Annotated in this window: 850 protein-coding genes, 8 tRNA genes, 2 other RNA genes, 10 pseudogenes, 3 riboswitches and 1 other annotated feature (2 of these 874 cut by a window edge); of the genes and pseudogenes, 428 read left to right on the forward strand and 442 right to left on the reverse strand. The window is 59.3% G+C overall.

What is annotated here, in order from left to right; all coding sequences use genetic code 11:
- From xdhB to dcp, 3 genes are all read left to right on the forward strand, one after another.
- On the forward strand, window positions 1–84 hold the final stretch of the coding sequence (xdhB, locus tag KHA73_RS11675; RefSeq protein WP_234591023.1) for a xanthine dehydrogenase molybdopterin binding subunit. 2292 nt of this gene lie to the left of the window's left edge; the window shows 84 of its 2376 coding nt (coding positions 2293–2376); its start codon lies off the left edge, out of view; its stop codon occupies window positions 82–84.
- The gene (xdhC, locus tag KHA73_RS11680) at window positions 77–865 is read left to right on the forward strand and encodes a xanthine dehydrogenase accessory protein XdhC (RefSeq protein WP_234591024.1); all 789 of its coding nucleotides are present in this window, start codon (window positions 77–79) and stop codon (window positions 863–865) included. The genes xdhB and xdhC overlap by 8 nt, the downstream gene beginning before the upstream one ends.
- A gap of 117 nt (window positions 866–982) precedes the next feature.
- Window positions 983–3184 (forward strand): peptidyl-dipeptidase Dcp, encoded by a 2202-nt coding sequence (gene dcp, locus KHA73_RS11685; RefSeq protein WP_234591025.1) that lies wholly within the window; start codon window positions 983–985, stop codon window positions 3182–3184.
- Between the two features lie 46 nt (window positions 3185–3230).
- On the opposite strand, the gene KHA73_RS11690 is transcribed toward dcp, so the two are convergent.
- Window positions 3231–3557, reverse strand: a complete 327-nt coding sequence (locus KHA73_RS11690) for a cupin domain-containing protein (RefSeq protein WP_234591026.1) — start codon at window positions 3555–3557, stop codon at window positions 3231–3233.
- Between the two features lie 970 nt (window positions 3558–4527).
- Here KHA73_RS11690 and KHA73_RS11695 point away from each other — a divergent pair.
- The 4 genes from KHA73_RS11695 (at window position 4528) to KHA73_RS11710 (ending at window position 9610) form a co-directional block, all read left to right on the forward strand.
- Complete coding sequence (locus KHA73_RS11695) at window positions 4528–4794, forward strand: hypothetical protein (RefSeq protein ID WP_234591027.1); 267 nt, start codon at window positions 4528–4530, stop codon at window positions 4792–4794.
- A 58-nt stretch (window positions 4795–4852) separates the two neighbouring features.
- The gene (locus tag KHA73_RS11700) at window positions 4853–6139 is read left to right on the forward strand and encodes a TcdA/TcdB catalytic glycosyltransferase domain-containing protein (protein WP_234591029.1); all 1287 of its coding nucleotides are present in this window, start codon (window positions 4853–4855) and stop codon (window positions 6137–6139) included.
- 104 nt (window positions 6140–6243) lie between these two features.
- Complete coding sequence (locus KHA73_RS11705) at window positions 6244–7518, forward strand: HlyD family secretion protein (protein WP_234591031.1); 1275 nt, start codon at window positions 6244–6246, stop codon at window positions 7516–7518.
- Window positions 7511–9610, forward strand: coding sequence for a peptidase domain-containing ABC transporter (locus tag KHA73_RS11710; RefSeq protein ID WP_234591033.1), 2100 nt, complete (start codon window positions 7511–7513; stop codon window positions 9608–9610). Before KHA73_RS11705 ends, KHA73_RS11710 begins: the two co-directional genes overlap by 8 nt.
- A 63-nt stretch (window positions 9611–9673) precedes the next feature.
- Here KHA73_RS11710 and hpxO read toward each other — a convergent pair whose 3' ends face one another.
- The gene (gene hpxO, locus KHA73_RS11715) at window positions 9674–10831 is read right to left on the reverse strand and encodes an FAD-dependent urate hydroxylase HpxO (protein WP_234591034.1); all 1158 of its coding nucleotides are present in this window, start codon (window positions 10829–10831) and stop codon (window positions 9674–9676) included.
- On the opposite strand from hpxO, the gene KHA73_RS11720 reads away from it, so the two are divergent.
- Window positions 10815–11033 carry a hypothetical protein gene (locus KHA73_RS11720; protein WP_234591036.1) on the forward strand — a complete coding sequence of 73 codons (219 nt, stop codon included), beginning with the start codon at window positions 10815–10817 and terminating at the stop codon, window positions 11031–11033. The two genes, hpxO and KHA73_RS11720, sit on opposite strands and share 17 nt — an antisense overlap.
- A gap of 24 nt (window positions 11034–11057) precedes the next feature.
- Complete coding sequence (locus KHA73_RS11725) at window positions 11058–12122, forward strand: P1 family peptidase (protein WP_234591038.1); 1065 nt, start codon at window positions 11058–11060, stop codon at window positions 12120–12122.
- Between the two features lie 43 nt (window positions 12123–12165).
- Here the strand turns inward: KHA73_RS11725 and KHA73_RS11730 are convergent.
- Window positions 12166–12393 (reverse strand): annotated as a pseudogene (locus KHA73_RS11730) (DUF1003 domain-containing protein); the annotation flags it as partial.
- Window positions 12394–12637: 244 nt separating this feature from the next.
- Here KHA73_RS11730 and KHA73_RS11735 point away from each other — a divergent pair.
- Genes KHA73_RS11735 through KHA73_RS11745 form a run of 3 tightly spaced genes read left to right on the forward strand, consistent with a single transcriptional unit; the run spans window position 12638 to window position 16635 of the window.
- Window positions 12638–14845 carry a xanthine dehydrogenase family protein molybdopterin-binding subunit gene (locus KHA73_RS11735; RefSeq protein ID WP_234591039.1) on the forward strand — a complete coding sequence of 736 codons (2208 nt, stop codon included), beginning with the start codon at window positions 12638–12640 and terminating at the stop codon, window positions 14843–14845.
- 15 nt (window positions 14846–14860) lie between these two features.
- Entirely contained in the window at window positions 14861–15319 is a 459-nt protein-coding gene (locus KHA73_RS11740) for a (2Fe-2S)-binding protein (RefSeq protein WP_234591040.1), read from the forward strand.
- Window positions 15320–15330: 11 nt separating this feature from the next.
- Window positions 15331–16635, forward strand: coding sequence for a c-type cytochrome (locus KHA73_RS11745; RefSeq protein WP_234591041.1), 1305 nt, complete (start codon window positions 15331–15333; stop codon window positions 16633–16635).
- A 45-nt stretch (window positions 16636–16680) separates the two neighbouring features.
- Here the strand turns inward: KHA73_RS11745 and KHA73_RS11750 are convergent, their stop codons facing one another.
- On the reverse strand, window positions 16681–17850 hold the full coding sequence (locus KHA73_RS11750) for a cupin domain-containing protein (RefSeq protein WP_234591042.1): 1170 nt from the start codon (window positions 17848–17850) through the stop codon (window positions 16681–16683).
- Between the two features lie 256 nt (window positions 17851–18106).
- Window positions 18107–19042 carry a LysR family transcriptional regulator gene (locus KHA73_RS11755; protein WP_234591043.1) on the reverse strand — a complete coding sequence of 312 codons (936 nt, stop codon included), beginning with the start codon at window positions 19040–19042 and terminating at the stop codon, window positions 18107–18109.
- A gap of 98 nt (window positions 19043–19140) precedes the next feature.
- Between KHA73_RS11755 and KHA73_RS11760 the strand changes: the two genes are divergently transcribed.
- A complete protein-coding gene (locus KHA73_RS11760) occupies window positions 19141–19707 on the forward strand; it encodes a chromate transporter (protein WP_234591044.1) in 567 nt (188 codons plus the stop codon).
- Complete coding sequence (locus KHA73_RS11765; protein WP_234591045.1) at window positions 19704–20225, forward strand: chromate transporter; 522 nt, start codon at window positions 19704–19706, stop codon at window positions 20223–20225. Before KHA73_RS11760 ends, KHA73_RS11765 begins: the two co-directional genes overlap by 4 nt.
- Before the next feature lie 6 nt (window positions 20226–20231).
- Here the strand turns inward: KHA73_RS11765 and KHA73_RS11770 are convergent, their stop codons facing one another.
- The 5 genes from KHA73_RS11770 to KHA73_RS11790 form a co-directional block, all read right to left on the reverse strand.
- Window positions 20232–20585, reverse strand: coding sequence for an AprI/Inh family metalloprotease inhibitor (locus tag KHA73_RS11770; RefSeq protein ID WP_234591046.1), 354 nt, complete (start codon window positions 20583–20585; stop codon window positions 20232–20234).
- A gap of 151 nt (window positions 20586–20736) precedes the next feature.
- A complete protein-coding gene (locus KHA73_RS11775) occupies window positions 20737–21384 on the reverse strand; it encodes a dihydrofolate reductase family protein (protein WP_234591047.1) in 648 nt (215 codons plus the stop codon).
- A 69-nt stretch (window positions 21385–21453) separates the two neighbouring features.
- Window positions 21454–22461 carry an alpha/beta fold hydrolase gene (locus KHA73_RS11780; RefSeq protein ID WP_234591048.1) on the reverse strand — a complete coding sequence of 336 codons (1008 nt, stop codon included), beginning with the start codon at window positions 22459–22461 and terminating at the stop codon, window positions 21454–21456.
- 82 nt (window positions 22462–22543) lie between these two features.
- On the reverse strand, window positions 22544–23701 hold the full coding sequence (locus KHA73_RS11785; RefSeq protein WP_234591049.1) for a phytanoyl-CoA dioxygenase family protein: 1158 nt from the start codon (window positions 23699–23701) through the stop codon (window positions 22544–22546).
- 12 nt (window positions 23702–23713) lie between these two features.
- Window positions 23714–24544: an SDR family oxidoreductase gene (locus tag KHA73_RS11790; RefSeq protein ID WP_234591050.1), complete on the reverse strand. Its 831-nt coding sequence runs from the start codon at window positions 24542–24544 to the stop codon at window positions 23714–23716.
- Between the two features lie 140 nt (window positions 24545–24684).
- On the opposite strand from KHA73_RS11790, the gene KHA73_RS11795 reads away from it, so the two are divergent.
- The 15 genes and pseudogenes from KHA73_RS11795 to KHA73_RS11870 all read left to right on the forward strand — a co-directional run.
- On the forward strand, window positions 24685–25704 hold the full coding sequence (locus tag KHA73_RS11795) for a LacI family DNA-binding transcriptional regulator (protein ID WP_234591051.1): 1020 nt from the start codon (window positions 24685–24687) through the stop codon (window positions 25702–25704).
- Between the two features lie 63 nt (window positions 25705–25767).
- A complete protein-coding gene (locus tag KHA73_RS11800) occupies window positions 25768–26199 on the forward strand; it encodes a DcrB-related protein (protein ID WP_234591052.1) in 432 nt (143 codons plus the stop codon).
- Between the two features lie 32 nt (window positions 26200–26231).
- Window positions 26232–30500, forward strand: coding sequence for an RHS repeat-associated core domain-containing protein (locus KHA73_RS11805; RefSeq protein ID WP_234591053.1), 4269 nt, complete (start codon window positions 26232–26234; stop codon window positions 30498–30500).
- Window positions 30497–30973, forward strand: coding sequence for a hypothetical protein (locus KHA73_RS11810; protein ID WP_234591054.1), 477 nt, complete (start codon window positions 30497–30499; stop codon window positions 30971–30973). The genes KHA73_RS11805 and KHA73_RS11810 overlap by 4 nt, the downstream gene beginning before the upstream one ends.
- A gap of 157 nt (window positions 30974–31130) precedes the next feature.
- A pseudogene (locus KHA73_RS11815) lies at window positions 31131–31985 on the forward strand (RHS repeat domain-containing protein); the annotation flags it as partial.
- 350 nt (window positions 31986–32335) lie between these two features.
- Window positions 32336–32839, forward strand: coding sequence for a CPCC family cysteine-rich protein (locus KHA73_RS11820; protein ID WP_234591055.1), 504 nt, complete (start codon window positions 32336–32338; stop codon window positions 32837–32839).
- Window positions 32840–32894: 55 nt separating this feature from the next.
- Complete coding sequence (locus tag KHA73_RS11825) at window positions 32895–33185, forward strand: ribonuclease domain-containing protein (protein WP_234591056.1); 291 nt, start codon at window positions 32895–32897, stop codon at window positions 33183–33185.
- Complete coding sequence (locus KHA73_RS11830; RefSeq protein ID WP_234591057.1) at window positions 33185–33514, forward strand: barstar family protein; 330 nt, start codon at window positions 33185–33187, stop codon at window positions 33512–33514. Before KHA73_RS11825 ends, KHA73_RS11830 begins: the two co-directional genes overlap by 1 nt.
- 303 nt (window positions 33515–33817) lie before the next feature.
- Window positions 33818–34675: pseudogene (locus KHA73_RS24550) on the forward strand (RHS repeat-associated core domain-containing protein); the annotation flags it as partial.
- 16 nt (window positions 34676–34691) lie between these two features.
- Window positions 34692–35222 carry an imm11 family protein gene (locus tag KHA73_RS11845; protein ID WP_234591058.1) on the forward strand — a complete coding sequence of 177 codons (531 nt, stop codon included), beginning with the start codon at window positions 34692–34694 and terminating at the stop codon, window positions 35220–35222.
- Between the two features lie 140 nt (window positions 35223–35362).
- Window positions 35363–36532: pseudogene (locus KHA73_RS24610) on the forward strand (RHS repeat domain-containing protein); the annotation flags it as partial.
- 3 nt (window positions 36533–36535) lie between these two features.
- Window positions 36536–36889 carry a hypothetical protein gene (locus KHA73_RS11855; RefSeq protein WP_234591059.1) on the forward strand — a complete coding sequence of 118 codons (354 nt, stop codon included), beginning with the start codon at window positions 36536–36538 and terminating at the stop codon, window positions 36887–36889.
- 152 nt (window positions 36890–37041) lie between these two features.
- Window positions 37042–38325, forward strand: a pseudogene (locus KHA73_RS11860) (RHS repeat domain-containing protein); the annotation flags it as partial.
- A gap of 8 nt (window positions 38326–38333) precedes the next feature.
- Complete coding sequence (locus tag KHA73_RS11865) at window positions 38334–38777, forward strand: DUF6386 family protein (protein WP_234591060.1); 444 nt, start codon at window positions 38334–38336, stop codon at window positions 38775–38777.
- A 67-nt stretch (window positions 38778–38844) separates the two neighbouring features.
- Window positions 38845–39472, forward strand: a pseudogene (locus KHA73_RS11870) (RHS domain-containing protein); the annotation flags it as partial.
- 59 nt (window positions 39473–39531) lie between these two features.
- On the opposite strand, the gene KHA73_RS11875 reads toward KHA73_RS11870, so the two are convergent.
- Entirely contained in the window at window positions 39532–40428 is an 897-nt protein-coding gene (locus KHA73_RS11875; protein ID WP_234591062.1) for a DMT family transporter, read from the reverse strand.
- 177 nt (window positions 40429–40605) lie between these two features.
- Here KHA73_RS11875 and KHA73_RS11880 point away from each other — a divergent pair, with 177 nt between their 5' ends.
- The 4 genes from KHA73_RS11880 (at window position 40606) to KHA73_RS11895 (ending at window position 43180) form a co-directional block, all read left to right on the forward strand.
- On the forward strand, window positions 40606–41481 hold the full coding sequence (locus tag KHA73_RS11880; RefSeq protein WP_234591064.1) for a helix-turn-helix domain-containing protein: 876 nt from the start codon (window positions 40606–40608) through the stop codon (window positions 41479–41481).
- A 9-nt stretch (window positions 41482–41490) separates the two neighbouring features.
- Window positions 41491–41928, forward strand: coding sequence for a VOC family protein (locus tag KHA73_RS11885; RefSeq protein WP_234591065.1), 438 nt, complete (start codon window positions 41491–41493; stop codon window positions 41926–41928).
- Between the two features lie 301 nt (window positions 41929–42229).
- Complete coding sequence (locus KHA73_RS11890; protein ID WP_234591067.1) at window positions 42230–42682, forward strand: MoaF-related domain-containing protein; 453 nt, start codon at window positions 42230–42232, stop codon at window positions 42680–42682.
- Between the two features lie 9 nt (window positions 42683–42691).
- Entirely contained in the window at window positions 42692–43180 is a 489-nt protein-coding gene (locus KHA73_RS11895; protein WP_234591068.1) for a nuclear transport factor 2 family protein, read from the forward strand.
- A 157-nt stretch (window positions 43181–43337) separates the two neighbouring features.
- Here KHA73_RS11895 and KHA73_RS11900 read toward each other — a convergent pair whose 3' ends face one another.
- The 4 genes from KHA73_RS11900 to KHA73_RS11915 form a co-directional block, all read right to left on the reverse strand.
- Window positions 43338–44528: a multidrug efflux MFS transporter gene (locus KHA73_RS11900; protein WP_234591069.1), complete on the reverse strand. Its 1191-nt coding sequence runs from the start codon at window positions 44526–44528 to the stop codon at window positions 43338–43340.
- 119 nt (window positions 44529–44647) lie between these two features.
- Window positions 44648–45280, reverse strand: a complete 633-nt coding sequence (gene leuD, locus KHA73_RS11905; RefSeq protein ID WP_234591070.1) for a 3-isopropylmalate dehydratase small subunit — start codon at window positions 45278–45280, stop codon at window positions 44648–44650.
- Between the two features lie 24 nt (window positions 45281–45304).
- Window positions 45305–46708: a 3-isopropylmalate dehydratase large subunit gene (locus tag KHA73_RS11910; protein WP_234591071.1), complete on the reverse strand. Its 1404-nt coding sequence runs from the start codon at window positions 46706–46708 to the stop codon at window positions 45305–45307.
- Window positions 46705–47574: an isocitrate lyase/PEP mutase family protein gene (locus tag KHA73_RS11915; protein ID WP_234591072.1), complete on the reverse strand. Its 870-nt coding sequence runs from the start codon at window positions 47572–47574 to the stop codon at window positions 46705–46707. Before KHA73_RS11915 ends, KHA73_RS11910 begins: the two co-directional genes overlap by 4 nt.
- A 181-nt stretch (window positions 47575–47755) precedes the next feature.
- Between KHA73_RS11915 and KHA73_RS11920 the strand changes: the two genes are divergently transcribed.
- From KHA73_RS11920 to KHA73_RS11965, 10 genes are all read left to right on the forward strand, one after another.
- Window positions 47756–48328: an isochorismatase family cysteine hydrolase gene (locus tag KHA73_RS11920; RefSeq protein WP_234591073.1), complete on the forward strand. Its 573-nt coding sequence runs from the start codon at window positions 47756–47758 to the stop codon at window positions 48326–48328.
- Window positions 48328–49341: an FUSC family protein gene (locus KHA73_RS11925; RefSeq protein WP_234591074.1), complete on the forward strand. Its 1014-nt coding sequence runs from the start codon at window positions 48328–48330 to the stop codon at window positions 49339–49341. Before KHA73_RS11920 ends, KHA73_RS11925 begins: the two co-directional genes overlap by 1 nt.
- A gap of 91 nt (window positions 49342–49432) precedes the next feature.
- On the forward strand, window positions 49433–49876 hold the full coding sequence (locus KHA73_RS11930; RefSeq protein WP_234591075.1) for a MarR family winged helix-turn-helix transcriptional regulator: 444 nt from the start codon (window positions 49433–49435) through the stop codon (window positions 49874–49876).
- A 314-nt stretch (window positions 49877–50190) separates the two neighbouring features.
- Complete coding sequence (locus KHA73_RS11935) at window positions 50191–51063, forward strand: MurR/RpiR family transcriptional regulator (RefSeq protein WP_234591076.1); 873 nt, start codon at window positions 50191–50193, stop codon at window positions 51061–51063.
- Window positions 51064–51081: 18 nt separating this feature from the next.
- Entirely contained in the window at window positions 51082–51645 is a 564-nt protein-coding gene (gene ddpX, locus KHA73_RS11940; protein ID WP_234591077.1) for a D-alanyl-D-alanine dipeptidase, read from the forward strand.
- Between the two features lie 34 nt (window positions 51646–51679).
- Complete coding sequence (locus KHA73_RS11945; protein ID WP_234591078.1) at window positions 51680–53230, forward strand: ABC transporter substrate-binding protein; 1551 nt, start codon at window positions 51680–51682, stop codon at window positions 53228–53230.
- Between the two features lie 49 nt (window positions 53231–53279).
- Window positions 53280–54296, forward strand: coding sequence for an ABC transporter permease (locus KHA73_RS11950; protein ID WP_234591079.1), 1017 nt, complete (start codon window positions 53280–53282; stop codon window positions 54294–54296).
- A gap of 5 nt (window positions 54297–54301) precedes the next feature.
- A complete protein-coding gene (gene ddpC, locus KHA73_RS11955; protein WP_380738969.1) occupies window positions 54302–55189 on the forward strand; it encodes a D,D-dipeptide ABC transporter permease in 888 nt (295 codons plus the stop codon).
- A complete protein-coding gene (locus tag KHA73_RS11960) occupies window positions 55189–56193 on the forward strand; it encodes an ABC transporter ATP-binding protein (RefSeq protein ID WP_234591083.1) in 1005 nt (334 codons plus the stop codon). Before ddpC ends, KHA73_RS11960 begins: the two co-directional genes overlap by 1 nt.
- A complete protein-coding gene (locus KHA73_RS11965) occupies window positions 56183–57115 on the forward strand; it encodes an oligopeptide/dipeptide ABC transporter ATP-binding protein (RefSeq protein WP_234591085.1) in 933 nt (310 codons plus the stop codon). The genes KHA73_RS11960 and KHA73_RS11965 overlap by 11 nt, the downstream gene beginning before the upstream one ends.
- Before the next feature lie 69 nt (window positions 57116–57184).
- Here KHA73_RS11965 and KHA73_RS11970 read toward each other — a convergent pair whose 3' ends face one another.
- Window positions 57185–57466, reverse strand: coding sequence for a YjcB family protein (locus KHA73_RS11970; RefSeq protein WP_234591086.1), 282 nt, complete (start codon window positions 57464–57466; stop codon window positions 57185–57187).
- 296 nt (window positions 57467–57762) lie between these two features.
- Between KHA73_RS11970 and mrdA the strand changes: the two genes are divergently transcribed.
- Window positions 57763–59688: a penicillin-binding protein 2 gene (gene mrdA, locus KHA73_RS11975; protein ID WP_234591088.1), complete on the forward strand. Its 1926-nt coding sequence runs from the start codon at window positions 57763–57765 to the stop codon at window positions 59686–59688.
- A gap of 107 nt (window positions 59689–59795) precedes the next feature.
- Complete coding sequence (locus KHA73_RS11980; RefSeq protein WP_234591090.1) at window positions 59796–61514, forward strand: penicillin-binding transpeptidase domain-containing protein; 1719 nt, start codon at window positions 59796–59798, stop codon at window positions 61512–61514.
- A 246-nt stretch (window positions 61515–61760) separates the two neighbouring features.
- On the opposite strand, the gene osmB (KHA73_RS11985) is transcribed toward KHA73_RS11980, so the two are convergent.
- Window positions 61761–61973, reverse strand: coding sequence for an osmotically-inducible lipoprotein OsmB (osmB, locus tag KHA73_RS11985; RefSeq protein ID WP_234591091.1), 213 nt, complete (start codon window positions 61971–61973; stop codon window positions 61761–61763).
- Window positions 61974–62309: 336 nt separating this feature from the next.
- Here osmB (KHA73_RS11985) and KHA73_RS11990 point away from each other — a divergent pair, with 336 nt between their 5' ends.
- The 3 genes from KHA73_RS11990 (at window position 62310) to KHA73_RS12000 (ending at window position 63616) form a co-directional block, all read left to right on the forward strand.
- Window positions 62310–62705, forward strand: a complete 396-nt coding sequence (locus tag KHA73_RS11990; protein ID WP_234591093.1) for a DUF427 domain-containing protein — start codon at window positions 62310–62312, stop codon at window positions 62703–62705.
- A 117-nt stretch (window positions 62706–62822) separates the two neighbouring features.
- A complete protein-coding gene (locus KHA73_RS11995; protein WP_234591095.1) occupies window positions 62823–63293 on the forward strand; it encodes an Rrf2 family transcriptional regulator in 471 nt (156 codons plus the stop codon).
- Between the two features lie 185 nt (window positions 63294–63478).
- Window positions 63479–63616, forward strand: coding sequence for an AcrZ family multidrug efflux pump-associated protein (locus KHA73_RS12000; RefSeq protein WP_234591097.1), 138 nt, complete (start codon window positions 63479–63481; stop codon window positions 63614–63616).
- Between the two features lie 39 nt (window positions 63617–63655).
- Here KHA73_RS12000 and KHA73_RS12005 read toward each other — a convergent pair whose 3' ends face one another.
- The 6 genes from KHA73_RS12005 to KHA73_RS12030 form a co-directional block, all read right to left on the reverse strand.
- The gene (locus KHA73_RS12005; RefSeq protein WP_234591099.1) at window positions 63656–64417 is read right to left on the reverse strand and encodes an amino acid ABC transporter ATP-binding protein; all 762 of its coding nucleotides are present in this window, start codon (window positions 64415–64417) and stop codon (window positions 63656–63658) included.
- Window positions 64414–65319, reverse strand: a complete 906-nt coding sequence (locus KHA73_RS12010) for an amino acid ABC transporter permease (protein WP_234591100.1) — start codon at window positions 65317–65319, stop codon at window positions 64414–64416. Before KHA73_RS12010 ends, KHA73_RS12005 begins: the two co-directional genes overlap by 4 nt.
- The gene (locus tag KHA73_RS12015; RefSeq protein ID WP_234591256.1) at window positions 65316–66230 is read right to left on the reverse strand and encodes an ABC transporter substrate-binding protein; all 915 of its coding nucleotides are present in this window, start codon (window positions 66228–66230) and stop codon (window positions 65316–65318) included. The genes KHA73_RS12010 and KHA73_RS12015 overlap by 4 nt, the downstream gene beginning before the upstream one ends.
- An 18-nt stretch (window positions 66231–66248) precedes the next feature.
- A complete protein-coding gene (locus KHA73_RS12020; RefSeq protein ID WP_234591102.1) occupies window positions 66249–67586 on the reverse strand; it encodes an LLM class flavin-dependent oxidoreductase in 1338 nt (445 codons plus the stop codon).
- Window positions 67587–67605: 19 nt separating this feature from the next.
- Window positions 67606–68910 (reverse strand): MmgE/PrpD family protein, encoded by a 1305-nt coding sequence (locus tag KHA73_RS12025; protein WP_234591104.1) that lies wholly within the window; start codon window positions 68908–68910, stop codon window positions 67606–67608.
- 232 nt (window positions 68911–69142) lie between these two features.
- A complete protein-coding gene (locus tag KHA73_RS12030; protein WP_234591105.1) occupies window positions 69143–70018 on the reverse strand; it encodes an alpha/beta hydrolase in 876 nt (291 codons plus the stop codon).
- Window positions 70019–70161: 143 nt separating this feature from the next.
- On the opposite strand from KHA73_RS12030, the gene KHA73_RS12035 reads away from it, so the two are divergent.
- The 3 genes from KHA73_RS12035 (at window position 70162) to KHA73_RS12045 (ending at window position 73531) form a co-directional block, all read left to right on the forward strand.
- Entirely contained in the window at window positions 70162–70911 is a 750-nt protein-coding gene (locus KHA73_RS12035; RefSeq protein WP_234591106.1) for a DeoR/GlpR family DNA-binding transcription regulator, read from the forward strand.
- Window positions 70912–70923: 12 nt separating this feature from the next.
- Entirely contained in the window at window positions 70924–71997 is a 1074-nt protein-coding gene (locus KHA73_RS12040) for an oxidoreductase (protein ID WP_234591107.1), read from the forward strand.
- A 118-nt stretch (window positions 71998–72115) separates the two neighbouring features.
- Window positions 72116–73531, forward strand: coding sequence for an MFS transporter (locus KHA73_RS12045; protein WP_234591108.1), 1416 nt, complete (start codon window positions 72116–72118; stop codon window positions 73529–73531).
- Here the strand turns inward: KHA73_RS12045 and KHA73_RS12050 are convergent.
- Together KHA73_RS12050 and KHA73_RS12055 are read right to left on the reverse strand one after the other, a co-directional pair.
- A complete protein-coding gene (locus KHA73_RS12050) occupies window positions 73504–73911 on the reverse strand; it encodes a VOC family protein (RefSeq protein WP_234591109.1) in 408 nt (135 codons plus the stop codon). The genes KHA73_RS12045 and KHA73_RS12050 overlap by 28 nt on opposite strands.
- 66 nt (window positions 73912–73977) lie before the next feature.
- Window positions 73978–74595 carry a TetR/AcrR family transcriptional regulator gene (locus tag KHA73_RS12055; RefSeq protein WP_234591110.1) on the reverse strand — a complete coding sequence of 206 codons (618 nt, stop codon included), beginning with the start codon at window positions 74593–74595 and terminating at the stop codon, window positions 73978–73980.
- Between the two features lie 277 nt (window positions 74596–74872).
- On the opposite strand from KHA73_RS12055, the gene KHA73_RS12060 reads away from it, so the two are divergent.
- Complete coding sequence (locus tag KHA73_RS12060) at window positions 74873–76003, forward strand: MFS transporter (RefSeq protein WP_234591257.1); 1131 nt, start codon at window positions 74873–74875, stop codon at window positions 76001–76003.
- Between the two features lie 4 nt (window positions 76004–76007).
- On the opposite strand, the gene KHA73_RS12065 is transcribed toward KHA73_RS12060, so the two are convergent.
- From KHA73_RS12065 to KHA73_RS12080, 4 genes are all read right to left on the reverse strand, one after another.
- Window positions 76008–76202 (reverse strand): ribbon-helix-helix protein, CopG family, encoded by a 195-nt coding sequence (locus KHA73_RS12065; protein WP_234591111.1) that lies wholly within the window; start codon window positions 76200–76202, stop codon window positions 76008–76010.
- Between the two features lie 77 nt (window positions 76203–76279).
- Window positions 76280–77068, reverse strand: a complete 789-nt coding sequence (locus tag KHA73_RS12070; protein ID WP_234591112.1) for a spermidine synthase — start codon at window positions 77066–77068, stop codon at window positions 76280–76282.
- Between the two features lie 32 nt (window positions 77069–77100).
- Complete coding sequence (gene fabZ / locus KHA73_RS12075; protein WP_234591113.1) at window positions 77101–77547, reverse strand: 3-hydroxyacyl-ACP dehydratase FabZ; 447 nt, start codon at window positions 77545–77547, stop codon at window positions 77101–77103.
- Window positions 77548–77734: 187 nt separating this feature from the next.
- A complete protein-coding gene (locus KHA73_RS12080; protein ID WP_234591114.1) occupies window positions 77735–78229 on the reverse strand; it encodes a TIGR00645 family protein in 495 nt (164 codons plus the stop codon).
- A gap of 475 nt (window positions 78230–78704) precedes the next feature.
- Between KHA73_RS12080 and oxlT the strand changes: the two genes are divergently transcribed.
- Window positions 78705–79967, forward strand: a complete 1263-nt coding sequence (gene oxlT / locus KHA73_RS12085; RefSeq protein WP_234591115.1) for an oxalate/formate MFS antiporter — start codon at window positions 78705–78707, stop codon at window positions 79965–79967.
- Window positions 79968–79999: 32 nt separating this feature from the next.
- Here the strand turns inward: oxlT and KHA73_RS12090 are convergent, their stop codons facing one another.
- Window positions 80000–81202 carry an MFS transporter gene (locus KHA73_RS12090; RefSeq protein WP_234591117.1) on the reverse strand — a complete coding sequence of 401 codons (1203 nt, stop codon included), beginning with the start codon at window positions 81200–81202 and terminating at the stop codon, window positions 80000–80002.
- A gap of 98 nt (window positions 81203–81300) precedes the next feature.
- On the opposite strand from KHA73_RS12090, the gene KHA73_RS12095 reads away from it, so the two are divergent.
- Entirely contained in the window at window positions 81301–82242 is a 942-nt protein-coding gene (locus KHA73_RS12095) for a LysR family transcriptional regulator (RefSeq protein ID WP_234591118.1), read from the forward strand.
- Window positions 82243–82248: 6 nt separating this feature from the next.
- Here the strand turns inward: KHA73_RS12095 and KHA73_RS12100 are convergent, their stop codons facing one another.
- The gene (locus KHA73_RS12100) at window positions 82249–82542 is read right to left on the reverse strand and encodes a SelT/SelW/SelH family protein (RefSeq protein WP_234591120.1); all 294 of its coding nucleotides are present in this window, start codon (window positions 82540–82542) and stop codon (window positions 82249–82251) included.
- Window positions 82543–82768: 226 nt separating this feature from the next.
- Here KHA73_RS12100 and adhP point away from each other — a divergent pair, with 226 nt between their 5' ends.
- On the forward strand, window positions 82769–83779 hold the full coding sequence (adhP, locus tag KHA73_RS12105) for an alcohol dehydrogenase AdhP (RefSeq protein WP_234591122.1): 1011 nt from the start codon (window positions 82769–82771) through the stop codon (window positions 83777–83779).
- Window positions 83780–83829: 50 nt separating this feature from the next.
- Here adhP and exaC read toward each other — a convergent pair whose 3' ends face one another.
- Complete coding sequence (gene exaC / locus KHA73_RS12110) at window positions 83830–85350, reverse strand: acetaldehyde dehydrogenase ExaC (RefSeq protein WP_234591123.1); 1521 nt, start codon at window positions 85348–85350, stop codon at window positions 83830–83832.
- 285 nt (window positions 85351–85635) lie between these two features.
- Between exaC and KHA73_RS12115 the strand changes: the two genes are divergently transcribed.
- A complete protein-coding gene (locus tag KHA73_RS12115; RefSeq protein WP_234591124.1) occupies window positions 85636–87432 on the forward strand; it encodes a sigma-54-dependent Fis family transcriptional regulator in 1797 nt (598 codons plus the stop codon).
- Between the two features lie 103 nt (window positions 87433–87535).
- Here KHA73_RS12115 and KHA73_RS12120 read toward each other — a convergent pair whose 3' ends face one another.
- Complete coding sequence (locus KHA73_RS12120; RefSeq protein ID WP_234591125.1) at window positions 87536–88459, reverse strand: ABC transporter substrate-binding protein; 924 nt, start codon at window positions 88457–88459, stop codon at window positions 87536–87538.
- Window positions 88460–88603: 144 nt separating this feature from the next.
- Between KHA73_RS12120 and KHA73_RS12125 the strand changes: the two genes are divergently transcribed.
- Entirely contained in the window at window positions 88604–89839 is a 1236-nt protein-coding gene (locus KHA73_RS12125) for a styrene monooxygenase/indole monooxygenase family protein (protein WP_234591126.1), read from the forward strand.
- 17 nt (window positions 89840–89856) lie between these two features.
- Here KHA73_RS12125 and KHA73_RS12130 read toward each other — a convergent pair whose 3' ends face one another.
- On the reverse strand, window positions 89857–91956 hold the full coding sequence (locus KHA73_RS12130; RefSeq protein WP_234591127.1) for a putative bifunctional diguanylate cyclase/phosphodiesterase: 2100 nt from the start codon (window positions 91954–91956) through the stop codon (window positions 89857–89859).
- 1098 nt (window positions 91957–93054) lie between these two features.
- Here KHA73_RS12130 and KHA73_RS12135 point away from each other — a divergent pair.
- A complete protein-coding gene (locus KHA73_RS12135; RefSeq protein WP_234591128.1) occupies window positions 93055–96189 on the forward strand; it encodes an autotransporter outer membrane beta-barrel domain-containing protein in 3135 nt (1044 codons plus the stop codon).
- 82 nt (window positions 96190–96271) lie between these two features.
- Here KHA73_RS12135 and KHA73_RS12140 read toward each other — a convergent pair whose 3' ends face one another.
- The 8 genes from KHA73_RS12140 to KHA73_RS12175 all read right to left on the reverse strand — a co-directional run bounded on the left by KHA73_RS12140 (window position 96272) and on the right by KHA73_RS12175 (window position 105584).
- Window positions 96272–98707, reverse strand: coding sequence for a glucose/quinate/shikimate family membrane-bound PQQ-dependent dehydrogenase (locus KHA73_RS12140; protein WP_234591129.1), 2436 nt, complete (start codon window positions 98705–98707; stop codon window positions 96272–96274).
- A 174-nt stretch (window positions 98708–98881) separates the two neighbouring features.
- Window positions 98882–101194 carry a pyrroloquinoline quinone biosynthesis protein PqqF gene (gene pqqF, locus KHA73_RS12145; protein WP_234591130.1) on the reverse strand — a complete coding sequence of 771 codons (2313 nt, stop codon included), beginning with the start codon at window positions 101192–101194 and terminating at the stop codon, window positions 98882–98884.
- Window positions 101195–101197: 3 nt separating this feature from the next.
- Window positions 101198–102337, reverse strand: coding sequence for a pyrroloquinoline quinone biosynthesis protein PqqE (gene pqqE, locus KHA73_RS12150; protein ID WP_234591131.1), 1140 nt, complete (start codon window positions 102335–102337; stop codon window positions 101198–101200).
- On the reverse strand, window positions 102330–102608 hold the full coding sequence (pqqD, locus tag KHA73_RS12155; RefSeq protein ID WP_234591132.1) for a pyrroloquinoline quinone biosynthesis peptide chaperone PqqD: 279 nt from the start codon (window positions 102606–102608) through the stop codon (window positions 102330–102332). The genes pqqE and pqqD overlap by 8 nt, the downstream gene beginning before the upstream one ends.
- The gene (gene pqqC, locus KHA73_RS12160; RefSeq protein WP_234591133.1) at window positions 102608–103360 is read right to left on the reverse strand and encodes a pyrroloquinoline-quinone synthase PqqC; all 753 of its coding nucleotides are present in this window, start codon (window positions 103358–103360) and stop codon (window positions 102608–102610) included. The genes pqqD and pqqC overlap by 1 nt, the downstream gene beginning before the upstream one ends.
- A 9-nt stretch (window positions 103361–103369) precedes the next feature.
- Window positions 103370–104281, reverse strand: a complete 912-nt coding sequence (gene pqqB / locus KHA73_RS12165; RefSeq protein WP_234591134.1) for a pyrroloquinoline quinone biosynthesis protein PqqB — start codon at window positions 104279–104281, stop codon at window positions 103370–103372.
- Between the two features lie 57 nt (window positions 104282–104338).
- The gene (pqqA, locus tag KHA73_RS12170; protein WP_234591259.1) at window positions 104339–104416 is read right to left on the reverse strand and encodes a pyrroloquinoline quinone precursor peptide PqqA; all 78 of its coding nucleotides are present in this window, start codon (window positions 104414–104416) and stop codon (window positions 104339–104341) included.
- A 118-nt stretch (window positions 104417–104534) separates the two neighbouring features.
- Window positions 104535–105584 carry a dipeptidase gene (locus KHA73_RS12175; RefSeq protein WP_234591136.1) on the reverse strand — a complete coding sequence of 350 codons (1050 nt, stop codon included), beginning with the start codon at window positions 105582–105584 and terminating at the stop codon, window positions 104535–104537.
- A 194-nt stretch (window positions 105585–105778) separates the two neighbouring features.
- Here KHA73_RS12175 and KHA73_RS12180 point away from each other — a divergent pair, with 194 nt between their 5' ends.
- On the forward strand, window positions 105779–106687 hold the full coding sequence (locus KHA73_RS12180; RefSeq protein WP_234591261.1) for a LysR family transcriptional regulator: 909 nt from the start codon (window positions 105779–105781) through the stop codon (window positions 106685–106687).
- A gap of 84 nt (window positions 106688–106771) precedes the next feature.
- Here the strand turns inward: KHA73_RS12180 and KHA73_RS12185 are convergent, their stop codons facing one another.
- The 5 genes from KHA73_RS12185 to KHA73_RS12205 form a co-directional block, all read right to left on the reverse strand.
- Window positions 106772–108244, reverse strand: a complete 1473-nt coding sequence (locus KHA73_RS12185; RefSeq protein WP_234591138.1) for a pyridoxal phosphate-dependent decarboxylase family protein — start codon at window positions 108242–108244, stop codon at window positions 106772–106774.
- Window positions 108245–108255: 11 nt separating this feature from the next.
- Entirely contained in the window at window positions 108256–109638 is a 1383-nt protein-coding gene (locus KHA73_RS12190) for a diaminobutyrate--2-oxoglutarate transaminase (RefSeq protein ID WP_234591139.1), read from the reverse strand.
- Between the two features lie 231 nt (window positions 109639–109869).
- Complete coding sequence (locus KHA73_RS12195; RefSeq protein ID WP_234591141.1) at window positions 109870–110103, reverse strand: hypothetical protein; 234 nt, start codon at window positions 110101–110103, stop codon at window positions 109870–109872.
- Between the two features lie 51 nt (window positions 110104–110154).
- Window positions 110155–111204 (reverse strand): NAD(P)/FAD-dependent oxidoreductase, encoded by a 1050-nt coding sequence (locus KHA73_RS12200; RefSeq protein ID WP_234591143.1) that lies wholly within the window; start codon window positions 111202–111204, stop codon window positions 110155–110157.
- 616 nt (window positions 111205–111820) lie between these two features.
- The gene (locus KHA73_RS12205; protein WP_234591144.1) at window positions 111821–114775 is read right to left on the reverse strand and encodes a beta strand repeat-containing protein; all 2955 of its coding nucleotides are present in this window, start codon (window positions 114773–114775) and stop codon (window positions 111821–111823) included.
- Between the two features lie 930 nt (window positions 114776–115705).
- On the opposite strand from KHA73_RS12205, the gene KHA73_RS12210 reads away from it, so the two are divergent.
- Together KHA73_RS12210 and KHA73_RS12215 are read left to right on the forward strand one after the other, a co-directional pair.
- Window positions 115706–116023 carry a cupin domain-containing protein gene (locus tag KHA73_RS12210; protein WP_234591145.1) on the forward strand — a complete coding sequence of 106 codons (318 nt, stop codon included), beginning with the start codon at window positions 115706–115708 and terminating at the stop codon, window positions 116021–116023.
- A gap of 294 nt (window positions 116024–116317) precedes the next feature.
- Entirely contained in the window at window positions 116318–116707 is a 390-nt protein-coding gene (locus KHA73_RS12215; protein ID WP_234591147.1) for a nuclear transport factor 2 family protein, read from the forward strand.
- A gap of 7 nt (window positions 116708–116714) precedes the next feature.
- Here KHA73_RS12215 and KHA73_RS12220 read toward each other — a convergent pair whose 3' ends face one another.
- Entirely contained in the window at window positions 116715–116870 is a 156-nt protein-coding gene (locus tag KHA73_RS12220) for a hypothetical protein (protein ID WP_234591148.1), read from the reverse strand.
- An 881-nt stretch (window positions 116871–117751) separates the two neighbouring features.
- Here KHA73_RS12220 and KHA73_RS12225 point away from each other — a divergent pair.
- The 5 genes from KHA73_RS12225 to KHA73_RS12245 all read left to right on the forward strand — a co-directional run bounded on the left by KHA73_RS12225 (window position 117752) and on the right by KHA73_RS12245 (window position 122833).
- Window positions 117752–118177: a DUF2231 domain-containing protein gene (locus KHA73_RS12225; protein WP_234591150.1), complete on the forward strand. Its 426-nt coding sequence runs from the start codon at window positions 117752–117754 to the stop codon at window positions 118175–118177.
- Window positions 118178–118188: 11 nt separating this feature from the next.
- Window positions 118189–119490 carry a PQQ-dependent sugar dehydrogenase gene (locus tag KHA73_RS12230; RefSeq protein WP_234591151.1) on the forward strand — a complete coding sequence of 434 codons (1302 nt, stop codon included), beginning with the start codon at window positions 118189–118191 and terminating at the stop codon, window positions 119488–119490.
- A gap of 421 nt (window positions 119491–119911) precedes the next feature.
- Entirely contained in the window at window positions 119912–120286 is a 375-nt protein-coding gene (locus KHA73_RS12235; RefSeq protein WP_234591153.1) for a DUF2946 domain-containing protein, read from the forward strand.
- Window positions 120287–120487: 201 nt separating this feature from the next.
- Entirely contained in the window at window positions 120488–122533 is a 2046-nt protein-coding gene (locus KHA73_RS12240; protein WP_234591155.1) for a TonB-dependent copper receptor, read from the forward strand.
- A gap of 138 nt (window positions 122534–122671) precedes the next feature.
- A complete protein-coding gene (locus KHA73_RS12245; RefSeq protein ID WP_234584575.1) occupies window positions 122672–122833 on the forward strand; it encodes a hypothetical protein in 162 nt (53 codons plus the stop codon).
- A gap of 68 nt (window positions 122834–122901) precedes the next feature.
- Here KHA73_RS12245 and KHA73_RS12250 read toward each other — a convergent pair whose 3' ends face one another.
- On the reverse strand, window positions 122902–123804 hold the full coding sequence (locus tag KHA73_RS12250) for a LysR family transcriptional regulator (RefSeq protein ID WP_234584576.1): 903 nt from the start codon (window positions 123802–123804) through the stop codon (window positions 122902–122904).
- 84 nt (window positions 123805–123888) lie between these two features.
- Between KHA73_RS12250 and KHA73_RS12255 the strand changes: the two genes are divergently transcribed.
- Entirely contained in the window at window positions 123889–124665 is a 777-nt protein-coding gene (locus KHA73_RS12255; protein ID WP_234584577.1) for an NAD(P)H-dependent oxidoreductase, read from the forward strand.
- Between the two features lie 26 nt (window positions 124666–124691).
- Here KHA73_RS12255 and KHA73_RS12260 read toward each other — a convergent pair whose 3' ends face one another.
- Window positions 124692–125246, reverse strand: a complete 555-nt coding sequence (locus KHA73_RS12260; RefSeq protein ID WP_234584578.1) for an NAD(P)H-dependent oxidoreductase — start codon at window positions 125244–125246, stop codon at window positions 124692–124694.
- A gap of 105 nt (window positions 125247–125351) precedes the next feature.
- Here KHA73_RS12260 and KHA73_RS12265 point away from each other — a divergent pair, with 105 nt between their 5' ends.
- Complete coding sequence (locus KHA73_RS12265) at window positions 125352–125717, forward strand: winged helix-turn-helix transcriptional regulator (protein ID WP_234584579.1); 366 nt, start codon at window positions 125352–125354, stop codon at window positions 125715–125717.
- Here the strand turns inward: KHA73_RS12265 and KHA73_RS12270 are convergent.
- From KHA73_RS12270 to KHA73_RS12280, 3 genes are all read right to left on the reverse strand, one after another.
- A complete protein-coding gene (locus tag KHA73_RS12270) occupies window positions 125701–126663 on the reverse strand; it encodes a bifunctional helix-turn-helix transcriptional regulator/GNAT family N-acetyltransferase (RefSeq protein ID WP_234584580.1) in 963 nt (320 codons plus the stop codon). The two genes, KHA73_RS12265 and KHA73_RS12270, sit on opposite strands and share 17 nt — an antisense overlap.
- A gap of 95 nt (window positions 126664–126758) precedes the next feature.
- Window positions 126759–127379 carry a helix-turn-helix transcriptional regulator gene (locus KHA73_RS12275; RefSeq protein ID WP_234584581.1) on the reverse strand — a complete coding sequence of 207 codons (621 nt, stop codon included), beginning with the start codon at window positions 127377–127379 and terminating at the stop codon, window positions 126759–126761.
- Between the two features lie 99 nt (window positions 127380–127478).
- Window positions 127479–128927 carry an amino acid permease gene (locus tag KHA73_RS12280; RefSeq protein ID WP_234584582.1) on the reverse strand — a complete coding sequence of 483 codons (1449 nt, stop codon included), beginning with the start codon at window positions 128925–128927 and terminating at the stop codon, window positions 127479–127481.
- 636 nt (window positions 128928–129563) lie between these two features.
- Between KHA73_RS12280 and KHA73_RS12285 the strand changes: the two genes are divergently transcribed.
- Window positions 129564–130838 carry a Glu/Leu/Phe/Val family dehydrogenase gene (locus tag KHA73_RS12285; RefSeq protein WP_234584583.1) on the forward strand — a complete coding sequence of 425 codons (1275 nt, stop codon included), beginning with the start codon at window positions 129564–129566 and terminating at the stop codon, window positions 130836–130838.
- Window positions 130839–130890: 52 nt separating this feature from the next.
- Here the strand turns inward: KHA73_RS12285 and KHA73_RS12290 are convergent, their stop codons facing one another.
- Complete coding sequence (locus tag KHA73_RS12290; RefSeq protein ID WP_234584584.1) at window positions 130891–132432, reverse strand: long-chain-fatty-acid--CoA ligase; 1542 nt, start codon at window positions 132430–132432, stop codon at window positions 130891–130893.
- Between the two features lie 261 nt (window positions 132433–132693).
- On the opposite strand from KHA73_RS12290, the gene KHA73_RS12295 reads away from it, so the two are divergent.
- A complete protein-coding gene (locus KHA73_RS12295; RefSeq protein WP_234584585.1) occupies window positions 132694–133263 on the forward strand; it encodes a DJ-1/PfpI family protein in 570 nt (189 codons plus the stop codon).
- 9 nt (window positions 133264–133272) lie between these two features.
- Here the strand turns inward: KHA73_RS12295 and KHA73_RS12300 are convergent, their stop codons facing one another.
- Window positions 133273–133623 (reverse strand): DUF1493 family protein, encoded by a 351-nt coding sequence (locus KHA73_RS12300; RefSeq protein ID WP_234584586.1) that lies wholly within the window; start codon window positions 133621–133623, stop codon window positions 133273–133275.
- A 332-nt stretch (window positions 133624–133955) separates the two neighbouring features.
- On the opposite strand from KHA73_RS12300, the pseudogene KHA73_RS12305 reads away from it, so the two are divergent.
- Window positions 133956–135230: pseudogene (locus KHA73_RS12305) on the forward strand (HlyD family secretion protein).
- Window positions 135223–137322 carry a peptidase domain-containing ABC transporter gene (locus tag KHA73_RS12310; protein ID WP_234584587.1) on the forward strand — a complete coding sequence of 700 codons (2100 nt, stop codon included), beginning with the start codon at window positions 135223–135225 and terminating at the stop codon, window positions 137320–137322. Before KHA73_RS12305 ends, KHA73_RS12310 begins: the two are co-directional and overlap by 8 nt.
- 320 nt (window positions 137323–137642) lie before the next feature.
- Here KHA73_RS12310 and KHA73_RS12315 read toward each other — a convergent pair whose 3' ends face one another.
- The 5 genes from KHA73_RS12315 to KHA73_RS12335 all read right to left on the reverse strand — a co-directional run bounded on the left by KHA73_RS12315 (window position 137643) and on the right by KHA73_RS12335 (window position 145796).
- Window positions 137643–138005 (reverse strand): hypothetical protein, encoded by a 363-nt coding sequence (locus KHA73_RS12315; RefSeq protein WP_234584588.1) that lies wholly within the window; start codon window positions 138003–138005, stop codon window positions 137643–137645.
- Window positions 138006–138401: 396 nt separating this feature from the next.
- The gene (locus KHA73_RS12320; protein ID WP_234584589.1) at window positions 138402–139856 is read right to left on the reverse strand and encodes an efflux transporter outer membrane subunit; all 1455 of its coding nucleotides are present in this window, start codon (window positions 139854–139856) and stop codon (window positions 138402–138404) included.
- A 1-nt stretch (window position 139857) separates the two neighbouring features.
- Window positions 139858–142989: an efflux RND transporter permease subunit gene (locus KHA73_RS12325; protein ID WP_234584590.1), complete on the reverse strand. Its 3132-nt coding sequence runs from the start codon at window positions 142987–142989 to the stop codon at window positions 139858–139860.
- Between the two features lies 1 nt (window position 142990).
- Window positions 142991–144133, reverse strand: a complete 1143-nt coding sequence (locus KHA73_RS12330; protein ID WP_234584592.1) for an efflux RND transporter periplasmic adaptor subunit — start codon at window positions 144131–144133, stop codon at window positions 142991–142993.
- A gap of 148 nt (window positions 144134–144281) precedes the next feature.
- A complete protein-coding gene (locus KHA73_RS12335; RefSeq protein WP_234584593.1) occupies window positions 144282–145796 on the reverse strand; it encodes an MDR family MFS transporter in 1515 nt (504 codons plus the stop codon).
- Window positions 145797–145878: 82 nt separating this feature from the next.
- Between KHA73_RS12335 and KHA73_RS12340 the strand changes: the two genes are divergently transcribed.
- The 5 genes from KHA73_RS12340 to ggt all read left to right on the forward strand — a co-directional run bounded on the left by KHA73_RS12340 (window position 145879) and on the right by ggt (window position 151773).
- Entirely contained in the window at window positions 145879–146547 is a 669-nt protein-coding gene (locus KHA73_RS12340; RefSeq protein ID WP_234584595.1) for a TetR/AcrR family transcriptional regulator, read from the forward strand.
- 355 nt (window positions 146548–146902) lie between these two features.
- A complete protein-coding gene (locus KHA73_RS12345) occupies window positions 146903–147685 on the forward strand; it encodes an SDR family NAD(P)-dependent oxidoreductase (RefSeq protein WP_234584597.1) in 783 nt (260 codons plus the stop codon).
- Between the two features lie 169 nt (window positions 147686–147854).
- Window positions 147855–148874: an NADP-dependent oxidoreductase gene (locus KHA73_RS12350; protein ID WP_234584598.1), complete on the forward strand. Its 1020-nt coding sequence runs from the start codon at window positions 147855–147857 to the stop codon at window positions 148872–148874.
- A gap of 212 nt (window positions 148875–149086) precedes the next feature.
- Window positions 149087–149950 (forward strand): LysR substrate-binding domain-containing protein, encoded by an 864-nt coding sequence (locus KHA73_RS12355; protein ID WP_234584600.1) that lies wholly within the window; start codon window positions 149087–149089, stop codon window positions 149948–149950.
- 149 nt (window positions 149951–150099) lie between these two features.
- Window positions 150100–151773 (forward strand): gamma-glutamyltransferase, encoded by a 1674-nt coding sequence (ggt, locus tag KHA73_RS12360; protein WP_234584601.1) that lies wholly within the window; start codon window positions 150100–150102, stop codon window positions 151771–151773.
- Window positions 151774–151851: 78 nt separating this feature from the next.
- On the opposite strand, the gene KHA73_RS12365 is transcribed toward ggt, so the two are convergent.
- The gene (locus KHA73_RS12365) at window positions 151852–152628 is read right to left on the reverse strand and encodes an SDR family oxidoreductase (RefSeq protein ID WP_234584603.1); all 777 of its coding nucleotides are present in this window, start codon (window positions 152626–152628) and stop codon (window positions 151852–151854) included.
- A gap of 205 nt (window positions 152629–152833) precedes the next feature.
- Window positions 152834–153232 (reverse strand): GlcG/HbpS family heme-binding protein, encoded by a 399-nt coding sequence (locus KHA73_RS12370; RefSeq protein WP_234584605.1) that lies wholly within the window; start codon window positions 153230–153232, stop codon window positions 152834–152836.
- Window positions 153233–153330: 98 nt separating this feature from the next.
- Between KHA73_RS12370 and KHA73_RS12375 the strand changes: the two genes are divergently transcribed.
- Window positions 153331–154245: a LysR family transcriptional regulator gene (locus KHA73_RS12375; protein WP_234584606.1), complete on the forward strand. Its 915-nt coding sequence runs from the start codon at window positions 153331–153333 to the stop codon at window positions 154243–154245.
- A gap of 31 nt (window positions 154246–154276) precedes the next feature.
- On the opposite strand, the gene KHA73_RS12380 is transcribed toward KHA73_RS12375, so the two are convergent.
- Together KHA73_RS12380 and KHA73_RS12385 are read right to left on the reverse strand one after the other, a co-directional pair.
- Window positions 154277–156223 carry a DUF3857 domain-containing protein gene (locus tag KHA73_RS12380; RefSeq protein ID WP_234584608.1) on the reverse strand — a complete coding sequence of 649 codons (1947 nt, stop codon included), beginning with the start codon at window positions 156221–156223 and terminating at the stop codon, window positions 154277–154279.
- 140 nt (window positions 156224–156363) lie between these two features.
- A complete protein-coding gene (locus KHA73_RS12385; RefSeq protein WP_234584609.1) occupies window positions 156364–156933 on the reverse strand; it encodes a helix-turn-helix domain-containing protein in 570 nt (189 codons plus the stop codon).
- A gap of 120 nt (window positions 156934–157053) precedes the next feature.
- Between KHA73_RS12385 and KHA73_RS12390 the strand changes: the two genes are divergently transcribed.
- Window positions 157054–157947, forward strand: coding sequence for a DMT family transporter (locus KHA73_RS12390; protein WP_234584610.1), 894 nt, complete (start codon window positions 157054–157056; stop codon window positions 157945–157947).
- A 215-nt stretch (window positions 157948–158162) separates the two neighbouring features.
- Here KHA73_RS12390 and KHA73_RS12395 read toward each other — a convergent pair whose 3' ends face one another.
- Genes KHA73_RS12395 through KHA73_RS12405 form a run of 3 tightly spaced genes read right to left on the reverse strand, consistent with a single transcriptional unit; the run spans window position 158163 to window position 162198 of the window.
- Window positions 158163–159461, reverse strand: coding sequence for a c-type cytochrome (locus tag KHA73_RS12395; RefSeq protein ID WP_234584612.1), 1299 nt, complete (start codon window positions 159459–159461; stop codon window positions 158163–158165).
- Window positions 159458–161728, reverse strand: coding sequence for a xanthine dehydrogenase family protein molybdopterin-binding subunit (locus tag KHA73_RS12400; RefSeq protein ID WP_234584614.1), 2271 nt, complete (start codon window positions 161726–161728; stop codon window positions 159458–159460). The genes KHA73_RS12395 and KHA73_RS12400 overlap by 4 nt, the downstream gene beginning before the upstream one ends.
- Complete coding sequence (locus tag KHA73_RS12405) at window positions 161725–162198, reverse strand: (2Fe-2S)-binding protein (protein WP_234584615.1); 474 nt, start codon at window positions 162196–162198, stop codon at window positions 161725–161727. Before KHA73_RS12405 ends, KHA73_RS12400 begins: the two co-directional genes overlap by 4 nt.
- 562 nt (window positions 162199–162760) lie before the next feature.
- Here KHA73_RS12405 and KHA73_RS12410 point away from each other — a divergent pair.
- The 11 genes from KHA73_RS12410 (at window position 162761) to KHA73_RS12460 (ending at window position 175153) form a co-directional block, all read left to right on the forward strand.
- Window positions 162761–163990: an SfnB family sulfur acquisition oxidoreductase gene (locus KHA73_RS12410; protein WP_234584616.1), complete on the forward strand. Its 1230-nt coding sequence runs from the start codon at window positions 162761–162763 to the stop codon at window positions 163988–163990.
- Window positions 163944–165062, forward strand: coding sequence for an SfnB family sulfur acquisition oxidoreductase (locus KHA73_RS12415; RefSeq protein WP_380739165.1), 1119 nt, complete (start codon window positions 163944–163946; stop codon window positions 165060–165062). The genes KHA73_RS12410 and KHA73_RS12415 overlap by 47 nt, the downstream gene beginning before the upstream one ends.
- A complete protein-coding gene (locus KHA73_RS12420; RefSeq protein WP_234584618.1) occupies window positions 165062–166432 on the forward strand; it encodes an LLM class flavin-dependent oxidoreductase in 1371 nt (456 codons plus the stop codon). The genes KHA73_RS12415 and KHA73_RS12420 overlap by 1 nt, the downstream gene beginning before the upstream one ends.
- Before the next feature lie 32 nt (window positions 166433–166464).
- Window positions 166465–167277 (forward strand): MetQ/NlpA family ABC transporter substrate-binding protein, encoded by an 813-nt coding sequence (locus tag KHA73_RS12425; protein WP_234584619.1) that lies wholly within the window; start codon window positions 166465–166467, stop codon window positions 167275–167277.
- 3 nt (window positions 167278–167280) lie between these two features.
- Window positions 167281–168372, forward strand: a complete 1092-nt coding sequence (locus KHA73_RS12430; RefSeq protein ID WP_234584620.1) for a methionine ABC transporter ATP-binding protein — start codon at window positions 167281–167283, stop codon at window positions 168370–168372.
- Window positions 168356–169009, forward strand: a complete 654-nt coding sequence (locus tag KHA73_RS12435) for a methionine ABC transporter permease (RefSeq protein ID WP_234584621.1) — start codon at window positions 168356–168358, stop codon at window positions 169007–169009. Before KHA73_RS12430 ends, KHA73_RS12435 begins: the two co-directional genes overlap by 17 nt.
- An 11-nt stretch (window positions 169010–169020) precedes the next feature.
- A complete protein-coding gene (locus tag KHA73_RS12440) occupies window positions 169021–169965 on the forward strand; it encodes a sulfonate ABC transporter substrate-binding protein (RefSeq protein ID WP_234584622.1) in 945 nt (314 codons plus the stop codon).
- 445 nt (window positions 169966–170410) lie between these two features.
- Window positions 170411–171361, forward strand: coding sequence for a 2-hydroxyacid dehydrogenase (locus KHA73_RS12445; protein ID WP_234584623.1), 951 nt, complete (start codon window positions 170411–170413; stop codon window positions 171359–171361).
- Between the two features lie 85 nt (window positions 171362–171446).
- Window positions 171447–172754: an MFS transporter gene (locus KHA73_RS12450; RefSeq protein WP_234584624.1), complete on the forward strand. Its 1308-nt coding sequence runs from the start codon at window positions 171447–171449 to the stop codon at window positions 172752–172754.
- A gap of 90 nt (window positions 172755–172844) precedes the next feature.
- Window positions 172845–173579 carry a MurR/RpiR family transcriptional regulator gene (locus KHA73_RS12455; protein ID WP_234584625.1) on the forward strand — a complete coding sequence of 245 codons (735 nt, stop codon included), beginning with the start codon at window positions 172845–172847 and terminating at the stop codon, window positions 173577–173579.
- Window positions 173580–173716: 137 nt separating this feature from the next.
- The gene (locus tag KHA73_RS12460) at window positions 173717–175153 is read left to right on the forward strand and encodes a 6-phospho-beta-glucosidase (protein ID WP_234584627.1); all 1437 of its coding nucleotides are present in this window, start codon (window positions 173717–173719) and stop codon (window positions 175151–175153) included.
- Between the two features lie 81 nt (window positions 175154–175234).
- Here KHA73_RS12460 and KHA73_RS12465 read toward each other — a convergent pair whose 3' ends face one another.
- From KHA73_RS12465 to KHA73_RS12485, 5 genes are all read right to left on the reverse strand, one after another.
- Window positions 175235–176596 carry an MFS transporter gene (locus KHA73_RS12465; protein WP_234584628.1) on the reverse strand — a complete coding sequence of 454 codons (1362 nt, stop codon included), beginning with the start codon at window positions 176594–176596 and terminating at the stop codon, window positions 175235–175237.
- A 267-nt stretch (window positions 176597–176863) separates the two neighbouring features.
- Window positions 176864–178201 (reverse strand): D-serine ammonia-lyase, encoded by a 1338-nt coding sequence (locus KHA73_RS12470; RefSeq protein WP_234584629.1) that lies wholly within the window; start codon window positions 178199–178201, stop codon window positions 176864–176866.
- A 146-nt stretch (window positions 178202–178347) separates the two neighbouring features.
- Window positions 178348–178821, reverse strand: coding sequence for a VOC family protein (locus KHA73_RS12475; protein ID WP_234584630.1), 474 nt, complete (start codon window positions 178819–178821; stop codon window positions 178348–178350).
- A gap of 12 nt (window positions 178822–178833) precedes the next feature.
- Window positions 178834–179187, reverse strand: a complete 354-nt coding sequence (locus tag KHA73_RS12480; RefSeq protein ID WP_234584631.1) for a DUF1428 domain-containing protein — start codon at window positions 179185–179187, stop codon at window positions 178834–178836.
- A gap of 115 nt (window positions 179188–179302) precedes the next feature.
- Window positions 179303–180733 (reverse strand): sensor domain-containing diguanylate cyclase, encoded by a 1431-nt coding sequence (locus KHA73_RS12485; protein ID WP_234584632.1) that lies wholly within the window; start codon window positions 180731–180733, stop codon window positions 179303–179305.
- Between the two features lie 414 nt (window positions 180734–181147).
- On the opposite strand from KHA73_RS12485, the gene KHA73_RS12490 reads away from it, so the two are divergent.
- Both KHA73_RS12490 and KHA73_RS12495 read left to right on the forward strand, forming a co-directional pair.
- Window positions 181148–182251, forward strand: a complete 1104-nt coding sequence (locus KHA73_RS12490; RefSeq protein ID WP_234584633.1) for an ABC transporter substrate-binding protein — start codon at window positions 181148–181150, stop codon at window positions 182249–182251.
- 80 nt (window positions 182252–182331) lie between these two features.
- The gene (locus KHA73_RS12495; RefSeq protein ID WP_234584634.1) at window positions 182332–182508 is read left to right on the forward strand and encodes a YdgH/BhsA/McbA family protein; all 177 of its coding nucleotides are present in this window, start codon (window positions 182332–182334) and stop codon (window positions 182506–182508) included.
- 40 nt (window positions 182509–182548) lie between these two features.
- Here KHA73_RS12495 and KHA73_RS12500 read toward each other — a convergent pair whose 3' ends face one another.
- A complete protein-coding gene (locus KHA73_RS12500; protein WP_234584635.1) occupies window positions 182549–184972 on the reverse strand; it encodes a DUF3772 domain-containing protein in 2424 nt (807 codons plus the stop codon).
- A 447-nt stretch (window positions 184973–185419) separates the two neighbouring features.
- Between KHA73_RS12500 and KHA73_RS12505 the strand changes: the two genes are divergently transcribed.
- Entirely contained in the window at window positions 185420–187147 is a 1728-nt protein-coding gene (locus KHA73_RS12505; protein WP_234584636.1) for an ABC-F family ATP-binding cassette domain-containing protein, read from the forward strand.
- 65 nt (window positions 187148–187212) lie between these two features.
- Here KHA73_RS12505 and KHA73_RS12510 read toward each other — a convergent pair whose 3' ends face one another.
- From KHA73_RS12510 to KHA73_RS12535, 6 genes are all read right to left on the reverse strand, one after another.
- A complete protein-coding gene (locus KHA73_RS12510; protein WP_234591263.1) occupies window positions 187213–188589 on the reverse strand; it encodes a cation diffusion facilitator family transporter in 1377 nt (458 codons plus the stop codon).
- 25 nt (window positions 188590–188614) lie between these two features.
- The gene (locus KHA73_RS12515) at window positions 188615–188794 is read right to left on the reverse strand and encodes a hypothetical protein (RefSeq protein ID WP_234584637.1); all 180 of its coding nucleotides are present in this window, start codon (window positions 188792–188794) and stop codon (window positions 188615–188617) included.
- Between the two features lie 111 nt (window positions 188795–188905).
- A complete protein-coding gene (gene mgtS, locus KHA73_RS12520) occupies window positions 188906–188998 on the reverse strand; it encodes a protein MgtS (RefSeq protein ID WP_272496155.1) in 93 nt (30 codons plus the stop codon).
- A gap of 131 nt (window positions 188999–189129) precedes the next feature.
- A complete protein-coding gene (gene mgtE, locus KHA73_RS12525; RefSeq protein WP_234584638.1) occupies window positions 189130–190152 on the reverse strand; it encodes a magnesium transporter in 1023 nt (340 codons plus the stop codon).
- Window positions 190153–190224: 72 nt separating this feature from the next.
- Window positions 190225–190398, reverse strand: a riboswitch (M-box (ykoK) riboswitch).
- A gap of 145 nt (window positions 190399–190543) precedes the next feature.
- Window positions 190544–192166, reverse strand: coding sequence for an ABC transporter substrate-binding protein (locus tag KHA73_RS12530; protein WP_380739049.1), 1623 nt, complete (start codon window positions 192164–192166; stop codon window positions 190544–190546).
- Between the two features lie 150 nt (window positions 192167–192316).
- Window positions 192317–193093 carry a COG4705 family protein gene (locus KHA73_RS12535; protein ID WP_234584641.1) on the reverse strand — a complete coding sequence of 259 codons (777 nt, stop codon included), beginning with the start codon at window positions 193091–193093 and terminating at the stop codon, window positions 192317–192319.
- 311 nt (window positions 193094–193404) lie between these two features.
- Between KHA73_RS12535 and KHA73_RS12540 the strand changes: the two genes are divergently transcribed.
- Genes KHA73_RS12540 through KHA73_RS12550 form a run of 3 tightly spaced genes read left to right on the forward strand, consistent with a single transcriptional unit; the run spans window position 193405 to window position 197075 of the window.
- Entirely contained in the window at window positions 193405–194421 is a 1017-nt protein-coding gene (locus KHA73_RS12540) for an iron ABC transporter substrate-binding protein (RefSeq protein ID WP_234584642.1), read from the forward strand.
- Between the two features lie 36 nt (window positions 194422–194457).
- Complete coding sequence (locus KHA73_RS12545) at window positions 194458–196041, forward strand: ABC transporter permease (protein ID WP_234584643.1); 1584 nt, start codon at window positions 194458–194460, stop codon at window positions 196039–196041.
- A complete protein-coding gene (locus KHA73_RS12550) occupies window positions 196038–197075 on the forward strand; it encodes an ABC transporter ATP-binding protein (RefSeq protein WP_234584644.1) in 1038 nt (345 codons plus the stop codon). The genes KHA73_RS12545 and KHA73_RS12550 overlap by 4 nt, the downstream gene beginning before the upstream one ends.
- Window positions 197076–197092: 17 nt before the next feature.
- Here the strand turns inward: KHA73_RS12550 and KHA73_RS12555 are convergent, their stop codons facing one another.
- The gene (locus tag KHA73_RS12555; protein WP_234584645.1) at window positions 197093–198589 is read right to left on the reverse strand and encodes an alpha/beta hydrolase; all 1497 of its coding nucleotides are present in this window, start codon (window positions 198587–198589) and stop codon (window positions 197093–197095) included.
- Window positions 198590–198810: 221 nt separating this feature from the next.
- Between KHA73_RS12555 and KHA73_RS12560 the strand changes: the two genes are divergently transcribed.
- Both KHA73_RS12560 and fusA read left to right on the forward strand, forming a co-directional pair.
- Window positions 198811–199059 carry a CsbD family protein gene (locus tag KHA73_RS12560; protein WP_234584646.1) on the forward strand — a complete coding sequence of 83 codons (249 nt, stop codon included), beginning with the start codon at window positions 198811–198813 and terminating at the stop codon, window positions 199057–199059.
- A gap of 213 nt (window positions 199060–199272) precedes the next feature.
- Complete coding sequence (gene fusA / locus KHA73_RS12565) at window positions 199273–201378, forward strand: elongation factor G (protein ID WP_234584647.1); 2106 nt, start codon at window positions 199273–199275, stop codon at window positions 201376–201378.
- Between the two features lie 30 nt (window positions 201379–201408).
- Here fusA and KHA73_RS12570 read toward each other — a convergent pair whose 3' ends face one another.
- Entirely contained in the window at window positions 201409–202362 is a 954-nt protein-coding gene (locus KHA73_RS12570) for a DMT family transporter (RefSeq protein WP_234584648.1), read from the reverse strand.
- Window positions 202363–202456: 94 nt separating this feature from the next.
- Window positions 202457–203284: an AraC family transcriptional regulator gene (locus KHA73_RS12575; protein WP_234584649.1), complete on the reverse strand. Its 828-nt coding sequence runs from the start codon at window positions 203282–203284 to the stop codon at window positions 202457–202459.
- Between the two features lie 204 nt (window positions 203285–203488).
- Here KHA73_RS12575 and KHA73_RS12580 point away from each other — a divergent pair, with 204 nt between their 5' ends.
- The gene (locus tag KHA73_RS12580; RefSeq protein ID WP_234584650.1) at window positions 203489–204922 is read left to right on the forward strand and encodes an NAD-dependent succinate-semialdehyde dehydrogenase; all 1434 of its coding nucleotides are present in this window, start codon (window positions 203489–203491) and stop codon (window positions 204920–204922) included.
- 48 nt (window positions 204923–204970) lie between these two features.
- Here KHA73_RS12580 and KHA73_RS12585 read toward each other — a convergent pair whose 3' ends face one another.
- From KHA73_RS12585 to KHA73_RS12595, 3 genes are read right to left on the reverse strand one after another with little or no spacing between them, the layout of a single operon-like run.
- Window positions 204971–205867, reverse strand: coding sequence for an alpha/beta hydrolase (locus KHA73_RS12585; protein WP_234584651.1), 897 nt, complete (start codon window positions 205865–205867; stop codon window positions 204971–204973).
- Window positions 205857–206750 carry an alpha/beta fold hydrolase gene (locus KHA73_RS12590; RefSeq protein ID WP_234584652.1) on the reverse strand — a complete coding sequence of 298 codons (894 nt, stop codon included), beginning with the start codon at window positions 206748–206750 and terminating at the stop codon, window positions 205857–205859. Before KHA73_RS12590 ends, KHA73_RS12585 begins: the two co-directional genes overlap by 11 nt.
- A 26-nt stretch (window positions 206751–206776) precedes the next feature.
- Entirely contained in the window at window positions 206777–207832 is a 1056-nt protein-coding gene (locus tag KHA73_RS12595; RefSeq protein WP_234584653.1) for a sugar phosphate isomerase/epimerase family protein, read from the reverse strand.
- Window positions 207833–207961: 129 nt separating this feature from the next.
- Here KHA73_RS12595 and KHA73_RS12600 point away from each other — a divergent pair, with 129 nt between their 5' ends.
- Window positions 207962–208546: a TetR/AcrR family transcriptional regulator gene (locus tag KHA73_RS12600; RefSeq protein ID WP_234584655.1), complete on the forward strand. Its 585-nt coding sequence runs from the start codon at window positions 207962–207964 to the stop codon at window positions 208544–208546.
- On the opposite strand, the gene KHA73_RS12605 is transcribed toward KHA73_RS12600, so the two are convergent.
- A complete protein-coding gene (locus KHA73_RS12605; RefSeq protein WP_234584656.1) occupies window positions 208543–208845 on the reverse strand; it encodes a cupin domain-containing protein in 303 nt (100 codons plus the stop codon). The two genes, KHA73_RS12600 and KHA73_RS12605, sit on opposite strands and share 4 nt — an antisense overlap.
- Before the next feature lie 79 nt (window positions 208846–208924).
- On the reverse strand, window positions 208925–209857 hold the full coding sequence (locus KHA73_RS12610) for a LysR substrate-binding domain-containing protein (RefSeq protein WP_234584657.1): 933 nt from the start codon (window positions 209855–209857) through the stop codon (window positions 208925–208927).
- 170 nt (window positions 209858–210027) lie between these two features.
- Between KHA73_RS12610 and KHA73_RS12615 the strand changes: the two genes are divergently transcribed.
- From KHA73_RS12615 to KHA73_RS12655, 9 genes are all read left to right on the forward strand, one after another.
- Window positions 210028–210978: a branched-chain amino acid ABC transporter permease gene (locus tag KHA73_RS12615; RefSeq protein WP_234584658.1), complete on the forward strand. Its 951-nt coding sequence runs from the start codon at window positions 210028–210030 to the stop codon at window positions 210976–210978.
- 9 nt (window positions 210979–210987) lie between these two features.
- Window positions 210988–212100, forward strand: coding sequence for a branched-chain amino acid ABC transporter permease (locus KHA73_RS12620; protein WP_234584659.1), 1113 nt, complete (start codon window positions 210988–210990; stop codon window positions 212098–212100).
- Window positions 212097–212867 carry an ABC transporter ATP-binding protein gene (locus KHA73_RS12625; protein ID WP_234584660.1) on the forward strand — a complete coding sequence of 257 codons (771 nt, stop codon included), beginning with the start codon at window positions 212097–212099 and terminating at the stop codon, window positions 212865–212867. The genes KHA73_RS12620 and KHA73_RS12625 overlap by 4 nt, the downstream gene beginning before the upstream one ends.
- A complete protein-coding gene (locus KHA73_RS12630) occupies window positions 212860–213573 on the forward strand; it encodes an ABC transporter ATP-binding protein (RefSeq protein WP_234584661.1) in 714 nt (237 codons plus the stop codon). The genes KHA73_RS12625 and KHA73_RS12630 overlap by 8 nt, the downstream gene beginning before the upstream one ends.
- A 32-nt stretch (window positions 213574–213605) precedes the next feature.
- On the forward strand, window positions 213606–214760 hold the full coding sequence (locus tag KHA73_RS12635) for a branched-chain amino acid ABC transporter substrate-binding protein (protein WP_234584662.1): 1155 nt from the start codon (window positions 213606–213608) through the stop codon (window positions 214758–214760).
- A 22-nt stretch (window positions 214761–214782) separates the two neighbouring features.
- Window positions 214783–215274 carry an L-2-amino-thiazoline-4-carboxylic acid hydrolase gene (locus KHA73_RS12640; protein WP_234584663.1) on the forward strand — a complete coding sequence of 164 codons (492 nt, stop codon included), beginning with the start codon at window positions 214783–214785 and terminating at the stop codon, window positions 215272–215274.
- On the forward strand, window positions 215271–216497 hold the full coding sequence (locus KHA73_RS12645; protein WP_234584664.1) for a Zn-dependent hydrolase: 1227 nt from the start codon (window positions 215271–215273) through the stop codon (window positions 216495–216497). Before KHA73_RS12640 ends, KHA73_RS12645 begins: the two co-directional genes overlap by 4 nt.
- A 91-nt stretch (window positions 216498–216588) precedes the next feature.
- The gene (locus tag KHA73_RS12650) at window positions 216589–216936 is read left to right on the forward strand and encodes an ArsR/SmtB family transcription factor (protein ID WP_234584665.1); all 348 of its coding nucleotides are present in this window, start codon (window positions 216589–216591) and stop codon (window positions 216934–216936) included.
- A 3-nt stretch (window positions 216937–216939) separates the two neighbouring features.
- On the forward strand, window positions 216940–217473 hold the full coding sequence (locus KHA73_RS12655) for an SRPBCC family protein (protein ID WP_234584666.1): 534 nt from the start codon (window positions 216940–216942) through the stop codon (window positions 217471–217473).
- Here KHA73_RS12655 and KHA73_RS12660 read toward each other — a convergent pair whose 3' ends face one another.
- Window positions 217474–218502, reverse strand: coding sequence for a transporter (locus KHA73_RS12660; protein ID WP_234584668.1), 1029 nt, complete (start codon window positions 218500–218502; stop codon window positions 217474–217476).
- Between the two features lie 318 nt (window positions 218503–218820).
- Here KHA73_RS12660 and KHA73_RS12665 point away from each other — a divergent pair, with 318 nt between their 5' ends.
- The 3 genes from KHA73_RS12665 to pbpG all read left to right on the forward strand — a co-directional run bounded on the left by KHA73_RS12665 (window position 218821) and on the right by pbpG (window position 220657).
- A complete protein-coding gene (locus tag KHA73_RS12665) occupies window positions 218821–219285 on the forward strand; it encodes an STM2901 family protein (RefSeq protein ID WP_234584669.1) in 465 nt (154 codons plus the stop codon).
- Entirely contained in the window at window positions 219282–219593 is a 312-nt protein-coding gene (locus KHA73_RS12670) for a DUF1493 family protein (protein ID WP_234584670.1), read from the forward strand. The genes KHA73_RS12665 and KHA73_RS12670 overlap by 4 nt, the downstream gene beginning before the upstream one ends.
- Window positions 219594–219841: 248 nt before the next feature.
- Window positions 219842–220657, forward strand: a complete 816-nt coding sequence (pbpG, locus tag KHA73_RS12675; RefSeq protein ID WP_234584671.1) for a D-alanyl-D-alanine endopeptidase — start codon at window positions 219842–219844, stop codon at window positions 220655–220657.
- Between the two features lie 39 nt (window positions 220658–220696).
- On the opposite strand, the gene KHA73_RS12680 is transcribed toward pbpG, so the two are convergent.
- Entirely contained in the window at window positions 220697–221788 is a 1092-nt protein-coding gene (locus KHA73_RS12680; RefSeq protein ID WP_234584672.1) for a Zn-dependent alcohol dehydrogenase, read from the reverse strand.
- Window positions 221789–222187: 399 nt separating this feature from the next.
- Between KHA73_RS12680 and KHA73_RS12685 the strand changes: the two genes are divergently transcribed.
- Window positions 222188–223174, forward strand: a complete 987-nt coding sequence (locus KHA73_RS12685) for an LLM class flavin-dependent oxidoreductase (protein WP_234584673.1) — start codon at window positions 222188–222190, stop codon at window positions 223172–223174.
- 169 nt (window positions 223175–223343) lie between these two features.
- Entirely contained in the window at window positions 223344–224183 is an 840-nt protein-coding gene (locus tag KHA73_RS12690; RefSeq protein ID WP_234584674.1) for a PfkB family carbohydrate kinase, read from the forward strand.
- A gap of 39 nt (window positions 224184–224222) precedes the next feature.
- Here the strand turns inward: KHA73_RS12690 and KHA73_RS12695 are convergent, their stop codons facing one another.
- From KHA73_RS12695 to KHA73_RS12705, 3 genes are all read right to left on the reverse strand, one after another.
- Entirely contained in the window at window positions 224223–224936 is a 714-nt protein-coding gene (locus KHA73_RS12695) for a flagellar brake protein (RefSeq protein ID WP_234584675.1), read from the reverse strand.
- A 72-nt stretch (window positions 224937–225008) separates the two neighbouring features.
- Window positions 225009–225791, reverse strand: a complete 783-nt coding sequence (locus KHA73_RS12700; RefSeq protein WP_234584676.1) for an N-formylglutamate amidohydrolase — start codon at window positions 225789–225791, stop codon at window positions 225009–225011.
- 80 nt (window positions 225792–225871) lie between these two features.
- Window positions 225872–227596 (reverse strand): lysophospholipid acyltransferase family protein, encoded by a 1725-nt coding sequence (locus tag KHA73_RS12705; protein ID WP_234584677.1) that lies wholly within the window; start codon window positions 227594–227596, stop codon window positions 225872–225874.
- A gap of 545 nt (window positions 227597–228141) precedes the next feature.
- Between KHA73_RS12705 and KHA73_RS12710 the strand changes: the two genes are divergently transcribed.
- Window positions 228142–228453 carry a hypothetical protein gene (locus tag KHA73_RS12710; protein WP_234584678.1) on the forward strand — a complete coding sequence of 104 codons (312 nt, stop codon included), beginning with the start codon at window positions 228142–228144 and terminating at the stop codon, window positions 228451–228453.
- Between the two features lie 198 nt (window positions 228454–228651).
- Window positions 228652–229176: a methylated-DNA--[protein]-cysteine S-methyltransferase gene (ogt, locus tag KHA73_RS12715; RefSeq protein WP_234584679.1), complete on the forward strand. Its 525-nt coding sequence runs from the start codon at window positions 228652–228654 to the stop codon at window positions 229174–229176.
- On the opposite strand, the gene KHA73_RS12720 is transcribed toward ogt, so the two are convergent.
- Window positions 229173–230120, reverse strand: coding sequence for a sugar-binding transcriptional regulator (locus KHA73_RS12720; RefSeq protein WP_234584680.1), 948 nt, complete (start codon window positions 230118–230120; stop codon window positions 229173–229175). The genes ogt and KHA73_RS12720 overlap by 4 nt on opposite strands.
- Before the next feature lie 186 nt (window positions 230121–230306).
- On the opposite strand from KHA73_RS12720, the gene dalD reads away from it, so the two are divergent.
- From dalD to KHA73_RS12735, 3 genes are read left to right on the forward strand one after another with little or no spacing between them, the layout of a single operon-like run.
- A complete protein-coding gene (gene dalD / locus KHA73_RS12725; protein ID WP_234584681.1) occupies window positions 230307–231695 on the forward strand; it encodes a D-arabinitol 4-dehydrogenase in 1389 nt (462 codons plus the stop codon).
- A gap of 14 nt (window positions 231696–231709) precedes the next feature.
- Window positions 231710–233182, forward strand: a complete 1473-nt coding sequence (gene xylB / locus KHA73_RS12730; RefSeq protein WP_234584682.1) for a xylulokinase — start codon at window positions 231710–231712, stop codon at window positions 233180–233182.
- Window positions 233183–233224: 42 nt separating this feature from the next.
- Window positions 233225–234517, forward strand: a complete 1293-nt coding sequence (locus KHA73_RS12735) for an MFS transporter (RefSeq protein ID WP_234584683.1) — start codon at window positions 233225–233227, stop codon at window positions 234515–234517.
- Here KHA73_RS12735 and KHA73_RS12740 read toward each other — a convergent pair.
- Complete coding sequence (locus KHA73_RS12740; RefSeq protein WP_234584684.1) at window positions 234511–235041, reverse strand: glycine zipper family protein; 531 nt, start codon at window positions 235039–235041, stop codon at window positions 234511–234513. The two genes, KHA73_RS12735 and KHA73_RS12740, sit on opposite strands and share 7 nt — an antisense overlap.
- Window positions 235042–235058: 17 nt before the next feature.
- Window positions 235059–235403: a hypothetical protein gene (locus KHA73_RS12745; protein ID WP_234584686.1), complete on the reverse strand. Its 345-nt coding sequence runs from the start codon at window positions 235401–235403 to the stop codon at window positions 235059–235061.
- Between the two features lie 381 nt (window positions 235404–235784).
- On the opposite strand from KHA73_RS12745, the gene KHA73_RS12750 reads away from it, so the two are divergent.
- Together KHA73_RS12750 and uspE are read left to right on the forward strand one after the other, a co-directional pair.
- Window positions 235785–236549 (forward strand): FNR family transcription factor, encoded by a 765-nt coding sequence (locus KHA73_RS12750; RefSeq protein WP_234584688.1) that lies wholly within the window; start codon window positions 235785–235787, stop codon window positions 236547–236549.
- Window positions 236550–236674: 125 nt separating this feature from the next.
- Window positions 236675–237637, forward strand: coding sequence for a universal stress protein UspE (gene uspE, locus KHA73_RS12755; RefSeq protein ID WP_234584689.1), 963 nt, complete (start codon window positions 236675–236677; stop codon window positions 237635–237637).
- Between the two features lie 57 nt (window positions 237638–237694).
- Here uspE and pntB read toward each other — a convergent pair whose 3' ends face one another.
- Together pntB and pntA are read right to left on the reverse strand one after the other, a co-directional pair.
- Window positions 237695–239089 (reverse strand): Re/Si-specific NAD(P)(+) transhydrogenase subunit beta, encoded by a 1395-nt coding sequence (pntB, locus tag KHA73_RS12760; protein ID WP_234584690.1) that lies wholly within the window; start codon window positions 239087–239089, stop codon window positions 237695–237697.
- Window positions 239090–239099: 10 nt separating this feature from the next.
- Window positions 239100–240629, reverse strand: coding sequence for a Re/Si-specific NAD(P)(+) transhydrogenase subunit alpha (gene pntA, locus KHA73_RS12765; protein ID WP_234584691.1), 1530 nt, complete (start codon window positions 240627–240629; stop codon window positions 239100–239102).
- Between the two features lie 540 nt (window positions 240630–241169).
- Between pntA and ydgH the strand changes: the two genes are divergently transcribed.
- Window positions 241170–242120 (forward strand): DUF1471 family protein YdgH, encoded by a 951-nt coding sequence (ydgH, locus tag KHA73_RS12770; protein WP_234584692.1) that lies wholly within the window; start codon window positions 241170–241172, stop codon window positions 242118–242120.
- Between the two features lie 254 nt (window positions 242121–242374).
- Window positions 242375–243766 (forward strand): amino acid permease, encoded by a 1392-nt coding sequence (locus KHA73_RS12775; protein WP_234584693.1) that lies wholly within the window; start codon window positions 242375–242377, stop codon window positions 243764–243766.
- 29 nt (window positions 243767–243795) lie between these two features.
- Here KHA73_RS12775 and KHA73_RS12780 read toward each other — a convergent pair whose 3' ends face one another.
- A complete protein-coding gene (locus tag KHA73_RS12780) occupies window positions 243796–244206 on the reverse strand; it encodes a hypothetical protein (protein ID WP_234584694.1) in 411 nt (136 codons plus the stop codon).
- Between the two features lie 183 nt (window positions 244207–244389).
- Between KHA73_RS12780 and folM the strand changes: the two genes are divergently transcribed.
- The 4 genes from folM to KHA73_RS12800 all read left to right on the forward strand — a co-directional run bounded on the left by folM (window position 244390) and on the right by KHA73_RS12800 (window position 248748).
- A complete protein-coding gene (folM, locus tag KHA73_RS12785; RefSeq protein ID WP_234584695.1) occupies window positions 244390–245112 on the forward strand; it encodes a dihydromonapterin reductase in 723 nt (240 codons plus the stop codon).
- Window positions 245113–245187: 75 nt separating this feature from the next.
- Window positions 245188–245913 (forward strand): two-component system response regulator RstA, encoded by a 726-nt coding sequence (gene rstA, locus KHA73_RS12790; protein WP_234584696.1) that lies wholly within the window; start codon window positions 245188–245190, stop codon window positions 245911–245913.
- Window positions 245910–247214 carry a two-component system sensor histidine kinase RstB gene (rstB, locus tag KHA73_RS12795; RefSeq protein ID WP_234584697.1) on the forward strand — a complete coding sequence of 435 codons (1305 nt, stop codon included), beginning with the start codon at window positions 245910–245912 and terminating at the stop codon, window positions 247212–247214. The genes rstA and rstB overlap by 4 nt, the downstream gene beginning before the upstream one ends.
- A 34-nt stretch (window positions 247215–247248) precedes the next feature.
- A complete protein-coding gene (locus tag KHA73_RS12800) occupies window positions 247249–248748 on the forward strand; it encodes a carboxypeptidase M32 (RefSeq protein ID WP_234584698.1) in 1500 nt (499 codons plus the stop codon).
- Window positions 248749–248928: 180 nt separating this feature from the next.
- Here the strand turns inward: KHA73_RS12800 and KHA73_RS12805 are convergent, their stop codons facing one another.
- Entirely contained in the window at window positions 248929–249852 is a 924-nt protein-coding gene (locus KHA73_RS12805; protein WP_234584699.1) for an alpha/beta fold hydrolase, read from the reverse strand.
- A 187-nt stretch (window positions 249853–250039) separates the two neighbouring features.
- Between KHA73_RS12805 and asr the strand changes: the two genes are divergently transcribed.
- A complete protein-coding gene (gene asr / locus KHA73_RS12810; RefSeq protein ID WP_234584700.1) occupies window positions 250040–250333 on the forward strand; it encodes an acid resistance repetitive basic protein Asr in 294 nt (97 codons plus the stop codon).
- Window positions 250334–250637: 304 nt separating this feature from the next.
- On the forward strand, window positions 250638–251459 hold the full coding sequence (locus KHA73_RS12815) for a trypsin-like serine peptidase (protein ID WP_234584701.1): 822 nt from the start codon (window positions 250638–250640) through the stop codon (window positions 251457–251459).
- Between the two features lie 50 nt (window positions 251460–251509).
- Here the strand turns inward: KHA73_RS12815 and hrpA are convergent, their stop codons facing one another.
- Window positions 251510–255397 carry an ATP-dependent RNA helicase HrpA gene (hrpA, locus tag KHA73_RS12820; RefSeq protein WP_234584702.1) on the reverse strand — a complete coding sequence of 1296 codons (3888 nt, stop codon included), beginning with the start codon at window positions 255395–255397 and terminating at the stop codon, window positions 251510–251512.
- A gap of 269 nt (window positions 255398–255666) precedes the next feature.
- On the opposite strand from hrpA, the gene KHA73_RS12825 reads away from it, so the two are divergent.
- Window positions 255667–256272, forward strand: coding sequence for an FMN-dependent NADH-azoreductase (locus KHA73_RS12825; protein WP_234584703.1), 606 nt, complete (start codon window positions 255667–255669; stop codon window positions 256270–256272).
- A gap of 116 nt (window positions 256273–256388) precedes the next feature.
- Here the strand turns inward: KHA73_RS12825 and KHA73_RS12830 are convergent, their stop codons facing one another.
- The 3 genes from KHA73_RS12830 to KHA73_RS12840 are packed head-to-tail and all read right to left on the reverse strand — an operon-like array spanning window position 256389 to window position 259527.
- On the reverse strand, window positions 256389–256712 hold the full coding sequence (locus KHA73_RS12830; RefSeq protein ID WP_234584704.1) for a YdbL family protein: 324 nt from the start codon (window positions 256710–256712) through the stop codon (window positions 256389–256391).
- A gap of 8 nt (window positions 256713–256720) precedes the next feature.
- A complete protein-coding gene (locus KHA73_RS12835) occupies window positions 256721–256918 on the reverse strand; it encodes a YnbE family lipoprotein (protein ID WP_234584705.1) in 198 nt (65 codons plus the stop codon).
- A complete protein-coding gene (locus tag KHA73_RS12840) occupies window positions 256915–259527 on the reverse strand; it encodes a YdbH family protein (RefSeq protein WP_234584706.1) in 2613 nt (870 codons plus the stop codon). The genes KHA73_RS12835 and KHA73_RS12840 overlap by 4 nt, the downstream gene beginning before the upstream one ends.
- Window positions 259528–259984: 457 nt before the next feature.
- Between KHA73_RS12840 and KHA73_RS12845 the strand changes: the two genes are divergently transcribed.
- Window positions 259985–260977 carry a 2-hydroxyacid dehydrogenase gene (locus KHA73_RS12845; protein WP_234584707.1) on the forward strand — a complete coding sequence of 331 codons (993 nt, stop codon included), beginning with the start codon at window positions 259985–259987 and terminating at the stop codon, window positions 260975–260977.
- A gap of 48 nt (window positions 260978–261025) precedes the next feature.
- The gene (gene hslJ / locus KHA73_RS12850) at window positions 261026–261454 is read left to right on the forward strand and encodes a heat shock protein HslJ (RefSeq protein WP_234584708.1); all 429 of its coding nucleotides are present in this window, start codon (window positions 261026–261028) and stop codon (window positions 261452–261454) included.
- A gap of 38 nt (window positions 261455–261492) precedes the next feature.
- Here the strand turns inward: hslJ and KHA73_RS12855 are convergent, their stop codons facing one another.
- Together KHA73_RS12855 and ssmE are read right to left on the reverse strand one after the other, a co-directional pair.
- The gene (locus KHA73_RS12855) at window positions 261493–261753 is read right to left on the reverse strand and encodes a DUF333 domain-containing protein (protein WP_234584709.1); all 261 of its coding nucleotides are present in this window, start codon (window positions 261751–261753) and stop codon (window positions 261493–261495) included.
- A gap of 517 nt (window positions 261754–262270) precedes the next feature.
- Window positions 262271–262603, reverse strand: a complete 333-nt coding sequence (ssmE, locus tag KHA73_RS12860; RefSeq protein ID WP_234584710.1) for a multidrug efflux SMR transporter SsmE — start codon at window positions 262601–262603, stop codon at window positions 262271–262273.
- Window positions 262604–262852: 249 nt separating this feature from the next.
- Here ssmE and nifJ point away from each other — a divergent pair, with 249 nt between their 5' ends.
- The 3 genes from nifJ (at window position 262853) to KHA73_RS12875 (ending at window position 268133) form a co-directional block, all read left to right on the forward strand.
- Entirely contained in the window at window positions 262853–266386 is a 3534-nt protein-coding gene (gene nifJ, locus KHA73_RS12865) for a pyruvate:ferredoxin (flavodoxin) oxidoreductase (protein ID WP_234584711.1), read from the forward strand.
- A gap of 265 nt (window positions 266387–266651) precedes the next feature.
- Window positions 266652–267590, forward strand: a complete 939-nt coding sequence (gene ttcA, locus KHA73_RS12870) for a tRNA 2-thiocytidine(32) synthetase TtcA (protein WP_234584713.1) — start codon at window positions 266652–266654, stop codon at window positions 267588–267590.
- A gap of 144 nt (window positions 267591–267734) precedes the next feature.
- Window positions 267735–268133: a VOC family protein gene (locus tag KHA73_RS12875; protein ID WP_234584714.1), complete on the forward strand. Its 399-nt coding sequence runs from the start codon at window positions 267735–267737 to the stop codon at window positions 268131–268133.
- A 211-nt stretch (window positions 268134–268344) separates the two neighbouring features.
- Here the strand turns inward: KHA73_RS12875 and zntB are convergent, their stop codons facing one another.
- Window positions 268345–269328, reverse strand: a complete 984-nt coding sequence (gene zntB / locus KHA73_RS12880; RefSeq protein ID WP_234584715.1) for a zinc transporter ZntB — start codon at window positions 269326–269328, stop codon at window positions 268345–268347.
- Window positions 269329–269463: 135 nt separating this feature from the next.
- Between zntB and KHA73_RS12885 the strand changes: the two genes are divergently transcribed.
- Window positions 269464–270537 carry a hypothetical protein gene (locus KHA73_RS12885; RefSeq protein WP_234584716.1) on the forward strand — a complete coding sequence of 358 codons (1074 nt, stop codon included), beginning with the start codon at window positions 269464–269466 and terminating at the stop codon, window positions 270535–270537.
- Between the two features lie 193 nt (window positions 270538–270730).
- A complete protein-coding gene (locus KHA73_RS12890) occupies window positions 270731–270979 on the forward strand; it encodes a hypothetical protein (RefSeq protein WP_234584717.1) in 249 nt (82 codons plus the stop codon).
- A 108-nt stretch (window positions 270980–271087) separates the two neighbouring features.
- On the opposite strand, the gene KHA73_RS12895 is transcribed toward KHA73_RS12890, so the two are convergent.
- Together KHA73_RS12895 and KHA73_RS12900 are read right to left on the reverse strand one after the other, a co-directional pair.
- Window positions 271088–272722 (reverse strand): peptide ABC transporter substrate-binding protein, encoded by a 1635-nt coding sequence (locus tag KHA73_RS12895; protein ID WP_234584718.1) that lies wholly within the window; start codon window positions 272720–272722, stop codon window positions 271088–271090.
- Between the two features lie 158 nt (window positions 272723–272880).
- Window positions 272881–273231, reverse strand: coding sequence for a hypothetical protein (locus KHA73_RS12900; protein ID WP_234584719.1), 351 nt, complete (start codon window positions 273229–273231; stop codon window positions 272881–272883).
- Window positions 273232–273437: 206 nt separating this feature from the next.
- Between KHA73_RS12900 and mpaA the strand changes: the two genes are divergently transcribed.
- Window positions 273438–274145 (forward strand): murein tripeptide amidase MpaA, encoded by a 708-nt coding sequence (gene mpaA, locus KHA73_RS12905; RefSeq protein WP_234584720.1) that lies wholly within the window; start codon window positions 273438–273440, stop codon window positions 274143–274145.
- A 2-nt stretch (window positions 274146–274147) separates the two neighbouring features.
- On the opposite strand, the gene ycjG is transcribed toward mpaA, so the two are convergent.
- Entirely contained in the window at window positions 274148–275122 is a 975-nt protein-coding gene (gene ycjG / locus KHA73_RS12910) for an L-Ala-D/L-Glu epimerase (protein ID WP_234584721.1), read from the reverse strand.
- A gap of 234 nt (window positions 275123–275356) precedes the next feature.
- Here ycjG and tpx point away from each other — a divergent pair, with 234 nt between their 5' ends.
- Entirely contained in the window at window positions 275357–275860 is a 504-nt protein-coding gene (tpx, locus tag KHA73_RS12915; protein ID WP_019452663.1) for a thiol peroxidase, read from the forward strand.
- A gap of 58 nt (window positions 275861–275918) precedes the next feature.
- On the opposite strand, the gene tyrR is transcribed toward tpx, so the two are convergent.
- The 7 genes from tyrR to pspA all read right to left on the reverse strand — a co-directional run bounded on the left by tyrR (window position 275919) and on the right by pspA (window position 281911).
- Window positions 275919–277490 (reverse strand): transcriptional regulator TyrR, encoded by a 1572-nt coding sequence (gene tyrR / locus KHA73_RS12920; RefSeq protein WP_234584722.1) that lies wholly within the window; start codon window positions 277488–277490, stop codon window positions 275919–275921.
- A 303-nt stretch (window positions 277491–277793) separates the two neighbouring features.
- The gene (locus KHA73_RS12925) at window positions 277794–278855 is read right to left on the reverse strand and encodes a YcjF family protein (RefSeq protein WP_234584723.1); all 1062 of its coding nucleotides are present in this window, start codon (window positions 278853–278855) and stop codon (window positions 277794–277796) included.
- Entirely contained in the window at window positions 278852–280249 is a 1398-nt protein-coding gene (locus KHA73_RS12930) for a YcjX family GTP-binding protein (RefSeq protein ID WP_234584725.1), read from the reverse strand. Before KHA73_RS12930 ends, KHA73_RS12925 begins: the two co-directional genes overlap by 4 nt.
- Window positions 280230–280496: a phage shock protein PspD gene (gene pspD / locus KHA73_RS12935; protein ID WP_234584726.1), complete on the reverse strand. Its 267-nt coding sequence runs from the start codon at window positions 280494–280496 to the stop codon at window positions 280230–280232. Before pspD ends, KHA73_RS12930 begins: the two co-directional genes overlap by 20 nt.
- A gap of 102 nt (window positions 280497–280598) precedes the next feature.
- On the reverse strand, window positions 280599–280958 hold the full coding sequence (pspC, locus tag KHA73_RS12940; protein ID WP_234584727.1) for an envelope stress response membrane protein PspC: 360 nt from the start codon (window positions 280956–280958) through the stop codon (window positions 280599–280601).
- The gene (pspB, locus tag KHA73_RS12945) at window positions 280958–281185 is read right to left on the reverse strand and encodes an envelope stress response membrane protein PspB (RefSeq protein ID WP_234584728.1); all 228 of its coding nucleotides are present in this window, start codon (window positions 281183–281185) and stop codon (window positions 280958–280960) included. The genes pspC and pspB overlap by 1 nt, the downstream gene beginning before the upstream one ends.
- A gap of 60 nt (window positions 281186–281245) precedes the next feature.
- Window positions 281246–281911 carry a phage shock protein PspA gene (gene pspA / locus KHA73_RS12950; RefSeq protein WP_234584729.1) on the reverse strand — a complete coding sequence of 222 codons (666 nt, stop codon included), beginning with the start codon at window positions 281909–281911 and terminating at the stop codon, window positions 281246–281248.
- A 184-nt stretch (window positions 281912–282095) separates the two neighbouring features.
- On the opposite strand from pspA, the gene pspF reads away from it, so the two are divergent.
- Window positions 282096–283103 (forward strand): phage shock protein operon transcriptional activator, encoded by a 1008-nt coding sequence (pspF, locus tag KHA73_RS12955; RefSeq protein ID WP_234584730.1) that lies wholly within the window; start codon window positions 282096–282098, stop codon window positions 283101–283103.
- Window positions 283104–283295: 192 nt separating this feature from the next.
- Here pspF and zigA read toward each other — a convergent pair whose 3' ends face one another.
- The 3 genes from zigA to folE2 are packed head-to-tail and all read right to left on the reverse strand — an operon-like array spanning window position 283296 to window position 285975.
- Window positions 283296–284483: a zinc metallochaperone GTPase ZigA gene (zigA, locus tag KHA73_RS12960; RefSeq protein ID WP_234584731.1), complete on the reverse strand. Its 1188-nt coding sequence runs from the start codon at window positions 284481–284483 to the stop codon at window positions 283296–283298.
- Between the two features lie 12 nt (window positions 284484–284495).
- A complete protein-coding gene (locus KHA73_RS12965) occupies window positions 284496–285056 on the reverse strand; it encodes an LbetaH domain-containing protein (RefSeq protein ID WP_234584732.1) in 561 nt (186 codons plus the stop codon).
- Complete coding sequence (gene folE2 / locus KHA73_RS12970) at window positions 285046–285975, reverse strand: GTP cyclohydrolase FolE2 (protein WP_234584733.1); 930 nt, start codon at window positions 285973–285975, stop codon at window positions 285046–285048. The genes KHA73_RS12965 and folE2 overlap by 11 nt, the downstream gene beginning before the upstream one ends.
- 207 nt (window positions 285976–286182) lie before the next feature.
- Between folE2 and sapA the strand changes: the two genes are divergently transcribed.
- The 7 genes from sapA (at window position 286183) to KHA73_RS13005 (ending at window position 294100) form a co-directional block, all read left to right on the forward strand.
- Window positions 286183–287832 carry an ABC transporter substrate-binding protein SapA gene (gene sapA / locus KHA73_RS12975; protein WP_234584734.1) on the forward strand — a complete coding sequence of 550 codons (1650 nt, stop codon included), beginning with the start codon at window positions 286183–286185 and terminating at the stop codon, window positions 287830–287832.
- Entirely contained in the window at window positions 287829–288794 is a 966-nt protein-coding gene (gene sapB / locus KHA73_RS12980; protein WP_234584735.1) for a putrescine export ABC transporter permease SapB, read from the forward strand. The genes sapA and sapB overlap by 4 nt, the downstream gene beginning before the upstream one ends.
- Window positions 288781–289671 (forward strand): putrescine export ABC transporter permease SapC, encoded by an 891-nt coding sequence (gene sapC / locus KHA73_RS12985; protein ID WP_234584737.1) that lies wholly within the window; start codon window positions 288781–288783, stop codon window positions 289669–289671. The genes sapB and sapC overlap by 14 nt, the downstream gene beginning before the upstream one ends.
- Window positions 289671–290663, forward strand: coding sequence for a putrescine export ABC transporter ATP-binding protein SapD (gene sapD, locus KHA73_RS12990; RefSeq protein WP_234584738.1), 993 nt, complete (start codon window positions 289671–289673; stop codon window positions 290661–290663). The genes sapC and sapD overlap by 1 nt, the downstream gene beginning before the upstream one ends.
- A gap of 1 nt (window position 290664) precedes the next feature.
- Complete coding sequence (gene sapF / locus KHA73_RS12995; protein ID WP_234584739.1) at window positions 290665–291477, forward strand: putrescine export ABC transporter ATP-binding protein SapF; 813 nt, start codon at window positions 290665–290667, stop codon at window positions 291475–291477.
- Window positions 291478–291891: 414 nt separating this feature from the next.
- Window positions 291892–293076 (forward strand): CMD domain-containing protein, encoded by a 1185-nt coding sequence (locus KHA73_RS13000; RefSeq protein WP_234584740.1) that lies wholly within the window; start codon window positions 291892–291894, stop codon window positions 293074–293076.
- Window positions 293077–293551: 475 nt separating this feature from the next.
- On the forward strand, window positions 293552–294100 hold the full coding sequence (locus tag KHA73_RS13005; RefSeq protein WP_234584741.1) for an inclusion body family protein: 549 nt from the start codon (window positions 293552–293554) through the stop codon (window positions 294098–294100).
- Window positions 294101–294175: 75 nt separating this feature from the next.
- Here KHA73_RS13005 and KHA73_RS13010 read toward each other — a convergent pair whose 3' ends face one another.
- Complete coding sequence (locus tag KHA73_RS13010) at window positions 294176–295090, reverse strand: LysR family transcriptional regulator (protein WP_234584742.1); 915 nt, start codon at window positions 295088–295090, stop codon at window positions 294176–294178.
- Between the two features lie 66 nt (window positions 295091–295156).
- Window positions 295157–296326 carry a serine-type D-Ala-D-Ala carboxypeptidase DacD gene (gene dacD / locus KHA73_RS13015; protein ID WP_234584743.1) on the reverse strand — a complete coding sequence of 390 codons (1170 nt, stop codon included), beginning with the start codon at window positions 296324–296326 and terminating at the stop codon, window positions 295157–295159.
- A 286-nt stretch (window positions 296327–296612) separates the two neighbouring features.
- Between dacD and KHA73_RS13020 the strand changes: the two genes are divergently transcribed.
- A complete protein-coding gene (locus KHA73_RS13020; protein ID WP_234584744.1) occupies window positions 296613–298919 on the forward strand; it encodes an FdhF/YdeP family oxidoreductase in 2307 nt (768 codons plus the stop codon).
- A 15-nt stretch (window positions 298920–298934) separates the two neighbouring features.
- Here the strand turns inward: KHA73_RS13020 and KHA73_RS13025 are convergent, their stop codons facing one another.
- A complete protein-coding gene (locus KHA73_RS13025) occupies window positions 298935–299789 on the reverse strand; it encodes a LysR family transcriptional regulator (protein WP_234584745.1) in 855 nt (284 codons plus the stop codon).
- Window positions 299790–299889: 100 nt separating this feature from the next.
- Between KHA73_RS13025 and gloA the strand changes: the two genes are divergently transcribed.
- Window positions 299890–300417, forward strand: a complete 528-nt coding sequence (gloA, locus tag KHA73_RS13030; RefSeq protein ID WP_234584746.1) for a lactoylglutathione lyase — start codon at window positions 299890–299892, stop codon at window positions 300415–300417.
- A gap of 185 nt (window positions 300418–300602) precedes the next feature.
- Complete coding sequence (locus KHA73_RS13035; RefSeq protein WP_234584747.1) at window positions 300603–302537, forward strand: exoribonuclease II; 1935 nt, start codon at window positions 300603–300605, stop codon at window positions 302535–302537.
- 73 nt (window positions 302538–302610) lie between these two features.
- On the opposite strand, the gene KHA73_RS13040 is transcribed toward KHA73_RS13035, so the two are convergent.
- Together KHA73_RS13040 and KHA73_RS13045 are read right to left on the reverse strand one after the other, a co-directional pair.
- The gene (locus tag KHA73_RS13040; RefSeq protein ID WP_234584748.1) at window positions 302611–303924 is read right to left on the reverse strand and encodes an MFS transporter; all 1314 of its coding nucleotides are present in this window, start codon (window positions 303922–303924) and stop codon (window positions 302611–302613) included.
- Window positions 303925–303952: 28 nt separating this feature from the next.
- Window positions 303953–305116, reverse strand: a complete 1164-nt coding sequence (locus KHA73_RS13045) for a M20 aminoacylase family protein (protein WP_234584749.1) — start codon at window positions 305114–305116, stop codon at window positions 303953–303955.
- A gap of 393 nt (window positions 305117–305509) precedes the next feature.
- On the opposite strand from KHA73_RS13045, the gene KHA73_RS13050 reads away from it, so the two are divergent.
- Window positions 305510–307576: a carbon starvation CstA family protein gene (locus KHA73_RS13050; RefSeq protein WP_234584750.1), complete on the forward strand. Its 2067-nt coding sequence runs from the start codon at window positions 305510–305512 to the stop codon at window positions 307574–307576.
- Window positions 307577–307625: 49 nt separating this feature from the next.
- Here the strand turns inward: KHA73_RS13050 and kdgT are convergent, their stop codons facing one another.
- Together kdgT and fsa are read right to left on the reverse strand one after the other, a co-directional pair.
- Window positions 307626–308609, reverse strand: a complete 984-nt coding sequence (gene kdgT, locus KHA73_RS13055; RefSeq protein ID WP_234584751.1) for a 2-keto-3-deoxygluconate transporter — start codon at window positions 308607–308609, stop codon at window positions 307626–307628.
- A 236-nt stretch (window positions 308610–308845) separates the two neighbouring features.
- Window positions 308846–309511: a fructose-6-phosphate aldolase gene (fsa, locus tag KHA73_RS13060; RefSeq protein WP_234584752.1), complete on the reverse strand. Its 666-nt coding sequence runs from the start codon at window positions 309509–309511 to the stop codon at window positions 308846–308848.
- Between the two features lie 139 nt (window positions 309512–309650).
- Here fsa and KHA73_RS24555 point away from each other — a divergent pair.
- The 3 genes and pseudogenes from KHA73_RS24555 to osmB (KHA73_RS13075) all read left to right on the forward strand — a co-directional run.
- A pseudogene (locus tag KHA73_RS24555) lies at window positions 309651–309863 on the forward strand (glycine radical domain-containing protein); the annotation flags it as partial.
- Between the two features lie 48 nt (window positions 309864–309911).
- Window positions 309912–310658 carry a DeoR/GlpR family DNA-binding transcription regulator gene (locus KHA73_RS13070; RefSeq protein WP_234584753.1) on the forward strand — a complete coding sequence of 249 codons (747 nt, stop codon included), beginning with the start codon at window positions 309912–309914 and terminating at the stop codon, window positions 310656–310658.
- A 240-nt stretch (window positions 310659–310898) separates the two neighbouring features.
- Window positions 310899–311117, forward strand: a complete 219-nt coding sequence (gene osmB, locus KHA73_RS13075; protein WP_004945176.1) for an osmotically-inducible lipoprotein OsmB — start codon at window positions 310899–310901, stop codon at window positions 311115–311117.
- 197 nt (window positions 311118–311314) lie between these two features.
- Here osmB (KHA73_RS13075) and yciH read toward each other — a convergent pair whose 3' ends face one another.
- Window positions 311315–311641 (reverse strand): stress response translation initiation inhibitor YciH, encoded by a 327-nt coding sequence (gene yciH / locus KHA73_RS13080; protein ID WP_234584754.1) that lies wholly within the window; start codon window positions 311639–311641, stop codon window positions 311315–311317.
- Between the two features lie 10 nt (window positions 311642–311651).
- Window positions 311652–312380, reverse strand: coding sequence for an orotidine-5'-phosphate decarboxylase (pyrF, locus tag KHA73_RS13085; RefSeq protein ID WP_234584755.1), 729 nt, complete (start codon window positions 312378–312380; stop codon window positions 311652–311654).
- Window positions 312381–312709: 329 nt separating this feature from the next.
- Between pyrF and bhsA the strand changes: the two genes are divergently transcribed.
- On the forward strand, window positions 312710–312970 hold the full coding sequence (bhsA, locus tag KHA73_RS13090; protein ID WP_234584756.1) for a multiple stress resistance protein BhsA: 261 nt from the start codon (window positions 312710–312712) through the stop codon (window positions 312968–312970).
- A 172-nt stretch (window positions 312971–313142) separates the two neighbouring features.
- Window positions 313143–313439, forward strand: a complete 297-nt coding sequence (locus KHA73_RS13095) for an Arc family DNA-binding protein (protein WP_234584757.1) — start codon at window positions 313143–313145, stop codon at window positions 313437–313439.
- Between the two features lie 49 nt (window positions 313440–313488).
- On the opposite strand, the gene lapB is transcribed toward KHA73_RS13095, so the two are convergent.
- The 3 genes from lapB to pgpB form a co-directional block, all read right to left on the reverse strand.
- The gene (gene lapB / locus KHA73_RS13100) at window positions 313489–314661 is read right to left on the reverse strand and encodes a lipopolysaccharide assembly protein LapB (RefSeq protein WP_234584759.1); all 1173 of its coding nucleotides are present in this window, start codon (window positions 314659–314661) and stop codon (window positions 313489–313491) included.
- Window positions 314662–314667: 6 nt separating this feature from the next.
- Complete coding sequence (locus KHA73_RS13105; protein ID WP_234584760.1) at window positions 314668–314970, reverse strand: LapA family protein; 303 nt, start codon at window positions 314968–314970, stop codon at window positions 314668–314670.
- A gap of 304 nt (window positions 314971–315274) precedes the next feature.
- The gene (pgpB, locus tag KHA73_RS13110; RefSeq protein WP_234584761.1) at window positions 315275–316033 is read right to left on the reverse strand and encodes a phosphatidylglycerophosphatase B; all 759 of its coding nucleotides are present in this window, start codon (window positions 316031–316033) and stop codon (window positions 315275–315277) included.
- A gap of 279 nt (window positions 316034–316312) precedes the next feature.
- Here pgpB and ribA point away from each other — a divergent pair, with 279 nt between their 5' ends.
- Window positions 316313–316906 carry a GTP cyclohydrolase II gene (gene ribA, locus KHA73_RS13115; RefSeq protein WP_234591266.1) on the forward strand — a complete coding sequence of 198 codons (594 nt, stop codon included), beginning with the start codon at window positions 316313–316315 and terminating at the stop codon, window positions 316904–316906.
- Between the two features lie 51 nt (window positions 316907–316957).
- Here the strand turns inward: ribA and acnA are convergent, their stop codons facing one another.
- The 5 genes from acnA to topA all read right to left on the reverse strand — a co-directional run bounded on the left by acnA (window position 316958) and on the right by topA (window position 324460).
- Window positions 316958–319630: an aconitate hydratase AcnA gene (gene acnA, locus KHA73_RS13120; RefSeq protein ID WP_234584762.1), complete on the reverse strand. Its 2673-nt coding sequence runs from the start codon at window positions 319628–319630 to the stop codon at window positions 316958–316960.
- A gap of 230 nt (window positions 319631–319860) precedes the next feature.
- Window positions 319861–320103, reverse strand: a complete 243-nt coding sequence (locus tag KHA73_RS13125; protein WP_234584763.1) for a hypothetical protein — start codon at window positions 320101–320103, stop codon at window positions 319861–319863.
- Window positions 320100–320348, reverse strand: coding sequence for a tlde1 domain-containing protein (locus KHA73_RS13130; protein WP_234584764.1), 249 nt, complete (start codon window positions 320346–320348; stop codon window positions 320100–320102). The genes KHA73_RS13125 and KHA73_RS13130 overlap by 4 nt, the downstream gene beginning before the upstream one ends.
- A 181-nt stretch (window positions 320349–320529) precedes the next feature.
- Window positions 320530–321504 (reverse strand): HTH-type transcriptional regulator CysB, encoded by a 975-nt coding sequence (gene cysB / locus KHA73_RS13135; RefSeq protein ID WP_197822414.1) that lies wholly within the window; start codon window positions 321502–321504, stop codon window positions 320530–320532.
- A 358-nt stretch (window positions 321505–321862) separates the two neighbouring features.
- Window positions 321863–324460 carry a type I DNA topoisomerase gene (gene topA / locus KHA73_RS13140; protein ID WP_234584765.1) on the reverse strand — a complete coding sequence of 866 codons (2598 nt, stop codon included), beginning with the start codon at window positions 324458–324460 and terminating at the stop codon, window positions 321863–321865.
- Between the two features lie 424 nt (window positions 324461–324884).
- Here topA and KHA73_RS13145 point away from each other — a divergent pair, with 424 nt between their 5' ends.
- Window positions 324885–325136, forward strand: coding sequence for a YciN family protein (locus KHA73_RS13145; RefSeq protein WP_234584766.1), 252 nt, complete (start codon window positions 324885–324887; stop codon window positions 325134–325136).
- A gap of 51 nt (window positions 325137–325187) precedes the next feature.
- Here the strand turns inward: KHA73_RS13145 and sohB are convergent, their stop codons facing one another.
- Window positions 325188–326234 carry a protease SohB gene (sohB, locus tag KHA73_RS13150; RefSeq protein WP_234584767.1) on the reverse strand — a complete coding sequence of 349 codons (1047 nt, stop codon included), beginning with the start codon at window positions 326232–326234 and terminating at the stop codon, window positions 325188–325190.
- 364 nt (window positions 326235–326598) lie between these two features.
- On the opposite strand from sohB, the gene KHA73_RS13155 reads away from it, so the two are divergent.
- Both KHA73_RS13155 and cobO read left to right on the forward strand, forming a co-directional pair.
- The gene (locus tag KHA73_RS13155) at window positions 326599–327360 is read left to right on the forward strand and encodes a YciK family oxidoreductase (RefSeq protein ID WP_234584768.1); all 762 of its coding nucleotides are present in this window, start codon (window positions 326599–326601) and stop codon (window positions 327358–327360) included.
- Window positions 327361–327371: 11 nt separating this feature from the next.
- A complete protein-coding gene (gene cobO / locus KHA73_RS13160) occupies window positions 327372–327962 on the forward strand; it encodes a cob(I)yrinic acid a,c-diamide adenosyltransferase (RefSeq protein ID WP_234584769.1) in 591 nt (196 codons plus the stop codon).
- A gap of 42 nt (window positions 327963–328004) precedes the next feature.
- Here the strand turns inward: cobO and rluB are convergent, their stop codons facing one another.
- The 5 genes from rluB to rnm form a co-directional block, all read right to left on the reverse strand.
- A complete protein-coding gene (gene rluB / locus KHA73_RS13165) occupies window positions 328005–328901 on the reverse strand; it encodes a 23S rRNA pseudouridine(2605) synthase RluB (protein ID WP_234584770.1) in 897 nt (298 codons plus the stop codon).
- 141 nt (window positions 328902–329042) lie between these two features.
- The gene (locus tag KHA73_RS13170; RefSeq protein ID WP_234584772.1) at window positions 329043–329840 is read right to left on the reverse strand and encodes an alpha/beta fold hydrolase; all 798 of its coding nucleotides are present in this window, start codon (window positions 329838–329840) and stop codon (window positions 329043–329045) included.
- A 149-nt stretch (window positions 329841–329989) separates the two neighbouring features.
- A complete protein-coding gene (locus KHA73_RS13175) occupies window positions 329990–330349 on the reverse strand; it encodes a Rap1a/Tai family immunity protein (RefSeq protein ID WP_234584774.1) in 360 nt (119 codons plus the stop codon).
- Between the two features lie 114 nt (window positions 330350–330463).
- A complete protein-coding gene (locus KHA73_RS13180) occupies window positions 330464–331084 on the reverse strand; it encodes an L-threonylcarbamoyladenylate synthase (protein ID WP_234584775.1) in 621 nt (206 codons plus the stop codon).
- A 47-nt stretch (window positions 331085–331131) separates the two neighbouring features.
- Window positions 331132–332010 (reverse strand): RNase RNM, encoded by an 879-nt coding sequence (gene rnm, locus KHA73_RS13185; protein ID WP_234584777.1) that lies wholly within the window; start codon window positions 332008–332010, stop codon window positions 331132–331134.
- A gap of 245 nt (window positions 332011–332255) precedes the next feature.
- Window positions 332256–332358 (forward strand) — a sequence feature (Trp leader region).
- 25 nt (window positions 332359–332383) lie between these two features.
- On the opposite strand from rnm, the gene KHA73_RS13190 reads away from it, so the two are divergent.
- The 7 genes from KHA73_RS13190 (at window position 332384) to KHA73_RS13220 (ending at window position 339490) form a co-directional block, all read left to right on the forward strand.
- Window positions 332384–333946, forward strand: coding sequence for an anthranilate synthase component 1 (locus KHA73_RS13190; protein WP_234584779.1), 1563 nt, complete (start codon window positions 332384–332386; stop codon window positions 333944–333946).
- Window positions 333946–334527: a glutamine amidotransferase-related protein gene (locus KHA73_RS13195; protein WP_234584781.1), complete on the forward strand. Its 582-nt coding sequence runs from the start codon at window positions 333946–333948 to the stop codon at window positions 334525–334527. Before KHA73_RS13190 ends, KHA73_RS13195 begins: the two co-directional genes overlap by 1 nt.
- Before the next feature lie 14 nt (window positions 334528–334541).
- Window positions 334542–335540 (forward strand): anthranilate phosphoribosyltransferase, encoded by a 999-nt coding sequence (gene trpD / locus KHA73_RS13200; protein WP_234584782.1) that lies wholly within the window; start codon window positions 334542–334544, stop codon window positions 335538–335540.
- A gap of 3 nt (window positions 335541–335543) precedes the next feature.
- Entirely contained in the window at window positions 335544–336905 is a 1362-nt protein-coding gene (trpCF, locus tag KHA73_RS13205; RefSeq protein WP_234591268.1) for a bifunctional indole-3-glycerol-phosphate synthase TrpC/phosphoribosylanthranilate isomerase TrpF, read from the forward strand.
- Between the two features lie 55 nt (window positions 336906–336960).
- On the forward strand, window positions 336961–338154 hold the full coding sequence (trpB, locus tag KHA73_RS13210; protein ID WP_234591269.1) for a tryptophan synthase subunit beta: 1194 nt from the start codon (window positions 336961–336963) through the stop codon (window positions 338152–338154).
- The gene (trpA, locus tag KHA73_RS13215; protein ID WP_234584784.1) at window positions 338154–338960 is read left to right on the forward strand and encodes a tryptophan synthase subunit alpha; all 807 of its coding nucleotides are present in this window, start codon (window positions 338154–338156) and stop codon (window positions 338958–338960) included. The genes trpB and trpA overlap by 1 nt, the downstream gene beginning before the upstream one ends.
- A gap of 215 nt (window positions 338961–339175) precedes the next feature.
- Window positions 339176–339490 (forward strand): BON domain-containing protein, encoded by a 315-nt coding sequence (locus KHA73_RS13220; RefSeq protein WP_004945257.1) that lies wholly within the window; start codon window positions 339176–339178, stop codon window positions 339488–339490.
- 41 nt (window positions 339491–339531) lie between these two features.
- Here KHA73_RS13220 and ompW read toward each other — a convergent pair whose 3' ends face one another.
- Window positions 339532–340164: an outer membrane protein OmpW gene (gene ompW, locus KHA73_RS13225; protein WP_234584786.1), complete on the reverse strand. Its 633-nt coding sequence runs from the start codon at window positions 340162–340164 to the stop codon at window positions 339532–339534.
- Window positions 340165–340447: 283 nt separating this feature from the next.
- On the opposite strand from ompW, the gene KHA73_RS13230 reads away from it, so the two are divergent.
- Together KHA73_RS13230 and KHA73_RS13235 are read left to right on the forward strand one after the other, a co-directional pair.
- The gene (locus KHA73_RS13230; protein WP_234584787.1) at window positions 340448–340891 is read left to right on the forward strand and encodes a YkgJ family cysteine cluster protein; all 444 of its coding nucleotides are present in this window, start codon (window positions 340448–340450) and stop codon (window positions 340889–340891) included.
- A 34-nt stretch (window positions 340892–340925) separates the two neighbouring features.
- Window positions 340926–341678 (forward strand): YciC family protein, encoded by a 753-nt coding sequence (locus tag KHA73_RS13235; RefSeq protein ID WP_234584788.1) that lies wholly within the window; start codon window positions 340926–340928, stop codon window positions 341676–341678.
- 47 nt (window positions 341679–341725) lie between these two features.
- On the opposite strand, the gene KHA73_RS13240 is transcribed toward KHA73_RS13235, so the two are convergent.
- On the reverse strand, window positions 341726–343429 hold the full coding sequence (locus KHA73_RS13240; RefSeq protein ID WP_234584789.1) for a SulP family inorganic anion transporter: 1704 nt from the start codon (window positions 343427–343429) through the stop codon (window positions 341726–341728).
- 232 nt (window positions 343430–343661) lie between these two features.
- Here KHA73_RS13240 and KHA73_RS13245 point away from each other — a divergent pair, with 232 nt between their 5' ends.
- Complete coding sequence (locus KHA73_RS13245; protein WP_234584790.1) at window positions 343662–344201, forward strand: septation protein A; 540 nt, start codon at window positions 343662–343664, stop codon at window positions 344199–344201.
- Window positions 344202–344275: 74 nt separating this feature from the next.
- Window positions 344276–344704, forward strand: coding sequence for an acyl-CoA thioester hydrolase YciA (gene yciA / locus KHA73_RS13250; protein WP_061795080.1), 429 nt, complete (start codon window positions 344276–344278; stop codon window positions 344702–344704).
- 63 nt (window positions 344705–344767) lie between these two features.
- Here yciA and tonB read toward each other — a convergent pair whose 3' ends face one another.
- Window positions 344768–345511, reverse strand: a complete 744-nt coding sequence (gene tonB, locus KHA73_RS13255; RefSeq protein ID WP_234584791.1) for a TonB system transport protein TonB — start codon at window positions 345509–345511, stop codon at window positions 344768–344770.
- Between the two features lie 236 nt (window positions 345512–345747).
- The gene (locus KHA73_RS13260) at window positions 345748–346401 is read right to left on the reverse strand and encodes an epoxyqueuosine reductase QueH (RefSeq protein ID WP_234584792.1); all 654 of its coding nucleotides are present in this window, start codon (window positions 346399–346401) and stop codon (window positions 345748–345750) included.
- A gap of 178 nt (window positions 346402–346579) precedes the next feature.
- Between KHA73_RS13260 and KHA73_RS13265 the strand changes: the two genes are divergently transcribed.
- Both KHA73_RS13265 and KHA73_RS13270 read left to right on the forward strand, forming a co-directional pair.
- Window positions 346580–346876 (forward strand): YciI family protein, encoded by a 297-nt coding sequence (locus KHA73_RS13265; RefSeq protein WP_234584793.1) that lies wholly within the window; start codon window positions 346580–346582, stop codon window positions 346874–346876.
- A gap of 158 nt (window positions 346877–347034) precedes the next feature.
- Entirely contained in the window at window positions 347035–347985 is a 951-nt protein-coding gene (locus KHA73_RS13270) for an amidohydrolase family protein (RefSeq protein ID WP_234584794.1), read from the forward strand.
- Between the two features lie 129 nt (window positions 347986–348114).
- Here the strand turns inward: KHA73_RS13270 and KHA73_RS13275 are convergent, their stop codons facing one another.
- Window positions 348115–348672, reverse strand: coding sequence for a TetR/AcrR family transcriptional regulator (locus KHA73_RS13275; protein ID WP_234584795.1), 558 nt, complete (start codon window positions 348670–348672; stop codon window positions 348115–348117).
- A gap of 123 nt (window positions 348673–348795) precedes the next feature.
- Between KHA73_RS13275 and KHA73_RS13280 the strand changes: the two genes are divergently transcribed.
- Window positions 348796–350268 (forward strand): MFS transporter, encoded by a 1473-nt coding sequence (locus tag KHA73_RS13280; protein WP_234584796.1) that lies wholly within the window; start codon window positions 348796–348798, stop codon window positions 350266–350268.
- Between the two features lie 198 nt (window positions 350269–350466).
- Window positions 350467–350958: a Dps family protein gene (locus KHA73_RS13285; protein WP_234584798.1), complete on the forward strand. Its 492-nt coding sequence runs from the start codon at window positions 350467–350469 to the stop codon at window positions 350956–350958.
- A 46-nt stretch (window positions 350959–351004) separates the two neighbouring features.
- On the opposite strand, the gene KHA73_RS13290 is transcribed toward KHA73_RS13285, so the two are convergent.
- Complete coding sequence (locus KHA73_RS13290; protein ID WP_073970208.1) at window positions 351005–351181, reverse strand: YciY family protein; 177 nt, start codon at window positions 351179–351181, stop codon at window positions 351005–351007.
- A gap of 242 nt (window positions 351182–351423) precedes the next feature.
- Between KHA73_RS13290 and cls the strand changes: the two genes are divergently transcribed.
- Both cls and KHA73_RS13300 read left to right on the forward strand, forming a co-directional pair.
- Entirely contained in the window at window positions 351424–352884 is a 1461-nt protein-coding gene (gene cls, locus KHA73_RS13295; RefSeq protein ID WP_234584800.1) for a cardiolipin synthase, read from the forward strand.
- Window positions 352885–352940: 56 nt separating this feature from the next.
- Complete coding sequence (locus KHA73_RS13300) at window positions 352941–353264, forward strand: HI1450 family dsDNA-mimic protein (protein WP_061794481.1); 324 nt, start codon at window positions 352941–352943, stop codon at window positions 353262–353264.
- Window positions 353265–353333: 69 nt separating this feature from the next.
- On the opposite strand, the gene oppF is transcribed toward KHA73_RS13300, so the two are convergent.
- The 7 genes from oppF to KHA73_RS13335 all read right to left on the reverse strand — a co-directional run bounded on the left by oppF (window position 353334) and on the right by KHA73_RS13335 (window position 362047).
- Window positions 353334–354335 carry a murein tripeptide/oligopeptide ABC transporter ATP binding protein OppF gene (gene oppF, locus KHA73_RS13305; RefSeq protein WP_234584802.1) on the reverse strand — a complete coding sequence of 334 codons (1002 nt, stop codon included), beginning with the start codon at window positions 354333–354335 and terminating at the stop codon, window positions 353334–353336.
- Window positions 354332–355348: an ABC transporter ATP-binding protein gene (oppD, locus tag KHA73_RS13310; protein WP_234584803.1), complete on the reverse strand. Its 1017-nt coding sequence runs from the start codon at window positions 355346–355348 to the stop codon at window positions 354332–354334. The genes oppF and oppD overlap by 4 nt, the downstream gene beginning before the upstream one ends.
- Window positions 355349–355359: 11 nt before the next feature.
- Entirely contained in the window at window positions 355360–356268 is a 909-nt protein-coding gene (oppC, locus tag KHA73_RS13315; protein ID WP_234584804.1) for an oligopeptide ABC transporter permease OppC, read from the reverse strand.
- A 14-nt stretch (window positions 356269–356282) separates the two neighbouring features.
- Window positions 356283–357203 (reverse strand): oligopeptide ABC transporter permease OppB, encoded by a 921-nt coding sequence (gene oppB / locus KHA73_RS13320; RefSeq protein ID WP_234584805.1) that lies wholly within the window; start codon window positions 357201–357203, stop codon window positions 356283–356285.
- Window positions 357204–357286: 83 nt separating this feature from the next.
- Window positions 357287–358924 (reverse strand): oligopeptide ABC transporter substrate-binding protein OppA, encoded by a 1638-nt coding sequence (gene oppA / locus KHA73_RS13325; RefSeq protein ID WP_234584806.1) that lies wholly within the window; start codon window positions 358922–358924, stop codon window positions 357287–357289.
- Window positions 358925–359072: 148 nt separating this feature from the next.
- Window positions 359073–360710, reverse strand: coding sequence for an ABC transporter substrate-binding protein (locus tag KHA73_RS13330; RefSeq protein ID WP_234584807.1), 1638 nt, complete (start codon window positions 360708–360710; stop codon window positions 359073–359075).
- Between the two features lie 692 nt (window positions 360711–361402).
- Window positions 361403–362047 carry a YchE family NAAT transporter gene (locus tag KHA73_RS13335; RefSeq protein ID WP_234584808.1) on the reverse strand — a complete coding sequence of 215 codons (645 nt, stop codon included), beginning with the start codon at window positions 362045–362047 and terminating at the stop codon, window positions 361403–361405.
- Between the two features lie 529 nt (window positions 362048–362576).
- Between KHA73_RS13335 and adhE the strand changes: the two genes are divergently transcribed.
- Window positions 362577–365249 (forward strand): bifunctional acetaldehyde-CoA/alcohol dehydrogenase, encoded by a 2673-nt coding sequence (gene adhE / locus KHA73_RS13340; RefSeq protein ID WP_234584809.1) that lies wholly within the window; start codon window positions 362577–362579, stop codon window positions 365247–365249.
- Between the two features lie 126 nt (window positions 365250–365375).
- The gene (locus KHA73_RS13345) at window positions 365376–366692 is read left to right on the forward strand and encodes an IS4 family transposase (protein WP_234584810.1); all 1317 of its coding nucleotides are present in this window, start codon (window positions 365376–365378) and stop codon (window positions 366690–366692) included.
- A gap of 99 nt (window positions 366693–366791) precedes the next feature.
- Here KHA73_RS13345 and KHA73_RS13350 read toward each other — a convergent pair whose 3' ends face one another.
- The gene (locus KHA73_RS13350) at window positions 366792–367376 is read right to left on the reverse strand and encodes a thymidine kinase (protein ID WP_234584811.1); all 585 of its coding nucleotides are present in this window, start codon (window positions 367374–367376) and stop codon (window positions 366792–366794) included.
- Between the two features lie 699 nt (window positions 367377–368075).
- Here KHA73_RS13350 and hns point away from each other — a divergent pair.
- Window positions 368076–368483 (forward strand): histone-like nucleoid-structuring protein H-NS, encoded by a 408-nt coding sequence (gene hns / locus KHA73_RS13355; protein WP_234584812.1) that lies wholly within the window; start codon window positions 368076–368078, stop codon window positions 368481–368483.
- A gap of 187 nt (window positions 368484–368670) precedes the next feature.
- On the opposite strand, the gene KHA73_RS13360 is transcribed toward hns, so the two are convergent.
- From KHA73_RS13360 to rssA, 5 genes are all read right to left on the reverse strand, one after another.
- Window positions 368671–369681: an NAD-dependent epimerase gene (locus KHA73_RS13360; protein WP_234584814.1), complete on the reverse strand. Its 1011-nt coding sequence runs from the start codon at window positions 369679–369681 to the stop codon at window positions 368671–368673.
- 9 nt (window positions 369682–369690) lie between these two features.
- Window positions 369691–371034, reverse strand: coding sequence for a UDP-glucose dehydrogenase family protein (locus tag KHA73_RS13365; protein ID WP_234584815.1), 1344 nt, complete (start codon window positions 371032–371034; stop codon window positions 369691–369693).
- A gap of 42 nt (window positions 371035–371076) precedes the next feature.
- A complete protein-coding gene (galU, locus tag KHA73_RS13370) occupies window positions 371077–371994 on the reverse strand; it encodes a UTP--glucose-1-phosphate uridylyltransferase GalU (RefSeq protein WP_234584817.1) in 918 nt (305 codons plus the stop codon).
- A 201-nt stretch (window positions 371995–372195) separates the two neighbouring features.
- Window positions 372196–373209 (reverse strand): two-component system response regulator RssB, encoded by a 1014-nt coding sequence (gene rssB / locus KHA73_RS13375; protein ID WP_234584818.1) that lies wholly within the window; start codon window positions 373207–373209, stop codon window positions 372196–372198.
- A gap of 104 nt (window positions 373210–373313) precedes the next feature.
- Window positions 373314–374216, reverse strand: a complete 903-nt coding sequence (gene rssA / locus KHA73_RS13380) for a patatin-like phospholipase RssA (protein WP_234584819.1) — start codon at window positions 374214–374216, stop codon at window positions 373314–373316.
- A gap of 123 nt (window positions 374217–374339) precedes the next feature.
- Here rssA and KHA73_RS13385 point away from each other — a divergent pair, with 123 nt between their 5' ends.
- The 9 genes from KHA73_RS13385 (at window position 374340) to KHA73_RS13425 (ending at window position 378502) form a co-directional block, all read left to right on the forward strand.
- Window positions 374340–374801, forward strand: a complete 462-nt coding sequence (locus KHA73_RS13385; RefSeq protein WP_234584821.1) for a YchJ family protein — start codon at window positions 374340–374342, stop codon at window positions 374799–374801.
- 68 nt (window positions 374802–374869) lie between these two features.
- Complete coding sequence (gene purU / locus KHA73_RS13390; RefSeq protein WP_234584822.1) at window positions 374870–375718, forward strand: formyltetrahydrofolate deformylase; 849 nt, start codon at window positions 374870–374872, stop codon at window positions 375716–375718.
- A 158-nt stretch (window positions 375719–375876) separates the two neighbouring features.
- A tRNA-Tyr gene (locus tag KHA73_RS13395) sits at window positions 375877–375961 on the forward strand.
- A gap of 28 nt (window positions 375962–375989) precedes the next feature.
- Window positions 375990–376077, forward strand: a non-coding RNA gene (locus KHA73_RS13400) — RtT sRNA.
- A gap of 95 nt (window positions 376078–376172) precedes the next feature.
- A tRNA-Tyr gene (locus tag KHA73_RS13405) sits at window positions 376173–376257 on the forward strand.
- Between the two features lie 46 nt (window positions 376258–376303).
- Window positions 376304–376430, forward strand: a non-coding RNA gene (locus tag KHA73_RS13410) — RtT sRNA.
- Window positions 376431–376574: 144 nt separating this feature from the next.
- A complete protein-coding gene (locus KHA73_RS13415; protein ID WP_234584823.1) occupies window positions 376575–377147 on the forward strand; it encodes an LOG family protein in 573 nt (190 codons plus the stop codon).
- A gap of 100 nt (window positions 377148–377247) precedes the next feature.
- A complete protein-coding gene (xthA, locus tag KHA73_RS13420; protein WP_234584825.1) occupies window positions 377248–378054 on the forward strand; it encodes an exodeoxyribonuclease III in 807 nt (268 codons plus the stop codon).
- 46 nt (window positions 378055–378100) lie between these two features.
- A complete protein-coding gene (locus tag KHA73_RS13425; RefSeq protein WP_234584826.1) occupies window positions 378101–378502 on the forward strand; it encodes a pyrimidine (deoxy)nucleoside triphosphate diphosphatase in 402 nt (133 codons plus the stop codon).
- A gap of 21 nt (window positions 378503–378523) precedes the next feature.
- Here KHA73_RS13425 and KHA73_RS13430 read toward each other — a convergent pair whose 3' ends face one another.
- The 5 genes from KHA73_RS13430 to KHA73_RS13450 form a co-directional block, all read right to left on the reverse strand.
- Window positions 378524–378814 (reverse strand): DUF1496 domain-containing protein, encoded by a 291-nt coding sequence (locus KHA73_RS13430; protein ID WP_234584827.1) that lies wholly within the window; start codon window positions 378812–378814, stop codon window positions 378524–378526.
- Complete coding sequence (locus KHA73_RS13435; protein ID WP_234584829.1) at window positions 378811–380736, reverse strand: DNA topoisomerase III; 1926 nt, start codon at window positions 380734–380736, stop codon at window positions 378811–378813. The genes KHA73_RS13430 and KHA73_RS13435 overlap by 4 nt, the downstream gene beginning before the upstream one ends.
- Window positions 380736–381854 (reverse strand): tRNA 2-selenouridine(34) synthase MnmH, encoded by a 1119-nt coding sequence (gene mnmH / locus KHA73_RS13440; protein WP_234584830.1) that lies wholly within the window; start codon window positions 381852–381854, stop codon window positions 380736–380738. The genes KHA73_RS13435 and mnmH overlap by 1 nt, the downstream gene beginning before the upstream one ends.
- Window positions 381854–382897, reverse strand: a complete 1044-nt coding sequence (gene selD / locus KHA73_RS13445; protein WP_234584832.1) for a selenide, water dikinase SelD — start codon at window positions 382895–382897, stop codon at window positions 381854–381856. Before selD ends, mnmH begins: the two co-directional genes overlap by 1 nt.
- 157 nt (window positions 382898–383054) lie before the next feature.
- Window positions 383055–383606 (reverse strand): NAD(P)H nitroreductase, encoded by a 552-nt coding sequence (locus KHA73_RS13450; RefSeq protein ID WP_234584833.1) that lies wholly within the window; start codon window positions 383604–383606, stop codon window positions 383055–383057.
- 160 nt (window positions 383607–383766) lie between these two features.
- On the opposite strand from KHA73_RS13450, the gene sppA reads away from it, so the two are divergent.
- The 4 genes from sppA (at window position 383767) to KHA73_RS13470 (ending at window position 388895) form a co-directional block, all read left to right on the forward strand.
- Entirely contained in the window at window positions 383767–385623 is a 1857-nt protein-coding gene (gene sppA, locus KHA73_RS13455; RefSeq protein ID WP_234584834.1) for a signal peptide peptidase SppA, read from the forward strand.
- A gap of 93 nt (window positions 385624–385716) precedes the next feature.
- On the forward strand, window positions 385717–386733 hold the full coding sequence (gene ansA, locus KHA73_RS13460) for an asparaginase (RefSeq protein WP_234584835.1): 1017 nt from the start codon (window positions 385717–385719) through the stop codon (window positions 386731–386733).
- A gap of 18 nt (window positions 386734–386751) precedes the next feature.
- Window positions 386752–387384, forward strand: coding sequence for a bifunctional nicotinamidase/pyrazinamidase (pncA, locus tag KHA73_RS13465; RefSeq protein ID WP_234584836.1), 633 nt, complete (start codon window positions 386752–386754; stop codon window positions 387382–387384).
- A 230-nt stretch (window positions 387385–387614) separates the two neighbouring features.
- Complete coding sequence (locus tag KHA73_RS13470) at window positions 387615–388895, forward strand: glycoside hydrolase family 18 protein (RefSeq protein ID WP_234584837.1); 1281 nt, start codon at window positions 387615–387617, stop codon at window positions 388893–388895.
- A gap of 37 nt (window positions 388896–388932) precedes the next feature.
- Here KHA73_RS13470 and KHA73_RS13475 read toward each other — a convergent pair whose 3' ends face one another.
- Window positions 388933–389205 (reverse strand): YeaC family protein, encoded by a 273-nt coding sequence (locus KHA73_RS13475; protein ID WP_234584838.1) that lies wholly within the window; start codon window positions 389203–389205, stop codon window positions 388933–388935.
- A 63-nt stretch (window positions 389206–389268) separates the two neighbouring features.
- Complete coding sequence (gene msrB / locus KHA73_RS13480; protein WP_234584839.1) at window positions 389269–389682, reverse strand: peptide-methionine (R)-S-oxide reductase MsrB; 414 nt, start codon at window positions 389680–389682, stop codon at window positions 389269–389271.
- Between the two features lie 348 nt (window positions 389683–390030).
- On the opposite strand from msrB, the gene gapA reads away from it, so the two are divergent.
- Window positions 390031–391026: a glyceraldehyde-3-phosphate dehydrogenase gene (gapA, locus tag KHA73_RS13485; RefSeq protein WP_061794510.1), complete on the forward strand. Its 996-nt coding sequence runs from the start codon at window positions 390031–390033 to the stop codon at window positions 391024–391026.
- An 81-nt stretch (window positions 391027–391107) separates the two neighbouring features.
- A complete protein-coding gene (locus KHA73_RS13490; protein WP_234584840.1) occupies window positions 391108–391983 on the forward strand; it encodes a D-hexose-6-phosphate mutarotase in 876 nt (291 codons plus the stop codon).
- Window positions 391984–392091: 108 nt separating this feature from the next.
- On the opposite strand, the gene KHA73_RS13495 is transcribed toward KHA73_RS13490, so the two are convergent.
- A complete protein-coding gene (locus KHA73_RS13495) occupies window positions 392092–392796 on the reverse strand; it encodes a MipA/OmpV family protein (protein ID WP_272496180.1) in 705 nt (234 codons plus the stop codon).
- Window positions 392797–393282: 486 nt separating this feature from the next.
- Between KHA73_RS13495 and yeaG the strand changes: the two genes are divergently transcribed.
- From yeaG to KHA73_RS13510, 3 genes are all read left to right on the forward strand, one after another.
- The gene (yeaG, locus tag KHA73_RS13500) at window positions 393283–395217 is read left to right on the forward strand and encodes a protein kinase YeaG (protein WP_234584841.1); all 1935 of its coding nucleotides are present in this window, start codon (window positions 393283–393285) and stop codon (window positions 395215–395217) included.
- Between the two features lie 131 nt (window positions 395218–395348).
- Window positions 395349–396617, forward strand: coding sequence for a YeaH/YhbH family protein (locus KHA73_RS13505; RefSeq protein ID WP_234584842.1), 1269 nt, complete (start codon window positions 395349–395351; stop codon window positions 396615–396617).
- Window positions 396618–396957: 340 nt separating this feature from the next.
- Window positions 396958–397188 (forward strand): hypothetical protein, encoded by a 231-nt coding sequence (locus KHA73_RS13510; RefSeq protein ID WP_234584844.1) that lies wholly within the window; start codon window positions 396958–396960, stop codon window positions 397186–397188.
- 337 nt (window positions 397189–397525) lie between these two features.
- Here the strand turns inward: KHA73_RS13510 and KHA73_RS13515 are convergent, their stop codons facing one another.
- Complete coding sequence (locus KHA73_RS13515; RefSeq protein WP_234584846.1) at window positions 397526–398221, reverse strand: alpha/beta hydrolase; 696 nt, start codon at window positions 398219–398221, stop codon at window positions 397526–397528.
- 683 nt (window positions 398222–398904) lie between these two features.
- Between KHA73_RS13515 and KHA73_RS13520 the strand changes: the two genes are divergently transcribed.
- A complete protein-coding gene (locus tag KHA73_RS13520) occupies window positions 398905–399081 on the forward strand; it encodes a GhoT/OrtT family toxin (RefSeq protein ID WP_234584847.1) in 177 nt (58 codons plus the stop codon).
- Window positions 399082–399359: 278 nt separating this feature from the next.
- Here the strand turns inward: KHA73_RS13520 and KHA73_RS13525 are convergent, their stop codons facing one another.
- Entirely contained in the window at window positions 399360–399653 is a 294-nt protein-coding gene (locus KHA73_RS13525; RefSeq protein ID WP_234584849.1) for a hypothetical protein, read from the reverse strand.
- 225 nt (window positions 399654–399878) lie between these two features.
- Here KHA73_RS13525 and KHA73_RS13530 point away from each other — a divergent pair, with 225 nt between their 5' ends.
- From KHA73_RS13530 to KHA73_RS13540, 3 genes are all read left to right on the forward strand, one after another.
- Window positions 399879–400361, forward strand: coding sequence for a hypothetical protein (locus KHA73_RS13530; protein ID WP_234584851.1), 483 nt, complete (start codon window positions 399879–399881; stop codon window positions 400359–400361).
- Window positions 400362–400677: 316 nt separating this feature from the next.
- The gene (locus tag KHA73_RS13535) at window positions 400678–401238 is read left to right on the forward strand and encodes a 3'-5' exonuclease (protein ID WP_234584852.1); all 561 of its coding nucleotides are present in this window, start codon (window positions 400678–400680) and stop codon (window positions 401236–401238) included.
- 76 nt (window positions 401239–401314) lie between these two features.
- Window positions 401315–402508, forward strand: coding sequence for a multidrug effflux MFS transporter (locus KHA73_RS13540; RefSeq protein WP_234584854.1), 1194 nt, complete (start codon window positions 401315–401317; stop codon window positions 402506–402508).
- Window positions 402509–402512: 4 nt separating this feature from the next.
- Here KHA73_RS13540 and dadX read toward each other — a convergent pair whose 3' ends face one another.
- On the reverse strand, window positions 402513–403586 hold the full coding sequence (dadX, locus tag KHA73_RS13545) for a catabolic alanine racemase DadX (RefSeq protein WP_234584856.1): 1074 nt from the start codon (window positions 403584–403586) through the stop codon (window positions 402513–402515).
- A 78-nt stretch (window positions 403587–403664) separates the two neighbouring features.
- A complete protein-coding gene (locus KHA73_RS13550; protein WP_234584857.1) occupies window positions 403665–404969 on the reverse strand; it encodes a D-amino acid dehydrogenase in 1305 nt (434 codons plus the stop codon).
- A 492-nt stretch (window positions 404970–405461) separates the two neighbouring features.
- On the opposite strand from KHA73_RS13550, the gene KHA73_RS13555 reads away from it, so the two are divergent.
- Together KHA73_RS13555 and KHA73_RS13560 are read left to right on the forward strand one after the other, a co-directional pair.
- Complete coding sequence (locus KHA73_RS13555; protein ID WP_234584858.1) at window positions 405462–405779, forward strand: antibiotic biosynthesis monooxygenase family protein; 318 nt, start codon at window positions 405462–405464, stop codon at window positions 405777–405779.
- Between the two features lie 254 nt (window positions 405780–406033).
- Window positions 406034–407569 carry a SpoVR family protein gene (locus KHA73_RS13560; RefSeq protein ID WP_234584859.1) on the forward strand — a complete coding sequence of 512 codons (1536 nt, stop codon included), beginning with the start codon at window positions 406034–406036 and terminating at the stop codon, window positions 407567–407569.
- 57 nt (window positions 407570–407626) lie between these two features.
- On the opposite strand, the gene fadR is transcribed toward KHA73_RS13560, so the two are convergent.
- Window positions 407627–408346: a fatty acid metabolism transcriptional regulator FadR gene (fadR, locus tag KHA73_RS13565; protein WP_234584860.1), complete on the reverse strand. Its 720-nt coding sequence runs from the start codon at window positions 408344–408346 to the stop codon at window positions 407627–407629.
- A 245-nt stretch (window positions 408347–408591) separates the two neighbouring features.
- On the opposite strand from fadR, the gene nhaB reads away from it, so the two are divergent.
- The 3 genes from nhaB to KHA73_RS13580 all read left to right on the forward strand — a co-directional run bounded on the left by nhaB (window position 408592) and on the right by KHA73_RS13580 (window position 411950).
- Window positions 408592–410157, forward strand: coding sequence for a sodium/proton antiporter NhaB (gene nhaB / locus KHA73_RS13570; RefSeq protein WP_234584861.1), 1566 nt, complete (start codon window positions 408592–408594; stop codon window positions 410155–410157).
- A gap of 122 nt (window positions 410158–410279) precedes the next feature.
- On the forward strand, window positions 410280–410810 hold the full coding sequence (gene dsbB / locus KHA73_RS13575; RefSeq protein ID WP_234584862.1) for a disulfide bond formation protein DsbB: 531 nt from the start codon (window positions 410280–410282) through the stop codon (window positions 410808–410810).
- Between the two features lie 840 nt (window positions 410811–411650).
- Window positions 411651–411950, forward strand: a complete 300-nt coding sequence (locus KHA73_RS13580) for a hypothetical protein (protein ID WP_234584863.1) — start codon at window positions 411651–411653, stop codon at window positions 411948–411950.
- Window positions 411951–412024: 74 nt separating this feature from the next.
- On the opposite strand, the gene KHA73_RS13585 is transcribed toward KHA73_RS13580, so the two are convergent.
- Entirely contained in the window at window positions 412025–413662 is a 1638-nt protein-coding gene (locus KHA73_RS13585) for a cholesterol oxidase substrate-binding domain-containing protein (protein ID WP_252960550.1), read from the reverse strand.
- A gap of 149 nt (window positions 413663–413811) precedes the next feature.
- Window positions 413812–413888, reverse strand: a tRNA-OTHER gene (locus tag KHA73_RS13590).
- 259 nt (window positions 413889–414147) lie between these two features.
- On the opposite strand from KHA73_RS13590, the gene KHA73_RS13595 reads away from it, so the two are divergent.
- Window positions 414148–414309, forward strand: coding sequence for a hypothetical protein (locus KHA73_RS13595; protein ID WP_234584864.1), 162 nt, complete (start codon window positions 414148–414150; stop codon window positions 414307–414309).
- Between the two features lie 14 nt (window positions 414310–414323).
- Here the strand turns inward: KHA73_RS13595 and KHA73_RS13600 are convergent, their stop codons facing one another.
- The 4 genes from KHA73_RS13600 to KHA73_RS13615 all read right to left on the reverse strand — a co-directional run bounded on the left by KHA73_RS13600 (window position 414324) and on the right by KHA73_RS13615 (window position 416982).
- Window positions 414324–414770, reverse strand: coding sequence for a YcgN family cysteine cluster protein (locus KHA73_RS13600; protein WP_234584865.1), 447 nt, complete (start codon window positions 414768–414770; stop codon window positions 414324–414326).
- A 124-nt stretch (window positions 414771–414894) separates the two neighbouring features.
- Complete coding sequence (locus KHA73_RS13605) at window positions 414895–415551, reverse strand: fumarylacetoacetate hydrolase family protein (protein WP_234584866.1); 657 nt, start codon at window positions 415549–415551, stop codon at window positions 414895–414897.
- Window positions 415552–415653: 102 nt separating this feature from the next.
- Window positions 415654–416631: a lytic murein transglycosylase gene (locus KHA73_RS13610; protein ID WP_234591272.1), complete on the reverse strand. Its 978-nt coding sequence runs from the start codon at window positions 416629–416631 to the stop codon at window positions 415654–415656.
- Between the two features lie 78 nt (window positions 416632–416709).
- A complete protein-coding gene (locus tag KHA73_RS13615) occupies window positions 416710–416982 on the reverse strand; it encodes a YcgL domain-containing protein (RefSeq protein WP_234584868.1) in 273 nt (90 codons plus the stop codon).
- Window positions 416983–417117: 135 nt separating this feature from the next.
- Here KHA73_RS13615 and minC point away from each other — a divergent pair, with 135 nt between their 5' ends.
- The 3 genes from minC to minE are packed head-to-tail and all read left to right on the forward strand — an operon-like array spanning window position 417118 to window position 418927.
- Entirely contained in the window at window positions 417118–417816 is a 699-nt protein-coding gene (gene minC / locus KHA73_RS13620; RefSeq protein ID WP_234584869.1) for a septum site-determining protein MinC, read from the forward strand.
- 25 nt (window positions 417817–417841) lie between these two features.
- The gene (gene minD, locus KHA73_RS13625) at window positions 417842–418654 is read left to right on the forward strand and encodes a septum site-determining protein MinD (RefSeq protein ID WP_234584870.1); all 813 of its coding nucleotides are present in this window, start codon (window positions 417842–417844) and stop codon (window positions 418652–418654) included.
- A gap of 3 nt (window positions 418655–418657) precedes the next feature.
- A complete protein-coding gene (gene minE, locus KHA73_RS13630; protein ID WP_004932303.1) occupies window positions 418658–418927 on the forward strand; it encodes a cell division topological specificity factor MinE in 270 nt (89 codons plus the stop codon).
- 234 nt (window positions 418928–419161) lie between these two features.
- On the opposite strand, the gene rnd is transcribed toward minE, so the two are convergent.
- From rnd to KHA73_RS13655, 5 genes are all read right to left on the reverse strand, one after another.
- A complete protein-coding gene (gene rnd, locus KHA73_RS13635) occupies window positions 419162–420283 on the reverse strand; it encodes a ribonuclease D (RefSeq protein WP_234584871.1) in 1122 nt (373 codons plus the stop codon).
- 82 nt (window positions 420284–420365) lie between these two features.
- On the reverse strand, window positions 420366–422057 hold the full coding sequence (gene fadD, locus KHA73_RS13640; RefSeq protein ID WP_234584872.1) for a long-chain-fatty-acid--CoA ligase FadD: 1692 nt from the start codon (window positions 422055–422057) through the stop codon (window positions 420366–420368).
- 208 nt (window positions 422058–422265) lie between these two features.
- Complete coding sequence (locus KHA73_RS13645) at window positions 422266–422856, reverse strand: Slp family lipoprotein (protein ID WP_234584873.1); 591 nt, start codon at window positions 422854–422856, stop codon at window positions 422266–422268.
- Between the two features lie 102 nt (window positions 422857–422958).
- Window positions 422959–423660, reverse strand: a complete 702-nt coding sequence (tsaB, locus tag KHA73_RS13650) for a tRNA (adenosine(37)-N6)-threonylcarbamoyltransferase complex dimerization subunit type 1 TsaB (RefSeq protein ID WP_234584874.1) — start codon at window positions 423658–423660, stop codon at window positions 422959–422961.
- A gap of 78 nt (window positions 423661–423738) precedes the next feature.
- A complete protein-coding gene (locus tag KHA73_RS13655) occupies window positions 423739–425655 on the reverse strand; it encodes an ATP-dependent DNA helicase (RefSeq protein WP_234584875.1) in 1917 nt (638 codons plus the stop codon).
- A 133-nt stretch (window positions 425656–425788) separates the two neighbouring features.
- On the opposite strand from KHA73_RS13655, the gene KHA73_RS13660 reads away from it, so the two are divergent.
- Window positions 425789–426133 carry a RidA family protein gene (locus KHA73_RS13660; protein ID WP_234584876.1) on the forward strand — a complete coding sequence of 115 codons (345 nt, stop codon included), beginning with the start codon at window positions 425789–425791 and terminating at the stop codon, window positions 426131–426133.
- Window positions 426134–426190: 57 nt separating this feature from the next.
- Here the strand turns inward: KHA73_RS13660 and mdtI are convergent, their stop codons facing one another.
- The 4 genes from mdtI to zwf form a co-directional block, all read right to left on the reverse strand.
- Entirely contained in the window at window positions 426191–426520 is a 330-nt protein-coding gene (gene mdtI / locus KHA73_RS13665; RefSeq protein WP_234584877.1) for a multidrug/spermidine efflux SMR transporter subunit MdtI, read from the reverse strand.
- On the reverse strand, window positions 426507–426875 hold the full coding sequence (mdtJ, locus tag KHA73_RS13670; RefSeq protein ID WP_234584878.1) for a multidrug/spermidine efflux SMR transporter subunit MdtJ: 369 nt from the start codon (window positions 426873–426875) through the stop codon (window positions 426507–426509). Before mdtJ ends, mdtI begins: the two co-directional genes overlap by 14 nt.
- Before the next feature lie 551 nt (window positions 426876–427426).
- Window positions 427427–428068 (reverse strand): bifunctional 4-hydroxy-2-oxoglutarate aldolase/2-dehydro-3-deoxy-phosphogluconate aldolase, encoded by a 642-nt coding sequence (locus tag KHA73_RS13675; protein ID WP_234584879.1) that lies wholly within the window; start codon window positions 428066–428068, stop codon window positions 427427–427429.
- A gap of 155 nt (window positions 428069–428223) precedes the next feature.
- The gene (gene zwf, locus KHA73_RS13680) at window positions 428224–429699 is read right to left on the reverse strand and encodes a glucose-6-phosphate dehydrogenase (protein ID WP_234584881.1); all 1476 of its coding nucleotides are present in this window, start codon (window positions 429697–429699) and stop codon (window positions 428224–428226) included.
- A 341-nt stretch (window positions 429700–430040) separates the two neighbouring features.
- Between zwf and KHA73_RS13685 the strand changes: the two genes are divergently transcribed.
- Window positions 430041–430913, forward strand: a complete 873-nt coding sequence (locus tag KHA73_RS13685; RefSeq protein WP_234584882.1) for a MurR/RpiR family transcriptional regulator — start codon at window positions 430041–430043, stop codon at window positions 430911–430913.
- 185 nt (window positions 430914–431098) lie between these two features.
- Window positions 431099–432541 carry a pyruvate kinase gene (gene pyk, locus KHA73_RS13690; protein WP_234584883.1) on the forward strand — a complete coding sequence of 481 codons (1443 nt, stop codon included), beginning with the start codon at window positions 431099–431101 and terminating at the stop codon, window positions 432539–432541.
- A 90-nt stretch (window positions 432542–432631) separates the two neighbouring features.
- Here the strand turns inward: pyk and lpxM are convergent, their stop codons facing one another.
- The 3 genes from lpxM to znuA form a co-directional block, all read right to left on the reverse strand.
- On the reverse strand, window positions 432632–433600 hold the full coding sequence (gene lpxM / locus KHA73_RS13695) for a lauroyl-Kdo(2)-lipid IV(A) myristoyltransferase (protein WP_234584884.1): 969 nt from the start codon (window positions 433598–433600) through the stop codon (window positions 432632–432634).
- Between the two features lie 146 nt (window positions 433601–433746).
- Complete coding sequence (gene mepM, locus KHA73_RS13700) at window positions 433747–435069, reverse strand: murein DD-endopeptidase MepM (protein WP_234584885.1); 1323 nt, start codon at window positions 435067–435069, stop codon at window positions 433747–433749.
- Window positions 435070–435090: 21 nt separating this feature from the next.
- Window positions 435091–436035 (reverse strand): zinc ABC transporter substrate-binding protein ZnuA, encoded by a 945-nt coding sequence (znuA, locus tag KHA73_RS13705; protein WP_234591273.1) that lies wholly within the window; start codon window positions 436033–436035, stop codon window positions 435091–435093.
- 78 nt (window positions 436036–436113) lie between these two features.
- Here znuA and znuC point away from each other — a divergent pair, with 78 nt between their 5' ends.
- Together znuC and znuB are read left to right on the forward strand one after the other, a co-directional pair.
- Window positions 436114–436872: a zinc ABC transporter ATP-binding protein ZnuC gene (gene znuC / locus KHA73_RS13710; RefSeq protein WP_234584886.1), complete on the forward strand. Its 759-nt coding sequence runs from the start codon at window positions 436114–436116 to the stop codon at window positions 436870–436872.
- Window positions 436869–437654, forward strand: a complete 786-nt coding sequence (gene znuB / locus KHA73_RS13715) for a zinc ABC transporter permease subunit ZnuB (protein ID WP_234584887.1) — start codon at window positions 436869–436871, stop codon at window positions 437652–437654. Before znuC ends, znuB begins: the two co-directional genes overlap by 4 nt.
- Window positions 437655–437704: 50 nt before the next feature.
- Here the strand turns inward: znuB and ruvB are convergent, their stop codons facing one another.
- From ruvB to KHA73_RS13750, 7 genes are all read right to left on the reverse strand, one after another.
- Entirely contained in the window at window positions 437705–438709 is a 1005-nt protein-coding gene (gene ruvB / locus KHA73_RS13720) for a Holliday junction branch migration DNA helicase RuvB (protein ID WP_234584888.1), read from the reverse strand.
- Window positions 438710–438728: 19 nt separating this feature from the next.
- The gene (ruvA, locus tag KHA73_RS13725; RefSeq protein ID WP_234584889.1) at window positions 438729–439343 is read right to left on the reverse strand and encodes a Holliday junction branch migration protein RuvA; all 615 of its coding nucleotides are present in this window, start codon (window positions 439341–439343) and stop codon (window positions 438729–438731) included.
- A gap of 113 nt (window positions 439344–439456) precedes the next feature.
- Window positions 439457–439978 carry a crossover junction endodeoxyribonuclease RuvC gene (ruvC, locus tag KHA73_RS13730; protein ID WP_061794551.1) on the reverse strand — a complete coding sequence of 174 codons (522 nt, stop codon included), beginning with the start codon at window positions 439976–439978 and terminating at the stop codon, window positions 439457–439459.
- 73 nt (window positions 439979–440051) lie between these two features.
- Window positions 440052–440795, reverse strand: coding sequence for a YebC/PmpR family DNA-binding transcriptional regulator (locus tag KHA73_RS13735; RefSeq protein ID WP_234584890.1), 744 nt, complete (start codon window positions 440793–440795; stop codon window positions 440052–440054).
- 17 nt (window positions 440796–440812) lie between these two features.
- Window positions 440813–441259: a dihydroneopterin triphosphate diphosphatase gene (nudB, locus tag KHA73_RS13740; RefSeq protein ID WP_234584891.1), complete on the reverse strand. Its 447-nt coding sequence runs from the start codon at window positions 441257–441259 to the stop codon at window positions 440813–440815.
- Window positions 441259–443043 (reverse strand): aspartate--tRNA ligase, encoded by a 1785-nt coding sequence (gene aspS, locus KHA73_RS13745; RefSeq protein ID WP_234584893.1) that lies wholly within the window; start codon window positions 443041–443043, stop codon window positions 441259–441261. Before aspS ends, nudB begins: the two co-directional genes overlap by 1 nt.
- A gap of 74 nt (window positions 443044–443117) precedes the next feature.
- Window positions 443118–443348 (reverse strand): FmdB family zinc ribbon protein, encoded by a 231-nt coding sequence (locus KHA73_RS13750; protein WP_338092706.1) that lies wholly within the window; start codon window positions 443346–443348, stop codon window positions 443118–443120.
- 214 nt (window positions 443349–443562) lie between these two features.
- On the opposite strand from KHA73_RS13750, the gene KHA73_RS13755 reads away from it, so the two are divergent.
- From KHA73_RS13755 to KHA73_RS13790, 8 genes are all read left to right on the forward strand, one after another.
- Window positions 443563–444141 (forward strand): hydrolase, encoded by a 579-nt coding sequence (locus KHA73_RS13755; RefSeq protein ID WP_234584895.1) that lies wholly within the window; start codon window positions 443563–443565, stop codon window positions 444139–444141.
- 47 nt (window positions 444142–444188) lie between these two features.
- Window positions 444189–445004 carry a DUF72 domain-containing protein gene (locus tag KHA73_RS13760; protein WP_234591274.1) on the forward strand — a complete coding sequence of 272 codons (816 nt, stop codon included), beginning with the start codon at window positions 444189–444191 and terminating at the stop codon, window positions 445002–445004.
- Between the two features lie 102 nt (window positions 445005–445106).
- On the forward strand, window positions 445107–445502 hold the full coding sequence (locus tag KHA73_RS13765) for an MAPEG family protein (protein ID WP_004932387.1): 396 nt from the start codon (window positions 445107–445109) through the stop codon (window positions 445500–445502).
- 103 nt (window positions 445503–445605) lie between these two features.
- Window positions 445606–446349 carry a carboxy-S-adenosyl-L-methionine synthase CmoA gene (cmoA, locus tag KHA73_RS13770; RefSeq protein WP_234584897.1) on the forward strand — a complete coding sequence of 248 codons (744 nt, stop codon included), beginning with the start codon at window positions 445606–445608 and terminating at the stop codon, window positions 446347–446349.
- Window positions 446346–447317, forward strand: a complete 972-nt coding sequence (gene cmoB / locus KHA73_RS13775) for a tRNA 5-methoxyuridine(34)/uridine 5-oxyacetic acid(34) synthase CmoB (RefSeq protein ID WP_234584898.1) — start codon at window positions 446346–446348, stop codon at window positions 447315–447317. The genes cmoA and cmoB overlap by 4 nt, the downstream gene beginning before the upstream one ends.
- Before the next feature lie 199 nt (window positions 447318–447516).
- Window positions 447517–447879 carry a GtrA family protein gene (locus tag KHA73_RS13780; protein ID WP_234584899.1) on the forward strand — a complete coding sequence of 121 codons (363 nt, stop codon included), beginning with the start codon at window positions 447517–447519 and terminating at the stop codon, window positions 447877–447879.
- Window positions 447879–448814, forward strand: a complete 936-nt coding sequence (locus tag KHA73_RS13785; protein ID WP_234591275.1) for a glycosyltransferase family 2 protein — start codon at window positions 447879–447881, stop codon at window positions 448812–448814. The genes KHA73_RS13780 and KHA73_RS13785 overlap by 1 nt, the downstream gene beginning before the upstream one ends.
- A 211-nt stretch (window positions 448815–449025) precedes the next feature.
- Complete coding sequence (locus KHA73_RS13790) at window positions 449026–450510, forward strand: glucosyltransferase domain-containing protein (RefSeq protein WP_234584900.1); 1485 nt, start codon at window positions 449026–449028, stop codon at window positions 450508–450510.
- 33 nt (window positions 450511–450543) lie between these two features.
- Here the strand turns inward: KHA73_RS13790 and KHA73_RS13795 are convergent, their stop codons facing one another.
- The 3 genes from KHA73_RS13795 to cutC all read right to left on the reverse strand — a co-directional run bounded on the left by KHA73_RS13795 (window position 450544) and on the right by cutC (window position 453820).
- A complete protein-coding gene (locus KHA73_RS13795) occupies window positions 450544–452130 on the reverse strand; it encodes an FKBP-type peptidyl-prolyl cis-trans isomerase N-terminal domain-containing protein (RefSeq protein ID WP_234584901.1) in 1587 nt (528 codons plus the stop codon).
- A complete protein-coding gene (locus KHA73_RS13800; RefSeq protein ID WP_234584902.1) occupies window positions 452127–452528 on the reverse strand; it encodes a hypothetical protein in 402 nt (133 codons plus the stop codon). Before KHA73_RS13800 ends, KHA73_RS13795 begins: the two co-directional genes overlap by 4 nt.
- A gap of 533 nt (window positions 452529–453061) precedes the next feature.
- On the reverse strand, window positions 453062–453820 hold the full coding sequence (gene cutC, locus KHA73_RS13805; protein WP_234584903.1) for a copper homeostasis protein CutC: 759 nt from the start codon (window positions 453818–453820) through the stop codon (window positions 453062–453064).
- Between the two features lie 100 nt (window positions 453821–453920).
- Here cutC and KHA73_RS13810 point away from each other — a divergent pair, with 100 nt between their 5' ends.
- Entirely contained in the window at window positions 453921–455072 is a 1152-nt protein-coding gene (locus tag KHA73_RS13810; protein ID WP_234584904.1) for a MalY/PatB family protein, read from the forward strand.
- Here KHA73_RS13810 and KHA73_RS13815 read toward each other — a convergent pair.
- A complete protein-coding gene (locus tag KHA73_RS13815; RefSeq protein WP_234584905.1) occupies window positions 455069–455632 on the reverse strand; it encodes a VOC family protein in 564 nt (187 codons plus the stop codon). The two genes, KHA73_RS13810 and KHA73_RS13815, sit on opposite strands and share 4 nt — an antisense overlap.
- Before the next feature lie 869 nt (window positions 455633–456501).
- On the opposite strand from KHA73_RS13815, the gene argS reads away from it, so the two are divergent.
- Window positions 456502–458232, forward strand: coding sequence for an arginine--tRNA ligase (gene argS / locus KHA73_RS13820; RefSeq protein WP_234584906.1), 1731 nt, complete (start codon window positions 456502–456504; stop codon window positions 458230–458232).
- 64 nt (window positions 458233–458296) lie between these two features.
- On the opposite strand, the gene murJ is transcribed toward argS, so the two are convergent.
- The 4 genes from murJ to rimJ all read right to left on the reverse strand — a co-directional run bounded on the left by murJ (window position 458297) and on the right by rimJ (window position 462089).
- Window positions 458297–459832 carry a murein biosynthesis integral membrane protein MurJ gene (gene murJ, locus KHA73_RS13825; RefSeq protein WP_234584907.1) on the reverse strand — a complete coding sequence of 512 codons (1536 nt, stop codon included), beginning with the start codon at window positions 459830–459832 and terminating at the stop codon, window positions 458297–458299.
- 107 nt (window positions 459833–459939) lie between these two features.
- Window positions 459940–460860, reverse strand: coding sequence for a Gfo/Idh/MocA family protein (locus KHA73_RS13830; RefSeq protein WP_234584908.1), 921 nt, complete (start codon window positions 460858–460860; stop codon window positions 459940–459942).
- Complete coding sequence (locus tag KHA73_RS13835) at window positions 460853–461497, reverse strand: DUF480 domain-containing protein (protein WP_234584909.1); 645 nt, start codon at window positions 461495–461497, stop codon at window positions 460853–460855. The genes KHA73_RS13830 and KHA73_RS13835 overlap by 8 nt, the downstream gene beginning before the upstream one ends.
- Window positions 461498–461504: 7 nt before the next feature.
- Window positions 461505–462089, reverse strand: coding sequence for a ribosomal protein S5-alanine N-acetyltransferase (gene rimJ / locus KHA73_RS13840; RefSeq protein WP_234584911.1), 585 nt, complete (start codon window positions 462087–462089; stop codon window positions 461505–461507).
- A gap of 345 nt (window positions 462090–462434) precedes the next feature.
- Here rimJ and mdtH point away from each other — a divergent pair, with 345 nt between their 5' ends.
- The 5 genes from mdtH to KHA73_RS13865 all read left to right on the forward strand — a co-directional run bounded on the left by mdtH (window position 462435) and on the right by KHA73_RS13865 (window position 467144).
- Window positions 462435–463640: a multidrug efflux MFS transporter MdtH gene (gene mdtH / locus KHA73_RS13845; protein WP_234584912.1), complete on the forward strand. Its 1206-nt coding sequence runs from the start codon at window positions 462435–462437 to the stop codon at window positions 463638–463640.
- An 86-nt stretch (window positions 463641–463726) separates the two neighbouring features.
- Window positions 463727–463975, forward strand: a complete 249-nt coding sequence (locus KHA73_RS13850; RefSeq protein WP_234584913.1) for a hypothetical protein — start codon at window positions 463727–463729, stop codon at window positions 463973–463975.
- Window positions 463976–464094: 119 nt separating this feature from the next.
- Window positions 464095–464742 (forward strand): glutaredoxin 2, encoded by a 648-nt coding sequence (gene grxB / locus KHA73_RS13855; protein WP_234584914.1) that lies wholly within the window; start codon window positions 464095–464097, stop codon window positions 464740–464742.
- Window positions 464743–464778: 36 nt separating this feature from the next.
- The gene (locus KHA73_RS13860; RefSeq protein WP_234584915.1) at window positions 464779–466419 is read left to right on the forward strand and encodes an ABC1 kinase family protein; all 1641 of its coding nucleotides are present in this window, start codon (window positions 464779–464781) and stop codon (window positions 466417–466419) included.
- Window positions 466420–466580: 161 nt separating this feature from the next.
- Complete coding sequence (locus tag KHA73_RS13865; RefSeq protein WP_234584916.1) at window positions 466581–467144, forward strand: lipoprotein; 564 nt, start codon at window positions 466581–466583, stop codon at window positions 467142–467144.
- An 84-nt stretch (window positions 467145–467228) separates the two neighbouring features.
- Here the strand turns inward: KHA73_RS13865 and yebF are convergent, their stop codons facing one another.
- The 5 genes from yebF to cspE (KHA73_RS13890) all read right to left on the reverse strand — a co-directional run bounded on the left by yebF (window position 467229) and on the right by cspE (KHA73_RS13890) (window position 470154).
- Entirely contained in the window at window positions 467229–467588 is a 360-nt protein-coding gene (gene yebF / locus KHA73_RS13870; protein WP_234584917.1) for a protein YebF, read from the reverse strand.
- Window positions 467589–467656: 68 nt separating this feature from the next.
- Complete coding sequence (yqfB, locus tag KHA73_RS13875) at window positions 467657–467965, reverse strand: N(4)-acetylcytidine aminohydrolase (RefSeq protein WP_234584918.1); 309 nt, start codon at window positions 467963–467965, stop codon at window positions 467657–467659.
- A 39-nt stretch (window positions 467966–468004) separates the two neighbouring features.
- A complete protein-coding gene (locus tag KHA73_RS13880) occupies window positions 468005–468328 on the reverse strand; it encodes a YebG family protein (protein ID WP_234584919.1) in 324 nt (107 codons plus the stop codon).
- Between the two features lie 86 nt (window positions 468329–468414).
- Window positions 468415–469797 carry an ATP-dependent RNA helicase DbpA gene (gene dbpA, locus KHA73_RS13885; RefSeq protein WP_234584920.1) on the reverse strand — a complete coding sequence of 461 codons (1383 nt, stop codon included), beginning with the start codon at window positions 469795–469797 and terminating at the stop codon, window positions 468415–468417.
- Window positions 469798–469944: 147 nt separating this feature from the next.
- On the reverse strand, window positions 469945–470154 hold the full coding sequence (cspE, locus tag KHA73_RS13890) for a transcription antiterminator/RNA stability regulator CspE (protein ID WP_004927572.1): 210 nt from the start codon (window positions 470152–470154) through the stop codon (window positions 469945–469947).
- Window positions 470155–470426: 272 nt separating this feature from the next.
- Here cspE (KHA73_RS13890) and purT point away from each other — a divergent pair, with 272 nt between their 5' ends.
- Window positions 470427–471605 carry a formate-dependent phosphoribosylglycinamide formyltransferase gene (purT, locus tag KHA73_RS13895; protein WP_234584921.1) on the forward strand — a complete coding sequence of 393 codons (1179 nt, stop codon included), beginning with the start codon at window positions 470427–470429 and terminating at the stop codon, window positions 471603–471605.
- A gap of 35 nt (window positions 471606–471640) precedes the next feature.
- Here the strand turns inward: purT and KHA73_RS13900 are convergent, their stop codons facing one another.
- Together KHA73_RS13900 and KHA73_RS13905 are read right to left on the reverse strand one after the other, a co-directional pair.
- Window positions 471641–471886, reverse strand: a complete 246-nt coding sequence (locus tag KHA73_RS13900; RefSeq protein WP_234584923.1) for a YoaH family protein — start codon at window positions 471884–471886, stop codon at window positions 471641–471643.
- A gap of 66 nt (window positions 471887–471952) precedes the next feature.
- A complete protein-coding gene (locus tag KHA73_RS13905) occupies window positions 471953–472954 on the reverse strand; it encodes a glycosyltransferase (RefSeq protein ID WP_234584924.1) in 1002 nt (333 codons plus the stop codon).
- A 535-nt stretch (window positions 472955–473489) separates the two neighbouring features.
- On the opposite strand from KHA73_RS13905, the gene pabB reads away from it, so the two are divergent.
- The 3 genes from pabB to sdaA all read left to right on the forward strand — a co-directional run bounded on the left by pabB (window position 473490) and on the right by sdaA (window position 477249).
- Window positions 473490–474863, forward strand: a complete 1374-nt coding sequence (gene pabB, locus KHA73_RS13910) for an aminodeoxychorismate synthase component 1 (protein WP_234584925.1) — start codon at window positions 473490–473492, stop codon at window positions 474861–474863.
- Window positions 474860–475438 (forward strand): CoA pyrophosphatase, encoded by a 579-nt coding sequence (locus tag KHA73_RS13915; protein WP_234584926.1) that lies wholly within the window; start codon window positions 474860–474862, stop codon window positions 475436–475438. The genes pabB and KHA73_RS13915 overlap by 4 nt, the downstream gene beginning before the upstream one ends.
- Window positions 475439–475884: 446 nt before the next feature.
- Complete coding sequence (gene sdaA / locus KHA73_RS13920) at window positions 475885–477249, forward strand: L-serine ammonia-lyase (protein WP_234584927.1); 1365 nt, start codon at window positions 475885–475887, stop codon at window positions 477247–477249.
- Window positions 477250–477278: 29 nt separating this feature from the next.
- Here sdaA and KHA73_RS13925 read toward each other — a convergent pair whose 3' ends face one another.
- Entirely contained in the window at window positions 477279–478595 is a 1317-nt protein-coding gene (locus tag KHA73_RS13925) for an IS4 family transposase (RefSeq protein ID WP_234584928.1), read from the reverse strand.
- Window positions 478596–478942: 347 nt separating this feature from the next.
- On the opposite strand from KHA73_RS13925, the gene KHA73_RS13930 reads away from it, so the two are divergent.
- Window positions 478943–480544, forward strand: a complete 1602-nt coding sequence (locus KHA73_RS13930; protein ID WP_234584929.1) for an EAL domain-containing protein — start codon at window positions 478943–478945, stop codon at window positions 480542–480544.
- A 17-nt stretch (window positions 480545–480561) separates the two neighbouring features.
- Here KHA73_RS13930 and KHA73_RS13935 read toward each other — a convergent pair whose 3' ends face one another.
- Complete coding sequence (locus KHA73_RS13935) at window positions 480562–482106, reverse strand: TerC family protein (RefSeq protein WP_234584930.1); 1545 nt, start codon at window positions 482104–482106, stop codon at window positions 480562–480564.
- A 647-nt stretch (window positions 482107–482753) separates the two neighbouring features.
- Here KHA73_RS13935 and manX point away from each other — a divergent pair.
- From manX to mntP, 5 genes are all read left to right on the forward strand, one after another.
- On the forward strand, window positions 482754–483716 hold the full coding sequence (gene manX, locus KHA73_RS13940) for a PTS mannose transporter subunit IIAB (protein ID WP_234584931.1): 963 nt from the start codon (window positions 482754–482756) through the stop codon (window positions 483714–483716).
- Between the two features lie 55 nt (window positions 483717–483771).
- Entirely contained in the window at window positions 483772–484572 is an 801-nt protein-coding gene (locus KHA73_RS13945; RefSeq protein WP_234584932.1) for a PTS mannose/fructose/sorbose transporter subunit IIC, read from the forward strand.
- A 15-nt stretch (window positions 484573–484587) separates the two neighbouring features.
- Window positions 484588–485430: a PTS mannose transporter subunit IID gene (locus KHA73_RS13950; protein ID WP_234584933.1), complete on the forward strand. Its 843-nt coding sequence runs from the start codon at window positions 484588–484590 to the stop codon at window positions 485428–485430.
- Between the two features lie 56 nt (window positions 485431–485486).
- The gene (locus tag KHA73_RS13955; RefSeq protein ID WP_234584934.1) at window positions 485487–485945 is read left to right on the forward strand and encodes a DUF986 family protein; all 459 of its coding nucleotides are present in this window, start codon (window positions 485487–485489) and stop codon (window positions 485943–485945) included.
- Window positions 485946–486165: 220 nt separating this feature from the next.
- A riboswitch (yybP-ykoY riboswitch) is annotated at window positions 486166–486349 on the forward strand.
- 11 nt (window positions 486350–486360) lie between these two features.
- Entirely contained in the window at window positions 486361–486930 is a 570-nt protein-coding gene (gene mntP, locus KHA73_RS13960; RefSeq protein WP_234584935.1) for a manganese efflux pump MntP, read from the forward strand.
- 54 nt (window positions 486931–486984) lie between these two features.
- Here the strand turns inward: mntP and rlmA are convergent, their stop codons facing one another.
- Window positions 486985–487803, reverse strand: a complete 819-nt coding sequence (rlmA, locus tag KHA73_RS13965) for a 23S rRNA (guanine(745)-N(1))-methyltransferase (protein ID WP_234584937.1) — start codon at window positions 487801–487803, stop codon at window positions 486985–486987.
- Window positions 487804–487947: 144 nt separating this feature from the next.
- Here rlmA and pgeF point away from each other — a divergent pair, with 144 nt between their 5' ends.
- Complete coding sequence (pgeF, locus tag KHA73_RS13970; RefSeq protein WP_234584939.1) at window positions 487948–488664, forward strand: peptidoglycan editing factor PgeF; 717 nt, start codon at window positions 487948–487950, stop codon at window positions 488662–488664.
- A 52-nt stretch (window positions 488665–488716) separates the two neighbouring features.
- Here the strand turns inward: pgeF and cspE (KHA73_RS13975) are convergent, their stop codons facing one another.
- The 3 genes from cspE (KHA73_RS13975) to KHA73_RS13985 form a co-directional block, all read right to left on the reverse strand.
- On the reverse strand, window positions 488717–488926 hold the full coding sequence (cspE, locus tag KHA73_RS13975; protein WP_002221949.1) for a transcription antiterminator/RNA stability regulator CspE: 210 nt from the start codon (window positions 488924–488926) through the stop codon (window positions 488717–488719).
- A gap of 41 nt (window positions 488927–488967) precedes the next feature.
- Window positions 488968–489084, reverse strand: a complete 117-nt coding sequence (locus KHA73_RS13980) for a DUF2627 domain-containing protein (RefSeq protein ID WP_002211058.1) — start codon at window positions 489082–489084, stop codon at window positions 488968–488970.
- Window positions 489085–489910: 826 nt separating this feature from the next.
- The gene (locus KHA73_RS13985; RefSeq protein ID WP_234584941.1) at window positions 489911–490909 is read right to left on the reverse strand and encodes an MBL fold metallo-hydrolase; all 999 of its coding nucleotides are present in this window, start codon (window positions 490907–490909) and stop codon (window positions 489911–489913) included.
- Window positions 490910–491133: 224 nt separating this feature from the next.
- Between KHA73_RS13985 and KHA73_RS13990 the strand changes: the two genes are divergently transcribed.
- A complete protein-coding gene (locus KHA73_RS13990) occupies window positions 491134–491424 on the forward strand; it encodes a hypothetical protein (protein WP_234584942.1) in 291 nt (96 codons plus the stop codon).
- 43 nt (window positions 491425–491467) lie between these two features.
- Here KHA73_RS13990 and KHA73_RS13995 read toward each other — a convergent pair whose 3' ends face one another.
- The 3 genes from KHA73_RS13995 to KHA73_RS14005 form a co-directional block, all read right to left on the reverse strand.
- Entirely contained in the window at window positions 491468–492829 is a 1362-nt protein-coding gene (locus KHA73_RS13995) for an amino acid permease (protein ID WP_234584944.1), read from the reverse strand.
- 175 nt (window positions 492830–493004) lie between these two features.
- A complete protein-coding gene (locus KHA73_RS14000) occupies window positions 493005–493241 on the reverse strand; it encodes a DUF4060 family protein (RefSeq protein ID WP_234584946.1) in 237 nt (78 codons plus the stop codon).
- Window positions 493242–493323: 82 nt separating this feature from the next.
- Window positions 493324–493638 (reverse strand): phage protein NinX family protein, encoded by a 315-nt coding sequence (locus tag KHA73_RS14005; protein ID WP_234584947.1) that lies wholly within the window; start codon window positions 493636–493638, stop codon window positions 493324–493326.
- 176 nt (window positions 493639–493814) lie between these two features.
- Here KHA73_RS14005 and fos point away from each other — a divergent pair, with 176 nt between their 5' ends.
- Window positions 493815–494222: a fosfomycin resistance glutathione transferase gene (gene fos / locus KHA73_RS14010; protein WP_234584948.1), complete on the forward strand. Its 408-nt coding sequence runs from the start codon at window positions 493815–493817 to the stop codon at window positions 494220–494222.
- A gap of 36 nt (window positions 494223–494258) precedes the next feature.
- Here the strand turns inward: fos and KHA73_RS14015 are convergent, their stop codons facing one another.
- Entirely contained in the window at window positions 494259–494531 is a 273-nt protein-coding gene (locus KHA73_RS14015) for a YebO family protein (RefSeq protein WP_234584949.1), read from the reverse strand.
- Window positions 494532–494624: 93 nt separating this feature from the next.
- Complete coding sequence (locus KHA73_RS24560; RefSeq protein ID WP_261080925.1) at window positions 494625–494783, reverse strand: PhoP/PhoQ regulator MgrB; 159 nt, start codon at window positions 494781–494783, stop codon at window positions 494625–494627.
- Between the two features lie 162 nt (window positions 494784–494945).
- Between KHA73_RS24560 and KHA73_RS14020 the strand changes: the two genes are divergently transcribed.
- Complete coding sequence (locus tag KHA73_RS14020) at window positions 494946–495179, forward strand: YobH family protein (RefSeq protein ID WP_234584950.1); 234 nt, start codon at window positions 494946–494948, stop codon at window positions 495177–495179.
- Between the two features lie 45 nt (window positions 495180–495224).
- Here KHA73_RS14020 and KHA73_RS14025 read toward each other — a convergent pair whose 3' ends face one another.
- A complete protein-coding gene (locus KHA73_RS14025; RefSeq protein ID WP_061794601.1) occupies window positions 495225–495464 on the reverse strand; it encodes a DUF2766 family protein in 240 nt (79 codons plus the stop codon).
- Window positions 495465–495662: 198 nt separating this feature from the next.
- Here KHA73_RS14025 and KHA73_RS14030 point away from each other — a divergent pair, with 198 nt between their 5' ends.
- A complete protein-coding gene (locus KHA73_RS14030) occupies window positions 495663–495875 on the forward strand; it encodes a YccJ family protein (RefSeq protein ID WP_234584951.1) in 213 nt (70 codons plus the stop codon).
- Between the two features lie 451 nt (window positions 495876–496326).
- Entirely contained in the window at window positions 496327–496713 is a 387-nt protein-coding gene (locus tag KHA73_RS14035) for a helix-turn-helix domain-containing protein (RefSeq protein ID WP_234584952.1), read from the forward strand.
- 15 nt (window positions 496714–496728) lie between these two features.
- Here the strand turns inward: KHA73_RS14035 and KHA73_RS14040 are convergent, their stop codons facing one another.
- The 5 genes from KHA73_RS14040 to lysM form a co-directional block, all read right to left on the reverse strand.
- Entirely contained in the window at window positions 496729–497076 is a 348-nt protein-coding gene (locus KHA73_RS14040; protein WP_234591276.1) for a DUF1304 domain-containing protein, read from the reverse strand.
- A gap of 433 nt (window positions 497077–497509) precedes the next feature.
- Window positions 497510–498451, reverse strand: a complete 942-nt coding sequence (locus tag KHA73_RS14045) for a pirin family protein (protein WP_234584953.1) — start codon at window positions 498449–498451, stop codon at window positions 497510–497512.
- Window positions 498452–498533: 82 nt separating this feature from the next.
- The gene (locus KHA73_RS14050; RefSeq protein WP_234591385.1) at window positions 498534–498734 is read right to left on the reverse strand and encodes a hypothetical protein; all 201 of its coding nucleotides are present in this window, start codon (window positions 498732–498734) and stop codon (window positions 498534–498536) included.
- Window positions 498722–498862, reverse strand: a complete 141-nt coding sequence (locus KHA73_RS14055) for a hypothetical protein (protein ID WP_234584954.1) — start codon at window positions 498860–498862, stop codon at window positions 498722–498724. Before KHA73_RS14055 ends, KHA73_RS14050 begins: the two co-directional genes overlap by 13 nt.
- 287 nt (window positions 498863–499149) lie before the next feature.
- On the reverse strand, window positions 499150–499596 hold the full coding sequence (gene lysM, locus KHA73_RS14060) for a peptidoglycan-binding protein LysM (protein WP_234584955.1): 447 nt from the start codon (window positions 499594–499596) through the stop codon (window positions 499150–499152).
- A 228-nt stretch (window positions 499597–499824) separates the two neighbouring features.
- Between lysM and KHA73_RS14065 the strand changes: the two genes are divergently transcribed.
- Complete coding sequence (locus KHA73_RS14065; protein WP_234584956.1) at window positions 499825–500016, forward strand: YdfD/YebW family protein; 192 nt, start codon at window positions 499825–499827, stop codon at window positions 500014–500016.
- Between the two features lie 92 nt (window positions 500017–500108).
- Here KHA73_RS14065 and KHA73_RS14070 read toward each other — a convergent pair whose 3' ends face one another.
- The 7 genes from KHA73_RS14070 to KHA73_RS14100 form a co-directional block, all read right to left on the reverse strand.
- On the reverse strand, window positions 500109–501302 hold the full coding sequence (locus KHA73_RS14070) for an acyltransferase family protein (protein ID WP_234584958.1): 1194 nt from the start codon (window positions 501300–501302) through the stop codon (window positions 500109–500111).
- A gap of 358 nt (window positions 501303–501660) precedes the next feature.
- Complete coding sequence (locus tag KHA73_RS14075; protein ID WP_272496156.1) at window positions 501661–502743, reverse strand: porin; 1083 nt, start codon at window positions 502741–502743, stop codon at window positions 501661–501663.
- Window positions 502744–503327: 584 nt separating this feature from the next.
- Window positions 503328–504311 carry a succinylglutamate desuccinylase gene (gene astE, locus KHA73_RS14080; RefSeq protein ID WP_234584959.1) on the reverse strand — a complete coding sequence of 328 codons (984 nt, stop codon included), beginning with the start codon at window positions 504309–504311 and terminating at the stop codon, window positions 503328–503330.
- 11 nt (window positions 504312–504322) lie between these two features.
- Entirely contained in the window at window positions 504323–505663 is a 1341-nt protein-coding gene (gene astB, locus KHA73_RS14085; RefSeq protein ID WP_234584960.1) for an N-succinylarginine dihydrolase, read from the reverse strand.
- 52 nt (window positions 505664–505715) lie between these two features.
- Complete coding sequence (gene astD / locus KHA73_RS14090; RefSeq protein ID WP_234584961.1) at window positions 505716–507188, reverse strand: succinylglutamate-semialdehyde dehydrogenase; 1473 nt, start codon at window positions 507186–507188, stop codon at window positions 505716–505718.
- Window positions 507188–508222, reverse strand: coding sequence for an arginine N-succinyltransferase (astA, locus tag KHA73_RS14095; protein ID WP_234584962.1), 1035 nt, complete (start codon window positions 508220–508222; stop codon window positions 507188–507190). The genes astD and astA overlap by 1 nt, the downstream gene beginning before the upstream one ends.
- A gap of 52 nt (window positions 508223–508274) precedes the next feature.
- Window positions 508275–509489 carry an aspartate aminotransferase family protein gene (locus KHA73_RS14100; RefSeq protein ID WP_234584963.1) on the reverse strand — a complete coding sequence of 405 codons (1215 nt, stop codon included), beginning with the start codon at window positions 509487–509489 and terminating at the stop codon, window positions 508275–508277.
- A 684-nt stretch (window positions 509490–510173) separates the two neighbouring features.
- Between KHA73_RS14100 and KHA73_RS14105 the strand changes: the two genes are divergently transcribed.
- Entirely contained in the window at window positions 510174–511148 is a 975-nt protein-coding gene (locus KHA73_RS14105) for an alpha/beta hydrolase (RefSeq protein ID WP_234584964.1), read from the forward strand.
- Here the strand turns inward: KHA73_RS14105 and KHA73_RS14110 are convergent.
- The 7 genes from KHA73_RS14110 to KHA73_RS14140 form a co-directional block, all read right to left on the reverse strand.
- A complete protein-coding gene (locus KHA73_RS14110; protein ID WP_234584965.1) occupies window positions 511145–512116 on the reverse strand; it encodes an ABC transporter ATP-binding protein in 972 nt (323 codons plus the stop codon). The genes KHA73_RS14105 and KHA73_RS14110 overlap by 4 nt on opposite strands.
- Window positions 512106–513092: an ABC transporter ATP-binding protein gene (locus KHA73_RS14115; protein WP_234584966.1), complete on the reverse strand. Its 987-nt coding sequence runs from the start codon at window positions 513090–513092 to the stop codon at window positions 512106–512108. Before KHA73_RS14115 ends, KHA73_RS14110 begins: the two co-directional genes overlap by 11 nt.
- Window positions 513089–514036 carry an oligopeptide ABC transporter permease gene (gene opp4C, locus KHA73_RS14120; protein ID WP_234584967.1) on the reverse strand — a complete coding sequence of 316 codons (948 nt, stop codon included), beginning with the start codon at window positions 514034–514036 and terminating at the stop codon, window positions 513089–513091. Before opp4C ends, KHA73_RS14115 begins: the two co-directional genes overlap by 4 nt.
- 3 nt (window positions 514037–514039) lie before the next feature.
- A complete protein-coding gene (locus KHA73_RS14125; protein ID WP_234584968.1) occupies window positions 514040–514996 on the reverse strand; it encodes an ABC transporter permease in 957 nt (318 codons plus the stop codon).
- Between the two features lie 48 nt (window positions 514997–515044).
- On the reverse strand, window positions 515045–516655 hold the full coding sequence (locus KHA73_RS14130; protein WP_380737880.1) for an ABC transporter substrate-binding protein: 1611 nt from the start codon (window positions 516653–516655) through the stop codon (window positions 515045–515047).
- 357 nt (window positions 516656–517012) lie between these two features.
- Window positions 517013–518935 carry an esterase EstP gene (gene estP, locus KHA73_RS14135; protein ID WP_314725795.1) on the reverse strand — a complete coding sequence of 641 codons (1923 nt, stop codon included), beginning with the start codon at window positions 518933–518935 and terminating at the stop codon, window positions 517013–517015.
- Window positions 518936–519122: 187 nt separating this feature from the next.
- Entirely contained in the window at window positions 519123–520541 is a 1419-nt protein-coding gene (locus KHA73_RS14140; protein ID WP_234584971.1) for an aminotransferase-like domain-containing protein, read from the reverse strand.
- A gap of 144 nt (window positions 520542–520685) precedes the next feature.
- On the opposite strand from KHA73_RS14140, the gene KHA73_RS14145 reads away from it, so the two are divergent.
- The 3 genes from KHA73_RS14145 to KHA73_RS14155 are packed head-to-tail and all read left to right on the forward strand — an operon-like array spanning window position 520686 to window position 523260.
- Entirely contained in the window at window positions 520686–522086 is a 1401-nt protein-coding gene (locus KHA73_RS14145; protein WP_234584972.1) for a cytochrome ubiquinol oxidase subunit I, read from the forward strand.
- A gap of 2 nt (window positions 522087–522088) precedes the next feature.
- Window positions 522089–523096, forward strand: coding sequence for a cytochrome d ubiquinol oxidase subunit II (cydB, locus tag KHA73_RS14150; protein WP_234584974.1), 1008 nt, complete (start codon window positions 522089–522091; stop codon window positions 523094–523096).
- Between the two features lie 14 nt (window positions 523097–523110).
- Window positions 523111–523260 carry a DUF2474 domain-containing protein gene (locus KHA73_RS14155; protein WP_234584975.1) on the forward strand — a complete coding sequence of 50 codons (150 nt, stop codon included), beginning with the start codon at window positions 523111–523113 and terminating at the stop codon, window positions 523258–523260.
- A gap of 80 nt (window positions 523261–523340) precedes the next feature.
- Here the strand turns inward: KHA73_RS14155 and KHA73_RS14160 are convergent, their stop codons facing one another.
- The 18 genes from KHA73_RS14160 to KHA73_RS14245 form a co-directional block, all read right to left on the reverse strand.
- Entirely contained in the window at window positions 523341–524426 is a 1086-nt protein-coding gene (locus KHA73_RS14160) for a fatty acid desaturase family protein (RefSeq protein ID WP_234584977.1), read from the reverse strand.
- Window positions 524423–525505 (reverse strand): fatty acid desaturase family protein, encoded by a 1083-nt coding sequence (locus KHA73_RS14165; protein WP_234584979.1) that lies wholly within the window; start codon window positions 525503–525505, stop codon window positions 524423–524425. Before KHA73_RS14165 ends, KHA73_RS14160 begins: the two co-directional genes overlap by 4 nt.
- Window positions 525498–526631, reverse strand: coding sequence for a sterol desaturase family protein (locus KHA73_RS14170; protein WP_234584980.1), 1134 nt, complete (start codon window positions 526629–526631; stop codon window positions 525498–525500). Before KHA73_RS14170 ends, KHA73_RS14165 begins: the two co-directional genes overlap by 8 nt.
- The gene (locus KHA73_RS14175) at window positions 526628–527245 is read right to left on the reverse strand and encodes a phosphatase PAP2 family protein (RefSeq protein WP_234591278.1); all 618 of its coding nucleotides are present in this window, start codon (window positions 527243–527245) and stop codon (window positions 526628–526630) included. The genes KHA73_RS14170 and KHA73_RS14175 overlap by 4 nt, the downstream gene beginning before the upstream one ends.
- The gene (locus KHA73_RS14180) at window positions 527245–528528 is read right to left on the reverse strand and encodes a F390 synthetase-related protein (RefSeq protein ID WP_234584981.1); all 1284 of its coding nucleotides are present in this window, start codon (window positions 528526–528528) and stop codon (window positions 527245–527247) included. The genes KHA73_RS14175 and KHA73_RS14180 overlap by 1 nt, the downstream gene beginning before the upstream one ends.
- Window positions 528525–529331 (reverse strand): MBL fold metallo-hydrolase, encoded by an 807-nt coding sequence (locus KHA73_RS14185; protein ID WP_234584982.1) that lies wholly within the window; start codon window positions 529329–529331, stop codon window positions 528525–528527. Before KHA73_RS14185 ends, KHA73_RS14180 begins: the two co-directional genes overlap by 4 nt.
- Window positions 529324–530340 carry an NAD-dependent epimerase/dehydratase family protein gene (locus tag KHA73_RS14190; RefSeq protein WP_234584983.1) on the reverse strand — a complete coding sequence of 339 codons (1017 nt, stop codon included), beginning with the start codon at window positions 530338–530340 and terminating at the stop codon, window positions 529324–529326. The genes KHA73_RS14185 and KHA73_RS14190 overlap by 8 nt, the downstream gene beginning before the upstream one ends.
- The gene (locus KHA73_RS14195; RefSeq protein ID WP_234584984.1) at window positions 530337–531341 is read right to left on the reverse strand and encodes a 3-oxoacyl-[acyl-carrier-protein] synthase III C-terminal domain-containing protein; all 1005 of its coding nucleotides are present in this window, start codon (window positions 531339–531341) and stop codon (window positions 530337–530339) included. Before KHA73_RS14195 ends, KHA73_RS14190 begins: the two co-directional genes overlap by 4 nt.
- 273 nt (window positions 531342–531614) lie before the next feature.
- On the reverse strand, window positions 531615–532292 hold the full coding sequence (narI, locus tag KHA73_RS14200; protein WP_234584985.1) for a respiratory nitrate reductase subunit gamma: 678 nt from the start codon (window positions 532290–532292) through the stop codon (window positions 531615–531617).
- 2 nt (window positions 532293–532294) lie between these two features.
- Window positions 532295–533014 (reverse strand): nitrate reductase molybdenum cofactor assembly chaperone, encoded by a 720-nt coding sequence (gene narJ, locus KHA73_RS14205; protein WP_234584986.1) that lies wholly within the window; start codon window positions 533012–533014, stop codon window positions 532295–532297.
- The gene (gene narH / locus KHA73_RS14210; protein ID WP_234584987.1) at window positions 533014–534555 is read right to left on the reverse strand and encodes a nitrate reductase subunit beta; all 1542 of its coding nucleotides are present in this window, start codon (window positions 534553–534555) and stop codon (window positions 533014–533016) included. The genes narJ and narH overlap by 1 nt, the downstream gene beginning before the upstream one ends.
- Window positions 534552–538328: a nitrate reductase subunit alpha gene (locus tag KHA73_RS14215; RefSeq protein ID WP_234584988.1), complete on the reverse strand. Its 3777-nt coding sequence runs from the start codon at window positions 538326–538328 to the stop codon at window positions 534552–534554. The genes narH and KHA73_RS14215 overlap by 4 nt, the downstream gene beginning before the upstream one ends.
- Window positions 538329–538708: 380 nt before the next feature.
- Complete coding sequence (locus tag KHA73_RS14220; RefSeq protein WP_234584989.1) at window positions 538709–540427, reverse strand: hypothetical protein; 1719 nt, start codon at window positions 540425–540427, stop codon at window positions 538709–538711.
- Window positions 540428–540493: 66 nt separating this feature from the next.
- Entirely contained in the window at window positions 540494–541345 is an 852-nt protein-coding gene (locus KHA73_RS14225; RefSeq protein WP_234584990.1) for an ATP-grasp fold amidoligase family protein, read from the reverse strand.
- Between the two features lie 209 nt (window positions 541346–541554).
- The gene (locus KHA73_RS14230) at window positions 541555–542835 is read right to left on the reverse strand and encodes a flippase (protein WP_234584991.1); all 1281 of its coding nucleotides are present in this window, start codon (window positions 542833–542835) and stop codon (window positions 541555–541557) included.
- Window positions 542836–543351: 516 nt separating this feature from the next.
- Window positions 543352–544311: an NAD-dependent epimerase/dehydratase family protein gene (locus tag KHA73_RS14235; protein WP_234584992.1), complete on the reverse strand. Its 960-nt coding sequence runs from the start codon at window positions 544309–544311 to the stop codon at window positions 543352–543354.
- A gap of 179 nt (window positions 544312–544490) precedes the next feature.
- Window positions 544491–545390, reverse strand: coding sequence for a transcriptional regulator (locus KHA73_RS14240; RefSeq protein ID WP_234584994.1), 900 nt, complete (start codon window positions 545388–545390; stop codon window positions 544491–544493).
- Window positions 545391–546168: 778 nt separating this feature from the next.
- Window positions 546169–547563: a NarK family nitrate/nitrite MFS transporter gene (locus KHA73_RS14245; protein WP_234584996.1), complete on the reverse strand. Its 1395-nt coding sequence runs from the start codon at window positions 547561–547563 to the stop codon at window positions 546169–546171.
- Between the two features lie 340 nt (window positions 547564–547903).
- Between KHA73_RS14245 and narX the strand changes: the two genes are divergently transcribed.
- Window positions 547904–549688, forward strand: a complete 1785-nt coding sequence (gene narX, locus KHA73_RS14250; protein WP_234584998.1) for a nitrate/nitrite two-component system sensor histidine kinase NarX — start codon at window positions 547904–547906, stop codon at window positions 549686–549688.
- 10 nt (window positions 549689–549698) lie between these two features.
- Window positions 549699–550349, forward strand: coding sequence for a two-component system response regulator NarL (gene narL, locus KHA73_RS14255; RefSeq protein WP_234584999.1), 651 nt, complete (start codon window positions 549699–549701; stop codon window positions 550347–550349).
- On the opposite strand, the gene KHA73_RS14260 is transcribed toward narL, so the two are convergent.
- On the reverse strand, window positions 550346–551845 hold the full coding sequence (locus tag KHA73_RS14260) for a YchO/YchP family invasin (RefSeq protein WP_234585001.1): 1500 nt from the start codon (window positions 551843–551845) through the stop codon (window positions 550346–550348). The two genes, narL and KHA73_RS14260, sit on opposite strands and share 4 nt — an antisense overlap.
- A gap of 394 nt (window positions 551846–552239) precedes the next feature.
- On the opposite strand from KHA73_RS14260, the gene KHA73_RS14265 reads away from it, so the two are divergent.
- A complete protein-coding gene (locus KHA73_RS14265; RefSeq protein WP_234585003.1) occupies window positions 552240–552902 on the forward strand; it encodes a prepilin peptidase in 663 nt (220 codons plus the stop codon).
- Here KHA73_RS14265 and KHA73_RS14270 read toward each other — a convergent pair.
- Window positions 552883–554493: a hypothetical protein gene (locus tag KHA73_RS14270; RefSeq protein ID WP_234585005.1), complete on the reverse strand. Its 1611-nt coding sequence runs from the start codon at window positions 554491–554493 to the stop codon at window positions 552883–552885. The genes KHA73_RS14265 and KHA73_RS14270 overlap by 20 nt on opposite strands.
- 209 nt (window positions 554494–554702) lie before the next feature.
- Here KHA73_RS14270 and KHA73_RS14275 point away from each other — a divergent pair, with 209 nt between their 5' ends.
- Window positions 554703–555263, forward strand: coding sequence for a YbhB/YbcL family Raf kinase inhibitor-like protein (locus tag KHA73_RS14275; protein ID WP_234585007.1), 561 nt, complete (start codon window positions 554703–554705; stop codon window positions 555261–555263).
- A 180-nt stretch (window positions 555264–555443) separates the two neighbouring features.
- Here KHA73_RS14275 and KHA73_RS14280 read toward each other — a convergent pair whose 3' ends face one another.
- The 9 genes from KHA73_RS14280 to chaB all read right to left on the reverse strand — a co-directional run bounded on the left by KHA73_RS14280 (window position 555444) and on the right by chaB (window position 564742).
- A complete protein-coding gene (locus KHA73_RS14280) occupies window positions 555444–557018 on the reverse strand; it encodes an ABC transporter substrate-binding protein (protein WP_234585008.1) in 1575 nt (524 codons plus the stop codon).
- Window positions 557019–557157: 139 nt separating this feature from the next.
- Window positions 557158–557829, reverse strand: coding sequence for an ABC transporter ATP-binding protein (locus KHA73_RS14285; protein ID WP_234585009.1), 672 nt, complete (start codon window positions 557827–557829; stop codon window positions 557158–557160).
- Window positions 557826–558668 carry an ABC transporter ATP-binding protein gene (locus tag KHA73_RS14290; RefSeq protein ID WP_234585010.1) on the reverse strand — a complete coding sequence of 281 codons (843 nt, stop codon included), beginning with the start codon at window positions 558666–558668 and terminating at the stop codon, window positions 557826–557828. The genes KHA73_RS14285 and KHA73_RS14290 overlap by 4 nt, the downstream gene beginning before the upstream one ends.
- The gene (locus tag KHA73_RS14295) at window positions 558658–559515 is read right to left on the reverse strand and encodes an ABC transporter permease (RefSeq protein ID WP_234585011.1); all 858 of its coding nucleotides are present in this window, start codon (window positions 559513–559515) and stop codon (window positions 558658–558660) included. The genes KHA73_RS14290 and KHA73_RS14295 overlap by 11 nt, the downstream gene beginning before the upstream one ends.
- Window positions 559512–560558, reverse strand: a complete 1047-nt coding sequence (locus tag KHA73_RS14300) for an ABC transporter permease (protein ID WP_234585012.1) — start codon at window positions 560556–560558, stop codon at window positions 559512–559514. The genes KHA73_RS14295 and KHA73_RS14300 overlap by 4 nt, the downstream gene beginning before the upstream one ends.
- Window positions 560558–562126: an ABC transporter substrate-binding protein gene (locus KHA73_RS14305; protein ID WP_234585013.1), complete on the reverse strand. Its 1569-nt coding sequence runs from the start codon at window positions 562124–562126 to the stop codon at window positions 560558–560560. Before KHA73_RS14305 ends, KHA73_RS14300 begins: the two co-directional genes overlap by 1 nt.
- A 177-nt stretch (window positions 562127–562303) precedes the next feature.
- Entirely contained in the window at window positions 562304–563257 is a 954-nt protein-coding gene (gene cbl, locus KHA73_RS14310; protein ID WP_234585014.1) for an HTH-type transcriptional regulator Cbl, read from the reverse strand.
- A gap of 303 nt (window positions 563258–563560) precedes the next feature.
- Complete coding sequence (locus KHA73_RS14315) at window positions 563561–564256, reverse strand: gamma-glutamylcyclotransferase (protein WP_234585015.1); 696 nt, start codon at window positions 564254–564256, stop codon at window positions 563561–563563.
- 258 nt (window positions 564257–564514) lie between these two features.
- A complete protein-coding gene (chaB, locus tag KHA73_RS14320; protein WP_234585016.1) occupies window positions 564515–564742 on the reverse strand; it encodes a putative cation transport regulator ChaB in 228 nt (75 codons plus the stop codon).
- A 129-nt stretch (window positions 564743–564871) separates the two neighbouring features.
- On the opposite strand from chaB, the gene KHA73_RS14325 reads away from it, so the two are divergent.
- Together KHA73_RS14325 and chaA are read left to right on the forward strand one after the other, a co-directional pair.
- Window positions 564872–565690, forward strand: coding sequence for a siderophore-interacting protein (locus tag KHA73_RS14325; protein ID WP_234585017.1), 819 nt, complete (start codon window positions 564872–564874; stop codon window positions 565688–565690).
- A 294-nt stretch (window positions 565691–565984) separates the two neighbouring features.
- The gene (chaA, locus tag KHA73_RS14330; RefSeq protein WP_234585018.1) at window positions 565985–567085 is read left to right on the forward strand and encodes a sodium-potassium/proton antiporter ChaA; all 1101 of its coding nucleotides are present in this window, start codon (window positions 565985–565987) and stop codon (window positions 567083–567085) included.
- A gap of 37 nt (window positions 567086–567122) precedes the next feature.
- Here the strand turns inward: chaA and lpxO are convergent, their stop codons facing one another.
- From lpxO to putP, 7 genes are all read right to left on the reverse strand, one after another.
- Window positions 567123–568025: a lipid A hydroxylase LpxO gene (gene lpxO, locus KHA73_RS14335; protein WP_234585020.1), complete on the reverse strand. Its 903-nt coding sequence runs from the start codon at window positions 568023–568025 to the stop codon at window positions 567123–567125.
- 235 nt (window positions 568026–568260) lie between these two features.
- On the reverse strand, window positions 568261–569049 hold the full coding sequence (gene phoH / locus KHA73_RS14340) for a phosphate starvation-inducible protein PhoH (protein WP_061794660.1): 789 nt from the start codon (window positions 569047–569049) through the stop codon (window positions 568261–568263).
- Window positions 569050–569718: 669 nt separating this feature from the next.
- Window positions 569719–571866 (reverse strand): TonB-dependent receptor PqqU, encoded by a 2148-nt coding sequence (gene pqqU, locus KHA73_RS14345; protein WP_234585022.1) that lies wholly within the window; start codon window positions 571864–571866, stop codon window positions 569719–569721.
- A 172-nt stretch (window positions 571867–572038) separates the two neighbouring features.
- Window positions 572039–573337, reverse strand: coding sequence for an iron uptake transporter deferrochelatase/peroxidase subunit (gene efeB, locus KHA73_RS14350; protein ID WP_234585023.1), 1299 nt, complete (start codon window positions 573335–573337; stop codon window positions 572039–572041).
- A gap of 11 nt (window positions 573338–573348) precedes the next feature.
- Window positions 573349–574482: an iron uptake system protein EfeO gene (gene efeO / locus KHA73_RS14355; protein ID WP_234585024.1), complete on the reverse strand. Its 1134-nt coding sequence runs from the start codon at window positions 574480–574482 to the stop codon at window positions 573349–573351.
- A gap of 19 nt (window positions 574483–574501) precedes the next feature.
- Complete coding sequence (efeU, locus tag KHA73_RS14360) at window positions 574502–575347, reverse strand: iron uptake transporter permease EfeU (RefSeq protein WP_234585025.1); 846 nt, start codon at window positions 575345–575347, stop codon at window positions 574502–574504.
- 249 nt (window positions 575348–575596) lie between these two features.
- Entirely contained in the window at window positions 575597–577081 is a 1485-nt protein-coding gene (gene putP / locus KHA73_RS14365) for a sodium/proline symporter PutP (protein WP_234585026.1), read from the reverse strand.
- Between the two features lie 587 nt (window positions 577082–577668).
- On the opposite strand from putP, the gene putA reads away from it, so the two are divergent.
- Window positions 577669–581640 (forward strand): trifunctional transcriptional regulator/proline dehydrogenase/L-glutamate gamma-semialdehyde dehydrogenase, encoded by a 3972-nt coding sequence (putA, locus tag KHA73_RS14370; protein WP_234585027.1) that lies wholly within the window; start codon window positions 577669–577671, stop codon window positions 581638–581640.
- 147 nt (window positions 581641–581787) lie between these two features.
- Here the strand turns inward: putA and tcyN are convergent, their stop codons facing one another.
- The 7 genes from tcyN to KHA73_RS14405 all read right to left on the reverse strand — a co-directional run bounded on the left by tcyN (window position 581788) and on the right by KHA73_RS14405 (window position 587765).
- Window positions 581788–582540, reverse strand: a complete 753-nt coding sequence (gene tcyN, locus KHA73_RS14375; RefSeq protein ID WP_234585028.1) for an L-cystine ABC transporter ATP-binding protein TcyN — start codon at window positions 582538–582540, stop codon at window positions 581788–581790.
- Between the two features lie 3 nt (window positions 582541–582543).
- On the reverse strand, window positions 582544–583206 hold the full coding sequence (gene tcyL / locus KHA73_RS14380; protein ID WP_234585029.1) for a cystine ABC transporter permease: 663 nt from the start codon (window positions 583204–583206) through the stop codon (window positions 582544–582546).
- A complete protein-coding gene (gene tcyJ / locus KHA73_RS14385) occupies window positions 583206–584006 on the reverse strand; it encodes a cystine ABC transporter substrate-binding protein (RefSeq protein ID WP_234585030.1) in 801 nt (266 codons plus the stop codon). Before tcyJ ends, tcyL begins: the two co-directional genes overlap by 1 nt.
- A gap of 111 nt (window positions 584007–584117) precedes the next feature.
- A complete protein-coding gene (locus KHA73_RS14390; protein WP_234585031.1) occupies window positions 584118–585110 on the reverse strand; it encodes a D-cysteine desulfhydrase in 993 nt (330 codons plus the stop codon).
- Between the two features lie 126 nt (window positions 585111–585236).
- A complete protein-coding gene (gene fliZ / locus KHA73_RS14395; protein WP_234585032.1) occupies window positions 585237–585746 on the reverse strand; it encodes a flagella biosynthesis regulatory protein FliZ in 510 nt (169 codons plus the stop codon).
- A gap of 58 nt (window positions 585747–585804) precedes the next feature.
- Window positions 585805–586527, reverse strand: coding sequence for an RNA polymerase sigma factor FliA (locus KHA73_RS14400; RefSeq protein WP_234585033.1), 723 nt, complete (start codon window positions 586525–586527; stop codon window positions 585805–585807).
- 182 nt (window positions 586528–586709) lie between these two features.
- Window positions 586710–587765, reverse strand: coding sequence for a FliC/FljB family flagellin (locus KHA73_RS14405; RefSeq protein WP_234585035.1), 1056 nt, complete (start codon window positions 587763–587765; stop codon window positions 586710–586712).
- Between the two features lie 279 nt (window positions 587766–588044).
- Here KHA73_RS14405 and fliD point away from each other — a divergent pair, with 279 nt between their 5' ends.
- The 4 genes from fliD (at window position 588045) to KHA73_RS14425 (ending at window position 591428) form a co-directional block, all read left to right on the forward strand.
- A complete protein-coding gene (gene fliD / locus KHA73_RS14410; RefSeq protein ID WP_234585036.1) occupies window positions 588045–589442 on the forward strand; it encodes a flagellar filament capping protein FliD in 1398 nt (465 codons plus the stop codon).
- Between the two features lie 27 nt (window positions 589443–589469).
- Window positions 589470–589880: a flagellar export chaperone FliS gene (fliS, locus tag KHA73_RS14415; protein WP_234585037.1), complete on the forward strand. Its 411-nt coding sequence runs from the start codon at window positions 589470–589472 to the stop codon at window positions 589878–589880.
- A complete protein-coding gene (gene fliT, locus KHA73_RS14420; protein WP_234585038.1) occupies window positions 589880–590248 on the forward strand; it encodes a flagella biosynthesis regulatory protein FliT in 369 nt (122 codons plus the stop codon). Before fliS ends, fliT begins: the two co-directional genes overlap by 1 nt.
- A gap of 310 nt (window positions 590249–590558) precedes the next feature.
- Window positions 590559–591428 (forward strand): helix-turn-helix transcriptional regulator, encoded by an 870-nt coding sequence (locus KHA73_RS14425; RefSeq protein WP_234585039.1) that lies wholly within the window; start codon window positions 590559–590561, stop codon window positions 591426–591428.
- Between the two features lie 662 nt (window positions 591429–592090).
- Here KHA73_RS14425 and fliE read toward each other — a convergent pair.
- Window positions 592091–592405 carry a flagellar hook-basal body complex protein FliE gene (fliE, locus tag KHA73_RS14430; protein WP_234585040.1) on the reverse strand — a complete coding sequence of 105 codons (315 nt, stop codon included), beginning with the start codon at window positions 592403–592405 and terminating at the stop codon, window positions 592091–592093.
- A gap of 313 nt (window positions 592406–592718) precedes the next feature.
- On the opposite strand from fliE, the gene fliF reads away from it, so the two are divergent.
- The 14 genes from fliF to sra all read left to right on the forward strand — a co-directional run bounded on the left by fliF (window position 592719) and on the right by sra (window position 604007).
- Window positions 592719–594410: a flagellar basal-body MS-ring/collar protein FliF gene (gene fliF / locus KHA73_RS14435; protein WP_234585041.1), complete on the forward strand. Its 1692-nt coding sequence runs from the start codon at window positions 592719–592721 to the stop codon at window positions 594408–594410.
- Window positions 594407–595399 (forward strand): flagellar motor switch protein FliG, encoded by a 993-nt coding sequence (gene fliG, locus KHA73_RS14440; protein WP_061794680.1) that lies wholly within the window; start codon window positions 594407–594409, stop codon window positions 595397–595399. The genes fliF and fliG overlap by 4 nt, the downstream gene beginning before the upstream one ends.
- Window positions 595392–596108 (forward strand): flagellar assembly protein FliH, encoded by a 717-nt coding sequence (fliH, locus tag KHA73_RS14445; RefSeq protein ID WP_234585042.1) that lies wholly within the window; start codon window positions 595392–595394, stop codon window positions 596106–596108. Before fliG ends, fliH begins: the two co-directional genes overlap by 8 nt.
- On the forward strand, window positions 596108–597469 hold the full coding sequence (gene fliI / locus KHA73_RS14450; RefSeq protein ID WP_234585043.1) for a flagellar protein export ATPase FliI: 1362 nt from the start codon (window positions 596108–596110) through the stop codon (window positions 597467–597469). Before fliH ends, fliI begins: the two co-directional genes overlap by 1 nt.
- A gap of 21 nt (window positions 597470–597490) precedes the next feature.
- A complete protein-coding gene (gene fliJ, locus KHA73_RS14455) occupies window positions 597491–597937 on the forward strand; it encodes a flagellar export protein FliJ (protein WP_234585044.1) in 447 nt (148 codons plus the stop codon).
- Entirely contained in the window at window positions 597934–599148 is a 1215-nt protein-coding gene (locus KHA73_RS14460; protein ID WP_234585045.1) for a flagellar hook-length control protein FliK, read from the forward strand. The genes fliJ and KHA73_RS14460 overlap by 4 nt, the downstream gene beginning before the upstream one ends.
- Before the next feature lie 205 nt (window positions 599149–599353).
- Window positions 599354–599839, forward strand: coding sequence for a flagellar basal body-associated protein FliL (gene fliL / locus KHA73_RS14465; RefSeq protein ID WP_234585047.1), 486 nt, complete (start codon window positions 599354–599356; stop codon window positions 599837–599839).
- A 5-nt stretch (window positions 599840–599844) separates the two neighbouring features.
- A complete protein-coding gene (fliM, locus tag KHA73_RS14470) occupies window positions 599845–600849 on the forward strand; it encodes a flagellar motor switch protein FliM (RefSeq protein WP_234585049.1) in 1005 nt (334 codons plus the stop codon).
- Complete coding sequence (fliN, locus tag KHA73_RS14475; protein ID WP_234585051.1) at window positions 600842–601258, forward strand: flagellar motor switch protein FliN; 417 nt, start codon at window positions 600842–600844, stop codon at window positions 601256–601258. Before fliM ends, fliN begins: the two co-directional genes overlap by 8 nt.
- Window positions 601258–601662, forward strand: coding sequence for a flagellar biosynthetic protein FliO (gene fliO / locus KHA73_RS14480; protein ID WP_234585052.1), 405 nt, complete (start codon window positions 601258–601260; stop codon window positions 601660–601662). The genes fliN and fliO overlap by 1 nt, the downstream gene beginning before the upstream one ends.
- Window positions 601659–602420 (forward strand): flagellar type III secretion system pore protein FliP, encoded by a 762-nt coding sequence (gene fliP / locus KHA73_RS14485; RefSeq protein WP_234585055.1) that lies wholly within the window; start codon window positions 601659–601661, stop codon window positions 602418–602420. The genes fliO and fliP overlap by 4 nt, the downstream gene beginning before the upstream one ends.
- A 33-nt stretch (window positions 602421–602453) precedes the next feature.
- Window positions 602454–602723, forward strand: a complete 270-nt coding sequence (gene fliQ / locus KHA73_RS14490) for a flagellar biosynthesis protein FliQ (protein WP_061794690.1) — start codon at window positions 602454–602456, stop codon at window positions 602721–602723.
- Window positions 602724–602725: 2 nt separating this feature from the next.
- Window positions 602726–603508 carry a flagellar biosynthetic protein FliR gene (gene fliR, locus KHA73_RS14495; RefSeq protein ID WP_234585057.1) on the forward strand — a complete coding sequence of 261 codons (783 nt, stop codon included), beginning with the start codon at window positions 602726–602728 and terminating at the stop codon, window positions 603506–603508.
- 364 nt (window positions 603509–603872) lie between these two features.
- Complete coding sequence (sra, locus tag KHA73_RS14500; protein ID WP_234585058.1) at window positions 603873–604007, forward strand: stationary-phase-induced ribosome-associated protein; 135 nt, start codon at window positions 603873–603875, stop codon at window positions 604005–604007.
- A gap of 269 nt (window positions 604008–604276) precedes the next feature.
- Here sra and flgL read toward each other — a convergent pair whose 3' ends face one another.
- The 11 genes from flgL to flgB all read right to left on the reverse strand — a co-directional run bounded on the left by flgL (window position 604277) and on the right by flgB (window position 614370).
- A complete protein-coding gene (gene flgL / locus KHA73_RS14505) occupies window positions 604277–605236 on the reverse strand; it encodes a flagellar hook-associated protein FlgL (protein WP_234585060.1) in 960 nt (319 codons plus the stop codon).
- A 60-nt stretch (window positions 605237–605296) separates the two neighbouring features.
- Window positions 605297–606943, reverse strand: coding sequence for a flagellar hook-associated protein FlgK (flgK, locus tag KHA73_RS14510; protein ID WP_234585061.1), 1647 nt, complete (start codon window positions 606941–606943; stop codon window positions 605297–605299).
- A gap of 206 nt (window positions 606944–607149) precedes the next feature.
- Window positions 607150–608091: a flagellar assembly peptidoglycan hydrolase FlgJ gene (gene flgJ, locus KHA73_RS14515; protein ID WP_234585062.1), complete on the reverse strand. Its 942-nt coding sequence runs from the start codon at window positions 608089–608091 to the stop codon at window positions 607150–607152.
- Window positions 608091–609191, reverse strand: coding sequence for a flagellar basal body P-ring protein FlgI (locus KHA73_RS14520; protein ID WP_234585063.1), 1101 nt, complete (start codon window positions 609189–609191; stop codon window positions 608091–608093). Before KHA73_RS14520 ends, flgJ begins: the two co-directional genes overlap by 1 nt.
- Before the next feature lie 43 nt (window positions 609192–609234).
- A complete protein-coding gene (gene flgH, locus KHA73_RS14525) occupies window positions 609235–609936 on the reverse strand; it encodes a flagellar basal body L-ring protein FlgH (protein WP_234591280.1) in 702 nt (233 codons plus the stop codon).
- Between the two features lie 78 nt (window positions 609937–610014).
- A complete protein-coding gene (flgG, locus tag KHA73_RS14530) occupies window positions 610015–610797 on the reverse strand; it encodes a flagellar basal-body rod protein FlgG (protein WP_234585064.1) in 783 nt (260 codons plus the stop codon).
- Window positions 610798–610815: 18 nt separating this feature from the next.
- Window positions 610816–611571, reverse strand: a complete 756-nt coding sequence (locus KHA73_RS14535) for a flagellar basal body rod protein FlgF (RefSeq protein ID WP_234585065.1) — start codon at window positions 611569–611571, stop codon at window positions 610816–610818.
- 12 nt (window positions 611572–611583) lie between these two features.
- Complete coding sequence (flgE, locus tag KHA73_RS14540) at window positions 611584–612807, reverse strand: flagellar hook protein FlgE (RefSeq protein WP_234585066.1); 1224 nt, start codon at window positions 612805–612807, stop codon at window positions 611584–611586.
- Between the two features lie 49 nt (window positions 612808–612856).
- Window positions 612857–613534 (reverse strand): flagellar hook assembly protein FlgD, encoded by a 678-nt coding sequence (flgD, locus tag KHA73_RS14545; RefSeq protein ID WP_234585067.1) that lies wholly within the window; start codon window positions 613532–613534, stop codon window positions 612857–612859.
- Window positions 613535–613546: 12 nt separating this feature from the next.
- Window positions 613547–613951, reverse strand: coding sequence for a flagellar basal body rod protein FlgC (gene flgC, locus KHA73_RS14550; protein ID WP_234585068.1), 405 nt, complete (start codon window positions 613949–613951; stop codon window positions 613547–613549).
- A 5-nt stretch (window positions 613952–613956) separates the two neighbouring features.
- Entirely contained in the window at window positions 613957–614370 is a 414-nt protein-coding gene (flgB, locus tag KHA73_RS14555; RefSeq protein ID WP_234585069.1) for a flagellar basal body rod protein FlgB, read from the reverse strand.
- A gap of 160 nt (window positions 614371–614530) precedes the next feature.
- On the opposite strand from flgB, the gene flgA reads away from it, so the two are divergent.
- The 5 genes from flgA to KHA73_RS14580 all read left to right on the forward strand — a co-directional run bounded on the left by flgA (window position 614531) and on the right by KHA73_RS14580 (window position 616976).
- The gene (gene flgA, locus KHA73_RS14560) at window positions 614531–615184 is read left to right on the forward strand and encodes a flagellar basal body P-ring formation chaperone FlgA (RefSeq protein ID WP_234585070.1); all 654 of its coding nucleotides are present in this window, start codon (window positions 614531–614533) and stop codon (window positions 615182–615184) included.
- A gap of 127 nt (window positions 615185–615311) precedes the next feature.
- A complete protein-coding gene (gene flgM, locus KHA73_RS14565) occupies window positions 615312–615605 on the forward strand; it encodes a flagellar biosynthesis anti-sigma factor FlgM (protein WP_234585072.1) in 294 nt (97 codons plus the stop codon).
- 59 nt (window positions 615606–615664) lie between these two features.
- A complete protein-coding gene (locus tag KHA73_RS14570) occupies window positions 615665–616099 on the forward strand; it encodes a flagella synthesis protein FlgN (RefSeq protein ID WP_234585073.1) in 435 nt (144 codons plus the stop codon).
- A gap of 207 nt (window positions 616100–616306) precedes the next feature.
- Entirely contained in the window at window positions 616307–616741 is a 435-nt protein-coding gene (locus KHA73_RS14575) for a type II toxin-antitoxin system RelE/ParE family toxin (RefSeq protein ID WP_234585074.1), read from the forward strand.
- Window positions 616674–616976: a helix-turn-helix domain-containing protein gene (locus KHA73_RS14580; protein WP_234585075.1), complete on the forward strand. Its 303-nt coding sequence runs from the start codon at window positions 616674–616676 to the stop codon at window positions 616974–616976. Before KHA73_RS14575 ends, KHA73_RS14580 begins: the two co-directional genes overlap by 68 nt.
- A 9-nt stretch (window positions 616977–616985) precedes the next feature.
- On the opposite strand, the gene KHA73_RS14585 is transcribed toward KHA73_RS14580, so the two are convergent.
- The 16 genes from KHA73_RS14585 to KHA73_RS14660 form a co-directional block, all read right to left on the reverse strand.
- Window positions 616986–617390: a flagellar protein FlhE gene (locus KHA73_RS14585; protein WP_234591282.1), complete on the reverse strand. Its 405-nt coding sequence runs from the start codon at window positions 617388–617390 to the stop codon at window positions 616986–616988.
- Window positions 617390–619468, reverse strand: coding sequence for a flagellar biosynthesis protein FlhA (gene flhA, locus KHA73_RS14590; protein ID WP_234585076.1), 2079 nt, complete (start codon window positions 619466–619468; stop codon window positions 617390–617392). The genes KHA73_RS14585 and flhA overlap by 1 nt, the downstream gene beginning before the upstream one ends.
- On the reverse strand, window positions 619461–620612 hold the full coding sequence (flhB, locus tag KHA73_RS14595; RefSeq protein WP_234585077.1) for a flagellar biosynthesis protein FlhB: 1152 nt from the start codon (window positions 620610–620612) through the stop codon (window positions 619461–619463). Before flhB ends, flhA begins: the two co-directional genes overlap by 8 nt.
- 174 nt (window positions 620613–620786) lie before the next feature.
- Window positions 620787–621431: a protein phosphatase CheZ gene (cheZ, locus tag KHA73_RS14600; RefSeq protein WP_234585078.1), complete on the reverse strand. Its 645-nt coding sequence runs from the start codon at window positions 621429–621431 to the stop codon at window positions 620787–620789.
- A gap of 10 nt (window positions 621432–621441) precedes the next feature.
- Window positions 621442–621831 (reverse strand): chemotaxis response regulator CheY, encoded by a 390-nt coding sequence (gene cheY, locus KHA73_RS14605; RefSeq protein ID WP_006326141.1) that lies wholly within the window; start codon window positions 621829–621831, stop codon window positions 621442–621444.
- Window positions 621832–621933: 102 nt separating this feature from the next.
- Complete coding sequence (locus tag KHA73_RS14610) at window positions 621934–622983, reverse strand: protein-glutamate methylesterase/protein-glutamine glutaminase (protein ID WP_234585079.1); 1050 nt, start codon at window positions 622981–622983, stop codon at window positions 621934–621936.
- On the reverse strand, window positions 622983–623855 hold the full coding sequence (gene cheR, locus KHA73_RS14615; protein ID WP_234585080.1) for a protein-glutamate O-methyltransferase CheR: 873 nt from the start codon (window positions 623853–623855) through the stop codon (window positions 622983–622985). Before cheR ends, KHA73_RS14610 begins: the two co-directional genes overlap by 1 nt.
- 28 nt (window positions 623856–623883) lie before the next feature.
- Window positions 623884–625509, reverse strand: coding sequence for a methyl-accepting chemotaxis protein (locus tag KHA73_RS14620; RefSeq protein ID WP_234585081.1), 1626 nt, complete (start codon window positions 625507–625509; stop codon window positions 623884–623886).
- A gap of 78 nt (window positions 625510–625587) precedes the next feature.
- The gene (locus KHA73_RS14625; RefSeq protein ID WP_234585082.1) at window positions 625588–627258 is read right to left on the reverse strand and encodes a methyl-accepting chemotaxis protein; all 1671 of its coding nucleotides are present in this window, start codon (window positions 627256–627258) and stop codon (window positions 625588–625590) included.
- 156 nt (window positions 627259–627414) lie between these two features.
- Entirely contained in the window at window positions 627415–627915 is a 501-nt protein-coding gene (cheW, locus tag KHA73_RS14630; RefSeq protein WP_061794773.1) for a chemotaxis protein CheW, read from the reverse strand.
- Window positions 627916–627947: 32 nt separating this feature from the next.
- Window positions 627948–629921 (reverse strand): chemotaxis protein CheA, encoded by a 1974-nt coding sequence (cheA, locus tag KHA73_RS14635; protein ID WP_234585083.1) that lies wholly within the window; start codon window positions 629919–629921, stop codon window positions 627948–627950.
- Window positions 629918–630889, reverse strand: coding sequence for a flagellar motor protein MotB (motB, locus tag KHA73_RS14640; RefSeq protein ID WP_234585084.1), 972 nt, complete (start codon window positions 630887–630889; stop codon window positions 629918–629920). The genes cheA and motB overlap by 4 nt, the downstream gene beginning before the upstream one ends.
- Window positions 630886–631776, reverse strand: a complete 891-nt coding sequence (motA, locus tag KHA73_RS14645; protein WP_234585085.1) for a flagellar motor stator protein MotA — start codon at window positions 631774–631776, stop codon at window positions 630886–630888. Before motA ends, motB begins: the two co-directional genes overlap by 4 nt.
- A gap of 157 nt (window positions 631777–631933) precedes the next feature.
- Window positions 631934–632518 carry a flagellar transcriptional regulator FlhC gene (gene flhC, locus KHA73_RS14650; protein WP_170310329.1) on the reverse strand — a complete coding sequence of 195 codons (585 nt, stop codon included), beginning with the start codon at window positions 632516–632518 and terminating at the stop codon, window positions 631934–631936.
- Window positions 632518–632868: a flagellar transcriptional regulator FlhD gene (flhD, locus tag KHA73_RS14655; RefSeq protein WP_234585087.1), complete on the reverse strand. Its 351-nt coding sequence runs from the start codon at window positions 632866–632868 to the stop codon at window positions 632518–632520. Before flhD ends, flhC begins: the two co-directional genes overlap by 1 nt.
- A 930-nt stretch (window positions 632869–633798) precedes the next feature.
- A complete protein-coding gene (locus KHA73_RS14660) occupies window positions 633799–634068 on the reverse strand; it encodes a hypothetical protein (protein WP_234585088.1) in 270 nt (89 codons plus the stop codon).
- 197 nt (window positions 634069–634265) lie between these two features.
- Here KHA73_RS14660 and ydgT point away from each other — a divergent pair, with 197 nt between their 5' ends.
- From ydgT to KHA73_RS14675, 3 genes are all read left to right on the forward strand, one after another.
- On the forward strand, window positions 634266–634481 hold the full coding sequence (ydgT, locus tag KHA73_RS14665; RefSeq protein WP_073531714.1) for a transcription modulator YdgT: 216 nt from the start codon (window positions 634266–634268) through the stop codon (window positions 634479–634481).
- 151 nt (window positions 634482–634632) lie between these two features.
- Window positions 634633–635052 (forward strand): universal stress protein UspC, encoded by a 420-nt coding sequence (gene uspC / locus KHA73_RS14670; protein WP_234585089.1) that lies wholly within the window; start codon window positions 634633–634635, stop codon window positions 635050–635052.
- Window positions 635053–635133: 81 nt separating this feature from the next.
- Window positions 635134–636165: an NADP-dependent oxidoreductase gene (locus KHA73_RS14675; RefSeq protein ID WP_234585090.1), complete on the forward strand. Its 1032-nt coding sequence runs from the start codon at window positions 635134–635136 to the stop codon at window positions 636163–636165.
- A 39-nt stretch (window positions 636166–636204) separates the two neighbouring features.
- On the opposite strand, the gene pcp is transcribed toward KHA73_RS14675, so the two are convergent.
- Window positions 636205–636852, reverse strand: coding sequence for a pyroglutamyl-peptidase I (gene pcp / locus KHA73_RS14680; protein WP_234585091.1), 648 nt, complete (start codon window positions 636850–636852; stop codon window positions 636205–636207).
- Window positions 636853–636949: 97 nt separating this feature from the next.
- Between pcp and KHA73_RS14685 the strand changes: the two genes are divergently transcribed.
- From KHA73_RS14685 to KHA73_RS14860, 36 genes are all read left to right on the forward strand, one after another.
- Window positions 636950–637882 carry a LysR family transcriptional regulator gene (locus tag KHA73_RS14685; protein WP_234585092.1) on the forward strand — a complete coding sequence of 311 codons (933 nt, stop codon included), beginning with the start codon at window positions 636950–636952 and terminating at the stop codon, window positions 637880–637882.
- A 513-nt stretch (window positions 637883–638395) separates the two neighbouring features.
- The gene (locus tag KHA73_RS14690) at window positions 638396–640735 is read left to right on the forward strand and encodes a type VI secretion system Vgr family protein (RefSeq protein ID WP_234585093.1); all 2340 of its coding nucleotides are present in this window, start codon (window positions 638396–638398) and stop codon (window positions 640733–640735) included.
- A gap of 12 nt (window positions 640736–640747) precedes the next feature.
- A complete protein-coding gene (locus KHA73_RS14695; RefSeq protein WP_234585094.1) occupies window positions 640748–641128 on the forward strand; it encodes a hypothetical protein in 381 nt (126 codons plus the stop codon).
- A gap of 175 nt (window positions 641129–641303) precedes the next feature.
- A complete protein-coding gene (locus tag KHA73_RS14700; protein ID WP_234585095.1) occupies window positions 641304–643844 on the forward strand; it encodes a DUF2169 family type VI secretion system accessory protein in 2541 nt (846 codons plus the stop codon).
- Window positions 643841–644908 carry a pentapeptide repeat-containing protein gene (locus KHA73_RS14705; protein WP_234585096.1) on the forward strand — a complete coding sequence of 356 codons (1068 nt, stop codon included), beginning with the start codon at window positions 643841–643843 and terminating at the stop codon, window positions 644906–644908. The genes KHA73_RS14700 and KHA73_RS14705 overlap by 4 nt, the downstream gene beginning before the upstream one ends.
- 27 nt (window positions 644909–644935) lie before the next feature.
- A complete protein-coding gene (locus tag KHA73_RS14710; RefSeq protein ID WP_234585097.1) occupies window positions 644936–645571 on the forward strand; it encodes a DUF3540 domain-containing protein in 636 nt (211 codons plus the stop codon).
- A 16-nt stretch (window positions 645572–645587) separates the two neighbouring features.
- Window positions 645588–645980 (forward strand): DUF4150 domain-containing protein, encoded by a 393-nt coding sequence (locus KHA73_RS14715; protein WP_234585098.1) that lies wholly within the window; start codon window positions 645588–645590, stop codon window positions 645978–645980.
- 64 nt (window positions 645981–646044) lie between these two features.
- Window positions 646045–646545 carry a type VI secretion system accessory protein TagV gene (tagV, locus tag KHA73_RS14720; RefSeq protein ID WP_234585099.1) on the forward strand — a complete coding sequence of 167 codons (501 nt, stop codon included), beginning with the start codon at window positions 646045–646047 and terminating at the stop codon, window positions 646543–646545.
- A gap of 29 nt (window positions 646546–646574) precedes the next feature.
- Window positions 646575–647102: a type VI secretion system lipoprotein TssJ gene (gene tssJ, locus KHA73_RS14725; RefSeq protein WP_234585100.1), complete on the forward strand. Its 528-nt coding sequence runs from the start codon at window positions 646575–646577 to the stop codon at window positions 647100–647102.
- Between the two features lie 40 nt (window positions 647103–647142).
- Window positions 647143–648489 carry a type VI secretion system baseplate subunit TssK gene (tssK, locus tag KHA73_RS14730; protein WP_234585101.1) on the forward strand — a complete coding sequence of 449 codons (1347 nt, stop codon included), beginning with the start codon at window positions 647143–647145 and terminating at the stop codon, window positions 648487–648489.
- 3 nt (window positions 648490–648492) lie between these two features.
- Window positions 648493–649701, forward strand: a complete 1209-nt coding sequence (locus KHA73_RS14735) for a DotU family type VI secretion system protein (RefSeq protein WP_234585103.1) — start codon at window positions 648493–648495, stop codon at window positions 649699–649701.
- Window positions 649701–653339, forward strand: coding sequence for a type VI secretion system membrane subunit TssM (gene tssM / locus KHA73_RS14740; protein ID WP_234585104.1), 3639 nt, complete (start codon window positions 649701–649703; stop codon window positions 653337–653339). The genes KHA73_RS14735 and tssM overlap by 1 nt, the downstream gene beginning before the upstream one ends.
- A gap of 18 nt (window positions 653340–653357) precedes the next feature.
- Entirely contained in the window at window positions 653358–654077 is a 720-nt protein-coding gene (gene tagF, locus KHA73_RS14745) for a type VI secretion system-associated protein TagF (protein ID WP_234585105.1), read from the forward strand.
- Between the two features lie 23 nt (window positions 654078–654100).
- A complete protein-coding gene (gene tssA / locus KHA73_RS14750; RefSeq protein ID WP_234585106.1) occupies window positions 654101–655126 on the forward strand; it encodes a type VI secretion system protein TssA in 1026 nt (341 codons plus the stop codon).
- Between the two features lie 124 nt (window positions 655127–655250).
- Window positions 655251–655787 (forward strand): type VI secretion system contractile sheath small subunit, encoded by a 537-nt coding sequence (tssB, locus tag KHA73_RS14755; RefSeq protein ID WP_234585107.1) that lies wholly within the window; start codon window positions 655251–655253, stop codon window positions 655785–655787.
- Between the two features lie 3 nt (window positions 655788–655790).
- Window positions 655791–657296: a type VI secretion system contractile sheath large subunit gene (gene tssC / locus KHA73_RS14760; RefSeq protein WP_234585108.1), complete on the forward strand. Its 1506-nt coding sequence runs from the start codon at window positions 655791–655793 to the stop codon at window positions 657294–657296.
- 67 nt (window positions 657297–657363) lie between these two features.
- The gene (locus tag KHA73_RS14765) at window positions 657364–657750 is read left to right on the forward strand and encodes a Rap1a/Tai family immunity protein (RefSeq protein ID WP_234585109.1); all 387 of its coding nucleotides are present in this window, start codon (window positions 657364–657366) and stop codon (window positions 657748–657750) included.
- Between the two features lie 377 nt (window positions 657751–658127).
- Entirely contained in the window at window positions 658128–658610 is a 483-nt protein-coding gene (locus tag KHA73_RS14770) for an Hcp family type VI secretion system effector (RefSeq protein ID WP_004961372.1), read from the forward strand.
- 50 nt (window positions 658611–658660) lie between these two features.
- The gene (locus KHA73_RS14775; RefSeq protein WP_071525932.1) at window positions 658661–659164 is read left to right on the forward strand and encodes a type VI secretion system amidase effector protein Tae4; all 504 of its coding nucleotides are present in this window, start codon (window positions 658661–658663) and stop codon (window positions 659162–659164) included.
- Entirely contained in the window at window positions 659161–659619 is a 459-nt protein-coding gene (locus KHA73_RS14780) for a T6SS amidase immunity protein Tai4 family protein (protein WP_234585110.1), read from the forward strand. The genes KHA73_RS14775 and KHA73_RS14780 overlap by 4 nt, the downstream gene beginning before the upstream one ends.
- Window positions 659620–659631: 12 nt before the next feature.
- Window positions 659632–659985 (forward strand): T6SS amidase immunity protein Tai4 family protein, encoded by a 354-nt coding sequence (locus KHA73_RS14785; RefSeq protein WP_234591284.1) that lies wholly within the window; start codon window positions 659632–659634, stop codon window positions 659983–659985.
- 44 nt (window positions 659986–660029) lie between these two features.
- Window positions 660030–660413: a T6SS amidase immunity protein Tai4 family protein gene (locus KHA73_RS14790; protein ID WP_234585111.1), complete on the forward strand. Its 384-nt coding sequence runs from the start codon at window positions 660030–660032 to the stop codon at window positions 660411–660413.
- 111 nt (window positions 660414–660524) lie between these two features.
- Entirely contained in the window at window positions 660525–662264 is a 1740-nt protein-coding gene (gene tagH / locus KHA73_RS14795; RefSeq protein WP_234585112.1) for a type VI secretion system-associated FHA domain protein TagH, read from the forward strand.
- On the forward strand, window positions 662264–663037 hold the full coding sequence (locus KHA73_RS14800) for a PP2C family protein-serine/threonine phosphatase (protein ID WP_234585113.1): 774 nt from the start codon (window positions 662264–662266) through the stop codon (window positions 663035–663037). The genes tagH and KHA73_RS14800 overlap by 1 nt, the downstream gene beginning before the upstream one ends.
- Before the next feature lie 30 nt (window positions 663038–663067).
- Window positions 663068–664051, forward strand: a complete 984-nt coding sequence (locus KHA73_RS14805) for a type VI secretion system-associated protein (RefSeq protein WP_234585114.1) — start codon at window positions 663068–663070, stop codon at window positions 664049–664051.
- 16 nt (window positions 664052–664067) lie between these two features.
- Window positions 664068–664889, forward strand: coding sequence for a type VI secretion system accessory protein TagJ (locus KHA73_RS14810; RefSeq protein WP_314725571.1), 822 nt, complete (start codon window positions 664068–664070; stop codon window positions 664887–664889).
- A 2-nt stretch (window positions 664890–664891) separates the two neighbouring features.
- On the forward strand, window positions 664892–665467 hold the full coding sequence (locus tag KHA73_RS14815) for a type VI secretion system baseplate subunit TssE (RefSeq protein ID WP_234585115.1): 576 nt from the start codon (window positions 664892–664894) through the stop codon (window positions 665465–665467).
- Window positions 665468–665471: 4 nt separating this feature from the next.
- The gene (gene tssF, locus KHA73_RS14820) at window positions 665472–667358 is read left to right on the forward strand and encodes a type VI secretion system baseplate subunit TssF (RefSeq protein WP_234585117.1); all 1887 of its coding nucleotides are present in this window, start codon (window positions 665472–665474) and stop codon (window positions 667356–667358) included.
- Window positions 667355–668425, forward strand: coding sequence for a type VI secretion system baseplate subunit TssG (gene tssG / locus KHA73_RS14825; RefSeq protein WP_234585118.1), 1071 nt, complete (start codon window positions 667355–667357; stop codon window positions 668423–668425). Before tssF ends, tssG begins: the two co-directional genes overlap by 4 nt.
- 56 nt (window positions 668426–668481) lie before the next feature.
- Window positions 668482–671142 carry a type VI secretion system ATPase TssH gene (tssH, locus tag KHA73_RS14830; protein ID WP_234585119.1) on the forward strand — a complete coding sequence of 887 codons (2661 nt, stop codon included), beginning with the start codon at window positions 668482–668484 and terminating at the stop codon, window positions 671140–671142.
- Window positions 671143–671191: 49 nt separating this feature from the next.
- Window positions 671192–672619 carry a serine/threonine protein kinase gene (locus tag KHA73_RS14835; RefSeq protein ID WP_234585120.1) on the forward strand — a complete coding sequence of 476 codons (1428 nt, stop codon included), beginning with the start codon at window positions 671192–671194 and terminating at the stop codon, window positions 672617–672619.
- Between the two features lie 107 nt (window positions 672620–672726).
- Complete coding sequence (locus KHA73_RS14840) at window positions 672727–674655, forward strand: type VI secretion system Vgr family protein (RefSeq protein ID WP_234585121.1); 1929 nt, start codon at window positions 672727–672729, stop codon at window positions 674653–674655.
- A 123-nt stretch (window positions 674656–674778) separates the two neighbouring features.
- On the forward strand, window positions 674779–675303 hold the full coding sequence (locus KHA73_RS14845) for a hypothetical protein (protein WP_234585122.1): 525 nt from the start codon (window positions 674779–674781) through the stop codon (window positions 675301–675303).
- 3 nt (window positions 675304–675306) lie between these two features.
- Window positions 675307–676059 carry a hypothetical protein gene (locus tag KHA73_RS14850; RefSeq protein ID WP_234585123.1) on the forward strand — a complete coding sequence of 251 codons (753 nt, stop codon included), beginning with the start codon at window positions 675307–675309 and terminating at the stop codon, window positions 676057–676059.
- Between the two features lie 433 nt (window positions 676060–676492).
- Entirely contained in the window at window positions 676493–676933 is a 441-nt protein-coding gene (locus KHA73_RS14855; protein ID WP_234585124.1) for a hypothetical protein, read from the forward strand.
- Complete coding sequence (locus KHA73_RS14860) at window positions 676923–677612, forward strand: hypothetical protein (protein ID WP_234585125.1); 690 nt, start codon at window positions 676923–676925, stop codon at window positions 677610–677612. Before KHA73_RS14855 ends, KHA73_RS14860 begins: the two co-directional genes overlap by 11 nt.
- On the opposite strand, the gene sbmC is transcribed toward KHA73_RS14860, so the two are convergent.
- Both sbmC and kynA read right to left on the reverse strand, forming a co-directional pair.
- Window positions 677548–678015 (reverse strand): DNA gyrase inhibitor SbmC, encoded by a 468-nt coding sequence (sbmC, locus tag KHA73_RS14865; protein WP_234585126.1) that lies wholly within the window; start codon window positions 678013–678015, stop codon window positions 677548–677550. The genes KHA73_RS14860 and sbmC overlap by 65 nt on opposite strands.
- A gap of 43 nt (window positions 678016–678058) precedes the next feature.
- The gene (kynA, locus tag KHA73_RS14870) at window positions 678059–678901 is read right to left on the reverse strand and encodes a tryptophan 2,3-dioxygenase (RefSeq protein ID WP_234585127.1); all 843 of its coding nucleotides are present in this window, start codon (window positions 678899–678901) and stop codon (window positions 678059–678061) included.
- Between the two features lie 292 nt (window positions 678902–679193).
- Here kynA and KHA73_RS14875 point away from each other — a divergent pair, with 292 nt between their 5' ends.
- From KHA73_RS14875 to KHA73_RS14890, 4 genes are all read left to right on the forward strand, one after another.
- The gene (locus KHA73_RS14875; RefSeq protein ID WP_234585128.1) at window positions 679194–680240 is read left to right on the forward strand and encodes a LacI family DNA-binding transcriptional regulator; all 1047 of its coding nucleotides are present in this window, start codon (window positions 679194–679196) and stop codon (window positions 680238–680240) included.
- Window positions 680241–680474: 234 nt separating this feature from the next.
- Complete coding sequence (locus tag KHA73_RS14880; protein ID WP_234585129.1) at window positions 680475–681782, forward strand: MFS transporter; 1308 nt, start codon at window positions 680475–680477, stop codon at window positions 681780–681782.
- A 38-nt stretch (window positions 681783–681820) separates the two neighbouring features.
- Window positions 681821–682585, forward strand: coding sequence for an SDR family NAD(P)-dependent oxidoreductase (locus KHA73_RS14885; protein ID WP_234585130.1), 765 nt, complete (start codon window positions 681821–681823; stop codon window positions 682583–682585).
- Between the two features lie 45 nt (window positions 682586–682630).
- Window positions 682631–683047, forward strand: coding sequence for an RbsD/FucU family protein (locus KHA73_RS14890; protein WP_234585131.1), 417 nt, complete (start codon window positions 682631–682633; stop codon window positions 683045–683047).
- Here KHA73_RS14890 and umuC read toward each other — a convergent pair.
- The 4 genes from umuC to KHA73_RS14905 all read right to left on the reverse strand — a co-directional run bounded on the left by umuC (window position 682976) and on the right by KHA73_RS14905 (window position 686729).
- Window positions 682976–684322: a translesion error-prone DNA polymerase V subunit UmuC gene (gene umuC, locus KHA73_RS14895; RefSeq protein WP_234585132.1), complete on the reverse strand. Its 1347-nt coding sequence runs from the start codon at window positions 684320–684322 to the stop codon at window positions 682976–682978. The two genes, KHA73_RS14890 and umuC, sit on opposite strands and share 72 nt — an antisense overlap.
- Before the next feature lie 2 nt (window positions 684323–684324).
- Window positions 684325–684750, reverse strand: a complete 426-nt coding sequence (gene umuD / locus KHA73_RS14900) for a translesion error-prone DNA polymerase V autoproteolytic subunit (RefSeq protein WP_261112038.1) — start codon at window positions 684748–684750, stop codon at window positions 684325–684327.
- A gap of 154 nt (window positions 684751–684904) precedes the next feature.
- Window positions 684905–685039: a hypothetical protein gene (locus tag KHA73_RS24565; protein ID WP_261081020.1), complete on the reverse strand. Its 135-nt coding sequence runs from the start codon at window positions 685037–685039 to the stop codon at window positions 684905–684907.
- Between the two features lie 193 nt (window positions 685040–685232).
- Window positions 685233–686729, reverse strand: a complete 1497-nt coding sequence (locus KHA73_RS14905; RefSeq protein ID WP_234585134.1) for a CoA transferase — start codon at window positions 686727–686729, stop codon at window positions 685233–685235.
- 122 nt (window positions 686730–686851) lie between these two features.
- Between KHA73_RS14905 and KHA73_RS14910 the strand changes: the two genes are divergently transcribed.
- From KHA73_RS14910 to KHA73_RS14920, 3 genes are all read left to right on the forward strand, one after another.
- Window positions 686852–687877, forward strand: coding sequence for a LysR family transcriptional regulator (locus tag KHA73_RS14910; RefSeq protein ID WP_234585135.1), 1026 nt, complete (start codon window positions 686852–686854; stop codon window positions 687875–687877).
- Between the two features lie 365 nt (window positions 687878–688242).
- The gene (gene fdhD / locus KHA73_RS14915) at window positions 688243–689073 is read left to right on the forward strand and encodes a formate dehydrogenase accessory sulfurtransferase FdhD (RefSeq protein ID WP_234585136.1); all 831 of its coding nucleotides are present in this window, start codon (window positions 688243–688245) and stop codon (window positions 689071–689073) included.
- Window positions 689074–689142: 69 nt separating this feature from the next.
- Window positions 689143–690060 (forward strand): bestrophin family protein, encoded by a 918-nt coding sequence (locus KHA73_RS14920; RefSeq protein WP_234585137.1) that lies wholly within the window; start codon window positions 689143–689145, stop codon window positions 690058–690060.
- 73 nt (window positions 690061–690133) lie between these two features.
- Here the strand turns inward: KHA73_RS14920 and moaD are convergent, their stop codons facing one another.
- From moaD to KHA73_RS14950, 6 genes are all read right to left on the reverse strand, one after another.
- Window positions 690134–690379, reverse strand: coding sequence for a molybdopterin synthase sulfur carrier subunit (moaD, locus tag KHA73_RS14925; RefSeq protein ID WP_234585138.1), 246 nt, complete (start codon window positions 690377–690379; stop codon window positions 690134–690136).
- 60 nt (window positions 690380–690439) lie between these two features.
- On the reverse strand, window positions 690440–691426 hold the full coding sequence (gene moaA / locus KHA73_RS14930; RefSeq protein ID WP_234585139.1) for a GTP 3',8-cyclase MoaA: 987 nt from the start codon (window positions 691424–691426) through the stop codon (window positions 690440–690442).
- A 64-nt stretch (window positions 691427–691490) separates the two neighbouring features.
- On the reverse strand, window positions 691491–691637 hold the full coding sequence (locus KHA73_RS14935; protein WP_234585140.1) for a DUF2474 domain-containing protein: 147 nt from the start codon (window positions 691635–691637) through the stop codon (window positions 691491–691493).
- 15 nt (window positions 691638–691652) lie between these two features.
- Complete coding sequence (gene cydB / locus KHA73_RS14940) at window positions 691653–692660, reverse strand: cytochrome d ubiquinol oxidase subunit II (RefSeq protein ID WP_234585142.1); 1008 nt, start codon at window positions 692658–692660, stop codon at window positions 691653–691655.
- A gap of 1 nt (window position 692661) precedes the next feature.
- Entirely contained in the window at window positions 692662–694071 is a 1410-nt protein-coding gene (locus tag KHA73_RS14945; RefSeq protein WP_234585143.1) for a cytochrome ubiquinol oxidase subunit I, read from the reverse strand.
- A 135-nt stretch (window positions 694072–694206) separates the two neighbouring features.
- Window positions 694207–696519, reverse strand: a complete 2313-nt coding sequence (locus KHA73_RS14950; RefSeq protein WP_234585144.1) for an FdhF/YdeP family oxidoreductase — start codon at window positions 696517–696519, stop codon at window positions 694207–694209.
- Window positions 696520–696857: 338 nt separating this feature from the next.
- Here KHA73_RS14950 and KHA73_RS14955 point away from each other — a divergent pair, with 338 nt between their 5' ends.
- Window positions 696858–697802, forward strand: coding sequence for a Dyp-type peroxidase (locus KHA73_RS14955; RefSeq protein ID WP_234585145.1), 945 nt, complete (start codon window positions 696858–696860; stop codon window positions 697800–697802).
- Window positions 697803–698145: 343 nt separating this feature from the next.
- Window positions 698146–700425: an FdhF/YdeP family oxidoreductase gene (locus tag KHA73_RS14960; protein ID WP_234585146.1), complete on the forward strand. Its 2280-nt coding sequence runs from the start codon at window positions 698146–698148 to the stop codon at window positions 700423–700425.
- A 99-nt stretch (window positions 700426–700524) separates the two neighbouring features.
- Here the strand turns inward: KHA73_RS14960 and KHA73_RS14965 are convergent, their stop codons facing one another.
- Window positions 700525–701358 carry an IclR family transcriptional regulator domain-containing protein gene (locus tag KHA73_RS14965; protein WP_234585147.1) on the reverse strand — a complete coding sequence of 278 codons (834 nt, stop codon included), beginning with the start codon at window positions 701356–701358 and terminating at the stop codon, window positions 700525–700527.
- Window positions 701359–701598: 240 nt separating this feature from the next.
- Between KHA73_RS14965 and KHA73_RS14970 the strand changes: the two genes are divergently transcribed.
- The 14 genes from KHA73_RS14970 (at window position 701599) to KHA73_RS15035 (ending at window position 713179) form a co-directional block, all read left to right on the forward strand.
- Window positions 701599–702300, forward strand: a complete 702-nt coding sequence (locus KHA73_RS14970; RefSeq protein ID WP_234585148.1) for a 3-oxoacid CoA-transferase subunit A — start codon at window positions 701599–701601, stop codon at window positions 702298–702300.
- Window positions 702297–702977: a 3-oxoacid CoA-transferase subunit B gene (locus KHA73_RS14975; protein ID WP_234585149.1), complete on the forward strand. Its 681-nt coding sequence runs from the start codon at window positions 702297–702299 to the stop codon at window positions 702975–702977. Before KHA73_RS14970 ends, KHA73_RS14975 begins: the two co-directional genes overlap by 4 nt.
- Entirely contained in the window at window positions 702955–704157 is a 1203-nt protein-coding gene (pcaF, locus tag KHA73_RS14980) for a 3-oxoadipyl-CoA thiolase (RefSeq protein WP_234585150.1), read from the forward strand. The genes KHA73_RS14975 and pcaF (KHA73_RS14980) overlap by 23 nt, the downstream gene beginning before the upstream one ends.
- An 8-nt stretch (window positions 704158–704165) precedes the next feature.
- Entirely contained in the window at window positions 704166–704927 is a 762-nt protein-coding gene (pcaD, locus tag KHA73_RS14985; protein WP_234585151.1) for a 3-oxoadipate enol-lactonase, read from the forward strand.
- 3 nt (window positions 704928–704930) lie between these two features.
- A complete protein-coding gene (locus tag KHA73_RS14990; RefSeq protein WP_234585152.1) occupies window positions 704931–706046 on the forward strand; it encodes a muconate cycloisomerase family protein in 1116 nt (371 codons plus the stop codon).
- 16 nt (window positions 706047–706062) lie between these two features.
- Window positions 706063–706353, forward strand: coding sequence for a muconolactone Delta-isomerase (gene catC, locus KHA73_RS14995; RefSeq protein WP_234585153.1), 291 nt, complete (start codon window positions 706063–706065; stop codon window positions 706351–706353).
- Between the two features lie 53 nt (window positions 706354–706406).
- Window positions 706407–707336: a catechol 1,2-dioxygenase gene (gene catA, locus KHA73_RS15000; protein WP_234585155.1), complete on the forward strand. Its 930-nt coding sequence runs from the start codon at window positions 706407–706409 to the stop codon at window positions 707334–707336.
- Between the two features lie 110 nt (window positions 707337–707446).
- Window positions 707447–708811 (forward strand): Rieske 2Fe-2S domain-containing protein, encoded by a 1365-nt coding sequence (locus KHA73_RS15005; protein ID WP_380737893.1) that lies wholly within the window; start codon window positions 707447–707449, stop codon window positions 708809–708811.
- Window positions 708808–709305, forward strand: coding sequence for a benzoate 1,2-dioxygenase small subunit (benB, locus tag KHA73_RS15010; protein ID WP_234585158.1), 498 nt, complete (start codon window positions 708808–708810; stop codon window positions 709303–709305). The genes KHA73_RS15005 and benB overlap by 4 nt, the downstream gene beginning before the upstream one ends.
- A gap of 14 nt (window positions 709306–709319) precedes the next feature.
- Complete coding sequence (gene benC, locus KHA73_RS15015; RefSeq protein ID WP_234585160.1) at window positions 709320–710336, forward strand: benzoate 1,2-dioxygenase electron transfer component BenC; 1017 nt, start codon at window positions 709320–709322, stop codon at window positions 710334–710336.
- 11 nt (window positions 710337–710347) lie between these two features.
- Window positions 710348–711130 (forward strand): benzoate diol dehydrogenase BenD, encoded by a 783-nt coding sequence (gene benD, locus KHA73_RS15020; protein WP_234585161.1) that lies wholly within the window; start codon window positions 710348–710350, stop codon window positions 711128–711130.
- Window positions 711131–711294: 164 nt separating this feature from the next.
- Complete coding sequence (locus KHA73_RS15025) at window positions 711295–711474, forward strand: hypothetical protein (RefSeq protein WP_234585163.1); 180 nt, start codon at window positions 711295–711297, stop codon at window positions 711472–711474.
- A gap of 332 nt (window positions 711475–711806) precedes the next feature.
- Entirely contained in the window at window positions 711807–712403 is a 597-nt protein-coding gene (locus tag KHA73_RS15030) for a hypothetical protein (RefSeq protein WP_234585164.1), read from the forward strand.
- Between the two features lie 2 nt (window positions 712404–712405).
- The gene (locus KHA73_RS15035; protein WP_234585165.1) at window positions 712406–713179 is read left to right on the forward strand and encodes a DUF3307 domain-containing protein; all 774 of its coding nucleotides are present in this window, start codon (window positions 712406–712408) and stop codon (window positions 713177–713179) included.
- Window positions 713180–713208: 29 nt separating this feature from the next.
- On the opposite strand, the gene mgtA is transcribed toward KHA73_RS15035, so the two are convergent.
- Together mgtA and KHA73_RS15045 are read right to left on the reverse strand one after the other, a co-directional pair.
- The gene (gene mgtA, locus KHA73_RS15040) at window positions 713209–715908 is read right to left on the reverse strand and encodes a magnesium-translocating P-type ATPase (RefSeq protein ID WP_234585166.1); all 2700 of its coding nucleotides are present in this window, start codon (window positions 715906–715908) and stop codon (window positions 713209–713211) included.
- Window positions 715909–716117: 209 nt separating this feature from the next.
- Window positions 716118–716816 carry an MgtC family protein gene (locus tag KHA73_RS15045; RefSeq protein ID WP_234585167.1) on the reverse strand — a complete coding sequence of 233 codons (699 nt, stop codon included), beginning with the start codon at window positions 716814–716816 and terminating at the stop codon, window positions 716118–716120.
- Between the two features lie 515 nt (window positions 716817–717331).
- On the opposite strand from KHA73_RS15045, the gene KHA73_RS15050 reads away from it, so the two are divergent.
- Entirely contained in the window at window positions 717332–718717 is a 1386-nt protein-coding gene (locus KHA73_RS15050; protein WP_234585168.1) for a CoA transferase, read from the forward strand.
- Here the strand turns inward: KHA73_RS15050 and KHA73_RS15055 are convergent.
- Window positions 718714–719592 (reverse strand): LysR substrate-binding domain-containing protein, encoded by an 879-nt coding sequence (locus KHA73_RS15055; protein WP_234585169.1) that lies wholly within the window; start codon window positions 719590–719592, stop codon window positions 718714–718716. The genes KHA73_RS15050 and KHA73_RS15055 overlap by 4 nt on opposite strands.
- A 98-nt stretch (window positions 719593–719690) precedes the next feature.
- On the opposite strand from KHA73_RS15055, the gene KHA73_RS15060 reads away from it, so the two are divergent.
- Window positions 719691–721106: a pyridoxal phosphate-dependent decarboxylase family protein gene (locus KHA73_RS15060; RefSeq protein ID WP_234585170.1), complete on the forward strand. Its 1416-nt coding sequence runs from the start codon at window positions 719691–719693 to the stop codon at window positions 721104–721106.
- 11 nt (window positions 721107–721117) lie between these two features.
- Here KHA73_RS15060 and KHA73_RS15065 read toward each other — a convergent pair whose 3' ends face one another.
- A complete protein-coding gene (locus KHA73_RS15065) occupies window positions 721118–721822 on the reverse strand; it encodes a GNAT family N-acetyltransferase (protein ID WP_234585171.1) in 705 nt (234 codons plus the stop codon).
- Between the two features lie 735 nt (window positions 721823–722557).
- Between KHA73_RS15065 and rcsA the strand changes: the two genes are divergently transcribed.
- Complete coding sequence (rcsA, locus tag KHA73_RS15070) at window positions 722558–723187, forward strand: transcriptional regulator RcsA (RefSeq protein WP_234585172.1); 630 nt, start codon at window positions 722558–722560, stop codon at window positions 723185–723187.
- Between the two features lie 223 nt (window positions 723188–723410).
- On the opposite strand, the gene dsrB is transcribed toward rcsA, so the two are convergent.
- Entirely contained in the window at window positions 723411–723611 is a 201-nt protein-coding gene (dsrB, locus tag KHA73_RS15075; RefSeq protein WP_234585173.1) for a protein DsrB, read from the reverse strand.
- Between the two features lie 330 nt (window positions 723612–723941).
- Window positions 723942–724154, reverse strand: coding sequence for a transcription antiterminator/RNA stability regulator CspE (gene cspE, locus KHA73_RS15080; RefSeq protein WP_004946278.1), 213 nt, complete (start codon window positions 724152–724154; stop codon window positions 723942–723944).
- 837 nt (window positions 724155–724991) lie between these two features.
- On the opposite strand from cspE (KHA73_RS15080), the gene KHA73_RS15085 reads away from it, so the two are divergent.
- Both KHA73_RS15085 and KHA73_RS15090 read left to right on the forward strand, forming a co-directional pair.
- The gene (locus KHA73_RS15085; protein ID WP_234585174.1) at window positions 724992–725201 is read left to right on the forward strand and encodes a hypothetical protein; all 210 of its coding nucleotides are present in this window, start codon (window positions 724992–724994) and stop codon (window positions 725199–725201) included.
- Window positions 725202–725365: 164 nt separating this feature from the next.
- Window positions 725366–726373 carry an NAD(P)H-quinone oxidoreductase gene (locus KHA73_RS15090; RefSeq protein WP_234585175.1) on the forward strand — a complete coding sequence of 336 codons (1008 nt, stop codon included), beginning with the start codon at window positions 725366–725368 and terminating at the stop codon, window positions 726371–726373.
- A gap of 14 nt (window positions 726374–726387) precedes the next feature.
- Here the strand turns inward: KHA73_RS15090 and KHA73_RS15095 are convergent, their stop codons facing one another.
- Window positions 726388–727440 (reverse strand): SDR family oxidoreductase, encoded by a 1053-nt coding sequence (locus tag KHA73_RS15095; protein WP_234585176.1) that lies wholly within the window; start codon window positions 727438–727440, stop codon window positions 726388–726390.
- Window positions 727441–727553: 113 nt separating this feature from the next.
- Here KHA73_RS15095 and KHA73_RS15100 point away from each other — a divergent pair, with 113 nt between their 5' ends.
- Complete coding sequence (locus tag KHA73_RS15100; protein ID WP_234585177.1) at window positions 727554–728501, forward strand: LysR family transcriptional regulator; 948 nt, start codon at window positions 727554–727556, stop codon at window positions 728499–728501.
- On the opposite strand, the gene KHA73_RS15105 is transcribed toward KHA73_RS15100, so the two are convergent.
- The 3 genes from KHA73_RS15105 to KHA73_RS15115 all read right to left on the reverse strand — a co-directional run bounded on the left by KHA73_RS15105 (window position 728490) and on the right by KHA73_RS15115 (window position 729435).
- Complete coding sequence (locus KHA73_RS15105) at window positions 728490–728879, reverse strand: YidB family protein (protein WP_234585178.1); 390 nt, start codon at window positions 728877–728879, stop codon at window positions 728490–728492. The genes KHA73_RS15100 and KHA73_RS15105 overlap by 12 nt on opposite strands.
- Window positions 728880–728974: 95 nt before the next feature.
- Window positions 728975–729223, reverse strand: a complete 249-nt coding sequence (locus KHA73_RS15110; protein ID WP_234585179.1) for a GlsB/YeaQ/YmgE family stress response membrane protein — start codon at window positions 729221–729223, stop codon at window positions 728975–728977.
- 11 nt (window positions 729224–729234) lie between these two features.
- On the reverse strand, window positions 729235–729435 hold the full coding sequence (locus tag KHA73_RS15115; protein WP_234585180.1) for a glycine zipper domain-containing protein: 201 nt from the start codon (window positions 729433–729435) through the stop codon (window positions 729235–729237).
- 581 nt (window positions 729436–730016) lie between these two features.
- Between KHA73_RS15115 and KHA73_RS15120 the strand changes: the two genes are divergently transcribed.
- Window positions 730017–730436 (forward strand): VOC family protein, encoded by a 420-nt coding sequence (locus KHA73_RS15120; RefSeq protein ID WP_234585181.1) that lies wholly within the window; start codon window positions 730017–730019, stop codon window positions 730434–730436.
- A gap of 46 nt (window positions 730437–730482) precedes the next feature.
- Here the strand turns inward: KHA73_RS15120 and KHA73_RS15125 are convergent, their stop codons facing one another.
- Entirely contained in the window at window positions 730483–730677 is a 195-nt protein-coding gene (locus KHA73_RS15125; RefSeq protein WP_234585182.1) for a hypothetical protein, read from the reverse strand.
- A 157-nt stretch (window positions 730678–730834) separates the two neighbouring features.
- Between KHA73_RS15125 and KHA73_RS15130 the strand changes: the two genes are divergently transcribed.
- Window positions 730835–732388: a sensor domain-containing diguanylate cyclase gene (locus KHA73_RS15130; protein ID WP_234585183.1), complete on the forward strand. Its 1554-nt coding sequence runs from the start codon at window positions 730835–730837 to the stop codon at window positions 732386–732388.
- A gap of 375 nt (window positions 732389–732763) precedes the next feature.
- Window positions 732764–733660, forward strand: coding sequence for a Kdo hydroxylase family protein (locus tag KHA73_RS15135; protein ID WP_234585184.1), 897 nt, complete (start codon window positions 732764–732766; stop codon window positions 733658–733660).
- A 43-nt stretch (window positions 733661–733703) separates the two neighbouring features.
- Here the strand turns inward: KHA73_RS15135 and paaZ are convergent, their stop codons facing one another.
- On the reverse strand, window positions 733704–735764 hold the full coding sequence (paaZ, locus tag KHA73_RS15140) for a phenylacetic acid degradation bifunctional protein PaaZ (RefSeq protein ID WP_234585185.1): 2061 nt from the start codon (window positions 735762–735764) through the stop codon (window positions 733704–733706).
- Between the two features lie 317 nt (window positions 735765–736081).
- Here paaZ and paaA point away from each other — a divergent pair, with 317 nt between their 5' ends.
- The 13 genes from paaA to paaY all read left to right on the forward strand — a co-directional run bounded on the left by paaA (window position 736082) and on the right by paaY (window position 747359).
- Window positions 736082–737020, forward strand: a complete 939-nt coding sequence (gene paaA, locus KHA73_RS15145) for a 1,2-phenylacetyl-CoA epoxidase subunit PaaA (protein WP_234585186.1) — start codon at window positions 736082–736084, stop codon at window positions 737018–737020.
- A 14-nt stretch (window positions 737021–737034) separates the two neighbouring features.
- A complete protein-coding gene (paaB, locus tag KHA73_RS15150; protein ID WP_234585187.1) occupies window positions 737035–737322 on the forward strand; it encodes a 1,2-phenylacetyl-CoA epoxidase subunit PaaB in 288 nt (95 codons plus the stop codon).
- Window positions 737323–737330: 8 nt separating this feature from the next.
- Window positions 737331–738089 (forward strand): 1,2-phenylacetyl-CoA epoxidase subunit PaaC, encoded by a 759-nt coding sequence (gene paaC / locus KHA73_RS15155; protein WP_234585188.1) that lies wholly within the window; start codon window positions 737331–737333, stop codon window positions 738087–738089.
- A 10-nt stretch (window positions 738090–738099) separates the two neighbouring features.
- The gene (paaD, locus tag KHA73_RS15160; RefSeq protein WP_234585189.1) at window positions 738100–738597 is read left to right on the forward strand and encodes a 1,2-phenylacetyl-CoA epoxidase subunit PaaD; all 498 of its coding nucleotides are present in this window, start codon (window positions 738100–738102) and stop codon (window positions 738595–738597) included.
- Between the two features lie 13 nt (window positions 738598–738610).
- Window positions 738611–739669, forward strand: a complete 1059-nt coding sequence (paaE, locus tag KHA73_RS15165) for a 1,2-phenylacetyl-CoA epoxidase subunit PaaE (protein ID WP_234585190.1) — start codon at window positions 738611–738613, stop codon at window positions 739667–739669.
- Window positions 739670–739679: 10 nt separating this feature from the next.
- The gene (paaF, locus tag KHA73_RS15170) at window positions 739680–740453 is read left to right on the forward strand and encodes a 2,3-dehydroadipyl-CoA hydratase PaaF (RefSeq protein WP_234585191.1); all 774 of its coding nucleotides are present in this window, start codon (window positions 739680–739682) and stop codon (window positions 740451–740453) included.
- Window positions 740454–740456: 3 nt separating this feature from the next.
- Complete coding sequence (gene paaG / locus KHA73_RS15175; RefSeq protein ID WP_234585192.1) at window positions 740457–741248, forward strand: 2-(1,2-epoxy-1,2-dihydrophenyl)acetyl-CoA isomerase PaaG; 792 nt, start codon at window positions 740457–740459, stop codon at window positions 741246–741248.
- A gap of 2 nt (window positions 741249–741250) precedes the next feature.
- Window positions 741251–742774, forward strand: coding sequence for a 3-hydroxyacyl-CoA dehydrogenase (locus tag KHA73_RS15180; RefSeq protein WP_234585193.1), 1524 nt, complete (start codon window positions 741251–741253; stop codon window positions 742772–742774).
- A complete protein-coding gene (gene paaI / locus KHA73_RS15185; RefSeq protein WP_234585194.1) occupies window positions 742771–743211 on the forward strand; it encodes a hydroxyphenylacetyl-CoA thioesterase PaaI in 441 nt (146 codons plus the stop codon). Before KHA73_RS15180 ends, paaI begins: the two co-directional genes overlap by 4 nt.
- A complete protein-coding gene (gene pcaF / locus KHA73_RS15190) occupies window positions 743208–744413 on the forward strand; it encodes a 3-oxoadipyl-CoA thiolase (protein WP_234585195.1) in 1206 nt (401 codons plus the stop codon). Before paaI ends, pcaF (KHA73_RS15190) begins: the two co-directional genes overlap by 4 nt.
- A 15-nt stretch (window positions 744414–744428) precedes the next feature.
- Complete coding sequence (gene paaK / locus KHA73_RS15195; RefSeq protein WP_234585197.1) at window positions 744429–745736, forward strand: phenylacetate--CoA ligase PaaK; 1308 nt, start codon at window positions 744429–744431, stop codon at window positions 745734–745736.
- 78 nt (window positions 745737–745814) lie between these two features.
- Window positions 745815–746750 (forward strand): phenylacetic acid degradation operon negative regulatory protein PaaX, encoded by a 936-nt coding sequence (gene paaX, locus KHA73_RS15200; RefSeq protein ID WP_234585199.1) that lies wholly within the window; start codon window positions 745815–745817, stop codon window positions 746748–746750.
- A 12-nt stretch (window positions 746751–746762) separates the two neighbouring features.
- Window positions 746763–747359: a phenylacetic acid degradation protein PaaY gene (gene paaY / locus KHA73_RS15205; RefSeq protein WP_234585201.1), complete on the forward strand. Its 597-nt coding sequence runs from the start codon at window positions 746763–746765 to the stop codon at window positions 747357–747359.
- A gap of 59 nt (window positions 747360–747418) precedes the next feature.
- On the opposite strand, the gene KHA73_RS15210 is transcribed toward paaY, so the two are convergent.
- The 6 genes from KHA73_RS15210 to KHA73_RS15235 form a co-directional block, all read right to left on the reverse strand.
- The gene (locus KHA73_RS15210) at window positions 747419–747829 is read right to left on the reverse strand and encodes a putative T6SS immunity periplasmic lipoprotein (protein ID WP_234585202.1); all 411 of its coding nucleotides are present in this window, start codon (window positions 747827–747829) and stop codon (window positions 747419–747421) included.
- A 2-nt stretch (window positions 747830–747831) separates the two neighbouring features.
- Window positions 747832–748377 (reverse strand): type IV secretion protein Rhs, encoded by a 546-nt coding sequence (locus KHA73_RS15215; protein WP_234585204.1) that lies wholly within the window; start codon window positions 748375–748377, stop codon window positions 747832–747834.
- Between the two features lie 121 nt (window positions 748378–748498).
- The gene (locus tag KHA73_RS15220) at window positions 748499–749896 is read right to left on the reverse strand and encodes an amino acid permease (protein ID WP_234585206.1); all 1398 of its coding nucleotides are present in this window, start codon (window positions 749894–749896) and stop codon (window positions 748499–748501) included.
- Between the two features lie 131 nt (window positions 749897–750027).
- On the reverse strand, window positions 750028–750399 hold the full coding sequence (locus KHA73_RS15225; protein ID WP_234585208.1) for a RidA family protein: 372 nt from the start codon (window positions 750397–750399) through the stop codon (window positions 750028–750030).
- The gene (locus KHA73_RS15230; RefSeq protein ID WP_314725570.1) at window positions 750383–751198 is read right to left on the reverse strand and encodes an alpha/beta hydrolase; all 816 of its coding nucleotides are present in this window, start codon (window positions 751196–751198) and stop codon (window positions 750383–750385) included. The genes KHA73_RS15225 and KHA73_RS15230 overlap by 17 nt, the downstream gene beginning before the upstream one ends.
- 152 nt (window positions 751199–751350) lie before the next feature.
- Window positions 751351–752259, reverse strand: a complete 909-nt coding sequence (locus tag KHA73_RS15235) for a LysR family transcriptional regulator (RefSeq protein WP_234585211.1) — start codon at window positions 752257–752259, stop codon at window positions 751351–751353.
- A 99-nt stretch (window positions 752260–752358) separates the two neighbouring features.
- Here KHA73_RS15235 and KHA73_RS15240 point away from each other — a divergent pair, with 99 nt between their 5' ends.
- Complete coding sequence (locus tag KHA73_RS15240; RefSeq protein WP_234585212.1) at window positions 752359–752976, forward strand: glutathione S-transferase; 618 nt, start codon at window positions 752359–752361, stop codon at window positions 752974–752976.
- A gap of 5 nt (window positions 752977–752981) precedes the next feature.
- The gene (locus tag KHA73_RS15245) at window positions 752982–753896 is read left to right on the forward strand and encodes a pyridoxamine 5'-phosphate oxidase family protein (RefSeq protein ID WP_234585213.1); all 915 of its coding nucleotides are present in this window, start codon (window positions 752982–752984) and stop codon (window positions 753894–753896) included.
- 37 nt (window positions 753897–753933) lie between these two features.
- Here the strand turns inward: KHA73_RS15245 and KHA73_RS15250 are convergent, their stop codons facing one another.
- Entirely contained in the window at window positions 753934–754152 is a 219-nt protein-coding gene (locus tag KHA73_RS15250) for a glycogen synthesis protein (RefSeq protein WP_234585214.1), read from the reverse strand.
- A 211-nt stretch (window positions 754153–754363) separates the two neighbouring features.
- Here KHA73_RS15250 and gabD point away from each other — a divergent pair, with 211 nt between their 5' ends.
- Entirely contained in the window at window positions 754364–755839 is a 1476-nt protein-coding gene (gabD, locus tag KHA73_RS15255; protein WP_234585215.1) for an NADP-dependent succinate-semialdehyde dehydrogenase, read from the forward strand.
- A gap of 68 nt (window positions 755840–755907) precedes the next feature.
- Here the strand turns inward: gabD and KHA73_RS15260 are convergent, their stop codons facing one another.
- Window positions 755908–756303: a (R)-mandelonitrile lyase gene (locus tag KHA73_RS15260; RefSeq protein WP_234585216.1), complete on the reverse strand. Its 396-nt coding sequence runs from the start codon at window positions 756301–756303 to the stop codon at window positions 755908–755910.
- Between the two features lie 209 nt (window positions 756304–756512).
- Here KHA73_RS15260 and KHA73_RS15265 point away from each other — a divergent pair, with 209 nt between their 5' ends.
- Entirely contained in the window at window positions 756513–757406 is an 894-nt protein-coding gene (locus KHA73_RS15265; RefSeq protein ID WP_234585217.1) for a LysR family transcriptional regulator, read from the forward strand.
- On the opposite strand, the gene KHA73_RS15270 is transcribed toward KHA73_RS15265, so the two are convergent.
- Both KHA73_RS15270 and KHA73_RS15275 read right to left on the reverse strand, forming a co-directional pair.
- The gene (locus KHA73_RS15270) at window positions 757403–758392 is read right to left on the reverse strand and encodes an aldo/keto reductase (RefSeq protein ID WP_234585218.1); all 990 of its coding nucleotides are present in this window, start codon (window positions 758390–758392) and stop codon (window positions 757403–757405) included. The two genes, KHA73_RS15265 and KHA73_RS15270, sit on opposite strands and share 4 nt — an antisense overlap.
- 168 nt (window positions 758393–758560) lie before the next feature.
- A complete protein-coding gene (locus KHA73_RS15275; protein ID WP_234585219.1) occupies window positions 758561–768580 on the reverse strand; it encodes a non-ribosomal peptide synthetase in 10020 nt (3339 codons plus the stop codon).
- Between the two features lie 918 nt (window positions 768581–769498).
- On the opposite strand from KHA73_RS15275, the gene KHA73_RS15280 reads away from it, so the two are divergent.
- Window positions 769499–771871 carry a glucose/quinate/shikimate family membrane-bound PQQ-dependent dehydrogenase gene (locus tag KHA73_RS15280; protein WP_234585220.1) on the forward strand — a complete coding sequence of 791 codons (2373 nt, stop codon included), beginning with the start codon at window positions 769499–769501 and terminating at the stop codon, window positions 771869–771871.
- Window positions 771872–771957: 86 nt separating this feature from the next.
- Here the strand turns inward: KHA73_RS15280 and KHA73_RS15285 are convergent, their stop codons facing one another.
- Window positions 771958–772098: a hypothetical protein gene (locus tag KHA73_RS15285; RefSeq protein ID WP_234585221.1), complete on the reverse strand. Its 141-nt coding sequence runs from the start codon at window positions 772096–772098 to the stop codon at window positions 771958–771960.
- Window positions 772099–772397: 299 nt separating this feature from the next.
- On the opposite strand from KHA73_RS15285, the gene KHA73_RS15290 reads away from it, so the two are divergent.
- Window positions 772398–772580, forward strand: coding sequence for a hypothetical protein (locus KHA73_RS15290; protein WP_234585222.1), 183 nt, complete (start codon window positions 772398–772400; stop codon window positions 772578–772580).
- Window positions 772581–772676: 96 nt separating this feature from the next.
- Here the strand turns inward: KHA73_RS15290 and KHA73_RS15295 are convergent, their stop codons facing one another.
- From KHA73_RS15295 to KHA73_RS15310, 4 genes are all read right to left on the reverse strand, one after another.
- Window positions 772677–774515, reverse strand: a complete 1839-nt coding sequence (locus KHA73_RS15295) for a hypothetical protein (protein ID WP_234585223.1) — start codon at window positions 774513–774515, stop codon at window positions 772677–772679.
- 23 nt (window positions 774516–774538) lie between these two features.
- Window positions 774539–775645 carry a hypothetical protein gene (locus KHA73_RS15300; RefSeq protein WP_234585224.1) on the reverse strand — a complete coding sequence of 369 codons (1107 nt, stop codon included), beginning with the start codon at window positions 775643–775645 and terminating at the stop codon, window positions 774539–774541.
- Between the two features lie 125 nt (window positions 775646–775770).
- Window positions 775771–776160: a M15 family metallopeptidase gene (locus tag KHA73_RS15305; RefSeq protein WP_234585225.1), complete on the reverse strand. Its 390-nt coding sequence runs from the start codon at window positions 776158–776160 to the stop codon at window positions 775771–775773.
- Window positions 776160–776426 (reverse strand): phage holin family protein, encoded by a 267-nt coding sequence (locus KHA73_RS15310; RefSeq protein ID WP_234591288.1) that lies wholly within the window; start codon window positions 776424–776426, stop codon window positions 776160–776162. The genes KHA73_RS15305 and KHA73_RS15310 overlap by 1 nt, the downstream gene beginning before the upstream one ends.
- 260 nt (window positions 776427–776686) lie before the next feature.
- On the opposite strand from KHA73_RS15310, the gene KHA73_RS15315 reads away from it, so the two are divergent.
- Entirely contained in the window at window positions 776687–777499 is an 813-nt protein-coding gene (locus tag KHA73_RS15315; RefSeq protein WP_234585226.1) for a LysR family transcriptional regulator, read from the forward strand.
- 48 nt (window positions 777500–777547) lie between these two features.
- On the opposite strand, the gene KHA73_RS15320 is transcribed toward KHA73_RS15315, so the two are convergent.
- From KHA73_RS15320 to KHA73_RS15370, 11 genes are all read right to left on the reverse strand, one after another.
- Window positions 777548–778015, reverse strand: a complete 468-nt coding sequence (locus KHA73_RS15320) for a lysozyme (RefSeq protein WP_234585227.1) — start codon at window positions 778013–778015, stop codon at window positions 777548–777550.
- 116 nt (window positions 778016–778131) lie between these two features.
- Window positions 778132–778728: a helix-turn-helix transcriptional regulator gene (locus tag KHA73_RS15325; RefSeq protein WP_234585228.1), complete on the reverse strand. Its 597-nt coding sequence runs from the start codon at window positions 778726–778728 to the stop codon at window positions 778132–778134.
- A gap of 167 nt (window positions 778729–778895) precedes the next feature.
- Window positions 778896–779741, reverse strand: a complete 846-nt coding sequence (locus KHA73_RS15330; RefSeq protein WP_234585229.1) for an MrpH family fimbial adhesin — start codon at window positions 779739–779741, stop codon at window positions 778896–778898.
- Between the two features lie 46 nt (window positions 779742–779787).
- The gene (locus KHA73_RS15335) at window positions 779788–780336 is read right to left on the reverse strand and encodes a fimbrial protein (protein WP_234585230.1); all 549 of its coding nucleotides are present in this window, start codon (window positions 780334–780336) and stop codon (window positions 779788–779790) included.
- Window positions 780337–780345: 9 nt separating this feature from the next.
- Entirely contained in the window at window positions 780346–780798 is a 453-nt protein-coding gene (locus KHA73_RS15340) for a fimbrial protein (RefSeq protein ID WP_234585231.1), read from the reverse strand.
- Window positions 780799–780836: 38 nt separating this feature from the next.
- A complete protein-coding gene (locus KHA73_RS15345; protein ID WP_234585232.1) occupies window positions 780837–781322 on the reverse strand; it encodes a fimbrial protein in 486 nt (161 codons plus the stop codon).
- A 21-nt stretch (window positions 781323–781343) separates the two neighbouring features.
- Window positions 781344–781994, reverse strand: a complete 651-nt coding sequence (locus KHA73_RS15350; protein ID WP_234585234.1) for a fimbrial protein — start codon at window positions 781992–781994, stop codon at window positions 781344–781346.
- Between the two features lie 47 nt (window positions 781995–782041).
- A complete protein-coding gene (locus tag KHA73_RS15355) occupies window positions 782042–782803 on the reverse strand; it encodes a fimbria/pilus periplasmic chaperone (protein ID WP_234585235.1) in 762 nt (253 codons plus the stop codon).
- A 34-nt stretch (window positions 782804–782837) separates the two neighbouring features.
- Window positions 782838–785375: an outer membrane usher protein gene (locus KHA73_RS15360; protein WP_234585236.1), complete on the reverse strand. Its 2538-nt coding sequence runs from the start codon at window positions 785373–785375 to the stop codon at window positions 782838–782840.
- A gap of 57 nt (window positions 785376–785432) precedes the next feature.
- Complete coding sequence (locus tag KHA73_RS15365; RefSeq protein WP_234591289.1) at window positions 785433–785975, reverse strand: fimbrial protein; 543 nt, start codon at window positions 785973–785975, stop codon at window positions 785433–785435.
- A gap of 87 nt (window positions 785976–786062) precedes the next feature.
- Complete coding sequence (locus KHA73_RS15370; protein WP_234585237.1) at window positions 786063–786587, reverse strand: fimbrial protein; 525 nt, start codon at window positions 786585–786587, stop codon at window positions 786063–786065.
- A 728-nt stretch (window positions 786588–787315) separates the two neighbouring features.
- On the opposite strand from KHA73_RS15370, the gene KHA73_RS15375 reads away from it, so the two are divergent.
- Window positions 787316–787588, forward strand: a complete 273-nt coding sequence (locus tag KHA73_RS15375) for a FaeA/PapI family transcriptional regulator (RefSeq protein ID WP_234585238.1) — start codon at window positions 787316–787318, stop codon at window positions 787586–787588.
- 61 nt (window positions 787589–787649) lie between these two features.
- Here KHA73_RS15375 and KHA73_RS15380 read toward each other — a convergent pair whose 3' ends face one another.
- The 3 genes from KHA73_RS15380 to KHA73_RS15390 all read right to left on the reverse strand — a co-directional run bounded on the left by KHA73_RS15380 (window position 787650) and on the right by KHA73_RS15390 (window position 790297).
- On the reverse strand, window positions 787650–789083 hold the full coding sequence (locus KHA73_RS15380) for an EmmdR/YeeO family multidrug/toxin efflux MATE transporter (protein WP_234585239.1): 1434 nt from the start codon (window positions 789081–789083) through the stop codon (window positions 787650–787652).
- A gap of 209 nt (window positions 789084–789292) precedes the next feature.
- Complete coding sequence (locus tag KHA73_RS15385; protein ID WP_234585240.1) at window positions 789293–789493, reverse strand: hypothetical protein; 201 nt, start codon at window positions 789491–789493, stop codon at window positions 789293–789295.
- Window positions 789494–789613: 120 nt separating this feature from the next.
- A complete protein-coding gene (locus tag KHA73_RS15390) occupies window positions 789614–790297 on the reverse strand; it encodes a cysteine hydrolase family protein (protein WP_234585241.1) in 684 nt (227 codons plus the stop codon).
- A 163-nt stretch (window positions 790298–790460) separates the two neighbouring features.
- On the opposite strand from KHA73_RS15390, the gene KHA73_RS15395 reads away from it, so the two are divergent.
- Window positions 790461–791423, forward strand: coding sequence for a GlxA family transcriptional regulator (locus KHA73_RS15395; protein ID WP_234585242.1), 963 nt, complete (start codon window positions 790461–790463; stop codon window positions 791421–791423).
- A 46-nt stretch (window positions 791424–791469) separates the two neighbouring features.
- Window positions 791470–791628, forward strand: a complete 159-nt coding sequence (locus tag KHA73_RS15400; protein WP_234585243.1) for a hypothetical protein — start codon at window positions 791470–791472, stop codon at window positions 791626–791628.
- A 9-nt stretch (window positions 791629–791637) separates the two neighbouring features.
- Here the strand turns inward: KHA73_RS15400 and KHA73_RS15405 are convergent, their stop codons facing one another.
- From KHA73_RS15405 to KHA73_RS15425, 5 genes are all read right to left on the reverse strand, one after another.
- Window positions 791638–792510, reverse strand: a complete 873-nt coding sequence (locus tag KHA73_RS15405) for a MipA/OmpV family protein (protein WP_234585244.1) — start codon at window positions 792508–792510, stop codon at window positions 791638–791640.
- Window positions 792511–792795: 285 nt separating this feature from the next.
- Window positions 792796–793566: a hypothetical protein gene (locus KHA73_RS15410; protein WP_234585245.1), complete on the reverse strand. Its 771-nt coding sequence runs from the start codon at window positions 793564–793566 to the stop codon at window positions 792796–792798.
- Between the two features lie 13 nt (window positions 793567–793579).
- Window positions 793580–794395 (reverse strand): acid phosphatase, encoded by an 816-nt coding sequence (locus KHA73_RS15415; protein ID WP_234585246.1) that lies wholly within the window; start codon window positions 794393–794395, stop codon window positions 793580–793582.
- Between the two features lie 187 nt (window positions 794396–794582).
- Window positions 794583–795617 (reverse strand): DUF1254 domain-containing protein, encoded by a 1035-nt coding sequence (locus KHA73_RS15420; protein ID WP_234585247.1) that lies wholly within the window; start codon window positions 795615–795617, stop codon window positions 794583–794585.
- Between the two features lie 289 nt (window positions 795618–795906).
- Window positions 795907–796842, reverse strand: a complete 936-nt coding sequence (locus tag KHA73_RS15425) for an AraC family transcriptional regulator (protein WP_234585248.1) — start codon at window positions 796840–796842, stop codon at window positions 795907–795909.
- Window positions 796843–797019: 177 nt separating this feature from the next.
- Between KHA73_RS15425 and KHA73_RS15430 the strand changes: the two genes are divergently transcribed.
- Entirely contained in the window at window positions 797020–797268 is a 249-nt protein-coding gene (locus KHA73_RS15430; protein ID WP_234585249.1) for a hypothetical protein, read from the forward strand.
- A 15-nt stretch (window positions 797269–797283) separates the two neighbouring features.
- On the opposite strand, the gene KHA73_RS15435 is transcribed toward KHA73_RS15430, so the two are convergent.
- Window positions 797284–797373, reverse strand: a tRNA-Ser gene (locus tag KHA73_RS15435).
- A gap of 92 nt (window positions 797374–797465) precedes the next feature.
- On the opposite strand from KHA73_RS15435, the gene mtfA reads away from it, so the two are divergent.
- The gene (gene mtfA, locus KHA73_RS15440) at window positions 797466–798254 is read left to right on the forward strand and encodes a DgsA anti-repressor MtfA (RefSeq protein WP_234585250.1); all 789 of its coding nucleotides are present in this window, start codon (window positions 797466–797468) and stop codon (window positions 798252–798254) included.
- A 102-nt stretch (window positions 798255–798356) separates the two neighbouring features.
- Window positions 798357–798432 (forward strand) — tRNA-Asn (locus KHA73_RS15445).
- Between the two features lie 53 nt (window positions 798433–798485).
- Here KHA73_RS15445 and gap read toward each other — a convergent pair.
- From gap to KHA73_RS15465, 4 genes are all read right to left on the reverse strand, one after another.
- Window positions 798486–799496 (reverse strand): type I glyceraldehyde-3-phosphate dehydrogenase, encoded by a 1011-nt coding sequence (gap, locus tag KHA73_RS15450; RefSeq protein ID WP_234585251.1) that lies wholly within the window; start codon window positions 799494–799496, stop codon window positions 798486–798488.
- Between the two features lie 78 nt (window positions 799497–799574).
- The gene (locus KHA73_RS15455) at window positions 799575–800549 is read right to left on the reverse strand and encodes a GlxA family transcriptional regulator (RefSeq protein ID WP_234585252.1); all 975 of its coding nucleotides are present in this window, start codon (window positions 800547–800549) and stop codon (window positions 799575–799577) included.
- Window positions 800550–800627: 78 nt separating this feature from the next.
- Window positions 800628–801353: an SDR family NAD(P)-dependent oxidoreductase gene (locus KHA73_RS15460; RefSeq protein WP_234585253.1), complete on the reverse strand. Its 726-nt coding sequence runs from the start codon at window positions 801351–801353 to the stop codon at window positions 800628–800630.
- Window positions 801354–801380: 27 nt separating this feature from the next.
- Window positions 801381–802403 carry an LLM class flavin-dependent oxidoreductase gene (locus tag KHA73_RS15465; RefSeq protein ID WP_234585254.1) on the reverse strand — a complete coding sequence of 341 codons (1023 nt, stop codon included), beginning with the start codon at window positions 802401–802403 and terminating at the stop codon, window positions 801381–801383.
- A gap of 160 nt (window positions 802404–802563) precedes the next feature.
- A riboswitch (TPP riboswitch) is annotated at window positions 802564–802666 on the forward strand.
- Between the two features lie 62 nt (window positions 802667–802728).
- On the opposite strand from KHA73_RS15465, the gene tenA reads away from it, so the two are divergent.
- The 7 genes from tenA to KHA73_RS15500 all read left to right on the forward strand — a co-directional run bounded on the left by tenA (window position 802729) and on the right by KHA73_RS15500 (window position 808334).
- On the forward strand, window positions 802729–803409 hold the full coding sequence (gene tenA / locus KHA73_RS15470) for a thiaminase II (protein WP_234585256.1): 681 nt from the start codon (window positions 802729–802731) through the stop codon (window positions 803407–803409).
- A complete protein-coding gene (locus KHA73_RS15475) occupies window positions 803406–804146 on the forward strand; it encodes an ABC transporter ATP-binding protein (protein ID WP_234585257.1) in 741 nt (246 codons plus the stop codon). Before tenA ends, KHA73_RS15475 begins: the two co-directional genes overlap by 4 nt.
- Window positions 804143–804910 carry an ABC transporter permease gene (locus KHA73_RS15480; protein WP_234585258.1) on the forward strand — a complete coding sequence of 256 codons (768 nt, stop codon included), beginning with the start codon at window positions 804143–804145 and terminating at the stop codon, window positions 804908–804910. The genes KHA73_RS15475 and KHA73_RS15480 overlap by 4 nt, the downstream gene beginning before the upstream one ends.
- Before the next feature lie 26 nt (window positions 804911–804936).
- Complete coding sequence (locus KHA73_RS15485; protein ID WP_234585259.1) at window positions 804937–805872, forward strand: ABC transporter substrate-binding protein; 936 nt, start codon at window positions 804937–804939, stop codon at window positions 805870–805872.
- A gap of 108 nt (window positions 805873–805980) precedes the next feature.
- A complete protein-coding gene (locus tag KHA73_RS15490) occupies window positions 805981–806889 on the forward strand; it encodes a LysR family transcriptional regulator (RefSeq protein WP_234585260.1) in 909 nt (302 codons plus the stop codon).
- Between the two features lie 215 nt (window positions 806890–807104).
- The gene (locus tag KHA73_RS15495) at window positions 807105–807500 is read left to right on the forward strand and encodes a cupin domain-containing protein (protein WP_234585261.1); all 396 of its coding nucleotides are present in this window, start codon (window positions 807105–807107) and stop codon (window positions 807498–807500) included.
- 9 nt (window positions 807501–807509) lie between these two features.
- Window positions 807510–808334 carry an aldo/keto reductase gene (locus tag KHA73_RS15500; RefSeq protein ID WP_234585262.1) on the forward strand — a complete coding sequence of 275 codons (825 nt, stop codon included), beginning with the start codon at window positions 807510–807512 and terminating at the stop codon, window positions 808332–808334.
- On the opposite strand, the gene KHA73_RS15505 is transcribed toward KHA73_RS15500, so the two are convergent.
- Window positions 808327–809067, reverse strand: a complete 741-nt coding sequence (locus KHA73_RS15505; RefSeq protein ID WP_234585263.1) for a transporter substrate-binding domain-containing protein — start codon at window positions 809065–809067, stop codon at window positions 808327–808329. The two genes, KHA73_RS15500 and KHA73_RS15505, sit on opposite strands and share 8 nt — an antisense overlap.
- A gap of 280 nt (window positions 809068–809347) precedes the next feature.
- Between KHA73_RS15505 and opgB the strand changes: the two genes are divergently transcribed.
- Entirely contained in the window at window positions 809348–811651 is a 2304-nt protein-coding gene (gene opgB / locus KHA73_RS15510; protein ID WP_234585264.1) for a phosphatidylglycerol--membrane-oligosaccharide glycerophosphotransferase, read from the forward strand.
- A gap of 159 nt (window positions 811652–811810) precedes the next feature.
- The gene (locus KHA73_RS15515) at window positions 811811–813274 is read left to right on the forward strand and encodes an AMP nucleosidase (RefSeq protein ID WP_234585265.1); all 1464 of its coding nucleotides are present in this window, start codon (window positions 811811–811813) and stop codon (window positions 813272–813274) included.
- A 44-nt stretch (window positions 813275–813318) separates the two neighbouring features.
- On the opposite strand, the gene nac is transcribed toward KHA73_RS15515, so the two are convergent.
- Window positions 813319–814242, reverse strand: coding sequence for a nitrogen assimilation transcriptional regulator NAC (nac, locus tag KHA73_RS15520; RefSeq protein WP_234585266.1), 924 nt, complete (start codon window positions 814240–814242; stop codon window positions 813319–813321).
- A gap of 487 nt (window positions 814243–814729) precedes the next feature.
- Here nac and KHA73_RS15525 point away from each other — a divergent pair, with 487 nt between their 5' ends.
- Entirely contained in the window at window positions 814730–815212 is a 483-nt protein-coding gene (locus tag KHA73_RS15525; protein ID WP_234585267.1) for an Hcp family type VI secretion system effector, read from the forward strand.
- On the opposite strand, the gene KHA73_RS15530 is transcribed toward KHA73_RS15525, so the two are convergent.
- A complete protein-coding gene (locus KHA73_RS15530) occupies window positions 815207–815500 on the reverse strand; it encodes a hypothetical protein (protein WP_234585269.1) in 294 nt (97 codons plus the stop codon). The two genes, KHA73_RS15525 and KHA73_RS15530, sit on opposite strands and share 6 nt — an antisense overlap.
- Window positions 815501–815533: 33 nt before the next feature.
- Between KHA73_RS15530 and KHA73_RS15535 the strand changes: the two genes are divergently transcribed.
- Together KHA73_RS15535 and KHA73_RS15540 are read left to right on the forward strand one after the other, a co-directional pair.
- Window positions 815534–816097, forward strand: coding sequence for a hypothetical protein (locus tag KHA73_RS15535; RefSeq protein WP_234585270.1), 564 nt, complete (start codon window positions 815534–815536; stop codon window positions 816095–816097).
- Window positions 816098–816248: 151 nt separating this feature from the next.
- Window positions 816249–816324 (forward strand) — tRNA-Asn (locus KHA73_RS15540).
- A gap of 110 nt (window positions 816325–816434) precedes the next feature.
- Here the strand turns inward: KHA73_RS15540 and KHA73_RS15545 are convergent.
- The 4 genes and pseudogenes from KHA73_RS15545 to KHA73_RS15560 form a co-directional block, all read right to left on the reverse strand.
- Window positions 816435–817325, reverse strand: coding sequence for an oxidoreductase (locus KHA73_RS15545; RefSeq protein WP_234585272.1), 891 nt, complete (start codon window positions 817323–817325; stop codon window positions 816435–816437).
- Window positions 817326–817353: 28 nt separating this feature from the next.
- Window positions 817354–817550 (reverse strand): annotated as a pseudogene (locus tag KHA73_RS15550) (LysR family transcriptional regulator); the annotation flags it as partial.
- 191 nt (window positions 817551–817741) lie between these two features.
- Window positions 817742–820828 (reverse strand): efflux RND transporter permease subunit, encoded by a 3087-nt coding sequence (locus KHA73_RS15555; RefSeq protein WP_234585274.1) that lies wholly within the window; start codon window positions 820826–820828, stop codon window positions 817742–817744.
- Complete coding sequence (locus KHA73_RS15560; protein ID WP_234591291.1) at window positions 820825–821880, reverse strand: efflux RND transporter periplasmic adaptor subunit; 1056 nt, start codon at window positions 821878–821880, stop codon at window positions 820825–820827. Before KHA73_RS15560 ends, KHA73_RS15555 begins: the two co-directional genes overlap by 4 nt.
- Between KHA73_RS15560 and KHA73_RS15565 the strand changes: the two genes are divergently transcribed.
- On the forward strand, window positions 821844–822014 hold the full coding sequence (locus KHA73_RS15565; RefSeq protein WP_234591386.1) for a hypothetical protein: 171 nt from the start codon (window positions 821844–821846) through the stop codon (window positions 822012–822014). The two genes, KHA73_RS15560 and KHA73_RS15565, sit on opposite strands and share 37 nt — an antisense overlap.
- Here KHA73_RS15565 and KHA73_RS15570 read toward each other — a convergent pair.
- The 4 genes from KHA73_RS15570 to KHA73_RS15585 form a co-directional block, all read right to left on the reverse strand.
- Window positions 822011–822625 (reverse strand): TetR/AcrR family transcriptional regulator, encoded by a 615-nt coding sequence (locus KHA73_RS15570; protein WP_234585276.1) that lies wholly within the window; start codon window positions 822623–822625, stop codon window positions 822011–822013. The genes KHA73_RS15565 and KHA73_RS15570 overlap by 4 nt on opposite strands.
- Before the next feature lie 406 nt (window positions 822626–823031).
- Window positions 823032–823319, reverse strand: a complete 288-nt coding sequence (locus tag KHA73_RS15575) for a DUF2623 family protein (protein WP_234585277.1) — start codon at window positions 823317–823319, stop codon at window positions 823032–823034.
- Between the two features lie 139 nt (window positions 823320–823458).
- Window positions 823459–824046, reverse strand: coding sequence for a nitroreductase family protein (locus KHA73_RS15580; protein ID WP_234585279.1), 588 nt, complete (start codon window positions 824044–824046; stop codon window positions 823459–823461).
- 87 nt (window positions 824047–824133) lie between these two features.
- The gene (locus KHA73_RS15585) at window positions 824134–825015 is read right to left on the reverse strand and encodes a LysR substrate-binding domain-containing protein (RefSeq protein WP_234585281.1); all 882 of its coding nucleotides are present in this window, start codon (window positions 825013–825015) and stop codon (window positions 824134–824136) included.
- Between the two features lie 117 nt (window positions 825016–825132).
- On the opposite strand from KHA73_RS15585, the gene KHA73_RS15590 reads away from it, so the two are divergent.
- The gene (locus KHA73_RS15590) at window positions 825133–825768 is read left to right on the forward strand and encodes a flavodoxin family protein (protein ID WP_234585282.1); all 636 of its coding nucleotides are present in this window, start codon (window positions 825133–825135) and stop codon (window positions 825766–825768) included.
- A gap of 19 nt (window positions 825769–825787) precedes the next feature.
- On the opposite strand, the gene KHA73_RS15595 is transcribed toward KHA73_RS15590, so the two are convergent.
- From KHA73_RS15595 to ssuD, 8 genes are all read right to left on the reverse strand, one after another.
- Window positions 825788–827005 (reverse strand): acyl-CoA dehydrogenase family protein, encoded by a 1218-nt coding sequence (locus KHA73_RS15595; protein WP_234585283.1) that lies wholly within the window; start codon window positions 827003–827005, stop codon window positions 825788–825790.
- Between the two features lie 17 nt (window positions 827006–827022).
- Window positions 827023–828456 carry an MFS transporter gene (locus tag KHA73_RS15600; RefSeq protein ID WP_234585284.1) on the reverse strand — a complete coding sequence of 478 codons (1434 nt, stop codon included), beginning with the start codon at window positions 828454–828456 and terminating at the stop codon, window positions 827023–827025.
- Between the two features lie 183 nt (window positions 828457–828639).
- Entirely contained in the window at window positions 828640–829515 is an 876-nt protein-coding gene (locus tag KHA73_RS15605) for a MetQ/NlpA family ABC transporter substrate-binding protein (protein ID WP_234585285.1), read from the reverse strand.
- A 2-nt stretch (window positions 829516–829517) separates the two neighbouring features.
- A complete protein-coding gene (locus KHA73_RS15610; protein ID WP_380737602.1) occupies window positions 829518–830222 on the reverse strand; it encodes a methionine ABC transporter permease in 705 nt (234 codons plus the stop codon).
- Window positions 830219–831238 carry a methionine ABC transporter ATP-binding protein gene (locus KHA73_RS15615; RefSeq protein WP_234585286.1) on the reverse strand — a complete coding sequence of 340 codons (1020 nt, stop codon included), beginning with the start codon at window positions 831236–831238 and terminating at the stop codon, window positions 830219–830221. The genes KHA73_RS15610 and KHA73_RS15615 overlap by 4 nt, the downstream gene beginning before the upstream one ends.
- A 7-nt stretch (window positions 831239–831245) precedes the next feature.
- Window positions 831246–832652: an LLM class flavin-dependent oxidoreductase gene (locus KHA73_RS15620; RefSeq protein ID WP_234585287.1), complete on the reverse strand. Its 1407-nt coding sequence runs from the start codon at window positions 832650–832652 to the stop codon at window positions 831246–831248.
- Window positions 832653–832736: 84 nt separating this feature from the next.
- Window positions 832737–834119, reverse strand: coding sequence for an FAD/NAD(P)-binding protein (locus KHA73_RS15625; protein WP_234585288.1), 1383 nt, complete (start codon window positions 834117–834119; stop codon window positions 832737–832739).
- On the reverse strand, window positions 834119–835291 hold the full coding sequence (ssuD, locus tag KHA73_RS15630) for an FMNH2-dependent alkanesulfonate monooxygenase (protein WP_234585289.1): 1173 nt from the start codon (window positions 835289–835291) through the stop codon (window positions 834119–834121). Before ssuD ends, KHA73_RS15625 begins: the two co-directional genes overlap by 1 nt.
- A gap of 126 nt (window positions 835292–835417) precedes the next feature.
- On the opposite strand from ssuD, the gene KHA73_RS15635 reads away from it, so the two are divergent.
- A complete protein-coding gene (locus KHA73_RS15635; protein WP_234585290.1) occupies window positions 835418–835573 on the forward strand; it encodes a hypothetical protein in 156 nt (51 codons plus the stop codon).
- Entirely contained in the window at window positions 835566–837473 is a 1908-nt protein-coding gene (locus KHA73_RS15640) for a sigma-54-dependent Fis family transcriptional regulator (protein ID WP_234585292.1), read from the forward strand. The genes KHA73_RS15635 and KHA73_RS15640 overlap by 8 nt, the downstream gene beginning before the upstream one ends.
- An 80-nt stretch (window positions 837474–837553) precedes the next feature.
- Here the strand turns inward: KHA73_RS15640 and KHA73_RS15645 are convergent, their stop codons facing one another.
- Genes KHA73_RS15645 through KHA73_RS15670 form a run of 6 tightly spaced genes read right to left on the reverse strand, consistent with a single transcriptional unit; the run spans window position 837554 to window position 844746 of the window.
- Window positions 837554–838666, reverse strand: a complete 1113-nt coding sequence (locus KHA73_RS15645) for an alkylhydroperoxidase domain protein (protein WP_234585293.1) — start codon at window positions 838664–838666, stop codon at window positions 837554–837556.
- The gene (locus KHA73_RS15650; RefSeq protein WP_234585294.1) at window positions 838663–839706 is read right to left on the reverse strand and encodes a putative FMN-dependent luciferase-like monooxygenase; all 1044 of its coding nucleotides are present in this window, start codon (window positions 839704–839706) and stop codon (window positions 838663–838665) included. The genes KHA73_RS15645 and KHA73_RS15650 overlap by 4 nt, the downstream gene beginning before the upstream one ends.
- Window positions 839703–841346, reverse strand: a complete 1644-nt coding sequence (locus tag KHA73_RS15655; protein WP_234585295.1) for a dipeptide ABC transporter ATP-binding protein — start codon at window positions 841344–841346, stop codon at window positions 839703–839705. The genes KHA73_RS15650 and KHA73_RS15655 overlap by 4 nt, the downstream gene beginning before the upstream one ends.
- Window positions 841343–842236 carry an ABC transporter permease gene (locus KHA73_RS15660; RefSeq protein ID WP_234585296.1) on the reverse strand — a complete coding sequence of 298 codons (894 nt, stop codon included), beginning with the start codon at window positions 842234–842236 and terminating at the stop codon, window positions 841343–841345. Before KHA73_RS15660 ends, KHA73_RS15655 begins: the two co-directional genes overlap by 4 nt.
- Window positions 842233–843177, reverse strand: a complete 945-nt coding sequence (locus tag KHA73_RS15665; protein ID WP_234585297.1) for an ABC transporter permease — start codon at window positions 843175–843177, stop codon at window positions 842233–842235. Before KHA73_RS15665 ends, KHA73_RS15660 begins: the two co-directional genes overlap by 4 nt.
- A 9-nt stretch (window positions 843178–843186) precedes the next feature.
- Window positions 843187–844746, reverse strand: a complete 1560-nt coding sequence (locus KHA73_RS15670; RefSeq protein WP_380737898.1) for a TIGR04028 family ABC transporter substrate-binding protein — start codon at window positions 844744–844746, stop codon at window positions 843187–843189.
- 240 nt (window positions 844747–844986) lie between these two features.
- Here KHA73_RS15670 and KHA73_RS15675 point away from each other — a divergent pair, with 240 nt between their 5' ends.
- On the forward strand, window positions 844987–845235 hold the full coding sequence (locus KHA73_RS15675; RefSeq protein ID WP_234585299.1) for a hypothetical protein: 249 nt from the start codon (window positions 844987–844989) through the stop codon (window positions 845233–845235).
- 12 nt (window positions 845236–845247) lie between these two features.
- Here KHA73_RS15675 and KHA73_RS15680 read toward each other — a convergent pair whose 3' ends face one another.
- Window positions 845248–845877: an alanyl-tRNA editing protein gene (locus KHA73_RS15680; protein ID WP_234585300.1), complete on the reverse strand. Its 630-nt coding sequence runs from the start codon at window positions 845875–845877 to the stop codon at window positions 845248–845250.
- An 83-nt stretch (window positions 845878–845960) separates the two neighbouring features.
- Here KHA73_RS15680 and KHA73_RS15685 point away from each other — a divergent pair, with 83 nt between their 5' ends.
- On the forward strand, window positions 845961–846896 hold the full coding sequence (locus tag KHA73_RS15685) for a LysR family transcriptional regulator (RefSeq protein WP_234585301.1): 936 nt from the start codon (window positions 845961–845963) through the stop codon (window positions 846894–846896).
- On the opposite strand, the gene alkB is transcribed toward KHA73_RS15685, so the two are convergent.
- Complete coding sequence (gene alkB / locus KHA73_RS15690) at window positions 846879–847526, reverse strand: DNA oxidative demethylase AlkB (protein WP_234585302.1); 648 nt, start codon at window positions 847524–847526, stop codon at window positions 846879–846881. The two genes, KHA73_RS15685 and alkB, sit on opposite strands and share 18 nt — an antisense overlap.
- 139 nt (window positions 847527–847665) lie before the next feature.
- Here alkB and rarD point away from each other — a divergent pair, with 139 nt between their 5' ends.
- Complete coding sequence (gene rarD, locus KHA73_RS15695) at window positions 847666–848547, forward strand: EamA family transporter RarD (protein WP_314725569.1); 882 nt, start codon at window positions 847666–847668, stop codon at window positions 848545–848547.
- A 1-nt stretch (window position 848548) separates the two neighbouring features.
- Here rarD and dhbA read toward each other — a convergent pair whose 3' ends face one another.
- From dhbA to citC, 11 genes are all read right to left on the reverse strand, one after another.
- Window positions 848549–849307, reverse strand: coding sequence for a 2,3-dihydro-2,3-dihydroxybenzoate dehydrogenase (gene dhbA, locus KHA73_RS15700; protein ID WP_234585305.1), 759 nt, complete (start codon window positions 849305–849307; stop codon window positions 848549–848551).
- Window positions 849308–849391: 84 nt separating this feature from the next.
- Window positions 849392–850582, reverse strand: a complete 1191-nt coding sequence (locus KHA73_RS15705) for an isochorismate synthase (protein ID WP_314725568.1) — start codon at window positions 850580–850582, stop codon at window positions 849392–849394.
- Window positions 850583–850770: 188 nt separating this feature from the next.
- Window positions 850771–851463, reverse strand: coding sequence for a 4'-phosphopantetheinyl transferase family protein (locus KHA73_RS15710; protein ID WP_234585306.1), 693 nt, complete (start codon window positions 851461–851463; stop codon window positions 850771–850773).
- Between the two features lie 104 nt (window positions 851464–851567).
- On the reverse strand, window positions 851568–852797 hold the full coding sequence (gene agp, locus KHA73_RS15715; RefSeq protein ID WP_234585307.1) for a bifunctional glucose-1-phosphatase/inositol phosphatase: 1230 nt from the start codon (window positions 852795–852797) through the stop codon (window positions 851568–851570).
- Between the two features lie 146 nt (window positions 852798–852943).
- Window positions 852944–854407, reverse strand: a complete 1464-nt coding sequence (locus KHA73_RS15720) for an anion permease (RefSeq protein ID WP_234585308.1) — start codon at window positions 854405–854407, stop codon at window positions 852944–852946.
- Window positions 854408–854425: 18 nt separating this feature from the next.
- Window positions 854426–855304: a triphosphoribosyl-dephospho-CoA synthase CitG gene (gene citG / locus KHA73_RS15725; RefSeq protein WP_234591296.1), complete on the reverse strand. Its 879-nt coding sequence runs from the start codon at window positions 855302–855304 to the stop codon at window positions 854426–854428.
- Window positions 855285–855833, reverse strand: coding sequence for a citrate lyase holo-[acyl-carrier protein] synthase (citX, locus tag KHA73_RS15730; RefSeq protein WP_234585309.1), 549 nt, complete (start codon window positions 855831–855833; stop codon window positions 855285–855287). Before citX ends, citG begins: the two co-directional genes overlap by 20 nt.
- A 3-nt stretch (window positions 855834–855836) precedes the next feature.
- Window positions 855837–857342, reverse strand: a complete 1506-nt coding sequence (gene citF / locus KHA73_RS15735) for a citrate lyase subunit alpha (RefSeq protein ID WP_234591298.1) — start codon at window positions 857340–857342, stop codon at window positions 855837–855839.
- Window positions 857342–858262 carry a citrate (pro-3S)-lyase subunit beta gene (gene citE / locus KHA73_RS15740; protein ID WP_234585310.1) on the reverse strand — a complete coding sequence of 307 codons (921 nt, stop codon included), beginning with the start codon at window positions 858260–858262 and terminating at the stop codon, window positions 857342–857344. Before citE ends, citF begins: the two co-directional genes overlap by 1 nt.
- Window positions 858246–858554 (reverse strand): citrate lyase acyl carrier protein, encoded by a 309-nt coding sequence (gene citD, locus KHA73_RS15745; RefSeq protein WP_234585311.1) that lies wholly within the window; start codon window positions 858552–858554, stop codon window positions 858246–858248. Before citD ends, citE begins: the two co-directional genes overlap by 17 nt.
- Complete coding sequence (citC, locus tag KHA73_RS15750) at window positions 858554–859624, reverse strand: [citrate (pro-3S)-lyase] ligase (protein ID WP_234585312.1); 1071 nt, start codon at window positions 859622–859624, stop codon at window positions 858554–858556. Before citC ends, citD begins: the two co-directional genes overlap by 1 nt.
- A 313-nt stretch (window positions 859625–859937) precedes the next feature.
- Between citC and dpiA the strand changes: the two genes are divergently transcribed.
- The 3 genes from dpiA to KHA73_RS15765 all read left to right on the forward strand — a co-directional run bounded on the left by dpiA (window position 859938) and on the right by KHA73_RS15765 (window position 864007).
- Complete coding sequence (gene dpiA, locus KHA73_RS15755) at window positions 859938–860615, forward strand: two-component response regulator DpiA (RefSeq protein WP_234585313.1); 678 nt, start codon at window positions 859938–859940, stop codon at window positions 860613–860615.
- 122 nt (window positions 860616–860737) lie between these two features.
- A complete protein-coding gene (locus tag KHA73_RS15760) occupies window positions 860738–863818 on the forward strand; it encodes a beta-galactosidase (protein ID WP_234585314.1) in 3081 nt (1026 codons plus the stop codon).
- 113 nt (window positions 863819–863931) lie between these two features.
- Window positions 863932–864007 (forward strand) — tRNA-Asn (locus tag KHA73_RS15765).
- 147 nt (window positions 864008–864154) lie between these two features.
- Here KHA73_RS15765 and KHA73_RS15770 read toward each other — a convergent pair.
- Both KHA73_RS15770 and KHA73_RS15775 read right to left on the reverse strand, forming a co-directional pair.
- Window positions 864155–865348, reverse strand: a complete 1194-nt coding sequence (locus KHA73_RS15770; RefSeq protein WP_234585315.1) for an MFS transporter — start codon at window positions 865346–865348, stop codon at window positions 864155–864157.
- A gap of 195 nt (window positions 865349–865543) precedes the next feature.
- A complete protein-coding gene (locus KHA73_RS15775) occupies window positions 865544–866680 on the reverse strand; it encodes an alpha/beta hydrolase (protein WP_234585316.1) in 1137 nt (378 codons plus the stop codon).
- Window positions 866681–866865: 185 nt separating this feature from the next.
- Here KHA73_RS15775 and KHA73_RS15780 point away from each other — a divergent pair, with 185 nt between their 5' ends.
- Entirely contained in the window at window positions 866866–867750 is an 885-nt protein-coding gene (locus tag KHA73_RS15780; RefSeq protein WP_234585317.1) for a LysR family transcriptional regulator, read from the forward strand.
- A gap of 148 nt (window positions 867751–867898) precedes the next feature.
- Here the strand turns inward: KHA73_RS15780 and KHA73_RS15785 are convergent, their stop codons facing one another.
- A complete protein-coding gene (locus KHA73_RS15785) occupies window positions 867899–868471 on the reverse strand; it encodes a hypothetical protein (RefSeq protein ID WP_234585319.1) in 573 nt (190 codons plus the stop codon).
- A 128-nt stretch (window positions 868472–868599) separates the two neighbouring features.
- Here KHA73_RS15785 and KHA73_RS15790 point away from each other — a divergent pair, with 128 nt between their 5' ends.
- Window positions 868600–869490 carry a LysR substrate-binding domain-containing protein gene (locus KHA73_RS15790; protein WP_234585320.1) on the forward strand — a complete coding sequence of 297 codons (891 nt, stop codon included), beginning with the start codon at window positions 868600–868602 and terminating at the stop codon, window positions 869488–869490.
- A gap of 37 nt (window positions 869491–869527) precedes the next feature.
- Here the strand turns inward: KHA73_RS15790 and hchA are convergent, their stop codons facing one another.
- Complete coding sequence (hchA, locus tag KHA73_RS15795; protein WP_234585321.1) at window positions 869528–870406, reverse strand: glyoxalase III HchA; 879 nt, start codon at window positions 870404–870406, stop codon at window positions 869528–869530.
- A 345-nt stretch (window positions 870407–870751) separates the two neighbouring features.
- Between hchA and katG the strand changes: the two genes are divergently transcribed.
- Window positions 870752–872950, forward strand: a complete 2199-nt coding sequence (gene katG / locus KHA73_RS15800; RefSeq protein ID WP_234585322.1) for a catalase/peroxidase HPI — start codon at window positions 870752–870754, stop codon at window positions 872948–872950.
- A gap of 49 nt (window positions 872951–872999) precedes the next feature.
- Here the strand turns inward: katG and KHA73_RS15805 are convergent, their stop codons facing one another.
- Window positions 873000–873896 carry a LysR family transcriptional regulator gene (locus KHA73_RS15805; RefSeq protein WP_234585323.1) on the reverse strand — a complete coding sequence of 299 codons (897 nt, stop codon included), beginning with the start codon at window positions 873894–873896 and terminating at the stop codon, window positions 873000–873002.
- Between the two features lie 134 nt (window positions 873897–874030).
- Here KHA73_RS15805 and KHA73_RS15810 point away from each other — a divergent pair, with 134 nt between their 5' ends.
- On the forward strand, window positions 874031–875539 hold the full coding sequence (locus KHA73_RS15810) for an MFS transporter (RefSeq protein WP_234591300.1): 1509 nt from the start codon (window positions 874031–874033) through the stop codon (window positions 875537–875539).
- A gap of 32 nt (window positions 875540–875571) precedes the next feature.
- Here KHA73_RS15810 and KHA73_RS15815 read toward each other — a convergent pair whose 3' ends face one another.
- From KHA73_RS15815 to KHA73_RS15840, 6 genes are all read right to left on the reverse strand, one after another.
- Entirely contained in the window at window positions 875572–876630 is a 1059-nt protein-coding gene (locus KHA73_RS15815) for an NAD(P)H-dependent flavin oxidoreductase (protein ID WP_234585324.1), read from the reverse strand.
- A 97-nt stretch (window positions 876631–876727) separates the two neighbouring features.
- Window positions 876728–878332 (reverse strand): MFS transporter, encoded by a 1605-nt coding sequence (locus KHA73_RS15820; protein ID WP_234585325.1) that lies wholly within the window; start codon window positions 878330–878332, stop codon window positions 876728–876730.
- Window positions 878316–878735, reverse strand: a complete 420-nt coding sequence (locus KHA73_RS15825; RefSeq protein WP_234585326.1) for a DoxX family protein — start codon at window positions 878733–878735, stop codon at window positions 878316–878318. The genes KHA73_RS15820 and KHA73_RS15825 overlap by 17 nt, the downstream gene beginning before the upstream one ends.
- A gap of 10 nt (window positions 878736–878745) precedes the next feature.
- A complete protein-coding gene (locus KHA73_RS15830) occupies window positions 878746–879576 on the reverse strand; it encodes an alpha/beta fold hydrolase (protein ID WP_234585327.1) in 831 nt (276 codons plus the stop codon).
- A 140-nt stretch (window positions 879577–879716) separates the two neighbouring features.
- The gene (locus tag KHA73_RS15835; protein WP_234585328.1) at window positions 879717–881114 is read right to left on the reverse strand and encodes an MFS transporter; all 1398 of its coding nucleotides are present in this window, start codon (window positions 881112–881114) and stop codon (window positions 879717–879719) included.
- A 135-nt stretch (window positions 881115–881249) separates the two neighbouring features.
- Window positions 881250–882440 carry a sugar transporter gene (locus KHA73_RS15840; protein WP_234585329.1) on the reverse strand — a complete coding sequence of 397 codons (1191 nt, stop codon included), beginning with the start codon at window positions 882438–882440 and terminating at the stop codon, window positions 881250–881252.
- A gap of 275 nt (window positions 882441–882715) precedes the next feature.
- On the opposite strand from KHA73_RS15840, the gene KHA73_RS15845 reads away from it, so the two are divergent.
- Entirely contained in the window at window positions 882716–883402 is a 687-nt protein-coding gene (locus tag KHA73_RS15845) for an aspartyl/asparaginyl beta-hydroxylase domain-containing protein (RefSeq protein ID WP_234585330.1), read from the forward strand.
- A 4-nt stretch (window positions 883403–883406) separates the two neighbouring features.
- On the opposite strand, the gene KHA73_RS15850 is transcribed toward KHA73_RS15845, so the two are convergent.
- From KHA73_RS15850 to KHA73_RS15870, 5 genes are all read right to left on the reverse strand, one after another.
- Window positions 883407–884123 carry an ABC transporter ATP-binding protein gene (locus KHA73_RS15850; RefSeq protein ID WP_234585331.1) on the reverse strand — a complete coding sequence of 239 codons (717 nt, stop codon included), beginning with the start codon at window positions 884121–884123 and terminating at the stop codon, window positions 883407–883409.
- Window positions 884120–884995, reverse strand: a complete 876-nt coding sequence (locus KHA73_RS15855; protein WP_234585332.1) for an ABC transporter ATP-binding protein — start codon at window positions 884993–884995, stop codon at window positions 884120–884122. The genes KHA73_RS15850 and KHA73_RS15855 overlap by 4 nt, the downstream gene beginning before the upstream one ends.
- Window positions 884992–886278, reverse strand: coding sequence for a high-affinity branched-chain amino acid ABC transporter permease LivM (livM, locus tag KHA73_RS15860; RefSeq protein ID WP_234585333.1), 1287 nt, complete (start codon window positions 886276–886278; stop codon window positions 884992–884994). Before livM ends, KHA73_RS15855 begins: the two co-directional genes overlap by 4 nt.
- 11 nt (window positions 886279–886289) lie before the next feature.
- Window positions 886290–887204: an ABC transporter permease subunit gene (locus tag KHA73_RS15865; RefSeq protein WP_234585334.1), complete on the reverse strand. Its 915-nt coding sequence runs from the start codon at window positions 887202–887204 to the stop codon at window positions 886290–886292.
- Between the two features lie 147 nt (window positions 887205–887351).
- Window positions 887352–888470 carry a branched-chain amino acid ABC transporter substrate-binding protein gene (locus tag KHA73_RS15870; RefSeq protein WP_234585335.1) on the reverse strand — a complete coding sequence of 373 codons (1119 nt, stop codon included), beginning with the start codon at window positions 888468–888470 and terminating at the stop codon, window positions 887352–887354.
- Window positions 888471–888966: 496 nt separating this feature from the next.
- Between KHA73_RS15870 and KHA73_RS15875 the strand changes: the two genes are divergently transcribed.
- From KHA73_RS15875 to KHA73_RS15885, 3 genes are all read left to right on the forward strand, one after another.
- Window positions 888967–889042, forward strand: a tRNA-Asn gene (locus KHA73_RS15875).
- A 340-nt stretch (window positions 889043–889382) separates the two neighbouring features.
- Window positions 889383–890366, forward strand: a complete 984-nt coding sequence (locus KHA73_RS15880) for a DUF1852 domain-containing protein (protein WP_234585336.1) — start codon at window positions 889383–889385, stop codon at window positions 890364–890366.
- 25 nt (window positions 890367–890391) lie between these two features.
- Window positions 890392–891423, forward strand: a complete 1032-nt coding sequence (locus KHA73_RS15885) for a methionine synthase (RefSeq protein ID WP_234585337.1) — start codon at window positions 890392–890394, stop codon at window positions 891421–891423.
- 279 nt (window positions 891424–891702) lie between these two features.
- Here the strand turns inward: KHA73_RS15885 and KHA73_RS15890 are convergent, their stop codons facing one another.
- On the reverse strand, window positions 891703–892065 hold the full coding sequence (locus KHA73_RS15890) for a winged helix-turn-helix transcriptional regulator (protein ID WP_234585338.1): 363 nt from the start codon (window positions 892063–892065) through the stop codon (window positions 891703–891705).
- Window positions 892066–892165: 100 nt separating this feature from the next.
- On the opposite strand from KHA73_RS15890, the gene KHA73_RS15895 reads away from it, so the two are divergent.
- The 3 genes from KHA73_RS15895 to KHA73_RS15905 all read left to right on the forward strand — a co-directional run bounded on the left by KHA73_RS15895 (window position 892166) and on the right by KHA73_RS15905 (window position 895739).
- Window positions 892166–892912 (forward strand): NADPH-dependent F420 reductase, encoded by a 747-nt coding sequence (locus KHA73_RS15895; protein WP_234585339.1) that lies wholly within the window; start codon window positions 892166–892168, stop codon window positions 892910–892912.
- A 709-nt stretch (window positions 892913–893621) separates the two neighbouring features.
- Window positions 893622–894917, forward strand: coding sequence for an MFS transporter (tcuC, locus tag KHA73_RS15900; RefSeq protein ID WP_234585340.1), 1296 nt, complete (start codon window positions 893622–893624; stop codon window positions 894915–894917).
- Between the two features lie 15 nt (window positions 894918–894932).
- Complete coding sequence (locus KHA73_RS15905) at window positions 894933–895739, forward strand: substrate-binding domain-containing protein (protein WP_234585342.1); 807 nt, start codon at window positions 894933–894935, stop codon at window positions 895737–895739.
- Here the strand turns inward: KHA73_RS15905 and KHA73_RS15910 are convergent.
- The 3 genes from KHA73_RS15910 to KHA73_RS15920 form a co-directional block, all read right to left on the reverse strand.
- Window positions 895714–896613: a LysR family transcriptional regulator gene (locus tag KHA73_RS15910; protein WP_234585343.1), complete on the reverse strand. Its 900-nt coding sequence runs from the start codon at window positions 896611–896613 to the stop codon at window positions 895714–895716. The two genes, KHA73_RS15905 and KHA73_RS15910, sit on opposite strands and share 26 nt — an antisense overlap.
- 105 nt (window positions 896614–896718) lie before the next feature.
- Window positions 896719–897081 carry a diacylglycerol kinase gene (locus KHA73_RS15915; RefSeq protein ID WP_234585344.1) on the reverse strand — a complete coding sequence of 121 codons (363 nt, stop codon included), beginning with the start codon at window positions 897079–897081 and terminating at the stop codon, window positions 896719–896721.
- Window positions 897082–897286: 205 nt separating this feature from the next.
- Window positions 897287–898411 (reverse strand): N-acetyltransferase, encoded by a 1125-nt coding sequence (locus KHA73_RS15920; RefSeq protein ID WP_234585345.1) that lies wholly within the window; start codon window positions 898409–898411, stop codon window positions 897287–897289.
- A 727-nt stretch (window positions 898412–899138) separates the two neighbouring features.
- On the opposite strand from KHA73_RS15920, the gene KHA73_RS15925 reads away from it, so the two are divergent.
- Genes KHA73_RS15925 through spt form a run of 4 tightly spaced genes read left to right on the forward strand, consistent with a single transcriptional unit; the run spans window position 899139 to window position 903240 of the window.
- Complete coding sequence (locus tag KHA73_RS15925) at window positions 899139–900878, forward strand: fatty acyl-AMP ligase (RefSeq protein ID WP_234585346.1); 1740 nt, start codon at window positions 899139–899141, stop codon at window positions 900876–900878.
- The gene (locus tag KHA73_RS15930) at window positions 900875–901789 is read left to right on the forward strand and encodes an NAD-dependent epimerase/dehydratase family protein (RefSeq protein WP_234585347.1); all 915 of its coding nucleotides are present in this window, start codon (window positions 900875–900877) and stop codon (window positions 901787–901789) included. The genes KHA73_RS15925 and KHA73_RS15930 overlap by 4 nt, the downstream gene beginning before the upstream one ends.
- 31 nt (window positions 901790–901820) lie before the next feature.
- Window positions 901821–902081: an acyl carrier protein gene (locus KHA73_RS15935; protein ID WP_234585348.1), complete on the forward strand. Its 261-nt coding sequence runs from the start codon at window positions 901821–901823 to the stop codon at window positions 902079–902081.
- A complete protein-coding gene (gene spt / locus KHA73_RS15940) occupies window positions 902068–903240 on the forward strand; it encodes a serine palmitoyltransferase (RefSeq protein WP_234585349.1) in 1173 nt (390 codons plus the stop codon). Before KHA73_RS15935 ends, spt begins: the two co-directional genes overlap by 14 nt.
- Window positions 903241–903298: 58 nt before the next feature.
- Here spt and KHA73_RS15945 read toward each other — a convergent pair whose 3' ends face one another.
- A complete protein-coding gene (locus tag KHA73_RS15945; RefSeq protein WP_234585350.1) occupies window positions 903299–904030 on the reverse strand; it encodes a nucleoside/nucleotide kinase family protein in 732 nt (243 codons plus the stop codon).
- Between the two features lie 305 nt (window positions 904031–904335).
- Between KHA73_RS15945 and KHA73_RS15950 the strand changes: the two genes are divergently transcribed.
- From KHA73_RS15950 to KHA73_RS15995, 10 genes and pseudogenes are all read left to right on the forward strand, one after another.
- Window positions 904336–905061 (forward strand): nucleoside/nucleotide kinase family protein, encoded by a 726-nt coding sequence (locus tag KHA73_RS15950; protein ID WP_234585351.1) that lies wholly within the window; start codon window positions 904336–904338, stop codon window positions 905059–905061.
- Between the two features lie 30 nt (window positions 905062–905091).
- Window positions 905092–905868 carry a nucleoside/nucleotide kinase family protein gene (locus KHA73_RS15955; RefSeq protein WP_234585352.1) on the forward strand — a complete coding sequence of 259 codons (777 nt, stop codon included), beginning with the start codon at window positions 905092–905094 and terminating at the stop codon, window positions 905866–905868.
- Between the two features lie 81 nt (window positions 905869–905949).
- Window positions 905950–907287: a lipopolysaccharide biosynthesis protein gene (locus tag KHA73_RS15960; RefSeq protein ID WP_234585353.1), complete on the forward strand. Its 1338-nt coding sequence runs from the start codon at window positions 905950–905952 to the stop codon at window positions 907285–907287.
- Window positions 907284–908120, forward strand: coding sequence for a hypothetical protein (locus tag KHA73_RS15965; protein WP_234585354.1), 837 nt, complete (start codon window positions 907284–907286; stop codon window positions 908118–908120). Before KHA73_RS15960 ends, KHA73_RS15965 begins: the two co-directional genes overlap by 4 nt.
- A gap of 13 nt (window positions 908121–908133) precedes the next feature.
- On the forward strand, window positions 908134–908730 hold the full coding sequence (locus KHA73_RS15970) for a YtfJ family protein (protein ID WP_234585355.1): 597 nt from the start codon (window positions 908134–908136) through the stop codon (window positions 908728–908730).
- A gap of 3 nt (window positions 908731–908733) precedes the next feature.
- Window positions 908734–909804, forward strand: a complete 1071-nt coding sequence (gene lptF / locus KHA73_RS15975; protein ID WP_234585356.1) for an LPS export ABC transporter permease LptF — start codon at window positions 908734–908736, stop codon at window positions 909802–909804.
- A complete protein-coding gene (gene lptG / locus KHA73_RS15980; RefSeq protein ID WP_234585357.1) occupies window positions 909801–910880 on the forward strand; it encodes an LPS export ABC transporter permease LptG in 1080 nt (359 codons plus the stop codon). The genes lptF and lptG overlap by 4 nt, the downstream gene beginning before the upstream one ends.
- Before the next feature lie 220 nt (window positions 910881–911100).
- Complete coding sequence (locus tag KHA73_RS15985; RefSeq protein WP_234585358.1) at window positions 911101–912603, forward strand: phospholipase; 1503 nt, start codon at window positions 911101–911103, stop codon at window positions 912601–912603.
- Window positions 912600–913373, forward strand: coding sequence for an ankyrin repeat domain-containing protein (locus KHA73_RS15990; protein ID WP_234585359.1), 774 nt, complete (start codon window positions 912600–912602; stop codon window positions 913371–913373). The genes KHA73_RS15985 and KHA73_RS15990 overlap by 4 nt, the downstream gene beginning before the upstream one ends.
- Window positions 913374–913404: 31 nt before the next feature.
- Window positions 913405–914163, forward strand: a pseudogene (locus tag KHA73_RS15995) (ankyrin repeat domain-containing protein).
- 346 nt (window positions 914164–914509) lie between these two features.
- Here the strand turns inward: KHA73_RS15995 and KHA73_RS16000 are convergent.
- Entirely contained in the window at window positions 914510–914800 is a 291-nt protein-coding gene (locus tag KHA73_RS16000) for a DUF1330 domain-containing protein (protein WP_234585360.1), read from the reverse strand.
- Window positions 914797–914931, reverse strand: a complete 135-nt coding sequence (locus KHA73_RS24570; protein WP_261081122.1) for a hypothetical protein — start codon at window positions 914929–914931, stop codon at window positions 914797–914799. Before KHA73_RS24570 ends, KHA73_RS16000 begins: the two co-directional genes overlap by 4 nt.
- A gap of 118 nt (window positions 914932–915049) precedes the next feature.
- Between KHA73_RS24570 and KHA73_RS16005 the strand changes: the two genes are divergently transcribed.
- Window positions 915050–915955: a LysR family transcriptional regulator gene (locus tag KHA73_RS16005; protein WP_234585361.1), complete on the forward strand. Its 906-nt coding sequence runs from the start codon at window positions 915050–915052 to the stop codon at window positions 915953–915955.
- A 90-nt stretch (window positions 915956–916045) separates the two neighbouring features.
- Window positions 916046–917020, forward strand: the 5' portion of a protein-coding gene (locus KHA73_RS16010) for a LacI family DNA-binding transcriptional regulator (protein ID WP_234585362.1). 30 nt of this gene lie beyond the right edge of the window; 975 of the gene's 1005 nt are visible here — the first part of the coding sequence; the start codon lies at window positions 916046–916048; its stop codon lies beyond the right edge, outside the window.

The following is a 917020-nucleotide window of genomic DNA, read 5'->3' on the forward strand; positions in this document are numbered from 1 at the left end:
ATCGACGCGCCGGCCACGCCGGAGCGGGTGCTGTGGGGCGTGCAGCAGATGCTGACCTCGGTGCGGGAGAACGGCGATGGATGAGTGGATTGAGGCATTGGCCGCGCTGCGGCGGCGCGGCGAACCCTGCGTGCTGGTCACGCTGGTGGATGAGCTGGGCTCTACGCCGCGCAACCGGGGCAGCAAAATGCTGGTGACCGCTGAACAGGCGTTCGACACCATCGGCGGCGGCCAGCTGGAGTTTCAGGCGCTGGCGATCGCGCGTGAGATGCTGCAGCAGGGCGCCAGCGGCCTGCGGCTGGAGCGCTTTCCGCTGGCGGCGCGGCTCGGCCAGTGCTGCGGCGGCGCCACCAGCGTGCTGTTCGAACCGCTGATCGCGCCGCGCCCGCAGATTGCGCTGTTCGGCGCCGGGCACGTCGGGCGCGCGCTGGTGAACATTCTCGCCACGTTGCCGTGCCGGGTGCGCTGGATAGACGGCCGGGCGGAGCAATTCCCTGCGCAAATCCCGGCAGGGGTGAGCCGTATCCTCAGCGAAGATCCGCTGGACGAGGTCGACGCCATGCCGGCGGGCGGTTACTTCATCGTGATGACCCACGATCACGCGCTGGATCTGGCGCTGGCCGAACGCATCCTGCGGCGCGGCGACGCCGGTTATTTCGGCCTGATCGGCTCGTTGGCCAAGCGTAAACGCTTCGAATATAAGCTTGGCCAGCGGGGCCTGGGCGAAGCGGCTATCGCCGCCATGCGCTGCCCGCTGGGGTTGGCGGACGTCAAAGGCAAGCTGCCGGCGGAAATCGCGGTGGCGGTGGCCGGAGAGATTGTGGCCTGCTATGGGCATAAATCGAGGCCTGGCTCGGATGTTTAACTTCTAATCACTTGTTTTTGCTCAAACTGATAACTGCGCCTAAGCTAGGATGTGACTCAAAGGGCGCCATGGCTCCCGTGAGACCTTATTCTGTGAACATGGAGGAGTTTCGATTTGATGCGTTTATCCACATTGATGCTGGCGATCGGCATGGCGCTGGGCGCGCAGGCCCAGGCGGCGGAAAGCCACCCGCATGCCGACCACAGCGCTCTGCCCAGCGGCCAGGCGAAGGAGGCAACCGTGACCGGTGAAGCCAATCAGCATGAGAATAAAAAGAACGCCAATCCGTTCTTCTATCAAAGCCGTCTGCCGTTCCAGGCGCCGCCGTTCAACCTGATCAAAGAAAGCGACTATGCGCCGGCCATCGAGGCGGGCATCAGGCAGAAGCGGGAAGAAGTAGAGAAAATCGCCAATAACCCGGCCAAGCCCAACTTCAAGAATACCTTCGTGGCGCTGGAGCAGGCCGGTTCGCTGCTGACGCGGGTGATGAACGTGTTTGGTGCCATGACCTCGGCCAACACCAGCGACGCGCTGCAAAAGCTGGATGAAGAAACCTCGCCGAAGCTGGCGGCGCTGAACGACGATATCATGCTGAACGGCAAGCTGTTCGCGCGCATCAAGGCCATCTATCAGGATCGCGATGCGCTGAAGCTGGATGCGGAATCGCGCCGGCTGGTGGAAGTGACCTACAAGAACTTCGAACTGGCCGGCGCCAACCTGTCGGACGCCGACAAGGCCAAGCTGAAGGCGCTGAACCAGGAAGCGGCGACGCTGAGCACCCAGTTCACCAACAAACTGCTGGCGGCGAGCAAGAACGGCGCGCTGGCGGTCACCGACAAAGCGAAGCTCGACGGGCTGTCCGAGGGCGAACTGGCCGCGGCGGCGCAGGCCGCCGGCGAACGCAAGCTGGACAAGCAGTGGCTGCTGGTATTGCAGAACACCACCCAGCAGCCGAACCTGCAGAGCCTGAAAGATCGCGATACCCGCAAGGCGCTGTTTGACGCTTCCTGGTCGCGGGCGGAAAAGGGCGACGGCAACGACACCCGCCAGACTATCTCTCGCCTGGCCAAGGTACGCGCCGAGCAGGCCAGGCTGCTGGGCTTCCCGAACTACGCGGCCTGGAAGCTGCAAAACCAAATGGCCAAAACCCCGGATGCGGCGCTGAGCTTTATGCGCAACATCGTGCCGGCGGCCACCGCGCGCGCCGGGCGTGAAGCCAAAGACATTCAGGCGGTGATCGACCAGCAAAAAGGCGGCTTCAAGGTAGAGGCCTGGGACTGGCAGTTCTACGCCGAGCAGGTGCGCAAGGCCAAGTACGATCTGGATGAGTCGCAGATCAAGCCTTATTTCGAGCTGGATAACGTGCTGAACAACGGCGTGTTCTACGCCGCCAACCTGCTGTACGGCGTCAGCTTCAAGGAGCGCAAGGACATTCCGGTCTATCAGCCGGACGTCAAGGTGTATGAAGTGTTCGATAAAGACGGCAAATCGTTGGCGCTGTTCTATACCGACTACTTTAAGCGCGACAACAAGGGCGGCGGCGCCTGGATGAGCAACTTCGTCGATCAGTCGAAGCTCAACGGCACCAAACCGGTGATTTACAACGTCGCCAACTTCACCAAGCCGGCGCCGGGCCAGCCGGCGTTGCTGTCTTATGATGACGTGATCACCATGTTCCACGAGTTCGGCCATGCGCTGCACGGCATGTTCGCCGCTCAGGAATATCCGAGCCTGTCCGGCACCAACACCGCGCGCGACTTCGTCGAGTTCCCGTCGCAGTTCAACGAGCACTGGGCCAGCGATCCGAAAGTGTTCGCGCACTTTGCCAGGCATTACAAAACCGGCGAAGCGATGCCGCAGGAACTGGTCGACAAAATCAAGAAGGCCGACAAGTTCAACAAGGGCTATGACATGACCGAACTGCTGTCCGCCGCGTTGCTGGACATGCACTGGCACATGCTGACCGCCGACCAGCCGCAGCAGGACGTCGACAAGTTCGAAACCGAATCGCTGCAGAAAGACCAGGTCGACCTCAGCTATGTACCGCCGCGTTACCGTTCCAGCTACTTCCAGCACATTTGGGGCAACGGCTACGCCGCCGGTTACTACGCCTACCTGTGGACCGAAATGCTGGCGGATGACGCCTTCCAGTGGTTCAGCGAGCACGGCGGCCTGACGGCGGAAAACGGCCAGCGCTTCCGCGACATGGTGCTGTCGCGCGGCAACAGTCAGGATCTGGAGAAGCTGTACGTCGACTGGCGCGGCAAAGAGCCGAGCATCGAACCCATGCTGATCAACCGCGGGTTGAAGGACCAATAATCGCCTGCAATAGCCCAAACCGGAGCCGCTGCCGCTCCGGTTTTTTTTATGCCTCGCAGATAATGCTGAGCGGGATGCCGACGCCGCCGGCGTAAAACACCAGTAACTCCACCGGCTCTGCGCCGGCAATGCCGCGATGCACGCTATTCACCACTTCCGCGATCGCTTCGCCGCGGACGAACGTTTTTTGCTGGTTGCCGTCTTTTTTTTCGATGGTCAGCTCGCCGCTGAGCAGATAACCGACCGCAGGTACCGGGTGGTGATGCCAGGCCAGTACGGTGTGCGGCGGCACGCTGATGCGCAAGACGCCGATCATCGGCGCACAGGCCGGGTATTGCGGGTAGGCGGCGCCATCCCAGCTGGCGCAGGCCATCAATAGGGTTTCGGATATTACTTCAACGGATCTTGAGCTTTCTGCCTGGGAAAGCGGAAGGGCGGCAGAGCGGTTAGCACGTGATTTGAATGGCATATTCCCACCATGATAATAATTTTAAATAAAATTAAATCGAGGGGCTGCTTCGCGAGACGTCCTGTACCTGGGCTTAAACCGATCCTGTTGGCGGAGTGGCTTTATCGAATAAGCAGCGGTGCTTATTGATTCTAGTTGGCGGCAGGTTTTTAACCAGCAAATCTGACGGGTGGCGGCTCCGCCCGTCAACGTCCAGGGCTGGCGTTGGCCGGCATGTGGCTGGGGAGCATCGCACGTCGACATTGTCGCCCGCAGCTGTTTCGCCGCCTTTTCTTTATTGGGTTATTAATCTTGGGCGTTGAGATTATTTGGCGTTCAATTAATTGAATCGATAGCATCTACGTGTAATTAGGTTCGGTATATTATTCTGGATTTTATTACCATATGATGGGTTGCCATATTGAAATACACTTTGCTTATTGGTTTGTTTATGAAATACAGAGTGGTTATGGATTGTTATTAGTGTATTTTACTTTTTCAACCACATCCCTTTTTAAAGGGGGTAAACCCAGTAAATCCATAGGAGAACATTGATGAAGGAAATTCTAAGTAGCCAATTCGATGCGGTGTCGGGCGGATGGCAGGATCGAGATGGGAGTGGCAAAAGGTCGTCTGATAACGGAGGCTCTGGCTCTTCAGGTCGCGGCGGAAATAACGGCGGTGACCGCGGGCCTCAGTCATTCCTGTCAAAAAATAGCCCTTATGGCAGTGGTTCCGGTGCCAGTGGTTTCTGGGGGAATGGCGGTTCTACAGGAAATGGTTATGGCGGAAATGGCACAGGGCCGAGAGAAGCCAGAGAGTTCGGAAGCAAACGCTAATTAACAGATGCAATCCCAGCACAGAAGTAAAATTCTGTGCTTTTATGGGGTATATGATGAATAGATATGTTGTTTTTATAAAGAGTGATGAATCAAAAGTGCTGAGAAAGGACGTGGTTACACGAGAAATTATTAAGGATATGAAGCAGAAGGGATTCAGAAAGCATCATGTCGAAGTAGAGGCTGATAACGAAAGCGATGCCATTAAAAAATTAAATAAAAACAGCAATGACTATTTGGATTCATTGAAAAATTTTTCCGGTGATTTATTGTTCTGTTCTATTTGTGTTATTGTTATGGCGATAGTCTATTTTTTTAGCTAAGCCATAATCCAGCACTGAATCATTCAAGTTTTCCATACTATATTTTGTGGTGATTTAAATGAGCCATCAGGCATTGGGTGTCGATTTATCAAAGATGGAAAAATCATCAGTTCCAAATATCCTGCATTTTATATGGATTGGTGACCTAAATGAAGTGAATACTCATTATATCGACATATGGAAAAAAACAAATAAAGATAAGCAGATATTCTTTTGGTATGACAAAGACTCTTCACTGTGTCATTTGCTAAACAATGCCATACGCGATTTCGTCAACGCCAAAAAAATCAAAAATAAACTTAAGGCTGAATTAAAAATAAAAAATCACGCATTTAAGTATATATACCCAAAAGTAAAGACAGGTTTTTCTTTTGATGAGCTGGTTATTGAATTCTTAATCAAGAACGAGATCCCTTATCAGAGACCACCAAAAGCGATTGAAGACTCATGGTTTGATAGCAGAGGTTTTATAAAAAAGCGTATAACGGAACTTTTTTGCAATGATTTCGATGATTTCGATGATTTCATGAAGTATTATTATTATGAGATTATACTAAGGCATAACATTGCCAGTGCAAGTGATATTATCAGACTTTTAATTATCTATCAGTATGGCGGCACCTATATAGATGTTGATACACTCCCATACATTGATAATATATATCATAAATTAAATAAATATATAGAGAAAGAAGGCATTGTCGAGAGCGACTCGTTTCTATTATTTAAAACCATATGTCTTTTAAAAAAGATAAATTCAGAAGGGGTAAGGTCTGAAGCCGTGATTAGCTGCGACGAAAATGAGTTAGGGTTAGATGCTGTTGGATTTGAAGAAATAAAAAGGCTTATCGAACTGGATCTCGCTGATTTTTCTCTGGATATGATATTGCCATTGGGTGAAACATACGTTCATAGAAATTTATTGGCGCTCGGATCGCTCAGAAGATTTAAAGGTGTTTATTTTAATAATTTCATATCCTCTCACCAAAAATCAAAGGCGGTAAGGATCATCCTTAGAACCATGAAAAAGAGATACCGCTTTTTAGAAAGAAATAATTGCATATTTGACTGTTATATTGATGATAAATCAAGGTGTTATCTGACCAGGATCTTACCGTGGAGAACCGAGTTAATAACAAGGGACTATTGTGTCACCTCGGTCTTAACCGGGCCGGGTTTAATTGTTGAGGTTTTATTGGGGTTGGCTTATGAGGTGTTTGATATCGGATGTCTGGTTGAGCCATCCAGCATGGCGGAATATATGCAAAATCCTGATTTTGGGATTGCATTGTTTCAACACAACATAGATACACCCGATGGCGCCTGTTCCACGTGGCGCAAATAAAAAAGAGTGGCTTGAAATGCAGATTAACTGACGTTCTGCTTGTTTTATTATCAATACAATAGCCTGTGAATTTGAATATTAGCTTTCAATAAGGGACGCTGATCATGTTTCGCCAGGAAGCGATCGATAATCAGAAAATGAAATGGCGTGGTCGGGCCATTCTGCTACCCGGTATTCCCGTTTGGGGCACGACAGGGCTCTGCCTGTTTTTCTTCATTGCCTTTCTCACCTTCGCGATCGCCGGTACCTATACCCGGCGGGTCAACGTGACCGGCGAGATCAGCACCTATCCGCGCGCCGCCAACGTCTATTCCGCCGTCCAGGGGGTGGTGGTCAAACAATTCGTCACCGAAGGGCAGGCGATCGCCGCCGGAGCGCCCATTTACCAGATCGACGTCAGCAAGAGTACCCGTAGCGGTGTGGTCAGCGACAACCAGCGCCGTGATATCAATGGCCAGCTGGCACGCATTGCGCAAATCATCAGCCGACTGGAAAGCAGCAAGCAGGCCACGCTTATCATGCTGGAAAAACAGAAGGCGCAATATACCGCCGCGTTCTCGCGCTCAACCGACATCCTTCGGCGTGCTCAGGAAGGGGTGCGTATCATAAAGGAGAACATGGAGAACTACCGCCACTATCAAACCAAGGGATTGATCAATAAGGATCAGCTCACCAACCAGGTGGCGCTGTATTACCAGCAGCAGAACAACCTGCTGGGCCTGTCCGGCCAGAACGAACAGAATGCACTGCAGATCACCGCGCTGGAAAGCCAGATCCATATCCAGAGCGCCGAATTCGACAACCAGATTTACCAGATGGAACTGCAGCGCTACGAGCTGCAAAAGGAATTGCTGAGCATCGATGCCGGCGGGGCGATCGTCGTGCGCGCGCTGGCCGGCGGCCGCATCGATTCGCTGAGCGTCACGGTCGGCCAGATGGTCAACGTTGGCGACAGTCTGCTGCAGATTATCCCGCACAACATCGATCGCTATGCCCTGGTGCTTTGGGTACCCAACGACGCCATCCCCTACATTGCCGCCGAAGATAAGGTCAATGTGCGCTATGACGCCTTCCCGGCGGAGAAATTTGGCCAGTTCGCCGGCACAGTGTCCGTCATCTCCAAAGTCCCGGCCTCGCCGCAGGAAATGCTGACCTACCGGGGGGCGCCCAAAGCGGCGCTGACCGCCGCCGTGCCGTACTACAAGGTGATCGTCATGCCGGAGAAACAGGCCATTGCCTACGAGGGCAAACGTCTGAGCCTGGAAAACGGCATGAAAGCGCAAAGCACGCTGTTTCTCGAAAAAAGAAAGATTTATCAATGGATGCTGTCACCGTTCTACGACATGAAGCACAGCGCAGCGGGGCCGGTCAATGAATAAGCGCACGTTCAAACAGCTGCTCAGCCAGCTGGATCTGCGGCTGCGTCAGCGGGTTCCGATGGCGCATCAGACCGAATCGTCGGAATGCGGGCTGGCCTGTCTGGCGATGATCTGCGGTTACTACGGCAAAAACATCGACCTGATCGCGCTGCGCCGGCAGTTCAGCCTGTCGACCCGCGGCGCCACGCTGACCGGGTTAACCGGTATAGCCGAACAGCTGGGGCTGGCCACTCGCCCTATATCACTTGATATTGACGAGCTCAGCGCGCTGAAACTCCCCTGCATTTTGCACTGGGAGTTCAACCATTTCGTGGTGCTGGTCAGCGTCAAGGCTAACCGCGCGGTGCTGCACGATCCGGCGCGCGGGCGCCGGAACGTCAGCCTGACGGAGCTGTCGCACAGTTTTACCGGCGTGGCGCTTGAGGCCTGGCCCGGCAGCGCCTTCACCGCCGACGGCGTCCGCCATCGCATTCACCTGCGCACGCTGATCGGCAGCGTGCACGGCCTCAAGGGGGCGCTCGGCAAAATCTTTTGCCTGTCTCTGGTGTTCGAAACCATCAACCTGGTGATGCCCATCGGCACGCAGCTGGTGATGGACCACGCCATTCCCGCCGGGGATCGCGGATTACTGACGCTCATCTGCGCCGGGCTGATGATGTTCATCCTGTTGCGGGCCGCCATCGGCATGGTGCGGGCCTGGTCCGGGTTGGTCATGGCGACGCTCATCAACGTGCAGTGGCAATCCGGGCTGTTTACCCACCTGTTGCACCTGCCGCTGGGCTACTTTGAACGGCGCAAGCTGGGTGACATTCAGTCGCGTTTCGGCTCCCTGGATACGCTGCGCAGCACCTTCACCACCAGTATCGTCGGCGCCATCATGGACGGCATCATGGTGATTGGCGTACTGGTGATGATGGTGCTGTATGGTGGCTGGCTGACCTGGGTAGTGATTGCCTTCACCGCGCTCTACGTGCTGATGCGGCTGCTGACCTACGGGTATTATCGCCAACTGTCCGAAGAAGCGCTGGTCAGGGAGGCCCGTGCCGGCTCGTATTTTATGGAGACGCTGTACGGTATCGCCACCGTCAAGATGCAGGGCATGGCGGAACGTCGCATTGCCCATTGGCTTAACCTTGAAATCGACACCATCAATACCGGTATCCGGGTCACCCGCATGGACATGCTGTTTGGCGGGATCAACACCTTCATTGCCGCCTGCGATCAGGTCGTTATTCTGTGGCTGGGAGCCAGCCTGGTGATCGATAACCAGATGACCCTCGGCATGTTCGTGGCGTTCGGCGCCTTTCGGGGGCAGTTCTCCGACCGCATCGGGTCGCTGACAGAATTTCTGCTGCAGCTGCGCATGATGAGCCTGCATAACGAGCGCATTGCCGATATCGCCCTGCATCCGCGGGAGGAGCGTAAACCCGATCACCCTTACACGGCGGGCCTGCACCCTTTGGGATTGACGACCCATGCCCTGAGCTATCGTTACGACAGCCAGTCACCGGCCATCTTTGATGGCCTGGACATCAGCGTTGCGCCGGGCGAGAGCGTGGCCATCGTAGGCCCGTCCGGCGCCGGCAAGACCACGTTGATGAAGGTGCTGTGCGGGTTGTTTCCCCCCGATGCGGGGCGGGTTGAGGTGAACGGTGTCGATATCAGGCAGCTTGGTATCAACAACTACCACAAGATGATCGCCTGCGTGATGCAGGACGACAAACTGTTCTCCGGCTCGATCCGGGAAAATATCTGCGGGTTCGCGGACGAGGTGGACGACGCCTGGATGGAAACCTGTGCCCGAGCCAGCTATCTGCACGACGTGCTCATACGTATGCCGATGGGGTATGAAACCCCGATCGGCGAGTTGGGGGAAGGACTGTCCGGCGGGCAAAAACAACGGCTATTCATAGCCCGGGCAATCTACAAAAAGCCGGCTATTTTGTTCCTGGACGAGGCCACCAGCGCGCTGGATAAGGAGAGCGAAGCTGTGGTGAATCAGGCAATCAAGAGACTCAATATCACGAAGGTGATCATTGCCCACCGCGAAACGACCATTGCGTCGGCAGATCGGGTAATACATTTTGGATAAGGGGGATATCACCAGCGGCACCGGCCGTTTACACTGTTTTGCCCCCTAAAAACCCAATAAGGCTCAGGCCAGCGGGCCGCCCAAAATGGTCTCCCGCATGCCGGCGAGAATGCGTTCGCCGGTTTCGCTCTTCAGTTCTTCATACCAGTCTTGGGTGATGGCCATGTCTTTGCCGTGCGTCACGTCGCAGCGTTTGCGCGCCTTCAGCACCAGATCCTTCACCCGCAGGCCGCGTTTTTCCTGATAACGCAGCAGGGCGTCTTCGATACCCAGCGAGTTGGTCTGCAGCGCCAGCGCCAGCACCACCGCGTCTTCCATCGCCGCGCAGCCGCCCTGGCCGATATCCGGGGTGGTGCTGTGGCCGGCGTCGCCCAGCAGCGCCACGCGGCCGCGCACCAGCCGCTCGAACGGCTCGATGTCATGGATCTCGATGCGGTTGGTGGCGGCGGGGTCGATGGCGGCAATCAGCTTTTGCACCGGTTCGGCCCAGCCGGCAAAGTAACGCTGCAGATCGGCGCGTGCGCTGCTGCGGTCTTCCGCCAGCCCGGTCGGCAGCGGCACGTCGAAGAAAAAATAAAAGCGGCCGCCGGCGACCGGCATCAGCGACACCCGTTTGCCTTCGCCGACGAAGGTGGTCCACTGGTCCGCCGGCGCTATCGATTCATCAAGGGTCACCAGCCCGTTCCAGTTGACGTAACCGGCGTAGCGGCGTTCCACCGCGTGGCCGAGCACGTAGGGGCGGATTGCCGAATGGGCGCCGTCGGCGGCGATCAGCATATCCCCGCTGGCCTGGCTGCCGTCTTCAAACCAGGCCATCACGCCGTCTGCGGTTTCCTCCATGCCGCACACGCGTTTGCCAAAGCGCACCCGATCGCGGCCATAGGTTTCCAGCAGCATCGCCTGCAGCTCGGCGCGGGCCACCGGGTAGGGGCGCTCGCCGACGCTGGCGATCAACGGATCCAGACTGAATCGCGTCAGGGTACGGCCGTGTAAATACTCCCGATAGGCCATGTAATGCAGCGGGCCGCCAAGCCGGCGCAACGGCTCTTTCATGCCGAGATAATTCAGGCACTTCACGCCGTTCGGCCAAATGGAGATCGCCGCGCCCGCCGGGCGGATCTCCGTTACCGCTTCATAGACTTCGCTGTCGATGCCGATGCGCTTCAGGGCGATGGCGGCGCACAGGCCGCCGATGCCGCCGCCAATGACGATTGCTTTCATCTGGTTGTTCTCCTTTAATGGCCATAACCGGAAGCTGCAATTTTCGTACCAGCTCGCCGGGGCGGTGGCGCGCGGGCTGGCGCAGAGGGGCGGCCGCAAAGTGGTGCAGGCAATGAACGGCGATGGGGCAAGGTTATTTTTGCTGCCCGCTTCGGCTTTCAATTTACGGGGCGATGCCTGGCGCGATATGCTGGTTTTCTAACGGACTGCGCCAGACGAGGTCACCATGACAGACAACCAAGCCTTTGAACGCCAGAGCCTGGAGAATCTGCTGAGCTATTGGCGGCGCCACCGTCGCCTGCCGGGGGCGCGTTATTTGCCCGGGCCGACGGACAGCCTGTGCGACGTGAGCGGCGTCAGCGTGGGGCATCACACGCTGGACAGCGGCGAATGCCAGACCGGCGTGACCGCCATTATGCCGCCGGGCGATCTGTTCAATCAGCCATTGCCCTGCGGCAGCGCGGTGCTGAACGGCTTCGCCAAACCGCTCGGCCTGGTGCAGCTCAACGAACTGGGCGTGCTGCAAACGCCGATCCTGCTGAGCAACACTTTTGCGGTCGGCACCCTGTTTAACGCCATGGTGCGGCGCAGCTGCCGGCGCTACCCGCAGATCGGCCGCGGCAGCGCCACCATCAACCCGGTGGTGCTGGAATGCAACGACGGCTATCTCAACGATATTCAGGCCATGACGGTGCGTGAGGAGCACGTGTTCAGCGCGCTGGATAATCACTCGGTCGGCTTCGCTCGCGGCAGCGTCGGCGCCGGGCGCGGTATGAGCAGCTTCGGCCTGAAAGGGGGCATCGGCACCGCTTCGCGCTATTGCCCGGGCCTGGGGGCTACCCTGGGGGTGTTGGTGCTGGCCAACTTCGGCACGCTGGAATCGCTCACCCTGAGCGGCGTGCGCGTCGGGCCGGCATTGGCTGCGCAATTGGCGGATCCGCCGCCGCAGGTGGACGCCGGTTCGGTCATTATCATCATCGCCTGCGATCGGGTGCTGGACAGCCGGCAACTTAGCCGCATCGCCAAACGCGCCGGGGCCGGGCTGGGCCGCGTGGGCAGCCACTGGGGGCACGGCTCCGGCGATATCGCGCTGGCGTTTTCCACCCGCCTGCAGGGAGCGGCGCTGCCGGATGAACGGCTGGAACCGCTGTTCGCCGCCGCGGCGGACGCCACTGAATACGCGGTGCTGGACGCCTTGCTGAGCGCCGAGGGCGTCAACGGCTTCCAGCAGCATTCGCGCGTTGCGCTGGGGCCGCTGCTCGATCGCCTGGCCGGCGACTATCTGCATTGACCGATAGCCGGCGTTCAGGCAATCACAGGCGTTCGCGCCGGGTTAGCTGGATGAAAGGGTAAGGGTCAAATTTGGCGAAGCCCGCCAGGTTGAGGTAGATCCAGACGCCAACTACCAGCGTTTGCCCCAGCAAAAAGGTCGGGGTACCGAAGAAACGGGCGAAAGCCTCGGCCTTCAAAGCAAGCCACCGATCGCCAAAAGTATGGTTTAACTGTTTTAATGGACGATATAAACGAAATCTCTTATTTTGCGACACCGCCTTAATGCCTATAACGTTGCCGGTAAGACCTTTCTTATAACACAGGCAAGCCTGCGTGCATTGGCGGGGGTTGCAGCGCACAGCGCACGATTCTCCAACGAAAAAAACCTGTCCAACATTAAGCTGCCTGAATAATAGGCTACGCTAACTATTAATCTGTTGCTCCATCTACCCTGGGCGCAGCCGACAATATTCCATAAGAAAATGATTCTGGCCGAACGCATTGACGCGGTTCGGCATTTTGGAGCTATGAGCAATGACCATATCGCAAGTCCCGCTTTCGCGGCGGCGGTTTATCGTCGGCGCCGGGGCGTTGGTGATCGGCGCGTATCTGCCGTCCACCGGCGCGCTGGCCCGGACGAACGCCGCAGCTGCGCCCGGCGCCGCGGCGTTTGATGCCAATGCCTTCGTGCAGATTGGCGCCGACGGCATCGTTACCGTTATCAGCAAACACACCGAAGTAGGCCAGGGCGTCTACACCGGAATGGCGACGCTGGTCGCCGAAGAGCTCGACGCCGATTGGGCCCAGGTGCGAGTGGTGGCCGCGCCGGTGGACACCAGCGTCTATAAAAATCTGGCGTTCGGATTCCAGGGCACCGGCGGTTCCAGTTCGGTGGCCAACGCCTACGAGCAGATGCGCCGTATGGGCGCAATGGCGCGCGCCATGCTGGTGCAGGCCGCGGCCCAGCAGTGGAAAACATCACCGCAGGAAATCAGCGTGCAGGCGGGCAAAATTAGCCATGCCGCCAGCGGGCGCGAAGCGGGCTTTGGCGAGTTCGCCGCGCTGGCCGCCACGCTGCCGCCGCCGGACCCGGCCAGCCTGCCGCTGAAGGATCCGGCCAACTTTACCCTGATAGGCAAGGCCAGCGGCCTGCATCGCGTCGACTCGTTGGCGAAAACCAACGGCAGCGCGCAGTTCTCGCAGGACATCCACGAACCGGACATGCTGACCGTCACCATCAAAAAGCCGCCGCGCTTTGGCGGCAAGGTGGCCTCTTTTGACGCCGGCCGGGCGCTGGCGGTGCCGGGCGTAGTGGCGGTAAAACAGATCGACACCGGCGTGGCGGTCTACGCCAAAAACACCTGGGCGGCGATCCAGGGCCGCGACCGGCTGCGGGTGGAGTGGGACGACGCTCAGGCCGAGCGGCGCAACACGGCGGAAATTTTCGCCGAGTTCCGCCAGGTGGCGCAAAAAACCGGCGTGGTGGCGAAGAGCAAGGGTAAGCCGGACGAGATCTTCGATAAGGCCGACAAGGTTATCGAAGCCGAATACACCTTCCCCTATGTCGCCCATGCGCCGATGGAGCCGCTGGATGGCTACCTGTTCTGGGACGGCGAAAGCGTCAAGGCGCGCTATGGCTGCCAGATCCAAACCCTCGATCATAAGCAGCTGTGCGATCTGTTCCAGCTGCCGCCGGAAAAGGTGCAAATCGAAACCATTTTGGCCGGCGGCAGCTTCGGCCGCCGCATCGATCTGGGCAACCCGAAACTGGGGCCGGATCTGGCGGCGGACATGGCGGCGGCGGCCAAGGGCATTGGGCCGGGGCACGGCGTGAAGGTGGTGTGGACGCGTGAGGACGACATCCGCAACGGCTGGTATCGCCCGATGATCCTGCACCGCCTGCGCGGCGCCATTCGCGGCGGCAAGGTGGTGGGCTGGACCGACACCGTGGTTGGCCACTCCTGGACGCGCAACAGCGCGATGGACGGGCTGGTGGTCAACGGCCTCGATCAGATGATGGTCGAAGGCGCCAGCGAGGTGCCGTATACCTTCGAAGCCTTCCGCTGCGACGCGCATATCGTGCCGGGCAAGGTGCCGACGACCTCGTTGCGTTCCGTCGCCAGCACCCATACCGGCCATGCGGTGGAGAGTTTCATCGATCAGCTGCTGCAGGAAACCGGGCAGGATCCGGTTGAGGGGCGTTTGGCGCTGATGGGCGACGCGCCGCGCGAGGCCGGCGTGCTGCGAGCGGTGGCCAAGGCCGCCAACTGGCAGGGCGCTGCGGTGGTGGATGGCCGCGCACGCGGCGTGGGCGTCGCCAAGGCGTTCGACACCCGGGTGGCGCAGATCGCCGAAGTGTCGATCGGAGAAGGCGGCATTCCGCGAGTGCACAAGGTATGGTGCGCGGTGGACTGCGGCGTGGCGGTCAATCCGGACGTGATCCGCGCGCAGATTGAGGGCGGCATCGGCTACGGCCTGAGCATGGCGCTGTACGGCAACATCACGCTGAAAGACGGGGTGGTTGAGCAGTCCAACTTCAACAACTTCCGCCCGCTGCGCATTGATGAAATGCCGGAAATCGAGGTGATTATCGTGCCTTCGACCGAGAAGCCGACCGGCGTCGGCGAACTGGGCGTGCCGACCATCGCTCCGGCGGTGGGCAATGCGCTGGCGCTGCTTGGGCGGCCGCGCACCTCGCTCAGCCTGCCGTTACACCAACCCAACCGCGACGCCAGCGTCTGACAAGGAGAGAACAGCATGATTAGCTTAACCGTAAATGACCAGCCGCTGACGTTCGAGGGCGATCCCCATATGCCGCTGCTGTGGTTCTTGCGCGACGAAGCCGGGCTGACCGGCACCAAATTCGGCTGCGGCGTCGCCATGTGCGGCGCCTGTACCGTGCATCTGGACGGGGTGCCGGTGCGCTCCTGCATGACGCCGGTTTCCGCCGCGGTCGGCAAGAAAATCACCACCATCGAAGCCATTGGCGCCACGCCGGCGGGCAAGGCGGTGCAGGAGGCCTGGGTCAATCTGGACGTGGTGCAGTGCGGCTACTGCCAGTCTGGCCAGATCATGAGCGCCAGCGCGCTGCTGGCCCAGAGCAAAAACCCGAGCGATGCGGACATCGACGCGGCGATGAGCGGCAACGTCTGCCGCTGCGCTACCTATGTGCGCATTCGCGCCGCCATCCACCAGGCCGCCAAGGCGCTGGATTAGGGAGAGATGCGATGAGCAACGCCTTGAAAGGGCTGTTATGGCTGATTGTCGCCGTGGTGGTGGTGGCGGGCGGTTACGCGCTTTACACCCTGCTGCGGCCGACCGGCGCGGAACCTGCGGCGCCGATCGCCGGCGCGCCGGCCGGCATTACCGACAAACTGGCGCGCGGCGAATACCTGGCGCGCGCCGCCGACTGCGTGGCCTGCCACACCGCACCCGGCGGCACGCCGTTTGCCGGCGGCTTCGCCTTCAAGCTGCCGTTTGGCACCATTTACGGCACCAACATCACCGCCGATAAGGAGACCGGCATCGGCAACTGGAGCGACGAGCAGTTCGTGCGCGCGGTGCGCGAAGGCGTCGGCCCGCAGGGCAACCTGTACCCGGCGATGCCTTATACCTCGTACACCGGGCTGAGCCGCGACGACGTGCTGGCAATCAAAGCCTATCTGTTCAGCCTGCCGCCGGTGAAACAGGCCAACCTGCAAAATGACCTGTCGTTCCCGTTCAACCAGCGTTGGGGCATGAAGTTCTGGAATCTGGCGTTTTTCAACGAACAGCGTTTCGAACCCAACCTCAATAAGGACGAACAGTGGAACCGCGGCGCCTATCTGGCGACGGCGCTGGGCCACTGCAGCGAGTGCCACACGCCGCGCAATCTGGGGTTTGGCATCAATCAGAGCAAAAACCTCAGCGGTGAGGTGGTCCAGGGCTGGTTTGCCGCCAACATCACGCCGGACAAGCAAACCGGCATCGGCAGTTGGAGCGAACAACAGCTGTCGCAATATCTGGCGACCGGTCATGCGGAAGGCCGCAGCAGCGCCGCCGGGCCAATGGCGGAAGCGGTGGAAAACAGCCTGCAGTTCCTGACGCCGGAAGATAACCTGGCGCTGGTGAAATACCTGCGGGATATCGAACCTATCGCCGGCGACAGCGCCGCCGCGGTGAACCTGCAGCCGAAGGGCGCCGTGTCTTCCAGCCCGGTGTTGCCGGGCGGGCAGGATCAGTCACTCGGCCGCCGGCTGTTCGCCGGTGACTGCAGCGGTTGCCACCAGTGGAACGGCCCGGGGCGGCAGAGCAAATACGCTTCGCTGGTCGGCAGCACGGCGGTGAACGATCCGCAGGGCCGCAGCGTGGTGCAGGCCATTCTCAAGGGCACGCGCATCAGCATTGGCGAACAGCATGAAGTGATGCCGGACTTCGGCAGCGCCTATTCCGATGAGGAAGTGGCAGCGGTCGCCAACTTTGTGGTCGGCCATTTTGGCGACAAACAGGGGACGGTCACGGCGAAGCAGGTGGCTGAACAGCGCAAACAGTAGTAAAGAACCGGCGGCGAGGGGGCTGAATGCGCCCTCGCCGCTGCATCAGCTTCTGCGGCGCGACATCACCAGCTTGTCTTTTGGCCGCTCCCGCCAGTCGTCAGGTTGATTGTTGAAGTTATCCGCCAGCAGATAGGCCGGCGTTTTGGCCAGCCAGTCGGACAATGAGATATCCTGATACACGCCGTTGTCCAGCACGATCAGCACTTTCAGATCCTCCTCGCCGATATTCTCGATGTAATGGCCGAAGCCCTGCGGCACGTAGCCGACGTCGGTAGGGGCATATTCCTCGGTCTGCGCGTGGCCGTGCGAGCTGAATACCGTCATCCTGCCCTTGCCGGAAATATAGTATTGCCATTCGTTGGCGTTTGGGTGCCAGTGTAATTCACGCACCGCGCCGGGCTTGACGATTTCGATAATGCCGGTGATGGTGGTGGAAATAGGAAACTCTTTTGAAGAAACCAGATGCACGCTGCCGGCGTCATTTTCAAAAAAAGGTTTTTTCTTCATTAATTCATAACGGTGAGCCAACGGGGAGTTATTCAGGCCGCCGTCGTTGACGGGCAGCGGCAATGCAGGCGGAACCGCGCCGCCGACAATATAGGCTTCACCCTTTTTGGCTTTGGAAAATACCGATGCCGGCATATTCACGCTTTTTTCCAATACTTCTTTCGGCATATGCGCCACCCAGTCGGTAATGCTGAAGGTGCCGAATTCAGAGAAGTGCCCGTTGTCGAAGGTCAAGACAAAATGCGCGCCATCCGCCAACGCCTGAATGGAGTGCCCGTAGCCCTTGGGGAAGTACCAAACGTCGCCGGGACCGAAGTCCGCCACCTCGCATTTGCCCTCGGGATCGATGATGGTGATGCGCGCGTGCCCCTCCAGCATAAATGCCCATTCGGCGGCTATCGCATGCCAGTGCAGTTCGCGCACGCCGCCCGGCTCCAGTGTCATGTCCACGCCGGCCACGCCTTCGGAGATCGGGAACTGCTCGACGGTGGCCTCGCGCGCCCAACCGCTGGGCAGGCTGCGTTTTTTGCTGTCGGTAAACTTGTACTTGTAGACGCCTTGCGCACCGGCGGGCGGCTGATAGCTGCTGGGGGGAACGATATTGCGGTGGTCGTCGGCGGCGGCGGATTTCATCATGCCGCCCATAACGCCGGCGGCGGCTGCGCTGACGGCAGAAACTTTCAATATGTCACGACGCGATAGCATAGGTTTTTCTCCATATAAATGGCGGGAGGTTTTTGCAGGTTTAAATAGGCTGCCGCCGATGGGTAATACGGCGGCAATTAAAGCGTAGCGGCTTGTTTTTATTATTTCCGTTTATTGTTGCAAGGTTTGTGTTACCAAATACGTTTTCGCTTTATTATTTATTCCGATCTTGATTAATCAATCGGGTAAATTAATTTTAATCTCCAGTTAAACTCAATAAATCTTAAACGGAATGCTTTTTTACCCGCCGTAATGGTTATTTTTGTTGCGAGAGTTGTCCGCTCTCGGGATATACCGCCTCGGCCACCAGTTGGCGAAAACGCTCGACTATCGGCGAGCTTTGGCTGCGGCGCAGCGCCAGATACAGCGGAGCGCTGAGCAGCGCGTCTTCGGCGATGGCGCGGTAAACGATGCCATCTCCGCCCAGCCGCCGCATGGAGGCCGGCACGATCGACAGCCCCAACCCGGCGCCGACCAGGCTGAGGGTGGCCGGCAGGCGCGGCGCTTCCTGCACGATGCGCGGGCTGAAATCTGCGCGGTGGCAGGCGGCCAGGATGGCGTCGTACAATCCCTGGCCCGCCGGGCGGCGGTAGAGAATAAACGCCTCGTGCGCCAGCGCGGTCAGCGGTAGCGGCTCCTGCGTGTCTGTCGCCAGCCGGTGGCCGAGCGGCAGGGCGGCGATCATCGGTTCGCTGAGCACCGGCTCGATGGTTAAGCCGGGGATGCCGCTGGCCGGCGAGCGCACGAAAGCGACGTCGAGCCGGTCGTCCATCAGGGCGTCCATCAGTTCACTGCTGCCGGCTTCCTCCAGCTGGGTGGTGATGCCCGGCAGAATGTCGCGATAGCGGCGCAGCAGGTTAGGCACGAAAGGATGCAGCGCGGCGGAGCTGGTAAAACCGATGGCGATATGCCCCTGTTCACCGCGCGCAGCACGGCGCACCGCCTCGGTCAGATGTTCGGCACGGGCCAGCAGGGCGCGCGCCTCATCGAACAGCACGCCGCCCGCTTCGGTGGCGCGCACGCCGCGCGGCAGGCGTTGCAGCAGCTTCACGCCCAGTTCGTCTTCCAGCCCCTGCAGCAGGCGCGTTAACGGCGGCTGCTGAATAAACAGCCGTTCGGCGGCGCGGGTGATATTGCCTTCTTCCACCACGGTGACAAACGCCCGCAGGCGGCGCAGTTCGATCATAGCCATACCTCAAAGGTATCTTTGGTTGCTCTGGAATGCATTAGACATCATGGCACGAGCGCACGCATGATACCAGCCATCAAAATAAGCGATGTGGAACGGCAATGTCTGAGTTTAATGCGGTAAAAACCCGGCCGGTGAGCGCACCGGGCAACGGCGAACTGTTTCTGGGCTTTCTGTGGCTGGGGCTGATTGGTTTCGGCGGCGTGTTGCCGCTGGCGCGCAGCATGCTGGTGGAACAGCGGCGTTGGCTGAGCGGGGAACAGTTCACCGAGCTGTTGGGGCTGTGTCAGTTTTTGCCCGGCGGCAACGTGATTAACCTGTCGGTGGCGGTGGGCATGGAGTTTCGCGGGCTGCGCGGCGCGCTGTGCGCACTGCTCGGGCTGATCAGCGCGCCGACGGCGATCGTGGTGGGGCTGGGCATGGTTTACGCCCGCTTTCAGAACGACCCGCACGTTCAGCATCTGTTCGCCGGGCTGGCGGCCGCGGCGGCCGGGCTGTTGCTGTCTACCGGCTTGAAAATGCTGCGGCCGCTGTGGGGGAAATGGCTGGCGTTGGCGATAGTCGCGCTGGCCCTGGTCGCCATCGCCTGGCTGCGCCTGCCGCTGCTGCCGACCATGCTGGTGCTGGCGCCGCTGAGCATTCTGCTGACGTGGAGGATGCCGTCATGACCGGCGTGCTGATCGCGCTGGCGATGATCTTTACCGAGCTTTCCCTGCTGGCGTTCGGCGGCGGCATGACCATACTGCCGGAGATGCAGCGCCAGGTGGTGGAGGTGCATCAGTGGATGAGCGCGCAGGAGTTCAGCGCGCTGTTCGCCATGGCGCAGGCCGCGCCGGGGCCGAATATGATGATCGTGCCGCTGATTGGCTGGCACGTCGCTGGCTGGGCCGGGCTGCTGGTGTCTTCCGTCGCCAAGTTTGGCCCGTCGTCGATCGTTACCCTGTTGGTGATGGGCGCCTGGCGGCGCTTTAAAGACCGCCCGTGGCGGCGCATCGTGCAGGCCGGGCTGGTGCCGGTGACGGTTGGCCTGGTGGCCGCCAGCGGGGTGTTGATCGCCGAAGCCTCGGCGCCAAGCTGGCCGCTGGCGGCGATCGTGGCGCTGGCTACTGCGCTCAGCATGAGCAAACGCATCCACCCGCTGTGGGTGCTGGCAGGCGGCGCCTTGCTTGGGTTGCTGATGGCCTGAGCGCCGTCAGCGCGGGGTCAGCACAAAGCGGGAAGGGCCGTTGCGGTCGATCAGTTCGTATCGTTTTGGCGCGGTCAACGCCAGGAAGGCCACCATGCCGCCTTCGGCGTTGGTCAGCGTCATGCCGTCCGGCGTCGGTCGCCAGGCGACGGGCGTCTCTTTCAGCGCCAGCGGCTGCAGGCACTCGGCGGAGGCGCTGAAGCGGAAGGCGTTGGTGTTGGCTACCGCTTCGTCGCTCAGTTGCACGTCGCAGACGGCTTTACCGTCGCCGATGGCGGCGAGCTGCCAGTCGCCCTTTAGCGCGGCGGGTTCCAACAACGGCAGCGAACTGCCCAAAGCACTGCTGCACAATAAGCTCATAACGACTCCTGTCAGGGCGGCGCGGCGCAAGGCGCGCGTTGGGGAAAAGATCGGCATCGGTCACTCCTTTCGGCTGTCCGTTCACACCTTAGCACGTGCCCGGCGGGATGATGAGAGAAGGAAAAGAGAAAAGGGCCGAACGGCCCTTTTATCACTGAGCTGCCGCCGCGCTTTCCGCCACGAAGGAGCCGGTCGTCACCGCGCCGGCGCGGCGGTAGTGGGCCACGATCACGCCGCCGGGCGAGACCACCGACTGGGCCAGCGTGAAGGCCGCCGGCGCCGCGTTGTCATCGAACAGCCGCTTGCCGCCGCCGAGCAGCACCGGGTAGGTGAGCAAACGCAGTTCGTCCACCAGATCGTTGGCCAGCAGCTGTTGCATCAGCGTGCTGCTGCCCTGCACCAGCAGCACCGGCCCCTGGGTGCGTTTCAATTCGCGCAGCCGGGCGATGATGTCTAGCCCCAGCCACTGGCTGTTTTCCCACGCCAGCGTCTCGCGGTGGTGGGTGGCGACGTACTTGGTGGCTTGATTGAACGTGCGGGCGATGTCGGCGGAAACCGGGTCGGCCTCGCCGGTGATCTGCGGCCAGTAGCCGGCGAAGATATCGTAGGTGCGCCGCCCGAGCAGCAGATCGAAAGGCGCAGAGAAAAGATCGCCCATCGTTGCCGCGACGGAGTCATCCCAGTAGGGGGCAGTCCAGCCGCCGAATCGAAAGCCGCCGCTGCGGTCTTCGTCCTGCCCGCCGGGCGCCTGCATCACGCCGTCGAGGCTGACGAACGCGCTGGCAATAATCTGTCGCATGGCTGTCTCCTGCAGTTGAGTGTCAGCTGAAAGTTTAGCCGCCGCGCGGCGGCGGCGCCAACCGGCCGCTTAAGGCTGCAGCGCTTTGATCAGCGCCTGGTTAAAGCGATCGGGCTGTTCCATTTGCGGCGCATGGCCCAGCCCCGGGAACTCGATCAGCGTGGCGTGCGGGATCAGCTTCGCCGCCTGTTTGCCCAGTACCTCGTAGTGGCCAAGCGTCTCCTTGACCGCCGGCGCGGCGATGTCGCTGCCGATGGCGGTGGTGTCGGCGGTGCCGATCATCAGGGTGGTCGGAGTTTGCAGGTTTTTGAATTCGTAGTACACCGGCTGGGTGAAGATCATGTCGTAGATCAGCGCCGAGTTCCAGGCTACCAGCCGGTGCCCCGGCCCGTTGTTTAACCCGGCCAGCATATCCACCCAGCGATCGTACTCCGGTTTCCAGCGGCCGACGTAGTAGGTCTTCAGCTCATAGTTGCGAATGCCTTCGGCGGAGGTTTTCAGCTCACGCTCGAACCACCGATCGACGCTGCGCCACGGCACCCCTTTGGCCTTCCAGTCTTCCAGCCCAATCGGGTTGACCAGCACCAGCCGCTCCGTCGCCTGCGGATACATCAGGGCGTAGCGCGTCGCCAGCATGCCGCCGGTAGAATGGCCGATGATTACCGCCCGGCCGATTTTCAGGTTCTGCAACAGCGCCTGGGTGTTTTGCGCCAGCTGCTGGAAGCTGTACTGATAGTGCTGTGGCTTGGTGGAAGAGCAAAAGCCGATCTGATCCGGCGCTATTACCCGGTAACCGGCTTTGCTCAGCGCTTTGATGCTGTCCTGCCAGGTGGCGGAGCAGAAGTTTTTACCGTGCATCAGCACCGCGGTGCGGCCGTTGGCTTCAGCCTCCGGCGGCACGTCCATGTAACCCATCTTCAACTGCTGCCCCTGTGAGGTGAAGCTGAATTGCTGCAGCGGGTAAGGGTAGTGGAAGCCCTGCAGCTCGGGGCCGTACTTCGGCGTTTGGTCGGCGGCCGCGGCGGTGAAGGCGGCCAGCGCGCCGAACAGCAGCGCGCAGCGGGTCAATCTCAGCATCCTGAACTCCTTGATGAAAACGGACAATAGCCGAGTATAGCCGCAATAGTTCCGCCGCCGGCAAAAAGCGGCGGAGCCGGTTTCAGGCGCTGCGCAACTGCTGCTGCCGCGCAAGCCGCTGAGTGAACTGCGGCGCGTCCCAGTCTTCCTGCAGCGCCTGCCGCAACAGCTGTTGTTGAGTCTGTGGCGCCAGCCCGCCGATCGGCGGATCGCTGTCGAGGTTGGTGGGGAAGGCGTAACCGTCGGCGGCGGCGGCCACCAGCGCCGCCAGACCGGGTTCGTCCAGGGTTCCCTGCTGATGGCGCCGCCGCAGCGCCGGGTAGATGGCCTGCAACAGGCGCAGCCGGTTAACGGTCTCCATCGGTTTGCCGAATGCCGACGAAATCTGCAGCAGGTTGGCGATGCGCACATGATTGGCGGTGAGGTTGTTGCCGGCGGCATGGAACAGCGCCGGGTTGAAAAACAGTGCGTCGCCTTGTTCCAGCGGCAGCTGGATCGCATGCCGCTGGAAGTAGTCGATAAACGCCGGCTGTCGCCAGGCCAGGTAACCGCCCGCATAGCGCTGCGAGAACGGCAGCAGCTGAGTTGGGCCGGACTCCAGCGGCATCGGCGAATGCGCCACCGCGCCCTGCAGCGTCAGATACTGCGACAGCTGCTGCAGCGGCAGCGGGAAGCGCTGCACGTCGCGGTTTTCCTGAAAGCCCAGGTGATAATCGCGGTGCGGCTGCTGCGCTTTGCCGCCGGGGCGCACCACGTTGACCTGCGCCGTCATCTGGTACCAGGGGCCAAGCCAGGCCTCGCTCACCAGCGCCAGCGTCGGGTTGGCGTAATAGTCGATGAAGGCGTCCGCATCCTGTTCCGCCGCTTTCTGCAGCGAGTTCCAGATGCGGCCGTTGCTGCCGGCGGCGGCAAAGTGATCGCCACCGCCGCCGTTGGCGGCTTCCGCCTGAAAAATCGCCTCGAACACCCGGTTATGGCGCACGATCACTGCCGGGTCCGGGTAAGCGTTTTTAATCACCAACACGCCGGGGCCGCTGGATAACGCGCGGTGCAGCTCGCCGAATACCGCGGCTTTATCGGTCTGGGCGCCGTCGAGCAGCGTCTGGCCGCGATAAATCAGCACTTTTTTTTGCGCCTCGGCGGCCAGCGGATAGTCGCTTAATGTTAGCGGTTGCTCACATTGCGCGGCAAACTCACTGATCGACAGGCGATCCGGGTGTAAAAACAAATTATCCTGCATGATGTTCTCCCATTACAAGCTCAGCGGCCGTTGTGGTTTCGGTGAGCCGCCGTCGCCGCAGCCGATCACCCCCTGGTCAAAGTCGACGATGGCGCCGGTCATCATGCCGGACTCTTCAGACAGCATAAAAGCCACCGCCCGCGCCACTTCCCGCGGCTTCAGCAACCGGCCGAACGGCTGTTCCCGCTCGGCCTGCGCCAGCCAGCCGTCGCTGGCGTCATGGTATTGACGCTGGATTTCATTTTCGTGTGGCGTATCCATCCAGCCGATATTGAGGCCGTTAACCCGGATGCGATTGCGCATCGCGCTGAAGGCGACGTTTTTGGTCAGGGTGATCAACGCCCCCTTCGATGCGGCGTACGGCGCAAGGAACGACTGGCCGCCGTGCGCGGTAATGGTGATGATGTTCACGATCGCGCCGGCTACCCGGTGTTTGATCATCACTTTGATCGCTTCCTGCATCAGGAAGAAGGGCGCACGGATATTCACGGCGAAGATGGCGTCGAACAGCTCGGGAGTGGTGTCGAGGATGGTGCCGCGGTCGGACATCCCGGCGCAGTTCACCAGGCCGTGCAGGGTACCGAAGCAGCGTTCCGCCTCGGCGATCACGCTGCGGCAGGCCGCCGGATCGGCGATGTCCGCCGCAATAAAGCGGGCGTTGCAGCCGAGTGCGCGCAGCTTGTCCACCTGAGCCGCGCCGGCCTGTTGGTTGCGCCCGCACAGCATCAGCCCGGCGGCGCCGCGTTCCGCCAGCAGCTGCGCCACCGCCGCGCCCAATCCCTGCGTGCCGCCGGTCACCACGTAACAGCCGCCGGAAAACATTTTATTTACATCATCACTCATCGCAATAGCCTCCTGTGATTTTTAATTTTAAAAATCAATTGGTTGTTTTGGTGTGCAGTCTTGCTATCGATAACCCTAGCATCTACATTTGGTTAACAAAACCTCACTAAAACCTCAAAAAGACCTCATTCGGGGGCGCAATGAAATTCTCGATCAAACAGATCGCCGCGCAGGCCGGCGTCAGCAAGGCGACGGTGGATCGCGCGCTGCACCAGCGCGGCAAGGTGCATCCGCAAACGTTACGGCGCATCGAGCAGGCGCTGCAGGATCTGGAAAGCCAGCAGCGCAGCCTGTTGGCCAGCGGGCGCACCTTGACGATCGACGTGGTGCTGCATACGCCGCAGCGCTTCAGCCAGTTGGTGAGCGACGCGCTCTGCAGCCAGCTCGGCGGCTTTGCGCCGTTTCGCATCACGCTGCGTTTCCATATATTCGAGCAGGCAAACACCGAGGAGTTGGTGGATACGCTGGAGCGTTGCCGCACGCTGGGATCTTATGGGGTGATCCTTAAGGTGAGCGACGAACAGCGGCTGAACGACGCCGTCGACCGGCTATGGCAGCAGGGTATTCCGGTGGTGACGCTGGTGACCGACCTGCCGCAAAGCCGGCGCATCAGCTACATTGGCATGGACAACCGCGCCGCCGGGCGCACCGCGGCCTATCTGCTGGCGCGCTGGCTGCCGCCGCAGCCGCAGCGGGTGGCGGTGGTGCTCAGCAGCCAGGGCTTTCGCGGCGAAGAGGAGCGCGAGAGCGGCTTTCGGCAATGGCTGCGCGAACGCGCGCCGCAGCTGCAGGTGCTGGAGATCAGCGGCGGGCTGGGGGTGCACGGGCCGACGCTGGAACGGGTGGCGGATACCCTGCGGCGTTATCCGGATATTCACGCCGTCTACAGCGTCGGCGGCGGCAATTCCGCCATCGTAACGGCGTTTGAACGGCTGCAGCGGCCGTTGAAGGTGTTTATCGGCCACGATCTGGATCGCGAGAACCGCCAACTGCTGGCGCAGGAGAAAATCGACGCGGTGATCGACCATGATTTACAAAGAGATGCGCGCGCGGCATTTCAGATAATTCTGCAATACCACGGGTTTATTTCGGGAGAATTCGCCGGTGCGGCATTCTCAAGGGTGAACGTGGTCACGCCGTTCAATATTGGCATGCCATGACGGTTTTATTTCAGGGCTAAGTTATGCGATGCTTAAGCATTGTTTATGCAAAAGGATCCCCGCATGTCCGATCTTTCCCGTTGCGCCTTCAGCGAAGGCAGCGTTGCCTTGCCGGAAGGCTATGCCGACCGCACCGTCAACGTGCTGTTGGCCGGCGATGAGGTTTCCCCTTCGATCAATATTTCCCGCGATGCGCTGCAACCGGCGGAAGCCCTCGACGGCTACGTCAGCCGCCAACTGGAGGCGTTGGGCCAGGGCCTGAAGGGCTGGGCGTTCAAAAGCCGCGAACCGGCGGCCTTGGGCGGCGGCCTGCTGGCCGGCGAATGGGTGCGCGCCAGCTACCTGCGCGACGGCAAACGCATCTGGCAGAACCAGGCGGTGTTTGCGCTGGCGGATGGCCGGGTGCTGGTGTTTACCCTGGCGATGGCGCGCAAGCTGACGCCGCATGACGACGCGCTGCTGCAGCAGGTGCTGAACAGCTACCGGATGGCTTAAGCGATGGCACTAATACGTAAAAGGAACTTACGATGACCGAAGCGGCGCGCGTCGGCGATACCATTGGGCATTCCCACGCCCTGGCGGGGATGATCGCCGGGACCCTCGTCGGCGGCCTGATCGCCGCCGCCGGTGCGGTGGCAGCGGGCGCGCTGTTTGTCGCCGGCCTGGCGGCTTCTTGCGTGGGTGTGGGGGTGTTGTTGATCGGCGCCAGCCTGGCGGTGGGGTATCTCACCGGGGAGGCGGCCACGGCGGCGCGTGACGGCATTGCCGGCGCCGGGGCGGGCAGCCTGACGCCGAAGGGCAAGATTGCCACCGGCTCGCACAACGTATTTATCAACGGCAAACCGGCGGCCATCGCCACCCTCAGCCAGGTGGCGTGCAGCGACGACGGCCCGAGCATGCAGATGGCGCAGGGGTCCGACAACGTCAGCATCAACGGCCAGCCCGCCTCGCGCGTGGGGGATAAAACCAACTGCGACGCGCAGGTGATGGAGGGTTCGCCCAACGTATCGATCGGCGGCGGCACTACCACCACCTTGCCGATTAAACCCGAAGTGCCGGAGTGGCTGTACAAGGTTTCCGATTTAACGCTGCTGTTCGCCGGGCTGGTCGGCGGCGTGGGCGGCGCGGTAGGCAAGTTGGGCGCGCTGGGTAAAATGCTCAGCAAGCTGCCTGGCATCAATAAGCTGGGGCGCATCGCCTGCCGGGCGGGCGCGCTGATGACCGCCACCGCCGCGGTCGGCATTATCGCCCGGCCGGTGGATATCGTCAGCGGCCAGAAGTTTCTCGACGGCGACGACGAACTCGATTTTGTGCTGCCCTCCCGTCTGCCGGTGGCCTGGCAGCGCTACTGGCGCAGCGGCAACCCCGGCGACAGCGTGCTGGGCCGCGGCTGGAGCCTGTTCTGGGAGAGCAGCCTGCAAACCTATCAGGAAGGCCTGGTGTGGCGCGCGCCTTCAGGCGATTACGTTTCCTTCCCGCTGGTGCCGCGCGGGCACAAAACCTACTGCGAAGCCGAAAAGTGTTGGCTGATGCACAACGACGACGGCAGCTGGCAGCTGTTTGACGTCGGCGAACAGATTTACCACTACCCGCCGCTGGCGGGCGACCAGCCCAGCCGCCTCAGCATGATTACCGACGCCATCGGCAATGCCAGCTCATTGTTTTACCACGAAGACGGCCGGCTGCTCGAACTGGTGGACAGCGCCGGGCAACGCCTGGCGTGCCGCTACCTGAACGGCCGCCTGAGCGAGGTGGTGCTGCAAACCGCCGAAGGCGAACTGCCGCTGGCGCATTACGGCTACGATGAACAAGGCCAACTGGTGACGGTGAGCAACCGCGCCGGCGAGGTGACGCGGCGTTTCAGCTGGCGCGACGGGCTGATGGCCAGCCACCAGGACGCCGCCGGCCTGCTGAACGAATACCTGTGGCAGGAGATCGCGGGTTTGCCGCGGGTGGTGGCGTATCGCAACAGCGCCGGCGAGCGGCTGGACTTCGGCTATGATTTCGCCGGCGGCCGCCGCAGCGCTACCCGCGAAGACGGCAAGCGGGCGGACTGGCAGCTGGATGACGACGACAACGTGGCGCAGTTCATCGACTTCGATCGGCGCCGCTACGGTTTTATCTACCAAAGCGGCGAACTGTGCAGCGTGCTGCTGCCCGGCGGCGCCCAGCGCCAGAGCACATGGGACGCCTACGGCCGCATGTTGTCGGAAACCGATCCGCTCGGCCGCACCACGCAGTATCAATACTCGCGCAACAGTGGGCGGTTGTTCTCCGTCACCTATCCCGACGGCAGCCGCGAATGCCAGCACTGGGATGCGCTGGGCCGGCCGACCCGCTATGTGGACGCGCTGGACAACGCCACGCACTATCACTACCCGGATGACGAAGAGAGCCTGCCGAGCCGCGTGATCGACGCGCTGGGCGGCGAGGTGAAGCTGGAATGGAACGGGCGCGGGCTGCTGACGCGCTATACCGACTGTTCCGGCAGCGTGACCGGCTACGCCTACGACTCTCGGGGCCAGCTGACCGCACAGACCGATGCCGAAGGCCATGTGACCCGCTACCGGTGGGATGACGGCGGGCGGCTGCATACCCTGATCCAGCCGGACGGCAGCGAAGAGCGCTTCAACTGGAATGAGCGCGGCCAGCTGGCCGAGCATCAGGATGCGCTGGGCAGCCTGACCCGCTGGCAGTACAACGCGCTGGGCCTGCCGAGCAGCGTGACCGACCGCATCAACCGCACCCGCCGTTACCACTACAGCCCGCAAGGCTGGCTGACGCGGCTGGAAAACGGCAACGGCGGCGAATATCAATTCAGCTACGACGCCGTGGGGCGCGTGCTGGCCGAGCAGCGGCCGGACCAGGTCAGCAATTATTACCGCTACGGCGCGGCGGGGTTGCTGGAGGAGCATCGCGAAGTTGGCCTGCCAGGCGGCGCCGGCGAGCTGGCGCAGCGCGTGCAGCGCTTCCGCTTCGACGAAGCCGGGCAGCTGGCGTGGCGCGGCAACGCCAGCGCGGAATGGCATTATCGCTTTGACGCCATGGGGCGGCTGAGCCGGTTGACCCGCACCCCGACGGCGCTTGGGGTGACGCAGGGCATCGAGGAAGACAGCGTCAGCATGCGCTACGACGCGGCCGGGCGGCTGCTCAGCGAACAGGGCGTAAACGGCGAGCTGCAGTACCAGTGGGATGCGCTGGCCAACCTGCAGGCGCTGACCCTGCCGCAGGGGGACCGCCTGCAGTGGCTGTATTACGGTTCCGGCCATGCCAGCGCCATCAAATTCAACCAGCAGGTGGTGAGCGAGTTCACCCGCGATCGCCTGCACCGGGAAACCGGCCGCAGCCAGGGCGCGCTGCAGCAACAGCGGCGCTATGACCAGATGGGGCGCCGCAGCTGGCAAAGCAGCGCCTTCGGCCACGACAAGCTGACCCGGCCGGAAGACGGCGCGCTGTGGCGGGCATTCCGCTATACCGGGCGCGGCGAGCTGGCCGGCGTTAGCGATGCGCTGCGCGGCGAGGTGCACTACGGCTACGACGCCGAAGGCCGCCTGCTGCAGCATCGCGAGCCCGCGCAGGGCAAGCCGGGCAGCCGGCTGGTGTACGACATGGCGGATAACCTGCTGGGGGAAAAAGGCCCCAACAGCGACGTGGAAACGCACCTGCCGCTGGCGCCTGTCGCCGACAACCGCCTGACGCATTGGCAGAAGTTGTTCTACCGTTACGACGCCTGGGGCAACCTGATCAGCCGGCGCAACGGCATTTATGAGCAGCACTATCGCTACGACGCCGATAACCGGCTGATACAGGCGCGCGGCCGCGGGCCGCAGGGCGAGTTCGACGCGCAGTATCACTACGACGCGCTGGGCCGCCGCAGCCGCAAAGTGGTGCAGCATAAAGGCAAAGCGGCGCAGACTACGCGCTTTGTGTGGCAGGGTTACCGGCTGCTGCAGGAGCAGCGGGCAGACGGCAGCCGCCGCAGCTGGAGCTACGATCCGGCCAGCCCGTGGAGCCCGTTGGCGGCGCTGGAGCAGGCGGGCGACAGCCGTTCGGCGGAGATATATTGGTACCACACGGATCTGAACAGCGCGCCGCTGGAGGTGACCGACGCGGCGGGCAATCTGTGCTGGTCCGGGCAATACGACACCTTCGGCAAGCTGCAGGGGCAAACGGTAGCGGGCGCGGCCAGGCGCAATGGCGCGCAGTACGATCAGCCGCTGCGCTACGCCGGGCAGTACCAGGACGACGAAAGCGGCCTGCACTATAATTTATTCCGCTACTACGAACCGGAGGTGGGGCGCTTTACCACGCAGGATCCGATAGGGCTGCGCGGCGGGCTAAATCTTTATCAGTATGCGCCGAACCCGCTGATGTGGGTGGATCCGTATGGGTTGAATATTGAGTGGGTTAATCCTTCGTCATTGAATTATTCGCAAGCATATATATCTGACAACGTAACTGGATATATACATGATATGTCAAACAATAATTGGGATTGGAATCGAAGCGGACCATTAAATGTTGCTGAGGTGAATGGGCAATTAGTATCTCTAGATAATCGCAGATTATATGCAGCGCAGATGGCTAATGTAGAATCCGTGCCAATTAAGAGGGTTAATTTGTCTGATTCGTTACCACCGCCAGCCACTGGGGGGACTTATGGGAGCAACCTTAATAAAAAATTAAACTCTAAACCTAAGAATTCTGATGTTCCTAGAATCCAGTTACCAGCAACTGGAACACCTAATAAGCCAACAATTGTTAGCAAGAACAAAAAATCGGGAAGTTGCAAATGAGAGCTAAAGAAATACAGGGTAAGTGGGAAGACAATCAACTGATAGGATTAGATGTAATTGTTAATGAAATGGGTGCTGTAAGAGAGATTGATATTGAATTTGATGTGAATTATAATTTCAAAAACACTTTTAATAAAGAGTATAGTATTTCATTCGGTAATGAGACAACCTTAAGTGAATTGATTGAGCAATATGACGAAGTATGGTCAGAGATTCAAGTAAATAACAAGGTTCAGCTTCCTAGTGGTGACTTTTTACTATGTGGTGAGGGCGAAATGGGCAATGAAGGGTTTATTGCACGTACAGATGGGATCAACAACTTAAAATGGTTCATGTATTCAACAACCTCTAATCCTTTTGTCGATATTATAGAGGCTGATGAAATTTTCTATATTCAATCCACACTGGGTTTCTATCTTTGCCTTGACATTATCAATAATAACATATCCATAACTAATGAAAAGAATTGGTGAGGGTTTTAAATTGATTGGCGTATTTCTGAAAGGATCGTTTTTTTGTTTTTTTTGGCTAAATATTAGATGGAATATTAAAGCTTGAAAATTAAATATCCGGCTCTTTAAAAATAAAATATAGCAAGAGTAAACGCAATAAATAGATGTTAGTTGCATCAAAGGCCGCCTGCTGCAGCATCGCGAGCCCGCGCAGGGCAAGCCGGGCAGCCGGCTGGTGTACGACATGGCGGATAACCTGCTGGGGGAAAAAGGCCCCAACAGCGACGTGGAAACGCACCTGCCGCTGGCGCCTGTCGCCGACAACCGCCTGACGCATTGGCAGAGGTTGTTCTACCGTTACGACGCCTGGGGCAACCTGATCAGCCGGCGCAACGGCATTTATGAGCAGCACTATCGCTACGACGCCGATAATCGGCTGATACAGGCGCGCGGCCGTGGGCCGCAGGGCGAGTTCGACGCGCAGTATCACTACGACGCGCTGGGCCGCCGCAGCCGCAAAGTGGTGCAGCATAAAGGCAAAGCGGCGCAGACTACGCGCTTTCTGTGGCAGGGATACCGGCTGCTGCAGGAACAGCGGGCAGACGGCAGCCGCCGCAGCTGGAGCTACGATCCGGCCAGCCCGTGGAGCCCATTGGCGGCGCTGGAGCAGGCGGGCGACAGCCGTTCGGCGGAGATTTACTGGTACCACACCGATCTGAACAGCGCGCCGCTGGAGGTAACCGACGCGGCGGGTAACCTGTGCTGGTCCGGGCAATACGACACCTTCGGCAAGCTGCAGGGGCAAACGGTAGCGGGCGCGGCCAGGCGCAATGGCGCGCAGTACGATCAGCCGCTGCGCTACGCCGGGCAGTACCAGGACGACGAAAGCGGCCTGCACTATAATTTATTCCGCTACTACGAACCGGAGGTGGGGCGCTTTACCACGCAGGATCCGATAGGGTTGCGCGGCGGGCTGAACCTTTATCAGTATGCGCCGAACCCGCTGATGTGGGTGGATCCGCTGGGGTTGAGTTGTGGCATTGCTGGTTCAGTAAAATGGAAAGGATTTAATCCTAAAATTAATCCCAAAACTAAATTGTCTGGGTTACAAGGTCATTATCAGAAACATGGGCATGAGTTTGGGGATATTACACAAAACCAATATCTATCAAAGGCGAAAGATTTTGCCACAAAAGAATTAACTCCATCAATGCAAGAGGCTAAAGTAGGGAGCTTTGTAGTAAGGCATGATAAGAGTACTGGAGAAATATTTGTTGGTCATATGGGGAAACGAGAAATGAGAACATACTATAAAGATGATGGGCGTTCTCCAGATGCATTTAAAGATGCTGTCGATTTAGCTGGATTAACAGGAGGGTGACAATGAAAATAGAATTTACTTATAGTGAAGTCGTGGATTTTTTATCTTCTTATAACATGTTTTCTTTAAAACCGAATGAACGCACAAGAGTATTATTTGAAAATGGTGTTATAGATAGTGACGATGTGGCACTGGCCAAAAAACAAGAATTTAATCTGGAGATAAAAGATGCTTATATAATATCACCTTTAATTATAAATAAGTACTTGGAGCACGAGGTTGAAGTTATTACTGGAAACTCCATAGAGATAATCGATCACAAAGATGAAGATATTCATGGATTGGCATGTAACGCATGCAATTATGTTGTTTTTGAAAGTAAAGAAGACGCTTTTTTTGAAGTTTGCCCTGTTTGTGGATGGCAAAACGATGGCTCAGACCCAAATGATCACAGTAGTGCAAATAAGACTATTATGCATGAATATATAAAATCCATGGAATTTAAAAAATTAATTTCTGAAGGAGAGGGTATGTATAAGAGAGTAAATGTTCCACTTATTCCCTAGCTTAACGATGAAATTTCATCTAATCAATTTGTCTAAAGATAAATGGGGGCACGATATGGCCCCTAAAGAAATGAAGGAGTTACATAAAACAGTAGACAATATCAAGTTGCACAGGCCGGCTTATGCAAGAGATGGCATTGAATTTGAAAATAATTATCGTATATCACCGAATAGTCAGCGACTAGATACAGGTAGTGGGCCATATAGAGAATGGACGGTTAAGACCCCAGGTGTTGGTAATCGAGGTGCAAGACGTATTGTTGTTGATAAAGCGACCAGGAAAGCTTACTACAGTCATGACCATTACGATTCCTTTATAGAAATAGATCTTGCAGGGTGGAAATGATGAAATTTAAACAGATAGTTACTGATTTTTCAGAAATAAATATAGATAATGATTTTCATGATGAAATGAATAGGGTTTTTGGTTTTCCTGATTTTTATGGGAATAACTTCAATGCTTTTGTTGACTGTTTAAATAGCCTTAGATTTCCTGATGATGGGATGACCAGTCTGCACTTAGATAAGGATGAGTATTTATTGATAAAAATCAATAGAATACACTCGCTACCTGATGGTATCAGATATAACTTTTTATTGGCGATAGAGGCTGTCAATAAGGGAGCTGTCTCGTTTGGTGATGGAGCATTGATTCTATTGCTTTTGGTTAATTAGGCGTATTTTTAGCGATTGATATTGATATTGATATTGATGTGAGGGAAATCTCTTAATAGATTTTTCATGTGTAATCTAATTTGTCGGTAATTATTACTTTCATTGAAAGAATGCTGTTTTTTGTGGAAGTGTTTTTTCAAATATAACTTTTGGAAACACATTTAGTAATTGTCTTTTTTTCCTTAAATACTACCTTTGCTCTGAACATATTAGATAGGGTATACGTTCTTTAAAAATAAGAAAGAGTTAAACGGTATAGGTTTATAGAACGAAATTGAATTGCACCTACCGTTGGTATTGTCCGCCAATAACCGGCTGATACAGGCGCGCGGCCGTGGACCGCAGGGCGAGTTCGACGCGCAGTATCACTACGACGCGCTGGGCCGCCGCAGCTGGTGCTACGATCCGGCCAGCCCGTGGAGCCCATTGGCGGCACTGGAGCAGGCGGGCGACAGTCGTTCGGCGGAGATTTACTGGTACCACACCGATCTGAACAGCGCGCCGCTGGAGGTAACCGACGCGGCGGGTAACCTGTGCTGGTCCGGGCAATACGACACCTTCGGCAAGCTGCAGGGGCAAACGGTAGCGGGCGCGGCCAGGCGCAATGGCGCGCAGTACGATCAGCCGCTGCGCTACGCCGGGCAGTACCAGGACGACGAGAGCGGCCTGCACTATAATCTGTTCCGTTACTACGAGCCGGAGGTGGGGCGCTTCACCACCCAGGATCCGATTGGGCTGCGCGGCGGGTTGAACCTGTATCAGTATGCGCCGAACCCGCTGATGTGGGTGGATCCGCTGGGTTTAGATCGCTTCCCTTCGTGGATGGATACAACTCAAGGCTACCAACGTCAACATTTGATTCCTTACTCACTTAGGAATCATCCTGTTTTTGTGCAATCAGGGATGAGTATTAATGGTGCATCAAACATGATGCGACTTCCTGTTGCAAAAGGAATAGATCCTAATCCGGACTTGGGACTTCATCGTGGCTGGACAAAAGAGCATGCAATATATAATGAAATGATGAAGTCAAAACTAGATGCTTTGGAGAGAGTTGCAAATAAAGAAAAATGGGATTATCGCCGAATACAAAATGAAGTATTGAACTTACAGCATGAGGCTCGTAAAGGATTCAAAACAGGAAAGCTTACATGTGCTTGATTACGAGGATAAGGGCATGAACATCTATACTATTAGTAGTTTCTCATTGGGCAATGGTGTTATTGACTTCTCAGACCCAAAGTCAAGATTATCAAGTTTTTTTATTTGGAATGAAGGGGATGGTAAGTTTCTATCATATTCATTACCAAAAGGTAAAATACAAAGTACTATGCGGAGTGATAAACTGATAGTTTCAGATTATTTCCCTGCCAATATCGGAGTTCCTGTTTTTTCGCAGAAAGCGAAATCTATATTTGAACATAGAATTGCATCTGAATCATCCTTCTATAAGTGTACTGTGGAAAATACTGGTGAAACGATGTTCTTATGTAAGGTGAATAATTATATTCCAATTATTGACGAGGAAAAAACAACGTTCAGAGAACTTGTTGATGGCACTAAATTGATCGACATTCCCGCCTATAAATGTGATAAAGATTTCTTTATAGCGAGAGATAGTGTCTTTTGTGAGCGAATGATTGTCTCTCAACTATTTGTCGATTTATGCAATGAAGAGGGATTGAATATTGAGTTTTTACAATGCTAATGAAGTATCTGTTTTCTAATGAAAATAGTTTTTAAAATTGAGAGAAATAAGGGAGGGGTAAAGAAAAAATTAGGTTACGCGATGCGTTCTTTAAAAATAAGAATGAACTGGCCTATATAAACCCGTAGAACGACATCGACGCGCACCTGCCGCTGGCGCCTGTCGCCGACAACCGCCTGACGCACTGGCAGAAATTGTTCTACCGTTACGACGTCTGGGGCAACCTGGTCAGCCGGCGCAACGGCATTTATGAGCAGCACTATCGCTACGACGCCGATAACCGGCTGATACAGGCGCGCGGCCGTGGGCCGCAGGGCGAGTTCGACGCGCAGTATCACTACGACGCGCTGGGCCGCCGCAGCCGCAAAGTGGTGCAGTACAAAGGCAAAGCGGCGCAGACTACGCGCTTTCTGTGGCAGGGATACCGGCTGCTGCAGGAACAGCGGGCAGACGGCAGCCGCAGCTGCTGGAGCTACGATCCGGCCAGCCCGTGGAGCCCATTGGCGGCGCTGGAGCAGGCGGGCGACAGCCGTTCGGCGGAGATTTACTGGTACCACACCGATCTGAACAGTGCGCCGCTGGAGGTGACCGACGCGGCGGGCAATCTGTGCTGGTCCGGGCAATATGACACCTTCGGCAAGCTGCAGGGGCAAACGGTAGCGGGCGCGGCGAGGCGCAATGGCGCGCAGTACGATCAGCCGCTGCGCTACGCCGGGCAGTACCAGGACGACGAAAGCGGCCTGCACTATAATTTATTCCGCTACTACGAACCGGAGGTGGGGCGCTTTACCACGCAGGATCCGATAGGGTTGCGCGGCGGGCTGAACCTTTATCAGTATGCGCCGAACCCATATGGATGGATTGACCCGTTTGGGTTATCTGGAGAAGGAGTTCCGCATGGCTTTAATAGTTTCGGTCAATTTAAACAATTCGGTGAAGCATTACAGGCAGGAATGAGTAAATTAGGATATCCCGGCACAGTTTCATATATGCAAGGAAGCTCCGTATCGGGGGTAAGTTTCTCTACAGGCCAACCATTTGATGTTGGCCGCGTTAGTGATTTTGACGTTGCTATTTCACATCCTGAGTTATATCAGAAAGCAGAACAGCTGGGAATAGGAAAAGGAGGACGCACTGGGCCAATTGATATGGGAAGTGAAATAGCGAAGAAATTAGGCATTGATGATACATTGCAAAAATTATCCAAAATGTCAGGAGGTAGACCTGTGAACGCAATGGTCTTTGAATCTGCTGCTGAAGTTAAGGCTAAAGGGAAGGGAACTAGAATACCAGGTAAATGTGGAGGATAAGTTATGAAAAAATTATATTTCTTAAAATATGGCAGTACTATATCAAAAAAAGAAGCAAGTAAATTACTGGACGATAAATGGGATATAACTTGCTCTGAGCATGATAGCTCCTATTTTGGTGTTTACTTTTCATATACTGGTCTTTATGCGGACAAGTTAACCATTACTGATAATTATATTTCTCACTCGAATGAGTGGTTAGAAGAAGATAACAAGGAGTTTAGTGCGATAATTAAAGTATCTTTCACTAATGGGAAGAATCCAGAAAAACTAAGTAGGTACAAGTTCTTGAAAAATGCGTTTAATAAGCTTGATGGAATATTTATCATATGCGATGAATGCATTGAAGAAGAGTAATCTATAATCTGTCGCAAGGATCCTTTTTTTTGGATCTTTTTAGTGAGAAGCATTAAATATGAGATGTAAGATAAAAGCTTGAAAAGGAGATGTTCGGTTCTTTAAAAAGAAAAACATAGGAAGAGTAAAAGCATTAGATTTTTAGTTGCACCAAAGGCCGCCTGCTGCAGCATCGCGAACCCGCGCAGGGCAAGCCGGGCAGCCGGCTGGTGTACGACATGGCGGATAACCTGCTGGGTGAAAAAGGCCCCAACAGCGACGTGGAAACGCACCTGCCGCTGGCGCCGATCGCCGACAACCGCCTGACGCACTGGCAGAAATTGTTCTACCGTTACGACGCCTGGGGCAACCTGGTCAGCCGGCGCAACGGCATTTATGAGCAGCACTATCGCTACGACGCCGATAACCGGCTGATACAGGCGCGCGGCCGTGGGCCGCAGGGCGAGTTCGACGCGCAGTATCACTACGACGCGCTGGGCCGCCGCAGCCGCAAAGTGGTGCAGCATAAAGGCAAAGCGGCGCAGACTACGCGCTTTCTGTGGCAGGGATACCGGCTGCTGCAGGAACAGCGGGCAGACGGCAGCCGCCGCAGCTGGAGCTACGATCCGGCCAGCCCGTGGAGCCCATTGGCGGCGCTGGAGCAGGCGGGCGACAGCCGTTCGGCGGAGATTTACTGGTACCACACCGATCTGAACAGCGCGCCGCTGGAGGTAACCGACGCGGCGGGTAACCTGTGCTGGTCCGGGCAATACGACACCTTCGGCAAGCTGCAGGGGCAAACGGTAGCGGGCGCGGCCAGGCGCAATGGCGCGCAGTACGATCAGCCGCTGCGCTACGCCGGGCAGTACCAGGACGACGAAAGCGGCCTGCACTATAATTTATTCCGCTACTACGAACCGGAGGTGGGGCGCTTTACCACTCAGGATCCGATAGGGTTGCGCGGCGGGCTAAATCTTTATCAGTATGCGCCGAACCCGCTGATGTGGGTGGATCCGTATGGGTTGAGTGCGTGTTCATCAGGTACTTCTTTAACCGTAAATAAACCGAAAATCCTGAGCAATTCTAATTTAACTAATGCGGAAAGAAGCTATCTTGAAAGACAGTTTACGAAAAAGCAAAATGCACTCAATAGAGCGGCACAGCGTGGTGAGTTGGTTTGGTCTCCTGGGACTCATGATGTTAGAATTTCTTCGGTGCAAAGCTCATATCGACAGGCAGTTGCGGCTCGTTATGAACGAATGTTTGGTCAAGCGCCAGACTTGACAAAACTGAATGCAGATCATCCAGTTGATTTGATTGTTGGTGGTTCACCAACACAAAGATTACAAATGCTCAACGAATCAATAAATAAAAGTGTTGGTAGTTCTTTAAAAAATGCGGGTAGAAAAGCAGGTCTCCAACCGGGCGACCGAATTAGTGAAATAATATTTCAATAGGGGGGTGTATGAATAAGACTTTCTCTTTCACAACAGATACTGCGACCTTGTCAATTTTTGATTTGGTGTCTTTAAAACATAGAGTTAGCGACGATGCCGATTGGTGGAGCATTCCAGAGGATGAACTGGAAGAAGTAAATAAAGGTAACGTGTTGTTTTTGAATCTTGGTGAGGATGGTCAGTATACGGTTCGAGTTGTTGATGACATAAGTGAGAACTACAAATCGTTATTTTTGAATGTGCCTTCAGGAAAGGTTTTTGTTGGGGCAGGGGAAGATACTAGCGGTGGTGACCTTGAACCTGACGGTTCTGACTATATGTCAGGTGTATTTTTGATTTTGGATATAGGTAATTACGAAGTAAGATTTAGAAGAGACTCTCTCGATATAGTCATTTCATTTATTAAAAGTAGTGAAAATAAAAATGAAGAGAGTGCATTAATTAGGATCTGATTTGTATTTTTTTACAATATGTCAACAATGACCCTCTTTATTTTAGGGGGTTGTTGAAAGGAACACCGAACCCGCGCAGGGCAAGCCGGGCAGCCGGCTGGTGTATGACATGGCGGATAACCTGCTGGGTGAAAAAGGCCCCAACAGCGACGTGGAAACGCACCTGCCGCTGGCGCCGATCGCCGACAACCGGCTGACGCACTGGCAGAAATTGTTCTACCGTTACGACGCCTGGGGCAACCTGGTCAGCCGGCGCAACGGCATTTATGAGCAGCACTATCGCTACGACGCCGATAACCGGCTGATACAGGCGCGCGGCCGTGGGCCGCAGGGCGAGTTAGCCGCGCAGTATCACTACGACGCGCTGGGCCGCCGCAGCCGCAAAGCGGCGCAGACTACGCGCTTTCTGTGGCAGGGATCTGCAGGAACAGCGGGCAGACGGCAGCCGCCGCAGCTGGAGCTACGATCCGGCCAGCCCGTGGAGCCCATTGGCGGCGCTGGAGCAGGCGGGCGACAGCCGTTCGGCGGAGATTTACTGGTACCACACCGATCTGAACAGCGCGCCGCTGGAGGTGACCGACGCGGCGGGCAATCTGTGCTGGTCCGGGCAATACGACACCTTCGGCAAGCTGCAGGGGCAAACGGTAGCGGGCGCGGCCAGGCGCAATGGCGCGCAGTACGATCAGCCGCCCCGGTTACGCCAAAAAATATCGGGTAACTTTGTTGGCACCGACACTTGCCCGGCATGCGCTATTTACACCGCCCGCCGTCGCCACAGCATGCCCGGTTTGGCGAACATCACCAGGTTGCCCAGCAGGATCAGGCACAGGCCAATCACCGCATTGAGGTGCCACTGGTAACCTTCGTAAATCGTCGAAATGGTCAGCGCTACCAGCGGGAACAGCAGGGTGCTGTAGGCCGCCGCGCCGGCGCCGATGCGCCCCAGCAGGCTGAAATAGGCGGCGAAGGCGATCACCGAACCGAAAATCGCCAAATACAGCAGCGAACCGATATAGCGGCTGTTGTATTCAATCTGGAACGAGGCGCCCTGCGCCAGCGCAATCAGCGCCATCAGGATCGCGCCGTAGCTCATGGCGTAGGTATTGGTGGAGAGAATATCCAGCCCGCGCCGCTGATGGCGCGCGCTGATCATGTTGCCCAGTGAAAAACCGTAGGTGCCGAGCGCGCTCAGGCCGATGCCTTTCAATAGCTCCGGCGCCATTCGGCTAGCGGCCAGATCCTGCCAGAACAGCGCGACGATGCCCGTCAAGCCCAAGACTGCCGCCGGCAGCAGGTTGGCGCTGGGGCGCTGGCGGAAGAACAGCATGCCGTTAACGGCGTTGAACAGCACCGCCATCGAGAAAATAACCGATTCCAGCCCGCTGCTGATATAGGCCGCTGCGTGGTAGAAACAGTAGAAGTTGAAGCCGAATACGCAACAGCCCTGCAGCATGCAGAACAGGTGGTCGCGCGCGGCGATGCGCCGCAGGCGGCGCGCCAGCAGCAGCACGGCGAACATGACCGCGGCGGAGACCACAAAGCGGTAACCGATCGAGACAGGAATGGCCACCGGGCCTTCCTGTTGCAGGGTAATCGCAATCCAGGTGGTGCCCCAAATCAACACTACGGCAAGGTACAACAGCGCGTTCATAATCAACTCCGTTAAAACAGATGAACGCAGTATCCGCCGTTGCCTGCGCCGCCGCTTTCAGCACTTTGCGCACAATTGCATATTCTTGCGCTTTTTTTGGCAAAAGCGTGGGGTGGCGACTGGTGCGCGGCGGCGCCACTCTTTACACTGCAGAGATTGAGATGAACGGGGCCGGCTATGTCCAGATATCAGGCGTTTGAAACGCTGAGCAAGCACAAGGCGCAGCTGCACGACAGCATCCAGCTGGGCTCCGGCGTGGAGCTGGCCGCCTGGTCCAACTGCAACGACCGCATCACGCAGGAAAGCGCCGATCACCACACCCTGAGCCTGTACGTCGCCGACGGCTACGAATGTTATCAAAAGGTGCCGGGTGGCTGGAAAAACGGCGGCGGGCCGGATCGCTTCTGCATCATGCCACGGCAGTATGAATCCACCTGGGACGTGCGCAGCGATCTGTCGTTCGTGCATCTCTATTGCACCGACGCCCACCTGCGCCAACTGGCGGAGCAGACCTGGGATCGCAGCCCGGCGTCAATCAACGTCGAACAGCGCGCGTTTGCCGAAGATCCCCAGATTACGCTGCTGTACCGCCAATTTTTGCTCAACCGCGACTGGCGGGATCGCGCCAATCAGCTGGCGCTGAGCAGCGCCTCAACCCTATTGATGTCGCATATGATCCAGCGCTATACCCAGCTGCAGTGGGCCTTGCCAAAGGTGCGCGGCGGCCTGGCGCCGGCGGTGGCGAAAAGGGTGAAGGAGTATATCGACGGCCATCTGGGCCAGCCGTTGCTGCTGGCGGATCTGGCGGCGCAGGCCGGCTTGAGCGAGTTCCACTTTGCGCGGATGTTTAAGCACGATACCGGCCTGGCGCCACATCAGTTTGTGATGCGCGCCCGGCTGCGGCAGGCGGAAAAACTGCTGCGCCACAGCCAACTGCCGCTGACGCAGATTGCGCTGGACTGCGGCTTCAGCTCCGCCAGCCACTTCAGCAACCGCTTCAGAGCGGCCTACGGATTTGCTCCGCTGCGCATGCGGCAGGGGCGCGGAGAATAAGGAAAGCCAATGGAACAGCAGTTTGCAGGGTTAGGCGTGTTGTTTATCGCCGGGTTTGGGCCGGTGACCCAGAATACCGAGCACAGCAAGGCCTTTTATCTCGATACGCTGGGGTTGCCGCTGAAACCGATGCCGGGCAACCGGGACTATCTGCTGGCCGAGCCGGGCGAGTTGGATGGCGTGAAGCACTTCGCGCTGTGGCCGCTGGCGCAGGCGGCGCAATCTTGTTTCGGCAACGAGCAATGGCCGCAAACGCTGCCGGTGCCGCAGGCCTGGATCGAGTTCGACGTCGCCGATATGGCGCTGGCGGCTCAGGGGTTAATCGATCGCGGTTATCGCCTGCTGGTCGCCAACCGCGAAGAACCCTGGGGGCAGAGCGTAACGCGTTTAATGAGCCCGGAGGGATTGTTGGTCGGCGTTACCCATACCCCCTGGTTGCGTGCGTAAATACCCCGCAGGCCGTTTTTGCCTACGAAACGGCCTAATAATAAATGTTCATTAGCTTAAAACCCTGGGTAATATAACCTGTTAATCTTTCCGAGCTATTCTCCTCTTTAACTGAGTAATTCCTGTCATTACGTCAAAATCAACGTGGTTGCTCTATTATTTCCTGTCTATTTAGTGCTGTTTTTAAGAGGTTAATTCCCGCTATCAAGCAGCGGCAATAAATAGAGATTATTCTTATATTTGCATCAGGCATTGAAAACAACAATGACTCTCGTTTTCAACCATGAAAAGGAAAGCAACCATGAGAAAACTCAGGCGAGCGGGAATAGCGCTGGCGATATCCCTGGCATCTATCCTGATATTTCCTGCCGCAATGGCGGCGGAAAATAACCAGGCAACCAATAAGGCGGCGACCATGAAGGAAAATAGCGCGCAGTTTATTGCGGTAGGTAAAATCGTGCAGGTCACTTTTGGCGGTTTTGCATTCAAACTCGACTTTACCGACGACAAAACCATGACCTTTACCGGCATTGGCGAGGCCTCGCAGGGCGTGACGGACACCGTGCAGTATACCGCGGTAGAAATACGTCCTCAGCTGTACATGGTGTACTGGCATGAGCCTAAGTCGGGCGATAACGTCACCCACGTCGAGGATTACCAGCGCGGTGAGGTGTACACCAATATCGCCGGCAAGGACGGCAGCTTTACCCATCTGAAAGGGCAGTTGAAGATCGTTGGGCATTCAGGAAAATAAGGAGCAGTTATGAAAAAGGCATTTATCCCGTTACTTATCGCCGGCGGCCTGTTGGCCAGCTATCCCGCACTGGCGGTGGAAGGCGGCGCCGCGCAGAAACACGCGGTTAAAGGCTATCACCACGGCCAGCAGAAATTAAAAGTGGTGGAAGATTTGTACGCCGGTTTTTTTAATCGCCATGATATCGGCGTGGCGAAAAAGTTGATTGTGGAGAATTATAAACAACACAATCCTTTTGTTGGCGATGGCATCAAGCCCTTCCTCGATTTTTTCAGCCAAAATTTTAAAGATAACCCGCAGTACAGCGCCAAAATATACCGCAGTGCGGTGAGCGGCGATTTGGTCTACGTTCACGTGCTGTACAAAAATAACCCGCAGGATCGCGGCACCGCCAGCGTAGATATCTACCGGGTGAACGATCGGGGCCAAATTACCGAGCACTGGGACGTGAATCAGGAAGTGCCGGAAAAATCGGCGAATGACAATACCATGTTCTGATAATTGGCCGCTTTGGCGGCCTAATTATAAATAATTCGCTTTATTTAATTACTAAAATACACAAAGGGGCCGCCGTCGAGTAGGCTACGGCCCGCCTTAGGCAGTACTGGTACGGTTGATGGGCGTCATTGTCCCAGTACTGTCTATGGTAACCCCATTATTTCCTCTCCACCGCCGCCATTTGCCGCCGCAGCTGCAGGCAGTTAATCAGCACCAGCAGAGCCGTTACCGCGAATACCCAACGGAACCCCAGCAGAGCCGACACCCCGGAACCGATCAATGGGCCGACTACGTTGCCCAGGTACATAAACGACTGGTTATAACCGAAAATGCGACCGGTGACCTGATCGGAAGAGTACCTCAGCAGCAGCGCTTGCACCGCCGGCATCAGCGCGCCGTCGGCAAAGCCCAGCAGAAAACGCAGAATGCCCAACTGCAGCGGGGTCTCCACCCAGGCCATGATGGCGAACAGCAGGGTAGTCAGCATCAGCGCCGCAATCAGAATGCGCGCGGTGCCGATGCGATCGCCGAGCCGTCCGAGGCGCGGGGCGGAAATCAACGCCGCAACGCCGGGAACGGCGGCGATCATCCCGCTGATAAAGGCAATATTGCTGACATTGCCCGACAACTCTCGAATAAACAGCGTCAGGATCGGGCTGATGGAGGAGTTGGCCAGTTGGATCATCAGGGTGCAGAAGAACAGGGTAACGATTAGCGCCGGGTAAGGCAGCGATCGGAATACCGCTTTGCCGCTCAGCTGGTCGGCCTTTTTCACCTCGACGCGCCGCTCTTTAATCAGGAACAGCGTCACCAGGAAGCTGACGAACATCAACCCGGCGGTGACGAAAAACACCACCCGCAGGCCAAGGTGGTCGGCCATTAAGCCGCCCAGCAGCGGCCCGGCGATCACCCCGGTGATCTGGCCGGTGGACAGCATGCCCAACGCCCAGCCGCTCTTGTCGCGCGGCGCCTGGGTGGCGACCAGCGCCATGGCGTTGGGAATGTAGCCGGAGGTTAACCCCATCAGCGCCCGCAGCGCAAACAGCTGCCAGACGCTGGTCGCCAGGCCCTGCAGCGCGATCACCACCGCCATGCCCAGCGAAGCGCGCAGCAGCATCAGCTTGCGCCCCTTGCGGTCGGCCAGGCTGCCCCACAGCGGCGAAACCACCGCCGAAACCAAAAAGGTGCCGCTGAACACCAGCCCGGACCACAGGCTGAGCGACTGATGGCCGGTGACGCCAAGCTGCTCGACATACAGCGGCAGAAAAGGGAGGATTTGGCTCATCGCCAGCCCGGTGAAGAAACAACCGAGCCAGACCGAGATCAGATTGACTTTCCACGCTTCCATCAACTTGTCGTACCACTTTGAATTTTGGAGGGATTTATTGAGCAAAATAATAATAACACCGCTAATCAAGTGGTGCCGGGGAAATGCGTGAGTAAACGTATCGTACGGCGCCACAAAAATCAGCGCTCGCGCGCCGTATTAGGGAAAGTCAGGGTCAGGAATCCGCGTAGGGCGTTGATGTCATTGGTATACAGTGCCAGCGTTTCTTCTTCCGTTCGTCCCTGTATCAGCAGATCGCAATAGTAGGGATCAAGGCAGAAATCGAAACGCCACTCGGGTGCTGCGAGCACGTTCGCCTTGCCCGTTTCCAGCTCAACCGCCAGGCGGGTGCCAGGGTGAGCCGTGAGCGTTTCAGCCGCACGTTGTAGTACATCACCGTCGGCCAGGAGGGGGGCTATGCCATTGGCGATGCAGTTGCGAAGAAATGTCTCATTGAAGCTTTTTGCGATGATAACGCGAAAGCCATAGTCCCTCAGCGCCCAGACGGCGCTTTCGCGCGAGCTGCCGCAGCCGAAATTGGCGCCGGATAGCAGGATTTGCGCGCTCTGGTAGGCGGGATTGTTCAACACGAATGTCGGGTCGGGCGTGCGGGACGTCAAATTCCGGTATCGCCAAAAGGCGAATAACGATTCGCCGTAGCCCGCAACGGCGACGCGCGTGTTCTCGGAGGTTGGGATCAGCGCATCGGTGTCTATGTTGTCTCGCATCACCGCGCAGGCGATGGCCTGAAATCTATTCAATGCCTGTGGCATAAGCCGTTCCTTGTGGGTGGTGTCTCAGAGTTCACGAGGGTCCGTCAGGTAGCCGGTCACGGCGGAAGCTGCCACTGTGGCCGGGCTGGCGAGGTGAGTGCGGGTGCCAGACCCCTGGCGGTTCTCGAAGTTGCGGTTAGTGGAACTGATCACGCGTTTGCCTTGCCAGATTGGGCCTTCGCGCCCCGCGCAGTTTGAGCAACCCGATTTACGCCAGCTGAAACCTGCATCTTCAAATATCAAGTGTAAACCCTCAGCTTCTGCGGCGGCTCTGACGGCCATCGAGCCCGGCGTACACATCGCCTGAACGCCGGGGGCGATTTTTCTGCCTCGCAGTATCTCGGCTGCCGCGCGCAGGTCGCTTAAACGGGCGTTGGTACAGGAGCCGATGAATGCCGCATCGATGGGGATGGACTGCATCGCCGTACCGGGCTTCAGCGCCATGTATTCCAGTGCCCGTCTGGCCATCTGCGCCGCCACAGGATCGTCGCCGACGTCCGGCTCCGGCACCTTATCACACAGGCTAACCGCATGCATGGGGCTGGTTCCCCAGGTCACCTGGGGCGTTAGTGTATCGGCGTGAAATGTGATTTCCTTGTCGAAGCGCGCATCATCGTCGCTGTGCAGCCGGGGCCAATGCACGGCCGATGCTCGCAGCGCGTCGTCGTCGAGCCGGCTATGGGCCGCCAGGTAGTCATAGGTAGTGTTGTCAGGCGCGATGAGCGCATAGCGGGTGCCCATTTCGGCCGCCATGTTGCAGAGCGTCATTCGTCCCTCGATAGACAGCGCGTCAACGGCTTCGCCGAAGAACTCAATGGCATATCCGAGAGCCAGCCTGACGCCATATTTGGCCAACAGCCCCAGTGCAATATCTTTGCTGTAAACCCGTTCACCCAGCCTGCCATTGAGCGTGACGCGCAACGTTTTGGCTTTTTGCACGATCAGTGCGCCATAACGCAGCACGCTGGCGATTTCCCCCGAGCCGGCGGCAAACGCCAGAGCACCGAATGCGCCATTCGTGCAGGTGTGGCTATCGCCGCAAACCAGCGTCATGCCCGGCATGACAAACCCCTGTTCCGGCGCCGCAACGTGGACGATCCCATGGGCTAGACTGTTCGGGCTCGCGTAATCGAAACCGAAGGTTTGTGCGCCTGCCGCCAGAGATGCGATCATTTCGCTGCCGCCCTTTGAGGGCGAGTCGAACGGTCCGCGATCGGGAGCGGTGCTGATGGCATGATCCGCCACGGCGAAGACCTGAGACGGATGCAGAAGGGGGCGTTCGCCGCGTCGCATCATTTCTCGCAGTGCGTAGCCGCCGGTAATCTCGTGAAGCATCAGGCGATCGATAACCATTACGGCCCGATCTCCCGCCACGGAGGCAACCTGGTGGTCTTCCCAAAGCTTGGCGAAAAGCGTTTGGCCGCTCATAGTGCGAAGGCCTGTTCGCGAGCCCGTTCTGCGGGCAAGCCCACAGCAGAAGTCACCTCATCGAATGAAAGCAATTGCTGCTCCAACCCATCCAGTCGCCCGGACTCAGCCAGCGTCGTCAGCGCCTGCTGCATTGCACTGCCGGCAGCGCAGAGTGTCAGAATCGGGTAAGAAACGCGCGCCACCCCTAAACGTTCAAGTTCCTGCAGGCTGAGCAGCGGGCTTTTCCCACCGCGAGTCCCAACCATATTGATGCTGATAGGGGCCTGGACCTGCGCAACGGCGGCCGCAATCTCTTCCTGTGAGCGAATGGCTTCAATGAAAATGACAGTGGCGCCAGCCGCGGCATAGGCATTAGCGCGTGCAATGGTGGCAGACAAGCCTTCGGTTGCTATCGCATCGGTGCGCGCATTGATAACAAAGTCGGGATCGACGCGCGCTGCGGCGGCTGCGCGAATTTTCTGCACCATTTCCTCGACGGGGATCACCGACTTGCCGTCCATGTGCCCGCAACGCTTTGGAAACGATTGATCTTCAAGGTTAACGCCGGCCGCGCCGGCAAGCTCTAGCAAACGCACCGTATGGTAAGCGTTCAGGGCGTTGCCGAAACCGGTATCGCCGTCGGCCATCACCGGTATATCAACCGCCTGCGCTATTACCTGAACTGCATTGATCTGATCCCTCAGGGACAGAATGCCTATATCGGGTAACCCCAGGGTCGCCGCTGCGACGGCAAAGCCGCTGACTTGTAAAGCTTTGAATCCCGCACGCTCGGCCAGGCGGGCGCTGAACGCGTCGTATACGCCAGGCATAGGGAGGGCGCGACGCGCTTCAATAAGGGTTCTCAATTGCTGGGCTTTCGACATCTTAAAGACTCCTTTCATACGGAGATTTCTTAGGGCCGGGGTTGAAGGGAACAACGCGCCGGCACGTCGTTTGTTTTTGTTCAGCCATGTCTGATCATTTAACTATATTTACATAGCTATTTAAATATAGTTAAATGGGTAAAAAAAAGCCACCCACTTCATCAAAGAAAGAGGAAACACCGTGAATACTGCCCTGATCGCTCTCGACTACATTTTTGATATCGCACATCCCGACGGAAAAATTGCGCGCCCGGCGCAGCAGGTGGTGGAACGCAGCGTCATCGCGCAGGCCAATCGTGTATTGGCTCTGGCGCAGCGGAAAAACTGGTTGCGCATTTTGGTCAAGGTGGGTTTCGCCGCTGGCTATGTCGACCAGCCCAAACATTCGCGCATGTTTGGTCAGGCGCATAAATTCGGTGCCATTGCGTTGGGCCAGCCTGGCACGGCGTTTCATCCCGAGCTGGAGGTCGAATTGGGGGAGCTGGTGATCGTTAAGCCGCGCGTCAGCGCCTTTTACGGCACCAATCTGGACGCGGCACTGCGCGCCCGGCGCATCGAGCGGCTGATTATCTGCGGCGTCAGCACCACCTGGGCAGTGCAAAGTACGGCGCGCGACGCGCACGACCGCGATTACCAGGTGCTGTTGCTGGAAGAAGCCTGTGCCGCCGCTACGCCGGAAGAGCATCGGACATCAATCGAAACGCTCGCCCATATCACCGAGATTGTCACGCTGGAAGATCTGAGGGATCTTTGATGCCGCATCTGCCGCCAGAGTTAACATCGGAAATTAACCTGCGGTCGCTAAAGCGCGCGGCATGGACGCTGGCGCCTTTGCTGGCGTTGACATTGCTGACGGGGGACATCAACTGGCTGAAGGCTTCGGTTGTCACTATTTCGCTGTTTATCGTCTATGAAAGAGTGGGGCTGGCGCCGCTCGGCGTGGCATGTCATGCCCTGGTCTTGTTGCTGGCTTTTCTCGCGCTGCTGCTCGCCATGCGCCAGCCGGCCATTTTCGTGCTGGTCTGCACGCTGGCGGCGGCTGCGGCTGTGGGGGTATCGGCTTATGGCGGCAAGCTGAGATCGTTAGGCAACTTTACCTTCATTCCCGCGCTCTATCTGGCGTGTGAAACGGCGGAGGGCGTCGCCCCGGCACAGGTTGCCCAGCGCGTCTTGCCGCTGTTGCCCTATCTGGCGGCCGCTGTACTGCCGGTGTTGACTATCTCACTGGTGGAACATGTGCTGGCCGGCCGCCGTTGGCACCACGTGTTTAAGCTGCACCGCAACGGCGATCTCGGCGCGCGGGTGGCCTGCGGCGAAGCCCTGTTCGCCGTGGGCCTGGCCGTCGCGCTGGCGGCGGCGATCGTCGAATGGGGCCAGCTGGGCTATGGGCAATGGGTGATCTGGTCGGCCGTCAGCGTAGTGACCGGCGACACGACGACGGCGCGCAAAAAGCTGTATCAGCGCGGGGCGGGCGCCATGGTTGGCGTGCCTGTCGGCGTGTCTCTGGGCTATATCATGCCGCACAGCGTGCTGATGTATGAATTTTTAACCGTAGCCGCCATGCTCACGCTGGTGTCTTTTTCACATTATGCGTTGGGTTTTGGCGCCCGCTGCGCCTGTATCGCCAGTGCGTTGATGGTTATTGGCCAGACGCCGGAGATAGCTGCGGAACGGGCGCTCAATGTGTTGCTGGGCGGCGGTATCGGCCTGCTGTTCGTTTTTCTGCTGCATTTTGCCGTTGCCGCCAAGGGCGGAGTGCCCAAATAGCGAAGGGGACTTCCGTTGGCGTAATTTAGGTTGACCGCGCTTTCCCGTGATGTGAAAGTGCTGATAAATATATAGCTATTTATTGATACCTATGAAAAAAGATCCTGCTGAAGAAATAACGCTGCTGCGCACGCAGTTGATGTCTCTGGTGCGCCGTATGCGCCGTGAATCGCGCAGCGACGAAAAATCCTGGGCGCAACTGCTGCTGCTCGGCGCCATCGATCGCCACGGCGGCGAGGCGACGCCTTCGCTGCTGGCGGAATCAGAACGTATGCGTTCCTCCAATCTGGCCGCTGCACTGCGCGATCTGGAAGCCGATGGCCTGCTGATGCGCACGCCGGACGCCGAAGACCGGCGCAGGGTGCGGGTCAAATTGACGCCCGCCGGGCTGGGTCTGCTGCATGAAAGCCGCGCCCGGCGTGAAGCCTGGCTCTGCGATGCCATGGCGTCTTGCCTCAGCGGCGAAGAGCAGGCGCTTTTGATTGCGGCGGGCCATTTGATGGCGCGCATCGCCAATGCGCCGCCGCAGGATTAAGGTAACGCCATAGACCGGATCTCGCTGGCGTGCAGACTTTTGCATCGCTTCGCTAGCGCCGTCATAAAATTGAAAATCTGTGGTTTATCGCGGTGCATCTCAGGATGCGCCGCACAAATGTTGTGCAATAGTTATCAACTGATGACTATGCTGTAACCGCAGGTTCTGCCGTACCTGCGCCGCCGTACGCCGCCGCGCGTGAATTATCTCTCCAAAGTCCGCAATTGGCACAGGCCATGCATTGTCATCATCCGTTCCTGTTACCTGAGTAACAGAGGGCGCTTTGGTGACAACTCAACAACAGCGGGCGAACCATGGCAGACCATCCTGATGTGATAGCACAGATAGAAGCGTCATTCGCGGTACAGACCCCGACCGGCAAACGCATTGCCGGTTACCTGCTGGCCAACCTGGCGCAGGTGCCGTTTGAAACCGCCGACAGCATCGCGCGCAGCGCCGCCACCAGCGGCATTTCTGTCGGCCGCTATCTGCGCAGCCTGGGCTATCAAAACCTCGAGCATCTGAAGCGCACGCTGCGTGAACAGGGCGCGGCGCTGTACCAACCCTGGGGCGTGACCGACCGGCTGGGCGCCTATCGCCGGCGGCGCGAACAGCCGCAGCCGCAGAAGCTGCGCCAGGCGTTGACGCTGGAGCTGGAGGCTATCGAGCACGTCTATCAGCTGGCCGGCGGCGAGGCCTTCGCACAGGTCAGCCGCCAGCTGGCGCAGGCGGAGGCGGTGTTTGTGGTCGGCATTCAGTCGACGCGCGGCATCGCCAACGCGTTCTACAGCCACCTGGAATACCTGCGCCCGCGGGTGTACTACGCCGACGGCCAGTCCGGCACCTACGTGGAGTCGCTCAACTCCGAATTTAGCGCCCCCTATGTGGTGCTGACCGACACCCGCGCCTATTCGACCATCGCCCAAAAATATTGCCAGGCGGCCTGCGCGCGCGGGCTGCGGCTGGCGCTGATCACCGATATTTACTGCCCCTGGGCGCGGGATTATCCGCTGGATCTGCTGCAGGTGAAAACCGACACCGGCCAGTTTTGGGATTCGCTGGCGCCGCTCAGCTGCCTGTTCAACCTGTTGCTGTCTTCGGTGCTGGAACAGGGCGGCGCGGCGGTGGAGCAGCGGCTGGCCAACAACCGCATCTTGCAGAAAGAGCTGGGGCAATTTGAATCTTAACCGCCATGGGATAACGCAATGAGTGACAACATTACGCTGACGGATCTGGCCGAACGGTTTCCCGGCCTGAGCATCGATTTGAAGTACGCCACCGCCGATAACCTGACCGGCCGGCCTATCTACCGCGAGAGCCGCTGTCTGCTGCATCCCGATGCGGCGCAGGGGCTGGCCCGCTGCCTGCGGGCGGCGCAGCTGGCCGGCCTGGCGTTGAAGGTGTTCGACGCTTACCGGCCGCAGCAGGCGCAGGCGCTGCTGTGGCTGGCCTGCCCGGATCCGCAGTACGTCACCAGCACCCAAACCGGCTCGCACCATAGCCGTGGGGTCGCGATCGACGTCACCCTGCTGGATGCCGCAGGCGCGGCGCTGGATATGGGCACCGGCTTTGACGAGATGAGCGAGGGCTCTCACCCGTTTTACCCCGATTTCCCTCCGGAGGTGCAGCGCAATCGGCTTTTGCTGAATGCGGTGATGGCCGCCGGTGGATTCCGCGGCATCGCCAGCGAATGGTGGCACTTCGAGCTGCCCAACGCCGGTGATTACCCGCTGCTGGCCGATCGTTTCGGCTGTTTTCCCCACGACTAAAACAACAGGCATTTCACACATCAGGAGCTTGGTTATGAATCAGATCAAATATGCCGCCCTGGCGGCGGCCGTGACGTTGGGCATGGCGGCGATGGGCCCGGCGCAGGCGGCGGTGCCGAAAGACATGCTGGTGATCGGCAAGGCGGCCGATCCGCAGACGCTGGATCCGGCGGTCACCATCGACAACAACGACTGGACGGTGACCTATCCGGCCTATCAGCGGTTGGTGCAGTACAAAACCGAGGGCGGCAAAGGGTCCACTCAGGTGGAAGGGCAACTGGCGGAGAGCTGGAGCGCCTCGGAAGACCAGCGGGTATGGACCTTCAAGCTCAAACCGGGCAACAGGTTCGACGACGGCGGTGAGGTCAACGCCGCTGCGGTGAAATGGTCTTTTGAACGGCTGATGAAGATCGGCCAGGGGCCGTCCGAGGCGTTCCCTAAAGACCTGCAGATTGAGGCGGTGGATCCGCTGACGGTGAAGTTCACGCTGAAAACGCCGTTCGCGCCGTTCCTTTACACCCTGGCCAACGACGGCGCCGGCATCGTCAACCCGGCGATCGCCAAAGCCAATCCGGCCGATGAGGGCAAAGCCTGGCTGGCTAACCATACCGCCGGCTCCGGCCCTTACAAGCTGGACCGCTGGCAGAAGGGGCAGCAGCTGGTGCTGGTGCCGAATCCGCACTACGGCGGCGACAAACCGGCGTTCAAACGGGTCACGGTAAAAATCATCGGCGAAAGCGCCACCCGCCGCCTGCAGTTGACGCGCGGCGATCTGGACATTGCCGAATCGCTGCCCATCGACCAGCTAACGGCGCTCAAGAGCGAAAACAAGGTGGCGGTCAACGAGTTTCCTTCGCTGCGCGTGACCTACCTGTATCTCAACAACGGCAAGGCGCCGCTGAATCAGGCCGATCTGCGCCGCGCCATTTCCTACGGGGTGGATTACCAGGGCATGGTGAAGGGCATTCTCGGCGGCAACGGCAAGCAGATGCGCGGCCCGATCCCGGAAGGCCTGTGGGGCTTCGATCCCAACGCCAAACAATACGCGCTGGATCTGGACAAAGCCAAGGCCGAGCTGGCGCAGGTTAAAGACAAACCGGCGTCGCTGAGCTTCCTGTATTCGGTCAACGATCCCAACTGGGAAGCGATAGCCCTCTCGGTGCAAGCCAGCCTGGCGACGGTGGGCATTAACGTCAAGCTGGAGAAGCTGGCCAACGCCACCATGCGCGATCGCATCGGCCAGGGCAATTACGACATCGCCATCGGCAACTGGAGCCCGGACTTCGCCGACCCCTATATGTTCATGAACTATTGGTTCGAGTCCGACAAGCAAGGGCTGCCGGGCAACCGCGCTTTCTACAGCGATCCGCAGGTGGACGCGTTGCTGAAAAAGGCGGTGTCGGTTGCCGATCAGCAGGCGCGCACCGCCGATTACCAGGCGGCGCAGAAAATCGTTATCGATCAGGCGGCCTACGTCTATCTGTTCCAAAAAAACTATCAGGTGGCGATGAACAAGGACGTGAAGGGCTTTGTATATAACCCGATGCTGGAACAGGTGTTCAACGTTGGGCAGATGAGCAAGTAGCTTGCTTTCGGGCGGCCGATTGGCCGCCCATGCGCCAGGGGAGTCAGTTATGAATGTTTGGAGCCTTATCCGCCAGCGCTGCTGGGGATTGGTGCTGGTGATGTTCGGGGTCTGCGTGATTACCTTCATCATCTCGCACCTGATCCCCGGCGATCCGGCGCGGCTGCTGGCGGGCGACCGCGCCAGCGAAGAGATAGTCCAGCATATCCGTCAACAGTTGGGGCTGGACCAACCGCTGTACGTGCAGTTCGGCCGTTATTTGCTGGATATGCTGCATGGCGATCTGGGCACGTCAATCCGCACCGGCCGGCCCGTGTTGGACGATCTGCGGGCGTTTTTTCCGGCGACGCTGGAACTGGCGTTCTGCGCCTTGCTGCTGGCGATCGTCTTGGGCGTGCCGCTGGGGGTGCTGTCGGCGGTATACCGCAATAAATGGCCCGATCATCTGGTGCGTTTGATGTCGGTCACCGGCATCTCCACCCCGGCTTTCTGGCTGGGGCTCGGGGTGATCATCCTGTTCTACGGCAGGCTCGATCTGCTGCCCGGCGGCGGCCGGCTGGACGACTGGCTCGATCCGCCCGCCCATATCACCGGATTTTACCTGCTGGATTCGCTGCTGACCGGCAACGCCGACGCGTTTTGGAACAGCCTGCGGCATGTGATCCTGCCGGCGTTCACGTTGGCCTTCGTGCATCTGGGCGTAGTGGCGCGGCAGATTCGCTCGGCGATGCTGGAACAGCTCGGGGAAGACTATATCCGCACCGCACGAGCCAACGGCCTGTCTTGCTGGCGGGTGATCCTCGGCCATGCGCTGCCGAATGCGCTGATCCCGTCGGTGACGGTGCTGGGGCTGGCGTTGGGCGATCTGCTGTACGGCGCGGTGCTGACCGAAACGGTATTCGCCTGGCCGGGCATGGGGGCATACGTGGTGGATTCGATCCAGGCGCTGGATTTCCCTGCGGTGATGGGCTTCGCGGTAGTGGTGTCTTTCGCCTACGTGGCGGTGAATTTGATTGTCGATCTGCTCTATCTGTGGATTGACCCAAGAATGGGGCGCGAGAGGTAATGGCCATGTCTCAAATCGAAAGGCCGCTGGCGGCGGCCGAAGCGCCGCGCTTTGTCGGGCTGCGGCGCGGCTGGTACCGGGTAAGCCGCAGCCCGCTGACGCTGTTGGGCGCGGCGATCATGATAGCGGTGCTGTTCCTGATGCTGTTTTCTCCGTGGCTGGCGCCGCATAACCCGGACGCCATCGATCTGACCGCGCGGTTGCTGCCGCCTTCCGCCGAACACTGGTTCGGCACCGACGAAGTGGGGCGCGATCTGTTTAGCCGGGTGCTGGTCGGCAGCCGCCAATCGGTGGCCGCCGGGCTGGCGGTGGTGGTGCTGGCGGGCGGCATAGGTTCGCTGCTCGGCTGTTTTTCCGGGGTGATGGGCGGCGCGGCGGATGCGTTTATCATGCGCTGCATGGACGTCATGCTGTCGGTGCCGTCGCTGGTGCTGACCATGGCGCTGGCGGCGGCGCTCGGGCCCAACCTGTTCAACGCCATGCTGGCAATCGCGGTGGTGCGCATTCCGTTTTACGTGCGCCTGGCGCGCGGGCAAACGCTGACGCTGCGCCATCAGGCCTATATGCAGGCGGCGCGCACCTTCGGCGCTTCGCGCTGGCATCTGATCGCCTGGCACGTGCTGCGCAACGTCATGCCGCCGCTGGTGGTGCAGGCCTCGTTGGATATCGGCACCGCGATCCTGATGGCGGCCACGCTGGGCTTTATCGGCCTGGGCGCCCAACAGCCGACCGCCGAATGGGGCGCCATGGTGGCCAACGGCCGCAATTACGTGCTGGATCAGTGGTGGTATTCGGCCTTTCCCGGTACGGCGATCCTGATCACCGCCACCGGTTTTAACCTGTTCGGCGACGGTCTGCGCGACCTGCTGGATCCTAAAACCCGGGGGCGTTGATGAGCGAAGCAAGGGTACTGTCGATTAACGAGCTGCAGCTGGAGTTTCCGGTCTACGGCGGCAGCGTCAGGGCGCTCAATCGCGTTTCGCTGCAGGTTAACGCCGGGGAGATCGTCGGCGTCGTGGGTGAATCCGGCTCCGGCAAATCGGTGACGGCGATGATGGCCATGCGCCTGCTGGCGGAGGACGGTTACCGGGTGACCGGCGGCGAGCTGGAAATGCTGGGCATCGACGTGCTCGCCGCCAGCGAACGCCAGATGCGCCAACTGCGCGGCGCACGCGTCTCGATGATTTTTCAGGAGCCGATGAGCGCGCTGAATCCGACGCGCAAAATCGGCCGCCAAATGTGCGAAGTGATCCGCCTGCATCAGCGGCTGTCGGCGCAGGCGGCGCGGGGCAAGGCGGTGCGGTTGCTGCAGGAGATGCAGATCGCCGACGCCGATCGGGTGATGGAACGCTACCCGTTCGAGCTTTCCGGCGGCATGCGCCAACGGGTGCTGATTGCCATGGCGTTTTCCTGCGAGCCGGAGCTGATCATCGCCGACGAACCGACCACCGCGCTGGACGTCACGGTACAGCGCCAGGTGCTGCGGCTGTTGCAGCAAAAGGCGCGCGCCAGCGGCACGGCGGTGCTGTTCATTACCCACGATATGGCGGTGGTGTCGCAATTGTGCGACCGGGTGTATGTGATGTACGCCGGGCACGTGATCGAGAGCGGCGCCACCGCGGCGGTGATCAACCGGCCGGCGCATCCTTATTCCATCGGTTTGCTGCAGGCGGCGGCGGAACGCGCCGCGCCGCGCGAGCCGTTGCAGGCCATTCCCGGCACGGTGCCCAACCTGAGCGCGCTGCCGCCGGGCTGCGCCTTCAGCAATCGCTGCCGCCACGCGGACGGCCAATGCCGGCAAACCCCGGCGCTGACGCCGCTGGCGGAGGACGCGCAGCGGCGGGCAGCCTGCTGGCACCCGCAACAGGTCAATCTGGAGGTGTGTGATGAACACTGAACCGCTGCTGGCGCTGCGCGACGTACGGCTGCGCTTTCCCGCCGGTTATAACTGGCGCGGCAAGCCGACCGAATACGTCCATGCGCTCAACGGGCTGGATCTGAACATCATGCGCGGCGAAACGCTGGGCATCGTCGGCGAATCCGGCTGCGGCAAGAGCACGCTGGCGCAGCTGTTGATGGGGTTGCTGAAGCCGAGCAGCGGCGAGCTGCTGCCCGCCGGCGCCTTTGGCAGAGGCATGCAGATGGTGTTCCAGGATCCGCAGTCCTCGCTCGATCCGCGCCTGCCGGTGTGGCGCATCATTACCGAGCCCGTCTACGTGCAGCAGCGCAGCGGCGTGGCGCAGCGCAAGGCGCTGGCGGCGGAGTTGGCGCTGCAGGTGGGCCTGCGGCCGGAAACGCTCGATCGGCTGCCGCACGAGTTTTCCGGCGGGCAACGGCAGCGCATCTCCATCGCCCGCACGCTGTCTTCGGCGCCGGACATTATTGTATTGGATGAGCCGACCTCGGCGCTGGATATCTCGGTGCAGGCGCAGATCCTCAACCTGCTGGTCGAATTGCAGCGGCGGCGCAACCTGACCTACGTTTTGATTTCCCACAACGTGGCGGTGGTGCAACACATGAGCGATCGGGTGGCGGTGATGTACCTGGGGCAGATTGTTGAGCTGGGGCCGAGCGAGCGGGTGCTGCGCCAACCGCAACATCCCTATACCCGCCTGCTGCTGGACTCGGTGCCGCGCGCCGGGCGGGCGTTGAGCGACAGCGCCATCGAAGATCGCAAGGGGGAATTGCCGGGCAATCGTCAACTGCCGACCGGCTGCTATTTCCGCGAACGCTGCCCCTATGCCGGTGAAGGGTGCGATCGGCCGCAGGCGCTGCGCGGCAATCCGGCGGGTGCGGCGGTGCGCTGCCATAAGGCGTGATGCGCCGTTTTCAGCGGATCACGCCGCGAGTCGATTGGGGAAAAAAGACGCCGGCCGCCGGTCTGGCTGTCACGGCATCGGCCAGTCGGTCGGGGTGTTGCTGACCACTTCTACGTACATGTCCCAGGCGTTGGACCAGAACTGGGTAAAGGCTTCCATGCTGAAGCTGATGCCCATCAACCCCATCACGAACCAGAAGGTAGTGAACAGCCCGAGGCTGCTGAACATAAACGCCATGCCGTTGCGGCTGGTTTTGCGGCAAACGACGTTTAACTGGCTGGCAATGAACATCATCAAGGCGCTCAGCAACTCCCAGCGCATCATGATAAAACCGGTGGCAATGGTACTCATCGAACTCGATCCTTTGTAACAAAAGCCGCATCCGGCAGGGCGCCGGCAGGTGAATGCGGAGCAATAAGTGGGTTTAGTGTGATCTGCGTCACATTGTAGCATCGGAATAAAGACCCGCTCAATGCCTGCGCAGGTTAAAAAGCGGCCGTTGGTAACATTCCAATATGCTGAAACATATATGCCATTTCATTAGCAACCTTTTAATGGGGAGGGCAAAACAATAACGCTATGCTTGCCGGCTTTTCACTTCCCTGATTTAGCAGGGAAAATGTGACGCAGAAGGTAATCGGCACCGCATGGCTCTGTTAAAAGAAAAAATTCGCGACCATTCCGCAGAGGAAATGCTATTTATTCGCCGGGCCGGCGTTGCGCTGGCGTTGGTTATTGTGTGTTTTGGCGTGCTGATCTTTAACCTGTACCGGGTGCAGATCGAACAGCACGGCTTTTACCAAACGCGCTCCAACCAGAACGACATCAAAATGTTGCCGATCGCCCCCAGCCGCGGGCTGATTTTCGATCGCAACGGCATCCCGCTGGTGCGCAACATCACCCTGTACCAAATAGAAGTCACCCCCAGCAAAATCGATAACATGGCGGCGTTATTACAGACGTTGACGCCGATTGTCGATCTGACGCCCGATGACATCAGCGCCTTCCGCGACGAGATGCACCGCAATAGCCGCTACAAGCCGGTGACGCTGAAAACCGGGCTGAGCGACACCGAAGTGGCGCGTTTCGCCGTCAATCAGTACCGGTTTGCCGGGGTGACCATCGACACTTACCAACAGCGCGAATACCCCTACGGCGCGCAGCTGGCGCACGTGGTGGGCTATGTCTCCAAAATCAACGACGGCGACCTGAAGCGGCTGGACAAGGCCGGGTTGAGTGAAAACTACGCGGCGGATCGCAATATCGGCAAGCAGGGTATTGAAGGCTACTATGAGTCTGAGCTGCACGGCACCACCGGCTATCAGGAGGTGGAGGTGGATAACCACGGCCGGGTGATCCGCCTGTTGAAAGAGCAGCCGCCGCAGGCCGGCAAAAACATCTATCTGACGCTGGATTTGCGGCTGCAGCAGTACATTGAATCGGTGCTGAAGGGCCAGCGCGCCGCGGTGGTGGTGGAAGATCCGCGCGACGGCGGCATTCTGGCGATGGTTTCCAGCCCCAGCTACGATCCCAACCCGTTCGTCAAGGGCATCAGCTACCAGGCCTACAAGTCGCTGCTGGGCAACCCGGACCTGCCGCTGATCAACCGCGTCACCCAGGGGTTGTATCCGCCGGCCTCGACGGTGAAACCCTATATGGCCACCTCGGCGCTGTTCGCCGGGGTGATCACGCCCAACACGACCTTCTTCGGCGCGCCGACCTGGACGTTGCCCGGCACCCAGCGCCGCTACCGCGATTGGCTGAAGACCGGCCACGGCATGCTCAACGTCACCAAGGCTATCGAAGAGTCTGCCGATACTTTCTTCTATCAGGTGGCGTTCGAAATGGGCATCGACCGCATTCACAGCTGGCTGAGCCGGTTCGGTTATGGCCAACTGACCGGCATCGATCTGAATGAAGAGTACCGGGGGGTATTGCCCAGCCGCGCATGGAAGCAAAAGGTGCATAAAAAACCCTGGTATCAAGGGGATACCGTCTCGGTGGGTATCGGCCAGGGCTATTGGGTAGCCACGCCGATCCAGATGGTCAAAGCGCTGACTACCCTGATCAACAACGGCCAGGTCAAAACGCCGCACCTGCTGTATTCGATGAAACGGGGCAACGTCGTCAGCCGCTACCGGCCGCCGGCGCAGGCCGCGCAGGTCGGCGACGCCAAATCGCCTTACTGGGGCATCGTACGCAATGGCATGTACGGCATGGCCAACCTGCCGAACGGCACAGGTTACAAATTGTTCCATACCGCGCCGTATCAAATCGCCGCCAAGTCCGGCACCTCGCAGGTGTTCAGCCTGAAAGAGAACCAGACCTATAACGCCAAAATGATCCCGGTGCGCTTGCGCGACCATATCTTCTATACGCTGTTCGCACCCTATAAAAACCCGCGGGTGGCGATGGCGCTGATCCTGGAAAACGGCGGCGGCGACGGCGTGGTGGCGGGGCCGACCGCCCGGGCGATCCTCGACCATATTTTCGACCCGGCGCATGCGCCGCAGCCCGGCGATCATCCGGAAGTTAAACCGCAGTTAAACGACAGTGCGGATGTACAACAGTAAGCAGATTTGTTTTTACTTTCTTACAAACTGCAATCTTCTGACTATTTCCGTCAGGGTAGACTGAAACACCAACATAAACCGAATAAAAACGCAGGGTTAACACAACAGTGGCGCCATCGACAAAGAAAAGCGGTAAAAACTATTCTCTCTTACGTTTCGGCTGGATCTGCGCCGGTATGCTGGTGTGCTTTTTTCTGCTGGCGTTCAGGGTGGGCTATCTGCAGTTGATGGAGCATCAGCAGTTGGCGAACCAGGCGGACCAGCGGTCGATCCGCACCCAGGTGGTGCCGACCAACCGCGGCATGATCACCGATCGCAACGACGAAGCGCTGGCGGTTAGCGTCTCGTCGCGGGATATCGTGCTGGATCCGAAACATATTATCGACACCAACACCGATACCGGCAACGAACGCTGGCAAAGCATGGCTAACGTGCTGAAGATGCCGCTGGCGGAGGTGCAGAAGGTTATTCAGAGCAATGCCCACAAGCGCTTTGTCTATCTGGCGCGCAAGGTGGAGGATGACAACGCTGCTTACATCAGCAAGCTGCATTTGACCGGCGTCAGCAGCGAGCAGGATTTCAGCCGTTTTTACCCGATGGGCCAGGACGCCGCCGGGCTGATTGGCATCGTCGGGCAGGATAACCAGGGGCTGGAAGGCATCGAGCTGGGCTTCAACCATTTGCTGCAGGGGAAAAACGGCCTGAGGGTCTACCAGAAAGACGGCAGTGGTGCGGTGATCGGGGTGCTGAAAACCGTGGATCCGGTGCCGCCGCCAAACGTGACGTTGAGCATCGACAAGTTTATTCAGTACGTGTTGTTTGCCCAGATCCGCGATGGCGTTATCGCCAACCAGGCGGACTCCGGCTGCGCGGTGCTGGTGAAGGTCAACACCGGCGAAATTCTTGGCATGGCCAGCTACCCCACGTTCAACCCGAACAATTATGCCGGCACGCCGGCGAAGGACATCCGCAACGTGTGCAGCAGCGACAGCTTCGAACCGGGTTCGACGGTGAAGCCGGTGGTGGTGATGGTGGGGCTGGAACACAAACTGATCAAACCGGATACCGTGCTGGACACCACGCCTTACCGAGTGAACGGCCACCTCATCAAGGACGTTGGCCACTGGTCCAAGCTGACCATTACCGGCGTGCTGCAAAAATCCAGCGACATTGCGGTATCGCATATCGCGCTGGCGCTGCCGGCGACGGTGCTGCCGACGGTGTATAAAAGCTTTGGGCTGGGGCGGCCGACCGATCTGGGGATCGGCAACGAGAGCAGCGGCTATTTGCCGCAGCACCGTGAACGCTGGGCCGACATCGAGCGGGCCACTTTCTCCTTCGGCTACGGGCTGCGCGTGACGCCGCTGCAGATGGCGCGTGAATACGCCGCTATCGGTTCGTACGGCGTTTATCGCCCGCTGTCGATCACCAAAGTGACGCCGCCGGTGATGGGGCAACGGATCCTGCCGGAAGACACGGTGAAAACCGTGGTGCACATGATGGAAAGCGACGCCTTGCCGGGCGGCAGTGGGGTGAGCGCTGCGGTGCCGGGTTACCGCCTGGCGATTAAAACCGGCACCGCTGAAAAAATGGGCGCCAACGGCAAATATGACGGCGGTTACATCAACTACACCGCCGGCGTGGCGCCGGCCAGCGATCCGCAGGTGGCGCTGGTGGTGATGGTCAACAACCCGAAAGCGGGCAAGCACTTCGGTGGTTCGGTAGCCGGTCCGGTGTTCGGCAAGATCATGGCGCAGGTGTTGGAGCACATGAACATCCTGCCGGATGCCCAACCGTTGAACGTGGTGTCGCAGGTCAAAGGGTAAGATGTTGTTCTGGTTATTTATTGAAAAACGGATGCAAAAACCTGCCGACGGCGCTCCGGTTGGTTGGCTGTGGGCTGACCAAAGGGGAAAAGCGTCGTTTTTAAAGCGCGATTAAACAGAGTGAAAAATAAGCGTCAAGGAATGTTAAACCGGTAAAATAAATAAATGATGGCGGGGCGTATTCAACTGACAGGCGGGTTTTCTTTATAGGAAAACCCGCCTGAGATTTTTATTAAGCTTAAATTATCAGCGGCCGGTTTGATGGCCGATAATGCCGCCCAAGGCTGCGCCGCCCAGGGTACCCAGAGTGCTGCCGTCGGTCAGCACGGCGCCGCCCAGTGCGCCTACGCCGGCGCCGATAGCGGTATTGCGATCGCGGTGAGACATGTTTCCGCATGCGGTTACAGACAGCGTCGCCATTACGACAACCAACACGCCAGCGGCACGTTTAAGGTTCATAGTGTTTCCCTGATAAATTGACCGGTTAATTGTTTAAAAGTTGGCCCAATTAATAGGTCGGTAGAAGTTGCGATGAATGTATTCCTCCGGCAGGCGGTAAAACAGGTAAAAATTCTTAATTTTCTTCAGTAAAATTCTTATTGTTTTCCGGCGGTGGGCAAAGAGAGGTCCGTGACGCCGCCGCTATTGCCGTAGCGGTAAATTCATAAGGCTAGTTGATAGATTGTTGGCAGTGATTTTGATGGTTAATCTCTCGCCATTCCCGTTATCGTTCGGCCCTCTGGCTATACTGATGAGATGCCCCGCAAGCGCGGGGCGCCATTTATGGAGGCGACGATGTCAGAACTCATTTCGGCGTCCGGCAAACCGGTGAAAATCCCCGGCCCGGATCATCCCATTACTATTGCCCCTCATGCCGCACGCGTCGTCGTTCGCGTGGCCGGACAGACTATTGCCGATAGCCGCAATGCGCTGGCGCTGCAAGAGGCCAGCTACCCGGCGGTACTGTATATTCCGCGCAGCGACGTGAACATGGCGTTGTTACAGAAAACCGATTACGCCACCTATTGTCCTTACAAGGGCGAATGCTGCTACTTTTCCATCCCGCTGGGCGGGCAGCGCGCGGTGAATGCCGTCTGGAGCTATGAAATACCTTATAACGCGGTGGTGGCAATCAAAGACCATCTGGCGTTTTACCCGGATCGGGTGGACGAGATCCGCAGTGAAACTTAGCCCCAGGCAGGCGCCAGGTTGACAATTTCGTTATCCCTACTCATTATGGGTATTATTCGTCATTGATGTGTTTTGCTTATGTTTCCCACATAAGCCGGACTCTGAGCAGGTGCCAAAGTGTCTTCTTCTACCCGGTTTGCCGTTGCCATTCATATTCTGACCAATATCACGCTGTTCCGTGGCCAGACGGTGCGTTCTGAAGATATCGCGCGCAGCGTGAATACCAACCCGACGGTGGTGCGGCGGATCCTCGGGGTGCTGGCCGATGCGGGGTTGACCTATTCACAGATGGGGCAAGGGGGCGGGGCGCTGTTGGCCAGGCCGGCCAGCGATATCACGCTGCTGGATGTGTACCATGCGGTAGAGGAACAGCCTTACTTTATGCTGCATCGCGCCAGGCCCAACGACGCCTGCTACATCGGCCACGCCATCACCCCGGTGCTGGAAGAGGAGTTTGCCCGGGTTGGCCGGGCGCTGGAAAATAGCCTGGCGCTGACCAGCATCGCCGATATGGCGGCCAGGGTCGAGCTGTGCGCCGGCTATCCTTTCACCCCCTGTACGCCGGAATATCAACCGGATACGCACTGAATTCACGCTCAAATCATCCCGTTGACCAGAGCATTTTTTGCATTGCTTTAATGTAATTGTGTAAGTTACATTAGCCCATCAAGTGTGATGTAGCTCACGTTTCGCAGTGATCCCCCACAACCATTGATGTGTTTGCCGGCGCTTTTTCGGCAACGGATTACTGTGCCTAAAAACCAGGAGACAAGATGTTAGAGATGATTGAGAGTTTGGCGACCGTGGTGATCCTGGTGCCGGTGATGGTGGCCGTTTTGCTCGGCACCATTTACGGTCTGGGTGAAGTGTTTAACCTGTTTTCCGCCATCGGCAGAAAAAATAACGGCTGAATTTGAACGCCAGGGGGCGCAATGCCCCCTGACGCCTGTTTACAATACCGTCGCCAAGAAGTTGCGCGTCCTCTCATGCCCCGGCGCATCCAGCACCTGCTGTACGCTTCCCATTTCAACCACCTTTCCCTGATCCATAAAGATAATCTGGTCGGCCACTTCACGGGCGAAGCCGATTTCGTGCGTGACCACCACCATGGTAATGCCCGAATGCGCCAGGTCTTTCATCACCTGCAGCACTTCGCCAACCAGTTCAGGATCCAGGGCGGAGGTCGGCTCATCAAACAGCAACACCTGCGGATTCATCGCCAGCGCGCGGGCGATGGCGACGCGTTGCTGCTGGCCGCCGGACAGTTCACGCGGCCAGGCGTTGATGCGATGCTCCAACCCGACGCGGGCCAGCAGCTGCTTCGCCCGTTCCTGCACCTCGGCTTTTTTTTCCTTTTTCACTCGCTGTGGCGCATCGCTGACGTTTTGCAGCACGGTGCGGTGCGGAAACAGGTTGAACTGCTGAAACACCATGCCGATGCTTTTACGCTGCTCGGCCACCTCGGCTTCTTTCAGCTCGTACAAATGCCGGCCTTTTTGGCGATAGCCGATCAGCTGCTCGCCAACGCGGATGGTGCCGCCGTCCAGCTTTTCCAGGTGGTTGATGCAGCGCAGCAGGGTGGATTTGCCGGAGCCGGAAGGGCCGAGGATCACCGTCACCGATCCGGCCGGAATGGTCAGGCTGATGTTTTTCAACACTTCGGTGCCGGAAAAGGATTTCCGCACCCGATGGATGTGGATCGATGCGCTCATTGTTCACCTCCCTGGGGCGCTTTGCGGCTGCGGAAGAACCCGCTGCTGCGCGTTGCCTGCGTGCCGCGGCCAAAATAGCGCTCCACGTAGTATTGGCCAATCGACAGAATCGAGGTCATGGCCAGATACCACAGGGTGGCGACCAGCAGCAGCGGGATGACCTCGTAGGTGCGTTGGTAAATGATCTGCGCCGAATACAGCACGTCCTGCAGGGCGATCACCGACACCACCGCGGTGGTTTTCAGCTGCCCGATCACCTCATTGCCCGCCGGCGGCAGAATGGTGCGCATCGCCTGCGGCAATACCACGCGCCACAGAATTTGCCCGCGGCGATAGCCCAGCGCTTTGGCGGCCTCCAGCTGGCCGCTGCCGACGCTTTGGATGCCGGCGCGCACGATCTCCGCCGCATAGGCCGACTGATGCATCACCAGGGCGATCACCGCCGCGCTGAAGGTGCTGATAATGGTATTGGTCGGCGCGCTGGCGACCTCGCCCAGAAACGGGAGCCACAGGCTGATGCGCGGATAAAGCGCGGCGATGTTGTACCACAGGAACAGCTGCACCAGCATCGGCACCGCGCGGAAGAACCAGGTGTAGAACCAGCTTACCGCCACCAATACCGGATTGGCCGACAGGCGCATCAGCGCCAGCAGCACGCCGCCGGCGAAGCCGAACACCACCGAGATCGCCGTCAGCTTCAGCGTCATGAGCACGCCGCTGAGGATGGAGGCCTCGGTGAGGTTTTCCGCCACTACCGACCATTCAAAGCGCGGGTTGTGCAGCATGGAATTGACGATAACGCCGACGATCAGCAGCACAACCAGGGCGCTGAACCAGCGCCCGTAGTGCCGGTGGCCGACGATGCTCAGGTCCGCGTCGTCGACGGGGTGTTGCCCACTCATTTTGCGATCTCTTCATTGACGCCGGCGGTTTTCACCGCACCAAAACCGATATCCCAGCCGTCGAGGATTTTCTGGTAGCTGCCGTCGGCGATCAGCGAGTTCAGCGCCGCCTGCACCGGTTTCACCAGTTCGGAGCCTTTCGGCAGGGCGATGGCCACCGTGGTGCCGTCGATGTTGATATCACCGGCCAGCGCCAGCGGCTTGACGTGGGTGGCCTGATAACGCAGCCCTTCATAGGGGCCGAAGAACATCGGCACGCGGCCGCTGATCACCGCCTGCACCCCGGCCGGGCGATCCGGGAAGATCGGTATGGTGATGGCCGGCTTGCCGGCGGCGACGCATTGATCGCTGGCCTGCTGCAGACGGGTGATCTGCGAGGTGCCTGCGCCGGCGCCGACGGTCTGGCCGCACAGCTGGGCCAGTTCGGTGTAAGGGCCCAGCGCCGCGTCTTTGCGGGCGATCAGCGCCAGCTTGGAGGCGTTGTAATAGCCGACGAAGTCCACCTGCTGGAAGCGTTTTTTGTTGGCGTCAATGTTGGCCAACGCGACGTCGTAACGGCCGGACTTCAGGCCGGGGATGATGTTGTCGAAACCGCCGGTGTCCTTCCAGTGGATAGCCACGCCCAGGCGATCGGCGATCGCGCTCATCACGTCGATTTCACGCCCGGCGAGCGTTTTGTTGTCCGCCTGGTAAAAGGTGGTCGGCGGGGTGTTCGGGTTGGTGCCGGCGACGATGTAGCCGGCCTTTTTGATCGCTTCAGGCAGGCTGTCGTGCAACGCCGGATCGGCGCTGGCTTTCACCGCCGCCTTGAAGGGGACATCGCCTTCAGCGGCATGGCCGGCGGCCAACGGCGCCAGAGTGGACGAAGCCAACAGCAGGGACAATACGGTGCGTTTGAATGTGCTTTTCATCATGATCTCCCCTGCGGATTAAGCCGATTGTACGTTAGCGAAGTTGATTGCCGGTTCCGGCAGGCCCAGGTTTTCACGCAGGGTTGAATGCTGATACTCCTCACGGAACAGGCCACGGCGGCGCAGCTCCGGGATCACCAGCTCGACGAACAGCGCCAGCTGGTTAGGCAACACCGCCGGCATGATGTTGAAGCCGTCTGCGCCTCGCTGTTCCAGCCACAGCTGGAAGTCGTCGGCGATCTCTTCGGCGGTGCCCACCACCACGCGGTGGCCGCGCGAACCCGCCGCGACGGCCGCCAGTTCGCGCAGCGTCAGGTTTTCCCGCGCCGCCAGATCGGTCAGCAGCTTCACGCGGCTTTGGCCGCCTTCAGTGGCGCCCACGTCCGGTACCGGGCCGTCCAGCGGGTAATCGCTCAAATCGAAGCCAAAGCGCGCCGACAGCTGCTCGATGCCGTTATCGATATCCACCAGCTGATTCAGCTGATACCAGGTTTCCTGCGCTTCTTCTTTGGTACGGCCGACAATCGGCATCACGCCCGGCAGGATCAGCAGGTGGTCCGGGTTGCGGCCGGCGTCGGCCACGTATTTTTTCTGGCTGCGGTAGAAGGCCTGGCCTTCTTCCAGGCTGGCGGCGGCGGTGAACACCACTTCGGCGGTTTCCGCCGCCAGCTGTTGGCCGGCAGGGGAAGAGCCGGCCTCAATGATCACCGGCCGCCCCTGCGGCGAGCGGGAAATGTTCAGCGGGCCCTGCACCGAGAAATGCTTGCCCTTATGGTTGGCGGCGTGGATTTTCTCGTCGATGGCGTATACGCCGTTTTGCTTGTCGCGCACGATGGCGTCTTTTTCCCAGCCGTCCCACAGTTTGTAGCTGGCCTCGAGGAATTCCCGCGCCACTTCATAGCGTTCGGCGTGCGAAGGCAGATCGTCACGGCTGAAGTTGCGCGCCGCATCGCTGGAGAAAGAGGTCACCACGTTCCAGGCGGCACGGCCGTGGCTGATATGGTCGATGGAGGCCATGGCGCGCGCCAGGTGGAAGGGTTGATCGAAAGTGGTGGAGGCGGTCGCCGCCAGCCCGATATGGCGGGTGTTGACCGCCAGCGCTGCCAGCAGCGTCAGCGGCTCCAGGCGTGACATCGTCGAGGGCAGGCGGTGCACGCTGGTCGCCAGCGCGTCGCCGACGAAGAACATATCGAAGGTGCCTTCTTCGGCTTTTTTTGCTATCCAGGTGAACCAGTCGATATCGGTCGGTGAACCGCTGGCGCCCTCTGCGCGCCACCCCCCGACGTGGTGCCCCAGCGCCTGAACGAACAGGCCGAGACGAAGTTGGCGCGATGGTGTTGAAGGTGAAGTACTCATAATTATTCCTATTTTATTATTAATTTAACAATGCAATCAGTCGCGGCAGCGCGCCAGGGGACCTCAGGGCGCAGTCGCGGATAACGCTTTCGCCGTCGAGGCCCGGCAGCAGCTGCAGAATGGCGCGCAGCTTGGCGTCGAGGTCGGTCGGCCGGGCGGCGGTTTGCTTTCTTGTGACCATGTCACTTAGTTGCCGCCCATCCTGCAGCGTCAGGGTCAGGCGGTGAAAGCGCAACTCCGGATCGAGCGCGTCCGGCGGAGCGGTGGGATCGGCATGGCGCTCAACTTTCGCCGCCAGGGCGGCGATAGCCGCATCAACCGGCTGTTCGCCGTAGTGCGTCAGAGGGACCTCACCGTTGTACAGCGCGTCGGCGATGACGTATTCGAGGCTAAAGCGCGCTTCCACGCCGGTGGTCGGCCGGCGAATGTAGGGTGCGGTATCGGCGCCGGGCGGGAAACCGACCTCAACCCGTGCGATCTCCTCCAGGGCGTCTCCTTGCTCCAGCAGCCGCGCGCGCAGGGCGAACGCCGCCTCGGCCGCGCTGTGGGTGCCGCCGCAGGTCGGGTAGCGCTTGAACTCCAGCCCCGGCTGCAGGATGCGCCAGGGCGCGCCCCAGCCGGCGGTCAGGCGTTGCGGTTGTTGCAGGCCGTCGCCGTGGGAACTCAGCAGGTTGTCCAGCACGCCCTCCGGCTGGCCGATGAAACCGGCCTGAGCCAGCAGGGCGGCGTTGACCGCGCTGCGTGCCGCCAGCCCGGCGTGCAGCGGTTTGGCCGCCGAACCGAACTGGCTGCGCAGGCCCGCCGCCTGGGTGGCGGCCAGGCCCAACGCAATCTGCGTTTGCCGCTGGCCAAGCTGCAGATAACGCGCCACGGCGGCGCAGGCGGCGACCGCGCCCAGGGTGGCGGTGCTGTGAAAACCCAGCGCGTAATGCTGCGTGCCGGCGGCTAATCCCAGACGGCCCACGGCCTCTACGCCGATGACATAGGCGGCCAACAGCTCAGTGACATTGTCACCATCACCGTACAGCGCCAACAGCGCGGAGAGCACCACGGTGCTCGGATGGCCGCGCAGCGCGGGATGATAATCATCGAAGTCCAACGAGTGGCTGACATAGCCATAGCGCAGTGCGCGGTTCTCGCTGCCGTTTGGCGGAAACACCTTGCCGATCGCCGCCAGGCCGGCATCGCTCAATGCCCCGCGGGCAATCGGCAGTGCGCAGGCGAAGTAGTCTTTCACGCCGCGCCGGGCGGCTGACAGGGCGGTTTCATCCGGCCGGCTGTTCAATATCTGATGAGCGAATTGGGCGGTTATCGACAATGACAAGGGGTTAAAACCTGAATTTATATGAGGTTATGCACGGGGTGCGGGTAGAAAGGCATTGTGTGGCGATTTTCTTTGCCCCGAAAGAACGAACGGGACTTTGATATTACTTAATGGAATATAGGGGCATGAACCCCTGGATGAATGTGAAGCGCAGGCGCTGCGGCCTGCGCTTTAGCTGATTTTGCGCAAAGCAAAGCTGAAATTGCTCTATGGCAAGGTTATCGCTTCGCTGTTATTTCCTGGTTGAATCGATCATCGCCATAACCTGTTTGAACATCGCGCTGTCGGGATTGGCCAGCTCATTCACCAGGGTGAAATGGTTGCTGTGGCTGTCGTTCAACAGCTGCACGTTCAAGCCCCGTTCGACGCAGGCGGCGTAATAGGCCTGGGTTTGATTTTTGAAGCCCTGGGTCTCTTTCGCGCCGACGTCGAGCAGGATCTGCGGCGCATGTCGCTTTTGCGGCAGCATAAACAGCGGGCTGAGGCTCTGCGCCTGTTCGGGCGTCAGGTGCAGCCAGCCGTTGATATAGGTATCGCACAGCGGGCGCAGGTCATACAGGCCGCTGAGCGCCAGCGCGCCTTTAATCACGTTGGCCGGCAGCTGGTAACGCTGCTGCCAGTCGTCGGCGATCAGCATGCCGCTCAGGTGGCCGCCGGCCGAACTGCCGCTGACGTAAATGCGTTCAGGGTCGATGCCATACTGAGCGCCGTGGTGATACAGCCAGGCGATGGCGCTGCGCACCTCTCGCACGATCTCTGCCAGCGTGGCCTCTGGCGCCAGGGTGTATTCCAGGGTGGCGACCGCGACGCCGCGGCGGGCGAAGGCGGCGGCCATCGAGCAGGCTTCCTCCTTGCGCTGTGAGTGCCAGTATCCGCCGTGGATAAACACCAGCAGCGGCGCCGGTTGGCCGATGGCCGGGAACAGATCGAGGCGCTCGGCGGCCCCCATGCCGTAATGCAGATCGTAAATCCCCGGCGTTTGCTCCTTGGCCTGTTGTGCCAGCGTTGCGTATTCCGTCATGCAGGCGTCAAAGTCTTCCACCGAGGCGCGGGCGTTGTACTGCACAGCTCTGGTGGCTGCGTTATCGAACATCAGATCGATTTTCATAACATCTCCTTGTTGGTGTCGAAGGCATTATCTTCCCGGGGTGAATTCTCTACTTGATGTTAAATGCGATGCGTCGGTGCGTTCTTTTTTGCTGTTTTTTGCTGTATATTGCATTTTTTAGCGTCTTACTGCGGATTGAAAGCATGCACAAAGCGGCTCGACAGCGTTATTTATTGGATCTGCTCAGTGAACGCGGGCAGGCGGCGGTGGCCGATCTGGCCAGCACGATTGGGGTTTCCGTCGATACCGTGCGCCGCGATCTGGCTGATTTGCAGCGCCAGGGGCTGGCGCAAAAGAATCACGGCGGGGCGATAGCGCTGGATCCGCCGGAGATGAATCGCCAGGCGCGCGGCGCGCTGCTGCCGCACACCAAGCAGCGCCTTGGCCGCGCGGTAGCGGCGCAGATCCCGCCCGGCAGCACGCTGATGCTGGACGCCGGCAGCACGTTGCTGGCGGTGGCTCGTGAGCTGCGCGGCCCGGCGACGGTGATCACCGCCTCGCTGGATATCGCCCAATGCCTGAGCGACAGGCCGGATATTCAGCTGATCCTGCTCGGCGGGCAGTGGGATGCACGGCAGCGGCTGTTTGCCGGCAGCGCTACGCTGGCGCTGCTGGAACGCTACCGTGCGGATATTGCCTTGCTGGGGGTCTGTGCGGTGCATGCGCAGCTGGGGCTTAGCGCCAGCGAAGAGGCCGACGCGGCGGTTAAGCGCGCCATGCTGGCCGCCAGCGGCGAGCACTGGCTGGTGACCGACCATATGAAACTGGATCGCTGCGAACCGCACCGGGTGGCGGAGTTGGCGCAGATCCAGCGCATCTTTACCGATCGTCCCTGGGATAGCCTGGATGACGCATCCACCATTGAACTTTGTGTCGTCGCCGACGACCGCTGAAGGAGAAAGATGATGAGTGATAACGCTACGCCGCTGAAGGTGGCGCTGATTGGCTACGGTTTTGTCGGCAAGGCTTTCCATGCGCCGCTGATCAACTCGGTGCCGGGGCTGGAGCTGAGCCTGGTGTCGTCACGCGACGCCGGCAAGGTGCACGCCGACCTGCCGCAGGTGCAGGTGCAGGTGGTCGCCGATCCGTTGGAGGCGATCCGCCATCCGCAGGTGGATCTGGTGGTTATCGCTTCGCCGAACGCCACCCACGCGCCGCTGGCCAGGGCGGCGCTGGAAGCCGGCAAGCACGTGGTGGTGGATAAGCCGTTTACCCTGGATCTGGCCGAGGCGCGCGAGCTTATCCTGCTGGCGGAAAAACACGGCCGGCTGCTGTCGGTGTTCCAGAACCGCCGCTGGGACAGCGACTATCTCGGCGTTAAGCAGGTCATCGATCGGGGGTTGATTGGCAAGGTGTCGCACTTTGAATCCCATATCGACCGCTACCGCCCGGAAGTGCGGGTGCGCTGGCGCGAGCAGAATCTGCCGGGCAGCGGGCTGTGGTTCGATCTGGGGCCGCACATGGTCGACCAGGCGCTGCAGCTGTTTGGGCTGCCGCTCAGCGTTCAGGCCAATATCGCGACGCTGCGCGCCAACGCCGAAGTCAACGACTGGGCGCACGTGATCCTGAACTACCCGTCGCATAAGGTGATCCTGCACGGCAGCATGCTGGTCGCCGGCGGCGTGTCGCGCTTTACGGTGCATGGCGATAAGGGCAGCGTGGTCAAAGCGAAGGCCGACGGCCAGGAAAGCCAGCTGTTGGCCGGCGTGATCCCGGGTTCGGCCACCTGGGGCAAAGACGATGACGCGCTGAGCCTGTTTGTCGGCACCGAACCGGTGCGCGCGCTGCCGACGCCGAACGGCGATCAACGCCAGTATTATATTCAGGTGCGCGACGCGCTGCGTGGCGATGGGGCGAACCCGGTCACCGCTTTGCAGGCGCTGGCGGTCATGGCGGTGTTGGAAGCGGCCGAGACGGCGGCGAAAACCGGCGCGACTCAGCCGCTGCCGCTGACCGCAGAGGAAATCGCCGCCTGGTAAGTTCGCTGCTTCGGTTCTGACAAGGCGTTGGATGCATTGATTAACTGCATCCCGTGCGTCTTCCGCCATACCTCCTCCTGACATAGGCTGCAGACAGCGTATTTCAGGAGGCATCATCATGTCGTTAAATTCTTCTCCGCGGGCGATCCGCGGCATTCTGGCCAGCCTTTCCCTGAGCATGCTGCTGTCATCGCTCGGCATCAGCATCGCCAACGTCGGGTTACCCGCGCTGGCGCAGGCGTTCAACGCCTCCTTTCAGGCGGTGCAGTGGGTGATCCTCAGCTACCTGTTGGCCGTCACTACCGCGGTGATCGGCGCCGGCTACCTGGGTGACAGGATAAACCGTCGGCGGCTGTTGCTGGGCGGCATCGCTTTATTCACCTTCGCCTCGCTGCTGTGCGCCGTGGCGCCGGCGCTTTGGCTGCTGCTGGCGGCGCGGGTGATGCAGGGGATGGGCGCGGCGGTGATGATGTCCATCACCATGGCGTTGGCGGGCGAAACGCTGGGCGCCGGAAAAATCGGCCGGGCGATGGGGCTGCTCGGCACCATGTCGGCGGTGGGCACCGCGCTGGGGCCGTCCCTCGGCGGGGCGCTGATATTCGCCGCCGGGTGGCGGGCGATGTTCCTGATCAACCTGCCGTTGGGGGTGACGGCATTGCTGCTGGCCTGGCGCTTTTTGCCGGATCAACGGCGGGAGGCCGTGGCGGGCAGCTTCGATCGCGCAGGCACCTTGCTGCTGGGCTTCTGCTTGCTGTGCTATGCACTGGCGATGACGCTGGGGCGCGGCCATTTCAGCGCGCTGAATCTGGCGCTGCTGTTGGCCGCCGCTCTGGCGGGCGCGCTGTTCTTCGGCGTGGAGCGGCGTGCGCCTTATCCGCTGATCCGCCCGGCGATGTTACGCCACCCGGCGCTGGCGGCCGGGCTGGCGTCCAGCGCCCTGGTGATGACGGTGATGACCACCACGCTGGTTGTCGGTCCTTTTTACCTGTCACGCGGCCTGGGGTTGAGCGCGGTGCAGGTTGGGCTGGTGATGGCGTCTGGCCCGGCGGTGGCTATCCTGACCGGCGTGCCCGCCGGCTATCTGGTGGATCGCTGGGGGGCGCCGCGCATCACGGCTCTCGGTCTGACGGCGCTCACCTGCGGTATCGGCATGCTGTCGATGACCCTGGCCAGGCAGGGGATGTGGGGCTACATCGCGCCGCTGTGTCTGCTCACCACCGGCTACGCGCTGTTTCAGGTGGCCAACAATACCGCGCTGATGAAAGATCTGTTTCCGCAGCAGCGCGGGGCGATCGCCGGCATGCTCAACCTGGCGCGCAATCTGGGCGGCATTACCGGCGCTTCGGCGATGGGCGCGCTGTTTGCGCTGGCGTGCGGGAACGGCGATCTCGCCGCCGCCGATACCGCCGCTGTGTCCGCCGGCATGCGCGTCACCTACGCAACTGCGGCGCTGCTGGCGCTGGCCGCGCTGGGCATCGCGCTCGGCGGCCGGGCGCTGATGGCGCGTTATTCGGCGGCTAAGTCACCGCGATAAACCAGGTGAACCTTATTGCCGTCGGGATCGCGCAGATAGGCGCCAAAATAGCCTTTGCCGTAGTGCGCGCGTTCACCGGGCTCGCCTTCGCTGCGGCCGCCCGCCTGCATGCCGGCGGCATAGGCTTGCCGCACCTGCTGCTCGTCGGCCGCGAGAAAAGCCACCATGCTGCCGTTGCCCGCGCTGGCCGGCCGGCGGTCAAACGGCTGATAGGCATAGAAGCGGGGCAAGTTCTGGCCGGGAATAATCCAGCAGCGGGCGGCGGGGCCGTTATCCGGCGTCACTTCGCGCTGCCGTAGCCCCAGCGGCAGCAAGATGGCGTCGTAGAATGCGGCTGCGGCGTCCAAATCGCTGACGCCGACGGTAATGTGACTGAACATAGCGATCCCTCTTTCAATCGTGGAGTGGTGACGACATTAGCAGCATTCCTGATGTGCCGCCACCGGCTAGCCGTTCGGGCGATGGGTATCCCATATCGACAGCAGGCGGGTTACCGCATCGTCCAACACCTGGTGGCTGACGCCGTCGCGGGCCAGGGTGGAAACGCCGAGCAGGAAACTGTCGAAAACGGTCGCCAGCGCGGCGGGCTGAACGCTAGCCGCCAGTTCGCCGGTGGCAATGCCGCGCTCAACGCAAAATATAAATCCATTCAGCGTGCGCTGGCGCGAGTCCGCCAGCGGTTGCAGCACCGCGGCATCGTGCTCTGCGCCGCCGGTCATCACGCCCAGCGCCACCATGCAGCCCTTCGGATGATCCGCTTCGCACTGCATTTTGACCGAGCGCCGCAGCGAGATTTCAATCGCCTGGCGCGGCGGCAGCGATTCATCCCACAGCGCGTCGTTTACCCGGCCGTGGCTGTTGAGATAACAGGCCACCGCCTCGCGGAACAGCGCTTCTTTGGAGCCAAAGGCCGCGTAGAAACTGGGCGCGGTGATGCCGCCGCCGATATGCGCTTTAAGCTGAGCCAGCGAGGTGGACTCGTAGCCATGCTGCCAGAACAGATGCAGCGCCTGTTGTACCGCTTCGTCACGGTCAAAACGACGCGGGCGTCCCATTTGTGCCATATAGCGGCCTCCTGATATTTATACCGATCGCTATAAATGTGATTGACAGCTTGATGCCAGCTGCTTAGCATTATTATACCAATCGATATATAAATCAATTGGCCCGTAAAGGCCGCGTCAGGGTGAAGGGTTTATCCGACGCGGCTTAAATTTACCCATATTTATACCGATTGGTATATAAAGAGGCACCGTGAGTCAATCTCCCCCTTGTCGCAGCGAGTTATCGCCGCCGCGCGAAGGCGCGCATTTCCCGCTGGCGGCGCTGTTGGCGTTGGCCATGACGGGTTTCATCTGCATCGCTACCGAGACACTGCCCGCCGGCCTGCTGCCGCAAATCGCACCGGGTCTGCAGGTATCGCCGTCGCTGGCCGGCCAGATGGTGACGGCCTATGCGCTGGGCTCCTTGCTGGCGGCGATCCCGCTGACGCTCGCCACGCAAGGCTGGCGGCGACGCAACGTGCTGCTGCTGACCATCGCCGGATTTCTGGTTTTCAACTCTATTACCGCCTGGTCTTCCAGCTTTACCCTGACGTTGCTGGCGCGTTTTCTGGCCGGCGCATCGGCGGGGCTGGCCTGGAGCCTGTTGGCCGGTTACGCACGCCGCATGGTCACGCCGCAGCAACAGGGCAAAGCGATGGCGGTGGCGATGGTGGGCGCGCCGATCGCACTTTCTCTGGGCGTACCGCTCGGTACCTGGTTGGGGGCGGCCATTGGCTGGCGCGCGGCGTTTGGCGCCATGTCGCTGATGTCGGTGATATTGATGGCGTGGGTGGTGCTCAAGGTGCCGGACTATCCGGGGCAATCCGGCGCCAAACGTCTGCCGCTGCGCCGCGTGTGGCTCACACCCGGCGTTCGGCCGGTGCTGGCGGTGGTGATGTGCTGGATGCTGGCGCATAACCTGCTGTATACCTATGTCGCGCCCCTGGTGGCGCCGGCCGGGCTGAGCGCCCACGTTGACGCGGTGCTGCTGGTGTTTGGCCTGGCGGCGCTGGGCGGCATCTGGCTGACCGGGCGCACCGTCGATCGCCATCTGCGCAGATCGGTGTTGCTGAGCCTCGTCGTTTTCGCCGCCGCCACGCTGCTGCTGGGATTATCCATGCGCTCGCCGCAGCTGGTATGGGGAGCGGTGGCCGTTTGGGGGCTGAGCTTTGGCGGCGCGGCCACGCTGTTGCAGACCGCGCTGGCGGACAGCGCCGGCGAAGGGGCTGACGCGGCGTTGTCGATGAACGTGGTTATCTGGAACGGTGCGATAGCCGTGGGCGGTATGCTGGGCGGCCTGTTGCTGGGCCATTTCGGCGTGTTTTCCTTCCCTTGGGTGGCGCTGGCGATGGCGCTGATTGGGTTGGGGATCGCTTATTCGGCCAGCAGGCACGGTTTCCCGCAGGGGGAGCGCACGCTGGCCGGGTAAGCCGTCAGGCGTTGTCGACGCGTGGATTGGCGTGCGTCGGCTGGCTGGGGTAATCCACCTGATGTTTTTGCAGATAATCGCGGATCAGCTGGCGGACCACCTGCGAGGGGGTGACATCCTGCTGCAGGCACAGTTCTTCCAGGGCTTTTTTCTTGTCCGGGTCGATCAGTACGGTCAGCCGCGCCGTTTTCTTTTCCATCAGGATCCTCCAGAGAATGATAATTAAATGATAATACCACGTGGCCGAATCGGCCAACCACGCCGCATGGCCCGCGCTCAGTTGAAATGCAGGCGTTCTATTTTGCGCGACAGGTAGCCGAGATCGCAGCCGAAGATTTCGCCGCTGGTATGCGCCAGTTCGCGCAGCCGGCTCAACGGCAAGGTGACGCGCGCCGACGACGCGTAAATGATGACGTTGCCGCTCGGTGCGACGCAGAACAAGACGCTGTTAAATACCCGGTGCAAGCTGTGATACAGCAGGGTATCGGCGTTGGGTACTTCGTGATAGTTCAGCACCAGCCAGCCGCCTTCGGTCAGGTGGGCGGCGCAGTTTTCCAGGAAGCTTTGGCTACCCTGCTGCGGATCCATGGCGAAGGCCGAGTAGAGATCGGAAAAAATCAGATCGTAACGGCGGTTGCCGGCGTTGCGCACGAAATCCGCCGCGTCGGCAGTGTGCAATGTGACGGTGTCGGCGGGCGGCAGGGTGAAATAGCGCTGGGCCACCGCAATCACGGCGGCGCGCAGCTCGACCACCTCCAGCAAGACTCGCGGATCGCAGGCGTGCAGCGCGCGCACCAGGCTGCCGCCGCCCAGGCCGAGGATCAGCGCCGCCTGCGGCGGCTGCCACGCCACCGCCATCAACATGGCCTTGATATAGTTATGGATCGGCAACGCCGGGTTGCTGATGCTCATTTTGCTTTGTTCGCAAATGCCGTCAAAACGCAGCGTGCGGTAGTTTTTGTGATCGGAGACGATGATCTCGCCGCAATGGTCTTCCACCCGCGCAATCACCTGGCCGCGGGGAGAGAAATCAAGGGTGCTGAGTAAGCTGTCAACCAGAGACATAGTTTTGCCGTGGCTCCTTCAGAAAACGGTCTTTACTTGCGTGCGCACATAAAGTCGGCGGTGCAAATGCGCCGGCCATCGACGGTGGCAGTCCCGGTGAAGCGGGCGATGGCACCGCGCTTGCGCACAAAGTTCACCGTCATATGTACCCGATCGCCCGGGAGGGCGGCCTGATAGAAACGCGCTCGGTGAATGGCGGCGAAGTAATAATGCTCGCCCTCCTGCAAAGCCCCGAGGAAGTAATGCGCCAGCAACCCGGTGCTTTGCGCCAGGGCCTCGACCATCAGCACGCCCGGAAAAGCGGCGCCGGCGCTCCAAAATGCCATCTCGTTGGCGGTCACGTTCTTGATGGCGCTCAGCCGCCCTTCGGCGACGCAGGTTCCCTCGGGCAGTACGCGATCGATCAACAGGCAGGGATACCGGTGAGGCAGAATAGATTGGATATCCTGGAATTGCAGTGGTTTACCATTCAACGGCATGAGTGATTCTGATCCTGTCAGCGGGGCGAAACTGGCCTGGCGTGCGGCATTCCGTCCATGGTGAGTGTCATAGCATTATAATAAAATTATCATTGAATGTGCCAGGTGAAAAAACGCGCGTCGCCGGCATAGCCGTAGTCATGGGGGAGAGCGCCCGGCCGGCCGGCGGCCGGGCTAGCGGGCGGTCTTACTGCTTGTAACGAGTGACTTTGTCGAGATAACCCATCACGAACGCGGAAAGCACAAAGGTGAGATGAATGATCACATACCACATCAGCTTGTTGTCCGGCACGTTTTTGGCGTCCATAAACACCCGCAGCAGGTGAATGGAAGAGATGGCGACGATAGACGCGGCAACCTTATTTTTCAGCGAGGTGGCGTCCATTTTCCCCAGCCAGCTCAGCTTCTCTTTGTGTTCAGCGATATCCAACTGGGAAACGAAGTTCTCATAGCCGGAGAACATCACCATCACCAGCAGCCCGCCAACCAGCGCCATATCGACCAGCGAAAGCAGGGTCAGGATCATATCCGCTTCGGCGACGGAGAAAATGTTGGGCAGGACGTGGAGAATTTCCTGAAAGAATTTGATCGACAGGGCGATCAACGCCAGCGACAGGCCAAAATAGACCGGTGCGAGCAGCCAGCGTGAGGCGTACATCGCGTTTTCTAGCAAACGTTCCATCATAGTTATCTGAGTTTGTTACAAAAAGGGCCGACAGTATAGCTCAGGAGGGCCGGGAGAAATCAACCGGGATCAGGGGAAAAGGGCCGCCGGGGGAGCGGCGCTCCGCGAAGGGATGCGGCAATGAAGGCTTAATAAAGCGAGCGGAATAATAAAGCTATTTATTTAATTCATTAATAGTCCGACTTAACGAATATACTGGTGCGTTAATGAGGTATTTCGGCACTATGAAGGTGCATTATGGCCGGGGATATTTAACGGATTTATTAACGGTCATTTTCTTATAATTCGGTTTTAATTTAATTTATTGATATTTATCTTGTTTATTCATCCCGTTGCCGGGGTGGCATGATTGCTGCTTCCTGAGATTCCGCGGCTACCGCCGCACGACGTCAAAATTACGATAAAACGTAAATCGCATCGGTTCCGCCGCTGCGGCGCGGTAATGACATTCGCACTCGGGGAGAAATAAATAATGACGGTACTGACCGAATCGCTGCAGGCGAGCAAATACGGTAAATGGACCCAGCTGTTGCTCGGGTTGATTTGCATGGCCTCCATATCGAGCCCGCAATATGTCTGGACGCTGCTGACCGGGCCGCTGACGGCGAAACTGGGCGTGGGGTTGCCTGAACTGCAGGTGACGTTCTCGCTGCTGATTATTCTGCAAACCTTCTTTTCGCCGTTCCAGGGCAAACTGATCGACCGCTTCGGCCCGCGCCGGCTGATCTCGCTCGGCACGCTGCTGGCCGGGCTCAGTTGGGTGCTGTCGTCGCAGGTCAACGGCTTACTGGCGCTGTATGTGGTCTACGGCTGTTTGGGCGGCCTGGGCACCGGCATCGTGTACGTCGGCATCGTCGGGCTGATGGTGAAATGGTTCCCCGACAATCGCGGTTTCGCCGCCGGGGCGGTCGCGGCGGGTTACGGCATGGGGGCGATCCTGACCACATTCCCCATTTCCCTCTCATTGGGCAGCTACGGCGTGGAACAGACGATGATGGTCTTCGGCGGCGCGTTTGCGCTGGTGGGGTTGCTGGCGAGCCAGGGGCTGAGGGTGCCGGCCAATGCCGCCTCGTTGCCCGGCAGCGCCAGGCTCGAGCAGGGCAAACGTCAGTTCGCCCCGCGGGAAATGCTGCGGCAGCCGCTGTTCTGGCTGATGTTCCTGATGATGGCGATGATGTCCACGTCCGGGCTGATGGTGACCTCGCAAATGGCGGTTTTCGCCCATGACTTCGGCATCAGCGGCGCGGTGGTGTTCGGTATGGCGGCGCTGCCGCTGGCGCTGACCATCGACAGATTTACCAACGGGCTGACGCGGCCGCTGTTTGGCTTTATCTCCGACCGCTACGGACGGGAAAAGACCATGTTTATCGCCTTCGCGCTGGAAGGCTGCGCGATGACGCTGTGGCTGATGTGCCGTGAGGATCCGCTGCTGTTTGTGCTGCTGTCCGGTGTGGTGTTCTTCGGTTGGGGAGAAATCTTCTCGTTGTTCCCCTCTACGCTGACCGACACCTTCGGCAGCCAAAATGCGACCGCCAACTACGGCTGGCTGTATATGTCGCAGGGTATAGGTTCCATTTTCGGCGGCCCTCTGGCGGCGCTGTTGTATCAGCACACCCAGGGTTGGCACGTGGTTTTCGGCTGCGCGATTGCGCTGGACTTTATTACCGCCGGATTGGCGCTGTGGGTGCTGAAGCCCTGGCGTTCCCGCTTCATGCGCGCACAGCAACCCAACTGAAAAGTCTCCCCGGCGCCGCGCCGGGGAGGCGGTCAGGCCGTAATGCGTGTGGGTTTACGCGCGGTGCGAATCAGCAGCGCCACCGCCGCAGCCAGGGTGGCTAACGCCACCACGCCCGGCCAGCCGGCGCTTTCCAGCATCCAACTGCCCAGCGCCGCGCCGGTCGCCATGCCGATAAACACCAGGGTAAACAGGATGGCGTTCAAGCGGCTGCGGGCGGCCGGATCTATGCCGTAGATAATGGTCTGATGGGCCACCAGCGTTGCCTGAATACCCAGGTCGAAGCCGACGGCGCTCAGGGCGATCAGGGCCAGCTGCGCCGGCAGCGGCAGCCACGGCAGCAAAAACATCAGCGCAAAGGAAGCCAGCACCAGCGCCGCGCCAATTTTGGTGACGTAGTCAGGCCCGTGGCGGTCGGCCAACATGCCCGCCAACGGCGCCGCCAATGCGCCAGCGGCGCCTGCCAGGCCAAAGGAACCGGCCACCGCGCTGCTCAACTGATAACGCGTCGCCAGCATCACCGCCAACGTCGACCAAAAGGCGCTGAAGGCGATCGACAGGAACCCTTGCGCCAGCGCCGCCCGCCGCAGTTCGGGATAGGCCGCCCACAGGTGACCCAATGAACGCAGCAGCGCCGGGTAGCTCAGGGAGGTATTGGGTTTTAAGCGCGGCAATGCCCGCCAGATAGCCAGCGTGATCGGCAACACGCCCAACGCCGCCAGCGCATAAACGCTGCGCCAGCCGAAATACTCCGCAACCACGCCGCTGAACACCCGCGAAAGCAGAATGCCGGCCAACAGCCCGGTCATCACGGTGCCGACCGTTTTGCCGCGGCTGGCCTCCGGGGCCAGCGTGGCGGCGGCGGGAATGATGTCCTGCGCCACCGTGGCGGCCAGGCCGATCGCCAGGCTGCTGAGCAACAGCAGGGGGAAGGTGGAGGCCAGGGCGCACAGCAGCAGGGTCAGCGCCAACAGCAGGCCTTTAATCAGAATGATCTGCCGGCGATCGTGACGATCGCCCAGCGGCGCCAACAGCAGAATGCCCAGCGCATAGCCCATTTGGGTCAGCGTCGGCACCAGGCCGGTGTCGCTGACGCTGGAATGGAAAGCGCCGCCCATCATGCTCAGCATCGGTTGGCTGTAGTAGATAGAGGCGACGCTGAGGCCGGCGCCGGCGGCCAACAGAAACACGATCCCGGCGGAAAGGCCGCCGTGGGTGGAGGGGTGCAGACTCATGACTGTAATTCCTGACAAGGTTAACGTGCGGCTATTCTTGCCGCAGGCCCCGATAAACTGTAGCCCCGGTACAGGTAAAACTGTTATACCTATTACGTATGAATAAAATTAAATTACCCAATGGCGATCGTATAACCCTGCTGCAAACCCTGGTGCGCATCGTCGACAGCGGCAGCCTCTCGGCGGCGGCGTTGCAGCTGAACACCACGCAGCCTACCGTTAGCCGGCGTTTGCAGACGCTGGAACAGCTGCTGGGCGTTAAGCTGATCCAGCGTACCACCCACGCCATTAAGCTGACCGACGACGGCGAGCGTTGCCATCAGCATGCGCGTCGGCTGCTTGAGCACTGGCAAATCATGGAAGATGAAGTGCGCGGGGCGCGCGATGAACCGGTTGGCGTGCTGCGGGTGCGGGCGCCGCACGCCTTCGGCCAGGACCAGCTGATCGGGCCGCTGGGGGAATATCTGCAGCGCTATCGGCAAACCAGCGTGGAGTGGACGCTCAACGATCATTCACCGGATTTTATTCCCGAGGGCATCGACTGCGCGATCCACGTCGGTTCCGTCACCGACCCTTCGGTGGTGGCGGTGTTGCTGGCGGAGGTGCCGCGCAGCCTGGTGGCGTCGCCTGCGCTGTTGGCGCAGCGGCCGACGATCGCGACCCTCGGCGATTTGGCGCAGCTGCCGTGGCTGGCGTTGAACAGTTTCTATCGCAACGAAGTTACGCTGACGCACCGCGAGAGCGGCGAAGTACAGCGCATCGACATCGCGCCCAGGCTGAGCACCGACAGCCTGTATGCGGTGCGTAAGGCTGCGCTGGACGGCCTGGGCGTGGCGATAGTGTCATCCTGGGTGGTGAGAGAGGAACTGGCGCAGGGCAGGCTGCATACCCTGTTGCCGCAGTGGCAGGCTGCACCGCTGCCGATTTATCTGCTGTATCCCTACGCCAGCTATTATCCTGCGCGATTGCGCAAATTCATGGAACTGATGAAAGAAGTGATGCCGCGCATTCTCGGCACCCGGGCGCCCGCAGGCCGCTAAACGGGATCAGTGTTTGGCGGTTTTGCCGTCGTTATGGCCGAGAGCGCGGTCGGGGAAGCTGTGATCGCGCAGGCGCTGTTTCAGCTGCGCCGCATCGGGAAAGCCGCCGTCAATTTTGCGATCCCAAATCATCACGCCGTTAACGCTGATTTGATACACCCCGCCGGTGCCGGGCACCAGGGTCACGGAGGCGAGATCGTCGCCGAAGGTGCTGAGCAGCTCTTGCGCCATCCAGCCGGCGCGCAACAGCCAGTTGCATTGAGAACAGTAGAGAATGGTAACGGCAGGAGCAGTTTTCATCGTTGGGCAACCGGAAAATTAACGTTGCGCCTATCATCGGCTGCCGCTGCGGCCTTTGTCAATCCAGCCGACGATGGAGGGATATTGTTAATTATTTTTAATGTAATCATTCGAAGTGTTACTATTTAATTATTTGTTTTTACATAAGTATTGTTCGGCTTGCCCTCTGGCGCCCCAGTCACTACATTAACAATTGTACTTTTCAATTCAGCCAGAGGTAAACGCAATGAAAGCTGCCGTAGTGACGAAAAACCATACCATCGATATCCAGGACAAACAGCTTCGCCCGCTCAAGCACGGCGAAGCGGCGCTTAAAATGGAGTGTTGCGGGGTGTGTCATACCGATCTTCATGTGAAAAATGGCGATTTTGGCGAAGTGCCCGGCATTACCCTCGGCCACGAGGGGATTGGGGTGGTGACCGCTGTCGGTGACGGCGTCACCTCATTGAAACTGGGTGATCGTGCCAGCGTCGCCTGGTTCTATCAGGGCTGCGGCCACTGCGAATACTGCGTTAGCGGTAACGAAACGCTGTGCCGTTCGGTTAAAAACGCCGGCTACAGCGTGGACGGCGGCATGGCGGAAGAATGCATTGTGGTGGCGGACTACGCGGTGAAAGTGCCGGATGGGCTGGATCCGTTCGCCGCCAGCAGCATCACCTGCGCCGGGGTGACCACCTACAAGGCGGTGAAGATTTCCGGCATTCAGCCGGGCCAGTGGGTAGCCATCTATGGCCTGGGCGGGCTGGGCAATCTGGCGCTGCAGTACGCCAAGAACGTGTTCAACGCCAAGGTGATCGCCATCGACGTGAACGACGGCCAGCTGGATTTCGCCAAAGAGATTGGTGCGGATCTGACCATCAATCCGAAGAACGAAAACGCCGAAGAAATCATCCAGAAGCAGGTGGGCGGCGCGCATGCCGCGGTGGTGACCGCAGTGGCGAAATCGGCCTTTAACTCGGCGGTGAATGCGGTGCGCGCCGGTGGCAAAGTGGTGGCCGTTGGGCTGCCGCCGGAGAGTATGGATCTGAGCATCCCGCGCCTGGTGCTGGACGGCATTCAGGTGGTGGGCTCTTTAGTCGGCACCCGCGAAGATCTGAAGGAGGCGTTCCAGTTCGCCGCCGAAGGCAAGGTGACGCCGAAAGTGACTAAACGTCCGTTGGGCGACATCAATGACATCTTCGAAGAAATGAAATCGGGCAAAATCCGCGGCCGCATGGTGATCGATCTCACTGCGTAAAAAACAGGCCGCAAATGAGAAGGCCACCGCCAGCGGTGGCCTTTTGTTTATCAGAACAGCCCCAGCGGTTTGGCGTCGTAACTCACCAGCAGGTTTTTCACCTGTTGGTAGTGCGACAGCGCCACCTTGTGGGTTTCACGCCCGACGCCGGAATTCTTGTAACCGCCGAACGCGGCGTGAGCCGGATACAGGTGGTAGCAGTTGGTCCAGACGCGGCCTGCCTTGATGGCGCGGCCCATGCGGTAAGCCCGGTTGATGTCGCGGGTCCACAGCCCTGCGCCCAGGCCGAACTCGGTGTCGTTGGCCAGCGCCAGTGCTTCGGCCTCGTCCTTGAAGGTGGTGACGCCGATCACCGGCCCGAAAATCTCTTCGCGGAAGAAGCGCATGCTGTTGTTGCCGGTAATCAACGTTGGCTGCAGATAGAAACCGTTTTGCACTTCGTCGCCCCGGCTGGCGCGCTCGCCGCCCACAATAATCTTGCCGCCCTCGTTTTTGGCGATCTCGATATAAGACAGGATCTTGTCGTACTGCTGTTTTGACGCCTGGGCGCCAATCATGGTCTCGGTGTCAAAGGGGTCGCCCTGGCGAATGGCGGCGATGCGCGCCAGCACCTTCTCCATAAACTGCGGGTAGATGGACTCCTGGATCAGCGCGCGTGAAGGGCAAGTGCAGACCTCGCCCTGGTTGAAGAAGCCCAGCACCAGCCCCTCGACCGCCTTATCGATAAAGTCCGGTTCGGCCTGCATGATGTCTTCGAAATAGATGTTCGGCGATTTGCCGCCCAGTTCCACAGTGCTGGGGATGATGTTCTCCGCCGCGCAGGCGAGGATATGGCGGCCAACCGGCGTAGAGCCGGTAAAGGCGATTTTTTCGATGCGTTTGCTGCGCGCCAGCGCTTCGCCGGCCTCTGCGCCGAACCCTTGCACCACGTTGAGTACGCCCGGGGGCAGCAGATCGCCGATTTCTTCCATCAGTACGCTAATGCCGAGCGGGGTTTGTTCCGCCGGTTTCAGCACCACGCAGTTGCCGCCCGCCAGCGCCGGCGCCAGCTTCCAGGCAGCCATCAGCAGCGGGAAGTTCCACGGAATGATCTGGCCAACCACGCCAAGCGGTTCATAAATATGGTAAGCCACGGTGTTCTGGTCAATTTCCGCCGCGGTGCCTTCCTGCGCACGCAGGCAGCCGGCGAAGTAACGGAAGTGATCGACCGCCAGCGGCAGATCGGCGTTCAACGTTTCGCGGATCGGTTTACCGTTGTCCCAGGTTTCCGTCAGGGCCAGCATTTCCAAACGCGATTCGATGCGATCGGCGATCGCCAGCAGCAGGTTGGAGCGCTCCTGCACGCTGGTTTTGCCCCAGGCGTCGGCGGCGGCGTGCGCGGCATCCAGCGCCAGTTCGATATCCTTGGCATCCGAACGCGGGAACTCGGCGATCGGTTGGCCGGTCACCGGGGAGGTGTTGGTGAAGTAGTTGCCTGAAACCGGTTCGACAAATTTGCCGCCAATGTAATTGCCATAGCGCTTTTTGAATGAAACCAGCGAGCCAGGTAAACCGGGATGGACATATTTCATGTTGAGCACCTCTCTGCAGAAGAAAACTGGCGCTGTTGCATCGCGCCTGTGCATACGGCATTCCGCCGCAGGGAAACCAAGCATTGCCTGTGCCAAATTGCCCATCCGTTGAAAAAATAAAATTAATTCATTATTAATCAATTGATTAAATAAAACTCCACGAGCGGCACCGTGCTGAGAAAGCGCTTGGGGTATCCCCCGTGACCCTATTTTGTGTCCTGTGTCGCAACACCTAATACACAGGTGTGATACATATTTGCAACACTTTCCGTGGTGGAGAAGCGCATGCTGCATAAGAATCCGGCGGCCCATTCGGGACCCGCCACAGACGGCGACAACCGCTTGCTTCCCGGCCCATTGAACGAATCCTGGCAACGTAGCCGCCATTTTGGTTTGGCGCGCGGCGATAACCGCATTCCTTTGATCACACCGACGTTGCTCAACGAATCCCGCGGACAAAACGGCTGGGTGCCGCAACTGGCAAAGCCGCTTCTTGACCAGCTGGGGGCGCAGATTAACCGCCAGCCATCGATCCTGGTGATCTCGGACGCCGCCGGCCTGGTGTTGGAAACCTGCGGCAACGCCGACTTCCTGCACAAGGCGTCGCGCTTTGCCCTGGCGCCGGGCAACCAGTGGGGCGAACAGGCAAGGGGCACCAACGCTATCGGTACCGCGCTGGCGCTGGGCGCTTTCTGCGAAGTGAACGGTGATCAGCACTTTCTTAATCAAAACGCCGGGCTTTACTGCACCGCCGCGCCGATTTACCGCCCGGACGGGCAGATCGCCGGGGTGCTGGATATTTCCGCCCCGGCGCAACGGCCATACCGCGACGCGCAGCCGCTGATTTTGCAGGCCGTCAGGCATATCGAACACCGCTGGGTGAAAAACCGGGTAACCGCGCGCGACTGGGCGCTTAGCCTGCACGCCGACGCGCGGGTGCTCGGCAGCGCGCATGAGCTGCTGCTGGTGTTCCGCGATGAGCTGTTGATTGCCGCCAATCGCCTCGCCATGCAGGAGTTCAACCTTTCACCGGCGTCGTTCGGCGCCGTCGAATTTGCCAGCCTGTTCCCGGCAATGCCTCAGCAACCGTTCGGCGATCCGCGCCAGACGCAGGCGTTCAACCAGCGCCACTATTATTCGCTGCTGGAAGCGCCGCAGCGGCTTTCGGTCGCCGTCAGCGCCCGGGCGCCGCTGGCCGAACGGGACGACGCGGAGCACCACAAAGCCTTGCGCATCCTCAATGCCGGGCTGGCGCTGTGCATTACCGGAGAAACCGGCTGCGGCAAAGAGCACTTTAGCCGCCGGCTGTTCGAGCAAAGCCGCCGGCGCCGCGGCAACTTTGTGGCGATCAACTGCGCGGCGTTGCCGGAACAGCTGATTGAGTCCGAACTGTTCGGCTACGCGCCCGGCGCCTTCACCGGCGCCAACCCCAAAGGTTATATCGGCAAAATCAGGGAGGCCGACGGCGGCGTCCTGTTCCTCGACGAGATCGGCGACATGCCGCTGAGTTTGCAAACCCGGCTGTTGCGGGTGCTGCAGGAAAAAACGGTGACGCCTTTGGGTAGCCGCGTCGCTTATGCCGTCGATTTCTCGCTGATCTGCGCCACTCACCACGATCTGGCCCAGCGGGTGCAGGCGGGGGAGTTTCGTGAAGACCTGCTGTACCGCATTCAGGAATATAACCTGCACATCGCGCCGCTCAGGGAGCGGAGAAAGCCGCAGGACTTTATTGTGCTGCTGTGGCGCGAGCTGGGCGGCGAGAAACGCGGCATACGGCTGGCGCCGGAGGCGCTGACGATACTGGCGAGTTACCCTTGGCCGGGAAACGTACGCCAATTGCTGAGCACCCTCAAGGTGCTGCTGGCGCTGGCGGACGATCATGCGGTGATCCTGCCCGATGATTTGCCGCCGCAGATTGTTGCGTTGCCGAAAACGGCGCAGGCCAGCGGCGAGCAGGACGTGCTTGAGGCGATCAAACAGGCTAACGGCAACGTCAGTCTGGCGGCCAGGGCGTTGGGGGTCTCCCGCAGCACGCTGTACCGCAAGCTGGAGAAACGACGCCCGGCGGCAGTGCATCGTTAAAGCTTTAATGCGTTGATTTCGTCATCGCCAGGTTCAGCGGGCGGGTGAAAAAAGAAAAGGTTGAGCCTTAAGTAGCCCCGCAGCGCGGGGCTTTTTTGTTGAGTCAGTCCCCCAGGCCCGGCGGGTTGATTTCCGAGCGGTCAATCTTCTCGTCGCTTTCCGCCCAACGATCCAGCACTTTCAGGTAGCTGCCGTTGGCGATGGCGCTGTTGAGCGAGGCCTGCACCGCGTCTACCAGGCCGTTGCCTTTTTTCAGCGTGACGGCGATATTGGCGGTTTTCGGCCAACCGCCCGGCACGATGCCCACCAACCGGGTTTTGCCGGTCAATTTGGCCTGGTAAGCACCGGAAACGTTCGGCCCGAAGGTGGCGTCGGCGCGGCCGGACTGAATGGCCAGCGTGGAGGCCGCCTTATCGGTGACGTACACCGGCTGCAGCGCCGGCAACCCCTTGGCCTGGTTCTCCTTGTCCCACGCCAGCAGCACCGCTTCCTGATTGGTGCCGGAGTCTACGATGATCTTTTTGCCGGCGATGTCGGGCGCGGATTTTATCTCAGTGATTTTGCTGGTGGTTTTCACGTAGAAGCCCAGCGTATCCTGGCGATAGGTGGCGAAATCAAATTTGGTTTTACGTTCGTTGGTGACGGTGATGTTGTAGATGGCCGCGTCGTATTTCCCAGAGGTGACGCCCAGCGGCCAGTCTTCCCATGAGGTGGCCACCAGCTTGAGCTTCAGCCCCAGGCCGTCGGCCACCAGCCGCGCAATGTCCGACTCGCTGCCGATCACCGTTTTGTTGTCGCGGGCGTAAAGGCCGAAGGGCGGGCCGCTGCCCAACAAGGAAACCGCCACCGTTAAGGTGCCCGGTTCGACGAACTTGAACCCTGCGGGGATTTTGGCGATGGCCTGTGGGTTTGGCACGGTATGCACCGGCGTTTCATTTGCCACGATATCGACGCCCGGCGCGGCCTGAACGGCGGCGGAAAGGCTCAACAGCGCCGCAACAGCGGTTATTTTTCTGCTATATATCATTATGTTTTTTACCTTCATTATTATGCTGTGAGGCGGTTTGGGCACTATCTCCGATGGCCCTAAGTCTGTGAACTAACAAAATTAAATAACTAATCTTGGAAAAATCATGATGCGCGGTTTCCCGCTTTCAACGAGAGAATCTTCATGAGAAATATCGCCATTGTCGGCGCAGGGCAGTCGGGGTTGCAGCTGGCGTTGGGCCTGTTGGCCGCCGGCTATCGGGTTACGCTGATGACCAACCGCGACGCGGAAAGCCTGCGCCGCGGCCGCGTCATGTCCAGCCAGTGCATGTTCCATAGCGCGCTGGAAAGCGAACGCTGCAGCCAGCTCAACTTTTGGGAGGAGCAGGCGCCGCCGATTGAGGGCATCGGCCTGAGCATCGCCGATCCGCAAGGCGCCGGCGCGGCGGCCCTGAGCTGGCGCGCCGGGCTGGATAGCTACGCGCAATCCGTCGACCAGCGGTTGAAAATGCCGGGATGGATGGCGGCGTTCGAAGACGGCGGCGGGCGATTGGTGATTGCCGACGCCGGCGTTGCCGAATTGGAGCGCCTGAGCGCGGAACATGACCTGGTGCTGCTCGCCGCCGGCAAGGGGGAGGTGGTTAAGCGCTTTGCCGTCGATCGCGCGCGCAGCCGGTTCGATCGTCCGCAGCGCGCCCTGGCGTTGACCTACGTACATGGCATGCGGCCGATGGACGCCGGCGGGCAGATCAATTTCAACCTGATCCCCGGGGTGGGTGAATACTTCACTTTTCCGGCCCTGACGCTCAGCGGGCCCTGCGATATTATGGTATTCGAAGGGCTACCCGGCGGTGAAATGGATTGCTGGCAGGGCCTCGACACCCCTGAGCGGCATCTGCGGCAAAGCCTGGCCATTCTCAGGCGCTGGCTGCCCTGGGAAGCGGAGCGCTGCGGCGAGGTGGAACTGACCGACGCCATGGGAACGCTGGCCGGGGGCTTTACCCCCTGCGTGCGTCAACCGGTACTGACGCTGCCTTCCGGCCACCGGGTGCTGGGGATGGCGGATGCGCTGGTGCTAAACGATCCTATTACCGGCCAGGGGAGCAACAGCGCCGCCAAATGCGCCGCAATCTATCTGCAGCGGATCCTGGCGCACCGCGATGCCGCCTTTGACAGCCGCTGGATGGAAGAGACTTTTGACGATTATTGGCATTACGCGCGCCACGTGGTGAGCTGGACCAACAGCTTGCTGCAGCCGCCGCAGCCGCACGTGATGGCGCTGCTGGGGAGTGCCGCGCAGGCCGAGCCGCTGGCCGGGAAGATCGTTAACGGGTTTGACGATCCGGGCAGATTTGCGCCCTGGTGGTATCAACCAGAAGCGGCGCATCGCCTGATACGGGAGCATGACCCTGCGGGATAAAACCGGGGCAGGCGGCGTCAGCCGCCGATTTTTTCGCTGAAATAGGCCGTTTGCCGCAGCAGCGCCGGCACCTGATGCGCCTCGACCGCCTTGCTGAACAAATATCCCTGGCCAATGCGGTAGCCGGCCTCGTACAGCGTTTGGCGCTGCCGTTCGGTTTCTATGCCTTCGGCGATAAGGTCGATCGACAGTTTCTGCCCCAGAATGCCGATGCTCTCTACGATCGCCAATATCGACGGTTCGTCGTGCATGCGGTGAACAAAGCCACAGTCCAGCTTCAGGCAGTCCATGGGGTAGTCCATGATATGGCTGAAGGATGAATGGCCGGTGCCAAAATCATCCAGCGCGATCCGAATCCCCATTTCCTTCAGCATCCGCAAGGCGCGCAGAACATATTTGGACCCCTGCTTGTGAAATACGTGCTCGGTGACTTCCAGCTCAATCAGGTGGTGCGGAATGCGGAACATCAACAGCCGGCGCAAAAAAGCCTCGGCGTAGTTGTCGCGCAGGAACTCGATGGGCGAAACGTTAAGCGAAACGGGCACCACTTGCTCTCCGGACTCGATCCAGCGCGCCATGTCGGCAAAGACTTTCATCTGCATAGCGGCGCTGATCTTGGTCGCCAGTTCGTAGTCGTTGAAGGCTTCGAAAACCGTATTCGGCGTTTGAATGCCTCTCAGCGGGCAGTGCCAGCGCAGCAGGGCTTCAAAACCGATAATGCTGCCGTCGCACAGGCTAACCTTAGGTTGATAACTAGGCTGAATACGATTGTCACGTACTATTTGGCGCGCATAGTTAAGCTGCAAGGCGCGCTCTTTGGCTTTGTCCATCATCTTTTGGTCGAACAGGTAAACTCCGCCGCGGCCGCCATCTTTCAGCTCGTACAGTGCGGTGTCCGCGCATTTCATCAGTTCCGACGCGTCGCGGGCGTCTTTGGGGTAAATGGCGCAGCCAATGCTCATGCCGCACTGCAGCGCCTTGCCGCCCTGGGTAATGGGGGACTCAAGCTGCAGCAACACCTTGTTGGCGATCCGCACAATCTCTTGTTCGTCTTCCACGTCACTGATAACCACCGCGAACTCATCGCCGCCCAGGCGCGCGACAAAAGAGCTTTCATTCAGGCAGCCGCCGAGCCTTTTGGCCAGCACGCGCAGCAGATGATCGCCGGCGGCATGGCCAAGGGTATCGTTGACCAGTTTGAAATGATCGAGATCCAGCAGCACCAGGCCGAGGGACTTATTGGCGTGCAGGGCGCGTTTCATCTCCTGCTTTAGCTTCTTTTTGAATAACCGCCGGTTGGGCAAACCGGTCAGATCGTCATATTCACTGGCGATCAGCAACCGCTGCTCCACCACACGCTGCGAGGTCACATCGCGTGAGACGCACAAAATGTTGGTTATCGCGCCATGTTCATCGGTTACCGGGGTGAGAATATTGTCCCAATGCTGAGCTTTGCCGTGCGGGGTAATGCTCAAACCGGCAAAGCGGGCGTTTTTGCCGTTCAGCACGTTGCGCACCGCTTTTCGGCCGCGGCGGCGAACTTCTGGCGGCAGCAGCTCCAGCCAGGGCATGCCGAAGGTCTTTTGGTTTTCGTCGATGCCCAGCGCCAGGCTGCCGGAGCGATTCATGTGCAGCAGGGTGCCGTCATTGTTGATGACCTTGATGCAGTCGACGCTGGCATCCAGCATATTTTTCTGCGCGGTGAGTTCCAGCGCGTTCTGTTGGCGCTGCAGCGCCTGCTGATGAATATCTGTGGCGCTCAGATGCCAGCGCAAGGCGGAGAAGCCCCCATCCTCTCGGACATTAAAAGACAGCATGAACCAGCGATAGTCACCGCTGCGTTCGCGCAGGCGGGCTTCGGCGACGAAGGGAGAAAGGGCGCTTATCGCCTGCAGCCACTGCGCCTGCAACCGGGGATAGTCTTCAGGATGCAGGGCGTTCAGCCAGGCATCGGGGGCGCGAGCGCCGGCCGCCGCGCCGGTATAGTCGCGCCATAACGTATTGAAATGCCCGCTCTGATGATTACCGAAGCAAATGAGGCCAGGCAGATCATCAAAAATTTCATTATACATATCAATTGGATAGTTTTTTATGATTTGCTCAGATACCAGCGTCATGTGACATTCCTTCCGAAAATCGCATCGATTTTCACCCTAAAATAGCGCTCATCAATAGAGTTTTGCCAATGAGAACCAGAATTGCCAGCTGCACTGATAAAAATTAGCCAGAGAGAATGGAATATAATACGCAGCAAAACATTAGGATTATTCTTGTAATCTCAACGAAAGAGTCAGGATAAGCGGTGATTTTGTCGCACATTGCCCGGGCGAAGGCGGGGGATGCCTTGCCTGGCATTCTCCAGATCGGCGGGTTCAGCTTAGCGTTCCGCTATCGATAATGCGGAAACAATTAAATCGGGATCATTCTAATTTTTTAATACGCTGATTCAGGTGATAATAAGCGGCATCAACCTAAAAGGATGCAGGTGAACCCATGATTTTAACTCTAATCCCGCTAACTATTTTATTTTATATATCTGTGGCTTATGAATTTCACAGACTCAAGGCGCGGCGCATATATTCTTTCTATTTTAAGAAGAAAAAGAATAAAGAGCTGTTGAGAAACTTTTTAAAAATCATGCTATTCAGAGGATGAGGGCTTTCCGTCAAGGCGCCGCCCACGCAGCGTTTCAGCACCCGCTAATAATAATCCTACGCTCGTGAAATACACTGAGAACGCCAGCCGTACCCCCCCTTAATACATTATCATTGCTCTTGATTCTTTCCCTGTGGTTTGAAGGAGGCCGGCTGCAATCAGGCAGGTTCGGCGCAATGTTTCCATCCTAAAAAACCATGCAGCCATCCGGCTTACGGCAGGTTAAGCGCGGCGTCGCCAGAGCCGAAAAACGGGTAAGGAAAATCTTATTTGCAGGTTGACACATAAGCATTTCTTAAGATAACCTTGAAAATGAGAATCATTAACGACACTGAATGTTGGCGATATGAAATCAACACCTTACCCCTGCGTATTGACCCCATGGGCACGTAACCGCAGCTTGACCCTCCTGGGATCTCCCTGAGCCAATAGGGCGACAGCCTGTCGCTCCCCGGCATTAAATCGGCGTATAACGCCCCCCCATTACTTCGTATTAACGCGAAGGGTCTTTTTATTCTCAAAAATCAATTATCTTCTGGGCATATAACATGGAGTGTAAAATGTTAGTTAAAAAAAGACTGAGATTAGCGCATTACGTTTTCCTTGGATGTTACGGGCTTTCCGCCGGTAACAGCGTTGCCGCTTATCATGAGCAGGGGCTTATCGGTTCGCCACAGAGTTGGCGCTCCCCCGAGTTCAATCGGCAATGGGGGCTGAGCGCCATTTCGGCCGAATATGCTTACGCCAGAGGCTATACGGGAAAAGGCATTGCCATCGGCGTAATCGATAATGCCATTCTCGGCCACCCCGAGTTCAATGGAAAACTCACCAGGTTGGATAACGGGGAGTACCATTTTTCATACGACAAGAAGAGTGGGCGCATGTCGTTCGGCGATCATGGCACGCATGTGGCGGGGATTGCCGCGGCGGGCAGGGACGGCGCGGGCATGCACGGCGTCGCCTTCGATGCGACGCTGATAAATGCCAAGCTGAATGAGTACGGCAATCGCAACGGCAGAGAGGAGCTTATTCAAACTAACGCCAGGGTGATAAATAACAGCTGGGGTATTCCGCCCGCCATCAACAAGGACGCCAAGGGCAATATTATTTGGTTGTCTAATGGTTCTCCCGATTATGTGGCCTATAAAGAAGCCGATGTTCTCAATGAGGTGCTGAGAAATAAAAACGATGTCAGAAGACAAAGTGAAAGGCCGGTGCCGGAGGGCGGGCAAAACGCGATGGCGACCCTGCTCAGAGCGGCAAAGCAGGGCAAGCTTATTGTGTTTTCCGCCGGAAATTACAACAATTACAACATCCCGGAAGCCCAAAAATCCATTCCCTACGCCTTCCCTGAATTTTTGAATCACTATCTGATCGTCGCCAACCTCAGCAATAACGACATGCTGCACCAGTCCTCGACCCGCTGCGCACATGCGGCCAGCTATTGCGTTTCCGCGCCAGGCGCCGATATCTACAGCACCACCGGCAAGCTGGTATCCAACACCGGGGGCAAGGTCACCAGAGCTGCCTACGATAATGGCGAGCTGTCGCTGAATGCCGGCTATGGAAATAAAACCGGCACCTCGATGGCGGCGCCTCACGTCTCCGGCGCCGCTGCGGTATTGATGCAGCGCTTTCCCTATATGAGCGCCGATCAAATAGCCAACGTGATAAAAACCACCGCCACCGATCTGGGCACTCCCGGCATAGATAAAACCTTCGGCTGGGGAAAACTGAACCTGAGGGACGCCATCAACGGGCCAAAAATGTTTATTACTCAGGATGATATCCCACAGGCGTTGTACGTTCCCGGCTCCTACGCTGAAACGCAGTTTGTGGCGAATATTCCCGGCATCGGCAGCATGGTGGAAGCCGGCACCAGGGCAGCGCGGCTGTGCGACCAGCGCGAATGCGGGTTCGATGTATGGAGCAATGATATCGGCGGCCACGGCGGGCTGACCAAAATAGGGGACGGCACGCTGGCGCTGTCGGGCAACAATAGCTACCGGGGCGATACGCGGATCGCACAGGGGACGCTGGCGATTAACGGCTCGGTGGTTTCAAACGTCTACGTCGAGAACGGCGGCACCTTGCAGGGCGGCGGCACGGTAAACAGCTTCAGGGCGCAACCGGGCGGCAGCGTGGCGCCGGGCAATGGCATCGGTACCCTGCGCGTGTTAAACGACGCCATCTTCGATAAAGGCTCGCAGTATCAGGTCGAGGTGGGGCAAAGCGGCCATAGCGACAAAATAGAGGTGGATGGGCGCGCCATCATCAATGGCGGCAAGGTTAACGTCCGCCTGGAAAACAGCCCAAACCTGCTGTCCCAAAATGAAGCGCAAAGTCTGCTCGGCAATAAATATACCCTGTTGACGGCCGCTGCCGGCGTGGTCGGTCGTTTCGACCATGCTTATCCCGACTATAAATTTATTGATATCGCTCTTAGCTATCAGGGGAATGACCTTGGGTTGGGGATATATCGCTCGGCGGAGAAATTTGAAAGCCTGGCGGAGACCGATAATGAAAAAGCGGTAGCCCGTGCGGTAGAAGAGCTGCGTGCCCCTGCGCCGGTGGCGCAAGCTGTCGATATTTCGGCGGTGGAGCCGGCGGCCACGGAAAGCGAGGATGAAAGCGGCTATGCGGCGATATCTACGGAGGAAAAGCTAAGTACCGTCAATAATTCGGTGTATGAAAGCTTCCTGGGCTTTACCTCGGCCAGCGAGCTGCAACAGGCGGCGCGGCAGCTGTCCGGCCAGATCCACGCGGACATGGCGGCGGCGCAGCTTAACGAAAGCCGCTATGTGCGTGATACGGTCAACGAACGTCTGCGTCAGGCGGAAGGGTTGTACACCTCTTCGGAGATCAAATCCGATGACAACGGCGGCGCCTGGGCGAAGCTGCTGGGCAGTTGGGGGCATGCCTCAGGCAATGACAACGCCATCGGCTACCAGACCTCCACCTATGGCGTGCTGCTGGGCGCCGATACGGATCTGAATAACGACGTCAGGCTCGGGGTGATGACGGGCTATTCACGCATCTCTCTGGACGGTGGCTATCAATCGAACGCCCACAGCGATAACTATCATCTGGGGCTGTACGGCAGCAAAGCGTTCGGCGCGCTGGCCGTAAGGGCCGGTGGGGCCTATACCTGGCACCGCATCGATACCTCACGTTCGGTGAATTACAATCTGCAGTCGGATACGCAGCGGGCCAGGTATCATGCGCGCACCGAACAGCTGTTCGTTGAAGGGGGCTACGGCGTCTCCGGCGAGGGGGTGAATCTCGAACCTTTCGCCAACTTGGCCTATGCCAATTACCGCAACGGCGGCATGTCAGAACAGGGCGGCGCAGCGGCGCTGCGCGGCAACAGGCAAAGCCTGTCCGCCACTACCTCGACGCTGGGGCTGCGCGCCGATAAACAATGGGGCGATGAAAGCCTGGCGGTTGCCCTGCGGGGCGAGTTGGGCTGGCAGCATCAATATGGCAAGCTGGAGCGCAACGCTCAGCTGATGTTCAAAAGCGCCGATGCCGCTTTTAACGTCAACAGCGTGCCGGTTTCTCGCGATGGCGCGGCGCTGAAGGCGGGAGTTGACGTTAGGGTCAACAACGCGGTGCTGACCCTGGGCTATGGCGGGCAATTGTCCAAAAATCATCAGGACAACGGCGTCAACGCAGGCTTGACCTGGCATTTCTAAAGGCGGCCGCCGACGTAGTCACGCATAAAAAAAGCCCCCGTCACGATGACGGGGGCTTGTCGTTTATGCATTTCGCCCGGGCTTATTTATCCAGCGCATAGGCGATGACGTAGTCACCGCGGTCCGGCGACTGGCGTGCGCCGCCGGCGGAGATAACCACATACTGTTTGCCGGTGGTCGGCGAGACGTAGCTCATCGGCGTGCCGCCGCTGCCGACCGGCAGACGCGCTTTCCACACTTCCTTGCCGGTAGAAGAGTCGAACGCACGCAGGTAGTAATCCTGGGTGCCGGCGATAAACACCAGGCCGCCCTGGGTCGCCAGCGTGCCGCCCAGCGTCGGCATGCCGACCGGCATCGGCGCGCGCATTTTGATGCCGAACGGCCCGGTGTCTTGCACCGTGCCGGCCGGAACCTGCCACACGACCTTCTGGGTTTTCATGTCGATAGCCGAAAGCGTGCCGAACGGCGGCTTCTGGCAGGGAATGCCCAGCGGCGACATAAAGCGGTTCTTATTGACCGCATACGGCGTGCCTTTCAACGGCACCGCGCCCATGCCGGTATTCACCGACTCGCCGCCGTTGCTGGCCGGCGCGTTGGCGTCGGTTTTCTGCGGGATCATCTGCACCCACAGGCCGAGGCGCATATCGTTGGCGAAGATGTAATGGTTATTCGGATCGGTCGACAGGCCACCCCAGTTCATGCCGCCCAGCGAGCCGGGGAAGCTGAGAGAGACGTCGGTGTCCGGTGCGGTGAACAGGCCGTCATAGCGCATCGATTTGAAGCTGATGCGGCACATCAGCTGATCGAACGGCGTGGCGCCCCACATATCGGACTCGGTGAGCTTATCGGCGCCAATCGACGGCATGCCCACGGAGAACGGCTGGGTCGCAGAGTACTGCTCGTTGGGGATGTTGCGGGTTTTCACCGGCAACTCTTTCACTTCGGTCAGCGGCTTGCCGGTGTGGCGATCCAGCACAAAGAGCTGCCCGGTCTTGGCGCCGATCACCAGCGCCGGCCTGGTGGTGCCGTCCTTCATCGGGAAGTCGATCAGGCTTGGCTGCATCGGCAGGTCGAAGTCCCACAGATCGTTATGCACGGTCTGATAAACCCACTTCTCTTTACCGGTGGTCGCGTCAAGCGCCAGGATGGAGGCGCCGTATTTGTGGTCCAGCGCGTTGCGGTTAGCGCCCCACAGGTCGACCGACGAACTGCCCATCGGCAGGAACACGGTGTTCATCGCCGGATCGTAGGACATCGGCGCCCAGGAGTTCGGGGTGCTGCGCACAAAGGTCTGGCCCGGTTGCAACGCCGCATTCGGCTCCGGGTTGCCCGGATCGAACGCCCAGCGCATTTCACCGGTAATGACGTTGAAACCGCGCAGTACGCCGCCCGGCATGTCGGTCTGCACGTTATCGGCCACGCGGCCGCCGACCACCACGGTGGTGCCGGCCAGGGTCGGTGCAGAGGTCAGCTGGTATTTCGGATCCGCCGCGTCGCCCAGACCGGCTTTTAAATCAACCACGCCGTTATGGCCGAAGTTCTGGCAAAACTCGCCGTTATCGGCGTTGATCGCCACCAGACGCGCGTCGATGGTGTTCATCAGAATGCGGCGCTGGCAGCTGTCGCCGGCGGCCAGGGCGACCGGCGCGGCAGGGGTGGATCCCGGCACGGTCGGCTGCGGCAGCGGCTTGTTCACGTCAAAATAGGCCAGGCCGCGGCAGCGGTTCCATACCTGGGATTTGGCGTTGATTTCGCGCTTCCAAATTTCTTTGCCGCTGTCGGCGTCGACGGCGATTACGTTGTTGTGTGGGGTGCACAGGAAGATGCGGTTGCCTATCTGCAGCGGCGTTTGCTGGTCTTCCGCGCCGTTGCCGTCCGGGCTGAGCGGGGTATCGCCGGTGTGGAAGGTCCAGGCGACCTTCAGATCCCTGACGTTATCGCGGGTGATCTGGTCCAGCGCCACGAAACGGCTGCCGCCCGGCGTATTGCCGTAGTTGTCCCAGTCTTTTTGCTGTTTGGCTTTCTCTACCGGGATCAGCGGCAGCTGAGTGCCGCTGAAGGCGACGGTCGGGTGCGGCTGGAACGTCTGAACCAAGGCGCCGACCATGCCGACGGCCAGCAGCGCCGAGAACAGGTAAGACGGCTTGGCCAGCGGCGCTTTGCCTTCGCGCTTGCGCAGGGCGGGCCAGGTGAGGAATGCCAGCAGCATCAGGCCGGTTGGCACCATCAGGCGGGAAATCAACGGCCAGAAATCAAAGCCGGCGTCGAATACCGACCAAATCAGCGTGCCGATAAACACCAGCAGGAACAGCGATACCGCCGAGGATTTGCCGCGGAAGAATTGAATGGCGGACAGCAGGGTGACGATGCCGGCAATCAGGAAGTAGCTGCTGCCGCCGAGCGAAACCAACTTGCCGCCGGCGATGGCGAAGAACAGGCCGGTCGCCGCCAGGATGATCCCTAACAGGCAACACCATAGCTTAAGTTTTATACCCGGTCGGGTAATTGAATCAGACATATTCTGGCATTCTCCGAAAATAATGTTTCTGGCTTTTGCTTTCAAAGCGTCATCGCCGCCCGGCTTATCGCTAAGCCAGGCAGGCAACACAACCCTGAATAACGAGGATTGTACCATTTGATTCATTGAGTGGTTAAGGATATGTTGCTGCCGAAAATGTTTGTTGCGATTATTTTAGATGAAAGTAAAAATTCGGCGCTGCCAGCGCTGCAATTCTTGCTGCGACAGCTGAGGCAAATGCTCCGCCAGAAGACTGTTTTCACAGCTGTTTTCCCGCGCCAGCCGCAAGGCGTCGCCATTGCGCTGCCGCAGGCTTTGCGCCAACGTGGCTTTCGCCCGTTCCCACTCTGCTGCGCCTAATTGGGCGAGCACAGACTGCTGCTGACGTAAAAACTCGGCGGTAAATTGATTCAGTTGTTCAATGGTGAACCTGGGTGACTGTAACGCAAAGAAAACGCCCTCGACGTCCGCACAGCGGTGATAAGCGCATTGCACCACGTAACCGATGTTCTTTTCGACGCGCAGCTGCTGGAAATACTGCGGGGCATAAAGCTGCGCCAATAGCCGTAATGCCACCCGCCCCGCGGCGGTTATTTCCGGCAGCGGGAAGAATAGCAGCAGCGCGTTTTCCGCACCGCGTTCCGCCAGGCTGACCGGCGCGCCGGCCAGGCTCTGCGCCAATGGCGCAGCGGCAATCAGCGGGTAGGGGAAATCACTCAGCGAATGGGCCAGTTGCTGCCGCAAAGCCTCACCGCCGCCGAACAGGCTGGCCTGCCAGCGCACCTCGTCTGCGGGCTTGCCGCTCAGCGCCGCCGGCAGTTGGCCCAGCAGACGGCGAATGGCGATGTCGTTTTGTTCCCGCTGCCGGGCGCGCTGTTCCATCCGTTCCGCTGCGCGCATTACGGCGGGGGAAAATGCCGACAGCGCCTGATTGATGGCGTTAATACCGTAATGCATCAGGGCGTCGTCCCCGGAAAGCTGCAGCAGCCAGACGCCCTGAAAACGTTCAAAGCTCAAATGACCGTCGTGATGCGCCAGCGCCGCCGCCGTTATACGCAGCGCCGTCTGCAGGCGATAACCCTGCGCCTCGCTGAGCGGCGTTGAAGGCGAAGGGCGCAGCTGCAGCACCGGCTGCGGCTGGCCTGGCGCCAGATGCTGCAGAGGCGCGCGGCTGGCGGGCAGCGGTGCGGGCTGCGGCAACGCCATCGGACGGAAGAAATGAAAATGCGCGGCGCGCGGTTTTTGGCCGATCGGAACGAACGGCACAAGCGTTAACGGCAATCCCTGAACTTCTGCGCTTTCGCCGCCGACCTCTTGGCGGGTGAGCAAACGGCTCAGCGGCGCTTGTTGCAATGCGGCAAGCTGCTGCGGCCATTCCCCGGCCTCCTGTACCGGCGGCAGGCCAAACGCCCGTTCCCGCAGCTGTTCGAGCGGCGCCAGGCGCGCAAAGGCCAGATTCGCCAGCCGCCGATAATGCGCCAATTGCGCTTGTGTCAGGGTGCTCAACTGCCGCAGCCAGCTAAACAATGCCGCCTCTACGGCCGCCGCTTCCTCCGCCGTGCCCTGATTGAGGCTAAACGCAAAGGTCAGCAGTGCGCATTGTTCGCCATAGCGGGCATGAATCAATCTCACCTCATCGCCATATTCCTGCGCCCGCAGCCAGGCCAGCAGGCTGCCGGGCGCCTCGTCCTGCAGCAGGCACTGCAATAAGCGCAGCCAACTGCGTCGGGCGGCCGGAGCCTGATTTAACGCCAGCGTCAGGCGCAGCTGCGGCGCTCCGGGCAGGGCCAGGGCATAATCTCCCCGAGCGGCGAGCGCGACGGCCGCGCCCGGAGGGCCAGCCGGTTCAGCGGGGAGGCGTGAGGCCAGTTGCCGCGCCAGACGGCGCAGCTGCGCCAGCGGCTGTGGCCCCTGCAGCCACAGCGTCATGTTGGCCGCGCCGTAATGTTGCCGATGATATTGCCGCAGGGCGTGCTGCAGCGCGGCGGCATCTTCGCCAAAGGCGGCGCGGTTGCCGATATGAAAACGATGCAAGCCGAACGCCTGGCGCTGCGCCGCTTCGCACAGGGTCTCGGCGTCCGTGCGCAGCAGGCGGTACTCGGCATCGATGATCCCGGCTTCCTGCATTGCCGCCTCCGGCGCCAGCAGCGGGGCGCTCAGCATATCGATTAGCCGGTCCGTGCCCGCCCCGAGCTGCGCTGCGTCCACTTCAAAAAAGAAAGCGGTCTGCATCGCCCGGGTAGTCGCGTTCAACCGGCCGCCGTGGGCAGGTACCCAGCGCATCAGGCCGTCTTCGGCGGCAAACGCCTCGCCGCCGCGAAACAGCATATGCTCCAGCAGGTGCGCCAGACCGGGCCAGGCCTGCGGTTCTTGCAGGCTGCCCGCCTCGATGCGCATCAAGGCGGCGGCGCGCCCGGCGGCGGGATCGCTGATCAACCTGACGCGCAGCCCGTTATCGAGACGCAGCGAGGCGGTGCTTTGCTGCATGGCTTATCCCTTGAAGATCAGCTGCGAGTTGGCGCGGTTGCGAAAGCGCAGCTGATCGATGCCGATCTGCGTGCGGTTGGCCGCTTCGCGCGCCGCCAATATGGTGCCGTGGTGCGATGATTTGGAGCACACGGGATCGGCGTTGTCGGCGTCGCCGGTCAGCATAAAGGCCTGGCAGCGGCAGCCGCCGTAATCCTTTTCTTTCTCCGGGCAGGAGCGGCAGGGCTCCGGCATCCACTCGTAACCCCGATAGCGGTTAAAGCCGAACGAGTGGTACCAAATATGCTGCAGATCCTGCTCCAGCACCGACGGAAACTTCACCGGCAGCTGGCGGGCGCTGTGACAAGGTAACGCCATGCCTTCCGGCGTCACGCTCAGGAATATCGCGCCCCAGCCGCCCATGCAGCCTTTCGGGCGTTCTTCATAGTAGTCCGGGGTAACGAACAGCAGGTTGGCCAGGTTGCCGCCCGCGGCCATTTTTTCACGGTAGTGTTTCACCACCTGTTCCGCGCGGGCTATCTGCTCGCGGGTCGGCAGCAGGCCTTCACGGTTCAGATGCGCCCAGCCGTAGAACTGGCAGGTCGCCAGTTCTACGTCGTCGGCGTCCAGCTGGATCGCCAGCTCAATGATGCGGTCGATCTGATCGATGTTGTGCCGGTGCAACACAAAGTTGAGCACCATCGGATAACCGAGCGCCTTCACCGCTTTGGCCATCGCCAGCTTTTGCTGGAACGCCTTGGCGGAACCCGCCAGGGCGGCGTTCAGCGTTTCGTCGCTGGCCTGGAAGCTGATCTGGATATGGTCCAGCCCGGCGTCGGCGAAGGTTTGCAGCTTTTTCTCGGTCAGCCCGATGCCGGAGGTGATCAGGTTGGTATAAAAACCCAGATCGCGCGCGGCGGCGATCAGCTCAGGCAGGTCTTTACGCACCAGCGGCTCACCGCCGGAGAACCCCAGCTGGACGCTGCCCATCGCCCGCGCCTGGCGGAACACCTCGATCCACTGCTCGGTGGTCAGCTCTTTTTCCTGCGCGGCGAAGTCGAGCGGGTTGGAGCAGTAAGGGCACTGCAGCGGGCAGCGATAGGTCAGCTCCGCCAGCAGCCACAGCGGCGGGTTAACCGCAGGCGCGGCGCTTGGCTCAGTCACGGAAAATCACCCATTTTTGTTCATAGGCGCGCTGGAAGAACTCCAGCACGTCTTCCGCTAACCCGTCGGCGCCGGGAAAGCGCGCGTTCAACTGCGCGATAATGCCGTTCAGGGTCGCTTTGCCGTCGACCAACTGCAGGATGGCGGCGGCGCTGTCATTCAGCTTGGCCATGCCTTCCGGGTAGAGGATCACATGGCTGTTTTGCACCTCTTCCCACTGCAGGCGGTAGCCGCGGCGGAATAGCGGGGTTTGTTCAGGGTTCAGCGTCATTACACCAGCCTCTGGTTATGCCATACCCGCGCATCGGTCACGCTGTGGTAAGGCGGGCGATTTAGGGTATAGGCCATGCTCATGGCGTCCAGCATGCTCCAGAGAATATCCAGTTTGAATTGCAGGATCTCCAGCATGCGCTGCTGTTTCTCTGCGCTGTCGCAGTACTCCAGCGCCAGCGCCAGCCCGTGCTCCACGTCGCGGTTAGCCTGGCCCAGGCGGCTGCGGAAATAGTCGTAGCCCGCCGCATCTATCCACGGGTAATGCTGCGGCCAGCTGTCGAGACGCGACTGGTGGATCTGCGGGGCGAACAGCTCGGTCAGCGAACTGCAGGCCGCTTCCTGCCAGCAGGCGCGGCGGGCAAAGTTAACGTAGGCGTCCACCGCAAAGCGCACGCCCGGCAGCACCAGCTCCTCAGAGAGCAAGGTTTCGCGTTTCAGGCCCACCGCCTCACCGAGGCGCAGCCAGGCTTCGATGCCGCCTTCGCTGCCGCCGTAGCCGTCGTGATCCAAAATGCGTTGCACCCATTTGCGCCGGGTTTCCGGCTGCGGGCAGTTGGCCATGATCGCCGCGTCTTTGATCGGGATGCTGGTCTGATAATAAAAACGGTTCGCCACCCAGCCCTGGATCTGCTCAGGGGTAGACTCGCCGTTGTGCATGGCGATGTGATACGGGTGATGAATATGATAATAGGCGCCCTTGGCGCGCAGCGCAGCTTCGAACGCCTGCGGTGAGAGTGGCTGTGGTGTCATGCTGGTTACCTAGAGTTCGATGTTCATCCCGTCCCAGCTTACTTCGATGCCGGCGTCGGCCAGGCTTTGGCGCTCGGCGGAGTCTTCATCGAGGATCGGGTTGGTGTTGTTAATGTGGATCAGAATTTTTCGTTTGGCCGGCAGGCCGGCGAGCAGCGCCGCCAGGCCATGTTCTTCCGCCAGCGCCAGGTGGCCCATGTCTTTACCGGTATTGCGGCCAACGCCGGTATCCGCCAGCTCGTTGTCGCGCCACAGGGTGCCGTCGATCAGCAGGCAGTCGGCGCGCTGCAGCCAGGGGAGCAGGGTCTCATCCGGTTCACCCAGCCCCGGGGCATACAGCAGGCCAATGCCGCGCGTCGCGTCTTCGATAAACAGCGCTACGTTGTGGCCCGGCAGCGGACGATGGCGGTATTGGGAATAGGGCGGCGCATTGCTCAGCAGCGGAATGGCGGTAAAACGGATGCTCGGGCAAACCGCCACCTGGAACGGCTCCAGCGGCGTGACCGGGTGATGAACCAGGCCGCCATTCCAGTGCGAAAGCATGGTAAACAGCGGGAAGCCGGTACTCAGATCTTCATGCACCTCATGAGTGCACCACACCTGGTGCGGGCAGCCCTCACGCAAATTGAGTAAGCCCGCGCTGTGGTCGATCTGGCTGTCGGTCAGAATGATCGACCCTATGCCGGTTCCGCGCAGCACCTCGGGGTTATTCAATTCAGGCGAAGCGAGCAGCTGGTGGCAAATGTCCGGGGACACGTTGCACAGCACCCAGTTTTTACCGTCGTCGCTGACGGCGATGGAGGATTGGGTACGACGCGAGGCTTTTATGCTGTTGTTGCGCACCCCCTGACAATTTTTGCAGTTGCAATTCCATTGAGGAAAACCACCGCCTGCAGCGGAGCCGAGAACTTTTATCTGCATGTGTAGACCAGAAAAGAGGGAAAGAAATGCCCGCGCGAGAGGCGGGCAGACAGGCGATTAACGGTTGGAAATGTACAGCGTAACTTCCAGCCCCAGACGCAGGTCAACAAACTCTGGTTTAGTCCAAGCAGTCATAGCGGTGCTCCTGTTGTGTGAATCAAGGTGTGTCCAGCCAAATGAGACCTAATCGCATTCAGCCGTGATGATGTTGGCGAAATGTGACGGAGTTCGCAACCTTTAAAGGGTAAAAGTTTTATTCACCCCAGCTTGCCGCCAGCGTTCTGCGCCAGTTGCGCCAGGCCAGCTTCTCCAGCAACGGCTCCTCGAACCCCGCCTGCGACAGCGCCTGCATCAGCAGCGGCAGGCCGCCGACGTCGCCCAATGGCGCCGGAACGTTCACCCCGTCGAAGTCGGAACCGAAACCAACGCGATCTTCACCAAGTCTAGCGATCAAATACTCGATGTGTTTAACAATTTCTGTTAAAGGCGTCGTGGCGCTGTCGCGTTTACCGTCGGCGCGCAAAAAGGCGGTGCCGAAGTTAACGCCGACAAACCCATCGCTTTGCGCGATGGCGGCCAACTGCGCGTCGGTCAAATTGCGCGGCTGTGGGCATAGCGCGTGCGCGTTGGAGTGGGTGGCGACCAGCGGCGCGCGGCTGAGTTCGGCGGTCTGCCAGAAGGCTTTTTCGTTCATGTGCGAGACGTCGATCATGATGCGCCGGCGGTTGCAGGCGGCAATCAGCGCCAGGCCGGCCGGCGTCATGCCCGCGCCGGTATCCGGCGTGCCGGGGAATGGCCCGTTGACCCCTTCGCCAAAGGCGTTTGGCAGGTTCCAGAACGGCCCGATGCTGCGCACGCCCAGCGCATAAAAATGATCCAGACGCGCCAGCCCGGCGTCCAGCGCGCCGGCGCCCTCGATGTGCAGCACCGCGGCAATCTGCCGGTTGCGCCGGCACTGTTCAATCTCGTTTACCGTGCGGCAAATTCGCAGCTGCCCCTGAGAGGCCTGTTCCAGCCTGTATAGGATGGCGATCTGCGCTTCGGTGATGGCCACAGGATCGAACGCCGCCTGTGCTTGCGCTTCGCTCTGGTTTCTGACCTGGGCGATATAGCTCACCGGCGGTATAAAAACCGCAAACAGGCCGCCGCAGAAGCCGCCGCGCCGCATGCGCGGGAAATCCAGGTGGCCGTTCTCTACCCGGGTGTAAAATGCGCTGACCGGCTCGTCGGCGTGCTCCAGCCACAGCTTGAGCAACAGATCGTTATGCCCGTCGAATACGGGCGCTGGGGAAGATGGCGTCATAGGCATGCACGCAGAGTCAGGTTGAATGCCATTATGTTCGCCGATTGAATGGCGGCGGGCAAGCCTTTGGGGCCATGCCTGCCCTGAAAACTTCTGGCTGGCGTTCACCAGAAGAGGCGGAAGGCGCAGCATTTGCGCTTATAACCTGCACCGGACGCCTTTCCTCGTTTAAGTGGACAGGCTAGTATGTGAACATGACTGAACCCGATCTCAACTTACTCATCGCACTCGATGCGCTCCTGGCTGAAGGGAGCGTGGTCGGCGCGGCGCGCCGTCTGGGGTTAAGCGCCTCGGCCATGAGCCGCACCCTGGGCCGGCTGCGAGCGGCAACCGGCGATCCGCTGCTGGTGCGGGCAGGGCGCAATATGGTGTTGACGCCTCATGCCGAACAGATACGCGAGCGCACCCGCCATGCGCTCTTTGAAGCCTGCGCCGTGCTTCGCCCCTCGGCATCTGAGCTGGATCTCGCCACGCTGGAACGCACTTTTACGATCCGCGCCAACGAAGGCTTTGTCGAGACGTTCGGCGCTGCGCTGATCGCCGCAGTCGCCGGGGTTGCGCCTTCGGTGCGTCTGCGCTTTGCCCCCAAGCCGGAGAAAACGCCGATACCGCTGCGTGAGGGGCTGATCGATCTCGAAATCGGCGTTCTGGGGGAGATGGGGCCGGAAATTCGTTTGCAGGCGCTATTCCGCGATCGCTTCGTCGGCGTGGTGCGCAGGGGGCATCCGCTCGACGGCGAGGCTCCGGTATCGGTTGAGCAGTATGTGTCTTTCGGGCACGTCGTCGCTTCGCGCCGGGGGAGGACCACCGGCCCGGTTGACGAAGCGCTGGCCGAGCTTGGGCTGCAGCGCAAGGTGGCCGCCGTGGTGCCAAGCTTCCCGGCGGCGTTGGCGGTTGCCGAGGCATCGGAGCTGGTGGCGCTGGTGCCGGCCTCATTCCTGGCGGGGCAGCCTGCCGCCGCGCTCTGCAGTTTCGAGCTGCCGGTGAAGGTCAGGGGAATTACCGTATCGCAAATGTGGCACCCGCGTTTGGAGGCCGATTCGGCGCACCGCTGGCTGCGGCAGCTGATGCTGAGCGTCTGCCGCCAACGGGGGCTGGATTAAGAGCGGCGAGTCACGAGAGAAATAAAAAAAGCCGATAACCATAGCAAAGTTATCGGCTTTTTTGTGCGGAACGTTACCGGCAGATTACGCCGCCGGCAGCTCCACTGCGGTGCGTTCGACCAGCGCCAGCAGCACTTTGATGTCTTCCAGCGTTACCGTCGGGTTCAGCAACGTCATCTTCAGGCAGGTGACGCCGTTAGACTCGGTTACGCCGACGTTGGCGCGGCCAGAGGCCAGCAACGCATCGCCGATGCGCTGGTTGACAAAGGCCACCGCCGAATTGCCGCATTCCGCCAGGCGTGGCGGGTTAAAGCGGAACAGCACGCTGGCCAGCTGCGGCTCCATCACCAGCTCCAGCGAGGGCCGATCGGCGATGTAACGCGCGACCTGCTGCGCCAGGGTTACGCCGTGATCGATGATCTCGGCATACTGTTTTTGCCCCAGCGCTTCCAGGCCCATCCACAGCTTCAGCGCGTCGAAACGGCGGGTGGTCTGCAGCGATTTGGACACCAGGTTAGGCACGCCCTGAGCTTCGTCGAACTCGGAGTTCAGGTAAGCCGCCTGATAGCGCATCAGTTCGTAGTGGCGAGCTTCTTTCAGCAAGAAGGCGCCGCAGCTGATGGTCTGGAAGAACTGTTTGTGGAAGTCCAGGGTAATGGAATCCACCAGTTCGAGACCGTCCAGGTAGTCGCGGTATTGCTCGGACAGCAACAGCGCGCCGCCCCAGGCCGCATCCACATGCACCCAGATCTGATGTTTCGCCGCCAGGGTGGCGATGGCGCGCAGCGGATCGATGGCGCCGGCGTCGGTGGTGCCCGCCGTCGCGACAATCGCCAGGATCTGTTCGCCATTGGCCTCGGCCTGCGCTACTTTTTCGGCCAGATCGTCGAGATCCATCCGCGCGCACTGATCGGTTTTCACCAGGGTGACGGATTGATAACCCAGCCCCATCAACGCCATGTTCTTCTGCACCGAGAAATGGGCATTTTCGGAACACAGTACCTTGATTTTTCGCAGGTTTCCGGTCAGCCCGTCCTGCTGGACGGAGTGGCCCCGGCGGGCGAAGAAGGCGTCGCGCGCCAGCATCAGGCCCATCAGGTTGCTTTGGGTGCCGCCGCTGGTGAACACCCCGGCGTCGCCGGGCTGATAACCGACCTGGGCGCGCAGCCATTCGATCAGCTTCATCTCGATGATGGTGGCCGACGGGCTCTGATCCCAGGAATCCATGCTCTGGTTGGTGGCGTTAATCAGCACTTCGGCGGCCTGGCTGATCACCAGGCTCGGGCAATGCAAATGCGCGACGCACTGCGGATGGTGCACCGACAGGCTGTCTTTTAAAAAGTACTCGATGGCGCGTTCAATAGCGGCCTGGTTGCCCAGGCCCTGCGGGTTGAAGTCCAGCGTAATGCGCTCACGCAGTTCAGCAACGGTTTTGCCCTGATACATCTCGGGCTGTTGCAGCCACTGCACCACTGCCGCACTGCTTTGCGCGATCGCCTGGCGGTATGCCTCGGTGCTTTGCGCCGAGGCCGCCAGAATAGGGTTTAACTTGGTCATTACGACTCCATTCAGACCGGCTTGACGCCAGCGGCCAACAGGGCGTGTTCAAATTTATCCAGGAAAATGCCCAGTTCGTCATTGGTGATCAGCAGGGAAGGCAGCAGGCGCAGCACGCAGCCGTTACGGCCGCCTCGCTCCAGAATCAGCCCGGCTTCGAAGCATTTTTTCTGCAGCAGCGCGGACAGCTGGCCATCGGCTGGGTGGCAGCCCATGTGATCCTGCGCTTCGTCCGGCTTCACGATCTCGATGCCGATCATCAGGCCCAGACCGCGCACGTTGCCAATCACCGGATAGCGTTTTTGCAGCTCCGCCAGGCGGGCCTTCAGCCATTCGCCCTGAGCGGCCACTTTCTCGGCGACCTGATGTTCTTTGAGGTGCTTCAGGGTGGTCAGGCCGGTGGCCATCGCCAGCTGGTTGCCGCGGAAGGTGCCGGTGTGGTGGCCAGGCTCCCAGGCGTCGAACTGTTTCTTGATGCCCAAGACCGCCAGCGGCAGGCCGCCGCCGACCGCTTTGGACATCACGATGATGTCCGGCTCGATGCCGGCGTGTTCGAAGGCGAACAGTTTGCCGGTGCGGCAGAAACCAGCCTGAACTTCATCGACGATCAGCAAAATGCCGTGTTCCTGGGTCACTTTGCGAATGCGCTGCAGCCACTCGGCCGGCGCCGGGTTCACGCCGCCTTCGCCCTGGACCGCTTCCAGAATGACCGCTGCAGGTTTGCGCACGCCGCTTTCGACGTCGTTGATCAGGTTTTCAAAATAGTAGGTCAGGGCCTTGACGCCGGCCTCGCCGCCGATGCCCAGCGGGCAACGATACAGGTGCGGGTAAGGCATGAACTGCACCTCCGGCATCATGCCGTTGACCGCTTCTTTCGGCGACAGGTTGCCGGTCACCGCCAGGGCGCCGTGGGTCATGCCGTGATAGCCGCCGGAGAAGCTGATCACGCCGGTGCGGCCGGTGTGTTTTTTCGCCAGCTTCAGCGCGGCCTCAACCGCGTCCGCGCCGGAAGGGCCGCAGAACTGCAGGCAGTACTCTTTGCCCTGGCCAGGCAGCAGGGAAAGCAGGTAAGCGGAGAACTGATCTTTTAACGGGGTGGTAAGATCCAGAGTATGTAACGGCAAGCCGCTGGTAATGACATTTTGGATGCTTTGCAGTACGTCAGGGTGGTTATGTCCAAGAGCCAGCGTTCCTGCGCCGGCAAGGCAATCAAGATATTGATTATTCTCAACATCCGTGATCCAAACGCCCTGGGCTTTCGCAATCGCCAACGGCAATTTGCGTGGATAACTCCTAACATTCGACTCAAATTCGGCCTGTCTTGCCAAATAGGTTTCATTGTTTCCATTTAATGAATTCGCAACTAAAGTATCAATACGGACTTTATCCGTCATCATATCTCTCCTACAACCGGGGGTTATCAGAACGCCCTGGTTGAATTAATTGAATTAAAAAGTAACTGGCCTGTGAAAAACGCGTCCAATATATGGCTTTTTGAGGGGGTACTCAATAGCTTATTTTGTTTATATTTGTTTGATTTTTTTCTATGCCAATCAATATGTTGTTGATTTGTTAACCGTTAGGCCCATCGGCGCTGAGTAACAGGGCGTTAACAAGGCACAAAATCACCCTGGGCCGCCAGGCTGGCGGTGGCTTAATCCATTTATTATTAAGATGAATTTTCTATTAATAGCGGTAATAGAAAATAAAGATTCATTCTTGCTCATCTGCCAGCTAAAGCCATAATGGCGATATACACAATATTTGTGCTGGATAAGAGCGCGGCCATCGTTTGGTTTTTCCTTTCCACCGGGCTGGGAGACGGATTTGCGGGCGATGCCGCCGATGCCTATAGCCATGATTTATTCTCGGGTATTCAGCATAATCGCGGGGGGATCCCGCGACACATGTTAACGACGTAGCGGGTTAAAACGGGCCGGCCGGTAGCTTTCTGGGATATCCGGGTTGTTGCCGGCGGCCAGTTCTTCGCTAGCCATCCTGCCGATGGTGGCCGCGCAGGTGACGCCGGGATGCATGGCCGCCACGTAAATGCCAGGCATATCATCAATAAACCCCATGACGGGGCGCCCGTCCTGCGGCACCGGCCGCTGCGCTACCGACTGGCTGAGCAGAGAGGCCGACGCCGTTCCGCGCAGCCGGCTTTTTATCGCCGCAAGGGTTTCAGACGCCAGCGCGCCGATATCGCCGCTTACCGGGTAATCCTCCGCCGCCAAAAGGTTCCCACAGCGATCGTGGCGAACCTCCAGATCATCGCCCGAAATAAGGGTGTTCACGACGGGGGCCGCAACGCGGTACCGCAGCAAGATAGCCGGTGAGGCCTCGATCGGCAGTGAAACGCCGAGGGTGCTCAGCAGCGGGGGGATACCCGTTCCGCAGGCAAGAACGATGCAATCTGCGCCCAATGCGCCTTGCGGCGTAGTGATGCCAACAATCCTGGCGCCTTCTTTGATGAACCCGGTGACAGGCGTCTGCGTTTTCAACAGGGCGCCGAGGCTGCAGGCCTTGTCCAGCAACGCTCGGGTAGCGTCCGCCGGCTCAACGGCGCCATCCCGATTGGCATAGTGCGCGCGGGGCGGCGGGGCGTTCATCGCCGGTTCAAGCTGCGATATCTCCGACCGCGCCAGCATCTGCCCTCCCTGCTGAATCTCCGGCGCATTGGCGCCATAACTCAGGGCGCCTGTCCAACGCACCTTGAGCTCAGGGATTTCTTTTTCCAGCCGATGCCAGTCGTCTACTGACGCGTGGCGGAGCAGCGCATCCGGCGCATCGTCACACACCGTGGTGTGGAGCCAGCCAAAAGCGCTGCCGGTGGCGCCAGAAGCCGGGTGATCTTGTTCGATAACGGTCACTTTTATGCCATGGCGGGCCAAGTGATAAGCAATTGATGCGCCGATAACGCCCGCGCCCACAACAATCATATGTTTTACTGTGGCAGACATACCAACTCCTGCGTAAATGAGTGGCCTGACTATCCCACAAAAAGCGAATTAATGCAGGTGGCTGCGCCATTTTGCCGGTTGACCGACGGAAAACTTAGGGGAAGGGGAAGGAGACGCCGCTTACAGGTTCAGCCGGTGCGGTAATATGAAACAATATGTATTCTCACTCGCAGAGGCTGGCAAAAATACAGATGCACATACCCGCGATGAAAGCCTTCATTTTTCAATCAGGCAAAAAAAACCCCGGGTCAACGGGGTAAATGGCTTCTCATATTGCTTTTTTATTGTTCGTTGATGTTATATTGGCACGCATTGGTTGTAAATTTTACGAATCCTAATTTATAGAACAAAACCTCGATGGTTACTTTTGATAAATCATTTATTTTAATGATAAATAACGATTTTTTCTTTTTTCATTTTTTGTGTGAATATTTAAATTCGCGGCACAATACTCTCGTTGCGCATTAAATAACCATAAATGGTGAGCAATTTAATGTAAGCAATTCTCCATAAAGAGACTTGAAAATATATTTCCGATGCGGGTTAATGTTTTTTATTCAGGAAAGCAATCAGAAAAAAAAGGGGGGATATCTCCCCCCTGGTAAGCAGATTGTTATTACGCGTAGTGCAGGTTATTCACCAGCTCGGTATGAGTGCCCCCAACCAACATCACTACGGTGTCATTGTTGTCCAACTGGTGGTCGTTGTTTTCATCCACAATCAGGAAGTGGTTGTTATCAACGCTCGAGACCCCAACTTTGGCGCTCAATGCATTGTTGTTCAAGCCCAGTATCGCTCCAACGAAGCCGCTGAACAGGGTGCCGGTGAACAAACCAATGGCGTCAACCAAAGCCTGGCCGGTTTTGCTGCCGTAATCCGCCACCTGGGTGCCGCTGGTGGTGTTGGAAATCAGCAGGTTGGATTTTACATCCAGAACGCTGTCATTCAGATAGTTGAAGTCTTTGATGGTCACCGCCGATTGCGAACTGCTGGAGACGATCTTATACAGATCGTTGCCGCCGTTGCCGGTAATGGAGGTGTTGTCGCGAACGCTGAAGGTATCATTGGCCGCGGTGCCGGTGATGTTGATGTTGTCCCCGGTTAAGCCGAACAGGGAAGTGAAAATCGGGCCGAACGGGAACAGATCGATAAACTGCGCGATGGCGCCTTCACCGGTGCCGCTGATGTTGGCCGTGATATCCACCCCGCCGGTATTGCCGCTGGCGTCGATGGTGCGCACGTTGCTGTAGCCGCTGCCAACGGTCAGATCCAGCAGGTGATCGCCGGTGACGTTAACGGCGGTGACCTGCGTGTTGGTGCCGGTGAGCGCCAGGTGATTCTCAAAATTGCCGGAACCGCCCGACGCGATGTTCACCGTGCTCAGCGCCGTGCCGAACAACGCGCTGCTGCTGCTGTTCAGGCTGACGGAGCCGGCGTTGACGTCGCTGCTGCTGGTCGCGGTGAAGGCGATATCGAACTTGTTAGTGGCGTTCTGCACGAAAGTGAAGTCAAGGCTGCTGGCTGCGGTGGCGTTGCCGGTCACTTCCAGCTGCGCCACGGTGCCGCCGGCAACGTTGATCACTTTTACCGCATCCGCCAGGCCGGACAACACGAAGCCCTGAGTGCCAACCACCGAAGGCGTTGCCGCCTGGGTGATGGAGCCGCCGTTGGTGCCTTCAACCGTTGCCGTGCCGTTAAGCACGCCGAAGTCGAAGGTATGGTTGGCGGTAGTCACTGCAGCGGTTGTTGGGTTGCCGAACAGCGGGGTGGTGACCAGGGTGCCCACCGACTTGCCGATATACCCAGCCAAATCGACTTTTTCAAAGCTGGTGAACTGGCTGGCGTCGCTGGTGATGGTGCTGCTGCGTACGCCCAACGCATTTTGGTTGGTGACCACGGATTTGGTGATGAAGTTGGCGGAGAGCACATCGGTGCCCGCACCGCCGTTGCCGCTGATGCCTGCGCCGACGGTGTTGGCGCCGTTAGCGGCCGCGTTGCCGGCCCACTTCAACGTATCGTTGCCCGCGCCGAGGTTGAAGTCGCCGGTGCCGGTATTGACGGCGGCGGCGGTCGTCACGATGACGTCATCCGAACCCGAGCTGGCGTTGAGGATCACGTTGGCGTTGTTTACGCTGATGTCCACGCCTGGGTTTACGCCGTTATCGGATAAGTTGACCGTCGACGCGCTGCTGCCGTTGATGGTCAGATTGGCCAGATGATCGGCGAACTTCAGATTCACCGTGGTGGCGGCGTTCGCATTCAGAACCGCATTGACCAGCACGGCGGTTTCCGCATTGCTCAGCACGTGGCTGGCGCCGGTATTGACGGCGCCGGTGGCGTTGCCGTTCGCCGCGGAAGCGGACAGGGTAGCCGCCGTTTTGTAGGTCAGGCTGGTACCGATGTCATACTCAAAAGCGTGCTGTTGCGTTACGGTGACCGCGTCCGTTGCGGTGGAAGTGCGCAGATCGTTGATGATGGCGGTAGCGATCAGCGCCTTGTCCGAGCCCAGAGCGGCATATTTCGCCAGCTGCGTGCTGTTGGCCGCCACGCCGTGCACATCGGTGTAAACGTGCTGGATATAGTCATTACCGGTCAACTGCGCGCCTTTTTTCTGGAACTCGGCGGAGGTGATCAGCTTGGCCGTCAGCGAGTTCAGCGTATGGCCGTCTTTGGTCAGATAGCTGCTCCAGTCATCCAATCCCTGGGCATCGACATTGCGATCGGGGATCGCCAGGAATACCGAAGCGACCTGTTCCTGTGCCGCCAGACCGGCAATCACACCTACCGCATGCGGCGTGGTGTCATGCAGGAACTGTTGCTGCGCCGCTGTATCGCCTGCGGCCACGGTACCGCGCAACGCGGTGATAATATTGACCAGCAGCTGACCTTTATCCCCACCGCCTGCCAGGAAGCTGGTGTAGGTGCTGAGTTCCGCGCTGGTCGGTGCGCGGCCATAGCCCTCGTTGAACACCAGGTTAACCAGGGCGTCGTTGCTCAAGGCTTTCAGGGCAGGGCGATCGCTGATGAATTTGCTCGCGACCTGCGCAAAGGTCTGCGAGCCGGCATTGATTTGGCTGCCGAGGGTGTTAACGGTGCTGGTGACAGGATCGATGCCCACCAGATAGTAGAGCGCCGTTGCGTCGGCAACCCCGGCGGCACCGCCAGCGACGGAATATGAAGGGTAAAGAATGGCGTTAATCTGCTGGTCGTAATGGCTCTGCGAGCTCAATGTGCCGGCGTCAAAGCCGCTGTAGGTCAGCAGATTGTTGACGATGGTGGTGATGGAGGTTTCCAGGCTGTTGCTTGCCAGCAGGCCGGCAAGATAGCCGGCGGGCGCCGAGGAGCCGTAAGTGGCGGTATAAATGCTGCTCAGCACGTCTAAATCGCTTTTGCCGCCATACAGGCTGACGCCTGCGGCTGAACTCAGCAGTGAGTCCACATAGCTTTCTGCCGAAAGCGTGCCTTTTTCAATGCTGTTGCCGATGCTGTCATAGGTTGTTGCAGACGCGCTCTGACCGAGAACAGACAGCAGTAAGGCCGCAGCCTCTTTTTGGTAATTAAGAGATGCCATAAGTAAGATGTCCCATACAGGTTATGAGTATGTCATTCGCCGTCATGCAAGACGGCAATTAATTTTTAATAAATTAAACAAGACTGTAGTTTATGACGTGAATATCTACCCCCTCAGCAAGCGGCCCAAAAAGAAGCTGTAGTGACACAAATAAGGCTATAAAAAGGTATGTTAAACTCTTATCCTTTTTGCACTTGGGAAAGTGACCTGTAATTAAAATCTACTCCAAAGTAAAAAAACCGCAAGACGGGGCTTTATATCAAAGCATGTATATTAATGCTTCATGGAATCTAAGGTTTTTTATTGTCTTAATCTCATTTTTCTTTTGATTATTCAATAATAAAATCGTTTAATATCATAATATTAATGGTTGTTAAATATAAAATTGAATTATTCCTAACCAACCTTTTTGGCTGGGAAAACCAAATGATTAGATTTGTTGAAAAATAGGAATCATGCAAGCTTAACCGCGATTTTCTTTTTTTGCGTTGTTTTTGTCATAAAAGTGTCATTAAAATGAAATTGGTCCTTGCTTATATAAGCAATGCGAATTTTTCATGGCGAAATTAACATATAGTAAAGCTTAACATTGATAGGCTGCTTTGGCCGCTGCGGAGTTAATAAACACCGTTAAGACGATTTTTATTCCATATATTTACCGGGGATGCGAGCTATCCCGGCAGAGGTGGCGTGGAGTGGGAGCGTAAGATTTAGTTATGATTAACCAAGCATGTTTTTTGCGTATGGAGCATACAGCCTATATATTTACTAACAGGCTCTGAGGTCAGCGCTGACATGATGGGCATGTGTTTGTCACTTCATGTACGTCAGAGGCCGGTATGATCAGATTGTTTTCGATGGCTGCAAGCGTACTGGCCCTTGTTCCTGCAGCCGAAAGAACAACCACGCACGGATTACGAGGAGAGTATCATGCATAAAAGAACGCTGGCGTCGCTCCACTACGAGAACATGCCTTACGATGGGGTTCATTACCATATCCTGAAACGCGAGGCGCAAGGACACACCGCGCTATTGAAGCTTGATGCCGGTAGCCGACAATCAGCCCGTTTGCATCCAGGCTGGGTCAAGCTGATTGTGTTTTCCGGTGAGTTGGTGGTTGGCGAACAGACGCTGCAGGCGAATGAAATGCTGATTATCCCAGCGAAGACCGCCTATACCGTCCAGGCGATTACGGAGGTTATCTGCCTGGCCATTTCTGAACTGGATGGCGTAGAACTGGCCCGCTGAGGCTGAACCTGAAACGTCGCGTCGAGGTCATCTCCGGCGCGGCGCGGATTATCTGATGATTATTGGCTGGGCAAGAATGGAGGACGTTCTCCAGCATTAAGATCCCGGCCACCGCCGACGGCCACATAGTTCCAACATCTTTGTCTTCAGCAGCCCGTTCACACCAACCAAGCCAGGTTCACATATCTGTTGATTTCTGGCCGGCATAACGGTGATTTTTGGTGAAATCTGCAGTATCAATTGCCGCCAATTTATCTCAGATTTCACGTAGCGCGATCAAAAAAGGAGGGCGTTTTGACCGATTCCACACGGCTTTTATCGGAGATCCAATCACTGGAGGTTCAGCTGCATCAGCCGGCAACGCGCAACGATGTGAATATTGTCGCTGCACTGTTGCATGAGGATTTTGAAGAAATCGGTCGCTCGGGGCAGCGTTACGATAAGCAGCAAACCGTTGCAGCGCTTGAAATGGAAAATGGCCATCGGCAGATTTTCGCCGAAGAGTTCAAACTGGCGAACGTTGCCGAAGGCGTGGTGTTACTGACGTATAAAAGTTTTCAACGGGACGCTAACGGTAAAATTGTACGCCGCACAGAGCGGTCATCGATCTGGCTGCTGTCATCGTCAAAAACTGGTGGTCGTTGGCAGCTGCGTTTTCATCAGGGCACGGCGAACGGTGATTGAAACCGCATTATTTGTTCTTCCACCAATCCCACTCGGCGTGCAGCCAAACGGCCAGCATCACGACACTGCCTATGAACCAATCGTCAGGCCATTTTGTCGCGCCGATAAAAATTGAAATGGCAGATGACAGAGCCGCAAAGCGCACCAGCGTTCTTATGAACATTATTATATTCCCGAAAAATAGGTATGCATATGGTGGGTGTGCAAAGGCGCAGGTTCAAATTGGTTTGATAGATCAATGATTGCTTATTGATCGTTGAAATCGATCATAACCGGGAGTTTTCTTAACCGGTGATAGATGGTGAAAACGGAAAAAGAGAAGGGTATTGATGATTGATTGGCAATGATAATAAAGATGATGAGCAAATGAAGGTATGCAAAGATGTAATTTAACATAATATACATTATGCGCACCTAGATTGAGTTAGGCCATTTCTGGTATTGTGGCTTTACATCGCATCGAGGTTCATTAAGATAACCCCGGCTTCGGGACTTTTACCTGGCGACTTCGCATGCTCTAGCTCTGGCGCTTGCCCCATTTTCATTCCATGCCTGGCGCTCAGCGAACCACCGTACTTTTTAGCCTGATGCTGATAACCGCTTCACCACCTGCGGCTGCATCCCTTTACACGGCGCTGTGCTTTCGATGTGACTGAACAGATAGATTACGATGGTCGGACATACATTCCATCTGACCTGAACCGAACGCAAATCTCCACCGCTATGATCGCGCTACGTGAATTCTGGAAAAACTTGGCAGGAAAACCCCTGCAAATTTTGTCAAAACACACCGCTTTCAACCGGCTGAAGTACGGCACATTATCGTTGCGAGTGCCGTCGTTGTGGTTTCCAGTGACATTGTCACTCGCACTTCATTCCCTGACCTGTTCGGATAATCTCTTCACCTGCTGATAATGGCGCTAGAATGGCAAAAAATTAACATCCGATGCTAAAAAACCGCCGTAAATTGTTCAAATGCCTAAAACTGAACGATGCTTTAAGAGCACCTAACTCTTTAAAAATCATTTTCATGGAGATATCTGAATGACGACGCAAGCAACAGCACGGCACTCAGCCTTCGCGGTGGCGGTTTACGAATGGTTGAATCCGCTACCTTATGGATTTTTTACCGCGGCACTGATTTTCGACATCATCTATGCCTGTAACGCAGAGATCCTCTGGGTGCAAGGCGCCAGCTGGCTGATCGCTATTGGCCTGATCCTCGCCATTATTCCCCGCCTGATAAATCTGGTTCAGGTATGGATTGGCGTCTCCTGGCCGCAAACATCGGCGGTAAAGCTGCATTTCTGGCTGAATCTGTTCGCCATCGTCTTAGCCATTGTCAATGCTTTCGTGCATAGCCGGGATGCCTACGCCGTAGTGCCACAAGGCGTTGTTCTTTCAGCCATTGTTGTTATATTGCTGAGCATCGCCAATATTCTGCTGGCCGTCGGCACGCGCGCAAAATAAGGAGATTCCACATGAAAACATCCCCTATGGCGATCGCCATTGCTGTCACCTTAATGTTGGCCGGCTGCGACAATAAAGCCGCCATCGATCCTGAACGGCAGATAGGGCCAGATCCCGAACTGCCGGCCGCGCAGAATTTCCTGATGCCGCCGATGCAAGTGCCGAAAGGCGTGGGCTGGCAGGCGGATCGGATGCCAAAAGTCGCCGCAGATCTGAAAATAGAGAAAGTGGCGGACGGTTTCCTGCACCCACGCCAGCTGCTTACCCTGCCCAACGGCGATGTTCTGGTGGTCGAAGCCAATGGCCCCGGTACCGAGGCCGTCACCACGCCCAAACAGCTGGTCGGTGGGCTGGTCAAAGGCCAATCCGGCAAGGGCGGCAAAGGCGGCAACCGCATCACCCTGCTGCGCCCAACCGCAGACGGTAAATGGGAGAAGCATGTTTTCCTGCAGCACCTCAATTCGCCATTCGGCGTGCAGCTGATTGGCAATACGCTGTACGTCGCCAACACCGGCAACATCATGCAATACCCCTATCAGCCAGGCGAAACGCAGATTACCGATGCGGGTAAAGAGCTGGCCGATCTGCCCGATACCATTAACCACCACTGGACCAAGGCGTTGCTCGCCAGCCCCGATGGCAAGAAGCTGTATGCCGGCATCGGCTCCAACAGCAACATTACCGAGAACGGTTTGGCTGTTGAGTATCGCCGCGCCGCCGTGCTGGAAGTAGACGTCGCCTCGGGCGCCAGCCGCATCTTCGCCGCCGGCTTGCGTAACCCGACCGGCCTGCAGTGGGAACCGCAGACCGGCAAGCTTTGGGCCATCGTTAACGAGCGCGACGAGATTGGCGCCGATCTGGTGCCGGATTATCTGACCTCGGTGCAGGATGGCGGTTTCTATGGCTGGCCTTACAGCTATTTCGGCCAGCATGTCGATCATCGGGTTCAACCACCGCGCCCGGATCTGGTGGCCAAAGCCATCAAGCCGGACTACGCCATCAGTTCGCACGTGGCGCCGCTTGGCCTCCTGTTCTATACCGGCGACAACCTGCCGGTCGGTTATCATGGCGGTGCATTTATCAGCGAGCATGGCAGTTGGGATCGCTCGCCGCTGAGCGGCTATCGGGTAAGCTACGTCGCCTTTGAGCAAGGCAAACCGGTCGGCAAACCCAAACCGGTGGTGACGGGCTTTGTCTCTGACGACGAAAAAGAGCTGTATGGCGCCCCCGTTGGGCTGGCGATCGACAAGTCAGGGGCGCTATTGGTGGCGGACGACGTCGGCAATACCGTCTGGCGCATCAGCGCCAAATAGTCCCTCATAGGCGTGGCCATGTTGGCCGCGCCTATGCCTTTTGGTGACATTGTCACTCACCCTGCTACCAGGGCCGTTCATACAGGCTGGTTGATCTCAATTGTGCCCAGGCGCCTGCATGTTTTTCATAGAGCGCGATGATATTCTCGGCCAAAGGGTCCGGCATTATTTTCTCCCGTTTATTTAGATAGGTGAATTATATATGGCAGAAACCGCCTCTGGCGCAGAAATTAAACGCCATATCGCAATAGAATCGCCAACAGGCCGTTGACCCGGCATAAAATGTTTTAACATTTGCAGCATAAACCAGTACAATTCCCTACCCTATGTTAACCCTGTATTTAGGTTAAATGTGTCGTTAATTCAGGCCCATGTATCACGAAGCCGGGCGCCCGCCTGGTTAGGGATATTTGCCATTCTGATGCTGTTTATCGCTCCGGTGATCTCGCGATCCCTGGAGCATGCGCGCGTCGGCAATGCTGAAACGACAACCATGGCGGATTGCGGCATGGAGATGCCGATGCATCACCAGCCGGCACCGGAGCCGAACGCCCATGCGGCGATGACGCACACCGGCAGCCATAACATGGCGATGATGATGGACGACAGCGCCTGCGGTTACTGCGTACTGTTGATCCACGCCCCGCTGCTGGATTTAACCCGGGCGCCGCTGTTCTGGTCTGCCTCAATCAGTTCCCGCGCGCCGCCGCTACGCTATATTCCCCCGCTGTTTGCTCACGTCATTGAGACCGAATTACAGCCTCGCGCCCCGCCCGCTTCTTTCCCGTTGCTTTAAAAATAGTCGTACTGTCGCCGTATTATTCCCGTTGAGGGTTATTCAACCGGGTGGCTTTATTTCGCCCGTAGGAAATAGCGCCGTACGCAATATTATTTTGGATTGATTCCGTTTTTATCGTGGTGTGATATCGCCAGGCCGCCCCGCGCCTGAATAATAATCCACCGCGACGGAAACTATTTTTTGCATTAAGGAAAGATAATGTTCGCAGCAGCTACAAATTATAAAAAGAACGCCGTAAGCCGTTCCATCACCGCCGCCATGCCGCTTTTTCTGTTGGCGACCTTCCACGCCCAGGCGGCGCAGCAGCAACATGGCGCCGCCGACGGTGAGGTGATCACCGTCACCGCACCGCTCTACTCGCCATTGACCATAGTGACGTCGCCGAAAACGCCAAGGCAGCCGGTGCCCGCCAGCGACGGTTCCGACTACCTGAAAACCATCCCCGGCTTCGCGCAAATCCGCAACGGCGGCACCAATGGCGATCCGGTGTTCCGCGGCATGTTCGGCTCACGGCTGAAAATCCTCACCGACGGCTCGGAGATGCTGGGCGCCTGTCCCGCGCGCATGGATGCGCCCACGTCGTATATCTCACCGGAAAGCTACGATTTGCTGACCATCACCAAAGGGCCGCAAACGGTGCTGTGGGGGCCGGGAGCATCGGCCGGCACGGTGCGCTTCGAGCGCGAGCGGCCGCGCTTCGATAAACCGGGCGTCAAAGGCAACGCCAGCGTGCTGACCGGCTCCAACGGCCGGTGGGACGAAAACATCGACGCCAGCCTGGGCGCTGAACAAGGCTATCTGCGCGTGATGGGCAATAAATCCCGCTCAAACGACTACCAGGATGGCGCCAATAACCGGGTGCCGTCACGCTGGGATAAATGGAACGGCGACCTGGCTCTGGGCTGGACGCCGGACAACGACACCCTGCTGGAAGTGACCATGGGCAGAGGCAACGGCGAAGCGCGCTACGCCGGGCGCAGCATGGACGGTTCGCAGTTCAAGCGCGAAAGCCTGGGCATGCGTGTCGAAAAATCGAATATCGGCGAGGTGCTGGATAAGCTGGAGGCGCAGGTCTATTACCACTACGCCAACCACATCATGGATAACACGACCTTGCGCTCCCCCGGCCAGGGCGGCATGTCGATGGGCGGCATGAGCGGGCATCACGGCATGAATATGGCTTCCGGCATGACCATGCAGCTGGATCGCCGCACCCTCGGCGGGCGGGTGATGGCAACCTGGCAGTGGCAGGACGTCAAGTTGGAAAGCGGCGTCGACACCCAGACCAATACCCACCGCAATATGAGCCACGGCGCCTGGCAAAAAGACGCGCAGTTCAATAACTACGGCGCTTTCGGCGAATTGACCTGGGCCGTCAATGAGCAAAACAAAGCGATCGGCGGCGCACGCCTCGATCGCAGCCTGGTGGAAAACTTCTCCAACGGTCAGGACGTGGAGCGCTCAGATACCCTGCCCGCCGGCTTTATGCGCCTTGAGCATACGCTGGCGGAAATGCCGCTGATGCTGTACGCCGGCATCGGCTATACCGAACGCTTCCCCGACTACTGGGAGCTGTTCTCGCCAACCTTCGGGCCAGGCGGCAAACAGGCGTTCTCCAGCGTCAAAAGCGAGAAGACTGCCCAGCTCGATATCGGCGCCCAATACAGCGGCAAGCGCCTCAGCAGCTGGGTCTCGGCCTATGTCGGCCGGGTCGATGACTTTATCCTGTTTAAATACGATCCTCACCACCCGCGCATCAGCCAGGCGGACAACGTTAACGCCAACATCATGGGCGCAGAAATGGGCTTTGGCTACCAGCTGGCGGAACACTGGAAAACCGACGCCAGTCTGGCCTACGCCTGGGGCAAAAACACCAGCGATGGCCGGCCGTTGCCGCAGATCCCCCCGCTGGAGGCGCGCCTCGGGCTGACGTATGAACGCGGCGACTGGAGCAGCACCGGCCTGTGGCGGTTGGTCAGCAGCCAGCACCGAGTGGCTATCAACGAAGGTAACGTGGTGGGCAAGGATTTTGCCGAGAGCCCAGGGTTCGGCGTGCTGTCCGCCAACGTGGCGTATAAGGTGAACAAGAGCGTCAAGCTGAGCACCGGCCTGGACAACATCCTGAACAAAACCTACAGCGAGCACCTGAATCTGGCGGGCAACAGCACCTTTGGCTATTCGGCCAATACCTCGGTTAACGAGCCTGGCCGCACCCTGTGGGCCAAAATCAACGTCAGCTTCTGAGTAAAACCGGGCGAGGGTTCGCCCTTGCCCGGTCAGCGATATGCGATTAGGATCTTAAGATATGTTTTTTAAGTTTTTCCCATCGTTATCCATGGGGATTACTATGCCAGTCAGGGTAAATCAATGGCTGGAGGAAACATGAAAACCATCAATCGCTTTTGGGCTTTGCTCAGCGAGCTGCTGATTGAAAAAGCCGAGGATGCTGTACCAGAGTCCAGCGCACAGGCTGAATCTCATGGCGCCCTGCCGCCGCGCATCGAGCGCTCCGTTCCGCTGGCCGACCGCTTCCTGTTTATGTAATCTCCGGCTGAGTGCGCCTCAGCCAAGCTCCCCCCGCTTAAACCGGCATAGTCATTTCTATTCCACCGTCAGAAGCCTTGCACCGCCTGCATAATATGTTCGCGCAGCCACTGATGAGCCGGATCCCGGTGAGACCGCTCAGGCCATAACATGGTCATTTCAAATCCCGGCACCGCAACCGGCGGTTCAACCACCTGCAGCGCGCTCTGATTACGCAGCAACCGTTCCGGCAGCATGGCCACCAGATCGGAGCTGGCCAGCACCGACAGCACGAACAGAAAATGCGGCACGGAAAGCACCACTCGCCGGGTTAACCCGATTTCCGCCAGTGCCTGGTCGGTAATGCCGAAAAATCCGCCGCCATCCGGTGAAACGATCACCTGTTCGAGCTCGCAGAATTGCCCCAGCGTCAGCTTTTTTTGCAGTTTGGGGTGGCCCATCCGGCCTGCCAATACGTAGCGTTCGTTGAACAAGATACGCTGACGCAGATTCGGCGGCGCGCCTTCCCGGGTATGAAAGGCCAGGTCGATCTCGCCCTGTTCCGCCTGCCGGGCGATGCGCGCCGGCGCGGTTTCCACCACCGCTAACCGGGTATTCGGCGCCGCCGTTCTCAGGCCCGCCAGCGCCGGCAACACGATGGTTGACTCACCGTAATCGAAGGCAGCCACGCGCCAGGTGTTGGCAGCCACGGCGGGATCGAACGCCGCGCTCGGTGCTACCGCCAATTCCAGCGCCGCCAAAGCCTGGCGCAAAGGTTCGCGCAGCTGCTCTGCACGCGCAGTCGGCCGCATGCCGCGCGGGCCAGGCAGCAGTAAGGGGTCGCCAAAAATATCCCGCAGTTTGGCCAGGTGCACGCTGACCGACGGCTGCGAAAAATTAAGCCGCTGCGCCGCCCGGGTGACGTTATGTTCCGCCAGCAGCGCATCCAGCGTTACCAGCAAATTGAGATCCAACTGCCTTAAATTAGTCATGGTAATACCTGGAATATCAGAAATTCATTTCTAATATACCTGACGGATGCCTACCCTGCAGTTATCTTGCAACGGAGGTTTACCATGAATATTTTGATCGTTTACGCCCACCCCGAACCGCAGTCGCTGAACGGCTCGCTGAAGAATTTCGCGGTTAAGCGCCTGCATGATGCGGGCCACCAGGTGCAGGTCTCCGATCTGTACGCCATGAGCTGGAAAGCGGTGCTGGACGCCGATGACAGCCAGGAAGAACAACAGGCGGCGCGTTTTGATCCCTCAGAGGCGTCGCAGCGCGCGTTCGCCGCGGGGCTGCAAAGCGAAGACATCGCACGCGAACAGCAAAAGCTGCTGTGGGCCGACGCCGTGATCCTGCAATTTCCGCTGTGGTGGTTCTCGATGCCGGCGATCCTCAAGGGCTGGGTCGAACGCGTCTATGCCTATGGGTTCGCCTATGGCGTGGGGGAGCATTCCGACGCCCGCTGGGGCGATCGCTATGGCGAAGGCACTCTGGCGGGCAAGCGGGCGATGCTGATCGTCAGCACCGGCGGGTGGCAGTCGCACTATGCGGCGCGCGGTATCAATGGCCCGATCGATGACATCTTGTTCCCGATCCAGCACGGCATTCTGCACTACCCCGGTTTCGAGGTGCTGCCGCCTTTTGTCACCTACCGCACCGGCCGGGTCGACGAGGCGCGCTTCACCACCCTGTGCGACGCCCTGGGGCAGCGGCTTGATGCCCTGTGGCAGACTGCGCCGATCCCTTTCCGGCGGCAAAACGCGGGCGACTATCTGATCCCCCAGCTGACGTTGAAGGATGAGATTGCGCCGCAACGCAGCGGTTTCGGCGCACATCTCCGCTAAGGTCATGCGCCCCGGCCGGGGCGCGGTTAATTCAACGCGGCGATAAAGGCCCGGTAATCTGCGGCGCTGCGTTCGATGTCCTGTCCGCTCAGTTGCGCAGCGGCGCTGTCCGAAGCCGACTCCGCGCCGTAAAACGCAAAAAACGGCGCGTAGTCGGCGCGAACGTAGTTAGCGGTGACCTCAAATGGCCGGAATATCTCTTCCAACGGGTATTTGTAGCGGCCGTCCTGCGCATAATCTTCCGCCCTGATGCCCGCCGTCACCGCCAGCGCCACTTTGCGCCCCTGCATTCTGTACCCGCTGCCTGAACCGTAAGCCCAGCCATAGGTGAGCACGTCATCCAGCCACTTCTTCAACAACGGCGGGCTGCTGAACCAAAAGATCGGGAACTGCAGCACAATGTTGTCGTGCGCCTCCAGCAGCTGCTGCTCTTTGGCCACGTCAATCCGCCAGTCAGGGTAAGCGCGATACAACTCGTGCACGGTATAAAGCTCGGGGTATTTCCGCAGCTCGGTCAGCCATTTCCGGTTAATCACCGAGTTCTCGATATCCGGGTGAGCAACAACCACCAGCGTTTTCATGCGGGCATCTCCTTTTAATGGGTTCACCGACGCATCATAGGGTATGCTTTAAAGATGTAAAATACGCACACTGACTACACATACTTACCTTGAGGAAAGCGTAAAATGAACGCTGAAGACATTTGCAGCCCGACGGGCATCAGGCTGGAAGAGACTGGCTACGGCTATACGCTGGCGGTGATCAGCGGGAAGTACAAGATGATCATTCTGTATTGGTTGGCGCAATATAAGCCGGTGCTGCGCTTTAATGAGCTGCAACGCCGCATCGGCACCATATCTTACAAGACGTTGAGCTCAACCCTGAAAGAGCTGGAAAGAGACGGTCTGGTGATCCGAAAGGAATACCCGCAGATCCCGCCCAAGGTGGAATACAGCTTGTCCGAACGAGGACGCTCGCTGATCCCGGTTATCGACATGATGTGCGACTGGGGCGAGCGGCATCGCGATGGCGGCGCTACGCCGCAGGGCTAACGCCGCGGCGCACGAACAGCTGTTCCGTCATCGGCTTGCCCCACTGCGTGCCGGGTTGTTCCTGGTTAAGCACAAAGCCGGCGCTTTCATAAAGATGCCTGGCTGAATCCAGCCCTTTGAAGGTCCAAAGATGGGTTTCGCGGAAGGGTTTTTCATCACAAAAATTCACCGCCTTAGCCAGCAATTGGCGGCCAATGCCGCTGCCGCGCAGCACATCGTCGACGATAAAGGCGCGCAGATGAGCGCGATTATCGCCTAACCCTTCACCGTCGATGGAAATTGAACCGAGTATGCGGCCGCCGCCCAGCGCCAGCCAGGTTTCATTTTGCGGATGCGACAGCCGCGCGGCCAAATCGGCCAGCATCGCCCCCACCTTGGCCTCGAAGAAGGCGCCGAACCCCACCGTACGGGCATAGTATTGCATATGCATTTCAAGCGTCCTGGCGACAAAGCCGGGCCGATAGCCGCTGACAATCTCAATGGTTGCCTTAGCGGGCGCATCTGTCGCCCGCGCTGAGCGCAGCGCGGCGGCATAGGTCTGTAAACCGGTGGCGATAGCGGCGTCGGCGCCTGGGGGCAGCCCCGTCAATGCGGCCATAACCTGCCGCTCCGCAAAGCGGTTAATGCTTGCCAGCGTTTCTCGGCCCCGATCCGTCAACATCAGGAGCTTCTCACGCGCATCGGTATCGCTGGGGGTATTCGCCAATTGTCCCGCTTTGATCAGTTTGCTCAACATGCGGCTGACGCTGGATTTTTCCAGGTTCAGGATCCCGCATAGCGCTGCGGCGGTATTGGCGCGCTGTTCGCCTATCTCTATCAGTGCGTGGACCGCCGAGGGCGGCATATCGGTGCCGGCAAGCGTGCTGCCCATAAAGCCGAGTTCTCGCACTAATTGGCGGCTGGCGTCGCGAATGGGCTGCAGATAGGTATGGCAAGCGGTTGACATGATGGCCCCTGTCGATATGGTTGTATATTACAACTATATCGCCGCCGGACGGAAAATCAACATTTCCTTGCATGCATCATCGGGCGCAACCGAAATTAATCTTGCTTCAGCTCGCGCAGATACTTGTAAACCGTGGCGCGCCCCATCGACAGCACGTTGGCGATATAGTCCGCGGCGCTTTTGGCCTTGAACGCCCCTTCATGATACAGGTCGTTGACCAGCGATCTCTTTTGCTCGCGAGTCAGCGAACCCAGGGCCGCATTCTCGCGGCGCAGCCACTCATGCAGGAAGGTATTGATCTTCTCCTGCCAGTCGTCCTTGAACAGCTGTTGAGGCTGCGGCTGCAGGCGCGTTACCGACAGGAACATGTCCAGCGCGTTTCTGGCGTCTTCAAAAGTGCCGGTGCTCAGGTTAATGCACAGCAAATAGCTGGGCTTGCCCTGCTCATCGCGCGCGGCGATGCTCACCGAGCGCATTTTCTTGCCGTCCCAGTTGAGTTTCTCATAGGGGCCGGTCACTTTCGCTTCGGCGCTCAGTTCGAAATCCTCCAGCCCGGCGTCATCGCCCGGCTTGCGCTTCGACAGATTGTTGGCCAAATAGGCGACCTTGTTGGTGGCCAGATCGTGTATCACCACCTCGACGTTAGGGAAAAACAGGGCTGCGATACCGTCGGCGACCGACCGCAAGAGTTCGAGTTGGGAGGGGGTGTTAGGCACGCTGCTGTGTCTCCGTGTGGTGCTGTTTCAAGCGCTTAGCATACCTCAGTTGCGTGCGCTTGCCGAGCGGAGCGCGACCTGAGCCGCGCTCGCGGAAGCTTATTCCGCCCCGGCGCTGAACACGTAGCCTTCACGCGCCAGGCTGTCGCGCACCCGGAAGCGCCAGATCAGCCCCAGGGCGATAAACCACAGCGGCATGCTGCACAGGGCAATCAGCGTATCGCGGTCAAACACCATCAGCACCAGCGTAAAGGCGAAGAACGCCAGCGTCAGCCAGGCCATCGCCACCCCGCCCGGCATCTTGAAATTAGAGCCTGCATGCAGATCCGGCCGCTTGTTGCGGTAAACCAGATAGGCCGCCAGAATAGTGCCCCAGCTGTATACCACCAGGATCGCCGCCACCGTCGAGACGATGGTAAACAGCGTCATCACGTTCGGCACCAGGATCAACAACAGGGTGCCGACGACCATACAGAAGCACGAGAACAGCAGGCTACGGATAGGAATGGCGGTATTGCGCGACAAAATGCGGAACTGCACGTGAGCGTGCTTTTCCATCGACAGGCTGTACAACATGCGGGTGCTGGAGTAGACGCCGCTGTTGGCCGAAGACATCGCTGAGGTCAGCACCACAAAGTTGATCACTGCCGCCGCCGCCGGTAGCCCCGCCTGGTCGAACAGCATTACGAACGGGCTGCTGTCGGGGGAAATATGGCTCCACGAACTGACGGCGATGATGGTCAACATCGAGAACACGTAGAAGATGATGATCCGCGCCGGGATCACGTTGATCGCCTTCGGCAGCACCTTTTCCGGATTTTTGGTTTCCGCCGACAGCGTGCCGAGCAGCTCGATACCCGTGCAGGAGAAGATGGCTATCTGGAAGCCGGCGAAGAAGCCGAAGATGCCGTGCGGCATAAAGATGGCGGGATCGGTAACGTTGCGTACCGAGGCGGTAACGCCGTCCGGCGAGGTCCAGCCGTGGAACACCATCCAGGCGCCGGTGACGATCAGCGCGACAATCGCCACCACCTTGATCATTGCAAACCAGAACTCCGCCTCGCCAAACATTTTCACCGACAGCATATTGAACAGGCACAGCAGCCCGAGCGTCAGCAGCGCGGGGAGCCAGGGCGATACCTCTGGCAGCCAGTACTGTACATAGCCGCCGCACACCACCACGTCGGCGATACAGGTCACTACCCAGCTCAACCAGTAGGACCAGCCAAGAAAGAAGCTGGCCTTCGGCCCCAGATATTCGGAAACGAAATCGGCGAACGAGCGATAGTCGAGCCGGGTCAGCAGCAGCTCCCCCATCGCCCGCATCACCATAAACATGAAGAAGCCGACGATCAGGTAGGTGATCACAATCGAGGTGCCGGACAGCGCGATAGTTTTGCCGGAGCCCATAAACAGCCCGGTGCCGATGGCGCCGCCGATCGAAATCAGCTGAATATGCCGCGAACTCAGGCCGCGTTGCAATGTTTGGGCGCAGTCTGGCCCCTCGGCTGAACCTGGGTTCAACCGATCGTGGTGGTTTTTTGTCATGGTGTTACCTGTCCGTCGTTAAGGCGATTAAGCAACCGCGATCGCTTCCGCGCAGCGCGAGTTGCAGCAGGAGTGAAACGCGCCAGGGCGTTCTACCGGCAAACAAGAAATTCAGACCAAACGATGCCCGCCCTGTTGTTACAGAGAGGTGATAATTTTTGTTGTTCATAAAACGGTGGTGCAAACTGCGATATCGCCCACGTTTGGCATGCGAAGCCTGGGCGTGGTAGGTAACCTACTGAATAGCAATAAATTAAAATTTACCTTGTGCAACAAAAAAACGACGCCGGTGCCGTTTTAACATGAATTTAACTCTGGCGGCGGGAAACGGCATTGTCAACATGGCACTTAAATAAAATGAAACTTTTTGATCACATTCAAGCTTCTGAAAAATAGGTTAAAACGGGTTTTATGCGTTTTTTATGCATAAAATATGCATGCTGTCGAGAGCTGCCGGCGAAAAGTAATTAACTATTCACTTTTCACCCCGCAGCCCGTCCCCGGCCGCCCTCTGGCCCGATGAGATGGGGGCTAACAAGCGGCATAATTAGTGGTAAATTGAGCGTCGCAAAGTGTTATGCACTCGGTAATCCACGGTTAAACAAAATAAATACCTCTATATAAAAAAGGTTGGTTATGGAAAAGCTATCCTACGCTTCAGAAAGCAGCACCACGGCTTGGGCCACATATCTGCAACAAATCGACCGCGTCGCCCCGTACCTCGGCGACCTGTCGCGCTGGATCGATACGTTGCGTCATCCTAAGCGCGCTTTGATTGTTGATATCCCGCTGCAGATGGATGACGGCACCATCCGCCATTTTGAAGGCTTCCGCGTTCAGCACAACCTGTCCCGCGGCCCGGGTAAAGGCGGCATCCGCTTCCACCCGGACGTCGATCTGGATGAAGTCATGGCGCTGTCCGCCTGGATGACCATCAAGTGTGCGGCGGTCAACCTGCCGTACGGCGGCGCCAAAGGCGGCATCCGCGTCGATCCTTTCAAACTGTCTGAAGGCGAACTGGAGCGACTGACCCGCCGCTACACCAGCGAAATCGGTTTCATCATCGGGCCACAGAAAGACATCCCGGCACCGGACGTCGGCACCAACGCCAAAGTGATGGCATGGATGATGGACACCTACTCCATGAACCACGGCACCACCATCACCGGCGTCGTTACCGGCAAGCCTATCCACCTGGGCGGTTCTCTCGGCCGTGAAAAAGCTACCGGCCGCGGCGTATTCGTCACCGGCAGCGAAGTGGCCAAGCGTTTGGGCGTGCAGATCGAAGGCGCCAAGGTTGCGGTTCAGGGCTTTGGTAACGTGGGCAGCGAAGCGGCTCGCCTGTTCGTTGGCGTCGGCGCGCGCGTAGTGGTGATTCAGGACCACTCCGCCACCCTGTTCAACGCCGACGGCATCGACCTCAACGCGCTGACCGAATGGCAGACCAAGAACAAGCAAATCGCCGGTTTCCCTGGCGCCAGCGAGATCGAAAGCGAAGCCTTCTGGTCCGTTGACATGGATATCCTGATCCCAGCGGCGCTGGAAGGCCAGATTACCCGTCAGCGCGCCGAAATCCTCAGCGCCAAGCTGGTGCTGGAAGGCGCTAACGGCCCAACCTACCCGGATGCGGATGACGTGCTGCGCTCACGCAACATTACCGTAGTGCCAGACGTTATCTGCAACGCCGGCGGCGTAACCGTGAGTTACTTCGAGTGGGTGCAGGATATGGCCAGCTACTTCTGGAGCGAGTCCGAGATCAACGAGCGTATGGACAAGATCATGACCGACGCTATGGTCCACGTCTGGAACAAGGCCAAAGAGAAAGAGTGCAGCCTGCGCACCGCCGCTTATATCGTGGCCTGTGAGCGCATCCTGACCGCACGTAAAGAACGCGGTATCTACCCGGGCTGATGCCTGGTTTCCCGGCCTGCCCCTGCAGGCCGGGATTTCTTCGCCCTTTCCCCTAACGCAGACAGCGTTTCAACACCTTCCCGGTGCTGGTCATCGGCAAACGTTCGACAAACTCCAGAATGCGCGGGTATTTGTAGGCCGCCAGCCGCTCCTTGCTCCAGGCGATCAGTTCATCTTCGGCAATGCCGTCGTCCGCCTCCTTCAGCACCACCACCGCCTTGATTTCCTCGCCCAGCGCCGGGTGTTCGACGCCGATTACCGCCACCAGCGACACCGCCGGATGCCGCATCAGCACCTCTTCAATCTCACGCGGGTAGACGTTAAAACCGCCGCGGATGATCATGTCCTTGGCGCGGTCGACGATAAAATAGAAACCGTCGGCATCGCGGCGGCCCAGATCGCCGGTTCTGAACCACCCCTCGTTATCCAGCGCTTCGGCCGTCGCCTCCGGCCGGTTCAGGTAGCCCTTCATGATGTTGTAACCGCGCACCGCCAACTCGCCAACCTGATCGACGCCGTCAATCGGCTGGCCGGTCACGTCCAGCAGCCGCACTTCCACGCCCCAAATCGGCTGGCCGATCGAGCCGGCTTTGTTCTGCCTGCGCGGATGATTAAAGGTGGCGACCGGGCTGGTTTCCGACAGCCCGTAGCCTTCGAGAATATTGATGCCGAAGCGGCGGGAGAAATCCTCCAGGATCTTCACCGGCAGGCTGGCGCCGCCGGATACCGCCATGCGCAGCGTGCTGCGCAAGCGCGCCAGGTCCACCCTATCGTCCAGCGCGTTCAACAGTGCCCAGTACATGGTCGGCACGCCGGCGAAGAAGGTAATGCCATGTTTTTGCATCAGCGCGATGGCCTGGGCGGCGTCAAAGCGCTCCATCAACACCAGCGTGGCGGCGCTGGCGAAACCGGCGTTCATTTGCACGGTGGAGCCGAAAGTATGGAACAACGGCAGCGTCACCAGATGGCGATCGGGATCCGTTTCCGATCCCTCGAACAGCCGTACCGACCCCAACGCATTGAGCGTCAGATTGGCATGGCTCAGCTCCGCCCCCTTGGCGCGCCCGGTGGTGCCGCTGGTGTAGAGCACCACCGCGGTGTCGGTCTCCGCCGTGGCCGCCGAACAAAACGCGGCGGGCTGCTCGGCGATCGCCTGATTGAAACGCTCCCCGCTCAGCGGCAACCGGTCGCCGATAATCAGAAAGTCGCGGCAATGCTCGGCGTTGTCAAAAGCGCGCCGCGCTTCGGCCGCCAGCGGCAACCCCTCGCTGCCCTCATGGCAGAAGAAGGCCACCGCCGCCGAATCCGCCAGGTAATATTCAAATTCGGCGCTTTTCAACAGGGTATTCAGCGGCACAACGGTGGCGCCGATTTTGAGGATGCCATAGTAGATGGCCGGAAACTCCGGCCGATTAGGGCAAGCCAGCGCCACCCTTTCGCCGGCCCTTACCCCGCGTGCGATCAACAGATTTGCCACCCGGTTGGCCATCTCATTCAGCGCGCGGTAGCTGAGCGGAGTATCGTCCTGTACCACCGCCGGGCGGTCTGGCCAGGAACGCGCGCTCTCTTCAAGCAAGGTAGCCAAATTAAGCATCGAGGATTCTCCGTGAAAATTGAGCGGCCGGCGAAGCGCCGCAGTATCACGAGTATAGAATCAGGTAATAGAAACAATGCCTTAACCATCACAATTTGGTTAGATAAATAGAGGCAAAAGGAGATTATATTCAAACAGATTTCATTGGGTTATCTGTCCCTGCTTAATTTACCCCCCAGGAGACGCAATTGATCCTCCAGGAGATTGGTGATTTTTTCGGCCATACTTAGGCTTTATCCCTATTCCCGGAGCACAGCCATCATGAGCAAGAAGAAGATTTTGATGTTGGTCGGCGATTACGCCGAAGATTACGAAACCATGGTGCCGTTTCAGGCGTTGCAGATGATTGGCCACCAGGTGGACGCGGTGTGCCCCGACAAGTCCAAGGGTGACTACATCATGACGGCGATCCATGACTTTGACGGCGCCCAAACCTACAGCGAAAAGCCCGGCCACCGTTTCACCCTCAACGCCGATTTTTCTGCGGCGAAAGAAGAAGACTATGACGCGCTGCTGATCCCCGGCGGCCGGGCGCCCGAATATCTGCGGCTCAATCCGCAGGTGATCAAGCTGGTGCAGGCGTTCGACGCCGCGCGCAAACCCATTGCCGCCGTTTGCCACGGCCCGCAGCTGCTGGCCGCCGCCGGAGTGCTGAAAGGCCGCACCTGCAGCGCCTACCCGGCCTGCGCGCCGGAAGTGCGGCTCAGCGGTGGACATTATGCCGACATCGGCATCGATCAGGCGCACGTCGACGGCAACCTGGTCACCGCCCCGGCCTGGCCCGCGCATCCCCAATGGCTGGCGAAGTTCGCCGAGGTGCTGCAGCAATAAGCGGCGGTTTTATCTGAGCTGTTCGATCAGGAAATGAATGTCGTACAGCCAGCGTTTGGCGCGCGCCGATCGCACCAGCATGGAAACGCACAGCGCGCGGATATGTTCATGGCTGGCGCCGGACGAGAACCAGCGCCCGCTGTGGGCGGAGGGGAAATACAGCTCGTGGTTGTAGTTGCTGCTGTCGATGCCGAATTGATCGAAATAACGCCGCATCAGCGCATTGGAATCGCTGAACGACAGGCTGAGCGCCCTGTTGATCTCGGTTTCTGCGGTAATTACGAGGTCTTTTTTGAGAAAACCGCGAGCGCTAAAGCCGGCGATAAGCGAAATAACCTGCTGCTGGATGTCTGCTGCCATAGCGGTAACCCTGAATCGGAATGGTGAGTTATCCATCAGACTCTTCCCTCCGGCGCGAGTTCTTGCCGTCAGGCGGGTTTTCCCTTTCTTTACGTTTTCATTACCCCTTCTGCCGCTTGTGGCCCCAGCGGCGCCTTTCTCAAACGGATAGGGAGCTATTCCTTGCCCAATATATTGTTCTCATTGAAAACCCTTGCTGCGTTGGTTATGTTGTAACCACCTCATATAAATTTGAAACAGCCCCGCTTGCCACACGGCGAGTGCGTAGCGAATTTTTTTCGGCATGATGGGTCGTGATTAACTACATCCCCTCCTCTTAAGGAAGAAAAAAGGTGTTTCGCCAGGAAGCGATCGATAACCAGAAATTGAAGTGGCGTGGCCGGGCATTGTTGTTGCCTGGCATTCCTGTTTGGCTCACAGCAGGATTGTGCCTGTTTTTTTTCATTGCGTTTCTCACCTTCGTTATTGCCGGCACCTATACCCGAAGGGTCAACGTGACAGGCGAGATCAGCACCTATCCGCGCGCCGCCAACGTCTATTCCGCCGTTCAGGGGGTGGTGGTTAAACAATTTGTCACCGAAGGACAAGTAGTCGCCGCCGGTACTCCCATTTACCAGATCGACGTCAGCAAGAGTACCCGCAGCGGAGTGCTTAGCGATAATCAGCGCCGGGATATCAACGCTCAGTTGGCGCGTATTGCGCACATCATCAGCCGACTGGAAAGCAGCAAGCAGGCCACGCTCGCGATGCTGGAAAAATAGAAAGCACGGTATACCGCCGCGTTTGCGCACTCCACCGATATTCTCCGACGAGCCCAGGAAGGGATACGCATTATGAAGGAGAATATGGAGAATTACCGGCACTATCAGGCCAAAGGGCTGATCAACAAGGACCAGCTTACCAACCAAGTGGCGCTGTATTATCAGCAACAGAACAACCTGCTCGGCCTGTCCGGTCAAAACGAGCAAAACGCCCTGCAGATCACCGTGCTGGAAAGTCAGCTCCACACCCAGGCCGCCGAATTCGATAACCAGATTTACCAAATGGAGCTGCAGCGCTATGAGCTGCAAAAGGAGTTGTTGAACATAGATGCTGGCGGGATGATCGTCGTGCGCGCGCTGGCCGACGGGCGCATCGACTCTCTGAGCGTCACTGTCGGACAAATGGTTAACCTCGGCGACAGTCTGCTGCAGGTGATCCCGCACGAAATAGATCACTATGCGCTGGTGCTCTGGGTACCCAACGACGCCATCCCTTATATTACCGTCGGTGATAAGGTCAATGTGCGCTATGACGCCTTTCCGGCGGAGAAATTCGGTCAGTTCGCCGGCATCGTCTCCGTCATATCCAAATCCCCCGCCTCACCGCAGGAAATGCTGACCTACCAGGGGGCTCCAAAAGTCGCTTTGACCGCTGCCGTACCGTACTACAAGGTGATTGTCAGACCGAAAAAACAGGACATTGGCTACAATGGCAAACGGCTGAGCCTGGAAAACGGTATGAAAGCGCAAAGTACTCTGTTTCTCGAAGAAAGGAAGATTTATCAATGGATGCTATCACCGTTCTACGACATGAAACACAGTTCTGCGGGGCCAGTCGATGAGTAAGCTTACCTTCAAACAGCTGATCAGCCAGTTGGACATGCGCCTGCGTCATAGAGTCCCGATGGTTCACCAAACCGAATCTTCGGAGTGCGGTCTTGCCTGCCTGGCGATGATATGTGGCTACTACGGCAAAAATATCGATCTGATAGCATTACGCCGGCAATTCAACCTGTCTAACCGCGGCGCCACTCTGACCGGGTTGACCGGTATAGCTGAACAGCTGGGACTGGTCACCCGCCCACTGTCGTTGGATATGAACGAACTCGGTGCGCTGAAAACACCCTGCATTTTGCATTGGGAATTCAACCACTTCGTGGTGCTGGTCAGCGTGAAACATAATCGTGTGGTGTTGCATGACCCAGTGCGTGGCCACCGGACCGTAAGCCTGACGGAGCTGTCACACAGTTTTACCGGAGTAGCGCTCGAGGCCTGGCCCGGCAGTGAATTTACCGCCGACAGCGTCCTCCACAAAATTCGCCTTCGCACGCTGATCGGCAGCGTGCACGGTTTGAAAGGGGCGCTCGGCAAAATATTTTGTCTGTCTCTGGTATTTGAAACCATCAACCTGGTGATGCCGATTGGCACGCAGCTGGTGATGGATCACGCTATACCCGCCGGGGATCGCGGGTTGCTGACGCTCATCTGCGCCGGACTGATGATGTTCATTCTATTGCGGGCGGCCATCGGTATGGTGCGAGCCTGGTCCGGACTGGTCATGGCGACGCTCATCAATGTACAGTGGCAGTCCGGTCTGTTTACCCATTTGCTGCGCCTGCCACTGGGCTACTTTGAACGACGAAAACTGGGTGACATTCAGTCGCGTTTCGGCTCATTGGACACGCTGCGCAGCACCTTCACCACGAGTATCGTCGGCGCCATCATGGACGGTATCATGGTCATTGGTGTGTTGGTGATGATGGTGCTGTATGGCGGCTGGCTGACCTGGGTGGTAATCGCGTTCACCGCACTATACGTTTTGCTTCGCCTCCTGACCTACGGCTATTACCGAAAACTGTCCGAGGAGGCCCTGGTCAGAGAGGCGCGGGCCGGTTCGTATTTTATGGAAACGCTGTACGGCATCGCTACCGTCAAAATGCAGGGCATGGCGGAACGCCGCATTGCTCACTGGCTCAACCTAGAAATAGACACCATCAATACCGGTATTCGGATCACCAAAATGGACATGTTGTTTGGCGGCATCAGTACGCTGTTCGCCGCCTGTGATCAGGTCGCAATTCTGTGGCTGGGAACCAGCCTGGTGATCGATAATCAAATGACCATCGGGATGTTTGTCGCGTTCGGCGCCTTCCGGGGGCAATTCTCTGAGCGCATCGGATCGCTGACGGAATTTTTACTGCAGCTACGCATGATGAGTCTGCATAACGAGCGTATTGCCGATATCGCTTTGCACCCGCGGGAGAATCGTAAGCCTGATCTTCATTGCGATACGAATCTGAAGCCGGTGGGATTGACGACCCATGGGTTGAGCTATCGCTATGACAGCCAGTCGCCAGCCATCTTTAAGGCTCTGGAACTCACGGTTAAGGCGGGAGAAAGCGTGGCTATCGTTGGTCCATCCGGCGCCGGCAAAACCACGTTGATGAAAGTACTATGTGGGCTATTTCCCCCAGATTCAGGCCGAGTTGAGGTGAATGGCATTGATATCCAGCAGCTCGGTATCAATAACTACCACAAGATGGTCGCCTGTGTAATGCAGGACGACAAACTGTTCTCCGGTTCTATCCGAGAGAATATCTGTGGGTTTGCGGACAAGGTAGATGACTCGTGGATGCAGGAATGTGCTCGCGCCAGCTTTCTACACGAAGTGATCATACGAATGCCGATGGGGTATGAAACGCTGATCGGGGAACTGGGTGAAGGATTATCCGGAGGGCAAAAGCAGCGGCTATTCATTGCACGGGCAATCTACAAGAAACCGGCAATTTTGTTCTTGGATGAGGCTACCAGTGCGTTGGATAAAGAGAGTGAAGCTGTGGTTAATCAAGCGATCAAGGGACTTCGTATTACTAGGGTTATCATTGCACACAGAGAAAGTACTATTGAGTCAGCTGATAGAGTAATATCTTTAACATGACATACACCATAGGTATTTTATACTTATGGTGTATACACGAATTTTATAGTTTAACTCTGAGGCTTGAATAAGTAACAAATTAACTTGTAAATTGCCAGAATAATAGAAATAGAAAACCAAATTGACACAACAATTTTTGACAGATTTTCTGGAGCTGAATACAAATAGTCTTTACTCACCCCTGCACCAGACAAGAAAAATGATGACAAGAACAACCCTATAATAATCGCACCGATTTTTTGCATTTTTTTCATTACCCTAACCACCCGTTTTCAAAAGGATGGAACACCGTTCCATCCTATATAAATCATGGAGGAGTCTTACCAACTGCAACCGCCAGATCCATTTTTACCACTGCAACTACCACCACTTTTGTTCCCGCCAGGTCCTGTTCCGACATTGCCACCACCATGGGCGGAGTCTTTAAAACATCCGCCTGTAATAGCCCCTTTAGCCAACCCAGCAGCCATACCCGCAGGACCTCCAACTGCACCTTCTGCCATACCTGCTAGCATGCCGTTGACACAATCTGGTGAGGTATGTTTACCATAAAAACCGCCAGATTTATTTCCATCTTTTTTGGAGCTACCTTTCGTTTTCCCACCATTATCAACACGATCGCCGCCATTATTCCCTCGGCCACCAGAGACAAAATCAAGCATTGAAGGATCAAGAACTTTCATAAACAACTCCTTTTGATGAGGATACTGAACCATGTAAAAGTATGTAAGGCAATTTATTAATAATTTATCGGCGGTATTTTTTCAATGCTTTTTCCATAAACCACCACCTGATTTAATCAGTGTTTATCCTTTTTATTGCGTAGAGGCTCGACTGACTGCACCTAAAAATCAAGCCATTGGGCCTTCCTTTAAAATAAACCGGTTACATGCAATGTGTTTTTTTATTCACGTGAAGAATAATTAATTTGCAAGCTTTAAATATATTTATGGAATGTAACCTCCAGCACCGATTTGCTATTAATCACCGAGGCCTTGAACTTGGGTTGTGGCCCTGCTCAGGGTCACTCATCATCGGTATTAACACGCGGGCCAATTCATCGGCCCGCGTGTTTTCGGTCAACGGCTAAGGGTAGCCTGAGTGGCCGCCACGCCATCGCCCTGCCGTTCGGCGGCAATGCCGCCCCCCAGCACCTTGTACAGGGTGATCTGGTTGTCATAAGCGGTTTGCTGCGCGGCGACCAGCGACTGTTGCGCGCTATACAGCGTGCGCTGGGCGTCCAGCATGGTCAGGTAGCTGTCCACCCCGTGCCGATAACGCAGATCGGCCAGCCGATAATACTCCCGCGATGCCGCGACATAGCCGCTTTGCGCCGCCAGCTGTTCCTGAATGGTGCCCTGGCGCGCCAGCGCATCGGCGGTTTCCTGAAACGCCGTCTGCACCGCCTTTTCATAGCCAGCGAGGTACAGATCCTTCTGCGCTTTGGTGTAATTCAGCTGTGAGGTGTTGTACCCGCCGCTGAAGATTGGCAGGCTGATGCTCGGCGCAAACGACCAGACGCCGGCGCCGTGGCTGAACAATGAAGACAGCTCGCTGCTGCCCACGCCGCCGTTGGCGGTCAGGCTGATGGTCGGGAAAAAGGCCGCGCGGGCCGAGCCGATATTGGCGTTGGCCGATTTCAGATTATGTTCGGCCTCCAGCACGTCTGGCCGGTTCAGCAGCACGGCGGACGACAGGTGCGTCGGCAGCTCCTTCATCATGCCCGACAGCGCTTCGATCCCCGCGGGCAGCAACTTCTCCGGCACGCTTTGCCCCACCACCAGATCCAGCGCGTTTTTCGCCTGCGCGGCGCTGGTGGTGTAGCTGGCGACGTCCGAACGCGCCTGCTGGTATAGGGTATCCGCAGAGGCCACGTCGACCATGGATGAAATGCCGTTTTGCTGATTCTTGCGCGTTACCTCCAACGACCGTTTGGCGCTGTCCAGCGTCTGTTGAGCGGCCGCCAGATTGCTGCGTTCCGCCGCCACCGCCACCCAATCGGTGACGATATCGGCGATCAGCGTCAGGCGGGTGCTTTTCGCCGCCTCGGAATTCGCCAAATAGGTTTCAAACGCCGCCCGCGACAGGCTGCCGTTCTTGCCGAACAGATCCAGCTCGAAGGCGCTGGTACCGGCCGTGGCCTCGTAGCTTTGGCTGATGGCGGTGGCGTTGCCGCTGCCGGTCAGCGCCCGCCCGCGGCTGCCGTCTGCGCCGGCGTTAATGCTGGGGAACAACGCCGCGCGCTGCTCGCCGTACAGCGCCCGCGCCGACGCGATGTTGGCGATAGCTTCCCGCAGGTCGCGGCTGCTGTTCAGCCCCATCGTCACCACCTGCCGCAGCTGCGGGTGCTGGACGTAATCGCGCCAGGCGACGTCCGGGTAGCTTAGCGCCAGCTTGCCGCTCGACGCGGCGTAGGCGGCGCCCTGCGGCAGATTGGCCGGCACCGGCGCCGCCGGGCGCTGGTAATCGGGATCCAGTGAAATGCAGCCCGCCAACAGCAGCGGAAGCACCAGGGTAATTAAACGTTGCGGCACATTACTCTCCTGCCTGTTTGGCGGCTGGCCTGCGGGTAAACAGGCGGCGCACCAGCACATAAAACAAAGGAACGAAGAAGATCGCCAGCGCGGTGGCGGTCAGGGTGCCGCCGATGATGCCGGTGCCGATGGCGATGCGGCTGTTGGCGCCGGCGCCGCTGGATACCGCCAGCGGCAGCACCCCGGCGGTAAACGCCAGCGAGGTCATCAGGATCGGCCGCAGACGCATGCGCGAGGCGTGGATCGCCGCCTGGATCAGCGTTTCGCCGCGCTGGTGCATTTCTTCGGCAAATTCGACGATCAGAATGGCGTTCTTCGCCGACAGACCGATAATGGTCAACAGCGCCACCTGGAAGTAAATGTCGTTTTCCAGCCCACGCAGGGTGATCGCCAACAGCGAACCCACCACGCCCATCGGCACCACCAGCATTACCGCGAACGGGATCGACCAGCTTTCATACAGCGCCGCCAGGCACAGGAACACCACGACCAGTGAGATGGCGTACAAGGAAGATGCCTGCCCGCTAGTCAAGCGTTCCTGATAGGAAAGCCCGCTCCAGGCATAGCTGCTGTTCGCCGAATATTTCGCCGCCAGCTTCTCCATTTCCTGCATGGCGGTGCCGGAGCTGGCGCCCGCCGCGCCTTGGCCGGTTATCTCGAAGGACGACAGCCCGTTGTAGCGCGACAGGTTCTCCGGCCCGTAGATCCAATGGGAGGAGGCAAAGGCCGGGAACGGCGTCATGCTGCTGGCGCCGGACGCGTTGGTGCCGCGCACGAACCATTTATCGAGATCTTCCGGTTTGGAGCGAAACGCCACATCGCCCTGCATATAAACTTTCTTCACCCGGTTGCGGTCGATAAAGTCATTGACGTAGGTGCTGCCGAAGGCGCTGCTGAGGGTGCTGCTGACGTCACCGGCGCTCAGGCCCAGCGCCTGCAGCTTGCCGTTGTCTATCTCCACCTGCAGCTGCGGCGTGTCCGGCAACGTGTTGGCGCGCACCGCGGCCAGCGATGGATTTTTGCCGGCGGCGGCGACTATCTGGTCACGTATCGCCTGCAGTTCCGCCCGGGTGGTGGCCCCTTTGGCCTGCAGTTCGAAGGTAAATCCGTCGGATTGGCCGAAGCCGTCGATCGCCGGCGGGCTCATAGAGAACACCTGCGCGTCGCGGATGCCGGCGAAATGCGCCATGGCGCGCCTGGCGATGGCGTCCGCGGTGTTTTCGCTGCCGCTGCGCCGGCTCCAGTCCTTGAGGCTGACGAAGGCCATGCCGGCGTTTTGCCCGCTGCCGCTGAAGCCAAAGCCGTTAATGGTGAAAATGGTGCTGACGTTGGCCTTTTCGTCGTTGAGGAAATAATCCTTCACCGCGTCGCTCACCGCCGCAGTGCGCGCGTTGGTCGCCCCGGCCGGCAGAGTATATTGCACCATCACCACGCCCTGATCCTCGTTGGGCAAAAAGCCGGTCGGCAGGCGCAAGTACATCACGGCGGCGGCGATCAGCAACAGCCCGTACATCAGCAGGTAGCGGGTCGGCCGATGGATCACGTTGCCGACCTTATCGGCGTATTTTTCCTGCAGGCGGTTATAGCCGCGGTTGAATTTGCCGAGCAGCCCTTTATCGGTCAGCTCATCGTGGGCGGGTTTGAGCAAGGTGGCGCAGAGCGCCGGCGCCAGCGTCAACGCCAGGATCACCGACAACACCATGGAAGAAACGATGGTGACGGAAAACTGGCGGTAGATAACCCCGGTTGAGCCGCCGAAGAACGCCATCGGCAGAAATACCGCCGACAGCACCAGCGCAATGCCGACCAGCGCGCCGGTGATTTCCTTCATCGACTTTTCCGTCGCCTCGCGCGGCGGCAGGCGATCTTCGCGCATTACGCGTTCGACGTTTTCCACCACCACGATGGCGTCATCCACCAACAGGCCGATCGCCAGCACCATGCCGAACAGCGTCAGGGTGTTGATCGAATAGCCGAAGGCCGCCAGCACGCCAAAGGTGCCGAGCAGCACCACCGGCACGGTGATGGTCGGGATCAGCGTGGTACGCAGGTTCTGCAGGAACAGGAACATCACCAAAACCACCAACACCACCGCTTCGAACAGGGTTTTCACCACCTCTTCAATCGAGATATTGATAAAGTCGGTGCTGTCTTTCGGGTATGCCACCTTATAGCCGTTCGGCATCGACGACTGATATTCCGCCACCTTGGCCTTCACCAGCCTGGCGGTATTGAGCGCATTGGCCCCGGCCGCCAGCTTGACGGCGATACCCGCCGCCGGGTGGCCGTTCAGGCGGGCGCTGGCGGAATAATCCTCGCTGCCCAACTCGACCCGCGCCACGTCCTCCAGGCGCACCAGCGCCCCGCTGCTGTCGCTTTTCAGCACGATGTTGCGGAACTGCTCCGGGGTCTGCAGGCGCGACTGCGCTTTCACCGTGGCGGTCAGCTGCTGATTGGCGCCGGCCGGCAAATCGCCGATCTTGCCGGCGGAAACCTGGGTGTTTTGCGCTTCGATCGCCGTCGCCACATCGGACGGCATCAGTGAGAAGGACGCCAGCTTGGTCGGATTCAGCCAGATGCGCATGGCGTATTCCGAGCCGAATACCTGCACGTCGCCGACGCCGTCGATGCGCGACAGCGGATCCTGCAGGTTGCTCACCAGATAGTCCGAGATGTCCGACATCGTCGCCTGGTCGGTTTCGTCGTACATGCCGACGATCAACAGGAAGCTGCTCTGGGATTTCTTGACCGTCACCCCTTGCGCGGTCACTTCGCTCGGCAGGCGGCTTTCGGCCTGTTGCACCTTGTTTTGCACCTGCACCTGAGCGATGTCCGGATCGGTGCCCTGCGCGAAGGTGACGTTGATGCTCACCGAACCGTCGGAGCTGCTGGTCGAGGAGAAATACAGCAGGCCGTCCAGGCCGGTCAACTGCTGTTCAATCACCTGAGTGACGCTGTTCTCCAGCGTTTGCGCATCCGCGCCCGGATAAGTGGCGGCGATCGAGATCTGCGGCGGCGAAACGTCCGGGTATTGCGATATCGGCAGGGAGTTGATCGACATCAGGCCGCACAGCATGACGATGATGGCGATAACCCAGGCGAACACCGGCCGCCGGATAAAGAACTGCGCCATATTACTGCCCCCCGCTCTGGGCTTTTTCGGCCGCCACGTCCACCGGTTTGACGGCGACGCCGGCGGCCACCTTGCTGGTGCCCTCCACGATCAACCGATCGCCGTCGTTAAGGCCTTTGTCTATCAGCCAGTTGCTGCCAATGACCCGTTCTGCGGTGACGTCGCGCAGTTCCACCCTGTTTTGCGCATCGACCACCAGGGCGGTAGCTTCGCCCTTGGCGTTGCGCGTAATGCCCTGTTGCGGCGCCAGAATGGCCTTGGGATCCACGCCGTTGTCGACCTTGGCATGCACATACATGCCCGGCAGCAGCTGGTGTTCCGGGTTGGGGAACAGGGCGCGCAGCGTGACCGAGCCGGTGGACTCATCCACCGCCACCTCGGTCAGCTCCAGTTTGCCGCTATGGCCGTAAGGGGTACCGTCCTCCAGCGAGATGGCGACCGGCGTGACATCTCCGCGCTGCAACGAGGCCTGCTGGCGGCGCAGTTTGAGCAACTGGGTGCTGGACTGGGTCAGATCGACGTAGACCGGATCCAGCGCGCGGATGGTGGCCAGCGCATCGGTCTGCCCGGCGGTCACCAGCGCCCCCGGCGTGACCGAAGAGATGCCGATGCGCCCGGCGATCGGCGCGCGCACCTTGGTGTATTCGAGATTGATGCGCGCCGACGCCAGCGCAGCCTGGTACTGCGCCACCGAAGCCACCGCCGCCAGGTAACTGGCCTGGGCATCGTCGGCGTCCTGTTTGGAGACGCCATTTTCTTTCACCAGCACCGCATAGCGCTGGGCCTTCAGCCGGGCGGACTGCACCGTTGCCTGGGCGTTCTTCAGCTGGGCGGCAGCCTGGTCATAGCTGGCCTGATAGGTCGCGGGATCGATCTGATACAGCACCTGCCCGGCTTTCACCTCATCGCCTTCGACAAACAGCCGCTGCTTGATAATGCCGTCAACCTGCGGCCGCACGTCGGAGGTCATGGTGGCGTTAACCCGGCCGGTCAGTTCGCTGCTCAGGGTGACCGGCCGGCCGCGCAACGTAACCACGCCAACCTCCTGCGCGGCCCCCGCTCCCGCCGGCGCGGCGCCGCTCTGGCCGTCACAGGCGCTCAGCAGCAGCGACAGGCTGACAAGAAAAATCGTTTTCCTCTGCATTGACTAACTATCCTATTGAGAATGACTATTCTCAATATATCGAATGCGGTGTTTTTCGTCTGACAGGGTTGCGTAAGGATTGCGTAAAAATCCATCGCAGGGCATGAGGAACGCCGGCGCGGAGTATGGATTGCGCCGGCGTTAGCGGTTATTTGTGCCGCAGCGGCACGTCTTTCAGCAGCCAGGTCAACGCGAAAGCCAGCGCCATCACCCCGGCGGCGATTTGATACACCGAGTGGATCGCCCCACCAAACGCCTGCAGGTAGTCCTGCTGCAACGCCGCCGGCAAGTGATGCACCGCCTCCGCGCCGAGGGAACGCGGCAGCGGCGCGCCATCCGGCAACAGCGCGGCCAGCCGGGTATGCAGCGCATGGGTGAAAATCGCGCCGAACACCGCTACGCCGATCGAACCGCCAATCGAGCGGAACAGCGTGGCGCTGGAGGTGGCGACCCCCATATGCTGCGGCTCAACGCTGTTTTGCGCCGCCAGGATCATCACCTGCATCACCATGCCCAGGCCCAAGCCCAGCAGGCAAATGTAGAGATACAGCAGCTGCACCGGAGTGTCGTTGGTCAGGGTGCCCAGCAGCGTCATCGCCCCCAGCGCGCACAGGGTGCCGAGGATCGGGAACAGCCGGTATTTGCCGCGCTTGCTGATGATCCGGCCGCTGATTATCGAACTGACCATAATGCCGCCCATCAGCGGCAGCAGTTGCATCCCGGCCTGCGACGGCGTCGAGTCTTTCACCACCTGCAGATACAGCGGCAGAAAGGTGACTGAACCGAACAGCGACATGCCGACGATAAAGCCAATCAGGCCGCACAGCACGAAGGTGCGGTTGCGGAACAGGCCAAGCGGAATGATCGGTTCGCTGGCCAGCCTCTCCTCATAGATAAACCCGCCCAGCGACACCAGGCCGAAGGCCAGAATGCACCACAGCTGGCCGTCCGACCATGCCATCACCGTGCCGCCCTGGCTGGTGAACAGGATGATGCAGGTCAGCGCCGCCGCCAGATAGCCGGCGCCGAGAAAATCGATTTCATGCCGCACCCGACTGACCCGCGACTGGAATACCGCGCCGATCACCAACAGGGCGAAAATCCCCAGCGGCAGATTGATATAGAAAATCCAACGCCAGGAGAAATGCTGCACCAGCAGGCCGCCGATCAACGGCCCCACCACCGTGGCCAGGCCGAATACCCCACCGAACAGGCCCTGATAGCGGCCGCGTTCCGCCGGGGGGATCACGTCGCCGACCACCGCCATGGTGACCACCAACAATCCGCCGCCGCCCAACCCTTGCAGCGCGCGCATCATGATCAGTTGCGTCATGTTTTGCGCCAGCCCGCACAGCACCGACCCCAGCAGAAATACCAGGATGGCAATCTGCAGCACGATCTTGCGGCCAAACAGATCGCCGAATTTGCCGTACAGCGGCACCACAATGGTGGAGGCCAGCAGGTAGGCGGTCACCACCCACGACAGTTTCTCCAGCCCGCCGAATTCACCGACGATGGTCGGCAGCGCGGTGGAGACAATGGTTTGATCAAGTGCCGCCAGCAGCATCACCAGCAGCAGCGCGGAGAACAGCAAACGGATCGAGGGCGCTTTTTCAGCCGCCCCGCCGTTATCCTGGCGATTTGCCGCGTTTTCAATACTCATCTGGGTCGACTCACTTGTAATTAATTAATTGCATAATTAATATATGGGCTGTTCTTTTCCTCGGTCAATGGATCCCACCGCGATGACAGCACGAAACGTTCAAAACCCCGCCAAGCCCCGCCGCCCCGGCCGGCCGAGCGGCGGCGCCAAAGGGACGGATAAGCGCGAGCATCTGCTTGATACCGCGCTAAACCTGTTTGCCCGCCAGGGCATAGTAGACACTTCGCTGAACGCCATCGCCCGCGCCGCCGGCGTGACCCCGGCGATGCTGCACTACTACTTCCACAACCGGGAACAGCTGCTGGACGTGTTGATCGAAGAGCGTTTTCTGCCGGTGCGCAAGATTGCCGGCGAGGTGTTCGACGCCAACGCGGACGATCCGGTCGCCGCCTTCACCCAACTGGCGCAGCGTTTTATCGACATCGCGTTGGAGCACCCGTGGTTTGCCCCGCTGTGGCTGCGGGAGGTAATGAGTGAAAGCGGCGTGCTGAAACAGCGGATGGATGAACGTTTCGGCGATGAGCGCCGCAAGATCGCGCTGCAATCCATCGCCCGCTGGCAGGCGCAGGGCAAGCTCAATCCCGATCTCGAGCCCTCCCTGCTGTTCTTCACGCTATTCGGTATCACGCTGCTGCCGCTGGCCACCGCGCCCAAATGGCGCCAAGATAAGGATAAAAACCAGCTGAACGCCGAAGACATCGCCCGCCATGCCATCGCCCTGTTGCGCTACGGCGTGGGCCCGGCGCGTTGATCGCACCGCGATGTCAGCGGCCGCCTATGCGTTCCATTTTCATTTCCTAAAACTGCCAACTGACGTTCCAGCCCCACCTTGATTGGGGCTGCATCGGTGCCCAGTGCCGACATCACGCCCCCCTTCCCCATAACGCATTCGGTTTTCCCGAACCTGCTCTTTTGACACTTTCATGCTTTACTGCCCCCTCAAAATATAGGGCCATCATACATTGATGATAACCATAATCTAATCAATTGACTTTTTAGATTATGACCATCATCATTACCGCCTGCCGAGACCAGCAAGTAAAGCAGCAGGCGTCCCCGGTTGCACATTGCGAATCTGTTTACCCATTAATAAAGAAGATCAATTTATGACTAAAGCTTCAGCTCTCATTACAGGCGCATCCACGGGTATTGGTGCCGTTTATGCTGAACGGTTCGCTCGCCGGAGCCATAACCTTGTTCTGGTTGCGCGCGACAAAGCAAGGTTAGAGATACTTGCCGATCGTCTGCGGCAAGAAAATGGTATCTCTGTCGATGTTCTGCCTGCCGACCTCACGCAACCGATTGATTTAGCAGCTGTCGAAGCTCGCCTGCGTGAAGACGCGCGGATTGGCATTCTTATCAACAACGCGGGCATCGCGCAGTCCGGCAGTTTTACAGAGCAGACGCCTGATTCGATAGAAAGCCTTATCGCGCTCAACGTCACCGCCCTGACGAGGCTTGCCAGTGCGGTGACGCCACGGTTTGTGCAAGCGGGTGAAGGATCGATCGTCAACATCAGTTCCATCGTAGGCCTGGCTCCTGAATTTTCCATGTCGGTTTACGGCGCAACCAAAGCCTTTGTTCTTTTCTTGTCTCAGGGCATGAATGTAGAGCTGTCATCTAAGGGCATTTATATCCAGGCAGTGCTCCCTGCCGGCACTTACACTGAAATTTGGGAACGTGCGGGTATCGACATCAGTAATTCGTCAAAATTTATGGAAGTGGGCGAGTTAGTGGATGCCGCTCTGGCGGGTTTTGATCGCCGTGAACTCGTCACCATCCCACCTTTACACAATGCTGCGCGCTGGGACACCCTCGATGCTTCGCGTCAGGCTTTGCTTTCAGACATCAAACAGGATGAAGCCGCCGAGCGATATAAAGCGCTCTAGCTAATGAGGTGCACTCTGCAGAACGGTCTTTTGCACGTTCTGCAGAGAGGTAAAACGGGCAGATCCTTTTTGCAGTATTTATCGAGCTATCCCTGGGGATTGCCTTTTTACTCAGCAACAGATCCGCTAAGAAAAATGCCACTGACAAACGCGACAGGGTAAACGACAAATGAATGCCAAGACGATGAAAGCCTTTACGTTTAAACGCTACGGTAAATCCCCTGAATCAGGATTCGATAACGTCGGTTATCCTGTAATCAATGCGGATGAAATCCTGGTTAAAGTGCATGCGGCTGGTCTGAATCCGATTGATAACATTATCCCAACCGGAATATTTAAGCCGGTTTTGCATTTTAAGCTCCCCGCTACATTGGGCAGTGACTTGTCCGGAGTTGTCATCTCCGTGGGGAGCCGCGTGACGCGTTTCACGCCAGGTGACGAAATCTTTGCCAGCATTTTCGACAGAGGAACGGGATCTCTTGCCGAATTTGCAGCAGTGCCTGAAAGCGCCGCAGCAATGAAGCCCGCAAACCTGGATTTTGTGCAGGCAGCTTCGCTCCCGATGGTGAGCCTCACGTCCTGGCAAGCGCTGACAGAGCGAGCCAGGCTGCAGGCTGGTCAGAAGGTTTTCATCCCGGCAGGTTCCGGGGGAATTGGCAGTTTTGCGATCCAATTGGCGAAGCACCTTGGCGCAAAGGTGGGAACGACAACAAGTTCAGGCAACGTCGAGTGGGTAAGTCGTCTTGGCGCAGACGAAGTGGTTGATTATAAAAAGCAACAATTCGAAAAGGTGATGAGCGGCTACGATATCGTTCTCGGTACTGTCAGAGGCGATTCAATTGAAAAATCTACCCAGATCCTAAATTTTGGTGGAAAGATTGTTTCCCTCACCGGGCCCTTAGATACCGCGTTCGCACGGGCTCGGGGACTAAACGCCTTACTGCGTTTTGTGTTCGGGCTGATGAGCCGCAAGATCATACGTCTTACGAAAAAACGGGGTCTGACCTATTCATTTCTCTTTGTCCGTCCTGATGGCAATCAACTTAACCAAATCGGCAAGCTCATAGAAGCCGAACAAATCAAGCCCGTGATCGACAAGGTGTTCCCCTTTGCAGAGGCCAGGGAGGCTCTTGCCTACCTTGCCCAGGGGCATGCGAAAGGAAAAGTGGTCGTCAAGATTCAGGACTGATAACAACGGAAGTTTAAATCTGTGAAATAGAGTCATCACCGAGAGCAATCTCCGCAAGTTTGACGACATCTACTCCTGCATGGCGGTTGCTTTGTTAAGACATTCTTTTCAGGGGGGCCGGCCTGTTTTCAATAATCTTAATGCCAGGCTTCACATCGTCCCGCAACAAACGATATATTTAGCGTACATCTGATTAGAAAGGCTTATCAGCAATGCTAAAACATTGGCCACCGCTCAACGCCATGCGCGGGTTTGAAGCCGCCGCCCGGCTGGGCAGCTTTCACCAGGCAGCCGACGAGCTGCACCTCACGCAGTCGGCGATCAGCCAACAGATCCGCAGCCTGGAATCCTATCTGGAGCAACCGCTGTTTTTCCGCACCGGACGCAGCGTCAACCTTACCGACGCAGGGCGCGATCTCTACAGCACCGCGCAGGTGATGCTGCAGCAATTGGCCGTCGGCATTCGCCGGCTGGATCAGTACCGCAAGCCCAACCAGCTGATCGTCAACACCACCCCGGCCTTTGCCAGACACTGGCTGCTGCCGCGGCTGGCTGATTTTCATCGCCGCCATCCGCAGCTCGACCTGTGGCTGTTCACCAGCTTCGAGCCGCCGGAGATGGCAACGGAAACCGTCGACATCGCCATTCGCGACGACCTCAGCGCGCAGGCCGGCTGCGCGTTCAACATCCTGCATGCCGACCGGCTGTATCCCGCCTGCCACCCCAGCCTGCTGGCGACCCCGCCGGAACAGCGGCTGACGCTGCACGGCGAACGCGAAATGGACTGGAGCCACTGGACGGTGGCGGGCGGGCATGACGTTGGACAACAGAGCCACGGGCTTAACTTTTCCGATCCCGGCCTGCTGATGGATGCCGCCTGCAGCGGCCTCGGCATCGCGCTGGTCAGCCAGCTGTTGTCACAACGGGCCTGCGCCGCGGGCCAGCTGCAGCCGATGGCCGAGAAAAGCGTGCGCGGCGCCAGCTGGGCGTGGCTTATCCACCGCGACAGCGAAAACAACCCGCTTACCCGCCAGTTTTGCCAGTGGCTGACCGAAGCGCTGCCAGGCGCGGTTTAACGTTTTACGTCACGATTCTTCACGCCGGTCAGGCAGCCCCGCCTGACCGCTGCTACCTTCAATATGGCGCCCAAAAATGCGCTAAGCCCCTGTTTAAAAATAATTAGTTTAATTCACCTGATAATTGCACAACGCTAAAAGGATCTGCTATGTCTGCCGGTTTATTGAAAAAGATAACGCTGAGCGTGGCGCTGGTCTGCGCCGTCCCGGCGGTTTTTGCCGCCGATCTGACCGCCGGGGCGGTGGCTGCCCCCGATCAATATGGCGCAAAAGTTGCCGCACAAATTCTGCAGGCCGGCGGCAACGCCGTTGATGCGGCGGTCGCCACCGCTTTTACCCTTGCGGTTACCTACCCTGAAGCCGGCAATATCGGCGGCGGCGGTTTTATGACGCTGTACGTCGACGGCAAGCCCTATTTTCTCGACTACCGCGAAGTCGCCCCCAAGGCTGCCAGCAAGAGCATGTATCTGAATGAAAAAGGCGAAGTGATTGAAAATCTCAGCCTGGTCGGCAGCCGCGCCGCCGGGGTACCCGGCACCGTGCTGGGGCTGTGGGAAGCGCACAAACGCTTCGGCAAACTCCCCTGGGCCGAACTGCTGACGCCGGCCATCGGCTACGCGCGGCAAGGTTTTAAGGTGGCCGGTCAGCAATATCAATACCGCGAAGACGCCAACAAACTTTTCGCCGGCAAAACCAATTTTGGCGATTACTTTGGCGGCATGAAGCCCGGCTCGGTGTTTAAACAGCCGGAACTGGCGAAAACGCTGGAACGCATCGCCGACAAGGGAGCCGAAGATTTCTATCAGGGGGAAACCGCCCGCCTGCTGATCGCCCAGATGCAACGCGACGGCGGCCTGATCGCCCAGGCGGATCTGACCGACTACCGGGTGAAATGGCGTGAACCCATGCGCATCAGCTGGCGCGGCAACACCATTTATACCGCGCCGCTGCCCAGCTCCGGCGGCATTGCGCTGGCCCAGCTGCTGGGCATCAAGGAAGATCGCGCCGCCGATTTCAACGGCGTGACGCTGAATTCGGCACGCTATATTCACCTGCTGGCGGAAATTGAAAAGCGGGTGTTCGCCGACCGCGCCGACTACCTGGGGGATCCGGACTTCACCAAGGTGCCGGAGGCGCAGCTGATCGCCCCCGACTATCTGCAAAAACGCGCCGACGAGATCAACCCAACGGCAATTTCCCCAACCGAGAAAGTACGCCCAGGCCTGGAAACCCATCAGACCACCCACTTCTCGATCGTGGACGCCGCCGGCAACGCGGTCAGCAATACCTACACGCTCAATTGGGACTTCGGCAGCGGCGTGGTGGTCAAAGGCGCCGGCTTCCTGCTGAATGACGAAATGGACGACTTCAGCGCCAAACCGGGCGTGGCCAACGCCTTTGGCGTGGTCGGCAGCGACGCCAACGCCATCGAACCGGGCAAACGCATGCTCTCTTCGATGAGCCCGACCATAGTGACCCGCGACGGCCAGGTTAGCCTGGTGATCGGCACGCCCGGCGGCTCGCGTATTTTCACCTCGATTTTCCAGGTGATGAATAGTATCTACGATTATCACCTGCCGCTGAGCCAGGCGGTGGCCGCGCAGCGCGTGCATCACCAGCTGTTGCCGAAGGATACCCTTTATTATGACGGCTTCGCCCCGCTGACCGGCAAGGTGGCCGACGAGCTGAAGGCCATGGGCTATGTGCTGGAGGATCAAGGCTGGAATATGGGGGATATTCAGGTGATTCGCATCGATGGCCGCACGCCGGAAACCGCCTCGGATCCACGCGGCCGCGGCGTGGGGCTGGTGGTGCCGCAGTAACGCTCTGGCGGCACGCCGAGGTCGGTGCGTGCCGCTATCACCGACACTTACCCGACTTTTACCGGGAAAGTGATGTGTTTATTGCTTACGCGTCCAGCCGTTGCTCTGGTCATTCTTGACCACGTCAACAAAGGAAGCAGGCAGCAGGTTGCGGAACAATCCGTCATCCTCTTCGATAACGCTGACCATTTTGTCCACCATTTCCTGCGGATCGAACTGATCGAACGGAAACTTGAGATTGCTGTGGTCGATAAAATTCACCTTGGGGTCATACCACTTCCTGTAGCTTTCCATCATGCGATCGTTAAAGCCGGTCAGATAGGGGCCGGGGTTGATCGTGGCCACTTTTACGCCAAAATCGGCCAGCTCCATGTGCAGGGCTTCGGCAATGGCTTCCAGCGCGTGCTTGGAGGCACAGTATGCGCCGGTAAAGGCGCCGGTCAGCAGCCCCGCCACCGAAGAGACAAACACTATCTTGCCGCTTTTGCGGCCGACCATTTGCTTAATGAATCCCTGGGTCAGCGCCATACTGGAAAACACGTTGGTCTCAAACTGGGAGCGCAACACGTCGATGGGAATTTCGGCTATTGCCCCGGCTTCGGCAATGCCTGCGTTGTTGAACAGTACGTCGATATTCCATTTCCAGGCGTATTCGCGATCGCGTTGATCCAAAATATCCAACTTTTCCACCTGCAGAGTGACGCCGCGCTGTTTGGCGGCCTCCAGCAGCTGAGTGACCTGCGGCGTGAGCTGCACCCCGGCGATCACCTGATGTCCGCGGGCCGCCAGCGCCAGTGAGACGTCACGACCGAAACCGGAGCCTGCGCCCGTCACCAATACCGTTTTTTTAGCCATGTCGTTATTTCCTCTGTTTACATTGAGATGAGATGCTGTCGCGGCGATTGCAGGCAATGCCGACGATGCCGCCAGAACGCCGCTGCCGATAATAAATTTCCTGCGGGTTATTTCATGCATACGCCCTCCTTCTGCCTGTGCAGAATGCATTATTTTCAAACGAGTGGTTTATTTCGCTCACGCCGCGTAATACGCGGTGTGATATTTATTTCAGGCAGGCATCTGCTATATCGGCATCCTCATGGGATTTAGCGCCTGAGATACCAATTGCGCCAATAAAATCACCGTCGGGTAAATATACCGGTAACCCGCCGGCGAAAGAGGCCAACCCATTGTTGCTGTGTTCGATCGACCACAACTCTTGCCCCGTTCCGGAGAGCCGTCCTAAATCCCCGCTGGGGATACGAAAGAGCGCCGAGGTTTTGGCTTTCCTTTGGGCTAAATCAATCGCCCCCAGCGGCGTATTATTCATGCGTGCAAAGGCGATCATATTGGCGCCGTCATCAAACACGGAAATACAAACGCATACCTTCAACCGCTGCGCTGCGGCGATACCTTTAGCGATAATCTGCTGGGCGTACTCCAGTGAGAAGGATCCTGACATGACGCTAACCCTATTAATGCGAAACTTGGGAAAACTATAAGGTTGCGCTAGGATGTGAACAATACCCACTATCCTGACAACAGTTGTTAGTTTACCTAATGAATAGACAAGATCCGCTTAACGGCATCCACCTGTTCCTGACGGTGGTTGAGGCCGGCAATTTTTCCAAAGCCGCAGCGATGCTCAGCGTCACGCCCGCCGCGGTTAGCCTGAGGATCGGCCAGTTGGAAACCGAACTGACGGTGAAGCTGTTCCATCGCTCGACACGCAGCGTCAGCCTCACCGAAGCCGGCGAGTGGTTCTACCACAGCGTGGCGCCTTTTTATCAACATATACTTAATGCTCGCGAGGGCCTTCATCAAAGCCAGAACCTGCCTTCCGGGCACCTGCGCATCACCGCGGTGCAAATGGCCAAGGAGCTGCTCAAAGCACCATTTTGGGCTGAGTTCAATCGCCTTTACCCGCAGATTACGCTGGAAATAAATTACGAAGATCACCTGATAGATATTATTCAGGAGAGAATTGATGTGGGGATACGGCTGGCGGATAAATTGCAACCCGGTATGGTAGGCGTACAGATTACGCCAGAACTGCCCTGCGCTCTTATCGCTACACAGGAGTATATTGAACAATACGGCGCACCGAATAATGTTGACGAATTACAGCATCACCGCTGCATTCGCTTTCGTTTTCCCGATCGAGGAATACTGCATAAATGGTCGCTAACCGATGGCGAAAAAGAATATGACATCGACATTCCCGGCATATTTATTACCGATAACACCGAAGCCATTATTGAAGCCGCCCGGGCAGGCATTGGCATTGCGCACGTATTTTTGCGTCATCGGATAAAACGGGAACTGGAGACAGGTACGCTGGTTGAGGTGATGCCGGGATATTGTCGATCGCTGCCGCCGATGTGGGTTTATTACGCCAATCGAAAATATGTTCCCAAGAAAGTCAGGGTGTTTATTGACGCGCTAAAGCACCACAGCAAGACGCTAGCCTGGTAAACAGGCCCCGGAAGCCGGGGCCTGAGCGCCATCAACCGCCGGCCTGGCTCACCGCGCCGTTAGCCAACTCACCGTACACCACCTGCCCGCGGAAACCGCGCCGCACCTGCTGGAACAGCTCGCGGAACGCCGGGTAATCCTGCGCCTGGCAAAGCGCCTCTTTACCGCGAATGGCGTTCATCTGCAGGCGATGGTTCACTGTCACCTGTTGGCCGTCGCGCCGCCATTCAACCCGATAATCCCCCGCCGCATTGCGGAACTGCAGATCCTTGGGAATGGCGATAATCGGCACGTTGGCCGGCAGTTGCAGACGATAGGTTTCCTCATAGCGCTGCGCGTTGCAATAGAACGGGGTTTCGTTGTTCGGCGCTGCGGTCGAGGTATACAGCGAGCGGAATGACTTGCCGCCCGGCGGGCTAGGCACCCGCATGCCGCCCACTACGCCAAAATCAACATAGTCGTCCGCCTTGAAGCGGAAGCTGAAACCAAACTGCTTTTTAAGATCGAGCGGATCGCCATGCATCACCACCTGGCCACGGCCGTCGATGCCGGAGGAGGTCATGATGGACTCCTCGGCCCGCGCCCGATTTTGCCGGTTGATTTGCGAGAAATAGCCGCGCAGGTCGATCTCTTCCACTTCGCTCAGCGGCCGCTCGGTTTGCCCGCGCATATTGCCTGCTTTATCGAACTGGAAATCAACGCTGAGGGCATGTTGATTGCGCTGCTCATCGTTACTCGGGGTGCGCGCCAGCCGGGCTTCGCGCGTCAGCAGCACCGGCGCGCTCAAATCGCCCTCCGGCAGTTGCCCAAAGCGCGCCCAAGGGTTGGTGGAGTCCAGATACAAATTAAACTCCGGCACGTAGGTGATGGCATGGTTAAAGCGCCCCAATAGCGGCACCTTCGGCAAGATTGGCCCTTCGTCCATGCCGATCAGCACCGGCGAACTCTCAATGCCTTTGGCGGCCAGCAGCGCTTCCAACAGCACCACGTGGTCTTTGCAGTCGCCGTAATGGTTGTCGAGAATGCTTTGCGCCGAGTTCGGCTCCAGCCCGCCGTTACCCAGATACACCGCCACATAGCGGATATTCTGCGCCACCCAGCGATAAATCGCCGCCGCCTGTTCGCGGCGATCGGTAACGCCGGCGGTGATCTGGTCCGCCAGCGCCTGCACGCCCGGCGTCACCTTCGCCGCCTGGCTGGCCTTCAGCTGATAAGCCTTGGCCAACTGCGGCCATTCGCGGTAGGTGCTGGCCATGATGGTTGGGCTGAAGGTCCAACTGCTCGCCGCCCAGTTTTGCGCTTTCAGCGGCGTGCTGCGCTGATAATGCCAGCGCCAGTGCGCCTGCCCGTCGCGGATCTGCGGTTGGTCGCCGCCCTCCACGCCGCGGGTGAAAATATTCATCGGCAGCCTGGCCGGCGCCTGCAGATTGATCTCGGCGTCGTCGAACTGATCGAAGACGCTGAAGGTTTCCCACAGGCCGAAGTAGCCCGGGAAATACGGCACGTTTTGCGTTTGGCGCAGCTGATAGACGATGCGCGAGCCCGGCGCCAGGTTGGAGAATACGATGACCCGCACCTTGCGATCGGCATACAGCGGCGCCGAGGCGCTGGAATAGCTTTCCTGGGTATAGATGCGATCCGGCGCCACGTCGTGGCGCTGGCCGTCGGCGGTGAGCGTATAGGCCGAGACCACCTCCAACGTTTCCATTTTTTCGCTGTAGCCCAGGCGGATTTGGCTGAATTTCTCCACCGCCGCTTTGGTTTTCAGCAGGATCTCGTAGCTTTCGGTCTTGACGCTGTGCGCATTGGCCAACACCTGATAATCCGCGCGGTAGCGCACGTAGCTGAAGTCGTTGCTGGCCGCGTCTTCCTGCGCGGCGGTTTCAGCCGGGGCCGCGGCTTCGGCGGCCAGCAGCGTTGCAGGGTGCGCCGCCGTCAAACCGGCGAGCAACAGAATAGAAGGAATGGCTGTTTTCATCTTCAATCCTTGAAGGACATTGAGAAAGCGCGGGTCAGGCGGCCACCGCCGCCCCGCCGCAAAAATGAGGTTGCACACTAGTACAAGTGAGAACCATTTTCAATAAACCCAGCTTCAACGCCGTGATTTTCCACCAAAAACTAATTCTGTTCGATCAGCATCACCGCCGTGGTGCCCGGCTCCAGCGCCTCGAAAATGTGTTCGCGATCGGCGGAATAGCTGATGTAGTCCCCCGCGCCGAGTTCTTCCGGCCGATCGGCCGGCCCCAGCCGCGCTCTGCCGCTGCTGATGATCACATGTTCTACCGTGCCGGGCATATGCGGCCGTGAAATGCGCGGCTCGCCCGGCTGCACCCGCAGCCGATAAATGTCGCGCTGGGCGCCCGGCGGGCAGGTGGCCAGCAAGGTGGCGGCGTAATTGGCCTGCTCGGACAGCGTGGTGACGCCCTCGTCGGCGCGGATCACCTGCACATGCCGGCGCGGCTGTGAAATCAGTCGGCTCACCGGCACGTCCAGCGCCATGGCCAGCGCCCACAGCGTTTCCAGGCTGGGGTTGCCGCTGCCGGTCTCCAGCTGCGACAGCGTCGACTTGGCGATGCCGGCGCGTTTGGCCAGCTCGGTCACCGACAAATTTAATCGCTCCCGCTCGCGGCGGATCGCCGTCGACAACAGGCCAATGGGCGTCATATCGTGCAAAATATCGCTGTTCATTGTTCACCATATCGTCCGATTGTTCGATTTGACAAACATATCGGACTCTGTTCATCATAATGCTCAGTTGTTCATTTTAATGAATGCGCAGGATTGCACAAGCGCGAAAGAGGATGAAAGATGCAGGCAAAAACAGGCGGTGCGATGCAAATGACGCTCGCAATGGTGATATCCGGCACCGTCGGCTGGCCGGTGGTGGCGCTGGGGTTGCCGGCGGTAACGGTGGTGTTTTGGCGTTGTGCTTTTGGGGCGCTGGCGATGCTGCTGGTCTGCGCCCTGCTTGGCCAGCTGAAACGCGGCGCGCTGAGCCGGCGGCAATGGGGCATCGCCGCGCTGGGCGGCGCGGCGCTGGTGCTGAACTGGATGCTGTTGTTCGCCGCCTATTCCCAGGCGTCCATCGCCGTTGCGACGGTGACCTATCACGTTCAGCCCTTTATGTTGGTGGGCCTGGGCGCGCTGTTTTTTGGCGAGCGCCTGACGGCGAACCGGCTTGGCTGGCTGCTGTTGGCCTTCGGCGGCGTGATCCTGATAGTCACCGGTCATTCCGGCGGAGATCCCGGCGCCAATTACCTGCTCGGCGTGCTGATGGCGCTGGGCGCCGCCCTGATGTATGCCATCGCCGCCGCAATCGTCAAACAGCTGAAAACGTTGCCGCCGCAGCTGCTGGTGCTGATTCAACTCAGCGTGGGCGCGGTGCTGCTGGCCCCGTTCGCCGGTTTTCACACCCCCGCCGCTCCCCGTGACTGGCTCTTGCTGGCGACCCTGGGCCTGGTGCATACCGGCCTGATGTCCACCCTGCTGTACAGCGCTATCCAGAAAATCCCCACCAGCCTGGTGGGCGCTCTGTCTTTCATCTACCCGGCGGTGGCGATCGTCGTCGACTGGGCGGCGTTTGGGCATCGCCTCAGCCTGCTGCAGATGCTGGGAACGGCGGCGGTGCTGTGCGCGGCGGCAGGCATGAATTTCGGCTGGCGCCTCTGGCGCACGGCGCCGCAGGCCGATAATCTCGGCTAATCCCGCGCTGCGGGCAAGCAATGCAAAATAAGGTATTCGCCCTCGCGCCTGAGCGGTGCTATTTATTTACCCGAGGCTTAGGAGGAGATTATGTGGAATGATCGCCTGAAGCGGCGGATACGTTTCAGTTACTGGAACGAACTGTGCGTCACTAATACCGCGGGGGATGGCGATTCACCATCCCCCGCCGCATTAACCGGAACAAATACCCTTTTCTACTTTTCCGCCGTTGCGGCGCGCAACTGGCCGATCCGCTGCTGCAAGTCAGGCCAGGGCGCCTGGCCGGCGTAGTTCTGCCGCAGATAGTCAAGCAGCGCGGCGATCTGTTCATCACTCAGGTTGTGGCGAAACGCCGGCATATAACCCAGTTCGGCCTTCGCCGGATGCTGAATGCCGTCCAATATCACGCGAATGGCGTTATCCGGCGTAGCGCTATACAGGTTGGTGTTCAGCGCCAGCGCAGGCCGCACGCCGGCCATCTGCGCCCCCTTTTCCTGAGCGTGGCAGGCCATGCAGGCGCCGGAGAACAGCCGTGCGCCTTGCGACGCCAGCGGCTCCAACTGGCGTTCCGCCTGCGCATTCAGCCGTTGCGCCTCCCCGGGCTTGTGCGGCGCCGAATGGTAAGATCGCAGGTAAGTGGCGATAGCCTGCAAATCTGGCTCCGGCAGCCGTGAAAGCCCCTCCTCAACCACCGGCGCCATTGGCCCGGCGGCCACGCCGTGGTTAGCCGAGTAGCCGGTGCGCATAAAGCTGACCAGATCCTGTTGCGTCCAGCCCAGCGGTGCGGCTGAGCTGCCGGTCAACGACGGCGCGGTCCATTCTTCCGCCACCCCTCCGGCCAGATGGTCGGCGCCGGTTTTTTCACCGAACAGCAGATTGCGCGGCGAGTGGCACGCGCTGCAGTGGCCCAGGCCTTCAGCCAAATAAGCGCCGCGGTTCCACTCGGCGCTTTGGCCGGCATCGTTCTGCATGGCGCCCGGGGTCAAATATAACCAGTTCCAGGCGACGATGCCCTGGCGAATGTTGAACGGGAAGCTCAATGCCGTGGCCGGCGGCTGATATTTCACCGCCGGTTGGGACATCAGATAGGCGTACAGCGCCTGCAGATCTTCATCGCGGGTGCGGGTAAACGCGGTGTAAGGGAACGCCGGGTACAGGTAGTTTCCTTCGCGATCGACGCCGTGGCGCATCGCCCGCTCAAAGGCGGCATAGCTCCATTTGCCGATGCCGGTTTCCATATCGGGGGTAATATTGGTGGTGTAGATAGTCCCGAACGGGATCTCCATCGCCAGGCCGCCGGTATTGCGTTCACCGCCAGGCCGGGTATGGCACACCGAGCAGTCGCCGAGATCGGCCAGCATTTTACCGCGCTCAATTTGTTGCTGGCTGAAAACCTGATGCTCGCCGACATCGCGCGGCGCGATTTCCGGCCGCCAGCTGGCGATGCCGCCGGCCACCGCCGCGGCGATCGCCGTTAGCGCCGCCCAGCCGGCAATTTTTTTTATTTTGCTCATCGCTTCTTCTCTTGCTCGCTACGGGCGGCTAATGCATTAAGCACGCGCTCCGGGGTGAAGGGAACTTCCCGCAGCCGCACGCCCAACGCATCAAACAACGCGTTGGCGATAGCCGCCGCGCTGGGCACCGAGGCGGACTCCCCCGCGCCCATTGGCGCCTCATCCGGATAGTCCAGCAGTTGAATATCCACCTGCGGCAGCTCGTCGAAGCGCAGGATCGGGTAGCCGCCCCAGTCCAGCGACGTGACCGCCGTCTTGTCGAAAGTCACGAATTCTTTCAACACCCGGCTGGCGGACTGGATAACGTTGCCATGCACCTGGTGGCGCACCCCGGCCGGATTGATCATGCGCCCGCAGTCGTGAGCGACGAAAATTTTATCGAGTTTGATCTGCCCGCTGCGGCGATTCACGCTGAGATCGCACACCCAGGCGGCCCAGGCGGCGCCAAAACCGGGGAACTTGCTGTGGAAATAGCGCGCATAGGCGAAGCCGCGCCCGCTGACCACCTCCTCGCCGGAACGGGGTTGGCGGTGCGCCGGCCCATCCTGCCAGTCGGCCTGCCGTTTCAGCGCGTCAATCAACGCCAGCGCACGCGGATCTTTCAAATACCGCAGGCGGAACGCGATCGGATCCTGCCCGGCGCGCCACGCCAGCTCGTCAATCCAGGACTCATGGGCAAACACGTTAGGCAGCGCCGACACGCCGCGCATCCACGAGGCGCGCACGATCGGCGCGGCATCCTGACAGACCACCCGCATGTTGGGGTATTCATACTGCGGGATAGCGGTGCGGTCCCCCATCTGCTGCACATCGGCCCGGTTGGCAACTTTGCCCGCCAGCACCAGCGGCAATGTCACCGCGTTGTTGGAGGGGTAGCTGGTCTTTAGCTCGTAGGCCGCCACCTGCCCCTGCGCATCCAATCCGCCGCGCACCCGGATCAGTTGCCCGGTGCCTTTAGGCTCCCAGCCGGATTCCTGCTCGCGCATCAGCTGCACGCGCACCGGCCGGCCGATAGCCTGCGACAGCAGCGCCGCATCCGCCGAGACGTCATCGGCGCAGTTGCGGCCATAGCAGCCGGATGCCTCCATGCGGTTGATATCAACCTGCGCCGGCGGCAAACCTAACAGCCTGGCGATATCTTTGCGCAGGTCGTGCGGGTTTTGCGTGCCGGACCAGACTTCGGCGCGGCCCGGTTTCACGTCCGCCACGGCGCAGGAAGGCCCGATGGAAGCGTGCTGATGATAGGGCCAAACGTAATCGGCGTTCACGGTGGTCTGCAATGCCGCCAGCGCCGCGTCCACCCCCGGATCGTCGCGCAGTACGCGGTCGGTTTTCGGGTTGGCGTCCAGGGCGGCATGCAGCCCGTCCAGCGACAGATCCGGCAAACCGGCCCAGGGTTTCCACTCGGTTTTCAACTGCCGCATGGCGGCTATCGCCTGCTCTTCACGCTCCGCCACGATGCCGATGAAATCGTTGATCACTACCAGTTTCACGATGCCCGGCAGATGGGCGATAGACCCTTTGTCCACCGACAACAGCCCGTTGCCCAGCGGCGCGCTGCTGTCGGCGCCGATATAAGGCGGCCGCACCACCCGGCCATGCAGCATGCCCGGCAGACGCAGATCGTGAACGTAGGTCAGTTCACCGCGCACCTTGGCCGGAATATCCACCCGCGCGATGGCCTTGCCGACATAGCGGCTCTCCGCCACGCTTTTCAGCCGGACCTTTTTGTCCAGCGCGACGTGCAGATCTTGCCCGTGCGCCAGTTCGGCGTAGCTCAACGCGATGGACGGGTTCGCCGCCGCGTATACCCGGGCGTTTTCCGCCCGCAGCCGTTCCACAGGCAGTTTGAACGCCCCGGATGCCAGCTGCAGCAACAGCTGACGCAGCTGGGCCGCCGCCTGGCGTAAAGGCACCGAGGTCACCTGAAGGGTCGCGCTGGCGATGGTCGGCCCCTGATCCGGGGTGCGGCGCGTATCGCCAAGGATCATCGTCACCCGATCGAAAGGCACGCCGATTTCGTCGGCAACGATCTGCGCCAGCGCGGTGCGAATACCGGTACCCAAATCGACGTGGCCGTTAAAGGCGGTCACCCGGCCGTCCGCGGTCAGGCTGATGAAGCTGTCCAGGCGATCCAGCGGCAAATCGGCGGCTTTCGCCGCAGGCTCCGCGGCGAAAACGCTCAAAGAAGTGGGCAGCAGGCTGCTGACCATCACCAGGCCACCGGCCTGCAAGAGCTGACGGCGGGTGACGTCGAGACGGCTCATGCGCCCCTCCGTTCTGCCAGCAATCTGCGGGCCTGGGCCGCCGCGCGCAATATTTCGATATGGGTGCCGCAGCGGCACAGGTTATAGGCCAATTCGTTCTTGATGGTCAGATCGTCCGCATGCGGGTCGCGTTCAAACAGCGCCACCAGAGTCATGATCATGCCGTTGGCGCAGTAACCGCATTGCGCTGCCTGCTCATCGATAAAGCCCTGCTGCACCGGGTGCAATTCGCCCTGTTCACTCAGCCCTTCCAGGGTGGTGATGGATTTGCCGCGCGCGCCAGAAAGCGGCACGGAACAGGAACGGGCGGCGACGCCGTCGATCAACAGGGTGCAAGCGCCGCATTCCCCCAGGCCGCAGCCATATTTGGGGCCATTCAGCTGGAGGTCGTTGCGCAGCACGTACAAAAGCGGGGTGTCGGGTGGCAGATGGCCGAGTGCAACCACCCGGCCATTAACGTTAATTTCCATGGTGAAGATATCCCTTAAACCAAAGAATCAGATACGTTGCATCACTGCGGTGAATAATTCCGCAGCATGCTAATTATAATCATCGGAAGACTTAGTTATGTTAAGGGATTGTGGCGTTGATGGCTTTACCGAAAAGTGGGTATTTCCTATATATTTCTTATAGATAAAGTAAATTTCATTGTTACCTTTCGGTATCATTTCGCCCACCGGCCTGATAAGCGCCGGCGACCTGGCTATATGTTCTGGCGCCGCCGTTATTATTCCCCGCGCGCAACCTTATTTCGCCAGCAGCCCGGTTAATTGATCCAGCGGTTATTTCCCACTGGGCCATGTAGCTAAACTCCCGCGCCTTATGCAGCAATGTCATTGTAATTCTTAAGCTAATTAATCGCTAAGCAAGGCACTATTTATAATAAGCCGCCGCTTTACACCCCGGCGCGCAACTTATTATTATCGATGCGTACCCCACCGCAGAAACGATTTAAATTTCAGTTATTTTTCATAGCGCTACGCTCAATGCGGCGCGCTCTTTATTGCTGTCTGTCATATTGAGGAAATCGTTATGGCTATATCCGTTGCGCCCGAGCCTATCGCTGCGCCCACCGACGAATTGGCCGGCTCGATCGCCGATGCCCAACAGGCGTTGGAAGCGGCGCGTCAGGTGGCTATCGCCGCCGCGCCCAACGCCGCGCTGCGCGACAGGCAACGGCAATATCCGTTGCAGGAGCTGGCGCTGTTCAGCCGGCTGGGCCTGGGAGGCATTTCCATTCCACGCGAGTATGGCGGCCCCGGGCTGTCTTTCGTTACGTTGGCCGAAGTGTTCCGGCTGATTTCCGCCGTGGACCCGGCGCTGGGGCAGATCCCGCAAAATCATTTCGGCCTGATCCAACTGATCCGCGACGCCGGCAGTGAAGAACAGAAGCGGCGCATTTTTGCCGCGGTGCTGGCCGGCCAGCGCATCGGCAACGGCGGCCCGGAAAAAAACAGCAAGCATACGCTGGACATGCACAGCCGCCTGCGCCAGACCGACGACGGCCTGCGCTTTACCGGCGACAAGTTTTACTCCACCGGCGCGCTGTTTGCCCATATCGTCGCCGCAAAAGCGCTGGACGACCAGCAACGGCCGGTGTTGGCGTTGATCCCCCGCCCGGCGGCGGGCCTGGAAATTGTCGATGACTGGTCGGGCATCGGGCAGCGCACCACCGCCAGCGGTACGGTGCGCCTGCGCGAAGTCAGGGTTGATCCCGCCAACGTCATTCCGCTGCAGCCATTGAGCGACAAACCGACCATTCAGGGCGCAGTCTCGCAGCTGATTCAGGCCGCCATCGACGCCGGCATCGCCCAGGGCGCGCTGGATGAAGCCGCGCAGTTTATCCGCGAACGTTCACGACCCTGGGTAGACGCCGGGGTCGAGCGCAACGCCGAAGATCCCTACATCCTGGCCGACGTCGGCCGCTTGAGCATCGAGCTGAGCGCGGCCAACGCGCTGCTGCGGCGGGCGGCCCGGGTGTTGGACGAAACCGACCGGCGGCCGATCGGCGCCGAAGACGCGGCGGCGGCGTCGATCGCGGTGGCGGAAGCCAAAGTGCTGACCACCGAGGTGGCGCTGCAGGCCAGCGAAAAGCTGTTCGAATGGTCCGGCAGCCGCGCCACCCTGGCGGAGCACGGCCTCGACCGTCACTGGCGCAACGCCCGCACTCACACCCTGCACGATCCGGTGCGCTGGAAATACCACGCCATTGGCGATTACTACCTCAACGGGCGCTTTCCCGCGCGCCACTCGTGGATTTAAAGGAGCCGAGCTGGCCACGCTGTTCGCCTCCGGCCTCGGCGCCATCACCGTACCGCGTGAATTTGGCGGCCCGGCGCTGTCGAACCGGGTGCTGGCGCAGGCGATCGTTATTCTCAGCCAGGCCGACGCCTCGATCGGCCAGGTGCCGCAAAACCACTATTACGCACTGGAAGTGTTGCGGGTGAACGGTTCGCCGTCACAGCAGCGGCGTCTATACCGGGAAGCGCTGGCGGGCGTGCACTTCGGCAATGCGCTGGCGGAGTTCACCAGCAAAGCCGCCCACCACCGCAGCACCGCGCTGTATCGCCAGAACGGGCAATGGCGGCTGAGCGGCCAGAAGTTTTACGCCACCGGTGCGCTGTACGCCGGCCGCATTCCCACCGCCGCCGTCGGCGAAGACGGTAAGGAACAGCTGGTATTTCTGCCGCGCGCCACCCCCGGCCTGAGCCTCACCGACGACTGGTCGGGCTTTGGCCAACGCACTACCGGCAGCGGCAGCGTAACGCTCGACGATTGCCCGGTGGACGAACAGGATATCGTCCCTTTCCAGAGCGCCTTTGAACGCCCGACTCCGGTCGGCCCGCTGGCGCAGTTGTTGCACGCCGCCATCGACCAGGGCATCGCCAAAGCCGCATGGCACGACATGCTGGATTTTGTGCGCACCCGCTCGCGGCCCTGGATCGACTCCAGCGTCGAATTCGCCGGCCAGGACCCGCTGACGCTGGACCGCATCGGTAAACTTTCCGCCCGCCTCCAGGCCGGCGACGCGCTGCTGGAGGCCGCCGGCGAGGCGGTCGACGCCGCACAGCGCCACAGCGACGAGCAGAGCGTCGCGCAGGCGTCGATTGAGGTGGCCAAGGTCCGCGCCTGGACCACTGAAATCTCGCTGGCCGCCGGCAACCTGCTGTTTGAACTGGCCGGCAGCCGCGCCACGCTGCAGGAGCACAACCTTGACCGCCACTGGCGCAACGCCCGCACCCACACGCTGCACGACCCGGTACGTTGGAAATACCCGGCGATCGGCAACTATCTGCTGAACGGCGTGCTGCCGCCGCGCCGGGGGACCCTGTAATGAGCCGCGCCGCGAAAGAAATCCTGCTGAACGCCTTCAATATGAACTGCGTCGGCCATATCCATCACGGCATGTGGACGCATCCGCAGGACCGCTCCACCGAGTTCAACCAGCTCAGCTATTGGACCGAACTGGCGCAGTTGCTGGAGCGCGGGCTGTTCGACGGGCTGTTTATCGCCGACATTCTCGGCGTTTACGACGTCTACCAACAGAACATCGCCCTGACCGCCAGCGAGTCTATCCAGCTGCCGGTCAACGATCCGCTGATGCTGGTGTCGGCGATGGCCGCCGTCACTCGTCATCTCGGCTTCGGCGTCACCGCCAACCTCAGCTACGAAGCGCCTTATCCGTTCGCCCGCCGCCTGTCGACGCTGGATCACCTCACCCAGGGCCGCATCGGCTGGAATATCGTTACCGGCTATCTGGACAGCGCCGCCCGCGCCATGGGGCTGACCCAGCAGGTCAGTCACGACCGGCGTTACGACCAGGCCGACGAGTTTCTCGACGTGGCCTATCAGCTGTGGGAAGGCAGCTGGCAAGATGATGCGGTGCTGGCGGACCGGCAACGGCGCGTCTACGCCGACGCGCAAAAGATCCACCAGGTGAAGCACCAGGGCGAATTTTATCAGGTCGAAGGCTATCATCTGTCGTCACCTTCGCCGCAGCGCACCCCGCTGCTGTTCCAGGCCGGCAGTTCGGCGCGCGGCATTCAGTTCGCCGCCCGCCACGCGGAGTGCACCTTCGTCAATGGCGCCACCCCGGCGGCCATGAAGGCGCAGGTGGATAAGCTGCGCGCCGCCGCGCAGGCCGCCGGCCGCCGGCGCCAGGATCTGAAGGTGTTTATGGGGCTTGGGGTGATTGTGGCGCCCACCGCCGCCGAAGCCCAGGACAAATACCGCGAGTACCTGCGCTACGCCAGCCCGGAAGCCGGCATCGCCCACTTCTCCAGCTCTACCGGCATCGATCTGTCGCGTTTCGGGCTGGACGATCCTATCCAGGCCGGGCCGACGCAGGCCATCGAATCGGTCACCAAAACCTACAGCGGCTGGACCCGCCGCCAGCTGCTGGAGCAGCACGCCATGGGCGGCCGCTACCCGTTGGTGGTCGGCGATCCTTCGCAGGTGGCCGACGCGCTGCTGCAGTGGATAGACCAGGCCGATATCGACGGCTTCAACCTGACGCGCATCCTTAACCCGGGCAGCTACCGCGACTTCATCGAGTTGGTGGTGCCGGAGCTGCAATCGCGCGGCCGTTATAAAACCGCCTACCGCAGCGGCACCTTGCGGCAAAAACTGTTTCAGCAGCACGACCGGCTGCCCGCCAGCCACCCGGCGGCGAGCTGGCGCCCGCATTCTCCCTTGTCCGCCTGAGCGGCTTATTTTCTTTTTTAAGGAACAACAGCATGACAATACCGAACCTGGCGCGAAACCTGATGTTCTCGGCCCTGCTGGCATTTTCCGCCGGCGCCGCCGCAGCCGACGACTACAGCGGTGCGCTGAAGTTGGGCACCACCGCCGCCTTTGCTCCGCCGCTGGAGGTGGCGGCGGAAGAAGCGCGCAAGCAAGGGCTGAAGGTCGAAATCATCGAATTCAGCGACTGGACAGCGCCGAACGTCAGCCTGGAAAACGGCGATATCGACGTCAACCTGTTCCAGCACCTGCCGTTCCTCAACAACGCCAACAAAGAAGGCAATTTCCATTTGGTGGCCTACGCCCCGGCGATCATCAACAACGTCGGGCTGTACTCCAAAAAGCATAACAGCCTCGCAGAATTGCCGGACGGCGCCCGGGTGGCGATCGCCAATGACGTCATCAACGGCGGCCGCGGCCTGCTGCTGCTGCAAAAGGCCGGGCTTATCAAGCTGAAGCCCGGCGTCGGCATTCAGGCGACCCAGGCGGATATCGTCAGCAATCCCAAACACCTCAAAATCACCGAGGTGGAAGCGGTACAGCTGGCGCGCACCCTGGACGAAGTGGATCTGGCGCAGGGCTATCCGCACTATCTGAAGCTGTCCGGCACCGTCGATCCGGCCAGCGCCCTGCTGTTCGACGGGCTGGAAAACCCGGAGTACGTGATCCAGTTCGTGATCCGCGACGGCCATCAGGGCGATCCGCGCCTGCGCAAGTTTGTCGACGTCTATCAGCACTCGCCGGTGGTGCGCGCAAAACTGGACAGCTTCTACGGCAAGCTGTATCAGCCCGGCTGGAGCCAGTAGCCTATGTCCAGCCTGACATTATCTGACCCGGGGGCCATTGCGGCGGATGACGTCGTCCGCTACCGGGATAAGGTGCACCTGCGCTTCAGCGGCCTCAGCAAACGCTATGCCGGCCAGCAAACCGAGGCGCTGAGGGATATCAACCTGAGCATTTTACGGGGTGAAATCTTCGGCATTATCGGCCGCAGCGGCGCAGGCAAGTCTTCGCTGATCCGCACCATCAATCGATTGGAACGCCCCAGCGACGGCAGCGTACGGGTCGACGGCGTGGATATCGGCCAATTGAACGAAGACCAGCTGGTGAGCTACCGGCGGCGCACCGGCATGATTTTCCAGCACTTCAACCTGCTGTCGGCCAAAACGGTACGGCAGAATATCGAGCTGCCGCTGCGGGTGGCCGGCGTGCCCGCCGCCGAGCGGCGGCAACGGGTGGATGCGCTGCTGGCGCTGGTTGGGCTGGAGGCGTACCCGGACGCCTACCCGGCGCAGCTGTCCGGCGGGCAGAAACAGCGGGTCGGCATCGCCCGGGCGCTGGTGCATAACCCGGAACTGCTGCTGTGCGATGAGGCCACCTCGGCGCTGGATCCGGAAACCACCCGCGCTATTCTGGCGCTGCTGCAGCGCATCAACCGCGAATTCAATATCACCATTGTGCTGATCACCCATGAGATGGAGGTGATCCACGATATCTGCCACCGGGTGGCAGTGCTGGAGCGCGGCGAGATTATCGAATACGGCCCGGTGTGGCAGGTGTACGGCAATCCGCAGCAGGAAACCACGCGCATTCTGCTGACCCCGGCGCACGATCGCCTGCCGGAGCCGCTGGCCGGCCGCATCAGCGCCACCCCGCCAACGCCGGAGGCGCCGCAGCTGATCCGTTTGCGTTATCGCGGCCAGGGCGCGTCGCTGGAGCTGAATCAGGTGCTGGCGGCGTTCAGCGGCCGCGTCACCCTGGTGGAAAGCGCCATCGAACACATTCAGGGCCACGCCATCGGTTATCTGTTGATTACCGTGACGCCGTCACCTTCCGTTCAGGCAATTTCACCGGCGCTGGCCGACGATGTGGAGGTATTGGGTTATGTCGCTGCTGCTTGACCGGCTGTGGGTCGGTTTTCTCGATACGCTGCTGATGGTGGGCGTGTCTTCCCTGCTGGCGTTGGCGCTCGGCCTGCCGCTGGCGATCCTGCTGGTGGTCAGCGAACGCGGCGGGCTGTACCAACGGCCCGGCCTCCAGCGGGTGCTGGGCTGGCTGGTGAACCTGTTCCGCTCGATCCCCTTCCTGATCCTGATGGTGGCGCTGATCCCGTTCACCCGCCTGATCGTCGGCACCTCCTACGGCGTTTGGGCCGCCGTGGTGCCGCTGACCCTCGCCGCCACGCCGTTCTTTGCGCGCATCGCCGAGGTCAGCCTGCGCGAGGTCGACAGCGGGCTGGTTGAGGCCGCGCAGGCGATGGGCTGCCGCCGTGGGCATATCATCCGCCACGTGCTGCTGCCCGAGGCGCTGCCCGGCATCGTCAGCGGCTTCACCATCACCCTGGTCACCATGATCAACGCCTCCGCCATGGCCGGCGCCATCGGGGCCGGCGGGCTGGGCGATCTGGCCTACCGCTACGGCTATCAGCGTTTCGACACCCAGGTGATGCTGACGGTGATCGTGGTGCTGGTAGCGCTGGTCACCCTGCTGCAATTTTTTGGCGATCGGCTCTCGCGCCGATTGAACCACCGTAAATAAGGAGCGTCACCATGAAAATGTTCAAAGCCCGGCTGCTCGCCGCCCTGCTGTTGGGCGCGTTCAGCCTGTCGGCAGCGGCGCAGGAAACGCCGCAGCAAATCACCATCGGCTACCAGAAGGCCAACATCTTCGCGCTGCTGAAGTATCGCGGCACGCTGGAGAAAACCCTCGGACCGCAGGGCATCAAGGTGCGCTGGATTGAGTTCCCCGCCGGCCCGCAGATGTTGGAAGGCCTGAACGTCGGCAGCATCGATCTGGCCGCCACCGGCGACGCACCGCCGGCCTTTGCTCAGGCGGCCAAGGCCGATTTGATCTACCTGGCGCATTCGCCGGCCAGCCCGAAAACCGAGGCTATCCTGGTGCCGGCAGACTCGCCGATCAAAACCGTCGCCGATCTGAAAGGCAAGCGCGTGGCGCTCAACAAGGGTTCTGACGTCAACTATCTGTTGGTCAGCGCGCTGGAGCAGGCCGGGCTGAGCTATAAGGACGTAACGCCGGTATACCTGCCGCCGAGCGACGCCCGCGCCGCCTTCCAGCGCGGCAGCGTCGACGCCTGGGTGATTTGGGACCCCTACTACGCCGAAGTGGAAACCCACGCCAACGCCAGGCTGCTGAAAGACGCCGAAGGGCTGGTGCCGCACTACACCTTCTTCCTCGCCAGCCGCCATTTCGCCGAGACCTACCCGGACAGCGCCAAGCAGGTGATCCGGCAGCTCAGCGAACTGAGCGACTGGGCCAACGCGCACCAGGATCAGGCGGCGAAGATCCTGGCCGAAAGCACCGGGCTGGATCAGGCTATTTGGGCCAAAGCCCTGGCGCGCATGCCGTTCGGCAGCCAACGGATGACGCCGGAAGTGTTCAACCAGCAGCAACGCCTGGCCGATAAGTTCACCGCCATCGGGCTGCTGCCGGTGAAGGTGGATATCAACGCTGCACGCTGGTCCGAGGATAAGTAACACTATGAATAGTTTTGCATTAATTTAACTATAGAAAGCAGAATCCGGCATTTTGCCGCCACCGCGGTTTTGCTTATCATGGCGTCGTGGAATGCGTTTTTTATGACAGGTCTACCGGAGTTTTGTCCTTGTTTCGTTCGTCGTGAACCCTTTGCCGCGTGGCTCCGCCCACGCGGTTTTTCTTTTTTAGCCCCCCAAGTGTTACGTCCCGCTGTTACCCGCCGGCAACCTCGCCTTTTCCGGGGCGGTTAACGCCCAATAATGCCTCGCACCGCGGTTTTTCACCGCATTTGCCCTGCAATAGCCGCTTTTTTGCCTCCGGCGATCACATTACCGGTAACACCCTTTTTTAACATCCTTCAGCGTGATATCCGTCGCAAAAATGCCCGGTGAAAACCGCTTTGATAACAATAACGAAACATTCACCTTGGCTGAACAGGTAAAAATGATGACCGATACCCCAAATGAAGTGCTGTTGATTGCCCCGTTGATGGCTAACCTGATGGAACGCCTTGAGGCCAACTTCAGGGTGCATCGCCTCTATGAGCAGGCGGACCCGGCCGCTTTCCTGGCCGCGCACGGCAATGCCGTCACCGCGCTGGTAACCCGCGGCGACGTCGGCGTCACCACGCCGGTGCTGGAGCAGCTGCCGCAGCTGGGGCTGATTGCCGTATTCGGCGTCGGCACCGACGGCATCGACCTGGGCTACACCCGCCGCCGCGGTATCGCGGTAACCATCACCTCCGGCGCTCTGACCGAGGATGTGGCCGATATGGCGCTGGGGCTGTTATTGGCCACCGCGCGCCAGCTGTGCCATTACGACCGCTTTGTGCGCGCCGGCCGCTGGCTGCAGGAAGCGCCGGGGCTGACCACCCGGGTGAGCGGCAAACGCCTCGGCATTTTCGGCATGGGCAATATTGGCCGCGCCATCGCCCAGCGCGCCGCCGGTTTCGATATGCGCATTCAATACGCCAGCCGCCGCCAAGACAGCAGCCTGCCCTACGCCTACTTCCCCGATCTGGCGTCGCTGGCGCGTGAGAGCGACTTTTTGATACTCGCCGTCGCCGGCGGCAAGGAGACTGCCGGCCTGGTGGATAAGGTGGTATTCGACGCGCTGCCCAACCATGCGCTGGTGATCAACATCGCCCGCGGCAGCGTGGTCAATCAGCCGGATCTGATCGCGGCGTTGCAAAGCGGCGCCATCGCCGGCGCCGGGCTGGACGTCTACGCCGACGAGCCGCAGGTGCCCGCCGAACTGCTCGCCATGGAACAGGTGGTGCTGCAGCCGCACGTCGGCAGCGGCACGCACGAAACCCGGCAGAAAATGAGCGATATCGTATTCGCCAACGTCGACGCCTTCTTCCACCGCGAGCCGTTGCCGCACGCCATCGAGTGACGCCTGTTTAAATTCGCGCCGATTAACAGCACCGCGTTACCCCCGGATAACGCGCTCTTCCCCGTGCCAGCAAAGAGAGAAAACCATGGATAATAAAATCCCCCATACCCGCTGGCTGCGGGTTGTCGCCCCGATCCTGATCGCCTGCATCATTTCGTTTATGGACCGCGTCAACATCAGCTTCGCGCTGCCCGGCGGCATGGAAAGCGATCTGGGCATCACCAGCCAGATGGCCGGGCTGGCCAGCGGCATTTTCTTTATCGGTTATCTGTTTTTGCAGGTGCCCGGCGGCCGCATTGCGGTCAACGGCAGCGGCAAACGCTTTATCGCCTGGTCGCTGTGCGCCTGGGCGGTGGTGTCGGTGGCCACCGGCTTCGTCACCAACCATTATCAACTGCTGCTGTTACGCTTCGTGTTAGGGATCTCCGAGGGCGGCATGCTGCCGGTAGTGCTGACCATGATCAGCAACTGGTTCCCGGAGCGGGAAATCGGCCGCGCCAACGCCTTCGTAATGATGTTTGCTCCGCTGGGCGGCATGCTGACCGCGCCGATTTCCGGCGCCATCATCAACCAGCTCGACTGGCGCTGGCTGTTCATCCTTGAAGGGGTATTGTCACTGGTGGTGCTGGCCGTCTGGTGGCTGCTGATCGGCGACCGCCCGCAGGAAGCGCGCTGGCTGCCGGCCCGCGAGCGAGATTACCTGATCGCCGAACTGACCCGCGAGCGGCAGGAACGCAGCAAGAATCAGCCGGTCAGCAATGCGCCGCTCAAAGACGTGTTCCGCAACCGCGGGCTGATGAAGCTGGTGCTGCTGAACTTCTTCTATCAAACCGGCGATTACGGCTACACCCTGTGGCTGCCGACCATTCTGAAAAACCTCACCGGCGGCAGCATGGCCTCGGTCGGTTTCCTGGTGATCCTGCCCTTCGTCGCCACGTTGCTGGGGATCTACCTGATTTCGGTGCTCACCGACAAAACCGGCAAGCGCCGGCTGTGGGTGATGGTGTCGCTGTTCTGCTTCGCCGGCGCCCTGCTGGCCTCGGTGATGCTGCGCCACAACCTGGTCGCCGCCTATATCGCGTTGGTGGTATGCGGGTTCTTCCTGAAGGCCGCCACCAGCCCGTTCTGGTCGATGCCGGGGCGCATCGCCTCGGCGGAAGTGGCCGGCGGCGCGCGCGGCGTGATCAACGGCCTGGGCAATCTGGGCGGCTTCTGCGGGCCTTATCTGGTCGGCGTGATGATCTACCTGTATGGCCAGAATGTGGCGGTGTGTGCGCTGGCGGCCTCGCTGATTATCGCCGGCCTGATCGCCTGGCGGCTGCCGAAAGCCTGCGACCTGACCGGCCACGAAGCGGCCGAGGACGCGCTGCTGCACCGCGCCAAACGCGCCTGAGCCGACAGCGGAAAGCACGAGCGGGCGGCGGCAAAATTTGCTATGTTAGCCCGCTGATTAGCTTCACGTTGTTAGCCGCCGGACAGGTCTATGTTTACCCATAAAGCAATTGCCGAACTCAACGCCCTCGAGCTGATGGTGTATAACTACGCCAGCAAAAACAAGAATCAGGTGATGTACATGACCATCCGCGAGCTGGCCGAGGCCGCCGGGGTGTCCACCACCACCGTGCTGCGGTTTTGCAAGAAGATGGGCTGCGACGGCTATTCCGAATTCCGCATTCGCTTCAAGCTGTACCTCGAACAAAGCGAAGTGCTGCCGACCGATTCCGGCGCCGGTGAGATCATCAGTTTTTTTAAAAGCGTCAACAACGACGAATTCAATCAGCTTATCGATCAGGCGGTGCGGCATATCTCCGCCGCCGAGCGCATTATTTTTGTCGGCATCAGCACCTCGGGTGCGCTGGGGAAATATGGCGCGCGTTTCTTTTCCAACGTGGGAAAATTCAGCACCCACATCGACGACCCTTATTACCCGGTAAACAGCGACATGTATAAAAACGCCGTGGCGATCGTGCTGTCGGTGTCTGGCGAAACCGAAGAGATCCTGCGGCTGGCCAGCCAGTTCAGCCTGCACCACTGCAAAATCATCAGCATCACCAATAACGAAACCTCTTCACTGGCGCGGCTGGCGGACTTCAACCTCTCCTATCACGTGCCCCAGTACCTGATCGGCGGCCAGCACAATATCACCACCCAAATACCCGTTATTTACATTATTGAAACCATCGGAAAACGCCTGGGATCAATTAACTCGGCAAAATAAAACAGCCTGTTTTTTTAATGTGACAAATTACCCGGCGCGCTGATTTGTTATATCGTGACAATCTTTTCGGTGTTGTTAGTATATTATCCGTCGCTAGCAAACTAGCCCTTCATTAATAAACTAATGAGAACCAGACGATGAAACAGCAACGGTTGCCGAAAGATTTTCTGTGGGGGGGCGCGGTGGCCGCGCACCAGGTTGAAGGGGGTTGGGATCAGGGCGGCAAAGGCCCAAGCATCGCCGACGTGCTGTCCGGCGGCGCGCACGGCGTAGACCGCGTGATGACCGACGGCGTGCTCGACGGCTACCGTTACCCCAACCACCAGGCGGTGGATTTCTACGGCCGCTATAAGCAGGATATCGCGCTGTTCGCCGAAATGGGCTTCAAATGCTTCCGCACCTCGATCGCCTGGACGCGCATATTCCCGTTGGGCGACGAACCGGAGCCGAATGAAGCCGGCCTGCAGTTTTACGACGATCTGTTCGACGAACTGCTGAAGCACGGCATCCAGCCGGTGATCACCCTGTCCCACTTCGAAATGCCTTACCATCTGGTGAAAGCCTATGGCGGCTGGAAGAACCGCCAGGTGGTGGAGTTCTTTGTGCGCTTCAGCGAGGTGGTGATGCGCCGCTATCGGCACAAAGTGAAATACTGGATGACCTTCAACGAGATCAACAACCAGAGCAACTACCAGTATCCGCTGTTCGGCTACTGCTGCTCCGGCGTGGATTACACCAGGGAAGAGAATCCGGAGCAGGCGCTGTACCAGGTCTTGCACCACCAGTTCGTCGCCAGCGCGCAGGTGGTCAAGCTCGGCCATCAGATCAACCCTGAGTTCAAAATCGGCTGCATGTTGGCCTGCGTGCCCTTCTACCCATACTCCTGCAAACCGGACGACGTGATGTACGCCGTCGAGGCGATGCATCAGCGCTACCTGTATACCGACGTGCAGGTGCGCGGCTACTATCCGTCCTACCTGCTGCGCGACTGGGAGCGCAAAGGGCTGCAGATTGAGATGCAGCCGCAGGATGCGCAAATTCTGCGCGAAGGCTGCACCGACTACATCGGCTTCAGCTATTACATGAGCAACGCGCTGCAGGCCGACGCGGCCAGCAACAGCGACGGCATGTTCGGCTTCCCCGGCAACGTGGCCAACCCGCACGTCAAGGCTTCCGACTGGGGCTGGCAAATTGACCCGGTCGGGCTGCGCTACTCGCTGAATGTGCTGTATGAGCGCTATCAGAAGCCGCTGTTTATCGTCGAAAACGGCTTCGGCGCGTTCGACAAGGTGGAGGCCGACGGCCAGATCAACGACGACTATCGCATCGACTACCTGCGCGCCCATATCGAAGAGATGAAGAAGGCGGTGATCGAAGACGGCGTGGATCTGATCGGCTACACCCCCTGGGGCTGCATCGACTGCGTGTCTTTCACCACCGGCGAATACGGCAAGCGCTATGGGTTTATCTACGTCGATAAACACGACGACGGCACCGGCTCCCTCGCGCGTTCGCGCAAGAAGAGCTTTGACTGGTACCGCAGCGTGATCGCCAGCAACGGCGAGCAGCTGTAAGCGCAGATCCCTGCCTGGGGGCGAAGTTCGCCCCCTTTTCCTTTTTCACGCCCCATTCCCCCTCGGAAAACACCTGCGGAGTCAGACGCTTTTCACCGCATCAATGCTTGCCGGCGCTGCCTGGCGGTTGTAGCCTCTGGCGCCCTTGGCAAAGATAGCGCAGGCGGTGATGACTGCGGGAATGGCGAGGATGGCGAAGATCTGATCGAACCCCCAGCCCAGCGCCAGCATCTCCGCCCCGGCAAAGGCGCTGAGAATGGCGCCGATGCGCCCTACGCCGTGCATCCAGCTGGAACCGGTGGCGCGCGCTTCAGTGGGGTAATAACGCGCCGACAACGCATTCATGCCGGTATTGGCGCCGTTGAGGCAGAAGCCGCAGGCCAGCGCCACGCCCCCCAGCAAGAGGCCGTTGTGGGCAGACAGGCCAATCGTCAGCGTCAGGCCGGCGCCCAGCAAATAGATGGCGCCCAATGCCCGGTGCGGGTTGATGCGATCCATCAGCCAGCCGGCAAACAGCGAGCCCAAAGTGCCGCCAGCCTGGTACAAGGCGGTGATCACCGCCGCCTGCGCCACGCTCAGGCCAATCCCCTTCACCAGCGTCGGCAGCCAGCTGCCCAGCAGGTAAACCAGAAACAGCGCCATAAAGTAGCTCAGCCACAGCATCAGGCTGCCGAACAGATACTGCCGCGACAGGACGATTTGCACCGCGCCTTTGCCGGGCGTCGTCAACGGCGGCAGCGTATAACGCGTCCCGGCGTGGGTGCTGCCCGGCGCCAACTTTTCAACGATCTTGCCGATGCGCGCCGCGCTGGCGCGCCTGGCGACCAAAAAACGCACCGACTCGGGCAACTTGGCCAACAGCAGCGGCACGCAGAGCAGCGGCAGCACCCCGCCGAGTAGCAATAATGCATGCCATCCCCAACGCGGAATGAGCCAGGAGGCGGCAAAGCCGCCCAGCGCCGCGCCGAAGGTGAAGCCGCAGAACACTACGGTGATAATAAACGAGCGTTTCTTTTCCGGCGCGTACTCCGAGATCAGCGTGCCGACGTTCGGCATCGCCGCGCCCAGCCCCAGGCCGGTCATAAAGCGGAAGAAAACCATCTGTTCGATATTTTGCGAAAGCGCGGTGGCCAGCGTCCACAGCCCGAAGAAAAATACGCTGTTGATGATGATCGCCCGGCGCCCCAGCCAGTCCGCCAATGGGCCGGACAGCAAGGCGCCGAGGGTCAGGCCTATCAAGGCGGCGCTGATCGCCAGACCCAGCTGTGAATTGCCCACGCCCCATTCGTTTTTCAACTCCGGCGCGATAAAGCCCATCAGCGTGATGTCGAAACCATCCAGCGCGATAACGATAAACCCCAGCAGCACGATCAGCTTTTGATAACCGCCCAGCGGGCGATCGTTGATCAACGCTCGAACATCAATTTCTTCATTGGCAGCCACAATATGCGTTCTCCTCCGTGGATTTGTGGGCGACGCCTGGCCTGGCGGGCCGGCAGCGGAGGACTACTATAATCCAGATGGCTATCGAACCTGAGGGTACGTTTCATTTAATATGAAAATAGTAAATAGGCGAAATTGGGTGACACAAACAGCTGCCGCGGCGGCAAATCTAGCGATATAGCGCAGGAGTCGCGGCATGAATATGGCGATAAATAGCGCGTTAGGGCTGCGTCATTAGCCGGATGTCGCCGAATTTTCATTGCCGATTCACCGAGCGGCCTGCGCCGCGGCCAGATATTTCGCCATCTCCACCGCAGGCACCATACCGCCGCCGGTAGCCCACACCAGGTGGGTGGCGCGCGCCATGTCCCCGGCGTTCAGCCCCCGCTCGCTTAGCCAGGCCGGGTGGCCCGCCACCCGCCACGGGCCCGCCATACCGGCCAGCGCGGAAGGCTCCAGCTGAATATGCTCCTGCTCATCCAGTATCCCCAGCAGTGCGAACATCTCATCGTCGTCAAGGGTGTAGAACCCACTCAGCAAACGCTCCATCGCCCGGCCGACAAAGCCGGAGGCGCGGCCCACCGCCAGCCCGTCGGCCGCGGTGTGGTTGTCGATGCCGAGATCCTGCACCGCAATGCCGTCGTGCAGCCCGCTGTATACCCCAAGCAGCATGCAGGGGGAATGGGTCGGTTCGGCGAAAATACAGTGAACGTGATCGCCAAACGCCAGCTTCAGCCCAAAGGCCACCCCGCCCGGACCACCGCCGACGCCGCACGGCAGGTAAACAAACAGCGGGTGTTGTGCGTCCACCTGAATCCCCTGCTGCTCGAACTGGCGCTTCAAACGGCCGCCGGCCACCGCATAGCCGAGAAACAGGGTTTTCGAGTTTTCATCGTCGATAAAGAAACAGTTCGGATCGCCCGCCGCCTGCCGCCGCCCTTGTTCGACGGCGACGCCGTAGTCTTCGGCGTACTCCACCACGGTTACGCCGTTGTCGCGCAGCGTCTGTTTTTTCCATTCGCGCGCGTCGGCCGACATGTGCACGCTGACGTTAAAGCCCAACCGGGCGCTGATGATACCGATCGACATCCCCAGATTGCCGGTCGAGCCGACGGCGATGCGATACTGGCCGAAAAATTCAGGAAACGGCGCCGAAAACAGCCTGGCGTAATCGTCGGTCACCTGCAGCAATCCGGCCGCCAGCGCCAGCTTCTCGGCGTGCGCCAGCACCTCGTAAATACCGCCGCGCGCCTTGATGGATCCGGAAATCGGCAAATGGCTGTCTTTTTTCAGCAGCAAACGCCCCGGCAGCGGCAGGCCGTAACGCGCGTTCAGCGCCTGCTGCATGGCGGGAATGGCGACCAGCTCAGACTCAATCACCCCATGGGCGGCCCGCGTTTCGGGAAAGGCGGCGCTCAGATAAGGGGCAAAGCGCGCCAGGCGCCGCTCCGCGTCGGCCACATCCTCCGCGCTCAACCCAACGTGGGGCAAGCCGGCCTGGAGCGTGGTCGCACGCGGGTTAAACCAGGTCAGGGGTTGCAATGCCGCCATCTGTTGCAGCAGCGGATGTTGCGCCACCCATTGTCGAATCTGTGTTTTTTGCATGAGTTATCTCTGTTATTCATCGCGTTACCATCATCGCTCAAGATGCCGTGAACGCCATTGGCTGACAAATGATAATAACTCACCTTAGCATGCAGCAGATTAATGCAAGGACGGGAACCCCGCCGATCGCCGGCGGGGGCATTTTGTTATTCGCGCGCCGCCGCTTCCAGCCCGGCGATATCAATTTTGACCATCTGCAGCATCGCTTCGGTCACGCGCCTGGCGCTGGCGCTGTCGCGCGTGTCCATCAGCTCGAACAGGCGTCGGGGCACAATTTGCCAGTACAGCCCCCAGCGATCGCGCAGCCAACCGCACTGCTCAATCTTGCCGCCCTCGCCCAGGCCATCCCACAGGCGATCCACCTCAGCCTGGTTCGCGCATTCGATCATCACCGAAAAACTGTGATTGAAAGGCTCCATCTGGCGCGCTTCGAACGCCGAATAGCGCTGATCGCCGAGGGTGAATGTGGCCATTTTGACGCTGCCGGCCGGGCCGCTCGGCGTGTCTGCCTGCAGCGCAGAACGCCAGGTCACCGATGAGCCGGGGATCAGGGAGACATAGCGGGCCAATGCCCCCTCCATGTCTTTCTCAAACCACAGATGCTGGATAATTTTAGCCATCCCGCCTCCCCATCACGCATCGAGCAGCGGCGCAAAGCCGCCGAAGATCATGCGCTTTCCGTCGAAGGGCATCCGATCGCCCAAGGCCTTCATGCGCGGATCCTGCATCATCTTTTGGTTGGCGGCGTCGCGCACCGCCTTCGAGGGGTACTCTATCCAACTGAATACCACCACTTCCCCTTCCTCCGCTTTTACCGCGCCGCGAAAATCCGTGAGCTTGCCGTCGGGCACGTCGTCGCCCCAACACTCCACCACTCGCGTGGCGCCGAACTCTTTGAACAACGGCGCAGCCGACGCGGCCAGCTCGCGATACGCCTCCTTATTGGCGGCCGGCACCGCCACCACAAAGCCATCTACGTATTTCATCTTCAGGTTCCTCTTGTGCGTTAAACACAGTCGGTCTGGCGCCGGCACAATGCCGACGCCATTTACCATTTTAGACGCCAGGGTGAGCGGCAACCATGCGCCGCATGCAAGGAGGTTAGATGTCGCTGTAAATCAGGGGAAAAATTTCCGGGGTGGCGACCTGGTTACGGCCGGCGTTTTTCGCCTGATACACCGCTATATCCGCCATTTTCAGCAGTTCATCCAGGCTCTCCCCAGAGCCGCCAAAGCAGGTGACCATGCCGATGCTGACGGTGATCTGCAGCTGATTGCCGCCCGGCAGTACGATCGACTCCCGCTCTATTTGCTGGCGCAAACGCTCCGCCAGGGCCATCGCCTGCCGCTGCTGGCCCAGCGTCGCGACGATGGCGAACTCCTCGCCGCCCATGCGGCCAAACAGATCTTTCTCGCGCAGGTTAGCGGCGATGGCGCGGGTAAACGCCAGCAGCGCAGCATCGCCGCCGGCATGGCCGAAGCGATCGTTGATCGATTTGAAGTAATCGATATCCAGCATCATCACGCAAAGCACTTCGCCCTTGTGGGCGATCAGCCGCTCCCCGCGCTGCATGAAGGCGCTGCGCGTCAGTACCTGGGTCAGCGCGTCATGGTTCGCCACGTACTCCAGCGTGCTCAGCAGCGTATTGCGCGCGAAGTTCATGCTGGCGACGGCGATCGGCCCCAGCGCCAGCAGCGCTACGCCCAGGCGCATCGACACCGTATTCTGCGGCATGCGCATATCCAGATTGGTGACGATAAGCCCCATATCGATCGCCAGATGGCACCACAACACGTAACCCAGCACCGCAATCATGGTGCTAAACAGCGAGAACGACATCGCCAGCCACAGCAGTACCGGCATAGGGAAAATCACCGAACCCGGGCCGCCGATCAGCACGCTGCAGACGCAGGCCAACAGCAGCAGCGCCAATACGGCGCTCTTTCTGCCGACGTCCGGCCACTGGCTCCAGCGCGGCAGCTGGCGTAACCGAACCTGCCAGTCGGCGGGAAAAGCCAGGATAAACGGCATCAGCGTGATGTAATTGGTGAATTCCGATGAAAACCACAGCGACAGCGCGGTGAAATACGGCCGGCCAAACAGCAGGTTTGAGACGCCGGCGCCCACCAGGCCGGTGCCCGCCGCGCTGGCCAGGCAGATGCCGAACAAATACATGCTCGAAGAGCCGCGTTGCAGCATGCGGGTTTGCGGTTGCAGCCGCATAAACAGCAGATAACCCAGCCCGACGCCGACGATATTGGCGCTATTGAGCAACAGCGCCTTGTTGAACGGGCTGCCGGTCAGCAAATCCGCCAAAAGGTAGCCGACAGCCGCCATGCTCCAGCCATAACGCGTGGCTAGTTCCGGATTGCGCACCAGCACCGCCAGCAGCACCGCGTTGGCCGGCCAGAACGCCGCCAGAAAACCGCTGGGCCGGCTCAAAATACCCAACAGGCAAACGGCGAACACCAGCAGGAAGACGGTGAGCGCATGCCAAAATTTTGCATTATCGGGCAACGGAGTGGTTTGCATCTTGGATCCAGAAACATTCGTTAAGGTGACGTCACGCCTACGCCATGTCGGCACACCGTCGCGCCATGGCTGCCGGTTTTTATCTCATCGCGGCACGGCTATTATTGCCAGTTTTACTGGTCTGATCATCTGTTTATTGAACATGAGGAAACATATTTGTGTATCAATATGCTGAACTTGCCGGGCTCCCGACAAAATGAGGCACGCGGGTTAAGATTATTATGGTCAATCGGCGCGCCTCTCGCCGGTAAAATAACGCTTTCCCCCGTTTGGAATAAGCGGCCGTGCCAAAAGTGAATGATTTTTCTATTAATAATTAATTACATATCGCCGAACAACGTAACCCTCTTTCCTTCGCGCCGGCCGACAAAAAACAGATAATGATTATCACTTCTCCTATTGACGAGACAAGCCATGAAATCCCCTGTTAGCCGCCTGCTGTGCGCATTGGCGCTGGCGCTGCCGTTGAGCGGCTTCGCCACCCCCTATCCTCTGACCCTGACCGATATGGATGGCCGGAAAGTCACCCTTACCCACGAACCCGAGCACGTGATCCTGCAGGACGGCCGCGATATTCTGACGCTGGCGTTGCTGGACCGTGAAGATCCATTCCGCCGGGTGGTCGCCTGGAACAACATGCCGAAAAAGCAGGATACCGCTACCTGGACCCTGCTGAAAAACACCTGGCCGCAGGCGACAAAAATTCTGGATATGGGATTTAACGATCAGGGCCAGGTTGACCTTGAGAGCGTGATCGCCAGAAAGCCGGACCTGATGATCGCCCAGCTGCGCGCCAAGCCGGCGCTGGAGCAGTCCGGCGTTTTGACTGCGTTGAAAGGGTTGAACGTTCCGGTGGTGTTTGTCGATTACGAGCTGGATCCGGCCAAAAATACCGCCGCCAGCGTCGCCTTGCTGGGCCGCGTATTGAACCAGGAGGCCCGGGCCAAAGAATATACCGACTTCTACCGGCAGAAATATCAGGCCATTCAGCAACGGGTGGCGAGCATCAAGATTAAACCGACGGTATTTATCGAACCTATCGCCGGCAACAGCGACAACTGCTGTTTCACCCATTCGCACAACGGCTGGGGCGGGCTGGTTGAAGCGGTGGGCGCCACCAATATCGGCTCCAGCCTGCTGCCGGGCGGTGCGGGATTCGTTGCGCTGGAGAAAATCATCGCCATGAAGCCGGACGTCTACCTGATGACCGGTTCGGTGCGCCCGAACGCCAACGTGATCCCGTTCGGTTATAACGTCTCTGAGCAGGCGGTTGCCGGCGCCTTCGACAAACTGACCCAGCGCACCGGCGTCGCCAACCTGGCGCCGGTGGAAAATCATCGGGCGTATGGCGTCTACCACCACTTCTATAACCACCCCTACAACATCATCGGCATGGAGATTTTGGCCAAGGACATTTACCCGCAGCAGTTCAGCCGGCTAGACCCCATCGCCGATTACCATCAGTTGATCAAAACCTTTACCCGCATTCCGGATCAGCCGGTGATTCTGTCTCATTGACAGCCAGCGCATCATTGAGCGGTGGTAACGCCTTGCAGTGTTTATACTTAAGGAGATGGTGACCAACGGAGGGAAGTGAAATGAAAGCGATGATCCCGGTGCTGTTGATGTTGATGCTTTCCGGCTGTATCGGCGGTAAAGGCGGCCCACAGGACGTGCCGCCACCGCCGGCGCAAAACGATCCTCACACCTGCAATAACAGCGACGCCAGCGCCAACAGCGACTGCTCTCAGTCGGTGGTGCCGCCCATGCACTGACCTGCCGCCGCCGGGTTACGGCCCGGCGGCGGGTTCAGCTTTACGACGATTGCTCTTCCTCGTTGGCCAGGTTCTTCGCCTGCTGTTTCATAAACACCACTTCCTGCGGGCTGGACATATTGACGCGCTGCGCGCGCAGCAGTTTGAGGATGTTGAACAGCAGTTCGCTTTTGGTTGCGCCTACCATGCGCGGGCTGGGCACGTAGCCGGTGACGCTGAGGATAATGCCGTCCGGCCCCAGTTGGCTGAAACGAACGTAAGGCGCCGGCGTCTCCAAAATATTCTCGTAGTCGTTGTAGGCGCTCAGCAGGATATTGCGCACCAGCTCGGGATCGATATCCGTCGGGAAGGTCAGCGCGATGGTGACCACCCCTTGCGCGTTGCCCATGGTGGCGTTGCGCACGTTCTGCGAGATCAGCTGCGAGTTCGGCACGATCATGGTTGAACGGTCGCTGAGCTGGATCTCGGTGGCGCGCACGTTGATGCGGCGCACGTCGCCTTCCACCCCGCCGATGCCGATCATGTCCCCCACCTTCACCGGCCGCTCGGTCAGCAGGATCAGGCCGGAAATAAAGTTCTTCACGATCTCCTGCAGGCCAAAACCGATGCCGACCGACAGCGCACTGACGATCCACGCGAGGTTACTCCACTGGATGCCCAGCGCCGCCAGCGTGATCAGGATCAGCAATACATAGCCGACGTTGCTGAACAGCGTAACCAGCGAGGCGCGAATGCCGACGTCTGAAATGGTTTTCGGCAGCAGCTCGTTGCTCAGCCAACGCTGGGTTACCCGCAGGATATAGATGCCGACCGCCAGGCAAATCACCGCGTTGATCAGATTGCCGGGAACGATGTTGAAACGCTGCAGGCCTTCGCCGGTCAGGATCGAGGCGATTTTTTCCAGCAACGAGTTAGGCGTGGTGGTGCCGAACGAGCCGTTGAACAGCGAGAGGATCATCAACAGCAGCAGTGAACATTTCGCCACTGCGGTAGTGATAATCGCCATCTGTTCCAGGTGGCGGTCCTTGACGTTGAGCGTTTTCTTCAGCGTTTTGCCGCTGGTGGTTTGCGACGAGAAGATAGCGGCGCACAGGTCGGTAGCAAACAGCACGGTAAAATAGAAGGTCATCAGCACCAGCACGATCCAGATCACCTGATAGGTCAGGAACCGGGCGAAGGCGATGTAACCGATCAGCAGCGAAAACAGAATGATCACCGAACACACCAGCGTGACCAGATGCACCAGGCCACCGACGGTTGAACGTTTTTCGATGTGCACGCCCTGCTGTTCCAGCCGGCGGCGAATGCGCTGGGAGCGTAGCGGTATCGCCAGCAACACCATGCCGATCAGCCCGGCGACCAGGCCGTTGCCGAAAATGGTGGCGCTCAGGCTGGCGCTCACCACGTTATTGATAAGCTCCACCGTGCCAAAGGCCAACGCCAGCGCGGCCAGCAGCGGCGAGAAGTAGCGCAGCCCGGTGGCGACCGCGTCGTCCAGCGACGCCAGGCGCCATGATGGCCGATTCAGCGACAGCGCCGCGCGGCCCAGCCCGGCGATCAACGCGCAGAAAATCGCCAGCTTGCTGAAGCCTTCCGAAAAATCCTGCAGCAGCACCGGCAGCGCCTGCACCCGGGTAAAGGTCTGATTCAGCAGGTTCAGCGCGATGCCGGTGGTGATTACGGTGACGGCGACGGTCGCGATGGCCATAAAGCTGCGGCGCAGCCGCCCGTCCGGCAAGAAGCGAATGCTGACCCAGGCCAGGAAGCGCTCGGAATAATAGCGGCCCCAGGACCAGATAATGACCGCCAACGCCAGCAAAGCAAGGGTGCCGTAGCGCCATTCCTCTTGCCAACTGGCGTCCCAGGCTTCTTTCATCGCGGCATTGAACTGATCCAACCGCTGCGCATCCTCATCGGACGGTTGCACAATCGGCGCCCAAAATTTGGCGCCCACTATGCTGCCGGTGTTCAGCGCCAGCTGGGTTTTAAACGCCACCCGGCGCAGATCGCCAATTTGCTGCCCCAGATCGATCGCGCCGGCTCTGATGGCCTGCGCGCGTTTTGCCGCGTCGTCCAGCTGCTTCTTGCTGTTGTTGAGCGCGTTGCGCTGCTGCACCACCGCCGGGGTTTCGGCCAGGGAGCCGGCGGCCGGCTGCGGCCCCAGCACGTCGAGCTGCGCCTGCAGCTTTTCCTGTGCCGGCTGCAGGTCTGCCGCCAGCTTCTCCATCCCGGCGGCCAGATCGTCGGTGGACTGCCGCAGTTTGACGAGCTGATTGTCGGTGCTGGCCTTGGAGACCTGCTGTTTCATGTCGTCCAACTGCTTTTGGGCCTTTTTTAGCGCCGTGGCGGGATCCGGCGCGCTTTCGGCAACGGGGTCATCCTGCGCGGCAACGCTGGCCAGCGGCGCCAACTGCAACCCAAACAGCAGGAACAGAAAAAAGAAGATCTGACGGGGTCTTAACATAAATTCAGTGCTCAGCTCAGCATGATAGACAGGTGTGCGGCAGACAGGGAAATCCACCGCTTAATCATAAACGCCGATTATAATAGCTGCTTAATCTGAGCCGAAATACCTGAATTATTCCCATTCATTCGTCACTGCGGGGATGCTGCGTTTAGCCTGCTGATATCTTGAACATTTTACGGTGGCGCGATGCCAAAAGACGCCCTATAATTCGCTCACCTATTAACCTAATTTATAAAAGGAGGATTACTATGCCGATGTGTGAATTGTTTGTTTACTCACACTTCTATAGTAATTGCCGCCGCTCAAGCATTACCGGTATCGTGCTGCGATAACCCAGCTTGAGCGAAGCTTACTAAAATCTGAGCCCTTCCCTCCGGCTTACCGGGTTGTCGTCAGCGATGTTTGACGATTGGCATCCTTATGCCTGTAAATCTTGAGTAAGCAATGAGCACATTACTATCTGCACAATCTGTCGGTTACGACAACGCGTTCGGCACCCTGCTGAGCGAGGTTTCCTTCAGCCTGAAAAAAGGCGATCGCATCGGTCTAATCGGCCATAACGGCTGCGGCAAAAGCACCCTGCTGAAAATCCTCAGCGGCGACCTGCCCGCCGGCGCCGGCAACGTAACGATGTCGCACCAGTGCCTGATGGCGCGGGTGGAACAACACCTGCCGGAAGCGCTGCACGCCTGCACCCTGTTGGATGCGGTGCTGGCGCGATTGCCGCCAAACCAACATCTGAGCGAACGCTGGCGCTGCGAGGCGTTGCTGGCCAGCCTGGGGTTCACCGCCGAAACCTGGACGCTGACCGCCGGCACCCTCAGCGGCGGCCAACATACGCGCCTGTTGCTGGCGCGCGCGTTGATCCGCCAACCGGACCTGCTGCTGCTGGACGAACCCAGCAACCACCTGGACCTGCCCACCTTGCTGTGGCTGGAAGGGTTCCTGCAAAACTGGTGCGGCAGCTTTGTGCTGGTGTCCCACGATCGCTATTTGCTGGATCAGGTGACCAACTGCACCTGGATTTTGCGCGACCAGACGCTGCAATTCTTCCGCTTGCCCTGCTCCGCAGCCCGCCTGGCGCTTGAGGAGCAGGATGCCGCGGACGCGCACCGCCGCCAGGCCGAGCAAAAAGAGATCGATCGGGTGGAGAAGAGCGCCCACCGTCTGGCGGTTTGGGGCCGGGTGTACGACAACGAAGATCTGGCGCGCAAGGCCAAGCAAATGGAAAAACGCGTCGACCGCCTCAGGGAAGAACAAACTACGCTGACCGCCGGCAGCCAGTGGCGGTTGCGGCTGCAGGGGGAAGCGCTCGACGCCGATCGCCTGCTGGCGCTGCCGCAGCTGGACGTGCGGCCGGCGGCGGATGCGCCGGTACTGTTCAGCCTCGAGCAACTGCGGGTTAAAAGCGGCGATCGCATCGCCATCGTCGGGCGTAACGGCTGCGGCAAGTCCTCGTTGCTGCAGCAGCTGTGGCGTGAGTATCGCCAGCCAGACGATCGGCAGGCGGTATTCCATCCGCGGGTGCGGATAGGCTATTACGATCAAAGCCTGCAGCAGCTGCGCGATGAGGACAGGCTGAACGAAGCCCTGACGCATTTCGCACCGCTGACCGAAGAACAGCGGAAAATGGCGCTGATTGGCGCCGGCTTCCCCTACCTGCGCCATCAGCAGCAGGTCCGCTCGCTGAGCGGCGGCGAGCGCTCGCGCTTGCTGTTTGTCGGCCTGACGCTGGCCAACCATGGTCTGCTGTTGCTGGATGAGCCCACCAACCATCTGGATATGGCGGGTAAAGAAGAGCTGGCGGAAACGCTGCGGCAGTTTTCCGGCGCGGTAATGCTGGTGACCCACGATCGGATGCTGATCGAACAAAGCTGTAACCGCTTTTGGCTGATTGACCAACGGCAGTTGACCGAGTGGCACGATCTGGCGCCGGTCTACCAGCGGTTGGCCGGGGAGCATGCCGGGGAAGCCTCGTTGCCACCTCGGCAGGCCGTGGCCGCCGACAGCGCGTCGCCGGATGACGAGGACGCGTTTCTGAACGCCCTGCTGCTGCTGGAAAGCAAACTGCAGGAAGATCTGGCGCGTAAACCTAAGCACCAAAAACCGGAACTGCAGGCGCGTTGGCGCCGGGAGATAGCAGAAATAACCGCCCGTCTGAACCTGGGCTAAGCCTCACAGGCCGCCTTTATGGCGGCCTTTTTTATCACATCTGTCGATGAATGGCCTTTTCGGATTCACGTCGTCGGTTTGATCGGCTCTACGTGCCCTATGGCGCGTGAAATGGCCGGGTAATCCGCCCGCAACCGGCGTTCTATTCGGTCGACCGCGTCATGCGCCGCGACAATGCTTGCCGCCGGCGAAACCCGGCAGTGGAAATTGACGATAATGCCGGCGCGGGTCTTGCGGGCGCGGATGTTATGCACGTCCTGCACCCTTTCCCCCTGTTCCACCGCCGCTTTCAGGAGCAGGCTGATATCGGCCAGCTCGCCCGGCGTCACGTCTTCGCTGGCCAGCCAGTGCGGCGTTTGCGGCTCCAGGTGCGTTTCAATCTCGGTGTCTTCGCCGATGGCCTGGCGCAACAGAGTTTCTATTTCGCTGGCGATATCATGCGCCTGCGCCACGCTGGCGCTGGCCGGCACTGCCAGATCCATGCTGATCGACATGCGCGAAGGCAGCTGCTGCAGCGCCAGGTTCTGCACCTGGGCGCCGTGGTTGGCGGCAATCGCCCGGATGCGCGTCGCCATATCCTCGTCGCTGCGGGTTTGCGGGATGGCGATCGTCGTCACCTGGGCATTGGGATATTGCTCTCGCAGCCGCGCGGCGATGTCCAGCTTCAGGGCATCGATGCGTTCGAGCGGCAACGTGCGGCACACCGCCACCGTCACCTCGACAAACAGCGCCGCCCCGGCGTTGCGAATACGGATACTCTCACAGGATAAAATGGCCGGGAATGGCGCAAGCGCGGCGGAAATCGCCTCTTTTGCGCCGGCCGGCGCCGCGTCCATCAAGGAATCGAACGAGCGCTTTCCCAGCTTGAGAGCCGCCGCAAAGATAAAGCAGGCGACGATCAGCGCCGCAATGGCGTCGGCGCGGCCAAACCCCAGCAGCACGAAGAAAATCCCCAACAGCACCACGCCGGATGACAGCATGTCGGAGAAGAAATGCAGCGCATCGGCCTCCAGCGCTGCGCTGTCGGTGGCTTTCGCCACGCGGTTCAGCGCCCGCACGCGGAAAAAGTCGACGGCAATCGAAATCAACAACACCGCAATCACCAGCGGCGCCGCGACAATCTCATGCGGCTGGCCCAGCAGGCTGCTGCCGGCTTCATAGACAATCCAGCCCGCGGCGGCCAGCAACAGCAACACTTCAAACAGCGCCGCCAGGTTCTCCACTTTGCCGTGGCCGAAGTGGTGATCGTCATCGGCGGGCTTATCGCTGATGCGCACCGCCAGCCAGGTAATGCTGGTGGCGATAAAATCGGTAAAAGAGTGGATCCCTTCGGATATCAGGCCAATACTGCCGGTAAAGATACCGGCGACAAACTTCCCTACAGCCAACAACCCGCTGGCGATCATCGAGTTTCTGGCCACGATCAGTTTTTCATTTTGCATCATGCGGCTCACATTCGGTGGTGATTTATTTTTTTACTTTAGCGGATAATTGCCAGACAAAGGCGACCAGCAGCATGCTGCCTGAGAAGGTTAACATCAAACTGGTAAGAAATTCCGATTTTCCCGTGGTGGTGTAATAGATTTCATTTACGCCAACGGAAATCATTAAAATTGCGTAGAGTAATCCAAGGATAAGCATCATCATGATCGTTACACTCCATTCTTCGGCAACGCTTTCAGCGTTCCATTAAATCCTCCCCATAAAAAAATAAAACCGTTACGGGGAGGATGCCTCTAGGCGGATCTTTAGCGTTCATTAATCATCCCATTTGGTGCTCATATAGGCGGCCAGCAGGCCCAGTGAGCTGATCATTCCCAGGAATCCTATAAAAATCGTCATGTTTCCCATTATTTTGTCCTCGGTTAACTGTTATCGATAAAAACCTCTTTAATTAAAAAGCGGATTCGGTCTTTGCCCATTGCGTTTAACGCCCTCCTCATCATTTGATAACATCCCCGCCCGATTAAGGCGGGGTTCGGTTAAATGCCCAATACGTACTGGGCGATTTTGAAGTAAATAATCAGGCCGGTGCCGTCGATAAAGGTGGCGATAAAGGGCGCCGACACCACCGCCGGATCGATACCCAGCCGTTTGAGCAGCATCGGGATGATAGACGATACTATGGCGCTCCACAGGGTGATCGCCACCAGCGACAGGCTGACCACCAGCGTGACGTCGACGCCCACCCCCATGATCCAGGCGCGCACCCAGGCCGCGATGCCGATGGTCACGGCAATCAGCAGCGAGGTAGAGACCTCCTTGCGGATCACCGCCCCCAGATTGCGCAGGCTCACCTCGCCCAGCGCCATGGCGCGCACCAGCGTCGAGGTGATCTGAGTGCCGCTGTTGCCGCCGGTGCCGATCAGCAACGGGATGAAAAACGCCAGCGCAATCGCCGCTTCCAACTGATCTTCAAATGCCTTCAGCACGTTGCCGGTATAGGCTTCGGCAACGAACAGCATCAGCAGCCACACCGATCTTTTACGCCACAGCGCCCAGGGGCTGGTCTCCAGATAGGGTTTGTCCAACGGCAGGCTGGCGCCCTGGCGCTGCGCGTCTTCGGTATTTTCGTCTTCGAGCAGACGGGCGATTTCCCGCTCGCCGAGCACGCCGACCAGCGTGTTGTTGGCCACCACCGGCACCACGTCCAGCCCGCCCTTGCCCAGCAAATGCGCGACGTCGTTGCGGTCGTCTTCGGGCGAAACATGGAAGTAGCTGTGATTCATCATCACGCCAACGGCTTTATCGTCATCTTCGCACTGCAGCAGCTTTTTTACCGACAGCGTGCCGCGCAAATGATAATCGTCCGCGGTGATAAACAGCTGGGTGGGAATTTCATCCGTTTTTAACTGTGAAAGAAAATACGCCCTGGCTTTATTAACCGTCATATTGCCGGGAACGGTAATAAAATCGGCGGTCATATAGCCGGCGACAGAAGACTCATCGAGAGCGTCGCCGTCGGCCAGCGCCGGGGAAAGGTATTGTTGATGTGACTTGTTCATTGTTAGTCCCTATTTCTGTTTAAACTTCAACAGCGAATCGCATAGGGGCGCAACCAAAGAGGGAGTGCAGACAGCCTATCTCCGCGTCCAGGTTTTAGCACTATACAACGTATCCGATCGATAAATCAGAAGTTACCTTGGGCTGAACCTTAATCCGATAAAGCCTGTCTTAACCTTGGGCATCTCTCGATGTCGTCAGATCAGTAACCTGTGTTTGTATAGGAGCCTCGCCAAACGAGATACTGCATATAAACTACCGGCGCAGTATAGGCGGTGTTTCTCTCACCGGGAAGGAAATGTTCTCTGCCGTTTATGGAGTATTTAGGAAACTGTTATTTAGAATGAAATCCATAAAAAAGGCCGATGTTAATCGGCCGGTTTTATTTATTATTCAGTGCGCAACAATATAGGCGTTCTTATCATACAATGCTCCCTGCCGCGTAAAGTCGATGCCCTTCACATAGGGTTTGACCAACGTGGCGTTCGCTTCATAATAGACCGGCGCCACCGGCGTATCCGCCGCCAGCAAGTCTTCCGCCTGCTGGAAATAGTGCTGCACCTGCTGCGGCGTTTGCGCCGCGGTGGCCTGATGCAGAATGCGGTCATAGTTCCCGTTGCGGTACTTGGGGCTGTTTTCACTGCTGGCGGAACGGAAAACGTTCAGGAAGGTGGAAGGATCGTTGTAGTCCGCCAGCCAGCGGGTAAAGGCCACGCTGTACTGCCCGCGGTTAATGCTGTCCAGGGTGACCTTGCGCTCCTGGCTTTGCAACCTGGCCTCGACGCCAAGGTTCTTTTTCCACATCGCGCTGCTGGCGATGACGATTTTCTTGATGGTAGCGTCGTTGCTGTACAACAGGGTAAAGCGCAGCGGATTAGCGGCGTTAAAGCCGGCCTCCGCCAGCAGCTTTTGCGCCTGCGCGAGGCGCTGTTCACGCGTCCAACCCGCCGCTTCGCCCGCTTTCAGGCTATAGCCGCCCGCCCCGGTGGGGGTGAAGGTCCAGGCCGGCTGTTGGCCGTAGCCCAGCACCTTGCCGGCGATAATGTCCTTGTCCAGCGCCAGATTAAGCGCCTGCCGCACGCGCACGTCATTAAACGGCGCCTGCTGGTTGTTAAACGCAAAGTAGCTGGTGGACAACAGCGGATAGGTCACCAACTGCTCATCTCCCAGGGTTTTCTTCAGCCGTTGATACAGCTCCGGCGGCGTGGTGTAACCCAGTTCGATTTCACCGGCGCGGAAACGTGCGACTTCGGGGAACCCTTGCAGCGGCAGGAAAGTAACCTTGTTCAGCCGGGTATTGGCGTTGTCCCAGTATTGTGGATTGCGCTCCACCACCAGCTTCTCATTCACCACCCACTGGCTGAGGCGAAACGCGCCGTTGCCGACAAAATGCGCCGGCTGGGTCCAGTCTTTGCCGTACTTTTCCACCACCTTTTGATTCACCGGCAGTACCGGGAAATGCACCAACTGCTTCAGCAAATAAGAATTGGGTTCGGCAAGCGTCACCTGCAGCGTATGCGCATCCAGCGCCCTCACCCCCAGCTCGCTCGGCGGCTTGCTGCCGGCGTTGATCTCCGCCGCGTTGAGCACATAGGCCGAGGCCAGATAGCTGCCGTACGGCGAAGCGGTTTTCGGGTCGGTCAGGCGCCGCCAGCTGTAGACGAAATCGCCGGCGGTAACGGGATCGCCGTTGGACCACTTGGCCTGCGGCCGCAGATGGAAGGTCCAGACGTTGCCCTGTTGCTCCCATTTCTCTGCCAGCGCCGGGATCACCTCGCCTTTTTTGCCCACCCGCAACAGCCCTTCGAACAGATCGTTGAAGATGTAAAACTCCACGTTGCTTTCGGCCAGGTTAGGGTCCAGCGTCGCCGGCTCATAGCCGTTGGCGCGCACCAGCTCCTGGGTTTCCGCCAGCTTGACGCCGGCCGGCACCTCTGCGGCGCTAACGCCGGCCACCGGCGACAAAGAGCAGACGATTAAACCAGCCAGAATCTTGGTATTGAATGAATGTTTCACGACGATATCCCTGATAAGTATTTTGTCGTCGCTAATATTCACTGAAGCAGTGAAATAAATTAAATCATTAATCGCTATGACTCATAACCAAAAGCCGTGATGAATTTCTTTCATTATCAAGGTAATACCGGCGCAGTCTTTGAAGCAACCTTAACTGAAGCCCCGCCGGCGCCTTTGCATCAACGTCAAATAAGTGACCAGGCTGATAATCACCACCAAAAACAGGCCGCTGGTGCTGGCTGCGCCCAACCCAAGGCCGCCATTATCGACCGGCTGCGAGAGCAGATCGCCGCAGGAGGCGCCAAAGGGCCGCGTCAGCACATAGGCTATCCAGAAACAGAGTATGCTGTTGGCCTTGAACAGATAATGCGCGGCGGCGGTAACGGCAATCAGCGCGCCGAACAACCAGGCCGAATTGACGTAGCCCAGCCGCCATCCTTCCGCCACCCAGTCACCGGCGGCGGTGCCGAGCGCGAAGGTGAACAAGATAGCCAACCAATAAAACAACTCCCGTTTGGGTGTATCGATGGCGTGAATGGAAAGCGTGCGTTCGCTCCGATGCCAAATGACGAAGGTTGCGGCCAGCAACAGGCTGAACAGGCCGGTGGAAAATGCCAGCGAGACGCCAAAATGGTCAGTCAGATTATCAGTGATTAACGTGCCGAAGACGCTGATCAGCACCACGGCGATCCAGTACAGCGGGGGAAGATAACGTCGAGCGCGAATTTGGAAAAACAGCGCCGCCAGCAACAAGCCGCCGGTAATCAACGAAGTCTTGGTCAAGCCGAAATTAAGATCCATATTGAGATAATCGGCGGCCGTTTCCCCCACCGTGGTGGACATCATTTTGATCAGCCAGAAAAATAAGGTGACTTCCGGCACTTTATTCAACCGGTGAAGCGCATTCTTTGCCTTAGGTGACAGCATAACCCACTCCGTAAATGGAAAAACACCCAGCCAGTATCACCTCCGATACTTAGCTTTCCCTTAAGAAGCGATATCTGATTAGGTTGTCTTTACCCCCTCGCGAACCCGGGTGACATTCGGCAATCAGCACAGAGTATTGCGGTTGAAACTTAATTTTTCCTTAGGAGGGGTCGATTAGTGAGCGAACTCAAAAAATAAATTAATACGAATCATTTTCACTATCATTATTAATATTCCTGATTAAAATCGGGCTGATTGCGCTTGCCAGGCGATATCGCCTTTCTTCTCCCGTCGTTAAAAAGGATAACCATATGAAGCTGCGTATTTCCTCTCTCGGCCCCCTTGCCCTGCTGGTTTCGTCGATGCTGCCGGCCTTCACCGCCCAGGCGGAGTCTGCCGATAAAGGCATCGTTATTTACAACGCTCAACACGAAAATCTGGTGAAGTCCTGGGTAGAGGGTTTCACCAAGGATACCGGCATCAAGGTCACGCTGCGCAACGGCGGTGACAGCGAGCTGGGCAACCAGCTGGTGCAGGAAGGCAGCGCCTCGCCCGCCGACGTCTTCCTCACGGAAAACTCCCCGGCGATGGTGCTGGTAGACCGCGCCAGGCTGTTCGCACCGCTGGAGGCCGCGACGCTGAATCAGGTGGAACCGCAGTACCGCCCGGACCACGGCCGCTGGATCGGCATCGCCGCGCGCTCTACCGTCTTCGTCTACAACCCGGCAAAACTGAGCGAGGCGCAGCTGCCCAAGTCGCTGTTGGATCTGGCCAGGCCTGAATGGAAAGGCCGCTGGGCCGCATCGCCTTCCGGCGCCGATTTCCAGGCAATCGTCAGCGCGCTGCTGGAGCTGAAAGGCGAAAAAGCGACGCTGGAATGGTTGAAAGCGATGAAAACCAACTTCACCGCCTATAAGGGCAACAGCACGGTAATGAAAGCGGTTAACGCCGGCCAAATCGACAGCGGCGTAATTTACCACTACTACCCGTTTGTAGACGGCGCGAAAACCGGTGAAAACAGCAAAAACATCAAGTTGTATTACTTCAAACATCAGGATCCGGGCGCATTCGTCAGCCTCTCCGGCGGCGGCGTACTGGCCTCCAGCAAGCATCAGCAACAGGCGCAGGCCTTTATCAAATGGATCACCGGTAAAAACGGCCAGGATATTCTGCGCACCAATAATGCCTTCGAATACGCCGTTGGCGTCGGCGCCGCTTCCAACCCTAAACTGGTGCCGCTAAAAGATCTGGATGCGCCGAAGGTTAACGCCGCACAGTTGAACGGTAAAAAAGTCGTTGAGCTGATGACCGAGGCCGGCCTGCTGTAAGGCGGCTTTCAAGCGTACCGAGAGTTTTTGAACCTTATGGCTAACCTGAGCATCAACGCCGCAGAGCTAAAGCGGCGTTATTCTGTTTTGCAGCGTCACCAGCGGCCCGGGCCATTCGTGGTGATCTCCGCGCTGCTGCTGTCCCTGCTGGCGCTGCTGCCGCTGGGATTTGTCATCGGCGTGGCGTTTGAAACCGGCTGGCAAACGGTTAAAACGCTGGTGTTCCGCCCCCGGGTGGCCGAACTGCTGCTGAACACCCTTCTGTTGGTGGTGTGCACGCTGCCGGTGTGCGCCATTCTCGGGGTGGCGCTGGCCTGGCTGACCGAGCGCACCACCTTGCCGGGCCGCCGGCTTTGGTCGGTGCTGGCCACCGCGCCGCTGGCGGTGCCGGCCTTTGTGCAAAGCTATGCCTGGATCAGCCTGGTTCCCTCGCTGCACGGCCTGAGCGCCGGGGTATTTATCTCGGTGCTCGCCTATTTCCCCTTTATTTATCTGCCGGCCGCCGCCGTGCTGCGGCGGCTGGATCCCGGCATCGAAGACGTCGCCACCTCGCTGGGCGCCAGGCCGCTGGCGGTATTCTGCCGCGTAGTGCTGCCGCAGCTCAAGCTGGCGGTTTGGGGCGGCTCGTTGCTGATCGCCCTGCACCTGCTGGCGGAATACGGCCTGTATGCGATGATTCGTTTCGACACCTTCACCACCGCGATCTTCGATCAGTTCCAGTCGACCTTTAACGGCCCGGCGGCCAATATGCTGGCCGGGGTGCTGGTATTGTGTTGCCTGGGGTTATTGTTGCTGGAAGCCTCCAGCCGCGGCCGTGCGCGCTATGCGCGCGTCGGATCCGGCAGCGCACGCAGCCAGGCGCCTCGGCGCCTTTCCGCCCCGCTGGCCGCCGGTTGCCTGCTGTTGCCCATCGGGCTGAGCGCGCTGACGCTGGGCGTGCCCTTTATCACCCTGGCGCGCTGGCTGACCTTAGGCGGCATCGACGCCTGGCGCAACGCCGAACTTTGGCCTGCGCTGCTGCAGACGCTGTCGCTGTCCGCCGGCGGTGCCCTGCTGATCACGCTGTGCGCCATTCCGATGGCCTGGTTGTCGGTGCGATACCCGGCGCGGCTGTACCGGCTGCTGGAAGGCTGCAACTATGTCACCAGCTCGCTGCCCGGCATCGTGGTGGCGCTGGCGCTGGTCACCATCAGCATCCACAGCTTCCGGCCTATCTACCAGACCGAAATTACCCTGCTGCTGGCCTACCTGCTGATGTTTATGCCGCGGGCGCTGATCAACCTGCGGGCCGGTATCGCTCAGGCGCCGGTCGAGCTGGAGAACGTCGCCCGCAGCCTCGGCCGTTCGCCGGCGCAGGCGTTGTGGAGCACCACCCTGCGCCTGGCGGCGCCTGGTGCGGCGGCCGGCGCGGCGCTGGTATTTTTGGCGATATCCAACGAGCTGACGGCTACGCTGCTGCTGGCGCCCAACGGCACCCGCACGCTGGCTAGCGGTTTTTGGGCGCTGACCAGCGAGATCGATTACGTGGCCGCCGCCCCTTACGCGCTGATGATGGTGGCGCTGTCCTTGCCACTCACCTGGCTTCTTTATTCTCAATCTAAACGCACGGCGGGATTATGAGCACGCTTGAACTGCATGGCATAGGTAAGTCGTACAACTCCGTCAGGGTGCTTGAGCACGTTGATCTGCGGGTTTCACCGGGCAGCCGCACGGCGATAGTCGGCCCTTCCGGATCGGGGAAAACCACCCTGCTGCGCATTATCGCCGGCTTTGAAATACCGGACGGCGGCCAGGTGTTGCTGCAGGGCCAGCCGATGGGCAACGGCGGCGCCTGGGTGCCGGCGCATCTGCGCGGCATTGGTTTTGTGCCGCAGGACGGCGCGCTTTTCCCGCATTTTACCGTCGCAGGCAATATCGGCTTTGGCCTGAAGGGCAGCAAACGCGATAAACAGCAGCGTATCGACGCGCTGATGGAGATGGTGGCGCTCGACCGGCGTTTGGGCGCCCTGTGGCCGCACGAGCTTTCCGGCGGCCAACAGCAACGCGTGGCGCTGGCCCGCGCGCTGTCGCAGCGGCCGCGGCTGATGCTGCTGGACGAGCCGTTCTCGGCGCTGGATACCGGCCTGCGGGCGGCGACCCGCAAGGCGGTGGCCGAGCTGCTGGCGGAAGCCGGGGTGGCCTCGATCCTGGTCACTCACGACCAAAGCGAAGCCTTGTCGTTTGCCGATCAGGTGGCGGTAATGCGCAGCGGCCGGTTGGCGCAGGTGGGCGCGCCGCAGGATCTTTATCTGCGGCCGGTAGATGAACCCACCGCCGCTTTCCTGGGCGAAACGCTGGTGCTTTCCGCCGAACTGGCGCACGGCTGGGCCGATTGCGTGCTGGGCCGCATCGCCGTGGACGACCACCGCCGCAGCGGGCCGGCGCGCATCATGCTGCGCCCGGAACAGATTCAAATCGGGCTGTCAGACCCGTCGCAGCCCGATCAGGCGGTGGTCTCCAGCGTCGACTTCGCCGGTTTTGTTTCCACCCTCAACCTGCGTATGCCAGGCAGCGACGACGACATCGAAATTAAAACCGTCAGCCGCGAAGGGATCCGCGCCGGCTCTCGCGTCAGCCTGAACATACTGGGGCGGGCACATATTTTTGCCGGGTAACCTCATGGTCTGCCGCCTTAGCGGCAAACCTTATCTCGCCGCGGTTTTTTCGGCGCCAGCAGGTAATCCACCACGCTTTCATCCACGCAGCGATCGATACCGTTCAGCACCAGCGTATGCCCGTCCCGTTCGCGGGTGATCAACGGGCTTTTGAACCTGCTGGCCATCACCTGCGCATTGCGGTACGGCGTGGCCGGATCGTAACGCTGAGCGACGAACAACAGCGGCGGCAGCGCCGGCGAAACCACCGGCGCATGCGGCCTGTCCTTGCCGCGGTACGGCCACAGATCGCACATTTCCAGCGGATATTCATGCAGCGGCAGGTAGTGAGCGAACATCGCGGCGGTGTTGATTTCCTGGCGCTGGCGGCGCAGCCGCTGCGGATCGGCGCCCGGGTCGGCGACGTCGGCGCAGGTGATAACGTTCAGCGCATCATCGGCATCCGGTGAATAGCTCTCGTCAATCAGATCGGAAACCTGTTGGCCGGCGATGCCGGCGTCGAGCTGATGCAGCAAGGTGGCCAGCTCATGCCAACGCTCCGGCCACGGCAACAGCGAACGGGTGACCGTGAGCACGTCGTCGGCGGAGATCTCGTAACCGGCCTGGGTGACAAAAGGATGATCGTGCAGTTTGCGCAGCATCTCATGGTACACCTGCATCGCCCGATTGGCGTCGGCAGGCAGCGGGCAACTGTCGGTTTTGTCGCAATAGGCGGCAAAACGCAGGAAGCTTTGCTGGTAGCCCCGCTCCTGATTCATCCGTTGGGTAAAGTCGTCTTCGGCAAGGTCCACCACGCCGTCCAGCACCAGCGCGCGGGTTTTCTTCGGATAGCGCTCGGCATACAGCGCCGCCACTTTGGTGCCGTAAGAGTAGGCCACGGCGGTCAACGCCGGTTCGCCAAGCGCGTGGCGGATCGCGTCCAGATCGTCGACCGCTTCGTCGGTGCCGATATGCTGCAACACGTCGGCGCCGGTGCGCTTAATGCAGGCGTCGATGATGTTGCGCACCTGCTGCTCCGCGCCGGCTATGTCGTTGTCGTTCGGCGACGGCGTTTCGTCGTTTTCCGCCAGTTGGCAAGAGATCTTCGGCGTAGACTGCCCCACGCCGCGCGGATCGTAGCCGATGATGTCGTAAGATTTTCTCAACCGGGCCACCCGTGCGTCGTCGGCCAACTGCGGATTGATGCCCGGCAACCCCGGGCCGCCGCCGATCACCACCAGGCTGCCTTTCTTCGGCCCGGTCGCCGGTAACAGGGTCAACGCCAGCCGCACGCTTTCATTGCCGTTGCCCGGCGGCGCATGCCCGGCATGCGTCTGGTAAACCAGCGGCGCCTCGACGTAGCCGCAGCGCAGCCCTGGGGGCGGTGCATCGTCAAACCAGCGCTGAAAGCCGCTGTTCAGGCAGGATTGCCAGCGGATGCCGCTTTCCGGCGCGGCGACGTGAAGCAAGGGTTTGGCTAAGGCGGGCAGATTGGCGGCGGCGGCAAGCAACACCAGAATACGCAGTACTGACATGAAGAGTCCTTCCAACTCGGCGAATCTGTTCAGGGTAAATAGCCCCGGTTAAACAGCTAACCAATAGACCATAAAAAACCTGCCGGGTGAAGCCGAACGCCGTCTTCCGCCGTGGATTTTTCGCGTTCGGATTGCTCCCATAAACCGCGATTTCCCGCAGGTTGCCCATTCCTCTGCTAGGCTTAAGGTTCGTTTATGCAACAAGGAACAGGAGAGTCACCATGTTTGGAAAAGCTGAAGACAAAGCCAATGAAGCGGCCGGTGCAGTAGAAGAAGCGTTCGGTAAAGCCACTGACTCGCCGGAGCATCAGGTTCGCGGCGCTGCGCGCAAATATGCCTCGCAGGCCAGCTATGCCGCCCGTGATGCGGCCGACAGCGTAAGAACCCAGGTGGAATCAAATCCGCTGGCCGGCGTGGCCATTGCCGCGGCGGTGGGCATCGTGTTCGGCTTCCTGCTGGGCCGTAAATAAGCCGTTTACGCCAGCCGTCAAGGGGCCCTTCACGGGCCCTTTTTATTTCCCGCCTATCGCAGCCATCGGTTAATAAAACCCGCGCCATCAACTACGATTACTTTGTGACCGCCGCCGAAGCGGCGCGTTCCGGCAGATAACCCATTGAGGATTATCATCATTACTCATGCTGTTTAAGCCGCTCTGCCTGCTCGCGGCTAAGAAAGGTTGATTATGGCACGCACTACCCCTATTGAACGCTACCGCAATATCGGCATCTCCGCGCATATCGATGCCGGCAAGACCACCACCACCGAGCGGATTCTGTTTTACACCGGGGTCAGTCACAAGCTGGGCGAAGTTCACGACGGCGCGGCGACCATGGACTGGATGGCGCAGGAACAGGAGCGCGGCATCACCATTACTTCGGCGGCCACCACCTGCTTCTGGAGCGGCATGCAGCATAATTATCCGCAGCATCGCATCAACATCATCGACACCCCCGGGCACGTCGACTTCACCATTGAGGTGGAGCGTTCAATGCGCGTGCTGGACGGCGCGGTGATGGTGTATGACTCGGTCGGCGGCGTGCAGCCGCAGTCAGAAACCGTGTGGCGCCAGGCCAACAAATACAAAGTGCCCCGCCTGGCGTTCGTCAACAAGATGGACCGCGTCGGCGCCGATTTCTTTCGCGTGCGTAAAATGATGATCGAGCGGCTGAAAGCCAACCCGGTGCCGATCGTCATCCCGATTGGCGCCGAAGACCGCTTCACCGGCGTGGTGGACCTGGTGCGCATGAAGGCCATCCTGTGGGACGAAGCCTCGCAGGGCATGAGCTTCAGCTTTGAAGAAATCCCGGCCGAGCTGCGCGCCTCGGCGCAGGAGTGGCGCGAGAACATGATCGAGGCCGCCGCCGAAGCCTCTGAAGAGCTGATGGAAAAATACCTCAACCAGGTGCCGCTGAGCGATGAAGAGATCGTCCACGGCCTGCGGGTGCGCACCGTGGCCGGCGAAATTCAGCCGATGCTGTGCGGCTCGGCGTTCCGCAACAAGGGCGTGCAGCGCATGCTCGATGCGGTGATCGAGCTGATGCCCTCGCCGCTCGACGTGCCGCCGATGGAAGGCCACGGCGAACATGATGAGATTGTCACCCGCAGAGCCGACGACGATGAAAAATTCTCGGCGCTGGCGTTCAAACTGATGACCGACCCCTTCGTCGGCCAGTTGACCTTCGTGCGCGTTTACTCCGGGGTGCTGGCCAAGGGCAGCAGCGTCTATAACCCGGTCAAAGGCAAAAAAGAGCGCATCGGGCGCATCGTGCAGATGCACGCCAACGACCGCAAGGACGTCGAAGAGCTACACGCCGGCGATATCGCCGCCTGCGTCGGGCTGAAGGACGTTACCACCGGCGACACGCTCTGCGATCCCAACGCCATCATCACCCTGGAACGCATGGTGTTTCCGGAGCCGGTGATCGCCCAGGCGATCGAGCCGAAAACCAAGGCCGATCAGGAGAAAATGGGCATTGCGCTGCAGCGTCTCTCTTCGGAGGATCCGTCGTTCCGGGTGCGCACCGACGAAGAATCCGGCCAGACCATCATTTACGGTATGGGTGAGCTGCACCTGGAAATTATCGTCGACCGCATGCGCCGCGAATTTGGCGTGGAAACCACCACCGGCAAACCGCAGGTCTCCTACCGGGAAACCATCCGCAAGCGGGTGGCCGACGTGGAGGGCAAATTTGTGCGTCAGTCCGGCGGCAAAGGCCAGTACGGCCACGTGGTGCTCAGCGTCGAACCGAACGAGCCGGGTAAAGGCTTTGAGTTTTTCGATGAGATCAAGGGCGGCGTGATCCCGGGCGAGTTTATTCCGGCGGTGAAAAAAGGCGTGCTGGAAGCGCTGAACAACGGCGTGCTGGCCGGTTATCAGGTGGTGGACGTGAAGGTGCATCTGACCTTCGGTTCCTACCACGACGTCGACTCCTCAGAGCAGGCATTCCGCATGGCGGCGATCTTCGGCTTCAAAGAGGCTTGCCGGCTGGCGGATCCGGTGATCCTCGAGCCGATAATGTCGGTGGAGGTCGAAACGCCGGAAGACTACGCCGGCAACGTGATGGGCGATTTGTCCTCGCGCCGCGGGCTGGTGCAAGGAATGGAAGACATCCCGGGCGGCGGCGGTAAGGAAATCCACGCCAAGGTGCCGCTGTCCGAGATGTTCGGTTACTCGACCACCCTGCGCTCGATGTCGCAGGGCCGCGCCACCTACACCATGGAATTCAGCCACTATGCCGAAGCGCCGCGCAACGTGGCCGAAGAGATCATTCACCACAGCAAGCGTTAATCCCATCGCCCGCCGCCATGGCGGCGGGCGTTATTCGCCTTCCGCCGCCGGCTGCGGCTTAATGCGCATGGCGTAAACCACCCCGACAATCAAACAGGCGATGCCGCACAGCGTCAACAACGGCGGCCAAGCCTGGCGCAATATGAAGGTATAGGCCAACCCCGCCAGAATTTCGAACACGATCAGCGGCCCTACCAGCACCGTCGGCAAACGCTGGCTGGCCTCGTTCCAGCACAGCGCGCCCAGCCAGGAGCAGAACACGCCAATGATCAGCATCAGCGAGATAAACACCGCCGGCCGCGGCCCGAACGGCAATGTGAACGCAGGCTGGGTGATGGCCAGTTGGCCGCATACCAGCAGATAGCCTAGCAGCGCCAGCGGCAGGGTCACTACCCCCTGCGCCGTGGCCCAGGTGGCGGGCCGCTGCGTCGGGTTTTCACGCAGCCAGCGGGAGTTGCGCAGCGGGAACCAGGTCCAGCAGGCCACCGCCAGCAGCGCCAGCCCCAGGCCGCTGAGATAGCGCCAGCCGTCGAGGGGCGCCTCGTTGCCCCGCAGCTCGGCGACGTTAACGCACGCCAGGCCGCAGCCGATCAGTACCAGCGCCGGCGCCAGCTTGCGCCACGCCAGGCGCCCGTCGTGCCGGCCATAAAACAGATTGGCGGTAATGGAAATCACCACCGGCAAGGTGCCGATGATCATGGTTGATACCGGCGCGCCGGTGCGTTGAATGGCGCTGGCCAGGCACAGGTAGTACAGCAGGTTGCCGATGGCGGTCAGCTTGAGCGCCTCCAGCCAGTCTTTGCGCAGCAGTCGCCGCAAACGGCGGCGATCAAACCAGGCCAACGGCAAGGCAATCAGCCCAAAGGCCAGATAACGCCCGGTGGACTGCAACGCGGCGGGATAATCCGGCACCAACAGCGGGCCGACGAAGATCAGCCCCCACATCAGCCCGGCCGCCAGGGCAAACAACACGCCAATAAACATAACCACTCCCACTCTACGCCGGGCATCCCCGGGCAATCGACATGGGAGCAGCCTAAAGGAACCCCGGGGCGGATTATTGTAGCAGGTTGCTGTTTTAGCCCAATTTAACCTGCTTTTGAAAGCGGACCGGCGTGACGCCGTAACGGTTGGCGAAGGCGCGCGTCAGGTGCGCCTGGTCGGTCAACCCCGCCGCCGCCGCCACCTGCGCCGCAGGCAGACCGCGCTCCAGCATGCGTTTGGCCTGCGACAGGCGCACGGCCATCAACATCTGATGCGGCGATACGTGGTATTCGGCTTTGAACTTGCGCAGAAAATGATAGGGGCTGAGCGACACCAGCGCAGCCAGCTGATTGAGCGTGATGGCTTCGGAGAAGTTATCGTGCAGATACTGTTTAACCCTCTCAAAGCGGTGCGCCGCCTCAGCCTTCTCCGCGTGCGCCACGCGGATATGCGGGCGCAACAGCCCGACCGCCTCCAGCAACAGGCCGTCGATGGCCAGCGGATCGTTTTCCCGCCACAGCCCGGCGAGAATGGCGGACAAGCGCTGCGCCGCCAGAGGATCCTCGCGCACCGCGTCGGTGAACCACTGCCCCCGCTCGCCGGAAAGCTGTTCCAGCGCCTCGGGCGCCAGATACAGCATGCGATAGCGCCAGCCGCCGGGGGTCTCCGCCTCGCCGGTGTGCAGCTCGTCGGGGTTCATCAATACCAAAGACCCCGGCGCCGCCAGGTGTTGCGCGCCGCGATAACGAAAACGCTCCGCCCCGCTGTTCACGGTGCCGATGGCGAAGGCGTCATGGGTGTGCGGCTCAAAGGCATAGCGTTCGATATGCGCCTGGTAAAGTTCTACCCCCGGCAAGTGGGGCAAATGCCGAAACTGCGCGCAGTCCTTTTCAAACGGAAACTGTTCTGGAACTCCCTTCACCGCGCCACCTTCGTTCGCTGATTCAATCTGCCATCAGCATAGCCAAAGCCGGCGCTTTTGAGTAGCCGCAAACCGCGCTTTCGTGCGGCGCTTTCTGGACGATCGGCCTCATTGCGCGTAGGGTATTCTTTCCCTGTCCGGTTCAGGCGGGCCGCATCGCGTACGACAACCGCCCCCCTGATCCCCCGAAAGCAAGAGGCAATAATGTACCCGGATACTCAACTGTATATCGATGGACAATGGCGCAACGCGCTGGCCGGCAAAACCATCCCGGTCACCAACCCCGCTACCGATGAAGTGATTGGCCAGGTGGCCCACGCCGCCCACGCCGATCTCGATCTGGCGCTGGCCGCCACCGAGCGCGGTTTCCACCTCTGGCGCGACACTTCCGCCTATCAGCGCGCCATCCTGATGCGCAAAGCCGCCGCGCTGTTGCGCGAGCGCGCCGGATCCATCGCGGCGATCATGTCGCAGGAACAGGGCAAACCTGTGGCGCAGGCCAAGGTCGAAATTCTCAACTCCGCCGACGTGATCGACTGGTTCGCCGGCGAAGCCAGCCGCACCTACGGCCAGATAATCCCCTCCCGCGCCCGCGACGTGCAGCAGCAAACCCTGAAGCTGCCGGTAGGCCCGGTAGCCGCGTTCACGCCGTGGAATTTCCCGATCAACCAGATCGTGCGCAAGCTGTCCGCCGCGCTGGCAGCCGGCTGCTCCATCATCGTCAAAGGCCCGGAAGAGACGCCCGCTTCCCCGGCGGAGCTGATCCGCGCCTTCGCCGACGCAGGCGTTCCGGCCGGCGTGATTGCGCTGGTGTACGGCACTCCGGCGGAAATTTCAGAATATTTGATCCCGCATCCGACCATCCGCAAGATCTCCTTCACCGGCTCCACCCGGGTGGGCAAGCACTTGGCGGCGCTGGCCGGCCAGCATATGAAAAAGGCCACCATGGAGCTGGGCGGGCACGCGCCGGTGTTAATTTTTGACGACGCCGATCTGGACGCCGCCGCCAAAGAACTGGCGCAGGCCAAGTTCCGCAACGCCGGCCAGGTGTGCATCGCTCCGACCCGCTTTCTGATCCAGCAAGGCGTCTATGAAGCCTTTGTGGAGAAGTTCACCGCGGCGGTGCGCGAAATCAAGCTCGGTAACGGGCAGGAAGAAGGCGTCACCATGGGCCCTATGGTATTGGGCCGCAGCGTTGACGCCATCGAAGGCTTCGTGAAGGACGCGATTGCCCAAGGGGCGAAAGCCTGCACCGGCGGCAAACGCGTGGCCGGTAAAGGCAACTTCTTTGAACCGACGGTGCTGCGCGACGTCCCGCTGAGCGCGCGCGCCATGTCGGAAGAGCCCTTTGGCCCGGTCGCTCTGCTGCGGCCTTTCGCCGGCTATGAGGAGGCCATCGCCGAAGCCAACCGTCTGCCGTACGGCCTGGCGGCCTATGCCTACAGCCGCAGCGTCGCTACCGTCAACGCCCTGGGCCGCGACGTGGAAAGCGGTATGCTGAGCATCAACCATATCGGTTTCGGCCTGCCGGAAACGCCGTTTGGCGGGGTGAAAGACTCCGGCCACGGCACCGAAGGCGGCAGCGAAGCGATCGAGTCCTATCTGGAAACCCGCTTTGTGACCGTCGCCGGCCGCTAATGCCCCCCGATGAAACTGCAAAGCCCCGCACTGCGGGGCTTTTGTCTTTTAATCAGCCAGCGCGAACAACTGCCGCGCCGCCGGGGTCACCCCCAGCATGTGCATGCAGGCGTGCACCATCCCCGCCAACCGTTCGCAACGTACCGCCACCCCCGCCTCACGCAGCCGTTGCGCATAGCGTTCGGCCTCGTCGCGCAGCGGATCGTATTCGCAGCTGGCAATAATGGCCGGCGGCAGCCCGGCCAAACAGGCGGCGTGCAGAGGCTCGGCCAGCGGATCGCGCCGCGCGCCAAGGTAGTTTTGCCAGCAAAAAACCATCGCCTCGCGCGTCAAAAAGTAGCCTTCGGCGAATTCCCGATAGCTGGCCGTCGCCATCTCACGGCTGAGCGCCGGGTACAGCAGCAGCTGATGTTCAATGCGCGGGCCGCCGCGATCCCTGGCCAGCAGCGCTGCCGCCGCGGCCAGATTACCGCCTGCGCTGTCGCCGCCGATCGCCAGACGCGCGGCGTCTATCCCCAACGACGCCGCCTGTTCGGCTACCCAGCACAGGGCCTGATACACGTCCTCCAGCGGCCGCGGAAACGGATGCTCCGGCGCCAACCGGTAGTCCACCGACAACACCACCCGCCCGGCGGCGTTGGCCAGCGCCTGGCAAGGCTGGTCGTATAGCGCCAACGATCCCAAACACCAGCCGCCGCCGTGAGCGAACAGCATGGCGGGCTGCGCCCCGCCCGCAGCGCCGACAGGCGAATAGGCGCGAATGCGGATGCGATAACCGTCGTCGGCGATGGCCGCCCAGTCCCGCACGCCGCCGCTGGCCGGCATTTCGCCCTGCAAGGCGCGCAGGCCAATGTCGGTATTGGCGCGCAACGCCGCCAGCGACGCCGGGGCGGCGGCCCCCGCCGTTTGCGCCAGCAGGCGGGCTATCTGTGCATCAAGCGGCATCGCGTTCTCCCGACAGAAACGGCAGAAGCAGCGCGATAAACGCCTCATGACACTCTTCGGTAATAAAATGGCCGCAGCCGGCAATCGTCTCGCCACGCAGGTTGTGCGCATTGTCCCGCAGCGTGACGAAAGGCGCGTCGCCGGTGGCGTGCTCCGCGCCGATGGTCATCACCGGCATAGCGAGGCGAGCCGCGGCGCGAAGCTGATTTTGCCGGATGGTTTCCGGAATGGCGCGATAGTAGTCGAACCCTGCGCGCAGGCTGCCGGGCGCCGAATAGGCGGCGATGTAGGTCTCCGCCGCCACGCGATCGCGCCGATGCGACCAACGGTTGAAGATATAGCTGAGGTACTGGCGTTCCCGTCCGAGGGTCAGGGCTTCCGGCAAATCCGCCAGCTGGTTGAACATGAAGTGCCACAGGAAGATGTTTTCCTCCGGCGCGACGAAGATCGGCGGCGCCGGCGCCAACCCGGGGATCACCGCTTCGGTCAGCACCAGCCGCTCAACCGCCGCCGGGAAGTCGCTCGCCATGGCGTAGCCGATCCACATGCCGATATCGTGCCCTACCAGTTGGTAACCTGAGTGCCCCAGCTGCGCCATCGCCGCGTGCAGGGTCGCCGCCACGCTGCCGGTGTCATAACCGCCCAGCGGCTTGTCCGAGTCACCGATGCCCGGCGGATCGACCGCTATCGCCTGAAACCCGGCCGAGGCCAGCGCGCGCATGACATGGCGCCAGGTGTACCAGGTCTGCGGCCAACCGGGGATCAGCAGCACCGGCGCGCCTTCGCCGAGGATCGCGCAGTGTATGCGCTGGCCATTAACTTTCACATAGGCGTGTTCCGGCTCAGGTCCATACGGCATGGACCCGTTTTCGTGCTGTTTCATGGATATTCTCCGTGTTGAGGGGCGGCTTAGCGGATGCCAAGCAGCGCGTTGATTTGCTGTTGGTTAACCGGCGCGCCGGCGAAGTCGTCGAATACTTTGTCGGTGACGTTGATGATGCGCTCGCGGATAAAGGCCGCGCCTTCGCGTGCGCCATCCTGCGGGTTCTTCAGGCAGCATTCCCACTCCAGCGTCGCCCAGCCTTCATAGCCGTACTGCGTCAACCTGGAGAAGATCCCCCTGAAATCCACCTGGCCGTCGCCTAGCGAACGGAAACGGCCAGCGCGATCGGCCCATGACTGATAACCGCCATAGATGCCCTGGCGGCCGGTCGGATTGAATTCGGCATCCTTGACGTGGAACATGCGGATGAAATCCCGATAGATATCGATAAAATCCAGGTAGTTAAGCTGCTGCAGCACAAAGTGGCTCGGGTCGAACAGCATTTGGCAGCGCGGATGCGCGCCCACCCGCTGGTGGAACATCTCAAAGGTCACGCCGTCGTGCAGATCTTCGCTGGGGTGGATTTCATAGCACAGGTTCACCCCCTGCTCCTCGCAGGCGTCGAGCACCGGCAGCCAGCGTTTGGCCAGTTCATCGAACGCGGTGTCGATCAGCCCCGCAGGGCGTTGCGGGAACGGGAACAAATACGGCCAGGCCAGCGAACCGGAGAAGGTGCCCATTTCGCTCAAACCGAGCCGGGCTGAAGCCCGCGCCGCCAGCAGCAGCTGTTCGCGCGCCCATTCGCCGCGCGCCTGCGGGTTGCTATGCAGCTGCGCCGGCGCGAAGTTGTCGCACAGTGCGTCATAGGCCGGGTGCACCGCCATCAGCTGGCCGAAAATATGCGTGGTCAACTCGCTGACCTCCAGCCCCTGTTCCGCCAGCATGCCGGTAACATCGTCGCAGTAGGTTTGGCTTTCCGCCGCGGTGGCCAGGTCAAACAGCCGCCGATCCCAGGCCGGGATTTGCAGGGCTTTAAAACCGGTGGCGGCGGCCCATTGGGCAATGGCCGGCAGGCTGTTGAACGGCGCGGCGTCATCGCTAAATTGAGCAAGATGCAGGCTCGGGCCTTTTATGGTTTTCATCCTAAACTCCTATTGGTTGTCGATTGACAAACAATAGGGGCAAATCCGCGCGGCAGCAAGCGGAATTTACAAACTGATTGGTTTAGGCAATGCTATGCCGCTGAATGAAAGGCAAACTGGAGCAGGCGGATGGCAGGCAGACCACGCGAGTTCGATCGCGAACAGGCGTTAGTGAAAGCGCGGGATTTATTCTGGCGCCAGGGCTATGAAGGCACTTCGATGTCGGATCTGGTGGCCGAACTGGGCATCGCTTCCGCCCGCATCTACAAGGCATTCGGTTCCAAGGAGCAGCTGTTCCGCGAGGCCGTCGCCCGCTACGAAAGCCACGAAGGCGGCTTCGCCGATCGGGCGTTCAGCGAAGAAACCGGCGTGCGGGCGGCGTTCGAACGCATGCTGAATGACGCCGTGCAGCTGTACAGCCGCCAGGATATGCCGCAGGGGTGCATGGTAGTGTCTTCCGCCGCCAGCGTCAGCGCGGAAAACGACGGGATCAAGACCTGGCTGGCGGCGCATCGTTTGCAACGCACCCAGGACATTATCGGGCGGCTGCAGCGAGCGGTGCAAAACGGCGAGCTGCCGGCCGATACCGATGCCGAGGGCCTGGGGGACTACTTCGCCGCGTTCCTGCACGGTCTGTCGACACAAGCGCGTGACGGCGTCACAAAAGAACGCCTGACGGCGGCGGTGCAGATCGCGCTGAAGGCGCTGGGTTAACCCTCCGGCAGGTCAACGATCACCAGCGTGCCCTCGCTGCCCGCCAGCACGCGGTGCGGCACGCCGGCGGCGGCCTGGTACAGCTGCCCCGCCCGCACGTCAATCACTTCGCCCGCCACCTCCAGCCGCAGCAGGCCGCTGATCACCAGCAGGCCTTCGCTGTAGTCATGCGTTTCTTCTTCGACGCTGCGCGGATCCATGCGCAGCACTTTGATATTGGCCACGCCTACGCGGCCAAGCACTCTGGAGCGCCAGGCCTCGGGCAGTTCGGCGCCCAGCGCGTTTAAATCAAACAGCATCGTCATACCCTATTTTCATCCCATGGGCCTGCACTCTATCCTGAGCGCGCGCCGGGCTGAAATATCCCTTGGTTGTAGGTTATGACTCGGCGTTCTGAGCCGCCGCTTCACGCCGCAGCCACTGCTGCAGATCCCGCCCTTCCTGCGACAGCTCGCTGTCCTGGCGCTCGCACAGGTAATAGTCGCGGCCATCGTCGACGGCCAGGTCGAACAGTTTGATCAGTTCACCGCTATTGAGATAAGGCTCGATCAGCGGTTCACGCATCAGCGCACAGCCCAACCCCGCCTGCACCGCCGCCAGCGTCAGCAAACCGTCTTCAAACATCGGGCCGGTGCTGCGCAGCGGCCGCTTCACGCCGGCCTGCTGAAACCACTGCATCCAGGTATTGCGCTCTTCGTCGTGCAGCAGCGGCAGCGTCGCCAGCTGATCCGGGGTATCCAGCAGGCCGTGCAGTTTGCTGAAGGCATGGCTGCACACCGGCACCATTTTGCCGGACATCAGCTTTTCGCTGCGGTAGCCGGTCCACTGCCCGACGCCAAAACGGATCGACAGATCCGCGGCGTCGCTGAGGTAATTGCGGTGGTTGGCGTAGGTCACATTGATATCAATCTGTGGGTTTTCACGCAGAAAACCGCGCAAACGCGGGATAAACCAGCCCATACCGAACAGCGGTATCAGGCTGATGGTGACCTGCCGCGAAGCGGACTGTTCACGCACGTGTTCGGTGGCCTGGCGCAGCACGCTAAACGCCGAGCGGATCGAGCGGTAATACTCCCGCCCTTCGTTGCGCAGGATCAGGTTGCGCCCCTGCCGCTCGGTCAGCGGCATCTGCAGAAACGCCTCCAGCGTTTTCAGCTGATGGCTGACCGCCGAGGGCGAAATATTCAGCTCTACGGCGGCGGCGTTGATGCTGCCCAGCCGGGCGATGGCCTCGAACGCCCGCACGGCGCGCAGCGGCGGATCGTTGGGCTGCAGGGGCAACGGCGCGTCGTATCGTTCTGTTTTTTTCATATATTGACAATTTTATGGAAAATCAGCTGCGAGGGTGAAATTAATATACAAATAAATCAATAAATTAAAAACACTCATTTTTTGTATAAGAAATGATGTTTCCGTATTTTACAAATTATTTTAATTCTCTAGTGTGACCTGCCTGAATCAATTTTTCGGGACTTCCCTCTATGGATACGCTGGTACAGCAGACCGTCAACGGACTGATGCTCGGCAGTATTTATGCGCTGATCGCCCTGGGCTACACCATGGTTTACGGCATCTTGCGCATTATCAACTTTGCCCACGGCGACGTGTTGATGGTCGGCGCGCTGAGCGCCCTGTCCGCCATCGGCGTGTTGCAACACCACTTCCCGAGCCTGCCCGCCCATGCGGTGCTGCTGCTGGCCGCGCTGTGCGCCATGGCTATCTGCGCGCTGACCTCAATCGCGATCGAACGCCTGGCCTACCGCCGTCTGCGCCACGCGCCGCGCCTGGCGCCGCTGATCAGCGGCATTGGCGTCTCGCTGCTGTTGCAGACGCTGGCGATGCTTATCTGGTCGCGCAACCCGCTGATGTTCCCGCAGCTGTTGCCGATGGAACCGATAGCGCTTACGCGCGGCAGCGCGGAGCATGCGCCGGCGGTGATCACCGGCACGGCGATCGCCACCCTGGCCGTCGCCGTGCTGGTGATGGCCGGTTTGCTGCTGCTGGTGGAGCACAGCCGCTTTGGCCGCGCCATGCGCGCCACGGCGGAGAACCCGCAGGTCGCCAGCCTGATGGGCATCAACCCCAACCGCATCATCGTGCTGACCTTCGCGCTCGGCGGCGCGCTGGCGGCGGTGGCCGGCATCATGATGGCCAGCAATTACGGCAACGCCGGTTTTTCGATGGGCTTTCTGCCGGGCATCAAGGCCTTTACCGCCGCGGTGCTGGGCGGCATCGGCAACCTGCGCGGCGCCATGCTCGGCGGCCTGCTGCTGGGGCTGTTTGAATCGCTGGGCACCGGCTATCTCGGCGAACTGACCGGCGGCACCTTCGGCAGCAACTACCAGGACGTGTTCGCCTTCCTGGTGCTGATCGCGGTGCTGGTGTTCCGCCCATCCGGCCTGCTGGGCGAACGCGTCGCCACCCGCGCCTGAGGAGTAACGATGACTATCCTGACTTCCACACTACAGACCACCGCTCCCCGCCGCCTTCGGCTGGGCGTGGCGCTGTTCATGCTGGGCCTGCTGCTGGCCCCCTGGCTGGCGGGCGCCGCCGGCGGCAACTATTGGGTGCGAGTGATCGACTTCGCCCTGCTGTACCTGATGCTGGCGCTGGGGCTGAATATCGTGGTCGGCTTCACCGGCCTGCTGGATATGGGCTTTATCGCGTTTTATGCGGTGGGCGCCTACCTGACGGCGCTGCTGTCTTCCCCGCACCTGACGCAACAGTTTCCGCTGCTGTTGCAGTGGTTCCCGAACGGGCTGCACCTGTCGATTTTGCTGCTGATCCCGCTGTCTGCGGTGCTGGCGGCGCTATGCGGCATTCTGCTCGGCGCGCCGACGCTGCGGCTGCGCGGCGACTATCTGGCGATCGTCACGCTCGGCTTCGGCGAGATCGTACGCATCCTGATGCGTAACCTCGATCGGCCGGTCAATATCACCAACGGCCCGAAAGGCATTTCCGGCATCGATCCGGTCAACCTGTTCGGCCTGCGGTTTTCCGGCATGTATGAGTGGTTCGGCGTGCGCTTTTCGTCGCTGTACCTCTATTACTATCTGTTCGCCGCGCTGTTGCTGGCGATCCTGTTTATCTGCCTGCGGCTGCAGCATTCGCGCGTTGGCCGCGCCTGGGCGGCGATCCGCGAAGACGAAGACGCTGCGCGGGCGATGGGCATCAATACCCGCAACTTCAAGCTGCTGGCCTTTGCCATGGGCGCCACCTTCGGCGGCGTCGCCGGTGCTTTGTTCGCCGCCTTCCAGGGGTTCGTCTCGCCCGAGTCTTTCACCCTGCAGGAGTCGATTGCGGTGCTGGCGATGGTGGTGCTGGGCGGCATGGGGCACATACCGGGGGTGATCCTCGGCGCGTTGCTGCTGGCCGCCCTGCCGGAGCTGCTGCGCAGCAGCATGGGGCCGTTGCAGCAGGCGCTGTTCGGCCAGGTATGGGTTGATCCGGAGATCGTCCGCCAGCTGTTCTACGGCCTGGCGCTGATCCTGGTGATGCTGTATCGCCCGGCCGGTTTATGGCCGGCCCGCCACTCGCGGGGGGCCGCTTCATGACGCCGCTGCTTGCTTTGAACCACGTCAGCAAACGCTTCGGCGGGCTGACGGCGGTGGATGACGTCAGCATGCGCATCCATCGGGGGGAAATTTACGGCCTGATCGGGCCCAACGGCGCCGGCAAGACCACCTGCTTCAACCTGATCACCGGCCTGTACCGCGCCGACAGCGGCGAGTTCAGCCTGCAGGGCCGCCGCTACCGGCCGCAGGCGATCGACAAGGTGGCGCAGGCCGGCATCGCCCGCACCTTCCAGAACCTGAGGTTGTTCAATGACATGAGCGTACTGGAAAACGTGATGGTCGGCTGCCACGTGCGCACCCGCAACGGCCTGTGGGCGGCGATCTCTCGCCATCGCCGCGCCCGCGAGGAGGAACGGGCGGTGCGCGAAAAATCCCACGCTCTGCTGGACTACGTCGGCATCGGCCAGTTCGCCCACTATCGCGCCGGCGATCTTTCCTATGGCCACCAACGGCGGCTGGAAATCGCCCGTGCGCTGGCCACCGAACCGCAGCTGCTGGCGCTGGATGAACCGGCGGCCGGCATGAACGCCGGGGAAAAGGTGGCGCTGCGCGAACTGTTGCTGCGCATCCGCGACGGCGGCACCAGCCTGCTGCTGATCGAGCACGACGTCAAGCTGGTGATGGGGCTATGCGACCGGCTGACGGTGCTGGATTACGGCAAAGCGATCGCCGAAGGCAAACCGGCGGAAGTGCGGCGTGAACCGGCGGTGATACAGGCTTATTTGGGAGGCGCGGCGCATGTCTGAACCCTTGCTGAGCGTAAAACAGCTAAAAGTGTCCTATGGCGGCATTCATGCGGTTAAAGGCATCGATTTCACGGTAAGCAGCGGTGAACAGGTGACGTTAATCGGCGCCAACGGCGCCGGCAAAACCTCCAGCCTGCGCGCATTGACCGGCCTGCTGCCGTTCGACGGCGAGATCCTGTTCGCTGGCCGTTCGATTCGCGGGGTGCCGCCGCACCGCCTGCTGCAGCAAGGGCTGGTGATGGTGCCCGAGGGGCGCGGTATTTTCGCCCGCATGACGGTGCGAGAGAACCTGCAGCTCGGCGCCTATGCCCGGCGCGATCGCGCCGCGGTGCGGCAGGATCTGGAGCAGATCTACGCCACCTTCCCACGCCTGCGCGAGCGGCTTAACCAGCAGGCCGGGCTGCTTTCCGGCGGCGAGCAGCAGATGGTGGCGATGGGCCGCGCCCTGCTGAGCCGCCCGCGCCTGCTGGTGTTGGATGAACCCTCTATGGGGCTGGCGCCGATCGTGGTGGAAGCGATCTTTGAGGTGATCAAACAACTGGCCAGTGACGGCGTCACGCTGTTGTTGGTGGAACAAAATGCCCGGCTGGCGCTGGAGTCTACCGACCGCGCCTATGTGCTGGACAGCGGCAGCCTGAGCCACAGCGGCCCGTCTGCCGACATGCTGGACGATGAAAAAATCAAACAGGCCTATTTAGGCGAATAACCCTTTTACCTTTACCGCACCGGGAGCTTTGCATGAACCAGATAACTCGCTTTACCCCCTTGGCGTTGGCCGCCGCCGTGATGATCGGCCTGAGCGCCCCCGCGCAGGCCGACGACACCGTGCTGATCGGCCTGGCCGGCCCGCTGACCGGGCCTTCCGCGCGCATCGGCAAGGATTTGGAAAACGGCGCGCAGCTGGCTATCGCCGACGCCAACGCCCAGAAGCCGACGCTGAACGGCAAGCCGGTCACCTTCAAATTGCTGTCTGAAGACGATCAGTCCGATCCGCGCACCGCGGTGGCGGTAGCCCAGCGCCTGGTGGACGAAGGCGTAGCCGGCGTGGTCGGCCACTGGAACACCGGCACCAGCATTCCGGCCGCGCGCATCTACCACGACGCCGGCATAGCTCAGGTGGCGCCGGTGGCAACCGGCCACGGCTATACTCAACAAGGATTCGACACCAGCTTCCGCGTGATGGGCCATGACGACGACGGCGGCAACTATGCCGGGCAGTACGCGGTGAAAGAGCTGAAAGCCAAGCGCATCGCGGTCATCGACGATCGCACCGCCTTTGGCCAGGGGCTGGCGGATGAGTTCATCAAGTCGCTGCAGGCCCAGGGCGTGCAGCCGGTCAGCCGTGAATACGTCGACGACAAAACCGTCGACTTCAGCGCGGTGCTGACCACCATACGCAGTAAAAACGCCGACCTGATTTTCTTTGGCGGCGTGGATTCGCAGGCGGCGCCGCTGGCCCGCCGCCTGAAACAGCTGGGCATGAACGCTCAATTAATGGGCGCCGGCGGCTTTGTCAGCCAAACTTTCCTGACGCTGGCGCAAAAAGAAGGCGACGGCGTGGTGGCGCTGGAGCCTGGCCTGCCGCTGGAGCAAATGCCGGGCGGCAAGGCCTTTGAACAGGCTTACCGCGACCGGTACAAAACCCATATCGAGCTGCATGCGCCCTTCGCCTATGACGCCACCCGGGTGTTGATCGCCGCTATCGAACAGGCCGGTTCGGCCGATCCGGCCGACTACCTGCCTAAGCTGCGCGCCATCCGCTATCAGGGCGTGACCGGCACCATCGCCTTTGACGCCCAGGGCAACCTGCAGCAGCCAAGCTTCACCCTGTACCAGGTAGTCGGCGGCAAATGGCAGCCGCAGACCGTGCTGGGCGGCGCCAAACCACAATAAGAGAGCAATGAGGAGCAAGCCGATGAGCTGTGCAAAAAACGAATTGGGCATTCTGGCCCGCCGCCGTATTGAGGCGGAGATCATCAAGCCAATCTATCACATCCTGGTGCGCGAGATAGGCAAGGCGCGGGCGCAGGCGGTGATCGGCGAAGCCATCGAAAACGCCGCCATCGACGCCGGCAAGCGGTTTGCCGCCCAGGAGCCGGCAGGCGCGGATTTGCAAAGCTTCGCCGCCCTGCAATACCTGTGGGAAAAAGACGACGCGCTGCGGGTCGAGGTGATCAATCAGGACGAGCGGCATTTTGATTATAACGTCACCCGCTGCCGCTACGCCGAGATGTACCACGAAATGGGGCTGGGCGAGATTGGCCACCTGCTGTCGTGCGCCCGCGACAGCCAGTTTATCGTCGGCTATGCGCCGGACGTCGAACTGCAGCGCAGCCAGACCATCATGTCCGGCGCGCCCTGCTGCGACTTCCGCTACACCGCTAAAACCCAGGAAGAAAAAAAATGACTCTGCAGATCGACGGCGACCGCCTGTGGCGCAGCCTGCATGAGATGGCGCAGTTCGGCGCCATCGCCAACAACGGCGTCACCCGGCTGGCGCTGAGCGAAGAAGACCGGCTGGCGCGCAACCAACTGCGCGACTGGGCGCTGCAGGCCGGCTGCAGCGTACGGGTCGATCGCATGGGCAATATGTTCCTGCGCCGCGAAGGCGCGCGCCCCGAACTGGCGCCGGTGGTGACCGGCTCGCACGGCGATTCGCAGCCCAACGGCGGCCGTTTCGACGGCATTTACGGCGTGCTGGCCGGGCTGGAGGTGATCCGTACCCTCAACGATCGCCAGATCCTGACCGAACGGGCGATTGAGGTGATCAACTGGACCAACGAAGAAGGCGCGCGCTTTGCGCCGGCGATGATTTCCTCCGGCGTCTTTTCCGGCGTGTTCAGCCTGGAATACGGCCTGTCGCGCCGCGACGCGCAGGGGGTCAGCATCGGCGAAGCGCTGCGGGAAATCGGCTACGACGGCGAACAGCCGGTGGGCGGCGCGCCGATCCACGCCGCCTTCGAACTGCATATCGAGCAAGGGCCGATCCTCGAAGCGGAAAACATCGCGATCGGCGTGGTGACCGCTGCGCAAGGGCAGCGCTGGTATGAACTGGAGGTCACGGGTTTCAGCGCCCATGCCGGCACCACGCCGATGGATCGCCGCCGCGACGCCCTGCTCGGCTTCGCCGACCTGGTGACGGCGGTCAACCGCATTGGCCTGAACTTTATGCCGGACGCGCGCGCCACCGTCGGCATGGCGCAAATCACGCCCAACTCACGCAACGTGGTGCCGGGCAAGGTGTTCTTCAGCGTCGAGTTCCGCCACCCACAGGACGCGGTGCTCGAACAGATGGAACAGCGCCTGCTGGCGGCGGTGGCCGAGGTGAATAGCGGCGCCTTGAACGCCCGCGCCGAACGCATTTTTCAGTATCAGCCGATCCGTTTCGACGCCGGCTGCGTCACCAGCGTGCGCCAGGCGGCGCAGGCGCTGGGCTACAGCCACCACGACATGGTCTCCGGCGCCGGCCACGACGCCTGCTACCTGAGCAACGTCGCCCCGACCGCGATGATTTTCATCCCCTGCGTGGACGGCATCAGCCACAACGAACAGGAGGATATCTCCCCGGCCTGGGCCACCGCCGGCGCCAACGTGCTGCTGCATGCGCTGCTGGCGCATACTCACGCCTGATCCCTTTCCGCCCGCGGTTGCCGATCGGGGGCGCGAAAATATATTCAACGAAACGGTTGAATATTAGCCTGCCTGTTCTATATTCAACCATATGGTTAAATTATCTTCCTCTCAGCTGGACGCCATTTTTCACGCGTTGTCCGATCCGACCCGGCGCTCCATGCTGCACGCGCTGGCCGACGGCGAACGCAGCATCGGCGAACTGGCCGCGCCGTTGCAGATGTCGTTCGCCGGCGCCTCCAAGCACGTTAAAGCACTGGAACATGCGGGCCTGGTGCAGCGAACCGTGCAGGGAAGAAACCATATTTGCCGGCTCGAAGCCGAGCCGATGGCGCAGGCCATGCAATGGCTGCAAACCTATGAACATTTCTGGACTGAACGGCTGGACGCGCTGGAACTGGCGCTGCGGCAGGCCGAACGGCATCCTCCCAAGGAGTGAACCATGAATGATTACGGCATGATTATCGAACCCGGCACGCTGCGCATCCAGCGGCTGCTGCCCGGCCCGATCGAACGGGTCTGGGCTTACCTGACCGAATCCGACAAACGCGCTACCTGGCTGGCGGCCGGTGAGATGACGCTGGAGAGCGGCGCGCCGCTGGAGCTGAGTTTCCACAATTCCGAGCTGGCGGGCGAACACGAACAGCCGCCGGCCAAATACAAACAGCACGGCGGCTGCGTCAGCAACCGCGGCCACATTACCTGCCTTTTCCCGCCGCGCGTGCTGAGCTTTACCTGGGCGGAACAGGATCAGGGCCGCCCTTCCGAAGTCACTTTCGAACTGACCGAGCAAGGCTCGGCGGTGCTGCTGACGGTGACCCACCGCCGGTTGGCCAACCGCGACGAAATGCTCAGCGTGGCCGGCGGCTGGCACACGCATCTGGATATTCTGGTGGACCGGCTGCATGACCGCCAGCCACGGCCGTTCTGGAACACCCTCACCAGGCTGGAAGAGGAGTATCGCGTCAGGCTGTGATCAGCCTTCGTCCCTGCGCCTGAATGCCAGATAACCGGCGATCAGCGTAAAACTGCCGACCAGCAACACCAGCAGAATAAAGCCGTGGTGATTGCTGGCCAGCGGGATCCCCCCGACGTTCATACCAAAAAAACCGGCGACGATGTTGATCGGCAGCGCCAGCACGGTGATCACCGTCAGGGTGTACAGCGTGCGGTTGTTCTGCTCCATCTGCTTGGCGCCGATTTCCTCCTGCAGCAGCCGGATGCGTTCGGTCAGGCTGGCGAGATCGTTCAACACGACGGTGAACTCCTCGGTGAACTGGCGCAGATCCTGCACCACCTCGCGGCTCAGCCAGTTCGGCGGGCGGTTCAACAAGCGGAACAGCGCCGCCGGCTCCGGCGCCAACAGCCGTTGGAAACGCAGCAGCATGCGGCGCATGCGCCCCAGTTCGGTGCGATTGCGCTTGACGTGGTTGCTCAACAGGCGATCTTCAATGGTATCGACATAGTGGTTGGCCTGGCGCACCACCTGCTCCAGCACCTCCTCCTGTTCCTCCAGCAAATGCGCCAGCAGTTCGGTCGAGGACGCCAGCTGCAGCGGCCCCAGCCGGCCGAGCAGCCGTTCGATCAGGCGCAGCGGCTTATGCCGCACCGTCACCACCAGCCCGCTGCAGCAGTACAGCCACAGCGTTGCGGTTTCGGGGTTGTTCTCTTTGGGATGGAAAATCACGTCGTTGAGCACCGCGAACAGATCGTCACCCTGCCGCTCAATGCGCGTGGTGTGCGAACCGTGACGAATTTCGTCAAAGAAGAAATCGGAAATGGCGAAATGGTTTCTCAGCCACTTTTCCGCCGCGGCGTGGTTGAGATTGAGGTGCAGCCAGATAAATCCCTCGCCGGGCGGCAGCGTCTGATAGGCCTGGCAGGCCTGCTGCGACGTCAGCCGCTGCGGCGGCTCGCCCTGGCGGAAGACATGGCCGTAGATCAGGCCGGTCACTTCGTCGTCGAAATCAAGCTTGTGCATTTTTTCCGCAAGCGTCTGCGCCATAAATATTACTACCCTGAGAAACCGGACCTCGCCTTTATAGCAATCTTTATCCGCCAACGTTAATTATTTTCACCGTTCCCGATGATTAATATTAGCGTCATAAAAAAGTCACATTAATTCAGAATACTTTGCAGGCAATAGCCAGCACACGTTCAATAATCAGGTCGATTACCGCTGCACCAACTTGAGCATTCCTCATCGATTTCCATATCCAGAACACCAAAGTGTGATTTTTGTTCAGACTACCACAGGGGTCGAGCATTGAAACATTCCCTGACGTCCGTTATGTTAGAACGCTGCCAATTGACAAGGAAAGTTATGGATACGGTTGAAGAGTTAGGCGGAACGTATTTCTACAAAGGTTACAGTAACTTAAATCCCCAGCAGCTATTCTGGCTTGTCTGGGTTGATGCATTCAGCCAGCATGCAGGTTTAGAAATTTCCGCATCAGCTATGATTTTGGCGGGCTACCCATTCTTGGGAACAAGAGGAAAGCCATCCCCCGCGACCAAAGGGACGTCTATAGCCTCCGTTGTATCAAGAAGGTTAATCCCTGATATACACTTACCGCCCGGCGTTGTTATACCTACGCTTGTCGGACGCTCCTTAAAAGACTTGCACGTTAGCTATACAAACAAGGTAAGAACAGCTATCGGGAGAAACATTCCGTGGATTGGTTATGCAATGGCGGCATACACAGTTCATGCCATAAGCCGCGATGTTAAAGAAACATATAACCGCGTCGCAAGATCTGAACATCGAATCGCGTGGACACACTTTTGAATACCGAACATGAAATTTTGGCGTACATCCAAAGAAAATACAGCCACAAAAAATTTCTTTTTTTTGGCCCCTTGTTACCAGTTACCTTAGAAACGGATCTCCGCCGTGACCTTAAAATAATTTATGAGGATGCTGAGGAACTTTTTACTTATTATTTCGATACGTGGAAAATTGCCCCTGAGCAGTTCAGTATTGACCGATATTTCAACCCGGAGTACCTAGGGTCACCTAAGCCTGACAAACCTTTAGAATCAATTACAGTCCGTATGCTTATCGAATCCGCCAAGGTTGGCCGCTGGCTGTATTAGGCCGGCAGTTGCCGACCATCCCGCCGCGCAAGCGCAGCCCCGAATACAGCCGCAGCCCGGTGCCGGAAGTCTATTGAGTGCCGCACGGGGGCGGGCAACCGCCCCCTCGCTCAGCCGAACCCTGCGGCAACAGGGTTGCTGTAACGCCTGTTAACAGATTGCAGGATCATCCCCCTATTTTCTCCACATTTGCTGCTCAGACTCTTGTTTATATTTATTAATCACTTAGAGTCATTATTGCGGTCGCCATGTTTTTATCTAAACCTTTCTCTCGTGTTCTCGTGCTGTTCCTCGGCCTGTTGGCCGCCCTGTCTCAGGCCCACGCCGCCGCGCCGCTGGTGCTGAATTCCAAGGCCGCGCTGGTGGTCAATCAGCGCACCGGCAAAATCCTGTATCAGAAACAAGCCAACCGCGCGCTGCCCATCGCTTCGCTGACCAAGCTGATGACCGCGATGGTCGCTCTCGACGCCAAACGCCCGTTGGGCGGCAAGCTGAGGGTAACCCCCGCCGACCGCGACCTGCTGAAGAAAACCCATTCGCGCCTGACCATAGGTTCCACGCTGAGCCGCCGCGATATGCTGCACATCGCGCTGATGTCCTCGGAAAACCGCGCCGCTTCGGCGCTAAGCCGCAACTATCCCGGCGGCCGCAAAGCCTTTGTGGCGAAGATGAACCAGAAGGCGCGCGCCATCGGCATGAAACGCACGCGTTTCTACGATCCGACCGGGCTGACGCCGCGCAACGTCGCCAGCGCCCGAGATCTGCTGCAGATGGTGAACCATGCCTACCGCTATCAGACTATTCGCCGCTTCAGCATCGACAAACAGCAGATTGTCCGCCCCGGCCGCGGCCAACTGGTGTATCGCAGCTCTAACGGGTTGATCAATAACCCTGCCTGGAAAATTCAGCTGCAGAAAACCGGCTTTACCGACGAAGCCGGCCATTGCCTGGCGGTGCGCACGCTGATTAAAGGCCAGCCGGTGGTGATCGTCCTGCTCGGCGCGCAGCAGCGCTACGGTCACTACAGCGACGCCATTCGCCTGAAGGCCTGGCTGGAGTCTTGAATACGACATGTCGGAGACGGGCGCGCCGTCTCCGGTCGGTCAGAACGAAGTGATGATGCTGCGGGCTATCTTACCGGTCTTCAGCTCCTCATAGGCCTCGTTGATCTGGGCAATGTTGATCTCTTTGGAGATCAAATCGTCAAGATTAAAGCGCCCCTGCAGGTATAAATCGGCGTACATGGGAATATCGTGCTTGATGTTGGTCGATCCCATATAAACCCCTTTAACGGTCACCTGATTGAGCAGTAAATCGCCCAGCACGTCCACGCTGATGCTCGAACCCGGCTTGTGGACCCCAATCAAAAATGCCCCACCGCCCTTGCGGGCCATTTTTATCGCCTGTTCCGAGGTGGCCTTGAGGCCAATCACTTCAAAGGCGTGATCGACGCCGCCCTCCGTCAACTGTTGCACCCGTTCCACCGCGTTCCCCGCGCCGGCATCGATAAAGTCGGTGGCGCCGAATTTGCGCGCCAGGGCCTCTTTGGCAGGCTGCATATCAATGGCGATAATGCGGCTGGCGCCGGCCAGACGCGCACCGGAGATAACATTCAGCCCCACGCCGCCGACGCCGATAACCGCAACCGTATCGCCGGGCTTGACGTTGGCGGTATTGATCGCCGCTCCTGCGCCGGTAACGCAGCCGCAACCCAGAATCGCCGCCTGCGGGAAGGGCAAGGCATCGGGCACTTTGACCAGCTGGTTTTCGTGCACCAGCGAATATTCGGCAAAAGCCGAGGTGCCGAATACCGGCGTCACCGCCTGCCCGTCCCGGCTCAGCCGCTGCCCCTGCGCCGCATCGCGCAGCGTTTCTTCAGGGTGTTCGCACTGGTAGGTGCGCCCGGAGATGCAGGCCTCGCAGTGGCCGCAATATTGGATCAACGAACCGACCACATGGTCGCCAATGTTAAACTCACGCACGTCGGGCCCGATGCCTTTGACCACGCCGGCCAGCTCATGGCCGAACACCGCCGGCAGCGGCACGCCAAAATCGCTTTCGGCCATGTGCAGATCCGAATGGCACAGGCCGGAGGCTTTGACCTCCACCAAGACTTCACGCCCTTTGGGTTGATCTATTTGGATATCTTCAACGTCAAATATTCCGTTACTCGCATTCAGTACGGCAGCTTTCATTGCGTAACTCCTTAAGCCATGATTTGCCACCCAACGCACGATCGCGGGTTGGGTACAGTCTGGAGAAGACCAGCCACCTCACTGGCAAGAACGACAATATCCATGCTGATACTCAAGCCAAGGTGAAGGCCTTCCGCACCAGTAAAACGATTAAATTTAACAAATTGGCAACAAAAAATGCTTATATTGCTATTCATTTGATAGTTATCATTTTATTTTGTAGGGTTTTACTTCACGCATGACCCCGCCGCCTCGCTCCCATCCTGTGCGGCCTTAACCGCCGTGTGCATATCTAAATCCGTTTTTTATCAATGGAATATCCTATCGCCAATCAATATTAAACCGGCGAGGCCACGCATGGTATTTGTCATGGATAACTGATGATAAAGGAGCAGGAAAATGGCGTATGCGCTGAGCGTGTTGGAAAAGAGCCCTATTGCCGAAGGAGAAAGCGCCGCTCAGGCGCTGGCGCGCACGCTGCGGCTGGCGCAGCAGGCAGAGAGCTGGGGCTATCGGCGTTTTTGGCTGGCGGAGCATCACAATACCCCCCAGCTCGCCTGCCCGTCGCCGGAGATACTGATAGCCTACCTGCTGGGGCAGACTTCGCGCATCCGCATCGGCTCCGGCGGCGTGATGCTGCAGCACTATAGCGCCTATAAGGTGGCGGAGAACTTCAACCTGCTGGCGGCGCTGGCGCCTGGACGCGTCGATCTTGGCGTGGGCAAAGCGCCGGGCGGCCTGCCGCTGTCTACCCAGGCGCTGCAGGCCGCCCACGATCGGCAGCGCAAACCGGACTTTGCCCAACAGTTGGCACAGCTCACCGCGCATCTGCATGACGATGCGCAGCCGGGCCTGAGCGCTACGCCGCTGCCGCCGCAGCCTGCCCAGCGTTTCTTGCTGGGCGCCAGCCAGGAAAGCGCCCAGTTGGCCGCAGAACACGGCTGGGCCTTTGTGTTCGCCGCGCATCTCAACGGCAACCCGCAGGATATTCAACGCGCGCTGACGCATTATTCGGCGCAAAGCGGCGGCCGCAAGGCGCTGCTGGCGGTGGCGGTGATTGTTGCCGACAGCGCGGAACAGGCCAACGCGCTGGCGGCGGGGATCCGCCAATACCGGGTGCACGTCGCCGGTGGACAAAGCGTCACCGTCGGCAGCCTGGAACAGGCGGAAAGCTATGTTCAACAGGCCGGCGCCGGCGACTACCGCATCGAACCACGTGAAAGCCATATTCTGCTGGGCACTGCGCCGCAGGTGCGTCAGCAGTTGGAACAGCTGCAACGGCGATACGGCGTGGAAGAGTTCGTCATCGACACCCCGGTGAGCGAACCGGTCGCCCGCCAGGCCTCTCTGCAACTGCTGGCGCAGGAAAGCCTGGCTCCGGCCTGATTCACCGCTGCGCCGGCGCTGAGAGCGTCGGCCAGTCGCTGCACAACCCGCCTCCCTGCTCGCTCCACCGCGCAAATCAGCCATCAGCTGACGCCTTGCCCCAAAGCCAAAGAGAGGCAACAATGGGGGATGTTCTCTGGCTGGATAAAACGAGCAAAGGATGTAACCCATGCAACAGGCTTCTCAGCGGCGTCCGCCGCCATTCGACGTCATCAGCATTCAATCTCAGGTGGTGTACGGCAGCGTCGGCAACGGCATCGCTTACCGCACCCTGCTGAAAAAGGGGATGGAAGCGCTGCAGGTGCCCAGCGTGCTGTTCGGTTGCCCGCCCTATTACGGCCCGCCGCACGGCGGGGCGATTAGCGGCGAATGGTTTGGCGGCTTTCTGGACGACCTGATCGCCCGCGGAGTGATGAACCACACCCGGGCGGTGATCGTCGGCTATCTGGGCGGTGTGGTGCAGTGCCATATTCTGGCCGATTGGCTGCAGCGCGTTCGCGCTCTCAATCCGCAGATAAAGATCTATATCGATCCGGTGATGGGCGATTACGGCGAAGGGATTTATGTCGATAAGCGCATCGTCGACTGCTATCGCTCCCCCTTCCTGCAGTTGGCTAACGGCCTGACGCCAAACGGCTTCGAACTGGAGCAGCTGTGTGGGCGCAGCCTGACCACCCAGGAGCACGCCGAGCAGGCCGCGCGGGCACTATTGAACGACACCACCGAATGGGTGCTGGTCACCAGCGCGCCGGGGGTGGCGGAAAACGACGATGAGGTGGGATTGCTGCTGGTGAGCCGCGGCAGGGTGCAAAGCTATCGCCATCCGAAAATCGCCTCTGCGGTCAAAGGCACCGGCGACATGTTCACCGCACTGTTGGTCAGCCATCTGCTGCTGGGCGAAAGCCTGAATGACGCCATAGTTACCGCAAGCGAAGAGGTGTGCGGGGTGTTGGCTGAGGCGGCGCATTTTGGCTGGGAAGAGATTGGCAGCCTGCGCGCGTTGAAATGAGAGGGTAAATCCTGGGGCAGTAAGCTGCCCCAGGGGCATTCAGCGCTTTTTCTTCTTGTTGAAATCCAGTTCGAAGGCGAACACCGCGCTCTGGATTTTTCTTTCCATCGCCAACCCAAGATTGAGGAAACGGCACGACAGGCGCGAAAAATGCACCACCTGCTCGTTATCGTCCACTTCCTGATCGTCGTTAACCACCACCAGTTCCATGTTGACCTTGAAACTGCCGTAGCTGCCGAGATCCAGCTGCGCCTTTTTCAGCAACAGACCGGGTTGGAAAAATTCCGGCACCGGGCCGTCGATGCGCAAGCCGACGCCGCCGGCGGAGAGATCGTGGATCCTCAGCTCGTAGGGCGTCCCATCCGGGTATTCGCCGGTGCACAAAAACTGGCGCCAGTGCGGCGTCGTAATGCGGAACTGGCGGCGACGTTGGATGTAAATCAACTCCAGCGGCAGCCGGGTTGAATAAGTCACTACGCCCTGCTCATCGCCCTGCTGCGGCTGCCAGACCGAAAACTCAATCTTGGCGTCATGGCTCTCAATGATAATGGTCAATTCACCGTCGAGCGGCGCTTCGCTTTCTTCACCGCTAAAAACTATAGTGTCCGGCCCGACGCTCAATAACAGACTCTGAAACCGTTGCTGCTGGCTTTCTACCCGCAGCGGCGTGCGCTGTTTGCACACCTCGCGTAAAATCGCCAGAACTTCAAAACGTTCACGTTTAATAAACAGCCCGTTATCGCTGTGCTCCACACGTCTCTCCTGACTATTCCAATGAGGGCCCAAAAAATCCTAGGGTTATCATCTCTGGGAATATTCCTAAAGTCAAATTTGCCAGCGCCGCCAGGCCTGCGGAAGCAGGCGCGCCAGGCGTTTCGCCCATGCCTGCTGGCCCTGCTCGTCGGCGATCAGATCCTGGCGGATCTCGATGCCGACATAAGGCAATTCGCGGCGCTCGGCATGCACCGGCAAAGTGTAATCGGTCGCGTCGGTCATGGCATAGGGCTGGTTGATGCCGACCTGCAGATCCCCTTCTTCCTGCAGCAGTTCGGCCAGCAGATGGGCGAACGCCGGATGGCGGTTGAACAGCAACCCCACCGGCCAGGGCCGCGCATCGCCTTTGAATACCGGCGTGAAGCTGTGCATGGCAACGATCGCCGTCGGCCGCGCGCGCATTTGGCGCTCGCCAAGGTGAGAGTCGATGGCGCGATGGTACGGCAGAAAAATTTCGCGCTCGCGGGCCAACGCCTGTTCAGCCTCAATGTCGATATTGCCGGGGATCGACGTCAGTTCGGAAAGACGGGGAATCGAACTGGCGATGCCCGGCGTGCGGTTGCAGTCGATTACCAGGCGCGAGTAGCGCTGATGTATCAGAGTAGCGTCCAAATGGCGGCTCAGAAGACGAGAAACGCTCAACGCGCCGATGTCCCAGCCGATGTGACGGTCTATTTCACCTGAAGGCAGGCCCAGATCGCCCAAGCGCCGCGGTATCGCCTGGCCGGCATGATCGCACAACAGCACGAAAGGCGCGGCACCCTGCGGGGTTTCAATCACTGCCGCAGGCGGCTCATCGGCGAATAACAACGGCGGGATAAATGACTGAGGCATGAAAAGCTCCGGCGGCTGAATGACAAAGCGCTTATCGTAACGCTATCTCACCGCCGGGCCCAAGATCAAAAAGTTTTAAATTACGCTATGTCCGCTTCCTGTTGCCGTTGGTGCACCGCAATATATCGTTGATAGCGCGCCGGTTTGAGGCGTGTGGTATCCACCAGCACCAGACCGTCAATACAGTTGTTGAACGCCGGATCGGTGCCGAAATCGATAAACTGCACGCCGCCCGGCTCGCACAGCTCGGTGTACTGCTTGTACAGCGTCGGGATCGAACAGCCGATGTTGCTCAGCAGGCTTTTCAGCCGCACCAGATCCTCTTGGTAGTTGTCTCCGGCAAACTGCGCCAGCACCTGCGGCAACGACGCCGGATACGGCTGGCGCGACTGCGCAAACGCCTGGTCCGGCGAGAAATAGAGCCGGTAAAAGGCGATCAGCAGGTCGCGCGCCGCCAGCGGCATACCGCCGGAAATCGACACCGGCCCGAACAGATAGCGATACTGCGGGTATTTCGCCAGATAGGCGCCAATGCCCAGCCACAGGTAGTCCAGACCGCGTTTACCCCAGTAGGCTGGCTGGATAAAGCTGCGCCCCAGCTCGATGCCCTGCGCCAGAATCGGCTCCATGTCGCGGTCATAGTGGAACAGGCTGTTGCTGTAAATGCTTTCCAGCCCCTTGCGCTCAAGCTGCTCTGCGGTGGGAATAAAGCGGTAAGCGCCGACGATTTCCAGCTCTTCTTCATCCCACAGCACCAGGTGATAATAATCGTCGTCATAACTGTCCAGATCGCGGCGGCGGCCGGAGCCTTCCCCCACCGCCCGGAAGGCTATCTCACGCAAGCGGCCCAGTTCGCGCAGGATAGGCGTGCGCGCCTCGTCTTGCCGACGATAGAGGAAAATGGTTTTGCCGTCCGGCGTCATCCCCAGCCGTTCGCAGTTCCCCAGCGCCTTCTTCAGCTCCAGGCGATCTTCCGGCAGCGCAATTGGCGATTCACTGGCGAACAACCCTGCCTTGCCCTGGCCAAGACGATAGACGTGGCGGCGAAAACGCTCGGCCAGATCCTTGGCACTGGTGTGGCCGTCGTGCCAGTTGGCAAACGGAACACGGCCGCCGATGCGGATCTTGATATGGCCGCCCTGCTGCTGAAACATTTCACGCACCAACAGCAGCGTCGACAACGGCCGGTAAACCAGCGAGGTGAAATAGAACAGGTTACTGTTACGCGCGCTGATGTGGATTGGCACGATAGGCGCACGCGCCTTGGCCGCCAGGCGCAGGAAACCGGTATGCCAGTGGCCGTCGCGGATGCCTTTCGGGCTCATGCGCGATACTTCACCGGCCGGGAACAGGATCAACGCCCCCTGGTTATCCAGCTGGCGCTGCATGCCTTCAATCTGCTTGCGGCTGGTTTTGTTCGCCATATTGTCCACCGGCACAAACAGGCTGCGCAGCGGTTCGATATAGCTCAGCAGTTGGCTGGCAACCACTTTGACATCCGGCCGCACCGCGGCGACGGCGCGCAGCAGCACCAGCCCGTCCAGCGAGCCGATCGGGTGGTTGGCCACCAGCACCACCGGCCCCTGGCTGGGAATGTTTTCCAGGTCACCGTCCACCAGCTCGCAGCTGAGGTTGAAATGCTCCACCACCTGTTCGATCAGGTCCAGCCCTTTCAAATGGGGATAATCGGCGGCGAACTGTTTGAATTCTTTTTCGAAGAGAATGCTTCTTAGCAGGCTACGCTGCCAGGCAGGGGTATTGCGGTGTGGAAATGCATCTTGCAACAGAGAATCCAGGCTGAACATCGCGTTATCTCCTGACGTAGTCGCTGCAAACTTAAGCCAGAGCCATGACTCTAACATGTCATTTACATGACAAAAAAATGAAATCCATCGACTATCAGGTATAGCAAATTTATCGAGAATGGGGGCGTCGCTCACAACAGCGGAGAATAAAAACAGTGAAACGCCTGCGCCGTGATAGGTGCGTCCGCCGCTTTCGACCCGCCGAAGAAAAATGAATTTTCACAACACCCCGAGGCCAAGGAGCCACGCCAATATATTGTTCCCGGCAAATTGGCGATGAAAGAAGTCGTGGCGGAAAAATCCGCCCCTGTGACAGAGATCACACCGCACCGCCCTCGCCGCCAAAACACCCATTAACCGGACTTCACTATGATCTAGGTCATAGTATTGGCCTCAGGCCGTCCCTACTATCAAATTCACAGGCAAATTTCAGTAAGAACATTGCTCAATTTTTTCATCATGGATCGCGGAACATTATATTTTTGCCGGTTTATTTTTTATTTTTTTGTTACTTGGCTGCACGTTTATTTTAAGAGGAACCGCGCATGAAATTTTACCTCATAGCGTTAGGCATATTGGCATCCACTTCTTTCACCTTGCAGGCGGCGAAAACCACCGGCAGCCCCTTAGCCTCAGGCACTCTTCACTTTACCGGGAGCATTACCGCCCCGGCCTGCGCCATCAGCCGCCAGGCCGATCGGTTGCTCTCCAATTGCTTCGACAAGCTCACGGATAATAACAGCGGCTACGTCTCCAGACCATTAGAGGCGATGCCCTTTGAATTGGTTTCCAGCGTAACCAGTGAAGAGGTTAATAATAACCCAAACATGAAGCGCGTCATTATCAGCTATAAATAACCAGAAAGAGTTAATTTACGGCGTAATAATAGGCAAGGGTAAATGCCTCGGGTTATGCATAAGTTTAACTGATGATTTTGCCGCATCAGGGTTTAGGGTCGGGCAACCCCAGGTTGCCCATCTGCATGTCCGAAATCCGCCATCCCTGCAGCGAATTTCATGCAATAATCGCCCTATCAAACCCGAGGAGTGATCCAGATGCAGACCTTTTTACTTGATCGTATGGCTACGCCGGTGGGCGAACTGGTGCTGATTGCCGATGAGCAGGATCGCCTGCGCGCTATCGACTGGACCGATCACCAAGCGCGGCTGATGAAGCTACTGAATAGCCATTACCGAGCGAACCATTTTCAACTGCGCGAACAGCGTAACCCCGGCGGCCTGACCGAAGCCATGCAGCGCTATTTTTCCGGTGAACTGGCGGTGATTGACACCCTGCCGGTGATGACCGCCGGCACCGAATTTCAACGCATCGTGTGGCAACAGCTGCGCCAAATTCCCTGCGGCGAAATCCTGACCTACGGCGAACTGGCCAAACGCATTGGCCGCCCGACCGCCTCACGCGCGGTCGGCATGGCCAACGGTTCGAACCCCATCAGCATCGTGGTCCCCTGCCACCGGGTGATCGGCTCGCAGGGCGCGCTGACCGGCTACGCCGGGGGCGTGCAGCGCAAGCAGTGGTTGCTGCAGCATGAAGGCTATCTGCAGAAAGACCTGCTTTAATCCGCCAGCAGCGCCAGCGCGCTGCCTTCGTCGGTCACCAGCCCGTTGATCCAACGGCCGGCGAGCGCGGCGCGAATGGCGCGATGTTTCTCCGGCCCGCCGGCCAGCGCAATCACCGGCTTCTCCGGCTGCTGCCGCAGCTCGACGCTGGTCAGGCGGCGGTCCAGATCGTTGATGACTCGCCGCCCTTCGCCGTCGATAAAGTGCCCCAGCATTTCCGCCACGGCGTTGGCAGCCGTGAGCCGCGCCACGTCCGCCAACGAAATGAAACCGTCCTGATGCAGTGGGCACTGTTCACCAATGGTACCGACGCCGATAAAAGTCACGTCCGCCTGGCTGGCTTTTTCGCTCACCGTGCGGTAAATGCGGTGATTGCACCACAGGGCGCGATCCTGTTCGCTGTCGGCGAACAGCGGCGCCGGCAAAATGAAATAGCGGCCCTGGGTTTTTTCCGCCATCCACAACGGCACATCGTAGCGGGTACAGGAGCCGTCCGCGGCGATAGCGCCAATCAATGACACGCAGCTGTGCTGCGGCCGCTGGATTTCCGCCAGCTCATCAATCGCCGCCTTCAGGCTGCGCCCTGAACCTACGCCAACGATCAACGGTTCTTCGCTGCGAATAAACTGCGCCATGACTTCGGCGCCGGCCACCGCCACCGCACGGTTGATGCCCTGGGTGTCCATACCCTGGCTGGGCACTACCTGGCACAGTTCCAGCCCATAACGCGCACTGAGCTGGGCGGCAAGTTCCATGCAACGCCCCACCGGATGCGCGATGCTGACGCTAATCAGCCCATTGTCGATGGCGCAGGCCACCAGCCGCTGCGCCACCTGCCGCGAAACGCCGAGCGCCTCGGCAATCTGGTGCTGGGTTTGCCCTGCCACGTAATACATCCAGGCAGCGCGCGCCGCCTGATCCAATTTCTTGTCGTGTTTGCTCATCGGTTTTCCGCCCGCCATGACTCTATATGGCGTCATTTTACCGCTCGCCGCCCACTGCAGGGGCGGCAATTTATGCTTTTGTGAGCTAAAGCCCATTTAATGGGCAAAAGTTTGTTTAGGCTGTCCGCATCAAAAGGGCATTTACCCACTTAATGGGCTTTTGCTCAAAACACGGAGAGCCTTTCTATGCCACATGCCACACCCTCTATCGCCCCGTCCGTTTGGCTGCACATCGGCGCGGGTTCATTCCACCGGGCGCACCAGGCCTGGTACCTGCACCGCCTGATGGCTAGCGGCGATCGTCGTTGGTCTATCGCCCTGGCCAATATTCGCGATGACGCCACCCCGCTGTTGGACGCTCTGGCGGCGCAACGCGGTGAATATGTGCTGGAAACGGTGACGCCGCAGGGGGAGCGGCGGTATGAAACCATTACCTCCATTCAGAAAATCATCCCCTGGGATGCGGAGCTGGCGGCGTTAACCGCCGAAGGCGCGCGGCCGGAAACCCGGGTGATCTCCTTCACCGTCACCGAGGCCGGATATTATCTGGATAATCAGTTCAATCTTGATCGGCAGAATGCCGATATCCAGGCCGACCTGCGCGGCGGTTGCCGCACTATTTATGGCGCAGTGGCGCAGATACTGCAGCGCAGAATGCAGCTTAATGGTGACCCTGTCACTCTACTGAACTGCGATAACCTGCGGCACAATGGCGATCGTTTTCGCCATGGGCTGATGCAATTTCTTCAACTGCGCCATGAGGATGCGCTGATTGACTGGCTCGAACGCCGTACCCGCTGCCCCAACACCATGGTGGATCGCATCACGCCGCGTCCTTCTCCAGAGGTGGCGATACGCGTCGCCGAGGCCACCGGCATTGAGGATCGGGCGCCGGTGATGGCCGAGTCCTTCATTCAATGGGTGATCGAGGATGATTTCGCCGCCGGTCGTCCGGCGCTGGAACAGGTTGGCGTCGAACTGGTTGCATCGGTGTTGCCCTATGAAGAAGCGAAAATTCGCATCCTCAACGCCAGCCACAGCTGCATCGCCTGGGCCGGCACGCTGATCGGCCAACGCTTCATTCATGAAAGCACCCTTACCGACGCCATTCGCCAAATGGCCTACGACTACGTCACCCAGGACGTTATCCCCTGTTTGACGCCCAGCCCGATCGATCTGGCCGATTACCGCGATCGCGTATTGGAACGCTTTGGCAACCCCGATATCCGCGACACCAACCAGCGCGTGGCCGCCGACGGTTTCTCTAAAATCCCCGGGTTTATCGTTCCTACGCTGCTCGAATGCGCCCAGCGCGGCGAAAGGCCACGGGCCACCCTTATGCTGCCGGCGCTGTTCTTTGTGTTCCTGCTGCGCTGGCACCAGGGCCGCCTGCCTTATGACTATCAGGACGGCATGCTGGATGCGCCGGCGGCGCACCGGCTGTTCGCAACGGACGATCCGCTCGCCGCCTATGCCGCCGATGCCACGCTGTTCGGCGCGCTGGGGCACGACGCCGAGTTTGCCCAACTGCTGCGACAGGCCGTCACGCAGGTCAACCGCTGGCTGGGCGAATAACGGAGAGCGCGCATATGTATCTGGGAATAGATCTGGGCACGTCGGAAATCAAGGCGCTGGTGATGGACGAACGGGGAACGCCGCTGGCCAGCGCCGGTGAAGCATTGGCCGTGCAGCGCCCGCATCCCCACTGGGCGGAACAGGAGCCCGCCGACTGGTGGCGGGCCACGCAGAGCGCGATCGCTCAGCTGCGCGCCAAAATCCCGCACTATTGGCCGCAGATCCGCGCCATCGGGCTGTCCGGCCAGATGCACGGCGCGGTGCTGCTGGGCGGCGATAACCGGGTGCTGCGCCCGGCGATCTTGTGGAACGACGGCCGCAGCGCGGAGCAGTGCCTGCAGCTGACACGCAGCGCCCCCAGCCTGCACGCCGTCGCCGGCAACCTGGCGATGCCCGGTTTTACCGCCCCCAAACTGCTGTGGGTGGCGCGCCATGAGCCGGAGATTTTCGCTCAAACCGCCTGCGTGCTGCTGCCGAAGGATTACCTGCGCTGGATGATGAGCGGCGAGAAAATTTCCGATATGTCCGACGCCGCCGGCACCCTGTGGCTGGACGTGGCGCAGCGCGACTGGTCTGACGGCCTGCTGGCCGCCTGCGGCCTGACGCGCGATCAGATGCCGCGGCTGGAAGAAGGCAGCCGGGTGGCCGGACTATTAAAAGGCGACATCGCCCGCGCCTGGGGGCTGAGCCGCAACGTGATCATCGCCGCCGGCGGCGGCGACAACGCCGCCAGCGCGGTCGGCATCGGCGCGGTCAATCCCGGCGACGCCTTTATCTCGCTCGGTACCTCGGGCGTGCTGTTCGCCGTCAACGATCGCTTCCGGCCCAACCCGCATTCGGCGCTGCATGCGTTCTGCCATACGCTGCCCAACCGTTGGCACCAAATGAGCGTGATGCTGACCGCCGCCAGCGCGCTGCGTTGGTTCTGCCAACTGGCCGGCTGCAGCGAGATCCAACTGTTGGCGGAGATCGCCCAGCTGAATCAGGCCGAACAACGCCAGGCGCCGCTGTTTCTGCCCTACCTTTCCGGCGAACGCACGCCGCACAACGATCCGCAGGCCAGCGGCGCGTTTCACTGTCTGAATCACGCCCACGGCCGGGCGGCGCTCGGTTATGCCGTGCTGGAGGGCGTGGCGTTCGGCATGGCGGATGGGCTGGCGGTCATGCAACAGGCAGGCACCCGGCTGGATCAATGTTCGCTGATTGGCGGCGGCGCCCGCAGCGAACGTTGGGCGCAGCTGATGGCGGACGCGCTCAATGTGCCGATCGTGACTCACCCGGGCGGCGAAGCCGGCGGCGCCCTGGGCGCGGCGCGGCTGGGCCAGCTGGCGGACGGCGGCGCCGAGGCCGAGGTGTGCCGTCGGCCGCCGGTTGAACGGCGTTACCTGCCGGACGGCGCCGTGCAGCCGATGCTCAATCAACGGTTGGACACCTATCGGCGGCTCTATCAACAGCAGCTCGCGCTGCGCCAGGCGCTGCATCAATAAACACCCTACACCCGCCGGCCGAGGCCGGCCCAGGAGCTCGCTATGCAACAAACGCACAAGCACTGGTTCGGACTGCCGATGAACCTGCTGTGGGGTTATATCGCCATCGCCGTATTTATGAGCGGCGACGGCTTTGAAATGGCCTTTTTGTCCAAGCACATCACCGATATGGGCTTCTCGCCCACGCAGTCGGCGCTGGTGTTTACCCTTTACGGGCTGGCCGCCGCGCTCGCCGCCTGGAGTTCCGGCGTGGTGGCAGAGATCATTACGCCGCAGAAAGCGATGCGTATCGGCTTTATTTTGTGGGTGGTGATGCATGCGCTGTTTATGCTGTTCGGGCTCGGCATGAAAAACTATCCGTTGATGCTGCTGTTCTACGGCGTGCGCGGCCTGGCCTACCCGCTCTTTATCTACTCCTTCGTGATGCTGGTGGTGCAGAACGTGCCGAAACATCAGCTTTCTTCGGCAATGGGCTGGTTCTGGGCGATGTACTCGATCGGCATCGGCTGCGTCGGCAGCTATCTGCCAAGCTTCACCATTCCGCTGATTGGCGAAACCGGCACGCTGTGGTTCGCCATCGTCTGGGTGCTGACCGGCGGCCTGATGGCGCTGGCGCTGCTGCGCAACGTCGGCGTCGCCGGCGGCAAAGCCGATCTGACGACCAAAGAGAAGCTGAAGGAGCTGTCGCGCGCGGTCACCATTCTGTTCACCAATCGCAATATTTTCCTGTCTTGCCTGATCCGTATCATCAACACGCTGTCGCTGTTCGGATTCGCCGTGATCATGCCGATGCTGTTCGTCGGCCGCCTCGGGTTCAGCATGTCGGAGTGGCTGCAAATCTGGGCGGTATTTTTCTTCGTCACCATTTTCACCAACGTAATGTGGGGCATTTTGGGCGAAAAGATAGGCTGGATGCGGCAGGTCCGCTGGTTTGGCTGCATCGGCTGTGCGCTGTCCAGCCTGGCGTTTTACTATCTGCCGCTCTACTTCGGCCATAACTTCTGGGCGGCATTGATTCCTGCGGTGATGTTGGGCATCACGGTGGCGGCCTTCGTGCCGATGACGGCGGTATTCCCGGTATTGGAGCCCAATCACAAGGGCGCGGCGGTCTCTATCTATAACCTGTCCGCCGGGTTGAGCAACTTCGTCGCCCCGGCGATCGCTTCGCTGGTGCTGCCATTTTTCGACATCGTCGGCGTGGTGTGGGTATATACCGCGCTCTATCTGGTGGCGGCGGTGCTGACGCTGCTGGTCAAGGTGGAACAACCGGGGCACGGCCGATTATCTCAGCCGGGCCCGGCGGCAAACGCGCTGCTCAGGGATGCCGGTCACTGACCGGGGTAATAATCGGGCGGCACGCCGCTGCCTGCCGCCTGCGGGTAATAATCCGGCGGCACCGGGGAGCCCTGCGGCGCGTCATCGCCGTAGGCCACCGGCACCTTGTTGCCTTTGGCGTACATGCACTGGGTGTAAACCCTGTCGTAGCTGTCCTGCAGGTCCTCACTGCTGCGCGACGAGGAATTATTGGCCAGCGCGCTGCCCACCAGCAGGCCGCCGCCCGCCCCGACCAGCGCACCCGGCCCGGCATGGCCGGATGCGGCCCCCATTAACGCCCCGGCGGCCGCGCCCACCAGGGTGCCTGCCGCCGCCGTGCCCGCCGCATTATTGGCGGCGGTTTGGGCGCCGCCGCCGATGCTGCCTTGCGCATAGCTGCGGCACTGCGCCTCGTCGCGGTTAAATTGTTCGTAACTCTTGCCGGTGCCGGGCAAGGCGGTCACGTCCGGCCCGGAAGGCGGGGAGACGCAGCCGGACAACAGCGCTGCCAGCGCCAACGGCGGAAAAGCCAAAAAGGGTTTCATCGCACGCCACCTTGCCATTACCGGGAAACCGGGCTGTCTGGAACAACTTTCATCCACCCGTCGGGGCAGCGCGCCACCTGCGGGTAATAACCCGCCGGGCGGCGACAGTAATAGGCGTAATTCGGCGCCTTCTCTATATAGGTTTGCGGAGGTGGCGGCGTGACATAAACCACCGGCGGCGGCGCGTAATAAACCGGCGGCGGCCCCCACGGAATGCCAATCACCACCCGAGGGCCGTAGTAACCATGCCCATAATAGCCGTGGCCATAATAGCCGTGGCCGTAGTAACCGTGGGCAAAAGACGCCGCGCTGGCCGACATCAGCACCCCTGCCGCCGCCATCAACAGTATGAGCTTTTTCATCATCTGCTCCTGAATATGATCCTCTTTGTCATGCAGCATAGCGCCGGCCCCGGGCGACTTTACGGCGGCGATTGGGATGAATGCGACAAGCTTTCGCCAACAAATGTGTCAAATCTTGATTGATTCATGCGGCTTAAAAATCTCGGGCCGCCATAAGCGCGTACAGGCCGCCGATAATGCGCGTCAGCCACTTTCGGCGCATTTTAGCGGCCAGCGTAAGTGGCAAATAAATTTAATGACTTCAGTCCCATACAGAACAACACCCGGCTTGTGTGCGCAAAATTCGCACAGAATATCCCTGATCTTGTTAATGCTACCCTTATCACCTGCGGCAAAAGATGTTAAAATTGACACATATCAATTATTGAATGAGCGTAATCTATGATCCCGGAAAAACGCGTGATTCGTCGTATTCAGTCTGGTGGTTGTGCGATCCATTGTCAGGACTGCAGCATCAGCCAACTGTGCATTCCTTTTACCCTTAATGCCCACGAGCTGGACCAGCTCGACAACATTATCGAAAGGAAAAAGCCGATTCAGAAAGGCCAGACCCTGTTCAAGGCCGGCGACGAACTGAAGTCGCTGTACGCAATCCGCTCCGGGACCATCAAGAGCTATACCATCACCGAACAAGGCGATGAGCAGATCACCGGCTTCCATCTGGCGGGCGACCTGGTGGGCTTCGACGCCATCGGCGGCCTGAAGCACCCCAGCTTTGCACAGGCGCTGGAGACCGCGATGGTGTGCGAGATCCCGTTCGAAACCCTGGACGATCTGTCGGGAAAAATGCCTAACCTGCGCCAACAAATCATGCGCCTGATGAGCGGCGAGATTAAGGGCGATCAGGACATGATCTTGCTGCTGTCGAAGAAAAATGCCGAAGAACGTCTGGCGGCCTTCGTATACAACCTGTCGCGCCGCTTCGCGGAACGCGGATTCTCACCGCGCGAGTTCCGCCTGACCATGACTCGCGGCGATATCGGCAACTACCTCGGCCTGACGGTAGAAACCATCAGCCGCCTGCTGGGCCGCTTCCAGAAAAGCGAGATCCTCAGCGTAAAAGGCAAATACATCACCATCGAAAACGCCGACGCGCTGTCGGTGCTGGCCGGCACGCCGCGCATCAACGTGACGGTTAACGCCTGATCCCCCATCGGATCAGCAATTCGCCGAAATTGTTGATCCGACACGCTTCTGTTGCTGTTCTGTTTTTCAATGTTGGGTTACTCTGTAAATTGACAGACTGTTGATTTCAGCTGTAAGGAGGCCCTATGGCGAAGTATCAGAATCTTCTGGTGGCTATTGACCCCAATCAGGACGATCAGCCGGCGCTGCGCCGGGCGGTGTACCTGGTAAAGCGGAACGGCGGGCGCATCAAGGCCTTCCTTCCTATCTATGACTTCTCTTACGAGATGACGACCCTGCTCTCACCGGACGAACGTACGGCGATGCGGCAAGGCGTGATCAGCCAACGCGCCGCATGGATCAACGAGCAATGTCGTTTTTATCTCGACGAAGGCGTACCTATTGAAATCAAAGTGGTCTGGCATAACCGCCCCTTCGAGGCCATTATTCAAGAAGTGCTGAGCAGCCAACACGATCTGCTACTGAAAATGGCGCACCAGCACGACCGGCTGGAATCCGTCATTTTCACCCCCACCGACTGGCATCTGCTGCGCAAGTGCCCTTGCCCGGTGTGGATGGTCAAGGATCAACCCTGGCCGGAAGGCGGCAAAGCGCTGGTGGCGGTCAACCTGGCCAGCGAAGAGCCTTATCACGACCCGCTCAATATCAAACTGGTGCAGGAAACCGTCGAACTGGCGGAAAACGTCAACCAAACCGAAGTGCACCTGGTGGGCGCCTATCCCGTTACCCCAATCAATATCGCCATCGAACTGCCCGACTTTGACCCCAGCGTTTATAACGACGCCATTCGCGGCCAGCATCTGATCGCCATGAAGGCGCTCAGGCAAAAATTCTGCATCAAAGAAGAGTTTACCCACGTCGAAAAAGGCCTGCCCGAAGAGGTGATCCCGGACCTGGCCGAACACCTGCAGGCGGGCGTGGTGGTGTTGGGAACGCTCGGCCGCACCGGCATCTCCGCCGCCTTTATCGGCAACACCGCGGAACATGTGATCGACCATCTGAAATGCGACCTGCTGGTGATTAAACCGGAGAACTTCAACTGCCCGATCGAGGCGGATGAAGACGACGAACACGACGACGAAGATTAAGCTGCGCGCATAAAAAAACACGGGCCAAACGGCCCGTGTTTTCATTTTGCTGCCGCGTTACTGTTGCAGCGCGCGCAGGATCGCTTCCACACTCTCTTTGGCATCGCCAAACAGCATCTGGGTGTTCTCTTTAAAGAACAGCGGGTTCTGCACCCCGGCATAGCCGGTATTCATTGAACGCTTGAAAGCGATCACGTTCTGCGCTTTCCACACTTCCAGCACCGGCATGCCGGCGATCGGGCTGCGCGGATCTTCCAGCGCAGCCGGGTTCACCGTGTCGTTGGCGCCAATCACCAGCACGGTGTCGGTATCCGCGAAGTCATCGTTGATTTCGTCCATCTCCAGCACCACGTCATACGGCACTTTGGCCTCCGCCAGCAGCACGTTCATATGGCCCGGCAACCGCCCGGCGACCGGGTGAATGCCGAAACGCACCTTGATGCCGCGCGCGCGCAGTTTCTCGGTGATCTCCGCCACCGGGTACTGCGCCTGCGCCACCGCCATGCCGTAACCTGGGGTGATGATCACCGAAGTGGAGTTCTTCAACTGCTCAGCCACCTCTTCTGCGGTGGTTTCACGGTATTCGCCCATCTCTTCGGCGTTACCGGTGGAAGAACCGTCGGTGCCGAAGCCGCCCGCAATCACGCTGATAAACGAACGGTTCATCGCCTTGCACATGATATAGGACAGAATCGCGCCCGAAGAGCCGACCAGCGCACCGGTGACAATCAGCAGATCGTTGCTCAGCATAAAGCCCGCCGCCGCCGCCGCCCAACCCGAGTAGGAGTTGAGCATCGACACCACTACCGGCATATCGGCGCCGCCGATCGACGCCACCAGGTGCCAGCCGAACGCCAGCGCAATCGCCGTCATCAGCAGCAGCGCCACCACCTGCCAACCTAGGCTGTCGGCGCGTACGAACGCCACCAACAGCAGGAAGGACACCACCAGCGCCGCCAGATTCAGCTTGTGGCGGTTCGGCAGCGTCAGCGGTTTGGACGAAATAATGCCGCGCAGCTTGCCGAAGGCGACGATCGATCCGGTGAAGGTCACCGCACCGATAAAGATGCCGAGGAATACTTCGGTCAGATGGATATTTTCCATCACCGGCTCCATCGGCGCGCCGTGGTCCAGGTAACTGTTGAACCCCACCAGCACCGCAGCCAGGCCCACAAAGCTGTGCAGCACCGCCACCAGCTCCGGCATCTCGGTCATTTCGACCTTTTTGGCCAGATAAACGCCGATCGAACCGCCGATGATCATGGCGATAATGATCCAGCCGACGTTGCCGGAATCCGGCCCCAGGATGGTGGCGATCAGCGCGATCGCCATGCCGGCGACGCCGAACAGGTTGCCCTGCTTTGAGGTCTCGTGGCGCGACAGACCCGCCAGGCTGAAAATAAACAGAATAGCGGCAACAATGTATGCAGCTGTAACTAATCCTCCAGACATTTGCTACCCCTTAGTTCTTGCGGAACATCTTCAGCATGCGCTGAGTGACGGTGAACCCACCAAAAATGTTGATGCTGGCGATCAGTACGGCGATAAAGGAGAGGAAACTCACCCAACCGCCGTGGCCAATCTGCAGTAAGGCACCGACCACGATAATTCCTGAGATCGCATTGGTCACCGACATCAACGGGGTATGCAATGCATGGCTGACGTTCCACACCACGTAGTAACCCACCACGCAGGCCAACGCGAACACGGTAAAGTGAGACAGGAACTCTTTCGGCGCCGCATCCGCCAGCCAGCCGAACAGGATAATCGCCAACGCGATCGGCCCGTATTTCAACCACGGGGATACCGGTTTGGCCGCAGGTTTGGCGACCGGCGCGGCGGCTGCCGCCTGCTTCGGCTGCGCAGAGACCTGGATCGGCGGCGCCGGCCAGGTGACTTCGCCGCTGCGCACCACGGTCACGCCGCGGATCACCGTGTCGTCGAAGTCGATATCGATGTCGCCATTCTTCTCTTTCGACAGCAGCTTCAGCAGGTTGACCAGGTTGGTGCCGTAAAGCTGGGAAGACTGGGTCGGCAGGCGGCTTGGCAGATCGGTATAACCGATGATCTTCACGCCGTTGTCGGTAACGGTGACGCGATCGGCCACGGTCAGTTCACAGTTGCCGCCGGTTTGCGCCGCCAGATCGACGATCACGCTGCCCGGCTTCATCGCCGCCACCATCTCTTTGGTGATCAACTTCGGCGCCGGTTTGCCCGGTATCAGCGCGGTAGTGACAATAATGTCCACCTCGGCCGCCTGGGCGGCAAACAGCGCCATTTCCGCCTTGATAAAGGCTTCGGACATCACTTTGGCGTAGCCGTCGCCGCTGCCCGCCTCTTCCTCGAAGTCCAGCTCAAGGAACTCGGCGCCCATGCTTTGCACCTGTTCTTTCACTTCCGGACGCGTGTCGAAGGCGCGCACGATGGCGCCCAGGCTGCCGGCGGCGCCGATTGCCGCCAGGCCGGCCACGCCGGCGCCAATGATCATCACTTTGGCGGGCGGCACCTTGCCGGCGGCGGTGATCTGGCCGGTAAAGAAGCGGCCGAATTCATGCGCGGCCTCAACGATTGCCCGGTAACCGGCGATGTTGGCCATCGAACTCAGCGCGTCCATCGACTGGGCGCGGGAGATGCGCGGCACCGAGTCCATCGCCAGTGCGGTGACGTTGCGCGCCGCCAGCTTTTGCATCAGCTCGGGGTTTTGCGCCGGCCAAATAAAGCTGACCAGCGTGCTGCCCTCGCGCATTAACCCGATCTCGTCGTCCTGCGGCGCGTTGACTTTTAAAATCAGATCCGACTGCCAGACCTCGGCGGCGTCGGCGATCGTTGCCCCAGCGGCTTCATAAGCGGCATCGTCAAAACTAGCCAGTTTACCCGCCCCGCTTTCAATCGCGACGGTAAAGCCCAGTTTGAGCAGCTGCTCCACCGTTTTCGGCGTTGCTGCAACCCGGGCTTCATTGGCCAACCGTTCTCTTGGTACACCAATACGCATAATGTTCCCTTCTCACCTGTCATGGATGATGTTTATTATCTTCCTGCCCATAGCACCAGCGCCGGCGGACAAGGTTTTTCTTATGCCTGTCCGCCCTAATTCCAGGCGCCATCTATAACCTACTGAAAATATAACCGATGATCCATAATTGCTTACGCATTCAACCCTGTTTTTACATAAAAACTCAGGCGGCGATATGACAAAACGCAATTTTCAGTGAAAAAATCCATATGTAACATCAATTTCGCCGCCGCATTGTCTTGCCAGGCACTTTGTCGCTTTCCGGCCTGGTGCGGCCGATGAGCATAAAAGTTAGAAAATTGTGAATAATTAACACTAATGACATCAAAGCCTTTATTATTGAAACTTATGCTGGTTACGCCGTCGCTGCGTTGAGCATTTCTTCAGGCGATTTGTCGTGGGGGATAACATAAAATGCTGAGACAGTTTCTGGGATTACATGTAATAATCGGCGGCTGAATTACACTTAAACAGTTCAGCACGTTATAAACGTTAATGCGCTAGGCGAAAGGATTTTTTATGAAGCTGAAGACCACGATCATCGCATCAGCCTTGTTATCACTCACCGCGCTGTCTGCTCATGCGGCGACTGAGTTAACTCCTGAAAAAGCAGCGGCGCTGAAGCCGTTTGATCGCATCACGATTACCGGCCGCTTTAATGCCATCAATGAAGCCGCCGACGCCATCTCCCGCCGTGCAGACAAACTGGGTGCAGATTCCTTCTACATTCAGGACAGCAATAGCAGCAACAACGGCGGCAACTGGCGCGTTACCGCAGACCTTTACCACAAAGATGCGCCGGAAGTGAGCAAAGATCCAAAATACCGCGTATTTAACGGCGTGAACGAACTGCCGAAAGAACAGGCCTATCAGCTGGAGCCGTACGATACCGTTAGCGTCAGCGGCTTCTACCGCAGCCAGCCTGACATCAACGACGCCATCTCCAAAGAAGCGAAGAAAAAAGGCGCTGCCTCGTTCTTTATCGTGCGCCAGGTTGATGCCAACTCAGGCGGCAACCAGTTCGTCACCGCGTACATCTATAAAGCCGATGCGCCAAAACGCCGCGTACAAAGCCCGGATGCGATCCCTGCCGACTCTGATGCCGGCCGCGCAGCCCTGGCCGCCGGCGGCGCCGCGGCAGCGAACGTGGAAATTCCCGGCGTAGCCTCTTCCGGTTCGCCAAGCCGTGAGGTGGGTCGCTTCTTCGAAACCCAGTCCTCTACCGGCCAGCGCTATACCGTTACGCTGCCGAACGGCACCAAGATCCAGGAAGTGAACAACGTGACCGCCGCCCAGATGGTGCCGTTTGACTCGGTGACCTTCACCGGCCACTTCAACAGCATGACCGACATTTCCACCGAAGTGGCGAAGCGTGCGGCCGAGAAAGGCGCCAAGTACTATCACGTGACCCGCCAGTGGCAGAACAAGAGCGGCGGCAACCTGACCGTCAGCGCCGATCTGTTCAAATAATCGTCTTTACCCCCTAAGCAATGGGTTTACCATCGGGCAGCGTTTGAGCTGCCCGTTTTTATTTGCCCCACCTCAACGCCGGCTGAATAGTTTTTTGTAAATTCCGCATATTCAATCATTGCATCTGCAATCATCCCTCCGTAGAATTTGCGCCAATTTTTAGGGCTATTGTCTAGCGGCGCGCTGATTGTCCCCGCGTTGTTACTGCCAAGTAGTTCCCTTCCAGTTGTTTATTCTGTGTTCAGGACCCGTCATTGGAAAAAAAACTAGGTCTTACCGCGTTAACCGCATTGGTGCTTAGCTCGATGCTGGGCGCCGGGGTTTTCAGCCTGCCGCAAAACATGGCGCAGGTAGCCAGCCCCGCCGCATTGCTGCTGGGCTGGGCGATCACCGGCGTCGGCATCCTGTTCCTGGCCTTCGCCATGCTGCTGCTTACCCGCCTGCGCCCCGATCTGGACGGTGGTATCTTTACCTATGCCAAGGAAGGCTTCGGCGAGCTGGTGGGCTTTTGCTCCGCCTGGGGGTATTGGCTGTGCGCGGTGATTGCCAACGTGTCTTATCTGGTGATCGTCTTCGCCGCCCTGAGCATTTTTACCGATCGCGGCGGCCAGGTGATTTTAGGCGATGGCAATACCTGGCAGGCGCTGATCGCCGAGTCGCTGTTGCTGTGGGTGGTACACGCGCTGGTGCTGCGCGGGGTGCAAACCGCCGCCAGCATCAATCTGGCGGCCACCCTGGCCAAGCTGCTGCCGCTCGGGCTGTTTGCCGTGCTGGCGGCCATCGCCTTCAAAATGGACGTTTTCACCCTTGATTTCCACGGCATTGCGCTCGGCAAGCCGGTGTGGGAACAGGTGAAAGACACCATGCTGATCACCCTGTGGGTGTTTATCGGCGTAGAAGGCGCCGTGGTGGTCTCCGCCCGCGCGCGCAACAAGAAAGACGTGGGCCGCGCCACCATGCTGGCGGTGCTGTCGGCGCTGGCGGTGTATTTGCTGGTGACCCTGCTGTCGCTGGGCGTGGTGCCGCGCACCGAGCTGGCCGAGATGCGCAATCCTTCGATGGCGGTGCTGATGGTGGACCTGATTGGCCCCTGGGGCGACGTGATTATCGCCGCCGGTCTGATTATTTCGGTCTGCGGCGCCTACCTGAGCTGGACCATTATGGCCGCCGAAGTGCCGCTGCTGGCCGCTCAGCATGGCGCTTTCCCGCGGATATTCCGTAAACAGAATCGCCATCACGCCCCTTCGGCCTCGCTGTGGTTGACCAATATCGCGGTGCAGCTGGCGCTGGTGCTGATCTGGCTCACCGGCAGCAACTACAATTCGCTGCTGACCATCGCCTCGGAAATGATCCTGGTGCCTTACTTCCTGGTCGGCGCTTTCCTGTTCAAGGTCGCCTGCCGTCGTCGGGACAAACGCTTGATCTTTGCCGCCACCGGCGCCTGCCTGTATGGGATTTGGCTGCTGTATGCGTCAGGGCTGATGCATTTGCTGATGTCGGTGCTGCTGTATGCGCCGGGGCTGTTGGTATTTATCTATGCCCGCCGCGGGCACCATGATATCAAACTGCTGAACCGGTTGGAAAAAAGCAGCATTTTCCTGCTGCTGGCGGCAACGGTGCCGGCCGGCTGGTTTATGCTGCAGTAACGGAATCAGGGCCGGGTGGCGACACCCGGTTAGCTTTCGCGGGGGATGCTGATGGTCATGCGTTCACCCACCAGGGCAATCGACACGCCTTCTTCACACTCTTTTTGGATTGCCGCCAGCTGCTCCGCGTCCAGCGCATAAGGCAGCTGGATATCGAATACCGCCAACCCTTGCTGCGCCGCCAGATCGATCAGGCGCACAATATTGGTTTCGTCGCTGACCTGGGTGGACACCACCTGCAGCGCCAATTCCTTCAACTGCTCTTTACGTGTTTGTGACGTGGTCACACGTGATTTCAACACCATGCCGAAGATCGGCATCACACCATAAATAGCATCAACAAAGCGCCAGTGCTTCTTGCACGATGCGGACAGAAAATCCATGTAGTCGAAACAGATTTTCTCACTGCGCGCGATGGATGCAAGGTGATTGCTGTTCATCCCCTCATTCCTCTCCTGGCCAGTGTTAACCCGTGGTATTTCAAGCTGCCGACGCCGGCAACTGAAATTCATTGGGGATCTTACATCCAGAAATGGATAATCGATGCGAAGCCTTAACGACTTTCCGCCGTATAATGGCATAATTCCCCTATTGTTTGCCAGTCTGTCCAGGAGCTTTAATCAATGGAACATCACAACCCGGCCCCGGTGCTGATCACCGGCGGCGCACGGCGGATTGGGCTGGCGCTGGCCAGGTCCTTTTTGCAGCGCGGCGTGCCGGTCATCATCGCCTATCGCAGCGACTACCCGGCGCTGGCCGAGCTGAAGAGGCTGGGGGCCTGTTGCATCCAGGGCGACTTTTCCACCCATGAGGGCATCTACCACTTTGCCGAGCAGGTGCGCCAGGCGGCGCCCAAGCTGCGCGCGGTGATCCACAACGCCAGCGCCTGGCAGGCCGAGTCGCCGGAAGTGCCGCCGGAACAGGTGATGGCGGCGATGCTGCAAATCCACGTCTATACCCCGTACCTGTTGAATCAGCTGCTCGAGCCCTGCCTGACGGGCCAGGGCCAGGCCGGCGCCGATATAATCCACCTGACCGATTACGTGGTGGAGAAAGGCAGCGACAAGCATATCGCCTACGCCGCCAGCAAGGCGGCGCTGGACAACATGACCCGTTCCTTTGCGCGCAAGCTGGCGCCGGAGGTCAAAGTGAACGCCATCGCCCCGGCGCTGATCATCTTCAATCCGGGCGACGACGAAGCCTATCGCCGGCAGGCGCTGGCGAAATCGCTGATGAAAGTGGCGCCTGGCGAAAGCGAGGTGGTTAATTTGGTGGACTACCTGCTGGAAAGCCGCTACGTCACCGGCCGCACCCATGGCGTAGACGGCGGGCGGCCGTTGCGTTAACTGACAGATGTGCGTGGCGCATCGTTGAACGCCGCGCTATGCTGAACTTCGCTTTTCCAATAAGACCGCTGGCATATGCATAAAATTGTTTTTGTTGAAGACGATCCTGAGGTCGGCAAGCTGATTGCCGCCTATCTTGGCAAGCACGACATTGACGTGCTGATCGAACCGCGCGGCGACAGCGCGCAAGCGCGTATCGAGCAGGAACAACCCGACCTGGTGCTGCTGGACATCATGCTGCCCGGCAAGGACGGCATGACGCTGTGCCGCGACCTGCGGCCGACCTTCCCCGGCCCGATCGTGCTGCTCACCTCGCTGGACAGCGACATGAACCATATTCTCTCGCTGGAAATGGGCGCCAACGATTACATCCTGAAAACCACGCCGCCGGCGGTGCTGCTGGCGCGGCTGCGGCTGCACCTGCGCCAGCACAGCCAGCAGCCGAAGGAAGAGTCTGCTCAACCGCTCACCCAACACAACGCGCTGCATTTCGGCCTGCTGTGCATTGACCCGGTCAACCGCCAGGTGACGCTGGGAGATGAAACCATCACGCTGTCCACCTCAGATTTCGATTTACTGTGGGAACTGGCCACCCACGCCGGGCAGATCATGGACCGCGAAGCCCTGCTGCAGAACCTGCGCGGCGTGAGCTACGACGGGTTGGATCGCAGCATCGACGTGGCCATTTCCCGCCTGCGCCGCAAGCTGTACGACAACGCGCTGGAGCCGTTCCGCATCAAGACCGTGCGCAATAAAGGCTACCTGTTCGCCCCGAACGCCTGGGCATCGGTGCAACAATGAGAAAGCTTTTCGTGCAGTTTTTTTTGCTGCTGTTCGTTTGCTTCCTGGTGATGGCGATGCTGGTCGGGCTGGTGTACAAAGTTACCGCCGAACGCGCCGGCCGCCAGTCGATGGACGACCTGATGAAAAGCTCGCTGTACCTGATGCGCAGCGAACTGCGCGAAATACCGCTGAAAGACTGGAACAAAACCATAGCTACGCTGGATTTGAACCTGTCGTTCAAGCTGCACATCGAGCCGCTCGGCAAACAGGATCTGAGCGAAGACCTCAAGCGCCGGCTGCGGCTGGGCGAAATCATCGCGCTCGACGATCAATACACCTTTATGCAGCGCATTCCGCGCAGCCACTATGTGTTGGTGGTCGGCCCCATCCCTTACCTGTTTTATCTCCACCAGATGCGCCTGCTGGATCTGGCGCTGCTGGTGTTTATCGGCATGTCGCTGGCGCTGCCGGTGTTTCTGTGGATGCGCCCGCACTGGCAAGACCTGCTCAAGCTGGAGAACGCCGCCCAGCGCTTGGGGGCCGGGCATTTGGATGAGCGAACCCATTTCGATCCTACCTCCAGCCTCAGCCGGCTCGGGGTGGCGTTCAACCAGATGGCCGACAACGTCAACACGCTGATCGCCAGCAAAAAGCAGCTGATCGACGGCATCGCCCACGAGCTGCGCACCCCGCTGGTGCGCCTGCGCTACCGGCTGGCAATGAGCGATAACCTGTCTGACAGCGAGCAGCAGGCGCTGAATCGCGATATCGGCCAACTGGAGTCATTGATCGACGAGCTGTTGACCTATGCGCGGCTGGATCGCCCCCAGGTGGCGCTGAACATCGAACCGCTCGACCTGCCCAAATGGCTGGAGGATAAGGTCGAGGATATGCGCCTGATCCACCCGGAGCGTGAAATTCAGCTCGATATCCCGCACGTCGGCGACTTTGGCGGCGTCGATCTGCGCCTGATGGAGCGGGTGCTGGACAACCTGGTCAACAACGCCCTGCGCTATTCCGTACAGCGGCTGCGCGTTGGCCTGTGGTTCGACGGCGATCTGGCCTGCCTGCAGGTAGAAGATGACGGCCCGGGCATTCCGCCGGAAGAGCGCGAGCGGGTGTTCGAACCCTTTGTGCGCCTTGATCCCAGCCGCGACCGCGCCACCGGCGGCTGTGGGCTGGGGCTGGCTATCGTACATTCCATCGCCGTGGCCTATCAGGGCCAGGTGTTTGTCGAGGGCAGCGCCCTCGGCGGCGCCAGCTTCCGCTTCTGCTGGCCGCTGAAACCGACTTTCAATTTAAAAGCAGAACCGGCGTAACTGAGACCGGATCACTATCCTATGGAGCCGAACAATGACATCTGCACATTCCCCATCCTCCGCTTATAGCGAACTGCGCGCTTTGTTTACCCGACTGTCGCGTTTCGGCCACCTCTCCGCCATTGCCGGCTGGGACATGCAAACCATGATGCCGCCGGGCGGCAGCAAAGCGCGTTCGGAAGCGCTGGCCGAGCTCAGCGTGCTGCAGCACCAGATCCTGACGGCGGAAAAAACCGGTGCGTTGCTTGACCGCGCCCAGCAGGAAGCGCTGGACGACATCGACCAGGCCAACCTGCTGGAAATGCGCCGCCAATATGACAACGCAGTGCTGGTGCCTGAATCGCTGGTCGAGGCCAAATCGCTGGCCGGCGCGCGCTGCGAGCATGCCTGGCGGGCGCAACGCCCGGCCAACGACTGGGAAGGATTTTCCGAGAACCTGCGTGAAGTGGTTAAACTCAGCCGGCAGGAAGCGCAGATCCGCGCCCAGGCCGCCGGCACCAGCCGCTATGACGCCCTGCTTAACTTGTACGAACCGGGCATGCGCAGCAGCGATCTCGATCGCATCTTCGGTGACCTGAAAACCTGGTTGCCGGACCTGCTGCAACGGGTGGTGGCCAAACAGGCCAACGAACCCTGCCTGACGCCGCAGGGCCCGTTCAACCTGGAAACCCAGCGCCAGCTGAGCCTGAGCGTGATGAAGCTGCTGGGCTTCAACTTTGACGGCGGCCGGGTTGACGTCAGCGCGCATCCGTTCTGCGGCGGTGTGCCGGAAGACGTGCGCATCACCACGCGCTACAACGACAAAGAGTTCCTGACCGCGCTGCTTGGCATCGTGCACGAAACCGGCCACGCGCGTTACGAGCAGAATCTGCCGCGCGATCTGCTAGGCCAGCCGGTTGCGCTGGCGCGTTCGACCGCCATTCACGAATCGCAAAGCCTGCTGTTCGAAATGCAGCTGGCGCGCGGCAGCGACTTCCTGAAAATTCTGCGCCCATTGGTGACGGCCCAGTTCGGCGAGCAGCCGGCGCTGGAAGAAAGCAACTTTATCCGCCTCAACCAGCGCGTTAAACCGGGATTGATCCGCGTCGATGCCGATGAAGTGAGCTACCCTGCTCACGTCATTCTGCGCTATGAAATTGAAAAGGCGCTGGTTGAAGGAGATATCGAAGTCGAGGATATCCCGGCGCTGTGGAACGAGAAGATGCGCGGTTATCTGGGCCTGGACACCATCGGCGACTATCGCAACGGCTGCATGCAGGACATCCACTGGACCGACGGCGCTTTCGGCTACTTCCCAACCTATACTCTGGGCGCCATGTACGCCGCGCAGCTGTTCCACAGCGTGCGCCAGGCGCTGCCTTCGCTGAGCGAAGATATCGCCGCCGGCAACCTGCAGCCGCTGTTCCACTGGCTGCGCCACAATATCTGGCGCCACGGCAGCCGTTTCCCTACCGATACGCTGATCGCCAACGCCACCGGCGAAGCGCTTAACCCGCGCTATTTCCGTCAGCATCTGGAAAGCCGTTACCTGTAAAGCCCCCCAAGGCGCGGCATACCGCTGCGCCTTTTCCCCTGCCTGACGCCGAGGCGTTTCATAGCGCACAGTCCCTGCCGCTTACACCTGAGCTGCAGAGTGGCGGTCTGTCGCTCTCAGTAAGTATGTTGTAACTAAAACAGGATCGCAGTTTCGCTAATCTTGCTTGCCGGCAGGCGTTTAGCCGCTCTCGCCAGGCGTTTGCGCCGCGTGCCCGGCGATCAATTCAACCAGCCGCGGCCGCAGCTGTGGCGGCAGGTCATGCCCCATGCCAGGGATAGTCTGCAGCCGGGCATTAGCCACCGCTTTGGCGACGGCGACGCCGCCGGCCTTGCGCACCAGACGATCCGCCTCCCCGTGGATAACCAACGTCGGCGCCGCGATCTTGCGGGTATAGCGCCGCAGATCGCCGCTGCCCAGCAGCGCAGACAGCTGCCGCTGCATACCCTCGGGATCGGCCCCCCGCTTCAGCAAGCGCCTCACCAGTTGATCGACCTCTGCGTCATTCGCCGGGTAATCTTCGGTACCCAGCGCACGCAGAAAATCTTTCATCGCCTGGTGCCGTTGCTGGGGCGTAGCCTGGGCCGCCGGGCGGCGCAGCAGCTGCAGCAGCAATGAAGGCGCCGGCGGCGGCAACAGCGGCTGGTTGGTGCTGGAGAACAGGATGGTCAACGATTTCACCCGCTGCGGATATTCGCCGGCCAACACCTGGGCGATCATGCCACCCATCGACGCCCCTACGACGTGGGCCTGGGGGATCTGCAGGTGGTCCAACAGGTGCACCGCGTCAGCCGCCATATCCGCCAAGGTGTAGGGCACCGGGGTTTGCCATCCCATCTGGGCGCGTAACATCAGCAGCCACAGCGGCAGGCGCCGCCTTGCCTGCGTTTTGCCCGATAAACCGACGTCGCGATTGTCGAAACGGATCACCCGAAACCCCTTGGCCGCCAGTGCCTGGCAAAAATCATCCGGCCACAGCAGCATTTGGGCGCCAATCCCCATGATCAACAGCAACGGCGGATGCGAGATATCGCCCCAGTCTTCATAGGCAATCGGCACCACTCCTTGTTCGGTCACCCCATGACGAATCGCTATATCATTCATTTAAAATCCTTTTTAACCTGTCGTAGCGGCCATTATAACAGCTATACCGCCCGGCGCAGCCCGGCTGTACATTAGGTTACATGCCGAAACCAATCACTCACGGAAAGCCCGCCGCCGTTTGCCTAGTATCTTACTCAACGGCCCCGCAGTGGGGTTGATACCCGAAAAGTAATCTGAGGAATCGACAATGAAAAAAGTATTAGCTCTGGTTGTTGCCGCTGCAATGGGTCTGTCTTCTGTTGCTTTCGCTGCTGATGCCGCCACCACCACTTCCGCGCCGGCCGCGACTGCAACCACCGCTACCGCTGCTCCGGCTAAAACCGCTCACGTGAAAAAACATCACGCGAAGAAAGCGCCAGTGCAAAAAGCGCAGGCCGCTAAAAAACACCACAAAAAAGCCCCGGTTCAAAAAGCCCAGGCAGCTAAAAAGCACCACAAAAAAGCCAGCCACAAGAAAGCGACCAGCACTCCGGCTGCATAATAGCAACCTGATGTGAGGCTCCCCTCACCAGTCCAGGCAAAGATTTGTCCAACACCCGGTTCGCCGGGTGTTTTTTCATCGGGAGTTCTCATCTATGCTGCGTCGCTACCTGTTTGAAATCATTCTGGCCGCCCTGATCCTCTGTGGACTGATCGCCGCCTTCTTTTATCTGTAGCCCGCCGCCGTTTTCCGGTGGGAAATTATTGAAAAATCAGCCGATGCCCATCCACAGGATGACTAATTCAGTCTATAGTTAGCATTCAGTGTGTTTATGGATGATCCGTATTTGCCAGGCAAGAGATCTATGCGCATATCCGTTTTACTGTTGCTGTGCACTTTCCCACTCGCGCTTTCCCTTTCGGCCCGCGCCGACAGCCCATCCGACGCTGCGGCGGCCGAGCAAACTCGCCTGTTCTTCGGCAAGGATGAACGAGCCAAGGTCGCAGAAACCGCCGCCTGGCCGTGGCAGGCGATCGGCCAGGTGGAGACCGCCAGCGGCAACCTGTGCACCGCCACGCTTATCTCACCGCACCTGGCGTTAACCGCCGGCCACTGCGTGCTGGCGCCGCCGGGCCAGCTGGACAAGGCCATTGCGCTGCGCTTTGTCGCCGGCAATAAGAGCTGGAAATACCAAACCGACAATATCGAAACGCTGGTCGACAGCAAGCTGGGCAAAAAACTGAAGCCGGACGGCGACGGCTGGATTGTCCCCCCCGCCGCAGCGGCCTATGACTTTGCGCTGATCCGCCTGAAGGAGAGAACTCCGCTGCCGATCAAACCGCTACCGCTGTGGCAAGGCGACAGCAAAGCGCTGACCCAAACGCTGAAACAGGCGAAAAGACTGATTACCCAGGCGGGCTACCCGGAAGACCATCTGGATGATCTCTACAGCCATCAGAACTGCAAGATCACCGGCTGGGCGCAACAGGGCGTTCTCTCGCACCAGTGCGATACCCTACCCGGCGACAGCGGTTCACCCCTGCTGTTGAAAACCGCCGACGGCTGGCAGCTGATCGCCATCCAAAGCTCGGCGCCGGCGGCGAAAGACCGTTACCGCGCCGACAACCGCGCGCTGGCGGTGCCCGGCATCCGCGACGCGCTGGATGCGCTGGCTGCGGGCAAGTAATTCGTCTGCGGCGCGCTATGCGCCGCATTGCTCCACCGCGATCCCGCCTATTAGGCCGAAAGTTGTTCGATAGTCTGCAGGATGCGCTTATCCGAAATCGGATACGGCGTGCCCAGCTGCTGGGCGAACAGGCTGACGCGCAGCTCTTCGATCATCCAGCGCACCTCTTGCACCTCTTCGTCCCGTTGGCGCTTCGGCGGCAGCTTGTTCAGCCACTGCTGCCAGGCCTGCTGCACCTGATCCACCCGCAGCATCTGCGCGCGGTCGCGGTGCGGATCGATAGCCAGCTTCTCCAACCGGCGTTCGATCGCCTGCAGATAGCGCAGCGTGTCCGGCAGGCGCTTCCAGCCGTTGTTGGTGACGAACCCACGGTAGACCAGCCCACCGAGCTGGGTTTTGATGTCCGACAGCGCCAGCGCCAGCGACATGTCCACCCGGCCTTTCAGCCGTTTGTTGATGTTGAACACCGCCGTCAGGATTTGCTCAACCTGCTTGGCGACCTCCACCACGGTGTCGTTCAGCTCGCCGCGGATCCGTTCCTGCAGCCGGGCAAACCGTTCTTCCTGCCATACCGGCCCACCGTGCTCGGCGATCAGCTTGTCGATACCGCAAGAGATGCAGTCGTCGATCAGATCCAATACCTTGCCGTAAGGGTTGAAATACAGCCCCAGCTTGGCCTTGTTCGGCAATTTTTCGTGCAGATACTTGATCGGCGAGGGGATGTTCAACAGCAGCAGCCGGCGGGTGCCTTGCCACATCGCCTGCTGCTGCTCCTGCTCGCTGTCGAACAGGCGGATCGCCACGCTGTCTTTTTCGTCCACCAGCGCCGGATAGGCCTTCATCGAGTAGCCGCCGCGCTTCTGCTCATAAAAGGCGGGCAGTTGGCCGAAGCTCCAGATATGCAGGTTGCTTTGCTCCAGCCCGTCGTCCGCCACCGCCGACAGCGTTTCCTGCACCTTGTCCTTCAGCTGCAGGCGCAGCGCCGCCAGATCTTTGCCTTCACGCAGCGTCTGGTGCTTTTCCCCCACCACCCGGAAGGTCATCTTCAGATGATCGGGCACCTGATCCCACTGCCAGTCATCACGTGACACGGTCACACCCGTCATGCGGCGCAGCTCGCGCTCCAGCGCGTCCAGCAGCGGCAGCTCCAGTGCGGTCACCCGGCCAAGAAACGCTTCGGCGTAGTTCGGCGCCGGCACAAAGTTGCGGCGCACCGGTTTCGGCAACGATTTGATCAGCGCTATCACCAGCTCGCGGCGAATCCCGGGGATCTGCCACTCGAAGCCCTGCTCCTCCACCTGATTAAGGATCGGCAGCGGGATATGCACCGTGACGCCGTCGGCGTCGGCGCCCGGCTCAAACTGGTAGCTCAGGCGCAGCTTGAGGTTGCCCTGATGCCAGAAGTTCGGGTAATCCAGTGCGCTGACCTTGTTGGCGCCGTCCTTGATCAGCATCTCTTTTTCAAAGTTGAGCAGATCCGGCTGCCGCTTGCCGGCGGTTTTCCACCAGTTGTCGAAATGCCGGCCGGAGACGACGTCATTCGGGATACGCTGGTCGTAGAAGCTGAACAGCTGGTCGTCATCCACCAGAATGTCGCGGCGGCGCGATTTGTGTTCCAGTTCTTCCACTTCGGTGCGCAGCTTGAGGTTTTCACGGAAGAACGCATGGCGCGTCTGCCAGTCGCCCTCCACCAGCGCATGGCGGATAAACAGTTCACGGCACAGCAGCGGATCGATGCTGCCATAGTTGACCTGGCGGGCGGCGACGATCGGCAGACCGAACAGCGTGACTTTCTCGCTGGCCATCACCGCGCCCTGCGATTTCGACCAGTGCGGCTCGCTGTAGCTGTGCTTAACCAGGTGCTGGGCCAAGGGTTCGATCCATTCGGGTTCGATGCGCGCGGCGATGCGCCCCCACAACCGGCTGGTTTCCACCAGTTCGGCCACCATGGTCCACTTCGGCGGCTTCTTGAACAGCCCGGAGCCGGGGAAGATCGAGAAACGGGCATTGCGCGCGCCGGTAAACTCCTGCTTGTCGGCGTCTTTCTGGCCGATGTGCGACAGCAGGCCGGTCAGCAGCGCGGTGTGCACACTTCGGTAGTCGGAAGGCACGCTGTTGACCGGCAGCCCAAGCTCCTTCACTACCTGGCGCAGCTGGGTATAAATGTCCTGCCACTCGCGTACCCGCAGATAGTTAAGAAAATCGTTGCGGCACAGCCGGCGGAACTGGCTGGAAGAGTGCTCTTTTTGCTGTTCCTTCAGGTAGTCCCACAGGTTGACGAAGGCCAGGAAATCCGAATCCTTGTCGGCGAAGCGGCGGTGTTTTTCGTCCGACGCCTGCTGTTTGTCCATCGGCCGTTCGCGCGGATCCTGGATCGACAGCGCGGCGGTGATGATCATCACTTCACGCACGCTGCCGCTCTTTTGCGCCTCCAGCACCATGCGCGCCAGACGCGGGTCGATCGGCAACTGCGCCAGTTGGCGGCCCTGCGGCGTCAGCTGATAGTGGCCGTTGTCGGCGGTTTTGATGGCGCCCAGCTCTTCCAGCAGCCGCACGCCGTCCTGAATGTTGCGCTTGTCCGGAGCCTCCACAAACGGGAAGGCGGCGATATCGCCCAGCCCAAGCGAGGTCATCTGCAAGATAACCGAAGCGAGGTTGGTGCGCAGGATCTCCGGATCGGTAAATTCAGGCCGCGACAGGAAATCCTGCTCCGAATACAGGCGGATGCACACCCCTTCAGATACGCGGCCACAGCGGCCCTTACGCTGGTTGGCCGAGGCCTGAGACACCGGCTCGATCGGCAGGCGCTGCACCTTGGTGCGGAAACTGTAACGGCTGATGCGCGCGGTGCCTGGGTCTATCACGTATTTGATGCCCGGCACCGTCAGCGAGGTTTCCGCCACGTTGGTCGCCAGCACGATGCGGCGGCCGTGGTGCGACTGGAACACCCGGTTTTGTTCGCTGTTCGACAAGCGTGCGTACAGCGGCAGCACCTCGGTGTGCGGCAGGTTTAAGCGGTTCAGCGCGTCGGCGGTATCGCGAATTTCGCGCTCGCCGCTCATAAAGATCAGGATATCGCCCGGCCCTTCGCGCCCCAGCTCGTCCACCGCGTCGAAAATCGCCTGCAGCTGATCGCGTTCGGTATCGTCCGCGTCGTCGACCACCGGCCGATAACGCACGTCTACCGGGTAGGTGCGGCCGGACACTTCGATGATCGGCGCATTATTGAAGTGGCGCGAGAACCGCTGCGGGTCAATGGTCGCCGAGGTGATGATCACCTTGAGATCCGGGCGTTTCGGCAGCAGCTCGCGCAGATAGCCGAGGATAAAGTCGATGTTCAGACTGCGCTCGTGCGCTTCATCGATAATCAGCGTGTCGTACTGCATCAGCAGGCGGTCCTGCTGGATTTCCGCCAGCAGGATGCCGTCGGTCATCAACTTGACCAGGGTATTTTCGCTGACCTGGTCGTTGAACCGCACCTTGTAGCCAACGCTGCCGCCGAGCGGGGTTTCCAGTTCGTCGGCGATGCGGTTGGCGACGGTGCGCGCCGCCAGCCGCCGCGGCTGGGTATGGCCAATCAGCCCTTTGACTCCGCGCCCCAGCTCCAGACAAATCTTCGGCAGCTGGGTGGTTTTCCCCGAGCCGGTCTCGCCGGCGACGATCACCACCTGGTGATCGCGGATGGCATTGAGAATGTCCTGCTTTTTCTGGCTGACCGGCAGGTTTTCCGGGTAGGTGATTTTCGGGCAGGCGGCGGCGCGCGCCTGCGCTTTCTGCCGCGCCGCCGCGATGTCCGTTTCCAACTCTGCGGCTACCGCCGCCTGAGCATCGGGATTTTTGATTTTTCGTGCGCCCTGCAGGCGACGCTGCAGACGTTGCTGATCGCGGAGCATCAGCTCGCCCAGTTGGGCCGGCAATGCCTCGAGCGGAGATTTCACGTTCGGTGTTCCTTGTTTCATCGCTGCTACAGCAAGGGATAGCAACGGTTTAATGATGTTTTAGCGATTTTTCAGCTTTAGCCGCACAGCCTATCACACGCGGCTTTTTCTCCATAATCCATCGAGTTAAGACGCGTCATGTTATTCAATAAAATCGAACGAAGATCTCGAAATATTGCGCTATCACTGGTGGATGAATGTGAATAGCATGTATCCCATGCAAAGGACGCTTTGTCCTGATGTCACTGTCATAACGTAAGGAATTACCGATGAGCAAAGTATTGGTTCTTAAATCCAGCATTCTGGCGACCTACTCTCAGTCTAACCAACTGGCTGATTTCTTCGTTGAGCAATGGGGCAACACCCACGGCGACGATACCATTACCGTGCGCGATTTGGCCGCACAGCCCATTCCGGTGCTGGACGGTGAGCTGGTTGGCGCGCTGCGCCCTTCCGATGCGCCGCTGACGCCGCGCCAGAAAGAAGCGCTGGCGCTGTCCGACGAGCTGATCGCCGAACTGCAGGCCAATGACATCATCGTTATGGCGGCGCCGATGTACAACTTCAACATCCCGACCCAGCTGAAAAACTATTTCGACCTGATCGCCCGCGCCGGCGTGACCTTCCGCTATACCGAAAATGGCCCGGAAGGCCTGGTGAAAGGCAAACGCGCCATCATCCTGACCAGCCGCGGCGGCATCCATAAAGGCACCGCAACCGACCTGGTTGAACCTTACCTGCGTCTGTTCCTGGGCTTTATCGGCATCACCGACGTGGAGTTCGTGTTTGCTGAAGGTATCGCCTACGGCCCGGACGTGGCGACCAAAGCGCAGGAAGACGCCAAAGCGTTGCTGGCCCAGGTCGTTACCGCCTGATGCCGTGCAGGGGCGCGCAGCCCCTGCCACAGCATGGCCCCAGTCCTGTTAAACCTGTACTACCCTCATAATAATCCAATGTCTGTATATGCTTGCGCGCCTTATGGCGCGCTTTTTTATTTCTTCAGCCACTGGCCGTTGATGCCGCGCACGTACTCGCCGCTTGGCGCCCGCGTCACCAGCTTTTGCCCCGCCATGCGCGCCACTTCGTCGATGGCGATGTGGTTGCCGTCGGCCACTTCCTGATATTTCTCTGCGCGGCCGGCATTGATGCGTTTCACCAGCGCCAGCGTTTCCGCATCCTGCTTCACCGGTACGATATAGCCGCTCAGGGTTTCCCCTACCCGCCCTTGCTGCTTGGCTTCGTCCAGCGTCAGCGCCATCGCCAGGCCGCTGAAAAACCAGCTGGCGCCTATCAGCCACAAATAACGTTTTTTCATGTTGGCTCCTAGAACAGACCGCTTTGATTTTTCAGCAGATTTTCCACGTCCTTATCTACCTTGATATGGATTTCATGCTCGATTTTGACGTTCATATTGATGGTGATCGGATCTTTGGGCGTCGCCACCTCGATGCGCGGCACGCAGCCGCTCAGCAAAGAGGCGCTCAGCACTGCCGCCAGCACCGGCACGCTCAGGATTTTCATGGTTGTTCCCCAGGTTGTGAGAGGGCCTGCTCCAGCCACTCCTGTAAATTGTCGCCGAAGCGCAGACTGCGCCACAGCTGAAACACGTTTTCCTGATGGCTGTAGTTCAGGATCACTTCACGTTTGGCGTTTTTCTGCGGGTTGACCCCATCGATGCGCGCCCGCAGCGTCAGCTCGCCCAGGTTGTCGAGATCGACCCTGGCCTGCGAACGCTTGATTTCCATGTAGCGCAACCAATCGATCGCCGCGCCGGTTGCCAGGTTATTGCTGCCGATGGCGTCGGCCATGTCTTTGTCCAACCGCAGCGTCAGGGTGCCGGCGTTGGCTATCCAGCCATTGCGCACCAGCCATTGCGGGTGGTTCAGGTACAGCGGCAATTCGCCGTTTACCCGCCCCGACATGGCGAACTGCTTGGGCTTGAGCGCGGTAAACAGCGCGCTGAGATCCACCCTGTCCAGCTTGAGCACCGCGGCGTCGTGCTGCGGCAGCCGCAGCGCCGACAGGCTGATGTGGCCGTTCAGAGCGTCTACGCCAACGTTGCTCAGCGTCAGGGGTTGTCGCTCGCTGTAAGGATAGGTGCCCTGCAGATCGGCGGTGATATTCTGCATTTCAAACAGGTTGCTGAAGGATTTGATGCGCAGCGTCGTCGGGCGCTTGGCGCCCAGTTGCCACAGATGATCCTTCAGCCGATAGGGCAGAACGAAATCCAGGCCGCTCATTTCGCCGTCTTGCAGCCACATGCCGCCGTTCTTTACCACCCAGTGCCCGCCGGCCTCAAACCCCTGCGTGCGTGCGGCGGAAAACGCCGACTGCGCATAGAACTCGCCATCGCGCAGCGTGATCTTCAGATCCGGCGAGATCAGCGGTTGGAAAACCTTCAGCGACTGCTTCGGCCACCAGGCCTCACCGCGCAGGCGATCGCCGTCCCAACGGCCGCGCAAGGCGATAGGCCCAATCTGTTCGGCCTGCAGTTTGCCCTGCAGTTGGACGCTGTCCGGCGCGCTGCCCTTGAGCTGCAGCGCCAATACCGGGGCAGGCAAATGCCCGCCGCCGCTGAAGCTGACCTTGCCCGAGGCCAGCTGCAGTTCGCCGTTGAACGCCGGGTTTTGCGCATCGCGCTGCCAGCGCAGCGGCTGGCTGAGGCTGAGACGCGGCGCATCGACGGTCACCATGCCGTACTTCAATTTATCGAAACCGGTGGAAAGCCTGTCGAGCACCAGCGTGCTGTCCTGCCAGCGGCCGCTGCCGGCGACGTCCCAAACGGCTTGCAGCGGCGGCAGCCGGCCATTGCCCCAGTAGCGCCACTGCCAGTCGCCGTGATCCGGCCAAAAATCCTGCGCTTTGCCGTCCAGATGCAGCCTGAAGCGGCCCCAGTAGCTGTCGCTGGCGTTGACGATCGCCTGCAAACGGCCGGTGATGCCGTTGGCGGTCACCTTGACCCCGGCCAGCGGCAGGCGCGCCTCCTCCAGTTTTATTTCAGGCGCCGGGCTGCCCCACAGGCGCAGCAGCGATCCCGGCTGCAGCACCAACGTCGGGTTCAGCACGCTGCCGCCAAGGATACCGGGGATAGAAGCGGTCAGGGAGAAATCGGCCAGGTTGGCCTGCCCGGTCAGTTGAAAACGCAGATCGCTGTCGGTCAAGCCAATCTTGCCCGGCCCCAACGTGAGCACGGCGTTGCCTTTACCGTTGTGGCCGGCGGTAATTACGTTGAGGCGAGCGCTGACCTGCGTTTCATCAAACCCTTTGCTCCAGTCGTGCAACGCGATGCTCAGGCCGCCGGCCAGCGGCTGTTGGCTATAAGGCCAGCGCCACTCGCCCTGATTGATGCTGAGCTGCTGCGCGGTGGCAGCCCAGGGCAAGGTGGCCAGCGGTTTGTCGTCGCCCTTCTCGGTTAACGTCAGCACGCCCTGCCGCTGCTGCCAGCGCATATCCAACAGCAACGGTTTCTCCAGATAGCCGGTCTGCATTTCGCCCTGCAGCGCGCCCTGCGTCGGCACGCTGTCCATATCCAGCGGGATGGCGATTTTACCGGCCAGATGCAGGGGTTGCGCGCTGTTCGGCGGAATGATGGTCAGACGGGTTAACGTCAGCTGCTGCCGGGGATCCAACTGCGCCTCGGCGCTGAGATTTGGCCCCTGGTAATGCAGATGCTGCCCCTCTGCGCGGGAGGTCAGCTGCAATTTGCCGGCATAGCGCTGCCAGGGGATCAGGGTGAGATCGTTGACGGTCAGATCCAGCTGCGGCAGCTGCTTTTGCAGTTGATCGAGCGCCAGCGGGGGGCTGCCGGCATCGCCGGGCGGCAATTTGGCCAAGCAGGCGGTATCGATGCCGATTTTGTCGCTGACCGCCTGCCACCGCCCCTGTCGATAAGACAGACGCGTCGGCCCCAGGCTGGCCAGCAGGCAATCTTGCGCCTTGAAGCGGGCGCCGTCCAATCGTAATGCGCCCTCGCGCCAATAGGGCCTGCCCTGCAATTCCAGCCGGCTGCCCTGCGGCAGCCAGTGCGACAACACATGCGGCAGCCAGCGCGGCAAGGTTTGCCACAGCGCCGCCAGCAAGATTACGCCACCCGCCACTATCCCTATGGATACGCCCAATCGCTTAGTCATTAAATGATTGCTTATTCCTGAGTTAGGCAACAAGGTAAGTCTATGCCTGAATGGCTAAATGATGGCATGAATTTAACATAGGGTGAAGCCGGACAAAGCCAGGAAGCACGGGTTGTAGAGTTTAGTTACATATTCAACACACAAATAAGACATATTTAGGACTTTTGTTATTGTTGTTGCATTTGATGATTAATAGTCTGGCAACCATTCTTATAAAAGTCAGCTGCTAGCTAACTATGTACTAGAGAAGCCATTCCCCACACCCCCGTGGGGATTTTTTTGGTTCACAGGCTCAGCCCCATCGCCCCCTCCCTGACAGGCTTCCTGTTCCCCCTGCTTGTCGATCAAATACGCCGCCCAGGATCCGCGGCCGGCGCACCGTGGAACCGTGCTAACCAATTGTAGAATTTACCAAAATCTGTTAAATTGATCGCAAAATCACGGTGGAGAAACCACGATGAAATTGGCGATATACAGTACCAAACAGTATGACCGTAAATATCTCGAGCTGGTGAATCAGCAGTTTGGTTATGAGCTGGAGTTTTTCGATTTCATGCTCAGCAAAAAGACCGCCAAAACTGCGGCCGGCTGCAAGGCGGTATGCATTTTCGTCAATGACGACGGTAGCCGTGAAGTGCTTGAAGAGCTGGCGGCAGTGGGCGTGGAGATCCTGGCCCTGCGCTGCGCCGGCTTCAACAATGTGGATCTCGATGCCGCCAAGCGGCTGGGCATCAAGGTGGTGCGCGTGCCGGCCTATTCTCCGGAAGCCGTCGCCGAACATGCGGTGGGCATGATGATGTGCCTGAACCGCCGCATCCACCGTGCCTACCAGCGCACCCGCGACGCCAACTTCTCGCTGGAAGGGCTGATCGGTTTCAATATGCACAACCGCACCGCCGGGGTGATCGGCACCGGTAAAATCGGCGTGGCGACCCTGCGTATCCTGAAAGGCTTCGGCATGAAGCTGCTGGCCTACGATCCCTACCCAAGCGACCAGGCTTTGGCGCTGGGCGCCGAATATGTCGATCTTAAAACGCTGTATGCGCAGTCTGACGTGATTACCCTGCACTGCCCGCTGACGCCGGAGAATCACCACCTGCTGAATGCCGACGCCTTTGCGATGATGAAAGACGGCGTGATGGTGATCAACACCAGCCGCGGCGCGCTGATCGACTCCACCGCCGCCATCGACGCGCTGAAGCAGCAGAAAATCGGTTCGCTGGGCATGGACGTGTATGAAAATGAACGCGATCTGTTCTTCGAGGACAAATCCAACGACGTGATCCAGGATGACGTGTTCCGCCGGCTGTCGGCCTGCCACAACGTGCTGTTTACCGGCCACCAGGCCTTCCTGACCGAGGAAGCCTTGACCAGCATTTCACAGACCACGCTGCACAATATCAATCAACTGGACCGCGGCGAGCACTGCCCTAACCAGCTGGACGCCTGATAGCCTGGGGGCAGTTCAAGCCTGCGCCCTTTTCACGGAGAGATACAGATGAAGAACTATGCGCCGCTGGCGTTGGCGGCAATGTTATTGGCGGGGTGCGGCATGAATCAGCCAGACAATGCGGTGAGTGAAAGCGATCTGTTGCATCATAATTATGTGCTGCACAGCGTGGACGGCGTTCCGATCGCGCCTGGGCCGGGCAACGCGCCCAATCTGGAGTTCGGCGAGAAAATGCACGTCTCGGGCGCCATGTGCAACCGCTTCTTCGGCCAGGGCCAGCTGACGAACGGGGTATTGAGGGTACAAAACCTGGCCTCTACCCGCATGCTGTGCGCCGATGCGCAGCGCAACCATTGGGATCAGGTCATTGGCCAGGTCTTGGAAAACGGCGCAAAGCTCAGCCTCAGCGCACAGCGGTTAACGCTGAGCGGCGGCGACCATACTCTGGTATATACTTTGCGCGACTGGGTGCAGTGATCCCGATTCACCGGGCCGGACAAGCGCCTGCCGGCGCCTTATCCGGCGTTGGCGCAGGCCCCCTGGCCTAACGTCCGCTCTTCGCACTGCTTGCCGTTCGACATCTGGCACATTCTGATCGCCTCGCCGTTCAGATTATGCGTAATGGTCGTGACGCCGCCAACGCCGGCGCAGCTGGCGCTGGTCTGCAACGTATTGATTCTGGCGCTGTTGCCCTGCTGGACCGGTTCGTCGTTTTTGCTGCTGCAGGCGGCCAAAAGCAACACGGCGCCGGCCAGCCACCATTTTGATGTTGTCATTACTCCACTCCTGAACCTACGCTGTGTAAAATCGCCATTGCCGATAACGCGCGTCACTCAGATGGACACGTTCAGTTATCCTTGATGTAAACCTGTTTAATCTAGCTTGATATATAAATAATGAAAATATACTCCAACAAATATTTGTCGTTTTTTTGCGCGCAACGAACATTTATTTTTGTTAGCGGATATTTGCCGCGAACGTTGCCCCGCTGGCGGAAGGCAACGGGCGTTGAAGATTGGCGGCGGAGCGGGGTTGAGGATTCGGTTGCGCGCAGAGGTGACGTGGTCACCTAAATGCCGATATTTGTGGCAACAGAGGCCGCACCGGGCGCTAATTCACCCAATGTGCGCTAAGCCCGCCCGGCGCATTTTTTGCTACCGGAAGCGCTTATATTAACGGCTATGCTGTAACCGCTAAGTAATTAGCATTCCACTATTTTCAGTGAATGATGGCTGAATTCTTCAACCGGCGCGGCATAATGTCGCGCCGGTATTTTTCACATTAAAATAACAATCAGTGCACCGACGCTTTCGACAGTAAATTAATCACCAGCACCCCGGCGATAATTAATCCCATACCGACGACCGCCGGCCAGTCCAGTTTTTGTTGATAGACAAATACCGCGGCGATCGACACCAAAACAATGCCCATACCGGACCAGATAGCATAAACAATGCCCAGCGGCAGGGTTTTGACCACCATCGACAGGCCCCAGAAAGCCACGCCGTAACCGGCGACCACCAGCAACGACGGCCACAGGCGGGTAAAGCCTTCGGAGGCTTTCAACATGGTGGTGGCGATCACTTCCGCCACTATCGCCATCGTCAAATACATAAATGCGCTCATGGTTTTTCTTCTCCAGGTTCAGCTGCCGGCATTATGCCGCGCAAGAAATAAATTGTCGTTAAACAACGATGACAATGCGCCGTTTTCTTTGCGCAAATAATAACGGGGAATATCACACGCCGTCATTTTGTCGATTTATCAGCCGCCACACAAACGCGATAAAGAGCCGATATGGCCCTCTGCTAGACTTTTGTTAATTACTGCGAAAGGTAACTTTCGCAGATTTTTGAGCAATGAAAGGTACAGTCGATGATTACTACAGATGGTAATAACGCAGTCGCTTCCGTGGCCTACCGCACCAGCGAAGTGATTGCCATCTACCCTATAACGCCCAGTTCCACCATGGCGGAACAGGCGGACGCCTGGTCTGGCGACGGCAGCAAAAATATTTGGGGCGACGTGCCGCGGGTGGTGGAAATGCAGTCGGAAGGCGGCGCCATCGCCACCGTGCACGGCGCGTTGCAGACCGGCGCGCTGTCCACCTCGTTTACCTCATCGCAGGGCCTGCTGCTGATGATCCCGACGCTGTATAAACTGGCCGGGGAACTGACGCCGTTTGTATTGCACGTGGCCGCCCGCACCCTGGCCACCCACGCGCTGTCGATCTTCGGCGACCATTCGGACGTGATGGCGGTGCGCCAGACCGGCTGCGCCATGCTGTGCGCCAGCAACGTGCAGGAAGCGCAGGATTTTGCGCTGATCGCCCACACCGCCAGCCTCAACAGCCGCCTGCCGTTTATCCACTTCTTCGACGGCTTCCGCACCTCGCATGAAATCAATAAGATAGAGCCGTTAAGCGACGACGCGTTGCGCCAGATGCTGCCGCAATCGGCGATCGACGCGCACCGCAGCCGCGCGCTGTCGCCGGACCACCCGGTGGTGCGCGGCACCTCCGCCAACCCGGACACTTATTTCCAGTCGCGCGAGGCCACGAATCCCTGGTACGACGACGGCAGCCGGCACGTCATCGAGGCGATGGACAAGTTCGCCGAGATCGCCGGGCGCGCTTATCAACCCTTTGAATATTACGGCCACCCGCAGGCCGAACGCGTGGTGATCCTGATGGGGTCCGCCATCGGCACCTGCGAAGAAGTGATAGATACCCTGCTGACGCGCGGCGAGCAAGTCGGCGTGCTGAAGGTGCGGCTGTTTCGGCCGTTCTCCGCGCGCCACTTGCTTAGCGTACTGCCGGAAAGCGTGCGCAACGTCGCGGTGCTGGACCGCACCAAAGAGCCGGGCGCGCTGGCCGAACCGCTGTACCTGGACGTGATGACCGCGCTGGCGGAAGCCTACAGCCGCGGCGAACGCGCCACGCTGCCGAGAGTGATCGGCGGCCGCTACGGGCTGTCGTCGAAAGAGTTCGGCCCGGACTGCGCCCTGGCGGTCTTCCGCGAGCTGGCGCAGCCGCAGCCGCGCCCGCGTTTCACCGTCGGCATTTTTGACGATGTCACCGGCCTTTCGCTGCCGCTGAGCGAGGAAACCCTGCCGTCGCGCGCCTCGCTGGAGGCGCTGTTTTACGGTCTGGGCAGCGACGGTTCGGTCTCCGCCACCAAGAACAACATCAAGATTATCGGCAACAGCACCCCGCTGTATGCCCAGGGTTACTTCGTCTACGACTCGAAAAAGGCCGGCGGCCTGACGGTGTCGCATCTGCGCGTTAGCGAGCAGCCGATCAATTCAGCCTATCTGGTCAGCCACGCCGACTTCGTGGGCTGTCACCAGCTGCAATTTATCGATAAATACCAAATGGCAGAACGCCTGAAACCCGGCGGCATTTTCCTGCTCAACACCCCATACGGCGCCGAAGAAGCGTGGTCACGGCTGCCGCAGGAAGTGCAGGCGACGCTGCGCCAGCGCCAGGCGCGTTTCTATATTATCAACGCCGCCAAGCTGGCGCGCGAATGCCAGCTCGGCGCGCGCATCAACACCGTTATGCAGATGGCGTTTTTCCACCTGACGCAGATCCTGCCGGGCGATGTGGCGCTGCAGCAGTTGCGCGACGCCATCTCCCGCAGCTACAGCAGCAAAGGCCCGGAGATCGTCGAGCGCAATTGGCGGGCACTGGCCGCCACCTGCGATGCGCTGATCGCTATCCCGCTGCAGCCGGTTGACGCCGCCAGCCCAATGCGCCCGCCGGTGGTTGCCGACGCCGCGCCGGACTTCGTGAAAACAGTCACCGCCGCGATGCTGGCCGGGTTGGGCGACGCTCTGCCGGTTTCCGCTTTCCCGCCGGACGGCACCTGGCCGGTGGGCACTACCCAATGGGAAAAACGCAATATCGCCGAACAAATCCCGATCTGGCAGCCCGACCTGTGCACCCAATGCAACCACTGCGTCGCCGCCTGCCCGCACTCCGCCATTCGCGCCAAAGTGGTGCAGCCCGAGGCGATGGAGCATGCCCCGGCCTCGCTGCAGTCGCTGGAGGTGAAGGCGCGCGACATGCGCGGCCAAAAATACGTGCTGCAGGTGGCGCCGGAAGACTGCACCGGCTGCAACCTGTGCGTGGAAGTTTGCCCGGCCAAAGACCGCCAAAACCCGGAAATCAAGGCAATCAACATGGCGTCGCGCCTCGATAACCTGGAGGCGGAAAAAGCGCATTACGACTTCTTCCTGCAGCTGCCGGAGATCGATCCGGCGCAGATGGAACGCATCGATATCCGTACCTCACAGCTGATCACCCCGCTGTTCGAATATTCCGGCGCCTGCTCCGGCTGCGGGGAAACGCCGTACATCAAGCTGCTGACCCAGCTGTACGGCGACCGCTTGCTGATCGCCAACGCCACCGGCTGTTCGTCGATTTACGGCGGCAACCTGCCGACCACGCCTTACACCACCAATGCCGAAGGGCGCGGGCCGGCCTGGGCCAACTCGCTGTTCGAGGATAACGCCGAGTTCGGTTTGGGCTTCCGCCTGACGGTCGATCAGCACCGCGCCCGCGTGCTGCGTCTGCTGAACGCCCTGGCGCCGCAGCTACCGGAACAGCTGGTCACTGCGCTGCAGATGAGCGATATCGCGCCGGAGCCGCGCCGCAAACAGATTGCCGAACTGCGCGCCCTGCTGGCGCAGATAGAGGGCGACGACGCGCGCCAGCTGGCAACCGACGCCGATTACCTGGTGGATAAATCCATTTGGCTGATCGGCGGCGACGGCTGGGCCTATGACATTGGCTTTGGCGGGTTGGACCACGTGCTCAGCCTGACGGAAAACGTCAATGTGCTGGTGCTCGACACCCAGTGTTACTCCAACACCGGCGGCCAGCAGTCGAAGGCCACCCCGCTCGGCGCGGTCACCAAGTTCGGCGAGCACGGCAAGCGCAAGGCGCGCAAGGATTTGGGCGTCAGCATGATGATGTACGGCCACGTCTACGTCGCGCAGATCTCGCTGGGCGCGCAGCTCAACCAAACGGTGAAAGCGATTCAAGAGGCCGAAGCCTATCCGGGGCCGTCGCTGATTATCGCCTATAGCCCTTGTGAGGAACACGGCTACGATCTGGCGCTCAGCCACGACCAAATGAAACAGTTGACCGCCACCGGCTTCTGGCCGCTTTACCGCTTCGATCCGCGCCGCACCGCCGAGGGCAAGATTGCGCTGGCGCTGGATTCACGGCCGCCAAATAGCAGTCTGACCGAGACGCTGCTGAAAGAGCAGCGCTTCCGCCGGCTGAATTCACAGCAGCCGGAGGTGGCCGGCGAGTTGTATAAAGCCGCCGAACGGGAGCTGAAGGAGAAGTACGATTTCCTCAGCCTGCTGGCAGGCAAGGCGGAGAAGTCTTCCGCCGAGTAACCCCTCGGGGCGCGAGAAATTCGCGCCCCGCTTTTATATTTGCCGACGCAACCTTCGGCTATTGATCTTTTCAACCGCAGATGTCGGCGATACAGCGATAAAACGACTGGCATTCGGCCGCACAATCCGTACCATACAGGCCTCGCTTATGGTGCGTGGAGGCATGATGATGAATAATGATCAAATCAGCCTGTTGAATGTTAAACTTGCTATCTAAAACGCCATGCCCCCATAGTGCCCCCAATTGAGAATGAGCACGATTTAAATGTCAGAAAAGCAAACCGTTAGCCAAAAAGAGCAGTACAACCTGAATAAATTGCAAAAGCGCCTGCGCCGCAACGTGGGCGAGGCAATCGCCGATTTCAATATGATTGAAGAAGGCGACCGCATCATGGTTTGCCTGTCCGGCGGCAAAGACAGCTACACCATGCTGGAGATCCTGCGCAACCTGCAGCAGAGCGCGCCGGTGAACTTCTCGCTGGTGGCGGTGAACCTCGATCAGAAACAGCCGGGCTTCCCGGAGCATATCCTGCCCGCCTATCTGGAAAACCTGGGGGTGGAATACAAGATCGTCGAGGAAAACACCTACAGCATCGTCAAGGACAAAATCCCGGAAGGCAAAACCACCTGCTCCCTGTGTTCGCGCCTGCGCCGCGGCATTCTCTACCGCACCGCCACCGAACTGGGCGCCACCAAGATAGCCCTCGGCCACCACCGCGACGATATCCTGCAGACGCTGTTCCTGAACATGTTCTACGGCGGCAAACTGAAGGGCATGCCGCCAAAGCTGATGAGCGACGACGGCAAACACGTGGTGATCCGCCCGCTGGCCTACTGCCGCGAGAAAGACATCGAGCGTTTCTCGACGGCCAAAGCCTTCCCGATCATTCCATGCAACCTGTGCGGTTCGCAGCCTAACCTGCAGCGCCAGGTGATTGGCGACATGCTGCGCGACTGGGACAAACGCTATCCGGGGCGGCTGGAGACCATGTTCAGCGCGATGCAAAACGTGGTGCCTTCACACCTTAGCGACATCAACCTGTTCGATTTCAAAGGCATTCACCACGGCAGCGAAGTGGTGGACGGCGGCGATTTGGCGTTCGACCGCGAAGATATCCCAATGCAGCCGGTCGGCTGGCGGCCGGAAGATGCGGACGACGCCACGCCGGCGCCGGTGCGTTTGAACGTGCTCGAAATCAAGTAATTCCCCCCCACCGCCCGCAGCCCCGCGGGCGGTTCGCTTTCTCGCCCGCCAATATCGATCCTGCTCACAATTTGCGCATAATGTCCTGGGCGTTGCCGCTTCTGCGATATACTGTTTATTTGTACAGTTACGCGGAGATGACCTATGAACATTACCCCCTGCCTGTCGCACGTTTCGTTGGGAACCAACCATTTTGACGCCGCCGCTGCGTTTTACGATCGCACCCTGGCCGCTTTAGGCTGCCGCCGGGTGCTCGAACATCCCGGCGCCATCGGCTATGGCCGCGATTACCCGGAGTTTTGGCTGCAGCGGCCGATTGACGGCCAACCCGCATCGGTCGGCAACGGCGTGCACGTCGGTTTTTTCGCCACCAGCAAGCGGCAGGTCGATGAATTCCACCGCCAGGCGTTGCTGGCCGGCGCAACCGACGAAGGCGCGCCCGGCTCACGGCCGCACTATGGCGAAGCCTACTACGGCTGCTTTGTGCGTGATATAGACGGGCATAAGATTGAAGCCAGCTTCTGGGATGAAAGCGCGGCATGAGGAACGGCGGGCAAAAAAATGCCGGTGATTAAACCGGCATTGTACGAATCAAATGTGCTATGCAGTAATTCAAAAATAAGAAAGTAAGACAATTATGGAGCGCAACGCCCATCGCTTGACGTTGCATTCACCTGCGAGAGAGATCATGCCCCAATTCACCCGGCTAAATGTTGATATCGCTCAATGTTAACCGGGTTTTCCTTTTTTTTGGCTACAACCAGCGGCTGCGCCTCAGCCACCAGGCCACGCCGAGCACCAGCCCGGTCAGCATCAGGCAAAATGCGGCGAAGCCAAAGGGGTTGCCGCCGCCGGGGATGCCGCCGAGGTTGACCCCAAACAGCCCGGTCAAAAAGGTGGTGGGCAGGAACACCATCGCCAGCAGCGACATAGTATAGGTGCGGCGGTTCATGGCGTCGGCCATCACCGTGGTGATTTCGTCAGACAGAATGGCGGTGCGCGCGATGCTGCCGTCCAAATCGTCCAGGCCGCGGCCTAACCGATCGGCGATATCCTGCATGCGTCGGCGGTCGTCATCGTTCATCCACGGCAGGCGATCGCTGGCCAGGCGGGAGAACACGTCGCGCTGGGGCGCCATGTAGCGGCGCAGCACGATCAGCTGCTTGCGGATCAGCGCAAGCTGGCCGCGCTCGGGAATTTGCTGTTCCAGCAACGCGTCTTCCAGATCGATAATCTTGTCGTGCAGATCCTCGATAAATTCGCTGGTGTGATCGGTCAGCGCATCAGAGATCTCCACCAGCCAATTGCCGCTGTTGGTCGGGCCGCTGCCGTTTTGCAAATCGTTCACCACCTGATCGATGGAGTACACCTTGCGGTGGCGAGTAGAGACGATCAGTTTGTCGGTCATATAGACGCGGATCGTCACCAGCTGGTCCGGCCGGGAGTCAGCGTTGAAGTTGATGCTGCGCAAGGTGATCATGGTGCCGTCGCCCAGACGGCTGACGCGCGGACGCGAACTCTCGCCAGACAGCGCCTCGCGTACCGCATCCGGCAGCAGCGGCGTGCTGTTCAGCCAGGCGGCGCTGGCCGGGTGCGCATAATCCAGATGCAGCCAACAGGGTTCGTCGCAGGTAACCTTATCATCGTAATCAATGGGGGTTACGCCGCCCTTGCCGTCCAACTGATAAGCATATACCGCGTCGGGCACCTGTAACTCGTGCCCCTCTATGACTTCCATTCGCCATCCTCTTTATGTTTCTATCCCCTGAGTCTAGCGTTAATGCTTTGCGAATCAAAGATGACAGCTGTTTCAACATTCAAGCGCCGGTTATGCGCTAAGATGGAAGCATCTTCCTTTCGCTGGCCGTTCACGATGAGATTTCTGCCGTTTTGTTGCGCGCTGGCGCTTTGCCTGTTGCCGCCGCGCGCTGCGCAGGCCGCCGATAGCGCCCTGGCCGCTATCGCCGACGCTCACCAGGTTGCGCTGGGCCACGCGGCGGGAAACTTGTCTTATTTCGTTGCAAAATCCCCACCGCCACAGCCCGTTACGGCGCTGATTGTGCTGCACGGCCACCCCAGAGACGCCGGTAAAACGCTGGCCGCCGCCATTCAGGCGGCTCGGTTAGCGGGCGATGCCCCGAACACGCTGCTGGTCGCCCCGCTGTTTCAGGTGCCCGAAGCGCAATCCGCCCATTGCCGGTCGGCCGGCGTTCCCCCGCCGCAAAGCGGCGATGCGCTGTGGAGCTGCAGTTCCTGGATAGGCGGCGGCCTGGATAATCAAGGAAAAATCAGCGCCTTCGCCGCGCTGGATAGGCTGCTGGTTGCGCTTAAAAGACAGTGGCCGACACTGCAGACGGTAACCGTTGCCGGTTTCTCCGCCGGTGCGCAGTTCGTTCAGCACTATGTTGGCTTTGCTGCCCCGCCTGTCGGCTTGCGAGTGCGTTATCTGGTGGCCGATCCCGGCAGCTGGCTGTACTTCGATCGCCTGCGGCCCCAGCCGTTGCAACAAGGACGCCCCGCGAGCTGGCGCGCCTGCAACCGCGAAAGTGACTGCAGCTTCGCTTGGCAGGCGGCCGACACCGGCCAATGCCCGCAGGCCAACCGCTGGAAATACGGTCTGGACGCTATTCCCGCGTGGCTGAGGCGCAGCGGCGAACAGGCCCGCGCACGCTACGCCGCCGCCGATATCACCTATGCCGCAGGCGAGCGGGATACCGGCGAAGCGAGCGGCAGCTTCTACCCCATTCTCGACAAATCCTGCGCGGCGCAGCTGCAAGGCCCTTACCGGCTGCAACGTGCTCTGGCCTTCGTCGCTTACGACAGGCGTTTCGTTGCGCCACAGAAAAAACGCGCGGTGTTATTGGCGCCCGGTTGCGCGCACGACGTGTCCTGCGTTTTTCCGTCAGCCGGCGTGCGGCGCGCGCTATTTGCTATTGATGCAGACTAATAATAACGGCGATGAAATAAACGCCTGCCGGTAAATCAAACAATCTGCGAAATAAAGCGCTGGTAAATAATTTGTTATTATGCATTAACATAATCACGTGTTTTTAATTCAAAATTATAATAATAAATTAACCTAAAGCTGTTTCAGCGCAAATTTCAGGGGCATATACTTTCCTCACTACGAGGAGGTAGTTATGTTACGCGACCATTTAAAATTAAACGACAGCGATACGCTGGAGAAAATCCGCAGTATTCATTTGCAAAACCAGGGGCAGGAAGAAATCAGCGAGTTCGTGGTGAAAGACGCCGCCGGCAACCCGGTGGGCACAGTGTCGGTGCACGATCGTCTCAGCACCCGTCGCTCCTACCCAACCAGCTACCGCATCACCCAGACCGATATGACCGGCCGCGTGGTGGTAGACGCCATGCGAGATTGCCTATAACGCTAATTAAATAATAAATAATATAGCGGCCCTGGTTTTATTTGGCGGGGTTTATTGCGCAGTGAAAAATATAAGCCCCATTTCAACGGGGCTTATATGCATGCTGGATTAATGTTTGATGATATACATCGTCTGGCTGTAGGCCACGTCTTCCGGATTGGTGATCGGGTAGCCTTTGACCCACGGCTTAATCAGGCGGCCGTTGGTATACTGATAGATCGGCGCGATCGGCGCCTGCTCCGCAATAATCTGTTCCATTTTATTGTAATCGGCGGTCAGCGCCGCCGGGCTGGTTTCATGACCCGCCTGCTCCAGCAGCTTGTCATAACCCGCATCTTTGAACTTGGCGATGTTGCCGCTGTGGCTGGAGGTCAGCAGCGACAGGAAGGTTGAGGCTTCGTTATAGTCGCCAACCCAAGAGGCGCGCACCACGTCGAAATTGCCGGTGTTGCGGCTGTCGATGTAGGTTTTCCATTCCTGGTTCTGCAGCTTGACGTCAATCCCCAGTTTTTTCTTCCACATCGAAGCCACGGCGATGGCAATCTTCTGGTGACTTTCCGAGGTATTGTACAGCAGCGTCAGCTTCAGCGGGTTGTTCGGGCCATAGCCGGCCGCCTGCAGCAGCGCTTTGGCCTGCGCGTCCAGCTCTGCCTGCGACTGTTGCTGCAGCAAGCTTTGCTCCGGTTTAAAACCGGCTGTCACGTCCGGCGTGAAGTGGTACGCCGGTTTTTCGCCGGTGCCCAGCACTTTTTCAGCGATGATTTTGCGATCGATGGCGTAAGACAGCGCCTGGCGCACACGCACGTCATTGGTCGGCGCGCGCTGGGTGTTGAAGGCGTAGTAGTAGGTGCCGAGCTGATCCGGGGTATAAACCTGCCCTGGGATGTCCTTCAGCAGTTTTTGGTACATGTTTTTCGGGAACGACTCGGTGATATCGATATCCCCCGCCAGATAACGTTTGGTGGCGTTGGACTCTTGGTTGATCGGCACGAAAGTGACTTTGGTCAGCAAGGTATGGGCATGATCCCAATAGTGTTCGTTGGGCGTCAGCACCAGCTTTTCATTCACCACCCGATCCTGCAGCTTGAACGCGCCGTTACCCACGATATTGCCGACCTTGGTCCAGTCGTTGCCGAATTTCTCCACCACCGCTTTATTCACCGGGAACAGGCTGAAGTTAGCGGTCAGGCTGACGAAATAAGGTACCGGCTTATCCAATTGCACCTTCAGCGTATAATCATCCGGCGCCGACACGCCCAGTTTGTCGGCGGGCAGCTTGCCGCCGATGATCTGCTCGGCATTCTGAATGCCTGCCAGCTGCGCGAACCAGGCGAAAGGTGACAGATTTTTCGGCTCGACCAGCCGCTGCCAGCTGTAGACGAAGTCTTTTGCCGTCACCGGATCGCCATTCGACCAGCGCGCGTCTTTGCGCAGGTGGAAAATATAGGTTTGATTATCGGTGGTCTGCCATCGCGTGGCGACGCCGGGGATCGCTTTGCCGTTGGCGTCCTGGTTGACCAGCCCTTCGAACAGATCGCGCGCCAGCTGCGCTTCCGGCAGGCCGACCGCTTTGATCGGATCCAGCGACGCCGGTTCATCTTTAATATGTCGCACGATTTCCTGCTGCTCCGCCAGCGCGGTGCCCGGGGGAACCTGCGCCGCCATCGCGCTGCTTAAACACGCGCCAATCGCCGCCGCGCACAGAGCCAAACGAAAACCCCGTTTAATTTTTATTCCTGTCATCTTGCGTTATCCCCCGTTAACCATCTGAATTTTTTATCATATAGCACAAGATCTCTCTCACCTATAGCCGCTGGCCGACAAGATGCAAAAACTGAGGGCCAGGCGATAAAAAACCCGTGCGGGCGAGCCGGCACGGGTTTAATCGGCTTCAACGGCGATCAGTCGTACAGGTGAATGCTGTTGATGCGGTAGCTGAATTCTTCGCCTTCTTCCTCGTCGAAGATAGTGAAGAAGCCTTTTTCTTCCAGCGGTTTGGCATGGATGTCGGTCTTCTGCACCTGGCGCGAATCGGCGTCGTCATAACCGTAATCGAGGTAAAAGGCGCTTTTCTGATAATCGATGTGCAGGCTGAACGGATAGTTGGACTCATCGCCACGCCCGTCGTCATTTTTCACCACGCCGAACCATTCGCCCTGACGGATCTGGTTTTCGGCGTCTACGCCGCACAGCAGCGTGATGGTGTCTTTCTCATTTTCGCTATAGCTGGCAACTATTCTGGCTACTGGCATGTTAAATCCCCTTGCTGGTTATTGGGTTAGCTTCTGCCGATAGTATAACAACAGCGGCCCGCCCCGGGGGTTTTATTAGCCTGCTCGCGGCGAACGCTGCAGGTATCGCTCAAAGAGCGATCGATTGCGGTGGGAAAGATCGGGCAAAGCGTAATACACTGAATAAAATAACAATGACTCTCGACTTTTGAACCAGGGACAACAGCATGACTCTACATCGACAGCGCAGTGAACGCGGCCAATTGGCAGTTGCAGGAGAGAATTACGGCAGTTCGCTGCTGGGAGCGCCGCTGCTGTACTTCCCGGCGGCGGTCAGCGGGCCGGACGCCGGGCTGATCATCGCCGGCACCCATGGCGACGAAGGCGCCGCCATCGTCACCCTGTCGTGCGCGCTGCGCAGCATTGCGCCAAACCAGTTGCGCCACCACGTGGTGCTGGCGGTCAACCCCGACGGCTGCCAACTGGGGCTGCGCGCCAATGCCAACGGCGTCGATCTGAACCGCAATTTCCCGGCCGCCAACTGGCGCTCCGGCGATACGGTGTACCGCTGGAACAGCGCCGCGCCGGTGCGCGACGTGAAGCTGTCGACCGGCGGCCGCCCCGGCTCCGAGCCGGAAACCCAGGCGCTGTGCCATCTGATCCATCGGTTGAAACCGCGCTGGGTGGTGTCGTTTCACGAACCGCTGGCCTGTATCGAAGATCCCGCCAGTTCCCAACTTGGCGTCTGGTTGTCGCATAAATTCGCCCTGCCGCTGGTGACCAGCGTAGGCTATGAAACCCCCGGCTCCTTCGGCAGTTGGTGCGCCGATATTTCATTGCCGTGCATCACCGCCGAATTCCCGCCGATTTCCGCCGACGCCGCCAGCGAAAGCTACCTCGACGCCATGGTGGAACTGCTGACCTACCCGCAGTGATGCTAAGGGGCGAGATTGACTATCGCCCCACACTCAAACTCCAGCCCCGGTTCGACGTCGTTCGCCAGCCAGGTAGGCCCGTCCAGATCGACAAAACGTGCGCCCGGGGCCAGCGGCAGCGCCGCGGCGATCGCCCTTGACGTGCACAGCATGCAGCCCAGCATGATGGCGAACCCCTGCTCGCGCGCCAGCGCAGCCAGCGCCAGCCCTTCGGTCAGGCCGCCGGTTTTGTCCAGCTTGATATTGACCATCTGATAACGCCCGGCCAAGCGCGGCAGATCCGCACGGGTATGGCAGCTTTCATCGGCGCAGATCGGCAACGGATGAATGAAGTTCTCCAGCGCGGCGTCTTCACCGGCCGGCAGCGGCTGTTCCAGCATCGCCACCCCCAGATCCGCCAGCAGTTGGCAGCGCGAGGCCAACCCTTCCACCTGCCAGGACTCGTTGGCGTCGACGATTAACGTCGCCTGCGGCACCGCCGCGCGGATCGCCACCAGCCGCTCGCTAATCAGATGATCGTCGAGTTTGATCTTCAGCAGCGTCGCCCCCTGCCGTTCCAGCTCGCGCGCGGCGAAGGCCATCGCCTCCGGCGCGCCGATGCTGAGAGTTTGCGCCATGCGGATCTGCGGCGGCGCTGCCACCCCGCTGCGCTGCCACAGGCTTTGGCCGTTCAGGCGGCATTCCAGATCCCACAGCGCGGAGTCCAGCGCGTTGCGCGCCGCGCCGGCCGGCATCAGGCCCAGCAGCTGTTCGCGGCCGGCGCCCCGTTCGATGGCCGGCGCCGCTTCCGCCAGCTGCGCCATCACCGAAGCCTCGCTCTCACCGTAGCGCGGGTACGGCGTGCATTCCCCAACGCCGCGCACGCCCTGTTGCTCGATTTCGACCACCACGACCCGGGCTTCGGTACGGCTGCCGCGGGAAATGACGAAAGCGGTGTGCAGCGGCCAGGCTTCCGGGTAAAAACGCATGCTTCTCATAACGGCTCCTGAGGGTAAATGGCGCATAAAGTCAGGCTGATGCGCGGGCGAGTTTTTGGACAGTCTCCAATATATACAACTATTTAGCAAAGTTTGTATATCCAACCCGCAATTGTTGACATAAACTGGCGAAGATTTTGGCCTAGGGTGCGAACCTAATGCCAAACGCGGCCGAAGCGGCCGTTTTATTAGGCTCATATCCTTTGTATAAACACCTGTAAAAGGAATCTAGCAATGACTCAGACCGTACATTTTCAAGGCAACCCGGTCGGCGTAGCCGGCAAACTGCCACAGCAGGGCGAGCAAGCCAAAGCCTTCTCTCTGGTTGCCAAAGACCTGTCAGACGTAGCGCTGAGCAGCTTCGCGGGTAAACGCAAAGTCCTGAACATTTTCCCAAGCATCGATACCGGCGTTTGCGCGACGTCGGTGCGCAAATTCAACCAGTTGGCCAGCGGCCTGGATAACACCGTGGTGCTGTGCATCTCCGCCGACCTGCCGTTCGCCCAGTCCCGCTTCTGCGGCGCGGAAGGCCTGAGCAACGTGGTTACCCTGTCCACCCTGCGTGGCGCAGAGTTCAAACAGGCCTACGGCGTTGAAATCGCCGAAGGCCCGCTGGCGGGTCTGACCGCGCGCGCCGTCGTGGTGCTGGATGGCCAGGACAACGTGCTGTACAGCGAGCTGGTGAATGAGATCACCACCGAGCCGGACTACGATGCGGCGCTGGCGGCGTTGAAATAAAAAAGGCCCGGCGCAAGCCAGGCCCCTGTGAGTCAAGAGGCGCCGCAAGGCGCCTTTTTTATTCCTCGCCTTCGCCGGTAGCCTTGCGGCTGCTGAGCCCATACTCACGCAGCTTGTTGGCGATGGCGGTGTGCGACACGCCCAGCCGCTTCGCCAGTTTGCGCGTGCTTGGATAGGTGCGGTACAAGCGGGTGAGCACCGAGCGTTCGAAACGCTTGCTGATGTCGTCCAGAGAGCCGTCCAGCACTTCGTCGCCCATCGCCATTTCCACTTCGAACTCCGGCAGCACGATGTCCTGCGGGCGCAGCTCGTAACCTTCGGTTTGGGTCAGCGCGCGGTAGATAGCGTTCTTCAGCTGGCGCACGTTGCCCGGCCAGCCGTATTTGCTGAGGAAGCCGCCCAGATCGTTCGACAGCTTGGGCCGCGCCACGCCCTGCTCGTCGGCGAAGCGCGCCACGAACAGTTCGGTCAGCGGCATGATGTCCTGCGGACGATCGCGCAGCGGCGGAATGCTGATGGTCAACACATTGAGGCGGTAGTAAAGATCCTCACGGAACTCGCCGCGCTGCACCAGCTCGGTCAGATTTTTCTGCGTGGCGCAGATCACCCGCACATCGACGTGCACCTCATGCTCCTCACCCACGCGGCGGAATGTGCCATCGTTGAGGAAACGCAGCAGTTTGGTCTGCATGCGCGGCGACATTTCGCCGATTTCATCCAGCAGCACCGAGCCGCCGTTGGCCTGCTCGAAGAAGCCCTTTTTGCCTTCGAGCGCGTTGGGGTAAGCCCCCGGCGCATGGCCGAACAGCTCGCTTTCTACCACGTCATCCGGCAGCGCGGCGCAGTTCAGCGCCAAAAACGGCTGTTTGCCGCGCGGGCTGCGCAGGTGGCAGGCGCGCGCCAGAATATCCTTGCCGGTGCCGGTGTCGCCCACGATCAGCAGCGGCGCGTCGAGCATCGCCAGCTTGCGCGCCTGTTCCAGTACGTGGCGCATCTTGGCGCTGGCGGCGACGATATGATCGAATTCGGTGTCATCGTTAACCGACAGATTCTGCAGCTGGCGGCCCATGCGCGCGGTCGATTTCAGCATTACCACCGCACCTACCGCGGCGTTTTGCTGATTCTCGTTCTCCAGATAAATCGGCGTGATGTCCATCAGGAAATCCTGGCTGCGGATCACCACCCGTTCGGAATGCGGTGCGGTGTGTTCGCTCTCCAGCCAGCGGCTGAAGTTGTAGCCGCCGATCAGCGCGCCGGCGGTCTGGTTGCGGATCTTGTCCTCGCTCAGGCTGAACAGCGCCTGGGCCGCCGGGTTAGCCAGTTCCACCTTGCCTTTCATGTCGATCGAAAATACCGGTTCCGGCATCGACTCCAGCAGTGCGCGCAGCGCGCGATGTTCGCGTTCGGAGGGCATGAAGTTGACGGTGCGCACGTCGGTCACCCCGGCGATGCGGCGGATTTCCGCCATCAGCGCGCGGAAGGTGTCGAAATCGAGCTGGGAGAAATTGAGGTAAATGCGACCGATGGGATCGATTTCGATGCCACGTAAATCAATGCTGCGCGATACCAAAAGATCGAGTAATTCTCGAGTGAGACCGAGCCGGTCTTCGCAAAATACTTCCAAACGCATCAGTATTGGCCTTATCTCTGCAGGTGCGGGGATGACTGGCGATGATGATACTCCCTCCCTTCCACGGGTAGAAGCAATCTGTCAGCAAAAGTTGACAGAACTCTGATTTATTGGCGTTGTTGTCGATTTTAAACGCAAGTGAATAACACCATCGGCGTCATTTTAGGTTATTCACAGAGAGTTATCATAACCAGAATTAATTTTGCAGATAATTATAATGCTTTTACAGGAAGATCGACTGTCGTCAAGCAGCGGTTACGAATGCGGTTGATTGGCGGCGCCCGGCCAGGCGCCGCCTGCGGATTACCTGGCCTTGTCGTCGCTCTTTTTCAGCGTCTCTTTCAGTTGGCCAACCAGTTGGCTGCGGAAATCGCCGAGCTTCGGCTTTTCCCCCTCCAGCCACGGCAGCGGGCGGCACAGCTCCATCGCCTTGATGCCCAGCCGGGCGGTCAGCAAGCCGGCGCCGATGCCCTGCGCCGCGCGCGCAGAGAGCCGCGCCGCCAGATCCTGCGACATCCAGTCCATACCCACCTCGCGCACCAGTTCTGAGGCGCCGGCGAAGGCGATGTTCAGCAGCACCAGCCGGAACAGCCGAATACGGCTGAAGTAACCCAGCTCAATGCCGTACAGCGCCGCAATGCGGTTGATCAGCCGAATGTTGCGCCAGGCGATAAACGCCATGTCCACCAGCGCCAGCGGGCTGACGGCGATCATTAGCGTCGACTCGGCGGCGGAACGGCTGATTTCGCGGCGCGCCTGATTGTCCAGCACCGGTTGCACCAGCTTGGCGTACAGCTCCACCACCTCACGATCGTTCTGGGTTTCATGCAGCGAAGCCTGCCAGCGCTGCAGCGCCGGGTGCCCCTGATCCAAACCGGCCTGGCGCGCCAGCTTCTCGCAAAACTCACGCCCCTTGCCCAAACCGTGGCTGTGCAGCAGTTCGCGCGCCACGTCACGCTCCTCGGCCCGTTGCCGCAGGCGGTACAAGCGGCGCCATTCGGCCACCACCGATCCGACGCCGGCGAACACAATCAGCCCGCCGGCCACGCCGCCGCCCATGGCGATCCAGTCCTGCTGCACCCAGGCGCCATGCACCCACTGAACGCCCTGCGCCACCACGCTGACGCCGAACAGCGCCAGCCCGGCGGTGACCATCTTGCGCCACAGGCTGCGCTTGGGCTTCAGCGCCGCGTTGATGATGCCCTCTGCGCGGCCCTCTTCTTCTTCCTGCTGCAGCTCAGGCGCCGCCGGGTAAAAGCTCTCGGCCTGTTGCGGATCAAAGGCCACCCCGGCGCGCAGCACCGGCTCTTGCGGCGGCTGCAGCGGCTCTTCAAAATCGATACGCGGTTTTATCGGCTCGCTCATCGCAACTTGTCTCCCAGTAAAAACTCCATCACCGCGTCCAGACGGATATGCGGCAACGGGCTGTCCACGCTCATGGCGCGCGGACGAAATTCGTCAAAATGGAACCCCTGATTTTGCCAGAACGCCGGCCCAGGCAAACGCGCCGGCACTTCACCGGGGAACACCGTCAGCGGCGCGCCGTCACTCAGCCGGTTGCCCTTCAGCGCCGGCATGCGCTGGCCCTGGTGATCGACAATGCCGCTTTCGGTGGCCTGCACCGAAGCCAACCCGACGCAGTCCATGCTGATGCCTTCAAACGCCGCGTTCTGCCAGGCCTCCTGCACCAGCTGCTGCAACAGCGACACCAGATTGGCGTGCTGATCGGCGGTAATGTGGTCGGCCTTGGTGGCGGCGAACATCAGCTTATCTATGGTGGGTGAAAATAGCCGGCGGAACAGCGTGCGCTTGCCGTAATGGAAGCTCTGCATCAGTTGGGTGAGCGCCAGGCGCATGTCGTTGAACGCCTGCGGCCCGCTGTTGAGCGGCTGCAGGCAATCGACCAGCACGATCTGCCGGTCGAAGCGAACGAAGTGTTCTTTATAAAAGTTTTTAACGATCGACTGGCAATAATAGTTAAAACGCGCGCGCAGCATGCCGATGTTGCTGTGCTTATCGGCCTGCGCCAGCTTAGATTCACCCTGGGCGTCGACGTTCGGCCACGGGAAGAACTGCAGCGCCGGCGCGCCGGCCAGATCGCCCGGCAGCACGAAGCGGCCAGGCTGAATGAAATGCAGCCCTTCGCTTTTACAGCGCAGCAGGTAATCGGTGTAGGCCTGGGCTATCGCCGCCAGCTTATTCTCGTCGGCCGGGGCCAGCGGATCGCAGCTTTTACACAGTTCCAGCCAGGGTTTGGCCCACTCGGCGCGGTCGCCCTGCAGCAGGCCGGCCATCTGGCGCGACCAGGCCAGGTAATCCTGCTCGAGCATCGGCAGATCCAACAGCCATTCGCCTGGGTAATCGACTATTTCGAGATACAGCGTGGATGTGTCTTTGAAATGCCGCAGCAAGGAGTCGTTGGAGCGATAGCGCAACGCCAGGCGGATCTCGCTGACGCCGCGCGTCGGGGTCGGCCAGCTCGGCGGGATGCCGTACAGCTGCGCCAACCCTTCATCGTAGGTGAAACGCTGAATGCCGAGGTCACGCTGCGGAATGCGTTTGACGCCCAGCAGGCGGTCTTCGCGCACCGGGGAAAACAGCGGCATGCGCGCCCCGCTGTGCACGTGCAGCAGTTGATTGACGAAGGCGGTGATAAAGGCGGTTTTGCCGCTGCGGCTCAGGCCGGTCACCGCCAGGCGCAGGTGGCGGTCCATTCCGCGGTTGACCAGCGAGGTTAACTCATTTTGCAGTCGTTTCATTATTCTCCTTGGCATAACGCCCAAATACCTTGTTCAGGCCTTTGCGGAACAGCGGTTCCAGCACCAGCGCCAGCACAAAGCGAATCGGTTTGCGGCCGACGGCCTTCAGCAACCAGCCGGCGGCACCCGCCGGGCCGTAATTCAGTAACGCTATGATGATGACTTTAGACAATGTCTTCAACATTGCACCCGCTCCTTGTTTAAATCCACCCGATTTGGCGGCGTTCACGGCATGAGTTTTGTTCATTAGCGATGCCCTCCGGCACAATAAGGTTTAATTCGACAGGATGATATAGCGAGCGCAATGCCCGGCCTGCGCCTGGCGCAGGCCATTGCATCGCAAGAAAGGTTACAGCTTGCGGAAACGGCTCTGCACGCCGAAGGTGTCGGAGGTCACATAGCGTTCGACCTGTCGCAGCTGCTGCTCGCCGCTGCCCAGTTCATACTCCAGCTGATCGAGCAGCTGGCGCGGCGTCTTTTGGTGTTCGCCGTCAAAACGGCTGGCCGGCGCTTCGTCCAGCACGAACACCAATGCGATATAGGCCACCAGCGTGAAGAAAAACAGGCCGAAGAACAGCGACAGCACCGCAATCACGCGGATCAACCGCACCGGCACGTCGAAATAATGGGCCAGGCCGGCGCAAACGCCTTTCACCATGCCTTCTTCAGGCACGCGATACAGCTTTTTACTGCCCAGAGTATTGCTCATCAAGACTGTCTCCAGTTCGGGTGTTCTGCGTCGAGGATCTCTTCCAGCGCCTGAATGCGTTCACGCATGCGGCGGGCATCTTCCGCCAGCTGGGCCAAACGCTGCATCTCCTGCTGGCTCAGCTGGATGCCGCTTTGTTGCCGATTGCTGTAATGCAGCCAAAGCCAAATCGGTGCGACAAACAACACAAAGATTGTCAACGGAATGGCAAGTAATAAAGCACTCATTTCTGTTCCTTCTTAGCGGGTCTTTGGTTGGCGGCCACCTTGGCCGTGGCCGCCGTCAGCTTACTCGGAGCGGTTCATTTTAGCCTTCAGCGCCGCCAGCTGCTCGCTGATGGCGTCGTCGGCTTTCAGCTCGGCAAACTCTTGATCCAGAGACTTCTTTTTACCGATGCTGATGCTTTCCGCCTCGGCTTCCATATGGTCAATCCGGCGTTCGAACTGCTCGAAACGCGCCATGGCTTCATCCAGCTTGCCGCTGTCGAGCTGGCGGCGCACCTCGCGGGAAGAAGAAGCCGCCTGATGACGCAGCGTCAACGCCTGCTGGCGCGCGCGGGTTTCGGTCAGCTTGTTTTCCAGCTCGCCGATTTCGCTTTTCATGCGGGCCAGCGTTTCTTCTACCGTAGACACTTCCTGCGTTAAGGTAGCGATCAGATCGGCCACCTTTTGCTTTTCGATCAGCGCCGCACGGGCCAGGTCTTCTTTATCCTTGCGCAACGCCAGCTCGGCTTTGTCCTGCCAGTCGTTCAGCTGGTTTTCACCCTGCTCGATGCGACGCAGCAGCTGTTTTTTCTCAGCCAGCGCGCGCGCCGAGGTGGAGCGCACTTCAACCAGCGTGTCTTCCATTTCCTGAATCATCAAGCGCACCAGCTTCTGCGGATCTTCTGCCTTATCCAGCAGGGTGTTGATGTTGGCGTTCACGATGTCGGCAAAACGAGAAAAAATACCCATAATTCACTTCCTCTTGGTTCTGATGGCGTCTGAAGCGCCGCGTTAAGGTGTACAGCTTGCCCAAAGATATAATCAAAACCCGTGCCAACTTTTATGTTGTTGAATATTAATGATTATTTATTTTTGACTCTATGTGAGCATGCTGTAGAGTGATTATTTTCACCAAACATTGGCGAATTTCATCATGACCGAACAGTTAGAAAACCTGCTGGGCGAAGCAAATGCCTTCGTTGAAGTATTGGAGCAAGTCTCGCAGTTGGCCAAGCTCAACAAGCCGGTGTTGGTGATCGGCGAGCGCGGTACCGGCAAAGAGCTGATCGCCCACCGCCTGCACTATCTCTCCAACCGCTGGCAGGGGCCGTTTATCTCGCTCAACTGTGCGGCGCTGAACGAGAACCTGCTGGATTCCGAGCTGTTCGGCCATGAAGCCGGCGCCTTTACCGGCGCGCAGAAACGCCATTTGGGGCGCTTTGAGCGCGCCGACGGCGGCACGCTGTTTCTCGACGAACTGGCCACCGCGCCGATGCTGGTGCAGGAGAAGCTGCTGCGGGTGATTGAATACGGCCATCTGGAACGCGTCGGCGGCAGCCAGCCGCTGCAGGTGGACGTGCGGCTGGTGTGCGCCACCAACGACGATTTGCCGGCGCTGGCCGCGGCGGGCAAATTTCGCGCCGATCTGCTGGACCGGCTGGCGTTTGACGTGGTGCAGCTGCCGCCGCTGCGCCAGCGCCAACAAGACATCATGCTGCTGGCCGAACACTTCGCCATTCAGATGTGCCGCGAGCTGTCGCTGCCGCTGTTCCCCGGTTTTACCGAGCGCGCCAGGGATGCCCTGCTCGGCTATCGCTGGCCGGGCAACGTGCGAGAATTGAAAAACGTGGTGGAGCGTTCGGTTTATCGCCACGGCACCAGCGGCCGGCCGCTGGATGAGATCGTCATCAATCCGTTCGCCCCGCGCGAAAGCCGCCCGGAACCGTCCGTGAACGAAGCGCGCGACGGCCTGCCGGCCCTGCCGCTGGATTTGAAAACCTGGCAACAGGAGCAGGAGAAATCGATGATCGAGGCGGCGTTGCAGCAGGGAAGATTTAACCAGCGTAAAGCGGCGGAGCTGCTGGGGCTGACTTACCATCAGCTGCGCGGCATGTTGAAAAAGCATGCGCTGTTGCAAAACGGTGAGACGGGCGAGGAATAAGGGCAAAAAAAAAGCCAGCACCCGAGCTGGCTTAAAAAACACTGGAAGCAATGTGAGCAATGTCGTGCCTTCCACATCAGAGCCGCAAACCCTGGCCTTCCGTGAACTGCCAGATGATGATAATAGTTATCAGTATCACCTGTAAAGCACTTTGTTGAGAATTTTTCTCATTACCACGCGAAGGTTGTGTGATTACCACTCGGGAAACGGATCCGCCATCTCCAGCCAATAGTCTACGCCGGCGGCCATTTCGTCGTCGTCGAGCAGACAGGCGTCCAGCATCCGGGTGATCTCCGCCTGCCGCAGATGCTGGCCGATAAACACCAGTTCCTGGCGCATATCGCCGAACGGCTCTACCCACTTCTCCTGAATATGCGCGCGGGTCTCTTCATCCTGCGGCCAGCTGTCCTGCGGGATAGCGCGCCAGAAGGTTCCCGCCAACCCGTAGTGAGCGATGCCGCCGGCCTGGCTCCACTGTCCGGCCTGCCGCGGCCGCGTCGCCAGCCAGAAGAACCCCTTCGAGCGCAGCAGTTTGCCGCAGCCCCAATCGCCGTTGATCGCCCGGTAGAACTTGTCCGGCGCAAACGGCCGCCGCGCCTGATAGACAAAACTGCTGATGCCGTAGTTTTCCGTCTCCGGCACATGTTCGCCGCGCAGCTCTTTCAGCCAGCCGGGCGCCTGCTGCGCCTTTTCAAAGCTGAAACTGCCGGTATTCAGCACCGCCTCCAGCGGCAGCTTGCCGGGTGAGATCGGCAAAATGCGGGCGTCCGGGTTCAGGCTGGAGAGCAGCGCCATCACTTCACCCTGCTGGCGCGCGCTCAAGAGATCGGTTTTGCTGACCAGTATCACGTCGCAAAACTCAATCTGCTCGATCAGCAGATCCGCTACGCTGCGCAGATCGTCCTCCCCCAGGCTTTGCCCGGCTTCCTGCAACGTCTGCGCCTGCTGGTACTGCTGTACAAAGTTCACCCCGTCGACCACCGTGACCAGGGTGTCCAGCCGGGCGAACTGCGACAGGCTTTCGCCACCTTCATCTTCAAAGGTAAAGGTTTCCGCCACCGGCAGCGGCTCGGAGATGCCGCTGGATTCGATCAGCAGATAGTCAAAGCGCCCGGCCTGCGCCAGTTCGCGCACCGACACCAGCAGATCTTCACGCAGCGTGCAGCAGATGCAGCCGTTGCTCATCTCCACCAGTTTTTCTTCCTGACGATCGAGCCGCACTTCGTTCTCCACCAGTGCGGCGTCGATGTTCACTTCGCTCATGTCATTCACAATCACCGCCACGCGCATGCCCTGGCGATTATTGAGGATATGGTTAAGCACCGTGGTTTTGCCGGCGCCAAGAAAACCGGAAAGCACGGTTACGGGTAATGGACTCATCGGGTTCTCCAGTTAAAATTCATTGCGTAATGCCTGGTAACCGCGCACCAGTTCGACGTTGGTGGCGGCCACCTCTTCGGAGAATTGCAGCGCGCCGCGGTCTACCTGCGCATAGCGCGACAGATCGCTGTCGGCGCCCACGCGTTCGGTCGAGGGGATATATCGATTTTCCGGCAGCGTCACGCCGTCCACCACCGCGTTGTAGCGCACCACGCAGCCGGACTTGATATGGCAGTTGAACAACACGCTGTTGAAACCGATAAATACCCGATCGTCGATGCGGCACGGGCCGTGCACGATGGCGCGGTGGGCTATCGAACTGAAGCAGCCGATGGTGACCGCCGCCCCGCTCTTGGAATGGATCACCACCCCGTCCTGAATATTGGAGTGCGAGCCGATAACGATCGGTTCCATATCGCCGACAGCGTTCAGCTCGTCGGCGCGGATCACCGCATAAGGCCCGACGTAAACAAAGTCTTCGACGATCACCCGGCCGCAGATAATGGCGGTGGGGTCGATATAGGCCAACGGCGAAACCTGCGGCAGATGGCCGCTGGGGTTTTTACGCAGCATCACCGCCCTCCCGCCAGCTCAGTTTCGCCACCGCATCGTGGGCATGCAGGCTTTCCTGGTGCTCGACGCGCAAGGAGAAGGCGCGGTATCCGCACTGGCTGCGCAACATGCGGTAAAGGCGGCGCGCGGCGTCTTCACAAAACATCAGGTTCTGGCCGTTGGCCAGCGCGAAAGCCTGTTCATCACGCCGCTTCACCAGCGTTTGCAGCGGCGTACCCAGCGCATGTTCGATACGGTTGATCAGGCCGACGACGTCGAACTGCGGCTCACCATCGCCCAGCGTCAGCGTCACCCAGGCCCAGCTCCGTTGGCTGTGGGGCGTCGCCGGCATGCCCCGTTCCCCCAGCCAGTCGATCACCGCCTGCTGGCTGATGCTCGCCGGCGCCTGTTCGAAGTCGAACTGAAACTGCTGCTGCGCCAGCTGGCGGCTAAGCGCCGCCGAACTTGGGCAGGTGGAGGAATAGGGTACGCCGACCTGTAACGACAGCGTCAGTTCATCGGCCAGCGCGGCCTCAATACGCAGCGGATACGCTTTCCAGCCGCGCTGCGGCGACAGCATCGCCGGGCGCGACAGCGGCAGTTCGCCGCTCAGGCTCAGGCTGGCGCGATCGCTGCTTTCCGGCTGCGAGGCCAGGAAGGCGCGCAGCGTGCGTTCAATGCGCAGCGGCGTCAATTCGCCCTGCGTCAGTTCATCCAGCGCCAGATACAGGCGCGACATATGAATGCCGCGCTCGCCTTCTGCACTGGGGCGCAAATTGATGCCGGCGTCCACTTTGGCCAGCAGCGGTTTGCCGGCCAATTCCAGCGGCAACGCTATCCCTTGCATCCCGACCCAGTCGAGCCCGACATCACTCATCTCGCCCCGCCATGCCTGAGCATCCGGCAACGGCTGGCGCGGTGGAAGTGCAACTTCGTTCATACATCCCCTTGCGTTTACTGTGACCTTGCGACGGGAACGGTAACATGATTTGGTTATGTTATAACATATCAATTTGTGTTTTTTTGCTTCCACGTTGACGCCCGCTCAATCAAGTAGCAGAAAAATCAGCCATTTTGCTCAATGGATTGGGCAGACCGTCAGAGTGCGATACACTACCGCTATTGCTTATTAACCCATGAAGCCTCTATGCGTGGTTTACCCCTTTGGATATTGTCGCTGTGCCTTACGGGCTCTGCCCTGGCCTCGACACCGCCCGCGCCCGCCGCGGCGCCGCCCTTACCGGACATTCGCCAGAGCGGCTTTGTCTATTGCGTCAGCGGCATACTGAACACCTTTAACCCGCAGATGGCCAGCAGCGGCCTGACGGTCGATACCCTGGCGGCGCAGCTGTATGATCGCCTGCTGGATGTCGACCCCTATACCTATCGGCTGATCCCCGAGCTGGCGCAAAGCTGGGAAGTGCTGGACAACGGCGCGACCTACCGCTTCCACCTGCGCAAGGACGTGGCTTTCCAGACCACCGCCTGGTTCACCCCAAGCCGCAAGATGAACGCCGACGACGTGGTGTTCAGCTTTGCCCGGGTGTTCGATCAGAAGCATCCGTATCACGACGTCAACGGCGGCGAATACCCGTACTTCGACAGCCTGCAGTTCGGCGATTCGGTGCAGAGCGTGAGAAAGCTGGATGCCGACACCGTCGAAATTCGCCTGCAGGCGCCGGACGCCTCTTTCCTGTGGCATCTGGCGACCCACTATGCGCCGGTGCTCTCGGCGGAGTATGCCGATCGGTTGACGCGTGAAGGCCATCAGGAACTCATCGACCGCGAGCCGGTCGGCAGCGGGCCTTTCCTGCTTAACGAATACCGTTCCGGGCAATATATTCGCCTGGCGCGCAACGACGCCTATTGGAAAGGCCGCCCGCGCATGCCGCAGGTGGTGATCGATATGGGCGCCGGCGGCACCGGCCGCTTATCCAAGCTGCTGACCGGCGAATGCGACGTGCTGGCCTACCCGGCCGCCAGCCAGCTTTCCATCCTGCGTGACGACCCGCGCCTGCGCCTGACGCTGCGCCCGGGGATGAACATCGCCTATCTGGCGTTCAATACCCGCAAACCGCCGCTCAACGATCTGAAAGTACGCCAGGCGATTTCGCTGGCGATCAACAACCAGCGCCTGATGCAGTCGATTTACTACGGCACGGCGGAGACCGCCGCCTCTATCCTGCCGCGTGCCTCCTGGGCCTACGATAACGAAGCGCACGTCACCGAGTACGATCCGGCCAAGGCGCGCGAAATGCTGAAACAGGCCGGCGTCGGCCAGTTGAACCTGAGGCTGTGGGTGCCCACCGCCTCGCAGTCGTACAACCCCAGCCCGCTGAAAACCGCCGAGCTGATCCAGGCCGATCTGGGCCAGGTGGGGGTCAACGTCACCATAGTGCCGGTGGAAGGCCGTTTCCAGGAGGCGCGGTTGATGGAAATGAACCACGACCTGACGCTCACCGGCTGGGCCACCGACAGCAACGATCCGGACAGTTTCTTCCGGCCGCTGCTGAGCTGCGCGGCAATTCGTTCGCAAACCAACTATGCTCACTGGTGCGATCCGAACTTTGACGAAGTGCTGCAGGATGCCCTGCTGTCGCAGCAGCTTTCGCAACGCATCGACCACTACCGCAAGGCGCAAAAAATTCTGGCGCAACAGCTGCCGGTATTGCCGCTGGCGTCTTCCTTACGCCTGCAGGCTTATCGCTATGATATCAAAGGGCTGGTGCTGAGCCCGTTCGGCAATGCGTCATTCGCCGGGGTGTACCGTGAATCCGCGGAGGGAGAGAAAAAGTGATTATCTTCACCTTGCGGCGCATGTTGCTGCTGTTGATCACGCTGTTTTTCCTGACGCTGGTCAGCTTCAGCCTCAGCTATTTCACCCCGCGAGCGCCGCTGAACGGCGCCGCGCTGCTGGACGCCTACCAATTTTACTTCGTCAGCCTGCTGCACTGGGACTTCGGCGTTTCCAGCATCAACGGCCAGGCGATCAGCGAGCAGCTGCGCGAAGTGTTCCCCGCCACCATGGAGCTGTGCCTGCTGGCCTTCACCCTGGCGCTGTTTATCGGCATTCCGTTGGGCATCATCGCCGGCGTAATGCGCGGCAAATGGCAGGACACCGCCATCAGCACTTTCGCGCTGCTGGGCTTTTCGATGCCGGTGTTCTGGCTGGCGCTGCTGCTGATGCTGTTCTTCTCGCTGCACCTCGGCTGGCTGCCGGTGTCCGGCCGCTTCGACTTGCTGTACCAAGTGAAACCTATTACCGGCTTCGCCCTGATCGACGCCTGGCTGTCAGACTCGCCGTACCGCGGCGAGATGATAGGCAGCGCGCTGCGCCACATGATACTGCCCATCGCCGCGCTGGCGGTTGCCCCCACCACTGAGGTGGTGCGGCTGATGCGCATCAGCACCGACGACGTGCTGAACCAGAACTACATCAAGGCCGCCGCCACCCGTGGGCTGTCGCGCTTTACCATTATCCGCCGCCACGTGCTGCACAATGCGCTGCCGCCGATCGTGCCCAAGCTGGGGCTGCAGTTTTCCACCATGCTGACGCTGGCGATGATCACCGAAATGGTATTCAGCTGGCCGGGCCTTGGCCGTTGGCTGATCAACGCCATTCGCCAGCAGGACTACGCGGCGATCTCCGCCGGCGTGATGGTGATCGGCACGCTGGTGATCACCATCAACGTGCTGGCCGATATTCTGGGCGCTGCCACCACCCCGCTGAAACATAAGGAATGGTATGCCCTTAGATAACGTATACCGCGAAAAGAAAATGCCGAGCCCGCTGCGCTATACCTGGCGGATTTTTTACGGCGACGCGCTGGCGATGATCGGTTTTTACGGCGTGATAGCCCTGCTGCTGCTGTCGCTGTTCGGCAGCCTGCTGGCGCCTTATGCGCTCGATCAGCAGTTCCTCGGCTATCAGCTGCTGCCGCCGTCCTGGTCACGCTACGGTAACGTCTCTTTCTTTCTGGGCACCGATGACCTCGGCCGCGATATTCTCAGCCGCCTGCTGACCGGCACCGCCGCCACCTTCGGCTCAGCGCTGCTGGTCACGCTGGCCGCCGCCTTCTTCGGGGTGATCCTCGGCGTGTTCGCCGGCGTCACCCACGGGCTGCGCTCGGCGGTGCTCAACCATATTCTCGATACCCTGCTGTCGATCCCGTCGCTGCTGCTGGCGATCATCGTGGTGGCGTTTATCGGCCCGAAGCTGGAACACGCGATGCTGGCGGTGTGGCTGGCGCTGTTGCCGCGCATGGTGCGCACCATCTACAGCGCCGTGCACGACGAACTGGAGAAAGAGTATGTGGTCGCGGTGCGGCTGGACGGCGCCTCTACGCGGCAGATCTTGTGGTATGCGGTGATGCCGAACATCGCCGCGGTGCTGGTGACGGAATTTACCCGCGCGCTGTCGATGGCGATCCTGGACATCGCCGCGCTCGGCTTCCTCGATCTCGGCGCGCAGCTGCCCTCACCGGAGTGGGGTGCGATGCTCGGCGACTCGCTGGAACTGGTGTACGTCGCCCCCTGGACGGTGATGCTGCCCGGCGCGGCGATCCTTGTCAGCGTGCTGCTGGTTAACCTGTTGGGCGACGGTATGCGCCGCGCAATCAATGCCGGGGTGGAATAATGCCGTTACTTGATATCCGTAATCTGACGATTGAATTTATGACCGCCGATGGGCCGGTCAAGGCGGTCGATCGCGTCAGCATGACGCTGAGCGAAGGCGAAGTGCGCGGCCTGGTGGGCGAATCCGGCTCCGGCAAAAGCCTGATCGCCAAGGCCATCTGCGGCGTAACCAAAGACAACTGGCGCGTTACCGCCGACCGTTTCCGCTTCGACGACATCGATCTGCTGCAGCTGACGCCGCGCGAACGGCGCAAGCTGGTCGGCCACAACGTGTCGATGATTTTCCAGGAGCCGCAGTCGTGCCTCGATCCTTCCGAAAGCATTGGCCGCCAGCTGGCGCAGGCGATCCCGGGCTGGACCTATAAAGGCCGCTGGTGGCAGCGTTTCAACTGGCGCAAGCGCCGCGCCATCGAGCTGCTGCACCGCGTCGGCATCAAGGATCACGACGACATCATGGGCAGCTTCCCCTACGAGCTGACCGAGGGGGAATGCCAGAAGGTGATGATCGCCATCGCGCTGGCCAATCAGCCGCGCCTGCTGATCGCCGACGAACCGACCAACGCCATGGAACCCACCACGCAAGCGCAGATTTTCCGCCTGCTGGCGCGGCTCAACCAGAACAACAGCACCACCATTTTGCTGATCAGCCACGATTTGCAAATGATGAGCAAATGGGCCGACCGGGTGAACGTGCTGTACTGCGGCCAGACGGTGGAAAGCGCCCAGTGCGAAGATCTGCTGGCGGCGCCGCACCACCCTTATACTCAGGCGCTGATCCGCGCCATGCCGGATTTTGGCCGCTCCCTGCCGCACAAAAGCCGGCTGAATACCCTGCCGGGCGCCATCCCTTCGCTGGAGCACCTGCCGATCGGCTGCCGCCTGGGGCCGCGCTGCCCTTATGCGCAGAAGAAATGCATCGAAACGCCGCGCCTGCGTCCGGTGAAAAACCATTTCTTCGCCTGCCACTTCCCGCTGAACATGGAGGAGCAATAACATGGAAACGCTGTTGGAAGTGCGCAACCTGAGCAAAACCTACCGTTACCGCACCGGGCTGTTCCGCCGCCAGCACGTCGAGGCGGTGAAGTCGGTCAGCTTTACCCTGCGCGAAGGGCAGACGCTGGCGATTATCGGTGAAAACGGCTCCGGCAAATCCACGCTGGCCAAGATGCTGTCCGGCATGGTTGAACCTTCGGCCGGCGAACTGCTCATCGACGACCATCCGTTGGAGTACGGCGATTATCGCTACCGCAGCCAGCGCATTCGGATGATTTTCCAGGATCCGAGCACCTCGCTCAATCCGCGGCAGCGCATCGGCCAACTGCTGGACGCCCCGCTGCGCCTGAATACCGATCTGGAGCCGGCGGAGCGCGAGCAGCGCATTAACCAAACGCTGCGCCAGGTCGGCATGCTGCCGGACCACGCCAATTATTACCCGCATATGCTGGCCTCCGGCCAGAAACAGCGCGTGGCGCTGGCGCGGGCGTTGATCCTGCAACCCAAGGTGATTGTCGCCGACGAAGCGCTGGCCTCGCTGGACATGTCGATGCGCTCGCAGATCATCAACCTGATGTTGGAACTGCAGGAAAAACATGGAATTGCCTATATCTACGTCACTCAGCACCTCGGCATGATGAAGCATATCAGCGATCAGGTGATGGTGATGCACGAAGGGGAAATCGTTGAACGCGGCAGCACGGCGGAGGTGCTGTCGGCGCCGCTGCATGAGCTGACCAAGCGACTGATCGCCAGCCACTTTGGCGAAGCGTTGACCGCCGACGCCTGGCGACGCGACGGCGGAAGGTTCTGAGTTCCGCGCTTCCTCGCTCTACGCATGAAACCCGCCACGGCGGGTTTTTTATCGCGGCGCGTTAGCTAAAAAACGCAGATACAAATTACATTTTTGCTATATATCATTATATTTTATTCCTTTTGGTTATTGATTAGCACGTAACATTATTTTATCTCGCCAATACGATCGGTGAGGATATCCACTACGTTGAGCTTGTTAAACGACAGGATATCGCACTGATGAACAGCCCCCGCAATCGCCAATTCGCGCAATTTTTGCTCGCCTTAGCCGCCGGTTTCTCTGTTTATGGCCATGCCCTGTGCTGCGATACGCACCCTTGACCCTGTCATCTTGCCGGCCCGTCCGCGCCTTTCTTCCGGTCGCCGCTGCTACTGCCGCGGCGGCTGTTGCCCATGATTAAGGATTGACCCTATGGAACTACTTCGTCGACAACATAACGCCCAGTGGTATCACGAAACGCAAAGCAGCGTGCGCGGCGACGCGCCGCTGGAGCCACAGGCGGCCACCATCCGCGACCGTTTTCTGTTGGGGCTGGGCGCCTTTGCCGACGAAGCGCTGAACACTGCGCTGACCGCCCGCGCCGGGGTTTTCAGCGCCTCGCTCGCCGGTTATCACGCGCTGTTCCCGGATCAGGTCGCTTTGTCGCGGTTCGTTACGCTGTCACCTTATGATCGCCTCAGCACCGCACTGACCGTCGCGCAGGTGACCGGCGTGCAGTCTCTTTGTAGCCACTATGCCGCCCGCCTCGCCCCGCTGCATAGCCCTGACGCCTCCAGAGAAAGCAATATCCGCCTCGCCCAAATCACCCAATACGCTCGCCAGCTTGCCAGCCAGCCCACGCTGATCTGCACGCGGGCGCTGCAACAGCTCAGCGACGTCGGCCTGAGCCCGGCGGACATCGTCACCTTCTCGCAGATTATCGGTTTTGTCAGCTATCAGGCGCGGGTGGTGGCCGGCGTAGCCGCTCTGGCTGGGCGGCCGACCGGCGTCGTGCCCGGCTTCCCGAATATCGAAGACGCTGAAGGCGTCGCTTTTACCGATCAAGAGCTGGCGTGGCTGTCACGGCTGCCGGAGATTAACCAGGATGACGCCAGCGCCGAACAGCTTGACGTGCTGGATCAGAGCCACCCGCAGGCCCGGGTGGAACCCTACTACCTGCTGCTGGCGCATGATGCGGCTGCGCTGCGCGAGCGCAATGGCGTATTCAACAGCATTAACGCCGACGGCTATGGGCTTTCCGCCCGGTTGAAAGCGCTGGCGACGCTGGCGGTTTCACGCATCAACGGCAGCCGTTACTGCGCCGCCACGGTAGCGCAGGACATTCAGAATGCGGGGTTGACGAACGCGCTGTTCACCAGCGTTGCGCAAGGGGTGGAAAAAGCGGATAACCCGGTCAGCCAGGCGGTGATCCGCGTGGCCGCCGACCTGACGCGCGCACCGGAGAAATTCACCCCGCAGAGCGTGCGGCCGCTGTTTAACAGCGGGCTGAATCAGGCGCAGGCGCTGGATGTGATCTTGACCGGCGCGCTTTATGCCTGGGAAAACCGGCTGCGGCAAACGCTGGGCGACGCCCCTTTGGCGGCCGAAGCCGGCTGAGCGTCATTCAAATCTGTCAATGAGTTAGCTTTCTGCCCGGCGGCTAACTCATTGCCCGCGCCGGCGATGGAATTACTCGCTACAAAGACGACTATCGCCAGTGGAAAGATTCTTTTTATCGGTAGTGGGCAGCGTTAACTTTCATTTTGACGCCCTTTCCTACCACTCCCCGGCAAAAAAAATTGTGCTCAACAAACAAGGCAATAGGTGCGGGGCCTTGCCGCGCATTTCTGTAACCGCTCTCATCGCACAAGCGCTAAAACAACGTTTTAACCAGGCTAATTAATCGCAGCATTCATTAGCGCGGCTTAATTTCCCCCTATTGGCTGTCAGACCTTTTAGTTCCTATGATTAAGCCGATGGGGATACTGCCAATTGATTATTCCAACCATCACAGTCGGCAATAATTTATCCCCACCACCTTGGTTACTCGGTTTTAATTTTAATCACAGCAAAATATATGTGAGGTAGACTTATGTCCGAACAAGAACTCAGGTCCAGCAACAGTATTGTTAACGTGATCGTGGTTATCGATACCGATGCTCTGGTGGAGGCCTATAACGGCAAAAACCCCAGTCAGGATCCCAATAGCCCTACCGGCATCAATCACAGTTACGCCTATATGGTGGTAACCTCGCAGCAGGTCATCGGCGGCTCCGGCACCGCCGATCTGAACTTTAAGGCCAACGTCGGCGACGTTATCCGCTGGACCGGTACCTCCGAATCCAACAACTTCGACGCCAGCGTATTGATTTACGGCCTGCCCCAGTTCGGCGGCGGCACCCAGGTATTTTCCAATCCGACGTTCAAGATGTATACGCGCAGCTCAATGTTGCCGGCGCAAAATACCATTTTCCCGGTAACCTACAGCAACCAGACCTATTGGTTTATTCAGGCCGACATCTCCAACACCGGCACGGAGAATTATTGCATTCAGTTTGGCCTTTATTATCGGCCGACCGGAGGCGATCAACAGCTGCTGGGTTATTTTTATTGGGACCCGGCCATTACTATCAGCAATTGATTATTATTCCCGGCAGGGATTACACGACAGCAATAATGCCAATGGCCCCTCAGGGGGCCATTTTCAATAAACGCCTTAATCATTAGCGTTATTTTGCTGGCGCAGCCATTCGCTGGCGGCGTCAAAAAACTTTTGCGCCAGGGGCGTGGCGCGTTCCGGCACGTCGACCACCACCGCCGCGTGACGCGACATGGCGGCGATAGCGATGGGCCGACGCTGCAGCGCCGGCGTCATTTCCGGCAACAGGTTGCCGCGCGGGAACAACCCGCAGCCGAGGCCGACGAAAATCCCCTCAAGCAGTTGGAAAATCGAGGTGGTCTCCAGCCGCGGGTGCAGCGTCAGCCCGGCTTCGCGGAAGTATTGATCGAGGTAGCGGCGGAAATAACGCGTAGGCTCCGCCAGGCATAGCGGCAGCGCGGCGACCGCCTCCAGCGGCAGCGGCGCGTCGCCGACCAGCTTGGGGAAGTGCTGCGGGTGGAACACCAGCTCCACGCCGGTTTCCGTCAGCGGTTGCGACTGGAAATGCAGCTCTTTCAGCGTTGTCAGCTCGAAGAAACCGATGCCGATATCCACGGTGTGCGCCGTCAGCGCTTCCAGCAGCTGATCGGCGCTCAGCACCGCCACCCGATAGTCCAGATGCGGATAACGCTCGCTGACCGCCTTGAGCATTTCCGCCAGCGAAATACTGCACTGCGGCACCACGCCGAGGCGCAGCGTGCCGTTAAGACCGTGCTTCAGCGACTCCACTTCCAGTTTCAGCCCCTGATAGACCGACACGATTTCGCGCGCCCAGGCCAGCACCCGTTCGCCCTCGGCGGTAAAACCGCCGAAATTGTTGCCGCGGTTAATCAGCGACACGCCCAATTCTTTCTCGAGGTTTTTCAATCGCATCGATAACGTCGGCTGGCTGACGAAGCTGGCCTCGGCCGCGCGGCCAAAATGGCGTTCACGCTCAAGATTACACAGGTAGATCAGTTGTTTAATATCCATAACGCGGCTCATCAATGGGCATACGCGCTAATTATACCACCGCGTAACGGCCTGTGCCCGGCCCCCTCAGACTTTCAGCTTCAGGTAGTCCAGCAGGCGCGAAAACATGCCGCCCTGATCCACCGGCTGCAGCACCACCAGCGGTAAAGTCTTCAGCAGCTGCCCGTTGTCGCTGACGCGGATCTCGCCCACCGTCTGGCCCTGCTTCAGCGGCGCTTCCAGCCGTTCGACGTTCAGCAGGTACTGCGCCTTCAGCTTGCCCGCCTCGGTTTTCGGCAGGCTCAGGAACTGATCCTGCGCGCTGCCCACCTGCACCTGATGACGTTCGCCATACCACACCGGCTCTTGTCCCAGGCTCTGCCCGGCGTTAAACAGGTGCACGGTGGCGAAATCGCGCAGCCCCCAGCTCAGCAGCTTGCGCGCCTGTTCCTCGCGGCCTTTGGGGCTTTTTCCGCCCATCACCACCGCAATCAGGCGCCGCTCGCCCTCGGTGGCGGAGGCGATGATGTTAAACCCGGCCGAAGCGGTGTGCCCGGTCTTCAGGCCGTCGACGTGCAGGGTTTTATCCCACAGCAGGCCGTTGCGGTTCTGTTGGGTGATGCCGTTCCAGGTCAGCGATTTTTCGCTGTACATATGGTATTCCGCCGGCTCGCTCATGATGATGGCGCGGGATATCAGCGCCAGATCGCCGGCGGTGGTGAACTGCCCCGGCGCATCAAGGCCGTGTACGGTTTCAAAATGGGTATTTTTCAGGCCCAGCTGCGCGCTTTTTTCATTCATCAGTTTGACGAAGTTAGCCTGATTGCCCGCCACGTAATCCGCCATCGCCACGCAGGCGTCGTTGCCGGAGTCGATGATGATGCCGCGGCTGAGGTCGCGTACCGTGACCCTGTCACCAGGTTTCAGGAACATCAACGAAGACCCCTTGAACACCGGATTGCCCTGCGCCCAGGCGTCGTTCCCTACCGTCACTACGTCGTCCAGGCCAATTTTATGTTGATCGAGCGCATGGTCGATCACCAACCCGGTCATCAGCTTGGTCAGGCTGGCGGGGTTGCGCCTCTCATCCGGGTTGCCGGCGGCCAGCAGCTGCCCGGTGGCGTAATCCATCAATACATAGGAGGCGGCGTCTATCGCCGGGGGCGTACTCGAGGGAAAGTTGAACGGCGCATCCGCCGCCTGCGCCGCCAGCGGCAGCAACGCTGCGCCGATCGCGGCCAATACCGAACGTTTCAAAGGGGTGTTCCTCAGGCCCTGCGGGCGAAATAAAATGCCAATATAATCCGTGGCATAGCCTGCATGAATTCGGCAGTCAGCGGAATCATTACTCTTTTGCAGCGGATGTCATTATGCAACCATTTGTTTGCGGAACCCCGCCGCGCGATAGATACGCTCTATCCCGCCATAATCCCATTCTATTAGACGCCGCCCCCCGCAGGCTCCTAGACTTGCGACATAAACACCCATAACGCTTAAAAAATCGTTTACTTTTTAGCTACAACCACCGGCAACCAAAATCAACATGAAATTCAAACCCGCAATCAAGCCTTATACCGGCCCGGCGGGCGGCTGGGGCTCCCTCGAAGCTACCACCCGCTTTGTGCTCGACAGCAGGCAAACGCTGAAAAACCTGCGCAATTTGATGCGCGTCAACAAGGCGCGAGGCTTCGACTGCCCAGGGTGCGCCTGGGGTGACGATAACCACAGCACTTTCAGCTTCTGTGAAAACGGCGCCAAAGCGGTCAGCTGGGAGGCCACGCGCAATGCGGTCGAACCCGAATTCTTCGCCGCACACAGCGTCAGCACCCTGCAGCAGCAGAGCGATTATTTCCTGGAATATCAGGGCCGCCTCACTCATCCCATGCGTTACAATGCCGAAACCGACCATTACGAGCCGATCAACTGGCCGGACGCGCTGGCGCTGATCGCCAAACATATCAAGGCGATGGATACCCCGAACCAGATTGAGCTGTACACCTCCGGCCGCGCCAGCAACGAAGCTTCCTATCTTTATCAGCTGTTCGGCCGCATGCTCGGCACCAGCAACTTCCCCGACTGTTCCAATATGTGCCACGAGGCCAGCGGCGTCGGGCTGAAGCAAAGCATCGGCGTCGGCAAAGGCACCATTCGTATGGATGACTTCGAGAAAGCTGACGCCATCTTCGTCTTCGGCCAAAACCCCGGCACCAACCACCCGCGGATGCTGCACAGCCTGAAAAACGCCGCCAAGCGCGGTGCGCGCATCGTCAGCTTCAACACCCTGCGCGAACGCGGGCTGGAACGCTTCGCCGATCCGCAGGATCCGCTGCAGATGCTGACGCCGAAATCCTCACCGATCAGCTCGTCGTACTTCCAGCCAAATCTCGGCGGCGATATGGCGGCGGTGCGCGGCATCGTTAAGGCGCTGCAGGAAACCCACCGCCAGCGCCTGGCGGCCGGTGAAGCGGGCCTGTTTGACCTGGCGTTTATCGAGCAACACAGCGTCGGGGTGGATGCCTATCTGGCGCGCGTCGACGCCACTTCGTGGGCGCAGATCGCCGAACAGTCGGGCTTAACCGAGGAGCAGCTGCGACAGGCGGCGGCCATTTACCAGGGGGCGGAACGCGTGATCTGCACCTGGGCGATGGGCGTAACCCAGCATAAGCACTCGGTGGCGACGGTGCGTGAAATCACCAACCTGCAGCTGTTGTTCGGCCAATTGGGCAAACCGGGCGCCGGTCTGTGCCCGGTGCGCGGCCATAGCAACGTACAGGGCAACCGCACCATGGGCATCGACGAGAAATCCCCCGGGGCGCTGCTCGACAGCCTGGAGCGCCATTTTGGCTTCACCGCCAACCGTGCACACGGGCATAACACGGTGGAAGCGCTGGAGGCGATGCTGCGCGGCGAGGTCAGGGTGCTGATCGCGCTGGGCGGCAATTTAGCCGCCGCCGCGCCGGATACCGAACGCACCGCCCGCGCCCTGCGCTGCTGCGAGCTGACGGTGCACATCAGCACCAAGCTCAACCGCAGCCATCTGGTGACCGGCAAGGACGCGCTGATCCTGCCGACGCTGGGGCGCACCGAACAGGATCTGCAGGCCAGCGGCCCGCAGTACATCACGGTGGAAGATTCTTTCAGCATGGTGCACGCCTCGGAGGGCGTCGGCAAACCCTTGGCCGACACTCAGCGCTCTGAAACGGCGATCGTCTGCGGCATCGCCGATGCGGTGCTGGGCAATCAACCGCTCGACTGGCTGGCGCTGGCGGATGACTATTCGCTGATCCGCGACCATATCGCCGCCACCGTCGCCGGCTTTGCCGACTTTAACCGCCGCTGTGACCAGCCGGGCGGGTTCTACCTGGGCAACGCCGCCGCCGAACTGCGTTTCGCCACCCCAAGCGGCAAGGCGGAATTCAGCGCGGCGGAACTGCCGGCCACCCTGTTCCCGCAGTTGAACGGCCAAAAGGCGCCCTTCACGCTGCAAACCCTGCGCTCGCACGATCAGTACAACACCACCATTTACGGACTGGACGACCGCTATCGCGGCGTATACGGCCAACGCGAGGTGCTGTTCATTCACCCGGAAGATCTGGCGGCATTGGGCATGCAGGACGGGGAACGGGTGGAAATTGAAACCCTGTGGAATGACGGCGTGGTGCGCAAGGTGAGCGGCTTTAAGCTGGTGAGCTACGATATCCCGCGCGGCAATCTGGCGGCCTACTATCCGGAAACCAATCCGCTGGTGCCGCTGGCCAGCTTTGGCGACGGCACCGGTACCCCGACCTCCAAATCGATCCCGGTGGTGGTTCGCCGCTGTGCGGAGCGCCCTTCGCTGCGCATCGCCTGACGGGGTGCGCCCGGTTCAGGCCGGGCGCGCCAATATTTCCAGCGCGGTTTGCAATTCGGCCGACAGCTGATGGCGCCGCCAGACGAAATACAAATCGCTTACCCCTTCCTCCCCCATTTCCACCACCTTGAGCGCAGGCGCCGGCAGGATCAGCGGCAGCAGCGAGCCGGGAATGCAGGCCACCCCGCAACCGGCCTGCACGCAGGCCGCCATCGCTGCATAAGACTCCATTTCGAGCGTCATGCGTGGCTTCAGGCGGCGCGCAGCCAGCCAGTGGTCAATCTTCAAGCGGAACGAGCATTCGCGGCTGAAGGTATAAAATTCCAGCCCTGCCAGCGCGGCGGCATCGAGCTGCGCGATATGCGCCGGCAGCAGCAACACCAGCCGTTCATCAAACGCCTTGCTGCTGGCCAGCAGCGGGTGTTCGATCGGCCCATCGCTGATCGCCAAATCCAGTTCGCTGTCGATCAGCATGCGTTCCAGCACCAGCGAGTCGCGGCTCAGCACGTTGATTTGCAACTGCGGCTGCAGACGGCGCAGCTGAGCGATGCGCGCCGGCAGGTGGCTGACCAGCGAAAAATCGAGCGCGCCCAGATTGAGCAGCCCCTGGTGTTGCTCGCCGGCGAACAGCTGGCGGCTGCGATCGGCCTGCTCGACGATGTCGCGCGCCTGCTGATAGAACAGCCGCCCTTTGGGGTTTACGTACAATCGGTTTTTGTCGCGGAAAAACAGCTCGCCGCCCAGCGACGCCTCAAGCTCGCGAATGCGCAAAGTAACATTGGAAGGCACGCAGTGCAGCTCCCGCGCGGCGGCGGCAATGGTCTTATACTCGACTAAAGCGCAAAAAAACCTAAGCTGGCTTAGCTTCATTAAATATTCACTTTTTGTTAGCGTTTTACTTAAAAACAATCACTTTAGATTAGCATTAATTTGGCCTACAGTCTTACCGGCAACCTGAGGAGGAACCCCGATGCCATTGAATGACCTATTGACGCTGCCGGGCGTCACCGCCCAACCGGAGGCGGTAACCGACGGCTACGTATTCAACCACACCATGATCCGTGTGAAAGATCTGAGCAAAGCGCTGGATTTCTATACCCGCGTGCTGGGCTTCACCCCGGTCTACCTGGAAGAGTTCAAAGAAGCCGCCTTCACCATCTGCTACCTGACCCGCAGCCCGCGCGAGCAAATCCCGCAGGATGACGATGAGCGCAAACGCTGGGCGTTGAGCCAGCCAGGCATTCTGGAATTGACCTATAACCACGGCACCGAGCAACAGGCCGATTTCAGCTATCACAACGGCAACGGCGAGCCGCGCGGGTTCGGCCACCTGTGTGTAACGGTACCGGACGTGCGCGCCGCCTGCGAGCGCTTTGAACGTCTTGGCGTGAGCTTCCAAAAACACCTGCATGAAGGCCGCATGAACTACGTGGCGTTTATCCGCGACCCGGACGATTACTGGATTGAGATCCTACAGCCGACCCCGCTGCAGGACTGATTTACCCGCCTCTCACCCCGGTCATCCGCACCGGGGTTTTATTTATCGTCTTTCGATTGGCCAAACATGCGCAAAATCGCGCGCCAGCGCAGGAAAACCGTGACGTTAGGCTTGCCCGCAGCGGGTGATTCGCGTAAAACTGTCTGCCGCAAATCTTGCCACTCACAACCCATTCACTGGACGATATGTTTCAAGATAACCCGCTGCTGGCGCAGCTTAAACAGCAACTTCACTCTCAGACCCCTCGCGTTGAAGGCGTAGTAAAAGGGACTGAGAAAGGCTTTGGCTTTCTTGAGGTCGACGGTCAAAAGAGTTATTTCATCCCACCGCCGTACATGAAAAAAGTCATGCACGGGGACCGCGTGGTCGCCACTCTGCATACCGAGAAAGAACGCGAAATCGCCGAACCGGAAACCCTGGTCGAGCCATTCCTGTCGCGCTTTGTCGGCCGCGTGCAAAAGCGTGATGACCGCCTGTCCATCGTGCCCGATCATCCGTTGCTGAAAGATGCGATTCAGTGCCGCCCGGTGCGTGAGCTGACCCACAACTTCCAGGCCGGCGACTGGGCAGTGGCCGAAATGCGCCGCCACCCGCTGAAAGGCGATCGCGGTTTCAATGCCGATCTGACCCACTTCATCACCGACGCCGAAGACAACTTCGCGCCATGGTGGGTGACGCTGGCCCGCCATAATCTGGAAAAAGAAGCGCCAGAGATGGCCGCCCTGAGCGAAAACGAAGCTACGCTGGCGCGTGAAGACCTGACCGCGCTGGACTTTGTCACCATCGACAGCGCCAGCACCGAAGACATGGACGATGCGCTGTTCGTGGTGGACAACGGCGACGGCTCCCTGCAGTTGACCATCGCCATCGCCGATCCGACCGCCTACGTCGAGCAAGGCGGCCAACTGGACGACATCGCCCGCGTGCGCGCCTTCACCAACTATTTGCCGGGCTTCAACATCCCGATGCTGCCGCGCGATCTGTCCGACAACCTGTGCTCGCTGCGCCCGAATGAGCGCCGCCAGGTGCTGGCCTGCCGCGTAACCATCGGCGCCGACGGCGCGCTGGGCGACGACATTCAGTTCTTCGCCGCCGAGATCGAATCAAAAGCCAAGCTGGTTTATGACGAAGTCTCCAACTGGCTGGAAGGCATCACCGGCTGGCAGCCGCCGAGCGAATCGATCGCTCGGCAGATTACCCTGCTGAAGCGCGTATGCGATGCGCGCAACGCCTGGCGTCATCAGCATGCGCTGGTGTTCAAGGATCGCCCTGACTACCGCTTCGTGTTGGGTGAAAAAGGCGACGTGCTGGACATCATTACCGAGCAGCGCCGCAGCGCCAACCGCATCGTTGAAGAGTGCATGATCGCCGCCAACGTCTGCGCCGCCATCGTGCTGCGCGATCGTCTGGGCTTCGGCGTGTACAACGTGCACACCGGTTTCGATCCGGCGCTGGTCGAGCAGGCGGTCACCGTGCTGCAGGCCAACGGCGTGGAAGCCGATGCCGAGAAGCTGTTGACCCTCGACGGCTTCTGCGAGCTGCGCCGCCATCTGGATTCGCAGCCGACCCAGTTCCTCGACAGCCGCATCCGCCGCTTCCAGACCTTTGCGGAAATCAGCACCACGCCGGGGCCGCATTTCGGTCTGGGCCTGGAGGCGTACGCCACCTGGACTTCGCCGATCCGCAAATACGGCGATATGGTCAACCACCGCCTGTTGAAGGCCATCATCGGCCAACAGCCGGCAGAAAAACCACAGGACGAAGTTACGGTGCAGCTGGCGGAACGCCGCCGCCTGAACCGCATGGCGGAACGCGACGTCGGCGATTGGCTGTATGCCCGTTATCTGCAGGACAAAGCCGGCACCGACCAGCGCTTTAACGCGGAAATCATCGACGTGACCCGCGGCGGCCTGCGCGTGCGCCTGCTGGACAACGGCGCCGTCGCCTTTATCCCGGCGCCGTTCATCCACGCGGTGCGCGACGAAATGCAGTGCAGCCAGGAAACCGGCACGGTAATGATCAAAGGTGAAGTGGCCTATCGTCAAAGCGATTCTCTGCAGGTCACCATCGCCGAAGTGCGCATGGAAACCCGCAGCGTGATTGCCCGCCCGGCGGTCTGACGCCAGCGAGCTTCCCCGCAGTCACCTCCAACACCGGCGATGAAAATCGCCGGTGTTTTTTTGCTCCCTCCCGTTAGCGCAGCTTACCGCCGCCGGTTTCCCGCAGCAGCGGCAACGCCAGCAATGAGACAACCGTAGCCAGCATCAAATAACCGGCGGGCGCCAGCAGCGAGCCGCTCAGCGCGATCGACTGCGAGGCGATGTACTGGGCGAACCCGCCGAAGATCGCCACGCCCAGGCTATACACCAGCGCAAATCCCAACGCGCGGATGCGCTGAGGGAACAGCTCGGAAATCATCAGCAGGGTCGGTACCGAACCCAGCGTGGTCAGGCCGACCATCAGCACGACCGCGCTCAGCAACACCGCCGGGTGCGGCACGGTGCTCAACAGCCAGAAAACCGGCAGCGCCAGCAGCAGAATGGCGATGCGTGCCCATAAGATCAGCGGCAACCGGCCGTAGCGATCGCACCAGTGGCCCACCAGCAGACTGCCGCCAAAGGTGACCACGCCCGCCAGCAGCATCGCGGCATAGCCGTACGACTGCGCCATGCCGAGATATTTCACCGCATAGGTACCGAGATAATACATCGAGATGTAGGTTGCGACGGTGGCGCCTATGGTCAACATCACGCCGAGCACGATGGCCCGTGCATGCCGGCGCAAATGCGGCGCTGGCTCTGGCCGTTGGTTCACCGCCGGCGGCCGATCGTTCTCCAGGCTGAGGCGCAGCCAGCAGCCTATCGGCGCCAGGGCCACGCCGATAAAGAACGGAATGCGCCAGCCCCAGTCGGCCATGGCTTCGGGATCGCCCGAGATGACGGGCAGCGCGGCGCTCAGCCCCAGCGCCGTCAGGCCGCCCACCACGCTGGCAATGCCCTGCGTCGCCAACGTCCAGCTGGAATAAAATCCGCGCCGGTTTGGCGGGGCCGACTCTACCAGCAATGACATCGAGGCGCCCACTTCACCGCCCGCCGCCACGCCCTGAATCAGCCGCGCAGCGACCAGCGTTATCGTCCCCCAATAGCCGGCGCTGGCGTAGGTCGGCGCGAAACCGATCATCGCCGTGCCCAGACTCATTAGCGAAATGGTCAGCACCATCGCCGATTTTCGCCCGCAGCGATCGGCATAGGCGCCGATCAGGATGCCGCCCAGCGGCCGCATAATAAAACTGACGCCAAAGGTGGCGAACGCCAGCAGCAGCGCCAGGTTCGGATCGCTAGAAGGCGGGAAAAACAGCACGCTGATATAAATAACGAAGAAGTTGTAAATGCCGAAATCAAAAAACTCCAGCGCATTGCCGAAGGACGCGGCGAAAATAACTCGCTTACCGCTAACCTTCCGCCCATTTATTATTTCCCGCTCGTTGGAAAGCGTAGTTTCGCTCATTATGTTTCCCTGAAATGATAATCTGGAGTTATTTTAAATAGGCTTCAGCTAAGGCTCCCCAATAATGACTGCCGGCCGCCAGGCACTGGTCGTTAAAATCGTACCCTGGGTTATGCACCATGCAGCTGCCCTCACCGTCTCCGTTGCCGATCAGCAGATAGCAGCCCTGTGGGTTCTCCTCGAGCATAAAGGTGAAATCTTCGCTGCCCATCAGCGGCTTGGCGCCGTAGTGCGCGCGGGCGGCGCCAAACTGCTGTTCCGCCACCCGATGAGCGAAGCGCGTCATCGCTTCATCGTTTATCAGCGCCGGCGCGCCGTTAACGTGCTCCACCCGGGCGCTGGCGCCAAAGCTTGCCGCCAGCGTCTCGATCAGCGCCGGAATGCGCGCCAGCAGCGCGGTGCGCCCCTCAGGCTCCAGCGAACGCACGCTGAGCTTCATTTCCGCGCTGTCCGGTATCACATTGGCCGCTTCGCCGGCCTTGATGCTGCCGACGGTGATCACCGCGGCCGCCAGCGGATCCGTATTGCGCGACACGATGCTCTGCAACGCCACGGTAATGTGCGAGGCCACCAGCACCGGATCGACCGCCAGGTGCGGCATGGCGCCGTGGCCGCCGCGCCCCTGCACGGTGACGACGAGTTGATCCGACGACGCCATGAAGGGGCCGTGCTGGAAGAAGAATTCGCCGGCCGGCAGCCCCGGCATGTTGTGCATGGCGAAGATGGCGTCACAGGGGAAATGCTCGAACAGCCCTTCCTGCACCATGCGCGCCCCGCCTTCCAGCGTCTCTTCCGCCGGTTGGAAAATCAGGTGCAACGTGCCGTTGAAATTACGCGTTTGCGCCAGGTAACGCGCGGCGCCGAGCAGCATGGTGGTATGGCCGTCATGGCCGCAGCCGTGCATGCGGTTAGCCACGCAGCTGCTCCAGGGTTTGCCGTTGTTCTCCGCCATGGGCAGTGCGTCCATGTCGGCGCGCAGACCAAGGCGCTTCGCGCCGTCGCCCACCCGCAGCGTGCCGACCACGCCGGTGCCCGCCAAACCGCGGTGCACCTCATAACCCCAAGAGTTCAAATAATCCGCCACCAGATCGCTGGTGCGAAACTCTTCAAAGCCCAGCTCCGGGTGTTGATGAATATCGTGGCGGATCGCCGTCAGCTGCGATAAATATCCATCGATCACTTTATCTATCATAATTAAATCCCTTTCATGGCGTTATTATTTATTTAATGAATGAATCGTTGAGTTCAAACATTAAAATAGAGATATAGCACGCCAGACGCCGTTTTTTTCATGGCCGCCGGCCGGATGAGTTAATAATCCTCTGGCCGCAGCATCGAACGAAAAAACGAATATTATTCGCTGCGTATAAATTAAAATGGCAGGACGAAAATCTGCCTACGCCAACCACCGCGGCATCCTGCTCCGCCTTGGGTTCATCACATTGTTTTTACAATAAAACCCCACCGGCTTCACATTTCTCATCCGACCTGCTTCTGTTCAGCCGCAAAACTCCTATTTTTAAGACGTTGTCCTTTTTATAAGAACGTCGATTTTTTACTTCTGCACACCTAGGAGTTGTTGATTATGAAAAACGTCAGGTCCGGAATTATCTGGCTGGTGGTGGCGTTAGTCGGCGCATTCGCTTTCGCGATGCTGGCGCTCAGCCGCGGGGAACACGTCAACGCGGTTTGGCTGGTGGTGGCCGCCGTCGCCTGCTACAGCATTGCCTACCGTTTCTACAGCCTGTTTATCGCCAAGAAAGTGTTTGAGCTGGACGACCGTCGCCTGACGCCGGCCGAACGCCATAATGACGGGCTGGACTACGTGCCCACCAACAAATGGGTGCTGTTTGGCCACCACTTCGCCGCCATCGCCGGCGCCGGGCCGCTGGTCGGGCCGATCCTGGCCGCGCAGATGGGCTTTCTGCCCGGCACCATCTGGATCCTGGTCGGCGTCATGTTGGCCGGCGCGGTGCAAGATTTCCTGATCCTGTTCATTTCCACCCGCCGCGACGGCCGTTCGCTGGGCGAAATGGCCAAGCAAGAGCTGGGCGCCTTTGCCGGGGTCATCACCATGCTCGGCGCGCTGGGCGTGATGATCATCATCCTGTCGGCTCTGGCGCTGGTGGTGGTGAAAGCGCTGGCCGACAGCCCCTGGGGCCTGTTCACCATTGCCGCCACCATCCCCATCGCGCTGTTTATGGGCGTGTATATGCGCTTTATTCGGCCGGGCAAGATCGCCGAGATTTCGATCATCGGCTTCGTGCTGATGCTGCTGGCGATCGTTTATGGCGGCAACGTGGCGCAGGACCCGTACTGGGGGCCAATCTTTACGCTGCACGGCACTACCCTGACCTGGGTGCTGGTGATCTATGGCTTCGTGGCTTCGGTGCTGCCGGTGTGGTTGCTGCTGGCGCCGCGTGACTACCTGTCCACCTTTATGAAAATCGGCGTTATCATCGGGCTGGCGATAGGTATCGTCTTCGCCATGCCGGAGATGAAAATGCCGGCGGTGTCGCGGTTTATCGACGGCAGCGGCCCGGTCTTCGCCGGTGCGCTGTTCCCGTTCCTGTTCATCACCATCGCCTGCGGCTCCATCTCGGGCTTCCACGCGCTGGTCTCCAGCGGCACCACGCCAAAGCTGGTGGAACGTGAAAGCCACATCCGTTTTATCGGCTATGGCGCCATGCTGATGGAGTCGTTCGTCGCCATCATGGCGTTGATCTGCGCCTCGGTGCTGGATCCAGGCGTTTACTTCGCCATGAACTCGCCGGCGGCGCTGATCGGCACCACGGTGGAAAACGCTTCGCAGGTGATTAACAGCTGGGGCTTTATCGTCACGCCGGAAACGCTGGCGCTGATCGCCAAAGAGGTGGGAGAGAACTCGATTCTGTCTCGCGCCGGCGGCGCGCCGACCTTCGCCGTCGGTATGGCGCATATCATCAGCGAGGTGTTCAACAGCCGGGCGATGATGGCGTTCTGGTACCACTTCGCCATTCTGTTCGAAGCGCTGTTCATCCTGACCGCGGTCGACGCAGGCACCCGCGCCTGCCGCTTTATGGTGCAGGATCTGGTTGGCGTGGCGGTACCGCGGCTGGCCAACAACCGTTCCTGGTTCGGTAACCTGGCGGGCACCACGGTAGCGGTGGCCGGCTGGGGCTTCTTCGTCTATCAGGGGGTAGTCGATCCTTTGGGCGGTATCAACACCCTGTGGCCGCTGTTCGGCATCGGCAACCAGATGCTGGCTTCGATGGCGCTGATCCTCGGCACCGTGGTGCTGTTCAAGATGAAAAAGCAGCGCTACGCCTGGGTAACGATAGTGCCGACCGTTTGGCTGTTCATCACCTCGATGACCGCTGGCTGGCAAAAAATCTTCCATGAAAAACCGAGTATCGGCTTCCTGGCGCAGGCGAAGAAATTCTCCGCCGGCATTGAGCAAGGCACGCTGATCGCCCCGGCCAAAACGCTGAAAGATATGGAAACCATCGTGTTCAGCAATCAGATCAACGCCGCGCTTTGCGGGTTCTTTATGCTGGTGGCGGTCACTATGTTGATTTCCGCCTTCTTCGTCATACGCCGTGCGCTGAATTCGAACCAGCCGACGGCGCATGAAACGGCTATCGTGCTGCGAGAGGAAGCGAGCCGCGGCTGAGGAGAAAGCCAGAAACATCAAGGGCGCCGCGGCGCCCTTTTTATTGGCCCTATTTCACCACCGCCATCTGCTCACGCAGCGCCGCCTTGGCCTTGGCCCGTTTCGACCACATTGCGGTGACGATCGGCACCAGAATCGAGGTGACGATCACCGAGGTGGCCACCAGCGCCGTCGCAGCCGGCGCCACCGGTTTGAACTGCGGCACCATCTCGGCGATCAAGACTGGGGTAGCGACCGCGGCGCCGGCGGAACTGGAGGCCGCTACTCCGGCCGTGCCATCCCCGCCGCCGAGCAGTTTATCGGCGATAATCAGCGGAATGCCGGTGATGACGATCACCGCCACGCCTAGCAGAACGCCCAGCAGCCCGGTCTGCGCGATCACCGTCAGATCGATGGTATTGCCCAGCGCAAAGGCGAAAAACGGGATCAGCGTCTGCACCGCTTTGCCGAAGAACTCCCGCAGTTCAGGATCGAGGTTGCCCAGCGCGAACCCCACCAGGAACGGCAGCACCGCGCCAACGAATACGTGCGGTTCGAATGAGGCGATGCCGGCGGTGCCAAGAATGACCATGGTCATCAGCGGGCCGGACTCCAGCGACATCAGCACGAAAGCGCCCGCCTCCTCCTTGCTGCCGTATTGCTGCATGATTGAGGCATACAACCCGCCGTTGGTCATATCCATCGCCGCCACCAGCGCCAGCGTCGACAGCCCGGCAAAGAAGCCGAACTCCACGCCGTTCTCCGGCATCAGGCGCGACGCCACCGCGGCCACCAGCCAGGCGACGGCGATTTTGGTCACCACCAGCGTACCGGATTTGCGCAGCACCGTGCCAGTAGCGCTAAGCTTGATAGACGCCCCCATGCAGAAAAACCACACAGCCAAGATCGGCACCGTGCCGCCAATCAAGCCGTTGGTAAAGGAGCCGAAATATTTTCCCGCCCCCGGCGCAAAGGTATGGCATACCGCGCCGATGAACAGCGGCACCAACATCATACCCCCCGGGATCTTGTCTATCGCACGTTTAATCTGCATCACGCATTCCACCCTGACCATGATTGAGTTAAGCAACGCATCGCCGACAGCCGCCATCCCGGGCGGGCGCGCATCGTGAAGATTTGGTCACTTAAACTAACTGTTCACCATGTGAATAAAAGTGATCGAACACGTAAAATTAAAACAATGTTTCATTTTTAAAGATCCATTGTTTCTTAACTGAATTTGGCGCGCAAAAAAAGGCGGCACAAGGCCACCCGATGACCACCAGGAGATCAGCTCAGCACGTTGGTGCCAAAGGCGCTCTGCCAGTCCTGTTCAAATTTTTCCACCGCGGCCTGTACCGCCGGCGCCGCCAGGAACTGTTCCGCCACGTCCACCGGCAGCGTGATGGCCTGGCAGCCCGCCAGCAGGCATTCCAGCGCCTGGCGCGGCGTTTTGAAACTGGCGGCCAACACCCGGGCATTGGGCGCATGCAGGTTCAGCAGCCGCTGCAGTTCGCGCACCATTTCGATGCCATCGCCCCCCTGCGCGTCCAAACGATTGACGTAGGGCGCAACATACTCCGCCCCGGCCAACGCCGCCAACAGCCCCTGGCCGGCGCCGTATACCGCGGTGCCCAACGTGGGGATCGACATCGTCTTGAGTTTCTTGATCGCCGCCAGCCCTTCGGCGGTCGCCGGGATCTTGACCACCAGCCCGGGCACTCGCTGGCTGAGCAGCGCAGCCTCCGCTACCATGCGTTCAGCATCGTTGGCCATCACCTGAGCAAACAGCTTGCCGGTGCCGCCCAACGCGTCACGCAGCGCGGGCAATACTTCCCAGATCGGCTTGCCTTCTTTCGCAACGATGCTCGGATTGGTGGTAACGCCGTGCAGCGGCAGAATGCGCGCCAGGCGTTTTACCGCCGTCACATCAGCGGTATCGAGATAAAGTTCCATCACGGGCTCCTGTGTCTTGTTCTGTGGGCGAATACAAACTCTGAATATCATAAGGCAAAAAACCGCCAGAATTTTGACCACAATCAGTTCAACCTTCGCCCGAAACATCTTTAATAGCCAAAAGACCCGGCGATCCCGGGGTTGGGAATTTCAGTCTGCAACGCGAGCACGCCAGACATTATCATGGCTGGAGTGCTGCGAGATAAATCTTTCTGCCTGCGCAACGGCCAGGCAACATCCTGACCTGTATCGTGATTTAGTGGTTCGGGTCGCTGGATATTCCGCGTTCTTTACCGCATTATCCCCTGACGCACAGGATGATATTATTGCGCGGACAGAACATACTCTTTAAACCATCACTTTTAGCAGCTGCCCCTTGGCGGCCGCACATCAGGCCGATATGAATTCAAGACAACAGACCATTTTGCAGTTGGTTAACGATCGCCGGCGGATCAGCGTCAACGAATTGGCGCGCGCGTCCGGCGTGTCAGAGGTGACCATTCGCCAGGATCTCAATCTGCTCGAAAAACGCAGCTATTTGAAACGGGTGCACGGCTCCGCCGTCGCACTGGAAAGCGACGACGTCGACGCGCGCATGATGTCCAACTTCACCCTCAAACAGCATCTGGCGCAATACGCCGCCGCGCAGGTCAACGACGGCGAAACCATTTTCATTGAAAGCGGCAGCGCCAACGCCCTGCTTGCGCGCTATATCGCCGAGCGCAAGCGCATTACGCTGATCACCGTCAGCCATTACATCGCCAACCTGCTGAAAGAAACCGACTGTGAGGTGATAGTGCTGGGCGGCATGTACCAGAAAAAAAGCGAGACCGTGGTCGGGCCGCTGACGCGCTTGTGCATCCAGCAGGTGCACTTCAACAAGGCGTTTATCGGCATCGACGGGTTTCACGCCGAGACCGGCTTCACCGGCCGCGACATGATGCGCGCCGACGTGGTCAGCGCAGTGTTGGCGAAAGGCGTGGAGAATATCGTGCTGACCGATTCCAGCAAGTTTGGCCAGATCCAGCCCAACCCGCTGGCGCAGCCGGGGCAGATCAGCCGGGTGATCACCGACTCGCGCCTGGCGCTGGAATATCAGCACCAGCTCAAACGCCAGGGCGTTCAGTTGGATATGGTCAGCGAATAGCGTTCAGCGCGGCAACCGGGAGCGCCGGGTTTTTAGGACTATTTACCTGTTTATCCTTACAGAGCGACTTATACTGAATTTCGACCGATTTCGCGGTCGTAGCTTTTGATTATTTGGCCTTTAACAAAAAATGCCATTTTTTATATCGGCACTGTATGGGAACCAACAGCAGGTCTTTTTATGGTTAACGCCTATACTTATAGGGCACTTCCATATAGCCAATGCTAAGGAGAAGTCATCATGATGATTATCAATAAACGTTTCGCCACCGCCGCTCTGGCCCTGACTCTGGCGTTTTCACTCAGCGCATGTTCCAACATGTCCAAACGCGACCGCAACACCGCCATCGGCGCCGGTGCGGGGGCTGTGGGCGGGGCTGTGCTGACTGATGGCAGCGCTCTGGGTACGCTGGGCGGCGCCGCCGTCGGGGGCATCATTGGTCATCAGGTAGGTAAATAACCTAGCCGACTAATTGTCAGATACCTCTGCCGGCAGGCTAGCAAAAGCGCTCGCGCTTTGACGCATTAAGCAAAATAAAGATTATTTCAGGTCTGTTTTTTTATTGAGTCTAATGGCTTTCGCCATTACGGGTTTCAGCCCGGCAGCACTTCCCTTAAGCCATGCCGTTGCATTGCGCCGCGGCATGGCGATCCGCCTTAACCGCCCGCCAGTTTGACCTTCATGCCCTTGGCTTCCAGCAGCTGCTTGAGCAGGTCGCGCTTGTCGCCCTGGATCTCAATCACGCCATCCTTGACCGAACCGCCGCAACCGCATTTCTTTTTCAGCTCGGCGGCCAGTTTGTCGAGCCCCGCATCGTCCAACTCAACGCCGGCGATCAGGCAAACCCCCTTCCCCTTGCGCCCGCTGGTCTGGCGCTGGATACGCACAATGCCGTCGCCCTTGGGGCGCTGCGGTTTAGCCTCTTCCTGTTTGATACGCCCGCTGTCGGTGGAATACACCAGGCGGCTGTTGTCATCGTTCATCAACTTGTCCTCAGGCCAGAGACGCGCGGATAGCGCGCAGGGCCGCGGCCGGATCGGCGGATTGGGTGATCGGACGCCCAATCACCATATAGTCTACGCCGGCGGACTGCGCCTGCACCGGCGTCATGATACGGCGCTGATCGCCGGCGGCGCTGCCTTCCGGACGGATGCCCGGCGTGACCAGCTGGAAAGCCTGGCCGCAGGCCGCCTTCAGCCTCTGCGCCTCATGCGCGGAACACACCACGCCGTCTAGCCCGCAGCCGTGCGCCAGCCGCGCCAGGCGCTCGGCATGCTCCGCCGGGCTGACGTCGATGCCGATACCGCGCAGGTCTTCCGCTTCCATGCTGGTGAGCACGGTGACGGCGATCAGCAACGGTGCATCGGCGCCATAGGGTAACAGCGCTTCTTTGGCGGCGGTCATCATGCGCGCGCCGCCGCTGGCGTGCACGTTGACCATCCATACGCCAAGCTCGGCGGCCGCCGCTACCGCATGCGCGGTGGTATTGGGAATATCGTGGAATTTCAGATCGAGGAATACGTCAAAACCGCGCGAGTGCAGATCGCGCACCAGCTGCGGCCCAAACAGGGTGAACATTTCTTTGCCCACTTTTAACCGGCAGTCCTGCGGATCAATACGGTCGGCGAACGCCAGCGCGGCGTCCCGATCGGCGTAATCCAGCGCAACGACGATTGGAGATGATCTTAAGTCATTGTTATTAGCGTTATTTTCAGACTTCATTTCTTCTACCTTCTGTAAAATGGACATAATCAGGAATTAACCCGCCAAACTGACCGCCGCATTCTACATGCCGGCCGGCAGAAATCCCAGCCGCAGCGCGCCCTGCGGTTAAGTAATGTTATGCCCGCCGTTCGTCATCGAACGTCAGGAAAGGCGCCATCGTAATAACCCAGCCAGCGTAAAGCACCGTAAAGAAGCGTAAATAGTCAATCAGATATTTTGAATGATATTATCAGCATTATCAGATTTTAAAGCCTCACAGATGGTTTATTATTCATCACATCGGAAGCGAACGGCTTCCTTCCTAAATAAACTGACTGGAGTCACCCATGAAAAGCATCAAATATTTTGCAGCAGCTGCCGCTATCACCCTGACGTCTTTCGCGACCTTTGCCGCTGAGCCTGTCAGCCCACAACAAGCCGGCGGCCTGACCGAGATCGGCGTCGTTTCTGCCGGCCACGCCACCACGCTGAGCGGCCTGGAAGCCAAGCTGGCCGCGAAGGCCGACGCTCAAGGCGCCAGCGGTTACCGCATTATTTCCGCCGGCGGCAAAAACCTGCTGAGCGGCAACGCGGTTATCTACAAATAACCCCCCGGTATATAGGGCTCGGCAAGCCGGGCCCTACCGCAATTCCCGCCTCGCATCGCTCAATTTTTCGCTCACTTTATTGTTACAAAAATATTAAATTTTTATTACACCCTAGACACCTTAACGCCGGTGGCTTAGCTTGAAGGCATCTTCCCGCAGAAAGGCTTTCAAAATGAGCGAGATATCTACACTAACTATCAAAATCCCTCTGGAACTCAAAGAAAAAATCCGTGCCGTTGCCGCCGATAACCAACTCTCTCTGAGTGCGGAAGTTTGCCAACGTCTGGAAGAGAGCTTTGCAGCGCCGGCCAAGGCAGAGAAAGCCGCTAAAAAACCGGCAGAACTGCACCACGAAGAGATCGATAATCAGGGTATCGAAGAAGAGATTGAGCAGCCGCTGAGCCAGAAAGAACTGAAGAAGCTGCGCCAGCTGCTGAAAACCGGCGCCAAAACCGGCAAGAAAAAGTAATAGGGAAACATAAAAAAACGGGGCGAAATCGCCCCGTTTTTATTGACGGCTATTGCCCGTCCAGACCCCGTATCGGTTTAACCGACGCCCAGGCCCGGCACGACGGGCAGTGCCAATACAACGAGTGGGCGGTAAAACCGCACTTGTGGCAGCGATAACGCGGCTTGGTGCGGATTTGCTCGCCCACCATGTCGCGCAATAGCAGCAAACTCTCCTTAGCCCGCCCGTCTTCGGCGTCCGCCAGGTGATAGTCCATCAACCGGTAAAATACGCGCATGGTCGGATGGCGCTGCAGCTGGCGATTGATATATACCTGCACCACATCGCGCCCTTCATGCTGCTCGATAATCTCCGCCAGCATCAGCTCGGCGGTCGCACCGGTATTTTCTTCCACGCAGCGCTTGAGGAAGTCGGCCCAATCCTGTTGCTGATCCGGTAAATGCTGGTAGCACTCGTGCAGCATCGGCAAGGTCTCGCTGACCAGTTCCTTGTCCTGGTTCAGCACCCGCTGCAGCGATTCAATCGCTTTGGCGTAGTCGCCCTGCGCCATATGTATGCGGCCAAACATGATGGAAACGCGGGCGCACTGCTTATCCGCGGAGGCGGCGCGCTTCAGCAGGCCCATCGCCTTGTCGAGATCGTCGCTGCCCATCGCCTGCAGCGCCAGCTCGCAGTAAAAGTGGGCAATTTCGATGCGCTGTTTGTCTTTGCCCAGCTTGACCAGTTTTTCCGCCACGTCGATGGCTTGCAGCCAATCGCTGGTGGCCTGGTGAATAACCAACAGTTGCTGCAAGGCCGAGATGCGGAAATCTTCTTCGTCGACCAACTGGCTGAACATATCCTCCGCGCGATCGTACATACCGGCGGCCATATAGTCGCGCCCCAGCTGTTGCACCGCCAGCAGGCGTTGTTCGAAGGTAAGAGAGGAGCTTTCCATCAGCGCCTGATGGATGCGAATGGCGCGGTCGACTTCGCCGCGCGAACGGAACAGGTTACCCAACGTCAGGTGAGCCTCGACGGTATTGCTGTCCTCTTTCAACATGTCGAGGAACAGATCGACCGCTTTGTCCTGTTGGTTGGAAAGCAGGAAGTTCACCCCGGCCACGTACTCGCGCGACAGACGGTTGGCTTCCTGCTGTTTATCCTGCTGAGCACTTCTGCGCCCCATGTACCAACCGTACGCGGCAGCCACGGGCAGCAACAGAAACAGCAGTTCTAACATAGAGGATTATTCCTTGCTGACAACGGGCTGAGCCGCCGGCTCAGCAGGCTGTTCAAGCTGCAGCTCCAGCCTTTTGATCTTGCGCTCGGCGCGCCCCAGCGCAATGCGGGTACGCAGGTAAAACAGCCCGCAAATGACCCAGCCCAGCACAAAACCGACGCCAAACAGCGCGGCCAGCAGGGTCGAAACGCGATAGTCGCCCTGCGCAAGTAAGTAGTTAAAACTCACTACCTGATCGTTATGGGCGCCTAACGTGACAGAAATCACGAAGATCACCAGAACCAACAAAAAAATCAGCAAATATTTCACATTCTTTCCCGCGATGCCGAGTTAATCGGATGAATTATGCCCATGCGTGGCGTCCCTAACCATTAAGTTAGCATTTCCCATTGCGGCAGGGAAACCCTGCCGCACGATAAAACCACATATCTGCTGGCATATTCGGCAGTAAACGGCGCTGCCGGGCAAATTAATGAGAAAGCTTCTCAAAATAACGGATTTATAAAGATATGGGGGCGACGGCGGGAATTGCAATGCGGCTAAATGTAAGCGTTTAATGCGGCCCGTAGCCGGGCCGACGCATTAAGTGACACAGTCACTAAGTAACGGTTTTTTACGGTTTGCGCTGCGCAATTTCCTGCTGTTCCTGCGGCGGTGGCGTCAGCGGCCCGAACCAACGCTGGGCCAGCCAGCAGGCCAGCGTCACCAGCAGCCAGCTGATAAGCGTTGCCATCACCAAATCGCGCGGCCAATGCATGCCCAGCGCCAGACGGCTGCCCATCACGCCGGTTGCCCACAGCATCAGCACAGCCACGGTTTTGTAATGGCGGCGCGGCCACAACAGCCCCACGCCAAGCAGTGCCCAGGTGGCGGCAAACAGGGTATGCCCCGACGGGAAAGCGAAGCCGGTTTCAAATTGCCAATGCTGGCGCAGCCAGCCCGGCACCAGGCTTTGCCCCTGCAGCTGCTCGCCCACCAGGGCGCTGCGCGCTTTGCGCGGCAGCGAGTAGAAGTACTTTTCTTCAACGCCATGATTCTGCTCGAGCCAGACCACAAATGGCCGCGGCTCCTGCACCCGATCTTTGATCAAGGATTTGACGCCCTGGCCAATCAATACCGCGGCGGCCAGCAAAATCGCCAGGCCAATGGCCGCTTTGAGACGAAAGCGCAGGCACCACAGAAACCAGGCGCAAAGGATGACGCTGGTGAGAAGCCCCCACGGCGAGGTGACGGTTTCGGTGATCCAAAACAGGCCCTTCAGCAACGCTTCATCGCCGCCCGGCTGCCATTGCCAGCCGCAGATCCAAATCGCCAACGGCATCAACAGCAGCAACAGCGCGCCGCCCGCCGTGCGTTTTGCTATTTCGTACATTCCCTACTCCTTCTGAACGATCCAACGGGCAGTGTAACAATGTTGCAATATCGATAACACGCCAAAAATTAAACAGATAAGCAACCTATCGCAATAATAGGCGGCGTTGAAACGCCATCTGCTGATTTGCTGAGCACCGCCAGGCAAGAAGTTGTGGCAAAATAGCCGATAATTAACGAAATAGAGATCGGCGTAGCACGTTTTAGTACTGGTCAGTTGGTTGAACCGGACGTAGGATGCGCAACAATGATTGAATCGGATGTGTTTGTGGAGAGTGACATGCAGCTTAAACGGGTGGCAGAAGCCAAACTGCCGACACCATGGGGCGACTTCCTGATGGTGGGATTCGAAGAACTGGCAACCGGGCATGATCACCTGGCGCTGGTTTTTGGTGATATTTCTGGCGAAACGCCGGTGCTCTCGCGCGTGCACTCTGAGTGTCTGACCGGCGATGCGTTATTCAGCCTGCGCTGCGACTGCGGTTTCCAGCTGGAAGCCGCGCTGGAGCACATTGCCGAAGAAGGCCGCGGCATCCTGCTTTATCATCGTCAGGAAGGCCGCAACATCGGCCTGTTGAACAAGATCCGCGCCTATGCCCTGCAGGACAAAGGCGCCGATACCGTGGAAGCCAACCACCAGCTCGGCTTCGCCGCCGACGAACGCGACTTCACCCTGTGCGCCGACATGTTCAAACTGCTGGGGGTGGATGCGGTGCGCTTGCTGACCAACAACCCGAAAAAGGTTGAGATCCTGACCGAGGCCGGTATCAACATCACCGAGCGCGTGCCGTTGATTGTGGGGCGCAACCCGAAGAACGAACGCTATCTGGCCACCAAGGCCGCCAAGATGGGCCACCTGCTGGACCAGAAATAACGCCGCAGCGGCGGAAACAATCAGGGCGCCTTACGGCGCCCTTTTTATTGGTTACAGCATTTTCCTGATCACATAGTGCAGGATGCCGTCGTTCTCGTAGTAGGTCAACTCATTGCCGGTATCGATGCGGCAACGGGTGTTGACCACTTCCTGGCGGCCGTCGGCGTAGCTGATGTGCACCGGCACCGTTTGCCCAGGCCGCAGGCTTTGCAGCCCGCTGACGCTGATCTGCTCGTCGCCGGTCAGCCCCAGGGTTTTGCGCGTGACGCCCTGCGGGAACTCCAGCGGCAAGATGCCCATGCCGATCAGGTTGGAACGGTGGATGCGCTCGAAGGATTCGGCGATCACCACCCGCACGCCCAGCAGGCGCGGCCCTTTCGCCGCCCAGTCGCGGCTGGAGCCTGAACCGTACTCTTTGCCGGCGATCACCGCCAGCGGCACTTTCTCTTGCTGATACTGCATGGCGGCGTCGTAAATCGACAGCTGAGTTTGCGACGGGATATGGCGGGTATAACCGCCCTCTACCCCCGGCACCATTTCGTTGCGGATGCGGATGTTGGCAAAGGTGCCGCGCATCATCACCTCATGGTTGCCGCGGCGCGAACCGTAGGAGTTGAAGTCCTGCGGCGCCACGCCATGCTCGCCAAGGTAACGGCCCGCCGGGCTGTCGCGCTTGATGTTCCCCGCCGGCGAGATGTGGTCGGTGGTCACAGAATCCGCCAGAATGGCCAGGATGCGCGCGTTTTTGATGTCCTGCACCGGATCAGGTTGCGCCTTCATGGTGCTGAAGAACGGCGGATGGCGGATATAGGTGGAATCCTCCTGCCAGTGATAAGTTGCCGAGCCGGTCACCTGAATAGACTGCCAGTTGGCGTCGCCGTCGAACACCTCGCCATATTCCTTATGGAACATCTCGGTGCGCACCTCTTCCACCGCCAACGCAATGTCCTTGCTGCTCGGCCAGATATCTTTCAGGTACACCGGCTGGCCGTCGTTGCCCTCGCCCAGCGGCTCTTTGGTCAGATCGATCTTCATGCTGCCCGCCAGCGCGTAGGCCACCACCAGCGGCGGTGAGGCCAGCCAGTTGGTTTTCACCAGCGGGTGAATACGCCCTTCGAAGTTGCGGTTGCCGGACAACACCGCCCCCACGGTCAGATCGCCCTCTTTAATCGCCTGTTCAATCGGATCCGGCAACGGCCCGGAGTTACCGATACAGGTGGTGCAGCCGTAGCCGACCAGGTTAAAACCGAGCTCTTCCAGGTACGCCGTCAGTTTGGCGCTGTCAAAATAATCGGTCACTACCTTGGAGCCAGGCGCCAGAGAGGTTTTCACCCAAGGCTTGCTGCGCAGGCCTTTTTTGACGGCGTTTTTCGCCAGCAGGCCGGCCGCCATCATCACGCTCGGGTTGGAGGTGTTAGTGCAAGAGGTGATCGCGGCGATCACTACCGCGCCATTGTGCAGCTCATGCCGTTGGCCATCCAACGTAAAGGGTTTGCTTTCCGCCCTGGCCTGCGGCCCGCCGACGTCCAGCTCGGTGGCCGCGTTGAACGCCTGCGGCACGTTTGGCAGCGCTACGCGGTCCTGCGGGCGTTTCGGGCCGGCCAGGCTGGCTTCTACCCTGGACATATCCAGTGCCAGCGAGCTGGTGAACACCGGCTCATCCCCTGGATTGCGCCACATGCCCTGCGCTTTGGCGTAGGCTTCCACCAGCGCAATTTGCTCGGCGCTGCGGCCGCTGAGTTTCATGTAGCCCAGCGTAATTTCATCCACCGGGAAGAAGCCGCAGGTGGCGCCAAATTCCGGCGACATGTTGGCGATGGTGGCGCGGTCCGCCAGTGGCAGATCGGCCAGGCCGTCGCCGTAAAACTCGACAAACTTGCCGACCACGCCGTGTTTACGCAGCATCTGGGTCACGGTCAACACCAGATCGGTGGCGGTAATGCCTTCGCCGAGCTTGCCGGTGAGCTTAAAGCCGACCACGTCGGGGATTAGCATCGACACCGGCTGGCCGAGCATCGCCGCTTCCGCTTCGATGCCGCCCACGCCCCAGCCGAGAATGCCCAGACCGTTGATCATGGTGGTATGGGAGTCGGTGCCCACCAGGGTGTCCGGATAGGCGATGCGCCGGCCGCTTTCATCGCTGTGCCAGACGGTCTGGCCGAGGTATTCCAGGTTAACCTGATGGCAGATGCCGGTACCAGGCGGCACTACGCGGAAGCGGTTGAAGGCTTTTTGCCCCCAACGCAGGAAGGTGTAACGTTCGTGGTTGCGTTGCATTTCGATGCGCACGTTTTCTTCGAAGGCATCGTCGTCGCCAAACTCATCGACGGTGACCGAGTGGTCGATCACCAGGTCCACCGGCGACAGCGGGTTCACCTGATCGACGTTGCCGCCGAGACGCTGTACCGCTTCGCGCATCGCCGCCAGATCCACCACCGCCGGCACGCCGGTGAAGTCCTGCATCAGCACCCGCGCCGGGCGATAGGCAATCTCGCGGTCGGCGTGGCCGGTTTGCAGCCAGCCAACGATGGCCTTCAGATCGTCAACCTGCACGGTGTCGCCATCCACATGGCGCAGCAGGTTTTCCAACAGCACTTTCATTGACTTGGGCAGCCGGTCAATATCCCCCAACTGCTTCGCCGCCAGCGGCAGGCTGTAATAGTGATACTCTCTATTCAGCGCAACCAGCTTATCCATACTTTTTTCACTAAGATCGGACGACATAGCTCCTCCATTTCTTATTATGACTAAAACAGGGTAATCACTGAGGTCTTGTTTAAAGATACCACAAAGAGACATTAACGTTTTGATAACAACACGTTTTGATCAGAACGATAGGTGGAAACAATCAGGGACGGGAAGTTGCTGTCTGGCCAAGGGGTTAGGTTCAATGCGGGCCAGGCACAAAAAAAGCGGAAAGGATTGCCCCGTCCGCCGTTATCAAGCCGCTCGCTTTAGCTGCGCACCAGAGAACGCAGTATCCGCCTGATTAGGATCGTCAAAATAATGGCGATAGCTGCAGACACTCCCAGTTTAATGAGGATGACGGCGGTATCGTAGCTGTTCATTGCCATTTCACCGTCGCCGCTGATTTCTATGTTATTGGTTACGAAACTGTTGAAAACGCCATCAGGGAGGAAAAACAACAGGATAAGAGTTAACAATAAAAACAAGACAATCCAGAGGCTCTTTTTCATCGTGGTACCACACATTTACTATAGTCAGGCACACCTCGAACATCGATACGCCCATACGCCATAAGGCCACGCCCGCCAGGCACTCGCACTTTTTTGCGGTTTAGCAGAGAACGGCGGATGATTTGGAAGTCAGATGCTTTGTAAAGCGTGATGCAGCCCCAGGATACGCCGGAACCATCTGTATTGAGCGGATGAAGGCGAAAACTTCCGCGGTAAGCGGTATTAACGAACAGATGATCGCTCATGGTTTTATTGCTAAATAGATCACCAGAACAGCAGTATGCCCAAACATAAAGGGGTTGAAAACGCAACAGCCACTTTTCAGGATGATCCTGAGTAACGTCAGAATTAAGCGCTTTGGGAGCAAAACGAAAAAAGGAGAGGTTTATCCTCTCCTGTTTCGCTCACGGATAACGATTTTTCGGCTTACTTAATCGGCAGCTTGATGTCCTTGAACATCGCTTCGATCTCTTCGTTGGAGCGCAACGCCACGGCGTTGTCGACCACGTCGCGCGTCAGGTGCGGCGCAAAACGCTGGATAAAGTCGTACATGTAGCTGCGCAGGAAGGTGCTGCGGCGGAAACCGATTTTAGTGGTGCTGTAGGTAAAGATATCACGCGCGTCCACCGTCACCAGATCGGGATCCTGCACCGGATCCACCGCCATGCTGGCGATCACGCCCACCCCCAATCCCAGACGCACGTAGGTTTTAATCACGTCGGCGTCGGTGGCGGTAAAGACGATGCGCGGCGTCAGGCCGGCGCGGTTGAACGCGGTGTCCAGCTCCGAGCGTCCGGTAAAGCCGAAGGTGTAGGTGACGATCGGGTAAGCCGCCAGCTCTTCAATGCTGATGCTGCTCTTGCCGGCCAACGGATGATCGGGCTTCACCACCACCGCGCGGTTCCAGTGGTAGCACGGCAGCATGATGAGATCGTCGTACAGGTGCAACGCTTCGGTGGCGATAGCGAAATCGGCGGTGCCCTTGGAAACCGCTTCGGCTATCTGCGTCGGCGAGCCCTGATGCATGTGCAGCGACACGCGCGGGTAGCGTTCGATAAAACCTTTGATTACGTTGGGCAAGGCGTAACGCGCCTGAGTATGCGTGGTGGCGACGTACAGCGAGCCTTTATCCGGGTAAGTGTGCTCGCCGGCGACGGCTTTGATCGCATCCACTTTGGACAACACTTCGCGCGCGATACGGATAATTTCCTGGCCAGCCGGGGTGACCTGAGTCAGGTGCTTGCCGCTACGGGCGAAAATCTGGATGCCCAGCTCATCTTCCAGCATGCGAACCTGCTTGCTGATGCCGGGTTGCGAGGTGTAAAGCCCTTCTGCCGTCGAGGAGACATTCAGGTTGTGGTTAACCACTTCCACGATGTAACGAAGCTGCTGCAATTTCATATCTTATACCATCCTAGGTTAAACACTGCGGCTTGCCCGCAGCCAGGTATATCGGTGTCGCCCCGGTATGCTGAAAGTCATAAGCCTTAAACACAGTGTTCGCCCAGATGCTGAAGAAAACGCCGTCGTTAATAAGCTTTAATCATAAAAAAACTTTTTATATAACCACTATATCACGCCGCAGCTTCAAGTATAGATCCGCGTCACACTATGATAACGATTATTTTGCATTGCTATCAATGTGAAACCCGGGCCCGGATGGAGAAAAGCAGCAAAGGATAGATCCATTTCCCGGATAGCAGCAACAAAAAACCAGCCGCATGGGCTGGTTTTTAATTGTTGCATTCAGGCTGCAAATTTACTTTTTGCCTTCGACCCACTTGCCGTCCACGTAGAAAGCGGACCAGCCGGTAGCCTTGCCGTCCTTCTCCGAAGAGACATATTGCTGCTTGGTCTTGCGGCTAAAGCGCACCAGCGTTTTATTGCCTTCGGCATCCGCCACCGGCGCATCCGCCAGATAACGCAGCTTCTCCGGCAAGCGATCCTTGAAGCGAGCCAGCTCTTCCACCAACGGCGCGCGGGTTTCGCGTGATTTAGGGAAGGTATTGGCCGCCAGGAATACCCCGGCCGCGCCGTCACGCAGCACGAAGTAAGCGTCGGACTTCTCGCACGGCAGCTCAGGCAACGGCACCGGATCTTCCTTCGGCGGTGCAACGTCACCGTTACGCAGGATCTTGCGGGTATTTTTACAACTTTCGTTGGTGCAGCCCATGTACTTGCCGAAACGCCCCATCTTCAGGTGCATTTCAGAACCGCACTTGTCGCACTCCACCACCGGGCCGTCATAACCCTTCAGGCGGAATTCACCCTCTTCGATCTCATAACCGTCACACGCCGGGTTGTTACCGCAGACGTGCAGCTTGCGCTGATTGTCGATCAGATAGCTGTCCATCGCCGTGCCGCATTTCTGGCAACGGCGGCGGGCGCGCAGCGCATTGGTTTCCGCATCATCCCCTTCGAGGATGTTCAGCACTTCCGCCTCCGGCACCAGGTTAATGGTGGTTTTGCAGCGTTCCTTCGGCGGCAGCGCATAGCCCGAGCAACCGAGGAATACGCCGGTGCTGGCGGTGCGGATGCCCATCTTGCGGCCGCAGGTCGGGCAATCGATGCTGGTCATCACCATTTGGTTCGGGCGCATGCCGCCCTCTTCCGGATCTTTCTCGGCGGTTCCCAGCTGCTCGCTGAAATCGACGAAGAATTCGTCCAGCACCGCTTTCCACTCAGCATGGTTATTGGCGACCTGATCCAGGCCGTCTTCCATGCGTGCGGTAAAGTCGTAGTTCATCAGCTCGCGGAAGTTCTCTTCCAGACGATCCGTGACGATCTCACCCATTTTCTCGGCATAGAAACGGCGGCTTTCCACCCGCACATAACCACGGTCCTGAATGGTTGAGATGATTGACGCATAGGTGGACGGGCGGCCGATGCCGCGTTTTTCCAGCTCTTTAACCAGCGAGGCTTCGCTGTAACGCGCCGGCGGCTTGGTGAAGTGCTGGCTTGGGATCAGCTTTTGCAGATCCAGCTCGCTGCCCACTTCCACAAACGGCAGCGTGCGGTCTTCGTCGCCCTTGCGCAGCGCTGGCATCACCTTGGTCCAGCCGTCGAAACGCAGCGTGCGGCCTTTGGCTCGCAGCTGATAGTCGCCGGCCTTCACCGACAGCGTGGTGGAGTCATACTGCGCCGGCGTCATCTGGCAGGCAACAAACTGGCGCCAGATCAGCTGATACAGCCTCTGCGCGTCCGCTTCCATGTCTTTCAGCTGCTCGGCGAGCACGTTCACGTCCGAAGGACGGATGGCTTCGTGCGCTTCCTGCGAGTTTTCTTTGCTGCTGTACTGGTTCGGCGCTTTCGGCAGATATTTCTCGCCAAAGTTGTCGCCGATATAGCCACGCACCATGTTGAGCGCGTCCTGGCTCAGGTTGGTGGAGTCGGTACGCATGTAGGTAATGTGGCCGGCTTCATAGAGCCGCTGGGCCATCATCATGGTTTTCTTCACGCCGAAGCTCAGGCGGGTGCTCGCGGCCTGTTGCAGCGTGGAGGTAATGAACGGCGCGCCCGGCTTGCTGCTGGTCGGTTTGTCTTCGCGATCCAGTACGGTATAACGCGCCTTCTCCAGCAGCTTGACGGCGGCGTGGGTCTGCTCGCGGTTAACCGGCTTGAAGGGTTTGTCGTGGGCGTGGGTCACTTCCATCTGCAGCGCGGTGTCGCCCTTCGCCAGCAGATCGGCGTGCAGCTCCCAGTATTCTTCCGGCACGAACGCCTTGATGTCGCGCTCGCGCTCCACCACCAAGCGCACCGCTACCGACTGCACGCGCCCGGCGGACAGGCCGCGGGCGATTTTCTTCCACAGCAGCGGGGAAACCATGTAGCCCACCACGCGGTCCATAAAGCGGCGCGCCTGCTGTGCGTTGACGCGGTCGATGTTCAGCTCGCCCGGCGTTTTGAAGGCCTGTTGAATAGCGTTTTTGGTGATTTCGTTAAACACCACGCGGCTAAAGCGTTTGTCGTCACCGCCGATCACTTCCCGCAGGTGCCAGGCAATGGCTTCCCCTTCGCGGTCAAGGTCCGTTGCGAGATAAATATGGTCGGCGTTTTCCGCTAACGATTTTAACTCGGCGACAACTTTTTCTTTACCTGGCAGGATTTCGTAATGCGCTTTCCAGCCGTGGTAAGGATCGACGCCCATACGATTAACCAGCGCCGCCTTCTCGTCTTTCTTAACTTTCTTCTTGGCTTTGTCTTCGGTTGAGTCAGCGCTCTTTTTGCTGGCTGAGCCACTGGTCGGCAAATCACGGATATGACCGACGCTGGACTTCACCACGTAGTCATTACCCAAGTATTTATTAATAGTTTTGGCTTTTGCCGGGGACTCAACTATTACGAGAGCTTTACCCATATTTACCTTTACCTAATTTATTTCTTCTAAAAAGAAGTCTTTTATCTCGCCGTGCCGCGGCAATTCGTGTCTCTTTTTTATATTGCGGCAGTCTGGCAAGAGATCAACAGATTTTTTTCTTTTGGCCGCCCAACTGCTCAAGCTAAGCGCAACATGTTGATCCTGCTTGCTATTCACCCATGCCCAGAAGTATGCCTGCGTGAAAATCATTCATGGCGTAAACAAAACCTTCCACCCGACGCCGCAAAATCCCACACTGTACCTGATAAAAAGCGTCACGCAACCTAATTAGCACGGAAAGACAGATTTCGCCAATCGGCCGTTCCCGCTGGCCATCCAGACGGCAAATAAACCTTAGTCGGTTTGCGGATAAATGCGAACCGGCGTTAGAATATGCACAGAATTTATGTTTGGAGTGTAATAAATGCGCACTAATACCTTACCTATCGCCCGTGAAGCTTTACTCGCTGAAGCAAATAACATCATTCGCCAGCATGAAGATTATCTGCACGGCATGGTCGCCACCGACGTTGAACAAAAAGGCAGCGTTTTAGTTTTTCGCGGTGAATTCTTTTTAGATCCTGATGGATTGCCGACCACAAAAACAACCGCCGTATTTAATATGTTTAAGCATTTGGCCCATGTGCTTTCGGAAAAATATCACCTGGCCGATTAGAAAATAAAAAACGGGGGCGCCAGGCCCCCGTTGTCGCTTTACGCGCCGCGCTTAAAGCAGCGGTTTTTCCCCACGCTGCCACCAGCGCAGCAGCAGACGATCCACGCTCTCCGCCGCGCTGCCGGTGAAGCGATCCATCAGGCGTTTGCGGCGCGTATAGCGCACCGCGATCACTTCGTGGTTGTCGATCTCGGCGATCAGCAGATCGTCGCTGGTGCCAATCGCATCGATCAGTCCCTTGTCTTTCGCCTGGGTGCCGAACCAATGCTCGCCGGTGGCGACGCTGTCGATATCCAGCGACGGCCGCTGCTGATGCACGAACTGCTTGAACAGCTCATGCGTTTCGTTCAAATCTTCGCGGAATTTCTCGCGGCCCTGCTCGGTATTCTCACCAAACAGCGTCAGCGTGCGCTTAAATTGCCCGGCGGTATGCAATTCAACGTCGATATCGTTCTTTTTCAACAGGCGGTGGAAATTCGGGATCTGCGCCACCACCCCGATCGAGCCGATGATGGCGAACGGCGCCGCCACGATGCGATCGGCCACGCAGGCCATCATGTAGCCGCCGCTGGCCGCGACTTTGTCGACCGCAACCGTCAGGCGGATGCCGCCCTTGCGCAAACGCTCCAGCTGCGAAGCCGCCAGACCGTAACCATGCACCACGCCGCCCGGGCTTTCCAGCCGCAGCAGCACCTCATCCTGCGCGCTGGCCACCGCCAGCACCGCCGAGATCTCCTCACGCAGCGAAGTTACCTCGTGGGCGTCCATGCTGCCTTTAAAATCCAGCACATACAGGCACGGCTTGGTCACCTCGACCGCACCGGATTTGGCGCGCTGTTTTTTCAGCTTGTCATCGGCTTTGGTCTGCTTCTTGAACTGCTTGCTCCAAATCTTTTGCTCCGCCTCGCCCATGCGCGCCAGGCGCATATCACGCTGCATGTCGCGGTATTGCTCCCCCAGGTCGGTCAGCTGCAGCTCCCCCTTCTGGCGGTTCTTGCGCTGCCCCAAACTGACTGCCAGCACCGCCAGCGCGGCGATGGCGATCGCCACAGTGGCGACCTTGGCCAGAAACAGGCCGTAAACAGATATAAACTCCACAGATTCCGCCTTTATTTACAGGTTGTTAGTATCATCGCATTCATTTTAGCCAAGCTCAGCGGCTGCTGTCGCGGCTAAATAAAAATTCCCTCTGCCTCAGAATGCACTATGGGGGTAATTTGGGGCTTAACCAAGCCGCCGGCGTTCCGCTTTTGTTACAAAAGAATGCCGATTCCGCCGGCTAATCATTGAAAATACGATCCATTTAAGGCATATAACACGCATTATTCATCAACATGATGAGACAGATTCGCTGCGGGGCCCAGCGATGCGGTCGAGCCTTGGCTCCCGTCATGGCCGCGCAATTCACCCTTTCTCCCCGATGCAAGCGGGAGAAAAGCCACCCAGGCGCGAGGAATTTACTGTGCACTACCAACCCAAACAAGACCTGCTCGAACAACGCATTATTCTGGTGACCGGCGCCGGCGACGGCATCGGCCGTGAAGCGGCGCTGACCTATGCGCGCTTCGGCGCCCAACTGGTGCTGCTGGGCCGTACCGAGAGCAAGCTGCAGGCGGTGCAGGCAGAGATTGCCGCACAGGGCGGCGCCCCGGCGCTGACCGTGACTCTGGACCTGCTGCACGCCACGCAGGAACAGTGCCAACAGATTGCCGGCCAGCTGGCTGCGCAGATCCCGCGTCTCGACGGCGTGCTGCATAACGCCGGGCTATTGGGGGATATCGCCCCGATGGCGGAGCTGTCGATGACCATGTGGCAGGAGGTGATGCAGGTCAACGTCAACGCCACCTTTATGCTGACCCAGGCGTTGTTGCCGCTGCTGCTGAAGGCCAACGCCGGCTCGCTGGTGTTCACCAGCTCCAGCGTAGGCCGAAACGGGCGCGCCAACTGGGGCGCCTATGCGGTGTCCAAGTTCGCCACCGAGGGCATGATGCAGGTGCTGGCCGATGAGTATAAGAGCCGTAATCTTCGGGTAAATTGCATCAATCCAGGAGGAACTCGCACCAAAATGCGCGCTTCCGCTTTCCCGCACGAAGACAAGAACAAGCTGAAAACACCGGCCGATATCATGCCGCTATACCTTTATTTGATGGGTGACGACAGCCGCCGCAAAACCGGCATGACCTTCGACGCCCAACCGAACCGCAAACCCGGCCCCGCCGAATAAGGAGCCTTTTCATGGCTGAAGATCGCCACCAGCAACGCCAGCAGCGCCTGAAAGAACAGGTGGATGCGCGCATCGCCGCCGCGCAGGAAACGCGCGGCCTGTTGCTGGTGTTTACCGGCAATGGCAAAGGCAAAACTACTGCCGCATTCGGCACCGTCACCCGCGCCGTTGGCCACGGCATGCGGGCCGGGGTGATTCAATTCATCAAGGGCGAATGGCCCAATGGCGAGAAGAACCTGCTGCAACAGCACGGCGTCGAATTCCAGGTGATGGCCACCGGCTTCACCTGGGAGACGCAGAACAAGGCCGCCGACACCGCCGCCTGCCAGGCTGTGTGGCAGCACGGCAAACGCATGCTGGCCGACGGCAGCCTGGACGTGGTGCTGTTGGACGAACTGACCTATATGCTGACCTACGGCTATCTTGAACTGGAAGAGCTGCTGGAGGCGCTGCGCGGCCGCCCTGAGCACCAGACGGTGATCGTGACCGGGCGCGGTTGCCATCGCGATGTATTGGAACTGGCGGATACGGTGACGGAAATGCGCCCGGTGAAGCACGCGTTTGACGCAGGCATCAAGGCGCAGCAGGGTATCGACTGGTAACGGGATAAGACTCTGGCCCCGGATGGGGCCAGAGGATAACGCTTAGCTGCGTTTGCTCGGCTTGCCGGGTTTGCTGCCCGCGGCGCTGCGGCGGCCGCTGCCGGCTACCTGCGTGTGGCGCTTGACCGCACGACGGATCTGGTTGGCCTTCACGCGGCGGCGCTCACGCTCCACCGGCATCTTGCTGACCGTTTCCGGCTTCAGCTCAACCAGCTCGCGCAGGTAGTTGATCGCCGGCAGATCCAGCTCGGTCCAGCCGCCGCGCGGCAGGCCCTTCGGCAGATCGATGTCGCCGTAGCGTACGCGGATCAGACGGCTGACCTGCACGCCCACCGCTTCCCACAGGCGGCGCACTTCACGGTTGCGGCCTTCGGTCAGGGTGACGTTATACCACTGGTTCAGGCCTTCACCGCCCTGGAAGCTGATGGTGCGGAAAGCGGCCGGGCCGTCTTCCAGCTGCACGCCTTTGCTCAGCTGCTTCACCTTGGCGTCGTCGATCTGGCCAAATACGCGCACCGCGTATTCGCGCTCCACTTCACGGCTTGGGTGCATCAGGCGGTTGGCCAGTTCACCGTCGGTGGTGAACAGCAGCAGGCCGGAGGTGTTGACGTCCAGGCGCCCTACCGCTACCCAGCGAGAACCGCGCAGCTTGGGCAGGCGATCGAACACCGTTGGGCGGCCTTCGGGATCGCTGCGGGTGCAGAGCTCGCCTTCCGGCTTGTAATAGGCCAGTACGCGGCAAACCGCCTCTTCGGATTCCTTGATCGACACCACGTGGCCATCCATACGAATTTTCATCGCAGGATTCACCTCAACGCGATCGCCCAGCTTGGCGATCTTGCCGTCGACGCTGACGCGGCCGGCTTCAATCATGGTTTCGATTTCACGACGCGAGCCATGGCCGGCGCGCGCTAAAACTTTCTGTAACTTCTCGCTCATTGAGCAGCCTCTAGTGTCGCCTTCACAGGCGTCGGGGATAACCCTTGCGGCGCAATACCGCAACGGTAAAAATACGTTTACTTGGATCGAACCGCGCATTATACAGGCTTTCAATGGGGTTGAAACCCACTTTTATCGTGCTCAATAAGTGAAGAAATCATCCAGCGCCCACAGCACCGATCCGGGGCGTTCGAGGATGCCGAGATGCGTGCGGGCATTGCCCAGGCGCACCACCGAAAAAAACGGGTGTTCGGCGGCGAACCCCTGCTGCCGCCGCAGGTAGTCTTCGCTGCGATCCAGCGAGTAAATATGCCGGCAAGGCGGCGGCGAACCCAGGCCCGCCAGGCGCTGCAGCGGTGAATGATACTGTCGGTAGGCTTGTTCTATCGCCACGCCGGCGGCCTGCCACAGGCGGTAATCTTCCTGAGCCATTTCTACCGTCAGATGATGCTTGACCTGCGGATGTTCGATGCCGCCCTGCCAGAGCCTAAACAGCGCATCGCGCGCCGCCCGCCACTCCTGCGGCTGCTGCATCCGGCTTATCGCCTGAAAGAAAGCCGGTTCCGGCGGAGTCATGATCCAATCGAGGAACAGCATGCCCTGCACCTGCTGCGGCATGGATTCCGCCAGCGCCACCGCAATCCAACTGGCGTGCGCGACCGACAGCGTAACAAAACGCTCCACCTGCAGCGCAGCCAACAGTTGCCTGACGTCCTGCAGCAGATCGTCCGCCGCCAGCGACATGCCGGCATATTTCGAAGACAGCCCGTGCCCGCGCCAGTCCAGGCTGATCACCCGGTAACGCGCCGCCGCCTGTTCGATAAAAGGTTCAAAAACGGTTTTCGGTTCACACCAACCGGGAAGCAGCACCAAAGTTAAAGGTCCCGCACCGATCTCCTGATAGTCGAGCAAGACGTTGGCACAGTGGAACGCTGGCATATTGACCTCCAATAGGCGCGCGGCTCCGACCCGTTCGGAGACTCTGCGCCGGGGTAAATTGCCAGCGTTGTTTATTTTTATCTATTGAAGTTCGTGCTAATCAATAAAGAGCGCACCTTAAGAAAAAATGCGCACTAAATGGACAGAACTTAATGGCGCACGCAGGGATAGGTGGCGCTTAACGCCAGCATAATGACCGAGGGAGCGGAATAATGAAGCTGTTCGGGATGTTCGTTCAGGTATTGCATCACCGCGTCGGCGGCCATGCCGACGCTCATGCCGGCGTCCGGGCAGATATTGCGGTTGCCCTGCATCGAATACGTATCGAACACCCCGGCCACGTAGCCCATGAACATGCCGCCATCGAGCGCTTCGGCAACGGTCGCTTCACCCTTCTTATTTTTTACATAGCCGCCGGTCTCAGACAGCAAGGCGCTGCCGGAATAAAAACCCGCGCTGGCCGCAGAGGAAAATAATAAGGCCGCTAAAATAGAAACCCGTTTAATCATTGCCACGCATCCTGCTCATTATCAATTCTGGAAACTGTAGGATAGCGGCTTTCGCGGCAAATAACTTCGCGTCAGCCACTTTTCAGATAATGGGCAAGGCGGCAATAATTTACATCAACGGAAAGGCGCGGCGTCGCCGGCCCCTTCGCGCACCACTTCGGGGGCCGATTCGGTCAGGTCGATCACCGTGGTCGGCTGCTGGCCAAGGAAGCCGCCGTGGATCACCAGATCCACCTGCTTGCCCAGGTGTTCGGCGATCTCTTCCGGATCGGATTCTGCAAAGTCATTGCCCGGCAGCATCAGCGTGGTGGACATCATGGGTTCGTTCAACACGTCCAACAGCGCCAGCGCGATCGGGTTCGACGGCACGCGCAGACCGATGGTTTTACGCTTGTCGTTCATCAGGCGGCGCGGCACTTCCTTGGTGGCTTTCAGAATAAAGGTGTAGTTGCCCGGAGTATTGTTTTTAATCAACCGAAACGCGGTGTTGTCGACATAGGCATAGGTCGACAGCTCGGAAAGATCGCGGCACATCAGCGTGAAGTTATGGTTGCCGTCCAACTGGCGAATGCGGCAGATGCGCTCCATCGCCGTCTTCTCTTCCAGCTTGCAACCCAGCGCATAGCCGGAATCGGTCGGATAAACGATCACGCCGCCCTTGCGCAACACGTCTACCGCCTGGTTGATCAATCGCGGTTGCGGGTTGTCCGGGTGAATATAAAAAAGCTGACTCATGACTTGCTCCTAAAATGATGCGCGCGGGCGGCATCGCCCACGTTAAATCAAACTGTTTCGGGCTGCGGCCAGTCGCGCCATACCGGTTCGACGCCGCCTGGCAGCCACAGTTTGCGGCCCAGTTCGATCCACGAACAGGGCTGGTGAAAATCGGAACCCTGCGACGCCAATAATTGATAGTCTTGCGCATATTTCGCCAGCTGTGAACGCTCATGCGGCGCCTGCTGGCATTGCGCGACCTCCATGGCGTCACCGCCCTGTTCGGCGAAGTGGGCCAACAGACGCTTCAACCATTTAGCCGTCAGATCATAACGGCCTGGGTGCGCCATCACCGCCTGCCCGCCGGATTGATGAATCACATCAATGGCTTGTTCTATTGTACACCACTGCGGCGGAACATAGCCGGTTTTGCCCTTGGCGAGGTATTTCTTGAACACCTGCGCCACGTTGCCGGCCACACCGAGCTGCACCAGATAACGGGCAAAGTGCCCGCGGGTAACCGCCCCGCCGTCGGCCAGTCGCTGCGCGCCGGCATAGGCGTCCGGAATGCGCGCTTTCGCCAGCCGCAGGCCGATCTCTTGCGCCCGCCGGGTACGGCGCTCGCTCTGTTCAGCCAGCAACTGCACCATCGCCGGTTGCGCGATATCGATGCCCAATCCGACAATGTGGATCTCGTGGTTTTCCCACAGCGTCGAGATTTCCACCCCGTTCACCAAGCGCAGCGGCAACGCCAGTTCGGCGATGGCAGCGGCAGCGGCGGCCAGACCCTCGGTGGTGTCGTGGTCGGTGATCGCCAATACGCCGACGCGCATCTCTACCGCGCGCTGCACCAGCTGCGCCGGCGTAAGATAGCCGTCGGATGCAGTGGTGTGGCTGTGGAGATCGTACAGGGTAAAGGCGGAAGGCTGTGGGCTGCTGTCTGTCAAAAGAAATATCCGGTAATGGCTTGGCTTTCTATCATACCCGCTATCGACGGCCGGACGGAAATCTATTCTGCCGCCGTGCGCGGGCATGATGAACAGAATTCACCTCTGCCGCTAAAACATTGTGCAAAAAGAGGGTTGACATTATTTCCGCGAACCAGTTAACTAGTACACAAGTTCACGGCAGTTACCCTGTCGGATGATAATCACGAGAGAGCGCAAAAATGAACCAGCAAACAACTTCTCTTCTTCATTGGTGGCGTACCTCCCTTTCGCGGGCGGTGTAATCGCGCATACCTGTCATCCGACAATGCAGATTTCCTGAGCCCGCCCTGATGCGGGCTTTTTTATGGACAAAATTTAACTGGAACCACCGATGATGAACCAGAAACCACAACTCAAACTGCTGAAGGCGCAAGCCAGCTACCGGGGCGATCCCACCACCATTTTCCACCAGCTGTGCGGCGCACGCCCGGCCACGCTGTTGTTGGAGTCGGCCGAAATCAACAGCAAGCAAAACCTGCAGAGCCTGCTGGTGATCGACAGCGCGCTGCGCATCACCGCGCTGGGCCGCAGCGTAACCGTGCAGGCGCTGACCGCCAACGGCGCAGCGCTGTTGCCGCTGCTGGACGAAGCGCTGCCGGCCGAAGTGCTGATTCAGGTTCGCCCCAATGGCCGCGAGCTGACCTTCCCGCCGATCGATGCAGTGCAGGACGAAGATGCCCGCCTGCGTTCGCTGTCGGTATTCGATGCCTTGCGCACCCTGCTGACGCTGGTCGACTCACCGGCGGACGAACGTGAAGCCGTGATGCTCGGCGGGCTGTTCGCCTACGATCTGGTGGCCGGGTTCGAAGACTTGCCGCCGCTGCGTCAGGATCAACGCTGCCCGGATTTCTGCTTTTATCTGGCGGAAACGCTGCTGGTGCTGGACCACCAACGCGGCTCGGCCCGCCTGCAGGCCAGCGTTTTCACCGCCGCCCCAGCCGAAGCCCAGCGTTTGCAGCAGCGCCTCGAGCAGTTGCAGGCTCAACTGAAGCAAACTCCGCAGCCGATCCCGCACCAGAAACTGGAAGACATGCAGCTGAGCTGCAACCAGAGCGATGAAGAATACGGCGCGGTAGTCAGCGAGCTGCAAGAGGCGATCCGCCACGGCGAAATCTTCCAGGTGGTGCCGTCGCGCCGCTTCTCGCTGCCGTGCCCGGCGCCGCTGGCGGCTTATCAAACGCTGAAGGACAACAACCCGAGCCCGTACATGTTCTTCATGCAGGATGACGAATTCACCCTGTTCGGCGCTTCACCGGAAAGCGCGCTGAAGTACGACGCCGGCAACCGCCAGATTGAAATCTACCCGATCGCCGGTACCCGCCCGCGCGGGCGCAACAAGGATGGCTCGCTGGATCTGGATCTGGACAGCCGCATCGAGTTGGAAATGCGCACCGATCATAAAGAGCTGGCCGAACATCTGATGCTGGTCGATCTGGCGCGCAACGATCTGGCGCGCATCTGCCAGGCCGGCAGCCGCTACGTGGCCGATCTGACCAAAGTGGATCGCTACTCGTTCGTTATGCATCTGGTGTCGCGCGTGGTCGGCACCCTGCGCGCAGACCTCGATGTGCTGCACGCCTACCAGGCCTGCATGAACATGGGCACCCTGAGCGGCGCGCCGAAAGTGCGCGCGATGCAACTGATCGCCGCCTCCGAAGGCTCACGCCGCGGCAGCTACGGCGGCGCGGTGGGATATTTCACCGCCACCGGCGATCTCGATACCTGTATTGTCATCCGCTCCGCGTATGTTGAAGACGGCATCGCCACCGTGCAGGCCGGCGCCGGCGTGGTGCTGGACTCTGTTCCTCAGGCGGAAGCCGATGAAACCCGTAATAAAGCACGTGCCGTGCTGCGCGCTATCGCCACCGCGCATCAGGCCAGGGAGGTGTTCTGATGGCCGATATCTTACTGCTCGACAACGTCGATTCCTTTACCTACAACCTGGTCGATCAGCTGCGCGCCAGCGGCCATCAGGTGGTGATTTACCGCAACCAGATCGCCGCCGATCTGATTATTGAACGCCTGCAACAGATGGAACAGCCGGTGCTGATGCTGTCGCCGGGCCCGGGAACCCCTGCCGAGGCCGGCTGCATGCCGGAACTGCTGCAGCGCCTGCGGGGCCAGCTGCCGATTATCGGCATTTGCCTCGGCCACCAGGCGATTGTCGAAGCCTACGGCGGCCACGTCGGCCAGGCCGGCGAGATCCTGCACGGCAAGGCCTCGGCGATTACCCACGACGGCGAAGGCATGTTTGCCGGCATGGCCAACCCGCTGCCGGTGGCGCGTTACCATTCGCTGGTCGGCAGCAATATTCCGGCCGAACTCACCGTCAACGCCCGCTTTGGCGAGATGGTGATGGCGGTGCGCGACGATCGGCATCGCGTATGCGGCTTCCAGTTCCACCCGGAATCCATCCTGACCACCCAGGGCGCTCGCCTGCTTGAGCAGACGCTGGCCTGGGCGCTGGCGCAGTAATAAGGAAAACGACGATGCAACCTATTCTTGAAAAGCTGTACCGCGCCGAGTCGATGAGCCAGCAGGAAAGCCAGCAGTTATTCAGCGCCATCGTGCGCGGTGAGCTGGAGCCGAGCCAACTGGCGGCGGCGTTGATCAGCATGAAAGTCCGCGGCGAGCGCCCGGAAGAGATCGCCGGCGCCGCCATGGCGTTGCTGGACGACGCTCAGCCATTCCCGCGCCCTGACTACCCGTTCGCCGATATCGTCGGCACCGGCGGCGACGGCACCAACAGCATCAATATTTCTACCGCCAGCGCTTTTGTCGCGGCGGCCTGCGGCGCGAAAATCGCCAAGCACGGCAACCGCAGCGTCTCCAGCCGTTCGGGATCTTCCGATCTGCTGGCGGCGTTCGGCATCCGGCTGGATCTGCCGGCGGAAGAGGCGCGTAAAGCGCTGGACGATCTCGGTGTTTGCTTCCTGTTTGCCCCGCAGTATCACACCGGTTTTCGCCACGCGATGCCGGTGCGCCAACAGCTGAAGACCCGCACGCTGTTCAACGTGCTGGGGCCGTTGATCAACCCGGCGCGCCCGCCGCTGGCGCTGATCGGCGTTTACAGCCCGGAGCTGGTGCTGCCGATCGCCGAAACCCTGCGGGTGTTGGGCTACCGGCGCGCCGCGGTGGTGCACGGCGGCGGTATGGATGAGGTGGCGATCCACGCCCCGACTCACGTGGCCGAACTGAACAACGGCGAAATCACCAGCTACCAGCTGACGCCACAATCCTTCGGGTTGGAAACCTACCCGCTGGAGGCGCTGCTGGGCGGCACGCCGGAAGAAAACCGTGACATTCTGGCACGGTTGTTACAAGGTAAAGGCGAACCGGCGCACGCCGCAGCGGTAGCCGCTAACGTGGCGTTGCTGCTGAAGTTATTCGGACATGAAGACCTGCGCCAAAATGCGCGGCAGGCACTGGATGTGATTCACAGCGGGCAGGCTTACGAGCGAGTCACCGCACTGGCGGCAAGAGGATAAATGATGCAGGAAACCGTGCTCAACAAGATTGTTCGTGACAAAGCGCAATGGGTCGCAGCACGACAACAACAACAGCCACTGGCCGGCTTTCAGAACGAAATCGTCCCGAGCGAACGCGGCTTTTACCACGCGCTGCAGGGCACCAGAACGGCGTTTATTCTTGAATGCAAAAAGGCCTCGCCCTCCAAAGGGTTGATCCGCGAAAACTTTGACCCGGTGGAAATCGCCGCGGTGTATAAAGACTTCGCTTCGGCCATCTCGGTATTGACCGATGAAAAATACTTCCAGGGCAGCTTCGATTTCCTGCCGCTGGTCAGCAAAACTGTGACTCAGCCGGTGCTGTGCAAAGACTTTATTATCGATCCGTATCAGATTTACCTGGCGCGCTTCTACCAGGCCGACGCCATTCTGTTGATGCTGTCGGTGCTGAACGACGATCAATATCGCCAGCTGGCGGCGGTGGCGCACAGCCTCAATATGGGCGTGCTGACCGAAGTGATAAGCGAAGAAGAGCTGCAGCGGGCGATCGCCCTGGAAGCGCGCGTGGTCGGCATCAATAACCGTGACCTGCGCGACCTGAGCATCGATCTGGACCGTACCCGCCAGTTGGCGCCGCGCGTGCCGCACGGCGTCACGGTGATTAGCGAATCGGGCATCAACAACTACGGCCAGATCCGCGAACTGAGCCACTACGCCAACGGCTTCCTGATCGGCAGCGCGCTGATGTCGGAAACCGACCTGCGCGCCGCGGTGCGCCGGGTGATCCTGGGCGACAACAAGGTCTGCGGGCTGACCCGGCCGCAGGACGCCGCGGCCGCTTATCAGGCCGGCGCCCTCTACGGCGGGCTGATCTTCGTTGGCCGCTCACCGCGCTATGTAGACATCAACCGCGCTCGCGAGGTGATCTCCGGTGCGCCATTGAAATACGTCGGGGTGTTCTGCGACGCGCAGGTCGACACGGTGGTGAAAACCGTCGAGCGCCTCGGTCTGCAGGCGGTGCAGCTGCACGGCGCCGAAGATCAGGCCTATATCACCGCCCTGCGCGCCCGTCTGCCGGCGGGCTGCCAAATCTGGAAAGCGCTGAGCGTGAAAGATAAGCTGCCGGAGCGCGATCTGCAGCACGTCGATCGTTTCCTGCTGGACAACGGCGCCGGCGGCACTGGCCAACGTTTCGACTGGTCATTATTGCAGGGCGAAGATCTGGGCAACGTGATGCTGGCCGGCGGCCTGGGCGCTGACAACTGCGTCGAAGCGGCCAAGCTCGGCTGTGCCGGCCTGGACTTTAACTCCGGCGTGGAAAGCCAGCCCGGCATCAAAGATGCCGCCCGTCTGGCCGCGGTGTTCCAAACCCTGCGCGCTTACTGAATGCGACTCTATACCCTAAATAATCGGTATACATTAATGGATAATAACGGGAACTATAATGACGCTGCTTAACCCCTACTTCGGCGAATTTGGTGGTCAATACGTACCGCAAATTCTGATGCCGGCCCTGAAACAGCTGGAAGAAGCCTTCGTCAGCGCCCAGCGCGACCCTGAATTTCAGGCTGAATTTATCGACCTGCTGAAAAACTACGCGGGCCGCCCGACGGCGCTGACGCTGTGCAAAAACCTCACCGCCGGCACCAAGACCAAGCTTTATCTGAAGCGCGAAGATTTGCTGCACGGCGGCGCGCACAAAACCAACCAGGTGCTGGGCCAGGCGCTGCTCGCCAAGCGCATGGGCAAAACCGAGATCATCGCGGAAACCGGCGCCGGCCAACACGGCGTGGCCTCCGCTTTGGCCTGTGCGCTGCTGGGCTTGAAATGCCGCATCTATATGGGCGCCAAGGACATCGAACGCCAGTCGCCGAACGTGTTCCGCATGCGCCTGATGGGTGCGGAAGTGATCCCGGTGCACAGCGGCTCCTCCACCCTGAAAGACGCCTGCAACGAGGCGCTGCGCGACTGGTCCGGCAGCTATGAAAAAGCCCACTACATGCTCGGCACCGCGGCTGGCCCACACCCGTACCCGACCATAGTGCGCGAATTCCAACGCATGATCGGCGAAGAAACCAAGGCGCAGATGCTGGAGCGCGAAGGCCGTTTACCTGACGCGGTGCTGGCTTGCGTCGGCGGCGGCTCCAATGCCATCGGCATGTTCGCCGACTTTATCGATGACGCCGGCGTCGGCCTGATCGGCGTAGAGCCTGCCGGGCTGGGCATTGAGACCGGCCAGCACGGCGCGCCGCTCAAACACGGGCACGTCGGCATTTACTTCGGCATGAAGGCGCCGATGATGCAGACCGCCGAAGGCCAGATCGAAGAATCCTATTCGATCTCCGCCGGTCTGGACTTCCCGTCCGTCGGGCCGCAGCATGCCTATCTGAACAGCATCGGCCGCGCGGAATACGTGTCTATTACCGATGACGAAGCGCTGGACGCCTTCAAGGCGCTGTCGCGCAGCGAAGGCATCATCCCGGCGCTGGAATCTTCCCACGCCCTGGCCCACGCGTTGAAAATGATCCGTGAAACGCCGCAGAAAGAGCAGATCCTGGTAGTTAACCTGTCTGGCCGCGGCGACAAAGACATATTTACCGTTCACGACATTCTGAAAGCACGGGGAGAAATCTGATGGAACGTTATCAGCAACTGTTCAAACGCCTGGAAAGCAACAAGGAAGGCGCGTTCGTCCCGTTCGTGACGTTGGGCGATCCTAACCCGGCGCTGTCGCTGCAGATTATCGATACCCTGGTGGAAGCCGGCGCCGATGCGCTGGAATTGGGCATCCCCTTTTCCGATCCGCTGGCCGACGGCCCGACCATTCAGAGCGCGGCGCTGCGTGCGTTCGCCTCCGGCGTGACGCCGACCCAGTGCTTCGAGATGCTGGCGGCAATCCGCCAGAAGCACCCGACCATTCCAATCGGGCTGCTGATGTACGCCAACCTGGTGTTCCATAAAGGCATAGACGCGTTTTACCAGCGCTGCGCCGACGTGGGCGTGGACTCGGTGCTGATCGCCGACGTGCCGTTTGAGGAGTCCGCGCCGTTCCGCGCCGCGGCAACGCGGCACGGCATCGCGCCAATCTTCATCTGCCCGCCCAACGCCGATGACGAGCTGCTGCGCGAGATCTCCTCGCACGGCCGTGGCTATACCTATCTGCTGTCGCGCGCCGGCGTGACCGGCACCGAAAGCCGCGCCCAGCTGCCGCTGCACCACCTGGTGAACAAACTGCGCGAATATCACGCCGCGCCACCGCTGCAGGGCTTCGGCATTTCCGATCCCGGCCAGGTGAAGGACGCGCTGCAGGCCGGCGCCGCCGGGGCGATTTCCGGTTCGGCGATCGTCAAGATTATCGAGCAGAATCAAGCGAATCCGAGCGAGATGCTGGCCAAGCTGGCCAGCTTTGTCAGCAGCATGAAGGCCGCTACCCGCGGCTGATGCTACAGCGGGCGCCGCCGATGGCGCCCGCCGATAACATCTTGTTTCCTCTCAGGGTTGTGCCATTTTTTTACATCTAAAATTTGAACAAACCCGCTTCTTGTCTCACAATTAGCTTTGTTCGCTATGCATTTCTTTCTTTTGGGGAATGCGCTACGTTTTCAGATGAAAACCCGAATGTAGTTTCGACAATAACATTGCATGGAGAGTAATTTATGAAGCTATTTAAAACCCTTTCGGCCTTGTGCATGGCAGCCGTGGTGGCATTTGCGGTGAGCGCCTGCGCGCCGACGGCGAAATCCGAGGGGACTGGCGGTTATATTGACGATACGGTGATTACCACCAAGGTGAAATCAGCGCTGCTGGCGGATAAAAACATCAAATCGAGAGAGATCAGCGTAGAAACCTTTAAAGGGCGCGTGCAGCTGAGCGGCTTCGTCACTTCCAGCGAAGATGCTAATCGCGCGGTGCAAACCACCCGTGGCGTCGCGGGCGTGAAATCTGTTGAGAACGTCATGCAGTTGAAATAACGATCACAGGGAGGCGCAATGCCTCCCTGCTCCAGGCAGCATCAGAAACGATAACCCGCCCCGAACATAAATACCCAAGGATCCAAACGCGTATCGAAGCTGTGATGGCCGCCGTTGGCGTCGTCGAAACGGGTTTTGGTTTCGATGTTCATCCACCACACCGACATGTTCAGCATCCAGTGTTCATCCAGGTTGTAATCCAAACCGGCCTGCGCCGCTACGCCCCAGGAATCTTTCAAATCCAGATTGCTCAAACCGGCGCTCTTGCCGTAGTCGTTGAATTTTTCGTCGAAGAACGTGGTGTAGTTAACGCCCACGCCCAGATAAGGGCGCAGCTTGTCCTGTTTGTCGCCAAAGTAATACTGCGCCATCAGCGTCGGCGGCAGCTGGTGCACGGTCGCCAGATCGGTGCCGCCCAGCGTCACCTTGTGGCGGAATGGCGTAGCCGCCAGCAGCTCAACGCCAATGTTGTCGGTCACCATATAGCCGAAGGTCAGACCGAGCTGGGTGTTGTTTTTGGCATCCAGCGATCCCAGGCCCAGCACGTTATCTGAACCCGCATTCGGGCGCACCGTCGCAGTCCCGGCGCGGAACAGGAAATCACCTGCCTGATGTGCACTTGCCAACATAGGGGCCATCATCGCCGCCAATACCACCAGAGTTGTCTTTTTCATTATCCATTCCATTTGTGTGGTTTAAACTCTTGGGGAATATACCTACTTACGGGTATTTATGATCCCATCGCGATCACATCTTATGTGTAAAAATTTAAAATCCCACCAAAAACAAGGTTACTTAACCGCTTAATAAATCAAGGATTGATCTGAATCAAAAAATCACTTTTGTTGCAAATTATCTATATGTTCAAATTTCAGTTGCTAAAAAAATGGCCGCTGAGTAATTTCATCTTCCGTGTTGGTTTTGGTTGGTGCCGTAAGGAGTCGGCGGGCAATCAAGATGAGCGAAATTCTTAATCCCTGTGTCAGCTGCGGCGCATGCTGCGGTTATTTTCGAGTGTCATTCTATTGGGCCGAAGCGGAAGATGGCGGCGGCGTGGTGCCTTTATCCCTTACCGAACCCCTGACCCCGTTCCTGCGCTGCATGCAGGGGACCAACAGCAAGTCCCCGCGCTGTACCGCACTGGAAGGCGAAATCGGCAAGGCCGTTTCCTGTTCCATCTACCTCAACCGCCCCAGCCCCTGCCGCGAGTTCGATCAGTCAGGTGAAAACGGGCTGCGCAACGAAGCCTGCGATCGCGCCCGCGAGCGCTACGGGCTGCCGCCATTACCGGTGCCGCTGCCGTTATCGCTGCCGGACAGCGCAATCGTCGTCGAAGAAATAGACGTAGTGCAACGCGCGGGGTGCCACAGCGGCGCAGAACAGGGTACAATCGCCCACTGATTTAACTCTGTTTTCTCGACGCCAAGGAGTCTGCATGCCTATCACGGCCAACACGTTGTACCGTGACAGTTTTAATTTTTTCCGTAACCAACTGGCCAGCATCCTGATGTTGGCGCTGTTGACCGCGTTCATTTCGGTGCTGCTCAACCAGGCTTTCAGCCCTGACGCCGAGCAATTGAAGATCCTGACCGCAACGGAAGGTGACTTTGCTGCATCCGCCGGTATGGGGATTCAGGAAATCATTCAGCAAATGACGCCGGAACAACAGATGGTGTTGCTAAAGGTATCGGCTGCCGCGACGCTCTCTGCGTTGGTGGGCAATGTGCTGTTGGTTGGCGGGATGTTGACGCTGATTAGCCTGGTGTCTCAGGGGCAGCGCACCAGCGCGCTGCGCGCTATCGGCCTCTCTGCGCCGGAGCTGCCGCGCCTGCTGCTGCTGCTGTTTATCTGCACCTTGCTGATCCAACTGGGCCTGACGCTGTTCGTGGTGCCCGGCGTGATTATGGCCATTGCCTTCTCTCTGGCGCCGGTGATCACCAGCGCCGACAAAAAAGGCGTGTTTGCTTCGATCAAACTGAGCTGCAAACTGGCCTTCGCCAACGCGCGCGTGATCGTGCCAGCGATGATGCTGTGGCTGGCCGCCAAGCTGCTGGTGCTGTTTATGGTAAGCCACCTGTCGGTGCTGACGCCAAACGTCGCCAGCGTGGTGCTGACCGCGTTGAGCAACCTGGTTTCCGCTCTGCTGCTGATTTACCTGTTCCGCCTGTACATGCTGCTGCGCAGCTGATCCCTCGCGGATAACCACAAAGGGCACGCTCAGGCGTGCCCTTTTGCTTATGGCGCTGCGGGCGCTTCCGCGTGCTCCTTGCTTTGGATCAGCTTCAGCGCCAGATACAGATCCGGTACCAGAATCAAATCCTTGTCGCGCCCCAACCGATTGATGCGAAACCAGCGCGTCAGCTCGGTACGCCGCCCCGCCAACACCAGCTTGACGTTACGCTGTAACAGGTCGCGTTTCAATTCATCGATTGCCGCCAGCACGCTGATATCCGCATGGGTAAAGCTGGCGACAGCATCCACCACCACCCAGCGCGGCTGGAACGGCGTGCTGTCCACCAGATTGAGGATACGCCGTTTGAAATAGGCCACGTTGAAGTAGGTCAACGGCGAGTTAAAGCGGTACATCATCACCCCGGGCACCGGCGTGATGCCGTTATTGTTGCCCATTGAATGGATCATTCCCTCTTCGTTCACCCCCAGCAGCTGTTCCGTCGGGCGGAACACCGTGCGCAGAAACTGCATCAACCCCAGCAATACCGCCAGCCCGATGCCGCTGATAACCCCCACCAGCAGCACGCTCAGGAAGGTGAACATCGCCAGGCGAAAAGCCTGGACGTTGCGGCGGCGCAGGATCCAAATGCCGCGAAAGTCCAGCAGTGACCAGGCCGCATACATCAACACCACGCCCAACCCCGCCACCGGAATAAACTGCAGTGGCGCCATCAGGAACAACAATACAAAAGCGATCGCCGCCGCCGCAATAATCGACACCAACTGGCTCTTGCCGCCGTTGGCGTCATTGACCGCGGTGCGCGAATCCGCCCCGCTGATCGCGAACCCCTGCGACAGCGCCGAGACGATATTCACCAACCCCAACGCGCGGAACTCGGCGTCGGCGTTCACCTCATAGCCGTTCCTGGCGGCGAAGCTGCGGGCGGTCAGCATCATGCTGACAAAGCTCACCACCGCCAGGTTAAGCGCCGGGATCACCATGTCGCGCAGCAGGCCCGGCTGGAAGTCCGGCCATTGAACGATGGGCAACATGCCGCCGAAGCCGCCTACCGTCACTACCCCATGCTGTTGCAACCCGCCCGCCCAGGTGGCGAAGGCCGCCAGCACGATGGCGAACAGCGGCGCCGGCCAGTTGGGGCGCCATTTTTTAAACCCGATCAGCGTGATTAAGGTCAGCAAAGACACCGCCATAGTCAGCCAGTCGCTGTGCAGCAGGTTGCCGGGCAGCGCGTAGATGCGTTCGATCAGCTGCGCCGGCCGCGCCGTAAACCCCAGAACCTTGCCAATCTGATCGACGATAATAGTGATCGCGACACCGTTCAGCAGCCCGCTGAGGATCGGCCGTGAAAGCAGATCCGCCAGGGCGCCCAGCTTGAAGCGGCTGGCCAACAGGCACCAGCCGCCCATCATCGCCGTCATCATGATGGTCAATTGCCAATGCCGTTCCATATTGCCCGCCGCCAGCGGCGTCACCACCGCGGCGATCACCGCGCAGGTCGCGGCATCCGGCCCGACAATCAGCTGGCGCGAAGATCCGAAAAACGCATAGGCCACCATCGGTAAAATACAAGAATAAAGTCCCACCACCGGGCTAACCCCGGCCAGCTCCGCGTAGGCGATAGCCACCGGCAAAGCGACCGCCGCCACCGACAGCCCGGCGCGAATATCCGGCTTAAGCCAGCTGCGCTGATACCCTAACAAATGCGTCAAACCAGGCGTCAGGGCCTGGAGAGATTTCCACTGCATGCTATTTTCCGTGGTAAATTATGCGGCTATTATTACGCTTACTATGCGGTGTCGCGATCGCACTGGCAATCCGCCCGCAGCGAACTCGCGATCTCAATCGTAAGTTTATGCAAATTCCTGCTTTCGCGGCAGAAATCCGCCGGCCAAACGCCGATAATCAGCGGCTCCCGGCGGTACACAGAGCTCGCCGAATCCGGTATAGTCGGCCGATGAACAGATGATGGATTGATTTATGAAGCAGTTTCTTGATTTCCTCCCGCTAATTGTCTTTTTTGCTTTTTATAAGCTGTACGATATCTACGTGGCTTCCGGCGCGCTGATCGTCGCCACCGCGTTGGCGCTGGTGTTTACCTGGGTGAAATACCGCAAGGTAGAGAAGATGACGCTGATCACCTTCCTGATGGTGCTGGTGTTCGGCACCCTGACGCTGGTGTTCCATAACGATTTATTTATCAAATGGAAAGTGACGGTAATCTACGCGCTGTTCGCGCTGGCATTGCTGATCAGCCAACTGGTGCTCAAAAAACCGCTGGTGCAGCGCATGCTGGGCAAAGAGCTGACGCTGCCGGACAAAGTGTGGAGCAACCTCAACCTCGCCTGGGCGATGTTCTTCCTGGCCTGCGGCCTGGCGAACATCTACGTCGCCTTCTGGCTGCCGCAAAGCGTGTGGGTTAACTTCAAAGTATTCGGCCTGACGGTGCTGACGCTGGTGTTCACCCTGATTAGCGGCATCTATATTTATCGGCACATGCCGGAAGAACAGAAAAAATAGTTACATAATTGTTAATGCCTGCGGCGCTTGCCGCAGGCAGTATGATGTTATCCCTTCTCAATAAGCAGACAGCTATGACACAACAACGACCTTTACCCAGCGGCGAACTGGTGCTGCGCACGCTGGCGATGCCGGCAGATACCAACGCCAACGGTGATATTTTTGGCGGCTGGCTCATGTCGCAAATGGATATCGGCGGCGCTATTCAGGCCAAGGAGATCGCCGAAGGGCGCGTGGTGACAGTACGCGTCGACGGCATGACCTTTCTGAAACCGGTGGCGGTGGGTGACGTTGTCTGCTGCTATGCGAACTGCATTCGCACCGGACGCAGCTCGATCACCATCAACATCGAGGTGTGGGTCAAGAAAGTCTCTTCCGCGCCGATTGGCCAGCGCTACCGCGCCACCGAAGCGGTGTTTACCTATGTGGCGGTGGATGACGAAGGCAACTCGCGCGCCCTGCCCGACGGCAAGATGAATTTCCGCGTCGGCTTCGAAGAATAAGCCGGGTTGCAAACAGCAAAAAGGGTCGCCGCGGCGACCCTTTTTTATTGGCGCAGCCACCGGTCAGTTGACTTCGGAGGTGCCATCCAGCTTGAAGCGGATAGTGACGGTGCGATCTTTCGCCTCTTTGGCTTCATACCGCCATTTGCGCATCGCCTGCTTCACTTCGCGTTCGAACATATTGCGCGGTTCGGCGGACAGAATGCGCACGTTGCTCACGCGGCCGTCGCTGTCGATGTCAAACTGCACCCGCACATTGCCTTCAATCTGCAATGCCAGCGCGCGCGGCGGATACATCGGCTTGGATTGCACCAACGCCTTAGGCGCCGCATCGCGTGAATTGCCCTGCACTGGCGCAGACGGCGCCTGTTTCACCGGCGCGTTGTCGACAGGCTTGGCCGGTGCGTTGTTTTCAAACGGCGAAGGCTCGCGCGGCTCCACTTTCTTCGGCTGCGGTTTAACCTGTTTTTCCACCTTCGGCTTGGGTTTCGGCTTAGGCTTGGGTTTTACCGGCTCCGGCTTTAAGATCGCCTTCGGCGGCGGCTCCGGTATAGGTTCCGGCTCCGGCTCGGGTTCAGGCTCTACCTGCGGCGGCTCGGGTTCGGCCGGTGCGGGCGGTGGCGGCTCCGCCATAGTGGCGGTATTGACCATCATGACGCTGATCGGCGCGTCCTCCGGCTTGGGCAACTCCATCACTTCCTTGACGGAAGCATAAAGCAAGCCCACCACCAGGGCGCTATGTAAGCCAACGGACAGGACAATCGGCACTGACAAACGGCGATTAAGGAACATCTTTTTTAGCGGCATAATGATTCTGTTTCCTCTGGTTCGCCAAGTTTAAATGCAAATAGCAATCATATTCAATAACGAATGGCAAACTATCGCTTTAATCGTCGGTATTCGCGGTTAAAACCAGCAAACTCATAAGGATATTAACCTTTGCGTTGCCTTTTCACTGCGCGATTTATACGCTTTGTTAACCTGTTTTACCGACGTTAAAAACAAAAAAACCCGCCGTAGCGGGTAGTTATCGTCATTGCGGGTTATTCTTCGTCGCCATAGTACAGCACGCCCAGCTTGATCAGCTGGCGCCCCTGCGCCTTGCGGTGCAAGTTGGTATCGCGCAGCGAATAAACGCAGCCGCAATACTCTTGCTGATAAAAGCGTTCCCGCTTGCTGATCTCTATCATGCGCGACGCGCCGCCCTTCTTGCGCCAGTTGTAATCCCAATACACCAGCTCGGGGTACTTTTCCGCCGCGCGGACACCGCAGTCGGTGATCTGCTGCATGTTCTTCCAGCGTGAAATGCCCAGTGAGCTGGAAATGGCGTCGTAGCCGTGCTCGTGCGCATACAGCGCGGTGCGTTCAAAGCGCATGTCAAAACACATGGTGCAGCGAATGCCGCGCTCCGGCTCGTTTTCCATGCCCTTGGCGCGGGCGAACCAGTTGTCGGTATCGTAATCGGCGTCAATGATCGGCACCCCATGCTGCTCGGCAAAGCGGATATTCTCCTCCTTACGCAGCAAGTATTCCTTTTGCGGGTGGATATTCGGGTTATAGAAGAAAATGGCGTACTCGATGCCGGACGCCTGAATGGCTTCCATCACCTCACCGGAACAGGGGGCGCAGCAAGAATGCAGCAGCAGCTTGCTTTTCCCTTCGGGCAGTTCGAGTTTTTCCCTAATCAGTTCCGCCATTCTCTCACCTCTCGCACATGACTTAGTTAACCGCGCGGCGCACTATACGAATAAAAACTAGCGGCTTCAAGGCATAAGCGCCAGCACCAACGGAATTTCACCCTTGGGCGTTCCCTTGCCGCGCCTTTTGCGCTACTTTGATTTCACCGTTTTATGGCAATGATTTTAAAGGTGAAACATGCTTTATCTGATCTACGCGCAAGACGTTCCCAACTCGTTGGACAATCGCCTGTCGGTACGCCCGGCCCATTTGGCGCGCCTGCAGGCGCTGCGTGACGCCGGCCGTTTACTGGTGGCGGGCCCTAACCCGGCTATCGACAGCAACGATCCGGGCGCCGCCGGTTTCACCGGCTCGACGGTGATTGCGGAGTTCGCGTCGCTGGAGGAAGCCAAGGCCTGGGCCGAACAGGATCCTTACGTCGCCGCCGGCGTTTATGCCGACGTGACGGTGAAGCCGTTCAAGCAAGTGTTCTGAGCCGCCTGGCCGCATTAACCAAGCGCGTTCCCTGACCGGCCGGTTCGGAACGTGCTGTCCCCCGCCAATTCGGTTCAAAAAATGCCCAGCCGCAGGGCATAAAATCCGCCGCGCCTCTATTGTCAAAGAGTCATTTTTCGACAACCGGGAGAATACCCATGCGGCTGGACATACATGCTCATCTGTGGAGCACCGAGTATCTGGATCTTTTGCAATCGTTCGGCGTACGGGAAGTCGCCGAGTACCGGCAACTGGGCGCCGGCCGCACCGAGAGCGAGCTTAGCGCGCGTTTCGCGCTGCTGGACGCCGCACATATCGACATGCAGGTTTTATCGGCAACGCCGCTGTCGCCGCATTTCGAGGATGAAAAAACGGCGGTTGACGCGGCTCGCAGGGTCAATGACGAATACGCGGAACTGGTGCAGCTATACCCCGATCGCTTCCGCGCGATCGCCTCACTGCCGCTGCCGCATATCGACGCCTCTTTGCGCGAGCTGGACAGAACCCTCTCGCAGCTCGGCATGCTGGGCGCCTGCATCACCACTTCGGTGCTCGGGCTGTCCATCGCCAACCCGCTTTTCGAACCGCTGTACCAGGAACTCGATCGCCGCCACAGCGTGTTGGCCATTCATCCCGCCGGGCGCGGCGCGCTTTCCCCGCTGATTACAGATTATCAGTTGACCTGGTCGATCGGCGCCCCTGTCGAGGATAGCGTCGCGGCAATGCATTTTATTCTTAACGGCATTCCTCAGCGTTTCCCCGGCATGAAGGTCATCGTGCCGCACCTCGGGGGGCTGCTGCCGATGGCGCTGGAAAGAATCGATCAAACCGTGGCGTGGGAGGCGCCGGGCACGCCGGAGAAACCGAGCCGCGCCGCACGGCGCATGTGGTACGACACCGTGGGGCATGACCATGTTCCCGCCTTGCAGGCGGCGGTGGCGACCTTTGGCGCTGAGCGTTTGCTGTTCGGCACCGACTTCCCTTTCCAGCCGGGAGCGCTATTCCACACCACGGTGGACTATATCCGCCGCTCCGGCCTGCCGGAGCAACAGATTGCCGCGATCCTGGACCGCAACGCGGCCGAACTGTTTGGCCTGGCGGACAGATAAAAAAAAGGCCAGCGCGGAGTCGCTGGCCAAAGGGTTCTTCGAGGGAATATCTTGTCGCATAAACATATTCCTTCTGCTTTCGGCCCGCCATCTATAAATACGATAGGCAATGTCTCACCGCCGCGCTTTTTACTGCTCGCGGTCCTCGCCGCCCAGTATCAACGCCTGCATATCGGCAAACATCGACTCCCACTCTTGTTGGTCAATCTCCATCAGGCCGAAGAAGCGCAGCATAAACGCCCCTTCGGTCGCCAGGAAGGCCAGACGCGCCCGCTTACCCCGATCGCTAGCCAAATCCAGGCCGGCAATGCGGCTGCGATACCATTCGCGGGTACTGTCCAGGTGTTCCGGGGTCTGAATCAGCGTGGCCATCAGCCCCGCGGCTTTGGCGCTCGAGGTTTGGTCCGAGCTGCAGGTCGCCTGCATATGCGCCTTTACGCCGGTCACGGGCGACGGATTTTCCCCGGCGATAGCGTCGAAGACCCGGTCGTAAGCCTTGCCCCAGCGGTCGAACATCGCGTCGATCAGCGCGTCTTTGCTGCCGAAGCAATATTGCACTCCCCCTTTGGAGATGCCCATCGCCTTGGCGACCGAGTCAATGGTCAAGCCGGCCGCCCCCTGGGTGGCGACTATCTCTTCAGCCACGTCCAGAACCTTGTCGCGATCGATGCTGCGTTGACGCCCCATTGAGAAACCCCTCTTTTCAATACGTACGTATGGATATATATTATGTTCAGTATAACACCCGTTGATATACGGGGGTTACCGATGGCGACGCCACCGCGTCGTCCACTTTTGTGGAATATAATTATGCACGCCCATAACCGCTGGCTGATCCTGGCAATGATTTCCAGCGCGCTGTTTCTGATTGTCATTGATATGACGGTGTTATACACCGCTCTGCCTCGTTTGACGCAGGCGCTGGACGCCGGCGCCTCGCAAAAACTTTGGATCGTCAACGCCTATCCGCTGGTGGTCGCCGGCCTGTTGCCCGGCGCCGGCATGCTGAGTGACCGCATCGGCCACAAGCGGCTGTTTATCGCCGGGCTGCCGGTGTTTGCCGCCGCTTCGCTGTGTGCGGCCTTCTCGCCCAGCGCCGAATGGCTGATCGCCGCACGGGTGTTCCTTGCCGTAGGTGCGGCGATGATGATGCCGGCCACCCTGTCGATCGTCCGCCACGTATTTGCCGACGAACGCGAACGTGCGCTGGCGATCGGCATCTGGGCGGCGGTCGCCTCCGGCGGCGCGGCCATCGGCCCGGTGGTCGGCGGCGTGCTGCTGGAGTATTTCTGGTGGGGATCGGTATTCCTGATCAACGTCCCGGTGGTAATGCTGGTGTTGCCGCTGGCCTGGCGACTCATTCCGCACTGCGGCGGCAATAACCCGCGTCCCGCAGACATCATCGGCTCCGTGCAAATCATGATCGGCCTGGTGGGCAGCATCTATGCCCTGAAAGAGCTGAGCAAGCCGGCCCCCTCGTTGGCCGCATTGGCGATCGCGGCCACGGCCGGCGTGCTGTTTCTCAGCCTGTTTGTGCGCCGCCAGCAGCGCTGCGACAGCCCGATGATTGATTTCTCACTGTTTCGCAACCCGCTGTTTGCCGGCGGCGTCGGGGTCGCCCTGTTGTCGATGGTGGCGCTGATTGGCGTCGAGCTGGTGTTGAGCCAGCGCCTGCAGCTGGTATTGAACCTTAGCCCTCTGCAAGCGGCGCTGTTTATTTTGCCGATCCCGTTGGCCTCCGCGCTGGCCTCGCCTCTGGCCGGGTTGCTGCTGCCGCGTTACGGCGAGCGCTGCCTCATTCTCGGCGGCTTTACGCTAACCGCGCTCGGCATCGCCGGGCTGGCCGCCCTGTATCAAAGCGATATGGCGCTGCAGCTGGCCTGCCTGTTTATCATCGGCTTTGGCCTGGGCGGCGCGATCACTGCCGCCTCCACCGCCATCATGCTGAGCGCGCCGGAAGAAAAATCCGGTATGGCGGCGTCGATTGAGGATGTGTCCTATGAGCTCGGCGGCGTATTGGGCATCACGCTGCTCGGCGGTCTGATGACGGCGGTTTATAGCCATAGCCTGACGCTGCCCGCCGATCTGGCCGCGGGCGAGCTGGCCTACGACAGTATCGACGAAGCGCTGCGGCTGGCCGTCGGTCTGGCGGCCGAACAGGCGCAGCAATTAACGCAGCTGGCGCGCCAGGCTTTCGATCGGGCGTTTATTTCGGTGCTGACTGCCGCGGCGTTATTAATGGCGCTGGGCGCCGGCGCGGTAAAACTGGCCTTGCGAAAATAAGCGTAAGCGCGGCTTTTTCCGCTAACCGATTCTGCGTAAACTGATTCGGCAATTTGCTTTACGGATTTATCGCCATTGGTTTCAGCGATGGCAACGATGCTTTGAATCGCATTTAACCCTGCGATAAATCTGGTTACTGTGTTTGTTATGGAAACGAGTCTGTCTACAATCGGAACAAATAATCAGGAGAAGATTATTATGGCAACGGCGAAGAAAGCGACAAAAACCCATATCGGCCTCGACAGTAAGCAATCGGCAAAGCTGGCCGAAGCGCTGAACGCGCTATTGGCGAATTATCAGGTGCTGTATATGAACGTGCGCGGCTACCACTGGAATATTACCGGCCCGCAATTCTTTGAGCTGCACGCTAAATTCGAAGAAACCTATAACGACCTGCTGACCAAGGTGGACGAACTGGCGGAGCGTATTCTGACGCTCGGTTCGCAGCCGCGGCATGCCTACAGCGACTATTTGAAGACCGCCGATATCAAAGAGGACACCAACGTGACCGACGATAAAGGCACGTTGCGCGGTTTATTGAGCGGTTATTCCGTGCTGCTGCAGCAACAGCGCGAACTGCTGGCGCTGGCAGCCGAGGCCGGCGACGAAGGCACCTCTTCACTGATGAGCGACTACATCAAGGAACAGGAAAAACAGGTCTGGATGCTGAACGCCTATCTGGGTAAATAAGCCCCGCCATTATGAAAAAACAGTCCCGCAAGGGACTGTTTTTCTCTCACCATTCGCAGGAAACCACGAACAGCAACGAACGCCGATGCTGATCGTCCAGGCGGCGGCGCACCCGGATGATATGCCGGTTGCTGCACGACTGGCGCTCCAGCCAACGGTGCCTGCGGCGCTGGCTCTGCCGCAACATCCGCCAACGGCCCACTTCGTTTCTACTGCGTCTCATAATTGCGTCACTCGTCCGTCAAATGCCAACCGCGGGCATTATAGCCCTTTCGGCCAAGGATCCAAGCCGCAGTTCACCGCGGCGGCAGCGGGGAAACGGCGGTAAAAAGTGGCCTTTTACTTTCAGCAAGTGCCTTAAGTTCATCATATTTCTGCAACATAAGCGCCGAGAAAAGGTTTCCCCTTTAACGAACTGTGCGTACACTCATCATTGGTGGTTTGCGAACGGGATTTTTCGCCTTTATGACAACATTTTATACTGTAATCAGTTGGCTCATGGTGTTCGGTTACTGGCTGCTTATCGCCGGTGTGACGCTGCGTATTCTGATGAAACGCCGCACGGTGCCTTCGGCCATGGCCTGGTTGCTGGTTATCTATATTCTGCCGCTGTTCGGCATCGTCGCCTATTTATCTTTCGGCGAATTGCACCTGGGTAAACGCCGCGCCGAACGCGCCAAGGCGATGTGGCCTTCTACCGCCCGCTGGCTGAACGAGCTGAAAGAGAGCCGCCGGATCTTCGCCACCGAATACAGCGAGGTCGCCAGGCCGCTGTTCCAGCTGTGCGATCGCCGCCAGGGCATCGACGGCGTCAAAGGCAATCAGCTGCAGCTGCTCACCACCACCGACGAGACGCTGAAGGCGCTGATCCGCGATATCGAACTGGCGCGCCATAACATCGAAATGGTGTTCTACATCTGGCAACCCGGCGGTTTGGTCGATCAGGTGGCCGAATCACTGATGGCCGCCGCCCGCCGCGGCGTGCATTGCCGCCTGATGCTGGACTCCGCCGGCAGCCTGCAGTTTTTCCGCAGCCCCTATCCGGGCATGATGCGCAACGCCGGCATCGAAGTGGTCGAGGCGCTGAAGGTCAACCTGTTCCGCGTGTTCCTGCGCCGCATGGATCTGCGCCAGCACCGTAAAGTGGTGCTGATCGATAACTATATCGCCTACACCGGCAGCATGAATATGGTCGACCCGCGTTACTTCAAACAAGACGCCGGCGTCGGCCAGTGGATTGATCTGATGGCGCGCATGGAGGGGCCGGTCGCCACCACCATGGGCATCGTTTACGCCTGCGACTGGGAGATTGAAACCGGCAAACGCATTCTGCCGCCGCCACCGGACGTCAATATCATGCCGTTCGAGCAGGAAAGCGGTCACACCATTCAGGTGATCGCGTCCGGCCCCGGCTTCCCGGAAGAGATGATCCACCAGGCGCTGCTGACCGCCGTCTATTCGGCGCGTGAGCAGTTGATCATGACCACGCCGTATTTCGTGCCGAGCGACGATTTGCTGCACGCCATCTGCACCGCCGCCCTGCGCGGCGTCGAGGTCAGCATCATCGTACCGCGCGACAACGATTCGACGATGGTTCGCTGGGCCAGCCGGGCGTTCTTCTCCGAGTTGCTGGAGGCCGGGGTTAACATTTATCAGTTTGAAGGCGGCCTGCTGCATACCAAGAGCGTGCTGGTCGACGGCCAGCTCAGCCTGGTCGGCACCGTTAACCTCGACATGCGCAGCCTGTGGCTGAACTTCGAAATTACGCTGGTGATCGACGACGACGGTTTCGGCAGCGATCTGGCCTGCGTGCAGGAAGACTACATCGCCCGTTCAACGCTGCTGAACGCCAAAGAGTGGCTGAAGCGGCCATTCTGGCACCGCCTGCTCGAGCGCCTGTTCTACTTTTTCAGCCCGCTGCTGTAAAAGCCGTGACGAGCGTGCTTTAATAGCGCCAAATCATTTGTTATCAGGATTTTTTTATGGATTTGAATAACCGCCTTACCGAAGACGAAACGCTGGAACAGGCCTACGACATCTTTCTGGAGTTAGCCGGCGACAATCTGGATCCGGCGGATATTCTGCTGTTCAACCTGCAGTTTGAGGAACGCGGCGGCGCTGAGCTGTACGACCCGGCCGAAGACTGGCAGGAGCACGTGGACTTCGACCTGAACCCGGACTTCTTCGCCGAAGTGGTGATTGGGCTGGCGGACAGCGACGGCGAGCCGATCAACGACGTGTTCGCCCGCGTGTTGCTGTGCCGCGAGAAAGACCACAAGCTGTGCCATATCTTGTGGAAAGAGTGAGTTTCTGCGCCGCCGGATAAAAAAAGCCCCGCTGGATCAGCGGGGCTTTTTGTTGGCATCAACCCTAAACTATAAAGGATCGACCTTCAGGCACGACACCGCATGGCGGAAACTGCCTTCCAGCAGCGGACGCGTTTTGGCGCACTCCGGCCCGGCGATCGGGCAGCGGGTACGGAACACGCAGCCAGACGGCGGGTTGATCGGCGAAGGCAGCTCCCCTTCCAGCAGCTGGATCTGCTTGTCCTTCTCCTTGTCCGGATCCGGGATCGGCACCGCCGACATCAGCGCTTTGGTGTAGGGGTGCTGCGGGTTGTGGTACACCTCGTCATAGGTGCCCAGCTCCACCGCATGGCCCAGATACATCACCAGCACGCGATCGGAAATGTGCTTCACCACCGCCAGATCGTGGGCGATAAAGATCAGCGACAGCCCCATTTCGCGCTGCAGCTGCTGCAGCAGGTTGACCACCTGCGCCTGAATCGAGACGTCCAGCGCCGAGACCGGCTCGTCGCAGATCACCAGCTTTGGTTCGAGGATCAGCGCGCGGGCAATACCGATGCGCTGGCACTGCCCGCCGGAAAACTCGTGCGGGTAGCGGTTGATCAGGTTCGGCAGCAGGCCGACCTTCAGCATCATCGCCTTCACCTTGTCTTTCACTTCCTGACGCGGCATTTTCGGGTAGTAGGTGCGCAGCGGCTCGGCGATGATTTCGCCGATGGTCATGCGCGGGTTCAGCGAGGCCAGCGGATCCTGGAAGATCATCTGAATGTCGCTGCGGGTTTTGCGCCAGTCGGCGTCGTTCATGCCGAGCAGATCCTTGCCCAGCCAGGCCACGCGGCCGCTGGTGGCCTTCACCAGGCCGATAATGGCGCGGGCGAAGGTCGACTTGCCGCAGCCGGATTCGCCAACCACTCCCAGCGTTTCGCCCTCAAACAGCCGCAGCGTGACGCCGTCGACCGCCTTCAGGGTTTTCGGCGGCTGCCAGAACCACTGTTTGTCATCATGAATGTCGAAGTGCACTTTCAGATCGGCCACTTCGAGCAGCACTTTCTTGTCGGTTACCGCTGTCATACCAACGCCTCCACCGGTTTAAAACAGGCGCGCAGGCGCCCTTCACCAAACTGCTCCAACGGCGGAGCGCTCGCGCATTGTTCCATCGCGTACGGACAACGCGGCTGGAACGGGCAGCCTTTCGGCAGGCGCAACAGGTTCGGCGGGTTGCCGGGGATGGTCATCAGCGCCTCGCCCTCGGCGTCCAGGCGCGGCACCGCGTTCAGCAGGCCGATCGAGTACGGGTGGCTCGGGTGATAGAACACGTCACGCGCGCTGCCGTACTCCATGGTGCGGCCGGCATACATCACCAGCACCTTGTTGCAGATGCCGGCGACCACGCCCAGATCGTGGGTGATCATGATAATGGCGGTGTTGAACTCGCGCTTCAGCTCATTCAGCAGCGTCATGATCTGCGCCTGCACGGTCACGTCCAGCGCGGTGGTCGGTTCGTCGGCGATCAGCAGCTTGGGCCGGCACAGCAGCGCCATGGCGATCATCACGCGCTGGCGCATGCCGCCGGAAAATTCGTGCGGGTACATGCGCATGCGCTTGCGCGCCTCCGGCATTTTCACCGCGTCGAGCATGCGCACAGACTCTTCAAAGGCTTCGCTTTTGCTCATCTTTTTATGCAGCATCAGCACTTCCATCAGCTGTTCGCCGACGCGCATATAGGGGTTAAGCGAAGTCATCGGGTCCTGGAAGATCATCGAGATCTCCTCCGCCCGCAGCTTGTTGAGCTGGTTTTCCGGCAGGTTGAGGATCTCGCGGCCGTTAAACCTGGCCGAACCGCCGATGCGCCCGTTGCTGGCCAGCAGCCCCATCAGCGCAAAAGCGGTCTGGGATTTGCCGGAGCCGGACTCGCCGACGATGCCCAGCGTTTCGCCGGCGCGCAGGTCGAAATTCAGATCGTTCACCGCCGTCACGTCGCCGTCCGGGGTGCCGAAAGTCACGCGCAGATCTTTCACGTCCAGCAGCAGCGGGGATTTAGCGCCGACGCCGCTTTGCAACTGCGGATTTTCAATGGTGCTCATGATGGCACTCCTTAACGATCTTTCGGGTCGAGGGCGTCACGCAGGCCATCGCCGATAAAGTTGAAACAGAACAGAGTGACCACCAGGAAACCCGCCGGGAACAGCAGCAACCACGGTGAAACTTCCATCGAGTTGGCGCCGTCGCTGAGCAATGCGCCCCAGCTGCTTAACGGCTCCTGCGTGCCCAGCCCCAGGAAGCTGAGGAAGGATTCGAACAGGATCATGCTCGGCACCAGCAACGAGGCGTAAACCACCACCACGCCCAGCACGTTCGGCACGATATGCCGCAGCACGATGTTGCGCGTGGAGACGCCGCACACCAGCGCCGCTTCGATAAACTCTTTGCGCTTGAGGCTCAGGGTTTGCCCGCGCACGATACGCGCCATATCCAGCCACGACACCATGCCTATCGCCACAAAGATCAGCAGGATGTTTTGGCCAAAGAAGGTCACCAGCAGGATCACGAAGAACATGAACGGGAAGGAGTTGAGGATCTCCAACAGGCGCATCATCACCGAGTCCGTTTTGCCGCCCAGGTAGCCGGACATTGCGCCGTACAGAGTGCCGACCACCACCGCCACCAGCGCCGCCGCCACGCCGACCATCAGCGAGATGCGCCCGCCGATGGCCACGCGCACCAGCAGGTCGCGGCCGGAGGAGTCGGTGCCGAAGTAGTGCGCGGATTCGAGGCTCGGCGCCGCCGACATCATCGCCCAATCGGTATCGTCATAAGCGAACTGCGACAGCCAGGGCGCCGCAATCACAAACAGGGTGATCAACGCCAGCACAAACAGGCTGCTGACCGCCGCGCGGTTATGCACAAAGCGCCGGCGCGCGTCCTGCCACAGGCTGCGCCCTTCCACTTCCAGCTTTTCGCTGAAGTGTTCCAGAGCTTCGCTGTTCTTTTTGGTCAACATCATTCGCGTGCTCCAGATTAATAACGGATTTTAGGATCGATAACGGCGTACAGCACGTCGACGATCGCGTTAAACAGAATGGTCAAACCGCCGACCAGAATGGTCAGGCTCAGCACCAGGGAATAGTCGCGGTTCAGCGCGCCGTTAACGAACAGCTGGCCGATGCCCGGCAGGCCGTAAATGGTTTCGATCACCATCGAGCCGGTGATGATGCCGACAAACGCCGGGCCCATATAGGACAGCACCGGCAACAGCGCCGGCTTCAGCGCGTGGCGGAAGATAATGCGACGCATCGGCAGGCCTTTGGCGCGCGCAGTGCGGATAAAGTTGGAGTGCAGCACTTCGATCATCGATCCGCGGGTGATACGGGCGATGCTGGCGATATAGGCCAGCGACAGCGCCACCATCGGCAGGATGATAAACTTCGGCGCCCCGCCGTTCCAGCCGCCGCCCGGCAGCCATTTCAGCGTGATGGCGAAGATCAGCACCAGCAGCGGCGCCACCACGAAGCTGGGTATCACTACCCCGGTCATGGCGAACCCCATCACCGTATAGTCCCATTTGGTATTTTGATTCAGCGCGGCAATCACGCCGGCGCTAACGCCCAGCACCACCGCCAGCAGGAACGCGGCCAGGCCGAGCTTGGCGGATACCGGGAAAGACGCGGCCACCAGATCGTTGACCGAATAGTCCTTGTATTTGAATGACGGGCCAAAATCGCCTTGGGCGAGCTGGGCCAAATAGTGACCGTACTGTTTCCAGATAGGATCGTTGAGGTGATATTTGGCTTCGATATTCGCCATCACTTCCGGCGGCAATGCGCGCTCGCCGGTAAATGGGCTGCCCGGCGCCAAACGCATCATAAAGAAGGAGATGGTAATAAGGATAAATAGTGTCGGGATCGCTTCCAATAAGCGACGAAGTATAAATTTAAGCATTGCCCTAACCCTGTGCTACAGCCTGATGACGGCTTATTATTATCAACATGGAGCGGCGACGCGTGCCGCCGCTCCTAACCGTATCAATGCTTGATGATGTACAGGTTTTTGTCGTACACGTTATCAAGCGGGTCTTTACCGGTATAACCGCCCACGTAAGGTTTCACCAGACGGGCATTCACGTAGTAATAAACCGGCACGATGGCAGAATCTTTATCCAACTGAACTTCCGCTTTCTGATACAGCGCCGCGCGTTCCTCTTTGGTTTTCGCCGTCAACACGTTAGCCATCAGCTTGTCGAACTCGGCGCTCTTATAGTGCGGGGTGTTACTGCTGCTGTCGGACAGCATCATGTTCAGGAATGAACTTGGTTCGTTGTAATCTGCGCACCAGCCGGCGCGCGCCACGTCATAGGTGCCCTGATGACGGGTATCCAGGAAGGTTTTCCACTCCTGGTTCACCAGCTTCACGTCTACGCCCAGGTTTTTCTTCCAGATGGACGCAGCGGCGATCGCCAGCTTTTTGTGCAGGTCCGAGGTGTTGTACAACAGCGAGAAGGTCAGCGGCTTGCCCGGGCCATAGCCGGCATCGGCCAACAGTTTCTTCGCCACTTCGTTGCGTTTTTCCTGGGTCCAGCCAAACCACTCTGGCGGGGTCAGCTTGGCGCCGTCGGTATACGGCGGCGTGAAGCTATAGGCCGGCAGGTCGCCCTGGTTTTTCACTTTATTGGTGATGATATCGCGATCCAACCCCAGCTTCAGCGCTTCACGCACGCGTTCATCGGTAAACGGCGCTTTCTGGTTGTTGATCTCGTAATAATAAGTGCAGAGGTAAGGATCGACATGAACCTCTTTCGGGATCTCTTTCTTCAGCTTCTGGAACAGTTCGATCGGCATGTTGTTGTAGGTCATGTCGATTTCGCCGGTGCGGTAGCGGTTAACGTCGGTCACTTCCGATGAAATTGGCAGGAACGTCACTTTATTGATGATGGTTTTGGCGTTATCCCAGTATTCCGGGTTACGTTCCAGTACGATGCGTTCGTTAACGATCCAGTCTTTCAGCTTGTAAGCGCCGTTGCTGACGTAGTTCGCCGGCAGGGTCCACTTCTCGCCGAACTTCTCTACGGCGTCTTTGTACACCGGCTTCATCGCGTAGTGCGGGGTCATTTCCACCAGGTACGGCACCGGCTCGGTCAGCGTGACCTGGAAGGTATGATCGTCGATGGCCTTCACGCCCAGGGTCGACTTGTCTTTCTTGCCGGCGATGATGTCGTCGACGTTTTCCACGTGGGCATATTGCAGATAGCTGGCGTAAGGCGAAGCGGTTTTCGGATCCACTACGCGCTGCCAGCTATAGACGAAATCTTGCGCCGTTACCGGCTTGCCGTTCGACCATTTCGCGTCTTTACGCAAATGGAAGGTCCAGACTTTAAAATCTTTGTTGTCCCAGCTTTCCGCCACGCCCGGGACGATGGAGCCATCCAGGCCGTTATTCGCCAGGCCTTCCATCAAATCGCGGGTAACGTTGTTTTCCGGCACGCCTTCAATCTTGTGCGGATCCAGCGATTGCACTTCGGAACCGTTGTTTTTAACGATCTCTTGCTTGTCTGCCAGCTGTACGCCCGCCGGCACCTCGGCCGCAAATGCACTTCCGGTTGCTGTGATGCCCAGCGCGGCGATGATGCCGGCGGCAAGGAGGCTTTTCTTTGTGATGTTGGTCATGTTTTATACTCCAGTTTTTATTATCACAGGCTCATCGTGAAGCCTGCGTTGCCCGTGAGCGGACCTTGTTATACCGGCCGTAGCGGAACGAAATGCCGCGGCCGGCTTCCCTGTATTACTCACCGTCGTGCGTGAGGTAATACCCCTTTTACTGCTTGATGATGTACAGATTTTTTACGTCGGTGTAGTCCAATGGATCTTTGCCGGTAAAACCGCCCACCGTCGGTTTTATCAGGCGCGCGCTGACGCGGTAATAAACCGGCACCAGCGCGGAATCTTTATCCAGCTGCGCTTCGGCCTGCTGGTAGAGCGCGGCGCGCGCGGCTTCATCCGGCGCCTTCAGCGTGGCGGCCATGATGGCGTCGAACGCCGGGCTCTTGTAGAAGATGGTGTTGATGCTGCTGGTGGAGAGCACCAGGTTCAGGAACGCACTGGGCTCGTTGTAATCACCGCACCAGGTGGCGCGCGCTACGTCGTACTGCCCCTGATGGCGGCTTTCCAGCGAGGTTTTCCACTCCTGATTGCGCAGCGTGACCTCGGCGCCGAGGTTTTTCTTCCACATCGACGCAGCGGCGATCGCCTGCTGTTTATTTTGATCTGAGGTGTTATACAGCAGTGAGAACGTCAGCGGCTTGGCGTCGCTGTAACCGGCTTCAGCCAGCAGTTTTTTGGCCGCGGCATTACGCTGCTCCTGGCTCCAGCTCGCCCACTGAGGTGGCGTGAACTTCGCGCCTTCGGTGAAGGTCGGCGTAAAGCTGTAGGCCGGGATTTGTCCCTGGCCCATAATCTTGTTGGCGATGATGTCGCGATCCAGCGTCATTTTGACCGCCTCACGCACCCGCGCATCGGTAAAGGGGGCTTTCTGATTGTTGAGCTCGTAATAGAAGGTGCACAAAAAAGGATTTACGTGCAGCTGCTCAGGAATTTCGCGCTTCATTTTGACGTACAGGTACGGCGGAATGGCGCTGTTGGTGATATCGATTTCACCGCTGCGGAAGCGGTTGACGTCACTGACTTCGGAAGTGATCGGCAGGAAGGTCGCCTGGTTGATAACGGTTTTGCCGTTGTTCCAATAGCTCGGGCTACGCTCCAGCACGATGCGCTCATTCACCACCCACCCTTTCAGGCGATAGGCGCCATTGCCGACGAAGTTGGCCGGCAGCGTCCACTTGTCGCCAAACTTCTCCACCACCGAACGCTTGACCGGTTTCAACGAGGTGTGGCTCAACATGCTGATAAAGTAAGGCACCGGCTCGGTCAGGGTCACCTGCAGCGTTTTATCATCCACGGCCTTCACGCCGAGCGTCTGCGGGCTTTTCTTGCCGGTCAGGATATCGTCGATATTTTCAATTTTGGCGTACTGCAGATAGCTGGCGTAAGGCGACGCGATTTTAGGATCGACCAGGCGCTGCCAACTGTAGACGAAGTCCTGCGCGGTGACCGGAGAGCCGTCGCTCCATACCGCGTCGGGCCGCAGATGGAATGTCCAGCTGCGGTAATCCTGATTTTCCCAGCTGACGGCCCCCGCAGGCACCACGTGCCCATTGGCGTCGGTGCTGACCAACCCCTCCAGCAGGTTAAGAATGATATTGCTTTCCGGTACGCCCTCGACCTTATGCGGATCCAATGAAGCCACTTCGCTGCCGTTGTTGATCACGATATTTTGCTGCTGGGCCAATTGCACCCCGGCCGGAACATCGGCCGCCAAAACGGAATTAACGCCGCCGGCACCCAGCGCGGCGGCAATCAACAAGGTCAAGCACCTGCGCTTCATGGTTTGCTGCATAGTCGAGGCTCCTTTTCACCAACAAGCATTGCTTATCGATTTTTGTGAAGTGTTTATAAGAATTCTAAATAAACGGATACCAGCAAAAATCATTCCTGTTTTTAGGGCGCATTGCCGTTAATTGACCGCAGGAAAGTTGCTCGGAAATTAGCAGAAGCCAAATTCCATAGCCAATAAATTTTACGAAAATGTTAAGCAATTCTCTTTTATTGACTGAAGCGCGATCCGAAGGTCGGCACTGAGGGTGGTTGAGAGTAAATTTAATTGCATGATTTTATTGCAATTTTTTACAAAACCCATTTCATTCAAGAGACTTGATGAACCACACCGCCAAACAAAGAAACATTCAGTTAACAAAATCACTGTTCAAAGAACAAACACCTGCTTATAGGCGGTTAATCACTAATAACACCTGGATGAAAGCGAGACAAGCCCTACAGAATGATGTGATTAATTTAACAGCAAGTTAAACGATTGGCTGGATGAAAAACGGGGAAAAGAGCCGAGAAAATAGATAGAAATAACACTTAGCGCTTTTATTGAGCAGCAAGTTGAGATTTATGCAACATAAAGGTGCAACGGCAGAAAATTCATTCATATTGCGCACTATAATAATGCGAACTAATAAATAATTTAAAGTTTAAAATTAATTTGAGCTGCGGATCGGATCAATTCGCAGCTCAATGAGCGGTTCATAGCAGGCCGGGGAATAATGCCTTAATGCCGGTAACGATAAATTCGATGCCTAACGCCATCAGCAGCAGCCCCATGATACGGGTAATAACGTTGATGCCGGTTTGCCCAAGCAGGCGCACCAGCAACGGCGCCGCACGGAATAGCAGCCAGCAACAGAAGGCAAACAGGGCGATCGCCACCGTGAACCCCAGCAGATTCTGCCAGGTGTGATAGCGCGAACTCCAGACGATGGTTGAGCTGATGGCACCCGGCCCGGCCATCAACGGCAGCGCCAGCGGCACCACGCCGATGCTTTCGCGGATGGCGCTTTCTGATTTTTCCTGCTTGTTCTGTTTATCCTCGCCCAGCTTGCCGCTGATCATCGACATGGCGATGGTCACCACCAGAATGCCGCCGGCAATGCGGAACGAGTCGATGGAAATGCCGAACATGCGCAGGATCCCCTCACCAAGGAACAGCGAGGTCCAGAGAATGATCGCCACCGACAGATTGGCGGTCATGTTGGTTTTGTTGCGCCCCGCTTCCGCCTGGTAGCTGGTCATGCTGATAAACACCGGCAAAATGCCGACCGGGTTTACCAGCGCAAACAGGCCGACGAAGAATTTGATATAGCCGGAAAAATCCAACAGAGATTGGCCCACAGATGACTCCGCGTTAATAGCTGTAAAAAGTGATGCTGCCCACGCGCGCTAATGTAATGGAATTGCCGCGGGTAATCCATCGGGCTCAATCAGCATTTTTATCTACACGCACGATATGCCGCAAAACAAATACCCATTGTTAAAGTAATGTATGGGCTTTTGATTTTTTATGTTTAAAAAAGAGTCCCCGATCACGGTTATTGAGAATGGCTCTCAAAAACTCAAGCTGAAAGGTGTCAGCCAGCACTTTTCATGATCTAGATCACAAATAGCCTACCCAAGAGTGAGTAAGCTCTTAGTCGTAGTCAGGGAGTAGAACAGATTAAGCCACCAAGCCCTGCGGCCCGTTCCCTCCCCAGCCTGCCGCCCTGCCTGCATCGGGTGAAGCTCTTTAAGTAAATCAGCAGCATGCGCCAAAAACAGTGGGGAAAAACCGTGTTTTTAAACCGACGTTTATGCCCATTCCAACTATACTAGTGGCTCGCACGGCTTATTTACTGAAAGAGTTTAACATTATCAGGAGAGCATTATGGCTGTAACGAATGTCGCTGAACTGAACGAGCTAGTCGCACGTGTCAAAAAAGCCCAGCGCGAATATGCCAACTTCACTCAAGAACAAGTTGATAAAATCTTCCGCGCCGCTGCCCTCGCCGCTGCTGATGCCCGCATCCCCCTCGCAAAAATGGCCGTAGAAGAGTCCGGGATGGGTATCGTTGAAGATAAGGTCATCAAAAACCACTTCGCTTCAGAATATATCTACAACGCCTACAAAGATGAAAAAACCTGCGGCATCCTGTCCGAAGACGACACTTTCGGTACCATCACCATCGCTGAGCCCATCGGCCTGATTTGCGGTATCGTGCCCACCACCAACCCAACTTCCACGGCGATTTTCAAAGCGCTGATCAGCCTGAAAACCCGTAACGGCATCATTTTCTCCCCGCACCCGCGCGCCAAAAACGCCACCAACAAAGCGGCGGATATCGTGCTGCAGGCCGCCATCGCCGCCGGCGCGCCGAAAGACATCATTGGCTGGATTGACCAACCGACGGTAGAACTCTCCAACCAGCTGATGCACCACCCCGACATCAACCTGATCCTGGCGACCGGCGGGCCTGGCATGGTGAAAGCCGCCTACAGCTCCGGCAAACCGGCGATCGGCGTAGGCGCGGGCAATACCCCGGTAGTGGTAGACGAAACCGCGGATATCAAACGCGTCGTCGCCTCCATCCTGATGTCCAAAACTTTCGACAGCGGCGTGATCTGTGCCTCCGAGCAATCCGTTATCGTGGTCGACTCGGTTTATGATGCGGTGCGCGAACGCTTCGCTTCCCACGGCGGCTACCTGCTGCAGGGCAAAGAGCTGAAGGCGGTGCAGGACATCATTCTGAAAAACGGCGGCCTGAATGCGGCCATCGTCGGCCAGTCCGCGCCGAAGATTGCCGAAATGGCAGGCATCAAAGTGCCGGCGAACACCAAGGTGCTGATCGGTGAAGTGAAGCTGGTGGACGAGACCGAGCCTTTCGCGCACGAAAAACTGTCGCCTACCCTGGCGATGTACCGCGCCAAAGACTTTGAAGACGCGGTGAGCAAAGCCGAGAAACTGGTCGCCATGGGCGGCATCGGCCACACCTCCTGCCTGTATACCGACCAGGATAACCAAAGCGCGCGCATCGCCTACTTCGGCGACAAAATGAAAACCGCGCGCATCCTGATCAACACCCCTGCTTCTCAGGGTGGCATCGGCGACCTGTATAACTTTAAACTCGCCCCGTCGCTGACGCTGGGCTGCGGTTCATGGGGTGGCAACTCCATTTCTGAAAACGTCGGGCCAAAACACCTGATCAACAAGAAAACTGTAGCGAAGCGAGCAGAAAACATGCTGTGGCATAAACTTCCGAAATCCATCTACTTCCGCCGGGGCTCCCTGCCTATCGCGCTGGAAGAAGTGGCGACCGACGGTGCGAAACGCGCCTTCATCGTTACCGACCGCTACCTGTTCAATAACGGTTATGCAGATCAAATCACCAAGGTTCTGAAATCGCACGGCATTGAAACCGAAGTGTTCTTCGAAGTTGAAGCCGACCCAACGCTGAGCATCGTGCGCAAAGGCGCCGAGCAGATGAACTCCTTCAAACCGGACGTAATCATTGCGCTGGGCGGCGGTTCACCGATGGACGCAGCGAAAATCATGTGGGTGCTGTACGAACATCCTGAAACCCACTTTGAGGATCTGGCGCTGCGCTTTATGGATATCCGTAAACGCATCTACAAGTTCCCGAAAATGGGCGTAAAAGCGAAAATGATCGCCGTCACCACCACCTCGGGCACCGGTTCGGAAGTGACGCCGTTCGCCGTAGTGACCGACGACGCCACCGGCCAGAAATACCCGCTGGCTGACTATGCGCTGACCCCGGACATGGCGATTGTCGACGCCAACCTGGTGATGAACATGCCGAAATCCCTGTGCGCCTTCGGCGGCCTGGATGCGGTGACTCACGCGCTGGAAGCTTACGTGTCGGTGCTGGCGAACGAATACTCCGACGGCCAGGCGCTGCAGGCGCTCAAGTTGCTGAAAGAGTACCTGCCGGCCAGCTATAAAGAAGGCGCCAAAAACCCGGTGGCCCGCGAGCGCGTTCACAACGCCGCCACCATCGCCGGCATCGCGTTTGCCAACGCCTTCCTCGGGGTTTGCCACTCAATGGCCCACAAATTGGGTTCCGAGTTCCACATCCCGCACGGCCTGGCCAACGCCATGTTGATCTCCAACGTCATTCGCTACAACGCCAATGACAACCCGACCAAGCAGACGGCCTTCAGCCAGTACGACCGCCCTCAGGCGCGCCGCCGCTACGCTGAAATCGCCGACCATCTCGGCCTGAGCGCTCCGGGCGACCGCACCGCGCAGAAAATCGAGAAGCTGCTGGCCTGGCTGGACGAGCTGAAAACCGAGTTGGGCATCCCAGCCTCCATCCGCGAAGCGGGTGTGCAGGAAGCCGACTTCCTGGCCCGGGTCGACAAGCTGTCTGAAGACGCCTTCGACGACCAGTGCACCGGCGCCAACCCACGTTATCCGCTGATTGCCGAACTGAAGCAAATCATGCTGGATACCTTCTATGGCCGTGAATTTAGCGAAGCGGTTGCAGAGGAAGACGTGGCGGCCCCGGCTGCGGCCAAAGCGGTAAAGAAGGCCAGAAAATAACGGTTCGCTGAGCCGATAAAAAAACCCGCCGAAAGGCTAACACCGATCGGTTAAGCAAAATGATCGGTTGAACGATCCGGTGGGTAGACGACAATAGCCTCATCAATTCTCTGATGGGGCTTTTTTATGCTTTCAACCTGGCTTGACGATACCCAGACCTGGGCTGAACCCGCTTCACTTTCCTGTTTTCAGCGTGCCATTCCCCTTGAGTGGATTTCTCAGGTCCTTGATTCCACGAATAAAGCCAGTATCCGTAAACGTAAACTCCCCGCAGAACTCGTGGTCTGGCTGATTGTGGGCATGGGCCTGTACCGCGACCGCTCCATCACGGACGTTGTGACAAAACTCGACCTCGTCCTGAGTTCGCAGGAAGGTGAGACTCTCGCTGCCAGCTCCATTGCCCAGGCACGCCAGCGGTTGAGCGATGAACCGCTTCGGGAGCTCTTCACCCTGACGGCCAGCCACTGGACTCAACAGGAAGATAAGGATGACCTCTGGCACGGACTGCGGCTGTTCGCCGTTGATGGCACCCTTTTTCGCACACCCGATACGCCCGAACTTGCAGACCATTTTGAGTACATAAAGCATCGTCCGGACAGACACACTGAGTACCCGATGGTCAGGCTGTGCGCCATGATGTCGCTGCGCAGCCGGTTGATCCATGACGTGAAATTCGGGCCGGCAAATACCGGCGAAGTCAGTTACGCGAAGCAATTATCGCCGCAGGCGAAAAGCCTGACGCTGTTTGACCACTGCTATTTATCCGCAGAGTTACTGATTAACTGGCAACGCAGACAGAACGATGCGCACTGGCTGGTTCCCCTGAAGGGAAACACGAAATACCGTGTAGTGGAAACGTTCGGAGAAGGAGACCATCTGGTGGAGATGCAGGTCTCACCGCAGGCCCGAAAACAGGACAGCTCGCTGCCTGAATACTGGCAGGCCCGGCTAATAGAATGTGAAGATGAATCAGGCCATTACAAAGGTTTTATCAGCTCTTTGAGCGAGCCGGAGCTGTATCCGGCAGACTCGCTGCGTTATGTGTATCAGGAGCGGTGGAGCATAGAAAATGGCTACGGAGAGCTGAAACAGTTCCAGCTGAGCACAGCGACGTTGCTGCGCAGCCAGAAAGTGAGCGGGATTTACCAGGAAATCTGGGGTCTGTTGACGGCCTATAATCTGGTCAGAATGGAGATGAGTCAGATAGCACGGGAAGCAAAAGTGCCGCCACTGCGGATAAGCTTCGTGATGGCGATGAGACTGATCCAGGATGAACTCATCTGGTGTTCACTGAGTAAACCAGGGACGATCCCGACGAAGCTGAAGAAAATGCGGGAGAATGTGAAGCAATTTATCCTGCCAGAAAAGAGAAAACGGCCCAAAAAGAGGACCGTTCGAATCTCAAAAACCCAGTATCCCGTTCACTCAAAACATCTTAAGTGAACGGTGTTAGCCGAAAGGCGGGTTTTTTATTGCCGGCAAGGCGGTGGTTATCCGTATCGCGTTAATACGCGCTGAAAGCCCTGCTGCGGCGTTTATACGTTAGTCCAGGGAATGAATAGCCTCTTTATAGTGCTTGCGGCATACGGAGACATAGCTCTCATTACCACCTATCACCACCTGTTCACCGGCATGCATCGCCTGGCCGTTTTCATCCAACCGCAGCACCATGTTCGCTTTGCGCCCGCAGTGGCAGATAGTTTTCAACTCGACCAGCTTATCGGCCCAGGCCAACAGGTATTGGCTGCCGACAAACAGCTCCCCCAGAAAATCGGTGCGCAGGCCATAACACAACACCGGAATATCCAGCTGGTCCACGACGTCGCATAATTGTTCAACCTGCGCCTTGGTCAAAAATTGACTTTCATCCAGCAGCACGCAATGCACCGGCTGCTGGTGATGTTCTTGCGCGATCATTGCGTACAACATCGAGTCGTTATTATAGAGCTGAGCCTGGGAAGACAGGCCGATACGCGAACTCACCTTCCCTACGCCGAACCTGTGGTCTATCTCGGCGGTAAACACCAGCGTGCGCATACCACGTTCTTGATAATTATATGAAGATTGTAACAGCGCGGTAGATTTTCCTGCATTCATAGCAGAGTAATAAAAATAAAGTTGAGCCATGGGCCCGCGACTCCAATGGTATAAGAAATATTCAGACGTTGATTCAGGCTGCAAGTGTACCATAACCAATCCGCATGCTCAGCAGCGGCTTGCGCAATATCGCCTCTGGGGTAATATGCACTTTCAACTGAAACATTTCCTTCTGCAGCGCCCCCCCTTTACATCTATTTACAGGATATTCTCTGTCCAGCCTCACAATTAATTGCTGCTAATGATTATGCATCCGCATTAATGCTTGAGTAGCCTTTATGCCGCCAGCCTGCGCCGTGACAGTGCCTGCGCATTGAACTATTAAAAACAGCGCAGACTTGATAACGAGGGTATTTAATGGCTGCAGGCCCGTGAAACGGCGCACCTTGACGTAATCTTTACCTCTATACCCCTAATGTTTACAATGTCTGCAACACCACAGCGTGATTAGCCCCACAGAACTCATTGTAATATTGATATAAATTACGACTATAACTTATCCATGAAAGCCTGGAAGCACGACAATCATTGCTGCGGCTGTTGAAAATTTGGCTTAAAAGGACGATGGTAATAGTTAACAGCTCCTCCTATATTAGCCAGACAGTTCTGATTAACCGTTTTCTTAAAGGTAAATTTGAGTATTCAGGCCAATTTGGCTATTGCAGAAAAGAAAAGAGCACTCTATTATTATCCAGACGCCCCCCACCAATATAATTTGAGACTAGGACAATGAGCGAAGCATTAAAGATTTTGAACAACATCCGTACTCTGCGCGCCCAGGCAAGAGAATGCACCCTGGAAACGTTGGAAGAAATGCTCGAGAAACTGGAAGTTGTTGTGAACGAACGTCGCGAAGAAGACAGTCAGGCTCAAGCAGAAATCGAAGAACGCACTCGCAAGCTGCAGAAATATCGTGAAATGCTGATTTCTGACGGCATCGACCCAAATGAACTGCTGCAAACTATGGCTGCCACTAAAGCGGCTGGTAAAGCAAAACGCGCAGCACGTCCAGCTAAATACCAATATAAAGACGAAAACGGCGAGCTGAAAACCTGGACCGGCCAAGGCCGTACTCCAGCGGTGATTAAGAAAGCTATGGAAGAGCAAGGTAAATCTCTGGACGATTTCCTGCTGTAATAGTCCCCGTTGCGTATCTGGAAGGCTCTCAATTTTGAGAGCCTTTTTGTTTTCGGCATAATATCCGCGCTGCTAACTTAATAGCCTCGCCCTCTTTACCCTGTACGTTTATCGCCCGAACAGGCTCCCCAGGCGTAAAAAAGGGGCCGTAGCCCCTGTTGCGTATCTTTGCGCCTGCATAGCTCAATTACTGAACTTTATAAAACTCTCGATACCAATCGACAAAACGTTTTACCCCTTCATCGACGCTGGTTGCCGGTTTAAAACCGATAACGCGATATAGCTCGGCGGTATCTGCGCTGGTGTCCATAACGTCACCAGGCTGCATTGGCAGCATATTTTTACGCGCGGCGATACCCAACGCCCGTTCGAGCGCGCTGATATATTCCATCAGCTTTACCGGAGTGCTGTTACCGATATTATAAACACGGTAAGGGGCTGAACTGCTCGCCGGCGATCCCTGCTCAACGGTCCACTCAGGATTAGCCTGAGGGATAACCGCCTGCAACCGCACTATTGCTTCGGTGATATCATCAATGTAGGTAAAATCACGATGCATCTCACCGCGGTTATATACATCGATGCTCTCGCCCGCCAATATGGCTTTTGTGAACTTGAACAGCGCCATATCGGGCCTTCCCCATGGACCATATACGGTGAAGAAACGTAGCCCGGTGGTGGGAATACCGTATAAATGAGAATAGCTGTGTGACATCAGCTCATTGGCTTTTTTGGTCGCCGCATACAGCGAAATCGGATGGTCAACCGAATCTTCGGTAGCAAAAGGCAGCTTACGATTCAGGCCATATACCGAGCTGGACGAGGCATAGAGCAAATGCTCCACCTTATTATGGCGGCAACCTTCCAGTACGTTCAAATGACCGATAAGATTCGCATCGGCGTATGCCAATGGGTTTTGCAACGAATAGCGCACCCCGGCCTGAGCGCCGAGGTGAATGACGCGCTGGAATTGATGCTCGGCGAATAATGCCGCCATTCCCTCGCGATCGGCCAGATCCAGCTTGATAAAGCGGAATGCCGGTTTTTTCGCCAACAAATCCAGGCGGGCCATTTTCAGGCCCACATCATAATAATCATTCAGGTTGTCGATACCGACAACCTGATGCCCGGCGGCCAACAAACGCTCTGCTACGTGATAACCGATAAAGCCCGCAGCGCCTGTAACCAGGAATTTCATGCTCACCCCTTAAATAACCGGCTTAACGGAGGCGCCGCGGCCAATGGCGTAATAGGTAAAGCCGCGGCTCTCCAGGCGCTCCGGATCGAACAGGTTACGGCCGTCGAAGATCACCGGCTGCTTCAATGCGCCCTTGATCACGTCGAAATCAGGCGCGCGGAAATTCTGCCATTCGGTGCAGATCACCAGCGCGTCGGCGCCGTGCAGCGCTGCCTCTTTGGTGCCCACCAGCTTCAGATCGTCGCGCTGGCCATAGATGCGCTGAACTTCGTTCATCGCTTCAGGATCGTAAGCCTGAACGGTCGCGCCGGCTTCCCAGAGTTGTTCCATCAGCACGCGGCTGGAGGCTTCGCGCATATCATCGGTATTAGGCTTGAAGGCCAGCCCCCACAGCGCAAAGGTTTTGCCCTTCAGATCTTCGCCAAAATAATCTTTGATGAACGAGGTCAGCTTATATTTCTGCTGATAGTTGACCTGCTCTACCGCCTGCAGCAGTTTCGGCTGGTAGCCGATATGCTCCGCGGTGCGGATCAGCGCCTGAACGTCTTTCGGGAAACAGGAGCCGCCGTAGCCGCAGCCTGGGTAGATAAAGTGATAGCCGATGCGCGAGTCGGAACCGATGCCCTGACGCACTTTCTCGATATCCGCGCCCAACATTTCCGCCAGGTTGGACATTTCGTTCATAAAGCTGATTTTGGTCGCCAGCATGCAGTTAGCGGCATACTTGGTCAGCTCGGCGCTGCGGATATCCATCAGGATCATGCGATCGTGGTTGCGGTTGAACGGCTCGTACAGCTCGCGGATAGGTTCGATCACATCCATATTGTCGGTACCGATAACGATGCGTTCCGGACGCATGCAGTCGGCCACCGCCGCCCCTTCCTTGAGGAACTCGGGGTTGGAAACCACATCGAAAGGCACGTTGCTGCCGCGTTTTTCCAAGGTTTCGGCCATAACCTGGCGGACCTTGTCCGCAGTACCCACCGGCACGGTTGACTTGTCGATCACCACTTTGCGATCCGTCATGTGTTCAGCGATGGTGCGCGCCACGGCGGTCACATATTTCAAATCGGCGGAACCGTCTTCGTCTGGCGGCGTACCGACGGCGATAAACTGAATGGTGCCGTGAGCGACGCCCGCTTTGGCATCGGTGGTGAAATGCAGCCGGCCGGCCTCGTAGTTTTGTTGCACCAGCGGCGTTAAGCCCGGCTCAAAAATAGGGATATTCCCTTTTTTCAGGTTTTCGACTTTACGCTCATCCACGTCAATACACATAACGTCATGGCCTACTTCAGCCAGCACCGCAGCCTGCACCAGGCCAACATAGCCAATACCAAAAACAGTTACTTTCATGGGAAAATCCTAGTTTTTCAAATTAAGACGAAAAATAAAAAGTCATTTATTTTCAGCGGCGATCAGCTGTTGCAGCCACTGAGAAAAATCTTTGCCCAGGCTGGGATGCCGCAAGCCGTATTCAACGAACGCCTGCATATAGCCCAGCTTGTTACCGCAGTCGTGGCTGACGCCTTTCAGATGGTAGGCTTCCACCGTCTCCTGATGCATCAGCATTTCAATGCTGTCGGTAAGCTGGATTTCATCGCCGGCCCCCGGAGGCGTCTTCGCCAGCAGCGGCCAGATATCGGCCGACAGTACATAGCGGCCCACGATGGCCAGATTGGAAGGCGCGTCATCCGGCGCCGGTTTTTCGACCACGCTTACCATCGGGGCGCTTTCGCCCGGCTGCAACGCATAGCCCTTGCAATCGGCCACGCCGTAATTGCCGACGTCTTTATGCGGCACCGGTTCAACCATAATTTGGCTGACGCCGGTGGTTTCGAAACGCCGCAGCATTTCGTGTAAATTGTCTTTTTTCAGATCGGCGCTGTATTCATCGAGGATCACGTCCGGCAGCACCACCGCGAACGGCTCATCGCCCACCATCGGGTAAGCGCACATGATGGCGTGCCCCAACCCTTTGGCCACCCCTTGCCGCACCTGCATTACGGTGACGCCTTTAGGGCAAATCGATTGAACCTCATCCAACAGCTGGCGCTTGACGCGTTTTTCCAGCATCGCTTCCAGTTCAAAACTGGTGTCAAAATGGTTTTCGATCGAGTTCTTGGAAGAGTGCGTTACCAACACGATTTCATTAATGCCCGCCGCAATGCATTCATTAACGACGTACTGGATCAGGGGTTTATCCACCAGCGGCAACATTTCTTTTGGAATCGCTTTCGTCGCCGGTAACATCCGTGTTCCCAAGCCTGCAACCGGGATCACTGCTTTTCTGACTTTTCGATTTACAGCAGGCATTATTTCCTCTCTTAAAACGCTCATTTTATGAGCCTCTCGCGCCATACAAAAAACCCTCGGAGTATACCAGCTAATGACTGCCGAGCATTAGTCCGAACACAAATAGAAAGAATTTAGGACAATTACCCAAGTGACAAACCCGGGGTTAAAATAAGCATGTCGTCGCGTGGAGTTTCCAATACTTTATCGTCGCCTGCGGGTTTATTCAGCGCTCAGCATCAGCCGCAGCCTGCCGCCGTTTCCCCATACCTGGCATTGCCAGGCCGAGCAGCGCTGGCTAATTTGATTCATGTAAGTCGCCCCGAGCGTTCCGAGCGGAACCCCGTTGCTCAACTGGATCTGGTTGTCGCCGGTATTGACGTTGGCGTGCAGCCCGGCAGAAACCAGGATAAGATTTTTATATTCGGCGTGATAATAACCCAACAGCAGCGGAAATTGCCCTTCGAGCTTCCCTTGGCGCAATAAATGATTAACTTGCTTTAACAATGCGGACATTTGCGGGAGCCGGTGGCGCTGATTCGCCAAATGGTCCTGCAGCAAGCCGTTAAATAATGCGCGCAATAACAAAGCGGCTAAAACGCCATTATCGCCCGCCCGGGTAACATCCAGACAATAGAATGCCAGATCCTTGTCCGACAGCGCGGCGATATCCAGCACCAACCCCGGGTTTTCGCCGGTGGTCAGTTGGCGATAGTTAATCCGGCAATGCGCAATGCTCTGCTGCACCGGCGGCTGCAATTGCTTCAGCAGTTTGACGGCTTCCGAAGGGTTTTTACTCAACGCATCCCAATCCTGGAACAGCTCAACTTCCTCAATCGCCTGTGAGGTAAACATATTAGGATATAAACAGGCCAGCAAGGCTTCGCGCAGGCGATTCAGATCGGTCAACGGCTTCAGCAGCACGTCCTGCACGCCAAGCCGCAACACCTTGGCGATATCGGCCATTTTGTCGGTTGCCGAAATGACCAATATAGGGATCTGCACGCCCTGCAGACGCAAATGTTCGACAAATTCGATGCCGCCCATTTCCGGCATGGCGAGATCGCACAGGATCAGATCGGGCCGCACCTCGTCCACCGCACTCAGCGCCTGCAAACCATTGTTCGCCTCACTGGTCTCCGCGCCCAACGATTTCAAATAGCCGACAAGCACAGAACGAAAAACCTGTTCGTCCTCAACGATCAATATGCGCTTGTGAGTCAGTGGTAATGCCATCAGCCGAGCCTCGTCCCTTTTCATAGTCTAATAGTGGCTCAAAAAGGTCACTTATGCCTGCCTGAAACACCCCGACCGCACATTTTCCGCCAGTGAACCGATAACTATCTATTTTTTATCAACGGCAGCAGCCGATCCAGCTGTTTTTCCACCGCCAGTTGCCCCGCTGCTATCGCCTCATCGGCGCGGTGAAAATCCAGCGTCGAGATTTGCGGGCAGTAAGGCTGTATCAGCACGTCCGGCGGATCGCTCGCCATGCGATTGCGTTTCAGCCGATTCTCCAATACCTGGATCGACGTCCCCATGATTTCCATCGCCGTCGGCGTCGCATTGGCCTTTCTCAACGACATTTTGCCAATGCGCTCCCGCAGCCGCCCGCGCCAGCTGTTTGCCGGAGGCTCCTGCGTCCCGGCGGCATCGCTGCGCACCGAGAACAAATCCTGCTGCATCAAATGCGCATCGTGCTGCAAATCAACGGCGATCACGATATCCGCCCCCAGCGCGCGGGTGAGTGAAATCGGCACCGGATTGACTACTGCGCCATCCACCAGCCAATAGCCGTCGAACCACACCGGCGCGAGCAGGCCCGGCATGCTGCATGACGCGCGCACCGCCTGATGTATGTCCCCTTTGGTCAGCCACAGCTCGCGGCCGGTGCTGAGGTTGGTCGTCACGGCGCCGAATTTCAGCGAACACTCGTCTATGTCATTAATCTTCAGCAATTGGCCTACCGCATTGAACACTCGCTCACCGCGCAACAGGCCGCCCCGCTGCCAGGAGAGATCCATCAGGCGGATCACGTCCCAGTAGCTGAACGATCGCACCCATTGCTCCATCGCCGGCAAGCGATGGCTGGCGAAGACGGCCCCCACCAATGCGCCTACCGAACAGCCGGCAACAATATCGACCTCAATGCCCAACTTCTTTAGCGCATTGATCACGCCGATGTGGGCCCAGCCTTTGGCCGAGCCAGCCCCTAACGCCAGTCCAATTTTAATCTGCCGCATAGCGCCCGTCCTTATCCGGTGAATTGTTTATCCCCTGGTCTCAGGGTAGATTGTCACCAGCGAATGATGTTAGGTAACATATGCGCTAAATTCACTTTCTGCACCGCCTTCCCAGGAGTTATTTTGCTCGAATCATGCCCATGCGGCAGCGAACTGGACTATCACGCATGCTGCGGCCCCTATATCGCCGGCAGCCAAATAGCGCCGACGCCCGGTAAACTGATGCGTTCCCGTTTCAGCGCCTACGTGAAACGGGACGTCGACTACCTGATCGCCACCTGGCACCCTGACTGCCACGCCAGCGAATGGCGCAGCGCGATCGACGACAGCTTTAAAGACACCGAATGGCTGGGCCTGACCGTGGTGGATGAACAGGCCGGCGCCAGCGCCGACGAAGGGTTTGTTGAATTTATCGCTCGCTTCGTCGACGGCAGTGGCCAACCCCAGGCCATGCATGAGCGTTCCCGCTTTCTTCGCCTTGAACAACGCTGGTATTATATCGACGGCACTAAGCCGCAGCCCGGCAGAAACGCCATTTGCCCCTGCGGCTCAGGGAAAAAATATAAGAAGTGCTGCGGGCGCTAGCCGGCCGGCCCTTAACATCCACGCCTGCGCAGACAGGACGTTCAGTATCAGACAGGATCCTCACGCCAATGCCACACCAAAATGTACAAAGAAAAGTTTTACGCACCATTTGCCCGGACGCCAAAGGGCTGATCGCCAAGATCACCAATATTTGCTATAAGCACGAGCTCAATATTGTGCAGAATAACGAATTCGTCGATCACCGCACCGGCCGCTTCTTTATGCGTACCGAGCTGGAAGGCATTTTCAACGATACGACGTTGCTGGCCGATCTTGACGGCGCGCTGCCGGAAGGCTCGGTGCGCGAACTGCACAGCACCGGCCGCCGCCGCATCGTGGTGCTGGTCACCAAAGAGGCCCACTGCCTGGGCGATCTGCTGATGAAGAGCGCCTACGGCGGCCTTGACGTGGAAATCGCCGCGGTGATCGGCAACCACGATACGCTGCAGACGCTGGTGGAACGCTTCGATATTCCATTCCATCTGATCAGCCACGAGGGCCTGACCCGCGAACAGCACGACCGCGAGATGACGGCCAAAATCGACCAATACCAACCCGATTACGTGGTGCTGGCCAAATATATGCGCGTGCTGACGCCTTCCTTTGTGCAGCATTACCCGAATCAGGTAATCAACATCCACCACTCGTTCCTGCCGGCCTTTATCGGCGCGCGCCCTTATCATCAGGCTTACGAACGTGGCGTTAAAATTATCGGCGCCACCGCGCACTACGTTAACGACAACCTCGATGAAGGCCCAATCATCATGCAGGACGTGATCAATGTCGATCACACCTATTCCGCCGAGGATATGATGCGCGCAGGCCGCGACGTGGAGAAAAATGTGCTTAGCCGCGCCCTGTATCAGGTATTGGCTCAGCGGGTATTCGTCTACGGAAATCGGACGGTGATCCTGTAATTGTTCAATAAAACGGTGCATTTCGTTCAGGGATGCACCGCCACGAATAAAAAAACGGCAAACGATTCATTTTCTTCATTTCAATACTTTACACGCGCGCTTCATTTGATATGATGCGCCCCGCTTACCGAGACAGCGGTTTCGCAAGCAAGGCCAGTGGTGGGGTTCCCGAGCGGCCAAAGGGAGCAGACTGTAAATCTGCCGTCACAGACTTCGAAGGTTCGAATCCTTCCCCCACCACCATCTTTCTTCGCTGATGCGCGCTTGGTTAAAGCAAAGCAGAAAGGGAAGGATAACGCGCTTTGGCGCGGCCCAAAGGGTGAGGAACGAAGTGACGAATAATCCTTCCCCCACCACCATCTTCTCTCCGCCAGGAGTGGAGGCGCAGTAAAGAAACCGGCCAGGTTTCTCCCGGATCAAACCGGACTAAAATTTGTAAATCCATGAATACCATGGTGGGGTTCCCGAGCGGCCAAAGGGAGCAGACTGTAAATCTGCCGTCACAGACTTCGAAGGTTCGAATCCTTCCCCCACCACCATCTTCGAATAAACTCCCATAAATTAAATCAAACCTTAAGCATCCATATTGCTCCGTACAGGGGAAGGATGAGAAGCTTCGACAAGGTTCGAGTCTCACGCAGTGAGACAACGCGCTTCAGCGCGGCCCGCAGGGCGAGTCGCGCAGCGACGAGTCATCCTTCCCCCACCACCATCTTCGAATAAACTTCCCTGAATTAATCAATCCGCTCCTCATAAATACTCAATTTTCTTTATCATTGCACAAAGCCGTAACTTGAACTCCGGCCGACAATTCGCTATACCACTGGCTTCTTTAATGCAGTAAGGAAAAAAGTGCATGCGTAACAACATCTGCGTTTTTTGTGGCGCCAGCGAAGGCGTTAACCCTGCTTATGCCGATCACGCCCGTCTGCTGGGCCAGACCCTCGCCGCTCAGGGCCGGCGCCTGATCTATGGCGGCGGTAAAAAAGGCCTGATGGGGATCGTCGCCGATGCGGTGCTGGCGGCCGGCGGCGAGGCCGTAGGCATCATCCCTGAAAGGCTGGTTGAAGCGGAAACGGCACACCGGGGGTTGACCGAGCTGGAGGTCGTTCCCGACATGCACACCCGCAAGGCCCGCATGGCGGCGCTGGCGGACGGGTTTATTGCCCTGCCGGGCGGTATCGGCACGCTGGAGGAGCTGTTCGAAATCTGGACCTGGGGGCAAATTGGCTATCACAGCAAGCCGGTCGGGCTATTGAACGTCAACGACTTCTACCGGCCGCTGAACAATTTCCTTGAGCACGTCGCCGATCAGGGGTTCATGCGTCACGATTATCTGGGCACCATGCATATTAGTGAGTCCGCACAAACGCTGCTGCAACAGTTTGACGATTACCAACCCAAAAATTACGATCGCTGGGCAAAATAATCCGGCCTGCAGCCAGCGGCACAGCCGCTGCCTGCGTTACATTTCCTGCCAAACTCTGCTACTATCTCAACACATTTTTCTTGTGAAAACGGCACCGCTCATGAAGTTTGTCTCTTTTAATATCAATGGACTGCGTGCGCGTCCGCATCAGCTGGCGGCAATTATCGAACAGCACCAGCCCGACGTTATCGGCCTGCAGGAAACCAAGGTCCACGACGACATGTTCCCGCTCGAAGACGTCAGCCAATATGGTTATCACGTGTTCTATCACGGGCAAAAAGGCCACTACGGCGTCGCCTTGCTGACCAAAGAGCAACCTCTGGCGGTGCGCCGCGGCTTCCCGACTGACGATGAAGACGCACAGCGCCGCATCATCATGGCCGATCTGGCGACCCCACAGGGCACGCTGACGGTGATCAACGGCTATTTCCCGCAGGGCGAAAGCCGCGACCACCCGATCAAATTCCCGGCCAAGACGCGCTTCTACCAGGATTTGCAGGCTTATCTGGAACAACAGATGTCGGTAGAGTCGCCGGTATTGATCATGGGCGACATGAACATCAGCCACAGCGATTTTGATATCGGCATTGGTGAAGAAAGCCGCAAGCGCTGGCTGCGCACCGGTAAATGTTCCTTCCTGCCGGAAGAGCGCGAATGGATGGATCGCCTGCTGAACTGGGGCCTGGTGGATACCTACCGCCACGCCAACCCGGCGCGCAACGACCAGTTCTCGTGGTTCGACTATCGCTCCAAAGGGTTCGACGACAACCGCGGGCTGCGTATCGATCTGCTGTTGGCCAGCGCGCCGCTGGCGGCGCGTTGCACCGCGACCGGCATCGATTACCAGATCCGCGGCATGGAAAAACCGTCCGACCACGCACCGGTTTGGGCCGAGTTTTCGCTGTAATGCATTCAGGCCCCGGCAAACGCCGGGGTTTTATTTTGTGGTGCCAATGAAAATCATCGATGTTGTAGCCGCCATTATTGAAAAAGACGGCAAAATTTTGCTGGCGCAGCGCGGCGCCGGCGGCGATCAGGCCGGCCGATGGGAGTTTCCGGGCGGCAAGGTTGAAGCGGGTGAAAGCCAGACACAGGCGCTGGCGCGTGAACTGGATGAAGAGTTAGGCATTCAGGCCAGCGTGGGCAGTTACGTCGCCAGCAACCCATGGCAGCAAGCCGAGCGCACCATCCGGCTGCACGCCTGGCGCGTAGGCGCATTCAGCGGCGAACTGCAGCTGCGCTGCCATGCGGAATTCGTCTGGGTGACGCCGCAGCAGGCGCAGCACTACGATCTGGCGCCGGCGGATATTCCCCTGCTGGACGCCTATATTGCCGCTCAGCGCTCAGCGCGCTGAGTTCCGGCGCAGGTTACGCCGTCACTTTTTCAGGCGTACCCAAATCAACGGATTGGTGCCGACCAGGTTATGGTCCCGCACGCACTGCAGCACCTCCCCCTCGATTTTAAGCACCGCCCCTTCGGAATAATTCTGATTCTGATAAATGCAGCAGCGGCTGCAGGGTTGAGCTGCCGGCTGTGCAGCGGCGTTTTTCGCCGTCCCCCAGATCTCGGGGGAAACCGGCAACACCACATCCACGCTCCCGCTGGCGCCCACGGTGCCTGAAAACAACCCAACTCCCGCCGCCAATATCAGTAATCGCAGTTTCATTCACTCTTCTCCTGCGCCTTGCCGGCGCTCTTCCTGCGCTTTTTGCCGCCAGCTGAAGGCGGCGGCGGCAAACCACGAAACGCCATACTCGCCCGGCTCTGCTTGGCCTGATAAATCAGTTCCTGCAAAGTGCCAACCAGCGGCTGCATAAAGTCCTGATAACGGCAGGATTTCTCACTGATTTGCGTCAGCGTGGCCTCCCAGTTCGCCGTCATGTCAGGACGCGCGGCAAGGTCCGGCAACGAGTGGATCAACGCGCGGCCGGTCTCGCTGGAGTGAATATAGCGCCCCTTCTTGTAAAGAAACGCACGCTTGAACAGCAGCTCGATGATCCCCGCTCGCGTGGCTTCCGTTCCTAAACCATCGGTCGCCCGCAGGATTTTCTTTAACGCTTTATCTTGAACGAAACGCGCAATACCGGTCATTGCCGACAGCAAACTGGCGTCGGTGAACGGCCGCGGCGGCTGCGTCTGGCGCTCAACCACCTCGCCCCGCTCGCACAGCAGTTCGTCATCCTTCGCCACCACCGGCAACGGCGCGCCTTCGTTCTCTTCGTCGCGCTCCTTGCTGCCCAACAAGGTGCGCCAGCCGGCCTCGGCCAGAAAACGCGCTTTGGCGATGAATTTGCCGCCGGCGATGTCCAGCTCAATGACGCATTTGCGGAACATCGCATCCGGGCAAAACTGCATCAGGTATTGGCGCGCCACCAGCCCGTAAACGTTCGACTCATCCTGCGTCAGGTTAACTTTGCTGGCGCGGGCGGTGGGGATAATGGCGTGGTGGGCATCGACCTTTTTATCGTCCCAGCAGCGGTTGCGACGATCGCTGTCGATCACCGGCTGTGGGTACATCTCCGGCTGGTGCACGCTGATGGCGTTCAGCACCGCATGTCGCCCGGCGAAATGTTCCTCCGGCAGATAGCGGCAATCGGAACGCGGATAGGTAATCAGCTTGTGGGTTTCATACAGCCGTTGGCAAACGTCCAGCACCTGCTGCGCGCTGAGGTTAAAACGCCTGGCGGCTTCTATCTGCAGCGTCGACAGCGAGAACGGCAGCGGCGCGGTATCTGATTCCCGTTTATCATTATAAGAGGTCACCAGCGCCGGCTGGCCCTCGATGCGTTTGAGCACGTGCTCCGCCAGCGGCCGGTGCAGCAAGCGGCCTTCTTCGTCCTGATACGGCTCGCAAGAGTCGCTGGGCTGCCAAAGCGCGACAAAACGCTCGTCTTTGGGCGTAACGATGTGCGCTTTGACTTCGAAAAAATCCTTCGAGACGAAGTTTTCTATTTCTTCGTCGCGCCGCACCACCAGCCCCAACACCGGCGTCTGCACCCGCCCCACCGACAGCACGCCATCGTAGCCGGCGTTGCGCCCCAACAGGGTATAAGCGCGGGTCATATTGATGCCGTACAACCAGTCAGCGCGCGAACGCGCCAGCGCCGATACGCACAGCGGGATAAAATCACGGTTGTCGCGCAGCCGCTCGACGGCGCGCTCCACCGCCTGCGGGTTGAGGTCGTTAATCAGGCAGCGGCGGACGTTCTGACGCTTTTCCGCGGTTAAATCCAGATAGTCCAGCACCTCGTCCACCAACAGCTGCCCTTCGCGATCCGGGTCACCGGCGTGTACCACCTCATCGGCTTCGAGCAGTAGTTTTTTGATGGCGTTCAACTGCTTGCTGACCGAAGGACGCGGTTGTAGCCGCCATTTTTCCGGAATGATCGGCAGATCCGCCAACGACCAGCGTGCATAGCGGCTGTCGTAGGCATCGGGCTGCGCCTGCTCCAGCAGGTGGCCGACGCACCAGGTCACGACATCGTTGCCCCCGCAGGCGATAAAGCCGTCACCGCGGCGGTGAGGCTTGGGAAGAACGTCGGCAATGGCGCGCGCCAAACTCGGTTTCTCGGCTATAAACAGTCGCATTATTCACCGTTTTTATGGCTGTACGTCATCAGGAATTCTCTTACTTCAGCATAATTCCCGCGGAACGCAATCCGGCGGGATTTCTTTTCCAATTGGAACTGATACATCGGATCGTAGTAATGCTGCAGCAACGGCTCCAGCCATGCCCGATGCGCATCACCGCTGCCGCTGAGGCGCTGCTGCTGCAGCGCGGCCTCCAGGCGCTGCGTCAGCTGCTGGAAGCGCTCCATGCCCAGCCGGCGGCGGATGGCGAACAGCCCCTGGTGCAAATATTCATCGTAGCGCAGCCAGCCCGCCGCCTCGCCATACGCCTGCTCGAACTGCGCGCGCATGCCGTCGATATACTCAGCCTGCAGGCGCGCCAAGCGCGTCTCGAACGGGTCGTCAATCACCGCCACCGGCGCCAGCTGCATGCCGTTGAACAGCGGCAGCGGCAGGTTGTTGCTGCCGATAATGCGCCCCTCATCCTCCAGGACCCAGCGGCGGCAGCCACCATGCTGTTTTTTCAGCAACAACACAGCCAGACGATTCTCAAAATCAATCTGTGAGCTCTGCCCGGCCAGCGTTCGGCCAAAAGATGACCCGCGATGGCGCGCCGCCCCTTCCAGATCGACGCCGTCGGCCAACGCGTTGACCAGCAGCGTTTTGCCGCTGCCGGTATTGCCGCCGACCAGCACCATCGGCAACTCGGCGCTTTGCGCCAGCGTGGTCAACAGGAAATGGCGCAGCGCCTTATAGCCGCCGGCGATGCGCGGATAGTGCACGCCGGCCTCGCGCAGCCACTGCTGCACCAGTTGCGAACGCAAACCGCCGCGGAAGCAGTAGAGATAGCCTTGCGGCCACCGCGCGCACTGTTCCAGCCAGGCCGCGGTGCGTTGCTCGCGCAGCCTGCCGTTCACCAGGCTGTGGCCCAGCGTAATCGCCGCCTGCTGCCCCTGCTGTTTATAACAGGTGCCCACCGCCTGCCTTTCGCCGTCGTTCATCAGCGGCAGATTCAGCGCATTGGCGAATGCCCCTTGCTGAAATTCGACCGGCGCACGCAGGTCGATCAACGGGACGTCCTGCAAAAAAATACGTCGGTAATCGTCAGTGTCCGGCCTTCCCTGCACAGTGAGCACTATTCGACCTCAATTAACGGCTTATCGGCTACCGCGGCATGCAATTCGCCGATGGCGTCGAGCTGAATGCCATGGCGCGCGGCAATCGCCTGCACCTGCGCCACAGCCTCCGGCATCACCGCCAGCAGCAGGCCGCCGGAGGTTTGCGGATCGCACAGCAGCTGGCGTTGCAGGCTGGTCATTTCGCCCACCAGATGGCCGTAGCTGTCGAAGTTGCGCCCGGTACCGCCCGGCACGCAGCCTTCGGCGATGTAGGCTTCGACGCCAGGCAGCTTCGGCACCTGCTCGAACCACAGCGTCGCCTGCAGCCCGGAGCCCTGGCACACTTCGCTCAGGTGGCCCAACAGCCCGAAGCCGGTGATATCGGTCATCGCCGTCACCCCGGCCACTTCGGCGAAATCTGCGCCTGGCGCATTCAGCCGGCACATCACTTCGGTCGCCAGCCCCTGATGCTCAGGACGCAGCTTGCTTTTCTTCTCGGCGGTGGTCAACACGCCGATCCCCAGCGGTTTGGTGAGGAACAAGGTGGCTCCGGCCTGCGCCGCGCTGTTTTTCTTGACCCGCTCGGTATTGACCACGCCGGTGACCGCCAGGCCGAAGATCGGCTCGGGCGCGTCGATAGAGTGCCCGCCAGCCAGCGCGATGCCCGCCTGCTGGCAGGCGAAACGCCCGCCGTCGATCACCTGTTGCGCCACCTCCGGCGGCAGCGTGGCAATTGGCCAGCCGAGAATGGCGATGGCCATAATAGGTTTGCCGCCCATGGCGTAAACGTCGCTGATGGCATTGGTGGCGGCGATGCGGCCGAAATCGAAAGGATCGTCGACGATCGGCATAAAGAAGTCGGTGGTGCTGATGATGCCGACGCCGTTGCCAATATCGTACACCGCCGCGTCGTCGCGGGTTTCATTGCCCACCAGCAAGCGCGGATCGACAAACTTTTCACGCTCGCTGTGCAGAATGGTTTCGAGAACTTTCGGTGAGATTTTGCAGCCGCAGCCAGCGCCATGGCTGTACTGGGTTAAACGGATTGCCGGCGATGTCATAGTCCACTCCCTTCGATTAACGGCACTCAAGATAGCATAGGGTAGCGCTTGCCGAGGGGATTGGTAAGAGCAGGCTGCCGTTTAGCGTGCAGCTTGCTCAGAAACAAGGCAATTCTGCGGGCAGAGGCGCATTTTTACCGCCTGCCCGCCGGAGGGATCAGAAGTAGCTGACGAAAGGCGTGCTGTCCGGCGCGATCACTTTGGTCGCGGCTTTCAGCTGCGGCGTGCCCAGATACAGGAAACCGACAATCTCATCCTGCTCACGGCAGCCGAAGGCTTCACGCACCAACGGGTGTTCAGTCCAGGCGCCGGTGCGCCATATGCCGTTAAACCCCTGCGCCAGCGCCGCCATTTGCATCGCCTGCACCGCACAGCCGGCGGACACCACCTGTTCCCAACGCGGTACCTTGGTTTCTTCGGTGCAGTGCGCCACGACGGTAATGATCAACGGAGCGCGGAACGGCGCCTTGGTGGCCTTTTCAATCGCCGCCTCGTCCATCTGATCCTGTTTCGCAGCAGCTTGTAACAATTGACTGAAACGCGCCAGACCCTGATTTTCGATCATCACGAAACGCCACGGCTGCAGCGCGCCGTGATCGGGCGCACGCAGGCCCGCGTTGATGATGTTCTGGCGCGCTTCGCCCGCCGGCGCCGGTTCCGCCAGCCGTGAGGCCGAGCGGCGATTCAGTAACAGATCCAGTGCATCCATCGTAAACTCCTGATAACAATTTGCATTACGATCACGTTAACATAGCTCTACAGCGAGTTACAGCCTCGGCCATACTGTCTGTGAGCCACGATTTAAAGCTGACATTTCTTCGGCCGCTCATTAGGATAGCGGAACATTCTCGACTCTTGTTGGAGAGCACATGCGCACATTGTGGCAAATTATTGCCGGCATATTCAGGTGGACATGGCGTCTGCTGAACTTTATCAGGGAACTGATCCTTAACCTGTTCCTGGTGTTGCTGATCCTGATTGGGGTCGGCATTTATCTGTCCTTCCAAAGCTCCACCACCCCAACGGTGCCGGCGCGCGGCGCGCTGCTGGTAGATCTGAGCGGCGTGGTGGTCGATCAACCTTCGATGAACAACAAGGTGCGCCAATGGGGCCGCGAGCTGCTCGGCGCGTCCAGCAACCGCCTGCAGGAAAACTCCCTGTTCGACGTGGTTGACAGCATTCGCAAGGCCAAAGACGACAAAAACATTACCGGCATGGTATTGCAGTTGAATGACTTCGCCGGCGCCGATCAGCCTTCCCTGCAGTACATCGGCAAGGCATTGCGCGAATTCCGCGACAGCGGCAAGCCTATCTTCGCCATCGGCGACAGCTACAACCAGACGCAATACTACCTGGCCAGCTACGCCAACAAGGTCTATCTGTCGCCGCAGGGCGCGGTCGATCTGCACGGTTTCGCCACCAACAACCTGTACTACAAGTCGTTGTTGGAGATGCTCAAGGTCACCACCAACATTTTCCGCGTCGGTACCTATAAATCGGCGGTCGAACCGCTGATCCGCGACGATATGTCACCGGCGGCGCGTGAAGCGGACAGCCGCTGGATCGGCGGCCTGTGGCAGAACTATCTGGCTACCGTGGCGGCCAACCGCCAGCTGACGCCGCAACAGCTGTTCCCAGGCGCCGCCGGCGTGCTGAGCGGCTTGCAGGCGGCAGGCGGCGATACCGCCCGCTTCGCGCTGGACAACAAGCTGGTGGATGAGCTGGCGTCACGTACCGTGATTGAAAATCAGCTGGTGAAAACCTTCGGCTGGGATAAGCAGGCCAATGATTTCAACGCCATCAGCATCTACGATTATCAGCCGAAGGCGGCGGCGGATCAGGGCGGCAAAATCGCCGTGATCTTCGCCAACGGCGCTATCATGGATGGCCAGCAGACGCCGGGCAGCGTAGGTGGCGACACCACCGCCTCAGAGCTGCGCCAGGCGCGCCTGGACCCGGCCGTCAAGGCGGTGATATTGCGTGTCAACAGCCCTGGCGGCAGCGTCAGCGCCTCTGAAGTGATCCGTTCCGAGCTGGCCGCGGTGCGCGCCGCCGGCAAACCCGTGGTGGTCTCTATGGGCGGCATGGCGGCTTCCGGCGGTTATTGGATCTCGACCCCGGCAGACTACATCATCGCCAGCCCGAGCACCCTGACCGGTTCCATCGGCATCTTCGGCATCATCAACACCTATGAGCAGACGCTCGACAGCATTGGCGTGCATACCGACGGCGTGGCGACTTCGCCATTGGCCGATATCGCGGTCACCAAGGCGCTGCCGGCGGAGTTCTCGCAGATGATGCAGTTGAACATCGAAAACGGTTACAAGAACTTTATCGATCTGGTGGCTAAGGCGCGCAAAATGACGCCGCAGCAGGTAGACCAAATCGCTCAGGGCCACGTCTGGCTAGGCAGCGATGCCAAAGCCAACGGCCTGGTCGACCAGTTGGGCGACTTCGACGACGCAGTGAAGAAAGCGGCCGAGCTGGCCAAGCTGAAACAGTGGCAGCTGAACTGGTTCGTCGATACCCCAAGCCTTAGCGATATGGTGCTCAGCCAGTTCGGCGTGTCGATTCACGCCATGCTGCCAACGGCCATTCAGGCCATGCTGCCTGCGCCGCTGGCGTCTGTCGCCATGGCGGTGAAAGAGCAACCGGGCCTGTTCAACAATCTGAACGACCCGCAAAACCGTTACGCCATCTGTTTGACCTGCGGAGAAGTCCGCTAACAAATAAATCCTCAGCCCGGCACCCGCCGGGCTTTTTTTCTGCGCTTATCTCCCTATAATTCAGCGCATCTTATCTCCGTTAAAATAATGACCATGCAAAAGAAATCCATTTACGTCGCCTATACCGGCGGCACCATCGGCATGCAGCGCTCCGATCACGGCTATATCCCGGTTTCTGGCCATCTGCAGCGCCAGCTGGCGCTGATGCCGGAATTCCATCGGCCTGAAATGCCGGATTTCACCATCCACGAATATGCCCCGCTGATCGACTCTTCCGACATGACGCCGGAAGACTGGCAGCATATCGCCGACGACATTAAGCAGAATTACCACCGTTACGACGGCTTTGTAATTTTGCACGGCACCGATACCATGGCCTTCACCGCCTCGGCGCTGTCGTTTATGCTGGAAAACCTGGCCAAGCCGGTGATCGTGACCGGCTCGCAGATCCCGCTGGCGGAGCTGCGCTCAGACGGCCAGACCAACCTGCTGAATGCGCTGTATCTGGCGGCCAACCATCCGGTGAACGAGGTCAGCCTGTTCTTCAACAACAAGCTGTTCCGCGGTAACCGCACCACCAAAGCGCATGCCGACGGCTTCGACGCCTTCGCCTCGCCCAACCTGCCGCCGCTGCTGGAGGCCGGCATCCACATCCGCCGTCAGAACGGCATCGACAGCCCGGTCTGCAACGGCGAGCTGCAGGTGCACGACATTACGCCGCAGCCGATCGGCGTGGTGACCATTTACCCGGGGATTTCCGGCGCGGTGGTGCGCAACTTCCTGCTGCAGCCGGTTAAGGCGCTGATCCTGCGCTCCTACGGCGTGGGCAACGCGCCGCAGAAACCCGAACTGATCGATGAGCTGCGCGACGCCTCCGAACGCGGCATCGTGGTGGTGAATCTGACGCAGTGCATTTCCGGCCGGGTGAATATGGAAGGCTACGCTACCGGCAATGCGCTGGCGCATGCCGGGGTGATCAGCGGTTTCGACATGACGGTGGAAGCCGCGTTGACTAAACTGCACTATCTGCTCAGCCAACCGCTGACGCCAAAGCAAATCCGCAGCCTGATGCAGCAAGACCTGCGCGGCGAACTGAGCATTAGCGGTTAACCTCACTAGGGAGCGGCGATGAAAAAGGCCCTGTTACTGATAGACCTGCAAAACGACTTCTGCCCCGGCGGCGCGCTGGCCGTCGCGGACGGCGACGCCACCCTGGCCGTGGCCAACCGGGCGATCGCCGCCTGCGTGGCGCGCGGCGAAACGGTGATCGCCAGCCAGGATTGGCACCCCGCCAACCATCGCAGCTTTGCGGTCAACTCCAATGCGCAGCCGGGCACCCTGGGCCAACTGGAAGGTCTGCCGCAGATCTGGTGGCCGGTGCATTGCGTGCAGGGGAGTCCCGGGGCCGAGTTTCATGCCGATTTGCATCAGGCGGCCATCGTCGAGGTGTTTCGCAAAGGGCAAAACCCGGACATCGACAGCTACAGCGCCTTCTTCGACAACGGCCATAGGGCGCAAACCATGCTGGACGGCTGGCTGAAAGCGCAGGGCATCGAGCGGCTGGCGATTATGGGGCTGGCGACCGACTACTGCGTGAAGTTCAGCGTGCTGGATGCCTGCCGGTTGGGATACGCAACCCAGGTGATCGTCGACGGCTGCCGCGGCGTCGATTTGCAGCCGGGCGACAGCCAGCGAGCACTGCAGGCGATGCAGCAGGCCGGCGCCCAGCTGGTTACCCTGTCACAATTTATCGCTGATTGATCTCCAGGGGCGCCGCAGGCGCCCTGTTCTCCCGCCGGCGAAAATCTCGACACCGCTCACATTCCGACCATTCTCCCGCACCGACATCTTGTTACCGCCCGGCGCTTTTGCTGTTATGACCCCGATGCTTCGGCATCGCAGGGTTATACGCATCCGGGGCCCGTTGAGCCCGGCTTTATTGTGACCGCCTGAGGCGGTTCAGGTCGACCTTGTCGGCCAAAGGAGATGACATGAAATTAGCCCGTAAGCTGCTGCCTTTGCTGGTAGCGGCGCAGTTTGGTATGGCCGGAGCCGGCATGGCTCAGGCGGCCTCTTATCTGTCCGTCGGTTACTTCAACGGCGGCGGCGACGTCACCGCCGGCCCCGGTGGCGACATCAACAAACTGGACGTCAGCCAGATAACCCACCTCAACTACTCGTTCGGCCTGATCTACAACAATGAGAAAGACGAATCCAACCCGGCGCTGAAAGATGCGGCGCGCCTGCACCAGATCTACCTGTCGCCGAAGGTGCAGGCCGATCTGCAGCTGCTGCCGGTGCTGCGCAAGCAAAACCCGGAACTGAAAGTGCTGCTCTCGGTCGGCGGCTGGGGCGCCCGCGGTTTCTCCGGCGCGGCCGCGACGGCGGAAAGCCGGGCGGTGTTTATCCGTTCGGTGCAACAGGTGCTCAAACAGTACAGCCTCGACGGCATCGATCTGGACTGGGAATACCCGGTTAACGGCGCCTGGGGGCTGGTGGAAAGCCAACCGGCGGACCGCGCCAACTTCACCCTGCTGCTGAAGGAGCTGCACCAGGCATTAAACAAGGGCCAGTTGTTGACCATCGCCGTCGGCGCCAACGCCAAAAGCCCGCAGGAGTGGGTGGATGTCCCCGCCATCGCGCCTTATCTCGATTACATCAACCTGATGACCTACGATATGGCGTACGGCACGCAGTACTTCAACTCCAACCTGTACGATTCCAAACGGTGGCCCACCGTCGCCGCCGCCGATCGCTACAGCGCCAATTTTGTGGTGGATAACTACCTGGCAGCCGGCCTGAAGCCCGCGCAGATGAATCTGGGCATAGGTTTTTATGGCCGGGTGCCCAAACGGGCGACCGAAGCGGGGATCGACTGGGACAAGCCGGACGCCGCCAGGCATCCGGTAACCCAGCCCTACTTCGGCGAACGGGAAATCGCGCTGTTCAAATCGCTGGGCCTCGATCTGGCCAAGGACAGCTACTTCAAATACAACGATATCGTCAGCAAACTGCTGAATGACCCGCAGCGGCGCTTCAGCGCGCACTGGGACAACGACGCCAAAGTGCCTTACCTGACGCTGCAATCCGCCGAAGGCAAGCCGCTGTTCGCCATTTCCTACGAGAACCCGCGTTCGGTGGCGATCAAGGCCGACTATATCAAGAGCAAGGGATTGGGCGGCGCGATGTTCTGGGAATACGGTGCAGACGACAACAACCGCCTGGCGCGCCAGCTGGCGGAATCGTTGGGGATAAACGGCGGGAAACGCTAAAGCGGCGGGCGATGGCGACATCGCCCTGCTGCACGCATTACTGCGGTTTCAGTTTAACCAGCGGTTCGGCGACGAACTGCTGTTTAAGCTCCTGCTTGCTCTTCATCACTATCTGGCCGTCGGTGCCGATGCTCATATGCTGAGGATCGGCATTGTTCATCGACTGCCACAGCATCACCGCCTGCAGGCTGTTTTCTTTCTGCTCCGGCGTCAGCGCCACGCCGTCCGGCCATTTGCCCAACTCGACCGCCTGCACCAGGCGCTGGTAGATTTCGGGCGTCATCGCCGCAATCAGATCTTTCACTTCCATCAGGGCATTTCTCGCTTACGAAAGAATAATTAGCTGAATCGATTTTTCAGATTGAATTACCGCTTAACCGGCGGTTTTCTCACCATTCTCGCCGTCGGTAAAACTTAACGACGCCGAGTTTACGCAAAAGCGCTCGCCGGTCGGCTGCGGGCCATCGGGGAACACATGGCCCAGATGGGCGTCGCAATGGCCGCAGCGGATCTCGACGCGATGCATATTGTGTGAGTTATCATCAAGATAACGGATTGCATCGTCGGATACCGGCTCATAGAAGCTTGGCCAGCCGCAGCCGGAGTCGTACTTGCTGTCGGAGTAGAACAACGGCTGGTTGCAGCACAGGCAATGGTACACGCCCTCCCGCTTATTGTGCAGCAGTTTGCCGGAAAACGGCGCTTCGGTGCCCCGCTCTTGGGTCACATAACGTTGGATTTCATTCAGTTCCGTGGCCGATTGGCCAGGGGTTGTCTCTTTAGCCATTTGTGCGTTTCTCTGAATGTGGATAATGTCAACGAAAACAATGATTAATAATAACAAAAAATTAACACCCTTGCAGGGATTTTTGGCCTAAACTGTAGCCCATAAAGGTCACGTCGCGACGATATGTGATACCGATCACATATCCTGTTTGTGCTGACTTTATACTTAGCGGTTTGACCCCATATTACGGATGAGGCCGAACGCAAACGGACTGTGCAATAAGCGCGCAAAAACGACCGCCAGGTTTGACTTGCCGCAAGAATTGACACGATTCCGCTTGACGCTTGGTAAGGTTTTTGTAATTTTACAACCAACCTTTTATTCACTAACAAATAGCTGGTGGAATATATGACTATCAAAGTAGGTATCAACGGTTTTGGCCGTATCGGTCGCATTGTTTTCCGTGCTGCTCAGGAACGTTCTGACATCGAAATCGTTGCAATCAACGATCTGTTGGACGCAGAGTACATGGCTTACATGCTGAAATATGACTCTACTCACGGCCGTTTCAACGGTACGGTAGAAGTTAAAGACGGCCATCTGGTTGTTAACGGCAAAACCATCCGTGTTACCGCAGAGAAAGACCCGGCTAACCTGAAGTGGAACGAAGTGGGCGTTGACGTGGTTGCTGAAGCCACCGGTATCTTCCTGACCGACGAAACCGCACGTAAACACATCACCGCTGGCGCGAAGAAAGTTGTGCTGACCGGCCCATCCAAAGATGCGACCCCAATGTTCGTTCGCGGCGCCAACTTTGAGAAATACGCTGGCCAGGATATCGTTTCCAACGCCTCTTGCACCACCAACTGCCTGGCTCCACTGGCTAAAGTTATCAACGACAACTTCGGCATCATCGAAGGCCTGATGACTACCGTCCACGCAACCACCGCAACGCAGAAAACCGTTGACGGCCCGTCTCACAAAGACTGGCGCGGCGGCCGCGGCGCATCCCAGAACATCATCCCTTCCTCTACCGGCGCAGCGAAAGCGGTAGGCGTAGTTCTGCCGGAACTGAAAGGCAAACTGACCGGTATGGCGTTCCGCGTTCCTACTCCTAACGTCTCAGTGGTTGACCTGACCGTGCGTCTGGAAAAACCGGCTACCTACGAAGAAATCAAGAAAGTCATCAAAGCAGCCGCTGAAGGCTCTATGAAAGGCGTTCTGGGCTACGTTGAAGACGACGTGGTTTCTACCGATTTCAACGGCGAAATCCTGACTTCCGTGTTCGACGCCAAAGCCGGCATCGCACTGAACGACAACTTTGTGAAACTGGTTTCCTGGTACGACAACGAAACCGGCTACTCCAACAAGGTTCTGGATCTGATCGCTCACATCTCCAAATAATGGAACGATGTTAAGCTGATGATGAGGGCGACATTTATGTCGCCCTTTTTATTTGTGTTTAAGCGAACAAAAGGCCACGCGATGAACGATAAAATTTTCACCCTGCCCGTTACCGAACAAATTTCTCCGTATATCAGCCAACGTCAGCTCGATGAACTGGGCGTGGTGGTGGTGTCCCATCCCAAGGTGCGCGCTGCGGTGGCCCTGCAAGGCGCCCATCTGTTGGCCTGGCAGCCCAGCGGCGAGCAGCCGGTTATCTGGCTCAGCGGCAATACCCCGTTCCAAAAGGGCAAGGCCATTCGCGGCGGCGTGCCGATCTGCTGGCCATGGTTCGGCCCGGCGGGCCAGCCCTCCCACGGTTTTGCCCGCAACCAGCCCTGGAGCCTGACGGCGCACGATGAAGACGACAACGGCGTTATTTTGACCTTCACGCTGAAAGACAACGAGCAGACTCGCAAGCTGTGGCCGCACGCCTTTACGCTGATTGCCCGCTTCAAGCTGGGCGAAGAGTGTGAGATTGAACTGGAGTCGCACGGCGACTATCAGGCCACCGCCGCGCTGCACAGCTACTTCCAGATTGGCGATATTGCGCGGGTGAAGGTCGCGGGCCTCGGCGACAGCTATATCGACAAGGTGGCGGGCGGCGTTGAGGCCCACCAAACCGGCGAGCTGACGTTTAACGGCCAGACCGACCGCGTCTATACCCAACCGGAAGCCTTCAGCCTGATCAAGGATGCGGCGCTGCAGCGCACCATTGAGGTTCATCATCACCACATGAGCGATGTTATCGCCTGGAACCCCGGCGTTGAGCTGTCTTGCAGCATGGCGGACATGACCAACGACGGTTACAAAACCATGGTGTGCGTGGAAACCGGCCGCGTCAGCAAACCGCTGCTCGCCGCCGGCGAACGGCCTGCACGTCTGGCGGTAACCTTCCGCAGCCGCAAAAATGCCTGACTCTTCGGGGTGGCCAACCTTGCCGCCCATTCGCACTATAGATGTGCAAAAGGGGCGCCAGCGCCCCTTTATGATGCATTGCCTGCACTATTATCGTGCATCTCGCCGTTAGAAGCTGTAGCTCACACCCGTCATCAGCAGCCCGGTGTATGATTTATCTACCATTGGGCTGTCTTTGACCTCATCGGAAAGCTTGACGTAACGGCCAACGAAGAAGGCGTTCCAGGCTTTGTTGATTTTATAGTTGGCGCTCAGCTCAACGTAGGGTGCCCAGCTGTCTTCCGGCGTGTAGCTGTCGAGACCGCTGCGGCGTGATTCGTTTTCACTGATGCCGTAGTAATATTTATTCTGGTTTTTGCTGCTCCACGTGACGCCCACGCCGGGAACCAGAGTGAAAGCGTCGAGGTCAAACTTGTACAGGTACGCCACATCCCCCACCAGGCCATTGCTGTAGTTCAGGGTATCGCCGGTGAAGGTGGTGCGAATGGTGCCCCACTCGGCGTTGTGAGAATAGGCCAGGCCGGCCATCAGCGTGCCGCGACGCTTGTCGAGACGCTTCATGCGGTCGTCGTCGCTGTCACCCGGGCGGTAGCCCAGCGGCGAGTAGTAGCCCATGATGCTCAACTGGTTTTGCTGGTCTTTCCACAGGTAATAACCGGCGGTCAGGGTGCGGAAGTAGAAGTCATCGCCTTCATAGTTAATCACGGGCACCGGATAAACGCGGTCCTGATAACCACGATAAGGATCCGGGCTGACCAGCGCGGAAGCGCCAAGTGACCAGGTTCCTGCCTGAGCACTGTGCGCACAAACCATTGCGGAAGCGATAATTGCTAGCGTTTTGAGTTGAGAAATCTTCACTGGTTTTTTTCCATAAATAACGGGGTTAATAGCGCACACAGTTTATGTGAAAATTTGGTTGCGCGTCTAATCTTTACAATAGAAAACAACCAAGATCGAATAACTTAGATCGGAAATATGAATTAATCATGGCAGTGCCATGACGTTTTCTGCCGCAGACCGCGCCAGACAAGGCATTTGGCTCTCTCTGCAATAACTGAGTCATTGATATGACTTAAAAAAAGCTTTTTCTGCTGCAGGAAATTTTCCAGTATGCAAACTAAGCTTAAATCAGAAGGTGAATTTATCCTGAGCCCAGTGGCAATACAGCGCAACTCGCGATAATAAGCGCACCAAGTTGGCATACGGGTTGCTGTACTCAGGTATAACTTCTTCTTTCGGGAGCCACAACACTATCACCAGCTCCCTTTACCTGTGCTAATAACGAAAAGGACGGGCATCATGAACATATTTGACCACTATCGCCAGCGTTATGAAGCTGCCAAGGACGAAGAGTTCACACTGCAGGAATTTCTTACCATTTGCCGGCAAGATCGCAGTGCCTATGCCAATGCGGCCGAACGTCTGCTGATGGCCATCGGTGAACCCGTTATGGTGGACACCGCGCTTGAGTCACGCATGTCTCGCCTGTTCTCCAACCGCGTGATCGCTCGCTATCCCGCCTTCGAAGAGTTCTACGGCATGGAAGAGGCTATCGAGCAGATAGTTTCTTATCTGAAGCACGCCGCGCAGGGCCTCGAAGAGAAGAAACAGATCCTGTACCTGTTGGGCCCGGTGGGCGGCGGTAAATCCTCGCTGGCGGAACGGCTGAAAGCGCTGATGCAACGCGTGCCGATCTACACCCTGAGCGCCAACGGCGAACGCAGCCCGGTAAACGATCACCCATTGTGCCTGTTCAACCCGCAGGAAGACGCTTCTATTCTGGAAAAAGAATACAACATCCCTAACCGTTATCTCGGCACCATCATGTCGCCGTGGGCGGCGAAGCGCCTGCATGAGTTCGGCGGCGACATCACCAAGTTCAAAGTGGTGAAGGTGCGCCCTTCCATTCTGGAACAGATCGCCATCGCCAAAACCGAACCGGGCGACGAGAACAACCAGGATATTTCTGCGCTGGTCGGTAAGGTCGATATCCGCAAGCTGGAAAACCACGCGCAAAACGATCCGGACGCCTACGGCTATTCCGGCGCCCTGTGCCGCGCCAACCAGGGGATCATGGAGTTCGTGGAGATGTTCAAAGCGCCGATCAAGGTGCTGCACCCGCTGCTGACCGCCACCCAGGAAGGCAACTATAACGGCACCGAGGGCATCTCCGCCCTGCCGTTCAGCGGCATTATTCTGGCGCACTCCAACGAATCGGAATGGGTCACCTTCCGCAACAACAAGAACAATGAAGCCTTCCTCGACCGCGTATACATCGTCAAGGTGCCTTACTGCCTGCGGGTGTCGGAAGAGATCAAAATCTACGACAAACTGCTGGATCACAGCGAGCTGACCCACGCGCCTTGCGCTCCCGGCACGCTGGAGACCCTGGCGCGCTTTACCGTGCTCTCGCGTCTGAAAGAGCCGGAAAACTCCAGCATTTACTCGAAGATGCGGGTCTATGACGGCGAAAGCCTGAAAGACACCGACCCGAAAGCCAAGTCGTATCAGGAGTACCGCGACTACGCCGGGGTGGATGAAGGCATGAACGGCTTGTCCACCCGTTTCGCCTTTAAAATCCTCTCACGGGTGTTCAACTTCGATCATGCCGAGGTAGCGGCTAACCCGGTGCACCTGTTCTACGTGCTGGAACAGCAGATAGAACGTGAGCAATTCCCGCAGGATCAGGCGGAGAAATATCTGGAGCACCTGAAAGGCTACCTGATCCCGAAATACGCCGAGTTTATCGGCAAAGAGATCCAAACGGCTTACCTCGAGTCCTACTCCGAATACGGCCAGAATATTTTTGACCGCTACGTGACCTATGCAGACTTCTGGATCCAGGATCAAGAGTACCGTGACCCGGACACCGGCCAGCTGTTCGATCGCGAATCCCTGAACGCCGAGCTGGAGAAAATCGAGAAACCGGCCGGCATCAGCAACCCGAAAGATTTCCGCAACGAAATCGTCAACTTCGTGCTGCGCGCCCGCGCCAACAACAGCGGCCGCAACCCGAACTGGACCAGCTATGAGAAGCTGCGCACCGTGATCGAGAAGAAAATGTTCTCCAATACCGAGGAGCTGCTGCCGGTCATTTCCTTTAACGCCAAGACCTCGACGGATGAGCAGAAAAAGCATGATGACTTCGTCGACCGCATGATGGAGAAAGGCTATACCCGCAAACAGGTACGCCTGTTGTGTGAATGGTATCTGCGGGTCAGAAAATCCTCATAACGCCGGCGCACAGCGGTATTATCAGGGCCATGTCCAGAGATTTGACGTGACAGCGAGGTCCAGGGACGGACCGAACGATTACGCTGTCGCGTGCAGGACATGAAAAGTTGGCAACGTCGTTTGGGGGATGTATGACCTATTTCATTGACCGACGGCTTAACGGCAAAAACAAGAGCACGGTAAACCGCCAGCGCTTCTTGCGCCGTTACAAGTCGCAAATCAAACAGTCGATTGCCGAAGCCATCAATAAGCGTTCGGTCACCGACGTCGACAGCGGGGAGTCGGTTTCCATTCCCACTGACGATATCAACGAACCTATGTTTCATCAGGGGCGCGGCGGCACACGTCACCGCGTTCACCCCGGCAACGATCACTTTGTGCAGAACGACCGCGTCGAGCGCCCGCAGGGCGGCGGCGGCGGTGGCGGCGGCCAGGGCAACGCCAGCCAGGATGGCGAAGGCGAGGACGAGTTTGTCTTCCAGATATCCAAAGACGAGTATCTCGATCTGCTGTTCGAGGATTTGGCGCTGCCCAATCTGAAAAAGAACCAGTACAAACAGCTGACGGAGTTTAAAACCCACCGCGCCGGCTATACCGCCAACGGCGTGCCGGCCAACATCAGCGTCGTGCGTTCACTGCAAAACTCGCTGGCGCGCCGCACCGCCATGACCGCCGGAAAAAGGCGCGCGCTGCACGAACTGGAAGATGAACTGACTCTGCTGGAAAACACCGAGCCGGTGCAGCTGCTGGAAGAAGAGCGGCTGCGCAAGGAGATCGCCGAACTGCGCAAGAAAATCGAAAGCGTGCCTTTTATCGACACCTTCGACCTGCGCTACAAAAATTATGAGCGCCGGCCGGAACCCTCGAGCCAGGCGGTGATGTTCTGCCTGATGGACGTATCCGGCTCGATGGATCAGGCCACCAAGGATATGGCGAAACGCTTTTATATTTTGCTCTACCTGTTCCTGAGCCGCACCTACAAGAACGTCGACGTGGTGTATATCCGCCACCACACCCAGGCCAAGGAAGTGGACGAACAGGAATTCTTCTACTCGCAGGAAACCGGCGGCACTATCGTTTCCAGCGCGCTGAAGCTGATGAATGAGGTGGTTGAGGAACGCTACGATCCCGCACAGTGGAACATCTATGCCGCGCAGGCCTCGGATGGCGACAACTGGGCCGATGACTCGCCGCTGTGTCACGAGCTGTTGGCGAAGAAAATTCTGCCGATGGTGCGTTACTACAGCTATATCGAAATCACCCGCCGCGCTCACCAAACGCTATGGCGTGAATATGAGGATCTGCAGGCGAAATTCGACAACTTCGCCATGCAGCACATCCGCGAGCCGGATGACATCTACCCGGTCTTCCGCGAGTTATTCCATAAACAAACGGCTTAGCGTCGCTTTCCTTCTTGAAAAGGCCGGTTATTGACATTAACCGGCCTTTTTTCATTTTTCTTACCGATTCATAACCAAAAGAACTAAGCTTATAACCAAAGGCAGTAATAAGCCTTATAACTGATACTGCGGTATTTTCCCGGGCAAACGCCTCGGGATTTTTTTGAGGTTTTTCCTAAACCGTTCCCCACGAGCCCGGAGAGGCTTGATAGGCTTATTCTTGTTAAGTTATCGTTAACATGTCACTCAGATATTTACCTAAGTGAAATTTGCATGATTTTATTTTTTATGGCTTCTCTGCCCGCTTCGGCGGGCAATTAAATGTCACCAGGTTCAGAAAATGATCGATTACTCACTATACGGTCTCAACGAGAATGACGTTGACGAATACCGTACGCAAATCTGCTGCCTGATAGGTAAAAGCGTGATTCAGGTGCTCTCATCCAACAAAGCCATCAGCAAGCAGAACCTGCTCTCCCACCTGCTCTACGAGGTGGAAAGGCAATCCGACGATTATTTCCAAAAATTACACCGGGCCGCTATCGAAGTGATCGGCGTCAATGGGCGATAAACGATCGTGCGTAAACCCGATATCTATGCGGCTATCGCTATTTGCGTCGTTTTCGGGCTCATGTTGATCATGAGCTTTAATACCGACATCAACGTTTATCCTTAAGAAACAGGGAAGCTGCCTTGCGGCAAGCGGAAAAAGCAGGTGCCGGTCTTTCCCGGCTGTCAGCAATTAACCCGAGATAAAAATAAAATGGCCTCATAGCCTGAGGCCACCTCGGTATGTCGGTCTTTCCCGACGGTCACTTCACAACGAAACCAAGAGTAGCGAGCCACTGTCGCCGTGAACATGGCATTAAATGCCATACTTTTCCTGTGTCATTTTGCGCCAGCGCGCGCTAGACGGATAACGCAGCAGCCGCCGCATCAATCAACGCCGCCACCGCCTGGGGATGCGACGCCAAAGAGGCATGGCTGGCATTCAAGGTTATGATGTTTTTAGCCTGCAAGCGCCCCGCCATTCTCTGTTGGTTTTCCGGTGCGATCATTCGGTCATCGCTGGAAATCTGATACCACGACGGTTTGTGTTTCCAGGCCGGTTCGCTGACGACATTGCCGAAGGTGCTGGCCAACGGCGCCTTTTGCGCCACCGCCATCACTAACGCCTCATCCGCGGACAGATCCTGGCAAAAACTTTCGTGGAACTTATCCGCTTTCACCCACAGGTAACCGTCGCTGTCCGGGGCCAGGTTCGCCGCCGCCAGAGGAGGATGCGCCTGGGTGATGCCTCCGGGGCTTTCGCCGGCATCGGGAGCGAAGGCGGCGATATAGACCAGCCCCACGACGTTAGGCTGATTGCCCATTTCACTGATGACCGCACCGCCATAAGAGTGCCCCACCAACAACACCGGCCCCTGCTGCTGAGCAACCATTTTGCGCGTGCGCTCCGCATCATCCGCCAGTGAGGTTAACGGCATCTCAACGGCATGAATGGATTCATAGCCCTTGCGTGACAATTCGATAATGACTTTGCCCCAGTGCGCCGCACCGCCCCAAAATCCATGAACCAGAACCACGGTTGGCTTTTTACTCATTGCCTAATCCTTCTGTAATGTGAAGGCGCCGCGCGAATACGCAGGAAAACGCCCTGAAGCCCCCGGCACCTGAGCGCTATGTCGGAAACTGCCGATACATGCCTTTTGTATATAGTTAGCATTATTCCATTCAGCAATAGCCAGGAATGGGTAAGCCAACTTCCAGGCCCAGTCAGGCTGCGGAATCATCCCAGATCCAGAATGCCGCACCGCATCGAATCGCCCCAAAAGCGGATTAAAACTAGGAATTTTACCCATATGGATTTAAAATCCCGCAGAAAAACAAAGAGAAATAATCAATTTCACCGGAAAAAGGAATGCAGATGTGAAGGAAATGATCTCCATACTCTTTATGATATGCCTGCTGGCATTGTTGTTTTCGTGCCTTTTCGTCTACGGTCTTAACATTCATTAAACGTCGAACCACAGCAGCCCCTATCGGGGCCCCATCACCCTCTATAAGGCAAGGCGGCCACTCCTTTGGCTCTCTGTACCTCGAGGCCAATTATCTCTTTGATTTTATTTTGTTATGGCGTCGATCGAATAAAGGCCAGAGAAAATATATACCCATCAATAATTTATGGGTATAGAGGGCCGCGCGAATAATCGGCCTTCAACCATTGATTATCTGGAATTAAGCTCCTAGAATTCGCCGCTGAAAAATATAACTGGGATCGGGTTTCATGTCGTCGCTGTGGGTTGCAACACAATATTTCTATTTGATTGGCCTTTTAGTTTCTATGGTTTTCACCTATCTGGTTAGCCGGGACACCATCAAAATCCGCTTTATCAGCGCGCTGACTATCGGTTTAACCTGGCCACTCAGTCTGCCGGTCGTGTTGCTGTTCTCCCTGTTCTGAGGCTAAGCCGCTACCCCGCCGCATCACCGGCGGGGCATTATCTCAGACCTTTAAAAATCATCCCCCTCGCTGGCCACAACCGTGCGCTCGGCCCCCCAATAGCCATATCCGGTGCCATCGTGACGTATTGGCGATCGGTCAGGTTATTGACGTTCTGGGTGTCGCTGGCGTTCTGACGAAATGACCAGACGTCGTGAAAAGGCGTGCGAGAATGCATAGCTGTAAATTATCGCCCTGGCCGGCATACAGGCCGCCCCCCGACGGATCCTTCAGCAAAGTTAGCGGTGCGGCGCCACCCAGCGGGCGTATATTCGCGCTGCGGCCCACAGACAGAGCCATAGCGCCAGGTTAAGCACCGCCCATAGCAGCAGCAGATAGAGAAAAGTTTGATAACTGGGGATGCCGCGATCGGCGGAAAAGGGATTGAAGTGCCAACATTTGATAATGGCGAAAGGGTTGAGATTGAAAAACTCGAAAAAATAGGTCGTCAGCACCGGCGGCAAAAAGCAATAGACCGCCACGGTGAACATCATCAAGCACTTGGTGAATGAATTGTTTTTATAGTCTTTCATATCAATTAGTTACTCTTAAATCACGGCATAAAGACGCCCAGCAACTTCCCCGAGGGAACAGACCCGGTGAGATGAAGTTAGTTCCCTGCCGAACGCAAAATAAAGCCTGTCAGGCGTTTAATTTTCATTTAGCGGCCAGGTGATATATACCCTATGAATTTCAAATAAAGCAGTCTGCTGCTTTTGAAAACAACGGCGTCACGCGGTACAGCTCAGGAGGCAACAATGAAACCGGACTCTCTATCCCCCCCGCCAAACCGCAAGAAACTCAAGATTATTTACGGCTGGTATATCTATGCCATCTATGCGCTATTGATCTTCAATATTTACATGGCGGTATATAACCTGTGCGTCCGGCGCCCTTTTGAAAGACCGCTCCTTTCGTTGATTCACAGCCTGTTCATCGCCCTCATGCTGCGGCAGGTGTTGAAAAAAAAGGTGGTTTTCGCCTGGCTAATGCTGGCTTATTTTATCCTGATGCGTCTGTATTATGCCAACGCGCTGCACGTGGAGTTCGATGCGACGAGCCGCGGGCTGGTGCTCATTATTTTGACGTTGCTGCTAACAGGCACCGTGGCGGTGGGGCAGTTGGCGACGCCGCCGCTGCGCCAGGACTGGCTGGCGCAGTTGGGGTGGAAACAGTGGGCCACGCTTGCCACCCTGGCGGCGGTGCTGACCCCGTTGATCACCACCGACTATTGGGGATGAACAGCCGGGATATGCGGCTCAGAGATATCGACCAATCGACACACCTTGGTGTAGTTGTTCGACTTCTCACAGATCTTGTCAGTGACAAATACGCCGAGGTAACTCAGCACCAGCAGGTACCCCAGCATGCATAAAATAAAAATTAGCGTTCTCACTGATATAAACCAACCTGATAATAGCGCCCAGTGCATCATAGGCTGATTCGCCTATTTTAGCCCGCCTCACCGCACTTCGTCATGCACTGTCGGCGCTTTCGCCTGCGCCGACGCAGCGTTTGTAGTAATATAGCGGCATCCCCCAGCGCCAGGAAATCTTGATGCATCACCTGATGTTAGATATTGAAACTCTGGATATAAAACCCAGCGCGGTGATCCTGGCGATCGCCGCGGTGTTTTTCGATCCGAAAACCGGCGAGCTGGGCGCAGAGTTTGAAGCGGCGGTCAACAGCCAAAAGGAACAGCCCGGCAGAACCATCAGCCTGGATACCGTGGCCTGGTGGGCGAAGCAGTCCGATGATGCGCGCAAGCTGGCGTTCGGCGGCAGCGAAAGCCTCAAGCGCGTGCTGACCAACCTGAGCCGCTTCATCCACATGCACAGTACCGAGCAGGTAAAGGTGTGGGGGAATGGCAAAGAGTTTGACTGCGCCATCCTGGAACACGCCTTTCAGCAACAGGAGATGCCCTGCCCCTGGAAATTCTGGGATACCCAGGATGTGCGTACGGTCATCACTCTGGCGGAGCTGCACGGCTTCAATCCGAAAAAAGCGCGGGCGTTCGAGGGCACACCTCACCGCGCGCTGGACGACGCCAAACACCAGGCACGCTACGTGGCCGATACGGTATCCGCTCTGTATTACCGCAAACCTTCGACGGCCTGAATCCTTTACCTCTTTTCATTTGCCACAGGAGTCTCTACTCTAGCCCTCTTTGTCACTTGGACGTGCCTTTTCTGTTATGCAAAAGTTTCTGTTTCTGCTTCTCAGCCTGGTGCTGCTCGGCCCATTGGGCATCGACCTCTACCTGCCGACCATCCCCGCCATCGCCGCCGGCCTTGGCAGCAGCGAAGCCCTGATCCAGTCCACCATCTCGCTGTTTATTCTGGTGCTGGGGCTTGGCCAGGTCATCGCCGGGCCGCTGGTAGACAACTACGGGCGCAAGCCGGTGGCGTTGGCCGGCATCGTCATCTACATGATCGGCGCCGCAATGGCCGCGCTGGCGACAACGCCGGCGCTATTCATCGCTTCGCGCCTGTTGCAGGGCGTGGCGGTGTGCTGCACCGCGGTCGTCGCCTTCAGCGGCGTGCGCGATCGCATGAATGGCGATGACGCCGCCCGCGCTTTTGGTTTCCTCAACGGCACGCTGAATATCATTCCGGCGCTGGCGCCGTTGCTCGGCGGCCTGTTGGCGGAAGCCTTCGGCTGGCGCGCGCCCTTCTGGTTCCTGGTTGGCTATGCGCTGCTGGTGTTGGTGTTGATCGCCCTGCGCCTGCCGGAAACCCGCCCGGCGGACACCGTGCCGGTCAAAGGCTTGCCCGTTCGCCAATATGCACGCATCCTCAGCGACCGCCGCTTCTTATCCTTCGCCCTGGTGAATTCCGGCGCCATGGGAATGGCGCTAACCTACGTCTCGCTGGCGCCTAATGTGCTGATGGGTGCCGCGGGCCTGACACCGCTGCAATTTTCGCTGGTATTCGGCGCTAATGGTTTTTGGATCATGTTGGTCAGCTTCTTCGCCAACCGCATTATTCATAAGGTCGGTCGCCCCATCTGCCTGGCGACCGGCGGTACCCTGATGGGATTAGGCTGTCTGGGCCTGCTGCTGGGCGTTACCCTGCTGCCTGCGGCGACGCAGACGCACTGGCTGGCCTATATGTTGCCGGTGGCCAGCGCCTGCGCCGGGCTGGCGTTCGTGATGGGCCCGGCGACCAGCTATGCTTTGGAGCCCTACTCCAACGAAGCGGGCGTCGCTTCCGCGCTGGTGGGGTTTGTGCAGATGGCCGGGGGCGCCGCGCTGGGCCTGATGGCCATGGCGTTACCGTTGCAGCCCAAGCTCTCTCTGGCGCTGGTGATGCTGGCGGGCTGCTTGCTGGCGCTGCACGCGCGGCAGCGCAGCAAGCAGATTAAAGGACAAATCAGGAAGGTAGCCTAAAGGCTCAGCTCTCGCTGGCGACCGGCACCCGCGCCGCCAGCGCTGTCAGCAGTTCATAACCCAGCGTGCCTGCCGCCGTGGCCACATCGTCCACCGGCAGGCGCCGCCCCCACAGCTCCACCTCGGTACCCAGTTCGGCCTGCGGGCAAGGCGCCAGATCTACCGCCAGCATATCCATCGATACCGCGCCCAGCGTGCGCGTCAAGACGCCCCCCACCCATACCGGCGTGCCGGTTGGCGCGTGGCGCGGATAGCCGTCCGCATAACCGCAGGCCACCACGCCAATGCGCTGTGCGCCGGTAGCGCTGTAACGGCCGCCATAGCCCACGCGATCGCCGCCTTTCAATTGCTGGATGCCGATAATTTCACTGCGCAACGACATCGCCGGCTGCAGCCCGCTGGCCGCGATGTCGCTCCAGCGGCCGCTCGGCGATGCCCCATACAGAACAATCCCCGGTCGCACCCAGTTACCGTGGGTCTCCGGATGCCACAGCGTGGCGGCGGAGTTGGCCAGGCAGCGCGGCGCCGGGATCTGCGCCGCCGCCCTTTCGATGGTCGCCATCTGTTGATTGACCCCTTCGGGGCCGTCGGCGGTGGCGAAGTGGCTCATCACCGTCAGGCTGGCGATGTTTGCGATACCCTGAGCCTTCTGCCAGACATCGTGCAGGCGTTCTGGCGCAAAGCCCAGGCGGTTCATGCCGCTGTTCACTTTCAGGTAAACCTCCAGCGGCGCCGATAGGCTGGCGTCGGTTATCGCCGCTAATTGCCAGTCGCTATGCACCGCCGTGGTCAGACGATAACGATCGATCAGCGCCAGGTCCTGCGGCTGGAAGAAACCTTCAAGCAGCAGGAGCGGCCCTCGCCAACCGGCCTCACGCAGCAATACCGCTTCAGCGAGATCCAGCATGGCGAAGCCATCGGTCTGCGCCATGCTGCGCCAGACGCGTTTGATGCCGTGCCCATAGGCGTTAGCCTTGACCACCGACCAAACCTTGGCTCCTTGCGCATAACGGCGAACCACCTGCAAATTGTTTTCAATCGCGCCAAGGTGCAACGTGGCGCTTATCGGGCGGGGCATGAGTTCTCCTTCAGACCAGCGGATGCCGGCCACCGGCAACCGCCGGCAGCTTCGACATCCTTCATATGAGTTCAGTGATTAACGTGCAGGATGCGCGTCGTTCAGTGGGGCGGCGTTCAGGTGGCGAAAGCCTGCGCTGTAACGCGCTACCGCCAAATCATCGGAAGGGATCGCCGGGGTGATACCGGAGATCAAATCGGACAACAACTGCCCGGAACCGCAGGCCATGGTCCAACCGAGGGTGCCGTGCCCGGTATTGAGGAACAGGTTCTTCAGCGAAGTGCGGCCGACAATGGGCGTGCCGTCTGGCGTCATTGGGCGCAGGCCGGTCCAAAACGTCGCCTGTTCCACCCTGCCGCCGTTCGGGTACAGATCGCGCACCACCATTTCCAACGTTTCACGGCGCTTTTGCTCAAGCTGGGTATTGAAGCCGACGATCTCCGCCATGCCGCCGACGCGAATGCGTTGGTCGAAACGGGTGATGGCGATTTTGTAGGTTTCGTCCAGCACCGTAGAAAACGGCGCCGCCGCCTCGTCGGTGATAGGAATAGTCAACGAGTAACCCTTCAACGGGTAAACGGGGATCGACACCAGGCCACGCAACAGGCCGGTGGAATAAGAGCCGAAAGCCACCACGTAGCTGTCCGCCTTGAATGTCTCGCCGCCGCACTGTACGCCGGCGATTTTGTCGCCCTCCACCAGCAGACGGTCAACGCTGCGGTTGTACAGGAAGGTCACCCCCGCCTGCTGGGCCATTTTCGCCAATTGCTGGGTAAACAGCTGGCAGTCGCCGGTTTCGTCGTTGGGCAATTGCAGACCGCCGGTGAGCTTGTGGGCCACCTGCGCCAACGCCGGTTCGACGGAGGCCAGTTGTCCGGCTTCCAGCAGCTTGTAAGGCACACCGGCGTCTTCCAATACCGCAATGTCCTTCGCGGCATTTTCAAATTGCTGTTGGGTACGGAACAACTGCAAGGTGCCACCCTGGCGCCCCTCGTACTGGATGCCGGTTTCCTGGCGCAGCGCCTTGATGCAGTCGCGGCTGTATTCCGCCAGACGCACCATGCGGCCTTTATTGGTCATGTAGTGTTCGGTGTTGCAGTTTTTCAGCATCTGCCACATCCAGCTCAGCTGGAAGCTGCTGCCGTCCAGGCGAACCGCCAGCGGCGCATGGCGCTGGAACATCCATTTGATGGCTTTCAGCGGCACGCCGGGTGCCGCCCAAGGCGCGGCGTAGCCTGGCGAGATCTGCCCGGCGTTCGCTGCGCTGGTTTCCATCGCCGGGCCTGGTTGGCGATCGATCACCGTCACTTCATGACCGGCCTTCGCCAAATACCAGGCGCTGGCAACACCCACCACCCCACTACCTAAAATTACCACTCGCATCGCTGACTCCAGCTCAAGGCTTCACAAAGCATAATCTTCTGCTCACAGGAAATTAACTCAGTGTAAAAATCCGTCCAACAACTTCGTTATCAAACGTGACAACATTCACAATTAATTTATCGTTGATGGCGCTTTCTTTTGCAATAGCTCAGAACAAAAGCCGATAAGCTGCGGTAAAAGGCGCTTCAGGGCGCTAAAACAGCCGCAGAACGCTATCAATGCTAGCAATGTTGTCATCAAGAAAAGCTCTGCAACGCAACATGATTTTAACAGAATATAAAAACAGGCGGCCTCGAATAGTTAGGATAAAAAACCATAAACAAGGCCAAACAGCAAAATATCCACTCAGGGAGAATGCGGCGGCCGACAGCAGAAAAACCTCACAAAAAAACGCCTAAAAATGCCGCCGGCTCTGGGCTCCGCACTATTTGCACCGCTGTTCCGGCAATGCGCATTAAATTTGAAAATACGGCCCAGCCAGGAAATCACGCTATGTTTATCGCGATATATCAGTTCAAAGTTAAAACCGGCCAGGAAGAAGCCTTCCGCCGTGCATGGCTCGCGCTAACCCAGGGCATTTATCTGCGCCGAGGCAGCCTGGGCTCGCGCCTGCATCTTGATGCCGAAGGGAATTATCTTGGCTACGCGCAATGGCCAGATCGCGCAACATGGGAAAAAGCCGGCAATATTTCCCTGGAGGAGCGTCACCTGCGGGCAAGAGAGCGTATGCGTGCAACGCTGCTCTCCGACGAAACCATTTTTGAAATGGAAGTGACGGATGATTATCTGCAAATCCGGCCGTTTGCATAGCAAGCGCCAGGGCTCAGGCTCGCTCCAATTTGATGATTGCGCCGCTTTACAGCAGGGCTATACTGCAAAAGAGAGGCATATTCCGCTTATGCCTCGCATTGCAGTGCCAGCCGCCCTTCAGGACGAATAAGGCGACAGCGGGCCATAAGTTGGCCTGAATATCTTACCCAACTGAATTCTAAAAGATTATATGAGCTATGCTTGATACAGGGCCCGCCGTTTGAGCAAGGCCCGTGAATAACGAGGGTGCGCTGATGACTACTTCAACACATGAAAAGGTTAAGGAAGATAAACGTCTGAGCGATGGACCGGACTGGACCTTCGAGCTGCTGCAGGTGTACCTGGAGCATATCGACCGCGTGGCCAAGCATTACGGGCTCGACACCTACCCGCATCAGATAGAGGTCATTACCTCCGAACAGATGATGGACGCCTATTCCAGCGTCGGCATGCCGATCAACTATACCCATTGGTCGTTCGGCAAAAAATTCATCGAAACCGAGCAGCGCTATAAGCACGGGCAACAAGGCCTGGCTTACGAAATCGTGATCAATTCCAACCCTTGCATCGCCTATCTGATGGAGGAGAACACCATCACCATGCAGGCGTTGGTCATGGCGCACGCCTGCTATGGGCACAACTCGTTCTTCAAAAATAACTATCTGTTCCGCAGCTGGACCGACGCCAGTTCGATCGTCGATTACCTGCTGTTCGCCCGCCACTACATCAGCCAGTGTGAAGAACGCTACGGCGTCGAAGAGGTTGAACGCCTGCTGGACTCCTGCCATGCGCTGATGAACTACGGCGTGGATCGCTACAAACGGCCGCAGAAAATTTCGCTGGTCGAAGAGAAGGCGCGACAAAAAAGCCGCGAAGAATATCTGCAAAGCCAGGTGAACACGCTGTGGAAGACCTTACCGCGGGTAGAACGTGAAGAAGCGCCGGAGCAGGCCCGCCGCTACCCGAGCGAACCGCAGGAAAATATTCTCTACTTTATGGAGAAAAACGCGCCGTTGCTGGAACCCTGGCAGCGTGAAGTGCTGCGTATCGTGCGCAAGGTGAGCCAGTATTTTTATCCGCAGAAGCAAACGCAGGTGATGAACGAAGGTTGGGCCACCTTCTGGCACTACAGCATTCTCAACCATCTGTACGACGAGGGCCGGGTTACCGAGCGGTTTATGCTGGAATTTTTGCATAGCCATACCAACGTGGTGTACCAGCCGCCGTACAACAGCCCGTATTACAACGGCATTAACCCCTACGCGCTGGGCTTCGCCATGTTCCAGGACATCAAGCGCATCTGCCAGTCGCCTACCGAAGAGGACCGCTATTGGTTCCCGGACATCGCCGGCAAAGACTGGCTGGAGACGCTGCACTTCGCCATGCGTGACTTCAAGGACGAAAGCTTCATCAGCCAGTTCCTGTCACCCAAGGTGATGCGCGATTTCCGGCTATTTACCGTGTTGGACGACGATCGCAACAACTACCTGGAGATAGCCGCCATCCATAACGAAGCCGGCTACCGGGCAATCCGGCAGGAGCTGTCGGCACAGTATAATCTGAGCAACCATGAGCCGAACATTCAGATCTGGAACGTGGATCTGCGCGGCGATCGTTCGCTGACGCTGCGCTATATCCCGCAGGAACGCGCGCCATTGGATAAAAGCCGCCGCGAAGTGCTGAAGCACCTGCACCGCCTGTGGGGTTTCGATATTATCCTGGAACAACAGAACGAAGACGGCAGCGTCGAACTGCTGGAGCGCTGCCCACCGCGGCCGGCGCCGCTGTAACCGCAGTTAAAACGACAAAGGGCGCCATTCGGCGCCCTTTTTTATCGGCAAAAGCGATTAACGACGCGCCTCGGTCAGATCGCTCGGCATCGTGCCCTGCATGCTCTGCCAGATGGCCCCGCTTTCTTTCCCGTAGTTACGCACGGTGTCCATCACCTGATCATGCAGCTTTTCGTGGCACAGGGTCGACAGCTTGCTGTAGAAGGTCAGCGCCAGCTTGCGCGCTTCCGGGTTGGAGAAATAGTAGCGGCCAACGCGGGTATACAGCCCTTTCAGGCCATTGAAGATCAGGCCGTAGATCGGGTTGCCGGAGGCAAACGCCAGACCGCGGAAGATTTCATAGTCCAGCAGGTTGAAGGCGTCCGCCTGGTCTTCTACCTCGCTCGCCTTCGCCAGCACTTCCTGCGCCTGCTCCGGGTGATTGCGCACTGCGGCGCGAATAAAGATCGCGGCGATGTTGGTGCGCACCGACAGCAAGTTGTCGATCAGCTGCGGCACGCTTTTATGATCGAGACGCGCCACGGTCTCAAGAATATTGAGGCCCGAGGTTTCCCAGAAATTATTTACTTTGGTCGGTTTGCCATGCTGAATGGTCAGCCAGCCATCGCGAGCCAGGCGTTGTAAAACCTCACGTAACGTGGTGCGCGTGACACCAATCAACTCTGAAAGCTCACGCTCCGCGGGCAAAATAGAGCCAGGGGGGAAGCGATTATTCCAAATACTCTCGATAATGTATTCTTCCGCGAAACCGGCAGGACTCTGCGCCTTTATGACCATGTGTTTGACGTTCCGTTGCGACGATAATCAGTAATAGTAGTCGGCTGATCATACCAGATCGCCATGGCATGACATAGCGTGAGCGAAAAACAAAAAACGAAAGTGTGCATAACGTGGCAAAAAATAGGCAAAAACGCCGTACGCGAGAAATTTATCGTCGTGAAACAAGCTTAGGTTGCACCTGCCCATGCGGCGTTGCTAGGGTACGGGCTAACGACTCAATTGATAAGGATGCATGACGGAAAATGGAAACAACCTTACGCAGCGCCCTGGTGAAAAACTTCCTTGGGCAATCACCAGGCTGGTACAAGCTGGCCATTATCGTCTTCTTATTGGTCAACCCGCTGGTGTTCTTTCTGGTCAGCCCGTTCCTTGCCGGCTGGCTGTTGGTGATTGAATTTATCTTTACCCTGGCGATGGCGCTAAAGTGTTACCCGCTGCTGCCCGGCGGCCTGCTGGCCATCGAAGCGGTGGCGATAGGCATGGCCCGCCCGGCTCAGGTGGCGGATGAGATCGCCCATAACCTGGAGGTGCTGCTGCTGCTGATCTTTATGGTGGCCGGCATCTACTTTATGAAACAGCTGTTGCTGTTCGTCTTCACCAAGCTGCTGCTCAATATCCGCTCCAAGATGCTGCTGTCGCTGGCCTTTTGCCTGGCGGCGGCGCTGCTGTCCGCCTTCCTCGATGCGCTGACGGTGGTCGCGGTTGTCATCAGCGTAGCCACAGGATTTTACTCGATCTATCACAATGTCACCTCCAACCGTGCGGATGGCGATATCGGCGATGACAGCGATTTCGCCTGCGACGAACGCAAGCAAACGCTGGAGCAATTTCGCGCCTTCTTGCGCAGCCTGTTGATGCATGCGGGCGTCGGCACCGCGCTGGGCGGCGTGATGACCATGGTCGGCGAGCCGCAAAACCTGATCATTGCCAAAAGCGCCGGATGGGGATTCGTCGACTTTTTCCTGCGCATGGCGCCGGTGACGTTGCCGGTGATGGTCTGCGGCTTACTGGTCTGTCTTTTTGTCGAGCGTTTCCGTCTGTTTGGCTACGGCGCGCAACTGCCTGAGCCCGTGCGTGAAGTGTTGAAGGAGTTCGACCGCAAAGCGACCGCCGGCCGCAGCAAACAGGAACAGGTTAAGCTGGTGATCCAAGCGCTGATCGGCGTATGGCTGGTGCTGGCGCTCGCGCTTCATCTGGCGGAAGTGGGTCTGATCGGCCTGTCGGTGATTATTCTGGCCACCTCGCTGTGCGGCGTGACCGATGAGCATGCCATCGGCAAAGCTTTCCAGGAAGCCTTACCCTTCACCGCGCTGCTGACGGTGTTCTTCACCGTGGTGGCGGTAATTATCGAGCAGCATCTGTTCAGCCCGGTGATCCAGTTTGTTCTGCAGGCCCCCCCGGCTTCGCAGTTAACGCTGTTTTATCTGTTTAACGGCCTGCTTTCTTCGGTCTCCGACAACGTATTTGTCGGCACGGTTTACATCAATGAAGCGCGCGCTGCCTTTGAGAGCGGCGCCGTTTCGCTGAAGCAGTTCGAAATGCTGGCGGTCGCCATCAATACCGGCACCAACCTGCCCTCGGTCGCCACGCCTAACGGCCAGGCGGCGTTTTTGTTCCTGCTGACTTCGGCGCTGGCGCCGCTGGTGCGCTTGTCCTACGGGCGTATGGTTTGGATGGCTTTGCCCTATACCCTGGTCTTGACCTTGGTCGGTTTGCTGTGCGTGCAATTCACCCTCGCGCCGGCTACCGAACTGCTGACCCAATGGCACTGGCTGGCGCTGCCGCAGCAAGAGGGGGCGGCCCATTGACCTGCATCCCGCTCCGCCGCCGGCGACTATTTTTGTGCTGAATCCGGCACAGGTGGCTGGCAGCGGGATTGAATTGGTTTACACTGCCTGTTCAATTGCTTACTGCATGGAAGAATAAATATATGTTGCAATTCTTTAACCGCTGCTCACAGGGCCGCGGTGCTTGGCTGCTCATGGCCCTGACTGCACTGGTGCTGGAATTAGTCGCACTTTATTTCCAGCACGTTATGCTGCTGCAGCCCTGTGTTATGTGCATCTATGAACGCTGCGCGCTGTTTGGCATTCTCGGCGCCTCGCTGGTCGGTGCCATTGCGCCGAAAACTCCGCTGCGCTACGTGGCGATCCTGCTGTGGATCTACAGCGCCTGGGAAGGCGTGCAGCTGGCATGGAAACACACCATGATCCAGCTGCATCCATCGCCGTTTAATACCTGCGATTTCTTCGTCAGCTTCCCATCCTGGCTGCCACTGGATAAATGGCTGCCGGCGGTGTTCCACGCCTCCGGCGACTGCTCCGTACGCCAATGGCAGTTCCTGACGCTGGAAATGCCGCAGTGGCTGGTGGGGATCTTTGCCGCTTATCTGCTGGTTGCTCTGGTGGTGTTGCTCGCGCAGTTCGTTCGGCCGCGCCGCCGCGATTTATTCGGGCGTTGATTGCCCGCTGATAAAAAACGGCGCCTCTGGGCGCCGTTTTTTTATGGGTTGCTGTAAATCTCAGAGGTTATTTGACCTCAGGTATGTGTAAGGTAATAAACGAGCACGATCAGTGCCCCAGCGACGGCAAACAGCCGGATCATTTTCATTGTTGTACTCTCGAATCAAACGGGAGAGCGGCCAAATTACCTAACTTATTGTGCAAAAAGAAGTATCCGGGTGCCATTCGGGACGTAATTTACATAACATTAAGTTTGCCACACGAATAGAGAGGGCTGCCATGAAAAACACGACGAACCGAGGTCAGCTCCCCCTACTTATGGATGCTTACAAAAAACTTACGGGATTGCATTAACGCACTGATGAAGTTCGCTGAATAAATCCTTATACTAACCGCAAGTTAGTAAATCCGATTTCCCTGGTGTTGTTGTGTGTCTTGCCCCTCATCTTTGCAGGGGCTTTTTTCGTTGCATTGGCGGCCGATCCGGCCCAATGGCCCTGCGACAAAATGCACACCGCCGCTATTCGCATCGTTAAAACCCTAATGAACTCGCGCCTGCAATTTACAATGCGGCAACCTTGAATAATCTGTTATTGAATTTGATTGTTCAATAACAAAACTCTCAAAATTAAATAATAAAAAATTCAATAATTAGAAAGTTCTTATTAATGAGTTCGAGATTTTGTTGCACCATTATAAAATCAGCCGGGTTTCTGGGCATTTCTGCATCCATCGGTTTAACGATCAGAAAATGACACTGGGAAAGACCAGCGTAGTGAATGGGCGTTAACCGTTCAACCTGCTGTAAAACAGCAACACATCTTAAAAAGGAGCTTTACATGAAGGAAATCACTAGTCAGGAAATTGCCTACGTATCAGGCGCAGGTCTGATATCCAATACGCTGGCTTTTGCTGGAGATGTTGTTATTGACGCTGTAAAAATTAGCAACGATGCATTAAATACCACGCTCATCTCATCCGTCGGCAAAACGTTCGACGCCGTGGGTTTGGGAAGCGTACATAATCTTGCGGACTCTCTGGGTTATGCCGCATTTAAAACCATCGCTGGCGTAGGTTCAGTATTGGGTGGCGATGCGAGCCGCATCGACTACCACTACGAGTGGGAATGGGGCGCCTAATTTTTTAGGATTTATTTAGCCTCTATTAAGACCTCTCAACGGACGTTGAGAGGTCTTTTTTAGTTCACAATGACTCAAATAGGGAAGAGTCTTTCAATCAACGGCGAACTGAATAACCGATGCGGATCATAACGGTTCAATATTGTTGATGCCTTGTTCCAGTCATTGCCGCCTGGCGCCCCCGCTCCCAAACTGGTTGGTATATTATTGCCGATAACAGAGCTATTCACCCAGGTGCCTTCCGGGGTATAGGCCCAACCTTTGCTCCACTCGACCCGCGTAGCGGCATAGTCGCCAGAAAAGTGTGAAAAGATCCAGGTTTCCATTTCCTGATAGAATTTATTGGCGTCCGGCGTGTCCGGCATGGTCAGGATGTCCAGCCAAACCGCAACGTCCCACTCCGGTTTTCCGGCGTGCGGGCGCAATGCGGAAAGCGCCGGCGCCATCGCCCCGGCGACAATGGACTCCGCAGGCTGATCCAGCCCCGTAACCCGGATCTCGATCGGGCCGTTCATCGGGTAGGAATTTTTGCTTTGGTAGGCCGCCACCATCTGATTGTACTTGGTCACAAAGTCGTACAACACGCTTTGCACGTTGGCGCGCTTGGTCAGGATGGCATAGCCGTTCGCCGTGACGCGCAGCGTCGAGGGCTTCACGTACAGCAGCAGGTCTTTGCTCCAGCCCCACAGATCGAAGCTCAGCGTAGCGCCCAGCCCCACGCTGACCAATTCCGCCTGCAGCTTGCCCAACGTAGGCGTCAGCTCCGGATGGCCATTGTTAATCTGTTTGATCACGTCTGAAATGGATTTTGGCAGGTTATCAGAGAATGGATAGTTGAATGGCGAATGGACGGGTTTGGAAACGTTTGGATACGAAGGCGTCTCGGTCCATATTTTCAACCAGGGGTTTTCCGTAAACGGGAACCAGATAGCCTCTGCCCGCCCACATTGATCCAAATAGTGGCTAAACGAGCGCTTGCCGGCAGCATCTTTGGCGAACAGCTCCGTCGCGGGAATATTGACATAGCTTTGGCAGCGCAACCGTTTATTGCGCGGCACCTGCATCGTCACTTCATAAATCAGCGCACGCCCCACGTGCACCATAAAGGCGGTGATATCCTGCTCGTTGCGCTGGAAGGTTTTCAGCACGTAGCTTTTACCGGCCTCATCCCACACGACGGCGGTCAGCGAGACAATGCTGTTGCTGAGCGAACCGAAGCTCCCGCCCGTCGGCAGGGTCTCGCCTTTCGCCGGCACGCAGGTACCGTGGCCGCCGATAGCCAGCACGCCGCCCAGGGTTAAATCGCCAGGGGCGGGATAAGCCAGAAAACCCAGTTTCTTTTTCTCGAGCTGGGTCAGCAAGTCTTCCATGAGAATGCCGGTTTGCGCCTTGAAAGTTCCATTTCCATTGGCTTCTATAATCGTCATCTTGTTTAACGACTTGGTCAAATCTACCAGCAAGACGTTGCCATTGTTCTCGCCGCCCGCAATGGTTAACTGTGACCAATTGTGTTTCATACCCAGCGGGCGCACCTTGTAGTTATTTTGGTAAGCCCAATTGACCACCTTCAGCAATTCATCTGAATTTGCCGGCGCGCAGGTAAGAATATGCCGACCTACAGTTTCCTGAGACCAGTTTGTAAAATCAGAATAATAAGATTTTATCGGTAAGGAGGGGGTTGCAACGGCACGGCTATTGGATTCGTTCATCATACACTGTTACTCCTTAACAGTTAATAATCGACACCTTCATCATGAAGGTCTTGAAAGTATTGTCGTTACCTCATCCAATCACTATCAGCATCGTCTTAATTTCAACTGCCGAAACAATTAGCCGCTGCGCCTGCCTAAAAATAAAAATATGGACCGCCATCGGGGTCTCGAACCCCGCACCTACAACTAAAATGGTCGCTTGCTCTTCCTGATGAGCTAATGGCGGTATGTAATGCATGATTTATTGCTGGGAAAATTACCATGATAGAGTTAATTTGTAATGGGAACTATCTGATTAGCAGTTTAAATGACTGAATGCACAGTTTTATTAAGAACTTTATTATTTACCGAGCGACGCGACGAGACTATATTTCCGTTGGTGCCCCGGCACAGAAAGAACCCTTGTCTGTTATTTTTCGCCGCCGAACGGCGGCTTTTTTCCTAAAACAGCGGGAAGCAACGTTAGGATAGGGATAATTCGCGACATGAGCGTATCTAAATGGATATTACTGATTATCGTGATGCTTTTTGTGTGGCTCGCCTACAACAACTGCGGCACAGGTTATCGCCGTTATCAGCCGATCGAGCTGAAGTCCGGAATTCATCCCCCTTCGGCGCCGCAGCACAACAGTGCGCCGCTGTGCTGAGCCGCCCCGCTTTCTTAGCGTGCCCAATCCGGCTTATTGAGGATGTGATCCTGCCAGTCCACCACTTCGCTCTCGCGCACCGCAATATGCCGCACCGTAATGCGCTCACCGTGCATGGCCGCCTTGGAGCCGCTGATCAGCGGGTGCCAAGAGAATAACGGCCTGCCCTCGCCTATCAGGCGGTAAGCGCAGGTTGGCGGCAACCAGTCGAAGGTGGTGAGGTTTTCACGCGTCAGCTTGATGCAGTCTTCTTCCAGCTCGAAGCGGCGCTCGTAGTTGCGGCACTGGCAAGATTTGATGTTGAGCTGGTTGCAGGCTACGTTGGTGAAATAAATCTCGTCGGTATCTTCGTCGATCAGCTTATTCAGACAGCATTGCCCGCAACCGTCGCACAGCGATTCCCACTCTTGTTCTGACATCTCCGCCAGCGTTTTCTGTTGCCAAAAAGGGAGTTGTGACATGTTAGCGTCCGGTTTAGGTAAATGAATAGATAACCTGCGTGCAGGTTTTGAGGCTGCACTATATAGACACTTTAGCAGCAGGATGCAAGCTTTGCCGCCGTTTATGCCGGCGGCAAAGTATCGGTCAAATCACGCGGGTGGTCAGCGATTTGCCGTTGAGGGTGACTTTCAGCATATCGCCGGAAACCATCGGGCCAACCCCCTGTGGGGTGCCGGTAAGGATAATGTCGCCCGCGCGCAGCGTGAAGAAGCGGCTCATATAGGCGATCAGCGGCAGGATCGGAGTGATCATGTCGCGGGTGTTGCCCTGCTGGCGTAGCTGATCGTTGACCGTCAACGACAGCTCGGCGTTTTGCGCATCGCCAAATTCGGCCACTGGGATAAACCCGGACATCGGGCAGGAGCCGTCGAAGGCCTTGGCTTTTTCCCACGGCTGACCGGCCTTTTTGAAACCGGCCTGCAGCTCGCGCAGCGTCAGATCGAGCGCCACGCCGTAGCCGGCGATCGCCCGCGCGACGCGGTCTTCGTTAGCCTGCTTCAGCGGCGTGCCAATCAGCACCGCCAGCTCAACCTCATGGTGAACCGAACCGTATTCTTTCGGGATCGCCACCGGTTGGCGAATATCGCACAGCGCCGTTTCCGGTTTGATAAACACCACCGGCTCGGCGGAGGTCGCACTGCCCATTTCCTTGATGTGATCGGCGTAGTTGCTGCCGACGCAGACCACCTTGTTGACCGGGAAATCGAGCAATGCCCCCTGCCAGTCTCTATGTTGATACATACCGCTTCTCCCTACAAAAATGCAGGGGCTTAGCATGCTAAGCCCGTTATTGGCGGCTGGACGTTGTCTGCCGCGACGCATTGCCGGCGGCTGCGCGGTTTTTCAGCGCCCGATACCGTCCGCCATCAAACCCACACCGATCGCAAAATAGTAAGAGCTATTCCAGTGCATGATAGTTCGGAAATTATCATAGACCAGAAAGGCGCGCCCCTGCATACCATCCGGTGCGATAACCCAGCCCCGCTGGCGTGCCTGCGGCAAGGCGCCGCCGTCCGCACGCCGCACGCCGCGTTTTTGCCAGGCATCGACGCTGCGCGCCTGGCTATCTTTCAGCCCCAGCAGCGCGCTGTCGAAGCCGGCCGGCAATCGCACCTCTCGGCCCCAGCCGACGCTCGGCTGCCAGCCCTCGGTAGCCAGGTAGTTGGCGGTGGAGGCGAATACGTCGTCGCGGTTATGCCAGATGTCGATGCGGCCATCACCGTCGCCGTCCACCGCATAGCGCAGAAACGACGTCGGCATAAACTGGCATTGCCCCATAGCACCGGCCCAAGAGCCTTTCAACGGCCCCTCGCCGGCATGCCCCTGTTCGACAATCTTCAGCGCAGCCATCAGCTGCCGGCTGAAGAACGCCTCGCGGCGGCCCTCGAACGCCAGCGTCGCCAACGCCGACACCACGTCTTCCCGCCCCTGAATCTTGCCGAAGGCGCTTTCCATGCCCCAAAGCGCGATAATGTAGCGGCCGGGTACCCGGTAGCGTGCGGTAACCTGCGCCAACTGCGGATGATAGCGCCGCGCCAGCTCACGCCCCTGGCGCACCTTGGCCGCCGGGATTACGCGCCGCAGATAATCGTCGAGGGTAATCTTGCTTTCCGGCTGGTTGCGATCGGCCCTGATCACCCGATCGATAACGTGCACCTGGGCAAAGGCGCGATCGATTGTCGCCTGGCTGATGCCTTGCGCCCGCGCCTGCCGCTTCAGCTGTTCGACGTAGGCGGGAAACTGCGCCGGATCACGCCCGGCGGCCGCCAGGAGCGTTTGTTGCGCGCCGGAGGGCTGAGCCGCATTCGCGCCGCAGCCCATCGTCAGCAACAGGGCCAACGCTATCTTTGCCGGGGTTCTCATCGCGCCCTCCGCTCCGTTTAGCGTCTTGCCGTCGGGTTATTCGTTGTCGCCCGACAGATGTTGATTCAGCAGATTTTCCACCGGCAGCGGGAACTGCAGGTAGTAGCCTTCGTCTTTCAGCGCCTGCTTCACTTTCTCAATATCCGCCGAAGCCAGTTTTTTGCGCTCATCAAGCGACAGCATCATCGCCAACTGCGGCGTACCGAAACTTTTCAGCAAGTCTTCCGGCACGCGAGAGAAATCGTCTTTTTTTTCGACATAAAGATAAGTTTGATCGCGTTTCGAGCTTCTATAGATCACACAAAGCATTTTTTTAACTCTATTTAATTGAGGCAGCGTCTTGCCTGGATATAACTCTGACTATAACATGCTTATAGTACATCGGAATATCGCACCCCGAGTGGTATTCCGGGGATTTAAGTTGCTGAGACTGAGTCAGGATAGATGTCACAATCGCCAATTGAGCTAAAAGGCAGCAGTTTTACCCTATCGGTTGTTCATTTGCATAATTCAGAACCCGAGGTAATACGTCAGGCGTTATTGGAAAAAGTGGAGCAAGCGCCCGCCTTTTTGAAGAACGCCCCTGTTGTTATCAACGTAGCAACGCTGAACGGCGATGCGAACTGGAAAGAACTTCAACAGGCTGTCGCGGCAGCAGGTCTGCGCGTTGTAGGTATCAGCGGTTGCAGAGATGAGCGGCAAAAGCGTGCGATAGCCCGGGCTGGGCTGCCGCTGCTGAGCGAAGGCAAAGGGCAGAAAATGGCCGCACCGGAGCCGGCGCCCGCGCCCGCCCCGGTGGTGGAAAACGCCCCCGCCAAGACGCGCATCATCAGTACCCCTGTCCGTTCCGGCCAACAGATTTATGCCCGCAACAGCGATCTGATTGTGACCAGCAGCGTCAGCGCCGGTGCTGAAATAATTGCCGACGGCAATATTCACATCTACGGCATGATGCGCGGTCGCGCACTGGCTGGCGCTTCAGGCGATACGCAGTGTCAGATTTTTTGCACGCACCTGGGTGCTGAGCTAGTCTCTATCGCAGGGCAGTACTGGTTGAGCGACCAAATCCCGTCCGACTTCGTCGGGCAGGCAGTACGACTCAGCCTGTTGGATAACGCTTTAACCATACAACCTTTAAATTAAGCCCTTTTGACAAGGAATCCATTTCATGGCACGCATTATTGTTGTTACATCGGGTAAAGGGGGCGTTGGCAAGACCACTTCAAGCGCGGCGATCGCTACCGGCCTGGCCCAGAAAGGCAAGAAAACCGTAGTGATCGATTTCGATATCGGCCTGCGTAACCTTGACCTGATCATGGGCTGTGAACGCCGGGTGGTTTACGATTTCGTTAACGTTATTCAGGGTGACGCCACGCTGAATCAGGCGTTAATCAAAGACAAACGCACTGAAAACCTGTATATCCTGCCGGCTTCGCAAACGCGCGACAAAGACGCGCTGACTCGTGAAGGCGTTGAGAAAATCCTCAACGATTTGGGCGAGATGGATTTCGACTTTGTGGTCTGCGACTCTCCGGCCGGCATTGAAACCGGCGCGCTGATGGCGCTGTATTTCGCCGATGAAGCCATCATCACCACCAACCCGGAAGTCTCCTCGGTACGTGACTCTGACCGTATCCTGGGCATTCTGTCCTCCAAGTCTCGCCGCGCCGAGAAAGGCGAATCGCCGATCAAGGAACACCTGCTGCTGACCCGTTATAACCCGGGCCGCGTCAGCCGTGGCGACATGCTGAGCATGGAAGACGTATTGGAAATTCTGCGCATTCCGCTGGTCGGCGTGATCCCTGAAGACCAGTCCGTGCTGCGCGCGTCCAACCAGGGCGAGCCTGTTATCCTTGATGCCGAGTCAGATGCCGGTAAGGCCTATGACGATACCGTTAGCCGCTTGTTAGGAGAAGACCGCCCATTCCGCTTCATTGAAGAAGAGAAGAAGGGTTTCCTGAAACGCCTTTTTGGGGGATAAACCATGGCCTTATTAGACTTCTTTCTGTCCCGCAAAAAACAGACAGCCAATATAGCCAAGGAACGGCTGCAAATTATCGTCGCAGAGCGTCGTCGCGGGGACAGTGAGCCCCCGTATCTGCCTGATTTGAAACGCGATATTCTGGCGGTAATTTGCAAATACATTCAGATCGACCCTGAAATGCTGCACGTGCAGTTCGAGCAGAAAGGGGATGATATTTCGGTGCTTGAGCTCAACGTGACATTGCCGGAATCGGAAGAAGCAGCTAAATGATTGCGACGCATTAATTACCCCCTGTATATTTTATACAGGGGGTAACTGTATGCACATCCAGCCATTAATCGACAAAACCACCAAATAATGGCTTTTTGCCCTTTGAGACTAATCCCAATTAATCTTGCGGCAATGTCGTCTAAAGTAAATCTTGGCCAGCTATTTACCCCATTCGTTATTTCACAGCAATAATCAGAGCAGCGTATCCTTACCCTGCCCCAATTTTATCCGCGATTAATAATGCTTCAGGATTTCCTGCAGCGGCGCCGTTAATAGATCGCCGCGCCAGCCGCTGATTAATTCCGGTTGGCTGTCGTTTTCTTTCAGTTTCCAATGCCAGTTCAGCAGCTGATTTATCTGCCGGCGCGAGGCCAACAGCTCACTGCTCAACCCGCTTTGCTCGCTGACGACCAGGATCGCCGCTTTGATATCCTTGAACACCTTCTTGTAGCCCGGCTGGTCGATCAGGTTGCCCAGCGGCTTGGGCAGGGCCGATTCGTCCAGCGCGGCGGCTTCCGCCACCAGCGCCACCAGCGTTTTGCCATGGTAGCGAATCTCCGGCCCGCTCAGGCCCAGCGATTCCAGTTCGCCCAGCGATGTCGGCATATAGCGCGCCACCTGCCAGAGATTCTCTTCGCGTACCACAAAATTCACCGCCAGATCGCGTTCACGCGCCTGACGCAGCCGCCACTCGGCCAGCTTCTGCAAACACCCGAGCTGGCGTGGGCGCAGTTGCCAGGCATTGGTGATTTCGCGGTAGGCCAATTCCGGCGCCAGGGTCTCACTGCGGCGCTGGCACAGCAGCAGGCATTCGTTGGCGGCGGCGGCGGTCCAGCCGGCCTCTTCGGTCTCCTGCACCAAGCGTTTCGCCATCGGCAGCAGATAGAACACGTCGGCCGCCGCATACGCGCACTGTTTTTCCGTCAGCGGGCGCGCCAGCCAGTCGGTACGAGATTCGCTCTTGTCCAGCTCGACCTGCATATACTCCGCTACCAGCGTGGCAAAACCGCACGACAGCGGCCGGCCGGTAAAGGCCGCCAGGATCTGAGTGTCAACCAACGGAGTCGGCAGCGTCTTGAAGGCGTTGAGAAACACCTCCAGATCCTCGCTGCCGGCGTGCAGGAACTTGACCACGTCGGTGTCGGCCAGCAGCTCGATAAACGGCTGCCATTGTTTGATCGGCAGAGGATCGATCAGGGAAAGCTGCTCACCGTCGTAGAGCTGAATCAAGCCAAGCTGCGGGTAGTAGGTGCGCGTTCTGACAAACTCGGTGTCCAACGCTATCTGGGCGTGCTTTCTCGCCTGTTCGCAGACCTGCTGCAATCCGGCATCGGTAGTGATCAACTGATAATTCAAAACGTCATTCTCTTATATGATTCAAACACAACAACGCCGGCATTCACCGGCGTTGTTGATCAGTAAGGCGAGAAGCCATCACCTAGGCGGCGGCATCGGCCGGCTTCGGTGATTTTTGCTCATCGCGCAATTCTCGCCGCAAAATTTTGCCGACGTTCGATTTCGGCAGCTCGTCGCGGAACTCAACAATTTTAGGCACTTTATACCCAGTCAGGTGGCGGCGGCAATGGGTCAGTAACTCTTCTTTGGTCAGCGAAGCGTCTTTCTTCACCACGCAAATTTTCACCGCTTCGCCGGAAACCTCACTCGGCACGCCAATCGCCGCACACTCCAGCACTTTCGGATGCTGGCTGACCACATCTTCGATCTCATTCGGATAAACGTTGAAACCGGACACCAGGATCATATCTTTCTTACGGTCGACGATGCGCACAAAACCCTGCTCGTCCACGGTAACCACGTCCCCGGTCGCCAACCACCCCTCTTTCAGTACTTCGTCGGTAGCTTCCGGCCGCTGCCAGTAGCCTAACATAACTTGCGGCCCTTTGACCCACAGTTCGCCCGGCTCGCCCACGGGCACGTCCTGGCCATTGTCATCCACCAGGCGGATGTCGGTCGACGGCACCGGCAGCCCGATGCTGCCGCTGTAGTGTTTCAGGTCATAAGGATTGCCCGACACCAGCGGCGCACACTCGGTCAGGCCGTAACCTTCCAGCAGGTGCTTGCCGGTGACCTTTTCCCATCTGTCCGCCACCGCTTTTTGCACCGACATCCCGCCGCCGACGGAGAAACGCAGCGTGGAAAAGTCGAGTTTATGGAAGTCTTCGTTATTCAACAGCGCGTTGAACAGGGTGTTAACGCCGCTCATGGCGGTGAAGGGATATTTGCCCAGCTCTTTTACCAGCCCGGGAATGTCACGCGGGTTGGTGATCAGCAGGTTGCGGCCCCCCAGTTCGATAAACAGCAGACAGTTCACCGTCAGGGCAAAGATGTGGTACAGGGGCAACGCCGTGACTACCAGGTCTTGCCCCTCGCGGAACAGCGGCATATAGGCGGCCTTGGCCTGCTCCAGGTTGGCCTGCATGTTGCGGTGCGTCAGCATCGCGCCTTTCGCCACCCCGGTCGTGCCGCCGGTGTACTGCAGGAAAGCCAGATCGGAATTGATGATGTCCGGTTTGACGTACTGCAGGCGACGGCCGCGCTGCAGCGCGCTGCGAAACGAGATAGCCGCGGGCAGGTTATACTTTGGCACCAGCCGCTTGATGTACTTCACCACAAAGTTGACCAGCGTGCCTTTGGCGGCCGAGAGCTGATCGCCCATACGCGTGAGGATCACATGTTTCACCTGGGTGTTGAACACCACTTTTTCCAGCGTATGGGCAAAATTGGAGACGATCACGATGGCGCTGGCGCCGCTGTCGTTCAGCTGGTGCTCCAGCTCTCGCGGCGTATACAGCGGGTTGACGTTAACCACCACCATTCCGGCGCGCAAGACGCCGAACAGCGCGATCGGATACTGCAGCAGGTTAGGCATCATCAGCGCGACGCGATCACCCTTCTTCAGGCCCAGTTCATTTTGCAGGTAAGCCGCAAAAGCGCGGCTGCGTTCCTCCAGCTTGCGGAAGGTCATCACCTCGCCCATGTTGATAAACGCGGGCTGATCGGCGTAGCGCTGTACCGCGCTCTCGAACATCTCGATCAATGATGAATAACGATCGGCATCGATCTCTGCGGGAACATCTGCCGGGTACCGTTTTAACCAGACCTTATCCAAGGTATTACTCCTGAAATCATTACTAATTATCATCGCAGCCCCTAAACTCGCAGCCTAACCATAACAATATTTTAACTCAGCAGACCAGTTCGGGTTTTAAACATTATTCAGGTTGCGATGTACGTCACTAATTGCCGGCATTTCCCTTTGCCAAAAAGAAAAGGCGGCCGGAGCCGCCCTGTCAAAAATTATTCACATCAAGCGTTTTCTACTCGGTAACGATGGTTTGCACCTGCGCTGGGCCCGGGCTATACCAGCCATAGCCGGCGCCCCAGCCAGGGCCCCACGGGCCGCCGCGCCAGCCCCATGGCCCCATAGGCGCAGGCGGCATCATCACCTGCTGCACCAGATGCCAGCGTTTATAACCGGTGACGTTCATCGTCACGAAGCGGTACGGCGTGGTGCCAATCTTGCCGTCTTTCAGGCCGGTAATCGACCCGACTACCGTCACCAGCTGGCCTTTGAAGTCGACGGGCTCCAGGAATCCGTTCACCGTGGCCAACAGGCGGCCGCGCGAGGGTTCACCCAGCATCGGGCGAGCGCCGGAGTCCAGCGGCACCGCGGCGATTTCCAGCACCGTACGCCCCTGTTCATTGGCGACGTTCACCACGGTGCCGCCGAAGCGCGCCTCTGCGCCGATAAACATGTTCGGCGTATTCTGTACCGATGACAACTGCATCACCGGCGTGGCGGTAGACCCCTTGATGGCGTCCGGCACCGTTACGCAGCCGGTCAACGCCAGCGCGCCGCAGGCGATAGCCAGCAGCGACAGTCTTTTACTTGCAGTGCGGGTTAACATGGGTCGCAATCTCCTGAAATACCTGTAACTTCGACCGCAACTCGGCGTGCAAGTTGCACTGCGCCGCCGTTGCAAAATCAACCGCAGCACAATATGCCGCGGCTATTCGCGGCCGGGCAATTTCTTCCAGGTCACTTCGTTGCGCAGGTAGGTCGGCTCGGCGTTTTCTACCGCCACCGCGCCCCCCTGCTGCCAGGCCTGCAGCGCCAGCGGCAGCATGTCTTCCGCCTGCGGCAGCAGCATCTGGCCGTCACGCAGGGTCAGCGCGGAACCGCTGACCAGGTCAGGGTAGGTTTGCCAGCCGGTGCCGACGTGGGCCCAATCGCCCTGCAGACGCTGAGCGCGTTCCAACGCCTGCGCCGGTGAAAGCACCGCTTCGCCTTCGCTTTCCAGCCAACGGCCGTCTGCATGGCGCTCGAATTGCCCCCAGTAGACTTCGCCCATACGGGCGTCAATAGCCGCCAGCACGCGTTCGGCGCCGCTGACTCGCCAGGCGCCCTGCGCCATGGTTTGCAGCGTGGAAATGCCCAGCATCGGCAGATCGGCGCCAAGCGCCAACCCCTGAGCGATGCCGATACCGATGCGCACGCCGGTGAAGCTGCCGGGCCCGCGGCCGAAGGCCAGCGCATCGAGCTGGTTAAGCGCCAGGCCGGATTCCGCCAGCACCTGCTGCACCATAGGTAAAATACGTTGCGTATGCTCGCGTGGGCACAGCTCAAACAGGGCGTGGATTTCGCCTTGATTCCAGATGGCGACGGAACAGGCTTCCGTCGCCGTATCGATCGCTAAAATTCGCGTGGACATGCCAACCTCTGGCGGGAATAAAACAGGGTTTTCATACAGGGCGCGCATTGTAGCACAGCCCCGTAAGCCCTTCATCTGTCACGTGGCCGGTGGGTTGTTGGCCTTCAGGAAAGCGATCGCCTGGCCGATATCGCGGGTGCGCGGCGTCGGCGGCAGGCTGTTGAGGAACACTTCGCCGTAAGGACGCATCACCAGCCGGTTGTCGCAAATCACCAGCACGCCGCGGTCGTCGGTATCGCGGATCAATCGCCCAACGCCCTGCTTCAGGGTGATGACCGCATCCGGCAGCTGCACGTCGTTGAACGGATCGCCACCGCGCAGCCGGCAGTCTTCAATCCGCGCTTTCAACAGCGGGTCATCCGGTGAGGTGAACGGCAATTTATCGATGATCACGCAGGACAAGGCGTCGCCGCGCACATCCACCCCTTCCCAGAAGCTGCTGGTCGCCACCAGCAGCGCATTGCCGGCCTCGACAAACTGCGCCAGCAATTGCCCCTTGCCGGTTTCGCCCTGCAACAGCACCGGCAGCGTCATGGTGGCGCGAAACTCTTCGGCCAGCTCGCGCATCATTTGGTGCGAGGTGCACAGGAAGAAGCAGCGGCCGTTGTTGGCCTCGATCAGCGGCCGCAGCATGCGCGCCAGCTGGCGGGCGCCGCCGGGCTGATTCGGCGAAGGCAAAAAGCGCGGCACGCACAGCAACGCCTGTTTGGCGTAATCGAACGGGCTGGGCAGCAGCAAGGTCTTCGCCTTGGTGAGCCCCAGGCGTTCGGTAAAGTGCCCAAGCTGCTCGTTAACCGACAGCGTGGCCGAAGTAAAAATCCAGCTGCCCGGCTTCTCGTCCAGCAGCTCCCGGAAGCGATCGGCCACGGTGAGCGGCGTCAGCGCCAGCACGAAGTGGCGTGAATTGCATTCGTACCAGTAGCTGTAGCCCGGCTCGGTGACCTCTTTCAACCGCTTGAGACGCGCGCGATACAGCGTGGCGCGCTCGAAGGCGGCATCCAGCAGCGCCGAGCGGCCGAGCGACAGCTTGACCACGTCATAGCACAGCTCGAGCGCATCATCGAGCAACAACAATGCGCGCTGCACGTTCGGCTGGCCGAGCACGTCGCGCAGGTTGCCGCGAAACCCCGGCTCGCCCAGCATCAGCCGGAAGTCCTGGGTGCTTTGGCTGAGGCGATCGGCGCTTTTCTGCAGCTGCGCGGAATCACGCACTTCAGTACGGTAGGCGATGGTGATGTCTTTCGCCAGATCCAGCAGTTGGCGGCTGGTGAGCTGTTTACCGAAGTACTGGCTGGCGATGTCGGGTATCTGATGGGCTTCGTCGAAGATCATCACGTCGGCTTCGGGGATCAGTTCGGCAAAGCCGCCTTCCTTCACCACCATATCCGCCAGGAACAGGTGATGGTTGACCACCACCACGTCGGCGTCCATGGCCCGGCGGCGCGCCTTGACCACGAAACAATCCTTATACAGCGGGCAGTCACTGCCCAGGCAATTGTCATTGGTGCTGGTCACCAGCGGCCAAATGAAGCTGTCTTCCGCCACGTCGCTGCAGCTGCTGATATCGCCCTCTTTGGTTTGCGACGACCATTTGCGCAGCTGCACCAGATCGATCAGCGTCTGCCCGGCCAGCTCACCGCCGGCCATGGACTGCTGCTCCAATCGTTCCAGGCACAGGTAGTTGGAACGCCCCTTCAGCAGCGCCATCTTGCCTTTGTACTTCAGCGCCTTGGCGATGGTCGGCAGATCGCGCGCATACAGCTGGTCCTGCAACGCTTTCGAACCGGTAGAGATGATCACTTTACGATCGGCGCGCAGCGCCGGCGCCAGGTAGGCGAAGGTTTTGCCGGTGCCGGTTCCCGCTTCCACCACCAGCTCTTGCTTGAAGTTGATCGCTTCGGTGACGGCTTGCGCCATCTGCCGCTGCGGTTCACGCGGTTTGAATCCCTTGATTGCCTGCGCCAATGCGCCGTCTGTTGCAAAATCGTCTGTCACGCTATCTCTCTGCCGGTGTAATTCAGCGTTGATTATGCCAAGCCTGTCACGCCGCTACCACCGACTTTATCGCCGCGCATTTCCGCCGTGGGCTGTGATACCCTAAACGGGACTATGATATGGAGATAACCAAATGAATATCGAACGAATTGATCCCGCGCAGCGCTGGTCCGAAGCCGTGGTGCACAACGACACCGTCTACTACACCAGCGTGCCGGAAAATCTGGATGAAGACGCCACCGCTCAGACCGCGGATGCCCTCGCCGCCATCGACGTGCTGCTGGCGCGGGTCGGATCGGACAAGAGCCGCATTTTGGACGCCACCATTTTCCTGGCCGACGCCGCGGACTTCGCCGCGATGAACGCCGCCTGGGATGCCTGGGTGGTTGCCGGCAGCGCGCCGGTACGCTGCACCGTGCAGGCCAAGCTGATGAACCCGAAGTACAAGGTTGAAATCAAGATTATCGCCGCGTTGTAAAAACAAAAACCGCAGGCGTTCCCCCTGCGGTTTGTTCTTTTCGCTTAACGGCTCCGGTTACGCCAGCTTGATGATCACCATACCCGCCAGCAACAGCACCAGACCTATCCAGCCTTTGGCGTTCAGCCGCTGCCCGAACAGGATCCAGCCGGCGGCGATGGTCGCCGCGATGCCGAAACCGCCCCACAGCGCATAAGCCACCGACAGATCTATGCCCTTTACCGCCTGCGCCAGGGCGCTGAACGCCCCGAGCACCGAGGCCAACGACAGCAGGCCCAGCCAGATTTTACGGAAGCCGTCCGACATTTTCAGAAAGACGTTGGCGACAATTTCCAACACAATCGCCAGTGCAAGGAACCCAATGTGGTACAACTCAAGCTGTTGCATGGTTGTCACCTCGCGGGCTGACCTGTTTTCGCACCTTGCGGGTGCCGGATTTCACCAGCATGATACCGGCAATCAGCGTCGCCAGGCCCAACACCTTCAGCAGCGAAATCGGCTCATCGAACCACAGCACGCTGAACAGCGTAATAAACAGGATGCCGATACCTTCCCACAGCGCGTATGCCACGCCCAGCGCCACGCGTTTTACCGCCATCGAAAGCATCACATAGGATGCGGTGATCATCACATACATGATGATATGGCCGGTCATGCCGCCGCTGACGCTGGCGTACTTCATGGACAGGGTACCGATAATTTCGGCCACTATGGCCAAACCTAAAAAGATCCAATAAATCATAATTTTTCTCCCAAACGGCGAATAACGCACGCTAAGGCATATTTATCCCGATTTATCTCGTCTGACAGGCGCTGCAAGGCGCTGAAGACGCGGAGATCCCTGGGGATAAACTGACCCGAACGTAATAAAAATGTTTGCCCGGCTAGATGGAGTGACGAAGGGCTATGCCTGTCACCAGCACCGGTTAAGGGAGAAAGACGCTATAGCTCGCTGCACCAGTGATGCTCACTGGCAAGGATGGCAGAAAGGAAAAGCTGACAAGTAGAGGTTCTGAGGGTAGTTCCGTTAAGTTTCATCATAATTATTCTCTATTCTCAGCCGCACACCGTGCGATTTGCCCAATATCCTCATAAAAGTAAAATTTTCAACTGAGATATTTGTACCATAGCCAAAATAAGAAAGCAAACTGCCGTTTTCACAAAAAGCAGAAAAAAACGGGTTAAAAATAATAAAGTTAAGCAATTTAAAAATAAAAAAAGGCTCAACAAGCCGTTGAACCTTGATGTCTTCAGGGGTGGGCAAACAATCGCCAAACCCAGGCTCGGCGCGGGTTACAGCGCGGCACCCTCGACGGCGTTGCGCGCCAGTTCACTGATGCGCGCGTAGTCGCCATTTTCCAACGCGTCGGCCGGCACCAGCCAGGAACCACCGATGCACAGTACGCTCTTCAGCGCCAGATAATCGCGGTAGTTGTTTGGCGTGATGCCGCCTGTCGGGCAGAAACGCACCTGCGGGAACGGACCGCCGATCGCCTGCAGCGCTTTCACGCCGCCGTTGGCTTCCGCCGGGAAGAACTTGAATTCGCGCAGGCCGTGATCCAGGCCCAGCATCAGTTCGGAAACGGTGCTGATGCCCGGGATCAGAGGAATCGAACCGGCGGTCGCCGCCTGCAGCAAGGCGTCGGTCAGCCCGGGGCTGATGGCGAACTGTGCGCCGGCCTCGGTCACTTCCCTGAGCTGCTGCGGATTGATCACCGTGCCGGCGCCAATGATCGCTTCCGGCACCTCTTGGGCGATGGCGCGGATGGCGTCCAGCGCGCAGGCGGTGCGCAGCGTCACTTCCAGCACCCGCACGCCACCGGCGACCAGCGCCCTGGCCAGCGGCACCGCATGTTCCAGCTTGTTGATCACAATGACCGGAACCACCGGACCTGAGGTCAGGATCTGTTCTGCGCTGGTTTTCCAGTTTTTCATCGTCATTTCTCCATTACTTACGGTTTTAATCTGGCACGCCCCTGCCACGGGGCCCCGCGCGTTAACGCCGGCGTCCGGCCGCACCCTAAGTGATGTTATTTCCCGCGTGTCGCAGGCAAAAAAAAAGCCGGCAGACAGGCTGCCGGCGCTAAGCGTTACTCGAATTCGTTCCAGGAACGGCCGTCGCGGGTGATCATCGCCACGGAAGCCACCGGGCCCCAGGTGCCTGCCTGGTATGGCTTAGGCGCCTCGTTGTCGGCTTTCCATGCGTCCATGATGGAGTCGACCCATTTCCACGCCTCTTCCACTTCGTCGCGGCGCACAAACAGCGCCTGAATGCCGCGCATGGTTTCCAGCAGCAGGCGCTCATAGGCGTCCGCCACGTGTTCCTGGTTGAAGGTTTCGGAGAAGCTCAGATCCAGCTTGGTGGTCTGCAGGCGGTGCTTGTGATCCAGCCCCGGCACCTTGTTCAGAACCTGGATCTCAATGCCTTCGTCCGGCTGCAGACGAATGGTCAGCTTGTTCTGCGGCAACTGCTGATAGGAGTCGCTGAACAGGTTGAGCGGCGGGTTCTTGAAGTACACCACCACTTCCGAGCATTTGGTCGGCAGGCGTTTACCGGTACGCAGGTAGAACGGCACCCCGGCCCACTGCCAGTTGTCGATATCCACGCGGATGGAAACGAAGGTTTCGGTGCTGCTGCTTTTGTTCGCCCCTTCCTCTTCCAGGTAACCCGGCACCTTTTTGCCCTGCACGAAGCCGGCGGTGTACTGCCCGCGCACCGTGGTCTCGCGTACATTGGTCTGATCGATACGGCGCAGCGAGCGCAGCACTTTCACTTTCTCGTCGCGGATGCGGTCGGTGGTCAGATCCGCCGGCGGCGACATGGCGATCATGGTCAAAATTTGCAGCAGATGGTTCTGGATCATGTCGCGCATCTGGCCGGCCTGATCAAAGTAACCCCAGCGCCCTTCGATACCCACTTCTTCCGCCACGGTGATCTGCACGGAATCGATGGTGCGGTTATCCCAGTTGGAGGCAAACAGCGAGTTGGCGAAGCGCAGCGCCAGCAGGTTCAATACCGTTTCTTTACCCAGATAGTGGTCGATGCGGTAAACCTGCGATTCGTTAAAGTACTCCGCCACCTGATCGTTGATCACGCGGGAAGACGCCAGATCGGTGCCCAGCGGTTTTTCCATCACCACGCGCGCCGGCTCGTGGTTCAGCTTGGCTTCGCCCAGCCCTTTGCAGATTGCGCCGAAGGTGCTTGGCGGCATGGCGAAATAGTTGATGGTGGTGCGATGCTTTTGATCAAGCATTTTACCCAGCTTGGCAAAATTCTTGCTGTCGTTCACATCGAGGTTGCAAAAGTCCAGGCGCGCGCTCAGCGTAGCCCAGAGCTCGTCATCCAGCTTTTCCTTCATAAAGGTGCCAAGGGCTTCCTTGACCACTTCGGTGTAGGCTTTTTTATCCCACTCGGCGCGGCCGACGCCGATAATGCGCGTATCCGGGTGGATATGGCCGGCTTTCTCTAACTGGTACAGGGAAGGCAGCAGCTTACGACGCGCCAAATCGCCTTTCGCGCCGAAAATAACCAGGTCACACGCCTGGGCTGTAGAGGTTACCGCCATGTTCATCTCCTCGTTGCAGGATATTTGTAATTTTCTTACATTACTAATGTACTCTCTTTGACTACGGCCAGTAAACCCGGATCAAAAAGCCCCAAAGATTACAGTGTTAAGCGCTAACCGGCATCGGGCCGCCCAAGGCGCAAAAAACTGTAACTTTCTGTCTTTTTTGGCGCTCCATTACCATTATGAAAGTTAGACACAGGTCATGTTCTGATGAAAAAAGTTTGCATACCCTCTGTCTACACTGCCAACGGCTACTGGCACGTAGTATATTTTCACTAAACCGGCATTGATTTCTCCTTTGATTGAAATCGACAAAACCCATGAGTGACTCCCGTTATATGAATACGCTGGAAAAAATCCAGAGCCATCTGGAACTCCTGAGCAAATCTGAAAGGAAAGTCGCCGAGGTGATCCTGGCCTCTCCACAGACCGCCATTCACTCCAGCATCGCGACCCTGGCCAGAATGGCCGACGTCAGCGAGCCAACGGTCAACCGCTTTTGTCGTCGTCTGGATACCAAGGGGTTCCCCGATTTCAAACTGCACCTTGCTCAAAGCCTGGCTAACGGCACTCCCTACGTAAACCGCAACGTAGAGGAAGATGACAGCGTCGATTCCTATACCAGTAAAATTTTCGAATCGGTCATGGCCAGCCTTGATACAGTAAAGGCAAATTTGGATATTGCCGCAATCAATCGTGCGGTTGACCTCCTTACCCAGGCAAAAAAGATCTCGTTCTTCGGTTTGGGCGCCTCGGCTGCGGTGGCGCACGACGCGATGAACAAATTTTTCCGCTTCAACATTCCGGTGGTTTACTTCGACGACATCGTCATGCAGCGCATGAGCTGCATGAACTCCGGCGAAGGCGACGTGGTGGTGCTGATCTCCCACACCGGCCGCACCAAGAATCTGGTGGAAATGGCCCATCTGGCGCGTGAAAACGACGCCACGGTGATAGCCATCACCTCGCGCGACACCCCTCTGGCCCAGGCCGCTACCCTCGCCTTGCTGCTCGACGTGCCGGAAGATACCGACGTTTATATGCCCATGGTATCGCGGATCGCGCAATTAACGCTCATTGACGTGCTGGCCACCGGATTTACCTTGCGCAGAGGGGCTAAATTCAGAGATAACTTGAAGCGGGTCAAGGAAGCGCTCAAAGAATCGCGCTTTGATAAGGGCATCGTGATCCCCACGAGTTTTGACTCGTAGTCCAGAAAAATAAGCTGCCGTCCGGCCTGATTTGAACGGCAGCCTGATAGGCAGTACCCTGTTAGAGGTTCATGCGGGTAACCCGAGTGAAACATCGGTGTAGTAAAATTACATTTCACTCCTGGTTTCGTTATCCGACGTTATCGCAACACCTATATTTGCTTCACCAGTCAACGGAGTAATACATGTCCAGACGGCTCAGAAGAACCAAAATTGTTACCACCCTGGGTCCGGCTACAGACCGCGACAATAATCTGGAAAAGATCATTGCCGCCGGCGCTAACGTAGTTCGGCTTAATTTTTCCCACGGCAGCCCGGAAGATCATCAGGCTCGCGCCGACAAAGTGCGCGAAATTGCTGCCAAACTGGGGCGTCACGTCGCCATCTTGGGCGACCTGCAAGGGCCGAAAATCCGTGTTTCCACCTTTAAGGAAGGTAAAATCTTCCTCAACGTGGGCGACAAATTCCTGCTTGACGCCAACCTGTCCAAAGGCGAAGGCGATAAAGAAAAAGTCGGCATCGACTATAAAGGCCTGCCTGCCGACGTGGTGCCGGGCGACGTGCTGCTGCTTGACGATGGCCGCGTGCAGCTGAAAGTGCTTGAAGTTCAGGGCATGAAAGTGTTTACCGAAGTTACCGTTGGCGGCCCGTTGTCCAACAACAAGGGCATCAACAAGCTGGGCGGCGGTCTGTCGGCCGAAGCCCTGACCGAAAAAGACAAAGCGGATATCGTCACCGCCGCCAAGATTGGCGTCGATTATCTGGCGGTCTCCTTCCCGCGCACCGGTGAAGACCTGAACTATGCCCGCCGCCTGGCGCGCGACGCAGGCTGCAACGCCAAGATCGTTTCCAAGGTTGAGCGCGCCGAGGCGGTCTGCAGCGACGAAGCGATGGATGACATCATCCTGGCTTCCGACGTGGTGATGGTAGCCCGTGGCGATCTGGGCGTCGAAATCGGCGACCCGGAATTGGTCGGCATCCAGAAAAAACTGATCCGCCGCGCGCGCACGCTGAACCGCGCCGTGATTACCGCGACCCAGATGATGGAATCAATGATCACCAACCCAATGCCGACCCGCGCCGAAGTGATGGACGTGGCGAACGCCGTGTTGGATGGCACCGACGCCGTGATGCTGTCAGCGGAAACCGCCGCCGGCCAATACCCGGCAGAAACCGTGGCGGCGATGGCGCGCGTGTGCCTGGGTGCGGAGAAGATCCCAAGCATCAATGTCTCCAAACACCGCCTGGACGTGCAGTTCGACAACATTGAAGAGGCGATCGCCATGTCTTCGATGTACGCCGCTAACCACCTGAAAGGCGTTACCGCGTTGATAGCCATGACCGAATCCGGCCGCACCGCGCTGATGATGTCCCGCATCAGCTCCGGGCTGCCGATCTTCGCCATGTCGCGCCACGAACATACGCTGAACCTGACCGCGCTTTACCGCGGCGTGACGCCGGTGTATTTCGACAGCCACAATGACGGCGTAATCGCCGCCAACGACGCGGTAAACCGCCTGCGCGACAAAGGCTTCCTGGTTTCCGGCGACCTGGTGATCGTCACCCAGGGCGACGTGATGGAAACCGTCGGCACCACCAATACCAGCCGTATCCTGCGCGTCGAGTAATCGGCGCCGGGAATGAAAAAAGCCAGCCGGGTTAACCGGCTGGCTTTTTTATCGCTTCATGCGCCCTGTGACAGGAAAAACCTGGGGGTATCAGCGGTACAGATCGTCGCGCGAGTAAGGTTCAATCTCCCCTGCTTTACGCGTTTTCAGCAATTTCAAAATCCAGGTGTATTGCTCTGGATTCGGCCCCACCAGATTCTCCACCTCTTCGTTCATTCGGCGGGCTATGCGCCGATCGTCGGCCTCAGCCAAATCGTCCATTGGCTGGCGGATATAAATATCCAGCATGCTGGTGTTGCCGTCATATACCGGGAACAAGGGCACAATCGCAGCGCGGCACACTTTCATCAGGCGACCTACCGCCGGCAGCGTCGCTTTGTAGGTGGCGAAGAAATCCACGAACTCGCTGTGCTCGGCGCCGTGATCCTGATCGGGCAGGTAGTAGCCCCAGTAGCCCTGGCGCACTGAGCTGATAAAGGGTTTGATGCCGTCATTACGTGCATGCATGCGGCCGCCAAACTTGCGGCGCACGGCGTTCCACAGGTAATCGATCAGCGGGTTGCTCTGGTTGTGGAACATTGCCGCCATCGGTTGGCCGCGCGCGGCCATCAACATGGCAGGCACGTCTACCCCCCAACCGTGGGGCACCAGGAAGATGACGTTGCGCCCTTCTTCGCGGATCTTGTCCAGCACCTCTTCACCATGCCAGCGTACGCGTTTCAGCACTTTCTCCGGCTTGGTGCAGGCCAGTTCGGCCATCAACACCATCGACTGCGGCGCGCAGGCAAACATTTGGTCGATAATATGCTCACGTTCACTTTCCGGCACCTCCGGCAGGCAGTACAGCAGATTGATACGGGCACGGCGCCTCGCCCCTTTGGCGACTTTACCGGCCAGTTTGCCAACCGCGCCTAATACCGGATCGCGCATGCGCGCAGGCACCAGCGAAATGCCGGCCATCAGCCCGACGCCCAGCCAAACGCCCCAGTAGCGTGGGTGATAAAAGGCTTTCTGAAATTGTGGGATGAACTCTACGTTTGATTTTTTATCGTTTTGCATGCACAAACTCTTAACTTGGCGGTTCGGCTAATAATAATTGCAGTCAATGATTTTGCAATTAACAACGGCAAAGCGCGCCTATAAAACAACATCGGCCCGAAATCAGGCCGATGCAATCACTGGCGCCAAAGCGCCGAACAGCGGGATTAATCAAGCTGCAGCTGCGGAACCACTTCCTTCACCTGCGCCAGATAGTCGTTACGATCCTTGCCGCTCAGGCCTTCGGAACGCGGCAGCTTCGCCGTCAGCGGGTTTACCGCCTGTTGGTTGGTCCACAGCTCAAAGTGCAGATGCGGCCCGGTAGAACGGCCGGTGTTGCCCGACAGCGCAATGCGATCGCCGCGCTTCACTTTTTGGCCAGGTTTAACCAGCAGCTTTTTCAAATGCATGTAGCGCGTCGTGTACTGGCGGCCGTGGCGGATCGCCACATAGTTACCCGCCGCGCCGCTTCGTTTGGCGATCAGCACTTCACCGTCCCCCACCGCCAGCACCGGCGTGCCTACCGGCATCGCGAAGTCAACGCCCTTATGCGGCGCAATGCGACCGGTCACCGGATTCACCCGGCGCGGATTGAAGTTGGAAGAAATGCGGAACTGTTTCATGGTCGGGAAACGCATAAAACCGCGCGCCAGGCCAGAGCCCTGGCGATCATAGAATTTGCCGTCTTCGGCGCGGATCGCATAGTAGTCTTTGCCGCCGGTGCGCATGCGCACGCCCAACAGCTGGCTCTGCGATTTTTTACCGTCAAAATGCTCACGCGACATCAGCACCGAGAACTGGTCGCCCTTACGCAGCTTGCGGAAATCCAGCTGCCACTGCAGCGCTTTGATCACCGCATTGATCTCGGCGCGGCTCAGGCCGGCGTCGCCGGCGCTGCTGACGAAGCTGCCGTTGAGGCGGCCGCTCACCACGCTGTTTTTCCATTCGCCCTGCTGTGATTCCTGCGACTCTTTAAAGCTGTTGCCCACGCGATCGTAAGTGCGGGTTTCACGGCGGGATACTTCCCAGGTCAGTTGCTGCAGGTCGCCGGCGTCATTTACCGTCCACGACAGCTGCTGGCCGATCTTCAGATTACGCAGATCGCGGTTTTGCGAGGCTAACAGCGTGACGTCCGACATGTCGATGCCGTACTGGGTCAGAATGCTGCCGAGGGTGTCGCCAGTAGAAACCACATATTCATGCACGCCATCTTCGCCGGAGGCCTTTTGGTCCAGCTCATCCTGCGGGATTTCATCATCGGGGGTTGCCTGGTCGGCATCGATAGGTTCACTGGCTTCCGGCAGCAGGGACCGCAACTGGCCGGATTCTAATTCGACGTTCTTAACGATGGGGTTATGTTCTGGGTGATAAACAAAAGGCCGCCAAACAGCGACGGCCAATGTCACTACCGTCAGCGACCCCAGCATGACGCGGTGGGGCCGTGGCAGGTTGTTATACGCCAGAGCGATAGTTCGGACTATCTGCTGCACTCGATATTATCCTCATAAGCTTTACTTCAGGCAGCTCACGTACTGGTTTGACAGCGCTGTCAGGAATTTCCCGTAGCTGTCCTTCCCCAGTGCGATGCCGATGCCCAACGGGTCCAGCGTTCCAGAACGCACTTTGGTACCCTTGGCGACGGCATTGATTACGGCCGGCCTGAATTGTGGCTCAGCAAAAACGCATACTGCTTTCTGCTCAACCAACTGTGTTCGAATTTGGTGTAGGCGCTGTGCTCCAGGTTGAATTTCGGGGTTAACGGTAAAATGGCCCAGCGGGCTCAAGCCGTAGTGTTTTTCGAAATAGCCGTAAGCATCATGAAAAACAAAATATCCCCTACCTTGCACAGGCGTAAGCATGTTACCAACATTTTTGTCAGTTTGCGTCAGCAGATTCTCGAACTGGCGCAGGTTTGCGTCTAATTTGTCCTTATTTTGCGGCATAAGTTCCAATAGTCTGTCGTGAATCGCGATCGCGGTCACTTTTGCCACTTCCGGCGACAGCCAGAGGTGCATATTGTACTCACCGTGATGATGCCCGTCGTCGCCCTCATGATCGGCATGATTATGCGCATCTGCTGCATGATCATCGTCGTCCGCCCCCTTCATCAGCAGCGGCTTCACCGCCGGCAGCTCGCTGACGGCCAGTTTGCGATCGGCCGAGATCGGCATGAGCGCCTTGGTCAGGAAAGCCTCCATGTCCGGCCCGACCCACAGCACCAGATCGGCGGCGCGCAGCCGCTGGAGATCCGAGGGCCGCAGCGCGAAATCGTGCGGTGAGGCGCCGTCCGGCAGCAACACTTCCGTCGGCGTGACGCCGTCGGCGATTGCCGAAGCGATAAACCCCAGCGGGCGGATTGACGTCACTACCGCAGCGGAAGCGCTGCTCAGCGGCCCTGCCATTAATAACGCGCTAGCCAACAGCGTGCGCTGCAGCCATTTATTTTTCTGTGCCATCATCAGTAATCCCATCGTTTTCATCAGCAAGGCGTGATATTATAACATCCGGTTAGTTCTGCAAAATGTAATCATGAGATGTCCACACTGACAACGCTAAAAAATATCTCCGTCTCCTTTGGTAGCCGCAAGGTGCTGTCGAATATTTCGCTCAGCCTGCAGCCGGGCCGTATCTTGACGCTGCTCGGCCCGAACGGCGCGGGCAAATCTACGCTGGTGCGCGTGGTGCTCGGGCTTATCCCGCCCACCGAAGGCACTCTGGAGCGCGAACCCGGCCTGCGCATCGGCTATGTACCGCAAAAGCTGCACCTCGACGCCACCCTGCCGTTGACCGTCAGCCGCTTTATGCGCCTGAAGCCCGGCGTTAAAAAGGCCGATATTCTACCGGCGCTTAAGCGCGTTCAGGCGGCGCACCTGCTCGATCAACCAATGCAAAAACTGTCCGGCGGCGAGAACCAGCGCGTACTGCTGGCGCGGGCGCTGCTGAACCAGCCGCAGTTGCTGGTGCTGGACGAACCCACCCAGGGCGTCGACGTCAACGGCCAGCTGGCGCTGTATGACCTGATCGACCAGTTGCGCAAAGAGCTGGGTTGCGCGGTGCTGATGGTGTCGCACGATCTGCATCTGGTGATGGCGAAGACCGACGAGGTGCTCTGCCTCAACCAGCATATTTGCTGTTCGGGCGCCCCGGAGGTGGTTTCGATGCATCCTGAATTTATCGCTATGTTCGGCAATCGCGGCGCGGAGCAGTTGGCGGTCTATCGCCATCACCACAACCATCGCCACGACCTGCAAGGCAAAATTGTGTTGAAAAAAACCGGGAGTCGCGAGGCATGATCGAATTATTGTTGCCCGGCTGGCTGGCGGGTGTTTTGTTGGCCGGCGCGGCTGGCCCGCTCGGTTCGTTCGTGGTCTGGCGCCGCATGTCCTATTTTGGCGACACGCTGGCGCACGCCTCCCTGCTCGGCGTCGCCTTCGGCCTGCTGCTGGACGTCAATCCGTTCTACGCGGTGATAGCCGTCACGCTGCTGCTGGCGCTGGCGCTGGTGTGGCTCGAGCGCCGCCCGCAGCTTTCGGTGGATACGCTGCTCGGCATCATGGCGCATAGCGCGCTGTCGCTGGGATTGGTGGTGGTGGCGCTGATGTCCAACGTGCGGGTCGATCTGATGGCCTACCTGTTTGGCGATCTACTGTCGGTGACCCTGAGCGATATCGTCATGATCGCCGGTGGCGTGGCGGTGGTGCTGCTGATCTTGTGGTGGCAATGGCGTGATTTGCTGTCGATGACCATCAGCCCGGAGCTGGCGCACGTCGACGGCGTCAATCTGGCGCGGGCGCGCACCGTGTTGATGCTGGTCACCGCCCTGACCATCGGCCTGGCGATGAAGTTCGTCGGCGCGCTGATCATCACCTCGTTGTTGATCATCCCCGCCGCCACCGCCAGACGCTTCGCGCGCACCCCAGAGCAGATGGCCGGTATTGCGGTAGCGATCGGCATGCTGGCGGTCACCGGCGGCCTGACGTTCTCGGCGTTTTACGATACGCCGGCCGGCCCTTCGGTAGTGTTAAGCGCCGCGGTGCTGTTTGTGCTGAGCCTGTTTCGTAAACAACAGGCCTGATCCTGCCAGGTGATATGAAAAGGGCCGCTGATGCGGCCCTTTTCTATGGTTTATTCTTCGCGCTCGATGCCGAAGTGCCGATAGGCGTGATTGGTCGCCATGCGCCCGCGCGGCGTACGCTGTATAAACCCCTGCTGGATCAGGAAGGGTTCGATCACATCTTCGATGGTTTCCCGCTCTTCACCGATCGCCGCCGCCAGGTTATCCAACCCGACCGGGCCGCCGGTAAACTTGTCGATAATCGCCAACAGCAGTTTACGGTCCATGTAGTCGAAGCCTTCGGCATCGACGTTGAGCATATCCAGCGCCTGCATCGCCACTGCGCCGTTGAGCACGCCATTGGCGCGCACTTCGGCGAAGTCGCGCACCCGGCGCAACAGGCGGTTGGCGATACGCGGCGTGCCGCGCGCGCGGCGCGCCACTTCATGGGCGCCGTCGTCAGACAGGTCTATCCCCAGACAGTTGGCGCTGCGTGAGACGATGTGCTGCAGATCGGCTACCTGATAAAACTCCAGCCGCTGCACAATCCCGAAACGGTCGCGCAGCGGCGCCGTCAGCGAACCGGCGCGGGTGGTAGCGCCCACCAGGGTGAACGGCGGCAGATCGAGCTTGATCGACCGCGCGGCCGGGCCCTCGCCGATCATGATATCCAGCTGATAATCCTCCATCGCCGGGTACAGCACCTCTTCCACCACCGGCGACAGACGGTGGATCTCATCGATAAACAGCACGTCGTGCGGCTCAAGGTTGGTCAGCATCGCCGCCAGATCGCCGGCCTTCTCCAGCACCGGGCCGGAGGTGGTGCGCAGGTTAACCCCCATTTCGTTGGCGACGATGTTCGCCAACGTGGTTTTACCCAATCCCGGCGGGCCGAAGATCAGCAGGTGGTCCAGCGCATCGCCGCGCTGTTTGGCCGCCTGGATAAAGATTTCCATCTGTTCACGCACGTGCGGCTGCCCGACGTATTCCGTCAACAGCTTCGGGCGGATGGCGCGATCGAGGATCTCTTCCTCAGTAATCGGCTCGGCGGAAATCAGGCGATCGGCTTCAATCATTGTCTGCCCCTTGTCGGCCTTAGAGCGCGGCGCGCAGCGCGTCGCGGATCAGGGTTTCGCAATCGGCGCCCGGCTTGGCGATTTTGCTGACCATGCGGCTGGCTTCCTGCGGTTTATAACCCAACGCCACCAGCGCCGAGGCGGCTTCAGCTTCGGCGTCAACTTCCGCGGCGTTCGCGGCGGAGGCCGGCAGCGCAATTTCGCTGCTGTTGTTGAACAGGTCGCCGTTGAGCCCTTTGAAGCGGTCTTTCATTTCCACCACCAGGCGCTCGGCGGTTTTCTTGCCTACGCCCGGCAGCTTGACCAGAGCGGTGATCTCTTCGCGTTCAACCGCGCTGACGAATTGCTGCGCCGACATGCCGGACAGGATGGCCAGCGCCAGCTTTGGCCCGACGCCGTTGACCTTGATAAGCTCGCGGAACAGCGCGCGCTCCTGCTTATCGTTGAAGCCGTACAGCAGCTGCGCGTCTTCACGCACCACGAAGTGGGTAAACACGATGGCCTCTTGCCCCAGTTCCGGCAGCTCATAAAAGCAGGTCATCGGCATATGCACTTCATAACCGACGCCGTTCGCCTCCAGTAACACCAGCGGCGGCTGCTTTTCCAGAATATTTCCTCTGAGACGACCTATCATTTACCCTCCTGCAGAATTCCTGAGCATGACTCACTGCCATGCCGTGCTGGTAAAGCTTATAACATAAAAAAGGCTGGATGAATATCCAGCCTGATTGTTCACCGACGCGGCCTTTAGCGTAACCGCCCGCGCGCCAGGTTCAATCGCCCTTCGCTCATCCGCAGCACGTTTTGGCTGAGGTGGCAATGCGTGATGGCGATGGCCAGCGCATCGGCGGCGTCCGCCTGCGGATTGGCCGACAGCTTCAGCAGCGAACGCACCATATGCTGCACCTGCGCCTTTTCGGCCGCCCCGGTGCCCACTACGGTTTGCTTGACCTGCCGCGCCGCATATTCAAACACTTCCAGGTTCTGGTTAACCGCCGCGACAATCGCCACGCCGCGCGCCTGGCCGAGCTTGAGCGCCGAATCCGGGTTTTTGGCCATAAACACCTGTTCGATGGCGAAAAAGTCCGGTTGGAACTGAGTGATGATTTCGCTGACGCCGGCATAAATCAGCTTTAGCCGCGTCGGCATGTCGTCCACCACCGTGCGAATGCAGCCGCTGGCGATATAGCTCAGCTGGCGGCCCTGCTGGCGAATAAGGCCATAGCCGGTGATGCGTGAGCCGGGATCGATACCGAGTATGATCGCCATCGTTACATCCACCTTGCGTTAAGCGTAAATTCCGCCCGGCGCTGCCCTGAGGCAGCACCGTACATCAACATCATTACAGCGTAGCCGCAACCTCGTCGGAGATCTCACCGTTATGGTAAACCTCCTGCACGTCGTCGCAGTCTTCCAGCATATCGATCAGACGCAGCAGCTTAGGTGCGGTTTCCGCATCCATGTCGGCCTTGGTCGACGGGATCATCGACACTTCCGCCGCTTCCGCTTCAAAACCGGCGGCGGTCAGCGCGTCTTTCACCTCACCCAGGTTTTCCCAGGCGGTGAACACGTCGATGGCGCCGTCGTCATAGCTGACGATGTCTTCCGCGCCGGCTTCCAGCGCCGCTTCCATCAGGCTATCTTCATCCAGGCCCGGTGCGTAGGTGATCACGCCCTTCTTGGTGAACAGATAGGCCACCGAACCGTCGGTGCCCAGGTTGCCGCCGCATTTGGTGAAGGCGTGACGCACTTCCGCCACGGTGCGGTTGCGGTTATCGCTCAGGCATTCGATCATCACGGCGGTGCCGCCCGGACCGTAGCCTTCATAGATGATGGTTTCCATGTTGGTATCATCATCGCCGCCCACGCCGCGCGCGATAGCGCGGTTCAGCGTGTCGCGCGTCATGTTGTTCGACAGCGCCTTATCGATCGCCGCGCGCAGACGCGGGTTAGCCCCAGGATCGCCACCGCCCAGTTTCGCGGCGGTAACCAGCTCGCGAATAATTTTGGTGAAAATTTTACCGCGCTTGGAATCCTGCGCCGCTTTACGGTGTTTGGTGTTGGCCCACTTACTATGACCTGCCATAAAAAATCTCCGAAAAATTACTGGACTGAATTAATCACAAACTCTTCAATCGCCTGCTGATTGCTCCAGGACTTGGTCAACTTCACGGCTTCCGCCGCCTCAAGCCATTGGTAAGCGTGATGCTCGGTAATCACCGGATCGCGCTCCTCGGGCAAAGCCAGACAGAACCAGTGCTCTTTATTGCGCGTGGTTCCCGGGGCATAGCGATGTCGCAAATGGACAAAGAGTTCAAACTCCACGCAGCGCTGGCAATCGACCAACGGCAGATGCTCTGCTTCGATATCGATGCCGACCTCTTCCATGACCTCACGCCGCGCGGCATGCGGCGGCGACTCATCCTGCTCCAGGCTGCCGGTGACCGACTGCCAGAACTCGGTATCGTCGCGCCGCTGTAACATCAGCACCCGACCACTGGATTTCGCATAAATCACTACCAGAATAGACTCGGGCCGCTTGTAACTCATCACTCGCTCTCTTGTTCTGAAGAGGCTTTCTTCACCACGCTGATCGCCAACTCCTGCAGCGACGCCGGGTTGGCGAAGCTTGGCGCGTCGGTCATCAGGCAGGCTGCGGCGGTGGTTTTCGGGAACGCGATCACGTCGCGAATGTTGTCGGTGCCGGTCAGCAGCATCACCAGGCGATCCAGACCGAAGGCCAGGCCGGCGTGCGGCGGCGTGCCGTACTTCAGCGCATCCAGCAGGAAGCCGAACTTCTCGCGCTGTTCGTGCTCGTTGATGCCCAGAATGCTGAACACCGTCTGCTGCATTTCGCTGCGGTGAATACGCACCGAACCGCCGCCCACTTCATAACCGTTGATCACCATATCGTAAGCATTGGCGATAGCGTTGATCGGCTTGGCGGCCAGCTCTTCCGGGGTCATGTCGCGCGGCGCGGTGAACGGATGGTGCATCGCCGCCAGACCGCCCTCGCCGTCTTCTTCGAACATCGGGAAGTCAACCACCCACAGCGGCGCCCAGCTGTCCAGCTTGGTCAGTTCCAGATCGCGGCCCAGCTTCAGGCGCAGCGCGCCCATCGCGTCGGTCACAATCTTGAAGCTGTCGGCGCCGAAGAACAGGATATCGCCGGTCTGCGCGTTGGTGCGCGCCAGGATGGCCTCCAGCACTTCCGCGCTGAGGAACTTGGCGATCGGGCTTTGCACCCCTTCCATGCCGGCGGCGCGGTCGTTGACCTTCAGCCATGCCAGGCCTTTGGCGCCATAGATGTTGACGAAAGCGCCGTATTCGTCGATCAGCTTGCGGGTCAGCTGTGCGCCGCCCGGCACGCAGATCGCCGCGACGCGGCCTTTGGCGTCGTTGGCCGGGCCGGAGAACACCTTGAACTCGACGTCTTTCACCAGATCGGCCACGTCCACCAGCTCCAGCGGGTTACGCAGGTCCGGCTTATCGGAGCCGTAACGACGCATCGCTTCTTCGAAGGTCATCACCGGGAAGTCGCCCAGATCCACGTCCTTCACGTCCAGCCACAGTTCGCGCGCCAGCTTCTCCATCACCTCACGCACCTGATCGGCGGTCATGAAGGAGGTCTCGACGTCGATCTGAGTGAATTCCGGCTGACGGTCAGCGCGCAGGTCTTCGTCGCGGAAGCATTTTACAATCTGATAGTAGCGGTCGAAGCCGGACATCATCAGCAGCTGTTTAAACAGCTGCGGAGACTGCGGCAGCGCGTAGAATTTGCCTTTGTGCACGCGGCTCGGCACCAGGTAGTCGCGGGCGCCTTCCGGCGTAGCCTTGGTCAGCATCGGGGTCTCGATGTCGAGGAAGCCGTGGCTGTCCATAAAGCGGCGCACGAAGCTGGTGATTTTGGCGCGGGTCTTCAGGCGATCGGCCATTTCCGGACGACGCAGATCCAGGTAGCGGTATTTCAGGCGCGCTTCTTCGCTGTTGACCTGGTTGGAGTCCAGCGGCAGCGGCTCGGAGCGGTTGATGATCTCCAGCGCATGGGCGAAGACTTCCACTTCGCCGGTGGCCATATCTTTATTGATCTGGCTGTCCGGACGCGCACGCACGGTGCCGACGATCTGGATGCAGAATTCATTGCGCAGGTCATAAGCCTTGTCGAACGCGGCTTTCTGGTCCGGATCGAAGAACACCTGCACGATGCCTTCGCGGTCGCGCATATCAATAAAGATCAGGCCGCCGAGATCGCGACGACGGTTGACCCAACCACACAGAGTGACTTCCTGGCCTACGTGGGACAGATTCAACTGCCCGCAATATTCAGTACGCATACGCTATCCTTTTACACAGCCGATGCCGCGCCGGGCTGCAATGCCCCTGTCGCACGGCTGTTATCTGATGAACTCTACTTGTTGCCCGGTTTGAAATCTGTCGCATACCACCCGGTTCCCTTGAGCTGGAAGCCGGAGGAGGAGATCAGCTTGGTCAACGCGGGCTGCCCACACGCCGGACACTGGGTCAGCGGCGCGTCGGAAAATTTTTGCAATTTCTCTAACCGATGGCTGCAAGCGCCACATGCATATTCATAAATCGGCATAGGTCGTTGGATTAAAGAGAGTTGAAAAAAGGGAGTCATTATAAAGGAAATTCATGCGCCAGATAAGTGCGAACACAGCATTGTTGCAGCACTAAATGGCGCGTTTTTGCCCGAAATAACACATTGGCTAACAAATTACCCATTAACCTGTGGCGCTTTTTTCACGTAGCCTGAATGTCCCCGGTTTAACGCACGGCTCTGCGCCTGCGTGTTCCTGAGTAAATTTTATCCACTTCGCAATGAGATGAACCCGATGCTGAAACTTGATGCTCAAACCACCGCTCTGGTGCTGATTGACTTGCAAAACGGCATTCTGCCTTACGCCGGCGGACCGCACAGCGCCGAACAGGTAGTGTCGAACGCCGCACAGCTTGCCGCCCGTTTCCGCTCGCTGGGCGCACCGGTTGTCCTGGTGCGCGTCGGCTGGTCAGACAGCTTCGCCGAGGCGCTGAAGCAGCCGGTCGACCAACCGGCCCCCGCGCCCGCCGGCGGCCTGCCCGCCAGTTGGTGGGAGTTCCCGACCGCTCTGGCGGTCAGCGACAGCGATATTCTGGTGACCAAGCGCCAATGGGGCGCCTTCTACGGCACTGACCTGGAGCTGCAGCTGCGCCGCCGCGGCGTGAAGTCGATAGTGCTGTGCGGCATCTCCACCAATATCGGCGTGGAATCCACCGCTCGCGCCGCCTGGGAGCATGGCTATGAGCTGCTGATCGCCGAAGACGCCTGCAGCGCGCAGAACGGCGGCATGCACCAGTTCGCGGTCGACAATATTTTCCCGCGCCTGGCCCGGGTGCGCAGCACCGGCGAAATCCTTGCCGCGCTCGACCAGTAACGTTAACGTGTAACCTGATGAGATAAATTAGGGAAGATGGCACGTTGATCTACATCGGACTACCACAGTGGCAGCACGCAGCCTGGAACCGCATCGGGCTGCGTGATTTGGCGGATTACAGCCGTTATTTCAACTGCGTGGAAGGCAACACCACCTTTTATGCACTGCCCAAACAGGAAATTGTGCAACGCTGGCGCGATATGACCGGCGATGACTTTCGTTTTTGCTTCAAATTCCCCTCGGACATCAGCCATAAGGCGGCCCTGCGCAACTGCGACGCCGAGCTGCAGGCGTTTTATCAGTGCCTGACCCCGGTTCATCAGCGCATCGGCCAACTGTGGCTGCAGCTGCCTTCGGCCTTCGGGCCTGACGAATTGCCGCGCATGTGGCAGTTCTTCGACAAGCTGCCGAAAGCCTTCACCTACGGCGTGGAAGTGCGCCACCCGGCGTTCTTCGCCAAGGGGGAAGCAGAACTCCTGTTGAATCAGGGGCTGCATCAGCGCGGCATCAATCGGGTGATCCTCGACAGCCGCCCGGTGCATCACGCCGCGCCTAATAGCGCAGCGGTGCGCGACGCGCAACAGAAAAAACCTAAGCTGCCGGTGCATGCGCTGGTTACCGCCGGCCAGCCGCTGGTGCGCTTTATCGGTGGCGACGTGCTGGCGGATAATTTGCGCTGGTTCGACGCCTGGCAGCAGAAACTGCCGCTCTGGCAACGGCAGCACCAGCCTTACCTGTTCATCCACACGCCGGATAACGGCGACTCCCCGCAGCAGGCGCAAAAAATCTGGCAACGGCTGCGCCAGGCGCTTCCCGATTTGCCCGCCCCGCCGGATTGGCCAGAGCAGGATGCGTTGTTTTGACCTATTAATCTGACCAATAACATCAAATATTTCACCGCGACAGTGAATACAATGACGGCTATGATGCTGGCTGCCAGTTTTGGTTAGGGAATGGAGTGAAAGATGGTAAGCGCGCTTTATGTGGTGCTCGGCGCATTGTTGTTGATCAAACTCTCTTATGATGTAGTCAGGTTAAGGATGCAGTACCGCGTCGCCTATGGCGACGGCGGCTTTTATGAATTACAAACCGCCATTCGCGTACACGGCAACGCCGTAGAATACATTCCCATCGCCGCAGTGTTGCTGGTGATTATGGAGATGAACGGCGCAGAGATCTGGATGATCCACCTTTGCGGCCTGATGCTGATGGCCGGGCGACTGGTGCATTATTATGGCCTGCGCAACCGCGAGGTTCGCTGGCGCCGTTCAGGCATGGCGGCAACCTACATTTCTTTGTTATTGATGGTGCTGGCAAATATCTTCTATCTGCCCTGGGATCTGATTTTCAGCCTGCATTGATCCCTGATTTATCATCAGGCGGCCACGCCGCCTGCTTCCGCTCCGCTTTCCTGAGGTTATCTGTTAGAATACGCCCCTTCGAATTCTGAACTGATTTGCCGCTATGCCAAACCGCGATACCCTTTTCTCCGCCCCCATCGCCAAACTGGGCGACTGGACCTTCGACGAACGCGTCGCTGAAGTGTTCCCCGACATGATCCAGCGTTCCGTTCCCGGCTATTCCAACATCATTTCAATGATTGGCATGCTGGCCGAGCGCTTTGTACAGCCCGATAGCCGGGTGTATGACCTGGGCTGTTCGCTGGGTGCCGCGACGCTGTCGATGCGGCGGAATATCAAGGTGCCGGGTTGCCGCATCATCGCCGTCGATAACTCCCCGGCAATGGTCGAACGCTGCCGCCGCCATATCGATGCCTTCCGCGCCGATACCCCGGTCGAGGTGATCGAAGCCGATATTCTCGATATCAACATCGAAAACGCCTCTATGGTAGTGCTGAACTTTACCCTGCAATTCCTTGAGCCGGCCGATCGCCTGCGCCTGCTGGAACAGGTTTATCGCGGGCTGCGCCCAGGCGGCGCGCTGGTGCTGTCGGAGAAGTTCAGCTTTGAGGATGCCGACGTCGGTGAACTGCTGTTCAACATGCATCACGACTTCAAACGCGCCAATGGCTACAGCGAGCTCGAGATCAGCCAAAAGCGCAGCATGCTGGAAAACGTGATGCTGACCGACTCGGTCGAGGCCCATAAGGCGCGCCTGCATCAGGCCGGCTTCGAACACGCCGAGGTGTGGTTCCAGTGTTTTAACTTCGGCTCTTTGATCGCCCTGAAAGCAGGAGACGCGCAATGATCGAATTCGGTGATTTCTACCAGCGCATCGCCAAGGGCAACCTCAGCCACTGGCTGGATACCCTGCCCGCCCAGCTGAGCGCCTGGCAGCGTGAATCGCTGCACGGCAAGTTCAAGCAATGGTTCAACTCGGTGGAACACCTGCCGGCCCTGACCCCGACCCGTCTGGATCTGTTGCATGGCGTGCGCGCCGAAATGGAGCCGGGCCTGTCGCCCGGCCAGCGGGAAGGCATCGAGAAAATGCTGCGCACCATGATGCCGTGGCGCAAAGGGCCTTTCTCCCTGTACGGCATCGACATCGATACCGAATGGCACTCCGACTGGAAGTGGGACCGCGTGCTGCCGCACATTTCCCCGCTGGCCGGCCGCACCATTCTCGACGTCGGCTGCGGCAGCGGTTACCACCTGTGGCGGATGATCGGCGCTGGCGCACACCTGGCGGTCGGCATCGATCCGATGCAGCTGTTCCTGTGCCAGTTCGAGGCGGTGCGCAAACTGCTGGGCAGCGACCAACGCGCCCATTTGCTGCCGCTCGGCATTGAACAGCTGCCGGAGCTGGCGGCATTTGACACGGTATTCTCCATGGGGGTGCTGTATCACCGCCGGTCGCCGCTGGATCACCTCTATCAGCTGAAAAACCAGCTGGTTTCCGAGGGTGAGCTGGTGCTGGAAACCCTGGTGGTAGAAGGCGATGCCAATCAGGTGTTGGTGCCGGGCGATCGCTATGCGCAGATGCGCAACGTTTATTTCATTCCCTCAGCCCTGGCGCTGAAGTGCTGGCTGGAAAAATGCGGTTTCGTCGAGGTGAAAATCGCCGACATGTGCGTCACCAGCACCGAAGAACAGCGCCGCACCGACTGGATGACCAGCGAGTCGCTGGCCGAATTCCTCGATCCCAACGATCGCAGCAAGACGGTTGAAGGTTACCCCGCGCCGCTGCGCGCGGTGCTGGTGGCAAGAAAGCCTTAACGCCACATTGAACCTGGCGCGTCGCCCTGTAATCGGCACGGCGCGCCCGTTATTTCAGCGCCCTCCCTGCCGCTTTTCCCGCTATTCGCCCCCCATAGGTGATAAATAAAACACATTGCGCATTTAACGTTCTCTTGCCTTACGTGTTAAACCACGGCAGAATCTTTAACCACTTTCCCCAGCATACCCACAGAAAAACATGATCAAGCAGCTTACTCGTTATATTTCTGTCGGTATGGTCAATACTCTCATTCATTGGTTAGTGTTTGCCATTATCTGGTATGGCACGGCGAGCCCACAGGGGCTAAGCAACCTGATCGCCTTTTGTGTGGCGGTCACGTTTTCTTTTTTCGCCAACAGCCGGTTTACTTTTAGCTCACGCGCAACCCTGCATCGTTACCTCATTTATGTTGCCTTTCTGGGGGCGTTAAGCATAGTGACCGGAATGGTCGCAGACCAGCTCAATTTGCCTCCGCTATTCACTCTGGTGATGTTTTCAGCGTCGAGCTTGTTTTTAGGATTTATCTATTCCAGATATATCGTCTTCAAGGAAATTAAATGATGCGGATTTCATTAGTGGTTCCGGTTTTTAATGAAGAAGCGACCATCCCGTTATTTTATCAGGCGGTAAGGCAATTTGCCCCGTTGCAGCGCCTTGAGGTTGAAATAGTCTTTATAAATGATGGCAGCAGAGACAATACGGCCGCACTGATCGCAGCGCTGGCGCAAACTGACCCACTGGTTTCCGCCATCAACTTTACCCGCAACTTCGGCAAAGAAGCCGCGTTGTCCGCAGGGCTTGATCATGCCACCGGCGCGGCCATCATTCCCATCGACGTCGATCTGCAGGATCCGATAGAGATTATTCCTCAACTGCTCGAACGCTGGGAAAACGGCGCCGACATCGTGTTGGCCAAGAGGCGCGATCGCAGCCGTGATAGCCGATTCAAACGCACCCTGGCGGAATGGTTTTACAAACTGCACAATAAAATCAGCAAGCCAGGCATCGAACAGAACGTAGGTGACTTCCGCCTGATGTCGCGCCGGACGGTTGAGAACATCAAAAAAATGCCGGAGCGGAACCTTTTTATGAAGGGGATCCTCTCATGGGTAGGCGGGAAAACAGAGATAGTCGAATACGACCGTGCTCCACGCAGCGCCGGCAGCAGCAAATTCAACGGCTGGCGGCTGTGGAATCTCGCTCTGGAGGGGATCACCAGCTTTTCAACCGTGCCCTTGCGAATGTGGACCTACATCGGTTTGTCCGTCGCCACTCTGTCATTCCTGTACGGGGCCTACATGATCATCGATAAACTTATTTGGGACAACCCAGTAAAAGGCTACCCTTCCTTGCTGGTTTCCATTCTCTTTTTGGGCGGTGTACAGCTCATTGGCATCGGCGTACTGGGCGAGTACATTGGCAGGATCTACATCGAGACCAAGAGACGGCCGAAGTACATCATTGAAGATGACGCCCCTCCCGTTGATCGAGCATAGGGTTACGCGCCCTCCCGCCCATTTGGCCAGTATCCCAACGTCAGTTCTCCCTTTACTGGCACAAATCCTAAACGACCTGCGGCCGTTCAACAAACTCGTATATTAATCATTTAAAGTACTTATACTGGCAACGACATGCAGGCACGCAGCCTTGCCAAAAAACTGCGGTGGGAAATAAGTTAACAGGCTCTAATGGCAACAGGTTAAAGAGATGGAAAAGAAATATCAGGACTATTTGTTACTGGCCTCAATTTTTTGCTTCTTCTATGCATTCCCGATTCTGATTTCCGATAGCTATTATATTGACGACCTTGGGCGTTCGATTCGCGGCTTCGCTCACTGGACGGCCAACGGCCGCCCCGCCGCAGATGAGATCATGATATTTCTCAACGCCGGCATGCCATTGACCGATACCTCCCCTTTGCCGCAAATGCTGGCCGTGGCGGCCTTCGTGGCGATCGGCGCGCTCGCAGGCAAAGTGTTTTTCGACGGACGCCCATTAATTAGCGCCTTGGCGGCGCTATCGTTGATTTGCAGCCCTTATTTGCTGGAAAATTTATCCTATAAATTCGACGCGCTGACCATGGCCCTGAGCATTGCGTTGGCCATATGCGCCGCCATTTTTAACCTGAAGTCCCCAATAGTCGTCAACGTTGCCTTGAAATCGCTGCTGGTCGTCTTGGTATTTTCTCTTTACCAGGCATCGGTAAATATTTACATCGCTTTTTGCGTGATACTATTCGTACATCAGGTCAGGGAAAATCTGTCCGAAAAGGCATTGTTTAAGGCCTTGAGTCAATCAATATTATCTTTGCTTATCGCCTTTGTCATTTATTCCAAGCTTATCGCGAAAAGAGTGATTTCCGGCACCTACAGCATCGAACACAGCGAATCCACTTTTGATATCAGCACCATTCTCTCTCATCTCGTCAGCTACGCTCAGCTGGCGTTAACATTGTTTGAGAATAGCTATTTTCGTTATCTCTTCGCCTTTTACCTGCTGATCGCCGTCACTGCCACCTTGTTAATCGCCGTGAAGTATTTGCAAAAATCCGGGTTCGGCGCACTGTCGCTTATTATCGCCAGCCTTGTTGTACTTGCCCCACTGCTAATCATACTTACCGTTCCAGGATCGCTGATATTCCTCAAACAGCCTGTTTTTTCTCCGCGGACGCTGGTCGGCTTCGTTTCGCTGATGTTTTTCTTGCTCTTTTGCACTCACAGTCTCTTCTCGACAATACATAAAAACATCACTCCCGTTTTGATGCTTCCTTTATTTATCCTGCTGACTAGCCTGGCGTACAGCTATTCCGCGGCATTGAATAAACAATGGGAACTGGAAACCTATCTAACCCGAAGGATCAGTGAGGACCTGAACTCACTAAAATATGACGTCAAGAAAGATAAAGTGATTATGCTGGGTAAAGAGCCCTATGCCGCGGTCACGTTAAATTCAATCAATAAGTTCCCGATTCTGGCACTCTTGATCCAACGGCATCTGGTACAGCAATGGGTTTGGGGTTATGTAGCGCTTGAACATAACGTGTTTTTACAAGGCACCAAAATGCCGTCTCAAAAAGATTTTGATATCGCACGCGCGCAGCTGAGCCCGAAAGACCAAGTGTTGGACCGGGACATGTATTCGATCAGTGAGGTCGGCATTTATAAAGTAATCATGCTGAAGGAAAATAGATAGCGTTCAGGGCCGCAGCGCACGGCCCTGAACAATTTAGCTTTTCTTGACGTCGACGACCCGCAGCTCATACACCATGGTCGCGTTCGGCGGGATCTGCGGCGGGTAACCCGTTTCGCCGTAGGCCAGCGCCGGTGGAACCGCCATCGTTAAAGAACCATGGTTTTTCAAGTAACCGATGGCCTCGCGGAATAATGGCGGATAGGCTGACAGCGGCTGAGACAGCACTTTGCCGCTGCGATCCATGTCCTGAATGACGCGGCCATCGATCAGCATCTCTTTCACCACGACATCCACCTGCGCATCGTCGGCGATCGCCTCATCCCCTTCATAGTCAACCCGATACCAAAAGCCGGATGACGATTTTTTAACCCCCTTCTTCTTGCTGAATTCGGCAACAAAGGCATCCCCCTTCGTCTCCTGTTCCTTAACGGCCTTGCTTCTGGCAACGTTCACCGCTTTTTCCGATGCCGCCAATGAGTTGGCCAACAGCGTCTCATCTAACTGATAACGGCCGCTGAAGGTATCCACGATGCCCGCCAACAGCACCGTTTTGTCCGGATCTATGCCCCAGCTTTTACGCTCCGCCAACAGCGTCTGGATATCACGCCCCAGCGCCACGCCCGCGGCATAGGTCTGGCTCGCACCCTCGCTTTTCAACGTCAGGCCGTCCGGCAACAGTTTGGCCCGTGCGCGCAGACCTTTGAGCTCATCGCGCAGCTGTTGCCGCGAAAGGTCGGCGGCGGCCAGCGCTTGCTCCGCCTTGTCCGCGCGCTTATTTGCCAGCTCAATTTGCTGCGCTGATTTAGCATTCGTGTCCTGCCCCCTTGCCAGTTGCTGCCGATGCTCCTCAATCTGCCCCGCCTGAGTTTGGGTTTTCTCCTGAAGCTGCGCGAGCTGCTGTTGCAGTTCACCTATCGCCTTGGCCGACTCCGCTTTTTGCTGTTCCAACTCTGCTGCAGCGGCGGCCAATGCCCGATCGCTACTTTGCCGTTGCTGCTGATTTAGCTTTTCAGCCGCCGTCAATTTTTCCTGTAACGCCAGGCGTTGCGGCTCGAAATCGGACTGTTTTGGGGCATCTTTCTGTCGCCGCTTTAGCAGTTCAATATATTTACCGTGCTCCGCCGCCAGCTTTTTTTGCGCCGCCGCCTCTGCCTGCGCCTGGGCGATCAGCGCCTGCGCCTGCCGTTCCTTCGGCGTGAGATTTAACGCCTGCCGTATGCCGCTGGCAAACTCGCTCAAGGCGGCGAGATCGGGTTGTGGCGCCACATTCGACGCGGCAGCTGCCCGCAATGCCGTCAGTTCCTGTTGCAGGGACTGCATGGCCGTCTGCTGGCGCTGCAGTTGAGCCTCTTTTTCCTTCAGCGCTTTCCGAGTGGCCGCTAACTGCTGCTGTTGAAAAACGGCGGTCTCTTGCGAGTGGCTCATCCTGGCCGCTGGTTTTTTCAGCGGCCCCTGAGCCGCCTGCGGTTTATCTGCCGGCGTCGGCGCCGGCTCCTGTCGCTGATATTGTTCGGCGAACTGCAGCAAGGCGGGCACGCCGTCATCCGCATAAAGCGTGGCTGGCGCCGCCATCAGCGGCAGCACCAGGCCAAGAAGAGTCAGTCTGGCGCCGGAGGTCATTGGGTACGTTCCCCCCGATCGGCGAGGCCGGTCATCATGGTGGCGCTAATATCTGCGCAGATGCGGCTGGTGCGATAACGGTAAAGCGCATCCACGGTTTCCTGGGTATCCGTATTGACCTTTGGCCGTACCCCGGCATACTGGGCGGCTCCGCTCATCAACGCATCGAACTCGCGTTTGAATTTTTGGTACCTCTCGGGATCCATATTGCGCATAGCGTCAAGCTCACGTTGGCACTGCTGCATGCGTTCAGCTTCGCGTTGTTTTCTATCCTGTTCCGCCGTCTCTGTCGTGCCGACTTTATTCGCCACGGGCACGGGCTGCTTGACTCTTTGGCAACCGGTCAACGTCATGGCCAACAGAAGTGAAGCGGTTAAACAGTATGCCGATCTGGTCATTGTATTTATCTCCTTGTTAAACCCGACAAGAGCCGCCCTTTCGGCGTCCTGCAACAGATTTCCTTAGTGGTATCACGATATTTCCAGCCACAGCGTTGTTTGCTGCATAAAGGCCATGGGATATAAGGCCGGTAACTGGGCCGGTTAAAAAATAAAAACGGCTGTTTGTTATAAATCAATTAAAATATAAAAGGCATTATCCCTGATATTTAACAACACTCATTCACCATGTTTATATATAAAGATAAATGCATTTAACAAAATGATATTAAACTACTTTTAAAGAGCAAATCTATCAGCCGCTAATAACAAGGGCAAGAAAATATATACTGTTATCTATTGATGGTAATCCGAGCGCAGAGTCGCCGTCGCCTATTTCATCAATATCTCACGGCAGGTATTCAGTCTTTTCTGATGAAAAAAAGCCCCGGCAAGACGCCGGGGCCTGGTACTCGCGCGAACGCCGAAAATTCAGCGACGCGCTAAGGGTCTTTCGGCCCGGAAATCGCTTGGCGAACAGGGTTGGTTGCGCGTTATGCGCTTTGCGCCAGAGGATCAACCAAGGCCAGCGCGTTTTTCATCGCCTCCACCATTTCGCCATCCACGCAATAATGGCTAAATTCATCAAACTCGTTGTCGGAGCACATAGTGACGCCCGCTTTGCGATAGCGCATCGTCGAAGGCACCGTATGGCCGGAAGAGCTGTGCAATTCCTGAATGCCGATATCGACAAACTTGTGCAGGTTGCTCAGACGCACGCCGGCGCCCGCCATGATCACCGGCCCCTGGCTGGCATGCAGCAGATCGCGCAGCAGCGGCAACCCCAACTCGGCGTTCTGCTGCTGCCCCGAAGTGAGGATGCGCGCGACGCCGAGCTGCGTCAGCTGCTCAAGAGCCACCATCGGGTTCTGGCACATATCGAACGCCCGGTGGAAAGTCACCGCCATGTTGCCGCTCAGCCGCATCACTTCGCGCATGCGCGGCAGATCGATATGGCCTTCTTCATCCAGCATGCCGACCACTATGCCGGGGAATCCCATATCGCGGATCTGGGCGATGTCTTGTTTGATCACCTCAAAATCTACCGCGCTATAGCAAAAATCCCCCCCGCGCGGACGAACGATAGGGTGTACCGGGATAGCCACCCGATCGCGCGCCAAACGCAGCGTGCCGTTACTTGGCGTCAAGCCGCCTTCACTCTGGCTGGCGCACAGTTCGATGCGGTCGGCCCCTGCCCGCTCAGCCGTCAGCGCGCAGTCGACGCTAAAGCAGCAAACTTCCAGTTTAATCATTGTCACCCCCAGATAACGGTCAACATGCGGCAGCAATTGTTAATTTTCCAATTTCTCACGTAGGCTCATGCATAGGTATACACCGCTCAGGGTTCTAACTATGGCATTCAATTTTGATCAATGGGTAGACCGTAGTCACAGTGACAGCGTTAAGTGGGATAAATATCGCGGTCGCGACATTATCCCGCTGTGGGTCGCCGACAGCGACTTCCAATCACCGCCGGCGGTAATAGAGGCGTTACGGCAACGCGTGGCGCATGGCGTGTTCGGCTACAGCCATCCATCCCATGATCTTGTTAAGGTTTTTACCCGCCGCATGGTAGAGTGCTATGGCTGGCACATCAAGCCCGAATGGATCATTTTTCTGCCCGGGCTGGTTTGCGGCCTGAATCTCTGCGTGCGCGCCTTTAGCGCAGAAGGAGAAGCCACGCTGGCGCCCACGCCAATCTACCCGCCGTTTCGTAAGGCGGCCAGGTTCGCCGGGCGCAGGCAGTTGCCAGTGCCGTTGGCGTTGGTCGGCCAACGCTGGCTGCTGGATTTGCCGGCGGTGAGCCAACGGCTTGAGGGCGACGAAAAGCTGCTGCTGCTGTGCAACCCGCAAAACCCGGGAGGCACGGCTTACCGGCGCGAAGAATTGCTGCAACATCACGATTTTGCCCGCCGCCATGATTGGGTCGTCTGTTCGGACGAAATCCACTGCGACCTGCTGCTCGAGCCGGGCGCGCAGCATATCCCCTTCGCCACGCTGAATGCTGATGCCGCCCAGCGCAGCATCACGCTGATGTCTCCCTCGAAAACGTTCAATCTTGCCGGGCTGGGCGCTTCGATGGCGATTATTCCCAACGACGCGCTGCGCAAAAAATTGCAGCGCGCACGCTCTGGCATAGTGCCAGAGGTCGATCTGCTGGCGCTGGTCGCCGCGCAGGCGGCCTACCAGCATGGGCAGGCCTGGCTGGACGCACAGCTGATCTATCTGCGCGCCAATCGCGATCTGGTTTTCAACCGCATTAACGCCATGCCCGGCCTGCGCCTGCATCCTGTCGAAGCAAGCTATCTGGCGTGGATCGACTGCAGCGAACTCCCGGTAGATAACCCGCACGCCTTCTTCGAGCAAGCCGGGGTAGGCTTAAGCGCCGGGCTGGACTTTGGCGACCGCCGCTTTGTGCGCCTGAATTTTGGCTGCCGCCGGGCGTTGCTCGAAGAAGCGCTGAGCCGCATGGCGCAAGCCTGCGCCGCGTTGTCGTCACGTTAGGGCCGTTCGCTGGCGACGATTTCCCTGATGGAATAAGGATGAAATTTGATAGTCACGCTGCCGTCGGTAATGGCCAGGGTCGGATTGGGCAACCGCTCGCCCTCGCCCTGCGGGGAGCTCTGTTTCAGTTTGATCCCCGGCGCCAGTAGCGCTTCATCGGCCAGATGGCTCAACGCGCGCGCATACAGCGTGGCGGGATCGCCGCTGAGCACCAGCTCCACATGTTCCCAACCTTCGTGCGGATAGCGCTTTTCTCCCGGATAAGGCAATTCAACGCAATCAATTTGCCACGGCCCGAGCTGTAGCGGCTGTTGCAAATCGAAAAGGCAGATCGGGCGGCCATTGATGACTGATTCAGACAGCAGCGAAGCGCACTGCATCAAACCGTGGCGCCAACGATCGGCGGTGGCGTTCTGATGGCAGCGCACCGAGATGTGATCGGCGCTGAATTGCGCCAAATCGAGCCGCAATTTCGCAGCGAATTGATTCAGCGCCTGTTCGAAACGCGGCAGATCGAGAGCCAAATCGTTAAGATCGGCGATAGCCTGTAAGGTCGTCATGAAATCCTCGAAACAACAAAATGCTCATTCAAACGCCGTAATTTACACTGAGGCGGCACAACTCGCCATGATTGCCTGCGACTGGCGATGAACGCCGATTTTCTCACCGCACGATCCTCGCACTCTCCTGCCTTAACGACCAAGGTAGACGGAAAAAATAAAACAGATGAATTTATTAATTCATTAAGTTTACGGTTTAATTAAACCACAGACTTTTCTTATATGAGTATAGCTTTTACTTATAGTAGGAAAAGTTAAGCAATTTCAAACCATCAGAGGCCGGCACCCGGCCAAACACCGCTTGATACGGCGATGGTTTCAGTATATTTTCCACCGACATCGAAACTATTTCAAACAGCAATAGCGGTAAATGACAAAAATAAAAATGAGCATTATCTTAAATGCCGCCCAATGCATTGCTTCACAATGGCAATTAAGCTACTTTGGGGTAAATTTGAATTCGAGATATTTATCATGCTGCTTCTGATTATTGCTCTGGTGCTGATTGCGCTTGCCGGATATGCTATTTACCGCCATTTTAAGTCACGACGCAACAACAGGTTGGATATCCGACGAAATCGAAAACATTAGTCATTCATTCCATTTCTGTTCCATTCAGTTAACCCCGCTATTCCGCACGGCTTCCTCTGAAAACGGCCTTCACCCGATCCGGGTTTGAATACCCTAAACTCCCCGCGTCGCCCCTTTCCGCGCATGAACATCGCCAACTGCTGACGCGCCACCTCAGATCGGTTACAATTACAGGCTGTTTTGTGGTGGGCCGCCGCCTCTGCGCGCGGCCCGACAACCACCTTTGAATCCCGCAGGGGCATGACACTCGTCCCCTCGTTCGTCATTAAGGTAACCCGGTGAATATTCAGGTTCTTCTTTCAGATAAAGTCAGCCAGGCGCTGATTGCCGCAGGCGCGCCAGCCGATTGCGAAGCGCAGGTACGTCAGTCAGCCAAAGCGCAGTTTGGTGATTACCAGGCCAACGGCGTAATGTCGGTCGCCAAGAAGCTCGGCATGCCGCCGCGCCAGCTGGCTGAAAAAGTGGTTCAGCTGCTGGAACTCGGCGAGATCGCCAGCAAAGTGGAAATCGCCGGCCCCGGCTTTATCAACATCTTCCTGAATAGCGACTGGGTCGCCCGCCAGGCCGATCTGGTGCTGAACGCCCCCAAGCTGGGCATTGCGCCAGTTGAACCGCAAACCATCGTTATCGATTATTCTGCGCCGAACGTGGCGAAAGAAATGCACGTCGGCCACCTGCGCTCCACGATTATCGGCGACGCCGCCGCGCGTACGCAGGAGTTTCTTGGCCATAAGGTGATCCGCGCCAACCACGTGGGCGATTGGGGCACTCAGTTCGGTATGCTTATCGCTTATCTGGAAAAGATGCAGAACGAAAACGCCAGCGATATGGGCCTGTCGGACCTGGAGCAGTTCTACCGCGAAGCCAAGAAACATTACGACGAAGACGCAGAGTTCGCCGAACGCGCCCGCGCCTACGTCGTGAAGCTGCAGGGCGGCGATCAATACTGCCTGAATATGTGGCGCAAGCTGGTCGACATCACCATGGCGCAAAATCAGCTGACCTATAACCGCCTGAACGTTACCCTGACCGAAGACGACGTGATGGGCGAAAGCCTGTATAACGCGATGCTGCCCGGCATCGTCGCCGATCTGAAAGCCAAAGGGCTGGCGGTGGAAAGCGAAGGCGCCACCGTAGTGTTCCTCGACGAATACCAGAATAAAGACGGCGAACCTATGGGCGTCATCATCCAGAAAAAGGATGGCGGCTACCTGTACACCACCACCGACATCGCCTGCGCCAAATACCGTTACGAAACGCTGGGCGCCAACCGCGTGCTGTACTACATCGACTCGCGTCAGCACCAGCACCTGATGCAGGCCTGGACCATCGTGCGCAAGGCCGGCTATGTGCCGGATTCCGTATCACTGGAACACCACATGTTCGGCATGATGCTGGGCAAAGACGGCAAACCGTTCAAAACCCGTTCCGGCGGCACGGTGAAACTCTCCGATCTGCTGGATGAAGCCATCGAACGCGCCGGGCAGCTGATTGCCGGCAAAAACCCGGACATGCCGGCGGAAGAAATGCAGCAGGTAGCGCGCGTGGTAGGCATCGGCGCGGTGAAATACGCCGACCTGTCGAAAAGCCGCACCACCGATTACGTCTTCGACTGGGATAACATGCTGGCCTTCGAGGGCAACACCGCGCCTTACATGCAGTACGCTTATACCCGCGTCGCCTCGGTGTTCAAACGCGCCGGGATCGATGAAAGCAGCCTGACGCTGCCGCTGGTGATGACCGAAGAGCGCGAAGTCGCCCTGGCCACCCGTCTGCTGCAGTTTGAAGAGATCCTCACTGCCGTCGCACGTGAAGGCACGCCGCACGTCATGTGCAGCTATCTGTACGATCTGGCTGGGCTGTTCTCCGGCTTCTATGAGCACTGCCAGATCCTGAATGCCGACAGCGAAGAAGCACGTCAAAGCCGCCTGAAACTGGCGCTGCTGACGTCGAAAACCCTGAAAACCGGCCTGGATACCCTGGGTATCGAAACCGTCGAGCGCATGTAACGCCAGCCTGCGCTGAACAACAAAAAAGGCCGCTTATGCGGCCTTTTTTATGCGTATGCCTGAATCAGGCTACCCGGCGGGCGAAGTCGCGCGGGCGGAATCCCAACCCGCCCAGCACGCCGAAATAGGCAACCACCCCGGCAACCACCACGGCAGCCAAACGCAGCAGACGCTCCAGCATATTGCCCTGATCCCAGGCCGGCATCAGCCACATCAGGCCAATCAGCACGGCCGACATCGCCAGCACCGCCACCACCAGCTTGGCCAGGAACACCGCCCAGCCTGGCTGCGGCTGAAAAATCTTTTGCTTGCGCAGTTGCCAATACAGCAGCGAGGCGTTCAGACAGGCCGCCAGGCCAATCGACAGCGCCAGCCCTGCATGCTTCAGCGGGCCGATAAACGCCAGGTTCATCACCTGGGTCATGATTAGCGTAATGATGGCGATTTTAACCGGCGTTTTGATGTCCTGGCGCGAATAAAAGCCTGGTGCCAGCACTTTCACCACGATCAGGCCCATCAGCCCCACCGAGTAAGCCACCAGCGCGCGCTGGGTCATCGCCGCATCGAAAGCGCTGAATTTGCCATACTGGAACAGCGACACGGTCAGCGGCTTGGCCAAAATGCCTAACGCGATGGCGCTCGGTAAAGCCAGCAGGAAGCACAGACGCAGCCCCCAATCCATCAACCGCGAATACTCATCGTGATTGCCGCTGGAAAAGCTTTTCGCCAACGACGGCAACAGAATGGTGCCCAACGCCACCCCCAGCACGCCGGAAGGAAACTCCATCAGGCGATCGGCGTAGTACATCCAGGAGACGGAACCGGATACCAGGAAAGAGGCGAAGATAGTATTGATGATCAGCGAGATCTGGCTGACCGATACCCCCAGGATCGCCGGCCCCATCTGGCGCATCACGCGCCATACCCCGGCATCGCCCAGTTTGAGGCGCGGCAACACCAGCATGCCTATCTTGCGCAGGTGCGGCAGTTGATACCCCAGCTGCAGCACGCCGCCCACCACTACCGCCCAGGCCAGCGCCAACACCGGCGGGTTGAAATAAGGCGCGGCGAACAGCGCAAAGCCGATCATGCTGACGTTGAGCAGCGTCGGCGCAAAGGCCGGGATGGAGAAACGGTTCCAGGTGTTGAGGATCGCTCCCACCAGCGACGCCAGCGAGATAAGCAGGATATAAGGGAAAGTGATGCGCAGCAGCGCCGAGGTCAGCGCGAACTTGTCCGGCGTATCGACAAAGCCTGGCGCCGTGATGTAGATAACCCAGGGGGCGGCCAGCATGCCCAATACCGTCACGACGGCCAATACCAGCGTCAACAAGCCGGACACGTAGGCGATAAAGGTGCGCGTCGCCTCTTCGCCCTGCTGGCTTTTATATTCGGCCAGGATCGGCACGAATGCCTGAGAAAACGCCCCTTCAGCAAAGATGCGGCGCAACAGGTTGGGCAGTTTGAACGCCACAAAAAATGCGTCCGTTGCCATGCCTGCACCGAATACGCGCGCTACGATAGCATCGCGCGCAAAACCCAGCACCCGAGAAAACATCGTCATGGAGCTGACGGCGGCCAATGATTTTAGTAGGTTCATGTGGTTTTCTGATATGTGCCCTAAATATCGACGCCTGCATTCTGCAGGCGTCACTGAAACAAGCCGGTAAGTTTACGCATCCGCTGATGAATAGCTACCGCCATATGTTACATAGCGTTATCCCGCAGCAGCCGCTCGATCACCCGCTGAGCGGCGATGGCCTGCTCACCGCCGGTTTCCGGCGCGCTCTGATTGCTGACCGAATCGAGGAAATGACGGATGGCGCCTTCAAAGCCGCGCTGTGCCAGCGTTGTTTGCCAACCCGGCGCCGGCTGCTCCAGCATGCCCTGCGGATCTTCGCGCAGCCACTGGCGCATATCGTTCAGCTGATAAACCGCGCCGTCAGTCACCGCCTGTACGCTTTCGCGCTGGCTGCCGCCGCGGCGATGCATGCTGGTGGTCACCAGGGTATCCCCACAGGCAAAGTGGTGTTCGGCGTACAGCAATGCGCCGGCCTCGTTGGCTCGCAGGCTGCCGCTGAGCAGCTTTTCCTCCCCACCGGCCAGCCACAGAGCGGTATCCACCACGTGCAGATAGTCGTCCAGCAAGGTGAAACGCACATCGTTTGGCCCAACGCTGTCCGCCCGATGTTTGTCCATACGGATCGAGGCCGGGCGCGACATTTGCGCCTTGAGCTGCCGATAAAGCGGAGCAAAACGGCGGTTAAAGCCAACCATCAGCGCTTTGCCCTGTTTTTCCGCCAGCGCAATCAACCGTTCGCCCTGTTCCAGCGTCTCCGCCAACGGTTTATCAACGTAAACGTGTACGCCCTGATGCAGCAAAGTTTCGATCACCTGGAAATGGCTGGCGGTGCTGCTGTGGACGAACACCGCATCGCATTGCTGCGCCAGGCTGTCCAACCGAGAGAAGCACGCCATGCGATAGCTGTCGCACACCGGCTGAGCCTTTTGCTGATTGGGAGAAAAACCGCCCACCAGCGCCCAATCCGCCGCCTGAGTGAGGATCGGCAAATAGGCTTTCTGCGCGATGCCGCCCAGCCCGACCACGCCAACGCGTAATTTACTCATGTGCCCCCCTCGCCAACAGCTGTTGCACCTGCTGTTTCAGCGTCGCCACGTCGTTTTCCAACGCACCGATCCGGGCGCTCAAATCTGCGTCGTCCTGCGCCGCCGCCTCAGCAGGCGCTTCATCAATCTGGCCGCTGAACAAGTGCATAAACCGGCTCTCGCGCTTGCCCGGCTCGCGCGCCAGCCGCACCACAAAGGGACCGTCCTCGCGCACCGTCAGCTGTTGCAGCACCTGTTCCACTTCGCCGACATCGCCGAATTCATGCATGCGGTTAGTACGGGTGCGCAGTTCACCAGGCGTTTGCGCGCCGCGCAGCAGCAGCGTGGCGATCACCGCCAGCTCGGCGGCAGACAGCTTCAGCTGGCCGAATTCAGAGTTGCAGAAGCGTTGTTCGTACTTCACCACCCGGTTGCCGAACCCGCTCAGGGTGCGCAGGAAGTGCTTCTTTAGCAGCAGGTCCAGCAGTTGCTGCACTTCGCTTTCTGTCAGATCCATCACCGGTTCGCGGTTGGTCTTCTGGTTGCACGCCAACGTAATGGCGTTCAACGAAAGCGGGTACTGATCCGGCGTAGTGACCTGCTTCTCCAGCAAGCAGCCGATCACCCGCGCCTCTTTAGCGTTCAGTTCATATTTCATTGCGGCCTCAGCGTGGCGGTAGCCATTCTTTATTGGTTAGTGCCGTCAAAACGTGATCCTGCCACTGCCCGTCGATCAGCAGATAATCCTTGGCATAACCTTCACGTTCAAATCCCAGGCGCGCAAGCAGCGCACCGCTGCGTTGATTGTGCGGCATATAGTTGGCCATGATGCGATGCATCCGCTGCTGGCGCAGCATGTAGCGAATAGCGGACTGCAGCGCCTCGTACATCAGCCCCTGCCCCTGCCATTTCTCCCCCAGCGAATAACCGAGGAAACAGGCATGAAACGACCCGCGCAACACGTTGCTGAAGTTCGCCACGCCGCGCACCTCGCGCTCCTCAGGATCGAGCAGGATAAAGTAGTAGGCGCTGCCCTGCTTTTGCATTTCGGTGATCATGCCCAGCCGCGCCTGCCAGCCCGAGGGGTAGCAGTGGCTTTCATCGCGCACCGGCTCCCAGGGTTTGAGGAACGCCCGGTTATCGGCATAGTATTCCGCCAGGCGATAGGCATCGCGTTCATGCACTAAGCGGACCACCAGCCGATCGGTGGTCAGGCGTACTTTTGGTGATTCAGAGCGGTAGCCGAACATCATTTCCCCCGCGATCAGAACGCTTCGATAAGAAGTATTTATTGGGCGTGCATTCGAATAATCATCTCGCCAAGGTTTGAACCCAAGAGATTATTTTATCGCCGGCGGCGCAGAGCCGCACTTACCTTCATTTAATATAACCGTAGCCTGCACCGGAGGTAAAATCCCCGGCGCTCAGTAAATAAGCGATTAATCGTTTTGCGGCCATTTTTATGCCGTTTTGCCAAGCCGGTAACGTCTTGACGATAAAAAAATATTATCTACCCGCCCCCTATCAGCCCCCGTCGATTGGGTAGAGAATGGAATGGCAGCACTCCTCTCCCTTTTAATTGCTCGTGGTGAAGCATGTCTCTGGTATCGCAAGCTCGGAGCTTGGGTAAATATTTTTTATTACTCGATAACCTGTTGGTGGTTTTAGGCTTCTTTGTCGTTTTTCCGCTTATTTCGATTCGTTTTGTCGATCAGCTCGGCTGGGCGGCGCTGGTAGTGGGCATCGCTTTGGGCCTGCGCCAGCTGATCCAACAAGGGCTGGGCATTTTTGGCGGCGCCATCGCCGACCGTTTCGGCGCCAAGCCGATGATCGTCACCGGCATGCTGATGCGCGCGGCCGGCTTCGCCACCATGGCGATGGCCGATCAACCCTGGCTGCTGTGGTTCTCTTGCGCCCTTTCCGCCCTGGGCGGCACGCTGTTCGATCCGCCGCGCACCGCGCTGGTTATCAAACTCACCCGCCCCCATGAGCGCGGCCGCTTCTATTCGTTGCTGATGATGCAGGACAGCGCAGGCGCCGTCATCGGCGCACTGATCGGCAGCTGGCTGCTGCAGTATGATTTCCATTTCGTTTGTTGGGTCGGCGCGGCGATTTTTGTCCTGGCGGCCGGATGGAACGCCTGGCTGCTGCCGGCGTACCGCATCTCCACCGTGCGTGCGCCGATGAGGGAAGGCATGATGCGGGTGCTGCGCGATCGCCGTTTCCTGACCTACGTATTGACACTGACCGGCTACTACATGCTGGCGGTTCAGGTGATGCTGATGCTGCCGATCGTGGTCAACGAAATCGCCGGTTCTCCCGCCGCAGTGAAGTGGATGTACGCCATTGAGGCCGCGCTGTCATTAACACTGCTCTACCCGCTGGCGCGCTGGAGCGAAAAGCGCTTCCGGCTGGAACAGCGGCTGATGGCAGGCCTGCTGCTGATGACCCTGAGCCTGTTGCCCGTGGGGCTGACGACCAGCCTGCAAAGCCTTTTCATGCTGATTTGCAGTTTCTATCTCGGCTCGATTATCGCCGAACCGGCACGAGAAACGCTGAGCGCGTCCCTGGCCGATCCGCGCGCGCGCGGCAGCTACATGGGTTTCAGCCGTTTGGGGTTGGCGCTCGGCGGCGCACTCGGCTATACCGGCGGCGGCTGGCTGTATGACACCGGCCGGGCGACCAATATGCCGGAACTGCCGTGGCTGCTGCTCGGCGCCGTCGGCTTTATCACGCTGATTGCGCTTTATTGGCAGTTCAGTACCCGCCGCGACGCATCGGCGGTGCTGGGCGGCAGCTAAGTTTTTTCGCTAAGTAGCCAGAAAACCAGCCGAATTTTTTACAGCTGCTATCCTGTTAGTAAAAACATCAGCGAGAGACCCTAGCCATGACTGAAGAAACTCAATTACCGCAGCTGCTGGAACAAATGATACTGAACCTGCGCATGATATATGCGCGTTCTAACCTGGTGGAAAAGGCCCTGGCGCATGTGATCGCCGAAAACGCTTCCCTGAAGGGCGATATCATCAAGCAGTTGCAGGTGGTTACCGCCGCCAATGAACGTGACCAGATTGATCTTGAACAGGCGCGCATTCACCTGATCGACGTCATCAACTCCGTGCCAGCCAAGAAATAATTCTCCCGGCCCGCGCCCTGCGCGTGGGCAATATCGCACCTTCCAACAAGAATGCCTCGCGACAGCCTCGATAAGCTGTGATAACTATTGCAGTTAAAACCTGACAAACCGGAGCAAGCATGAAACTGTTTATTTACGATCATTGCCCATTCTGCGTTAAAGCCCGCATGATTTTTGGCCTCAAAAATCTGCCCATTCGTTTGGTCACCCTGCTCAATGACGATGAAGCTACCCCGATCGGCATGATTGGCCAGAAAATGGCGCCTATTCTGCAAAAAGACGACGGCAGCTACCTGCCAGAAAGTATGGATATCGTGCGCTATGTCGATCATCTCGACGGCAAACCGCTGCTGATCGGCAAAACCAACCCCGCCATCACTGACTGGCTGCAACGGGTTGGCGGCTACAGCGCGAAGCTGCTGCTGCCGCGCTTTGCCCAGGCGGACTTTGAAGAGTTCGCTACCGCCGGCGCGCGCCGCTACTTCATTAACAAAAAGCAGGCGTCTATTGGCGACTTTGAACAACACCTGGCCAACAGCGCCGATCTGATCGCCGAACTGGAGGCGGATCTGCAGAGCCTCGCCCCGCTGGTGCTCTCTGCCGATGCGGTCAACGGCGCGTTGTCCGAGGATGATATCCACCTGTTCCCGCTGCTGCGCTCGCTATCGCTGGTCGCCGGGCTCACGCTGCCTGACAACGTCGAAGCCTATCGCAACCGCATGGCGCAGCTCAGTGATATCCCACTGCTGTTCGATATGGAACAGTGATATTCCTCATGCGACAGATAAGGATATAACGCGCAGATGCTGAAAATGGTTCTCGTCACCGCCCGTGACCGGGCGCGGTTGAAAGAGATTTCGTCGGTATTGATTCGCTATGGCCTGCAGGATGTCATCCGCCTGCTGGGCCTTGGGAAACTCTTGGGCGGTGCGGGTAACGATGGGCCGCAGGCCGTGGAGCAAACGCTGCCCGAACGGCTGCGCGCGGCGCTCGAAGCGCTGGGCCCGACCTTCGTCAAATTCGGCCAGATATTGGCCACCCGCTCGGACCTGTTGGATAAATCATGGACCGATGAGCTGGATCGCCTGCACAGCCAGGCGGCCACCTTGCCGTGGGAAACGCTGGCCCCCCAGATCGTCGCCGATCTGGGCGATGATCCAAACACCCTCTTCGCCGAATTCGACCGCACGCCGCTGGCCGCCGCTTCGATGGCGCAGATTTATCGCGCCCGTTTACACAGCGGCGAACAGGTGGTGGTAAAGGTGCTGCGCCCGGGGTTGGCGAAAACTATCCATGCCGACCTGAGATTGCTGGCCTATCTGGCGGAAACGGTGGAACAACAGAGCCCGGCGCTCGCCCGTTATCGCCCGCGCCAGATGGTGCGGGCGCTGGCGACCGCCCTCAACCACGAGCTGGATCTGACCCACGAAGGCAATAACTGCGATCGGGTAGCCGCACACTTTGCGCAACAGCCGGAGGTGGCTATCCCCAAAATATACTGGCAGTGGTCATCCCCGCGCCTGCTGGTTCAGGAGTTTCTGCCCGGCACCGCGCCGGAAAACCCGCAACAGCTGGCGGCGGCGGGCTTCGATGGCCCACTGCTGGCGCGCCGCGGCGCTCAGGCCTTTATGAAAATGGTGCTGGAACATCGCCTGTATCACGCGGACCCCCACCCCGGTAACCTCATGGCCCTGAGCGGCGACCGGGTTGGTTTCATTGATTTCGGCATGGTGGGCCAGCTTTCCGAACGGCGTCGCAATCAGCTGTTTCTGCTGTTGCAGGCCATCGCCGAACGCCAGTCCGACGGTATCGTCAATACGCTGATCGCCTGGTCAGACAGCGAGCCGCTGGATCTGCTGGATCTGGAGCTGGCGGCGCAAAACTTTCTCGATAAACAGGCTTCCGCCACCCTGACGCTGGGTAAGGCGTTGACCGATCTGCTGGTGATGGCGCGCGAGCACCAGTTGGCCATGCCGCCGGACCTGGTGCTGTTGTTCAAGGCGCTAGTCACCGCCGATGGCGTGCTGCACCGGCTGGATCCGGCATTCGATATCATCACTACTCTAAAACCGATGCTGCAACAGGTGATGCTGCAACGTTACGCGCCGGAGGCTCTGCGCCAAAGGATGCTGATGTTGGGGGGAGAGGCGCTGGATGCCGGCGAAGAGATCCCGCAGACCCTGCGCCTGTTGATGCGCCGCCTGAAACGCGGGCAGCTCAACGCCGAGATCAACGTCCGTAATCTCGAGCAATTGAGCAAAGCGCTGGAGCGCGCTGCCGTAACGCTGGCCATCGCCATCGTCACCGCCGCCTTCGCGCTGGGGCTGGCGCCCTATCTTATGCATTCATCGCTACGCCTGTGGGGGATCCCCTTATTTCCGCTGTTGGGGGGGTTGGCCTGCCTGGCCGGCGTGCTGCTGCTGACGCTGCGCCTGCGGCGCTGAAAGTTTCGGCGTTATCCGATAGGTCGGGCGAGAATTAACCCGCACTATCGGTCTGTTCAAGGGCCGATAAGCGTATCTTTCACGGCATGCGAACGTTTATAATGAAAATCAATCAATTATCTGCAGCAATTTTCGTTGGCAGTAGTCGCTATGAGGCACAAATGAAGAAGATTCTGATGGGCGTAACCGCCCTGTTGTTCGCCGGCGTATTGGCCGGTTGTAATCAACTCACCCAGTACACGCTCAGCGAACAGGAGGTGAACGATTATCTGCAAAAACACAACGATTATCAGAAACAGATCGGCGTGCCTGGGTTATTGGACGCCAACATCGTGCTGACCCAGTTGCAAAGCCAGATTGGCCGCAGCGAGCCGGGCAAAGTTACGCTTTCCGGCGACGCCAAAGTCAACATCACTTCCATCCTTGGCCCGCAAACCGCGGATCTGAAGCTGACGCTGAAAGCGCAGCCGGTCTACGATCGTGAACAAGGCGCTATCTTTCTGAAAGACATGGAACTGACCGACTACCAGGTGCAGCCGGAAAAAATGCAGACGGTGATGAAGGCGCTGACGCCCTACCTGAACCAATCGCTGAAGTCCTACTTCGACCAAAAACCGGCCTACGTACTGAACCCGGATAACAGCAAAACCGAGGCGCTGGCGAAGAAGCTGGCGAAAGGACTGGAAGTGAAACCTGGCGAGCTGGTGATTCCGTTTAGCGGTTGATTATCGCCACCACAATAAAGCCCGCTCATTCGCGGGCTTTTTTATGTGCCCAATGGGCAAAGAATGGCGCTGACTGCGCCGGTATTACTGGGGCTCACCGTAGGTGATTTCGCCCGAGTTGCAGTCAAGCGTGACGTTATAGATTTTGTCCAGCTTGGTGCCTCGTACCGTTAGAGGTACCTGCCAGACCTGATCCTTGCCGCTGATGGCGTCGGGGCTAACCCAGGCTATCGGGGTAGCGGTGCCGAGCAGCTTTTTGTCCGACTCCCAGCGGGTAATGCGATTTTGCAGAAAATCGCGTTTCACCTGAGCGGCAACCTCCGCCGGCTGCAAACCGGCGCATAGCGCCACTTTGGCGCTACGCTGTTCCTGCGCCTGCGCCGCTGTCGATAATGCTGCCGTGGCCAACAACGCAATAGCCAAACCCGGTCCCGTTCTTTTCATATGCCCTCCAGTTGTGATTAACCCTATCCATGGGTGCCGGCCCCGGCTCACAAAGGGCTGGCCAACGATCAGCGTTTGACGAAGGTGATGACAAACAGCTCATCCAACCCGGGATAGATTTCCTTGATCACCTGCTTCAGCTCACCGAGCGACATATTTTCCTGTTGCGCATGCTGCTCCGTCAGCGCTTCCAGGCGCACCGGCGTCACCGACAACACCTCGATACAGCAGAAAAACACGCCGTCTTCATTACGGCTGACGCGCAACCGTTCACCCGGTTGGAAGTGCGCTTCACTGGCGTCCCGGATGGTAATGGTTTTGAGCCCGGCCAAAATATCGTGCTCAAAACGGCTGAAGAAAGTTATTTCACGGGTCATTTTAGATCCTTTTTCATCACAGCACCGCAACATAAGCCATTATGCTGCCTGCTTTTCTGACGCAGACCCCTCTTTTGAGGTAGCAACGGTTTTTTCCGCTTTCGCTTTGGCCGGTTTCTTAGCACTTTCAGCCGGCGCCGCGCCGCGCAGGATCTGCGCCAACGCGTCTTTGTTTTCCGCCAGGAAGAAGCTCAGGCCTTCACGCTGCTCGTCGTCAAGGTTCAGCGGTGACTGCTGCAGCCAGTCGCCGAGGTTATCGGCCAGATCCAGCATCTTGTCGTAGGCGTCGGCTTCTTTCTTGCTTGCGAAAGTCATTTTTTCCTCACCCCTTCTCACCACCACATATTTTACTTCAACTGCCATGTGTGCGTCCTCAAAGCCAAATACTGTATATAAATACAGTATAAAGTGATTCTTTGCGGGGAGCAAGCCGGCTCCCCGCTATTGCGTTATTTCAACAAGCGGACCTTGCAGCTTTTGCCTTTTATTTTGCCCTGCTGCAGCTGTTGCATCGCCTTACGGGCGCTGGCCTTGCGGATCGCCACATACGCATGCACCGGGAACATATCGATTTTGCCCACTTCCGCCGCCGTCAGCCCGGCGTCGCCGGTCAAGGCGCCGAGAATATCGCCGGGGCGAATTTTCGCCTTGCGGCCCCCGTCGATGCACAGCGTGATCATTTCGGCTTCCAGCGGCGTATTGGCCGCACCGCTCAGTTCAGACACCGCCGCCCAGTTGACCGTCATCTGCAGGTAATCTTCGATGGCGTGCACCCGCGCCATTTCCTGCGGCGTGCACAGGCTGATGGCCAGGCCGCTCATTCCGGCGCGGCCGGTGCGGCCGATACGGTGAACGTGCACTTCCGGATCAAACGCCAGCTCGTAGTTGACCACCAGCGCCAGATCTTTGATATCCAGACCGCGCGCGGCGACGTCTGTCGCCACCAGCACCCGGCAGCTGCGATTGGCGAAGCGCACCAACACCTGATCGCGATCGCGCTGTTCCAGATCGCCATGCAGCGCCAGCGCGCTGATGCCGCGCGCCTCCAGGGCCTCGAATACGCTCTGGCAGTCGCGCTTGGTGTTGCAGAACACCACGCAGGAAGAAGGTTGGTAGTGACGGATCGCCGACACCAGCAGCGCCGGGCGCTGATCGCGCGTGGTTTCGTAAAAACGCTGTTCGATGGTCGGCAGATCTTCGTCGCCGTCCACTTCCACGTTCAAAGGTTCACGTTGCACCCGCGCGCTGATACGCTCGATGCCGGCCGGGTAAGTGGCGGAAAACAGCAGCGTCTGGCGCTGCTGCGGCGTATAGCCGATAACGTCGTCGATATCGTCGGCGAAGCCCATGTCGAGCATGCGGTCGGCTTCGTCCAGCACCAGCACCTTCAGTTCATCCAGCATCAGAGTCTTCTTGCGCAGGTGTTCCTGAATGCGGCCCGGCGTACCCACCACAATATGCGGCGCATGCACCAGCGAATCGAGCTGCGGCCCCATCGGCTGGCCGCCGCACAGGGTCAGTATTTTGATATTCTGGGTGAAGCGCGCCAGACGGCGCAGCTCTTTGCTCACCTGATCGGCCAACTCGCGCGTCGGGCACAGGATCAGCGCCTGAGCGGCCACCTGGGCGACGTTGATTTTATCCAGCAGGCCGATGCCGAACGCCGCCGTTTTACCGCTGCCGGTTTTGGCCTTGGCGCGCACGTCCTGCCCTTGCAGGATGGCGGGCAGGGCTGCGGCCTGCACCGGTGTCATTGCGGCATACCCCAGTTCGTTGAGGTTGGCCAACTGTTCGGCTGGCAGCGGCAGGGAAGAAAAAGAAACTGTGCTCACGGCGATAACTCTTATATGGCGAATGGAATGGCGGCGCGCCCGCGGGCAGGCGCCGAATCAGCGCAGATGATAACAGAGATGGGCTGGCTTACGGGATTCGGGCATAAAAAAACCCGCCGGCGGCGGGTTTTTTTGGCAGCGGAGTCGTTAAATAGCGACGACGTTGGCTGCGGCCGGGCCACGTTGGCTGTCCTGGATGGAGAACTCAACCTGCTGGCCTTCCGCCAGAGTTTTGAAACCATCGCTGACGATTGCGGAGAAATGCACGAAAACGTCCTTGGAACCATCAGCCGGGGTGATAAAGCCGAAACCTTTGCTTTCGTTAAACCATTTAACGTGACCAGTGATCTTGCTCATTTGTCTTTCCTTACTTGATAAATCTGCCGTTGCGGCACAGAGACGCGAAAACCCTGACATAAGTAGGCCTTTCCTCGCCGCCGCTTATTAACTCACAATCCCCCATAGAGGGCAAATGTTTTTGTTTGTTATAAAAACAGCAAGTTAGCAAGAAGCATCGGGGAATATAGCGCCATTGGCATCGCTCGGCGGCTGCACGCGCAAACGTTTTCGTATATACTGCACTCCCATTATCAGACCGCATTAATCTTCATCGATCCAGGTACGAGACTATGTTAACGATTGGAACCGCCCTGCGCCCCTCCGCCACCCGCGTTATGCTGCTCGGCTCGGGCGAGCTGGGTAAAGAAGTCGCCATCGAATGCCAGCGTTTGGGGCTGGAGGTGATTGCCGTCGACCGCTACGCCGATGCCCCCGCCATGCACGTGGCGCACCGCAGCCACGTCATCAACATGCTGGACGGCGAAGCGCTGAAAGCCGTCATTGAACAGGAACGCCCTGATTACATCGTGCCGGAAATCGAAGCTATCGCCACCGGCATGCTGGTCGAGCTGGAGCAACAGGGCCACCGCGTGGTGCCCTGCGCCGAAGCCACCCGCCTGACCATGAACCGTGAAGGCATCCGTCGCCTGGCGGCGGAAACCCTGAACCTGCCCACCTCCAGCTACCGTTTCGCCGACGGCGAAGCCGCCTTCCATCAGGCGATAGAGCAAATAGGTTACCCGTGCATCGTCAAGCCGGTAATGAGTTCTTCGGGCAAGGGGCAAAGCCTGATCCGCAGCCCTGAACAGCTGAAAGCCGCCTGGGATTACGCCCAACAGGGCGGCCGCGCCGGCGGCGGCCGGGTGATCGTCGAAGGTCTGGTGAAATTTGATTTTGAAATTACCCTGCTGACCATCAGCGCCGTAGACGGCGTGCACTTCTGCGCCCCTATCGGCCACCGGCAGGAGGATGGCGACTACCGTGAATCCTGGCAGCCGCAGCAGATGTCCGAACTGGCGCTGAACCGCGCGCAGAGCATTGCGGAACAGGTGGTGAAGGCCCTGGGGGGCTATGGTCTGTTCGGTGTTGAGCTGTTTGTCTGCGGCGACGAAGTTATCTTCAGCGAAGTGTCACCACGCCCGCACGACACCGGCATGGTCACGCTAATCTCACAGGATCTGTCTGAATTTGCTCTGCACGTGCGCGCCTTCCTGGGCCTGCCGGTCGGGGCAATCCGCCAGTCAGGCCCTTCCGCTTCGGCGGTGATCCTGCCGCAGCTGACCAGCGGCGATCTGCGCTTTAGCGGCCTCGACCGCGCCCTGAGCGGGCACAATCAGTTGCGCTTATTCGGCAAGCCGGAAATTAACGGCCAGCGTCGCATGGGCGTCGCCCTGGCGACGGCGGAAACCGTGGAACATGCAGTGGAGCTGGCCAAGCAGGCCGCAGCGGCAGTGGTTATCACAGGGTAACCCAAGCGGGGCCGGGATCCCGGCCCCCGACAACATCAGTAGTTTTCGTCTTCTTCTTCGTCGTAATCGCTGTCCTCAGCCTGCTCTTCCGGCTGCTCTTCGTCTTCTTCTTCGTCATCGAACAGCACCGTGACCCGATCGCCCTGGTGTTTTTCGCGGATTTCCTGCGCGACGCGGGCGATGGCCTCACCGCTGCTCATGCCCTGTTCCATCAATTGATGGATGCGTTCCACCGCTTCCTGTTGTTCTGAGTGGCTCAGTGATGGCATACCTGCAAGCATGTGTTTATCTCCAGCAAAATGGAGGGCGAGTATACGCCTTAACAGGGCAGATCCCAACGCTTGTGATCAGGCCGTCTGCGAGCAAGCGCCGCCGCCGCGCCATTGTTTCAGACGATGCTGCCATAGCAACACATGCCAGCCCTGTTTGAGGCCGCGCGCGTTGGCGGCCATCGCCTTGTCGATGCCGCGTTGGCAAAACTCTTCGGTGATCTGGCGCTGCGCCGCCAGCTCTGGCTCACGGCGAATGCTGTGGCAAATACCCAGCGCCTCGCGGGCAATCTGCCAATGAAATGCCGGGCGAATGGCGATTTTATTCGCGTAGCGTCGGTTGAGCTGTTGGAGCATGTCGACAATCTTCATATAGTGCCGCTGATACTGCACATTGGCCTTGCCGGTTCGCCGGCGATTGCTGATCGACTGATCGTGTACCCGCTGGCGATACAAAGGTTTACTCAGGTACTTGACCCGCTGCGCGTTATACATCACTTCCGTCGTCCAGGGAATATCTTGGTGATGCAGGCCGGGCTCGAAATACAACCGGTGCTGCCGGATAAAATCAAGCCGATATACCGCTAACCACACGACGTGAATAAACTTGCGTGATTTCAACGCACGCTCAAACCACTGTACGCCGCTGATCACTTCTGTGCTGCTCAGCCGTTGCAGAGGAAAAATTGTCTGCAATTCATCCCGGCTGGCGAAATAGCGTTCGCCGTTGCATTGCATAACGTCCAATTGGTGCCGTTCTGCCAATTCGATCAGCGTGGAATACATATCCGGCGCCAGCAAATCATCGGCATCAGGAAACGCCACATATTTCCCTTTGGCCATAGCCAGCCCGGCATTACGCGCGTTGGATACGCCGGAATTAGCCTGATCGATCACCTTGATGTGCGGATATTCCGCCGCATAACGGTGGGCAATATCACCGGAACCGTCGGTCGAACCGTCGTTAACGATGATCACTTCCAGCCGCCGCTCGCGCTGCGCCAGCAGCGATGCGAGGAAAGGCTCGAACAGTTCTCCCGCATTATGCAGCGGAACGATGACGCTTAATATTAACGACATAATTAGCTCTTAAATAATGTAACAAAATAATTCTTTTATCTTTTAATAATATCAGTGGGCGTTGTGGTTAAACCTGGTGCAGAAATATTGCCCAGCGTTTTCAGCAAGTGCCTCATACGCTTTGCTTAACATTGTCTTTTTGTGCCAAAACGCCGTTAAGACAGCCATAAAAAGTTGCATGACGAAATAATTCGTCTACCGGGATCCCACATTGCCAAGTAAAACGGCATAGCCGCGCTCATTCTTTTGATAACAAACCGAAACAACTGACAAGGCCAGGTTCCCGGTCACTTTTTATATTTCAGCCATTGACGGCCGCTGTGGCTAATTGCGGCTCCGGCAACCGGGAGCATAAATTTTTAACATATTGAATTAATATTAATGGCGCAAAAAATGCTTCACCGCAAAGTTGTTTAACCATTGTTTATGTGAAGTGTGCATGGGCTCACATACGACGGGACATGCGCGCCACCGCCGACTATGGCAGAATAACGGCAGACACCGCCGTCTCCGAGAGTCAGGTTTATTGAAGTCAATGAGCGTAACCGCACCAAACATAAAGTCTTTGCCTTATACACGCAGCGCCCTGTTGGAACTCTTTGCCCCGCTCTCCCACCAGCCGTGGGCGATGCTGCTGCATTCAGGCTTCGCCGAGCATTCGCACAACCGTTTCGACATCCTGGTCGCCGACCCGCGCGTCACGCTGACGACGCGCGGCGCCATCACCGAAACGCGTCAGGGCGAAAGCGGCGAGAAGTCCACTGCGGATCCTTTCAGCCTGCTGCAGCAGCAATTGGCGGAGCAGGCCTGGCGGCCGGCGTTTAACGCCGATCTGCCTTTTCAGGGCGGCGCCCTGGGGCTGTTCGGCTATGATTTGGGCCGCAGAATTGAGCAACTGCCGCAGTTGGCGGAAGCAGACATCGCGCTGCCGGATATGGCGGTGGGCATTTATGACTGGGCATTGATAGCCGATCACCAGTTGCAAAAACTGACGCTGCTCAGCTATCAGGATGTGGAACAGCGCTGGCAGTGGCTGAGCCGCCAGCAGGCGAAACCGCAGCGGCCGTTCGCCCTGACCGGCGCCTGGCGCGCCAATATGACTCGCCGGCAGTATGGTGAAAAATTTCAGCGTATCCAGCGCTATCTGCGCAGCGGCGACTGCTATCAAATCAACCTGGCGCAGCGTTTTTCCGCCGATTACGCCGGCGATGAGTGGCAGGCTTTCCGGCAATTGAGCGCCAGCAACCGCGCGCCCTTCTCCGCGTTTCTCCGCCTGCCTGAAAACAGCGTGCTGAGCGTGTCTCCCGAACGCTTTCTGTGGCTGGAGCGGCAACAGATCCAAACCCGGCCGATCAAAGGCACGCTGCCGCGCCTGAACGATGCGGCGCAGGATGCCGAGCAGGCGCGCCGGCTGGCCGGTTCGCCGAAGGACCGCGCCGAGAACCTGATGATCGTGGATCTGCTGCGCAATGATATTGGCCGGGTTGCGCTGCCAGGCAGCGTGCGGGTGCCGGAACTGTTTGCCGTAGAACCTTTCCCGGCTGTGCACCATCTGGTGAGCACCATTACGGCAACGCTGCCGGACGCCACGCCGGCCACCGCGCTGCTGCGCGCCTGTTTCCCCGGCGGTTCGATCACCGGCGCCCCCAAAGTGCGGGCGATGGCCATCATCGAAGAGCTGGAGCCGCAGCGCCGCAACGCCTATTGCGGCAGCATCGGCTATCTCAGCGCCTGTGGCACCATGGACACCAACATCACCATCCGCACCCTGGTCACCGAAAACGGCCGCATCCACTGTTCCGCCGGCGGCGGCATAGTGGCGGACAGCCAGGAGCAGGCGGAATACCAGGAAACCTTTGACAAGGTCGGCCGCATTCTGCCGCAGCTTGGGGAGTTTAGCCTCTCATGAACCCACCGAACTATCCGGCTTCGCTGGCCGCGTTTATCAGCCGCTTTCAGCTGCAGCTGCCGCAGGCCGCGCAGATGTCGTTCAATGTGCGGCCAGCGGCGGTATTGATCCCGATAATCTGCCACCCGGAACCGACGCTGCTGCTAACCCGGCGCGCCGATTCGCTGCGCAAGCATGCGGGCCAGGTGGCGTTTCCCGGCGGCAAAACCGACGCCGAGGACGGTTCGCCAATCGTCACCGCGCTGCGCGAAGCGCAGGAAGAAGTGGCCATTCCGCCGCAGGCCGTCAGCGTCATCGGCCAACTGGCGCCGCTCGACAGCAGCACCGGATTCCAGGTGACGCCGGTAGTCGGCCTGATCCCGCCCGGAGTACAGTTCCACGCCAATGAGGCCGAAGTGGCCGATGTGTTCGAAATGCCGCTGCACGAAGCCCTGACCCTGTCACGCTATTACCCGCTGGATATTCACCGCGGCGGGCACTCGCACCGCATTTATCTTTCCTGGTATCAGAGCCAATTTATTTGGGGCCTGACCGCCGCCATCATTCGCCGGCTGGCGCAGCAAGTCAGCATTTAAGCGGTAAAGCGTGATGCAAATCACAATACTACGCGGTATCCGCATGGCAGGCACAGGTAAAGCGATCGTCATCACTTCATTCATTTGCGTTTTCCACTACCTTCTGCCTGATACGCTTTTAAAAAAACTGTAAACCCTCTCTTAAACCTTACTAAATACCTGTAAAATACGGCCGTCCGAGATAAACCACTGTCAAAACAGGGATTAAGCCGGCGGCGTTCAGCAGCGGAGGCTGGCGCGATTACCACCAATGGAACTTGGGCAAAGGACGGCCCCGCGCTCGGCCTGAAACCTGCGGTAATCAGTAAAGAAAGTAACACCAAGGATTATTTTATTTCATGCGAAAAAGGCAACCGAACCCGTACGGTCCTTTTACAATATCGCTGTTCCCTGCGTGGTTTTTAACCATGCAGCCATAACAATATGCCTCTTTAAGGAGTTTTAGCGTGATTAGCGTTTTCGACATGTTTAAGATCGGCATCGGCCCGTCCAGCTCTCATACGGTTGGACCGATGAAAGCCGGCAAACAGTTTGTCGACGATCTGGTAAATAAAGGCCTGATGCCTTCTATCACGCGTGTCGCCGTTGATGTCTACGGCTCACTCTCATTGACCGGTAAAGGTCACCATACCGATATCGCTATCATCCTCGGCCTGGCCGGCAATATGCCGGACACCGTTGATATCGATAGCATCCCGGGTTTTATTCGCGATGTAGAACAACGTCAACGTCTGATGCTGGCCAGCGGCCTGCATGAGGTCGATTTCCCGCGCGACGGCGGCATGGTTTTCCGCAGCGACAACCTGCCGCTGCATGAAAACGGCATGCAGATCCACGCCTTCGCCGGCGAAAAACAAGTTTACAGCAAGACCTATTACTCCATCGGCGGCGGCTTTATCGTTGACGAAGAGAATTTCGGCAAGGCAGACGCCCACGAACTGAGCGTGCCTTACCCATTCAACTTCGCCCGCGAAATGCTCGACCACTGCCGCGAAACCGGGCTGTCGTTGTCCGGTATGGTGATGCAGAACGAACTGGCGCTGCACAGCAAGCAGGAGATCGAAACCTACTTCGGCAACGTGTGGCAAACCATGCGCGCCTGCATCGACCGCGGCCTGAACACCGAGGGCGTGTTGCCGGGGCCGCTGCGCGTGCCGCGCCGCGCCTCTGCGCTGCGCCGCATGCTGGTTTCTTCCGACAAACTGTCCAGCGATCCGATGAACGTGATTGACTGGGTCAACATGTTTGCCCTGGCGGTCAACGAAGAAAACGCCGCCGGCGGGCGCGTGGTTACTGCGCCGACCAACGGCGCCTGCGGCATAGTGCCCGCAGTCCTGGCCTACTATGACCACTTTATCGAATCCGTTAGCCCGGACATCTACATCCGCTACTTTATGGCGGCGGGGGCAATCGGCGCGCTGTACAAGATGAACGCTTCCATTTCCGGCGCCGAAGTCGGCTGCCAGGGCGAGGTCGGCGTCGCCTGCTCCATGGCGGCGGCGGGCCTGGCGGAGCTGCTGGGCGGCAGCCCGGAGCAGGTTTGCGTCGCGGCGGAGATCGGCATGGAACATAACCTCGGTTTAACCTGCGATCCCGTGGCCGGCCAGGTGCAGGTGCCTTGCATAGAACGCAACGCCATCGCTTCGGTCAAGGCGATCAACTCGGCGCGCATGGCGCTGCGCCGCACCAGCGAACCGCGCGTTTCGTTGGATAAAGTGATCGAAACCATGTACGAAACCGGCAAAGACATGAATGCCAAATACCGCGAGACTTCACGCGGTGGCCTGGCTATCAAGGTGCAATGCGACTAACCGAAAACCCGCCGTCAGGCTAACACCGTTCACTTAAGATGTTTTGAGTGAACGGGATACTGGGTTTTTGAGATTCGAACGGTCCTCTTTTTGGGCCGTTTTCTCTTTTCTGGCAGGATAAATTGCTTCACATTCTCCCGCATTTTCTTCAGCTTCGTCGGGATCGTCCCTGGTTTACTCAGTGAACACCAGATGAGTTCATCCTGGATCAGTCTCATCGCCATCACGAAGCTTATCCGCAGTGGCGGCACTTTTGCTTCCCGTGCTATCTGACTCATCTCCATTCTGACCAGATTATAGGCCGTCAACAGACCCCAGATTTCCTGGTAAATCCCGCTCACTTTCTGGCTGCGCAGCAACGTCGCTGTGCTCAGCTGGAACTGTTTCAGCTCTCCGTAGCCATTTTCTATGCTCCACCGCTCCTGATACACATAACGCAGCGAGTCTGCCGGATACAGCTCCGGCTCGCTCAAAGAGCTGATAAAACCTTTGTAATGGCCTGATTCATCTTCACATTCTATTAGCCGGGCCTGCCAGTATTCAGGCAGCGAGCTGTCCTGTTTTCGGGCCTGCGGTGAGACCTGCATCTCCACCAGATGGTCTCCTTCTCCGAACGTTTCCACTACACGGTATTTCGTGTTTCCCTTCAGGGGAACCAGCCAGTGCGCATCGTTCTGTCTGCGTTGCCAGTTAATCAGTAACTCTGCGGATAAATAGCAGCGGTCAAACAGCGTCAGGCTTTTCGCCTGCGGCGATAATTGCTTCGCGTAACTGACTTCGCCGGTATTTGCCGGCCCGAATTTCACGTCATGGATCAACCGGCTGCGCAGCGACATCATGGCGCACAGCCTGACCATCGGGTACTCAGTGTGTCTGTCCGGACGATGCTTTATGTACTCAAAATGGTCTGCAAGTTCGGGCGTATCGGGTGTGCGAAAAAGGGTGCCATCAACGGCGAACAGCCGCAGTCCGTGCCAGAGGTCATCCTTATCTTCCTGTTGAGTCCAGTGGCTGGCCGTCAGGGTGAAGAGCTCCCGAAGCGGTTCATCGCTCAACCGCTGGCGTGCCTGGGCAATGGAGCTGGCAGCGAGAGTCTCACCTTCCTGCGAACTCAGGACGAGGTCGAGTTTTGTCACAACGTCCGTGATGGAGCGGTCGCGGTACAGGCCCATGCCCACAATCAGCCAGACCACGAGTTCTGCGGGGAGTTTACGTTTACGGATACTGGCTTTATTCGTGGAATCAAGGACCTGAGAAATCCACTCAAGGGGAATGGCACGCTGAAAACAGGAAAGTGAAACGGGTTCAGCCCAGGTCTGGGTATCGTCAAGCCAGGTTGAAAGCATAAAAAAGCCCCATCAGAGAATTGATGAGGCTATTGTCGTCTACCCACCGGATCGTTCAACCGATCATTTTGCTTAACCGATCGGTGTTAGCCGTCAGGCGGGTTTTTTTTACCTTGAATCAATCCATTAAAAACAAAAAGTGACATCGTCACCAAAAAGTCTTACCCCTTTACCTCTTCGATTCGTCGGTTAACCGGCAAATTAGCCTTCTGTTTCACCCAATTTAAATAATTTACTGCGTTAGCATCTATCTTGTATAACCACAGGTTAGAATTAGCCGAGTATAATTTCACGGGAATGTGGCCTGGCGGTGACCCGGGGCCGGCTTGCCGAACAAGGATTTACAGATGTTGATGACCCATCTTGCCGCGTCCCAATATCGCTACTATCGCTGGCTGCTGGCCGGCGCGGCGGCGCTGGCTATTTTGCTGGTGTCGCTCTACACCCGTTACTATCAGGAAGTTCAAGACATTGAACAGAGCCAGCACCGGCTGGCCACCCGTACGGTCACCAAGATCAACCAACTGCTGGCGCCGGCGCAACAACAGGCCGAACGCAGCATGGCGTTGCTGGATCTGTCTTGCGAAAAGGCCATGCAGACGTTGCGCTTTCGCGCCGCGCAAAATCAGGGGATGCGCGCCATGCTGCTGGTAAAGGATGGCCGGATTTACTGCTCCAGCCTGCTAGGCAGCCGCAATTATCAATTCTCCTCGCTGCTGCCTACCCTCGCCAATGGCGACAGCCGGTTGGCGCTGCGCCCCTCGCTCATGGTGAGCAGGGGCGTGCCCACGCTAATCATGTGGACACCGTCCGCGACGGACCCAAACAGCGGCGTGCTGCACGTATTCAATATCGAACTGTTGGCCAATTTCCTGCTCGAGCCTCAAGAGCCCTATGCACAGCGGGTGGTGCTGAACGTAGCGGATAACAGCCTGGAATATGGCCGTAAGGAGATCCTGAGCCGCGACACGCTGAGCAAGGATTTACGCTATACGGCAAGCTCCAGCCAGTACCCCTTCTCCATCACGTTGTTCGGCCCGCAGGTCAGCATGCTGGCGTTGTCCGCACTGCCGCGGCATATCCCTCTGGCACTGCTGATCAGCCTTCTGGCGGCCTATGTGGTCTATCTGCTGACCGCCAACCGCATGAGCCTGTCTTATCATATCGGCCATGCCATCCAACACCGCGAATTCCGCGTTTACTGCCAGCCGATCATCAACAGTGAAACCGGGCGCTGCTCGGGCGTGGAAATGCTGCTGCGTTGGAAAAAGAAGCGCCAGGGTTGGATCTCGCCGGACGTGTTCATTCCGCTGGCGGAGCAGCATGAACTGATCATCCCCCTTACCCGCTACCTGATGAACACGGTGGTGGAGAATCTGCGGCTCTTCCCGCCGCGCCCTTCGTTTTATATCAGCATCAACGTGGCGGCCGAGCATTTCGATACCACCCATATCATCGATGATATTCGAAACATCTGGCTGCCCGCTCATCCGATGCCCTCTCTGATGCTGGAGCTGACCGAACGCACCGCGCTTTCGGCCATCCAGCATGAGCAGATAAAAACGCTGAAAGAAATGGGCATTATGCTGGCCATCGACGATTTCGGCACCGGGCACAGCTCGCTGAGCTACCTGAAAAACCTCAGCCCGGACGTGCTGAAAATCGACCGCGGCTTTACCGCCGCTATCGGCACCGACGCGATTAACGCCACCGTTACCGACACCATCATCACGTTGGCGCAGCGCCTGAAGCTGAAACTGGTGGCCGAGGGGGTCGAAACCGAAGAGCAGGCCAATTATCTGCGTTCGCGCGACGTCAACGCGCTGCAGGGCTACTACTTCGCCAAGCCGATGCCAATTCACGTGTTTCCGCTGTGGTTACAGCAATATGAGGCGAGTCTGAGGATCGCCGGGCAATCGGCGGGGCAGGAAAACCAGCCGGAGGCATAGCGCCCCCGGCATGGGCATTACGGCAGTTCTTCGTGCTCAGGTTCAACCTTGGTGATGCGCACCAGCTCGATGCGATAATCGGACGCCTCGACGATTTCGAAACGCAACCGGTTCAGCTCCACCGCTTCGCCAACCCTCGGCATCTGGCCATAGTGCGCCAGCAGGAAGCCCGCCAGAGAAGCGTAGTCCGCCGTCGGGCTGACCAGGTCTTCGCAATTCAGCGCCTGTTCCAGCGAATGCAGATCGGCGCCGCCCTTCACCAGCCAGCTGCCGCCTTCCGCCACGATTTCCGGCGTCTCATCTTCGTCCGGGAACTCGCCGGCGATCGCTTCCAGCACGTCCAGCGGCGTCACCAGCCCTTGCACCACGCCAAACTCGTTGGTGACCACCACCAACCGCCCCTTGGCGCGCCGCAGCACCGCCAGCAGGTTAATCACGTCCATGGTTTCCGGCACGATCATCGGCGGCGTGCGCGCGGCGAATTCGGCAATGTCCTCACCCCGCTCCAGCGCCACCAACAGATCTTTGGCCCGCACCACGCCGACTATCTCATCGACGGATTCACGGCATACCGGGAACAGACTGTGCGGCGTATCCAGCAGCTGCTCGCGCACTTCCTCACGGGAACGCTCGCAGTCTACCCAGGAGATCTCGGTGCGCGGCGTCATTACGCTGCGCAATGAGCGCGAGGCCAGCGTCAGAACACCGCTGATCATGTAACGTTCCTCCTCGGCAAAGGTTTCCTCCACCGGGCGCGCTACGGCTTCGTCCGCCTGCTGCGCACGCTGCTGCCCCATCAGGCGCATAATCGCCTCCGCCGTGCGCTCGCGCATCGGGCGCCGCGCCTGGTGTTTGATAAAGTTGCGGCGGGCGATCTGGTTGAACAGCTCGATAAGAATCGAGAAGCCAATCGCGGCGTACAGATAGCCTTTCGGAATATGCATGCCGAAGCCTTCGGCGATCAGGCTCAAGCCGATCATCAACAGGAAACTCAGACACAGCACCACGATGGTCGGGTGCGCATTGACGAAGTTGGTCAGTGGTTTGGACGCCAGCAGCATCACCACCATGGCGATAACCACCGCAGTCATCATCACCGCCAGATTGTTCACCATCCCCACCGCGGTGATGACCGCGTCGAGCGAGAACACTGCGTCAAGGATCACTATCTGCACCACCACCGCCCAGAACTTGGCGTAGCCGCGATTGGCGCCGTCCTGATGCGTTTGCCCCTCCAGCCGCTCATGCAGCTCCATGGTGGCTTTGAACAGCAGGAAAACGCCGCCGAACAGCAGGATCAGGTCACGGCCGGAGAAGCTGAACTCGCCCACGCTGAACAACGGCGTGGTCAGCGTCACCATCCACGAGATCACCGACAACAGCCCCAGGCGCATGATCAGCGCCAGCGACAGGCCGAGTATGCGCGCTTTATCGCGCTGCTTCGGCGGCAGCTTATCGGCCAGAATGGCGATAAACACCAGGTTGTCGATGCCCAGAACAATTTCCAACACCACCAGTGTAAGTAACCCAGCCCAAATTGAGGGGTCCATTAAAAATTCCATATCAGACTCCGGAAAAAAGACGGGATAGCCGAGCCAGGCTCAGACGTGACAACGCTGACGCCGAAGGGGCGTTGGCGACAACAGCAAGATTACGGGATTGGAGTACCGGGGAATGGCCGAGCGGCCGTGTGACTTTTGCAACGCCAACAGGTGGCGGGTGAAACCTTGAAAAACAGTAACTTCGGTGACAGTCCATAAGGGGGGCTGAGGCCCTTCACTCCTTGGTAATGAAAGAGGAATTACTCTAGCAGGATTTTTCTGGGCGGAGAAGAAGCTTTTTTACCTTCTGCATTGTCTTGTAACAGCTCTGACGTTTAATTCCACAAACACGGGGTTAAGAGTTGTCTTAGCTTTCAATAGCAGAGCAATGTCACAAAATTTATTTTTTCACTCACTAAAATAAATGACGTCAATCTGAAATCGCACACACAGGTTTTTGAAACTGCGTGGAAAATGTAAGGCGTGCGTTTCTTTTTTTCTACCATAATGTATCTGAATCGCGGAAGTGACTGCCAGGGAGGCAATCAATAAGGAACGACACAATCCGTACCTATACCCTGTAACTTTCGAGCTGCCGCCGGGCGGCAAGGCCAACAACGCGACGGCTCGAAAGATGGCGGGCATCAGGTTTAATGAGGAGGTAGCGAGTGGCAATAGCTATTATCATCGGCACACACGGGAGCGCAGCGGAACAATTGCTGAAAACGACGGAAATGCTATTGGGCGCGCAGGATAACGTCGCCTTTATAGACTTCGTCCCCGGTGAAAATGCCGAAACGTTAATCGAAAAATACAACGGAAAAATCAGCGAGCTCGACACCGGCGACGGCGTCCTGTTTCTGGTAGATACCTGGGGCGGCAGCCCATTCAACGCCGCCAGCCGCATCGCGGTCGACAAAGAACGCTACGAGGTGGTCACCGGGGTTAACATTCCGATGCTGGTGGAAACCTTTATGGCCCGCGACGATAACCCCCGCTTTGACGACCTGGTCGCGCTGGCGCTGGAAACCGGCCGTGAAGGCGTGAAAGCGCTGAAAAAACCGCAGGAAGACCCGGCCAAACCCGCAGCGCCCGCCGCCAAAACCGCCGTAGCCCCACAGGCGCCCCTTGGCCCGAATGACCACATGAAGATCGGCCTGGCGCGCATCGACGACCGACTGATCCACGGCCAGGTCGCCACCCGCTGGACCAAAGAAACCAACGTCAGCCGCATTATCGTCGTCAGCGATGAAGTGGCCGCCGATCACGTCCGAAAAACGCTGCTGACGCAGGTCGCGCCACCGGGCGTTACCGCTCACGTGGTTGACGTGGCGAAAGCCATCCGCGTGTGGAACAACCCGAAATACGCCGGCGACCGCGTGATGCTGCTGTTCACTAACCCGACGGACGTCTGGCGCCTGGTGGAAGGCGGTGTGGATATTAAATCGGTCAATATCGGCGGCATGGCGTTTCGCCAGGGGAAAACCCAGGTTAATAACGCCGTATCCGTAGATGAAAAAGATATCGAAGCGTTTAAGAAATTAAACGAGCGCGGTATCGAGCTGGAAGTCCGCAAAGTATCGTCCGACAACCAGTTAAAAATGATGGACCTGATTAACAAACTCAATTAATGGCGCGTGCCAGTAATTATTTTACTCAGAGCTTTTTGGTCATAGGAGAAGTGCAATGGAGATTACCACTCTTCAGATTGTGCTGATATTTATCGTTGCCTGTATCGCCGGGATGGGTTCCGTTCTCGACGAATTCCAATTCCACCGCCCGCTGGTCGCCTGTACCCTGATCGGCTTTATTCTCGGCGATATGAAGACCGGCATCATTATCGGCGGTACGCTGGAAATGATCGCCCTGGGCTGGATGAATATCGGTGCGGCGGTCGCACCTGATGCCGCTCTGGCGTCAATCATATCCACCATTCTGGTCATCGCAGGCGGGCAAAGCGTCGGCGCCGGCATCGCCCTGGCCATTCCGTTGGCCGCTGCGGGCCAGGTGCTGACCATCATCGTACGTACGCTGACCGTGGCCTTCCAGCACGCGGCGGACAGTGCGGCGGAGCGCGGCAGCCTGCGCGCCATTACCTGGATCCACATCTCCGCCCTGCTGCTGCAGGCGATGCGTATCGCCATTCCGGCGGTGATCGTCGCCATCTCGGTCGGCACCGCCGGGGTTCACGCGCTGCTTAACTCGATCCCGGAAGTGGTCACCAGCGGTCTGAACATCGCCGGCGGCATGATCGTGGTCGTCGGTTACGCGATGGTGATCAACATGATGCGCGCCGGCTACCTGATGCCGTTCTTCTACCTGGGCTTCGTGACCGCCGCTTTCACCAACTTCAACCTGGTGGCGCTCGGCGTCATCGGCGTGGTGATGGCCGTGCTGTATATCCAGCTCAGCCCGAAATACAACAAGTCACAGGTTGTACAGGCTGGCCCGGCTACCGCTAACGATCTCGATAACGAACTCGACTAGGAATAGGTGAGAGAAATGGTTGATACAACAGCTCAAAAGAAACTCACGCCGGCCGATATTCGCGGCGTATTCATGCGCTCGAACCTGTTCCAGGGTTCGTGGAACTTCGAACGTATGCAGGCGCTGGGTTTTTGCTTCTCGATGGTGCCGGTGATCCGCCGCCTGTACCCGGAAAACAACGACGACCGCAAGCAGGCGATCAAACGCCATCTTGAATTCTTCAACACCCACCCTTACGTGGCGGCGCCGGTGCTTGGCGTAACCATGGCGATGGAAGAACAACGGGCCAACGGCGCGCCGATCGACGATGCGGCGATCAACGGCATCAAGGTCGGCCTGATGGGGCCGCTGGCCGGCGTCGGCGACCCGATCTTCTGGGGTACAGTGCGGCCGGTATTCGCCGCGCTGGGGGCCGGTATCGCCATGAGCGGCAGCCTGCTCGGGCCGATCCTGTTCTTCGTGCTGTTTAACCTGGTGCGCCTGCTGACCCGCTACTACGGCGTGGCCTACGGTTATCGTAAAGGGGTGGACATCGTCAACGACATGGGCGGCGGCTTCCTGCAAAAGCTGACGGAAGGAGCGTCCATTCTCGGCCTGTTTGTCATGGGGGCGTTGGTCAACAAATGGACGCACGTGAATATCCCGCTGGTGGTGTCGAAAATCACCGACCAGACCGGGCATACCACGGTAACCACCGTGCAGACCATCCTCGACCAGCTGATGCCGGGCCTGGTGCCGCTGCTGCTGACCTTCGGCTGTATGTGGCTGCTGCGCAGGAAGGTGAATGCGCTGTGGATCATCATCGGCTTCTTCGCCATCGGTATCTTTGGCTACTGGATTGGCCTGCTGGGCCTGTAATCGCGATGAACCGCCGGGGGGAAACCCCCGGCTTTTTTATGTGTGGAGTTAAAAACATGTCGCTGACCGATGGCGTGCTGCTGGTATTTATTGCGTTGATGCTGCTGTATGCGTTGTACGACGAGTTCGGCATGAACCTGCTGAAGGGCGAGACGTTGCTCAGAGTGCCGCTGAAGCGCCGCAACCGCGTTGACTGCCTGATTTTCGTCGGCCTGATCATCATTCTTATTTACCGCAATGTCACTGCCGAAGGTGCGGTATTAACCACCTATCTGCTTATTTCTTTAGCGCTGATTGCCATCTACATTTCTTATATTCGCTGGCCAAAGATATTATTCAAAGCGCAAGGTTTTTTCTATGCTAACGCCTTTATCGAATATAACCGCATTAAGGCCATGAATTTATCGGAAGACGGCGTCTTGGCCATCGACCTGGAGCGCCGGCGCTTGCTGATTGAGGTGACGCAATTAGACGACCTGGAAAGAATATATCATTTTTTCGTTAATAATCAGTAATTAAAAACAATCACACTTCCTCACCCCCTCCGACCATGCGCTGTATGCGGATAATAAAGCAGCAGCGCACAAGGCCATCTGATTATTATTTCCGCAACATTGTTGCATCAGTCTACATTATATTCCTCATTGCACGTCGATTAATGAAAACAATTCTCAATTTCAGGCCAATGCCCGTGCGGAATAAAGGTTGTTATTGCCGAAAATATTATGGTATGGTTGCGCCGTCATTGGGGAGTAGCCGGTTTCTGGATAAAAAAACGCCAGAAACGCCCGTATCAACATACTCGTTTCGCCGTCAGAAACGTGGTGCGGGCAGCCAGGTAAGGTTGGCGAGACCATAGACACGTAACTCCGTCGTATGGTTGGGGGTGGGTTACGTGTATATGGAGCCGCCCGGCCGAGGCTATTTTACATGAACCTGTCAGCAACACTCATTCTCGCTTTTGGCATGTCTATGGATGCGTTCGCCGCGTCGATCGGCAAAGGCGCCAGTTTGCACCAGCCCCGTTTCCGTGAAGCCATCCGTACCGGATTGATCTTTGGCGTGGTAGAAGCCATTACGCCGATCATCGGTTGGGGCATCGGCCTGTTCGCCAGCCAGTACATCATGGAGTGGGACCACTGGGTCGCCTTCTCGCTGCTGTTCATTCTCGGCATGCGCATGATAGTCGAAGGCATCCGGAACAGGCCGGACGAAGAAGATAAAGTGAAGCGCCACGGTTTCTGGCTGCTGGTGGCCACCGCCATCGCTACCAGCCTGGATGCCATGGCTATTGGCGTCGGCCTGGCCTTCCTGCAGGTGAATATCGTGCATACCGCAATGGCCATCGGCTGCGCCACCATGATCATGGCGACGCTCGGCATGATGATCGGGCGCTTTATCGGCCCGTTGCTGGGCAAGCGCGCGGAGATCCTCGGCGGCGTGGTGCTGATCGGCATCGGCGTCAATATTCTGCTCGAGCACCTGGGCTATCTGTCCTGACAGAGCATTGCGCAACAAAAAACCTGCCGCGGCAGGTTTTTTTGTTTCAGGGCATCAGGCCCGGCGGCGATACGCCGCGATGACGAAGTCGGTTTCGCAGGCAAAGCCTTCGCTGGCGGCCAGCCGCTGCTGCACCTCCGGCGACGCTCGCCAGGCGAACGGCGTCATCTGCAGCAGGTTGGCGGCCTGCTCGCCCGGCAGCACCATGTCATAGGCCAGCGCCTCCCGGCTCTCGCAGTCAAAACCCTCAAACTGCTCATCCAACTCATCATGCAGCTGCACCTGTTGATACACCTGCGCCTTCAGTTGGTACAGATGGCGCGGCCCTGGAGAAACCGTCACCAAAAGCCCACCGGGCTTCATCACCCGCGCCAGCTCCGCCGCCTTGCAAGGCGCGTAAATACGCAATACGCCATCCAGAGAGGCGTCAGCAAACGGCAGACGATGGCTGGAAGCGACGCAGAAAGAAACCGCCGGGTAGCGCCTGGCGGCATAGCGGATGGCCACCTTGGCGACGTCCAGCCCGTAAACCGCCATATCGCGCCCCTTGGCCAGCCGTGCGGCCACTTCGGCGGTGTAATACCCTTCCCCACAGCCGATATCCAACAGCGCCGCCGCATCCGCCGCCAGCGACGTATCCAGCAACGCCGCGATCCGCTGCTGCAACGGCCGATAATAGCCGGCATTAAGAAATGCACGCCGCGCCTGCATCATTTCCATGCTGTCCCCAGGCTGCTTCGAGCGCTTATGCTGCACGGGCAACAGATTGACGTAGCCTTCTTTGGCGCAGTCAAACTGATGGTTGCTGTCGCAACGCCATTGCAGTTGAGAGAAATGAAGCGGCTGATGACACAGAGGGCACTGATAAGACATAACGAAGATTCCAGAAAGACAGGGCGCGGCTAGTCTAAAGAAGCCCTCCAGGCGATGCAAGGCGCATCCCCGTTGGCGCTAGCCAAAGAGGGAAAAAGCTGGCTACACTGAGAGCTTGTTTTCTGATGCAGGTGAAGACGCTTTATGACCGATTACTCCCCACTGCTTGAGGCCGTGCCCAAAATCCGGCACGGCTTTGGCAACAAAGCCGCACTGCTGCCCGGGCATTTGTTGCCCTACCGCGCGACCCTGCCGGAAAAAAAACAGGTGCACGGCACGCGTATCGTCGATGTGCTGCAGCCTGCGCAGCCCTGCGGCGAAGCCGACGGTTTCTTTACTCGCCAGCCCGGCATTCTGCTCAGCGTACTGACGGCGGACTGCCTGCCGGTGCTGTTCAGCCGCCGCGACGGTTCCGCCATCGCCGCCGTCCACGCCGGCTGGCGCGGGCTGCTGGACGGCATTCTCGAACAAATGGCGGCGCATATCAGCCGCGAAGATGCGACGGCCAACTGGGTGGCGTCTATCGGCCCCGCCGCCGGCCCCTGCTGTTACGAAGTCAATGAAGAACTGGTGGAGAACTTCAAACGGCAGCTGCCGCTGCCCGCCGCGCTGATCAGCCCTAGCTATCGCCATCTGGACCTGGCCGCCATTGCAGAATACAAGCTCGACGCCCTCGGCTTTTCCGCCGTCGATCGCGCCGGCAGTTGCACCATCTGCACGCCGGACACCGACCCGCAGCGGCCACAGCGCTTTAAATACACCAGCTACCGCCGCAACAGCCATCGCCGCGAACGGGACCCGAACCACCCGGGGATCACCGGCCGCAACCAATACGCAGGGATCATCATCGCCGCCGAATGACAAACACGAAAAAGCCCGCGCGAAGGCGGGCTTTTTGTACAGCTGACGCTGATTAGATAGCAGTAACGTTTACTGCAGATGGGCCTTTCTGGCCATCTTGGATTTCGAACTCAACGTTCTGGCCTTCAGCCAGGGTTTTGAAGCCGTTACCCTGGATTGCAGAGAAGTGTACGAACACGTCTTTGCTGCCGTCAGCCGGGGTGATGAAACCGAAACCTTTAGACTCGTTGAACCACTTAACTTGACCTTTGATCTTTGCCATCTTGAGTATTTCCTTTGGATTGTTTAAACCGCCCGTAGGCGTTACATAGACAAACTAGAGTCGTTACTGCTTGAGGCACTAAGATAAGGATCGGCAGAGAAGCGGTATTCAACGCTAACGTCTTTACTCAGAACTTCTTTACTGAAAATGCCACACATATACAGAACTGTACCTCGTTTTACCCAGATGCGTTATCACATACTCTGTATTCGATGGCAAGCCATTTTTAATCGCCGATGGACATGTCGCACATATTTGAAACGGTCGAGAGCAACATTTGCTTAAATAGGCTAAAAGATGTTGAAGCCTTGGCTATTTTCTGCTTAACGGCACCACCCCGCTGCACTCCGCACTCTGTCTGTCTTTTAACAATTCTTTCATCGCTTTGACGCATGAAGATGGCAACATATAAACGCCGATCGCCGCTTACAGTGTTAAAAAATTTGAATCTTTATGGAATTTTATATGCAACATTTGAATATCGATGAACGGGCGTCGGGGTAGAGGCGCTCATCCGACCATTTCTGCCCTGATGCCGCGGCTGCCGTTGCCTGATGCACCTCGTTAACCGGCAGCGTTCCGTCCAATAATGCCCGCACGAATTATTGACGCCGGCGGCTAACCCGTTCGATACCGCCGCGCCCGGTTGCTGCATAAACATGCAAGAATGCAATTTACGCGCCATCGTAGTGCAACGTTGCGCAAATAGCGCCACCGTCGCGGGCTTAAATAACAAGAATAAGCGTATGGACAGTAAAATTTTATCGCGAAATTAAATATTGAAAACACAGTGGTTATTTGAATCACCACTAAGGCTTATCAATTCTGCTAATTATTTCGCGGCCACTGCGGCCGACGGCGTTATTCCCATCGCCAGGCTCAGACCGCCGCGGGATAATCGCCCGGCGGCTCACCAGGCCGCGCCGGCCGTGGCTTACAGCGCCGTTCGCGGAGGCGCGTCGTCAGTGGCCGCATCCTTAACACCTAAGGGGTATTCGATAGCGCAATACGTTCGCCGATCTTTACCGGCCGGAATTGATGCTGCTCAATCCCGGCTTCGCTCAATGCCAGGTTCAGCTGCTGCGGCGGTTCATCAAGGGATTCATCGGCCAATTCGAATACCCCCCAGTGAATGGGGATCACCCTCGGTTCAGCCAATTGTTGATATAACGTTACCGACTGCTGCGGGTCCATATGCTGTTCTTGCATGAACCAACGTGGTGCATAGGCGCCAATCGGCAACGCCGCCACGTCGAACGGCCCCAGCCTGTCGCCAATCTCCGCCAACCGCTCCGAATAGCCGCTGTCGCCGGAAAAATAGAAGCGCAGCGCCGGATGATGGATCACCCAGCCGCACCACAGCGAACGGTTGCGATCCCACAGGGTTCGCATACTCCAATGACGCGCCGGTGTGGCATAAAACGTCAGTTCTCCCAACGTCAGGCTTTCCCACCAGTCCAGCTCCTGCACCTTTTGCAGCCGGTAGCGCCTAAACCAGCGTTTTAACCCCAGCGGGACGATGAACGTCGCCTGCGGGAAACGGCGCGCCAGCTGCCTGACGGTACGCCGGTCCAGATGGTCATAATGATTATGCGAGATCATCACCACATCCACCGCCGGCAGCTGTCGCACGCTCAACGGCGGCGGAGTTTTGCGTTTTGGCCCGTAAAAACTCAGCGGAGAGGCGCGTTCAGACAATACCGGGTCTATCAAGATGTAACGGCCGCCAAGCCGCAGCAGCATCGAAGCGTGCCCCAGCCACCAGATGCTGTCGTCGCCGCCGCTGAGGTCGGCTGGCTGCCACCATCGTTGCGTAAACTGGGCATATCCCATCTGCGGCGGCTTGGGCAGCCCTTGCCGCTTGCGCTCGTCCTGCCAGCGTTTAAGGTCACCTTCCCGCCGCAGCGAAGGTTCCGGGTTGCGAAAGCCCTGCGGCGTATGGTGCGCCTTGGCGGCGTCGTAATAACGATTGATTATCTTCATCCTGTCTGTTCTCCCGACCACTGCGGACACCCTGCACGGGCAAGTACTCCAGCTTAACAAGATAGCTGCAGAAAACGCTTTGTGAACAGTGCGCAGCATCTCCGGACCTTTCGCGCGATTCTGTTGTCTCAGTCCCTGCAGGCATGCAGGGCCGCTAAGAGCCCGTTAAGCATCTCTTAAGATCTTTATGATTTACTTACAGCACATTCAGAAAAGGAGAAGTTATGGGCCGTTCTACATCACGCAAGTCAGGTACTCGCCTGAGCCGCATTCGCAGCGCGATGCTGGCGCAAAAACAGTACTGGAAAATGTACTTCGCCATGAAGCTGCGCCGCGTGCGAGTCCCAGCGCCGCTGGTGCTGCTGGCAAGCTCGCTGCTCGGTTTCTTCATGTTGGCCATGCTGATGTTCAGCGTGGTGGCGATCGACGTGATCGGCACGCTGCTGCGGCTGTGCCGGAAACTGCTGGGGTTGGGCCGAAATGACGAAGGGCGCGCTTTCATGCCGCGCAGTTAAGCGTTAATCGGAGGCGCGCGATGCGCCTCCGCAGAAGACAGGTTCAGCGTTTGGCGCTTTTGCGCCGCGTCAGCATAAACCCAATCCACAGCGCCAAAACCCACACCGGCATCAACAATACCGAAATGCGGATCCCCTCGCTGAAATACATAATCACCAGGATCAGGCCGAGGAACACCAGGCACAAATAGTTGCCGAACGGATAGCACAACGCCTTGAAGCTTGGGATCACGCCCTGGCGGTTCTTCGCCGCACGGAACTTCAGGTGCGCCAGACAGATCATCACCCAATTGATCACCAACGTTGACACCACCAGCGCCATCAACAGTTCAAACGCCTTCGCGGGCATCAGGTAGTTGATCAGCACGCCGGCCGAGGTCACCAACGCCGAGAGCGCTATCGACAGCACCGGCACGCCGCGCTTGTTGACGCGCGCCAGCGCCTGCGGCGCATTGCCCTGGCTGGCCAGCCCGAACAGCATGCGGCTGTTGGCGTACACCCCGCTGTTGTAAACCGACAGCGCCGCGGTCAATACCACCACGTTGAGAATGGTCGCCACCAGGGTGCTGTTGAGCGCGTGGAAAATCAGCACGAACGGGCTGCCGCCCTCCACCACCTGGCTCCAGGGGTACAGCGAGAGCAACACGCTCAGCGAGCCGATATAGAAAATCAGAATGCGGTATACCACCTGGTTAGTGGCTTTAGGAATGCTGCGGCGGGGATCGGCGGCCTCCGCCGCCGTGATGCCGACCATCTCCAGGCCGCCGAACGAAAACATGATCACCGCCATCGCCATCACCAACCCCGAGATGCCGTGCGGCATAAAGCCGCCCTGCAGCCACAGATTGCTGAAGCTGGCCTGCGGGCCGCCGCTGCCGCTGACCAGCAGCCAGGCGCCAAAGATAATCATGCCGACAATCGCCGCCACCTTGACGATGGCGAACCAGAACTCGGTTTCGCCATACAGGCGCACGTTAACCAGGTTGATCAGGTTAATAAGCACAAAAAACAGCGCGGCTGAAGCCCAGGTGGGTATCTCTGGCCACCAATACTGAATATAGATGCCGACGGCGGTCAGTTCCGCCATGCCGACCAGAATAAACATCGCCCAATAGTTCCAGCCGGAAAGAAATCCGGCGAAGTCACCCCAGTATTTGTGGGCAAAATGGCTGAAGGAGCCGGCGACCGGCTCTTCGACCACCATTTCGCCCAGCTGCCGCATGATCAGAAAAGCGATGAAACCGCCAATGGCGTAGCCCAGAAGCACCGAGGGCCCGGCCATTTTAATGGTTTGCGCAATGCCGAGAAATAAACCGGTACCGATGGCGCCCCCAAGGGCAATAAGCTGTATGTGTCTGTTTTTCAAACCGCGTTTTAGCGGGGTATCCTGCTGCTGACCGCCCATCTTATCCTCATATGGCGCACACTCTTGCCGTTATTGAGCAAGATTTCACCAATCAATAAATGTATCTGCGGGCGGCTTTTTAACACTTAACCCCGTGTGCATCAAGGATTAGCACCCCGCAGCCGATGGCCAGGGCGCTATTTTATCGAGAGAGAAATTGCAGAGCGGCGGCGGTTTAGCCCGCCATGCCGCACAGTTTGGTCAGATTGCGCGCGCCAATCATCAGCGTGGCGACATAGGACTGACGGCGCGTGACCACTTCCACCGCCACGCGATCGTTTTGATATTTTATCAGATAGGTCGAGGGCCAGCCCTGACGGCGCTGCCCGAAGCTTTCGGCATGACGATCGATCGCCGCATGGGCGATCACCAGATGAGACAAGTTTTTATCACCTTTAATAATGCGTTTCATAAACAGGCTCCGCCAAAGACAGTTCTGCTATAAAAAAGGAAAAACTATTCGCCGGTCATCGGTATTTCTGTCGGTATTGGGGTTAGCGCGCCATCTCGCCGCTTTGCTGGCTCAGCAGGAAACAGATCATCGCGGCGCGCAGCGGGCTGGCGCTGTCTGCCTGCCATTCGCCGCGCTGGGTAATCATGCGCGCCTGCCACTGTGGGCTGTCGCTTTGGCTGTCGGGGTTAAGGCTGATTTTATTGGCGCAGATAATCGGCCAGGCGTCGGAGGGGTTCTTGCAGTAGTCTTTACCTTTCACGCCGCCGTAAGGATACCATTTGTCCGGGTTTTCTCCGGTGATCAGCGCAATGCTGCGGTTCACTTCGGCGTCGCTTTCTTCATACCATTTAATCATCGGCTTTATCCATCTTTCGTAAGGTTGGCGCTACATTACGATGCCAATACGACAGATTTATGACAACACCCCCGGCTTTTCACATTATCCCAACTAATGTTTTCCTTGCTTTAAATTTCCCTGCCGCCTGATTACACTTTTCGCCAGCCATCTCACCTTACTTACGGGATCCCACTATGCTCACCGGGCTGAACCATCTGACGCTTGCCGTCCGCGATCTCGATCGCAGCTTCGATTTTTACCGTGGCCGGTTGGGTTTTTCCCCCCGCGCCCGCTGGCAGAACGGCGCCTACCTTTCGCTGGGAGAACTGTGGCTGTGTCTGTCGTTGGACGCCGAACGGGCGCCGGAAAACAGCCGCGACTATACGCACTATGCCTTCAACGTGGCGCCGGAGAATTTTGCCCGCGTTGCGCAGCGGCTGCGGCAGGCAGGCGTCAAGGAGTGGAAAAACAATCGCAGCGAAGGGGAATCGCTCTACTTTCTCGATCCCGATGGCCACCAGTTGGAGATTCACGCCGGCGATCTGGCCAGCCGCCTGGCGGCGTGCAAGGAGGCTCCCTATAAGGGGATGCAGTTTTTCTAACGGCCCCGGTGGCGGCGCCACCGGATGCCCGCGCCGTCAGCGCTCGGGGATAAAACCTTTGAAATCCAGGGCCGGGCTGAGATCGTCGTCGTCAACCGCGCTCTCACCGCGGGCGCTCTGCGCCAGGCTCTTCAACAGCGCCGTTTGCTGGCGCTGCTGCTCGGCAATCTCTTGCAGCAAGCGAACCTGTTCATTTGCGCGCACGCTGGCGCGGTTCACCAGGAACCATACCCATAATCCAACCAACAGCGCCAGCGCTGCAAGCATCAGCGACACCAGGCCGTTCTGGCCAAAACCTAAATCAAACATGGACAACCTACCTACCGCGAAAATCAGGCCGACATAGTAGCACTCGGCAACGGGGTGGGAACATCTCTGCAAAAAATTGTTCCGCGCCGTCGGTTACCAGGGAACGAAACGGGTCACTGAACAGATCCCCAGCGCAAAATTCCCCCCATCGTCGCAATAACTGTCCAGTGCCAGCAGATAGAAAAACAGGCAGGCTACAAGAGCCGCAATTATCACGATAATTTTTTTTCGCAACAAATTTAGCAGCCTCATTGTTATCTTGATAATCTGTTGCCTATGTTAACACGGCTAACTTAAACGAAGTTTAACCTGCCGTTTAGATTCCTCAACAAAGGTTATTTTTCAGATTGTTACCCTTGTTGCCCTTGCGCCGACGTGGCTATATCTTGCTATTGGAAAACGTGAGGAGAGGCGATGAGCAAATTAATTAAAGGGTTAGTGGTGCTGGCGGTGATATACGGCGGTTTTTTGTTTTCAGGCTACGGCGTGCTGATTGGCAGCAATCAAAACGTCGGCGGCCTGGGCCTGCAATGTAAATATCTGACGGCACGCAACGTGGCGATCGCACAGTATGTACACGGAGATAATGGCATTATCGGCATCGCCGACTGCCCGCTATTCAAGAAAATCGAAACGGTGGTGGATTAACCACCACCCTACCGCCTACGCCGCCAGTCAACGGCGGCGGCCGCATCAATTGCGGGTAAACTTCATCTCAATCAGCGCTATCGCTTTTTCAATCGCCCGACGGGTAACCGGATCGGCCCCGGCAGGGTGAGTGGAAAAGTCGATGCTCTTTAATTGGCCGGCCATCTTGTCTCGCACCTCGGTCGGCGCAATCACGTCGATGACGTCCAAAATCTGTTTGATGACCAGTTGGCAGGCGACCAGATCGGATGCCAGTTCCTGATCGTTGCTCAGCATGTCAGACATAATAAACTTCCTTCTTAATTCAGACGGCGCACAGAATAGCATGGCGTTCGCGTCTTTACCGCCCCCTGCCCGCCCGACGCTGAATTTTCAGCGTTATTGCGCATCCGGCATCAAAAGCCCTCGTCGGTTTGGCCTATACTTGGGGCATCGGCGCCCCGGAGCGCCAATCATCAGGCCACAACCAAACAGGAGAAAGTTATGGCGAACCACAATGTGAAATCCTGGGCGACGGTGCGTGAGACCTCGGTAGAAATTGCCGAAGCCATCTTCGAACTGGCGGGAAATGACGAAGTGTTGGCGCAAAAAATCTGGGAGGAAGGCAGCGACGAGGCCTTGCAAATGGCCTTCGCAAAAACCAACGCCGATCAGTTGTACTGGGGAGAAGAAACCGTCGAGCGGAAAAACGTCTGATTGCGGGCAGGCAACAAAAAGCCCGGGTGGCTGGCCCAGGCTTTTTTCGGTAATGGGTCATCCCCTACCATGGGGCGGCATGCGTCCTGATATCACGGTTCTTCACCTCCCACGCCTTGCGCATTGTTCATTCTCATCACCGGCGTCGCGATAAATGCGCCGACGCCCACGATTACAACCAGAGTAATAATCACTGTCATTAACATGCGATCACCCCATCAACGCTGAGTTGTTACGGCTGACTCTGTATACGCGGTTATTTTTGCTGCCGGAACCCCTCGAAGATCGGCGGTAACGGGCTGGTTCAGAGTAGCCGTTTTCCCTTCCGGCTGACAAGACGCCGGCCGGGAGTTTTTTGCGGATAATTTCACCCCGCCGCGGCGGGCCTTTTTGTCCGAGACGGCAAGTTGTGTATACTTCTCCGCTATGTAGATCTCACACAGACGCACTGATGATACAAGAACACCATCTCGCATTGGTCTGCGCCCTCAGCAAATGGGTTGAAACTCACCTGGGAAGAGTGATCCATCTCGAGGAGTTGGCCGAATACTCCGGTTACTCCCTGTGGCACATGCAGAAGTTGTTCAAAGAAGCCACGGGAACTTCGTTGGGCAAATACATTCGCGAACGTCGGTTAGCCGGCGCGGTTTATCAATTGCGCAGCAGTGAGGCGTCAATTTTTGATATCGCTCTGGATTTCGGTTTTGGCTCGCAGTCCCATTTTACCTATATGTTCAGAAAGCGTTTCAACATCACGCCTTATGACTTCCGCCAGGATCTGAGCGTAGACCTGCAGATCGCCCCGCCGCTACACGTTATCCACCAAAAGACCGCCTGAGCAGCCTGCGACGGGTTAATGCGCCGCAATCCCCACCGCTATCGCGATCAGCGCAGGCAATGCCTGGATCCACAGGATTTTGCGGCTGGCGGTCAGGCCGCCGAAAATACCGGCCACCAGCACGCATGCCAGGAAAAACAGCTGCAAAGCCGCATCGCCGCGCCAGTATCCCCACAACAGCCCCGCCGCCAGAAAACCGTTATACAACCCCTGATTGGCCGCCAGCACTCGCGTGGCGGCGGCGAACTCCGCCGTGGTCGCGAACGCGCGCCGGCCAAACGGCGTTTGCCACAGGAACATTTCCAGCACCAGGATATACAAATGAAGTGCGGCGATTAACAACACCAGCGTATCAGACAGTATTATCATTATTCCCCACAGGGTTAATTATCATCAGACTATGGCAAGTATAAGCGCGCCGCCGGACTTCAGCATAACGGACATAAAAAAACCCGCCGCAGCGGGTTTATTCCTCAGTGATACAGCGTTAGTTCAGCGCGACCACCAACAGTGCCGCAATAGAGACCCAGAATGCCGCCGTTGCAATAACAACATGGGATAATCTTGCGCGATAAAGTACTTGGCTCATAATGACCTCACTGGCTTCTGACTAACGGTAGACAACCTCACTTCTTGAGGATTATCTTAATCTTCTGCCCGTGGTAATTATTTGCGCCAGATCACTTTTTCTCTGATCGGCGTTATATTTTCCAAAACATGGACTTTCGATCACACTAATTAATCGTTGATAGAGCAAATTGAATAAGTTTTTCGCTCTCGTTATAGCCTTAAGGTATCAAACATCGCTCCAGGGCAGGTGTGGCGCGGCCATCCGGGCTCCCACATAGCCATTCACATCGGGAAAACGGCTATTACCCTGCTCCCAGTCTCGCTGGGCCTGAATTATCTCCTGTCTGGTATGACCAACAAAATTCCACCAAATGAGAATCTCTTCGTTTAATGGCGCGCCACCGATTAATAGCGCCCGGCTGCCTTTTGCAGCTTTTAACCCAATAGAGTTATAGTTCATGCCCAAATAGGCAAAGTCTTCAGGTGAAAATTTTTCATCATTCAACTCAAATGCACCAACAAGGGGCAAAAGGCCTATTTCATAATCTTCCCTAACCGGCAATTGCAAATAGCCGTCATCCTGCCATTCCAAATCCATGGCGATTAATGGCGAAAATTTAAGCACCGGAGAACGGTATTTCCCAAATTCCCCTATCAAGAGCCGGTGATTAACCTTATCGTCCAGCCATTGCGGCAAATCTGGATAATGGTCAAAACGCGGCGCCATATCGGCATGTTCCGCCGGCAGCGCAATCCACAGCTGCGCCGCATGCAGACGCCGCTGCGTTCCCGTCGATTGTTCGGTATGCGCGATGCCGCGCCCGGCGGTCATCAGGTTAACCTGGCCCGGGCGTATCACTTGCTCGCTGCCCAGGCTGTCGCGATGTAACACTTCGCCTTCGATCATCCAGGTAAAGGTTTGCAGGCCGGTATGCGGGTGCGGCCCGACATCCATGCCGGGATCGTCGCCGTTGAAAACCGTCGGCCCCGCGTGATCGAGAAAACACCACGCGCCGACGGTGCGCCGCTCCCGCGTGGGCAGCGCGCGGGCAATAGGCACACCGCCGACTTCGGCGCCGCGCACCGCGATGCGTTGGATTTGGCGTATGCCATCCACCGTCGGGCAATCACGGGAAGATGAAGAACGTGTTGGGCGGGAATTGCTCATGGCAAAGACCTCCTGAAGGGCAACAAAGCACGGTGGGATATCGCCACCAGCTTAGCATGCTCAGGGGGAGTTCGCGGTTTGCTCAAGGCGCCTTGATGTAGCAGCCTTTAACGTCTACATCATCATGAGCATGTTTCAGGTCAGAGAAATAAGTTACGCCAAAAAGAATTGATACCACCAGCAACACTGAGACCAGCAGGCCAATAATGGCCAAAAGTTTGGTTTCGTCGTGGAGATTGGGCTCCATGTTATCCCCTGTCGTTAACGGCATCAGGTCAGCCATAGCGTGACCGTCAGCGTAAAAATAATCAATGAGCAGGATGCAACCGCCAGCACCGCGATGGCAAATTGCGCATCTCCCAGAGTTTCTCGATAGTTTTTATCAGGTGAGGTATTGCGCTGTCGTTTCACAAAATCAGTCTTACACTCAGCCGGCTGCCGGCATGATTATTATAGGGCGATGGATAAACTGCGTCAGAGCGGGTAGCTCGAGATTCTGCGTCCAATGCTTCTCAGACCTCAACCGGGTCACGACGCTATCAATTTTCCTCATCAGGGTCAACACTCCCCGGTCCAGAGGACGATAGAGCTCACTGTTCATTCATATTTTTTATTATTACAATAAAATAATTAGCAAACCTAATGTCAGAACGCAGAAAAAAGCCCGATCTTTGACCGGGCTGTTTGCGCGAGGAAGATTACTGCGGGATACGCAACACCTGCCCCGGATAAATCTTATCCGGGCTGGAAAGCATTGGTTTATTCGCTTCAAAAATCTTGTTGTACAGGTTGGCGTTACCGTACACCTCTTTGGAAATCGCGCTCAGCGTGTCGCCCTTTTTCACCGTGTAGAAGCGGCTTTCGGCCTCAGACTGCGCGACAGAGACCTTGTCTTCCACGCCGCTGATGCCCGCAACGTTACCGATCGCCACCAGGATCTTCTCTTTCAGCTCCTGGCTGACCGCATCACCGGTCACTACAGCTTTACCATCAACCACCTGCACGTCAACCTTGTCAGTACCCGGCAGGCCGGTCTTGTTGAGATGCTCCTTCAGTTTGGCGCTTTGATCTTCGGCGGTTGCATTGCCGGTTACCGTATCCCACAGCTTCTCGCCTGCTTCTTTGACGAAGTTAAACAATCCCATATCCGCTCCTTTTGATGGTTGCAATATTGCATTGAACTCAAGCTCGTTAAGCTTAGCACTGCAAAAAGGATATTCAATCGGGCCTGCGGGATTAACGCGTTAGAGTAATCTGAAAATGCGCCGTTTATGCGTCCTTCAGCCCCTTTCCCCTATGATGATGCTGAAAAATCGCGCTTTTTTGCCTATAATCCACGCATGTAAGCTGCCAGGTGGAGGATGCGATAAACTATGTACGCGTTGGTGATGTTTGTTTGCTATCTGGACGGTGGCTGCAGTGACATTGTGGTTGACGTGTTGCGTGATGAACCCCAGTGTCTGGTCGCGATGAAGGAACAGAATCTGCGCCATGCCGGCTGTTACCCGATGGAGGACTTTATCGATGGTTTTTGGCTGCCGGCCAGCGAATATTCAGCCTTCTGATCGCGCTGCCCGCAACGACAAAAAAGCGCCAACCAGCCGTTACCGATTGGCGCTGCACGTTACGCCTCGAATTTTATCGAAGCGCCTTTATCTCAACGGGCCTTTGAAACACCGCTTCTAAAGACTTTTCCGTTAGCCAGCTGCCTGCCAAAATCGATGAAGGGTTTTTCGATGCCTTTATAGGTCATCAGAGAAATAATGACCAGTGCTATCATCCCAAGAGGCATAAACATGAGGTAACTGTTCATGCCGCCAATCATGCTTTTATCGATGAAGAATACCAGCGCGGTATAAAATACGATCCCATGCAATAGGTACAGGCTAAAACTAATCTCACCTAATTTGATGGCTCCGCTGCCGGACAGAACACCGAAAATAGAGTTCCCCATCACCACGGGAACAAAAAACACCAACATGCACAGTGCACCTAATGGGCCTAGCGGATCTTTCGTAAAGAAAATGACGAGAACAATGGCAACAAGGCCAATCACTGACACCCATGCAGACGCCATTGACGCGCGCAAGGCATCGCTGTAACGCTGCTCTATTGCGAACGTAAAACCACCGAGCACGAAGAAGATGATGTATTTGAAATCGATACTGCCAAAATGCAACCCACTGAAATAAATGATTATTGATAAAACAGTAATCAACACCGTCGTCATTTTATTGCTGAAAAATGCGGCCAGCAACGGCAGGGACAAATAAAATATCCACTCATATTTTAAGGTCCAGGTGACGCCCGCAGTAACTCTTTTCGCATCAGGATCGCCATTGACGGAATCGCCAAGGTAAAGCAGCCACTTGACGACTTCCTTGGCAAGTTCCGCCAATGAAACATTCAGCTTATAATCATGAACAATAAATGTATAAAGCACGGTAACGGCAACAGCCAGAAGGTACAGCGGGAAGATCCTGAACACTCTGGACGTATAGATTTTCACCCAGGAAATCTTGTTTGAAACACTTTTATCTTTATATATCTTACCGATAAAAAGATAACCGGTAATCATGAAAAACAGACAAACGGCCACCTTGCCAAAATTGTTTATATAGTTAATTTCAGGCGGCAGCCAGTCACCATTTTGCAACCAACCATAAAATATAAAATAATGATGGGCGGCAACCATCAACGCCAGGTAGCCTCGCAGGCCATCGATATAACCAGATCGGCGCCCCTCGGGAAGCCTGATGTTCAGCGGGGTAAATTTGCAAATGGAGACGGTGAGATAACTTAATATTATTGCTAATAAAAACACAAAACCAAACGTTAGAGACGTGGACATTCTTTTGACCCCATAGACACCAAGCTTCTCATACTATCATCAGAATTTTTCATGTAAAGATTTAGTAAATTGCTCCAATGTTACCTTTAGATTTCAGCGCGTTAATACACATTTTTTATGCGCCTCTATAACGCCAAATCACCATGAGGAAAGCTGAGCAAGGGGATAAAAGGAGGAGTTGACGCAATTCGGAGAGGCGAAACCAGGTGGAGGGCCTGCCCTTCCCCAGATCGCTCCAACCTGGGTTGCAAACACGAAGGACAGGCCGCCTTTTCCCGACACAGGAAGAAGGTAATGCCCTTTTATTCGTCAGGCCGCAGCGCGGCGGCAGCCTGAGAACAATTGGGCGGCAAAATCTTTAGAAGCGATAGGTCAGGCTGACCGCCACGATGTCGTCGTTAGACAGTTTCAGTTTGTTATCGTCGTTCAGCTGGTTGATCTGGTAATCAACATAGGCGTACATGTTTTTGTTGAAATAGTAGGTCGCGCCGACATCCACATACTTCACCAGATCGGCGTCGCCGATCCCTTCGATGTCTTTGCCCTTAGACTGCACGTAAGCCAATGAAGGGCGCAGGCCGTTTTCGAATTGATATTGAGCCACCATTTCGAAGTTCTGCGTTTTGTTGGCGAAGCCGGACGTGCCGTTGACGGTAATTGGCGTCATATTGCGCGTTTCGGCGTACATCGCCGCCAGGTAAACCTGGTTGGCGTCGTATTTCACCGCGGTGGTCCAGGCGGTCGCGCTGTCACCCTGGCCGTATTTCAATTCTTTTTGCTTGCTGGTGCGGTTGGAATCGGAGAACGCCGCCGCTACGCCAATGCCCGAGCCGCCGATGTCCTGGTAGTCCAGAGACAGACCATAGCCGTCACCGTTTTGCTTGGTAACGCCGCGGCCATCATTCTCGTTTTTACCCTGGTATTGCACCGCCAGGTTCAGCCCTTCCACCAAACCGAAGAAATCGCGGTTACGGTAGGTGGCCAGACCGTTAGAACGCGCGGTCATAAAGTTGTCGGTGTAGCTGTAGGAGTCACCGCCGAATTCCGGCAGCATGTCGGTGTAAGCTTCCGCGTCGTACACCACGCCGTAGTTGCGGCCGTAGTCGAAGGAACCATAATTGCCAAACTTCAGGCCGGCGAAGCCCAGACGGGTTTTGGTGTCTTTGGTGCCCTGGGCTTCGTCGTGGTTGGCGGCCAGCTGATATTCCCACTGGCCGTAACCGGTCAGTTGATCGGTGATTTGCGTTTCGCCCTTGAACCCGAGACGAACATAGCTTTTGTCGCCGCCAGTGGCATCATCTTTACTGAAATAGTGCTTGCCGTTGACGCGGCCATAAAGATCCAGCTTATTGCCGTCCTTATTATAAATTTCAGCCGCGTTGGCAAAGGAGGTGATTGCCCCGAGGGCAACAGCTAAGGCTAATACACTGCGTTTCATCATTTATTTTCCTAGATATTATAATTAAACCCTGCCCGTCACGCCCAATTTATGATTTGGGCTGTGATCTTTATCTTTTGGTATTTTATGAGCCACCCTAATACAGGGGCCATGTGACATTAGCATCATGAATCCAAACTGCAAATCAAAAAGTTCACAAAACAGCGTGGATAAAGCATGTTTAATTGTAAATAAATATTACAACAAAAATCGACACAACTTATTGATTGCTCGAATATTTTGCCATATAAGTTATAACCAAAATGGTGCAACGCACCAATACAGTGCATAACGGTTTCATTTTGTATGCTTTGCGCGCGATTAACGGATAACAACAAAATTAGCATGGTTACTAATAACGTTACTTATTTCACATTTTCATCTTAACTAAGTCGCTGGGCCGATTTAGCCGCATTCTGACTCTTTTACCCGGTGATTTTATCTAGTGAAGTTATTAATCCTCTCCGGGCAAGCATAATTCGGCTGGCGGAGATATTAATCCGGAAATAAATAACGAGGATGCGCAGAGCAGAAAGTCATTAAGAAAGGCAATGACCGCAGCGTGATAACCTCGCTGCGGCCAATTATCAATACAACGTCGTGCGCGGCACCTCAGTCAACAATATGCCTGCGCGCAGGCCAAGCGCCACATTAGGATTCGGGAACAGGATCCATTCGCTGCCGTGGCTAACGCGATAGCTTTCCCCCGGCTGCTCGTACAGCAGCGCCCCCTGCTTCAGCTCGGTAAAGTTGGCGGTATCGTCGCTGAGGTGCAGCGTGAAATCCTCGCTGCGTTTAATCAGCGACTTCGCGACGCGAAACACCCTCACCTCACGCGCCTGGCGCACGGGCAGAGGTTCATCGCTTATCGCCGCCTGCAGCGCCCGATTAATGGCGGCAAACAGCTGCAGATCGTTGCTGCCGAACGGGCGCGCCTTGCCCAGCTCCAGCGTGCAGCTGGCGGCATTGAGATGCTCGCTGGAAAAGTGGCTGAAGGTGCCGCCTGGCGCACTGTGGATCACCAATGCATCCAGATCGGCGGCATCCAGCAACGCCAGCAGCTCGTCGCTATAAGGGCGCGTCTGGAAAGGCAGAATGCCGAAACGCGGCAGGCGCGATTCACGGATAGCGGTGTGCAAATCGTAGTGGAAGCGCTCCGCGGTTTCACCGTCAAAGAAGTTGCGAACGACCTGTTCCAGCTGCTGCGCCCGCGCGGTTTCCCCGCTGTGGGCAAAATCACTGAAACGGCCGCCGAACATGCGGTTCATGTCGCTGTGTAAATAGCGCTTGCCCGCGCGCATCGCCGCCGGGTTGCCCAAGATCACCAGCAACCGCACCGCCAACGGCCGTTCACCGGCCAGCAAATCGCTAACCAGCTGATTCAGCAGCTCAATAGGTGCAGTCTCGTTACCGTGAATGCCCGCCGACAGCACCACCGCCTGGCGGTAGCTCCGCAGCGGGGTCATTTCCAGCAGGCCTTCGCCCAGCCAGCGCCAGCGCAACAACGGCGTTTCGCCCTGCTGTTCGGGCGGAACGGCCCCTTCCAGCGTCAGCGGCAATAAATCAAACATGATGTCTCCGCTTATTGTTGGAATGGATAAATAGAGCCCAGACCGAGGATCGACGTCAGTGAATCCAGCGCTTCACGCCCTTCCCGCAGCAGCAAGGGATCGGCCAAATCGTTCTGCGTCAGGCGATCGCGATAATGGCGATCGACCCATTCATTCAGCGTGACGAACAGCGTATCGTTCATCATCACACGCGGGTTAACCGCCCGCAGCTCCTGCTCGTTGAGCGCCACCCGCAGCCGCAGGCAGGCAGGCCCGCCGCCGTTGCGCATGCTCTCGCGCAGATCGAACACCTTGATCTCATCGATTGGCCCGCCGCTGCTGACCATATCGTTCAGATAGCGCCATACGCCATCATGCTGGCGCGACTCCTCCGGCACCACAATCATCATTTTACCGTTCGGCTTGGTCAGGATTTGGCTGTTAAACAGATAGGTTGCCACCGCATCCGCAACCGTCACCCGCGCCGTCGGCACCTCAATCGCCACCAGTTCGCTGTCCAGCGTCGCCATTTTGCGGCGCACTTCGTCCAACGCCCGCTGCTGCTGATAAAACGCCTGCTGGTGGTGGAACAACAGGTTCTGGTTGCTGACCGCAATCACGTCGTTATGAAACACGCCCTGATCGATCACCGCCGGGTTCTGTTGCACAAATACCGTATGCCGTTCGTCCAGCTGATGCAGCCGGGCGATGGCCTCACCGGCTTCACGCGTCTGGCGGGCCGGGTAACGCGTGGGCGCGGTTTCACCGCCAAACTCCTGGCGGCCGTACACGAACACTTGCACGCTGCGTTTGGCGTAGTCGCCGCCCAGGCGGTTATGGTTAGCCGCCCCTTCATCACCGAACAGCGCCACCTGGGGCAGCGCCTCATGGTGGGCAAAGTGCCGCTCGTCGTTGAACATCGCTCGCAGCACCGCGGTAGTGGTTTCGGCCTCTATGGCGCGGTGAAACTTGTTGTTCAGGTTGGCTGCGGTGAAATGCACCTTGCCGTCGGCGCTGTCCGCCGACGGTGAAACCGTGGCCGCGTTGGCGGTCCACATGCAGGACGCCGAGCTGAGCGCCGACAGCAGGCGCGGCGATTGGCGCATCGCCTGCGCCAATACCGTCTCGTCGGAACCGCTGAAACCCAGCCTGCGCAGCATTGGCAAATGCGGCCGCTCCTGCGGCGGCAACACCCCTTGCTGGAAGCCGAGATCCGCCAGCGCCTTCATTTTCAGCAGCCCTTGCTTGGCCGCCAACTTCGGGTTCGATACGCTGTTTTGATGCTGTGTCGACGCCTCATTACCAAACGACAACCCGGCGTAGTGGTGCGTCAGGCCCACCAGACCGTCGAAATTGACTTCATATCCTGACATTTTTATCCCCTGGGGATGACAGGCGGCGGCGCCATAATGCCGCCGCCAACCGTTAACGGAATGACAAGCCCGGCGACAGGCTGGCCGGCAGGGTCAGGCTCTCGCTTTCCAGCGACGCCATCGGCCAGGCGCAATAATCCGCCGCGTAGTAGGCGCTTGGGCGGTGGTTGCCCGAGGCGCCCACGCCGCCGAACGGTGCCGCACTGGAGGCGCCGGTCAGCGGCTTGTTCCAGTTGACGATGCCGGCGCGCGCCTCCAGCAGCAGCCGATCGAACAGGGCGCGCTGCGGCGAAACCAGCCCCACGGACAGGCCATAACGCGTCTGGTTGGCAAGGCGCAGCGCCTCGTCAAAGTCGCTATAGCGCACGATGGTGGTCAGCGGGCCGAAGTATTCCTCATCCGGCACGCCACGCACGCCGGTCAGTTCGATGATGCCCGGGCTGAGCAGCGCGCTGCCCTGCTCCAGCAACTGCATGGTCAGCAGCGGCTTGCCGCCCAGATCCAACAGGCGCTGCTGCGCCTCCAGCATTTTTTCGGCGGCCGCCGGCGAGATTACCCCGCCCATAAACGGCTGCGGCTCGGCGTCCCAGCGCCCGATGCGCAGCTCGCTCGCCACCTGCACCAGACGTTCGATAAAGGCGTCGCCCTCGGCGCCGTTTTTCACCAGAATGCGGCGCGCGCAGGTGCAGCGCTGGCCGGCGGAGATAAACGCCGACTGGATGGCCAGGTTGACCGCTGCATCGCGATCTTCAATGCCGTCGACGATCAGCGCATTGTTGCCCCCCATCTCCAGCGCCAGGATTTTCTCCGGTTGCCCCGCCAGCTGGCGATGCAGGTGATAACCGGTGCCGGCGCTGCCGGTGAACAGCAACCCGTCGATATCCGCGCTGGCGGCCAACGCCTCGCCGGTCTCCCGCCCGCCCTGCACCAGGTTGATAACGCCTTCAGGCAACCCTGCCTGCTGCCACAGCTTCAGCGTGGCTTCCGCGGTCAACGGGGTCAGTTCACTTGGTTTAAATACCACGCAGTTGCCCGCCAACAGCGCCGGCACAATGTGGCCGTTCGGCAGATGGCCAGGGAAATTATAAGGCCCGAACACCGCCAGCACGCCGTGCGGGCGATGGCGCAGCACTGAAGCGCCGTCGGCCATCGGCGTATGGCTCACTCCGGTGCGCGCCTGATAGGCCTGCAGGGAAATGCCCACTTTGCCGATCATCGCCTGGATCTCGGTCAGGGTTTCCCAGCGCGGTTTGCTGGTTTCACGGCTGATGGTCTCCGCCAGCCGTTGTTTATGCTCTTCCAGCAAGGCAGCGAAGCGCTTTACCAACTGCTCGCGTTGTTCAAACGGCGTGCGCGCCCAGGCCGGGAATGCCGCGCGGGCGGCCTCACAGGCGGCGGCGACGTCGCCGGCGTCGGCGGCGTTGGCCCGCCACAACGGCCGATTGTCCACCGGATCGGTTTTGCCGAATTCAGCGCCGCGGCCCTGCCGCCAGACGCCGTTAATGAAAAGTGCAGGATGTGACATCAGGCTTTCTCCTGTGCAATAAGGGGGATCACGCGCACCGGGCTGCCTTGCTCAACGCCCAGCGCCGCAGCGGTGGCGGCATTGATATGCAGGCGATCGTCATACAAATCGGCATTGACCAGCAGCGCGCGGTAGTGCTGATAATTATCGTTAGCCACCAGTTGAACCGGAGCATCGGGGCGCATTGGGGTTTCATCCAGCACCACCTTCACCAGGCGGCTGTGTTTAACCGCGCGGATCTGGTCGATTTCCGCTTCCAGCGTCGGGCCGCCGTCGAAGATATCGACATAGCCCTGGTAGCGCAGCCCTTCCGATTCCAGCACCCGGCGCGCAGGTACCGTTTGCGGGTGCACTTCGCCAATCACTTTTTGCGCGTCTTCCGCCAGGAAATCGACGTACAGCGGGTGTTTCGGCATCAGCTCGGCGATAAACGCCTTCTGCCCGGTGCCGCTCAGGTAGTCCGCCTTGGCGAACTCGATGGAAAAGAAATGACGGCCGACGCTTTCCCAGAACGGCGAACGGCCGTTTTCATCGGAGAAGCCGCGCATCTCGGCGATCAGCCGCTGCGAGAAACGTTCGCGGAAGGCGGCGATAAACAGGAAGCGCACCTTCGACAACAGTTTGCCGTTTTCGCCGTGGCGATAGTCAGGGTCAAGGAACAGCGTGCACAGCTCCGAATGCCCGGTATGGTCGTTGCTGAGGAACAGCGTCGGCACCGATTTATAGACGTTCAGCTGTTTGGACGCGTGCACCTGGGTGCCGACGCGGAAGCTGTACCAGGGTTCCGCCAGCCCGACCGCCACTTCAATGGCGCAAACGCCGACGATCTGTTGGCGTTCGCTGTCCTCCAGCACAAACAGATAGCACTGGTCGCTTTGCGGAAGTTCGCCTTGCCAGGTTTTTAACGCCCGCTCAATGCGTGCCGACAGGGTATCTTCATTTTGCGGCAGTGACGTGAGACCGATGCCGGACTTGCCGGCCAGCGTCAGTAAATCGGTTAAATCGCGACGCTCTATAGGGCGAATAATCATCATAATGCGAACCTCTTCTGAATCAGGCTGCGCCCGTGGGGGCGCAGCCCGCTTATTAGCTGCAAATCCGCGCCACGGCGCGCGCGAATCGCGCCAGCCCCTCTTTCACATCCTGCTCAGGAATGATCAGCGAAGGGGTGAAGCGCACCACGTCCGGCCCGGCGATCAGAGCGATAACCCCCTCTTCGTTGGCCAGTTGGGTGATCTGTTTCGCCTTGCCGGCGTAGTCTTTGTTCAGCAGGCAGCCGATCAGCAGGCCGCCGCCGCGAATTTCAGAGAAGATCGGATACTGGCGGTTGATCTCATTCAAGCCGTCGAGGAACCACTGGTGACGCTGTTTGACGCCCTCCAGCACTTCCGGCGTGTTAATGATGGAGAACACCGTGCTCGCCACCGCCGTCGCCAGCGGGTTGCCGCCATAGGTGGTGCCGTGGGTGCCGACGCTCAGGGTTTTCGCCAGCGCGTCGGTCGTCAGCATCGCGCCGATCGGGAAGCCGCCGCCAAGCGCTTTGGCGGTGGTCAGCACGTCCGGCACCACGCCGTACTGCATGTACGCGTACAGGTGGCCGGTACGGCCTACGCCGGTTTGCACTTCATCGAAGATCAGCAACGCATTGTGGCGGTCGCACAGCTCGCGCAGCCCCTGCAGGAAGGTGGCATCCGCCGGCAGTACGCCGCCTTCACCCTGGATAGGCTCGACGATCACCGCACAGGTGCGATCGTTAATCAGTTCGGCGGCGGCGGCCAGATCGTTATACGGCGTATGGGCAATGCCGCCCGGCAGCGGTGCGAAGTCCTGCGAGTACTTCGGCTGGCCGCCGGCGGAAACGGTGAACAGGGTGCGGCCGTGGAAGGCATTGTTGAACGCCACGATCTGATCCTTGCCGGCGCCGTGCTGGTCGTGCGCATGCTTGCGCGCCAGCTTCAGCGCCGCTTCGTTGGCTTCTGCGCCGGAGTTGCAGAAAAACACCTTGTCGGCGAAGGTGGCGTCGATCAGCTGCTTCGCCAGGCGCAGTACCGGCTCATTGGTGTAGCCGTTGCCCAGATGCCACAGTTTGCCCGCCTGCTCCACCAGCGTCGCCTTCACCTCAGGGTGCGCATGGCCCAACGCGTTGACCGCGATGCCGCCAGCGAAATCGATGTAAGACTTGCCCTGTTGATCCCAGACCTGCGAACCCTCTCCCCGCACCAGAATAAAATCAGCGGGGGCATAAACCGGGACCATCCAGTCATCGAAAGACTGGCGGGTAACTGCGATTGGCTGTTCCATAGTGACCTCATAAGCTCAGCAAAGGCTGAATTTTGACTGTAATGGCCGTTCCTGCCCGGATATTCCGCAACTCTGCAAAAAAACTGCAGCGTAAGATCGACTTTTCGGCCGGTGATAACTCTGCCATTCACCGCCGCTTCAGAAACAAATCTGTTACATAAAATCGATTTTTCGCTATTTATGCCGCGTATCAGGCCCCGGAACGGGGAATAAATGTTAACGAGCAGTTAAAATACATGTCGTTTGATAAAGAGTGTAGAGCAGCTATCGTGCCAAAACGGGATTTTCGCGGGATTTTTAGATTTTTTTCGTTAAAACAACGGCTTATAATGCATACTTATTCAATAATTATGCATTGGTAATGAATAATTGAAAAAATAAGGCCAGAAATCATCATTGGCCGCGAAATCCTATTCAATCGCAAATAACTTCAAAATTTCTGATCGCGCTCGCAAAAATAATTTGGCCCGATTTGCGCGCCGTCACACTTTTGCCGCATCGAAGTGCATCCTGCGCCCCATTATCGGGCAAAGCCGCGCCGGATCGGGCGCTGTGCGGACCGTCCCCTCTCATTCAAAAAGCTCGACGGCAAACCACTTTTGCCTCGCTTCCCCTCTTTATTCACCAGCGACTACACTGTGATCCTGACCAGGTTTTACTCATTTTCGCGCACGAGGAACCCCCATGCCCAAGAAAACTGTCGACCTCACCCAGCCTGCCGCACAGCGCGATATTCGCGCCTTTCTCGACGCGTTGAACACCGGCGGCGGCAAGCCGATGGAACAAATGAAACCGAAAGAGGCGCGCAAGGTGCTGGAAGGTGCGCAAAGCAGCGTCGAAGTGCCGCTGTATGAGGTGGAAATCAGCGAGAAGACCATCCGCGTCGACGGCCAGGACATTCTGCTGCACGTGGTGCGGCCCGCCAGGGTGAAAGAGAAGCTGCCGGTGTTTATGTTTTTCCACGGCGGAGGCTGGGTGCTGGGCGATTTCCCTACCCATGAGCGGCTGGTGCGCGATCTGGTGCACAGCTCCGGCGCCGCCGCGGTATTCGTCAACTACACCCCGTCGCCGGAGGCGCACTACCCGACCGCGATTAACCAGGCCTACGCCGCCACCGAGTGGGTGGCCGAGTATGGCGAAAAAATCAACGTCGACGGTTCGCGTCTGGCGGTGGTCGGCAACAGCGTAGGCGGCAATATGGCGGCGGTGGTCAGCCTGATGGCGAAAGAGAAAGGCACCCCGGCGCTGCGATGCCAGATCCTGTTATGGCCGGTGACCCACGCCAGCTTCGATACCGACTCTTACCACCAGTTCGCCGAGGGCCATTTCCTGACCCGCAACATGATGAAATGGTTCTGGGACAACTACACCACCGACAAGGCGCAGCGCAAAGAGATCACCGCTTCGCCGCTCAACGCCTCGCTGGAACAGCTGAAAGGCCTGCCGCCGGCGCTGGTGCAAACCGCCGAGCTCGACGTGCTGCGCGACGAAGGCGAAGCCTACGCCCGGCTGCTGAACGCCGCCGGGGTGGAGGTGACCTCCACCCGTTACAACGGGCTGATCCATGATTATGGCCTGCTGAACCCTATCGCTCATGTGCCGGCGGTACATTCGGCCCTGCATCAGGCCGGCCGCGCGCTGAAGCACTATCTGTCTTAACCGGCGTAATGGCAGGCCACCCGGTGGCCGGGCGCCACGCTGCGCAGCGGCGGCGCCTGTTCGCGACATTGCGCGGTCGCCTGCGGGCAACGGGTATGAAAACGACAGCCGGGCGGCGGGTTGGCGGGGTTGGGCGGTTCACCGCCGGTCATCGCCTGCGGCAACCGACGCTGCGGATCCAGCGTCGGCACTGCGGCCAGCAGCGCCCGGGTATAGGGATGTTGCGGCTGGCGGAACAGCCTGTCCCGGTCGGCGCTCTCGACAATTTGCCCGAGATACATCACCGCCACGTCCTGACACAGATGCTCAACCACCCCGAGATCGTGCGAGATAAACAGCAGCGTCACCCCTTCTCGCTCCTGCAAATCGGAGAACAGGTTGATGATCTGCGCCTGGATCGACACGTCGAGCGCCGAGATCGGTTCATCGGCGACGATAAATTCCGGCCGCAGGATCAGCGCGCGGGCGATGCCGATGCGCTGCCGCTGGCCGCCGGAAAACTCGTGCGGAAAGCGCCCGTAATGCTGCGCCGACAACCCGCAAATCTCCATGGTGTCGATCACCCGATCGCGCAGTTCGCCCTTGCTCGCCAGCCCATGCTGCAGCAGGGCTTCGCCGATGGCATCGCCGACGCGCATCCGCGGGTTCAGCGAACTGTAGGGATCCTGAAACACCAGCTGCATTTTGGGGCGCATGGCGCGCAGCCGACGCGGGCTGAGCTTATCCAGCGCCTGGCCGTTGAACAGCACCTCACCGGCGGTTTTGTCGTGCAGGCCCAGCAGGGTGCGGCCGACGGTGGTTTTGCCGCTGCCTGACTCCCCCACCAACCCGAAGATCCGCCCCTTGCGGATGCTGAAGCTGACGTCATCCACCGCCCGCAGCTGCCCGGTGGTTTGGCCAAACAGCCCGTCACGCAGCGGGAAATACTTCTTCAGCCCTTTTACTTCAATCAAGGGTTCAACCGACATGAATGCGCCCTCCGGCGTTGAGGAAACAGGCCGACTGGCGCTGCTGGCTGCCGTACAGCGGCGGAATGCCGTCACGGCAGCGGGCGGTAGCCTGCCCGCAGCGTTCGGCAAAGGCGCAGTGGTCCGGCAGGCTGACCAGACTCGGCACCTGCCCGGGGATCGAATACAGCCGACGGCGCCGCTGGCCAGGCACCGGGCGCGAGGCCATCAGCCCCTGAGTGTAAGGATGCAGCGGATTGGCCAGCACCTCCTGCGTCGCCCCCTGCTCGACGATGCGTCCGGCATACATCACCGCCAGCCGATCCGCCATCTGGGCGATAACGCCGAGGTCGTGCGTGATCAGCATCATCGCCATATTGTGCCTGCGGGTCTGCTCCTGCAGCAGCGTCAGGATCTGCGCCTGCACCGTCACGTCGAGCGCGGTGGTCGGCTCGTCGGCAATCAGCAGCGCCGGCCGGCAGCTGATTGCCATGGCGATCATGACGCGTTGCAGCATGCCGCCGGACAGCTGATGCGGGTAGCAGCGCATCAGCTGTTCCGCCCGCGCCAGCCCGACCTCGGCAATCAGCCCGACCGCCTGCCGCCAGGCGGCCTTCGGCGCCAGGCCGCGGTGGCGGATTAACGGCTCGACCAGCTGCTCGCCGAGCGTCAGCACCGGGTTGAGCGCGCTCATCGGCTCCTGAAAGATCATCGCCAGCCGATTACCCCGCAGATCGGCCATCTGCGCGGGGCGTAACTGCAGCAAGTTCTGGCCCTCAAAGCGGATCTCACCGCTGTCGATCTGCGCCAACGGCTGCGGCAACAGCCCCATCAGCGCCATGGCGGTCACGCTTTTGCCGCAGCCTGATTCGCCGACTATCCCCAGCGTTTGCCCGGCATGCAGCTCGAGACTGAGCTGCTGCACCGCCCTGGCGCGCCCCTGCTCGCCGTGGAAAGACACTGACAGTTGATCAAACGCCACCAAGGGTTGGCTCATCGTCTTACCCCGTTCATTTTCGGATCCAGCGCGTCCCGCAGGCCGTCGCCCAATATATTGATCGCCACTACGGTGATGAAAATCGCCAGCCCCGGCGGCATCCACAGCCAGGGGCGACGCTGAAAGTCGATCAGGCTGTTGGCGGCATCCATCATATTGCCCCACGAAGGCATCGGCGGCACCACGCCCAAACCGAGATAGCTGAGCGCCGACTCGCTAAGGATCGCATTGGCTACCCCCATGGTCGCCACCACCACCAGAATCGGGATGGTGTTGGGCAGCAGATGGCCGAAGATGCGCCGCCGGGTGGACAGCCCCAGCACCTCGGTAGCCAGCATAAAGTCACGTTCGCGCAGCGACAGGATCTGCCCGCGCACCAGCCGCGCCAACGACGGCCAACCCAGCAGGCTTAACATGATCATCACCATATAGATGCGGTAATCCGGCGAGACGTCCAGCTCGGTCAACATCGCCCCCATGATGATCAGCAGCGGCAGGCTGGGGATGGTCATCAGCAGATCGGCGAAGCGCATAATGAGTTTGTCCACCACCCCGCCCAGATAACCGGACAGCGCGCCGAGCAGGTAGCCGAGCGTCACCGACAGCAGCATCGACACCAGACCGATGGTCAACGATATTCGCCCGGCCAGCAGCAGGCGGGTATAGATATCGCGTCCGAGGAAATCGGTGCCGAGCCAGTGCTCCGCACCGGGGGGCTGGTTGATGTTCAACGCGTCGCCGGCGTCGTCGCGCCACGGCGACAGTATCGGCCCGAATACGCACAGCAGCGCCAACAGCAACAACAGCGTCAGCGAGATCATCGCCAACCGATGACGCCGCAGCCGCCGCCAGGCCTGAGCGGCCGGCGGCGGGGAAAGTTGCGCCAGCGCCGGCAGTTGCGCCTGTCGCCAGCGGCGACGGCCGGAAAACAGTATTGCCAACATGATTTACCTCAAACGAATACGCGGATCGGCATAGGCGTACAGGATGTCCGCCAGCAGGTTGCCGAGAATGGTCAGCACCGCCAGAAACAGCGTGAAGCCCATCAGCACCGGGTAGTCGCGCGCCGCCAGCGAATCGATATGAATATGCCCGGCACCCGGCCAGTTGAAGATTTTCTCGGTGATCAGCGCGCCGGAAAACAGCGCCGGCAGCTCAAACCCCAGCAGGGTGATGATCGGCAGCAGCGCATTGCGCAGCGCGTGCCGCAGGATCACCGTTTTCTCGCGCAAGCCTTTGGCGCGCGCGGTGCGGATATAGTCCATACGGATCACGTCCAGCATGCTGGCGCGGAAATAGCGCGTCAGGGTACCGGCCTGCAACATCACTAACGCCAGCACCGGCAGCAGCAGATGCGCCGCCACCTCCAGCGCCCAGGCAAGGCCGGTGGCCTCGCTGCCGGTACGCAGCATGCCGCCCGCCGGCAGCCAGTGCAGATCGACGGCGAACCATTTGATCAGCAACAGGCAGAGGAAAAAGGTTGGGAACGACATGGCGCCGAACACCGCCACCGTCACCAGATGATCGAACAGCGAGTATGGCCTCATGGCCGACGCCACCCCGACCGCCAGCGCAATGCCCCAATAAAGCACCAGCGCCACCGACGCCAGCAGGAAGGAGTTCCAGATATACTGATTCAGCAGCGTGCTGACCGGGATCTGGTACTGCAGCGAGAAGCCAAGATCGCCGCGCAGCAGCTGCCCCAACCAGTGCAGGTAGCGGGTAAACAGCGGCTGATCCAGCCCATACAGCGCCCGCAGCTCCGCCGCACGCTGCGCCGTCAGGTTGATATTGCCGTCGATAAAATCGCCGGGCGTCAGCGCGAAGATAAAGAAAATCAACAGCGAGGCCAGCAGCAGCATGGGGAGGGTTTGCAGCAGCCGGCGCAGGATAAAGTTTCTCATGGGGTGTCCCGTCACCGCCGCCCTTGCCGGCACGGCGGTATCTTGCCGTTACTGGGCCAGCCTGACATCCGGCAGGCTGCCGACCAGGCCGTTGTAGATATCCGGCTTAAAGCCGGTAACGCGTGCGCTGCTGGCGCTGAGGATCTTGCGGTTGCCCAGCAGGATCACCGGCGGATCCTCAGCCAGCAGCTGATACAGTTGGTGATACAGCGGCTTGCGTTGTTCGATATCCAGCGTCGCGTTGGCCTTGGCGATCAGCGCATCCACCTGCGGATTGCTATAACCGGTTGCGCTCTCGCGGCTGATGAAGTCGCGCACCCCGTCGTGCGGATCGTTCAGCGTGCTGGTGCTGAGGGAGGCCAGATCATAGTTGCCGGTTTTGCGCTGCGCCAGCAGCGCGTTGAAGTCCAACACCTGCGGCTTCAGCACCACGCCGAGCTGGCGGTAGTTGTCCTTGGCGATCGGCACCAACGCATCGTTAATCAGCTTTTTGGTCACCAACAGCGTCAGCTCCAGTTTCTTGCCGTCTTTCTGGCGAATGCCGTCGGCCCCCGCCTTCCAACCGGCTTCATCCAGCAGCCGCCTGGCCTTTTCGAGATCGTAAGCGTAAGGGTTGATGCCGGTCGCATCGTAGGCCCAGGAGATCGGCGAGATCGGCTGATTGGCCACCGTGCCGTAGCCCTGATAAACCACGCTAATCAGCTTCTGCCGATCCAGGCCGTAGATCAGCGCCTGACGCACCCGTTTGTCCTGCAGCGCCGGGCGCTTCAGGTTGAAATCGATGCGGCTGTAATCGCTGGAACCGTACAGGTTGATGTTGGCGAAACCGAGCAGCTTCAGCTGTTCGATATCGTCCGGTTTGGAGGTGAAGGCGTCGTAGTCGGTTTCACCGGTCTGGAACAGCTGGAAGTTGGTGGCCGGATTGGTCACGCGATAGATAAAGCGCGCCATCGGCGGTGCGCCAAGGTAAAAATTCGGGTTGGCGTGGAAGCGGATCTCCTGGCCCGGCACGTATTTATCGTAAATATACGGGCCGTTGCCCAGCGGCTTACCGCTCAGCGCACGTACGCCGTCGAGTTTGCCGCGCCGGTAGTCTTTGCCGTAATAGGCTTTGGACAGCACCGGCCCGCCGATCAATTGCAGCGTGGTGGCGCCCGCCTGAGTAGTGGTTATCTGAATGGTGCGATCGTCGATCACCTTCAACCCGCTGACGCTGTCCGCCGCGCCGTTTTTATAGGCGTCGCCGCCCTGAATATGCGCTGGGGTAATATCGGTCTCACCGTCGTAAGCCGGATCGTGCAACAGCGTCAGGGTAAAGGCGATATCCTCTGCCTTGAGCGGCGAGCCGTCGCTGTAGACCAGGTTGGAGCGCAGTTTGATGGTGTAGGTCAAATTATCGGGGCTGACCTGCCAGGACTCCGCCAAGCGCCCCACCGGCTTGCCCTGGCTGTCCAGACCGATCAGACGGCTGAAGATCACGTCGGTGACGTTTTCGTCCCAGCCGTTGGTGAACAGGTAAGGGTTGAAAATGCCCTGTGGTTCCAGAATGCCGGCAACGACGGTGTCCTTGCGCAGCTTGGCAGCCGCCGGTACCAGGCCGGCATCGGCGGCCGGCGTGATGCCTTCGGCCAGCGTTTGCGCCTGCGCGCCGAATGCCATGCCCAACGCACAGGCCAGCGCCAGCGGCGCCAACCGATTTTGCAACAGTTTGTTTATATTATTTTTTATTCTGCTCACCCACAGCCCCTCGTTTACCCGTTGATAAATGTGACAAAATTTATCGCAGAGTAATCGGCGGCCCGAGAGCTGTCTAACAACGAAACCGGCATTCTATTGCCGGAAAAAGCATTATGAGTTTTTCTATTGCGCTGCCGGAGCGGCAGTAGCGTTCAGCCTGTGCGATCGGGCCGCCGGATTAGTTTCGCTAAGGCTCCGCTCTGGGGCTTCGCCGATGAAACAGTAAAATCAAACACATAAATAAAAAACGCTGCCTCCTTAAGGGGCAGCGCCTGCGGTTTAGAAGTCGAGGCTGGCCCCGAGGCTGATGCCTTGTTGGGTGAAATCGCCGTCCTTGCGGATGTTGTAGCCGGCGTGTAAGGCCAGATCCTGGGTAAGCGCGTGTCTGACTCCAAGGCTCAGACGGTTCAGGCTGCTCTGCGGGGCATAGCCTTCCAGAGTGTAGCGATTATCCGGCAGGCTGTTCAGGGCCATGGTCAGCTTCTGCGCATGGTCCTCATATTCCTTTTCATGGGCAATTTCGCCGAATAGCTGGGTTTGCGGGGTGACCTGATATTTGCCCTGCAAACCGATGCCCAAGCGCCGTGAACTGCGTCTCTGCTCATCGAAGGCCAGAGCGGTGGCGTCTTTGCCGTTTTCAGCGTAGCCATCAACCTTGGCCCGCGCATAGTCTGCGCTGATGAACGGCGACAGGTGCCAGATGCCGTCGGCCTGCTGCGCAATGTCGTAGCCCAGGCGCGCGCCGAAGGCCAGGATATTGCCGTCGGTGTCGCCCGTTTCCTGCCGTTCGTTGGTGCCCAGAGCGAACCTGCGTTTGAGGCCGGCGTAGTCCAGACGCCCTGCGGTAGCTGCCGCATCAGCCCACCAGCGGCTTTGCTGGTACTGCACAAAGGCGGTTCCCAGGTAGCTGTTGAGCTTATAGTCCGAGCCGCTGTTGCCCGCTTCGAGCTTCTGCCGATAGCTGCCGGCCAGTACCCCGACTCGCCAGGCCTCGTCGAGCCGATAGCTGCCGCCGATGTTCAGGCTGTAACCATTGCCGTCGGCGCCGGCCGCGCTGCGCTGGCTGTCGAAATCCTGGCGCTGGCCGCCTGCGGCGGCGATCGCGCGCCATTGGCCAACGCTCTGCCAGCTTTGCCAATCAGCCTGCCATTGGTTGCGTAACTCGTCCTGATGCGCGCGCAGGATGCCATGGGCCATTTCCGGCAGCAGGGTGATTTCCCAGGGCGCCGCCAACAGAGAATAAGCGTAATCGGCAATCAGCCGTTGCCCGGCTTCGGTGGGGTGAACGGCGTCGTTGTAGATCAACTTACTCGGGTCCGGCGTGGCGCTATGAATGCCGTAACGGGCGTTTTCCCTGCAGCCTCTGCCAGTGAAGCAGGTGGCGATGAGGTCCTGGTCAGTAGCCAAACCGAACTGCCCCGGATTGGCGAAGGCCTCTTTCAAAAGCGCTGGGACGTTGAGAGGAATAACCTCTGCATCGACCCCGCGCAACTGCCGAATCAGTTCAGTGTTGAACTGAGCGCTGAGCAGAGAGGTGAACGTTTGCAGAGGCCCGCCGTTGAGCAACGGGGTTAGGCCAAGATCCGGCAACAGCCACACCATGATGTAACGGGCACCGGCCTGTTGCAAGGCTTGTACGCTGTCGACCAGCCGTCCGGCGGCGACGGGGGCTTGGTCGGGACGGGTGACCCCCCCTTGGTAGAAATCGTTGGCCCCTCCCGTCAGGTAGTAGAAGGCTTTCGGGTCAGCACGAAAGTTGTTGGACGGCAGATAACCGGGTCGACTACGGCCGTCGACCGCCGAAGTGGAGGTAATCGAATCAAGGATCTGATCGGTGCGATAGCCGCCAACCGCCCAGTTATTGCCATCAGGCAAGCCTTCTCGGGCGCGAGCGGCCGAGGTTGAGCCGGCAAGCTGATCGGCCGAGAACCCAAGCCTCGCACCCAGTAATTGCGGGGCGACAGCGGCATAGGCTTCCCCGCTGCCGTCCAGGTAGACGGGTCCGGTACGGTTGGTCGCCCGGTAAGAAGACCCTGCCGGGCCGCCGGGATCCGCGACCTGTCCAGAACTGCTGAGGCTGTCGCCGAAGACGATGAAGTTGCTATAGGGCGATGGCGCGGCCATCGCATGGCCGCAGGCTAAGGACAAAAGGCTGACGGCGAGCGGCATAATCCGCGTTTGATTAAGCATAACTAAGTCCATTTATTTATGTTGTAGGGAAAGAAACAACGGCACCAAAATCCGTGGTAAACCTTATGCCCGGCCTCCGCTGAAAGCGAGCATGGATAACTTTTCACCACCGACGCTAAAGTGGCCGATGTTTAGTTATTAAGCATGTGCGCGACTGCCGATGTCAAAGTTTTGTTAGTCAGAAAAAACCGAGGGCGGCTCAACGGGCCGGTTCCAACTGGCGGATTAATTTCGCTAAAGTCTTGATCGCCTCTTCAAACCGGTCGTGCCATTCAAAAGAGGCGTTGAGGCGGAAACAGTGGTTGAAATGGTCGCCGGTGGTGAACATCCGCCCCGGCGCGATGCTGACGCCCTGCGCCAGCGCCTGCCGGTACAGCTCCATCGACGACAGCGCCGGCTCCAGCTCCAGCCACAGGAAATAGCCGCCGTCGGGCTGGCTGACTTTGACCGTCGGCGGGAAGTGATGGGCGATCGCCTGGCGCATCACGCTCTGCCGCTGGGCCAGCAAACGGCGCAGCCGCCGCAGATGGGTATCATAGCCGCCGTGCAGCAGGTAGTCGGCCAGCGCCATTTGGGTCGGCACGCTGGTGGAAACGGTGCTCATCAGCTGCAGCCGCTGGATCTGCTGGGCATAACGCCCCGCCGCCACCCAACCGACGCGAAAACCCGGCGCCAGGCATTTGGAGAACGACGAGCAGTGCAGGATCTGGCCGCCGCTGTCCAGCGCTTTGGCCGGCAGCGGCCGTTCTGCGCTGAAATACAGCTCGCCGTAAACGTCGTCTTCGATCAGCGTAATCTGCCGCTCACGCAAGAGCGCCACCAGCCGCCGCTTGTTGTCGTCCGACATGCTGGCGCCCTGCGGGTTCTGGAAGTGGGTCATCAGCCAGCAGGCCTTGATCGGGTACTGATCCACCGCCTGCTGCAGCGCATCCAGATCGATGCCGTCCTGCGGGTGAGTGGCGATCGCCACCGCCTTCAGCCGCAAACGCTCCAACGCCTGCAGCGCGCCGTAAAACGCCGGCGACTCTATCGCCACATAGTCGCCCGGCTGGGTCACCGCCTGCAGGCTGAGGCTCAGCGACTCCATCGCCCCGGCGGTAATGACGATTTCATCCGGCGCCACCTGCATACCGCTCAGCGCATAGCGCTGGGCAATGTGGCGGCGCAGCGCATCGTTGCCGGGCGGCAGATTGGCCAGCGAGCTGTGCGGGGTGAACTTGCGCGCCACGCTGCTCAGCGCACGCGCCAGCCTGGGCTGGGCGAACAGGGTGGCGTCGGGAAACGCCGAACCGAACGGGACTATCTCCGGATCCTGGCTGGCCTGCAATACGTCGAAAATAAAGGTGTTGATATCCACCTGCTCGCTCAGCAGCAGCTTTTCGCCGCGCGCCGGCTCCGGCAGAGGCTGCGGACGCGCCGCCACATAATACCCGGACTGCGGGCGAGCGACGATCCAGCCCTGGCTTTCCAGCAGCTGATAGGACTGCACCACCGTCATCAGGCTCAAACCGGCGCGCTTACCGCTCTCGCGCAGCGAGGGCAGCTTGTCCCCCGCTCGCCACACCCGGTTTTGGATCTGTTCTCTAATCTGCTGCGCAAGCTGCTCGTATCTGGTCATAACCCTAAACTGTTATATAAAAAAGTAAAATAACTGTCACTATTATAGGCACTGTACTCCGTGCTTAACTTAACGCCAAGCTTTCCACACAAAAATTACAGCTATACTCAAGAGGTTATTTTATGTCCAACCCAAGGAGGCGCCATGCTGGGTCTTGATGCACTGGAACTTGCCAGAATACAGTTCGCCTTCACCGTGTCTTTTCATATCATTTTTCCCGCCATCACCATCGGACTCGCCAGTTACCTGGCGGTGCTGGAAGGGCTGTGGCTGAAAACGCACAATGAAGCCTACCGCGATCTGTACCACTTCTGGTCGAAAATCTTTGCCGTCAACTTCGGCATGGGCGTGGTTTCCGGCCTGGTGATGGCCTACCAATTCGGCACCAACTGGAGCTTCTTCTCGGAGTTTGCCGGCAGCATTACCGGGCCGCTGCTGACCTATGAAGTGCTGACCGCCTTCTTCCTCGAAGCCGGCTTCCTCGGCGTGATGCTGTTCGGCTGGAACCGCGTCGGCCCGGGCCTGCACTTTTTCGCTACCTGCATGGTGGCGCTGGGCACCCTGATTTCCACCTTCTGGATCCTGGCCTCCAACAGCTGGATGCAAACGCCGCAGGGGCATGAGATCATCAACGGCCAGGTGGTGCCGGTCGACTGGCTGAAGGTTATCTTCAACCCGTCGTTCCCGTATCGCCTGTTGCATATGTCCACCGCCGCCTTCCTGTCCTCGGCGTTCTTCGTCGGCGCCTCCGCCGCCTGGCACCTGCTGCGCGGCCGCGATACCCCGGCGATGCGCAAGATGCTGTCGATGGCGATGTGGATGGCGTTGATCGTGGCGCCGGTGCAGGCATTGATCGGCGACGCCCACGGGCTGAATACCCTGAAACATCAGCCGGCGAAGATCGCCGCCATCGAAGGCCACTGGGAAAACCCGCCGGGAGAAGCCACCCCGCTGATCCTGTTCGGCTGGCCGGACATGCAGCGTGAAGAAACGCGCTTCAAGCTGGAAGTGCCCTACCTCGGCAGCCTGATCCTGACTCACAGCCTGACCGAGCAAGTGCCGGCGCTGAAATCCTTCCCGCCGGAAGATCGTCCAAACTCCACCGTGGTGTTCTGGTCGTTCCGCGTCATGGTGGCGCTGGGCATGCTGATGATCCTGGCCGGAGTATGGAGCCTGTGGCTGCGCTGGCGCGGCGGGCTGTATCACTCCAGGCCGTTCCTGTACTTCATTCTATGGATGGGGCCGTCCGGGCTGCTGGCGCTGCTGGCGGGCTGGTTCACTACCGAGATTGGCCGCCAGCCCTGGGTGGTGTACGGCCTGCTGCGCACCAAGGATGCGGTTTCGGCGCATGGCGACCTGCATATGAGCATCAGCCTGCTGGCGTTTATCATCGTTTACTGCTCGGTGTTCGGCGTGGGTTACTCCTACATGATGCGCCTGATCCGCAAAGGGCCGCAGCGGCATGAACCGCATGAAGACGACACCGAAGGCCGGCCGGCGCGCCCGCTCTCCGCAGTTAAAGACACCTTGGACGACAGGAGCTGAACATGGGCATCGATCTTCCGTTGATTTGGTTTGTGATCATCGTGTTCAGCACCATGATGTACGTGGTGATGGACGGTTTTGATTTGGGTATTGGCATCCTGTTCCCGTGGGTGAAAGACAGCGGTGACCGTGACGTGATGATGAACACCGTCGCTCCGGTGTGGGACGGCAACGAGACCTGGCTGGTGCTGGGCGGCGCGGCGCTGTTTGGCGCCTTCCCGCTGGCCTATTCGGTGATCCTCGACGCCCTGGCGATTCCGCTGACCCTGATGCTGTTCGGGCTGATTTTCCGCGGCGTGGCCTTCGAGTTCCGCTTCAAGGCCACGGCGGAAAAACGCCATATCTGGGATAAGGCGTTTATCTGGGGGTCCATCTTCGCCACCTTTAGCCAGGGGGTGGTGGTCGGCGCCATCATTAACGGGTTCCCGGTTAACGGCCGCAGCTATGCCGGCGGCGCGCTGGATTGGCTGACGCCGTTCGCGCTGTTCTGCGGGCTGGGGCTGGTGGTGACCTACGCCCTGCTCGGCTGCACCTGGCTGGTGATGAAAACCGCCGGCGACCTGCAGGCGCGCATGTATCGCCTGGCGACGCCGCTGCTGATAACCCTGCTGCTGGTGCTGGCGGCGGTCAGCATCTGGACGCCGATCGCCCATCCGGAGATCGGCAGCCGCTGGTTCACGCTGCCGAACCTGTTCTGGCTGCTGCCGGTGCCGGTGCTGGTGTTGCTCAGCGCCTGGGGCATCCAGCGCGGGGTGAAGCGCGGCGCGCACTATTCGCCGTTTATGCTGACCCTGTTGCTGGTGTTTCTCGGCCTGAGCGGCCTGGGCATCAGCATCTGGCCGCTGCTGATCCCGCCGTCCATCAGCCTGTGGGACGCCGCCGCACCGCCGCAAAGCCTCGGCTTTATGCTGGTGGGCGCGCTGTTTATCATCCCGATCATTCTGGTTTATACCTTCTGGAGCTACTACGTGTTCCGCGGCAAGGTCAGCCATGAACATGGCTATCACTGATGAGGGAGGCAAGCATGCAAGATAAAACCGCATCTGTACCGGCCCCCTGGTGGAAACGCGTCGGCTGGCTGGTGATCATCTGGAGCGCCAGCGTGCTGGGGCTGTTCGCCGTCGCCTCGCTGTTCCGCCTGTTGATGACCGCCGCGGGGATGAAGTCGCATTAGCGCCAGGCGCTCCATGTCGTCGAAGACCAACGCCGGATCCGGCAACGCTTCGCAGATCCGGCAATCGATGTGGGAAAAGGCTAGTCCGGCTTGCGCCCCATCGCGCTGAGAAAACGCTGTTGCAGCCGCAGCAGCTCTTCCAGCTCCAATAGCCGGTAATCGATGCCGAAACGCGGCGCTACCTCGCTGATGATGCGGCTCAGCGCCGGATAATGCCGGTGGCTCCAGTGCGGGAACAGGTGGTGCGTCAGGTGCAGGTTGGCCCCGCCCAGCCAGTAACCCAGCCAGCGCGGCCGGGTCAGCCAGTCGAAGGTGGTGGCGAACACGTGGTGGTACCACCCATGCGGCATCGCTCCCTGCGCCGGCGCCTGGTAGAAATTCGCCTTGGCCCAGTGAGTGCCGATGATCAGCATCACGAACAGCAGGGAAGACAGCATCTGGCTCAGCAGATAAATCAGCAGGACTTGCCCCACGCCGATCGCCGGCGGCAACAGAGAGCATGGGATCGCCAGCGCCAACGCCAGGTGCGAAACTTTGCCCGCCAGAAAGGCGCCCCAGCCGCGCGCACCCCGTTGCGCCATCCGCGCCGCCACCCGGGTTTTCCCCGCGCGATCCAGCCAGTCGAACAGCCAGATGTAATACGGGAAGGTCATCGCCGCCACCAGCGGCCAATAAAATCGCTGTGCGCGCATCACGGGCCGCCAGCGCTGAAACGGCGTCTGCCGCAGCACCCCATTGGCGTCGATATCCGGATCGTAGTGCTCGATGTTGTTGTGCGCATGATGAAAAATAACGTGCCGCACCCGCCAGCAATCGGGATCCAGCCCCAGCGGAACGCTCACCACGCCATTAAGCCAGCGGTTGGCCCAGGGCCGGCGGAAAAACGCGTTGTGCGACGCGTCGTGCACCACGTTCACCGTCAGGAACATACCGGTAAAAATAAAACCGAAATAGCAGGCGAAAAATGCCCAACCGCTCTGCTGCCGCAGGCTCAGGCAATAACAGAGCGCGCACAGCGCCAGCAGCAGCACAACCTTCGCCAACATGCCGCCGTCGGCGAAGCGGTGGTCCCGATTGTCGGCCAGATAGGCCTGCGCAGCCTGCATCAGTGCGCGGTGCAAACCGGCGTCGTCGCGCCGATACGCCAGTGGGCGCAGCGATTTCATGGCTGCCCCATCCGGCGTAAAAACTGTTGCTGCTGCGCCAGCAGCGTACGGTAATCGATGCAGCGGTAATCCATGCCGTGCTGCGCCGCCAGCCGCCCCACTATCGCGGCCAGCGCCGGATAGTGGCGATGATTCCAGCCCGGGAACAGGTGATGGGTCAGGTGATAGTTCAGGCCGCCGGTCAGGTGATTCAACCAGCGCGGCGAGGTCTGCCAGTCGCAGGCGGTGGCGAAATTATGGCGGTACCAGCCGTGGGGCATGCTGTCGCCCGCCGGCGGCGAATAAAACTCGGCCTGCGCCCAGTGGGTCCCCAACAGCAGGAACACCACCAGCAGCGAGGCGCACATCTGGCCGATCGCATAGGCCAGCAGCACCCAGCCCCAACCGATGCCGTGCAGGTGGCACAGGATCAGCGGCACCACCAGCACCAGCGCCACATGGAGCAATTTGCACAGCACGAACAGCGCCCAACCGCCGCGCCCCGCCAGCACGCGTTTTTCCCGCAGCGGCGTTTTATCGAGCCGATCGGACCAATCGAAAATCCACGCGATGTAGGGTAGCGAGAGCGCGGCGATCAGCGGCCAGTACAGATGCTGATAGCGCATATGCGGCCGCCAGCGCTGGAACGGCGTCTGGCGGAAAAAGCCGTTCTCTTCGGTGTCCAGATCGTAGTGTTCGACGTTGGCATAGAGATGATGGAAGGCCACGTGGCGCACCCGCCAGTAATCCGGATCCACCCCCAGCGGCAGCGTCACCAACCGCCCCACCAGGCGATTGGCCCAGGGCGCGCGCAAGAAGGCGTTATGCGAAGCATCGTGATTGACGTTGACGTTGAGCAGCATGCCCATGGCCACGAACAGGAAATAGCAGAGGAAAAACGCCCAGGGCTGATGCTGCATCAGGCTCAGGGCATAAAACCCGACGCACAGCGCCAGCAACAGCGCGGCCTTGGCCAGCCGCGCGGTATCGGCATAGCGATGATCGCCCGCCAGGCAGGCGTGCGCCGCGCGCTTAAGATCGCGATGAAACGCCTGCTCGCCATCGGAGGGGAAATGCAGCGGCGGTAATGATTCAGCCATGCGGTTCCTCCACAGCGGCCGGTGCAGCCACTCGCCCCCAGCCCAGCGCCACGCACAGGGCATGCAGCGCCACGGCGGCCATGGCGATATGCCAATAGCGCTGTGGCCAGCCAAGATAGCCGATAAACAGCAGTGGCATGCCCAGCGCGATCAGCAGCCAGACGGCGCTCGCCCACGGCCGCCCTTCCGTCATGCCGCCCAGCGCCACCGAGCCCAACGCCAGCAGCACCAGCAGTGCCATTTGCGGCCAGCTGATGTCGCCGTAACCATAACCGTATTGGTAGACGTAACCGACCACCAGCGAGAACAACAGCATGGCGCCGCTGAAGACGCTGAGCGCCGAACGGCGGTCGCGCGGCCGGCCCGGCGCCGGGCGCCAGGCCAGACGGAAATAGCACAGGAACGGCAGATTACTCGCCCAAAACGGATTGGCGGACGATTTATCGCCGCTGACGCCGTAAACGAACGGCTTATCCGGCAGGCTGGGGCAAAAGGTGCCGAACAGTTTGTCCCAAAAGATAAAGCTGCCGCCGAAGTTCTTGTTCGAATAGGCCAGATCTTTGACGTGATGCACCCGGTGGTGGGCCGGCGTGACCAGGATTTTTTCCAACACGCCAAGCCGCGGCGTCAGCGCATTGTGGTTAAACAGCTGAATGCTGTAATGCAGAATCGAGACCGTGACAAAGACCGACAGCGGCACGCCCAACAGCGCCAGCAGCAAGAAGAACGGGATCGAGGTCAGCGATGAATACCAAGAGTTGCGCACCCCCAGCGACAGATTAAAGTGCTCGCCCTGATGGTGCACCAGGTGCACCGCCCAGAGCACCCGCAGATGGTGGTGCAAGCGGTGCAGCCAGTAAAAACCGAAGTCCCACGCCAGCAGCGCAAACAGCCACATCAGCAACGGCGGCCAGGCATCCAGCAGGCCCAGGCTGAAGTGCGCGGCCACGTAGCCGTAGCAGGTGATTTCCAGCCCGCGGAACAGCCACAGCATGATGTGGCCGGAATTCAGGTTGAACACCAGATCGTGCCAGTTGACCTGCCGACGCTGCACCCACTGCAACACCAGCGCCTCGCCCACCACCACAAACAGCATGAACACTATCGGCATCGCCAGACTGCTCATCCTATTTCTCCTTTCACGTTCTCTCTGCGCGCGCTTAACGCGCGCTGCACCAGCCAGCCGACGAACAGCGCCAGCAGCGCCCCGCTCACCAGATCAATCAACAGGTGGCGGCGCAGCTGCAAAATGGAAAACGCAATCGCCAACGCCCACAGGATAAATAACGCCGTCCTCAGCTTACGCCTTCGGTCGCTCAGCGCCCACACCGCCAATACCGTCAGCGCCATATGCAGCGAAGGCAGGCAATTTTGCCGCGAGTCCACCGCGCTCAGCGCCGCCAACAGCCGTGAACTGAGGCCCGTACCGCCGTCCGCCGGGTAAGTCATGGTGGTGGGCCACAGCAGATACACCGCCCCGGCGCTCAATGCGGTCAGCTGCATTGCGGCGGCCAGCCACCTGACCCGGCCCACCGGCGCCAGCAGGTAACCGAGCGGAATAATGATAAAAAACGACAGATACAGCCAAATGGCCGCCGGGTTAAACGGGATCCAACGGTCGATAGCCGATGGCGGGATCACGGCGCCCGCCCCCTGCAGGCGATCGGTGCAGGTATAAATCACCCCGACCAGCCCCCAGCCCAGCAACATCTGCCACAGCCGATACGGCAGCGTTTTCATCATGCCACCGCCTGGCGAATAATTCGCCGCCGCTTGCTGTCGAACTGCGGCATCACCGCCTGCGTCGTCAGCTGCCACTCCAGACGGTCAGCGGCGATGCCCTGGCGTGCAAACAGCGCGCTGAGCTGCGCCTGGCAGTGCGCCAATTGTTCCGTGCTGCAGTCGGCCAGCAGCTGCAGGCGCCGTTCACCGTGCTGAATCAGCCGGTAGTCGCAGCTCAGCGGCAGCGCGTTGGCGATCGCGCGGCTACACAGATCGGCAAACACCACCTGCGGCTGCTGCCGCACATTGGGTAAAACCAGTTGGTCGTCCCGCCGCCCTTCAATGCGGGCAAGCGCCATTGTCGGTTGCCCGCAGGGGCAAGGTTCCGCCCGCCGCACCAGCACGTCGTCCAACCGATAACGCACGATTGGCTGAGTGCTGCGGGTAAAATCGGTGATCAGCGGCGTAAAACGCTGCTCGTCTATCCACTGCGGTTCGATATGCAGAAACTCCTCGTTCAGATGCAGAGTGCCGTGCGAACAGCTGGCGGCCAGAAAACCTTCCGTCGCCTGATACACCTCGCCTACCGCCGGAAACACCTGCGCCAGCAGCCGCCGATCCTGTTCCTCCAACACCTCCGCCACCGAAATCACTTTTTTGACCGCCAGCCGGATCTGCCCGGCCTGCACCGCCAGCGCCAGGGCGCGCAGCACCTGCGCCGGCGCCACGATAATGGTCGGCGCCTGCCGTTCCAGCTGCGGCAATTGCGCGGCGAAGGGAGCGAACAGATCGTAAAACGCCAGGCTCAGCCAGCGGTTGTTCACGCTGTGGTACAGGTTGTTGTCCGCCCGCAGAAACAGCGCGACGCGCTCGCCGGCGAACAGGCCGTCCGGCAGCATTTTCGCCAGCATGCCGCCGGCCCACACCCGCTGCTCACGCGGGCTGACGACAAAAATGCCGCGCCGGCCCGAGGTTCCCGACGACAACCCCACGCTGTATTTGCCGATTTTCGGGCTGAAATCCCGCTCCAGTTCGCTGCGTTGGGCGCAGGCCAGCAACGCGTCACGCTGCAATCCGGCGGTATTCATCCGGTCGAACTCCGCCATCATCAGCGCTTTGTCCATCAGCGGCCAGGCGCCGATCGGCCGCCGGCTGTAGGGCCTGAAATAAGGGCTTCGCGCCAGCACCCGCCGGGAAAACTTCTTCAACCGCCGCGCCTGATGCGCCTCCAGCGCCTGGCGATCGCGAAACCTCAGGCGGCGGGCGCGGAAATAGTGCCACAGCGTCAGCAGCGGGATCATAAGTCCCCCTCGTGGCACAGCAGAATTTCCGCGTTGCCGCTCGCCCACAGCTGGTTCAGCCGCTCCAGCGTGCGGTAGTAGGCTTTAGCGTCGTCCATCACCAGATTCGCCAGCGCGGAGGGGCCGCGCAGTTGCTGATAGCTCAGCGGCGACCAGGCCGCGTCGCTGGCCAGCAGCGTCCAACCGCCGTCGGTGAGAATAAAGGCGCCAAGGTGGCCGGCCGCATGGCCGGGCAATGGCACCAGCACGATCTGCCCTTCGCTGCCCGGCAGCGCATAGCCCCGGTCGAAAGGCGCCAACAGCGCAGGCAGGCTGGTCTGCGCAAACGCCTCGATAAACTGCAGACCGCTTTCAAAGCCTTCGGGGATCAGGCCGGGGATAAAGGCGCGTTTCAAGGCGGCAAAGCCCCGCAACTCGCGGGTTTGCCGCCAGCCCTCGCCGGAGCAGATAAAATCGAGATGAGCGAAGTCGCGCAGCCCGGCAATGTGATCGGCATGAAAATGCGAAACAATCAGCGCCTGAATGTCATTGGCGGCATAGCCGGCGGCGCTCAGCTGCTGCGCCAGCGATTCGGCGGGATCGAAGTACACCGGCGTCATCTGCCGATAGATGCGGAAAATACCCGTCTGCGTCTGCTGCTGAAAATAGCGCGCATAGCCGGTATCCCACAGCCAGCGGCGTTCACCCACCTCCAGCAGATAGGCACGGGCCGGGAATTTGCAGACGCGGAATCCGGCGCCGCGCAACGCCATGCAGCCAATATGGGTGCAGTAGCCCACCTCAAAGGCGGTCACCTTAGCCATGCGCCACACCTCCCTGCAGGTTGAGCCACTCGCCGGTCAGGCGGATCCCCTCCTCCATCGAATAGCGTGGCCGGTAACCCAACTCCTCCACCGCGCGAGCCCGGCTCAGCGTCATGTCGTAATGCACCGCCGCCACGCTATAGCGCGTCAGCAACGGCTCTTTGCCGGTAAACCGCGCCGCCAGCTCCAGCCCTCCGGCCAGCAGGTGCAGCAGCGGATAAGGCACCGCCTGCAGCCGATAGCGCAGACCCAGCTGGCCGCGCAGCAGCGAATCCAGCATGTCCGCCAGCCGCTGCGGCTGATGATTGGTAATGTTATAGGCCGCACCTGAAGGCAGCTGCCGCCGGCGGCTGGCCAGATCCATCGCATGCACCACGTTCAGCACGAAGGTCAGATCCAGCAGCGCTTTGCCGCCTCCCGGCAGGCGCAGCACGCCGCGATCGCGATCGAGCTGCCGCAACAGACGCGGAACAATCACCCGGTCATGCGGGCCGAACAGGCCCCTGGGGCGCAAAATAACGTAGGCGGTCTGCGGGTAGCGCGGCACCCGCGCGCGCAGCTGCTGCTCCGCGGCATATTTGCTGGCGGCGTAATGGTTGGCGAAGCGCCGGGCGCGGTAGGTTTCCTCAATATCCTGATGGGGCCTGAAATCAAAATAGACAGCCGGCGTGGAAATATGGACAAAGCGCCGCACGCCGCAGCGGCCCGCCGCCTCCGCCAGTTTCTCCGTCGCGGCCACGTTGGCCTGATAAAACTCCGCTTTGCTGCCCCAGGGCGCGGATTTGGCCGCGCAGTGCCAGACCCAATCGCAGCCGTTCACCAACTGCCGGCACTGTTCCGCCGTGGCCTCGGCCAGATCCAGCGGACTGAACTCGGCCCCCAGCTGCCGCAGCGCCTCGCCGGCATGCCGGTCGCGCCCGGTGGCGCGCACCTGATGGCCCGCCTCCAGCAGCCACTGCGCCGCGTTGCGCCCCAGCCCGCTGGTGGCCCCGGTGACCAGCACCTTCATGGCAACAGCACCATGCCGGCCAGCGACAGCCCGGCGGCGGTGCCGATCAGCATCACCGGCTTGCCGGGGTTAAAACGGCCGTCGGTCACCGCGGCATGCAGCGCCGTGGGGATCGACGCCGCCACCTGATTGCCGTGATAGCGGTAAATATCCACCAGCGCCTCACTGGAGACGTGCAGCCGCTTGCGCATATGCTCCAGCGAAAGATGGCTCGCCTGATGCGGCACCACGGTCGCTATCTGCGCCAGCGTCAGCCCGCTGGCCGCCAGCAGCCGGGCCAGGTAGCCCTCGATCAGCGCCGACGCCTGGCGGAACAGCGGTTTGCCCTGCATATGAAACAGGAAGTCGCTGCCGGTCATGCCGGCGCGCGGGTTGCGCCTGGTGCCGCCGGCGCGGATCTCGCACAGCTCGCTGCCTTCGGGATAGGTTTCCACCAGGCTCGCCAGAATGCCGCTGGCGCCGTCGCCGCGCTCCACGATGGCGCAGGCCGCCCCGTCGCCAAAAATCAGCGAGGACTCTTCGTGCTCCCAGTCGATGCCGCGCGAAGCCAGGTCCGCCGAGACGATGGCGATGCGCCGGTAGGTGCCGGCGTTCAGCAAGCCGGCGGCCACCTGCAGCGCGGAGATAAAGCTGACGCAGCTGCTGTTGATGTCGAAACCGGCGGTGCCCGGCGCCAACCCGGCCACCTTGAGGATGTGCGCGGCGGTGCAAGGCAGCGCCTGCACCGATATCGCCGATGCAGAAATCAGCAGATCGATAGACTGCGCGGCGATATCGCAACGGGTTAAGGCGTTTTGCAGCGCGGCGGCGGCCAGCTCGGCCTGGCTGGCGTCATCCGCGGCGTGAAAGCGGTGAATAATGCCGGAGCGTTTTTCGACGTAGCCGGCCGGTTTGCGCAGCAGACGGTCCAGCGCGGAGGATTCCACGCGGTTTGGCGGCAACGCCGCCCCGGTGGCGATAACTTTCAGAGGCAGCAACGCGGAACAAGATTGTGTGGTCATTATTGTTGTGAGTTAACCTGAATATCCGTAAAGCGATCTCCCGGCGCAGCCTCGGCTGCGGCGGATCATCCCCGGTTTTTACATCCCAAAACGCCCCTTCAGGGCCATCGATTTTTTTTATGTGCGACAGACGGCCGGCATCCGCCGGCGAAGCAAGCGTAACAATACTGAGATATTAAGTTTACGGCAAGGAAGCAAAAATGTGCGGGCGGGGATCACAATTGCGGGCGGACGTTAGCGGCCGCCGCTGTGGTTCAGCGGCGGCGGAGAGGGTCAGCGGCGGTTACGCACCAGCTGATAGCGACGGGTCAGGTACTCTACCGGTACGCTCCAGATATGCACCAGGCGGCAGAACGGGAACAGTATGAACAGCGTCATGCCCAGTACCATATGCAGCTTGAAGATCGGCGCCACCCCTGCCAGGTAGTGGGAAGCGCCGGCGTGGAAGGTCACCACCGCCTGCGCCCAGGCCACCAGCTTTATCATTTCGCTGCCGTCCATATGCTGGGCGGAGAACGGAATGGTCAGCAGGCCGAGGCACACCTGCACCACCAACAGCGTCAGGATCATGATATCGGCAAAGCTGCTGGTGGCGCGCACCCGCGGGTTGGTCAGGCGGCGTTTCAACAGCAGCGCGCCGCCAACCAAGGTCATCAGGCCGCAGGCGCCGCCGGCGATCATCGCCAGCTTCTGCTTCACGTCGATCGGCAGGAAGGATTCATACATCCAGTGCGGCGTCAGCATGCCGAGGAAGTGCCCGGCGAAGATGCCGAGAATACCGATGTGGAACAGGTTGGAGGCCAGCCGCATGCCCTTTTTGTCCAGCATCTGGCTGGATCCGGCGCGCCAGCTGTACTGACCGTAGTCATAGCGCAGCCAGCTGCCGAGCAGGAAGATCGCTCCCGCCAGATAGGGGTAAATATCAAAGAAGAACAGGTTCAAAAATTGCATGATTATTTTCCTTTGGTTGCCGCTGCAGCCAGATCCAGATACTGCGGCGCCACTGCGCCGGCAAAGCGCCGCTGGTGCGCGGTCTGTTGTTCGGAACCGCAGCCCGGTTGTTCGCCAAGAAACGTGATCTGCTCCTCCTCCCACACCGCATCCAGCGCCTGCGGCGTATCGTCGCGCGCTTCCTTCGCCACCTGAGTTGCCAACACCTGCGCCTGCACCTCGCTGCCGGACAGCGCCAGCAGCAGGTCAAACAGCACCGCATAAGGGCTTTCCCGCTGCCGCAGCCGGGCGCCCAGCAGCGCCAGAATCGGCGCGATGTCCTGCAGCCCTTCGCGCGCCTGCGTTGCGCTGCGGCTGGCCAGATACTCCAGATACAACGGCAGGAAGTCCGGCAGCTCGCGGCTGTCGATCTGCAACCCGGCGGCGCGATACTGCGCCATCAGGTCGACCATCGCCTGGCCGCGATCGCGCGATTCGCCGTGCACGTGCTCGAACAGCAGCAGCGAGGTGGCGCGGCCGCGGTCGAACAGCTCGCAATAGTCGGCCTGCGTGTCCAGTAACGGCCGGGCGCACAGGCGGCGGATAAACAGGATCAGCTGCGCGCTGTGGTGCAGATCCAGCTCGCTGGCCGGTTCCAGCGCTTCGATCAGCGTCTGCTGATGGTCGAATAGCGCCTGCTCCGGGTAGTCCAGCAGGCGGGCGATCGCTTTCAGGCTGATCATCAAGCATCCTCCGGGCGTACGGTTTTTTGCGTCACGTCGATGGCGTCGATGCGGCGGCTGTTGAACAGGTTGAACTTGCCGTCGCTGCCGTGGCAGCCGTCGCCGAAGCTGAATCCGCAGCCCTTGCTTTCCGGGAAGGCTTCGCGCGCCAGCTCGCGGTGGCTGGACGGCACCACGAAGCGGTCCTCATAGTTGGCTATCGCCAGATAGCGGTACATTTCCTGCGCCTGCGCCTCGCTCAGCCCGACCTGCTCCAGCGCGCTGGTATCCACCACGCCGTCGACGGTCTCTGCGCGTTTGTAGTGGCGCATCGCCAGCATGCGCCTGAGCGCCAGCAACACCGGTGCGGTGTCGCCGGCGGTCAGCAGGTTGGCCAGGTACTGCACCGGAATGCGCAGGCTTTCTACGTCCGGCAGCACGCCGCTGTGCGCCAGCTCGCCGGCGTCGGCGGCCGACTGAATCGGCGACAGCGGCGGCACGTACCACACCATCGGCAAGGTGCGATACTCCGGGTGCAGCGGCAGCGCCAGCTTCCAGTCCATCGCCATTTTGTACACCGGCGACTGCTGGGCGGCTTCGATCACGCCCTGCGGCACGCCGTCCGCCAGCGCCTGAGCAATCACTGCCGGGTCATGCGGATCGAGGAAGATATCCAACTGGCTTCGGTACAGATCCTTATCGTTTTCCACCGCCGCCGCCTGCTCGATGCGATCGGCGTCGTACAGCAGCACGCCGAGGTAGCGAATGCGGCCGACGCAGGTCTCCGAGCACAGCGTCGGCTGGCCGGCCTCGATGCGCGGGTAGCAGAAGATGCACTTCTCGGACTTGCCGCTCTTCCAGTTGAAGTAGATTTTCTTGTAGGGGCAACCGGTCAGGCACATGCGCCAGCCGCGGCATTTATCCTGATCGATCAGCACAATGCCGTCTTCGCCGCGCTTGTAGATCGCCCCGCTCGGGCAGGTGGCGACGCAGGCCGGGTTCAGGCAGTGTTCGCATAAACGCGGCAGATACATCATGAAGGTGTTTTCGAACTGGCCGTACATCGCCTTTTGCATGTTGTCGAAGTTTTTGTCCTGCGAACGCTTTTCGAATTCGCCGCCGAGGATCTCCTCCCAGTTCGGACCCTTTTCAATCTTCTTCATGCGCTGGCCGGTGATCAGCGAGCGCGGACGCGCCACCGGCTGATGTTTGCCCTGCCTGGCGGTGTGCAGATGCTGGTAGTCGTAGTCGAAGGGTTCGTAGTAGTCATCCAGCGCCGGCACGTCCGGGTTGGCGAAGATTTTCGACAGCAGGCCGACGCGGCTGCCCATGCGCGGTTCCAGCTTGCCGTTGATTTTACGGATCCAGCCGCCCTGCCACTTCTCCTGATCTTCCCAGGCCTGCGGATAACCGACGCCGGGCTTGCTTTCCACGTTGTTGAACCAGGCGTACTCCATGCCTTCGCGGCTGGTCCAGACGTTCTTGCAGGTTATCGAGCAGGTATGGCAACCGATGCACTTGTCCAGGTTCAACACCATGCCGACTTGAGAACGAATTTTCATTGGGTTTTCTCCTGCTGGCTGCCCTGCGCGTAGTCGTTGCCTTCGCCGTCTAACCAATCGATATTGTTCATCTTGCGCACCACCACGAACTCATCGCGGTTGGAGCCGACGGTGCCGTAGTAGTTGAAGCCGTAGGCCAGCTGCGCGTAACCGCCGATCATGTGGGTCGGTTTCGGGCAGGCGCGGGTCACCGAGTTATGGATGCCGCCGCGCTGGCTGGTGATTTCCGAGCCGGGAATATTCACGATGCGCTCCTGGGCGTGGTACATCATGGTCATGCCGGCCGGGATACGTTGGCTGACCACCGCCCGCGCCGTCAGCGCGCCGTTGGCGTTGAAGGCTTCGATCCAGTCGTTGTCCGCAATGCCCAGATCTTTGGCGTCGTCTTCGCTCAGCCAGACGATCGGCCCGCCGCGCGACAGGGTCAGCATCAGCAGGTTGTCGCTGTAGGTGGAGTGGATACCCCACTTCTGATGCGGCGTCAGGAAGTTCAGCGCTTTCTCTTTGTTGCCGTTCGGCTTGCTGTTCAGCAACGGCTGCGCAGCGCGGGTGTCGATCGGCGGCCGGTACGCCAGCAGGCTTTCGCCGAAAGCGCGCATCCATTCGTGATCCTGATACAGCTGCTGACGGCCGCTGAGGGTGCGCCAGGGGATCAGCTCATGCACGTTGGTGTAGCAGGCGTTGTAGGACACATGTTCGTCTTCCAGCCCGGACCAGGTGGGGCTGGAAATGATTTTGCGCGGTTGGGCCTGGATATCGCGGAAGCGAATTTTTTCGTCTTCCTTGTTCAGCGCCAGATGACGATGATCGCGCCCGGTGATGTTGCTCAGCGCCTCCCAGGCTTTCACCGCCACCTGGCCGTTGGTTTCCGGCGCCAGCGACAGGATCACTTCCGCCGCATCGATGGCGCTGTCAATCTTCGGCCGCCCCGCCGCCGGGCCGTCGGCCTTCACGTAGTTCAGCCGTTTCAGGAAGTCGATCTCGGTCTGGGTGTTCCAACTGATGCCTTTACCGCCATTGCCCAGCTTGTCCAGCAGCGGGCCAAGCGAGGTGAAGCGTTCGTAGGTCGCCGGGTAGTCGCGTTCCACCGCAATGATGTGCGGCGCGGTTTTGCCGGGAATCAGGTCGCATTCGCCCTTTTTCCAATCCTGCACGCCGTAAGGCTGCGCCAGCTCGGCGGCGGAGTCGTGTTGGATAGGCAGGGTCACCACGTCGGTTTCCTGGCCCAAATGGCCGACGCAGACGTCGGAGAACGCCTTGGCGATGCCCTTGTAAATCTCCCAGTCGCTCTTTGAATCCCAGGCCGGATCGACCGCCGCCGACAGCGGGTGAATAAACGGATGCATGTCCGAGGTATTCATGTCGTCTTTTTCGTACCAGGTGGCGGTCGGCAGCACGATGTCGGAATACAGACAGGTGCTGGACATGCGGAAGTCGAGCGTCACCACCAGATCCAGCTTGCCTTCGCCGCCCCGTTCGCGCCATTCCACCTCTTCCGGCATCACGCCGCCCTGCTGGCCGAGATCCTTGCCCTGAATGCCGTGCTCGGTGCCCAGCAGGTATTTGAGCATGTACTCATGGCCCTTGCCGGAGGAGCCCAGCAGGTTGGAGCGCCAGACGAACAGGTTGCGCGGGAAGTTCTGCGGGTTATCAGGCTGCTCGGCGGCGAAGCCCAGCGCGCCCGACTTCAGGCTGTCGACGGTGAACGCCACCGGCGTCTGGCCGGCGGCTTTGGCCTGCGCCGCCAGGTGCAGCGGGTTGGTGCCCAGCTGCGGCGCCGACGGCAGCCAGCCCATGCGCTCGGCGCGCACGTTAAGGTCGATCAGGCTGCCGCTGAAGCGCGATTTATCCGCCAGCGGCGACAGCAGTTCATCGGTACCGACGGTTTCGTAACGCCACTGGCTGGCGTGGTTGTAGAAGAACGACGTGCTGTTCATATGACGCGGCGGACGCTGCCAGTCGAGGCCGAACGCCAGCGGCAACCAGCCGGTTTGCGGCCGCAGCTTTTCCTGGCCGACGTAGTGCGCCCAGCCGCCACCGCTTTGGCCGACGCAGCCGCAGAAGATCAGCATGTTGATCAGCCCGCGGTAGGTCATATCCATATGGTACCAGTGGTTGACGCCTGCGCCGACGATGATCATCGAGCGGCCGCGGGTTTTCTCGGCGTTTTCCGCGAACTCACGGGCGATGCGGATGATATTGTGGCGCGATACGCCGGTGATCTGCTCGGCCCAGGCCGGCGTATAGGCCTTGACGTCATCGTAGCTCTCGGCGCAGTTGGCGTCGTTCAGGCCGCGTTCCAGGCCGTAGTTGGCCAGCGTCAGATCATAGACGCTGGTCACCAACGCCTCGCGGCCGTCCGCCAGGCGCAGGCGTTTTACCGGCAGCTTGTGCAACAGGATCTCTTCCAGCGCGACGCTGTTGACATGTTCGCCTTCGGCGCCGCCGCTCTTGATGCCGCCGAAATACGGGAAGCCCACTTCGGCCACCTCGTCATGGCTGCCCAGCAGGCTCAGCTGCAGCTCGACGTCCTGCCGGTCTTTGCCTTCGCGCTGCTCGAGGTTCCACTTGCCCTTTTCGCCCCAGCGAAAACCGATGGAGCCCTGCGGCACCACCGGTTCGCCGCTGCACCGATCGATAGCGACGGTTTTCCACTGCGGATTATTTTCTTGCCCCAGGCCGTCCACCAGATCGGCGGCGCGCAGCAGGCGACCGGCGACGTAGTACCCACCTTCACGCGGCTCCAGCAACACCAGCATCGGCATGTCGGTATAGCGGCGCACATAGTCGCGGAAGTAGCTCACCTCGCGGTCGAGGTGGAACTCTTTCAGCATCACGTGGCCCATCGCCAGCGCCATCGCGCTGTCGGTGCCCTGCTTGGGGTTCAGCCAGTGGTCGCACAGCTTGGCGACCTCGGCGTAATCCGGCGTCACCGCCACGGTTTTGGTGCCCTTGTAACGCACCTCGGTGAAGAAGTGGGCGTCCGGCGTGCGCGTCTGCGGCACGTTGGACCCCCAGGCGATAATGTAGGACGAGTTGTACCAGTCGGCGGACTCCGGCACGTCGGTCTGTTCGCCCCAGGTCATCGGCGAAGCCGGCGGCAGGTCGCAGTACCAGTCGTAGAAGCTCAGGCAGGCGCCGCCGATCAGCGACAGATAGCGCGCGCCGGCGGCGTAGGACACCATCGACATCGCCGGGATCGGCGAGAAACCGATAATGCGGTCGGGGCCGAAGGTTTTGGCGGTATAAACGTTGGAAGCGGCGATCAGTTCGTTGACCTCCTGCCAGCTGGAGCGCACAAAGCCGCCGCGGCCGCGCGCCACTTTATAGCTTTTGGCTTTTTCAGGATCGCTGACGATAGACCCCCAGGCGTCGACCGGATCGCTGTGCTGCGCCCTGGCTTCGCGCCATAGCTTGAGCAGGCGCTTGCGCATCAGCGGATATTTCAGCCGGTTGGCGCTGTAGAGGTACCAGGAATAGCTGGCGCCGCGCGGGCAGCCGCGCGGCTCGTGGTTAGGCAGGTCCGGACGGGTTCGCGGGTAGTCGGTCTGTTGGGTTTCCCAGGTCACCAGGCCGTTTTTTACGTAAATCTTCCAGCTGCAGGAGCCGGTGCAGTTCACGCCATGGGTGGACCGCACCACCTTATCGTGCTGCCAGCGGCTGCGGTAGCCGTCTTCCCAGTCGCGGTTGGTGTTCAGCGTCTGGCCGTGTTCGCCAGAAAAAGGCTCCGCCAGCTGCTTGAAATAGCGGAAACGGTCTAAAAATTTGCTCATCCGGAAGGCTCCTGAAGGCTCTTGTCGTTATAAGAAGACATGCTCAATCTGCAGCCAAGCCTACTGAGGGCGGTGCGGCGGCAATTTGATTGCGATCAAGAGAAAGCGGGAGGCGAGATGGGCCGGCCGGGGGAAGTACCACCAAAGTATAGGATTGGGGGTTTAAGTTAATGCGTTGAAATTAAACATTAATTTACATTTAAACCGAAGAGGGGGGACGAGATGAACGGCGGATGGGGTATTTGGGGGTAGAGCACGTGCGGGGAGTGACTCCCCGCACCACATTCACAGGTTGCGATTGAGGTAATAGCGATTGTCGACCGCTATTGGTAATGACATCCCTCTATTGCACATTGAGCAGGCTGTAATTGGCGCATCGCTCAAATATCTGCGATATACCAGTCGCGGTGGTCGTCATCCTGATAAATGCCGTTACACCAAAAATCCAGACAAATCATTCTTTTCGTCAGCGCCAACCCCGCTTCGAATTTGATGCGATATTCGATCACTTGCGCATCCCCACGGCCCCTATCCTGGCGCCGAATCGATGTCGCCTCGGTCAGGGAACCCAGGCGCAACACATTCTGGCTTTTGGCATCGTCGATCCCTTGCGGGTAGTCGTAACTGGTACTGAACTGCAGAGTACCGGTTTTCTCCGCGGCCAGGTTGCCGCTGGCTTGCAAGGCGAATACCCGGATTTCGGCCGCCAGCATGCGCCCGCTCTCCAGGCCGCTATGCAGCAAGCCCGCACGCAGCACCAACTCTTGCCTGTGCGGATCGATCACCGTCATCCCTTTGCAATGTCGCACCTGCGGGTATCCGCCGATGCCTAAGCCCGGGCCACCGGGGCGCTTGCTGTCATCGCCAATGCACAAGCCGTCAAGCGTTACCCCCGACGGCGTCGACTGGGTCAGCTGCGCCCCTGCGGCCAGGTTGAATTGCGGATCGTTTATCAGGACGCCTGCACCGTTGCCCGATAAAAAGTGGACCGGCCGGGCCAACGCGAGCCTCGGGCTGTTAAACACGCAGGCGCCTCCGCTGCCGGCAGGGGTTTTAACAATAAAACGCAGGTTGCTATCGTCGCCCTGAACGCAGGCCGAAAAGGCATTCCATACCAGGGAAGCGCCGGGCGACGTGCCGAGTTGTGTGAGGTCAATCACTTGCTCATCGGTGCAACGCGCGGCGCTGCAGCTGTTCATGGTGATGCCGTTGCAGTTTCCGGCAATGTAAGGCGTACCCACATCGTCTGCGGCGGCATTGGCAATGCTGCTGCAGGCAAACGGCTGCGCGCTCTTAACCGGCTCGTACGCGTCATCCAGCGCAAACCCCAGGTAATACCCTTTGCTGCATTTCCACACATAGGGCGAGCCAACGTGCGTGCTGGCCCCCTGAATGCAACAGGCGTGGATACAGTTGCGGAACACTTCCCGGGTTAAAAAGCTGTTCCACTGGTGCGTGGCGCGGCCCACCTTCCAGCCGCGATAACAAACCCCTTCGATGCTTAAATGCTCACAGCCTGCATTTTGCACGTGTAAACCGACGCCAAACGTCGTTTTATTGTTTCTGAGCTCCAGGTTTTTCAACGCCAGCCCGCGGAAAAAGCCGCCGGAAAAGTAAAACCCCTGTTTCTCGGTATTGAAAACAATGACCGCGCCGTCATCGTTGGTGCCTTCAATGGTAATACCCAACTGTTGTCCGGTGACCAACGGCGTGAGATCGACGCCATCAGCCAGGAACAGCTGGCCGCTGAAAACAAGGTGTTTACAGGCGCGATGCGCATTCATAAATGCCCTACGGTCGTCCGACACCCCATCCAGCCTGGCGCCGAACCAACGGTAGTCTCCAGGCGCTGCGGCGTTGAACATGCGTTTCCAACGCTTGCCTTGGTGCGTAACAAGTATGCTGCCGCCGTCATCGCGGCTGGTCATATCGGTGTGATCGTAATAAAAGTCACCGCCGCCGTCTTTGCCGTCGGCGTAATAAGACGCAACGGCGATCCGTTGCCCCGGGAACGCCGGTTCCGTGGTTCTTAACGCCGCGATGCTCGGGCAGTTCGTCACCGGTTCTGCGCTCGTAGAAGTGGCGAAAATGGTCATCATCGTGATGTCCTTATGCAATAACAGGGAAACGCTTCCGAAGAAACCGGCTAATCCCCGTAGCGGTAATTACTCGTTGAAATAACTGCCCCACTCTTTTTCCACGCTTTTTGGCATGAAATGACAGAACCCGGCGCCAGGCGTAAACGTCAGCTCGCCAAAGTAAATTCGCCCTTCCACCTGATAGAAATCAACGCGCACGTATGAAAACTGCCTGGCGGTCAACTCTGCCAAACGGATCATTTCGTCTAATTTTTCTGGGCGACTGGCCGGCGTGAGGCTATTTTCCGTCATCCCCATGCGGATATTGGTTCTATTCCAACTGACATCGAACACGTCTCGACGGTGCTCGCCAAAGCGCTGATAATCCACCTGAATGAAGATGCAGATGTTCCCGTCACGATTAAAACAATGAAATTTAATATCGTTCGGTATTTCCCCATTATCCAACAGCAATCGCTCCGCCATAATTTGCGGAACAATATCCTGATAATGTTTTTCGCGGTATTGATAATAAAAATTGGCATTCAGCCAACTGGAAGAGAGATCGTACAACTCACCATAGCTGACCTGGTTTTTGTCAAACACCAATTTATTGTACCCGCTGCCGTGGTTGGCCTTCAGTACAAAAGAATCAGGCAGACTCTGATACATCTCATAGGTGAGTTCCTTGCCATGAGCATAGAGTTCGACCAGATACTCCTCTCCCCACAGCCCGGCGATAAACTCTCTGACTTTGTATTTATCCGACAGCGTAGTGTATATTTTTCTCGGGTAAACTTTGCGCCGCATTATCTTTTCATTAAAGCAGGTTGGGTGAGAAAGATGGGGGATCCTTTTAAAATGCATTGCGTACTTCACTTGATGATATAAGGCATCCGGAACGTGCTTATATAGACGCTTAACAAGATTGTACAACATAATCATTCCTTAACTTGCAGAAAAAAGGGTAGGTAAACTAGAGGGTAATGAGTGGCGAGTCGATTATCGCCGTAGGAAACCATTAAAATAAATCAATAAAAGCCAATGCGGCGTCTCCTTTCGCCGAAAAAAAAATAAGCATGGTTAAATAGAAGGGTTAATTCAAAGCATAATCATTAAAATATTGGCATGCGATAAGCCGGGCCGTCTTATTTTCGCTTAAGCTTTTTAATCAGCGGCGGAATGCAATAAAAGCAGCTAATTAGCAGCCGAGTGATTTTCCCCCGCTGGAAAAAGGCGTTAAGCACAAATAGAGACATAAATTCGGAAAACAATGTCGATATCGCCGCGCCCATCAAGCCGTAACGCGGTATCAGTAAAATATTCAGCACGACATTGATCACGGCGACAATTGGCATTTTAAGCGCGATGAAGCGATAGCCGGAGAACAATACCATGCTTCTGTAGGAAACGGTGCCCAGCGCGCCAAACATCGCAGTCAGGGTGCAGACGGCCAAAATGGCGGCCGACGGCTGAAATTCTGCGCCGTATAACAGTTCAATCACCGGTTGCGCAAACCAGACGAAAAACAGCAGTACCGGCAGAGATATCATCAGCACGATCAGGTTGAGCAGCCGGATCCGATACGCCTGTTCCTCAGGCTGCCTGCTGCCCGCAATGCCGGGCATCAGCGAGGTAATCATCGCCATGGGAACGAACACCCACCCCTGCGCCAACGTTGTCGCCGCACTGTACCAGCCGACCGCCTGAGTGCCGAGCATATTGCCCAGCATGAGTTGGTCTATCCGGGTATAAATGACGATCGATAAGCTGGATACCGCCAGCGGCAGGCCCACGCTGAACAGGTATTTTTCATAACTTTTGATTAACCGGCGCGGGGCGGCGATCTGCGCGCGGTTTTCACGGCAAAACATCCAGCGCCTGACCAGATAAGGTATCGCGCTGCTGACGATATAAGGCACAGCGAACCACGCCAAACTCAGTTCGGCATGAACCAACCCCAGGCGCAGCAGGATAGACAATATCAGCACGGCGTTGTTGATAATGGTATTGCGCTTCGATTTCAACGTGGCGTCATAGTAAATCTTGTAGACGTCCTGCACGGAGAAATAGGCGCTGGCCAGCATCAGCACCAGCATTACCACCTCGGTGGTATCGCGGAACAGGAGTTGCCAAACCAGCAAGGGCAGCGCCGCCAGCAAAAATAGCCTGCGCCGGATGCGCATCGAAGCCATCATCAGACGAATACCGCTGGCGCGCCTGCGCGCGATGCGGTTAAAAATGATGCTATCGGCCCCCAGCTGGGCCAAGGGCACCAGCACCGCCACCGTCGCCAACAGGTAATTAATGGCGCCAAACTGGCCAGGCCCTAAATAACGAGCAACATAGATAGAAACGAAAATTCCGGACAGGCTCAGGGAAATGCGCTCAACCATCAGCCACATGGCATTAACGAGAATCGCCTTCATCCCTTCTGTAAACCTCTTGCCGGCGATACTGGCGGGAAAACGCAAGCCCGGCCAATCTCAATTGCTTTAACAGTGTACAAATCCGCTCCTATGGCCATCATGCAGGCCCACCCGCAAATACGGATCCGCCCTGCGGGCAAACGCGCTAAGCCATTGTTATTACCACTATCAAACCGGCGATGCAATCCTCCTTTCCTCCACGGCGGCCTGCACTTTTCCCACCGGCAATTCGCCGGCCCGGCACTGCCTTGTTGTCAAAGGGGAATGGCAAGCCAAGCCCATTTGCTCCATTAAAAGGTTGCATCCCTGCCGCCGGCGTGATGCCGGCCCTTCCCTCACTGTCCGCGCGGCGCGCCGACAGATTAACCCCTTGCCCCGTCTCTATATAAAATCACGCTACCGCCCTTGGGTTACAGCTCCCAATGTGCATGTTTTATTTTTGAACGACGCGCAATTAATTCGGCTCTCCAACCGTTAACTGCGATAAGTCATTGCCTTTACGAGAGCGCTTTATTTCTATTTAACCCGCTCGTACCTAATGGTTCTTTCTATGGCCGAAGTCAGATCCACGGGGGCGACAAATCCATTGCTGACGCTGCTTTTAAATTGCGTCCTGGTGCAAAAATCCCTCACCAGGCTGCGATTGATAAGAAACTTTTTTCGGCTTATTTTGCTCAGCACATCAAGCGCTGCTGCGCCACAGATCCCCAAAAAATAGGGGATATGCATGCTTTTCCTATTTTTCCCCAACGAAGAAGAGATGGCGGCTATCCATTCATTTACCGTCATATCCGGCTTATCGGCGTAGTTGCTGATGTGGTAGAGCGGCTGGAGATCCAATTCATATTCCAGCTTGGCGGCGATGTTTTCGACATACGACATGGACTTCATGTTTTTACCGCTGCCGATCATCACCAGGCGGCCGCTGGCGATGCGATAAAGCAGCGTATACAGAGCGTCATAATGGCCTTCGCCGAAGACTTCCGTCGGGCGAATGATCGCCAACTTATTGCCGTTATCGGCCCGGCGCCAGGCCTCATACACATACTCGGCCTCGAGCTTGGATTTACCGTAGTGATGCAGGGGCAAAATATCCCCTTCCTCATCGATCTCCCGTTTGACCGGGACGTAAACATCCACCGAGGAGGTGAAGATAATCTGGCGAATATCCAGCAGCGACGCCATCATGCACAGATTGCGGGCGCCCTGAACGTTAACCTGATAATGCAACGCGGAAGAATGAGTGCCGTTTTGCTCCGCCGCGGCGAGGTTGATCAGCGCGTCGCACCCTTTCAAAGGCTTAAGCAATGTCTGCGGCTCGGTCACGTCACCGTAGTGGTGCAGACCGGGAAACTGCGGGCTTGGCTGTTTATCAATAATCGTCAAACTGAGATCGCTACGCGCATTCAGACGTTTCACCAGACGGGTTCCTATAAAACCGGAGCCGCCGATAATTGCTACTTTACGCTTATCCATAATTTGTCACTCAGCCAGGTTTCCCATTATTTCCACCTCATATGAGGTGGAACGCCAATACGCGTTAGATAATGCAATCCAGACTGAACACATTTCGCAAGGCTTTCAAATAACAAATAATGAAATAAGCGCGTTAGGAATCGGTGAAATTTTCAATACAAGTGAAATTTTAACGGCGATTAATTCTTAACCTCGTAAGCGACCTGATACTGCACGGTTTTATTAGGCAAAATGAGATTAATCTTACCATGCACGGCAGCCGCCGTTGTCTCATATTTCATGGTGTCCTTTCCCTGTTTAGGATCGACGCATTCAATCGTCGCCTGGGCCATCCTTCCCCCCTCATAGAGGCAAAGCAGCGTCTGCGGGATGTCGTTTTGCGCGTTATTCAGCGTCAGCGTCAACATCACGCGCGTGTTGTTTTGAATATCATTAATCATCGGCGGCCGGGTTTGATTCCCCAGCACATAGGAGAAATGCGAGATAACCAGCAATGATAAAAACACCGCCAGGTACTTCACCGCGATGGTTGTTGGCATAGAGAAAAAGCCGCGTAGCATCGTCACCTTGCTAACCTCGGGGCCTTTTTTAACCTCAGGCGCCGATGTCGATTTCTCGGCGGATTTTTTCGCTACATGGCTATCCGGCGATTCATCTATTTCCGCATTCAGACTCTCATTATTATCGTTATTTTCAGACATTTCTGCTTGCGTATTTTCATTATCAACACCTTCATCAACCCATATTTCATCACCCTCCAATTCATCTTCTTCGGATATAAAGTGAAATGCTGCCCTATTCTCCACCTTATAACCCAAACGAGGAATGGTTCTAATAATCGTGTGCCCCGTGTCGTCAATTTTCTGACGTATCGATTTAATTGTTTGATTTATGGTTGAATCTGAACAATATGTCCCTTTCCAAATATTTTCTATAATTTCCGTTCGGCTAACCAGTTCTGGGGACTTGTCGACAAGGAGTGAAAGGATCTGATACTCCTTCCAGCGCAGGCGAAACTTTTTCCTGGTGGGCGTCAGCACATCGAGATTCCTAATCTTTATTCTTTTATCAAGATTCACTATTAATTTCCTTAGCGTGCTTGTCCTGTACACTTTGTATAGAAACATGAAAAAATGTTCAAGAAATTAAATGTAAACCCAATACCTTGAGTCATAGGATATTTTCTTTTATAAAAACCTTCCGATTTCATTTTTCACATCCCTTCATATAAGTAAGCGCCATTTATCCCAATGGCGAATCATCCCTGTTCGGCAGCATGGAGTATCCTCACGATTGCCGGCAATGAAATCAGACATCACACTGATAACAAAAGCAAAAGCGACACAACCCGCACCTCATCCATCATGTGAAATTGTGAAATCGTTAAAGCACAACAATTAAACACAACTTCCCCCTGCCTTTTTGGCGCCAGATAGCCTACAAAAAGCCAGCAAAAACAGAATGAGAGTTGTCTGATTTAATCGGCATGACAGATATTAGGGATGCGATGCGCCATTTACGGAAGCGCTAATTGACGGCACTAAGACATGAAATAATAAATAAGGTATAGGATAGCTATTTCCATGCCGTACACCTGATTATTGCCCTGAGTTTGGTTCTAAAAACCTCGGGTCAATAAAAACAAAACACAGCATCAATAAAATATTACCGGGCCACCGAAAAAAGAGGAGAAAATAGATACGACTATAAAAAAAGAAAAGTGCGGCAAGCAAGAATAAGAATTTTACCTAAATACAGAAAATTTCACTGAGAGGAAGCAAGACTATCGCCGGCGGTGAAGATGAAGATAATGACAAGCGGCCCCCTCCACGGAGAGGGCCTGCGGCCATAATAACGTCAGACCCTTTTTTTGCGGCCGTATACCGCCCAGGTGATCACGACGCAAAGGACATAGAACACCAGAAAAATTTTCATCGCGCCGGCGGGCGAACCGGTCAACGCCAATGAGGTGCCGAATGCCTGAGGAATAAAGAAACCGCCGGCAGCGCCGATGGCCGAGATAAAGCCCAGCGCGGCGGCGGAGTCCGTAACGGCTTCGCGCTGTGCGCTTTCATCGCTGCCGCCCGCCGCTTTAACGCGCTCGACGGTGATTTTGCGAAAGATCACGGCAATCATCTGGAAAGTCGACCCGCTCCCCAGCCCGGCGGTCAGGAACAGCAGCATAAAGACGCTATAGAAGGCGATAAAGGAACCGGGATGCGCGCCGCCCGGCAAAGTGAAGAACAGCAGTGCGGCAAATACCGCCATCAGTACGAAGTTGATCAACGTCACCTTTACCCCGCCAAAACGATCGGACAACGCCCCGCCTGCCGGCCGCGCCAGCGCCCCCAGGAAGGGGCCGAAGAAGGCATAGTGCAGAATGACCACGTCCGGGAACTGCGTTTTTGACAGCATGGCAAAACCGGCGGAAAAACCGATGAACGAACCGAAGGTGGCGAGATACAGCAGGCTCAACACCCACAGATGCCCACGCTTCAGCACCGGCAGTTGCTGGCGCAGAGAAGCCTTGGAGGCCGCCAGATCGTTCATGCCAAACCAGGCGGCCAACGTGGCGAACAGCAGAAAAGGCACCCAGATCCAGGCGGCGTTTTCCAGCCATAGCTGGCTGCCGTCCTGCTGGCTTTGCGCCGTGCCGCCAAACAGACCGAACATGGCGAAAGAGATTGCCAAGGGAGCGACCAGCTGCATCACGCTAACGCCCAGGTTGCCCAACCCGCCGTTCAGCCCCAATGCGCCGCCCTGCCGGGCCTTGGGAAAGAAGAAGCTGATGTTGGCCATGCTGGAGGCGAAGTTGGCGCCGGCAAAACCGCACAGCAGCGAAATAACGACAAATACGCTGAACGGCGTGCTGCTGTCCTGTACCGCAAATCCCAGCCACAGGCAGGGGATCAGCAGAAAACAGGTGCTGATGGCGGTCCAACGTCGGCCGCCGAAAATCGGAATGACGAACGAATAAGGCACCCGCAGGATGGCGCCGGAAACCGAAGGCAGCGCGGTCAGTAAAAATAGCTGGTCGGTAGTGAAATTGAAGCCAACCTTGTTCAGGTTAACCGCCACCGCGCTGAACAACATCCAGACGCAGAAGGCCAACAGCAGACAGGGAATGGAAATCCACAGATTACGGCTGGCGATGCGCTGGCCGCGCTCTTGCCAAAAAGCGCTGTCTTCAGGACGCCAGTCCTGAATGACCGCACCGGTTTTCTTTGATGATGGCGTTGCAAATTGCGACATAAAAACCTCAAACACGGAGAATCACTTCGCACACCCTAGGGGGCGCCCCCTGCGGCAAAGTTGATGTATATCAACGCAGGTGCAAGTAGTTGACGCACGAAAACCCCCTCTCCGCCCTTTATGAGTACGGGATGAATGTTAATAAAAAATATAAAAATCAATTGATTAACTGATTTATTTTTTAGCGGTGACCGCACATTCGCGCAAAGCGGAAACTAGTGGGTACTTCATTCGAGGTATGGGGTTATGCTCAGGGATAAGGAAAAATAGCGCTGAACCTTGACTTACCTTGCCTCCGCCGCCTGCGGCGGTCGCTTCTTTTCCCTGGGGAACCCCGTATATGAAACGCCTGCTGGCTCCACTTTCCATCGTTAACCAGGTCGCTCTGCTGATGTTGCTGCTGGGCATTCTGGGGGTGGCCGGCATGGGGATTTCCGCCTGGATGTCGCAAAGCATCCAGGGTAACGCGCATGCCATCAACAAGGCCGGCTCGCTGCGCATGCAGAGTTATCGCCTGCTGGCGCAGGTGCCGCTGGACGCGCGCCATGAGGCGCTGATTCACGAGCTGGAACAAGATGAAAACAGCCCCGACCTGCGGCGTTCCGTTGAACAGGAAGGGCTGGCGCAACCCTTCGGCGCCCTGCGCGATTACTGGCGGCTGACGCTGCAGCCGCAGCTGCGCGCGGCTCAACGTCCCGCCGACGCTGCGCCACAGGTTGCGCACTTCGTTCGCCTGGTGGACCAGCTGGTGTCGGATATCGACAAACAAACCGAACGGCGGTTGCTGATGGTGACGCTGGTGCAGGCGGGATTCATCGCCCTGACGCTGCTGCTGTTGATCGGCACTACCTGCTACCTGCGCCGCCGGTTGCTTCACCCCTGGCGACAGCTGGTGGAAATGGCGCTGGCGGTCGGTCGCGGCGACTTCAGCCGCCGTTTTGCCCAGCGCGGCCACCAGGATGAAATGGCATCGCTTGGCGGCGCGCTGAACACCATGTCCGACGAGCTGTCCGCCACCTACAGCGGGTTGGAGCAGCGAGTGGCGGAAAAAACCGCCGATCTGCAGCAGAAAAACCAAGTGCTGAGCTTCCTGTATCGCGCCAGCCGCCAGCTGCACGCCAGTGAACCGCTGTGCAGCCGTTTGACGCCGATACTCAATCAGCTGCAAGCGCTGACGCCGCTGCGCGCCATCCAGGTGCGGCTGTACGAAAACGACAGCCAGCAGCCCCTGTTGCAATTGAGCGGCAACCAGCCGCTGCGGCCGGAACACTGCCACAACCCGGTCTGCAGCGCCTGCCTGCACGACAGCGACCGCCAACAGGACGACAACCCTTCCCTGAGCTGGAGCCTGAGCGACAAACTGGGCGACTACGGGGTGATCGTGGCGCAACATTCGCCGCATCGGCCGCTGAACGACGATCACCGCCAACTGATCAATACCCTGGTCGAGCAGTTGACCAGCGTGCTGGCGATAGAACGCCAGGTCGATCATCAGCAGCAGCTGATGCTGATGGAGGAACGGGCGGCGATTGCGCGCGAACTGCACGACTCTATCGCTCAATCGTTGTCCTGCCTGAAGATGCAAACGGCCTGCCTGCAAATGCAGGGGAGTGAACTTTCCGCCGACAGCCAGGCGCTGGTGCGGCAAATGCGGGAAGAGCTGAACGGCGCCTATCGCCAACTGCGCGAGCTGCTGACCACCTTCCGCCTGCGTTTGACCGAACCCGGTCTGTTGGCCGCGCTGCAGTCCACGGTGGCGGAATTCACCCCCAAACTGGGTCTGACTATCGCGCTCGACTACCAGTTGGGCCCGCGCACTGTTCCTGCCTATCAGGCCATCCATTTGCTGCAAATCGCCCGTGAAGCGTTAAGCAATATCCACAAACACGCCGCTGCCAGCGAGGTGAGCATCCAGGTGTTAAACAAACGCGGCGAAGTGACGCTGCGCGTCTGCGATAACGGCCGCGGCCTGCCTGCGGAAACCTCGCGGCCCGATCATTATGGCTTGATCATCATGCGCGACCGCGCCAAAAGCCTGCACGGCCGCTGCGAGATCTTGCCGCGCAGCGGCGGCGGCACCGAGGTTCGGGTGACCTTCAAACCTGACAACCACGCCATCGATTAACGGAGACCACATGACGACTGAAACCGCCGCCACCATTTTGCTGATAGACGACCACCCGATGTTGCGCAACGGCGTTAAACAGCTGATCGGCATGGATGAACGTCTGCAGGTCATCGCCGAAGCCAGCAATGGCGAACGGGGTGTGACCTTGGCTGCGCAATATGATCCGGACCTGATCCTGCTCGATCTGAACATGCCGGGCATCAACGGGCTGGAAACTCTCGATCGCCTGCGCCAAACCGATTTGTCTGGCCGTATCGTGGTGTTCAGCGTGTCAAATCATGAAGACGATGTCGTCAGCGCATTGAAACGCGGTGCCGACGGCTATCTGCTGAAAGACATGGAGCCGGAAGACCTGCTGAAAGCCTTGCATCAGGCGGCGGCCGGGCAAATGGTGCTCAGCGAGGCGCTAACGCCGATCCTGGCCGCCAGCCTGCGGGAAAACCGCCCCAGCGCCGAACGCGATATCCAGCAATTGACGCCGCGTGAACGCGACATTCTGAAGCTTATCGCCCAGGGGTTGCCCAATAAGCTGATTGCCCGCCGGCTGACCATCACCGAAAGCACCGTCAAGGTACACGTTAAACACCTGCTGAAGAAAATGAAGCTCAAGTCTCGCGTTGAGGCCGCCGTTTGGGTGCTGCAGGGCAAAAACGGCTAATCGCCGTTCAACGGCCCGGTTTGCGCCGGGATGATAGGCGGTGTCAGCGTTTTCACCGGCGGCAGATCGGCCCCTTCGCCAGCGTCCAGCCTCAGCGGCGGCGTCACTTTAAGTTCGATCCAGTTGGACGTCACGCGTTGCTGTTTATCATCCTCCAGCGTGACCGACAGGCGGTAGCTGTTGGCGGCGCCCGGGGCGTCATCCCACTTCGGCACGATCAGGGTCCACCCTCGTGGATCATTGGCGTTGCGCGACGGCGTCAGGCTCAAGGCCTGGGTATCGCCCTGCCAACTGACCTGGGTGATGCCGTTCACCGCTTTGATTTCCAGCGCCAACGGCAGCGTTTCGCCTTCCTGCAGGCTCCAGGGCGGCGTAGCCAGGAACACCTGCAACGTCTTGCGCTGGCGGAACTCCAGCACCGGCACGTTTTTTCGCTCGATGTTGTCATAGCGGCTGCCGCGTAGCGATTTGGCTTGCGCCACGTATTCCGGCGAGATTTGTTTAATCAGCGGCACGCCAAGCCGGTAACTCAGCGCCAGTTCGACCTGCTCCTGGCTTTGCCCGCCTTCGCCGATCTTGTGCAGCGCTTTTACCGTCACCAGCGGAACCGGGGTGTAATTTAGCCCCAGCTGCATGGCGCGCGGGTCATTTTGCTTTTTGCCGCTGCCAAACAGGTCGACGTTTTTCCCCAGATACTGCTCATAACTGAGCGAACCGCCGATCTGGCGGTAAAACGGCAGGTAACCCTGAGTGGTGATGTCGTACCCGCGCGCCGGTCTGCTGAAGAACACGGCATCGTTCGGCTGCTGCGCCAACGCCGACAGCGGATAGTAATAGTTGGCGGAGAAACGCAGGTAGTCCCCCCAGGCCTCGGCGCCAAGGCTGGCGCGGTTGCGCTGCCTGGCGAAATCGCTGTCGAGCACCGTGTTGTAACCCAACAGCCAGTCACCGGCGACCCAACGTTGCCCCAGGCCGAAATTGCCCAATGACCCTTCCGTTTGCTGCAGCAAACCGACCTGGCTGTAGGTCAACAGCCCGTCCACGTCGAGCAAGGGGCTGAACAGCTGGCCGCTGCTGCCGGTAAAATCCCCGTGGTCGGAGACCTTCAACGCCATGGTCGCCGTGCCCAACGGCGACAACAGTGCCTGCGCTTGCTGTTGCAGCGCATCGGTTGCCTGCCCCAGAGCATAATTTTGGGCGCGGGTGCGCACCTGCTGGCCGGAAACGTTGTTCAGATCGCGCTCCCCCAGCTGCTTGGCCATGGTCGCCCACTCTTTTTCACGCGCCGCATCGTCCGACGCGCCGCCCAGTTCGGGCAAGCGGTCGGCGTCATGTTGCTGCGATACCGCGTCCGGCGCAGGGGGGGATTCGGCGCGAACGGGCGACGCACCGCTCAGCCATAGGATCGGCGATGCCAGCAGCGCCGCCGGCAGACGATGAAACCAGGGGGTTATCTTGCTTGTCTTGTTGCGTACTGCCTGAATAACGTCTGTCATAACACTCTCGCCGCCCCCATCCGCGGAGCACGGCGAATCAACCTCTTTTGCTGCCGTCATTCCCGGCGGCAGACAACCAAACCTTTACACACTCTAGCACAGGACCGTGCCGCCTTCAGGCGATCCCCGCTTTCAAACGCGCGCCATCCACCCCCTAGGCTAGCGGCTTTACCATGAGAAACAATCGGATAAAACCCAATCACATCAAGTGACGTCGTCACTAATTCCTTTTCCTTAGCCGCGGCGCCCTGCGCAATGCCATGTGCCGGCACGCAACGGGCGGCCAGGAAATGCGCGCCGTTACGCAATTTGAAGGTTCGCCGGGCCAACGGCGTAATGAAATGAACATTTTGCCGGTATTTTGAACGCCAATACCTTTGATGACGGGATCCTGATGTCTGCTTACCTGCACCATGCGCTGTTTAGCGCCGCTTTATGGCCGGCAACGGCCATCGCCGCCTGGTTGGCGGCCAAATTCATACCGCGGCAAGATAGCGCCCCGCAGCCGTTAGGCTGGCGAAAGATAACGCTGATTGCCGCCTGCGCCGGGCTAACGGCCCTGCCTTTCGAGGTTTCCTGGCAGCAACGGCTCTGGCTGCTGCCGGTAATCACGCTGCTTGTGGCATTGGCGCTGACCGACTGGCGGCGCCAATGGCTGCCGGACCGCCTGACCCAGCCGCTGTTGTGGAGCGGGCTGCTGTGCAATTTGAACCAGGGATGGGCGCCGCTCCCCGAGGCGGTGATCGGCGCCGCCGCGGGTTATCTGTCACTGTGGTTGCTCAATGCCCTCTACCTGAAAATGCGGCGTCGGGCGGGCATCGGCCAGGGTGATTTTAAACTGCTGGCGGCGCTGGGCGCCTGGGCCGGCTGGAGCGCGCTGCCGCTGCTGGTGAGCATTGCCGCCGCCGCGGGATTAGGCGTTACGCTGGTGCGCTGCCTGCTGGGCAATGTGGCCTGGCGTGCGCCATTGCCCTTTGGCGTTTATCTGGCCGCCGCCGGCTGGCTGGTGCTGTTGCTGAACGCCGGCCCGCCCCCGGTCAACTTTTCAGGGCGTTAATCAGGCGATTAAGCAAGCCCGCGACCTCGGCGGTGGTGGCCGATGCCGGGTTGCCCAGCGGCTGAACCGCCGTGAGTTTGGCCGCCGACAGCATTTCATCGCTGCAGATCTCCAGCACGTCGGCCGGCGGCGCGGCCAACGTCGCGCCATTCGGCCGCCAATAGCTGCCGCGCGTGGTCTGCACCTGATAGCTGCCGAAGCCAAAATCCTTGTCAACGCGATAATAAATTTCGCAGCTGAGCGGCCCGGTGCGGCGCAAACTGAATGCGCCTTGCGCGCTGTGGCTGCCCTTGTTGGCGACGAAGGCGGTCGCCTGCGAAGACAAATCAAAGGTGATGTACAAATCGCAAGCCAACACCCGGGTGCTGACGCCCTGCTGGAGAGTAATGCGCGTGGTCGGTTGACGATCCGGTGCGGTCAGGGTGCCAAGAAAAGTCCACGACGCTTGCTTGGAGATATTGCGCGGCAAATGATGGCTGGTGGCGCTGGGCGCAATGCCCCGCGCGCCCTCGCTGTCCATCACCTCGACGCCGCTCAGGAAAGAGGTGACATCCACGCTGCTCTTGCCGGTTACCGGTACGCCGCCGTTGTAAAGGTTGCTGAACGTCACTTCGGTATTGTTGCTGCAGGCGGCGATTGCCGCCGGAAATGCCGCTGCGCCGCCGGTGTAAAGATTCAGTTGGCCAATGTCCCAACGCGATTCGTTGATAAAACGGCAAAGCACGGCTCCACTGTCAACGTTGTGCGCATCCTGAATATTGATGTTGCCAATCGAACCCTGAGCAAAATTGGTGGCAAGCACGCTGACGTTGGCGCCGCGCTTCACGTTGCGGTTCTCGCAACCCAATGACGCGATCGTGCCGTTAAAATCGGCAAAGCAGTAGATATCGCCAGCGCAATCATCCGCCGCCAGCGAGCCCAGCGTGGAATAAAAGCCGGAAATCATATAGGCCTTGCCCTTGGCGCGGTTGGCAAACAGGCCATCGATAAAGTTGGTGGTGCCGGATTTATCCATCCACAGCACCCCGTCCCCCGGGCGGCTGATATTGGCTTCCATTTGCACGTTCACCAGCCAGTTGATGAACATGTCGCCCGAAACAAACAGGGAATACCCGCCGACGTTGGTATAGATATCGCGAATATCGAACTTGGTCATGTTGCGGCCGCTGAACCACACGCCGTGGCTGTCGGTGGCGGAGCTGTCATCCTTTAGCGTCAGGCCGTGCAGCGTGAGGTTGGCGAAGCCTTTCACCACAATAACCGCTTTTTTGGTTTCGCCCTGATCGTTGGTGTAGCTGCTGTCCGCCGTTTTGACGATTTTAGTCGCCCGGCCCAGCCCAACGACCCGCAGGCCAACGCCGGCGTAGATATCCGTGGTGGTCTGGATCAGCACATGCCCGGCCACCGTATAGACCCGTTTGCCGAGCGACAGGGTGCCGCCGGCCTGCAGCGCCGCCGCGGCGGCCTTATTGATCGCCGGCGCCCAGTCGGCGCCGTCGCTGTCCTGATAGTATTGTTCCGGCGTGACTATTTCACCCGTGGCCATCGCCGCCGCCGAGCGCGCGGTTGGGTAGCTTCCATTGTTCGTCATATCTTTCTCCTTATTCGCCGCGTTCAATGCCGTCATGACGCTGAAAATACCGACGTTCATCAAGAAAGTTATGAAATTTCATCTTATTTCACTCTGGCACAACGTTAACAACCGCCCCCACTGTTATAGCCAACTCTTTAGCCGGGTGTAATGGCGGTGGCGGGCAAGCATCGCTATGCTTTGCCTGTTACGTCACGGGAGACTTCACTATGGTTCGTGGTTTATCGACTTTGGCCTTGAGCGGCGCGCTTTGCCTGGCGCTGCCGGGTGCCGCGCAGGCCGCCGGCGTGTTTACCCTCAGCTCGCCGGCGTTTCAGGACGGCGGGCTGTTGGCGCAAAAATATGCCGGCGCCACGCCGGGCAACGCCAGCTGCACCGGGGAAAATGTTTCACCGCCGCTGAGCTGGGCCAACCCGCCTTTGGGCACCAAGAGCTTCGCACTGCTGTTGTCCGACCCGGAAGGCCGTGGCGGCCTCGGCGTCAGCCACCTGGTCGCCTATGGTATCCCAGCCTCTGCCGGCGCTTTTGCCGCAGGCGAACTTACCCAGGGCAAGGGCTTTGTCGGCGGTAAAAATTCACCGGGCACCCAGGCCTATCACGGCCCTTGCCCACCGGCCGGCTCGGGCTTTCACCACTACACTTTCGTGCTGATCGCCACCGATCTGCCGCCCGATGCGCTGAAAGCGGGACTGACCCGAGAGCAGCTGCTGGCGGCGCTGCAGGACCACGCCAAGGGCGCAGCCGGCATTATTGGCCGTTTCGGGCAATAAAAACGCGTCCAATCAGCACACTCCACCGCTGCGGCAAACATGCTGAAAGGACGCCTTTTCTCCCCATCGTTGCGCGGCCTGCCTGCGGATGGGGCATATCTCGCACCCGAAAGAGGCAGGATGCGCTTTTTCCGCTGCTGCAGGCGCCGCAGCAGTACCCTGCAAAAGCCGTGCCGAGCCTTATTTACTCACTTTGTCCAGATACAGCATGCTGTTGGCGATATCCACGTGGGCATCCTTGACCTCGTCGCGCAGCGCCACCAGCGTTTGCCCCTGCAGCGCCACCACATAGGGCGAGCTGGCCTGCAGTTCACGCTGCAGCACGCCATAGCGCGCGCTGCGTTTGGCGCCGTCGCCCTCCGCCGCCGCCGCGCGGGTTTCTGCACTGATTGCCGGAATGCTCCATTGGGTGCGCCAGGCCAGGGTTTTCGGCCCGTCAGGCACGTTGTAAGCGAAGGCGCTGGCGTTGGTGTTGGGGTCCAGATAATCGGCGCCCCAATAGGTGAATATCGCCTGGAAATCCCGGCCGCGCATTTTGCCCCACAGGTCGCTTTCCACCACCGGGTGAATATCCAACTGCAGCCCGGCTTTGGCGAAACTGGCCTGCAGCGCCTGCGCGATATCGGTATACGGCGGCTGGTTGATGACGATCAGATCGATACGCGTGCCTTCGGCAATGCCGGCGTCATGCAGGATCTGCCTGGCCTTGGCCACATCAAGCTTAAAGGGTTGGTCGGCGATGGCGCCGTCCAGCCCTTGCGGCAGAAACGCCTGGTGCACCCGGTATTGCCCCTTCAACAGCCGATCGGCGATCGTCTGATAGTCCACCAGCCAACGCGCCGCCTGCCATAGCGCCGGTTTGCCCAACGCCGCGTTCTGCTGGCTGCCGGTATTGAAGCCGAGATAATACACCTTGGGCGAGTCCTGCTGTTCTATGCGCACGCCCTGCTCCTTGCGCAGCGATTCGAACTGATCGGCGCCCAGATCGTAGGCCACGTCGGCATCGCCCCTGAGCAGCAACAGCCTGCGGGTGCCGGCGTCGTTGACGTTCTTCAGCAACACCGTTTTCAGCTTCGCCTGCGGCTGGGCACGATCGTTGCGGCTGAGCAGCAGCGCTTCATGCGGCACATAGTTGCTCACGCTATAGGGGCCGCTGCCGGCAGAATGGTTGCGCAGCCAGCCGTTGCCGTAGTCGCCTTGCCGCGCCTGGGCGTTCAGCAGTTTTTCATCGACGATGGACGCCACCGGCGCAGTCAGCAAACGCAACGCCAGTTCACTGCCGATATTGGCCGGCCAGCTTAGCTGCAGTTGGTTGTCCCCCTGTTTTTTCAGTTGGCTTTCCACGTTGTCCGGCGTCCAGCCAAATTCGCCCAGAATGAATGACGGCGCCTTATTCAGCTTCACCGCCCGCACCAGCGAGAAAATGACGTCTTCGGGGCGCAGCGGGTTGCCGGAGGCAAAACGCTGATTATCCTTCAGGGTAAAAATCAGGCTGTGGCCGTCGGCTCCCGCCTGCCAACTGCCGGCCGCATCCGGCGCCAACTTTTGCGGCGTAGCGCGATCCGGCGCCACCAGGCGCTGGTACAGGTTAACCAGATTGGCCGAACTGACGGTTTCGAAGCTTTCAGCCGGATCGAGGCTGATAATACCTTCCAACGAACTGACCACCACCAGCGTATCCTTTGGCGTAGCCGCCTGGGCGCCGAGACTCGTCGCCAACAGGCTACACAGCAGGGTTGGGATTAGCCTTTTCATCAATGCACTCTCCAGAATCACGCGGTTGCGCTATTTTTCGAGTGTATGAGGCCGGCGGGAACAGAAGAACCACTATAAATTGCTTTATTTATTACGTAGATGAATATACCCGCCGCAGAACGCGGCGGGTGAAACAGGTTCAACTCAGAATGCGGCCATGCGCCATCGCCACCGAACGATCGCACATATGGTCGATCACGTCCGCGTCGTGGCTGACCAGGATCATGGTCAGATCGCCCGCCTGCTTCAGCTCGTTGAGCAGATTGAGGATCTCCGCCTGTACCGACATATCCAGCGCCGAGGTCGGCTCGTCCAACAGCAGCAGCTTCGGCTTCAGCAACAAGGCGCGCACAATCGCCACGCGCTGGCGCTGGCCGCCGGACAGCTGATGCGGGTAACGGTCCAGCAGGCGCGGATCCAGGCCGACCTGGCGGAACCCAGCGCTGATTTTACGCTCGATGTCGCGTTCCTTCAGCAGCTTCAGCGGCTCCGCCAACGTGCGCAGCAGACGGTGTTTGGGATGCAGCGAGGCGTAGGGGTCCTGAAACACCATCTGCACCTCGCGCCGCAGTTCGCCGGTGAACGGCCGCCCCGGTTGCAGTTGCCGCCCCAGCAGCTCAAACCTGCCCTGCCAGCTGCCGTTCAGCCCGGCCAGCACCCACAGCAGCGATGACTTGCCGCAGCCTGACGGCCCGACCAGCCCGAAACATTCGCCCTGTTCGATATGCAGGCTAACGTCGTGCACCACGGTGCGCAGTTCGTAACCCTGGCGGTGGCTGACGCTCAGGTTTTCCAGCGCAATGACGCTCATTTCAAGGCCTCCAGCAGCGCGCGGTCCAATACCGGCAGCGGCTTGCCGCGGGTCTCTCGGCTCGGCCGGCACGACCACAGGGTGCGGGTATAAGGGTGGGTCGCCTGCGCCAGTTGGCCCGCCGGCAGCTGATCCAGCAGCTCGCCCTTGTACATCACCAGCACCCGTTCGCAGTGATGCGCCACCTGCTGCAAATCGTGGCTGATCAGGATCAGCCCCATATTGCGCTGCTCAACCAAATTTTGAATCAGCTGCAACACCTGATCGCGCATCTGGTGGTCCAGCGCCGAGGTCGGTTCATCGGCAATCAGCAGCTGCGGATCGTTAATCAGCGCGATCGCCAGCATCACCCGCTGGCCCATGCCGCCGGACAGCTGATGCGGATAGCGCTTGCTCAGCGCCGCCGGATCCGGCAGCCCCACCGCCGCCAGCATGTCCAGCACCTTCTCGCGCCGTTCGGCGCGGCTCAGCCGCGTATGCAGCACCAACGGCTCCTCGACCTGGCGGCCAATCGGCTGATTGGGGTTGAGCGCATGCTTGGGATCCTGCATCACCATCGCCACGTCGCCACCGCGCAACCGGCTCCACTGGCGTTCGTTCAGCCGCGCCAGATCGGCGTCACCCAGCGTCAAACGCCGCGCCTGCAGCTGCAGCGGCGGCGGCAACAGCCCCATCAACGCCCTGGCCGTCAGCGACTTGCCGGAACCGGACTCGCCGACCAGCGCCAGCCGTTCCTGCCCCATGCTGAAGGAGATGTTTTTCACCAGCGCCACCGGCTGCGGCGCCGGTAGCCGTATTGAGAGTTGTTCAACGGTCAACAGCCGGTTTTCAATGCCCATGACGAGGATCCATTTTATCGCGCAGGCCATCGCCCAGCAGGTTAAAGGCCAGGCTGGCGAACAAGATCGCCCCACCCGGTGCGGCGGCGACCCACCACTGGTCGAAAATCACTTTGCTGCCTTCGGCCACCATCGAGCCCCATTCGGCGGTTGGCGGCGGTACGCCCATGCCGAGAAAACCCAGCCCCGCAGCGGACAGGATGATGCCGCCCAGGCTTAATGCCGCGCGCACCACAGCGCTCGGCAAGCACAGCGGCAGGATATGGCCAACCATCAGCCGCAGACCGCCGATGCCCTGCATGCGCGCCGCCGCCAGATAATCGCTGCGGCGCAGCGCCAGGGTTTCCGCCCGCGACTGGCGGGCGAAGGCCGGCCAACTGGTCAGGGCCAACGCCAACGCGCCGTTCATTAGGCCGGGGCCAAGCACCGCGACAAACGCCAGCGCAATCACCAGGCTCGGCAGCGACAAGAAGATATCGGTCAGGCGCATCAGGACTCGCTCCACCCAGCCGCCCAGATAGCCGGCGCTGATGCCTACCAGCAGACCGATGGGAATGGTCAGCAGCAAAATCAACGACACCAGAATCAGCGTCGGCCGCGCGCCATAAATCACCCGCGACAGCAAATCGCGGCCGAAGCCGTCGGTGCCCAGCCAGTGTTCGGCGGAAGGCGGCAGCAGGCGCAGCTCAATATGCTGCAGGTTGGGATCGAAAGGCGCCAGCCAGGGGGCCAGCAGCGCGGTGAGGATCAGGATGGCCACCAGCGCCGCGCCCAGCGTCAGCGTGGTCAAACGGCCGCCGACGCTCGGTTCGCTCTGGGGTTCATGCTCGGAAAGATATTGGCTCATCGGGTTCGCGGGTCCACTAAATAGGTCAGGGCATCGGCCAGCGCGTTAAGCAGCACGAAACAGCTGCCGATCAACAAGGTCGCGCCAAGAATAGCCGGCGTATCGGCGGCAAACAGTGCCGAAGTCAGATAGCGCCCAACGCCCGGCCAGGCGAACACCGTTTCGGTCAATACGGCGCCCTCCAGCAGGCTGGCATAGGAAAGCGACAGCACGGTGATCAGCGTGCCGAGCACGTTGGGAAACACGTGGCGCAGCAGAATGCGCAGGCGGCCCGCCCCCTTGGAGCGCGCCAGCGTCACGTACTCCTTGTTGCACTCCTCCAACATCGCCGCACGCAGCAGCCGGGTGATGCCCGCCATCGACAACAGCGCCAGCGCCACCACCGGCAGCCACAGATGGCTGATGGCGTTGTAGAACATGTCGCGATCGCCGGACAGCCAGCTGTCGATCAGCACAAAACCGCTGCGCGGTTCGATGCTGTACAAATAAATATCGTCCAACCGCCCCGGCCCCGCCGACCAGTGCAGCGTGGCGTAAAACAGCAGCAGCCCCAGCAGGCTGAGCCAGAAGATCGGCACCGAATAGCCGATCAACGACAGCAGCCGCGCCGCGTTGTCCAGCCAGCTGCCCGGCTTGAGCACCGCCAGAAACGCCAGCGTAATGCCGCCGAAGGCGCCGAGAATAATCGCGCAGGTCGCCAGCTCGACCGTCGCCGGGAAGGTGCGCAGCAGATCGCTCAGCACCGGCTGGGCGGTAATGCGCGAAATGCCCATATCGCCGTGCGCCAGATGCACCAGATAGCGCCAGAACTGCACCGGCAGCGGCTGATCCAGCCCCAAATCGTGGCGCACCTGAGCATAGGTGGCTTCGCTGGCGTGATCGCCGGCCACCTGCAGCGCCGGATCTATAGGTGCCAGATGCGAGAGCATAAAGGTGAACAGCAGCAGGCCCAGCAACGTCAATGCCAGCGAAAGCGCGCCGCCGAACAGCCTGCCGCCCCAACGCCGGGCTACCCCGGCGAAGGATGAAGACGCGAAGGCCATTACTTGCTGACCTTGCTGTAGAACACCATGTCCGGGTTAATGCCCTGCTCATAGCCTTTGAGGTTATCGCGCACCGCAATCAGGCTGCGCGCCTGCAGGCCGATGACAAACGGCGAGCTGCGCTGCACCTCTTTCTGCAGCTGCAGATAGTCCGCCGCCCGCTTGGCCGGATCGTTTTCGGCGGTGGCGGCCAGCGTCAGCTTGCTCAGCGCCGGGATTTGCCAGTTGGCGCGCCAGGCCAGCGTTTTGCTGCCGTCTTCAGGGTTATAGGCAAAGGCCGCGGCGTTGGTGTTGGGATCGAAGTAGTCCGGCCCCCAGGAGGTCAGAGTGGCGTCGTAGTTGAGGGTCTTGACCTTGGTCGACACCTGCGAACTGATGCCCGGCACCAGCTCCACCTTCACCCCGCCCTGGGCGAAACTGGCCTGCAGCGCCTGGGCGATGTCCAGATACGGCGGCTGGTTGTTTACGTCCAGCCGGAAGCTGACGTTGCTCAACCCGGCCTTGGCCAGGATCTGTTTGGCTTTCTGCGGATTGAAGCTGTAAGGCTGGTCTTTCAGCGCGCCGAGATACCCCTCCGGCAGAAATGCCTGATGGCTCTGGAATTGGCCTTTCAGCAGATCGTCGGCGATGCCCTGGTAATCGAACAGCCAACGCGCCGCCTCCCAGAACGCCGGGTTGCCGAGCGCCGGCGAAGCTTTGGCGTTGAACTGCAGGTAATACAGCGAGGCGTACGGGATAGCCAGCGGTTTTACCCCCGGCTTGCCTTTCAGCGCCGCCATCTGATCGGCCCCCAGATTGCGCGCGATGTCGGCGTCACCCTGCTCGATCAGCAGACGGCGCGCGGCCGGATCCGGCACGTTCTTGATCAAAATGGTTTTCAGCGTCGGCGCCCCTTCCGGCGAACCTGGGTTGGCCTCCAGCACCACCGCTTCATGCGGGACATAGGTGCGGATCTTGTAGGGGCCGCTGCCGGCGGAGTGGCTGTTCAGCCACTGGTGACCGAAGTCGTCCCCCTGCTGGTGCGCCAGCGCTTCTTTGGCGTCGACAATCGACGACACCGGCGCCGACAGCAGGCTGAGAACGAAGGCCGGGCTGACGTTCTCGCTCCAGCTCACCTTCACCCGATGGTCGTCTACCTTGGTCAGGAACTGGTCGACGTTTTTAGCGTTCCATCCCAACTGCGTGAGGATAAACGACGGCTCCAGGTTCAGCTTCACCACTCGCGACAGCGAGAAAATCACGTCTTCCGGCCGCAGCGGATTGCCGCTGGCGAACCTGGCGTCCGGCCGCAGGCTGAAGGTCAGGCTGCGGTTGTCGCTGCCGGCCTGCCAGCTGGCGGCCAACGTCGGCTTGAGGTCGATCGGGTTTTGCGGATCCGACTGAATCAGGCGTTGATACAGGCTGTTAAACGACTGCACCGTGGTGAGCTCAAACCCCTGCGCCGGGTCAAAGCTGACCACGTCATCGATAGATTGGGCAATCACCAGGGTGTTGGCCGGCGTAGCCGCCTGCGCGTTAAGGCTGGCCGCCAGGGTTAAAAACAGCAACGAAGGGACGAACGCTTTCATCAGAAACTCTCCAAGCGGATGGAATTTATAGTATTTTCGCGAGTGTATGTGAGTGCGATCGGCAGGCGAAGGTACTTAAATAACTATAGATATTCTTTTTGCGTATATGGATGGGATTTTGATTATTAGCTGCACATGAGGAGGGGCGAACGGCAGGCAAACCCTGCCGTGCGGAGGCTAGATTTGGTAGTCGATCACCGCATCCAATTGGGAAGAGAATACCTTATCCTTGATTTCGGTCAGCGACAGCGTTGGGTTGCACAGCTGGATAAACCGCCAGGCATAGTTACGCTGTAACTGGCTGCGTTTCAGCCCCAGCCACACGGTGTTGGGTTCGAACAGATGCTCGGCATTGAGGCTGACCAGCCCGCGATCGCGATCCTTCTCGTAGGACATATCGGCCAAAACGCCGACCCCCAGCCCCAGCTCAACGTAGGTTTTAATCACGTCGGAATCCTGCGCGCTGAGCGCGATGTCCGGCGTCAGCCCGGCGGCCTTGAAGGCGGCGTCCAGCTTCGAACGCCCGGTAATACCCTGCCGATAGGTGATCAGCGGCAGCGTGCTGAGCATTTCCAGCGTTACCTGCGGCTGGCGCGTCAGCTCGTGCCCTTCCGGCACCAGGATGGTGTGATGCCAGCGGTAGTAAGGAAACGCCGCCAGCGATTCGTCGCTCATCAGTCTTTCGCTGGCGATGCCGATATCCGCTTCGCCGGAAGCGAGCATGGAGACGATTTCCTCCGGGCTGCCCTGGTTCAGCACCACCCGCACCCGCGGATACAGCGCGCGGAACTCCTTGATCACCCCCGGCAGGCTATAGCGCGCCTGCGTATGGGTGGTGGCGATATGCAGCTGGCCCGAGTCATTGCTGCTGAACACGTCCGCCAGGCGACGGATGTTATTAGCGTCGTTAAGAATGCGCTCCGCCACCACCAGCAGTTCTTTACCGGGTTCAGTCATGCCCAATAGCCGTTTGCCGCGACGGATAAATATCTCGATGCCCAGCTCTTCTTCCAGCTCGCGAATATGCCGGCTGACGCCCGACTGCGAAGTAAATAAGGTGTTGGCAACCTCGGTGAGGTTGTAGTTGCAGCGCGCCGATTCTCGAATAATTTTTAATTGTTGAAAGTTCATCCCCGTCCCCTTTCTGCCACTCATTGTTAGCAACATTGATACGGAGTCAAAGCGGTCGGAACAAATAAGAAATAACCTTTACTTATGCATTTTAGTGCTAAGCGAATTTTCCACCTGGGTGAATTAACTGTTTACCCGACTGATAATTACCCAATGGCTTTAAAATTAGCGAGATAGATATCCACTATAAAAATAAGGTTTAAATACTGATACAGAATTAAGTTATTAAATATAGGCATTAGATATATAAACGAAACAGGCCCAGCATGCTGGGCCTGTTGAGCGTCTGTTGGCAGCGGGCGTTCAGGCGGTCGCTTCACCGCCAATCGGCCCAGCGGTGTTTTGCTGCAGCCATTGCCGCACGTAATTGACCAAATCGCCAATGCAGTCGTCCTGCATGCCGTGGTGCTTCAGTTCGTCGTCCAACGCGAACAGGTATTGGGCGTTAGTGCCCAACGGGCCGCTGGCGCTGGCGATCAGCGGCGCGATCACCTGGTGGCTGGTATCCTCTTCAAACAGCGGGTGCTGCGGGTTCATTACGAACACCAGCGCGCTAACCACCTCGCCGTCGTCCAGCTGCAGGTCGCACCAGGTCGGCAGATAACAGCCGGTCACCATCTCACGCTTCCACAACAGCTCCAGCTCTTCACGCAGCTTGTCTTCCGGCAGACGAAACGCCAATCCGGTTGTCTGGCCCCCCTCCTTCAGCGCCAACATGCGCCCCGGCTGGCGCAATGTGCCGCGCCCAGCGGTCAGGCGCATGCAGAACGCCCGGTGCCACCCTTGCAGCGTGGCGGGCCGCACTTCTTCAGATTCAAATACCGGATTCCACATCAGCGAGCCGTAGCCGAAGATCCACACCGGGCTGTTGCCCGGACGGCGCGATAATGTGCAATCCAACGAGGCGGAACGCTGCTCTGGCGTCAGTAACAGCGACTCCTCAATGGCGCCGAATGCCGTTTTGCAGTCTGCTTTTTGCAGAAAATCTCGCGTTAACACCTTTACATCCTCCCGGGAATACGATTTCTCATGTTCCCTGCCACTACCTGAGCCTTTGCAATTTTATTTATTGGTACAGAATTTTATTAATTCAATAGCCATTCCTAATAAGAAAGACATTATTCTTTTCTCGATGCGCAATCAAGTTTCAAACGGGCTTTAAAGTGAAAAAGTATTTGTACTGAGCAGCAATAATATTAATTGCTGTGGCGGGTAGGCATTTTTAACCGGCGCATGAGCGCGCCGGGGGAAGAAAAACTACTTTTTGTGCCAGCGATCGTCGTCGCCTTTGCGATAGCTGTGCTTGACCGCCGCCCAGGCGACTTTGTGCGCCGTTTCTTCACGGCTGGCGTCATCGCGCCGCTCGTCCGGATCCGCATACTCTTGCCAGGCGCTGTTAAAGGCTTCCTTATAGATTTCCTGTGCGTGTTCCGGCAGCACGTTTTTCACATTGTCCGGCAAGGCGCTTTTGCTGTTGTACGGCATCACTTTCCTCCCGTTGATGTTGAGTGAACCTTAAGTTTAGGCGATGTCGCCTCCGGCCTCAATTAGCAAACGATTCTCATTATCAAACGACATGCTATACTCGCGGCAAACGAACATAAGGAGATCCCCGTGACTACCGAAGCCCCTCGCTCACGCGCCCCCTACCTGATTGCCGTCAGCGCCATTCAAGACATTACGCCGCACCTGCGCCGCATTACCTTTACTGCGCCCGACCTGCGCTATTACCCGGCCAACGCCGCCGCCGCGCATATCAAAGTGTTTTTACCGCAGGCAGGCCAGGAGCGGCCAGACCTGCCGACTCTGACCGAGAACGGCCCGCGCTGGGCCGCCGATGCGGTGCGCCCGATCGTGCGCACCTACTCTATCCGCGCCGTGCGTCCGGAACAGGAAGAAGTCGACATCGAATTCGCCCTGCACGACCACAGCGGCCCGGCGGTCAATTTTGCCCGCAACGCCCAGGCCGGCGACAAAATCGGCATCAGCAATCCCGGCGGCCCCAAACCGATGCTGCCTGAGGCGAAGTTCTACTGCCTGGCCGGTGACCCCTCTTCGCTGCCGGCGGTGGCCGCCCTGCTGGAAGGCCTGCCGGCAAACAGCGAAGGCCACGCCTTTGTTCGCGTTGACAGCTCCGCTGACGTTATCGATCTGAAAAAACCCGCTGGCTTCGCGCTGAGCTGGATCATCGGCGGCACGGAGAAAACCGACGAACTGATCGCCCGGTTCCGCGCGCAGGCCCTGCCGCAGGCGGAAACGCATTTCTGGCTGGCGGGTGAAGATCGCCTGGTGGTGGAACTGCGCCGCTACCTGCGCCGCGAACGCCAATGCGACCGTAATCATCTTTATGCGGTGCCTTACTGGCGTGAAGGGCTAAATGAAGAGGGTTATCACAATACGCGTCATGAAATCATGGACAATATTGACGGATAAAGATAATTTTTCCCTGATTAACCATATAATAAGCAAGTAAACACAGGTTTTTGCAGCATTAATGCCAAAAAATCCTTTTATTGCGTAAAAGTAAGTAAATAAAACCGCATCCCCTGCGGTTTTTTTGTTACCCTGATCACATAAAGCAGGCAATTGCTTTCTCAGTAAAAAACAACATCACATCAAGGCTGCGGGTGTATCCTATTATAAAATACTACTGGATACGCAGAGTTGCCGTTGCCCGGCAGCCGGCGATGACGGGACCACGCTGTTTGAGAAGGAGTAACCACAACCATGAAGTCGCAACATGATCCTGGCCGATCCAAATCCCGCCACACTGAATACTCCCTGATTTTTCCCATTGCCGCACTGGTCGTGCTGAATCTATGGGGCAACACCAGTAACTTTCCGCTGATCGTAGGCATTAATATCATCGCGCTGGTGGGTATTCTCAGCAGCGCCTTCAGCGTAGTGCGTCATGCCGACGTGCTGGCGCACCGCCTGGGCGAACCCTACGGCTCGCTGATCCTCAGCCTGTCGGTGGTTATCCTCGAGGTCAGCCTGATCTCGGCGCTGATGGCCACCGGCGACGCCGCTCCGGCCTTGATGCGCGATACGCTGTATTCCATCATCATGATCGTCAGCGCCGGCCTGGTGGGCGTTGCCCTGCTGCTCGGCGGCCGCAAGTTCGCCACCCAGTACGTCAATCTGGGCGGCATCAAGCAATACCTGATGGCGATCTTCCCGCTGGCGGTGATAGTGCTGGTGTTCCCGAGCGCCTTGCCGGGCGGCAACTTCAGCACCGGGCAGGCGCTGCTGGTCGCGTTGATCTCCGCCGCGATGTACGGCGTGTTCCTGGTGATCCAGACCAAAACCCACCAGAGCCTGTTCGTGTACGAACATGAAGACGACGACGGCGACCCGCACCATGGCAAACCTTCTTCGCACAGCAGCGCCTGGCATGCCGCCTGGCTGGTCGTGCATCTGATCGCCGTTATCGCGGTGACCAAGTTCAACGCCAACCCGCTGGAAGGCCTGCTGACCAAGGTTAACGCCCCCGCGCAGTTCACCGGTTTCCTGGTCGCCTTGCTGATCCTGTCGCCGGAAGGTTTGGGCGCGCTGCGCGCGGTATTGAACAATCAGGTGCAACGCGCCATGAACCTGTTCTTCGGTTCGGTACTGGCGACTATCTCCCTGACGGTACCGGCGGTCACCATCATAGCCACCCTGACCGGCCAAACGCTGATTTTCGGCCTGCAGACGCCGCATATCGTGGTGATGTTGACGGTGCTGCTGCTGTGCCAGCTGTCGTTCTCCACCGGGCGCACCAACGTGCTGAACGGCACCGCCCATCTGGCGCTGTTCGCCGCCTATATGATGACGATTTTCAGCTGATCAAAAAGGGGCGCCTTGTATGGCGCCCCTTTCAGCATCAGACCGCGAAGAAAATCGCCGCCGCTATCCCGCCAAACAAAATCCATTTAATGATGTAATAGCCGGTGCGATTCCACGCTTTCAGCCGCTTGCCTACCTTGCGTATCGCATAAATATACTTGAACAGCTTATTGACACCGCCGACGCGGTCGCCCTCTTCGTTCGGCGCAGTGGCGGCGCTCATCAGATTGCGCCCCAGCCAGTGGTTGACCGCCTGCGCCCAGCGGTAACGCATCGGTCGCTCGATGTCACAGAACAAGATCAAGCGGTTTTGGCCGCTCTGGTTCTCCGCGTAATGCAGATAGGTTTCATCAAACATGACCCCTTCACCGTCGCGCCAGCTGTAACGTTCGCCGTCCACCTCAATAAAGCAGCGATCGTCGTTCGGCGTAATCAGGCCCAAATGGTAGCGCAGCGAGCCGGCATAAGGATCGCGGTGGCGCGGCAGTCGGCTGCCGTCCGGCAATTCAGCAAACATCGCCGCCTTGACCGAAGGCAGGCTGCGCAGCAACGCGGTGGTTTGCGGGCACAGGGTCATGGCCGATGGATGGCCGTCTTCGTACCATTTCAAATAGAAACGCTTCCAGCCGGTCTTGAAGAACGAATTGAACCCGGCGTCGTTGAATTGGTCCGACGCCTTGATCTGCTGGATCTCCATCAGCTTTTGCCCTTCATCGCGAATGGTTTGCCAGTTTTCCCGCAGTACCGTCAATTCAGGAAACTGCTCCGGCTGCAAATACGGCGTGGTAGGTGCGCGCGAAAACAGGTACATAAAAACGTTCAGCGGCGCGGTAAACGTGGAATGATCGGAAAGTTGCCGCCAGACGTTGTAACGCACCCGGCCGCGGTAATGGACATAGACAACGCACAAGATAAATAAAATCAGAATAATATATTTCATGATTGAATCGCATCAAGGAACCCAACATTCCATGCGCCCGTATGGCGCACACCCCAGAATGTCCTTTGGCGGTAGCATTATTCTTCACGCCAATCTGGAACCTACTAATCATTAACGTTAACCCAACGAAAATCTATACAAAAAACCACAATAATTTACACTGGGGCTAAACGGATGGGCGTTTGGCGGCGGGATAAAAAAGGCCGCCGCAGCGGCCTTTTCATTAGCGGGTAGGTTAACTGTAAGCGTTGAGGGTGCGCTGGCACAGGGCGGAGCGCACGCAGTCCTGTTTATCGAAGCGGATAACGCCGATCATTTCGTCCTCTTCGAAGCGTTCCAACGCATCGCTGAGGCCTGATTTCACACCGCGCGGCAAATCGCATTGGGTTACGTCACCATTGACGATTACCGTGACGTTCTCACCCAAACGGGTCAGGAACATTTTCATCTGGCTGGCGGTCACGTTCTGGGCTTCGTCCAGGATAACGACCGCATTCTCGAAGGTGCGCCCGCGCATATAGGCGAAAGGCGCGATCTCTACCTTGCCGATTTCCGGCCGCAGGCAGTATTGCATAAAGGACGATCCTAAACGGCGCACCAGAATGTCATACACCGGGCGGAAATAAGGGGCGAATTTCTCAGATATATCCCCCGGCAAGAAGCCGAGATCTTCATCCGCCTGCAGAACCGGACGGGTAACAATAATCCGGTCCACCTCTTTATGTATAAGTGCTTCCGCCGCTTTGGCGGCGCTGATGAATGTTTTACCGCAGCCGGCTTCGCCGGTGGCAAATATTAACTGTTTATTATCTATGGCTGATAAGTAATGACCCTGAGCTTCGGTTCTAGCCTCGATGGGTGAGCTATCGCGCTTGTCTCGCGCCATGCCGATAGACTCAACACCCCCCATTTGTACCAGCGAGGTCACGGACTCTTCTTCAAGCTGGCGATGACTACGAGCGTCACGACGAATAACGCGTTTCGCTTCACGACGTGCTTTGATCACTGCTTTCTGTCTTCCCATAGTGGCACCTTACAGTTTGTTTCACCTACCGCAGCGGCCGGGCCGTGCGATTATGTTTCACACACGTATTAGGTTTTGGCCTCCTTCGGAGCCAATAAAAGCCAATGGACGGGGTGAATAAGCGGCGGCAATTTGATGCGCCGTTTTTTCACGGGATAACGCAGGTTGTGTAATTAAAAGTGGAGTAAAACGTGACAGGCGTTGGTGACGATAAGAGTGCGGAGTTGCCGGTAAAAGAGAGTCGGAGAGAGAACCCTCGTTACAACGAGAAATCAGGGAAGGTATGTTATTTTTTCTTTCCAGCCCAACCAAGGACTTTACCATTAGCGATCCCCGCAGTGTTATTTACAGCTTCCGCTGTGCACCTTGTGAAAACTACCGCCAGATGATTACAGTATAATGACATTCAAACCTGCAGCGTTGCTAAAATGTAAAAAAATTTAATATTTTTTGTTTTCAACCAACGCAGGAACACTATATCACGCCGGTTACGCCATTCCAGCAAAATTTTCTCCCACTGTCAGATCAAATAGTTATGATTAAAAACGCCGAATGACATTCCGGTTTCCGATTAAATTTTAGACAGTTTAAAATCTGCGTTTCAGCCCAAACTTTTGCATTCAACGTCAGAAAAAATGGGGGAACCTGCGGTTGCGGGTTCCCTGATCTTTACTCGAAGCTATAAGACAGGCTGACCCCGCCGCCCCAATTGCGGCCCGGCGCAGGTTCGTAATAACGGCCGTTGCCTTCATTAACGATAACCGACCCCACATAGCTGCGGTCGAACAGGTTATCGACGCGGCCAAACAGGTTGAGCATCCAGTTGCCTACCGGATAGCGATAGCCGGTGTTGAGGCCAACGGTGGTATAGGCCGGCGCCTGCCCGGTATTGCTGTCGTTCACCTCGATATCGCTCATGTAGCGCACCTCGGCGCCGGCGTACCACCCTTCCGGCGGCGCCCAGGCCAGCGAGGCGTAGCCCATATTGCGGGCGATGCCCGGCATGCGGTTGCCGGACGGCACGGCATTGGCCGCGCTGCACTGGCTGTCGCCGCAGACGTCGTCGCGGTAGCGGGCGTCAAGCAGGGTCCAGGCCAGCTGCAGCTTCCAGTCGTAGGCGAACTGTTGATCCAGCGCCAGCTCCAGGCCGCGCCGGCGGGTTTGGCCGGCGTTTTTGTAGCTGGTGCGCCCGTTGCTGCTTTCGTCCACGACGATTTCATTCTGCGTGTCGGTCTGGAATACCGCCGCGGTCAGCAGGCCGTTGCCGATGCGGGTTTTGCTGCCCAGCTCCACCGTGTCGCTGGTGGCGGGCTGCAGGCCGAAGTTAAGCCCGCTCTGGTTGCCCGGGCGGTAAGACAGCTCGTTGATGGTCGGCGTTTCAAAGCCACGGCCGGCGGAGAGATAAACATTCCAGCCTTTATCGATCGCGTAGTTGAGTGAGCCAGCCGGCAGCCAGCGATGATAGCGGGCATTGCCGCTGTCGTCGCCGTTACCGGCGGTGACGTAATGGTCGTTGGAATCAAAGTTGACGCTGCTGAAGCGCACCCCGGCATCCAGCGTCAGGCGCGGCGTCAGCTGCCATGAGCTCTGCAGGTAAGGATCCAGGCTCCACATCAGGTTGCGTTCGTTGCGACGCAGCGCCCCCTGGGTGCCCAGTTCGGTCACGCCGCCGGACCGGGTAAAGTTTTCATAACCCTTGCGTTGCTCGGTCATGGTTTCATAATCCAGCCCGCCGGTCAGGGTATAGGGCACCGCCGCCAAATCGCCGCGATGCGTCCAGCGGGTATCGATCCCCTGATAATGCCGCGTCAGATCGATAACCCCGCCGGGGTGTTTCGGATTGAGCTGAGGCGCCACCGGGATGGACTGATACTGGGTGGTTTCACGCTCACCGGCATACATCATCACGCTCAGGTCGTCATTGGCCCCCATTTGCCGCTGATAGTGCAGCCCGGCCTGGGTCTGCGACGTGCTTTTGCGGGTGTTATATTGATCGGCGCGCGGTGCCTGGCGCGGATTGTCATGCCACTCGGCGGCGGTCAGCCCACCGGGATCGTTGGCGTGAATATCCACGCTGTTGAACAGCAGCGTCAGCGTGCTGACGTCATCGATGCGCACGCCCAGCTTGGCGTTGCCGAGATTTTTTTGCGCGCCGCTGTGGTCGCGAAAGCCCTGGGTGGTGAAACGGGTGGCCGAAACGCTGTAGTTGACGTCCCCCGCCTGGCTGCCGTCGCCGGTCGCGCCGGTGGCCTTAACGCCGTAGCGCCAGCTGCCGTAGCTGCCAAAATAGCTGCCCGCTTCGATGCGATTGGGCTGCCGGCCGGTTTCGGTGATCACGTTCACCATGCCGCCCGACGCGTTGCCGTACAGCGCGGAAAACGGCCCGCGCAGCACTTCGACTTTATCTACCGAGTTCAGATCGATATTCGACGTTTGCCCCTGCCCGTCCGGCATGGTGGCGGGAATGCCGTCGACGTAAATGCGCACGCCGCGCACGCCGTACATCGAGCGCGCGCCGAAGCCGCGCACCGAAAGCTGCAGATCCTGCGCATAGTTTTGGCGGTTTTGCACCTGCAGGCCGGGCACGCTGCCCAGGCTTTCCGACAGGTTGATTTGCGGTTTGGCCGCGCGAATTTGATCGCCGTCGACCACGCTGACCGCCGCCGGGGTGGTCAGTTCGGACAGGCCGCTGCGCTTGGCGCTGACCACCAGGCTCTGCTCGCCATCGTCGCCCTGCGCGAAAGCGTACGCGCCGGGCAAGAACGCGGGAATAACTATGGCGGTGGCCGCCAACGTCGTTTTAGAGGTGCTTTTCATCGGGAGAATGCCATTAAAAGTGCTGAAACATGAACCGTTTGGAACAAAATCAACGGAATGTTAATACTTTTAACAGTCAATTGAAAATATTACGAGCAAAAGGGTAAGTTTTTTTGTCACGCCCGTTCGGGCCAAAAGGAATAAGGCGGGAAATCCCGCCTTGCCGCGCCGATTACGCCTTAAGCAGGCCGCTGGCCAGATAATCCTGGCTGTCTTTGACGCCCGGCAGCACGAAGAAATAGCCGCCGCCTATCGGTTTGATGTATTCCTCAAGCGCCTCGCCGTTCAGCCGCTTTTGCACCGTCAGAAAACCCTTTTCCAAATCGGCCTGGTAACAGACGAACAGCAGCCCCATTTCCAGCTGGCCGGAGTTCGACACGCCGATGGAATAGCTGTAGCCGCGGCGCAACAGCAGATTGCTTTGGCTTTCCGCCGTGCGCGGGTTGGCGAGGCGAATGTGCGCGTCCATCGGGATCACCTTGCCTTCGGGATCCTTGTCGTAGTCCGGCTCGTCGTGCTCGTGCTGCATACCCAGCGGCGCGCCGCTGTGTTTCTCGCGGCCGAAAATGGTCTGCTGCTCCTGCAGCGGCGTGCGATCCCAAAACTCGACGTGGAAGCGAATGATGCGCGCCGCCTGATAGCTGCCCCCCACCGCCCAGGCCGGCTCACCGGCGCTGTCGCCAACCCAGACCACGCGGTCCATCAGCGGTTTGTCGTCGGTTTTCGGGTTGCCGGTGCCGTCTTTGAAACCCAGCAGATTGATCGGCGTTTCTTTGCCCTTGCTGCGCGCGGAGTGGGCGGAAATGAACCCTTCCCGCTTCCAGCGCACGCTGAGCAGATCCGGCGAGTGCTTGATGATGTCGCGCAGCGCGTGGATCACCGTCTCGTTGGTGTTGGCGCAGATCTGCAGCACCAGATCGCCATGGCACAGGCTGGCGTCCAGCGAATCGTTGGGAAAACGGGTCATTCTTTGCAGCCGCAGCGGTTTTTGCGCCTGCAGGCCGAAGCGCTCGTCAAACAGCGAACTGCCGACCGAAACGGTGACGGTCAGGTTGTCCGGGTAAATCTCCGGCCCCATGATGCCCGAATCGAGCGGCGGCAGCTTGGGATCGACCTCCGGCGCTTTGCCGCCGCGGGTAAGGAACGCGATGCGGTCGGTCAGCAACCGGAACAGGCGCTCCAGCTCCTGCTTGTCGGTGGCCAGCACGTCGAAGGCGACCAGCATCATCGCCGCCTGCTGCGGGGTCAGCACGCCGGCCTGGTGGCGGCCGTAAAACGGCTGCTTTTGCCAGCGTTCGTCCTGCGCGTTCGCCAGCGCCTCCGCCGGTTTATCCGCCGCCCGCGCCAGACGTGTGCCGCCCAGCGCCAGCGCCCCCAGCCCCAATCCTTGCAGCAAACGCCGGCGCGACGGCGAAGCCGCGCCCTGTTGCTGCGGATGCGGCCCGTTATCCGGGCCGATCTTGTCGCTCATAGCTCGTTGCCTCAGTCCAGACCCAATACGCCGCGCAGTTGTGACAAATCTTCCGCCAGGGTGGTGACCGGCCCTTTCAGCGCGGTGCGATCGGCGTCGGTCAGTTTCTCGTAAGACGCGTAGCCGTCTTTGGTTTTGTATTTCGCCAGGATGGTATCCACGGTTTTGAAGTTGGCGTCGATCTTGTCCAGCAGCGGCTTGTTGGCCTTCATCAACAGCGGGCGCAGCAGGTTGACGATTTTCTGCGCGCCGTCGACGTTGGCCTGGAAGTCCCACAGATCGGTGCGGCTGTAGCGATCTTCTTCACCGCTGATCTTGCTGGCCGCCACTTCTTCGATCAGACCGGCCGCGCCGCCGACCACCTTGCTGGGCGGGAAGGTCAGATCGGCCACGCGTTTTTGCAGTTCGACGGTGTCGTTGTACAGGCGATCGGCGTATTTGCCCATGTCTTTGGCGGTGTTGTCGGCGAACAGCGCTTTCTCCAGGCGGTGGAAGCCGGTGAAGTTAGGATCTTGCGCCTTCTTCTCGTAATCGTCTTCACGGGCGTCAATGCTGCCGTCGAGATCGGAGAACAGCTCGGCGATAGGTTCGATGCGTTCATAGTGCTGGCGCGTCGGGGCATACAGCTTGCGCGCTTCGGCCACATTGCCGGCCTTCACCGCATCGGTGAACAGTTTGGTCTGCTTCACCAGCCCTTCCACTTCTTTGGTGACGTAGACTTTGTATTCGGCGATTGGGCCGACCAGATCCAGCGCGTTAGGCTTGCCGTCGGCAGCGCCGGCCGCGGCGGTCACCGTCAGCTTGCCTTTCGGGTTGCTCAGCAGCCCGCAGGTCATGTCGTAGTCACCCGCTTCCAGATTGGCGGTCATTTTCTGGGTAAAGCCCGGCGCGATATTCTCACGCTCTTCCACCACCATCACCCCTTTCAGGATTTCCCACTCGACGTTTTTCTGGCTGGTGTTGTGCACCACAAACTGGGTTTTGCCGGCCGGCACCGTCAGCTGCATCGGCTCGCACTGTTTGTCGTTCACGGTAATCTTGACCTGCGGCACGTCCGCCGCCAGGGCGTCGATGCTCAGCGCGAACGCCGGGATAGCCAGTAACGCTGCGTGTAACGCCTTGCGGCGGAATAACGGAGTAGACATACGAGATTCCCTATTAAAATTAATGATTGATTTTACGTTGCGCCGGAGCCGTTACCGGCGCCGTGCGCTGCGGCAGGAAAAAGAAAATCAGCGCCGGGATCAGATACAGGAAATAAACCGCCACTTCGCTTACCGTCGGCGCTTCCTGGTAGCCGAAGATGCCCTCCAGCAAGGTGCCGAACAGCGAGTGGGTAGACAGGGTGTTGCTGAAATCAAAGGCGATATCCTGGAAGTGGTTCCACAGCCCCGCCTCGTGGAAGGCGCGGATCGCACCGGCGGCCAGGCCGGCGGCGACAAACAGAATAAACAGGCTGGTCCATTTGAAGAATTTGGCCAGGTGCAGCTTCACGCCGCCCCAGTAAATCATCATGCCGAGCACGATAGCGGCCACCAGTCCGAGAACGGCGCCGATCGGCGCTTCAATCCCCACGTCCTGCTGAAAGGCCGCCAACAGGAAGAACACCGACTCCAACCCTTCGCGCGCCACGGCGAAAAACACCATCGCCACCAGCGCCCAACCCTGGCCCTGCCCGGAATTGAGCGCGTGATCGATGGCGCCCTCCAGATGCACCTTGACCGATCTGGAAACCTTGCGCATCCAGAACACCATATAGGTGAGGATAAATACCGCGATGACCGCGACGATACCTTCGAACAGCTCCTGCTGCTTCTGCGGGAATTCACCGGTGGTTTCGTTGATGAAGATGCCCAACGCCAGGCACAGAGCGGCGGCAGCGATCACCCCGATCCAAACAACGCCCAGCCACTGGCCGCGCTGGGTGCGTTTCAGGTAGCTGGCGATCAGGCTGACAATCAGTGCGGCCTCCAGGCCCTCACGAAACATGATAAGGAAGGGAACGAACATAGATAATAACCCCTGAAAAGGCATCCGCCGCGAGCCTGCGGGCCCGGAAATGGCCGCAGCGCTAATGTAAAGAAAAGTAAAACACAACGATAGTGATTATCATTCTGCCGCGCAGAAATACAAGAGCGCCAAGAGTGATTTTTTCTAATCAAATGTCGCCAGTTGTTTCAGGGTTTTTAGCGAAAATAGCGGCGCTAACAATAACAAAGGGCGCCTTAAGCGCCCTTGATAACCCGTGGGAGGAAGAGATTAAACGGTTTTGAACTCGGCTTCCGCCCGATCGAAACGCTCGGTCATGGTGGCAGAAGGCTGGCGGCCCATCAGGCTAACCACCACGATGGCGATGCAGCCGAACAGGAAGCCAGGGATGATTTCATACAGATCCAGCCAGGCGTACTGCTTCCAGACGATCACCGTCGCCGCGCCGACCAGCATGCCGGCCAGCGCGCCGTTGCGGGTCATGCGCTGCCACATCACCGAGATCAACACCACCGGGCCGAAGGCGGCGCCGAAACCGGCCCAGGCGTAGCTCACCAGCCCCAGCACGCGGTTTTCCGGATTGGCCGCCAGCGCGATGGCGATCAGCGCCACCACCAGCACCATGATGCGGCCGACCCACACCAGCTCACGCTGGCTGGCGCCTTTGCGCAGGAACGCCTTGTACAGGTCTTCGGTAATTGCGCTGGAACAGACCAGCAGCTGGCAGCTCAGGGTACTCATCACCGCCGCCAGGATCGCCGACAGCAGGATGCCCGCCACCCATGGGTTGAACAGCAGCATCGCCAGCTCGATAAACACCCGCTCGCCGTTTTGCGATACGTTGCCCGCCTGATCCGGGTTATTGGCGAAGTAGGCGATGCCGAAGAAGCCGACGGCGATGGTGCCCGCCAGGCACAGGATCATCCAGGTCATGCTGATGCGGCGTGCGCTGCGGATGGTGCGGTGGGAATCCGCCGCCATGAAACGCGCCAGGATGTGCGGCTGACCGAAGTAGCCCAGGCCCCAGCCCAACAGCGACAGGATGGCGACGAAGTTCAGCCCTTTCAGCATATCGAGGTTGGCCGGGTTTTTCGCCTCGATCACCAGCATCGAGGTATCGATGCCGCCAACGGCGAAAATCACGATCACCGGCGTCAGGATCAGCGCGAAGATCATCAGGCTGGCCTGCACGGTGTCGGTCCAGCTGACCGCCAGGAACCCGCCGATGAAGGTGTACAGAATGGTCGCCGCCGCACCGGCCCACAGCGCGGTTTCATAGCTCATGCCGAAGGTGCTTTCGAACAGGCGGGCGCCGGCGACGATGCCGGAGGCGCAGTAAATAGTGAAGAATACCAGAATGACGATGGCCGAGATCACCCGCAGCAGCTTGCTGTTGTCTTCAAAACGGCTGGTGAAGTAGTCCGGCAGCGTCAGGGCGTTGTTGTTCGCTTCGGTATGCACGCGCAACCGCCCCGCCACCAGCTTCCAGTTCAGGTAGGCGCCGATGGTCAGGCCGATGGCGATCCAGCTTTCGGAAATGCCGGACAGGAAGATGGCGCCCGGCAGGCCCATCAGCAGCCAGCCGCTCATGTCGGAAGCGCCGGCGGAAAGCGCGGTAACCACGCTGCCCAGGCTGCGGCCGCCAAGAATGTAGTCGTCGAAGTTATTGGTTGCCCGATAGGCAAGCAGGCCGATCAGCACCATCCCGAAAATGTACACCAGGAAGGTCACCAGCATAGGTGTGCTCATTGTCATTTAATTCTCCACTTTCATTATTATTCGCGCTCCACCCAACCTCTTATTACCGCCGTTAGCCGAAAATCAGAGGCCGGGCATGCGATGCATTTCACTTGCCGGTCCGCCGGAACGTAGCGAGACCGCAGAGATAGTGCAGGTAAAATAGTTTCTGCCCGGAATTGTTCACCGCCGGCTATCCTAGATGAGCCTTTCATTGCCCAACAAGATATTTAACAACAAAGTTACACAAAGTTTACCCTGCGTCACATTTAGCCCGCTTCAGGGTTGCACTCATGACAGATAAAATGAGTTACACCCCACGATTATCCTTATTTAACACAAGGAAAACCGCCACCGTCTTACTGGTTCCTCCTCATTTTGGTTGTTGCAGCAGCATCCGCACCTGCCGTCAGGATTAAAAAATCGATGGGAATCACAGTTCGCCCATCGACCTGATTTAACAAGGTTGCACAAAGTTGCAACATGCTGGATATTGTCGGCATTCTTCACACCACATATCTCACGAACCTATCCCAACAGGCTTATCCAGCCTGCCGTTCAGCTAGCCTGATGGGATAGGTTCTTAACACAGGAGTTGGATTGGCATGGGCACTACCACAATGGGCGTGAAACTCGACGAGGCAACACGCGACCGAATCAAAAGCGCGGCGCAGCGCATCGATCGCACGCCGCACTGGCTCATCAAGCAGGCCATCTTTAATTACCTCGAGCGTCTCGAGAGCGGTTCCGATATTCCTGAAATCCCAGCGCTGGCCGCCGCCGGCCAGGCCGAAGCGGACGACATTATGCCGCAAGCGCAGGAAGAGTCACACCAGCCTTTCCTCGATTTTGCAGAACAAATTCTGCCGCAGTCGGTGACCCGCGCCGCCATCACCGCCGCCTACCGCCGCCCGGAGACCGAAGCGGTGCCGATGTTGCTCGAACAGGCGCGATTACCCGCCGATCTTGCACAAGCCACGCATAAAATGGCCTACGGCATCGCCGAGAAGCTGCGGAACCAAAAAAGCGCCAACGGCCGCGCCGGCATGGTGCAAGGCCTGCTGCAGGAGTTCTCGCTCTCCTCACAGGAAGGCGTGGCATTGATGTGTCTGGCGGAAGCGCTGCTGCGCATTCCGGACAAACCGACCCGCGACGCGTTGATCCGCGACAAAATCAGCAACGGCAACTGGCACTCCCATCTGGGCCGCAGCCCGTCGCTGTTCGTCAACGCCGCCACCTGGGGCCTGCTGTTTACCGGTAAACTGGTGTCGACCCACAACGAAGCCAACCTGTCGCGCTCGCTGAACCGCATCATCGGCAAGAGCGGCGAACCGCTGATCCGCAAAGGCGTGGATATGGCGATGCGCCTGATGGGCGAACAGTTCGTCACCGGCGAAACCATCGCCGAAGCGCTGGCCAACGCGCGCAAGCTGGAAGACAAAGGCTTCCGCTACTCTTACGACATGCTGGGTGAAGCCGCACTGACCGAAGCCGACGCACAGGCCTACCTGGTCTCTTACCAGCAGGCGATCCACGCCATCGGCAAAGCCTCCAACGGCCGCGGCATCTATGAAGGCCCGGGCATTTCCATCAAGCTGTCGGCGCTGCACCCGCGCTACAGCCGCGCGCAGTACGAACGCGTGATGGAAGAACTGTACCCGCGCCTGCTGTCGCTGACCCTGCAGGCGCGCCAGTATGACATCGGCATCAATATCGACGCCGAAGAAGCCGACCGTCTGGAGATCTCGCTCGATCTGCTGGAGAAGCTGTGCTTTGAACCGCAGTTGGCCGGCTGGAACGGCATCGGCTTCGTGATCCAGGCCTACCAAAAACGTTGCCCGTTCGCCATCGACGCGGTGATCGACATGGCGCAGCGCAGCCGCCGCCGCCTGATGATCCGTCTGGTGAAAGGCGCTTACTGGGACAGCGAAATCAAACGCGCCCAAATGGACGGCCTGGAAGGCTACCCGGTTTATACCCGCAAGGTGTATACCGACGTCTCCTATCTGGCCTGCGCCCGCAAGCTGCTGGCGGTGCCGAATCTGATCTACCCGCAGTTCGCCACCCATAACGCCCATACCCTGAGCGCCATCTATCATCTGGCGGGCAACAACTACTACCCAGGCCAATATGAATTCCAGTGCCTGCACGGCATGGGCGAACCGCTGTACGAACAGGTGGTGGGCAAAGTGGCCGACGGTAAACTGAACCGTCCGTGCCGCATCTATGCGCCGGTCGGCACCCATGAAACGCTGCTGGCCTACCTGGTGCGCCGCCTGCTGGAAAATGGCGCCAACACCTCGTTCGTCAACCGCATCGCCGACGCCACCCTGCCGCTCGACGAACTGGTGGCCGATCCGGTCAGCGCCGTGGAAGCGATGGCGGCCAGCGAAGGCCAGATTGGCCTGCCGCATCCGCGCATCCCGCTGCCGCGCGAGCTGTACGGCGAAAAACGCGCCAACTCCAGCGGCCTGGACCTGTCGAACGAACAGCGCCTGGCATCGTTGTCCAGCGCCCTGCTGACCAGCGCCAGCCACCCGTGGCGCGCAGAACCCATCATCGACGCCGAGCTGGATCAGGGCGTGGAACAGCCGGTGATCAACCCCGCCGAACCGGGCGATGTGGTCGGTTACGTGCGTGAAGCCACCGAGGGCGAAGTGAGCCGTGCGCTCGACGCCGCCGCCGCCGCCGGCCCAATCTGGTTCGCCACCCCGCCTTCGGAGCGCGCCGCGATCCTCGAACGCGCCGCCGAACTGATGGAGAGCCAGCTGCAGAGCCTGCTGGGCATTCTGGTGCGCGAAGCGGGCAAAACCTTCAACAACGCCATCGCCGAGGTGCGCGAAGCGGTGGACTTCCTGCACTACTACGCCGGCCAGGTGCGCGACGACTTCGCCAACGACAGCCACCGCCCGCTGGGCCCGGTAGTCTGCATCAGCCCGTGGAACTTCCCGCTGGCGATCTTTACCGGCCAAATCGCCGCCGCGCTGGCGGCAGGCAACAGCGTGCTGGCCAAGCCGGCGGAGCAAACCCCGTTGGTGGCCGCGCAGGCGGTGCGCATTCTGCTGGAAGCCGGCATTCCTCAGGGCGTGCTGCAGCTGCTGCCGGGCCAGGGTGAAACCGTCGGCTCGGTGCTGGTCAACGACGCCCGCGTGCGCGGCGTGATGTTTACCGGCTCCACCGACGTCGCCGGCATCCTGCAACGCAGCATCGCCGGTCGCCTGGATCCGCAGGGCCGCCCAACGCCGCTGATCGCCGAAACCGGCGGCCTGAACGCGATGATCGTCGACTCTTCCGCATTGACCGAACAGGTGGTGACCGACGTGGTGGCCTCCGCCTTCGACAGCGCCGGCCAACGCTGCTCCGCACTGCGCATCCTGTGCATTCAGGAAGACGTGGCCGAGCACACGCTGCAGATGCTGCGCGGCGCCATGGCCGAATGCCGCATGGGCAACCCGGAACGCCTGTCTACCGACATCGGGCCGGTGATCGACGCCGAAGCCAAAACCGGCATCGAGCGCCATATCCAGGCGATGCGCGCCAAAGGCCGCAAGGTGTATCAGGCGGCCAAGGGCAACGGGCAGGACGAGAAAGAGTGGGCGCGCGGCACCTTTATCAAGCCAACGCTGATCGAACTGGACAGCTTCGACGAATTGCAAAAAGAGATCTTCGGGCCGGTGCTGCACGTGGTTCGCTTCCAGCGCGCCAACCTGGAAGGCTTGGTCGATCAGATCAACGCCGCCGGTTACGGCCTGACGCTGGGCATTCACACCCGTATCGATGAAACCATCGCCCGGGTGACCGATCGCGCCAGGGTCGGCAACCTGTATGTCAACCGCAACATGGTTGGCGCGGTAGTCGGCGTGCAGCCGTTCGGCGGCGAAGGCCTGTCGGGCACCGGCCCGAAAGCCGGCGGCCCGCTGTATCTGTATCGCCTGCTGGCCAACCGCCCGGACGATGCGGTGCAACGCACCCTGAACCGTCAGGATGAAGAACGCCCGCTGGAAGCCACCGCGCGGCCGCTGCTGCTCAACGCCCATCAGGCGCTGGAGCAGTGGGCGGTAGCGAAAAAGCAGAGCGATCTGGCTCAGCTGGCGCAGCGCTATGCGGAACTCGGCCAGGGCGGCACCGTGCGCCCGCTGCCGGGCCCGACCGGCGAGCGCAACACCTACGCCCTGCTGCCGCGTGAACGCGTGCTCTGCCTGGCGGATAACGAGGCCGACGCTCTGATCCAACTGGCGGCGGTGCTGGCGGTCGGCAGCAGCGTGCTGTGGCCGGAAGCCGAACTGCAGCGCAACCTGTATCGCCGCCTGCCGGCCGAGGTTCAGGCGCGCATCGCCTTCTGCAAAGACTGGCAGCAGGACAAGGTGGAGTTCGACGCCGCTATCTACCACGGCGACGCCGACCAGCTGCGCACCCTGTGCGAACAGATTGCCCAACGCAGCGGCGCTATCGTCTCGGTGCAGGGCTTCGCCCACGGCGAAACCAATATCCTGTTGGAACGCCTGCTGATCGAACGCTCGCTGAGCGTCAATACCGCCGCGGCCGGCGGTAACGCCAGCCTGATGACCATCGGCTGATCGTTGTAGTCAATCGCCTGAGGGCGCAGTTCAAATTGAACTGCGCCCTTTTTATTTGCATCTCCGCAGCCGCGCGGCTGTAGAGAAAGAATGGGAGCGGGGAGGATTGGCTACGGGCCGAACATATTCGTCTTCGGCCCGTACCACTTACTGATTCAAAAACTTGTCGAGGAACTGCTTGGTGCGCTGGTGTTGCGGGTTGGCGAACAGCGCTTTGGCCGGGCCCTGCTCTACGATGCGGCCGTGATCCATAAAGATGGCGCGGTCGGCCACGTCACGGGCGAAGCTCATCTCGTGAGTGACGATCACCATGGTGCGTTTTTCTTCCGCCAGCGAACGGATGGTGTTGAGCACTTCGCCCACCAGCTCGGGATCGAGCGCCGAAGTCGGCTCATCGAACAGGATCACTTCCGGTTGCATCGCCAGCGCGCGGGCAATAGCCACCCGCTGCTGTTGCCCGCCGGAAAGGCGCCGCGGATAAGCCTGCTCCTTGCCGTTCAGCCCAACCTTGGCCAGCAGGGCGCGCGCGCGCTGCTCGGCGCCGGCCCTGGCCTCGCCCTTGACGAACACCGGCCCCTCGATGATGTTCTCCAGCACCGAACGGTGCGGGAACAGGTTGAAGTTCTGGAACACGAAGCCCACCTGCTGACGCAGCGCGCGCACCAGTTTCTTCTGCTTGCTTAAAGGCTTGGCCCCGTCGATCAGGATATCGCCGACGCGAATGGTGCCGGAATCCGGCTCCTCCAGCAGGTTGATGCAACGCAGCAAGGTGGTTTTTCCCGATCCGCTCGGCCCGATAATCGCCACTACCTCACCGGCGGCCACCTCCAGATCGATCCCATGCAGCACCGTCTGACCTTTGAACTGCTTGGTCAACTGTTTAACTTCGATGGCACTCATGCGTTACTCCTGATCCTGGCGGTTAACGTGGTTTTCCAGGCGGTTTTGCAGCGCGGAAAGCAGGGTCGCCATCACCCAGTAAATCAGCGATGCCGCCAGATACATGGTGAACACCTCCAGCGTGCGCGAGGTGATCAGCTGCGCCTGGCGGAACAGTTCCGGTACCTGGATGGTGGCCGCCAGCGAGGTGTCTTTCACCAGGCCGATAAAGCTGTTGCCCAACGGCGGCAAGGCGGTGCGCGCAGCCTGCGGCAGGATCACCCGGCGCAGCGTTTGCCAGCGGGTCATGCCGATGCTGGCGGCGGCTTCCCACTGCCCTTTTTCAATCGAGGAGATCGCCGCGCGCAGCGTTTCGGACGTGTAGGCGGCGGTATTGAGCGACAGGCCAATCAGCGCCGCCGGGAAGGGGTCAAATTCGATGCCGAACTGCGGCAGGCCGTAGTAAATCATAAACAGCTGCGCAATCAGCGGCGTGCCGCGGAACAGCGAGACGTAGATGCGCGACAGCCACGACAGCGGCCATAACGGCGAAAGGCGCATCAGCGCCAACAGAAAACCGAGCAGCAGGCCCAGCGCCATGCCGCCCAGGCTGAGCTGCAGCGTGAGTATCGCGCCCTTCAATAAAAATGGCGCTGAATCCAGCGCCAGTTGAATACTTTCGTGCATTATTTAGTTACGTCCGCGCCAAACCATTTCTCGGAAATCTGCGCCAGCGTACCGTCTTTTTGCATTTCGGCGATTGCCTGGTCAATGGCGGCCAGCAGCTCAGGGTTGTTTTTGCGCAGCGCCACGCCAGATTCCTGACGAGAGAACGCCGGGCCGGCAACCGCCAGCGTATCGCCGGTTTTCTTCACCAGATCCAATGCCGCCAGGCGGTCGACCAGAATGGCGTTGATGCGGCCGACGCGCAGATCCTGGTATTTGGTCGGGTCATCGTCATAAGTGCGAACGTCTACGCCCTGCACGTTGTCGCGCAGCCACTGTTCGTAGTTGGTGCCCAGACCGACGCCGACCTTTTTGCCCTTCAGATCGTCCGGTTTGGTGATGGTGCCTTCATTGCCCTTCTTCACCAGCGCCTGAATGCCGGAGACGGTGTAAGGGGTGGAGAAATCGTATTTCTTCTGGCGCTCAGGGGAGATGGTCACCTGGTTGATCACCACGTCGATGCGTTTGGATTCCAGCGAAGCCAGCATGCCGTCCCACTTGGTCGGGTTCAGCTTGGCCTTCACGCCCAGGTGCTGCGCCAGCGCATTGGCGAAATCCACTTCGAAACCGGCCAGCTTGCCGTCTTCACCCTGGAAGCTGAACGGCGGATAAGTGCCTTCCAGACCGACAATCAAAGTGCCGCGCTGTTTTACCTGCTGCAGCAGGTTGTCGGCGGCATAGGTTTGCGCGCTTAAACCGGCGGTCAACGCTACGGCCATCACGCCCATCAGCATTTGACGGCGAACTTTGGAAAAGATCATAAACACCCCTGTATGTTGTTTATCTTTTTTGATATCAGCACTTTAACAGTGCAGCCTTCCGCATAAAGGAATATAACCTTATAAATATAGTCCAAAATGGAATAACAATGATTACACCTGCGGATGATAGGCGAACAGCGCCGGCGCGCCGCCGGTATGAATAAACAGGATGGGGCCATCGTCGCGGAAGCGCCGTTGGGCGATGCCGTCGATCAGGCCGGCCATCGCTTTGCCGGTATAGACCGGATCCAGCAACACCCCTTCCTGCTGCGCCAGCAGCTGCACCGCCGCCGTGCCTTCTTCGTTCGGCATGCCGTACTGCGGCGCGAAGTAATCGTCCCACAGCGCGATCGGCGCCAGCGGTTCGACGTTCAGCGAGCAAGCCAACGCTTTTTGGATCTGTTCAACCTTCGGCAACTGGTCAATGGCCTTGCGCGAAACGGTCACGCCAATCAGCTCGCTCTCCGGCATCAGCTGCTGCAGGCCAACCGCCAGCCCGGCGTGGGTGCCGGCGCTGCCGGAGGCGACCACCACCGAACTGAACGCAACGTTGCTGCGGCGGCTCTGTTCGGCGATTTCGAGCGAGCACTGCACGTAGCCCAACGCGCCCAACGCATTGGAGCCGCCCACCGGCACCACGTAGGGGCGAAAGCCCTGCGCTTCCAGGCGCGTCGCCAGTTCGGCCAACTGCTGTTGCGGATCGTGCAACGCTTCGCACATCACCACTTCGGCATTGAACAACCCCAGCAACAGGCGGTTGCCGTTGGTCAGATAGTTTTCTTCGCGGGTATCGATCGGGTTTTCCAGCAACGCGACGCAGTGCAGGCCCAGCTTGGCCGCCACCGCCGCCGTCTGGCGCACATGGTTAGACTGAATAGCGCCGGCGGTTACCAGCGTGTCGGCTCCTTGGCGCAACGCATCTGCAGCCAAAAACTCGAGTTTTCTCAGTTTGTTGCCGCCCATCGCGATTGGCGTGACGTCGTCACGTTTGATGTATATTTCACGGCCCAGATAATCGGAAAGGCGGGACAGTTTTTCGAGCGGTGTGGCAGAGCCGACAAAATCCAGGCGCGGGAATTGCGCCAGTTGCTGTTGCAGGTTCACTACTTCCCCCAGGGAATCAAGTATCAACATCTGGCGGATAGATTTAGCAGAAGTGAACTGAATAATCACCCTTTATCGATGATGCTCAGGTGCGGGTATCCCCGGCCGGCCCGCCGGGGATGCGGCTCAGTAGCTGCGCTGCCAGGCGAGATACTGATCGTATTTGCGCAGCGCGATGCGATAGTTGTTATGCGCAGCGGAAGGCAGATCCTCGATGATGCGCTGATGGCTGGCGCTGTTGGCGAACTCGTCGGCCGGATAGTTGCGCGCCACCAGCATTTCGTCCAACCGGCGCAGGCGCACCACATACTCGCGGATGGTGCTGTGGCTCATTTCGGTCTGTTCAAACAGGTACTGCTTGAAGGCCACAATGTCGAAATAGCTGGGGTGGCTGTTGCAGGAAATCTCGCTGCAAAAGCGGCACAGCGCGGTCAGCTCTTGCTGCACGTTGAGCCAGACGTGATCGTCGATCGGCTGATCCATGCGTGCAATGGCTTCTTTATTGATAATTTTGCCGCGAAAAACCAACGCCATGCGGTCCAGCTGCTTGCCGCACTGAGAGCAATGGGTCTGGCTGTGCTTGTAGTCTTTCAAATAACGGCTCAGGGGCCGTTTCTTCAACAATATTCCTGGCATAGGGCAATCCGATAGTCGCAATGGTGTTCAGGTTGAAGGGAAAGCGGTTGGGCCGCCGTCAGGTGTCGTTCGCCAGGCGGGAGCGCAGCCGTTTGATCGCCTGGCTGTGCAGCTGGCTGACGCGGGACTCGCCCACGTCCAGCACGGCGCCGATCTCCTTCAGGTTCAACTCTTCCTGGTAATACAGCGTCAGCACCATTTTCTCGCGCTCCGGCAACCCTTCGATGGCATCGATCACCCGTTGGCGCAGGCTGCCTTCCAGCAGATGGTGCAGCGGGTTGGCTTCTTCATGCCCTTCCAACAAGGGTTCCGCGCTTTCGCCATGCTCTTCGCGCCATTCGTCATAGGAGAAAAGCTGGCTGTTATTGGTGTCCAACAGAATTTGACGATACTCATCCAGTGAAATATCAAGCGTCTGCGCCACCTCCGCTTCGCTGGCGGGGCGGCCGTATTGCTGTTCCAACTGCCGCATCACCTGCGCCACCTCACGGGCATGACGCCGCACGCTGCGCGGCACCCAGTCGCGGCTGCGCAGTTCGTCGAGCATCGCGCCGCGAATGCGCTGCACCGCATAGGTGGTAAAGGCGGTTCCCTGCAGGGCGTCGTAACGCTCAACGGCGTTCAACAGCCCGATTCCCCCCGCCTGCAGCAGATCGTCAAGCTCCACGCTGGCGGGCAACCTGACCTGCAGGCGCAGCGCCTCGTGGCGCACTAACGGCACGTAGCGCAGCCAGAGAGAATTTTTGTCCATCACGCCTTCGGCGGTATACAGAAAGCTCACTATGTCTAACACCTGCGGATAAGAGAGTCAGGGCTATTATCCGCAGGGGGTAAAATGCCAATCGGCTGAACAGTCGCACAAAACGGCCTCTATTTGCGCCATGTGCTCGCCGCCTGGCGCGCGACCATAAAAAAACCCCGCCGAAGCGGGGTTCTTTTGCGACAGTTAATCGGGAGAGACGATTAACGCAGCAGGGACAGCACGTTCTGGGTTGACTGGTTAGCCTGTGCCAGAACAGAGGTGCCGGCCTGTTGCAGGATGTTGGCACGGCTCATGTTGGACACTTCGGTCGCGTAGTCAGCATCCTGAATACGTGACTGAGAAGCGGACAGGTTGTTAACGGTGCTGTTCAGGTTGTTGATAACAGAATCGAAACGGTTCTGTACCGCACCCAGGGAAGAACGCAGACCGTCAACCTGAGACAGCGCTTTGTCCAGGGTGTCCAGCGGGTTTTTGATGGTCACGGCAGCACCGGCGGTCACTTTACCGTCAGCGGCGACGGTTGCGGCCTTGTAGGTTTTGGTGCCGTCTGCAGCGGTGGTCTGCACGTAGTTTACGGCTTTACCGTCTTTATCTTTACCAGACACCAGCGCTTCGCCTTTGGTGGCATCCAGGCCGGATTTGGCAGCGTCGTAAGCAACATCGGCGCCTTTGTCATCTTTAATCACGGTACCATCGGCGATTGCAGCGCCAACTGAAGGACCTTTGTCGGTCACGTTGAAGGTGTCCAGGCCCAGCTGCTTGGCATCGATTTTTTTCAGGTCGATATCGATGGTTTCGCCGTCGTTGGCGCCAACCTGGATGGTCAGTTTCTGGTCGCTGCTCAGCACTTTCACGCCGTTGAAGTCGGTCTGCTCGGAGATGCGGTTGATTTCAGACAGACGCTGGGTGATTTCGTCCTGGATGGATTTCAGGTCGCTGTTGGAGTTGGAGCCGTTCTGCGCCTGTACGGTCAGACGACGGATGTTCTGCAGGTTGTCGTTAACTTCGTTCAGTGCGCCTTCGGTGGTCTGCGCCAGAGAGATACCGTCGTTGGCGTTACGGGAAGCCTGAGTCAGGCCCTTGATGTTCGCGGTGAAACGGTTGGAGATCGCCTGACCCGCAGCGTCGTCTTTAGCGCTGTTGATACGCAGACCGGAAGACAGACGCTCAATCGCAGTGCCCAGAGAAGACTGAGATTTGTTCAGGTTGTTCTGCGCCATCAGAGACAGGCTGTTGGTATTAATTACTTGTGCCATTGTATGCATTCCTTACGAGTCAGTTGCGTTCTTCGCAACAGGATTAAAAGGTTCGGGCCTATTTGCCCACGGCGTCAACCACCGTCCCCTCAGGTATCGGCCCTCCCCCAGTAACCTTTAGAAAATTTTTATTTTTTTTCGCACCTTCGGCAATAGGGTAAATAACGCGGTTTTTCCCTCCTCTATTGCGCCATCGCCTTTTTATTTTTTCGGTAAACTTTTTCGTCACTGGGCCGATAACGCGTAAAGCGAATAAAGTCATTATCAAGGAGAATTACCATGGCAACGATCAGTTCTTTAGGCCTCGGCTCAGGGCTCGACCTCAACGGCCTGCTGGACAAGCTGACCAAAGCGGAGCAGCAGCGTCTGACCCCTTACACCACCAAACAGTCGAGCTACAACGCTCAGATCACCGCCTACGGCACGCTGAAAGGTTCGCTGGAAAAATTCGATAACCTCAGCAAAGAGATGGCGAAAGAGGACTTCTTCAAAGGCACCAGCGCCACCGAACACGACGCCTTCAAAATCACCACCAACGCCAAGGCGGTACCGGGCAACTACGTGGTGGAAGTGACCAAGCTGGCGCAGGCCCAAACCCTGACCACCCAAGCGCCAATCGGCGATCAGACGGCTAAATTGGGCACCGAGGGCGCAACCGATCGCTCGCTGACGATCACCGCCGGCAACCCGCCGAAAGAGACCAAGATCCCGCTCAGCGACGACCAAACCTCGCTGGTTGAGCTGCGCGACGCCATCAACGGCGCCAAGGCCGGGGTGACCGCCAGCATCATGCGCGTAGGCGACAACGATTATCAGCTGGCGGTCAGCTCCTCCACCACCGGCGAAAACAACAAGGTTGCCCTCCAGGTCAATAACGACGACAAGCTGGGCGATATCCTGAACTACAATTCCGCCCGCGGCGCCACCGCCATGAAAGAAACGGTAAAACCGCAGGACGCGGAGCTGGTGGTGAACGGCACGGCCATCAAGCGCAGCACCAACTCGATCAACGACGCGCTGCAGGGCGTGACCATCGATCTGAAAACCAAAACCAAAGATGGCGAACCGCAGAACCTGGTGATCAGCCGCAACGACGCCGGCACCGCCGACAAGATCAAAGAGTGGGTCGACAGCTATAACTCGCTGCTGGACACCTTCAACTCTCTGACCAAGTACACCCCGGTGAAAAGCGGCGAAGCGCAAAACGCCAGCAACGGTCCGCTGCTGGGCGACAACACCCTGCGCGGCGTCCAGTCGTCGATTAAAAGTGCCCTCAGCGCCGCACAGGACAACCCGGAGCTGAAAGGCCTGGGCAACCTCGGCATTTCCACCAACACCAAGACCGGCAAGCTGGAGATCGACAGCGCCAAGCTGAAGAAAGCGCTGGACGAAAAACCGGACCAGGTCAGCAATTTCTTCGTCGGCAACGGCAAAGACACCGGCATGGCGACCGAGATCCACAACGAGATCCAAAGCTATATCAAGGCCGGCGGCATCATCGAGAACTCGACCAAGAGCATCAATACCAACCTCGATCGCCTGAACAGCCAGATAACGACGGTAACCGCCAGCATTCAAAACACCATCGATCGCTATAAGCTGCAGTTCGTACAGCTGGACACCATGATGTCGAAAATGAACGGCACCAGTAACTATTTGAGTCAACAGTTTAAATAACCACTTTTTAACCAGGTAAGAAACAGCATGTATAACCGTAGCGGCACTCAGGCCTATGCACAGGTCAGTCTGGAAAGCGGCGCGATGAGCGCCAGCCCGCACCAGTTAATCGTGATGTTGTTCGACGGGGCGCTCAGCGCCCTGCTTCGCGCACGCATCCTGATGAACCAGGGCGATATCGCCGGCAAAGGGTTAGCCCTGTCAAAAGCCATCAATATCATCGACAACGGTCTGAAAAGCGGCCTCGACCATCAACAGGGCGGCGAAATGGCCGACAATCTGGCGGCCTTGTATGACTACATGAAGCGTCGGCTGATGCAGGCCAACCTGCATAACGACGAAGCGGCGATCGCCGAAGTGGTGAAGCTGCTGGAGAACATCGCTGACGCCTGGCGCCAGATTGGCCCCAATTATCAACCCTCTCAGGACGCCGTGTAATGGAACGTCAACAGCAGCTGTTAGCCGCTTATCAACAAATTTATACCCTCAGCAGCCAGATGATCGCGCTGGCGCAGACCGGCCGTTGGGACGAGCTGGTTGAACAGGAGCTCACCTACGTCACGGCGGTAGAAAAAACCGCCGCCTTTACCGGCCTGAGCGGCCCCTCCATGGCGCTGCAGGAAATGTTGCGTAACAAGCTGCAGCAGATCCTGGACAACGAAACCGAACTGAAACGCCTGCTGCAACAGCGCATGGACGAACTGAAAGAGCTGATCGGCCAATCGACGCGGCAAAATGTGGTCAACAATGCCTATGGCCAGTTTCACGATCGCGCCCTGTTGTTAGGGGAACCGCAAGTCAGATGAGATCGCGGCAATAACGGCCACGGCGACATAGATAGCAGTTTGTACTATTATTCTCCGGTTAAGCCAGGATATTAACCTATGGCATTTGAATTATTCAGCTTATGGGTAATTGGCAAAATGTACGCCCCGGGCACGGCTCAAACTTTGACGGATAAATATCGCACCGACACGGACGTTTTCTGTTCAGCAGGAAATTGATTTTTGATAGATAAAACACGCCGTTGTGTTTCACAGCGCATGGAAAAATGTTGCTCCAACGCCGATCAAAGCGTAAAGATATTCTCAGATAATGGCTGCGAAATGAATATCGATGGAACGTACGATTAATCTCTGTCCTGGAATTGGCGCTTCGGCGCATATCATTCAGCATACTGAATTATTATTCCCCTCAGTTTATTTTGAGCAACCTCATCTGTATCTGGTACAGCAAGGTCATAAGCGTGTGCGTTGGCAACAGCGTGAAGTGGTGGCTCATGCCGGCGAGCTGTTGATTATCGACGGTGGCCAAACCGTGGATATTATCAATGGCCCTTCGGAAGAAGGCGTGTTCAGCTGCCAGCTGCTGACCTGCGATCCGCTGCTGCTCGCCGCCCAACCGCCCCCGGAAGCCGCGCCGCCGGCTCCGCCGTTCGACGCGGTGCTGGCGCTGCGCAACCTGCCCTGCGCGTTGATGCACAGCTTCGAAACTACCAGCCTGGCGCTGGCGCTGAAGCAGCGATTCCCGGCGATCATCGTGCGCCACAAAATGCTGGAAATCCTGCTGTGGCTGGGGCAGTACGGCATTCGTTTCATTCACAACGAAGCCCGGGATCTGACCCAGCGCGTGCGGCGCTGCCTGGCGACCGACCCGCACAGCATCTGGACCGCCGCCAAGGTTGCCGAAAGTTTGTCGATGAGCGAAGTGGTGCTGCGGCGCAAGCTGTCGATGGAAAATACCGCGTTGCGCAATCTGATGATCGACGTACGCATGGGCAGCGCGCTGGCGCTGCTGCAATCCACCGATTGGCCTATTTCGGCTATCGCCCAGCACGTCGGCTATGAGAGCGCCTCACGGTTTGCCGAACGTTTTCGTAAACGCTTTGGCTTCGCCCCCACCGCCATACGCGGGCACCAGCGCATTATGGAGCCAGGCGCGATCTACTCTCAGGGATTTGGGCTGATGGACGCGGGGGAAACCTAAGCCGGAAGGACGCCCTTTTAATTTGGGCGGCGTTGGCCGTCGTTCAGCTGAAAGGGTTTCATCAGGCAAAAATCAAGCAACGCGCCATGAAAATCAAACCGGTGCCTCAGATGAGAATGCTAATTAATCAGCATCATAAAGCTAAATAAAATACCGGGGCCACTCAGGCGGCCCGGCAGTATTTCAATCAATATTAATTAAAATACTTATTAATACGGCTAAAACAATCAGTATGAAAATGCTGAAAATCCGCCATCTGGATTCGCTCTTGCTCATTACCCTGCCCCAAACTATAACCTTATCAACAAAGTTGATAATAAAACGGCGAGCAAGGGGCTAATGCACATGACAGCGTTCTGTTTATCGCTCTGTTCAATTGATTGCGGCGCTTTCCCTCAACGAGACGGCGGTGCTATCGCTAAACGGCAGCTCGAACGATCGGCCTGCGGCTGCTTATTCGGAATTACCGGGCTGAGGTGAGTGGAAATATAACGAGGCGGCAAAACAAGAAGCGGCTTAATTGTTATATTATAACAATAATCATTTAAAGAACCAATGCTCGTCCATTGGCGCTCCTGCATTACATCAGTATTTATCGCATCTTGAGCCAGCAATTCATTGCTGGCTTTTTTTCACCAACTGGTTTTTTACACGACGCCCACTCACACCGGCATATTCATGATGTCCTGATACGCCGCCACCAGCTTGTTGCGCACCTGCACGCCCAGCTGCAGCGATACCGACGATTTTTGCAGATCGACCATCACATCGTTGAGGCTAATGCCCGGTGCGCCCAGTTCGAACTCCTGCGCCTGTTTGCGCGCCGCCTGTTGGGTATCGCTGATTTTGCCGATTGCCGCCTTCAGCTCACTGGCGAAACTGACGCCCGGCGCCGTCGGTTCTTGCCCCATCCGCCCAGCCTGAATCGCCGCCGCCTGCAGCTGCTGCAGCACCCCTTCAATCCCCTGAATTGCCATTCTGATCTCTGCCTTACGCTGCCAATGGGCGCTATTTCACCCGATATTTCTCCGATGCTGCACAGCCTACCACAGCGATTTTTTGCTAAAGCGGTTAATTGCCTGCAAAAAACCCGGCTTATCGGCCCATCAAAATCGCCGCCGAGGGCAAATAATGGCATGCCCAGAAATGGGAGCGCCGCTATTTAGAAGATATGTGTATCAGGGAGTCTGTTTTGTCACACAACGCTAACCATACCGTTCATCAGCCTGGCAGGGAGCTGCGCAGCGGCCCGCACCGGATCCTGAGCGCCATTGAAGGACAGAGCCTAAAATGAGTGCCTCAATCACCGCCGGCGAAAGCCGCGACAACGGCCTGCAGGCTATGTGGAACCGCCTGCGCGCCAACCCGAAAATTCCTTTGCTGGTCGCCGCCTCCGCCGCGATCGCCATCGTGGTCGCGCTGCTGTTATGGGTGAAAAGTCCTGACTACCGCGTGTTGTACAGCAATCTGAACGATCGTGACGGTGGCGCCATCGTCACCCAATTGACGCAGATGAACATCCCTTACCGCTTCGCCGAAAATGGCGCGGCGCTGCTGATCCCGGCGGAAAAGGTGCATGAAACCCGCCTGCGCCTGGCCCAGCAGGGGTTGCCGAAAGGCGGCGCCGTCGGCTTCGAACTGCTGGATCAGGAAAAATTCGGCATCAGCCAGTTCAGCGAACAGATCAACTATCAGCGCGCGCTGGAAGGCGAACTGTCGCGCACCATCGAGTCGCTGGGCCCGGTGCAGAACGCCCGCGTGCACCTGGCGCTGCCCAAACCTTCGCTGTTCGTGCGCGAGCAGAAATCCCCTTCCGCCTCGGTGACGCTGACGCTGCAACCGGGCCGCGCGCTGGATGACGGCCAGATCAACGCCATCGTCTATATGGTCTCAAGCAGCGTCGCCGGCCTGCCGCCGGGCAACGTGACGGTGGTCGATCAGGCCGGCCGCCTGCTGACCCAGTCCGACGGCGCCGGGCGCGATCTCAACGCCGCCCAGCTGAAATACGCCAGCGAAGTGGAAAGCCGCTTCCAGCGCCGCATTGAGGCTATTCTGGCGCCGATGCTCGGCAGCAACAACGTGCGCGCTCAGGTTACCGCGCAGATCGATTTCGCCACCCGCGAGCAAACCGACGAAGAGTACCAACCCAATCAACAGCCGAACAAGGCCGCCGTGCGTTCTCAGCAAACCAGCCTGAGCGAGCAGATTGGCGGGCCGCAGGTCGGCGGCGTGCCGGGCGCGCTGTCCAATCAGCCAAACGCGCCGGCCACCGCGCCGATAGAAACCGCCAAGCCTAACGCCGCCGGCAATAATGCCGCCCAGCCGAACGCCGCCAATGCCGGCGGCAATTCCGCCAATCGCGGGCCGCAAAACACCCGGCGCGACGAAACCACCAACTATGAGGTCGATCGCACCATCCGCCATACCCAGCAGAAGGCCGGCGCCGTGCAGCGCCTGTCGGTGGCGGTGGTGGTCAACGATCGCGGCGTCGACAAAGACGGCAAACCGCAGCCGATGAGCAAAGAGCGGCTGGCGCAGATCGAATCGCTGGTGCGCGAGGCGATGGGTTACTCCAGCAGCCGCGGCGACACCCTTAACGTCACCAACACGCCGTTTACCGATGCCGAAATCAGCGGCGGCGAACTGCCGTTCTGGCAGACCCAGTCGTTTATCGATCGCCTGCTCGACGCCGGCCGTTACCTGCTGGTGTTGCTGGTGGCCTGGCTGCTGTGGCGCAAACTGGTGCGGCCGCAGTTGCAAAACCGCCAGGCGGCGCAGCAAGCCGCCATCGCCGCCGCCAATGCGCCTGCCGCCAAGCCGCTCGACGGCGGCAAACCGAGCAATGAGGAGCTGGCGCAGCGCCGTAAGTCGCAGCAGCGCGTCAGCGCAGAAGTCCAGAGCCAGCGGATCCGCGATCTGGCTGATAAGGACCCGCGCGTGGTCGCTCTGGTAATCCGCCAATGGATGAGTAACGAGATATGAGCCTGACCGGAACCGAAAAGAGCGCCATTTTGCTGATGACGCTGGGTGAAGACCGTGCGGCGGAGGTGTTCAAGCACCTCTCCTCGCGCGAAGTACAGCAGCTGAGCGGCACCATGGCCAGCATGAGCCAGGTGTCGCACAAGCAGCTGAGCGAAATCCTCGGCGAGTTCGAAGACGACGCCGAACAGTATGCGGCGCTGAGCGTTAACGCCAGCGACTACCTGCGCTCGGTGCTGGTCAAGGCATTGGGCGAAGAGCGCGCCGCCAGCCTGCTGGAGGACATCCTCGAATCGCGCGAAACCACCACCGGTATGGAAACGCTCAACTTTATGGAGCCGCAGAGCGCTGCGGACCTGATCCGCGACGAACACCCGCAGATCATCGCCACTATCCTGGTGCATCTGAAGCGCGGCCAGGCGGCGGATATCCTGGCGCTGTTCGACGAACGCCTGCGCAACGACGTGATGCTGCGTATCGCCACCTTCGGCGGCGTGCAGCCGGCGGCGCTGGCGGAGCTGACCGAAGTGCTGAACAACCTGCTCGACGGCCAGAACCTCAAACGCAGCAAAATGGGCGGGGTGCGCACCGCAGCCGAGATCATCAACCTGATGAAAACCCAGCAGGAAGAAGCGGTTATCGACGCCATGCGCGAATACGACGGCGAACTGGCGCAGAAGATCATCGACGAGATGTTCCTGTTCGAAAACCTGGTGGAAGTCGACGATCGCAGCATCCAGCGCCTGTTGCAGGAAGTGGAAGGCGAGTCTCTGCTGATTGCCCTGAAAGGCGCCGAACAGCCGCTGCGCGAGAAGTTCCTCAAGAACATGTCGCAACGCGCCGCCGATATTCTGCGCGACGATCTGGCCAACCGCGGGCCGGTGCGCATGTCGCAGGTGGAAAACGAGCAGAAAGCCATTCTGCTGGTAGTGCGTCGCCTGGCCGAGAGCGGCGAAATGATCATTGGCGGCGGCGAGGACACCTATGTCTGACAGCATTAACGCCCTGCCCTGGCAGCCCTGGTCGCTGAACGATCTGAACGAGCCAAAACCGCTGCCTGAAACGCCGCCGCTGCCCACGGCGGCAAGCGAAAGCGAAAACGTCGCGGCGCCGCTGGACGCGCAGGCAGCGCAACAGCAACAGCTGGCGATGCTGCGCCTGCAGGCCGAACAGCAGGGCCAGCAGCTCGGTTACGCCGAAGGCCAGCAGAAAGGCTATGAAGCCGGTTTCCAATCCGGGCTGGAGGAAGGCCGCCAGCAAGGGTTGCTGGAAGCGCAGCAGCAGCAACAGCCGCTGACCGCGCATTGGCAGCAGTTGGTGACCGAATTTCAGCATACGCTGGACGCGCTGGACAGCGTGATCGCCTCCCGCCTGATGCAGCTGGCGCTGACCGCCGCCAGGCAGGTGCTGGGACAGCCGCCGGTGTGCGACGGCACCGCCCTGCTCGGCCAAATCCAGCAGCTGATTCAACAAGAACCGATGTTCAACGGCAAGCCGCAGCTGCGCGTCCACCCGGACGACTATCAGCGGGTCGAGCAGCAGCTGGGGGTCACCCTCAGCCTGCACGGCTGGCGGCTGTTGGCGGACGGCAAGCTGCATCCCGGCGGCTGCAAGGTCAGCGCAGAGGAAGGCGATCTCGACGCCAGCCTGGCGACGCGCTGGCATGAGCTGTGCCGCCTGGCCGCTCCGGGGGAAGTGTAATGACCGCACGTCTCGGCCGCTGGCTGAGCTCTCTGGACTCGCTGGAAAAACGCATCGCCCGCGCGCCGACGGTGCGCCGCTACGGCCGGCTGACACGCGCCACCGGCCTGGTGCTGGAGGCGACCGGCCTGCAACTGCCGCTCGGCGCCACCTGCCTGATCGAGCGCCACGACGCCGGTGAGGTGCAGGAGGTGGAAAGCGAAGTGGTCGGCTTCAACGGCCAGCGGCTGTTCCTGATGCCGCTGGAGGAAGTGGAAGGCATAGTGCCGGGCGCACGGGTTTATGCCCGCGTCGCGCCGGAAGGCCAAAGCGCCGGCAAACAGCTGCCGCTCGGCCCGGCGCTGCTGGGCCGGGTATTGGACGGCAGCGCCAAACCGCTCGACGGCCTGCCCTCGCCGGACACCGGCTACCGCGCGCCGCTGATCACCGCGCCGTTCAACCCGCTGCAGCGTACGCCGATCGAAAAGGTGCTGGACGTCGGGGTGCGCACCATCAACGGCCTGCTGACCGTCGGCCGCGGCCAGCGCATGGGCCTGTTCGCCGGCTCCGGAGTGGGTAAAAGCGTGCTGCTCGGCATGATGGCGCGCTATACCCAGGCCGACGTGATCGTCGTTGGCCTGATCGGCGAGCGCGGGCGCGAGGTCAAGGACTTCATCGAGAACATTCTCGGCGCCGAGGGCCGGGCGCGTTCGGTGGTGATCGCCGCCCCGGCGGACGTTTCGCCATTGCTGCGCATGCAGGGCGCCGCCTACGCCACGCGCATCGCCGAAGATTTCCGCGATCGCGGCCAGCACGTCCTGCTGATCATGGATTCACTCACCCGCTACGCCATGGCGCAGCGCGAAATCGCCCTGGCGATCGGCGAGCCGCCGGCCACCAAAGGCTACCCGCCTTCGGTCTTCGCCAAACTGCCGGCGTTGGTCGAGCGCGCCGGCAACGGCATCAGCGGCGGCGGTTCGATCACCGCCTTTTATACCGTGTTGACCGAAGGAGACGACCAGCAGGATCCGATCGCCGACTCGGCGCGCGCCATACTCGACGGGCACGTGGTGCTGTCGCGCCGCTTGGCGGAGGCCGGCCATTATCCGGCGATCGACATCGAGGCCTCCATCAGCCGCGCCATGACCTCGCTGATCGACGAAGAGCACTATCGCCGGGTGCGCAATTTCAAGCAGATGCTGGCCAGCTACCAACGCAACCGCGATCTGATCAGCGTCGGCGCCTACGCCGCGGGCAGCGATCCGCTGCTGGACAAGGCGATGACGCTCTATCCGCAAATGGAAGCTTACCTGCAGCAGGGTATTTTTGAGCGCAGCGGCTACGACGAAGCCTGCCAACAGCTGCAGCAGTTGATTGTATAACGTCACCCGAGGCCGAGAGCGATGAAATCACAGTCACCCCTGATCACCCTGCGCGATTTGGCGCAGGACGCGGTGGAACAGGCCGCGCAACGGCTGGGCCAGGTGCGCCAGGCCCAGCAGGCGGCGGAACGGCAGCTGTCGATGCTGCTCAACTACCAGGACGAATACCGCCAGAAGCTGAATCATACCCTGTCGGGCGGCATGGAAAGTTCCCGCTGGCAAAACTACCAGCAGTTTATCGGCACCCTGGAACAGGCTATCGATCAGCACCGGCAACAGCTGCTGCAGTGGAGCCAGAAGGTCGATCATGCGGTCAGGCATTGGCAAGACAAGCAGCAACGGCTGAACGCTTTCGAAACCCTGCATAGCCGCGCCCTGAGCGCGGAACAGCAGCGGGAGAACAAACGGGATCAAAAACTGATGGATGAGTTCGCTCAACGCAGTGCACAAAGGAACACTAACCCATGAATCTGAACGCTCTGCCAGGTCTGCCCACTCCCGGCGAAGCCGGCGGCCTGCCCGACCTGCCGCTGGATGAATCATCGCTGCCATCCGCCTTCGCCCAGTTGCTCGGCGCACGCTTTATGCCCACCGCCGGCGGCAAACTGCCGGCTGCGGCGCTGAGCGCCGACGCCCCGCAGGCGCCGGGGCTTAGCCGCAGCCGGCTCAACTCGCTGTTGGCGGCATTCGGCGAGCACGACGGGCTGCCGGCCACCGCGCTGCCGTTCGGCGATCGGGCCGTCAACGCGCCAACCGACGAGCGGCAATCGGATGCGGAACAACCGGCGCGGCCTGCAACCGCAGCCGACGGCGAACTGGATGCCGCCACCCTGCAGGCGCTGTTCGCCATGTTGCCGGCGGCCGTGGCCGCTCAGCCGCCGATCGCGGCCAGCCAGCCGGCGGCGACGGAGCCGGATGACGAAGCCGCCCTGACGCCGGGCAGCCTGCTGACCGCCGCTTCGCCGGCGGCAGAAAAGCGCGTCGGCCGCACAGCCGATTCGCAACCGGGCGCCATCCCCTCAGACAAACCGACGCTGAACGCGGCCAACGGCAACGCGCCTGCGCCCCAGGCGCAACCAGCCAGCGAGCAACCGGCCGCCGCGCAGCTGAAACCGGGCGCGGACAACCCGCCATCGCCGCCGCTTAATCACGCCATGGCGCCGCCGGTCTCTGGCCCGGTACAGGCTCCCGCGCCCGCAGGCACGCTGGTGACCGCCCCGCCGGCGCCGCAGCTGAGCGCACCGTTGGGCAGCCCAGAGTGGCAGCAGGCGTTGAACCAGCAGGTGCTGATGTTCCACCGCAACGGCCAGCAGAGCGCCGAGCTGCGGCTGCATCCCCAGGAGCTTGGCGCGCTGCAGATAACCCTGAAGCTGGATGACCAGCAGGCGCAGCTGCACATCGCTTCCGCCCATGGTCAGGTGCGCGCGGCGGTGGAAGCGGCGATGCCGCAGCTGCGCCACGCGCTGGCCGAGAGCGGCATCAACCTGGGGCAAAGCAGCGTCGGCGGCGAATCCACGCCACACTGGCAGCAGGGGCAGCAACAGGCCGCCGACGGCCAGGGGCATGCGAGCTACGCCGAGCGTCATGGCGATGCCAATAGCGCGGTCGAGGCGGTCAGCGCGCCGGCGGCGCTGCAGCGCATGGCCGGCGCCGCCAACGGCGTTGATATTTTCGCCTGAGCCGCCGCAAACGCCCAAGCTGGCACGCATTTGCGCGTCTATTCAGGCTATTGCACACGGCGATAGACGCGATAATACCTCTACCCGTCATACTTGAAGCTGCATCTTTGTTGGCTGCATTTGCGCGCCCCAGTCACATAATTACCTATGCTCCCGGGGACTTACAAATAGGCGACGGGTATAACAACAGGAATTTGATTTGGCTATGTCTCAGAATACCCTTCCGGCAGCACCGAAACGCTCCCCTCTGGTCATCCTGCTGGCGTTGATCGCCGCCGTCGCCTGCGGCGCAGCGGGTTACAGCGGGTGGCTGTTGAAGCAGCAAAAAGACGGCGCTCAGCCGGCCGCCGCCAAGGTACAGCCGCCGGCCGCACCGGTGTTTATGCCGCTGGACACCTTCACCGTCAATCTGGTGAACCCGGACAACAACCCCGACCGCGTGCTGTATATCGGCCTGACGCTGCGTCTGCCGGACGAAAATACCCGCCGCCAGCTGAACGACTTTCTGCCGGAGGTGCGCAGCCGTTTGCTCATGCTGCTCTCTCGCCAGGAGGCGGGCCAGCTGGGCAGTGAACAGGGAAAACAGCAGCTGGTGGCGCAGATCAAGGACGTGCTCAGCCCGCCGCTGGTTAAAGGACAACCGAAGCAGGTGGTCAGCGACGTGCTGTTCACCGCCTTCATACTGCGGTAATCACTATGGGCGACAGCATACTTTCACAGGCAGAGATCGACGCCTTGCTCAACGGCGACAGCGCGGGTGACGAACCCGAAGCGGTGGTCGGCAACGAGAGCGAGGTCAAGCCTTACGATCCGACCACCCAGCGCCGCGTGGTGCGCGAACGGCTGCACGCACTGGAAATCATCAACGAACGTTTTGCCCGGCAGTTCCGCATGGGGTTATTCAACCTGCTGCGCCGCAGCCCGGACATCACCGTCGGCCCGATCAAGATCCAGCCGTACCACGAGTTTGCCCGCAACCTGCCGGTACCGACCAACCTGAACCTGGTGCACCTGAACCCGCTGCGCGGCACCGCGCTGTTCGTGTTCGCGCCCAGCCTGGTGTTTATCGCCGTCGATAACCTGTTCGGCGGCGACGGCCGCTTCCCGACCAAGGTCGAAGGCCGCGAGTTCACCCCCACCGAACAGCGGGTGATCAAACGCATGCTGCGCCTGGCGCTGGACGCCTACGGCGACGCCTGGAGCGCCATTTACAAGATCAGCGTGGAATACGTGCGTGCCGAGATGCAGGTGAAGTTCACCAACATCACCACCTCGCCGAACGACATCGTGGTCACCACGCCGTTCCAGGTGGAGATTGGCGCGCTGACCGGCGAGTTCAACATCTGCATTCCGTTCGCCATGATCGAACCGCTGCGCGAATTGCTGACCAACCCGCCGCTGGAAAACTCCCGGCAGGAAGACAGCCACTGGCGCGAAACGCTGGTGAAGCAGGTGCAGCATTCCGAGCTGGAACTGATCGCCAACTTCGTCGATATCCCGATGCGGCTGTCGAAGATCCTGAAGCTGCAGCCGGGCGACGTATTGCCGATAGACAAACCGGAGCGCCTGATCGCCCATGTGGACGGCGTCCCGGTGCTGACCAGCCAATACGGCACGTTAAACGGGCAGTACGCCCTGCGTGTCGAACATTTGATTAACCCTATTTTGAATGCTCTGAGTGAGGAACAGCCCAATGAGTGATCCTAAGCAACCGTCTGGCGAAGGAAAGGAATCCGTAGACGATCTGTGGGCTGATGCGTTTAACGAGCAGCAGTCGACAGAGAAATCCGGCGCGACCACCGAAGGGGTGTTCAAGTCGCTGGAAGCTCAGGATGCGCTCGGCAGCCTGCAGGATATCGATCTGATCCTGGATATCCCGGTCAAGCTGACCGTGGAACTGGGGCGCACCAAGATGACCATCAAAGAGCTGCTGCGCCTGTCGCAAGGTTCGGTGGTGGCGTTGGACGGGCTGGCCGGCGAACCGCTGGATATCCTGATCAACGGCTATCTGATCGCCCAGGGTGAGGTGGTAGTGGTGGCCGATAAATTCGGCGTGCGCATTACCGACATCATTACCCCTTCCGAACGCATGCGCCGCCTGAGCCGCTGATGACCACCGGCGCGCCCGTCACAACTCAGGTTACCCAGCAACCCGCCGCGCCGGCCCTGCCGGCCGGTTCGGTTCTGATGCAGGTCAGCAGCGCGCTCGGCGGCATTCTGCTGCTGATCCTGCTGGCCGGCTGGTTGTTTCGCCGGCTGGGGTTCGCCCCGCAGGCGCGCAACGGCAAGCTGCTCAACCTGCGCGCCAGTTGCCAGGTTGGCCAACGTGAACGCGTGGTGGTGGTCGAAGTGGATAACACCTGGCTGGTGTTGGGGGTGACCGCCCAACAGATAACCCCACTGCATACCCTGGCCGCACCGCCGCAGGGCGTGGATGCGGCCGCAACGGCGGCGCCGGCGGACTTCCGTCAGCTGCTGCAAAAAGTTCTGAAACGCCCGGAAAAATCGGCATGATCCCTAATCGACGTCCCCTTGCCCGCCATCCGGCGGTTTGGCTCCCCGCCGCCCTGCTGTTGTTCAGCCCGGCGGCGTTGGCGCAGTTGCCCGGCTTGATCAGCCAGCCGTTGGCTAACGGCGGCCAAAGCTGGTCGTTGCCGGTACAGACGCTGGTGCTGCTGACCTCGCTCAGCTTCCTGCCGGCCATGCTGTTGATGATGACCAGCTTCACGCGCATCATCATCGTGCTCGGCCTGCTGCGCAACGCCCTCGGCACGCCTTCCGCACCGCCGAATCAGGTGATGCTCGGCCTGGCGCTGTTCCTGACGTTTTTCATCATGTCGCCGGTGTTCGACAAGGTCTATCAGGATGCCTATTTACCGTTCAGCCAGGACAAGATCGGCCTGGACATGGCGCTGGACAAAGGTTCGCAGCCATTGCGCGAGTTTATGCTGCGCCAAACGCGTGAAACCGACCTGGCGCTGTACGCCAAGCTGGCCAATCAGCCGCCGCTGGCCGGCCCGGAAGCGGTGCCGATGCGCATCCTGCTGCCCGCGTACGTCACCAGCGAGCTGAAGACCGCCTTCCAGATTGGCTTCACGGTGTTTATTCCTTTCCTGATTATCGATCTGGTGGTGGCCAGCGTACTGATGGCGCTGGGGATGATGATGGTGCCGCCGGCGACCATCTCGCTGCCGTTCAAACTGATGCTGTTCGTGCTGGTCGATGGCTGGCAGCTGCTGCTCGGCTCGCTGGCGCAGAGTTTTTATTCCTAACCCGGCGCTCACGCCGCCTTTGAAGGACGCATAATGACACCCGAATCGGTCATGGCACTGGGCACCGAAGCGATGAAAGTGGCGCTGGCGTTGGCCGCCCCGCTGCTGCTGGCGGCGCTGATCAGCGGCCTGGTGGTCAGCCTGCTGCAGGCCGCCACCCAGATCAACGAAATGACGCTGTCGTTCATCCCCAAGATTCTGGCGGTGTTCGCCACCATCGTGATCGCCGGCCCCTGGATGCTGAATCTGCTGCTGGACTACATGCGCATGCTGTTCAGCAACCTGCCCAACCTGATCGGCTGACCGTGCTCACCTTCGACAGCGCCCAGTTCGGCGTATGGCTCAGCCAATATTTCTGGCCGCTGCTGCGCATTTTGGCGCTGATCGGCAGCGCGCCGCTATTCAGCGAGAAGCAAATCAGCAAAAAGGTGAAAATCGGCCTCGGCGGCCTGATCGTTATCCTCATCGCACCGACGCTGCCCACCAGCAATATCCCGATATTCTCCGCCGCCGGCCTGTGGCTGGCCATCCAACAGATCCTGATCGGCGTGGCGCTGGGGCTGACCATGCAGTTCGCCTTTGCGGCGGTGCGGCTGGCCGGCGAGGTGATCGGCATGCAAATGGGGCTGTCGTTCGCCACCTTCTTCGATCCCAGCGGCGGGCCGAACATGCCGGTGCTGGCCAGGCTGCTCAACCTGCTGGCGATGCTGCTGTTCCTCAGCTTCGACGGCCACCTGTGGCTGATTTCCCTGCTGGCGGACAGCTTCCACACCCTGCCGGTCCAAACCCGGCCGCTGAACGGCAACGGCTTCCTGGTGCTGACCCAGGTCGGCTCGCTGATCTTCATCAACGGCCTGATGCTGGCGCTGCCGCTGATCTGCCTGCTGCTGACGCTCAACATGGCGCTCGGCCTGCTCAACCGCATGACGCCGCAGCTGTCGGTGTTTGTTATCGGTTTCCCAGTCACCATGACCATCGGCATCATGACGCTCGGCATGATGATGCCGATGCTGGCGCCGTTCTGCGAGCACCTGTTCGGCGAGGTCTTCGACCGGCTGGCGGCGGTGATCGGCGGCATGACTTTCTGAATTCCGCAGGCCGCCCCCTCCTCCCGCCTCTCTTTCCCCTGAGACAAAATGGCAATAAAAACGCTTTCTTGGGACAAAAGCCTGAGAAACCCCTTTTATCCGGATTAAGGTTCAAATGTCTCCAGCGGCTTGAATAAAAAAATACCCAACCTAGAATAGACCCGGTAACGAAATGTTATTTCGCACTATTTTATAGATTAACGGCAATAAAAATTCGTTTATTCCTTAGGGATAAAATTTAAAAATAACTTAGCCACGCACTTATACCCTGCGCGGCAGGCACCGTACACCCTAAATAAATGCGTCCGGCGCCTGCCGGCTGCGGGGCGCAGCATCGACCTTGGCTAACCACAGGAGCGACATCATGATTAAAGCGAAAAGCAACCGCAAGGCACGCCGATTATTCGGTTTGACTCACTGGAAAAGCAACAAGTTTAAAATTGCTTTCACCGAGACGTCCGCCGGCGGTGAATGGAAAGTGGTGAAGAAAAAGAAATAACCGCCAACTGCTGACGAATAATATAAAAAATATCCTCTCGCGCTGAATTCCATAATGCCGATCGGCATTAACTCAGGCTAGCGCATTTATCCTTCCACTGCGCGAAATAAAAAAAGGCACGTCACTCAAACTTTTCGTGGGAGAAAAAGTGACGTGCCAAACAAGTGCGCCCGGTTTCAAGAATTCCCTACCCCTGCGTCGCAGCGATAACGTTTTCTAAGCGCACCCAAGGGAAACCCGTCGTGGTGACACGCCGGGGTAGTGCCTGGTTAACGATTCATCTGGAACAGCGACATGCCCTGCATATCGCCGAAGGTTTTATACGATGCCTGCAACGCCGCCTGCTGCATAAAGTATGCGGAGATCGACTCAGCCAGATCCGCATCCGTCAGCGCGCTCATCTGCACCCGGTTGGTCATGTCGCGCTCTTTGCCGATGCTGTCCAACTGATCCATTTCCTGCAGCTGGCTGCCCAACTCGGCGCGCACGCTCAGCACCTTGTTATAGGAGTTGTCCATGCCGCGGTTAGCCTTGGCCAGGGCGTCGGTTACCTGCTGTTTGGTGGCGTCGTCCGCATCCTGCAGCGGGGTTTTCAGCGCCTGCAGCGCAATATCGATGCTCTCGAAGACGTTGGCGACCGGCGCGCTGCCGTCCGGCTCGGGTTTCGGATTGCTGGTCAGCGACATAAACACCGTATTGCCGGTATGGCCGATAGTCATGGTGCGGTTGGCGTCCACCTTCTGCTCGACCGCCTTGTCGCCGCCCTGATAGCTCACCTTGCCGCCTTCATCGACGAACGGCGGCTTGTCGTTCACATAGCCGCCGAACATGTAGCGCCCGTTGCCGTCGGTGCTGTTGGCCTGGTTGAGCAGCTGATCTTTCAGCCCCTGCAGTTGGGTGGCCAGCGAATCGCGGTCGTTATCGCTTTCGGTACCGCCGGCGTTGACGATCAGCGACTTGATGTCGGCGATGGTCGAGGTTGCGCCGGCCAGCACGTTTTCTTCCATCGAGACGTTCTGCCGGGCGAAGGTGCGCGCCAGAGTGTACTGGTTATTTTCCGCCTGCGACTGTGACAGCATCACCGCCTGCGACGCCGCCAGCGGATCGTCGGACGGGTTAATCACCCGTTTGCCGGTCGACAGCTGCTCGGCGGCCTTCATAAACAGCGACTGGTTGCCGGTGATGCCGGACATGTTTTGTTGGTACATCATGCTGGTGCTCATGCGCATGCTGCAGATTCCTTACTCTGAGCGATCGGCGCCCCGTCAGGGGCCCGGTCGGCAATTAAATCAACGAATGCTTAACAGGGTGTCAAACAGCGAGCTGGCGGTTTCCACCACCTTCGCGTTAGCCATGTAATACTGCTGGAAACGCAGCAACTCGCCGTATTCTTCATCCAGGTTGACGCCGGAAATCGACTGCTGCTGCCGGGCCAGCTGCGTAACGATGTTGGCCTGCGAGGTGGTGGCGACCTTGGCGGAGGCGGTCTGGTTGCCGATGCTGCTGACCAGGCCGGCGTAGGCGCCGCTGAAGGTGGCTTTGCCGTCCACCCGCTTCTGGGTTTGCAGATCGATCAGCTTTTTGGCGTTGTCGTTGTCGCCGCGGCCGCTGTCGTCCTTGCTGGCGGCGGCGATTTTCGACGAGTCGCTGATGGCGACCTTCAGGGTGCCGGCCACGTCGCTGACCGGCTTCACGGTGAAGCTGTCTTTGGCCTGGGCGTCGCCGTCGATGCTGACCTGCAGGCCATCGAAGTTGAGCGTCGGCTTGCCGTCTGCGTCGGTGCCGGCGGTGGCGTTGACCTTAACGTTGTCCGGCAGGCGGCTTACCTGCCAGTTGCTGCCGTCGAACTCGACGCGATAGTCGTTGGCCTTCACCTTGCCGGTATCGGTGTAGGACACCGACAGCGAGGCGTCGCCGGTATTGCGGGTGTTGTCCACCACGCGGCCGCCGCCGAAGCTGAAGAAGTCGGTGCCGGCGTCACCGTTAAGATCGAAGCCCGCGCGGTGCTGCTGGTTAAAGCTGTCCGCCAGCGCCAGGGCTATCTGCCCCAGCTGATTGCGGGCGCTGTCCAACGTTTCACTGCGAAACTTCATCACGCCGCTCAGGCTGCCGCTGTTGATCTGCCCCTCCGGCACCTCGCTGGCGCCGTGGCCGCGGTCATACCCCAGGGTCAGTCGTGAAGGATCGCTGCTGGAAGGCACCGCCGCCACCTGATAGGTGGTGCTGCCCTGCACCAGGGTCAGGCCGTTGGCGAACGAGACCGTATAGGCGTCGCCGTCCTGCTGGGTCACCTGTACGCCCACCACTTTATTCAATTCGGTCACCAGCTGATCGCGCTGATCCAGCAAGGCGTTCGGTTCGCCGCCGCTGCCGCGCAGGCGGGTGATCTCGTCGTTCAGTCTGGCGATCTGCTGGCTGTAACTGTTGATCTGCTGCGCGCTGTCGCCGATCTGCTGATTGACGCCGCTGTCCATATCGCGCAGATACTTATCGGTGTTGTTGAACTGGTTAACCAGGCCGTTGCCCTTGCCCAGCACCGTCTGGCGCGCCGCGTCGTCGCCGGAGTTGCTCACCAGGTTCTGCAGGTTGGTGAAGAAGTCCTGCATGTTGGTCGACAAAGAGTTGGTTTTGCTCGCCAGCAGGTTGTCGATTTGCGAGATTTTATCGTAGTAAGTGCCCTGCGCTTCCGCATTGCTCTGTGCGCCGCGCAGCTGGGTGGTGATGAACTGGTTGTATTCGCGGTTAACGCTGGTGACGGTCACGCCGTTGCCGATAAAACCGTTCATGGTGCTCAGGCCGCCGTTCTGCGCCAGGATGGCGGTCTGGCGGTTATAGCCGGCCACGTTGTAGTTGGAAATATTATTGCTGACGGTGCTGAGCGCCACCTGTGCCGCATTCAGCCCGCTCATCGCGGTGTTGATTAAGCTATTGGACATCGGGATTCCTTATGCTGCGGCGCCTGCGGCCCACAGGGTTCAATTAAGATGCCGAGCCTGTTCGCTCAGCCTGTCTCGGTTATCGGCAAAAACGGAAAAAACTTGAGGAAAAAAAGCGGCCTCACGCTCAGCCTCCGGCTAGCCCTTCTTACCCTCTATCCCCTAAATAATTGGCGTTGCCGCGAGGCGGCAAGCATGAAGGGGGTTTAGAACAAATCTTGCAAATCGTGGGTATAGGCCTTCACCGCCTGCTCGCCGGCGCTCTTCATCTGCTGGATAACGCTGACCAGCTTGCTGGCGTACTGCGGGTCGGTGGCGTACCCGGCCCGCTGCAGGGCGTGCGCCGCCTGCTCCGGGCTGCGGGCGGCCGCCACGTCGGCATAGCGCGGGTTGCTGGTCAGCAGCTTGACGTAGTCGGCGATCGCCTCGACGTAAGATCCGTAAACGCGGAATTTCGCCTTGACCTTCTTCGCCGCCCCCTGCTCGAATTCGGTGGTGGTTATCTCGGTGACCGGACCATCCCAGCTGCTCCCCGCCTTGATGCCGAACAGGTTGTAGCTCGGCGCGCCGCCGGCGGTCGGGATCTCGCGCTGGCCCCAGCCGGACTCCAGCGCCGCCTGCGCCACGATCAGCTGATGCGGAATGCCGCTCTGCTGGCTGGCGACCCGCGCCGGGATCGACAGGCGGGCGACAAAGTTGCCGTTGTTCAGCGACATCGGCGCCGCCGGCGGCGCTTTCGGCACCGCGCGACGAATCATCTGCTCCAGCGCCTGATTCGGCAGCGTTTGCAGCACCTCATTGTCCAGCGCCATCGGCGACGTGCCTGCCGTTTCGCTCGGCGCGCCGTTGGCGTTGGTCATCTGTTTCACCATCATGTCGGCCAACCCCAGCCCCTTCTGCGACATCTGCTGGGCGATCTGCTGGTCGTACATCGAGGTGTAAAGCCGCGTTTGCTCGCTGCTCAGCACGCCGTCCTGCGGCAGCGCGGCGCGCATGCTCTTCAGCATCATCTGCACGAACATGCCCTCGACCTGCTGCGCCACCTGTTTCAGGTTGCCCTGCGGATCGGCCGCCGCATCGCGCTTCAGCCCATTCAGCGCCTGGGCGTCATAGGCCGCGCCCGACATCGCCATCAAGTCGCCGGCCATCAGATGATTTCCAGTTTGGCGCGCAGGCAGCCGGCGCTCTGCATCGCCTGCAGGATCGACATCAGATCGATCGGCGTGGCGCCCAGCGCATTCAGCGCGCGGATCACGTTGTTCAGGTTGGCGCTGGCGTTGACCTTCTGCAGCGAACCGCCCTGCTGCTGCATCGAGATCTGGGTGTTCGGCGTCACCACCGTTTGCCCGCCGCCAAACGGCGTGTTCGGCTGGCTGACGGTATTTTGCCGATCGACCACCACCGACAGATTGCCCTGCGCCACCGCGCAAGAGTCCAGGATCACGTCGCGGTTCATCACCACCGAGCCGGTGCGCGAGTTGATGATCACCTTGGCGTCAATCGCCCCGACGCTGATCGGGATATTTTGGATCTCCGCCAGAAAACGCACCTGCGAGCTGTTGCCCTGCGGCACCAGTACCTGAATGGTGCGGGCGTCGAGCGGCGACGCGGTGCCGCCGCCGCGCTGGCGGTTGATGGCGTCGCTGATCTGCTGCGCCAGGGTGAAATCTTCGTCGTTCAGCTGCAAGTTAATCACGCCGCCGCTGCCGAAGGTGGTCGGCAATTCGCGCTCTATGGTGGCGCCATTGCTGATGCGCCCGCCGGCCAGCTGGTTGACCTGCACGCTGCTGCCGCCCGCCGCCGCGCCGGCGCCGCCCACCAGCACGTTGCCCTGCGCCAGCGCGTAGACTTGATTGTCCACGCCTTTCAGCGGCGTCATCAGCAAGGTGCCGCCGCGCAGGCTTTTGGCGTTGCCCATCGATGACACCACCACGTCGATATTCTGCCCGGTGCGCGAAAACGGCGGCAGCTTGGCGGTCACCATCACCGCCGCCACGTTTTTCAGCTGCATGTTGGTGCCCGGCGGCACGGTAATGCCCAGCTGCGACAGCATGTTGCTCAGGCTTTGGGTGGTGAACGGCGTTTGCATGGTCTGGTCGCCGGAGCCGTCCAGCCCCACCACCAGCCCGTAGCCGATCAGGGCGTTGTCGCGCACCCCCTGCACCGTCACCAGATCGCGGATGCGCTCCGCCGCCGCCGGCAGGCTTATCGTTCCGATCAGCAAAACCATCAGGAATTTTTTTATCATTGGAACCTCATTCGCCTTAGCCAAAAGGCGTTATAGCCTGAACTCAAAACGGTGAAACATTTAAGAAGAAGCGCTGCAGCCAGCCCATGGTCTGCGCCTCGTTGATATAGCCGTTGCCGACGTATTCAATGCGCGCGTCCGCCACCTGGGTGGAAGTGACCGAGTTATTGCCGCTGATGGTGCGCGGGTTGACCACGCCGGAGAAGCGGATGAACTCGGTGCCCTGGTTGATGGCAATCTGTTTTTCCCCCACCACGTGCAGGTTGCCGTTGACCAATACCTGATTGACCGTCACGGTGATGGTGCCGCTGAAGGTGTTGTTGGCGTTGGCCCCGCCCTTGCCGCCGAAGGTGCTGTCGCCGGAGATATCCATGTCGGCGCGCGCATTGCCCAACAGGCCGCTCAGATAGCGCGGCGAGGTGGCGACGCCGAACTTGCTGGCGCCGTTGCGGCTGGCGTTGGCGGAAGAGCTCTTGCTGGCGCTGACGTTCTCTTGCAGCACTATGGTCAGGGTGTCGCCGACGTTGCGCGGACGGCGGTCTTCAAACAGCGGCTGATAGCCGTAGTTCATCGGCTGCACGGTCTGGAAAATAGAACCGTTCGGCACCGGCGCCCCCGCCGGTGCGGGCTGCGCCGTGGTAGCGCCGTCCACCAGGGGTTTATGCGGAATGTAAGCGCAGCCGCTCAGCGTCAGCATCACCATTCCCGCCAGCCAGCGTTGTCCCTGCCGCGGCAGGGTTGCCATCGAATATGTGGTTACCACGGGTATCGCCTTTGTTTCACGAAATTGGGGTTGCGGGCGCAGCGGGGCTGCGCCCGTCAATTACAGTTGCGTCAGTTTTTGCAGCATCTGATCGGAAGTCGACACCGCCTTGCTGTTGATCTCGTAAGCGCGCTGAGTCTGGATCATGTTGACCAACTCTTCCGCCACGTTGACGTTGGAGGTTTCCACATAGCCCTGATACAGCAGGCCGGCGCCGTTCAGGCCCGGCACGCTGCCGGTCGGCTCGCCCGAGCTTTCGGTTTGCTGATACAGATTCTCGCCGATGCTCTCCAGACCGCTGTCGTTCACGAAGGTGGTCAACTCCAGCTGGCCCACCTGCTGGGCGGTGGTTTGCCCCTGCTGGGTGACGCTGACGGTGCCGTCGCGGCCGATGGTGATGCTCAGGGCGTTGGCCGGAATGCTGATCGCCGGCTGCACCTGGAAGCCGCTGGCGGTCACCAGTTGGCCGTTTTTGTCCGTCTGGAACGAACCGTCGCGGGTATAGGCCTGGCTGCCGTCCGGCAACAGCACCTGGAAGAAGCCCTGTCCCTTGATGGCCACGTCCTTGCTGTTGTTGGTCTGCGACAGGTTGCCCTGGCTGTGCAGACGCTCGGTCGCCACCGGCCGCACGCCGGTGCCAATCTGCAGGCCGGAAGGCAGCGTGGTTTGCTCGGAGGACTGCGCCCCCGGCTGACGCATGGTCTGGTACAGCAAATCTTCAAACACCGCGCGCTGGCGTTTGAAGCCGTTGGTGCTGACGTTGGCCAGGTTGTTGGCGATCACGTCCATATTGGTCTGCTGCGCATCCAGACCGGTCTTGGCAATCCATAACGATGGGATCATTGATTATTTCCTTGCTGCTTAACTCATCGACAACAGTGAGTTGGCGCGCTGTTCGTTTTCATCCACGCTGTGGATGACCTTCATCTGCATTTCGAAACGGCGGGCGTTGGCTATCATGTCGACCATGGTTTCCACCGGTTTGACGTTGCTGCCTTCCAGTACCCCCGGCATCACCCGCACCAGCGGATCGTTCTGCAATTGGTTGCCCCGCAGCCGCTGAGCGTCCGGCGTCAGATGGAACAGGCCATCGTCACCGCGCATCACTTCGCGCGCATCGGCCTTCACCAGCTTCAAACGCCCGATCTGCGCGATGTTTTCCGGCGGATCGCCGGCATTCAACGCCGAAATGGTGCCGTCGGCGGCGATGGTTACCTCCGCCGACGGCGGCACCTCGATCGGCCCGCCGTCGCCCATCAGCGGCATACCCTGCACCGTCAGCTGCCCGGTGGAGGAGATCTGAATGTTGCCGTTGCGGGTATAGGCCTCGCTGCCGTCCGGCTGGCGCAACGCCAAAAAACCGTCCTGCTGCAGCGCCACGTCCAACGGGCGTGCGGTGTAGTTCAGCGCGCCCTGGCTCATGTCTGCGCCCGGGGTCGAAGCGGCCACCAGCGTACGGGTGGCCAGCGTCGGGCCGTCAACCGGCACGGCGCGCAGCGCCGACAGCTGGGCGCGAAAGCCCGGCGTCGACGCATTGGACAGGTTGTTGGCGGTCACCGCCTGCTGCTCCAGCGTCTGGCGCGCCGCGCCCATCGCGGTATAAATCGCGTGATCCATGGCTCAATCCTATTAGCGCAGGCTGACCAGCGTCTGCAGGATAGAATCCTGCGTTTTGATGGTCTGGGCGTTGGACTGGTAGTTGCGCTGGGCGACGATCATGTTCACCAGTTCCTGGCTGAGATCGACGTTGGACGATTCCAGCGCGCCGCTGGCCAATTTGCCGAGGCCGCCGCTGCCCGCCAGGCCGACGCGCGGCTGGCCGGAGGCGCCGGTTTCCTGCCACAGGTTATCGCCCTGCGAAGCCAGGCCTTCCGGGTTGGAGAAGTTGGCCATCACGATCTGCCCCAGCACCTGGGTCTGCTGGTTGGAATAGATGCCCACCACCGTGCCGTCGTTGTTGATCTGGAAGTTGGTGTATTCACCGGCCGCATAACCGTCTTGCGATACCTTACTGACCGAGTCGCTGCTGACGTTCTGCTGCATGCTGCCGGCGAAGCTCAGGGTGAGGTTCTGCGCCGGGGCGCCGTCTTTGGCGGCCATCGGGATCAGCATGCTGAAGTCGCCGGCTGCGCCCTGGGCGCTGGTGGTGCTCACCAGGTTGCCGCTGGTGCTGAATTCCATGGTGCCGGCATTCACCGGTTCCGCACTGCCGTCCTGGGTGTAGACCTGCCACTTGTTGTCGGCGGTTTTCACAAAGTAGGCGTTGATGTTGTGCGCATTGCCCAGCGAGTCATAGGCGGTGATGGTGTTGACGTAGTTGTAGCTGTCCTGCTTGGTCGGATCGAACTTGTCGTTTTCCGGCACCTTGTGGGTGGACTTCAGGTTGGCCACCATGGTACCGGAGGTGGATGCCTTGGCGTTCATCATGCCTTCGGGAATGCTCAGCGGCACCGGGTTGGCGCCCTGCTGAATGGTCGGCGGCGTGCCGGCCGCCGGGTAACCGGTCAGCTGCAGGCCCTGCATGTTGGTCAGGTTGCGGTTTTCGTCCAGCTTGAACTGGCCGTTGCGGGTGTAGAAGATGCCGCCGTCCTTGTCCTGCATGCGGAAGAAGCCGCTGCCGGTAATGGCCACGTCCAGCGCGCGGCTGGTGCCGGTGGTGGTGCCGCCCTTGAAGTTCTGGGTAATGCCGGACACCTTGACGCCCAACCCGACCTGCGAGCCGGCGAACATGTCGGCGAAGGAGACGCTGCCGGATTTAAAGCCGGCGGTGGCGGAGTTGGCGATGTTGTTGCCAATCACGTCCAGGTTGGTTGCTGCCGCGTTCAAGCCGCTGACTGCCTGAGAAAAGGCCATGTTATTCTCCGAATGAGTTTGCGTATAACTGAGTGAAAGAGTGGTTGGGCTACAAGATCTGCCGTACTTCTTCGAGCGTGGCGTTACCCGCCAGGCCGAGATCCAGCTTGGCGCCGTCGCCGTCGCGGATCACGCCGTTGACCAGGCCGAAGTGCAGGCTGCGCGCCACCAGCTGTTCGCCGTTGCCCTTGGCGTTGACAGCCACTTTGTAGGCGCCGTCCGGCGCCGCGCTGCCGTCGTCCAGCGAGCCGTCCCAGGTGAACGAGTGCACGCCGGCGGTCAGGCCGCCGATGTCAATGGTGCGCACCACCTGGCCGCTGGCGTTGGTGATGGTGGCGGTAACCTGATCGGCGGCGCGCTCCAGCTCAACGCCAAACGGCGTGGTGCTGACTTTGCCGTCTTTGCTGCCCGCCAGAATAGTGTCGCCGGGCACCATCACCCCGTGGCCGATCAGCGCAGTGGCCTGCAGTGACTGATTGCTGTTGATCTGGCCGGAAATGGAACCCAGCGTGGTATTCAGTTTCTCGATGCCCTGAACGGTGTTGATCTGCGCCAGCTGCGAGGTCAGCTCGTTGTTCTGCATCGGGTTGGTCGGATCCTGGTTCTTCAACTGCGCCACCAGCAGCTTCAGGAAACTGTCGCTCAGATCCTGGCTGTTGGTGTTTTTGCCGTTGGCGCCGAGGATGGTGTCATCCAGCGAGGGCTTGGTGGTTGGGGAAACTGACATGGAAATCTCCGGTTACTGACCCAGCGTCAGGGTTTTCATCATCATCGACTTGGTGGTGTTGAGCACCTCGACGTTGGCCTGGTAGCTGCGGGAGGCGGAAATGGTGTTGACCATCTCGCCTACCACGTCGACGTTCGGCATGCGCACGTAACCCTTGGCGTCCGCCAACGGGTTGCCCGGCTGGTACACCAGGCGTTCCGGCGCCGGATCGTCCACCACCTGCGCCACGCGCACGCCGCCGGTCGGCTGGCCGGGTGCGGCCGCCACTTCGAACACCACCTGTTTGGCGCGATAGGGCTGGCCGTCCGGGCCGGTGACGCTGTCGGCGTTGGCCATATTGCTGGCGCTGACGTTCATGCGCTGCGACTGGGCGGACAGCGCCGAGCCGGAGATATCAAATATATTCAGTAATGACATGAGCCTTATCCTTGTTGCAGCACCGACATCATCCCTTTGATCTGGCCGCCGATCAGCGTCAGGTCGGTCTGATATTTCAGGCTGTTGTCAGCGAAGTTGGTGCGCTCGCGATCCATGTCCACCGTGTTGCCGTCCATCGACGGCTGATCCGGCACCCGGAACAGTAAATCGAGCTGCGGCGGCTGCATGTTCTGTGCCGGTATATGGCGCGCGGCGGTCAGGTTCAGCGCAATGCCGCTGCCGCTGGCGCGCCCCTGTTCCAGCACCTTGTTCAGTTGGCTGGCGAAATCGATGTCCCGCGCCTGATAGCCCGGCGTGTCTGCGTTGGCGATGTTGGCGGCCAGGATTTCCTGCCGCTGGGCGCGCAGGTTCAACGCCTCTTGACTAAAGCGCAGAGCCGCGTCCAATTTGTCGAGCATGCTCCCTCCGCGAGGTTAGAATTTGGAGCCGACAGCATAAACGCCCCTTCTGCCAGCCTATCGCGGGAATAAGGGCAAAATGGGCCGCTATTTATCTGCTTAGCCTGCGTGCCGTCCCGGTACACTTACGCGTATCCCGATGAGGCTTGAGAAGATGACGATGAAAGGTAAAATGCTGCTGCTTGTCGGCCTGCTGTGCAGTTTTGGCGCCCGCTCAGAGGATCTGGCGGCGCAGATTGAAAGCTTCATCAAGAGCCGCTTCAGCGACGAAGCGGTGCGTGTCAAGGTACTGGTGCACACGCCGGCGGCGCAATGGCCGCAGTGCGAGCTGCCGCAGCTGTCGATGCCGCAGAGCACCCGCCTGTGGGGCAATCTCAGCTTCTCGGTCCGCTGCGGCCAGGAGCGCCGCTTTATCCAGGCCCAGGTGCAGGTGACCGGGCGCTATCTGGTCTCGGCGCGCAGCATCATCGCAGGCAGCCGTTTAACGCCGGCGGACGTCACGCTGAAAACCGGCCGGCTGGACAGGCTACCGCCGCTCACCCTGACCGATGCGGACAACGCGCTCGGCAGCGTCAGCCTGCGCAATGTCATTCCCGGCCAGCCGCTGACGCTCGCCATGCTGCGCCGCGCCTGGGTGGTCAAAGCCGGTCAGTCGGTTCAGGTCACCGCCCAGGGGGAAGGGTTTAACGTCAGCGGCGCCGGCAAGGCCTTGAACAACGCCGCCGCCAAAGACAGCGTGCGCGTACGTATGGCATCGGGCCAGACGGTCAGCGGCATCGCCGGTAGCGACGGCAGCATTCGCATCACGTTATAAAAGTGTAAAGGTTTGCCAAACCTTGCCGATAAGAAAAATATAGGCAGTATTTTATTGGCCACCAGGGCCGCAAAACTATCATTTCAGCGTTGTCGCCCGGTGGCGATGGCGCAGATGGAGAGTGAACATGAGCATCGATCGCACCCAGCGGCTGCACCCGGTTCCAACGGTGCAACCGCGTGAAACGCCGGCCGACAACCCGCTGCAGCCGCGCAAGGCCGCAACCGCGGAAACCGCCGTCAGCGGCACCCAGGTTAAATTGAGCGAAGCGCAAGCCCGCCTGATGCAGCCTGGGACCCAGGACATCGATATGGGCCGGGTGGAAGCCATCAAACAGGCGATCCGCAGCGGCGAATTGAAGATGGATACCGGAAAGATCGCCGACGCGCTGCTGCAGAATGCGCAGAGCGATATGCAATAGCACCCCGAGCGCGGCCGATGGCGCGGCGACCGGGAATATCTGAAGGATAATCGACCACCATGGAAAACCTGGCACCCTTGCTGGATAGCCTGCTGGAAACCTTGCGAACGCTGGATACGACGCTGGCGGAAGAACATCATCTGCTGTGTTCGGGCCAGTTGCCCGGCGTGGCGCTGCAGCGCGTCACCGACGCCAAAAGCCAGCTGTTAGCGACGGTCAACTACCTGGAACAGCAGCGGCGCGGGCAGGAGAACGCCCAGGGCCTGCAGGCGCCCTATCGCGGGCAGCCTCATCTGGCGGAGCGCTGGCGGCAGGTGCAACAGCTGAGCCAGACGCTGAGAGAGAAAAATCAGCACAACGGCATGCTGCTCAATCAGCAGATCGACCACAACGCGCAGGCGCTGGCCATTCTGAGCAAACAAAACAAATCGCTCTATGGCCCGGATGGCCAATCGCGCGGCAATAGCCTGCTGGGACGTAAAATCGGCGTCTGAACCCTCTTCTTCGCCCGGGGCTGCCGGGCGTGCGCTGCCGATCGCATCATCACTCTACACTCTGCCGTTTACCGCTGTTTATTCGCACAGCATCACGCATCCTTTAGGTTAACGCCTTGCCTGCGCCAGCCGGGTCCGCAACCCTGTGTCGGTTTTTAAACCCCTTGATATATACCCTAATCGGGTATAAATTTCACAGGAGAGTGAATGACCGACATTTATCTCACCAAAACCTTCCAGGCCTTCGCCGCCGGTGAACGCATCCGCGATGCCGCAATAATAAAAGCCGCGCGCGAAATGCAAAATCAGCTGTATGACGCCAACCTCGGCGGCTGCGTGTATAAAAAACGCATCGCCCGCCCCGGCGGCGGTAAACGCAACGGCTATCGCGTGCTGATCGCCTTTTGCGATGAAAATCGCCTGTTTTTCATGCGCGGCTTTGCCAAAAATGAAAGGGAAAACATCACGGCGGATGAATTGCAGGGCTTGAAACATCTGGCTGCGCTTTATCTGGACTACAGCCCTTTCCGGCTGTATCAGCTGGTCAATAGCAAAACATTGAGGAAGTTAAGCGATGAGCAAGATCCTTGCCGAGATCCATCAGGAAGTTCAGGGGCTGCATCAGGCGGGATTCGTCGATGACGTCACCATGCGCACCTTCGACATGCTGTGCCTGCGGCCGGTCAAACACTACGGCCCGGCGGATATCCGCGCGCTGCGCGAACGCGAAAACGTCAGCCAGCCGGTGTTCGCGCTGTACCTGAACGTCAGCAAAAAAGCGGTGCAAAAATGGGAGCGCGGCGAAGCGCAACCCAACTCCGCCGCCATGAAGCTGCTTTCGCTTATCGACCGCAACGGCCTGGCGATATTGGCCTGAAACGGCCGATCATTGGTAGTTAACGATCACCTGATTGCCGATCACCCGCAGCGGCGGATTCAGCCCTCCGCGCGACTGCACGTAGTAAACGAAGCGCAACTCCGAATTGGCGGGTTCCCCCTGCAGCCCGTTGCTGGTGCCGCTGCCGCCCCCCAGGGCAATGCACCGGTTCAGGGTGCACAGCAGCACCTGCAGGCCGGCCGGCTCGCCCGACAGCAGGCGATAGCGCCAGCTGACGCTGGTGATGCGCGCATTGGCGTCCGGCAGCGCGTTAGGCGGCCGCAACCCGTCGGAGGTATCGCGCACGCCCCCCTGCTCCAGCGTTACGCCGGCGCCCTCGGCCACCCAGGAGCCGGACACCGCTTCGGCCAGCAACGGCATCAGCAACAACAGCGCGGGCAGGCAGCGTTTCATCATGCGGCTCCAATGGTTGAGGTCATGCGAATTTGCCGGTCGTCGTTGATTTCCAGATTCGACAGCACCGCCATTTGCGGCAGGCTGCGGCGCAGGAAGCGGGCCAGCAACGCGCGCAGCGCATGATTGACCAGCAATACCGGCGGCGCGCTGAGCATTTCCTGCCGCTGCAGGGCCTGCTTCGCCTGTTCCAGCAGGCGATCCGCCAACCCCGGCTCCAGCCCGCCGCCGCCCTGCAGCGCCTGCAGCAACAGCCGCTCCAGCTGGGTATCCAGGCCGATAACCTGGATTTCGCCGTTGCCCGGGAACCACTGTTGAGCGATCGCCCGGCCCAGCGCCACCCGCACCACCGTGGTCAGTTCATAAGGATCGCTTTGCGTCGGCGCATGTTCCGCCAGCGTTTCAATGATGGTGCGCATATCACGGATCGACACCCGTTCCGCCAGCAGGTTTTGCAACACCTTGTGCAGCGTGGTCAGCGAAACCACGCCCGGCACGAAGTCTTCGGTCAGCTTCGGCATCTCCTGCGAGACGCGATCCAGCAGCTGTTGGGTTTCCTGGCGGCCAAACAGCTCGCTGGCGAATTGGCCAATCAGGTGATTGAGGTGCGTCGCCACCACGGTGCTGGCCTCCACCACGGTAAAGCCCTGGATCTGCGCCTGCTCGCGCAGCGCGCTGTCGATCCACACCGCTTCCAGCCCAAAGGCCGGATCGACGGTTTTATCTCCCGCCAGCTCACCCACCGCGTTGCCGGGGTTAATCGCCAGCCAGCGGCCCGGCTGCGCCTCACCGCTGCCGATTTCCACCCCTTTCATCAGGATGCGGTAGCTGGCGGGCGGCAACTCCAGGTTATCGCGGATGTGCACCACCGGCGGCAGATAGCCCATATCCTGAGCGAATTTCTTGCGGATGCCGCGGATACGCCCGAGCAGTTCGCCGTTTTGCTGGAAATCGACCATCGGGATCAGCCGGTAACCGACCTCCATGCCCAGCGGGTCCTCCAGCTGTACGTCGGACCAGCTGGCCTCCGCCGCCTGCGGATTTTCCTGTATTACCGGCGCTTCGGCCGCTTTCGGCGCCTGTTGTTCGCGGCCGCGCAGCCACCAGGCCAGCCCCAGCAAGGCGGCGGTAAACAGCAGGAACACCAGGTTCGGCATGCCCGGCACCAGGCCCAGCAACCCCAGCACGGCGGCGCTGAGCAGCATCACCCGCGGGTTGTTGAACAGCTGGCCGACCATCTGCTCGCCCACGTCCTGATCGGTCGCCACCCGGGTGACAATCACGCCTGCTGCGGTAGAAATCACCAACGCGGGGATCTGCGCCACCAGCCCGTCGCCGATGGTCAACAGCGTATAGCTTTCCGCCGCCGCCCCCAGCTCCATGCCGTGTTGGATCACACCCACCAACAGGCCGCCGACCACGTTCAGCACCATAATCATCAGGCCGGCGACCGCATCACCGCGCACGAACTTGCTGGCGCCGTCCATCGAGCCGTAGAAATCCGCTTCCTGCGTCACTTCGGCGCGGCGCTTTTTGGCCTCGTCTTCGCCGATCAGCCCGGCGTTGAGGTCGGCGTCGATCGCCATCTGCTTGCCCGGCATGCCGTCCAGCACGAAGCGCGCGCCCACTTCGGCGATGCGCCCGGCGCCCTTGGTGATCACCATAAAGTTGATCAACACCAAAATGATAAACACCACGATGCCGATGGCGAAGTTGCCGCCCACCAGGAAATGGCCGAAGGCTTCCACCACGCGGCCGGCCGCGGCCGAACCGGTATGCCCTTCCATCAGGATGATGCGCGTCGAGGCCACGTTGAGCGACAGCCGCAGCAGCGTGGAGAACAGCAGAATGGTCGGGAAAGCGGCGAATTCCAGCGTGCGCTGGGTGAACATCGCCACCAGCAGCACCATGATCGACAGTGCGATGTTGAAGGTGAACAGCAAATCGAGAACGAACGCCGGCAATGGCAACACCATCATCGACAGGATCATCAGGATCAGTATCGGGCCGGCCAGCACCTGCCACTGCGTATCTTTAAAATTGCCCGGCAAACGAAGCAGGGAGGCCAAATTAGCCATCAGAGTCACTCTCTCCAGCAAAATCCAGTGCTTCCGGCACCGGTAAACGTTCAGGTTTTTTCGGGATCAGGCCGCCTTCGCGCCGCCAGCGGCGCAGCTGATATACCCAAGCCAGCACCTCGGCGACCGCGGCATACAGCGTGGCCGGGATATGTTGTCCAATCTCGCTGTGTCGATACAGCGCGCGCGCCAGCGGCGGCGCCTCGAGCATCGGGATGCGGTGTTCAGCGCCCAGCTCGCGAATGCGCAGCGCAATTTCGCCGGCCCCCTTGGCCAGCACTTTCGGCGCGCTCATTTTCTTGTCGTTGTACTGCAGCGCCACGGCGTAGTGCGTCGGGTTGGTAACGATCACGTCGGCCTTCGGCACGTCGGCCATCATGCGCCGCCGGGCGATCGCCCGCTGCTGTTGGCGGATGCGCCCCTTAACGTGCGGATCCCCTTCCTGGTCCTTGAACTCGTCGCGGATATCCTGCTTGGTCATCTTCAGCTTCTTGAAGTGGCTCCACAGCTGATAAAACACGTCGAACGCCACCATTGGCGTCAGCCCCAGCACCACCAACAGGCCGCAAAAAATAATCATCTGCAGCGCATTGCCCAACGCGTCAAGCGGCTGTTGCGTCACCAGGTGCAGCATCGCCGCCCAGTTGTGCCACAGATACAAACCGGTAATCCACCCCACCAGCGTCGCCTTCAGGACGCCCTTCAGCAGTTCCGCCAGCACCTGGCTGGAGAAGATGCGCTTCAGCCCGGACAGCGGGTTCATGCGTTTTAAATCAAACTTGATCGACTTGCCGCTGAACAAAATGCCGCCCAGCAGCATCGGCGCGGCGATCGCCACCAGCACCAATCCCGCCATGATCGGCAGCAGCGCCCAGACCGCCTGGCGCAGCAGCATGCCCAGCTGACGCAGCATCTGTTTGTCGTTGCTGACCATGCCGTGGTCGAAATGCAGCCCCTGGGTCAACATCATCGCCAGCTGTTGCGCCATATTGCCGCCGGAGACCCAAACGATCGCCAGCCCGGCCACCAGCATCAGCACCGAGGTCAGCTCGCGCGAACGCGGGATCTGGCCATCTTCGCGCGCCTTTTCCAGCCTATGGGGCGTGGGGGCCTCGCTTTTTTCCAGATCGCTGTCTTCAGCCACGGGCCGTTCCTGTGCCGGGAGAGAATAGAATGGCGGTCAGCATGCCAAAAAAATGCCGATGTCATTGGCGGAACAGCGGGGAAAAAAGCGGGTTATTTATGGGATGACGAAGAAGAGCCGGCATTGCGCCGACATCGGGCATCTGGGGCGCAGCAGTCTGCGCCCCGCCAAGGGTCAAAAACCGAGGCTGTCGAGCAGATCGTCGACCTGCGCCTGGTTGGCTATCACGCCGGCGCCGTTTTGGTCCAGCTGCGGGCCGTTGAGCAGGCTGTCGTTCGGCCGCTTCTCTTTCACCGGCTGCTCCGGGATATTTTCCATCAGCACCATCAGCAGCTGCTTTTCTATCTCCTGCACCACGTCCATCATGCGCTTGATCACCTGGCCGGTCAGATCCTGGAAGTCCTGCGCCATCATGATTTCCAGCAGCTGCGCATTGGTAAAGGCGGTGTGATCCGGCACCCGATCCAGGTATTGCCGGGTGTCGGTGACCAGGACGCGCGCGTCGGCCAGATCGATCGGGTTGGCGAACCACGCATCCCAGCGGCCTTTCAGCGCCGTGGCGCCCGACTCCAGCTCCGCCTGACGCGGCTGCGCCGCCTCCACGCAGTTCAACGCCCGTTCCGCCGCCTGCGCCGTCATGGTTACCACATAATCAAGACGGTCGCGCGCATCCGGGATCGCCTCTGCCGCCTGGGCGATCGCCTGATCGAGCCCCAGTTCGCGCATGCTGTCGCGCAGCATGCGAGTCAGTTGGCCGATGCGGGAAATGATCTCTCCCGCGGTCGCTGCATCGCTGGCAGGCATTGGAATCTCTCTCATCGCCCTCTCCTTACATGCCCAGTTTTTCGAAAATCTTATTGAGCTTTTCTTCCAGCGTCGCCGCCGTAAAAGGTTTCACCACGTAACCGCTGGCGCCGGCCTGCGCCGCCGCGATAATGTTTTCTTTTTTGGCTTCCGCCGTCACCATCAGCACCGGCATGGCGGCCAGCGCACCGTCGGCGCGAATGGTCTGCAACAGCTCCAGGCCGTCCATGTTCGGCATGTTCCAGTCGGACACCACGAAGTCGAAGCCGCCGGCGCGCAGCTTGTTCAACGCATCCGCGCCGTCTTCCGCCTCTTCGACGTTGTTGAAGCCCAACTCTTTCAGCAAATTCCTGACGATGCGACGCATAGTGGAAAAATCGTCCACCACCAGAAATCTGAGATTCTTGTCTGCCATTGCTACTCCTGAAGTGTTTAACCGTTTAACTATTCAAAACAGCGGCCCGCCCTGCGGCGGCCGCTGGCCCTATGCCCGCAGGGTTCGCCCTGCGGTATAAAATCAAATGCGCAGCGCCTGCCCGCCGGCGATCTGCGCCAGCATCCGCAGGCTCATCTTGTCCAGCTCCACCACTTCGCTGACGCCGCCGCCGGCGATGGCTTCGCGCGGCATGCCGAACACCACGCAGCTGGCTTCGTTTTGCGCCAGGGTGCAGGCGCCGGCGCGGTGCATCTCGAGCATGCCGGCCGCGCCGTCGTTGCCCATGCCGGTGAGGATCACCCCCACCGCATTGCGGCCGGCGTACTGCGCCACCGAGCGGAACAGCACGTCCACCGACGGGCGGTGGCGGTTAACCGCCGGGCCGTCGTGCAGCTTGATCTGGTAATTGGCGCCGCTGCGCGTCAGCTCCAGGTGGCGGTCGCCCGGGGCGATGTAGGCATGGCCCGGCAACACCCGTTCGCCGTCTTCCGCCTCTTTCACCGTGATTTGGCACAGCTTGTTCAGCCGTTCGGCAAACGATCGGGTAAAGCCCGGCGGCATATGCTGCGTGATCAACAAGGCCGGGCTGGTGGCCGGCAGCGGCTGCAACACCTGGCGGATCGCCTCGGTGCCGCCGGTGGACGCGCCGATGGCGATCAGCTTTTCGCTGCTCAGCAGCGGCGCGTGGCTGAGGATCGCCGGCGCCGTGCTGACGGATCGCTGCGGCAGCCGCGCCTTGGCGGCGGTGCGGATCTTCTCGGCGATCAGCTCGCTGTAGGCCAGCATGCCTTCGCGAATGCCGAGCTGCGGCTTGGTGACGAAGTCCACCGCCCCCAGTTCCAGCGCACGCAGGGTGATCTCCGAACCCTTGCCGGTCAGCGACGACACCATCACCACCGGCATCGGCCGCAGGCGCATCAGCTTCTCGAGGAAGTCCAGCCCGTCCATGCGCGGCATCTCGACGTCCAGCGTCAGCACCTGCGGGTTAAACTTCTTGATCAGATCGCGCGCCACCAGCGGGTCCGGCGCGGTCGCCACCATCTCCATATCGGGATGTCCGTTGACAATCTCGGTCATCAGCTGCCGCATCAGGGCCGAATCGTCTACGCACAGTACTCTGATTTTGTTCATTACCTCTCCTTGGTCAGCCCATATACGGTTTGCCCACGCAGGTAGAAATCCCGGCTGATCTGGCTGAAGTTCTCGGAGTGGCCGGCGAACATCAACCCCCCCGGTTTAAGCAAGGGCACAAAGCGGCGCAGGATGCGCTCCTGCGTCGCTTTATCAAAATAGATCATGACGTTGCGGCAAAATATGGCGTCGAACTGCCCCGGCAGCGCCCACTCCGGCGCCAGCAGGTTCAGCGGCTGGAAGTTCACCCGCGCCGCCAGCTCCGGCCGCACCCGCACCAGCCCCTGATGCGGCCCGGTGCCGCGCAAAAAATAGCGCTGCATCTGCGCCGGCGTCAGGGTGCGCAAATCCTCCTGGCGATAAACCCCCGCCTCGGCCTTCTCCAACACCTGGGTATCGATGTCGCTGGCCCAAACCTGGCAGCCGGTCGCGCGTTGCCCCAGCGCTTCGCTGAGGGTGATGGCGATCGAGTACGGCTCTTCGCCGGTGGACGCCGCGGTGCTCCAGACGCTGTAGCCGTTGGGCCGTGAACGCGCATGTTCCGCCAGGATCGGGAAGTGGTGCGCCTCCCGGAAAAACGCCGTCAGGTTGGTGGTCAGCGCATTGATAAACGCTTGCCATTCGGCGCTGTTCGGGTCGCTCTCCAGCAGCGCCAGGTAGTCGCCGAAGTCATTCAGGCCCAGCAGCCGCAGGCGGCGCACCAGGCGGTTGTACACCATCTCGCGCTTGTGTTCCGCCAGCACGATGCCGGCGCGCTGATAAATCAGCTGGCTGATGCGGCGAAAATGCACGTCCGACAGCGGCAAACGCTGCACCATTTGCGTCAGCAACGACGCCGGGTCTCGATTTTGGGTTGAGGGCGCCTGCTTCATGCCTGCTCGCTCAGGTAAAACGGGTTGCTTATGCGCTTTGACAATCTGGGGCTTCCTTTACCACGGGTAAAACTGCGTCATGACTGTTACCTGGCGCGGCGACGTTGTCGTCCGCCAGACGGAATACCGACACCGCATCCGCCAGGGTGATCGCCTGGTCTTCAAGTGCGGTGGCGGCCGAGGCGGCCTCTTCCACCAGCGCGGCGTTCTGCTGAGTGACCTGATCCATCTGGGTGACCGCCTGCGTGACCTGTTCGATGCCGCGGCTCTGTTCATCCGAAGCCGAAGCGATTTCGCCCATGATGTCGGTCACCCGGGTTACCGAACGCACGATGTCCTGCATGGTGGCGCCCGAGTTTTCCACCAGCACCGATCCCTGCTTAACGCGGCTGACCGACTCGTCGATCAGGCCCTTGATTTCTTTCGCCGCCTGGGCGCTGCGGCTCGCCAGGTTGCGCACTTCACCGGCCACCACGGCGAAACCGCGGCCCTGCTCTCCGGCGCGCGCCGCTTCCACCGCCGCATTGAGCGCCAGAATATTGGTCTGGAAAGCGATAGCGTCGATCACGCTGGTGATGGCGCCGATCTTCTGCGAACTGTTGGCGATCTCATGCATGGTTGTCACTACGTCGCCGGCCAGCGCGCCGCCCCTGCCGGCGGTGGCCGAAGCGTCGCGCGCCAGCTGTGAAGCCTGCCGCGCATTGTCGGCGTTCTGTTTCACCGTGGCGGTCAGCTGTTCCATGCTGGCGGCGGTTTCCTCCAGCGAGGCGGCCTGCTGTTCGGTGCGCGAAGAGAGATCGTTATTGCCTTCAGAAATCTCCTGCAGGCCAATCAGTATCGACTCCGCGCCGTCGCGCACCGCACCGACGGTACCGATCAGCGACTGCTGCATGCGCTGCAGGCTGGCGAACAGTTGGCTGATTTCGTTGCGGCCATACACCTGGATCGGCGCGGCCAAATCGCCGGCGGCAATGCGGTCAAAATGGTTGCGCATGATGTTCAACGGCTGCACCAGCATGGTTCGCAGCCACCACATGGCGCTGCCGGTGACCACGATCAGCATCAGCACCGCGCCGCCCACCAGCCAGCCGGACAGCGTGAAGGAGAGCTGATTGGCGCTGTTGGCCTGGCCGACGTTGGCGTTCACCAGCTGCAGATACTGCACAAAATCGGCCTCAAACAGGTCCTGAGTTTTTTGCGTCGGCTGATCCATAAACGCCTGCAGGTTATCGTTTTCCAGGAAGCCAATCAGTTCGCGCAGCGCGCCGCGCAGGCGCTCATAGCTGGCCTGGGTGGCTGCGGTCAGCTGCTGTTCCTGCTCGCTGGTGCGCTCCACCGCCAGAAACTGATTGAAGTAGAGATCGGCTTTTTGCAGCGAACTGCGGGCATTGCCCATCAGCGCGTTCACCTGCTCCTGCGGCAACTTCAGCGCGGCGCGGGTGCCCGCCCGATTCAGGGTATTGCGCGCCTGCAGCAGCGATACCCAGCTCAGGCTGAGCGCGTCGCGCTGCTGGCTGCCGAGGGCAATAAGGTTAAGGTTGTGGTTATCGGATCGAAAAGCGGTGTAGGACAGGCCGCTGGTGGCCAACTGCATAACGCAAAAAGTCATCAACAACAGAAACAGACTGGTAGAGACGCGGATTCGGTTAAACACTGTGAACCTCCTTGCGGCCGGCCGGAAGCCCGCCTGCGTAGGGAAAGGGGCCTCTCCCTCAGAGAGGCCCAATATCGGTCAGAACGTTTCCCAGTTATCCTGCAGATCGCTGGCGTTCATTTTTTTATGATTAATGACCGGGGCTATCGCCGCCTTGCTGCCGACGGGCGCTTTGAAGTCGTCCGGCCCTTCCGCCTTCAGGCGGAACACCGCCACCGACTGGGTCAACATGCTGGCCTGTTCTTCCAGCGCCGCCGCCGCCGAGGCGGACTCTTCCACCAGCGAGGCGTTCTGCTGGGTGACGCGATCCATTTCCGCCACCGCCTGGCCGACCTGATCGATACCGCGGCTTTGTTCGTCCGACGCCGAGGCGATTTCGCCCATGATGTCGGTAACGCGGGTTACCGCATTGACGATATCGCCCATGGTTTCACCGGCGCTTTCCACCAGTACCGATCCCATATCGACGCGGCTGACCGAGTCTTCGATCAGGCCCTTGATCTCCTTCGCCGCCTGGGCGCTGCGGCTTGCCAGGTTGCGCACCTCGCCCGCCACCACCGCGAAACCGCGGCCCTGTTCACCGGCGCGCGCCGCTTCCACCGCCGCATTCAGCGCCAGAATGTTGGTCTGGAAGGCAATGCCGTCGATTACGCCGGTAATGTCGGCGATTTTCTGCGAGCTGCCGGCGATGTCGTGCATGGTCTGCACCACGTTGGCCACCACCTTGCCGCCCTTCTGCGCGGTTTCGGAGGCGCTCAGCGCCAGCTGCGAAGCCTGGCGGGCGTTTTCGGCGTTTTGTTTCACCGTGGCGGTCAGCTGCTCCATGCTGGCGGCGGTCTCTTCCAGCGAGGCGGCCTGCTGTTCGGTGCGCGAGGAGAGATCGTTATTGCCGGCGGCGATTTCCGATGCGCCGCTGTAGATGGCGTCGGCGCCCTGACGTACGCCGCTGACGGTTTCGATCAGTTCGCTCTGCATATGCTTCAGGCTGGCGGCCAGCACGCCCATCTCGTTGCGGCTGGTGACCGCAATCGGCTGGGTCAGGTCGCCGGCGGCAATCTGTTTGATGTGTTCGATCATGCGGTTCAGCGGGCGCACCAGAATGTGATGAATGCCGGTCCACACCAGCACGATCGCCGCCAGCACCACCAACAGCACCACCACCAGCGTCCAGATGGCCGAGGTGAACGAGCGGTTGCTGTCTTCCACCGCGCTCTGATACAGCCTGTCGTTTTGCGCCAGATAGGTGTTGTAGATTTCTTCGAAAGCGTCCTGATAGCTTTGCGTCGGCTGGTCGAAGAAGGCGTTGATCTTGCCTTCACCCAGCAGTTGGATCAGATCCGACAGCGCGCCGTGCAAGATGCCGTACTGCTGCTTCAGCTTCTCCGCCGACTGCGCATCCTGGCTCGGGTCAAGGGGGATTTTTTCGTAGGCGGCATAGTGCTGCTCCGCCACCGTGAGCATGCTTTTCGCCGAGGTCAGCAGCTCGCTGACGCTGGCGCCGCTGCCGATTTTGTTGGTGTCCATCATGTAACGGATACCGGCGCGGTTCAGCGTGTTGCGGGTCTGCAGCAGGTTGACCCAGCTTTCATTCAGCTCAGACTGCTGCTGGCGAATGGTCTGCAGCACGGCGAAATTTTCTTTGTCATTTTTCAGCGAGGAGAAAAAGAGCCCGCCTGAAACCAGCTGCAAGGCGCCAAATAACACCAGCACCAGCAACAGGCTGGTTACCACCTTCATACGATTAAACATGATTTCCCTTGTTGAAAGCCCGAGCAGACAGGCTTTGTGTATGTTGAATGACAGGGTTATCGGCGCGGCGCGGCAGAACTTTATGCGAGGGAGTCACTATTTTTGGTAGGGAGAACTAAAATGCCGGGGCCGGCAGGCCAGCCCCGGGAAACACCATCAGGCGCTTTTCGCCACGCTGTCGACCAGCGACATCTCTTCGCTGCTCAGCAGTTTTTCGATATCCACCAGGATCAGCATGCGTTCGCCGAGCGAACCGAGGCCGGTCAGGTATTCGGTCGCCAGGGTGACGGCGAATTCCGGCGCCGGGCGGATCTGTTCGGCGGTCAGCGACAGCACGTCGGAGACGCCGTCAACCACGATGCCCACCACCCGCTGGCCAAAGTTCAGCACGATCACGACGGTGTTTTCATCGTAGGAGACGCCCTGCTGCGCGAACTTCACCCGCAGATCGATAATCGGCACAATCACGCCGCGCAGGTTGGTGACCCCTTTGATAAACGCCGGGGTATTGGCGATGCGCGTGACCTGATCGTAACCGCGGATCTCCTGCACCTTGAGGATATCAATGCCGTACTCCTCATTGCCCAGGGTGAAAATCAGAAACTCCTGACCTACCGTTTCGCCAGCCAGCTTGCTGACGGTTGCCAATCCTGCCATCTTGTTCACCTTCTGAATCAATAGATTAATTATTATGCGGCGGCGTCCGTCAGACGCTTTTCACGGTTTAGGGTTTGCAGCGCCGAGACGTCGACAATCAGCGCCACGCTGCCGTCACCCAAAATGGTGGCGGCGGAAATGCCCGGCACCTTGCGGTAATTGCTTTCCAGGTTTTTCACCACCACCTGATGCTGGCCGATCAGCTGATCCACCAGCAGCGCATAGCGGCGGCCGGCGCTCTGCAAAATCACCACGATCCCCTGGGTGGCGTCGGTCTTGGCGCCTTCGACCTGGAACACCCGGTACAGCTCCACCAGCGGCAGATATTCGCCGCGCACCTGCAGCACCCGCTCGCCGCCGGCCAGCGGATGCAGGTCTTCGGCCTGCGGCTGCAGCGACTCCATCACCGCGTTCAGCGGCAGGATGAAGACCTCGTCGTTCACCTTGACCGACATGCCGTCGAGGATCGCCAGCGTCAACGGCAGCAGGATGCGAATCGCCGTGCCCTTGCCCGCCTGGGAATGGATCTCGACGTGGCCGCCCATTTCCTGGATGTTTCTTTTCACCACGTCCATGCCGACGCCGCGGCCGGAAACGTCGGTCACCTGTTCGGCGGTCGAGAAGCCCGGCGCGAAGATCAGCATGCCAACCTCTTCATCGCTCATGCTGTCGCTGACCGCCAGGCCTTGCGAGGCCGCCTTGGCGAGGATTTTCTCGCGGTTCAGCCCGGCGCCGTCGTCGGTGACTTCGATACAGATATTGCCGCCCTGATGCTCGGCCGACAGCACCAGGTTGCCGACCTCTGATTTGCCGGCGGCGACGCGGGTGGCGGGATCTTCGATGCCGTGATCCAGGCTGTTGCGCACCAGGTGCGTCAGCGGATCGATAATGCGTTCAATCAGGCTCTTGTCCAACTCGGTGGAACTGCCCTGCAGCGTCAGCTCCACCTGCTTGTTCAGCTTGCCGGCCAGATCGCGCACCAGGCGCGGGAAGCGGCTAAAGACGTATTCCATCGGCATCATGCGGATCGACATCACCGACTCCTGCAGGTCGCGCGCATTGCGTTCCAGCTGGCTCATGCTGTTCAGCAGATCGCCATGGTTGACCGGATCCAGGCTGCCGGAACGCTGCGCCAGCATCGACTGGGTGATCACCAGTTCGCCCACCAGATTGATCAGCTGGTCTACCTTTTCCACCGCCACGCGGATGCTGGTCGACTCGCTGGCCTTGGCGCGCGCTTTCGGCGCTTCGGCCGGGGCCGGTTTGGCGGCAGCGGCAGCGGCTTCGGCGATCGGCGCTGCCGCCGCTGCGGTCGCTGCAGGCGGCGCTTCGCTCTGCGGCGGGGTGGTGAAGTTGATTTGTTCCGGCTCCAGCACGAAGCACAGCACCGCGCTGATGTCATCCTCACTGGCCGAAGTCAGCAGCGTCACGTCCAGGCTGTTTTCGGTCTGATGCGGATCTTTCACTTCGCCCAGGTTGCCCAGTTCCTCCAGCATCAGCGGGATCTCGCCGGCCTTCAGGCCGGACAGGCTGATGCGCATGCCGCCTTCGATCGCCGCCGGTGCGGCGACGGCCAGCGGCGCCGCCGGTTGTGCTGCGGGAGCCTCCTGCTGCTGCGCTTCCAACGCAAGCTGGCGCAGCGCCTGACAGATATATTCGAAGCTCTCGGCATCGGGCTGTTGCGAGGTTTTGTAGGCGTCCAGTTGCTCCTGCATAATGTCTTTGGTTTCCAGAAACAGGTTGATAATCTCGGTGCTCAGGCTCATTTCCTGACGCCGCGCACCGTCCAGCAGGTTCTCCAGCAGGTGGGTGGTTTCCTGCAGCACCGAAAAACCAAAGGTCGCGGCGCCGCCTTTAATCGAGTGCGCCGCGCGAAAGATGGCGTTCAGCGGCTCGATATCCGGGGCCAGCGGATCCAGCTCCAGCAGGTGTTGCTCCATGTCTGCCAGCAGCTCGTCTGCTTCATCAAAAAAGGTCTGATAAAAAGCGCTAATGTCCATGCTCACGGGGTTACCTCTGGCGGTGAGTCGCTGTTAGTCGGTGCAGGCGCAGCCGCGGGCTGCTCCGGCGCGTAGCTGGCCGGGGCGGTCGCCGATGGCGCCAGCTGTTTCAGGCTGTCCGGCCGGGCGATGTCCAGCGCGTTACTTTCGGCGTTTTCATGTTCTATGCCCTGCTGCGTTTCCTTGTTCAGCACCAGCACGGTAATGCGGCGGTTGACGGCGTCGTCGGCGCCGTGCTGTTTCAGGCTCATGGTGGCGGCCATGCCCACCACCCGCAGCACCTTGCCTTCCGACAGGCCGCCGGCGATCAGCTCACGGCGCGAGGCATTGGCGCGATCGGCGGACAGCTCCCAGTTGCTGTAGCCGCGCTCGCCGCTGGCGTAGGGAATATCGTCGGTGTGGCCAGACAGGCTTATCTTGTTCGGCAGGTCGTTGAGGATCGGCGCAATAGCCCGCAGGATATCGCGCATGTAGCTTTCCACCTGCGCGCTGCCGGTCTTGAACATCGGGCGGTTCTGGCTGTCGATGATCTGAATGCGCAGGCCTTCATCCATCATGTTGATCAGCAAATGCGGGCGCAGCGCCTTCAGGCGCGGGTCCGACTCAATCAGTTCGTCCAGCTTCTCGCGCAGCTTGTTCAGCCGCAGCTCTTCGGCGCGTTTTTCCGGCGAGTCGACCTGCTGCTTCACCAGGCCTTCCTGCTGGGTCGGGTCGTCGCCGCCGCCCGGGATCGGGCTGCTTTCCGAACTGCTTTTGTCGCCGGCGGTCAGCGCCACCTTCAGCGGGGTGCGAAAATACTCGGCGATTTGCGTCAGCTCCTGCGGGCTGGCGATCGCCAGCAACCACATCACCAGGAAGAACGCCATCATGGCGGTCATAAAGTCGGCATAGGCTATTTTCCAGGAGCCACCGTGATGGCTGGCCTGGTGCGCCTTGCGTTTTCTGACCAAAACGACCGGGTGATTCTGTTTCATGCTTGCTCTTCTTCCGTCGCCTGCTGGGCCGGCGCTTTCACCCGGCGCACATGCTCTTCCAGCTCAACGAAAGAGGGACGCTCCGTGGTGTACAGCGTTTTACGGCCGAACTCGACCGCGATCTGCGGCGCATAGCCGTTCAGGCTGGACAACAGGGTGACCTTGATGCACTGCATCATCTTGACCGTCTCTGCGCTCTTTTGCCGCAGCAGGGTCGAAAGCGGGGAAATAAAACCGTAAGCCAACAAAATACCCAGGAAGGTGCCGACCATCGCATTGGCGATCAGCGCCCCCAGCTCGGCGGCCGGGCGATCGGCCGAGGCCAGCGCGTGTACCACCCCCATCACCGCCGCCACAATGCCGAACGCCGGCAGCGAGTCGCCCACCATCGCCAGGCTGCCGGCGGGCACTTCGCTTTCCTGTTCGAAGGTTTCGATTTCTTCGTCCATCAGCGCTTCGATCTCAAACGCATTCATGTTGCCGCTCACCATCAGCCGTAAATAGTCGGTAATGAATTCCACCAGGGTGTTATCGGCAAGAATGCGGGGATAATTAGAGAAAATTTCGCTTTCCTGCGGGTTATCAATGTCAAACTCGAGGGACAGCATGCCCTGCTGGCGCGATTTGGCCAGCAGCCGATACAGCAACGCCATCAGATCCATGTACAGATCTTTGCTGTATTTCGAACGGCGCATCAGTTTGGGCAGCGCACGCAGCGTGGATTTGATCGCTTTGCCGTTATTGCCGACGATAAAAGCGCCAATGCCTGCGCCGCCGATAATCAGAAACTCCGCCGGCTGATACAGCGCGCCGAGATGCCCCCCTACGATCAGGTATCCGCCAAAAACCGCACCCAATACCACGAGATAACCCAAAATAACTAACACACGCATTCCTTAAATTAACAATGTGGATGGAAGGTGGGGCAAACGCGCCATGACAGGCCGGCGGCGCGGCAGCCAAGCTGCACCGCCGGGAAGGCATTACCGCCCTCTGCGCATCACAGGTGTGTTTTCACTGCCGTGAACCGACAATGTTGCGGGCTCAAATGGCGCGTTTGACCTGCTCGTCCAGCAGTTGAGGAATAATATCGGCCAGTTGCGGCGAAAGTTTACGTCTTTTTACTGCGCGGGATGGGGGTTGGCATAAGCTACAGATAAAACCGTTCAGCGGCTGATGCGCATGGGTGATAAATGCGCCGCCGCAGCAGCTGCAGGCGGAAAGCTGCAGCATGCCGCTGTCGACAAAACGCACCAGCGTCCAGGCGCGGGTCAGCGCCAGCAGCGGCGCTTCTCCCGCTTGTTGCGGGCACTGTTCCAGGTACAGGCGGTAGGCTTTAATCACCGCCTCTACGCCGCTGCATTGCCCGCTTTTCATCAGAAAGCGGTAGGCGTTGTAGAACATCGAAGAATGGATATTCTGTTCCCAGGTCATAAACCAGTCGGTAGAGAACGGCAACATCCCTTTAGGCGGCGGGCTGCCGCGCAGTTCCTTATAAAGTTTAATCAAGCGTCCGCGGCTGAGCTGCGTTTCGCTCTCCAGCATTTGCAAACGGGCCCCCAGTGAAATCAGCTCCATGGCGAGCTGAATGTCCTTGGCTTCCTGAACAATACTTTTCTCTACCATCATCAGGCTCTTTTCTTCGTCGCACCGCCGTCTTTAGACGACAGTTCTTGCAGTAAATGGCTTGATAGCAAAATACCGGTATGGATTTGCTGCAGGGAGTCCACCCGCGACTCTTTGGTCAGGCGTTCGATGCTTTGGCTGTCGTTAAAGCGGAAGTGGCAGATCAGCTGGTTGGTCTCCGCCAGTTTAACCATTTGCGGCAACGTAAGCTGCGCGAGCGCATCAGCCATGGTTTCGTCAATCCCTAAACGGAACATCGCCGACGCTTTTTCGTCATTAATCAAACGCTGTGCTAAAAGTAAATATGACAAATTTATGTCATAAATATGCTTAAGTAATTCAGACGTACCCATATTCCCCATCCCGACAGACTATGTTTAAAAACATACGCTGGGTGATAATTTTTATCGCCCGTGACCTGGGTTTGTTCCCGAAGTTGGCAAATTAGTCCCTAAATAACGCCGCGATAAATAGCGAAGATCGCTCAATGCGGCTGCTGTTCAGTATTTGATACGTGCGTAAACCAACGTGTATGGATGTACAGCATTTTTGCTTCGATAGTGTTTAGCCACCATGAAACTATTTTTACAAATTTAATAAGATTATTCCTAAAGCAGCGCAACTCTACCCCCGAACCATTAGCACACACAATGTAAGTAAGAAGCAATTTTAAATACAATGTGATGTGAGTCACAAAAATAAAAAATATTTAAACCAAATATCACGAATGCCGCTCACTTTTTGCGCTTATTTTTGATCACAAAATAGCCATAAGTAAAAAAACGTCTTAAAAACAATGTTTATCAGCCAAAAATTTATCTTTTTTAGATCAATTCGAACAAAAGCATCACCAAACCAAAATAACAGAACAAAAATCTGCTGTTAGCCGATAAATGCAGTATAAATAACCTGTTAGAAGGCAATAAAGCTTAAACGTTGAAAAATAACGCTTGGTAACTATAAGGTTATGGTGTTTCGGATTTGACTTAAAAATCTCACTGCACCGTGTTTCAAATTTCATCGTGCGGGGATATTGGCTCTTCAGTGATTCGACGACGTGTTGAACAAGAAAACAGACGTAACGATATGTTTCCGTATAAGCAGGGTGCAAGGATCGCTTTTTACAGAAAAAATCCCCCAAAACGAAATATCGGCATAAAACATGAGAACTTTAATTCTTTTTCTCACTCAATGAAAAATCGCTTAATTATCACGTTGAGTTATTGGTTATTAGATTTCATTTCACCGCACCTGCTCCCATGAATAGATAAAACGTAGTTTTTTTATTTTGCGAAGATCATTGTTGTTGTCGGCACTTCATGGCAGATGTGCGCCACCGTTGTGTTAATCGGGCAATCGGCAATGATGAAAGCCAGGGCGACACAGGGCGACGCCGCCACCGTGCGAATTTTATGCAACGCCCCTTTTTGCGCGGGCTTCGGCAGCAGAAACCGCAGGCCTGAAGGCCGGCAGACCGCAAAAAGCGCCCGTTTTGCGCTGCCCGCCGCACCATTGCGGCCTGAGACTTTCCCTATTTCTTCATTTATCAGCAAGATGACATTGCTGCCGACGCACCGGCATATTATTATTATCAACGCGCGGCCATTCGGCGCATCATTATTACCAAAGTGCAATTTATCTATTCGAATTGATTTTTGTCAGGTCGTACATCGCTGCCTCGCGGGTGCCCCCATGAGCCGCCGATGTTTTATCCGCCCGGCTACAACTATTAACAGGCTATATTTTAATCATGACTGATACCCTCGAATATCTGATGACATTCCGCAAATGCTCCAGTTTGGACAGCCTGGAAAAGGTGTACGACAAACTTAACTATTCCATTGATAACGATACAGAAATGAGCAATATGTACCGCGCCGCAGACCACCGCCGCGCCGAGCTGGTGGCCGGTAAATTGTTCGACCTGGGTAAGGTGCCTAAAACGCTGTGGGCGCAGGTGCTTTAATTCAGCCTAATTACGCGCGGCGCCGGCGTTATCTTTTATTGCTATATAGCCAGACCTCTTCATGATTTATTGCCGCGCGTGATGTAAAACACATTTATTCTGCCCACCAGGTTCTATCCTTTTAGCTAAAGCGCGGTTATTGGGAGTGAAGATGGGATATCACAATGTTCTGGTTACCGTCGCCGTTGCGGCTGACAGCCACCGCCTGGTTGAAAAAGCCGTCTCCATCGTTCGCCCTTCCGAGGGGAAACTCACCCTGCTGAGCACCATCGCCAACCCGGAAATGTACAACAACTTCGCCGGCCCCATGCTCGGCGATCTGCGCGCCCTGATGGAAGAAGAAACCCGGCTGTTTTTAGAAGAGCTGCGCCAGCGGGCCGGTTATCCGATTGCCGATATGCTGATAGTGCATGGCGAACTGGCCGATAGCCTGAATTACGCCAGCAGCCGGCAGCCGTTCGATCTGGTGGTCTGCGGCAATCACAGCGACAGCATGATGAACAAGTTTTCCTGCTCCGCCGCGCGCTTTATCAACGCCAGCCGCATTGACGTGCTGATCGTCCCGCTCTAGCATCCGAGCACTATTCGTTCATACCCTTTCATCCCAGCTGAACTAGGCTTTAGGACACCTATCTGCAGTAAGGAGTGTCCGATGTCACAAGGTCAACAAAACCGCCGCTGGCTATTGGCTTCCCGCCCACAGGGTGAGCCGACGGCAAACAACTTCCACCTCGACACGGCGCCAACGCCGCAACCCGCCGCCGGGCAGGTGCTGCTGCGCACTGTTTATCTGTCGCTCGATCCCTATATGCGTGGCCGCATGAGCGATGCCCCCTCCTACGCGGCGCCGGTGGAGGTCGGCCAGCTCATGGTCGGAGGCACCGTATCGCGCGTTGTCGCCTCACAGCATCCCGGTTTCAAAACCGGCGATTGGGTGCTGGGGTATGCCGGTTGGCAGGATTACGCGCTCTCCGACGGCAGCGGCCTGCGCAACCTTGGCCCAGACCAAAAACACCCCTCGCGCCTGCTGGGGGTTTTGGGCATGCCGGGGTTCACCGCCTACATGGGCTTGCTTGATATTGGCCAGCCCCAGCAGGGTGAAACCCTGGTGGTGGCCGCCGCCAGCGGCGCCGTCGGCTCTGTTGTCGGGCAGATCGGCAAGCTGAAGGGATGCCGCGTGGTCGGCGTGGCGGGCGGCGCGGAAAAATGCCGCTACGTCGTGGAAGAACTGGGCTTCGACGCCTGTATCGATCACCGGGCCGCCGACTTTGCCGCGCAGCTCGCCGCCGCCTGCCCGCAGGGGATCGACGTTTACTATGAAAACGTCGGCGGGGCGGTGTTCGACGCCGTTATGCCGCTGCTGAACGCCAAAGCGCGCATTCCGGTCTGCGGCATCATCGCCCACTATAACGCCACCCAACTGCCCCCTGGGCCAGACCGTCTGGCGATGCTGGAAGGGCTTATCCTGCGCAAACGCATTCGCATGCAGGGCTTCATTATTTTCGACGATTATGCGTCAGGCTACGACGATTTTCTGCAGCAGATGAGCGCCTGGGTCGAACAGGGTAAAATCAAATTCCGCGAAGATATCGTCGACGGGCTGGAAAATGCGCCGCAGGCGTTTATCGGCCTGTTGCAGGGCAAAAACTTCGGCAAGCTGGTGATCCGCGTCGCCGACGAGTGACCCTCAGCCAGGGCGCAGCGCCTGCCGCGCCCTGCTCCGTCAATGCAAGGCGCCCTCGCCAAACACCGCATCCTCCTCCACCGTCAATGCGGTAAGCACTATGCTGCGAATGGCCTCGATCATCGTCGCCAGCGCCATGCTCGGTTTACCCGGATGCTCGGCCGCCAGCGCGTGGCTATAGGGAATATGCACGAACCCGCCTTTGATTGCCGGTTGCCGGCCGGCGATATAGTGGCTCAGCCCATAAAAGATATGGTTGCAATTGTAGGTACCCGCCGTGTAAGACACCGCGGCCGGAATGCCCTGCTGGCGCAGCCGCTGCACCGCCGCCTTGATCGGCAACGTGCTGAAATAACCCACGGGCCCGCCCGCCACCACCGGCACGTCTATCGGTTGCCTGCCGGCATTATCCGGTATCCGGGCATCGATTAAGTTAATCGCCACCCGCTCCAGCGAAATTTCCGCCCGCCCGCCAGCCAGCCCCAGGCAGATCACCGCCTTCGGGTGCAGTTGTTCAATTGCCGCGATAAGCCGCTCATTCGCCACGCCCAGCACGCACGGCAGCTCCAGCGCAACGACTTCCGCCCCGCCGATCCGTTCACCCGCCAAAGCCTGCGCTATCTGCCAGGAGGGATTCACCGTATCCCCGTCAAACGGCTCTATGCCGGTTACCAACACCTTTTCCATCCTCTACCCCCTATGGCGGCCGATACCGCGTGCCATCAGCTTAGATAACGCAGTATGATTCTGGAAATGGATTATCTGCATATAGAGTATTCACAAAATGAATTTAGCAAGCATCGATCTCAATCTGCTGGTGGTGTTCGACGCGCTGTATCAAACGCGTAATGTGACCGCCGCCGGAAAACGGCTGAACCGCGCCCAGCCTTCGGTCAGCAATGCGCTGGCCCGTCTGCGCGTTTTGTTGGGCGATCCGCTGTTTGCGCGCAGCGGCGGCGCGATGGTGCCCACGCCGCGCGCGCACCAACTGATGCCGCAGATACGGCAGGTGCTTGAGCAAATCCAGCAGGCCCTGGCCCCGCCCGCGCACTTCGATCCCGCCAGCGCGCGCGACCGCCGCTTTACCCTGGCGGCAGGCGATTATGCCGACATCACGCTATTGCCAGCGATCATAGGCGCATTGCGCCGCGCCGCACCGGGTATCGATCTTCGGGTTTCACGCCTGGACCGCCGCCATATTCATCAGCAGCTGGAACGTGGGGAAGTGGATATTGCGCTGGGTGGCCATATTTCCGGCCCCGAAAGCCACTATGTCCGCCGCCTGTTCGATGAACATCTGGTGTGTATCGCCAGCCGCAAGCACCCGCAGTTGGTAGACGGCCGTTGGGATTTGGCGCGTTACCTCAGTTTGCCGCATGGGCTGTACGCCCCCACGGATGATGGTTCCGGCCGCGGCATCGTCGATCGCCGTCTGGCCGAGATCGGCGGTCAACGGCGCGTTGCCGCCACTTTTTCGCACATCGTCGCTCTGCCGGCGGTGGTGGCGGCCAGCGATCTGATCGCCACCCTGGCGGCCAGCGTCGCCCGACGGTATGCCGATGCGTTGCAAATTCAGTTTTTACCTTTGCCGGAAGAATTGGCTATTCCCTCCTTCCCCATTGAGCTGGTGGCCGGCCGCCAGGTTAAACGCGATCCCGCTCTGGCCTGGCTATGCGACGCCATCGGCCAGCTCAACCTCTCCCCTTTGCCGCGCTAATCGCATTTTTCTCTGCGTTATCAAACAAATTCCCCGCCCGCCGGCCGTCCTTGGCAGGCGTTTTTTTGCGCACACCAATAGGAATCATCCGAATTCACATTCACGCAATTTATATATAACGATCATCTTTAACCTGCAAATGGTAAGGTCAAAAAATGATTAGCCACTTTTTTTTCGTAAAAAAATAGTTGTTATTTAAGTATCTTGGCTTAAGTGTTACATAATCATTTATTGGTATGACCATTGATCCTTAAAACCAATTGAAAATAAAATCAATTCACAATTTGTTGTTTTGCATAGGATAAATCCAAAACGTGCGTCAGTTAACGATTTAGATATTGATCCAGAAGGTTATTTTGCAAATGACGAAGGCTATTGTAGACTGCACAAAATCTGTTGATGTGTAAAATTCGTTAAATTTTTCGTCAATCCCTGTCTCTAATCGTGACAGATACGCCATCGGGATCGCGCGTCATTTCTCGTGCGGTAGCTATGCCTAAAGCGAGGAATAGTATGAATCGTCTTATCATTGCGCACACGCCTCTGGCCACCGATCAACTGCTGTTTAAAAGCCTGTCGGGGGAAGAAAAGCTCTCCGGACTATTTGAGTTTGACGTCGAGCTGCTGAGCCCGGGAAACCGGCTGGATCTCAAATCCCTGCTGGGTCAGAAGATCACGCTTGAACTGCGGGCCAACCCCATGGCGCCGCGTTACCTGAATGGCAATATTACGCGCATGACGCTGGCCGGCAGAGAGGTTGGCGGCGATCGCTATTACGTTTACCGCGCCATCCTGCGCCCTACCCTGTGGTACCTGACGCAAAACCGCGACTTCCGCATCTATCAGGAAAAAACGGTGCCCGACATCATCACCCAGGTGCTGGGGCAATATCAGGTGAAGGTCGATAACCGTCTGAGCTACGACTACCGTTCCTGGGGTTACTGCGTGCAGTACCAGGAAAGCGACTTCGATTTCGTCAGCCGGCTGATGGAACATGAGGGCATTTACTACTACTTCACTCACCAGCAGGACGGGCACACGCTGGTGTTGGCGGATGCCCCTGCGGCGCATCAGGCACTGCCCGGCTACGCCAGCATTCCCTACCAGTTGGCGGAAGGCGGGTTGGTGGAAAACAAAGACAGCATCAACAGCTGGAGCGTCTCGGACGCCATTACCCCCAGCCTCTACAGCCTTGATGATTACGATTTCCGCAAGCCGCGCGCCCGTTTGCTGGAAGCGCGGCAAAACCCGGCCTCTTTCGCCCAGGACAAAGCGGAAGTGTTCGACTGGCCGGGCCGCTACACCGATCACGCGCACGGGCAGTTTTACGTGAAGGTGCGCCAGCAGGAGTTTGAAGCGCAGCACGAGCAAATGAGCGGCGAAGGCAACTCGCAGGGCATGGCGCCCGGCTATCGCTTCCAGCTGTTCCAGGCGCCGCGCCCGGAAGATGACCGAGAATACCTGGTGGTCAGCGCGCGCTACTTCATGCAGGAAAACAGCTACAGCAGCAATGATAACGACAGCGCCGAACAGCGCACCGAATTTCAGGTGGTGCCGGCCGACGTAAACTGGCGCCCGCCGCGCATCACGCCGTGGCCAAAGACCCACGGCCCGCAAACGGCCGAGGTCGTGGGCCCGGAAGGCGAAAGCATCTGGACCGACAAATATGGCCGGGTGAAGCTGAAGTTCCGTTGGGATCGGCACGGCAGCGGCAATGAAACCAGCTCCTGCTGGGTGCGCGTCTCCAGCGCCTGGGCCGGGTGGAAGTACGGCGGCATTCAAATCCCGCGGGTGGGTGAAGAAGTGGTGGTCGACTTTATCAACGGCGATCCCGATCGCCCCATTATCACCGGCCGCGTCTACAACGAAGACAGCATGCCGCCGTGGGATCTGCCCGGCGACGCCACCAAGATGGGCTTTATGAGCCGCAGCAAGGGCGGCGGCGTAGACAACGCCAGCTTCCTGATACTGGAAGATGCGCCAGGCAATGAATCTTTCGACATGCATGCCGAACGCGATATGAACATGTCGGTGGAAAACGACAAAAACGTCAATATCGACGGCAGCCGCACCACCACCATCGGCCGCAAGCAGGACGACACCGTCACCGGCGACGCCAACTTCCTGTACAAGTCAAACCGCACCACCACCGTAAACGGGCTGGAAACCGCCAATCTGAACAAGCACCAAACGGTGAATATCAAAGGCGGCCGCGATTTGACCATCTTCGACGGCGGCGATGAAATTAAAATTACCGGAAAACAGACATTCACGCTCGACGGCGAACAAATCCAGGACATCAAAAAAACGCAGCACGTTACGGTGAAAAACGATCAGACGATCGACATCACCGCAGGCAAGCAAATCAACAACATCAACGCCGGCCAACGCACCACCATCACCCAGGGCGGGCAAGAGCTGAACATCCTGGCCGGTGGGCAAAAGGCAACCATCAAAGGCCCGGTAGAATACAATATCGACGGCAGTTTTAAACAGACCAACACCGGCACCATCGACATTTCGTCGCCACAGACGGTGACGATAAAAAGCGATACGGTTGTCAGTATTGATTCGCCTTACTGGATCACCAATGCCAAGAGCCACAAAGAGAGCTATGCGATCAACTCTTTCACTCTGACCGGTCTGACCGAATCGGTCACCGGCGTGGGCGCGACCATTAACTGCCTCACCTCGCTGACGGTATCGCCTGTGGCCACCACGCTGAACGGCATTGGCCACACCCGGGCGCTGATCAGTTTATCGACCAAGAACCTTGAACATAAATTCTCCCTATCCAAATTTGAACAGGCGCTGCAGTTGGGCTTTTTGGGTGCGCTGATTACCTTCTTCTGACAAGGACTTCCCATGACGCCGGTGAGCAAGTATTTCCCTTATATCCTGATCGTTGTAGTGATCGTCATTGGCATTTTTATCGTCAAAAAAATCAAACAGATAAACGGTAAGGACAACTCACTTTACAACCTGATGGCACAGGAAAAATGGTCTGGGCAACAGGCTGAAGCCACGCTGTTAACCTTCGAACAGACCGACACGCGCATCGGCAACGACTTTATCTTCGACGTGGTGTTGAACGCCACGCCAGAGGGTTCGCCGGAAACCTTGCGCGCCAAGGCGCTGGTGAAACCCGTCGATTTGCACCGCATGAAAGCGGGCATGTCGGTCACCATCAAATATGACAACGCCACCCCGCGACGCGTGGCGGTGTTGGCTATCCATTTCGAGTAATTTTGCTTTCGTAACGGGAAGCTTCTCTTCCCGCTCTGATGACCGGACTTTAACTCCGCGTCGTTTTCATCTGCTGTGACGTAGCCTGATATCAACTAAATCGAAAAACGGGATTGTTTTTGCGTGCAGCGGCGCATGCCGCTCACGGGTATCCACAGGAAGCCTTACACACACAATGAAAGTCGTAAAACCGTTACGCCTGAGCGTACTTCATCGCCCTTTCCATTGGCAGGGGCAAAATCATCTGGGTGTCTCCGTTTTGGCGTTGGCCGACATGGGGGCTTCCCCGCGCCTGCGCCCCGAGCCGGAACTCTGGCAGCTGGCCAGCGAAACGCTGACCACCAGCGGCGGCATCCTCGACCTCGCCATTCCCAAAGCCTGCGCAGAATTCCTTGCGACCGGCCATGCCTATACCCACCATCAAGATGATAAAACCGCCTGCGCAGTGAAGATCCAGCTCGATACGCTCGAGAAAACCCTGGTGGTTTTCGGCGATCGCCATTGGGTCAACGATCGTCCCTCCGCGCCGCTCCCGTACGCAGAAATGCCTTTGGACTGGCGCCGTGCCTTTGGCGGCCCGCAGTTTGCCGACAATCCACACGGCATCGGCGCTAATCCAGAGACCTTTCCCCACGGCAGCATCCACCCGTTGCCGAATATCGAACCGCTGCGCGGCCGCCTGTCGGCACCGCATCAGCGCGCCGTGCCCGCCAGCTTCGACGCCCTGGACATTACCTGGCCGCGCCGCTTCAACCGCATTGGGAAAAAATACGACGCCGATTGGCTAAAAAATCATTTCCCCGGCTTTGCCGACGACATTGACTGGCGGCTGTTCAATATGGCGGAAAACGATCAGCAGTTTCCCCATCTTGATGCCCTGCCGCCCCAGGCGGCTTACCGCATCTGGAATATGCATCCGGAACAACCGCTGCAGCAAGGCCAACTGCCGCCGTGGCGCGCCCGGTGCTTCATCAACCGCCAGCGCCGCGGGGAAGAAGTGTTCGAAGAGCTGGCGCTGCGCCACACCACCGTGTGGTTCTTCCCGCATCGCGAGCAAATGGTATTGGTGTATCAGGGCAGCGCGCGCATCAACGAAGATGACGCCGCCGATGTGCTGCAGCTGCTGCCGGCGCTGGAAAAAACCGGCGCAGCCCGCTCTGCGAATCACTACCGCAAGGTGCTGCGCCAACGGCTGGATAAGGAAAAAGGCGCGCTGTTCACCTTTCGGGAAAAGGACCTGCTGCCGGAAGATTGCATCGGCCCCTGGCTCGATACGGAACAGGTGCCGGCAGCCGATCCGGTGGCGGCAAACGCCACCCGCTATGAACACCACCTGCGTGAAGAGCACCGTGAACGGCTGCGCACCCTGGGGCAGGACATTGATGAGCGTTTCCCGCTCAGCGCCTCCCCGCAGCCCCCGGCGTTGGATGAGCTGGCCGAATTCGTTGAGCAAATGGAACAGCAGGCAGCCCAGCTCAAACAGCAAAGCGATCGGCGCCTGCGCCAGCGCGGGCTGGATCCCGAGCAGCCCGTCGATTTGACCGGCCTGCCTTCAGGCGCGGAGAGCTACCAACGGCAGCGCGACCGTCTGTATCAACAACAGGGCAATTTCAGCGAAAAACAGCGGGCGGTGGCCGAGCAGGCCCTCTATCAGGCTTATCTGATGAGCGCGCAGGCGCAGGGGCCGGCACCGCGGCTCAAGGGGGATCTGGCGGCGATCATTCGCAACCGCGTGCAGGCGACTTTGGACGGAGACAAAGACCTGAGCGGTCTCGATCTCACCGGGGCCGATCTCGGCGGCATGGATCTGAGCCACGCCTGCCTGCGCGGCGCCCTGATGGAAAGCGCCAACCTGCGCGGCGCGCGGCTGGACCATGCCGATTTGACGCAGGCGATGCTGGCGCGCGCGGATCTGACCGATGCCAGCCTGCGCCACGCGCAGCTTGAGCGCGCGTCGCTGGCGCTGGCCAAATGCGGCAACACCGACTTCAGCCACGCCAGGCTGCGGGAAACCCTGCTGCAAGAGACGCTGCTGCAACATTGCAATTTCAGCGACGCCGCCCTCAGCGACCTGCTGGGGTTTAAAACCTATATCAGCCAGTGCATCTTCCAGCGCGCCAGGGTGCATAACGTCACGCTGATGGAACTGGAGCTGGACGGGCTGGATTTCCGCCACGCGCGGCTGCACAAACTCAGCTTTATCAAATGCCGGTTGTCGGCGTTTGACGCCAGCCACGCCCGCCTGGAAAGTTGTTCCTGGGTGGAAACGCCGGCCGACGGCAGCCGCTTTATCGCCGCGCGCCTGCATAACTGCTCCTTCGCCGCCCAAAGCTCGTTGAAACACAGCGATTTCAGCGACGCCACGCTCAAACAGTGCAACCTGCGGCAAATGCCGTTAGAGCAAGCCTGCTTCGATCGGGCCCATCTGGATAACAGCGATTTGTCGGAGGCGCGGCTGATCTCGGCCAGCCTGCAACAGCTCAACGGCAGCGGCAGCCTGTTCGTTCGCGTGGACTTCTCCGGCGCACGCCTGACTCAGGCCAACCTGATTGGCGCCATCATGCAAAAATGCATCCTCAGCGGCGCCGATCTGCGCGGTGCCAACCTGTTCCGTTGCGATCTGGCGCAGTCGCGGGTTGACGCCACCACCCGGCTGGAAAGCAGCTATAACCAGCGGGTTAAGACGTTGCCGCGCCAACGCGGGGAGACGGTATGACCCTCAGCGCCGACGAGTTGCAGCAGCGCATCAGGCGCGGTGAAGCGATCTACGAATGCGACATTACGGCGCTGTCGCTGGCCGGTCTGGATCTGGCCGGCGCAACCTTTGCCGATATTACGGGCGGCGCCGTAGATTTCAGCGGTTGCAACCTGCAACACACCATTTTCAGCGATTGCGAGCTCGGCCAATGCAGCTTCAAGCACGCTAATCTGCAGCGGGCGGTGTTCAACGATTGCCAGCTGAGCGGCGCTCATTTTCAACAGGCCAACGTTACGGAGGCGCTCTTCAACGGCTGTCACCTGGCCGGCAGCACGTTTGCCGGCGCAACCGTCGACAGGGCGCACTTTATGCGCAGCGATCTGCAGGGGGCCATCTTCACCGGCGCCGCGCTCGATCGCACCAACTTCAACGAAACGCCGCTCAGCGGTGCAGACCTGCGTAATACGCGGCTATCATTTGTCACCTTTTTTCGCCTAAACCTCTGCGAAACACGGCTTGAAGGCGCAGAATTTGACCGCGTCACTTTTTTTGAATGCGATCAGCGCGGCAAAAGCTACGCCGGGCAACGGCTGATCGCCTGCCAGTTTACCGACAACCAGTTGGACGACGCCGACTTCAGCCAGGCGACGCTGCGCCAGAGCAACTTCAAGGGCGCTTCGCTGCGGCGCGCCAATCTTTCGGCGGTGCAGGCGCAGCAAACGCTATGGCTGGAAGCCAACCTGACGCAGGCGCAATGCGCTCGCGGTCAGTTCGATCAGGCGGTCTTCAGCGAAGCGACGCTGGACGCCGCCGATTTCAGCCAGGCGCGGCTGTTCCAATGTATTTTTCAACGCTGCCGCGCGGCGCGCGGCAACTTCAGCGACGCCGATTTGACCTACGCCGATTTCTCTTATGCCGATATCGGCGCCGCCGATTTTCGCCGCGCGCGCTTCATGCGCACCCGCCTGCACCGCGCCCACCAGCAACAGACCCGCTGGAGCGACCGCAGCGGCATTTTGGAAAACGATGAAGAACTGCACGCCGCAGAAACCTGGAGCGCACAGCGCAAAAGCCGAATCTGAGCCTAAAACATCCACAAGGGGATCACCATGAGCGTTGCCAACACTACCCGCGCAGTGAAGATCGCACCCCCTCAGCAAGCCGCCGGCCAGGTCGTCAACCTGTTGCCGGACGGCAGCCTGGTGGTCGAGTGCCAGGGCCGCGGCTGGCATTGCCGTCGGGCAGCCAGCTGCCTGCTGGCGCCGGCCCTCGGCGACAGCGTTCTGGTCGCCGGCTGCGGCCACCAGCTGTGGGCGATCGCCGTGCTGGAGCGCGCCGATCCGCACAGCGCCGCGCGCCTCAGCGTAGAGGGCGATCTGCAGATTGAAACCCCGCGCGGTTCGCTGTCGCTGCACAGCGCACAGGCATTGGATTTCAATAGCGAGGCGTTGACGCTGCAGGCCCGCAGCGGCGATTGCCACATCGACAAACTGACCTACAGCGGCGAGGAGCTTTCGGCCTTCGTCAGCATCAGCCGCATGGTCGGCAAGCGCTGCGAATCGCTGTGGCACTCGGTCAGCCAGATTAGCCACACCCTGTTCCGCACGGTGCGGCAAACCGAGCATGTCCGTGCCGGACAGCTTGACTATCAGGCGGAGGATTACGCCAGAGTGCACGCCCGCAACACCATCATCACCTCGAAAGACATCACCAAGCTGGATTCGGAACAAATTCACGTCGGATAAGCCCGCGGAGGCCCTTATGTTTGCCAACAGCCAAATGATCGGAGTAGACCTGGCGTTTCCCGATGTGTGCATGACGCCCAGCCCGGCGCCGGTTCCCGTGCCCTACCCGGACATCGCCCTGGCGCCGACCGCTATTCCCAACGCCTTCAACATTCTGTTCGTCGGCACCCCGGCGCACAACATGGCGACGGTGACGCCGCTGACCAACGGCGATAACCCCGGCGTGGCCACCGGCGTGGCGTCCGGCACCGTGATGGGGCCGTCGCGCCATCTCACCGGCGCCTTTACCGTGCTGCTGAAAGGCACGCCGGCCACCCGGCTGACCAGCCTCAGCCTGCAAAACTCCACCAACGCGCTGGGCATGCGCATCGTGCCCAGCCAACTCAAGGTTTTGATGCTCGCGCCCTGAAGGCGACGCGGCAATGCACAGCCCAGTCATTATTTCAGCCAATAAAAAGATCAAAGAGGATATTGTGAAAACACGGATTACCCTGACGCTGCTGGCCACCCTGACGCTTGCCGGATGCTCCACCCCGCCGCCGCCGCCGCCGGCGCTCGATAACGACGCCATCATCAGCAGCGAAGTCAACGGCGTAAAACTGCAGCATCGCGCCGCCGTGAGCGCGCCCAAGCAGTTCAAACCCATCGGTGAAGAATATCGCAGCCTGTACGCCGCCAGCATCATGAGCAGCCCGGGTTATACCGGCAGCGCCGTCGGCAGCCTGGATAACGCCGCCGCCTTCTATGCGCTGGGCGAGGTCGAAAACCACTGGTTGGCTATCTCCGCCGTGCGCGACGGCAACCTGGTGGGCTACATCCAGGCCAACGCCGGCGTGCCGCAAGCGCGTTATAAATCGACGCTGCGCAAAGACTTGCCGCGCCGCGCCCGTGCAGCCAAACAAGACTGCGTCAAAGTGGGCGGCGACAGCAAAGCCTGTAAAAACGCCGGCTCGGCCACCTGGATCCTCCAGTAGTTCACCGCAGAGTGACGGAACTCGCCAACATGACGACACCTATCGCTTCCCGCTGGCGCGGGATGTTATTTCTGATGCTGAGCGCGCTGGCGCTTAGCGGCTGCATGTCTTCCGCCAAGAGCGTGCCTTCGCGCTACAGCCTGACCTTCGACGCCGATCGTCAGGTCAACGCCGCGGCCGGGCAGCGGCCGGCGCCGATAAAAATCCGCGTGCTGCTGCTGCGTTCCGATGCGGAATTTATGGAGGCCGACTTCTTCAGCCTGCAGAACGACGCGAAAAGCGTGTTAGGCAACAGCCTGCTGGACAGCGACCAGTTTTTCCTGACGCCTGGCCAGACCGGCAAAAAGCTCAACGGCCAGAGCACGCTGGAAACCCGCTACATCGGCATTATCGCCGAATACCAAAACCTGGACGGCAAGGCCTGGCGCATCTCGCTGCCGCTGCCGGAACCGACCGAAACCAATTTTTACAAGGTATGGCAATTCTCGCCGGATGAGTTGGCCGCGCACATAGTCGCGGGCATTAGCGGCCTGCGCGCCGTGAAAGATCCAGACTGACCAACCGCTGCGCTGAAGCGAAGTAACTATAGGTGTGATGATGAAAGATGCTCATAAGGTAGTCTGGACCGAGGGGATGTTTTTGCGCCCTCACCATTTCCAGCAGGCGGAGAATTATCTCGAAGGCTACATGCGTAACTGGGGCCAGGCTCACAGCGGTTGTTTCTGGGGCTTCCTCAACCTGGATGTGGATCAGGCGCTGTTGCGCCAGGGCAAAATCGCGCTCAACGCCGCCAGCGGCATCATGCCGGACGGCACGCCGTTCCGCTTCTCCGGCGCGCAACAGGCGCCCGCGCCGCTTAGCATCGCCGAAAACAAAACCGGCGAAAACGTGGTGCTGGCCCTGCCGACCTACCGCGCCGGCCGCGAAGACGTGATATTCCAGGATAGCCCGGATGCGCTGGCGCGCTATCTGGCTTTCGAACGCGAAGTCGACGATTTGAATGCGGTGTCGGTCGGCAGCGCGGCGCTGCAGTTCGGCCAGCTGCGGCTGCGGCTGATGCTGGAGAGCGAACTCAACGCCGAGTGGACGGCGCTCGGCGTCACCCGGGTGCTGGAAAAACGCGGCGACAACAGCCTGCGTCTCGATCAGGGGCAAATCCCGCCGATGCTGAACTGCCAGGGCAGCCAGGTGCTGAAGACCTTCATCAACGATTTGCAGGGCCTGTTGCAACAGCGCAGCCAGCAAATGAGCCAGCGCCTGCTGCAGCCGGGGCGCGGCGGCAGTTCGGAAATGGTCGACTTCATGCTGCTGCAGTTGATCAACCGCCACCTCGGCCAGGTGAGCCACGCTTACCATCTTGAACACCTGCACCCGGAACGGCTGTTCGCCGACTGGCTGCAGTTCGCCACCGAACTCGCCAGCTTCTCGGCGCAGCGCACGCCGGAAGGCCGCCTGCCGGTGTATGACCACGACAACCTGGCGCTGTGCTTCGGCAAACTGATGCTGTTGCTGCGGCAGGGGCTGTCGGTGGTGCTGGAAGACAACGCCATTCAACTGACGCTGGTCGAACGTTCGCATGGCCTGAACGTCGCCACGGTGCAAGACACCAGCATGATGCGCGATTTCGGCTTTGTGCTGGCGGTGCGCGCCGACGTCGCCGCCGACGTGCTGCTGACCCACTTCCCGGCGCAAATGAAGATTGCGCCGGTGACGCGCATACGCGATCTGGTGCAGCTGCAGCTGCCGGGCATCGGCCTGCGCACCATGCCGGCGGCGCCACGGCAGATCCCCTACCACGCGGGTTACACCTATTTCGAACTGGAGAAAGGCGGCGATCTGTGGAAGCAGATGGAAAAATCCAGCGCCTTCGCTCTGCATCTGGCCGGTGAATTCCCGGGCCTGGACATGGAATTTTGGGCCATTCGCAGCCATACGGATCGCTAATTTATGACTCAGGAAAATACGGACAATCCGCTGGTGGCAGCCGCCAACCCGCTGCTGAACGCCATTTCACAGATCCGGCAATCGGCGACCCACGCCAACCCGGCGCAGCTGCGCCAGCAGCTGATCGACGAAGTGCGCCGGTTCGAAGTTCGCGGCCAGCGCGCCAGCCTGCCGTACGAGGTGATCATCGGCGCGCGTTACTGCCTGTGCACCGCGCTGGACGAAGCCGCCGCCCTCACGCCCTGGGGCAGCAACAGCGTCTGGTCCGGCAGCGGCCTGCTGGTGACCTTTCACAACGAAACCTGGGGCGGTGAGAAGTTCTTCCAGCTGTTGGCCAAGCTGTCGCAAAGCCCGCGCGAGCATATCCAGCTGCTGGAGCTGATCAATTTCTGCCTGCTGCTGGGCTTTGAAGGCCGCTATCGGGTGATGGAAAACGGCCGCTCGCAGCTGGAAACCATGAAACAGCGCCTGCTGCAGCTGATCCGCTCGGTGCGCGGCGGGTATGCGCCGCCGCTGTCGCCGAATGCGCTGGATCTGCCGGTGCAGCAAAAACTGTGGCGGCCGCTGGTGCCGCTGTGGGCCTGCGTCGCGCTGACCGGCTTTGTGGCTTCGCTGCTGTTCATCGCCCTCAACTGGCGGCTGGGCGACGCCACCAGCCCGGTGCTGGCGGCCATTTACCAAACCAACCTGCCGCAGGTGGCCATCGGCAATCCGGCGCCGGCCGCACCGCCGACGCTGAGCCTGAAAAGTTTCCTGCGCAAGGAAATCGCCGAAGGCCTGGTGGTGGTGCGCGACGAAGCGCAGCAGAGCGTGGTGATCCTGAAAGGCGACGGGCTGTTCGATTCCGCCGCCACTACGGTGCGCGCCAACTATATTCCGGTTATCGATCGCGTGGCCGCCGCCATGAACGGCGTCAGCGGCAAGATCCTGGTCACCGGCTACAGCGACAACCTGCCGATCCGCAGCGCGCGTTTCGCCTCCAACTGGGAGCTGTCGCTGGCGCGCGCCGAGGCGGTCGGCGCCCGGTTGCAAAAGCATCTCGATAACCCGCAGCGGGTGAAGGCGGAAGGCCGCGGTGAAAGCGACCCGGTGGCGCCGAACGATAACAAAGTGAACCGGGCGTTGAACCGCCGGGTAGAAATTACGCTGTTGGTGGCGCCGGAAAATACTCAGGCGGAAATCAACGGCTTGCCGCAAGGAAACGGAAAGTAATGCTCAGTACGTTATTCTCCATCATCACCAGCCGCCTGTTGTGGGGCTTCGCCGGCATCACCGCTCTGGCGTTCATCATCTGGATGATCGGCCCGCTGGTGGCTATCGGCGACTCTCGGCCGCTGGAGCCGGAACTCAACCGCCAGATAGCCATCGGCGTAATCTACCTGATTTGGATCCTGTGCCGCGTCATTCCCCGCCTCTACAGCGCCTGGTTTAACCGCCGGCTGTTGAGCAACCTGCGCGCCGCCGAAGAAGTGCCGGTGGAAAACGCCAAGGCCGCGCCCCAACAGGATGAGCAACTGGCCCAACGTTTTGACGAAGCGGCGCAGCTGTTGAAAAAGGCGCGTTTCGCGCCGGGCCAGGGCGGCGGCAAACATCGCTGGATGACGCACTTTAGCCGCCAGTACCTGTACCAGCTGCCCTGGTATGTGATCATCGGGGCGCCGGGCGCGGGCAAAACCACCGCGCTGGTCAACTCCGGCCTGCATTTCCCGCTGGCGGATCGCTTCGGCAAATCGGCCCTGCGCGGCGTTGGCGGCACCCGCAACTGCGACTGGTGGTTCACCAACGACGCCGTGCTGCTGGATACCGCCGGCCGTTACACCACCCAGGAGAGCCAGCGCGAAGCGGACGCCGATGAATGGAAAAGCTTCGTCAGCCTGCTGAAAAAATACCGCACCCGCCAGCCGATCAACGGCGTGATGGTGACCGTCAGCGTCGCCGATTTGCTGAGCGACAGCGCCGAAGCCCGCGCGGCGCAGGCCAGCGCACTGCGCAAACGCCTGATTGAGCTGCACGAGCAGCTGGGCATCCATTTCCCGGTTTACGTGCTGGTGACCAAAACCGACCTGCTCAACGGCTTTATGGCCTACTTCAACGGCTTTGACAAAGCGCAGCGCGACCAGATTTGGGGATTCACCTTCCCTTATGAGCAGTCGCGCCAGGCGGATTTCAACCTGAACGCCACCTTTGAGCAACAGTACGCCCTGCTGCAACAGCGCCTCGACGCCGCGCTGCCGGATACGCTGCTGGTTGAGCACGACGCCCGCCAGCGCGCCGAAAGCTACCTGTTCCCGCAGGAATTCGCCGCCCTGCGCCCGCTGCTGGGCCAGTATCTGGAACAGGTGTTCGCCACCTCCAGCTTTGAAACCCGCTTCACGCCACGCGGCATTTACTTCACCAGCGGCACCCAGGAAGGCCTGCCGTTTGACCGGGTGATGGGCGAGCTGAACCGCTACCTGCAGCTGCCGAGCGCCGGCGATCCCCTGCAGGCCAACGCGGCCTGGGACAGCGTCAATCAACAGGCGCCGATCCCGGCGGCCAAGGGGCAAAGTTTCTTCCTGAAAGACACCCTGGAAACGGTGATTTTCCAGGAGGCCGGGCTGGCGGGCAGCAACCGCTGGTGGGAGTACCGCAACCGCGCCCTGCACTGGGCGGGCTATATCGCACTGGCCGTGGTGCTGGTGATTTTGGCGATCTTCTGGTTTACCAGCTACGGCAACAACAAAGGCTATCTGGCGGAGGTCGGTGCCAAGGTGCCCGGCGTGGAACGCCAGGGGCAGAGCCTGACCCAGTTGAGCAACGGCGATATGTTCTCCCTGTTGCCGTTCCTCAACAGCGTGCTGCACCTGCCGGACAGCCGAAACTTCTCGCTGGAGGATCCGCCATTTACCTATCGCATGGGCCTGTACCGCGGCGATCAGGTCAGCGACGCCAGCAACGCGCTGTACCAAAAAGCGCTGAAGGAACTGCTGCTGCCGCAGGTGGCGCAACAGATCGCCGCCACGCTGCGCAACGACAACCACGGCGATGCGGATTTCAGCTATGAAGCGCTGAAGGCGTACCAAATGCTGTACCTGCCGAAACAGTACGACGGCAAGTTTCTGCGCGCCTGGGTGATGCTCAACCTGCAGCGCAACCTGCCGCAGGGCAGTACGCAGAAACAGCTGCAGCAGATTGAGTGGCACCTGAGCCAGCTGCTCGACGCGCAGATCCAGGCGTCGCCTTATGCTAAAGACGACGCGCTGGTGGACCGGGCGCAGGCCGCCCTGAACCGCGCACCGCTGTCGCAGCGGGTATATGGCCGCCTCAAGCGCCTGCTGCTTAAACAGACCGACATCAAACCGGTCAGCCTGGTCGATCTGGCCGGCCCGCAGACCGAACTGGCCTTTTCGCGCAAAAGCGGCAAGCCGGTGACCGACGGCGTGCCGGGCCTGTTCACCTCGCAAGGCTATTGGAAAGCCTTCAACGACAATATCGACCCGGTCACCGACACCCTGCGCAAGGAAGACGTGTGGGTGCTGAACAGCAAAACGCCGGATCTGAAGAACGCCGATCTGATCAAAACCATCCGCCAGCTGTACATGCAGGACTTTATCAGCGCCTGGGATGCGCTGCTGGGCGATATCCAGCTGGCCAACATCGGCAATCTGGGCCAGCGCATCAGCAGCGCGCGCCTGCTGTCCGGCAACCCGTCGCCGATGCGCAGCCTGCTGGTCAACGTCAGCAAGAATGTCACCCTGCGCGACGAAAAAAGCGATGCCGACAGCCGTTCGCTGTTGGACAAAACCGAAGAAAAGCTGAGCCAGAACGCCAACCGCACGCTGGAAACGCTGTTCACCACCCGGCCGGCCAACGCCGACGGCGACGTTTCCGCCCAACCGGAGCAGCTGGTGATGGCGCACTTCGCGCCGCTGCTGGAGTTGGCGCAAAGTCAGGGCGAAGGCAACAAGGCTATCCCGTTCGACAGCGTGCTGAAACAGGTGGACGAGCTGTACAGCTACCTGACGGCGGTTCAGGGCGCAGCCAATAGCGGCATGTCGGCGCCACCGAGCGACATAATCCCTCGCCTGCAGGCCGAATCCGGCCGCCTGCCGGTGCCGTTCAAACAGATGCTGCTGTCGCTGGCGATCGGTGCCAGCAGCGACACCCAGCGCAAAGAGATGGAGAACGTCAAGAAACGCATCAGCTTCGAGGTCGGCAGCTTTTGCCGCCAGGCGATAGCCGGGCGTTATCCGCTGGTCGCCCGGGCGCGTCAGGAAGTGACGCCGGACGATCTGGCGCGCATGTTCGCGCCTAACAGCGGGTTGATGGACAGCTTCTTCCGCGACAATTTGCAGGGCAAAGTCGACACCACCCGCGCCAACTGGCGCTTTACCCCCGGGGTGGACGGCAAAACGCTGCCGGGCGGCGAAGGCATCCTGCGCTCCTTCCAGCAGGCGCAGCGCATCCGCGACGCCTTCTTCGCCAACGGCACCGCGACGCCCTCCTACCGCGTCACCGTGCGGCCGGTGCGGATGGATAACGACATCCTCAACCTGACGCTGGATATCGACGGGCAGCTGTTCAAATACAGCCACGGCCCGCAGGTTCCGCTGGTGGTGAGCTGGCCGGGCACCCGCAATACCAACCAGGTGCACCTGCAGCTGGCGCTGGCCAACGGCAGCACCGCCAGTCTGGTGACCAGCGGCCCCTGGGCGCTGAACCGCATGTTGGATATGGCGCAGTCGTCCGCCGGCAGCAGCAGCCTTGGCCGCCAGGCGACCTTTAATCTGGATGGCCATCGCGTCACGCTGGAATTCACCCCCAACAGTATCCGCAATCCATTCCAGCTGCCGGCATTCTCCTGCCCGTAGCCCCGAAAGGACAAGATAATGAGCAACGACCTGAGCCCGACCGCGAGCATTGGCTGGTATGGCAAAATCCCTTCCGCCGGTGATTTTCTGCAGCGCCGCCTGCCCGACCTGGTGGTCAATAATTGGGCCCACTGGTTTCATAACGGGTTGGTCAATCTGCAGCGCGATTCGGCTGGCCCGCATGGGCACCCGTTCAGCAACGCGCCGGTGTGGAACTTTGTCATCCCGGCCACGCTCGGCAGCCAATACGTGCAGATGGGCTGCCTGCTGCCGGCCCGCGACCGCGTCGGGCGCCACTACCCGATCTGCGCCCTGCGCCTGTTCAGCCAGGACGCCTGGCGCGGCCAACAGCTCAACATGGCGGCGGAATGGTACAACCAGCTCGGTTACCAGTTATTGAACGGCGTGCGCAACGGCTTTTCCGCCGAGCAGATCGATCGTGCGCTGCTGGCGATACCGGCGCTGCCCAGCCCGCCGGCGGAAGCCGACTCCGACATTTTGTCGATTATCGGTTTCCAGCATCCGGACGTGCCCGGCCTCGGCTGGCAGCAGGCCGCCGACTGTTTCGACCCGGCGCAGTACACCAGCTTCTGGTGGACCAATCAGGCCGACGGCCATCCGCTCTACACCCATGTGCACAGCGGCAACCTCACGGTGCAGCTGTTTTCGCTGCTGTTCGAACCCAATGGCTGGGCGCGCCCCGGCCGCGGCGGACAATATCCGCAAATGTTTGATTAACCTGGTCTGTTAAAGGAAATCCTATGGCTATCGACACCCTGTTGGCCCCGGTTGACGCGGCAAATCCCTGCGGCGACAACCTGGAATATGACGCCGACTTCCTGGCGATGGAGCAGGCCGCCACCGGCAAGGCCGAACAGCAGTTCGGCAGCACCATCATCCCGGCGGAAGCGCCGGACTGGATGCAGGTGGAGCGCCTCGCCACCGCCCTGCTGACGCGCACCAAGGATCTGCGGGTCATGCTGTATCTCACCCGCGCCTGGACGCAGCTGCGGGGCCTGCAAGGCTATGCCGACGGCCTGATGCTGATCCACCAGGCGCTGGAGCGCTACTGGGATACGCTGTTGCCGCTGCTGGAATTCGACGGTGAGGCCGATCCGCTGTTCCGCATCAACGTGCTGGCCGATCTCGGCGACAAGGCCGCGCTGGCCACCAGCGTGCGCGCCGCGCCGCTGCTGAAAGGCGCCGCCGGTGAAATTTCGCTGCGCGACGCCGGCGCGCTGCTCGACGGCAGCAAGCTCGAGTGCCCCAACTTCCCCGGCGGCCGGGCACGGCTGCAGGACGAGTTGGCGCAGGCCGATCGCCCTGAAGGCCAGTTGGTGATGCGCATCGACGCCGCGCTGAACGCCATTCGCGCGGTCGTCACCCGCCATCTGGGCGAAAGCGCGCTGCCGGAAATGCACGGCCTGACCAAAATTTTCACCCTGATCGCCCAATCATGCCAGAGCGCGCCATCGGCAGAGATAACCGGCCCCGAGCAGAGCGATACCGCCGCAGAACAGCCTGCAACCGCGCCAACCGCACCCGCCGCCGCGTTCGGCTGGCGCAGCGCGCAGATCCAATCGCGCGACGACGCTCAACTGATGCTCGACAAGGTTAAAAACTATTTTCGGCTGCATGAACCCAGCCACCCGGCGCCGCTGATGATCGATCGGGTACAGCGGCTGATCGCGCTGGACTTTATGCAAATCGTGCGTGATTTGGCGCCCGATGGCCTTAACCAACTGGAGACCATTTTGGGTCGCCCCGACAACGAGGAGAACAGCTAGCCGCCCACCCTTTTGTTCTCTTTGCGACACCGCAGAACCTGCTCACCTGCGCAGGCCAACATTTGAACCTGACTCTCCAAGCCGGATGAGGCGCGTTCCCAATCGCCATAAGATGGAGTAAATCATGCCAAACTCGAAATCCCGCAGCGGGCAGAAATTCATCGCCCGCAACCGCGCGCCGCGCGTACAGATTGAATACGATGTCGAAATTTATGGCGCAGAGCGCAAAATCCAGCTGCCGTTCGTAATGGGCGTGATGGCGGATCTGGAAGGGAAAGCGGTCGATCCGCAGCCAAGCGTCGATGAGCGCAAGTTCCTGGAGATCGACATCGACAACTTCGACGAGCGCATGAAGTCGCTGAAACCGCGCGTCGCCTATCAGGTTGACAACACCCTGACCGGTGAAGGCAAGCTGAACATCGATCTGACCTTTGAAAGCATGGAAGACTTCTCCCCCGCCGCCATCGCCCGCAAGGTCGACGCGCTGGACAACCTGCTGGAGGCTCGCACCCAGCTTTCCAACCTGCTGTCCTATATGGACGGCAAAAACGGTGCCGAAGAGCTGATCTCCAGGATCCTGCAAAACCCGGCGCTGTTGCAATCCCTCACCGATGCGCCGAAACCGGCGGCAAAGGATGACAACCACGAGCGGGAGGACTAATTGATGAGCAACTCGCCTCAGCAACAAAAAGCGTTGCAGACCACCGAGACCTTCTCCAGCGATGAATTCAGCGCGCTGCTGAACAAAGAGTTTCGCCCCAAGACCGATCAGGCCAAGGAGGCGGTGGAAAACGCGGTGAAAACCCTGGCGCAGCAGGCGCTGGAAAATACCGTCACCGTATCTTCCGACGCCTATCGCACCATCCAGGCGCTGATTGCCGAAATCGATGAAAAGCTGTCACAGCAGATTAACCAGATCATTCACCACGACGATTTCCAAAAGTTGGAAGGCGCCTGGCACGGCCTGCATTATCTGGTCAACAATTCCGAAACCGATGAAATGCTGAAGATTCGTTTCATGAGCATTTCCAAAAAAGAGCTGGGCCGCACGCTGAAGCGCCACAAGGGCGTGGGTTGGGACCAAAGCCCGATCTTCAAGAAGGTATACGAAGAAGAATACGGCCAGTTCGGCGGCGAACCCTTCGGCTGCCTGGTGGGCGATTACTACTTCGACCACAGCCCGCAGGACGTTGAGTTGCTGGGCGAGATGGCGAAAATCGGCGCCGCTTCCCACTGCCCGTTCATCGCCGGCACGGCGCCGAGCGTGATGCAGATGGAGTCCTGGCAGGAACTGTCTAACCCGCGCGATCTGACCAAGATCTTCCAGAACACCGAATACGCCGCCTGGCGCAGCCTGCGCGAATCGGAAGACGCCCGCTATCTGGGGCTGGTGATGCCGCGCTTCCTGGCGCGCCTGCCATACGGCATCCGCACCAATCCGGTGGACGAGTTTGACTTCGAGGAAGAAACCGACGGCGCCACCCACGGCAACTACACCTGGACCAACGCCGCCTACGCCATGGCCGCCAACATCAACCGCTCGTTCAAAGAGTTTGGCTGGTGCACCGCGATCCGCGGGGTGGAATCCGGCGGTGCGGTGGAAAACCTGCCGTGCCATACCTTCCCGAGCGACGACGGCGGCGTGGACATGAAATGCCCGACCGAGATCGCCATCAGCGATCGCCGCGAAGCCGAGCTGGCCAAAAACGGCTTTATGCCGCTGGTGCATCGTAAAAACTCCGATTTCGCCGCCTTTATCGGCGCGCAGTCGCTGCAGAAGCCGGCGGAATACTACGACGCCGACGCTTCCGCCAACGCCCAGCTTTCCGCTCGCCTGCCGTATCTGTTCGCCTGCTGCCGCTTCGCCCACTACCTGAAATGCATCGTGCGCGACAAAATTGGTTCCTTCCGCGAACGCGACGACATGGAGCGCTGGCTGAACGACTGGATCATGAACTACGTGGATGGCGACCCGGCCAACTCCTCTCAGGAAACCAAGTCGCGTAAACCGCTGGCCGCGGCGGAAGTGCAGGTCGAAGAGATCGAAGACAACCCGGGCTACTACAGCGCCAAGTTCTTCCTGCGCCCGCACTACCAGCTGGAAGGACTGACCGTTTCCCTGCGCCTGGTCTCCAAGCTGCCTTCGCTGAAGCAGAACGACGCGTCCTGATGCGCTGAAAGTCAGGCTGCCGTATGGCGGCCTGACCGGCATCCGTCTTAATCGCAAGGAATGCATCATGATGAATAGAAGACGTTTTTATCTGGCGTCGCTGTTGGCTGTCGCCTGCTCCATCGGTACGATGCCGCCCGCAGTCGCTGAGCATGATCCGAAACAACATCTGACCTCCGATGACGTTAATCTGCCGGGCGCCGACTTTTTCCGTCTCTACCGCAGTGCGGATAAGCAGGAAAAAGAAAAAGCGCGCATTTACCTGCTGGGCGTACTGGATGCGACTGAAGGCAGAAGCTGGTGCCAATACAGCCAGTTGCAAACCGTCACGTTGCAGGAGTTTATTTTCGAATATTTCAATAAACTCCCCGCAGAACGCTTGCATGAACGGGCATCACATCTGATAGAAGAAACGCTGAAAACTCGCTTTCCCTGCAAAGGAAGCCAGTCATGAAACCATTGTATCGCCAGCTAAAAAGCAGCCACTATTCGTCAGACTACTCGAGCCCGAGCTATTTGGCGGCGGCCATATCGCTCTCGTCGAGCCGGAAGACACTCTGTTAACCGGCCATTCGCATTGCTAATTTAACTGCAAAGAAGTTTGGTTTTGGGCGCTGAATTAGCCGCCACAACCATAGAATTGGGTGTCTTATTCAACGAGATAAGAACCTGGTAATTAATACCGATAGCTTTCGGTATTTATGAAGGTGCATGGCACAAGGATATAAAAATGGTAATACATTACCTCATTGCAATTCCTGCTGCTATTACCTGAATTTTTCAACGCAACGTTAATACTACTGTTAACCCTTAATAAAGAGTGAATAAACTATGGCTATTGATATGTTCCTGAAAGTTGAAGGTGCCAGCGGCGAATCTAAAGATTCGAATCACAAGGGCTGGACCGACATTACTTCTTTCTCCTGGGGCGCTTCTCAACCGGGCAACATGGGTGTAGGCGGCGGCGGCGGTGCCGGTAAGGTGTGCTTTAACGATCTGCATGTTAATGCGCTGGTCGACAAGTCGACGCCTGCTCTGCTGAAACATTGCTCCAGCGGCAAACACCTGACCAAGGTTGAGCTGTCGGTCTGCAAGGCGGGCGGCACTCAGGTTGAGTACGTTAAAATCACCCTGGACGACGTGCTGGTCACCGCAGTGCAATACACCGGCGCCGGCGGCGAAGACACCGTAGGCGTCACCTACTCCTTCCAGGCGGCTAAAGTTAAGCAGCAATACTGGGAGCAGAGCGATAAAGGCGGCAAAGGCGCCGAAAGCAGCGCAGGTTGGAACATCAAGGAAAACCGCGAAGCTTAATTTGTATGCCCCCCGGTTACGGCCGGGGGATTTAATATAGGGAAATAACAATGAATAATAATCGCCCCATTTTTTCAGCCGCATGGGCTGCAAGCACTAAAATATATAACGCGCAATATTCAGCTCAGAATGTTGCCAAGATTATCGGCGGGCGTGTAGCCATGAATATTGCGCCCAATGGAAAGTGGGAAAACACCTGCGCTGTACGTATGAGTTACATCTTGAATAAATCTGGATTTCCCATTCCTTATGTAAAAGATCAGACCGTATCAGGCGCCGATCGTCAATGGTATTTTTTTAGAGTTAAAGATCTTATCGCTTATTTGACAAAGATCTGGGGCAAACCCGATCTTCGAGTCAAGTTCCCTCCTCCTGGTGGTGGTGAATTAGCCGGAAAGAAAGGGATCATATTGTTTGAAATTGCAGGTTGGAGCGATGCTGGAGGACACGCTACGCTCTGGAATGGGAACGGCGATTGTTATGATCATTGTTATTTCAATGAACCAGAAGCTCGCTATACAACAAATTACGCTAACTTTTGGGTATTGAGATGAAAAAAACCCTTATCTCCTTTTTTTGTATATATGCCACTTGTGCTATAGCACAGAAAAATCAAGAAGAACCCATTGAAAAGTGGCCGCCGCAAGCGGCGTACCGAAACTATTTGCAAAACTACAAGGATATTGCTCTAACCTACTGCATTTCCGTCGCTTATAAGACATCACCAGAGGCCAGCAAAGATGCAATTGCCTCATCGAATGGAATCGATGCTTGGTCATACTATGCAATTCGTGATGAAGAATCTCCTATCATCGCGCTGACAAAGCAGTACTTGCAAAAAAATTACAATGCTAAGGATGGGAAAAGCCGCTTAGACTTAATGAAGTGCATGGATATGTATCATAGTGAAGAGCTTGACAAACTTGCGAAAGACTATGTACAGCGCCCTAATGATAATTGGGTGAAAGACAATCCGGATAGAGTAAATGAAAATCCTCCTCGGAAATAATCAGTGAAAAAAATCTCACTGACTGTGGCTATCGCCGCAACGTTGAACGCTAATGCAGCGACAAAAATTGACTATTCCCCTGCCGAGTACCTCAAAAACTACGCGCTCAGCGTTTGTATTGCCGAGGGGTACTCAGCAAGAGAAGTCAAAAACGATGCCGCCGCCACTGCTCGGGGTTACATGGAATTCGGCGATTATTCTCTGGAAGCGCATACCGCTGTCAGGGCGCTGGCAAAGGAATTTCTGGCAAAGCCTTATGACAGCATGTCTGGGGAGCCGATGACGATGGCGAAATGCATCGATCTTTATCATAGCCAGGAATTGAACGCCATTATCAAGAAATACCAAGGGAAAGAGGATAATTGATATCCGGACTTATTAAACGAGTTTTTTCTCAAAGGTTATCTCGGATGAGAAAACACGCTTACTTTCTACTGTCTCTACTGCTCGGAAGCCAGGTGGTCTTTGCTGAAACCTCGGTCGATTCTCTGCCACAAGAAACATTGTATAAAAATTGGTTAATCAGTCGCTGTTTGGGAAAGTTTACTGATTCAGAGAATACCCGAAAAGACGCATTCAGAAGCGCCAGCGCTTACCTGGAATTTAGCAAACTTCCCCTTTCCGCGTTTGAAGAGGGGGAGATACTGGTGGAGCGCTATTTAAAGCAAGAGCGCCAAGGTTCAACAGCTGGCAGCTATCATACGCTTGAATGCCTCGCTTTATCCCAATCAAAAGAGGCCCATAACATTTTCATCAAGAATAAAAGCAATTCACACAACGAAAGAAAACAGTAAGCCTTGATCACACAACTCACTTAGCGGCTTGCCAAAATACCCGCCAATTTTGGCAAGCCAAAGATCGAATCATTAATTATTGCACTACCTCCTAATCAGCAGGAATGCCTTATGCGATTTTCTATTGTAAAAAACAAAAATGGCCAGGTTCCACCGCAGAGCAGCTGCGATTTCCTGCCGCCGGGCGGCACCATCGGCCGCAGCGTAGACAACAATCTGGTATTGCCGGACGAAGAGCGCGCCATCTCGCGCCTGCAGGCAATCGTGCATATTTCCGCTGACGGCGAATGCCGGGTGACCAACCGCGGCAACGTGACCCGGGTGCTGCTTAACGATATTCCGCTGGAGCGCGGCCGCCAGGTAGAGCTGCAGGACGGCGACATGCTGGGTATCGACGACTATCAAATTCAGGTCAGCGCGCTGCAACAGCACGCCGCACCGCCGGCCCAGGCGGCCAGAGCCGCTGAGGCTGCGCCAGCCCCAACGCCGGCGCCCCCAGCCAAAGAAAAATCCGCCGGGCCAATTCCCAATGAGATCTGGGACAGCCTGGTGGAGGAGTTTACGCCAAACGCCCCCGCTGCCGCCGCCCCGGCCCCGGCCGTGACTCATGATAACCATCCGCTGCTGGAAACCCCGCAACCCGAACTGAACCCGGCGGATCCGCTGGCGCAGCTGGCGGGCAACGTCGACCTGCACCAGCTGCAGCGGCAGGAAACCGATCCGGCCGCGCTGTTCAATACCGACACCACGTTCGACCGCGACCCTATTCTGGCCGACACCACCCCCAGCGCCCTGTTGGCCGAACGGCGCCCGGCGGCGACGCGGCAGCCCGAGCCGGTGAAGGCGTCGCCCGCTATGGCGGAGAAGCAAGAGCAGGAGCTGGATCCGCTGGCGCTGTTTGGCGGCTCTTCCGCGCCGGCCTCGCCCGACGCCCTGAACGGCAACGATCCTTTGGGCCTGCTGATGGGGGGTGCAGTGCCGCTGGCGCAGCCGGAAGCGGAGCCCCCGGCTCAACCGCCAATGCCGCCGCAGATGGCCACCACACCAGAGGCGCCGCAGCCGCCGCCTGTCGCCCCGCCGCTCCCGGCGGCAAAACCGGAACCGGCGCCGCAGTTCCAGCGCCAGGAACCGGCGGTACAGCAGCCGCGTCCGCGCCCGGGCAACCGCCTGGGCATCGATCCGGTCGCTTATCAGGCCGCCCGGCCGCAAAACGGCGCCGCGGCGAACGGCAATCGGCTGGAGGGCCCGCTGCTGGCGGCATTGCTGCAGGGCATTGGCCTGGATGACCTGCAGCCGCAGCCGCATTTCGATGAACAGCAGATCCGCCAGGCCGGCCGGCTGCTGAGCCTGTTCTCTCAGGGCACCGTCGCCCTGCTCTCCTCGCGCTCAATTCTCAAACGCGGCGTGAAGGCGGAGATGACCATGATCCTCGACGAGGCCAACAACCCGTTCAAGCTGCTGCCCTCCGGCAAAACGGTATTGATGCAGATGTTCGGCAGCCAGATGCCGGGCTTTATGCCGCCGGAACAGGCGGTGCGCGATGCGCTGATCGACCTGCAGGCGCACCAGTTGGGGATGATCGCCGGCATCCGCGCCATCATCGCCGCCATGCTGCAGTCGTTCAATCCGGAGCGTCTCGAAGAGGAAGCGCGCAAGGAAGGCGCGGCGCCGCGTCTGGCGCTGCCTGCCAATCGCAAGGCGGCATTGTGGGATTATTTCGTGAAAAGCTACCAGCAGACCTCCGGAGAAATCGAAGACGACTTCCACACCCTGTTCGGCGAAGCCTTCCTGCACGCCTATGACGTTGAAGTGAATCAATATAAAGACTCACAGACCAAACCGGACGCGTAATGAATATCACTATAGCTTCTACCTCCAATCAGGGCGGCCGCGACTCCAATCAGGATCAGACCGGCGAAGTGATCGGCAACCGCGCCGCCTGTTTCGTGGTGTGCGACGGCATAGCCGGCTTTCCCGGCGGCGACATCGCCGCCCGGCTGGCGCGCGACACCATCCTGCAAAACTTCGATGGCGAAAAGCACATGAATGCGCAGAGCATTCGTCAGCACATTTCGAGCGCCAATGCGGCTATCCATCAGCAGCAACGGCAGTCGGAGGAATACAGCAAGATGGGCACCACGCTGGTCAGCCTGTTTATCGACCGCGACTATCAGCTGGCCTACTGGGCGCACGCCGGCGACAGCCGCCTGTATCTGTTCCGCCGCGGCTACCTCTATGCCGTCACCACCGACCACAGTCTGATCCAGCAAATGCAGGACGCCGGTTATCAAACCAGCGGCATCAACAGCAACCTGCTGTATTTCGCGCTGGGCCTGAACGAAGAACGCGACGCCAGCTACAGCGACGTGCTGCAGTTGGAAGACGGCGACGTTTTCCTGCTGTGCACCGACGGTTTCTGGCACAGCTTTACCCAGGCAGAACTGGAGCAATCGCTGCATATGGTCAACTCCCCCAGCGAGTGGATCGCCCTGATGCAGCAGGCATGGAAGAAAAACAATAACAGCGATAACTACAGCGCTATCGCCGTCTGGATCGGCTCACCGCAGGAAACCACCCTGCTGCATTCGCTGGCGGATGCGGAGCGGTTTCTGTCCCGCGACTGAGTCAGGCGTAAATTCACAGCAAGGTTACCTATGAAATACTGGATGCCAGGGCTTGTCGCCCTGATGGCGATACCGGCCGCCCAGGCGGCGAATTATCGTCTGGTGTACTCCCCCAGCCAGAAGCTGGAAGTGTTTATCGACGGCGTCAAAAACAGCCAGCCGGAAAGCTGGTGCGGCAAAACCATTCCGCTGCGCATCGTCTCGGCGCAGAGCAAAGATCCCGCCGTGCTGAACGACTTTTTGCCGCGCGTCGGCAACCTGTTGGAGAAGCAATGCGCCAAGGCCAGCCAACTGCCCTGGACGCTGACCGACAAGCGCGGCGAAAAGCTGGCCTCCGGCGAAGCCGGCAAGGCGCACGGCTGGAAACCGGGGCACAAGCAGGCTGCCGTCGACCCCATCGAGCCGCCGCAGCCGGTAATCCCCGCCGCCGTGGACGTCACCTCGCCGCTGGCCGATCCTGCGCCGGCCCAGCGTTTCGACCTGCCGCAGGGCTGCCATTTCCGCACCTATTGGAACGGCGAAGCTAATGGCAGCGCGCTGTTTATCCCGAGTGGCGCGGCGCTGCGCTGCGGCGACGACGGCTGGTTGAACGGCAGCAGCAGCGCCCAGCTGCAGCAAAATGGCCAAACCGCAACGCCGGCGCTGTGGTTCCATCAGGGTTATCCGCTGATGAACCTCAGCGTCGGCGATCGCCCGCTGAAGGTGGCCAGCGCCAATGCCCAACGGCTGGTGCTGGGCGCCAACCCGCAGGCGCCGGGCAGCTTCCTGCTGTTGCCGTTCGAGCCGCAATTGCACGCCTGGTCGTTCAGCGGCGTAGTGATCGTCGAAATGCCGCGCGTGGACGCCGCCGATGCCGACAAAGTTAAACAGCGCGTGCAGCAGGCGCAGACCGCCTGGCAGCCGCTGCTGGGCGCCTCGGCACCGCTGACCTTCAAACTGGTGGAAAAGTTGGCCGCCGATCGGGCCGATCCCGCCAGCGGCAGCTACCTGGCGGTTAACGGCGCCACTCACTGATTATAAGGAAAGGCCTGTGAAATCATTAGCAAGCATGTTGCAAGGCGGCTCGATCAGCGCCGCTGTCGGCGCAGTGGAAAATGAAATCAAAGCGCGGCCGGCGGATGCCGATCTGCGCGCTACCTTGGTGCAACTGCTGTGCCTGAGCGGCAACTGGCAGCGCGCCAACGCGCAGCTGAAGTCCTGGCAGGCGCTGAAGCCTATCGCCCAACCGACCACCCTGCTGCTGATGCAGTCGGTCAACGCTGAACTGCAGCGACAGGCGGTATTTGCCGGCAACGCCACGCCGGCGCTGCTGCAGCAAAACCAGCCCTGGCTGCAGCAGATGCTTCAGGCGTTGCGCCTGGATGCGCAAGGCGAAACCGGGCAGGCGCAGGCGCTGCGCGACAGCGCGCTTGAGGCCGCCCCAGCCAGCGCCGGGCAGCTGACGTTGGCGCAGGGTGAGCAGGAACAGAGCCTGGCCTTCGAGTGGCTGACCGACGGCGACGGCCGCCTTGGCCCGGTGTGCGAACTGGCGCTGAACGGCGCCTATTACTGGCTGCCGTTCGCCGATATCGCCGAAATTCAGTTCCAGGCGCCGCAAAGCGCCATCGATCTGGTGTGGAGCCATGCGCTGGTGCGGCTGCGCGACGGCCGTGAGCAGGTCTGCCAACTGCCCGCCCGCTACCCGCTGGCGGAAAACAGCGACGACGCCCTGCTGCTCGGCCAACGCACAGCATGGCTGCCGCTGGGCGACGGCCCGCACTACGCCGGCCTGGGGCTGAAAACCTGGCTGAGCGAGAGCGATGAGTTTCCGCTGCACAGCCTGCGCCAACTGAGCTTTGGCGCGGGTGCCTGACGATGAGCAACAAGCGACTCACCCATCATGATGACGGCGATCTGCGCCGTCAGGGCTATCGCTTCCGCCAGGACAGCGAGCGCCTGACGTCGCGCGACAAAATGCAGCCGGTGCTGCTCGACATGCTGACCGACGACGAGCCGCAAAAAAATCAGGAAGCCCAGCTGCGCAACCTGGTGTCGCACAGCGAGCTGCGCCGCCGGGTGCTGCGCGATCTGCAGTGGCTGTTCAACTGCGTCAACAGCGAATCCAATCTCGATCTGGGCGACTTCCCGCAGGTGCGGCGCTCGACGCTGAACTACGGCATCGCCTCGCTGGCCGGCAAACGCATGTCGGACATCGAGTGGCTGGACATCCAGCGCGCCCTGACCGAATCCATTCTCAATTTTGAACCGCGCATTCTGCCCGAAGGGCTGCAGGTGCGCTGCATCTCTGACACCGGCTCGCTGGAGCTGCACAACGTGTTGTCGATCGAAATCAAGGGCCGCCTGTGGTGCGTGCCCTATCCGCTGGAGTTTCTGTTCCGTACCGACGTGGATCTGGAAAACGGCCACTTCGATCTGAAAGACATAGGGTAAGGCGATGGACGGAAAACTTTTAGAGTATTACAACCGCGAGTTGGCCTATCTGCGCGAGATGGGCGCAGAGTTCGCCGAGCAATATCCGAAGGTGGCGGGCCGCCTCGGCATGCGCGGCATCGACGTGGCGGATCCCTACATCGAGCGGCTGATGGAGGGGTTCGCCTTCCTTACCTCGCGCGTGCAGCTGAAGATGGACGCGGAGTTTCCGCGTTTCTCCCAGCGCCTGCTGGAAATTATCTACCCTAACTACCTGTCGCCGACGCCGTCGATGGCGATCGCCGAACTGCAGCCGGACAGCAGCAAAGGCGACATCAGCAGCGGCTTTGTGGTGCCGCGCGGCACCATGATGGACAGCCAGACGCTGAAAAAGAGCGGCATCACCTGCAGCTACACCACCGCGCACGACGTCACCCTGCAGCCGGTGCGGCTGAAAAGCGTCGAGCTGAGCGGCATTCCGGCGGATATCCCGCTGGCCAGCCTGGGCCTGCAACACAGCGGCTGCGTCAGCGCGCTGCGCATCCGTCTGGAATGCTACGAGAGCGTGACGCTCAACAACCTGCAGCTGGACCAGCTGATGTTCTACCTCGCCGGCCCGGACCTGCAGGCGCAACAGTTGCTGGAGTTGCTGATGCAGCACAGCGTCGGGATGGTTTGCCAAACGGTGGAAGCGCAGCCGCAACGGCGCGTGCTGGCGCTGGACGGGCTGCGGCAGGAAGGCTTCGCCGCCGATCAGGCGCTGCTGCCCAACGATCTGCGCAATTTCGAAGGCTATCGCCTGCTGCAGGAATATTTCGCCTTTCCGGCACGCTTTCAGTTCTTTAGCGTCAGCGGCATAAAACCGTTGCTGCAGAGCGTACGCGAAGGCAAAAAGGCGCTGCGTCAGTTCGAGATCCTGGTGCTGCTGGATCGGCAGGATGCGGCGCTGGAGCGCGTGATCGACGTCGCCCATTTGGCGCTGCACTGCACGCCGGTGATCAACCTGTTCCCCAAGGTCGCCGAACGCATCAAGGTCAGTGAAAAAAGCCATGAATATCACCTGGTGGTCGACAACATTCGGCCGCTGGATTACGAGGTATTCTCGGTGCAGCGGCTCGGCGGCAGCGCCAGCGAAAAACGCTACGAACAGGAATTCCGGCCGTTCTACAGCACCCTAAGCGCCGACGACGGCAACTACGGCGCCTATTTCTCGCTGCGCCGCGAACAGCGCACGCTGTCCGAACACGCCCGCCGCTACGGCACCCGCACCGGCTATGTCGGCTCAGAGGTGTTCGTTTCGCTGGTGGACGAACGCCAGTCGCCGTGGCACAGCGATCTGAAATACCTGACGGCCGACGTGCTGTGCACCAGCCGTGACCTGCCGCTGATGCTGTTGCAGCAGGATCAGGGCAATTTCGTGATGCCGGATTCGATCCCGATCAAACAGGTGACGCTGAAAAAGGGCCCCACGCCGCCGCGCCCGGCGCTGGCCGAGGGGATGATCACCTGGCGGTTGATCAGCCAGCTGCAGCTCAACTACCTCAGCATGATGGACGGCGATCCGCAACAGGGCGCCGCCAGCCTGCGCCAGCTGCTCGGGCTGTACGGCAATCTGAGCGAGCCGGCGGTGGCCAAGCAGATCCAGGGCGTGCGCCACTGCAATCTGCGCCCGGTCTATCGCCGGGTGCCGGAGCCCGGGCCTATCGTATTTGCCCGCGGCATCGCCATCGATCTGACCGTCGATGAGCAGGCGTTCTCCGGCAGCAGCCCTTACCTGCTCGGCAGCGTGCTGGAACGGCTGTTTTCCCGGCTGGTGGCGATGAACACCTTTACCGAAGTGACGCTTTCCAGCCAGCAGCGCGGCGAGATCGCCCACTGGCAGGCGCGCATGGGCAAAAGGACGCTGATATGAGTGCAGACATCAGCGAAACGGCGCTGGCGCCGCCGAGGATCACCGCGCTGCACCGTCTGCCGGAAGATTTCTGGCTGCGGCTGAGCCAGGCGCCCTATAAGCACGACCTGTTTCAACTGCTGCGCCGCCTCGACGCTCAGGGCGGCCAGCCTTATCTGCTGGGGCGCGCCCCGCTGCCGCGCCACGAAATGCTGCGGCTGGGGCAAGAGCCTTCGCTGTCGTTCGCCCCCTCGACGCTGGCGCAGGTCAGCCCAAGGCCGCAAAGCCCGCTGCACGACGTCTCTATTTTCAGCTTCGGCCTGTTCGGCCCCAACGGGCCACTGCCGCTGCACCTGACCGAATACGTGCGCGAACGGGTTTACCACCACCAGGACACCACCCTGCTGGCCTTCGCCAACCTGTTCCATCACCGGCTGACGCTGCTGTTTTACCGCGCCTGGGCCGATGCGCAGCCGACGGTTTCTCTGGATCGCCCGGACAACCGGCGTTTTGACGACTACCTTTCCAGCCTGATCGGCATCGGGCAGCCGGCACAGCGGGAACGCGACAGCATCAACGCCCACGCTAAACATTTTATGGCCGGTCATCTGATCCGCCACAGCCGCGATCCGGAAGGCCTGAGCAAAATCTTGCAGCAGTACTTCAAGGTGCCGGTGCGCATAGTGGAAAACGTGCCGCACTGGCTGCGGGTGGAAAAACGCGAACAGGCGCGACTCAAGGCCGGCCGCGGTGTGCCACGCCTCGGCGAATCTTCGTTCCTCGGCATTGCGGTGCGCGATATCCAGCACAAGTTTCGCATCGAGCTGGGGCCGATGTCGCTGCACGACTATACGCGTTTCCTGCCCGGCGCCGAGCTGTGCCGGCAGTTGCGCGACTGGGTGCGCCAATATCTGGGCATCGAATTTGTCTGGGAACTGCGGCTGATTCTGGAAAAGGATCAGTTGCAGGGCACGCAACTCGGCGGCGCTCAACGCCTGGGGTTGAGCAGCTGGCTGGCCGACGCCCGCCGCCTGCGCGCGCTCGACGATCTGACCTTCAGCCCCGAACCGCTGGAAAAGCCGTTTTGACCTTTATTCTGGCCGGAGCCGCTAGCGCTCCGCCACTCTGAGACCTGAGGAAAACCATGTCTGAAATCAGCCGCTCGGTATTATTCGGCAAACTGGATAGCCTGTTATTCACCTCTCTGGAAAGTGCGACGGCGTTTTGCAAGCTGCGCGGGAACCCCTACGTTGAGCTGGCCCACTGGCTGCATCAGCTGATACAATCGCCGGACGGCGATCTGCAACAGGTGATCCGCCACTTCGCGCTGGACGAAGCGCAGCTGGCACGCGATATCGTCGAGGCGCTCGACCGTCTGCCGCGCGGCGCCAGCGCGATTTCCGATCTCTCCGAGCACATCGACAGCGCGGTGGAACGCGCCTGGGTGTATGGTTCGCTGAAATTCGGCGCCGCCCGCATCCGCGGCGGCCATCTGCTGCTCGCCATTCTCAAAACCTACAGCCTGCGCCATCTGCTGAAGGCCATCTCCGCCCAGTTCGATCGCGTCAACGCCGATCTGCTGATGGACCAGTTTGCCGCCATTACCGCCCAGTCTGCGGAGAACGCACTGGAGCCGACGGCGGAAAACGGCGCCGAAGGCGAGCCGGGCGCGCCGCGCGCCGGCGGCAGCGTGCTGGCGCAGTATGCTCAGGATCTGACCGCCAAGGCGCGCAACGGCGAGATTGACCCGGTCGCCGGGCGTGACGAAGAGATCCGGCAAATTGTCGATATCCTGATGCGTCGCCGCCAAAATAATCCGCTGCTGACCGGCGAAGCCGGGGTCGGCAAAACCGCGGTGGTAGAGGGCCTGGCGCTGCGCATCGTGGCCGGTGACGTGCCGCCGCAGCTGCGCGACGTGCAGCTGTATCTGCTGGATATCGGCATGCTGCAGGCCGGCGCCGGGGTCAAAGGCGAGTTTGAAAAACGCCTGCAAACGGTGATCGACGAAGTGCAGTCCAGCCCGACGCCGATCATTTTGTTTATCGACGAAATCCATACGCTGATCGGCGCCGGTGGCGCGCAGGGCACCGGCGACGCCGCCAACCTGCTGAAGCCGGCGCTGGCGCGCGGCCAGCTGCGCACCGTCGGCGCCACCACCTGGTCAGAATACAAAAAATACATTGAGAAAGATCCGGCGCTGACCCGCCGCTTCCAGGTGGTTCAGGTGCATGAGCCGAGCGAGGACAAGGCGCTGCTGATGCTGCGCAGCACCGTCAGCCCGCTGGAACAGCACCACCGCATACTGCTGCTGGACGAAGCGGTCGACGCCGCGGTGCGCCTGTCGCATCGCTATATTCCGGCGCGCCAACTGCCGGACAAAGCGGTGGCGCTGTTGGATACCGCCTGCGCGCGCGTGGCGGTCAGCCAGCATGCGGAGCCTGCGCAGGTGGAAGACTGCCGCCACCGCATCGACGCCCTGCAGATCGAGCTGGAGATCGCCCGGCGCGAAGCCAAGGTCGGCATCGGCAATCCACAGCGCCCGCAGGAAATCGAAACCCAGCTGGCCGCGCTGCAGCAGGAGCTGGAACAGCTCACCGCCCGCTGGCAGGAAGAGCTGGCCCTGATCCGGCAGATTATCGATCTGCGCGCTCAGCTGCACCGGCAGGAAGCCGAGCCGGCCGACGACGAAACCGAATTACAGCCCGCCCCTTCCGCCGATGAGCTGCGCACGCAGCTGAGTGAACTGCAGCAGCGGCTGAATGCCCTGCAGGGTGAAGCGCCGCTGATTTTCGCCGCGGTCGACGCCAACATCGTGGCGGCGGTGGTCTCCGACTGGACCGGCATCCCGCTGGGCCGCATGGTGAAAAACGAAATCGAGGCGGTGCTGCAGCTGTCGGATACGCTGAATCAGCGGGTCATCGGCCAGCGGCATGCGCTGGATCTGATCGCCCGCCGGGTGCGCACCGCGCGCGCGCGCCTGGACGATCCGAACAAACCGGTCGGGGTGTTCCTGCTGGCCGGGCCTTCCGGCGTGGGTAAAACCGAAACCGCGCTGGCGCTGGCGGAAACGCTGTACGGCGGCGAGCAGAACGTCATTACCATCAACATGAGCGAATTCCAGGAATCGCACACCGTCTCGACGCTGAAAGGCGCGCCCCCTGGCTACGTCGGCTACGGCGAAGGCGGCGTGTTGACCGAAGCGGTGCGCCGCCGGCCGTACAGCGTAGTGCTGCTGGACGAGATCGAGAAGGCGCATCCGGACGTGCACGAGATCTTCTTCCAGGTGTTCGACAAAGGCTGGATGGAGGACGGCGAAGGCCGCCATATCGATTTTCGCAACACCATCATCATTCTCACCTCCAACGTCGGCACCGATCTGATTGCCGGGTTGTGCAGCGATCCGGATCTGATGCCGGAACCGGAGGCGCTGAGCGGCGCCCTGCGCGAACCGCTGCTGTCGGTATTCCCGGCGGCGCTGCTCGGCCGTCTGCTGGTCGTGCCTTATTACCCGCTGACCGACGCCACGCTGGGCAACATCGTGCGCCTGCAGCTGGGCCGCGTGCAGCGCCGCCTGGCGGAGAACCACGATATTGCCTGCACCTTCGACGACGCGGTGATCGAGCAGATCGTCAGCCGCTGCACCGAGGTGGAATCCGGCGGCCGCATGGTCGACGCCATCCTGACCAACACGCTGCTGCCGCAGATCAGCCACACCCTGCTGACCGGCAGCGCCAACGACCAGCGCTATCGCCAACTGCATATCGCGCTGCAGCAGAACGAGTTTATTTGTCAATTTCAGGCATAACGCCGCGGCCGCCGATATGGCGGCCATTTGAACGCAGAGAGTGATCATTATGTCGGAAACCGGGGTAAAAAAACCGAATTCAAACAGCCTGCCGAACGGCTATCGATTCAATGAGTTCGAGATCGAGGAAGCTATCGGCGAAGGCGGTTTCGGCATCGTCTACCGCGCCTACGATCATCAGCTCGAGCGCACCATCGCCATCAAGGAATACATGCCGACCTCGCTGGCGATGCGCAATGACGATCTCAGCATCGGGCTGCGCGGCGAACGCTTCAGCAAAACCTTCCAGGCCGGGCTGAACAGTTTCATTCAGGAGGCGCGGCTGCTGGCGCGCTTCTCACACCCGGGGCTGCTGCACGTGCTGCGCTTCTGGGAAGAGAACGGCACCGCCTATATGGGCACCCAGTTCTACAGCGGCACCACGCTGAAAAACCTGCAGGCGCAGCAGCCGGAAAAAATCGACGAGGCCTGGATCCGCCGGCTGTTGCCGCCGCTGTTCAGCGCCATTAACACCATCCATCAGGAAGGGTATCTGCACCGCGACATCTCGCTGGATAACATTCAGATCCAGGAAAATCAGCTGCCGGTGCTGCTGGACTTCGGTTCGGCGCGCAAAGAGATAGGCAACCTGTCCGACGAAACGGAAATCATGCTGAAGCCGGGCTTCGCGCCGATTGAGCAGTACACCGAAAACAGCGACGGCGAACAGGGGCCGTGGACCGACATCTACGCGCTGGGCGCCGTGCTGCATACGTTGATCGTCGGCACCCCGCCGCCGGTCAGCGTGGTGCGCAGCATCGAAGACAGCTATCAGCCGCTGAGCGAGCGCCGCCCGGCGGGATATTCGCCGGAACTGTTGCGTACCATCGACCAGGCGCTGGCGCTGAAGCCGGAAGATCGGCCGCAGACCATCGACGAAATGGCCGAACTGCTGCACCTGCCGATCGCCGATGAAAACGAAATCATCAGCACCCCGGCCGCCGCGCCGGAAAACCTGCTGGTGGCCACCAATCCGGCGGCCGGCGCAGCCGCAGCCGGCACCGTGACCGCACGCGGCATGAAGCTCACGCGGCCGATGATGCTCGGCGCAGGCGCCGCCGCGCTGCTGGCGATAGGTGCCATCGCCTGGCTCGGCGGTGGCGACGAGGCCCCGGCGGTGGCCAAAACCGCCGATACCCCACCGGCGGAAAAAACCCTGCAACCCCAGCAACCCGTGCCGCAAGCGGTGGAACCGGCCAAAGCCGCACCGGCGCCGCAGCCGGTAGCGCTGGTGTATTTCAAACTGCAGCCCGGCGAGCAGGTCAGCCTGGACGGCAAGCCGCAACAGGTCACGCCGGGCGAAAACGGCTTCGCCAGCCTCAACCTGGCGCCGGGCAGCTATCAGCTGGAACTTCGCCACAACGACCGGCTGCGCCGCCAACAGCTCGACATCGACAACGCCGGCACCTGGCTGGTCAACCCGGCCACCGCCGGCTGATCCCGGCGCCCCCTGGCCCGCCGCAGCGGGCCCTTACCCTATTTCATGAGACTGACGCGTAAATGCCCCATCCCAAGGGCGCCACGTCATTCACAGAGGACGTTCTCATGCTGAACCGCATTATTGCGCATACGCCATTGGGCCAAGAGCAATTGCTGTTTTATTCACTGGAAGGGACCGAAGCGCTTTCCGCTCTGTTTAACTTCGATATCGAACTGCTGAGCAAAGATGCTCGCCTGGACCGCAAGGCGCTGCTCGGCCAACCGCTGACGCTGGAGATCCCGACCCAGGGCTTTCTCAGCGCCCCCCGCTGCCTGAACGGCAAGGTCACCGCGATCGCCGTCAGCAGCGAAGAGATCGGCGGCACCCGCTATGCGGTGTACAAGCTGCAGGTACAGCCGGACCTGTGGCCGATGACCAAGGACCGCAACTTCCGTATCTTCCAGGAACAGACGGTGCCGCAGATAGTCAAGACCCTGCTGAGCGAACACCATGTACAAATCGAAGATCGGCTGACCGGCGACTATCGCCTGTGGGGCTACTGCGTGCAGTACAACGAGAGCAGCTTCAACTTCATCAGCCGGCTGATGGAGCTGGAGGGCATCTATTACTATTTCAAACATGAGATGGGCAAGCACACCCTGGTGTTGGGCGATGCGCCCCATCACCACCAGCCTTATCCCGGTTACGAAATAATCCCTTATCATCTGACCCCGTCCGGCGGCAGCACCAGCGAAGAAGGCATCAGCCAGTGGACGCTGTCCGATCGCGTTACGCCGGGGATCTACAGCCTTGACGACTACGACTTCCGCAAACCCAACGCCTGGCTGTTCCAGGCGCGCCAGAACCCGGTTTCACCGACGCCGGGCCAGATCGACGTTTATGACTGGCCGGGCCGTTACACCGAGCATCAGCAGGGGGAGTTCTACGCCCGCATCCGCCAGGAAGCCTGGCAGGCCGAACACCAGCAGATTAAAGGCACCGCCACCGCGCTGGGGATCGCTCCCGGCAGCACCTTCACGCTGTATAACGCGCCGCATGCCGACGACAACCGCGAATACCTGACGCTGCAGGCCAAATACCGGCTGAAAGAGAACCGCTACGCCAGCGGCGACGCCCAGAGCAGCGAGCACCGCATCGACTTCACCGTGCTGCCGGCGGATATTCCCTGGCACCCGGCGCAGCAAGCCCCGTGGCCGAAGACCCACGGCCCGCAAACCGCCCGGGTGGTCGGCCCGGCCGGGGAATCAATCTGGACCGACAAATACGGCCGCATCAAGGTGAAGTTCCACTGGGACCGTTTCGGGCCGAAGGACGACGGCAGCTCCTGCTGGGTGCGCGTCTCCAGCGCCTGGGCCGGCCAGGGCTACGGCGGGGTGCAGATCCCGCGCGTCAACGACGAAGTGGTGGTGGACTTTATCAACGGCGATCCGGACCGCCCCATCGTTACCGGCCGGGTGTATAACGACGCCAGCATGCCGCCATGGGCGCTGCCGGCCGCCGCCACCCAGATGGGCTTTATGAGCCGTTCCAAGGACGGCACCGCGGACAACGCCAACGCCCTGCGCTTCGAGGACAAAGCCGGCGCCGAGCAGGTGTGGATCCAGGCGGAACGCAATATGGACACCCAGGTGAAGAACGATGAGAGCCACTCCATCGATAACGACCACACGCACCTGGTGGGCGGCAACCAGATCAAACGGGTGGTGCTCAACCAGGCCACCGGCGTGAAAGGCGACGCCTCGGCGCTGACCGGCAAAACGCGCGCCGACAACGTGGTGGAGGCCTTCACCCTCGGTTCCGGCGAATCGCTGCGGCTGGAGTGTGGCGAAAGCGTGATTGAATTGTTGGCCAACGGCCAAATCAACATCACCGGCACCAGCTTTAACATCACGGTGAAAGAGGATGGCGAGGTCAACACCGGCGGCCAGCTGGATCTCAACCCGCCGGGCGGCGCCGCGCGCACCGCTGCGCCGGGTTCGGGCCACCAGGCGGCCATTCAGAGCGCGGTCGATCGGCTGTTCCCAACCAAGTAGGCGAGTGGTACGCCGGGAAAGCCGGTTAACGCCGCTCCCCGAGCGGCGGTGGCATCTATCACGCAAAATACCCAATCGATAACAAAACCCGGGAGGATTGATAATCGGGTTGTCGAGTCGGTCATGGCCTCTGAAGGGAGTGCTGGAGAACAAGGTGGACGGCGTGAGTTATACGGATTCAGAAAAGGAAATGGCAATGCCTATGACAAAATCCTTGCTGCTCGTAACCAATATGGCCAAGGCAGCGCTGAAGAGTTTGAGGAAGTATCTAAAGCAATGAGCGCATCAGCGAAATCTGCAGGTGCACTGAACTTTTCCGATCCTGGAAAACAAGGGGCAATAACCTCATTGGCGCATATGCGTGGCTCATCTGGCACACAAGCGATCCTGAACTCCATGGAGTCCGGACGAATAGTTAAGGCCGATACCTTAACACCAGAGGCAATATCCAAAATTGAAAGCATGTCATCGGAAAACTTCCAGGATAATTTACTTAAAGCCCGGATAGAATACGATAGAGCAATATATGGAGATACCATCACGACGCAGGGTGGTAAACAGTACAACTGGTGGGTACGTTATGGTAATGGCCTTCAAAAACGGTATGCCCGGGAAGCAGAAGAATTTTTAAAATTATCAAACGAGTGATTTATGTTCAAAAAAATCTTATTACCAACATTGTTTGCTGCTTCTTTGCTTTGCTCCATTGAATCCACATCAGCGACAGACTTGTTACAATATAACAAAATCAACACAGTAAGCGGGCTTGTTAACGATAAAGCAGTCACTGACAATCTTAAAAGCATACTGGGTCAAGACTATGAAAAGTACATCAGCAACTTTGATGTATTCGGTGAACCTCATTCAATCCCAGGCGGTGGGTTATTTGTTGAAGGCTGGCTGAAGGATCTTTACCTGGAAAATGCCTCTGCCCTGGTCATCAATCCCGATGGAAAAATTTATGCTGCCTGGGTTGTACCTGACTCTGATGTCATAAATTACAAGTCTTCTGATAAAGATGCCCCCATAAATAATGACATCCAGCATTGGGCTGAACGCTTCAAAAACATGCAATTCGCCACAGTCAACGAAAGAAAAAAAGTGAGGACAGAAAAAGAATATTTTGATACACAGTCATTCTCTATCAAGCTCACGACGACTTGCACCAGCAAAGGAGACTGTAATGATGCAACTTACTATGGAGAGCGTAAAAAAGATGGCGCAGCTTTAACTTTACAGGGCAAAGTGACACGGACTGATTGCAATACAGCACCGTGCCCAATAATTAGTTATGAATTTAAAAATTCATCAACAACTTACATGCTCAGTAAAATTGATAACACACTGACAGTTATAAAGAATGGCAAGATATTAATGAATCAAAAAGGAACGTGGGGAAAATAGCCATCACCACTGCCACCGAGTAATTTCAAGACGATAAGGGGGGACTTGACCTATATCCCCCACATAATTGGAGTTGCGTCGCGGCGACAAGTTTGTAAGCACCCGGGAGCATAGATAACTATGTGACCGGGCACATAAACGTAGTCAATAAATAGACAGCTTCAAGTATGATGGGTATATGTACCACACCGTTATCGAGGTTAGAATTTCGATAACTCAGGGCAATTTAGCCTCTCTCCTCTGCCCACGATTCCTGAACAGAACGGGAGTGACAATCACAGGGCTGGGGCGTTCCCCCTCATTAATTCGGCCTTGCTTATCATCAACCTCTTATTTTTATGAAGATGATATAATAAATAACATGCCAACTAAGATCCTCACTCTGTTATTAAGCCTCCTTACTCTCTCTTCTCACTCTGCGGCAGGAACACCCGTGAAAAATACAGAATTATGGCATTTCATCGATGATATGCAGAAAAAAACCAGAACACTAACGACAAGTAGCATAAAGAAACTCGTCCCTCCCGTCACCATACAGTCAGAAAATGAATACACGACATTTTATTCTGGCGAGGATGTGATTTTAACTGAAAAGATAAAAGTATCACATTTAGATCTTAGAGTAAGCAAGGGTGAGAAAATGGCCTCTGCATTTCTCTCATTTGAAGTCAGCGGTGACTGCATTACCCTCGACGATATCAAGAAACGCTATAGTAATCTGCAGCTCACGGATTATCCTCGGGGTAAATCACCTGAAGAAAAGACCTATTACACAACAGAGAACAACCAATACGGTCAACATATTTCATTTGGATTCACGGCGAAAGAACGGCAATGTTTAAGCCAGGTCGTTCTCGACTCAGATGAAGAGTGAAACCATCCACCAACGCGTGGATATAGAAAATAAAACAACCACAGCAAGCAGCATGATAAAAAATATCATTAAAAGTAGCATCATTACCACGACGCTGCTTACTTCAGGTTTATGCTCCGCTCAAGAGGTGTGTGTAGAAAGTATAAATTTATGGAGACTTATCGAAAAACTGAATCGCCAACTTTCCCTTCCCCATCCAAAGTTAGACACCCTCATCCCGCAGCCGTTAGATAATTATGATGAAAATGAATACGTTAAATTTTTTAGATCTTCCGGATTCTCTATCAGCCCAGATGTAAAAGTCACCCAAGTGACATTTAGAACCCAAAAATCATCAGGCAATAAGATAGTTTTACTCTCCATGGATCTTTCCGGTCATTGCATCGAGCTAAACACGGTCAAAAAGCGCTACCCAAACCTGACATTCAGTGACTTTCCTCGTGGCCATTCGCTGGATGAAGTGACCAGCCTGACTACTCCGCCAGATGAACACGGCAAGACGATTACCTTTAGTTTTGCGGAAAGAAACCCAGACTGCCTTAGTAAGGTCACGTTTAACCTGGAATCGGCTTCCTCAACGGGCCAAGGCGGCCCGTTTGCTCCTCAACATCGCCTCACCACTTCTTCACCGTCTGATAAATATCCAGGTCATAGTAGCCGTCGGCTTCACAGTCGTTAAGATAGTGCTCGTAGCTCACGCCTTCTACCGGCTGGTAGCCGCTGGCCGGCAGCGCTTTCTGGTAGAAATCCCCCCATACCCGTTCGAAATCCCCGTCGCTGACGCGCACGTTGTAAACCGCATATTGCCCGGCGGGCAAGCTCTGCACGCTGAAGCCTTCGCTGCCCGTCGGCAGGCTGAAGTCGTCCGCCACGGTAAACACCACGTCGGCGCGCAGCCGCTCTGGCGCTACCTCGGCCGGATCGTCCCAGTACAGCACTAACCACTTGCCGAGCGGCACGCCATGCTGCCGCTGCCAGGCCATCAACCGTTGGCAGCCCTGCGGGATGGTCTGCGGATACGGCCCCACCACCCGCACTCCCACCACTTTCTCCGCCGCCTTATCGACAATCCTGATGCTCATCGCCCTTCCCCTTGCTGTTTAAGGTTCCGTTCCCGGCCGGCCGCTAAGCGCCAATTTCGGTGCGCACGTCCATCAGCTCCGGGAAAAAGGTCAGCTCCAGCGCCTTTTTCAGGAAGCTGACGCCGCTGGAACCCCCGGTGCCCGTTTTAAAGCCGATAATCCGCTCTACCGTTTTCATATGGCGGAAACGCCACAGGTGGAAACTCTCTTCAATGTCCACCAGCTTCTCCGCCATTTCATAGGCTTCCCAATACTTCTGCGGGTTGTCGTAAATCGCCTTGAACGCCGGCAGCAGGTTCGGGTTGCGCTGATAAGGCTGTGTCCAGTCGCGCTCGATGCACTCCTGCGGGATAGGCAGGCCGTGGCGCGCCAGATACAGCAAATATTCATCGTACAGGCTGGGAGCTTCAAGGATCGCCTTAAGCGCGGCGTGCTTCTCCGCGTCGTTGCTGAACACCGCCAGCATGGCGGCGTTCTTGTTGCCGAGTAAAAATTCGATGGAACGGTACTGATGGGACTGGAAGCCGGAAGAGTTGCCCAGCACATCGCGGAACTCCACATACTCCGACGGCGTCAGCGTTTCCAGCACCGCCCACTGTTCGAACAGCAACCGCTGGATCTGCTTGACCCGGGCGAGGATCTTGAAGCAGTGGCTGAGCTTGTCCTGCTGCACCAGCTGCCGCGCCGCCTGCAGCTCGTGCAGCATCAGCTTCATCCACAGCTCGGAGGTTTGATGCTGCACCACAAACAGCATCTCGTCGTGATGCTGCGGGTTGGAGAGAGGATGTTGGCAGTCCAGCAGTTGGTCCAGGCACAGGTAGTCGCCGTAGCTCATACGCTTGGAAAAATCGGTGACAATCGCGCTTTCTAATTCCCGTTTGTTCATCTGTTATCTCCGCGGTGCCCAGCGCCGGAAACGGCCTGGAGCGTGCTGCAAAGAGAAAACAATAGTACAGAACCCGCCGCCCCGAAGGACTATAAACGAGAGTTGCCTCGCAGATCTCGGTCATGCCCACCGCCCCCCTCCGCTGTTTAGTAAACATATCCGCCAGCGCATGACTATTTTCACAAAAGCGATATCCGGCCGTCGCTCCCCGCCCGTTGCAGCTTGCTTGCGCCCTGGTTCCCTTATAGATTGCTGACTACCGGCAGCGGCAATGGGCAAGGGTATCGACACAATGGCAAATATTCGTGATGTCGCCCGGCTGGCCGGCGTATCCATCAGCAGCGTCTCAAATGTTCTGAATAACCGCACCGGCCAAATGAGCGAAGAAACCCGGCTGCGGATCGAGCGGGCGATGGAGGCGCTGGATTATCGGCCGTTCAGGCCCGCGACGCCGCGCGATAACGAACAGGCGAAAATCATTGGCCTGCTGGTGCCGTCGATAATTAACCCCAGCTTTTCGGCGCTGGCGCACGCGGTCGATTCATCCGCCCGCGCCTATCGTTATCGGGTGCTGCTCGGCAACTCTTACCGGCGGGAAGACGAAGAGTCCGCGTTTATCGAAGATATGTTCGCGCATGGCGTACGCGGCATTATCGTGGCGGCGAGCGATATCCGCAAAACGCATTTCGTCCGGGCCGCCGAGCGGGGAATGATGATAGTCAGCTACGATAACCGCTTCTCGGACAGCATGGCTGAAGATACCCGGCTATTCGATAGCGTATCGATGGACAACGCGGAGGCCGGCCGCCTGGCCGCGCAGCATTTGATTGAGCGCGGTTGCCAAGACGTCGTTTTTGCGACCGAAGCGACCCTGACCATGAGCCGCAACCACAAGATAGAGGGTTTTCTGGCGGCGCTGCGCCATCACCGTTTGCCGCTGCGCCAGCGGGTTATCGAAGGCAAAGCCCGCAGCGAATATGGCGACAGTGAAATGTTCGAGCTGGGGTTGACCCTGGCGGCAAAAATACTCGCCCTGCAGCCGCGGCCGGACGGCATTGTGGCGATTAACGACGCGCTGGGCATCGGGTTGATGGCGGGTTTGCGCGCCGCCGGCGTGCGCGTGCCGGCAGAGGTTTCCATCGTCGGCATCGACAATATTTCATTGTCCGGCCTGGCCGACCCCGGCCTGACGTCGGTAATGCCGCCGCTGGCGGAAATGGCGCAGCTGATGGTTGAGCGCCTGGTCAGCCGCATCAATAACCATGCGCTGCCGCCCGGCGAGTTTCTCTTTCCGCCGTCCTTTATCAGCCGGCAGTCGGTCAGAAACAAAACCGGCTAGCGCCATTTAAACAGCGCGGTATAAAACGAACCCGTTTCGACGATGAGCGATCCCTCATGGTCCGGGCCGGTATTAGCCAAAACCAGAGGAAATAAATATGAACGCCAATGCTATTTCTGCACGGCAGTAATTAATACATCAGACACATCCTTATTAGACGCTTAATTAATTGCTCAGCTCATCGCGGTGAGCCAGAGATTCTATTATTCCGGTCTCTTCATTGGAAAAACGATCATGCAAAAAAGAACGCCGCAGGAAATTGAGCGCAGCGCCATCAGGAAACTGACGCTGCATATTGTCCCCTTGATGATTCTATTGTATTTCCTGGCCTTTCTTGACCGAAACAACATGGCCTATGCCGCGATGGCGCTGGAAAGCAGCCTGGGGCTTACCGCCTCGGCCTTCGGGTTCGCCTCCGGCATATTTTTCATCGGTTATTTCATGTTTGAAATACCCAGCAATGCGGGCACCATAAAATTCGGGCCACGCATCTGGTTCGCCAGAATTCTAATCTCCTGGGGCGTTTTCGCCACCCTGCTCGGCTTCGTCCGCACGCCGATGGAGCTGTATATTTGCCGGTTTATGCTGGGCGTATGCGAGGCCGGTTTCTTCCCTTCCGTGGTCTATTATTTTACGGTTTTCTTTCCGGAAAAGTACCGCACCAAAATCCTCGGCATGTTCATTATCGTCCAGCCGCTGTCCAATGCCGTCGGCTCGCCGATTTCCGGCTTTATCCTCGCTATCGATCACGGCTGGTTCGGCCTGGAACCCTGGCAGCTGCTGTTTATCATCGAGGGCCTCCCGCCGGTGATCATCGGCCTGCTGATCCCGTTCATCATTAAAAACTCGCCTAAGGACGTCGGCTATCTCGACGTCGAAGAAAAGGCCTGGCTGATGAACAGCGCCAGCCGCTCCAAATCCGGCTCCAAAATCACCCTGGCCGACTTTTTCAACGGCATTAAAAACAAAAAATACCTGCTCTACGCCGTGCTCAACTTCGGCATGGTGTGCGGAATTTATGGTTTCGGCATGTGGTTGCCTTCCATCCTCACCTCGATTTCCGGCGACAATATTTTCAACGTTAGCCTGCTGGCGCTCATTCCTTATGGCCTGGCTGCGCTGCTGGTTTATCCGTGGAGCCTGTGGGCCAGCAAAACCAAAAAAATCGGCGTATTCGCCGGCATCAGCATGGTGGTCGCCGCCATCGGCCTGGTGGGCGCAGTGATCTTCTTTAAGTACAACCTGTGGGTCTCGCTGTCTTTCCTGTGCATCGCCGCCGTCGGCATCTACACCTCAGTACCGTCATTTTTATCCATGCCCGCCAATATTTCGACCGGGGCCGCCGCCGCCGCCGGGCTGGCGGTGGTGAGCTGCATCGGCAATATCGGCGGCTTTGTCGCCCCCTATGCGGTGGGATTGCTGAACGATCTGACCCACAGCAGCACGCCGGGGCTGATTTTCCTGTCTTTATGCCTGCTGGCAACCGGCCTGACCTGCATTTTTTACTGCGCCAAACAGCGTGAAGGCGTCATCAATTCTTAACCCTTTTTCAGACCACATTAACAACGGAGAAATAAACCATGGGCGACCTCGCAGGCAAAAAAGTCTTCATTACCGGAGCCGAACAGGGTATTGGCCGGGCAACGGCCGAGCGGCTGATTCAGGCCGGCTGCGATATTTATTTCCACTACCATAGCGATGAGGCAGGCCCCAAGGCGTTAGTGGCGCTGGCCCAGACGCGGGGGCAAAAGGCGGCCTACAGCTACGCCGATTTAACCTCGACCGAAGAAACCGCACGCTGCGTTTTGGCCGGCGCCGAGTTTCTCGGCGGCATCGATATTCTGATCAATAACGTCGGCGGCATCGTGGGACGCAAATGGCTGGGCGAGATCGACCGCCCGTTCTGGCAAACCGTGATCGATGTGAATTTGACTACCATGCTGAACGTCACGCAGAGCGCGCTGCCCTTCCTGAAGGCGGCGCAGGACGGCGCCAGCATCGTCAATCTGGCCTCGCTGGCCGGCCGCTCCGGCGGCCACTCCGGCTCGCTGGTTTACTCCACCACCAAAGGCGCGGTGCTGACCTGGACGCGTTCGCTGGCGGCGGAGCTGGGCGAGCATGGCATTCGGGTCAACGCCGTCGCCCCGGGGCTAATCCTCGGCACGCGTTTCCATAACCGCCACACCACCCAACAGTCGGCGGAGGAAACCATTCGCGCCATTCCATTGGGCCGGGCCGGCACGCCGGACGATGTGGCGCGCGTGATTGCCTTCCTGGCCGCGGAATACGACGGCTTCGTTTCCGGCGCCACCATCGATATCAACGGCGGCATTTTCCGCATGTAACCCACCCGCAGGCGGCCCGTGCGGCTGCCTGCTCAGAGAACCGTTATGATTAAATCAGATCTCATTCATCCACAGCTGCTATGCGCGCTGGCGCAATGCGGGCACAAATCCCAGCTGTTAATCGCCGACGGCAACTACGCCTGCGTAAACAACGCGCCCAAAGATGCGGCCCGCGTTTACCTGAACCTGTCGCCCGGCACGCTCGCGGCCCCGCTGATCCTGGAAAAAATCCTCACCTGCATCAACGTGGAAAGCGCCGCGCTGATGGCCTGCCCGCCGGACTTTATCAACGGCGCCGAAGCCGAGTATCGGCAATTGCTGCCTGCCGGCTGCACCATCGAGCACCTGCCGCGCGAGGATTTTTATGCGGCGGTCAAATCGGATCGCACGCTACTGGTGATCGCCTCCGGCGAGCAGCGCCGCTTCGCCAATCTGCTGCTGACGGTGGCGCCGGTGGTCTGAGGCCCCGCCCTCCAGCCGCGCCTGCGGAATGTCCGCCAGCCGGGTGGTGTAGGCCGGCGACAGCATGTCGCGCTTCATCTGCCAGGGCTTGACGATGCCCTGGCCGGCGAACCAGACGCGGCCGCGCCCTTCCCGGTTCAGCTTGTCCAGGGTGGCCATCAGCTGCCCGCTGTTGCGCCGCGGCGGGCAATCGTCGAACAGGTCGATCTGCGCCATGGCGCCGGCGCTGAAATCCCCCAGCATCACGCCGCCCTTCAGGTAACGCCGCCCCTCCTGCCAGATGCTCTCCAGCGCACGCACCGCCATGGCGATGATGTCGCGGCTGTCGTTGCTCGGCGTACGCAGCCGGGCGGTGCCCACATTGCTGTAATACCCTTCGCCCGCCGAATGCGGGCTGGTTTTGATAAACACCGACACGTTGCGGCAGTAGCGCTCGTCCTGGCGCAGCTTCTCCGCCGCGCGTTCCGCGTAGCTGCAGATCGCCTCGCGCATATGCGGGTAGTGCGTCAGGCGCTGGCCGAACGAGCGGGAGCAAATAATTTGCTCTCTGGCCGCCGCCTCGTCCTCCAGCTGCAGACAGGATTCGCCGCGCAGTTCTCGCACCGTACGCTCCAGCACCACGCTGAAGGTTTTGCGCGCCAGCCGGGTATCGCAGTCCGCCAGCTGCAGCGCGGTGTGAATGCCCATCGCCTGCAGCTGGCGGGTCAGCCGGCGGCCAACTCCCCACACCTCTTCCACCGGGATCAGCGCCAGCAGTTTACGCTGGCGGACCGGTTCAGACAGATCCACCACCCCGCCGGTTTTGCGCCATTTTTTGGCGGCGTGGTTGGCCAATTTCGCCAGCGTCTTGCTCGGCGCGATGCCCACGCCAACCGTCAAGTGCAGCTCCTGCCGGATCCTGTCGCGCACCTGGTGGCCAAACCGCTCCAGCGCCACGCAGCGGTCTATTCCGTCCAGCCGCAGAAAGGCTTCGTCCAGAGAGTAGATCTCCACCGCCGGCGCCATTTCCTCCAGGGTGTCCATCACCCGGCGGGACATATCGGCGTACAGCGCATAATTGGAGGAAAACACCGCCACATTCTGCCGGCGCATCTCATCCTTAATCTTGAAGAATGGCGCCCCCATCGGCACGCCGAGCGCTTTGGCCTCGGCGCTGCGGGCAATCACGCAGCCGTCATTATTGGACAAGACGATCACCGGCCGCCCTTTCAGATCCGGCCGGAAAATGGTCTCGCAGGAGGCGTAGAAACTGTTCACATCCACCAGGGCAAACATGGTTACACCGCGGCATACACAATGAAGGTCACCACGCCGAAAATCTCCAGCTGCGTTTCGTCGCCGAAAACAATCGGCGCATAGGCCGGGTTCATCGGCAGCAGCCGCAGGTCCGGGTGGCGCTGCAGTTTTTTGACCGTGAATTCTCCGTCGACGGCGGCGATGACGATATTGCCATGCTCCGGCGTCAGTGCGCTGTCGACGATCAGCAGGTCGCCGTCTTTGATATTGCCGTCGACCATCGAATCGCCGCTGGCGCGCACAAAGTAAGTGGCGTTGGGGTGGCGCACCAACAGCTTGCCGATATCCAGCCGGCTTTCGACGTAGTCCTGCGCCGGGGAAGGAAAACCGCAGGCCACCGGTTCGGCAAACAGCGGCAGCGTTACCGGCTCGCCTGGTGAAAATGCGTACAGATTAGGTGTCTTCATCATAATCATAACTTTACTGTATATACATACAGTTAATCATAAACGAAACGCCAAGACGTGCAACCCTCAACCTCGCACCAGAGCAGGCTTTATCTCGTAATATAATAATTTTCTGAGTGATTTTTTTTAAAGCTTCCGCCGATTTCAGCGGGCATTACGCACACGTTATCCACCAAAACTGTGGATAACCTGCAGCAGAAACCGGCGCGATCCGCTGGCCCGCGCCCAGGTTTATCCTCAATAAGCCCGACAACGCGACGATCTGGCGCAGCGGCTTAATACTTTTCATCTCATGCATCCTCAGGCCGCTCGTTAATGGATATGCTTAAAAAGCCTGGAAATACATCTCATTAGGGGGCTGTCGCATGAACCGAATTCACCTTCGCCGAAGGTGAATATCCGCCCCTCAAGGGCAGGAAATACCGCGCGGATAAGAGGGCACAGCAATTTTCGGCATGGCAGTTATCCTGCGGGTGAAAATGTCAAAGTTCCTGATGCCCACGCCAATGTGCAATATCTTGACGGAAGATTCGAGTTGTCGAGTGCGTAACCTGCAGTATTTTTTCCGGCTCACTATCCCATGCCGCATTCAATGAAGCGGTACCCGGATAGCTTGCAGGGCAGCGCGCGTAGGGCGGCGTTTGATCCATTTGGGCTACGGGCGCTACCCGTGTCAGAAGGCCATGGGGCGATTCCTGATCCACCAGATAGCGCTCAAGATCTTCTGCACCAATTGGCTGCCCGACCTCACTATTTTCATCGTATTCCAAGCCAAGCATCGCAGTACGCGCGAGTGAAACACGCACTCGGCAGCCTTGCCCTACGGTGAATTGCTGCTCAAGCGCAGCCAGTACACCGATGGCCCCCAGGCAACCCGTGCCGTAATCGCTGAAATAGGCGGGTATCAAGGCAGGATCGGCCCTACCCGCGCTGTGCTGATAGGCAAGCCCTGTCACGGATTGAGCGAGTTGCTCCCAACCGCGACGGCCAGCCCATGGCCCATTAAATCCGTAACAGTTGGCTTCGACCGCGATCAGGCCTGGATTTCGTTCCCATAGCGCTTCGGCGACGAAACCGTGTTTTTCAAGCGCGCCGTGACGAAAGCCATCAATGAAAACATCGGCCTGGTCGGCCAGTTCAAGGAGCCGCTGGCGATCGCGAGGGTCGTTGAAATCCAGATAAACGCATTTCTTGCCAAAGGAGGTTTCTAAATCGAACCCCAAGATGGAGTCGTGATAGGGGTATTGGACATGAATGACATCGGCGCCCTGCTCCGCCAGCAAGCGGCCGATAGTCGGGCCCGCGATGACGTGCGTGCAATCGAGCACCTTAACCCCTTGCAAGGGACGCACTGCCCCCTTTGAGAGCTGGCGCCGGGTTGGCCTGCCGTTAAATTCAAGTTGAATCGGCGGCACGGCAGCCAATGCCTGGCCCTGAGGATGCGCCATCCACTCCTCGCGGCTACGTAGCATCCCAGCACACAGATTCAGCGATCCGAGCTCATCCTCAAGCGCTTGAGCATCCCATTGCGCGACGGCCCTGGCGATGGCGCCCCTGTCGTCGGTTGAATTCAGGAAGCGCAGTAAGCCTGCTCTTAAATGTGGATAGGCGCCGTTGAAAAAGATCCATCGATTATCCCGTGTGCGAAAGAAGTTATTAACTGGGGTATGCACAGCACTAATATCTACCTGCCAACCCGCGCGGAAAAAATAGGCGATACTGTTAAACATCATGCAGGCATGCCGTCTGTCAATGCTGATTTGCTGTTGCGGCAATCCACGCAACTGCCCTAATTGGTTGACCAACACGCCCATTGCAGCAAAGATGGCTGTCGCAAAATCGGCGAACTCAATGCGGGATGTGGTACTGAGGGATGACGGAGTCTGGCCGATCTCGACTCCCTGATAAGCATCGGGATCAATTTGAATCCCCTCTAAAATCGCTCGGTAGATACCGAGCTGACGTTCACTTAATGACATAATTCCTCTCCTCACTATTTATGGATTTCCGGCTAAGCTTTTCGCGTTAGCGCAGTATAGGTATTGGATTAACCATCAACCTATATCGTGTCCGATATAAGCGAAATACCAAGGAGATGAGCATGAATACACGGCAATCGCTTGAAACCGCCCCCTTAACAAGCGCATCGGTATCAGGCGGTTTAATGCAGTGGATCAGCGTTGCGAGGAGTCATGAACTGAATGCCGTCGCTACGCTCCGACTCCTGTTAGAAACTTGTAACCTGAGCGAAACGGCGCGGCAGCTGAACACATCGCAATCTGCGGTTAGCCGTACCCTGGAGCGGATGAGGCGAGAGCTTGGCGATCCGCTGTTGATCAAGAGTGCTAATCGCATGCTGCGCAGCAAACGGGCGGATACGTTGCTATCTGTTTTGGATGAGATCCTTTCCGCAAACTACCGTCTATACCGAGAAAGCATAATGTTCGATCCAGCTCGGGAAGTGCGGTCCTTCGTTATTGGTATGAGCGATTCGACGCAATCGATTATTGCCAACGATCTCTTCAGCACGATACGCGCAGAAGCGCCTCAGTTTATGATCCGCATGGAACCGGCTTTGGTGGAAAATGCTTCGTCATTGCTTACCCATGGCCGTTTAGACCTGGTTGTGGGGTTTTGGCCAACCGATTTTGGCGACTTTCGAACCGAGACTTTTGCACAAGGGGATCTGGTATGTTTAGCATCGAAAGATAATCCACTGATCCGCAGATCAATGAGCCTCACGCAACTTGCGCAGCAAGCCTTTGTAGAAGTGAATCCCGGAGGGATCGGCTTTATCGGCGGGCAGATCGATGACCTATTTACACAACAGGGTCTGGTTCGCCATAAGGTTGCCATATTATCCAGCTATTTGGCGGTTCCCTGGGCCATTGCCGCAACGGATCTTTTCTGTTTTGTGCCGCGCCTGCTCTTGCCCCAAATATTGCAGCATGACCGAGTCGCCGTTGTTGAGCTCGGCTTTACCAGCCCTCGTTATGCAATGACGATGTGTTGGCATAACATCGCCCACACCGACCCGGGCCAAGTATGGCTGCGGCAAAAAATTGGCCAGGCATTACGTGCTGCGGCAAGCAGGGCAAACATGGCTGCATCTCGGCATACGGGCTAATCGTAATTTGCCGGGGTTGCTCACCCGTTATCCACCAAAACTGTGGATAACCTGCAGCAGAAACCGGGACGATCCGCTGGCCCGCGCGGGCAACGTCGTTAACCTTTCACTTAAAGTGGATATATGCCCCGCTTATTCTTTACCGCAGGCTATTTTTTGCGGCCTGCACCGTATTGAAATGCTTTGCAACAATAATCCGTTCAGATAACCCATAAATAAAAACCCTATTCTTTTCCGCCTGAAAATTAGCATTTCTATTTTATTCGCTGCGCTATTTTAATAAGAGTCATGTATAATAATCGCCATCAGCATTCACCCGAAATTGACCTGCGCCGGTATTTAAATCCGACGCTCAAGAGAACATGATGAATAAGAATTTAATCCTCAATGAGCCCGGCGACGCTGAACAACAGTGCCTGTCACAACACCCGGTCTGGCAACGCGACGATCTGGCCCAGGCGCAGCAGGACTGGCTGGCCGAAGAGGTGCCGGTGGCCCTGGTGTATAACGGCATTTCGCACGTGGTGATGATGGCGACCCCGAAAGATCTGGCGGCGTTCGCCATTGGTTTCTCGCTTTCCGAAGGCATTATCGCCTCTCCCGACGATATCTACGACATCCGCCAGCAGCCCGCCTGCAACGGCATCGAGGTGCATGTCGAGCTGTCCAGCCGCCGCTTTATGCAACTGAAAGAGAAGCGGCGCAGCCTGGCCGGCCGCACCGGTTGCGGCGTCTGCGGCGTGGAGCAACTGCAGGAAATCACCCGCCCTATCCCGCCGCTGCCTTTTACCCAACGCTTTGATTTAAAAATGCTTGATCGGGGTTTGGCACAGCTGAAGGCGGTGCAGACCGTTGGGCAACTGACCGGCTGCACCCACGCGGCGGCCTGGCTGCAGCCCGATGGCGCACTGAGCGGCGGCTGCGAGGACGTCGGCCGGCACGTCGCGCTCGACAAGCTGCTGGGTTATCGCAGCCAGCAAGACTGGCGGCAAGGGGCGGTGCTGGTTTCCAGCCGCGCCAGCTATGAAATGGTGCAAAAAACCGCCATGTGCGGCGTCGAGATCCTGTTCGCCGTATCCGCCGCCACCAGCCTGGCGGTAGACGTGGCCGAACGCAGCAACCTGACGCTGGTCGGCTTCAGCAAGCCGGGCCGCGCCACCATTTACACCCATCCGCAGCGGCTGATGGCCGAATAATACCCGCGTTTCAGCAAAGCACCGGCAATAGACTAATATCAAAGCAAGACACCAGGAAGTATTAACATCATGATTATTCGCCCAAACCAAAATTGGTTTTTCCGCCTGTTTGCCTGGCACGGTTCGGTCCTGTCAAAGATCACCTTTCGTTTATCGTTAAATATTCTCATGTCTGTCGTGGCGATTATCAGCTACCAATGGTATGAACAACTCGGCATTCATTTAACCGTCGCCCCTTTCAGCCTGTTGGGGATCGCCATCGCCATATTTCTCGGTTTCCGAAATAGCGCCGGCTATGGCCGTTTTGTCGAAGCGAGGAATTTATGGGGATCGCTGTTAATTACCGTTCGCACCCTGCTGCGCCAGATAAAAAGCCTGCTGCCGGACGATCGGGCGGTTCACCAAAAAATCGCCCACTTGCTTATCGCATTCAGCTGGAGCCTGAAGCATCAGCTGCGCAACACCGACCCCACGGCGGATCTGTATCATAATCTGTCCTTGAAAGAGCTGACCGAAGTCACCACCAGCCCGATGCCGACCAACAGGATCCTGCTGCTGCTCGGCCAGGAAATCGGCAAGCTGCGCCAACAGGGGTTATTGAGCGACATCACCTTTGAGATGATCGATAACAAGCTGAGCGAACTTTCGCACGTGTTGGGCGGCTGCGAACGGCTGTCGAACACGCCGGTGCCTTTCGCCTACACCCTGATTTTGCAGCGCACGGTGTACCTGTTCTGTTCGCTGTTGCCTTTTGCGCTGGTTGCCGATCTGCACTACATGACGCCGTTCGTCTCGGTGTTCATTTCCTACACCTTCTTATCCTGGGACTCGCTGGCCGAAGAGCTGGAAGACCCCTTCGGCACCTCGGCCAACGATCTGCCGCTGAACGCCATCTGCAACACCATCGAGCGCAGCCTGCTGGAGATGAACGATCAAACTCCGCTGCCGCCGCCGTTGAAACCCGACGCGCACTTTAATCTGATCTGAACATTCAGGCCCCGAGCGCAATGCGCCGGGGCCTGAGCGTAGGTATAAAGCCGGTCTATTCGCTGCACGCGTTTTATCCCCCGGTCACCGGCGGATAAAACGCCACCTCGTCGCCGGCCCGCAGCGCATGGTCCATCGGCACCAGCGTTTGGTTCACCGCCGCCAGCAGGCGATCGGACTCCAGCGCCAGCTGCCAGCGGCTGCCGCGGCTCAGCAAGGCCAGCCGCAGCGTTTCCACCGTGGCGAACTCGGCGGGCAGTTGCAAACGGCTGCAGCCGACCAGTTCACGCACCTGCGCGAAGAACAGAATATCAAGCATGATGGGGTCCTTATTCCGCTCAATGCGGTAAAAATCAGCAAAAGTTGGCGGTATCCGCAGTTATCCGCCGATAAACGACAGGTTCTGCGTAATGCCGGTATTGCCCTGGTGCAGGAAGTGAGTTTGCTTTTTCTGCAGCAGACTGTGCGCAATGCGTTCCTGCAGCGCCTGCTGCTGTTCGTCCGACTGCAACAGGTCGCGCAGCGAAACGCCGCCGTCGCCGAACAGGCACAGGTGCAGCTTGCCCATCGCGGAAACCCGCAGGCGGTTACAGCTGGCGCAGAAGTTTTTCTCATACGGCATGATCAGGCCAATCTCCCCCAGATAATCGGGGTGAGCGAACACCTGCGCCGGCCCGGCGCTGCGTTCCTGCGCCTGGCGCTGCCAGCCGGCGGCGGTCAGCCGTTCGCGAATGGTTTCACCGGAAATATGGTGCCGTTTGAACAGCTCATGCCCTTCGCCGGTTTCCATCAGCTCGATAAAGCGCAGCTGTATCGGCCGATGTTTAATCCAGTCAAGAAAGCTGCGCAGGCTGTGATGGTTGACGTCGCGCATCAGCACCGTGTTGACCTTCACCTTGGCAAAGCCGGCGTTGAAGGCGGCGTCGATGCCGGCCATCACCTGGTGAAATTTGTCCTGCCCGGTGATGGCATGGAATTGATTGGCGTCGAGGCTGTCGATGCTGACATTCAGCGAGGTCAGCCCGGCTTCTCGCCAGCGCGCCACGTCGCGTTCCAGCCGGTAGCCGTTGGTGGTCATGGCGAGGTGCTTTATCGCGGCGTTTTCCCGCACCGCCGCCAGGATCTCGACGAAATCGCGGCGCAGCGACGGCTCGCCGCCGGTCAGCCGAACCTTTTCGGTACCGGCGGCGGCAAAGGCGCGCGTTACCCGCCGGATTTCGTCCAGCGTCAAAAAGCTTTTATTGTTGCCCGCCGCCGGGCGATAGCCGTTGGGCAGGCAGTAGCTGCAGCGGAAGTTGCACACGTCGGTGACGGAAAGCCGCAAATAATAAAATTTACGCTCCCAGGGATCGGTAAATTGCGTCATTGGCTCCACCTTCCACAATGAACAAGCGCCGGACCGAGGGGTCTCGGTCCGGCCGGTTGCCGTATTAATGCGATTTCATGCCGGCCGCCGCCATCAGCAGCTTAAACGCCGAGGCGACTACGCCGAGCGCCAGCACGCTCGCCGCCCAGATGGCGACCATCCACATCACCCGCCGCCATAGGGCCGGCGCAGTATCGGCTGCGGTTTTCATCAGCTTACTCCCCTGTCAGTGGTAGCCTTCATTCGGTTTGATTTTTCCGCGGAACACGTAATAGCTCCAGCAGGTGTAAACCAGGATCACCGGGATGATCAGCAGGCCGCCAACCAGCATAAAGCCCTGGCTCTGCGGCGGTGAGGCCGCCTGCCAGATGGAAATGGACGGCGGTATGATGTTCGGCCAGATGCTGATGCCCAGCCCGCTGAAGCCGAGGAAGACCAGCCCCAGCGTCAGCAGGAAGGGGCCACAGCCGGCGTGGTTGTAGGCCGCCCGCACAATCCCCCAGGAACAGGCCAGCACCAGCAGCGGCACCGGCAGGAACCAGAACAGGTTCGGGGTGGTGAACCAGCGGCGGGCGATGTCCTGATGCGCCAGCGGCGTCCAGATGCTGACGATGGCGATGATGGCCAGCAGGACCAGCGTCAGGGGAATGGCCAGGTCAGACATCTTGCGATGCAGCGCGCCTTCGGTTTTCATGATAAGCCAGGTGCAGCCCAGCAGCGCGTAGGCCACCACCAGGCCCAGGCCGCAAAACAGCGGGAACGGCGCCAGCCAGCTCAGCGCAGAGCCGCCGTAGGCACGGCCGGTCACCTCAAAGCCGTTCAGCACCGTGCCAACAGAGACCCCCTGGCTGAAAGCGGCGACGATCGAACCGCCGATAAACGCCTTGTCCCAGAACGGCCGGTGTTCCGGCGTGGCCTTGAAACGAAACTCGAAGGCCACGCCGCGGAAAATCAGGCCGATCAGCATGACGGTCAGGGGGATCGACAGCGCATCGGCGATCACCGCATAGGCCAGTGGAAAGGCGCCGTACAGCGCCGCGCCGCCCAGCACCAGCCAGGTTTCGTTGCCGTCCCAGACCGGCGCCACGGTATTGACCATCATGTCGCGCTCGGTGGCGTTCTTATTGAACGGGAACAGGATGCCGATGCCGAGATCGAAACCGTCCATCACGATATACATCAGCGTGGCGAACACGATGATGGTGAACCAAATAATCGAAAGATCGATGCCCATATCAGCGTTTTCCTTCTGGCGGGGTCAGGGATCCCTGCACCGCCGACAGCGGACGCGCAGGGGTGCCTTCAGCGGCGGGTTCGTGCATATCGCCCGGCTGCGGGCCCTTTTTGATCAGGCGCATCATGTAGACGTAGCCCACGCCGAACACCGAGGAATAGACCAGGATGAAGGCCAACAGGCTGAAGCTCATGTGCATTTCGCCGTGCGCCGATACCGCGTCGCGCGTTCGTTGCAGGCCGTAGACCACCCACGGCTGCCGGCCTATCTCGGTGGTGAACCACCCCGCCAGAATGGCTACCAGGCCGGACGGCCCCATCAGCAGGGCGAACCACAGGAACGGGCGCGATTGGTACAGGCGGCCGCGCCAGCGCAGCCAGGCGCTGACGACGCCGAGCAGCACCATCAACATGCCCAGCCCGGCCATCACGCGGAACGACCAGAAGATGATGCTCGAATTCGGGCGATCTTCTGTCGGGAAGCTTTTCAGCGCCGGCACCTGCTTATCGAGGCTGTGCGTCAGGATCAGGCTGCCCAGATACGGGATTTCCAGCCGGTAGCGGGTAACTTCGCCGTCCATGTCCGGCATGCCGAACAGCACCAGCGGCGTCGGCTCACCGGGTTTGTTTTCCCAGTGTCCTTCAATGGCGGCGATTTTCGCCGGCTGATACTTCAGGGTGTTCAAACCATGCGCATCGCCGATCATCGCCTGAACGGGCGCCACGATCAGCGCCATCCACAGCGCCATGGAAAACATCTTGCGGATAGCCGGGGTGTCGTTGCCGCGCAACAGATGCCAGGCCGCCGAAGCGCCGACAAAGAAGGCGCTGGCCAGGAAGGCCGCCGTCGACATGTGCAGCAGGCGATACGGGAACGACGGGTTAAAGACGATCTTCAGCCAGTCCATCGGCACCACGATGCCGTTTTCGATGGCGTACCCCTGCGGCGTCTGCATCCAGCTGTTGGACGACAGGATCCAGAAGGTCGAGATAATGGTGCCGAGGGCCACCATGCAGGTGGCGAAGAAGTGCAGCCCGCGCCCGACCTTGTGCCAGCCGAACAGCATCACGCCGAGGAAGCCGGCCTCCAGGAAGAAGGCGGTCAACACTTCATAGGTCAGCAGCGGCCCGGTAATGCTGCCGGCAAACTGCGAGAAGCCGCTCCAGTTGGTGCCGAATTGGTAGGCCATCACCAACCCGGACACCACCCCCATGCCGAAGTTGACGGCAAAAATCTTCGACCAGAAATGATAGAGCTCGCGGTAAGTGTCGTTGCGCGTTTTGAGCCACAGCCCTTCCAGCACCGCCAGAAAGCTGGCGAGGCCGATGGTGATGGCCGGAAAAATAATATGGAAGGAGACAGTAAAAGCGAACTGTATCCTCGCCAGGTGAAAGGCATCTAATCCCAACATTGTTCACCCCGGTATAACAGGACAGATAAGCCCACCGCCGAAAGCGTATTTTCGGCGGCGAGGTAGGTTCCATTTGCAAAATGGCCGGCTAGTTTCGATGAAAATAGCGGCCGGATAAAACGCCGCGCCTGATTCTCAGGCAATCCTTAGCGTTTCTTTTATCTCCGCCCGGCTGATTTTGACCGGTACGGATTTCGAGGTTGGCGTACCCGTGCCGTCGCCGATGCTGTTCATTGGCACCAGCGGATTGGTTTCCGGGTAATAGGCGGCCAGGTTGCCGCGCGGGATGGCATAAGCCACCAGCTTGAAGCCGGACACCCGGCGTTTGACGCCGTCGTTCCACAGCGTCTCGATATCCACCAGCTCGCCGGGCTGGTAACCCGCCGCGGCGATATCTTCCGGGTTCATGAACAACACTTCCCGTTGACCGTACACGCCGCGATAGCGGTCATCCAGCCCGTAGATGGTGGTGTTGTACTGATCGTGCGAGCGCAGGGTTTGCAGCACGAAGGGGACCTCCTCCCCCTGCAACTGCGGGAATAACGATACCGGCAGCGGCGCATCGCTGAACTGCGCCTTGCCGCTCGGCGTAGCGAAGCGCAGCTCCGCCGCCGCATTGCCGAGATAAAAACCGCCCGGGTGCTCGCACTTGCGGTTGAAGTCGGCAAAGCCGGGAATGGTGGCGGCGATATGGTCGCGGATTTTGTTGTAATCCGCCGCCAGCGCCAGCCAGTCGATGGTCGGGGTATTGCCCACCGCCGCATCGGCAATGCCCGCCACAATGGCCGTTTCCGAACGTTGGGTGTCAGACAAGGGTTTGCCGATGCCCTCTGAGGCGTGGACCATGCTGAAGGAGTCTTCCACCGTGACGAACTGCGGGCCGCCGGCCTGAATGTCCTGCTCGGTGCGCCCCAGCGCCGGCAAGATCAGCGCGTCCTGCTTGCCGGTCACCAGATGGCTGCGGTTAAGCTTGGTGCTGATGTGCACGGTCAGGTCGCAGCGCCGCAGCGCGTCTTCGGTACGGCGGCTGTCCGGCGCGGCGGCGGCCAGATTGCCGCCGAGCGCAATCAGCACCTTCACTTCGTCACGCAGCATGGCGCCGAGCGCGTCCACCGTGTTGTGCCCGTGGGCGCGCGGCGGCGCAAAATCAAAGTGCTCGCCCAGGCGGTCGAGAAACGTCTGCGAGGGCTGCTCATCGATACCCATGGTGCGGTTGCCCTGCACGTTGCTGTGCCCGCGCACCGGGCACAGGCCGGCGCCCGGTTTGCCCAACTGGCCGAACAGCAGCTGCAGGTTGACGATTTCGCGCACCGTCGCCAGCGAATGCTTATGCTGGGTGATGCCCATCGCCCAGGTGCAAATCACCTTGTCGGCATGCTGATAGATATGCGCCGCTTCGCGGATCTGCGCCTCGCTCAGGCCGGACTGGCGTTCGATGAACGCCCAGGAGGTGGCGTCCACCTCCGCCAGATAGCCGGCAACGCCCTGGGTGAAGCTGTCGATAAACGGCTGGTCGAAAATACCCGCCTCACCCGCAGCCAGACGCGCGTTGTGGGTTTCCTGCAGCGCCTTGACCATGCCGCGCACCGCCGCCATGTCGCCGCCGAGGTTCGGCTGGTAGTAGCGATGGCTGATGGCGCCGGCCAGCGGCGTCACCACCTCCAGCGGCTTTTGCGGATCGGCGAAGCGCTCCAGCCCGCGTTCACGCAGGGTGTTGAACGAGACGATGCGCGCGCCCTTTTCCGCCGCATGCCGCAGGCTGTGCAGCATGCGCGGATGGTTGGTGCCCGGATTCTGGCCGAAGACGAAAATGGCGTCCGCCTTTTCGAAGTCGTCCAGATGAATGGTGCCCTTGCCGACACCCAGGCTTTGCAACATGCCGAAGCCGCTGGCCTCGTGACACATATTGGAACAATCGGGGAAATTATTGGTGCCCAGCACCCGGCCGAACAGTTGATACAGCCACGAGGCTTCATTGCTCGCCCGGCCGGAAGTATATAATTCCAGCTGGTTAGGGTTGGTCATTTTTTTAATATGGCTGCCGATTAACGCAAAGGCGTCGTCCCAGCCAATCGGCTCGTAATGGTCGGTTTCGCGGTTATAACGCATCGGCTCAATCACCCGGCCCTGGTATTCCAGAAAATAATCGCTTTCCAGATAAAGCCGGCTGACGCTGTGAGCGGCAAAGAAATCCCGATCGACGTGCCTGCGCGTCGCTTCCCAGGTAACGGCCTTGGCGCCGTTCTCGCAAAAGCTGAAGGTGCTTTTGTTGTCGTCGCCCCATGCGCACCCCGGGCAGTCGAAGCCCTTCGCTTTGTTCATGCGCATCAGGTTGACCATATTCTTCAAAACCTGTTTGCTATCAAAAACAAACCGCGTCGTGGCTTCAAGAGAGCCCCAACCGCCCGCGGCCGCTGAATACGGCTTTATTTTTGATTTGAATTTCATAATTGTCTCGATGTCTTATTTTTTTGGAATAGGCCTCACCGCGCTTAATATAAATATAAGCGTAATAATGAAAGTCATATTCCTGCGATGTGAGACTATTTTACCAACCGCTAACATCTGGTCAAATTGGTTAATCTGATAGCGCAATAGATACAATCTATCGCGCACTTTGTTAATGCCCGGTATTTTATTTATATGAAATGTGTCTATATTGACAAGGCAAAGTAAACCCTGTAGCTCTGTATATAGACCGACAATGTTCAACGCAGTCCTATTGTTGCTTTTAAGATGTTTCTTTAGCGAATGATTTTCACTCTCAAATACTGGAAACGGACTCAATGAATACCAACACTAACCAACCGCAAGCCGTCTTCAGCCCAGTGACGCGCCATGCGATCTTCATTGTCGCCACCCTCTCTCGGGACCCGGCGCACCTCAATGCGGTGCGCGGCTGGTGCGGCGATGTCGCCGCGGTGGTGCGTTCGGTGGGCAAGCGGGATCTCACCGGCCAGCTGTCCTGCGTATGCGGCTTCGGTTCCGCCGCCTGGGACTCGCTGTTCGGCGCGCCGCGCCCTCAGCAGCTGCACCCGTTCAGCGCCATCGGCACCGGCGAACGCATCGCCGTCTCCACCCCCGGCGATATCCTGTTGCATATCCGCGCCAACGAGATGGATCTGTGCTTTGAACTGGCGACACAGCTGCTGGCCAAGCTCGGCGAGGCCGTCACCGTGATCGACGAAGTGCACGGTTTCCGCTATTTCGACCAGCGCGCCATGATCGGCTTCGTTGACGGCACCGAGAACCCGGAAGGACACGAAGCCTTCGGCTATACGGTGATCGGCGAAGAAGATGCGGCGTTCAGCGGCGGCAGCTATGTGCTGGTGCAAAAGTATCTGCATGATATGAAAGGCTGGAATTCGCTCAGCGTCGAAACGCAAGAGCACATCATCGGCCGCCACAAGCAGTCCAATATCGAGCTGGATGCGGACGTGAAACCCTCGTCATCGCACAGCTCGCTGACCACCATCACCGATGAACAAGGCAATGAAGTGAAGATCCTGCGCGACAACATGCCGTTCGGCAAACCCGGCATGCGCGAGTTCGGCACCTACTTCATCGGCTATGCGCGCTCGCCGCAGCCTATCGAGCAAATGCTGGAGAACATGTTCATTGGCCGCCCGGCCGGCAATTACGATCGCCTGCTCGATTTCAGCCAGGCGGTGACCGGCAGCCTGTTCTTCGTGCCTTCGGCCCCGCTGCTGGAGGCGCTGGCTGACCGCTGACGCCAAAGAAAACCCCGGTGGTAAATAAACGCGGCCGGGGAAATCAACCGTTTTTTTAATAAAGGGCTTTCAATAGCTTATATCCGCCGCATCTGAAAAACGCCATTTATATTTGCGCTAACCCGGTATCGCTTAAATATTATTAATCAGGGAATAAATATCCATGCCGAGATTTAACCCCTTCGGGTTAATTAAGCGTGTTGATAATCAAACTGAGCACACCCGTTATTGCGACCTGAACTGTTTCCATCGGCAGCAAAGTGGCCGGCGTTAAAAGAAAGCCATTGTCAGGTCGCAATAAGTTGCATTCACCTATCGCAAAACAGGCAGTTGAGGAGTTCCCATGAACAAAAAAAGACGCGCAGTTCCCGGCATTCGCCCCTATGACGGGCCGGCAGGCGGCTGGGGCGCACTGAAGGCGACGGCCATCGCCGTGCGCACGCAAATGGACACCTTCGAGGCACCGGTCACCCTGCTGCGCACCAACCAACCCGACGGCTTTGACTGTCCGGGCTGCGCCTGGCCGGACAAAGAACACCACTCCACCTTCCAGTTCTGCGAGAACGGCGCCAAGGCCGTTACCTGGGAAGCCACCAGCAAGCGCGTAACCCCGGAGTTTCTGGCGCAAAACACCGTCACTTCCCTGCTGAAAAAGACCGATTTTGAGTTGGAAGGCTACGGCCGGCTGACCCATCCATTGGCCTACGACCGCGCCAGCGACACCCTGCGCCCGGTCGAATGGGACGAAGCGTTCGCCCGCATCGGCGAGATCCTGCGCGGCATGGCGTCGCCGGACCAGGTGGAGTTCTATACCTCCGGCCGCGCCTCCAACGAGGCGGCTTACCTGTTCCAGCTGTTTGCCCGCGAGTACGGCACCAACAACTTCCCCGACTGCTCCAACATGTGCCACGAACCTACCAGCGTGGGGCTGCCGCAGTCGATCGGCATCGGCAAAGGCACCGTATCGCTGGAAGACTTCGATGATGCGGAGCTTATCATTTCCATCGGCCACAACCCGGGCACCAACCACCCGCGCATGATGGGCACCCTGCACGAACTGGCGCGCAAGAATGTGCCGATCATCGTGCTGAACCCGCTGCGCGAGCGCGCTCTGGAGCGCTTTACCGACCCGCAGAGCGTAATAGAAATGGCGACCTACAGCTCGACCAATATCGCCTCGACCTACTTCCAGGTAAAAGCCGGCGGCGACGCCGCGGCGCTGAAGGGCATCATGAAAGCGCTGCTGGCGATGGACGCCGAACAGGGCAATGTGCTCGACCACGCGTTCATCGCCGCACACACCCAGGGCTTTGAGGCTTTTGCCGCCGACTTGGCCGCCACCGCCTGGGCAGACATTGAAAAAGAGAGTGGGCTGACGCGCGCCGATGTAGAACAGGTAGCGGTCGCCTATGCCAGGTCCAACGCCACCATCGTGACTTACGGCATGGGGATCACCCAGCATAACAAGGGCACCGCCAACGTACGCCTGATAGCCGATCTGCTGCTGATGCGCGGCAACATCGGCAAGCCGGGCGCGGGGATTTGCCCGCTGCGCGGCCACTCCAACGTGCAGGGCAACCGAACCGTCGGCATTACCGAGAAGCCGTCGGAAAGCTTCCTGAAGAACCTGGAAGAGGTGTTTGGCTTCACCGCGCCGAAGGCCCATGGGCATGACGCGGTCAAGGCGATGCAGGCCATGGTGGAGGGCAGCGCCAAGGCGCTGATCTGCCTGGGCGGCAACTTTGCGGTGGCGCTGCCGGATCCGGAACAGTGCTTCCCGGCCATGCAGGCGCTCGATCTGAGCGTGCATCTCGGCACCAAGCTGAACCGCACCCATTTGCTGGTCGCCAAAGAGACCTTTATTTTGCCGTGCCTCGGCCGCACCGAGCTCGATATCCAGGCCAGCGGCCGCCAGTCGGTCACGGTCGAGGACTCGATGTCGATGGTGCACGCCTCGTCCGGCAAGCTGAAGCCCGCCTCCGAGTTTCTGCGCTCGGAGCCGGCCATCGTCGCCGGCATGGCCAGAGCGGTGATGCCGGGCAGCAAGGTGCCCTGGCCACAGCTGGTGGCGGATTACAGCATCATTCGCGATCTGATCGAAAAAACCATCCCGGGTTTTGACCGCTACAACGAACGCATCGCCGTGCCCGGCGGTTTTCGCATGCCGCTGCCGCCCACCGAGCGCCAGTGGCCGACGCCGACCGGCAAAGCCATGTTCTCGGTGTTCAGCGGCGTACATGAAGACGCGCAGGTACAAAGCGACGACGTCCTGCGCTTGATCACCCTGCGCAGCCATGACCAGTACAACACCACCATCTATGCGCTGGATGACCGCTATCGCGGCGTGTTTGGCCGACGCGACGTGCTGTTCATGAGCGATGCCGATCTCGACGCGCGCGGGCTGGAGCACGGCGATCTGGTGGACATTGAAACGGTGGTGGCCGGCAGCAGGCTGCGTTTGCCGAACATCACGGTGATTGCCTACAACATCGCGCAGGGCTCGGTCGGCGCTTATTACCCGGAGGCCAACGTGCTGGTGCCGCTGGATTACATTGATGAGGAGAGCGGCACGCCTTCCTATAAATCCGTGCCGGTGCGCGTTACGCCGGCGACCGCCGGCTGATAGCCAGGCGCAAGCCGTATAAACCGGGGGCCGGGATCGTTTCGGCCCCCGTTTTATTTCGCGCATCCCATCGCCGGGAAGCGCGGCATGCAACAAGCCTCACAGCAGCAGCGCCAACTCCATCGCCGCACGCTGCAGCTGCGGCAGCACCCGTTCGCGCAGTTCCGCCGACGACATCTGCGAGGCGTTGACGCCCACGTTCATCGCCGCCACCACCCCGCCCTTGCGCGAGTGCATCGGCACCGCGATCGAGCGCAGGCCGATCTCCAGCTGCTGATCGTTGATGGCGTATCCCTGTCTGCGCACTCTGGCCAACTGCTCGCGCAGTTGCGCCTCGCTGGTGACGGTGAACTCGGTCAGCGGTTCGAACGTGACCCGCGACAGGTAATCCTCCAGCTGTTCCTCATCCAGCGCGCTAAGCAACACCAACCCCATCGAGGTGGCGTAGGCCGGCAGGCGGCTGCCGCGCCCCAGATCGATGGTCATGATGCGCTTCACCGAGGCGCGGGCGATATACAGAATATTGTCGCCGTCCAGCGTCGCCACCGAGCAGGATTCGTTGAGCAGCCTGCTGAGATAATCCAGCGAGTTCTGCGCCGCCTTAGCCAACTCAGAGGAAGAAAGGTAAGCGTGGCCGATGGTCAACACCCGCGGCAGCAGGCGATAGTGGCGGCCATCGGGGCAATGCACGAAGCCCAGCGCCCGCAGGGTATACAGGCAGCGCCGCACCGCCGCGCGCGGGATGCCGGTGAGCTGGCTTATCTCGGATACCGACATCTGCGAATACTGCGGCTTGAACGCCTGCAGCACCTCCAGCCCCCGGGCCAGCGAGGCCATAAAGTTGGGGTCGCCCTTATATTGATCGTTGCTTAAGTCACCGATCTCCTGCAACCGACGCAGCTCTTCAGTGCCAAATTCAGGAACTTCACTCATCCAGGCCTCCCATTCGATAAACCCTCTCATTATACGCGCACGGCACCGCGATGAACTCCACTCGCCGGACAGATGCCGATTTAGCTACCTGCATCACAAAATGCATCGCCAAAGCCTCAATGTTTCGATAATCGCACAATGATCTGATATTCGCACTTGCTGCTGAATTTTTCATCCCCTAAGTTAATTTCAGACCCGCAAGTTTGGCGCTGGCTCATTCACAGCGTACGAGGAGAACAAATGATCGATAAAAGCGTGGCGTCCGCAGACGCCGCCGTCGCCGATATCCCGGACGGCGCAACCATCATGGTCGGCGGTTTTGGCCCGGCCGGCCAGCCCTATGCGCTGCTGGACGCCCTGACTCGCCACCGGCCGCGCGAGTTGACGCTGATCAGCAACAACGCCGGCAACGGCGATACCGGCCTGGCGGCGCTGCTGAAGGCCGGCTGCGTGCGCAAGGTGGTGTGTTCTTTCCCGCGCCAGACCGACTCCTGGATCTTCGACGAGCTGTACCGTCGCGGCGAACTGGAGCTGGAGCTTATCCCGCAGGGCAACCTGGCGGCGCGCATTCAGGCCGCCGGCGCCGGGATCGGCGGTTTTTATACCCCAACCGGCTATGGCACCCAGCTGGCGGCAGGCAAGGAAACCCGCCAGATCGACGGGCGCCAGTATGTATTCGAGCTGCCGCTGAAGGCCGACTTCGCGCTGATCAAGGCCGATAAGGGCGACCGCTGGGGCAACCTGCTGTATGACAAAACCGGGCGCAACTTCGGGCCGATCATGGCGATGGCCGCCGGCTGCACCCTCGCCGAAGTCAACCGCATGGTGCCGCTGGGCGAGCTGGATCCGGAAAACATCATCACGCCGGGCATTTTCGTGCAGCGCCTGGTGACCACACCTGACCGCCCGGCGCCCCCCCTCGGCTTAAGGAACGCATCATGAGCAAACTGACCCATCAACAGCTGGCCGAACGCATCGCGCGCGATATTCCGGAAGGCGCCTACGTCAACCTGGGTATCGGCATCCCGACCCAGATCGCCAACTACCTGCCGGCGGATAAAGAAATCTTCCTGCACAGCGAGAACGGCATACTCGGCATGGGGCCCGCGCCGGCGCCGGGCGAAGAAGACTCGCAGCTGATCAACGCCGGCAAACAACCGGTGACGCTGCTGCAGGGCGGCTGCTTTTTCCACCACGGCGACTCGTTCGCCATGATGCGCGGCGGCCACCTGGATATCTGCGTGCTCGGCGCCTATCAGGTTTCCGAACGCGGCGATCTGGCCAACTGGAGCACCGGGGCGCCGGGGGCGATCCCGGCGGTCGGCGGCGCGATGGATCTGGCGATCGGCGCGCGGCAGGTATTTGTGATGACCGAGCACCTGACCAAAAAAGGCGAGTGCAAGATTGTCCGCCAGTGCAGCTATCCGCTGACCGGCGTCGGCTGCATCGACCGCATCTACAGCGATCTGGCGGTGATGGACGTCACCCTGCAGGGCCTGGTGGTGCGCGAAATTTTCGGCGGCCTGACCCCGCAGCAGCTTCAGGAAGTGACCCCGGTCGAACTGACCTTTGCCCTACAGCATGGAGAACAGCAGCATGAATCCAGCCTATCTGTGTGACGCCGTTCGTACGCCCTTTGGCCGCCTCAACGGCAGCCTGGCCGCCCTGCGCACCGACGATCTGGCCGCGCTGCCGCTGAAGGCGCTGCAGGCCCGCCACCCGCAGCTCGACTGGCGCGCGCTGGACGACGTGCTGTTCGGCTGCGCCAACCAGGCGGGCGAAGACAACCGCAACGTGGCGCGCATGGCGCTGTTGCTGGCCGGACTGCCGGTGCAGGTGCCCGGCTGCACCCTCAACCGCCTGTGCGGCTCCAGCCTGGATGCGGTGGCCAGCGCGGCGCGCGCCATCAAAACCGGCGAAAGCGAGCTGATGATCGCCGGCGGCGTAGAAAGCATGTCGCGCGCCCCCTTCGTGATGGGCAAGGCGGAAAGCGCCTTCAGCCGGGCGATGAAGATTGAAGACACCACCATGGGCTGGCGCTTTATCAACCCGCAGATGCAGGCGCTGTACGGCGTGGAATCCATGCCGCAAACCGCCGAAAACGTAGCGCTGCGGTTCGGCATCAGCCGCCGGGATCAGGACGCCTTCGCCCTGCGCAGCCAGCAGCGCACCGCCGCCGCGCAGGAGAGCGGTTTTTTCGCCGACCAGCTGATCGAGGTGTGCGTTCCGCAGAAGAAAGGTGAGCCGCTGAGATTCACGCAGGATGAACATCCGCGCGCCACCACCTTAGCGGCGCTGGAAAAATTGAAGCCGGTGGTCAATCCGCAGGGCAGCGTCACCGCCGGCAACGCCTCGGGATTAAACGACGGCGCCTGTGCGCTGCTGCTGGCCGGTGAACGCGGGCTCGCCCTGCACGGCCTGCAGCCGATGGCGCGCATCGTCGCCAGCGCCGTGACCGGCATCGAACCGACGATCATGGGCTTTGCGCCGGCGGCGGCGGTGCGCAAAGTATTGAATATCGCCGGCCTGACCCTCGACCAGATGGACGTGATTGAGCTGAACGAAGCCTTCGCCGCACAGGCGCTGGCGGTCACCCGCGAACTGGGGCTGAACGACGATGCGCCGCAGATTAACCCGAACGGCGGCGCTATCGCCCTCGGCCATCCGCTGGGCGCCTCCGGTGGCCGGCTGGTGATGAACGCCGCTTACCAGTTGCGGAACACCCGCGGGCGCTATGGGCTGTGCACCATGTGCATCGGCGTCGGCCAGGGCATCGCGCTGATTATTGAACGGGTATGAGGTGACGCATGGACATTGAATATCGCCTCGACGGGCCGGCCGCAGCGCCGCTGCTGGTGCTGTCCAACTCGCTGGGCACCACCTTTGCCATGTGGCAGCCGCAGCTGCCGGCGCTGACCGAACGTTTTCGCGTGCTGCGCTATAACCCGCGCGGCCACGGCGCCACCCCGCTGCCGACGGCGCCGCTGCGCCTGCAGCAACTGGGGGAAGACGTTCTCGCCCTGCTCGATCGTTTGGATGCGCCGGTCGCCCATTTTTGCGGCATCTCAATGGGCGGCCTGACCGGGCTGTGGCTCAACCGCTATCACCCGCAGCGGATCGGGAGGCTGGTGGTGGCCAATACCGCCGCGCGCATCGGCAGCGCCGAAGGCTGGCGACAGCGCGCGCAGCAGGTGCGCGACGACGGGCTGGCGCCGATCGCCGCCGCCTCTCCCGCTCGCTGGTTCAGCCCTGGCTTTTTGCAACAACACCCCGGGCGGGTCGCGCCGCTGGTGGCCGGGCTGGCGGCCGGCAATCCGCAGGGGTACGCCGCCTGTTGCGACGCGCTGGCGCAGGCCGACCTGCGCGCCGAAGTCGCCGCCATGGCGCGGCCGATGCTGGCGATCGCCGGGGAAGAAGATGCGGTGACGACGGTGGCGGATGCCGAATTTCTGGTAGCCAATGCGCCGCACGCCAGGCTGCTGCGGCTGCCGGCTTCGCATATCTCCAATATCGCCTGCCCGGACCTCTTCAACCGCAGCGTTGTCGAGTTTCTCACCGAAAAGGAATAACGCATGGAACTGAGTATTGAACGCATCGAGAGCTGGCTGGTGGATATCCCGACCATTCGTCCGCACAGGCTGTCGATGGCGACCATGGGCTGCCAGACGCTGACGCTGGTGCGCCTGACCTGCGCCGACGGCCTGACCGGCTGGGGCGAAGCCACCACCATCGGCGGGCTGAGCTACGGCCCGGAAAGCCCGGAAGGCATCAAATCGGCGATCGACGCTTATCTGGCGCCGCTGCTGAGCGGCAAAAGTTTTAACGGATTGGCGCCGCTGACGGCGCTGATGAACGCCCACGTCAAAGGCAACACCTTCGCCAAATCGGCGCTGGAAACCGCCTTTCTCGATGCCCAGGGCAAACGCCTCGGCCTGCCGGTCAGCAGCCTGCTCGGCGGCGCGCTGAGCGACACCCTGCCGGTGCTGTGGACGCTGGCCAGCGGCGATACGCAAAAAGACATCGCCGAGGGGCAGAAACTGCTGGCGGAAGGGCGGCACAACGCCTTCAAGCTGAAGATCGGCGCCCGGCCGCTGGCGGACGATCTGCGGCATACCCAGGCGATTAAGCGGGCGCTGGGGCCGGATGTCAGCATCCGCGTCGATGTCAACCAGGCCTGGGATGCCGGCACTGCGGTGCGCGGCATGGCGGCGCTGCAGGAAATCGGCATCGATCTGGTTGAGCAACCGGTGGCGCTGTGGGACCGTGCCGCGCTGATCCAGCTCAGCCGGCGTTTTACCCTGCCGATCCTTGCCGACGAGGCGGTGGCCGACGCGCACGACGGCTATGCGCTGGCGGCGAGCGGTTTTACCGGCGCCTACGCGCTGAAAATCGCCAAGGCGGGCGGGCCGGCGCAGGCGCTGAAGCTGGCGCAGGTAGCGCAGGCCGCCGGCGTGGCGCTGTACGGCGGCACCATGCTGGAGGGCACGCTGGGCACCCTCGCCTCGCTACACGCCTGGTCGACGCTGAAGCTGGACTGGGGCAGCGAGATGTTTGGCCCGCTGCTGCTGAAGGACGACGTGGTCGCCACGCCTCTGGCCTTCGCCAACGGCCAGGTCAGGCTGCCGCCCGGCCCCGGCCTGGGCGTTGAGATCGACGAAGACAAACTGCGCTTCTATCAGCGCAAATAATAACGGGAGTATCGCCATGCTGTTTAAAGTTGAAATGACCGTGAAGCTGCCGGTCGATATGCCACAAGAGATTGCCGACGACGTCAAGCGGCGTGAGAAAGCCTACTCGCAGGAGCTGCAGTCTGCGGGGAAATGGCGGCATCTTTGGCGCATCGCGGGCAGTTACGCCAACGTCAGCATTTTCGATGTGGAAAGCAACGCCGAACTGCACGATATATTATTCGCGCTGCCGCTCTATCCTTATATGGATATTCGCGTTGACGCCTTATGCCGACATCCCTCCTCCATCCATAACGACGACAAATAAAATAACCGGGATAACTCCCTCCACCCTATATAATAAGCCATGAGGAATTCGCAATGTCTATTTCCTTCGACCAACATCAAGACGTCATTAAATTACTGGAAATCAGCAGCGGCTTTACCAGCGAAGGCGGCGACCTGCGCTTCAAAAAAATCATGCATCAGTTGCTGAGCGATATTTGTCTGCTGATCGAGAGGCACGACGTCACCCCCGAAGAATTTTGGCAGGCGGTGAACTACCTGCATACGCTGGGTGGGCGCCAGGAAGCGGCGCTGCTGGCTGCCGGTCTGGGGCTGGAGCACTACCTCGATCTGCGCGACGACGAGCGCGAACGCGCCCAGGGCCTGGCGGGTGGCACGCCGCGTACTATCGAAGGGCCGCTGTACGTCGCCAATGCGCCGCTGAGCGAAGGCTTCGCGCGCATGGATGACGGCGCCGACGCCGGTGAGCCGATGTGGCTGCACGGCCAGGTGAAAGACGCCGACGGCCGGCCGCTGGCGGGTGCGGTAGTGGATATCTGGCACGCCAACACGCTGGGCAACTATTCGTTCTTCGACAAATCGCAAAGCGATTTCAACCTGCGCCGCCGGGTGAAGACCGACGTCAATGGGCGCTATGCGGTGCGCAGCATTTTGCCTTCCGGCTATGGTTGCCCGCCGGACGGGCCGACGCAGGCGCTGCTCAACCGGTTGGGCCGCCACGGCAACCGGCCGGCGCACATTCACTTCTTCGTCTCCGCGCCGGGGCACAAGCATCTGACCACCCAGATTAACCTTAGCGGCGATCGCTACCTGTGGGACGATTTCGCCTTCGCCACCCGCGACGAACTGATTGCCGACCCGGTAAAAGTGACAGATCCGGCCATTGCGGCCCAGCGCGATCTGCCCGGCGCCCATACCGAAGTCACCTTCGATTTCAGCCTGTACCCCGCCGCCGATAGCGAAGAACAAAATAGAATTAAACGCGCCCGGGCGCTGCAGAACTGATTACCTGCAACGGAAGCACGAATAACGATATCAGCAATGGGTAATTGAATATTCATTACCCGCTCATTAACCCTGTCTCTTTATACGAGGTCATTACTATGAACTCATTAGTGAACAATGCATCCGCCGAATTAAAAAAGAAAATAAATAATGCTTTAATTATTGATAAAGAAAATGGAATTTATCAATGCAATCGCGGCATTTTTACCGACGAGGCGTTATTTGAACTGGAAATGAAAGCAATTTTTGAAGGCAACTGGGTATATCTGGCGCATGAAAGCCAAATCGCCGCGCCCGGCGATTATTACACGCTCACCCTTGGCCGCCAGCCGGTCATTATCACCCGCGATAAAGACATGGGGCTGCACGCCATGATCAACAGCTGCTCGCACCGTGGCGCAATGTTGGCCAGCCGCAAGTCCGGCAATAAAAGCACCTTTACCTGCCCGTTCCACGGCTGGACCTTCAACAACGCCGGCAACCTGTTGAAGGCCAAGGATGAAAAGACCGGCGCCTACCCGCCGTGTTTCAAACAGGCCGGCTCGCACGATCTCAAACAGCTGCCACGTTTTGAATCTTACCGCGGTTTTCTGTTCGGCAGCCTGAGCGACGAGGTGCTGCCGCTGACGGACTATCTGGGCGAGACGCGGCATATTCTCGATCTGATTGTCGATCAGGCCGAAGACGGGCTGGAGGTGCTGCGCGGCTCATCGTCCTACACCTTCGACGGCAACTGGAAACTGCAGATAGAGAACGGCGCGGACGGTTATCACGTCAGCGTGGTGCACTGGAACTACGTCTCGACTATGGCGCATCGGGATGCCCAGACCGGCACCCAAACCATGGACGCCAACTGCTGGTCATCAAAAAACGATGGCGGCGCCTACGGCTTCAAGAATGGCCATCTGCTGCTGTGGACCCGCGTGCTGAACCCGGAGTCTCGCCCTATTTACCGCCACTTCAGCCGCCTGAACGACGCCTTCGGCCCGCAGCGCGCCGATCTGATGGTTAACCAGACTCGCAACCTGTGCCTCTACCCTAATCTGTACATTATGGATCAGCTTTCCAGCCAGCTGCGCGTCGTTCGCCCCCTTTCCGTCAATAAAACCGAAGTCACGGTGTTCTGCTTTGCGCCGAAGGGCGAAAGCGCCGCCGATCGCGCCTTGCGCATTCGCCAGTATGAAGATTTCTTCAACGTCAGCGGCATGGGAACGCCGGACGATCTGGAAGAGTTTCGCGCCTGCCAGCTGGGCTTCAACGCGGGCAACATGCCCTGGAGCGATCTCAGCCGCGGCGCCACCCGCTGGCTCGAGGGACAGGCGGACGACAACGCCAAAGCGCTGGGGATCTTGCCCGAAATGACCGGCCCGCGCCCGGAAGACGAAGCCTTGTATTTCAGCCAGCATCATCACTGGCAAACCCTCCTGCTGCGCAAGCTGGATCTTCAACAACGCAACGATGAGGTGGCGCAATGAACAGGCTCAACCTGCAACAGCAAGTGGAACAATTCCTGTATCGCGAAGCGCGCCTGCTGGATGACCGGCAATGGGATGAATGGCTCGCCTGCTATCACCCGCAGGTCGAATACTGGATGCCTGCCTGGGCCGACGACGATCGGCAGACCACGGATCCCCACAGCGAGATTTCGCTGATTTATTACGCCAATCGCGAAGGGCTGGAGGACCGCGTTTACCGCATCAAAACCGAACGTTCGGCCGCCAGCAGCATGCCGGAACCGCGCACCGTCCATCTGGTCAGCAACGTGGAAATCCTGTCGGCCACGGAGGGCCAGGCCGAGGTGAACTACCACTGGGCCACCTTCTATCACCGCTATAACCACACGGATACCTACTTCGGCTCGACCCGCCTGCTGCTGGAACACGCGGGCGATGAACTGCGAATTAAGCGCAAGAAAATTCGTCTGGATAATGACTACATCAATCATGTTATTGATATTTATCATCTTTAAATCGTGAGGTGAGCATGTCTTTTACCGTCGCTCTTAATTTTGAAGACGGCGTCAGCCGCTTTATTCAGTGTAACCCGAATGAAAAGGTGCTCGACGCCGCCTACCGGCAAAGGATCAACCTGCCGATGGACTGTTCGGACGGCGTGTGCGGCACCTGCAAATGCCGCTGCGAACAGGGGGAATATCAGCTGGGTGAGGACTATCTGGACGAAGCGCTGTCCGAACAGGAAGCGGCGCAGCGGCTGGTGTTGACCTGCCAGATGGTGCCGTCTTCGGACTGCGTCATCGAGGTGCCCATCGCCTCGACGCTATGTAAAACCGGCAGCGAGGAGTTTGCCGCCACCGTCACGTCGGCCACCACGCTGTCGGACAGCGCCATCGAGTTCTGTCTGACGCTGGACGACGAACGCGGCATCGCCTTCCTGCCTGGCCAGTACGTCAATATCGCGGTGCCCGGCAGCGATGCCAGCCGCGCCTATTCCTTCAGTTCGCTGCCCGGCAGCCGGCAAATCTCTTTTCTGCTGCGCAACGTGCCCGGCGGCATGATGAGCGGCTATCTGACCGATCGGGCCCGGCCGGGCGATGCCATCCGCCTGCGTGGCCCGCAGGGCAGCTTCTACCTGCGCACGCCGGTGCGGCCGATGCTGTTCCTGGCCGGCGGCACCGGGCTGGCGCCGTTCCTTTCCATGCTGGAACAGCTGGCCGCCGACGCCAGCCCGCAGCCGGTGCACCTGATTTACGGCGTCACCCATGACCACGATCTGGTCAAGCTGGAACAGCTGGAAAGCTATCGCCGGCGCCTGCCGCACTTCAGTTACCTGACCTGCGTGGCCAGCGAAGCGTCGCAGTCGCCGCACAAGGGCTACGTCACGCAGCACCTCGACGAAAGTTTGCTCAACGGCGGCGATCTGGACGTGTACCTGTGCGGGCCGCCGCCGATGGTGGAAGCGGTGCTCGGCGATTTCCAGCGCCGCGCCTTTACCCCCGCCAGCTTCCACTACGAGAAGTTCGCCCCCAGCCAGGCCAGTTAAAGGAGACAACCATGGATAAACCCCGTTTCAGCGGCAAGGTGATGGCGATCACCGGCGCCGCTCAGGGCATCGGCAAAGCCGTCGCCGAGCGCGCGGCGCGGGAAGGCGCCAGATTGGCGCTGCTCGACCGCGCGCCCTACCTCACCGAGGTGGCGGCGGCGCTAAAAGAACGCGGCGTTGAGGTCATCGCGCTGCAGGCGGACCTGGAAAACTGGGAAGCGACCCGCGACGCGCTGAACCAGGTGCAACAACACTTCGGCCGGCTGGATATTTTGGTGAACAACGTTGGCGGCACCATCTGGGCCCGGCCATTTGCCGAGTACGACGCACAGCAGATTGAAGCGGAAATTCGACGCTCGCTGTTCCCGACGCTGTGGGGTTGCCGCGCGGCGCTGCCGCATATGCTGGCGCAGGGGAACGGAGTGATTGTCAACGTCTCTTCCGTCGCCACCCGCGGCGTGAACCGCGTGCCCTATTCGGCAGCCAAGGGCGGCGTCAACGCCCTGACCCAATCGCTGGCGTTTGAGTACGCCGGCGCCGGCATCCGCATCAACGCCACCGCGCCGGGGGGCACCGAGGCGCCGCCGCGTCTGACGCCGCGCAACAACGCAACGCCAACGCCGCAGGAAGAGAGATGGTATCAGCAGGTGGTCAATCAAACCCTGGACAGTAGCCTGATGCACCGCTACGGCAGCGTCGGCGAACAGGCGGACGCCATCTTGTTCCTCGCCAGCGACCAGGCCAGCTACATCAACGGCACCGTGCTGCCGGTAGCCGGCGGCGATCTGGGATAAACGGCCATGGGGGCCAATGAAGCCGGCCCCCATTGTCCCGTCGATACGGCCCGTCCTCGTCAGAACATCAGTTTCAGCTATCGATTCCATACGCCAAAGCCACTGTTCATTATGTGCTCTTTCGTTACAATCGTTGCATTGAAAACCCCCGTTGCGAGGACACTATGTACAACTTCTCACGCTATCAGGCAAAAGAACTGGCGCTGGCTTACATGAGCGGCAAAAAACACGATCTGTCGCCGCAGGAATTTCTGCAGCAGTTGAAAAGTAGCGAAAGATCCTTCGACCATCTGCTGAAACACGGCAGCGAGCTGCCGCGCGAAGTGCTGGTGAAAAGCTTCTAATCCCGCCATTCTCCGCCGGTGGCGAGCCGCAGGGCGCGCGTATTCCCGGCCGGAAGGCATCGGAACGTCTCAATAGGGCTTTCGCCGCCAAACTGCACCGGCAGAAAATTAACAAACGCCCGCACCTTGGCCGACAGGTGCCTGCCCACCAGATCCTGAATCGACGATAAAGCCGGTCTCTGGCTGCAGGGATCTGCAATCACGCCTCCCCCCCTTCATTTTCGCCCCCAGAGGCGAAATTGCTAAAAATTCGCATCATGAGGCGAATATTTGACTTATTCGCTCTTAGGTGCGAATTTATCCTTCTCCTTTCCGACAAAACAGGCAAACGCATGCGGACGCACATCAGCGTAATCAGCGGCGATCTGGTCAATTCTCGCCGTCTCGATACGGCTAATTACATCAGCGGGCTGCAGGGCCTGCTGAAACGGCTGCAACAGACCAACCAGATACAGCGCTTCGAGATTTTTCGCGGCGACGCCTTTCAAGCGGAGACCAAACAGGAAGACGGCCTGCTGCTGGCGGTATATATCCGCATCGCGCTGAAAGCCATGGATGCGGCAGCGTGGGACGCGCGCATCGCCGTTGGCTTGGGCAGCAAGCAAACCCAGGCCGCCGGCTATGGCAGCGCCTTCGTCAACTCCGGCGCCGCGCTGGACGCCATGACGAAAAACTGCAGGCTGGCTCTGAAAACCGACAACGATCGGACAAACGCCATTGTCAGCGATTTGCTGCCAATGTTAGATCATGTCATCGGCCGCCTGTCTCAGGCTGAGGCGCGCATCGTGCAGGCGCGAATATTCGCCGGCAGCAACGCGGAGGTCGCGCTGCGGTTGCAAAAAGCCGCCTCCACCGTATCCGCCACGCTAAAGCGTGCGGCCTACGAGGAAATGATGCGGTTCATTCATGCGATTAACGGGATCACCTGAATATGGATTTGACCTATGCGCCACTGCTGACCTGGCTGCTGCTCGTGCATTTGCTGGCGGATTTCCCGCTGCAGCCTCTCAGTTGGGTGGTTGATAAAGCCCAGCATCGCGCGCGCTCGCGCTTTTTGCTGCTGCACGCCCTGTTGCACGGCGTGCTGGCCGCCTGGGTGGTGGCCGGTTTCGGGCTTCTGCACGGCGGGCTATCCTCCGCGGACGTGTTGATCAGCCTGCTGACAATCGCAGTCAGCCATTACCTGATTGACCTGCTGAAGGTTACGTTGATGACCGGCCTCAGCCAGGCCGGCAGCTTCCTGCTCGATCAGGGCCTGCACCTGGCGGTCATTATCCTGCTGTGGCTGTACCTTACGCCTAACGCCGGCGCCCTGCTCGCCGCGCTGTGGCGGCAACTGGGCAGCCTGCAAACCGGCCTGGTGCTGACGGCCTACAGCCTGATTTATCTGCCGATGGGTATTTTGATTGGCCAACTGCTGGCGCGCTGGACGCCGCAAATGCCGGCTTCGGCCAAAGCCGATAACGACTCGCTGCTGCGCGCGGGCAAACAGATTGGCTACCTGGAAAGAACGCTGATCCTGACCTTTGTGCTGACCGGCCAGATACCGGCAATTGGCTTCTTGCTGGCCGCCAAGTCGATTTTCCGCTTCGGCGATCTGCGGCAGAGTGATGACAAGATGCGTACCGAGTACGTGCTGCTCGGTACGCTGTTTTCCTTTACGTTGACCATCATGCTCGGTCTGCTGGTCAAAAAACTGTTATAACCGCCGGGCGTTGCACCCGGCGGCGGCGATCACAGCCACTCGCCGAAGCGGCGGATATAAAAGCGCTTCATCATTTGCGCCACGACGCAGTAGCTGATCAGCGTGCCGGCCAACCACGGGAAGTATTCCCACGGCAGCGGCTGCAACCCCACCAACGCGCCGAGCGGCGAGAACGGAATATAAATACCCAACGCCATCACCAACCCGGTGGTCAGCAGCACCGGAAGCGCCGCCGTGCTTTGAATGAACGGGATTTTCTGGGTGCGCAGCATATGCACCACCAGCGTTTGCGACAATAGCCCTTCAATAAACCAGCCGGACTGGAACAGCGCCTGATGCTCAACGCTGTTGGCGGCGAAAACAAACCACATCAGCGCATAGGTGGTGATGTCGAATATCGACGAGGTTGGGCCGATCCACAGCATAAAGCGGCCGATGTTTTTCGAATCCCACTTGCGCGGCTTGCGCAGGAACTCTTTGTCCATCTTGTCCCACGGCAGCGAAAGCTGGGAGATGTCGTACATCAGGTTCTGGATCAACAGATGGATAGCCAACATCGGCAGAAACGGAATGAATGCGCTGGCCACCAGCACCGAGAACACGTTGCCGAAGTTGGAGCTGGCGGTCATGTTCAGGTACTTGATGATATTGCCGAAGGTTTCACGCCCTTTAATCACCCCCTCTTCCAACACCATCAGGTTCTTTTCCAACAGGATGATATCCGCCGATTCCTTGGCGATATCGGTACCGGTATCCACCGAGATGCCGACGTCGGCGTCGCGCAACGCCGGCGCATCGTTGATGCCGTCGCCGAGGAACCCCACCGTATGGCCGTTGGCCTGCAGCATTTTCAGCACCCGCGATTTCTGCAGCGGCGTCAGCTTGGTGAATACCGTGCGTTGCTCCACCTCGCGCGCCAGCTCTTCATCACTCATCCGCTCAATCTGCAGGCCGGAAAGCGGCTCCCCCGGCTCCAACCCGACATCGCGACAAATCTTGCAGGTGATCACCGGGTTGTCGCCGGTCAGCACTTTCACCGCGACGCCGTTTTCCTGCAGCGCGGCGATCGCCTGCTGCGCGCTTTCCTTCGGCGGATCAAGGAAGGTCAATAACCCTTGAACCACCATATCGCGCTCGTCGGCGACGCTCAGCGGCGCTGCCTGCTGCTGCTCGCCCAGTTCGCGGGTGGCCAGCACCAACACGCGGAAACCGTCCTCGTTATACTCGCGCGCCAGCGCCTGCAACGCCGCGCGCCGCGCATCATCCAACGGCAACGTTTGCTGCCCTTCACGCACGTGGGTGGCGATTTCCAGCATCTCTTCGACCGCCCCCTTGCAGATCAGCAGCTGTTGGCGGCTCTCGTCCGCCACCACGATCGACAAGCGGCGGCGCACGAAGTCGAACGGCAGCTCGTCCACCTTGCTGTAACGCCCCAGCGCCTCGACGCCCGGCTTGCCGCGCCCGAAGCGGATCACCGCCTGGTCCATCAGGTTCTTCATGCCGCTCTGGTGGAAACTGTTCAGCCAGGCCAGGTGCAGCACTTCGCTATCCTTAACGCCGCTGACGTTGATGTGATGCTCGAGAATGATGCGATCCTGGGTCAGGGTGCCGGTTTTATCCGTGCAAAGTACATCCATGGCGCCGAAGTTCTGAATGGCGTTCAACCGCTTGACCACCACTTTGCGGCGCGACATGGCGATAGCGCCCTTCGCCAGGTTGGAGCTGACAATCATCGGCAGCATTTCGGGCGTCAGGCCGACCGCGACGGCCAGCGCGAACAGCGCCGCCTCGCTCCAGTCGCCCTTGGTGAAGCCGTTGATCAACAGCACCACCGGCACCATCACCAGCATAAAGCGGATCAGCAACCAGCTGACGCTGTTCACCCCGCGATCGAAGGCGGTTTGCGCCCGGGAACCGACGATGGATTTGGCCAGCGAACCGAAATAGGTGCGCCCGCCGGTGGCCACGACCACCGCCGTGGCGGTGCCGCTGGCGACGTTGGTGCCCATCAGGCAGATATTCGACAGCTCCAACAGCGCGCTCTCGCTGGAAACGCTGTCGTCGCTCGACTTTTGGGCGACGTTGCCCATCGCATCGTACTTCTCGATGGGAATGGCTTCGCCGGTTAAAATCGCCTGGCTGATAAACAGATCGCGCGAGGCGATCAGCCGGATGTCTGCCGGCACCATGTCGCCGGCGGAGAGCTGAATGATGTCCCCCGGCACCAGCTCGCGGATGGGCACCTCCAGCGTCAGCGGATGTGCGCTGTAGCTGCTGCGGCGCAAAACCGTGGCGGTGGTGCGCACCATGGATTTCAACGCTTCGGCCGCTTTGTTGGTGCGATACTCCTGCCAGAAACGCAGCAGGCCGCTCAACGACACCATAATCATGATAATGACGACGCCGGTGAGTTCAGTTTCTTCACCGCGCTGGGCCGGCAGCCAGTAGTCGGTAAAGAAACTGATCGCAGCCAGCACCATCAGTACGAAGATAAATGGGTTGTTGAACGCTTTGATTAACTGGATCAACGCATGCGGCGCCTTGTCATGGGCCACCTGGTTGGCGCCGAACTGCTCCAGCCTTTCGCCGGCATCGTCCTGGGTTAATCCGTTGCGATTGCATTTTAAATTCGCCAGCGTTTGAGCGATGCTGTTTTTCGCCTCTTCCGCGATGGCGTAAGGTGCCTCGCCTTTATCACGGCGGCGTACTTTTTCATTAATTTGAGTCATAACGCTATTCTCTTATTTTATTTCACGCACAGGGATACCCCGCCCGATTAACGGGTGAATATGCATAAAATGGAATTTATTTAATTAGCGCAGCCAAACTGAATGGTTATCCTGTCGGCTACGCAGAAATAATCGCCCCCTGGGGTCGTCGTCCATAACGCCTCCTTAATATCTTATGTATTTCACATTATTCAGGTTGATGTATTTAATCAGACCGGCAATTCAGATGCGACGCGCCAACGCACGGCACTCACGCTTTTTTCCAGGCTGACGCGACAGACAATACCTTCTATTTCTTTTTGCGCAGCCGGCGTCGCGGTTATTTCCGCACAAACCTCCAGCTGACCGGGGCTGGCGATATCGGCGCTGCGCAGCGATTGCAAACGCAGCGCCACGCCGTTCAGCGCCTGTAATATCAAGGTGCGCACCAATATTTCGTCCTGTTCGCCGCAGGTAACCTGAATGCGGTAACACAACTCCAGATCGGTCGCCTGCTGCTGCGGCTGCAGGTTGATACGCTGAGCGGCTTCACGCAGCAGAATATTGGCGCACAGGATCACCAGCGTAGCGATTACCGCGTCCCAATACTGCCCCAGCCCGCACAACACGCCGATCGCCGCAGAGCACCACAGCGTGGCGGCAGTGTTCAAGCCGCGGATATTCAACCCCTCACGCATGATAACCCCGGCGCCGAGAAAACCGATGCCGGAAACAATCTGGGCGGCCACCCGCCCGGCGCTGGAAGGATCGGTGGACATCGAGCTGAGAATAAATACCGCCGCGCCGGTCGCCACCAGGGCATTGGTGCGCAGACCGGCCATACGCTGACGCCATTGCCGCTCGGCGCCAATAACCGCGCCCAGGCTCATCGCCAGTAATAAATTTAAAACAAAAGGAGTCATAGCCATGACTTTCCCCTTAATTAACCGCAGGAGATAAGTTCATGTGCTGTTTAGCACACGCGAAATCGCGCCGATAATAAATCAGCGAATTGGCGTATGAGTGCCGGGAGGAAAGAGGCTGTGGCTGCAAAATACCATAATAACGTCCAACTTAATTCACCTGAGACCACAGGGCATCAGGTAACGCGGTTATATTCGGGTATGCACAGCTCGGAATAACAAGAGAGGGGTGCCGCCCGCCGATTTTCGGCAAGCAACAAATCAGAAGAGGATTGGTCAGCTTGCCTTATTTATATCGCTACAACTAAAACTGTCCAATTGGGTTTCTCCACCGAAATTTTGGCTGAGTATAGTGACCTGAGGTTATGATGTAAAGGTCAATTTATTAAACGAAAAATAAACCTTAATTAGGCGTTTATTTCCGGCGGCCAAATTATAACGCGCCGAACATGGCCCTTAGCAACCCCGCCAGTCGTGAACTACGCTAGGCAATGTCCCGTCATCGTCTTGAGGAACCGCGCATGAATACCCTCACCCACACCCTGCTCGACGAAATTTGGCAAAGTATGGGGTACACCGCAACCCCGGTGGAGCAGATAACTGTCCTGGGCACAGGCGAGCTGGCCTCGGCGTTTCCGGTCACCGAGCTGGCAACCGCCGCCTGGGGAGCAGCCGGGTTGGCCTGCGCCGAACTGTTCGATAGGCCCGGCGGCGACGCCCGCCAGATCCGGGTCGATCAACGGCTGGCTTCGCTATGGTTCGGCTGGACGCTAAGACCGCTGGGCTGGAGCCTGCCGGCCGCCTGGGATGCACTGGCCGGAGACTACGCCGCGGCGGATGGTTGGATACGGCTGCACACCAACGCCCCGCATCACCGCCAGGCGGTGGAAAAGGTCTTAGGGCCGGCGGCGGATAAAGGCGCGTTGGCGGGAAGAGTACAGGGCTGGCAGAAAAGCGCATTAGAGCAGGCGGTGATCGAAGCCGGCGGCTGCGCGGCGGAAATGCGCTCCGTCGAAGCCTGGCAGCAGCATATTCAGGGCAAAAGCGTGGCGTTAGAGCCGCTGATCCACGCCTCGCTGCAGCCGGCGACGGCGCCGCCGAGTTGGCCGCTGCCCCCCGCCCGACCGCTGCATGGCGTCCGGGTGTTGGATCTGACGCGCATCATCGCCGGACCGATCGCTACCCGTTTTCTCGCCGGCTTAGGTGCCGACGTGCTGCGCATCGATCCGTACGGCTGGGATGAACCCGCCGTCGAACATGAGGTGATATTAGGCAAACGCTGCGCACGCCTGAACCTGACCAATGCGCAAGATCGTCAAACCTTTGAACAACTGTTGAAAACCGCCGACATCCTCGTTCACGGCTACCGCGCCGGGGCGCTGGAGAAATTGGGCTATGGCGTAGAGGAAAGGCGCGCGCTGTCGCCGGGCCTGATCGACATTTGCCTCAATGCCTACGGCTGGACCGGCCCATGGCGCGGCCGGCGCGGCTTCGACAGCCTGGTGCAGATGAGCTGCGGCCTGGCAGCAGGAGGCATGACATGGCGCCAGGCGAGCCTGCCGGTGCCGTTGCCGGTGCAGGCGCTGGATCACGCCACCGGTTATCTGATGGCGGCTGCTGCGTTAACGGGCATGAAACAGCGCCTGGCCCGTGGAACCGGCTACGTCGCCCGGCTATCGCTGGCGCGCACTGCGCAGCTGTTGCTGGCGCACCCTTACCCGCAGGATCATCGGCAGGAAGCACTGGCGCCGGCAACGGCGGCGGATGAAAACCCGCAGTCTGAGCTGACGCACTGGGGCCCGGCGCAACGCCTGCGCGCGCCGTTGAGCCTGACGGGCACCGCACTGCAATGGGCTCTGCCTTCGACGGCGTTAGGAACCTCACGGCCGGCGTGGCTGCGGCGCTAAGCTTCGCTCAACTGCCGCCGCAACCAGGCCAATAATTGTTCCACCGCCGGCGTCAATCCGGCGGCCTGGGGCCAAACCAGATAAAAATCGCCATCGCCCAGCCGCCGCGCCGCGGCCATCTCCACCAGGCGACCGTCGCCGACGGCGTCGTGCGCCAGAAGGCGCTTCACCAGCGCAATGCCGAAGCTCTGTTCCGCCGCGCGAATCAATAGCCCGGCGTCGTTGAATAACGCCAGTTGGCGGCCGTAATCCACCTGCTGGTGCGCCTGGAACCAGACCCGCCAGGGGGTCGCGTCGTGTTCCAACAAGGGCACGTCCGATGCAGCGCTGTCGAACGCCTTCTGCTCGCGCTGCGCCAGCGCCGGAGAAGCCACCGGCACCACCTCTCCCGACGCGATGCGCTCCGCATACAGCCCCGGCCAACGGCCGCTGCCGATACGGATCGCCGCATCAAACCCTCCCTGCGCCAAATCCTGCACCGCCAGCGAGGCGTCGATGTCCAGCGCGATATCGGCGCAGGCATCGCGAAAGGCCGGCAGCCGAGGCAACAGCCAATAATGGGCGAAAGAAGGCAACACGCTAATGCGTAACGAATGGCTTGCCGCAATGCGCCTGACGCGGCCAACCCCCCTCTGCAGCGCCAGCAGCGCCGGTTCAGCCACCGCCAACAGTTCACGCCCCGCCGCATTCAGCCTCAACCCGCGCCCGCGGCGTTCGAACAGCGGGCAGCCGATCGCCTGTTCAAGCTGCTGAATTTGTTGGCTGACCGCCCCGTGGGTCAGATGCACCTGCTGGGCCGTGGCGCGCAGGTTTTCCAACCGCGCGGCAATCACGAAGGTCGGCAGGATGTGCAAGGGTATGCGGTCATTCAACATTGGTTAGCCTGACTATCCAAAAGAGTCATTTTTTATCGATTTCGACGCCAATGCAAATGAACTATGGTTAGGCATCGCCTTTTTCTTTCGGAGTCATTATGCACCCAGGTTTGCAGCAGGATCTTGAGCAGTTCCCACAGATACTCGAACGCACTCGTCAAATCGCGGAAAATTTTCTGGCCGGGCTAAAACAGCGGCCGGTCTGTCCACCGCTGGAACGGCAGCAGCTGCAGCCGGGTGACGAGCAGTTGGCGCAGAGCGGCACCGGCGCCCTGGCCGCGCTGGACGATTTTTGGCGGCACTATGAAGCCGGCATCTCCGCCAGCGCCGGGCCACGCTATTTCGGCTTCGTCACCGGCGGCGCCACTCCGGCGGCGGTAGCGGCGGACTGGCTGGTTAGCATTATCGACCAAAATAGCCAATTGAGCCACGATACCATCGCCGCGGCGATAGAGTTGGCGACCATCGAGCAATTGAAATCGCTGCTTGGGCTGCCGGAAACGCACAGCGGCAGCTTTGTCAGCGGCGCGACCATGGCCAACTTCGCCGGTCTGGCTATCGGCAGGCAGTGGCTGGGCCAGCAACGCGGCATTGATGTGGCTCAGCAAGGCCTGGCGGCGCTGGGGGAGATCCAGGTGCTGGCCGCCAATCCGCACGCCAGCAGCATAAAGGCGCTCAGCATGTTGGGCATCGGCCGCCACGCGCTGAAGACCATCGCCAGCCTGCCGCATTCCGAGGCGATAGATACCCAGGCGTTAGAACGCCATCTGGCCGCCAGCGCGGGCGTACCCACGTTGGTGCTGGCCAGCGCCGGCACGGTCAATACCGTTACCTTTGACGATTTGCCGCGTCTGCTGGCGCTGCGTGAGCGCTATCCTTTTTGGCTGCACGTTGATGCGGCATTTGGCGGCGTAGCCGCCTGCTCGCCACGGTACGCTCCCCTGCTGGCCGGCTGGCAACAGGCGGACTCCATCACCGTCGATGCGCATAAATGGTTGAACGTGCCCTATGACAGCGCAATCCAGTTCACCCGCCATCTGGCGCTGCAGATGCAGGTGTTTCAAAACCACTCGGCCTACCTGGAAGCGCCAACCTTGCGGCCGGACAACTATTTGCACCTGACGCCGGAAAATTCGCGGCGCTTCCGCGCCCTGCCGCTGTGGCTGGCGTTAAAGGCCTACGGCCGCGACGGCATGCGGGACATCGTCGAGCGCAACGTCAGACTGGCGCGCCTGCTAGGGGCAGAACTTGCCGCCAGCGACGATTTCCGCCTGCTGGCGCCGGTTAATCTGAACGTGGTGTGTTTCGCCCTGAACCAGGCCGCAGGCGATGCCGCTGCGGCGCGTGACCGCTTTATCGCCCGGCTGGACGCTCACGGCGTGGTGCGCTGTACGCCAACCCTGTATAACGGCCAGCCGGGCATTCGCGCAGCCTTGGTCAACTGGATGACGGAGGAAGAAGATATTCGGCAAACGCTGGCCTCACTGCACCACTGTCTGCCGGAACAAATATGAAGCTTACCGGCTCATTGCGCCTGAAATGCCTGCAGGCGCTGCTTTTGCAGCCCGCTGTCGCTGATATTATCCGCAGACAGCCAACGGCCAAACGCCTCGCGCACCGCCGGCCACTCGCCGTCGATGATCGACAGCCAGTCGGTGTCGCGGTTACGCCCCTTGACGACGATCGCCTGGCGGAAGGTTCCCTCATAGCGGAAACCGAACCGCTCGGCGGCCTGGCGCGAAGGCAAATTGCGGCTGTCGCATTTCCATTCGCAGCGGCGGTAGCCAAGATCGTCAAACACGTGCTTCAGCATCAGGAAGATGGCTTCACTGCCGACCACTCGGCGTTTCATCAGCGGGGACCAGTTGATGGAGCCCAGTTCGATCACGCCGTTGCCCGAGTCGATACGCAAGAAGGCGCAGGTGCCAATCGCTTTGCCGCTGGCCTGATCGATGACGGCCATGGTTTTTCTGTCGGGGCCGTTGGCCTGCGTCTGCAGGTACTGATCGAACGCCGCCGGCGTCTCCGGCCGTTCGCAAAAGAGATAGGTCCAGTCGCGGCCATCCTCCGCCAGCTGGTAAGCCCGGTAGAGTTCGGCGGCCCGGCGTTCCGCCGACAGCGGCTCCAGGCGACAAAAGCGCCCCTGCAATACGTCGTTTCCGGGGTCACCCGCCGGCTGCCAGTTGTCTAAAGCGTCGCCTACCGGCTGCCCATATTGGTTATGTCTCACTGCCGCTCCCGTTGTGATGCCCGCAGCAGGCAAATTAAGGTCATACCCGAGCAGAAACAACTCCGACCTGCCGCCGCTTTTCGCCATTGACGCCGCAGGCCACGATAGTTCAGAGAAATAAATTAATCACCCGATAAAATCAGTCCCATCACCTTATAATGTTAAAAACATTACTATAACCCATTGTTATATAGCGACTTACCTTAACAAACCAACGGCGTTATGTTAACGAATTGTAATGTATCAATTGATTTTCTGATAAAAATGGAAAAGATTATCATTACAAATAGCAGCAAAAATAATCATAACAAATTGATTATAAAAGGAAATAAATAGACATAAGCAGCCCAAACCAAGAGCGCACCGCTTACAAAACGGGCGAGAAAACGTTAAAAAAACAACACATGAATTTTTTTTAAGATTTTTCCTAACAATCTAAAATTTCATTTCGTGACATGATGAACAGAATCACCACGAAAGTTACCCACAGGTACAGGGTTCAAGTGCCGGTTAGGGTTCTCGGGCAGCGGGCTCGGTGCCGGAACATTACTCTGACTTAAGCTAAACTTATAGATTCACGCGGTTAATAAGTTTAGCATGAAAATATCATTGAGCGCCGTTGCGTTTATTGATAGAACACTCTTTATTAAGTGAAATATTGAACCATTTTTGCCTTTCGGCTTTAGGCTTTTTCTCATATTACCGCGGTAAAACGGATTTAAGTGGGGGTGCGATATGCCAACAATTATCATGGATTCATGTAGCTATACCAGGTTAGGTTTAACAGACTATCTTACGGCGCATGGTGTGAAAAAACGCCATATTAACGCCATCAACGATATTGACGGCTTGCACGAGAAATGCAGTAAACTTAAGCCCAGTCTGGTGTTTATTAACGAAGATTGCTTCATACACGAAGCTAATGCCACCGAACGAATAAAACGGGTGATCTCTCTGCACCCCGATACGTTATTCTTCATTTTCATGGCGATCACCAACGTACATTTTGACGATTACTTATATGTTCGTAAAAATGTCATTATCTCGTCAAAATCCATCAAGCCAGAGACTATGAATCAGTTACTTAGTCACTATCTTGAGAAAAAAGCGCCCCGTGCGGAAAAGCTTTCTTTGGATAAAACGCCGGTGACGTTGAGCCAGACGGAGTCCAACATGCTGCGCATGTGGATGTCCGGTCAGGGAACCATCCAGATATCCGACCAGATGCAGATAAAGGCAAAAACCGTTTCTTCCCACAAAGGAAACATCAAACGGAAAATAAAAACGCACAACAAGCAGATCATTTATCATGTTGTTCGTTTAACCGATACGTTGACCAGTGGAATATTTGTTAATAGCCGCTGATTGCCTGCGGCCTCAAGAGATTACATTCGGCCTGATTCTTACGCCAACGACGGCGATTTAAGACCTTGGGAAAACCAGCATAGCGACTCGCGACGATATTCTCTATCGCCGCGAGTATTGCTGTGGGCACGAATAAAAATTCCTATTCGGCAGAGATAATTACATTATGGACGATCACCCAAGGAAACCAATTGGCGAGACCGCCCTTCTCGCGCCGCCGAGGTTATTTTGTTGACGTATGGCGCGGCTCGACAAAAGTGCCGTCGCGGCTGTCGATCTCATTGAAGAACCAGACCCCCGCAGGATAGTCCTCCAGCGCAACCAGGTACATCGTTCCCTCGTTGAACTCCTCTACCGCCAGAATCACCCCTTCGCGCCGTGGGCCGCCATCTGTCTTCACCGTCACCCGATCCTGCACTTTCATGTCATTCCCCATCATTTGTCATTGATGTCAGTGTATTACAAAATGAATCGAGAAAAACACCCTGCGGCTGCAATCAGCCCACAGTCCTGAGCGTCTCTAAAGCGTAGCAGCCGAGTGGATTTTCACTTTCTTAACGCTTTGCCCGCAGAATCTTAAGCGGCCGGCGGGTAGTCTGTATCCAGGTGCTTCCCCCCCAGAGAGGCGCCTGCAAATGAAGAAGTAACAAGGAACTTTTGCCCGCTGACTTGCGGGCTTTTTTTTGGCCGCAGCCAAATTGCAGGCACAAAAAAACCCGCCTTGGCGGGTTTTTATTAATCAGCAGAGAGCCGATTAGATAGCGGTAACGTTAGCCGCTGATGGACCTTTAGCACCGTTCTCGATAGAGAACTGTACGTTCTGGCCTTCTGCCAGGGTCTTGAAGCCTTGATCCTGGATTGCAGAGAAGTGTACGAACACGTCTTTGCTGCCGTCTGCTGGAGTGATGAAACCGAAACCTTTAGACTCGTTGAACCACTTCACTTGACCTTTGATCATGTTAGACATGTCTAATTTCCTTCAATAATAAATGTAAGCCACCATGGGCATGTTATAGCCGGTCATCAGTTACTTATGGAGGCACTAGAAAGGAAATTCGTCAGAGAAGAGCTATCTAGGATAACGCTTTAAATTTGAACTACTTTACTCAAAATGTCGTGCATAAATAGGTCTGTACCACAGGCCGGGAATCATTAACTCATGACCGGGCTTTAATAGCAACTCTTTTTGTCGCCCCCGGGCGGAAAGCGGCGTTAAACGCGCAGGATTTGAACCTGTTAGCTGCTTTTTTCAGCGTTGCTTCAACCGGTTAGCCAACGCCGGCGGCGTGCGGCCATACCGATTTAAGAGTTATCCCTATTTCTGCCGCCGCAGGCGTTGCTTACAATATGCCTTGTTCACCACTCCTCCTGGTGCTGGACAATACAAGCTGTGTTGCAAATTTTTATGCGCCTCCCTATAGGCGCTTTTTTTTGCCTGCAACTTCAATAATGCGGCGTTACGGAATGCTCTCATTGTCTCCCCATATGATGCCTGTCACAACTATGCCCTCATGCCATTCTTATTGGAGGTAGTACAGATGGAGATAGAATCGATGGCACTCCTGGCCGTTCTGGCCGGGCTGATTGGCGTTGCGGGCTATGCGCTGTATCGGTATTTCAAAGCGCATCAGAAGAAGACCCTGCTGCGCCCACCCGGCCGGTAACCCACCGTTTTAACGAAAGCGTGCGGCCGGTCTCAGGCCGCACATTTGCTGACTGTCATGCGTTTATCACAAAATTGTAACAATACGGCCATATGATATCCGCGATTATCCGCACTGGCTCAACACCAAGGATTTCGCTTATGACCACTATTAAAGCTGCAAATCACCAGGAAGCAGAAACGCTGATCCGTTCAGGAACGGCAAAGAAAATCGAATTGGCTTATGACATCGACAGCGACGACTTTTTCCAGCTCGCCAGCCTGTGGTGTGATAAAGGTGCCAAAATCTCTAAAGGGAAAGAGCACTTTATCGTCTCGTTGAAAGGTTTTCGCATTCCGCCAAACGACTGATGCTCAGCCGCCCTCTGCGGCGGCGTCTTCTTTCCTCCGAGAAAAATCGCCCTATCTGCTACATTCTCCAGATCGCCTTTCACTAAGATAACGGTTGGTTTTTTTACGGCTGGCGCGTATCTAGAAGGTAAGCGCGCCTGCATACTCTGCGAGGAGAAACGGCAATGTCAGCAACCCCATCCCTGCCCGAAAGCATGAAAGCGATTGAGATCGACCACCCCGGCGAACCCGAGGTATTGGTGCTCACCGACCACCCCCTGCCAGCCCCGCAACAAGGTGAAATTCTGGTCAAGGTCGCCGCCGCCGGCGTCAACCGCCCTGACGTTTTGCAGCGCCGCGGGCAATACGCGCCGCCGCCCGGCGCCTCGGATATTCCCGGCCTGGAGATCGCCGGCGAGGTCGTCGCCCTTGGCGAGGGAGCAACAAAGTATGCGATTGGCGATCGGGTGTGCGCACTGATTGCCGGCGGCGGCTACGCGGAATACTGCAAGGTGCACGAGAGCAATGCGTTGCCGGTGCCCGCCGGGTTCAGCATGGCGGAAGCCGCCGCCATCCCGGAAACCTTCTTTACCGTGTGGGTCAACCTGTTCCAGCGCGGCCATCTCAAGGCCGGTGAAACCGTCTTGATCCACGGCGGCACCTCGGGCATCGGCACTGTCGCTACGCTGCTCGCGAAGGCCTTTTGCGCCCACGTGATCACCACCGTCGGCTCGGAAGAGAAACGCCAGGCCAGCCTGGCGCTGGGGGCCGACGTCGCGATAAACTATCGCAGCGAAGACTTCGTCGAACGCACCCATAGCGCAACCGGCGGCAGAGGCGCAGACGTCATTGTCGATTTAATCGCCGGCGACTACCTGGCCAAGAACTACCAGGCGGCGGCGATGGAAGGCCGCATCGTGCAAATCGGCACCCAAAATGGCGTGGTAAAAGAGCTGAACCTCATGCCGCTGCTGCTAAAACGCCTGACCCACACCGGCTCCACCCTGCGTTCGCGCAGCGTCGAGGATAAAGCGCAGATCGCCGCCGAACTGCGGGAAAAGGTCTGGCCGTTGCTGGAGCGCGGCGTGCTGAAGCCGCAGATCTTCAAAACCTTCGCGTTGGAACAGGCGGCACAGGCGCACGCGCTGATGGAGTCCAGCGTGCACATCGGCAAGATCGTATTGACGCTCTGATCCCCCGCCGCCGCTCAGGGAATAATCCGGCGGCGGCGAAACTCGTCAAACAGCGCAAAGAACATGGCTTCGGTCTCGGCGTACTGGTGAAAACCGAAACGCCGGGCCTTGCTGCCGTCGGCGAACATGTCGTAATCCCATGAAAAGACGAAGTCAGCGAAGCGCCAACCCGCTACCGCGCCATAATCCGTTTCACTCAGTTGGTACTGCTGCGCCAGCTCTCGCCACAACCCGGCCTTATCCGCCATCATCAGCTCCAACGACATCGGCAACGGCGGCGCGGTTTCCATCGCGAAGTAAGCGGCGATTTTCGGCCACATCTCGCTCCAGCGAAAAAGATCGCCATTATTGATGTTGAACGCCTGATCGGCGGCGGCGGGATCGGTCGCCGCCCACAGCGTCGCGCGCGCCAGCAGCCCGGCATCGGTCATCTCCAGCAGGCTGTGGTAAGCCCCGGCCTTGCCGGGAAAACGCAGCGGCAGCCCCAGCGCTTTGCTGATAGAGGCATAAACCGCAATGCTCAGCGCCAGGTTCATCGGGTTGCCGAGCGAAAAGCCCCCCACCACGCTGGGGCGAATGGCGCTCCAGCGCCAGTTCTTTCCTCGCCGACGATGCTCCAGATAGTTTTGCTGGTCGACATTAAACTCTGGCGGCATATGCCCGGCATCGCTTTCGCGCGCCGGCGTCTTGAACGGCCCAAGGTGTGCGCCATAGACCTTGTAGCCCTGCATCAGGCTGATGTGCTGCAACGCCGGCGCTACCGGTTCGATCGCCTCGACCAGATTTTGCAGCATCCGCATATTAGGCGCCACCAGCCCCGCCCAGTCCGGCGCATCCTGATAGGCGGTGTAGAACACATGGCTAATTCCCGTCAACGGCCGTAGCGCAGCGCGCGTCGCCTGCTCGTCCAGCAGGTCAACGGCCAGATAGCGTACCCGCGGCCGCGCCTGCCCCCCGCGTCGCGACAGCCCCGTTACCGCCCAGCCCTGCCGCTCCAGCTCGGCTATCAGATCGCGGCCGATGACGCCATTGGCGCCGGCCACCAGCGCCTGATTATGATTTGCCATTGTTATTTCTCCCGCTCAGTGTTGGAGCTTGCAGTGTCATTAATTAGCAAAGCTTGCGGTAGAGGGTATTTTTAACTAACACTTATAAGAAATATCTATATCTGGTGCCTCCCATGGACAAGCTGAACGCGATGAACACCTTTTTGCGGGTCGCCGAATCAGGCAGCCTGTCGGCCGCCGCCCGCGAGCTTGGCCTGACCCAGCCGGCCGTCAGCCAGCAAATTGCCGGGCTGGAACAACGGCTGGGCGCACAGTTGCTGTATCGAAGCACCCGGGCAGTGACCCTCACCGAGGCCGGTGGTCGCTATTATCGCCAGGTAAAACCCATTTTGGCGGCGGTGGCAGAAGCGGAAGAAACGCTGAATGGGCTGAACCAGCGGCTGCAAGGCAGCCTGCGTATTCACGCGCCCACCGGCTTCGGCCAGCGCCATCTGACACCGCTGGCCATCGCTTTTCAGCAACGGCATCCCGAACTGAATATCGAACTGTTGCTGGACGATCGCCGCGCCGACGTGGTTGGCGAAGGCGTCGACGTGGCGATTCGCTTTGGCGAATTGAACGGGCCCGGCACGGTAGCCCGCCGGCTGGGGGACATGCAGCGTGTTCTGGTGGCGTCGCCCGCCTATCTGGCGCGCCACGGCGCACCGCAGACGCTGGCGGAACTGGCGGCGCATGGCTGCGTGCGCTACAGCGGCCTGAGCGATGGCGATGCATTGACGCTGCTCGGCCCACAAGGGAATGAAACTGTGGATCTGCGGCCGGTGTTCCGCGCCAACAACACCTTCTCGCTGCTGGCGGCAATCGAAGCGGGGCTGGGCATCGGCGGCGCACAGCGACCGCTGATCGGGCCACAGCTGGCCGCCGGTACGCTGGTCCAGGTGTTGGCGAATTATCGCTACCCACCAATGACCCTGCACGCCGTCTATCCCGCAGCGCGTTTTATTCCCGGCAAAGTGCGGGCATGGGTGGATTATCTGCGCAAGGCGCTGGAGAGTATCGAAGGAATAACGGTGAGGAATGCCCCCGACGCGTTGTCGGGGGCACAGACATTACTTGAATAACTTGCCGACCATGTCGCCCAGCTCATTGCTGTCCTGCTGCACTTCGCCGTTTGGCGATGCGGCGTCAGCCACCGTTGGCAGGAATTGCGCGATGGTGCTGGAAGCCTGAGCCGGATCGATCCCCAGCTTTTCGGCCAATTGATTGATGGCGTCGCTGCCCAGCGCCTGCTGCACGTGATCGCCGCTAATCTGCTGGTTCTCGCCATTGCCGAGCCAAGAGCCAACCACGTCGCCGAATTGCCCCTGGCGGAATTTATCCAAAATCGCCTGCAGGCCGCCTTGTTGCTCAACCCACTGCATGATGGCGACGTAATCGATACCTTTGCCGTTACCGCCGCCGCCCAGAATGTTGCCCAATACGCTATCAAACAGACCCATGGTAATCCCCTTTCAGGCCGGGCGACGATTTGCGCACGGCCAGATTAATTTCACGAAAAAGGGCCGCCGCAGCGACCCCATTGATCAACGACTGCTCAGCCTCTGATCTTTCTGTAGACAAAAAGCACCACCAGGGCACCGATCACAGCCACAACGAAGCTGCCCAGGTTGAAGCCGTCAACGCGCCCCATACCGAAGAAAGTACTGATGTAGCCGCCGACAACCGCACCGATAACGCCCAAAACAACGGTCAAAATAAAGCCGCCGCCGTCTTTGCCCGGCATAATCCACTTAGCCAGAATACCGGCGATTAAACCAAAGATGATCCAGGAAATGATGCCCATTTTTACTCTCCCTATTGCCTTTTGCCTAAAAGAAATCCTATCACCAGGCCCACGACGGCACCGGCGCCAACCCCTGCCCAAGGGTTATCCTTAATGTAAGCGCATGAATGATCGGCAGCCTCTTTCAAACCGGCCCGCACTTCGCAGGCGGCGGATTTAGCACCGTCACGCAGTTGCTCCACATTGCTTGCAACGTCATCTTTTACTGACATTTCAAATCCTTAAATTAACATCGGTTGAAAATTTCACGGCACGTTCCGCGTTTGGCCCAGCCTGAGCAATACTTTCATACTAATGTTTCCCTGGGCTCGCCGTTTCCGGCGGCTCAAAGCAGGGTGATCTGCGATAAACGCGCATCTTCACACTATTACTATAGACAAAAATCAGCAGTTTACCCATTTCCGTCTGTCTGAATTTAGCGGTGCGAAAAGGGTCTTTCCGTCATTTGCTCAATCCGCTCAGCGCCCTTCTTCAGGGCCGATCTAAGGTTACACATCGGTTGTCACTTTTACGAATGGCTTAATTGTGTATTAATTTTTCAGCACCTTCAGTCGATTGAAATAACGCCATAAAAGCACGACTTTCTCGGTAAAAATCCTAGCGTTATCCGGTATTGCAACAGCGGAAAAGCGCCGTGTGGCCGGCGCAAGCTGGCCTCAGGCCCAACCCGCACTCTGCTTTTTTGGCGCTACACTACTATGTCACCGGCGGCAATTATTGCCGTCGGTAACTATCCCCCCGCCCGCAAGCAAGCAAGCAGCGCGCCTGACGGGCCATAACCGAGGTCATTGTCATGCAAGTACAGCCCTATCTGTTTTTCAGCGGTAACTGTGAGCAGGCGATCAACTTCTACGTGCAGCAACTGGACGCCAAAATTGAAATGGTGATGCGCTATAAGGACATGCCCGAAGAGGCCAGGCAGCAAGGATCGCCGGAGGCCAATCCCGAATCGATCATGCATGCGCGCCTGTTAATTGGCGGCGGCGTGTTGATGGCTTCCGACGGTTGCCCTGAGGACGGCGCAGCCGGCTCGCCCCATAAAGGATTTGCACTGTCGCTCAACCCCAGCGACAGCGATCAAGGCCGGGCGCTGTTCGAAAAACTGTCGCAAGGCGGCCAGGTCACCATGCCATACCAACCCACCTTCTGGGCGAAGGGTTTCGGCATGTTGACCGACAAGTTCGGCGTAAACTGGATGATCAACGTGGAGTAATGCGGTAACGCGCCGCCGTTTCGCTCACCGGCGAAGCGACGGCGTGCTAGTTGTAGCGGTGCCAGTCATAGGCGGCCCTGGCGAACAGCACAAACAGCAATGCCAGCAGCCCCAGCGCCAGACGCCAATACGGCGAAGCGCGCCGCCGCCAGGCAAAAAACATCATCAGCGCCAGCGCTCCCAGCGTAAAGGGGTAATACACCGCCAACGTCAACAAGCCGATCATAATGTAATCCGACATTTCATCCATTCCCGCAATTCAGGCGTATTTCGGCACGCATTATAACATCCGCCGAACATCTCTCCTCTTTTGAGGGGTGGAGGTCGGCAGCATTAACGAATAAGATGTAAGATTGCTCTTAACTCGACTTGATTATTGATTGCATAACAAGGGTGACATGACTCAGCAGCAACCAACACCGGATGCCGAACGGCCGCCCCACGCTAAAAGCTCTCCGCTATTATTCCAGGCCGGCGTGTTTGTCATCATCGTTGCCTTAACGCTGGTTCTGTTCAGCGGCTGGCAAATCTGGAACGCGCATCAGCGCGATCTGAGCAGTGCCGAGCACGAATCGGCCAACCTTGCGCGCTCCCTGGCCCAGCACGCTGACGACACTTTCATGCAGGTCGACGGCAATCTGTTGGATCTGACCGAACGCCTGCAAACCGACGGTATCGGCCAGCTGCAGCTGCAGCGGCTGCAGCGGGTAATGCAGAGCCAGGTGGAGAATCTGCCGCAGTTGCACGGGCTGTTTATCTACGACTCGCAAGGCCGCTGGTTAGCCACCTCCTCGGGCAAGTTCGTCGCCAACGCCAACAATGCCGATCGCGAGTATTTCAAATATCATCAGAGCCACGATGTTAGCAGCCTGTACATCGGCAAAGTGATCCACAGCCGTTCTACCGGCGACCTGATCATTCCGGTTTCACGCCGCTTCAACAATCCGGACGGCAGCTTCGCCGGGGTAGTGCTGGCGACGCTGTACGTCGATTACTTCCGTAAATTCTACGACGGCTTCGCACTTAACACCGATGCCTCGCTAAACCTGCTGCTGGCGGACGGCACCATACTTTATCGCCGGCCCTACGCGATAAGTTCGATCGGCAAGAATATTTCCCAGGGCGTGCTGTTCCGTGAAATCCTGCCGCATTCAGAGGTCGGCAACGCGACCATCAGCTCGCTGTATGACAAGGTCGAGCGGATTTACGGCTACTCCCGGGTAAACCGCTACCCGCTGGTGATCGCGGCCGGTCTATCGAAACAGGACGCGCTGGCAGACTGGCGCAACGAGGCCGGCCTGTTCACCATCGGCGGGCTATCCCTGTTGGGCATTCTGCTGGCGATGGGATGGGTGCTGCTGCGGCAAATCAGGCACAGCGTGCAAACCGAAGCCGAGCTGATGCACACCCGCGATCAGTTGACTACCATCAATCAGATGTTGGAAGAGCTTGCGCTGCTGGATGGCCTAACCGGCCTGGCGAATCGCCGCCAGTTCGATATCGCCTTGAAAAATGAGCTGACGCGCGCCTCGCGCAACTACCGCAGCGTGGCGTTGCTGATGCTGGATATCGACTGTTTCAAGCAGTACAACGATATCTATGGCCACGTCGCCGGCGACCATTGCCTGCAGCAGATCGGGCAAACGTTGAAAGGCCTGGCCCGCCGCAGCAATGACGTGCTTGCGCGCTACGGCGGCGAGGAGATGGGCATTATCCTGCCGGATACCGATGCGCAGGGTGCGCTGATTTTTGCCGAGCGCGTCATCAACGCGGTGCGCGAACTGCAAATTCCGCATCAGGGCAATCCGCACGGCATTGTCACCATCAGCATCGGCATCTGCGCCAAAGTGCCGCATATGTATAACGATACGCCAATCAGCTTTATCGATCTGGCCGACAGCGCGTTATATGAGGCAAAGAAACAAGGCAAAAACCGCATCCACAGCAGTTGATAATAACCCGGGCCGCTTTAAAGGCGGCCCGGAAATAAGCTCACCGAAAACCGATATAATCCCACGCTGAAATCATCGCCCCGCCTCCAGGTTATTGCTGAAAAATCGCATAAATACAACCAACTGATTTTATTGCCATTTAAATTATTCAACACCAATAAATAACAAAGTATCCATTCGTGCTGTTTTTGATTATTCGTGCCTGCGCGCAGCATCGTTTAGCCGCCGTTTACTTTTCGTTGGCATTGGCGATGATAATATTTTTTTCGGTCAATCCCCCGGTAAAAATTATCAGGGCCGCATTACGCGGCCCGATGGGAAACGCCAGTCTGATAAGCCGATAATAAAAAGCGATATATTCCGCGAGGAGATCTCATGCCTACTGGCAATATTCTGCATGAACAGGCGGTAATGACCTTGCCGCTGCGGCAATGGGATGCCGCATTCGAGCCGCACGCCGCCGTGGCCGCGCTGGAGCAGGGCAAGATCCTGTTTCTGCCGGAGCTGGCCTTTCCGCTGTCGCCGCAGGAAATGCCGTTGCTCGATCCGGCGCTGGTCGACCCCAAAAGAAAAAATATCAGCTACCAGCCGCTGGCCGGGAAACTGACCGGCGTCGCCGTGGCGGCGCAACAGCAGCAGGTGCAACAACTGCTGCAGCGCTATTACCGGTCCTGCCGCCAGCTGATCGCCGGGCTGTTGCCTGAATACCCTGAGGCGTTGCACCACCCTACCGGCAGCCTGCGGCTGCATCCGGTTTCCGCCTGGCGGGCGAACAGTTCCTGGCGCAAAGACGACAGCCGCTTGCACGTAGACGCCTTTCCTTCGCGCCCCAATTATGGCGAACGTATTCTGCGCATTTTCACCAATATCAATCCGCACGGCGAAAATCGCCAATGGCGCGTCGGCGAACCTTTCCCGCTGCTGGCTCAGCGCTTTATGCCGCGTCTGGCGCGTTACTCCGCCTTCGGCAGCTGGCTACAGCACCGGGTGCGCATCACCAAAACCCGCCGCAGCCATTACGATCATCTGATGCTGCAGCTGCACGACGCCATGAAGGCCGACGCCGATTACCAGCGGCAAGGCCCGCAGCTGGCGCTGGCATTTCCACCGGGCAGCAGCTGGATTTGTTTCTCGGACCAAACGCCGCACGCCGCCATGGGCGGCCAGTTTATGCTGGAACAAACCTTTTTGCTGCCGGTGAACAGGATGCAGGATCCGCAGCGCTCTCCGTTGAAAGTGCTGGAACAGTTGCGGCGCCAGCCGTTGATCTGAGAACACGGCCGCCGCCAGCATTGCGGCGGCGGCCGTGCGGCGCTTAGAAATCGCCCTGCTGCCGCGCTACCAGCGTCAGGATGCTGTACAACGCCACCGCCTGCTGCTGTTGGTTCAGCACCTGCACATCCCATACCACCACGCCGTGCGGGCGATCTTCAGCCGTTTTTTGCGGCTTGCGGATTTTCTTCTTGCAGGTCAGCCGCACCTGGATGGTGTCGCCGATTTTCACCGGCTCGATAAACCGCAGGTTCTCCATGCCGTAGTTGGCGATCACCGGCCCGACGCCGGGATCGACAAACAGCCCGGCGGCGGCGGACACCACAAAATAGCCGTGCGCCACCCGCTCGCCGAACAGCGACTCGGCGGCGCCGAGCTTGTCCATGTGAGCGTAAAAATGGTCGCCGCTCAGGCAGGCGAAATTGACGATATCCGCCTCGGTCACGGTGCGGCGCGCGGTCAACAGGCTGTCGCCCAGCGCCAACTGTTCAAAGTATTTGCGGAACGGATGCACCGGATGCTCGGTTACCGGCGCGCCGCGCACCCACTCACCGCCAATAGCCGCCAGCATCGCCGGGCTGCCCTGAATTGCCGTACGCTGCATATAGTGTTTTACCGCACGCAGTCCGCCCAGCTCTTCGCCGCCGCCGGCGCGCCCTGGGCCGCCGTGCACCAGCATCGGCAGCGGCGAGCCGTGGCCGGTGGACTCCGCCGCCGCCTGCTGGTCGAGGATCAGCAGGCGGCCATGCGCGCAGGCCGCCGCGCGAATGAAGCGCGTGGCCAGCGCTGGATCGGCAGTCACCAAAGACCCCGCCAGGCTGCCCTGCCCCAACAGCGCCAACGCGATCGCCTGTTCGGTATCCGCATAAGGCATCAGCGTCGCCACCGGGCCAAAGGCTTCGGTGCCATGCACCGCCTGATGGCTAAAGGGATCGGCGCAGTACAGCAAGGTCGGCGGGTAAAACGCCCCCTGCTGCGCCTCTTCGCCGATAACGCTCAGCGCGTCCAGACTGGCGCCACACAGCGGTTCACAGCCGTTGCGCAGCAAGAAATCGACCTTCTGCTGCACGTCGTCGCGCTGCTCATGGCTCACCAGCGCCCCCATGCGCACCTGTTCCAGCTGCGGGTCGCCCATCGTTACGCCGGCCAGGCGCTGCAACAGCGCCTGGCGCACCGCCGCCGTCTGCGTCGCCGGCACGATGATGCGCCGAATGGCTGTGCATTTCTGCCCGGCCTTGGCGGTCATCTCGCGGCACACCTCTTTGATGAACAGAGCGAACTCCGGCATGTCCGGCGTCACGTCCTCAGCCAGCACGCAGCAGTTGAGCGAGTCTGCCTCCATGGTAAAGGCGATCGATTTTTCCAGCAGGCGCGGATGCGCGCGCAGCCGCTGGCCGGTCTGCGCCGAGCCGGTGAACGTCACCGCATCCTGATAGTCCAGATGGTCGAACATATCGCCAACACCGCCGCACACCAGCTGCAGCGCCCCTTCCGGCACCAGCCCGCTGTCGACGATCAGCCTGACCATCGCCTGGGTCAGCTGCGCGGTGGCGGTGGCCGGTTTGACGATCGCCGGCATTCCCGCCAACCAGGTTGGCGCCAGCTTTTCCAGCATGCCCCAACAGGGGAAGTTGAAGGCGTTGATGTGCAGCGCCACCCCCGGCCGGGACGTCAGCACGTGGCGAGCAGCGAACTGCGACTGTTTCGACAGCGGGATCAGTTCATCTTCCGGCCATAGCGTATCGTCCGGCAGTTCACGGCCTGCCAGGCCGGCATAGGCGAACAGCGTGGCGATGCCGCCTTCGATATCCACCCAGCCATCGCTGCGCGTAGCGCCGGTCTGGTAGGAAAGCTGGTACAGCGCCTCTTTATGCGCCAGCAGGTGTTTCGCCACCGCTTTCATCATCTGTGCGCGCTGCTGAAAGGTCATCCGGGCCAGCGCCTGGCCGCCCAGGCGGCGTGCGTAATCCAGGCTGGCGGCGAGCGGCAGCCCATCCGAACAGACCTGATATAGCGCTTCGCCGGTAACGGCGTGGCGGATTTCGCGGGTTTGCCCTTGGCCGAACGCCCAGCCGCCGGAAAGATAACTGGTTAACTGCTGCATGTGCCTCTCCAGAACTCATAAATTCACAACACATAGCTTAATTGCGTATCACATATTTTCCAGTGTACGCGGGAATAAAAATTAACAAAAAACAAACAATGTGCAATTTAACGCCCTTTTTGCGGTTATTTTATCATCAAGTAAAAATTAAATATCAAACAAAAACAATACTATAAAATTTACACCTGTGAGTGGCATCGCAAAACCACATTAATCACGTTTGATCTTTTTGTTATCAGTTTGTAGCCTTAAAGCCAGATAACGTGATTCACATTTTTATTTGTTATGTGAAAAACATGAATCATCAAGAGGCAGTTATGACAACTGATACACAACACCAGCAGCATTTCGACGACAAAATTGCGGCGGATATCGCCATCGAAGCCAAAGACTGGATGCCGGACGCCTATCGTCAAAATCTGATCCGCCAAATCGGCCAGCATGCGCATTCCGAAGTGGTCGGCATGCTGCCGGAGGCCAACTGGCTGACGCGCGCACCGAGCCTGCGCCGCAAGGCGGTGCTGCTGGCCAAAGTGCAAGACGAAGCCGGGCATGGGCTGTACCTGTACAGCGCGGCCGAAACCCTCGGCTGTTCGCGGCAGGAGATCTACCAAAAGATGCTCGACGGCAAGATGAAATATTCCTCGATCTTCAATTACCCGACGCTCAACTGGGCGGATGTCGGGGTGATCGGCTGGCTGGTCGACGGCGCGGCCATCGTTAACCAGGTAGCGCTATGTCGTGCCTCCTACGGCCCCTATGCGCGAGCGATGGTGAAGATCTGCAAGGAAGAAAGTTTCCATCAGCGCCAGGGCTATGAGGCGGTAATGGCGATGGCCAACGGCAGTAACGAACAGCAAGCGATGCTGCAGGACGCCATCAACCGTTTCTGGTGGCCGGTGCTGATGATGTTCGGCCCAAGCGATACCGATTCGCCGCACAGCGCCCAGAGCATGGCCTGGAAAATCAAACGCCACAGCAACGACGAGCTGCGGCAGAAATTCGTCGACAACACCGTACCGCAGCTGGAAGCGTTGGGCATGAGCGCACCGGACGCCAGCCTGGCCTGGGACGAAGCCAGCGGCCACTACCGCTTCGGCGAAATTGACTGGCGTGAACTGCATGAGGTGATTAAGGGTCGCGGGCAATGCAATCACGAGCGCCTGCAGGCCAAACGCCGCGCCTGGGAAGACGGCGCCTGGGTGCGCGACGGCGCGCTGGCTCACGCGTCTAAACACGCCTCAACCGCCGCTTAGATAAGGAACAGATGATGACTCACGCAGAATGGCCGCTGTACGAAGTGTTTATCCGCAGCAAACAAGGGTTGGCGCACCGCCACGTCGGCAGCCTGCACGCCGCCGATGACCAGATGGCGCTGGAAAACGCCCGCGACGCCTACACCCGCCGCAACGAAGGCTGCTCGATCTGGGTGGTGCAGTCCAGCCATCTGATCGCCTCGCAGCCGGAAGATCGCGAGGCGTTCTTCGATCCGTCCGACGACAAGATCTACCGTCATCCGACGTTTTACACCATCCCCGACGGCATCAAGAACATGTAGAGGCGGCCATGACCCTTAACGATCCGCGCATCAACTACGTCCTGCGCCAGGGCGATACCCCTCTGATCCTCGCTCAGCGCCTGTGCGCCTGGTGCGGCCACGCGCCGGAGCTGGAAATCGACCTGGCGCTGGCCAATATCGGCCTCGATCTGCTCGGCCAGGCGCGCAACTTCCTCGGCTACGCCGCCGAACTGGCGGGAGAGGAATACAGCGAAGACCGCTTCGCCTTCGGCCGCGACGAACGCCAGTTTCATAACCTGCTGCTGGCGGAACAGCCGAACGGCGGTTTCAACGACACGCTGGTGCGCCAGTTTCTGCTCGACGTTTATCACGTTCAGCTGCACCAGGCGCTGAGCCGCAGCCGCGATCCGCAGATCGCCGCTATTGCCGCCAAATCGCTCAAGGAAGCGGATTATCACCTGCGCTTCAGCCGCGGCTGGATGATTCGCCTGGGCGACGGCAGCGCTCTCAGCCACCAGAAAATGCAACAGGCGCTGGATAACCTGTGGCGCTTCACCGCCGAACTGTTCCACGCCGACGAGCTCGAGCTGGAGCTGGCGGAACAGGGCATCGCCGCCGATCCCCGCCTGCTGCAGGCGCCGTGGCGGGCGGTGGTGGACGACACCCTGCGCCTGGCCACCCTATCGCTGCCGGAGGAACAGGCATTCCGCCGCGGCGGCAAGCAGGGGCGACACAGCGAACATCTCGGCCCGCTGCTGGCGGAGATGCAGTTTCTGCAGCGCGCCTATCCGAACAGCGACTGGTAAAGGAAACGCCATGAACATTACCCGGCTGCAGCCCGCAGAAATCCCGCAAATCTGGCACTGCCTGCAACAGATCAGCGATCCGGAGCTGCCGGTGCTGTCGATTACCGATCTGGGCATGGTACGCGACGTAGAGCGCGACGGCGACGGCTGGCGGGTGATCTTCACCCCCACCTACTCCGGCTGCCCCGCCACCGAATTTTTGCTCAGCGCCATCGAGCAACGGCTGGCCGAAGCCGGCTTCAGCCCGGTGCAGGTGGATATCCGCCTCAGCCCGGCCTGGACCACCGACTGGATGAACGCCGACGCCCGCGAACGGCTGCGGCAATACGGCGTAGCGCCGCCGCAGGGCCACACCTGCGATCGGCCGCACGCGCACGGCCCGGTCGCCTGCCCGCGCTGCGGCAGCACCCGCAGCGAGAAGATCAGCGAATTCGGCTCCACCGCCTGCAAAGCGCTGTACCGCTGCCGCGAGTGCCGGGAACCGTTCGACTACTTCAAATGCATATAGGAGCGCTGACACCATGACGGTCTTCCATCGCCTGAACGTCGCCGCCATCGAGCGCGAAACGCCGGACGCCGTAGCCATCACCCTGCGGGTGCCCGACGAGCTGAAAAGCCACTACCGCTACACCCCCGGCCAGCACCTGACGCTGAAGGCGCAGGTTGACGGCGAAGAGCTGCGCCGCTGCTATTCCATCTGCAGTTCGCCGCAGGAAGGGCTGCTGCAGATCGGCGTGAAAGCCATTCATCAGGGCCGTTTTTCCTCGTTCGTCAACCAGATGCTCAAGGTCGGCGATGCGCTGGAGGTGATGGTGCCGCAGGGGCGCTTCGGCTATCAGCCCACGGCGGAAAGCCATGGCAACTATCTGGCGATCGCCGCCGGCTCCGGCATCACGCCGATGTTGTCGATCATCAAGGCCACGCTGCAGCTCGAGCCGCACAGCAGCTTCACGCTGATCTACGGCAACCGCAGCAGCCGCTCGGTGATGTTCAAAGAGGCGCTGTCGGACCTGAAAAACCGCTACCCGCAGCGCTTTCAGCCGCTGTACCTGTTCAGCCAGGAAAGCCTCGACAGCCCGCTGCTCAGCGGCCGCATCGACCGCGAACGGCTGACGGCGATCAGCGGCGCGCTGCTGGACTACCGCGACTATGATCACGCCTTCATCTGCGGGCCGGAAGCGATGATGGACGACGCGCAAACCGTGCTGGAACAGGCCGGCGTGCCCGCCGAACGCATCCACAGCGAACGCTTCAATACCAGCGGCATCGCCGCCCGCCCGCTCAACAGCGGCAGCCGCAACGCCACCCGGGTGGAAATCCTGCTCGACGGCCGCCGGCTGAACATCGACGTCGGCCCGCAGGACGACAGCATTCTGGATGCGGCGCTGCGCCAGGGCGCCGACCTGCCCTATGCCTGCAAGGGCGGCGTGTGCGCCACCTGCAAATGCCGGCTGAAGGCCGGCCAGGTAGAGATGGGCGTCAACTACAGCCTGGAGCCGGATCAGCTGGCCGCAGGCTATGTCTTGAGTTGCCAGTCGTGGCCGCGCGGCGACGGCGTGGTGTTGGACTTTGACGTATAAGGAGCCGCCGATGGATACCCCCTGGATCCTGCGCGACCAGCAGCAACGCGTAGTGACGCTGACGCTGCATCGCCCCGACGTGCGTAACGCGCTGAGCACCCCGTGCCTGGAACAGCTGGTTTATCTGCTGGAGCAGGCCGATGCCGACAGCGGCGTCGGCGCCGTGGTGATAGGCGGCGCACCGCGCTGCTTTGCCGCCGGCGCCGATCTGCGCGAACTGCAACGGCAAGACCTGCCCGCCGCGCTGGCGGACCGCCGCCCGCAGCTGTGGCAGCGGCTGGCGCAGTTCAGCAAACCGCTGCTGGCGGCGGTAAACGGCTATGCGCTCGGCGCCGGCTGTGAGCTGGCGCTGGCCTGCGACATCATTATTTGCGGCGAAAGCGCGCGCTTCGGCCTGCCGGAAATCACCCTCGGCCTGATGCCGGGCGCCGGCGGCACCCAGCGGTTGATCCGCTGCGTCGGCAAATCGCGCGCCAGCCAAATGGTGCTGACCGGTGAGGCCATCGACGCCCGCAGTGCGCTGCAGGCCGGGCTGGTCAGCGAGGTCTGCGTCGACGCGCTGACGCTGGAACGCGCACAACAGATTGCCGAACGCATCAGCCGCCAGGCGCCGCTGGCGCTACGCGCCGCCAAACAGGCGCTGAAACAGGCCGATGAAACCGGCCTCAGCCAGGGGCTGGCCATGGAGCGCCAACAGTTCGTCACTCTGGCCGCCACCGACGACCGCCGCGAAGGCATCGCCGCCTTCTTCGAAAAACGCACGCCAAACTATCAGGGGCGCTGATTTATGGATAACGCATTGATTCTCAGCCATCTCGAATCCGGGGTCTTGACCCTTACGCTCAACCGGCCGGATCGGCTCAACAGCTTCAACGACGAAATGCACCGCCAGCTGAGCGAAGCGCTGACCCAGGCCGAACGCGACGACGACGTGCGCTGCCTGCTGATCGCCGGCGCCGGGCGCGGTTTCTGCGCCGGGCAGGATCTCAACGATCGCAACGTCAGCGCCGATCGGCAAGCGCCGGATCTCGGGCTGTCGGTCGAACGTTTCTACAACCCGCTGATCCGCCGCCTGACCGCCCTGCCCAAACCGGTGGTCTGCGCGGTCAATGGCGTAGCGGCCGGTGCGGGCGCCGCGCTGGCGCTGGCCTGCGACATCGTCATCGCCGCCGACAACGCCGGCTTTATTCAGTCTTTCTGCCGCCTGGGGTTGGTGCCGGATTCCGGCGGCAGCTGGTTCCTGCCGCGCCTGGCGGGCCACGCCCGCGCCATGGGCATGGCGCTGTTGGGCGATAAAATCAGCGCGCAGCAGGCGCTCGAGTGGGGCATGATCTGGCAGGTGGTGGCCGCGGATGAACTGGCCGACCGCACGCAAACGCTGGCGCGCCATCTCGCCACCCAGCCAACCTACGGCCTGGGGCTGATTAAAAAGGCCCTCTACAGTTCGGCCACCAATAGCCTCGACCAACAGCTGGATCTCGAACGCGACCTGCAGCGCCTCGGCGGCCGCAGCGACGACTACCGTGAGGGCGTCAGCGCCTTCTTTGCCAAACGCACGCCCCACTTCAGCGGGAAATAGCCATGAATGCCTCCATTCTCAACGGACCGGTGGCGGTGATTGGCGCCGGCACCATGGGCATCGGCATCGCCCAGGTGGCGGCCGGCGCCGGGCATCAGGTGCGGCTGTTTGACATTTCCGCCGCCGCCGCCCAGCGCGCGCTCGACGGCCTGGCCCAGCGGCTGCGCCGGCGGGTCGAGGCCGGCAAGGCCGACGCAGCGGCGACCGAGGCGCTGCTGGCTCGCATTCAGCTCGCCGAGGCGCTGAACCAGCTGGCCGACAGCGGGCTGGTCGTCGAAGCGGTGGCGGAGAGCCTGGCGGTCAAACAGAGCCTGTTCCGCGATCTGGAAGCCCTGTGTTCGCCCGCGACGCTGTTTGCCAGCAATACCTCTTCGCTGTCGATCACCGCCATCGCCGGCGCACTGCAGCACCCGCAGCGCATGGCCGGGCTGCACTTCTTCAACCCCGCGCCGCTGATGAAACTGGTGGAGATCGTCAGCGGTCTGGACACCAGCGAAACCACCCTCGCGACGCTGCAGACGCTGGCGGAACGCTGGGGCAAACACAGCGTGCGCTGCCGTTCCACGCCAGGGTTTATCGTCAACCGCGTGGCGCGGCCGTTCTATGCCGAAACCCTGCGCGCGCTGGAGGAGCAGGTGGCGGACGCCGCCACGCTGGACGCGGTGCTGCGCGACGCCGGCGGCTTCGCCATGGGGCCGCTGCAGTTGACCGACCTGATTGGCCAGGACGTCAACTACGCCGTTACCGAATCGGTGTTCCAGGCATTCTTCCAGGACCCGCGCTTTACCCCTTCGCTGGTGCAGCAGGAGTTGGTGGCCGCCGGCCGCTTGGGCCGCAAAAGCGGCCGCGGGTTCTATAGCTACGACGGCGCCGCTGAGCCTGCCGCCCGCTGTGCGCCAGCGGCGCAGGGGCTATTGCCGCAGCGCATCAGCCTGCATGGCGACTGGTCGGCGCTGGCGGATCTGGCGCAGTTGCTGGCGGGAAATGCGGCAGCGATCAAACAACCCGGCCAGACCAGCGCCTATGCTCAGATCGATGAAGTTACATTTATGTTAACAAATGGTAAAACTTCCGGTCAGGTCGCCAACGAAACCGGAACGCCCGTGGTGCTGTTTGATCTTTCCGTCGACTATGCGCAAGCCCCCGTCATCGCCATCAGCTGTGCGCCGCAGAACGAGGCGCGGCACAACGCCTGCGTGATACGCCTGCTGCAATCGCTGGGCAAGCGGGTGATCCCACTGCCGGACTATCCGGGGCTGCTGGTGATGCGCACCCTGGCCATGTTGGCCAATGAGGCGCTCGACGTGGTCAACAAAGGGGTAGCCAGCGCCGCCGATACCGATCTGGCGATGCGGCGCGGCGTCAACTATCCGCGCGGCCCGCTGGAGTGGGCGGCCGCCCTCGGCTGGCGGCATATCCTCGCCACGCTGGACAATCTGCACCACTTCTACGCGGAAGCGCGCTACCGCCCGATGCCCTTGCTGCGCCGCTATGCCGCCACGCCGCTTTCAGGAGCCGAACGATGAACGCCAATACGCCGCGCGCGCTGGCCCAGCGCTGCGCCGAACAGATGTTCCAGCAGGATACCTGCGCCCAGGCGATGGGGATGCGCATTGAGGCGGTCGACGCCGGTTTCGCCCAGGTGAGCATGACCGTCGGCCCGCAGATGCTCAACGGCCATCAGACCTGCCACGGCGGCCAGCTGTTCAGCCTGGCGGACACCGCCTTCGCCTACGCCTGCAACAGCCAGGGTCTGGCGGCGGTGGCCTCCGGCTGCAGCATCGATTTCATTCGCCCGGCGCTGGCCGGCGATCGCCTCACCGCCAGCGCGGAGGTGCGCCATCAGGGCAAAACCACCGGGCTGTACGACGTTGAGATAGTCAACCAACTGGGCAAGACCGTCGCCTGGTTCCGTGGCCGCGCACACCGCCTCGGCCACAGCATTTTAGGAGAACAGGCATGAACCAGGCGTTTATCTGCGACGGCGTGCGCACGCCGATTGGCCGCTACGGCGGCGCGTTGGCCAACGTGCGCGCCGACGATCTGGCCGCCCTGCCGCTGCGCGCGCTGCTGGAGCGCCACCCGCAGGTGGACTGGGCGCAGACCGACGATGTGATCCTCGGCTGCGCCAATCAGGCCGGGGAAGACAACCGCAATCTGGCGCGCATGGCGCTGCTGCTGGCCGGGCTGCCGGTGGGCGTTTCCGGCACCACGCTCAACCGCCTGTGCGGTTCGGGGCTGGACGCGCTGGCGATGGCGGCGCGCAGCATCAAGGCCGGTGAAGCCGGGCTGGTGCTGGCGGGCGGCGCGGAATCGATGACCCGCGCGCCGCTGGTGATGGGCAAGGCCGACAGCGCCTTCAGCCGGCAGGCGCAGCTGTATGACACCACCCTCGGCTGGCGCTTCGTCAACCCGCAGATGCAGGCCGGCTTCGGCACCGATTCGATGCCGGAAACCGCCGAAAACGTCGCGGCGCAGTTCAACATCAGCCGCGCCGATCAGGACGCCTTTGCGCTGCGCAGCCAGCAACGCACCGCCCGGGCGCAGGATCTGGGCTACCTGGCGCAGGAGATCGTGCCGGTGAGCCTCGAGGGTAAAAAAGGCGCGGTCACGCAGTTCAGCCAGGACGAACACCCGCGCGCCGACACCCGGCTTGAACAGCTGCAGGCGTTGAAAACCCCGTTTCGCCAGCCCGGCAGCGTCACCGCCGGTAACGCCTCGGGGCTGAATGACGGCGCGGCGGCTCTGATAGTCGCCTCCGAGGCGATGGCGGCGCGCCAGGGGCTGACGCCGCGCGCGCGCATCGTCGCCACCGCCACCTGCGGCGTCGAGCCGCGGCTGATGGGTATCGGCCCGCTGCCGGCCACCCGCAAGGTATTGGAAATCGCCGGGCTGAGCCTGGCGCAGATGGATGTGATTGAACTGAATGAGGCGTTCGCCGCCCAGGCGCTGGCGGTGTTGCGCCAGCTCGGCCTGCCGGACGACGCCCCGCAGGTAAACCCCAACGGCGGCGCCATCGCATTGGGCCATCCGCTGGGCATGAGCGGCGCGCGCCTGGCGCTGGCCGCCCTGTTTGAACTGGAACGGCGATCCGGCCGCTACGCGCTGTGCACCATGTGCATCGGCGTCGGCCAGGGCATCGCCATGATCATTGAGCGTGTCTGACCCCCGAGGCTAACTATGACAACAAATCCACAGCCACTCGATGCAGTCGAATTCGCCTCGCGCGATGAGATTGAAGCGCTGCAGCTGGAGCGCCTGAAATGGACGCTGCGCCATGCCTACGACAACGTGCCGATGTACCGTCGCAAGTTCGATCAGGCCGGGGTGCACCCGGACGATCTGCAGCAGTTGAGCGATCTGGCGCGCTTCCCCTATACCACCAAACAGGATCTGCGCGACAACTACCCGTTCGACACCTTCGCGGTGCCGATGGAGCAAGTGGTGCGCATCCATGCCTCGTCGGGCACCACCGGCCGGCCGACGGTGGTGGGCTATACCCAGCGCGACATCGATAACTGGGCCGATATCGTCGCCCGCAGCCTGCGCGCCGCCGGCGCCACCGCCAAAGACAAGGTGCACGTGGCCTACGGTTACGGCCTGTTTACCGGCGGCCTGGGCGCACACTACGGCGCCGAACGGCTCGGGGCGACGGTGATCCCGATGTCCGGCGGCCAGACCGAACGGCAGGCGCAGCTGATCCTGGATTTCAAACCCGACGTGATCATGGTGACGCCCTCCTACTGCCTGACGCTGATTGACGAACTGGAACGCAAAATGGGCGGCGACGCCCGCGGCTGCTCGCTGCGCCTCGGGGTGTTCGGCGCCGAACCCTGGACCGAAGCGCTGCGCCATGAGATTGAAACCCGCATGGGCATCAAGGCGCTGGACATCTACGGGCTGTCCGAAGTGATGGGCCCGGGCGTGGCGATGGAGTGCGCCGAAAGCGGCGGCGGCCCGACCATCTGGGAGGATCACTTCCTGCCGGAGATAATCTGCCCGGAAACCGGCGTCGCCCTGCCGGACGGCGAGCACGGCGAACTGGTGTTCACCACCCTGACCAAAGAGGCGCTGCCGGTGATCCGCTACCGCACCCGCGATCTCACCCGTCTGCTGCCGGGCGACGCGCGCCAGATGCGCCGCATGGGCAAAATCACCGGCCGCTCCGACGACATGCTGATCATCCGCGGCGTGAACGTCTTCCCGTCGCAGGTGGAGGAACAGATCATGCAGTTCGAGCAGCTGTCGCCGCACTACCAGCTGCAGGTCAGCCGCAGCGGGCACCTCGACACCCTGGCGGTGCGCGTCGAGCTGAAGGAGTCGGCGCTCAGCCTCAGCCACCAGCAGCGCTGCGACATCTGCCATCAGCTGCGCCACCACATCAAATCGATCGTTGGCGTCAGCACCGACGTCAGCATCGCTAACTGCGGCGACATCCCGCGCTCGGAAGGCAAGGCGCAGCGGGTGGTCGACCTGCGGCCGCGCTGAGGCCCGCGGCGTCACGGATGACGCCGCAGCGAATTATGGTAATGTTATGGCTCATCGACGGCTAACCCATGGAAAAATATGGAACATAAACTGGATGAGTTTATCCGCCATGCTGTAGACGCCCAACCTGTCAGCGGCACGTCGCTTATCATCTCGCTGTACGGCGACGCGCTCAGCCACCGCGGCGGCGAGATCTGGCTCGGCAGCCTCAGCGCGCTGCTGGAGGCGCTGGGTTTTGGCGATCGCTTCGTGCGCACCTCGGTGTTCCGCCTGCAAAAAGAGGGCTGGCTGGCGGTGGAGAAAATCGGCCGGCGCAGCTTCTACCGCGTAACCGAGCAGGGCATGCGCCAGTTCCGCCACGCCGAGTCGAAAATTTACCTCAGCGAACAACCCGCCTGGGACGGCAAATGGGATTTGCTGTTGCTGGAGCGCGCCGACAAGCACGAACGGGCGCGGCTGAAGAAAGAGCTGGGCTGGCTGGGCTTCGGCCAGATCGCCAACAACCTGATGGCGGCCCCCACCCACGCGCAGACCGACGTGACGGCGCTGCTCGGCGAACTCAGCGCCAGCGAACGGGTGATCTACTTCCGCGCCGACTACCCCTACAACCGCTCCGAACAGACGCTGCAGCAGCTGGTAGCCGAGTGTTGGTCGCTGAACGAGGTGGCGGCGGGCTACCATGAGTTTATCCTCTCCTTCCGCCCGCTGATGGCGCTGCTGCGCGAGACCGACGACGCGGCGTTAACGCCGCTGCGCTGTTTCCAGATTAAGCTATTATTGATTCACTTCTTCCGCCGCGTGGTGCTGAAGGATCCGCTGCTGCCGGATGCGCTGTTGCCTGCCCAATGGGAAGGGCAAATCGCCCGCAACCTGTGCATCAACCTCTATCAGCGGGTGGATCGCGCCGCCACCGATTACGTCAGCGCGCTGGCGGAAAGCACCATCGGCTCCCTGCCCGCCCCCTCGGCGAGCTACTATCGGCGTTTCGGCGGCCTGCCGCGCGACACTTTTTAAGGAGTTTTCGCTATGCCTGTGTATCAGATTGACGGCCTGACCCCGGTCGTCGACCCCAGCAGCTACGTGCACCCGACCGCGGTGCTGATTGGCGACGTGATCGTCGGCAAACGGGTGTATATCGGCCCGAATGCCAGCCTGCGCGGCGATTTTGGCCGGCTGGTGATCCGCGACGGCGCCAATATCCAGGATAACTGCGTGATGCACGGCTTCCCGCAGCAGGATACGGTGGTGGAGGAAGACGGCCACATCGGCCACGGCGCGATCCTGCACGGCTGCCGCATCCGGCGCAACGCCATGGTCGGCATGAATGCGGTGATTATGGACGGCGCGGAAATCGGCGAGAACACCATCGTCGGCGCCATGGCGTTCGTCAAGGCGGCGGCGGTGATCGACGCCAACAAACTGGTGGTCGGCAGCCCGGCGCGCGTGCTGCGTGACCTGACCGAGCAGGAGCTGGAGTGGAAAGTCGCCGGCACCCGCGAATATCAGGATCTGGTGCAGCGCTGCACATCCTCGCTGCGCGAAGTCGCCCCCCTGACGGAAATCGAACCCGGCCGCCGGCGCCTGACCTTTGGCGACCATCTGATCCCGAAAAGCCAGCTGTGATCCCTAGAAATGACGCGGGCCTTCCGACCTCTAACTTGATTCAGATAGCCTGAAACAGGCTATCTGATCTGTTCAACTTTCAAGTCCCCCGATTCACGGTATAACCGGAATGACGAGCTAAAGTTCCGTCCACCCGATTGGCCTTCCCCTTTAAAGAAAGTCTCAGTCAGGAACCCGTAGGTATGTCCTTCCTTGAACGGATAACCGAAATCAGGCACGCACGAGTCTTGTGACAAAAGGAGAGGTTGGCTTTCATTTACATCAAAATATTTTCTAAACGCTTCATTCTCTTTATCCGCTTCTGCAATCTGGATCCCATTTAGATACTCATGACTTTTCGCGGGCACCTGCAAGCATACCTTATCATCGACCACACTCACCTTTGCGGCCTGAATATCGAGGATCCTTGACTCACAGGCTGACAACATCAGAACGGAACAAAGCGTCGCCAGGTATTTCCCCTTTTCCATTATCATTTCACTCCTTGCAGAAAGCGGAACAGCGTTTTGCGATACCTTGTCGCTAACGTATTTTGATCTGAAACACCTTGATAAGTGACCACCGGCCAAGCCTTACGCCGCTGGATATTCCATTCACGGTACCCATAAGCCTGCAAAACATAGTAATCAGCAATAATCTGAGCCTGCTGCTCAAGCCCATAGTCCAATAACGCTCTGTCATCCAATCGATAGGTATAATCAGCTGCCCAACTGAACATTCCTCGAGCTCTTACCCACATACCTTTCTGATGCTGCCATACGTGCATCATTTCATGAATAAATAGATGCCTTATATCAACGGTTGATTCAGCGCCAAAATCCGGGGAATACAGCTCTTTTCTGAAGAACAATTCTCCATTAGGCGTCATAGCCGTTCCGCGCCTTTGTAAGCCAAAAGGAAGATAGCTAGCGCAATGTATCCACACACGCGGATAAGCTATCTCCCCACCAAAAACCGTTTTTGCTAAAGCAATCTCTTTCAACGTTAGCTGTCTGAGCGATCCTTCTTCCTTTTGCATGCGCCATCCTTATATCCCTATACGCTAAAATCGCAAACCTCATGTTAAAAAACCGTATTTTCAGGCTAACAGTACATTACCCCACCATTTTGAGCACGCAATAACCGTATCAGCCTATCGATTACTCCGCCTCCGGCACCTTGAGTGGCAGCGGCGCAGGCGCGCGGCGGCTATGGAAATGATAAGCCGCCGCCAGCAGCAGGGTGAACGGAATGCCGAACCACAGCGTCATGCGGAAAAACTCGGTGAAGGCGGTCGAGATCATCAGCGCCGCCATCAGCAACGCGCCGGCCAGCGTGGTGTACGGGAAGCCCCACATGCGAAACTTCAGGTGCGTCTGACGATGGTGGCGGCGGAAAAACAGGTGGGTGACGAAGATCATCAACCAGGTGAAGCAGGCACCGTATACCGAAATCGACATCATGGCGGCGAATGAGGTTTTAGGCGCCACCAGGCTCAGTACGATCGACACCAGGATGCCGATGCAAGACATCGCCAGCGCATTGACCGGAATGCCGCGCCGGCTGACCCGCCCCAGCGCCGCCGGCGCCTGCCCGGCGCGCGACAGCGAAAACATCATGCGGGTGGTGATGTACAGCTGGCTGTTCATCGCCGACAGCGCCGCCACCAGCACGATAAAGTTGAAGATGCCGGCGGCGGCGGGCAGATGGATCACGTTCATCGCCATCAGAAACGGGCTCTCGCCGGTGCCGGACTGGCGCCAGGGCACGATCGCCAGCATCAGGCCAATCGACAGCATGTAGAAAATAAACAGGCGCACAATGGTGCCCTTGAATGCCGCCCGAACCGCGATAACCGGATTTTTGGCTTCGCCCGCCGCCACCGCGATCATTTCGATGCTCAGGTAGCTGAAGATCGAAACGATCACCGCGAACCACATGCCTTTGACGCCGAACGGCAGAAAACCGCCCTCAGTCAGATTGCGCAGGCCGAAGGCCGGGTTGGCGGAGAACGACAGAATGCCGATGCCGATAATGATAAACGCCACGATCGCCACTACCTTGACGGTGGACAGCGCGTATTCCACCTGGCCGAAGGATTTCACGCCGATCAGGTTGATGGCGATCACCGCCGCCGAGAACAGCAACACCCAGGGCCAGATCGGCGTGGCCGGGAACCAGAACTGCATGTACATGCCGATGGCCGTCACTTCGGTGCCCACCGCCAGCACCACGCAGGACCAGTAGGAGTAGCGCACCAAAAAACCGCACAGCGGCCCGAGATAAAACTCGGCGTAATCGCCGAACGAACCGGGCGTCGGGTGTTCCGAGGTCATTTCCGCCAGGCACCCCATCAGCAGCAGCGCGATCGCGCCGCCGATCAGGTAACTCAACAGTACGCTGGGCCCCGCCATCTGAATGGCGTAAGCGCTGCCGAGAAACAGCCCGGTGCCGATGGCGCCGCCGATCGCCAGCATCGACATTTGCCCGGCGGTGAGGTGTTTATTCAGCCCGCCCTGGCGCCGGGCGATATGCTCAAAATCTTTTATCGGTTTCATCACTAAGCCCTACCTTATTCACGCAATGCGGTTAACGTCCGAAATGGCGGCGGTGGCGGAATTCATCATTTCAAGCACAGGGAAACCTTAATTCGCTATGGAATTAACTGAAACAACACCTGCAAAAACAATCAGGCGATAGCGCTGACGGTAATCTCTATTTTCATGCCGGGCACCACCAGCTTTTCGACAATAACGGTGGAGCGGTTAGGATACGGATAGTTGAAATATTTAAGATAAATGTCATCGAGCAATTTAACGTCGTTAACGTCGGTCAAATAAACAATAACCTGCAGCACGTTATCGGAATGGCTATTTGCCGCCTTTAGCGTCTGAGCCAGATTATCGAACGTCAGGGTTATTTGTTTTTCCGGCGCGCCGGTCTCTATGCTGCCGTCCGCCCTGACCGGGCCATGGGCGGTAAACAGCATGCCTGCGCCCTGGGTGGCCCAGGAAAAAGGCTGGCCGATTTCGGGCAGCCCGGTATCAATGACCTTGCGCATGCTGAAGTTCCTCATGGTTGCCAAGTTGGCGGACCAGCGCGCCGTCGGCAGCGAACAGCGCGTCCAGAATCGTGTAATGGTTGGCGCCGGCCACCGCGTTCAGCCCGGCCTGCAGCCCCTGTTCCCGCAGCGCGGCGTGATAGTGCCGCGATTGGCCAATCAGTTCCGGCAGCTCCGCCGCACCGTAGAACAGCGTCATCGGTTTGATGTGCGGCGTAATTGCGCGCGCCGGGCTGAGTTGCGAAATTTGCTGCGCCGTCAGCTGCAGCGCTCGGTTAACGTAGGTGGTCAACAAAGGTTCCAGCTCGAAAATGCCGCTGATGGGCAAAACCGCATCGACCGCCGCATGCCCTTGCCAGTAGGCGGCCAAATGACCGCCGGCCGAATGGCCGCACAGATAAACCGGCTGATGCCGCCGGGGCGGCAGACGCCGTTGAATGGCGTTCAGCGCCGCCCCCACCTGGCGGCAAATATCGTCCAGAGAAGCCGCGGGGGCCTGCGAATACTCCACCAGCACCACGTCAAAACCGCGCGCCAGCGGCGCCGGCGCAATAAAGGCAAAATCCTCTTTACTGCAAAATTGCCAATAACCGCCGTGAATAAAAATTAACGTCCCCAACGTATGTTCGCTGGAATAAAACCAGTCAAAAACTTCTCGCGGAGAATCGCCATAGGGAACGTTTTTATCATGGCGATTATTTTTATAAACCTCTCGGCTGCGGGATTGAAATGAGGCCAAGATCTCATCCTCATTATCTACCGTCGAACCGTTGTCATAACTGCCCGGGACAGGTTTCATATATTGAACTTAATTTATTATTTAAGAAGTGAGTTAACTATTAGCAACCGCTAAAAATATTGTCAAGACGGGCGCCTCAGCAATGCGCGCCCGACAATATAAATCTTGAATTCCGCTAAAAAAGTTTAACCTGTGAAACTTATTGCGCTTATTTAAACCGGTGGCCCGGCCTGAATTTGCGGCAACCTGCTCAGACGCTGGAAGGCATAATCCCAAAAGGTGCGCACCTTCAGCGGCATCCGCTGCACATGCTGCGCCACCAGCTGCACCGGCATCGGCAAGGGTTCAAACGCCGGCAGCAGCCGCACCAGCGTGCCGGCGGCCAGATCGTCCGCCACCTGATAAGACAGCAAACGGGCGATGCCTTTGCCGGCGCGCGCGGCCAGCAGCTGAGTTTCCACCTCGTTGAGCAGCAGCCGTGGCGCCAGGCGCACCCGCTCGCCGTTTTCCTGCGGGCCGAAACGCCATTCGCGCAGCGAAGGCCGCTGGGTGCCGACGATGGTGTCGTGTTCCACCAGCTGCGCCGGCGTCAGCGGTTCCCCGCGCTGCGCCAGATAGGCCGGGCTGGCAACCGTGACCCGGCTGACCTGCCCCAGCCGGCGCGCCACCCGCGAAGAGTCTTGCTGATGGCCGATGCGTACCGCCACGTCCAGACCTTCATCGATCAGATCGAGGTTGCGATCGTTGAGCACCATTTCGATCTGCATCTGCGGGTAGTCATCCAAAAACGCCATCACCACCGGCGCCACGTGCATGCGGCCAAACTGCACTGGCGAAGTGATGCGCAGCAGGCCGCCGAGCTGGGTATCGGCGGCGTCCAGCACCGCCGTCCGATAGTCCTGCAACAGCAGCTGCGCGCGCTCCGCCAGCCGCAGCCCGGCCTCCGTCGGTGCCAATCGCCGGGTGGTGCGCTCCACCAGCCTGGCGCCAAAACGCTGCTCCAGCGCGGCGATTGCCCGGGTGATCGCCGGCGCGGAGCGCCGCAGCTTGCGCCCGGCGGCGGCCAGGCTGCCGTGTTGTATCACCGCGACAAAAATCGCCAGTTCGTCTAATCGGTCCATAGACTATTCCGGAAAATGAAATTATCAATTTCTACATTGCCGGATCCACGCCACAAAACGCAAGAGTATGCTGTTTGAAACCCGAGAAGGAGCAAGACTATGTCCAAGATAAAACTGTACGGCACGTCGCTTTCCGGCCACGCCCACCGCGTGGCGCTGCTGCTGCGCATGCTCGAACTGCCTTATGAATGGGTCGAAACCCCGGCCGAGGTGCGCCAAAGCGCAAACTTCCGCCGGATCAATCCGTTCGGCCAGATCCCGGCGCTGCAAGACGGTGAACTGACGCTGGCGGACAGCAACGCCATTTTGGTGTACCTGGTGAAACGCTATGCGCCGGATAGCCACTGGCTGCCGGAGCAGCCGTTGGCGGCGGCGCAGGTGCAAGAGTGGCTGTCGAAAGCCGCCGGCGAGGTGCGTTATGGCCCCGCCTCCTGCCGGCTGATCGCCCAGTTCTCCGTAGCGGAAGACTATCAGGCGGCATTGGCCGTCAGCGCCCGCTTTCTGCCGCAGATGGAGCAGCACCTGAGCGAGCGCCGCTTCCTGGCGACCGACGCGGCCACCATCGCCGATCTGGCCTGCTACAGCTACGTGGCGGTTGCGGCGGAAGGCGGCATCTCGCTGGCGGCTTATCCGGCCATTCGACGCTGGATTGCGCGTATCGCCGGGTTGCCGGGCTTCTTTGCCATGCCGGCGCTGCCAGAACCGGCCGCGAGCTGAAGCCGATGAGCGGCCCGGTATTTCACCCCGACGAATTGCGCGCTCAGGCCCTGGCCGGTTTCGAGCAGGTGGGGAGCGGCATTTATCGCACCATGCCCGATCAGCACCGCGCGTTCTTCGCCGCGTTGCCCTATTTGTTCGTCGCTACCCTGGATGAGCAAAGCTGGCCGGTGGCCACGCTGTTCAGCGGCCTGCCGGGGTTTTTGCGCACCCCGGACGACGGCCACTTGCGCATCAGCGCGCCGCGCCGCAGCGACGATCCGGCGCAGGCGATGCTGCAAAGCGGCAAACCGGTCGGCGCGCTGGGGCTGGACTTCAGCAACCGGCGGCGCAACCGCGCCAACGGCGTTATCGGCCGCACCGACAAGAACCGGGTGGAGATCGTGGTTAACCAAAGCTTCGGTAACTGCCCGCAATATATTCAGCGGCGCGAGCTGTATCCGGTGAGCGGCGCTCCACAGCCGGTTGAGCATCTTGCCGCGCTGGATGCGGCGGCGCAGGCGCTGATCCGCCGCGCGGACACCTGTTTTGTCGCCAGCTGCGCGCACCGCGAGCTGGCGCAGGGCGGCGTCGATATCTCGCACCGCGGCGGCAAACCGGGATTTATCCACCTGGAAGGCGACAGGCTATGGATGCCGGACTTTCGCGGCAACCGCTACATGAACACCCTGGGCAACCTGCTGGCCGAGCCGCGCGCGGCGCTGCTGTTTATCGATTTTGAGCGCGGCGACGTGCTGCATCTGCAGGGAGAAACTCAGATCCTGTGGCAGCCGGATAGCGGCTGGGGAGTGGCCGGCGCGGAACGCTACTGGCGCTTTGATATCCACAGCGCCTGGCGCTTCGGCGCAGCCTTGCCGTGGCGCGGGCGCAATCTGGAATATTCGCCGGCCACGCTGGCGACCGGCATATGGCAGCCATAAACAGCAAGCCCCGCTTCGGCGGGGCTACTCATTGGGGTTACGCATTCTGTTCCGCCACCGGGGCGGCCTGATAAAGCAGCCTGAAATAGGTGAGCCGTTCAAAGAACAGTCGGCTTTGCTGCTCCGACATGTTGCCGGCCACCTTGCCGGCGTCTATCTCCCTGCCCTGCCATTCCATCAGCGCGATGCTCGACGCCAGGAAATCCATTTCACCGCCGCCGTAGGCCGCAAGATGTCTATCCACTGATTTCATCATTTGCACACTCCTTTTAGTCACGTCGAAAAGGGTCATATGCCTGCTGCTTTCAGTATCGTCCCGCCCATGGGTGTTTTTTGTACAGAAGGTGCGCATGGCACAAATTGATTTCTGCCGCCGTTGACCCAACGGCGACGAAAAAATTTGCTAGGGTGAAAGGGTGTCGCAGGGGACAGACCATTCCCCATTGAATTCTGCCAAGGAGAAACCGATGAGCATGCATTTTTCGACCACCCTCAAAGATCCCGCGCTGTTCCGCGAAGCTAACTACATCGGCGGGCAATGGCTGCCGATTAAAGACGGTCAGGCGATCGAGATCCTCAACCCCGCCACCGGCGAACCGGTCGGCCGCGTGCCCGCCTTCGGCGCAGAAGAAACCGCGCTGGCGATCGCCGCCGCGAAAAAAGCCCAACCCGCCTGGCGCGCATTGACCGCCAAGGAGCGCGCCGGCAAGCTGCGCAAGCTATTTGAACTGATGATGGAAAATCAGGATGATTTGGCGCGCATCATGACGGCGGAACAGGGTAAACCATTGGCCGAAAGCCGCGGCGAGATCGCCTATGCGGCGTCCTTTATCGAATGGTTCGCCGAGGAAGGCAAACGGGTCTACGGCGATACCATCCCGCAAAACCAGTCGGGGCGACGCATCATCGTGCAAAAGGAACCGATCGGCGTGTTCGCCGCCATCACCCCGTGGAACTTCCCGGCGGCGATGATCACCCGTAAAGCCGGCCCCGGCTGGGCGGCAGGCTGCACCGGGGTGATCCGCCCCGCCAGCCAGACGCCGTTTTCGGCGCTGGCCATTGCCGTGCTGGCGGAGCGCGCCGGATTGCCCGCCGGGGTGTGCAACGTGATCACCGGCCCCAGCAAGGCCATCGGCGGTGAGCTGACCGCCAACCCCGACGTGCGCAAGCTGTCTTTCACCGGCAGCACCGAGGTGGGTGCGCAGCTGCTGGCGCAGTGCGCGCCGACCATCAAAAAGACCAGCATGGAACTGGGCGGCAACGCGCCCTTTATCGTGTTCGACGACGCCGACCTGGATGCCGCGGTCGCCGGCGCGGTGGCGTCAAAATACCGCAATGCCGGCCAGACCTGCGTCTGCACCAACCGTTTCCTGGTGCAGGACGGCATATACGACGCCTTCGCCGCCAGGCTGAAAGCTGCGGTGGCAAAGCTGAAGGTCGGCAACGGCATGGACGACGGCGTCACCCTCGGCCCGCTGATCAATCAGGAAGCGGTGGAGAAAGTCAGCGAACATATCGCCGACGCCGTCAAACACGGCGCCTCGGTGCTGCTGGGCGGCGAACCGCACGCGCTGGGCCATAATTTCTATGCCCCGACCATCCTGACCGACGTGCCGCGCGAGGCCAAAATCTTCCGCGAAGAAACCTTTGGCCCGGTCGCCCCGTTGATCCGCTTCACCCATGAAGACGAAGCCATCGAACTGGCCAACGACACGCCGTTCGGCCTGGCTTCTTACTTCTACAGCCGCGATATCGGCCGGGTGATGCGGGTGGCCGAAGCGCTGGAATACGGCATCGTCGGCATCAACGAGGGGCTGATCTCCACCGAAGTGGCGCCGTTCGGCGGCATGAAAAACTCCGGCCTGGGCCGCGAAGGGTCAAAATACGGCATCGAAGACTATCTCGAGATCAAGTATCTCTGCCTCGGCGGCCTGAGCGCCTGATAACGGCGCTGTACCGCTCCCTTCGGCAACCGGCTGCGCTTTTGCGAACAGCAGGAGATTGATGGCGGCTAGCGTTGGTACTGCGCATCGGTGACCTTTTCCATCCAGGTCACCGGGCTGCCGTTCAGCGACTCGGCGATGGCGATATGGGTCATGGCGGTGTCGGGCGTGGCGCCGTGCCAGTGCTTCACCCCTTCCGGGATCCAGACGATATCGCCCTGGTTCATTTCCTGGACCGCTTCGCCCCACACCTGGATCCAGCCGCGCCCCTGGGTGACGATCAGCGTCTGGCCAAGCGGATGGGTATGCCAGGCGGTGCGGGCGCCGGGTTCGAAGGTGACGGTGGCGCCGCCTACCCGGGCCGGTTCAGTGCCGGCGAAAGGGGCGTCGATGCGCACCTGGCCGGTAAAGTAGTTTTCCGGGCCGCGTTGGGAAGGCAAGGAACCGCTGCGTTGAATCTTCATTTTTTCCTCCGCTTCGGCACAGGCTGCCGACGCTGACAGTGACAAGATAATCGGACGTGATGACGAAAAGATACCGCCGGCAGCCGATGGGCGCTAGATGGCAAAATACGCAAGGAGCTATGAGTAAAACTCATAAATCTGCGGCTGTACCCTCTCGAACAAGGGTATAGAATGCCGAGACGAATTTTCGCCAACCAGCGGGAGCCGGGATGTTAAAAGAGAACTTTAGCGATTTGATTGCTTTCCTGATGGTAGCCAGAGAACGCAGCTTTACCAAGGCGGCGGCCAAGCTCGGCGTGTCGCAGTCCGCGCTCAGCCATGGCATCAGGGGGCTGGAGGAGAGGCTGGCGCTGCGGTTATTGACCCGCACCACCCGCAGCGTCGCCCCCACCGAGGCCGGAGAGCGGCTGGTGAACAGCATCGGCCCGCACTTTGCGCAAATTGAGAACGAGCTGGACGCGCTGAGCGAAATGCGCGATCGGCCCGCCGGCAATATCCGCCTCACCGCCGGGGAACATGCCGTTGATTCGGTGCTGTGGCCGGTGCTGCGATCGTTTCTCGCCGACTATCCGGATATCAACGTGGAAATCACCGTCGACAATACCCTGACAGATATCGTCGCCGGGCGCTTTGACGCCGGCATTCGTCTGGGCGAACAGGTGGCAAAAGATATGGTGGCCGTGCGCATCGGGCCGCAAATGCGCATGGTGCCCATCGCGTCACCGGCTTACTTTGCGCAATTCGGCGTGCCCAACGGCCCGCAGGATCTGCAGAATCATCGCTGCATCAATATGCGGTTGCCCACCATGGGCGGCCTTTATGCCTGGGAGTTTGAACGCGACGGCCGCGAAATCAAGGTGCGGGTCGACGGCCAGCTGACCTTCAACAGCCTGCGCCAAAGGATCGACGCCGCGCTGTTTGGCCTCGGCATCGCCTTTGTACCGGAAGACACCGTCACGCAAGAGCTGGCGAGCGGCCGCCTGCGCAAGGTGCTTGAGGAATGGTGCCCCGCGTTCCCCGGCTACTACCTCTACTACCCCAGCCGCAGGCAGCACACCACCGCCTTCGCTCTGCTGGTCAATGCATTGCGCTACCGGGCTTAACGCCCGACGTTCTGCTGCAGATGCGCCGGGTAACGATCGCCCTGCACCTCGATGGCGGCCAACGCCACCCCGATATCGGCCAGTTCCCCCGCCGTCAGGGCGATCTCCGCCGCGCCGAGGTTCTCCTCCAGCCGATGGCGCTTGGTGGTGCCCGGGATCGGCACGATCCACGGCTGCTGCGCCAGCAGCCAGGCCAGGGAGATCTGCGCCGGCGTAACGCCCTTTTGCTCCGCTATCTGCCCCAACACCGCCACCAGCGCCTGATTGGCCCTGCGCGCTTCGGCGCTGAAACGCGGCACCTGGTTGCGGAAATCCGAGCTGTCGAAGGCGGTGTTTTCGTTGATGGCGCCGGTCAGGAAGCCTTTACCCAGCGGGCTGAAAGGCACGAAACCGATGCCCAGCTCCGCCAACGTCGGCAAAATCTCCCGCTCCGGCTCACGCCACCATAGCGAATATTCGCTTTGCAGCGCCGTTACCGGCTGCACCGCATGAGCGCGGCGCAGGGTCTGCGCCCCGGCCTCCGACAGGCCGAAATGTTTCACCTTGCCTTCCTGAATCAGCTGCTTCACCGTACCGGCCACCTCTTCAATCGGCACGGCAGGATCGACCCGGTGCTGATACAACAGATCGATACTTTCCACCCGCAGGCGCCGCAACGAGCCCTCCACCGCCTGGCGGATATGTTCGGGGCGGCTGTTCAGCACCTGCTTGCCATCCGGCTGCGGCAGCTCAAAACCGAACTTGGTGGCGATCACCACCCGATCGCGCACCGGCGCCAACGCCTCGCCGAGCAGCTCTTCATTGATAAACGGCCCGTAAATCTCCGCCGTGTCGAAAAAGGTCACGCCGTCGTCGACCGCCGAGCGGATCAGTTCGATCGCCTGCCGCCGATCCGTCGCCGGGCCGTAACCAAAGCTCAGGCCCATACAGCCGAGGCCCAGCGCCGAGACTTCCAGCCCGCCGTTGCCCAATTTGCGTTTTTGCATGTCATTTCTCCAGGTTCAGTCTCTTCGGCCCTCAAGCCGTTGCCGGCGGCCGCCGGCCAGTGGTTACTCTAGAAGGCGGCCGCCGCCGTGACTATGGGCCAAATGGGGTTAAGCTTATGAGCCTGATTCATCAATCCGGCGGCAGCCTGCGCCACCGCCGGTTCGGCGTTATTGCCCCACGCCGAGCATCGCCCCGATCTCCTCCCCGCACTGCAAAATATTGTGGTGATGGCAGGCCAACGGGATCACCTGCACACTGTGGCAGACGGCGCTCAATCCGTTATCCGCCAGCGCCAGCAGCGGCATCATCGCCTGCTGCGGCAGCTGCGGGTTGAGCTGCATGGCTTTGAACAGCGTGACCCGGGTACTTTGCAGACCGCGGCTCAGCGTGCCGGCGGCCAAGCGCCCTTCCACCTCGGCGACGGCGGCCGCGCGCCTGGCCGCTTCCCCCTCAATGCCCAGCAGCGGCAGCAGTTCCGCCACCGGCAGTTCCGCCACCCGCTGCTGATAGAAGCTGTCCAGCAAATACAGATGAACATCCCGCACGCCGCGCGCCTCCAGCCTGGCGGCGATCTCCAGCGCAATGAGCCCCCCCAGCGACCAGCCGAGGATACGCACCGGCTGCGCGCCGTTCAGCAATCCGTTGGCGATCATTTCGCTGAGGTAGCGTTCGGCGAGCTCGCCGAGCGAATCGATCGTCGGGCGGTGGTACAGGTTGTAGTTATCGACACCGTAGCAGTTCAGCTTCCCCTGCAGCCGTTGGGCAAAAGGATGGAACGCCTCCGCCCCGACCAGCGCCGGGTGGATCATCCACAAGGCCGGCGCCGCGTCTGTGGCCTTATTCAGCGGCGCCACCAACGGCTGTTCGCCGGCGGACAGCAGATTGCGCAGGCTGCGGCATCGGAACAGCTTCACCACCGGCAGCGGCGCGCCCAGCAGCGCCGACATGGCGAGGCACAGCGATATCGCCTTGATCGAGGTGCCGCCCAGCGAGAAGAAATCGTCCGTCATGCCGACCCGCTCCAGCTGCAAAGCCTCCTGCCACAGCGCGCACAGCTGCCGTTCCAGCGCGCTTTCCGGCGCGACATAGTCCTGCGTTTCGCGCATTTCCGGCGCCGGCAGCGCCTTGCGATCCAGCTTGCCGCTGGTGCCGTAGGGCAGCGCTTCCAGCCGCATCAGCGCCGTCGGTATCATATACAGCGGCAGCTGCCGGCTCATAAACGCCAGCAGTTCAGGCTCCGCCAGCGGCTCGTCGCAGACGTAATACAGCGCCAGCAGCTCCTGTGACGCCCCCTGCCGCACGATGGCGCAGCAGGATTTGATCGGGCCGAAGGCCAGCGCGCACTGCTCCACCTCCGCCAGCTCCACGCGGTAGCCGTTGATTTTGACCTGGAAATCCATACGCCCGAGAAACTCCAGGTTGCCGTCCGGCAGATAGCGACCGGCGTCGCCGGTGCGGTACAGCCGCTCCCCCAGTTCGGGGTGATAAATGAACCTCTCGTCGGTCAGCGGCTGATTGCGGTAATAACCGCGGGCGACGCCGGCGCCGCCGATATACTGCTCGCCCGGCAGACAAGGCGGCAGCAGCCGCAGCTGGCGGTCCAGCACGTAAAAACGCTGGTGCGCCATCGCCTGGCCGTAGGGCACGCTGGGGGCGGTTATCGGCGCATCGGGAATATCGTACAGAATCGACCAGATTGAGCTTTCCGTGGCGCCGCCGGCGCTGACCACCCGGCAGCCCGGCCGCCGCTGCCGAATGCGCGCCGGCAGCGGCCGCGCGATAACCTCGCCCACCAACACCGCGTTGCGCAGCGCCGGCCAATGTGCCGTTTCGCCGTCAGACTCCAGGTGTTCAACCAACAGGGTCATCACCGAAGGCGCAGAGTTCCAGAAGGTTACCCCCTGCGTCATCAGCAGGCGATGCCAGGCCTGCGGCTGGTAGCGTTCGGCTTCAGACGGCATCACCAGCGCCCCGCCGACCGACAGCAGGCCGAAAATATCGAATACCGAAATGTCGAAGCTCAGAGCGCTGAGCGCCAGCCCGCGGTCCTCTGCGCCGATCGCCAACTGCTGCAGGGTATCGACGATGCTGTTCACCGCGCCGCGATGCTCTATCGCCACCCCTTTCGGCGTGCCGGTGGAGCCGGAGGTGAAGATCACATAGGCCAGCGCGGAAGGCGCCGGCAGCACCGGTTCGCCCTGCGCCGCCGGCGGCAGCTCCGCCACCACGCCCTGCGGGTCAATCACCAGCAGCCGGGCCTCGCCGTTGGTCCGCCAGCGCCTGCTGCTGAGGATCACCCGGGTTTGCGACTGCCCGAGGATATCCAGCCGCCGCTGTTCCGGCCAGGCGCCGTCCAGCGGCAAATAGGCCTTGCCGGCCATCAGTATCGCCAGCACCGCCACGATCTGCGCCCGCCCCTTATCCACCATCACCGCCAGGGTTTCGGCCGACATGTCCGCATGCTGGCGCAGCTGCAGCGAGAGCGTTAACGCCAGACGATAGAGTTCGCCGTAGGTCAACTCACCGAGGGCGTCGACTATCGCCACCCGCTGCGGGTGCTGAGCGGCCTGGCGAATAAAGTCGTGGTGAATGGCGCGCTCGAAGTCGTAGACCGGCGGACAGGATTCGCGGAAGGCTCGTTGGCGCGCCACCTCGGCCGCCGGCACCAGCGCCAGTTGGCCGACGCGCCGGCTGCCCTGCGCGACGATCTGTTGCAAAATGGCCTGATAGTAGCCCGCCAGACGCTCCAGCGTGGCCGGGCTGAACAAAGCGGTGGCGTAGTTGAACACCGCCTGCCCCTCACCCTGCTCCAGATGAATGCTCAGCGTCAGGTCAAACTTCGCCGCCTGGTAATGCTCCACCAGGCTTTGCGGCGTCAGCCAATCCGGCAGCGCGGGCTGCGCCCCGCCGTCTTCCAGCACGAACATCGTCTGGAACAGCGGATGCCGGGACAGATCGCGCGGCACCTGCAGCAGATCGATGATCAACTCCAGCGGCAGCCCCTGGTGACGCTGCGCCTGCAGCACTGCGTTAAAAACGTCGCGAACGTAGTCGGCCAACGGCTGTTCGTCGTCGATCTGTGAACGCAACGGCAAGGTGTTGACGAAGAAACCGATCGCAGAACGCGCCTCCGCCGTCGGCCGGTTGGCGACCGGGGTGCCGACCAGGATGTCCTGCTGGCCGCTGAAATAGCCGAGCAGCAGGTTGAACGCCGCCAGATACAGCGCAAAAGGCGTCACGCCTTCGCGCTGGGCGAAACTCGCCGCCTGCGCCACCAGCGCCGCAGGCAGCGCGACGGCATGATTGGCGCCGCGGTGATCGAACTGCGCCGGGCGCACCAGGTCGAGCGGCATTTCCAGCGTCTGCCAGCCCGCCAGGCGCTGCCGCCAGTAGTCTTTCGCCGCGTCGGCCTGCGCCGTGCCCAGATAATCCTGCTGCCAGACGGCGTAATCGCCGTACTGCAGCGCCGGGGCCGGCAGTGCAGGCGGCAGCCCCTGCCGCTGCGCCTGATACAGACCGTCCAGCTCCTGCAGCAACAGCCGCTGCGACCAGCCGTCAAACGCCAGATGGTGCACCAGGATCAGGCCGTAATGCAGCGTCGCGCCGTCGGGCTGCTCAACGTCATAAATGACCGCCCTGATCGGCAGCTCCGCCGCCAGATCGAACGGGCGATCGATGTCCCGCTGCAACCCTTGCCGCCAGCTTTCGGCATCGGTCTGCAGCCGTTGCACCACTAACGCCGCCGGATGGGGGCGGGAAACGGCGATGCGGGCCTCGCTCTGACACACCCGGCTGTGCAGCGCCTGATGCCGGGCCACCACGGCCTGCAAACTGCGCGCATAGTGCGCCAGGTTCGCGGCCTCCGAGAAGCGGAACAGCATCGGCACATGATAGAGCGCGCTGCCGCCGTTCAGGTTTTCGATAAACCACAGCTGCATCTGCGAGGATGAAAGCGGGTAGCTTTGCCGTTGCAAAGCCGGTATCGACAGCGGCGCCTCGTCTTCGCCGCGCAGGCGCAGCGCCTGACACAGCGAACGAATGGTCGGGAACTGGCCCAGTTCGCCCAGCGTCACCTCCCGTTGCAGCCGGTGGCCGATCTGATAGCAGGCCTGGATAGCCAAAATGGAGTTGCCGCCCAGCGCGAAAAAATTGTCCTCGACGCCGATCTCCGGCAGCTTCAGCAGCGTGCGCCAGATGTCGACGCAGCCCTGTTCCCAGGCGTCTTGCGCGGCGGCGAACGCGCGCCGCTCGCCCTCTGGCTGCGGCAACGCCTGGCGGGCAATCTTGCCGTTCTCGGTGAGCGGCAGCTGCGCCAGCGGCACCAAGGCGCGCGGCATCATGTACTGCGGCAGTTGGCCGCTCAGATGCCGCGCCAGCGCTTCGGCGTCCACCCCGTCCCCGGCGACGAAGTAGGCGGCCAGGTAGGGTTGCGGATGCGCGATCGGCACCACGCAGCAGGCGGTAACGCCCGGGCAGGTCAGCGCGATATTTTCGATTTCGCCCAGCTCAATGCGGTAGCCGTTGAGTTTGACCTGGCTGTCGATGCGCCCCATAAACTCCACGTTACCGTCTTCCAGCAGGCGGCCGGCGTCGCCGGTGCGATAAACGCGCTCCTGCAGCCCTTCATGCCAGAAGAAACTGTCGGCGGTGCGCTGCGGATCGCCGTAATAACCGCGCGCCAGGCCTTCACCCGCCAGATAGATTTCCCCCCTGACGCCCGCCGGCGCCGGGCGCAGCCAGGCATCCAGAATATGGCAGCGCTGGTGCGGCAGCGGCCTGCCGTAGGGAATGCTGGCGGACAGGATCCGCTGCCCCGGCGGCACCTCATGCAGCATCGAAAACACCGCCGCCTCGGTCGCGCCGCCGGCGCTGCAAAAACGGCTGTGCGGCGCCCACTCGCGGCAGCGCGCCGGCAGCGAGGTGGCGATCCAGTCGCCGCCCACCATCACCGCCCGCAGCGCCGGCTCAGGGCCAGACGTCAACCCGGCGCCCTTGACATAATCCAGCAGCAGCTCCATCAACGCCGGCGCGCTCAGCCACTGCGTCACCCGGTGGGCGATCATCAGCTGGTACCAGGCCTGCGGATTGGCCCTGTCCCGTTCAGCCGGCATCACCACCGCGCCGCCTGCGCTCAGCGGGCCGAAAATATCGTAAATCGCCAGGTCAAAGCTCAGCGCGCTGAGCGCCAGGCTGCGATCCCGCTCGTCAAAGGCGAAATAGCGCTGCACGCCCTCTATCATGTTCACCACGCTGCGGTGTTCGATCGCCACCCCTTTTGGCGTTCCCGTCGAGCCGGAAGTGAAAATGATATAGGCCAAATCACCCGCTGCGGCGTCGATCGCCGGCAACAGCCGTGCAGGCGCCGGCAGCGCGTGCGCCAGGCCGTCCGCGCCCAGTTCAATCCGGTTGATCCCTTCCGCCGTCCAGTCCTCGTCGCTCAGCAGCGTATTGACGCCGGCCTGCGCCATCACCCGCAGCCGCCGCTGCGGCGGCCAGCTCGCATCCATCGGCAAAAATGCCTTGCCGCACATCAGCGCCGCCAGCATGGCGACGGGCTGTTTGCGCCCTTTGTCCGCGACAATCGCGATCGCCTCGCCGACCACCTGCCCCTGCAGACGCAGCTGGGTAGCCAGCGTCAGGGCCGCAATATACAGCTCGCCGTAGGTCATTTCGCCCAGCGCGTCGACGATCGCCACCGCCTGCGGGTTGCGCCGGGCATGGCGAATAAAGTCCTGCTGCAGGGGGCGCTCAAAGGGGTACTGCAGCGCCCGCGCATCGCCTGCTGCCGGGGGATGCGGCTGCAGGCTGAGCTGTTCCAGCGGCCAGTCGCCGTGCCGGGCCATCTGCTGCAGGATGGCGAGGTAGTATTCCGCCAGGCGCGCCACCGAGGCCTTGCTGAACAGCGCGACGGCAAAGTTGAAACGGGCGCGCATCTGCCCGTCATCCGGCGTCAGCGTCAGGGTGAGATCGAACTTGGCGGTTTCCTCGCGGCCGCTCAGATCGACCACGGACAACCAGTCCGGCCGGTTCGCCGCCGCGCCGTCGTTCTCCAGGGCGAACATCACCTGAAATAGCGGATGGCGCGAGAAATCGCGCGGCAGCTGCAGGCTGTCGACCAGCACCTCCAGCGACAGCGCCTGGTGTTGTTGCGCCCTGAGCGTGGTCTCCGCCACCTGGCGAATAAACGCGGTGACGCTGTGGCGATGATCGATCTGCTGGCGCAGCGGCAGCGTGTTGACGAAGAACCCGATCAGGTTCGCCAACTCCGGCCGGCTGCGGTTGGCCAGGGGAGTGCCCACCAGCACGTCATCCTGCCCCGCATAGCGGGACAACAGCAGGCTGAACCCCGCCAGCAGCACCGCATGCAGCGTGACGCCCTCCCGGCGCGCCAGCGCCTCGAGCGCGCTCACCAGCTCCGCCGGCAGCCGGGCTTCGCAGTTATCGCCGCGCAGGTCGAATACGCCGGAGCGCGCGGCGTCCAGCGGCAGACAGAGCGGTTGGCATCCTTCCAGTTCGCGGCGCCAAAACGCCAGCGCCTGCGCCTGCGCGCCCAGCTGCTCGGGCGTCTGCTGCCAAAGCGCATAGTCGAGGTATTGCAACGCCGCCGGCGGCTGGCCAACGCGGCGATATTCGGCATCCAGCTCCTGCAGCAACACCTCCAGCGACCAACCGTCAAAGGCGATATGGTGGAACACCAGCAGGCTGGCGGTGCTCTCCCGCCCCGCTTCATCGGTATAGCGATAAAGCGCCGCACGCAGCGGCGGTTCGCGGGTCAGATCCATCGGCTGCTGCAGCGCCTGCGTCAAGGCCGCGGAGAACTCCCCGGCGCTCAGGACATGCAGCGGCACCGCCAGCGGCGCGTCGACCGTCGTCTGCCTGGCCACCCCCTGCTCATCCTGACGGATCAGGCTGCGCAACACCTGATGGCGCGCCGCCACCGCCTGCAGGCTTTGACGGTAACGATCGCCATCGACCCCGGCGGCCAACTGCAGCAACACCGGGGAAAGATAGTGTACGGAGGCAGGCGCCAGCTGTTGCATAAACCACAGGCGCGATTGCTGGGACGACAGCGGCCCCTCGCGCCGCCCGGTGGCGGTAACGCCAACCTCATCCGGCGCGTCGGGCTGCGGCGCGCCGAGGTGCTCGCTCAGCATCGCCACCGTCGGGTACTGGTTGAGGGTCTGCGCCGACATCTTCATGCCGAGTTGCCTGTTGACTTCGTGACACAGCCTGATGGCCAAAATCGAGTTGCCGCCCAGGCGGAAGAAGTGATCGTCCACCCCGGCCCGGCAGTCCAGCAGCTGGTTGAACAGCGCCAGCAGCCGGCTTTCGAGCGGGCTGCCCGGCTGGCGGAACGCCGCCTGCCGTTCGACCGCCTCCGGCTCCGGCAGGGCCCGGAAATCCACTTTTCTGCTCACCGTCAGCGGGATCGCCGGCACGGCCAGCAGCGCCGTCGGCAGCATATAGTGCGGCAGCTGCGCGGCGAGCCGCCGGCAGATCTCGGCGGCGGACAGGCTGCAGCCGGGCTGCAACACGTACCAGGCCTGCAGCTGCGCCGTCGGTTGCCGGCGCACGGCGACCACCGCCTCGGCCACTTCGGCCATGGCGCGCATCTGCATTTCAATTTCGCCCAGTTCGATGCGATAACCGTGGATCTTGACCTGCTGATCCTGACGGCCGAGATACTCGAGGCTGCCGTCGGCCAGGCGGCGCACCCGATCGCCGGTGCGATACAGGCGGCGGTAGTCCGCTTCCTGGCTAAAGGGGTTGTCGACAAAGGCGGAGGCCGTCAGCTCAGGCATATTCAGGTATCCCCGCGCCAGCCCGACGCCGGAAAGGCACAGCTCCCCCTCTGCGCCCAACGGCAGCAGGTTGCAGTCCGCATCCGCCACGTAGCAGTGCATGTTGGCGATAGCATGGCCGATATTGCGCGCGCCGTTGCGGCGGTAAATATTAAGGCAGACGCTGACCGCGGCCTCGGTCGGCCCGTACATATTGACCACCTGCAGCCCCTGCGCCAGATAATGGTCGAGCACGTCCTGCGACGTCGCCTCGCCCCCCAGGCCCAGATGCCGCACCGAGTCCGGCAGCGTTGGCAGGGTGGCGAGCAGCGCGGGCGGCAGGAAACAGAAATGGATCCGCCACGCCGCCATTTGATCGGCCAACAGCGCCGGATCGCGTCGCTGTGGGTCGCCGGCGATAAACAGACGGTGCCCGTTGCCGAGGGCGATAAACACTTCGAACACGTGCGCATCGAAGGCCAGCGAGGCGAACTGCAGGCAGTTGAGCACGCCGCTTTCCTGCCGCAGCAGACGCTGAGCGTGGCCGCGCACCATGTTGACCGCACCGCGATGCTCACACAGCGTGCCCTTTGGCCGCCCGGTGGTGCCGGAGGTATAAATCACATACGCCAGCTGCCGCGCGTCGATCGTCGGCAGCGGCGCCGTATCCCCCGGCTCCGGCGCGGCGTCGGCCAACAGGCAGAGGCTGTGCGGCGCCAGCCGCCGTGCGGCGTCCAGCCCGGCGCCGTCGGTAACGACGATCGGGCTGTTGACGTCTTGCAGAATATAGGCCAAACGCTGGTCGGGCGTATCCGGATCCAACGGCACATAGGCGCCGCCCGCCTTCATGATCGCCAGCATCGCCACCACCGCCGCGGCGCCGCGCTGCATGTACAGCGGGATAACCGTATCCGCCGGCATCTCTTCACCGCAAAGCCGCAGATATTCCGCCCGCAGCCGCAGCGCCAGCAGGCTGCTGCGCTGCGCCAGCTGCCCGTAGGCTATCTCCCCTGCCGCGTCGACCAGCGCGATGCGCTCGGGGTGGCGACCGGCGTATCTTTCAACGCCGTCGAGCAAGGTGGCCGCCGGCGCGGGCGGCACATCCTGGCCGCTGGCCCATTGGTCACGCATGCGCCTGGCCTGCTGCGGCGTCAACTGCGGCAGCGCGGCGATCGGCAGGTCCGGCTCGCTCAGGACGCGGCGCAGCAAATAGCCATACTGCTCCGCCATCTCCGCCATCTGCGTCTCATCGAACAGGTCTGCCCGGTAACGCAGCCTGAACTCGAAGCCCTGTTCGGAGGGCTGGTATTCCAGCAGCAGCTCTGAGCCGGCCAGGTCCACGTTGAAACGGTGGTTGACGGTGACCTGACACCCCTCCAGCGCCAGCGGCGCGTCTTTCAGGTAGGCCTGGGTAAAGTTGACGTTCAGCTGACGGATCTGGCTTTGGCGCAGCATGTCATACACCGGCAGCCGGGTGTGGCGCAGCCGGCCCGAGGCCCGGAGCGCCTTGCTGTAGCCCAGCGTTGCCTGATACAGCTCGCGGAAGGTCGCGCCCGGCGTCAACGCCAGCGGGAAAACGGCGCTATTGACCTGGGCGCCGCTGTACAGAGCCTCTCCGCCTTCGGCGGCGATGGGATAGCCGATATACACCTTTTCCTGCGGCGACTGACGGGCGATCAATAGCGCCCACAGCGTTTTGAATATCAGGAATGGGTTGGCGAATTTAACCCCGCCCTTCAGGCTTTGCCATTGGTCAAACGGCAGCGTGAAACGCACTTCCCCGGCGCTGCCCGCTGCGGCGCGCCGGTTGGCCAGATAGGGCAACTCCACCCGCGGCGGGCAGTCCGCCAGCAGTTCGCGCCAAAATGCCGGCGAGCCGCAGGTCTCCTTTAGGGTAGCGATGTCCTGCTCATACCGCTGATACAGTGCGTTCAGGCTGCCGATGTCGCCTGGCGCCGCGATCGCCGCCGGGTCGTTGTAATACGCGGCGACGGCGCCATAAAACTCCTGGCCGGCGAGGCCATCAATCAGCACGTGGTGAACGATAATCATCAGCTGGTAGCGCCGGGGCGCTCGTTCAATCAGGTAAAACCGACACAGCGGCCCCGCACGCAGGTCGAAAGGCGTGTTCGCCAGCCTGCCGACGTCACATTCGGCATCCAGCATTTCCAGAGTGATGGGCTTGGCGGTTTTCACCCACCGCAGTTGAGGGTGCGTATCGTCCAGTACGTGGTGGAAAAGAATATAGTCCCTGCTCACCCGCTCTACCGCAGCGCGCAGCCTGTCGATATCCAAATCTCCTTCAATGGTTTGGTCGAGCACCAGGTTGTACTCGCATGATTGCGGATTAAGAACATACTCATTCCAGAACGTCTGGGTATAGGGCGAGACAGTAATCATTTCCATTAATTAATTCCTTTTAAATATAGTCATTGGATATATATCAGGACGATACTGACGCAATGCGGCAACGCCGCTGCGTTAGAAGCGGCGTTTCTGGTTAACGTTAGTCGTAAAGAAAAATATGAGAGCGAATATTATTTTATTTAGATTAAAAATAAAACTTAAAATAAAAATAAAAAATACCAACAAAATCAACAAACTAACCAAATTAACGCATAACGTATGGGAATGTTAATGACAAGAACAATAGTCACCAATAACAACATATTAAAATTACAAAAAAATAAAAATAACCCATATCTAATTCTTATGAAAATAGACGAAACACTGCCGGACCATTTTTATTAGAAATATCCTAGCAAACAACGCATGAATTAACGCCAGCCATGGATCCATTTTCCAGCGTAGCGCTGCGGCCAGCATGTTTTTCATCCTCAGGCGTTTGACATCAGAACAACCTATACTTGCAGCAGGATGCATTTCCCCTTCCCGTTTAGCGTCATGTACATGGAGCAACAGATGGCTATTCCTGACCCGGCGCGGGCATTAATAATGCCGCGCAAGCATCGCCCCTTTGGCAGCCTGCCCCCATGGCGCGGCGGCCGACCCCGCATATGTCAGCGGAGTGATTGTTTTGGTGTGAAAATATTGGGGGAATTGACACCTGCCGAAAGCATCAGGATACTCTCGGCCGGTGTCTATAACGCCGGCGGCCACTTGTTGCGGGCCGGCGCCGAAAGCCGGCTGGGGTGGCGTCGTCCATTCCCTTTTTACGGCTTTGAAACAAGGCAAAGCACCATAAGGTTAATGCGCGGGCTATGTTCTACAGCAACATAGATATTTTGGGAGAAAACGCGTGTTTTTCTGGATTTAGCTTAATCTCTAAATCGGGGACTTTTCATTTTTGGTAAGGGTATTGCTATGCAAAATAAAGCGTCATTATCGCCGCTGCTCATTCTGACGGCGCTATTTGCCGCCCTGAGCGGGCTCTATCTGCTCGGGGGCGGCATTTGGCTGGCCAAGTTGGGCGGTTCGCTGTATTACATCATCGCCGGCCTGGTGCTGCTGGCCACTTCCTGGCTGCTGTTCCGCCGCCGCGCCACCGCGCTGCTGCTGTACGCCATCTTCCTGCTCGGCACCACCGCCTGGGCGCTGTGGGAAGTGGGCCCGGACTTCTGGGCGTTGACGCCGCGTTTGGACGTCACCTTCTTCTTCGGCCTATGGCTGGTGCTGCCGTTTATTTACCGGCGCCTGATTGCCAACGGCAAACTGGCCTATGGCGCGCTGAGCGCCGCGCTGGTTATCACGGTTATCGCGTTGGCTTATTCGGTGTTTAACGATCCGCAAGAGATCAACGGCACCCTCAACGCTGCGCAGGTTCAGCCGAAAGACGCCACCGCCGCAGACTGGCCGGCCTATGGCCGCACCCAGGAAGGCACGCGTTACTCTCCGCTGAGCCAGATTAACGACAAAAACGTCGGCCAGTTGCAGGAAGCCTGGCGCTTCCAGACCGGCGACCTGAAAACCGCCAACGATCCGGGTGAAATCACCAATGAAGTCACCCCAATCAAAATCCGCGACACGCTGTATCTCTGCACCCCGCACCAGAAGCTGTTCGCCCTGGACGCGGCGACAGGTAAACAGAAATGGCTGTTCGATCCGCAGCTGAAGTCCAATCCGACCTTCCAGCACATCACCTGCCGCGGCGTGTCCTATCATGAAACCGCAGCGGCTGCGGGTGCAACGGCAGAGGCTTCGCCTGCGCTGTGCGCACGCCGCATCATTTTACCGGTGAACGACGGCCGTCTGTTTGCGTTGGATGCGGACAGCGGCAAACGCTGCCCGGACTTCGCCAACAACGGCGAACTGAACCTGCAGAGCAACATGCCGTACGCAACGCCGGGCCACTATGAGCCGACCTCGCCGCCGGTCATCACCGACAGCGTGATCGTCGTCGCCGGCGCCGTCACCGACAACTACTCGAACCGTGAGCCTTCCGGCGTGATCCGCGGTTTCGACGTCAACAGCGGCAAGCTGCTGTGGGCCTTCGATCCGGGCGCGAAAGATCCTAACGCCATCCCGGCGGACGAGCATCACTTCACGCCGAACTCCCCGAACTCCTGGGCGCCTGCCGCCTATGACGCCAAGCTGGACATCGTCTACCTGCCGATGGGCGTAACCACCCCGGACATCTGGGGCGGCGACCGCACGCCGGAAATGGAGCGCTACGCCAGCGGCCTGCTGGCGCTGAACGCCTCGACCGGCAAGCTGGTGTGGTTCTACCAAACCGTGCACCACGATCTGTGGGATATGGACGTGCCGGCGCAGCCGACCCTGGCGGACATTACCGACAAGAGCGGCAACAAGGTGCCGGTGATCTATGTGCCGACCAAAACCGGCAACATCTTCGTGCTGAACCGCACCAACGGCGAGCTGGTGGTACCGGCGCCGGAGAAACCGGTGCCGCAGGGCCCGGCCAAAGGCGATCGCCTGTCGCCAACCCAGCCGTTCTCTGAACTGACCTTCCGCCCCGAGAAAAAACTGACCGGTGCGGACATGTGGGGCGCCACCATCTACGACCAGCTGGTGTGCCGCGTGATGTTCCACAGCCTGCGTTACGAAGGCACCTTCACCCCGCCTTCCGAGCAGGGCACCCTGGTGTTCCCGGGTAACCTCGGCATGTTCGAATGGGGCGGTCTGTCCGTCGACACCGACCGTCAGATAGCCATCGCCAACCCGATCGCGCTGCCGTTCGTTTCCAAGCTGATCCCACGCGGCCCGGGCAACCCGATTGAACCGCCAGAGGGTGACAAAGGCGGCAGCGGCACCGAATCCGGCGTGCAACCGCAGTACGGCGTGCCGTTCGGCGTGACCCTGAACCCGTTCCTGTCGCCGTTTGGCCTGCCGTGCAAACAGCCGGCCTGGGGCTACATTTCCGCCGTTGATCTGAAAACCAACGACATCGTGTGGAAAAAACGCATCGGTACCGTGCGCGACAGCTCCCCGCTGCCGCTGCCGTTCAAAATGGGCATGCCGATGCTGGGCGGCCCGGTTTCCACCGCCGGCAACCTGTTCTTTATCGGCGCCACCGCAGACAACTACCTGCGCGCCTTCAGCGTGAGCAACGGTGAAAAACTGTGGGAAGCGCGGCTGCCGGCAGGCGGCCAGGCGACGCCGATGACCTATGAGGCCAACGGCAAGCAGTTCGTGGTGATCTCCGCCGGCGGCCACGGCTCATTCGGCACCAAACTGGGCGACTACATCGTTGCCTACGCGCTGCCTGATGCAAAGTAACCACTGCAGTTGAGTAAACGCAAAAAGCACGCCGCAGGGCGTGCTTTTTTACTTTAAGGTGTCGAGAAAGCGGCGTCCTGAGGCTATCAGCGGCATTCTCCGGTCACCGAGTTCTTGCCCTGCGGGCAAACATCGGTATTCTGCGGCACCACGCCCCAGAGGCTGCCAGCCTGGCCGGCACAACCCGACAACGCAAAAACCACGGCCAGCAAAAATAACGCTCTCATTAATCATTTCCTTCCTTGTCTCGCCGCGCAGTTAAAGACGGTACCCGTGCATAATTTTCGCAAAAAACTTCACCTCAAATATTGATAATGATTATCATTCGCAATATTATGTTTGCGTTGGCCCCGGCAGTGGCCGGCAATCATTCTCCACGACAGGCAGTAAGCAGTCGGCCGCCTTCGGGCGGCCTCACCCGGAGGCGTATGCTCGATCATATTCCAATGCACCACAAGAGAATTTTGCAGACGGCGTTTTGCGCCATGGCGCGTCATGCTCCCCCAGCCGCCGGGGAACAGCCAAAATGAGCCTGCAACCTTTTACCGCCATGCTGATGTTCGCTTACGTTTTGCTGATGGTGCCGGTGCTTTACGCCATCGACAGCCGCCTGAGCGCCAGCCGTCTGGTGCGCAAAGCGGTGCAAAACGCCATTATCATCCTGTTGACGCTGCTGTTTTTCAGCGCCATGACGCTGTTGTATCGATAAACGCGATTCGGAAAACGGTTGGCATATTACGATAAAAAACCGGTTGATGAACTCATCAACCGGCCTCAGGTTACAACGCTGTCAAACTAGCTAACGTCAATTACGCGCTTTTACGTAAGACAGAATGCCTTGCCCTTTCAGCGCAATGCTGTCGTAGCGAGTAGCCTGGAACAGCATCGCCAGCTGGTTATCACTGGCCGCCAGCTTAGGGTACATGCTCGAGTTGTTGCTGGCACCATTAACCTGGGTCTCCGCATCAATCGAGAAGAAGTTCTCGTCAAATCGGTTGAAGAAGGCACCCAGAGAAGCCGAACTCCATGCCACATGGAACTCATAGTTTTCCTGAGCGGTGACTGCCTTATTGATATATGGGAACGAAGGGTTACCGGAGGAGATGCTATTCAGCTTATTCGCCGCATAGACCTCCGCACCCTCTTTAGCAAACACTTTGAGTTTCGCGCCATAAATATCCTGACCCAAAACATAAACCAGCATGATGTTATTGGTCTGAGGATCCAGAGCCGCATGGAATTTACCCATTTGGGCCTGTGAGTACTGTGTCATCGGGTTAACCGGCGGCGTGCCGCCAACAGGCTTGCCAATGCTCAGGAACTTCAGCTCGCCCACTTTTTCCAGGTAGGCGATGACAATCTTCTCACCATGGTTCATCAGGACAATATTTTCCACCGTCGTCGTCCCGAGGTCGATACCCGCACTGTTATAACCCGTATGGATATTAGTGCTAATGTCAAAATCATAGCTCATTTTTTCTAACGTATTCGGATCCAGGAATACGCCCTGGATCTTTTTCTCGGCAACCGATACCCAGGTGGCCAGAAGCAGTTTGCTGGTTGGGTTATAGATAATTCGCGGGCAGGTGTAATCGCCATTGCCGCCGCTTAGATCGATCTCCTGGAACTCCGTTGAGGTAATGCCATTCTGACCGGCGGTAAATGGGCGGCCATAAATTTTAAAGCGGCCGCTGAAGTTGCCGGCCCAAACGGCAACAAAATTATCTGTCCCGTCGATGGTCGTGGTGTTGGCATCTTTGTTGATACCCCCTTGCAAGTTGCAAATTGACAACGGCTGACGCAGTGCACCTGCTGGGGTTTGCATTCGTGTCATCAGCGTATAGTTTCGTGTTGATGCCTGCGGTGCATAATAAGTCGCTAACATATAGCCCGACTTGCTGGTCACTTGCAAGTCGCGAATAGAATCATTAGAAACATCATCCCAAAAAATATTAAAGCCGGGTTGCCAGTTGGTATTCATACATACTCCATTTAATGTTTCATCTAGTTCAATGTGCGTAGACCATTCCGATGTGCATGGAAGGTCCACACCTAAATACTCGCCATTTATCGAGAATTTCAACTTTTCATTGCATTTACCAAAACTCTTATCCACTAATATTTCGCTTTTCCACACCTCCAAAACTTCATCGTATTCAAAATCAGAAAATTCAAATTCTTTATCGTACTTTTCATTAGTCAAACTAAGCGATACGCCAGGAGAATAATACTTAACCAATACCTGAACGTTAGCCGTACCCTGTTCGTCATCATCATCGATAATGATATTGGTGATCTCCGGCTCAACGTCCAGGAACTGGATATCGTTAAAGAAAACTTCGCCTATGGTGCCATCGGCAATATTCTCCTCTACCCGAATCCTGTAGGTTTTAAAACCTTCTTTTCTGACGATTGACATAAACTCTTCTACGTTCTGATCAAGCGCCAATTCGAACGCGGGCTGCAGGTTCTTTTCAATGCCGGTTGCGGCTAACAGCAAATCTGTTTCGTCGTAATAGACCGATACGCCTTTATCTTTGAGGTCGTTAGAAGATGCAGAGAAAATTTTAATCTCAAACCGCCGTTTTCCGGCATCTTCGATATAGCTAAAACACTCGGATACCTTAATTTCAGTAATCGCCATTTTTCACCTCATATAGGATAATATTAAATTTCACCATTTTTATACTCAAGGCCGACAAAACGCGGCTCGGAGCAGTCATCCTGGTATCCCACAAAATACCGGCCATTAACCGCAGCCGTACGATGATTGCCTGGTTTATTTGCCGGGTAATAGCGCTCCGGCGATGTGGCATTAATACTCTCGTTAAACTCTCGCAAATGTAAATTCATCGCCCCTTCCCACGATACGGCATAACCCGTCTCATTTCTCATCACCTGTGGTCGGTAATAAATTCCTGGGCTACTGTTTAATGGCAATGCAGCATAAATGGCTTCTTGCTGAGCATCTTGCTTAGAGAAAACCTTATTGGCTACGCCATTAATATTCCAGTTTTGCGATTGTGAATTGAATTGGGAATAGCATGTAATCAATATGCTTTTTTCCTTATCATACAAACCGGAAAACGCGCCGATATCATCCTCGGTGATCACAAAGATCCTGGCGAGAGATAGCCCGCCTGTCGCATTAAAGGAGAGCTTAATCACCGAGATGTTTTCACTCTCGTTACTCAACTGCAAGAAGCACCCTTGTCGATCGTCACTAAACAGCGAAATAGCGCCGGTCAATTGATTCCTCATTTCATCGAAATAACGGGATGATAACGGCTCGGCAATCCGCTCAACCGATGAAAGCGGGTCATAGCTTTCCGAATCGATCGCCACGGCATACGCGCTCCTGGAGCTCTCATCAACGACAGAGATAAAAATTACACCGCTGACTGAAGAAGCGCTGCCGATCACGACCGTGTGAACATTAATAAAACTGAGCGCTTTAGGTTCAGAGAACGTCACTTCCTCGCCTTGACTCTCGATCTTCGAGATATACATGACACTTTCATCGTTCCCCACCAGAGAAGAGAAAATGATATGTGACGCATTCCCATTGTAATCTTTCACGAAGAATGCCGTTTTTGAGAATAAAAACTCATCAGGCGTTTTTAACTCTGCCGAACGCCAACCGCCATTTTTATAGTAATTGACATAGATTTCACTATAAAAATCCACATCCTTCCGATACAGAAAAACTGACATGCCATTAAATACACCTGAATCATGACTTTTATAGAAAGTTCTCAATGCAGCGTTACTCATATTACTTTCCTTCTTTGGTTATGAATCTCGCATTTATATTTTACTTTTTGTATCTGATGGTCAATTTTCTAAAATTGAATGTGCGTTATCAAACGATTAACTACAAATGGAGAGCACTTTGATTCTTAGATATATATCTCTCTCGGAAGCTCAAAATGGACACCGTCTTTAAAATTCGGCCAATCCCCGCCCCAAATAATAGGCACGCCCGCTATCTTGGCGGATGCCTTCATCGCGTCCGCCACCATGGCAAAGAATTCCCAACACTCCCATGGAATAATCTTATCCTTAATTGGTGCCAGGTCGACGGCATGCCCGGTCAAATGCCGGCTATTTAAAATTTGGCTAAGTCCTTGACGCTTTAATTCCCGCTGCCTTTCTACTGTTCTGACCCCTTCAATCACACAGAAGTCCACCTCGCTAAGCGCTAATGCCGCACGCACTACCCTTACCAAATCGGGATGAACCCCCTGTAGATTTTGTTCACTACGATGACTAAAAAAGAAACGCTTCATCACTTAACTCCATTTCTGGCCAAGATCCTGTTAGCAATTAGATCTATTGCGCCACTGCCCATGGCGCCAAACAGGCCCGCAATTGCGCAGGTCATATATATGCTGCTGCCCATCTCAAAACTGAGTAACCCCCCCAAAATTCCAGTAAAAGCCGATACGATGACCTGAAAAAAAACACCGATCCATCGCCATTCGGCCTTGTCATTTTTAACATCCATGATATATCTAACGACACCTCCCCATGCTGAGACCAACCCAATGATCATCCATGTTATCAACTGGGCATCGTCAGGATTTTTAAAGATCAACCTATCCTCCGAAAGTATTTTATCAACCCAGATTTATTTAAATGAATATAGGGAGAGACTATCCGCAGACGTTAATAATGTAAAATAAGAAAACCTTAATGTAAGTTAACCAATTAACAATTTCAAACCCAATGAAAGTTTGAAATAATTCATTAAAATAAAATAAATCATGATTATATTTCCAGGGAAGAAAAACCAATCGTATATAAGGAAATATGATGTTCACATCCAGAGAACTAAACACTTTTATCAGTGTCGCAGAAAAAATGTCGATAAAACTGGCGGCTGAAGAACTAAATATAACTTCTCCCGCCGTCTGTTCCATGATTAAAAAACTGGAGAGCAGAATAAACAATAAACTTTTTGTTTTTGAGAATAATAAAATGATCCTGACCCAGTACGGAAAGAGAATTTACTCTTTGACCGAAGGACATTTCCATACGCTAAGGTCGCTTGAATTTAAAATGAGAGGAGATAAAGATATAATTAAAGTATTCATCTGTGAGGAGCTCTCTTTCCTATCTTCATTCATTGCCAACCAATTTAATAAAAGAGAAAAAGAAACCATACTAACCACTTTTATCGATGACTCTACCGATCTCATCATAAATGATGAGTCGATAATTAAAATTGATCCCTGTAATTATAATATTGTTCCGGCAAATTTATTCCTTTATCTTGTTAATGATGTAAATTCAACATCTAGAGATATTTTTATTCACAAAGAGCATGCACATTTAATCAATAATCATTTAACCAAGATGGCCGCAGATGGAATAGGAAAAGACATGGATGCGGATTCGAAAGTCATTGTGTCGGAAAATATAACATCTATCGTCGAGATGGTTATAAGCTCTTTAGGGTCGGCAATATTACCTCACATATGTTCAGTATTAAAATGTCTTGCAAACTCACGGCTGGAACTTAAAATAAAAAGAATCACCCCCCATATTCCTATGCATGTCTACACACACAAAAGAATCGATTGCGAAATGGTCAAAATTATTTTTGACGATATAAAAATAAAATAAACACTCACGCCTTCACTCCGTGAAGGCGTGTTAATTGGCCGGCGGCCATTAATAATCACCATGCAAGAAAAGGTTTTTCTCGGCCTCACGCAGATGAAAATTAACGCATCCGCCGGTTACTCCCCAGTACGAGAAGTACTCTGAGGCAGCGTCAAACTTCGCATCATTAATCAAGGTTAGCATAGGAGAAACGCTCCCCGACTTCAGTATCTCGACCCCGCTCTTCTTGCCAGGAGATCCTGGACCAACGTCATAAAACAATGACAAAATCGCATCGAAGCGATGCTGCGCCAACGGTATCATTACTATTTCATTTAAGCGTTTTTCGCACTCCATAATATCAGCCTGAAGTAAACTCAACGCCGTCAGCTCTGTAATGACTTTACCCGGAAAAATATTTTTCCTGTAACCATAGCCAATGGCCCGCTCGCCGTCCTGATTAACATATGAAGACAGGCAGCATCGCCGGCTCTCTTTGATAAAATCGAATCCTTTTTCTGATAAAACCTGATACATAAGCCACTCCTGAAAATCCATTTAACTCTGTGGCTCACAAGATAATTTTATTGGGAAACATTCTCCATTTTATTTTAATTAATGTTGGGTAACTTTACAGATAATATTCACGAAGATTATTTCGCTATAGTTTTCAAACCGCCCAATCGCAGCCAGTGATATAAATCGGCATTGCGCTTAAACCCCAGCTTTCTCATCACCGCCTGTTTGTGATGGCTCACGGTTTTCACGCTCAGCCGCAAATAGCGGGCGATGGCCGTCGGCGGTATTTCCCTGGCCAGGTAACGCATAACATCCTGCTCGCGCCGGGTAATTCGTTGCCGTTCACACCAGTAACAGCGATGCATGACGCCTGTGGCTGCCTGCAACGCCAACGCGCGCTCAACCCGCATCAGAATGTTGACGATAGGCTCATTACGGAAAATCACGCCGGATTCACTGAGGCAGTGCGGCTTGTCGCGCCAACGAGTATCATCCGGCGCCCGCAGGGAAAAATTAATCTGGCCGCCACCTTGCTCGCGGCGCTGGCAAAAACGCGCCTGCCAGTCGCGTTCTACCGACTGAAACACCATATCCGCATCATTCACCAAGGTTGCATCTACCACCTGGACATGAATTTGTCGGCGCTCCAAATAAGGCAACAGCAGTCGCTTAAGTCCCTCAATAAAAAATCGATCGCGATCGATGAATGCCAGGGAAATTCTTTTTTCCATCTCCATGCTCCCTAAAACTTTTCGTTCGTCCTTGCCGCCTTCAGGCGAACGCCACCCGCCCGCATTGGCGGGATAGCAAAGCGCAGCTGATTAATCCGATGGTTGATGCATCACGGAGCGGCGGGAAAACGCCGACGCTCACCGAGCGCCGTGCGTTGATCATAAAATCAAGGCAGCGCCAGAATAGCCACCGATTGCCCTGAGTAATCGCCGGCCTTGACCGTGCCGGTCACGCCGAGGGTGGATGTCACCGGAATGGTCACACCAAACTCATCCGCAGAGAAAGGGTACCCCTCGTTGCCCGGCACATCGTTAACGCGCAACGTGGTGTATACCCCGGCCTCCTCTCCAAGCTCCAAACGGCCATGGTTGGCGGTGCGAATATACATGACGATATCCATCTTCTGTGAGCAGTGCACATGCAGGCTGCCGCGTGCCGTATTGCCGGCCAATTCATTTTCCTGCAGTACGCCGTGGTTCAGATCGAGCTGCTCTTCATCGATACTGCACACGCCGACCGGCGGCGGCGCAATGCCGCATACGCTGCCAGGCATCAGCCGCGCATGTTCCCCGGATACCGATGAGGAAGAGCCGGTGCTGTAAAACAGCCCGACGCACTCCTGTGTAATAGATTCCCCGAGGTGTCTAGTATCCCCCTGTATCGGCAACGGATAGATACTTTGGTAGTAACGGCTAAGTTCGCCTATCGTTTTCAGCGTAACGATCTGCGGATGCGCCGCCGAGCCAACGATACTCGCCGAAGGGTTCACTGGCGCAGTGCCGCCGGTATCAGCACCGGTGTGCCGATGGTTGATCCCGACCGCGCAACTGCTTTGGCCATAACAAGGATTAGGCGATGGGTCGTCCGTATCCCAGCTCTCGATCACGAATTTATAACCGGCGTCGCTGGACGATCCGCTGCTTTCGCTGATGTACGAGTAAACTTGCGCCGAGCAAAATCCCGGCGTCAGGCCAAGCAGTAACAATATCCCTCTAAGGTAAATACGCTGCATTACGTCCTATCCTTTTCTGTCTTGGTGGATGCCAGGGAGGGCACCGTCATTCATATTCCAAATTAAAGGTCGCGACGGCGCTGAAAGGGCCGCGGCCGATGGTTTTCTGAGCTATCGCCTCCGGCTCTCCCTGCACGTAGGCCAGAATGCTAATCACCGTGCTGCCATCCTGCAGCGGGTATTTGGCGCCGGCCTGATTGAGAGGCAAAGGCAACCCCTGGGGCGTCTCCATACCTATGGCGATGCCGCTGGCTTCGCTGCCGGCAGACAGCGCCAATAATCCGGGCAGGAAGGCGTTCTCCGCGCCACTGAATGTCACCTTCAGCGTTGTTCCGAGGCTGACATCGCAATCAACCAAATGCAGTTGCAGCAGTGCGCCATGAGTTCGGCCGTTCAGATACAGGTACTTGTCCACCAGGGTTCCGAAATCCAACCGCAGATTTTCGTCCTCCGGCAGCAGCGTGCAGGGTTCCGCCACCAGGCTTCCTTGATACAGCAGGCTAACCTCCGGGGAGGGATCGGCCAGCACGACGCCAATGGGGAGCGCTAACCCGAAACAGATCAATAGCCCATGGAATGCTTTTGTCATGTTCATGCCACTCTCCTACGGATATTCAAGCTGCAGAGTCGCCGTTGCGGTAAAGGCGCCTTCCTTCAAGGCCGCTCCGGCTTTTTTGACCGGCGTCGCGATAAAGTTCGACGACCCCTGATAGGACGGGATAGGCAGCGTTTCCCCCACCTTGAACGACGTGACGGCACCATTTCGTTGGTGTTGCAATTGGATGCCGAAGTCCGCAATGTTGGTCTGCACCGCCGCGCTGTCGAAGTCCGTGACGGCCCCCAGATAACGCAGCTGCATATCGGAATTGGTACCTTCGCATTCATATTCCAGGGTAAAATTTTGCCGGTAGTTATCGCCATCAACCTTATTGACCCCGACGGCGCCAAAATCGATCTCGACCGGTTTGCCGCCATTAATGCTGCAGGGCGGCGCATCCAGCAGCGTGCCGCGAAAGCTCATGTTGTCCGCCTGCGCGCAAGCGCCAAACAGCGCCATGGCCAAAGCCCCCGCACGCCTCAATCTGCGGTTTGTTTTCATTGATAATCCACCCTTAAGGTCGCCGCAGCGGTAAACTCACCGCCGGCCAGCGTGGCGCCGGCGCGTTTAACCGGTACTGCCTGCAGCTGCGGCGCATTCGGGTAGGTGAAATCAAGCCACTCATTCACCGCCAGCGCCCCGCCATTGGCCTTCAACGCTATGCCGAGATCCGCCACGCTGGTCTGAAGTGCGCTTGGCTCAAACGCCGTGGGATTGCCCATCACCTGAAGCTTCATGGCATTACTGCTATTGCCGGTGCATGTCAGGGTGTAATCCACCGCTTTGGTATAATTGTTGCCGTCAACTCTGGTGATTATCAGGCTATCGCCGAAATCCACTTCAATCGTGCGGCCGCCGTTAATAACGCAGGGAGGGGACAACACCGTGACTCGCACGTTCACCGTGGCCGTGGTCGCCTGCGTCGGCAAGGCGCTTAACGCCAGCAGCCCTCCAAGCCAGAGCGGCGCCAGGCTTCGTTTCATCGAATTCTCCATGTCACCGCCTCAGTCATAACTCAGCCGAAAATCCACTATCGCCCGATAGGCACCGGCCATCAGAGGCGCCGATGTTCGCTCAGGCACAACGGTGTAACTCAACGCACCTTGCCCCGGCGTCAACATCAGCGGTTCGCCGCGGCTGCCTAAACGTACATCGCGTCCGCGCTGATCCAGCAGGCGCAGCCCGAGCCCAGAGACCCCCTGCGCCTTCACCAGGTGGGGGGCGTCATTATCCGCCGGTGCGCTGAAGCTCACCGTCACCGCCGGCTGGTCAGGCGCCCAGGTCAACGCACCGGTACGCTCGTCTCGCCGGCTGGACGAGACGTGCAGGCAGTCGCGCAAACGCAGCTCAAACGCCACCGGCCGCCCGCGATCGCCGGTTTGCAGCAGGCGCCCCGTCCCCGTGTCCCCCAACCGAATATCCTGGCGTGCGCTGGCCATATCCAACCGACAGGCGCTTTCAGTCAGCGCACCCCGTACCTGCAACAGGCCGTTGGCCCCCTCTACCTGCCAGGTATCCGTCGCGCCGGCCGCAGGCAACAACATCGCCATCACTCCCAGAGTCAGCGGTATCATCAGCGCCAAGCCGCCCATGGCGGCGTAGTAACGCCATTCACTGCGGTACGGCAAGCGATCCTTGTTCTGTTTTCGTTTCATCCATTGCACCTGAGTGACTCCCATCAGTTTCGGTCTGGAACAGAGGGCTATGACGCCTTTTTCTTATCTGGCACCACCTTGCAGCTGCCGCCATTGCAGCTAAATAGCAACTGCGGCCGGCCGCCATAATCGTTGATGTAGGTCAGCACCGGGCTGCCACCCAAGCTTGCCGCACTGACAGCCAGCCTGGCGCTGGCCTTGGGCGCGATCATAAAGGGCTCAAACCCTTTCACGCCTTCCCCGTCCTTTTTACTGGCAACGGCGATCAGCGTGATGTAATAAGGTGTCGGATTATTGACCTGATACTTGTCCCCCTGGCGCGTCAATGTCAGTTGCTCCTGCCAGGGCGTAGCCATATCCGTCCGGCTCGGCACGATCGCCGCCGGGCGGTAAAACAGCTTGATGCGGGTCTGCAGTGCGATCTGCAGCGTGTTCGGCTTGTTGCTCTTCGGCGGTATTTCACGCAGGTTGAAGTAGTACAGCGTCTCCCGGTCCTGCGGCAGCCGTTTGGCCGCCGGCAACGCCTGGATTTTTATCTGGCTCGGCTTACCCGGCTCGATGCGCTGCACCGGAGGCAGCACCACCAGCGGATCCTGGATTTTGTTGCCCTGCTCATCTTCCAGCCAGCCCTGTGCCAGATACGGCAACTGCTTGTTCTGGTTGCTGAGGTTAAGGCTAACCGCATTCTGACCGCCGTCGAAAATCACCCGGGTGCGATCCAGGGCTATCGCCGCCAACGTTTGCTGTGATATCGCTGCGCTCAGCAAAGCTACGGCCATCACCGTTGGCTTCAAGGAAATGTTTTGCATCGTGTTGATTACTCCAAAATTCAGGGTGATAGATTTATTCAGGGTCGCTTTTTCCGGCCGCAAGCGACTGACAAGGCAACAACAAGGTGTTCATCAGCATGTCGGCCGGCAGCGGAGATGGCAGCCGCACCTGACATTGCGCAGCGCCATTCCAGTGAACCGTCATGGCCTCGTCGGCGTTGATGCCGCTGAGATAGACGCTGCCGCCGTCGTTAACGAGGCCGGTTTCCTGTTTGCGAACGTTCAGCACCGTGGCGCCAAACGGCGGTGAGCCGCCATCCGCCAGTTTGATTACCGCCATCGCTTTCCCACCGGCGATCACGTCGAATTTGCGGTAGCCGATCGCGCCTTCGGTCAGGGTGGCCTGCACCACCGATTTGCTGGCCTCGGCGTTGTCCCCCAACTTGTTCAGATCGATGCTGGCCTTATTGCGGTAGTAGCTGTTGACGTCCGCCACCACCGCCTTGCCAAAGCGGTTGGTGCCGACGGTGCTGCCATAGCCACGCACCGGCACCTCGGCCACGCCGTTGGTATCCAGCAGCAAACGGGTGCCGCCCATCATGCCGACCCGGTGCAGGGCGCCACCTTCCGGCGTCAGCGTCGCTCCCCCCTGCGCCGACATGCCCATCGCGCTATAACGGCCTTGCTGGTAACTGGCGTTGGCGCTCAGACGCGCCGCATCGCCATCGTGGTTGTAATAACCGCTCAGATTGGCACCGCTGCGGGCGCTGCCTGCGCTTACCTGGTAGTTGTTGTGCTCGTCGATCCGCTCGTAGTACCCGACCCGATGCGTGTTGTCGTTGCGGTTAACCGTGCTGTTGTAACTGAGCGTGGCGCCGTTGCCCCACGGCATCGACAGCGACAGATACATGCCGTCGTCGCTGGTCTCGTTGTACTTGGAACGGTAGGCCGATAGCGACAGATTCAGATTTTTAAAATCGCCGATATCGAAATAACGCGACATCGTCAGGTTGTAGCGGTCATTGGCCGGACGATCCCAGTAGGTCTGGTGGCTGTAGTTGAGGTAGGTGCTCAGCCCCCAGTCGCGGAACTGCTTGTTAAAGGTGATGGTGTACATTTCCTTGTTGTTGCCAACCCGGTTGCCGTAGTAGCGTGCATCGAGATATTCGCTCATGCTCATGAAATCTTCCTCGGAGAAGCGGTAGCCGGCGAAGGTCACCTGGCTGTCCAGCTCATCGAAGGTTTTCGAATAGCTCACCCGGTACGATCCGCCGCTCAAGGTTGCATCCCGATCGGATAACTCGGCTCGTGATTGGGTGGCGTCGAACGACAGCGCGCCGAACATCATCAAATCCCGCCCCACCCCCAGCGACAGGGCGTTATAATCGCCACCGAGCAGTGCGCCACCGTACAGCGACCAGCCGTTGCTGACGCCCCAGGAAAACTCGCCGGTACCGAATACCGGCCCGCGGGAATGGTGTTTCCAGTCCGACGGTTTACCCGCCGCCAATTTGAAACGCAGCGACCCAGGGCGCGTCAGATAAGGAATGCTGGCGGTATTCATCTTGAACTCCTGGACGCTGCCATCCTGTTCTTCCACCCTGACATTCAACTCACCGGAGATCGCGTCGTTAATGTCCTGAATGCGGAATGGCCCTGCCGCCACCTGGGTTTCGTAAATGACTCGCCCCTGCTGGCTGACAGTCACCTTGGCGTTGGTTTTGGCGACGCCGACCACTTCGGGGGCATAGCCGCGCAGATTAGGTGGCAGCATATTGTCGTCCGACACCAGGCTGGCGCCCGAGAAGCGGAAACTGTCGAAAATCCCCGAATCCAGATAGTTTTCACCCAGCGTCAGGCGAGAACGCAGTGCGGGAATAGCGCGATAGGCGTAATAGCGGCTCCAGTCCAGGGTTTGATCTGTGGGTTGTCCCGATCCGGTCTGGTGGTTGAGTTGACCCTGCCAATCGGCACGTAGACGCCAGGCGCCGACGTTGGCGCCGGCGGTGCCGTTACCGCTGACGTTATATCCGCGAGTGCCGTTCTTTTGCTGGTGTCGGCTTTGGGCGTTGACGGAATAGTCGAACAACAACCCCGGAATGCCTTCATCCCAGCGCGATGGCGGATCCCAGTCTTCCGAGCTGTATTCCAGGTAGGCCTGCGGCACGCTCAGATAGAGCGCCCCCGTCGCCAGATCGCCGCGCGAGGCCATGCCTGGCAAGCTGACTTCATTCAGACACTCCCCTCGGTGCCACCAAGTGAGAGACGACATCGTATCTGGCTTCAGCCCCAGTTGCTCGACCAACGCTTTCGATATGCAGACACGACTTCCGCTCTGATCCGTCTCTGGGGGATAGAAAGAAATCGTTTGTTCGGGCAGCTCATTTTTATTGATATGCACCACCATGCCGTAGCTTCCCGGCATAATGTAGCCGCTGCGGGAGAATTGGCTCAAATCGATATTCTTACGGTCATTTACATCCAGGACGTCGGTATTAAACTGAATACCCTCCTCGGCATATACCCACATTGATGAGCTTCCCAGCGCCAGCGTGATACATAACCCCAGCACCTGAAAACGATACAGCTTCCCAGCAGGTGAAAACATCATATCCCTAACCTTATATCGAATAACTCTGGTAATGCAGCCTGTCAATTGAAATGACAATCAGTAATAATCCAGCTTAAAACGCACCGCTGAAAAATAGCCTCCTGCATGCAGCGGCTGATTATTTGCCACCAGCTTGATAGAATAATTAAGCGACATACTGCCGGGGGAAATAGTGCGGAGTGGCAGAGGTTCACCTGGCGTAGCGATATTTCCCAGACTATCGGTAATTTGTAACGCTATGCCTTTTGCCTCCCCGCGAACGCCAAATAACTCACCGTCCGCATCCCCGTCAAAGGCCACCTGGAACTGTTTCCAATCGGTTACGTCAGGCTTAGGGTGTTCGAGCGTACAGTTGACTAATTCAATGGTGAACGCTCGCGTGTTGCCCTGCCCATCGCGGGCAATATTTCCCACCGGCAGCACATCCATATCAATCGTTTGATCACGACTGCCAGCGTCGATAGCACAAGCGGCGTCGATAATGGCTCCTTGCATATTAACGCGTCCCCACCCCTGGCTCTTGGCTGCCTGCGTCAGCGGAGCAGTAAACAGGAGAGTTAATATGCAAGGAGATATTAAACAGTGAATAAGCCGATTCATTGGATACACCTGAAAATACCTTTTCATCTTGGAAAAATGCATGCGGGAAATCCCGCATGCATAACAGGTTACAGCAAGCGCTAACGCTTATTGATAAGCCAGTTTGAAATCGGCTACTGCGGTGAAATCACCTGGAACCACTGCGGCTGAGGCACCATCACCCTGCAGGTAGGCAGCAAAACGCAGGGTATTATTACCGTCGTTCAGCGTCTGAGGTGGCGTTGCGGTACCCAATTTGATCGGGTTGCTTGCCATGTCGGTAAGCGCGATGCTAGCACCACTGGCGGTGCCGATAATCCCCAGCAATTCCGGGTTAGCCGGGGATGACTTACCGTCAAAAGTGGTGGTTACGGTTTTCAGAGTGGTGGTATCACACTGCTCTAATTTAATATCGAACTGACGTGGCACCGATTTGCCGCCATCTTTCAGAGCGATGCTTGAAACCTGCCCCAGGTCCACGGTTTGATCAACAGACTCGGGGGCAATCGAGCAAGGCGCGTCAATAATTGAGCCGGTAAAGGTAACTTTGCCATGACCCTGATCGGCGGCGTGCGCCAAAGAAGAAGCGCCAAACGCCAGAACCGCTGCCAGCATGATTTTGTTCAGTTTCATATTTCACTTATTCCTTTAATTTTATGTAAAAAGCACAGGGTAATCCCCGAACCTTCGACAATTATTCATTCCAAAATGAATGATTCATTTGCAAAGCTAAACACCTGCCGAATTAAATAGAATATTTCCCTTGGAACGTTTCGTACTATCGCCATAAATCACGACAAGAGTCTTAACGACCAAAAATACGGGCAAGATAAATTCTCACTTGGGCATTTGGGGATTTAAATAAAATTCATTCCATTCATTTTCTTCGGCCCAAATATTCTTACAAAAAGGCCCGCACGTTGAAAAGTCATTTTAATCAGAATCAATAAATTCAAGATATAAGCCCAAAAAACACAGGGTAACTATATTTTTGCGAGACAACAGATCGTAAAAAAAACAACACCAGAACATTACACCAAACAATGCTTATCGTACGAGATTAATGATCGTAATACGTTTGTTTGCGTTATAATAATTCGTGAAGATGAAGGGAGACGATCCACCCCGAGCCGGTGAAAACCGGTGCCGGGCAGTACACGATGGAGAAAGACGATGAAGCGCAGCCATTACATGCAGCAGGCTGGAAATCTAACAACCGAGTGGCACATCCTTAAATTTGAACGCCATAGCTTGATTCAGCTATATCAGGCTGCGGAAATTGGCTTTCGAAAACGGGCACCACTCTGTGAAATTCTTTTACCGTTATACCAAAACTCACCTGAAGTTTAAGGGAGACCGACATGGTAAAGCGTTTGTCAAAACAGCAAGAACTACAAAATTTACAACACAATTTATTAAAAACACTGCACAGGCTCTGCCCATCAACCAACGCGACGCAGCCCCCGCCCCCCGTAGAGTGGCCCACCACGCGTCAATTGGCCGAGTCCAACGATATTACTATTTATCAGGCGCGCAATCTGCTGCTGAACCTGGCCGGAAAAGGCAAAATCCTGGTCACGCAGGGGCCGATCAATAACTCATTGCGCTGGTACCCTTCCATTAAACACCCCTGATACGCTAACTCTCATCGCCGGCAGCTGTCTTATTTGCGCCGGCTTTCCTGTTAACCTATCGTTAACCGGCACCCGGCTGCTTAACCCGCGGATATTTCCACAGCCAGCGGCCGCTGACCATGCGCCAGTAGAACAGCGCGCCGCGCACCGCCCAGTCCATGAACATGCCCAGCCAAACGCCCACCACGCCCATGCCCAATATAATGCCCAGCGTATAGCCGGCCACCACGCGGCAGCCCCACATGCCAAGCATCGTCACCCACATGGCGAAGCGGGCGTCACGCGCGCCTTTCAGCCCGGCGGGCAGCACCCAGGAAGCGGCCCAGATCGGCATAAAAGCGGCGTTGAGCCAAATCAGCACCTTTACCACTTCTTTGACGTCATTCTGTTGGGTATAAAACGCGGCGAACACCCCGGCCAACGGCGCGGTGCCCCAGGCGATGGCCGTCAGCCCGAGGGTCGATAGCCAGAAGATATGCCGCAGCTGCCGCTCGGCCTGGCCTATCTGCCCCTTGCCCAACCGGCGGCCGACGATAATGGTCGAGGCGGAGCCGAGCGCGTTGCCCGGCAGGTTGATCAGCGAAGCGATGGAGAAGGCGATAAAATTGCCGGCGATCACGCTGGTGCCCATGCCGGCGACAAACATCTGGGTCAGCAGCTTGCCGCCGTTGAACAGCACCGATTCGACGCTGGCGGGAATGCCGATCCCCAGCACTTCCCACAGGATGCCGAGCTTCAGCGGTGAGAAATAGCTTTTAAGCGTGATGTGCAGCGCCGGGTTAAAGCCGATCATCAATACGTAGATAATGGCGATGGCGCCGATATAGCGAGAAATGGTCAACCCCAACCCGGCGCCGACAAAGCCCAGCCCGTGCCAACCCAGCATGCCGTAAATCAGTATGCTGCTGATGATGATATTGAGGATATTCATGCCGCCGTTGATCAGCAACGGGATCTTGGTATTGCCAGCCCCGCGCAGCGCGCCGCTGCCGATCAGCGCAATCGCCGCCGCCGGGTAGCTCCACACCGTGGTTTGCAGGTAGGACAGCGCCAGCGCTTTAACCTGCGGCGTGGCCGCGCCGGCTATCACGTCGATAATCTGCTCGCCCGCCAGATGAATGCCCGCTGCCAGCAGCAGCGCGACGATAGTCATCAGCACCAGCGACTGCCGCGCCGCCGCCCGCGCCCGTTTGCGATCCCGCTTGCCGAGGCTGAAGGCCACCACCACCGTGGTACCCAGATCCACCGCGGCGAAGAAGGCGATAATCACCATATTGAAGCTGTCCGCCAGCCCCACGCCGGCCATCGCTTCTTTACCGATCCAGCTGACCAGGAAGGTGCTCAACACCCCCATCAGCAGCACGCAGGCATTCTCCATAAAGATCGGCACCGCCAGCGGCGTGATTTCGCGCCAGAACAGCACACGGTAGCTTTTGCGTTTGGCGTACCAGGGCGTATTTTCCACGCGCTGACGCAGTGCGGTATATAAATTCAAGAGGCGCTCGTAACAGAAAAGTGAAACCACATTTCAAATAATGATCGACAAACCCTTACCCTGCAAAGAATTTTTTACCCGATTCATGCGCAAATTGCCGCACGGGGGTCATAACCCGGCGGCGCCGAGACGAGAAATGCGCGCAACAGGAAAAATCGGAGCGATGGGATGCTGGCGAACGGAAAAGCCCGGCCGGGGCGGTTGGCCGCTTAGCGCCGGGCGCCGCTGACCTTGGTGGCCCTGGCGGGATTGCCGGCGACGAACTCCAGGGTTGGCGAGTAGTAGAACGGCAGCCAGGCCTGATAGCCGCTTTCCCACTCCCATTTGACCGGGCAGGGCCACAGCATGTCTTCGTGCAGAATGTAATAGATCCACCGCCCGTGCGGACGGCGCGGTTTGAGCTTCTTCATAAAGGTGTCTGATCGGCCTGGTGCGTTGCGATAGGTTTGACCGCTGCATTTTACCGCGATTCGCGTCGGGGGAACAGCCCGCATTGCCGGCCCAGACAGGCCGGCATGGGAATATGCCGCTTAGTTGACCGGCAGCGCCAACACCTGCCCGGTGGTTTTTATTTCAGCGAACACGTCGGCGACGCCGGCCAGCGCGGCGCGCTGCAGAACCGCATGGTTCACCACCTGGTTGTCCCAGGTCGCCAGACTGCGGGTGGCGGTGGCGTCTGCCGGAATGATCACCTGATAACCCAGCGGCACCGCGTCGCGCGCCGTTGAAGAGACGCACATGTGGGTCATCAATCCGCTGACGATCAGTTGCCTGATGCCCGCCTGCTTTAACTGCCGATCCAGATCGGTGCCGACAAACGAGCTTGGCGTCGCTTTGGTAATTACCTTATCCCCGGCGGCAGGCTGCAGCTCCGGATGGAACTCGGCGAACGTGCTGCCCTCGGCGAACAGCGGGCCGTTTGCCGGGCCAAGATGACGCACGAAGAATACCGGCATATTATGCCGATGGGCGAACGCCACCAGCCGCTGGGTGTTTTTTAACGCCTTAAGCCCGTCGGGGATCGGCATCTTGCCGATAAAGTATTCATTCTGGAAATCTATCACCAGCAGCGCCGTGGCGTTGGCCGGCAGGCTTTCGGTGGCCTGAGCGCCGCTCAGGGTGCGGATGGTGGGCGCCGTTTGCGCGGCGGCGAAGCCAAGGCTGGAAGCCGCCATCGACAGCGTCAGTGCACCGCAGGCAATCAGTTTTTTCATTTTCGGTTATCCTTGTAAGGCCAGAAAAACGGCGGGCGATCCGCCGCCGGGTCAGGATAAATTTTGCCGCTTGCGGCGCAGCGGCAACAGGCATCACAATCACCAAAAACGGTATCATCGGGCCAAATGCCTCGCCGAGGGTTAACCAGCACAAGGAACCAGCATGCCGCCGCTTAACGTGGGTATCGTGGTGTTCAACGACATCATCCCGTTTCACCTTTCGGTGCCCTGCGCCGTGTTTGAAAAAGCCGTGAACAACAGCGGGGAATCGGCCTATCGGCTGATGATCTGCGCTACCGAACCGGGGCCGCTGCGCACCAACGCCGGATTTTCGATTACCGCGGATCACGGACTGGCGGGGTTGGCGCAGGCCGACATGGTGATCGTACCCAGCTGGAGCACCCCCGAGATCCCGCCGCCGCCGGCGCTGACGAGCGCCCTGCTCGCCGCCCATGCACGCGGCGCGCAGATTGTCGGCCTGTGCATGGGCGCCTTCGTGCTGGCGGCCGCCGGCTTGCTCAACGGCCGCCCGGCGACCACGCATTGGCGCTGGATGGCGGACTTTATGCAGCGCTACCCGCAGGTATCGGTGGATAACAACGTGCTGTATGTCGACGACGGCGATATCGTCACCTCGGCGGGTACCGCCGCCAGCATCGATTGCTGCCTGCATCTGGTGCGGCAGCGCTGTGGCGCAGAGGCCGCCAACGCAGTGGCCAGGCAACTGGTGGTGCCGCCGCACCGGCAGGGCGGCCAGGCGCAGTTTATCGAACAGCCGGTGTATAACACCGCCGGTGGCGATCGCTTTATGCAAACGTTGAACTGGGCGACGGAAAATCTGCAGCAGCCGCTGACGCTGGACGCGCTGGCGGCAAGAGCCTGCATGAGCCGCCGCAGCTTCACGCGCCGCTTTCAGCAAACCACCGGCACCACCTTCATGCAGTGGTTGCTCAACCAACGGCTGGCGGTGGCGCAGCGCTTTTTGGAGAAAACCGATCAGCCCGTCGAGCGTATCGCGCAGGCCGCCGGCTTTGCCACCGCGCTGTCGATGCGCCGCCACTTTCAACGGCAGTTCAAAACCTCGCCTTCGCTGTACCGCAAGGAGTTTCGGCTGAGCGAGAAATGAGGGGAAGATCAGCCGCAGGTTTGATCCGGGGGGAGATGCGCCGGTAGTGCGCCAGACGCTGTTTGAAGTCGTGCCGCAGATGCTCGGGTTGTTCGGCCTCCACCAGCGCCGGCGGGTGATGGCCGATCGCCCGCCCGATTGGCTGCAGCGGCGGCCCGGACGGCTGACCGCCACGGCGGGAATGCCGTGGCGTTATGATGGCTGAGGTAGCCACTCAGAATTGATACAGCGCATTCAGGTAGAAGCCGGCTCCTACCGCATTATCCGTCAATGGACTGCGACGCGCGCCGGACGTCAGCGCATACATCCGCACTCCCCCTTGCAAGGATATCTGAGGCTGCAGTTGGACCGTCACACCGGTTTTTAACGTCACGTCGCGCATGCCGCCGCCGGTATGATATTCGTTGAAACCCGAACGTGCAGACTGTTGCCCGGTCACGCCGAAACGCGCCATCATGTCATGGTTGTCGCTCCAGGTTCCGTACAGCGCGGAATCCAGCGTTACCGTAGAAGAGAGCGGCAATGAGCCTGATGCGCCCGCCTCAAGGTATGCCGTGTGCCCCAAATCGTCACCACCGTAATCGCGGCTGCGGGCAGCCTGCCAACCACGCACGAAAAGCTTGCCGGCGGACAGGCGCCAGTATGCTTCCGCCCCCACCATTGCCGTGCCATCCAAATCGCCCATCCCTCTCAGGTGGCTGTCGCTGCCGCCCAAGGTTCGAATTTTTTCCTTGCGACCGAAGTCATAGCCCGCCAGCAGCGCTAAGCCCAGAGAAGAAGCCCCGGGCAGATCCCAGCGCAGACCTTCCGGAAACGCCGCCGTGAAGGTGCCCCAGTCTTGGGTCGGGATCACGGCCTTTGCCACCAATAACGGCAAAACCCCATAACGTGAGGAACCTTCATACAGCGGGCCTACAATAGCTCCGCCGCCCAACGCCATCGTCGGCGCCCTCTCTGCCGAAACGGAATGGGGTGCGGCAGAAGTGCCGGCCGCCTGATCCACCGATGCGGCCGCTTGTGCGCCCAACGGCAGGGCCGCCATCAATAAAAATACGTTAACCGATTTATTTTTGCGAATTGCCATCATGTAATTTTCCTTAAATATGCTATTTTTGAGATTTGCTCTCTCTTTATTCCTACGGGCGACAAAACTCACCAGAAGAGACTGCCGTCTGGTTATTATTTAATAATTCGCATGGCCGGCCATTAAAGCGCAGGTTTCGCCAGGTGGCGCGCACATTTCCATTTATCCAGAATCAGGGACGCAGTTAAACTTCAATGCAAGCAGCGGTTATTTATATAACCCTCCGCCCGCCGAGCAATATAAAAATTTAAATGTGAAAGCGCATTCGCCGTTAGAATATGACAGGATCTAAAATCTGCCGCGCATCCCTAATATAGGTCCCTGCTGCACCACGTCATACACAAAGCCGTTATGGCGATAATCAACCCCCATTGCACGGTATCCCGCCACGGCGGAAAAGCCCGGCATAAACTCCCACCCCATCAGCGCCGCCGCATCCCAATCCAATCGGGATTGCCCGCCACCGGCCAACCCCCAGGCCGACACCCAGATGCTCGGCGCCAGGGCATAGTGGCCACGCACCCCCGCCACGCCGTCTGCCCAGGTCGCGCGATCGCTCCCCCCGATCCCATCGGCGTTCCCGCCCTGGAAACTCAAGGAGGTGCTGCTGTACCACACCCGAATACCGGCGGTAGCGTCAAGGCGCCCCTTTTCCCCCTCCAGCAAGGTATATCCGCCGCCCAAAAATCCGGACACCGTTCGGTTATCCACTTTCAGGCGCGACGCCGGCGCCCCGGCAGGCAGGCTGTTGCGGGTCGTGGTGTCAATGAACATCAGATCAACCAACAGGCTGTACGGCCCGTTACGCGCCTCCCCCATCCCCATCAGCGCTACATCAAGGTTACGGACAATGTCGGAGAAATCCGTTTTCATAAATTGCGTGCCCGTCGCTCGGTGGCCGACGTCGCCGCGAATACCCGCCCCCCACAGATAAGGAGAGGCGGTGAACTGCCACTCCTGCGCCGCCCCAGCGGGGAAGCACAAACCGCCGCAGGCCAAAAGCAACGCCGATAGCGCTCGCCGGGCAACCTTGTTGGGCACTTTATGGTCGTTCATCATCTGCAAAACCTTCTCAGTGCATGCTCAGGGAGAGCGCGACACGTTCAGCCGCACAGTCCTGCGAGGGTTTCCCGGCCTCCTGCACTTCACGCTTCGCCGCAGCCAAATCCGCCAGGAAGGCCGGGTTACCATGCAAAACAGCTACCGTCGCGGCCCCCATAATGCGCCCCGCGTCCACATCGCTCTGCCAGTGCGCATCGCAGACCACCCGGCTTTGACCAAACGCCAAACCGCGCGCCAGCAGTTCCGTCGCCCGGGCAGGCTGCACTTCAGCCAAGACCAATCCCCATGCCCAACCCGCCGCAGAGTGGCCGGAAGGCCATGAGCCGTCGTGCCGCAATAGCGGTTCCATATCTTTGCGGCAGGTACCCTCTTCGTGCTGCACAAACGGGCGAATGCGGTTATAGGCGTTCTTTCCGGCGTAGGTTGAACCGCCCGCATCCGTCAGCACGCGCTGCATCATGGCATAAAGATGCGGCATCTTTTTTTCGTTAATATCCGCGCCCAACGCACAAGAAAACGATGTCGCCGGCGCCGGGAATGTCAGTTCGGCATCCGTTGCGGCCAGTTTTTCACGGGCGGTTCCACGCAGCGCCAATGCCGCTCGCCGCGCCTCTTCGTCGCGCTCTAAGGCCGCAGAGCCTGGTTTTGGCGGCGCCCCAAGCAAAGCCAGGCGCACCGGCAGGCTGGCCGGCGCAAGATAACCCGGCGCCAGCTTGAAATGAGGGTCCGTGACCTCCGGGCCGGTGTCATTCGCTATCGCACTGGCCGAGCACCACAGAGCGGCCAAAGGCGCTATCAGGAACAGAGGGTGATATATTTTCTTCACTATTATCTCCAAGCTCGATATATGCCGCAGGTGGCGCAGCGTTTTCTACCAGCTTAAAATTAAGACTGCGTACGCCCAATATTGGCGGCGGGTGCTGACAATACTTCCACATTCATTTCGCTTTTGGGCTCAATATACGAACGGAATAAAATGCCAGCCCTGAATCCAACAGAGAAAAGGGTATAGATTAATCAACAGATCGCTGCGGTTGTGGGAAATGCCATTGGCCATTCAACACTTCGTCTTCAGGCTGATACAATCTGACCGTATAATTCCAGCCGGGCATCGTGGGCAGGCAGTTAGCCATTTTTCCGTCGCAACCGCCAAATTGAATCATTATCGAACCATCTTCACTTTTTTTGGCGGTGAGATTATTTAATGAATAGGCGCCATACGGATTCTTCTCGAAGTAACCCGCCTCGTTGTAAACGCTCACGGACCAGAATCCTTTAACCGGAACATGCCCGACCCTGAGCCGATAAACGCTTTTGCCATCGTTCTTCGGCATCACGCCGCCGAGGTAAATGGCGTCCTTGCTCGGGTTGCCGCCCCAGCCGGATGCCGTTCCGATCAGATGTTGAACCGGATCAACCGTACTCGCCGTGCCAAAGGCCTGGTTGTAGTTGGCGAGCGTTGAACCGAGCACCAACAGGGCATCACGCACCTTTTTCTGGCTTACCGGATCCCATTTCGGCACGACGAACTCTCCCGTCTGTACCTGGCTGACCTTGATCGCGTCCTGCAACGCGCGGACCTCTTCAAGGTCTTTAGGGTCTGCGGGATCAACCAGCGTACGAACGGCGACAAACGCATAACGCGTGCCGACTTTCTCCCTGGTGAGCGCATAGTCGCCCGCACCGTAAAAGGCGGCGGGCACATAGTGGTCTTCGTTGACCACGAGCATCGACATAAATCTCTCGCCGGCTTCAGGTAACGTGATGGTGACCGGGCCGGCATCGAGATCGAACACCGCACTTGAGTAAAGCGTATCCCGGTTCATGCGGATGACGCTTTGCGCATCGATGGGAACCGGTTCACGGCTATGCACAAACCGCCCCAAACCGCCATCCGCCACCATATTGCCCATGTAGAGATCGGACTCAGCGCGCGCAAAATTATCAACGCCAACCGGTATCGCCTCACCCGAAGAGGACTGAGCGTTTACGCTTCCCATGGTTGCCAGCGTAAGTGCAATAATACCGGCCGTAGATAAATACGACATTTAACCTCCCTGATGGTATGAAAATTGATTCAGCTTAAAACTTTTTTTTCGTCGAATGCTGGCTATACCGCGGCCTGGCTTGAAGTTGCCTTTTCAGACAATATAAGAAACTTCCTATGTAAACTTGCCATTTGACGCCAACGATAACGTTGCGCCTGGCGGGAGGGGCAGATTGGCAGGTGTAGATGCGCGGAAGAGCCACGTTGGCAATGGAGAACTCTGCAGCATGCGTATCAGCCGGCCGCAGAGTGCGTTGGAATGCGTTGTGGGGCGCGAGTAACGCCGGCGATCACCCTTTTTTAAGGGCGGAACGGTAAGATGACGGGGTATTGCCGGTCCAACGTTTAAAGGCCCGGGTAAAGTGCGCCTGATCGCTATAGCCCACCATATAGGCAATTTCAGTGGCGGTATATCTGCCGCTGGCGATAAGCTGAAGAGCTTCGCTGCGGCGAGTCTCGTCACGCAAACTTTCAAATTCGACACCGCAATATTTGAGGCGGCGCTGCAGCGTGCGTGGGGACAGCCCAATACTTTTCGAAATCGCTTCCAGTTTGGGTTGTTCCAGGTCCGATATCCGCCGGTGGAGCGCTGAGGCCGTGTCTATGGTTGACCTCAAGGCTTCGGTGGTTTTCCAGGCGTCATCGCGAATATGTTTCAGCGGGATGTCGAGCAAGTCACGATCGAATTCGATCATGTTGTGCTCCGCGTTCATGACCAGGTTCGGCCCCAAACATTCTTCAAGCGCGTCGTCCCCTCTTCTTCTGGCGGTTTTGACATGCACGCGAATAGAGGCAGGCTCACCGGACATCAGAGGAACCTTTCTCAGCACCGCGAGGCTGCCGAGGATGAATTGCCTTGGGTCCGCTTCATATTGCCCGGTGAATTGGTGAACCAATTTGGTCGTGCGGCCTTCGGTGACAATTTTCACCTCTCCGCCCTGATGCAGTAAGGCTGCATGGGTGGCGGCCAGCGCACAAGCCTGCGCGATGTTCGTTGAGCCCAATATCATTTCACCCCAGATGCCAAGCGAACGTATCTCGGTCAAATGCCCCACATAGGCGCCGCCGAAAGGATCGTCCGCAACGGAGGCCATTTCATTAGCGATACGAAAACAGGCCGCCCGCGGTATCCATATGTCCGGATTTTGGAAGATATTCGGGGAAATGCCGAGGCGCTGGAAAAACTCCAGCGAAGATACCCCGCGCATGGCCAGGTAGGGAGCCATCTGGAGAAAGCTTCTAAGCTTAATGGAGGGCATTACATTCGCCATAAAAGTCCGTTACCTGTTTAAGAGGCAATACGCATAGGGATCGTTTGGTGCGCAGAAAAGCGCCAATGCAAAACGGTTACCCAACATGGACATCAGGTTGCAACATGGTGTGCGACAGGTAACCAATTGTAAATGAGTATACTCGCCCTCGAAAAAACGCGCTATGCGGGCCATGAAAAAGAGGGGTTACCGCCTGAACGGCGGTGGCGCGCCGGCAAGAATGATCGGCAGATACGCGGCCGCTTTATTTTAAGGGGCAGAAAAATGCCTAGGAAGATGGCGGAGAGAAGCGAACACGGCGTATTCGACATTCCGGATTTAGCTCACAAAATGAAGAACATAATGGCAAAACGCTGTCCAGCGACATTGCCGGGGTTATAATACGCCAAGAGGAAGTGGCGGAGAGAGGGGGATTTGAACCCCCGGTAGAGTTGCCCCTACTCCAGTTTTCGAGACTGGTCCGTTCAGCCGCTCCGGCATCTCTCCTGACAACGCTTGCTATCATGCCCCTTTTTGCGGCATTTTTACAGCGTTAGCCTCCAGCCGAATGTTCAAATGACGAATTTACGAGCAACCTGATGATTAAATGGCCGTGGAAAGCAAATCAACCCCAGGCGGATACCCGCGCCCAGTGGCAGGACGCGCTGGCGATCCCGCTGCTCTCGCCGTTGAACGAGCAGGAACGGCAGCGGCTGGTGGCCGTCGCCGGGCAAATTCTGCAGCAAAAGCGCATCGTGCCGCTGCAGGGGCTGCAGCTGACGTCGCAAATGCAGGCGCGCATCGCGCTGCTGTTCGCCCTGCCGGTGCTGGAGCTGGGGGCGGAATGCCTCGACGGTTTCAATGAAATCTTGCTTTACCCGACGCCGTTCGTGGTGGAAGACGAATGGCAGGACGATATCGGCCTGGTGCACTCCGGCCCGGTAGTGCAGTCCGGCCAGAGCTGGGAACAGGGCCCGATCGTGCTCAACTGGCAAGATGTGCAGGACTCCTTCGATCTGTCCGGCTTCAATCTGGTGATCCACGAAGCGGTGCATAAGCTGGATATGCGCAACGGCGGCGTCGCCACCGGCATCCCTCCCATTCCGCTGCGCGATATCGCCGCCTGGGAGCATGATCTGCACGCCGCCATGGAAAATCTGCAGGACGAGATCGATATGGTCGGCGAAGAAGCCGCCAGCATGGACGCTTACGCCGCCACCGATCCGGCCGAATGCTTCGCCGTGCTGTCGGAATATTTCTTCAGCGCTCCCGAGCTGCTGGCCGAGCGATTTCCCTTGCTGTATCAGCACTTTTGCCGCTTCTACCGCCAGGATCCGCTGGCGCGGCTGCTGCGGCTGCAGGCCGGATCCGGCGCGGAACCGCAGTAATTCGCCGCGCATTGCTCAGATACCGAGCAGTCGCACCGAATCGGCCAATTTAGCGTTGACACACCCGGGGCGGCTGGATATGATGCGCCCCGTTCACACGATTCCTCTGTAGTTCAGTCGGTAGAACGGCGGACTGTTAATCCGTATGTCACTGGTTCGAGTCCAGTCAGAGGAGCCATATTAGAGAAGCCCGCTTAAGGAAACTTAAGCGGGCTTTTTGCTGCTGGGCGTTTACAGCCCGCGTTTTTCCATCAACAGCGCGAGATCCACCAGCCGGTTCGAGAAGCCCCACTCGTTGTCATACCACGCGAGGACCTTAACCAGCTTGCCGCCGATCACCAGGGTCGACAACCCGTCGATAATCGATGAGCGCGGATCGCCCTTATAGTCGCTCGACACCAGAGGTTCGTCGCTGTAACCGAGGATACCCTTCAGCGGGCCAGACGCCGCCGCCTGGCGGAAGGCGGCGTTGATTTCATCCGCCGTCGCTTCGCGCTTCAGCGTCACCGTCAGGTCAACGATCGATACCACCGGCACCGGCACCCGCAGCGAATAACCGGTCAGGCGGCCGTCCAGCTCCGGGATCACCTTGCCGAGCGCCTTGGCCGCGCCGCTGGAGTAAGGCACTATCGACTGCGCCGCCGCCCGGGCGCCGCGCAGATCCTTTTCCGGCTGATCGTGCAACGCCTGGCTGTTGGTATAGGCATGGGTGGTATTCATCAAACCGTATTCAATGCCGAAAGCCTGATGCAGCACCTGCGCGGCGGGCGCCAGGCCGTTGGTGGTGCAGCTGCCGTTGCTCACCACCCGGTGCCTGGCCGGATCGTATTGGCTGTCGTTAACGCCCATCACGAGGGTGATATCGTCGTTTTTCGCCGGCGCCGAGATAATCACCCGCTTGGCGCCGCCCTGGGTGATGTGCACTTCCGCCTGCGCCTTGTCGGTAAAGAAGCCGGTGGCTTCGATCACGATATCGACACCCTCGCTGCTCCATGGGATAGCGCCGGGGTCTCTTTCGGAGAACACCCTGATCGGCCTGCCGTTCAGCAACAGCTGATTTTCACCGGCTTCTACGCTGGCGGCCAGCGTGCCCGACAGCGAATCGTACTTCAGCAAGTGCGCCAGGGTTTTGCTGTCCGTCAAATCGTTGATCGCCACCACCTCAAAATCGCTGCGCCCCAGCGCGGCGCGCAACACATTGCGGCCGATTCTGCCGAACCCGTTAATGCCTACTTTGACCATGATTTGCTCCTTGATTATTGGTTCTGCGGCCAATCTAGCGCCAAGGAGGCGTGGCGTAAATGACGTTTATAGATCAATTTACGCCAAATTACGGCTATGAAAACGCTGGCGATATTCACTGGGGGTGAGCTGCAGGTTGCGTTCAAACACCCGCCGCAGATTTAGCCCGTTGCCGAAGCCGGTGGCCAGGGCGATATGCTCGATGCCTTCCGCACTTTGCTCCAGGCGCTGTCTGGCGCAGTGCAAACGCCCCTCCTCGACAAACCTGGCGGGCGAGATACCGGTCTCGCGGGTGAACACCCGGGTAAAGTTGCGCGGGCTCATCGCCACCCGTTCGGCCAATTTCTCTACGGAAAGATCGTCGGTGAGGTTTTCCAGGATCCAGCACTGGAGATCGCGAATTGGCCCGGGGGTTTTAGCCTGATTCAACGGGTAGCGGCTGAACTGCGACTGGCCGCCCGGCCGCCGCAAAAACATCACCAGATCCTGCGCCACTTCGCGAGCCTGAACAAAGCCGTAGTCGTCTTCGATCAGCGCCAGCGTGAGGTCGAAACCGGAGCTGACGCCGCCGGAGCTCCAGACATGCCCATCCTGCACATAAATCGGGCCGTTCTCGACGCTCACCCTGGGGAAACGGCTCTGCAGGGTTTCCAGCAGCCGCCAGTGGGTGGTCGCCCGGCGGCCGTCGAGCAGGCCGGCTTCGGCAAGCAGCAGGGCGCCGCCGCAAACGGAAGCGATACGCCGGGCGTGAGGAGCGGCGCGCCGCAGCCATTCCGCGACAAACGCCCCTTCTTCCTCGCTGGCTCCCCTGCCGGTCACCACTATGGTGTCGCGCGGCTGTTCAGGGTCAAGATCCGCCAGGCGGTGATCGGCCAGCAGGTTTAACCCGGAGGAGCCATGCACCACCCGATGCGCTTGCGTGGTGGCCACCGCAACCTCATACAAGGGGGCGTCGTCGGGCCGCAGGCGGTTGGCCTGCATCAGGATGTCGGCGATGCCGGCCGACTCGAACAGCATGCCCCCTTCGGGGACGATAATCAGAAATGCATGCATGGCCTTAATGTACCAATGAATCAAAATAAGTCAGTAAGTAGATTTTATGCCGCAACGGCCCGTTAGCCAATAGGCCGCTCAGGATTGCGGCAACGCCACCCCGGTGGCGCGTTCCAGCTGCGCCAGCAACGCCTCCTGAAACGCCGTATCGCGCGCGGCGGCATGCGGCGCCAGGCGGCGCTGATGGTGCCAGTAACCGCCGGAAGCGCGGGCCTGCGCCTCCTCGCTGGTCACCAGCCACTCCTGCGTCAGATGCCCCAGCCGCAGATCGCCGGGGGCGTTTTCACCGCCCATTTTGGTCGGCACCCAGCCGGGATCGACGGCGCTGCTGATGACCTCCGGCCAACGGCGCGCCACGGCGGCGGCGAACGCCGTCACCAACAGTTTGCTGTCCGAATAGGAAATCGGGTTGCTTGCGCTCCAGTCGAGCGCGACGCGGCCATCAAAATGCATGCTGCTGCTCAAATACACCAAACGCGCCGGCCGGGCGATCAGCGCCGTCAGCAGATAAGGCGCGATCAGATTGACCGCCAGTATCTGCGGCCCGGTGAAGATCCCGGCGTTGTGGATCACCGCGTCAGGCCGCCCGATCCGGTTCACCTGTTCGGCCACCGCTTTGGTTTGCTGCGGAACGGACAGATCGCCGGTAACCGCCTGCGCGCCTCTGGTCAGCAGATCGCGCACGGCCTCGAGCCGCCCCGGTTCGCGGGCATGCAGGATCACCTGATGGCCTTCGCCCAACAGGGTTTCCGCCGCCGCACGGCCCAGCCCGTCGGCCGAACCGGTGATGAAAATACGTGACATGGCAAACGTCCTTTCAGGTTTGGCCGCTCAGCGCCAGCCCAGCGCCGGTGCGACATGGGTCAGGATCGATTCAATCACGTGCGCGTTGTAATCCACGCCCAGCTGATTGGGTACCGTCAGCAGCAGCGTGTCGGCTTCGGCAATCGCCTCGTCCTGCGCCAGCTGCTCGATCAACACATCCGGCTCGGCGGCGTAGCTGCGGCCGAAAATCGCCCGGGTTTGCTGGTCGATATAGCCCACCTGGTCGCCCTCTTTGCCGCTGCCGCCGAAGTAGCTGCGGTCCCGTTGGTCCATCAGCGCAAAGATGCTGCGGCTGACCGACACCCGTGGCGCGCGCGCGTGCCCGGCCTCTTTCCAGGCGGCGCGATAGGCGCGTATCTGGCTGGCCTGCTGCACGTGAAACGGCTCGCCGGTCTCGTCGTTTTTCAGCGTCGAGCTCTGCAGGTTCATGCCCAGCTTCGCCGCCCACACCGCCGTGGCGTTCGAGCTTGCCCCCCACCAGATGCGATCCCGCAGCCCGGCGGAGAACGGCTCGGGGCGCAGCAGGCCCGGCGGATTGGGGAACATCGGCTGCGGATTGGGCTCGGCAAAGCCTTCACCGCGCAGGGCTTCGAGCAGCACCTCAGTGTGGCGGCGCGCCATATCCGCTTCGGTTTCCCCCTCGGCCGGCGTATAGCCGAAATAGCGCCAGCCGTCGATCACCTGCTCCGGCGAACCGCGGCTGATGCCCAGCTGTAAACGCCCCCCCGAGATCAGGTCGGCGGCGCCGGCGTCTTCCACCATGTACAACGGGTTCTCATAGCGCATGTCGATCACGCCGGTGCCGATCTCGATGCGCTGGGTGCGGGCGCCGATGGCGGCCAGCAGCGGGAATGGCGAACTGAGCTGGCGCGCGAAGTGATGCACGCGGAAATAGGCGCCGTCAGCCCCCAGATCTTCGGCGGCGACCGCCAGATCGATGGACTGCAGCAGCGCGTCTGCGGCCGAACGGGTGCCCGACTGAGCGGAAGGCGCCCAGTGGCCGAAAGAGAGAAATCCGATCTTTTTCATGGGCAGTGCTCCTCAGATTCAACGTAACGGCATTACAGTGACAAAAATGCCGCCGCCTGTGCCAGAGAAATTGTCCCGGATCGCACTAAACGGACAGATTGGCGCCGCCGCCTTCGCGCCCGCCCGAGCATTGTAATCAAAAAACAAATGTCGTATAACAGGCTCCTCCGAGGGGTGTCCTGTTACGGGCTGAGATGGCGCAAGCCGAACCCTTTGAACCTGATCTGGGTCATGCCAGCGAAGGGACGGGTCGGCAATAACGCCTTCGGTCATTGCCTGTTCATACCTCAGCGCGCCCGGATCTCCACTTACTCAGGGAGGTCCCATGTTTACCACCATGTTCGAACAAGGTCTTTACGGACGGCTGCGCCAACGGGCGGGCGGCCACTGGCAGGACTACGTCGCTCATCCCTTCATTCAGCAGCTGGCCGCCGGCACGCTGCCCGAAGCCGCTTTCCGCCGCTATCTGACCCAGGACTACCTGTTCCTGATCCACTTCGCTCGTGCCTATGCCCTGCTGGTCAGCAAACTGCGCACCCTGCCGGAGATGCGCGCCGCCGCCGCTTCGCTCAACGCCATCGTCGCCGAACTGCCGCTGCACCTGGCCTATTGCGCCGGCTGGGGATTGAACGAAGACCAGATAGCCGCCCAGCCTGAAGCGCCAGAAACCATGAACTACACCCGCTACGTGCTGGACATCGGCCATTCCGGCGACGCCCTCGATCTGCTGGCCGCCCTGCTGCCCTGCGTCGCCGGCTATGCCGAAATCGGCCTGCGGCTGCTGAACGATCCCGGCACCCAAATGGCGGGCAACCCTTACGCCTCCTGGATCAAAAATTATGGCGATCCGGGTTACCTGGCCGGGGTGCAGGCGTCCATCGATCTGCTGGAGAACGTCGGTCGCCAGCGCGGTGCGGAAAGCCGCCTGGCCGAACTGACGGAGATCTTCACCACCGCCACCCGGCTTGAATCGGCGTTCTGGCAAATGGGGCTGAGCGCCTCATGAACCGCAGTTCGCCCCCGCCCGGCATTCAAATCCGGGATTTAACCCTGCGCTTTGGCGGCCGGACCCTCTTCGAACGGCTGAATCTCGATATCGCCGGCGGCAGCGTGGTCGCCCTGCTCGGTGCCAGCGGCTCGGGCAAAACCAGCCTGCTTAAGATCATCGCCGGCCTGGCGCAGCCCACTTCGGGCAGCGTCAGCGGCAGCGACGGCCTGCCGATCGCCGGGCGCATCGCCTATATGGGCCAACGGGATCTGCTCTACCCCTGGCTGACCCTCGATCAGAACATCACCCTCGGCGCGCGGCTGCGCGGCGAACGGGCCGACCGGCAATGGGCCGCCCATCTGCTCGAGCGCGTCGGGCTGGGCGGCTACGGCGCAGCGCGCCCCGCAGAACTTTCCGGCGGCATGCGCCAGCGCGCCGCCATTGCGCGCACCCTGTATGAGCGCCAGCCGATTGTGCTGATGGATGAACCTTTCTCGGCGCTGGACGCCATCACTCGCGCCACTGTCCAGACGCTGGCCGCCGAACTGCTGGCGCAGCATACCGTACTGCTGATCACCCATGACCCGATGGAAGCCTGCCGCCTGAGCCACCGGCTGCTGGTGCTTGCCGGCTACCCGGCGGGCATCGACGACAGCCACGACATTGCCGGGCAGCCGCCGCGCGCGCCGGACGATCCTCACCTGCTCAAAAGCCAGGCCGAACTGCTGCAACAGCTGGTGAGGGCCGCAGGATGAAGCGCATTCAGGAACCCAGGGGCGCCCGCCTGCGCCGCGCCCTGACGGTGTTCGCCGGCCTGGTGCTGCTGTGGTGGCTGTTCACCCTGGGCGACATTCCCGCCTTTTTGCTGCCCGCACCTTCTGCAGTGGCGCAGGCGCTGTGGAACGGCCGCGATTACCTCGCCTGGCACACGCTGGTCACCGCTTCGGAGATCCTTAGCGGCCTGGCGCTGGGGGTGCTGCTCGGCGCGGCGCTCGCACTGTGCATGATCTTTTCCCCGCGCCTGCAGCGCTGGCTGATGCCGCTGGTGCTCACCAGCCAGGCGATACCGGTGTTCGCGCTGGCCCCGCTGCTGGTGCTGTGGTTCGGCTTCGGCATGAGCGCCAAGGTGGCGATGGCGGTGCTGGTGATTTTCTTTCCGGTAACCTCCGCCTTCTTCGACGGGCTGCGCCGCGTCAGCAACGATCACCTCGACCTGGCGCGCACCATGGGCGCCTCGCGCTGGGCGCAGCTGCGCCATGTACGGCTGATGGCGGCGTTGCCGGCCTTCGGCTCCGGGCTGCGCATGGCCGCCGCGGTGGCGCCGATCGGCGCGATCATCGGCGAATGGGTGGGTTCGGCCGAGGGGTTGGGCTACGTCATGCTTAACGCCAACGCGCGCATGCAGACCGACGTTTGCTTCGCTGCGCTGTTTATTCTGGTGCTGATGACCGTCTTGCTCTGGGCGGCGGTGGATGCGCTGCTGCGGCGCCTGATCGACTGGGCGCCGGAAAACCACTGATGATTTCACTCTTTAAGGGAACGACAATGCTCAAAAAAACCCTCTGCGGGCTGCTGCTCGGCGCCGCGATGGCAAGCCCGGCAGGCGCCGCCGAAAAGCTGACGCTGGTGCTCGACTGGTACATCAACCCCGATCACGCGCCGATCTTGGCGGCCGAGCAGATCGGCGCCTTCAAGGCCGAAGGGCTCGACGTCAAGATAGTGCCGCCTTCCGATCCGGCGCTGCCGCCGCGCCTGGTGGCGGCCGGGCAGGCCGATCTGGCCATTACCTACCAGCCGCAGCTGCACTTCTTCGCCGATCAGGGGCTACCGCTGGTGCGCGTCGGCACCCTGATCAATTCGCCGCTGAACACCGTCATCACGCTGGATAAGAGCATCACCTCGCCGGCCGGGCTGAAGGGCAAGAAAATCGGCTATTCAGTCAGCGGCATCGAGCAGGCGACGCTGGCCACCATGGTCGAACATGAACGGCTCAACCCCGCCGATATGCAGCTTATCAACGTTAACTTCCAGCTGACCAGCGCCCTGCTGGCGGGCCAGGTCGATGCGGTGATCGGCGGCTACCGCAATATCGAAGCGCTGGAGCTGAAGCTGCAGGGCAAAGATCCGGTGGTGTTCAACGTCGAAGATTACGGGGTGCCGGCCTACGACGAGCTGATCATCGTCGCCAACCGCGCTACGCTGGCGGAACCGAAGATCAAAAAATTCCTCGCCGCGCTGAAAAAAGGCGGCGACTACCTGCAGGCTCACCCGCAGGAGACCTGGCTGGCGTTCGCCAAAGCCCACCCGGAGCTGAATACCGAGCTGAATAAACAGGCCTGGCAGGCCAGCCTGCCGCTGTTCGCCCGCGATCCGGCCAGGCTGGACCGCGCCCGCTACCAGGCTTACGAGCAGTTCCTGTTCGACAATAAGCTGATCAAGAAAATCACCCCGGTGGATGATTACGCGGTCGAATTGCGCTAAAAACCTCGGTCGTCGCTGCGGGAAACCGCAGCGGTTTTGATGCGGGCTTCACCCCCACGCCGCAAGGCATTATCATCGGCTGATTCTGGTAACGAAATCGGGGCTATGATGGCGACATTAACTCGCACGCAACTTGCCGAACTGAACGTGTTTTCCACGATTTGCCGGAAAAAGAGCTTCCGGCTGGCGGCGGCCGAGTTAGGCGTCAGCACCTCGGCTTTAAGCCACACGATACGTTCATTGGAAGAGCGCATCGGCGTAAAACTGCTGAACCGAACCAACCGAGCCGTCGTCCCCACCCCCGCCGGCATGGCCTTGGCCGGCCAGCTCGAACAAGGCTTTGACTACATCAAGGCCGCAGTTTCCGAACTGCAACAGTACCGCGATGAACCCATCGGCCATCTGCGTTTGAATATTCCGCGCGATGCGCTCGATCTGCTGATCGCCCCGGTCATGGAGAGCTTCGCCAAACGGTATCCCAAAATTGCTCTGGAAGTGGCGGTCAACAACCACCAGGTGGACATTATCCATGAAGGCTTCGACGCCGGCATCAGATATGGGGAGATCGTTCCCAAAGACATGATCGCCGTGCCCCTGACCGGCAAACTGCGATGGGTCCTCGCCGCCGCCCCGGAATATCTGGCAAGAGAGGGCTGCCCGGCGTCGCCTGACGAATTAAAAACGCACAGCTGCATCAATATGCGGCTGGGGAATGACGCGATTTATCAGTGGGAGCTGGGTGATGGCGAAAACCATTGCCGGCTGGCGGCGCCGGGGCAATACATCTTCAGCGAGACGTCGATGATCATCAAAGCGGCGCTAGCCGGGCTGGGGCTGGCCTACTGTCTGGAAATGCAGATCGAGGAGCATTTGCGCAGCGGCGAATTGCAATGCGTCATGCCGAACTGGGCGCACATCAGCGATCCCTTTATGATGTACTACCCCAGCCGCCACCAGCTGCAGCCGGGGTTGCGGCCTTTGATAGCGCTGATAAAAGCGCAGCATTTGCGGTCATAGTTGATATTGGCTCAACGCCCCATCAAGAAACATTCAACCCATTATATTGTATTCTATTGATGTTGATGCAGGGCGCCCGGAATAACCGGGCTCGCCCGCGCAATTTATTACCCGACACTGAAATCCAGCCCCGCATTTGAAATATGCCGCGGAAATTAACCCGCTGTTTATTTCAATAGCCAGGTTCTATTTTCATTATTTACAGCGAGCAGATTATGAAGGCCCTTTATTTTGACCTGGAAGAAAAGAAACGGCACTTCCCCGACACCGCCGACTCCCTCATCGTCGACATGTACCTTGAAGATTCGCCGCAAAGCAGCATTCGCCTTTTTCGCGTCTATGCCGAGGTGCCGAAGCATTACCACAAGCAGTGCGATGAAGTTTTAGTCGTCGTGGAAGGCGCGCTGGAGTTTCAAACGGGCAGCGATGCGAGAAGAATTTTAGCCGCAAACCAGCTGGTGATTTTTAAAAGAAACACCGTTCACAGCATTAAACCGTTTGACGGAAAGCCCGTTTATTTTCTTTCTATCGATACGCCGCGGCGCGAAGAATCAGACGTGCATTTTGTTGAACCTATCCATAAAAATTTAAAATTTATTACCCATATATAGGAAATTAATATGCCAGATAAAAAACAACTGCTCGCGCGTGACGGAAATGCCATCCCCGCCATTGGCTTCGGCGTTTGGCAGTCCCGGGGAGAAGAATTGATAAATGCCGTGCGATGCGCCCTTGATTCAGGCTATCGGCTAATCGATACCGCCGCTATCTATGGCAATGAGTCCGAGGTCGGCACCGCGATAAAAACGGCGGGGGTGCGCCGCGAAGACGTCTTCATCACCACCAAGCTATGGAACGACAGGCATGACGACGTTGAAAACGCCTTCAGTGAAAGCCTGAGCAAGCTGGGATGCGACTATATCGATCTGTACTTGATTCACTGGCCGGTATCGGGGCAAGACCTGTTCGTCTCCGCCTGGAATGACATGATCAGGCTCCGCGATAGCGGAAGGGTTAAAAACATCGGGGTCAGCAACTTCTCCATCGAACAGATACGCCGGCTGGAAGCTGAAACCGGCGTTATGCCCGCAGTCAATCAGTTGCAGATCCACCCTTTAAACCAGCAACGAGAGCTGGTCGACTGGCTGCGCGTTCAAGGTGTAGTTACGCAGGCCTGGAGCCCGCTCGGCCACGGCAGCCAACATATATTAACCGAGCCGGGCATCCTGAAAATTGCCGCGCGGCATCATAAAACCCCCGCACAAATAATCTTGCGCTGGCTGTATGAAAACCAAATCGTCGCCCTGCCGAAGTCCAGCACGCCGCAAAGAATAAAGGAAAATATTGATATATTTGACTTTAGCCTCTCGGCATCCGAATTGGCGGCAATGAGCGAGCTGGATCGCGGCCTAAACGTCGGCAACGATCCAACCTCTTTCAGATAACGGCGGCCGGCGGCGCTACCGTCACATCGCCCTGGCCGCTGCGCTGCAACGCCGCCTTCACCAGCCCGTTGGCCTTGCAGCGCTCGATAAACGCGTTCACGTAGGCGGCGCCCTGCGTTTTGTGCCGCGGCACCGCCATCGCCTGCCTGATTGCGGTGAAATGCCCTTCCAGAACGCGCAGCCCCGGGTTAGCGGCCGCGGCGGCCAGCAGCGGTTGACGCACGCCCGCCGCCGCCTCCAGCCCCTGCGCCAGAAACAGGGTTATCGCTTCTGCGGAGGTGCCGGCCCGCACCAGCTGTGCCTGCTGCAGCGTACGCGACAGGAACAGATCATAAGCCGCGCCTTTGCCGACCGCGATGCGCACCTCCGGCCTGTCGAGCTGCGCCACCTCATGATAAGGCGCGTCGTTCGCCACCAGGTAAGTCCCCTCGATGATCGCATACGGCGCGCTGAACGCTATCTGCGTCGCGCGCACCGGCTCGATGGCCATAAAAGCCAGGGCCCAGGCGCCGCTGTCCAGATCGGCGAACACCTTGCCCGCCGCATCATAGGCCACCAGCTCCAGCGCTACGCCCAGCTCACCCGCCAGCGCCGCGGCCAGATCGACAGATACGCCCTGTGGCTTGCCGCCCGGCCCCACCTGCGCCAGCACCGGGTTGCCAAGGTTGATCGCCGCCCGCAAAACGCCCTGCGGGGCCAGATCCTCAAGTACCGCCGAGGGGATCGAATGCATGGTTTTCTCCAGAATGGTTGATGAGTTCGGTGCACTCGTTAAGGGTAGAGCCAAACGCCCAGCGAGCAATATTTCGGCACCTTCGCCGCCACAGGCGTGACAGCTGTCACAGTATCGTCACAAATTTACGCAATCGCGCCCGGCGCCGCCTGCGTTGCGCAAACGCGCATTGCCCTGCCGCTTTCAATACGCTATACCCTTCTTTTTTCACGCCCCGCAAGGCCGGCGGCGTGCGCCAGGACAGTAAAATTTTTCTTTCTAATCAGACAGGGCTCGGTGGATGGTCTCAGCATTAATCTCTTTTGTTCTTTTCTTAGCCTCGATTGCCATCTATCGCACCCGGGCCGCCGCCAACCGCTGGTGGTTCGCCACCCTGCTCATCCTGCTCGGCAGCTATCTGGTTCTGAACGTCATCCTGATCGCCAGCAACTACTTCACCGGCGACGGCATCACCGACGCGGTTCTCTATACCCTTACCAGCAGCCTGAAGGGCGCCGGCGTCGGCAAATACGTCTTGCCGTTTATCGGCCTGCTGGCGGGGTTGAGCTTGATTTTCGCCCTGCTGGCCCGCAGCCTGCTGCGGCGCAAGGCCAAAAGGAGCAGCGTGGTTTACAGCGTGCTGGCCGTGCTGCTGGCGCTGTTTTCGGTCAGCACCACCCCGGCGTTTCAGGAGATTTCCCTGCTGGTCAAAAGCCAGATAAGCGGCGACACCGCCGATTTTGCTACCTACTACAAAGCGCCGAAGAAAACCCTGCAGGGCAAACAGCCGAACCTGGTGTACATCTACGCCGAAAGTCTGGAGCGCACCTATCTCGATCGGCAACTCTTCCCCGCACTAGCCGACGATCTGAACCGGCTGCGGGAAGACAGCATCGACTTCAGCAACACTCAGCAGTTGCCGGGCACCGGCTATACCATCGCCGGCATGGTGGCCTCGCAGTGCGGCATTCCGCTGTTCGCCCCCTTTGACGGCAACGCCTCCAGCGCCGTTTCCACCTTTTACCCCGAGAACGTCTGCCTGGGCGACGTGCTGAAATCCGCCGGCTACGTCAACTATTTCTACCAGGGCGCCGAGCTGGCGTTCGCCGGCAAGGACACCTTCCTGACATCGCACGGCTTCGACCATGTCTATGGCTTTAAAGAGCTGCGCGGGCAAATCGCCGATCCGGCCTACAAGAATGACTGGGGCTGGTACGACGATACCGTGCTGGATCTGGTGTACGACAAGTTCGTCGAGCTCTCCAGGCAGCGGCAGAAGTTCTCGCTGTTCACCCTGACCGTCGACACCCACCACCCGGACGGCTTTATTTCCGCCGGCTGCAGCAAAAAGTCCTACGCCTGGCAAAACAAGGATAACCGCTCGCTGAGCGCGGTGGCCTGCAGCCAACAGCACATCGCCGCCCTGATCGACAAAATCAAAAGTTCGCCGTATTTCAGCAATACGGTGATCGTGGTGTCTTCCGACCATCTGGCGATGAACAACACCGCCTACGACATTTTGACCAAGCAGAAGCGCCGCAACCTGTTCTTTATTATCGACGGCACCCGCCCGCAGGCGGAGCAGCACAACGAGAAGCGCAGCACGCTGGACAACGGCGCCACCGTGCTGGACCGCATGGGCGGCGACAACTATATCGGCCTCGGCCGCAGCAGCCTGTCCGGCCCGACGCTCTCCACGGTATTCCTCAACATCGACGAGAAAATCAACGGCTGGAAGCCGGCGGTGATCAAACAGTGGGGGCTGCCGAACAGCATCAGCGATTACAGCATCGACACCCAGAGCCGCAGCTTTACCTTCTCCGGCGTGACCTACAAGGTGCCTTTTATTCTCAAAGTGGCGGAAAACCGCATCGAACCGATGTTTAACGTCTACCTGTCCACGCCGCTGAGAAAGCAGCTGGCCGGCCTGGGCGCGGGGGAAAAGTTTGTCTGGGTCGACAAATGCTATGAGATTGGCCGCGTCTGGGCGCCGCAGCTGGCGCTGAGCACCGATACCTGCGTGGCGTCCGGCACTCTGGCCTCACCGCCGCAGGTAGTGCAGGCCACCGGCAGCCGCTACCGCGGCAAGGTGAGCTTCAACAGCCCGGCGGCGGACAGCGTTGCCGGCTATCAGAACGCCGTCGCCCGTTTGCAGGTGGACGACGCGGCGATGAAATACCGGGCGGATGCCATTGAATTTATGCTGCCGGGCATGCCGGAGCAGGTGAAGAGCATCACCGGCGTCTCCGGCGTCGAAGACTGGGGGCGCTGGTCCGACGCCAACCTGGCGCCGGCGGTGGACATCGCCTACGCCGAACCGCTGCCGAAAACCTTCGATCTGGTGCTGCGCGCCCGCGCCTACGGCAAAAACGTCGGCGAGCCTATCTCGGTGCGCGTCGGCGACGAAGAGCGCTTCGTCTCGCTGGGCGAGCAGGACAGTACGGTCACCCTGCGCTTTGATAACCCGCACGGCGCGCAAAATATCAGCATTACTCCACCGGCCCCGACCGAGCCGCAGGAAGGCGCCAGCGGCGGCTTCACGCCGAAGAAGCTGGGCATCGGCCTGGTGTCGCTGAAAGTGGAACGGGCCGAACCGGCCTCCTGAGCCCCGGCGCAGCGGCGGCGGCCGCGCCGCTGCGTTTTCTTTTCCCGTCCCCCATTTCGACCAAGCTTTTGCGCCCGTCTTCGGCTAACCTGTTGCTGTGAAATGCTATCGGCATCCGCCTGCCTCCCGCCTCAAGGCCGGGAGAACCGAGGAGAAAGTATGAGCAACACCCCATCCAGCACCGGCCTCAGCGCCGCTCAGGCACTCGATAAACTGGAAGCCCTGTATGACGCGGCCGTCGATGCGCTGCGCCAGGCGGTCGGCGATTTCATCAGCCAGGGCGCGCTGCCGGATCCGCAAGCGCGCGCCGCCGGGCTGTTCGTTTACCCCGAGCTGCGCGTCAGCTGGGACGGCCAAAAGTCCGGCCAGAGCAAAACCCGCGCCTACGGCCGTTTTACCCACACCGGCAGCTACAGCACCACCATTACCCGCCCGCAGCTGTTCCGCCACTATCTGGCCGAACAGTTGGCGATGCTGGAGCACGACTACGCCGCCCATATCGAGGTGGCGCCGTCGCGGCAAGAAATTCCCTTCCCTTATGTGATCGACGGTTCCAGCCTGACGCTGGATCGCTCGATGAGCGCCGGCATCGCCCAGCATTTCCCCACCACCGAACTGGCGCAAATCGGCGACGAGACCGCCGACGGCCTGTTCCACGCCACCGGCAACCATTTCCCGCTGTCGCATTTCGATGCGCTGCGCGCGGATTTCTCGCTGGCGCGGCTGCGGCACTACACCGGCACGCCGGTGGAGCACTTCCAGCCGTTCGTGTTGTTCACCAACTACACCCGCTACGTGGATGAGTTCGTCCGCTGGGCCTGCGAGCAGATTGCCGATCCGGCCAGCCCGTACATCGCCCTGTCCAGCGCAGGCGGCACCTACATCACGCCGGAAACCAGCGCGCCGGACCAGGCGGTGTCGGACCTGGCGTGGAAAAACCACCAGATGCCGGCCTATCATCTGATCTCGCGCACCGGCCAGGGCATCACCCTGATCAACATCGGCGTCGGCCCCTCCAACGCCAAGACCATCTGCGATCACCTGGCGGTGCTGCGCCCAAGCGCCTGGCTGATGATCGGCCACTGCGGCGGCCTGCGCGAAAGCCAGTCGATCGGCGACTACGTGCTGGCGCACGCCTACCTGCGCGACGACCACGTGCTGGACTCGGTGCTGCCGCCGGATATCCCGATCCCGAGCATCGCCGAGGTGCAGCGCGCGCTGTACGACGCCACCAAAATGGTCAGCGGCATGCCCGGCGAAGAGGTCAAACAACGCCTGCGCACCGGCACCGTGGTCACCACCGACGACCGCAACTGGGAGCTGCGCTATTCCGCCTCGGCGTTGCGCTTCAACCTGAGCCGCGCGGTGGCGGTAGATATGGAGAGCGCCACCATCGCCGCGCAGGGTTACCGCTTCCGGGTGCCCTACGGCACGCTGCTGTGCGTCTCGGATAAACCCCTGCACGGCGAGATCAAGCTCCCCGGCCAGGCCAACCGTTTCTATGAAGGGGCGATCTCCGAGCATTTGCAAATCGGCATCTGCGCCATCGATCTGCTGCGTGCCGAAGGCGACCGCCTGCACTCGCGCAAGCTGCGCACCTTCAACGAACCCCCGTTCCGTTAAGCCTGCCCGCAAGGCCCGCCACGTGCGGGCTTTGCCCGTTTTCCCTATTGCACCAGCGCCAAAGCGCGTTTCTGCTGGCTGCTGCTGCCGGCGATCGACAACAGCAGGTCTTTCACCGCCAGCGCGGGGCCAGACAGCGCATGCTCGCTGGCAACGCACAGCGATAACGGCACCGACAGCGTTGGCGCATTGATGCGCGCCATCCAGGCCTTGGCCGGCCCAATCATCCCCCGCGCCACCGACTCCGGCAAAATGGTGGCGCCCAGGCCGCTGGCGATCGCCGCGTTCAGGGTGCCGGAGGATTCGATTTCCCCCACCACGTTGGCCGCCAGCTTGCGCAGCGCCATCGCGTCTTCCACCTGGCTGCGCACCACATCGCCTTCGCGCGGCAGGAACAGGTTCAGCCGCGCCACGTCCAGCAGCTCGACGCTGTTGCCGGGGCTGGGCACCGCACGCGTCGCCACCAGATAAAGATCCTCCCTCATCAGCACGGTGGCCTGCAGGCCAGGCGGCATTTTGGCGCCGTAAATCATCGCCATGTCCAGCGTCTGGTTAGCCACCTGCCCGGCCAGCGCCGAGCCGATATTTTCATTCAAACTGAGCAAAATGCCCGGGTGCCGATCGCGCACCGCCTGCAGCAGCGGCAACGCCAGCTGCGAAGCCACGCTGCCCGGCGCCAGCCCGACGGACACCTGGCCGCTCATCGCCTGCCCGGCGCTGTTGACCGCGCTTTGCGCCTGCTCGCACTGGCGCAAAATGGTCTGGGCATGGGCGTAGAGGATGTTACCGGCTTCGGTCGGCTGCACCCCGCGCTTGGTGCGGATCAGCAGTTGCTGCTTAAGCTCCCCTTCCAGCGTCGCCAACTGCTGGCTGAGCGCCGGCTGGGCGATATGCAGTACCTCCGCCGCCTGAGTCAGGCTGCCGATATCGACGATTTTCACGAAATACTTCAGACGCCTGAGATTCATTATTATTGCCTCCGTCATGCCGCTACACTGCGTATGGCTAAACAGCAGCAAGATCCGGGCCAGAATCTGAAGAAAAATAACGCATTGTTAATTAAAAGAAACCCGGCAGCCCTTCCGCGGCCGCACGCCAATTTGCCACCCGGAGCGGCAGCCTGCACCAACATAAGGCAGCAGACCGGCGATCCCGGGGCAATCAGTTAATTAAATTTATGAATATATGAAATGAGATTAAATAGCCATAAAATAAATAATATTAAGAAAATAAAACCATATATTTTATGCTTGCTGGAGTAATCATCCTTAAAATAAGAATAATACAACTTTTGTGCGCAACGCTTATCCGACAATTTGAACCATCAAAAACAAACCGATACCGCTTTTAAACAGGAAAAATCCTAATTACCGCCGCCACGCCTGCACCCAAAAATTGACAGCCCGGAATGCCATTGCTAGACCATAAGCTAGCTTATCAATAAGGAGATCTACAGTGGCTATCGATATGTACCTCAAGGTTGACGGCATCAATGGCGAATCTACGGATGCAAATCACAAAAATTGGATAGATGTTCTGTCATTTTCCTGGGTCGCGCAGCAGCAAGGCAATATGTCGGTTGGCGGCGGCGGCGGTACTGGCAAGGTAGTCTTTCAGGATTTGCAGGTCTATGCGCTTATCGATAAAGCGACCCCGGCCATATTGGGCTACTGTTCGGCCGGCAAGCACGTCACCAAAATCGAACTGTCGGCGTGCAAGGCCGGCGGCAGCCAGGTGGAATACGTGAATATCGCGCTTGAAGACGTGTTGGTCACCTCTACCCAGTTCACCGGGGTAGATTCCAACGATGGCATCAATATTCTGTATACCTTCCAGGCGTCGAAAGTTCAGGTCAAATACTACGAACAGTCTGGCCAAGGGGGTAAAGGCGCCGAAAGTTCTACCGGCTGGGATATTAAACAAAACAAAGCGTTATAAGGCGGCCGTATGATGGAAAAACCGGCTCTGGCATACACCGCGCGGGCGTTGAGCACCGATAAGGTGTCCGCCGCTCATACAAGAACCATCATCCAACTGATTGGCACCATGAACTCGGTTGATAAAAATACCGTTTTTTTTGAATGCGACAAAAATGAAAAAAGCGCCATTTTTTTCATCAATGAATACAGCAGAGCATTCAGAGAACGGAGCACCCGACAGGATCGTGAAGCCAACCCCAATCCGGTGACGGCGCAAAACGCCATTAGCCTGGCAAATAATTACCATCAATACCCCGTCAACAGGGTCAGAAACAACGACATGCTGAACCGGAATATCTACGATGCCAACTTCAGCAGAAACCTGAATATCGCCAGCCTGTTATGCGGGGCCGGCGCGGCGATGGGCACCATGCTGCATTTCATGGTCGACTCCAGCAAATATATCAAAATCCCGGCGGGCGCCATGGCTATCGTGGCCGCGTTTTCCGCGCTGGTGACCAAGCTGGGTGAAACGCAAATTGCGAAAAACAAAGAAATAATAGAAAAAATCGGCAACATCATCAAAGCGGAAAAAGAAGGCGGCGAGCTGCTCGATAAGCTCAGAAGCAAGCTTAATGAAAACAAAACCGCTAACAGCATCCGCTTCACCAATATCGTCGGCCGGCAGCGGCATCTCAGCGCGCCAGATAAAACGCAGCTGAACGCCCTGATGGATATGCTCCCCGGCTCCACCAAAAGCAGCATCGACTTTCTGGTCTCCGAACAGGGCGTCGGGCACAGCACCACCGATGTGGTGTATGCCCATGTCAAAGACAGAGAGACCACCGTTAACCTGAGCGGCACGGCGATCTCCGCGCTCTACGAAATCATTGAGGAAATCTGATGCGGCCGTGCGGCGCATTTGCGCAGGGCCGCACCAACAAAAGCCATAAAAAGCAGCAAGTTGAATAATCTTGCAGCAAACGATGCGCCAACGCGTTTTCATGCTTTACAAGCCGCAGGCGCGCCGCTATTATTCGCCCCGTTCACACGATTCCTCTGTAGTTCAGTCGGTAGAACGGCGGACTGTTAATCCGTATGTCACTGGTTCGAGTCCAGTCAGAGGAGCCATATTTAGAGACGCCCGCCTAAGGAAACTTAAGCGGGCGTTTTGTTTTTTGGCGTTTTTGATCGGCGATCCCCGCTGTCGCGGCCTGACAAATACCCTGCCGTTAACGGCTTCACCCCGGCCCCTCACTTCCTGCCGCCAGCAGCGGTACCAACACGTCGCTGATGGGCGTAGGAATACCCAGCGAGTGCCCATAACGCTGTATCACGCCGTTGCGGATATCCCACTCCAGTGGGCGGTTGGCCTGGCGGTCAGCGAGAATGGAGGTGCCTAAATCCGCAGGGGCACGATGAAAACCGTCAAGGATCTCCTGCGGAACGTTATCGCTCAGTAACGCCCCCTTTGCACGCGCTACGGCCAGACACTCGCGCAAATAAGCCAGCGCCAGTTCAGTGATATCCCCCCGCGCGAACATTCCGGCACGGCGATTCGCCAGTACCATCAGACCAGCGACCGCGTTCTGCAGCAGTTTGCGCCAGGCGATAGAGATAAAGTCGGTTGACAGCTCAACCGCGCAGCCTGTGCCTTTGAGCACATCGGCTATTCGTTTTGCTTCGGGAACATCCGGCAGCGTAAGGCGCGGTTTGGCACGCAGCCAGACTGAGGCATCCGGTTCGCGCTGTGCCGGGAACCACACGACCGAAGGCAGTATCTTCGCACCCTTGACGTAGGGTTCCAGCAGGCTTTCCTGTTCGACACCATTTTGCAGTGCGCATACAAGGGTATTTTCATCGCACAACGCAGCCAGCCAGTTGGCGCTGTCAGCTACCTGGGTGGTTTTCACCGCAACAAAAACCAGATCGAACGGGCCGCTGATAGCCGCCGGATTGCTCAATACCGGCCCCGGCACCACGACTTGCCCCTCATCGTGGCGTAAAATCAACTGCGGATGCGCGGTACGCCCGCAAAGGACTGGCGTTCGGTCAACTTCATGCAGTACAGCGGCGATGGTGGTACCGATGGCACCCGGACCGATAAGGGCAAGTGTAGGTTGGTCAGACATCTTGTGTTCTCCTGATTTGATTCGCGCACAAGGGGGCGAGCACCGCGCCTGCAGGCGTCAGGCCGAGGGTTTACCGCGCTCAAAAAGCGGTAACCTCCAGATTTTCAACTGATGGCCGCCTGCGCTTTGCGTAATGAGAAGTTCTGCCGCGGCTGAAGCCAAGGTGGTGTGGCGGGTAGCGGCTTCAAAAGTGCGCAGCGTGGCCGTTGGGGGGAGATCGCGCATCATTCCGTTCCTGTTAATGAGCTAATACTCATAACACCATATGCCGGAAGCGCAGCAAAAGGTAGAAGTAAACATCGAGCGCGTTGCAAGCCAGGAACCTTAACGACTGCGTAATAGTTCCCGGCATCGCTACATTGCCGCAGACTGGCCTGCCCTATAGAAGCCGTCAGTACAGGCCAGTGTTGCGCCGGCTAGGCTACCTGCTTTTCATTCCGCTGCTGATTGTCGGGACGTATCCTGAACCAGATGGCGTACATTGCAGGCAGGAACACCAACGTGATGATGGTGCCGCCAAACGTCCCGCCAATCAGGGTATAGGCCAGCGTTCCCCAGAACACCGAGTGCGTCAGCGGGATAAACGCCAGAATGGCGGCCATCGCGGTGAGCAACACCGGCCGGGCTCGCTGCACCGTCGCCTCCACCACCGCATGGAAAGGCGCCAGCCCTTCCCGTTCGTTGTGATGGATCTGCCCTATCAGGATCAGCGTGTTGCGCATCAGTATGCCCGACAGCGCAATCAGCCCTACCAGGGCATTGATGCCAAACGGCTGGTTAAAGAGCAGCAGCGTTGGCACCACGCCAATCAGCCCCAGCGGCGCGGTGAGGAATACCATCACCATCGCCGACATCGACCGCACCTGCAGGATAATAATCAACAACGTCATGGCGATCATGATGGGGAACAGCGGCGCCATGGCTTTGGTGGCTTTCCCTGATTCTTCAATCGAGCCGGCCTGCTCGATACGGTATCCGGCCGGAAGCTTATCGATGACCGGCTGCAACGCTTTCATGATTGTCGTGGAGACATCCGGCGGTTGCAGATTTTCGGCAATATCTCCCCGCACGGTAATGGTCGGGGTACGATCGCGACGACGCAGAACAGGATCTTCCATTCGCACCTCAACATCCCCTATCTGAGATAGCGGAATGCGCTGACCGGCAGCACCCACCAAGGTAAAGCCGGCTATTTTTGCCGGATCGAGCCGGATATCTCCCGCCGCGCGCCCCATGACCTGCACCGAACGGATATCTTCACGCACCGAGGTGATCGGAATACCCGAGAGCAGAAACTGAAGCTGCTGCGCGACCGCATTCGATGTCAGCCCCACCGCCTGAAGGCGGTCCTGATTGAGCGTGAAATGCAGCACCGGCACCCGCGGGCCCCAATCGGTGTTGACGGTCCTCATCATCGGGCTGGTCTGCATCACCCTTTCCACCTCGCCTGCAATTTCTCGCAGTTGGGTGGGGGCCGGCCCCATAACGCGGTAAGCTACCGGATAAGGTGAATACGGGCCAAACACCAGTTGCGTCACGCGTACGCGCGCCTCAGGCGCCAGCCCGCCGGCCACCGCTTCGCGCAGTCTGAACTTGAGCGCCTCGCGCGCTTCCTGGCTGCCCGTCAGCACGACAATTTTCGCAAACGAGGGATCGGGCAGCTCCGGCGCCATGGCCAGATAGAAACGCGGTGAGCCCTGCCCGATGTAAGACGTGACGATTTCTGCCTCTTTCTGCTTTTTCAGCCAGTCCTCGATTTTCGCCGTTGCCGCACTGGTCTGTTCAATGGAGGTGCCATAAGGCATCTGCACTTCAACCAGGACCTCCGGGCGGTCAGAGGTAGGGAAAAATTGTTTTTTAACCAGCCCCATGCCAAGAATGGCCAGGGTAAACACAGCGATCACCGTGCCCGCCACCGCCCATTTCCGGGCGACAACGCGCGTCAGCAATCGGCGAAAGCGGTTGTAATTTCGGGTGTTGTAGATAGCCGCATGCCCACCCTCAACCTTTTTGAGGTTCGGCAGCATCTTCACGCCCAGATAAGGCGTAAACACCACCGCCACCACCCAGGAAGCAATCAGGGCGATACCCACGATCCAAAACATATTGCTGGTGTATTCACCGGCGGTGGACTGTGCGAAACCGTTGGGCATGAAACCGACGGCGGTGACCAAAGTACCCGCCAGCATTGGGGCGGCGGTGTGGCTCCAGGCATAGGCCGAGGCTTTGATACGGTCGTAGCCCTCTTCCATTTTCACCACCATCATTTCGATGGCGATGATGGCATCGTCGACCAGCAACCCGAGCGCCAGGATCAATGACCCCAGGGTAATACGGTCGAAGTTTTTGCCGGAAGCCTCCATCACCACGAAGACGATAGCCAGCGTCAACGGCACCGCCGCCGCAACCACCACGCCCACGCGCCAGCCCATACTGACGAAGCACACCACCATCACCACCAGCAGCGCGACGAAGAATTTGATCATGAACTCGTCAACGGCGGAGCTGATGTTGACTGACTGATCGGTGACCTTGGTCAGGGTCATGCCCAACGGCATGCCCTCATTGATTTTGGCCGCTTCCGCATCCAACGCCTTACCCAAATCCAGACCATTCCAGCCGTCACGCATTACGATGCCCAGCAACAATGCCTGCTCTCCCTGATTGCGGATCATGAAGGTCGCAGGATCTTCGTAGCCGCGTTCAACCGTTGCCACGTCCGAAAGCTGCAGGGTTCTGCCCTGTACGACAATCGGCGTTTCGCGGATTTTCGCCAGTTTGTCAAAGGCACCGTCCAGGCGAATAAAGACCTGCGGCCCTTGGGTGTCAATCGAACCGGCGGGCGTCAATAGGTTCTGGTCGTTGAGGGCGGAGAAAATATCCTGAGGAGAAATGCCCAGCGTGGCCAGCCGGTCATGCGAGAACGAGACAAAGATGCGTTCAGGCTGCTCACCGATAATATTGACCTTTTTCACACCCGGCACATGCAAAAGACGCTGGCGCAAAGATTCCGCATCGCGGACCAATATTCGCTGCGGCTCCCCTTTCGCCTTCAGCGCAAAGAGCGCAAAGGTCACGTCGGCGAATTCATCATTGACCATCGGCCCGATGACGCCCGCCGGCAGGTTTTTGGCTTCATCGCCAAGCTTCTTGCGCGCCTGATAGAATTCTTCCTGCACCTGCGAAGGCGGCGTGCTGTCCTGCAATGACAGCGTGGTAAACGCCAGACCGGCACGCGTGTAAGTCTCGCTACGGTCATACCATTTGAGCTCCTGCATGCGCTTTTCAATCGGCTCTGCAACCTGATCCTGCATCTCTTGCGCGGTAGCGCCCGGCCAGGCAGAAATCACCGTCATCTGCTTGACCGTGAAGGGCGGATCTTCCGCCCGTCCCAGTTCGAAGAACGAGAGAATGCCCGCGACCGTAATCAGGAGAATAAGGAACAGTGTGATTGAGCGCTCGCGAACGGCAAGCGCTGAAAGATTGAATCGCCCCTCGCTCATGGCTGGCTCCCGGCGGCGCCGGCATCGCTCTGTTCGGCCATGCGTACGGCCTCACCGTCATGCAGCAGATGCGCTCCCAGAGCGACCACCTGTTCACCCGGCTTGAGGGAACCGATCACCCTTGCGGCATCGTCACCCAACCCCAGCACCTGAATGGGCCGCCATGACACTTTTGCCGGTTTACCCGAAATACCCCAGACACCCGGCCCTCTACCCGGATCATAGATTGCCGCTATAGGTACCTGCATCACCTCATGAGCTGTTTTATCTTCTGCAATATGGAGAGTAACAGTGGAGCCCAGAGGCGCGCTGGCCAGCGCCCCCTCAAGCACATATCTCGCCTCGAAGGTGCGCGTCACAGGATCGGCCGCATCGGAAAGGAGCCGCAGCTTCGCAGGGACTGACCCTTTATCGGCCCCGTACAACGTCGCCTCGGCTTCGCTTTCGCGATCCGGGCGCAGCGTCTCGGGCAACTGCACGATGGCCTCGCGTTGCCCTGCCCTGGCCAGCCGGACCACCGGCTGCCCTGCACCGACAACCTGACCGGGTTCAGCCAGCGTCTCCATGACCACGCCGTCGGCGTCGGCCAGCAGCACGGCGTAGCCCGTCGCGTTTTGCGCCACATTCGCCTGCGCCTGAGCAGCGCTGAGCTCGGCTTTGGCCGTCTCTGCTGCGGCCTTTATCTGATCGTAGGCCGATGCCGACACTGCACCTGACGCAACCAGCCCGCGATAACGCGCCTCGTCATTGGTAGCTTGTCTTGCCCGGGCTCGCGCAGCCGCGACGGCCTGTTGCTGAGCCTGCGCCTGCAGGTTCAGGTCAGCGGGATCCAGACGCATCAATGGCTGGCCGCGTTTAACGGTCTGGCCGGTATCCACCAGACGCGCAAGGATTTTACCCTGCACTCTAAAACCGAGATCGCTTTGAGTTCGGGCAACGACAACGCCGGTGAATGCACGCGAGGAATCGACGGCGCTCACCACGGTCGCAACCCTGACAAGAGGAGGTTGGTTACGTGGATCGTCGACGCTGGAAGCGTCACCGCACGCCACCAGGGCGAAAGATAACAGGCAAACAGCAAGGCGAGCAGATTTTAGCCGAGGCATGGGTTCCCTTAATTAATGAACAGGACGGTAACCGCATTCTCAGACTGGTGACCAAAAATGTCAATGGTCACAAATTTTAAGGCGCCATGCTGCGCAGTATCAATGCCGACAGAAGCGCCGCTGCCGCTGGCGCATTCTCCAGGTTATATTGCAGTTGGACGGGGCTGATGTAGGGCAGCATGACCAGGAAGATCGCCTGTGCCGCTTCATCCAGCGGCGTTTTGCGCTCGAACTCTCCCGACTGCCTCCCCTCGAGAAGGATGTGCTGAATCAGCTCGCGCAGACTTTTTTCGTACACCGCCGCCGAAGGCCAGCAATCGCGGGCAGCGACGGCCGCGATGTCGTAAAGCTTGCGGTCATGAAAAAACAGGTCGCTGCCTGCTTCCGTCAACACTTTGAAAAGACGCCTTAATTTTTCAGATGCCGTCGGCGCATCTGCGAGCGCCGAATCGACAATATCCATGATTGTGGCCAGCCGATTGGCACAAATCACCTCACCAATTGCCTGTTTGGAATCGAAGAATTTATAGATGTAGGCCTTGGAAAAACCAATCGCCCTGGCCAAATCGGACACGGTGGTTTTCTCATACCCAAAGTGCCCGAAGTGCTCTGTGGCGGCTTCCACGATCTGATCGCGAACGCTGTGATCCAATGGCCCACGCGGGGAAAGTGCATTCATATGTTTAGTCATTTTTCCAGCTTAGCTCGATGAGCACCGATTGACAACAAGTGACCATTTGGTAATACAGTCAAAACTCTGCTTCGACTCAAAGGCTCCCCCATGTTTCCCCTCCGTACTCTTGCGCTGATAGTGAGCGGCATATTACTGGCGGGTTGCGCTGTCGGGCCGGATTATAATCGTTATGGCAACACCCATGAAACCGATCTCAATCAGCACGCCTGGCGTAAATCTTACCCATGAAGTATTCATTGAATGGGGGGATGATTCTGCCTGATTGTGGCCAAAACGGGGCGAGTTGCCGGCGACTCCGCAAATGGATAGGTTTAGCACCCTATGCCTGTTGGCAAAGAGGGATCCAGCCCGGGAATCCTATTAAAAATAGCCCGCTCAAAGATATTTAAGCGGGCTTTTAACGCTATCGAGGCGAGTTATAGCCGGCGCAAAAGAACTTTTCCGCCAGGCTGCTGGCGCCGCCGGAGAAAAACTCGCTCGTGGGATCGCGGCTGAGGCCATAAGCCCGGCACAGCCGCCCCGCTTCAAACGCCGCCCGATTCTCGTCACCGCTGCTTTGCGCCAGGTGATGCGCATAGCCCAGCACGAAGCCCCGTTTGTAGTCGGAACAGAACTTCGACAGTTCCGCCGCGGGCTTGAGGCTCTGCGCCTTCAGCCCCGCCATCAGCCCTTTGCCAAAGTGGTTGTGCATGGGAGCCTCCGTTTTGATTATCGCTATATAACAAATTATACAACGATAGATAAAACGAGAACATACTCCCAAAGCTTTACCCGGCTACCTGCGCCCCATAAAAAAGGCCCGCAAAGCGGGCCCTGGCGACGCGGCGAGATCACAGGCTGAAATTCAGCCCTTCGACCACGGTTTTCTCCAGCGTCAGGCGGCCGGAAGGTATCTCTTTGTCCTGCAGGAAATCCGGCAGGCGCGATTTATCGCCCGGTTTGCCGATCGCCACCATGCCGTGCACCACATAGTTGTCCGGCAGCTTCAGCGCGGTCTTGATTTTATCGTGATGCACGCCGCCCATGCAGTGGGTCAGCCAGCCCTTAAGGTGCGCCTGCAGCGCCAGGTTGGCCCAGGCGGCGCCGGTATCGAACGAATGGCTTGGGTTGCCGACTTCCTGCTCGCCGTTCTGGCTGGTGGTTTTGGAGATAATCACCACCAGCGCCGAAGCGTGCTGCGCCCAGCCGCGGTTGAACTCGATCAGGAAATCCAGATAGTCTTCCCAGCTGTCGGAACCGTGCTTGCTGTAGGCGAAACGCCATGGCTGGATGTTATAGGCCGAAGGCGACCAACGCGCCGCCTCAAAGAAGCTCAGCAGCGTTTCGTCGTCAATCGCGTCGTTGGCCAGCGCGCGCGGCGACCAGCGTTCGATAAACTGCGCATCAATCGGATAATCAGAAACTCGTGGTTGGCTCATGGACATCTCTCTCACTGAGGTTGAATATGAAAGTTATCTGATATTCCCACGTCTTACGCCAGAAAAACTTTTATTTCGTGCCCTCGCTCAATGCGGCAACTCCTGCTGCAGCCAGCTTAAAAACGCCCTCACCGGCGGATGCCGTTCGCGGCCCGGCGCGCACAGCACGCTGTAGGCGGCGCCCGGCACGCGGATCTCCGGGCGGTGCGCCACCAGCAGGCCATTGCCCACCAGGTCGGACACCATCACCGAACTGGCCAACACCAGCCCCTGGCCGGCCACCGCCGCCTGCAGCGCATAATGCTCTTCGTCATAGCTGCGCAGCGCCGTGCGCCGTTGCCACCAGTCAACGCCGGCGGCCTGGCACCAGTCGCGCCAGCCGGTCTCGTACAGGGCCGAATCGCCCCATTTCACGGTAATCAACGCCGGCGGTTGCAGAGCGGCGGCGGAGAGCCCCGGCGCCGCGTATACGCCAAAGGTTTCCTCCAGCCGCGCCGCCTGGTGCAGAGCGGGATAACGGGCGCGGCTGTAGCGCACCGCTATGTCTACGCTGGCGTCCTGCTGCAGATCGATCACCTCGGCGCAGGCCTCCAGGCGTACCAGATAATGCGGATAAGCCTGATAAAAACGCCCCAGCCGCGGCACCAGCCACAGCGCGGCGAAAGAATGCGTGACGGAAACGCACAGCGAACCGGCGCTGGGTACCGGGCGCAGCGCATCCAACACGCCCGAGACGTCCAGCAGCGCGCCGTGAACGCCGGCAAACAACCGCTCGCCCTTCTCCGTCAGCCGCACGCCGCGCGGCAGCCGTTCGAACAGCACAAAGCCCAGCTGCTGTTCCAGCACTTTGATTTGGTGCGATATCGCCGTCGGCGTCACCGACAACTCCGCGGCCGCCAGCTTAAAGCTGCGCAACCGCGCGGCGGATTCAAAGGTGCGTAACGCGTTGACGGGCAGCGTGGCGAACATGGCGTTGGCTCCTGATAGGTGAATTCAACTCATCCTGGCAGAAAAGCCGTCATTTGTCGCCGGCCAACTTCCACCGCTAGATTGGGCCATCGCTTTCCCCCAACGCTGGAGCATGACATGAACACACTTCATCACCCCAAACGCCTTGCCGTCATGGTGGGTAGCCCTCGCCGCGACGGCAACAGCGCCGCGCTGGCGCAGGCGATAATCGCAGGCGCAGCCGAAGCGGGCACCCTCGCCAGTCTGCACTTTCTCGACGACTATATCAGCGGTTTCCTGACCGATGAGCGGCAAACGCCGCCGCCGGGCGATCGCTACGCCGAACTGTTTCTGGAGCATTTTCTGCCGGCCGACGGCGCGATATTTTGCACGCCGGTTTACTGGTACGGCATGTCGGCACAGAGCAAAGCCTTTTTCGATCGCTCGTTCAGCTTTTATTCCAATGCCTACCCGCAGGCGGAACAGGTGCACCAGCGCATGCGCGGCAAGCGCATCGGGCTGGCGGTCGCTTCGGAAGAAACCTACCCCGGCGCGGCGCTGGGCATCGTGCATCAGATCCAGGAGTTCAGCCGCTATACCCATTCCGAGTTCGTCGGGCTGGTGCACGGCGCGGGCAATCAACGGGGTGAAATCGCCCACGACCCACGCAATCCGCTGTTAGCCGCTCGCGAACTGGGGCGAGAGATGTTTACCCGCCCTTATTCCGACTACCGGATGGACAGCCCGCGCAGCACGCAGGTGTGGCCGGGCTGAGTTTAACGCCCTGTTCCTCTCAGCCGCCGCTGCCGATTTGCCAGATAAAGGTCGGCGTATGGCGGTTAATTTCCCAGTCGCCGATGTTGCGCGCCTTGTAGATCACCGGATTATGCGAAGAAACCGTGCGGGCATTGCGCCAGTGGCGATCCAACGCCTTGCCGGCGCGGGTATCCGAAGCGCCCAGCGCATTGAACAATTCGCCGGCGGCGCGCTGCACCCATTCCCCGGCAATCACCTGCGCCCTGGCGGCGTCCAGCTCCGCCGCCACGTTAAGCGCCTGCAGCTGCGCTTCATCGCCGGATCTATGCGCCTCGTAAGCCTGCTGCAGCGAGGCGGCGGCTTTCAGCACCGTCGCCTCCACCGCATAGGACCAGGCGCTGATTTGCCCTACCACCTGCTGGATCTGCACGTCGTCCTTCACCCAACCGGCGTTGCCGTGGCTGTAAACCCTTTTGCGCTGCCGCACGCCCTCGCCGACGTCGCGCAGCACCGCGCGGCCGATCCCCGCCAGCGTCGCCAATAGCACGTGCTGGTAAAACGCGGTCTGGTAGCGGAAGCGTTCGGCAAAGTCATAGACGTGCGCCCGCTCGACCTGCGCATCAATAAAACGCGTGGTGCCGCTGCCGGTAGTGCGTTGGCCAAATCCGTCCCAGTCGTCGTCGCGCTCCACGCCCGGCTGGGCGACATTCACCAGGGCGATCACCGCGCCGCCGTTGTCGCTGCGCTCGGCATACACGTCGATCCAATCGGTAAACAGGCTGCCGGTGCTGTAAAACTTCTCGCCGTTGAGCAACCAGCCGTCGGCCTGCGGCGTTACCCGGGTGTTCACCTGCCCCAGCTTTACGTCGCCAATCTCGGTCCAGCCGCTGCCGACCAGCTGGCCGTCGAGAAAGCGTTCGAACCAGCGATCGCGCTCCGGGCCGTCCGGCGCATTCAGCCGATCTTCGACAAAGGCGAAATGCGCCCGCAGCGCCTGCGGCAGGTTGGAGTCCGCCTCCGCCAGTTCGGTGAGCAGTGCGAACAGCTGCGGCAGCGACGCGCCGTCGCCGCCCTTTTCACGCGGGATGCGCACCCTGCCGAAACCCGCCTCTTTCAGCCAACGGATCGGCTCGTGCGGCAGCGTGCGCGACAGCTCGCGCTCCACCGCCCCGGCGGCGATGTCGGCGAAGATCGGCCGAAAACGCGCGGCCAGCCGTGGGTAGTCTGCTCCGGTGGATAACAGATGTTGCGTCATGTCAGTGTCCTCTGTGGTTAAGCGCGGTCGCCCAGCTCGTCGATGTCGTGCGCCGTCGGTTCAAAGCGAACGGCCAGCAGGAAGGCGATGGGGATAGCCGCCGCCAGCGAAACAATCCAAAACATGTCGGTGCCGAAGTGCGCCTGCAGGATCGGCAGAATAAACAGCGCCAGCGCGCTGCCGATGCCGGACAGCGAGCGGCCGAAGCCGACGCCGGTGGCGCGGATCGCCGTCGGGTAAGACAGCGCCGGGTAGATCATCATCTGCGCGCCGGGGCCGAACCCTTCGGCGAACAGCCACAGGCCCAGCATCAGGATCGCCAGCCCGACGCCGAACGCCGCCTGCGGATGCCCGATCAACGCCAGGGCAATCAGCGCGATAAACTGCAGCGCAAAACCGGCGATCGCCACGTGGCGCGACGGATACTTCCACGCCAGGCGCATGCCGAGCAGGCCGCCGGTAAAGGCGAACAGCACGTTCAGCCCGAGCGAAGCGGAGATGGTTTCAAACACCCCGGCACCGAGAAACTGCGCCAGAATCGACGGCAGGAAGAAGGCGATGGCGGTGTATTCAAAGGAAATGCACAGGTTCATCACGCTGGAGACCAGGGTGCGCTCGCGGTACGGCTTACGGAACAGCACGCGGAAGCTGACCTTCGGCGGCGGCGCCGGTTTGGCGGCATTAGGTTCCGCCTCATGGGCGGCGATGCCGTATGACTCACGCAGGATGCGCGCCGCCTCTTTCAGATCGCCCTGGTTAGCGGCCCACAGCGGCGACTCGTTCATAAACTTGCTGCGCACCATGATGATCAACAGCGCCGGCACGGCGCCGAAAATCAGCGAGGCGCGCCACAGCCAGTCGGCATGTTCGGCCGGCAGCAGAAAATAGAGCGCGAAGATGATCAGAAAACACACCGACGAAGCGGCGTACCACATCGGACACCAGGCGGCCAGGCGCGACGCCTTGTTGGCCTTGCCGGTGAATTTGGAGAACTCGGCCAGGTAGGCCATCGCCACCGGCAAATCGATGCCGACGCCGATACCCATCAGAAAGCGCGCGCCGATCAGCACCCAGACGTTGGGCGCCAGCCCGGCGGCGATGGCGGAAACCACAAAAAACAGCATATCGGCCATAAACACCTGATAGCGGCCGTATTTGTCGGTCAGCCAGCCGCCGACCAGGTTGCCGAGAATGGTGCCGACCATAATCGAAGAGGTCACCACCCCGGTCAGCAGCGGGCTGAGGCTGAATTCACGCACCACGTCATCGATGCCGTAAGACAGCGTGGTCAGGTCATAGGCATCGAGAAAAACACCGCCCAGCGCCAACAGCACTATCATGCGCGCATGGGTATTTTTCTCGCTGCGTTGGTTAATCAAACGCGCCACATCGCTGGCCGAGCCGATGGGCGCAGATAACGGCGACGCAGTATCAATATTCAAGGTACTCATAGCTTCCTCGTTGTAATGGGCGGGTGACACCTTGTTTATAGGGTGAAACAAACGCGCCGACAAACAACAAATTCATCTATAAATATGATTAATATCAATAAATTAAATTAAGTTACGGCGTAACTAAAACGCCGGATTAACCTGCGTTAATCCGGTATTTATCACTGCCATTCCGGGCGGGGATTACTCTGCCGATACCGGCACCAGCACGCCTTTCACCAGCGGATCGTCGGTGCTTTTCAGCCACGCCTGCAGCCTGGGATCGGCGAACGCCTGCTGCAGCTTGCGAATATTTTCGTCCTGCAGATAAGGCGTGCCGATCACCAGCTGCGAGGCGAAGGTCTTCGGCGCCGGCGGGAACAGAATGCCCTTCTCGCGCGGCACCTTGCCGGCGTCGAACTGCGACACGTAGCCAATGGCCGCATCCACCGAGTTCAGGGCGCGCGGCATGGTCAGCAGATCCAGCTCTTTGAAGTTGAAATGGCGCTGGTTCTCGCGAATGTCTTTCAGCCTGGCGGTACGCGCCTCGATCGCCGGATCCAGCCCGATCAGCCCGATACGCTGCAGCAACCACAACGCCTGCCCCTGATTGGCGCCGTCGTTGGGCACCACGATCTCCGCACCGTCCGGCAACTCGGCGATCGACTTATAGCGGTCGGAATAGATGCCGAACGCCCACTGAAACACCGGCAGCGTCGGGGTCAGCTTAAAGCCGTTGGCGTCCACCACCTGCTTTAGCCACCACTGGTGCTGGTAGACGGTGGCGGCGTACTGCCCCTGCGCCACCGCGCGATCGGCCTGTACCGGATCCTGCAGGCCAACCGCCTGCAGCCGGAGGCCGTAATCCGGCGCGATGTGCTCGCCGACGTACTCGATCACCCGCTGTTCTCCGGCCATCGCCGGCTCAAAATGCACCTGCAGCGTGCTGCCGAACTGCACCCCTTGCTGCTGGCGGGCGGTGAAGTGCCACACCGCGGCGGCGATAATCACCAGCGCTGCGATGCCCACCGGCCACGGCCAGCGTTTCTTTTTCGCTATCTCAAAGTCGTTATTAGGCATGATTAAAAGGTTTCCTGATGATGACGCAACGCGGCGACCAGGCGGTCGCCAATAAACTGAATCAGCTGAATGGTGGCGATCAGCACTACAATGGTGGCGATCATGATGTGATTGTCGAAACGCTGGTAGCCGTACACCACCGCCAGATAACCGATGCCGCCCGCGCCTATGGTGCCGGCGATGGCCGAATATTCGATCATCGAGATGACGTTCAGCGTGATGGCGGCGACGATCGCCGGCAGCGCCTCGCTGAGCTGCGCCCGGGTAACTATCTGCCAGGTCGAACCGCCGGACACCAGCCCCACCGCCGTCACCTCCGGCGGCAGTTCGCGCAGCGCGTTCTCCACCAGCCGGCCGAAGAACGGAATGCCGGCGACTATCATCGGGATCACCGCCGCCGGAATGCCGATGGTGGTGCCGGTCAACCAGAAGGTGAACGGAATAATCGCCGCCATCAGCACCAGAAACGGCAGCGAGCGGCCCATGTTCACCAACCAGCTCAGCGTGCGATTCAGCGCCGGGCGCGGAAACAAGCCGCGCGACGAGGTGTTGAACAACACCACCCCGACGGCGCCGCCGATCGCCACCACAAACAGCATTACGATGCCGACCATCAGCCAGGTTTCGCCGTAGGCCGGCAGCATCAGCCGATGGATCTCGCTCCAGGGGGTGTCCTGGCTCATCACGCTGTCGGACAGATTTTTCATACCGCCTCCTGCAACGCCGCCGGCTGCTCCAGCACCTCGGCGAGAATGCCCAACCGCCGCAGCTCGCCCTGCAGTTCGGCCACCGAACGCGAGCCGCCGCCAAAACGCACCGCAATTTCCAACCGCCCGGCCAGGCTGCCGCCCACCACTTCAACGTGGCCGCCCAGCAGGTCGATCTGCAAGTCGAGTTGGCGGCTGATGCGGCTGATCCAGTCGGCGGCCGCCGGCTGGCGGGCGGAATAGGTCACCTGCAGCCGCAGCGCGGCGTCGGACGCCAGCGCCTTCAGCGGGAACAGCTGGCGGCCCAGCAAGGAATCGGACGCCGCCAACAGCTCACGCACCGGCCCTTGCTGCACAATCACGCCGTCGCGGATCTCGGCCACCGCGTCGGCGGCGTCGCGCACCGCGTCCATCTCGTGGGTGATCAGGATGATCGACAAGCCATACCGATCGCGCAGCTGTTTAAGCAGGCTGAGAATGGCCCCGGTGGCGTCCGGATCCAGCCCGGAGGTGGCCTCGTCCGCCAGCAGCACCGACGGATTCAGCGCCAGCGCGCGGGCGATGCCGACCCGCTGGCGCTGGCCGCCGGACAGCTGCGCCGGGTAAAACGCCGCTTTGTCCGCCAGCCCCACCGCCGCCAGCAGGGTCTTTACCCGTTTGTCGATATCGCGCGGCACCACGCCCAGATAGGCCAACGGCAGCGCGATATTCTGCCAGGCGGTTTTGCGCTGCAGCAGCGCGGAAGACTGAAACACCGTGCCTATCGCCCGCCGCTCTCTGCGCAGCGCCTCGCCCGACAGCCGCGACAGGTCCTGGCCGTTCACCCGGATGCTGCCGCTGCCCGGCCGCTCCAGCAGGCTGACGCATTTCGCCAGCGTCGATTTACCCGCCCCGCTGGGGCCGACCACGGCGGTAATAGATCCGGCCGGCACCTGCAGCGAAACGCCCTTTAACACCTCAATCCGCCGCCCGTCCGGCGCGCGGTAAGCCTTGTGCAACCCCTCGATCTCTATCATCGCATCCTCACTTAACGCTCAGTTCGGCGGCCAAGGGCGCGCCGGTCGGCCAGCGGTAGCCCACCGCCGGGTGCGGCTCCGCCAGGCGCGGGCCCTGATTGAACAATTTTTCCCGCAGGGTGCCGGCGGCATAGTCGCGCTTGTAGACCCCGCGCTTTTGCAGCTCGGGGATCAGCAGCTCCACCACGTCGGTGAAGGTTTCATGGGTGACGGCATAGGCCAGGTTGAAACCATCGACGTCGGTTTCCTCCACCCACGCCTGCAGCTCGTCGGCCACGGTCTGCGGGCTGCCCACCAGCAGCGGGCCGAAACCGCCGATGCCGACCCATTCGGCAATGCCCTGCACCGTCCATTCACGGCTGGGATCGGCGCTGGAGAAGGTTTCCACCGCCGACTGAATGGCGTTGGTGTGCAGATGCTTCAGCACCTGCTCCGGCTGATACTGGCCGAAATCGATGCCGGTCCAGCCGGACACCAGCGCCAGCGCGCCTTCGTAGCTGGTATAGGATTTGTATTCCCGCCATTTTTCCTGCGCCTGCCGGTCGGTTTCGCCGACGATCACCGTCTGCAGGTTGAAGATCAGGATGCTGCGCGGGTCGCGCCCGGCCTCGGCGGCGCGGCGGCGGATGTCGGCTACGGTTTTTTTCAGCAGCGTTTTCGAGGGCGAGGCGACAAACACGCATTCGGCGTGCTCGGCGGCGAACTGCTTGCCGCGGCTGGAAGCGCCGGCCTGATACAACACCGGGGTGCGCTGCGGCGAAGGCTCGCTCAGGTGAATGCCCGGCACCTGGAAGAACTCCCCCTGGTGATTGATCGGATGAATTTTCGACGGATCGCTGAAGATGCGCCGCTGGCGGTCGCGCAGAATCGCGCCGTCTTCCCAGCTGCCCTCCAGCAGCTTGTAGACCACCTGCAGATATTCATCGGCATAGTCGTAGCGCGCATCGTGATCGGTCTGCGCCTGGTGGCCAATATTGCGCGCGCCGCTCTCCAGGTAGGAGGTGACGATATTCCAGCCGATGCGTCCCTTGGTCAGGTGGTCAAGCGTCGACAGCCGGCGGGCGAAAGGATAAGGATGTTCGAACGACAGCGAGGCGGTCAGCCCGAAGCCGAGATGCTCGGTGACCAGCGCCATCGGCGTCACCAGCGCCAGCGGATCGTTGACCGGCACCTGGGTGGCCTGGCGAATCGCCGCGTCGCCGCTGCCGTTAAGCACGTCGTAAATGCCCAGCACGTCGGCGATAAACAACCCGTCGAACCTGCCGCGCTCCAGCAGGCGCGCCAGATCGGTCCAGTATTCGAGATCCTTGTACTGCCAGGAACGGTCGCGCGGGTGCGCCCACAGCCCCGGCGACTGATGGCCGACGCAGTTCATATCAAAAGCGTTAAGACGAATTTCACGTTGCGATGACATAACGATCTCCACAATTATCTGCCCGGCCGCGGGCGGTGCCGGGCCGGAGGGGGGTCTTAGGGTGTTAAAAACGGGAATGGGCGATCAGTTTGCAGCCGGACATCGCGCCAGCAGGTATTGCGCGACGCTTTGGGCGTGTTCCGCCACCTGCGGCAGCCCCATCAGTTCGCCGAAGCGGCCGCGCGCCGCCGGGCCGGCCACCAGCAGGCGCGGGTTGGCCCGATCGTGGCGGTCAATCGCCTGGCTGTCGGCGTTGACCAGCAGGCCCAGGCCCAGCGGATCGGCGCGCAGCGCGCCCTGTTCCGCCAGCCCGCTGAGCAACGGGCCGCTGGCGAGCAGCCCGGCGTGCGCCGGCCCGGTGGTGACCACCAGCCGCTGTACCCGCAGGGTTTCCGCACCGCCACCGCGCAGCGCCAAATCCAGCCTGACGCCCTGCGGCTCCAGCTCCGCCCGTTGCAAACGCGCTGCCAGCACCTGCAGGCTGCCCGCCGCGCGTTTTTCTTCCAGCAATGTGCTGACCTGCGGTGCGATGCGGTAGCGGTGCACGTCCCAGTAGGCGCGCAGATGGCGCAAGAAACGCCGTTGCTCCACCGGGCTGAATGCTTGCCACAGCCGTTGGCCGTTGGCGCGAACGTCGTCCAGTACCGCCTGCCAGGGCACCTGCTGCACGGCGGCGCGGGCGACGTCAAGCCGCACCCGCCGCAGCCAATGGCCGAGTTTCGGCGCCGCCGGCGCTATCGGCCAGGCCGGGTAATCCCCCTCGGCGTTGGGGCGCGGCAGCAGGCCATGGCGAGAAAACGCCACTATCTGCCCGCGATGCCCGCGGCGCTGCAGCGCCGCCGCCACATCGGCCATGGTCAGCCCGGTGCCGACGATCGCCAGCGGCTCATCCGCCGCCACCTGTTCCAGCGCGTCGGCCGCCCAGGGGTTGGCTATCAGCCGGGCGCTCTGCGCCAGCCCGGCCGCAATCTGCCGCGGCGGCGCCGGCGGCGGATGACTCACCGCCAGCACCGCATAGTCGCCCCACAGCCGTTCGCCGCCGGCGGTGGTCACCGTCGCCCCCTGCGCATCCGGCTGCAGGCTCACCGCCCGGTCGCGCAGATGGCGCAGACGGGCGCGGCCGGAACGCGCCGCCTGATGAAACCGTTGCTCAACGTAGCGGCCAAAGGCGCCGCGCTGCGGGTAGGCCTTACCGTCGCGCCACAGCGCCTGGGGATCGGTTTCCAGCCCGCCGCCGCTGCGGAACCAGCGGTCGAAATCCCCCTGCGGCTCACCGGCCAGCTGCATTTTGTCGGCGGGCACGTTGATGCGGTGCGCCGGTTCTTCAGTGGAGTACGCCACCCCATAACCGGGCGCGGCGCGCGGTTCGATCACCGTCACGTCCACCTCGCCCTGCGCCAGCTGAATGGCCAGCGCGGCGCCGGTGAAACCGCCGCCGATGATGATGATGTGCGCACGCGTCGCCATCAGCCCTCCTTCACCGTCTGGCCGGGGCGCTTGTCGCCGCCGATGGTCTCGCCGAACGGGCCGGTATTCACCGTACGCGCCGTCTGATTCGCCGGTTGAGAAAGCGGCAACAGCGGCATCACCAGTTCGGCGAAGCGGTGCGCCTCTTCCAGGTGCGGGTAGCCGGAAAGGATAAAGTTGTCGATGCCCAGCGCCTGATACTCGCGAATGCGTTCCGCCACCTGCTGCGGATTGCCCACCAGGGCAGTGCCGGCGCCGCCGCGCACCAGGCCGACGCCGGCCCACAGGTTGGGGCCGATGCGCAGGGCGTCGCGCGAGCCGCCGTGCAGCGCGCTCATGCGCTGCTGGCCGGTGGAATCCATACGGGCGAAGATTTTCTGCGCCGCCGCGATGGTGTCTTCGTCCAGATGGCTAATCAGCCGGTCTGCCGCCGCCCAGGCTTCTTCTTCGGTCTCACGCACGATAACGTGCAGGCGGATGCCATAGCTGAGCTTGCGCCCCTGCTGCTCGGCGCGCTGGCGCACCACCGCCAGCTTTTCCGCCACCTGTTCCAGCGGCTCGCCCCAGGTCAGGTAAGTGTCGATTTGAGCGGCGGCGATGTCGGTAGCCTCCGGCGAGGAACCGCCGAAATAGAGCGGCGGGCCGTTCTTCTGCACCGGCGGAAACAGCAGCTCGGCGCCCTCGACGCGAATATGCTTGCCGTTGAAGTCGACCTTCTCCCCCTGCAGCAGGCGCTGATAAACCTCGAGAAATTCCTGCGTTACCTCATAGCGCTCGCCGTGGCTGAGGAAAATGCCGTCGCCCTTGTTCTCCACCGGATCGCCGCCGGTCACCACGTTGATCAATAGCCGCCCGTCCGACAGCCGGTCCAGCGTCGCCGCCATGCGCGCCGCCAGGCTCGGCGGCTGCAGGCCGGGGCGCACCGCCACCAGGTAGCGCAGGCGGCGGGTGATCGGCGCCAACGCCGCCGCCACCAGCCAGGAGTCCTCACAGCTTTTACCGGTCGGGATCAGCACGCCGTAATAGCCGAGGTTGTCGGCGGCCAGCACCACCTGCTGCAGGTAAGGCAAATCCACCGGCCGCCCGCCCTGGGTGGTGCCGAGATAACGGCCGTCGCCGTGGGTCGGCAGGAACCAAAAGACGTTGATGCTCTCTTTCACTGACTCAGTCATTTATGCATTTCCCATATAACCATTACTGATTTTTATCGATAGAAAAATTTCGTTTGGTTATAAATCTGTTAGCAGGATGCATGCCAGCCTGACGTTATTTTTAATATCTTAAAAATCAAACAATTGATGAATTTTGTCGTGCGCAACGCTGCTGCATTGGCAACAACCGGTGCTGATGAACTGCTGCAAATGCAGCAAAGCCCGCGGCTGCCCCCCTCGCCGCCGCCGTTGCGCTGGGATAAGATTTTTTCTCCGTTCACCGCAGGAGCCGCCCATGCATAACCCACAGCCGTACGCCTCCGACAAACCGGTATTGATCGATCCGGCGTCGATCGCCTTTCAAAGCGTGCTGGACAGGCTGGCGCCCACCGACGCCACCGTATTGATCGTCGGCGAAACCGGCACCGGTAAAGAGGTGGTGGCGCGCTACCTGCACCACAACAGCCCGCGCCGCCACCAGCCCTTTCTGGCGGTGAACTGCGGCGCCCTGACCGAGAGCCTGGCGGAGGCCGAGCTGTTCGGCCATGAAAAAGGCGCTTTCACCGGCGCCACCAGCACCCACCAGGGCTGGTTCGAAGCGGCGGAAGGCGGTACCTTGCTGCTGGATGAGATAGGCGAGCTGAGCCTGCAGCTGCAGGTCAAACTGCTGCGGGTACTGCAGGAGCGCGAGATCACCCGCGTGGGATCGCGCAAGCCGTTAAAGGTGAACGTGCGGGTGATTGCCGCCACCCACGTAGATCTGGCCAGCGCCATCCGCGAACGGCAGTTTCGCGAAGATCTCTATTACCGGTTGAACGTGGCGGCGGTGACGCTGCCGCCGCTGCGCCAGCGGCCGGACGATATTCCGGTGCTCGCCAACCACTTTTTATCGCTGTACGCCCGCCGTCTCGGGCGGCCGCGCCTGCGGCTGGCGCCGGAGGCGCTGCAGGCGCTGCTGGACTACCATTGGCCGGGCAACGTGCGCGAGTTGGAAAACACGCTGCACAACGCGGTGCTGCTGAGCAAGGATGCGCTGATCGCTCCCCAGCAGCTGCGGCTTAACCAGAGCCTGCAGGAACAGAACGCCACCGGCGACGACGCCATCGGCCATTTTATGCGGCAACAGCTGCAGGGTGACGGCGGCCGGCTTTACCAGCGGGTGCTGGATTCGCTGGTGCGCAACGCCTTTGACGCCTGCGACGGCAATCAGCTGCAGACGGCGGCGCTGCTCGGCATCAGCCGTAACACCCTGCGCACCCATCTGGCGCATTTGGGGTTAATCAAACCGCGCCGCCGCACCCTTAGCGCCACGGGCCGTACGCCAAACGCCGCGCAACCGCACGAACGCGAGCTGCGCATCGGCTATCAAAAATTCGGCAACCTCGGGGTGCTGAAGGCGCGGCAAAGCCTGGAGCAGCGTTTTGCCGACCAGCAGATCAGCATTCTATGGAGCGAGTTTCCCGCCGGGCCGCAGCTGCTGCACGCGCTGAACAACGACGAGATCGACTTCGGCACGACCGGCGAAGTGCCGCCGATCTTCGCCCAGGCGCAGGGCCATGCGCTGGTGTACGTCGCCTTTGAACCGCCGGCGCCGCAAAGCGTGGCGATGGTGGTGCCAAACGACAGCCCGATCCGCAGCGCCGCCGACCTGCGCGGCAAACGCATCGCCGTCAACAAGGGCTCCAACGTGCACTATCTGCTGGTGCAGATGCTGGATGAACAGGGGCTGTCGCTGAACGACGTGCGCATCGTCTACGCACCGCCGAAATACCCGCTGTCGGCTACCGATTATCAGGCGGTCGACGCCTGGATGATGTGGGATCCGCTGCTCAGCGACGCCCAGCGTTCGGGCGAACTACGCGTCATCGCCGACGGCACTCAACGGGTATTGAATCAGCAATTTTACCTGGCGCGCCGCAGCTTTGCCGAACAGTCGGGCGATCTGTTGCAGCACATCATGCAGGCGCTGCAACACACCGGCCGCTATATCGCCGCGCAGCCGGTGGAGGCCGCGCGCCACCTCTCCAGCGAGCTGGGGCTGGCGACCGCCTCGCTCGAGCTGGCGCTGTCGCGCCGCAGCCACGAAACCCGGGTGATGAACCTGCAGGTGATCCGCCAGCAGCAAAGCATCGCCGACCGCTTTTACGCCCTGGGCCTGCTGCCCAGAGCGATCAACGTGCGCGACGCGGTATGGCCGATGTGAACCACGGCTGCAGAATTCAGCGTGACATACCCGATGGATTTCGGGTTGCAGCCAGGCGGCAAGTATGTGGATGAAGGCTATCAGACATAGGGTTCGCCGAGGGTGAGCATCAGCCGGTTAGCCCAGGCGAAGAACGCCGTCGACTGCACCAGATCCAGCAGCGCCAGCTCATCCAAACCCTGAGCGCGCAACGCCGCCAGTTGCCCGGCGCCGGCCTGCGGCGGCGTGGCGGACAGCGCGGCGGCAAAGGCGATCTGCGCTTGCCAGGCGTCATCCTGCCCCTGTTCCAACGCGCCGCCCGGCGCCACCGCCAGCAGCCGATCTATCTCGGCTTCGCGCTTCGACAGCTGCGCCGCCTTGCGCGCATGCACCGAGGCGCAGTAGATGCAGCCGTTCACCTTGCTGGCCACCGTGGCCGCCAGCTCGCGATCCTGCCGCGCCAGCCCGCCGGAGGTGTAAAAAATCGCCCGGTCCGCCAGCGTGCGCTGCTCCAGCACCGGGTGGTTGCGCGCCAGCAGGCGGAAATAGTCCGAATCGGCGTGACCAAAGCGCGCCAGCAATGCTTTGCCGTCTTCGTCGAACTCCGCCAGCGATTTGGCGGCGAGCCACGGCTCCCAGCCCAATTCCTGCCGGGTAAAGGCCGGCGGCGCCTGGCGGCCGCCCAGCGTGAGCGGCTCGGTGCGCCAGCGGCCGGCCGTTACCGGCTGATGCGCCGCAGGTTCGGCCGCTTGGCCGCCCAACAGCCGGTAGCCCAGCAGCAGGCGGCTCTGGAAACTGACAAAGGCGATCAACTGCGACAGAGTGACGATGGCATCCGGCGACCAGCCGGCCTGCTGCAACGCCCGCAGGTGCTGGGCGTTGGCGTTGGCCGGTTGAAACGCCAGACGTTCGGCGTGATCCAGCGCCGCGCGCAGCCCTTCGCTTTGCTGCTCGCCGCCCTGCCGCTCCAGCACGGCCGCATAGTGCGCCGCCAGCCGGTGAGCGCCATGCCATTCAGCGACGCGCCGGGCCAGCTGCAGGCGCTGCGCCAGCGGGAAATCCCCGGCGTCGGCGGGGGCGAACAGCGCCAGATAGCTGGCCTGAATGGCGTCGGTAGCCGCCTGGCGTGCGGTTCTGGCCTGCGCCAGCGTGGAATCCGGCGCGATCTCCGCCAGTTCGGCCAGCAGGTCGGCCTGGTTCGGTAAAGTCGTCATAGCTTTTCCTCAGCGTGATGTTCATAAGCAACGGCAGGCGTGCCGCGCCGCCAGCCCAGTTCAGGGGCTACGTGGCGGGCGATGAGATCGATAGAACGCAGAATATGGGCGTGCGGCGGATCGATGGAGTGCACCTGAAACGCCAGATCGGTGACCCGCGCCAGCGCGCTGTCCCGCTGCAGCGTGGCGATCACCTGATCTGGCGTGCCCAGGTGCACGTCGAAGGCGCGGATCAGGCCGTCGAGCGAGGTATCGCCCAGCCGGTGGCCGCTGGCGCGCATCCGCTCCAGGCCGCGGTTCAGCCCGACGGCGGCGAAGTCGCGCGCCTGTGGGCCGTTCTCGCTGACAAAAGCGGTGCGCGAGCCCATGATGCGCGGCGTGATGCCGGCCGGCAGCGCCGCCAGATAGGCGTCGATGATCGGGTTTTGCAGTTCGTCCAACGGCAGGTCCGGCGCGTCCGCCGGGCGCGGCTGAGTGCGCGACAGCATCAGGCCGTCGCCCGCGCGGCCGGCGCGTTCACCGCCCTCGACCGAAAAGGTCGCCTGCCAGACGCGCTGCGCCAGCTGCGGCGCCGCCGGATACAGACGGTTCTCCTCGCCGCCCAGCGCTTCGCCGCGCCAGGCGCCAAGCAGGGTGCGAAAGTTGTCGGCGAACACCGCATTGCGCTGCCCGGCGTCAAAGCCGAAAGCGCTGAAAGAAGATGGCGTGCCGCCGGCGGCCACCCCAACCTCCAGCCGGCCGTCGGACAGCAAGTCCAGCACCGCCGTATCTTCCGCCACCCGCACCGCCGACTCCATCGGCAACGTGATCACGCCGGTACCCAGCCGAATGTGGCGGGTACGCGCCGCCACCTGCGCCAAAAACACCAGCGGCGAAGGCAGGCCGCCCTCGTCTTCGTGGAAATGGTGCTGCGCCACCCAGGCGGTGTCGAAACCGGCTCGCTCGGCGTGCACGATCTGTTCGGTCGCCAGCCGGTAACGCTCCTGAGCGCTGCCCTGATCCAGCAACCGGGTGAAAAAACCGAGCCTCTTGCCGCTCATATCGCCTCCTCGAATTTTGGCTGCCCGGCATACGGCGTGCGGCCGGGAATGGCTGAGATCAGTTGGCGGGTGTAATCGCTGCCCGGCATGGCGAACAGCTCGGCGGTGGCGCCGCCGTCCACCCGTTCACCGCGATGCAACACCGAAACGCTGTGCGAAATCCGCCGCACCGTCGCCAGATCGTGAGAAATAAACAGGTAGGTCAGATCCCGCTCCTGCTGCAGCTCCTGCAGCAAATGCAGGATCTGTGCCTGCACCCTGACGTCGAGCGCCGAAGTGGCTTCGTCCAGCACCAGCACCCGGGGTTGCAGTACCAGCGCCCGGGCGATCGCCACCCGCTGCCGCTGGCCGCCGGAGAGCTCGCGCGGCCTGCGGTTCAGCAGGTCAGGCGGCAGCGCTACCCGCTCGAACAGCTCGCGCACCCGATGTTCCCGCTCCTTCTTGCCGAGCGGTTCAAAGTTCAACAGCGGTTCTTCAATCACCCGGTACAGCGTCTGTGAAGGGTCAAGCGAGCCGAACGGGTTTTGGTAAACCAGCTGAATGCGCCGACGGAACTGGCGCAGCACTTCGCCCTTCAGGCCGGTAACCTCGACGCCGTCGATCAGGATCTGCCCGGCATCCGGCCGCTCGAAGCCCAGCAGGCAGCGCGCCAGCGTGCTCTTGCCCGAGCCGGATTCCCCCACCAGCGCATGGGTGGTGCCGCGCGGCACGCTGAACGACACGCGATCCAGCGCGCGGGAGCCCTGGCCGCCGGGCAGCCGAAAATCCTTCACCAGCGTCTGGACCTCGATCGCCGGCGGCTGCCCGCTGCGTTTCGGCGGCGGCGCGACGGCGCCGCTCAATGAAGGCACATCGGCGAACAGTTGGCGGGTGTATGCGTTGGCAGGCGCGCGCAGCACCTCAGCGGTAGCGCCCTGTTCCTGCACCCGCCCATGGCGGAACACCAACAGCCGATCGGCGCGCTCCGCCGCCACGCCCAGATCGTGCGTCACCAGCAGCACGGCGGTGCCGAACTCGCGCCGCAGCTCGTCGATCAGATCAAGAATGCGTTTTTGCACCGTCACGTCCAGCGCGCTGGTCGGCTCGTCGGCAATGATCAACGCCGGCTGCAGCGCAATGGCGATGGCGATCAACACCCGCTGCTTCATGCCGCCGGAAAGCTGGTGCGGATACTGGCGCGCCCGCAGTTCCGGGTGCGTCAACCCGACGCGGGTCAACAGTTCCGTCACCCGCCGTTGTACCTGCCCGCGCGGCAGCCGGCGGTGAATATTGACGATCTCCGCCACCTGCTCGCCGATGGTTTTCACCGGGTTGAGCGAGCTGGAGGGATCTTGCGGGATCAGGCTGATCTGCGCGCCGCGCACCGCGTCCAGCCGCCGCGATGACCAGCCGGCGATATCGGTGCCGTGCAGCCGAATGGCGCCCTGTTCAAGGCGGCCGTTGTCGGGCAGCAAACCGATAATCGCCTGCGCGGTGGTGGTCTTGCCGGAGCCGGACTCGCCGACCAGCGCCACCACTTCCCCCGGTTGAACCGAGAATGACACCTCATGCACCACCCTTCGGCTGCCTTCGTCACCCTGATAGGCGATGGAAACCTTATCCAGCGCCAGTACCGGCGGCCGCGCCGCTTGCGTGCTCATCGCGCTTTTCCTCCCAGCGAACGGCTGATGCGGTTAGCCGCCAGCACCACCGCCACCACCACAATGCCCGGGAAGGTGGTCAGCCACCAGGCGGTGGAAATGTAGTTGCGCCCTTCGGCGATCAGCAAGCCCCATTCCGGGGTCGGCGGCGGGGTGCCGTAGCCGAGGAAACTCAGGGTGGCGATCGCCAGAATGGCGCTGCCGAACTGCAGCGCCGAGAAGGCGATCGCCGAATTCAGCGAGTTCGGCAGGATGTGCCGCCACAGCACCGCCCAAAAGGTGCCGCCGCTGCCGTAGGCCGCTTCGACGTAATCGCTGTGGCGCACTCGCACCACTTCCGCCCGCGCCAGGCGAGCAAAGTTGGCCACCGAGGTGATGCCCACGGCGATGGCGGCGTTGACCGTACCGAAACCGAGCAGGATGATGATGCTCAGCGACAGCAGCAGGCCGGGGATCGACAGCAGCACGTCGACGACGCGCATCACGGCGTCGTCCGCCACCCCGCCCAGCGCGCCGGCGATCAGGCCAAGCGCAGTGCCAAGCACCAACCCCAACGCCACCGCCACTACGGCGCCGGCCAGGGTTTGCGAAGCGCCGTACACCATGCGCGCATACAGGTCGCGCCCCAGTTGATCGGTGCCCAGCCAATGCTCACCGCCGGGCGCCAGCCGCTGCGCGCCGGCAATGCCTTCGGTGCCGCTGTAGGCAGTGAACAGCTGCGGCGCCAACGCCCACAACGCCACCAGCGCAATGACCGCCCAGGCCAGCAGCAGCGTCAGGGGAACGCGGCGGCGGCGGCTCGGGCGGCTGGCGGGCAGCGCGCCTTCACTTTCTGCGCCGGACAGATCGCGCTCCGGCACCGTGGCTTTCTCAAAGGAGATACTGCTCATAGGGATGCTCCTGCCTGGGTTTTCAGCCGCGGATCCAGCAGCGGGAACAGCAGATCCACCAGCAAGTTGATGGTGACGAAAGCGGCGGCCGAGATCAGCACTATCGCCTGCAGCACCGCCACGTCCTGATTGACCACCGCTTGCTGGGTCAACTGCCCCAGGCCGCTGCGGCCAAACACGGTTTCGGTGATCAGCGCCCCGGCGATCAGTTCGCCGAACAGCATGCCGGCGATGGTCAACGCCGGCAGCATGGCGTTGCGCGCCACGTGCCGCCACAGCACCCCGCTGCGGCTGGCGCCCTTGGCCCGCGCCACCGCGACGAACGGCTGGGTTTGCACCGCATCGATGCTGCGGATCAGAATTTGCGCCAGCGGCGCGGAGATCGGCAGCGCCAGCGTCACGATCGGCAGAATCAACCCCTGCCACTCGCCGGGGTTAATGATCGGTATCAGCTTCAGGCGAAACGAAAAGATCTGAATCAGCACAATGCCCAGCCAGAAGGTGGGCACCGAAACGAACAGCGACGGCAGCGTCTGCAGCGCCGAGCGCAGCCAGCCGAATCCCGTCAGGTTGGAAGCGAAAGCGATAAGCAGCGCCAGCAGCAACGCCACCGCAAAGCCCAGCACCGCCAGCTGCAGCGTGGCGGGCAGATTCGCCGCCAGCAGCGCGGTAACCGGCACCCCGGCCTGCATCGAGTAGCCCAGATCGCCATGCAGCACGCTGCCCAGGGTATGCAGATACTGCCGCCACAGGGGGACGTCCGCACCATAGGCCGCTCGCATGTCGGCAATCTGCGCCGGGCTCAGCCCCATGTCCGGGTTCTGGAATTTAATCAGGATCGCATCCCCCGGCAGCACCTGCAGCAGGATGAACGACAGGGTAAAGGCCGCCCACAGCACCAGTGCCGCCTGCCCGATGCGCCCCGCCAGATATCGGTTCATTGCGCCCCCTTAATGCTTCTCTAACCAGGCGCCGTAGAAGCTCGGGCGGCCGACCGCCTCGAAGCTCACCCCCTTCAGATAAGGCGCGCCGGCGAACACCTGCGGCTCCTCGAAAAACGGGATCACGTAGGCCTGGTCAATCAGATAGTTCTGCGCCTCGCCGGCTGTCTGCAGGCGTTTTTGCGCGTCAACCTCGGAGGCGATGCCGAGCAGCAGGGCGTTCAGCCTGTCGTCGCTAAAATTGCTGTTGCTGCTGGTACCGCCCTTCTGCAGCAGCCCGTCGCGGTTGGTCGGGTAAAACTGGCTTTTGATCACGTCCGGATCGGCGCGCCCCACCTCTACCACCGTCGCCGGGGTTTTCTGTGGATCGAGGTTATCCGCCACCCGGCTGCCGGCGTCGCCCGCCAGAATGTTCAGCCGCGCGCCCACCTTGCCCCACTGCTGCGAAACCAGCTGCAGCACCGCCTTGTTCTGCGGCTGCGGCAAGGATTCGTATACCGTCAGCAACAGCTTCTTGCCGTCTTTTTCCCGCAGCCCGTCGCCGCCCTTTTTCCAACCCGCTTCGTCCAACAGCCGGTTGGCCAGCTGCGGGTCGAATTTCAGCTTGTCGGACAGATCGACAAAGCCGGCGGCCGAGGAGGCGATCACCGATTTGGCCTGCGGGTAGTTGGCGGAGAACAGCGTATCGACGATTTGTTTGCTGTCGGTGGCGTGCAGCAAAGCCTGACGCACCCGCAGATCGGCCACCAGCGGGTTGCCCGGCCGGAAGGCGACGCTGTCGTTGACGCCGCGCGTCGGTGCGGCATAAATGATAAACCCCTGATCCTGCGTCTGCTTTTCGTCATAAGCCTGGATCTGGCGGATAAAATCCGCCTGCCCGGCCTGCAGCGCGCCGATTCGCACGCTGTCTTCCCCGGTGACGATCACTTTAACGCCGTCCAGATTGGCGCGGCCTTGCTGCGCCAGGCGCGCCGGCCCCCAGCTATAGTCCTTGCGCACGCTGAGATCGACCTCGCGCCCCAGCGTTTCGCCGCTGACCACAAAGGGGCCGGAGCCGATGATATGGCGCGCGTCGCCCAGTTCGTCGTAGCTGCGGTTCAGCGTGCTGAGCGATACCAGCCCGGAGCCGATGGTGGCGGTGCCCTGCAGGAAGCCCGGTGACGATCGCGTGAAGAAGAATTTCACCGTTAGCGGATCCACCACTTCACTGCGCTGGTAGTTATTGATCACCTCGGAAACCGGCAGGCGTTTCTCCTTGTTGCCCAACCCGTAGGTGTCGAAGTTCTTCGCTACCGCGTTGGCGTCCAGCGGCGTGCCGTCGGAGAAGGTCACGCCGGGGCGCAGCTTGAAGGTGTATTCGGTTTTGTCGGCGTTGCTGCTCCAGGACTCGGCGATCCAGGGTTCAATCTCCAGCGTCTTGGGGTTCTGATAGGTCAGCTTGTCGGTGATCTGGTTGAGAATGCCGCCGTTGGGATAAAAGCCGCCGGAAGGCGGATAAAGATTGGTGTGCGCCTGCTGCTCAAGGTAGACCAGCGTGCCGCCCTGCACCGCCGCCAGCGCCGGTTGCATCCCCGCCGCCAGACCTAACGCCACCGCGATCCCGCTGGTTAATGCATTGAAAGAAAACTTAAACATAGAGTGCCACGCCTTCATTATTCAGAATGTTATGGGTGATATAACAAGCCAAATCGGCAGAGAGTAGAACGAACTATTTTCGCTAACCTATGGCGCAAATCGCACAAGGCGATGCGGCTTGGCAGAAAAGATGTTTTGTTATAACGTATCGCAAAAAGCGAGGGGAGTGAAAAGATGAAGATTCAGCTATCGCTGCTGTTCCTTGGCCTGGCGGCCGGGCAGGCAGCGGCGTTTCAGTCCAAAGTGCCGGAGCCGCAGCCCGAACAGGCGCGCGCGGCGGAAAGTACCCTCGAGACCATGTTCTATGGTTTTCACGCGCTGGACGCCCAGGCGGTGAAAACCGGCACCTGTGCGACGGTGCCGGTGGCGGGTTGCCAATGCGCATTCTGCACCCTGCTGCGCCAGGCCGGCGCGGCGCAATAAACCCGCCGCAGATCAGCCCATTTCATACTGCACGATCAGCTGCCCTTTTTTCATCTTCACCGCGGTGATGTTGACCTCGCCCAGCTCGCTCAGCGAGGCCACGTGGGTGCCGCCGCAGCCGTAGGCCGGCAGTTCGCCGAAACCAACCTGACGCTTGCCCTCCACCTCCTGCTGGCGGCGTGGCAAATCGGCGGCGATCAGCTGCGCCAGCTCCGCCTGCAGATAACCCTGCTCCAGCGTTTGTGCGCCGGCGCCCGGCGTGAAGGTGATGCGCCCCTCACCGGGCCAATGGTGCGCCTTCACCGGCTGCCAGCCGCGCGTCTCGCCCAGCCAGCCGATCAGGTGCCCGGCGGAATGCCAGCGGGTGTGCAGGCGGCGTTGTTCGCCATCTACCCGGGCGACCACTGGCCCCAGCGGCAGCGGTTCGGCGGTGAAGTGCAACACCTTATCGCCCTGCTGCGCTACCCGCAGCACCGCCACGTCACCCAGCGTGCCGCCGTCTGCGGGCTGCCCGCCGCCCTGCGGGTGGAACGGCGTGGCGTCCAGCTCGATCGCAAAGGCGCCGTCTTCCGCCAGGGTGCAGGCCAGCACCCGCGCCTCGGCCTGTAAGTCATCGCTGTAGTAATAACGTCGTTCGGTCATCATTTTCTCCTGGTTAGGGGAGCTATTATATTCGTGCCATAATCGCAGGATAATCCGTCATCATCACAATGGACCTTTGCGCCATGAGCACAAATCTTTCGCATTCGCTGCTGGCCGAAATGGCCGTTTTCGTTGAGGTGGTGGAAAGCGGCAGCTTCTCCGCCGCAGCACGCCGCCTGGGCGCCTCGCCCTCCGCCGTGAGCCGCAGCCTGGCCAGGCTGGAACAGGCGCTGGCGCTGCGCTTGTTGCACCGCACTACCCGCAAGCTGCGCTTGAGCGAAGCGGGGGAAGAGGTGTTGCTGCACTGCCGCAACATGCTGGCGGCGGCGGAGGCGGTGATGGCCGTCAACGGCCAGGGCGCCGCAGAGCCGGAAGGCGCGATCAGCGTCAGCGTGCCGAAGGCGGTGGGCAGATCCGTGCTGCACCCGCACATGCCGGAATTCCTGCGCCGTTACCCGAAGGTAGACGTGCGGCTGCGGCTGGAAGACCGTTATATGGATCTGATTGACGATCGGGTCGACTTGGCGCTGCGCATCACCGATCGCCCTTCTCCCGGGTTGATCGGCCGTCAGTTAATGAGGATAGATCATCTGCTGTGCGCCACCCCGCACTATCTGGCGCAGCACGGCGCGCCCCGGCAACCGCAAGATCTCACGGCGCACAGCTGCATTTATCTCGGTGAAACCCCCAACGACGCGCGCTGGAAATTTCGCCGCAGCGGCAAAACGGTCACGGTGGCGGTGCGCGGCCGTTACGCCGCCAACCATACCGGGGTGCGGCTGGACGCGGTGAAGCAGCATATCGGCATCGGCAGCTTGCCGTATTTTACCGCGCGCCAGGCGCTGGACAGCGGTGAGCTGGTGCAGGTGCTGCCGGAATGGGATTTCCTCAGCAGCTATCACGGCGGCCTGTGGCTGCTGTACGCGCCCAACCAGCATCTGCCGCCCAAGCTGCGGGTGTTTATCGATTACCTGGTCGCCCGCCTGGCCAAAGAACCGCAGCTAAAGCGCCTTGCGTAGGGTGATGTTGATGCGGTGCGGCCCCACCAGCGAATGGTAGCCTTCCTTGACCGGCATGATGCCGTGAAAGCACAGCCGCGACGGGCCGCCCCACACCACCACGTCGCCGTGCGCCAACGGGATGCGCTGCGCCCGATCGCTGCGCTGCAGGCCGCCGAACTGAAACACCGCCGGCAGGCCGAGCGACACCGAAACGATCGGCGAACCGAAATCATGCTCGTCCTTATCCTGATGCAACGACAGCTTGCTGCCGGGATCGTAGCGGTTCATCAGGCAGGAATCCGGCACAAAGGGCGCGAACCCGGCCTGCTGCGCGGCTTCGTCCGCCAGCGCCAGCAGAATGTCCGGGATCGGCGGCCAGCGCTTGCCGCTGCGGGAATCGCGCTCCGAGTAGCGATAGCCGCGGCTGTCGCTGCTCCAGCCATTGCCGCACCAGCTCATCGCCACCGACATCACGTGGCCGCCCGGCGTGGTCATATGCCGCCACGGCACCTGCGCTACCACGCCCCGCACCGCCGCCAGCAGTTCCGGCCCGTGATCGCGCACGAAGCCATGCATCACCACCGCCCCCGGCGCAATCTGCTCGCGCCACGGCGGCGGCAACGAATCTTCAAAGAGATCGATAGTCATCGCCAAAACCTGTATGAATACACAGTATCCATTTTAAACGCCGGGCGCCGAATGTCCAGCGCCCGGCGGCGTCATTGTTGTTTATGGCAAACTTATCTACAGTAGCCGCAATAAAATCAGTCACTCTCAAGGAATGCGCGTGATTAAGGGCATCGGTCTTTCGGTTATCGCCTCGGTATTATTTGGCGTGATGTATTACTACACCTCGACGCTGGCGCCGCTCGACGGCGAGCAGGTCTTCGGTTGGCGCACCCTGCTGACGGTGCCGTTTCTGACGCTGTTTATGCTGTTTTCCGCCGACTGGCGCAAGGTGGGCGAGACGCTGGCCTGGGCTTGCCAACGGCCGCGTCGGTTACTGTTTCTGCCGCTGACCTCGGCGCTGCTGGGCGTTCAGCTGTGGCTGTTTCTGTGGGCGCCGCTGCACGGCAAGGCGCTGGAGGTGTCGCTCGGCTATTTCCTGCTGCCGTTGACCATGGTGCTGGCGGGCCGGGTGATATTCGGCGATCGGCTTTCGCTGCTGCAAAAACTGGCGGTGGCCTGCGCCCTGCTCGGCGTGGGCAATGCGCTGTATCAGGTGGGCGGGGTTTCCTGGAGCACCCTGGTGGTGGCCCTGGGTTATCCGGTTTACTTTATTCTGCGCCGGCGCTTCGGCACCGACAACCTCGGCGGGCTGTGGTGCGAACTGACGCTGATGCTGCCGGTGGCGGCCTGGTTCGCCTTCGGCGACGGCGGCGCATCGGCGGCGCTGCGCGTCAGCCCGGCGCTCTATTGGCAAATCCCGCTGTTGGGGGTGATTAGCGCCGCGGCGCTGGTGTGCTACATCCTGGCCAGTCGCCTGCTGCCCTTCAGCCTGTTTGGCCTGCTGAGCTACGTGGAGCCGGTGCTGCTGGTGATCGTCGCTTTGCTGCTCGGCGAGAGCATCAGCCGCAGCGAGTGGCTGACCTATCTGCCGATTTGGCTGGCGGTGCTGCTGTTGGTGGCGGAAGGCACCCGCCACCTGCTGCGCCGCCGGCGCATTTAACTCAGGAAGCCAGGGTGGCGCCGCCGTCGATCACGATGTCCTGCATGGTGATGTGGCTGGCCAGATCCGAAGCCAGGAACAGCACCGCGTTGGCGATTTCGTCCGGACGGGCTATCTTGCCTAGCGGGATGCCCAGCTTGAACATCTCGGGGAAGCCGGCGATGGTGCGCCGTTCGGCATCCGGAGTTTGCCACATGCCGCGCTGCATCGGGGTGTCGGTCGAGCCCGGCGACACCAGGTTACAGCGCACGCCAAACGGCGCCAGCTCCAGCCCCACGCAGTGATTCAGGCTGGTCAACGCCGCCTTGGAGGCGCAGTAGGCCGCCATCTGCACCCGCGGCACGTGCGCGGCGTTGGAGCCGACGCTGACGATCGCGCCACGGCGCTGCGCCTTGAAGTGCGGCAGCAGCGCGCGGAACAGGTAGAACGCGCCCGAGGCGTTGACGTTGATGCACTGGTGCCAGTCCTCCACGCTCAGCTCTTCGGTATTGCCCATGCGCAGAATGCCGGCGGCGTTGACCAGCACGTCCAGCCGGGGATTTTCCGCCAGCTGCCGGCGGCACACCTCGGCAACCTGTTCCGGCCGGCTGATATCCAGCGTCACGCAGGGGTAAGGCAGATCCTGCCGAGCGAACTCGCGGTCAAACCCCACCACCTCGGCGCCCTGCGCCATAAAATGCCGGGCGATCTGCTCGCCGATGCCGCGCGCCGCACCGGTCACCCACACGCGCTTGCCGCTGAAATCCATCTGTACGCTCATGGGCGCACCGCCATCAACGCGTTCGCGCCGGCGTCGTTCATTGTCATTATCGGTTTCTCCTGCAAAAAGGGTAGAAAGCCGGCCTTACAGCGCACCGCTGTTCAGGCCAAAAGCGTTAAGCATGGTGCCCAGCTTGGCGGCGGTTTCCGCCCATTCGGACTGCGGCGTCGAGGCTTCGACGATGCCCGCGCCGGCAAACAGCCGCACCCGGTTGCCGCGCAGAATGCCGCTGCGGATGACGATCGCCCACTCGCCGTCGCCGTTGGCGTCGCACCAGCCGACGATGCCGCTGAACAGGCCGCGATCGTACTGCTCCAGTTCGGCGATCAATTGGCGTGCAGTTTCGGTCGGGAAGCCGCACAGCGCAGGCGTCGGGTGCAACAGGCAGGCGAGCTGCATCACGTTAAGCTGCGGGTCCCTCAGCTCGCCGCGAATGCGGGTGGACAGGTGCCACATGGTGCCGGTGCTCATCAGCGAAGGCCCGGAAGGCACGCTGAGCGTGGCGCACAGCGGTGCCAGCCGCCGGCGAATGTCGTCGATCACCAGCCGGTGTTCATATTTGTCTTTGGTTGAACGCATCAGGCGTTCGCTGCCGATGCGGTCCTGCTGCGCATCCGCCTGGCGGCGCGCCGAGCCCGCCAGCGGATTGGAGTGGATCTCGCCGCCCTGTTTGCGGATCAGCAGTTCCGGGCTGGCGCCGATCAGCACGCCGCCGTCGGCCAGCGGCAGGGAAAAGTGGTAACCGTTCGGGTTCTGCACCATCAGGTTATTGAGGATCTGATGGCCCGCCACCGGCTGCTCCAGCTCGATCTCCAGAATGCGCGACAGCACCGCCTTGCTCAGCTTGCCCTGTTTAAAACGGCTGACCGCTTCCGCCACCGCATGCTTGAAGCGCGGCTCGTCCGGAATGCTGGTGCAGGCGGTCAACCGGTGCCGCTGCTGCAGCATCGGCCGCGCATCGCGGGTGTAATGATCGTTGGCGACGAACCGGCTCTGTTGCGGTACGTACAGGCAGGAGGGCTGGCGGGTATCGAAAGGAATGGCGCCCACCACCACCGGCGCATCCTGGCCGGCCTGTTTGGCGCGCTGCAGCGCCTGGCTGATGTTCTGCGCCAGCGCGCTGTCGGCCTGCTCACCGCCGAAGGCCGGCGTCTCGATCCGTTCGAATACGCCATCCGCGCTCAGCGAGCGGAACTCCGACTGGTATAAAAAGGTAGATTGCTCTGAGTAAACAAAACCGGGAAAGGTTTCGTTTTCCGTTGTCAATGTAGCCACAAGACCACTCCTTTGCGTTGCCCGCACTAATGATAATGGTTATGCGAATGATTATCATTAGTTATAATGATCGGTAAATTACACCGCCGCCCGGCGCGGGTCAATCACCGTTAGCGTAATAATTAATGAATAAAACGCTCAGGCATGGCAAATTCACGTTACAGTGCAACGCAGATTAATATACTGATTTAACAGTAAATAAACGTAGTTACATCGTCACAATCATGCCAGTAGCGGCCCAGAAATCGGCGGCCTGCACGGCACTGCGGGGTGAGTGTCTTAAGCAGTTCTAATTCAAAGGTCTGGGTTTGCGCATCAATTGCCACCATGCGCGCATCCAAAAAATCAAAGTAGCGGCGCACCTGCGGGTACAGCGCTTTGAACAGGCTCTCCTTGGCGGAGAACGTCAACGTCAGCATCCGGTTGAACGCCTGCGGCCCGCGGCGCAGCGCGGCGCACTCATCAGCACTGACGATGGCGCCCCACAGCTCTTCCGCGCGCGCCTGCGGCATCAGCGTCTCCACGTCCAGCCCGACGCCGCCCAGGCCCTTTTCAGGGTGCACCGCGCACAGCGCGGTATCCGCATTGTGGCTCAGCGCGCCGGCGACGCCCGCCGGCCACCGCGGGGCGCGATCTTCGCCTGGCAGCAGGATAAAACCGCTGAAGCCCAACGGCGCCAGCAGCCGCTGCGCCAGACAGCGCCCGGCCAAATACTCCGCCCGGCGCTTGGGCACCGCGCGCGCCAGGTGCGCCGGCAGATCGAGGCCCGCCTCGCGAAAGCGCTCGTCACGATAGTCCGCCAGTGAAAAACGGCAACGCGCCACCTGCCCAGGGTAATCAGCCAGGTTAAAAAGTTCGATATCGCGGATAAAAGCGGGCAACGAGAGGTTCCTTGAACAATGCGCAGAGCGATGATTTTAGCCCCGGCGCTCCCCGGCAACAACGACTATTCCTCTCCCCCGCCGCCGGGGGAGAGGAACGCAGCTTACAGAATGCCCTTCATGGTTTTTTCAAAATCGCTCCAGGCGCAGAAGCCGTCCTTGTCGATTGGGCAGCCTTTCAGCGCCAGGGTCACGCGCTGCGGCGGGTTTTGCAGCGTCAGCGGCGTGGCTTTGCGCAGTTGATCGGTAGACTGGTAAACGTATTCAATCTTCAGCAGCTCGCGGTCATTCTGCTTGTCATGCCAGCGCTGGAACACCAGCTTGCCGCCGATCGGCGTTTTCTCGTACTGCAGCGGCAGTTGATACGGCTGGAACTGCATCGCCGACAGCAGCGAAGCGATATTCGAATCGTGGCCGACCAGCACCGTCAGCTTGGGCGCATCCGGTTTGCGTTCGCCGAGCAGCGCGCCGTTGATGTAGGTCAGCAACGGTTTGGCGACGTTCTGCGCCACCACCGGCGAGGTGAACAGCGAGTCCTGATAGCCGTCTTTCAGCTGCGCCAGCTGCTTCCACTGGTGCGGGGTGACAATTTTGCCCCAGGCCACGTCCTTGAGCGGGAAACCTTCGTAATACTGCAGCATAAAGGCGTCCACCAGCGAGTTGCCCACCCGCAGCGGCCCGGCCACGCCCGGCTCCTTGCCCGGCACCGCGCTTAGGATGCTGGCCTCTTTGGTCAGATCGCAGTGCCGGTCGGTTTTGCAGGCGCTGGAATCTTTATAATCGACGATTTTCGCCAGCTGCCGGTAAGACGCGTCCAGCTTCAGCGAGGCCAGTTTGGCGTTCATCGCCGCCAGCGCCTGTTGATTGAAGGCTGCGCTGCCGTCGGTGATGACCGGGTTGAAGGTCGGGTCCATCTCGCCCATTTTTTCCTGATGGTGCACGCTGACGTCGCAACCGGGGAAAGCGCCGTTGCTGAAGAACTGCGCGGTGGCCACCGTGCGCTGCAGGCTGTTGGCGTATACGTACAGGCTGCCGGCGGCCGGGCAGCCTTCCTGCGGCAGCAGGCCGGTCTGCTTCAGCCAGGCGTTGAAGTAGTGCCCCATATACACTTCCAGCACCCCGCCCTTGGTGGTCAGCAGCCCGCCCGGCGTTTCCCATGCCGGCCAGGCCCGCGGCGTGGACTGCGCCAGCACGCTGCCGTTATTGGCCAACGGCGCGCGCAGGTTGTGGCGGCTCATCACCAGCACCTGCTCCAGCTGATAGCCGTCGGTTGCCCCCCATACGGTCCCGGTGAACAACAAAGGCAGGCACAGCAATAACGTTTTTTTTCTCATCCGCAGAGGCTCCCGGAAAGTGATTATTTTTAATGTGTTAGCTTTCGCCCGGCTATGATGGCGGGGTTGGTCGACCAAGTGTGTGATGGGGTTCACGGGAAAAGATCGTACCAGCGGCCATCTTCCGATGGCCGCCGCAGGTGAGTTTAGAACCACAGGCGCATGATCGGCCAGCCGATCAGCAACAGCGCGGCGATGTACACCACGCCGAGGATGCCCCCCAGCCGCCAGTAATCTTTCGATTTCACGTAGCCGCAGCCGTAGATGATCACCCCCGGGCCGGTGGCGTACGGCGTCAGCACGCCCATGATGCCGATCGACAACACCAGCAGCATCGACAGCTGCTCCATCGGCACGCCCGGCAACCCCTTGCCCACCGCCAGGATCACCGGCAACAGGGTGGCGGTATGCGCCGACAGGCTGGCGAACAGGTAGTGGGCGAAATAGAACACCAGCACCAGCGCCACCACCGTCATGTTGGGCGAGAAACCGCCCAGGTGGGTGCTCATGGTCTGGGCGAACCAGTCGATAAAGCCGGAGCGGGTCAGGCCGTTGGCCATCACCACCAGCGTCGCCAGATTGACCAGGGTGTTCCAGGCGCTGGAATATTTGGTGATGTCCTTCCACGAGACCACGTGCAGCGCCAGCATCAGCGACACCGCCAACAGGCACACCGCGGTGGCGTCCAGCACCTTGCCGCCGAACACCCACAGGCACAGGCTGAACAGCACCAGGCCGATCAGGGTGTACTCCTTGCGCGTCAGCTTGCCCATTTCGCCCAGCGCGGTGTTGGCCCAGGCCGCCACTTCGCTGCTGTGGGTCACCCCCGGCTTGTACAGGCAGTAAGAAATCAGCGGCGCGACGATCAGCAGCAGCAGGCCGACCGGCAGGAACGCCAGGAACCACTGCATCCAGCTGATGTGCACCCCGGCGATTTTGCCGACGAACTCGATGCCCAGCACGTTGGGCGCCGCGCCGGTCACGAACATCGAGGAGCTGATGCTGGTGCCCACCACCATCATCCACATCAGGTAGCCGCCGATGCGTCGCGAAGAGGGATCGTTGGGGAAGGAATCGAACAGCGGCGGCAGGTTTTTCACCACCGGGAACACCGTACCGCCGGTGCGGGCGGTATTGGACGGGGTGAACGGCGCCAGCAGGATGTCGATGATCACCACCGCATAGCCCAGCGTCAGGGTGCGCTTGCCCATAAACTTCACCAGGAACAGCGCGATGCGCCGCCCCAGCCCGGTGGCCTCGTAGCCCAGCGCGAAGATAAAGGCGCCGAACACCAGCCAGACGGTGGTGCTGGAGAAGCCCGCCAGCCCCCATTTTAGCGCTTCCTTGCCCGCTTTGAAGCCAGGCTCGGCCAGTTCCTGCGCGCCGAACAGCACCCAGTTGGCGCTCAGCACGCTGACGGTCACGGCGATAAAGCTGATGGCGGTGGCGGGGATCGGCTCCAGAATCATGCCGACGATCATCGCCACGAAAATGGCGAAGTAGCGCCAGGCCTGCGGCGGCATGCCGTCGGGCACCGGTATCAACAGCAGGATCGCGAGCACCGCCAGCGGCGCTATCGCTTTCCAGATTTTTTCCTGGGTTTGGGACATGGGGATTTCTCCTGAAAGTTATGATTCCTGGTCACCCGGCTGCGGCAGTTGCGCCAGCAGCCAGGTCACGATCAACAGGTCGGCGCTGCCGCCGGGGCTGAGATTGCGGGCGATGCACTCGGCGTCGAAGCGCTGCATGTCCTGCGCGCCGTTCTGCGCCAGCAGCGCGGCGGCGCGCCGCTGCAGCCAGCGCAAGCCGCCGATGCCGCCGCGCGAGGCGACGTTGGTGTCGTCGTTGTGGGCCATCAGCCACAGCAGGCTGTCCGTCAACGCCCGTTGTTCGCCCTGTCCCGCCGCCATGCGCCGCCGATACAGCGGCAGCGCGCCGGCGATCGCCAACCGGAAACCGGACTCCGCCTCACCGCGCGCCCCGCTCAGGCCGTGGGCGGCGAACAGCCGCTGGCCGGCGGTTTGCCCGGCGTTGTTGCGCCGCAGTTCGTTCGCCACCAGCCCCTGGCACATCGCCGCGGTTTCGGCGCACAGCGTTTCGGCGCTTATCGCACGGCGCTGCTGGTGCAGGCGGCCGAAGGCGGCGCACAGCAGGCCGAGCGAAAACACGCTGCCTTTGTGGGTGTTGACGCCGCCGGTCGCGCGGAACATGTGGTTTTCACAGGCCAGGCCGAGCGGCCGCAGCCGCGCCAGCTGGTGTTCCACCGGCAGCGTGGCGTCTTCGCGGCCCTGGCGGATAAAGCGCGGCAGCCACGGGCCGATGGCGCGGGCGCTGCGGTAGAAATGGCCGAGATCCATATCGCGGTGCGCGCCGCTGTTGTGGCGATCCACCAGCCCCGGCTTGGGCGTGAGGTTGACCTCCACCAGCAGCGCGCGGTAGGCGGCGCGGGCGAAGTCGCAGGCCGGCTGCGGCGCTGGCGAAGGCGAATTAACCGGCTGAGAGCGCATCATCGAGCCTCCTTGCCATTTCACTCAGCAGCTCATCGCTGCCGTGGCGCCGCTGACGGGCGCAGATCCTGGCCGGCTGGCCGCACAGCAGGCAGCGGCGCGCCGGCAGGCCAACGTCGCGCCGCGACAGAATGCGCCCCTGCGGATTGATCACATCGATGTCCCACAGCCGGCCTATCGGCTGGCGCGCTTCCAGCTGCATGGCGCAGCCCTTAACCCGCAGAGCGTCGACCGGCAGCGCCAGATAGCCTTCGCAACCGGTCGACAGCGCCAGCGTTTCGGCCTGCAGGCAGCGCCAGCCCTGCTCGGCCAACAGCCGCTGCAGCGCCCGCCACCCCAGGTTGAAGACGCCGCGCGTCAGGGCGCTGTCTTTCACCGGCCCCGGCGCCACCAGCGTCAGCACCAGCAGCGTGCAGCTATGGCGCGCCAGCCACGCCTGCTGGCGGGCCTGGCGGCATTCGCGGCTGGCCAACAGCGCCGGCAGGCTCACCGCGCGGTTGGCGGCTAAACGCGGATCGACGGCGGCCATGGCTTACTCCGCCACCTGGTGAACCACGTCGATCACCGAGCCATCGCGGTAGCGCACCACCGCCACCACCTTGTCGGTGAAGGCGATCGGCGCCGGTTCGCCGGTCAGCTGCAGCGCACGCTGGCGCAGCCAGTCGATGCTCACCACCGGCAGCCCGGCCTGCCGCAGGCGTTGCGCCAGCTCCGGCCGCGCCGGGTTGACGGCGATGCCGTGGTCGGTCACCAGAATGTCGATGCTCGAGCCCGGGGTAACGCAGGTGGTCACCTGCTCGACCAGCGTCGGGATGCGCCCGCGCACCAGCGGCGCCACGACGATCGCCAGCCGGGCGGCGGCGGCGGTATCGCAGTGGCCACCGGAAGCGCCGCGCAGCACGCCGTCCGAGCCGGTCAGCACGTTGACGTTAAAGCCGGTGTCGATCTCGAGCGCGCTCAGCACCACCACGTCCAGCCGATCGACCGAGGCGCCCTTGGAACTGAAGTTGGCGTATTGGTTGGCGCTGATTTCGATGTGGCTGGGGTTGCGCGCCAGCGACATCGCCGCCGCGCGGTCAAAGCTCTGAACGTCCAACAGCTTGCCGATCAGCCCTTTCTCATGCAGGTCCACCATGGTCGAGGTGATGCCGCCAAGCGCGAAGCCGGCGCGAATGCCGCGCGCGCGCATCTTGTCCTCCAGAAAACGCGTTACCGCCAGCGAGGCACCGCCGGTGCCGGTCTGCAGCGAGAAGCCTTCGGTGAAGTAGCCGGAACCGGCGATCACCTCGGCAGCGCGGCGGGCGATCAGCAGCTCGCGCGGGTTGGAGGTCATGCGCGTGGCGTCGGCGCCGATCTTGTCGGCGTCGCCCACCCGCTCCAGCTGCACGATCAGATCCACCCGATCCTGCGCCAGGCTGGCCGGATGATGCGGATACGGCAGGATTTGCTCGGTCAGCAGCACCAGGGTGCCGGCCGCTTCGGCATCCACCCGCGCATAGCCGAGCGAGCCGCAGCAGGCCTCGCCGCTGTAACCGTTGGCGTTGCCGAACTCATCGCAGGCCGGCACCCCAAGGAAGGCGACGTCGATGTTCAGCTCGCCGGATTCGATCAGGTTGACCCGCCCGCCGTGGGAGTGGATCTGCACCGGCTCCGTCAGCAGGCCGCGCGAGACGGCGTCCGCCAGTGGCCCGCGCAGGCCGGAGGTGTAAATGCGGCTCACCACGCCGTTGCGGATATGTTCAACCAACGGTGCATGGCAATCGGTCAGCGAGCTGGAGGCCAGCGTCAGGTGGCGAAAGCCCATCGCCGCCAGCGTTTCCATCACCTGGTTCAGCGCCAGGTCGCCGCCGCGAAACGCATGGTGGAACGAGATGGTCATGCCGTCCTGCAGCCCGCTGCGGCGCACCGCCTCCTGCAGCGAATCGCAGCGTTTGAGATCGCGCGGTTTGCGCGCCTGCAGGTTGGCCTTGGAAACGTCCTGATAGCCCGGCAGATCCGCCGGGTTGGCGAAGGTCATCAATCGTTGTTGGCGGTTCATCATGCTTCCTCCCCGTGCTGCGCCGGTTCTTCCCGTAAGCCGGACAGCGCGGCGCGCTCCAGCACCAGCCGGGCGCGTTCAATCACCGGGCTGTCGACCATTTTTCCGTTGAGCGACACCACGCCGCGCCCTTCCCGCTCCGCCGCTTCGGCGGCGTCCACCACCCGCTGGGCGTGCGCCACCTCTTTGGCGGTCGGCGCGTACAGGTTGTGCAGCAGCTCAATCTGGCGCGGGTTGATCAGCGATTTGCCGTCGAAGCCGAGCTGTTTGATCAGCGCCGCCTCCTGCAGGAAACCGGCCTCATTGTTGGCATCTGAATAGACGGTGTCGAACGCCTGAATGCCGGCGGCGCGCGCCGCCTGCAGCAGCGAGCAGCGGGCGAACAGCAGCTCGATGCCCTGCGGCGAACGCTCGGTGCGTAGGTTGCGCACGTAGTCTTCCGCCCCCAGCGCAATGCCTATCAGGCGCGGCGAAGCCTGAGCGATCGCCACCGCGTTGGTGATGCCCTGCGCCGATTCGATCGCCGCCAGCAGGCCGGTGCTGCCCACCGGGCGGCCGCAGTCGGCCTCGATGGCGGCGATTTCCCGCGCCATGTCGATGACGTCCTGCGCGCTGTCGGTCTTCGGCAGCCGCACGATGTCCGCCCCGCCGCGCACCACCGCCTGCAAATCCGCCAGGCCGTAGGCGGAGTCCAGCGCGTTGACCCGCACGATGGTTTCCACCTCCCGATACAGCGGGTGCTGCAGCGCGTGATACACCAGCCGCCGCGCGGCGTCTTTCTCGCGCAGAATGACCGAGTCTTCCAGATCGAACATCAGCGCATCGGCCTGGTAGATAAAGGCGTTGCTGACCATCGCCGCATTGGCGCCCGGCACGAACAGCATGCTGCGGCGCAGCCGGGTTTTATTCAGCGTCTTCATCTTTCGCCTCCCAGGGCAGTGGCTCGCCGCCGCTCGCGCGCATCAGCGCGGTTTCCAGCCGGGCGCGCAGCACGCAGTCCAGCGCGCCCTTGTCGTCGATCATCACCTGCACCGGCTCCACCTGATAACGCTGCAGCACCTCCAACAGAGTGCGGCGGATGGCGGCGCCAAACTGCTTCTCTACGCTGCTGGCGATCAGCAGATCGTGCTGCGGCCCCTCGGCCGGCGCGATGCGCACCATGACATCGCTGGATTCCAGCGTGCCGGCCATTGCTTCTCGGATAATTTTCATCATTCACCTGATTGTGCGGACTCAAAGGGATGCGGGGCCGCCTTGGCCCGGCGCTGCGTTTGCAGATCCTGCAGGTAGTACAGGGTGTCCGGCGGCACCAGCGGCGCGGCGGCGTGAAAGTCCCCCGCCGCCAGCAGCTTGCGCACCCAGGAGGCGGAGATCGCCGTGCCCTGATACTGCAAACGCTCAATTTCCACCAGCGCGATCGGCGGGCTGGGCAGCGCCGGCGTTTCCAGCCAATAGCGCATGTCGCGGTTGTATTTCGCGGTCACCGCGCAGAAGGGTTCGTTGCCGACAAAGCGGTGGGTAATGCCCAGCGCCGGCGCCAGATGCTGGCGGAAGATTTTCAGATCGATTTCGGTGTAGCAGTCGTCGGCCACGCCCTGATCCTTGATGAAATAACAGGGGAAGGTGGCGCGCGAAATCACGTACTGCGAGCCTTCATGTACCGTGAGGTTGGGGATATCGGCGGTGCCGGCCAGCACCAGCCGCCGCCGGTCTTCATAGCTGAAGCGCGAGGTGTTCTCTTTGACCAAAAACAGATGCAGCCAGTCGCACCGCTTCGCCGCCTGGCGCACCAGATACTGGTGCCCGCGGGTAAAGGGGTTGGCGTTCATCACGATGCTGCCGATGGTGTCGCCCGGCCGGCGCTGCGCCGCCAACTGGGCCGCATAGCGTTTCAGGCGGCACGGGCTGTTTTCCATCAGCACCACGATGCCGGGCACGGTGGCGATCGGGTAAAAACCGCACTGGCGGAACAGCGGCTCGTTCTGCACCTTGGTGTAGATAAACAGCTGGGTGTGATGGCGCTCATAGGCCAGGTTGACCAATTCGGTCGCCAGCGCCAACGCCAGCCCTTCCCCGCGCATCTGCGGGCTAATGGCGACGCATTTGATAATATTGTCGGCGATGCCGCCGCAGGCGAGTAATTTCTCGTTTTGGGTCACGGTAATAAAAACCTCTACCGTGGTATCTATATTCAGATCGTTGCTGCGCAGAAATGCGTTTATCGCCGCTATGCTTTTATGGTCCGATCTTTTCACCCGATTAAATACGGCATCGCCTAACATGATACGCTCTCTGGGTTAACTGACAAATAACAAATGAAATACAAAAAGATATTTTAATTAACATCAGTAATGGCAATTAAAACCTTAAAAACCATTAAGATAAAATCACCCTCACGTTCGATGAATCCATGGTAAGCAGAAAAAAAACGCGGATTATTGACCTATTTCACAAACCGATCCCGGTTAATAAGTTATTTAATGTTCTTTATTTGCTTAATTAATCTTATGGTGTTTATTATTGAGATAATCTTTATTTGGCGCCGCAATTCACTTACATTCGCTTAGCATTTTTATTGCAATTACGGGTCGCACTATGGAATGGCTGAACATCCTGATCGTTGAAGACGAAACGCCGCTGGCGGAGATGCACGCGGAGTTTATCCGCCAGAACGGCGGCTGCCGCCAGATTTGGCTGGCGGGCACGCTGGCGCAGGCGCGCATGATGACCGAACGCTTTAAACCGGATCTGATCCTGCTGGACAACTTCCTGCCCGACGGCCAGGGCATTGAGCTGCTGCGCGAGCTGACGCTGAGCGGCTATCGCGGCGGCATCGTGTTCATCACCGCCGCCAGCGACATGGCCACCGTGGCCGAGGCGCTGCGCTACGGCGTGTTCGACTACCTGATCAAGCCGCTGGCCTATGACCGGCTGAGCCAGACCCTGCAGCGCTTCAGCCAGCGCCGTGAAGCGCTGAAGGACAAGGCGCGCCTCAACCAACGCCGCATCGACGAGATGTTCAACACCTACGCCCGCGGCGAACGGCAGGCGGCGCTGCCGGCCGGCATCGACGCGCTGACGCTGGTGAAAATCCGCGCCCTGTTCGAAGAGCCCGCGGCGCGCCACACCGCTGAAAGCGTTGCGCAAAAAATGGGATTAAGCCGCACCACCGCCCGCCGTTATCTGGAGTTTTGCACCGCCGCTCAACAGCTGGGCGCCGAGATCATTTACGGCAAGGTTGGCCGCCCACAGCGGATCTACCGCGCCGTCTAACGCTAAGGCGCGGTTATTTGATCGCCCCTGCAAGCTTGAATGTAACCGCTTTACTTTTTTAGCGCTCGTCAGCATCTTGGTTGGCAGACCTCCCCTTTTATCCGCCGACAGGACGATAGCCGATGCGCCTTTTATCCCTGACCGAGATCCTCGCCCGCCGCGACTGGCAAAACCCGGCCTGCACGCATTATCAGCGCCTGGAAGCGCACCCGCCGTTCGCCAGCTGGCGCGATGAGGCCGCCGCCCGCGACGACGCCCCCAGCGGCAGCCGACAATCGCTGAACGGCGACTGGCGCTTCAGCTATTTCCCCCGCCCGCAGGCGGTGCCGGAAAGCTGGCTGCAGCAGGATTTGCCCGATGCCGGCCACCTAACGGTGCCCGCCAACTGGCAGTTGGCCGGCTACGACGCGCCGATCTACACCAATGTCCGCTACCCGATCCCGGTCGATCCGCCGCGGGTGCCGGAGGATAACCCCACCGGTTGCTATTCGCGCACCTTCAGCGTCAGCGACGGCTGGCTGGCCGCCGGCCAGACGCGCATCATCTTCGACGGCGTCAATTCGGCGTTCTACCTGTGGTGCAACGGCCATTGGGTCGGTTACTCGCAGGACAGCCGCCTGCCGGCGGAGTTCGATCTCAGCCCCTGGCTGCAGGCGGGGGAAAACCGGCTGGTGGTGATGGTGCTGCGCTGGTGCGACGGCAGCTATCTGGAAGATCAGGACATGTGGCGCATGAGCGGCATTTTCCGCGACGTCAGCCTGCTGCATAAACCCGCCGCGCACCTGAGCGATATCCGCATCACCACCCCGCTGTACGACAGCTTCAGCCGCGGCGAACTGGTAGTAGCGGCGCACGTCAATCGGCCCGCGCCGCTGCAGGTGCAGGTGCGGCTGTGGCGCGACGGCCAGTTGGTGGCGGAAAAAACCCAGCCTTTGGGCAGCGAAGTTATCGACGAGCGCGGCGCCTACGACGACCGCACCACCCTGCGGCTGCCGGTGGAGCGCCCGGCGTTGTGGAGCGCCGAGTCGCCCGCGCTGTACCGCGCCACCGTCGCCCTGCTGTCGCCGCAGGGGGCGACCCTCGAGGTCGAGGCCTATGACGTCGGCTTCCGCCAGGTGGAAATCAGCGGCGGGCTGCTGAAGCTCAACGGCCGGCCGCTGCTGATCCGCGGCGTCAACCGCCATGAGCACCACCCGCAGCACGGCCAGGTGATGGATGAAGCCACCATGCGCCACGACATCCTGCTGATGAAGCAACATAACTTCAATGCGGTGCGCTGTTCCCACTACCCCAACCACCCGCTGTGGTACCGGCTGTGCGACCGCTATGGGCTGTACGTGGTGGACGAGGCCAATATCGAAACCCACGGCATGCAGCCGATGAACCGGCTGGCGGATGACCCGGCCTGGCTGCCGGCGATGAGCGAACGCGTTACCCGCATGGTGCAGCGCGATCGCAACCATCCGTGCATCATTATCTGGTCGCTGGGCAACGAGTCCGGCCACGGCTGCAACCACGATGCGCTGTACCGCTGGGTGAAAAGCCAGGATCCCACCCGCCCGGTGCAGTACGAAGGCGGCGGCGCCGACAGCGCGGCCACCGACATTGTCTGCCCGATGTATGCCCGGGTGGATCAGGACCAGCCCTTCCCGGCGGTGCCCAAGTGGTCGATCGTCAAGTGGATCGGCCTGCCACAAGAAAACCGCCCGCTGATCCTGTGCGAGTACGCCCACGCGATGGGCAACAGCTTTGGCGGCTTCACCCGTTACTGGCAGGCGTTTCGCAGCCACCCGCGCCTGCAGGGCGGCTTCGTCTGGGACTGGGTGGATCAGGCGCTGACCCGCCATGATGCACAGGGCAACCCTTACTGGGCCTACGGCGGCGACTTCGGCGATACGCCGAACGACCGGCAGTTTTGCCTCAACGGGTTGGTGTTCCCGGACCGAACGCCGCACCCGGCGCTGTTCGAAGCGCAGCGGGCGCAGCAGTTTTTCAGCTTCGCCTTCGACCCTGCTACGCTGGCTCTGACCGTCAGCAGCGACTACCTGTTCCGCACCTGCGATAACGAACGGCTTAACTGGCGGCTGGAGCTGGACGGCGTGGAGCGCGCCAGCGGCAGCTTCGATCTGGCTTTGCCGCCGCAGGGCAGCACCAGCTTCACCCTGCTCGACCGGCTGCCGGTGCTGCACCAGCCCGGCGAGCTGTGGCTGAACGTGGAGGTGGTGCAGCCGCAGGCCACCGACTGGTCCGAAGCGCACCACCGCTGCGCCTGGGATCAGTGGCGGGTGCCGCGCGCTTTGCACCTGGCCGCCGCAGAGGCCAAAGGCGCCGCGCCGCAGCTGCATGAAGACCGGCAGGGTCTTGAGATCCTGCATGGCAATCAGCGCTGGCGCTTTGCGCGCGACAGCGGCTGCCTGGAGCAATGGTGGCAGGATGGCGCACCGCAGCTGCTGACGCCGCTGCGCGACTGCTTTATCCGCGCACCGCTGGACAACGATATCGGCGTCAGCGAAGTGGAGCGCATCGATCCCAACGCCTGGGTGGAACGCTGGAAGCTGGCGGGTATGTACCGGCTGGAGGAACGCTGCACCCTGCTGCAGGCCGATGCGGTCAGCGACGGCGTGCGGGTGGTGAGCGAACACCAGTTCGGCGTTGATGGGCAAATTTTGCTGCTCAGCCGCAAACAGTGGCTATTCGACGCGCTGGGCGCGGCCAGCGTCAGCGTGGAGGTCGAGGTGGCCGATGCCCTGCCGCCGCCGGCGCGCATCGGCCTGAACTGCCAACTGGCGCAGGTGCAGCCGCAGGCCGAGTGGCTGGGCCTCGGCCCGCACGAGAACTACCCGGACCGCCGGCTGGCCGCACAGTACGGCCGCTGGCGGCTACCGCTGGCGGACCTGCACACGCCGTACATTTTCCCCGGCGAAAACGGCCTGCGCTGCGACACCCGCCGGCTGCAATACGGCGGCTGGCGCATCGACGGCCATTTCCATTTCTCGCTCAGCCGCTATGGCCTGCAGCAGCTGATGGCCTGCACCCACCAGCATCTGCTGCAGCCGGAGGCCGGCACCTGGCTGCATCTGGACGGCTTCCACATGGGGGTGGGCGGCGACGATTCCTGGAGCCCGAGCGTGCACGAAGACTACCTGCTGAACGCGGGCCGCTATCGTTATCAGCTGAGGTTAAAACGCGCAGAACGGGGCTAAATCTGCCAAAAGCTCAACGGGTTGCGCATTCTGTAAGCAAACAGTCACAGAATGTGTAATCCGCCTTTGACATGCCGGCGGCGGGTCGCTATGATTCGCCCCGTTCACACGATTCCTCTGTAGTTCAGTCGGTAGAACGGCGGACTGTTAATCCGTATGTCACTGGTTCGAGTCCAGTCAGAGGAGCCATATTAGAGACGCCCGCTTAAGGAAACTTAAGCGGGCGTTTTGCCGTTGGGTTTTTTAGGTACGGGCCGATGAACGGGCCTTGGCTTCTCTGCCGAACCCCATGGCAGAGATAACGATTAGCCAAGGGTGCAGTATAAAGGCGTTGCGCTAATGCACCGGGTTGGCTTGACGGGACGAAAGAAATGTCATCGCTGCCGCACCAAGAAGTAATGCACCACTCAGCCCAAAAGAACTTTGCCATCCCAGGCGGTCAAAGACCCAACCTCCCGTGGTTGAACCGAGCGCAATCGAGAGCTGAATGACGGCGACCATCAGACCGCCGCCCGCCTCGGCATCCTCGGGCAGCGTCCGCGCTATCCATGTCCACCATCCCGTCGGCGCCGCGGTCGCAAGCATCCCCCACAGGCTTAATAGCGCGGCAACGGTCCAGGCGCTGTGCCCGGCCAGAAGCAACGCTCCGGCAATCGTGGCCATCAGCAAAGGGATCATAATCAGCGTCTGATAAAATCTGGCGTTCAGGAACTTCGTAATTATCAGTGTGCCAACAAAACCGGCTACGCCTATAGCGAGTAGAATTAAGGACAGGCCGGAGGCGTTTACTCGGGTCACCGTCTCCAGAAACGGTCGCACATAGGTAAATAATGCAAACTGCCCCATAAAGAATAATCCACAGGCGATCAGGCCGGTTGATACGCTGGAGAGTCTGAATAGACGAAGCACAGACCTGTGCGGCTTGCGTTCCCTGTCGATTTCCATCGTTGGCAGGCTGACGCATTGCCAAATGAACGCGGCTATCGCAAGAGGCACGAGACATAAAAAGGCCCCACGCCAACCTACGGTCGCCCCCAGATAGCTGCCAAGCGGCGCCGCCACGACGGTTGCGAGCGCGTTACCACCGTTAAAAATGGCCAAGGCGCGGGGTACCTGATGCTGTGGCACCAGACGAATGGCGGCTGCCGCCGACATTGACCAGAATCCACCGATGGTGATACCAATCAGGGCCCGCCCCACCATATAAACCGCATAGCTGGACGCCAGGAAGATAACCATTCCCGACACGGCCATCAGAAACGTCAGCCCCAGCAGAAGATATTTTCGATTCATATTTCCGGCAACCTGAGAGATTGTCAGGCTGGTCAACACCGCCAGCACGCCGGAGATGGCAATCCCCTGACCTGCCAACCCTTCCGTAACGTGCAAATCTCTGGCAATCGGCGTCAGCAGGCTGACCGGCAGAAATTCTGATGCGATCAGAATAAAAACGCAGAACGTCATAGCAAACACGCCGCCCCAGTGTGCGTGTGTTTTATTGCGTGATGTTTTATGACTCGGTGTGGGCATTATTATCTTCTCTGAATATCGCCCCGGCAGAACACAGGCGCGGCCGGGGCGGACGCTATTCATGGAATAACGACAAAACGTGGTTAGGAATGAGGTGCAATGTGACATATTCTGCGTCACATCAGACTGACTGAAGCCAGATTAAAGGCTACCTGCGAACGTCAGGCGGCTTTGCTGAAATTCCTGACTCAGAACCTATCTCAAGTGGGTTTTGAAAAACTGTTCAAATTTGGCAAACGGGATCTTACCGGCAACATTGTCGTAGAGATCCACATGGTTCGCCCCCGGGATAACCACCAATTCTTTCTCTTTGCTGCCGACGGCCTTAAAAGCGTCTTCGGCAAAATAGCGTGAGTGCGCTTTTTCACCGGTCACGATCAGCGCAGGAACGGTGATTTCTTTTGAATAGCTCAGCAACGGCATATTCATAAACGACAAAGGCATTGTCGCAGTCCATGCTCCGGTTGAGTTTACGGAACGTGCATGGAAACCACGCGGCATTCGATAATAATCAAAGAATTCTTTCAAAACCGGGTTGGGATTTGCGGGTAACGTTTCCGGCAGGATACGTTTGGAAGCGGTGACGTTGCCCTTGCCGTCGACATAAATATCATGGCCGCCGGGCGCGAAATCGCCGTTTTCTGCATCCTTCCAGCGCTGCTCGTTCAGATAGTGCAAGACGGCACGGCGATCGGCAGTTGAATACCTGTCTTTACCCTCGCCAACCCCATGCCCCATCGCACGGCTCATGTCATACATCACGCTGGTTGCAACCGCTTTGACGCGCGTATCCATAGCGGCGTCGTTTAACGCCATACCGCCCCAGCCGCAGATGCCGAGCAGCCCGATACGATTGCGATCCACCTCTTGTTGTAAACCCAGGAAATCAACCGCAGCGCTGAAATCCTCGGTGTTGATATCCGGAGAAGCGAGGTTACGCGGGTAGCCGCCGCTTTCACCCGTGTAGGAAGGATCGAATGCCAGCGTTACGAAACCCTTTTCAGCCAGCGTCTGCGCATACAGCCCGCTGGACTGTTCTTTGACAGCGCCAAAGGGGCCGCTAACGGCAACCGCCGCCAGCTTACGCTCACCGCGGTCTTTTGGAATGTAGAGATCGCCGACTAAGGTGATCCCGTAGCGGTTCCGAAAGGACACCTTGCGGTGATAGACTTTGCCGCTCTCGGCGAAGGTCTTGTCCCATGTTGCGACCATCGAAACGGGCGCGTTCGGACTCGTTGTTTCAGCATAACTCATGGTTGTCACTCCACTTAATGATGCGCTTAGCAGCATGGCAGGTATGGCGGCCGTCAGTTTTCTGGTGAAAGCTTTCATTATTCGTTCCCCTAAAACACCTTGTTGGCGCAGGTTTCATACGGACAACGCTGCCGTGCTTTGTTGCAATGCGCCCATTATAGTTAGCAGAAATAATGCTGATTAGAGGGAGTAAACTGCTAAGATTAATATCATATTGTTATAAATTGCGATGTGGCTGCGGGTTGATTTGGGAGGTGATACGGATGGCAAAACGGGAAAATTACAACGATCTTTACCTGTTTATGATGGTGGTGCAGGAAGGGAGTTTTACCGCCGCGGCGCAAAGGCTCGGGCTTGCTCAGTCCGGTATCAGCCGTTCCGTCCGCGAGCTTGAACAGCGGCTGGGTTTGCAACTCCTGGTTCGCACCACGCGCAAATTGTCTCTGACACAGGCAGGCGAGCAACTCTACAGAACGGTACAGTCAGGATTTGATGCTTTAGATACCGGGCTCGCCACCCTGGCCTATTATCGCCATACCCCATCCGGTACGGTACGCATCAATGCCAGCCAACACGCCATTGATAAAGTGCTGTTGCCGAAGCTGGCGATATTTCAACAACGCTATCCAGATATCAGGCTTGAACTCATCAGTGAGAGCCGGTTTGTCGATATTATTGCGGAACGGTTCGATGCTGGAGTGCGCCTGGGCCCGGAAGTGGGCAGTGGCATGGTCGCGGTGCGCATTACGCCCGACATGGAGATGGCTGTTGTCGGCACACCTCAGCATTTTCGTCGCTACGGCTTTCCGCAAACGCCGGCAGATTTAGTGGTGCATCCTTGCATCGCTTACCAGTTGGGTGACGGAAGCCTGTACGCATGGGAACTCAATGAGGACGGAAAAAAAATCACCCACCGGCCGCAGGGGCAGTGGGCCTTTGCCGACAGTTATATGGAGACAAAGGCCGCCAGGCTGGGTCTGGGGTTAGCCTATGTTCCCGAGGAGCTGGTTGCTGATGATTTAGCACGCGGCACGCTTATCAGGGTTCTGCAGCGTTACAGCTTACGCCTGGAAGGCTCATTCCTTTATTATCCTCATCGTAATGTTTCGCCCGCTTTGCGCGCCGTAATCGACGCATTGAGAACCTGAAAGAGTACGATGGCATACCTCCATCGCGGGAAATCAAGCACAGCTCAATGAAGATTGTCCGCTCCCGCCACACAGCCGAGGCAATCAGAATCGCCTCCCCCGCAGCTCGGCATTTTCCAGGCGGGCTGCCAACGCTCAAGGCAACGCATCACCCCTCATCCCGCTCGGCAATCCGGGCGATCAATGCCCCCAGCAGCGCCAGATCGGCCAGCAGCGCGAAGGCGAAGCAGAACCCGCTCACGCCCGGCGCGGCATAGGTTTGGATCAGCAAAGCCGCCGCCACTGTGGCCACGATGCTCGCGAGCGTCGTCAGCCTGACGATCGCGCTCAGCGCCCCCGCTTCCCCCGCCGCCGTGCGGTACGCCACGCCCAGCCCCAGGCCGCCGAGGGCGATGCCCGGCAGCAGGGCCGGCCAAGCGTGGCCGCCGAACAGCATCAGCAGCGTTGATAACCAGCCCGCCGCCGCCAGCAAAAAGCCGTAGCGGAGGGTTATCAGCGCGCGCCCGTTTTGCAGCGGCCGTAAGCAGGCCAGCGCCGCGCCGCCGATAAACGCCAGCGCCAATGCCGCCAGCAGCGTCAGGCCGGCGCCGATGCCCACTATGCTTTCCAACTTCAGCAGCAACGCGCCCGCCGCGACCGGCGCGCTGAGCGCGATGGCGCTGGCCGCCGCTCCCGAGTGTTCCAGCGCGCCCATCGCGCCGTTATTAACATATAGGCTCATCTTCAACTCCCGACATTTCGATAGGATGAAATAAATTCACCACCTGATTCATATGTCGGTAGCCTATCCCCTGTATAATGGGCAAGACAAACTCATAGTTTTCAGCATTAGATGAGAATAATTCAGCCATGAGAAAACCCCGTTTGCCGCCGCTGGGCGCGCTGCGCGCCTTTCACGCCGTGGCCGGTTGCCACAGCTTCAAACACGCCGCCGAGGAATTGGGCGTCAGCGCGACGGCGGTCAGCCACCAGATCAAACTGCTGGAATCGGTGCTGGAGTGCCGGGTCTGCGAACGCAGCGCGCAGGGCGTCAGCCTGACCGAGACCGGCGAAATTTTGTATGCCGGCACCCAGCGCGCCTTCGCCGCGCTGGAACAGTCCGTCGCCCAGCTCGCCCGCGCGCATCAGCCGCCGGCGCTGACCGTCACCACCACCTCCAACTTTCTCACCCACTGGCTGGTGCCGCGGCTGGCAGATTTCAAAACGGAGTTTCCGGCGATCGATCTGCGCTTGCACACCAGCGTCGAGCGGGTGGATCTCAGCCAGCGCACCGTGGATGTCGCCATCCGCTATCGCGAGACGCCGGAGACCGATCTGCACTGCACGCTGCTGCATGAGGATCGTTTTATCGTGGTGGCCAGCCCTGCGCTGGCGCTGGCCTGCGTCGAAGATTTACGCCGGGTGACGCTGTTTCACGTGGAACACCGGCAGGTGCCCGCCGACGCGCCAACCTGGGAAAACTGGCGGCGGCGCTACGGGCCGGAGGGATTGAAGGTGGACGCCGGGTTGACCTTCAGCGATGAGACCCATGCGCTGCAGGCGGCGGTGGCGGGCCAGGGGGTGGTGATCGCCAGCGAGCTGCTGGCGCGCGACCTGTTGCAGCGCGGCGTGCTGGCCGCGCCGTTCGAGATGTCGTTGCCCGGCGCCAACTACTATCTGGTCGCCACCGAAGAGACCGCGCAGCGCCCCGATATCATCGCCCTGCGCGAATGGCTGCTGCGGCAAATGACGGCGGGTTAAGCGGGCGCAGACAGGGCATTCTGGCCCGCCGGCGCCGTCAGGAAAGCGCGGCCACCTCGGCCAGCAGCGTCTCCGCAGCCAGCTTGCCTAAATGATTGGAGGCCAGCGGGCTGTCGCCGGTCAGCAGCCGCCGATCCTTATGCACCTTGCCGGTGATATCCGCATTGATGATTTTTACCCCCAGCTCGCGCAGGCGCTCGCCCACCAGCCAGGGCATCGGGCCGGGAATATAGCCGATGTCGAGATTGGCGCCGAGATCCAGCGCATCCGGGAACACGCACATTTCGTAACCGCGGAACAGGAAATCCTCCTTGCTCTCGCCGATCCCCGCCGCCAGCAAACCGGCCGGGCCGTGGCAAAGCGAAATCACGTAGCGATCGTTATCGTGCGCCCAGTACAGCGTTTTCTTAACGTCTTCGCTGAACGGAATGCCGTTAAGCGCGCCGTGGCCGCCGGGAATAAAGACGCCGATATAGTTGCCCGCATCCAGATCCTTCACCACATCAGACAGCTTTTTCGGCTGCTTGAGCTGATGACGATATTTTTCATAGGTGGCTTTAACCGCTTCATCCTCGCCGGGGAAGGCCCACATTTCCAGCTTCACCGGATCGCCCGAAGGCGTGGCGATGTCGATCTCAAAACCGGCCAGATCCATATGGTGCATCGGCAGCAGCATCTCAACCGGATGGTTGCCGGTGGAGAAGAACTTGCCGTTTTGCATCAGCAGATACCGTTCCTGCGAAGCTATCATCAACACCTTCCATTTCCCGCCCCGATAGGCATTGGGATAGCTGGCGCCGTCAAAATCGGTTTTGGACGAAGTGTACTGCGACAACGAGTAAGGTGATGGAAAGAAAGCGTTTTCTTCTGCTACGTCAGGGGTGGGATTACGATCTGCGGATTGTAAATCGGTCATGATTATCTCCTTTTTACGGTTTGCACTGCCGTTTCAGCTTAAGTAAGGCAAAGCGCGACCGCAATGAGAAATATCCCGTCACTCCGTCTATCAATCACATCTTATTGAATAGCCGGGAACTATCACAACATTCAACCATACCTATTTTATCTATCCGCCGCCGCTGACTAAGCTTATCCATGAGCCTTCCTTCGCCCTCTCGCGGTTAGGGAAACAAAACTCGATAGTAATCTGTTATTTAGCGCAACACCCGACGCGAGCATCACCCGCATGTCAAGCTAACGCTCCCGCGCGCAGCGCAAACGGCGGCGCAGAGAGCACACCTATGGAAGCAGAGAGCGCATTATGACAACTGAAAGCAAATGCCCATTTTCGGGCGGCGGTAACCAACCCACGCCACAGAACGGCCCTTCGAACCAGGACTGGTGGCCAAACCAACTCAGCCTGAAGCCGCTGCACCTGCACTCCCCCCTGTCCGACCCGATGGATAAAGATTTCAACTACGCCGACGCCTTCAACAGCCTCAACCTGGCCGCCGTCAAACAGGATCTGCACGCTCTGATGACCGATTCCCAGGAATGGTGGCCGGCGGACTTCGGCCACTACGGCGGCCTGTTCATCCGCATGGCCTGGCACAGCGCCGGCACCTACCGCATCGGCGACGGCCGCGGCGGCGCGGGCGAAGGCCAACAGCGCTTTGCGCCGCTCAACAGCTGGCCGGACAACGTCAGCCTCGACAAGGCGCGCCGCCTGCTGTGGCCGATCAAACAGAAATACGGCCGCAACATATCCTGGGCCGACCTGCTGGTGCTGACCGGCAACGTGGCGCTGGAATCGATGGGCTTCAAAACCTTCGGCTATGCCGGCGGCCGCGCCGACACCTGGGAACCGGACGACGTCTACTGGGGCTCGGAAAAAATTTGGCTGGAGCTGAGCGGCGGGCCGAACAGCCGCTACTCTGGCGACCGAGACCTTGAGAAGCCGCTGGCTGCGGTGCAGATGGGCCTGATCTACGTCAACCCGGAAGGCCCGGACGGCAACCCCGATCCGGTCGCCGCGGCGCGCGACATCCGCGAAACCTTCGCCCGCATGGCGATGAATGACGAAGAGACCGTGGCGCTGATCGCCGGCGGCCATACCTTCGGCAAGACCCACGGCGCCGGCCCGGCGAGCCACGTAGGCGCCGATCCTGAAAGCGCAGGGCTGGAGTCCCAGGGACTCGGCTGGCACAGCACCTTCGGCACCGGCGTGGGCAAGGACGCGATCACCAGCGGCCTTGAGGTCACCTGGACCACCACCCCGACCCGATGGAACCACGACTTCTTCAGGCACCTGTTCGAATACGAATGGGAGCTGACGCAAAGCCCGGCCGGCGCTCACCAGTGGGTGGCGAAGGACGTTGGCGAGACCATCCCCGACGCCTTCGATCCGAACAAAAAGCGCCGCCCGACCATGTTGACCACCGACCTGTCGCTGCGCTTCGACCCGGTTTACGAAAAAATTTCGCGCCGCTTCTACGAGCACCCCGAGGAGCTCGCCGACGCCTTCGCCCGCGCCTGGTTCAAGCTGACCCACCGCGATATGGGGCCGCGCGCCCGCTACCTCGGCCCGGAAGTGCCGGCGGAACAGCTGATTTGGCAAGATCCGGTGCCGGCGGTCAACCATCCGCTGATCGACCAGCAGGACATCGCCGCGCTGAAAAGCCAGGTGCTGGCCGCCGGTCTGCCGATCTCGGCGCTGGTTTCCACCGCCTGGGCTTCGGCCTCCAGCTTCCGCGGCTCCGACAAACGCGGCGGCGCCAACGGGGCCCGCATTCGCCTGGCACCGCAGAAAGACTGGGCGGTCAACCAACCGGCTCAGCTGGTGCAGACGCTGGGCACGCTGGAACGCATTCAGCGCGCCTTCAATGATGCCCAACCGGGTGACAAACGCGTCTCGCTGGCGGACCTGATCGTGCTGGCCGGCTGTGCGGGCGTGGAGCAAGCGGCGAAAAACGCCGGTCTCCAGCTGCAGGTGCCTTTCGCGCCGGGCCGCACCGACGCCAGCCAGGAGCAGACCGACGTCGAGTCCTTCGAGGCGATGGAACCGGCAGCCGACGGCTTCCGCAACTTCCTGAAGGGCAAATACCAGGTGCCGGCCGAGGTGCTGCTGGTGGACAAAGCGCAGCTGCTGACGCTGACCGCGCCGGAAATGACCGTACTGGTCGGCGGGCTGCGGGTGCTGGGCGCCAACGTCGGCGATGCCAAACACGGCGTCTTCACCGATCGGCCGCAGGCGCTGACCAACGACTTCTTCGCCAACCTGCTGGACATGGGCACCACCTGGCACCCGGTCGGCGATGACGGGATCTTCGAGGGGCGTGACCGCCACAGCGGCGCCGTCAAGTGGACCGGCACGCGCGTCGATCTGGTGTTCGGTTCGCACGCGCAGCTGCGCGCCCTGGCCGAAGTCTACGGCAGCGCAGACGCGCAGGAGAAGTTCGCGCACGACTTCGTCGCCGCCTGGAATAAGGTGATGAACCTCGATCGTTTCGATCTGGCGTAAGTTAACCTGCAGTAAAAAAGCCCGCCCCGGGCGACCCGGGCGGGCTTTTTCACGCTCCTTCCGTCGGAAACAACCTTTCGCTGAGAAAGTCGATAAACACCCGCAGCTTGGGCGCCAGATATTTACTCGACGGCCAGACGATGCGAAAGGCGCCCTGATGCTCGGTGTACTGCGCCAGCACCTGTTGCAGCGCGCCGCGCCGCAGCGGCTCCCGCACCATAAAATCCGGCAGGCAGGCGATCCCCAGACCGGCCTGCGCCACCTGGACCAACGCCTCGGTGGTATTGCAAATCATGGTCGCCGGCAGCTCCAGCGGTGCCTCATCCGGCAGGTGCCGCAGTGGCCAGGGTTCGAAACGCCCCGAACTCGGAAATTTATGCTGCAGGCAGGCGTGGTTCAACAAATCCTGCGGCGTCTGCGGCAGGCCGCGCCGCAGGAGATAATCGGGCGCCGCCACCAGCATCAGCCGGAAGCGGCCCAGCCTGCGCGACATCAGCCGCGAGTCGGCCGGTTCACCGGTGCGCACCACCGCGTCAAACCCTTCTTCGACGATATCAACCAGGCGATCGGTAAAATCCACGTCCAGCGCAATGTCCGGATAATGATGCATAAAATCCGTCAGCACCGGCAGCATCAGCCCGCTCACCAACGGCAGGCTGATGCGCAGCTTGCCGCGCGGCGCCGCCCGGCTGTCGGCCAGCTCCAGCTCTGCCGCAGCGATCTCCGCCAGAATGCGCCGGCAACGTTCGAGAAACTGCGCCCCCTCCGCCGTCAACGTAATGCTGCGGGTGCTGCGGTGGAACAACCGCACCCCGAGGCGCTGTTCCATGCGCGCCACGCTTTTGCCCATTGCCGAGGATGAAACGCCCAACAGCCGCCCGGCGGCGGAAAAACTGCGGGTTTCCGCCACCAGCACGAAGGCCTGAATGCCGCTGAGACTGTCCATAAGCTTCTCCGCTGATATTGGACATTTTTGTCCGCTATATATGGAAATTTAGCCTATTTTTCTTTTCTGCGTGAAGGCCTACCTTAATGACAACGCCGCTGGGCGGCTCTTCCTCTGACAGGCAGACAATGACCATGACGCAAATCACCTCCACCGCAGACCGCACCTCCCTTCGCGAATGGCTACAGCTGCTGGCCGCCTGCCTGACCGGCATTCTCATCCCGCTGAGCTTCACCGGCCCGGCGGTGGTGCTGCCCTCGATTGGCCATGCGCTGGGCGGCAGCGCTGCGCAGCTGAGCTGGGTGGTCAACGGTTACATCCTGACCTACGGCAGCGCCATGATGGCCGCCGGCAGCCTGACCGATATCTATGGGCGGAAAAGAGTCTGGCTGTTGGGGCTGGCGGCCTTCGCCGCCGTCACCCTGATTATCCCCTATGCCCCTTCCGTTATCGGCATCGATGCGCTGCGGCTGGTCCAGGGATTGGCGGGCGCCGCCGCCTTCGCCGGCGCCATGTCGTCGCTGGCGCAAAGCTTCCACGGCCCGTTGCGCACCCGGGTATTCAGCCTGTTGGGCACCACCTTCGGCATCGGGCTGGCGTTCGGCCCGTTGGCCGCCGGCTGGCTGGCGGATGCTCTCAGCTGGCGCTGGGTTTTCATCGCCACCGCCCTGATCGCCTTGCTGGGCGTGGCGCTGGTGTTGCGGCATGCCGACGAATCCCGCGATCCGCACGCGGCAGGCCTCGACTGGCCAGGCGCCGCCGCGTTCACCGCTGCGCTGGCGCTGTTCACCTACGCCATTTTGCTGGCACCTGAGCATGGCTGGAGCAATGCCGCCGTTCTGGCGCCATTGCTGGCGTCGCTGGCGGTCTTCATTGCCTTCGTGTTTATCGAAAAACGCGTGGCGCGCCCGATGCTCGATTTGTCGCTATTCAGCAGCCCGCGTTTTATCGGGGTGCAGGTGCTCGCCGCGTCGCCGGCCTTCTTCTTCGTCATTCTGATCGTGATGCTGCCGGGCCGCTTTATCGGCATAGACGGCCTGAGCGCCCTGGCCGCCGGCAAAAGCATGATCGCCCTGGCGGCGCCGCTGCTGGTAGTGCCCTTTGTAGCGGCGCTGCTGGCGCGGCACATCACCGCAGGTGCGCTCTCCGCCCTGGGGTTATTGCTGGTTGCCGCGGGCCTGGCCTGGCTGGCCGGGGAATTGCCGCAGGGCGCCTCCGGCCTGATGGCGCCAATGGCGTTGATCGGCGTCGGAATAGGCCTGCCCTGGGGCTTGATGGACGGCATGGCGGTCAGCGTGGTGGAGAAGCAGCGCGCAGGCATGGCGACCGGCATTTTCAACGCGGTGCGCGTTTCCGCCGACGGCATCGCCATCGCCATCGTCGGCGCACTGCTGGCGACCTTGATCCAGGGAGGGTTGCAGAATGCCTTGCACGGCGGCATTGACCCGCAACGGCTGGCGGAGGCAGCCAGCCGCGCGGCGCTCGGCGATATCGAGACGCTGCCCGGCCAGCGCGCCTTGATGCTGCAGAACTATAACGACGCCTTGCGCACGCTGCTGTATAGCCTGTCGGCCGCCAGCGTGGCGACGGCGCTGCTGGTGTTCGCCCTGCTCGGGCGACAGCATGCCCAGGGGGCGGAGTGATCCTGCCGAACCTTCCAGCGGCATAACCGGCTTCAGCCGCGGGTCGCCGCAAGCTCTTCCGCAAGCAGGGCCACCAGCTGCGCCGCCGGCATCGGCCGCCCCAGCGCCACGCCCTGCCCGGCCCATAACGACATAAACTCCGCTCGCCCCGCTTTTGCCGCCGCCTGGCGAATGTCGCCGGTCAGGGCATTTTGCACCGGGTAAGGCAGGATTTGCTGTTCGAAAGGACGCATCCGCTCCATAAACTCGTTGACGATGCCGCGCGCCGGCCGGCCGCTGAACGTCCGCGTCAGGCGCGTGCTGTCATCGCCGGCGGTGCGTAACGCCGTGCGCCACGCTTCGGCGATGCCCGATTCCGGGCTGCAGAGGAAGGCGGTGCCCAGCTGCGCCGCCTGCGCGCCGAGCAGCATTGCGGCCGCGATGCCGCGCCCGTCCATGATGCCGCCGGCGGCGATCGCCGGGATCTTCACCGCCGCCGCCACCTGCGGGATCAACGCCAGCAGGCCAACCGAAGACTGTTCGACATCGCCGAGGAAGGTTGGCCGATGGCCACCGGCTTCCGAGCCGGATACGCAAACAAAATCGGCGCCCGCCTCTTCCCAGGCTCTGGCTTCCGCCACCGTGGTGGCGGTGCCGATGACCCGCGAGCCGGCTTTTTTGAACTGCGCGACCGTTTCACGCGGCAGCACGCCAAAGGTAAAGCTGACCACCGGCGGGGCGGCCTCCAGCAGCGCCGCGATCTGATCGCGGTTGTTTTCGGCGAACCTGGCCGGAATTTCCGGCTCGCTCAGCCCCAGCGCTTCGCGGAACGGCCGCAGCAGGTGCTGGGCGCGCTTCAGCTCAGCGATTTCCGGGTGCTGTTCATCGAGGAGAAACAGATTGATATTGAACGGCGCGGCGGTCTGCGCGCGGATCTGCTGCACCCGTTCGAGGATCGTCGCCGGTGAAAACAGCGCCGCCGCGCACGAACCCAGCGCCCCGGCGTTGCTGACCGCCACCGCCAAATCCGGCGGCGAAGCGCCGTTCATCGGCCCCTGAACAATCGGATAGCGCAACCCGAGCTCATGGGCAAAAGCAGAAGGTGCCGTCATCAATGTTTCTCCCTGTGCTTGATACGTTCGTCTTCACGGCGGGCACGCCGCCGAACCGACCAAAAGCATAGCACCTTCTCATCGGCTCACCGTGCAGTTAATGCTTCGCCTGCCGCCGATCCAGCGACAGGAAGTGGTGCACCACGGGTTGATCCGGACCGATATGGAAGCGCAGCGCCTCCTGCTGCAGATCGGCGTCGGCGTGCGACACCCGCTGATGCTGCCGCAGGTGCTCCGCCCAGGACTCCACCAGGAACCACTCCATCACCCGCTCCGGATCGCCGGTGTGCTCGGTAATGCCCCAGGCGTAGGCGCCGTCGCGGCGGCGCGCCCGCTCCAGCATCAGCAGCGTGCGTAAAAACGCCGGCCGATCCTGTTCGCGGATGCGGTATTCCACCTGGATCATCACCGGGCCGCGATCGTGCTCGATCGGAGTGTTGAGCAGCGGCTCGGGCCAGTGGTTCGACGGCTGCAGATCGGCCTCGCCCTGCGGCAGGCGCAGGCGGTGAAACGCCAACCCCGCCGCCAGCAGGCCGGCGCCGCCCGCCAGCAAGGTGGCGGCGACGCCAATTTGCTGCGCGACCAGCCCCCACAGCAGGCTGCCGGCGGCCATCGCGCCGTTGAACACCATCAGATAAATCGCCAGGCCGCGCCCGCGTACCCAGTTGGGCAATATCCCCTGCGCCGCCCCGTTCAATGAGGTCAGGGCGATAATCCAGCCGCCGCCCAGCGCCAGCAACAGCAACACCGCCACCCACTGAGGCGGCGCCAGCGACAACGCCGCCATCACCGCCGCGGTGATCACCGCCGCCAGCAGCACCAAACCATCGGCGTTCAACCGTTGGCGCAAGCGCGGCAGCAGCACCGCCCCGAGGATCGCCCCGGCGCCGACCGCCCCTAACAGAATGCCGTAAAATCCGGCGCTGCCGCCCAGCATCTGGCGCGCCACCAGCGGCAACAATGCCCACACCGAGCTGGAGAAGGCGAAGAATACCGCCGCCCGCAGCAAGACCACGTGCAGTTCGCGGCTGGCGCGGGCATAGCGGATACCGGCGCGGAAAGCGCCGAAAAAGTGCTCGGACAGGCCGCTGTCTTCCACCTTCGGCCGTTTCCACCACAGCAGCGCCGCCACCACCAGCACATAGCTCATGACGTCCGCGCCATAGGCCGCGCCGGCGCCAAAGCTGGCCAACAGCAGCCCACCCGCCGCCGGGCCGATGGCGCGGGCAATGTTGATGCCCAGCGAATTCAGCGCCACCGCATTGCGCAAATCGGCGCGCGGCACCAGCTCCGGCACGATCGATTGCCAGGTCGGCCCCATCAGCGCCGCGCCGATGCCGCCGACGAAGGTCAGCGCCAACAGGTATTCCACCGTCAGCGCGCCGCTTTGCGACAGCAGCAACAGGCTGCCGCTGACGCAGGCCAGCAGGATCTGCACAAAAATCAGGAAACGCCGGCGATCGAGGATATCCGACAGCACCCCGGCCGGGATCGCCAGCAGGAATACCGGCAGCGTGGCGGCGGTCTGCATCAGCGCCACCGCCGAGGGGTTGGCCGAAAGATCGGTGATCAGCCAGGAGCTGGCGACATCGCGCATAAAGCTGCCGACGTTACCCAGCACCGTAGCGCCCCACAAGACGGCGAATACCGGTATCTTCAAGGGCGCAAAACCGCCCGCTCGGCTCTCAGCCTGTTGCGCCATGCGCCCTCTCCTTCAGATCGTTAACGCCCACCAGCAACAGCGCGCCGGCCAGGCCAATATGTTCAAAAAAACCGTTCATCGCGCCTGCGCGCTCCGCCCCATCCAGCAACCAGAACGGGTTGGCCATCAGCGTCGCCGCCAGCGTAAAGCCGGCCAGCGCAAACGCGCCGAGCCAGCGGTGGAAACCGCTCAGGATCAACGCCGACGCTCCCAGCTCCAGCGCCGTTACCAGGGCGGCGAACAGCGGCGCCGGCCGCAGGCCGAAGTGAACCATTTCCGCCACCGCGCCGTCGAAGTCCAGCGCCTTGACCAGGCCGCCCTGCAGATAAGCGGCGCAGACCGCCAGCAACAGCAGCCAACGCACTGCGGGAACGTTGAGGCGCGCCAATAACCAGATTGTCATCATCGCCCCCTTAGAACGGCGCATTTTGAATAAACGCCAGCAGATCGGCGTTGAAGCGATCGGGATCGCGCTGCGCCAGGCCGTGCGATCCGCCCGGATACACCCTCAGCTCCGCCTGTCTCAACAGCTTAGCGGCTTTCTGCGCAGAAGCGGCAAGGGGCACGATTTGGTCGGCGTCGCCGTGCACCAACAGCGTCGGTGTGTCGACGGCCAACAGATCCGCCGTGTAATCAACCTCGGAGAATTCGCGCACGCAGTCATACAGCCCCTTGATGCCGCCCTGCATCCCCATCAGCCAGAAGCCGTCTATCAGCCCGGCGTTGCTTTCGATCTCGTCGCAGGTAAAGCCGTAGAACGGCACCGCCAGATCGCGGAAGAACTGCGAGCGATTGCCCGCCGTGCCGCTGCGAATGCCGTCGAAGGCGGCCATCGGCAGCCCTTCCGGGTTGGCCGAGGTTTGCAGCATCAGCGGCGGCACCGCCCCCACCAGCACCAGCTTCGCCACCCTGGCGCTGCCGTGCCGCCCGATGTAGCGCACCGCTTCGCCACCGCCGGTAGAGTGGCCGACCAGGATCAAATCGCGCAGATCCAGCGCTTCAATCAGCGCCGCCAAATCGTCCGCATACTGGTCCATCGTGTTGCCGTCCCAGGTTTGGTCCGAACGGCCGTGGCCGCGGCGATCCGCTGCGATCACGCGGAATCCGCTTTGGCCGAAAAACAACATCTGGTTGTCCCAGGCGTCGGCGGAAAGCGGCCAACCGTGGGAGAACAGGATCGGTTGGCCACGGCCCCAATCCTTATAGAAAATGCGCGCGCCGTCTTGCATGGTGATAGTGCTCATGGTGTTTCCCCCGATCGGTATCGAATAGGACCTGCTCCGGGTAACAGTAAGACAGGGGCAAAAGCAGTGATAACGGAATAATTTTCGGATGATCGCGAATTTTTTTGCTGGAGATGCCGGCGCTGCCGCCGGCGGAGGGATCAGATGTTTTCCAGGTCGATGCCGCGCGTCTTCGGGCCGAACAGCCCGATCACCAGCATCACGATCAGCATGCTGGCGACGATGAAGGCGATCACCCCCTGCGAGCCGCCGTACTGCAGGATAATGCCGATGATGATGCTGCTGAACACCGTCGACAGGCGGCTGAACGAGTAACAGAACCCCACGGCGCGGGCGCGGATGTAGGTCGGGAACACCTCGGACTGATAGGAGTGGTAGCTGTAGGTCAGCCAGGCGTTGGACCAGGTGATGAAGAAACCGCACAGAATCAGCCACAGCGGATTATTTTGCAGCGCAAACAGCGAACCGAAAATCACCGTCACCAGGCAAGACAGAACGATCTGCCACTTGTTCTCCATCCTGTCGGCATAGCGGCTGCACAGCAGCGAACCGAGCGGGTACGCCAGCGTAATGAAAAAGGCGTACAGCAGGCTGTGGGTGACGGAAGCGCCCTTGCCGGACAGCAGCGCCGGCAGCCAGTTGCCGAAACCGAAGAAGCCGATGGCCTGAAAAAAGTTCATCACCACCAGCATCAGCGTGCGGCCGCGATAACGCGGCGACCAGATATCCTTAAAACTCCCCTGCCGCGGCGGCAACTCCGCCTCGGCGGTGCGCCCTGGCGGAAGCTCCGCCGCTTCGGTCACGCCGCAGCGCCGTTCCATCTCCAGCATTACCCGCCGCGCCTGCGCATAACGCCGCTGCTGCACCAGCCAGCGCGGCGATTCCGGCAGCCCCTTGCGCACCAGCCAGATCACCAGCGAAGCCGCTGCGCCGGCAATCACCACGTAGCGCCAGCCGCTCAGCCCGAGAATAGTTTGCGGCACCAGCCACCAGGACATCAGCGCCACCGCCGGCACCGACAGAAACTGAATGAAAAACGAGAAAGCGAAAGCCCGGGTGCGCAGATGCGCGGGCACCCACTCCGTGAGGTAAGTGTCGATGGTCACCAGCTCAATGCCGAGGCCCACGCCCACTAAAAAGCGCAGGAAGATCACCCACTCCGCCTGCTGCTGGAACGCCAACAGCAGCGAGAACGCGCCGTACCAGGCCAGAGCGAACATGAAGGTGGTGCGGCGGCCGAAGCGATCGGCATAGGGGCTGAGCAGGCTGGCGCCGATAAACAGGCCAAGAAAGGTGGCGGAGGCGAAGGCCGCCTGGTCCGACACGCCGAACACCCCCTGCGCGCCGATATGGAAAATGCCGTCGGCGATCAGGCCGGTGCTGATATAGCCGGTTTGAAACAGATCGTAGAGTTCGAAAAAGCCCCCCAGCGCCAGCAGGGCGATAAAACGCCACAGGCCGGCCGAGGCGGGCAAGGCATCGATTCTTGCCGATAAATCCCTTTCATGGATCGGCGCCGCCGCTACAGAATCACTCACCGTTAACCTCGCATTAACATATTTGATAACTTTCTATGCTAGCGATCCGACGGCGGAGTTAAATTTTTAATTAGCAGACTATGAAAAAAAGTTAAGCATAAAAAACTGCAGCAGACTGTTTTACAGCAAAAAAATTTAGCGGCTGTGCTGCTGTTGCAGCCGCCCGCTGCGATAAAAATTGAGCAGGCACCAGCCGAGGGCGATCAGCGCCAACGGCGCGCCGACGAAGCCGATGTTGCCCATGCCCAGATGCAGGCTGACCTGGTTGCCCAGCAGCGCGCCGCCGCCAATGCCGAAGTTGTACAGCCCGGAGTAGATCGACATCGCCACGTCGGTAGCGTCCGGCGCCAGGCTCAGCACCCTGGCCTGCATCGACAGACCGATAGCCATGATCGCCATGCCCCAGACGATGCACAGCAGCGTCAGGTGGTTTTCATCGCCGGAGGCCGGCAGCAGCAGCAACAGGCTCAGCGCCAGCAGCGCGATGGCGCCGATAAAGAAGCCCGACGGAAAGCGTTCGCTGAAGCGGCTGAACAACAGGCTGCCGACGATGCCGGCGGCGCCGAACAGCAGCAGCATCAGGGTGGTGAAGTTCTCCGACAGTCCGGCCACGGTTTGGATAAACGGCTCGATGTAGCTGTAGGCGGTGAAGTGCGCCGTAATCACGATGATGGTCAGCATATACAGGCTGACCAGCGCCGGGCGTTTGAACAGCATCGGCACGCTGGACAACGAGCCGGAATGCTCGCTTTTCAACACCGGCAGCAGGCGCCACAGCAGCACCAGCGCCAGGGTGGCGCATACCGCGATGCCGATAAAGGTCATGCGCCAGCCGAGGATCTGGCCAACGACGCGCCCCAACGGCAGGCCGAGCACCATCGCCAGCGCGGTGCCGCCGGCCAGCAGGCTCAGCGCCTGCGCTTTTTTGCCCGCCGGCGCCACGCGGATCGCCAGCGAGGCGGTGATCGACCAGAACACCGAGTGAGCCAGCGCCACGCCGGCGCGGGAAATCACCAGCGTGGTGAAGTTCCAGGCCACTGCGGTCAGCACGTGGCTGGCGATGAACAGGATAAATACCCCGATCAGCAGCCTGCGGCGCTCGATCTTGCTGGTCAGCAGCATGCACACCAGCGAGGCGGCGGCGACGATCCAGGCGTAAATGGTGATGATCAGCCCGACCTGCTCGGTTTGCATCGAGAAGCTGGCGGCGATGTCGCTCAGTAAACCGACCGGAATGAACTCGGTGGTATTAAAGATAAAGGCCGAGACGGCAAGAATGACCACCCGCAACCAGGCGGTTGAACGGGAGACGTTGGCTTGTTCCATATGGCAGGGATCCGGCAGGTGCGAGCAGTAGCGATATTTTAACCAACTGGCGGGATAAATGCGATAAGCGTCACATTTTTATTGCGCGTTTTTTTCGGCGCGCGCTTCCCCGGTGTTCGGCGCATTTCCCGGCTGCCTGCTGTGGAGATATTGTGCTAATCTCTTGAAGCGTACCGATTTTCTTTTCGCCATGCCGCGCATTCCCCGCCTCTGCCGGAGCGCGGCGCAGCATAGGCGAAAATTGCTCAACTGGCGTTTCTCAATGCGAGGTCACTATGTCGGCTATTTATGATTGGTCCGTGCTTGCTTTGCGTAACGTTTACGATCGCCGCATTCAGGGGACGCCGGTGCTGGACTGCGCCGCATTGTTCCCGGACGCGCAGCGCTTTACCGCACACTGGCGGCAGATCCGCGACGAAGCGCTGGCCGTCGCCCATGACCTGCATAATATCCCGCGTTTTCACGAGATCATGAGCGAACAGGCGTCGATCTCCGCCAATGACGCGCGCGACTGGCGCATGTTCATCATGCAAGCCTACGGCCAACCCATCCCCCGCAACCTGGCGCGCTGCCCGACGCTGGCCGGCATCATCGCCGCTTCACCGGACGTGCTGTCCGCTTCGCTCTCCTTCCTGGCACCCGGCAAACAGGTGCCGGCGCACCGCGGCCCGTTCCGCGGCATTTTGCGCGGCTATCTGGTGCTGGACATGCCCAAACGCGAAGACGGTTCGCCCGCTGCGGTGCTGAAGGTCGACGGGCGGGAATATCGGCTGCGCGAGGGCGAGTTCATGCTGTGGGACGATACCTTCGAACACGAGGTGTGGAACGACAGCGAGCAGGTGCGCACCGTGCTGCTGCTGGACGTTCGCCGCCGCGATTTGCCCGGCGGGCTGCGGCTGCTTTCCCGCGCCATCATCGCGCTGGTGCGGTTGAACGTGCGCTGGATCCAGCGCACGTTCTAGGCGGTTATCCGCCGCCCAGATAGGCCTTTCTCACCTCCTGATTGCTCAGCAGCTCTTCGCCGCTGCCGCTCAGGCGGATCTGGCCGTTGACCATCACGTAACCGCGATCCGACAGCTTCAGCGCATGGTTGGCGTTCTGCTCCACCAGGAACAGCGTCATGCCGCTGCGGGTCAGCTCGCGCAACACGCCGAAGATCTGTTTGACGATGATCGGCGCCAACCCGAGGCTGGGTTCGTCCAGCAGCAGCAGTTTGGGCCGGCTCATCAGCGCCCGGGCGATCGCCAGCATCTGCTGTTCGCCGCCGGACATGGTCATCGCCCGCTGGTTGCGCCGCTCCTTCAGCCGTGGAAACAGCTCGAACATCCGCTGCAGATCCTCCTGCACATAGCGATTGCCGACGGTAATGGTGCCCATCAGCAGGTTTTCCTCCACGCTCATGTCCGGGAAGATGCGCCGCCCCTCCGGCGCCTGCGCAATGCCGCTGCTGGCGACGAAATGGGTGGAACGGCGGCTGATGTCTTCGCCGCGAAACAGGATCTGCCCGCCGCTGATGCGCGGCTGGCCGAAGATCGACATCAGCAGCGTGGATTTGCCCGCGCCGTTGGCGCCGATCAGCGCCACCGTCTCCCCTTCGTTCACCTGCAGCGACACCTGCCGCAGCGCCTGGATCGGGCCGTAAAACACGTCGACATTGCGAAATTCCAGCATCGCTTCACTCATCCCGCCAGCTCCTCTTCGTCCGCGCCAAGGTAGGCGGCTATCACCGCATCGTTATGCTGGATTTCCTTCGGCGTGCCGCGCGCGATCACGTCGCCGTGATCGAGCACGATCACCCGATCGGAGATCTCCATCACCATCCCCATGTCATGCTCAATCAGCAGCACCGTGATGCCGTGATGCTGGCGCAAAAAGCGGATAATGCGGCTCAGCGTGGCCGTTTCCACCGGATTGAGCCCGGCGGCCGGTTCGTCGAGGCAGATCATCTCCGGCGTGGTGCACATGGCTCGGGCGATCTCCAGCCGGCGCTGCTGGCCGTAGGACATCTCCCCCGCCAAGCGGTTGGCGCAGTCCACCAGATCCACCACCTCCAGCCAGTAAAAGGCGCGGTCCAGCGCCTCGTTTTCGGCCTTGCGGTAGCCCGGGGTATTCAGCACCCCGGCAATCAGGTTGCGGTTGCTCAGCATGTGCTGCGCCACCAGCAGGTTCTCCACCACTGACATCTCGCGGAACAGCCGGATGTTTTGGAAGGTGCGCGCCAGGCCGGCGCGGTTGACCAGGTGGGTGCCGCCGAACATTTTGTAGTAAAGGCGCGAGCCCAGCCGCTTTGGGTTGATCCAGTCGCCGGCGCGGAATTTTTGCCCCAGCACCTGGATAACGTCGGTCGGCCGCTTGTGGGTATTCAGCAAAATGGCGCCGCCGCTGGCGCGGTAAAAGCCGGTCAGGCAGTTGAATACCGTGGTTTTGCCGGCGCCGTTGGGGCCGATCAAGGCGGTGATGGAGCCGCGCTCCACCTCCAGATTAACGTCGTTCAGCGCCTTGATGCCGCCGAAGCGCATCATCAAATGTTCCACCCGCAGGATAGCGTCGCTCATGGCGCCACCCCCTTGCGGGCGGCAAAGCTGGCGCGGCTGATGCGCACCAGCCCGCGCGGCCGCCAGATCATCATCACCACCATCAACACGCCAAACAGCAACACCCGGTATTCGGCGAAGCTGCGCAGCAACTCGGGCGCCACCGTGAGCACGAAGGCCGCCAGCACCACGCCGATGGTCGACCCCATGCCGCCCAGCACCACGATCGCCAGGATCAGCGCCGATTCGAAGAAGGTGAACGAGGTCGGGTTAACGAACCCCTGATAGGTGGCGAAAAACACCCCGGCCAGCCCGGCGGTAGAGGCGCCCATCATAAAGGCCGACAGTTTCACCAGCACGTGGTTCAGGCCCAGAGAGCGGCAGGCGATTTCGTCTTCGCGCAGCGCTTCCCAGGCGCGGCCGATCGGCATGCGCGTCAGCCGGTGCTTGATGTACAGCACCAGCAGCACCACCAGAAACAGCACCGCATAGATAAAGATGAACTTGAGGTTGGGGTTATAGCCGATGCCGAGGAACTCGTGGATCGGCACCCCGCCGTCTTTGGCTCGCCGGCCAAACTCCAGGCCGAAAATGGTCGGCGAAGGCACCGAAACGCCGTTGGGGCCGCCGGTCAGCGACATCCAGTTGTTCAGCACCAGCCGGATGATTTCGCCAAAGCCCAGCGTCACTATGGCCAGATAATCGCCGTGCATGCGCAGCACCGGGAAGCCCAGCAACGCGCCCGCCAGCGCCGCCATCAGCGCCCCCAGCGGCAGCATCGCCCAAAACCCCAGCCCCAGATACTGGTAGCCCAGCGCCAGCCCGTAGGCGCCGATGGCGTAAAACGCCACGTAACCCAGATCCAGCAGCCCCGCCAGCCCAACCACGATATTCAGCCCCAGCCCAAGCAGCACGTAGATCAGACCGAGGATCGCCACCGTCAGCAGGTATTTGGTGGCGATGAAGGGAAACAGCAGCGCTATCGCCACCATCAGCGGGATCACCCAACGCATACGGGATTGGTAGCCCAGCGGCCGCACGTACACGCCGTCGTTACCGCCGTCGAAACGCGCCAGCACCTTGCGCCCTGGGGCGGTTTGCAGGAACAGGCTGAGCAGCAGCCGCCCGGCCATCACCGCCGCGATAATCCACACCAGCCGGTGCGGCTCGAAGTTGAAGCTGTAGCCGTTCAGCACGATGCCGACGATCGGCCCGAACACGATCAGGGCGATAAGCCCCGCCAGCACGGCGTCCAGCAGGCTGCGTTTAACGTCCAGCCCGGTATTGATCAGGGTTTGCGACATGATTTTCTCCCTCACACCTTGGCGACCAACGGCCGGCCGAGCAGGCCCTGAGGGCGGAATATCAGGATCGCCACCAGCAGCCCGAAGGAGAATACATCTTTGTAATCCGAGTTCACCATGCCGGCGAACTGCGCCTCGGCCACGCCCAGCAGCAGCCCGCCGAGCATCGCGCCAGGCAGCGAACCGATGCCCCCCAGCACTGCCGCAGTGAAGGCCTTGATGCCGATGATAAAGCCGACGTAAAAATCGAAGGTGCCGTAGTTCATGGTGATCAACACCCCGGCCAGCCCGGCCATGGCGGCGCCGATCACGAACACCAGCGAGATCACCCGATCGGTATTGATGCCCAAAATCGACGCCATCTTGCGGTCCTGCTGGGTGGCGCGGCAGATGCGCCCCAGCCGGGTGCGCTGGATGATGTAGGTGAGGATCGCCATGCCCAGCAGCGAAGCCACCAGGATAAACACCTTGGTATAGGTGATTTGCACCACGCCGCCGTCGAACTCGACGCGGAACACGCCGCTCAGCAGCGTCGGGATCCCCTGCTGGCGCGGCCCCTGGCTGATTTGCGCGTAGTTTTGCAAAATAAGCGACATGCCGATGGCCGAGATCAGCGGCGCCAGGCGGGTGGAGTTGCGCAGCGGTTTATAAGCGATGCGCTCGATCACCCAACCGTAAACGCCGGTAATGACGATGGTGAACACCAGCGTGCCGAGGATCAGCAGCGGGAACGAGTGCAGCCCGAAGAAAGAGAGCAGCGCCAGGCCGATGGCGCACAGGTAGGCGGAGATCATGTACACCTCGCCGTGGGCGAAGTTAATCATGCCGATGATGCCATAGACCATGGTGTAGCCGATGGCGATCAGGCCATACACCGCGCCAAGGGTCAGGCCGTTGATCATCTGTTGCAGAAAGAAAACGTCCATAATGAGCAGTCTCGCCTGGTGAGGCCGCAAACGAAATCCGACGCGGCCCAAAGGAAGTATCGGAACGGATCCGCCCAATGCGCGGATCCGCTTTTAGTCCATCTCGGCGCATTGCAAACGCTGCAGCCTGAAAGACGCAGGAAAAGGTTAGAGTTGGTGGTATTTGCCTTTGTCATCCCATTGATAGACTACGTAATCCGACACCTTCAGGTCGCCTTTTTTGTCCCAGGCTTTCTTGCCCATCACCGTATCCACGTCGTGCGACTTCAGCCATTCGCTGGCCTTGGCGCTGTCTTTGCCGCCGGTGGCGCTGAAGGCGGCGGCGATCGCCTGGATCGACGCGTAGGAGTACAGGGTATAGCCTTCCGGCTCGAAACCGCTGGCGCGGAATTTGGCGATTACCGCCTTACCGTCCGGGATCACGCGCGGGTCGTTGCCGAAGGTCATCAGCACGCCGTTGGTGTACTGCGGGCCGCCGGCGGCGGTGACCAGTTCTTCGGTTACGATGCAGTCGCCGGAGAAGAATTTGGCGGTAACTCCCTGCTCACGCATCTGGCGCACCAGCGGCCCGGCTTCCGGGTGGCAGCCGCCGAAGTACACTACGTCCGGCTTGACCGAGGCGATTTTGGTGACCAGCGCGTTGAAGTCTTTCTCGCCGCGCGACAGCCCCTCATACAGCACCTCTTTCACCCCGCGCTTGTTCATCGCCGCTTTGGCGGCGTCCGCCAGCCCCTGGCCATAGGTGTCTTTGTCGTGGATCACCGCGATGCGCTTGGCCTTTAGCGTATCCAGCATGTAGTTGGTGGCGATCACCCCTTGCTGGTCGTCGCGGCCGCACATGCGGAACATGTTGGTCATACCGCGCTCGGTGATCTGCGGGTTGGTGGAGCCGGGGGTGATGGCGATGATGCCGGCCTCGTCATACACCTCGGAGGCGGGCATGGTGGAAGACGAGCAGAAGTGTCCCACCACCGCCGCGACCTTGTCCTGATCGACCAAACGGTTGGCGACCGCCACCGCCTGTTTCGGTTCGCAGGCGTCGTCGCCCTGCACCAGTTTGATTTTTTCCCCTTTAATCCCGCCGGCGGCGTTGATGTCCGCCGCCGCCTGCGAAGCGCCGCGCCAGTACTGATCGCCATAGGTGGCGTTCGGCCCGGAGAACGGCCCGGCGACGCCGATAACGATATCGGCCTGGGCAGTGAAAGCGGTTCCTAAACAACCGATAAGCAGAGCAGCGAGCGGACTTTTAATCAATTTTGATGACATTGTTTTTTCCTCAGCACTGTTTTGATACCCCAGATATCTGGAGCGGCTTCAAGCATGACGGGGACAGCGGAACGCCCGGGGGCGCAGAGCGCGTCACTTTATGTGTAGACGGCGAAAATAATTTGCGTGAGAGCGCAGTCGCATTACCCAAAATTAAGTAAGCAAAAATCCAGCCATTGTGACGGCCAATACATATTTTTTGCTTATTCATCGTACATATAAATTACCGAACCCGGGCGATGCGCCGCCGTGCAGGGGATTATCGACGGTGCGGGAGGTGTAGCGGTAGGCGGGGAAACAGGCGGGAAATACGTGGGCGCACCATAAAGGTGCAGCGCCGGGTGCAAAGAGTTTGCCGGCAAAACCATCGCATAAGCGCGATGAGTGCCGAAAAACAGCGCAAGATGCTCATTCTGGCAGCAAACGCGCTTTTTTCACGGTTTAGCGCTTTGACAAAGCCCGGCGACGCCGCTATTATTCGCCCCGTTCACACGATTCCTCTGTAGTTCAGTCGGTAGAACGGCGGACTGTTAATCCGTATGTCACTGGTTCGAGTCCAGTCAGAGGAGCCATATTAGAAAAGCCCGCTTAAGGAAACTTAAGCGGGCTTTTTGCTTTTGAGGTTTTGAGCTGCGCTAAACTCCCGGTGGATTGCCGGTGTGGATCCCTTGGGGCGGCGCCTTCTGCAACTGCGCCGCTCCTGGCCGCGCGCCTCATCATGAATATCGTTCATGTTCAATGAAATTAAATCACTTTTCCTCAATCAATGACTCAGGCATAACATGTGCATAGCTATTAACAATAGATAATATAAAGCCTGCTAAATGAGAAAACCAGAAAAGAAATTTGGAAATCCTGAATAGCAAGCAATAAAACCAGATTTTATATCAGAATTTAGGATACCAAATTACGATGAATAATAAATTCAAATTTACTATTAACAGCATTTCTTTCGACGAGAATTATAACCCCTCCGAAAGCACGCGCATCACGACCAACTTTGCCAATTTGGCTAGAGGCGAAAAGCGCCGTGAGAACTTGCGCAACGCCCTGGTGATGATTGACAATCGTTTCAATGCGCTGGCGCATTGGGATAACCCCAAAGGAGATCGTTACGCCGTCGAACTTGAAATTGTGACCGCCGAATTGAATATTGATGCTGAAGACAAACGCGGCATCTTTCCCGTGATTGAAATATTGAAAACCCATATCCTTGATAAAAAAACCAACGAACGCACTGCAGGCATTGTAGGGAATAACTTCTCCTCTTACGTGCGAGATTATGATTTCAGCGTATTGCTGTCAGAGCACAACAGGAATCAATCCGGGTTTAGCACACCAGATAACTTTGGCGCTTTGCATGGGAACATATTCAAGTACTTTGTCAACTCAGAGGCATACAGAGCGAACTTTAATAAGCCGCCTGTGATATGCCTGAGTGTTTCAAGTAAAAACACCTATTATCGGACAGGCAATGAGCACCCGGTATTGGGTATCGAATATCAGCAAGACGAACCTTCGCTGACCGATGAATACTTCAATAAAATGGGGTTGCAGGCTCGCTACTTTATGCCAAAAAACAGCGTTGCGCCTTTGGCCTTTTATTTTAATGGCGACTTGCTCAGCGACTACACTAATCTGGAACTTATTGGCACCATCAGCACGATGGAGACTTTCCAAAAGATTTACCGGCCTGAAATTTACAATGCTAATTCTGCAGCAGGAAATTGCTATCAGCCAAGCCTGAATCAACAGGATTATTCTTTAACTCGAATTGTTTATGATCGAGAAGAACGCAGCCATTTAGCTATTGAGCAGGGGAAGTTTACTGAAGAGAACTTTATTAAACCCTACCAAAGCATTCTTGAACAGTGGTCTGCTAATTGCGTTCTTTGATTAAAAAAATACAGGGTCATCTATTATGAAAAAGTTATTACCGACGTCGACCGCCGGCAGTTTACCTAAGCCCTCTTGGCTGGCGCAGCCTGAGCAACTGTGGTCCCCCTGGAAATTGCAAGACCAGGAATTGATTGACGGCAAACAAGATGCTCTGCGTTTGTGCCTGGAAGATCAACAGCAGGCAGGTATTGATATTGTCAGCGACGGCGAGCAAACGCGCCAACATTTTGTCACCACCTTTATTGAACACCTCAACGGCGTTGATTTTGAGAAACGCGAGATCGTTAAAATTCGTAATCGGTATGATGCCAGCGTACCGACGGTCGTTGGCCCGGTGAGCCGGCAAAAATCTGTTTTTGTCGAAGACGCCAGGTTTTTACGCCGGCAAACTGACCAACCGATCAAGTGGGCCCTGCCAGGGCCGATGACGATGATCGATACGCTGTACGATAACCACTATAAAAGCCGCGAAAAGCTCGCCTGGGAGTTCGCTAAAATTCTCAATGAAGAAGCCAAAGAATTGGAGGCTGTGGGCGTCGATATTATCCAATTTGACGAGCCCGCCTTTAACGTTTTCTTCGATGAGGTGAACGATTGGGGCATTGCCACGTTAGAAAGGGCCATTGAAGGGCTTAAATGCGAAACCGCGGTACACATTTGCTACGGTTACGGCATCAAAGCCAATACCGATTGGAAAAAGACGCTGGGCTCAGAGTGGCGGCAATATGAAGAGATTTTTCCAAAGCTGCAGAAATCCAATATCGATATCATCTCGCTGGAATGTCAAAACTCCCACGTTCCCATGGAGCTGATGGAGCTGATTCGAGGCAAAAAGGTGATGGTTGGCGCCATTGACGTAGCGACCAATACCATTGAAACACCGGAAGAAGTTGCCGCTACCCTGCGAAAAGCCCTGCAGTTTGTCGACGCCGACAAGCTCTACCCTTGCACTAACTGCGGCATGATCCCTCTACCGCGTGGCGTGGCGAGAGGCAAGCTGGATGCGTTAAGCGCAGGCGCAGAAATCGTCCGAAAAGAACTCCTGGCGAAATAGCTTCGCCAAATATTGGATGACCTGAAACAGCTCAGTCCGCGGTTAGCGCTCTGATCAATCGCTAACCATTCCAAACCGCCAAGCGGACTGAGCTGTTCTTCATTGTTTAACACAACACGACGTCAGTAACGTCCACTTCCAGGCCAGACTGAAAGGTCGTCGGATCTGCTATGAGCGGGAAGCGGGCCTTGGCAAATCAGACAGATACTATTTAAAGGATTTTATCGAAACGGATAAATCGAGAGATCTGTCCGATTTAATATTTTCTATCTGTCAGAACTAATCAAATCCGAGAGTCTCTCGGCGTAGTAAAGCCCATTCTATTAAAGCAGTCATTGACGGCCCAAGCGCTTTTCCCAGATCTGTAAGTGAGTATTCAACACGAGGAGGGACTTCGGGATAAAACATGCGCGACACAATTCCGTCTTTTTCCAGTTGCTTAAGCTGCTGTATCAGCATTTTCTGGTTTACGCCTTCCATCCGTCGCTCCAACTCTGAAAAGCGCAGTGGGGCTTTAGCTGCGAAAAGCTGACATATAATTATTATCTTCCATTTACCTTCAATAACCTTCAACGCTTCGGTGGTAGCCTGAGCCCACATCAGTCGCTGTTCGGGCACATCGCAACGCCAGTCTCTTTCCATACTTACCTCTGAGTTAGTAACCCACTATTTTGTGTGTTCTTGTTGTTTATTCAGCAAGAATATAGTGTATCTCACTCCATTACAGAATCAGGAGTTAAATATGAAAATCGGCATAATCGGTACAGGTAATATAGGCGGCACCTTAGCGCGTAAACTGAGTGAAGCGGGACATGATATTAAAGTTGCTAATTCACGCGGAGTAGACGCAGTGCGTGGTTTTGCCAGCGAAATTAACGCAATACCCGCAGACATCCAGGGTGCAGTCACTGACGTGGAAGTCGTCATTCTCTCGATTCCGCTTCCCGCACTCAGCAACCTGCCTGATCAGCTTTTCGAAGGCCTTCCTCCACATGTACCGGTGATCGACACAAGCAACTATTATCCAGGCTTGCGCGATCCCCACATTGCTGCGTTGGATGAGGGGCAGACGGAAAGCGAATGGGTTCAGGAGCAAATCGGGCACCCTGTCGTGAAAGCCTTTAACAATATTCTTGCCGATTCGCTCTCCGGACTTGGCCTGCCACAGGGGAGTCGGGGACGTCTGGCTGTTGCAATAGCCGGAGACCATCATGACGCAGTGCAGATCGCCATGTCGCTAGTGAACGATACCGGCTTTGATCCCGTGTTTTCAGGGTCTATCGCTGAATCATGGCGTCAACAGCCATGTACGCCTTCTTACTGCTGTGACTGGGAAGCTGCCACCATGCTTCGTGCACTGCCTCTGGCAAAAAGGGGAGAAGGCTTAGCCCGTCTGCCTTTACTTTATGCCAGCTTCGGAAAATTGGGTGAGTCGCCGTCTCATGAAGAGATAATTGAAAATAATCGTGCGATTAATTGGCCCGTTTAATTCTTTTTGATGAGTAATCTGCCTGTGATTATGACTGCGATAAGACAGGTAGATCCCTCACTAATTTCCTCTTCTCTACCTATGTCCGTTTCTGGCAGTTAGCTTCCCGCAGGAGCGGGTCGTGGTTGATTAAGAGCCGTGAGTAGGCATTTAGGCTGAAATTAACCCGTCTGCTCCGGGCATCGGCGAGCATCGCGCGTCTGACGTTGCCTTATTGTCGGCTATGAAAGTGCATCACTGTTTAACCGCGAATATGTGTGACAGTTCGGGGCGCCTCCCCGACGCGACATGCAACAGATACGAGAGGCGATTGATGTATCGGCAAGAACAAACCGTCACGGTTAATTCGGGCTCTCGCGAGTCGGGCGCAGCACGTTCGAATGTCCGCTTCCCGCGGTGAGTTCACCCGCTGACAAGGCGACAGTGTTCGAGCGGCCCATCTTGCCCCCTATCCGCATTTTTCTGCCCCTGCGCCTTATATGATGCCTGTCACAAAACGCGCATGACGTTTTTCGCCTGTAACCGGCAAAGTCGCACAGGGTAATCTTGTTAACGGCCTGTTACAGCGCATCGCGCGCAATTGTTGGCATTTATTCATGCGCAAAACGCATCAGCCCATGAGTTTATTGCGCTTATTTACTTTATTTTCATGGTCCAGTCTGCAGAAACAGATGCTGTTAAAAGCGTCAATGACAAACTGGAGATAAAGATGCATTCCGCTAACGCACCAATGACAACTCGGGCAAGGACCAGCGCGATACTGCGCGTGACCTCCGGCAACTTTCTGGAGCAGTTCGATTTTTTCCTGTTCGGATTTTATGCCACCTACATCGCCCATACGTTCTTTCCGGCCAGCAGCGAATTCGCCTCGCTGATGATGACCTTCGCGGTCTTTGGCGCGGGCTTCCTGATGCGCCCTATCGGCGCCATCGTGCTGGGCGCATACATTGATAAAGTCGGCAGACGTAAAGGGCTGATTGTTACCCTGTCGATTATGGCCGCGGGCACCTTCCTGATTGTGCTGATCCCCTCTTACCAGGCCATCGGGCTGTGGGCGCCGTTGCTGGTGCTGGCCGGCCGTTTGTTGCAAGGCTTCTCGGCGGGCGCAGAGCTGGGCGGCGTATCGGTTTACCTGGCTGAGATCGCCACGCCGGGCCGTAAAGGCTTTTACACCAGCTGGCAGTCCGGCAGCCAACAAGTGGCCATTATGGTGGCCGCAGCGATGGGCTTCGCGCTGAATGCCGCCATGGACGAAAGCGCCATTCGCGAGTGGGGCTGGCGTCTGCCTTTCCTGTTCGGCTGCCTGATCGTGCCTTTCATTTTTTTACTGCGCCGCAAGCTGGAAGAAACCCAGGAGTTCAGCGCCCGCCGCAACCACCTGGCAATGCGCGAGGTGTTTAAAACCCTCCTGGCGAACTGGCCGGTGGTTATCGCCGGCATGCTGATGGTGGCCATGACCACCACCGCGTTTTATCTGATCACCGTGTATGCGCCAACCTTCGGCAAAAAAGTGCTGATGCTCAGCGCCTCTGACAGCCTGCTGGTGACACTGCTGGTGGCGATATCCAACTTCCTGTGGCTGCCGGTAGGCGGCGCTCTTTCGGATCGCTTTGGCCGCAAACGGGTCTTGGTGACCATGGCGCTGCTGGCGCTGGTCACTGCGTATCCCGCGCTCAGCCTGCTGGCCGAAGCCCCCAGCTTTGCCATGATGCTGACGGTGCTGCTGTGGCTGTCCTTCCTCTACGGCCTCTACAACGGCGCCATGATCCCGGCATTAACCGAGATCATGCCGACGGAGGTTCGGGTTGCCGGTTTCTCGCTGGCCTACAGCCTGGCGACCGCCGTTTTTGGCGGATTTACCCCGGTGATCTCCACCGCGCTGATTGAATACACCGGCGATAAGGCCTCACCCGGCTACTGGATGAGCTTTGCCGCGCTATGCGCATTACTGGCGACGCTTTATCTTTACCGTCGCAGCACGTTGTCATTACAAACCGCACGTTAAATCAGGGATTACGGCATGCAAAAAATTTATCGTTCACTGCTCGCCACGCTGGTGCTTTCCTCTGTCAGCACGGGCGTGCCGGCCAAAGAGGTGACCGTGATGATTTCAGGCGGGTTTAAAGCCGCGCTGGAAAAACTGGCCCCGCAGTTTGAAGCGAAAACCGGCGACAACATCATCGTGGTCTCCGGCCCCTCGATGGGTAAAACGCCTCAGGCGATCCCGGCGCGCCTGGCGCGCGGCGAAAAAGCCGACGTGGTGATTATGGTAGGAGACGCGTTGACCCGCCTGCAACAGGAGAACTGGATCCAGCCGGGTTCACGCGTGGAGCTGGCCGACTCGCCGATTGGCATGGTGGTTAAACAGGGCGCCCCCAAACCCAATATCCAAAAGGATGCCGACCTGCGCAATACCCTGCTGCAGGCCGAATCCATCGCCTATTCCGACAGCGCCAGCGGCCGCTATGTCAGCGGCCAACTGTTCAAAAAGCTGGGTATCGCAGACCAGGTGAAAGAGAAAGCGCACATGATTGAGCGCATTCCGGTGGCGTCCGAGGTGGCGAAAGGGAAATATACGCTAGGTTTCCAGCAAGTGAGTGAGCTGCTGCCGGTGCCGGGCGTCACCTTTATTGGCGAACTGCCTGAGGATGTGCAGTACATTACCCGCTTTGCCGGCGCGGTCACCGCCAAGGCAGAGCACCGCCAGGAAGGCCAGGCGTTGCTGAATTTCCTGTCTTCCGGCGAGGCGCAAAACACCATTCGCGCCACCGGCATGCGATCCGTGCCGGCTGAACAGCCGGTTAAACAACCTGATACCGTTCAGTGATCAGCTTTTCCAGCTCGGCGGCGACGTAGGACTGCATGCGCCCGCTGCGCCGGATCAGGCCAACGGTGCGCTTCACCACAGGATCGGTCAGCGGCAGGTGCGTCAGCACCGAATGCTCCGACGGCGGCATCGACATCGCGGGCACGGCGGCGATGCCGACGCCCGCTTCAACCATGCCCAGCATGGTCGTCACGTGGCGGGTTTCGCAGATGCTGGGCCGCTCGGGAATGATGTGTTCCAGCATCTGATCCAGCAGGTTGCGGTTGCCGGAGGTTTTATCCAGCCCCACATAATCCTGCTGATAAAACTCGCGCCAGGTCAGGCTTTTCTTACTGGCGATGGGATGATCGCGCCTGCAGGCCGCCACGTAGACATCCCCCACCAGCGGCAGGAATTCGATATTGGCTTGCAGGCTGCGCGCAAAACAGATGCCGAAGTCTGCCTGGCCGCTGGCAACCGCTTCGATGACGTTGCCGGCACTGCTGTCGATAAGCTTGACGCGCACCCGTGGGTAGCGGGCCTGGAAACGGCGGATCACGTCCGGCATGAAATAGTAGGCCGCCGAGGGCACCGTGGCGACGGTGACCAGCCCCACGCGATCCTGACTGACCTTATTGATATCCGCCAATACCGACTCGACGTTCGCCAGCAGCTGGTCTGAGCGCTCGGCAAAGGTTTGCCCGTAGAGCGTCAGCGTGACGCGCCGGGTGGTTCTGTCGAACAACTTAATGCCCAGCGCAGACTCCAGCTTCTCTATCCTGCGGCTCAGTGCCGACTGCGACAGGCAGATGGACTCCGCGGCCAGCCGAAAATTGCCGTATTCAACCAGCGCGCGGAAGGCGTACAGATCGTTGAGATCAAAATTCACGGGCATAGCGACACACTATCCTTTCAGAGGCGGCAACGGCGCAAAGCAACGATGATAGTCGCTTATTTAGCCACGGCAACCGGTTTAACGCCTGAGCGTGCATTGCCGCTCTCACCCCAGCAGCACCGCGCCCCAGATAACGAGGGTCATCACCACCGCCACCAGCTGCGCCGCACCGCCCAGATCTTTGGCGCGTTTGGATAACGGATGCAGCTCCAGCGAAATGCGATCGACCACGGTTTCAATCGCCGTATTAAGCAACTCAACCGCCAATAACAGGAAGCTGCAGGCAATTAACAACAGCCGTTCCATTTTGGTAATATCGAGAAAGAATGTAACGATAAGTAAAATCAGGTTAATAACCAATAATTGACGAAAAGCATCCTCGGTGAGCGCGGCGTCAATAAAGCCGGCCCATGAGTTTTTTATGCTGTACGTTAACCGGCTTATTCCTTTTTTCTTTTCCACAGGCATGCGTTTTGCTCTCATAAACTCACGACAAACACCGAAAATAAATCACGCAGCGTGAGTTTTACTCAGGTTTATTTATTAACAACGTTAATCCATGCCCCTCAAGCGGCGTTTAATTCATCCGCGCCGCAGCAAAAAATCGCCGCGCCCGAAAACGCTGCGCTCTTATCCTCTCCAGGGCGTTAAAAGCCGATTTATTATCAATCTGTTAAAGTCGTTTTTCATATAAACGATAACGCTTATAGGGCACCGCCCCGATGCGCTCCAAAATCGTCCGCATGCCGGTATTGGTTTCCAGGATCCACGACATTTCCAGCGCATCGATATTGCGCTTGGCAAAGGGGTCGCGCAGCGCCTCAATAAGCAGCAGCGCGATAATCGGCCCGATGCGGCTGAATTGATATTCCTGACGCACGCCCATCAGCGGCACGCGCGCGGTGCGTACGCCGCTGACTTTCAGCCGCCACAATAGCTTCGCCCAACCGAAGGGCAGTAAACGCCCCTGCAGATCGGCGATGGCCTCGTTAATGTTCGGCAGACCCACGATAAAGGCGCAGGGAGCGCCGTCCACCTCGGCGATATGGATCATATCGTCGGGCACCAGGAACTTAAGCTGATCCCCCATAGTGGCGAACTCGTGCTCGGTGAACGGGACAAACCCCCAGTTATGCTGCCAGCCGGAATTGAACACCTCCCGCAGCACCTGCATCTCCTGCCGAAAGCGCTTGCGGTCGAGGCGGCGAATAGTCACCTTTTTGCGCACCTGCTCCATCATCCGGGTTAACGAAGGCGAAAAATGCAGGTCGGTTCTTTTCATCCAATAGGCAAGCAGATCAATCCCTTCCGTATAGCCTTGCTGCGCTATCTGGGCCGCGTAGTAAGGTTTGGCGTGCGTCATCAGCGCCGCCGGCGGGGTGTCAAACCCTTCGACCAACAGGCCGCTTTCCTGATTGATATTGAGGCTGAATGGCCCGGTGATGTTACGCGCGCCCTTTGAGCTCAACCAGGCTTCCGCCGCCGTGAATAACGCGCTGAAAACGGCGGGATCGTCAATGGCGTCGATCATGCCGAAGTGGCCGGTATCCTCACCATGCAGCTGCCGGTGCAGGGAGTCGATTTGTGCGGTGATGCGCCCGACCACTTCCCCATTCTTTTTCGCCACCCACGCCTGCCATTCAATATGCTCGGTGCCGGGGTTCTTGTTTGACAGATGCTCCGCGCGTTCTAAATACAGCGGGTCAATCCAGTTCGGATCATCGCGAAACAGTAACGAAGGGAAAGCAATAAATGCTTTAAGTTCGCGCTTATCCAGAACTTTCTCAATGTGAATCATAAATAGCCTTAGATTTTAATAAAATAATTAAATAAGCGCACGACAACGCCGTTAGCATTTTTTATGCTGTTCTCGTTTATTGGATTGTGTATTGCCTGGATAATCGATAAGAAAAACCGATTATTGCCCTATATGAATCAGCGCGTTATTTACCCGGCGCCCCCTGTAATTCCCATGATTTATCAAAAAAAGAGAACCAAAAAGCGGCGCTCACAGGCTACGCTAATAGTGCTCTTTTATTATTTAGTGCTGTTTCGGCGAAAGAACTTCGCCTTTTTTAGTGTAGCGACTTTAATCAGGAGAAGCACCGTCGATTTTACCACTTAATGCTATTTTTAAGTTCCGGGTTAAATGAGCCATTCACTTTTGGATTTCTTGCTGCATACTGTTTATGAAGCGTTTAAGTTCCAAGATAGCCATGTACGAGGTCATAACCTATGAGCAGACAGTTATTTACTGCCAAACACATGCAGGCCAAAGAACGGCGAAGCCCGGATCTTGCAGTGTCGCTTCGTATACCCATCAGGTGCCGTTCGAGGCTGATAACAGGGGTGGCTTGCGCTCTCCCAGGTTAATAACTGGCGTGCCGACAAAGCACGGTAATATACGCTATTCGCGTAATAAAGATGGTTGAATAACAAACTTATTCAAAACCTATTATATCCATTATCTCGCCAAGAGCGGTTTATCTCTTTTGGTGATCTTTAATCTATGGCTATGTTTGTCTATGTCTGAAACAAGTTCCGTTCATTCTATTCCTATGCGCTATGCGGACTTCCCCACTTTAGCGGATGCTTTGGATTACGCGGCGCAGGGCAATACGGGAATGAATTTTTACGACCGTCGCAATCAGCTGGTGGCGGTTCTCGAATATCGCACGCTGCAACAAAAGGCGATCGCGGGCGCACGGCGTTTATTATCCCTGAAGCTCAAGAAAGGCGATCGCGTGGCGCTTATCGCCGAAACCAGCGCGGGATTTGTCGAAGCCTTTTTCGCTTGCCAGTATGCCGGCCTGGTGGCGGTGCCGCTGGCGATCCCGATGGGCGTTGGCCAGCGCGATTCCTACACCGCCAAGCTGAAAGGGCTGATCGCCAGCTGTAACCCCGCGGCAATTATCAGCGGCGAGGAGTGGACGCCGCTGATCGCCTCCGCCACGGAAAGCGCGTCGGCGATACGCATTCTCAGCGACGCGGATTTTAACGCGTTGCCGCAGCCGGACATCGCGCTGCCGGCGCCGTCTCCCGACGATATCGCCTATCTCCAATACACCTCGGGCAGCACGCGTTTTCCACGCGGGGTCATCATTACCCAGCGCGCGGCCATGGCTAACCTGAGCGCGATCAGCCGCGACGGGATCAAGCTGCGCGCGGGCGACCGCTGCGTCTCCTGGCTGCCCTTCTATCACGATATGGGCCTGGTCGGTTTCCTGCTGACCCCGGTAGCCACCCAGCTGTCCGTCGACTACCTGCGCACGCAAGATTTCGCCATGCGTCCGATGCAGTGGCTGAAACTGATCGCGAAAAATCGCGGCACCGTGTCCGTCGCCCCGCCGTTCGGCTACGACCTGTGCCTGCGCCGCAGCAACGCCAAAGAGCTGGCCGATCTGGATCTCTCCAGCTGGCGCGTGGCGGGCGTGGGCGCCGAGCCGATCCCGGCCGAGTTGCTGAGCCAGTTTGGCGAACACTTCAGCGGCATCAACTTCGACAGCAAGGCGTTCATGCCCTGCTATGGCCTGGCCGAAAACACCCTGGCGGTCAGCTTTTCCGACCCTTCCTCCGGCCCGCAAACCAACGCGGTCGACCGCGATATTTTGGAGTACCAGGGTAAAGCGACCGCGCCCGGCAAAAAGACCCGCGCCGTCTCGACCTTCGTCAACTGCGGCAGAGCGCTGCCCGGCCATCGCATCGAGATCCGCAGCGAAACCGGGCAACCGTTGCCGGAACGTCAGGTCGGCCATATCACCATTTCCGGCCCCAGCCTGATGAACGGCTATTTCAGCGATGATGAATCACAGCAGCAGATCCAGATGACCGGCTGGATGGACACCGGCGATCTGGGCTATCTGCTGGACGGCTATTTGTACGTCACCGGCCGCAAAAAGGATTTGATCATCATTCGCGGCCGCAATATCTGGCCGCAGGATATTGAGTACGTCGCGGAATCCGAACCGGAAATCCGTTCCGGCGATGCTATCGCTTTCGTGGCCGAAGAACATGGCGAGGCGGCCAGGATCATTTTGCAAATCCAGTGCCGGGTCAGTTCGCAGGAGCGTCGGGAACAAATCGTGCATTCGCTGAGCGCGCGCATTCAAAGCGAATTCGGCATTGCGGTGGATATCGAGCTGCTGCCGCCGCACAGCATCCCCCGCACATCGTCGGGCAAGCCTGCCCGCGCCGAAGCCAAAAAACGCTGGCTGAGGGCGGCGCTCTACCCGCAGCTGCCGCAGCTGGCCGGTTTCGCGCAATGACAGGCACCGTCGCAGTCACCGGCGCGACCGGCTTTATCGGCCGGCACATCGTGCGTGAACTGCTGGCGCAGGGGTTCAGCGTGCGCGCCTTGACGCGGCGCACGGGGAAAGCCGCCGCCGACAACCTGCTGTGGGTGCCCGGCGCATTGGAAGACCAGGCGTCGCTCGCCGAGCTGGTTCGCGGCGCGGACTGCATCGTTCACTGTGCGGGCCAGGTGCGCGGGCATGCGGAAACGGTTTTCACCCGCTGCAACGTGACCGGCAGCCTGAACCTGATGCAGGCGGCCAAACGGAGCGGCGATTGCAAACGTTTCCTGTTCATGTCTTCTCTGGCGGCTCGCCATCCGGAGCTGTCCTGGTACGCGAATTCAAAATGCGTCGCCGAGCAGCAATTAACCGCTGCGGCATCGGATATCGCGTTGGGTATTTTCCGCCCGACGGCGGTTTACGGGCCAGGCGACAAAGAGCTGAAACCGCTGTTCAACGGGCTGCTGCGCGGCGTGCTCCCCCGGCTGGGCGCGCCTGAAGCGAAACTGTCTTTTCTGCACGTGAGCGACCTGGCGAAAGCGGTCAGCCAATGGTTATTGGCGCAGCCCGCGCAGCCGAATATTTACGAACTGTGCGACGGCGCGGCCGAAGGCTATAGCTGGCGGCGCCTGAAAGAAATCGGCGCCGCCGTGCGCCAGGGGCCGGTACTCCTGCTGGGCATTCCACTGCCGCTGCTGAAATTCATGGCGGATATCGGCACGTCGTGGAACCGCATGGCAAAGCAAGAGCCGATGCTGACGCGCAGCAAAATACGCGAATTAACCCATAGCGACTGGTCCGCCAGCAATCAATCTTTGTCGCAGCAGATTGATTGGCTCCCACAGGTCAGTTTGGAGCGCGCACTGCGTGAAGGGCTGTTTTAATTATTCCAACCAGAGGTGTGTCAACGTTCTTATGCTAAATCGCGATGCTGTAATGGAATATATCCTGACGTGTTTGCAAGGTATCGTCGAAGGCGGATTAGAAATAAAACCTGATAGCGATCTCGTCAACGATCTTGGCCTGGAATCCATCAGAGTATTGGATCTGCTGATGATGCTGGAAGATAAGTTAGATATCTCCATTCCTATCAATATATTGCTCGATGTCAGAACGCCGGAGCAACTGCTTGACGCGCTGCGCCCTTATCTGGAGAAAAGCCATGGGACTTTATGATAAGTTTTCGCGGCTCGCCAACGACCGTGAACAATTTCAAACCTCCGGCCTGAACCCGTTCGGCACCTGCATCGACGAAGTATATTCCGCGACCCGGGGGCGCATCGGCGATCGAAAAATCATCCTCGCCGGCACCAATAACTATCTCGGCCTGACCTTCGACGCGCAGGCGATCGCCGCAGGCCAGGCCGCGTTGGCCGCATTGGGCACCGGCACCACCGGCTCGCGCATGGCGAACGGCAGCTACGGATCGCACCTGACGCTGGAACGGGAGCTGGCGGAGTTCTTCGATCGGCCCGGCGCCATCGTCTTTTCCACCGGCTACACCGCCAATCTCGGCGTCATCAGCACGCTGGCGGGGCCGGGTTCCGTGGTACTGATCGATGCGGACAGCCACGCGAGCATCTACGACGCCTGCGCCCTCGGCGGCGCGGAGATTATTCGCTTCCGCCACAATGACGCCGGCGATTTGGAGCGCCGCATGCTGCGCCTGGGCGAGCGCGCCCGCGAGGCGATCATTATCGTGGAAGGCATCTACAGCATGCTGGGCGACGTCGCGCCGCTCGTTGAAATTGTCGAGATTAAACGGCGGCTGGGCGGTTATCTGCTGGTCGACGAGGCGCACTCGTTCGGCGTGATGGGCGCCCACGGCCGCGGCCTGGCCGAAGCGCTGGGCGTCGAGCAAGAGGTGGATATTGTACTGGGCACCTTCAGCAAGAGCCTGGCATCGATCGGCGGTTTCGCCGTCGGCGGCGAGGGGATGGAGGTGCTGCGCTACAGCAGCCGCCCGTATATCTTTACCGCTTCGCCGTCGCCTTCCAGCATCGCGTCGGTGCGTTCGGCTCTGCAGAAAATTGCGCATCATCCCGAACTGCGGGAAAAACTGTGGAGCAACGCGCACCGCCTGTACCACGGGCTCGCCGAGCTGGGGTATACGCTGGGGCCACGCATCAGCCCGGTGGTGCCGGTGATGATCGGCTCGAAAGAGGAAGGCCTGCGCTTCTGGCGCGAGCTGATCGCCCACGGCGTGTATGTGAATCTGGTGTTGCCGCCGGCCGCGCCGGCGGGCGTCACCCTGTTGCGCTGCAGCGTCAACGCCGCGCACAGCGATGAAGAGATCGACGCGATCGTCCATGCCTTTGCGGCGCTGAAGAAGTAGGCCGCCCGCCCCTCGCGCGCGGCGGCGGAAACGCCACCGCGCCGAACGGGGTCAAACCTCAGTGAACGGCCGCCGATTCTTCATCGGCCCCGTAGCGATAACCCTGCGCCGCCATAAATTCCGCAATGGCCTTTTCCGCCGCCGCAAGCACCTCCCCGATCGGCTGATTGGCATCGAGATCCACGATGTCGGCGCCTTCGAAAGTCAATAACGGCGTGACGGCGATTTTTTTCTCCAGCGCCGCTTTGCGGTGATCGGGCTTGCGCGCGCAGGCCACGTCCAGACTGACATTCAGCCTGAGAACCAGATCCGGCTTGTGCCCCGCCATCCATTGAAACGCCGCCCGCTCCCGCGCCGCCAGCCAGCGGACGAAACGATTCCCTTCGACGTTGACGGGAAATACCGTGCCGTCGTACGCGCCGGGGATTTGCGCCTGGGGGAAACGGTCGGTCAACACGATGAAACCCTGCCGACGAAACGCCAGCATGCGGCGAAAACGCAGCAGCCGGCGCCCCACAAAGGCGATGATCACCACCGACGGCAGCAGGCCAAGCCTGGATTGGGTCGTTTTGACTTTTTTGGTATTGCTCTCGATGGCTTTGCCCACCGAGCGCCCCAACAGCGGCAATTTCGCCGCCGCGCGCCCGACGTTGCCCGCCTGTTTGCCCAGATGCACCCGCACCGCCGGCCCGTATTGCTTCACGTACTCGATCAGATGTTCACACACGGTGGACTTGCCCGATCCGTCGCTGCCGATAACCGCAATCAGCGGCGGCAATTTTGCACTCATAATAAGACTCTCTTTCAATACACCGGAAACGGCGCGCCAGGCCAAAAAGCACAAAAGATTAAGCGGGAATTGAAAACTTCTGCTCTTTGCCCGTGGCGATAAACACCGGGAATTAACATAAAAAGCTAAACCGGACCACGTACAGATAATTAGCACAAAATAACAAGAACGAACGTTATGAATATCAATTCAAATAACGAACCAAAATACAAACCTCATTATTTTATCGCAACAAAGCACAATAAATATCTTGAACCCAAGACGTATTGGAATACAATAGTTTTTTTCGCATTGGATCAATTATTGTGAGTCAGCAGATAAGACCCTCGTCTGATCGCTCACCCGTGCGCGTAATAGCGATAACGGGCTGTGACGGCTCGGGAAAATCCACTTTGGCCGCCAGCCTGGTCAACGCGTTATCGGCGCAAGAGCCTGCGGAACTGCTTTATCTCGGCCAGTCTTCAGGGCGCATCGGCGAATGGATCGGTGCGCTGCCGATTATTGGCGCGCGCTTCGGGCGTTATTTGCTGGCGAAGTCGGAACGCGTGCATCAGCGCCCTTCCACGCCCCCGGATAACGCCACGGCGCTGGTGATTTTTTTACTCTCATATTGGCGGGTTTATAAATTTCGCCGCATGCTGGCGAAAAGCCGCCGGGGCGCATTGCTGATTACCGATCGTTATCCGCAGGCGGAAGTGGCGGGCTTTCGTTTCGATGGCCCGCAGCTGGCGAAAACGGTCGGCGGCAATCGCTGGATCCGCTGGCTGAGAAAGCGCGAACAACACCTGTACCAATGGATGGCGTCTTATCAGCCGTTATTATTAATTCGGCTGGATATTGACGAACAAACGGCCTATTCACGCAAACCCGATCACCCGCTGGATGCGTTGCGTGAAAAAATTGCCGTCATCCCGCACCTGACTTTTAACGGCGCCAACATACTGGATTTAGACGGCCGCGAGCCGGCGAGTAAAATTTTCGATGAATCACTGCGTGCAGTGAAAATATCACTGACGGCACCCAACGCATAGCCGCCAAATAACCTTTGCGTACGGAAATAGATGAAAAAAAATAAAGACTCTGCCGAACATACCTTCTGCATCACCGGGCTTATCGCCGTCGTGGGCAGCGACGGCACCGGCAAATCTACCCTGACCGCCGATCTGGTTAAAAATCTGCAGCGGCATCGCGCCACGGAGCGGCGTTATTTAGGGCTGATCTCCGGCGAAGACGGCGACAAAATCAAGCGGTTGCCGTTCATCGGCGTCTGGCTGGAACGGCGCCTGGCGGCCAAATCCGATAAGACGCAGCGCATGAGCAATAAACCGCCGGCGCTGTGGGCGGCGCTGATCATGTACGGTTTTTCACTGTGGCGCGCCTCCAACCTGCGCAAAGTGCGGCGGCTGGCGCAGAGCGGCGTGCTGGTGATCAGCGATCGCTACCCGCAGGCGGAGATTTCGGGCTTTTACTACGACGGGCCCGGCATTGGCGTCGAACGCGCCAAAGGCTGGCTGCTGGGCCGCCTGGCGGCGCGCGAGCGCCGTTTGTACCAGCAAATGGCGCAATATCGCCCAGAACTGATCATTCGCCTGGATATCGACGCCGATACGGCCTTTTCACGCAAACCCGACCACAGTTACGAAGAGCTGGAAGACAAAATATCCGCCATGGTGCGCCTGCAATACAACGGCTCGCGAATTATCGAACTGGACGCCAGAGCCCCTTACGACGAAGTGCTGAGCAACGCGCTCAACGCCATCGCCGCCGTGGCGATCCCCGCACAGCGAACCCGCGGCGCCCCGGCGAATACGACGGCGCCGTTGGAGAAAGAAGCTTAGGTTTATTAAACAGATACAGGGCAAGCGAATGACTGCGGAACGCGAGATGCAAAAAAATAACGATGCTGGCTGGTTTGCATCATGAAACGGTGGTTTTCCGATGGCGCTTTTCGCTCCATATTACGTAATGCCGCCTATTTAGGCTCCGGCAGCGTGGCCAGCGCGCTGCTCGGCTTGCTGGCGCTGTCCTGCGCCGGTAAAGGCATGTCGCCCGAAATGTTCGGCGTGCTGGTGGTGATTCAGGCCTATACCAAAGCGGTCAGCGATTTCATCAAATTCCAGACCTGGCAATTCGTCGTGCAATTCGGCACCCCGGCTTTGGAGCACCAAAACATCTCGCGCTTTCGCGACGTCATCGCCTTCTCCTTCGGCCTGGATATCGCCAGCGGCGCCATCGCCGTGCTGGGCGGCATGCTGCTGCTGCCGTTGTTGTCGCATGCCCTGGGGTTGGACAACGAAAGCTTCTGGCTCGCCATCCTTTACTGCACGCTGATCCCGTCGATGACGTCATCCACGCCGACCGGCGTGCTGCGCGCCTTTAACCGCTTCGATCTGATCGCCGTGCAGCAGGCGATCAAGCCCTTCCTGCAGGCGGTGGGCAGCGTCATCTCGTATTACTTCGATCTGGGCTTCCCGGGGTTCATCGTCACCTGGTACGCCTCTAACCTCATCGGCGGCACGCTGTTTTGGTGGTTCACCGCACGCGAACTGCGCCGCCGGAGCATCCACGGCGCGCTGAGGCCGCGCCTGTTCAAAACCGCGCGCCGCATCGAGGGCGCATGGAACTTCGTCTGGACCACCAACTTTGCGCACACCATTTGGGCCGCGCGCAACTCCTGCACCACCGTGCTGGTTGGCGTGGTGCTGGGGCCGGCGGCCGCCGGGCTGTTCAAGATCGCCATGACCTTCTTCGACGCGACGGGCACCCCGGCCAAGCTGCTGGAAAAAAGCTTCTACCCGGAGATCATGCGCCTGGATCCGCGCACCGCCAAGCCGTGGCTGCTGGGCCTGCGCTCCGCGCTGCTGGCCGGCGGCATCGGCGTCGCCGTCGCGGTGTTGGTGCTGCTGGTCGGCAAACCGCTCATTGCCGCGGTGTTCGGCCAGCAATACCTGGAGGCCTATGACCTCATTCAGATCATGCTGGGGGCGATCGTCGTTTCCATGATGGGCTTCCCGCAGGAGTCCTTGCTGTTCATGGCGGGCAAGCAGCGCGCGTTCCTCATCGCACAGACGATTGCCTCGGCGTCCTACATTGCGCTGTTGATATCGATGTCGTACGCCTTCGGCGTGCAGGGTGCCGCCTTCGCTTATTTATTGGGCCAATGTTTAGACGTGCTGTTATCCCTGATACCGACGATCGGCGCCTACCGCAATCGCTATATGTTGGGGCTGAATGTGCCCAAAGAGAGTAATCAATGACCGCTAGCAATAATTGGAAAAAGTTCTCCGCTGAAACCACCCGGGCGCTATTTGTCGCGGTGGAAGAGGACGATCTGGTTGAGGCGAACATCAGCCTGCCGCAACAGATTGATTTGCACTGCTCTCTGGAGCACATTCGGGACAACTATGCGCTGTGCCTGCAATTTTGGGAGGACGGCTTTTCCCGCCGCGAGCTGCTGCAGCTGGTGAACGCTTTCCTGCAGGATCCGCAATTGGCGGCGGCCACCCGCATGCGTTACAAATATATTCGCGCACGCTATAAGCATTTTCGCTTCGCCCAACAGCTTTACGGCGAACGGCACCGCGCCAACCGCCTGTTCCACACCACCACCGTGGTGCTCGGCCATTTTCAGGACGCGTTTCGCAACGGCAACCGGAAGAACCTGAAGCTTTACGGCAACCTGCTGCGGGTGCTGCTCAGCAGGCCGGTTTGGTCCTGCGTGCGCTATGCGCTGCGCCATATTCATCTGGCGAGCGAGCGCGACTTCATCGCCTATCGCCAGGCGCAGATGCGCTTGCTCCAGACGTTAATCGCCAGCCCGGAACTCACCGGCAGGCAGTTTCACGACGTGCGCAAAATCGTCAGCCGGCAGGTCTCTTTTTACGACACGCTGAGATCGATCGATCCCGACAACCGCGAGGCGCGGCAGATCTCGCGTTTTCTGGCGGCGATTAACGGCCTGATGGGCGACCGGCACGACGTGATGGTGGCGGATAAGCTGGCCGGCGGCGATGTTTATGACCGGCCCGGGATGCTGGATATCGATATCCGCCAGCGCCTGGAGCTGCTGCTTGCGCGTTTCCCCCTATAGCGGAGGAGGCTGAATGAGCTTACGCCGATGGCTGATAATACCGCTGCTGCTGTCGCCGCTGCTGGCGTCAGCGCATAATTTCATGCCCGGCAAGCCGGTTGCGCCGGTCGCCATCGCCGATCGCGGCGAGCTGCTGCTGCTGCTGCACAATGGCGATTTCAGCTACCGGCCGTGGAACAGCGCAGAGCTGGCGGGCAAGGTGCGCGTGATCCAGTACATCGCCGGGCGCACCTCCGCCAAGAAGAAGAACTCGCTGCTGATCGCCGCCGTCAAGGAGGCCGCTCTGCCGAACGATCGCTTTCAGCCCACCACCATCGTCAACACCGACGATGCGATACCGGGATCCGGCTTTTTCGTGCGCGGCAAAATAGAGAAAAACAAGCGGCACTACCCCTGGGCGCAGTTCATCGTCGACAGCGACGGGCTGGGGCGCAGGGCCTGGCGACTGCCGGAGGAGAGCTCCAGCATCGTGGTGTTGGACCAGGCCGGGCGCGTGCAGTGGGCGAAGGACGGCGCACTCACCCCGCAGGAAGTTGACCAGGTGATCGCCCTGCTGCGCGCGCTGATCGACCGGGATAAGCCAGAATCGCACGCCGCCGGGAGCCGATGACGCATGTATTTGATTGAACGCTACATCATGGTTGAGATCCGCCGCCTGGTGGTGACGATCGCCGGGTTTCTCCTCTTTATGTTCGCCAGCTACTCCGCCCAGCGCTACCTCACCGACGCCGCCAACGGCACGCTGGCGCTGCGGGTGGTCGCCGACGTGGTTTTCTATAAATCGCTGATTGCGCTGGAGATGATATTGCCCGTCGCGCTGTACGTCTCGGTGGCGGTCGCGCTGAGCCAGCTGTATAGCGATGCGGAGATCACCGCCATGCAGGCCGCCGGCGCCAGCCCGCTGCGGCTGTACAAGGCGGTGCTGCTGCTCGCCGTTCCGCTGGCGATAGGCGTTACGCTGCTTTCCCTGTATGGCAGGCCCTGGGCGTACGCCAATATTTATCAGCTGCAGCAGCAGTCGCAGTCGGTGCTGGACGTGAGCCACCTGCAGGCCGACAAATTTAACCTGAGCGGCAACGGCCGCATGATCCTCGCCGGCCACATCGACAAAACGGCCAATCACCTGACGGACGCCCTGATTTATGTCCGCACCGCCAGCCACACCAATCTGTACCGCGCGCAGTCGGTTGAGGTGCTCGACGCCTCCGCCGCCAGCCCCGCCGTGCGGCTGAAGGCCGGCACCGCCTATGTGCTGGATCGCCAGGGCGCCGACGACAACGGGCAGAATTACGACAACTTTGACATCGCGCTGAGGCCGTTCACGCCCAGCGCCGAGTCCCGGCACAAATCGGCCTCGCCGGCGGCGCTTTCGCGCTCCGCCGATCCGGCCGACGCGGCGGAACTGCAGTGGCGCGAGAGCCGTGGGCTGACCACCGTGCTGATGGTGCTGCTGGCGATCCCCTTCAGCCGCACCAAACCGCGGCAGGGGCGCTATGCCGCGCTGCTGCCCCTCACGATTCTGTTTACCGTGATTTTCTATGGCGGCAACATTTGCCGCACGTTGGTGGCGAACGGCTCTCTGCCCGCGATCCCCGGCGTGTGGCTGGTGCCGATAGCGATGACGATCGGCCTCGCCCTGCTGCTCGCGCGCGATTTATCCCTGCTGCGGAAAACCTCCCGATGACTATTTTTAGCCGTTACCTGATGCGTAACCTGTTCATGGGCTTTGCCGCCGCGGCGGGGTTGCTCATCCCGCTGTTCACCACCTTTACGCTGATCAACGAGCTGGAGGACGTGACCCCGGGCGGCTACCGCTGGCAGCAGGCGCTGCTGGTCACTCTGATGACCCTGCCGCGCAGCCTGGTCGATCTGGGGCCGTTTATCGCGCTGCTCGGCGGCATCGTCGGGCTGGGGCAGCTTGCCAAAAGCCTGGAGCTGACGGCGATCCGCGCCGCCGGCATGTCGATATTTCGCATCGCGCTGGTGATGCTCGCCGCCGGGCTGCTGATGAACCTCTCGCTCGGCGCCATCGACGAATGGGCCGCTTCGCCGCTGCAGCAACGCGCGCTGCAGATGAAGAACAACGCCCTGGCGCAATCGAACGATAACGACGTCGCCGTCAACCCGCTGTGGGCGCGGCGCGGCAACGAGTTTGTGACGGTAAAGACCGTTGATGAGCACGACCAACCCCACGACATCGAAATCTTTCGCTACCGGGCCGACCGCTCACTGGAGTCTTACCTCTACGCGGAAAGCGCCGGCACCGGCGCCGACGGCAACTGGCTGCTGCACCACGTGATGCAGAAAAGCTGGCAGGGCAGAAAAGAGACGATTCAACGACGAGACAGCCTGCCCTGGCGCTCGCTGTTCGCCGTGCCGAGCCTGAAAGAGCTGACCCTGCCGGCGGGCAGCTTCTCGCTCCGGCAGCTGGAGCGCTATATCGCTTACCTGCAAGGCTCGGGGCAGCCCAGCACCGAATACCGCCTGGCGCTGTGGAAAAAGCTCGGGCAGCCGCTGCTGGTGCTGGCGATGATTTTATTGGCCGTTCCCTTTACCTTCACCGCCCCGCGCGCGCCCGGCCTGGGCAGCCGGTTGGCGCTTGGCGTCATCGTCGGGCTGCTGACCTACATCGCTTATCAGATCGTCCTCAACCTGGGGTTGCTGTTCTCCCTTAACGCGCCCTTCACCGCCCTCGCCCCGCCGCTGCTGATCCTGGCGCTGGCGTTGGCGCTGGTTTATCGGTTTGATCGGCGGGGTTAAAACCCGTATCGGCCTTTGGAAAACGAGAACTTTCCGGTTAACATTTGGCCGGCTTTACAAATTGGCTTGAGCCGTTATTATCCTTTGTTTGGTGTCCTATGCGCCGTTAGCTATCGCTGACTGCTGTTCGATAAAATGCCCCTCTGGGTTCCATCGTGCAAGGAGCGCGAGCGCCTGCCTGTACAGGCCAAGACGCAGCAAGCAAAGGAATAGACACACTATGTTTTCCAATTTGAAACTGCTGTATATCGCCGATGATATTATTTCACCTGATGAATTCCCCCGTATAGTCAGCCCTTCCAGCGCATGTCACGGACTGTCATACATGCCGGACAGTGACATTCTGACACTTTTTTCTGGTTTTGGCGGTGGCGAACGGATCCGCCGTGAAGCCGGCGTTACGCAAAACGGGATAAGTTCCAACCTGCGCGCAAAGGTGCAGAGCGACCTGATGAGAGGCGTTGTCGTAGCGGTTGAAACCCGGCCCGGCGTGTTGGCGACGATGGGGCCATTTTACGCCGACATCGACGGTTATCTGATACCGCACGGGCGGCAAGAGCCTAACTATCCGCTGGACAAGATAGTGAGTCGGTACGAGGAGGCCGTAAAGTCTTATGGTGGCCGCCGGGCGCGCCCATCAGTCTTTCCCGCACAAGTCACTCGGGCAAAACCGGCTATAGGCCCAGATAACCCGGCGCAAGGTGGAAGAGTTTCACAGCAGGTCGTGTCTGGGCCCTTGACCAAAGCGCAACGCTGGCAGGAGCGAAAATACCTCATTGGCCGCGGGCAACGGAGTATCTACCCGGACGCCCGAATCGCCTCGGAACGCCTGGCGGCAAACAATGTCGCCGTCGAGAAGGCAAAGCTGGCTGAGAATATCTACAAGACTACGAATCCGCTAAAGGATACCCCTGGCGTTCCTGAGGGCTGGAAAGATATCAGTAACGATAATGCTGCCCTGAGTAAAATTGGGCTAAACAGAAATATGCTCTTAGACAGAGATGAATCACCGGATTTTTTGGCAAGGGTATATCAACCTGATAACAGTATTTTTGGTAAAGAGATGAACCCAACTGTCGTGTTCAGAGGATCAAGAGCGCCAGAATTCCCAGAGGGACTCGGCAGTGCCGCCAAAAAAGCCCTTAAGGGCGATTTATCAGGAATTAAAAATGTGAATGACTGGATAAATAATGGTGCTCAGGGGATGGGGGCGAACTCTGAGTATTATAAAAAGGCCATCAATATTGGCGAAAGCATATCAAAAAACCCCAGCATTGATATTTCTGGTCATTCATTAGGTGGCGGAATGGCCTCCGCCGCATCAATGACCAGTGGAAAACCCGCCTGGACGTTTAATGCAGCCGGACTCAACAGCGGAACAATTAGAAAATACGGGGGTAAGGCTCTTGGTTCAGCCAAGAACATACAGGCCTATCGAGTTGAAGGAGAACTGTTAACCACGTTACAGGAGGTTAATAACGAAAGTGATTATGAGCTTATAAAAAATGCCCTGCCCGATCCTTTGCAAAAACCCTGGGGCGTAGCATTGCCTTTCACCTTGAAAGAGTGGTCATCACTTGCGGTTCCTGGTGCCGTTGGCATACCGCACACTCTTGCCGGAGGGACAGGAACCTTGCTCGATAAACACGGTATAGACCAGACAATAAAGTTGATTGAAAACCAGAAAGACGATGATATCGCCACTATCAGGGGGAGAATATGAGCAAATTGATAATGGCAATGGCGTTACTGGTTACTGTTTTCATGATGCAAGGATGCAAAAAAAACATGGAATATGAACCACAGGATTTTTTTGAAGGCCGTCAACTGGACATCGCACAGCTGATTTATGATGGCGACGAAGTGAAACTGAAAGAAAAGCTTCCTTCAATAAGTAAGCAAGAACTGAATCGGCCGGTGAAAGCAGACATGACCCTGCTGTTTTGGTCGGTGCTAAACGCAATCTATGATAAAAACACGCCGGAAAGGCTGAGCATGATAACCGACCTGGTTAAAGCGGGCGCAGACCCGTTGCAACCCAGACCGGAGGGCGGGAGCAGCCCGGCGGAATTCGTCATGAAAGCCGACAAGGGGATTTGGATCAAGGCCATGCTCGACGGCGGTTTGCCGCCAAACGCAAAAGATAAGGTATTCAATGAACCCATCATATTCGAAGCGTTAGATGCGAAAAATCCTGAAACATTAAAGGTGATGCTGGATTATGGTGCGGATATAAACACAAGGGACTCATTGGGAAATACCTTGTTAATAAGCTCTCTGGATTCTCATTCATTTGATCATACAATTCTTTTGTTAGAGAGAGGCGCGGATAGTAAAATCAAAGGGAAGTTTGGTTGGACTATGGGCAATCAGCTTCAGCGCTTTATAGATAGAGGTGTAGGAGATGCCGAGGATAAAGAGAAAATTAACAAGATAAAAGAGTTGCTAATTAAAAATGGTGGAGACTGGCCTCCTCTGCCTGTAGAAAATTGACTCTATTCTATCGCTACTATCAGGGGAGAGTATGAGCAAGTTGATACTGGCAATGGCGTTACTCTTTACTGTTCTCATGATGCAAGGATGCAAAAAAAACATGGAATATGAACCACAGGATTTTTTTGAAGGCCGTCAACTGGAAGTCGCACAGCTGATTTATGATGGCGACGAAGTGAAACTGAAAGAAAAGCTTCCTTCAATAAGTAAGCAAGAACTGAATCGGCCGGCGAAAGCAGACATGACCCTGCTGTTTTGGTCGGTGCTAAACGCAATCTATGATAAAAACACGCCGGAAAGGCTGAAAATAATAACCGACCTGGTAAAAGCGGGCGCAGACCCGTTGCAGCCCTGACCGGAGGGCGGGAGCAGCCCAGCGGAATTCGTCATGAAAGCCGACGAGGGGATTTGGGCCAAAGCCATGCTCGACGGCGGTTTGCCGCCAAACGCAAAAGATAAGGTATTCAATGAACCCATTGTATTCCAAACAATCAAAGCCAAGAACACTGAAACGTTAAAGGTGATGCTGGATTACGGCGCAGACATAAATATCAGAGACTCCTTGCAACAGACCTTATTAATGGATGCTTTTTTTAGCTCAGCCTTTGAGCACATGACCCTACTGCTCAATCGGGGTGCGAATCCTAATCCGGTAAATATAAACAACCTTTCGCTGTTAACAGCAGTGAACCGGCAAATAAAAGACAGCCAAGATGGCTCAGAATACAATGAACAGTGTAAGAAAATACTAGAGCTAATGCTTTTGAAAGGAGCAAAGGAAACGCAGTAATTTCATCAACGCAGATCTGACAATTGCCGGTTATTTATACTGGGGCTGTCAGATTGCATCTGGCTTTCGATAAGCACATGATAGACCACACATTAAAACGGATTGAGGTTCAGAAAACGGACGTCCTGGATCAACGCAGAAAAGGCCGTGTGATTAAAAATCATCGCTAAAATTTTTTTCTACCCTAACGCGGAAGTCAGGCTTATTCCATGGTAGGCAGCAAAAATTTGGGCATCACAACATTCATGTGATGCCCAAATGAATATTGTATTTAGCACTAAAGTCAGATATCAGAGGCCTCAGCGCCGAGAGAGTGTCCGCTTTTTATCAAGCATTGCGCCGAAAATTAAGCGCCTCCTTCAACCAGTACAAAAGTTCCGCTCGCAGCACCTGCACGTATTGCCCTGGCTGCCTGATATTCAGGACTCTCATAAAAACGCTTGGCCTCGGCAAAAGAAGCAAACTCAAAAACGACGTGCCGTTCATGAGATTCTCCCTCAAGGTTTTCATATTGCCCAGACCAAGCAATAACCTTAGGACTGAACGCCTGCATTGCTTCTCCGGCAGCTTTGGCATATTCGGCGTAGGCAACAGCGTCGGATACTGTGACATGCGCGATTAAATAACCTTTATTCATTTCTTTATCTCCTTTTTAGCCACGAGCGTGGCGCTGGCACCTTCAGCCACAGCGGCCGCCATCCGTTCTGCATGCCCATAGCCAGAGTGAGAGACGACTGCAGATTTAATCATTGAAAGGGTTTGAGTCATGATAATTGCCTTCATCAAGTGTCTGCGCTGGATAACGCAGTGTGAAGACAGTCTATTAAGTATTACACTAGGCATAAACAAGCTAAAAATTAACTCACTGTTATCTCAAAGAGGAACAATGAAAAGTCTTGAGGCACTGATTATTTTCGCACGCGTGGCAGAAATGAAGAGCTTTACCCAGGCAGCTGAAAGCCTTGGTATTCAGAAAGGACGTGCTTCAACGGTGGTGCGCGAGCTCGAACATGACGTAGGCGCTACGCTTTTGCATCGCACCACGCGAACTGTGCAGTTGACCGAAGATGGCCGCATTTTTTATTCACGTGCACGAGACCTGCTGGCGGAAGCAGACGAACTGCAGTCAATGTTCTCACCTGGCGGGATGTCACTGCGAGGGCGTTTACGCGTTGATATGCCGGCAATTCTGGCACAAAGCGTTGTGATTCCCGCGCTACCCCAACTCCTGGATGCTCACCCGGAATTCGAACTTGAGCTTTCAAGTACCGACCGCCGTGTCGATCTGGTTCTGGAAGGATTTGATTGCGTAATTCGTCTGGGCCCCATCGTTGATGAGACCCTGATTGCCCGGCCGCTAGGACAATTACGGATGATCAATGCGGCGAGTCCAGGCTATCTGAAACGCTTCGGTGTGCCGCAGACGATTGATGATCTTCTTAACCAAGGGCACAGAATGGTGCATTACACGCGGAATTTTGGCGCGAAACCTGACGGATGGGAATATCCGTCAGGTGATGGCTACAATACGCTGATGTTACCCGGCACGATGACGGTCAACAGCGTACCGGCCTACCACGAAGCAGGACTGGCGGGTTTAGGTTTAATTCAGGGAGGTTATTCAGCACTCGTCCCCCATATCAAACGTGGCGCATTGGTTGAAATCCTTCCCGATCTGCGGCCCAAGCCGCTGAATGCATCTTTCGTCGTCGCGCACCGGCGCAATCTGTCGCAACGAGTGAGGGCTTTTATGAATTGGACGGAAGAAGTGTTGAAACCCTATTTTGACTAATCGCCAAAACCCCCAATCAATCCCTCTGGCACCGCCCCCGCCCTTTCCCTACAATAAGGGATCTGTTGACGCATACAGCAAGGAAACACGGTGTCGAAAGCCAATCCCAATGCCACTATCGTGGACATCGCCCGCCGCGCCAGGGTGACCAACATCACCGTTTCCCGCGCCTTCAATAAGCCCGAGTTGGTCAAGCCGGAAACCCGCGAGCGCATTCACGCCATCGCCAAAGAGCTGAACTACGTGCCCAACGCCTTCGCGCAGGGGTTGAAGAGCAGCAGCAGCCAGATTATCGGCATCGTCACCAGCAGCATGTACAACCCGTTTTATTCCGGCTTGATCAAGACCGTGTCGCGCATCGCGCGCCAGCAGGGCTACCAGATCATGCTGTTCGACACCGACGGCAGCGAAGAGGCGGAAATGCGCGCCATTCAGGCGCTGTTCGGCTACAAGGCGCGCGGCATTCTGCTGTCTGCGGTGCGCGACGACAAAAACTACCGCCCCGCCTATCTGGAACTGGCCGAGGTGTACGGCGTTCCATTGATCCTGATCGACCGCGATCTCTACGAGCAGCAGCTGAGCGGCGTGTTCCTCGACAACCGCGAAATCGGCATGCTCGCCGGCCGCTATCTGGCGGAGCAGCCGGAGAAAAAGCTGCTGATCGTCGGCGGGCCCGCCGATTCGGAGATCACCTTAACGCGCACCGCCGGCATTGTCGCGGCGTTAAAAGACAGCGGCCGCGAGATCCATATCATCAACGGCGACTACGATTTCACCTCGCAAGAGAGCGAGGTGCGTGCGTATCTGGCTAAGCCGGAAAACCGGCCGGATTACATCATCGGCCTGAACGGCATCATCACGCTGGGTGCGATCGACATCTGCCATGAGCTGGGCCTTTATCAGCAGGTGAAGTTCTTCTCGATCGACGAACCGCCGCGCGCCAGGGCTTACGGCCTGCATATTCCCGGGGTGTATCACAATACGCAGAAGCTGGGGGAGATCGCCGCGGAGCTGTTGTTCAGCGCGATCGACAATTCGCGCGGCGAGCTGCCGGTGCGCAGAGAG

The organism is Serratia entomophila, from assembly GCF_021462285.1.
Taxonomy (GTDB): domain Bacteria; phylum Pseudomonadota; class Gammaproteobacteria; order Enterobacterales; family Enterobacteriaceae; genus Serratia; species Serratia entomophila.

Bases quoted from the DNA above. Each gene is read 5' to 3' on its own strand.
- KHA73_RS12635 (WP_234584662.1), top strand. From the start codon at position 213,606: ATGAACCAGATAACTCGCTTTACCCCCTTGGCGTTGGCCGCCGCCGTG.
- pbpG (WP_234584671.1), top strand. From the start codon at position 219,842: ATGTTTTTATCTAAACCTTTCTCTCGTGTTCTCGTGCTGTTCCTCGGC.
- KHA73_RS11935 (WP_234591076.1), top strand. From the start codon at position 50,191: ATGGCAGACCATCCTGATGTGATAGCACAGATAGAAGCGTCATTCGCG.
- KHA73_RS12855 (WP_234584709.1), bottom strand. From the start codon at position 261,753: ATGACAACATCAAAATGGTGGCTGGCCGGCGCCGTGTTGCTTTTGGCC.
- KHA73_RS15660 (WP_234585296.1), bottom strand. From the start codon at position 842,236: ATGAGCAGTATCTCCTTTGAGAAAGCCACGGTGCCGGAGCGCGATCTG.
- flgJ (WP_234585062.1), bottom strand. From the start codon at position 608,091: ATGGCCGGCGACTTGATGGCGATGTCGGGCGCGGCCTATGACGCCCAG.
- KHA73_RS14005 (WP_234584947.1), bottom strand. From the start codon at position 493,638: ATGATTAAATGGTATGAAGAAAGCGACGCCGAAGTGAACCGCAGCATT.
- KHA73_RS14275 (WP_234585007.1), top strand. From the start codon at position 554,703: ATGGTTCGTGGTTTATCGACTTTGGCCTTGAGCGGCGCGCTTTGCCTG.
- KHA73_RS12255 (WP_234584577.1), top strand. From the start codon at position 123,889: ATGAATATTTTGATCGTTTACGCCCACCCCGAACCGCAGTCGCTGAAC.
- KHA73_RS13610 (WP_234591272.1), bottom strand. From the start codon at position 416,631: ATGGGCTGCGGCGCGAATGCGGCTCAGCCCTCCGGCGCGCAACAAACG.
- KHA73_RS15480 (WP_234585258.1), top strand. From the start codon at position 804,143: ATGAAGCGCATTCAGGAACCCAGGGGCGCCCGCCTGCGCCGCGCCCTG.
- KHA73_RS12885 (WP_234584716.1), top strand. From the start codon at position 269,464: ATGAGATTTCTGCCGTTTTGTTGCGCGCTGGCGCTTTGCCTGTTGCCG.
- narH (WP_234584987.1), bottom strand. From the start codon at position 534,555: ATGAAAATTCGTTCTCAAGTCGGCATGGTGTTGAACCTGGACAAGTGC.
- KHA73_RS15515 (WP_234585265.1), top strand. From the start codon at position 811,811: ATGAGCAACACCCCATCCAGCACCGGCCTCAGCGCCGCTCAGGCACTC.
- KHA73_RS13265 (WP_234584793.1), top strand. From the start codon at position 346,580: ATGCTTTATCTGATCTACGCGCAAGACGTTCCCAACTCGTTGGACAAT.
- umuD (WP_261112038.1), bottom strand. From the start codon at position 684,750: ATGAAGACACCTAATCTGTACGCATTTTCACCAGGCGAGCCGGTAACG.
- KHA73_RS13510 (WP_234584844.1), top strand. From the start codon at position 396,958: ATGATCGATTACTCACTATACGGTCTCAACGAGAATGACGTTGACGAA.
- KHA73_RS11970 (WP_234591086.1), bottom strand. From the start codon at position 57,466: ATGAGTACCATTGCCACCGGTTTTATCATGATGCGCTGGGAGTTGCTG.
- tcuC (WP_234585340.1), top strand. From the start codon at position 893,622: ATGCATTCCGCTAACGCACCAATGACAACTCGGGCAAGGACCAGCGCG.
- tssC (WP_234585108.1), top strand. From the start codon at position 655,791: ATGAGCAACTCGCCTCAGCAACAAAAAGCGTTGCAGACCACCGAGACC.
- KHA73_RS14070 (WP_234584958.1), bottom strand. From the start codon at position 501,302: ATGTCCACGTCTCTAACGTTTGGTTTTGTGTTTTTATTAGCAATAATA.
- KHA73_RS15825 (WP_234585326.1), bottom strand. From the start codon at position 878,735: ATGACAATCTGGTTATTGGCGCGCCTCAACGTTCCCGCAGTGCGTTGG.
- paaZ (WP_234585185.1), bottom strand. From the start codon at position 735,764: ATGCAGCAGTTAACCAGTTATCTTTCCGGCGGCTGGGCGTTCGGCCAA.
- KHA73_RS15115 (WP_234585180.1), bottom strand. From the start codon at position 729,435: ATGTCAGTAAAAGATGACGTTGCAAGCAATGTGGAGCAACTGCGTGAC.
- KHA73_RS15230 (WP_314725570.1), bottom strand. From the start codon at position 751,198: ATGAAACCTGTCCCGGGCAGTTATGACAACGGTTCGACGGTAGATAAT.
- KHA73_RS14840 (WP_234585121.1), top strand. From the start codon at position 672,727: ATGCTGAACCGCATTATTGCGCATACGCCATTGGGCCAAGAGCAATTG.
- mrdA (WP_234591088.1), top strand. From the start codon at position 57,763: ATGGCTCTGTTAAAAGAAAAAATTCGCGACCATTCCGCAGAGGAAATG.
- KHA73_RS13615 (WP_234584868.1), bottom strand. From the start codon at position 416,982: ATGCTTTGTGTGATCTATAGAAGCTCGAAACGCGATCAAACTTATCTT.
- KHA73_RS11775 (WP_234591047.1), bottom strand. From the start codon at position 21,384: ATGCGACAGATTATTGCCAGCGCGTTCGTCAGCCTCGACGGCGTGATG.
- alkB (WP_234585302.1), bottom strand. From the start codon at position 847,526: ATGACTATCGATCTCTTTGAAGATTCGTTGCCGCCGCCGTGGCGCGAG.
- KHA73_RS12615 (WP_234584658.1), top strand. From the start codon at position 210,028: ATGGATACGCTGGTACAGCAGACCGTCAACGGACTGATGCTCGGCAGT.
- rcsA (WP_234585172.1), top strand. From the start codon at position 722,558: ATGCCAACAATTATCATGGATTCATGTAGCTATACCAGGTTAGGTTTA.
- KHA73_RS15535 (WP_234585270.1), top strand. From the start codon at position 815,534: ATGCTGAACCGGAATATCTACGATGCCAACTTCAGCAGAAACCTGAAT.
- KHA73_RS11990 (WP_234591093.1), top strand. From the start codon at position 62,310: ATGTCAGAACTCATTTCGGCGTCCGGCAAACCGGTGAAAATCCCCGGC.
- KHA73_RS14260 (WP_234585001.1), bottom strand. From the start codon at position 551,845: ATGACAGACGTTATTCAGGCAGTACGCAACAAGACAAGCAAGATAACC.
- KHA73_RS13905 (WP_234584924.1), bottom strand. From the start codon at position 472,954: ATGTCGTTAATATTAAGCGTCATCGTTCCGCTGCATAATGCGGGAGAA.
- KHA73_RS14920 (WP_234585137.1), top strand. From the start codon at position 689,143: ATGATTATTCGCCCAAACCAAAATTGGTTTTTCCGCCTGTTTGCCTGG.
- KHA73_RS14705 (WP_234585096.1), top strand. From the start codon at position 643,841: ATGACCCTCAGCGCCGACGAGTTGCAGCAGCGCATCAGGCGCGGTGAA.
- pspF (WP_234584730.1), top strand. From the start codon at position 282,096: ATGACCGAACAGTTAGAAAACCTGCTGGGCGAAGCAAATGCCTTCGTT.
- kynA (WP_234585127.1), bottom strand. From the start codon at position 678,901: ATGAACAAACGGGAATTAGAAAGCGCGATTGTCACCGATTTTTCCAAG.
- KHA73_RS15350 (WP_234585234.1), bottom strand. From the start codon at position 781,994: ATGAAACGAAAACAGAACAAGGATCGCTTGCCGTACCGCAGTGAATGG.
- ggt (WP_234584601.1), top strand. From the start codon at position 150,100: ATGTCTGCCGGTTTATTGAAAAAGATAACGCTGAGCGTGGCGCTGGTC.
- KHA73_RS13550 (WP_234584857.1), bottom strand. From the start codon at position 404,969: ATGCGAGTGGTAATTTTAGGTAGTGGGGTGGTGGGTGTTGCCAGCGCC.
- dadX (WP_234584856.1), bottom strand. From the start codon at position 403,586: ATGCCCCGCCCGATAAGCGCCACGTTGCACCTTGGCGCGATTGAAAAC.
- KHA73_RS14075 (WP_272496156.1), bottom strand. From the start codon at position 502,743: ATGATGAAACGCAGTGTATTAGCCTTAGCTGTTGCCCTCGGGGCAATC.
- KHA73_RS12285 (WP_234584583.1), top strand. From the start codon at position 129,564: ATGGAAAAGCTATCCTACGCTTCAGAAAGCAGCACCACGGCTTGGGCC.
- uspC (WP_234585089.1), top strand. From the start codon at position 634,633: ATGGGATATCACAATGTTCTGGTTACCGTCGCCGTTGCGGCTGACAGC.
- KHA73_RS12700 (WP_234584676.1), bottom strand. From the start codon at position 225,791: ATGCCTCAGTCATTTATCCCGCCGTTGTTATTCGCCGATGAGCCGCCT.
- KHA73_RS15815 (WP_234585324.1), bottom strand. From the start codon at position 876,630: ATGACGGCACCTTCTGCTTTTGCCCATGAGCTCGGGTTGCGCTATCCG.
- KHA73_RS14030 (WP_234584951.1), top strand. From the start codon at position 495,663: ATGGCGAACCACAATGTGAAATCCTGGGCGACGGTGCGTGAGACCTCG.
- cmoA (WP_234584897.1), top strand. From the start codon at position 445,606: ATGCCAAACCGCGATACCCTTTTCTCCGCCCCCATCGCCAAACTGGGC.
- sapF (WP_234584739.1), top strand. From the start codon at position 290,665: ATGGAAACGCTGTTGGAAGTGCGCAACCTGAGCAAAACCTACCGTTAC.
- KHA73_RS12585 (WP_234584651.1), bottom strand. From the start codon at position 205,867: ATGCCGCTTGATGCACAGATAGCCCGCCTGCTGGCGCAAACGGCGGGG.
- citG (WP_234591296.1), bottom strand. From the start codon at position 855,304: ATGCGCTCTCAGCCGGTTAATTCGCCTTCGCCAGCGCCGCAGCCGGCC.
- KHA73_RS14835 (WP_234585120.1), top strand. From the start codon at position 671,192: ATGTCGGAAACCGGGGTAAAAAAACCGAATTCAAACAGCCTGCCGAAC.
- rlmA (WP_234584937.1), bottom strand. From the start codon at position 487,803: ATGTCTTATCAGTGCCCTCTGTGTCATCAGCCGCTTCATTTCTCTCAA.
- sppA (WP_234584834.1), top strand. From the start codon at position 383,767: ATGCGCACATTGTGGCAAATTATTGCCGGCATATTCAGGTGGACATGG.
- KHA73_RS14175 (WP_234591278.1), bottom strand. From the start codon at position 527,245: ATGAAAACGCTGCCGTATCGGCTGTGGCAGATGTTGCTGGGCTGGGGG.
- agp (WP_234585307.1), bottom strand. From the start codon at position 852,797: ATGAGAAAAAAAACGTTATTGCTGTGCCTGCCTTTGTTGTTCACCGGG.
- KHA73_RS12300 (WP_234584586.1), bottom strand. From the start codon at position 133,623: ATGGCAGCAGACATCCAGCAGCAGGTTATTTCGCTTATCGCCGGCTTT.
- KHA73_RS15890 (WP_234585338.1), bottom strand. From the start codon at position 892,065: ATGGAAAGAGACTGGCGTTGCGATGTGCCCGAACAGCGACTGATGTGG.
- KHA73_RS15265 (WP_234585217.1), top strand. From the start codon at position 756,513: ATGTTAAAAGAGAACTTTAGCGATTTGATTGCTTTCCTGATGGTAGCC.
- KHA73_RS15965 (WP_234585354.1), top strand. From the start codon at position 907,284: ATGACCGCTAGCAATAATTGGAAAAAGTTCTCCGCTGAAACCACCCGG.
- dhbA (WP_234585305.1), bottom strand. From the start codon at position 849,307: ATGAGCGTACAGATGGATTTCAGCGGCAAGCGCGTGTGGGTGACCGGT.
- KHA73_RS12380 (WP_234584608.1), bottom strand. From the start codon at position 156,223: ATGAAAACAGCCATTCCTTCTATTCTGTTGCTCGCCGGTTTGACGGCG.
- KHA73_RS15810 (WP_234591300.1), top strand. From the start codon at position 874,031: ATGACGCAAATCACCTCCACCGCAGACCGCACCTCCCTTCGCGAATGG.
- KHA73_RS13815 (WP_234584905.1), bottom strand. From the start codon at position 455,632: ATGACGACCTTACAGGCTATCGCCGATCTTAACGATTTGGCTCTCGAT.
- dsbB (WP_234584862.1), top strand. From the start codon at position 410,280: ATGTTGCAATTCTTTAACCGCTGCTCACAGGGCCGCGGTGCTTGGCTG.
- uspE (WP_234584689.1), top strand. From the start codon at position 236,675: ATGGCGAAGTATCAGAATCTTCTGGTGGCTATTGACCCCAATCAGGAC.
- KHA73_RS12475 (WP_234584630.1), bottom strand. From the start codon at position 178,821: ATGGCTAAAATTATCCAGCATCTGTGGTTTGAGAAAGACATGGAGGGG.
- KHA73_RS14145 (WP_234584972.1), top strand. From the start codon at position 520,686: ATGCTGGGTCTTGATGCACTGGAACTTGCCAGAATACAGTTCGCCTTC.
- flgM (WP_234585072.1), top strand. From the start codon at position 615,312: ATGAGCATCGATCGCACCCAGCGGCTGCACCCGGTTCCAACGGTGCAA.
- KHA73_RS12685 (WP_234584673.1), top strand. From the start codon at position 222,188: ATGGCGTATGCGCTGAGCGTGTTGGAAAAGAGCCCTATTGCCGAAGGA.
- KHA73_RS15905 (WP_234585342.1), top strand. From the start codon at position 894,933: ATGCAAAAAATTTATCGTTCACTGCTCGCCACGCTGGTGCTTTCCTCT.
- fliS (WP_234585037.1), top strand. From the start codon at position 589,470: ATGTATAACCGTAGCGGCACTCAGGCCTATGCACAGGTCAGTCTGGAA.
- mdtH (WP_234584912.1), top strand. From the start codon at position 462,435: ATGTCTCTGGTATCGCAAGCTCGGAGCTTGGGTAAATATTTTTTATTA.
- KHA73_RS12895 (WP_234584718.1), bottom strand. From the start codon at position 272,722: ATGACAGGAATAAAAATTAAACGGGGTTTTCGTTTGGCTCTGTGCGCG.
- KHA73_RS12220 (WP_234591148.1), bottom strand. From the start codon at position 116,870: ATGTTCATAAGAACGCTGGTGCGCTTTGCGGCTCTGTCATCTGCCATT.
- KHA73_RS13520 (WP_234584847.1), top strand. From the start codon at position 398,905: ATGTCGTCGCTGTGGGTTGCAACACAATATTTCTATTTGATTGGCCTT.
- mgtS (WP_272496155.1), bottom strand. From the start codon at position 188,998: ATGGGAAACATGACGATTTTTATAGGATTCCTGGGAATGATCAGCTCA.
- KHA73_RS13765 (WP_004932387.1), top strand. From the start codon at position 445,107: ATGGTAAGCGCGCTTTATGTGGTGCTCGGCGCATTGTTGTTGATCAAA.
- KHA73_RS15345 (WP_234585232.1), bottom strand. From the start codon at position 781,322: ATGAAACGAAGCCTGGCGCCGCTCTGGCTTGGAGGGCTGCTGGCGTTA.
- KHA73_RS15855 (WP_234585332.1), bottom strand. From the start codon at position 884,995: ATGAGCGACGCTATCCTGCGGGTGGAACATTTGATGATGCGCTTCGGC.
- benD (WP_234585161.1), top strand. From the start codon at position 710,348: ATGGATAAACCCCGTTTCAGCGGCAAGGTGATGGCGATCACCGGCGCC.
- KHA73_RS13435 (WP_234584829.1), bottom strand. From the start codon at position 380,736: ATGCGACTGTTTATAGCCGAGAAACCGAGTTTGGCGCGCGCCATTGCC.
- fliT (WP_234585038.1), top strand. From the start codon at position 589,880: ATGGAACGTCAACAGCAGCTGTTAGCCGCTTATCAACAAATTTATACC.
- pcaD (WP_234585151.1), top strand. From the start codon at position 704,166: ATGGACATTGAATATCGCCTCGACGGGCCGGCCGCAGCGCCGCTGCTG.
- KHA73_RS12235 (WP_234591153.1), top strand. From the start codon at position 119,912: ATGCTGTTTATCGCTCCGGTGATCTCGCGATCCCTGGAGCATGCGCGC.
- KHA73_RS14575 (WP_234585074.1), top strand. From the start codon at position 616,307: ATGACCGACATTTATCTCACCAAAACCTTCCAGGCCTTCGCCGCCGGT.
- KHA73_RS15665 (WP_234585297.1), bottom strand. From the start codon at position 843,177: ATGAACCGATATCTGGCGGGGCGCATCGGGCAGGCGGCACTGGTGCTG.
- sra (WP_234585058.1), top strand. From the start codon at position 603,873: ATGATTAAAGCGAAAAGCAACCGCAAGGCACGCCGATTATTCGGTTTG.
- KHA73_RS15315 (WP_234585226.1), top strand. From the start codon at position 776,687: ATGTTCACATCCAGAGAACTAAACACTTTTATCAGTGTCGCAGAAAAA.
- KHA73_RS15035 (WP_234585165.1), top strand. From the start codon at position 712,406: ATGGATTTGACCTATGCGCCACTGCTGACCTGGCTGCTGCTCGTGCAT.
- flgD (WP_234585067.1), bottom strand. From the start codon at position 613,534: ATGTCAGTTTCCCCAACCACCAAGCCCTCGCTGGATGACACCATCCTC.
- KHA73_RS15365 (WP_234591289.1), bottom strand. From the start codon at position 785,975: ATGAATCGGCTTATTCACTGTTTAATATCTCCTTGCATATTAACTCTC.
- KHA73_RS12710 (WP_234584678.1), top strand. From the start codon at position 228,142: ATGAAATTTTACCTCATAGCGTTAGGCATATTGGCATCCACTTCTTTC.
- KHA73_RS14285 (WP_234585009.1), bottom strand. From the start codon at position 557,829: ATGAGCGTCATTGCGCTGGAAAACCTGAGCGTCAGCCACCGCCAGGGT.
- KHA73_RS12440 (WP_234584622.1), top strand. From the start codon at position 169,021: ATGAAAATGTTCAAAGCCCGGCTGCTCGCCGCCCTGCTGTTGGGCGCG.
- motB (WP_234585084.1), bottom strand. From the start codon at position 630,889: ATGAAACAGAATCACCCGGTCGTTTTGGTCAGAAAACGCAAGGCGCAC.
- KHA73_RS12930 (WP_234584725.1), bottom strand. From the start codon at position 280,249: ATGAAACGACTGCAAAATGAGTTAACCTCGCTGGTCAACCGCGGAATG.
- KHA73_RS14905 (WP_234585134.1), bottom strand. From the start codon at position 686,729: ATGTCATTAAGTGAACGTCAGCTCGGTATCTACCGAGCGATTTTAGAG.
- KHA73_RS12230 (WP_234591151.1), top strand. From the start codon at position 118,189: ATGAAAACATCCCCTATGGCGATCGCCATTGCTGTCACCTTAATGTTG.
- KHA73_RS12410 (WP_234584616.1), top strand. From the start codon at position 162,761: ATGGCTATATCCGTTGCGCCCGAGCCTATCGCTGCGCCCACCGACGAA.
- KHA73_RS11865 (WP_234591060.1), top strand. From the start codon at position 38,334: ATGAATAAGACTTTCTCTTTCACAACAGATACTGCGACCTTGTCAATT.
- KHA73_RS15545 (WP_234585272.1), bottom strand. From the start codon at position 817,325: ATGTCTGACCAACCTACACTTGCCCTTATCGGTCCGGGTGCCATCGGT.
- citC (WP_234585312.1), bottom strand. From the start codon at position 859,624: ATGTTAGGCGATGCCGTATTTAATCGGGTGAAAAGATCGGACCATAAA.
- KHA73_RS14025 (WP_061794601.1), bottom strand. From the start codon at position 495,464: ATGTCTGACATGCTGAGCAACGATCAGGAACTGGCATCCGATCTGGTC.
- KHA73_RS14180 (WP_234584981.1), bottom strand. From the start codon at position 528,528: ATGATCCCGCTGCTGACGCTGTGGCACTATTTCCGCGCCCGCCGCCTG.
- pspB (WP_234584728.1), bottom strand. From the start codon at position 281,185: ATGAGTGCTTTATTACTTGCCATTCCGTTGACAATCTTTGTGTTGTTT.
- KHA73_RS12335 (WP_234584593.1), bottom strand. From the start codon at position 145,796: ATGAGTATTGAAAACGCGGCAAATCGCCAGGATAACGGCGGGGCGGCT.
- KHA73_RS12390 (WP_234584610.1), top strand. From the start codon at position 157,054: ATGCAGGCAAAAACAGGCGGTGCGATGCAAATGACGCTCGCAATGGTG.
- KHA73_RS15650 (WP_234585294.1), bottom strand. From the start codon at position 839,706: ATGAGCGGCAAGAGGCTCGGTTTTTTCACCCGGTTGCTGGATCAGGGC.
- KHA73_RS15985 (WP_234585358.1), top strand. From the start codon at position 911,101: ATGTTTTCCAATTTGAAACTGCTGTATATCGCCGATGATATTATTTCA.
- ansA (WP_234584835.1), top strand. From the start codon at position 385,717: ATGCAAAAGAAATCCATTTACGTCGCCTATACCGGCGGCACCATCGGC.
- mntP (WP_234584935.1), top strand. From the start codon at position 486,361: ATGAACCTGTCAGCAACACTCATTCTCGCTTTTGGCATGTCTATGGAT.
- pqqD (WP_234591132.1), bottom strand. From the start codon at position 102,608: ATGACGCTGAACCCTGAACAAACCCCGCTATTCCGCCGCGGCTACCGC.
- KHA73_RS13365 (WP_234584815.1), bottom strand. From the start codon at position 371,034: ATGAAAGTAACTGTTTTTGGTATTGGCTATGTTGGCCTGGTGCAGGCT.
- KHA73_RS15410 (WP_234585245.1), bottom strand. From the start codon at position 793,566: ATGATGAACGACCATAAAGTGCCCAACAAGGTTGCCCGGCGAGCGCTA.
- KHA73_RS14280 (WP_234585008.1), bottom strand. From the start codon at position 557,018: ATGAAAAGGCTAATCCCAACCCTGCTGTGTAGCCTGTTGGCGACGAGT.
- KHA73_RS11790 (WP_234591050.1), bottom strand. From the start codon at position 24,544: ATGAGTGATGATGTAAATAAAATGTTTTCCGGCGGCTGTTACGTGGTG.
- KHA73_RS12845 (WP_234584707.1), top strand. From the start codon at position 259,985: ATGAAATTGGCGATATACAGTACCAAACAGTATGACCGTAAATATCTC.
- KHA73_RS11930 (WP_234591075.1), top strand. From the start codon at position 49,433: ATGAAAAAAGATCCTGCTGAAGAAATAACGCTGCTGCGCACGCAGTTG.
- KHA73_RS11830 (WP_234591057.1), top strand. From the start codon at position 33,185: ATGAAATTTAAACAGATAGTTACTGATTTTTCAGAAATAAATATAGAT.
- KHA73_RS15680 (WP_234585300.1), bottom strand. From the start codon at position 845,877: ATGACCGAACGACGTTATTACTACAGCGATGACTTACAGGCCGAGGCG.
- yciH (WP_234584754.1), bottom strand. From the start codon at position 311,641: ATGAACGATGACAACAGCCGCCTGGTGTATTCCACCGACAGCGGGCGT.
- KHA73_RS24565 (WP_261081020.1), bottom strand. From the start codon at position 685,039: ATGAAAAGTATTAAGCCGCTGCGCCAGATCGTCGCGTTGTCGGGCTTA.
- KHA73_RS12540 (WP_234584642.1), top strand. From the start codon at position 193,405: ATGAAGCTGCGTATTTCCTCTCTCGGCCCCCTTGCCCTGCTGGTTTCG.
- KHA73_RS13300 (WP_061794481.1), top strand. From the start codon at position 352,941: ATGGATTTGAATAACCGCCTTACCGAAGACGAAACGCTGGAACAGGCC.
- KHA73_RS15090 (WP_234585175.1), top strand. From the start codon at position 725,366: ATGTCAGCAACCCCATCCCTGCCCGAAAGCATGAAAGCGATTGAGATC.
- tssM (WP_234585104.1), top strand. From the start codon at position 649,701: ATGCTCAGTACGTTATTCTCCATCATCACCAGCCGCCTGTTGTGGGGC.
- fliI (WP_234585043.1), top strand. From the start codon at position 596,108: ATGACCGCACGTCTCGGCCGCTGGCTGAGCTCTCTGGACTCGCTGGAA.
- cobO (WP_234584769.1), top strand. From the start codon at position 327,372: ATGGCTGAAGATCGCCACCAGCAACGCCAGCAGCGCCTGAAAGAACAG.
- KHA73_RS15110 (WP_234585179.1), bottom strand. From the start codon at position 729,223: ATGGGCATCATTTCCTGGATCATCTTTGGTTTAATCGCCGGTATTCTG.
- fsa (WP_234584752.1), bottom strand. From the start codon at position 309,511: ATGGAACTTTATCTCGATACCGCTGATGTGACGGCGGTAAAACGCCTG.
- KHA73_RS13285 (WP_234584798.1), top strand. From the start codon at position 350,467: ATGGCAACGGCGAAGAAAGCGACAAAAACCCATATCGGCCTCGACAGT.
- KHA73_RS12385 (WP_234584609.1), bottom strand. From the start codon at position 156,933: ATGAACAGCGATATTTTGCACGATATGACGCCCATTGGCCTGTTGTCG.
- hns (WP_234584812.1), top strand. From the start codon at position 368,076: ATGAGCGAAGCATTAAAGATTTTGAACAACATCCGTACTCTGCGCGCC.
- KHA73_RS16000 (WP_234585360.1), bottom strand. From the start codon at position 914,800: ATGAATAAAGGTTATTTAATCGCGCATGTCACAGTATCCGACGCTGTT.
- KHA73_RS12720 (WP_234584680.1), bottom strand. From the start codon at position 230,120: ATGAGCAAACACGACAAGAAATTGGATCAGGCGGCGCGCGCTGCCTGG.
- KHA73_RS13020 (WP_234584744.1), top strand. From the start codon at position 296,613: ATGAAATTCAAACCCGCAATCAAGCCTTATACCGGCCCGGCGGGCGGC.
- KHA73_RS14100 (WP_234584963.1), bottom strand. From the start codon at position 509,489: ATGGAACAGCCAATCGCAGTTACCCGCCAGTCTTTCGATGACTGGATG.
- KHA73_RS15495 (WP_234585261.1), top strand. From the start codon at position 807,105: ATGAAGGCCCTTTATTTTGACCTGGAAGAAAAGAAACGGCACTTCCCC.
- KHA73_RS14265 (WP_234585003.1), top strand. From the start codon at position 552,240: ATGTCTGCTTACCTGCACCATGCGCTGTTTAGCGCCGCTTTATGGCCG.
- mdtI (WP_234584877.1), bottom strand. From the start codon at position 426,520: ATGCAACAGCTTGAGTTGTACCACATTGGGTTCCTTGCACTGGCGATT.
- KHA73_RS11845 (WP_234591058.1), top strand. From the start codon at position 34,692: ATGAACATCTATACTATTAGTAGTTTCTCATTGGGCAATGGTGTTATT.
- lptG (WP_234585357.1), top strand. From the start codon at position 909,801: ATGACTATTTTTAGCCGTTACCTGATGCGTAACCTGTTCATGGGCTTT.
- tpx (WP_019452663.1), top strand. From the start codon at position 275,357: ATGACTCAGACCGTACATTTTCAAGGCAACCCGGTCGGCGTAGCCGGC.
- flhC (WP_170310329.1), bottom strand. From the start codon at position 632,518: ATGATGGTAGAGAAAAGTATTGTTCAGGAAGCCAAGGACATTCAGCTC.
- KHA73_RS14625 (WP_234585082.1), bottom strand. From the start codon at position 627,258: ATGTTTAATCGTATGAAGGTGGTAACCAGCCTGTTGCTGGTGCTGGTG.
- KHA73_RS14955 (WP_234585145.1), top strand. From the start codon at position 696,858: ATGAATACCAACACTAACCAACCGCAAGCCGTCTTCAGCCCAGTGACG.
- znuA (WP_234591273.1), bottom strand. From the start codon at position 436,035: ATGGCACAGAAAAATAAATGGCTGCAGCGCACGCTGTTGGCTAGCGCG.
- KHA73_RS15845 (WP_234585330.1), top strand. From the start codon at position 882,716: ATGTCGGCTATTTATGATTGGTCCGTGCTTGCTTTGCGTAACGTTTAC.
- KHA73_RS14775 (WP_071525932.1), top strand. From the start codon at position 658,661: ATGAATAATAATCGCCCCATTTTTTCAGCCGCATGGGCTGCAAGCACT.
- flgL (WP_234585060.1), bottom strand. From the start codon at position 605,236: ATGCGCATGAGCACCAGCATGATGTACCAACAAAACATGTCCGGCATC.
- KHA73_RS13530 (WP_234584851.1), top strand. From the start codon at position 399,879: ATGAAACCGGACTCTCTATCCCCCCCGCCAAACCGCAAGAAACTCAAG.
- KHA73_RS14910 (WP_234585135.1), top strand. From the start codon at position 686,852: ATGAATACACGGCAATCGCTTGAAACCGCCCCCTTAACAAGCGCATCG.
- KHA73_RS14880 (WP_234585129.1), top strand. From the start codon at position 680,475: ATGCAAAAAAGAACGCCGCAGGAAATTGAGCGCAGCGCCATCAGGAAA.
- KHA73_RS14975 (WP_234585149.1), top strand. From the start codon at position 702,297: ATGAGCAAACTGACCCATCAACAGCTGGCCGAACGCATCGCGCGCGAT.
- mpaA (WP_234584720.1), top strand. From the start codon at position 273,438: ATGACTCTACATCGACAGCGCAGTGAACGCGGCCAATTGGCAGTTGCA.
- efeB (WP_234585023.1), bottom strand. From the start codon at position 573,337: ATGAGCGACAAGATCGGCCCGGATAACGGGCCGCATCCGCAGCAACAG.
- narL (WP_234584999.1), top strand. From the start codon at position 549,699: ATGACGACTGAAACCGCCGCCACCATTTTGCTGATAGACGACCACCCG.
- KHA73_RS15790 (WP_234585320.1), top strand. From the start codon at position 868,600: ATGAGAAAACCCCGTTTGCCGCCGCTGGGCGCGCTGCGCGCCTTTCAC.
- KHA73_RS12080 (WP_234591114.1), bottom strand. From the start codon at position 78,229: ATGGAACGTTTGCTAGAAAACGCGATGTACGCCTCACGCTGGCTGCTC.
- KHA73_RS11880 (WP_234591064.1), top strand. From the start codon at position 40,606: ATGTCCAGATATCAGGCGTTTGAAACGCTGAGCAAGCACAAGGCGCAG.
- KHA73_RS14970 (WP_234585148.1), top strand. From the start codon at position 701,599: ATGATCGATAAAAGCGTGGCGTCCGCAGACGCCGCCGTCGCCGATATC.
- KHA73_RS14580 (WP_234585075.1), top strand. From the start codon at position 616,674: ATGAGCAAGATCCTTGCCGAGATCCATCAGGAAGTTCAGGGGCTGCAT.
- KHA73_RS14890 (WP_234585131.1), top strand. From the start codon at position 682,631: ATGATTAAATCAGATCTCATTCATCCACAGCTGCTATGCGCGCTGGCG.
- KHA73_RS15300 (WP_234585224.1), bottom strand. From the start codon at position 775,645: ATGAGTAACGCTGCATTGAGAACTTTCTATAAAAGTCATGATTCAGGT.
- lapB (WP_234584759.1), bottom strand. From the start codon at position 314,661: ATGTTAGAACTGCTGTTTCTGTTGCTGCCCGTGGCTGCCGCGTACGGT.
- KHA73_RS12650 (WP_234584665.1), top strand. From the start codon at position 216,589: ATGGTTAAATTATCTTCCTCTCAGCTGGACGCCATTTTTCACGCGTTG.
- KHA73_RS14225 (WP_234584990.1), bottom strand. From the start codon at position 541,345: ATGTTGTACAATCTTGTTAAGCGTCTATATAAGCACGTTCCGGATGCC.
- KHA73_RS12195 (WP_234591141.1), bottom strand. From the start codon at position 110,103: ATGGCTATAGGCATCGGCGGCATCGCCCGCAAATCCGTCTCCCAGCCC.
- KHA73_RS15620 (WP_234585287.1), bottom strand. From the start codon at position 832,652: ATGTCATCGCAACGTGAAATTCGTCTTAACGCTTTTGATATGAACTGC.
- cmoB (WP_234584898.1), top strand. From the start codon at position 446,346: ATGATCGAATTCGGTGATTTCTACCAGCGCATCGCCAAGGGCAACCTC.
- KHA73_RS11895 (WP_234591068.1), top strand. From the start codon at position 42,692: ATGAAAAAGGCATTTATCCCGTTACTTATCGCCGGCGGCCTGTTGGCC.
- KHA73_RS15310 (WP_234591288.1), bottom strand. From the start codon at position 776,426: ATGATCATTGGGTTGGTCTCAGCATGGGGAGGTGTCGTTAGATATATC.
- paaA (WP_234585186.1), top strand. From the start codon at position 736,082: ATGACAACTGATACACAACACCAGCAGCATTTCGACGACAAAATTGCG.
- KHA73_RS12340 (WP_234584595.1), top strand. From the start codon at position 145,879: ATGACAGCACGAAACGTTCAAAACCCCGCCAAGCCCCGCCGCCCCGGC.
- fdhD (WP_234585136.1), top strand. From the start codon at position 688,243: ATGAATAAGAATTTAATCCTCAATGAGCCCGGCGACGCTGAACAACAG.
- KHA73_RS12555 (WP_234584645.1), bottom strand. From the start codon at position 198,589: ATGTCAGTACTGCGTATTCTGGTGTTGCTTGCCGCCGCCGCCAATCTG.
- KHA73_RS14990 (WP_234585152.1), top strand. From the start codon at position 704,931: ATGGAACTGAGTATTGAACGCATCGAGAGCTGGCTGGTGGATATCCCG.
- KHA73_RS15335 (WP_234585230.1), bottom strand. From the start codon at position 780,336: ATGAACATGACAAAAGCATTCCATGGGCTATTGATCTGTTTCGGGTTA.
- KHA73_RS13525 (WP_234584849.1), bottom strand. From the start codon at position 399,653: ATGAAAGACTATAAAAACAATTCATTCACCAAGTGCTTGATGATGTTC.
- selD (WP_234584832.1), bottom strand. From the start codon at position 382,897: ATGACATCGCCGGCAATCCGTTTAACCCAGTACAGCCATGGCGCTGGC.
- citE (WP_234585310.1), bottom strand. From the start codon at position 858,262: ATGAAGACGCTGAATAAAACCCGGCTGCGCCGCAGCATGCTGTTCGTG.
- cspE (WP_004927572.1), bottom strand. From the start codon at position 470,154: ATGAGCAAGATCACTGGTCACGTTAAATGGTTTAACGAAAGCAAAGGT.
- KHA73_RS15330 (WP_234585229.1), bottom strand. From the start codon at position 779,741: ATGCAGCGTATTTACCTTAGAGGGATATTGTTACTGCTTGGCCTGACG.
- KHA73_RS12010 (WP_234591100.1), bottom strand. From the start codon at position 65,319: ATGAGTGGGCAACACCCCGTCGACGACGCGGACCTGAGCATCGTCGGC.
- tyrR (WP_234584722.1), bottom strand. From the start codon at position 277,490: ATGCGTTTGGAAGTATTTTGCGAAGACCGGCTCGGTCTCACTCGAGAA.
- tenA (WP_234585256.1), top strand. From the start codon at position 802,729: ATGTTTACCACCATGTTCGAACAAGGTCTTTACGGACGGCTGCGCCAA.
- KHA73_RS14685 (WP_234585092.1), top strand. From the start codon at position 636,950: ATGAATTTAGCAAGCATCGATCTCAATCTGCTGGTGGTGTTCGACGCG.
- KHA73_RS13180 (WP_234584775.1), bottom strand. From the start codon at position 331,084: ATGAGTCAGCTTTTTTATATTCACCCGGACAACCCGCAACCGCGATTG.
- osmB (WP_004945176.1), top strand. From the start codon at position 310,899: ATGATGATTATCAATAAACGTTTCGCCACCGCCGCTCTGGCCCTGACT.
- KHA73_RS15060 (WP_234585170.1), top strand. From the start codon at position 719,691: ATGCACCCAGGTTTGCAGCAGGATCTTGAGCAGTTCCCACAGATACTC.
- KHA73_RS14715 (WP_234585098.1), top strand. From the start codon at position 645,588: ATGTTTGCCAACAGCCAAATGATCGGAGTAGACCTGGCGTTTCCCGAT.
- KHA73_RS15180 (WP_234585193.1), top strand. From the start codon at position 741,251: ATGAATGCCTCCATTCTCAACGGACCGGTGGCGGTGATTGGCGCCGGC.
- KHA73_RS16005 (WP_234585361.1), top strand. From the start codon at position 915,050: ATGAAAAGTCTTGAGGCACTGATTATTTTCGCACGCGTGGCAGAAATG.
- KHA73_RS14675 (WP_234585090.1), top strand. From the start codon at position 635,134: ATGTCACAAGGTCAACAAAACCGCCGCTGGCTATTGGCTTCCCGCCCA.
- KHA73_RS15215 (WP_234585204.1), bottom strand. From the start codon at position 748,377: ATGCAAAAGGAAGAAGGATCGCTCAGACAGCTAACGTTGAAAGAGATT.
- KHA73_RS11915 (WP_234591072.1), bottom strand. From the start codon at position 47,574: ATGTCGAAAGCCCAGCAATTGAGAACCCTTATTGAAGCGCGTCGCGCC.
- KHA73_RS15895 (WP_234585339.1), top strand. From the start codon at position 892,166: ATGAAAATCGGCATAATCGGTACAGGTAATATAGGCGGCACCTTAGCG.
- KHA73_RS12040 (WP_234591107.1), top strand. From the start codon at position 70,924: ATGAGTGATAACGCTACGCCGCTGAAGGTGGCGCTGATTGGCTACGGT.
- fliH (WP_234585042.1), top strand. From the start codon at position 595,392: ATGTCTGACAGCATTAACGCCCTGCCCTGGCAGCCCTGGTCGCTGAAC.
- pspA (WP_234584729.1), bottom strand. From the start codon at position 281,911: ATGGGTATTTTTTCTCGTTTTGCCGACATCGTGAACGCCAACATCAAC.
- KHA73_RS15240 (WP_234585212.1), top strand. From the start codon at position 752,359: ATGTCCAAGATAAAACTGTACGGCACGTCGCTTTCCGGCCACGCCCAC.
- sapA (WP_234584734.1), top strand. From the start codon at position 286,183: ATGCGTGGTTTACCCCTTTGGATATTGTCGCTGTGCCTTACGGGCTCT.
- KHA73_RS12315 (WP_234584588.1), bottom strand. From the start codon at position 138,005: ATGAAAGTTCTTGATCCTTCAATGCTTGATTTTGTCTCTGGTGGCCGA.
- KHA73_RS14845 (WP_234585122.1), top strand. From the start codon at position 674,779: ATGGCCTCTGAAGGGAGTGCTGGAGAACAAGGTGGACGGCGTGAGTTA.
- KHA73_RS13560 (WP_234584859.1), top strand. From the start codon at position 406,034: ATGACTACTTCAACACATGAAAAGGTTAAGGAAGATAAACGTCTGAGC.
- KHA73_RS14295 (WP_234585011.1), bottom strand. From the start codon at position 559,515: ATGAGCCAATATCTTTCCGAGCATGAACCCCAGAGCGAACCGAGCGTC.
- gabD (WP_234585215.1), top strand. From the start codon at position 754,364: ATGAGCATGCATTTTTCGACCACCCTCAAAGATCCCGCGCTGTTCCGC.
- KHA73_RS11745 (WP_234591041.1), top strand. From the start codon at position 15,331: ATGAGCAACGCCTTGAAAGGGCTGTTATGGCTGATTGTCGCCGTGGTG.
- fliL (WP_234585047.1), top strand. From the start codon at position 599,354: ATGTCTCAGAATACCCTTCCGGCAGCACCGAAACGCTCCCCTCTGGTC.
- ruvC (WP_061794551.1), bottom strand. From the start codon at position 439,978: ATGGCGATCATACTCGGTATCGATCCCGGCTCACGCATCACCGGCTAT.
- oppA (WP_234584806.1), bottom strand. From the start codon at position 358,924: ATGACCAACATCACAAAGAAAAGCCTCCTTGCCGCCGGCATCATCGCC.
- KHA73_RS12045 (WP_234591108.1), top strand. From the start codon at position 72,116: ATGTCGTTAAATTCTTCTCCGCGGGCGATCCGCGGCATTCTGGCCAGC.
- KHA73_RS13095 (WP_234584757.1), top strand. From the start codon at position 313,143: ATGAGCGAGATATCTACACTAACTATCAAAATCCCTCTGGAACTCAAA.
- KHA73_RS15375 (WP_234585238.1), top strand. From the start codon at position 787,316: ATGGTAAAGCGTTTGTCAAAACAGCAAGAACTACAAAATTTACAACAC.
- KHA73_RS12965 (WP_234584732.1), bottom strand. From the start codon at position 285,056: ATGCTGCGTAAAAACCCCAGCGGCCATCTGCCGCAGGTTTCGCCGTTG.
- paaX (WP_234585199.1), top strand. From the start codon at position 745,815: ATGGAACATAAACTGGATGAGTTTATCCGCCATGCTGTAGACGCCCAA.
- KHA73_RS11780 (WP_234591048.1), bottom strand. From the start codon at position 22,461: ATGCTGAGATTGACCCGCTGCGCGCTGCTGTTCGGCGCGCTGGCCGCC.
- KHA73_RS14950 (WP_234585144.1), bottom strand. From the start codon at position 696,519: ATGAAATTCAAATCAAAAATAAAGCCGTATTCAGCGGCCGCGGGCGGT.
- KHA73_RS15970 (WP_234585355.1), top strand. From the start codon at position 908,134: ATGAGCTTACGCCGATGGCTGATAATACCGCTGCTGCTGTCGCCGCTG.
- dsrB (WP_234585173.1), bottom strand. From the start codon at position 723,611: ATGAAAGTGCAGGATCGGGTGACGGTGAAGACAGATGGCGGCCCACGG.
- tssH (WP_234585119.1), top strand. From the start codon at position 668,482: ATGTCTGAAATCAGCCGCTCGGTATTATTCGGCAAACTGGATAGCCTG.
- KHA73_RS12450 (WP_234584624.1), top strand. From the start codon at position 171,447: ATGGATAATAAAATCCCCCATACCCGCTGGCTGCGGGTTGTCGCCCCG.
- KHA73_RS12180 (WP_234591261.1), top strand. From the start codon at position 105,779: ATGACTGAACCCGATCTCAACTTACTCATCGCACTCGATGCGCTCCTG.
- KHA73_RS13735 (WP_234584890.1), bottom strand. From the start codon at position 440,795: ATGGCAGGTCATAGTAAGTGGGCCAACACCAAACACCGTAAAGCGGCG.
- KHA73_RS12645 (WP_234584664.1), top strand. From the start codon at position 215,271: ATGACTCTGCAGATCGACGGCGACCGCCTGTGGCGCAGCCTGCATGAG.
- KHA73_RS11805 (WP_234591053.1), top strand. From the start codon at position 26,232: ATGACCGAAGCGGCGCGCGTCGGCGATACCATTGGGCATTCCCACGCC.
- lpxM (WP_234584884.1), bottom strand. From the start codon at position 433,600: ATGCAAAACGATAAAAAATCAAACGTAGAGTTCATCCCACAATTTCAG.
- KHA73_RS15210 (WP_234585202.1), bottom strand. From the start codon at position 747,829: ATGGAAAAGGGGAAATACCTGGCGACGCTTTGTTCCGTTCTGATGTTG.
- KHA73_RS12480 (WP_234584631.1), bottom strand. From the start codon at position 179,187: ATGAAATACGTAGATGGCTTTGTGGTGGCGGTGCCGGCCGCCAATAAG.
- mgtE (WP_234584638.1), bottom strand. From the start codon at position 190,152: ATGAACAAGTCACATCAACAATACCTTTCCCCGGCGCTGGCCGACGGC.
- KHA73_RS12680 (WP_234584672.1), bottom strand. From the start codon at position 221,788: ATGAAAGCTGCCGTACTGAATGCGAGTAACGGAATATTTGACGTTGAA.
- KHA73_RS12070 (WP_234591112.1), bottom strand. From the start codon at position 77,068: ATGTCTCTGGTTGACAGCTTACTCAGCACCCTTGATTTCTCTCCCCGC.
- KHA73_RS11825 (WP_234591056.1), top strand. From the start codon at position 32,895: ATGGCCCCTAAAGAAATGAAGGAGTTACATAAAACAGTAGACAATATC.
- KHA73_RS14125 (WP_234584968.1), bottom strand. From the start codon at position 514,996: ATGAGAAACTTTATCCTGCGCCGGCTGCTGCAAACCCTCCCCATGCTG.
- KHA73_RS15945 (WP_234585350.1), bottom strand. From the start codon at position 904,030: ATGAGTGCAAAATTGCCGCCGCTGATTGCGGTTATCGGCAGCGACGGA.
- KHA73_RS13785 (WP_234591275.1), top strand. From the start codon at position 447,879: ATGCGGATTTCATTAGTGGTTCCGGTTTTTAATGAAGAAGCGACCATC.
- KHA73_RS15430 (WP_234585249.1), top strand. From the start codon at position 797,020: ATGAGTATACTCGCCCTCGAAAAAACGCGCTATGCGGGCCATGAAAAA.
- mgtA (WP_234585166.1), bottom strand. From the start codon at position 715,908: ATGACTCAAATTAATGAAAAAGTACGCCGCCGTGATAAAGGCGAGGCA.
- sbmC (WP_234585126.1), bottom strand. From the start codon at position 678,015: ATGAGCATCAGGATTGTCGATAAGGCGGCGGAGAAAGTGGTGGGAGTG.
- KHA73_RS12840 (WP_234584706.1), bottom strand. From the start codon at position 259,527: ATGACTAAGCGATTGGGCGTATCCATAGGGATAGTGGCGGGTGGCGTA.
- KHA73_RS15465 (WP_234585254.1), bottom strand. From the start codon at position 802,403: ATGAAAAAGATCGGATTTCTCTCTTTCGGCCACTGGGCGCCTTCCGCT.
- KHA73_RS13795 (WP_234584901.1), bottom strand. From the start codon at position 452,130: ATGACCTCCGGCGCCAGACTGACTCTTCTTGGCCTGGTGCTGCCGCTG.
- KHA73_RS13170 (WP_234584772.1), bottom strand. From the start codon at position 329,840: ATGCCAGCGTTCCACTGTGCCAACGTCTTGCTCGACTATCAGGAGATC.
- KHA73_RS14000 (WP_234584946.1), bottom strand. From the start codon at position 493,241: ATGAAACGCATTATTAAAGGTGATAAAAACTTGTCTCATCTGGTGATC.
- ruvB (WP_234584888.1), bottom strand. From the start codon at position 438,709: ATGATTGAAGCCGATCGCCTGATTTCCGCCGAGCCGATTACTGAGGAA.
- KHA73_RS13360 (WP_234584814.1), bottom strand. From the start codon at position 369,681: ATGAAATTCCTGGTTACAGGCGCTGCGGGCTTTATCGGTTATCACGTA.
- KHA73_RS11795 (WP_234591051.1), top strand. From the start codon at position 24,685: ATGAAATTCTCGATCAAACAGATCGCCGCGCAGGCCGGCGTCAGCAAG.
- KHA73_RS12570 (WP_234584648.1), bottom strand. From the start codon at position 202,362: ATGTTTATTGGCGTGTTGTTTGCCCTGGCGGCCGGGCTGATGTGGGGG.
- KHA73_RS15490 (WP_234585260.1), top strand. From the start codon at position 805,981: ATGGCGACATTAACTCGCACGCAACTTGCCGAACTGAACGTGTTTTCC.
- KHA73_RS15720 (WP_234585308.1), bottom strand. From the start codon at position 854,407: ATGTCCCAAACCCAGGAAAAAATCTGGAAAGCGATAGCGCCGCTGGCG.
- KHA73_RS13045 (WP_234584749.1), bottom strand. From the start codon at position 305,116: ATGATAGATAAAGTGATCGATGGATATTTATCGCAGCTGACGGCGATC.
- KHA73_RS15250 (WP_234585214.1), bottom strand. From the start codon at position 754,152: ATGATGAAATCAGTGGATAGACATCTTGCGGCCTACGGCGGCGGTGAA.
- KHA73_RS12270 (WP_234584580.1), bottom strand. From the start codon at position 126,663: ATGTCAACCGCTTGCCATACCTATCTGCAGCCCATTCGCGACGCCAGC.
- oxlT (WP_234591115.1), top strand. From the start codon at position 78,705: ATGACGGTACTGACCGAATCGCTGCAGGCGAGCAAATACGGTAAATGG.
- KHA73_RS14850 (WP_234585123.1), top strand. From the start codon at position 675,307: ATGTTCAAAAAAATCTTATTACCAACATTGTTTGCTGCTTCTTTGCTT.
- KHA73_RS15235 (WP_234585211.1), bottom strand. From the start codon at position 752,259: ATGGACCGATTAGACGAACTGGCGATTTTTGTCGCGGTGATACAACAC.
- KHA73_RS13415 (WP_234584823.1), top strand. From the start codon at position 376,575: ATGCGTAACAACATCTGCGTTTTTTGTGGCGCCAGCGAAGGCGTTAAC.
- KHA73_RS13235 (WP_234584788.1), top strand. From the start codon at position 340,926: ATGCCTATCACGGCCAACACGTTGTACCGTGACAGTTTTAATTTTTTC.
- KHA73_RS15130 (WP_234585183.1), top strand. From the start codon at position 730,835: ATGACTCAGCAGCAACCAACACCGGATGCCGAACGGCCGCCCCACGCT.
- KHA73_RS14695 (WP_234585094.1), top strand. From the start codon at position 640,748: ATGACGCCGGTGAGCAAGTATTTCCCTTATATCCTGATCGTTGTAGTG.
- opgB (WP_234585264.1), top strand. From the start codon at position 809,348: ATGGTCTCAGCATTAATCTCTTTTGTTCTTTTCTTAGCCTCGATTGCC.
- KHA73_RS14065 (WP_234584956.1), top strand. From the start codon at position 499,825: ATGTACGCGTTGGTGATGTTTGTTTGCTATCTGGACGGTGGCTGCAGT.
- fabZ (WP_234591113.1), bottom strand. From the start codon at position 77,547: ATGCCGTTGAATGGTAAACCACTGCAATTCCAGGATATCCAATCTATT.
- KHA73_RS14405 (WP_234585035.1), bottom strand. From the start codon at position 587,765: ATGGCACAAGTAATTAATACCAACAGCCTGTCTCTGATGGCGCAGAAC.
- KHA73_RS15605 (WP_234585285.1), bottom strand. From the start codon at position 829,515: ATGCCTAATAACGACTTTGAGATAGCGAAAAAGAAACGCTGGCCGTGG.
- KHA73_RS11875 (WP_234591062.1), bottom strand. From the start codon at position 40,428: ATGAACGCGCTGTTGTACCTTGCCGTAGTGTTGATTTGGGGCACCACC.
- KHA73_RS15635 (WP_234585290.1), top strand. From the start codon at position 835,418: ATGAATTTTGTCGTGCGCAACGCTGCTGCATTGGCAACAACCGGTGCT.
- KHA73_RS15925 (WP_234585346.1), top strand. From the start codon at position 899,139: ATGTCTGAAACAAGTTCCGTTCATTCTATTCCTATGCGCTATGCGGAC.
- KHA73_RS12510 (WP_234591263.1), bottom strand. From the start codon at position 188,589: ATGCAAAATGAAAAACTGATCGTGGCCAGAAACTCGATGATCGCCAGC.
- chaB (WP_234585016.1), bottom strand. From the start codon at position 564,742: ATGCCGTACAACAGCAAAAGCGCCTTGCCGGACAATGTGAAAAACGTG.
- KHA73_RS14710 (WP_234585097.1), top strand. From the start codon at position 644,936: ATGAGCGTTGCCAACACTACCCGCGCAGTGAAGATCGCACCCCCTCAG.
- pqqU (WP_234585022.1), bottom strand. From the start codon at position 571,866: ATGAAAAGCACCTCTAAAACGACGTTGGCGGCCACCGCCATAGTTATT.
- KHA73_RS15220 (WP_234585206.1), bottom strand. From the start codon at position 749,896: ATGAAACCGATAAAAGATTTTGAGCATATCGCCCGGCGCCAGGGCGGG.
- KHA73_RS12240 (WP_234591155.1), top strand. From the start codon at position 120,488: ATGTTCGCAGCAGCTACAAATTATAAAAAGAACGCCGTAAGCCGTTCC.
- KHA73_RS12210 (WP_234591145.1), top strand. From the start codon at position 115,706: ATGCATAAAAGAACGCTGGCGTCGCTCCACTACGAGAACATGCCTTAC.
- KHA73_RS15670 (WP_380737898.1), bottom strand. From the start codon at position 844,746: ATGCAACCGGCGCTGGCGGCGGTGCAGGGCGGCACGCTGGTCTACCTT.
- KHA73_RS15025 (WP_234585163.1), top strand. From the start codon at position 711,295: ATGTACAACTTCTCACGCTATCAGGCAAAAGAACTGGCGCTGGCTTAC.
- KHA73_RS12835 (WP_234584705.1), bottom strand. From the start codon at position 256,918: ATGAAAATCCTGAGCGTGCCGGTGCTGGCGGCAGTGCTGAGCGCCTCT.
- KHA73_RS15780 (WP_234585317.1), top strand. From the start codon at position 866,866: ATGGCAAAACGGGAAAATTACAACGATCTTTACCTGTTTATGATGGTG.
- KHA73_RS14050 (WP_234591385.1), bottom strand. From the start codon at position 498,734: ATGGCTGACCTGATGCCGTTAACGACAGGGGATAACATGGAGCCCAAT.
- KHA73_RS14220 (WP_234584989.1), bottom strand. From the start codon at position 540,427: ATGATGACCATTTTCGCCACTTCTACGAGCGCAGAACCGGTGACGAAC.
- KHA73_RS13750 (WP_338092706.1), bottom strand. From the start codon at position 443,348: ATGACTCCCTTTTTTCAACTCTCTTTAATCCAACGACCTATGCCGATT.
- kdgT (WP_234584751.1), bottom strand. From the start codon at position 308,609: ATGCAGATTAAACGTGCGATAGACAAGATCCCGGGGGGTATGATGTTG.
- KHA73_RS12745 (WP_234584686.1), bottom strand. From the start codon at position 235,403: ATGAAAAAGCTCATACTGTTGATGGCGGCGGCAGGGGTGCTGATGTCG.
- pspD (WP_234584726.1), bottom strand. From the start codon at position 280,496: ATGAACAAAACTCATGCCGTGAACGCCGCCAAATCGGGTGGATTTAAA.
- mdtJ (WP_234584878.1), bottom strand. From the start codon at position 426,875: ATGATTTATTGGATCTTTTTAGGTTTGGCCATAGTGGCCGAAATTATC.
- KHA73_RS15915 (WP_234585344.1), bottom strand. From the start codon at position 897,081: ATGCCTGTGGAAAAGAAAAAAGGAATAAGCCGGTTAACGTACAGCATA.
- KHA73_RS15125 (WP_234585182.1), bottom strand. From the start codon at position 730,677: ATGTCGGATTACATTATGATCGGCTTGTTGACGTTGGCGGTGTATTAC.
- KHA73_RS14235 (WP_234584992.1), bottom strand. From the start codon at position 544,311: ATGGATAAGCGTAAAGTAGCAATTATCGGCGGCTCCGGTTTTATAGGA.
- trpA (WP_234584784.1), top strand. From the start codon at position 338,154: ATGGAACGTTATCAGCAACTGTTCAAACGCCTGGAAAGCAACAAGGAA.
- KHA73_RS15260 (WP_234585216.1), bottom strand. From the start codon at position 756,303: ATGAAGATTCAACGCAGCGGTTCCTTGCCTTCCCAACGCGGCCCGGAA.
- rssA (WP_234584819.1), bottom strand. From the start codon at position 374,216: ATGCGGCAGATTAAAATTGGACTGGCGTTAGGGGCTGGCTCGGCCAAA.
- KHA73_RS13345 (WP_234584810.1), top strand. From the start codon at position 365,376: ATGCTTTCAACCTGGCTTGACGATACCCAGACCTGGGCTGAACCCGCT.
- zigA (WP_234584731.1), bottom strand. From the start codon at position 284,483: ATGAGTCCATTACCCGTAACCGTGCTTTCCGGTTTTCTTGGCGCCGGC.
- KHA73_RS12090 (WP_234591117.1), bottom strand. From the start codon at position 81,202: ATGAGTCTGCACCCCTCCACCCACGGCGGCCTTTCCGCCGGGATCGTG.
- KHA73_RS12350 (WP_234584598.1), top strand. From the start codon at position 147,855: ATGAATGCCAAGACGATGAAAGCCTTTACGTTTAAACGCTACGGTAAA.
- KHA73_RS12600 (WP_234584655.1), top strand. From the start codon at position 207,962: ATGGCAGGCAGACCACGCGAGTTCGATCGCGAACAGGCGTTAGTGAAA.
- KHA73_RS15885 (WP_234585337.1), top strand. From the start codon at position 890,392: ATGAAAAAGTTATTACCGACGTCGACCGCCGGCAGTTTACCTAAGCCC.
- folE2 (WP_234584733.1), bottom strand. From the start codon at position 285,975: ATGAACGAAGTTGCACTTCCACCGCGCCAGCCGTTGCCGGATGCTCAG.
- KHA73_RS14875 (WP_234585128.1), top strand. From the start codon at position 679,194: ATGGCAAATATTCGTGATGTCGCCCGGCTGGCCGGCGTATCCATCAGC.
- pqqA (WP_234591259.1), bottom strand. From the start codon at position 104,416: ATGACTGCTTGGACTAAACCAGAGTTTGTTGACCTGCGTCTGGGGCTG.
- KHA73_RS12400 (WP_234584614.1), bottom strand. From the start codon at position 161,728: ATGAGCCGTCTCGACGTCACCCGCCGTCAGCTCTTGCAGGCCGGTGGC.
- KHA73_RS12020 (WP_234591102.1), bottom strand. From the start codon at position 67,586: ATGAGTACTTCACCTTCAACACCATCGCGCCAACTTCGTCTCGGCCTG.
- KHA73_RS12750 (WP_234584688.1), top strand. From the start codon at position 235,785: ATGATCCCGGAAAAACGCGTGATTCGTCGTATTCAGTCTGGTGGTTGT.
- oppB (WP_234584805.1), bottom strand. From the start codon at position 357,203: ATGCTTAAATTTATACTTCGTCGCTTATTGGAAGCGATCCCGACACTA.
- KHA73_RS12630 (WP_234584661.1), top strand. From the start codon at position 212,860: ATGTCTGAACCCTTGCTGAGCGTAAAACAGCTAAAAGTGTCCTATGGC.
- KHA73_RS13685 (WP_234584882.1), top strand. From the start codon at position 430,041: ATGAATACGCTGGAAAAAATCCAGAGCCATCTGGAACTCCTGAGCAAA.
- putA (WP_234585027.1), top strand. From the start codon at position 577,669: ATGGGCACTACCACAATGGGCGTGAAACTCGACGAGGCAACACGCGAC.
- KHA73_RS12470 (WP_234584629.1), bottom strand. From the start codon at position 178,201: ATGCAAAAAACACAGATTCGACAATGGGTGGCGCAACATCCGCTGCTG.
- hpxO (WP_234591034.1), bottom strand. From the start codon at position 10,831: ATGAAAGCAATCGTCATTGGCGGCGGCATCGGCGGCCTGTGCGCCGCC.
- KHA73_RS15475 (WP_234585257.1), top strand. From the start codon at position 803,406: ATGAACCGCAGTTCGCCCCCGCCCGGCATTCAAATCCGGGATTTAACC.
- rstB (WP_234584697.1), top strand. From the start codon at position 245,910: ATGAGAAAGCTTTTCGTGCAGTTTTTTTTGCTGCTGTTCGTTTGCTTC.
- tssA (WP_234585106.1), top strand. From the start codon at position 654,101: ATGGCTATCGACACCCTGTTGGCCCCGGTTGACGCGGCAAATCCCTGC.
- KHA73_RS15045 (WP_234585167.1), bottom strand. From the start codon at position 716,816: ATGGCTATGACTCCTTTTGTTTTAAATTTATTACTGGCGATGAGCCTG.
- fliN (WP_234585051.1), top strand. From the start codon at position 600,842: ATGAGTGATCCTAAGCAACCGTCTGGCGAAGGAAAGGAATCCGTAGAC.
- KHA73_RS14115 (WP_234584966.1), bottom strand. From the start codon at position 513,092: ATGAGCCAACCCTTGGTGGCGTTTGATCAACTGTCAGTGTCTTTCCAC.
- KHA73_RS15615 (WP_234585286.1), bottom strand. From the start codon at position 831,238: ATGATAGAGATCGAGGGGTTGCACAAGGCTTACCGCGCGCCGGACGGG.
- fliM (WP_234585049.1), top strand. From the start codon at position 599,845: ATGGGCGACAGCATACTTTCACAGGCAGAGATCGACGCCTTGCTCAAC.
- KHA73_RS11885 (WP_234591065.1), top strand. From the start codon at position 41,491: ATGGAACAGCAGTTTGCAGGGTTAGGCGTGTTGTTTATCGCCGGGTTT.
- KHA73_RS14140 (WP_234584971.1), bottom strand. From the start codon at position 520,541: ATGACCAGATACGAGCAGCTTGCGCAGCAGATTAGAGAACAGATCCAA.
- pcaF (WP_234585195.1), top strand. From the start codon at position 743,208: ATGAACCAGGCGTTTATCTGCGACGGCGTGCGCACGCCGATTGGCCGC.
- KHA73_RS12705 (WP_234584677.1), bottom strand. From the start codon at position 227,596: ATGTTCAGCCTGGATTCTCTGTTGCAAGATGCATTTCCACACCGCAAT.
- KHA73_RS15555 (WP_234585274.1), bottom strand. From the start codon at position 820,828: ATGAGCGAGGGGCGATTCAATCTTTCAGCGCTTGCCGTTCGCGAGCGC.
- KHA73_RS11755 (WP_234591043.1), bottom strand. From the start codon at position 19,042: ATGGCTATGATCGAACTGCGCCGCCTGCGGGCGTTTGTCACCGTGGTG.
- pntB (WP_234584690.1), bottom strand. From the start codon at position 239,089: ATGTCTGGAGGATTAGTTACAGCTGCATACATTGTTGCCGCTATTCTG.
- KHA73_RS12620 (WP_234584659.1), top strand. From the start codon at position 210,988: ATGACTATCCTGACTTCCACACTACAGACCACCGCTCCCCGCCGCCTT.
- KHA73_RS12325 (WP_234584590.1), bottom strand. From the start codon at position 142,989: ATGGCGCAGTTCTTTATCCGGCGGCCGGTGTTCGCCTGGGTTATCGCC.
- KHA73_RS13230 (WP_234584787.1), top strand. From the start codon at position 340,448: ATGAGCGAAATTCTTAATCCCTGTGTCAGCTGCGGCGCATGCTGCGGT.
- KHA73_RS11950 (WP_234591079.1), top strand. From the start codon at position 53,280: ATGAATGTTTGGAGCCTTATCCGCCAGCGCTGCTGGGGATTGGTGCTG.
- ttcA (WP_234584713.1), top strand. From the start codon at position 266,652: ATGTCAGAAAAGCAAACCGTTAGCCAAAAAGAGCAGTACAACCTGAAT.
- KHA73_RS12900 (WP_234584719.1), bottom strand. From the start codon at position 273,231: ATGCCAGTAGCCAGAATAGTTGCCAGCTATAGCGAAAATGAGAAAGAC.
- KHA73_RS15505 (WP_234585263.1), bottom strand. From the start codon at position 809,067: ATGCATTCGATCCCCTCGGCGGTACTTGAGGATCTGGCCCCGCAGGGC.
- KHA73_RS11765 (WP_234591045.1), top strand. From the start codon at position 19,704: ATGACCGGCGTGCTGATCGCGCTGGCGATGATCTTTACCGAGCTTTCC.
- citD (WP_234585311.1), bottom strand. From the start codon at position 858,554: ATGAAAATTATCCGAGAAGCAATGGCCGGCACGCTGGAATCCAGCGAT.
- ssmE (WP_234584710.1), bottom strand. From the start codon at position 262,603: ATGAGCGCATTTATGTATTTGACGATGGCGATAGTGGCGGAAGTGATC.
- KHA73_RS12120 (WP_234591125.1), bottom strand. From the start codon at position 88,459: ATGATATATAGCAGAAAAATAACCGCTGTTGCGGCGCTGTTGAGCCTT.
- paaE (WP_234585190.1), top strand. From the start codon at position 738,611: ATGACGGTCTTCCATCGCCTGAACGTCGCCGCCATCGAGCGCGAAACG.
- paaY (WP_234585201.1), top strand. From the start codon at position 746,763: ATGCCTGTGTATCAGATTGACGGCCTGACCCCGGTCGTCGACCCCAGC.
- KHA73_RS14015 (WP_234584949.1), bottom strand. From the start codon at position 494,531: ATGTTTGATTTAGGTTTTGGCCAGAACGGCCTGGTGTCGCTGATGCTT.
- KHA73_RS15485 (WP_234585259.1), top strand. From the start codon at position 804,937: ATGCTCAAAAAAACCCTCTGCGGGCTGCTGCTCGGCGCCGCGATGGCA.
- paaI (WP_234585194.1), top strand. From the start codon at position 742,771: ATGAACGCCAATACGCCGCGCGCGCTGGCCCAGCGCTGCGCCGAACAG.
- KHA73_RS15290 (WP_234585222.1), top strand. From the start codon at position 772,398: ATGAGCCTGCAACCTTTTACCGCCATGCTGATGTTCGCTTACGTTTTG.
- KHA73_RS12245 (WP_234584575.1), top strand. From the start codon at position 122,672: ATGAAAACCATCAATCGCTTTTGGGCTTTGCTCAGCGAGCTGCTGATT.
- lptF (WP_234585356.1), top strand. From the start codon at position 908,734: ATGTATTTGATTGAACGCTACATCATGGTTGAGATCCGCCGCCTGGTG.
- KHA73_RS13915 (WP_234584926.1), top strand. From the start codon at position 474,860: ATGAACCCACCGAACTATCCGGCTTCGCTGGCCGCGTTTATCAGCCGC.
- KHA73_RS12100 (WP_234591120.1), bottom strand. From the start codon at position 82,542: ATGAAAACTGCTCCTGCCGTTACCATTCTCTACTGTTCTCAATGCAAC.
- KHA73_RS12055 (WP_234591110.1), bottom strand. From the start codon at position 74,595: ATGGCACAAATGGGACGCCCGCGTCGTTTTGACCGTGACGAAGCGGTA.
- KHA73_RS14770 (WP_004961372.1), top strand. From the start codon at position 658,128: ATGGCTATTGATATGTTCCTGAAAGTTGAAGGTGCCAGCGGCGAATCT.
- KHA73_RS12345 (WP_234584597.1), top strand. From the start codon at position 146,903: ATGACTAAAGCTTCAGCTCTCATTACAGGCGCATCCACGGGTATTGGT.
- KHA73_RS12330 (WP_234584592.1), bottom strand. From the start codon at position 144,133: ATGCAGAGGAAAACGATTTTTCTTGTCAGCCTGTCGCTGCTGCTGAGC.
- KHA73_RS12005 (WP_234591099.1), bottom strand. From the start codon at position 64,417: ATGAGCGCATCGATCCACATCCATCGGGTGCGGAAATCCTTTTCCGGC.
- cheY (WP_006326141.1), bottom strand. From the start codon at position 621,831: ATGGCAGACAAGAATCTCAGATTTCTGGTGGTGGACGATTTTTCCACT.
- KHA73_RS12065 (WP_234591111.1), bottom strand. From the start codon at position 76,202: ATGGAAAAGAAAACGGCGCGGCTGACCGTACTGATCGACCCGGACAAG.
- KHA73_RS12805 (WP_234584699.1), bottom strand. From the start codon at position 249,852: ATGAATGATATAGCGATTCGTCATGGGGTGACCGAACAAGGAGTGGTG.
- KHA73_RS11760 (WP_234591044.1), top strand. From the start codon at position 19,141: ATGTCTGAGTTTAATGCGGTAAAAACCCGGCCGGTGAGCGCACCGGGC.
- flhD (WP_234585087.1), bottom strand. From the start codon at position 632,868: ATGGGTACGTCTGAATTACTTAAGCATATTTATGACATAAATTTGTCA.
- KHA73_RS12135 (WP_234591128.1), top strand. From the start codon at position 93,055: ATGTTAGTTAAAAAAAGACTGAGATTAGCGCATTACGTTTTCCTTGGA.
- ddpX (WP_234591077.1), top strand. From the start codon at position 51,082: ATGAGTGACAACATTACGCTGACGGATCTGGCCGAACGGTTTCCCGGC.
- asr (WP_234584700.1), top strand. From the start codon at position 250,040: ATGAAAAAAGTATTAGCTCTGGTTGTTGCCGCTGCAATGGGTCTGTCT.
- KHA73_RS15305 (WP_234585225.1), bottom strand. From the start codon at position 776,160: ATGAAGCGTTTCTTTTTTAGTCATCGTAGTGAACAAAATCTACAGGGG.
- KHA73_RS24570 (WP_261081122.1), bottom strand. From the start codon at position 914,931: ATGACTCAAACCCTTTCAATGATTAAATCTGCAGTCGTCTCTCACTCT.
- ydgH (WP_234584692.1), top strand. From the start codon at position 241,170: ATGAAGCTGAAGACCACGATCATCGCATCAGCCTTGTTATCACTCACC.
- nifJ (WP_234584711.1), top strand. From the start codon at position 262,853: ATGATTACTACAGATGGTAATAACGCAGTCGCTTCCGTGGCCTACCGC.
- KHA73_RS12290 (WP_234584584.1), bottom strand. From the start codon at position 132,432: ATGCTTAATTTGGCTACCTTGCTTGAAGAGAGCGCGCGTTCCTGGCCA.
- acnA (WP_234584762.1), bottom strand. From the start codon at position 319,630: ATGTCGTCCGATCTTAGTGAAAAAAGTATGGATAAGCTGGTTGCGCTG.
- KHA73_RS14735 (WP_234585103.1), top strand. From the start codon at position 648,493: ATGACTCAGGAAAATACGGACAATCCGCTGGTGGCAGCCGCCAACCCG.
- oppD (WP_234584803.1), bottom strand. From the start codon at position 355,348: ATGAGCACCATTGAAAATCCGCAGTTGCAAAGCGGCGTCGGCGCTAAA.
- KHA73_RS15105 (WP_234585178.1), bottom strand. From the start codon at position 728,879: ATGGGTCTGTTTGATAGCGTATTGGGCAACATTCTGGGCGGCGGCGGT.
- purU (WP_234584822.1), top strand. From the start codon at position 374,870: ATGCCACACCAAAATGTACAAAGAAAAGTTTTACGCACCATTTGCCCG.
- KHA73_RS12060 (WP_234591257.1), top strand. From the start codon at position 74,873: ATGACGGGTTTCATCTGCATCGCTACCGAGACACTGCCCGCCGGCCTG.
- KHA73_RS14965 (WP_234585147.1), bottom strand. From the start codon at position 701,358: ATGAGTGAAGTTCCTGAATTTGGCACTGAAGAGCTGCGTCGGTTGCAG.
- KHA73_RS15275 (WP_234585219.1), bottom strand. From the start codon at position 768,580: ATGGAAATGATTACTGTCTCGCCCTATACCCAGACGTTCTGGAATGAG.
- znuC (WP_234584886.1), top strand. From the start codon at position 436,114: ATGTCCACACTGACAACGCTAAAAAATATCTCCGTCTCCTTTGGTAGC.
- KHA73_RS15870 (WP_234585335.1), bottom strand. From the start codon at position 888,470: ATGTCATCAAAATTGATTAAAAGTCCGCTCGCTGCTCTGCTTATCGGT.
- KHA73_RS12625 (WP_234584660.1), top strand. From the start codon at position 212,097: ATGACGCCGCTGCTTGCTTTGAACCACGTCAGCAAACGCTTCGGCGGG.
- KHA73_RS13880 (WP_234584919.1), bottom strand. From the start codon at position 468,328: ATGGCAGTTGAAGTAAAATATGTGGTGGTGAGAAGGGGTGAGGAAAAA.
- pyk (WP_234584883.1), top strand. From the start codon at position 431,099: ATGTCCAGACGGCTCAGAAGAACCAAAATTGTTACCACCCTGGGTCCG.
- KHA73_RS12550 (WP_234584644.1), top strand. From the start codon at position 196,038: ATGAGCACGCTTGAACTGCATGGCATAGGTAAGTCGTACAACTCCGTC.
- msrB (WP_234584839.1), bottom strand. From the start codon at position 389,682: ATGGCTAAAGAGACAACCCCTGGCCAATCGGCCACGGAACTGAATGAA.
- KHA73_RS12485 (WP_234584632.1), bottom strand. From the start codon at position 180,733: ATGCAAACCACTCCGTTGCCCGATAATGCAAAATTTTGGCATGCGCTC.
- flgK (WP_234585061.1), bottom strand. From the start codon at position 606,943: ATGTCCAATAGCTTAATCAACACCGCGATGAGCGGGCTGAATGCGGCA.
- KHA73_RS12825 (WP_234584703.1), top strand. From the start codon at position 255,667: ATGAGCAAAGTATTGGTTCTTAAATCCAGCATTCTGGCGACCTACTCT.
- yeaG (WP_234584841.1), top strand. From the start codon at position 393,283: ATGAACATATTTGACCACTATCGCCAGCGTTATGAAGCTGCCAAGGAC.
- KHA73_RS13010 (WP_234584742.1), bottom strand. From the start codon at position 295,090: ATGGATATTAAACAACTGATCTACCTGTGTAATCTTGAGCGTGAACGC.
- KHA73_RS11710 (WP_234591033.1), top strand. From the start codon at position 7,511: ATGAATAAGCGCACGTTCAAACAGCTGCTCAGCCAGCTGGATCTGCGG.
- KHA73_RS15360 (WP_234585236.1), bottom strand. From the start codon at position 785,375: ATGATGTTTTCACCTGCTGGGAAGCTGTATCGTTTTCAGGTGCTGGGG.
- KHA73_RS13290 (WP_073970208.1), bottom strand. From the start codon at position 351,181: ATGAGACGCAGTAGAAACGAAGTGGGCCGTTGGCGGATGTTGCGGCAG.
- KHA73_RS12605 (WP_234584656.1), bottom strand. From the start codon at position 208,845: ATGCTGTTTGATTTAAACGCGCTGGGCGCCGAACTGCCCGAGGCCTGG.
- hchA (WP_234585321.1), bottom strand. From the start codon at position 870,406: ATGACCGATTTACAATCCGCAGATCGTAATCCCACCCCTGACGTAGCA.
- KHA73_RS14935 (WP_234585140.1), bottom strand. From the start codon at position 691,637: ATGAAAACCGCAGCCGATACTGCGCCGGCCCTATGGCGGCGGGTGATG.
- KHA73_RS12815 (WP_234584701.1), top strand. From the start codon at position 250,638: ATGCGCATATCCGTTTTACTGTTGCTGTGCACTTTCCCACTCGCGCTT.
- cbl (WP_234585014.1), bottom strand. From the start codon at position 563,257: ATGAACTTTCAACAATTAAAAATTATTCGAGAATCGGCGCGCTGCAAC.
- KHA73_RS11720 (WP_234591036.1), top strand. From the start codon at position 10,815: ATGACGATTGCTTTCATCTGGTTGTTCTCCTTTAATGGCCATAACCGG.
- KHA73_RS15085 (WP_234585174.1), top strand. From the start codon at position 724,992: ATGACCACTATTAAAGCTGCAAATCACCAGGAAGCAGAAACGCTGATC.
- astA (WP_234584962.1), bottom strand. From the start codon at position 508,222: ATGATGATTATTCGCCCTATAGAGCGTCGCGATTTAACCGATTTACTG.
- aspS (WP_234584893.1), bottom strand. From the start codon at position 443,043: ATGCGTACTGAATATTGCGGGCAGTTGAATCTGTCCCACGTAGGCCAG.
- cheZ (WP_234585078.1), bottom strand. From the start codon at position 621,431: ATGAGAGAGATTCCAATGCCTGCCAGCGATGCAGCGACCGCGGGAGAG.
- KHA73_RS14790 (WP_234585111.1), top strand. From the start codon at position 660,030: ATGAGAAAACACGCTTACTTTCTACTGTCTCTACTGCTCGGAAGCCAG.
- KHA73_RS11925 (WP_234591074.1), top strand. From the start codon at position 48,328: ATGCCGCATCTGCCGCCAGAGTTAACATCGGAAATTAACCTGCGGTCG.
- ddpC (WP_380738969.1), top strand. From the start codon at position 54,302: ATGTCTCAAATCGAAAGGCCGCTGGCGGCGGCCGAAGCGCCGCGCTTT.
- KHA73_RS15585 (WP_234585281.1), bottom strand. From the start codon at position 825,015: ATGTTCGCCACGCTGCCCGTCAACGCGTTACGCACCTTTGAATCCGCC.
- KHA73_RS15580 (WP_234585279.1), bottom strand. From the start codon at position 824,046: ATGAGCCAACCACGAGTTTCTGATTATCCGATTGATGCGCAGTTTATC.
- KHA73_RS13130 (WP_234584764.1), bottom strand. From the start codon at position 320,348: ATGAGCGATCATCTGTTCGTTAATACCGCTTACCGCGGAAGTTTTCGC.
- KHA73_RS15575 (WP_234585277.1), bottom strand. From the start codon at position 823,319: ATGCACAACCACTTTGGCAAAGGGCTGATGGCGGGGCTGAAGGCGCAG.
- gapA (WP_061794510.1), top strand. From the start codon at position 390,031: ATGACTATCAAAGTAGGTATCAACGGTTTTGGCCGTATCGGTCGCATT.
- cydB (WP_234584974.1), top strand. From the start codon at position 522,089: ATGGGCATCGATCTTCCGTTGATTTGGTTTGTGATCATCGTGTTCAGC.
- ogt (WP_234584679.1), top strand. From the start codon at position 228,652: ATGCAGACCTTTTTACTTGATCGTATGGCTACGCCGGTGGGCGAACTG.
- dcp (WP_234591025.1), top strand. From the start codon at position 983: ATGCGTTTATCCACATTGATGCTGGCGATCGGCATGGCGCTGGGCGCG.
- cheR (WP_234585080.1), bottom strand. From the start codon at position 623,855: ATGAAGCAGGCGCCCTCAACCCAAAATCGAGACCCGGCGTCGTTGCTG.
- KHA73_RS12660 (WP_234584668.1), bottom strand. From the start codon at position 218,502: ATGGCGCAGACGCTTGCGGAAAAAATGCACAAGCTTGATTTCGACGAC.
- pcaF (WP_234585150.1), top strand. From the start codon at position 702,955: ATGAATCCAGCCTATCTGTGTGACGCCGTTCGTACGCCCTTTGGCCGC.
- tonB (WP_234584791.1), bottom strand. From the start codon at position 345,511: ATGCCGCTAAAAAAGATGTTCCTTAATCGCCGTTTGTCAGTGCCGATT.
- KHA73_RS13495 (WP_272496180.1), bottom strand. From the start codon at position 392,796: ATGGTTTGTGCGCACAGTGCTCAGGCAGGAACCTGGTCACTTGGCGCT.
- KHA73_RS12295 (WP_234584585.1), top strand. From the start codon at position 132,694: ATGAGCAAGAAGAAGATTTTGATGTTGGTCGGCGATTACGCCGAAGAT.
- KHA73_RS11890 (WP_234591067.1), top strand. From the start codon at position 42,230: ATGAGAAAACTCAGGCGAGCGGGAATAGCGCTGGCGATATCCCTGGCA.
- KHA73_RS12280 (WP_234584582.1), bottom strand. From the start codon at position 128,927: ATGACAAAAAACCACCACGATCGGTTGAACCCAGGTTCAGCCGAGGGG.
- KHA73_RS13220 (WP_004945257.1), top strand. From the start codon at position 339,176: ATGAAGCTATTTAAAACCCTTTCGGCCTTGTGCATGGCAGCCGTGGTG.
- KHA73_RS15340 (WP_234585231.1), bottom strand. From the start codon at position 780,798: ATGGCGCTGTTTGGCGCTTGCGCGCAGGCGGACAACATGAGCTTTCGC.
- KHA73_RS12690 (WP_234584674.1), top strand. From the start codon at position 223,344: ATGCAACAGGCTTCTCAGCGGCGTCCGCCGCCATTCGACGTCATCAGC.
- KHA73_RS13755 (WP_234584895.1), top strand. From the start codon at position 443,563: ATGCTGAAACTTGATGCTCAAACCACCGCTCTGGTGCTGATTGACTTG.
- KHA73_RS13330 (WP_234584807.1), bottom strand. From the start codon at position 360,710: ATGCAGCAAACCATGAAGCGCAGGTGCTTGACCTTGTTGATTGCCGCC.
- KHA73_RS15225 (WP_234585208.1), bottom strand. From the start codon at position 750,399: ATGCGCAAGGTCATTGATACCGGGCTGCCCGAAATCGGCCAGCCTTTT.
- bhsA (WP_234584756.1), top strand. From the start codon at position 312,710: ATGAAAAGCATCAAATATTTTGCAGCAGCTGCCGCTATCACCCTGACG.
- citF (WP_234591298.1), bottom strand. From the start codon at position 857,342: ATGAACCGCCAACAACGATTGATGACCTTCGCCAACCCGGCGGATCTG.
- KHA73_RS12035 (WP_234591106.1), top strand. From the start codon at position 70,162: ATGCACAAAGCGGCTCGACAGCGTTATTTATTGGATCTGCTCAGTGAA.
- KHA73_RS12370 (WP_234584605.1), bottom strand. From the start codon at position 153,232: ATGTCAGGATCCTTCTCACTGGAGTACGCCCAGCAGATTATCGCTAAA.
- pntA (WP_234584691.1), bottom strand. From the start codon at position 240,629: ATGCGTATTGGTGTACCAAGAGAACGGTTGGCCAATGAAGCCCGGGTT.
- flgG (WP_234585064.1), bottom strand. From the start codon at position 610,797: ATGATCCCATCGTTATGGATTGCCAAGACCGGTCTGGATGCGCAGCAG.
- KHA73_RS11855 (WP_234591059.1), top strand. From the start codon at position 36,536: ATGAAAAAATTATATTTCTTAAAATATGGCAGTACTATATCAAAAAAA.
- rssB (WP_234584818.1), bottom strand. From the start codon at position 373,209: ATGGCATTACCACTGACTCACAAGCGCATATTGATCGTTGAGGACGAA.
- KHA73_RS11820 (WP_234591055.1), top strand. From the start codon at position 32,336: ATGAAAATAGAATTTACTTATAGTGAAGTCGTGGATTTTTTATCTTCT.
- KHA73_RS13995 (WP_234584944.1), bottom strand. From the start codon at position 492,829: ATGGGCGGTCAGCAGCAGGATACCCCGCTAAAACGCGGTTTGAAAAAC.
- fadR (WP_234584860.1), bottom strand. From the start codon at position 408,346: ATGGTCATAAAGGCGCAGAGTCCTGCCGGTTTCGCGGAAGAATACATT.
- KHA73_RS11725 (WP_234591038.1), top strand. From the start codon at position 11,058: ATGACAGACAACCAAGCCTTTGAACGCCAGAGCCTGGAGAATCTGCTG.
- KHA73_RS13470 (WP_234584837.1), top strand. From the start codon at position 387,615: ATGAAATTAGCCCGTAAGCTGCTGCCTTTGCTGGTAGCGGCGCAGTTT.
- KHA73_RS14170 (WP_234584980.1), bottom strand. From the start codon at position 526,631: ATGAGCAGTCTGGCGATGCCGATAGTGTTCATGCTGTTTGTGGTGGTG.
- fliQ (WP_061794690.1), top strand. From the start codon at position 602,454: ATGACACCCGAATCGGTCATGGCACTGGGCACCGAAGCGATGAAAGTG.
- nhaB (WP_234584861.1), top strand. From the start codon at position 408,592: ATGGAAACAACCTTACGCAGCGCCCTGGTGAAAAACTTCCTTGGGCAA.
- flgB (WP_234585069.1), bottom strand. From the start codon at position 614,370: ATGCTCGACAAATTGGACGCGGCTCTGCGCTTTAGTCAAGAGGCGTTG.
- trpCF (WP_234591268.1), top strand. From the start codon at position 335,544: ATGCAGGAAACCGTGCTCAACAAGATTGTTCGTGACAAAGCGCAATGG.
- KHA73_RS15405 (WP_234585244.1), bottom strand. From the start codon at position 792,510: ATGATGGCAATTCGCAAAAATAAATCGGTTAACGTATTTTTATTGATG.
- KHA73_RS14290 (WP_234585010.1), bottom strand. From the start codon at position 558,668: ATGGGCATTGAAAACCGGCTGTTGACCGTTGAACAACTCTCAATACGG.
- KHA73_RS11735 (WP_234591039.1), top strand. From the start codon at position 12,638: ATGACCATATCGCAAGTCCCGCTTTCGCGGCGGCGGTTTATCGTCGGC.
- KHA73_RS13830 (WP_234584908.1), bottom strand. From the start codon at position 460,860: ATGAGTAAATTACGCGTTGGCGTGGTCGGGCTGGGCGGCATCGCGCAG.
- fliO (WP_234585052.1), top strand. From the start codon at position 601,258: ATGACCACCGGCGCGCCCGTCACAACTCAGGTTACCCAGCAACCCGCC.
- KHA73_RS12580 (WP_234584650.1), top strand. From the start codon at position 203,489: ATGTACCCGGATACTCAACTGTATATCGATGGACAATGGCGCAACGCG.
- cydB (WP_234585142.1), bottom strand. From the start codon at position 692,660: ATGGGCATCGATCTTTCGATTATTTGGTTCACCATCATCGTGTTCGCC.
- pqqB (WP_234591134.1), bottom strand. From the start codon at position 104,281: ATGCAGATAAAAGTTCTCGGCTCCGCTGCAGGCGGTGGTTTTCCTCAA.
- KHA73_RS12640 (WP_234584663.1), top strand. From the start codon at position 214,783: ATGAGCTGTGCAAAAAACGAATTGGGCATTCTGGCCCGCCGCCGTATT.
- cheW (WP_061794773.1), bottom strand. From the start codon at position 627,915: ATGGCAGGATTGGCAACCGTCAGCAAGCTGGCTGGCGAAACGGTAGGT.
- KHA73_RS11960 (WP_234591083.1), top strand. From the start codon at position 55,189: ATGAGCGAAGCAAGGGTACTGTCGATTAACGAGCTGCAGCTGGAGTTT.
- KHA73_RS15930 (WP_234585347.1), top strand. From the start codon at position 900,875: ATGACAGGCACCGTCGCAGTCACCGGCGCGACCGGCTTTATCGGCCGG.
- KHA73_RS15935 (WP_234585348.1), top strand. From the start codon at position 901,821: ATGCTAAATCGCGATGCTGTAATGGAATATATCCTGACGTGTTTGCAA.
- KHA73_RS15770 (WP_234585315.1), bottom strand. From the start codon at position 865,348: ATGCCCACACCGAGTCATAAAACATCACGCAATAAAACACACGCACAC.
- KHA73_RS12505 (WP_234584636.1), top strand. From the start codon at position 185,420: ATGAGCACATTACTATCTGCACAATCTGTCGGTTACGACAACGCGTTC.
- KHA73_RS15530 (WP_234585269.1), bottom strand. From the start codon at position 815,500: ATGGTAATTATTTGCCAGGCTAATGGCGTTTTGCGCCGTCACCGGATT.
- flgA (WP_234585070.1), top strand. From the start codon at position 614,531: ATGAAAGGTAAAATGCTGCTGCTTGTCGGCCTGCTGTGCAGTTTTGGC.
- KHA73_RS15685 (WP_234585301.1), top strand. From the start codon at position 845,961: ATGAGCACAAATCTTTCGCATTCGCTGCTGGCCGAAATGGCCGTTTTC.
- trpD (WP_234584782.1), top strand. From the start codon at position 334,542: ATGCAACCTATTCTTGAAAAGCTGTACCGCGCCGAGTCGATGAGCCAG.
- fos (WP_234584948.1), top strand. From the start codon at position 493,815: ATGCTCACCGGGCTGAACCATCTGACGCTTGCCGTCCGCGATCTCGAT.
- osmB (WP_234591091.1), bottom strand. From the start codon at position 61,973: ATGAACCTTAAACGTGCCGCTGGCGTGTTGGTTGTCGTAATGGCGACG.
- narI (WP_234584985.1), bottom strand. From the start codon at position 532,292: ATGCAATTTTTGAACCTGTTCTTCTTTGATATTTACCCCTATCTGGCG.
- KHA73_RS13595 (WP_234584864.1), top strand. From the start codon at position 414,148: ATGAGCGTATCTAAATGGATATTACTGATTATCGTGATGCTTTTTGTG.
- KHA73_RS15385 (WP_234585240.1), bottom strand. From the start codon at position 789,493: ATGAAGAAGCTCAAACCGCGCCGTCCGCACGGGCGGTGGATCTATTAC.
- KHA73_RS13980 (WP_002211058.1), bottom strand. From the start codon at position 489,084: ATGTGTGGCATTTTCAGTAAAGAAGTTCTGAGTAAAGACGTTAGCGTT.
- purT (WP_234584921.1), top strand. From the start codon at position 470,427: ATGTTAACGATTGGAACCGCCCTGCGCCCCTCCGCCACCCGCGTTATG.
- KHA73_RS15120 (WP_234585181.1), top strand. From the start codon at position 730,017: ATGCAAGTACAGCCCTATCTGTTTTTCAGCGGTAACTGTGAGCAGGCG.
- benC (WP_234585160.1), top strand. From the start codon at position 709,320: ATGTCTTTTACCGTCGCTCTTAATTTTGAAGACGGCGTCAGCCGCTTT.
- tsaB (WP_234584874.1), bottom strand. From the start codon at position 423,660: ATGTCCACGCGAATTTTAGCGATCGATACGGCGACGGAAGCCTGTTCC.
- KHA73_RS15280 (WP_234585220.1), top strand. From the start codon at position 769,499: ATGCAAAATAAAGCGTCATTATCGCCGCTGCTCATTCTGACGGCGCTA.
- KHA73_RS15920 (WP_234585345.1), bottom strand. From the start codon at position 898,411: ATGATTCACATTGAGAAAGTTCTGGATAAGCGCGAACTTAAAGCATTT.
- KHA73_RS13125 (WP_234584763.1), bottom strand. From the start codon at position 320,103: ATGAAAAAGAGCCTCTGGATTGTCTTGTTTTTATTGTTAACTCTTATC.
- KHA73_RS14230 (WP_234584991.1), bottom strand. From the start codon at position 542,835: ATGAAGGCGATTCTCGTTAATGCCATGTGGCTGATGGTTGAGCGCATT.
- cspE (WP_002221949.1), bottom strand. From the start codon at position 488,926: ATGGCAAAGATCAAAGGTCAAGTTAAGTGGTTCAACGAGTCTAAAGGT.
- KHA73_RS15910 (WP_234585343.1), bottom strand. From the start codon at position 896,613: ATGCCCGTGAATTTTGATCTCAACGATCTGTACGCCTTCCGCGCGCTG.
- tcyN (WP_234585028.1), bottom strand. From the start codon at position 582,540: ATGAGTGCCATCGAAGTTAAACAGTTGACCAAGCAGTTCAAAGGTCAG.
- fliF (WP_234585041.1), top strand. From the start codon at position 592,719: ATGAGTGCCTCAATCACCGCCGGCGAAAGCCGCGACAACGGCCTGCAG.
- KHA73_RS14190 (WP_234584983.1), bottom strand. From the start codon at position 530,340: ATGAAGGTGCTGGTCACCGGGGCCACCAGCGGGCTGGGGCGCAACGCG.
- KHA73_RS11700 (WP_234591029.1), top strand. From the start codon at position 4,853: ATGAGCCATCAGGCATTGGGTGTCGATTTATCAAAGATGGAAAAATCA.
- yciA (WP_061795080.1), top strand. From the start codon at position 344,276: ATGACACAACAACGACCTTTACCCAGCGGCGAACTGGTGCTGCGCACG.
- KHA73_RS12175 (WP_234591136.1), bottom strand. From the start codon at position 105,584: ATGACGCCATCTTCCCCAGCGCCCGTATTCGACGGGCATAACGATCTG.
- pgpB (WP_234584761.1), bottom strand. From the start codon at position 316,033: ATGTACGAAATAGCAAAACGCACGGCGGGCGGCGCGCTGTTGCTGCTG.
- narJ (WP_234584986.1), bottom strand. From the start codon at position 533,014: ATGATCAGCCTGAAAGCGATCGCCCGCCTGCTGGACTACCCGGAGCAG.
- estP (WP_314725795.1), bottom strand. From the start codon at position 518,935: ATGGACTTAGTTATGCTTAATCAAACGCGGATTATGCCGCTCGCCGTC.
- KHA73_RS15455 (WP_234585252.1), bottom strand. From the start codon at position 800,549: ATGCATGCATTTCTGATTATCGTCCCCGAAGGGGGCATGCTGTTCGAG.
- astE (WP_234584959.1), bottom strand. From the start codon at position 504,311: ATGTTTGATTTATTGCCGCTGACGCTGGAAGGGGCCGTTCCGCCCGAA.
- KHA73_RS12030 (WP_234591105.1), bottom strand. From the start codon at position 70,018: ATGAAAATCGATCTGATGTTCGATAACGCAGCCACCAGAGCTGTGCAG.
- paaB (WP_234585187.1), top strand. From the start codon at position 737,035: ATGACTCACGCAGAATGGCCGCTGTACGAAGTGTTTATCCGCAGCAAA.
- chaA (WP_234585018.1), top strand. From the start codon at position 565,985: ATGAAGTCGCAACATGATCCTGGCCGATCCAAATCCCGCCACACTGAA.
- KHA73_RS15055 (WP_234585169.1), bottom strand. From the start codon at position 719,592: ATGTTGAATGACCGCATACCCTTGCACATCCTGCCGACCTTCGTGATT.
- pgeF (WP_234584939.1), top strand. From the start codon at position 487,948: ATGACCGATTACTCCCCACTGCTTGAGGCCGTGCCCAAAATCCGGCAC.
- KHA73_RS13505 (WP_234584842.1), top strand. From the start codon at position 395,349: ATGACCTATTTCATTGACCGACGGCTTAACGGCAAAAACAAGAGCACG.
- exaC (WP_234591123.1), bottom strand. From the start codon at position 85,350: ATGAAATATGTCCATCCCGGTTTACCTGGCTCGCTGGTTTCATTCAAA.
- xthA (WP_234584825.1), top strand. From the start codon at position 377,248: ATGAAGTTTGTCTCTTTTAATATCAATGGACTGCGTGCGCGTCCGCAT.
- KHA73_RS14305 (WP_234585013.1), bottom strand. From the start codon at position 562,126: ATGAAAGCGTTCGTCCCTTCGTTGCTGTTTTTAACCCTGGCGGCCAGC.
- murJ (WP_234584907.1), bottom strand. From the start codon at position 459,832: ATGAACCTACTAAAATCATTGGCCGCCGTCAGCTCCATGACGATGTTT.
- KHA73_RS12655 (WP_234584666.1), top strand. From the start codon at position 216,940: ATGAATGATTACGGCATGATTATCGAACCCGGCACGCTGCGCATCCAG.
- KHA73_RS12740 (WP_234584684.1), bottom strand. From the start codon at position 235,041: ATGAAACCCTTTTTGGCTTTTCCGCCGTTGGCGCTGGCAGCGCTGTTG.
- KHA73_RS13935 (WP_234584930.1), bottom strand. From the start codon at position 482,106: ATGGAATTTTTAATGGACCCCTCAATTTGGGCTGGGTTACTTACACTG.
- KHA73_RS13555 (WP_234584858.1), top strand. From the start codon at position 405,462: ATGTTTATCGCGATATATCAGTTCAAAGTTAAAACCGGCCAGGAAGAA.
- KHA73_RS13790 (WP_234584900.1), top strand. From the start codon at position 449,026: ATGGAAAAGAAATATCAGGACTATTTGTTACTGGCCTCAATTTTTTGC.
- gloA (WP_234584746.1), top strand. From the start codon at position 299,890: ATGCCATTGAATGACCTATTGACGCTGCCGGGCGTCACCGCCCAACCG.
- narX (WP_234584998.1), top strand. From the start codon at position 547,904: ATGAAACGCCTGCTGGCTCCACTTTCCATCGTTAACCAGGTCGCTCTG.
- KHA73_RS11910 (WP_234591071.1), bottom strand. From the start codon at position 46,708: ATGAGCGGCCAAACGCTTTTCGCCAAGCTTTGGGAAGACCACCAGGTT.
- KHA73_RS13660 (WP_234584876.1), top strand. From the start codon at position 425,789: ATGAATATCGAACGAATTGATCCCGCGCAGCGCTGGTCCGAAGCCGTG.
- moaA (WP_234585139.1), bottom strand. From the start codon at position 691,426: ATGACGCAATTTACCGATCCCTGGGAGCGTAAATTTTATTATTTGCGG.
- KHA73_RS12495 (WP_234584634.1), top strand. From the start codon at position 182,332: ATGAAAGCGATGATCCCGGTGCTGTTGATGTTGATGCTTTCCGGCTGT.
- KHA73_RS15295 (WP_234585223.1), bottom strand. From the start codon at position 774,515: ATGGCGATTACTGAAATTAAGGTATCCGAGTGTTTTAGCTATATCGAA.
- KHA73_RS15830 (WP_234585327.1), bottom strand. From the start codon at position 879,576: ATGAGCACTATCACCATGCAAGACGGCGCGCGCATTTTCTATAAGGAT.
- KHA73_RS14885 (WP_234585130.1), top strand. From the start codon at position 681,821: ATGGGCGACCTCGCAGGCAAAAAAGTCTTCATTACCGGAGCCGAACAG.
- adhP (WP_234591122.1), top strand. From the start codon at position 82,769: ATGAAAGCTGCCGTAGTGACGAAAAACCATACCATCGATATCCAGGAC.
- KHA73_RS15610 (WP_380737602.1), bottom strand. From the start codon at position 830,222: ATGAAAAATCTGTCCGACAGCGTGATGAGCCAGGACACCCCCTGGAGC.
- KHA73_RS11810 (WP_234591054.1), top strand. From the start codon at position 30,497: ATGAGAGCTAAAGAAATACAGGGTAAGTGGGAAGACAATCAACTGATA.
- KHA73_RS12500 (WP_234584635.1), bottom strand. From the start codon at position 184,972: ATGTTAAGACCCCGTCAGATCTTCTTTTTTCTGTTCCTGCTGTTTGGG.
- KHA73_RS13955 (WP_234584934.1), top strand. From the start codon at position 485,487: ATGTCGCTGACCGATGGCGTGCTGCTGGTATTTATTGCGTTGATGCTG.
- KHA73_RS12590 (WP_234584652.1), bottom strand. From the start codon at position 206,750: ATGAAACAGCACGAAAACGGGTCCATGCCGTATGGACCTGAGCCGGAA.
- KHA73_RS12365 (WP_234584603.1), bottom strand. From the start codon at position 152,628: ATGGCTAAAAAAACGGTATTGGTGACGGGCGCAGGCTCCGGTTTCGGT.
- KHA73_RS13475 (WP_234584838.1), bottom strand. From the start codon at position 389,205: ATGGAAGTGAAAGATCTGATTGCGGCGATGACGCCCGAAATCTACCAG.
- KHA73_RS13260 (WP_234584792.1), bottom strand. From the start codon at position 346,401: ATGGCGGAACTGATTAGGGAAAAACTCGAACTGCCCGAAGGGAAAAGC.
- KHA73_RS12800 (WP_234584698.1), top strand. From the start codon at position 247,249: ATGACATCTGCACATTCCCCATCCTCCGCTTATAGCGAACTGCGCGCT.
- KHA73_RS14425 (WP_234585039.1), top strand. From the start codon at position 590,559: ATGGAACGTACGATTAATCTCTGTCCTGGAATTGGCGCTTCGGCGCAT.
- KHA73_RS13515 (WP_234584846.1), bottom strand. From the start codon at position 398,221: ATGAGTAAAAAGCCAACCGTGGTTCTGGTTCATGGATTTTGGGGCGGT.
- KHA73_RS13580 (WP_234584863.1), top strand. From the start codon at position 411,651: ATGAAGGAAATCACTAGTCAGGAAATTGCCTACGTATCAGGCGCAGGT.
- pspC (WP_234584727.1), bottom strand. From the start codon at position 280,958: ATGAGCAATACTCTGGGCAGTAAAAAGCTGTATCGCGTGCCTGAAGAA.
- KHA73_RS15850 (WP_234585331.1), bottom strand. From the start codon at position 884,123: ATGAGTGAAGCGATGCTGGAATTTCGCAATGTCGACGTGTTTTACGGC.
- dalD (WP_234584681.1), top strand. From the start codon at position 230,307: ATGCCACATGCCACACCCTCTATCGCCCCGTCCGTTTGGCTGCACATC.
- ompW (WP_234584786.1), bottom strand. From the start codon at position 340,164: ATGAAAAAGACAACTCTGGTGGTATTGGCGGCGATGATGGCCCCTATG.
- minC (WP_234584869.1), top strand. From the start codon at position 417,118: ATGTCACAATCGCCAATTGAGCTAAAAGGCAGCAGTTTTACCCTATCG.
- xdhC (WP_234591024.1), top strand. From the start codon at position 77: ATGGATGAGTGGATTGAGGCATTGGCCGCGCTGCGGCGGCGCGGCGAA.
- tagH (WP_234585112.1), top strand. From the start codon at position 660,525: ATGCGATTTTCTATTGTAAAAAACAAAAATGGCCAGGTTCCACCGCAG.
- KHA73_RS14020 (WP_234584950.1), top strand. From the start codon at position 494,946: ATGAGCAAATTAATTAAAGGGTTAGTGGTGCTGGCGGTGATATACGGC.
- KHA73_RS13425 (WP_234584826.1), top strand. From the start codon at position 378,101: ATGAAAATCATCGATGTTGTAGCCGCCATTATTGAAAAAGACGGCAAA.
- leuD (WP_234591070.1), bottom strand. From the start codon at position 45,280: ATGCCACAGGCATTGAATAGATTTCAGGCCATCGCCTGCGCGGTGATG.
- KHA73_RS13245 (WP_234584790.1), top strand. From the start codon at position 343,662: ATGAAGCAGTTTCTTGATTTCCTCCCGCTAATTGTCTTTTTTGCTTTT.
- KHA73_RS15785 (WP_234585319.1), bottom strand. From the start codon at position 868,471: ATGAGCCTATATGTTAATAACGGCGCGATGGGCGCGCTGGAACACTCG.
- KHA73_RS15625 (WP_234585288.1), bottom strand. From the start codon at position 834,119: ATGGCGACGCGTGCGCACATCATCATCATCGGCGGCGGTTTCACCGGC.
- KHA73_RS12445 (WP_234584623.1), top strand. From the start codon at position 170,411: ATGATGACCGATACCCCAAATGAAGTGCTGTTGATTGCCCCGTTGATG.
- efeU (WP_234585025.1), bottom strand. From the start codon at position 575,347: ATGTTCGTTCCCTTCCTTATCATGTTTCGTGAGGGCCTGGAGGCCGCA.
- KHA73_RS14535 (WP_234585065.1), bottom strand. From the start codon at position 611,571: ATGGATCACGCGATTTATACCGCGATGGGCGCGGCGCGCCAGACGCTG.
- KHA73_RS15245 (WP_234585213.1), top strand. From the start codon at position 752,982: ATGAGCGGCCCGGTATTTCACCCCGACGAATTGCGCGCTCAGGCCCTG.
- KHA73_RS12925 (WP_234584723.1), bottom strand. From the start codon at position 278,855: ATGAGCGAGCCGATAAAACCGCGTATCGATTTTGAAGAGCCGCTGCAG.
- flgH (WP_234591280.1), bottom strand. From the start codon at position 609,936: ATGGCAACCCTGCCGCGGCAGGGACAACGCTGGCTGGCGGGAATGGTG.
- pyrF (WP_234584755.1), bottom strand. From the start codon at position 312,380: ATGAAGTCTGAAAATAACGCTAATAACAATGACTTAAGATCATCTCCA.
- lpxO (WP_234585020.1), bottom strand. From the start codon at position 568,025: ATGAAATATATTATTCTGATTTTATTTATCTTGTGCGTTGTCTATGTC.
- KHA73_RS14130 (WP_380737880.1), bottom strand. From the start codon at position 516,655: ATGGCATTCGGCGCGCAGGCGCAAACGCTGGCCGAAGGCATCACGCCG.
- KHA73_RS13025 (WP_234584745.1), bottom strand. From the start codon at position 299,789: ATGAAGCTAAGCCAGCTTAGGTTTTTTTGCGCTTTAGTCGAGTATAAG.
- KHA73_RS14215 (WP_234584988.1), bottom strand. From the start codon at position 538,328: ATGAGCAAATTTTTAGACCGTTTCCGCTATTTCAAGCAGCTGGCGGAG.
- KHA73_RS14270 (WP_234585005.1), bottom strand. From the start codon at position 554,493: ATGACGAACAATGGAAGCTACCCAACCGCGCGCTCGGCGGCGGCGATG.
- KHA73_RS12665 (WP_234584669.1), top strand. From the start codon at position 218,821: ATGGATACGGTTGAAGAGTTAGGCGGAACGTATTTCTACAAAGGTTAC.
- KHA73_RS12395 (WP_234584612.1), bottom strand. From the start codon at position 159,461: ATGAGCAAAATAAAAAAAATTGCCGGCTGGGCGGCGCTAACGGCGATC.
- fliP (WP_234585055.1), top strand. From the start codon at position 601,659: ATGATCCCTAATCGACGTCCCCTTGCCCGCCATCCGGCGGTTTGGCTC.
- KHA73_RS13240 (WP_234584789.1), bottom strand. From the start codon at position 343,429: ATGCAGTGGAAATCTCTCCAGGCCCTGACGCCTGGTTTGACGCATTTG.
- KHA73_RS14245 (WP_234584996.1), bottom strand. From the start codon at position 547,563: ATGTCGCAATTTGCAACGCCATCATCAAAGAAAACCGGTGCGGTCATT.
- lysM (WP_234584955.1), bottom strand. From the start codon at position 499,596: ATGGGATTGTTTAACTTCGTCAAAGAAGCAGGCGAGAAGCTGTGGGAT.
- minD (WP_234584870.1), top strand. From the start codon at position 417,842: ATGGCACGCATTATTGTTGTTACATCGGGTAAAGGGGGCGTTGGCAAG.
- KHA73_RS15820 (WP_234585325.1), bottom strand. From the start codon at position 878,332: ATGGCGCAACAGGCTGAGAGCCGAGCGGGCGGTTTTGCGCCCTTGAAG.
- KHA73_RS12875 (WP_234584714.1), top strand. From the start codon at position 267,735: ATGAACATTACCCCCTGCCTGTCGCACGTTTCGTTGGGAACCAACCAT.
- KHA73_RS14520 (WP_234585063.1), bottom strand. From the start codon at position 609,191: ATGATAAAAAAATTCCTGATGGTTTTGCTGATCGGAACGATAAGCCTG.
- KHA73_RS14585 (WP_234591282.1), bottom strand. From the start codon at position 617,390: ATGAAACGCTGCCTGCCCGCGCTGTTGTTGCTGATGCCGTTGCTGGCC.
- KHA73_RS14860 (WP_234585125.1), top strand. From the start codon at position 676,923: ATGAAGAGTGAAACCATCCACCAACGCGTGGATATAGAAAATAAAACA.
- umuC (WP_234585132.1), bottom strand. From the start codon at position 684,322: ATGTTTGCCCTGGTGGATGTGAACAGTTTCTACGCCTCCTGCGAGACC.
- KHA73_RS15990 (WP_234585359.1), top strand. From the start codon at position 912,600: ATGAGCAAATTGATAATGGCAATGGCGTTACTGGTTACTGTTTTCATG.
- KHA73_RS15675 (WP_234585299.1), top strand. From the start codon at position 844,987: ATGAAGATTCAGCTATCGCTGCTGTTCCTTGGCCTGGCGGCCGGGCAG.
- gap (WP_234585251.1), bottom strand. From the start codon at position 799,496: ATGGTCAAAGTAGGCATTAACGGGTTCGGCAGAATCGGCCGCAATGTG.
- flhA (WP_234585076.1), bottom strand. From the start codon at position 619,468: ATGGCTAATTTGGCCTCCCTGCTTCGTTTGCCGGGCAATTTTAAAGAT.
- KHA73_RS13810 (WP_234584904.1), top strand. From the start codon at position 453,921: ATGGCATTCAATTTTGATCAATGGGTAGACCGTAGTCACAGTGACAGC.
- dpiA (WP_234585313.1), top strand. From the start codon at position 859,938: ATGGAATGGCTGAACATCCTGATCGTTGAAGACGAAACGCCGCTGGCG.
- KHA73_RS14195 (WP_234584984.1), bottom strand. From the start codon at position 531,341: ATGACCACACAATCTTGTTCCGCGTTGCTGCCTCTGAAAGTTATCGCC.
- ydgT (WP_073531714.1), top strand. From the start codon at position 634,266: ATGACTGATACCCTCGAATATCTGATGACATTCCGCAAATGCTCCAGT.
- KHA73_RS15600 (WP_234585284.1), bottom strand. From the start codon at position 828,456: ATGAGTACCTTGAATATTGATACTGCGTCGCCGTTATCTGCGCCCATC.
- KHA73_RS12515 (WP_234584637.1), bottom strand. From the start codon at position 188,794: ATGATGATGCTTATCCTTGGATTACTCTACGCAATTTTAATGATTTCC.
- KHA73_RS12205 (WP_234591144.1), bottom strand. From the start codon at position 114,775: ATGGCATCTCTTAATTACCAAAAAGAGGCTGCGGCCTTACTGCTGTCT.
- KHA73_RS13040 (WP_234584748.1), bottom strand. From the start codon at position 303,924: ATGAGCGAAACTACGCTTTCCAACGAGCGGGAAATAATAAATGGGCGG.
- catA (WP_234585155.1), top strand. From the start codon at position 706,407: ATGTCTATTTCCTTCGACCAACATCAAGACGTCATTAAATTACTGGAA.
- KHA73_RS12265 (WP_234584579.1), top strand. From the start codon at position 125,352: ATGAACGCTGAAGACATTTGCAGCCCGACGGGCATCAGGCTGGAAGAG.
- KHA73_RS11945 (WP_234591078.1), top strand. From the start codon at position 51,680: ATGAATCAGATCAAATATGCCGCCCTGGCGGCGGCCGTGACGTTGGGC.
- KHA73_RS14460 (WP_234585045.1), top strand. From the start codon at position 597,934: ATGAATCTGAACGCTCTGCCAGGTCTGCCCACTCCCGGCGAAGCCGGC.
- KHA73_RS15500 (WP_234585262.1), top strand. From the start codon at position 807,510: ATGCCAGATAAAAAACAACTGCTCGCGCGTGACGGAAATGCCATCCCC.
- KHA73_RS14780 (WP_234585110.1), top strand. From the start codon at position 659,161: ATGAAAAAAACCCTTATCTCCTTTTTTTGTATATATGCCACTTGTGCT.
- efeO (WP_234585024.1), bottom strand. From the start codon at position 574,482: ATGTCTACTCCGTTATTCCGCCGCAAGGCGTTACACGCAGCGTTACTG.
- KHA73_RS11750 (WP_234591042.1), bottom strand. From the start codon at position 17,850: ATGCTATCGCGTCGTGACATATTGAAAGTTTCTGCCGTCAGCGCAGCC.
- nac (WP_234585266.1), bottom strand. From the start codon at position 814,242: ATGAATCTCAGGCGTCTGAAGTATTTCGTGAAAATCGTCGATATCGGC.
- KHA73_RS11785 (WP_234591049.1), bottom strand. From the start codon at position 23,701: ATGCAGGATAATTTGTTTTTACACCCGGATCGCCTGTCGATCAGTGAG.
- KHA73_RS12830 (WP_234584704.1), bottom strand. From the start codon at position 256,712: ATGAAAAAACGTTATTTGTGGCTGATAGGCGCCAGCTGGTTTTTCAGC.
- KHA73_RS15095 (WP_234585176.1), bottom strand. From the start codon at position 727,440: ATGGCAAATCATAATCAGGCGCTGGTGGCCGGCGCCAATGGCGTCATC.
- KHA73_RS15270 (WP_234585218.1), bottom strand. From the start codon at position 758,392: ATGCAAAAACGCAAATTGGGCAACGGCGGGCTGGAAGTCTCGGCGCTG.
- astB (WP_234584960.1), bottom strand. From the start codon at position 505,663: ATGTCAGGATATGAAGTCAATTTCGACGGTCTGGTGGGCCTGACGCAC.
- ribA (WP_234591266.1), top strand. From the start codon at position 316,313: ATGCAGCTTAAACGGGTGGCAGAAGCCAAACTGCCGACACCATGGGGC.
- catC (WP_234585153.1), top strand. From the start codon at position 706,063: ATGCTGTTTAAAGTTGAAATGACCGTGAAGCTGCCGGTCGATATGCCA.
- adhE (WP_234584809.1), top strand. From the start codon at position 362,577: ATGGCTGTAACGAATGTCGCTGAACTGAACGAGCTAGTCGCACGTGTC.
- KHA73_RS13930 (WP_234584929.1), top strand. From the start codon at position 478,943: ATGTTGATGACCCATCTTGCCGCGTCCCAATATCGCTACTATCGCTGG.
- KHA73_RS13865 (WP_234584916.1), top strand. From the start codon at position 466,581: ATGAAGAAGATTCTGATGGGCGTAACCGCCCTGTTGTTCGCCGGCGTA.
- KHA73_RS15955 (WP_234585352.1), top strand. From the start codon at position 905,092: ATGAAAAAAAATAAAGACTCTGCCGAACATACCTTCTGCATCACCGGG.
- KHA73_RS12535 (WP_234584641.1), bottom strand. From the start codon at position 193,093: ATGCTGTCACCTAAGGCAAAGAATGCGCTTCACCGGTTGAATAAAGTG.
- KHA73_RS14805 (WP_234585114.1), top strand. From the start codon at position 663,068: ATGAAATACTGGATGCCAGGGCTTGTCGCCCTGATGGCGATACCGGCC.
- KHA73_RS12050 (WP_234591109.1), bottom strand. From the start codon at position 73,911: ATGTTCAGTCACATTACCGTCGGCGTCAGCGATTTGGACGCCGCAGCC.
- KHA73_RS14815 (WP_234585115.1), top strand. From the start codon at position 664,892: ATGAGCAACAAGCGACTCACCCATCATGATGACGGCGATCTGCGCCGT.
- KHA73_RS11800 (WP_234591052.1), top strand. From the start codon at position 25,768: ATGTCCGATCTTTCCCGTTGCGCCTTCAGCGAAGGCAGCGTTGCCTTG.
- KHA73_RS13800 (WP_234584902.1), bottom strand. From the start codon at position 452,528: ATGACCAGATCGGCATACTGTTTAACCGCTTCACTTCTGTTGGCCATG.
- tagF (WP_234585105.1), top strand. From the start codon at position 653,358: ATGAGCAACGACCTGAGCCCGACCGCGAGCATTGGCTGGTATGGCAAA.
- KHA73_RS13070 (WP_234584753.1), top strand. From the start codon at position 309,912: ATGAATTCAAGACAACAGACCATTTTGCAGTTGGTTAACGATCGCCGG.
- KHA73_RS12460 (WP_234584627.1), top strand. From the start codon at position 173,717: ATGAAACAGCAACGGTTGCCGAAAGATTTTCTGTGGGGGGGCGCGGTG.
- KHA73_RS12780 (WP_234584694.1), bottom strand. From the start codon at position 244,206: ATGAACAGCAATCACCTTGCATCCATCGCGCGCAGTGAGAAAATCTGT.
- KHA73_RS12545 (WP_234584643.1), top strand. From the start codon at position 194,458: ATGGCTAACCTGAGCATCAACGCCGCAGAGCTAAAGCGGCGTTATTCT.
- cls (WP_234584800.1), top strand. From the start codon at position 351,424: ATGACAACATTTTATACTGTAATCAGTTGGCTCATGGTGTTCGGTTAC.
- KHA73_RS13925 (WP_234584928.1), bottom strand. From the start codon at position 478,595: ATGCTTTCAACCTGGCTTGACGATACCCAGACCTGGGCTGAACCCGTT.
- pqqC (WP_234591133.1), bottom strand. From the start codon at position 103,360: ATGACACCACAGCCACTCTCACCGCAGGCGTTCGAAGCTGCGCTGCGC.
- KHA73_RS12125 (WP_234591126.1), top strand. From the start codon at position 88,604: ATGAGAAATATCGCCATTGTCGGCGCAGGGCAGTCGGGGTTGCAGCTG.
- KHA73_RS24560 (WP_261080925.1), bottom strand. From the start codon at position 494,783: ATGAGGCTGCTAAATTTGTTGCGAAAAAAAATTATCGTGATAATTGCG.
- KHA73_RS12610 (WP_234584657.1), bottom strand. From the start codon at position 209,857: ATGAAAAAAACAGAACGATACGACGCGCCGTTGCCCCTGCAGCCCAAC.
- KHA73_RS14185 (WP_234584982.1), bottom strand. From the start codon at position 529,331: ATGGCTAAGGTGACCGCCTTTGAGGTGGGCTACTGCACCCATATTGGC.
- putP (WP_234585026.1), bottom strand. From the start codon at position 577,081: ATGACAATGAGCACACCTATGCTGGTGACCTTCCTGGTGTACATTTTC.
- KHA73_RS13035 (WP_234584747.1), top strand. From the start codon at position 300,603: ATGTTTCAAGATAACCCGCTGCTGGCGCAGCTTAAACAGCAACTTCAC.
- KHA73_RS12890 (WP_234584717.1), top strand. From the start codon at position 270,731: ATGTTACGCGACCATTTAAAATTAAACGACAGCGATACGCTGGAGAAA.
- KHA73_RS12490 (WP_234584633.1), top strand. From the start codon at position 181,148: ATGAAATCCCCTGTTAGCCGCCTGCTGTGCGCATTGGCGCTGGCGCTG.
- KHA73_RS14155 (WP_234584975.1), top strand. From the start codon at position 523,111: ATGCAAGATAAAACCGCATCTGTACCGGCCCCCTGGTGGAAACGCGTC.
- KHA73_RS15840 (WP_234585329.1), bottom strand. From the start codon at position 882,440: ATGGAACAAGCCAACGTCTCCCGTTCAACCGCCTGGTTGCGGGTGGTC.
- KHA73_RS15355 (WP_234585235.1), bottom strand. From the start codon at position 782,803: ATGCAAAACATTTCCTTGAAGCCAACGGTGATGGCCGTAGCTTTGCTG.
- KHA73_RS15050 (WP_234585168.1), top strand. From the start codon at position 717,332: ATGAATACCCTCACCCACACCCTGCTCGACGAAATTTGGCAAAGTATG.
- rstA (WP_234584696.1), top strand. From the start codon at position 245,188: ATGCATAAAATTGTTTTTGTTGAAGACGATCCTGAGGTCGGCAAGCTG.
- KHA73_RS14160 (WP_234584977.1), bottom strand. From the start codon at position 524,426: ATGAAATCGCTGCGCCCACTGGCGTATCGGCGCGACGACGCCGGTTTG.
- KHA73_RS13195 (WP_234584781.1), top strand. From the start codon at position 333,946: ATGGCCGATATCTTACTGCTCGACAACGTCGATTCCTTTACCTACAAC.
- livM (WP_234585333.1), bottom strand. From the start codon at position 886,278: ATGTCGCAAACCCTGATCAATACCGGGCTGGACGTTAAACGCAGCCTG.
- KHA73_RS15285 (WP_234585221.1), bottom strand. From the start codon at position 772,098: ATGAGAGCGTTATTTTTGCTGGCCGTGGTTTTTGCGTTGTCGGGTTGT.
- benB (WP_234585158.1), top strand. From the start codon at position 708,808: ATGAACAGGCTCAACCTGCAACAGCAAGTGGAACAATTCCTGTATCGC.
- tcyJ (WP_234585030.1), bottom strand. From the start codon at position 584,006: ATGATCTTTTCCAAAGTTCGCCGTCAAATGCTGATGGGCGTGATGGCC.
- katG (WP_234585322.1), top strand. From the start codon at position 870,752: ATGACAACTGAAAGCAAATGCCCATTTTCGGGCGGCGGTAACCAACCC.
- KHA73_RS13270 (WP_234584794.1), top strand. From the start codon at position 347,035: ATGCGGCTGGACATACATGCTCATCTGTGGAGCACCGAGTATCTGGAT.
- fusA (WP_234584647.1), top strand. From the start codon at position 199,273: ATGGCACGCACTACCCCTATTGAACGCTACCGCAATATCGGCATCTCC.
- KHA73_RS12095 (WP_234591118.1), top strand. From the start codon at position 81,301: ATGAATAAAATTAAATTACCCAATGGCGATCGTATAACCCTGCTGCAA.
- KHA73_RS13985 (WP_234584941.1), bottom strand. From the start codon at position 490,909: ATGAAGATAATCAATCGTTATTACGACGCCGCCAAGGCGCACCATACG.
- paaF (WP_234585191.1), top strand. From the start codon at position 739,680: ATGGATACCCCCTGGATCCTGCGCGACCAGCAGCAACGCGTAGTGACG.
- KHA73_RS13450 (WP_234584833.1), bottom strand. From the start codon at position 383,606: ATGGATGCACTGGATCTGTTACTGAATCGCCGCTCGGCCTCACGGCTG.
- KHA73_RS13645 (WP_234584873.1), bottom strand. From the start codon at position 422,856: ATGTTAACCCGCACTGCAAGTAAAAGACTGTCGCTGCTGGCTATCGCC.
- rluB (WP_234584770.1), bottom strand. From the start codon at position 328,901: ATGAGCGAGAAGTTACAGAAAGTTTTAGCGCGCGCCGGCCATGGCTCG.
- KHA73_RS14045 (WP_234584953.1), bottom strand. From the start codon at position 498,451: ATGAGCAATTCCCGCCCAACACGTTCTTCATCTTCCCGTGATTGCCCG.
- KHA73_RS12455 (WP_234584625.1), top strand. From the start codon at position 172,845: ATGTTTACCCATAAAGCAATTGCCGAACTCAACGCCCTCGAGCTGATG.
- KHA73_RS13835 (WP_234584909.1), bottom strand. From the start codon at position 461,497: ATGAAATATGAACTGAACGCTAAAGAGGCGCGGGTGATCGGCTGCTTG.
- KHA73_RS15425 (WP_234585248.1), bottom strand. From the start codon at position 796,842: ATGGCTCCCTACCTGGCCATGCGCGGGGTATCTTCGCTGGAGTTTTTC.
- KHA73_RS14700 (WP_234585095.1), top strand. From the start codon at position 641,304: ATGAAAGTCGTAAAACCGTTACGCCTGAGCGTACTTCATCGCCCTTTC.
- KHA73_RS15590 (WP_234585282.1), top strand. From the start codon at position 825,133: ATGAACACACTTCATCACCCCAAACGCCTTGCCGTCATGGTGGGTAGC.
- hslJ (WP_234584708.1), top strand. From the start codon at position 261,026: ATGAAGAACTATGCGCCGCTGGCGTTGGCGGCAATGTTATTGGCGGGG.
- KHA73_RS12000 (WP_234591097.1), top strand. From the start codon at position 63,479: ATGTTAGAGATGATTGAGAGTTTGGCGACCGTGGTGATCCTGGTGCCG.
- topA (WP_234584765.1), bottom strand. From the start codon at position 324,460: ATGGGTAAAGCTCTCGTAATAGTTGAGTCCCCGGCAAAAGCCAAAACT.
- pqqF (WP_234591130.1), bottom strand. From the start codon at position 101,194: ATGCAGCAAAGCACCGCCTCGCTGCGTCTCGATAACGGGCTGCGCGTC.
- KHA73_RS12260 (WP_234584578.1), bottom strand. From the start codon at position 125,246: ATGAAAACGCTGGTGGTTGTTGCTCACCCGGATATCGAGAACTCGGTG.
- cutC (WP_234584903.1), bottom strand. From the start codon at position 453,820: ATGATTAAACTGGAAGTTTGCTGCTTTAGCGTCGACTGCGCGCTGACG.
- KHA73_RS15420 (WP_234585247.1), bottom strand. From the start codon at position 795,617: ATGTCGTATTTATCTACGGCCGGTATTATTGCACTTACGCTGGCAACC.
- KHA73_RS15135 (WP_234585184.1), top strand. From the start codon at position 732,764: ATGCCTACTGGCAATATTCTGCATGAACAGGCGGTAATGACCTTGCCG.
- KHA73_RS14300 (WP_234585012.1), bottom strand. From the start codon at position 560,558: ATGGCCTTCGCGTCTTCATCCTTCGCCGGGGTAGCCCGGCGTTGGGGC.
- KHA73_RS15100 (WP_234585177.1), top strand. From the start codon at position 727,554: ATGGACAAGCTGAACGCGATGAACACCTTTTTGCGGGTCGCCGAATCA.
- tssK (WP_234585101.1), top strand. From the start codon at position 647,143: ATGAAAGATGCTCATAAGGTAGTCTGGACCGAGGGGATGTTTTTGCGC.
- tssJ (WP_234585100.1), top strand. From the start codon at position 646,575: ATGACGACACCTATCGCTTCCCGCTGGCGCGGGATGTTATTTCTGATG.
- KHA73_RS15880 (WP_234585336.1), top strand. From the start codon at position 889,383: ATGAATAATAAATTCAAATTTACTATTAACAGCATTTCTTTCGACGAG.
- KHA73_RS12355 (WP_234584600.1), top strand. From the start codon at position 149,087: ATGCTAAAACATTGGCCACCGCTCAACGCCATGCGCGGGTTTGAAGCC.
- KHA73_RS12735 (WP_234584683.1), top strand. From the start codon at position 233,225: ATGCAACAAACGCACAAGCACTGGTTCGGACTGCCGATGAACCTGCTG.
- KHA73_RS12200 (WP_234591143.1), bottom strand. From the start codon at position 111,204: ATGTCTGCCACAGTAAAACATATGATTGTTGTGGGCGCGGGCGTTATC.
- zwf (WP_234584881.1), bottom strand. From the start codon at position 429,699: ATGGCGGTAACCTCTACAGCCCAGGCGTGTGACCTGGTTATTTTCGGC.
- KHA73_RS13280 (WP_234584796.1), top strand. From the start codon at position 348,796: ATGCACGCCCATAACCGCTGGCTGATCCTGGCAATGATTTCCAGCGCG.
- KHA73_RS12310 (WP_234584587.1), top strand. From the start codon at position 135,223: ATGAGTAAGCTTACCTTCAAACAGCTGATCAGCCAGTTGGACATGCGC.
- KHA73_RS13990 (WP_234584942.1), top strand. From the start codon at position 491,134: ATGGGCCGTTCTACATCACGCAAGTCAGGTACTCGCCTGAGCCGCATT.
- KHA73_RS12435 (WP_234584621.1), top strand. From the start codon at position 168,356: ATGTCGCTGCTGCTTGACCGGCTGTGGGTCGGTTTTCTCGATACGCTG.
- citX (WP_234585309.1), bottom strand. From the start codon at position 855,833: ATGGCCGCCGTCGATCCGCGTTTAGCCGCCAACCGCGCGGTGAGCCTG.
- KHA73_RS13900 (WP_234584923.1), bottom strand. From the start codon at position 471,886: ATGCTTGCAGGTATGCCATCACTGAGCCACTCAGAACAACAGGAAGCG.
- KHA73_RS13175 (WP_234584774.1), bottom strand. From the start codon at position 330,349: ATGATTAAACGGGTTTCTATTTTAGCGGCCTTATTATTTTCCTCTGCG.
- KHA73_RS15460 (WP_234585253.1), bottom strand. From the start codon at position 801,353: ATGTCACGTATTTTCATCACCGGTTCGGCCGACGGGCTGGGCCGTGCG.
- KHA73_RS14110 (WP_234584965.1), bottom strand. From the start codon at position 512,116: ATGTCGGTTGAACCCTTGATTGAAGTAAAAGGGCTGAAGAAGTATTTC.
- KHA73_RS14960 (WP_234585146.1), top strand. From the start codon at position 698,146: ATGAACAAAAAAAGACGCGCAGTTCCCGGCATTCGCCCCTATGACGGG.
- phoH (WP_061794660.1), bottom strand. From the start codon at position 569,049: ATGGGAAGACAGAAAGCAGTGATCAAAGCACGTCGTGAAGCGAAACGC.
- KHA73_RS11740 (WP_234591040.1), top strand. From the start codon at position 14,861: ATGATTAGCTTAACCGTAAATGACCAGCCGCTGACGTTCGAGGGCGAT.
- KHA73_RS15320 (WP_234585227.1), bottom strand. From the start codon at position 778,015: ATGTATCAGGTTTTATCAGAAAAAGGATTCGATTTTATCAAAGAGAGC.
- KHA73_RS12595 (WP_234584653.1), bottom strand. From the start codon at position 207,832: ATGAAAACCATAAAAGGCCCGAGCCTGCATCTTGCTCAATTTAGCGAT.
- KHA73_RS15645 (WP_234585293.1), bottom strand. From the start codon at position 838,666: ATGACGACTTTACCGAACCAGGCCGACCTGCTGGCCGAACTGGCGGAG.
- paaD (WP_234585189.1), top strand. From the start codon at position 738,100: ATGAACATTACCCGGCTGCAGCCCGCAGAAATCCCGCAAATCTGGCAC.
- folM (WP_234584695.1), top strand. From the start codon at position 244,390: ATGGAACATCACAACCCGGCCCCGGTGCTGATCACCGGCGGCGCACGG.
- fliZ (WP_234585032.1), bottom strand. From the start codon at position 585,746: ATGCCAGGAATATTGTTGAAGAAACGGCCCCTGAGCCGTTATTTGAAA.
- tssB (WP_234585107.1), top strand. From the start codon at position 655,251: ATGCCAAACTCGAAATCCCGCAGCGGGCAGAAATTCATCGCCCGCAAC.
- KHA73_RS12560 (WP_234584646.1), top strand. From the start codon at position 198,811: ATGTTTGGAAAAGCTGAAGACAAAGCCAATGAAGCGGCCGGTGCAGTA.
- KHA73_RS13540 (WP_234584854.1), top strand. From the start codon at position 401,315: ATGCAAAAGTTTCTGTTTCTGCTTCTCAGCCTGGTGCTGCTCGGCCCA.
- KHA73_RS13675 (WP_234584879.1), bottom strand. From the start codon at position 428,068: ATGAAAAACTGGAAAACCAGCGCAGAACAGATCCTGACCTCAGGTCCG.
- KHA73_RS12225 (WP_234591150.1), top strand. From the start codon at position 117,752: ATGACGACGCAAGCAACAGCACGGCACTCAGCCTTCGCGGTGGCGGTT.
- KHA73_RS15640 (WP_234585292.1), top strand. From the start codon at position 835,566: ATGCATAACCCACAGCCGTACGCCTCCGACAAACCGGTATTGATCGAT.
- KHA73_RS13350 (WP_234584811.1), bottom strand. From the start codon at position 367,376: ATGGCTCAACTTTATTTTTATTACTCTGCTATGAATGCAGGAAAATCT.
- KHA73_RS12405 (WP_234584615.1), bottom strand. From the start codon at position 162,198: ATGGAAATTAACGTTAATGGCCGGGTGGTTGCACTCGGCCATCTGCCA.
- sapD (WP_234584738.1), top strand. From the start codon at position 289,671: ATGCCGTTACTTGATATCCGTAATCTGACGATTGAATTTATGACCGCC.
- KHA73_RS11705 (WP_234591031.1), top strand. From the start codon at position 6,244: ATGTTTCGCCAGGAAGCGATCGATAATCAGAAAATGAAATGGCGTGGT.
- ruvA (WP_234584889.1), bottom strand. From the start codon at position 439,343: ATGATAGGTCGTCTCAGAGGAAATATTCTGGAAAAGCAGCCGCCGCTG.
- KHA73_RS15865 (WP_234585334.1), bottom strand. From the start codon at position 887,204: ATGGACGTTTTCTTTCTGCAACAGATGATCAACGGCCTGACCCTTGGC.
- flgE (WP_234585066.1), bottom strand. From the start codon at position 612,807: ATGGCCTTTTCTCAGGCAGTCAGCGGCTTGAACGCGGCAGCAACCAAC.
- KHA73_RS15395 (WP_234585242.1), top strand. From the start codon at position 790,461: ATGCCGCCGCTTAACGTGGGTATCGTGGTGTTCAACGACATCATCCCG.
- KHA73_RS13430 (WP_234584827.1), bottom strand. From the start codon at position 378,814: ATGAAACTGCGATTACTGATATTGGCGGCGGGAGTTGGGTTGTTTTCA.
- pncA (WP_234584836.1), top strand. From the start codon at position 386,752: ATGAAAAAGGCCCTGTTACTGATAGACCTGCAAAACGACTTCTGCCCC.
- nudB (WP_234584891.1), bottom strand. From the start codon at position 441,259: ATGAGTTACAAGCGGCCCGAGTCTATTCTGGTAGTGATTTATGCGAAA.
- KHA73_RS12115 (WP_234591124.1), top strand. From the start codon at position 85,636: ATGCTGCATAAGAATCCGGCGGCCCATTCGGGACCCGCCACAGACGGC.
- znuB (WP_234584887.1), top strand. From the start codon at position 436,869: ATGATCGAATTATTGTTGCCCGGCTGGCTGGCGGGTGTTTTGTTGGCC.
- moaD (WP_234585138.1), bottom strand. From the start codon at position 690,379: ATGCTTGATATTCTGTTCTTCGCGCAGGTGCGTGAACTGGTCGGCTGC.
- KHA73_RS13145 (WP_234584766.1), top strand. From the start codon at position 324,885: ATGCGCACTAATACCTTACCTATCGCCCGTGAAGCTTTACTCGCTGAA.
- KHA73_RS12375 (WP_234584606.1), top strand. From the start codon at position 153,331: ATGAATAGACAAGATCCGCTTAACGGCATCCACCTGTTCCTGACGGTG.
- oppF (WP_234584802.1), bottom strand. From the start codon at position 354,335: ATGACAGCGGTAACCGACAAGAAAGTGCTGCTCGAAGTGGCCGATCTG.
- KHA73_RS15030 (WP_234585164.1), top strand. From the start codon at position 711,807: ATGCGGACGCACATCAGCGTAATCAGCGGCGATCTGGTCAATTCTCGC.
- grxB (WP_234584914.1), top strand. From the start codon at position 464,095: ATGAAACTGTTTATTTACGATCATTGCCCATTCTGCGTTAAAGCCCGC.
- KHA73_RS15325 (WP_234585228.1), bottom strand. From the start codon at position 778,728: ATGGAAAAAAGAATTTCCCTGGCATTCATCGATCGCGATCGATTTTTT.
- KHA73_RS12130 (WP_234591127.1), bottom strand. From the start codon at position 91,956: ATGACGCTGGTATCTGAGCAAATCATAAAAAACTATCCAATTGATATG.
- KHA73_RS13005 (WP_234584741.1), top strand. From the start codon at position 293,552: ATGTCCGAACAAGAACTCAGGTCCAGCAACAGTATTGTTAACGTGATC.
- yebF (WP_234584917.1), bottom strand. From the start codon at position 467,588: ATGAAAAGAACGGGACCGGGTTTGGCTATTGCGTTGTTGGCCACGGCA.
- KHA73_RS13850 (WP_234584913.1), top strand. From the start codon at position 463,727: ATGACTGAAGAAACTCAATTACCGCAGCTGCTGGAACAAATGATACTG.
- rimJ (WP_234584911.1), bottom strand. From the start codon at position 462,089: ATGTTCGGCTACCGCTCTGAATCACCAAAAGTACGCCTGACCACCGAT.
- KHA73_RS14165 (WP_234584979.1), bottom strand. From the start codon at position 525,505: ATGGCTGAATCATTACCGCCGCTGCATTTCCCCTCCGATGGCGAGCAG.
- KHA73_RS11695 (WP_234591027.1), top strand. From the start codon at position 4,528: ATGAATAGATATGTTGTTTTTATAAAGAGTGATGAATCAAAAGTGCTG.
- spt (WP_234585349.1), top strand. From the start codon at position 902,068: ATGGGACTTTATGATAAGTTTTCGCGGCTCGCCAACGACCGTGAACAA.
- fliE (WP_234585040.1), bottom strand. From the start codon at position 592,405: ATGGCAATTCAGGGGATTGAAGGGGTGCTGCAGCAGCTGCAGGCGGCG.
- KHA73_RS13605 (WP_234584866.1), bottom strand. From the start codon at position 415,551: ATGTATCAACATAGAGACTGGCAGGGGGCATTGCTCGATTTCCCGGTC.
- KHA73_RS14765 (WP_234585109.1), top strand. From the start codon at position 657,364: ATGATGAATAGAAGACGTTTTTATCTGGCGTCGCTGTTGGCTGTCGCC.
- KHA73_RS15370 (WP_234585237.1), bottom strand. From the start codon at position 786,587: ATGAAACTGAACAAAATCATGCTGGCAGCGGTTCTGGCGTTTGGCGCT.
- KHA73_RS13600 (WP_234584865.1), bottom strand. From the start codon at position 414,770: ATGTCACAACTCCCTTTTTGGCAACAGAAAACGCTGGCGGAGATGTCA.
- KHA73_RS13190 (WP_234584779.1), top strand. From the start codon at position 332,384: ATGATGAACCAGAAACCACAACTCAAACTGCTGAAGGCGCAAGCCAGC.
- KHA73_RS14570 (WP_234585073.1), top strand. From the start codon at position 615,665: ATGGAAAACCTGGCACCCTTGCTGGATAGCCTGCTGGAAACCTTGCGA.
- KHA73_RS15760 (WP_234585314.1), top strand. From the start codon at position 860,738: ATGCGCCTTTTATCCCTGACCGAGATCCTCGCCCGCCGCGACTGGCAA.
- KHA73_RS15390 (WP_234585241.1), bottom strand. From the start codon at position 790,297: ATGAAAAAACTGATTGCCTGCGGTGCACTGACGCTGTCGATGGCGGCT.
- astD (WP_234584961.1), bottom strand. From the start codon at position 507,188: ATGTCACATCCTGCACTTTTCATTAACGGCGTCTGGCGGCAGGGCCGC.
- KHA73_RS15805 (WP_234585323.1), bottom strand. From the start codon at position 873,896: ATGGACAGTCTCAGCGGCATTCAGGCCTTCGTGCTGGTGGCGGAAACC.
- KHA73_RS15655 (WP_234585295.1), bottom strand. From the start codon at position 841,346: ATGAGCACGCAAGCGGCGCGGCCGCCGGTACTGGCGCTGGATAAGGTT.
- KHA73_RS13950 (WP_234584933.1), top strand. From the start codon at position 484,588: ATGGTTGATACAACAGCTCAAAAGAAACTCACGCCGGCCGATATTCGC.
- opp4C (WP_234584967.1), bottom strand. From the start codon at position 514,036: ATGTTGGCAATACTGTTTTCCGGCCGTCGCCGCTGGCGACAGGCGCAA.
- KHA73_RS12185 (WP_234591138.1), bottom strand. From the start codon at position 108,244: ATGACCAAGTTAAACCCTATTCTGGCGGCCTCGGCGCAAAGCACCGAG.
- pcp (WP_234585091.1), bottom strand. From the start codon at position 636,852: ATGGAAAAGGTGTTGGTAACCGGCATAGAGCCGTTTGACGGGGATACG.
- tssG (WP_234585118.1), top strand. From the start codon at position 667,355: ATGAGTGCAGACATCAGCGAAACGGCGCTGGCGCCGCCGAGGATCACC.
- KHA73_RS13780 (WP_234584899.1), top strand. From the start codon at position 447,517: ATGATCAAGCAGCTTACTCGTTATATTTCTGTCGGTATGGTCAATACT.
- minE (WP_004932303.1), top strand. From the start codon at position 418,658: ATGGCCTTATTAGACTTCTTTCTGTCCCGCAAAAAACAGACAGCCAAT.
- KHA73_RS14610 (WP_234585079.1), bottom strand. From the start codon at position 622,983: ATGAACAAAATCAGAGTACTGTGCGTAGACGATTCGGCCCTGATGCGG.
- KHA73_RS11690 (WP_234591026.1), bottom strand. From the start codon at position 3,557: ATGGCCTGCGCCAGCTGGGATGGCGCCGCCTACCCGCAATACCCGGCC.
- KHA73_RS12425 (WP_234584619.1), top strand. From the start codon at position 166,465: ATGACAATACCGAACCTGGCGCGAAACCTGATGTTCTCGGCCCTGCTG.
- tcyL (WP_234585029.1), bottom strand. From the start codon at position 583,206: ATGCACGAAAGTATTCAACTGGCGCTGGATTCAGCGCCATTTTTATTG.
- fliJ (WP_234585044.1), top strand. From the start codon at position 597,491: ATGAAATCACAGTCACCCCTGATCACCCTGCGCGATTTGGCGCAGGAC.
- paaC (WP_234585188.1), top strand. From the start codon at position 737,331: ATGACCCTTAACGATCCGCGCATCAACTACGTCCTGCGCCAGGGCGAT.
- KHA73_RS14105 (WP_234584964.1), top strand. From the start codon at position 510,174: ATGCCCAAGAAAACTGTCGACCTCACCCAGCCTGCCGCACAGCGCGAT.
- KHA73_RS12430 (WP_234584620.1), top strand. From the start codon at position 167,281: ATGTCCAGCCTGACATTATCTGACCCGGGGGCCATTGCGGCGGATGAC.
- KHA73_RS12420 (WP_234584618.1), top strand. From the start codon at position 165,062: ATGAGCCGCGCCGCGAAAGAAATCCTGCTGAACGCCTTCAATATGAAC.
- ycjG (WP_234584721.1), bottom strand. From the start codon at position 275,122: ATGAGAAGCATGCGTTTTTACCCGGAAGCCTGGCCGCTGCACACCGCT.
- KHA73_RS13275 (WP_234584795.1), bottom strand. From the start codon at position 348,672: ATGGGGCGTCAACGCAGCATCGATCGCGACAAGGTTCTGGACGTGGCT.
- KHA73_RS14945 (WP_234585143.1), bottom strand. From the start codon at position 694,071: ATGTTGGGATTAGATGCCTTTCACCTGGCGAGGATACAGTTCGCTTTT.
- pabB (WP_234584925.1), top strand. From the start codon at position 473,490: ATGAGCGTAACCGCACCAAACATAAAGTCTTTGCCTTATACACGCAGC.
- KHA73_RS13860 (WP_234584915.1), top strand. From the start codon at position 464,779: ATGCTGAAAATGGTTCTCGTCACCGCCCGTGACCGGGCGCGGTTGAAA.
- KHA73_RS15960 (WP_234585353.1), top strand. From the start codon at position 905,950: ATGAAACGGTGGTTTTCCGATGGCGCTTTTCGCTCCATATTACGTAAT.
- cspE (WP_004946278.1), bottom strand. From the start codon at position 724,154: ATGTCTAACATGATCAAAGGTCAAGTGAAGTGGTTCAACGAGTCTAAA.
- KHA73_RS13945 (WP_234584932.1), top strand. From the start codon at position 483,772: ATGGAGATTACCACTCTTCAGATTGTGCTGATATTTATCGTTGCCTGT.
- KHA73_RS13585 (WP_252960550.1), bottom strand. From the start codon at position 413,662: ATGATGAACGAATCCAATAGCCGTGCCGTTGCAACCCCCTCCTTACCG.
- KHA73_RS13490 (WP_234584840.1), top strand. From the start codon at position 391,108: ATGAACGATAAAATTTTCACCCTGCCCGTTACCGAACAAATTTCTCCG.
- KHA73_RS13535 (WP_234584852.1), top strand. From the start codon at position 400,678: ATGCATCACCTGATGTTAGATATTGAAACTCTGGATATAAAACCCAGC.
- sapC (WP_234584737.1), top strand. From the start codon at position 288,781: ATGCCCTTAGATAACGTATACCGCGAAAAGAAAATGCCGAGCCCGCTG.
- KHA73_RS11770 (WP_234591046.1), bottom strand. From the start codon at position 20,585: ATGAGCTTATTGTGCAGCAGTGCTTTGGGCAGTTCGCTGCCGTTGTTG.
- KHA73_RS15595 (WP_234585283.1), bottom strand. From the start codon at position 827,005: ATGACGCAACATCTGTTATCCACCGGAGCAGACTACCCACGGCTGGCC.
- KHA73_RS12250 (WP_234584576.1), bottom strand. From the start codon at position 123,804: ATGACTAATTTAAGGCAGTTGGATCTCAATTTGCTGGTAACGCTGGAT.
- cysB (WP_197822414.1), bottom strand. From the start codon at position 321,504: ATGAAATTGCAGCAGCTTCGTTACATCGTGGAAGTGGTTAACCACAAC.
- yqfB (WP_234584918.1), bottom strand. From the start codon at position 467,965: ATGACCCGTGAAATAACTTTCTTCAGCCGTTTTGAGCACGATATTTTG.
- KHA73_RS13050 (WP_234584750.1), top strand. From the start codon at position 305,510: ATGAAAAACGTCAGGTCCGGAATTATCTGGCTGGTGGTGGCGTTAGTC.
- ssuD (WP_234585289.1), bottom strand. From the start codon at position 835,291: ATGACTGAGTCAGTGAAAGAGAGCATCAACGTCTTTTGGTTCCTGCCG.
- KHA73_RS11900 (WP_234591069.1), bottom strand. From the start codon at position 44,528: ATGGAAGCGTGGAAAGTCAATCTGATCTCGGTCTGGCTCGGTTGTTTC.
- KHA73_RS14690 (WP_234585093.1), top strand. From the start codon at position 638,396: ATGAATCGTCTTATCATTGCGCACACGCCTCTGGCCACCGATCAACTG.
- fliG (WP_061794680.1), top strand. From the start codon at position 594,407: ATGAGCCTGACCGGAACCGAAAAGAGCGCCATTTTGCTGATGACGCTG.
- fliD (WP_234585036.1), top strand. From the start codon at position 588,045: ATGGCAACGATCAGTTCTTTAGGCCTCGGCTCAGGGCTCGACCTCAAC.
- KHA73_RS12190 (WP_234591139.1), bottom strand. From the start codon at position 109,638: ATGACGGATAAAGTCCGTATTGATACTTTAGTTGCGAATTCATTAAAT.
- paaG (WP_234585192.1), top strand. From the start codon at position 740,457: ATGGATAACGCATTGATTCTCAGCCATCTCGAATCCGGGGTCTTGACC.
- oppC (WP_234584804.1), bottom strand. From the start codon at position 356,268: ATGATGTTGACCAAAAAGAACAGCGAAGCTCTGGAACACTTCAGCGAA.
- KHA73_RS12015 (WP_234591256.1), bottom strand. From the start codon at position 66,230: ATGAAAAGCACATTCAAACGCACCGTATTGTCCCTGCTGTTGGCTTCG.
- mtfA (WP_234585250.1), top strand. From the start codon at position 797,466: ATGATTAAATGGCCGTGGAAAGCAAATCAACCCCAGGCGGATACCCGC.
- KHA73_RS15775 (WP_234585316.1), bottom strand. From the start codon at position 866,680: ATGAAAGCTTTCACCAGAAAACTGACGGCCGCCATACCTGCCATGCTG.
- KHA73_RS14800 (WP_234585113.1), top strand. From the start codon at position 662,264: ATGAATATCACTATAGCTTCTACCTCCAATCAGGGCGGCCGCGACTCC.
- zntB (WP_234584715.1), bottom strand. From the start codon at position 269,328: ATGGAAGTCATAGAGGGGCACGAGTTACAGGTGCCCGACGCGGTATAT.
- tssF (WP_234585117.1), top strand. From the start codon at position 665,472: ATGGACGGAAAACTTTTAGAGTATTACAACCGCGAGTTGGCCTATCTG.
- KHA73_RS13000 (WP_234584740.1), top strand. From the start codon at position 291,892: ATGGAACTACTTCGTCGACAACATAACGCCCAGTGGTATCACGAAACG.
- KHA73_RS15570 (WP_234585276.1), bottom strand. From the start codon at position 822,625: ATGACTAAACATATGAATGCACTTTCCCCGCGTGGGCCATTGGATCAC.
- flgC (WP_234585068.1), bottom strand. From the start codon at position 613,951: ATGTCATTACTGAATATATTTGATATCTCCGGCTCGGCGCTGTCCGCC.
- KHA73_RS12140 (WP_234591129.1), bottom strand. From the start codon at position 98,707: ATGTCTGATTCAATTACCCGACCGGGTATAAAACTTAAGCTATGGTGT.
- galU (WP_234584817.1), bottom strand. From the start codon at position 371,994: ATGCCTGCTGTAAATCGAAAAGTCAGAAAAGCAGTGATCCCGGTTGCA.
- xylB (WP_234584682.1), top strand. From the start codon at position 231,710: ATGTATCTGGGAATAGATCTGGGCACGTCGGAAATCAAGGCGCTGGTG.
- paaK (WP_234585197.1), top strand. From the start codon at position 744,429: ATGACAACAAATCCACAGCCACTCGATGCAGTCGAATTCGCCTCGCGC.
- KHA73_RS11965 (WP_234591085.1), top strand. From the start codon at position 56,183: ATGAACACTGAACCGCTGCTGGCGCTGCGCGACGTACGGCTGCGCTTT.
- KHA73_RS14035 (WP_234584952.1), top strand. From the start codon at position 496,327: ATGATACAAGAACACCATCTCGCATTGGTCTGCGCCCTCAGCAAATGG.